Genomic DNA, 781,129 nt, shown 5'->3' on the forward strand with positions numbered 1-781,129 from the left:
AGTTAAGATTTTCCGCTTTAAACATAGCACTATTCTCATTTTGAGAAGATAACTCTAATTGAATTACGTTCTTGTAAAAATCAACAGACCTTTGCAAATCTTTCACGAACAATTCTAAACGTATATTTAATGTCATTTCCACACCTCCAAACAAACATTCTTGTTATTACGATACAACAACATTTATTAGTACCAAATATCAACAGAGTTATTTAATATATATTTAACATTAAATACTAAATTCCCTTTAAAAAATCGCCCTAATATTCAAGGACAATTTACCTAAAATAAATAATGTCATTCATAGTGTATTGTCGCTTATTAATTCCGAGACTTTGTGCGGGTGTAATATATACATAGTACAACGGCTTCTTTAAAACGACATTCAAAATGACAACGAAATGGACATATCAATTGGAAAAGCTCACCTTCTCTTCATAAATGATTTTGATATTTTTCATTGGGTAAACATCCTCCTGCCAAAAACAGTGTCATTTGAAATAAAAATTCAGACAAATCCTTTTATAATAATAAAAAATGACGTACCAAAACTGATGTCAGTTCGCACGTCATTTTGCATGTCATATTTAATTTTGCACCCTAAAACAGAACCCGTTAATTAAAGACGAACGTTTGTTTAACACATCTCAGTTCTTACTTTCAAAACTTTTCTTAGCAGAAGGAGGGATAACATATGTATGGGCATCAATTCTATCGATATCCGATAGAGAAACGAGTAAAGTATTTGAATGATCAATTGAGAAATAGTCATTTCAGTTTGCTTGAGGAACTGGCGCAGATATATTTGTAGATGCTGAAGATATAAAGGAGGAGCTTCAAAAAGGTGGATATTTCTTCGTTTTAGAACTGAATCAGTTTGTACGGTGCGATATGGGGTAAGCGAGATAAGAATTCGCCACCTCTTTTTATTGTCGATCCATAAATCGAGGTACAGATTTCCTGCCTTCGTTAAATTGGCAAGATCTTAATGATTGGTGAAAAGATACCTTTTCGGAAAAGTTGGATGATCATATATTCGCAGGTAAAAAAGACTTGGTGAATCGTGTTAGTACTTACGTCCTATCAAGTCATATGATATAATGAGTATAAATAAGAAACATTTTCCAAAGGGGAAGATTATCTATATGAAATCAAAAGATAAGTCGGCTATTTTCATTATCATTCTACTATCAATGCTGTTAGTGTTAGTACTGTATTTTTATATCGATTTAAAAATCAAAAATAGTAGATTAAATGATACCATAAAAAACATTGAACAAAAATATCTATTAAATACAAATGATACAAAAAATACAAATGATACAAATGTAAATATTGAACAATACAAACAAATGATAGAGTTTATTAAAAGTGAATTTGGAACCTATAAAGAAATTGCAAACAACGATCGCCAAAGTTTTATTCAACTGGTAAACATCTTTTTGATTGGATTAGGATTATTGGCGAGCATTGTTTCTTTAGTTTTATATTGGACATTTGGTCAAACAAGGAAAGAGGTTGTATCCACAGCGAATGAATATTTAGAAAAGAAAGTTGATGAAGCTATCACACCAATGGAAAATAAAATTGATGAGTTAAATAGAATTATTTTAAGTCAGATAGCATTAAAAAACAGTAAGTTAATGTTTGTAGGGAAAAATAGTAAGTTGGAAAAAATGAAGAAATTGGAGATTAAAAAAATCAAAGAGAGTATTGAAAATGTTGTGCTTTATCCTTACGAAAGGCAAAATGTTTGCCAAGCTATAAGTGCATCTAATCCAGATATATTAGTTTATTGTGTTGACAATGTTGAAAATAAAGAGGAATTGGAGCAAGTAGAAGAAATATCAAAATTCCTTCATCTAAACGATTTTGAAATTCCGTTCATTATTTATGTAAAAGGAAGACTAGCTGATCAGTTGTTATCTATTTATACATGGACAATTACAGCGAACATGCCTGCAACTTTAATCAGTCATATTTTTTCTTTAAGCAATGGATTAAAAAGAATAAGGAGTTGATACCAATGACTGTAAATGAATATTTGGAGAAATTGTTGGAAGATCACAAGTTGTCAGATGAAGAAAGAGAAGAAATTCAAGCAACAAGTGACGAGGTAAGAGAAAAGCTAAATAATGAATTTGGCAGTAAGATTATTACAATAAAATATTCTGGGTCTATTGCTAAGCATACAGCTATAACAGAAAGTAAAGATATTGATCTTGCGATCCACTTTAAGAAGACAGCTTTTGAAACTTTGGAAGAAATGTATAATTCGGTGTTTGATTACCTTCAAAAAAATTATGCTGTAAGAAAACAAAAAGTTTCTATAGGATTAGTTGATCTTAACGTGGATGTAGTCCCTGGTAGAAGAATAGACGAGGAAGATGAAAGTAACAATGATGTTTTTTTATACAAAACTGATGATGGTGGAAGAATTAAAACAAATATTGAGACTCACAAAAAGTATATATCTGAAAGTGGATGTAGAGAAATTATCCGTCTCGCAAAAATATGGAAGATTAAACACGATTTAAAATTTAAATCTTTTGCGTTGGAACTACTTGTGATACAAGCACTTAAAAATTCTGATAAAACCAGTTTGAGTGATAGATTTAAAGAAGTTTTGGAATACATTAGAGAAAATGTTGAACAGGTAAGACTTGTTGACCCAGCTAACTCAAATAACAATGTAGCTGATGCGATACAACCAATTGATAAGACTTTATTTAAGATGAAGGCAGAAATCGGTTTGGGTTATATAAAAGATGCTGAAGAAGGTCGGGAAAGTCACCTTTCAGCTTGGAAAAAAGTTTTTAATGATTTTTCTGGTGATTCTGACGGAAACTCATCCAATATTATTATAAAAAGAGAAACGGCTGATTATGGAAGACAGCCAGAGCGTAGACATGGTTGAAAGTTGGTTTGAACAATTTCCTTCACTCTTTGAAAGGGAAAAAAGAATCTTAGAACAATATGGCTTTACATTAGATGTAGAGCGATTACAAAACGAAAAAATTGTGGTGTTTCACGGCAGATCTGCTCGAATGAAGGAATATCCACTAACAATTGTTTACTCTGATGGATATCCATCGTTTCCACCAGCTGTGTTTAGTTTTGTTCCCGAAGAGCTGACTCTTGTTAGACACCAAAGAAAAGATTCAAAATCGCTATGTATGTTTGGTTTTTCTCATGAACGTTGGAATGCAGGTTATACTGCACGGGAGGTCATTTACGAAGCTGAAGAATTGATAGTTAAATATTCTCCATTAAATTTTAATCATGATTACGCAGATGATACTGTTCCAGAACCATTAATTAATCAATTTCCTTACAATGAATACGGCAAACATGGTTTATTAATTCCTTATCCATTTGGTGACTATTCGTTTTCAGATTTGAAATCTGTTCAATATGCCAAGATTAGATATGATGTTAAATCTCAACAAGGAATACTTATAGCGATTGAAAGGGATAACGAATGGGTTCAAGCTCATGAAGAGTATTATAAATGGTTTGAAAAAAGTTCTGTATACAATGCAGTAATTTATAAATTGCCACAGCCTCCACATTTTAATCCTAGTATTGCATTAGAGTGGTTAAGACATGAAGGGTATATTAGAAATCCGAAGAAATCAAAATCGGTAAATCAATTTATAATATTAACCTTTCCTGATGAGTGGGGCATGCGTGGTAATTATCGAATGTCATGGATTGTTTTGAGAAATATACAAAACAGTCCATCTTGGGTCAAATGTTATTTAGTAACCGAAGACGACATAGAAATACGCACTCCCTATGGGAAACAATTAAAAGATAAGACTGTTTCGATTGTTGGGGCTGGTTCACTTGGCTCAATTGTCGCAACATCGCTTGCTCAAGAGGGAATAGGAACGATTAATTTAATTGATTATGATGATTACGAACCTGGAAATGCAGTTAGACATCAAGTAAGTCAGTTTTGGTTTGGATTTCCAAAAGTAATTGGTGTTAAAAACAGAATATTGCAATTGAGTCCACGTACAAAAGTTATTCCTTTTCCTGTAAGTGTAGAAAATAAAGAAAGAACTTTTCAAACTCTACTTGAGTCAGACTTGATTATAGATACAACAGGAAATCATAATGTTTCTCATTATTTGAATAGAATTGCAACACGTTATAAAGTACCCTTTATAGTTGCATCTGTAACCAATGGGGCTTGGAGTTGCGAAGTAGTCAAGTATATCCCGTCACAATCAGGTTGCTGGATATGCTGGAATAGAAGGTATAATAATACAACTCCTCCAAGTGCCCCTAAAAATGTATATCAGTTTGCTCCTGGTTGCGATCAGCCAACTTTTGTTGGTGGAATATCAAGTATTAATATTGCTGGGGGACTGATTGTTCAGTCTGCAATAGATATTATGCTCAATATGAGTAAAGAAGGGCAAGAGTATGTCCTTTGGAGTGAGCGTGACCTTCAAGGAAATCGGTCATATGAGATTAAGTTTCTACCTAACCCTCCATTCTCAGATTGTGTTGTGTGTAAATAATAAATAAAGTGATGTGTGCTTGTATGATAAACAAAGTATATATAACTTCCTATTGTCTACAAACTATTGAATATATAATAAGAAGACATAATCAAAATACCGAAATTGGGGGAGCGTTGGTAGGATTTCAGAAAGGTGACAGTTTGACTATAACTCACGCTTCAGACCCAGGTCCAAAAGCAATTATGCAAAATAACTGGATTAAAATTGATGAGCAATATACAACTGATTATTGTAATTATTTAAACAAAGTTTCGAATAACAGTCTCTATTATCTTGGTGATTGGCATACTCACTTGTCCAGTAACCTTTTGCCTAGTCCTACAGACTATAAAGCAGTTCAAGCTTTGTCTTCATATTTGCCTGAAGATATTAGGTTTTCTCTAATAACAGTAATTTTTAATCATTTTTCACCACAAAATTTTAAAGTGTATAACTATACACAAAAGAGGATATTAAAAGAAGTAAACTGTAAAATTATTTGATTGCAGATTTATGTATGCAATGTTCTTTCTGTTCTCAAAGTATTGTCCTTTTCTATATCACCGTAAAATAAATCCCGCCCTGGGAAAATAAAAAGTGTCCAGGAAAAATAAAAAATGTACAAGAAGCCGAGCGTGATCAGGGTTTTATCTGATCTCATGTTCGGCTTCTTCTTTTGGAAAAGTGATGGTTGAAGAACAAAAAAGCACTTGAGTCTAAAAAATTTTCCGAGAGTTTTTGCTTGCTTACCACATGTTCAATTTTATTTAGTACAGAATAATTTATGAATTCTCAATAATGCAGAAAAAAGCAAGAAAAATTGTTGACCTAAAATGAGATCATTTATATAATATCAGTAGTCAGCACGATAACTCGGATCGTTTTCGGTAATAATTGACCAAAGAGTGAGAAAATGAAAAGAACCCTTGATACACAAGTTTTTTCAATAATTGAGAGGAATGCACGGGTTCATAATCGACTCAAAATCGTGTGGGGTAGCCCCCCGTGTGGGTTCGACTCCCACCATCGGCATCGAAAATAGGAGAAAGGCTTTAGGGAACAAGGGGGTTCACATAAGTGAAATCCCTTGTTTTTTTATTTACCGAATACGATTCGAGAAAAGAAAATCGTGTGCGTACAATCGTGCTCGGTGAGGTGAAATGGAAAGTGAAAAGAATAGAAAATGAGAGAACCTTCCCCCATTGATTGACCATCTCGTTCCCGTTGATCCACAGTGCCAGACTCGAACCAGCGATGCCGTTCAGGCCATCCTCTACAATATGTTTGACGGCCGGCAAGCCCTTGTTCACCTAGAACGATGGGCTCAGGAGATCGATCTGGAGAAACTCATCCGTTCCGGGCTCCATCCTTCCTGGTTGAATGACGATGCGTTGGCCCGTCACCTCGACCGTCTGTACGAGGCTGGCATTCACAACGTCATCAGCGCTTGCTTGATTCAGATTTACCGGAAAGAAGGCCTTCCTCTCCGAGCCTTTCACGCCGATACGACGGACAAGACCGTTTACGGCGCCTATGAATCGGCCTCGTTAGAAGCCTTACAGATCACACATGGTGTTTTCTGCAAAGAAAAAATACAGAGTTTTGCAAGGAAAAGTGCAGAGAATTACAACTTGACATGGAGCCTCTGGGGGCGTGATTAAAAAGCCAGGAATCCAGCAATATCAAGGGCTGGCTATGCCTAAAAAGGCTATCACGCCCCCCACTCCATGTCAAGTTGGCCTAAGCCAAATTCTCTGCAGATCTCTGTATTTTTATTTTGCAATAAACATATATATAAGTTGCAATAAAGAATTTCCGATTTTTCGTTTCTGCTTTCATCTCAATACGAGCTGATATGGTATAACGTGGAAGGCAGTCAGCTGGATGTAAATATAAAAAGAAGTGGAGGGGTAACATGAATCGGTTCGTTGTTTATGCAGGAGCGTATGTCATGATGGTACTTGTCAATGCAGTAGCGGAGTGGCTTCCTTTGAATGGTCAGACGACAGGGGAAATATCGCGGAAAGTAAACGTCTTATTTACCCCAGCAGGGTATGTGTTTTCAATTTGGGGGTTTATCTACCTCCTATTAGCGATTTGGATTTTAAGACAATTTCCATCTTCTCGACGAGACTTACCTATGTATCGCCAAGCGTTCGTTCCTTTTGTTGTTAGCTGTATATTTAATGCGTTGTGGATTGTTGTGTGGCATTATGAATATTTTCTCTTTTCTGTTGTTTTGATGCTTTCTCTTCTTTTTACGCTGATATGGTTATATAAAGTGGTCAAACGTACGAATCCAAGTTTTTTTGAGTTTTTTCCATTTTCTGTTTATTTAGGCTGGGTCAGTGTTGCAACGATTGCAAACATTTCCTTTGTTTTAAAATACAACGGTTGGGACAGATTCGGATTGTCTGATGCGTTCTGGGCGATTACGATGTTACTCGTTGCAACAGCTTTAGCCCTTCTTTTCATGCTCCGGCAACGAGATTGGGCGTATCCATTTGTATTCGTTTGGGCGTTTGTTGGCATTGGGGTGAAAAACCAAGGAACTGCGTCGCTTGTCGCATACGTTTCATTTTTGTTTGCAGGAGTAATACTAATTAGCGTAGCGTCTTTGTATAAAGAAAAAACATAATCACCCACCGTTCAACTTATATATTAACTGTAGATGAGCAAATTTGCTAACATAAATTGACAATCAAACAAAAAAGGAGACATGAACCTGTAAATTATCACTTTATTTCGGAACAAAAGAGCCATTTTTTTGCACATTCTTTCAGAAAGCCCTCTCCCCTTTTCTGAAAGAATGTGCTAAATTTTTTGTGAATTATTTCGGAAGAGAAAATCCATCGGTTCAGAGGAGGGGAGGAGGACGTGATTCAATTTCATGACTTTGGCATTGACGTCCAAACGTATGCAGAGCGTGGAAAAGAAAACGACTTCCCTCTTCTGACACAGTGTCCGCATTGCCGGGCCAAGCGCCCGTTGCACCGCCACGGTTACTATGAGCGAAACGCATTGACCCCACATGGTGATGATCGCATTTGGATTGTCCGGTATCGCTGTCGGGAATGCTTGAAGACGGTGAGTGTGCTGCCTTCCTTTCTCCTCCCGTATTTTCAGTATACGTTGTCCGCCGTATGGCAAGTTGTGAAAGAACAGTTGGGATTGACCGAGGGGACGAACCAGGCTCCGTTCCTCCCGACAAAGGACGGCATCATCTTTTATGTCCGACGGTTCTACCGAAACCTATCAAACCTTCATAGCTTTTTTGCGAGGCGGTGGAGGATCATAGGCCCTATCGTGAAAAAAGAAAAGGAACGGGCTTCTTGGTGGATCCGGACGTTGGAGGAACACGGTCTCTATTCGGTCATCAGAGAGATGTGGGAGGACGGATTCCGACACCCTTTTGCAAATTAAATGGGATCCTGATTTTACATATATATCCTAAATTGGAAATGATTGAGGTTCCCACAAACCTTTCCTATCGACGGAGAAAAAGCAATTCGGTACGATAAGGGCAGGAGGACCGGAACGGTCCTGATTCCAAGTGAGACCAGGAGGAGATTCGAATGGATGAGTCGATGAGACACGACATTGCCCTGTTTCGGTACGGGCTAATCGCTCCGTTGGTGAATGGGCAGGTGGAACCGAAGACGTATCTGAAAGAGGTGAGCGAGCGAGTGCACCATGTTCCCCACCAGGGCGACAAGCGAATCGCAGCCAAGACGATCCTCGATTGGTGCACCCGATACAAAAAAGGGGGCTTTGACGCCTTAAAGCCGAAGCGCCGTTCGGACCGCGGCCACTCAAGGCGTCTGTCGCCCGATGATGAGGATCATATTTTAGCCCTAAGAAAAGAACATCCCACCATGCCCGTGACGGTGTTCTACGAACACCTAATCGAGCAGGGGGAAATCCCAGAAAACCATACCTCTTACTTTACTATATACCGATTATTGAAAAAACACAACCTTGTCGGGAAAGAAATTTTGCCCATGCCGGAGCGAAAACGCTTTGCGTATGACCAGATCAATGAGCTTTGGCAAGGGGACTTATCCCATGGACCAACGATTCGAGTCAATGGGAAAGCCCAGAAAACGTTTTTGATCGCCTATATCGATGACTGCTCGCGGTTGGTGCCGTACGCGCAGTTTTTCCCTTCGGAGAAGTTTGACGGGCTGCGGATCGTCACGAAGGAAGCGGTGCTTCGTTGCGGGAAGCCGAAGCGCATTTACTCGGACAACGGGAAAATTTATCGATCCGAGGTGCTGCAGTATGCGTGCGCCGAGATGGGGATTACGCTCATCCACACCCAGCCGTATGATCCGCAAAGCAAAGGGAAAATCGAACGGTTCTTCCGCACCGTACAGACGCGGTTTTATCCGCTGCTGGAGTTGGATCCCCCGAAGTCGCTCGAAGAGCTGAACGAGCGCTTTTGGAGGTGGCTTGAAGAGGAGTATCATCGAAAACCGCACGCCTCACTGGACGGAAAAACGCCGCATGAGGTGTTTCAATCGCAAGTGCATCTCGTGTCGTTCATCGAAGATGGCGATTGGCTGGATGCGATTTTTCTGAAACGGGAGCACCGCAAGGTCAAAGCCGATGGAACGATCACCTTGAACAAGCAGCTGTATGAAGTGCCGCCCCAGTTCATTGGGCAATCGATTGAACTCCGCTATGATGAACGGGGCGTCTATGTGTACGAAGATGGAAGGAAGGTGGCGGAGGCCGTTCGAGTTCGTTTGGAGGACAACGCCTATGTAAAACGCCATCGGTCCCCGTTTGCGGCGATTCCGGCGAAGGAGGGAGAACACGGTGTATAAATCGTTTTACTCCCTTTCGCGGGAGCCGTTTGCGAAAGAAACAGACCCGTCCAAGGCGTATCAAGGGGCGCCATTTCAGGAAGCGTTGCGGGCGCTGGAGTACGTGAAACGAACCCGGGGGATCGGGCTGTTGATCGGAGAGCCGGGGGCGGGCAAGACGTTCGCCCTTCGGGCGCTGAAAGAGTCATTGAATCCATCATTGTATCATGTCGTCTACTTTCCGTTATCCACCGGAGGCGTGATGGATTTTTACCGTGGACTGGCCTTGGGATTAGGAGAGGAACCGAAGTACCGCAAGGTAGACCTCTTCCGCCAAATCCAGCAGGCGATCGAGCGATTGTATCATGAACGACGGATCACGCCGGTGTTCATTTTGGACGAGATGCATTTAGCAAAGGATGCATTTTTACAGGACATCGCCATCTTGTTCAACTTTGAGATGGATTCGACCAACCCATTTGTCTTGATTTTGGCCGGGCTGCCCCATTTACAGGGGAAGCTGCGGCTCAATCAGCACCGCCCTCTCGATCAGCGGATCATCATGCGATACCGGATGGGGCCGCTGGAGAAGGAAGAGGTGGCGGGCTACATCGAGCATCGGATGAAACAGGCCGGGGCGAAGCATCCGATCTTCACTCCATCGGCGTTAGAGGCGATTGCCCTGCAGTCGCGGGGATGGCCTCGGGTGATCAACACGTTGGCCACGACGTGCCTGTTATACGGGTATCAGCTGAAAAAGGACGCCATTGACGAAGAAGTGGTGCGCATGGCCGCAGAGGAAATGGGGTATTAGCACGAAAGGGGCCGAATCGGCCTCTTTTGTGCTTTCTCTTTTCCATCGGTCCATCAGGCGCGCTGGAAATCTTCATCTGAAAGAGCGTGCAAACGTTCCGAAAGAATGTGCAAAATCCGGAACAATCCGCAAAAATTTTGCACATTATTTCCGAATCCGCCTGAAATAATTTGAAAAAGGGATTCTGAAATAATGTGCTAATTTACAATGAACCGGACTCCTTGGTTAGGCGTGTACAGCATAGCCGAATCTCAACAAGACCTCTCCGCCGGACTGGAGCTTCTTCGATCGCGGAAAGGCCACAGCCTAGTTGAGTTCATTTACAACGCGGCGAAGCAAGATATTCCTATTAATGTGATCAAAAAACAGCTCCGTATCGCATAAGGGGTACCCTGTTTGTCTCTTAAACCATGGAAATGATTGTAATGAAAAATGTTCATCTACAGTATTAAGATGCGAAAAGAGGGTTTGGTGTTGAATTTTTAGGACGATTGTGCGCAACAAACGTCGGGGAGACATATTCAAAAGGGAGAAGTAAAAATTCGAACATACATATGGCCATCACAGGCGGGAACGCATCAGCTGTCGCCCATTTCATTGATGGTGTCGGCCGCCTTGCTACCGCACTTGGAATCATAATGGCGGTGAATTATATCCTAGGTTTGATGGAGGATGTAAGAACCCATGATCGATTTGCCGAAATGGAGCTTTTCATAAAAGGGTGAAACGATGTTTCCGTAAATCCGACTAATGATAACAAAGGAGGAGATTGGGTTGAAAAAACGGCTTGTTTTCATTGCCGCCGTGTGGAGTGTTTGGTTGTCAGGCTGTAACGGGCAAACTGACCGCTATGCTATTGAAGGGTATGTCGTGAGAAAAGAAGGAGGAAGCATCTTGGTTGTCAGTTCGGATCCGCAAGATTTTCGTTCCACAGACGGGATTGAAGAGTTTTACAATGCTATCTTGGTTTCGAATGCACCAGCGCGAGTGAAGATCGGTCAGAAAGTTCGGGTCTGGATTGATGGAGGAATTGCTGAGTCGTATCCAGGACAAGGAAAGTCTGGAAAAGTGTTGGTTGTGCCGAGCGCCCCGCGTGATGGAGCCAGCTTATTGGAGGAGGACGTGATCCGCCAAGCGCTGAAAAAGGAGGCGATTCGTCTCCGGCACACGATTCCTGTGATTCGAGCGGTTCAGTATGACAAACAAGCGGACACTTGGACGCTTCGAGTGAAAGACGCCCATGGGCGAACGGAATTTGATGTTCGGATCAAGGATGGATAAAGATGAGAGGATTGCCATCGAGTTATTCAGACAAAAATAGAACACAAGAGAACGCGAACGCAAGAGAAAGCGCCCCTTCCCCCTTTGATGGGGGAGGGGTTCGGGGAAACACCGTTACGAAGACAACGCTGAGACAAGCGGACGGTCCGGCAAGTAGAGCTGGGCGTCACCGCTTTGGTTTGCCGCGATCCAGTCGCGCAGGCATTTGGCGAGCGCCATGCTGTAAACGGCGCCGTTGTCTCCATAGGCGTAGACGAAATAGCAGTTTGGATATTCGGCGTATACCCCGATGATCGGCAGACCGTCGTGTGTGCCGGCGTAGTAGGCGCCTAAGTAAAATTCGGCTCGGACCGGGATCGTGGGGAAGCGTTGCTGAAACTCCGCGATCAACTGGTCGCGCTTATGAATGAGCTTCGCATCGCGCTCATCGGCATACGTTGTATCTTCATCCAATCCACCGATGATAATGCGGTTGTCGGCGGTCGTGCGCATGTAGATGTAGGGGCGGGCGGTTTCCCAAATGAGTGTTCGGTTGTGCCAGCTCGAGAAATCCTCAACTTGGTTGGTAACCACGGCATAAGTGCTGCTCAGCATGGCGTTCGGATCTTTTTTGAAGTTCAATGTTTCGTAACCAGCCGCCACGATGACTGCTTTGGCGCGAATGACCGCGCCGGTTTTCGTATAAAAAATAGCTTGGTCTTTTTCGAGTTTTTTTCCATTGATTTCGGTTTGTTCGTAAATGGCAACTCCTCGGCGTTTGGCATATTCCAACAGGCCGATCGTCAGTTTGTATGGATTGACTTCGCCGTCTCCTTTCGTCAGCAGTGCCGCTGGTTTGCGGAACGGATAATGGCGGGCGATTTGTTCTTCCGACCACCATTCGATAGCAAAGCCGTGTCTCTTTAAAGAGGCGTATTCTTTTTCCAATTTGCTTACATCTTCAGGAGAGCTGGCATAATACAAACTGTCGCGGGGGACAAATTCGCAATCGAGCGGCAGCTTTCGAGCGGCATCGGCCAGATCGCGGATGGCCTGCTCACAAAGTTTTACATGCCGCGCCGCGTACGTTTCGCCAAAGCTGTTGATCAGCTCGAAAAACATTTTTTCCCCCAAGTATTGGATCAGGGCTGTATTGACCGCTGTGCTTCCATGTCCCGCTTTTCGCTTCTCGACGACCACGACGTCAAGATCGGTGTCGCTGAGGAAGTAGGCGCATTGGGCGCCCGAAGTACCAGCGCCGATAATCAGCACGTCGCAGTCGATGTCTTCCTCTAAGACCGGGTAGCTCGGCGGATCGGGAAAAGTCGTGGGCCAGTAGAAGATTCCTGATTGCAAGTTCACGATCGTTCGTCTCCTTCCACTTCATCGTTCGTTTTTAGCATGACCGGAATCATTTGGTTTATTCGTCGGGAAGGAGGAGGGAAACCGCGCCAAACGTTTTTTCGACTTCATGGCTGGAGCAGCGCAGCAAAGGGGGATGAGGAGGATAAGTGGAGAATTTCAATTAGGCAAATCCGGGAAGACGCTTAGCCTTCCCGGATGTTATTAATGAATCCTATGGATATTATAAACATAGTTCAAACGCTGTCAGGTTGTTGCTTTGAGAGGGGGGATTTCCCTTGGATGATCCCCGCGATCCGTGTCCGAAAGGGATGTTTTTTCTTTGTTGCGCTGCACAGCCCGCCCCTTGTCCATTGTTTGTTCCCTAACACCGATTGTCTTCACTCTGTAGAATTATTGCGCGTGCCGAAGGCTGGCGATGGATGCCTCATGTTCAATCGAGCGTTTGGAGAGGATGGCCAAAATGTGTTCGTGGCGCTCTTGGTTGACTTCGATCTTTTTGACAATTTCATTGGTTTCCAGAACCGCCTGCCAAATAGGAGCAAGGTCGTCTTTGGTCGCCATCTTCGCTTGAATTTCGTTTGCGTTGGATTGGAGTTCATTCACTTTGGACTGGAGTTCATTCACTTTGGACTGGAGTTCATTCACTTTGGACTGGAGTTCAGCCAGTTCCTCTTTGGTCGCCATCTTCGCTTGAATTTCGTTTACGTTGGACTGGAGCTCGTTCACGGTGAAGCGAAGTTCAGCGAGATCGTCTTTGGTGGCCATTTTCGCTTCGATGTCGTTCACTTTGGACTGGAGTTCAGCCAGTTCCTCTTTGGTCGCCATCTTCGCTTGAATTTCGTTTACGTTGGACTGGAGCTCGTTCACGGTGAAGCGAAGTTCAGCGAGATCGTCTTTGGTGGCCATTTTCGCTTCGATGTCGTTCACTTTGGACTGGAGTTCGGCCAATTCCTCTTTGGTCGCCATTTTGGTTTTGATATCGTTGACTTCAGATGTCAAGGCGCCGACATTCGAGTGCAATTGATCGAGGCGATCCAAAATTCGGTTCAAGAGTGCTTCCATATGGATCATCCTTTCCATGTTTTGGTTGGTGGTGATGTAAGCCCATTCTCTATTGTTAGTGTAGTCTGGATCTTGTCGATGTAGGGCTTTGTCAAAGGATTCGATCATCAGTGGGGATATGTGCAGTAGATCTGGGGACATCCAACTCCCATTTTAGCACAAATTATGTGGGAGAAGACAGGGGATTTTTGGGACAATATGATGAAAAAGGGCGGCACTGTCGGTCTATATAAGTTGCAATAAAGAAATTCCGATTTTTCGCTTCCGCTTTTATCTCAATACGAGCTGATATGATATAATGTGGAAGGTAGTAAACTGGATGTAAAACAAAATTTCAACTTATATATTATTATAAATGCAACGAAAACGTTTGACATAACCTTGGTGGAAAAGTCAATTCTCTATTTTTTGCTGTCGAAGGCAGGTCAAGAACGTGAGGGAAGAGAGAGCAACAGCTCTCTTCACAGACTGATACATGGGTCTGAAGGCGGCGTCGCACGGTCGCTCGACAGTCGATCTAATGCTCGGTAAAATACTAAAATGAGAAATTTTCAATTCTATAATAGGAGTGATGGTTGGGTCGCTGTGGTTTGATGGGGCGCGTTGTCGATGAAGGTGAAATTAGGTGTCGGGAGACGGGCATCCCTCGTCTGAAACGCAGCGTGAACATCTTTCACATCAAGGAAGGAGATGAAAAGAATGGTTCTCGGCCGTCTAAGTGGGTGATTCCGCTCAGACGCTGGCATGGTTGGGAGGGACGGTCATGGACGACAAGGGAATAGCGGTGATTCTGCTGGTGGCGGGAATCGGGTTGTTTCCGTTTGGCGTCAGGCTCATCAAGAATACAAGGAAATGGCGGCACACGAGAGGAAAGCCGCCTTGTTTTTTGAAATGTTCGATCTCTTGTCGTTGGATCCCGTCTTATCAACGTGGCTGTTGTTCCTCGCACTGCTTTTCATTTTGGGAGGCTTCTAGCCGCGCGCCGCTACGAACGCTCACTGAAGGCGATTTGGATGGCGATTAGGGCGAACAGGGCGCCTTTTAGCCGATTGATCTGCTTGGCGATTCGTTTGTTCGACAGCAACAGATGGCGCAGTTTTTCCGCGCCGATGCTTACGAAGGTGAAGACAACGAGCGCCTGAACGAGAAAGATGGCGCCTAACAGCAGCATTTGCCGTGGCACATGGCCGACTGTTTCGTTCACGAACTGCGGCAACAGGGCCAAAAAGAAGAGCGACACTTTCGGATTGAGCAGGTTCATCAAAATCCCTTTTTTGTATAAAGAGAAATAGGCCATCGGCTCCTGCCGGCCGAACGTTAGGTCGGCGTTTTTTTCGTTGAACGCCTGCCATGCCAAGTACAGCAAATAAGCCGCGCCGGCGTACTTGACGATGGCAAACGCCAACGCTGACTGATAAATAACAGCGGAGACGCCAAGCGTCGCGGCGCTGATATGGACGACAAGCCCCGTGCAAAGCCCAAGCGCGGTGAAGATGCCGGCCCATTTGCCTTGGGACAGGCTTTGGGCGATGACGAACAAAATGTCTGGCCCTGGCGCTAACGTAAGCAAAACAGCGACGCCTAAAAACGAGAAGATCGTTCCGATTTCCATGAGGCATCCCTTCCTTCGGCATGATGACTGTATATGTTCGCCGCGGATCGTATGGATTCCTTTTTGTTTGAAAGGGAAAATGGACAAACGAAAAAGCCGCCCATGCCATTAGAAAGCAGAGGCGGCATTTCCTATTCATGGGAAGCTTTTTTCTCCAAAAACGCCCGGCCATAGCGGCCATGGTCATGGAGCATGGCGTGTTCCACCTGGATGGTGGCGTGCTCGATTCCGTATTTTTCCTTCAACATTTCATTCACCGCCAAGATGACGCAAAGCGGCTGGATGCGTTCGTTGACAAACACATGAGCCGACAGCGAGTAATGGTCGGTCGAGATGGCCCATAAGTGCATATCGTGCACGTCTTCGACCCCTTCGATCTTTCGAATATCGGCGCGGATTTGTTCGAGGTCGAACCCATCTGGTACGGCTTCCATCAAGATGAGATACGATTCGCGCATAATTTTCGCCCCGCCTGTGAAAATGATGGCGGCGATCACCAAGCTGATGATCGGGTCGAACACCGTCCAGCCGGTGAAATAAATGAGCAGCGCCGAAACAATGACGCCGATCGAGCTGATCAAGTCGCCGATGAAATGCCAGAGGGCGCTCTGGACGTTCAAGTTGTCTTCCTCTTTCGTGCTCCGGCTTAAGACGATGGTCAACGTCAAGTTGACGACGAGGCCGATCGCGGCGATCCCGAGCATGAGGCGAAAGTGGATCGGTTCCGGATGGAGAAAACGCTGAATGCCTTCCCATAAAATCCACAGCGCAATGACGGCCAACGTCAGCCCGTTCAAAAACGATGTGATGATTTCAAACCGCAAAAAGCCGAACGTAAACCGGTGGTTCGGCGGGCGCGTCGCCATGTAGAGGGCGACCATGCTTAAGCCAAGCGCCAATACATCGGATGCCATATGGGCCGAATCAGACAAGAGGGCGAGTGAGTTGGACAGCACCCCGCCAATGATTTCGACGGCGGTGAAAAACACGGTCAACAAAAGCGTCACCCAGAGCGCTTTTTTCGATTCATTTTGCGTTTTGACGTGCGGGAGATGGTGAAAATCGTACAGTGTTGGAGCCATAATGCACCTCCATTGTTTATAATAATTATCAATTTATATATATTATAATATAAAAACCCGCCTGTGTGCAAATGAAATTTCGACAGCCGGAAACAGCGGTTGTTGGAATTTGTCTAAAAATATAGACGAAGAATTCAAGGAATGAAGCGTTCTGTTGGCGAATAGGAATCAATGTTGTGTATGGCCATCATCTTGCTTCGGAAAGGATGCGATCCGGTTTGATTGCGGCGAACCCGACAGATTTAGAAGTGTATTTATTTCATGAAGGCCGTTTGTATAAAAGCTATGAGCTGTTCGGCGCTCATGTCATCCGCAGCGGCGGAGCGGTCGGCACCCGGTTTTGCGTGTGGGCGCCGCATGCGCTTGAGGTGCGTCTCGTTGGCAGCTTCAACGATTGGAGTGGTACGAATTTCCCCCTGACGAAGGTGAACGACGAAGGGGTATGGACGATCGTTGTTCCAGAAAACTTGGAAGGGCATCTCTATAAATATGAGATCATCACACCGGATGGCCGCGCGCTGTTGAAAGCGGACCCGTACGCCTTTTACTCCGAATTGCGCCCTCATACCGCCTCAATTGTCTACGATTTGAAAGGATACGAGTGGAATGACCAGTCTTGGCGCCGCAAAAAGCGGCGGAAGCGCATTTACGATCAGCCAATGATCATTTATGAGCTCCATTTCGGTTCGTGGAAAAAGAAACCGGACGGCCGCTTTTATACGTACCGCGAAATGGCTGACGAACTCATTCCGTACGTGCTGGAGCGCGGATTTACACATATTGAGCTGCTTCCGCTTGTCGAGCATCCGCTCGATCGTTCGTGGGGGTATCAAGGGACCGGCTATTATTCGGTGACAAGCCGCTATGGCACGCCGCACGATTTCATGTATTTCGTCGACCGCTGCCATCAGGCTGGGCTTGGCGTCATCATCGACTGGGCGCCGGGGCATTTTTGCAAGGACGCCCATGGACTGTACATGTTTGACGGCGCGCCGACGTATGAATACGCGAATGAAAAAGACCGTGAAAATTACGTCTGGGGGACGGCGAATTTTGACTTGGGCAAGCTGGAAGTGCGCAGTTTTCTAATCTCCAATGCGTTGTTTTGGATGAAGTATTACCATGTGGACGGGTTTCGCGTCGATGCCGTCGCCAATATGCTTTATTGGCCGAACAATGATCGGTTGTACGAAAATCCGTACGCGGTCGAGTTTTTGCGCCAGTTGAACGAGGTGGTGTTTGCCTATGACCCGAACATCTTGATGATCGCTGAAGATTCGACCGACTGGCCTCGGGTGACCGCGCCGACGTACGATGGCGGCCTTGGGTTTAACTACAAGTGGAACATGGGCTGGATGAACGACATGCTCAATTATATGGAAACGCCGCCGCATGAGCGGAAATACGTCCATAACCAAGTCAGTTTTTCCCTCCTTTATGCGTATTCGGAAAATTTCATTTTGCCATTTTCTCATGATGAGGTCGTGCATGGCAAAAAATCGCTGCTCAATAAAATGCCGGGGTCGTACGAAGAGAAGTTCGCCCAGCTGCGCCTATTGTATGGCTACATGATGGCCCACCCTGGGAAAAAGCTACTGTTTATGGGCAGTGAGTTTGCCCAGTTTGATGAATGGAAGTTTGAGGGAGAGCTCGACTGGGGGCTGTTCGATTTTGAATTGCACCGGAAAATGGACGAATATGTCAAGCAGCTGATCGCCTGCTATAAACGGTATAAGCCGTTTTACGAACTCGACCACGACCCGCGCGGGTTTGAATGGATCGACGTGCACAACGCCGAACAAAGCATTTTCTCATTCACCCGCCGCGGGAAAAAAGAAGGTGATGTGCTGGTTATTGTTTGCAACTTCACAAATCAGGCGTATGACGATTACAAAGTCGGCGTGCCGCTTTTGGCGCCGTACCGCGAAGTGTTGAATAGCGATGCAGTGGAGTTCGGCGGTTCGGGGCATGTCAATGGGAAGCGGCTTTCCGCTTTCAACGAGCCGTTTCATGGAAAGCCATACCATGTGCGCATGACGATTCCGCCGTTTGGGATTTCCATTTTGCGTCCAGTGCAAAAACGAGGGGAGAGAAAGGCAAATGAAGAAGACGTGCATCGCCATGTTATTGGCCGGCGGGCAAGGAAGCCGTCTTCGCTCGCTGACGACAAACATCGCGAAACCGGCCGTGCCGTTTGGGGGGAAGTACCGGATCATTGATTTTACGTTGAGCAATTGCACGAACTCGGGCATTGACACAGTCGGGGTGTTGACCCAATATCAGCCGCTTCTTTTGCACTCGTACATCGGCATCGGAAGCGCATGGGATTTAGATCGAAGAAACGGGGGCGTCACCGTCCTTCCGCCTTACTCCGCCTCTTCCGGCGTCAAATGGTACGAAGGCACAGCGAACGCCATTTATCAAAATATCAATTATATCGAGCAGTACGACCCGGACTACGTTCTTGTCTTGTCCGGCGACCATATTTACAAGATGGATTACCAGCAGATGCTCGACTACCATATCGCCAAACAGGCGGACGTGACGATTTCCGTCATTGAAGTGCCATGGGAAGAGGCGAGCCGATTCGGCATTATGAACACGAATGAAGACATGGAAATTGTCGAATTTGTTGAAAAGCCGGCGGAGCCGAAAAGCAATTTGGCGTCGATGGGCATTTATATTTTCAATTGGCCGTTATTGAAGGAGTATTTGCAAATCGACAACGCCGACCCGCATTCTTCGCACGACTTCGGCAAAGATGTGATTCCGCGGCTGCTTCGGGAGAATAAGCGGCTGTTTGCCTATCCGTTTCAAGGCTACTGGAAAGATGTCGGCACGGTGAAAAGTTTATGGGAAGCGAACATGGATTTGCTTGATGAGCACAATGAACTCGATTTGTTTGACCGCTCGTGGCGCATTTATTCGGTCAACCCGAACCAGCCGCCGCAATACATCGCTCCCGAGGCGGAAGTGAGCGATTCGCTCATCAATGAGGGATGCGTCGTGGAAGGAACGGTGGAGCGCTCGGTGTTGTTTCAAGGCGTCCGCATCGGCAAGGGAGCGGTTGTGAAAGAATCCGTCATTATGTCAGGGGCAACAGTTGGTGAAGGAGCGTATGTCGAGCGGGCGATCGTCACTCCGGAGGTCGTCATCCCACCGCATTCGACTGTGAGCCCGGGCGATGGGGATGATGACGTCGTGCTGGCAACAACCGAGTGGATCAGGCAACGGAATAAGGATACGGCAAGGAAGGATGGAGCACAATGAACAACAACATGATGCTGGGCGTCATTGACGCGACGACGCACATGGAGGCGATGGAGCCGCTTGTCGAGAGACGTTCCATCGCAGCGGTGCCGTTTGCCGGGCGGTATCGGCTCATTGATTTCGTGCTTTCAAGCATGGTCAACTCCGGCGTTGAAAGTGTGGCTATTTTTCCGAAATACCAATATCGGTCGCTGATGGACCATTTAGGATCAGGGAAGAATTGGGATTTAAACCGAAAGCGGGACGGACTGTTTTTCTTCCCATCGCCGGACTTGTTGTTTTCCGGTGAGCGCCGGGTCGGAGCGTTCGCCCACTTTGAACAGCACATTGACTATTTTTTGCGGAGCCGGCAAAAGTATGCGGTCATCGTCAATAGCTATACGGTGTGCAACATTGACTTTGCGGCGGTGCTCGAGCGCCATATCGAACGCGGCTGCGATGTGACGCAAATTTGCCATCGCGGCGGGCCGCTGGAGATGTATGTGTTGGAGACGTCTCTTCTGCTTGATTTGATCACCGGCTACAAAGACCGCGGCTATCGAAGCATCGTCGATGTCATCCATGACGACCGCCATTCGCTGTCTATTTGCGATTATGAATACAGCGGGTATGCGGCTGCCATCGACTCGCTCGCCCGCTATTTCCAGGCGAGCATGGAGCTTCTTGACCGCAGCGTTTGGGAGCAACTTTTCCTTCCATCGCGTCCGATTTATACGAAAGTGAAAGACGAGCCGCCGACGAAATACGGGCGGGAAGGGAATGTGAAGCGCTCGATGATCGCCAACGGCTGCGTCATTGAAGGAACGGTGGAAAACAGCGTCCTGTTTCGTTCCGTGAAAATCGGCAAAGGAGCCGTTGTAAAAAACAGCATCGTGATGCAAAAATGCCAAATCGGCGATGGTTGTGTGCTTGATGGCGTCATCGTCGACAAAGACGCGAAAATCGAACCGGGGGTCGTTTTACAAGGGACGGCAGAGCGGCCGTTTGTCGTTCGCAAAGGAACGGTGCAAGGGGAGGTCGCGCATCGATGAACGTGATGTTTGCCGTATCAGAATGCGCTCCGTTTGCCAAATCGGGAGGATTGGCCGACGTCGCCGGCGCGCTGCCGAAAGAGCTGCGCCGGCTCGGCGTCGATGTCCGCGTCATGTTGCCCAAGTATGAAACGATCGCCCTGAAGTGGAAAGAACGAATGGACAAAGCGGCGGAGCTTGTCGTGCCGGTCGGGTGGCGCCGCCAGTATTGCGGCGTCGAGAAGCTCGAGCATGACGGGGTCGTCTATTACTTGATCGACAACGAATATTATTTCAAACGGCCGCAGCTTTATGGCCATTATGACGATGGCGAGCGGTTCGCTTATTTTTGCCGGGCGGTGCTGGACGCGCTTCCGGCGATTTCATTTCAGCCCGACATCATTCATTGCCATGACTGGCACACCGGCATGATTCCGTTTTTCTTGCGCGAGCAATACCGGCATGATCCGTTTTATGCGGATATCCGCACTATCTTTACGATTCACAACTTGCAATTTCAAGGGCTGTTTCCGCGCGGCATTTTAGAGGACTTGTTGAATTTGGACGGGCGGTATTTCACCGTCGACCATCTCGAGTTTTACGGAAGCGTCAGTTTTATGAAAGGAGCGCTTGTCGCCTCCGATTTGATTACGACGGTCAGCCCGACGTACAAAGAGGAGATTCAAACCGCTTATTACGGCGAGCGGCTTGATGGTCTGTTGCGAGCGCGTCGGGATGATTTGCTCGGGATTTTAAACGGCATCGATGACGAGTTTTACAACCCGGAAACGGACCCGTTTTTGGAGGAGACATACAACGTCCGTACGCTGGAGAAAAAGAAAATCAACAAACGCGCGTTGCAGCGGCGGTTCGGTCTGCCGGAGCGGGATGATGCGCCCGTTGTCGCGATGGTGACGCGAATGACCGCGCAAAAAGGACTTGATTTAGTGACGTGCGTGTTCCATGATCTCATGCAGGAGGAGATGCAACTTGTTGTGCTTGGAACGGGGGATTGGCGGTTTGAACAGTTTTTCTCGCAAATGGCGGCGGCCTATCCGGACAAAGTCGGAGTGTACATCGGCTTTCACGAACCGCTCGCCCATCAAATTTACGCCGGCGCGGACTTGTTTTTAATGCCGTCATGGTTTGAGCCGTGCGGGCTGAGCCAAATGATCGCGCTTCGGTACGGGACGATCCCGATCGTTCGGGAAACGGGCGGATTAAACGATACGGTGCGGTCATACAATGAATTCACAGGGGAAGGGAACGGGTTCAGTTTTACGAATTTTAACGCCCATGACATGTTGTACACGATCCGCCGGGCGCTGTCGTTTCACCGCCAGCCGGCCGTCTGGAAGCGGCTCATGGAGCGGGCGATGCGCGGCGATTACAGTTGGGGCCGATCGGCGAGGGAGTATAAAAAAGCGTATGAACAGTTGCTCAAAAAGGGGGAAGACACGCTTGTTTGCCGATAAAGAAACGTTTAAACGAGCGTTTGTGACGCGGGTCGAGGCGTTGTGCGGCAAACCGTTTGCGGAGTCGACGGCGCGCGATCATTATCACGTTCTCGGCCATATGGTGCGCGAACATATCAGCCGCCATTGGATTGCGACGAACGAGCGTTGCCGGGCGGAGAGGCGGAAGCAAGTGTACTATTTGTCGATCGAGTTTTTGCTCGGCCGTTTGCTCGGGAGCAACTTGTTAAACCTCGGCGTCCGCCCGATGGTCGAAGAGGGGCTTCGCGAGCTCGGCATCCACCTCGAAGACGTCGAGGAATGCGAAGTGGACGCCGGGCTAGGCAACGGCGGGCTCGGGCGGCTCGCCGCCTGTTTTCTTGACTCGCTCGCCACATTGAATTTGCCGGGCCACGGGCAAGGCATCCGCTACAAGCACGGGCTGTTTGATCAAAAAATTGTTGACGGCTATCAAGTCGAGCTGCCGGAGCAATGGTTGCGAAACGGGAACGTTTGGGAAATCCGGAAAGAAGAGCTGGCGGTCGAAGTTCGCTTCTGGGGGAGGGTCGAGGTGTCGGAACAAAACGGCCGCCTTGTGTTCCGCCATGTCGACAGCGAAAACGTGATGGCCGTGCCGTACGACATGCCGGTCATCGGCTTCGGGACGAACACGGTCAACACGCTCAGACTTTGGAGCGCCGAGCCGGCGAAAACGTTCCCGCTTCATAAAGATGTGATGCAATACAAGCGGGAGACGGAAGCGATTTCTGAATTTTTGTATCCGGATGATACGCACGACGAAGGCAAACTGCTGCGGTTAAAGCAGCAGTATTTTCTCGCCGCCGCAAGCCTCGGCAACATCACTCGCGCCCATCGCCGCCAGCACGGGAGCTTGCGCCGCCTTCATGAATATGCCGCCATTCATATCAACGACACGCACCCGGCGCTCGCGATTCCGGAGTTGATGCGCATTTTGCTCGATGAGGAAGGGATGAGCTGGGAAGAGGCTTGGCACATTACGACCCATACGGTCGCGTACACGAATCATACGACGTTGGCGGAAGCGCTGGAGAAATGGCCGATCCGCCTCTTTCAGCCGCTCTTGCCGCGCATTTATATGATCGTCGAGGAAATCAACGAACGGTTTTGCCGCGAGCTGTGGGAACGCTACCCCGGGGATTGGGGGCGGATTGAACAAATGGCCATCGTCGCCCACGGGATGGTGAAAATGGCGCATTTGGCCGTCGTTGCGAGCCATAGCGTCAACGGCGTGGCGAAACTGCATACGGACATTTTGAAACAGCGGGAAATGCGCTTGTTTTACGAATGGGCGCCGCACAAGTTCAACAATAAAACGAACGGGGTGACGCACCGGCGCTGGCTGTTGAAAGCCAACCCTGAGCTGTCGGCGTTGATTACGGAAACGATTGGTCCGCGCTGGATCCATGAACCCGAGGCGCTCATTGACTTAAAACGTTATGCTTCCGACCCGGCGTTCCAACAGGCGCTGGCAGCAGTCAAACGGCAGCGGAAGCTGAAGTTTGCCAAGCGCATTTCCGAAAAAACGGGCATTGTTGTCGACGAATCGTCCATTTTCGACGTGCAAGTGAAGCGGCTCCACGCTTATAAACGGCAGCTGCTGAACGTCTTGCACATTATGCATTTGTACAACCGCATGAAAGAAGACCCGCATGTTTCGTTCCACCCGCGCACGTTCATTTTTGGAGCGAAAGCGTCACCGGGCTATTACTACGCCAAGCGGATCATCAAGCTCATTCATTCGGTGGCGGATCAGGTGAACAACGACAAACGGACGAACGAGCAGCTGAAAGTCATTTTTTTGGAAAATTACCGCGTATCGCTCGCGGAAGAAATCATTCCGGCCGCCGATGTGAGCGAGCAAATCTCAACAGCCAGCAAAGAAGCATCCGGGACGGGCAACATGAAGTTTATGATGAACGGCGCCGTTACGCTTGGCACGCTGGATGGAGCGAACGTTGAAATCGCGGAAGCCGTCGGGGAGGAAAACATGTTTTTGTTCGGGCTCACGGCCGATGAAGTGCTCCGCTACTACGAACACGGAGGCTATCGGGCGCATGAGTATTACCATCACGACAAACGAATCAAGCAAGTCGTCGACCAGCTTGTCAACGGCTTTTTCCCTGATGTCGGCGACTACTTTGAACCGATTTACGACTCGCTGTTGACGCAAAACGACGAATATTTTGTACTGCGCGACTTTGCCGCCTACGCCGAGGCGCACGAGCGGGTTGAGGCCGCTTACCGCGATCCGGCGCGCTGGTGGCGGATGAGCGCCGTCAACATCGCACATTCCGGCCGTTTTGCCAGCGATCGGACCGTCGCGGAATACGCGGCTGAGATTTGGGGCATTTCGCCGTCAGGGAAGAACGATTAGGCAGGGATAAAATGATTTCTCTCTCTTTCGACCTCTCGTCAAGCGTTGGGAGGAGAAGTTTTGTCCGAGATAGAAGTTTGATGTATGAACCGGTGCCTGCTTCTCTTTAGAAGGCTGGTGAAAAACGGTGATTTCTTCAAAGCCGCCTGTCCGTAAATGCGAAGAAAGACCGTTGTTGTGCTGTTTCTCTATTTGAGTAAAGCCCCTGTTGGAGCGTTTCCTCCATTCAATCACCAACTTTTAGGATAGGGGGCATAAAAGCAAAAGGGCGTTCCGTTTGGCCGGAGCGCCCTTTTTCGTTTAGTCGTCGCCGTCGAGCCAGTCGCCGATGCCGCCGAGGATGCTGCCTTCGCCGACCGATCGTCCGCCGGCGCTCGGGGCGGCGGCGAGCACGCGGTCAGCGAGTCGGCTGAACGGAAGCGACTGCACCCATACCGCTCCCGGGCCGATTACGGTTGCCAAAAACAATCCTTTGCCGCCGAAAAAGGCGGTTTTGATGTTGCCGACATATTCAATATCATAGTCGACGTCTTTCGTCATAGCGACAAGGCAGCCAGTGTCGATGCGCAGCTTTTCCCCCGGCTGCAACTTTTTCATGGAGTCGTTTCCCCAAAATGCTGCTGGGACGGTCTTTCATCATAACGGCGGTAGCTTTCTTCAACGGTATACGGATCTTTCTCATACGCCGGCAAATCGCCGATGTTCGACATGATGCCTTCGTCATCCAATATGTTTTCCAGCAGCTCATGCTCCCGCGTCGGGTACACACGTACGTGTCTGCCGTGCAAATCGACGGCCGCGAAATTTTCCAAGTCTTCGACATGGCCGACGTTCTCTTCCGACTCGGCATATACTTCGCCGTAGAAATCGACGTTTTTGCCAAGGTCCGAAGGGGTGTCGGATGTGCCGTAGCGGGCTACTTCCTGCCATGCATCTTCCGCGTCATAAGCGACTGATTCATCGCGGTCATCGAAATCGAATTTACTAAACGGCGGCATAAGCACGCCCTCTTCAAGCGGCCGCTTTTGCGACACCGTTTGATCCGGGCTGTGCTCGCGGCAGTAGAGCGTTGTCGGCAGCGCCTCGAGCCGCTCGTATGGAATCGGTCGGCCGCACACGCGGCATATTCCGTACGTGCCTTCGTCAATCGCTTGAAGCGCCCGTTCAATTTCATGAAATTCGCGCTCCGTATGCTCGTCCAAAGCCAAATCTTTTTCCCGTTCGTACAGTTCCGTCGCCTCATCGGCCGGATGATTGTCATAGCTCGCCAGCTCACCGACCGCATCGTGAGCGTGGCTGCGGATCATGCCGAAATGGTCGTTTTGCTTCAGCCGTTCTTCCGTCTCCCGTTTCATTTCGAGCAGTCTTGAGCGGAGGGCGGCAAGCTGTTCGTTCGTCAGCATCAGTCGCAATCCCTTCCTTCGCAGTAGCGTCTATATAGTGTAGTATGGGCGAAAATCAAAAAAAAACACGGTCATTTTGACCGTGTTACAGCCAATGGGCAATGAGCAAGCCAGCGGCGAGCAAAAAGCCGAACTGTGTATTCGTTTGCGCCGTCGCCTTCATGGCCGGCATCATTTCAATCGGCTTGATTTTGCCGATAAATCCGCGCGTCGCAGCGATTGCTTTTGGAATGCTCAATAAAGCGAGCAACGCCCAAAACGGCACGATCTGAAACGCCGCAAGCGCGGCCGTCCAAAGAAAGGCAACGGCGAACATGGCGGCGAGCAGGCGGATGGCCCAATCCCGGCCAATCAAAATAGCGAGCGTCTTTCGCCCTTTTTCGCGGTCGCCGTCCAGGTCGCGAATATTATTGGCGAGCAAAATGGCGCCGACCAAAATTGCGACCGGAATAGCGGTGAGCACGGCGCCGCCGCTGATATGGCCCGTTTGAATGAAAAATGAAATCAAAATAATGACAAAGCCCATAAAAAACCCAGCCGCCAGTTCGCCAAACGGTGTATAGGCGATCGGAACCGGCCCTCCGGTGTAAAAATAACCGGCCGCCATGCAAACGGTTCCGACAACGGCGAGCCACCAACTGCTTTCGACGCAAATATAGACGCCGATGAGCATAGCCAACCCAAGACAGCCAAACGCCAACGCCAGCACCGTTTTCGGCTTGAGGCCGTCGCGGACGATGGCGCCGCCGATGCCGACTGACTCCGGTGAATCGAGGCCGCGTTGATAATCATAGTATTCGTTGAACATGTTCGTCGCCGCCTGAATCAACAAAGAGGCGATCATCATCGCGGCAAACAGCAGCCAATCGATCGATGTTTCGCCAAGCGCCAGTACCGTGCCGACGCACACCGGCACAAACGCCGCCGTCAGCGTATGCGGGCGCGTCAGCCGCCAAAAGACGCGCCAGTCGCGGCGCGCCGGCGGGCGATGATCCATATGTGTTAACGGTTGCATATGCATTCCCCTTTATATTTCGTGAAAATGTCATCTATTTACGTCCAAAATAAGTGTAGGAAAACGTTTGAGGCGTGTCAACCCTTCCCGATAGATAAATGATTTCCTATTATATTATAATGGGAAGTGGGGATGGAGGGGGAATTTTACGACAGAAAGCGTGAGGAACGTGGCGATTGGATTTCGACATCACCTGCAGCAACAATTGCATAGATTGGCGGTGAATGCGGCGCGGCCGTTTGTCAGCTGGACGGAACCGTGGGAGGACGTTGATCCGGTCTCTTTTTTTATGCAAGGGCCGTCATGCGGCTTCCGCGAACGGTTTTTTTGGTCGGATCGAAGCGGAGGCACGATATTGGTCGGCCTCGGCTCCGTTTATGCGATCGAAACGGAGAAGGCCGACAGCCGGTTTGATGACGTGGAAGCGGGACGGCGCCGATGGGAGAAAGAGATAGAGCCATACGGCGCGTCCGATGCGCCGTCGTTATTGTTTGGAGGGTTTTCGTTTGACCCGTATCGGCCGGGCGCCGACATTTGGCGCGGCTTTCCGTCCGGGAAGCTCGTGGCGCCGGCCGCGCTTCTTGCCGTAAGAAACGGCAAAACGACGTTGACCGTCACCGTCCCAACCGACAAAAGAGGACGGGACTGGGAGCGGGTCGGGCGCTTGCTTGAGCGGATCGGCGCCCCCATGGCTGCTCCAAAGCGGCTCCCGCGCCTTGTGTCGGACGAAGAAGAAGAGAAAGAACGCTGGCTGGCGGCTGTTCGCGAAGCGATCGCCTCGATTCGGGCGGGGGCGCTCGACAAGGTGGTGCTTGCCCGCGCTCGGCGCTTGGCGTTTGCCAAAACGGTGGATGCTGCGGCCGTGCTCCAGAGGCTTCGCGAGCAGCAGCCGTTTGCTTACCTTTTTGCATTTGAACAGGACGGCCGCTGTTTTATCGGGGCTTCCCCTGAGCAGCTCGTCCAAAAAGAAGGAAAGATGTGCCGGTCGGTTTGCCTCGCCGGATCGGTGCGCCGCGGAGCTGCTATGGAGGAAGACGAGCGGCTTGGCGCTTGGCTGCGGGCAGATCGAAAAAACAACGAAGAACATCAGTTTGTTGTGCAAATGATCGGCCGCTTGTTTTCTTCCGTGTGCGAGACGGTGGAGATGCCACCCGCGCCGCAGCTGCTCAAGCTGCCGCATATCCAACATTTATGCACTCCGGTTGTCGGCCGTGGCTGCCGCGAGCGCTCAGTGCTCCGCTTAGTGGAAATGATGCATCCGACCCCCGCGCTCGGCGGAACGCCGCGTGATCGGGCGCTGGAGGTGATCCGCGCCCTTGAGCCGCTTGACCGCGGATGGTATGCAGCGCCGATCGGCTGGGTGGATAGCGAAGGCAATGGGGAGTGGGCGGTCGCCATTCGCTCCGCCTTGCTCGCCGGGAATGAAGCCATGCTGTTTGCCGGCTGCGGCATTGTCGCCGATTCCGACCCAAACAGCGAATATGAAGAGACAAATGTGAAAATGGCTCCGATGTTATCGGCGTTGGGAGTGATGAACGATGGCTGATGCCTTGTCTGTTTACGCAGCGGCATTGGTGGACGGATTGGTGCAGGCCGGGGTGACGGAAGCGGTGATCAGCCCCGGTTCGCGCTCGACGCCGCTTGCGATGGCGATGGCGGCCCACCCCGTCCTTCGCCTATATATGAACATCGATGAGCGGTCGGCCGCGTTTTTCGCCCTCGGCTTGGCGAAGGCAAAACAGCGGCCGGTCGCGTTAGTGTGCACATCGGGAACGGCGGCGGCCAACTATTGGCCCGCGGTTGTCGAGGCATACTATTCGCGCGTTCCGCTCGTGGTGCTGACGGCCGACCGGCCGCATGAACTGCGCGATGTCGGGGCGCCGCAGGCGATTGATCAGCTACACTTATACGGACGCTATGCCAAGTGGTTTGTCGACTTGGCGCTGCCGGAAGAGGCGGATGATATGCTGCGATACGCGCGGACGATGGCGGCAAGAGCCGTCCAAACGGCCGCCGGTGCACCGTGCGGGCCTGTGCATGTGAACGCGCCGTTTCGCGAGCCGCTTGTCCCGCATATCGATGAGGCGGTTTGGGAGCGGGTGCGGTCCGTTTCGAGAGCGCCGCAAGTGTGGCATGGCAGCCCAGCGCTGCCGCAAGAGAGCGTATCGGCGCTGTATGAGCAGCTGGCCGCAGCGGAGCGCGGTTTGATCGTCTGCGGACCGCTCGATCGCCCCGGGTTTGCCGAGGCAGTCACCGAATTGGCGCGGGCGCTTGATTTTCCAATTCTCGCCGATCCGCTTTCCCAACTGCGCGCCGGCACGCATGACAAAACGTACGTGCTGGACAGCTACGATGCCATTTTAAAAGAAGAAGGAATCGCTTCCCAGCTTGTTCCGGATGTGGTGCTTCGGTTCGGCGCCATGCCAGTGTCGAAGCCGCTCTTTTTATGGCTGAAGCGCCATCGCGCGATTCGTCAAATCGTTGTCGACGACGGCGGCTGGCGCGATCCGACGCTGTACGCGGACAGCTTCGTCCAGAGCGATGAACTGATTCTTTGCCGCCAGCTTCTTGAATGGGCGAAACCGAAAGAAAACAAAAGCGCGTGGTCGGCGATATGGCGCGAGATGAACGCGATCGCCCGCTCGACGCTCGAACGTCTCCTGCCGGAAGAAGAATGGTTTGAAGGGAAAGTGTTCACGGAGCTTGCCGATTTGCTTCCAGTCGGGGCGGCGCTGTTTATCGGCAACAGCATGCCGATTCGCGATGCGGATACGTTTCTCTTTGCGACGGACAAGCCGCTTCGCGTTTTGGCCAACCGCGGCGCCAACGGCATTGACGGAGTCGTCTCGAGCGCCTTGGGCGCAAGCCTAGCCGCGCAGCCGCTTGTGCTGGTGATCGGCGACTTGTCGTTTTACCACGATTTAAACGGCTTGTTGGCAGCGAAGATGCATTCTTTGTCGGCTACTATCGTGTTATTGAACAACAACGGCGGCGGCATTTTCTCGTTTTTGCCGCAGGCGAGCCATAAAGGGCCGTTTGAAATGCTGTTTGGCACGCCGACAGATTTGTCGTTTTCCCATGCCGTCGAGATGTACGGCGGCCGCCATACGGTGCCGCACAATTGGGCGGAGTTCCGCCGCCATGTATCGGAATCGCTGTCGTCAGGCGGGCTTCATGTCGTTGAAGTGCGCACGTCGCGCGCGGAAAATGTCCGAATGCATCGATTGTTGTGGAATGAGGTTGCCCGGGAAATTGAGAAATTTCTCGAACGAAGAGGAATGGCATGAGTGTGATGGTGAATGGGGTTTGTTACCATGTGGAACAATACGGAGAAGGAGAGCCGCTTCTGTTGCTTCACGGGTTTACCGGCAGCGCGGACACGTGGCGGCCGCTCGCCCCGTTTTGGCCGGACTTCCGTATGATGGCCGTCGACTTGTTGGGCCATGGGCGGACCGAGGCGCCAAAGAACGCCGAACGGTACCGGATCGAACACGCGGCGGCCGACTTGGCGGCGCTCCTTGACGAATGGGGCGTCGAACAAGCGAACGTGCTCGGCTACTCGATGGGCGGCCGGCTCGCTTTGGCGTTCGCCGTTTGGCATCCGCACCGCGTCCGCTGTTTGGTGCTGGAAAGCAGTTCGCCCGGATTAAAGACGGAGGAGGAGCGGCGCGCGCGGCGGGAAGCGGATGAGGCATTGGCGCGAAAGATCGAAACGGAAGGAGTCCGTGCTTTTGTCGATGATTGGGAGAAGATTCCGCTTTTTGCCACTCAGCAGGCGCTTCCGGAGCCGACGCGGGCGGCGATTCGCCGCGAGCGGCTCCGCCATACGGCAACGGGGCTGGCCAATAGTTTGCGCGGGATGGGGACCGGCGTGCAGCCGTCGTTTTGGGAACGGCTTGGTGAACTTGCCATGCCTGTTCTCCTTGTTTGCGGGGAGCGCGATGAGAAGTTTTGCCGCATCGCCGCCCAAATGCACGAGCGGCTGCCCAACAGCGAACTTATCTGCGTAAAAGAAGCTGGACATGCAATTCACGTGGAACAGCCCGGCATTTTTGCTAAAATAGTAAGTGAATTCATAACAAAGGGGGAAGTGTAAATGCCGTTTGAATGGGTGAAGCAGTACGACTATGAGGACATTATTTACGAAACGTACAACGGCATCGCCAAAATTACGATCAACCGTCCGGAAGTACATAACGCGTTTCGGCCGAAAACAGTGAACGAGATGATCGATGCGTTTACGAAAGCGCGCGATGATTCGAACATTGGCGTCATCATTTTGACCGGCGCCGGCGGCAAGGCGTTTTGCTCGGGCGGGGACCAAAAAGTGCGCGGCCACGGCGGATACGTCGGCGAGGATGAAATTCCGCGCCTCAATGTGCTTGATTTGCAGCGGCTCATCCGCGTCATTCCGAAACCGGTGATTGCGATGGTCGCCGGCTACGCCATCGGCGGCGGGCATGTGCTCCATGTCGTGTGCGATTTGACGATCGCCGCAGACAACGCCATCTTCGGCCAAACCGGGCCGAAAGTGGGAAGCTTTGACGGCGGTTATGGCGCCGGCTATTTGGCCCGCATCGTCGGCCATAAAAAGGCGCGGGAAATTTGGTATTTATGCCGTCAGTACACGGCGCAGGAAGCTCTCGAGATGGGGCTGGTCAACAAAGTCGTGCCGCTTGAGCAGCTTGAAGAAGAAACGGTCAAATGGGCGCAAGAAATTTTGGAAAAAAGCCCGACGGCCATTCGCTTCTTAAAAGCGGCGTTCAACGCCGATTCCGACGGCTTGGCGGGCATCCAGCAGCTTGCCGGCGACGCGACGCTTCTCTTCTACACGACCGAAGAGGCGAAGGAAGGAATGCGGGCGTTCAAAGAAAAACGGAAGCCGGACTTCAGCCAATTCCCGCGTTTCCCGTGATGAGAACGAAGAAGCAGCTTGATGGCGCGTCAAGCTGCTTTTTCTGTGAAAGCGCGCCTTGCGCGGCCATGTTCATAAACGGCCAGGGAGCAAAGTTTCTTGGCAAAAATGCGACTCAACAAGTCGGCCCGATACAGCAAATGAGTATACATGGGACCAAGGTTCTTGCAAAACAATGCAATTCTGCCTCGATTCAACCGGAGGAAAGGAAATGCTCGCGTTGATCGTGGGCAGGAGAAGGATAGAACGGAGGGGCGCTAGATGACGACGATGCCAAATTGGTTGAAGCAACGGGCGTTTTTGACGCCGGAGCGAACCGCTGTGAGCGACGGGGAGAGGACCAAAACGTTTGCCGAACTGTATGAAGCCGCCGCCTCTTGGGCGCGCCGCCTCGCTCGGGCGGGCGTCAAGGAAGGGGACATTGTCGCCTTGCTGATGAAAAACCGCATTGAGATGATTGAGATCATCCATGCGTTGTTTTTTCTCGGCGCCCGCGCCTTGCTGCAAAACGTGCGCCTCACTTCTTATGAGCTCGGCTGGCAGCTTAACGACAGTGGAGCGTGTCTTGTTATTGCCGATGAGGAGTTAGCCGGACGCCTCGGTGGAGATGGCCGTGTTCTGACTGTAGGCGCCCTGGCTGCGCTTCCGGAAGCGGACGTCTCCTTAAACGAAACGTGCGATTTAGAGGAAACTGCCACGATCATGTATACGTCCGGGACGACCGGCACTCCGAAAGGCGTCTTGCAAACGTACGGCAACCATTGGTGGAGCGCGGTTGGCTCGGCGCTCAATTTAGGCTTGCATGAGCGCGACTGCTGGCTGGCCGCCGTGCCGCTGTTTCACATCAGCGGCCTGTCGATCGCTATGCGCAGCGTCATTTACGGCATGCCGATGCGGCTGCAAACGTCATTCGACCCGAAAGAGGCGAATGAATGGATCATGCGCGGCGACGTGACGATCATGTCGGTTGTCGCCCCCATGCTTCAGCGGATGGTGGCCGAGCTTGGGGAAGCGCGCTATCCTGATACATTCCGCTGCATGCTGCTAGGGGGCGGGCCGGCGCCGGGCCCGCTGCTTGAGGCGTGCAAAGAAAAAAGCATTCCGGTGTACCAGACGTACGGGATGACGGAAACGGCGTCGCAAATCGCGACGCTCGCGCCGGAATACAGTTTGACGAAGCTCGGTTCGGCCGGCAAGCCGCTTTTTCCGGCGGAGCTTTGCATCCTAAAAGACGGAAAGCCGGCTGCGCCGTATGAAGCGGGAGAAATTGTCGTCAAAGGGCCGAATGTCGCCAAAGGATACTTGCATCGCCCGGAAGCGACGGCGCAAGCGATCCGCGACGGCTGGTTTTTTACCGGCGATATCGGCTATGTTGATGAAGACGGATTTTTGTACGTCCTTGACCGCCGTTCTGACTTGATCATTTCCGGCGGCGAAAATGTCTATCCCGCTGAGGTGGAGGCGGTGCTGCTGTCGCATCCTGATGTGGAAGAAGCCGGGGTGGCCGGCGTCGAGGATGAAACGTGGGGGCAAGTGCCGTATGCGTTCGTCCGACTGAAACGCGGAGCGTCGCCAGACGAAGCGGCCCTTCGTGCGTTTTGCCGCGAGCGGCTGGCGAAATATAAAGTGCCGGCCCGCATCTATTTTGTGGATGAACTGCCGCGCAACGCCGCGCAAAAATTGCTGCGCCGCGAACTGAAAAGGATCATTCCGAAAACTGAACATGGCTTTTGACAGCGCTGAAAACGTCGATTTCGAGGGCAGAAAAGGCAGGCGTTCCCATTATAGGTGGGGCGCCTGCTTTTTTTGCCGCTGTTGTCAAAAATCGTCCATCAACCCGAGTTCAGCGGCTCGATTGGCGAGAAGCCGCTCAATCTCCGGCGGCAGCTGGTCAAAAGAGCCGAACTCATAACCCCACAAACGGGCGAATGAGTCGATGCAAGCCGGATATGTTCCTAAAGCGGCCCGCTTCATTTCCGTTTGCAGCGCTTGAATGAGGCTGGCGCGTTTGTCCATCGTCATCCCCCTCGAACGAGGCAAGCGCCGCCCGGTCGGCCGGGCAGCGCCTCGTTGGTCTCGCATTATGCTTCACGGGCTGGAACAAACGTTTTGCAATCCGTCTCCGTGGAATCGGACGCCATTTTTCCTGCATGGCTGACCACGTAAATGGACTCCGCGCTGCAGCGGTTCCCTTCCGCCCAATAATGGCAGTTGCGCACTTCGCAAAGAACATCTTTCGCCATGGTCATCCCCCTTGTCGTGATGAAATCGCCCGCGTCTATAGTTTGACGCATTGGCAGGCATTTTATCCATCTCTAACAGAAGACTCCCGCCTGGGATCAACGGAAGCAGGGGGCAATCGGCAGCTTCCATCATGGTTGTTCTCCCACGCCGTCCCCAACATCGCAGAAATGGCGTTCCCTTCTTTCCTGCGCTGAAGTGGAGGATCATCGCCCAAAAAATGATGAAAATATCTCTTGTTATAATTGACACAGAAAATCATTCTCAATTAAAATAAAAAAGAAAGAAGAGAGAGTAAAGGAGGATTTCATGATGGCATCGCTGCTTGTTGTTGGAGCCGATCATTTAGGCCATATTACCGATAAATTGGAGCGTTCTGGATTCCGGGAAATCATTCATCTCAACGGACGGAAAGTGAATATGGTGAAACGCGACATTCCGGAGCATGTGGACGCCGTATTGGTCATGATCGATTACGTGAACCATAATTTGGCGAAGAAAGTGAAAGAGAAGGCGAAAAGCAAAGACAAGCCTATTTATTTTGCGAAACGGTCATGGAGCTCGATAAACGCCGTATTGGAGCAGCTGGAAAAACATGCGTGAACAAAGGAGGCGAGCCATGGTGTCGATCCATCACGAGACGTTGGATGTCTGGCCGTATGCGCTGCGCCGGTTTCTCCGTTCCGTCCTGCAAGCGTATTGTGACACCGCTCCTTCGCTGCGGTCGCCGCTTTGCCTGCTCCGGCTGATCGATCAGCACCGTTCGCTCCTTCCTTTGTCGATGTTCCCGACGCCGTTGCATTACGGTCTCGTCTTGGTGAAGGTGACGGATCATTTGCTGCAGTTTTTCGGTTCGAGAGAAGAAGCGTCTTGCAAGCCGTTGCTGCTCGCGGACAGGGGATTGGGCCCAGAGGCCGAACGGGAGTTGTACATCGTGTACCGCGACCGGGTGCGCGTGCTGCTGTGGTGTGAGGAAGAGGAAGCGATTGGGCGCTGCAAAGCAGCGGCTCCGTCTTTATGCCGACAAGCCATCGGACGTTGTCCAAACGAACTGGAATGCTGCTTTTTATGGACGGGCGGACGCCGCATTGAGTGGCTTTCGGCTTAATATATATAAGTTGAAATTTTGTTTTACATCCAGCTGACTGCCTTCCACGTTATACCATATCAGCTCGTATTGAGATGAAAGCAGAAACGAAAAATCGGAAATTCTTTATTGCAACTTATTATAGAAGGAAACAGACATTAAAAGCGCCGTTTTATAGACGAAAAGCTGTTGGATGAATTTCAGCTTGAACGAAGAGGAGGGGCGGCGTATAATAAACGTTAGTGAGAATGAAAATCGTTATTTTAAAAATGGGGGAGCAAGCTATGAAACGCATGCCTTGGAAAGTGATGGCCACGTCGGCGGCGGCGTCGCTGCTTTTGGCGTCCGGCTGTTCCGCCGTCGGGGAGAAAGAGAACGGCCGTTCATCGGAAGCGCCGCGCCTGCACGTGTCGGTGACGGACGATCATTTTGATACGGCCGGCAATATGTTTGCCTACTCGGAATTTGAGCTTTCCGGCGAGCCGCTCGCCGAAGGGCTCGGGCTTGATTTGGACACCCTTGACCCGAGAAAACCGGATGAGCCGACGAAATTTGACTATACGGCCGGCATCGAGTCATACGAGTATTCCGAAGAAGCGATGTACGAAGTGACGGAAAAGTCAGGGCTCGGCCTTCATCTCATTCACGGCCCGATCGCCAAGCAGCGGGCCGAACAGCGGCATAAACCGGCCGATCAGGCGCTCGCCGATCGTTTTTATGAGCTTGCGGACAGCGTCGGCTATCCGCGCGAGGAAATTTTCCGCAACATGTTCCCGACCTTCATCCAGTACGCCGGCGGCGATCCGCATTATGCGCAAAAGGTGGACACGGACGTGTACGCGGAAAATGACGATGGTACATACGTTCCCGTCTATCAAGTCGATTTCCAATCGCTTCGCTGGGATCGCGGTAAAATGGACAAAGTGCTTACGCCATCGGCTTACGGCGGCGTCTTTTTGAAGCAGGCGCTTTGGGCCGGCGACTTTTTGGGCAATTTCCACCAAAAAGACAGCGATGAAGAGGTGGAGGCGAAAACGCCAAACGACGACAAAAGCGGGAAGGTGGCTCTTGGCGTCAGTTCCGCCGACGGGATGCAAGGGATGATTTTGACGGAACAAATATGGAACAAGCTCGCTTTTATCCGTGACCATTTATTTTATGATGCGAAGCAACAGGCGTTGACGAAGGCAGCCGGCAGCCGCTACAACCCGAGCGGCGGATTCGTCTATTTGCCGCACGCGGTGGAAGTGGATGAAGGGGGAAGCGAGCTGGCGCCGGATGCGGCGAAGCTGGTCGTCAAAGATTCCCGCAGTTTGCTTGAGGACCAATGGCTCATGTTATGGCCGGCGGCGGAGTTTTTCGGCATGACCGACCAGAGGCCGGAAAACAAAAACCAAAACCCCGCGTTTTTGGCGGTGTTTGATGGAAACCCGTTCCCGAAGGCGCCAAAGGAAAATGTGGACGCCGATCCGTCCAACGACCGCGTTGCCGACGATCCGTATTCCGTCAACCGCGACGTGCTGTTGCAAGTGTTCCGCAACATCGATGTGATGCATTTCAACGAAAAAGTGGGCGCGTTTGTGACGGAACATGACGGCCAAACGCAAGGAAACCGGGTCGATGCGTTCCAAGCTGGCTACACGATAGAAGCGCTCCGCATTTTTGAGCGGGCAATCGACGGCATGCCGGTCGGCTATGCGAGCGGCGAGAGCGCCAAAGGACTTGGCACGCCGGAAGGAAAGCGGGCGCTCGAGCTCATCCGCCGGCAAGCGGACTTTATCTTGAAAAACTTGATGCGAAAAGACGGGCTTGTCGCCAACGGCTACACGATCGGCCAAGGGCCGGACCAAGACGAGCCGACGCTTCTTGCCCAACTCGGCGCCATTCGCGGGCTGACGGCGGCGTTTTTGGCGACGAAAGACGAAGCGTACCGCGATGCCGCCCGCCGTGTGTATGAGGCGATGGACAAGCATTTTTGGGATAAAAAGTGGCATGTGTACCATACGGGAGAAAAAGAGGACAAGTACACGCCATGGCTCGCCGGCGCGCTGTCGGGGGTGTTCCGCGTCGCCTTGCAAAACTTGAACAACGATCAGGCGGATGAAACAGCGAAAGTCCTTGACCGCGAAACGATCATCTCCCGCTACGTCGACTTTTATGATCGGATCGTCGACGGCCCGACGCTTCAGGAAGGGATGCAGGCGAGCGAGTTTTGGGATACGGGCGATGTCTACATCAAAGGAAAAAAATGGGGCAACACCGACGGCGACCATGTGCCGCAAGTGCAGGCGGCCGGCGGCCCATACGGCGTCGCACCGGTGCTGCGGACGGTCAAAGTCAGAGTGGAATGATGGAAAAGAAAGCGGTGAATGCGGTTGAGATTCACCGCTTTTCTTTGTAAAATTGAGGATGGTTATCATTTTCGTAAAAAACGGGGGAATATTGAAATGCGAAAATGGTGGTTCGCCGCGGCGATCGCCGCGCTGTTGGCCGGCTGTCAGGATGAAAAGGCATGGCATCAGCAGCCGAAAGCGGTCAGACACGCCCCGGCGCACGGCGACAACATCGCCGTAAGCAGCGATGGGCGCTACGTGTACACCGCGAATATGGACGTCGATACGGTGACGATCGTCGATGCGAAAGCAAAGAAGAAAAAGGCGGAAATTCCCGTCGGCCGCGAACCGCGCCAGTTGGCGCTCAGCCCGGATGGACGGACGCTGTATGTTTCCTGCATGTACGATGATGAAGTGGACGTCGTGTCGCTTGACAAACGGAAAGTCGTCGACCGTTGGAAAACGGGGATCGAGCCGTTCGGCATCGTCACCAGTCCGGATGGGGCGGAAGTATATGTCGCCAACTACCGCTCGGGCACGGTCTCAGTGTTTGACGCCGAGAGCGGGAAGCGGACGAAAGACATCAAAGCGGGCGATCGGCCGCGGGCGCTGGCGCTGACAGCGGACGGAAGGAAGCTGTACGTGACGCAATATTTGGCGGCCAAAATCACCGTGATTGACACAAAGAAACGGCGGGCGGTCAAGGAAATCGCCCTCGCCCCGTCGCCGGACAAAGCCGATCGAAAAAAGAGCCAAGGCATTCCGAACACACTGGAACAAATCGTCATCGCCCCGGACGGCAAAAAAGCGTATATTCCGCACTTATTGACGAACGTCGATACGCCGATCCAGTTTGAGGAAACGGTGTTTCCGGCCATCTCGGTCATTGATGCAACGAAAGACGTTGAGTTGATGGACGAGCGGAAAGAGCTGTTTGCCGCGATCAATGTCACCGATGTCCATAACGAGACGATCATCGTCTCGAATCCGTACGATGTGGCGTTTTCCCCGGACGGCGGCAAAGCGTACGCGGTCATGTCCGGCAGCGAAGACCTCGTCGTCTTTGATTTGCGCCGCGGCGGCAAAGCGACGCAAATTTTGCGCCGCATCAACGGCAACAACCCGCGCGGCATCGCGATATCGCCGGATGGAAAAACGCTTTACGTCCACAACGCCATGAGCCATGATTTGGCCGTGATCCAAACCGGAGGAAAAAGCCCTTATGCGAAAGCGAAGCAGGAGAGCGACACGATCCGCCTCATTGCGAAAGATTCGCTCTCCCCGCTCGTGCGTGAAGGAAAAACGATCTTTTACAGCGCGAACAGCGACGAGTTTGCCATCAACATCACAGGGAACAATTGGATGAGCTGCGCTTCGTGCCATAGCGACGGCGACATCAACGGCTTGACGCTCATGACGGCGAAAGGGCCGCGCAACGTGCCGAGCAACATTTTGGCGACGAAAACCGGGCTGTTTATGTGGGATGGGTCGCGCGACGATTTTGCCGACTACATTCATACCGTGCAAGGCGAGATGGGCGGCATGACGACGATCGACCCGTCCAAGCCGTTGCCGCCGAACGTCCAGCATATGTTTGACGCCATTCTCGCCTACTTGAACGACCCGCGTTCGTTCCCCGTGCCGAAAAGCCCGTATCGAAAGGCGGACGGCAGCTTGACGGCGGAAGCGAAGGAAGGGGAGCGGCTGTTCAACGGGAAAGGGAATTGCTTAAGCTGCCATGGGGGCGAGTATTTCACCGACAGCGTCAAGGCGGTCGGGCCGGACGGGAAATTGACGACCGCCAATACCGCCTACTTGCACGACATCGGCACGGCTAATCCGAAGGACCGCGCCTCCAAAGGCGACGCCCGCGCTCGGTTCACAAACCCGCGGACGCCAAAGCAGTGGGATACGCCGACGCTGCGCGGCGTATGGGCGACAGCGCCGTACTTGCATGATGGGAGCGCGAAAACGATCGAGGAAGCGATCCGGCGCCATCGGACGAAAGAAGTGCAAGCGCTGACGCCGGGGGAAATCGCGGCGATCGCCGCCTATGTCCGCTCGCTGCAATAAATCGTGATAGGAAAACGAGACTATTTTCGTTCAGCGGCGCAGGCATGAAGAAAGGCGCCCCATGCGTGTTTGGGGGCGCCTTTTCCTTGTTATTTCGGCCGTACATAGCGCTTATCGTGCATAAACAAACGCCAGAAATAGACGAAGCCGGGAAACAAAATGAGAAAGCCCGCGATGTAGGAGGCAAACAGCGCCCGGAATGTATCCGGATGGGTAAAGGCCGACTCGATCGTGACATCCGGATACACCATATAGGGCAGATGTGCCTTCCCATAGGCGTAACTCGCGAGAAAATACTGAATGACAATCGCGATGACCGCGAGCCGAGGCCTCCCTCTAACATGAGGATGCCGAGAAGACGGCAGGGAGAGGGCGATGCCCGCGGCGGCGAACATCACCACCGAACCGATCAGCCACAGCCAATATTCCATCATCTTGTCATACAGCCATTTGGCTTCGTAGCGCATCGTCAACATCATGCATCCCGCCATCAACAACGAGAGGGGCCCCGTGATCCAAGCGTCGCGCCGATACAGGCGGTATGCCTCACGGTCTCCTGCTTCAAGGGAGTAATCCGCCAGCAAGAGCGAAGACAAAAACAGCGTGCTCGAAATCGCAAAGCCCATGAAGGAATAGGCATGAGGGCTTGTCAAGAAGCGCTCCAAATCGAGAGTTGGGACGCCTTTGCGGATGTCGATGAATTCCCCATGCGTAATGGGCAGCACGCTGATGAGCAAGGCCGGGATGATGATCCCGGTTATGCCGGAAATATAGGTCAACGCTTTTTCATATTCTTTGGCGACATGGGCAAACACGAGAAAGGCGCTGCGGACCGCGAGCAAAAGCAAAATGATGCTGCCGGGGACAAGAAGCACCGTCCCAAGCAGGAAGGCAGCGCCGGGAAAAAAACTGAACAAGGCGACCACAATCGCGACGATAAAGACATTGGTCACCTCCCAGGTGGGCGATAAATAGCGGTTCGCAATTGTGGTGGCATTCGCTTTTTCGCGATGGATATAGACCATCGACCAAAAACCGGCGCCAAAGTCCATCGTCGCCATGACGGCATAAATGAAAATAAACCCCCATAGCACGGTAATGGCAATCAGCTCATTGGTCATGAATCGTTCTCCTTTCTAGACGGGCAGCGTGCCTTCATTGGGCGGTTTGCGCAGGTCGTCCGCCACCGGATGGCGGCGGAAATAATAGCGAAGCACGAGCACCACGGCGATGCTCAATAGGATGTAAATCGCCACAAACAATGCGAACAGGACCGCTAAATTTCCTGTTTGCGTGACGGCTTCTTCCGTTTTCATCATCCGGTAAATGACCCATGGCTGCCTTCCGGTGCAGGCAAAAATCCAGCCGCATTCAATGCCGATCACAGCCAGCGGCCCGGCTGCGACAAAACCGTACAGGAGCCAGCGCGGAAAGACAGGACGCTTCAGCCATTTCTGCCAGATCCACGCGGCTGCCGACAGGAACAGGAGAAGCACGCCGATGCCCACCATGGCGTTAAATAGCGTATGGACAAACAGCGGCGGCCACCATTCTTTCGGAAAATCGTTCAGCCCTTTGACGACGGTGTCGAAACGGTTGCCGGCCAAAAAGCTGAGCGCCCACGGAATTTCAATGGCCCACTTTACGGATTGCGTTTCCGCATCGGTAAATCCGCCGATGGCTAACGGGGCATGGGATTGGGTTTCAAACAGCCCTTCGGCCGCCGCTAGTTTTTCCGGTTGGTATTGATGAAGGAGCTGGGCCGATTCATGCCCGTTGATCGCGGTCAACAGCGAGAATACGCCGCCGACTGCCAACGAGAGCTTGAGCGCTTTTTGGTGAAAACGCCGCACTTGCTCGTTTTGGGAGGCGCGCAACAGCTGGTAAGCGGCGATTGATGCCAACACAAAGGCTCCGGTCATATAGGCGGACAGGACGACATGTCCGGCCGTGACGAAAAAGCTTGGATTGAAAAAGGCCGCCCATGGGTCGACATCCACGATTTCGCCGTTTTCGATCCGAAATCCCGCCGGCGTGCCTTCAAAAGCGTGCACATTGGTAATTAAAATGGCGGAAGCGCTGGCGCCAAGAGCGACAAAAAACACGCTCACAATCCGCATCAACGGAGAGATGCGGTCAGCGGCGTACACATAAATGGACATAAACAACGCTTCAATAAAAAAGGCGTAAATTTCAATTTGAAACGGGAGGGACATCACTTTTCCGATCACTTCCATAAAGCCCGGCCATAGGAGCGACAACTGCACCCCGGCGATGGTGCCTGACGGAATGGCCACCCCAAGCAATACGGCCAACCCTTTCGTCCAGCGTTTCGCCATGACGGCATAATCATGATCTTTTGTCTTTTGGTGCAAAAGTTCCGCCAGCAAAATCATGATCGGGATTCCGACTCCCAGTGTGGCGAAAATGATATGAAAAGCCATCGTCGTCCCGAATAAGCTGCGGGCAATGATCACGTCATCCATTTCACAACATCCCTTCCTTTTTTTTTATGATTGCCACTTTTTCTCTGATTATTCCTCATTTTGGGGAAAGATGGCCTGGAAGGGAAACGAAACCGCCTGCCTCTTTCGATCGAGGCAGGCGGTTGTCTTTCAATGAAGGGCTTTTTGCAGCACGCGTAGATTCTCGGCCATAAGGGCAAAGTAATCTTTGTGGGCTTTTCGATCTTCATCGGTCAGCGATTCCAAGTTATGCAGACGGAGCGGCTTGGCGCCGATTTCGTTCTGAATCACTTCCGCCGTTTTGGGATGGACATTTTGTTCGAAAATGACATAGCGGATGTGATGCTGTTTGGCTGTCTGGATGAGCTGAGCCAGCTCTTTTTGCGATGGTTCGTTGCTCGGAGAAAGCCCGGAAACGCTCAGCTGTTTGATTCCGTAGCGGTTTTCCCAATATCCGTAGGCTTGATGGGAAACGAGCATCTCTTTTCTGGGAGCTTTCTCGATGACAGAACGAAATTGCCCGTCAAGGCGCTCAAGTTTCCTCTTTAACGTTTTAAAGTTTTGCATAAACATGTCTTTTTTTTCAGGTTTCAGCTCCATCAGCAAATCGCGGATGTTCTCGGCGATCGTGATGGAGCGGATGGGGTCAAGCCATACATGAGGATCTTTGTCTCCGTGTTCGTGGTCATGTTCTTCCTCATGTTCGTCTTTGTGCCCTTCGTCATGCGCATGCTCCTGTTCATGGTTCGATTCAAGCAATTCGATGCCGTTTGTGGCAACGAGAAATCGGACATGCTCATTTTGTAATGTTTCCTGTAGTTTTTCGGCGAACGGTTCCATCCCGTGGCCGATGTAAATGAACGCGTCCGCGTCCGCAATCTGCTGCACCGTTTTGGTTGTCGGTTCGAACGTATGGGCTTCCACTCCCGGCGGGTAAACGCTTTTGACGTTCACGGCGTCGCCGCCGATTTTTTTCGTAAAGTCTTCAAGCGGATAGACGGTTGTATAAATCGTTAACTGATCGTTCGATGTTTGGGCCTCTTTTGCCTCTGGCTTCGATTGACAGCCGTATAGCAAGGCGCACGTCGTCAAAAGGAAAGACAAAATGATGGACGTTGCTCGCATGTTGAACTCCTTTCTGGAATAAAGATGTCCGCATTTATTATATCGTAATCATTACGATTTGAAAATGATCGATCACCGCTTAGGCCGAAGGAATCAATGAAGGAAACGGATTGGGGAACAGCGTCCAATCTTCCTTCATCTCCTCATCGGTGAGCAAGCATTCGTCCAGCGAGCGTTCGATGCAATCCGCGTTCATCTTGATGCCAATCAACACGAGTTCGGTTAAGCGATCGCCGTAGGTGTCATCCCACTTTTCCCGCCATGCTTCCTCTTCTTGCAACAGCTGTTTGATGTCCTCTTCTGGATAGGAAGCCATCCATCGCCCCGCTGCTTGGATGGAGATTGATGTCCCTGCTTGCGATAGGAGAACGCACCAGTCGTTCCAAGAGGCAAGCCAAATAAATCCTTTCGCGCGAACCACTTCTGTGGGCCAGTTTTCAAGCCAATTCATCAAACGTTCTGGATGAAACGGCCGCTTTCGTCGATAAACAAAGGAAGAGATGCCGTATTGTTCAGTCTCGGGGGTGTGCTCTTCATTCAGCTCTTTGATCCAGCCGGCTGATTGGCTCGCTTTTTCAAAATCAAATAAGTGGGTGTTTAAAATGGAATCAAGCGGCACTTGACCGAAAGTTGCCGGGATGATGACAGCTTCCGGATTCAGTTTTTGAAGCACTTTTTGTAATTTTTGCGCTTCCTCCGTCGATACAAGATCGATTTTATTGACGATAATGACATTGGCGAATTCGATTTGTTCAATAAGCAAATCCGCAATTTCGCGGCTGTCCGTTTCATCGACGGCCTGTTGGCGGTCAAGCAGCGTTTCGCCCGAGGAAAAGTCCGTCCAAAAACGGTTGGCGTCGACAACCGTCACCATGGTGTCCAATCGGCATTTTCGAGATAGATCGATTCCAAGTTCCTCATCCAAATACGTAAAAGTTTGCGCAACTGGAATGGGTTCGCTAATTCCGGAAGATTCAATGACAATATAGTCGATTTCTCCGTTTTCGACAAGCTGATCGACCGCTTTGATCAAATCCTCCCGCAAGGTGCAGCAAATACAGCCATTTTGAATTTGAATGAGCTTTTCTTCGGTGCGGAAAAATCCGTTTTGCCGAATGAGTTCGGCATCCATATTGATTTCACTCATATCGTTGACAATGACGGCGATTTTTTTTCCTTCCCGATTGTGCAAGATATGATGAAGCAAAGTCGTTTTCCCTGATCCTAAGTAACCGCTTAATACAGTGACAGGGATTTTTTTCATCTGCTGCTCCTCCTCTTTTGAAAATAGTAATCATTACGATTTAACAAGATCGATCATACAAAAAAATGAAGCAAAAGGCAAGGGCCATCAAGTGATTTTGTTTTTTTTCAGGTGTTGGGATGGTTCAGGAACGGGATCAAAACCGCCCGGATGGAACGGATGGCATTTCAAAATGCGCTTGGCCGTCAGCCATCCCCCTTTTATGGCGCCAAAGCGCCGGACCGCTTCGATGCCATAGTTCGAGCAAGTCGGATAAAAGCGGCATGTCGGCGGTTTGAGCGGAGAGAGGAAGCGTTGATAAAAGCGGATGCACCAAATCAGCCATTGGCCCATGTACAGTTCTCCTTTCCGTTATCATCATGATTACAATAGAACAAACGGTTCTTTTGTTCAAGAAAAACGACTGTCATTCGCTCGGAATGGGGCGCCGACCCAGCCTTTGCTTTTTGGGCATAGGCGCCAAGCCGAGCGAGAGGCAAAAAAGATGCGGGACGCCCCCCGTTTTGGTTATGATAAAAAAGAGAATCAATAACTAGGAGTGATTGACATGCCTTCACCGGTGGAAAGCTTTGAATTGGATCATTGCGCGGTTAAGGCGCCGTATGTGCGGCATTGCGGAGTTCACAAAGTCGGCAGCGACGGCGTCGTCAATAAGTTTGACATTCGCTTTTGCCAGCCGAACAAGGAAGCGATGGACCCCGCCGCCATTCATACGCTCGAACATTTGTTGGCGTATACGCTGCGCCAACATGCGGCGAAATATGATCATTTCGACATTATCGACATCTCGCCGATGGGCTGCCAGACTGGATTTTATCTTGTTGTGAGCGGTTCGCCGACCGTGGACGAGGTCATCGATTTGTTGGAAGACGCCATGAAGGACGCGCTCGCCGCGACGGAAGTGCCAGCGGCGACCGAGCGGCAATGCGGCCAGGCGAAGCTGCATGACCTAGAGGCGGCCAAAAAGCTTATGCGTTTTTGGCTTTCGCAAGAGAAAGAAGAGTTGAAAAAGGTGTTTGGTTGATGAACAAGCCGGCCCAGGGCCGCTCTACTGCGGCCGCTTCGGGCCGGCTTGTTGTCCGTTGCCGCGCTCGTTTGGAAGCGGATCGACCGTATGCTTGTACGCGTACGCTTTCGAAGTTGTCGCGACCGCTAAAGCGAGAATGACAGCGGCAATGATGAGGCAAACAGCCAACGTCCAGTACATCATAGCGGTTCCTTTTTTTCTTCATTATACCATATCCCGCAGGCCGGGCGTTCATATTTCCGGCAAAATGGGGAGAAGCTATCCATCGGCAGGTTTCCCATGTTTCATCAGCAAGCCAGCTGGGTACAACAACCATGAGGAGGAGTGAGATGATGGCAACCCGACTGATCGATCTCGTCAACAAACAAATCGCCAATTGGACCGTTTTGTACGTGAAATTGCACAACTACCATTGGTATGTCACCGGTCCGCAATTTTTCACGCTGCACGAGAAGTTTGAGCAGCTGTACAATGAAGCGGCCGTTCATATTGATGCCCTCGCTGAGCGGCTGTTGGCGCTCGGCGGCAAGCCCGTGGCAACGATGAAAGACTGCCTCGAGCAGGCGTCCGTCAAAGAAGCGGCCGGGACGGAAACGGCCGAACAAATGGTGGCTTCGATTGTCCGTGACTTTGAAACGATGATCGGCGAATTGAAAGAAGGCATGCAGCTGGCGGATGAAGTTGGCGATGAGACGACGGGCGACATGCTCCTTGGCATTCATCGCGGCTTGGAAAAACACGTCTGGATGCTGAAATCGTTCCTAGGGCGTTGACCAAGCTTGATCCATCGCCTTGAAAGCGGAATGCTTCCCGGCCGATTGACGGCAAAGAGAAAGGCTGTCCTCGACAGTTGAGGGCGGCCTTTTTCTTTGTCGAAAAAGGGCGATTTTTTAGGGAATGCGCCGCGCCGCGTTCTCCCCTCCGGGCATACGATAGTTACGCGTATCCTGTGTTCAAGGAGGGGGGAGCGTGAACAAGCCGATCCCGATGGTTGCCGTGTCGCTGTTCGGTTCATTTTTGTCGCTGTTTGTCGGCAGCGTGGACTCATTTGTCTTGATTTTGCTTGCTTTGGTCATTGTCGACTACCTTACCGGCATTGCCGCCAGCGCGGTCGAAGGCAAGCTGTCAAGCCAGGTCGGCTTTCGCGGTATCATCCGCAAACTGTTGATTTTCGTTCTCGTGGCGGCGTCGCATCTCGTCGATTTGGCCATTGGATGGAACATGCATGTAATCCGTGATGCGATCGTTTTTTTCTATATCGCCAATGAGTTTATCTCGATTGTGGAAAACGCCGGCCGGGCGGGCGTTCCGATCCCGTCCGTGCTCCGCAAGGCGATCGAACTGCTGAAAGATGAAATAAAATAAGCATATTTTTTCCGGATTGCCCCACACTAAGCAAAAAGAGCAAAAGAAGGAGTGGACGAAGGTGGCAGACGAACAGAAAAAGACGTATTACGTCTCGATGGCAACCGGAGAAATTTCGCAGCTGAAGACGGCATCGCCTTGGGATTTTGAGATTCAAGCGACTGACCGGGAAATCGCCCAGCTGCGCGAGTATTTCGATCAAAACTATTCGACCGACTGGCAGGCGTTTTGGCGCACCCATGTGCCATACATCCAATACCACTATGATCGGGAAAATGACGCTTACGACCGGACGCTGACGAAAATTTATGAAATGATTTATCGCCTTGGCAACGAGGAAGCAAAGGCGCACATCCGCTCGCTCGGCATCCTTCCTGACGAAAAAGAAGAGTAAACGCCGCGAGTCGAGCGGCGTTTTTCTGTATAATGGGGAGAGGAAAGGAGGGAGTCCGATGCATGAATTTCGCGATTATTACGGGCATCGCGTTCGGCTGGCTTTTGCGGACCATCCGTTTTCCCCCTCTCCCGGGCATGTATGGGTCATTTGCCGCTATGGCGGGCGCTGGCTGTTGACCGATCATCCGCGCCGCGGCCTTGAGTTCCCCGGCGGCAAGGTGGAACAAGGGGAAATGGCGGCGGAGGCCGCGGCCCGCGAAGTGATGGAAGAAACAGGGGGCGTCATCCGCCTGCTCGAATATATCGGTCAATATGAAGTGGAGCCGGATATCGTGAAAAACATTTATTTTGCCGACATCGCGGCGCTCATCGAGCGGGAGTCGTATGAGGAGACGAACGGCCCGGTGCTGCTTGAGGCGCTGCCGGATGACATCCGCGCCGACCATCGGTTCAGCTGCATCATGAAAGACGATGTCCTTTCGCTCTCGCTTGCTGAATTGAAACAGCGCGGGCTGATCGATTGAAAAGGGGGAGCGCAGATCAGCGGCGGCTCTCAAACGATGGTTTCCCAAAAGGGCTGAATACATGGAAAAACATTCGACTTCACGGCTCCCAAAGGTGTTTTTCAAAAAAGCGGCGGATGCCGGCTCATCCGGGCGGCGCCAATGAAATGAGACGCCCGTCAACATTCGGAGGGCGTCTCGCTAGCGGCGGCTTCCCCATTTTTTCTCGATCAAGGCGACAAGCTGATACATCACCGTCGACAGCAAGGCGACAATGAGCAGGCTCATCAAGACGAGCGTGAAGTTGAACACTTGGAAGCCGTAAATGATCAAATACCCGAGCCCTTGTTTCGAGACGAGAAACTCGCCGGTGATGACCCCGACCCAAGCGAGGCCGACGTTCACTTTCAGCGTCGAAATGATCGTTGGGAACGATGCCGGCAGCACCGCCTCTTTAAAGCATTGATAGCGGGTGGCGCCGAACGTCTGCAATACTTTCAAATAGTTCGGATCGACCTCTTGGAACGCCGAATAGACGACGATCGTCGTGATGATGATGGAAATGACGACGCCCATGGCGATGATGGACGTAAATCCTGGTCCGAGGGCGACGATCAAAATCGGCCCGAGGGCGACTTTCGGCATGGCGTTGAACACGACCAAATACGGATCAAGCGTCTTTGCGAGGCGCGGAAACCACCAAAGAAGCGCGCCAATCAGCGCCCCGCCGATGGTGCCGATGAAAAAGCCGAGCAGCGTTTCAAACAATGTCGCCCATGTATGGACAAACAGCGAATGGTCGCTGAGTTTTTCGACAAACAGCTTGGCGATGGCGGACGGCGAGCTGAACAAGAGCGGGTCGATCCATTGGAAGCGGCTTGACGCTTCCCAGACGGCGAAAAAGGCGGCAAGCAGCGCGGCTTGCCAAAGGCGGATGACCCGCTGTTCTTTGCGCAAGACGGCCAGGTATTCTGTGTGCAGCGTTTCGATGCGTTTATTGGGCGGATTCAAGGTCCTCCATCTCCTTCCAAATGGATTGAAAGAGCGCCGAAAACGCTGGATGCTGACGGGCGGCAAGCGGCGGGCGGCCTCGCAGGTCGTCCGGGATGACGAACGTCTTCGCCAGGCGTCCGGGGCGCGGCGAAAATAAGAAAATGCGGTCGCTCATGGCGATGGCTTCTTCGATGTCATGAGTGACGAGCACCGCTGTTTTTTCATACTGTTTTAACGTCTTCCAAACGAGCTCTTCCAGTTTCAGCTTCGTCTGCTGGTCAAGGGCGGAAAACGGTTCATCGAGCAAAAGCAGCTTCGGATCGGTCGCCAACGTGCGCACGAGCGCCGCGCGCTGGCGCATGCCGCCGGACAGCTGACTCGGGTAATACGACTCAACCCCGGCCAGGCCGATCTCAGCAAGCAGAGCAAGCGCCCGTTCTTTTGTTTGAGCGGTTAGCGTCCCTGTAATTTTTAAGCCGAGAAGTATGTTTTCTTCGATCGTTTTCCACGGAAACAAATAGTCTTGCTGAAGCATGTAGCCGACCGCCCGGCGCGTCATCGGGACATCTGTCTCGCTGGGCGGCAACGGTTTGCCTTCGATGAATACCGTTCCTTCCGTCGGTTCGATCAGCCCGGCGATGATGGAGAGCAGCGTCGTTTTGCCGCAGCCGCTTGGGCCGAGGAGGGAGACGAATTCTCCCTTCTCGACGGAGAGCGACACGTCATCGAGCGCAGTGACAGCGGTCGTTTTCGTCAAATACGTGTGCGAAAGGCGGTCGATCGAAAGAAACATGATGTTCACCCGCTTTCGTCAATCGTTCATCGCTTTTTTGGCAAACGACGAATCGACAAGCGTGTCGAGATCGACGCGTTTCGGCAGCTCGCCGGCTTCGGCCATAATGGTTTGCAAATTGTTCCATTCTTCTTCATCTAAAATTGGATTGGCCGCGTAGGTGCCTTGGTTTTTGTACCGTTCGACGACTTTTTCGATCAAGGCCAAATCCGTGTCTTTAAAATACGGCTGAATGACGTTGGCGATTTCCGCGGCGCTGTGCGATGCGACCCATTGCTGCGCTTTGTAGATGGCGCGCGTGAACTTTTCCATCACGTCTTTGTGTTCGTTCATATAGCTTCGTTTCGCCATATACGACGTGTACGGCACGCGTCCGGATTCGGTGCCGAACGAAGCGACGATGTAGCCTTTCCCTTCTTGTTCGAAAACGCTCGCGGTCGGCTCAAACAACTGGACGAAATCGCCGGTGCCGCTCGCAAAGGCGTTGGCGATATTGGCGAAGTCGACATTTTGAATGAGATGCAAATCGTTGTGCGGATCAATGCCGTGTTTTTTCAACACAAATTCGCCGACCATTTGCGGCATGCCGCCTTTCCGTTGGCCGAGGAACGTGCTTCCTTTCAACATGTCCCACGTAAAGTGGTCGATTTTTTTGCGGGAGACGAGGAACGTGCCGTCCGTTTGCGTCAATTGCGCGAAGTTGATCACCGGGTCTGTCGTTCCTTGGCTGTAGACGTAAATCGACGTTTCCGACCCGACAAGGGCGATGTCTGCTCCGCCGGAAAGCAGCGTCGTCATCGTTTTGTCGCCGCCCCATGTCGTCGACAGTTCGACATCCAGCCCCTCTTCTTTAAAGAAGCCTTTTGCCAGGGCGACGTACTGCGGCGCGTAAAAAATCGAGTGCGTCACTTCGGCGAGCCGCACTTTTTGGAGCGGCTTTTTGCTTTGGCCCCCGTCATTCGTGCAGGCGGAAAGCGGCAAAAGCAACAGAAGCGAGCATAACCATACGGCCCATTTTTTCATGTTCGTGAACCCCCTTGGTTTGCATGCGGTAAACCGCGGTTTCACCTTATCGTATGCACGCAGCAAAAATGTGTGAATGCCTAGAAAAAATGGGCGGTCGGCCGGAAACGGGCGGACCATGCGGAAATTTTTTAACTGACGGCCGTGAACGGTGAGGGAAAGCCAAACATGTCGGTTGGCGGAACGGGGGACAAGCTTCATCCGTTTTGGCGGCTGCGGCACGGGAGCTTGATGAGCCAATGTCGCAAAAAAGAGGACGGCGCAACGGCAAGAATCTTTGGAGCTCAATTGTTCTCACAGAAAGGAGGCGGGAGAATGGACGGGGACATCATAGGCCAATACCGGTTTCCGTCGCCGCATCCGGGAATCGATGTGTTCTATGTCACCTATATGTCCCAAGGGCTGAAGGTGAAAGGGTTTTTAGCGGCGCCGAAGCGAAAAGGCGTGTATGACGGGTTTTTGTATTTGCGCGGCGGGATCAAAAACGTCGGACAAGTGCGGGTGACGCGCCTCATTGAATTTGCTTCACACGGATTTGTTGTCTTCGCCCCGCTCTATCGCGGCAATGGGGGTGGAGAAGGAAACGAAGATTTCGCCGGTGAAGACCGATATGATGCGGTGGCTGGTTTTCTGCTGCTTTGCCGCCATCCGCTTGTCCACCCCGGGCGTGTCCACGTGTTCGGCTTCTCGCGCGGCGGGGCGATGGCGCTTCACACCGCCTTAATAGCGGATGGTGTTTGTTCGGTCGTCGTATGGGGCGGGGTGACTGATATGACGCTGACGTACTGGGAGCGGCCTGATTTGCGGCGGATGATGAAGCGGGTCATCGGTGGGACGCCGAACAAATATCCGGAGCGCTACCGCTGCCGGACGCCGCTCTATCATCTTGAACGACTCAAGGCCCCTGTGCTCATCATCCACGGCGAGCGGGATGAAAACGTGTCGATTGAGCACGCCTATCGGCTTGAGCGGCGGCTGAAGCAGCTTGGCAAACCGGTCACGGCCTGGTACTTCCGTGAGTTCACCCACTATTTTCCACCGAAAGCCAATCGGGAGATGGTACAAAGACTTACCGAATGGATGAAACAACAGCCGACGGTGTGATACGATACAACTAGAGGGGCGACGGCTGCGTGCGCCGCTCGGGTGGCTGCGCGGCCGCAAACGAATCGATTTGCTGCCAAGGAGGTTGGAACGATGGGCATGCCGATGGAACTGCAGACGGTCATTGTGACAAAAGGAAAGGAACAGCGCATTCAAGGAAATGTGTTTGTGTTGGAAAAAGAAGGATACCGCTTGTATCCGCTTGACGTGCCGCTTGAAGTGCGCCGGACGGTGCAAAGCGAAGCGAGCGGCGTCGCGGTCGTGAGAAAGCTCGAGTGGGAAGACAACCGAACGACGGTGACGTACGAGCTCGTCAGCCTGTATTCGACGAATTGAACGAGGCTGCACACCACGAAGCGGCTGAATGAGCGCTGAATGGGTCCATCCGGAAGGAGCGCAAACGGAAGAACGGTTTGCGCTCTTTGTTTTGGTTTTTGCCGTCTATTTTAACCTGTGGCGTCAGGACGACTCAGACAAGCATAAAAATAGCCTTTGCTTGAGGATTTCCTTGTAGAATGGGAAGCAACATTTGATAATACCATAGAAAAAGTAGGGGGAAGAGAAGGAGGTTGGTTGCGGAGAGCGAATATAATACGACGAATTCAATGTCGCAAGGAGGGGAAACGTGGCCAAACAGCGAATCGATCATGACCGGTTGTTCAAGGAGTTGCTGTCGACGTTTTTTGAAGAGTTTTTGCTTCTCTTTTTTCCCGACGTGTACGAGCAAATCGACGTTCATCACCTCTCCTTCCTCTCAGAAGAAGTGTTTACCGACATCACGGCCGGGGAGAAGCACCGTGTGGACTTGTTGGTAGAAACAAAGTTAAAAGGGGAAGACGGACTGATCATCGTTCACGTGGAGCATCAAAGCTACACGCAACGGACCTTCCCCGAGCGAATGTTCATCTACTTCAGCCGCTTGTTTCAAAAACACCGCCGCCGCATTCTTCCGATCGCCATCTTCAGCTATAACGAACACCACGATGAACCTTCCTCATTGATCATCCAGTTTCCGTTCCTGACGGTTCTCGATTTTCGTTTTCTGACGGTGGAATTGCGCAAACTGCCGTGGCGCGAGTACATCCGCCATGACAATCCGGTTGCCGCCGCCTTGTTAAGCAAAATGGGGTATAATGAAAGCGAGAAGGTGGAAGTGAAAAAGGAGTTTTTGCGCATGCTCGTCCGCCTCGAGCTGGACGAGGCGAAACAGCGGCTGTTGTTTGGTTTTTTTGAAACGTATTTGCCGTTATCCGAAGAGGAGGAAATCCAACTGCGAAACGAGGTGAGCCAAATGGAGACGAAGGAAGCGAAACAAGTGATGGAGCTCATCATCTCGTATGAACAGCGGGGAATCGAGAAGGGAATCCGAGAAGGAATCAAACAAGGAATAGAACAGGGGATCAAGCAAGGAATGAAGCAAGGAGTGGAACAAGGACGCAAAAAAGGGATCGAGGAAGGAAAAACCGACATCGCGAAGAGAATGCTGGCGAAAGGGTATGATGTCCAAACGATCCACGAATTGACCGGGCTGCCGGTTGAGAAGATCGAAAAGATGAAGAAGCAGAAATAGAAAGAGTCTCCAGAGTTTAAGCGAACATTGTCGTCGACCCCCAATCGTGCCAAAACCCGGGGGATCGACGACAATCATTTTATGCGTTCGAACCTTACAGCCATCGAGGGTAAAGTCTATTGACAGAATTTGTTGGTGACGTTCACCGTCCCGATTGGCGTTTTTATCATTCCCAACCGAGAAGACCCCCACTTCTACGCGTGAGCGGAAGTGGGGGGATGAATCGGCATCCGCCATCACTCTCCCTTGCCTCCAACGGACAAGCAAGTGGGCGTCGATTTGGGGTTGAAACATATGGTGGTGCTTTCCACTGGGGAGAAGGTCGAACACCCTCAGTATTGGCGCCGATACGAAGAAAAGCTGGCGTACTGGCAGCGGGTGATGGCTCGCCGGAAGCCGGGCGGTTCGAACTGGCGCAAAGCCCGCTTGAAAGTCGCCAAGCTTCATGAGAAAATCGCCAACTGCCGGAACGATTTCCTGCACAAACTGTCCACCCGCCTCATCCGCGAAAACCAAGTGGTGTGCGTGGAGGACTTGCATGTGCAGAACATGCAGAAGAATCGCAAGTTGGCCAAACGCATTTCGGATTCCGCGTGGGGGCGCTTGCTTCGGATGCTCGAGTATAAAGCGAAATGGTACGGGCGGACGTTGGTTCGTGTCGGCCGCACGTTTCCATCGAGCCCATGGTGCTCGTGCTGCGGGCGCCGGCATGTTGAGGTGAAATCGCTCGACATCCGCGAGTGGGTGTGCCCGAACTGCGGAGCCGAACATGATCGGGACGAGAACGCCGCCCGAAATATTTTGCAGGAAGGGCTTCGTTTGCTGTCTTCGTAAGACAGCCCAACCGTGGGACGCACGGGGATGGCTTGGTGAACAGCCTGCCGTAGGACGGGGGTTCCCAAGAATCTCCCACCTCGAAGCGCAAGCGTAGGTGGGAGAGCGTTCAACCTACCTATAAGGGAATGAAATTTGAAAAGGCAGGAGCGCAAACAACCCCTCGGTTTGCGCTCTGCCATATGATTAAGCAAGACTGATTCCTTTGTTTTGCTCTGAAATAAAGTGATCATTTACAGAGGGAGCTCACAAAATAGTCCCAGTGATTTCTCCTTTTTGGTTCTCCTTATAACTCCAGATTTTTCGATGACGGTAACTGATCCAACCACTGATGAAAAAGCAGAAAACAGACAAATAAAACGAAAAACGAATACCGTAAACATCGGCTATAAAGCTCATTAACAATGTGGAAATTCCGAATGTTACGGAACTAATGACTCCTTGCACGGCAAAAACATGAGGCAGAGCGTCCATCCGGGCATTTTTTTGAAGAATCGTCTGAAGACAGATCAGCTTCCATTGTTCGATGATCCCGTACAGGGCGGAATACATAAGCGCCAGCGCACCGTGCGTCGTTGTACCAAACAAAAGCGTTACAACAGCGATACAAAACGGGCCAAACAATACAAAAAACTGCTGATTTTTTTCAACCGATTGACTAAACTTAACGCTTAACAATCCCCCTATCACCATGCCGCCAAAGAAAACAGAGTTAATATATCCCCACCATTCCTCTCCTAAATGTAATTGTTCTTTCACATAAATATAAAGGATGGCCGAAATCCAAACACCATTTCCTATTCCTTCAAAAAATGACATTACGCTGATGGATTTAGCGTGCACATTTCTCCAAGTGTATTCCCATCCTAGACTGATCGAAAGGAGAAATTTCTTTAAGCCTTTACCCTGAGCAACCTTCTCCTTTGCGCGTTCTTGTATATGCAAAAGAAACATGAGAATGCTCGAGGCGACATAGAACAATAAGGTGATATTGATTAAAAGGAACGGGGATCCTAAACTGACAATCAAACTCCCGATCGGCCATGCGCTAAGTTTGATGAATTGGTCTAACGTGTTTAAAAAACTGTTGGCTTTCAAGATTTCCTCCTTGGAAACTATAAAAGGAACGAGGGAGTTTTTAATCGGATTATTGATCCCGTCTAAAAAAGCGATCAATGATACAAAAACGTAAACGATCGCAATGTGATGTTCCGCACCCCATTGCAAAAACAGCGAGAGAAAAAGCAGCAGAAATGTTTTACACAGTTGTCCGTAGGACAATAACGTTTTTAGTTTATATTTTTCGAAAAATATCGGTGCGACGATTCCACTAATAAATAACGACAATGTAACGAAAAAAGGGACTAATGCGGCAGCCATGGCTTTCGATGTCAAATGATATAGGTAAGAGACAACGGAAACAATGTAGAACACATCTCCGAAATTCGCGAAAGATTGTCCGATCCAAAGGAAGTGAAATGTTTTATTTTTCATGACCTCAATCCTCTCTTTGATCATTGAAACGACTGGTGATGGAATAGTCAAAATGAGCCAAAAATCAGATCTTCAGTCTTTGATGAAACTGGATTTTTGCCGCGCCCTAAAACGATGGGACGAAGGAAAACGGGTTGATTTTCAACAATCTTCTAAAGGTAAAAGGATATACTGAAGCAATGGAAGCCTCCCCCTTATTCTGTTTAGAGCTCACATTTCGCACCCCAGTAGTGCAGAAACAAAGGATTTTTTATTCATTTTTTTAAAATATATAAGTTGAAATTTTGTTTTACATCCAGCTTACTACCTTCCACGTTATATCATATCAGCTCGTATTGAGATAAAAGCGGAAGCGAAAAATCGGAAATTCTTTATTGCAACTTATATATTTTTTGAGCCAACACAACAAGCGATGGCAATCCTTTTTTTACCATCGCTCATCGTTCCTTATGAGATTAGACGTAAATGCTTTCGTCCATTCCCAACTCTTGCAGAATCCTTCGCTGCTCGTAGGTGAGCGGTTTCCCTAACGCGCGTTGGATTTGCCCATCCGGCAGCTCCAACAGGACGACTTTCACATACCAGAACAACTGAAAAATCGCCTGCCCGGTCGGACGGGTCAGCTTGCGGCCTCCTGCGCCCTTTAACGGGCACTCCGGCGTAATAAACTGACGCACCCGGCGCTGGAAGACGCGGTAAATGGCCAATGCGAGGAGAAACAAATAGCCCAACACCGCCACTCGTTCCGGTTTTTTCACGTAAATCTCGTCCGTAAAGAACGGATCTTTCAGGAAGGAGAAGTTCATTTCCACCGAGATCTGCCCTTTATACAGCTTCAAGATCTCTTTCGCGTCCATTCGTCGGTCCTTCCATTCCTCCGGCACCGTCGTGACGAGAACAAACCGGGACGCTTTCCGTCTCGCCTGTTCCCACGCGTCTTGGTCGAATTCCACGCTCAGGCGAAGGGTGTACAGCGTCTCCATTTCCGGTTCCGCCCCTTTTTTCGGCCGTCCGCGCCGTTTTTTCGGGCGCACGATCTCTTCGACGACGGCCTCCACTCGATGGAACCGGGGACGAAGGGATGCCTTGAGGGATGCCAAGGCTTGTTCGGCGTCTTCCCGGCACGAAAACGGGTGGCGCTCCCAACGGGCTTGTTCCTGCGCAAGAAGCTCCGCTTCTTGTGCTCGTTCTTTTTCGAGCGTCTTTCCTTTCCGTTGGTCGAGGGCACTCGATTCGACGACGACCAGTCGAACCGGATGTCCTTCATACGTCGAGGCCGTTTCCCATACCCGATACGTGGCGCCGTTTTTCTCCGCCAGCGAGAATGGATCGCTCCACGTCGTGTCCCTGGCATCGGCTTGCGCCAGCACGGTTTTCACGATCCGGAGCGACGAAGGGCCTCTGGTGATCAAAAAGGCGTTCGCCGCTTTCGTTTGCGCCAGCGTGTCCTTCGTCATCGCGGCGGAATCCGCCACATAAATCCATTCGTCCTCGATCTTCGCTTGCTTCAGCTGCTCATGGACACGGGACAGCACCTCGGGATTCCACGTTTTGTCCGGCAGGTTGCCGTCGTGCACATCTCCATAAAAAGGAACGCCATCCTCGTTGCCGATCAGTCCGAAGCCGATCTGCTTTTGCCAATGGTGTTGCCGGTTGCAGCCATGGGCAATATGCAGGGTATCCGGCGAGGCCGATTCATACGCGCCGTAAACCGATACATCGGTCGTATCGGCATGGAACACCCGAAGGGGGATGCCTTCCTCCTTGTAGATCTGCACAAGGCAAGCCGAAATGACTTGATGGATGTTGGCATCATACAGGCGATCCAGATGGCGGGCGATGGCATCGTCATTGAACCAAGAAGGCTGGAGCCCCGGCCGGATCAGCTTGGGCAAATCGATTTCATGCGCCCATCGTTCCAAATGAACCAGCGCTTGACGGCCGCTCAAGATATCCAGGATGAGCAGCCAGACCACATCGCTGGCTCGGGTTTGGCATTGGGGATCCACCGGAACCAGCCGGTCAATCAGCTGGGGGGAGGCCAAGATCCTTGAAGATGGCGCTTATTATATAATAGCACGAATTCGAACGTCCATGGTGTGGAAACTCCTTGCATTCCTTGTGTACCAAGGACCTATTCGACATCGGGATGAAAAAATCCTCCCGATTTTCATCGGGAGGGTGCGAAATGTGAGATAAAAATACTCAATGTATTCAAAAATCCGTTGTTTCGCTTCTTTCCTTGTCGTAAAGGTTTCGTGGAAAATAAGTTCTTTTTTAATGATGCTGTAAAACGATTCTGCACATGTGCTGTCATAACAGTTTCCCCTTTGAATCATGTTCGTCTGGATTCCGTATTGCCTCAACATAGATTATACTTTTGTGCGGTTACCCTACCCCTTCAAGATAAGCCCTAACTGCAGCTAATTTAGTTTCTAAACTGTATTTAGTCATATAAAAACTGCACCTCCAATGGTTAGTTGTGTCTAACAATTTGGGTGCAGTTCATGATAGGTCATCATTTACCAGAAAAAAGTAGGAACCCTATACAGTTGATAAAGCAAGGCTTCGCAAAGAGATAAATTAGAATCGCAACAAAAATTTTACACATAAGGAGTTTATCAAGATGAAAAAATATGGTATAATTTATAAAAAATATTCAAAAGAGGTGATAAGATGAAAAAAATTATTTTCTTTTTAATTTTATCATTACTCTGGGTTGCTCCTTTCGCAGCATTGGCAAAAGATAATCAAGATATTACAGGAGCAATTAACAAAGAATTCAAAAAAACTCTTACCTATTATAAGGATAATTCCGCTGAAATACTCGATAGCCTAACAACTTCTGCCGAAGTCACTGAAGGAGATACAAAACAAACAAAAAACGTTAAAGTAGTATTGGCAGAAGGAAAAGAAGTTAGAGACAGCATTTTTTATTTTGATGCAAAACAGATATACTATTATGATTTAGATGATCAGAAACTTGTCGATTCTGCATCAGTCACAAAGAATGCTCAAATAAAAAATTTTGTGAAAAAACATGAAGATGAAATCGGAAAACAGATAAATCCTTTTTCATTTGCCATTTTTATGATCGCACTTTTTATCACTATTATTGTTCCCCCTGTTTTCGGAACCTTATTCAATAAAAACTCTTCGTCTTTGTCATATAGATTGCAATTTGAACGAGCTGATGCTGGAATATCCCGAAATTAAGCTAAAATAAATGAGGGTGTCCCAAAGGGATCGGGACACCCTTTCTTATTACCGTATATAGGTATAAAACAATCATTAAGAAACAATATGTTGTGCTTTGTTTAAGGGGAATTGCCCTTTTGGGTCAGCCCCATTTATTTTTATGTTGAAGAAGAGATTCTCTTTTTTATGTTGAAGAAAAGATCTCTACATTTTTAATTAGCAACCGCAGTTACAAAGCTGTACAGAAGAGCATTGTTCGCCAGTTCTTGAATCTCTATAATATCCTAAAGTTGCTTTAAATCCATAATTCCAACAACGGTTATCTGTACTGCAATACTTATAAAAATAAGTAGATGAACAAGGAACATAATTAGGAGAAATTAATCCAGATAAAAACTTACTCATTAATTATCCTCCCCTTCTTTCATAAATTTAATTGTTGGTTAAAAGAGAATCTCTTCTCAAAAACAATGAATAAAGTTCATATAAATCTGGAGTTGAAAACTTAATCTTTCCTTGTTCATTTAAAACTATAAAAGCGGGATAGTAAGGGATGCGAAATTCATCTATTAAATCGTTCTTGTATTGAAAAATAGATAAATTGGGATCTACTAAATCTAAATAATGGAGTAATTCATTGCTGTTTTCGTTAATAAGAATCTGTAAAGAAATTTTAAGATTATTAGACGTTAAAAGATACCAAAACTCCTCAAAGTGTTCTGTACAATGTGAACAGTTACTATTTAAGATTGCTACAATATTTAAATATTTATGGTCAATTTTTAAAAACGCTGTTTCTCCTTTTCTATCTTTTAATGGATAATTAATGAAACTTTTCGAATAATCAATTTCACTATGTTTTAGGTTAGTTTCTGAATTTTTATGAGTAATATTTTTGAGGTTTTGTAAGGAAATAAATGAATAGAATGTAGATAGGGAAAAAAGTAGTATGTAAAAAGTGTAAGATAATACATTTAACAAATTTCTTCCCCTCACAATAAGTCGAATTTCTTAATAAAATTAGACTTTTTGGGCTATTTCTGATATTATAGTAGTAGATATTCCCTTGAATGTAAATACGTTTATTAAGAGGGTTGATATGGTATGGATACATTAAAATTCATATTATCTATTTATTGGAATAAATGTAGAATCAACTTAATTGTGCTGATCTTTCTAAATTTTATTAATTCATTAATTCCTATCATTAGTATTCATTTGTTCCAAAAATTAATAGAAGAAATTATGAATTTCATGCAAGATGATGGATCACTAAAAATGTTAATATTTATTTTTACTCTACAAATTATAAGCAATATAATCCCTTTTATTGGGAATCATATTCTGAATATTAACGATCAGATTATTGATAACAAATTATCTCTTGAAACAACTTCATCTATGTTACAAAAAGTGAAGAGTTTAGATTATCTCGATTTTGAGAATCCTTCATTCTACGATAGTTTTCAAAGAGTTTCAAGCAATACAAGTAATATAATCGAATCTGTAAATCATTTGATTGGTCTTATTAGTAACTTAATCAGCGCTATATCAGTATTAGTATATTTATTAACTATTAATTGGATAGTTGTTCTTATCATTATTTTAGGCATTGTCCCTTACACTTTGACTTCGATAAAGTTTAACCGAAAAAACTTTTCTTTGATCAACGAACTCATGCCGGCAACTAGAAAGGAACAGTATTTCGTAAATTTATTGACTAATCGGAATACTTTAAAAGAGATTATACTATTTAATGCATTTAACTTTTTAGAACTAAATTGGAAAAAACAGTTTTTATTACTAGCAGAAAAAAAGCTAAATTTTATAAAAACAAAATCGAAAACATTATTTTCTGCGGAACTAATAATTTTATTAACCTTTACTCTTTCAGGATTAGTAATAATCATTGATTTTAAAAATTCAAATATGGCAGCAGATTTAGTTGCTACCATTCAATCCATACAGCTTTTTCAGACGAGTTTAAATAACATTGCGAAAAGCTATTCTGATTTTAAAGGAACTTTAATTTTCATCGAGGACTATATGAAATTTATTCATATTAAGCCTAGAAATGAAGTGAAGTTAAACAAAATAGAAAAATTACATAGATTGGAGGTGAAAAATCTTTGGTTCAGATATCCAAATAATAATTTTGATACTTTAAAAGGGATAAGCTTTAATATTAATCCAGGCAAAAAAATAGCAATCGTAGGGGAAAATGGAAGCGGGAAAACAACACTTATAAAGTGTATAACAGGATTATATTCCAAAGAAAACTTACCTATTTTTATAAATGGAATTCCAATCAAAGAAGTAGATATTGAAAGTCTACAAGACAGAATATCCGTTTTGTTCCAAGATTTTATATCATACGAATTAACGGTAAGAGAGAATATAGGAATAAGTAGCTTCTCTAACATGGATGACAATATTAGACTCCAAAATGTTGCTGAAAAACTCACATTTCGCACCCCAGTAGTGCAGAAACAAAGGATTTTTTATTCATTTTTTTAAAATATTTTTTGAGCCAACACAACAAGCGATGGCAATCCTTTTTTTACCATCGCTCATCGTTCCTTATGAGATTAGACGTAAATGCTTTCGTCCATTCCCAACTCTTGCAGAATCCTTCGCTGCTCGTAGGTGAGCGGTTTCCCTAACGCGCGTTGGATTTGCCCATCCGGCAGCTCCAACAGGACGACTTTCACATACCAGAACAACTGAAAAATCGCCTGCCCGGTCGGACGGGTCAGCTTGCGGCCTCCTGCGCCCTTTAACGGGCACTCCGGCGTAATAAACTGACGCACCCGGCGCTGGAAGACGCGGTAAATGGCCAATGCGAGGAGAAACAAATAGCCCAACACCGCCACTCGTTCCGGTTTTTTCACGTAAATCTCGTCCGTAAAGAACGGATCTTTCAGGAAGGAGAAGTTCATTTCCACCGAGATCTGCCCTTTATACAGCTTCAAGATCTCTTTCGCGTCCATTCGTCGGTCCTTCCATTCCTCCGGCACCGTCGTGACGAGAACAAACCGGGACGCTTTCCGTCTCGCCTGTTCCCACGCGTCTTGGTCGAATTCCACGCTCAGGCGAAGGGTGTACAGCGTCTCCATTTCCGGTTCCGCCCCTTTTTTCGGCCGTCCGCGCCGTTTTTTCGGGCGCACGATCTCTTCGACGACGGCCTCCACTCGATGGAACCGGGGACGAAGGGATGCCTTGAGGGATGCCAAGGCTTGTTCGGCGTCTTCCCGGCACGAAAACGGGTGGCGCTCCCAACGGGCTTGTTCCTGCGCAAGAAGCTCCGCTTCTTGTGCTCGTTCTTTTTCGAGCGTCTTTCCTTTCCGTTGGTCGAGGGCACTCGATTCGACGACGACCAGCCGAACCGGATGTCCTTCATACGTCGATGTCGTTTCCCATACCCGATACGTGGCGCCGTTTTTCTCCGCCAGCGAAAATGGATCGCTCCACGTCGTGTCCCTGGCATCGGCTTGCGCCAGCACGGTTTTCACGATCCGGAGCGACGAAGGGCCTCTGGTGATCAAAAAGGCGTTCGCCGCTTTCGTTTGCGCCAGCGTGTCCTTCGTCATCGCGGCGGAATCCGCCACATAAATCCATTCGTCCTCGATCTTCGCTTGCTTCAGCTGCTCATGGACACGGGACAGCACCTCGGGATTCCACGTTTTGTCCGGCAGGTTGCCGTCGTGCACATCTCCATAAAAAGGAACGCCATCCTCGTTGCCGATCAGTCCGAAGCCGATCTGCTTTTGCCAATGGTGTTGCCGGTTGTAGCCATGGGCAATATGCAGGGTATCCGGCGAGGCCGATTCATACGTGCCGTAAACCGATACATCGGTCGTATCGGCATGGAACACCCGAAGGGGGATGCCTTCCTCCTTGTAGATCTGCACAAGGCAAGCCGAAATGACTTGATGGATGTTGGCATCATACAGGCGATCCAGATGGCGGGCGATGGCATCGTCATTGAACCAAGAAGGCTGGAGCCCCGGCCGGATCAGCTTGGGCAAATCGATTTCATGCGCCCATCGTTCCAAATGAACCAGCGCTTGACGGCCGCTCAAGATATCCAGGATGAGCAGCCAGACCACATCGCTGGCTCGGGTTTGGCATTGGGGATCCACCGGAACCAGCCGGTCAATCAGCTGGGGGAGGCCAAGATCCTTGAAGATGGCGCTTATTATATTCAAATAGGAACTTTCATAAATAGCACGAATTCGAACGTCCATGGTGTGGAAACTCCTTTGCATTCCTTGTGTACCAAGGACCTATTCGACATCGGGATGAAAAAATCCTCCCGATTTTCGTCGGGAGGGTGCGAAATGTGAGGAAAAAGTTAATTTGTTAGAGATAATTAACAAACTGCCAAATAGGTTTGATTCTCTACTTGGTAGATACTTCGAAGGGGGGAATGAGCTATCGGGTGGACAATGGCAAAAAATAGCTCTCGGTAGAGCGCTATTTCGAGAAAGTGACCTAATAATTTTAGATGAACCTACAGCAGCTCTTGATCCTGTATCAGAAAAAGAGATTTTAGAAGATATTTTAAATGAATGTGACAAATCCATTATTATAGTTACCCATAGGTTAGGAGTTGCGAGCTTAGCAGACGAAATTTTAGTGATGAAAGATGGACAGATTGTGGAAAGCGGTACTCACACCGAACTTCTTTCCCTTAATGGGGAGTACAAAAAAATGTATGAGTCTCAATCCCATTGGTATAACCTTCAGAAAGGGGTATTAATATGAATTTTAATAATTCTATATTTACCCTTTTATTAATATTTCTTATACTAATTTTCTTATCTTCAACAATAAGTAAAATTATGCATAAAGAAAGATATGATGTTACTATAAGGAATTATGGAATTAAACACCCCTTATTTGTAAAATTTGTTTACCTTTTTATAGTATTAAGTGAGGGCTTCATTACATTTTCATTGGCTTTATCAGGTGTAAATTTCTATTGTTTGTTAACCATATCTCTGCTTTTGTCCATTTTTTCAATATTTATAGTGATTAACCTTTTTAAAGGAAACCAAAATTTTTCTTGTGGATGTGGTGGGGTTTTGGAAAATGAGAGGCTCTCTTACTGGATGGTATTAAGAAATGCAGTAATAATTTTGATTGCCTTTATTTTATTTAAATCTAAATACTCCATGAATTATTTGACAGTTCAAACTTTATTATCTTTCATTATCGTAAGTGTATTTTTAATATATGTTCAAGTTTTAAAGGAACTCAAAAAAATAAATGAGATTATGCACTTTATTTTTAAGTATATTTACTAGAATTTAGAAAGGATGGTAGTTATGCTTTCAAATACTTTACTTTTTTTAGTAATGATACTTCTACTTATTCAATCATATATAATTTACTCTATTATTAAACTTGTGAGAACTTTTTTATCCGAGATCAGAACCATAAAAGGGATTCAGTTTGGAAGTTTGCAAAATGGAGACAAGGCTCCTGCTTTTCGTGCTTTAGATTATCAAGGTAAAAAAGTGGTTTTAAAAGAGATCTTGGAACAACAAAAAGTCCTATTATTGTTTATTAGTAGTACTTGCCCAACATGTAAGAGAGTTGTGAAAGAGTTACCTAACATTAGCAATCGAGCTAACTTTAAAATTATGTTAATAAACAACGATGAAAGTAATAATGATCAGCTTGTTTTAGAAAACATCAATGAATCAATAATATATATCAAAGCTGCATACCTCTTTAATACATATAAAGTTAATAGTACACCTTATGTATATTTGATAAATCAGTCAGAAGAAATCGAGATTAGTACAGGGATTAAAAATCCTAAAGAACTAAGTCTTATGTTAATTAACGAAGATTTTAGAGCAACTAGCTAAAAAATACACGAAGGTAACCAAATTGATGAAGCAAATCCACCAATTGTCTCCAAGAATGGATGGAAAAATAAGTTTTTCAAAAACAAACCTTTGAAATAATACTTCTAAAAGAGAGGCCATTTCGCCAGACATTGCATATTCCATCACAAAATCGGGAATCATAAATCATAATAATGCCCAATTCTTGGCAATATACCCAAATTGGTCATATCATTGTTGAACTTAAGAAACAACAAAAAAGCAATAGTTATGGTTGGGCATAAATACCAAAGAATTTCTTGAATCATTTTTGGATACCTCGTTCATCATCAGAGCTTGGTTGGCACCACACAGCCCACCAACTAGATAGTTTATTAGAAGACGCTTCTAGAGATAATGTATCATATTCTGAGTTTCTAAACACTATTGTTTTACAAGAAATTGAATATCAAGAATCTCAACAACTAGAAAAGCGAATGAAACGAGCAAAATTACCTTATATCAAAACGATTCATGACTTTGACTTTTCCTTTCAACCGAGTATCTCAGTGAAAAAAGAGTCAAAGAAACGCTGACCTGTCGGTTTATTGCCAACGGGGAAAATCGAATCTTACTAGGCCCACCGGGTGTTGGAAAGACGCATTTAGCGATTTCCTTTGCGGTGGAAGCCATCACGCAAGGGTATACGGCTTTATTCTTAACCGCAGACGATTTAGTGGCTGAATGCCGAAAGGCAAACGAAAAAGGGACTCTCCAGCGATTAGTGAATCGTTGGAGTCGTCCAGATGTACTCATTATTGATGAGGTAGGTTACTTTCCTTTTGATGAGCTAACGGCGAATGTCTTTTTTCAGGTCGTATCGAAACGATATGAACAAGGCTCTATGATTCTCACATCGAATAAATCCTATCTCGAATGGGGGAAAGTATTCGGTGATGATGTACTAGCGACAGCGATTTTAGATCGCCTATTACATCACGCCATTACCTTTTTAATATCAAAGGCGATTCTTATCGTCTACGAGAAAAGAAAAAAGCAGGAGTTTATCCTGCCCAGTTGCCTAATTAAACGTTCATAATGGGGAATTTCATTTCGTTGAAATTGGGAAATTTTAAATCGTTATTGACAATATTTCACATAGTATAATATTTTTCTTTTTGAAAGATGCTTATACGTACATATAAGGAGGGTTTTTATGAAGTATATCCGAATGACGGTGGTCCTTACGTTGTTGTTGCTATTGGTGCTGGTCGGCTGTGCCAAACCGAAAGTGGAGCAAACGGTAAAACTAGGTGGTGCGGTCAAAACGATCGGTGACCAAGTGGTGCTAAACGGGAACAGCAATCTGCCAAAAGGCGCCGTCGTGCAAATTGTTATGAAAGAAATCGAGGGGGGCAAACAAGTACTCGAGGAAAAAGTAAAAGTTGGGGAAGATGGAAGTTATTCATGGAGCGCGAAAAGACCGGAGCGAGCTAAGGAATATGAGCTGGACGTGATGTTTTTGCCAGAATTGCAACCGAAGCGAGTAAAAGAAAAGTATGGTGAAAAGGGAGAGCTCATCAAAAAAGACTCGTCGGGCAGAGTAGAATATAAAACAGACGGACAAACATATGCAGGAATTAAAATGTATGACCGCATCTTTAAAATAGGCGATGGAATGGCAGGGCAGCAATCAATGTTAGCAGAAACGTTGCCTCCGGCACCATCTTATTAAAATGCAAGCACTGGCAGCTTACAGCTGAAAGGAACATAAAGCAATCGTTTGCCCATGCTCCGAAGGAGGGGGATCAGCCTTATGAAGAAATGGAAACTCGCCTTGACGGTGCTGGCGGATTTGTTGCTTACCATTTTAACGATTATGGCGATTATCGCGTTTGCGCAAAGCTATTCCTTGTTTCCGAGCCCGCAAATGGTCACGGTGTTTTGGCAGCAATTTCAGCAGCTGTTTTGGAGCTTTTTTTATATTCGTGATATAACGGTTTCGCTCTCGCAATGGCACAATGCTCCCCTGCTCTCAACGATGATGGAGCCGTATGCCTATTCCCTTATTATTTTATGGGGGGCGCTGGCTGTTTCCTTCCTTATAGCCGTTACGGGAGCCTACATCTGCTTTTTGCTTCCGCGCCCGCTGCAAAAGATTGTTAAAGGAATCGCGTTTTTTCTTGAGTCGATCCCCGATGTTATCTTTATTTTTTCCACGCAACTGTTTGTCATCTGGGTGTTTAAAAAGACAGATTTGCTTATTGTCGATCCGGTTGCCGGTTTTGACAATGTATACGTGTTACCGATTGTAATGATTTCAATTTTGCCTTCAATTATGCTGTTCCAAATGACATTTCTTGCGTTTACGGAAGAAAAGGACAAGCCATACGTTGAATATGCGCTAGCCAAAGGCTTGTCAAAAACGGCAGTGCTATGGCGCCACATGTTCCGCAATGCGCTGATCACCGTGTTTTCTAACATGCAATATTTGTTTTGGTTTATGCTGTCGAACTTGTTAGTGACGGAATATTTGTTTAATATGCACGGATTTTTCCGGTTTTTGTATGAGCAGCGCCATACGCCGGAAGTAGTGGCTATCGGTCTTGCCATGCTGTTTTTGCCGTTTTACATCATTGATGTGGCCGGGAAACGAGTGATTGCTTATTTGACGGGAATAGAGAGGGGCGTAGCGTGATGCGCGCATTCCGTAACGTTTATTTTACGGCAGGGTTTATCATCGCGGCCGGTCTATTGCTGGCCAGTTTTTTATATTCTTATTGGCTGAAAGACATCATTCCACAGCCGCCGGAGCGGATCTACAATGAGGCTGGACGGCTCGTTGATGTTCCACCGTACCCGCCGAGCTGGGTCCATCTGTTTGGCGTCGACCGCCAAGGCGAAGATGTGTTTTGGAAAGTCATCGACGGGGCGAAATATACGATTTTCACCGCGTTGGCAGTCAGTTTGCTGCGGCTGGCGTTCGGGACGGTCGGCGGAATCATTTATGCTTTTTATTTACAGAAATTTCGTTTTATTGCCGAGTCCATCGTCCGCGCATTTCGTTTTGTGCCAGCGATATTTTTAACGATGCTCTTTTTTGCTTTCATTCCATTGGAGGAGCAAGGAGCCGGAATGGAAGTGTTGATAAAACAAATATTGGTGTTGGCGGCTGTTGCGCTTCCGCCGTTAATGCTGGTCATCGGCAATGATATCGCTGTCTTTTTACAAAATGAATTTGTCGTTTCTTCCCGGCTGATGGGAGCTAATAACTTTTGGCTCATCCGCAAGCACGTTCTCCCGTATATGCGGCCGCGGCTGTTTTTACTGTTTATCCAGCAGACGGTGCAGTCGCTCTTGCTGCTTGTGCATCTCGGAGCGTTTCAAATTTTGCTAGGAGGCGTAAAAATTATCGACAATTCCGATGGGTTGGGCCCTCCGGAGAAGGTGGCGATCTCTCTTTCGAACGAATGGTCCGGCTTGATCGGTCTTTCCTATCGGGAAATGATGCTTGACCAATGGATTGTTGTCGGGCCGTGTGTTGCCTTTATCGTTGCGATTTTTGCCTTCAAATTAATGGGAAAAGGGTTAGAGCAAGTGATCGACGAAAAAGGAAAACGGAAGCAGCGGAAAAAACAGCGGAGTTCAGCGGGAAAAACCGCTTCTTTTCCGCCGTAGCAGAGCGATTTTGAATTTGTACTTTATAAATAGGCTATCCTAAAAATAAGTGGTATACAAAGGATATAAACTTGATAGTATGGGCAATACAGCTTATTTTAACGTAATTTCCGAAAGAAGTCTCCCGCCTCAAGGAACGTGAAGGGCACAGCCCAGTGAGTAGGCGGGAGATGAATTTCGGTTGCCAATCGCCAACGAATATGATAGTCTATGGTTAGAACGGACACCTTCGGAATGAAGGGAAGCGTAAAGGGTTCTTGTGTGTGGCTTACCGTTCAGCAAACACGCACAAGTCGCTTGAAGCCTCCACCTCTAAGCGAAGTGTAGGTGGCGGGTAGTTCACCAAAGGATTCAGTGTCGGAGTCCAAAGCAAAGGAAAGAACAGAAAAAACGGCCGGACAGGGAACGGCTCCCTGTCCGGCCGGGTTCTTGTTAAACGAGCGGTCCGCCGAGTTTTTCAATGGACGGATCGATGTGGGCGAATTTTTGGAAGTTGGCGCGGAACTTTTGCGCCAGCTCTTTCGCTTTTTGTTCGTACGCCTGTTTGTCGGCCCATGTGTTTTGCGGCTGAAGGACGTCATCGGGCACGCCCGGGACGTGCGCCGGGATGGCGAGGCCGAAAATCGGGTCTTGCACCGTCTCGACGTTGTCGAGCTCCCCTTCGACGGCGGCTTGCACCATCGCGCGGGTGTAGGCGAGCTTCATGCGGCTGCCGACGCCGTACGGCCCCCCGGTCCAGCCGGTGTTGACCAAAAAGACGCGGACGTTGTGTTCGGCGATTTTTTGCCCGAGCATTTCCGCGTATTCGACGGCCGGGCGCGGCAAAAACGGCGCGCCAAAGCATGTCGAGAACGTCGCTTCCGGTTCAGTGACGCCGCGTTCGGTGCCGGCGAGCTTGCTTGTGTAGCCGCTCAAGAAATGGTACATCGCCTGTTCACGCGTCAGCTTGCTGATCGGCGGCAGGACGCCGAACGCATCGGCCGTCAAAAACACGATCGTGGACGGATGGCCGGCGACGCTCGGATCGATGATGTTTTGGATCGCTTGAAGCGGGTAGGCGGCGCGCGTGTTTTCCGTCAGCGTGCCGTCGTCGTAATTCGGCACGCGCGTCGCGTCATCGAGGATGACGTTTTCGAGCACCGCGCCGAAGCCGATGGCGTCAAAAATTTGCGGCTCTTTTTCACGCGATAGATGGATGCATTTTGCATAGCAGCCGCCTTCGATGTTGAAAATGCCTCGGCTTGACCAGCCGTGTTCGTCATCGCCGATCAAGCGGCGGTTCGGGTCGGTCGAAAGCGTCGTTTTTCCCGTTCCCGACAAGCCGAAAAAGAGGGCGACGTCGCCTTCCTGGCCGACGTTGGCCGAGCAGTGCATCGGCAGGATGCCTTGTTCCGGCAGCAAATAGTTCATCACCGAGAAAATCGATTTTTTCATTTCTCCGGCATATTCGGTGCCGCCGATCAACACGGTGCGCCGTTCAAACGAGATGATGATGAACGCTTCCGAGCGCGTGCCGTCCACATTCGGGTCGGCTTTAAAGTTCGGCGCGCAAATGACCGTAAATTGCGGCTCATGCGCGGCGAGCTCCTCGGCGCTCGGGCGGATGAACAGCTGATGGACGAACAAGTTGTGCCAAGCGAATTCGTTGACGACTTGAATCGGCAGCCGATATTTCGGATCGGCGCCGGCAAAGCCTTTAAACACGAACAGCTCATCTTTCTTCATTAAATAATCGAGCACTTTGTCGTACAGTTTATCAAACGTCTCCGGAGACATCGGTTGGTTGACCGCTCCCCAGTCGATCGTTTGCTTCGTTGATGGTTCTTCGACGATGTATTTGTCTTTCGGCGACCGTCCGGTGTACTTGCCGGTTGTCACCGCGACCGCCCCGGTGTGGGTCAGCCGTCCTTCATTCCGCTGCAGCACTTTCTCGACGAGCTCGGCGACGGACAGTTGATGGCGAACGTACGGTTTTTGCAGCAATACATCAAGCTTATTTGTCATGTTTGCGATCCCCATATTCAAAACCTGCCTTCTTTTTATAATCACTCTTGAAAATAGTATAACACATTTTTATTAATAGTCCATACTAATTGTGTGGGTTTTTCAAACTTTATTTTTCCCCATTTCCTTAGAGGGATGGTGAAAAACGACCGATTTCGCCGAACCCGTTGCTTTCGGATGAAAGAGAAGCGTTGATTTTACAGGACTTCTCAATTTGAGAAGGGAGTCCGTTTTCCGCGACTTTTCACTAAATCACCAGCCTTTTAGAGGACTGGTGATTTAACTGAAAATGCCGCTCTCCAGCGATGTTTTTCAAATTGAGAAATCCTGCAAAGCCGGTCCTTCATTTTCACGGAGAACCACTGATTGGAGAAGAACAGTGGTTTCTTCACCAGCCTTTTAGAGGAAAGAATTTTCGCGGCTGGAAATGATAAAAAATGAATTTTGATAGTTGACTTTGCCGATTCCATTGCGATATGATAAGTCATTGAACGGATACTCTTATCCCGAGCCGGTGGAGGGACAGGCCCGATGAAACCCAGCAACCGTCACAACTTTACATGTGTGAAATGGTGCTAACCTGTGGCAAGGCGCAGTCCTTGAACGATAAGAGTGAAAGGAAGCAATACGATTGCCATGACCTTTCCTCAGCCGTTACAGGAAAGGTTTTTTATATTGCGAAGGGAAAAAGGGAAATGAGTTCCGTGTCGCCACATTATGCCAAGAGGAGGAAACAAACCGAATGTCAGCCAAACGCCGCTTGTTTACTTCAGAGTCTGTGACGGAAGGACATCCGGATAAAATTTGCGACCAAATTTCTGATGCGATTTTGGATGCCATTTTGGAAAAAGACCCGAACGCCCGCGTCGCCTGCGAAACGAGCGTCACGACGGGACTTGTGCTCGTCAGCGGGGAAATCACGACATCAACGTACGTGGACATTCCGCGCATCGTCCGCGATACGGTCCGGGAGATCGGCTACACGCGCGCCAAATACGGGTTTGACGCCGATACGTGCGCGGTGTTGACGTCGATTGACGAACAATCGCCGGACATTGCGATGGGGGTTGACCGAGCGCTCGAGGCGCGTGAAGGCCAAATGACTGACGAGGAAATTGAAGCGATCGGCGCCGGCGACCAAGGGCTCATGTTTGGTTTTGCCTGCAATGAGACGGAAGAATTGATGCCGTTGCCGATTTCGCTTGCGCACCGCTTGGCGCGCCGCTTGGCGGAAGTGCGCAAAACGGACGTCCTGCCGTACTTGCGGCCGGACGGGAAAACGCAAGTGACGATTGAATACGATGAAAACGGCAAACCGGTGCGCGTCGATACGATCGTCGTTTCCGCGCAGCACCATCCGGAAATTACGCAGGATCAAATCCAACGCGACATTAAGGAGCATGTCATCAAGCCGGTCGTGCCGGCGGAACTGCTGGATGAGAACACGAACTATTTCATCAACCCGACAGGGCGGTTTGTCATCGGCGGTCCGCAAGGGGATGCCGGATTGACGGGGCGGAAAATCATTGTCGATACGTACGGCGGCTACGCCCGCCACGGCGGCGGCGCGTTCTCGGGCAAAGATCCGACGAAAGTCGACCGTTCGGCGGCGTATGCGGCCCGCTATGTCGCGAAAAACATCGTTGCGGCAGGATTGGCCGATAAATGCGAAGTGCAGCTCGCCTACGCGATTGGCGTTGCCCGCCCGGTCTCGATTTCGATCGATACGTTCGGCACGGGCAAAGTGTCGGAAGACATTTTGGTTGAAGTCGTGCGCAACAACTTCGATCTCCGCCCGGCGGGCATCATCAAAATGCTCGACTTGCGCCGCCCGATTTACAAACAGACGGCCGCTTACGGCCATTTTGGGCGTACGGACATCGACCTGCCGTGGGAGCGCACCGACAAAGCCGCCTTGTTGAAAGAACAAGCGCTGGCGTTGGCGGATAAGTGATGAAAGAAAAAGAGCTGCCTAACCTGATCACGGCAGCTCTTTTTTGTTGGCGCACGATGTCCGCTGTTGCTGCAGCGCTTTGTAATACTGCCCTTTCTCGACATATTCGCGGCGGATGCGCTCCATTTCACGGATGTCGTCGTCCGTCAGCTCGCGGACGACTTTCGCCGGCCGGCCGAGGGCGAGCGTGTTGGGCGGAATTTTTTTGCCCGGCGGCACTAAACTGCCGGCGCCGATAAACGCGCCTTCCCCGATTTCCGCGCGGTCCAAAATGATCGAGCCCATGCCGATCAGCGAGTTTTGGCGCACGATGGCGCTGTGCAAAATGACTTGATGGCCGACCGTCACGCCGTCTTCAATGATAAGCGGATTGTTTGGACTTTGATGCAAAATTGAGTTATCTTGAATATTGACCCGGTTGCCGATGATGGTCGGCGCCACGTCGCCGCGAATGACGGTGTTGAACCAAATGCTCGTCTCTTCGCCGATCACGACATCGCCGGTGATCGTCACATAGTCGGCGATAAAGGCGGAGGCGGCAATTTGCGGCGTTTTGCCTTTGTATGGGTAAATCATGGGCGTTCGTTCCTTTCTGTTGCAAAATCGATCGTTCACCATGTATTGTACAACGTTGCGTCCAAATCGCCAACGAAAGCGAGCGCGCCTAATCGGGATGGGTGAAAAACGTTTCTTTTCGCCCGATGAGTGGTTGGGATAGGGGAAGAAAATCCGATTTCACAAAGCTTCTCAACGTGGGAAGAACCGTTGTTGAGCGGCTTTTTCATTCCATGGCCCAACCCTTTTATGGTTTGCCCCGGCCGCATTGATGGCAATACTGGAAGACGAGATCGCAGGCTGTTCAGACGCGAAACGATTTTGGTTGCCGATAAGATGGAAATGCTAGGAGACGAGACCATGGTGTTTGCACCTGAGGTGAGCCGATTGAACATTCCGAAAAACCCCATCGCCTTGATGAAAATGGTGTATCGTGACGTGCTTCCGCTTGTCCACCGCGAGCTTGCCTATTGGCGGCGCCAAGCCGAGCGCATTCCCGATCCGGAATTGCGGCGCCAAGCGCTCGCGAGCATCGCGTCGAAAACGTTCCATTGCGAAGGCGGCTCTATTTTGGCGCTCTTAGCTGGAGAAAACATGGAGGATTGCATCCGCTTTATCGTTGCTTACCAGACGATCAGCGATTATTTGGATAATTTGTGCGACCGCAGCACCTCGCTTGATCCGCTTGACTTTCGCGCTTTGCATGATTCGATGCCCGACGCTTTGACGATCGGCGCGGAGCCGTCGAACTATTACCGCCATCGCCGCGAACAGGAGGACGGCGGCTATTTGCCGGCGCTCGTCCGCACGTGCCAAAAGGTGCTCGAGACGGTGCGCCATTATGAGACGATTGCCCCATTTTTGCATGAATTGGCCGGATATTATTGCGACTTGCAAGTGCATAAACATGTCGAAGCGAGCGAGCGGGTGCCGCGGCTGGAGAAATGGTTCGCGCAATACAAAGACGCCTTGCCGCCGATGGAATGGTATGAATTTTCCGCCTGCTCCGGTTCGACGCTCGGCATTTTCTGCCTCGTCGCCTATGCGTTTGGCGAATCGCTGCCGCCGGAGATGGCAAGACAAGTGCGCAACGGCTATTTTCCATACATTCAAGGGCTGCACATTTTGCTCGACTATTTGATCGATCAGGAGGAAGACCGGGACGGCGGCGACTTAAACTTTTGCTTTTACTATCCGAATGAAACGGTGATGCTTGAGCGGCTTTGCCATTTCATCGAAGAGGCCGACCGCCATGTCGGGGCGCTGCCGCACGGCGAGTTTCACCGCCTCATTCACCGAGGGCTTCTTGGGTTGTATTTGTCGGATGCCAAGGTGAAAAAGCAGCGCGGTCTGCGCCGGCTGGCGCGACGGCTCGTCCGCGCCGGCGGGGCGGCGTCGCAGTTTTTCTATTGGAACGGAAAAGCATACCGCTTTTGGCAGGAGCGGCAAAAACGGCTGTCCTTTTCATGAGGGCGGCCGTTTGCTTTTATTGGCAAAAGGGGTGAGATCCGACCGATTCAGGCGCCCTGATCCGCCCGAGTTTCGAGCGCGAGCAAAAACGGCGGGTCGTTTTGCCGATTGATGAATTCGTATTTCAGGGCGTGGACGCGCCGTTGATCAAGAGAGCGGACGTAATCCAGGAGCGCGTCGCGTTCGCGCTTTCCTTCCGGATGGCCGTGGTACACGACAAGAACGATGACGCCGCCCGGCTTCATGACGGAAAGCAGTTGATCGACCGCTTCGATCGTCGATTCCGGCTTGGTGACGATTTGCTTATTGCCGCCCGGCAAATAGCCGAGGTTGAACACGGCGCCGGCGATGCGCCCGTGTACATCGGCAGGAAGCGCCTCAAGCATTTCGCTATGGCTTCGCTCGAACAACGTCGCCCGCCCGCATAGCCGATGTTCCGCGAGGCGGGCGGAAGCGGCGGTGATGGCCTCAGGCTGAATGTCAAAGCCGAACACATGGCCGAAATCCCCGACGCGTTCGGCCAAATACACGGTGTCGTATCCGTTGCCGACGGTCGCGTCGACGGCGATGTCGCCTTCGTTGACCGCTTGATCAAGCAAAAAGCGGGCGAACGGCAAAATGTTCATCAAAGCCATCGGTTGACCCCTCCTTGCGATCGTTTCATCGTTTATGTTGGCAGGCGCTGCGCCAAAGATATCGGATGCCGCCGTTTTTTCCCTCCAGCCGCTCCATCCTCTGCGTCGGCGCGACAGAAAACCTTGAACTGACCGACATCGTCGTGATCGAGCTCAACGAAGATCCTCCCTTCGGCATTGTAACAAAAACTTCATGGAAAATCGACCGCTGCCAATCATTGGCGTGATACGGCCGCCCTATGCGGCGCATAGTAAACATGAGGGAATATCACGAAACGAGGTGAGCGCATGGCGACAAGACAATCCGTTGAGGAATTTTTGCAGCGGTGTGAAGATGTGATTCGCTACGCGAAAGAGCAATATACGGAAGCGCAAAAGCAGGAGCATTACAACATCACCGAATACACGAACGCCCAGCAGATGCTCGAGCAGACGGTCATCGATTTGGCGCACTTGGCGCGAAGCTGCAACGCCCAGCAGCGCGAGCAGCTGCATCGGATGCGGCTCCAGCTTGAGCAATTGCAAAACGACATGATTTTGCTTGACCGCTGAAACGAGGAGGAACTCGACATGAAGCGACGCTTGAAACAAACGAATCCAGAACAAAAAACACGCAACGGCCAAAACAATAACGATCTTGAGCTTGGTCAAGATTTTGACCCGGTGAAGCTGGCGAAAAAGCAATACGAGGAAACGGGCGGCCAACCGATCCGCTCCAAGCAGCGGAACGGGTGACGACAAGCCAAAGGGGCGGATGCCGCTCCGTCTCGTTCTTCTTTTCGCGCAGGTGCCCCTCTTCAAAAGCCATTGTTTCAGCGGGGGAGTTCGTTTGGCAAAAAAAGTGGCGGACGCATCGGAATGCTCCGCCTTTTTGATTGCATTTTTTCCTGTTTTCCCCTACAATTATTTCGGAATTCAAAATAAAAGCTGGAAAAGGATGATGACCGATGCCCCGCGCTCTTTGGTGGCTGCTTGTCGGCATGGCGCTCAATGTGACAGGGGCGTCGTTTCTATGGCCGCTAAACACGATCTATTTGCACGAACAGCTTGGCCAGCCGCTCGCGGTCGCTGGGGTCGTGCTCATGCTCAACTCTGGGGGAAGCGTCATCGGCAGCTTGGCTGGCGGCTTTTTGTTTGACCGGATCGGCGGGTTTCGCGTTTTGTTGGCCGGCGCGGTGTTGACGATGACCGCGCTCGCCGGCTTAAGCGTTTGGCACGGATGGCCGCACTATGCCGTATGGCTGGCGCTTGTCGGCATCGGCAGCGGCGTCGTCTTTCCGGCGGCGTCGGCGTACGCCGGGGCGATTTGGCCGGGCGGGGGGCGGCGGGCGTTCAACGCTCTTTATGTCGCGCAAAACATCGGCGTCGCCGCCGGTTCGGCGCTTGGCGGGTTTGTCGCTTCATATTCGTTCTCGCTCGTTTTTTTCGCCAATCTTTTGTTGTATGTTGCGTTTTTGTTCACGATTATTGCCGGGTTGCGGCGCGTTCCAATTTTGCCGCCGCCGAGAAAGAAACGATCCGAAGAAGCGGAAAGAGCCCCATCCCGCGCCGTGGGCTGGGCGCTCGCTCTCCTTTGCGCCGGCTATGGACTGTGCTGGTTGAGCTATGTCCAATGGTCGACGACGATCGCCGCCTATACGCGCGAGCTCGGGATACCGGTGGGGCAGTACAGCTTGCTTTGGACGATCAATGGCGCGTTGATCGTCTTGGCCCAGCCGGTGCTGGTGCGGGTGATCCGCCGCTTCATGCCGACGTTGAAGCGGCAAATCGTGATCGGGTTTCTGATTTTCGCTGTTTCGTTTGCCATGCTGTTGGGGGCGAATTCGTTTGCTGAGTTTGCCGCGTCCATGATTGTGCTCACGATCGCTGAGATGATCGTCTGGCCCGCGATTCCAGCCGCAGTGAACGAATGGGCGCCGCCGGGGAAGGCCGGGTTTTCCCAAGGAATTGTCAACGGAACGGCCACGACTGGAAGGATGATTGGACCGGTCATCGGAGGTTGGATTGCTGACGCCTTAGGAATGAAGCTGCTCATCGGACTGCTCGCCGCGTTTGCCCTGTTGGCGGTGGCCGCGGCGTTTTTGTACGACCGCTGGCTGCCGAAGCCGGCGGAAAAGGCGGGAGAAAAAACAGCTGCGACCATATAGGTTTCAACTTGCAATTGATCGACAAATTTTTTAAAATAATAATAAGTTTGCCATTGGAAACAACGAAGCGAAAAGCGATGAAGAGGAGCAGTAGCGGGCTTGACGGACAGCAGAGAGTTGACGGATGGTGCAAGTCAACCGAAGTCAACCCGTGAACTCGCCTCGGAGTTGCCGGCGCGAACGATCCCCGACAGCGCCGGCCGTCAGTCCGCGTTAAGGAAGAAAGCGGGTGCGCCGTTTGGCGCGCCAAAAAGGGTGGTACCGCGGGAAGCGCGCCTCTCGTCCCTTTGCGTGGGGATGGGGGGTTTTTTTGTACATATTTTCGTCCATGATGCAAGTAGAACTGGATAGGAGGAGTGCTGCGATGAGCTTCAACCACCGCGAAATTGAACAAAAATGGCAGGACTATTGGGAGAAAAACAAAACGTTCCGCACGCCCGATGATGACGACAAGCCGAAGTTTTACGTTCTCGACATGTTCCCGTATCCATCCGGCGCCGGATTGCACGTCGGCCATCCGGAAGGGTATACGGCGACCGACATTTTAGCGCGCATGAAGCGGATGCAAGGGTACAACGTCCTTCACCCGATGGGCTGGGACGCGTTCGGGCTGCCGGCCGAGCAATATGCGCTCGATACCGGCAACGACCCGGCGGAGTTTACGCAAAAAAACATCGACAATTTCCGCCGGCAAATCAAGTCGCTTGGCTTTTCATACGACTGGGACCGGGAGATCAATACGACCGACCCGAACTATTACAAATGGACGCAATGGATTTTCTTGAAGCTGTACGAAAAAGGGCTCGCCTACATGGATGAAGTGCCGGTCAACTGGTGCCCGGCGCTCGGCACGGTGCTGGCGAACGAAGAGGTGATCAACGGCCGGAGCGAGCGCGGCGGGCATCCGGTCATCCGCAAGCCGATGCGACAATGGATGCTGAAAATCACCGCCTACGCCGACCGCCTGCTTGAAGATTTGGAAGAGCTCGACTGGCCGGAAAGCATTAAGGAGATGCAACGCAACTGGATCGGCCGTTCGGAAGGAGCGGAAATTGAGTTTGCCGTCGACGGCCATGACGAAACGTTCACCGTGTTCACGACGCGTCCGGATACGCTCTTTGGCGCGACGTACACCGTCTTGGCGCCGGAGCATCCGCTTGTTGAGAAGATCACGACGCCGGAGCAAAAGCCAGCCGTTGACGCCTACTTAAAGGAAATTCAAAGCAAAAGCGACCTTGAGCGCACCGATTTGGCGAAAGAAAAAACGGGCGTGTTCACCGGCGCCTACGCCATCCATCCGGTCACAGGCGACAAGCTGCCGATTTGGATCGCCGACTACGTCTTGATGAGCTACGGCACCGGAGCGATCATGGCCGTGCCGGCGCACGATGAGCGCGACTACGAGTTTGCGAAAAAATTCCACTTGCCGATCAAAGAAGTCGTCGCCGGCGGCGACATCGAAAAAGAAGCGTACATCGGCGACGGTGAGCATATCAACTCCGCGTTTTTGAACGGCTTGAACAAGCAGGAAGCGATCGAAAAAATGATCGCCTGGCTTGAGGAAAACGGCAAAGGGCGGAAAAAAGTGTCGTACCGGCTGCGCGACTGGCTGTTCAGCCGCCAGCGCTACTGGGGCGAGCCGATTCCGATCATCCATTGGGAAGACGGCACGATGACGCCGGTGCCGGAAGAGGAATTGCCGCTTGTGTTGCCGAAAACGGATGAAATCCGTCCGTCGGGAACGGGCGAGTCGCCGCTCGCCAACATCGAAGAATGGGTCAACGTCGTCGACCCGAAAACCGGGAAAAAAGGGCGGCGCGAAACGAACACGATGCCGCAATGGGCCGGAAGCTGCTGGTATTATTTGCGCTACATCGACCCGCACAACGACAAGCAGCTTGCCGATCCGGAAAAGCTGAAAAAATGGCTGCCGGTCGATGTCTACATCGGCGGAGCGGAGCACGCGGTCTTGCATTTGCTTTACGCCCGCTTTTGGCATAAGTTTCTCTACGACCTTGGCATCGTGCCGACGAAAGAACCGTTCCAAAAGCTGTTCAACCAAGGGATGATTTTAGGCGAAAACAACGAAAAAATGAGCAAATCAAAAGGCAACGTCGTCAACCCGGACGACATCATCGAAAGCCATGGGGCCGACACCTTGCGGCTGTATGAAATGTTCATGGGGCCGCTTGAGGCGTCGATCGCTTGGTCGACGAAAGGGCTTGACGGGGCGCGCCGCTTCCTCGACCGCGTCTGGAGACTCTTTGTCACCGAGAATGGCGAACTGAACCCGAACATCGTCGACGAACCGGAGAACGATACGCTCGAGCGCGTCTATCACCAAACGGTGAAAAAAGTGACGGAAGACTATGAAGCGCTCCGCTTTAACACCGCCATTTCGCAGCTGATGGTGTTCATCAACGAAGCGTACAAAGCGGAGCAAATGAAAAAAGAATACATGGAAGGCTTCGTCAAGCTCTTGTCGCCGGTCTGCCCGCACATCGGCGAAGAATTGTGGCAAAAACTTGGCCACACGGACACGATCGCCTGTGAATCGTGGCCGACGTATGATGAAACGAAGCTTGTGGAAGACGTCGTGGAAATCGTCGTGCAAATCAATGGCAAAGTGCGGTCGCGTTTGCACGTGCCGGCTGACTTGCCAAAAGAAGCGCTCGAGGAGCGGGCGCTCGCCGATGAAAAAATCAAAGAGCAGCTTGAGGGCAAAACGGTGCGCAAAGTGATCGCCGTCCCCGGCAAGCTCGTCAATATCGTGGCCAACTGATGATGAGGGCGGGCTTCGGCCCGCCCCCTATCCACCAACGAAAGGGGTTGATCTGCCATGGAAGAGATCAAGGAAATCACGCCGGCTGAAGTGAAAGAAAAACTCGAGCGCGGCGAAAAGCTGAACATTGTCGATGTGCGCGAAGACGAGGAAGTCGCCCTCGGCATGATCCCTGGCGCCAAACATATGAAAATGGGCGACATCCCCGATCGGCTTGCGGAATTCGACCGCAATGAAGAATACATTTTCGTCTGCCGCTCCGGGCGGCGAAGCGAAAACGTCTGCCGCTACTTGCAGGAGCTCGGCTACCTCGTCCGCAATATGACAGGCGGCATGCTCGAGTGGGAAGGGGAAACAGTGCCGAAACGATAAGTGCTTCCGGCTGGAAGGACAGGGCATGGCGGCGGGCCGTCATCCAAGTGATCCCGTTCCGTCGAGATCAAAACGACGGAACGTGTCAGCGAATGGGAAATGGATCCATCCGAACGGCCCCGCGCCGTCAAGAGTCAGAGGAGAGGCTGGCTGCCGCCGGCCTTTCCATGCGTCGGCGGCTTGCGCTTCCCCGGTCCGCTTGCGGGGCAGGAGCGAAAAAGCGTCCCAGCTTTTTGGGGCGCTTTTTCCATTTTGTTTTAGTACCAAAGTGTGATGCAATAAAAAAAAGGAGAGGATATAATTTTCGGTAAAATCAGACATTTGTTCGAAGGAGGAGCTCTCTGTTGAAACTCGGCGACCGCTTGAAATTCGCCCGCTTGATGAAAGGCATGACCCAAGAAGAAACGGCTGAAGGCATTATTTCGGTTTCGTATTTATCGAAAATTGAGAACAATCAAGTCATCCCGAGTCAAGAGGTGCTCGAATGGCTGTTTCGGCGGCTGGACATCCGGCCCGGCGGAAACGAAACAACGCCTTCATGGTTCGAATGGGTGATGTCGTGGTACAAGGCGATGACGAACCGTGATGCGCCTGCCGCGCGGGAATTGTATGAAACGGTCAAAGAACGATGCGGGCAGTCTGGGGATGCCGAAGCCATGATTTATTTTCAGCTGATGCGAATCCGGTATTTGCTGCTTCTTGGTGACAAAAAGGGGGCGGAAACGGCGGCGCAAAGTGTGCGGGACTGGTATGGGTCGTTGAGTGATGACATGCGCTATTATTATTGGAAATTTTTTGGTCTTTTGTATTATTGCCAAGAAAAGTACGACGACGCCTTGCATTGTTATCAAAAGGCAGAACAGCTGCTGAAGGGAGAATGGAAAACGAGCCGGGAGGAGGCCGATTTGGCTTACTTGTCGGCGCTTGCTTCCAGCCGTCTGTGGAAATGGTTTCAATGCCTTCAATACGCCGAGAGGGCGCTGGCTCTGAGCCAGGCGGAATACGACTTGCGGCGGAGCGCCGAATGCCATGTGCTGTTGGCGATTTGCCATCGGCGCTGCGGGGAGATCGACAAAGCGGTCGAACATTGCCTGTCGGCGCAAAAAGCGGCGGGTATGGCGAATGATCGGCGCCTTCTTGGCATTGTCGAGCACAATCTCGGCCACCTGAAGGGGATGAAACGCCAATACCGCGAGGCGGTGCAACATTACGAAAACAGCTTGATCTATAAAGCGGACGCCCCGCTGGATGCCCGGCTCATCACGCTTTTGTCGCTCGTGCGCATGCATTGTGAGGCCAAGCATTATCGCAAAGCGTGGATGATCGTCGAAGAAGGGTGGAAACAGCTCGAACAAGCCCCTAACGGAGCGGTGGAGCATTATGAGTATTATTTGCATTTTTCCATTTACCGGCTGCTTTTGAGCGAAGAAGATGAACCGTTAGAGCGGCTGCTCAAACAGGAGGCGATTCCATACTTCCAGAAAAAGAAGGAGTATGACGACGCTTCTTTGTATGCCGAATATTTGGCGGATTGTTATATGCGGAGGCGCCAGCACAAGCTGGCGGCCCAATATTACCAGTTAAGCTGCGCTCTCTTGCGGAAGAAAACCGGCGTTTGAAAGGAGGTGAAGCTAGGTGAAAAAGCGGGTCATTGTGATCGTCGCTCTCGCCGTCCTTGGTCTCGCTTCGGCCTTTGGCCAAGGCATCGGGGTGCAAGAAGCGGCTAAAGACGAACATCCGCCGCCGACGGTGATTTCTCGATAAAAGGAGCGCCGGATTGGCGCTTTGCCTGTCTGTGCTGGATGAGGCGGTCTTATGGCTCTTTTGCTCTTCTCTTCAAACCGATCCCGTCCCCTGCTTTCGTGATGATCGGCGAAAGCGGGGGGCGGTTTTTTATTTCGGCTGCTTGGATGGCAGAAAGCTGCTGTCTATCGATGGATGTTTTGTCGCAGGTGGAAAGCCGCAAAGAGAGAAAAAAGGAAAAACGATTGTTTGATCAGGCCGTATTACGCCCGATCATTTTCCCAATACCGAATCAAAATATATTGTAATAAAATTTTTATTAGAATAAATAATTTGAAAATATAAGAAAGGGGTAAAGGGAATGAACAAACGGGCGATGCTTGGAACGATTGCGTTGGCGCTTGGATTAATGGCCGCACCGGTGGGCGCATCAGCCAAAGAACGAGCGATGGTATGGGATCAACAATGGAAAACGCCGTCGTTTATTTCCGGATCGCTGTTCAAAGGGGAGGGAATCGACCCGGAAGAATTGGTTTACCGCTATATGGATCAAGAGAAGGATATGTTCCGACTTGGTGGACAAGCCCGCGAACGGCTGGGTTTGGTTGGAAAACAAGTGGATGAACTCGGCCATACGGTCATGCGTTTTGAACAGCGCTATCACGGCATCCCCGTGTATGGCGCCGTGCTCGTTGCCCATGTCAATGATGGCGAATTGTCCTCTTTGTCGGGTGCGCTCATTCCGGATTTGGACAAACGAACGTTGAAAACAGAAGCTGCCATTTCCCTTCAACAAGCGGAAATGATTGCGAAACAAGATGTGGCTGATGCGGTGACGAAAGAATGGCCCGCGGCCGAAGAGGGAAAACGAACGCGGCTTGTCATCTATCCGGATGGGGAGACCCCGCGCCTTGCTTATGAGGTCAATGTCCGCTTTTTAGCGCCTGTTCCGGGCAATTGGATGTATATCATCGATGCGGGAAGCGGCGCTGTGTTGAATAAATGGAATCAAATGGATGCGGCCAAGCCGGGAACCGGTCCGACGGTCGCCGGCACATCGACTGTCGGCGTCGGCCGCGGTGTGTTGGGCGATCAAAAATATATTAATACCACCTACTCTTCGTATTACGGCTATTACTATTTGCAGGACAACACGCGCGGCAGCGGCATTTTTACGTACGATGGCCGCAACCGCACGACGCTGCCCGGCAGCCTGTGGGCCGACATTGACAACCAATTTTTCGCCAGCTATGACGCGGCGGCCGTGGACGCCCATTATTACGCCGGCGTCGTGTATGACTACTACAAAAATGTGCACGGCCGGCTGAGTTATGACGGCAGCAACGCCGCCATCCGTTCGACCGTCCATTACGGACGCGGCTACAACAACGCGTTTTGGAACGGTTCGCAAATGGTGTACGGCGATGGAGACGGCCAGACGTTTTTGCCGTTTTCCGGAGGCATTGATGTCGTCGCTCATGAGTTGACCCACGCCGTGACCGATTATACCGCCGGGCTTGTTTACCAAAATGAATCCGGCGCCATCAATGAAGCGATGTCCGACATTTTCGGCACGCTCGTGGAGTTTTACGCCAACCGCAGCCCGGACTGGGAGATCGGCGAAGACATTTACACGCCTGGGATCGCCGGCGATGCGCTCCGCTCGATGTCCGATCCGGCGAAATACGGCGATCCGGATCATTACTCGAAACGCTACACCGGCACACAAGATAACGGCGGCGTCCATACAAACAGCGGCATCATCAATAAAGCGGCGTATTTGCTCAGCCAAGGCGGCGTCCATTACGGAGTAAGCGTCACCGGCATCGGCCGCGACAAAATGGGGAAAATTTTTTATCGCGCACTCGTCTACTATTTGACGCCGACCTCCAACTTCAGCCAGCTGCGCGCCGCCTGCGTGCAAGCGGCTGCTGACTTGTACGGGTCGGCGAGCCAAGAAGTGAATTCGGTGAAACAGGCGTTCAATGCCGTAGGAGTTTATTAAGACGAACGGTTCATCCCTTCCGTTCTTTCCAACACGCGCCCTGTTGTTTGGGGCGCGCGTTGCTTTTTGCAGAGCAGGATTTTCCCTAAACGTGTGGAAAAAAAGAAAACGGGGGGATGGCGATGTACAAAGTGAAAGTGTTTGATAAAGAGCATGAAAAAGATTTGGAGGCGGCGGTCAACGACTTTTTAGCCCGCCTGAAAGACGGACAATTGATCGATGTCAAGTACAGCGTCGCGGCGATGGAATCGGAAGGCGAGCAAATTTACTGTTTTTCCGCCATGGTCATTTACCGGACTTGACACTCTACACGGCTCGAGACCGTTGGATTCTTTGGGCGGTTTTCGTGCTGATCCCCCAAAAGGGGCGACGCTTTTTTCGTTGCGGCATTTCAATGTCAGGCGGCGAAATTTTGCGATGGGGCTGACCCAAAGGCGTCATTCCTCTCAAACGAAATACAACATTTTGCGCATGATTCATTGTTTCGTGGCGATTATGGTGATGAGCAAGGGTGTCCCGATCCTTTTGGGACACCCCTTGTCGGAATGTCAGCGGACGCCCCGGAGCATCCGAGGGGCATGGGGACGGCTGTCAATTTGTTGCTGTCTGCCCAGCGGGGCCGCTGATCCTGCTTTTTTCCGCCAATGCATAGCGGGCGGCGTTCACGCCGGCGAGCCGCCCGGTGACAAGGGCGGCGGTGATGTTGTAGCCGCCCGTGTAGCCGTGAATGTCCAAAATTTCCCCGCAAAAGTAAAGGCCGGCCATGCATTTGGAGGCCATTGTTTTCGGCTCAATTTCTTTGACCGACACGCCGCCGCCGGTGACGAATGCTTTCTCAAGCGGCAGCGTGCCATGGACGGAAAAGGTAAACTGTTTGCACTGCCGGACAAACGCCCGGATCGCCTCATGGCCGACTGTGCCGGCAGAGGCGTGCGGGTCGATGCCGGCCCGCTCGAGCAAAAAGACCGCGTACCGCTCGGGAAGCACCGTTTTGGCGATCGTTTTCATCGCCTTTTTCGGCTCCTCTTGGCACAGATTGGCGAAATGTTGAAACAGCTCTTCCTGCGTCATGTCTGGAAGCGCGTCAATGCTCATTTTGACCGCGCCGTCCGCCGCTTTTTTCAACGCCTTAACGACAAACTGGCTGCAGCGGAGAGCAGCTGGGCCGGAAATGCCGAAATGCGTAAACAGCATATCCATTCGGTGGGTGATGATCGGTTTGCCATTCGGCTTTAAGACGCTTAACGCGGCGCTGCGCAGCGACAAGCCTTGCAGCGTCCGCTCTTTGATGAACGGCTCATGCGAGACAATCGGCACTTCGGTTGGAAACAATTCGGTCACCGTGTGACCCGCTTTTTCCGCCCACGGATAGCCGTCGCCCGTTGAGCCGGTTTGCGGCACCGATTTGCCGCCGACGGCGACGACAACCGCACGGGCGTGGATCGTCTCCCCGCTTTTCAGCGTGACACCGACTGTTTTTCCTTGTTCATACAACACGTCCGCCACCGGCGATTCAAGCCGAACATTGACGCCGAGGCGGCCGAGCTCGCGAACAAGTGCGTCGACGACCGACTGGGCGCTGTCGCTTTTGGGAAACATGCGGCCGTGGTCTTCCTCCTTGAGCGGCACACCGAGCCGCTCAAAAAAGCGAATGATGTCTTCATTGCTAAATACGGAAAAGGCGCTGTATAAAAAGCGGCCGTTGCCGGGAATATGGCGGACAATTTCATCCACCGGCAGCCGATTCGTCACGTTGCAGCGTCCGCCGCCGGAGATGGCGAGTTTGCGCCCGAGCTTCGTTCCTTTTTCCAACAAGAGCACCTTCGCCCCTTCTTCGCCAGCGCCGATGGCCGCCATGAGCCCGGACGGACCGCCGCCGATGATGATGACGTCGTATCCCATGTTCATTCCACCCTTTCTTTCTGCGCGTGGACGATATTTTTCGTTCCATTGACAACTATGGTAAAATAGATACGCTGTCATTTTCAACGTCCATGGCTAGGGAAGGGGTCATATGTCAACATCGAAACTGCTGCGCGGCACGTTTATTTTAACGGCTGGCGTGATGATTTCCCGTCTTCTTGGCTTGTTTTACGTCATCCCGTTTTACCATCTTGTCGGCGAGCGCGGCGGGGCGCTGTACGGATACGGCTATGTGCCGTACCAAATTTTTTTGAGCTTGGCGACCGGCGGGCTGCCGGTGGCGGTGTCAAAGTTTGTGTCGAAATACAACGCGCTTGGGGAATACGGCGTCGGCTATCGGCTCTTTCGCTCCGGCCTTGTCTTGATGATCGCAAGCGGCATCGCCTCATGGCTCATTTTGTATGCCTTGGCCCCCGTCTTGGCACCGCACGTCATCGATGCGAAAACGAACGTCAACTCGGTCGACGACGTCACGGTCGTCATCCGCGCGGTCAGCTTTGCGCTCCTCATCGTGCCGGTGATGAGCTTGATCCGCGGGTTTTTCCAAGGACATGAGTCGATGGGCCCGACGGCGCTGTCGCAAGTCGTCGAACAAATCGCGCGCATCGCTTTTTTGCTTGGGGCGTGCTACGTTATTTTGCGCCTGATGGACGGCTCGATCGTCTCCGCTGTGAGTGCGGCGACGTTTGCCGCGTTTGTCGGGGCGGCGGCGGGGCTTTTCGTGTTGCTTGTCTATTGGTGGAAGCGGCGTCCGTATTTGCAGTCTCTGCTTGCGCGCGACCGCGGCGAAGCGGATGTGTCGCTTTGGGCGATGTATAAAGAGCTGCTTCTTTCTTCGATTCCGTTTGTTTTTGTCGGCTTGTCGATGTCGCTTTATCAGCTTGTCGATCAGTTTACGTTCAATCATGCGATGGCGGCCGCGGGCCGCGGGCACATCTCGGAGCACGCGTATTCCGTGTTCAACATGTGGGCGCAAAAGCTCGTCATCATACCAGTGACGCTCGCGACCTCGTTCAGCTTGGCGCTCATCCCGACGATTACGAAAGCGTATGTCGCGCAAGACCGGAAAGCGCTGCGGCAATATTTGAACCAGACGTTTCAAGTGCTCATGTTTTTAACGCTCCCGGCGGTGATTGGCATGGCGGTGCTGGCAGGGCCGGTGTACAGCTCGTTTTACAGCTATGATCCGCTTGGTGAACAAGTGTTGCGATGGTATGCGCCGGCGGCGATTTTGTATGCGTTGTTTTCTGTGACGGCGGCGATCATGCAAGGTATCAACGAGCAGCGGTTTACGGTCGTCAGTTTGACAGCCGGCTTGCTTGTGAAGCTTTTGCTCAACACGCCGCTCATTATGAAATGGTCGGCCGTCGGGGCCATTGTTGCCACGATGGCGGGCTATTTCGTCTCGGTGGCGTTCAACTTATGGGTCATTCAGCGCCGCACGCGCTACCGCTATCGGTTTGTCGCCCGCCGGACGGCGTTTATGGCCATCTTGACGGCGGCGATGTCAGCGGCGGTTATGGGGGTCGAGGCTCTGACGGCCCGATGGATCGATTACCGCGCCGGCACCGCTGAATCGGTGGGCGCTGTTTCCATCGGCGCCGCGGTCGGGGCAGCCGTTTACTTGTTTCTCAGCATCCGCTCCGGGTTGTTTTCGGCGCTGTTTGGCGACCGGTTTGCGTTTTGGCGCCGGAAAGAGAACAAGGCGGTATCGTAGACGAGGATAGCATGGGGGGGATCGGCTGTTGACCGGATGGCCGTTTCCTAGAAGCGGCTCGTTTAGGCCGGAACCCGGCGGGCGGCGCTTCTTGCGAACGTCGCGGTGCCTGAGCGAAAGGGTTCGACGATGGCGGTGTTTCGCCATCCCTCATGCCGTTTGGCTTGCGGCAAAAAAAGAAGAAGGCGGTCGTACCCGCCTTCTTTCTCCATTTCGCTTACGATAGGCCGAGCCGGCGTTCGATGCGGTCGAGGCGGCTTTCCACCCGGTCGAGCCGGCGGTCGAGCCGTTCGACGGCCCGCTCAAGCCGTTCGATGCGCCGCGCCCAGTTGGCGAATGGCCCGCCTGGGTATCCGGGCCAAAACTGGCTGGCTGGCGGCTGTTGACGGTAATCATCCAATGTTGGGACATAATAGTAATATTCATTCATCGGCAAATCCTCCTTCTTGATGTTTCCTTCACAGTGTATGGGGGGAAGGTGGAAGCGGACTAGATGAACGCCTAATGAAGGCCATATTTTTAGGAGGGAGATTGGTGGAGCTGCGCATTGACAAGTTGCTCGCCCATATGGGATATGGGACGAGGAAGGAAGTGAAAAAGCTGCTCAAGTCCGGAGCGGTGAAAGTGGACGGCGCGCCGGTCCGTGATGCGAAAACGAAAGTGCGGCCGGATGAGCAAATCGTGACCGTTTGGGGGGAAACGGTCGAGTACAAGCCGTTCATTTACTTGATGATGAATAAACCGCCAGGAGTGGTTTCGGCGACGGAAGATGCCGTGGAAGAGACGGTCGTCGATTTGCTTGAAGAAGAAGACCGGGCACTTTCCCCGTTTCCGGTCGGGCGGCTTGACAAAGATACGGAAGGGCTGCTGCTCTTGACGAATGACGGCCAGCTCGCCCACCAGCTGTTGTCGCCGAAAAAACACGTGCCGAAAACGTATTTTGCCGTCGTGGACGGGGAAGTGACGGAAGCGGATGTCGCGGCGTTTCAGCGCGGCGTCGTCCTTGATGACGGCTATGAAACAAAGCCGGCCAAGCTCGTTGTGTTGAAATCGGGCCTTCGTTCCGATGTTGAGGTGACGATCACCGAAGGGAAGTTCCATCAAGTGAAGCGGATGTTTCAAACGATCGGCAAGCGAGTCGTCTATTTAAAACGAATTCAAATGGGGCCGCTCGCCCTTGACCCGGATTTGGCCGTCGGCGAGTATCGGGAATTGACGGATGAAGAGGTGGACATGTTGAAGCAATACCGGTCGGAGACGGACGAAAAAAAAGGAACCTGACGAGGTTCCTTTTTTATGGAAAAGTAGTGGATATTCATCTGTGGAAAAATGGTTTGCGTTCATCTCTCATCTTGCCTACCCTATTGGCACCGGGTTTACGAAGAGATACGCACTTTTTTGTTTGTGGTCGTCCATTTGCCCTTGCTTGGGCTGCGAACGAGATCGTTGTACATAAGCACGTTTAAGTCGCGCTGGATCGTTCGTGGGGTGGTGCCGAACTCATCAACAAGTTCTTGGGTCGTAACCGTTCCTTTTTCACTAATGTACATGTACACGGATTTGATGCGGGTAAGCATCCGATGTGTTGAAGGTTTCAAAAGACCACTCCCTATCTTAGCATCATTCGCATGGCACAACCGACCGCTAGCAGATGAGAGATGTCTTTGTCTGTTTACTACCATTGTACACGAAATGGAAGGGAAAATGCTACCCGGTTGCTTTTATTCACGAAAAATTTCAACATTTTGTCATGAAACGGAAATGGATTTGCAACGAATGAAACATTTTGACTTCCTGTTTTTGATATGATACGTTGGCAACAAAGAGTGTTGAATAAGGAAAGGAAGAATGGCGTTGAACATCGACTGGATGAAAGAAGCAAAGAAGCGGAAAGACGATTTGATCCGCGACGTGCAAGCGCTTGTCCGCATTCCGAGCGTCCGCGATGATGAGCAGGCGCAGCCGGGGGCGCCGTTTGGGCCCAAGGTGGCTCAGGCGCTTGAGCATATGCTTCACCGCGGCCGGGAGGAAGGGTTTCGCGTCAAAAATGTGGACGGGTTTGCTGGGCATATCGAAATGGGGCATGGGGAGAAACTTGTCGGTGTGCTCGGCCATATCGACGTCGTGCCGCCCGGGGACGGCTGGACGATGGATCCGTTTGCCGCTGATGTGCGCAATGGCCGCATTTACGGGCGCGGTGCGATCGATGACAAAGGGCCGACGATGGCCGCGTTTTACGCGATGAAAATCATCCGTGACCTCGGGCTGCCGATCGGCAAGCGGGTGCGGCTCATCATCGGGGGCGATGAGGAGAGCGATTGGCGGTGTGTAGAGCACTATTTTCGCCATGAAGAAATGCCGGATGTCGGATTTGCGCCGGATGCTGATTTCCCGATCATTCATGCGGAAAAAGGAATCATTGACGCCGATTTGTCGTACCGTCCGCCTGAATCGGCCGAGGCGGAAGGGTCCGTGCTTGCCTCATTCCAAGCCGGGCGCCGCTACAATATGGTGCCGGATGCGGCCGAAGCGGTGGTGGAAGGAGCGGAACCGACGGAGGAGCTGCTTGTCCTCTATGAACAGTTTTGCCGCGAGCGCGGCGTAAAGGGGGGCATCAGGCAAAGCGAAGGGGCTGTCGTCTTTCAATTGGAAGGGGTGTCCGCTCATGGCGCCGAGCCGGAGCGCGGCAAAAACGCCGGCGTCTATTTGGCGCAGTTTTTGGCGTCGCTTCCGCTCGATGGCCAAAGCCGGCCGTTCGTACAATTTCTCGCTTCTTCGTTTTCTGACACCCGCGGTCAGGAGCTCGGCCTTGCGTATCGCGACGAACAAAGCGGCGACTTGACCGTCAACGTGGGGGTGCTGTCGTATAACCGGCGGCATGGCGGAACGATTGGGCTGAACATCCGCTATCCGGTGACGGCCGACGGCGACGCGATCCACCGGACGCTCGCTGGCGCCGCGGCTGAACATGGATTCGCGCTCAGCCGGTTCAGCGATACGAAGCCTCATTATATCGACCCGAACCACGAGCTTGTCCGCACGCTTCAGCGCGTCTACGAAGAGCAGACAGGCGAGCCGGCCCGGCTGTTGGCCATCGGCGGCGGCACGTACGCCCGCGCCTTGACCGCCGGGGTGGCGTTTGGCGCGCTGTTCCCCGGCCGCCCGGATGTCGCCCACCAGAAAGATGAGTATATCGAAATTGACGATTTGGTGAAAGCAACGGCCATTTACGCGCAGGCGATTTACGAGCTGGCGAAATAGGCCGCCCGCCGCCTAAAGGAAAAAAGAGAGGCGAAAGAAAGAAAAAGGCGCTGAGGGGCGCGCGGCGATTTGGGAACGAAAGGGGAGGACAGGATGGAAGCGGCTTTAAAACGGGAAGCATCGGTGCGAAAAACGGTGTTTCCGCTCTTTTATTTTTTGATCTTTTTCGCGTTTGGCGCCTTGTTTCCGCTCTTGTCCGTCTATTTGCAAGAAGAGGCGCATTTGCCGGGGGTGGCGATCGGCTGGATCATGTCGATCACTCCGATTGTGACGATGGCCGCCCAGCCGCTTTGGGGCATGGCGACGGATTATACACGCAAACCGGTCGGGCTGTTGACGATGGCGCTCGTGTTGACAGCGCTGTTTGGGTTTCTTTATTCGCTGGCCGGAAGCTACCGGATGTTCGTCGTTTTGACCGTGCTGCTTTCGGCGGTGCAAAGCGCCATCGTTCCGCTCTCCGACAGCATCGCCCTTCATCAAGTGCGCGACCATGGCGGAAACTACGGAGCGATCCGTCTTTGGGGGTCGCTTGGCTTTGCTGCGGCGGTGTTGGTTGTCGGATGGCTGGCCGATCATTTCGCCTTTGCGGTCATTTTTTACAGAAATCCCGCGCGCCCACTCCTTTAGGGGTGGGATGAAGCGCGTTGCATGTGGAATCTCCAAAGAAAAAGGGGGTGAATTCATGCCCACGATCACACTAAGGTTAGAACTGTACAAACCAACGAAAGTCAAACAAGACATGTATGAACGGATGACAGAAGTGAATACAGCGTTTGCGAATTGGCTGTTGAATCATCCCGAGCTGAATCAAGCGACGAGCAAAATTTTTAAGGAGTTTTCGTCACAACGATTTCCTTCTGCCATCGTGAATCAGACGATTCGAGAAGTAAAATCCCAAAAGAAAAAACAAAAGGCAAAGACGTTTCAAAAACGATGGTGTTGCTTCAACAACCAAAACTTAAAAATAGAAAAGAAGGGGGATTTCTACACGGCTGCTTTTCCAACATTGGAGAAAAAAATAGGCGTACCCGTTGTCGTGCGTCCCTATCAACAAACATGGCTTGATCGAATCATAGACGGGACTGCCAAACAAGGAACAGCTACACTCTATAAAAAGAAAACGAAATGGTACTTGGCTGTCGCGATCACATTTGACGTCCAACAACGGGAAGAAACCAAGGTAATGGGCGTTGATCTAGGGCTACGATATATCGCTGTTGCGAGTGTTGGAACCAAATCGTTGTTCTTCAGAGGGAACCAATGCGCCTTCATACGCCGACGATACGCGGCTTTGCGAAGGAGATTCGGAAAAGCCAAGAAGCTCCATATGATTCGGAAAATCGGGGACAAGGAGTCCCGCTGGATGAAAGATATGAACCATCAAATCAGCCGTCAAATCGTCCGTTTTGCCCTCGCCAACGGTGTTGGCGTGATTCGGATGGAAGATTTGACGGGGATTCGGAAGCGGGCAAAATCGGCCAAAGAAGCAGGGCGAAGCCTTCATTCGTGGGCGTTTCATCAATTGCAAACGATGATTGCCTATAAAGCCGAAATGGCAGGGATTCGGGTGGAGTGGGTGAATCCGACCTATACGAGCCAAACTTGTCGTTGTGGCTATCGAGATAAAGGAAACCGAAACGGCATCCACTTTCAATGCAAAAAATGCGGATATACGATTCATGCCGATCTGAATGGCGCGATCAACATCGCCAAAGCGATTTCGGGCTTCGCCGCCTAACCTAGCGCACTGGTCACAGGTGCGCCGCCCATTGGAGTACACTTTAACCCGATGGGACGGGGTGATGACACACCCCTGAACTTGGGCGTGGTCCGAACCTGAAAGGGATGAGGACGCGAACGACCCAAGAATCCCACGGCTTGCCGTGTGGAGTGTCAATCGGCGACGAGCAGCGGACTTGGCGCGTGGTTTTGCACGTTGGTGGGCGGATATTTGTTTGATCGTTGGCAGATCGGTGCTGTCTACGTGTTTTTTGGCGCTTGCACCATCGTTGGAGTGTTCGTGCTCATTTGGCTGGGAAAACTAGAAAAAACGACCAAATCGGCAGGTGAGAAAGGATGAAACGGAATCATTATTTCATCGCCGTTCCGCTGACAGCCGAAGCGAAACAAGCCATCGCCCGTTTTTCGAGCGATGCCGCGCCGTCGCTGCCGTTTCGCACATGGGTGCATGAAGAGGATTATCATATCACCCTCGCGTTTTTAGGCGATGTGCCGCCGGAAAAAATGGCGCCGCTGTGCGAAGCGATGGCCGCCACTGCCGCCCGCTGCGCTCCGTTTCCCCTCGTGCTTGCTGGTCTTGGGACGTTCGGCGAGCGGACGGCGCCTCGCGTTTTTTGGCAAGGAGTCGAAACGGAAGACATGTTGCATGCGCTGCGGCGCGATGTATATGAGGCGTGCACAAGGCTTGGGTTTTCCCTAGACCGTCGGCCGTTTGCCCCTCATATTACGATCGCCCGCAAATGGCAAGGAGCCGAACCGTTTCACCCGGATCGCCTCCGTTCGCTTGCCGCGGCCAAGGCGGTGTTTTCGGTGCCTGAGATCGTGCTGTATCGGACGAATATGGAAAGGACGCCGAAGTACGAAGCGATCGCCGTGTTCCCGTTGCTTGGCGCGCCGATGAATAGCCGGAAATAGCAGGTGAAACAATGGGTCAGCTCGTTAAACTCATGGATTGCATTTCCCGCTACGAAACCGATGTGTACTATTATGCGCCGGAATTCATCCGGCTGAAGAAACGGCAATGGGAACAGGCAAAAGCGCGGTGGCAAGCCGAACGGACGGCTGAGGCGAGCGGATGGCTTGAAACGGGCGAGACGTGGGATGTTTGGCTTGACAAACCGTCATGGTGGGAGCGGCTGACGAAACGATGGCGCCGCCGTGCCGCTCTTACGGAAGAAGAGACGTTTTCTCTTGCACCGATGGCCCGTCCGGCGGCTACTCTGGAGGAATTGAAACAGCAGTTTTTGGATGAGTTGTTCGAGTTGCAGCTGAAATGGGCGAGTTCGACGATGATGTACGTTTCCTCTTTCGATGAGAACGTGTATAGCGATGAGACGTTGAAATATTTTTTGCAGCGGTTTCCGGATACGCATTTATGCTTTTACCGGCCGGTCGCGATGGTCGGCAAGGCGCCCGTGGAGCTGGAGACGATGATGTTGACGCCATCTGCGCTCTGGTGCATTGCCTTCGTCGAAGGAAGTCCGGACAACATCGTCATGGCGTCAACCGACCGGTTTTGGGTGGAACGGGCTGGAACGAACGAAACGAGGCTGGTCAACCCAGTCGTGTCGCTGCGGCGGACGGAACAGATCGTTTCGGAGATTTTTCGCAAGCATGGGCTCGATTGGCCGATCCATCTCGTGCTGTTAAACCGCTCCGGCTACATTGACAGCGGCGGCCTTTTTCCGTTTATCCGCTATATTGATAAGCGAAATTATGACGAGTGGTTTTCCCGCCTGCGCCGCTCAGCTCTCCCGCTTCGGCACGGGCAGCTGAAAGCGGCTGAGGCGCTGCTTCGCCATTGCGCCAGCTTTTACGACCGCCGCAATGACGGGAATATGAGCGGCGAGGAAGGGCAACAATAGAAACATCTGTGCATCGATAGGGCGACCGGCCGATGAGTTGGCACCGCCCTTTTTCTTTTACATATGATGGTATTAACGGAAGAAAAAAAGGGGTGAACGCACATGCTTCACATCAGCCGAACGTTTGCCGCCTATTTGGACGAGATGAACCAAATCGCTGTGCTTGCGCCGAAATCGCTCCTCCTTGATGGGATGGCGCCATTTACGCTCGTGGCGCCGAGCGGCGAGGAGATTCCGCTTTCCGTGCAGCACGTCGAGGATTTCGGGGAGACGGTGAAATATGTGTGCCGATTCGAATCGGCGTTCCAGTTTGGAGCGACATACTGGGTGCGTTCTTGCCGTGGGGAGGAGACTGATGTTCAAATCGGCGCCGTTGTGCGCACTCCTGCATTTGATGATCGGTTTTTCTATGATGGGCCGTTAGGAGTGGAGTATTCCAAAGAACAGACGGTGTTTCGCGTATGGGCGCCGACCGCCGCCGCGGTCAACGTCAAGCTTGTTCATCCGCATCTCGGCGAGGTTCATTGCGTGCCGCTTGAGCGCAGCGAGCGCGGCGTATGGTCAGCGGCCGTCCCTGGCGATTGGGAGCGGGCGCGTTACACGTATATCGCTTGCATCAACCGCGTATGGCGCGAGGCGGTGGACCCGTATGCGACTGCTGTTTCGATCAATGGCGAGTTCGGCGTCGTGATCGACTGGGAGAAAACGAAGCTGACGCCGCCCGCTTCGCCGCTTCCGCCGCTCTGTTCGCCGATGGATGCCATCATTTATGAACTGAGCATCCGCGACTTTACGAACCACCCGGACAGCGGCGCCGTCCATAAAGGGAAGTATCTCGGATTGGCCGAAAAGGATACGCGCGGGCCGAACGGGACAGCCACCGGGCTTTCGTATGTCCAAGAGCTTGGCGTCACCCATGTGCAACTCATGCCGTTTATGGACTTTGCGGGCGTCGATGAGCGCGACCCACAAGCGGCTTACAATTGGGGATACAATCCCCTTCATCTATATGCGCCGGAAGGGAGCTATGCGACCGATCCAGCGGATCCATACGCACGCATTGTAGAATTGAAGCAGGCGATCCACACGCTGCATGAAAGCGGACTGCGCGTCGTGATGGATGCGGTCTACAACCATGTCTACGACCGCGAGCAATCGCCGCTTGAGAAGCTTGTTCCCGGCTATTACTTCCGCTACGACGCCTATGGCCAGCCGGCCAACGGCACCGGCGTCGGCAACGACATCGCTTCGGAGCGGCGGATGGCGCGCCGCTGGATCGTCGATTCGGTTGTGTTTTGGGCGAAAGAATACGGCATTGACGGGTTCCGTTTTGATTTGATGGGCGTGCACGATATCGAGACGATGAAGGCGGTGCGCGATGCCCTCGACGCCATCGATCCGTCGATCCTTGTGTATGGGGAAGGTTGGGATTTGCCGACGTCCCTTCCACCGGAACAAAAGGCGACGATGGACAACGCCAAGCAGCTGCCGCGCTTCGCTTATTTCAATGACCGGTTTCGCGATGCCGTGAAAGGGAGCACCTTTCATTTGCCGGACCGTGGGTTCGCCCTCGGCAACTCAAGCGGGCGAGAACAGGTGAAGCTCGCTATTGCCGGGAGCTTGCGGGCGCTCGGCGGGCTGTTTTGCCACCCGGGTCAGTCGATCAATTACGTCGAATGCCATGACAACCATACATTTTGGGATAAGATGGAGGCGGCCAACAATGATGAGCCGGAATGGCTCCGGCGGAAGCGGCAAAAACTGGCGACAGCGATCGTTCTGTTGGCGCAAGGCATTCCGTTTTTGCACAGCGGCCAAGAGTTTTATCGGACGAAAGGCGGCGATGGAAACAGCTATCGGTCGCCGGATGCAGTCAATCAGCTGGATTGGGGGCGGAAAAGCCGCTATGAAGACGACGTCCGCTACGTTCAAGGATTGATCGCCCTTCGCCGCGCGCATGGCGCATTTCGCCTCGCGACGGAAGCGGAAGTGCTGCGCCACTTGACGTTTCTTGAGCCGCTTCCGCCGTCGGTCATCGCCTACCGATTGCATGATGTCGCCGCATATGGGCCATGGGATGAAATCATGGTCATTCATCATAATGAAGAAAAACAAGAGGAGATCCACCTTCCAGACGAACGGGAATGGGACATCGTATGCGACGGGCAGCGGAGCGGAACGGCGCCGTTTCGCCGAGTGCGCGGCAGGCTTGAGCTTGACGGCATCGGCACATGGGTGCTCGTCCAGCCTGCGGGGGAATCGCTCAGACAGCGTGCCGGAATCGTCTCAAGGCTTGCAGAGGAGCGATAGTTATCACTCTGATGAAACATGCCTCCGTTGAGACGAAACGGGAAAGGGCGGTCGACCGGAGTGGGAGCCGCGGTGCGCTTCCGCTTTGGCAGTTTTAAGCAAGGCGTTTGCTGAGAAAAATGTTTGCATGCCCAAGCGGTATTTCAGTATAATACAAGTAAAATGGACGGAGGAAGGACGCGGCCTGGCCGTCCTTTTTATTTGGGCGCGAGAAGCAAACGGAGACGTTTCTATTTTTAAGTCGCAGGTGAACACGCTTGGAACAGTTACTAGGTAAGGAGTGGGAGATCACTCCCGCTGGCGGCGCTACAGGGGATGCGTATTTTGCTGAATATGAAGGGAAGAAATTGTTTTTAAAGCGGAATTCTTCTCCGTTTCTTGCTGTATTGTCGGCCGAGGGCATCGTCCCAAAGCTTGTATGGACGAAGCGGCTCGAAAATGGCGATGTATTTACAGCCCAGCAATGGCTGAACGGCCGGGAGCTGAAGCCGTGGGAGATGGGAAGCGAGCAAGTAGCGGCACTTTTGCGGAAAATCCATCGCTCCAAGGAGCTTGTGACGATGCTGAAGCGGCTTGGCAAATCTCCGCTGCGCGCGAAGAAGATGCTCGCTCTGCTCGCTGAGCAACAGCGGCGCCATCCAGCCGGCGGTTCTGTCGTCTGTCACGCGCTTGACTGGCTTGAACAGCATGTTTCGTCATTGCCGGATGACGAGCACGTTGTCTGCCACTGTGACATCAATCATAACAATTGGCTGCTTGCCGACGATGGGACGTTGTACTTGATCGATTGGGACGGGGCGGTGATCGCCGATCCGGCGATCGACATCGGCATGCTGCTTCATCTGTACATTCCGCGCGACGAATGGAAGGCGTGGCTCGACCAGTACGGATGGGCATGGAGCGAAGAGCTTGCCCTCCGCCTAAAGTGGTATACGATCGCTCATACGCTGCACTCGTTGTTTTGGCCGAAAGGGAAGGACGGCCAAAAAGAAAAGGAGCAGTCGCTTCGGTTATTGGAACGGGTCATCACCGAGCCCTGACAACGGCCTGCCCCGCTTCTGTCGAAAGGGGCGAAACGCCGGCGGTGCTCAACCGGCGGCCGTTGGTGTCCCGATCATCGTCTTTGGCCGGGAAGACGTGTTGGGAGCGTGAAAGCGGGGAGGGTCAAGCCAGCTCGTTCACCCAATCGGCGAGCTGGCTTTGGTGAGCGGAAATATGGGCGTTTAAGTCAGCGCTGTATTTCCCGCCTTGGCCGTAAGCGTAAATATGTGGGAGAATTTGCTTGACTTGGCTATTCACCTCATCATTGGCGAGCAGCGACTTGACAAGTCGTTCAATTTGTTCGCATTCAGACACCGTCCCGCAGCAATCGAGCTGATGTTCGGATAAAATGTCGCGGAGCACGGTCAATTGATGGTTGTAGTCGAGCGGCATGCTGGTCACCATCCTTTCGCAAAGCTGTACGGTTTTATCATGCCCGGATCGAGCCGGGGTTATGACTTTCAAACCGAGAAGACCCTCGGTTCCGAGTGTGAGGGTGAGCAGGAGAGCGTTCAAGCCCGGGCGTTTTTCCGCTGTTGCTTCTTCGTTGCAAGTATGGTATCGTCAAACCGACAAACGGAAACAAGGCAGAGGTGTCGATATGCGTTTGCGCAACAAACCGTGGGCGAAAGACAAAATCGCCGCCTATCCGCAATATGTCATCCCCGATCCCGAAACAAAGCGCGGGCGATGGCGCGAACTGTTTGGCAACGACCGGCCGATCCATGTTGAGATTGGGACGGGGAAAGGGAAATTTATCACCGAAATGGGGCGTCTCCATTCGGATGTTAATTTTATCGGCATCGAGCTGTACCCAAGTGTGCTGGTGTCGGCGCTTGACAAACTGATCGAAAGCGACCTCTCGAACGTCAAGCTGTTGAACGCCAACGCGAAAGATCTCACCGCGTTTTTTGCTGACGGAGAAGTGTCGCGTATTTATTTGAACTTTTCCGACCCATGGCCGAAAAAGCGGCACGAAAAGCGGCGGCTGACGCATCGGAGCTTTTTGGCGCTCTATGACCGCATTTTGGCGGAAGACGGAGACATCCATTTGAAAACGGACAATCCATCGTTTTTTGAATACTCGCTTGTCAGTTTGTCGCAATATGGGTTTGTGCTCGCATCGGTCCAGCTCGACTTGCATCAAAGCGGCATCGCAGACAATGTGATGACGGAGTATGAAGAAAAATTTTCCGCCAAAGGCAACCGCATTTACCGCTGCGAGGCGGTGCGTCCGCCGCGGCGGTCGCCATAGGCCCGAACCGTTTCGGTCGGGTCTTTTTCTATTTCCGGTTGATGGAGAAAATGGTACACTAGTGGAGGGGGAGATGGAAATGGAACAGTTGCGAATTGGACAAGTCACCTTGACATGGCTTCGGGGCGGCGTCACCCATCTGGACGGCGGAGCGATGTTCGGCGTTGTGCCGAAACCGCTTTGGTCCAAGAAATATCCGCCGAATGACAACAATCAAATCGAGCTGCGCACCGATCCGATTTTGGTCGAGACCGGCGGCGCAAGGCTGCTCATTGAATCCGGCATCGGCAATGGCAAGCTGACCGACAAGCAAAAGCGCAACTTCGGCGTCACGGAAGAATCGGCGCTCGATGAATCGCTCGCCGAGCTCGGGCTGACGCGGCGCGACATCGACATTGTCCTCATGACCCACTTGCATTTTGACCATGCGTGCGGATTGACCGTTTGGAAAGACGGACGGCTTGCGCCGGCGTTTCCGCGCGCCAAGGTCATCGTGTCGGATGTCGAGTGGGAGGAAATGCGAAATCCGAACATCCGCTCGCGCAATACGTATTGGAAAGAAAATTGGGAGCCGATCGCGGATCAAGTCGTTCCGTTTACAAAGGAAACGGAAGTCGTTCCTGGCATCCGCCTCGTCCATACCGGCGGGCATAGCGCCGGGCATGCGATCGTGCTCATCGAATCAGACGGGGAGATGGCCATTCACCTTGGCGATTTGCTTGGCACGCACGCCCATCAAAACGTCCTATGGGTGATGGCGTACGACGATTACCCGATGGATTCGATTTTTGCCAAACAGCGATGGCTCCCTTACGGCATAGAAAGAAACGCGTGGTTTACGTTTTATCACGACGCCTATTACCGGGCGGTCAAATGGCGGGAGGATGGGACGATGGCCGCCGCCGTGAAGCGGGAGCGGCCTGCGCTATAACGGCCTGATCTCGATGATGGCGCCGGTGCAGGCGTTCACGAAAAACTCGCTGTCTCCATCGTCGCAACAGACGCCGCCGCGGTACACGGTGTACGTCAACCCGTCTTTCTCGTACCGCTCCGGGGCGGATTGAATCCAAGAACCGCGGATGCCCCCCTGGCCGTCAAGCGCGCGTTTGGCCATGGCCAGCGCTTGTTCCGGGGCAAGGAGCGCCGGTTTGGAAGCGGAGCGGATGGCATAGACGACGGCCGCACCGACGGCGGCGGCGAGCCACTGTTTCCAAGCCATGTTTCTTTCCTCCTTCTCGCTTTGATACGGTTTAGTATAGCCGATTTTGGCGGAACATGTAAGAAGGACGGAAAGAAACAGAACGGTGAAATCGAACATAGAAAGGGAGACTTGTGATGAATGAGGACACGCTGCAATTATTCCAAACGTTGACCGAGCTTCCAGGCGCACCGGGTTATGAACATCCGGTGCGGCAGTTTATGCGCCAAGAGTTCGCGAAATACGCTGATGACATTGTGCAAGACCGCCTCGGAAGTATTTTCGGCGTCAAACGCGGCGATGAGGCGGGCCCGACGGTGATGGTCGCCGGCCATATGGATGAAGTCGGATTTATGGTGACAGCGATCACCGACCACGGCATGATTCGTTTCCAGCCGCTAGGAGGCTGGTGGGATCAGGTGCTCGTCGCCCAGCGCGTGCAGATTATGACGGACGGCGGGCCGGTCATTGGCGTGATCGGGTCGATTCCGCCGCACTTGCTCGATGAGGAGCAGCGCAAGAAACCAATGGAGATTCAAAACATGTTGATTGACATCGGAGCGGAAAACCGTGAAGATGCCGAACGAGTCGGCATTCGCCCCGGCCAGCCGATCGTGCCGGTCAGCCCGTTCACGGTGTTGGCCAACGGAAAAACCGTGATGGCCAAAGCGTGGGACAATCGGTTTGGCTGCGGGTTGGCGATCGAGCTGTTAAAAGAGCTGAACGGCGAGACGGTGCCGAACGTCTTGTACGCCGGCGCGACCGTGCAGGAAGAGGTCGGGCTGCGCGGGGCGCAGACGGCGGCTTCGATGATCAACCCGGACATCTTTTTCGCTCTGGAAGCAAGCCCGGCCAACGACATGTCCGGCGACAAGCAGGCGTTCGGCCATATCGGCAAAGGGGCGCTCATCCGCTTGTACGACCGGACGATGATTACGCACCGCGGCATGCGCGAATTTGTGCTTGATACGGCGGAAACGATCGGCGTCCCGTACCAGTTTTTCGTTTCCCCAGGAGGCGGAACCGATGCCGGACGGGTTCATATCGCCAACCGCGGCGTGCCGTCGGCGGTGATCGGCGTTTGCGCCCGCTACACTCATACGCATGCGTCGATCATTCATGTCGACGATTACGCGGCGGCCAAACAGCTCATCGTTGAGCTCATCAAACGGTGCGATCGGACGACGGTCGAGACGATTCGCCAAAACAGCTGAGGAGAAGCGAGCGCTTCTCCTTTTCCATGACAAGGAGGGCACTGGATGAAAACCGTTGCGGTTGGAACGAACAACGAAGCGAAAGTCGCCGCCGTTCGGGCGGTGTTGGGGGAAAGGGAATACCGCATTGTATCGCTTGAGGTGCCATCAGGCGTTTCCGCGCAGCCGCTGTCCGATGAAGAGACGCGGCTTGGCGCCATCCGGCGCGCCAAACGGGCGCTCGAAGCGGCGGAGGCGGACATCGGCATCGGATTGGAAGGCGGCGTGATGAAGATCGACGGGCGATGGTGGCTGTGCAACTGGGGAGCGCTCGCCGACCGAAACGGTGTGGTGGTGGCCGCCGCCGGCGCACGCCTCGTGTTGCCGCCTGATGTCGGCGCCGGCATCGAGGCGGGGCGAGAGCTCGGCGACGTGATGGAAGCGTACACCGGGCGGAGGAACGTTCGGCGAAAAGAAGGCGCGGTCGGCGTATTGACGAACGGGCGCGTCGACCGATCGGCGATGTTTTCCCACATCGTCGAGCTTTTGGCCGGCCAATATGAATTTTTTTGTCAAAATGGGTCGTTCAAGGTATGATAAATAAGGAACGGCTGGCAAAGCGGCAGAGGCAGCGCCAAACGTTCTATGAAAAACGCCGCATGAGCATCGTAGGGCATTTTTGGAGCCGGATTCGCTCTTGAACCAGCACCCGCCAAAAGGTGTGAAAGGGAAGGCAAGGGCGTCGGCAGAGCAAGGAGGAAAACGATGAACAGCCGGCAAATGTATGAGAAGATTAAAGAGTGTCTCGTCGCCCACCCGCACTGGACGTTTCGCTTTGACGCCAAGCAAGACGCGATGCGCGTCGAAGACCGCCGCACGAAAAAAGGCGTGACGATCTTGTTGCCTAGCGTGATCGCGAAATGGCACGAACAAAAAGACGAAGCGGTGCGCGAAGTTGTTTATTATGTGGAGGAAACGTTGAAAACGATGGAGGAAGACGCGGCGCTTTCCGGAAACGAGCGGAACATTTATCCCGTCATTCGCTCGGCGTCGTTTCCGACGGAGACAAAAGGAGGCGTTCCGTTGCTGTTTGATGATCATACAGCCGAAACGCGCATTTACTATGCGCTTGATCTAGGCAAAACGTATCGCTTAATTGATGAGCGCATGCTGGAGAAAGACAAATGGAGCCGCGAGCGGGTGAAGGAAATCGCCCGTTTCAACGTTCGGTCGCTGCCGACGCCGGTGAAAGAGGACCGGGTGGCGGACAACGTGTTTTATTTTGTGAACACAAATGACGGGTATGATGCGAGCCGCATTTTAAACGAATCGTTTTTGGCGGACATGCGGGCGCGCGTGGAAGGAACGATGGCCGTCGCTGTTCCGCATCAAGATGTGCTTGTTATCGCTGATGTGCGCAACGACATCGGCTATGACGTGCTCGCGCAAATGACGATGAGCTTTTTTGCCGGCGGCCGCGTACCGATCACGGCGCTGTCGTTTTTATACGAAAACGGGAAACTTGAACCGATTTTCATTTTAGGAAAAAAACGGAAAACGTAGCAGCAAGGAGGAAGAGAGCGATGAACGTGTTTTACAACCGAGAAGGGGTCGGCGACGTGCTGCTCGTGTCGCTGAAACCAGCGGCGGATGAGGAACGGACGTTTGTCAGACAAGGCGATGTCGTCCGCATCATGTCCGAACGGACGGGCGAGACGGTCGGCTATAACATTTTTTCCGCGTCTTCGTACTATCCGTTTTCCGGCAGCGGTCCGCTCAAAGTGAATGAGGAGCTCGTCGGCGTCATCAACGACATCTTGGCGAAAAACAGTTTTGACGAACGAATCGAAGCGGACTTGTCGCCCAAGTTTGTCGTCGGATATGTGAAAGAGAAAACGAAGCATCCGAACGCCGATAAATTGAGCGTCTGCCAGGTGGATGTCGGCGATGAGGTGTTGCAAATCGTCTGCGGAGCGCCGAACGTCGCCGAAGGGCAAAAAGTCGTCGTCGCCAAAATCGGCGCCGTGATGCCAAACGGCCTCGTCATTCAAGAAAGCGAGCTGCGCGGCGTCCGGTCATCCGGCATGATTTGCTCGGCCCGCGAGCTTGGGCTGCCAAACGCCCCGCAGGAGAAAGGCATTTTGGTGCTGTCCGATGAGTATAAGGTCGGCCAGCCGTTCGTGTTTTGACGTTCCGACGGGCGGTGCAGATGGATTCCGCCTGTTTTTTTCGTCACTGGAACGACGCCAGTGGCGTTTTTTTCCGACAACGAAGGCAAAGAAAGAAGTGAAGTGATGGATGAAATTTTGGAAACGATGGCTTCGGTTTCTCACGAGCGAGGCGGAAGAGGAAGGGAACGAACAGCGAACGAATTCCCCACTGTCGACCGGCATGCCCGAACGCGGCGCGGGGAATGTCATTTACCAATATCCGCAAGGCCGCTTCCGCTTTCCGTTGATTCCGGATGACCAGCCGGGTGACAATCGGGAAAAGCCGAGGCGGACGAAAAGCGAGGAATCCGGGCCGCTGCCGAGTCAGCGTCCGTCGGCTGGCGTTTCAAGGGAAATGGCGGAAAAACGACCGTTCCGCCCGTCCGATGTGCCATCCCCAGTTTTTGGATATGATCGGAATCGGGGAAAACAGCGGCAACGAGCGGATGAAATGGAGCTCGCCGGTGCGGGGGGTGTGAAGAATCGAAGCGATGAGGCGGTTCGGGAAGAGGCCGTCCATTGTGAAGCGACATGGCGAGACGTGCGAGAAGACACGGAAAACGGGGCGGCTGAACCGCCAAAAGAAGAAGAGTCTTTGGCCAAGCGGACAGAGGCATGGAGCGAAGAAGATGATGACGCGAGTGGAGCGATGTCCGCGGCTGTTGTGGAGACGGAAGGAAAAGATGGGCTGGCGCCGGCGGCAGGGCAGGAAGAAAGGGATGCCGAGGCGGATGAAAAGAAAGGGCAGGAGTTGGATGAACGGGGCAACGAACGCGCGCCGCACGAGACAGACGGCGGCTTGGAGAGCGGAGGACGAGAGGCGTCGGCACAGATGAGGAATGGAGACGGAGAAAGCGTTGCTTCGACAGAACGGTGGGAGACGACTCCGGATCGCGAAATCCGTCACTCGGCGGCGCAGGCCGGCCGGGAGGAGGCTTCCCGCCGCGAACGAACGCGCATCCCGTATAATGTGATCATGTTCAAGCAAGATTGGCGCAAACTGGAAGAAAAAGCGGCGAATCGATCAAACGGCTGCGTGATGCCGCCATTGGCGCTTCTGGAACCGCCCGAGAAAGCGGCCGAACGCGATGAGCAGTGGCTTCGCGACCAATGCCAGCGTTTGGACCGAACGTTCGCGAGCTTCCATATCGGCGCCAAAGTCGTCGGGGCGACGCAAGGACCGACGGTGACGCGGTTTGAAGTGCAGCCGGATTTAGGAGTGAAAGTGAGCAAGATTACAAGCTTGATAGATGATATCAAACTCAGCCTGGCGGCGAAAGATATTCGCATGGAAGCGCCGATCCCGGGAAAACGGACGATCGGCATTGAAGTGCCGAACCGAACGAGCCGTCCAGTGCGCCTAAGGGAAATTTTAGAAAGCGAAGCGTTTCGCAAAAGCCCATCGCCGCTTACCGTGGCGCTAGGGCTTGACATCAGCGGAGCGCCGGTGGTGACCGACATCCGAAAAATGCCCCACGGGCTGATCGCTGGGGCGACCGGGTCGGGAAAAAGCGTCTGCATGAACGCGATGCTCGTCAGCATGTTGTATAAAGCAGCGCCGCACGAAGTGAAATGGCTGCTCATTGATCCAAAAATGGTCGAACTGGCGCCGTACAACGGGCTGCCGCATTTGCTCAGCCCGGTGATCACCGAGGCGAAGGCGGCGGCGGGGGCGCTCAAGTGGGCGGTCGGCGAAATGGAACGGCGGTATGAACAGTTTGTCCACGCTGGCGTGCGCGATATCGAAAAATATAACGATCATCTTCGTGCACACGGGAGCAGTGAACCGCCGCTGCCGTACATCGTCATCGTCATTGACGAGCTCGCCGACCTGATGATGGCCGCCCCGGCCGATGTCGAAGAATCGATTTGCCGGCTGGCGCAAAAGGCGCGGGCGTGCGGCATCCATTTATTGATCGCGACGCAGCGGCCGTCCGTCGATGTTCTCACCGGGTTGATCAAGGCGAACATTCCGACGCGCATCGCGTTTTCCGTCTCCTCCCAAGTCGATTCGCGCACCATTTTAGATGTGAATGGGGCTGAGCGGCTGCTTGGGCGCGGCGATATGCTGTTTTTGGAAAATGGTTCGGCCAAGCCGGTGCGGCTGCAAGGCTGCTTTATTTCCGATGAGGAAATCGAGCGGGTGGCAGCGCACGTGAAATCACGACAAGCTCCATCCTATTTGTTTGATCCAGACGATTTTCGGCAAACGGTCTCGATGGGCGGCGAGGATGACGAACTGTTCGAGGAGGCGTGCCGGTTTGTCATCGCCCAAGGAGGAGCGTCGACATCGAGCCTGCAGCGTCATTTCCGCATCGGCTACAATCGCGCCGCCCGGTTGATCGAGATGATGGAGGAGCGAGGGCTGATCTCGGAAGCGCGCGGCAGCAAACCGCGCGATGTGTTGATGAGCGAGGACGAGTGGGAGCGCTGGCGCGAGCAGAACAGCTGAGGGCGGTAGTGTTTTCCCTCCTCACGTGCTATAATGAGGAAATGAAATGGATGGTGCACTGCAATGAGAGAAATGGCAAAACGAGATGGATATCATATACTGTCTTACAGAGAGACGATGGTTGGAGGGCTTAACGATGACAGCTTACCATTTTGTAGGCATTAAAGGCACGGGGATGAGCGCGCTCGCGCAAGTGCTTCATGACCTTGGCTATACGGTGCAAGGGTCGGATGTAGAAAAATGGTTTTTCACGCAAAAGGCGCTTGAAGAGCGGGGAATCCCGGTGCTGCCTTTTTCGAAAGACAATATTCGCCCAGGTTATACGGTCATTGCTGGCAACGCATTTCCGGATACGCATGAGGAAATCGAGGCAGCCCGTCAGCTTGGTGTGCCTGTCATTCGTTACCATCGCTTTTTAGGCCAGCTGGCAGGCAAGTTTACGAGCATCGCGGTGACCGGTTCGCATGGAAAGACGACGACGACCGGGCTGCTTGCCCATGTGATGCAAGGAGCCCATCCAACGTCCTATTTGATCGGAGACGGCACGGGAAAAGGAGAGCCGGGGAGCAAATATTTTGTGTTTGAAGCGTGCGAATACCGACGGCACTTCCTTTCCTACTTTCCAGATTATGCGATCATGACAAATATTGACTTTGATCACCCGGATTATTTTGCCAATGTCGATGATGTATTTTCCGCTTTCCAGCAAATGGCGAATCAAGTGAAAAAAGCGATCGTCGCCTGCGGGGATGATCCGTATTTGCCGAACATTCAGGCGAAAGTGCCGATTTTGTTTTATGGATTCGGCGAAGAAAACGATTTTCAGGCGCGCAACATCGTCAAGACGACGGAAGGGATGGCGTTTGATGTGTTCGTGCGCAACACATTTTTTGCCTCGTTTTCCATTCCGCGCTTTGGCGCTCATAACGTGTTGAATGCTATGGCCGTCGTCGCCCTCTGCCACTATGAAGGGGTGGATGCGGGCACGATCGCCCAGCGGCTGCAAACATTCCAAGGCGTGAAGCGCCGCTTCAGCGAGAAAACGGTCGGGCGCCAAGTGCTCATCGATGATTACGCGCATCATCCACGCGAAATTACGGCGACATTGGAGGCGGCAAGGCAAAAATATCCAGGTCGCGAAGTAGTGGCGATTTTTCAGCCGCATACGTATACACGGACGCAGACGTTTTTGCGCGAGTTCGCTGAAAGTTTGCGGCAGGCGGACCATGTGTATTTGTGCGACATTTTCGGCTCGGCGCGTGAACATGAGGGGAAGCTGACGATCCGTGATTTGCAGGCGCAAATTCCGCGTTCCCAGCTGCTCGAGGAACAAAACGTAGCCGTGTTGAAGCAGCATCAAGACGCGGTGTTGGTGTTCATGGGTGCGGGCGACATTCAAAAGTTTCAGCAAGCGTACGAACGGGCTGTTCTTTCCGCCTGAAGGCCGACAGGGAACGGGCTGTGATGAAGATGGCCCGTTTTTACTGTTTCAATAGAACAAAAACAGGTTAAAGAATAGAAGACGCGTAGAGAAAAAGGGAGGGAGATCGGGTGGAATGGGTGTTGTATGTGAGCGTTGCCATTGTGGCGCTTTCCTTTTTATTATTGGTGATTTACATAGCCAAAACGCTCGTTGTCTTGCAAGAGACGCTCCGCCGCCTGTCGGAGGCCATTGGCCATACGGATGAACAAGTGCAACGATTATCCGGGGAGATTCAGCAACTTCTTCACACGGCCAATGGCATTGTACATGATGTGCAAAAAAAGGTAGAGGCGTTGACAGGAGTTGTGGAAGCGGTCGGTGAAACGGGAGACGCCGTGAGAACGATCAACAGGGCCATTCGTCAGACAGCGACCGCACTGCTTGGTGCGACGAATGTAGGAAAAACAAAGTGGAGAAAATGGTTTCATTGGGCCAATGTTTTTCGGGAAGGATGGGAAAAATGGAGAAGAAATCACTCTGCGAAGGAGGTTGTCGTCAATGGGAAAAAATAATGGGAGCTTTCTGCTTGGAGCGATGGTCGGCGGCATCGCCGGCGCGGCCGCGGCGTTGTTTTTGACGAGCGAAAAAGGGCGGAAATGGCTGGCCGAGTGGAGCAACGATGAAACGTGGGAGCCGGTGAAAACAACGGCTGTCGAATGGTTGGAAACGGCGAAAGAGAAAACGAAGGAAATCGCCGGCTTCATTCCGTTGAAATCTACGACGGCGCCAGCTGGCGGGGAAAACGATGGAGAGGAAGCCAAAGAGGCGACGATTTCGATTCCGCCATCCGCCGGGCCAGCCGACCGGGAAACGCTGCAAAAGCTGCTGGAGGAGGCGGAAGCGGCGCTTGATGATGCTGAGGAAACCATATCTCATCGGAAAGAAACGGAGTGAGGATGATGGGAATGGAGAAGCTGGAGACGATCGAACAGTTTGAGCGCGTCATGAAGGAAACGGAACGTTTTTTGTTCGTCAAGCATAGCCTCACCTGCCCGATCAGCCGAGCGGCGTTTGGCGAATGCGAGAAATTCGCCGCAGACCATCCGGAGCTGGCGGTGTATTGCCTGTACGTCCAAGAGGCGCGGCCGCTCTCCACCTATATCGCCGAAACGACCGGGGTGAAACACGAGTCGCCGCAAGTGCTGCTGTTTGAAAACGGCCGCGTCGTCTGGCACGCGTCCCATTGGAGCATTACGTACGAGGCGCTCGAAACGCATGCGGTTGTTGCTTGATCATCCGCCCGCAGCCGCGGGCGTTTTCTCATCCATTATCGCTTTATCGCTTAAAAGCGTTTAATCAAAAAAGCAAATTTTTCGTGACAACGATAGCTCCATCGATTATAATAAACACTAATTAAACGACTTCGCTCTCCAAGACGGGGGAGACGCTTGCCGGCAAGCGGCGAAAACAATGCACCACACTTGGCGAAAGGATGAGAAAAGCATGAGCAATGAGAGATTAGATGAACTGCGGGCGCGAGTCGATGAGATCAACTTGCAGCTGTTGAAACTGATCAATGAACGGGGACGGCTCGTTCAGGAGATCGGAAAAATTAAAGAAGCGCAAGGGACGCACCGCTACGACCCGGTGCGCGAGAGGAAAATGTTGGATCTCATTTCCGAGCATAACGACGGACCGTTTGAAACGTCGACGCTGCAGCATATTTTCAAGGAAATTTTCAAGGCCGCGCTTGAATTGCAGGAAGATGACCACCGGAAGGCGCTCCTTGTTTCGCGGAAAAAGCATCCGGAAAACACGATTGTCGAAGTGAAAGGCGAGCGAATCGGCGACGGCAACCAATATTTCGTCATGGGCCCGTGCGCGGTGGAAAGCTATGAACAAGTCGCTGCGGTGGCGGAGGCCGTGAAAAAACAGGGGATCAAGCTGCTGCGCGGCGGCGCCTACAAACCGCGCACGTCGCCGTACGATTTCCAAGGGCTCGGCGTGGAAGGACTGAAAATTTTGAAACGGATCGCCGATGAGTTTGATTTGGCGGTCATCAGTGAAATCGTCACGCCGGCGGACATTGAAATCGCCTTGGACTATATTGACGTCATCCAAATCGGTGCGCGCAACATGCAAAACTTTGAGCTGCTCAAGGCAGCCGGCCAAGTGAACAAGCCGATTTTGCTGAAGCGCGGCTTGGCGGCGACGATTGAAGAATTCATCAATGCCGCTGAGTACATTATGTCGCAAGGAAACGGGCAGATCATTTTATGCGAGCGCGGCATCCGCACGTACGAGCGGGCGACGCGCAACACGCTCGACATTTCCGCCGTGCCGATCTTAAAGAAAGAGACGCACTTGCCAGTGTTCGTCGATGTCACCCACTCAACAGGGCGGCGCGATCTGCTCATCCCGTGCGCCAAAGCGGCCTTGGCGATCGGCGCCGACGGCGTCATGGCCGAAGTGCATCCGGATCCGGCCGTCGCCTTGTCCGATTCCGCCCAGCAAATGGACATCGCCCAATTCAACGAGTTTATGGAAGAAGTGCGCGCGTTCCAACGTCAGTTTGTTCAGGCTTAAGACGATCCCCTCGGTTGTTGCCCGAGGGGATTTTTTGATGAGCTGGCGAGTGTTGGGGCAAACTACCCGTGAACGGTTTGTGAACAAACCGGCAAAATGGTTGCGATTTCGTTGCGAGTTGGCGATAATGTATCATATGATAGTTGTACATACATTCGGAATTTGACTGGTGATTGGATCGAGCGAAAAGGAGTGAAACAAAATGACGGTAACGATTTATGATGTGGCGCGGGAGGCGAACGTCTCGATGGCGACCGTCTCGCGCGTTGTCAACGGCAACCCGAACGTCAAACCGTCGACGAGAAAAAAAGTACTTGAGGCCATCGAACGGCTCGGCTACCGCCCGAACGCCGTGGCGCGGGGGCTCGCCAGCAAAAAAACGACGACGGTCGGGGTGATCATTCCGGACATCTCAAGCATTTTCTTCGCCGAACTCGCGCGCGGCATTGAAGACATCGCTACGATGTACAAGTACAACATCATTTTGAGCAACTCCGACCAAAACAAAGAAAAAGAATTGCATTTGCTCAATACGATGCTCGCCAAGCAGGTGGACGGCCTGTTGTTTATGGGCGGGACGATCACCGAGGAACACGTCGCTGAATTTCAAAAGTCGTCGGTGCCGATCGTGCTTGCGGCCACAACCGGGCCGGAGGAGATTCCATCGGTCAACATCGACTATGAGCAGGCGGCGTTTGAAGCCGTGACGTATTTGCTGGAAAAAGGAAACCGCCGCATTGTCTATGTGACTGGTCCGACTGACGACCCGATCAACCAGCGGAAACTCGCCGGGTACCGCCGCGCGCTTGAGGAACACGGCGCGCCGTATGAAGAAGAACTCGTCATTGAGGGCGACAACTCGTACGACTCTGGTTTGGAAGCGTACGAGAAAATCGCCGAGCTCGCTGCGCGGCCGACGGCGGTGTTTGCCGGGACGGACGAAATGGCGCTCGGCATCATCCATAGCGCTCAAGACCACGGGGTGCGCGTGCCGGATGAGTTGGAAGTCGTTGGCTTTGACAACACAAGGCTGGCGACGATGGTGCGGCCGCGGCTGACCACTGTCGTGCAGCCAATGTATGACATCGGCGCGGTGGCGATGCGGCTCTTGACCAAGTATATGAACAAAGAACAAGTGGACAACCATATCGTCGTCTTGCCGCATCGGCTGGAGGTGCGCGAGTCGACGAAATGAAAAAAGCTGGCCTCAACATGGGGCCAGCTTCTTGCTTGCTTTGCTCCATTTCTTTTTTGACGGCTGCAATCGCCCTGCAGTCGGCCCATTTTTCAATGAAAACGGAAGTGGACTAGGAAAACAGGGTGTAGAAATCCACTGTTTTCTGTAAATGGAGAAAAAATCAAGTCCCCGCCCGGCGTTGGCTGCGAATGAAATACAACGCCTTTTCCACCGTCTGCGCGTTTTTTTCGCTGATTTCCGCCTTGCGCGGGATCGGGGGATACAAGTTGTCTGGGTCGTCCCATTCGAGCGGCAAGGCGACCGGTGAAAGCGGTTGCCATCGTTGTCGCCACTCATCCGGCAGCGGGCCGGACACATCGGCTTGTCCCGTCATCTCGAGCCAAAGGAGCGCCCACGCCCGCGGCACGACGCGCCAGATGTCATATCCGCCGCCGCCGACGGCGATCCAGCGTCCGTTGCAATATTCATGCGCGATTTCGTGCGCGAGCTTCGGAATGGCGCGGTACGTTTTCATCGTCACCGACAAATGGGTGAGCGGGTCGTAATAGTGGGCGTCGACGCCGTTTTGCGTCACGATGACGTCCGGGCGGAAAAAGTCGGCGATCTCTCGGAGCGCGGTCGTATAGGCGGCGATCCATGATTCGTCTTCCGTGAACGCATCAACGGGAATGTTGAACGAATAGCCGTAGCCCGCGCCTAAGCCGCGCTCGTTGACGTTTCCCGTACCAGGAAACAAATAGCGCCCCGTTTCATGAATGGAAAACGTGCAGACGTTCGGATCGTCGTAGAACGCCCATTGCACCCCGTCGCCGTGGTGGGCGTCCGTGTCGACGTACAACACGCGCAGTCCGTATTTCTCCCGGATGTATTGAATGGCGACCGCGCTGTCATTGTAGACGCAAAAGCCGGATGCCTTGCCGCGGAAGCCGTGGTGCAGACCGCCGCCCAAGTTGAGCGCATGCTCGGCTGCTCCGGAAAGAACCGCGTCGACGGCGGTGAGCGTGCTGCCGACCAAAAGAGCGCTTGCTTCATGCATGTTCGGAAACACCGGCGTGTCTTCGGTGCCAAGGCCGTAGTTTTGCGCCGCCGCTTCGGACAGCTCGCCGTGCCCGGCCGCTTTCACCGCCTCGATGTAGGAGCGGTCGTGAATGAGCGCCAGCTCGTCATCGGTCGCCATGCGCGGGGCGACGATATGGCGGTCTTCCAGCGCGCCGATCGTGCAGAGCAAGTCATACGTCAGCTTCACCCGGAGCTGGTTGAACGGATGGGCGTCATGAAATTTGTACTGAAGAAATTGCTCGCTATAGACGAATGCGCAGTTTCGGCTCATGACGTAACCCCCGGCAAGTTCGGCCATAGCACGCGATAGCCGGCGTTTTGCAAATCGCGGATCAACGGAAGCGGATTCATCGTCTGCACGCGGAAGACTAAAATTTTATAATTCGGATCTGGGTCCGGATACAAAAGGACGCTGGCGATGTTCACATGGCGCTCACTGATGATGGCCGCCGCTTTGCTTAACATGCCGGCCTCGTTCGGCACTTTGATTTCGATTTGCGACCCTGGCTGGTGAACGCCGGTCAGCTCAATGAAGGTGCGGAGCAAATCGGTTTGCGTGATGATGCCGACGAGCTTCCCATGGTTGACGATCGGCAGGCAGCCGATTCGGTGCTCGTAAAAGAGCGCCGCCACCTCCTCGACAAAATCGAGCGGATGGCCAACGATGACGTCCGTTTTCATCACGTCCCCGACTGGTTTCTCCAAGTCTTCCCACTGTTCGTGAAGGCGGAAAATGGAGGGGCTTGCTTCGCGCAAATCTTGGTTTGTCACGAGCCCCACAAGGCGTCCTTCCTCGTCCACGACCGGCAGATGGCGGATGCGGTGCTGTCTTAGCAGCTGCAGCGCTTCGGCGATCGTATTCGTGGGACGGAGCGTCACCACTGGCGATTTCATCACTTGTTCGACAAGCATCGTTCTCCTCTCCCCTTTGTGCGTGGCATTTCATTTGCGCCGCCCGCAATCGGCAAGGCGGGCGCAAATGCCCGGACAGCCGAGAATTTCCGTTAGTACATATAGCGGTTCATAAACCGAAGCCGGTCGAACCGTTGAATCGATTCGGCGTCGACCCGTTTGCCGATGCGGACCATCAAGCAGTTCGCCGGATGCGAGCAAATTTCCGGGTCATCGGTCGCATACCAGACGAGCCCCCCGGCGTTCATCATTTTTTCCATCACTTTTCGGTACTCCCATACGTTCAGCCCAGTGCCTTTGAGATCCCAATGCCAGTAATATTCGGTTGTGATGATGATGTAGTCTTCCATAGCGTCGTCCATCATCGAGACGATCAACAAATTTTTTCCGACGCCAAACCCGCGAAACTCGGGAATGACTTCAATGGCGCCAAGCTCAAGCAAATTTTCCATGTTCCCTTCCGACCAACGCTCAAGCGGATCGGGATACAAAAACGTCACATACCCGACGATCACTTCGCCGCGGCGGGCGATGATGATCCGCCCTTCCGGCAGCTTGGCGATTTCGATCAACGCTTTGTGCTGTTTGGCAGGCGGGCGGAAGGAAGTGAGATCATGGTGGAATTCGTAGCTGGCCAACGCTTCCGGCGTCACCGGCCCTTCGATGAGAAGCGTTCCTTTCGGGGTTTTCAGCTCTTTGGCGTTATACGTTTTTTTATGTTCCATTCGGCCACCACCTGAAATTGGTCGTTCTGTTTCCATTATACATAAAAACGGCGCCGCTGGCGCGGTTCAAAAAAATTTCAAAAAAGCGGGGGCGAGGAATATTTTAAAAATTGAGAAATAGTTTTCAATCAACTATAATTAGAAATGAAATCACTTACATAAGGGGGATTAGGAGAATGAACACAGAACGGCTTCCTGTTATACAAGGGGACTACAATTTGAAAAACTACGAAGAAACATATAAACAGTTTCAATGGTCGGAAGTGGAGAAAGAGTTTTCCTGGCATGAAACGGGCCGAGTCAACATGGCGTATGAGGCGATCGACCGCCATGCTGAGTCGTTCCGTAAAAATAAAGTGGCGCTTTATTACCGCGACGCGGCGCGGAACGAGAAATATACGTTCAAAGAAATGAAAGAGATGTCCAATAAGGTGGCGAACGTCTTAAAACAGGCGGCGGACATTCAGAAAGGCGACCGCGTGTTTGTGTTCATGCCGCGCTCTCCGGAACTGTACTTTGCGGTGCTTGGAATCATTAAAACCGGCGCCATCGTCGGACCGCTGTTTGAGGCGTTCATGGAAGGAGCGGTGCGCGACCGCCTTGAAGACAGCGGGGCGAAAGCGATCGTGACGACGCCGGAACTGCTGCCGCGCGTGCCGGTCGGCGACTTGCCGGAGCTGAAGTACGTCTTTTTGGTCGGCGACGGCATTGTCGAGGAAGGGCCGTACATCGACTTGAAAAAGCGGATGAATGAGGCAAGCAAGCGCTTCGACATCGAATGGGTCGACCGCCAAGACGGCCTGATTTTGCATTATACGTCCGGTTCGACCGGCAAGCCGAAAGGCGTCCTGCACGTCCATAACGCCATGATTCAGCACTATCAAACGGCGAAATGGGTGCTTGACTTAAAAGAGGATGACATCTACTGGTGCACGGCCGACCCGGGGTGGGTGACCGGGACGTCGTACGGCATTTTCGGCCCGTGGCTGTGCGGGGCGTCAAGCGTCATTGTCGGCGGCCGCTTCAGCCCGGACGCTTGGTATCAAACGATCCAAGATTTTGGCGTCACCGTCTGGTACAGCGCGCCGACGGCGTTCCGCATGTTGATGGGCGCAGGCGATGAAGTGGTGAAAAAATATGATTTAAGCTCTCTACGCCACATTTTGAGCGTCGGCGAGCCGCTCAATCCTGAAGTCATCCGCTGGGGGATGAAAGTGTTCGGCCGCCGCATCCATGATACGTGGTGGATGACGGAAACAGGCGGGCATCTCATTTGCAACTACCCGTGCATGGAAATCAAGCCGGGATCGATGGGGAAACCGATTCCAGGCGTCGAGGCGGCGATCATCGACGACCGAGGAAACGTCCTGCCGCCGTACCGGATGGGCAACTTGGCCATCAAAAAAGGCTGGCCGTCGATGATGAAAACGATTTGGAACAACCCACAAAAATATGAATCATACTTTATCGGCGACTGGTACGTATCCGGCGATTCGGCCTACATGGATGAAGACGGCTACTTCTGGTTCCAAGGCCGTGTTGACGACGTCATCAACACATCCGGCGAGCGCGTCGGGCCGTTTGAAGTCGAAAGCAAGCTCGTCGAGCATCCGGCCGTTGCTGAAGCCGGCGTCATCGGCAAGCCGGATCCGGTGCGCGGAGAAATCATCAAAGCGTTCATCGCGCTCCGCGAAGGGTACGAGCCGTCCGAGGAACTGAAAGAAGACATCCGCCAATTTGTGAAAAAAGGGCTCGCTGCTCATGCAGCGCCGCGTGAGATCGAGTTCCGCGACAAACTGCCGAAAACGCGGAGCGGGAAAATTATGCGCCGCGTCTTGAAAGCATGGGAGCTCAACTTGCCGACCGGCGATTTGTCGACGATGGAAGACTAAAAACAATCCTAGGCGTCCGGAACGCTCTTGTTCCGGGCGCTTTTGCTTATTGCTGGCTAAAACGTCGGGCTCTTGGCAAAAAAAAACGATCCGGGTCGTTTCCCCAGACCGTTTTTAATCATTCACTGCTAGACGGAGAGGAAGAGGGCGGACCGCCATTCTCTTTGTTATCTGAGCCGGCAGGCGGCAGTGAAACGAGGTTCGATGGTGCTGATTCCTGTCCGGCGATGTCTACAGCGGTGACGCAGTACGCGACGCCCGGCTGCAGCGGCGAAAACGAGGCCGCCTCGTCCGCTTTTACAACGGCGACGAGGCGCCGTTGTCCCGTTTTGCTCACTTGATAGATGCGGTAGCCGATGACATCCGGCTCGTTACGGCGATTCCAGACGAGCTTGCCGCCTGCACGCCGAGCGGCGGGTGGAGCCGGAGGACGGCCGTTTTCCTTTAATGGGGAGACGAGCGATGCATCGCCCGCCTGCCCCTCGCCGTTGATCCCCCAATCGGCGAGAAGCTTCGGATTCACGATCACTTCGCGAGTGACAAACTCTTCCGGCGTCGTCTCGAGCGCCGCATAGCGGCGTCCGTCGATGATGACGAGCCGGCTTTCGATCAAATCGCCCTCGCTTCCCGTCCGCGGCGCAAACTTCGTATTGTACAAATCGTAGCGGACGAGCCCGGCTTTTTCGCACGCCGCCGATGGGATGAAGCCGCTGGCGGCGCAGTAAGGGCGGCGGACGATGCCGCCCGGCATGAGAAACCGCTTTGACGGCGCGATGAGCTTCGGATTTTGGTCATAAGCCGCGTTCATCAGCTGCGCCCATAACAGCTGGGTGCGCCGGCTGTAGGAAAGTCCTTTGTAGCGCGATTCAAGCGGCGCCGGCCGGTCATAGCCGATCCAAACGCCGAACGTGACGTTCGGATTGACGGCGACAAACCACGAATCGCGCTTGTCTTGCGATGTCCCCGTTTTGCCGGCCCAGTCCGCGGAAAATTTCAAGTAGCGCGGCACCGACGAGGCTGTTCCGCCGCGAAGCACGTCGCGCATCATATCGATCATCAAGTACGACGTTTGCGGAGAAAACACCGGGACGGGCTTGCTTTGATGTTCATAAACGATTTTTCCGTTCTTGTCAACAATCTTTTCAATCATGTAGGCGTCTACAAACGAGCCGTAATTGGCGAACGTCGCATAGGCGTTGACGTTTTCCTCAACCGTGACGCCAATGTGCGTCCCGCCGATCGCCAAAGCCGGATTTGCTTCTTCTTGTTTGGCGACGCTCGTGATTCCCATTTTATGCAAATAGTCGATCGGATGGCGGGATCGGATTCTCATATACGTCCGAACGGCCGGAATGTTGAACGATTGCTGCAAGGCATAGCGCGCGGTCACAAGCCCGTGCGTTTTCCCGTCCGCGTTTTTCGGCGCATACGAACCGATCGAAAGCGGCAAGTCCGGAATGATTGTCGCCGGTTGGATGACGCCCATCTCCATGGCGGGCGCGTACACCAAGAGCGGTTTCATCGTTGACCCGTTGGACCGGTGCGATTGGGTGGCGTGGTTCAACTGCTCGCGCTTGTAGTCGCGGCCGCCGACGAAGCTGATGATTTTTCCCGTTTTGTTTTCGATGAGCATCGCCCCGACTTCGACCGGTTGGCGATGGGCGATCATGTCTCCTGTTTTCTTGTCTTTGGTGTAATACACATTATCGCTTCCATAATACGGATAGCGGGCGGCGATGCGCTGCATTTGTTCATAAATCTTTTTGTCGATCGTCGTATAAATCCGATATCCGCCTTGGCGCAGCGCTTTTTCCGCCTCGCCCAGGTAGCGGCGGGAACGAGCGGGGTCGCGTTTCACCTCTTCCGGCTTATAGCCGTCGCGCTTGGCGAACTCTTCGGCGAGCGCGTCTTTCGCCCGCCGCTCAATCTCCATCGTCAAAAACGGATATTGTTCAAACGGCGACGGCTTCGGGGCGGCAAAATGCTTCGCCACATCATAGGAAAGCGCTTCCTTATACTGTCCTTCAGAAATATAGCCGGCCCGTTTCATCCGGTAAAGCACCGTTTTCATCCGCTTCAAGCCCGCCGAGATGTCCGGTTTGACGCTGCCGTCAGCGGCAAACGGGGTGTAGACGAACGGGTTTTGCGGCAGTCCGGCCAAAAACGCCGCTTGAGCGAGATTCAACTCTTTGGCGTTGACGCCAAAGACGCCTTGGGCCGCGGCTTGGATGCCGGCGACGTTGCGCCCCGATGAGCTGCGGCCGAACGGAACGACGTTTAAATACGCCTCTAAAATGTCCGTTTTGGAAAAAAATTTCTCCAGACGAAGCGCAAGCAGCATCTCTTTCGCCTTCCGTTCAAATGACGCTTCGTTCGTCAATATCTGGTTTTTGACGAGCTGCTGCGTAAGCGTGCTCCCGCCGCTTTTGACCGGCGAGTTGGTCAGCTCTTGAAACACGGCGCGGATGATCGCCTTCGGAACGACGCCGTGATGTTCATAAAAATGTTCGTCTTCCGTCGCGATGATCGCCTGCACGACGTATGGCGACACCTCGGAAAGAGGCACCGCCTCGCGGTCGAGATCGGAGCGGAATCGGCCTAAATACACCCCGTTGGCAAAGTACATATGGCTCGTTTCGCCGTAACTGTAAATCTCCTTTTTCATCTCGTCAGGCGAGGGAACGGGCATATCTTTGACCAAAAAGGCAAAATAGCCGGCGCCGGCGCCGATGGCAAAGCAAGCAAGGCAGAGTGCGGCGATGAGCAAAATCAAAATGACGTTCCAAACCACATCGTATGTAAGAGAAAAATAATGCCACGCTTTTTCAAGAGAAACGGAAAGTTGGTTTCGCTTCATGCCAGCCCCCCTATGCGGCAAGTCATTATGTATAAGTATACCATAGGAAGGGGAGACTTTGTGGAATTTTGCCGATTTTTCGCTGTTTGTGCGAAAGGCGTTAAGGTTGACAGCGAGTGCATCGCTATGGTAATAAGAATGTATATCTTTACATATGAGAAAGCGATGATGGGAACAAGTAGCGGCTGTCTCCCTGGTGCAGAGAGCTGGCGGACGGTGCGAGCCAGTCCACAGGCAGGCGTGAATTACCTCCCTGAGCAGCGATGGCGAACGGTTTTGGCGCCTAGTAGCCATCCGCCGGCTGACGCCGTTACCGAAATGAGTGAGAAAGCACCATGCTTTCTAAGTAGGGTGGTACCGCGACGAACACTCGCCCCTTCATCACGGGCGGGTGTTTTCTTTTTCATGACATTCATAGAGAGGTGAAGGACATGGATTTGCTTGCGGAATTGCAATGGCGCGGGCTCGTCAACCAAACGACGGATGAAGACGGGTTGCGCAAGCTGTTGAATGAGGAGCGGGTGACGCTCTACTGCGGCTTTGACCCGACGGCGGACAGTTTGCATATCGGCAACTTGGCTGCCATTTTGACGCTGCGCCGCTTCCAGCAGGCCGGGCATCGCCCGATCGCTTTAGTCGGCGGAGCGACGGGGTTGATCGGTGACCCGAGCGGGAAAAAAAGCGAGCGCACGCTCAATGCCAAAGAAACCGTCGAGGCATGGAGCGCGCGTATTCAAGAGCAGCTCTCCCGCTTTTTGGATTTTGAAGCGGACCCAAACCCGGCAAAAATCGCCAACAACTACGACTGGATCGGGCCGCTTGATGTCATTGCGTTTTTGCGCGACGTCGGCAAGCATTTCAGCGTCAACTACATGCTGGCGAAAGAGTCGGTGCAATCGCGCATCGAAACGGGTATTTCGTTCACCGAGTTCAGCTATATGATGCTGCAGGCGTACGATTTTCTCCGCCTGTATGAGACGGAAGGATGCCGCCTGCAAATTGGCGGGAGCGACCAATGGGGCAACATCACGGCCGGGCTTGAGCTCATTCGCAAAACGAAAGGCGAGGCGCGGGCGTTTGGCTTGACGATCCCGCTTGTGACGAAAGCGGACGGCACGAAATTCGGGAAAACGGAAAGCGGCACGATTTGGCTCGATAAAGAGAAAACGTCACCGTACGAGTTTTACCAGTTTTGGATCAACACCGATGACCGCGATGTGATCCGTTACTTGAAGTACTTTACGTTCCTTTCGAAAGAGGAAATCGAAGCGCTTGAACAAGAGCTTCGTGAGGCCCCAGAGAAGCGGGCGGCCCAAAAGGCGCTTGCCGAGGAAGTGACAAAGCTCGTGCACGGTGAAGAGGCGCTCAAGCAGGCGATCCGCATCTCGGAAGCGCTCTTTAGCGGCGACATCGCCAATTTGACCGCGGCGGAAATTGAGCAAGGGTTCAAAGATGTGCCGTCATTCGTTCATAAAGGAGGCGACGTTCCGCTTGTCGAACTGCTCGTTTCTGCCGGCATTTCGCCATCGAAGCGGCAAGCTCGCGAAGACATCCAAAACGGCGCCATTTACGTCAACGGCGAGCGCATCCAAGACGTCGGCGCCGTCCTAACCGCCGAACACCGTTTGGAAGGGCGGTTTACCGTCATCCGCCGTGGGAAGAAAAAGTATTATTTGATTCGCTATGCCTAAGAAAAAAAGATCCGAAATGCCGATGCATTTCGGATCTTTTTTGCGCCTTAACGCGAGTAGAACTCAACGATGAGCGCTTCGTTGATTTCCGCTGGGAGTTCGGAACGCTCCGGCAAGCGGGTGTACGTCCCTTCCATTTTTTCCGGATTGAACGTCAAGTAATCCGGAATGTAGTTGTTCGCTTCGAGCGCTTCTTTAATCACTTGCAAGTTGCGCGATTTTTCGCGGACGGCGATCGTTTGTCCCGGTTTGACGCGGTACGACGGGATGTTGACGCGGTTGCCGTCGACCAAAATGTGGCCGTGCGTCACGAGCTGGCGGGCTTGACGGCGCGTGCGGGCCAACCCTAAGCGATAGACGAGGTTGTCCAGGCGCGACTCCAACAAAATCATGAAGTTTTCGCCGTGTTTGCCCGGCATTTTGCCTGCTTCTTCAAACGTTTTGCGGAATTGGCGCTCGTTTACGCCGTACATATGGCGCAACTTTTGCTTTTCTTGCAGCTGCAAGCCATATTCCGACAATTTCCGACGCTGCCCCGGACCGTGTTGGCCAGGTGGATACGGACGTTTTTGCAATTCTTTCCCCGTGCCGCTCAACGAGATGCCAAGGCGGCGAGAAATTTTCCACATTGGTCCAGTATAACGAGCCATTCGTTGCTCCTCCTTATGCTTTTATTCGTAAAATAAAAGCAGATGTGCGCCAACAATTACGGCCATTTTGTTTTCATGCATCCTCGCTCTCGCAGCTAAGAGTTACACGATGCACCTCGGCGGGCCGAGGAACAAAATGAACCATAAAGGTGGGCACAAAGGCTGCTATATTTTACACAAAGGCTATTATATGATTTTTAGAGGATAAAGTCAACATTTTGTTTCCTTTCTTCTCTATCTGTATGATATAATAAAAGATGCAATTTTTAAAAAAAATTGTCATCCTATTCTCTCGTTTGGAATGATGATGCCGGTTTGGGTGGAAAAGGCGATGAACAAGGAAGAAATGAAGCGGTATGAATCGTTTAAACAAAAATTTTTCCACTGGTTTTTGGCGTTTCAGGACGATGGGCCGTTTTCGGCGGCGGCGGGCGAGCTGCTCGCGCTGCTGAAAGAAGAGCTGGCGCTCGAGCAAGCCGTTTTTTATTTGTATGACCCGGTGCGCGCTGCCTTTTATCCGGAAGCGGCTGCGGTTGGGGCGCCCGGCGCTGGGCCGATCGCAGCTGATGGAGAGCGGAAAGTCGCTGTCGTCGATGCCGGTGGGCCGCATATGGCGGCCCGGCTCTTTTTCATGCTTTCCGATGAGGCGCCGGCGATGGTCGAGCTGATGTATCGAAAAGACGGTGGTTTTGACGAGCGGTTGTTGTGGGAGATCCGGGAGGATTTGGCGCGATTGTTTCGGAAACTTAGCGCGGTGCTGCAAGGAGCGGGCGAAGAGAAACGGTATGGGCAGCTGCATCGCTTCGCCGCAAAAATTCATTCATCGATGCATATCGATGATGTGCTTGAAGAAATTATCCGCACGCTACAAAACGTCTACCCGTCGTTTACATACTATCTTCTGTTATCGCACGATAACCACCTGCGCGGGAATTTGCCGATTAAAGCGCTGATGTTGGATGAGGGGGAAAGGCAAACGGCGGCGCTGCGGGCGTTTTTGACCGGGCAGGTGCAATGCGAGGAAATGGAGGCGCCGCCGCGCTCGGTGCTGTACGCGCCGATCAAAGGTGGGCAGGCGGTGTATGGGGTGATTGAAATTATCGCCCCATACGCTGCACCATTTCCGAAACGGGAGATTCATTTTATTTCGCTGCTGGCGAGCACGGCTGGAAGCGCGCTTGAGAACGCCAAGTTGTATGAACAGTCGCGCCGGCTTGTCGCCGATTTGCAGCTGATCAACGACACGATGCGCCAATTGAACGCCCGGCCGCGGCTTCATGAAGCCATTGAGTGCATGGTGTCGCAAATTCAGCAATCGTTCGGCGCGGAAGAAGTCGGTTTTTTCTTGTTTGCCGACGGGAAGCGGGAGCTTTTGCCAGGCAGCACGCCGTTTTTTTTCGATCATCGGTCCGAGCCCTATATCGAATGGGTGGAAAAGCGGCGCCAAAGCGGAAATGACATTTTATTTGCCGGCGATGTAGGCGTGTCCGCTTTCGGTCCGTTTCGCTCCATCATGGCGGCGCCGATGCAGCAAAACAAAGAAACAAAGGGACTGTGCATTGCGCTCGCCAGCGAGCCGTACCGATTTACGTTTGAGATGTTTAAGCTCTTGGAATCGCTCGTTCAACATTCAACGCTGGCGTTTATGAACGCGATGCTGCGCGAAGAGCTCGAGAAGATGGTGGTCACCGATTATTTGACAAAGCTGCATACGCGCCGCTATTTGGATGAGCGGATCCAAACATCCATGGGGTCCGATGCGTCGGGAGCGTTCATTTTGCTTGACATTGATAACTTTAAGCAAATCAACGATGTGTATGGCCATCAAACAGGCGATGAAGTGCTCGTTCAAGTGGCAGAGACGATGCGCGCCAACATTCGCGACGGCGATGTGGCGGCGCGCTGGGGCGGGGAAGAGCTGGCGGTGTATTTGCCGAACGTGCCGCTGTCCGACGCCGTTGCCGTCGCCCGCCGCATCATGGAAAAAGTGCGGGAACAAACGATCCCGGCGGTGACCGTGTCGTGCGGCATATCATGGTGGGGGCATGCCGGCTTTCAAGATGCAGAGCAGCTGTTCAAACGGGCCGACGCCGCGCTTTATATGGCGAAGGAGGCAGGGAAAAACTGCATTTTTGTGCATGATGACTGTCATGTGTATAAGGTGTAAAAAAGAGGAATCCGGGCGAGCGGATTCCTTCTTCACGCTTGGTGCGCTTTTTCGTCAGGCGGACATGAGCACGCTGGCAAACTGCTCCAAGCAGCGGCGGTCGATGTCATCGAAGCGGTTTTTCACCGGGCTGTCGATGTCCAGAACGCCGATGACGCGGCCGTCTTTGATGAGCGGCACGACGATTTCCGATTGAGACGCCGCATCGCAGGCGATATGGCCCGGAAATTGGTGAACGTCCGGAACGACCACCGTCCGCCGTTCGGCGGCCGCCGTGCCGCACACCCCCTTGCCGAACGGAATGCGTACGCATGCCGGCAAGCCTTGGAACGGGCCAAGCACAAGCTCCTCGCCGTCTGCGAGATAAAACCCGACCCAATTGATGTCGGACAAGAATTGATTGAGCAAGGCCGCTGCGTTCGCCAAGTTGGCGATGAAGTTGGGTTCCCCGGAAATGAGCGATTTCAGCTGTTCGATGACGAGCGCGTAATTTTCTTCGCGTGTTCCGTTGTAAGCGGTCCGATGGAACATGAAACAATCCTCCTGTTTCTTTTTTTCAATAAACGCCGATCTCATCCCTAGACAGGAAACAAATGGAGGCGATCGATTGGCATCCTGCGGCTGTCAATCCGAAAGCGCTTCAAGGTTCATCCTGTCCCGACCTTGGTGCAAGTCGGCGGCGCGATGAGCGTCGGATCCGTAGACGATCGGGATGCCCCGCCGCCGCGCCTCGGCGATCACGCCGCCCGGCGGATACGGCTCCAAGCAGAGCGGTTTGGCGGCGCCGGCGCCGTTGTAGTCCAATTCATAGCCGAACTGCTTGATGTCATCGAGAATACCGACAATCCACTCATCCATTGGTTCCGAGCATGGGAAGCGGCGCTGGAATTTGCGCACAAGCGTCATATGGCCGATGCGTTTCGGTTTGCAGCGGCCAAGCTCCGTGCGGATCGATTGCTGCACCGTTTCGTAGTAGGCGCGGTGGACGCGTTCGACCGATCCGAACAAGCGGACGATGTCGGCGAACATATCTTCGCTGTAATCAAGGCATACATATTGCCCTTCGTGGGCCAAAAAGTGAACTGATAAAATGCTGTCGTCAAGCAGCGGGCCGACTTCGTCGAGCAGGCGGGTTGTTTCTTCCTCAAAGCCAGGAATAAAATCGACTTCGAGCCCGACACGGATGGCAATGTCGTTTCGGTAGCGGGCTTTCACCTCAGCGACGGCATGCAAATAGCGTTCAAGATCGCTTGGGCTCATTGCGCAGTCTTGGTTTGGCGTCGGATCGACAAACCGTTCAGGAAGCGGGGCATGCTCCGTGAAGGAAATGTCGGTATAGCCCAGTTCGATCGCGCGCTCTACATAGGCCTCAAGTGGATCTTGGCTTCCGTGCGGACAAAACGGCGTATGAATATGCCCGTCGCGCATGATCAATTTTCCTCCTTTCTCCCTTATGTATCATAGCAAAAATCCTGTAAAAAAAAATAAAAATTTTGGTCAAAAAATGTCGTTAAACATGGTATCATAAAAACATTGAAAACCATATCTTTTTGGCCTTTCTTCCGCTTGATTTTTTATTTGCTGTTTCAGTAGCTTGAGTTTAAGGAGGCGTCAGCGGATGGGGATGGCATGGGTCGTTCTGCTCCTCGGAGTGGGGGCAATCATATACAATCAGATGTATCGAAAGCGGATGTATCGGGAAATCGATCGGCTCGAGGAATGGAAAATCAACTTGATGAACCGGCCGGTGCCGGATGAGTTGGCGAAAGTGAAACAGCTGAATATGACAGGGGAGACGGAGCAGCTGTTTGAACGATGGCGCCAGCAATGGGACGACATTGTGGCAGTGAAGCTGCCGAATGTGGAAGAACAGCTGTTTGACGCGGAGCAGCTCCTCGACAAATACCGCTACCGGCAGGCGCGCCGGCTGCTTGGGCAAATCGCCGACGGATTGCGTTGTCTTGAGGAAGAAGTGCATGAAATCATTCATGAAGTGAATGAGTTGATCGGCAGCGAGGAACAAAGCCGGGCGGAGATCGAGGAGCTGCGTGCGGTTCACCGAGAAGCGAAAAAGGCGCTGCTTGCTTACCGTTATACGTTCGGTTCGGCTGCCGACTTGCTTGATGTCCGTTTAACGGAAGCGGAAAAGCAGTTTCAGCGGTTTGCTGAATTGACGGAAGCCGGCAATTATTTGGCGGCGCGCGATGTCGTTCTGACGCTGAAGGAAGAGCTCGGCCGGCTCACAGCTATGATGGAAGAAATTCCGAAACTGCTTGGCGAATGCCAAACATCGCTCCCCGCCCAGCTCGCCGAGCTGGCCGATGGCTATCGGGAGATGGAAGAGCGCGGATACATCCTTGACCATTTGCACATAGAGCGAACGCTTCAGGAAAAACGGGAAAAAATCGAGCAATGTCTGGCCATGATCCATGAGCTGCGCATCGAAGAAGCGAAGCAAACCGCCGCTGAGCTGAAAGAAGAGATCGACGCGCTCTACGATTTGCTCGAAAACGAAGTGCTCGCGCATCAATATGTGCAAACAGAAATGCCGCGCATCGGCGGCATGCTTCAAGAACTCGCCGCTGAAGCGAAGGAGACCGAGGCGGAGGCGTTGTTCGTCCAGCAAAGCTACCATTTGCCGCCAAGCGACCTTGAAAAATATCGAAGCATCGAAAAGCAGCTGCACCAGCTGCAAAAGCGGTTTTTTCTCATTCAAGACCGCGTTGCCGAGGCGAAAACAGCGTATTCGGTCCTGAAAGAGGAGCTTGAGCAGCTTGTGTCCCAAATTGACCTCATGAAGGAAGAGCATGAACAGTTTCGAACGATGCTGCAGACGCTGCGCAAAGACGAATTGATCGCCCGCGAAAAGCTTGACTCGATGCGAAAAACATTGGCCGAGGTGCTCCGCCTTGTGCAAAAGAGCCGGCTGCCGGGGCTGCCTGAACCGTATTCGCTCGAACTGGCGGAAGCGAGACGCAGCTTGCAGGCCGTTGCCGCGCGCCTTGAAGAAAAGCCGCTTGACATGCCGGCCGTCGACGAAGCGTTGGAGGAGGCGAAAGCGGCGGTGGAACGGCTTCATGAACGCACGGTGGGGATGATTGAACAGGCGATGCTGGCGGAGCGGACGATTCAATACGGCAACCGCTACCGCCGCCGCTATCCGTCCGTGCGCAAACGTCTTGAAGAAGCGGAATCGTTGTTCCGGCATTACGATTATGAAGAGGCGCTCCGCGAGGCGGTGGCGGCGGTCGAGGAGGTCGAACCGGGCGCGTTTGACCGCGTGCAGCAGCTATGGAAAGAGAACAATGACCGGGAGCGGTGAGGAATCAACCCGATAAATGTCGGTTCAGCCGATATTTGTCGGGTTTTTGGTGAATAATGTAGGTGGCAGTGTTGGCTGGATGAATAAGGGATCAAGCAAGCGATCGTGTGTCTTCGTTTGTTTAGTGCAAAATAAAAATACAGAGTTCTGCAACGAAACGTGCAGAGCCTAAGGCAAAGAAAAAAGGCTTGCCAGCCCCTAACATTTCCTCTACTGTGGAAGTTGTGAACACATAAACCAAACAGTGGAGGAGCGAAAGGATGCTGGCAATGCCCGAAATGAATCGTATCAGAAAACTGCGTGAAAAGAAAGGGTTATCGATTGCGGAAATTTCCCGCGAAACGGGATATAACTGGAGAACGGTCAAGAAATACGCGGATGGCGGCATTTCTGTCCAACCAACCATCAAACGCAAAAAGGGGATGATGGAGGAAGAAGGATACGGGCAAATCATTGATGACTGGTTGGAGGAGGATGCCAAGCTGCCGAGAAAACAACGGCGAACGAACAAGACGATGTTTGAAGCGCTTTGTCGTGACCATGGATTTCAAGGCTCGTATCGCACCGTTTGCGCGTACGTGCAAAAACGAAGACCGCAGCTCAAACTCGAGAAAGAACAGCGCTATGAACGACTTGAGCACCCGCCAGGCGAGGCGCAGGTGGATTTCGGGAAGATGACGGTGGTGACGAAGGAGGGGAAGGAAGAAGAACGATCGGTTTTGATCGTAAGCTTCCCGTATAGCAACGCTGCGTTTGCTTATCCGCTGCCGGCGGAAAACAGTGAATGCTTCCTCCATGGGTTGACGCAGCTGTTTCGTCAGGCTGGGGGAGTGCCAAAGGCATTGCGCATTGACAATTTGTCCGCGGCCATCGTGTCGATTCGAAAAGGGGGAGAACGCCAATTCACCGAGGCTTTTGAGAAATTTCAACTCTACTATCGGTTTGATGTACAAGTGTGCAATCCATACAGCGGACATGAGAAAGGAAATGCGGAGCGAAAAGTCTATTACACTCGCAACCTTTGTTTCGTCCCGGCTCCGTTGATCGAGTCGGATCCGGAGCTGGTGGAGTGGCTGCATCGCAAGATGGTCGAGGACCGAAACCGCCCTCATTATGAAAAGGGGCGGTTGATAGAGGAGCTATGGCAGGAAGAGCGGCCGGAGCTGTTGGCGTTGCCGGAACAAGATCTTCCGATCTTCTCCCTCGATCACGCTTACGTGAATAAGTACGGAGAAGTGATGGTGGATGGGAAGGCGTTCGTCGTCCATGGCCTGTCCGTCCCCAACCGGGTATTGGTGAAAAAAGAGTGGGATCGTTTCTTTGTGCTCTCTCCTGACGGAGGCATACATCTTGAGATGCCAAGGCCGTATACGAACGTGAAACGCGAGATCCCTTGGAAAGAGATTTTCGCTGAGTGGGAGACCAAACCCCGGGTTGTCGGGCATTCCCGATACCGGGCGTACTTGCCGGAAGCGATCCGAACGTATCTGGCTGGCACCCCGCCCCAGGTGGCGGCCCGTTTGAAAGGGCTGCGAGCGCTGTTGGATCGTTGCACGCTTTATGAAATCCCCCAGTGGCTCGAGGAGAGTCAGCGATGGGACTTGGCTCCTCATGAAATCGGGGTGTTGATGGAAGCCGAGCAATCCCATTACCCGGCCAAGTGGAAAGAATCGTACACCCCTTCCGTCCTGATCGACTATGAAACGGACTTAACGGTGTATGATCAACGTCTTCATCCTGTTCGGGAAGGGGGTGTCCAGGGATGAGAGCAGAGGTGAAAGAGATTTGTAAAGCACTGCATTTGGCCTATATCGCGGATCGATTCGAGGAGGTGATGTTCGAAACGAAAGAACAGTTTTTGCGGGATGTATTGGCGCTGGAGCTGTCGTGCCGCCAGCAGGCGAAACAGGCCCGGCTGATCAAGAAAGCCAAGTTTCGGGAGTTGAAATGGCTGAAGGATTACGAATGGTCGGATCACATCCACTGGCCGACCACGACATCGAAGAAGGAATTGTGTGACCTTCGCTTTTTGGAGCGAAAGCAAAACGTTCTGCTTTTAGGCTCGCCCGGGACAGGAAAAACCCATCTCGCCACAGCGCTCGGCATCCAGGCGTGCCAACAAGGCCATGAGGTTCGGTTTTTCCGCGTCGCGGATCTCGTCGCCCAGCTGGAAGAGGCATTGAAAAATGGCACGCTCGGGCGGCTGAAACGAAGCATCGATGCGTGCGAACTGTTGATATTGGATGAACTCGGCTATGTGCCGTTTCAAAAGCAAGGATCGGAGCTGTTGTTTCATATTATCGCCGACTGTTATGAGCGAAAAAGCGTCATCGTGACGTCGAATCTGGAATTTGGACAGTGGAATCGGGTGTTTGGGGACAACCGCTTGACAGCTGCGCTGGTGGATCGCTTGGTTCACCATGCCCACATCCTGGCCTTTACGGGAGAGAGCTATCGACTGCGGAACGCTCTCTCCGCGATCCAGCCGTCCTCTTCCCCCGGTCTGGAACCTTAAGTCTTGAGCTGGCAAGCCTATGTATTTTTTCTTGCACTTCTCTGCATTTTTTGCTTGCAAAAAACAGTCTTCGTTGCCGATTGGCGTCTGTTTTGGGTAAGATGGACGATGGACAGCGATATTTTGCCGACAATGAGCGGAGGATGGAAGCGATGATTTATCTTGACAACAGTGCGACGACGAAACCATTTCCCGAGGTGGTCGATTCGTTCGTCACCGTCGCCACGAACTATTTTGCCAATCCGTCGTCGCTCCATGGGCTGGGCATGAAATCGGAGCGGCTTTTGGCGCAGGCGCGTGAACAAATCGCCGCCATGCTGCGCGTGAAGCCGAACGAAATCGTTTTTACCTCCGGGGGAACGGAGGCGAACAATTTCGCCATCAAAGGGGTCGCCTGGCAATACCGGCAGCGCGGCCGGCACATCATTACGACGAAAATCGAGCATCCGTCTGTCGTGGAACCGTGCCGCCAGCTTGAGGAGCTTGGTTTTGAGGTGACGTACTTGCCGGTGGACCACGAAGGAAGGGTATCGGTTGAGCAAGTCGAACGGGCGCTGCGCGACGATACGATTCTCGTGTCGGTCATGCACGTCAATAACGAAGTTGGCACGGTGCAGCCGATCGAAGAAATCGGCGCCCTCTTGGCCCGCTATCCGAAAACATTGTTTCATGTCGACCGGGTGCAAGGGATCAGCAAAGTGCCGCTCGACTTGAAGCAAGCAGGCGTTGATTTATGCACGATATCGGCGCATAAATTTCACGGGCTGCGCGGCGCCGGGGCGCTTTACGTGCGTGAAGGAGTCCGCTTGGCTCCCTTGATTGCCGGCGGCGGGCAGGAGCGGCAGCTTCGGTCCGGAACGGAGAACGTGGCCGCCATCGTCGCGATGGCAAAGGCGCTTCGCTTAGCCATGGAGCGGTATGATCGGGACATCGGCCGGCTTCAAGCATTGAAAGACGAGTGGCTTGAAGCGCTTGCGGCGATTCCGGACATCGAGATCAACACGCCGCGCGATGGCGCCGCTCCTCATATCATCAACTTTTCGTTAAAGCGCGGCGTGAAGCCGGAAGTGTTTGTTCACGAGCTGGAGAAAAGCGGAATTTATGTCTCTACGACGTCGGCCTGTTCGTCGAAAAAGAAGGCCCCGAGCAAAACGCTTTTGGCCATGGGGCTTGGCGAAGACCGCGCTGAGCGCGGCATTCGCATCAGTTTGTCATTTGACAACAGCCGGGAAGAAATCGCGCCCACAGTGACAGCGATCAAGCAGGCGATCAAAACATTAAGCGAGGTAACGGAATAAGATGATGAACTATGACCGCATTTTGATCCGCTACGGAGAAATGACGACGAAAGGAAAAAATCGGAACATCTTCGTCCGGCGTCTTAAAAACAACATTGTCCGCAAACTGCAGGCGTTCGAGCGGATTGAGATTGAATATATGCGCGACCGAATGTACATTTTATTAAACGGTGAGCCGCACGAACCGATCATCGAAAAGCTGAAAACCGTCTTTGGCATTCATTCGTTCAGCTTGGCGATGAAGTGCGAAAACGATCTTGACGCCATTAAGGAGACGGCGCTCGCCGCCGTCCGTCAGCTCCCATACAAAGGAAAAACGTTTAAAGTGAGCGCCCGCCGCGTCGACAAACAGTTTCCGTATCGAAGCGACGAGCTGAACTACGAGGTGGGGGCGCACATTTTGCGGCAGACGGACGGGCTTACGGTCAACGTGCGCGAGCCGGATATTGACGTGCGCATTGAAGTGCGCCAAGACGGGACATATGTCACGTGCCGCGACATTTTCGGCGCCGGCGGCCTGCCGGTCGGAACGAGCGGCAAGGCGATGCTCATGCTCTCAGGCGGCATTGACAGCCCGGTTGCTGGTTATTTGTCGATGAAGCGCGGTTTGGAAATCGAGGCCGTCCACTTTTTCAGCCCCCCGTTTACAAGCGAACGGGCAAAGCAAAAAGTGATTGACCTTGTGCGCAAACTGACGACATACGGCGGGAGAATCAAGCTTCACATCGTGCCGTTTACGGAAGTGCAGCAAGCTATTTACCAAAGAGTTCCAAATGAGTACTCGTTGATTTCGACTCGGCGGGCGATGCTGAAGATCACCGACGCGTTGCGCCGCCGCCAGCGGGCGTTGGCGATTGTCACAGGTGAAAGCCTCGGCCAAGTCGCGAGCCAGACGCTTGAGAGCATGTACGTCATCAATGAGGTGACAAATACCCCAATTTTGCGCCCGCTTGTTTCGATGGATAAACTTGAAATTATCGAGCTGGCGAAGCAAATCGGCACGCATGATATTTCCATTCTTCCTTATGAAGACTGTTGCACCATTTTTACGCCAAGAGCGCCGAAAACGAAACCGAAAAAAGAAAAAGTGCTCCATTATGAGAGCCAGCTCGACCTCGCTCCGCTTCTGGAAAAGGCAGTCAATGATACAGAAACGCTCGTTATTGATGAAGAAACAGGACAGGACGATGAGTTTGCCGAGCTGTTTTGAATCTCAAAATTTACCAAAAACCATCGCTGCATATCGCCATCTGTTTTCACACATTCTATAGGTACAAGGAGGTGAAAACAGATGGCACGCAACAATACGAATCAACTGCTCGTTCCGGGTGCGCAGCAAGCGCTGGAGCAAATGAAATATGAGATCGCCCAAGAATTTGGCGTGAGCTTAGGCGCTGACACGACTTCACGCGCCAACGGTTCGGTCGGGGGCGAGATCACGAAACGTCTTGTCGCCATGGCGCAGCAACAATTGGGCGGCGCACGCCAATTCTAATTTCATACCGAATGGCTTGCGCGGCGGGGGCATCCCCCGCCGCTTTCAATATGGGAAAAATGGTATTCAAAATAGAGTGACTATTTTGTATAATAGAGATGCCGACCGCGGCAAAACAAGACAAAGGGGGAGAGGAACGATGAGACGGGAAGATTTGATTGCTCCCGAGCGCTACAATTTGACATCGGAAATAGAGCGGCATGCGGCCGCTGACCCGGATCGGATCGCGTTGAAATGGGAGAGCGAGCAAGGCGAAACGAAAGAGATTACATACGGCCGTTTGATGGCGCGTGCCAATCGAATTGGAAACGCTTTCTTGTCGCGCGGGCTCGAAAAAGGCGATAAAGTGCTCGTCATGATGCCGCGCCTCATTGAAACATACGAAGTGTATATAGGGGCGCTCAAAGCCGGGCTTGTCATCATCCCGAGCTCGGAGATGCTGCGGACGAAAGATTTGCAATACCGGCTCGTCCATAGCGAAGCGAAAGCGGTCGTTGCGTATGCGCCGTATACGGACGAATTTGCGCCGATTGACGGCATCGACCGTTTGACGAAGTTCGTCATCGGGGGCCCCGGGGCGGATGGATTCCGCTTGAAGACGCCATGGCGAACGAAAGCGAAACGCTTGAGGCGGCCGACACGTCGCGCGATGATATGGCGTTTTTGTCGTACACATCCGGCACGACCGGCAATCCAAAAGGCGTCGTTCATTGCCATGGCTGGGCGTACGCCCATTTGCGCACGGCGGCGAAAAACTGGCTGTGCATTGAAGAAGCCGACCTCGTTTGGGCGACGGCCGGACCGGGATGGCAAAAATGGATTTGGAGCCCGTTTTTATCGGTGCTCGGTTCGGGGGCGACCGGGTTCGTCTACTACGGCCGCTTTGAGCCGGAAACATATTTGCATCTATTGGAAAAATACAACATCAATGTGCTTTGCTGCACGCCGACCGAGTATCGTTTGATGGCGAAAGTGCCGGACATCGGCCGCTATAACCTATCCCATTTGCACAGCGCCGTGTCCGCCGGCGAGCCGCTCAACCGCGAAGTGATCGACACGTTCGCCAAGCATTTCGGCGTCGAAGTGCGCGACGGCTACGGCCAGACAGAAAACACGCTGCTTGTCGGCGTCATGAAAGGAATGCCCATCAAGCCAGGTTCGATGGGGAAACCGACGCCAGGCAACCGCGTTGAAATTATCGATGAAAACGGCGAGCCGTGCCCGCCCGGACAAGTCGGCGACATCGCCGTCCATATCGAAACGCCAGCGCTGTTTAAGTATTATTACAAAGATCCGGAGCGGACAGCGATGCAGTTCCGCGGCGACTACTACATTACGGGAGACAAAGCGCGCAAAGACGAGGACGGCTATTTCTGGTTTGAAGGCCGTGGGGATGACATCATCATCAGCGCCGGCTATACGATCGGCCCGTTTGAAGTCGAAGACGCGCTTGTCAAGCACCCAGCCGTCAAAGAGTGCGCCGTCGTCGCTAGTCCGGATGAAGTGCGCGGCCATGTCGTCAAAGCGTTCGTCGTGCTGCGCGATGGGGTCGACAAAGACGACCCGTCTCTCATTCCGGCCCTGCAAGAACATGTGAAACAGTTGACGGCGCCGTACAAATACCCGCGCAAAATCGAGTTTGTCGACGATTTGCCGAAAACGGCGTCCGGAAAAATCCGCCGCGTCGAGCTGCGCGAGCGGGAAGCCCGTCTTGCCGGCCGGTCGTCGTAAGCAGAAAGAGCCGGTTGGGCTGGCCCCTGCCGGAAGGGGAGCGATGTCCACGCGGCGACCAAACAAGAGGGTGTCTCGTTGCGAGACACCCTCTTGCCGCATGCGCGTCGAACGGATTCGCCATTTTCGATCCGGTGTTTCGCTGCATGCTTCACAAAAAGACGCGTTTCACTTTATCCCAGAACGAATTGTCTTTCAAGCGCACCGTTTTGACCACCCGGTCGCTCAAACGAATGTCAATCCGCTCAATATGCTGGATGCTGAGCGCTTCATTGTCGAGGCCGATAATCGGAAAATGGCTTGTTTCCTCCGACATTTTCAGCGTCAACGTCCGCGAACCGCTCAAAATGAACGGCGAACCGAGCGTCCGGTAGCGGTTGCTGTTGAGCGAGGCGAGCTCGCTCACCTGAAAGCACGGCAAGAGCGGATCGACGACCGCCCCGTGCACCGATTTATTGTAGCCGGTGCTGCCGGTCGGCGTCGACACGATGATCCCGTCGCCGCGGAACGTCTCGAAATGCAAGTCGTCGATGAAAACATCGATCGCCATCGTTTTAATGATTTGCGAGCGGATCGAACATTCGTTTAAGCAGAAAAACGAAGCCGCGCCGTCGATCGTCACTTCGATGATTGGGTAGCGCCGCACTTCGAGTTTCCAATTTTTCGCCGCTTCCACCATATGATTGATGTCGTCAATATGGAAATCGCAGTAAAACCCGCGCGCCGACAAGACGGACACGCCGACGTACAAACGGTCAGGAAGAAATCCCGTCTGCCGCACCGCCTGCAAAAACGCGCCGTCATCTCCGATGCTGACGATGATGTTCGCTTCCCGATAGTCGTCGACGACCACAAACGGACCGCGCTCTGCCAGCTCCATGAGCGGCTTCACCCGTTCGATGAGTTCGTCGTCGCGCTTATAAAAAAAATAAAGACGGTTGCGTTCCATATCCATTTTTTTCGTCCTCCCGATGGCATCATCTAATCAATCGATGTACAATGAATATTGTACCACGTTTGCCAGGATTCTAAAAATATGGGCAGCCGATGCAGGGGGGGAAGACGATGAATCGAAAACGATGGACCGCGTTGGCCATCGCCGCTGCTTTGTTCGTAATCTCGGTGCTTGTTCAAGCGGTCGGCGTTCTTTTGTCCGACAAGGCCGGCGGCTGGTCGGAAAGCTGGCTGGCGCTCATGGAGTCGCCATTTACCGAAGAAGTCATCGCCGAGGGCGATCCGTTGAAAAAAATCGCTGTGTTGGAAGTGAACGGGGTCATTCAAGATGCGGGGGAAGCGGAGTCGTTTCTTTCCTCATCACAGTACAACCACCAAACGTTTTTGCAAATGATCCAACAGGCGAAAGAGGATCGAGATGTCAAAGCCATCATCTTGCGCATCAATTCGCCGGGCGGCGGTGTCGCGGAAAGCGCGGAAATTTACGATCAGCTGATGAAGCTGAAAAAGAAGACGAACAAGCCGATTTACGTATCGATGGGAGCGATGGCGGCTTCGGGCGGCTACTATATCGCTGCGGCCGGCGATAAAATTTTCGCCAGCCCGGAGACGATCACCGGCTCGATCGGCGTCATCATGCAAAGCGTCAACTATGAAGGGCTGGCGAAGAAGTACGGCGTCGAGCTTGTCACGATCAAAAGCGGGCCGTACAAAGACATCATGAATCCGGCGCGCAAAATGACCGAGGCGGAACGGGAGATTTTGCAGCGGCTGATCAATGATTCGTATGATGCGTTTGTTGATGTGGTAGCCAAAGGGAGAAAGCTGCCGGAAGACACGGTGCGCAAGCTGGCGGACGGCCGCATTTATGACGGACGCCAAGCGAAGTCGCTCCGCCTTGTCGATGAGTTCGGCTACTTGGATGACGCCATCGCCGCACTCAAAAAAGAACACCATTTAACCGGCGCCCAAGTCGTGAAATACGTAAACGATGCGCCGTGGAGCTCGCTCTTTGAGATGGTGTCGAACCGGATGAAGCCGGACAGCGAGGCGGCTGGGCTCATCCGCCTGTTGTCGCGCCCATCCTCGCCGCGGCTTATGTATTTATACGCCGAATAAAGGAGTGGAAACATGACGGACATGCAAGCAACGGCGCCGCTGGCGGATCATCTCCCGCCGGCTGGGCGCCCCCTCTGCTACGGCGGTTTTTGGCTTCGTTTTTGGGCGTATTGCCTTGACATCATCGTTGTCTCGAGCCTCAACCGGCTCATCGTTTGGCCGCTTTTCCGCCTGTTCGATTGGCCGCTTGCGCGGGACGGTTTGTTCGCGCCAGCGGCGGTCGCGGCCGCTGTCGTCTTTTATGCTTATTTCGTGTTGATGACGAAATGGTTTGGGCAGACACTTGGCAAAATGGTGTTCGGCTTAAAAGTGGTCGATGAGCGCGGCGAGCCGCTCACCTGGCTCACTGTGCTGTTTCGCGAAGTCATCGGCAAATTCATCGCGAAAAAATTGCTGTTCATCGGTTTTTTGTTTGTTGCGTTTTCCGAAAAGAAAAAAGGGATGCATGACCAGTTCGCCGATACGATCGTCGTCCGCGAGTAACAATCCGCCCGCATTAAGAACAGACCGTCAACCAATGTCCGCCTGCCGAAACGGCAGGTTTATTTTTTTTCCAAATGGCGACAATGTATGATGAAAGGGAGGGCGGACATTGAAAGCAGTCATCGCGGTCATCGCAACGGTTGTTCTTTTGCTTCTTCTCGTCGCCTCGATGAAAGTATCGGTGACGGTCGTGTTTCACCATATGAAAGACGACGATGAATGCAAAATCGTGGTGCGCACGCTGTTTGGCCTCCTCCGCTACACCGTCCGCATTCCGCTCATCAAGCTGGACATGGATTCAGATGCGCCGGGGGTGGCGTTTCTCCAGAAAAAAGGCATGGGGGGGACGCGCGGAAAGGAGGAAAAGAAAGGGAAATTAACCGTAAAAAAAATCGCCGACCTGTTTCGAGAGCTGAAGCGGTTTCTCGAGCAAGTCGCCGACTTGCATGAAATTATGAAACAATTTTACCGTCACGTGACGATTATGCAATGGGAATGGAAGACGACGATTGGCACCGGCGACGCAGCATCGACCGGCTTGCTCGCAGGGCTTGGCTGGTCGTTGAAATACATGATCATCGGCGCGGCGAGCCGCTATATGAACATGAAAACAACTCCGGCTGTCGCCATCGTTCCGGCCTACGATCGGACCGCTTCGGAAACGATGTTTTTATGTATGATTCAGTTTCGAATCGGGCATGCTATGGTAGCAGGATTGCGAGTGGTCAAACATTGGCGCGGACGGCGGCTGCCAAAGCGAAACCCATTGGCGGCCAAGCAGGCAAATGAAGGCTACTAGGAGGAATGACGATGACGAACCATCCGATTCAAGGGCTGATGACAACAGCGATGGAAAACTTAAAACAAATGATCGACGTCAATACGATTATCGGCGACCCGGTGGAGACGCCTGACGGCAGCGTCATTTTGACCGTTTCGAAAGTCGGGTTCGGGTTTGCCGCGGGCGGCAGCGAGTTTATGCTGGACGGCCAACAAAACGGCCAAGGAGCGCAACCCGGCGGGAACGGGCAGGCTCAAGGCCATGGGCATCCGTTTGGCGGCGGCAGCGGCGGGGGCGTCTCGATTACGCCGATTGCGTTTCTCGTCGTCAACTCGTCCGGGGTGAAGCTGCTCCATTTGGACGAAAGCACGCACTTATACGAAAAAATTCTTGATGTCGCGCCGCAGGCGTTCGAGAAGATTCAGGCGATGCTGAAGAAAAATAAGAAAGACGGCGCGGCATCCGAAACAGCGAACGACTTTGATATTTAGCCGGACCGTTTGCGTCCGGCGTTTTTCTGTCAGCTGGCGCGAACGGACAAAATCGTTGAAAAATTTCCTTCCGCATTTTACTATGGAAATAGTACATATTTTTTCCGAAGGGGGAGAGAACCCATGGCCCATGTGACGTTTAAAGGGCAGCCGGTGACGCTTGTCGGCAACGAAGTGAAAGTCGGCGACAAAGCGCCGGATTTCACCGTGCTTGATCAAAACTTGCAGGAAGTGACGCTCGCGGATACGAAAGGGCGCGTCCGTCTGATCAGCGTCGTTCCGTCGCTTGACACCGGTGTGTGCGACGCGCAAACGCGCCGGTTCAACGAAGAAGCGGCGAAGCTCGACAACGTCAAGGTGCTGACGATCAGCGTCGACTTGCCGTTCGCGCAAAAGCGGTGGTGCGGCGCCGCCGGCATCGAGAACGTGCAAGTGTTGTCCGACCATCGCGATGTCTCGTTCGGACAGGCATACGGCGTCTTGATCAAAGAACTGCGCTTGCTTGCCCGCGCCGTGTTTGTCATCGACAGCAACGACACGGTGACGTATGTCGAATACGTGCCGGAAGTGACGAACCACCCGAACTACGAAGCGGCGATTGAAGCGGCGAAAGCGGCGAAATAACGATGAGCGGCGGACATCCGCCTGCATAGGTTGCACGCTTTGATCACAGCGGCCCCGACTCGTTCGGGGTCGTTTCGTTTCCGCCGCCCTTTCTTGCCCGTGAAGCCAAGCGGGCGTACAATAAGGATCAGGGGAGCGGCTAGAAAGGAGGGAAGCCCTGACATGATGACGCCGGTCGAACGAATGTTTACGGTTTTGGACGAAACAGCCGAGATTTTGCAAGAAGAATTGCAATGCACGTATTTGGAGGCCGTCGCGGAGACGGGGGAGAATTTGTTCCATGGCGACGTGCTGCAAAGCGAAGTGAGCGAGCTGAACGCGAAACGGCTGAAAAAGCAGTATCGCGAACTGATGCTGGAACGGTTTCAAAACGAAGAGATCCGCAAGGCGTTTCAGCTTGCGGTGTTAAAAGGGATGCGCAAACACGTCCAGCCGCATCATCAAATGACCCCGGATGCGGTCAGTTTGTTTTTGGCCTATTTAGTCCGCGAGTTTACGCGCTCGCATTTGGCGCTGACGATCCTCGATCCGGCCGTCGGCACGGCGAATTTATTGACGGCGGTGTTAAATGGCCTTCGTGGAAAACAGGCGGCTAGCTACGGCAGCGATGTCGACGATTTGCTTGTCAAATTGGCCTATGTCAACGCGAACTTGCAAAAGCATCCGGTGCAGCTGTTTAACCAAGACAGCCTAAGGCCGCTGTTTGTTGAGCCGGTTGACGTCGTCGTCTGTGATTTGCCGGTCGGCTATTACCCGGATGAGGACAATGCCGCCCGCTTCGCCTTAAAAGCGAAGGAAGGGCGGTCGTATGCCCACCATTTGTTCATCGAGCAAAGCTTGCGCTATACAAAAGAGGGCGGCTACTTGTTTTTCCTCATCCCGAATACGCTGTTCTCGAGCCCGCAGGCGGGGCAGCTGAACGAATTTTTAAAGGAAGCGGCCATCGTCCAAGGAGTCTTGCAACTGCCGCTGTCGATGTTTAAAAATGATCAGGCGGCCAAAAGCGTGTTTATTTTGCAAAAGAAAGGACCGAATGTCAAAAAGCCAAAACACGTGCTGCTTGTTGAGCTTCCTCGTTTTTCAAACAAGTCGGCGATGCAGGCGATGATGGCGAAAATCGACGCCTGGATCGCCGAAGAAAAAGAACGTTGACGAAAGGGCGTCCCACACAGCGGGACGCCCTTTTTTAATTATTGCATCGATGCCGCCAAGCCCTTTCGCCAAATGGGATGCCGCCTTTTTCTCCTCCCCTTGCGCTCACGCGTGGAAGTGGGGCTTCTCGGCTCAAGATGGTCAATGTTGTTCTTTTCTTCATCGAAGAATCGCTGTTTTTCACCTCCCTTTTTGGCCAGCGCCGTTTGTATTTTTCGCAACATAAAAACTTTTTTTTGCAACCGGTTGCGAAACAAGGCCGCGCTTGAAACGCGGAAACGGGAGGAATACAATGAAAAAGGCATAGTGAAACGGCGCCCAATCGCGCACACTAACGGTAAGCGCGAGCGGATTTTTGGCAAAAAAGGAGCTGTATGTTCGATGGCGAAAGTGCTAGCCATTAATGCGGGAAGTTCTTCGTTGAAATTTCAGCTGTTTGAGATGCCGGCGGAAACGGTGTTGACCAAAGGGGTCGTCGAACGGATCGGCTTTGACGATGCGATCTTCACCATCGTCGTGAACGGCGAAAAACATCAAGAAGTGACGGCCATTCCGGATCATGCCGCCGCCGTCAAAATGCTGCTTGATAAGCTCATTCGCTACGGCGTTATCCGTTCGTTTGACGAAATTGACGGCATTGGCCACCGCGTCGTTCACGGCGGGGAGAAGTTCAGCGATTCGGTGCTCATCACCGAGGACGTCATCAAGCAAATTGAAGAAGTGTCCGAGCTCGCCCCGCTCCATAACCCGGCCAACCTCGTCGGCATCCGGGCGTTTCAGGAAGTGCTGCCGGACGTGCCGGCGGTGGCGGTGTTTGACACGGCGTTCCACCAAACGATGCCGGAACAGTCGTTTTTATACAGCTTGCCGTATGAGTATTACACGAAGTTCGGCATCCGCAAGTACGGCTTCCACGGCACGTCGCACAAATACGTCACCCAGCGGGCGGCGGAGCTTCTCGGCCGGCCGATCGAACAGTTGCGCCTCATCTCGTGCCATTTAGGCAACGGGGCGAGCATCGCAGCGGTCGAGGGCGGCAAGTCGATCGACACGTCCATGGGCTTTACGCCATTAGCCGGCGTGGCGATGGGGACGCGCTCCGGCAACATCGACCCGGCGCTCATCCCGTACATTATGGAAAAAACGGGAATGACCGCCGATGAAGTGATTGAGGTGCTGAACAAAAAGAGCGGCATGCTCGGCCTGTCCGGCATCTCAAGCGATTTGCGCGACTTGGAAAAAGCGGCCGCCGAAGGAAATGAGCGCGCGGAACTCGCGCTTGAAGTGTTTGCGAATCGCATTCATAAATACATCGGCTCATACGCGGCGCGCATGTGCGGCGTTGATGCCATCATTTTCACCGCCGGCATCGGCGAAAACAGCGAAGTCGTGCGCGCCAAAGTGCTGCGCGGCCTCGAGTTCATGGGGGTATACTGGGATCCGATTCTAAACAAAGTGCGCGGCAAAGAAGCGTTCATCAGCTACCCGCACTCGCCGGTCAAAGTGCTCGTCATCCCGACCAATGAAGAGTTGATGATCGCCCGCGACGTCATGCGGCTGGCGAATTTGGAATGATTTAACGTAATTTCCGAAAGAAGTCTCCCGCCTCAAGGAACGTGAAGGGCACAGCCCAGTGAGTAGGCGGGAGATGAATTTCGGTTGCCAATCGCCAACGAATATGATAGTCTATGGTTAGAACGGACACCTTCGGAATGAAGGGAAGCGTAAAGGGTTCTTGTGTGTGGCTTACCGTTCGGCAAACACGCACAAGTCGCTTGAAGCCTCCACCTCTAAGCGAAGTGTAGGTGGCGGGTAGTTCACCGGGATTTACAAACGAAAACATGCTAAAGCAACCTTTTTCATATTCAAAAGTAAAGGATATGAAAGGAGGTTGCTTTTTTTCTTTGTCATTTTTTCCACATATAAGCTTCCGTCCGCGGATTTCGCGAGCCGGGCGATCCACGAGACCGGGAACTGCTTGAAGGAAGCGAGCTGTTCAAGAAAACGGTCCCAATCAGGTTCCATATAGCCGGAAGAGTTGATCAACTCATGAAGTTTCGAAAAAACGTATTGAATGGCTTGGTGGGAACGGAATTCTGTGATGCCTGACGACTGAATCGTTTCATGGATCGCATTTTCCATCATGGTCAACGTGACGGTCGTTTGGTTGGGCGACAGTTCGCCCACCTCGATTTCCCACTCGCGCCGCAATGCGGCCAGCCACTCGTTGGCGTCATTGACTGGATGCAACCATTGGGAAGAGAAAGCATCGATGGCAAGCTTCAGAGGTCGGGCGGCTGCGTGCTGCTTGTCTTGGAGTTCGTCGCATTGATCCAGCCAAGCGGACAGGATGTCGTCCCGGTGCTGCTGAATAATGATCCAGCCTTCTTGCAAAATCGTCCCTAATTTGTCGGATAAGCTAAGGCGCATTCGCTTTCCCCTCCTTTTTCTTTGCTTTCCTACATGGAAAGAAAGGCGATGTTTTATAATATATTTGTAAATATTATAACAATTATGTCTATTTATTCACAAATGGTTTGCGAAGAACATTCCAACATTGTACGATAGAAACAAAGCGAGGAGAGGAGAGCGTGAACTGATGAGCACAACTGAACATAAACAAGAAGCTCCCAAAACCGTCCGCTGCAAAGTCATCACCATCAGCGACACAAGAACCGAGGAAACCGACCGGAGCGGCCGGCTGATGATCGAGCTGCTCACCGAGGCCGGGCATGAGGTGGTCGACTATGAGATTGTCAAAGACGAAGAGGACGCTATTCGCGAGGCGGTGCTTGCCGGCTGCCGCCACGCCGATGTCGATGCGGTGCTCACCAACGGCGGCACCGGCATCGCCAAGCGCGACGTGACGATCGAAACGGTGAAGGCGCTGCTTGAGAAAGAACTCGTCGGCTTTGGCGAGCTGTTCCGCTTCCTAAGCTACACCGAAGACATCGGCCCGGCCGCCATGCTGTCGCGCGCCATCGCCGGCGTGGCGATGGATACCGCCATCTTTTGCACCCCCGGCTCCACCGGCGCCGTGCGGCTGGCGATGACGAAGCTCATTTTGCCGGAATTGGGGCATGTGGTGAGGGAAGTGCGGAAAGATGGGAAGAAGTAGCGGAAGCTGCCCCGGCTAAAGGAGATGTTGGGCATCGGAAAAGATGAGAAATAACGGCTAAGAGGATGCTCCGTTGCTGGGGCATCCTCTTTGTCGGTTAGGCCTTGATCTGCTTTTCCCTTTCTTGATTGCGAAGGATGAACTGCTGGATTTTTCCGCTCGGCGTTTTCGGCAACTCAGCGACAAATTCGACTTCGTATCCTCGTGCGTCCCACGGTTTAGTTGCCTTACGAAGACAGCAAACATTCATTCACCACTTGTCCTCACGCGTGGAAGTTGGAGATCTTCTCTTTGCGAGATGATAAAACTGATTTCCGGTTCAGTAAACACATCTTCTTTTTTCTTAATGTTGACAAAAAAATGGATTAGTAGTAATATTAATTACGTAATTACGTAATTACGTAATTACGTAATTACGTAATTATAGGAGGGGTGTTCGATGATTGATTTGAGAAGTGATACATTGACTTTGCCTACGGAAGAAATGCGGAATGTCATTGCTAATGCGTTGGTGGGTGATGACTGTTATAGGGAGGACAGCAGTGTTATTGAATTAGAAGAATATTGTAAACAGTTATTTCGTGTGGAAGATGCTCTGTTTGTTCCGACAGGTACAATGGCTAATCAATTGGCTATAAAGTCACAAGTAACGGAAGGGAATGAAGTGATTACAGAAACAAACTATCATATAAACTTTTACGAAAGTGCTTCGATTGCCTTGTTAAGCAGAGTCGTTTTGCATACGTGCAGAACAGCCGATGGGATTCTAAGAGTAGAGCATGTTGAGGAGTTAATTCATTCTAAACCTAGAGGCCCTTTTTACGCTCACCCTCAATTGGTTTCCATTGAGAACACAATTAATTATTATCAAGGGAAAATATTTCCTCTAGAAGTAATTGAGCAACTATATGAGTTTACGAGAGAGAAGAATATATCTTTACATATGGATGGAGCAAGGTTGTTTAATGCACACGTAGCAACGAACATTCCATTAAGTGTCTATGCAAAATTTGTGGATTCACTTAGCGTATGTTTTGCGAAAGGACTTGGTGCCCCATTTGGGTCGATGCTTATGGGAAGAAAAGAAGTGATCAGCAAAGCTAGGATTTATAGAAAACAATTTGGAGTGGGGTTTCATCAAATAGGTATGTATGCAGCTGCGGCTCTGTATGCTTTAAAACATCATATGTCCCATTTGCTTACAGACCATCTGCTTACTAAAAAATTAGCAATAATGTTATCTATATAAATGCACCTTGAAAAGTTAACTTTTCGATTACGCGGCACACCCCAAGCGCCGCAACACTTCCTCCGGGCGTTCCTGAATGTAATGAGCAAATCGTTGAACCGCTTGCAGGATCTCGTGGCGGTCTTTGTGAAAGGCGTTGGCGATCACCGTATCCTTCAGCCATTTCCACAAACGCTCGATCGGGTTGAGCTGCGGCGAGTAGGGCGGCAGATACAGGAAATGAAAACATTGTCCTTCTTCTCGCAAAAAGTCCTTCACCATTCGAGCGTGATGAATCCGGGCATTGTCCAAGACGAGCGCAATCATCCGGTTGGGATGCCGCTCTTTGAGCAGGCGCAAGAAATCCAAGAACGTCGTGGCGTTGGCGGCTTCTGCTTGGTGAAGCACGGTGTCCCCATCGTGGACGTTCACGGCGCCAAATACCGAAACATGGGCATGATGGCCGAATGTCGGCACACGTTTTTGACGGCCGACCTCGGACCAAGTGGATCGCAAGACATGATAAGAGCGGATATGCGTTTCATCGATGTACAGAAGAACGGCATCTTCTGTCTCCTTGGTGATCAAGTTTTTTTTATCAAATCCATTTGCTTTTCAAATTGCTTTTGCTCATCCGGATTCCCTTTCGCCAGCGTGTACGTAGGGCGAGTCCATGACAGACCTTGACGGTGCAGGAGTTTTCGCAGCGCTTCACGGGAAAGCCAAACACCAAAGTGCTTTTCGACATAGGATTGCAGGAGTTTGGTGTTCCACGCCGAAGCGACGTCCCAGCCCAGTTCCGCGGGAGTGGTGGTCAACACAAGCTGTTTGATCTCTTCCTGCTGTTCTTCGGTGAGAAACGGCTCCCGTCCGGGGGCGAAATCCCGATGAAGCAAGAGCTCCAGACCGCCTTCGTTGAACAGCGACACATAATGGGAAACGGTTTGTCGGCACACGTTGACCATGGAGGCCGCCTCTTTGCCCAAATAACCTTCCATGACCAAACGAACCGCCATCACCCGTTGGCGAAGAAGCGCGTTTTTGATTTTCCGTTCCTGTTTGCGAAGCGTCCGTGGCGTCCATCCGTGATCATGGGTGATGTTGAGACGTTTCATGAATGATCCCGCTCCTTTTCCATAGGTTTCCTTAGGAACAGGATAACCGGAGTGTGCACCGGTTATACGAAGGTTAACTTTTTAATGAGCATGTATATAGTAATACCGAGTTGAAATGACCCATTTTGTTTGGGGATCATACTACAAGAATGTTTCAAAGGGCCGTACCATCCACCATGATCACTTTCAGAGATTAAACACATACATCGTTTAAGAGATGATGATGAACATCAGAAAATTCTTGCTTTTGAAAGCATCGGCTGGTCCTTGAAAAGGTGGACAGATGAGAGACTCATAAATACATCAAAAATAGCAAAAACAGCGGAAGATGTTCATCAACTGCTACAAAGAATCGATCGTAAAGCACGTTTTCCAAAATAAACATTTAATCAATTGCCTTTTTAGACACCTGTGGTCTTCCCGCCACATAAGGTATTTCCAGAAAAAAGTTGATCGATGCATCGAAATAAAGCCTCTAAAAGAGGATCGATTTCATCGGTGTATTCGATCAAAGAATTGGAACTCTTGATAGTGTCACCCCTTTGAAGTTTTTTAGTAACTGTATATGATTCCCAATAAGAGTGGATTTTTTGTGTCCCTTTATTCATCCGTTATGCGTTTTGCAACCCGTTCCTTGATTTAAAATAATCTCGTTTTAGAATAGAGTATATAGCCATATCCCTAAATTTACCTTTAATATACCAATGTTCTCTCATAACCCCTTCAAATTGCATCCCTAACTTTTGTAAAACTCTTAAAGATTGAACATTTTCAATCATAGCAAATGCCTCAATTCTGTTTAATTCCATCTTGTCAAAACCAAATTCAATGATTTTATTAGCCGCTTCAACTGCTAATCCCTTCCCCCAATACTTATACGATAAAACAAAACCTATCTCAGCTTTATGATGATTGGGTAACCATTTAACTATATCAATTGTCCCGATCATTTTATTATCTGCTTTTGAAACGATTCCCCACGGAGCTAAACTACCTTCTTTATAAGACTTAATTACAAATTCTAAAAATTGAATTGAATCTTCAATGGTATGATGAGGTCTCCAAGGTAAATATTTGCAGTTTTCCGGATTTGACGCATAATCAAATAAATCATATGCATCATCTAACGTTAATTTTCTTAATATTAAACGTTCAGTAGTAAGTGTAGGCAAATCCCCAAATACATCTTTAATCTTCAAATTCCTCAACCCTTTCTATACCTATATTTTAATATTCCTTCTGTGTCTTAAAACACTTAATTCAAAAAAGTGTTTATCCACTAGACTCTCGGCATACTCGCATTATATACTACCCTGTTACGGCTTGAACATTAATACAAAACCGTGGAAATTCTTTATTACAGCTTATATACCTTAACTATATAGGTGCACATTAAAACATTAACGTTCATATAAGTGATTTCCGCTCTAGTTATACTGCTCCTAAACATCCCAAAAGGAGCGGGAATAACATGAAACGATTGAAAATCACTAATGATCTCGATGGACGTCACGAACACTTCGTTAAGAAGAGCGAAAAATCAAAAATATTCCCCTATGTTAACGCGTCATGGCCGTTCACCTCGTCATGGAAGGTTATCTGAACAAAGAGATCGCTTCCATGCTCAATCTGTGCTGCCAAAGTGAGGCGTTTTATGTATCCCTATTCAACGAAGGCGGGATCGATCTACTGCTCGATCGGAAACATCTGCCGGGCCGGGAACCGTTTCTAACGGCGGAATAGCAACAGGAACTGAAACAAATCATTTTGATCCACACACCAGCCGAACTCGGTTGGGACATTTCTTCTTCTTGGAATATGTGGATCATTCAGTCTTATACTCGAGAGCGCTACGTGGTCACCATGTCCCAGGAAGGGATTCGTAAACTTTTATTTACATCGAATGGGACTCTCTTGGAACTGGCTCACCTATACATCGGCGAAAGGCGATACCGAACCACGATAAGCGTTTTGTGAAACAAATGGAACTTATAAAAAACTGATTGATCCCAACACTGTTATTTTATATGTCGATGAGGCCCACGTCCGGCCCTATCAAGTCTTGCGGGCCACTTGGTCAGAAGCTGGCCGGCAAAAACAGGTGCCCACTTATGGCATCATGCCTACGTTTCTCTATTGGGTGTGGTGAATATCCTTAATGGAGACACCGTTCTTCACCGAGCGACAACTAGGAATGCCACGACGTTTTTGGATTTTTTAAAGACTCTGGAGAGCCGTTTATCCAGACAAGCTGATCGTGCCGGTGTTCGACAATGCACGCATCCACCATACTAGAATGGCCAAAGATTTCTTGCCACAAGAGGGAGATTTAGTTTCACTTTATCTTGTTGCCCCCGTACTCCCCATAGCTGAATCCCATCGAACGCGTGTGTAAATAGCTCAAAGACGCGGTCATTGCGAATATGTTTCACAATGACCAAATGTATATTGGTGACGTCATTACTCGGTTTATGGGTTACATTGATCAACACCCCAAAGACGTGTTTCGACGTTGAAGGGTATGCAGCATGATGCAAAGGTTAACTTTTCAAGGTACATTTATATAGTAATTTTTCAGCTTTTACTTATGTTAACAAAGCGAATGACTTATTGTTTAGAAATAATATTTTTAATTTAATTCAATACAAGCCGAATCTATCCAAGATATTTTCCTAATTCCAATAGATAGGTCAAGTAATTTAGAAAAAATTTCATCGGATTGTTGCTTATTCGGAATAGTAGGAACTCCTCTATCATTTATATGAACGGCTTGTACTTGTATATTTTTTGCATTATTTCCTTCAATACTCCAACGAACAGCTAACCCTTGGTAAAAAAATTCAGGATATTCACCTTTCACATCAAATGCAAAATTTCCCAAACCATAAAATATAGGATATCCATTATATATTTCAATACCACGGATATTGTGAGCACCATGACAAACTACACCTACAGCCCCATCTTCAATAAAAGTTCTTGCTAAATTTTTCAAGAACGATGGGGGTAAAAAACGATTTAAGTCTTCACTCTCATGACAATGTACACTAACAACAACATTTTTACATTTTTTAATTAACTGATTAACTGAACTTACTACTCTTTCTATATCTTTTTTATTTGCAACAAACGTAGTTGAATGTGTTTTACCTAACTGGATTCGATATCCTAGAAAATTAAAAGCTTGATCATTGATGTCAATGAATAACCGACTTCGCATGGCAATATTCCTTAGTTCAACCCACTCATCTTCAGGAAGGGTAACAACAAAAGAATGTCGTATATAACTTACACCAGGTCGTCCTAACACCTTACCGGTTGGATTAGAAGACATAGCAGTTTTAGGAAATGTCGTAGTCATTGCAACAAGACCATAGGATTTATCCTTATATTTCATGATACTCCCTCTAGTGGCTTCCTCTAGGTTGTTCCCTGCACCGGCAACAAGAATTCCCATATTTCTCAGTAATGTCAACGAATCTTTTAAGCAGTCGGTTCCCCAATCGGTTGCATGGTTATTTGCATGTGAGATAGCATTAAATCCCATATATTTAATAAATTCTAGAGTTTCACGAGTTGAATACAGCCAGTGTCCCCCACTCATCGGTGCAGGAATAGCCTTTTCTATATCAAGTACTATAGGTGCTTCTAAATTTGCTACTCTAAATTGTGCAGACTGAATAAAATTACTTAATTTATTCAAATGCTCTATATTTCTATGCCAGTCTTTATAGGTGTTTTTTGCAAGCAAAAAATGCAGAGAAGTGCAAGAAAAAATACATAGGCTTGCCAGCTCAAGACTTAAGGTTCCAGACCGGGGGAAGAGGACGGCTGGATCGCGGAGAGAGCGTTCCGCAGTCGATAGCTCTCTCCCGTAAAGGCCAGGATGTGGGCATGGTGAACCAAGCGATCCACCAGCGCAGCTGTCAAGCGGTTGTCCCCAAACACCCGATTCCACTGTCCAAATTCCAGATTCGACGTCACGATGACGCTTTTTCGCTCATAACAGTCGGCGATAATATGAAACAACAGCTCCGATCCTTGCTTTTGAAACGGCACATAGCCGAGTTCATCCAATATCAACAGTTCGCACGCATCGATGCTTCGTTTCAGCCGCCCGAGCGTGCCATTTTTCAATGCCTCTTCCAGCTGGGCGACGAGATCCGCGACGCGGAAAAACCGAACCTCATGGCCTTGTTGGCACGCCTGGATGCCGAGCGCTGTGGCGAGATGGGTTTTTCCTGTCCCGGGCGAGCCTAAAAGCAGAACGTTTTGCTTTCGCTCCAAAAAGCGAAGGTCACACAATTCCTTCTTCGATGTCGTGGTCGGCCAGTGGATGTGATCCGACCATTCGTAATCCTTCAGCCATTTCAACTCCCGAAACTTGGCTTTCTTGATCAGCCGGGCCTGTTTCGCCTGCTGGCGGCACGACAGCTCCAGCGCCAATACATCCCGCAAAAACTGCTCTTTCGTTTCGAACATCACCTCCTCGAATCGATCCGCGATATAGGCCAAATGCAGCGCTTTACAAATCTCTTTCACCTCTGCTCTCATCCCTGGACACCCCCTTCCCGAACGGGGTGAAGACGTTGATCATACACCGTTAAATCCGTTTCATAGTCGATCAGGACGGAAGGGGTGTACGATTCTTCCCACTTGGCCGGGTAATGGGATTGCTCGGCTTCCATCAACACCCCGATTTCATGAGGAGCCAAGTCCCATCGCTGACTCTCCTCGAGCCACTGGGGGATTTCATAAAGCGTGCAACGATCCAACAGCGCTCGCAGCCCTTTCAAACGGGCCGCCACCTGGGGCGGGGTGCCAGCCAGATACGTTCGGATCGCTTCCGGCAAGTACGCCCGGTATCGGGAATGCCCGACAACCCGGGGTTTGGTCTCCCACTCAGCGAAAATCTCTTTCCAAGGGATCTCGCGTTTCACGTTCGTATACGGCCTTGGCATCTCAAGATGTATGCCTCCGTCAGGAGAGAGCACAAAGAAACGATCCCACTCTTTTTTCACCAATACCCGGTTGGGGACGGACAGGCCATGGACGACGAACGCCTTCCCATCCACCATCACTTCTCCGTACTTATTCACGTAAGCGTGATCGAGGGAGAAGATCGGAAGATCTTGTTCCGGCAACGCCAACAGCTCCGGCCGCTCTTCCTGCCATAGCTCCTCTATCAACCGCCCCTTTTCATAATGAGGGCGGTTTCGGTCCTCGACCATCTTGCGATGCAGCCACTCCACCAGCTCCGGATCCGACTCGATCAACGGAGCCGGGACGAAACAAAGGTTGCGAGTGTAATAGACTTTTCGCTCCGCATTTCCTTTCTCATGTCCGCTGTATGGATTGCACACTTGTACATCAAACCGATAGTAGAGTTGAAATTTCTCAAAAGCCTCGGTGAATTGGCGTTCTCCCCCTTTTCGAATCGACACGATGGCCGCGGACAAATTGTCAATGCGCAATGCCTTTGGCACTCCCCCAGCCTGACGAAACAGCTGCGTCAACCCATGGAGGAAGCATTCACTGTTTTCCGCCGGCAGCGGATAAGCAAACGCAGCGTTGCTATACGGGAAGCTTACGATCAAAACCGATCGTTCTTCTTCCTTCCCCTCCTTCGTCACCACCGTCATCTTCCCGAAATCCACCTGCGCCTCGCCTGGCGGGTGCTCAAGTCGTTCATAGCGCTGTTCTTTCTCGAGTTTGAGCTGCGGTCTTCGTTTTTGCACGTACGCGCAAACGGTGCGATACGAGCCTTGAAATCCATGGTCACGACAAAGCGCTTCAAACATCGTCTTGTTCGTTCGCCGTTGTTTTCTCGGCAGCTTGGCATCCTCCTCCAACCAGTCATCAATGATTTGCCCGTATCCTTCTTCCTCCATCATCCCCTTTTTGCGTTTGATGGTTGGTTGGACAGAAATGCCGCCATCCGCGTATTTCTTGACCGTTCTCCAGTTATATCCCGTTTCGCGGGAAATTTCCGCAATCGATAACCCTTTCTTTTCACGCAGTTTTCTGATACGATTCATTTCGGGCATTGCCAGCATCCTTTCGCTCCTCCACTGTTTGGTTTATGTGTTCACAACTTCCACAGTAGAGGAAATGTTAGGGGCTGGCAAGCCTTTTTTCTTTGCCTTAGGCTCTGCACGTTTCGTTGCAGAACTCTGTATTTTTATTTTGCACTAAACATTTATAGGTCAATACAATATCTCCAACTGCCGAAAAACTATACATCACTTCATCACCTGAGTTTTAGAAGAGTTACTATTTAAGTCAGTAGGCAAACTAACTCCTCTAAGTTTTAGCAAAAAAGGTACTGATAACATAAGTGATATAATGCCCCACGCAAAAAATACCGTACTTACACTTAACTGATCTGCGAACCATGCACCTGCGACAGAAATAAGAGTAACTAATGTAGGAATAATTGTTGACATTATACTTGATATGCGCCCATTATACCGTAGATCAGTAAGTGATACTCGCAATGAATGTCGTGCATTATTTTCCACTGTTAGACAAGCTCCTAAAATAGCATAGGTAACCAAAGCTATAGGCATAGAATTTATTAAACCTAAAGCCATTATAACTACAGCACTCGCAATAAAAAATACCAACAAACGTGCAAATTCACTTCTGGTTTTTTTCCAAAATAAAGACAGGAAGCTTGCGACAGCTGCACCAAAAGAAAAAAGGGATAAGAAGAGGCTGTAATTTTCTACTCCCCCTTCAATTTGCACAACAAATTTTCCTGTAAGAGCTTGTATTAACTGAATACTAGCTTCTGGTATAAGACCTAAAAATGCAAGTATTGTAACACGAGGATTAGCTTTCAAATAATCATATAATTCTACCATTCCTTGTTTCCAATCTCTAATACTAATGGTTCTATTATTTGATACAGTTGTCGAAGATTCTTCAAGTTCCTTAAACCCCATCCATAACAAATATGCCGATAAAAGATACCCGATTCCACATAGTAATATTACACTGGTTAGAGATATATGTGTGGTAATTGTTAAAGAACCTAGAATCCCAGCGCCCATAATGATTGAAGTTGTGAAGCTAGAAAACCTGAAACGATTACTATTGTTCATCATTTTATTGTAAGCTGTAAAAAAGGCGGGAAAGTAAAATTTATTTACAATCCCTATTAACAGATAAAATATATAAATTATGAGAAGAAATAGAGATTGGTAAACCAATAATGGAGCCACTATAAAACATATACCCGCTCTAATAAACAAAGTCCAGAATATAATACTCTTAAGCTTTAACTTATCTGCTAAAACACCCGCGATAGGGGAAAAAGTCCATCCACTTAGTAATTTAATAGCGGCAATTATAGAAACTGCAAAAGTTGATTTAGTCATTTCCAAAACCGTCCATAAAACCAGACCATCTCGCAAAGCAACTGTAAAATATTGAATTGCTTCAGAAATGTTAATGTAAATTAGTGAACGAGTTTGTTGTGAAAATCGTTTACTTAGTGACATCCACAATTCTCCCCTATAATTAGTTGTGTTGTTGAGAAATCACTATAGTTAATTGCAATAATTGAGTCAAGAACCTCAACTTCTTGAATCTTACAAAAGTATTTAAGAATTTGATCTGCACTGATAGCAGCACAAATAAAGTTATGAGGCGCCCAAGCTGGATGTAATTGTGACATCCAAGACAGGTTGGAAACTATTTGTTCTGTTATATTTTTGTCTGTTCCAAATTGTATAGTAATACAATCGTAACAAGGAGTCTGACCTGGAATGCATAAGGGGCCAATCAATGCCGGTTTTGCCATTAGATGTGGAATTTTATTTCGCAATGCCCACTTGCTCACTATAGATCCTAAACGAGTTGGAGGCCCACTAATACCAGCAATACATTTAACACCACTAAGCATATCTAAATCTGATTCTTTCTTGATGAATTTGTTAATAGTCTCAACTTTAATATATGGGTTAATAGAAAGTAACTCTCTTTTTGCCGCTTGAACCTTTGGTAATCCAATATGCTCTTTACGATAAAGGAGTTGACGGGACAAATTACTCTCTTCCACTACATCTCCATCTACTAAGATCAAATGACCGATACCTGCTCCTGCTAAAAGCATAGCCAATGCTGTTCCGTAACCCCCAACTCCAATAATAGCAACAGAAGCATTACGTAAACGCTCCTGAAAATCATAGCGCGAAACTTTATTATCTTCATAATGAGACAGATAAAGTAATTGTCTAGAAACATAACGTAAATACGAGTCATTAAAATTATGAGTACAATCTTCTTTCTCTTTTTCTAATACTCCGAGATTATAAAGCTGCGAAAAAGAATTATAAAGTTTAGGATTATCATTAGATATTTCTATACTCTTTCCATTTGCTAGTTCAGAAAATAATAAGTCATGGTCAGTATCACAAGTAACCGTAACTTTCTTTTTAGCAGGTGTTTGTATCTCTATAAATTGGTATTTATTTTCAGAAATCTTTATAAGTAGATATCCTATTTTTAATTTATACTTATCCATGAATAACACTCCTAATTTTTTCTGTGAAAATAACGGGTCGATGGACGGTTACTTTCATGCTTGGTTAGCGAGCAAGGCTCGCTCATGGACGTTTTATTCACAACTAAACCAATACTGATTTTCCAACAATTGCATTTTTTATTAACTTTACAAAAGTACTATAATCTATCTGCTGCAACCTTTTTAATAGTTCTAAGGGATGATATTTATAAGGATTACGAGCCAAGCTCATATGTGCAATGCTATATAGATGCAACGAAAAAGTTTAACATATCCTTGACGGAAAAGAGGCTTGTCCATTTTTCGACTGTCGAAGGCAAGCCACAGGCTTGCCCCCGTCACGCTTTGGCGTGACGGAAGACCGAACAACCACCCGCTTCACAGACCCATACATGGGTCTAGAAGCGGGGTTGTTCGGTCACCCGACAGTCGATCAAATGCTCGGTAAAAGCGACAAATGTTAAAGCTTCAAATTGCATCTATATAAAATAGACGGGTTGTATGTTGATCCTTATGCTGTTGAAACAAATATGATCTTTTTTCATGTGAATAACTTTCGTATAAATTCATTGGAGTTTGTTGATAGGTGCAAGAAAAAAGGATTGCTTTTATTTCCTTGGTTGCCTGATACAGTAAGGATTGTGGTTAGTAGAAATGTTAATGAAAAAGATATATATGAAGCAGCTAATATTATTGATGCAGTATGTAAAGAGCTGACGAGAGGGGTCATGTATGTTTCGTAAGGTTAGTGAGGGAGTTTTAACGTTTGGCATCAGAGTTTTCAATTCCATTGGTTTCTTTGTGTACGTTCCGCTGCTTTCTTTATGGCTAGTTAAAATGAAAAATCTGGATATTACGGAAACCAGTGTGGCGGTGGCCGCATTTACGTTTGTATCGAAAGCAGGTAATGCATTAGTTGGGGGAGTTGTCAACAAATTTGGGATAAAAAACAGTCTTATCGTTGGTCTATGGGGATCAGCTTTGTTGCTAACAATGTTAACAATCATTCATTCTTATACATTGATATTCGTGATCGCGTTACTATTGGGGATGTCGATCTCAATTTACAATGTAAGCCTGAAAACACACATTTCCTTATTAGAGGAAAATGAGAGGCTGCGGGCTTTTGCGTTATTAAACATCGCTGTCAACGTTGGCGCTTCCATTGGTCCTTTTCTAGGTGGATGGTTATTGGATTGGAACTCTTTTGGTATCATCGTTGCTGCGATTGTTTGTTATGTTGTGGCCGGGGGTGTTTCGTTGCTATTACCACGCATCACCATTGAGGATGCAGAGAAGGGAATCAATATCGTACAATTCGTTAAAAACAGCAAATCGGACCCGCATTTTTTTATCTTTATAAAATTCGTTGCTTTTTCAGGGCTATTTTGGTTTTTGTACACACAACTATTTACAACTTTTCCTGTTGTCGTTTCTCAAAATTTTTCAGGAAAAACGATTGGGTTGTTTTTTACGGTGAATGCGATTACGATTATCGTTCTTCAAGGTTTCTATCCAAAAATACAGCCGAAATGGAAAATTGAGTATTGGTACGCGCTAGCCTTGATGTTCATCGCCGCATCTTATTTCTTGCTATGGGTTTCACATCATTTTTGGATTATCTTTTTTAGCGTGATCTTGTTCAGCATAGCTGAAATCATTTGGGTTCCTACGATTGATCATCAGATTGTAGAGAAGAAGGGAACGTTAAGTTCTTCTTGGGCCTTCGGAATATCAGGTGTACTTTGGGGAATGTGGGAGTCTATCGGTGGATTCATTGGTTTGAATCTATATCAGTACGCTGGACAACAAACCTTTTTCTATTTGACCATGATAGGCATTGTGATTTTTGTTGGCTATATGTTTCAGCTGACATATAGAAAAATGTCTTTCTTCACTAATCAAAATCAAATAGGGAGAAAGGACTGGCGATGATGCACTTGTTATTTGTCGAGACGAATACAACAGGTACCGGTACACAGGCAATGAAAATCGCTAAGCAACTAGGTTATAAAATTCATTTTTGGACGATGAACCCAGAACAATATAGCGCAATGACAGATGATCATCCGTTGAATTTCGCTGATCGAGTTGTCATCATTGATACGTATAATACAGATCGAATGAAAGAAGAATTAGCACGTTCTGAGGCGAAATTTGCTGGAATCCTTACTTTTGATGATTATCACTTGATTCCAGTTGCTGAATTAGCGAGTTATTTGGGAGTGAGGGGGCATGATATCGAAGCATTGAAAAGGGCGCGTTATAAACATATAACGAGAACTTATCTAGAAAGCCAACATTTTAGAGAGTTTTTGCAACCTGCTTTCCATATCATCCATCATCTTGACGAAATCATAAATTTGGAGATCTCGTTTCCTTGTGTCATTAAGCCGGTAGATGATAGTGGAAGCAACGGCGTGACGATTTGCCAAAATCGCCTTGATTTAGAACTGTCCCTGCGCCGAGAATGGCAGAGACAACGCAATGAACGCGGATATGAGCTGGAAAGGAAATGGCTGATCGAAGAGTGGATTGAAGGGCAAGAATTTTCAGCTGAAATGTTATATACAGCTGATGGATGGAAATTAGTGTCTGTAACGAAAAAAGAAACATATGGTCCTCATGCCGTTGAATGTGGACACGTGACTGGTCCGGAGTTAAATCCTATTCCAGATTTAGAGAAAAGATGCAAAAAGCTGCTGGATCTATTGGGATTAAACTATGGAGCGGCGCATATAGAATTTTTTGTTCGCGGAAACAGCTTATATTTGGTTGAAGTGAATCCTAGGCTGGCTGGTGACGGCATCCCCCAATTAGTAGAATTTTCTACAGGGGTGGATATGGTTAGACATGTTGTCTTACAATCAATCGGAACAAACGAGGATATAACGATCACGAAACAGCGCTATGCTGCCATTAAGTTTATTCTGCCTGTCGAACAGGGAATATATCAAATGGTGAAGGGGATGGAGGAAGCGCAAAAAGTAGAGGGAGTAAAACGGATAAGTATAGGGAAGTTGCCATTTAAGGCCAATGGGATTAAAAGCAGCTACCAAAGATTAGGGTTTGTCATGGCAGAAGGAGATAGTATGGAAAGCGTAATCCGCTCGACACGAGAGGCGATGGATCGATTAGAATGGAGGATTGTGAATGAATAAATACATCATCATTTTAGGGGCAAGCCGTTATGGCGCGGAAGCGGCATTTCAATGTGGGTTGAAGCCTATTATTGTGGCGGATCGGTATTCAAACATTGACAAGGAAATAGCACAGCTGATCGAAGCCGTATTTTATGTTCGTGACATTGCAGAGAAAATAGAGGTGCTTTCTACTGTTGAGAAAATCATGAATTTATATCAAACAGTAGATCTTGTCGTAAGCTTTACAGAATTGGGGTTGGAAACAGCTGCTTATATTAGTGAAAAGTTGCAATTACCGACGAATTCGCTTGAAACGGTCGTAAATACGAGAAATAAAGGATTGATGCGCCAGATTTTGCGAAAGGACCCGGAGCTGCGACTGGACGTTGTAAGTGGCAAGGCATCTGTTCTTCCTAAACAGTTTCCATATTCAAGACCAGCCATCATCAAACCGCTTGACGGATTTGGAAGCAAAGAGGTTGACTATATTTCCGATCAACATGAGTGGGAAAAATGGTTAAAAAGACATCAAAATCATCCTCACGAGTGGATCTTAGAGCCGTATATTAAGGGCCCGGAGTATAGTGTGGAGACGGTATCTTGTAGAGGAACCCATTTCATTTTAGGAATAACTGAAAAACAAACAACCGGAAAGCCTCACTTTATTGAGACTGGGCATATTGTGCCAGCGAGACTGGAACAACAGAAAGTTAAACGAATCAAACAAGTGGTGATGAAAGCGTTGCATTTGTTGAATGTACAATATGGGCCAGGGCATATTGAGGTCAAATGGGATGTGGAAGAAGATAGACCGGTGGTGATTGAAATGCATACGAGACCGGGGGGAGATTTTATTCCTTATTTACATCAATTAGCGTCTGGTTTCAACCAGTATGAGTTAGGAATTTTATCTTATATGAATCAAATGCCCGCCGATGTAAAACCGATTTATAAAAAAGCAAGCCTTGTCAAGTTCTTTATGTTTCCAGAAGGCGTGCTGCGACAAATCTCTCTTGACACGGAAGTCAATCGAGAATATATCCAAGATTGGGCCATCTACTATCAAGTAGGAGATCATATCAACAAAACGGTGGATTCTTATACGCGCTCTGGACATGTGATTGTTTGTTCGTCGACAGTTGAAGAATGCCAGCGGTTATGCGACAATTTTGTTGATCAGTTGAAGTATCAAATTGTTCATGACTAAAAACAGAAAGTACGGGATGTCGAATGGCTGTATACACAATAGAGGAAGTTAACCATCATTGTAAAGTAGAACTTTCGATCTCTTCTTTATTTGAAATGATGGCGTGTTTAAGGAAGTGTTGCGTTTCATCGGGAAAAATGGATGGTGAACCTCATTTCCCTGTTGCTCGTTTTGAGGAGTTTTTTCGGGAACATGAATCGTTGCTGAAAAAATTTTACGGTCGGTATGAGTATGGGGCACAGCTGGCGGAATTTTTGGTCGATTTACCTGCTCCCCATACCTTTTCTCAACTCATGGCATATATCGACCGGGTATCCCAGTATGAGTTTTTGTATTATTTATTCGGGCGTTACTTGTCTGAAAAAGAGATCGAGATTTGTCTAACGCAAACCGCTTCTCCGTTCGATGAAATTCGCTCGAAAATCGCGTCATTGGGCGGATTTGTGAATGCTGAGCAGTTTGAATTCGCGCAGAATTATGAGCAATATTTGCGGGAACTAGCCTCTCTTTGGGAACATTTTTATCAACAATGCTACGTCCATGTTGAACCAATCCTGTCCCCCCTTTGGGATCAAGCGAATGATCGATTGAGAGAGGAACTCCATCAGTCGGGGATTGAGAAAGTGGTTCGAAAACTATTGTACGATTATCCAACCCCAGAACAGTTCCCGACGAAAGAAACGAAGTTGATCAAATTGTATCCCTCGTATTTTGTGTCACCGAAATTTATTTTGGTTTGGGGGCTTGGTGAACTTCATATTGTTTATGATATAAAGCATTATATAGATGGAAAAGAGGTTTTCTCTAGCGGACATCGGATGGATATTCAATATGATGAGGGGCAGCTTCAGTATGTTGCCGATATTGCCAAATCATTGTCTGAAATCGTTCGGATGAAAATATTGGCATTTATTGCGAATGAAGAAAAAATGAAGTCGCAGGAGATGGCCAATCAGTTAAATATTACGGTTGCCACCGTTTCGCGGCATTTAAATCTTCTGAAGCAATCCAATCTGATTACGGAGCGGAAAGAAAACGGTTATCACGTCTATCAGATCAACGAAAAGGAAGTGCAGAACTATTGCTCCGTTTTAAAGAAGATGTTGGGCATCGGAAAAGATGAGAAATAACGGCTAAGAGGATGCTCCGTTGCCTGGGCATCCTCTTTGTCGGTTAGGCCTTGATCTGCTTTTCCCTTTCTTGATTGCGAAGGATGAACCGCTGGATTTTTCCGCTCGGCGTTTTCGGCAACTCAGCGACAAATTCGACTTCGCGGGGGTATTCATGCTTCGATAAGCGCGTTTTGACGAACAAGGACAGCTCTTCGGCCAGCCCGTCCGACGGCGCAAAGCCTTCTCTGAGCACGACAAACGCTTTGACGATCTCTCCTTTGACGGGGTCCGGCTTCCCAACGGCGGCCGCTTCGACGACGGCCGGATGCTCAAGGAGGCAGCTTTCGATTTCGAAAGGCCCGATGCGGTAGCCGGCGCTCGAGATGATGTCGTCCGCCCGCCCTTGGAACCAGAAATACCCGTCTTCGTCTTTTGTCGCTAAATCGCCGGTCAAAAACCACTTGCCGACGAGCCGCTCGGCTGTTTTTTCGGGATCTTTCCAATAGCCTGTGACACGCTCCCACCACCTACGCTTCGCTTAGCGGCGGGGGCTTCTCAGGTAATCCCATCTCATGACGGGAAGTTGACTGAGCGATCCCCGTGTGTCCCACGGTTCGAGGACAAGTTAGGCTATCGCGAATCGTTTCATGCCCTCATGTTTGATATTGATTGCCGCATTGACGTCCCTGTCGCTCTCGAATCCACATTCACAGCGGAATGTACGCTCAGAAAGCGATAAAGATTCCTTTACTTGACCGCAACATGAACAAGTTTTAGATGACGGAAACCACTTATCTATTTTGATAAGCTTTTTCCCTTGCTCCTCTAACTTGTATTGGAGAAATGTCGTGAACATCCCCCAGCCGTTGTCATGAACGCTCTTGCCGAAATTCAGGACTTGCGACATCCCTTTCATGTTGAGGTCTTCGATGACCACGCAATCATAAAGTTTCGCTAATTGGCGCGACTCCTTATGCAGAAAGTCTTTTCGTTGGTTCGCTATTTTCTCATGTAGCTTCGCTACTTTCAAACGCTGTTTGTGCCAACGATTAGAACCCTTCTTTCGGCGTGATAATATCCGTTGTTCTTTCGCTAATTTTTCCAATGCTTGCCGATAGAAACGAGGATAATTGGCTCTCTTACCCTCACTATCGACATACAGCGTATTCATGGAAAAATCAAGCCCAACAACCGTTTGTATTTCTTTTGGTGCAGGTTGATGTTCGTATTCGGTGAGAATAGAAACATAGTATTTTCCTGTTTTTGTTTTCGTGATCGTACAAGCCTTGATGATATGGTGGGCAGGAATCTCCCGATGTTGCTTGAACTTGACCCATTTCAGTTTGGGTAACTTGATATAGCCATCTGAAAGTTGAATATTGCCATTGACCACATTTGTGGTGTACGACTGTTTCGCCTTGCGGTTTTTGAACTTTGGAAATCCAGCACGACCCGAAAAGACATTTTGAAACGCTTTCTGCAAATTCAATTGGGCGTTTGCTAACGCAAGGCTATCCACTTCTTTAAGCCAAGGAAACTCCTTTTTGTACTTGGCAGGGGTCGGAAATGTTTGTTTTTTCAAAGCTTCTTTGTCGTCTTTGAACTTTTCATAAATTTGTATGCGTTCTTCAAGCATTTTGTTATAAACGAAACGGACACAACCGAAGGTTTTGGCAAGCAGCTGTTCTTGTTCTTTTGTTGGGTACAAGCGGAACTGATAGGCTTTGTTTACCATATCGATACCACATCACCTCATCCCTTGATTTTCTATATATTTTTTTATTACTTCAAGGGGGCGCCGCCCGTTGTAAGCAGGCAAAAACTTCTTGACCAAAAATATTCTTTCCACAGTTTTCTTTTCACTTGCGGAAAATGCTTTTTAATCAGTCGAGAACTTGCACTTTTATAGGCATTGATGAACTTGGATAGTTCACTATTCGGATGTGCTTTGAACAAAATATGCACATGGTCCATATCGTGATTCCATTCGACCAAGGAAATATTGTAATTTTTCCCCAATCTCACAAACATATCTTTTGCATAGTCAGATATGGTATCATCAATCACTTGTCTGCGATATTTTACAACCAGAACAAGATGATAATACAACAGGAATACTGAATGGTTATTACTGTCTAATTTCATTAATACAACAACCTTTCATTTTTCTAATACTGATTATATCATAACACAAAAAAAGAAACAACTCATACCTACGCCTCACCGAAATTCATCTCCCACTTTCACTTCGTTTAGAAGTGGGAGACTTCTTTCGGAAAGATGTTAAAAGAAATATTGGGACTGACCCGATACCAAATCCATAAATCATTGATGATGGAAGCGAGTTCGGCCACTTCCGCATTCAGCCGGCACGAACGTGCGAAATCCGCTTCTTGTCCGAGCGCGTCTTGTTTTTCGTTGATTTCCCGCTCCAGCGCGGCGATGCGGTCGGGGATCAAGCCGCGGATCGCTTCCCATTCAAGCAAAATCGCCTCTTGTTCGTTCGGGCTGTAGTCCTCCCAAGGCTTGTCCAGATGCGGCAGGCGGATGCCGAGCCGTTTGTCTTCGATGAAGATGCCGTTCATCCTCGATTGGCCCCCCTTTTCTTCTTCATATTATACTAAATGTCCCCGCAGGGCATGGTGGAATTTTGATGCTTTTTCATGAATACATATTGAAAAATCATCCGAAAGCTGATAAAGTGATAATGTATCGTGATGAATATTTATTTATATTAAAGTATATTTATGTGACAGGAGAGGAGAACGACCATGGCAAATCCGAAATTGGTGCTGGCATACTCTGGCGGTTTAGATACATCGGTGGCGATCAAATGGCTCCAAGAGCGCGGTTATGATGTGATCGCGTGCTGCTTGGACCTTGGCGAAGGGAAAGACCTTGACTTTGTAAAAGAAAAAGCGCTCAAAGTCGGCGCGATCAAATCGTACGTGATCGACGTCAAAGACGAGTTTGCGAACGAGTATGCGCTCATCGCCTTGCAGGCGAATGCGCTGTATGAAGGGAAATATCCGCTTGTCTCGGCGCTGTCGCGTCCGCTCATCGCGAAAAAACTCGTTGAAATCGCCGAGCTCGAAGGCGCGGTCGCCGTTGCCCACGGCTGCACGGGGAAAGGGAACGACCAAGTGCGCTTTGAAGTGTCGATCAAAGCGCTCAATCCGGATTTGGACGTGATCGCCCCGGTGCGCGAGTGGAGCTGGTCGCGCGAGGAAGAAATCGAATACGCGAAAAAGCACGGCATTCCGATTCCGGTTGACCTTGACAGCCCGTTTTCGATCGACCAAAACTTGTGGGGCCGAAGCAACGAATGCGGCATTTTGGAAGATCCGTGGGCGGCGCCGCCGGAAGAGGCGTATGAGCTGACCGCTTCGCTCGAGAACGCTCCGGATGTGCCGGATGTGATCGAAATCGGCTTTGAACAAGGCGTGCCGGTGACGTTGAACGGGAAATCGCACCCGCTCGCGCAACTCATTTTGGAGCTGAACGCGTTGGCCGGCAAGCACGGCGTCGGGCGCATCGACCATGTCGAAAACCGCCTCGTCGGCATCAAGTCGCGCGAAGTGTATGAATGCCCAGGGGCGATCACGCTCATTAAAGCGCATAAAGAGCTGGAAGACTTGACATTGGTGAGAGAAGTCGCCCATTTTAAACCGCTCATCGAGCAAAAAATCGCCGAGGTCATCTACAACGGCCTTTGGTTCTCGCCGCTCAAAGACGCGCTTGTCGCGTTTTTGAAAGAAACGCAAAAAAACGTCACCGGCGTCGTGCGTGTGAAGCTGTTTAAAGGCCATGCGATCGTCGAAGGGCGCAAGTCGCCATTCTCGCTCTACGATGAAAAACTAGCGACATACACCTCCGAAGACGAGTTTGACCATCAAGCGGCCGTCGGGTTCATCTCGCTGTACGGCTTGCCGACGAAAGTCAACAGCATCGTGAACAAGCAAAACAAGGCGTCGGCGCCGGCCGGTCAATGAACGAAATGATGACACTTCATAAAGGGAAAGGAGGAAGTCGCATTCCTCTGCGGCGAGATTCGTGAAAAAGCTTTGGGGAGGACGGTTTACGAAAACAGCGGAAGAATGGGTCGACGAGTTTGGCGCGTCGATCCCGTTCGACCAAGAGCTCGTGGAAGAGGACATCGAAGGCAGCCTCGCCCATGTGACGATGCTCGGCGAGTGCGGCATTTTGCCGGCGGAAGACGTCGAGAAGATCAAAGGCGGACTGATCCGCCTGTTGGAAAAGGCGAAGCAAGGGGAACTCGAATTTTCCATTGCGTATGAAGACATTCATTTAAACATTGAAAAAATGTTGATTGACGAAATCGGCCCGGTTGGGGGCAAGCTGCACACCGGAAGAAGCCGAAACGACCAGGTCGCGACCGATATGCATTTGTATTTGCATAAGCGCGTCACCGAGATTCTCGGCCTCATCCGCGGGCTGCAGCGGGCGCTCATCAAGCAAGCGGAGAAGCATGTCGAAACGATCATGCCGGGGTATACGCATTTGCAGCGGGCGCAGCCGATTTCGTTCGCCCATCATCTGCTCGCCTATTTTTGGATGTTGGAGCGCGACTATGAGCGGTTTTCCGAGTCGCAAAAGCGGATCAACAAGTCGCCGCTCGGCGCCGGGGCGCTCGCCGGGACGACGTTTCCGATCGACCGGAAGCGGACGGCGGAGCTTTTGGGCTTTGCCGATATTTACGAAAACAGCTTGGACGCGGTGAGCGACCGCGACTTCATCATCGAATTTTTGAGCAACAGCTCGATGCTTATGATGCACTTATCGCGGCTCGCCGAAGAGCTCATCCTTTGGTCCAGCCAAGAGTTCCAGTTCATTGAGCTTGACGATGCGTTCGCGACCGGCAGCAGCATCATGCCGCAAAAGAAAAACCCGGACATGGCCGAGCTCATCCGCGGCAAAACCGGCCGGGTGTACGGGCACTTGATGGCGTTGTTGACGGTGATGAAAGGATTGCCGCTTGCCTACAACAAAGACATGCAAGAAGATAAAGAAGGCATGTTCGATACGGTGAAGACGGTCGTCGGTTCGTTGAAAATTTTCACCGGCATGATCGAGACGATGAACGTTCGTGCTGATGTAATGGAGCGGGCGACGAAGCAGGACTTTTCGAACGCGACCGAGCTCGCCGACTACTTGGCCGCGAAAGGCGTCCCGTTCCGCGAAGCGCACGAAATCGTCGGCAAGCTCGTGCTGTTGTGCATTGAAAAAGGCGTCTTTTTGGCCGACTTGCCGCTTGACGTATATAAAGAAGCGTCGCCGCTCTTTGCCGAAGACATTTACAACGCCTTGAATCCGCGCACGGCCGTCAACCGCCGCAACAGCGCCGGCGGCACCGGTTTTGCCGAAGTGCGCGCGGCGCTGACGAAGGCGAAACAGTTGCTTGGCACCCCGTAACGACGGGGTGTTCTTTTTTTGGCGTGAAAGGGGCAAACAGGTGGATGCGAGTTTGGAAATGGAATCAGCGGTCATTCTGCCGCCGCATCACGCTTTCGGCGTCCTGACCACAAGCACGTCGCATTTTGCGTGGCGGACGATGTTTTCCGAGACGCTGCCGATCAAGAGCCGTTCGACAGCGTTTAAACCGGTCGCCCCGCAAACGATGAGATCGGCTTTGTATTTCGGAGCGACGTCTTTGGCGATTTTCACTTTCGGCGAGCCGAATTCGACCGCGATGTCCACATCATCGAGCCCGGCGGCGAGGGCTTCGTTTTTATACCGTTCAAGAAGTTCGTTCGCATATTGCTCCGACCGTTCGGCGAGAGCGTAGTCGTGCGCTTCAACGGTTGTGAACCCGCGCAAATCGATGATGTGGGACAAAATGAGTTTCGCTCCGTTTCGCTTGGCGATTTGGATCGCTTTTTTCAACGCCCATTCCGCTTCTTTCGACCCATCGACGGCGACGACGATCGTTTGGTAGGTCATGGTCATGTTCTCCCCTCCTTTTGGTTAAAAATGCTATCTCTATATATGGTATACCCATCGCCCTTTGACGGGAAACTAGGCCATATATTGAGATTTTATGAACAAGGGAGGAAAAACAATGGAAAAGCGGTATAACGACTGGCAGTACGACGAGGAGGAAGTGCGGACGATCACCGAGCAAATTGCTGAATCGTATGAGAGCGGCATTGTTGACAAGGATGAATCATATTACGACCCGCGCCGCGAAGCCGGCGAATAGCCATAGCGCCAACGAGCTATGGTTCTTTTTTTGTATTCGCTCCGGTTTGTAGTAAAGTAAAAATGAAGACAACGAATGACGAGAAGGAGGGGAAACGGTGCGGCATGCGTTGATTACGGCCGGAGCGAAAGGATTGGGGAGAAAAGTGACCGAGCTGCTGCTTGATAAAGGCTACTCTGTGACGGTGAACTACCGGAGCGATGAACAGGCGGTGCGCTCGCTTGCGGAGAAGTACCGCGGCGCCGCTGACCGCCTCCAGTTTGTGCGCGGCGATGTGACGAACAAAGACGATTTGGCGGCGCTTGTGGACGCCGCCATGGAGCGGTTCGGCCGCGTTGACTGCCTCATTAACAACGCCGGGCCGTACATTTTCGAGCGGAAAAAGCTGGCCGATTATACGGAAGAAGAATGGTACGAAATGATCGAAGGCAATTTGAGCGCGGTGTTTCATTTAGTAAGGCGGACGATCCCGATTATGCGAAAGCAGCGGTTTGGCCGCATCATTACGTACGGGTTTCAAGGAGCGGCGGATGCCCCAGGCTGGGTGCACCGTTCGGCGTTCGGGGCGGCGAAAGTGGGGCTTGTATCGCTGACGAAAACGATCGCCTTGGAAGAGGCGGAATATGGCATCACCGCCAATATGGTGTGCCCAGGCAACATTGTCGGCGCCATGAAAGAGGCGGGGATCGCCGATGCACGCGCCAGGCGGGATGCGGAAACGCCGGTCGGGCGTCCGGGAACTGGCGAAGATATCGCCCGCGTGATCGCGTTTTTATGCGAGGACGATTCGGATTTCATCACCGGCGCCGTCATTGACATCACCGGCGGCGAGAACGTCATCTACCGCCATTTTTTTCAGTAGAATCTTCAGCCGCTTTTCTGATTGCTTTCCGGTTGAACAGGGAACAATAAGGGAAGAACGGAAAGGAAAAAGGAGGAAAAGCGGCCATGAAAATTGGCATTCCAAAAGAAATCAAAAACAATGAAAACCGCGTCGCCATCACCCCGCCTGGCGTGATGACGCTCGTCAAAGCGGGGCATGACGTGTATGTGGAGACGAAAGCCGGCGCTGGGTCAGGGTTTTCTGACGCTGAATATGAAAAAGCCGGGGCAGTAATCGTGCCAAACGCGGAAGACGCTTGGGCGGCGGAGATGGTGTTGAAAGTGAAAGAACCGTTGCCTGAGGAGTTCCGCTATTTTCGCCCCGGATTGATTTTGTTTACGTATTTGCATTTGGCGGCGGCTGAGGCGCTTACGAAAGCGCTCGTCGAGCAAAAAGTGGTCGGCATCGCTTACGAGACGGTGCAGCTTGAGAACGGCTCGCTGCCGCTGTTGACGCCGATGAGTGAAGTCGCCGGCCGCATGTCGGTGCAAGTCGGCGCCCAGTTTCTCGAGAAGCCGCACGGCGGGAAAGGCATTTTGCTTGGCGGTGTCCCTGGGGTGCGGCGCGGCAAAGTGACGATCATCGGCGGCGGCACAGCGGGGACGAACGCGGCGAAAATCGCGGTCGGCCTCGGAGCGGATGTGACGATTTTGGACATTAACGCCGAGCGGCTGCGCGAGCTGGATGATTTGTTCGGCGACCAAGTGACGACGTTGATGTCCAACTCGTACCATATCGCCGAATGCGTGCGGGAATCGGATTTGGTCGTCGGCGCCGTCTTGATCCCGGGGGCGAAAGCGCCGAAACTGGTGACGGAAGAGATGGTGCGCTCGATGACGCCAGGCTCGGTGTTGGTCGACGTCGCCATTGACCAAGGCGGCATTTTCGAAACGACCGACCGCGTCACGACGCACGACGATCCGACATACGTCAAACACGGCGTCGTCCATTACGCCGTCGCGAACATGCCGGGCGCGGTGCCGCGCACGTCGACATTCGCGCTTACGAACGTCACGATCCCATACGCCCTGCAAATCGCCAACAAAGGCTACCGCGCCGCCTGCCTCGACAACCCGGCGCTGTTAAAAGGGATCAACACGCTCGACGGGCACATCGTGTACGAAGCGGTCGCGGCGGCGCACAACATGCCGTATACGGATGTTCATTCGTTGCTGCAAGGATGAAAAGATGAGGATTGAGACGCCTTGATGTCATCAACCAAACAAAGCTGTCCAATCCGGTCTTGGGATAGAGCCGGTGGACAGCTTTTTGGATGCGCTTATTCGCGATAGCCTTTGCCAACGACCTTTCTTTCGTCTTTAGCGGCAAACACGCTGATGTCCCCTAGCGTTTCGCGCCGTTACACAACGAGCAATTCCTTTGAAAACGATGTCAGCACTTCGACGCCATCATTCGTGACCGCGACGTCGTCTTCAATGCGCACGCCGCCGATGGATGGGACGTAAATGCCTGGTTCGATTGTAAACACCATGCCGGGGGCGAGCGGTTCGTTGTTGGCGCCATGAAGCGATGGGTATTCGTGGATCTCGATCCCTAAGCCGTGCCCGACGCGGTGGGTGAAAAACGGGCCGTAGCCGGCTTGTTCGATGACGTTTCGGGCGGCGCGGTCGATCTCGCCCATCGCGGTTTGCGGGCGGCAGGCATCGATTGCCGACTGCTGGGCGCGCCGGACGGTATCGTAAATGAGCCGCTGTTCGTCGCTTGCCGTCTGACAGACGACGGTGCGGGTAATGTCGGAGCAATACCCATCAACGATGACGCCCAAATCGAACAGCACGAAATCGCCTGGTGCGACCGCCGCCGTTCCCGGCGCGCCGTGCGGATCGGCTGATTTTGCGCCCGTGAGCACGGTCGTTGGAAACGACATCCCTTCAACGCCGAGTTTTTTCAGCTCATATTCAATAACGGCGACAAGTTCGAGCTCCGTCACGCCCGGGCGGATGGCCGATACGCCGATTTCGATCGCTTTGTCGGCGAGTTCGGCTGCTTGGCGCAACACCTTCATTTCCTGCTCATCCTTGATCAGGCGAAGCTGGCGCAGCTTTTCTTCGGCGTCATGCCACTTGGCGTTTGGAAACAACCCCGAGAGCCGTTCGAAACGGGCGAACGACAAATGGTGTTTCTCGATGGCAATCAAGCCGGGTTTTGCGCCGCGCGCTTCGAGATGGCGCCGGATCTCTTCCCATGGGTCGGTGCTGTCGTCGTAGCCGATCACTGTACACCCAAAGCCGCTTCGGCGGGCGCGTGGGACTTCCATTTGCGGGCAGACGAGCGCCGGTTCGCCGTCAGGGAAGACCAAAAGCGCCAGCAGTCGTTCGTGTGGGTCGCACCAAAATCCGCTCAAATAAAAAACGTTCGCGCTTGACGTGATGAAGGCAAATGAATCATCATGATGTTGAAGCCATGATGAAAAAGCATCCAGCCGTTGGTTCATCGTTCCCTTCCTTCCTTTTTTCGCGATGGTTCATTTTGAGCGTACCAAGAAACGGGCCAATTGTAAATGGTCAAGCGGGAAAAGAAGGAAATAGGCAGGCGGCGGCGAATCATGTGTATATGGAAAGGAGAGATGTCACGATGAAAATCAGTTACCATGGCCATTCGGTCGTCCGCATTGAGACGAACGGAAAAACGATTTTGATCGATCCGTTCATCACCGGCAATGCGACGACCGATTTGAACGCAGCGGATGTGAAGGCAGATGTCATCTTGTTGACGCACGGGCACGGGGATCATGTCGGCGATGCGGTCGAGATCGCCAAGCGGAACAACGCCCTTGTCGTGGCCACATTTGAGCTGGCGACGTATTTAAGCTGGCAAGGCGTCGATACGTTTGGCATGAACATCGGCGGCGCGCGCGAATTTGACTTTGGCACCGTCAAGTTCACGCAGGCGTTTCACAGCTCTGGGTTTGTGACCGACGACAAGCAAATTATTTATTTAGGCATGCCGACCGGCATTTTGTTCACGGCTGAAGGCAAAACGATCTATCATGCCGGCGACACCGGGCTGTTTTCCGACATGAAGCTGATCGGCGAGCGCCATTCCATTGACGTTGCCTTCCTGCCGATCGGCGACAGCTTCACGATGGGGCCGGAAGACGCGGCGGTTGCCGCCGAGTGGCTCGGGGCAAAACTTGTTGTACCGATCCATTACAACACGTTCCCGCCGATTGCCCAAGACCCAGAGCGGTTCGTCTCGCTCCTTCCGCCGGGCGTCGGCCGTGCGTTGAAACCGGGGGAAAGCATCGAGCTGTAATTCGTATTGCAGCTGCCCTGCACAGCTCTCCACTGTCCGTGCCGCCCCCCGTTGAACCCCCGCCGCCTCCGTCGCTATAATAGAAAGTAACAACGCGTAAAGGGTGAAGAATCGTTGGCGACAAAACACGAACAAATTTTGGAATACATCCACCGGCTGCCGATCGGCGAAAAAATTTCCGTTCGGCAGATTGCGAAGGAAATGGGCGTGAGCGAAGGGACGGCGTACAGGGCGATCAAGGACGCTGAGAACAAAGGGTATGTGAGCACGATTGAGCGCGTCGGCACGATTCGGATCGAGAAGAAGCGGAAAGAGAACATTGAGAAGCTCACCTACGCCGAAGTCGTCAACATCGTCGACGGCCAAGTGCTTGGCGGACGTGAAGGGCTGCATAAGACGCTCAATCGCTTTGTCATCGGCGCGATGCAGCTGGAGGCGATGATGCGCTATACGGGCGCAGGGGATTTATTGATCGTCGGCAACCGGACGAAGGCGCACGAGCTCGCGCTTCAGGCGGGGGCGGCCGTGCTCATCACCGGCGGGTTTGACACGGCCGATCACGTGAAAAAGCTCGCCGATGATCGGCAGCTGCCGATCATTTCGACGAGCTATGACACGTTTACGGTCGCGACGATGATCAACCGGGCAATTTACGACCAGCTCATCAAAAAAGAAATTGTGTTGGTCGAGGATATTCTCATTCCGCTTGACAAAACAGCGTACTTGCGCGTCAATGATCCGATTGAGCGGTGGTATGCGTTGAACAAAGAGACGCGCCATAGCCGGTTCCCGGTCGTCGATGATGAGCTGAAAGTGCAAGGGATTGTGACGGCAAAAGACGTGCTCGATGTCGACCGTCAGCTGCCGATCGAAAAGGTGATGACGAAGCAGCCGATTACGGTGAACGGAAAAACGTCAGTGGCGTTTGCTTCTCATATTATGGTATGGGAAGGAATTGAGCTTCTCCCGGTGGTGGATGACTATAACCGGTTGCAAGGAATCATCAGCCGCCAAGATGTGTTAAAAGCGCTGCAAATGGCGCAGCGCCAGCCGCAAGTCGGGGAGACGATCGACGATCTCATCACCGCCCAGTTTCGTGAGTCAGGCGACAAAGAAACGCTGTTTCGCTGCACAATCACCCCGCAAATGACGAACTATTTAGGGACGCTCTCGTACGGCGTGTTTGCGACGATCGTCACCGAGGCGGCGGCGCGGATGCTTCGTGCGTACAAACGAGGCGATTTGGTGATGGAAAATATTACTATTTACTTCATCAAGCCGGTGCAAATCGACAGCACGGTCGACGTGCGGGCAAAGCTTTTAGAGCTCGGGCGCAAGTTCGGGAAAGTGGATGTCGAAGTGTATAACGAAGGCGATCTTGTCGGCAAAGCAATGATGATGTGCCAGCTGATCGACCGATAAACGGCAAAGGAAAAAAGGATGTCCGCTTCCTTATTGGAACATCCTTTTCCTTTCTCGTTGGCCGGCGCATGCGCCAAACGGCATCACCCTTGTTTGGCCGCTTGCTTTGCCTCTTCGACCGCCTGCGGCAGATAGAAGCGGTAGGCGCGGTAGCCGGCCCAAACGCTCCCGAAGCCTAGGACGATAAAAATAGCGCAGATGATATAGGTCACGGTTGTGTGATACAAAAACAATTGGTTGATCCCGAACAAGGCAACGAACAGTCCGAGCGCCATGCTCGATTTCGCCGAGAGAAAGCGGCGTTCCATCGGACGTTGGGAGCGGACGTAGCGGATTTTATAATAGACGTAAAACGAAAAGGAAAATATAATGAAAATAACCAGGGCTGGCATGGTTGAGTCCCTCCGTTGTTCATTTCTTTTTCCATTGTACATAGAAGCAGGGAAAAATGCCAGCGGTTGAATATGACAGGCGACTAAAGGGGAAGAACGAATGAAATCGGTTCATCAACAAATTCTTGATGCGATTCGTGAATTTGACACGATCATCATCCACCGGCACGTGCGCCCGGACCCGGACGCGTACGGGTCACAAGGCGGGTTGGCGGCGCTGCTTCGGGCGTCGTTTCCGAAAAAAAAGGTGTACGCGGTCGGAACGGACGATCCGTCGCTGTCGTTTTTGCGGAACATGGATGTCATTGATGATTCGGTGTACGCGCAGGCGCTCGTGATCGTCTGCGATACCGCTAATGAAGAGCGGATTTGCGACAGCCGCTATCGGCTCGGGCGGAAGCTGGTGAAAATCGACCATCATCCGAACGACACGCCGTATGGCGACATTATGTGGGTCGATACCGCCGCCAGTTCGACAAGCGAGATGATTTATGAGTTTTATTTGGCGGGGAAAGAGGAAGGGCTGACGATGAACACGGAGGCGGCGCGCCTCATTTACGCCGGCATTGTCGGCGATACGGGCCGTTTTTTGTTTCCACGCACAAGTGAAAAAACGTTCCGCTACGCTGGGGAGCTCATTTCGTACGGCTTTTCGCTGACGGAATTGTACGACGGATTGTATCGGACGAGCTTGCCGCTCGCCCGCTTAAGCGGTTATGTGCTGTCGAACTTTATGATCGAGGAAGGGGTGGCGGCTGTGAAAATGCCGCGGTCGCTGCTTGAGGAATACGGCGTCACCCCGCTTGAGGCGTCGCAGCTCGTCAGTTTGCTCGGCAATATTGACGGCATTGCCGCCTGGGTGTTTTTCATTGAGGAAGAACGAGAAATCCGCGTCCGCTTCCGTTCCAAAGGGCCGGTCATCAATGTGGTCGCCAAACGCTACGGCGGCGGTGGCCATCCGCTCGCAGCCGGTGCGTCCATTGCTTCTTGGGAGGAAGCGGATCGCGTGATTGAGGATGTGAAAGCGGTCTGCCGGGCTGAGCGGTGACGGAAACGGGTGGTTTTTAAAATTGGTTGTTTCAGCGAAGCGTCATGTTGATAGGAGAAGGCGTCCCGAAGGCTTTCGGGACATCCTCTTTTCCTGCAAGACGCGCTTGTCTGGCACTCCGCCGCGGCGGAATGGGGCAGCAAGGCGCGCTCTACGGAAGCGGCGTCAGTTTGACTTCGACGGCCAACAAAGTAAAGATCGTAAGTGTGTGAAGTTCAAGGTGGTATGTCTTCTCGTGGATCGTATACGTTTTGTTTTCAATGGCCCGCTCAATCAGTTCTCGGCTGTTATACACCGTTTCGATATCTTTCGCAATCAAATGGGACAAATCTTCTTTGACGCTGTCTTCAATGCGAAACGTCGTGTATGAATCAAGTTTATATTGCTCGGCGTTGGCGAGATGGACGGAAACGTCCTGCACGGTCAGCTTTTTTTTCATTTCCTTATTGTAATGAATATAGTCTTCCTGCCAAATGCGAATTTCGTTTTGCAAATCGGCGATCTGTTCGTTGAGCTCATTGACGTGCCGCACTTGTTTTTCCTGCAAGACGCCGAACATATACAAAAAGACAAACCAGCTGATGAGCGCTCCGATCGCCGCGCCGGCGAAAAAACGCTGCCATGACGGGTATTGGGAATACGGAGGAATTCTCATGGCGAAATGTGCTCCTGCGTCAGCCATGTAATGATCGCCACTCCGGTCTGTGCTCCGCCCATGGCGGACAAAATGAGTAAAAATTGCCGCACGATGTCTTTCGTTTCCCCTAAAAACAGCCCTCGCTCAACGACGTAAAACGTGTCAAACGTCCCGCCGATGGCGGCGACGACTGCCCAAATGCGCAAATCGCCGGCAAATCGGTACATGGCCGTCAGCGGCTGGCCGCCGCTTAGAAACGCGCCGAGCGCGCCGATGATGGCGCCGCCAAGCAGCACGCCGACGGCGATAAAATAGCTTTGAATAAATGCCGGCAAGAAGGCCGCTTTTTCGTTCATGCGTTTCCCCGCCCTTTCTTTCTCTCTTATCTATGTATATCAATGGGGTGGACGGAGTATGTAGCCGAAAGAAAAGTTTTCGCCCGTCAAGCGCACGGATGAGGGAGGGATGGTCAGTATGTTCGTCCACTTGCATGTGTTGAGCGGATACAGTTTGTTTCAAAGCGCGGCGGCGGTGGAGGCGCTTGCAGCGAGGGCGAAACAGCTTGGCTATCAAGTGCTCGCGCTCACTGATCGGAATGTGTTGTATGGCGCTATTCCGTTTTACCGGGAATGCAGGCGGAACGGCATTCGCCCGATCGTCGGCGTGACGGCCGATGTCGCTCTTTTTGGGGATGAGGCGTTTCCACTCGTGCTGTTGGCCGCTGACGAAGAGGGATACCGCCATTTGCTTGAAATTAGCACAACGATTCAAACGGGGGAAGCAAAGCGGATTGAGGAAGCCGCGCTGCTTCGGTTAAGCGGCGGCATCATCGCCATCACTCCTGGAAGCGAGGGACGCGTCGAGTCGCTTGTGGCCGCTGGGGAACGGGAGCGGGCGAAAGAGGCGCTCGCCCGCTACCAACGGTTGTTTCCAGGACGGCTGTATGTCGCTGTTCAGCGCGGCGAGCAAACGCGAGTCCCATATGAAGCCGCGCTGTTGCAGCTGGCGGAGGAAACCGGCGTCCCGATCGTGGCGACGAACGATGTCCGTTATGTAGAGCGCAGCGATGCTGTGGCGTGGCGTTGCTTGCAGGCCATCGGCCGCGGCGCGCTGCTCACTGACATTGAGGACGATAACGGCCGTTATTTGGCGGGGCCAGAGGAGATGGCCCGCCGGTTTGCGGACTTGCCGGAGGCGCTCGAGAACAGCCTGGCGATCGCCGATCAATGCGAGCTGCAGATCGAGTTTGGCGGTTGGCGGCTGCCGGCGTACCCCGTTCCGGACGGGGAGACGGCTGACCGTTATTTGCGCCGCTTATCGGAACAAGGGCTCGCCCAACGCGTGCCGTCGGCCGATGAGCGCTACTGGCGTCGGCTTTCGCATGAGCTGGATGTGATTCAGTCGCTTCATTTCAGCGACTATTTTTTGATCGTCGCCGATGTGCTCGCCTACGCCCGCCGGCGCGGCATCCTAACCGGCCCGGGCCGCGGTTCGGCGGCCGGGTCGCTTGTCGCCTACGCCTTATCAATCACCGATGTCGATCCGATCGAACACGGGCTTTTGTTTGAACGGTTTTTAAATCCGGAGCGGGCGTCGGTGCCGGATATTGACTTGGATTTTCCTGATGACCGGCGCGAAGAAGTGATTCGCTATGTCGCGGATCAATACGGGCGCGACCGCGTCGCGCAAATCATCACGTTCGGCACGTTCGGCGCCAAAGCGGCGCTGCGTGAGACGGCCAAAGCGTTTGGCGTCCCTGGGCGGGAGGCGGAACAGGTCGCGGCGCTCTTGCCGAACAAACAAAGTGTGACGCTCCGCCAATGGCATGCCGAGTCCGCCGCTTTTCGGCGCGCGGTGGACTCGGTTCCGCAAGGGAGAGAGTGGCTGGCTGTTGCGCAAAAACTGGAAGGGCTGCCGCGCCATACGTCGATCCACGCCGCTGGCGTCATCATCAGCCCGGAGCCGCTCGTTCGCTTCGTGCCGCTGCAGCCCAGCCATGGCGAATGGCCGCTGACGCAATACGCCATGGGAGCGCTTGAAGCGCTCGGATTGCTGAAAATTGATTTTCTCGGTTTGCGCACGCTCACATTGATTGAGCAGATCGTGCGCTTGATCGAGCGGCAGACAGGAAAGCCATTTGATCTTCGCACGCTGCCGCTCGATGATGAAAAAACGTACGCGCTGCTTGGCGCCGGGGATACGAACGGCATTTTTCAGCTGGAATCAAATGGGATGAAGCGAGTGCTTGTTCAATTGCAACCGTCGGAATTCGAAGATTTGGTCGCCGTCAATGCTTTGTATCGGCCGGGGCCGATGCAAATGATTCCGGTTTACATCCGGCGCAAGCGCGGCGAGGAGCCGATTGAATACATCCATCCTGACCTTGCGCCGATTTTAGCGCCGACATACGGGGTATTGATCTATCAGGAGCAAATTATGCAAATCGCCGCTCAGCTTGCCGGGTTTTCGCTCGGACAAGCGGACGTGCTTCGCCGGGCGGTGGCGAAAAAAGAAAAAGCGCTGCTTGATGAGCAGCGCCAGGCGTTTGTCGCCGGCTGCGAGGCGAACGGCTATCCGAAAGAAATCGCGGAACAATTGTATCAGCACATCGCCCGTTTTGCCGATTACGGCTTCAACCGAAGCCATGCGGTCAGCTATGCGCGGTTGTCTTATGCCATGGCTTATATGAAAGCCCATCACCCGCTCTGTTTTTACACGGTCATGCTGGACGGCGCTTCCGGAGATCGGGAAAAAGCGGCATTGTACTATCGGGAAGCGGCGCAAAAAGGCATCCGCGTTCTCTCGCCTTCGGTCAACAAAAGCGGTTTTCGCTCTTCCGTGGAGGGGAGTGCCATTCGCCTCGGGTTGACGATGGTGAAGCAAGTCGGCCAAGCGGCGAAGCTGATTATCGAGGAGAGGAACGCGAACGGACCGTTTGCCGACTTCTTTGATTTCGCCGCCCGCCTGCTTCCAAAAGGGCTCGGGCGCCCGGCGCTCGAGGCGCTCAGTTCTGTTGGGGCGTTTGACGAGTTCGGTGCGGATCGGGCTTCGCTCCTTGCCAGCGTGGATGTTGCGGTTGAACATGCGCAATGGGTTCAGGCGCTGCAAGCTGGAGGGCTGTCGTTAAAACCGAAATATGCCGCCGCACCTTCGTGGCCTTTGTCCGAACGGCGGAGGCGGGAAACAGAGTTTCTTGGCTTCGCCGTCACCCCGCACCCAGCAGCGGTGCTTCGCCCGTTGCTGCAAGCGGCGGGGGCGGTGTGTGTGGCCGATGTACAAAATCTGTCAACTGTGGTCGGGGGAGTGGTCGTCCGCATACGGAAAACGAGGACAAAGCAAGGTGAAGAAATGGCGTTTTTCACCGTCGGCGATGAGAGCGGAGAATTGGAGGCGGTGGCGTTCCCGAACGTTTACCGCCGTTCAGCGGGCGTATTGAAGGAAGGGCAGTTTGCATTGCTTGCCGGAACGATTGAGATGCGCAACGGACGGCGCCAGCTCATCATCCGCCGGGCCGAACGATTGGCGGCGTCGGCGCTGTATATCGACGCCAGCCGCCAAGACAAGGCGCGTCTTGCCGCGCTGAAGCCGCTGTTGGAACGACACCAAGGCTGCACCCCGGTGTATTTGTACGACGAAGAGAAGCGAAAGCTTCTCCGTCTTCCCGAGCGGTATGCGGCCGATCTCACCGCGCCGCTTGTCGATGAATTGCTTTCCTTGTTCGGCTCTGGACGCGTAGCCGTCAAGTAAGTCGCACTTTACTATTTTATTATTTTGTTATATCGTATAACCATTAGGTGGTCAGACCAGTGAAGGAAGCGAAGGAGAGGGGTCATGGTATCAAAGAGGAGAACGTGTATGCCGAGACGTTGAAACACATCCACCGCATGATGGTGGAAGACAACCTAGCCCCCGGCGACAAGCTGCCGTCGGAGCGCGAGCTGGCCGAACGGCTCGGCGTCGGGCGTTCGTCAGTGCGTGAGGCGTTGCGGGCGCTGGAATTTCTCGGCTTGATTGAAACGCGGCGCGGCGAGGGGAGGTATATGCGGGAAGTCGGCAGCCACCAGCTGATCGACCTGTTGGCGATGTTTTTGTTGGAAAACGAACGGGCGAAGGCGGATTTGGCGGAAACAAAATGGCTCATCGAGCGGCTGCTGCTTGAACTTGCGTGCCGGCGCCGGAGCGCGGAGGATGTAAACGAGTTAAAAAAAATCGTTCGTCAAAAACCGATTGATTTCGCGCGGTTTTTCGAGACGGCGGCTGAATCGGCTGGCAATGTTTTGCTCGCCCGCATTTGGCGGGTGCTGTCGGGGTTTGCCGCTTCGTTTGCGCCCGATCCGCCCCTTTCCGACGCCGTTTATGCACAGCTGCTCGCCGCGTTGGAAAGGCAAGATCCAGCGGAGACTGCCGCCGTCTGGGAGGCGAACGGCCTTCGCCGTTGTCGAAACGGGCGGACATCGTTTGACAAACAATGATGTCCATTTTCGATAAAGTAGTAGAGAGGCGAAAACGCAAAGGAGGGGCTCCCTCGTGTGGAAAGACTTGTTTGTGAAAAAGAAAAAGTATGCACCGCTGCCTTCAGAACAAGCGAGGCATGAAGTGCCGGAAGGCGTGATGACGAAATGTCCGCAATGCAAGAAAATTATGTATACAAAAGAATTGATCAAAAACTTGCGCGTTTGCCTAAGCTGCGGCTACCATCATCCGATGCCGGCGCGTGAACGGATTGCAAGCCTTCTTGATGACGGCAGCTTCCGCGAGTATGACGCCGATATGATCTCGGTCAATCCGCTCGGCTTTCCAGGCTACATAGAAAAACTGGAAGAAGACCGGCGCAAGTCAGGGCTGAACGAGGCGGTCGTCACCGGCGAAGGGGCGCTTGACGGCCATCCGCTCGTCATTGCCGTCATGGATTCATCGTTTCGCATGGGCAGCATGGGCTCAGTGGTCGGCGAAAAAATCACCCGCGCCGTCGAGCGGGCGCGCGAACAGCAGATGCCGTTTCTCATTTTCACCGCCTCCGGCGGCGCCCGCATGCAGGAAGGAGTGTTGAGCCTCATGCAAATGGCGAAAACGAGCGCGGCGCTCAAACGATTCAGCAACGACGGCGGCTTGTTCATCTCCGTTATGACCCACCCAACGACCGGCGGTGTGTCGGCGAGCTTCGCGTCGCTTGGGGATTATAACTTTGCCGAGCCGGGGGCGCTCATTGGTTTTGCCGGCCGCCGCGTCATTGAGCAGACGGTGCGCGAAGAGCTGCCGGACGATTTCCAGACGGCGGAGTTTTTGCTGAAGCACGGGCAGCTTGATGCCGTCATTCACCGCCACGAACTGAAAGAAACGCTTGCGGTCGTCTTGGATCTTCATCAAAAAGGAGGGGAAGAGGGATGGTGGCGGAATTAGAATTCGAAAAGCCGCTTGTCGAGCTGCGCTGCAAAATTCAAGAGTTGAAAGAGTTCATGAAAACGGCCGATGTCGATTTATCGGCAGAAATCGAAAAGCTCGAAGCGCGTCTCGCCAAGCTGGAAAACGAGATTTATGCGAACTTGACGCCGTGGGACCGCGTGCAAATCGCCCGCCATCCGCAGCGGCCGACGACGCTCGATTACATCGAGCGGTTGTTTACGAACTTTCTTGAGTGCCACGGCGACCGCTGCTTTGGCGATGACGAGGCGATCGTCGGCGGCATCGCCAAATACGACGGACTCCCCGTGACGGTCATCGGCCACCAGCGCGGCAAAGATACGAAAGAAAACTTGCGCCGCAACTTTGGCATGCCGCATCCGGAAGGATACCGGAAGGCGTTGCGGCTCATGAAGCAGGCTGAAAAGTTTTCGCGCCCGATCATCTGTTTTATCGATACGAAAGGCGCCTACCCGGGCAAAGCGGCCGAAGAGCGCGGGCAAAGCGAGGCGATCGCCCGCAACTTGTTTGAAATGGCTGGGCTCACGGTGCCCATCGTCTGCATCGTCATCGGCGAGGGCGGAAGCGGCGGGGCGCTTGCCCTTGGCGTCGGCAATCATATCCATATGCTTGAAAACTCGACGTACTCGGTCATCTCGCCGGAAGGGGCGGCGGCGATTTTGTGGAAAGACGCCTCATTGGCGCAGCGGGCAGCGGAAACGATGAAAATCACCGCTCATGACTTAAAGGCGCTCGGCGTCATCGATGAAATCATTCCAGAAGTCAAAGGCGGCGCTCATCGCAACGCCGACGAGCAGGCCAAAGAAATTGACCGCGTGCTGCGCCGTTCGCTCAAACAGCTGTTGGCGCTTGACGGCGAAGAGCTCGTTCGGCAGCGCTACGAAAAATTTAAACAAATGGGCCAAGTGTCGTTTTTGCCGGAAACGATTCGGGCAAGATAAGGAAAAAGCTGTCTCCGTCTGCGGGACAGCTTTGTTCTATCGTGAAAAAATCCACTATTGTAAGCCGTTTCAGCGATCGCTTCTATATTGTGTTCCGCTGTTGTTCATGGTACATTAGGGATGTTCAAGAAGACGTATGAGGTCGGACAGGTGCAATTCGATGCAAATGAGGTGGAAATGATGAAACGGATGGGTGTGTTGACAAGCGGCGGCGACTCGCCGGGCATGAATGCGGCCATTCGGGCTGTCGTCCGCAAAGCGATTTACCATGGGGTGGAAGTGTACGGAATCTACCACGGGTATGCCGGGTTGATCGCCGGCAATATCAAAAAGCTGGAAGTCGGAGACGTCGGGGACATCATCCATCGCGGCGGCACCATCCTTTATACTGCGCGATGCCCGGAGTTTAAGACGGAAGAAGGACAGAAAAAGGGGATCGAGCAGCTGAAAAAGCATGGTATTGAAGGGCTGGTCGTCATCGGCGGCGACGGGTCGTACCAAGGGGCGAAAAAATTGACGGAGCACGGCTTCCCGTGCGTCGGCGTGCCCGGGACGATTGACAACGACATTCCAGGCACCGATTTTACGATCGGTTTTGACACAGCGCTCAATACGGTCATTGACGCCATTGACAAAATCCGCGACACGGCGACGTCGCATGAGCGGACGTACGTCGTCGAAGTGATGGGCCGCCATGCCGGCGATATTGCGCTATGGTCGGGGCTTGCCGGCGGGGCGGAGACGATTTTGATTCCGGAAGCGGACTACGACATGGACGACATCATCGCCCGCTTGAAGCGCGGCCATGAACGCGGCAAAAAACACAGCATCATCATCGTGGCTGAAGGAGTCGGCAGCGGCGTTGACTTCGGCCGGCAAATTCAAGAGGCGACCGGCTTTGAGACGCGCGTGACGGTGCTTGGCCACGTGCAGCGCGGCGGATCGCCGACGGCGTTTGACCGCGTGCTCGCAAGCCGCCTCGGCGCCCGTGCGGTCGAACTGCTCCTTGAAGGCAAAGGCGGCCGTTGCGTCGGCATTCAAAACAACCAAATCGTTGACCATGACATTGCCGAAGCGTTGACGAAAACACATACGGTCGATCAGCGGATGTATACATTGTCGAAAGAGCTGTCGATTTAATTCCCGAGGGGAAAGGAAGAAGAAGTGATGAAGCGGAAAACGAAAATCGTTTGTACGATCGGGCCGGCAAGCGAGAGCGTGGACAAGCTCGTGCAATTGATCGAAGCGGGGATGAACGTGGCGCGCCTCAATTTTTCGCACGGCGATCATGAGGAACACGGGCGGCGCATCGCCAACATTCGCGAGGCGGCGCGGCGGACGGGCCAAACGGTCGCCATTTTGCTCGATACGAAAGGCCCGGAAATCCGCACGCACAATATGGAGAATGGCGCCATCGAACTGAAAGAAGGGGCAAAGCTCATCATTTCGATGAGCGAAGTGCTCGGCACTCCGGAAAAAATTTCGGTCACCTATCCGGGGCTGATCGATGATGTGTCCGTTGGTTCGAAAATTTTGCTGGACGACGGGTTGATCGGCCTTGAAGTCAACGCGGTCGACAAGCAAGCTGGAGAAATTGTCACGACTGTCTTAAACAGCGGCGTGCTCAAAAACAAAAAAGGGGTCAATGTCCCCGGCGTGCGCGTCAATTTGCCGGGCATCACCGAAAAGGACCGAGCCGATATTTTATTTGGCATCCGCCAAGGCATCGACTTCATCGCCGCCTCGTTTGTGCGTCGGGCGTCTGATGTGCTCGAAATCCGCGAGTTGCTTGAGGCGAATGACGCCTTGCATATCCAAATTATCGCCAAAATTGAAAATGAAGAAGGCGTCGCCAACATCGATGAAATTTTGGAAGCCGCCGATGGCCTCATGGTGGCGCGCGGCGACCTTGGCGTTGAGATTCCGGCTGAGGAAGTGCCGCTCATTCAAAAAATGCTCATTAAAAAGTGCAACATGCTTGGCAAGCCAGTCATCACGGCGACGCAAATGCTTGACTCGATGCAGCGCAATCCGCGGCCGACGCGGGCTGAGGCGAGCGATGTCGCCAACGCCATTTTTGACGGCACCGATGCTGTCATGCTTTCTGGAGAAACGGCAGCCGGCCAGTATCCGGTCGAAGCGGTCAAGACGATGCACCAAATCGCGCTCCGCACCGAGCAAGCGTTGGAGCATCGCGACATTTTGTCCCAGCGCACGAAAGAGAGTCAGACGACGATCACCGATGCCATCGGCCAATCGGTCGCCCACACGGCGCTCAATTTGGATGTGGCGGCGATTGTGACGCCGACGGTGAGCGGAAAAACGCCGCAGATGGTGGCGAAATACCGCCCGAAAGCCCCGATCATCGCGGTGACATCAAATGAAGCGGTCTCGCGGCGGCTGGCGCTCATTTGGGGCGTGTATACGAAAGAAGCGCCGCATGTCAATACAACCGATGAAATGCTCGATGTGGCGGTCGAAGCGGCCGTGCGCTCCGGCTTGGTGAAGCACGGCGACTTGGTCGTCATCACGGCCGGCGTGCCGGTCGGTGAAACGGGATCGACGAATTTAATGAAAGTGCACGTCATCAGCGACTTGCTGGCCAAAGGGCAAGGCATCGGCCGCAAGTCGGCATTCGGCAAGGCGGTCGTCGCCAAAACGGCGGAAGAGGCTCGGAAAAAAATGGTTGAGGGCGGCATTTTAGTCACCATCAGCACGGATGCCGATATGATGCCGGCGATTGAAAAAGCGGCGGCCATCATCACCGAGGAAGGCGGGTTGACGAGCCATGCGGCGGTCGTCGGTTTAAGCCTAGGCATTCCGGTCGTCGTCGGAGTGGAAAATGCCACCAACTTGTTTAAAGATGGGCAAGAGATCACGGTCGATGGCGGCTTTGGCGCCGTCTACCGCGGCCATGCGAGCGTGCTGTAACCGACGTTGCAACCAAACAGGGTGTCCCGAAAGCAGGGGGACACCCTTTCGCATCCCCATATATACGCATGAAACATCTTTGTGAAACGAAAGAAAGCCGAGCTTTTGAGACATCTCCTTTCGATTACGTGGTCGGCTTGCCGATAATAAACCGCCAAAGATCACGAAAAACATTGGCGCTATGGAGCGTGCGGATGATGACAAGCGCGACGGGGCCGGCAATCAAGCCGAGAAAGCCGAGCAGCTTGAAGCCGACGAACAAGGCGACGAGCGTCGCGAGCGGATCGAGGCCGATCGTTGAAGAAAGCACTTTCGGCTCCATGATTTGCCGTTGGACGAGGACGACGACATACAGTACGCCAAGACCGATCGCAAACGGGATGTCGCCGCTAGCCATGGTGTAAATGATCCAAGGAACAAAGACAATCCCCGTTCCCAAATATGGCAAAAGATCGACGAACCCGATGATCAATGCGATCGTAATGGCGTAATCGACGCGCAAAATAAGCAAGCCGATCAACACGATGACCGTCGTAATCGAAATGAGCGTCGCCTGCGCTTTGATAAAGCCAAACAGCGCCCTCTTCAAATCAAGAAACACCGTTTTTCCGCTTGTGCGGGCTTTCGTCGGCAGCCATTGCTGCGCCATGCGCATCAGACGATGCCAGTCTTTGCTGATGAAAAATGTCGCCAACAGAGAAAAAATAAACACGGTCGCGGCATTCGGCAGCCAGGCGAGAAGCTGCGGAATGTTTTGCAGGATGCTTTGGACAAATTCCCCGACCGTCGTTCCAATCTTTTTTCCGACGGCTTGAATGTTTTGCATAATCGTATCCTGTTGGGCGGCGCTTAAACTTTTAAATATCCCGGCCAAATCTTTGTAAAACGGGATGATGTGGTCGGCGACGAACGTCTCCATGTACGTGATCAACGTTTGAAATTTTTCCGGCACGACGCGGGCTAAATATTGCGTTCCCGAAACGATTTCGGCAACAAGAAGCGTGACTAAGCCGGCGACCGCGGCAAACAACATGATGAGCGTGACGCTGACCGCAAGCCAGCGCGGCATTTTCGCCTTCCGCTCCAAAGCATCGACGAGCGGGTTGATGATCATCGCGATGAAAAAGGCGATGATGAACGGATACGTCACCGTCGCGATGTAATACGCAGCGACGGCGCCGAGCGCGACAGCGGCGATGACAAGAAAAAAGCGCAAAAAGCGATCAACATAAACTCGGGACAATGTTTCACCTCCAACGACGTTCCATATTGATATATTACACGTTTTCTTACGGGGAAGCAAAAAGGCAAGTTTCATAAGAAAGGACGGACAACCGTGAACGAACCGGTGTTGTTTTTATTGTTGTTGTTTGCACTCGGCTTTCTTGCGAAAAACAAGTCGCTTATTGTCGCTGTCGCCGTGCTGTTGGCCATCAAACTGGTCGGCTTCGATCAAAAAGTGCTGCCGATCATTCAGTCCAAAGGGATCAACTGGGGAGTGACGATCATTACGATTGCCGTGCTCGCTCCCATCGCTTCTGGGGAGATCGGCTTTAAGCAGCTTGCCGGCTCTCTGCAGTCGATGTCATCCTGGGTGGCGCTCGCATCTGGCATTTTTGTCGCCTTGATCGCCAAAAATGGAGTAACGCTCCTTGCCAATGACCCGCATATGACCGCTGCGCTTGCATTCGGCACCATCCTCGCGGTCTCACTGTTTCATGGGGTCGCCGTCGGGCCATTGATCGGGGCGGGCATCGCCTACACCCTTATGAAAATGATGAAGTATTTTTGAGGAATGCCTATTGAAAGGATTTCTGTTTTGGTTTCTGCAAGCGCTGTGTCTTTTCATGGATGACAGCTGACAAAAGTCTGATAATTGTTTATAATAATAAACGTGAGTGAGTTTTCGGTCAAGCATGGTGCAACTGTTGCGACGGGGCGGTTGCCGCCGGCTTCATGTAAGCACTTTCGCGTGCGCGTTTGTTTTTGCCTCTATTTCGAGCAAGCGCTCATCGGCCATCGGTCGTTATGGCCGGAACTTATGAAGAGAAGGGGAGATTGAACATGACAGTAACCCGTGGGCTAGAGGGAGTTGTGGCCACAACGTCAAGCATCAGTTCGATCATCGATGACACGTTGACGTATGTCGGTTATGACATTGACGATTTAGCCGAAAACGCTTCCTTCGAAGAAGTCGTTTATTTGCTTTGGCATCGCGAACTGCCGACGAAAGAGCAGCTGGAGGAATTAAAGAAACAGTTGGCGGAAAACGCTGAAATTCCCAATGAAATCATTGAACACTTCAAGCTGTATCCGATTGACAAGGTGCATCCGATGGCGGCGTTGCGCACCGCGGTATCGCTTCTCGGTTTGTATGACGAAGAGGCGGATGTGATGACGAAAGAGGCGAATTATCGGAAAGCCATTCGCCTGCAGGCGAAAATCCCGACGATTGTCACCGCCTTCGCCCGCGTGCGCAAAGGGTTGGAACCGGTTGCGCCGCGCAAAGATTTGAGCTTTGCCGCCAATTTCTTGTACATGCTGACCGGCAAAGAACCAGACGACATCGCCACGGAAGCGTTCAACAAGGCGCTCGTGCTGCATGCCGACCACGAGTTGAACGCGTCGACGTTCACAGCGCGCGTCTGCGTCGCCACACTGTCCGATATTTATTCCGGCATCACGGCGGCGATCGGAGCCTTGAAAGGGCCGCTTCACGGCGGGGCGAACGAAGCGGTGATGAAAATGTTGATGGAAATCGGCACGGTCGACAACGTCGAGCCATACATCCGCACCAAACTGGCCAACAAAGAAAAGATCATGGGCTTTGGCCATCGCGTTTACCGAAAAGGCGACCCGCGCGCCAAACATTTGAAAAAAATGTCGGAAAAACTGACGAAGCTCGTCGGCGAGCCGCATTGGTATGAAATGTCGACGAAGATTGAAGAAATCGTCACATCGGAAAAAGCGCTGCCGCCGAACGTTGACTTTTATTCCGCCTCAGTTTACCATTGTTTAGGAATCGATCATGATTTGTTTACGCCGATTTTTGCCGTCAGCCGCACCTCGGGATGGTTGGCCCACATTTTAGAACAATATGACAACAACCGTCTCATCCGTCCGCGCGCTGAGTACACCGGCCCAGGCAAGCGGGCGTACGTGCCGATTGACGAGCGGGGCTGAAACAAGTGGACAAGGCGGTGAAGGCGTGCCTTCACGCCTTTTTATAAAAAAACTGCATTGGGGGTTTTGTACGTGACGCAAGGAGAAAAAATTACAGTCCAAAATGGTGTGCTCAACGTTCCGAACAACCCGATCATTCCGTTCATCGAAGGGGATGGAACGGGCCCAGACATTTGGGCGGCCGCTTCGCGCGTGCTCGAAGCAGCGGTGGAAAAAGCATACAAAGGCGAGAAAAAAATCGTCTGGAAGGAAGTGCTCGCTGGTGAAAAAGCGTACAAGCTGACGGGCAACTGGCTTCCGGATGAAACGCTTGAGACGATCCGCGAATACATAATCGCCATTAAAGGGCCGTTGACGACGCCGGTCGGCGGCGGCATTCGCTCGCTGAACGTCGCGCTCCGCCAAGAGCTCGACCTGTTTGTCTGCCTGCGCCCGGTTCGCTACTTCCCAGGCGTTCCGTCGCCGGTGAAACGCCCGGAAGACACCGATATGGTCATTTTCCGGGAAAACACGGAAGACATCTACGCTGGCATTGAATATGCCAAAGGCACGCCGGAAGTGAAAAAAGTCATCGACTTTTTGCAAAACGAAATGGGCGTGCGCAAAATCCGCTTCCCGGAAACGTCCGGCATCGGCATTAAGCCGATTTCCGAACAAGGGACAAAACGGCTTGTGCGCGCGGCGATCAACTACGCGATCGAACACGGCCGCAAGTCAGTAACGCTCGTTCATAAAGGAAATATTATGAAATTCACCGAAGGCGCGTTTAAAAACTGGGGTTATGAATTGGCGGAGGAAGAATTCGCCGACAAAGTGTTCACGTGGGCGCAATACGACCGAATCGTTGAAACGGAAGGCAAGGAAGCGGCGAACAAAGCGCTTGCTGATGCGGAAGCATCCGGCAAAATTATCATCAAAGATGTCATCGCCGACATCTTCCTGCAACAAATTTTGACGCGCCCGCGTGAATTTGACGTCATCGCGACGATGAACTTAAACGGCGACTACATTTCCGACGCGCTGGCTGCTCAAGTCGGCGGCATCGGCATCGCGCCGGGGGCAAACATCAACTACGAAACCGGCCACGCCATTTTCGAAGCGACGCACGGCACGGCGCCGAAATACGCAGGGCTTGACAAAGTCAACCCGTCGTCCGTCATTCTCTCGGGCGTCATGATGTTTGAGCATCTCGGCTGGAACGAAGCGGCGAAATTGATCATCAAAGCGATGGAGAAAACAATCGCCGCGAAAATCGTGACGTATGACTTCGCTCGCCTGATGGAAGGGGCGACGGAAGTGAAATGCTCCGAATTTGCTGATGCGCTCATCCGCAATATGGACTAACCTTTGAAAGAAAGGGATGGCAAACGATGGCGATGAAACGAAAAAAAATCTCGGTGATCGGCGCCGGATTTACGGGGGCGACGACGGCGTTCCTTTTGGCGCAAAAAGAGCTCGGCGACATCGTGTTGGTCGATATTCCGCAGCTTGAGAACCCAACGAAAGGGAAGGCGCTCGATATGCTCGAGGCAAGCCCGGTGCTCGGCTTTGACGCGAATATCATCGGCACATCCGATTACGCTGACACAGCCGATTCCGACATCGTCGTCATCACAGCCGGCATCGCCCGCAAACCGGGCATGAGCCGCGACGATTTGGTGACGACGAACCAAAAAATTATGAAGCAAGTGACGAAGGAAGTCGTCAAATACTCGCCGAACTGCTACATCATCGTCTTGACGAACCCGGTCGATGCCATGACATACACGGTGTTTAAAGAGTCCGGGTTTCCGAAAAACCGCGTCATCGGACAGTCGGGCGTCTTGGATACGGCGCGCTTCCGCACGTTCGTCGCCCAGGAGCTGAACATTTCGGTAAAAGATGTCACTGGGTTTGTTTTAGGCGGCCATGGCGACGACATGGTGCCGCTCGTTCGCTACTCGTACGCCGGCGGCATTCCGCTCGAAACACTCATTCCGAAAGATCGTTTGGATGCCATCGTTGAGCGGACGCGCAAAGGCGGCGGTGAAATCGTCAACTTGCTCGGCAACGGCAGCGCCTACTACGCACCGGCCGCCTCGCTTGTCGAAATGGTCGAAGCGATTTTGAAAGACCAGCGCCGCATTTTGCCGGCGATCGCCTACCTTGAAGGCGAATACGGCTATGAAGGCATTTATTTGGGCGTGCCGACGATCCTCGGCGGCAACGGCATCGAAAAAGTGATCGAGCTCGAGCTGACCGAAGAGGAAAAAGCGGCGCTCGCCAAATCCGTCGAATCGGTTAAAAATGTCATGCGCATGCTGGCATAGCGGAGAGGCAAAAATTCGGGCATTGCCCCGGATTTTTGCCCACAGACAATGAAAGCGCTTTCTAGGCGACGAAGGGGTGGGAACATGTTGAAAAAACGAAAGCTCGGGAGACGGATCGGGGAAATTCAAGCGGGGGAAAAGCTCGTGTTCCAAGCCGCCATCGAAGACAAAGATTTGCTTCTTTATCTTGGGCTGACGGATGATGCCAATCCGCTCTATATCCAGCATGATTATGCTTCACAGACGCCATTTGGAAAACCGGTCGTGCCGCCGGTCATGTTGATGGGGATGATCACGTCGGCGGTCTCCAAATATTTGCCGGGCCCGGGCAGTTACATTACGCGGCAGGATCTTCGCTTTCTCCGCCCAGTTTATCATTATGAAACGCTCGAATTTTTGCTTGAAGTCGCCGATGTCGATGTGGCGGGCCATTGCGTGACGTTGTCCGTCATGGCGACGCGCGGTGCGGAAACGGTGCTTGACGGAACGCTGTCTGTCTGCCCGCCTCATACGTTGCCGCGCCTAGACGGGCGGGTGCTCGAAAACTTTTGACCTCATGTTGAAAGCAATCCCCGTTTCGAAACAAAGGGGGAGTTTCATGCCGCTTTCTGCCAAAGGAAGCCAACCAAACGCGAGGGGCAGTTTTCCGCGGGCAACTTGTCCACAGGAAAACGCCCTTTTTTCTTTTTTTTGTCCGAATCAAGGCGTCAATTGTGGTATCATAAAGGCAGAAACCATTGGACGGGATGGAGGAGCGGCATGGGACGAAAAATTTTAGTAGTCGATGACGAACAGCCAATTGTGACTTTGTTGTCGTACAATTTGGAAAAAGCCGGATTTCACGTCGTGACCGCTCACGACGGCGAAGAGGCGCTCGTGAAAGTAGCGTCCGAGCAGCCGGCGCTCATTATTTTGGATTTGATGCTGCCGAAGCTTGACGGCGTTGATGTGTGCAAGCGGCTTCGCCAGCAGCAAATCATGACGCCGATTTTAATGTTGACCGCTCGCGATGATGAATTTGACAAAGTGCTTGGCCTTGAGCTTGGCGCCGACGACTATATGACCAAGCCGTTCAGCCCGCGCGAAGTCATTGCACGCGTCAAGGCGATTTTGCGCCGCACGGAGCTCGTTCAGCCGGCGGCGGAATCGAGCGAGCGGCTTGTTGTTGGCGAGCTGGAAATTTTTCCGGAACGTTATGAAGCAACGATCGGCGGCAAACCGCTTGAGCTGACGCCGAAAGAGTTTGAGCTGCTCCTTTATTTGGCTCGCCATAAAGGGCGGGTGTTGACGCGCGATCAGCTGCTCAGCGCTGTGTGGAACTACGAGTTTGCCGGTGATACACGGATTGTCGACGTCCATATCAGCCACTTGCGCGAGAAGATCGAAACCGATACGAAAAAACCGATGTACATTAAAACGGTGCGGGGCCTTGGCTACAAGTTGGAGGAACCGAAGCGGCAATGAATAGCTTCCGCACCCGCCTTTTGTTTTGGCTCGTGACGCTCATCGCCACGGTGTTGATCGCCCTCGGGCTTTTGCTCGGGCAATTGCTGAAAGATTTTTACGCCGAGACGATGAACAAACGGATGGAAAAAGAGGCCCAAGCGCTTGCGATTTTGCTTGAAAATGAACCGCTCGAGCAAATCCGCGCCGATTTGCAGGAAATGGGGAATGAGCTGTCGTCCCGCATCACCGTGCTCGATAAAGAAGAACGGGTGCGGTTTGACAGCGGCCGCGTCGCAACGATCAGTGACAAAGACCATGCGCGCATCGTCCGCGCGATTTTGCGCAAAAAGCAGTTTCCTCGTTTTTCCGTGATTGAAAAAACAAACGATGTCTATTACTACATCGTCCCGTACGAGCGCGGTGAACGGAGAGGGTACGTCGTTTTAAGCACACCGACGAGCTCACTCCAAAAAGTAAACGAGCAAATTTGGGGAGTGCTCACGAGCAGCCTTGGGATGGCGCTCGTTGTCATCATCGTGCTCGTCTGGAAAATCGCCAATCAATATATGAAGCCGATTGAAGAAGCGACGAAAGTGGCGTTTGAGCTGGAAAAAGGCAATTACACCGCTCGTGTGCCCGATGGTGAATATAACGAGGCTGGGATGCTTGTGCGCTCGATCAACCGGCTGGCCCGCCATTTGCAGGAGATGAGCAGGGCGCGGGAAATTCAGACCGACCGGCTTCATACGCTCATTGAAAACGTCGGCAGCGGCCTGTTGTTTATTGACCACCGCGGACATATTTCTCTCATCAATCGGGCGTTCCAGACTCAGTTTCATCTCGATCCGTCGGATTGTTTGCACCGTCCGTACTCCGATGTGCTGCCACACCGCGACATCGTCCGGTTTATCGACGATATTTTCATCACCGAAACGGCGATGCGCCGGCATATGCGGCTGACGATTGGCATCGAGCGGAAACATTTCGATGTATACGGGGCCCCGATCATCGGCACGAACGCCGAATGGAAAGGGATTGTCGTCGTGTTTCACGACATTACGGAGCTGAAGCGTCTTGAGCAAATCCGCAAAGACTTTGTCGCGAACGTTTCGCACGAATTGAAAACGCCGGTGACGTCCATCAAAGGATTCGCCGAAACGCTATTGGACGGCGCCATGAAGGATGAAGCGGCGCTCGAACATTTTTTGACCATCATCTTAAAAGAAAGCGAACGACTGCAAACGCTCGTTGAGGAACTGTTGGACTTGTCGAAAATCGAGCAGCACGGGTTTCAGCTGCAGCTCGAAGACGTGGATATTGCTCAAGTCATCGCCGAAGCGGCTGCTGTGTTTCGCCAAAAAGCGGCGGAAAAACAAATTGATTTGCATATCGAATCGCCAGCCGGGCTTGTCATCCGCGGCGACAGAAATCGGATGAAGCAAATTTTGCTGAACTTGCTCGCCAACGCCATCACGTATACGCCGGAGCGCGGGCAGGTCGCTGTCGAGGCGGAAGAGACGGAGAAAGAAGTGCTGATCCATGTGAAAGACACCGGCATCGGCATTGAGGAAAAGGAAATCCCGCGCATTTTTGAGCGTTTTTACCGCGTCGACAAAGCGCGCAGCCGCGATTCCGGCGGAACGGGGTTGGGCCTGGCGATTGTGAAACATTTGGTTGAGGCTCACCATGGATATATTACCGTAGCGAGCAAAGTGGGGCGCGGCACCGTGTTTACGATCCATTTTCCAAAGCCGGGGCGGTAGCCGGCCTCTTTTTATCATCTCCAACCGAGAAGCCCCTATTTTCAGCGTGAGCGTAAGCATGGGTGAATCGGCGCCTCCCATCATGGTGGGAGAGCGTTTAAGGCAGGCCGCAGGCATGATACAATAGGACAAGGAAGCATCCGAGGAGGGATGAGATTGAAAAAAAAGCTTGTTTTAATCGACGGCAACAGCGTGGCATACCGCGCCTTTTTCGCCTTGCCGCTGCTGCATAACGACAAAGGCATCCATACGAACGCCGTCTACGGGTTTACGATGATGTTGAATAAAATTTTGGCGGAAGAAGAGCCAACCCATATGCTTGTCGCGTTTGATGCCGGGAAAACGACGTTCCGGCATGAAGCGTTTCAAGAGTATAAAGGCGGACGGCAAAAGACGCCGCCGGAGCTGTCAGAGCAGTTTCCGCTGTTGCGCGAGCTGCTGAGGGCGTATCGCATCCCTGCCTATGAACTCGAGAACTACGAAGCGGACGATATTATCGGAACGCTTGCCGCCCGCGCTGAACAGGAAGGGTTTGAGGTGAAAGTCATTTCCGGCGACCGCGATCTGACTCAGCTCGCCTCCCCTCATGTGACGGTGGACATTACGAAAAAAGGGATTACCGATATCGAACCGTACACGCCAGAGACGGTCCGCGAAAAATACGGCTTAACTCCGGAACAAATCGTTGATTTGAAAGGATTGATGGGCGACAAATCGGACAACATTCCCGGAGTGCCGGGCATCGGGGAAAAGACGGCGGTCAAGCTGCTCAGGCAATTCGGCACGGTCGAAAACGTGCTTGCCTCCATTGATGAGATCAAAGGCGAAAAGTTGAAAGAAACGCTGCGCCAACACCGCGACGCGGCGCTGTTAAGCAAAAAGCTCGCCGCCATTCGCCGCGACGCCCCGGTCGAGCTTTCGCTTGATGACATCGTCTATCAAGGGGAAGACTGGGAGAAAGTGGTCGCTTTATTTAAAGAGCTTGGGTTCCAATCGTTTTTAGAGAAAATGGAATCGCCGTCATCAGAAGAGGAAAAACCGTTTGCGGAGATGGCATTTACGCTTGCTGACCGCGTGACGGAGGAGATGCTTGCCGATAGGGCGGCGCTTGTCATTGAAGTGGTCGAGGAAAATTATCATGATGCGCCGATCGTCGGCATCGCTCTGGTCAACGAACATGGACGGTTTTTCCTGCGCCCGGAGACGGCGCTTGCCGATCCGCAGTTTGTCGCTTGGCTTGGTGATGAAACGAAGAAAAAAAGCATGTTTGACTCAAAGCGCGCGGCAGTCGCCTTGAAATGGAAAGGAGTTGAGCTATGCGGCGTTTCCTTTGATTTATTGCTGGCCGCCTATTTGCTTGATCCGGCGCAAGGTGTTGATGATGTGGCTGCCGCAGCCAAAATGAAGCGATACGAAGCGGTGCGCCCGGATGAAGCGGTGTATGGCAAAGGGGCGAAGCGGGCCGTGCCGGATGAGCCAGTGCTCGCCGAGCATCTCGTCCGCAAGGCGGCGGCGATTTGGGCGCTCGAACGGCCGTTTTTGGATGAACTGCGCCGCAACGAACAAGATGGGTTGCTCGTCGAGCTCGAGCAGCCGTTGTCTTCGATTTTGGCGGAAATGGAATTTGCCGGAGTGAAAGTGGATACAAAGCGGCTTGAACAGATGGGGGAAGAGCTCGCGGAGCAGCTGCGTGCGGTCGAGCAGCGCATTTACGAGCTCGCCGGCCAGGAGTTCAACATCAATTCACCGAAACAGCTCGGCGTCATTTTATTTGAAAAACTGCAGCTGCCCGTCTTGAAAAAAACGAAAACCGGCTACTCCACTTCGGCGGACGTGCTGGAAAAACTTGCGCCTTATCACGAGATCGTGGAAAACATTTTGCATTACCGCCAGCTTGGCAAGTTGCAGTCGACGTATATTGAAGGATTGCTGAAAGTCGTGCGGCCCGATACAAAGAAGGTGCATACGATTTTCAATCAGGCGCTGACGCAAACCGGACGGCTCAGCTCGACGGAGCCGAACTTGCAAAACATTCCGATTCGGCTTGAGGAAGGAAGGAAAATCCGCCAAGCGTTCGTGCCGTCGGAGCCCGATTGGCTCATTTTCGCCGCCGACTACTCGCAAATTGAGTTGCGCGTCCTCGCCCATATTGCAGAAGATGACAATTTAATGGAAGCGTTCCGTCGCGATTTGGATATCCATACGAAAACAGCGATGGACATTTTCCAAGTGAGCGAGGACGAAGTGACGCCCAACATGCGCCGTCAGGCGAAGGCGGTCAACTTTGGGATCGTTTACGGGATCAGTGATTACGGCTTGGCGCAAAACTTAAATATTTCGCGCAAAGAGGCGGCTCAATTCATCGAGCGCTACTTCGAAAGCTTCCCTGGCGTAAAGCGGTATATGGAAAACATTGTGCAAGAAGCAAAACAGAAAGGGTATGTGACGACGCTGTTGCATCGGCGCCGCTATTTGCCGGATATCACGAGCCGCAACTTCAACGTCCGCAGCTTTGCTGAACGGATGGCGATGAACACGCCGATTCAAGGGAGTGCCGCAGACATTATTAAAAAGGCGATGATCGATCTGAACGCCAGACTGAAGGAAGAGCGGCTGCAAGCGCGCCTTTTGCTGCAGGTGCATGACGAGCTCATTTTGGAGGCGCCGAAAGAAGAGATGGAGCGGCTGTGCCGGCTCGTTCCGGAAGTGATGGAGCAAGCGGTCACACTTCGCGTGCCGCTCAAAGTCGATTACCATTACGGCCCGACGTGGTATGACGCGAAATAAAAGGCATCTTGGGGTGCAAACGCTGGCGCCCCATAAAAATGTTTCGAGGCGACGATTCTCGGCTGCGGGTCGATGAATTGGCGCGAAACGGCTGCCGCCTCATGGAGAATCTTTCCCTCGGCGGATCAACCGGCGTCAATGTGAAAATGTCGGCGGGAACGATGCAGGAAAACGGAGGAAAGGGGGGGCGCCATGCCGGAATTGCCGGAGGTGGAAACGATCCGTCGCACGCTTTTGCCGCTTATTGTCGGAAAAACGATTGAGGATGTGCGCATTTTTTGGCCGAACATCATCCGCCATCCACGAGACCCCGAGGCGTTTGCGGCAAGAATGATCGGACAGACGGTGCGTGGTTTGGAACGGCGAGGGAAATTTTTGAAATTCCTGCTCGACCGCGATGCGCTCATTTCCCATTTGCGCATGGAAGGGCGCTATACCGTCGCTTCCGCCTTGGAGCCGCTCGAGCCGCATACGCACGTCGTGTTTTGCTTCACGGACGGCAGTGAACTCCGCTACCGCGACGTGCGCAAGTTCGGAACGATGCACGTTTATGCGAAAGAGGAAGCGGACCGCCGGCCGCCGCTAGCTGAGCTTGGGCCGGAGCCGCTTTCCCCGGCGTTTTCACCAGCTGTATTGGTGGAGCGGGCGGTGAAAACGAAACGGTCGATCAAAGCGTTGCTCCTTGACCAGACGGTCGTGGCTGGGTTTGGCAATATTTATGTCGACGAATCGCTGTTTCGCGCCGGCATTCTTCCCGAACGGCCGGCCGCCTCGCTCTCCAGCAAAGAGATCGAGCGCCTGCATGAGGAAATGGTGGCGACGATCGGCGAGGCGGTCATGAAAGGGGGAAGCACGGTGCGCACGTACGTGAACACACAAGGCGAGGCAGGTGTGTTTCAACATCATTTGTACGTGTATGGCCGCCAAGGCAATCCGTGCAAACGATGCGGCACGCTGATTGAAAAAACGGTCGTCGCCGGCCGCGGCACGCATTATTGTCCGCGCTGCCAGCGCTAGGCGGCCCGTAAAAAGGAGAGAGGTTCCATGACGTTGACGATCGGATTGACCGGCGGGATTGCCAGCGGCAAAAGCACGGTGAGCGCGATGATGCGCGAACTCGGCCTTCCGGTCATTGATGCTGACGAAGCGGCGCGCGCCGTCGTCCGACCGGGGGAAGACGCCTACCGTCAGATTGTCGCCGCCTTCGGTCCGGGCATTTTGCAGACAAATGGAGAGATCGATCGGGCGAAACTCGGGGCGATCGTGTTCAACGACGAAGAAGAACGGAAAAAGCTAAACGCCATCGTTCATCCGGCGGTTCGTCAGAAAATGCTGGAAGAGAAAGAAGCGCTCGTCCGTTCCGGGGCGAAAACGGTCGTATTGGACATTCCGCTTTTATTTGAAAGCGGATTGACATCGTGGGTCGATAAAGTGCTTGTCGTGTATGTTGACGATGACATCCAGCTTCGCCGGCTGATGGAGCGGAACGGGTTCACTGAGGAAGAAGCGCGCGCCCGCATCCGCGCCCAATGGCCGCTGGCAGAAAAAATGAAGCGGGCCGACGCGGTCATCAACAATAACGGAACGAGGGAAGAGACACGCCGTCAGCTGTTGGCGATTTTGAAACAATGGGACGCCTTAGAAAAATAGGCGTCTTTTTTGTTCGCTTTCCGTCATTTTATCCTCCACATTCCTAAAAAATATGATATACTATTTATACAAATACAAGAAAATAGTATAACATATATGAGAGGAGAACAAAGTAAATGAAGGCGAAAGTGGCGATTAACGGTTTCGGACGAATCGGACGGATGGTGTTCCGGCGCGCCATCAATTCCCCTGATCTTGACATTGTGGCGGTGAATGCCAGCTATCCGCCGGAAACGTTAGCCCATTTAGTGAAATATGACTCAAACCACGGCAAATTTGATGGTGAGGTCATCGCCTTGGAAAACGGCCTGCTCGTCAACGGCAAAACAGTGAGGCTGTTAAACTCGCGCGACCCGAAACAGCTGCCGTGGAAAGAGCTTGATATCGATATTGTGATTGAAGCGACCGGAAAATTCAACGATCGTGAAAAGGCGAGCCTTCACCTTGAGGCAGGGGCGAAGCGCGTCATTTTAACCGCCCCGGGCAAAAATGAAGATGTGACGATCGTCGTCGGCGTCAACGAGCATATGCTTGACATCGACCGCCATTTCATCATTTCGAACGCCTCGTGTACGACAAACTGTTTGGCTCCGGTCGTCAAAGTGCTCGATGAAGCGTTTGGGATTGAAAACGGACTGATGACCACGGTTCACGCGTATACGAACGACCAAAAAAACATCGACAACCCGCATAAAGATTTGCGCCGCGCCCGCTCATGCGCGCAATCGATCATCCCGACGACAACAGGAGCGGCGAAAGCGCTTGGCCTAGTGCTGCCACATTTAAAAGGGAAGCTTCACGGCATGGCGCTCCGCGTCCCGACGCCGAACGTCTCGCTCGTCGACTTGGTCGTCGACTTGAAGCGCGATGTGACGGTTGATGAAGTGAACGAGGCGTTCATCCGTGCTGCCAACGGCCCATTGAAAGGCATCTTGGATTTTACGATGGAGCCGCTCGTCTCGATCGATTTCAATACGAATCCGCATTCTGCGATTATCGACGGCCTGTCGACTATGGTGATGGAAGGGCGAAAAGTGAAAGTGCTCGCTTGGTATGACAATGAATGGGGCTATTCGTGCCGCGTCGTTGATTTAGCCCATCTTGTCGCGGCCAAAATGAAAGAGCGTCTCAGCGTCAATGCGTAACAGCGGTTCGATGTGAAGCGCGACGCCTGCGCTATGGCTTTTGCGATCCGCACAAACGGATCAGGCCGCGGTGCGGGCGTGGGCGCTTTTTCTCTTTTTTATGCAAAAAAATAAAAAAGCCTGTTGCAAAAACCCCCTAAACAAAGTATACTATGTCTCGTGAACTTCTTAACGGCAAGGGTAATGTGACTACTTAAAGGGTTAGGACCTCTTAGGACTAACTTTCCCCCGTGGTAGTTATACATGCCATTTTGCAACTCACCTTCTGTTTTTTTATTTGTTTGAGAAAATTGGTTAAAGGGGGATTCTTTTCATGGACACGATGGGTCGTCACGTTATCTCGGAACTTTGGGGATGCGACTTTGACAAACTGAATGATATTGATTTTATTGAAAAAACGTTCGTTGACGCCGCGTTAAAGTCGGGAGCGGAGATTCGCGAAGTGGCGTTCCATAAATTCGCTCCGCAAGGCGTAAGCGGGGTCGTCATTATTTCGGAATCGCATTTGACGATTCACACGTTTCCCGAACACGGCTATGCGAGCATTGATGTGTATACATGCGGCCATTTAGATCCGACGATTGCCGCCGATTACATCGCCGAAATGCTGGGCGCGCAAACGCGGGAAACGATTGAACTTCCGCGCGGCATGCGCCCGATCGAAGTGAAAAAGGCGCAGGCGCTGTAATTGGATAAGGATAAGATAAACCGAAAGGAGCGTAAGCAAAACGCTCCTTTTTTTGTGCCTTAGGCGGTGCAACAGCGGCGAAAATCATGGTATGATGGAAGAAAAAGAATGACTAGGGAGACGTGGCAATAAGCATGTGGAAAACACTCAAATACGCCTTCACAAACCATTGTGAAACGCGGGAAAATCATGAAGATGAAGAGCTAAGAAGCCATTATTACAAAGCGACGAACCGCGCCGTCATCGATGCGGTCAAAGAGCTGCTCTCGTCGCTGCCCGGCGCCGAGCTCATTTCTGTTTCCGAAGAGCGCGGCGAAATTTGTGCGCAAACAAGGCGCGGCAAAAAGTTGTTCATCGTCGCTACCGTCATTTCCGTGCGGCCGTTTGAAACGGCGGTCGACTTTTCCGCGACGACGGAGACGAAGCTATTGCCGTTTGATTTTGGGCATAGCCGGGCGGTCATTCTCGATTTGTATCGGAAGCTCGACGCCCGCCTGCCCTATATCGGTTCCGGACTGAACAGCTAACTATATCTTGTCTGCTTTCGTCCATTCCGGTATGATAGGAAATAAGAAGATCAACGGAGTGGATGTTATGCGATGTCCTTCATGCCATCATCAAGGCACGCGCGTGCTTGACTCGCGCCCGGTTGAAGAGGGTCGTTCGATCCGCCGCCGGCGGGAGTGCGAACAGTGCCATTATCGGTTTACGACGTTTGAGCGGATCGAGGAGCCGCCGCTGATTGTTGTGAAAAAAGAGGGAACGCGCGAAGAATTCAGCCGGGAGAAAATTTTGCGCGGCTTGATCAAAGCGTGCGAGAAGCGTCCCGTGGCGCTCGAGGAGCTTGAAAAAGTGACGCAGGAAATTGAGCGTGAGCTGCGCAATCAAGGCGTCTCGGAAGTGAAAAGCGAAACGATCGGCGAAATGGTGATGGAGCGCCTGTCGCACATCGATGAGGTCGCCTATGTTCGCTTCGCTTCCGTCTATCGGCAGTTTAAAGATATTAATGTGTTCATTGAAGAACTGAAAGAGCTGATCAAAAAAGGGCAACGGTGAAAAAAGGGCTTTGGCGTTAGGCGGCAAGCCCTTTTTTCAGCGTCTTTTCGGCAGGAAAGGAGAGAGCCGGTTTGAAACGAATACGGAGGAATGGAAGGTCGAAGCGATGCAACACCATTGGAAAGAGCTGATTGCTGTCGACCGTTATACCGTGCAAAGCCGAGGGGTGTTGCAAGAGATGGACCGTCAAGTGCTGACGCTGCTTTACCAGCCGCTCATCGGCTGCCGAGCGTTGGCGCTTTATATGACGCTTTGGGGGGAGCTTGAGCTGCTTGACGGCCAGGAAGCGACCCATCATCGGCTTATGGCGCTCATGCAGTGCGGGCTGCCGGACATTTACAGCGAACGGTTGAAACTCGAAGGAATCGGGCTGCTCAACACATACGTCCACGCTCCAGGGGCGGATGAACCGAAGCTGTTTCTTTATGAGCTGCGTCCGCCGCTGGAGCCAGACCAGTTTTTCCGCGACGAGATGTTGAGTGTTTTTTTGCGCCGGCAAGTCGGCCGTCTCTTGTTTATCCAGTTGAGCAACTTTTTTGCTCGCCCATCCATTGATGAAGCGAAATTCACCCAAGTGACGCGGTCGTTTTCCGACGTGTTTTCGGCCGTGCCCGCTGAACAAATCGTCGCCGGCCTCAGCGAAGAAGCCGGGCCCGAGCTGCTTGAAGGGAAGGGTCACATCAGGCGGAATGAGGCGTCGTATGTGCTCGATGATGATGTATTCGACTTTGAGCTGTTTTTTGCCGGCTTGTCCAAGCAGCTCGTGCCGCGCCGGGCTGTGACAGCGAAAGTGAAGGAAGCGATTAAAAAGCTGGCGTTTTTATACGGCATTCCGCCGCTTGAGATGCAAAAACTGGTCCTTGGCGTCATCGATCCAGCCTATCATATCGATATTGACGCGTTGCGCCGGGCGGCGCGCGAATGGTATGAGCTCGAACATGGCGGTGTTGAGCCGCGCCTCGTTGAACGAGTGCAGCCGCTCGCCTACCGGACGATGGAGAACATCGAACCGCGCACGAAAGAGGAGCAGCTGATCAAACAGCTGGAAACAATTTCCCCGCGCCAGCTGCTAAAAGAGATTTCAGGCGGCGCTGAGCCGTCGCTGGCTGATTTGCAGTTGATCGAAGACATTATGTTCCAGCAGCAGCTGCTCCCCGGAGTTGTCAACGTGCTCATTTATTACGTCATGCTCCGAACGAATATGAAGCTGTCGAAAAAATACGTCGAAAAAATCGCCAGCCATTGGGCGCGCAAAAAGGTGAAAACGGTGAAGGAAGCCATGGAGCTGGCGAAAGAAGAAGCGAAAACATACCAAAACTGGGCGAACGAAAAGGAAAAAGGAACGCGGACGGTGCGCAAAATCGTGCGCACGGAAATCGTCCCCGACTGGCTGAACATGGATTACAGCCAGCCGGAGGATGACGATTTTGACGTCGAACAGGCGCGCAAAGAGCTTGAGGAACGGCTGAAAAAATACCGTGATGAATCATAGAGGGAAAAGCCATGGAACGAGTAAACCACCTGTTGCAGCGGTTGCTTGGCAATCAACGGTTTAAGCAGCGCTACGAACAAATGAAACGCTACATTTTGGAGCATCCGGACGTGCAGCTGTTTTTGCGGGCGCACGAACGGCAATTGTCGGCCGATGCGGTTGACCGCAGCTTGATGAAGCTGTATGAATTCATCGAGCAGCACGGGAATTGCCGCCAATGTCCGGGCCTTGAGCGATGCAACAACATGCTGCCGGGATACCATCCAAATTTGGTGGTCAACGGTGGAAGGATCGACGTTGAGTACGACCGCTGCCCAAAAAAAGTGCAATACGACGAGAGGAAGCGGCAAGAGTCGCTCATTCAAAGCATGTTCATGCCGCGCGAAATCTTGCGTGCTTCGCTCTCTGACGTCGATCTCAATGATGATGGGCGGATCAAAGCGATCCGATTTGCCGAGCGGTTTGTGGCGGAATACGAGCCGGGGAAAAAAATGAAAGGCTTGTATTTGCACGGATCGTTCGGGGTGGGCAAAACATATTTGCTTGGAGCGATCGCCAACGAGCTGGCGAAGCGAAACGTCCCATCGCTGATCGTCTACGTGCCCGAGCTGTTTCGCGAGATGAAACATTCGCTTCAAGATCAAACGATGAGCGAAAAGCTTGATTATATCAAAAAAGTGCCGGTGCTGATGCTCGATGACCTTGGAGCGGAGGCGATGTCGAGCTGGGTGCGCGACGATGTGCTCGGCCCGATCTTGCAATACCGGATGTTTGAAAACTTGCCGACGTTTTTCACGTCGAACTTTGATATGCAGCAGCTCGCCCACCATTTGACGTATTCGCAGCGCGGTGAAGAAGAGAAGGTGAAGGCGGCGCGCATTATGGAGCGAATCCGCTATTTGGCCTATCCGATTGAAATCACTGGACCGAACCGCCGGCAATAGCGGTCGGCGGCAGCGAACGGCGCCTGAGGAAGGGGCGCCGCTTTTTTTGGGCGCGCAGCGTCTGTCAGCCCGATGACCTGCGAGCTTCTGTGCGCTGTTTTTCGTGTTTCTAGTCTAAACAGCCCGTTGTCCCCATATATATAAACCAAGCATTCCTTTCGGGCTAAAGGGGGGGACAGCGGGTGATCGAAATCCATTTTGACGAGGCAAGCGAGGCGGAAAAATTGGTTGGGCTGCTATATCACCGGCAACCGGATGACGGTCCGCTGTTTCATGCCGCTTATGACGGGAACAAAACCGTGGCGGTTTACATACAGGGCGAGGAGAAGCGTGTGCTTGAGGAGCATATCATCCCAGCTATGACGGCGTTTATGCAGGAGGTGATAGAAGACCGGCTGCTGCTATCCATCATTGCCAATATTTTTTATTTCCGCGACGTCGAAGAACAGCAGCAAATTTTGGCCCTCGCTCATTCGTTTTTGGACGGCGAGCGGCGCGATTACCGGAAAAGCGCGGCGTTTGCCGTCTCGCGCACCGTGATGCTGCGCGACGCTTTTGCCTCCTTTTTGCGCGACGGCTTGTCGTTTTCGTTTTCATCGTTCATCACGTTCCGGTTAAAGCCGTATATGGAGCGCCTCCAACATTATGTCGAGCTCGCGATTGATGAATACAAGCTCGAGCAGGAGTATCAAAATTTTGTGCAAATGCTGCGCGACTGCCTGGCTGGCCGGACCCCGCAATGGCCGCGCCTGTATTTGGTGCACGATCCGCCACACTTCGTATTTTACGACAGCGAGCGGCGGGAGCTGTCGGCGGTGGAAGTGAGACAGTTGATCGATCGCCATCTCGTCTTCAGCCAGCCGATGTATATTGATGCATCGGTGCTCGCTCCGCTTGTTTCGCTCGCTCCAGCGGAAATTGAGCTGTACACCGATCATCCGGATGACGGCATGGTGCAGACGCTGCAAAACGTGTTTCAAGAACGGCTGATCGTCTGCCGCCGCGCCGATTTTTCCCATTTGTTTACCGCCAACGCTGGAAATGGGGGAGAAGCTTGATTTTTCCTGCTGTTTTCGCTATAATGTCGTCATGAATAGGAATGAACAAAAGCGATGACGAGGACATGGGCGCATTTTTACGGTTTCCAGAGAGGGAAGGCAGCGGCTGGAACCTTCCTAACACGAAAAATGCGCTTACCCCCTCAGAGCTGCGGCAGTGAACGGAACGCTCAGTAGTTGCCGCCGGTTTTCGGCCGTTATGCGTGTTGAGCCATGGCATGGCGAGGCGATGCCATGGGAAGAAGGGTGGAACCACGACGAAAACTCGTCCCTTTGTGAGGGAGGAGTTTTTTTATTTTTCATCATCACGACGAAGGAGTGATTACCGATGCCAGATGTGATTCGCATTACGTTCCCGGACGGGGCGCAAAAAGAGTTTCCAAAGGGGGCGACGACGGAAGACATCGCTGCCTCGATCAGCCCGGGGCTGAAGAAAAAAGCGATCGCCGGCAAACTGAACGGCCGGTTTGTTGATTTGCGCACACCGCTTCACGAAGATGGCGAGTTGGTCATCATCACCCAAGACATGCCGGAGGCGCTTGACATTTTGCGCCATAGCACCGCCCACTTAATGGCGCAGGCGATCAAGCGGCTGTATGGCAACGTCAAGCTCGGCGTCGGTCCGGTGATTGAAAACGGCTTTTACTATGATATCGACATGGAGCATAAGCTGACGCCTGACGACCTCCCGAAAATCGAAGAAGAAATGCGCAAGATTGTCAAAGAAAATTTGGACATCGTCCGCAAAGAAGTGAGCCGCGAAGAAGCCATCCGGCGGTATGAAGAAATCGGCGATGAGTTGAAGCTTGAGTTGATCGCCGATATTCCGGAAGGCGAGCCGATTTCGATTTATGAGCAAGGCGAGTTTTTCGACCTTTGCCGCGGCGTGCACGTGCCGTCGACCGGAAAAATCAAAGAGTTCAAGCTGCTCAGCATCTCGGGGGCCTATTGGCGCGGCGACAGCAACAACAAAATGCTGCAGCGCATCTACGGCACGGCGTTTTTCAAGAAGGAAGACTTGGACCATTATTTGCATCTTCTCGAAGAAGCGAAAGAGCGCGACCACCGGAAGCTTGGCAAAGAGCTTGAGCTGTTTATGACGTCACAAAAAGTCGGACAAGGCTTGCCGCTTTGGCTGCCGAAAGGGGCGGCGATTCGCCGCGTGATCGAACGGTACATCGTCGACAAAGAAGTGGCGCTCGGATACGATCATGTCTACACACCGGTGCTTGGCAGCGTCGAGCTATATAAAACATCGGGCCATTGGGATCATTACAAAGAAAACATGTTCCCGCCGATGGAGATGGACAACGAAGAACTTGTTCTTCGTCCGATGAACTGCCCGCACCATATGATGATTTACAAAAGCAAGCTGCACAGCTACCGCGAGCTGCCGATCCGCATCGCGGAACTTGGCACGATGCACCGCTACGAAATGTCTGGAGCGCTGACCGGCCTGCAGCGCGTCCGCGGCATGACGCTCAACGACGCCCACATTTTCGTGCGCCCGGACCAAATCAAAGACGAGTTCAAGCGCGTTGTCAACTTGATTTTGGAAGTCTATAAGGATTTCGGCATTGACGAATACTCGTTCCGCTTGTCTTACCGCGATCCGCATGACAAAGAAAAATATTACGACGACGATGAAATGTGGGAAAAAGCCCAGCGCATGCTGCGGGAAGCCATGGATGAGCTTGGGCTTGACTACTACGAAGCGGAAGGGGAAGCGGCGTTTTACGGGCCGAAGCTCGATGTGCAAGTGCGCACGGCGCTCGGCAAAGATGAGACGCTCTCAACGGTGCAGCTTGACTTCCTATTGCCGGAGCGCTTTGACCTCACTTACATCGGCGAAGACGGAAAGCCGCATCGTCCGGTCGTCATCCATCGCGGCGTCGTCTCGACGATGGAGCGGTTTGTCGCATTTCTCATCGAGGAGTATAAAGGGGCGTTCCCGACATGGCTCGCCCCGGTTCAAGTCAAAGTGATCCCCGTGTCGCCGGAGGCGCACCTCGATTACGCGTATGACGTGCAGCGGACGTTGAAAGAACGCGGCTTCCGCGTTGAAGTCGATGAGCGCGACGAAAAAATTGGCTACAAAATCCGCGAAGCGCAAATGCAAAAAGTTCCGTACATGCTCGTCGTCGGCGATAAAGAAGTGTCTGAACGAGCGGTCAACGTCCGCCGCTACGGTGAAAAAGAAAGTCGGACGATGGGGCTTGATGAGTTTGTTGACTTGCTTGCTGCTGATGTACAGGAAAAACGGACAAAATCAGGGAAAGCATAATGAAGAACCCAACAGGCGAAACTCGAGGGCAACAGACAGAATGAAGGCAAAAACGATGGCGACGGCCAAAGTCATGAGCGGGTTCAAGAGCAGAGAAAGCGGCGAAGTGTCGTGCCGCGAGGAACAATAAAACATTTTCTCTTGCCAATTCGACGTCAATCCGCTATAATAAGTGACGTTGTGTTTATCAAGATCCGCTCCTTGACATGCCATCGCCAAGGTGGTATAGTGTATAAAGTGGAATGATTGCTTGTTTGTAACAAAAGCAGAAGCACCCCGCTTCTCACCTGACCGACGCCAAGACGGCTGTTGGCAGGTTGTTACGGTTCGTCAATGCGAGTGTAAGGACGTACTGCGCGGGTGCTTTGTGCATCTGCGCTTTTTTTGGCTGGAAGTGGGGCTCTGCTGGCAAACAAGCCAGTCGGAAAAAACCTTGGAGGTGGCTCATTATTAGCAAAGATTTTATTATCAACGAACAAATTCGTGCCCGTGAAGTGCGCTTGATCGACCAAAACGGCGAACAGCTTGGCATCAAGTCGAAGCAGGAGGCGCTTGAGATTGCGGCAAGACGCAACTTGGATCTTGTGCTTGTCGCACCGAACGCCAAACCGCCCGTCTGTCGCATTATGGACTACGGCAAATTCCGCTTCGAGCAGCAGAAGAAAGAGAAAGAAGCACGTAAAAAGCAAAAAGTGATCAACGTCAAAGAGGTGCGCCTCAGCCCGACGATCGAGGAACATGACTTCAACACGAAGCTCCGCAACGCGCGCAAGTTTCTCGAAAAAGGCGATAAAGTGAAGGCGACGATCCGCTTCAAAGGTCGGGCGATCACCCATAAAGAAATCGGGCAGCGCGTCCTTGACCGCTTCTCGGAAGCGTGCGCCGACATTGCCGTTGTCGAAACGGCGCCGAAAATGGACGGGCGCAACATGTTTTTAGTGCTCGCACCGAAAAACGACAACAAGTAAGGAGGAACCTGCGATGCCAAAAATGAAAACTCACCGCGGCTCGGCGAAACGGTTCAAAAAAACGGCGAGCGGCAAATTAAAACGCGGCCATGCGTATACGAGCCACTTGTTTGCTAATAAAACGAAAAAACAAAAGCGTCATCTCCGCAAAGCGGCGCTTGTTTCGCCTGGCGATTTCAAACGCATCCGCCAAATGCTTGACAACTTGAAATAATGACCGAACAATAGGAGGGAACGATTTATGCCACGCGTAAAAGGTGGACCTGTGACGCGCAGACGTCGCAAAAAAGTATTGAAACTCGCGAAAGGCTATTTCGGCGCGAAACACGCGTTATATAGAGTTGCGAACCAACAAGTCATGAAATCGCTCATGTATGCGTACCGCGACCGCCGTCAACGGAAGCGCGACTTTCGCAAACTGTGGATCGCCCGCATCAACGCGGCGGCTCGCCAAAACGGCTTGTCGTACAGCCGTTTGATGCATGGCTTGAAGCTGGCCGGCGTCGAAGTCAACCGGAAGATGCTCGCCGACTTGGCGGTCAATGACCAAGCGGCGTTCGCCCAACTCGCCGATTTGGCAAAAGCGAATTTGAATAAATAACAACGATGGCCATCCTTGATCAGGGTGGCCATTTTCTTATCAAGGAAAGGGATCATATGGTACAATACGGGATAGCGATCAATCTTCTCGCTTTTTTCGTGATGGGGATCGACAAATACAAAGCGAAGCGCCGCCGCTTTCGCACTGCCGAGCGGACGCTTTGGCTGCTTTCATTGGTTGGCGGTGCCATCGGCGGCGCAGCTGGGATGTACATGTTTCGCCATAAAACTCGCCATTCGGCTTTTCGCTATGGGCTGCCGCTGCTGGCAGCGGCGGAGCTGTTTCTCTATTGGCGATGGATGAGGTAGAAAGGGGAGGAGAGAATGAATTGGCCTTTGCTTTACGAAATGCAGCGCACCTTGGATCGGCGCATTGAAACGGAGCATGGCTTGATGGAGGAAGATTTGTTTGCGCGCAAGCAACTCGCCTTTCTTGTTGAATTAGGCGAACTCGCGAATGAGACGCGCTGTTTTAAATTTTGGAGCATCAAACCGCCCGAGCCAGCCGAGCGAGTGCTTGAGGAATATGTCGACGGCTTGCATTTTTTATTGTCGCTTGGGCTTGAGTGCGGCTTGTTTTATGAAGGCAAGGAAGCCCCGTCGGCAGCGCGGCCGCTTGTCGAGCAGTTTCTCGCCGTGTTTCGCGCCGCTGAGCGTTTTAGGGAGACGAGAGCGCGAGCGGAATATGATGCGCTGTTTGCGGAATATTGGCGGCTTGGCGTCGCGCTCGGGTTTTCTTCCGACGACATCGAGGCGGCGTACCGGAGGAAAAATGAAGTGAACCACAAGCGGCAAAACGAGCGCTACTGATCTTTTTTTCGGGCGGCGAATGATTCGTTTTGCCAATCGTCAGCCTTTTCAAGTATAATAAAAAGTGGACAAAACTAGAAAGGGGTGCCAAGATGGCGAAGTTGGACGAAACATTGACGATGCTGAAAGCGCTGACCGATGCGAAAGGCGTCCCTGGCAATGAGCGGGAAGCGCGCGATGTGATGAAGACATACATAGCTCCGTATGCAGATGAAGTGACAACGGACGGCCTCGGCAGTTTGATCGCCAAAAAAGAAGGGAAATCGGGCGGGCCGAAAGTGATGATCGCCGGCCATTTGGATGAAGTCGGGTTTATGGTGACGCAAATCGACGACAAAGGATTCATCCGCTTCCAAACGCTTGGCGTCTGGTGGAGCCAAGTGATGCTCGCCCAGCGCGTGACGATCGTGACGAAAAAAGGCGACATCACCGGCGTCATCGGTTCGAAGCCGCCGCACATTTTGCCGCCGGAGGCGCGCAAAAAACCGGTGGAAATCAAAGATATGTTCATCGACATCGGCGCGGCAAGCCGCGAGGAAGCGATGGAGTGGGGCGTCCGCCCGGGCGATATGATCGTGCCGTATTTTGAGTTTACGGTATTGAACAATGAAAAAATGCTGCTCGCGAAAGCATGGGACAACCGGATCGGCTGCGCGGTCGCAATCGATGTGCTGAAACAGCTGAAAGGCGTTGACCATCCGAACACGGTATACGGCGTCGGCACGGTGCAAGAGGAAGTCGGGCTGCGCGGCGCGCGCACGGCCGCCCAGTTCATTCAGCCAGATATCGCGTTTGCCGTTGACGTCGGCATCGCCGGCGACACGCCGGGCGTGTCGGAAAAAGAGGCGATGGGAAAACTCGGCGCCGGCCCGCACATCGTTCTGTACGACGCGACGATGGTGTCGCACCGCGGCTTGCGCGAATTTGTCATCGAAGTGGCGGAAGAGATGAACATTCCGTACCATTTTGACGCCATGCCGGGCGGCGGCACGGACGCCGGGGCCATTCACTTAACCGGCAACGGCGTTCCGTCGCTCACGATCGCGATCCCGACGCGCTACATCCACTCGCACGCCGCCATTTTGCACCGCGACGACTACGAAAACACGGTCAAGCTATTAGTCGAAGTGATCAAACGGCTTGACGCCGACAAAGTGAAACAACTGACGTTTGAGTAATGGAAACACCGGCCGAATCGGCCGGTGTTTGTCATTGTTTAACCGCCAGCTCGAGGGTTGTGAGCATCATGTCTTTTTGCTGCTCATTGGCGTGTGTCCAAATCGCTTCAAAGAGGACGCCGAGGCCGGGCAAATATTTTTCCTCGCCACGTTGGATTGCGTCTTCGATCGTATGTTCCAGCTGTTCTTTCGAATTGTTGGCGACATTGTGCATAATCGCCTTCCGCAAGTTTAAATCCATCTGTCTCACCTCGTTGGCCGTATTGTACACCGTTATCCTTTGCCAATGGCGGCGGATTTATACATGGAGCGGCTCTCGTATATGGTATAATAAGAGGAAAAACTATATAGATGCAATTTGAAGTTTTACCATTTGCAGCTTTTATCGACTGTCGGGCGACCGAACAACGCCGCTTCCAGACCCATATATGGGCCTTTGAAGCAGGTGGTCGTTCGGTCTTCCGTCACGCTTTGGCGCGACGGGGCAAGCCTGTGGCTTGCCTTCGACAGTCGAAAATGGACAAACCGCTTTTCCGTCAAGGATATGTTAAACTTCTTCGTTGCATCTATATAGACCGAAAAGAGTGATGGCGACGATGGCTGCGAAGCCGCTCTATGGATTGGAACGAACGGTGTTTCGCCAACTGCTCCATCTATTTTCCCGTTATGCTGATGTCATTGAAAAAGTCATTTTGTTCGGCTCAAGAGCACGAGGAGATTATCAGGAAGGATCGGATATCGATTTGGCGATCAAATTTCGAAAGCCGGGAGGCCCGCTGTACCTCCTGCAATCGGACTTGGATGAACTTCCGATCATTTATACGATCGATGTTGTTGATTACAATCAAATTCACAACGAGCAGCTAAAAATGAATATTGACCAAGAAGGAAAGACGATTTTTCAAACGAACGAGCACGGGAAGGTGATGGTCACGATGAGCCGGTTGGTGGATCGGTTTCACGATTTCGAACGGGCGCTCGTCAAACTTCGCCAAAGTGCCGCAAGAGACGTCAAAACGGATGATCTCGTTTTGGATGCGACCATTCAGCGATTTGAAGTCACGTACGAACTGGCATGGAAATGGATGAAACTTTACTTGGAATATCAAGGGTATGCCGAAGTGACAAGTCCGCGGAAAACGATTCGCGAGGCGTTTCGGGAAGGGTTGATTCAAGACGGAGAGACATGGCTTCGCATGCTGGAAGACCGCAACCGGACGTCCCATACGTATGACGAAGAAACCGCGATGGACATTTACCGCTTGCTTGACGAAATGAAACAGCGGCTTGACTCATCGACATGAGCGGCTGATGGGCAGACGACAAGAGATGGCGCTCAGCCGTATGGTGGAAAGCAGTCACGGCTTGGTCTTGGGTGTGAGGCTCACATTTTTGCTATAATCAAAATGAAGAAACTTGACGCATGAGGTGACGACACAATGGAAAAAGCGACATTCGCCGGCGGCTGCTTTTGGTGCATGGTGACGCCGTTTGAGGAGCTCGATGGCATTTACGGCATCGTCTCCGGCTATACAGGGGGACATGTGGAAAATCCAACGTACGAGCAAGTGAAAACGGGTACGACCGGCCACTACGAAGCGGTGCAAATTACGTTCGACCCGGACGTGTTCCCGTATGAGCGGCTGCTTGAGCTGTATTGGTGCCAAATCGACCCGACCGATGACGGCGGCCAGTTTCACGACCGCGGGCCGCAATACCGGACGGCGATTTTTTACCATAACGAAAAACAGCGCCAGCTCGCCGAGCAGTCGAAGCGGGCGCTCGAGGAAAGCGGGCGTTTTTCGAAGCCGATCGTGACAAAAATTTTGCCGGCGACGACGTTTTACCCGGCGGAAGAGTATCATCAAAACTACCATAAGAAAAATCCGGAGCATTACAAACAAGACCGCGCCGCCTCCGGACGCGACGAGTTTATCGCCAAACATTGGGGGACGAAACGGTGAAGCGGATCGAATCGCCGAAAAACGCGCGCGTCAAACAATGGAAAAAATTGTTGACGAAAAAAGGGCGCGATGAGACCGGATTGTTTTTGCTTGAAGGGTTCCATCTTGTCGAAGAGGCAGTGAAAAGCAACGCGCCGCTTGTTGAACTGATTGTCGATGAACAGACGGCCGTCCCGCCGGGGTGGAATGTCACTGGCGTTCCAGTCACGATCGTGACCGAAGCGGTGATGAAGGCGGTCAGCAGAACGGAAACCCCGCAAGGAATCGCCGCCGTCTGCCGGCAGCTGTCGTACGAGCTTAAGGGCGTGAAGACGGCTTTGCTCATTGACGCTGTGCAAGATCCCGGCAACCTCGGCACGATGATTCGCACCGCCGATGCCGCCGGCATCGATGCCGTCATCCTCGGTGAAGGATGCGTCGACTTGTACAACCCGAAAGTCGTGCGGGCGACGCAAGGGTCGCTGTTTCATCTTCCCATTGTCAAAGGCGATGTGGCGGAATGGATCGCGCGCTTGAAGGAGCAGGACATTCCGGTGTACGGCACCGCCTTGGAGAACGCTGTCGATTACCGCACCATCCCCCGGTCGTCTTCGTTCGCCCTGCTTGTCGGCAACGAAGGAGGCGGCGTCCGTCCCGAACTGCTGGGTCTCACGACCGAGAACGTGTACATCCCGATTTATGGCCAAGCCGAGTCGCTGAACGTCGCCGTCGCGGCCGGAATTTTGCTTTATTCCTTGCAGGCGGTGCGGTAAAATAGAAAAGAAAATGAATCGGACAAGGGGGACGGAGACGGATGGATGACGAACTGCGGGCATTGTTGAACGCGGTGCTTGAGCGTCTTGATGTTCAAGGAGCCTACATCGAACAAATGCGCATGGACATCGTCAAGCTGCAAGGAAGCGTGAAACAACTCGAAGACAAAGTGGACCGCATCCAAAACGATGTCGATACGATGAAACGGGATATGGACGCGATGAAAAAAGATATGGACGCGATGAAAAAAGATATGGATTCCATGAAAAAGGACATGTTTGGAGTAAAAAAAGATGTCGCGGCGCTCAAGGAAGGGCAAGTGCGGCAGGAAAAGATTATGGAGCGCCTTGCCATCCGTTCGATTGAGCAGGAAGCGGAAATCGATGAGCTGCGCAAAGAAATTTCCGCCTGACCTTGCCTTTGCCTGCCTATTTGCGTATAATGGATAGCGAAATTTCCCATACGGACAACAACGATGACGGAGAAAAGTAGCTTGCTGTTCGCCATCCAGGGAGAAAACGCCGTAGACTGGGAGCGTTTTTATGGCCGAGGCAAGTGAAGTTCACCTCCCGAGTTGGCACCGGGACCATCCCGACGACGGATGTAAAGGTGTTCCGGCTTTCGGCCGTTATCGCAATGAAGCGAACAGCACATTTGTGCTGTTAACAAGGGTGGTACCGCGAGCAACAACTCGTCCCTTACTGGGGGCGGGTTTTTTATTTTTGATACAGGAGGGACTCAAGTGAAAGAACGGCTGTACGAGCTGAAACAAGAAGCGCTTCGCCGAATCGATGAGGCGAAAGACGTCAAAGCACTGAACGACGTGCGCGTCGCCTATTTAGGCAAAAAAGGGCCGATCACCGAAGTGCTGCGCGGCATGGGGGCGCTGCCGCCCGAGGAACGTCCGAAAATCGGGGCGCTGGCCAATGAAGTGAGAGAGGTGATCCAACAGGCGCTCGAGGCGAAACAAGCGAAACTCGAGCAAGAGGAAGTCGAGAGAAAATTGGCCGCCGAAGCGATCGATGTGACGCTGCCGGGCCGGCCGGTGCGGCTTGGCAATCCACATCCGCTCACGCGCGTCATTGAAGAAATTGAAGATTTGTTTATCGGCATGGGCTATACGGTCGCCGAAGGGCCGGAAGTGGAGACTGACTATTACAACTTTGAGGCCCTCAACTTGCCAAAGGGGCATCCGGCGCGCGATATGCAAGACTCGTTTTACATCACCGAAGAGATTTTGCTTCGCACCCATACGTCGCCGATGCAGGCGCGAACGATGGAGAAACACCGCGGGCGCGGGCCGGTGAAAATCATCTGTCCGGGGAAAGTGTACCGCCGCGACACCGACGATGCGACCCATTCGCATCAGTTTACGCAAATTGAAGGACTTGTCGTTGACCGGAACATCCGGATGAGCGATTTAAAAGGGACGCTGCGCGAATTTGCCCGCAAGCTGTTTGGCGAAGGACGCGACATCCGTTTCCGGCCGAGCTTTTTCCCATTCACGGAACCATCGGTTGAAGTTGACGTCTCTTGCTTCCGCTGCGAAGGGCACGGCTGCGGCGTCTGCAAAGGCACGGGCTGGATCGAAATTTTAGGCGCCGGCATGGTGCACCCGAACGTGCTTGAGATGGCCGGTTTTGATTCGAAAACGTACACCGGCTTTGCGTTCGGCATGGGGCCGGAGCGGATCGCCATGTTGAAGTACGGCATCGATGACATCCGTCATTTCTATCAAAACGATCTACGTTTCTTGCGCCAATTTTTGCGTGTGTAACAGAAAAAGGAGGGGTTTTCCATGCTCGTGTCTTATCGTTGGCTCAACGAGTATGTTGATTTGACGGGCGTAACGGCCAAAGAGCTCGCCGATCGCATCACGAAAAGCGGCATCGAAGTCGAGCGGGTCGAGGCGCTAGACCGCGGAATGAATGGAGTCGTCATCGGCCATGTGCTCGAGTGCGAACAACATTCGAACGCTGATAAACTGCGAAAATGCCTTGTCGATCTAGGCGAAGGCGAGCCGGTGCAAATCATTTGCGGCGCCCCGAACGTCGCCAAAGGGCAAAAAGTCGCTGTGGCGAAAGTCGGAGCGGTGCTACCGGGCAATTTCAAAATCAAACGGGCAAAATTGCGCGGCGAAGAGTCCAACGGCATGATTTGTTCGCTCCAAGAGTTAGGGGTTGAGGCGAAAGTTGTGCCGAAAGAATACGCCGACGGCATTTTCGTCTTCCCAAGCGACGCGCCGGTCGGCGCCGACGCATTGGAATGGCTTGGGCTTTATGACGAGGTGTTGGAGCTCTCCTTAACGCCGAACCGCGCCGATTGCTTAAGCATGATCGGCGTCGCCTATGAAGTCGCCGCCATTCTCGGCCGCGAAGTAAAGCTGCCGGAAGCGGCGGTCAGCGAAAACAGCGAACATGTCCATGATTACATTTCCGTCCGCGTCGAGGCGCCGGGAGACAATCCGCTGTACGCCGGGCGGATCGTGAAAAACGTCCAGATCGGCCCGTCGCCGCTTTGGATGCAGGCGCGCTTGATGGCTGCCGGCATTCGCCCGCACAACAACGTCGTGGACATCACGAACTACATTTTGCTTGAATACGGCCAGCCGCTCCATGCGTTTGATTACGACCGCCTCGGTTCGAAGGAGATCGTCGTCCGCCGGGCGAGAACGGGCGAAACGATCGTCACGCTTGATGATGTCGAACGGAAGCTGAGCGAAGAGCACCTCGTCATCACAAACGGCCGCGAACCGGTCGCTCTAGCGGGCGTGATGGGCGGGGCGAACTCGGAAGTGCGCGGCGACACGAAAACCGTCTTCATCGAAGCGGCGTACTTTACGAGCCCGGTCATCCGTCAGGCGGTGAAAGACCACGGGCTGCGCAGTGAGGCGAGCACCCGATTTGAAAAAGGAATCGATCCGGCGCGGACGAAAGAAGCGCTCGAGCGCGCCGCCGCTTTGATGGCCAAGTATGCGGGTGGTGAGGTCGTCGGCGGCATCGTCGAAGCCAACGCGTGGCGTGAGGAGCCAGTGGTGGTGACGGTCACGCTCGAACGCATCAACAGTGTGCTCGGCACAGCGATGACGAAAGAGGAAGTCGCCGCCATTCTTTCGAACTTGCAATTCCCGTTTACGGAGGACAACGGAACGTTTACCGTCCATGTCCCGTCGCGCCGCCGTGACATTGCCATTGAGGAAGATATCATCGAGGAAGTCGCCCGCTTGTACGGCTATGACCATCTGCCGGCAACCTTGCCGGTGGCTGAGGCGAAACCAGGCCATCTCACACCATATCAAGCGAAGCGCCGCCGCGTCCGCCGCTATTTGGAAGGGGCCGGCTTGTTCCAAGCCATCACGTATTCACTCACGAGTCCGGACAAAGCGCCGCGCTTTGCGCTCGAGACGACCGAGCCGATCCGCTTGGCGCTGCCGATGAGCGAAGAGCGGAGCGTTCTTCGGCAAAGCTTGATTCCGCATTTGCTCGAAGCGGCGAGCTACAACCGGGCCCGCCAAGTCGAGAACGTCGCCTTGTACGAAATCGGCTCTGTCTATTTGGCTCGCGGGGAACACGTCCAACCGGCGGAAAAAGAGCGGCTTGCCGGCGTCATCACCGGCTTATGGCACACCCATTTGTGGCAAGGAGAGAAAAAAGCGGCTGACTTTTATGTCGCAAAAGGCATCTTAGACGGCCTGTTCTCCTTGCTTGGCGTTGACCACCGCATCGCGTACCGCCCGGCGAAGCGCGCTGATTTGCATCCGGGACGGACCGCCGATATTTGGCTTGACGGAACGGTCATCGGCTTTGTTGGCCAGCTCCATCCGGCCGTGCAAAAAGAATACGATTTGAAAGAAACGTATGTGTTCGAGCTTGCTTTGGCCGAGCTGTTGAACGCCGAAAGCGAAGCGATCCGCTACGAGCCGATTCCGCGCTTCCCATCGGTCGTGCGCGACATTGCGTTGGTCGTCGACGAGGACGTCGAAGCCGGCGCCTTGAAGCAAGCGATCGCCGAAGCCGGGAAACCGCTCGTCAAAGACGTTTCCCTCTTTGACGTCTACCAAGGCGACCGTCTGCCGGACGGGAAAAAATCGCTCGCCTTCTCGCTCCGTTATTATGATCCAGAGCGGACGCTCACGGACGAAGAAGTCACCGCCGTCCACGAGCGGGTGCTCGCTGTGGTCGAGAAGCAATTTGGCGCCGTTTTGCGCGGGTAAAACGAAAAGCTGTTCCAAAAAGCGGCTCGCTTTTGGAACAGCTTCTTTTTTGGATGGATGGCATAGAATCGAAGCAAGGAAATGGGATTCGGAAGGTTCCGCTGAATCATCGCCTGATGTCCAAAACATATAGATGCCATTTGAAGCTTTCACATTTGTCGCTTTTCCCAAGCATTTGATCGACTGCCAAGACGTGACGGAGGCAGGCCTTGGCAGTCGAAAAAATGGACAAGCGGTTTTTCCGTCAAGGAGATGGTAAACGTTTTCGTTGCATCGATACAGATGCGGTTGTGCTGCCCTGTCAGCCGCGTTCGGCGATGATTTGCCCGGTTTGCGACACATCGTATCCGCCGAGCGCTTCGAGTTCGGCGCGGAATGAATCGGAGCGAAGCACGTTCAAGACGGCGGCGATGAGCGGTTCGTTCTCCGGCGTCCGCAGCATGACGACATCATACTGCTCTTTCATCAGTGGAATGAATTCGACGCCGGCCATTCGCGCCACTTTTTCCGTGCCGATGCCGACATCAGCAAGGCCCGCCGCCACCGCTGAGGCGACGCTTAAGTGGCTTGTCTCTTCCCGTTCATACCCGCGAATAGCGGACGGCGACAGCCCATGCAGGCGCAGCTGTTCATCCAAGAGCACACGCGCCCCCGCTCCTTTTTCCCGGTTGACGATCGTGACGTCGCTCCTTCCTAAGTCGCTCCACGTTTGGATGCCGCGCGGATTGCCTTTTGGCACGTAAAACCCGATCGGCCTGCACATCAAGTTCGCCATGATGTACGCATGCCCTGTCAACAGCTTTTCAACATACAGGCGGTTGTACTCGCCCGTTTGCCCGTCAAACAAATGCACGCTGACGATGTCACATTGCCCTTTGTATAGAGCGATCAATCCGTTGAGGCTGCTCGTATAGGTGCGAAGCGATTGATAAGGGCCGCCTTTTTCGAGATGGACGCCAAGCAAATCGAGAGCCATATCTTGACCGCTGATGATGATGGGGCGAAGAGCGGCTTCGGTCGGCCGCGAAACGGCAGGGAAAACGGTGCTTCCCTCCCCTTTTTGTCCGGCGATGTACCGCTCGAGATCATCGGCAGTGACCCGCATTTGCCGCCCGACGCGAAAGGCGGGCAGCTTTCCTTTTTTCACTAAATCGTACACCGTTAGTTTTGACACCCTTAATAAGGAAGCGATTTCTTCGATCGTGTATGACCGCGGTTCCGGCATCGTTCGATCCTCCTTTCTTCCATTGTAGCGCAAAGAGAAAGATGTGAAAAAATTTTTTCTTTCCTAACTATTTATCGTTATTTATAATTAGATATCATTACATATAACATAAATTGTTGGAGAAAAGGGGGATTCACATGCGAAAAATGGCATGGCTCGTCGCGGTTTTCTTGTTGTTCGGCTTGTATGGCTGCGGCGCCGGTCCAAAAGAGGGCGCCCATCAAACGAAACCGGCGGAGAACGCAGAGTTGACGGTTTCCGCCGCGGCCAGTCTGCAAGAAGCGCTGGAAGAAGCGAAAACGGCGTTTGAACGAAAGCACCCGAACATCCGCATCCAATATAATTTTGGCGCGTCGGGCGCCTTGCAAAAACAAATTTCCCAAGGGGCGCCGGTCGACCTCTTTTTCTCCGCGGCCGCCGAGCCGTTTGAGGAACTGAAAAAGGAAGGACTGATCGATGCCAAACACGAAAAAACCGTGCTCGCCAACGAGCTGGTGCTCATCGTTCCGAAACAAGGAGAAGGGGCGATTCAGTCGCTCGATGACATCACCCGCGCCAAACGAGTGGCGATCGGCATCCCCGAGTCGGTGCCGGCCGGCATGTACGCGAAACAAACGTTGGAGAAGGCGGGGCTGTGGGAGCAAGTGAAACCGAAGCTCGTCTATGCCAAGGACGTTCGTCAAGTGCTGACGTACGTGGAAACCGGCAACGTCGACTCCGGGTTTGTGTACCGGACGGACGCGCTCGTGTCGGACAAAGTCAAGATCGCCGCCGCCGTTCCGGATGGCATGCACGACCCGATCGTCTATCCGCTTGGCGTCGTGAACAAAAGCCAACATCTTAAAGAGGCGGGGGCGTTTTACGATTATTTGACGAGCGAACAGGCGCTCCAAATATTCGAACAACACGGGTTCCGACCAAGCCGTTGAATCTGCTTCCCATCGGGAGGGGATATATGGTAAAATAAAGGCGATGCCAATCGAATAGGCGATGGAGTTCGCCATAACCGCCGGCTTCCGGCTGATGACTCCTGCTGCGGATAGAAGCGGCAGGAGTTTGTTCATTTTTGGAAGGGGGGATCCTCATTGGTCTATTTCGCTGTCGGCATCGCCGGCATGATCGGCGCGCTTGTCCGCTATGGCCTCGGTTTGGTTGTTCCCGCCGCCGCCGTCGGCGGCTTTCCGCTCGGGACGCTTTTCATCAACTGGACAGGCTCGTTTTTGCTCAGCTGGCTCACCGTCTTCTTCACCCGTCGACCCGCGTGGCCTCCATGGCTCAAAACAGCGGCGATGACCGGCTTTGTCGGTTCGTATACGACGTTTTCGACGCTCAGCGTCGAATGTGTGGAATTGATGGAACAAGGGCGCTTTGGCATGGCGGCTGTTTATATCGCTGCCAGCCTGTTTGGCGGCCTGTTGGCCTCATGGGCTGGATATGCCGCCGCTCAACTGGAACGGAAGGAAGGGATTGGATAATGTATACACCGCTGTTTGTGGCGATCGGCGGTTTTTTCGGCGCCATGGCCCGCTATATCGTCAGCCGCTGGGCGGCTCGGCGTTCGCCGCGTTTTCCGCTCGGGACGCTCATTGTCAACTTGCTTGGGTCCTTCTTGCTCGGCTGGCTCGCCGGAAACGGCGCCGCCGATGCCGCAAAACTGCTTGTCGGCACCGGCTTTATGGGCGCGTTCACCACGTTTTCGACTTTGAAATGGGAAAGCGTGCAGCTGATCCAGCAACGCCAATGTGTGAAATCCATGGCCTATTTGGCAGTCACCTACTTGTTTGGGGTGTGGCTCGCATGGGTCGGTTACCACGCCGGGCGGTGACAGGCAACAATGAAAAACGGGCTCTATTTCTTATCGGGGGAGAAAAGGAGATCGTTGTTCTTTGATCGAGAGGAGGTCTAGATGGCAGAAATTGAAGAAAGGTTCAAGACGTTGCGATATTTTGTTGATGGCTACTACAACCAATCGATCGATGATGATGAGTTTGATGATAGGATTCGCGATTTTTTCACTTGTCTTTGGGCAATACGCGTCGGTCAAATGGATCAAAACCGTTTCCTCGCAAACGATTCGTTCGCGGGGAAACGGTGATCGATGAAGGACAACGGCCGAAACACGGATGGCGTTATCTTTTGTTTTTTCCAGACAATAATTGTTCGAGAATGTCATGAATGCGCGTATTTTCATAAATGCCGGTGAATCGATCCGCTCCCGGACCCATGGCGGTCAACGGCACATCGGCGGTGGTGTGGCTCGTTGTCGTCCAGTCAAGGGCGAACGTTTGCGAAGAACGGGCGATGGCAAACGGACCGTCTTCGCTGGAGCTCCTTTGGCAACATCCCTTGTTGACTTTTTCTTTTTCCTTTGGTATCATCAAAATAGTTCAATTGTTGAACTAAATAATAGATCGCCATGCGAAGTGCATCCCATCGCTCGTTCCATCATTGAACGAATGGAGGTGAATTGATGGAGAAGCGAAACATCGATGAGTGGATCGACCGCTATTTGTCCGTGTCGTTTCTTGTGATGAAACGCGGAGCGGCGCTTGTCAAAGACAGCCTTTGCGAAGAGATGACGCACGATCAATATTATTTGCTTCGCTATATTCGCCGGCGGGGGACGTGCACATCTACGGAACTGGCCGCAATGTTCGGCGTGAACAAAAGCGCGGTGACGGCGATGACGAACCGCCTCGTCGACAAAGGTTGGCTGCGCCGCGACCGCGATGAGAGAGACCGGCGAGTCGTCGTTTTGTCGCTGACGGAACAAGGGGAAGCATGGATCGCGGAAATGGACCGAAACGTCTATCGGCTCGTGGAAGAGGTGATCGCTCGTTTCCCTGAAGAAGAAATTGAAACGTTCATCCGCACGTATGAACGGTTGGCCCGCGTGCTGCAGGAGGTGGAAGAAGCGAAATGAGGGCGATTATCAAAGGAAGATGGTTCGTGCTTGCGGCGTGGATCATCATCGAGGCGGTGCTCATGATGACCGCGCCGAACATGGGCGAGCTTGTCCGCGAAAAAGGGCAGCTGAGCGTGCCGGACGGCTACTCGTCGTCATTGGCGGCAAAATTGATCAAAGAGGCAAACGGCCAGGAAAACAAACAAAATGAACGCTCCGCGGTGCTTGTCTTTTACAAAAAAGGCGGGTTGACGGCGGGTGATAAAAAAGAGATTGAACGGGCGGTGAACGCGCTCGAAAAGAAAAAAGAGGAACTTCATGTAACGAACATCGTCTCGCCGTTTGCCAACCGGGAGCTGGAAAAAGAACTCGTTTCCAAAGATGGGACGACGATGCTCATTTCGGTAAGCATCGACCCGGCCGGGCGGACGGCGAAGCAATTGACCGACGCCCTGTATAAAGCGGTCGATGGCGTCAAGGTCGAGCATTATTTCACCGGCGGCTGGATGATCGATGAAGATGTCGTGACGAGCTCGCAGGAAGGCGTGAAGAAAACGGAAGGGATCACCGTCGTCTTTATTTTAATTGTCTTGCTGGCGGTGTTCCGCTCGCCGGTGGCGCCGCTTATTCCGCTGCTCGCGGTCGGGGCGACGTATGTCGTCTCGCAGTCGGTCGTTGCCTTTTTGGTGGATCAGGTGAATTTCCCGCTGTCGACGTTCACGCAAACGTTTTTAGTCGCGGTGTTGTTTGGCATCGGGACCGACTACTGCATTTTGTTGCTGAGCCGGTTTAAAGAAGAACTGGCGAAACGCGGCGACCGGGTGGAAGCGATCGTCGCCACGTACCGGACGGCTGGGAAAACGGTGGCAGCGAGCGGCATTGCCGTCATGATCGGCTTTGCGGCGATCGGTTTGTCGACGTTTAAGCTGTACCAATCGGCGGCGGCCGTTGCCGTTGGGGTGGCGGTGCTGCTTGTGGCGCTCGTGACGCTTGTGCCGTTTTTCATGGCGGTGCTTGGCGAAAAGCTGTTTTGGCCGGTGCGGGGGAAGCTCGAGCATGGGCAAAGCCGGCTTTGGCTCGCGGCTGGCCGATTTGCGTTCGCCCGTCCGCTTCTGGCGCTGGCGATTGTCGCCGTCGTGACCGTGCCGGTGTTGGCGGCGTACAATGGCAAGCTGTCGTTTGATTCCATGGAAGAGATCGGCGATCATTATCGCTCGGTCAAAGCGTTTGACATCATTGCCGAGCATTTCAATCCGGGAGATGCCATGCCGACGCAAGTGGTATTGAAAAGCAAAGAGCCGCTTGATTCGGAAGAAGGGCTGGCGTTGATTGAGAAAATGAGCCGCGAGATCGAAACGGTTGACGGCGTGGCGAGCGTCCGCTCGGCGACGCGCCCGACGGGTGAGCCGATTCAGGAGCTGTTTGTTACGGAACAGGCGAAACAGCTGAAAAACGGCCTTGGCGCCGGCAAAGAGGGGATTGAGAAAATCGGCTCCGGCCTCAAGACGGCAAGCCAAAAGTTGTCCTCGTCCGCTCCGCAGCTGAAGCAGGCGTCATCCGGCATCGGCCAGCTCGTCTCCGGAACGGAGCGGCTTGAAGACGGCCTGCGCCAGTTGCAAACCGGCCTCAGCCAAATTGAACAAGGGGTGCGCCGGGGAGCGATGGGCGCCGGCGAGCTGAAAAAAGGCTTAGCGACGCTTCGCGACAATGCGAAAAAGCTGCAGGAAGGAGCGAATCAGCTGCTTGACGGCTACAAGCAGGCGGAACAAGGACTGTCGGCGCTAAACGGCCAGTACCGGCAAATCGAAGCGGGATTAAAGGCTGTCGCCGATCAGCTCGCTGCCGTGCAGACGATGCTCGGGCAAGTCGAACAGTCGCATCCGGAACTCCGCCAAGATGGGCAATACCAACAAGCGAAAATGACCGTCGCCGCCCTGTCCGGCCAGACGAAACAAATGGCAGACGGCCTGTCGCGGTTGAACGGGGCGCTTGAGCAGGCGCGCGCCGGTTTGGCGAAAGCGAACGAATCGTTCGGCCAACTCGCAGCCGGCCAGGCGGCGGTGAACGGCGGCTTGGATCAAGTGATCCAAGGGCTTGATGAGCTCGAAGCCGGATTGACGAAAGCGGCCGACGGCCAAAAACAGGCGGTGGACAAACTGCCGCAATTCTCGGCCGGACTTGAGAAAGTGAACAGCGGACAGCGCCAATTGCTTGAACATTTCTCCGCCCTTGACGGCCAGCTTGGCCAGCTCGTCGACGGCCTGGACCAAAGCGCGTCCGGCCTCCGAAAAGTGGCTGGTGGTCTCGGAACGGCAGAGACGTACTTAGCCGATTTGTCATCGGCGCCGGAGAAAGAAATGGCGGGCTGGCACATGCCGAAAGAGGCACTTGAAAGCAAAGAGTTCGCGCAAGCGAAAGACGCGTATATGTCGAAAGACCGCCGCATCGTGACGTTCGATGTCATTTTGAACGAAAACCCGTATTCGACATCGGCGCTCGGCCGCATCGATGACATTCGAGCCGCCGTTAAACGCGTGGTGAAAGGAACGAAATGGAAAGACGCGACCATCGCTGTCGGCGGCGTCACAAGCACGTACGCCGACCTGCAGGCGATTTCGAACGCGGACTATAAGCGGACAGCCGTCCTCATGTTAATCGGGATCGCCATCGTGCTGGCGGTGCTGCTCCGTTCGCTTATCATGCCGCTCTATTTGATCTTGTCGCTCGTGTTGACATACTACACATCGATGGCCGTCACCGAACTCATTTTCGTCAACGGCCTCGGCTATGCCGGTTTGAACTGGGCGGTGTCGTTCTTCGCCTTTGTGATGCTGTTGGCGCTCGGCATCGACTACAGCATCTTCCTCATGGACCGGTTCAACGAATACCGGGGCCGTCCGGTGAAAGAGGCGATGCTGTCGGCGATGGGCCATATGGGGACGGTCATTATCTCCGCCGCCGTCATTTTAGGCGGAACGTTCGCCGCGATGTATCCGTCCGGCGTCCTGTCGCTCTTGCAAATCGCGACGATTGTGCTGACGGGGCTTCTGCTTTACGCCCTCGTCATCCTGCCGCTCTTCGTGCCGGTGATGGTCCGCACGTTCGGCCGCGCGAACTGGTGGCCGTTCCGGCAGCCGGTGATTGAAGCGGACGGACTGGAACAACAAAAAATCAGTTAGGAAGGCGAGTCAACAAGGGTGTCCCAAGAGACCGGGACACCCTTTCTTATTACTGTATGTAGCAACAAAATGGTCGATAAAAAACAATATGTTCTGTTTGGTTTAAGGGGCATTACTCTCTTGGGTCAGCCCCTTTTTCTTAGTCCTGTACGCAGGTATAAAAAGAAAGCGAGGCGCTCTGTTTGATTCAACAGGAACGTATATTCCATGTACACTGTCTAGTTGTTTTCCCTGATTCTTTCCCCCGTGAATGCGGATAGTATGGCGCATGGAGAAGAGGGTTTTTGTTTAAATATATTGAATATTATTTATTTTTTGTTAAAATGGTTATAAAATATTGAATGCTGGATTGATGAAAATGAAGTTGGGGAAAATCGCCGTTCTATTCTCGGTAATGTTAGCTATTTTGATAGCACCGCTAATGGTGCGCGCCTATGTTTTAGAACCTTACTATTGGAAGAATGGAGTAAGCGGCCTCACGTATAAATGGGGAAGCAATCTTCAAACTCCCGGCACGGTGATTCGGACGGCTTTTGAAAATGCCCTCTCCGATTGGAATGGAACGCCAACCCCCGTTTGGTTTTCCTACAGCAGCAGTTCTTCCAACACGCTTAACTCCTACTATGTTTCCGATTCTTCCGAATATGGTGTTTGCAACATCACGTATTCAGGCAGTGAGATACTCCATTTTACAGCTATGGTCAACGCAGGGAATATCAATATCGGAAAAAGTAACGTGGCTCGGAGTGCAGCCGGGCATGAATTAGGACACGGAATTGGACTAGATCATTCCACAGCGACAGCGATTATGAATTCGAATCGTGATCGGACGCGCATCTATACTCCACAGCAGGATGATATTAATGGTGTGAATGCAAGATATTAATTGTTCATCTATCCATGGGGAGGAGAAGAGGATGAAAAAAATGGCGATGTCCATCGTGACGATTGGTGTTATCTTTATCGGCGGAGTCGTCTATTTCATAAAAGATGGAGGGAATACCGATAAACAAATAGGGTCTGCCGACGTAACCAAACAGACTCATACCTTCAGCCATTCTGATCGCCCAAAATATACAAATATAAAGGACTTGGGTAAGGCGTCCGACTGCATCTTTGTCGGAACTGTTGAAGGAGTGGCTGGCACACGAAATTTGGCGCGCAATCCAAACGATCCAGTCGAAGAAGCTCCGAATATTTATGTTGAAGGAGTGGACTATAACGTAAAAGTGATCGAAGTCTTGAAAGGGAAAGCAGATTCTCATGTTCTTGTCACGGAACAAAAGCAAACGAAGTTAGGCAAGGACGAGCCGATGGTTGTGGATGAGCATTACATCGGTTTGACATCCGGACAAACCTATATCTTTTTTGTCAAAAAATCGAATTTGACCGGCCGCTATTACAGTGTTGGAGATCCGTTTTTCTTTGCCCTTGAGAACAACCAAGTGGTGCTAAAGACGAAAGAAAAGGATTTGCTGGAGATTTATAAACCTGAAGAGGTAAAGGCGTTCAAAGCGAGAGTGAAAGAAGCAGTGGAGGAATGACGTTTTCGTTTCCTCCACTTATTTTTATCAAGAGCGATTCGATTTCACAAGCATATTTTTCCGCTTTTGCCCAATTTGACACTCCACACGCTTAAAGGGCGTGGGATTCTTGGGTCGTTCGCGTCCTCATCCATTTCTGGTTCAGACAACGCCCAAGTTCAGGGGTGTGTCATCACCCCGTCCCATCGGGTTAAGTTGTACCCCAATGGGCGGCGCACCTGTGACCAGTGCGCGAGGTTAGGCGGCGAAGCCCGAAATCGCTTTGGCGATGTTGATCGCGCCATTCAAGTCGGCGTGGATGGTGTATCCGCATTTTTTACACGTAAAGTGGATGCCATTGCGATTTTCCTTTTCCCGATGTCCACATTTACACGTTTGGCTCGTATAAGTCGGATTCACCCACTCGACCCGAATGCCCGCCATTTCCGCTTTGTAGGCAATCATCGTTTGCAGTTGATGGAACGCCCATGAATGAAGATTTCGTCCTGCTTCTTTGGCCGAAGCGGCTCGTTTCCGAATCCCCGCCAAATCTTCCATCCGAATCACGCCAACACCGTTGGCAAGGGCAAAACGGACGATTTGACGGCTGATTTTATGGTTCATATCCTTCATCCAACGGGACTCTTTACGGCCGATTTTGCGAATCATATGAAGCTTCTTCGCTTGGCCCAACGTTCGCCGCAAAGCCGCATATCGCCGGCGCACAAAGGCGCATTGGCTCCCTTTGAAAAACCACGATTTCGTCCCTACGCTGGCAACGGCGATATAGCGAAGCCCAACGTCAACCTCCATCACCTTTGTTTCGTGCCGCGGCTTGACTTCAAATGCGACCGCAATCGCCAAGCACCATTTCTTTCTCTTTTTGTAGAGCTTGGCCGCCCCTTGTTTGGCGGTTCCATGGATCAGCCGATCCAGCCATGCCTCTTGATAGGGGCGCGTGACGACAGGCACGCCAATTCGCTTCTCCAGTGTGGGGAAGGAAACCGTGTAGAACGCTCCTTTCTTTTCCACCTTTATGTTTTGATTGTTAAAGCAACACCAACATGTTCGGAACTTCTTTGCCTTTTGTTTTTTCTTTTGGGACTTCACTTCTCGAATCGTTTAATTCGCGATAGCAGAAGGAAACTTTTGTGACGAAAAGTCTTTGAATATCTTGCTCGTCGCTTTGTTTAACCCAGGATGATGCCATAGCCAATTCGCAAATTCTGTGTTCCATTCTGTCATTCGCTCGTACATTTCCTGCTTGGCTTTCGTTGGGTTGTGCAGTTCCAGCCTGAGTGTAATCGTCGGCATGGATTCACCCCCTTTTCTTTTGAGATTCCACATCGCGTTCAGTTGTTTTCGTTCTTCGATATTGTTGTTCCATATATCAATTATATCCGTTTAATAAGGGGAAAATGAATTTTGCGTTTATTAGTTTGGCAAGGGAACAGATTTTGAGGAGCACACATGCAAAACAGAGAGCCATGTTATGACTCTCTGTTTCTACAACTCTCGACAATCCTCGGGGGCGTGACAGGCACGTATCTTAACGAACGACTCATATTAGTTAGTCGAGTTGTCCGCTGAATTGGGAAGGTGGAAAGATTGATCCTTCTTTTCCCTTATCAAAACAAAATATAGTTTTATGGTTGCCCATCCAACCAAACCACCAATGGAATTTAATATAAAATCGTCTACGTCCGCTACTTTGTTTGGAATTCCAGTTAAACAATTAATGAGTAATTGGGTCAATTCAATGCCCAAACTGACGGAAATGACGACAGTCAAAGTTCGAAAAAAGCCTGTGCTGCGTTTTTTCAATAGTCCTATTAAAATCGGCAACGGGAGAAGGAGAACAATATTCCCCACGACTTGCAAAAGGTTGCCTTGCTTCCACGCAGAGATAATGGTTTGAAACGGGATCAACTGATAATAGTATTTCCAAGGCATGTCCGGATAGCTTGTTTTATCAAAGCTGATCGTTATCGGGAGTAAGGTCAGTTTGACAACAGACAAAGAATAAAATATCGTAGTTGAGACAAAAAAGAGTTGTTTAACGGTCATATTCGCTTTCCTTTTTTTTAAAATGAAGCAAGTGATACCGCATAATATGACAAAAACGATCATAAATAACGGTGGATGTAAGTCAAATGAGAATCCAATCGTTTTCATGCATGTCACCAATCCCGGTTCATGAATTTACCAACTGTAATCAATTTTTACTTTTCCCTCAAATAAGATCCCGGTGAAGTTTCTGAATCTTATATAATATTTACCGGAACCTGAACCCGATTTATAAAGGGTGACGCTATCCACTTCTGTTGATGAAACCGTACCGCTATCAATATCAGAATCTCCAAAGAATCCTTGTTTCTTTAGATATAAAGTCATGGTTGTTCCTTTTAATCCTTTTGATGGATATGTTGTCACAACAAACTTTGGCGTCGCACTTGCATCAAACGTGCGGCTGTTAAGCCCTCCGGTCAAACTGTACGTCGATTCGTACGTACCGCTTGCTGCAAAAGCTGTCAATACCGAGGAGAATAAAACAACAGCTAAAAAACTGAAAGCCAATATTTTTCTAAACATCATAAAACCTCCTTTTTATACTTCATGCTTTGATCCAAAATACATCACCAATGATTGAGAACACAGGAATTAGCCGGCCGGCTTCACCCTTACTGTACCAAAAATAAAAGAAAAAACATCCGTATTTTCCGCAAAATTCATTACGGAATACCTCCTTTTTGTGCAAAAATTTATCATTCCAAACCGAGAAGACCCCCACTTCTACGCGTGAGTGGAAGTGAGGGATGAATCGGCATTCGCTATCACTCTCTCTTGCCTTCAACGAACAAAAGATGTAAAATAGAGGGTAGAACAAATGTTCTGAAAGGAGGGAGGGAAGGTCATGCACAAAGCCTACTGCTTTCGGTTGTATCCCACCCGAACACAAGCGGAACTCATCCACCAAACGATCGGGTGCTGCCGGTTTGTGTACAATCACTTTTTGTCCGAATGGAATCAGGCGTATGAAACAACAGGGGTGGGGCTTAGCGATAACGAGTGCTCCAAGCGGTTGACTGCGTTGAAGCAAACGCTCCCGTGGCTGAAAGCGCCCGATTCGACCGCCTTGCAAAATGCATGGCAGCAGTTGGCCGAGGCGTTGGACCGATTCTTCGATGGAACGGCGAACGCTCCCCGCTTCAAAAGCAAAAAACACCCGAACCAGTCGTACACCGCCCAGTGCAACTGCCCAAAGAAAGGGCGCCCATCGATCGAAGTGGACGGCCATCGGTTGAAACTCCCGAAGCTCGGATGGGTGTCGTTTGCCAAAAGCCGTGAGGTGGAAGGCCGCATTCTCTCCGCCACCATTCGCCGAAACCGAACAGGGAAGGATTTTGTCTCCATTCTCGTGGAAACGGAGATCCCTCCATTGCCTCCAACGGACAAGCAAGTGGGCGTCGATTTGGGGTTGAAACATATGGTGGTGCTTTCCACGGGCGAGAAGATCGAACACCCTCAGTATTGGCGCCGATACGAAGAAAAGCTGGCGTACTGGCAGCGGGTGATGGCTCGCCGGAAGCCGGGCGGTTCGAACTGGCGCAAAGCCCGGTTGAAAGTCGCCAAGCTTCATGAGAAAATCGCCAACTGCCGGAACGATTTCCTGCACAAACTGTCCACCCGCCTCATCCGCGAAAACCAAGTGGTGTGCGTGGAGGACTTGCGTGTGCAGAACATGCAGAAGAATCGCAAGTTGGCCAAACGCCTTTCGGATTCCGCGTGGGGGCGCTTGCTTCGGATGCTCGAGTATAAAGCGAAATGGTACGGGCGGACGTTGGTTCGTGTCGGCCGCACGTTTCCATCGAGCCAATTGTGCTCGTGCTGCGGGCGCCGGCATGTTGAGGTGAAATCGCTCGGCATCCGCGAATGGGTGTGCCCGAACTGCGGAGCCGAACATGATCGGGACGAGAACGCCGCCCGAAATATTTTGCAGGAAGGGCTTCGTTTGCTGTCTTTGTAAGGCAGCCCAACCGTGGGACGCACGGGGATGGCTTGGCGAACAGCCTGCCGTAGGGCGGGGGTTCCCAAGAATCTCCCACCTCGAAGCGCAAGCGTAGGTGGGAGAGTGTTCAAAATAGCGTATAGTAACCTTTTTTTGTCAAGAATGAAATGTTTGGTCGGTCAGTCAAGAGTTTGTGGAGAACTCTTCTCGATTCACCACGTATGTTGTCGACCACCAGTTAGCAAACCATTTTTTGATATTGTAAGCGTTTTTGGACTTTCATCTGTCATGGTAAGGTAGTGAAGCTGCAATCAAATTCCGAAGAACTGACAATGCTTAATGGGTCGGCGTCCCGGATGACTGATGAAGATAAGGGGTATTTTGACGTACCGTACTGGGATTACAATTCATTCACGTGCTGCTGGAATGGATTCCTTTTGTACGAGCAACGGAAAAAATCGAAGGCCATCGATGGCGCGGCAGAATAGGTTGTCTAATGATCTCGGCTCACTAGGCTGCGTGGGGGACAGCATTTTGGTTGTTTGCGGATGAAAAGTCCTTTTTCTTCATACCGTAAAAAGAAACATGTGGAAAGGATGGGAAACAGTGTCGTTCCGTTACTACGGGCCGACCTTTGCGGCGGGGTCAACGTTAACGTTTCCCATGGCTGTTGACTGAAAGAATTACCGGCGCTTGGCGATATCAAGCGCCTTTTTCGTATTGGCAAAATGAAGCTTGGCGCACGTCTCGAGCATCTCTTCCCCTCGCTCGCGGATGATCCGGGCCGCGGCTTCGTCAACGATGGCGCCGGCGCCTTTCGGGAGCAAAAGGCCGACGGTGCGGGATAATCGCTCCATCTCTTCTAAAAACACATAGCGGGCGATGATCGAGGCGGCGGCGACCGCCACGTGCACGCTTTCTGCTTTCGGCAGGCAATGCACCCGCTCGCTTACGATGCGCATTTCATCAGAGAGATAGGGGAAATACGAGCCGCGTTCCAAAAATTGATCGATGATGATCGCTTCTGGTTCGATGGGCGCGATGGTGTCAACGAGCTTCACGAGCGTCCGGTTATGAAGCAGCGCCTTCATTTTCGTCTGCGGCATGCCGCTTCGTTGCCAGCGATTGTACTCGGCATTGTCGAGCACGGTGACCGCATACGGCGCCGTTTTCATGATGGCGGGGGCGATTTTGTTGATCGCCTCGTCCGTTAGTTGCTTCGAATCTTTAACGCCAAGCGCCGCGATTTTGGCGATATGCGACCGATCAACGTAGGCGGCGGCGACGACGATCGGGCCGAAATAGTCTCCGGTGCCGACTTCATCCGAACCGATCGCAGAAAGCTTCTCGAGCCTATGTTCCAATAGGGGCGAGGCGGTCTCTCTCTCCTGTCGTTTGCCTGGATCAGCCCCCCTCTTCCCCATCCATTTCTCCGCTTCCTGCTCCGCCGCTTTCCCTTGAAACAGCACTTTCCCCGAGCGGTAGGCGGTGATCACGACATCCGGGCGCTTGACGGCAAACAAAGCTCCAGCCGGAAGCCGGTCGGACAAGGCGTCTTCGTAGTGGACGCGCAAGGCGTCAAGCAGCTGTTGGTCAGCATGAATCACATAGTTTGACAACGTTCGCTCTCTCCTTTATCCTCTTTTAGATCCGTTTGTGTCGCATCTTTCCATTATACCAGCATTCATGATATGATAAACAGTAGGATTTTGCGAAATGGGGGAAATAGTTTGACTGGGCAGCCAAAAACGCGGGTGAGCGTCCGCATCTATGGTCAAGACTATACGATCGTCGGCGCGGAAAGCCCGGCCCATATCCGGCTCGTGGCCGCGTTCGTTGACGATAAAATGCATGAATTCAGTGAGAAAAATCCGATGCTCGATGTGCCGAAGCTGGCCGTTTTGACGGCCGTCAATATTGCCAGTGAGTATTTGAAGTTAAAGGAAGAATACAACAGGCTTCGTGAACAGCTGAAGAAGGAGAAGGATGGGGGACGCGATGATTGATGTCGTGCTGCTGTTTGTCCTGTTGCTGGGGGCGATGATTGGACTCAAGCGCGGCTTTATTCTCCAATTCATTCATATGGCCGGGTTTTTCATTGCCTTTTTCGTTGCTTATAAGTATTATGAGCGGCTTGTGCCGACATTGCGCCTTTGGATTCCATATCCGACGTTCGGCGATCCGGAGACGATGAAGCTGCTGTTTCAGAGCACCCATTTAGATGATGCGTATTACCGCGCCATTTCGTTTGCGCTCTTATTTTTTGTCGTCAAAATTGTGCTCCAAATCATCGGCTCGATGCTTGATTTCGTCGCCCAGCTGCCGCTGTTGCGCAGCGTCAACCGCTTGGCCGGGGCGGCGCTCGGATTTGCGGAAGTGTATTTGCTTGTCTTTTTGCTTTTGTATATCGGTGCGCTCGTGCCGATTGACAGCGTCCAAGAACAGCTGCAGCGTTCGCTCATGGCGACCGTGATTGTGAAACATACGCCGGTGTTGTCGGAGATGCTTGGCAACTGGTGGATTCATGGCCGCGTTTGACGGAGCGCGGCCGCGGTTTTTCGGGAAAGGGAGGGACGGGGATGAGCGTCCATAAAAAAGAGGTCATCCGCCTGCTTGAGACAATTGCGTTGTATATGGAGATTAAAGGGGAAAACCCGTTTAAGGTGAACGCCTTCCGCAAGGCGGCAAGCGCATTGGAAACGGATGAACGAAGCCTGACGGAAATCGGCGACTTTACCGCCATCCCTGGCATCGGCAAAAGCACAGCGGCGATCATCACGGAATTTATCAAGAGCGGCTCGTCGTCGGTGCTGAATGAGCTAAAACGCGATGTTCCAGAGACGCTGCTTGCCTTGCTCAAACTGCCGGGGCTTGGCGGCAAAAAAATCGCCAAGCTGCATCAGGAGCTTGGCATTGTCGATATGGACGGGTTGAAAGAAGCGTGCTTGGCCGGAAAAGTGCGGGCGCTTCCCGGTTTTGGCGCGAAAACGGAAGAAAAGCTGCTTGCGGCCATTGAAAAGGCGGGCAAACGCCCCGAGCGGCTGCCGCTCGCCCGGGTGCTCGCGATCGCGGCGGACATTGAACGCCAGCTCGCTTGTCTTGATGGCGTGATTCGCTTCTCGCGAGCCGGCAGCTTGCGGCGCTTAAAAGAAACGGTGAAAGATTTGGATTATGTCATCGCCACCGACCGTCCGGCCGAGGTGCGCGACGGGTTGCTCGGCTTTGAGCGCATCCGCGAGGTGCTTGCCGCTGGGGAGACGAAAGTGTCGCTTCTTTTTCAGTATGACGATGAAATCGCGGCTGATTTCCGTCTCGTCGGCGAGGATGAGTTTGCGACCGCGCTTCATCATTTCACCGGATCGAAGGAGCATAACGTGCGCATGCGCCAGCTCGCCAAAGAGCGCGGGGAGAAAATCAGCGAATACGGTGTGGAAGACGAAGCGACAGGCGAAGTGAAAACATTCCGTGATGAAGCGGCGTTTTACGCCCATTTCGGGCTGCCGTACATTCCGCCGGAGCTGCGTGAAGATGGCACGGAAGTCGATCGATATTCTTCTGATGATCCACTTGTCCATTTTGACGATATCCAAGGCGACTTGCATATGCATTCGGCATGGAGCGACGGCGCGTGTTCGCTCGAGGAGCTCGCCGAAGCGTGCCGCCGCCGCGGCTATCGGTATATCGCCATTACCGACCATTCGCAATTTTTGAAAGTCGCCAACGGCTTGACGCCTGACCGATTGCGCCGCCAGCGCGAGGAAATTGAACGGCTGAACGCGCGCTATTCGGATTTTACGATTTTGGCCGGCGTTGAGATGGATATTTTGCCGGACGGGACGCTCGATTACGACGATGACGTGCTCAAGGAGCTTGATTTTGTCATCGCCGCCATTCACTCTGCGTTCAAACAGCCGCGCGAGACGATCATGAAACGGCTTGAAGCGGCGCTTCGCCACCCGTACGTCGATGTCATCGCTCATCCGACCGGGCGGCTGATCGGCCAGCGCGACGGCTATGACGTCGACGTCGAACGGTTGATCGAGCTGGCGGCGGAGACGAACACAGTGCTTGAGTTAAACGCCAACCCAAACCGGCTCGATTTGTCGGCGGCCTACGTGAAAAAAGCCCAAGAAGCGGGGGCGTACATTGCCATCAACACGGACGCCCACCATTTGGACATGCTCGAGGATATGGCGATCGGCGCAGCGACTGCAAGAAAAGGTTGGATCCATAAGGAAACGGTCATCAACACATGGCCGCTTGAAAAGCTGCAACAGTTTTTGCGCGACAAACGAACGAAATGAATCAGCTGGGGGTTAGATACGTGCAACAAAAAGTGCTTCACACCTTGGAGTTCGATAAAGTGAAAGAGCAGTTGGCTGAGCATGCGTCCTCGGTGCTCGGTCTTGAGAAAATCGCTGCTCTCGCACCGTCGCCTCGTTTGGAGGAAGTGGCGGCGCGGCTTGAGGAGACGGATGAAGCGGCCGCCGTTTTGCGGATGCGCGGCTATGCGCCGCTTGACGGAGTGGTCGACATCCGCCCGCATTTGAAACGAGCAGCGATCGGCGGCGCGCTCAGCCCACAAGAGCTGCTTGAAGTGGCGGCGACAGCGGCGGCAAGCCGGCAGATGAAACGGTTGATTATGGATGTGCATGAAGAATACGGCGGGTTGGCGCACCTAGCCGGTTATGCCGATGAGCTCGTCGAGGTGCCGGCGCTTGAAGAGAACATTCGCCGCTCGATTGACGACCATGGCGAGGTGCTCGATGCCGCAAGCGACCGCCTTCGCTCGCTGCGCGGGCAAATTCGGACAGTGGAAGCGCGCATCCGCGAGAAGCTTGAGAGCATCATTCGCTCGCCGGCGGCGCAAAAGCGGCTGTCGGACGCCATCATTACGATCCGCAATGACCGATACGTCATCCCGGTCAAGCAAGAATACCGCAGCGCCTATGGCGGCATCGTCCACGACCAGTCGGCGTCCGGAGCGACGCTGTTTATTGAGCCGCAGGCGGTCGTCGAGTTGAACAATGCACTCCGCGAAGCGCGGGCGAAAGAAAAGCAAGAAATCGAACGCATTTTGCGCGAACTTTCGGCAAAAGTCGCCGAGCAGGCCGAGCGGCTTGCGCGGGCGGTCGAAGCGCTCGCGGCGCTCGATTTTGCCTTCGCCAAGGCGAAATACGCCCGCCGGATTCAGGCGACAAAACCAGCGGTCAACAGCTGCGGTTACCTCCGCTTTTTGCAGGCGCGCCATCCGCTGCTGGATCAAGAAAAGGCGGTGCCGAATGATATTGAATTGGGCGGCGGTTATACGACGATCGTCATCACTGGGCCGAACACCGGCGGGAAAACGGTGGCGTTGAAAACGATCGGCTTGTTGACGCTCATGGCGCAAGCGGGGTTATTCATCCCGGCGGCCGACGGATCGGAAGCGGCGGTGTTCCGTTCCGTTTTCGCCGATATCGGCGACGAGCAGTCGATTGAACAAAGCTTGAGCACGTTCTCGTCCCATATGGTCAATATCGTTGACATTTTGCGCCATGTCGATGGTGAAAGTCTTGTGCTGTTTGACGAGCTTGGGGCTGGCACCGACCCGCAGGAAGGAGCGGCGCTCGCCATCGCCATCTTGGATGAAGTGCACGGGCGCGGGGCGCGGACGGTGGCGACGACGCATTATCCGGAGTTGAAAGCGTACGGCTACAATCGCCCTGGCGTCGTGAATGCCAGCGTCGAGTTTGACACCGAAACGCTCCGCCCGACGTATAAACTGTTGATCGGCATCCCCGGCCGCAGCAACGCCTTTGATATTTCGCGCCGCCTTGGACTTGATGAACGCATCATCGAGCGGGCGAAAGCGCAAGTGAGCGCCGAAAGCCATAACGTCGAAAACATGATTGCCTCGCTTGAACGAAGCAAAAAGCAAGCGGAGGAAGAGGAAGCGCGGGCGCGCTCGGCGCTTGAGGAAGCGGAGCGGCTGCGCGCCGAGTGGGAGCGAAAGCTCGAAGCGCTCGAAGACGAAAAAGAAGAGCGGCTCGCTGAAGCGGCGAAGCGGGCGGCTGACATCATCCGCGCCGCCGAGCGCGAAGCCGAGCGGATCATTCAAGAGCTGCGCCGCTTGCAAAAAGAAAAGCAGGCGGAAGTGAAAGAACGCGAGCTCGTCGCCGCCAAGCAGCGGCTCGCTGCCGCTATGCCGAAAGTGGAGAAGCGGAAAAAGGCGAAAAAGGCTGCATCACGCCATGCGTTCCAGCCAGGCGATGAAGTGAAGGTGACGAGCCTCAACCAAAAAGGCTATTTGATCGAAAAAGTGTCGGACGACGAATGGCAAGTGCAGCTCGGCATTTTGAAAATGAAAATTCATGAGCGCGATTTGGAGTACATCGGCAGCGCGCCGGCGAAAGAAGTGACGCCGATTGCGACGGTGAAAGGAAAAGACGCCCACGTCGGCTTGGAGCTCGATTTGCGCGGAGAGCGGTACGAAGACGCCCTCATTCGGCTTGAGAAATACTTGGATGATGCCGTGCTCGCCGGCTACCCGCGCGTTTCGATCATCCACGGCAAAGGGACGGGCGCGCTCCGCCAAGGAGTGCAGCAGTTTTTAAAACAACATCGGGCGGTGAAAAGCTTCCGGTTCGGAGAGGCGAATGAAGGCGGCACCGGGGTGACGATCGTCGAACTGAAATGATGGGGGCGATGGCAATGGCGTCGTTTTGGGAGCACGACATGGTGAAAACGGCGGCCAATTTCAGCGTCGCCGTGTTGTGCATCGTTGTCTTTTTAGCGGTATTTGAGTTGGTGACGAAATACAAAAATTGGGAGGAGATTCAAAAAGGCAATGTGGCGGTGGCGATGGCGACGGGCGGGAAAATTTTCGGCATCGCCAACATTTTTCGCTATGCGCTCGCCCGACATGAGTCGCTGCCGTCGATGATCGGCTGGGGGCTGTACGGGTTTTTGCTTCTGCTTGCCGCGTACTTTATTTATGAATTTTTGACGCCCAAGTTTAATATTGATGACGAAATCGCCAATGACAACCGGGCCGTCGGCTTTATTTCCATGGTGATTTCCGTCGGCTTGTCGTTTGTCATCGGCGAAGGCATTCAGTAAAGGGGAACAACGAATGAACGCAGTAGTGAAATGGCTGTTGATCGCGGTCGGGTTGCTTTTGGTCAGCGGCATCGTCTATATGGCGGTGCGCAACCGATCGGTCGATGTGCTGGCGAAAATCTTGTTTGTCATCTGCGCGTGCTTTTTCTTTATTGGTTTGGTGTACTGGTTTTGGTAACGCTCGGGTTCAAGCCCGGCGTTCTTTTTTTTCTTGATGAAAAATTGCTAATAGTAAAATAAAATAGAAATAAGGGGGGATTTCAATGGAAAAACCATGGTTGGCTCATTATCCGCCGGAGATTCCGCATACGCTTGACTATCCAGAGAAAACGCTTTCTGACTATTTGCGGGAGACGGCGGAACAATTCGGAGACCATGAGGCGATTGACTTTCTCGGGAAGATGATGACGTTTCGACAGCTGTACGAGCAAGCATTGACGTTTGCACATTATTTGCGGACGATCGGATTGAAAAAAGGGGATCGGGTGGCGATTATGCTGCCGAACTGCCCGCAGGCGGTCATCAGCTACTACGGTACGCTCATGGCCGGCGGCATCGTCGTACAGACGAACCCGCTTTACACCGAGTATGAGCTTGAATACCAGCTGAACGACAGCGGCGCCTCGGTGCTCGTGACGATGGATATCCTGTATCCAAAGGTGGAAAAGTTGAAAGGGAGAATACCAGTCCAACATTCGATTGTCACAAGAATGCAAGATTATTTGCCTACGGTGAAGAAATGGCTGTATCCGCTTGTCCAGCGGAAGCAAAACATGCCCATCGTCCGCATCGCGGAAAACGAAACCGTTCATCTGTTCCGCACGATCATGAGCCGCAAAGAAACTGCGCCGATCGGGGTGGACATCGATCCGGTGGAAGATGTGGCGCTGCTGCAATATACAGGCGGCACGACGGGGCATCCGAAAGCGGCCATGTTGACGCATCGCAACTTGATCGCGAATACATTGATGTGCGCCCATTGGGTGTATAAATGCGAAAAAGGAAAAGAAACGGTGCTCGGCGTGCTTCCGTTTTTCCACGTGTACGGCATGACGACGGTGATGAATTTGTCCGTGATGATGGCGAGCAAAATGGTGCTGCTCCCACGGTTTGATGTGAAGCAAACGTTGAAAACGATTGAGCGCACCCGGCCGACAATGTTTCCAGGCGCGCCGACGATGTACATCGCGCTGTTGAACCATCCGGATTTGCCGAAATATGATTTGTCGTCGATCAACGTCTGCATCAGCGGCTCCGCTCCGCTGCCGGTTGAAGTGCAGGAGCAGTTTGAGCGGGCAACGGGCGGGAAATTGATTGAAGGCTATGGGTTGACCGAGGCGTCCCCTGTCACTCACAGCAACTTTCTTTGGGACGGGGAGCGGGTGAAAGGAAGCATCGGCGTTCCGTGGCCGGATACGGAAGCGAAAATCGTTTCCTTGGAAACGGGCGAGGAAGCGAAGCCGGGAGAGTTAGGGGAACTTGCCGTCCGCGGCCCGCAAGTGATGAAAGGCTACTGGAACCGGCCGGAAGAGACCGAGCAAGTGTTGCGCGACGGCTGGCTGTATACAGGAGATATCGGCTATATGGATGAACGCGGCTATTTTTACATCGTGGACCGGAAAAAAGATGTCATTATCGCCGGCGGTTACAACATTTACCCGCGCGAAGTCGAAGAAGCGCTGTACGAGCACCCGAAAGTGCAGGAAGCGGCCGTGATCGGCGTTCCGGATCCGTACCGCGGCGAGACGGTGAAAGCGTTCGTCGTGTTAAAGCCGGGGGAGGCGTGCAGCGAAAAGGAGCTTGACGCGTTTATGCGCCAGCGTTTGGCTGTTTACAAAGTGCCGCGCATCTACGAGTTTCGCAGCGAACTGCCGAAGACGGCGGTTGGCAAAATTTTGCGCCGCGTGCTGGTCGAAGAGGAGAAAAAGAAGCTTGACAAATCGGCAGAATTGCCCGTAAAATAAAAATATGAATGATGGTTCATTCATTTGACGGATGGAAAGTGAGAAAAGGAGAATCCATATTGCGGAGGGAAAAGCCGAAATTTAAGCAAATCATTGACGCTGCCGTCGTCGTCATCGCCGAGCACGGCTACCATCAAGCCCAAGTGTCGAAAATCGCCAAGCAGGCTGGTGTCGCCGACGGCACGATCTACCTTTATTTTAAAAACAAAGAGGATATTTTAATTTCGCTTTTTCAAGAAAAGATGGGGGCGTTCATCGAGAAAATTGAACAAGAGACAGAAGGAATTTCAAGCCCCCTAGAGAAATTGTATGTATTGGTGAAAACTCATTTTTCCGCCCTCGCCGCTGATCCGCATATGGCGGTCGTGACGCAGCTTGAGTTGCGCCAGTCGAACAAAGAGCTTCGCTATCGCATCAATGAGGTGCTGAAAGGATATTTGCGGCTCATCGACCGCATCATCATGGAGGGGATGGAAAAAGGGGAGTTTCGCCACGATTTAGACGTCCGGCTCACCCGCCAAATGATTTTCGGCACCTTGGATGAAACCGTGACGACGTGGGTGATGAACGAGCAAAAGTATGACTTGGCCGCCCTCGCCGATCCGGTGTACGAACTGCTCGTCAAAGGGTGCGCCGCCGGGCGTTAAGATAGGCAGAAAGGGGAGAGGCTTCATGGACTTTTTTCGTTTGGCGAAAGAGGAGTTCGTCGCCATCGTGACGTTTTCACGGCCGCCGGCGAACGCCCTTTCATCAGCGGTTTTGAAAGAGCTTTCAACTGTGTTGGACGAGCTTGAGACCGATCCGGATGTGCGCGTTGTGCTGCTTCATGGCGAGGGGCGGTTTTTCTCAGCCGGCGCCGATATTAAAGAATTCACGTCCATTGCTTCCGTCGAGGAGGCGTCTGGTTTGTCGCGCAACGGCCAACTTGTGATGGAGCGGATCGAACGCTTTTCCAAACCAGTCATTGCGGCTATTCACGGCGCCGCATTAGGCGGTGGGTTGGAGCTGGCCATGAGCTGCCACATTCGTGTGGTGGCGGAAAATGCCAAACTCGGCCTTCCGGAGCTGCAGCTTGGCATCATCCCTGGATTTGCCGGCACGCAGAGGCTCGTGCGCTACGTCGGCTTTGGCAAAGCAGCGGAAATGATGTGGTCGAGCGAGCCGATCACCGGACTCGAAGCAGTCGAGTGGGGGCTTGCCAACAAGGCGGTGCCGGAAGAGCGGCTTCTTGATGAAGCAAAAGCGTTGGCGAAAAAGATCGCCGCCAAAAGTCCGCTTTCCGTCCGTGCGACGATTGAACTGCTCAACGCCGCGAAGGAAAAATCGTTTGCCGAGGCTGTGCGCGAGGAAGCGGAATGGTTTGGCCGCGTGTTTGTATCCGAGGATGCAAAAGAAGGCGTGCAGGCGTTTTTGGAAAAACGGCCGCCCGTCTTTCAAGGGAAATAATAATCAGTAATGTCGGAATGTTGACAACTACAACAATTGTTCGAGGAGGGGAACGACGTGAACATTTTTGTCTTAATGAAACGCACCTTTGACACGGAAGAAAAAATCTCCATCGTCAATGGCAAGATTAACGAGGAAGGCGCTGAATTCATCATCAACCCGTACGACGAATACGCCATTGAAGAAGCCATTCAAGTCCGCGACAAACATGGCGGTGAAGTGACGGTCATCACCGTCGGCAGCGAAGAGGCGGAAAAAGAGCTGCGCACAGCACTCGCCATGGGCTGCGATAAAGCGGTGCTCATCAACATCGACGATGATGTCGAAGAGCAAGACCAATATACGACGGCGAAAGTGCTCGCTGAGTATTTGAAAGATAAAAACCCGGATTTGATTTTAGCCGGCAACGTCGCCATTGACGGCGGCTCTGGGCAAGTCGGCCCGCGCGTCGCGGAATTGCTTGGCATTCCATACGTGACGACGATCACGAAGCTTGATATTGCCGATGGCGGCAAAGTGACGGTCGTGCGCGACGTCGAGGGGGACGAGGAAATCATCGAAACGTCCCTGCCGCTTCTTGTCACCGCCCAGCAAGGATTGAACGAACCGCGCTATCCGTCGCTGCCGGGGATCATGAAAGCGAAAAAGAAACCGCTTGAGGAGCTGGAGCTTGACGATTTGGACCTCGAGGAAGATGATGTCGAAGCGAAAACGAAAACGATTGAAGTGTTCTTGCCACCGAAGCGCGAAGCGGGCAAAATTTTGCAGGGTGAGATCGCCGATCAAGTGAAGGAGCTCGTTCAGCTGCTCCGCTCTGAAGCGAAAGTTGTGTGAGGCGGCCACCGGCGCGCGTTGACGGACAGGAACGATGGAGAATAAACGGTAGGGGGACTGAAACTATGGCACGCAAAGTATTGACATTGGCGGAAGTACGCGACGGATCGTTGCGGAACGTTTCCTTTGAAGCCATCGCAGCGGCCAAAACGATCGCCGAAGGCGGGGAAGTCGTCTCGGTGCTCGTCGGCGACCAGGTACAGGCGCATGCGAACGAACTCCTTTACCGCGGCGCGGACCGCGTTGTTGTCATTGAACATCCGAATTTGAAATTTTATACATCAGATGGCTATACGCAAGCATTAAAAGCCGTGATTGACAAAGAACAGCCGGAAGGCATCGTCTTCGGCCATACGGCGCTCGGCAAAGACTTGTCGCCGAAATTGGCCATCAAGCTCGACGCCGGCCTCGTTTCCGACGTCATCGCGGTCGAGGAGGCAGGAGGCAACATCGTCTTTACGCGGCCGATCTACTCGGGCAAAGCGTTTGAAAAGAAAATTGTCACCGATGGCATCATATTTGCGACCGTGCGTCCGAACAACATCGCGCCGCTTGAGCGCGACGAATCGCGCACAGGCAGCGTCGAAGCGCTCGCCGTCGAGATTAAAGACTTGCGCGCGATTGTCAAAGAAGTCGTCCGCAAAACGGCGGAAGGCGTCGACTTGACCGAGGCGAAAGTGATCGTCGCCGGCGGCCGCGGCGTCAAAAGCGCCGAAGGCTTCAAGCCGCTCCAAGAGCTCGCTGAAGTGCTGGGCGGTGCGGTCGGCGCTTCGCGCGGGGCGTGCGATGCCGGCTATTGCGACTACTCGCTGCAAATCGGGCAAACCGGAAAAGTCGTCACGCCGGACCTTTACATCGCCTGCGGCATCTCGGGCGCCATTCAGCACTTGGCTGGCATGTCGAACTCGAAAGTCATCGTCGCCATTAACAAAGACCCGGAAGCGAATATCTTTAAAGTCGCGGACTACGGCATTGTCGGCGATTTGTTCGAAGTCGTTCCGCTCCTCACCGAAGAGTTCAAAAAACTGAAAGTGCATTCGTAATAAACAATACGGACGGCTTGAGCCGCCCGTTTTTTGACGGATAAATTCCGCAGCAAAAGCGAATAGTAGAAACGAAGCAAAACATTCGCGCCGACATGCATTCCATGGTATACTTTGCTTGCAGCATTCAAGAAGATGGGAGGGAATCCATATGGCGATTGTCAATGCCACTGACCAAACGTTCGCCGCGGAAACGAAAGATGGCCTCACGCTCGTTGACTTCTGGGCGCCATGGTGCGGACCGTGCCGCATGATCGCTCCGGTGCTTGAAGAGCTTGACCGCGAAATGGGCGACAAAGTGAAAATCGTCAAAGTGAATGTCGATGAAAATCAGGAAACAGCGTCGAAGTTCGGCGTCATGAGCATCCCAACGCTGCTCCTGTTCAAAGATGGCCAACTTGTCGACAAAGCGGTCGGCTATCAGCCGAAAGAGGCGCTTGTTGAGTTTGTGAGCAAACATGCATAATATCGAGGACGAAAAAAATCCAGAGGGATGGGCCTCTGGATTTTTTTATGTAAGGTATGGCCAGCCAGGAAAAGAGGATTTTCAGCAAGAGCCCTCACTTTTTGAGCTGTTTTCGATGACGTGAAATCGTTGGTACACAAGGGCTGGGAGAGAAGAGGAAAAATTTTTTACCCCAGTAATATCCTATAAAATCAAGGGGAAATCGGCGGATTTTTGGGTCAAAACGAACATTCGCCCCAAACCTTCAATCCCTTGGCACACTAAGGATTCTACGGATTAACATGCTTTTTTAGTGGGTGAAAAAGCCACATAAAATCAACATCGCAAAAAGCTTTTTTTCACTATATATTGACACTGAAATTCATTTTCTTTTATAATCACATTGTGTTGATATTGATTATCATTTTTTTGTGTGTGAACGGGGGGATACAGAATGTCATTGAAATGGAAGTGGTTCGCTGTGTTCGCCGCAGCAGCGTTGGCGCTTGGCGCGTGCGGCCAGAGCAAACAGACGGCGGGAACAGAAAAAGAAAGCAGCAACCAAGCGGCTGTAGAGAAGAAAGAAGAGCCAAAAACGGAAGAGAATTCAAAAGAGGAAAGAGAAGAAGCGGAAGTCGATTATGCGGGAGCGTTCAGCGAAGCGTTGGCGGAGCTTGAGAAAGCCAAGCAAGGCGAGGCGGTTGACTTCGGCAAAGTGGAGAGCATCTACAAAGAAAAGCTGCAGCCGCTTGTGCAAAAACGTGACGCGGAATTTGAAGATACGCTTGACCAACATATTACCAACGCACTGGCGGCTGGCAAAGACGGGTCGCTTGAGCCGTTGGTCGTCAAACAAATTTTTGACAAGCTGATGCAAAAAGTGTTTTACACGACGATCAAGCATGAGTTTACCGAAGCAGAAGAGCATTGGGCCAATAAGGAAGAAGTAAAGGAAGAGCTTGAGGAAGCCAAAACATTTTACGCGATTTTGCAGTCGACCGTGGAAAAGCGCGATGCGGCTTACGGAACGAAGTTGGTGGACGCGATCAACGGGGCGTTTGTCCAAATGGAGCAAGCGGTCCAAAACGATGATGCGCTCTCTTTTGCCCTCGGCAAGCAAGTGGTTGATAAAACATTGATGAAAACGTTCTATTTAGCGAGCGGGGCGCTGCCGCACGGCTATGCGGCGAAGGCGGCGGCCGCGGCCAAAGAAAACGCCGAAGAAGCCAAAGTGGAGCAGGCGGAAGGCTGGGCGTTTTATCAATCCGTTTATCCGTATATGAAACGGCATGCCGCTGAAGAAGCGGACTACATTTTGAAACAGTTTGACTTGCAGACCGATGTCAAAACGCTCGATCCGAAAGCGGTGAATCATGCGTTCGTGCGCGGATGGGCGAAAGTGGCGCTTCATGAATATGAAGAAAGCAAAGAAAATTGGGGGCAAGACAAATCGGTGATCACCGCCTTAGAAGGCGCGCTCTTTATTAACATGATCGAAAATGATATCAAAACATTGCTCGGCGACAAGGCGTATGACACGTTGAACGATCAAGCGGCGCGCTACTTGGAGGCGGCAAAGGCGAAAAACAAAGCCGAGGCGGACAAATGGCTGCCGCAAATTGAAGCCGCCCTGCAACAAGTGATCGAAAAAGCGAAATAACGCAGCAAACAAGGGCGTCCACAGGACGCCCTTGTCTGACGAATGAGGCAGCGGATTTGATGTCGGCAGAGTGCGCGATGGCGGTCAGGCAGCTTGTGCGTTTTTACGTCAGCCATCTGTCCGGAAACGTTTGGTTTTTGCCTTCGCACCGCGACTTTTTCCGATCGGCTGTGGTAAGATGCTGATGGAGAGTCTATTTTGCAATGGGGTGAAGCCGTTGAAAATCGTTGTCACTGGAGGAGCTGGATTTATTGGCAGCCATCTAACCGCTCGGTTAAGCGGGCTCGGATATGACGTGGCTGCCGTGGATTGTTTTCATCCATATTATTCTGCTGAACGGAAGGAGCGGCAGTTCGAGGCGCTCACCGGCGGTTGGGTGCCGCTTGTCCGCTTGGATTTGCTTGATGGGGAGCGAACGAAAAAGTGGATGGCCGAGTTTCGCCCCGATGTCGTCTACCATTTGGCGGCGCTCCCGGGCGTGCCGTATTCCCTCGAGGAGCCGCTCGCGTATATCGACTATGACATCAAAGCGACGGTCAATGTGTTGGCGGCGGCAGGGGAAGCGGGGGCGGCGCATGTGCTGTTTGCCTCATCGTCATCGGTGTACGGCGACCGCGGCAACGTTCCGCTTCGGGAAGAGATGGCTGATGGCCGCGTCGTGTCGCCGTATGCGGCCGCCAAATATGGAGCGGAGTCGTTTTGTCATGCCTATGCTCATTTATATGGTTATCAAATGACGATTTTTCGCTATTTCACCGTTTATGGCCCGTGGGGTCGTCCGGATATGGCGATCGGTGCGTTTTTGCGCCGATTGCTGGCGGGTGAAGAGATTGTCGTGTATGGCAACGGGACGGCGCGTGATTATACGTACATCGATGATATTGTGGACGGCATGATCGCAGCGCTTCACCGCGGCGACGGGCGAAGCGAAGTGTTCAACTTGGGCGCTGGGGCGCCTGTCACTATGGAGCAGCTGCTCGCTGAGTTGCGAAAGCATTTTCCGGACATGAAGGTGGTGCGCGCGCCGGAGCGGAAAGGTGATGTGAAAGCGACATGGGCGGACATCACGAAGGCGGAGCGGGTGTTTGGCTACAAGCCAAAGGTGGCGTTTGACGAAGGGCTCGCCCGCACGGTGGCGTGGGCGCGCGAACATGAGCGGTAAACCGACGGCTAAAGCGGCGTTGCGAGCAGCTGGGCTCGCGCTTCTTTTCTTTTCCGCTTGGCTGACATACCGCTGCTTTGACGGCCGACAGATGCTCCATCATCTAGCCAAGCTAGTCAACCGCCCGATCGAGATGGCTGATGCCGCTTTCGTATATGGATTGTCGTTTTGGCTGCGGGCGTGGGCGTGGAAGCGATATGTCGGAAAGCCAATCGCCTTCTCTGTTTATTGGCGTGCGGTGCTGCTTAGTTTGTTTGTCAACCATCTTGCCCCGGTGAAAATCGGTGATGCTGTGCGTATAGCCTTGCTTGCCCGCCAGCCCGGCGTTTCAGCCGGCGAGGCCATTGAATCAGTGGCGGTGATGCGGCTCCTTGATATGGCGGTGCTGGGCGGATTGACTGTCATGGGGGCGTATGCGTATATGCATCACATTCCCCGCATTCCACTCTTGGCAGGGGCCATCGCCGTGGGGTTCGTGTTGATCGCGGTCTTGTTTCGCCGCCCGCTCCGCATCGATCGGTTATGGCGGAGATGGCGGAGCGTATTTCACGGCTGGCGCGGCGCGGCGATGGCCGGAGCGGTGGCGGCGAGCTGGCTGTGCGAGGCGGCAGTCATTGGCGTGATCGCCAAAGAGGTTGGTATACCGCTTTCTTTTGGACAGGCGGTGTGGGCAAACAGCGCGACCGTTTCCGGACAAATTGCCCAAATTGCTCCCGGTGGACTCGGAACGTATGAGGCGGTGATGGCGTTTGCCTTAACTACGGTTGGTGCACCATGGGATGTGGCGTATATGGCCGCGGTTTTGACACATGCGTTTAAATTTCTGTTTTCTTACGCCGCCGGAGCCGCGGTATTGTCGTTTTCGCGGTCCGACTGGCAGGCGGTGCGGGGCGTATGGAAAAAGGAAAGGGAGAGGCGATGAAAGAAGCATCTCGATTCGAAAAAATCGCGGCGCGCTGCTGGAATTTGCTGAATGAAGGAAAGCCGTTCACGCCGATTTTTGTCGTCGGAACGATGGTCATCTACCGTGCCGCCGATCTTATAGGCGGCCATGCATGGGAGTGGCTGCTCGGCATGGCGGCGGCGCTGCCGCTGTTTGTTGTCTATTATGTGTACGACTATCCACTGTTTTTGCGCAATTATTTATGGATCCCGTATGTCGTGTTTCTCATCGTTTGGTCGTTCGCTGATGTGTCGTTGTTGTTGTTGGCGTCGGGGCTTTACTTTTTCTTTACCGTCTTTTTTTGGGGAACGCTTTATTACCATTTGCGCATCGGCACGTCATGGTGGAATTTCACCCGCTTTTGGAAGCTGGTGCTGAAAAACAGCGATTCAACAAGCGGCAACGCCCAAGAACAGCTGCCGAAAGTCTTTCTCCTTTTGTCTGTTTGGGAATATGCGTCGATCCAAGTGGAGCGAGGGGCGGATTTGGGGCCGCTGTACGGCGCGCTTTGGCTGTTTGCCGCTGGAGTGTGGCTGTTTTCCTGGATTTTGCACCGGAATTTGTTCGATTGGCAGCCGGAGATCATTCCGACTTACACGAACAATGTGCCGAGCCCAGATGCGCCGATCAGTGACAAAGTGTATGTCATCGTGATTGATGGGATGCGCAAAGACCGGTTTGAAGCGGCCAACGCCCCGTTTTTGAAACGGCTGCGCGCTCAAGGGACGGAATTTGCGCAAATGGAGACGGTCTATCCGGCGCGCACGGTCGTTTGCTTTACATCGATGTTGACGGGCACGTATCCGTTTGAGCACGGCATTCGCTCGAATATGGTATGGAAGCTCGGAGCAAAAGTAGAAACGATCTTCGACTCGCTCCGCAAAGCAGGGAAAACAGGACGCTTGCTTGGCATCGCTCATTTGGTCGATTCGTTCGGCGACGATGTCGAAACAGTGACGGCCGTCATGCCCAACGATCTTGCTGACCGTTATATTATGGAGCGGGCGAAACGCATTGTGGAAGAGCAACGTCCAGACTTGCTTGTCGTGCAATTGATCGCCACCGACCAGACCGGCCATAGCCGCGGGGTGCTGTATGACGAGTATATCGAAAAAATTGAAGAAGCCGACGCGTTGATCGCGGAGTTTGTCGGCTGGCTTGAGGAACGGGGCGAGCTCGAGCGCGCGACATTGATCGTCTGCGCTGACCATGGCCAAGCGGATGGCATCGGCGGCCACGGCCACCTCGATGAAGGGGAGCGGTATGTGCCGTTTTTTCTATACGGCCCGGCGATTGAAGCGGGAAAACGAGTCGATGAGAAAAAAAGCCTCGTCTCGCTGGCGCCGACGATCGCCTATTTGCTTGGTGCGCCGTATCCAAGCCATAGCCGCGGTCCGGTTTTGATCGAGGCGATGCGAAAGGAGGAGAGCGATGAAGAAACAGCGCGTCATCGTCTTTTTGCCGGCGTACAATGAAGAAGAAGCGATCGGGGAAGTGATTCGCCGCATTCCCCGCCATTTTCATCCCGCTGTCGAGGTGAGCGTCTTGGTCATTGATGATGGATCGACCGATCGGACTGCTGAAGCGGCGCAAGAAGCGGGGGCCGATTACATTTGCCGCTGGCCGGAAAATCGCGGCCTCGGGGCGGCGGTGCGGCAAGGGCTTGAAGAGTGTGTCCGTCTTGGCGCAGATATCGGCGTGATGATCGATGCCGACAACGAATATCCGCCGGAACAAATTCCTGATCTTTTAGCCCCGATTTTCACCGGCGAAGCGGACTATACGATCGGTTCGCGCTTTCTTGGCACGATTCGCGGCATGAAATGGCACCGCCGCCTCGGGAATTATTTGTTCACGTGGCTGCAGTCGCTTCTTCTCGGCCAGCGGTTGTATGACGGGCAGTCGGGGATGCGCGCGTTTTCCCGCCGCGCGATGGAAGAGGCGGAAATCATCCACGATTACAATTACGCCCAAGTGCTGACGCTCAATTTAGTGCGCAAAGGGTTTCGCTTGAAAGAAGTGCCGATCCGCTATCAAGTGCGGACGACCGGTCGCTCGTTCATCAAGTTCACCGCCTATATAACCGCGGTCATCCCAGCCATCTGGAAGGAAATGCGCCGTCCGGTCAAAAAAGCTGTCATTGACCGAGAAGCGCATGTGCTTTCTTTGGAGCGGGAGCGCCATTGTTCGTGAGGCGGCCGCGTCTGGCCGCCGGCCGTTTTTTCTATATTGACAACGATGGTGATAATGATTATCATTGATCTTGATAGGAGGAGCAGAAACGTGAAAACATCCCGTTTCTTTTTTTACATAGCAGTGATCATTATTCTCAATCTCGTTCCGTTGAAAGCGTTCGCCTACTCGTACGGAAACCCGAATGAAGAGGCGGTTGCTGAAGCGTACAAACAGATGAAAGAAAAGCTGAATGAACAGCCGCCGAATTTTGACTCTGCCAAGCAAATTTTTGAAACGGTCAAAAAAGAAATCGACATGCATATGGGGCCGGAGCCGTCCAAGGCGGTGCTTGCGGCCATCGAAGCCAAGGACCGCCAGGCGGTGATCAAGGACATGGAAAAAATTTTAGTGCTCAATATCGCCCGCCGTTTGGACAATATTGAGACAAACTTTGACCAGTACGATACGAGCAAGCGGCTGTTGGCCAAGGCGTTTGCGACGTATGAAGCGCTGTCCCCGGTCATCCAAGGGAAAGACCCTGCGCTTGACAAAAAGCTGCGCACCGAGTTTGACAAGGCGCTTCAGTCGCTTGGCAACCCGGGGCTGTTCGGCGTCGGTGAGAAAAAATCGGATATCAACGTGTTTAAGAAAAGCAAAGAGACGATTTTAACAACCCTGCAAAAACAATTTGGCCTCAAAAGCCTAAAAGTCGGCCACTTTTCGGAAAGCGCCGCAGAAAAGCTGGATGCGGTGCAAAAAAAAGAATGGACCGATTTGTCCGAAGCAAAAAACTGGATTCCGCTCATCGTCATCGCTGTTGTGATCATCGGTGCCGTCTTGATTTACGTACGTCGCCGGAAGCGTGCTTAGTCTAAACTTAATGAGGAGGCGGGGGCATGGAAGTTCAAGCGCTGCTCATCACGTTTCGCGAAGCGCTCGAGGCATTGCTCATTGTCGGGATTATTACGTCGTATTTGAAACGGGTGAACCATCGTGAATATACGAAATATGTGTGGCTCGGCGCCGCCTTGGCGGTGGCGGCGAGCGTCGGCGTTGCCATGTTGTTTCAACTTGTGTTCACCGGTTTCGCTGCGATGGGAAGTGAAATCTACTTAAAAATCGGCATTATGGTCGTCTCGACGCTTTTGTTGACGCAAATGGTGTTTTGGATGGCCGAGCATAGCCGGGACATGAAAAAAAACGTCGAAGGGAAAATGGACCAGTTCATTACCGCCGGTAATGTCGCCGGCATGGTCATCCACTCGTTTTTAGTCGTGCTGCGCGAGGGAGTGGAAACGGTCTTCTTCTTCGCTGCGATTACGCATGGCAACATCGGCGCGGCGATGCAAGGCTGGGGGGCGGCGACAGGAATCGCCATTGCCGCTTTGGTCAGCTACTTCTTCTTTAAAGGAACGATGCGCATCCCGCTGAAAACGTTCTTTAAAGTGACCGGCGCTTTTATCGTCTTGATCGCTGCCGGCCTGCTCGTGCAAGCCATTTCCATGATGCAGGACATTGGCCTCATCGGCAGCGTCATGCCGCACGTATATGACTTGACATGGCTGCTTCCGGAACATCCAATCGATTATGAGCATTATGTGCGCGATCATGGCGTCGCCCCCGTCTTTTCCGGCGAAGTCGGCGTCTTTTTAAAAGCGCTGTTTGGCTATTCATCGATGCCGTCGCTTGAAGAAGTGATCGCTTATATCGGCTACTTCGCCGTCGTATATTTGTTGGTGGCAAGCCGCCGCGGTCAAAAGAACGTTGCGGTTGAGAAAACGCCGGCCGCCGCGTTGGATGAACACAAAAAACGCGTCATGTAAACGTACAAGGCTGCAGCGCCTTGTACGTTTTCTTTGGAGGGGGACACGGTGAACAAACGGTTTGGCGACCGCTTTTGGATTGGCTTTGGTGTCGGAACGGCCGCTTTGTTGGTTGTCGCCGGTTTGTATGGGGCGAGCCCGTATGCGGCCACATGGGATGAAGTCGATTTTGTCTTGGCGCTTGAGCGCTATGACGTTCTGGCGATGCAGCCGCATTTCCCGGGCTATCCGTATTTCATTTTGGGCGGCATGGCCGTTCACGCCTTGGTCGCCAATCCGGCCAAAGCGCTTTCGATCTTGAATGTGCTCGTGCTGTTTTCCGCCGCCTTTCCCATCGTTTGGCTGTTTGCTCGGCATATGCCGCGCTCGGCGGCGCTATGGGCGGCGCTTTCGGTGCTTTCTTCAAGCTACGTGCTCCTTGCCGCCGCCCGGCCGATGTCCGACGGCGCGGCGCTTGGCGTGCTTTGGTGGTACGTATGGGCGGTGGAATGGGCGCGGCGGCGAACAACATGGATGGCGCAACTTTGGCCGGCCGCGTTGTTTAGCATCCTCATGGGCATCCGTTTGTCTTATGCCCCGTTTGCCGCGGCGCTGTTGGTCCTTTGGCATGAAGACTGGAAAACGCACCGCCGCCTCGGCCGCGTGGCGGCATCGCTGTTGGCGGCGGCCGCCTTTCAATTTATTTGGGTGGCGGCCGTCGCGGCGACGGAAGGCGGCCTTTGGCCGTTTATGAAGCTCGGCTGGGCGTTTGTCGTCGGCCATTTCAGCGACTGGGGCGGAACGGCGGCAACAAGCACGCTCCCATTTTTCGAACGGGTGCGCCGCTTTTTCGTTGACAACTTTCTTTGGACCGGCGTGGCCAGCCAAAACGTTTGGCTGCTGTCCGCCTATGCGGCAGTCGGCGCCATCGCTTGGCGCGCGGGGCGGTTGGGGCTTCCGCGTCCGCTTGTCGTTTCCGCGTTGCTGTACGCTTTGTGGGCGCTGTTTGGACAAAACATTGATAAGCCGCGCCATCTCCTCCCGCTCGTTCATATCGCGCTCGTTTACGTGTGGGGGCGGCTGTTGGCCGCGCCCCGGACATGGCGGTTTGTTCTTGCCGCGGCGGTGGTGATGCTGCAGTCGGCGGTCGGCGTCGGGCAGCTGCGCGAGCAAGCGGAGACGCCGCCTTCGGTGTATCAGCTTGCGGACGATTTGCGTGACAAACGGCCGCCGTTTGTGGTATATACGTGGGAAGAGACGCGCGTCCTGGACTATTTGAACGTGCCTTTTCCACATAAAGACGTGCTCCATTTTTCCTTCTTTTTGCAAGACAAAGAAAACTACCGCCATGCTGCCATTTATTTGACCGACCATGTCGTTGATGGATTTCGCGCCCAAGGGGTCGATGTTTCTAGCCATTTGCGCAAAGTGAAAACGTATCGTTCCAGTTTGCTTGCCGATCCAGTGTATGGGACGATTACGCTGTACGAATGGGTTGATGGAGCAGTGAGGTGATGGTCAATGAACGAGCGGCTGAAAGAAAAGCTGGCCGTGCTGCCGGAACAGCCGGGCTGCTATTTGATGAAGGACAAATACGGAACGGTCATTTACGTCGGCAAAGCGAAGTCGCTGAAAGCGCGCGTCCGCTCGTATTTCACCGGGACGCATGACGGCAAGACGCAGCGGCTTGTTGAGGAGATCGCTGATTTCGAATACATCGTCACCTCGTCAAACGCCGAAGCGCTCATTTTGGAGATGAATTTGATCAAAAAGCATGATCCGAAATACAATGTCATGCTGAAAGATGACAAAAGCTACCCGTTTATTAAAATCACCGCGGAAAAGCATCCGCGCCTGCTGATCACCCGCAAAGTGAAAAAAGACGGCGGCAAATATTTCGGACCGTATCCAAACGTGCAGGCGGCGAACGAAACGAAAAAGCTGCTTGACCGCTTATATCCGCTCCGCAAATGCTCGACGCTGCCTTCGCGCGCCTGTTTGTATTACCATATGGGTCAATGCCTCGCCCCGTGCGTCCAACCGGTGTCGGACGAACAAAATAAGGCGATGGTTGAACAAATTGTTCGCTTTTTAAACGGCGGGTATGAAGACGTCAAGCAGGAGCTGGCCGAGAAAATGCATGAAGCGGCGGAAGCGCTCGAATTTGAGCGGGCGAAAGAATACCGCGATCAAATTGCGGCAATTGAAATGACGATGGAAAAGCAAAAAATGATGCTCAACGACTTCATCGACCGCGATGTGTTCGGCTACGCGTACGACAAAGGTTGGATGTGCGTGCAAGTGTTTTTCCTCCGCCAAGGAAAGCTGATCGAGCGCGACGTATCGATCTTCCCGCTTTATCAAGACCCGGATGAGGAAATGCTTACGTTTTTGGGTCAGTTTTATGCAAAAGCGCATCATTTGAAGCCAAAAGAAGTCGTCCTCCCGTCCGACATTGACGGCGAGCTTGCCCGTGAATTGCTCGGCGTTGCCGTCGTCCAGCCGAAAAAAGGGAAGAAAAAAGAGCTTGTTGAGCTGGCGAGCAAAAACGCGGCCATTGCTCTGAAAGAAAAATTTTATTTCATCGAGCGGGACGAAGAACGGACGATCAAGGCGGTCGAACGGCTCGGGGAGCGTCTCGGCATTCCGGCGCCGCGCCGCATCGAGGCGTTCGATAACTCCAACATATACGGAGCCGATCCGGTCTCGGCGCTCGTCGTTTTCCTCGATGGCAAGCCGGCGAAAAAAGAGTATCGGAAATACAAGGTCAAAACGGTGGCGGGGCCGAACGATTATGAAACGATGCGCGAAGTCGTGCGCCGCCGCTATACGCGCGTGTTGAAAGAAGGATTGCCGCTTCCTGATTTGATCATCATCGACGGCGGCAAGGGGCATTTATCGGCCGTGCGGGATGTGCTCGAAAACGAACTTGGACTGGATGTGCCGCTGGCTGGATTGGCGAAAGACGAAAAACATCGCACATCAGAGCTTTTGGCCGGCGACCCACCGGATGTCGTGCCGCTTGACCGGCAAAGCCAAGAGTTTTATTTATTGCAGCGCATCCAGGATGAAGTGCATCGGTTTGCCGTCGCATTCCATCGCCAGACGCGGCAGAAAACGATGTTCCATTCCGTGCTTGATGACATCCCCGGCGTCGGGGAAAAGCGGAAAAAAGCACTCTTGAATTATTTCGGCTCGGTGAAAAAGATGAAAGAGGCGACGGTGGAAGAGTTGCAGCGGGCGAACATCCCGCGGGCGGTGGCGGAGAAAATCTATGAAAAACTGCATGAATAATGGCTGAACGGGCGTCCGTTTTGCGAGCGGACGCCCGTTGCCTGCATTTCATTCGATCGCCTGCTTCCGATCCCATTTCACTAAAATGCGCGCTTTGCCGTCCCGCTTTGACGGCAGTTCGACCGCTTCAGTGACGAACCGCTTTTGTTGTTCGATTTGCTGAGCGAGAAATCCAGCCTCAAGCTGGAACGAGCAGCTGCCGTACAAGGAAAAGCGGGCGGCGATGATGGGGCCGGACAGCTCGATATATAGTTCGTCGTTTCGCTCTTCGCCAGTTGACAGCTCCCCCCAGCCCGCCCGTTCAAAAAACAGGGCGACGTCATCGAGCGTTTCGAGCGGGTAACGCCGCGCCAGCTGTTTGCCGGCCCAGTACAGCAGCGAAGCGGCATCTTTGCCAAGCAGCTCGGGAAGAAGCGAATGGCGAAGCAGCTCAGCCCCGAATGCGGAAAGCGCAATTGACCCAAACATTTGATATTGGTCCTCTAATGGTGGCTGTTTCATCGTTTTCCCCTCTTTCTATCCATTTCCCCATTATAGCTGAATTGCTGCCGGAGTGCATCCTCTTTCCTAAGGTGGCGCAACTATGAGAATGTTTGAACATTTTGTGGCAGTGTTTTCTTGACGCTTGTACAATGTGGGAGTACAATGAATGTGACAAAGCGAATAAGGGAATGGAAGGCATTTCCGTTTCCGCATGGCGAGCGAGAGGGATATATTTTTTATTCAATTGAAGGGGGTTTACATAATGGCAGGGAATCGCGAGTTTTACTATCGCCGGCTCCATTCGCTGCTGGGGGTTGTTCCCGTCGGCATCTTTTTAGTGCAGCACTTGGTCGTCAATCATTTTGCGACCCGTGGGCCGGAAGCGTTTAACCGGGCGGCGGCGTTTATGGAAAACTTGCCGTTCCGCTATTTTCTTGAAATTTTTGTTATTTTTCTTCCATTGTTGTTCCACGCTGTATACGGCATTTATATCGCGTTTACAGCCAAATTCAACACTCGCCAGTACGGCTATTTCCGCAACTGGATGTTCATGCTTCAGCGGATCACCGGCATCATTACATTGATTTTTGTCGTCTGGCATGTGTATGAAACGCGGGTGCAAGCCGCATTCGGCGCCGAAGTGAACTACGATATGATGGCGAACATTGTCGACAATCCGTTTATGCTCGGATTTTATATTGTTGGAATCTTGTCCACGGTCTTTCACTTCGCCAACGGCTTATGGTCGTTCTGCGTCAGCTGGGGGTTGACAGTGTCTCCTCGTTCGCAGCAAGTGTTTACGTACATTACGATGATCATTTTCATCGCGCTTTCCATTGTCGGCATTCGCGCCATTTTGGCGTTTGCGTAAGACAAGCGTTCCATTCCTAGGGAATGATTGGACGATGAACCGCTGCGTTGGCTCGTGACAGATCGCGCCTTAGCCGTTCGCCGAACGATCGCTTGGTCGATGGCGGGCCGGCAAGGCAAAATGTGCGGCATGCAAGCAAAAGCAGCAATCTATTAGGGAGTGAGTAGCTATGAAAAAAGGGAAAATCATCGTTGTTGGCGGCGGATTGGCCGGTTTGATGGCCACGATTAAAATCGCCGAAGCAGGAGTGCCTGTCGAACTGTTTTCGCTCGTTCCGGTAAAGCGTTCTCACTCCGTCTGTGCCCAAGGCGGCATTAACGGAGCGGTCAACACGAAAGGGGAAGGCGACTCGCCGTGGGAGCATTTTGACGACACCGTCTATGGCGGGGACTTCTTGGCGAACCAGCCTCCGGTCAAAGCGATGTGTGAAGCGGCGCCGGGGATTATTTACATGCTCGATCGGATGGGCGTCATGTTCAACCGGACGCCGGAAGGGTTGCTTGATTTCCGCCGTTTCGGGGGGACGCAGCATCACCGGACCGCCTATGCTGGGGCCACGACTGGCCAACAAATTTTGTATGCGCTTGATGAACAGGTGCGCCGCCATGAAGTGGCTGGGCTCGTCACGAAGTACGAGCATTGGGAGTTTTTAGGCGTCGTTTTGGATGACGAGCAAATTTGCCGCGGCATCGTCGCACAAGATTTGCGGTCCATGGAAATCAAAGCGTTTCCAGCCGATGCCGTCATTTTGGCGACCGGCGGGCCGGGGATCATTTTTGGGAAATCGACGAACTCAGTGATCAACACCGGTTCGGCGGCTTCGATCGCCTATCAGCAAGGCGTTTACTACGCGAACGGCGAGTTCATCCAAATTCACCCGACCGCCATTCCGGGCGATGACAAGCTCCGTCTTATGAGCGAATCGGCGCGCGGGGAAGGCGGACGCATTTGGACGTATAAAGACGGGAAACCGTGGTACTTCCTTGAAGAAAAATATCCGGCTTACGGAAACTTGGTGCCGCGCGACATCGCCGCACGGGAAATTTTCCACGTCTGCGTCGATTTGAAGCTCGGCATCAACGGCGAAAACATGGTGTATTTGGATTTGTCGCATAAAGATCCGAAAGAGTTGGATGTTAAGCTTGGCGGCATTATTGAAATTTACGAGAAGTTCATGGGCGAAGACCCGCGCAAAGTGCCGATGAAGGTATTCCCGGCCGTTCACTACTCGATGGGCGGCTTATGGGTCGACTATGACCAAATGACGAACATCAAAGGGCTGTTTGCTGCCGGCGAGTGCGACTATTCGATTCATGGGGCGAACCGCCTCGGGGCGAACTCGCTTCTGTCGGCGATTTACGGCGGAATGGTCGCCGGCCCGAACGCTGTCCGCTACATCCGCGGCCTCGAGAAATCGGCGGATGCGATGCCGTCGACATTATACGACAGCTATGTGAAACGGGAGCAGGAAAAATGGGAGAACATTTTGGCGATGGACGGCACGGAAAACGCCTATGTACTGCATAAAGAGCTCGGTGAATGGATGACGGCGAACGTGACGATCGTCCGCTACAATGACCGGCTGTTGAAGACGGATGAAAAAATTCAAGAGCTGATGGAGCGGTATAAAAACATCAGCGTCACTGATACGTCGAGATGGAGCAACCAAGGAGCGACGTTTATCCGCCAGCTGTACAACATGCTGCAGCTTGCCCGAGTCATTACGCTTGGCGCTTACCATCGCAATGAAAGCCGCGGCGCGCACTACAAGCCGGAGTTTCCGGAGCGCAACGACGAAGAATGGCTGAAAACGACGATGGCCCGCTACACGCCAGATGGTCCGGCGTTCCATTATGAAGACGTTGACGTCTCGTTGATTAAACCGCGCAAGCGCGACTACAGCAAAAAGAAAGAGGAAGTGAAGTAAGATGAGCGAGAACAAAACGGTTCGTTTGATCATCACGCGCCAAGATCGCCCGGATTCTGCACCGTATGAAGAGGAGTTTGTCATTCCGTACCGCCCGAACATGAACGTCATTTCGGCGCTCATGGAAATTCGCCGCAATCCAGTCAACGCCAAAGGGGAAAAAACGACGCCGGTCGCTTGGGAAATGAACTGTCTCGAAGAAGTGTGCGGCGCCTGTTCGATGGTCATTAACGGCAAGCCGCGCCAAGCGTGCGCCGCGCTCATCGACAAACTCGAGCAGCCGATCCGCCTTGAGCCGATGCGCACATTTCCTGTCATCCGCGACTTGGTCATCGACCGGAGCCGGATGTTTGATGCATTGAAGCGAGTGAAAGCATGGATTCCAATCGACGGAACGTACGACTTGGGCCCGGGGCCGCGCATGCCGGAGCGGAAGCGGCAATGGGCGTACGAGCTGTCAAAATGCATGACGTGCGGCGTCTGCCTTGAAGCGTGCCCGAACGTCAACAGCAAGTCGAACTTTATCGGCCCGGCGCCGCTGTCGCAAGTGCGGCTGTTTAACGCCCACCCGACTGGGGCGATGCATAAAGCCGAACGGTTGCGGGCGATTATGGGCGATGGTGGATTGGCCAACTGCGGCAACTCGCAAAACTGCGTGCAATCGTGCCCGAAAGGCATTCCGTTGACGACGTCGATCGCGGCGTTAAACCGCGAAACGACGATTCAAATGTTCCGCGATTTCTTTGGCAGCGATGAAGTGTAGCGGCACAATCAAAATCCCCTTCATTCGAATTGAGATGAGGGGGATTTTTTGTTTGGCTGGACAAGTGGAAGCCGACCGTCTCCGGCGAACCGAAAGATGAAGAAAAAAAAGACCCATTTTTCTATTAGATAAGCAAATTTTCGTCACCGCCGTTCCTGCTCTCACATACGATATGGCGAGGAAATACCCATCCGGCAGTTCGGGCCCATTGAGAGCAAGGAGGGTTACAATCGTTGAAGGACAAATCGTTTCAATCGAAGCCGCTTTTGACAAAAAGAGAAAAAGAAGTCTTCGAATTGCTTGTGCAAGACAAGACGACAAAAGAGATCGCCAAAGAGCTGTTTATCAGCGAGAAAACGGTTCGCAACCATATTTCGAACGCGATGCAAAAGCTTGGGGTCAAGGGGCGCTCGCAAGCTGTCATTGAATTGCTTCGAATGGGCGAACTTGAACTATAAACGATGCCGGCTTTCCTTGTTGGACAGTCGGCTGTTATGTTCCCTTGCGGCCGGATGAGGCTTGGCGCCCGTCCGGCTTTTGTCCGCGGCGGCCGCCGCATTTTTTTGTTGATTATCTTTGCCGGTGTTGTAAAATGAAAAGTAAGAATAGCCGTCGATGCAAGCCGCCGTTTGAGGCTGGCCGCGAAAACGATCAAGGAGAGATGGTATGCCGTCTGCGATGAATGAAAGAACGGTCGCCGAGTTGGAAAAATTGCTTCGTTATATCGCCGCAAATTTGAAACAGCGCGGCCGTGAAATTTTAACCAACTATCCGATCACCCCACCGCAATTTGTCGCCCTGCAGTGGCTGCTTGAAGAAGGGGACTTGACGGTCGGCGAGTTATCGAACAAAATGTATTTGGCGTGCAGCACGACGACCGACTTGGTCGACCGCATGGAGCGGAACGGACTTGTCGCCAGAGTCCGCGATGAACACGACCGCCGCGTCGTCCGCATCCACCTGCTTGAAAAAGGGGAGCGCATTATCGAAGAAGTGATTGAAAAGCGCCAGCGCGATCTAGCCAATGTGTTGGAAAGTTTTTCAGACGAGGAAATCGTCGTCTTTGAGCGTTGTTTGCGCAAATTGCATCAAGAAATGACGAAAGAATGAGGCGATCACTTGGAAAGAGCAATTGGTGTCATTGACTCAGGAGTCGGCGGTTTGACCGTCGCCAAAGAAATTATGAGGCAGCTGCCGAAAGAACAAATTATTTACTTAGGCGACACCGCCCGTTGCCCGTACGGGCCGCGGTCGGTGGAAGAAGTCCGTCGATTTACGTGGCAAATGATCGATTACTTGCGGCAATATCCCTTGAAAATGCTTGTTATCGCCTGCAACACCGCGACGGCGGTCGCGCTTGACGACGTGCGGGCGAAGCTTGACATTCCTGTGCTTGGCGTCATTCATCCCGGCGCCCGCGCCGCCCTGAAAGCGACTAGGCGCGGGCACATCGGCGTCATCGGCACGATTGGCACGATCCGAAGCCGGGCGTATGAAAAGGCGCTTCAATCAATCAATCCGCGCGTCCAAGTCGAGAGCTTGGCCTGTCCGAAATTCGTTCCGCTTGTGGAAAGCGGCGACTTTGAAGGGCAGGAGGCGATGGCGATCGTCGCCGAATCGCTCGCTCCGCTCCGTCCGCTGCCGATCGATGTGCTGATTTTAGGCTGCACGCATTATCCGTTGCTCGCGCCGCTCATTCGCACGTATATGGGCAAACGCGTGAAGCTCATTTGCTCGGGCGGTGAGACGGCTCGTGAAGTGAGCGCGATTCTGCACCACAGCCAGCTTCTTTACACCGGCGAGCGCGAACCGGAGCATTTGTTTTTCACGACCGGGCCGAAAGAGCTGTTTGAAAAGATTTCTGGGAAGTGGTTTGGCAAGCCGATCGGCACGGTCGAAGCGATTCGGCTGTAACCCAATAAATCCTTTAGCGTCTATGCGCTAAAGGATTTTTTTATTCTATTTTGGAAAACGGCTCGTATACATAGTAGTACAAACTACAAGTAGGAGGGAACGTCAATGAAACGGACGACTCACATATGGGCGGCGCCGCTGCTCGCTTCGCTGTTGTTGCTTGGCGGCTGCGGTTTGTTTGGGCGGGGTGAGGCGGTGAAGGAGATTGATCCGCCGCAAGAGACGAGTTATGTCAAGGACGGCCAAGCGCTTCAGGAAGCGACGGAAAGCCAAAAGGAAGGGAAAGAGAAAGCGAAGGCCGCCGAGACGGTGAAAAGAGAGCTGTACTTGATTGACAAAAACGGTTTTGTCGTGCCGCAAACAGTGGAATTGCCGAAAACGCAGGCCGTGGCGAAACAAGTTCTCGAATATTTGGTTGAAGACGGACCCGTGTCAGAAATGTTGCCGAACGGCTTCCGCGCGGTCATTCCGGCTGGAACGACGGTGCTTGGAACAAAATTAGAAAAAGACGGAACGTTGATCGCCGACTTTTCTCCGGAATTTAAAAACTATAAGCCGGAGGATGAAAAACGAATTTTGCAGTCCATTACGTGGACATTGACGCAATTTGACAATATCAAGCGCGTCAAAATCCGCATCAACGGCTACGATCAAAACGTGATGCCGGTCAATAAAACGCCGATTCAAGATGGGGTAAGCCGCGCCGACGGCATCAATATGGAAGCGAGCGGCGTGCCAGACATTACGAATACGCATCCGGTCACCGTTTATTTTGTCGCCCAACAAGGGAACAGCACATACTATGTGCCGGTGACAAGGCGTGTGTCCAATAAGGAGAAAGATGATATTGCCGCGGCCGTCAACGAGTTGATTCAAGGGCCGGAACAAGGGAGCGGGCTTGTCGGCGTTTTTCAGCCGGACGCGAAGCTTGTCGATGCCCCGAAATATGAGGATGGCAAAGTGACGCTCAACTTTAACGAAGGCATTTATGGCAGCAACAAGAAAAATGTTATTTCCGACGTCGTGTTGAATTCCCTCGTTTTGTCGCTCACTGAGCAAAAAGGAGTCGAAAGCGTGGCGATCACAGTCAATGGCAAAGCCAATCTTGTCACGGAAGACGGCAAACCGCTCACCAAACCGGTCGCTCGGCCGCAAAACGTCAATACCGGGACATTTTAACCGTCGGCGCTGACAGGCTGGAAACGAACAGGGCGTTATGGTATAACAAAGAGGTGGAAACGTATTCCGCCTCTTTCTTTTTTTCGCTAGGCGGAAAGAAATGCGGCGTCTGGCATTCAGTTGAAGATGGAGAAAAGGAGGACTCAGTTGATGAGAGCGGACGGACGAAGCAGTTGCGAGCTGCGCCCTGTACATATACACCCGCATTACATGAAGCACGCTGAAGGGTCGGTGCTCATTGAAATCGGCGACACGAAAGTCATTTGCACGGCGACGGTCGAAGAGAAAGTGCCGTCGTTTATGCGCGGCGGCGGCAAAGGATGGATTACGGCCGAATATGGGATGCTGCCGCGGGCGACAGAGCAGCGGAATGTGAGGGAAGCGAGCAAAGGAAAAGTGTCGGGGCGGACGATGGAAATTCAGCGCTTAATCGGCCGCGCGCTTCGCTCGGTTGTTGATCTTGAACAGCTTGGCGAGCGGACCATTTGGATTGATTGCGACGTCATTCAGGCGGATGGCGGAACGCGGACGGCGTCGATCACCGGTGCGTATGTGGCGCTTGTGTTGGCGCTGGCCAAACTGGTGGAAGAAGGGAAGCTCGAGGCGCTTCCGATCCGCGATTTTCTCGCCGCTACCTCGGTCGGCATCGATCCGGAGCATGGGGTGATTCTTGATTTAGATTACAACGAGGATGCGCGGGCGAAAGTAGATATGAACGTCGTCATGACCGGAGCCGGTCAATTTGTTGAGATTCAAGGGACCGGAGAGGAAGCGGTTTTTTCGCGCGCCGAGCTCGATGAATTGCTTGAAGCGGCGCAAATAGGCATCGAGCAGCTCATCGCCGTTCAGCGCCGCGCATTGGGGGAGTGGGCTGCTCAGATCGGCGGGCAGAACGAGGCATGCGGAGAGGGGGCGGCAGAGTGAAGGAGATTGTCATTGCGACCAAAAACGCCGGCAAAGCGCGCGAATTCGCCGCTTTGTTCGCCAAGCGGGGCATCCGTGTGAAATCGCTGCTTGATTTTCCGGATGTTCCGGATGTTGAAGAAACGGGAAGCACGTTTGCGGAAAATGCCATACTCAAAGCGGAAGCGGTGTTGCAGCGTTTGCAGCGGCCTGTCATCGCCGACGATTCCGGATTGGCCGTCGATGCCCTCGGCGGCCGGCCGGGCGTTCATTCGGCCCGTTACGCCGGGGAAGATAAAAACGATGCACGCAACATCGCCAAGCTGCTTCGCGAGCTTGACGGGGTGCCGATGGAGCAGCGCACGGCTCGCTTTCATTGCGCGCTCGCCGTCGCGATCCCAGGGCGGCCGACCGCCGTCGTCGAAGCGACATGCGATGGTTATATCGCCGAAGCGCCGCGAGGGGAAGGGGGCTTTGGCTATGATCCTGTTTTTTACCTTCCGGAGCGGGGAAAAACGATGGCGGAGCTCACTTCAGAGGAAAAAAATGAAATCAGCCATCGCGCCAAGGCGCTGGCGAAGCTCGATGAGCAGTGGGAGGAGATTGTCGACGGAAAGGGGCGGGCGGAATGAAGGCGGTGATTGTGAGCGACAGCCATGGGTTGACGGCCGAACTTCGCAGCATTGTCGAACGCCATCGCCATGAAACGGATTTGTTTATCCATTGCGGCGACTCGGAGTTGGAGGTGGGGGCGGACGAGATCGCCCCGTTTGCCGTCGTGCGCGGCAACTGCGATTTCGCCGCGTTTCCTGCTGAGCGCATCGAAGAGGTGGGCGGCGTTCGGTTGTTTGTCACCCACGGCCATTTATACGGGGTGAAAACGTCGCTTTTGCGTTTATCCTACCGCGCGCAAGAAACAGGGGCTCACGTCGTTTGTTTCGGTCACTCGCACTTGGCCGGCGCCGAGCAAATGGATGGGCTGTTGTTCATCAACCCCGGCAGCATTGCTTTGCCGCGCGGAAGAAAAGAAAAAACGTACGCGGTGTTGACCATCGGCGGCGGGCGCGCGCATGTCCAATTTTATAAAGTGAATGGGCAGCCCGTTCCCGGAATGGAACGAACTTTTTTGATCTAAGCGGACAAAACGTCCGCTATTTTTTTGTTTTTCGTCTTTGGCGGTTAGAGCGCGTCCGCTTTCTATGAGCCGGCCAAGAAAGAAAAATTTTTTTGAATCGGCAAAACCTTGATTCTATCATAATGTAAGCGCATTCAAATAGTTTGATCAATCGAAATTTTCAAAAAACGTTATTGACGGCGCAGAGGTTTCGGATTATTATAATTTTCAAATAAGAGAAACGACTCAAACACATCATCGAGCCGTTCAAAGCAACTGTTGACTGATCAAGGAAGAGGGGAACCGAAGTGGGCGAACAGTGGATCTTTTTAAACGGAGAATTTGTGACAAAAGAAAACGCCAAAATTTCCGTGTATGACCATGGATTTTTGTATGGCGACGGGGTATTTGAAGGGATTCGCGTCTATAGCGGCAATGTATTCCGTCTTGAAGAACATATAGATCGACTGTACAATTCGGCGAAGTCGATTTTGCTCGACATTCCGTACACGAAGGAAGAAATGATTGGCCACGTGCTCGAAACGATCCGCCGCAACGGCTATCAAGATGCATACATCCGCTTGGTCGTTTCGCGCGGGGTCGGCGATTTAGGACTTGATCCGTACAAATGCAAAACACCGCAAATCGTTATTATCGTCGAGCCGCTCGCGCTCTTCCCGAAACATTTATATGAAACCGGCATCGAAGTGGTGACAGTGGCGACGCGCCGCAACCGCTCTGATGTGCTGAGCCCGAAAGTCAAATCCCTCAACTACCTAAACAACGTGCTTGTCAAAATCGAGGCGCATTTGGCGAATGTAAGCGAAGCGCTGATCTTAAACGATCAAGGCTATGTCGCGGAAGGTTCAGGGGACAACGTTTTCATCATCAAAAACGGCGTCATTTACACACCGCCTGGGTATGTCGGGGCGCTTGAAGGCATTACGCGCCAAGCGATCATCGAAATCGCGGAGGATCTCGGCTATACGGTGAAAGAGGAGCCGTTTACCCGCCATGATGTCTATATTGCTGATGAAGTGTTTTTGACGGGGACGGCGGCTGAAGTCATTTCCGTCATCAAAGTCGACGGCCGGGTGATCGGCGACGGAACGCCGGGGCCGCATACAAAGCGGTTGCTTGAAGAATTCCGCCGCCGCGTGGTCGTCGAAGGAGTAAAGGTGTATCCGACGAACGCCAATGTCGGTTGATCGTCCATGACAAGTGGATAGCGAAAAAGCGTTGACGAGGATAAGTAGTCAGCGGGATCAACATCCACAGAGAGCCGGGGTAGCTGTGAACCGGTGATGTTGCCGCTTGATGAACTCACCTCTGAGCGCCAGCCTGAACGCCGGACGGCTAGTAGGGCTGGACGAGTGGAGACGCGCGCTTCACTCGTTACCAAAATGAGCGGCCGGCTTCGGCTGGCCGCTCCTGAGGCGGCTGTCATGGCCGTGAAGAAGGGTGGTACCGCGGAAAGAAAACCTTTTCGCCCCTTTGGCTGGAAATACCAGCCATCGTGGGCGGAAAGGTTTTTTATATGGATGACAAATCACAGGGAGGATCGATCGACGATGACAAAAATGAAAGTCGAGGAGCAAGAAAAAGCGAAGACGAAGGCGAGAATGAGCGGGTCGCTGATGCTCATTGAAGCGCTCAAGGAAGAAAAAGTCGAAGTCATCTTCGGCTATCCGGGCGGGGCGGTGCTCCCGCTGTATGACGAGTTGTATAAAGCCGGCGTGTTCCACGTGCTGACGCGGCATGAGCAAGGGGCCATCCATGCGGCGGAAGGATATGCGCGCATTTCTGGAAAACCGGGGGTCGTCATCGCCACCTCTGGCCCGGGAGCGACCAACATCGTCACTGGGTTGACCGACGCGATGATGGATTCGTTGCCGCTCGTCGTCTTTACCGGGCAAGTAGCCACGAGCGTCATCGGCTCGGATGCGTTTCAGGAGGCGGACGTTGTCGGCATTACGATGCCGATTACGAAACACAACTACCAAGTGCGCGACATCAGCGAGCTGCCGAGAATCATTAAAGAGGCGTTTCACATTGCGACGACCGGGCGCCCCGGACCGGTGTTGATCGATATTCCGAAAGATATTACGACGGCTGAAGGGGAGTTTGACTATGATCAAGAGGTTCATTTGCCCGGCTACCAGCCGACGACGCAGCCGAACCATTGGCAAATCCGCCGGCTTGTCGAGGCGGTCAGCCAATCAAAGCGCCCGGTCATTTTAGCCGGCGCTGGCATCTTGCACGCCAATGCGGCCGATGAATTGCGGCAATACGCCGAGCAGCAAAACATTCCAGTCGTTCATACGCTTCTTGGCCTTGGCGGCTTCCCAGCCGATCACCCGCTTTTCTTAGGCATGGCGGGCATGCACGGCACGTATACGGCGAATATGGCGCTGTATGAATGCGACTTGCTCATCAATATCGGCGCCCGCTTCGATGACCGGGTCACCGGCAATTTAAAATATTTTGCGCCAAAAGCGACCGTCGCCCACATCGACATCGATCCGGCGGAAATCGGCAAAAACGTGCCGACGAAAATCCCGATTGTCAGCGATGCGAAAGCCGCCTTGCAAGAGCTGATCGCCCAGCAAGGCAAGCCGGCGGACAACGCGGCGTGGCTCGCGCAGCTTGACGAATGGAAGCGGCGCTTCCCGCTCCATTATGAGCCGGAGGCCGGTACGATCAAGCCGCAAAAGCTCATCGAGATGATTTACGAATTGACGAATGGCGAGGCGATCGTGACGACAGACGTCGGCCAGCATCAAATGTGGGCGGCGCAATATTACAAGTTCAACCGACCGCACCGGTGGGTGACGTCCGGGGGGCTCGGCACGATGGGCTTCGGGCTTCCGGCAGCGATCGGCGCCCAGCTCGCCGATCGAAGCGCTACGGTCGTTTCGATCGTCGGCGACGGCGGCTTCCAAATGACGTTCCAAGAACTGTCAGTCATTCAGGAGCTAAGGCTGCCGATCAAAATCGTCATCGTCAACAACCAGGCGCTCGGCATGGTGCGGCAATGGCAGGAGCTGTTCTATGACAAACGGTACTCCCATTCGCTCATTCCGAACCAGCCGGATTTCGTCAAGCTTGCTGAAGCATACGGAATGCTGGGGATGCGGGCGAAGACGGAAGAAGAGGCGGCTGAAGTGTTAAAGCAAGCGTTTGCTATGGATGGCCCGGTGCTGCTTGATTTTCATGTCCGCGCCGACGAGAACGTCTATCCGATGGTGGCGCCCGGCAAAGGGCTTCATGAAATGGTGGGGGTGAAAGCATGCGAAGAATCATCACGATGACTGTCAACAACCGCCCCGGCGTCTTAAACCGCATTACCGGGTTGTTTACGAAGCGGCATTACAATATCGAAAGCATTACGGTCGGGCATACGGAAATCGAGGGCATTTCGCGGATGACGTTCGTCGTCAACGTTGACGATGAACGGACGGCGGAGCAAATCATCAAGCAGCTGAACAAGCAGATTGATGTGTTGAAGGTGAATGACATCACCGACCAAGCGATCGTCGCCCGCGAGCTGGCGCTCATTAAAGTTGCCGCTCCCCCGGCGATCCGCCAAGAAATTTACACGCTCATCGAGCCGTTCCGCGCCTCGATCGTCGACGTAAGCAAAGACAGCCTCGTCATTCAAGTGACCGGCGAGCCGGAAAAAGTCGAGGCGTTGATTGAACTGTTGCGCCCATACGGCATTAAGGAAGTGGCGCGCACGGGAACGACCGCGTTCACCCGCGGATCGCAAAAAGCGGCGGCGAACCAGAAAACGGCGTTTATCATTTAACAACCATCGTACAAAACCGCGCCCATGCGCAATAATGGCGCAACCGCAGCGTTCGCGCCGTTTATTGACCAACATTTCCACTACAGGACAAAGGAGAGGGTAATCATGGCAAAAGTCTACTATAATGGGGATGCAAACGAACAATACTTGCAAGGGAAAACGGTTGCGATCATCGGTTACGGCTCGCAAGGCCACGCCCATGCGCAAAACTTGCGCGACAGCGGTGTCCGCGTCATTGTCGGACTGCGGAAAGGAAAATCGTGGGAGCAAGCAGAACAAGACGGATTTGAGGTGTATTCCGTCCGTGAAGCGGTGAAGCAGGCTGATATCGTCATGGTGTTGCTGCCGGATGAAAAGCAGCCGGCTGTGTACAAAGAGGAAATCGAGCCGGAACTCGAGCCAGGCAATGCGCTTGTGTTTGCGCACGGATTTAACATCCATTTCAGCCAAATCGTCCCGCCGAATCATGTTGACGTCTTCTTGGTTGCGCCGAAAGGTCCAGGCCATCTCGTGCGGCGCACGTATGCGGAAGGAGCGGGCGTACCCGCGCTCATCGCCGTCTACCAAGATGTGACCGGACACGCGAAAGAAACGGCGCTCGCCTACGCGAAAGCGATCGGCGCTACTCGAGCTGGGGTGTTGGAGACAACGTTCCAAGAAGAGACGGAAACCGACTTGTTCGGTGAACAAGCGGTGCTGTGCGGCGGGCTGACGGCGCTCATCAAAGCCGGGTTTGAAACGCTCGTTGAAGCCGGGTATCAGCCGGAAGTTGCCTATTTCGAGTGTTTGCATGAGATGAAGCTCATCGTCGATCTCCTTTACGAAGGCGGTTTGTCGTGGATGCGCTATTCGATTTCCGATACGGCCCAATGGGGCGACTTTATCACCGGCCCGCGCATTATTAACGATGCTGTGAAAGCGGAAATGAAAAAGGTGCTGCATGACATTCAAACAGGAAAATTCGCGAAGAGCTGGATTTTGGAAAACCAAGCGAACCGTCCGGAGTTCAACGCCATCAACCGGCGTGAGAATGAGCATTTGATTGAGATTGTCGGGCGCGAACTGCGAAGCATGATGCCGTTTGTGAAGGCAAAACAAATCGAGGCGGTGGTGCCAGGTGCGAAAAATTAAGTTTTTTGATACAACGTTGCGCGATGGGGAACAATCGGCTGGCGTGAACTTGAATTTGCAAGAAAAGTTGGAAATTGCCCGTCAACTTGAACGACTGCGGGTTGACATCATCGAGGCGGGTTTCCCCGCCTCATCGAAAGGCGATTTTGAGGCGGTCAAACAAATTGCCGAAACGGTGAGAGCATGTTCGGTCACCGGGCTGTCGCGATCGGTCCGAAGCGACATTGATGCGGCATGGGAGGCGTTAAAAGGCGGCGCGGAGCCGCGGCTCCATCTATTCATCGCCACCTCGCCGATCCATATGGTGCATAAATTGCGGATGACGCCGGAACAAGTGATTGAAGCGGCGGTTGAAGCGGTGAAATACGCGAAGCGCTTTTTTCCGATCGTCCAATGGTCGGCGGAAGATGCGTGCCGCAGCGAACTGCCGTTTTTGGCAAAAATCGTCGCCGAAGTGATCAAAGCCGGCGCTTCGGTCATCAACATTCCGGATACGGTCGGCTATATTACGCCGAAAGAATACGGAGAAATTTTCCTCTATTTGCAAAACAATGTTCCGAATATTGAAAATGTTTCACTCTCTGCGCATTGTCATGATGACTTGGGCATGGCGGTGGTGAACTCGCTGTCGGCCATTGAACATGGAGCGACGCAAGTCGAGTGCACGATCAACGGCATCGGCGAGCGGGCCGGCAATGCGGCGCTTGAGGAAATCGCTGTCGCCCTTCACATCCGCAAAGACTACTATCAAGTGGAAACGCGCCTCAATTTGCAGGAAATTAAGCGCACAAGCAATCTTGTCAGCAAGCTGACCGGGGTGGTCGTTCCACCGAACAAGGCGGTCGTCGGCAAAAACGCGTTTGCGCATGAATCAGGCATTCATCAAGACGGCGTCTTAAAGGAAAAAACGACGTATGAAATCATTTCGCCAGAACTTGTCGGCGTGCCGTCGAATTCGATGGTGCTCGGCAAACATTCCGGCCGCCATGCGCTCCGCAACCGGGTTGAGGAGCTGGGCTACACGTTGTCTGAAGAAGAAATCAATCAACTGTTCATCCGCTTTAAAGAATTGGCTGACAAAAAGAAAGACATTACCGATGACGATTTAATCGCGTTGATTTTCGAAGAAAAGTTCGACCACTTTAAAGATTTTTATCAATTGTCTTCCATTCAAGTGCAATACGGGACGAATCAAATTCCGACAGCGGTTGTTGTCCTGAAAGACGGGAAAGGAAACGAAATTCAAGAAGCGGCGACCGGCGCCGGCAGCGTCGAGGCGCTGTACAATACGTTGGAGCGCTGTTTGCAAACGCCCGTGACGCTGCTTGACTACCGGATCGAATCGGTCGGCGGCGGCCGCGATGCATTGGCGCAAGTGTTCGTCAAAGTGCGCGCCCATGCCATCGAGACGAGCGGTCGCGGCACCGCACAAGACGTGTTGGAAGCATCGGCGAAAGCGTACATCAACGCCATCAATCGTGTGTTTATGATCGAAGCGATGCGCGGCGAAAATGAGAAAGTGGCAACACCATAAAATGGGGGGATTCAGAATGGGAAACTATCGGATTGCCGTCTTGCCAGGGGATGGCATCGGCAAAGAAGTGACGTCCGGAGCGGTCGAGGTATTGAAAGTGGTCGGCATCCGGTTTGGACACGAGTTTACGTTTGAATATGGATTGATCGGTGGAGCGGCGATCGATGAGACGGGGACGCCGCTCCCCGAGGAAACGCTCCGTCTTTGCCGGGAAAGCGATGCGGTGCTGCTTGGGGCGGTCGGCGGTCCGAAGTGGGATGACAACCCTCCGCATTTGCGTCCGGAAAAAGGATTGCTTGCCATTCGCAAGCAGCTCGACTTATATGCCAACTTGCGGCCGGTTGTTTGCTATGACAGTTTGGCTTCCGCTTCGCCGTTAAAACCGGATCTCGTGCAAGGCATCGATTTTGTCATCGTCCGCGAGCTGACCGGCGGCATTTACTTCGGCCAGCCGAGCGGCCGCGTCGTCGAAAACGGCGAAGAAAAAGCAGTGGACACCTTGCTATATAAAAAGGAAGAAATCGAACGGATCATTCGCATGGCGTTTACGCTTGCACGCGGGCGGAAGAAAAAAGTGACTTCGGTCGATAAAGCAAACGTTCTCTCGTCAAGCCGCCTATGGCGGGAAGTGGCTGAAGACGTGGCGAAACAGTTTCCGGACGTTGTGCTTGAGCATATGCTCGTTGACAATGCGGCGATGCAACTCATCCGCGCGCCGAAGCAGTTTGATGTCATTGTGACAGAAAACATGTTTGGCGACATTTTAAGCGATGAAGCCTCCATGTTGTCCGGTTCACTCGGGATGTTGCCGTCGGCCAGCTTATCCGCCTCCGGTCCGAGCTTGTATGAGCCAGTGCACGGTTCTGCGCCTGATATCGCCGGCATGAACAAAGCCAATCCGATTGCGGCGATTTTGTCAGCGGCGATGATGCTCCGCCTGTCGTTCGGGCTCACCGCGGAAGCAGAGGCGGTCGAGAACGCGGTGCGGCAGACGCTCGCCCTAGGTTTGCGCACCGCCGACTTGGCGCCAAGCGGCGGCCGCATCGTATCAACGAACGAAATGGTCGAAGAAATCAAAACGGCGGTGCTCGATTATACGGCCATTGCGCAAATTATGACCGTTTATGCCTAAGACGTGCGAGGTGAAAGCCAATGAAGCCGAAAACGATCATCGATAAAATTTGGGAAAACCACGTCGTCTACCGCGAAGAAGGCAAACCGGATTTATTGTATATCGATTTGCACTTAGTGCATGAAGTGACCTCGCCGCAAGCGTTTGAAGGATTGCGTCAAAAAGGGCGGAAGGTGCGTCGGCCGGATTTGACCTTTGCGACGATGGACCATAACGTGCCGACCGTTAACCGATTTGTGATTGCCGACGAAGTGGCGCGCAACCAAATCGCTGCGCTTGAGCGCAACTGCCGCGAGTTCGGCATTCCGCTCGCCGATCTGCACAGCGAAGAGCAAGGAATCGTTCACGTCATCGGCCCGGAGCTCGGGTTGACCCAGCCGGGAAAAACAATCGTTTGCGGCGACAGCCATACGTCGACGCACGGGGCGTTTGGCGCCTTGGCGTTTGGGATCGGCACGAGCGAAGTCGAGCATGTATTGGCTACACAAACGCTTTGGCAGCATAAGCCGAAAACGCTGCAAATCCGCATCAACGGCCGCCTCGGCAAAGGAGTGACCGCCAAAGACGTCATCTTGGCCATTATCGGACGCTATGGCGTCGGCGTCGGCACTGGCTATATTATCGAATTTACAGGCGAAGCGATCCGACGCATGTCGATGGAAGAGCGAATGACGATTTGCAACATGTCGATTGAAGCTGGGGCGAGAGCCGGCCTCATCAGCCCGGATGAAACGACGTTTGCCTATTTGCGCGGCCGCAAATATGCGCCAAAAGGCGAGGAGTTTGACAAGGCGGTGGAACGGTGGCGGGCGCTTGCCAGTGACGAGGGGGCGGAGTACGACAAAACGATTGAAATCGACGCGTCAACGATCGCTCCAATGGTGACGTGGGGGACGAATCCGGCGATGAGCACATCGGTCGACGGTGTCGTGCCGCATCCCGAGCAATTTGAAAGCCAAACAGAGCAAAATGCGGTGCGCCGGGCGCTTGAGTACATGGGGCTTGAGCCGGGCACGCCGATTACGGAAATTCCCGTGCAGCACGTCTTCATCGGTTCGTGCACCAACTCGCGCCTCAGCGATTTGCGCGCGGCGGCGAGCATCGTCAAAGGGAAAAAAGTGGCTCCGGGCGTGCGGGCGCTCGTCGTGCCTGGATCGCAGCAAGTGAAAAAACAAGCCGAAGCGGAAGGATTGGCGCAAATTTTCATCGACGCCGGTTTTGAATGGCGCGACTCCGGCTGCAGCGCCTGTTTGGGCATGAACCCGGACATCATCCCAGAAGGCGAGCATTGTGCGTCAACGTCGAACCGCAACTTTGAAGGGCGGCAAGGAAAAGGGGCGCGCACGCATCTCGTCAGCCCAGTGATGGCAGCGGCGGCTGCGATTTACGGACATTTTGTCGATGTGCGCCAGTTTGAAGCCGAGCCGGTGTATTAAATTGACGATTGTGATGGCAAAAGAGGCGGCGCGGCATCCTAGGAAGCCGAGCTCCTCCTCTGCCATGAGCGACATCCATAACGGAAGGGGGAAAGGACGATGAAGCCGTTTACGATTCACCGTGGAAAAACCGCTGGCATCGATCGGGCAAACATTGATACCGATCAAATCATTCCAAAGCAGTTTTTGAAACGGATTGAACGCACCGGATTTGGCCAGTTTCTCTTTTACGATTGGCGGTATTTGAGCGACGGCACGCCAAATCCGGAGTTTGAGCTCAACCGCCCGGAAAACGAGGGGGCGACGATTTTAGTCGTCGATGAAAACTTCGGTTGCGGTTCATCGCGCGAACATGCGCCGTGGGCGCTGCAAGATTACGGATTCCGCGTAATCATTGCCCCGTCATTCGCCGACATTTTTTACAACAACTGCTTAAAAAATGGGCTGTTGCCGATCCGGCTGGATAAAGAGGATGTCCGCTACTTGCTGCGCCAAAGCGAGCGTGCAGACTATGAACTGACGGTTTCGCTTGAAGAACAGCGGGTATTTGACGATGAAGGATTTTCACGTCCGTTTGACATCGATCCGTATCGAAAACAGCTGTTGCTAAAAGGATGGGACGAAATCGATTTGACGTTTGTGTATGAACCGTATATCGACGCCTACGAACAACAGCATTGTCCAAGGCCATAAACCGATTATGTATCGAGGTGGCGAGGCGAAACGGGCTGCTCCGCCCATCGGCGGAAGCAGCTTTTTTCGTGTTTGCCTGCGCCTGCGTCCAGGGGCCGGCCGCTTTTTGGCAAACAAGCGGTTTGTTTCACCCAGCAAGGCGCGGCTTGTTTCGCGAGGGAAAACTTGTTACACTGATGGTAAATGCAAATGGGAGCGGGCGAAGATGACTGGAAAAAAAGGAAAACTCATCATGTTTCCGCAAACGAAAGAACGGCTGATGGAAGAGGCGTTTGCTGCACTTGAAGCGAAACGCTACAAAGAAGCGTTCCGCTTTTTGTGCGCGGCTGAGCAGCTTGGTGATGACAGCTTCCCCATCCGGCTTGGGCTTGCTGTCTGCTGCTACGAGCTTGGGGAATACGATGAGGCGGCGCGGCGCCTCGCCGCCTTGCTTGACGAACAGCCGAACAACAGCGATCTGTTGCAAATGTATCTCGCCGTGCTGTTGCAAACGAACCGATACAGCAAGGCAGAAACGGTGATCCGCGACGCCTTGCGCCGTCCGTCGCTATCCGTTTCGCTGCGCGAACAGCTTCGCCAGCTGCTTCGATTCAGTGAAAAAATGAACGCCCGCACGCTTCCGCCCGCGGAGTGGAAGCGGGTGAGACGGCTGCTTGAGTCCGGGGACATTGCTGAGCAGTTGCAACTGATTAAACAGCTGGAAAAAGAAGACATCGAGCCGGTGTTGCCGTTGCTCAAGCAATATTTACGCGCACCGGAAAAAAGCCCGATGGCAAAAACGATGCTTCTTCGCCTATTGACAGGGAAGCGAGTCAACGAAACGGTGACGGTTGAAAAATTTGGCCGTTGCATGGAGGTCGTCCCGTCAGCGTTGGACGAACAGACGGAAACGGAATTTGCTTCATCGCTGCTGGGTCTGCTTGAACAGCAGCTCGCGGCAGAAAGCCCGAGCTTATATGAAATGGCGGCAGACATTTGGCTTCGCTATGTTTATGTATTGTACCCGTTTCCACCGGAGCCGGCCGATGCGGCGGTTTGGCTTGCGGCCCTCCATTGGATGGCGAGCCGGTTTCAAGGATTGGACGATGACGCCGATACATTAGCTGTCCGCTACGGCGTCGAGGCATCAGAGATGGTCGTGCTTTGCAAAAAACTGAACGAAATAGAGAGACTTTCCTTTTTCTAATCGCTCGTTCTCTATTGAAACATGTTTTTTGTATGTTATAATATAATGGCTGTGCTATGTATCTGTTTTCGCATAATGTGCTACATAATCGGATATCATAAAAGGATCATGGACAATCCGGTTTATGGTCCGAGCAATGATTTCAGGTGGAGGGAACAAGGATGTCAGTCAAATGGGAAAAGCTTGAAGGAAACGAAGGTGTATTGACCGTTGAGGTCGACGCTGAGAAAGTGAACGAAGGCTTAGACGCCGCGTTTAAAAAAGTGGTGAAAAATATTACGCTCCCGGGTTTCCGCAAAGGGAAAGTGCCGCGCGTTCTGTTTGAAAAACGATTCGGCGTCGAAGCGCTTTATCAAGATGCGCTCGATCTTTTGTTGCCGGAGGCGTACGCCAAAGCCGTTGAAGAGGCAGGCATCGAACCGGTGTCAATGCCGGAGATTGACATTGAGCAAATGGAAAAAGGCAAAAGCTTGATTTTTAAGGCGAAAGTGACTGTCAAACCGGAAGTGAAGCTCGGCCAATACAAAGGGCTTGAAGTGGAAAAAATGGATGCGACGGTGACGGACGAAGATGTGGAAAACGAATTGAAGCGTTTGCAAGAAAACTATGCTGAACTTGTCGTCAAAGAGGACGGGACGGTGGAAAACGGCGATACGGCTGTCATCGATTTTGAAGGGTTTGTCGACGGTGAACCGTTTGAAGGCGGCAAGGCGGAAAACTATTCGCTTGAAATCGGCTCTGGAACGTTCATTCCAGGGTTTGAGGAACAGCTTGTCGGCATGAAAGCCGGTGAGGAAAAGGAAATTCAAGTCACGTTCCCGGAAGAATACCATGCGGAACAGTTGGCCGGCAAACCGGCGACGTTCAAAGTGAAAGTGCATGAAGTGAAAGCGAAGCAGCTGCCGGCGCTCGACGATGAGTTTGCGAAAGACGTCGATGAAGAAGTGGAGACGCTTGATGAGTTGAAAGCGAAAATCCGCACCCGGCTGGAAGAGGCGAAAAAGAACGAAGCGGAGACGGCCTTGCGCAACGCGGTTGTCGAAAAAGCGGCGGCTAACGCAGAAATGGACATTCCAGAGGTTATGATCAAAAACGAAACCGACCGGATGCTTCGCGAGTTTGATCAACGCCTGCAAATGCAAGGGCTGAACTTACAGCTGTACTATCAGTTCTCCGGGCAAGATGAAGCGGCGTTGCGCGAGCAAATGAGGGAGGATGCCGAAAAACGGGTGCGCGCGGCGCTGACGCTTGAGGCGATCGCGAAAGCTGAAAACATTGAGGTCACGGATGAGGAAGTGAACGAAGAGCTTGAAAAAATGGCGGAAGCCTACAAGCTGAGCGTGGACAAATTGAAAGAGCTGCTCGGCAGCTTGGATGGCGTTAAAGAAGATTTGAAATGGCGGAAAACAGTCGATTTTCTTGTAGAGCACAGCAAGGTTGCGGCATAATATATCTTAAGGAAAGAACAAGGCGCGAGACGTTCGTGCCTTGTTCTTTATCCACAATCATGGGGCCTGAACAGCAATTTGAAAACTTTTCTCGACGGAAGGCAGTTTTTTCATTCGCTTTCCCAGGAACATGTGTGGTAAAATAGCGAATACATACGTTTTGGCGACATACGTGATGGCGGAAATGGATACATAAGCAGGCGCGATTTCGTTGGCAAGGGGTGAATGACATGTTTAAATTCAATGATGAAAAAGGGCAGTTGAAATGCTCGTTCTGCGGCAAAACGCAGGACCAAGTGCGAAAGCTGGTCGCCGGTCCGGGGGTTTATATTTGCGACGAGTGCATTGAGCTGTGCACGGAAATTGTGGAAGAGGAGCTTGGCAATGAAGAAGAATTTGAATTTAAAGATGTGCCGAAGCCGGTTGAAATTCGAGAAATTTTAGATGAGTACGTCATCGGCCAAGACGAGGCGAAAAAATCGCTCGCTGTTGCCGTTTACAACCACTACAAGCGAATCAATTCCGGCAGCAAAATCGATGATGTGGAGCTGTCGAAAAGCAACATTTTGATGATCGGGCCGACCGGAAGCGGGAAAACGCTGCTCGCGCAAACATTGGCGCGCATTTTGAACGTGCCGTTTGCCATCGCCGATGCCACCTCGCTTACAGAGGCCGGCTATGTTGGCGAAGACGTCGAAAACATTTTGCTGAAGCTCATTCAGGCGGCCGATTATGATGTGGAACGGGCGGAAAAAGGCATTATTTACATCGATGAAATTGACAAAATCGCCCGCAAATCAGAAAACCCTTCCATCACTCGCGACGTATCCGGCGAAGGGGTGCAACAGGCGCTGTTGAAAATTTTAGAAGGCACCATTGCCAGCGTTCCGCCGCAGGGCGGCCGCAAACATCCGCACCAAGAATTCATTCAAATCGATACGACGAACATTTTGTTCATTTGCGGCGGAGCGTTTGATGGCATTGAGCCGATCATCAAGCGCCGCCTTGGCAAAAAAGTGATCGGTTTTGGCGCGGAAATGAGCCAGACGGATGTCGATGAGAAAAACTTGTTGTCGAAAGTGCTGCCGGAAGACTTGCTCAAATTCGGACTGATTCCGGAGTTCATCGGCCGTCTTCCGGTCATTACGACGCTCGAGCCGCTCGACGAACAGGCGTTGATCGACATTTTGACGAAACCGAAAAATGCCATTGTGAAGCAATACCAAAAAATGCTTGAGCTTGACGGCGTTGAGCTCGAGTTTGAAGAAGCAGCGCTCCGTGAAATCGCGAAAAAAGCGATTGAGCGGAAAACGGGGGCGCGCGGCCTTCGCTCCATCATCGAAGGGATTATGCTCGATGTGATGTTTGAGCTGCCGTCGCGCGAAGATGTGCAAAAGTGCATCATCACGCTCGACACGGTGCGCGGCACAAAGCCGCCGACGCTGATCCGCCATGATGGCACCGTCATCGAGCTGGAACGGAAAACATCTGCCTGATGGGGAAACCGCCTTTTTTCGGCGGTTTCTTTTTTTTGCCGCCCATGCCCTAGGCGCCGGTCGGCGCTTTTTTTGTTTATTCCCGCCAGTTCGCGGAGATACTATCATACTACATACCATCTAAAGGCAGGAGGATATCGGGGCATGGATTGGACGAACATCGTACTAGTCATCCAGCTGTTTTTCGGGGTCATCATTGGCCTTTATTTTTGGAATTTGCTAAGAGGGCAGCGTGTGCAAAAAGTTTCGATTGATAAAGAGTCGCGAAAAGAGATGGAACAGCTCCGCAAGCTGCGTTCGATTTCGCTCACCGAGCCGCTGGCGGAAAAAGTGCGGCCGAAAAGTTTTGACGACATCGTCGGTCAGGAAGACGGCATCAAGGCGTTAAAAGCCGCTTTATGCGGCCCCAACCCGCAACATGTCATCATTTACGGGCCGCCCGGCGTTGGCAAGACGGCAGCTGCTCGGCTCGTGCTTGAGGAAGCGAAAAAAAATCCGCTCTCCCCGTTTCAGAAGAATGCGGTGTTCGTGGAGCTTGACGCGACGACGGCGCGCTTTGACGAGCGCGGCATCGCCGACCCGCTCATCGGCTCGGTGCACGACCCGATTTACCAAGGGGCCGGGGCGATGGGGCAAGCCGGCATCCCCCAGCCGAAGCAAGGGGCGGTGACGAACGCCCACGGCGGCATCTTATTCATCGACGAAATCGGCGAACTCCACCCGATCCAAATGAACAAGTTATTGAAAGTGCTCGAGGACCGGAAAGTGTTTTTTGAAAGCGCCTATTACAGCAAAGAAAATCCACAAATCCCAAGCCATATTCATGATATTTTTCAAAATGGGCTGCCGGCCGATTTCCGGCTTGTCGGGGCGACGACGCGCACGCCGAACGAAATTCCTCCGGCCATTCGCTCCCGCTGTCTAGAAGTGTTTTTCCGTGAACTCGATCAAGATGAAATCGCCTTGATCGCCAAAAAGGCGGCGGAAAAAATTCGCTTGAACGTGTCAGAAAGCGGCATCCGCCTCCTTGCCGCCTATGCGCGCAACGGACGGGAAGCCGTCAACATGATGCAAATTGCCGCTGGCCTGGCCATTACGGAAAACCGAGAAAACATTTTGGACAAAGATATCGAATGGGTCATTCAATCGAGCCAAATGATTCCGCGCTGTGAGAAGAAAATTGCGTCCGCCCCGGCGGTCGGCGTCGTCAATGGCCTTGCCGTGTACGGCCCGAACACCGGCGCGCTGTTGGAAATTGAGGTGACCGCCTTGCCGGCGAAAGGAAAAGGATCGATCAATGTCACCGGCATTGTCGAGGAGGAAAGCATCGGCAGCGCAGAAAAATCGGTGCGGCGCAAAAGCATGGCGCGCGGCTCGGCGGAAAACGTCATTACGGTGTTGCGGGCGATGGGGGTGCCGGCGGACCGCTACGACATTCATGTCAACTTTCCAGGCGGCGCGCCGGTTGATGGCCCTTCAGCCGGGGTGGCGATTGCGGTCGGCATTTATTCCGCCATTTACCAGCTGCCGGTGGATCATACGGTTGCGATGACCGGAGAAATCAGCATCCGCGGCTCTGTGAAACCGGTCGGCGGCGTGTTCGCCAAAATCAAAGCGGCCAAACAAGCCGGGGCGAAAAAAGTCATCATCCCGATTGAGAATATGCAATCGTTGCTAGGTGATGTCAGCGGCATTCAAATCATCGCCGTCCGCCGCCTCGAGGAAGTGCTCGTCCATGTGTTCGGGGAAGAGGCGCTCCGCCGCGGGCCCGCGCTGTTGCCAGCGGCTATGGATCGCTCGGAGAAAAAGCTCGTCTAGCCAAAGGAAACGGCGGCAAGGGGAACGATTGACAACGAAAGCGGGCGTCCGATCGCAGCCGAATCGGGCGGCTCGCTCAGCCTCTCTTTTATGTACGGCTTCGGCGCAAGCGGATCGTCGCTGAAGTCGGTTTTTCTTTGCCTGCAGACGGAGCGCCGCGCGTTTTTTTCGTTCGTCAAATTTTACAAACCCGGCTACCGTACTATACAATAAACGAATAGAAGCGAGAGATGGAGGTGTTCGGCGTGAACGGAAAGAAAAAGGAGACGGTCGTTCCGCTTTTGCCGCTGCGTGGGCTGCTCGTGTTTCCCACGATGGTGCTCCACTTGGATGTCGGGCGCGAGAAATCGGTCAAAGCGCTCGAACAAGCCATGGTCGAGGATCATATGATTTTGCTGACGTCCCAAAAAGACGTTGCCATTGACGAACCGGACATGGACGACTTATATAAAATGGGAACGATTGCGCGCGTCAAGCAGCTGCTGAAGCTCCCGAACGGCACGTTCCGCGTGCTTGTCGAAGGCGTCGCCCGAGCGCTCATTACGGAAGTGGTCAGCGAGGAGCCGTATTTTCTCGTCAAAGTCGAGAAGTTTGTCGACCGGGCGGCGAAAGATTTAGAAGACGAGGCGCTCAAGCGGACGATGCTTGAATATTTTGAACAGTACATAAACTTATCCAAGCGGCTGTCGGTCGACATTTACGCCTCGATCGTCGACATTGATGAGCCGGGGCGAATGGCGGACATCATCGCTTCGCACTTGCCGCTTAAGCTCGAAGAAAAGCAGCGCATTTTGGAAACGATCGACGTGAAAGAGCGTCTCAATCATATCATTCAAATTTTGCACAACGAAAAAGAAGTGCTCCAGCTTGAGAAAAAGATCAGCGCCCGCGTCAAGCAGTCGATGGAGCGGACGCAAAAAGAATATTACTTGCGCGAGCAAATGAAGGCGATTCAAAAAGAGCTCGGCGAAAAAGAAGGAAAAACAGGCGAAGTTGAGGAGCTGAAGGAAAAAATTGAGGCAGCCGGCATGCCGGAGCATGTAAAGGAAACCGCACTGAAGGAGCTCGACCGCTATGAAAAAATTCCGGCGACTTCAGCGGAAAGCGCGGTCATCCGCAACTACCTTGATTGGCTCATCGCCCTGCCATGGTCGAAAGAAACAGAAGACATCCATGACATTAAGCGGGCGGAAGCGATTTTGCACGAGGAGCACTACGGGCTTGATAAAGTGAAAGAACGGGTGTTGGAGTTTTTGTCCGTCAAGCAGCTGACGAAATCATTGAAAGGCCCGATTCTTTGCCTTGCCGGACCGCCGGGGGTCGGAAAAACATCGCTCGCCCGCTCGATCGCCAAAGCGCTTGGCCGCCGCTTTGTCCGTGTTTCGCTCGGCGGCGTCCGCGACGAATCGGAAATCCGTGGCCATCGCCGCACGTATGTCGGCGCGATGCCAGGGCGCATTATTCAAGGAATGAAAAAAGCAGGCACGATCAACCCGGTCTTTTTGTTAGATGAAATCGACAAAATGTCAAGCGACTTCCGCGGCGATCCATCGGCGGCCATGCTGGAGGTGCTGGATCCAGAGCAAAATCATGCGTTCAGCGATCATTACATTGAAGAGCCGTACGATTTATCGAAGGTGATGTTCATTGCCACAGCCAACCATTTGGCGTCCATTCCGCAGCCTCTGTTGGATCGGATGGAAGTCATTCACATCCCCGGCTACACGGAAGAAGAGAAGCTGCATATCGCCAAGCGGCATTTGCTGCCGAAACAAATCACCGAGCACGGGCTGAAAAAGGCGGCGCTGCAAATTCGTGATGAGGCGATGCTCGATATCATCCGCCATTATACGCGCGAGGCCGGGGTGCGGGAGCTGGAGCGGCAGCTTGCTGCCATCTGTCGGAAAGCGGCGCGTCTCATCGTCTCCGGCGAGAGAAAACGGGTGGTGGTGACAGAAAACAACATCGAAGAGTTTTTAGGGAAGCGAAAATACCGCTACGGCCGAGCGGAGGCGGAAGACCAAGTCGGCGTGGCGACCGGGCTGGCGTATACGGCGTTTGGCGGCGATACGCTCGCAATCGAAGTGTCGCTTGCGCCAGGCAATGGGAAACTCGTGCTGACCGGCAAGCTCGGCGATGTCATGAAAGAATCAGCGCAAGCGGCGTTCAGCTATGTGCGGTCGCGCGCTGAGAAGCTTGACATTGATCCGAAATTCCACGAGAAATATGACATTCACATCCACGTTCCGGAAGGAGCGGTGCCGAAAGATGGGCCATCGGCCGGCATTACGATTGCGACCGCACTCATTTCCGCGTTGACGGGCAAGCCGGTGAGCCGCTTTGTCGGCATGACCGGGGAAATTACGTTGCGCGGCCGGGTTCTTGCGATCGGGGGGCTGAAAGAGAAAACGTTAAGCGCCCATCGTGCCGGATTGAAAACAGTCATTTTGCCGAAAGACAATGAAAAAGATTTGGCTGACATTCCGGAAACGGTGAAGCGCGACTTGCGCTTTGTGCTCGTCTCCCATCTCGATGAGGTGCTGCCGCACGCGCTGGTGGGGTGGAAGCGATGAATGTGAAGAAAGCAGAGCTTGTGACCAGTGCCGTCAAGCCGGAACAATATCCGGACGGCGGACGGCCGGAAGTGGCGCTCGCCGGCCGTTCGAACGTCGGCAAATCATCATTCATCAACAAAATGATCAACCGGAAAAACTTGGCGCGCACCTCCTCAAAGCCAGGTAAAACGCAAACGTTGAATTTTTATTTGATTAACGACTCGTTTTACTTTGTGGACGTTCCAGGTTATGGTTTCGCCCGCGTGTCGAAGCAAGAGCGGCAAAAATGGGGGAAAATGATGGAGACGTACTTTACGACGCGCGAGGCGCTCAAGGGGGCGGTTTTGCTCGTTGACTTGCGACATCCGCCGACAAAAGACGATGTGATGATGTACGAGTTTTTGAAACATTACGAGATCCCGGTGATCGTCATCGCGACGAAAGCGGACAAAGTGCCGCGCGGCAAGCATCAAAAACACGCGAAAATCGTGCGCGAGACGCTGCGGATGGCTGACGGCGACCCGCTCATTTTGTTTTCCGCCGAGACCGGACAAGGGAAAGACGAAGCATGGGCGGCGCTTTTGCCGTTTGTGGCCTCATGACGAAAACACCAGCGATTCCGCTGGTGTTTTTCACTCCCAAGGCTATTTTCGCCTAGTCCATAATAGATAGACGCCGATGCCGATGAGTCCGAGCGGCCAAAACTTCCAGACAGAGGAAAGTCCCGCTTGGACGAGGTGAAAGAATGGCTGGCCGCGCCCGGAAAACGTCAGCACGACAGCGAGAAGCAAAAAAAGCACGCCAAAGCCGGCCCCACCTTTTTGTTTGCGGCTGCTGGCGAAAAAAGCGAGTGCGATGAGGAAAAAAAACATGTTCACGCCGCGGGGCCAGGCCGAAAATGCACTCGCAAGGAGCAACTCAACGCCAAATCCGAGTAAAAGAAAGCCGGGGAAAAGGCAAGCATATTCGCGCGCTGCATGCGCCTGGCCAAGCAAAGCCGCACCGCAAATGGCAAGCAAGGCCGGCCACCCTTGGAAGAAATGGAAAAGGGGGGATTCCAACTGTCCGGCGAGAAAATACAGCCCGAGGCCGATGAACAAGATGCCGGCGAATACCGTTCGGGTTTTCATGATCGTCGCGTCCTCCGTTTCCCTTTTGGACATGTTTATGATAGAATGATCACTGTCTACAGTTTAGCATAGCTTTGGAGGCATGTTCACAATTTTTTCAAATCGGAACGATGGACGGTTGTGATATAATGATGGAAGGGATTCGGTCAATAAGGGGGATGGCATCGTGCAAATCGTAGTCGTTGGCGTCGACTATAAAACCGCCCCTGTAGAAATCCGCGAAAAGCTCGCGTTTTCGGAAGCGGAACTCGGTGCGGCGATGAAACAGCTCGCCAAGCAAAAAAGCGTGCTCGAAAATGTGATCGTCTCGACGTGCAATCGGACGGAAGTTTATGCAGTGGTTGATCAACTGCATACCGGCCGTTACTATATTAAAGCATTTTTAGCCGAATGGTTTGGCGTCAAAGTGGAAGCGATTGCTCCGTATTTGCGTGTGCTTGAAGGAGAGGCGGCCATCCAGCATTTGTTCCGCGTGGCGGCTGGCCTTGATTCGATGGTGCTTGGGGAAACGCAAATTTTAGGGCAAGTGAAAGACAGCTATTTGCTCGCTCAAGAGGTCGGGACGAGCGGCACGATTTTCAATCATCTGTTCAAGCAGGCGGTGACCTTTGCGAAGCGTGCCCACTCGGAAACGGGCATCGGCGCGCACGCTGTATCGGTCAGCTATGCGGCGGTTGAGCTGGCGAAGAAAATTTTCGGCCGCCTTGCCGGCAAGCACGTCTTGATTATCGGGGCTGGCAAAATGGGGACGCTGGCGGCGCAAAACTTGTACGGCAGCGGCGTCGGGAAGGTGACGGTTGTCAATCGGACGCTTGAAAAAGCGAAACAGCTTGCTAAGCAGTTTGCCGGCGAAGCGAAGCCGTTCGGCGAATTGTCATGCGCTTTGCTGGAAGCGGATATCGTCATCAGCTCGACGGGAGCGAAAGGCTATATTTTGACGAAGGAAATGGTGGCGCCGCTTGAGAAAATGCGCAAAGGCCGCCCGCTCTTTATGGTTGACATCGCGGTGCCGCGCGATTTGGATCCGGCGTTGGCTGATTTGGACACGGTGTTTTTGTACGACATCGACGATTTGCAAGATGTGGTGGCGGCCAACTTGGCGGAACGGCAAAAGGCAGCGGCTCGCATTGAAACGATGATCGAAGCGGAGCTTATGGCGTTCAGCCAATGGCTGCAGACGCTCGGCGTCGTGCCAGTCATTGCCGCATTGCGCGAAAAGGCGTTGGCCATCCAAGCCGAAACGATGAAAAGTTTGGAGCGGAAACTGCCGCATTTGTCGGAGCGCGACTGGAAAGTGTTGAACAAACATACGAAAAGCATTATTAACCAGCTGCTCCGCGATCCGATTTTGCAGGCGAAGGAACTCGCCGCCGGCCCGAATGCCGAGGAGGCGCTTCAGCTGTTTATGAAAATTTTCAATATCGAAGATGCGGTAAAAGCCGATCGGCATATGCAGCAGGCGAAATCCGTGCAATGCGATGAACAAGACGCGGAGGCGGTCCGCGCCGCCCGCCCATCATGGCAGCTGTAAGGTGGGATGGACGGTGGCGCTGCTGTATGAGCTGTCCATTTTGCTTTACATCGCTTCGATCCTTTTCTATTTCATCGATTTTTTGCAGCAAAACCGGAAGGCGAACGATATCGCCTTCTGGTTGCTTTCTATTGTGTGGCTTTTGCAGACAGTGACGTTTGTTTCTCGCATCATGGAGACGAAGCGCTTTCCGATTTTGACGATGTCGGAAGGGCTTTATTTTTACGCTTGGCTGCTCATTACGCTGTCGCTCGTCATCAATCGGTTGCTGCGCGTCGATTTCATCGTCTTTTTTACGAACGTGCTTGCGTTTTTTATTTTGGCCATTCATACGTTCGCACCGTCTTCGCAGTCGCCGGCTGTTGCGGAGCGGCTCGTCTCGGAGCTCCTTATCATCCACATCACCCTTTCGCTCGGAGCGTATGCGGCGTTTACGCTGTCGTTTTTGTTTTCGGTGCTTTACATGTTGCAGTACAGTTTGCTGAAAAAGAAAAAGTGGGGGGGGCGCCTTTGGCGCATGGCGGATTTGTCGCGGCTTGATTTTTTGTCGTATGTTTTAAATGTGCTCGGCTTGCCTATGTTGTTATTAGGGCTCATTCTTGGCGTGATTTGGGCGCACATTCAAATCGACCATTTCCATTGGTATGATGCGAAAGTGCTCGGGTCGTTTGTCGTTCTTCTCGTCTATGGCGTCTATTTTTACAAGCGAGCCGTCCGGCAGATGCAAGGGAAGGCGATCGCGCTATGGAACATCGGTTCGTTTTTATTTTTGCTTGTCAACTTTTTCTTGTTTGGCAGTTTGTCAAAATTTCATTTTTGGTATTCGTGATCGAGGTGGAACGAGATGCGGAACATTGTCGTTGGCTCGCGGCGCAGCAAGCTCGCCTTGACCCAGACGAAGTGGGTGATCAACGAATTGAAACAGCTTGGAGCGCCGTTTACGTTTGAAGTGAAAGAAATCGTCACGAAAGGAGATCGGGTGCTTGATGTTACGCTCTCGAAAGTCGGGGGCAAAGGGTTGTTTGTGAAAGAGATTGAGCATGAATTGCTCGCTGGCGGCATCGATATGGCGGTCCATAGCATGAAAGATATGCCGGCCGTGCTGCCCGAAGGTTTAGTGATCGGTGCGGTTCCGCGCCGCGAAGATGCACGCGATGTGCTTGTCAGCAAAGGAAACCGGATGCTCTCCGACTTGCCGCCTGGGTCGGTCATTGGCACGAGCAGCTTGCGCCGTTCGGCGCAGCTGCTTGCCTATCGCCCTGATTTGACGATTAAATGGATTCGCGGCAATATCGACACAAGGTTGGCGAAGCTCGAAAGCGAAGAGTACGATGCGATCGTGCTGGCAGCCGCAGGGCTTGCGCGCATGGGTTGGGGCAATGACGTCATCAGCGACTATCTTCCTTTTGATGTCTGTGTTCCGGCGGTCGGCCAAGGGGCGCTGGCGGTTGAATGCCGGGAGGATGATGACGAATTGCGCGAATGGCTCAGCCGGTTAAACGACGAGCAAACCGAGCGGGCTGTTCGGGCGGAGCGCGCCTTTTTGCAGCAAATGGAGGGCGGCTGTCAAGTGCCGATTGCCGGCTACGCCGAAGCAGACGGCGGCATCGTGCGCCTCACGGCCCTTGTCGCTTCGCCGGATGGAAAAGAAAAGTATAAAGAAATGGTCACGGGCGCCGATCCGGAGGCCGTCGGCCGGCAGGCGGCCGCTGTCTTGATCGAACAAGGGGCGAAAGCGCTCATCGAGCGGGTGAAACAGGAGTTGAGCCAATCATGACACACAGCGCGCTCGCCGGCAAAACGGTGCTCGTGACGCGCGGCAAAGAGCAGGCGGCATCGTTTTCTGCCAAGCTGCGCGCTGTCGGCGCCGTGCCCGTGGAAATCCCGCTCATTGCCATCCAGCCGGCGGCGCCGGAGGAAATCGCCGCTAAAGCTGAGCGAATCAATGAATATCACTGGCTCATCTTCACGAGCGCCAACGCGATCCGCTTCTTTTTTCCATATGTTTCGCTGCCGCAGCCGCTGCCGAAGATGGCCGTTGTCGGCCGGAAAACAGCGGCGGCGCTCGCCGAGCAAGGTCTTTCCCCGGCGCTCGTGCCGGATGATTACACCGCTGAGCGGCTGGCGGCCGCGCTCGTTCCGCATATCAAACGAGGCGATCGTGTACTGTTTGTGAAAGGGAATTTGGCCCGTCCGACGCTGCCCCAGTCGTTGCGAAACGCAGGGGCCGTCGTCGACGAGCTCACGGTGTATGAGACCGAGCCTGATGAAAGCGGCCGGGAGCGGTTGTTGTTGCTGTTGCGCCGGGGGGAGCTTGATGCGGTCACCTTGATGAGCCCGTCGGCGGTTGACAGCCTTGTCCGCCTTCTTGACAAAGAAGCGGATGCCCTTCTTTCCGGTGTTGCGGTCGCCTGCATCGGACCGGTGACGAAAAAAGCGGCCGAGCGGGCGGGCATTCCAGTCCATATTTGTCCGACGGATTACACGACGGATGGTATCATCAAAGCGATGGAACAATATTTTTCCATGGAGGGACGATGAATGGCACTGTCATTTGACCGCCATCGCCGTTTGCGGCAAACGGCTGCGATTCGGGCGATGGTGCGTGAGACGCATCTTCGCGTCGAGGATCTCATTTATCCGCTGTTTGTGGTTGAGGGAAGGGGCATTAAGCGGGAAGTGCCGTCGATGCCAGGGGTTTACCATTTATCGCTTGACCGCTTATCCGAGGAAGCGGACGACATCGCCAAGCTTGGCATTCCCGCCGTCATGGTGTTTGGCGTGCCGAATGAAAAAGATGAAGTCGGTTCGCAGGCGTATTGTGAGACAGGGATTGTTCAGCGGGCGATCCGCCAAATCAAAGCCGAACACCCGGATCTAGTCGTCATTGCGGATACGTGTTTATGTGAATATACGAGCCACGGCCATTGCGGCGTCGTCGAAAACGAGCGTGTGCTGAACGACCCGTCGCTCGAGCTCCTCACCAAAACGGCGGTGAGCCAAGCGCAAGCCGGCGCCGACATCATCGCGCCGTCGAACATGATGGACGGCTTTGTCGCCGCCATTCGCCGTGGGCTTGATGAAGCAGGGTTTGAGTATGTGCCGATCATGTCGTATGCAATCAAATACGCTTCGGCGTTTTACGGCCCGTTCCGTGATGCCGCCGACAGCGCGCCGCAGTTTGGCGACCGGAAGACGTACCAAATGGATCCGGCCAACCGCCTTGAGGCGTTTCGCGAGGCAGAGTCGGATGTCAAAGAAGGCGCTGATTTCTTGATGGTGAAGCCAGCCCTTGCCTACATGGATATTATCCGCGACATCAAAAACCGCTTTCCGCTGCCACTTGTCGCCTATAACGTGAGCGGCGAGTATGCGATGATCAAGGCGGCGGCGCAAAACGGCTGGATCGATGAGAAGTCGGTCGTCATGGAAATGTTGACAGGGATGAAACGGGCGGGCGCGGATTTGATCATTACGTATTTTGCGAAAGATGTCGCCCGCTGGATGGCTGAATAGAGAGGAGGGCGGAAGCATGCGAAGCTACGAACGGTCAAAAACCGCTTACGAAGAAGCGGTGAAATGGATGCCGGGCGGGGTGAACAGCCCGGTGCGCGCCTTCAAGTCGGTCGGGATGACTCCGATTTTCATGGCGCGCGGCCAAGGATCGAAAATTTACGATATTGACGGCAATGAGTACATTGATTATGTGCTGTCATGGGGGCCGCTCATTTTAGGGCATGCCCATCCCCAAGTCGTTGAGGCATTGAAGCGGGTGGCGGAACAAGGGACTAGTTTTGGCGCTCCGACGTTGCTTGAAAATGAGCTCGCCAAGCTCGTCATCGAGCGGGTGCCGTCGGTGGAAATCGTGCGGATGGTCAATTCCGGAACCGAGGCGACGATGAGCGCCCTCCGCTTAGCGCGCGGCTATACGAAGCGCAACAAAATCGTGAAATTCGAGGGCAGCTACCACGGCCACGGCGATTCGCTACTCATTAAAGCCGGCTCCGGCGTGGCGACGCTCGGCCTGCCGGACAGCCCGGGCGTGCCGGAATCGGTCGCCCAGCATACGATCACGGTGCCGTACAACGATTTGGACAGCGTCCGCTATGCGTTTGAGCGGTTTGGTGAAGACATCGCCGCGGTGATCGTCGAACCGGTCGCCGGCAACATGGGCGTCGTTCCACCTGCTCCCGGATTTTTGGAGGGGCTGCGCGAGGTGACGAAACAATATGGAGCCTTATTGATTTTCGATGAGGTCATGACCGGGTTCCGCGTCGATTACCACTGCGCCCAAGGGTATTATGGCATTGAGCCGGATTTGACGTGCCTCGGCAAAGTGATCGGCGGCGGCTTGCCGGTCGGGGCGTACGGGGGCAAAGCCGAGATCATGGAGCTTGTCGCGCCGAGTGGGCCGGTGTACCAAGCCGGCACGCTCTCCGGCAACCCGCTCGCCATGACGGCCGGGTACGAAACGCTCCGCCAGCTGACGCCGGAAACGTACGAAGAGCTTGGCCGCAAAGCGGCGCGTCTTGCGGATGGGCTCCATCAGGCAGCAGAGAAATACGACATTCCGCATACGATCAACCGCGCTGGATCGATGATCGGCTTTTTCTTCACGAACGAGCCGGTGGTCAACTACGAGACAGCGAAAACGTCCGACTTGGAGCTGTTTGCCGCCTATTATCGGGAAATGGCGAATGAAGGTATTTTCCTGCCGCCGTCGCAATTTGAAGGGCTGTTTTTGTCGACGGCGCACAGTGATGACGATATTGAATACACGATTGCTGCTGCTGAGCGGGTGTTTGCCCGTCTGCACGGATAAGGAAAGGGGCTGCCGACTGTCGGCAGCCCAATTTTTTATCATACCTCCTCGTTTCCGTTCATACAATGGATAATGTCATGCAAACCATTTGCCGAAGGGACGGAAGGAGGAGGCCCGGTTGGAGCAATCGTATTTGCGTTTTTCATTGGAAGAATCGGTCTGGTTTAAAAGAGGACAGGAAGTCGCCGAGTTTTTATCCATTTCTCTTGATCCGGTCATTTCCGTCGATGAGTACGACCAATACATTACGATCCGCGGCGCGCTTGAGTTGAGCGGCGAATTTCGCCAAGCGGGCGAAGGGCAGGATGAAGCGGATGACGACGTGTTTGAGCTGGCTGGTTATCGGTTCATTCAACACATTTCGGTGCGCGAAGACGGGATCAGCGAACTGTCGCACCGTTTTCCAATCGATATTACGATTCCAAAAAACCGCATTCGTTCCCTTGAGGATGTGTACGTGACGGTTGAATCGTTTGATTATGATTTGGATGAAAACGGAAGATTGCTCATCACTGCCGACATTTCGATCAGCGGCATCAGCGAAGCGCCGCTTGGTGATGATTGGCCGGACGATGAGGAGGACGATGAACCGCTGTTTGCCCCGTTTGAATCGATCGCCCGCAAGGAAGCGGCCGGTGAGGAAGCGTTTGCTTCCGTGGATGATTTCGCCGATGAGGAGGATGAACAGCCGGCTTTTGCCGCTGGCGAAACGACGGTTTCCGTCATGGAGCCAGCCGTCATGCGTCATGAAGAAACGGAGGGTGAAGAAGAGGCCAAAGAGCCGTTTTTGCCGCTTGAGACGGAAACGAAGGCGGTCAGCGCACAGACGGAGGAAGACATCGCTTCGCTGCTGCCGCCAACTGAGGCGAAGGTATCGATCGGGGCGGCGAAAAAGGCGGTTGAGGAAGAAGAGGAAGAAGAAACGAAAACAAAAAGCGAAAATGCGCTTTACTTGACGAAACTATTTGCGAAAAGCGAGGCGGAAGAGTTTACGAAACTGAAAATTTGCATCGTCCAGCAAGGAGATTCATTGGACAAGATTGCCGAACGGTATGACGTGACCGTCTCGCAGCTGTTGCGCGCCAATGATTTGGAAAGCCCAGATGACGTGCACGAGGGGCAGCTTTTGTATATTCCGGCCATGGCGGGAAGCCGTCCTTTCTCATGAAAGGGACGCTTTCCGTTTCTTTTGCCGATAAGGGGGCGTCACGATGGCCGCACAGTCTGACCAATATGATGCTGTGCTCGTCCAGTATGGGCTTCGTCCAGTGCGCATGGAGCAGCGAGGCAAAGCCGTCAAGGTATACACGAACTGCGGCGTTTTCGCTTTAAAGCCGCTCGAAAGCGAGCAAGAAGCCGCCGCCGTTTGGCAGTCTCTTCAGCATGGCGGCCCCCGTTGTCTCCCGCTTTGCCTGACGCGGCGGCGGTCGCTGTTTGCCACAGAAGGCGGCCGTCTTTATTATGTGCAAGCATGGCATGACGGCGAAGCGAAGGCGGAAGGGGACCCGGTCCGCGCCTTTTTTCGCGAGCTTGCCCGCCTCCATCGCGCCACCGTCCGCACGATCCAGGTGAGTGAGGAAGAGGCGGCGGCGTACCGAAAACAAAAAAAGGACGAATGGCAACGGGCGCGGACGGTGTGGGAAGAACGGATTGAGCGGTACGAAGCGGCATGGTACATGTCGCCGTTTCAGCTCCAATGCTGCACATATTTCCATGAGATGATGCGCGCGTACTCGTTCGCTGAAGAACGGCTTGATGCGTGGGAAGAGACGCTCAAAGAGACAAAGCAATGGCGCATCGCCTGGGTGCACGGCAAAGCGCGCCTCTCCCACTATATCCCCCCGTATTGGATCAGTTGGGAGCGGGCGCATTGGAATTCGCCGCTCTTTGATGTGATCGCTGCCGTCCGTTTTCACGTACAGACAATGCCGCCGCTTGGGCGCGAGTGGTTTGAAGGGATGGAGGAGTACGAGAAGGAGCTGCCGCTGTCCGACGGGGAGCGGGCGTTTTTATACAGCCATTTGGCGGAGCCGCGTGGGTTTGTCCGCTGTTTGGAGCGGTATGAGGCCGCTTCGCGCAACGAGCGGAACGAACGGGAATATGTGGCCGCGCTGCAGCGCTGTTATTTGGCGTTTAAAAACATGGAGGCGGTTGTCATGCACCTTGTCCAACGCGACGCCGCGCAGCAGCAGGAAGAAGCGGTGGACAATGAACCGCCGGCGGATGAAAGCAGCAATGGTTAAATGGATTTTGAATGCAGCCCAAACAACACGGCGTTGCACTAAATCCATTCCAGATGAAGCGCCACGGCAATGAAAACGAAGATGGCCAATAAAATGACATCAAACGTCGTCGGCAAAAAAATGGTGCGGATCGCTTGAAAAATGGTGAGCGGGATGATCACTTGGGCGCAGACGGCTCGCACTTGCCGAAGCCACGGCGGCCACGAATACGGGTTGAATCGCCTCATCGACATTCCCTCCTTCTCCGGTTTACTATACAATATGAATAGAAAAAATGTTTGTCACCAAACGGGCGGCAGTAGAATAAATAAATAAAAACTTGGCAAAGATGATGGACAATGGTAGTATAATAATCGAACAATGATGACAAAAGCGAAGACGGGGAGGAGTACAGCGGTCCGCACCTGCAGAGAGGGAAATCAGAAGCTGCGAGATTTCCTAGGATGATGGCTGCTGGAAGGTCGCCCTTGAGCTGCTTCTTTGAAAGGCGCTGCTGCCGAGTAGAGGAAGCCGGCATCATGCCGTTATGCCAATGAAGCGCTTAAGCCTTTGGGCTTAAGAAAAAAGGTGGTACCGCGAAAGCAGCTCCTTTCGTCCTTTTGGGATGAAAGGGGCTTTTTTGCTTGCCGGCTGCGCGGCATGGCTCAGTGGGAAGCCGCCGTCAGCCGCATTGTCCATCACGTTGAAGGAGGGAAATGATATGGCACAGCAGGAAGTGTCGATGCCGCCGAAATATGACCACCGCGCGGTTGAAGCGGGGCGCTACGAATGGTGGCTGAAAGGAAAATTTTTTGAAGCGACCGGTGATCCGAACAAACGACCGTTTACGATCGTCATTCCGCCGCCGAACGTCACTGGCAAACTGCATTTAGGGCATGCGTGGGATACGACGCTGCAAGACATCATTACGCGCATGAAACGGATGCAAGGGTATGATGTTTTGTGGCTTCCGGGAATGGATCACGCCGGCATCGCCACCCAGGCGAAAGTGGAAGAGAAGCTGCGCCAGCAAGGGATGTCGCGCTACGATTTAGGGCGGGAAAAGTTTTTAGAAGAAACATGGAAGTGGAAGGAAGAATACGCCGGCCATATTCGCAGCCAATGGGCGAAGTTAGGGCTTGGCCTCGACTACACGCGCGAGCGGTTTACGCTCGATGAAGGGCTCTCAAAAGCGGTGCGCGAAGTGTTCGTGTCGCTCTACCGGAAAGGGCTCATTTACCGCGGCGAGTACATCATCAACTGGGATCCGGTGACGAAAACCGCTTTGTCGGACATTGAGGTCGTTTATAAAGAAGTGAAAGGCGCACTTTACCATTTGCGCTATCCGCTCGCCGACGGCTCCGGCTACATTGAAGTGGCGACGACCCGTCCGGAAACGATGCTCGGCGATACAGCCGTTGCCGTGCACCCGGATGACGAGCGGTATAAGCATTTGATCGGCAAAATGGTGAAGCTGCCGATCGTCGGCCGCGAAATTCCGATCATCGCCGACGAGTATGTCGATATGGAGTTCGGCTCCGGGGCGGTGAAAATTACACCGGCGCACGACCCGAACGACTTTGAAATCGGCAACCGCCATAACTTGCCGCGCATTCTTGTCATGAACGAAGACGGCACGATGAATGAAAACGCCTTGCAATACCAAGGGCTTGACCGGTTCGAGTGCCGGAAGCAAATCGTCCGCGATTTGCAAGAACAAGGCGTCCTCTTTAAAATCGAGGAGCACGTGCACTCGGTCGGCCATAGCGAACGGAGCGGTGCGGTCGTTGAACCGTATTTGTCGACGCAATGGTTTGTGAAAATGAAGCCGCTCGCCGAAGCGGCGATCAAGCTGCAACAAACCGACGGGAAAGTGCAGTTTGTGCCGGAGCGGTTTGAAAAAACGTATTTGCATTGGCTTGAAAACATCCGCGACTGGTGCATTTCGCGCCAACTTTGGTGGGGGCACCGCATCCCGGCGTGGTATCATAAAGAAACGGGCGAAGTGTACGTCGACCATGAACCGCCGAAAGATATCGAAAACTGGGAGCAAGACCCGGATGTGCTCGATACGTGGTTCAGCTCGGCGCTTTGGCCGTTCTCGACAATGGGATGGCCGAATGTGGAATCGCCGGATTACAAGCGCTACTACCCGACCGATGTGCTTGTCACTGGCTATGACATCATTTTCTTCTGGGTGTCACGCATGATTTTCCAAGGGCTCGAGTTCACCGGGAAGCGGCCGTTTAAAGACGTGCTCATCCACGGTCTTGTCCGCGACGCCCAAGGGCGGAAAATGAGCAAGTCGCTCGGCAACGGCGTCGATCCAATGGATGTGATCGACCAATACGGCGCTGACGCGCTTCGTTACTTCTTGGCGACCGGCAGCTCGCCGGGGCAAGATTTGCGCTTCAGCACTGAAAAAGTCGAAGCGACGTGGAATTTCGCTAACAAAATTTGGAATGCTTCGCGCTTTGCCTTGATGAACATGGGCGGCATGACGTACGAGGAGCTTGATTTGAGCGGCGAAAAAACGGTCGCCGACCATTGGATTTTAACGCGTCTCAACGAAACGATCGACACGGTGACGAAGCTCGCTGAGAAATACGAATTCGGCGAAGCAGGGCGCACGCTGTACAACTTTATTTGGGACGACTTGTGCGACTGGTACATTGAAATGGCGAAATTGCCGCTTTACGGTGACGACGAAGCGGCGAAAAAGACGACGCGCTCCGTGCTGGCGTATGTGCTCGACAACACGATGCGCCTGCTTCACCCGTTCATGCCGTTCATTACCGAGGAAATTTGGCAAAACTTGCCGCATGAAGGCGAATCGATCACCGTCGCTCCGTGGCCGCAAGCGCGCCCTGAGCTGTCAAACGAAGAAGCCGCGGAAGAAATGCGGATGCTCGTCGACATCATCCGCGCCGTCCGCAACGTGCGCGCCGAAGTGAATACGCCGCCGAGCAAGCCGATTGCGCTCTATATTAAGGCGAAAGACGACGAAGTGCGCGCAGCGCTGTTGAAAAACCGCGCCTATCTTGAGCGGTTCTGCAACCCGAGCGAGCTCTTGATCGATACAAACGTTCCCGCGCCGGACAAAGCGATGACGGCGGTCGTCACCGGCGCCGAGCTTATCATGCCGCTTGAAGGGTTGATCAATATTGAGGAAGAAATTAAGCGGCTTGAAAAAGAGCTTGACAAATGGAACAAAGAAGTCGAGCGCGTCGAAACGAAACTGGCGAACGAACGATTTTTGGCGAAAGCGCCGGCTCATGTCGTCGAAGAAGAGCGGCGCAAGCGGCAAGATTACATGGAAAAACGCGAAGCCGTCAAGGCGCGCCTCGCCGAGCTCAAACGGTAGACAAACGATCCAGCTGTTGATTATGATGAAGACGAATCCGCTTTCGAGTGGATTCGTCTTTTTCGATGGAAGATGATGTTGTTGAAAGAAGAGGAATGCCTTCGACATATGCGATTCGGTTTTTTCTTGATGGATCAGGGTACAAAGGACAAGGAGGATGGTCAACATGGTTCGAACATACGAAGAAGCGGTCGCTTGGATTCACGGGCGGCTGCGGCTTGGCATGAAACCGGGATTGAAACGGATGGAATGGATGATGGAAAAACTTGGACGACCGGAACGCCGCGTCCGTGCCGTCCATATCGGGGGAACGAACGGCAAAGGGTCGACGGTCGCCTATTTGCGTTCGATCTTGCAGGCGGCGGGGTATTCGGTCGGGACGTTCACCTCGCCGTATGTTGAGCAGTTTAACGAACGGATCAGCATCAACGGCGAACCGATCAGCGATGAAGAGATTGTAGAGCTCGTGCAGACGATCAAACCGCTGGCGGATGAATTGGAACGAACAGAGCTCGGCGGGCCGACCGAATTTGAAGTGATCACAGCGATGATGCTGTATTATTTCGGCAAAAAACACATTCAAGACATCGTGCTCATTGAAGTCGGCCTCGGCGGACGCTTGGACTCGACGAACGTCATTTATCCGCTCGTTTCCGTCATTACGAACGTCAGCTACGACCATATGAACATCTTAGGCGATACACTCGCACAAATCGCCGCGGAAAAAGCGGGGATCATTAAATCAGGGGTTCCGCTTGTGACAGCAGTGAACGAGCCTGAGGCGTGGGACGTGATCGCCAAGACGGCGGCGGAGCGGAAGGCGAAAACGTATCGGCTCGGCGTTGATTTCACTGTTTCCGACCGGCAGGCGACGGCCGAAGGGGAACAGTTTTCCGTCACGACGCCATTTGCCGAATATCGCGGTTTGCGCATTTCTATGCCCGGCGCCCATCAAGTTGAAAACGCGGCGGTGGCGGTGATGGCGGCAGAACTATTGCGGCTTGGCTATTCGTTTTTGATCGATCCGGAGCATATCACCGACGGGCTCGCAACGGCCACTTGGCCCGGCCGGTTTGAGCGGATGAGCGACAATCCTCTCATCATCCTTGACGGCGCCCATAACGAGGCCGGCATCCATGCGCTTGTGGAGACGGTGCGCACCCATTATCCTGACAAACGCGTCCATGTTTTGTTTGCCGCATTGGCGGACAAGCCGCTCGAGCGGATGATTCGGCTGCTTGATGATCTGGCGACAACGATGACGTTTACAACGTTCGATTTTCCGCGCGCGGCGTTGGCGGAAGCGCTTGCTGCCCTTTCGTCTCATCTGCATAAGGCGGCGACAGATGATTGGACAGGCTGGCTCATCGAGAAGAAAAAACGAATGGGAAACGACGAGCTGTTGCTTGTCACTGGATCGCTTTACTTTATATCTGAAGTGCGAAAACTTCTAAAAAAATAATGCCAAGTGATGAAAAGGATTGATATAATAGAAGAAAGATAGTTCTTTTGGCTCGGGAGGGGAGGCATATGCAACGGCGGCGCGGCTGGTTGTTATGGGGGATGTTGCTATGGCTGATGGTGAGTGTATGGCCGGTGAAGGCGGGTGTCGCTTACGCAGATCAGCCGGAAGGGGCCATTACGTTTGTTTCCGATGAGAAGATTGAGGGATGGGCGACCGCACCAGGGGGCGGCAACGGGCAAGGGAACAGCATTCGCTACTTTATGATTCGCATTCAGCCGAAGGAACAAAGCGGAACGGCGGTCAGCTACCGAGCCGAAGCGGTGGAAGCGCCGGCGAACAGAAACGGGGAGAAAAAGTATACGTTTTCACTCGACATGCGCGGCAAGTGGCCACCAGCTTCGGGAACGACGGCGACTTACCAAATCACCGTCGATGCGTATCGCGTGTTGGGAAATGAAAAAGAGGATGTGTATTTTTCATTCCCACAGGCGCCTTATCCATATACAAGGCAAATTGAGGTGAGCACGGCTAAATTGGATTTTTCCCTCTCGTTTTCACAGCCGGAATACGCCAAGCCGCCAAACGGCGATGCCCAAGGCCGGCTCGATGTGACGCTGGTTCCACAAGGCGCTGTTTCAGGACTCATCCGTCCCCCCATCGATGTCGTGTTTGTCATGGACGTGTCGGGCTCAATGACATCGACAAAATTGCAAAGCGCGAAATCCGCTTTGCAAGCGGCGGTCAACTATTTTAAGTCCAATTACAATCAAAATGACCGCTTTGCACTTATCCCGTTTTCCGATGGAGTCCGACAAGCAAGTGTGGTTCCGTTTGGGAAATACTCGGATGTCCTAAGCCAGCTTGATGCCATTCTCAATGTCGGCAACAGCTTGACCGCCAGCGGCGGGACGAATTACTCGGCGGCGCTGTCGCTTGCCCAGTCCTATTTCACTGATCCGACGCGCAAAAAATACATTATTTTCTTAACCGATGGCATGCCGACCGTGTTGAATACAACCGATTCCATTACGTATCGGGAGGTTAAGCCCAAATCTTTTGGCGGATACCAGTATACAGGAAATAAAATCACCGATTCTTTTCCTGTCACTTACGAACTGTACAGCGACGGCCGGACCGCTGGCATTCGTTTTACCGACAACAAAGGATATTCCCGCCAATTTTACAGCGATGGCCAAGATTATGTCAATGGAGGGCGAGTGTCTTGGGATAACGGTTATCCATTCACCTACAGCGGCATCGAAACGAAAATTCGAGCCAATGCCATAGCGGTGGCGAAGACGCTTGGGATGAACAATATTACTTTATATTCGATTGGTTTTGGCAACAACGGTGAAGTCGATTTAGATTATTTACAGACGCTGTCGGCGACTGCTGGCGGCGAAGCGCGGCAAGGCACGACGCAAAATTTGACCGCTTTGTTCCAACAGTTTTCCCAACTTGCTACGACACCGGCGATCACCGGAACGATCCGCATCCCGCTTTCGTCGTTTGGCGGCAATGTCGCCATCGCAGAAAATGGCCAAGTATGGCTTGATGACGCGAAACAAAACGCCTATATTTCGTTTTCGATTCCGTATCAAGCCGGCCAAGGCACTCCCGAGCCGGTGACGATTCCGATTCCCGTATCGTTTAAAGCGAAAGGAACGTATACGTTCAACGCGGAGTTGACGTATCGGGATGTGTATGGACAACTGCAGCCATCGATAACAAAAGCTGTGACGGTCACCGTCAAAGACGAAGCGCCGCCGTCATTTACGGGCACGGTGAAATTGCAAGGATTGACCAATGAGATCAACAGCTTAATCAAGCGCGGAGCCACCGATGGCAACGACAATCGCTTCCGGGCGACGTATTCGCTGTCCCTTGTCGGCTATGTCGGCAATGCGACAGGGACGATCAGTAATGTGAGCATTGTCCAAGAACTGCCCCACGGTATCTCTGTCGTTCCAGAGGGCAAAGTCTCAACCTTTGAAAACAACGGCAAGCGTTATGCCAAATGGTCGTTTGCCGGCCAGGTGTTCGATTACAGCCAGCTCAACAAACTGACCTTGACAGCGCAATGGGTGATGCAAGCTGATTTTGCCATGAACAATGTTCAATTGCCGCCTGCGGTCGTGACCTTTACCGACAGCCGCTATGGGGCGCGGACATCGATGCTCGCGCCGCCGACGGAACGAATTGGCATGAAAGTTCGCTTGGATGATTTTCCGAATTTTTACTATGAAGGCGATCAGAGTGGTCTTGTAAACAAGTGGCAATTTACTCCTGCTTCATCTACCATTGTTGGAACGACTCAACACCCGAATTCATATGGATTATTGCCATTGCCTGTCAAGGCGCTGCAATATGATCCGAATGACGAAGGCGTGCTCCTTGTCACGTACAGCAACGGCCAGACGGTGCCTGTATACATGAAGCCGCATCTTTCCGTTGTAACGGCCAATGGCGCCGTTCCAAACGGAGCGACGACTTATGAGGCGCCGACCGTGAAAATTACCGGATTGGTGGCTGGTGAAGGGGTGTCGTATCAGTACCAAGTCGTGCGAAACGGTGTGGCGGCCGCTTGGACATCGCTTTCTTCACCGTATGCGATTGCCATTTCCAATGACGGCTCCTATACGGTGACGGTGCAGGCATCAGGGGGATTGACGAGGGGAACAGGTCTAGCAAGCGCGACATTTACGTATACAAAGCTGATTACAGAATTGAAGCTTGGTTCGTATCAAACGAAGATGAACGTCGGCGAAACGCAGACCATTCCTGTGACCATTTTCCCGAGCGATGCGACGAACCGAACGCTTGCGTGGACATCAAGCGATCCGAATGTCGCATCGGTAGACCAAAACGGTGTGGTGACAGCGCTAAAGCCTGGAACGGTTACGATCACCGTCCGCGCGGCCGATGGCGGCAATGCGTCGGCATCGGCGGTCATCAAGGTGATGGATCCGTACGTGGCGCTTACAGGTATGGTGTTCCGCAACTCGATTGTACACATGAACGTTGGCGATCGGCTGGAGGTGGCGCCGGAGCTCCGTTTTATTCCGGAAAATGCAACTGACCGGACGCTCCGCTCTGTTGCATCGTCTGACTCGCGCTTTGTCAATGTTGTCCAAGAAAATGGCCGATGGTATTTGGAAGCAGTGGACGTCGGCTACGCGGTTGTGACGGCGACCGCCAACGCGAAAACGCCGGATGGCAGGCCGATTCAAGCCTCAGTGTGGGTCTTTGTCCAACCGCGTGAAGAAGAGGGGGAAAGCGGCAGCAACGCTGGGCGTTGGTAATAATGAAAAAAGCGGCCTCCTAAATTGGAGAGCCGCTTTTTTCGCTTGCCCAAGGATCGGGTGGATGAGAGGGAATTTAGCTGTATTCGTTCACTCAACTTTAAGCCGGTCGGCGACGAGCGAGATTTGATTGACAAACGGCAATCCTGTTCCTTGTTCGACTAACACCCGTGGATTGTATTTGACGATCAGGCGGGATTGTTGTATGTCAGAGCTTGGAATGAAGTTCCCCGGCTCACCGTCTTTCGGCTCGATCCGGCCGCGAAAGGCGTTGATGACGAGCCCGCTGATGTCTGTATCCGGAGCAGCTGCTCCGTTCCCGCGGGCGAACAACCCGCCTTCAATGTACAAATACGACCCGACTGCATAAATCGTCGCGCTGCTGTCCGTATAAAAATATCCTTTTAAGTTCGGGATTTCACTTGAGCTTTGAAATTCATTGATGCGGGCGATATCGAGCGTGCCTTTGGACAACAACACGAGCCCTTTTCCATCCGCTCCGTCGATATGGCTGTTGTAAATGGTCGTTTTGCCGGTGACGTAAATGCTCGCGTTCAACGCCAAGTTTCCAGTGAGCGTCAAATCACCGAACACGATCAAATTGCCCCGCACAGCCGCAGTTGATTTTGTCGGCCCTTCAATGCGGAGATTGCCATTGATGATGAGCCATTGGTTTTGTCCGTTTTGTTGCACGTCAATGTCGCGATAAAGGGGCATCTCCTCCCCTTCTGCGTCCAACCAAAGCGGCTTGTCTTTTGGCATCTGATTGATGGATTGTTCATACGGTGTTTTGTCGTCTGTCACGACCCGAGCCAATTTTCCTTCTTGATAAAGCTCCCGTGCTACATCGAGCGGTGTCTGGTCATTGTTTCCAATTCGCTCGATATACGCTTGCTGGGTTTCAGGCGACAACGGCGAGAGACCGGCTGCTTGAAGCAATTTATCTTTCACAGTACGCTCGAAATCAATATCGATGAAATCGTCCGTCTCTTGTTGAATGAGAGGACCGCCATTGTCCGGCCATTCTTGGGAGAAGAGGCCTTCTTCCATTCGGAAAGCTCGGCCGTCAGTCTTCCAGCAACTGCTCGTTTGCGTGCATGAAAACAGCAGCTTGTCATGAATGTGCCAAATCGAATCGCTCGTTGATGCGGGCAATCCGGCATCGATAGGAGCGATCGTTAACTTGCCGCTTTTTTTCACGTAGTTGGCCGCGTTGCTTATGTAGGCGCTTTGTCCGGCGTATACGTTCCCTTGCTTCACATAGACGCCGCCGTTTAAAATGACTGTTTCTTTTGATCCGAGCGCGTATTTGAGAAAGCTGGGCGTATTCGTTAAAAAGACGAGCCGTTTGATTTTCCGCTCACGATGGCCGTCCATAAACGGTTTGGACAAATCGAGCGCGCGGAGGAACACTTTGTTCGTCGGAATGTTGTACAAGCGATAGGACACGTCTTCCACCTCCACGCCGTAGCGTGCTTTCAGCTTGCCGGCGATCGTATCTAGGCCTGGAGTGTCCTCGTTAATGCCGAGAAAGGCATCCCATTGACTGGGGGTGAAAATGTCATGACGAACAAAAAAATCGTCGTCTGAAAGCTCAGCTTTAAGCTCAGCAATTGCTTCATTCAGGGCTGTTTGGGCTTCATGAAACGATTCGATGTTCTCGACGCGCACCGCGGTAAACCGCGTTTGCTGGACGGCGACTGTTAAAATCGTCAAGCCGAGCAAAAAAAAGATGGTGATGACGAGTAGAGTCGTCACCAAGCTGTAGCCAGCCGCGTTCAAGCGCAGTCGGTTCATCGCTCTCCCCCCTTCGCAGATAAAGTTTCGAAACGCAATGCTTAAAAGCCGAATTCTGTTGTTAAGGTAAACGGCGGCGCATACAGCCAACCACTCGGATCGGCGTGCCCACGGTCGGAGACAATGAGACGGATCGTCATGACGCCGCTCCGGCAAAGGTTGCCTTCTTTTCGCGCGCAGCGGAACGAAAACGATGAAGAGTCGTCCAGCAAAAAGCGGGAAGTGGTGATCGTTTCGCCATTGATCGCGAGCGCGCCGTCTTGGATGGAGATCGTCATCCGCTCGATGTTTTCTGGCTTTTTCTCTTCACGGGAGACAAGCCCCGTGTCCACATCGGCTTTGAATTCTTGGTTTTTCACAAAGGTGATGGTCGTTAGCGGCTTGTTTTCTTCTTGACTTTCCATTCCATCCGGAGAGAGCGTGTACAGCTCGTTCATTATTCGGGCCATGGCGTAGTCCGCTTCGCTGCGCAAGTCATTTTCGATGCCGATGCGCTCATAGGCGCGAATACCGGTTAAAAACACCGTGTAGATAGCGCCGATGATGAGCAAAGAAATGGAAACGGCGGCCAACAGCTCGATCATCGTCATGCCGGCTTCCCTTCTAGCGGATTGTTTCATCGGTGATCACCCCTTCGACCCACGCTGTTTCGTTCGCATGCTCGCCCCAACGGACGGTGGTGTATAATTTGATCATGTAGGCGCCGGCGTTTGATTCGGCTGCTTTTTCCGTTTCAGTGCGGATGCGCGCCTGCAGCGGCGCAGGCAAGGAAGTGAATTCCAACGATGAAGCAAATGCATCCCATGCCTCCCTGTCGTACCGGACAAGGTAAACGGAAGTTTCGTAACGGACATTGTTGATTTTCGGGCCGAACTGCGCTTCGCATACCGTATGCCGTTGGCCGGATTCTCCGGGAAAAAACAGCGCCGCCAACGATTCGTCGCCGCAATCGTCTTTTGTGAGCTCAAGAAACGGCGTTTGATGGTGTTCCATATATTCTTTTAGCCGGGAGAAATCCGCGTTTTTTTCAAAATAGACAGCGACGCCGCGGGCGACGTTGACGGCCACCGTCCGCCCTTGGTTGTAAGACGTATGCATCATCGCATTTGTGAAAAAGTAAAACAAACCGATCGCGACGCTCGATAAAAGAGTGACGGCGAGCAACGTTTCAATCAGCGTAAATCCTGCTTGACGACTAGGAAGAGAAAAATTGTTTCCCGCCATTTGTCACAACCTTCTTTCAAAATATGTAACTTTATTATACAATATTTTCGAGTTGAGCCATGTAGAATTTTAGGATAAGAGAACGATCAATGGCACATTTGTCGCTTTATTGCCAATGATACGCCGGGAAGGAACGAGTAGGCATGTGGAAAGAGGCGGTTGTTTACGTTGTTGCATTCATAGTGGCGCTGTTGGCCGTTTGGCTGCTGCCGCTTGGCTTCAGCCGAGCCGGGGGCGCGGCGGTTGTTGCGGCTGCCTTTTTGGCTGCGGGGCTGGCGCAGTTGGCCGAATCGGTGATTCCGTTATGGCAAATCGTCCTGCTCGTCGGGGTTTTGCTGTTGGCGGGCTCGTATTTGCTTGATCGTTGGTTCGGTCCGCTTCTTTACCGGTCCGTGGAGACGGGGGAAGCTGGAGAACGGAGAAAGGGAGGATGGAAAGGGAGTGGCGACCGGACGGCTGCGGGAGATAGGGATGGGACGATAGTCCAGAATGCAGCGGAAAATCTAGTCGATTCGACCTGGCCGGCAGCTTTTGGACAAAGCAGCGCTTCTAGGGGATTTCAAGGCGCTGGCCCGAGTGGGGAAGCGTTGCGATCGCACGTACAGGAAACCGGTAACACCGCTTCAGAAGCGTTGCCTGCACAGTCGGAAGCAGATTCGGGAGAGGCGGAGCGGGCGCCGAAATCCAGACAGACTGCTTTCTTGCTTCGAACGATGGATGGCGTAGAGGAAGCTGCTTCCGATCCCGGAGCGGATCAAGCCGAGCCGGAGGAGCTGCTTTCGTTGGATTCGATCGATGCGGAGCAAAAAATGTGCTCCGTGGACCGAGACGATGCCGAGCGAGAGGAGTTGTTCCCGTTGGATTCGGAACGTGTGGAGCTGGAGAAGTTGCCTGCCTTGGATTTGGACGCAGTAGAGCCGAACGCCATGACGGATGACGGCGGCGGGCTGAACGTTGAGCCGGCTCGCCGTCTGCGCGATTGGCTCGATGAGTTGCCTGTCTCGATGACGCCGGACATCGAAGCGGCGGTGCTGCAGGCGCTTGACCTCAGCCTTGAAGAAGAGGATGGGCAACTTTCCGCGTTCATATCTTCTAGCTCGGCAGGCGTTTCTGCTGTAGAAAACGGGCTGCCTTCCGGCCAGGCAATGCCGTGTGAAGGGGCGCTTTTGGAAGAAGCAATGCCCGGTATTGTCGACCGTTCGCTGCCGGAAACGGACGAGGCTGCCGAACCGCCCCGTCAGGAGGACGCAATGAAAGCAGGGCGTGGCAGGCAGGAAGGGCAACGAGTGGAGCATGGATGGCCGGAAGGCGAACAATCAACCGAGCGCCGCGATCTGGAAGAAGAGGGGCAAATGGAAAGCAGGCGGGAGGAAGAGAGCGAACGGCCAGCGCGAATGATCGGTCCGGACGTCGTGCAGGCGGTCGCTCTTGAATTGCGCCTCAACCGCCGTCGTTTGGGCGCCGCCGATTACGAGCGCTGCATCCTCCGTTGTTTGGACGCTCCGCTTTCTGACCGCGACTATTACGTATTGGCCCGTTTGTTAATGGAACATTATGTAGCAGAACAACAGTACGGCAAGCTTGCAGCGTGGCTTGAGGAGCTCGCTGACCGTTTTCGCGCCTATCCGGCTGTGGCCGAAGAGTTGGCGCTTTGGCGGCAGTTTGCCGCAACACTAGCAAACAGTTGGGGTGAACAAGATGAAAGCTAGCGCGCAAATCATTGGACTGCCGATCATCAGCATTGCTGACGGTGCACAAATCGGCACGGTGAAAAGTTTGGTGATCAACCCGGACAAAGGATCGATCGATTTTTTGACCGTGGAACAAGACGATGTGCAGCTCAGTTTAAAGGCCATTCCATTTAAAAAAGTCGTGGGCATCGGCGAGTTTGCCGTGACGGTGGAGCAAGGGCACGATGTAATTGACCTCTCGGAAATTCCGATCGCCAATCAGCTCGTCAATAAGCAAATTCGGATTAAAAATACGAAAGCCATCACGCGCAAAGGGCAGCTGCTCGGCGAAGCACGCGAGTTTTTCGTTGATGAAGAGTCCGGGGATATTGTCGGCGTCGCTCTTCAACTCGAGAAAGGGGAAGCGGTGCTGCCAGCCTCGGAAGTGTTGACGTACGGCAAAGATATTTTGATCATCAATGACGGAGCGAACGAGTCGCTTCTTGATGACCCGATGCAGTTGTTGAAGGCAGAGAGCATCGAGCCAACCAGCGGCATGGCGGAAGAGGACGTTTCTGCGCAAATGGAGGCGATGGCCGAAAGCGCGGAAAATGTTGAAGCGCTGCAGTTGCTGAGAGAAAAACAAGTTGCGCTGTTAGCCGGAAAGCGGCTGACAAAAGACATTTATGATACAGACGGCCGCCTGCTATTTAAAGCGGGCACCCTGCTCGGCGAAGAGGATGTGCGCAAGGCGCAAGAGGCGGGGCCAAGCGTCATCGTCGATGTCTCGATGAATGTGGAAGCATAATGGAGGGGGATCGGCGGTGAAAAAGGCTGCCGCGTGGAAAATGTTTGTTGTCATGGCTGTTTGCACCGTTTATTTTATCGCTTTTTCGCATTTGGGCGCCTTCGCCTATGATGCTTTGGCCCTGGATGACGGCCGCCTTGGTCCGGGCACAGCGGTCGGTCCGGTGTCACTCTCCGGCATGACGCCGGAAAGAGCCCGTCAGGCGGTTGTCGAGCGGGTGAACGAGTGGCGGGCGACCACTTCCATTTCTTTGCAGTACCAAGAAAAGCGCATTGACCTGCCGGCGGATGCGTTTGCATTCCGTCTTGCTGAGAGCACGAAGCGGTTTGTCGACGGGAAGCGCATGCCGCTGTTTGTGATCGCTGATTTAGAAAAATGCCTCCAAGCGGCGGCAGCCATCGTTCCGCCGTCAGCGCTTGAGGCGTTGGATGTAAAGCGGCTTGGGGCGGACTTAGAAGAACTGGCGGCTGAGCTGCAACCCCCATCGTCTTCAATCGACTTGGCTCGCTACATATCGTTTGCAAACGGCCGGCAGCCGGTCGTCAGCGAAGCGGCCGCATCGGCGCCTGACTCTTCGGCCGTCCGCTGGCTGTCTGGCGAGCGGCGCGCGGTGATCAAAGCGAAACAGCTGTTTTCGTTTGGCGATTATATGAAAAAGATGAAGGCTGATTTGTCCGCTGAAGCGGCTGATGCGATCGCTTCAGCGGTGTACCGGGCGGTGCTGGCGACCAATTTCACTGTCGTGGAGCGCTATACGAGCCGTATGTTGCCGGATGGAGTGACGCCCGGTTTTGAGGCGGCCATCAGCAACGGCCGCGATTTGGAATGGTTCAACCCAAACACGACCGACTACACGCTTCTTCTCCGGCATGATGGACGAAAGGTGCGTGTTGCCATTATCGGGTTGCCGTTTGCCTATCAATATATCATTCGCCCAGGCGAGGCGGAGTCTATCGAACCACGTGTCATCGTCCGCTATGACGCGCGCTTGGCGCCGGGCGAGAAGAGGACGGAACAAATCGGACGGCCGGGGCTGGTTGTGACGGTGGAACGCGAAGTGCGCGACGGCGCTCGGCTCGTGCGCAAAGAAACGGTGAGCGAAGATTTTTATCCGCCAACGTATACGATTCACGTACGCGGCCTTGAGGTGCCGGATGGGCAAAGCGGTGGAGAAGGCGGAACGAAGGAGCCGTCGAATGGGGTGACGGAAAACAACGGAGCGGCGAACGAGTTGGATTCGACTGCAGAAAACAGCGGCAGAAAAGAGAGCGAAACGGCGCCAAAGAAAGGCGATGAAGCGGGCAACGGGGAATCGGCCCCCGCCGCTGGCAGTGAAGAGAAGACGGATGCGGGCGGAGGCGAGGAAAAATGAGCAAAAAGCAGGAACGGAAACGGCTTGGCGATTTGCTTGTCGAAGCCGGATTGATCACCGAAAGCCAGCTGGCCGAGGCGCTGCGCGAAAAGGCCCCTGGGCAAAAGCTCGGCGACGCTTTGCTGCAGCGCGGCTACATCACGGAGCAGCAGCTGATTGAGGCGCTCGAGTTTCAGCTCGGCATTCCGCACGTCAGTTTGTACCGGTACCCGATCGATCCGAAAGCGACCAGCCTCGTGCCGAAAGAGTTTGCCCGCCGCCATATGCTCATGCCGCTCAAGGTGGAAGGAGACCGGCTGCTCGTTGCCATGGCCGATCCAATGGACTTTTTTGCCATCGACGATTTGCGCCTGTCGACCGGGTTTCAAATTGAAACGGCGATCGCCTCAAAAGATGATATTTTGCGGGCGATCAATAAATATTATGACATCGACGAAGCATTTGAGGATTTTTTGCAAATGCCGCCGCCTGAGGTGCGCGACGACGAGCGGGCTGCTGAAGACGATTCCCCCATCGTTCGTTTGGTGAACCAAATTTTGCAGCTCGCTGTTGAACAGCGGGCGAGCGACATTCATATCGACCCGCAGGAGACGAAAGTGCTCATCCGCTATCGGATCGACGGCCTGCTTCGCACCGAGCGGGCGCTGCCAAAGCATATGCAAAGCATGTTGACGGCGAGAATTAAAATTTTGGCCAATATGGACATCACCGAACACCGCGTGCCGCAAGACGGGCGGATCAAAATGGACATCGATTTTCATCCGGTTGATTTGCGCGTTTCAACGCTGCCGACCGTATACGGCGAAAAAATCGTTATGCGCGTCCTCGATTTGGGCGCCGCTTTAAACGATATTCATAAACTCGGCTTCAATCCGGTTAATTTAGATCGATTCATCCGCTTGATCGAGCGGCCGAACGGCATCGTCTTGATCACCGGTCCGACCGGTTCAGGGAAATCGTCGACGCTCTATGCGGCGCTCAACCATTTAAACAGCGAGCACGTGAACATTATTACGATTGAAGATCCAGTCGAATATCAGATCGAAGGCGTCAACCAAATTCAAGTCAACCCGAACGTCGGCTTGACGTTCGCCCAAGGGCTCCGCTCGATTTTGCGTCAAGACCCGAACATCATCATGGTCGGGGAGATTCGCGACCGCGAGACGGCGGAAGTGGCGATTCGCGCTTCGCTCACCGGTCATTTAGTGTTGAGCACGCTCCATACGAACGATGCATTAAGCACGATCACCCGCTTGATCGATATGGGGATTGAGCCGTTTTTAGTGGCTACATCGCTCGCCGGCGTCGTTGCGCAGCGGCTTGTGCGCCGCGTCTGCCGCGACTGCCAAGAGGTGTATGAGCCGACAAAGCGGGAGCGGGACATTTTCGCCCGCCGCGGCATTGAGGTTCATCAACTTGTCCGCGGCCGCGGCTGCCCGACGTGCAGCATGACCGGTTACCGCGGACGGCTGGCGATTCACGAGCTGCTTGTTGTCACCGATGAGATGCGGCGCGTCATTTTAAACAACGAGCCGTTTTCGAAATTGCGCGAGCTTGCCATGCAAAACAAAATGATTTTTTTGCTGGATGATGGGCTGTTGAAAGTGAAGCAAGGGTTGACCACGCTTGAAGAAGTGCTGAAAGTGGCCATTTTGCATTGATGGGTGAGACGGATGAAGGAAAAGCTTGAGGCGTTATTGCGCGCTGCCTTTGAATGCCGAGCTTCCGACGTGCATTTGACCGTCGGCGCGCCGCCGATTTTTCGTCTGAACGGGGAGTTGAGAGCTTACGGCCATGAGCGCCTGCACCCGGAGGAAACAGAGCAAATGGCGCGATCTATCATTCCGGCGCCGCTTTGGCAGCAGTTTCAAGAAACCGGAGAGCTTGATTTTTCGTATGGCATTGCCGGCGTTTCCCGCTTTCGCATCAACGTCTTTAAACAGCGGTCATGCGTGTCGCTCGCCGTGCGCCTCATCCCGGTGCGCATCCCGACGCTGGAGGAGCTTGGCCTGCCGGACGTCTTAAAGCGGATTGCCGAAAAGCCGCATGGACTCGTGCTTGTCACCGGACCGACCGGCAGCGGAAAGTCGACGACATTGGCGGCGATGATCGACTATATGAACAAAACGATGTCGAAACATATTATCACGCTGGAAGATCCGATCGAGTATTTGCATAAACACGGGAAATCGATCATCGACCAACGCGAGGTAGGATTCGACACCGGCAGTTTTGGCGCCGGATTGCGCGCTGCGCTTCGTCAAGATCCAGACGTCATTTTAGTCGGGGAAATGCGCGATTTGGAAACAATCCAAACGGCAATCACCGCTGCGGAAACGGGCCATTTAGTGTTAGGCACGCTTCATACGGCGAGCGCGCCGGCGGCGATTGAGCGGATGATTGACGTCTTTCCGCCGGCCCAGCAGGCGCAAATCCGGCTGCAGATTGCTTCCGTGCTCATTGCCATCATCGCTCAGCGCTTGTTTCCAAACAGCCGCAAAACCGGGCGGACGGCAGCGCTGGAAATTTTAGTGAACAATGCGGCCGTCGCCAACTTAATTCGCAACGAAAAAGAGCATCAAATCGTCAACATTATGCAAACGAGCCGCAGCATCGGCATGCAGACGATGGAAATGAGCGTTAAAGAGCTTGCAGCCGATGGACGCATCGATCCGTTGGCGGCTGAAGCGTATTTGGCAAGGGGGCGTGGAGACGATGGCGCAGTTTAAGTATGAGGGGCGCGACCGAAGCGGACGGAAAAAAGCGGGAGTGATCACTGCCGTTTCGCGGCGCGAGGCGGCGACAAAACTTCGGGAAAAAGGAATTCGCCCGCTGGTGCTGGCTGAAGTGCCGCCGTCCATATGGAACAAAGAAATTTCGTTTGGCCGCGCCGTCAAACTGCAGCACTTTGTCATCTTTTTGCGCCAGTTCGCCACGCTTGTGCGCGCTGGGGTGACGATCGTCGATTCGATCCGCATTTTGGCAGAACAGACAGAAAGCAAGGCGCTGGCTCGCTCGCTCGCAAATATTGAACAAATGTTGCGTGAGGGGAACCCGCTCTCAGCGGCCGCGGCAAAGCATCCGCGCATCTTTCCGCCCTTGTTTGTCAACATGGCGCGCGCCGGTGAAGCGAGCGGGACGCTTGACGAGACGCTTGACCGCTTGGCCGATCATTTTGAAAAAATGCATCGGACGCGGCAAAAAATCACCTCAGCGCTTGCCTATCCAATTGCTGTTGCCATCATTGCCACCGCGGTCGTTATTTTTTTGCTTGTCGCCGTTGTGCCAACGTTCGTCGAGATGTTCGCCGAGTTCCATGCCGAACTGCCGGCGATTACGAAGTTTGTGCTCAAGGCAAGCAGTGTGATGCAGCGGGATTGGTGGGCCGTCGTCCTGCTTTTTGCCGGCGTCTACGCATCGTTTGTGGCCCTGCGGCGGCAAAAGACAACGAAGTACTATATGGACTATGCCGCCATGCGGCTGCCAATGTTCGGCACGCTCGTGCAAAAAGCGGCGCTCGCCCGCCTGACGCGGACGCTCAGCTCACTTGTCGCAAGCTCGGTGCCGATTTTAGAGGCGCTGTCGATCGCCGGGCGCGTCGTTGAAAATGAAGTGATCGCATCGGTGCTTGTTGAAGCGCGGACCTCCCTCGAGCGCGGGCAATCGCTCTCGGAGCCGCTCCGCCGCCATTGGGCGTTTCCGCCCCTTGTGGCGCAAATGATCGGGATCGGTGAACAGACCGGTGCGCTTGACGCCATGCTCGGCAAAGTCGCCGATTTTTACGAAGCGGAAGTCGATGCGGCCACCGACCGGTTGAAATCGCTCATCGAACCGCTCATGATCGTGCTTCTCGCCGGCGTCGTCGGGACGATCGTCACTTCGATCATCGTGCCGATGTACGATATTTTTAATCATATTCAACAGTAGGCAATAAGAATATATTCCTATTTATGCCGTTTTGTTGTAGAATGATAGGGAAAACATTTTAATTTTGTCTGAAAGGGAGAGGGAACTATGTTGAAGCGAATCATTAAAAACGAGCGCGGCTTGACGCTCATCGAACTGCTCGCCGTCATCGTCATTTTAGGGATTATCGCGGCGATTGCCATCCCGGCGATTGGGGCCATTATGGACAACTCGAAGAAAGACGCGCATATCGCCAATGCGAAGCAAATGGCCAGCGCGGCGCGGTTAGCCATTGCGGCGGATAATAACACGAAAACGAGTTATACACTAAAAGAATTATACGAGGGTGGATATTTGGAAAATATTCCGAAATCCCCAGGAAAACATTCAACCAACAAGTATCATGAAGAAGAAAGTACAGTGGAGATTGTGAAGGAAACGGATTCTAATAACAAAGTCATTGGTATTTTATATAAGGTGAAACTCGTGGATGGTGACGGAAAATTTACTTACATTGACGGAACGAAAGAAGTAAATGCACTGACGCGAAAGGATGTGAAATTAGAATAGGATGTTTGTCTTAAATGACGGCGGTTGTCTATTGTCTTGCTTTTTTCTACTCCCTCCTCCTCGCCTCGTTCTTTAACGTCGTCGGGCTGCGGGTGCCGGCCGGGGAGTCGATCATCCGGCCGCGGTCGCATTGCCCGGCGTGCGGGCGGACGCTGTCGGCGGGGGAGTTGATCCCAGTCGTGTCGTATGTCATGCAGCGCGGGCGGTGCCAAGGGTGCGGGGGGCGCATCTCCCCCCTTTACCCGACAATGGAACTTGCGACCGCCGCTTTGTTTACCGCGGCTCCCGTTTGGGTCGGCTGGAGCGGGCGGTTGATCGTGGCGTGGACGTTGATCAGCTTGTTTGCCATCATTGTCGTCTCCGATCTTCGCTACATGCTCATCCCCGACCGGGTGCTCCTCGTCTTTGCCGGTTTGTTTTTGGTGGAGCGGCTGGTGATTCCGTTTTTGCCGTGGGCCGATATGTTCCTTGGCGCGGCGGTCGGATTTTCGCTTTTATGGCTGATCGCCGTGCTGTCCAACGGCGGGATGGGGGGCGGCGATGTGAAGTTGTTTGCCGTGCTTGGGTTTGTGCTCGGTTGGAAAATGGTGTTGCTCGCGTTTTTCTTGGCGACGTTGTACGGTACGGTGATCGGGCTTGTCGGCATGGCATTGGGCCGCGTACGGCGCGGCAAGCCGATGCCGTTTGCGCCCGCGATCGCGCTCGGGGCGCTGACCGCGTTTTTCTTCGGAGAAGCGATCGTGCGCGCGTATATTTCACTCATTATGTAAAGATGGCAGAAAGGAAGCAGGCGACTATGGCGTTATGGCGGCGAAAGGCGAAACAGGCGAACATCATCATCAAAGATCATGTCCTCCGCTATGTGGAAGCGAAGACGGGGCATCCTCCCGAGGCAAGGAGATGGGGCGAGCGAGCCTTGCCGCCCGGCATCATTCGCGACGGAAAAATCGCCGATCGGGAAACGTTGGCGATGGTTTTGGACGAATGTGTTGACGAATGGAAACTTGACGGGCGGCGTGTCCGCTTTGTTGTTCCCGATCCGTTTGTGATGATCCGCCATTTGCCGCTTCCCGCTCATTTGCCGGACGAGGACATCCGCGGCTATTTGTTTATGGAGCTTGGCGAATCGATCCCGCTTCCATTCGCCGATCCGGTGTTTGACTACGTCGTCGCCGAGAGGACAGAGGAGGCGCTGAACGTGCTGTTGTTTGCCGCGCCGGAAGAGGCGGTGGCCGACTATGCGGCGCTCTTGGAAGACGCCGGCCTGCGCCCGGTGGCGGCCGATGTGTCCCCGCTTTGCGCCTATCGCCCGTTTTTTGTTGCTGGACAAGCTGCGGTGGACGACCACATTTTGCTTGTCCAGTTTGACGAATCGGCTGTCAATTTGAGCGTCTTCCACCGCCATTTGCCGCAGTTTATGCGCCATGTGCCGCTTGAGGCGCCCGGGGAGCCGACGGCTGCGATCGTCGACCCGTTTATTGACGTGTATAAAGAAATCGAGCGGATGATGAGCTTTTATTCGTTTTCCATCCAGCAAGGAAAACAGCAAATTACGCGCCTCTTCCTCACCGGCGACCATCCGCGGCTTGACGATGTGTTTGCCGTTATGTCAGAGCGGCTTGATGTGCCGCCGGAGCGGCTTTCTCGCTCGCTTGATCCGTTGCCGGACCGTTATCATCTCGCATGGGGATTGGCGTTGAAAGAAGGAATGGCCGACTATGATCGCTGACATCAACTTGCTGCCGCGAAAAGAACCGCGCCGCGCGGCGGGCGCCGTGCTGGCGGCCTTCGCCGTTTTTCTTCTGCTGCTTGGCGCTGGGGGAGGCTACTGGCTGATGGAGCGTGCGAATCAACGGCTCGCGGCGCTTGAAGGGGAGCTTCAGCAAATGCGCGCCGAGCAGGCGGCGATGGAGGCGAAGGGAAAAACGACGGAGCAGCAGCAAGCTGAGCAAGAGCTTGCTAAAGCGGTCCAATGGGCGAACCGTTATCCGCTCAAAACGGTGCCGCTGTTGCGGGCGTTGACCAAACAACTGCCGGAGCGCGGCTTTATCATGAACTTTTCGTATGCCGGTCAAAAGACGGTGACGATGACCGTGCAGTTTGATGCGGCGGAAGAAGCGGCCTATTATTTAGATCGGCTTGAGAAAGTTCATTTGGTCAAAGCTGTCAAATTGACTGGCCTCTCGGCCAGCGGCGAAAGCGGCGGGGCAGAGGAGGAAGCGATCGTGCCGCGGTATATCGCACAATATGAGCTGGAACTTCAGCCGACACGAAAAGAGGGGGGCAACGAATGATGGGCCGCTTTGGCAAATGGCCGCTCGTGTTTGCCGGGGTGTTTCTTCTTGCCGCTCTTTTGTTTGCCGCTTTCTATGTTTTCGTGCTCATGCCGCGCTACGAACAAATGGAGCGGCTCGAGGCGGTCGTACAAAGCGAGAAAAACGTATTGGCTGCAATGAAGAAGCAGGCGGCGGGGAATCGGGAAGAAACGGCGGAGAGCCTGGCGGCTTTGCAGAGGAAAGTGCCGGTGCGCCCGTTCGCCGATCAACTGTTGCTAGTGTTTCAAAAAGCGGAATATATTTCTGACAGCCGGCTATTGAGCGTCAGCTTCGCCGAAGGGCAGGGAACCGGAGAATCTTCTTCGCAAGGGAACGCGAATGGAGCGGAAAGCAAGGCGTCCGGAGACAAGGCGTTGATTCCTCCAAGCGGCATCCAGTCCATCACCGCCCAATTGACGGTGGAATCTCCCTCCTATTATCAGCTTGAACGGTTTTTAGAGGTGCTTGAACACTCCGAGCGCATTTTGGCGGTGGAAGGATTGACGTTTACCGGCCCGCCGGAGTTGACGTCCACCGCTGTTGACGTGCAACCGCTCTCCTATTCCATCCATGTCCGCGCCTTTTACGCGCCACAACTTGAGAAATGGAAACAGCTCATTCCCATCCGCGATGTCCCTCCACCAAGCGGCAAAGACAATCCGCTCGTGGAAGTGGCGCCGTCTTCGGGCCGGTAGCGGGGATGGTGGAAGTCCGATATGCTCATTCGCATGAAGCGGGGGATGACCCTCATTGAACTTTTGGCTGTGTTGGTGATCATCGGCATTATGGCGATGATCATCGGTCTTGCCATGTGGAAGATGATTGATCGGGCGCGCGAGCGGGCGTTTGTTTCCGATGCGTATGGACTATATGAAGCGGCGCGGCTGTATGTCGGCGCGGAAAAAGTGGAGTTTTTGCCAGCCCGTTCTTCTGCCGTATTGTCGTATGGAGAGTTGGTGGAAAACGGCCTGCTTGATCTGATCCGTGATCCGTTTACCGGGAATGTGCTGCCCCCGGAAACGAATTCGTCGTACGTGCTTGTGACGAAGCGGGAGGACGGCGGGGTCGATTACGCCGTTTGCTTGAAAGGCGAGACAAAGCAGCTTTGCACTTATGAGGGGCGCGAGCAGCCGATTCCTGTCGAAGCGCTGGGGACGGAGGCGATTCGCAACCGTTGATGTCGGAAAATGAAGAACAGAAGCCGGGACAAGACGACAAATGTCTTGTTCTTTTTTTTTTCGTTTGTGGTAAGATAGGCGAAAGAAATCGAAGCATGAAGAAGGACGGTGGCCAAATGGACAAGCAGCGCATGCGTATTATGGTGAATATCAACGGCAAGCCCCGCCCATTTACTGTGGAGCGTTCGTCGGAAGGGCGGCCGTCCGAGGAGTCGGGTGGATATCCGGTGGACAGCCATCTAGGGAAAGGACAGCGAGCCAAAAACGAGGCGGATGACAGCCGCCAAGTGAGCGTGTTTCAAGAAGGCGGACCATCCGCAGGCAAGCCATCAACAGGCCTGTGGGTTACGGAGGATGGGCAAGTTCGAGAAGATGTTGAAACGACGGGTTGGGAAGAGGCGGCCGCCCTTGAGGCGGATGAACGGGTCATTTCCGTTTCCGAGGTGATGCAACAAAAGAAAAGCGGCAGACGTCGGCCATGGCGGTTGCCGGCTCAAGCCAAGTCGCTGCTCGCCGCCGCGTTGGTCGCTGCGTTGATCGGCATGGCGTTTGGCATGACGGTGCTGCGCATCATTCCGAAGGAAAAATCTGCTTCGTCGCCGGCATCTGAAGCGATGGTGGAATTGACAAAGCCTGAAACGACGGCGGGCGAAGAAGGGAGAGAGAGCGTCATACGAGCGCCGTTTTCCATTGCGGTCATTCAAGCTGGCGTCTATTCGAATGCGGCGGCGGCCAAGCAGGCGTCCGAATCGATCAAAAGAGCAGGCGTTCCGGTCGTCGTTGCGGGGCAAAAACCGGTAGCGCTCTATATCGCCGTCGGCGCGGATAAGGAAACGTTGCGGGCGGTCAACGATAAATATCGCCAAGCGGTGTCGAGCACGTACGTCAAAGAGCTGTTGTTTTCTGCGGATGCAAAAGCGCGCCGTTTAGAGGTTGTCCAAAAGGGAGAGGCTCTGTACAAACAGATGGCGTCAGTCTCCGTTGCCTTGCTTAGCGGCCGGAATGTCGGCGAGGATGATTGGCGGACGTTGCAAACCGTGTATGATGCATTCGAAAAAAGCAAAATGGACGACGGCAAAACAGCGGGAGGCTATATCGAGGCGCTGAAGCAGGCGTATGCCGCCCTTGCCGCATACAAAGAGCAACGGGATGAAGCGCTGTTGGCCAAAGCCCAGCAACAGCTGCTCGAGGCGCTTGCTGCTTATATCGAATTGGTGCCGCTAGGGAGCTAGAAGCCCCGTTTTTTTTGCCCATTTCATATAGATGGCAGCGAAAACGTTTAACATATCCTTGACGGAAAAGCCGTTTGTCCATTTTTCGACTGTCGCAGGCAAGCCTGTGGCTTGGAAGCCCGAACAACCACCCGCTTTACAGACCCATACATGGGTCTCAAAGCGGCGTTGTTCGGTCGACCGGCAGTCGATCAAATGCTTAGTAAAATCTGCAAATGTTCATGCTTCAAATGGCATGCATACAGAAAATTGCCTTTCACCGCAAAATTTGCTACGATACAAATGAATCTTCCGAGCCGAAACGAGTGAAAGGAGAATGAACGATGCCTCCACGGTTCGTGCTTGCTTCCCGCTCCCCGCGCCGCAGGCAGATCCTCGAGCTGGCCGGCTGGCCGTTTGACGTGCAGGAAAGCCAAGCCGATGAGACGATCGCCCCCGGAACGCCCCCTGATGAAGCTGTCCAACTGCTTGCCCGCCGGAAAGTTCAGGCGGTGGCGCCGTCTGTCCCCGATGCATACGTTCTTGGCGCTGATACAATCGTGGTGTGCGACGGCCGCTTGTTAGGGAAGCCGCGCACGAAAGAAGAAGCATTCGCCATGTTGCGCCTCTTGTCCGGGCGGACGCATGACGTATGGACCGGCGTCGCCATCGCACCCCCTCATGGATCCATCACATCGTTTGCGGAAAAAACAGCAGTCACGTTTTGGGAGCTCGATGACGAGGAAATCGCTGCTTATATTGCGACCGGGGAGCCGATGGACAAGGCGGGGGCTTACGGCATTCAAGGACGAGCCGCCTTGTTTGTCAAACGGATCGAAGGCGACTATTTGACGGTCGTCGGCCTGCCGCTGTCGCGGACGGTCAGGGAATTGCGCCGGCTCGGGTGGCCGACGGCATAGATCAAAGCAAAAGCGGCCGCCGTCTGGCGCTTTTTTGCAAAAGAACGGCTTCGCAAACGGATTCTGCTGTCGTACCGAGGGGCGGTTCAAGCCTCTCCATCTTTCGATGAAGCAAAACAAAAAGGGGGAGTATGATGGCGTGGATGATCCGCGATGTGCCGAAAGACAGCCGACCGCGTGAACGGCTGCTGTCATCAGGGCCGGAAAGTTTATCCGACCATGAACTGATCGCCATTTTGTTGCGCACGGGCACGAAGGAGGAGTCGGTCGTGCAGCTCGCCCAGCGTCTCCTTCGCCATTTTGAGGGGCTGAGGTCGCTCAAAGATGCAACGGTCGAAGAAATGACGAACATCAAAGGGATCGGGCCGACGAAAGCCGTGCAAATTTTGGCGGCGTTGGAGCTCGGCCGACGCATCCACCAGTCCGGCGGCGCCGACCGCTATGTGATTCGTTGCCCGGAAGACGGAGCGAAATACGTCATGGAAGATATGCGCTTTTTATCACAAGAACATTTTGTCGCCATTTATTTAAATACGAAAAATCAAGTCATCTACCGCAAAACGGTGTTCATCGGCAGTTTAAACGCCTCAATTGTCCATCCGCGCGAAGTGTTTAAAGAGGCGATCAAACGTTCCGCCGCCTCAGTCATTTGTGTGCATAACCACCCTTCTGGTGATCCGACTCCAAGCCGCGAAGACATCGATGTGACGAAACGGCTCGCGGAATGCGGCCGCATCATCGGCATCGAGCTCTTGGATCACCTCATCATCGGCGATCAAAAATTCGTCAGTTTGAAAGAAAAAGGCTATGTCTGACGGTTCTCATTTTTTGTCGAATCAGTTATAATATCAACTATGGGTTTTTCCGAATCCGTTCGGGCGGTGTTGTACAATTTATAAATGACTTGACATCCGATCCATGTTGTCAATAGAAAATCTATATGCATTTCGTTTCGGAAAGGAAGATCGATCATATGTTTGGAATTGGGACGAAAGATCTCGGGATTGACTTAGGAACAGCGAATACGCTCGTTTATGTGAAGGGAAAAGGGATCGTTTTGCGCGAGCCGTCGGTTGTCGCCATTCAGCGCGACACGAAGCAAATCGTCGCTGTCGGCAATGAAGCGAAAAACATGATCGGGCGCACGCCGGGCAACATCGTGGCGCTTCGCCCGATGAAAGACGGCGTCATCGCCGATTATGAAACGACGGCGACGATGATGAAATATTTCATTCGCAAGGCCGTCAAAACGAAAGGGTTGTTTGCCAGCAAGCCGTATGTGATGGTATGCGTGCCGTACGGCATCACGGCCGTGGAGGAGCGCGCGGTCATCGATGCGACGCGCCAGGCTGGAGCGCGCGACGCCTATACGATTGAAGAACCGTTTGCGGCCGCGATCGGCGCCAATTTGCCGGTGTGGGAGCCGACCGGGAGCATGGTCGTCGACATCGGCGGCGGTACGACCGAGGTGGCGGTCATTTCGCTCGGCGGCATCGTGACGAGCCAGTCGATTCGCATCGCCGGCGATGAAATGGATGAGGCGATCATTCAATACATCCGTAAAACGTACAATTTGATGATCGGAGAACGGACGGCGGAGGCGATTAAAGTCGAGATCGGCTCAGCCGGAAATCCGGAAGGGATCGGAAACATGGAAATTCGCGGCCGCGACTTGCTCACTGGGCTGCCCAAAACGATCGAAATCAGCGCCGAAGAAGTGGCTGAGGCGTTGCACGATACGGTTTATGCGATCGTCGAATCGGTGAAAAACACGCTCGAAAAAACACCGCCGGAGCTGGCGGCTGACATTATGGACCGCGGCATCGTGCTGACAGGCGGTGGAGCGTTGTTGCGCAATTTGGACAAGGTTATCAGCAAAGAGACGGACATGCCGGTCATCGTCGCGGAAAATCCGCTTGATTGTGTGGCCATCGGCACCGGGAAAGCGCTCGACCACATCGACTTGTTTAAAAACAAGGCGAGAGACTATCGCTGACGATAAGAAGGTGTGACGCATGCCACAGCTTTTTGGGAATAAGCGTCTCATTTTTTTGCTCGTCAGCATCGTCATCCTTGTCATGTTGATCGGCTTTTCGCTGCGCAGCCGCGACGAGTTGACGTGGCCTGAGCAGTTCGTAAAAGACACGGCCGGTTTTGTTCAGCTTCTGTTTGGGAAGCCCGCCCAGCACGTCGCGGGCTTCTTTGAAAATGTGAGCGATCTTCGCCGTACATATAAGGAAAACGAACTGCTGAAGGCGAGACTTGAGGAATATGCGGCGCTTGAGACCGAGGTCGAGGCGCTGCGGCAAGAAAACGAACGGTTGCGCGCGTTGCTCGATAAAAAAGAGAGCTTGCGTGATTTTGTTTCGATTCAGGCGACGGTGATCGGGCGGAACCCGGATCGTTGGCGGGAAACGATCATCATCAACAAAGGCGAGCAACACGGCGTGAAAAAAGATATGGCCGTCATCACCCCAGCGGGGCTTGTCGGCAAGGTGCAGCACGCTTCCCAATTTACGTCCACTGTGCAGTTGTTAAGCGCGCTTGACCAAAACAACCGCATTTCCGCTTATATCCAAGGAAAGGAAAACGTGTTTGGGTTGATCGAAGGCTACGATGAGAAGCGGCGCGAGTTGCTGCTCGGAGAAATTCCGATTGACGCCAAAGTGGAAAAAAGGCAAAAAGTGTTGACTTCCGGTCTTGGGGGCGTGTTTCCGAAAGGGCTGCCGATCGGTGAGGTGACCGAGATCAAGCCGGACCAATACGGATTGACGAAAGTCGTCTATGTCAAGCCGTTTGCCAACTTGTATGATATTGACGATGTCATGATTGTGAAACGAACCATCGATGCAGCACTGCAGGAAAAGGAGGAGGCAAAGTGAACAAGTGGCGTCTCCCTTTCCTTGCGGTGTTATGTTTTGTGAGTGAGAGCCTTTTTGTTGATGTATGGCCAAAAGGCGATTTGTATGTCCACTATTTTTTTGTTCCCCGGTTTTTTCTTGTTTTTCTCGTGTTCACAGCGATGCATTTCGGCGGGACGCGGGCGATGGGGTACGGATTCATCTTCGGGTTTCTGTATGACTGCGTCTACACAGAGCTGCTCGGTGTTTATGCGTTTGCCTATACGCTTATAGCCTACTTGGCGGGCAAAGCGATGAAATGGTTCCACCAAAACTGGTTTGTTGCATCGCTCTTGTCGCTGCTTTCCATTTTGTTGCTTGACAGTTATGTCTACGGCATCCAGCTGTTGATCGGGCGGACCGATTGGTCGTTTTCTGTTTTTTGGAACCGCCGTCTATGGCCGACGCTGCTTCTGAACGTCGCGTTTTTGCTCGTCTTTTCGTACCCGCTCGAACGGCGATTGACAAAAATTCGCCGGTTTGAGCAGGAAGAATAAAAGAGGAAAAACGGCCCGTTTTGTAGAATTATTCGTTGGGGTGAACGTTGTGGCGAAACAAAAGCAGCAGTACGTGACGATTAAAGGGACGAAAGATGGGCTGACGCTGCATCTCGATGACCGCTGCTCGTATGATGATTTATTGAAAGAAATCGAGGAGCGGCTTGTCAAACAAGCTGGCGTCGCGCCAGACAGCCCTCTTGTCTCTGTTCATCTGAAAATCGGGAACCGGTATTTGACGCCTGCCCAAGAGGAAGAGGTGCGTGCGCTCATCCGCCGTTCAAAAAATTTGGTCGTCGATTCGATCGAAAGCAATGTCATGTCGAAAGCAGAAGCGATAGAATGGATGAGAAAAACGGAAATTGTGCCCGTTTCGCGCATTGTCCGTTCGGGACAAGTGCTTCATGTCGAAGGGGATTTGCTGCTGATCGGCGACGTGAACCCTGGCGGAACGGTCATTGCCGGAGGCAACATTTTCATTCTCGGCGCCTTGCGCGGCATCGCCCATGCCGGGTATGCCGGCAATAAACAGGCGATCATCGCGGCATCGGTCATGAAACCGATGCAGCTGCGCATCGGCGACATCATGAGCCGAGCGCCCGATTCGAAAACGGATGAAGGAAATGAAATGGAATGCGCCTATATTGATGAGCATAACCAAATTGTTGTCGACCGCCTTCAGCTGCTTATGCATTTGCGGCCGAACTTGACGCGCTTAGAAAGGAGAATGTGACCGTGGGAGAAGCGATCGTCATCACTTCCGGAAAAGGCGGCGTCGGCAAAACGACGACGACCGCGAACCTTGGGACGGCCCTCGCCATTCTAGGGAAGCGGGTGTGCCTTGTTGACACCGACATCGGGCTGCGCAACCTCGATGTCGTGCTTGGGCTTGAGAACCGAATTATTTATGATTTGGTCGATGTCGTTGAAGGGCGTTGCACGGTGCAAAAAGCGCTTGTGAAAGACAAGCGGTTCGATAACTATTTGTATTTGTTGCCGGCCGCGCAAACGAGCGATAAGTCGGCGGTCAACCCCGCACAAATGAAACAGCTCATTGAGGAGCTGAAACAGGAATACGATTATGTGCTCATCGACTGTCCGGCCGGCATCGAACAAGGCTATCGCAACGCTGTCGCCGGCGCGGATGAAGCGATCGTCGTCACGACGCCGGAAGTGTCGGCGGTCCGCGACGCCGACCGCATCATCGGCTTGCTTGAAGCGGAGGAGCACGTCAAACCGCCGCGCCTCATCATCAACCGCATTCGCAGCCATATGGTGAAAAACGGCGATATGTTGGATGTCGACGAAATCATCTCGCATTTATCGATCGAGTTGCTCGGCATTATCGCCGACGATGAAAACGTGATCAAAGCGTCGAACCGCGGCGAGCCGATTGTGCTGGACCCAAACAGCAAAGCGTCGATCGCCTTCCGCAACATTGCCCGCCGCATCCTCGGCGAGTCGGTGCCGCTCCCGCCGCTTGAGGAAGAGGAGAAGGGGCTGTTTTCAAAGATTCGGAAAATATTTAGTTTGAAATAAGAGAAAGAACGGGGGCAATTTCGGAAATACTAGGAAATTGCCCCTCTCTGTTCGGATGATATTCTAAAAAACTGTAATACAGAGAGGTTGGGAGGAGTTGGTGCAGTTTTGTTGACGGTTTTACTAATCGAGAAGTGATTATACTTTCGTTGCCTCTATATTAATATATCCAAGGAATAAGAAGATTATGAAACAATGAAATCTCAACGATGAGTTGAAAGACTGAATGCATAAGAGAAAGGATGACCCACCATGTCCAACCATGACAGACTTATAGCAGAAGCAGAAAAACGTGTCAAGCTTGCGGAACGCTCCCTGAATGACCGTCAATATCGCCTCGCCTATCATATTATGCCGCCCGTTAATTGGATGAACGACCCGAACGGGTTGATCCAATTTAATGGAGAATATCATGTGTTCTATCAGTTTCATCCCGACAGCCCGGCATGGGGCCCAATGCACTGGGGACACGTGAAAAGCAAGGATTTGGTCCATTGGGAGCGGCTCCCGATCGCGTTGGCTCCGAGCGAACCGTACGACTCGGGGGGCTGCTTTTCAGGCTGTGCGGTCAATGACAACGGGGTGCTTACATTGATTTACACAGGGAATGTATGGCTCGATGAAAAACAAACACAGTTAAAACAATACCAATGTGTGGCGGTGAGTCGCGACGGCATCCATTTTCAAAAGGATCCGGCCAATCCGGTAATCGCTGAGCCGCCTTTTGATTGCCAAGGTCATATTCGCGATCCAAAAGTATGGAAGCGCGGAGATGACTGGTATATGGTGCTTGGTACGCGGGAAGGAGACAATGGCAAGGTCATCCTTTACCGGTCGCGTAACCTCCGCCAATGGCAGTTTGTCGGCGTAGCAGCTGAAAGCGATGGTACATTGGGCTATATGTGGGAATGTCCAGATTTCTTCCATTTGAAAGGGAAAGATATCCTTCTCTTCTCTCCACAAGGAATAGAACCGGAAGGCGACCGGTTTCACAATTTGCATCAGACAGGATACCTTGTTGGGCGATTGGATTATGAGACGGGGAAATTTGTCCATGGTGAATTTAAAGAGCTTGACAAAGGGTTTGATTTTTACGCGGCACAAACGTTTTTAGATGAAAAAGGAAGACGGATTTTATTCGGCTGGATGGATATGTGGGAATCTGCCATGCCGACGCAGGAACGGGGATGGGCCGGGGCGCTCACGATTCCGCGGCTGCTTGAACTTGATGAGGAAGAAGAACTCGTTATGCGCCCGATCCCTGAACTTTCGCTGCTTCGCGAACAGCATATCCAGCAGCCGCCTTTTACGGTCGTCCCCGGCCAGCGCGGCTATTTGTCGACGGTCCACGGTGACCGTTTGGAGATGAAGATCGAATTTTCTTTACAGGATTTCCAAGGCCGCTCCTTCGGATTAAAAGTGCGTTGTTCCCCGGATTTTGAGGAGGAAACGGTGCTCATGTATGATGCGGCCTCTTCAGCAGTAATCTTCGACCGAAACCGTTCCGGCCAAGGGGAAAAAGGAATTCGGCGCGCCCGTTTAAACATCCGCGGCCAAACAACACTAGTGTTCCATGTCTTTATTGACCGCTCGTCGATTGAGCTGTTTGTGAACGGCGGAAAAATCGTGATGACCGGAAGAATTTATCCGGGCAAGGCAAGCCAATTGGTCGACTTATTCGCAGAGGGCGGCAACGTCAATGTGTTGTCGTGCGAGATATGGAGATTAAAAGATATTTGGGCATAGGGAGGGGTTAAGTCGGGCCTCCTTTTTCTTTTTATGCCGGTTTCCAATGTACGCTCATATTCAAACAGGTTGTCTCATAAATTAGTACAAACGTTGTTGGAAAGGTGGAGGGGGGACGTATGGACCGACGTGTTCGGGAAATCAGAAAACGGATTGAACGGCGGCGAAAAGAGCGCCAATATTATGAGGCGAAGCGGCGAAAGGAACCGGATTGGGAAGCGGCGGACGAGGAGCGGTACGGGCTGCCGGTCGTCACGTATGACCGCTATTCGTTTGAATCAGAGCCGCATCCGCTATTTCGCAAGGAGTGGTTTCTTTTTCAAACGCTCATAGCCGCTTGTCTCGTGCTCGTGACGGCCATTTTGTTCCGGCATCCGTCCGCTTCGCTCGATCCAGCGCGCCAGTTTGTCAAGAGGACGATGGAAACGGAGTTTCAGTTTGCGGCCGTCTCAGCCTGGTATGAAAAAACGTTCGGCGAGCCGCTTGCCTTTTTCGCCCCGAAAAAGGAAGAAAAGGTGAAAACGGCTTCATCCTATGCAGTGCCGGCTTCTGGACGGATTTTGGAAAGTTTTGAAAAAAACGGGGAGGGCGTGACGATCGAAACCGAGAATGGAGCCAAAGTGGAAGCGATGAAAGAAGGGATTGTCACCTTTGCCGGTACGAAAGACCGTCTCGGCAAAACGGTCATCATCCAACATGCGGACGGCACGGAGACATGGTATGGACATTTGGGGGCCATTTCGGTGAAATTGTATGATTTTGTAGAAATGGGGCAGGAAGTTGGCACGGCCGAGGCGAGCGAGGTAAATAAACAGAAAGGGCTGTTTTATTTTGCTATTAAACAAGGAGATGAATTTATCGATCCGATTCAGGTGATTTCCTTTGAATAAGTATATAGCGCTGCTCGGGAAGCTGCACGTCCACCCGCTGTTATGGCTGATCGGCGGCATCGCGGTGCTTACCGCCCATTTCAAGCAGCTTTGCCTATTGTTTTTCATCGTCCTCGTTCATGAACTCGGCCATGCGTCGGCAGCCGCGTTTTTCTCTTGGCGGGTGAAGCGGATTTTGCTGCTGCCGTTCGGCGGAGTGGCGGAAGTCGAAGAGTACGGCAACCGCCCATTCCGCGAGGAGTGGATCGTGACGCTCGCCGGGCCGGCCCAGCATCTGTGGCTCGTAGCGGCGGCGTTTTGTTTGTGGAAGGCCGGCATGATGGATGGCGGAAGCTGGGAGCTCTTTTTTCGCTACAATGCGGCCATTTTCGCTTTGAACTTGCTGCCGATCTGGCCGCTGGATGGAGGCAAGCTATTGTTTCTACTGCTGTCCTACCGCCGCCCGTTCAGCGAAGCGCACCGGAACACGGTCGCCGTATCGGCCGCCGCGCTTGCTGTCGGCGTCGTTCTTTTGTTGGTGTTGGCGCCGCGCCAGCTTGATTTATGGGCGATCGCCGGCTTTTTGGCTCATGCTCTTTTGCAGGAGCAAAAGCAGCATCCGTATGTCGTTATGCGCTTTTTGCTTGAGCGGTATTATGGAAACAAAGGCGGCTATACAAAGCTGCGGACGATTACGGCGCCGGCGGACGAATGCATCTCGGCCGTGTTGCAGCGATTTTACCGCGGACAAAAGCATGCGATCATCGTCGTTCGCGACGGGAGCGAACGGGCGACGCTCGATGAAAACGAGCTGCTGCATGCGTTTTTTGCCGAAAAGCGAGCCGATGCGCCGCTTGGCGCTCTCATCTATTGATTGTGGCTATATGATGCAACGAAAACGTTTAACATATCTTTGGCGGAGAAGCCACTTATTTTTTCGACAATCGAGTCGATCCAATGCTCAGTAAAAGCTTCAAATGGCATCTATATAGTCATTTGCGCCGTTTCATCATCGTCCGCCGGGGGACGAAGGTGACGGTTGACGGCCGGCCGTTTCTATGTTACGATAAATGACGTTGTAGACTTTTTGTCCTGCCAACAAGGGCAAAAGAGGGCGGCTGTCGCAAAAAGACGCACCCGCACTACAACCGCTCAGCGCGGGCGATGAAGCGCTCCGTCCTGGGCCGCCTTGGCGCTGGCGAGTCTGAGTCCATGAAGGAGGTGCGATGCATGTACGCAATTATCGAAACTGGCGGCAAACAATTGAAAGTCGAAGAAGGCCAAGAAATTTACATCGAAAAATTGGATGCGAATGAAGGCGATACGGTCACGTTTGACAAAGTGCTGTTCGTCGGCGGGGAAACGGTGAAAATCGGCAACCCGACGGTCGAAGGCGCAACCGTGACGGCGAGAGTGCAAAAACACGGCCGACAAAAGAAAATTATCGTCTTCAAATATAAAGCGAAAAAGAACTATCGCCGCAAACAAGGCCACCGTCAGCCGTACACGAAAGTCGTCATCGAGAAAATCAACGCGTAAAGATGATCCGCGTCACGATTGAACGGGAAGCGGACGGCCGCATCCGCGCGTTTACGATGGAAGGGCATGCCCATTTTGCGAAACGCGGGCAGGACATTGTATGCGCCGGCGCTTCGGCGGTCTCGTTCGGCACGATCAACGCCATCGAGACACTTATTGGCGTAAGCCCGCACGTTTCGCTCGGCAAAGACGGCGGCTACCTCCGCTGCGAGCTTCCGGAGCTGGAAGAAGCGGCGGCAGAGAAAGTGCAGTTGTTGTTGGAAGCGATGGTCGTTTCACTAAAGACGATCGAACGCGATTACGGAACATTTATCCGCGTGACATCCATCTAGCGGGAGGTGACTGCCATGCTGAGACTTGACCTGCAATTTTTTGCTTCGAAAAAAGGGGTCGGTTCGACAAAAAACGGCCGCGACTCGATCGCGAAACGTCTTGGCGCAAAACGGGCTGACGGTCAATTCGTCACCAGCGGTTCGATTTTGTACCGTCAACGCGGAACGAAAGTCCATCCGGGCTTGAACGTCGGCCGCGGCGGCGACGATACGCTGTATGCGAAAATCGACGGCATCGTCCGCTTCGAGCGGCTCGGCCGTGACCGCAAACGCGTCAGCGTCTATCCGGTCAGCCAAGAAGCGTAATCGATGTGGAAAAAGCTCTAACCGTTCGGTTAGAGTTTTTTTCTTTTTGGCGTAGAAAAATCGTTCTCGTTTAATGTCAAAAAATGTTATAGTAAAAATACATGCCTCCCCCATAGCCGGGAGGCGGAACTCCAAGCGAGGCAGGGAGCCTGCGCTTAGTGGATAGGGGAGCGTCGGATGGAGAAGCGATGGACTGTCGTTGAGGTGATGCGCCATGCTCGCCATGACTGGTTGAACAAAATCCAGCTCATCAAAGGGCATTTGGCGCTTAATAAAATCGAACGGGTGCAGGAAATTATTGAAGACATGATCGGCGAGATGCATCAGGAAGCGCGATTGACAAATTTGAAGGCTGAGCGGTTCGCTGAGCTTGTCATGACTTATAACTGGGAGCCGCGCCCGCTCGTTCTTGAGTATGAAATCACGGACGGCGAAGCCGATTGGTCGCGGTGTGATGAACAGCTGGCTGAATGGTGCCGCGCATTTTTTCGTCTGCTCGAAGCGCAATCCGATGAGCGGACAGAAAACCATTTATGTTTGTCCATTGAACTGTCCGACCGACGGGCGGCGCTGTTTTTGGATTACCGCGGCACGTTTAGGGATGGCGAAACCATTCGTGCTTGGCTTGAGCGCTGTGAACCATCACCGCCGCTTCGGCTCGCGTCGTTTGCTGTTGGCGAGGGCGAATTGACGGTGGAGCTTGAGCTTTTGGCGGCGGAATCTTGATCGTTGAGTGGACGAAGGAGAATGGACGAGCCCATGGAGTGCGGACGGATCGATCCAATCGGGCCGAAAAGCGGCGGCTGGGCTTGAACCGCCCGCCAGCCTGCAGACGGCCGATGCTTGCGTACATATTGACATCATGGAATCGACTCTGTATACAATAATAAGTATTAGTCATACTCATTTCACCATGATACCATGATGGAAGCGAATCGGAGGAACAGCCATGTTTGTTGATCAGGTGAAAATTTATGTGAAAGGCGGGGACGGCGGCAACGGCATGGTCGCGTTCCGCCGGGAAAAATACGTCCCAAAAGGCGGGCCGGCCGGCGGAGACGGCGGCAAAGGCGGCGATGTCGTCTTTGTCGTGGATGAAGGGCTGCGGACGTTGATGGATTTCCGCTACCAGCGCCATTTTAAAGCGCCGCGCGGCGAAAACGGCATGTCGAAAAATCAACACGGAAAAAATGCGGAAGACTTGGTTGTCAAAGTGCCGCCTGGGACGGTCGTCATTGATGCGGACACAAACGAAGTGCTGGCTGATTTGACAGAAGCGGGACAACGATTTGTCGTTGCCAAAGGTGGGCGCGGCGGGCGCGGCAACACCCGATTTGCGACGGCGTCCAACCCAGCGCCGGAAATTGCGGAAAACGGCGAACCGGGCGAAGAGCGCAACATCATTTTAGAGCTGAAGCTTCTCGCTGACGTCGGGCTGGTCGGGTTTCCAAGCGTCGGCAAATCGACGTTGCTGTCGGTCGTCTCCGCAGCCCGTCCGAAAATCGCCGAGTACCATTTTACGACGCTCGTTCCGAACTTGGGCGTTGTCGAAACAGAAGATGGGCGCAGTTTTGTGATGGCCGACTTGCCGGGATTGATTGAAGGGGCCCATCAAGGGGTCGGGCTTGGGCATCAGTTTTTGCGCCATATTGAACGGACGCGCGTCATCGTCCATGTCATCGACATGGCGGCGGTCGAAGGGCGTGATCCGTACAACGATTATCTCGTCATCAACGAAGAGCTGAAACAGTACAATTTGCGCTTGACCGAGCGGCCGCAAATTGTTGCCGCCAATAAAATGGACATGCCGAACGCCGAGGAAAACTTGCGCCGCTTCAAAGAGAAAGTTGGCGATGCGGTGCCGGTCTTTCCGATTTCGGCGGCGACAAGACAAGGAGTGCGCGAGCTGTTGTTTGCCGTCGCCGACCTGTTGGAAACGACGCCGGAATTCCCCCTTCATGAACGGGAAGATCCGGCCGTGCAGCGCGTCGTGTACAAATATGAAAAAGAGGAGCCGCCGTTTACGATCACCCGCGCCAGTGATGGAGCATTCATTTTGGCGGGCGACAAAATCGAAAAGTTGTTTAAGATGACGGATTTCTCGCGCGAAGAATCGGTGCGCCGCTTCGCCCGCCAGCTTAAGGCGATGGGAGTGGATGATGCGCTGCGCGAGCGCGGCGCGAAAGACGGAGACACGATCCGGTTGCTTGATTACGAGTTCGAGTTTGTCGACGACTGGGATGAATAGAGCGGGGGAAGGTGCCGTGGAGAAAAAATTTTATTTGGTGCGCGAAGACGTCCTGCCGGAAGCAATGAAGAAAGTCGTGCTCGCTAAACAGCTGCTTGAGCGGAAAAAAGCCGCCTCGGTCGCCGAGGCGGCGCAGCTCGCCAACATCAGCCGCGGCGTTTTTTATAAATACCGTGATGCCATTTTTCCGTTCCAAGCGGTGACGAAAGAAAACATCGTCACGCTCTTTTTCCATTTAGAAGACCGCTCCGGAACGTTGTCAAAGCTGCTTGGCGTTGTGGCGGCGGCCGGTTGCAACGTGCTGACCATCCATCAAACGATTCCGCTTCAAGGGAGGGCGAACGTGACGCTGTCGGTCAGCACAAACGATATGAACGAGGAGATTGATGAGCTCCTCGCTAAGCTCAAACAGCTCGAATTTGTCGAAAAAGTGGAAATTGTCGGTTCGGGAGTGTATTAAAGCAAGGGAGAGGCAAACGAGATGAAAATCGGTTATTTAGGACCGAAGGCGACGTTCACCGAAGCGGCGGCTGCTCTTCTTTTTCCGTCGCAGCCGCGGGAGCCGTATGACACGATTCCCGATTGCATTGACGCCGCGGCGGCCGGAGAGATTGAAGCGGCTGTGGTGCCGCTCGAAAACGCCTTGGAAGGATCGGTCAGTTTGACACTCGACTATTTAATTCATGAACAGCCGTTGCCGATCATCGGCGAAATCGTTGTGCCGATCGAGCAGCATTTGATGGTGCACCCATATTTCACCCCGCATTGGCGCGAAGTGAAAGAAGTGTATTCCCACTCGCACGCCATCGCCCAATGCCGGAAGTTTTTGCATACGGTGCTGAAAGGCGCGAAGCAAGTGCCGATGACGTCAACGAGCGCCGCCGCGAAATTTGTCAGCGAGCATCCGCACTTGCCGGCGGCGGCGATCGCCAACCGGCTGGCGGCGGAAAAATACGGGCTAGTGATCGTGCAGGAACACGTCCACGATTACGATTACAACCATACGCGCTTTATTGTCGTCAGCCGGCGCAAAGAGCCGCTTTCGCCTGCTTCGCCTCTTTATGCCGGCGACAAGACGACCGTGGTCGTCATGCTGCCGCAAGACCGTCCGGGCGCACTCCATCAAGTGTTATCAGCGTTTGCCTGGCGGCGGCTCAATTTGACGAAAATCGAATCGCGCCCAGCGAAAACGGGCCTTGGAAACTATTTCTTTATTATTGACATCGACGCGCCGATGGATGACGTCCTCATCCCGGGGGCGATCGCGGAAATTGAGGCGCTCGGCTGCACAGTGCAGCTGTTGGGCAGCTATCCATATTATTTTGCTTGACGCAGACAAAAACACGCGGGCGGTCTGCTGCCGTCCCCCTGTTCCTTTTTATATAGATGCAACGAAAACGTTTACCATATCCTTGACGGAAAAGCGGCTTGTCCATTTTTCGACTGACGGAGGCAAGCCCGTGGCTTGCCTCCGTCACGCCTTGGCGTGACGGAAGACCGAACAACTGTCCGCTTTGCCCCTTACATGGGTCTGGAAGCGGCGTTGTTCGGTTGATCCAATGCTTGGTAAAAGCTGCAAATGTGAAAGCTTCAAATGGTATCTATAATAGATGGCCTGCCGTGCAGTATTCCGCAGGGAATGAACTGATGTTCGGCCAGATCCAGTTTACGCTTCGATGAGGAAGCCGGCTTGTTTCAAGGCGCGGCAGGCGGCGTCAAGCTTCACTGGTGAATCGGCTTCCAACGTATGCAAATGGGTTCCGTCTGTCAGCTGCAACAAATACGACGATTTTGTCGCCTCGATTTTGGCGATGAATTGGTCGACTTCCAGACGGTTGCTCACCATGATCGAGGCGGTTAAATCGCCGTAGACCGGATGCTCGATTTTGACGTCCTTGACCGTCACGCCACAATCCACGAGCAAATACAACTCTTCTTTCGTCTGTTCTGGCGTATGGAAGCAGGCGACCGTCCTCGTGTACGTTTTGGCCGGTTCAGCCGGCTTTAAATACAAATAGCCTTGGCTTGTGGCGATGATTGGTTCGTTGCGCGCCTTTAACAGTGAAATGTCTTGGACGATCACTTGGCGGCTGACGTTCGTTTTCGCTGCCAGCTCAGCCCCCGTGAGCGGCGCTTCGCTTTCTTTCAACCATTGCAAAATGAGCTGGCGCCGCTTTTCCCCTAAAATTTTCTTTTCCTCTTTCACCCGCCATTCCTCCTTTCATGACGATGTAAGTCGCTCCAATGTGGAAACGAACTGGTCGATCTCCGCTTCGGTCGTGGCCGCGCCCAATGAGACGCGGATGAATTGCTTCGCTTCTTCAGGCGTTTTCCCGACGGCGAGCATCGTCCGCGACGGCGCCTGCAGCCCGACTTGGCAGGCGCTGCCGGTGGAAATGGCGATGCCGGCGCGGTTGCATTCAAGCATCACAAGCTGCCCTTCGTACCCAGCGACGGACAAACCGATAATATGGGCAAGACGGAAATCGGGATGGCCTTCCACCGTCACCGGCAGCTGTTTGGCGGCGATGGCGTGAAGCAGCCGATTTCGCAGTCGTTCCAAACGCGACTGTTCGTCCGCCATTCGTCGATGGAGTTGCTGCGCGGCCGTAATGAAGGCGGCAATACCCGGTACGTTGACCGTTCCCGGCCGAAAGCCTGATTCGTGCGTCGCTCCTGGGAATACCGGCTTCCAATGCCGGCGCGGGTTGATGTACACAGCGCCGACCCCTTTGGGACCGTACACTTTATGGGCGGAAACGGATAGGCTGTCCAGTCCTATCTCTTGAACATCTAGCTGTATTTTAGCAAAAGTTTGCACGCAGTCGCTATGAAAAAGGACGCCGTGTGCCCGCAGGAGGCGGCCGATGTCGGCAAGCGGCTGAATCGTGCCGATTTCCGAGTTGGCGTGCTGGATGGAAGCAAGGATCGTCTTCGGCGTGATCGCCCGCTCCAAATCGGCAAGTCGAATGCGTCCGAATCGGTCGACGGGCAAATACGTGACCGTATATCCTTCTGTTTCCAGCTGTTTGAACAGGTGATGGAGCGAGGCATGCTCGATTTCGGTCGTGATCAGGTGGTTTCCCTTATGCCGGTAGGCGGCAGCTAACGAACGGATTGCGAGCACGTTCGCTTCTGTTCCGCCGCTTGTGAAATAAATCCCTTCCGCTTCTCCGTTAATCATGGCGGCGAGCTCGCGCCGGCATAAGGCAAGCAGTTGTTTCGCTTTCGTTCCGATGTCATGCAAGCTGCTTTCGTTGCCAAAGTATACGGACGCCGCTTCAGCGTAAGCGGCGATCGCCTCTTGGCACATTGGCGTCGTGGCCGCGTAATCCAAATAAATCATATTCCCCCGCCTTTGCATCATTTTTTCGCCAAACCTCTTGCCATTAGTTTAAATATGTGTAAATATAGATGTCAAGACAGGTGAAAAGAAAGGGGGCGTCCGAGAGTGAAGGAAGGTGGCGTGATTATCGTCGGAAGCGGGCTGGCTGCGTTAACGGTCGCGTATCATTTATCTGAGCTCGACCATGTGATGATATTCACGAAAAAACGCCGCACCGACAGCAATTCATGGCGGGCGCAAGGAGGGGTGGCCGCGGCGCTGGCAGAGAGCGACGATTGGCGCGCTCATTTTCGCGATACGATGGTCGCCGGCTGCTTTCATAACGATGAGCGAATGGTCGAGCGGCTCGTCCGCGAAGGACCAAGGCGGCTGCAAGAATGGATCAACGCCGGCATGGCGTTTGATCGGGACGAACGCGGTCGGTTTTGTTTCGGCCTTGAAGGCGGGCATAGCCACCGCCGGGTTTTGCACGCGGGCGGCGATCAAACGGGCAAAGCACTCGTTACGTTTTTGCTTGAGCGGCTCGAGGGACGCGTATGGATGGAGGAAGGAGAGCAAGTGATCGATTTGCTTGTGGAAGAGGGGCGTTGCGTCGGGGTGAAAACGAAGCGGGAAGACGGTTCGGTGTCCATTTGGCCGGCGTCGGCCGTCGTGTTGGCGACCGGTGGATGCGCCGGATTGTATACGTTCACTTCCAATGCGCCGACGGCGACTGGCGACGGCATTGCCATGGCGTACCGCGCCGGTGCGGCGGTGGCGGATATGGAGTTTATCCAATTTCATCCGACGATGCTCATTGCCGGCGGAAAAGCGGTCGGGCTCGTCTCGGAAGCGGTGCGCGGCGAAGGGGCGGTGCTTGAGGCGGAAGACGGAAGACCGCTGATGGACGGCGTCCATCCGCTTCGCGATCTCGCCCCGCGCGACATCGTCGCCCGAGCGATCGCGGCGGAACTCGATCGCGGCGGCCGCGTGTATTTGAATATTTCCCGCGTTTCTCATTTTCGCCGCCGCTTTCCGACGATCGCTGCGCTATGTGAGGCCTATGGCGTTGACCTTGAAGCCGGCCGCCTTCCTGTCGCGCCGGGCGCCCATTTTTTAATGGGCGGCGTTGTCGTCAACGAGTGGGGGCAGACGACGGTGCCGGGCTTGTACGCCGTCGGGGAAGCGGCGTGCACCGGTGTGCACGGCGCCAACCGGCTTGCGAGCAACTCATTGCTTGAAGCGATTGTCTTTGGATTCCGTGCGGCCTGCGCCATCCGCCGTCAGGCGGCGTGGCCGGAAACGGCGCACCAAGCGGATTCATCCAGCCCGCGTCGTTTGATTGTACCACGGCTGCCCGAGCGGACGTTGCTCTGCGAACAGCTGTCAACATTTGTCGGCATCGTCCGCGACGGTGATCGTCTTCGAAAAGTGGTCGACTGGTTGGAACAGTTTTCGTTGTCGGATTGGCTGGATGGCGACCTAGAACGATTGTCGGCAGAGGAGATTGAAACAGGATATATGCTGCTAGTGGGCTGGCTTGTCGCTTCATCAGCGCTTGGGCGCACGGAAAGCCGCGGCGGCCATTACCGGAGTGATTTTCCGTGTGAACGCCCAAAGTGGCGGGGGCGGCGCCTCGTGCGGACGAAAGAAGAGTGGGCCCGCCTTGGGGCTGGGAGGTAAAGCGGCAAAGAAAACGGGGGGATGAAAGATGAACCGGTTGAAGCTCGAACAACTGTTGCGACAGTTTTTTCTTGAAGATATTGGCGACGGCGATGTGACGAGCGAGACGATGTTTCCGGCTCATGAACGGGCATCAGGCATGTTTATGGCCAAAGCGGACGGGGTGGTAGCCGGTGTCGGCATTATTGCGGCGGGCTATCATCTGCTGGATCCGCGCGTCGAAGTCACCATCATGAAACAGGACGGCGAACGGGTCCAAGCCGGCGAAACGATCGCCGTCGCATCCGGACCGGTCGGGCCGCTGTTGTCCGGTGAGCGCGTCATTTTAAACTTGCTGCAGCGGTTAAGCGGCATTGCCACCTTGACGCGACAGGCCGTTGACTTGCTTGGCAATAGCTCCACACGCATTTGCGACACGCGGAAAACGACGCCGGGGCTGCGCATGCTTGAAAAATATGCCGTCACATGCGGCGGCGGCTACAATCACCGCTTTGGCTTGTACGACGGTGTCATGATTAAAGACAACCATATCGCCTTTTGCGGATCGATCGCCCGCGCCGTCAAAACGGTTCGGGAGCGGCTTGGGCATATGGTGAAAATCGAAGTAGAGACCGAAACGGAAGACGAAGTTCTCGAGGCGGTCGAAGCCGGGGCGGATGTCATTATGTTTGACAACCGGACGCCGGATGAGGTGCGGGCGTTCGTCCGGCTTGTGCCAAAGCCGATCATCACGGAAGCGTCGGGGGGAATTACGCTCGCCAATGTGGCGGCGTACGGCGCGACCGGAGTCGACTACATTTCGCTCGGATGTTTAACCCATTCCGCCCCGGCGCTCGATATGAGTTTCAATTTGCGATAATGGAGGAGAGAACTGTGAACGTCCTTGAACAGTTGAAACGGCTGGATGAGATGCCGGAACGGTATAAAACGATGGAACGAAGCGAGCTCGAAACACGCGCCCGCGCGGTGAAAGAACGGTTCGGCAGGCGCCTTTTCATCCCGGGCCATCACTACCAAAAGGATGAGGTCATTCAGTTCGCCGATGCGACCGGCGATTCGCTTCAGCTTGCCCAACTCGCGGCGAAAAACAGCGATGCGGAATATATTGTGTTTTGCGGCGTCCGTTTTATGGCGGAAACCGCCGATATTTTAACGAGCGACAATCAAGCAGTCATTTTGCCGGATTTGCGCGCCGGTTGTTCGATGGCTGATATGGCTGATATTTTCCAAGTCGAACGGGCATGGGCGGCGCTGATTGAGCGGTTTGGCGAGACGATCGTGCCGCTTGTGTACGTCAATTCGACCGCGGCGATTAAAGCGTTTGTCGGCCGCCATGGCGGAGCGACCGTCACCTCGTCGAACGCGAAAAAGATGATGGCTTGGGCGTTTTCACGGAATGAACGAATTTTCTTTTTGCCGGATCAGCATTTAGGGAGAAATACGGCCTATGCGCTCGGCATCCGTCTTGACGAGATGGCGGTGTGGGATCCGCATGAGGAGACGCTCCAAGGGGCGGACGATCTCGACAAGGCGAAAGTCATTCTTTGGAAAGGACATTGCTCCGTGCATGAAAACTTCACCGTGCGGCAAATCGAGCATATTCGACGGATGAAGCCGGGAATCCATGTCATCGTCCATCCGGAATGCAGCTGGGAGGTCGTCCAGCAAGCAGACTACGCCGGTTCGACAAAATACATTATTGAAACGATCCGCAATGCTCCACCCGGCACCCAGTGGGCGATTGGAACGGAAATGAATTTGGTGAACCGGCTGAAGAATGAACATCCAGACAAAGAAATTGTTTCTCTCAATCCATATATGTGCCCGTGTTTAACGATGAATCGAATTGATTTGCCGCATTTCGTCTGGGCGCTCGAATCGTTGGAACAAGGGGTGGTTGTCAACCGCATCACCGTTCCGAAAGACATCGCCGCAGAGGCAAAAGAGGCGCTCGACCGCATGCTTTCGCTTGCCTAGCTTTTTCCCTGGCTTGACGAGGAGGGATCCTCGTTTGGTCAGGGATTTTTTTATCATAAATCAACGATCATCGTCATACATTGTGTTGAAAGACGATAACGGGAAACAAGCATCGGTTTGATCGAGCGTAAACAGTCTCGGTTTAGGAGGGGAACGGAGTGAAAATCCATATTGTCCAAAAGGGCGACACCCTTTGGAAAATCGCCCAAAAATATGGAGTGGATTTTGAACAATTGAAAAAAATAAATGGGCATTTGAGCGACCCGAATATGATTATGCCTGGAATGAAAATCAAAGTGCCGACAGCAGGGGTGCCGGTCAAAAAAGAGACGAAGGCGCCTGTGTCACCCAAAAAAATGCACGTAAAAGAGCACCCGTACGCGGAGGCGAAACCGTTCGTCTCATTCCACATTGATGCCGAGCTTGACAATGCTCCGGAAGGCGAGGCAGCGGTAAACGAACCGGCGGGTGAGGCGCCGAAAGCAGTAGTAAAGGAAACACTGAAAGCGCCGGAGAAGAAGGCGGAGAATGTGCCAGTGAATGAAGCGCCGAACGTGCCGGTGAACGAAACGCCAAATGTATCAGTGAATGAAACGCCGAATGCGCCCATCAATGAAGCGCCAAAGGCACCAGCGGGTGAGGCGCCGAAAGCAGCGATGAACGAAACGTCAAAGGCTGTTGAGAAAAAAGCGCCAAAAGCAGCGGCACAAGAAGCGCCAAAAACGCCGAAAGCGGAGGCAAAAGAAGGGGCAAAAGCGAAAGGCGCCTCTGTGCCGCCGCTTGTGCATACGATTCCGCCGGTGGCCCCGCCTCCTCAGCTTTCGTTCGCTCAATCGCTGGCCAATGTGCCGCCCATTCCGCCGAAGCCGAGCAATATTTTGCCCAACATGATGAAAGAGGAGGACAATGAGAGCCCAGCTGAATGGAAAGGGGAATCGGCGGCTGAGAGCGAAGACGCGCCGCCGTTGCCGAACATTCCATATATTCCCGTCGCCCCGCCGACGGCCCCAACATTTGGAATTGAGCAAGGATGTGCTCCAGTGCCGCCGGTTTGGCCGGGGAGCGGATTTTACGCGCCGCCGCTTCCCGTCATAACGCCGTCCTATCCGCCATCGTCTGCGCCGCCGGCCGTTGAGAAAAGCGGCGAAAGTCCGGAAAACGATCCAGCGCCGTTTTCCGGCATTAACGAAAGCAGCAGCGAATCATTAGAACCGCCGTTTTCTGGGCCTGGGGCTGCCGTCCCGTTTGTCCCGTCGGCGGGGGGCGTTTTCCCAACGCCCGGCGCTGCAACGCCAGTTTATGCGCCGCCTGCGGCGCACCCTTCGCCTGTCGGTTATCCGCCTTTTGGGTATGCGCCGGCCTATGCGCCGACCCCGTACTACGGAGGGCACGCCATGCCGGCTCCATACGGATATGCACCGCCGCTTCCGTGGCCCGGCGTCGTTTATCCGACAAGTCCAGCGGGATACGCGCCGCCATCCTACCTGCCATCATCCGCCCCGCCGGTTGCCGGCCCCCGTTTGTTTAGCGAACCGCCGGATGAGGAGAGCGGGCATGGCGAGGAACAATAACCAAGTGAAAAGAGACGCCGCCGGCCGTCTCTTTTTTCTTCTTGACCGCCAATATCGGCTTGTTATTCAACAAGTTGTGGCATTGAAACCGCATGTCTTAGCCATTGCCGCCCGGCAAGGAATGTTTGTCGCCAAGGCGTATCGCTTTCCTGTTGCGGCCGCACGGCACGCCTGGCTTCTTGCTGCATTAAGGAAGGCCGGTTTTTTTGCCGCGCCGGCTCCTATGCCGATTGGGCGCGGCGGAGTGATTGAAGCCGGCGGATGCTATTGGCTGCTGACGGAATATGTGGCCGGAGCGCGTCCAATCTCGTTTGCCGCTTGGGCTGACGCCGACAGCGGACTTCGTTTGCTCGAACGTTACCATACAGCAACGGCAAACATTGCCAGCAGCGAGCAGGAGGCGATGGGGCTGCCGCGTGCGCAGCTGTATGACAAATGGCGGCGCCGCTATGAGGAGTTTTGCCGACATTTGCCTGTTGTTGAAACGATCATGGACAAAGAAGACATTTTATTTACGCTGAGCTGGGCGGATTACTGTTTATCCACGTGTCGCGAGCATGCTCCAGAGTTGACGGCGGATTCTGCTGCCATCATTCATGGTGATGTCGCCTCCCATAATTTTTTGCGCACCACAACCGGCCAGATGTACCTTATCGACTATGACGCGGCCGCTCTTGCCTCGCCCGGGCTTGACTATTGCCAGTACGCCAATCGCCTCCTGCCGTATATCGGTTGGTCATATTCAACACTCGCCCGTTTCGCTTCGCTTCGCTGTTGGCTGGAAAAACGCTGGTTTTTGCATGCGCTCTTATTTCCGGCTGATGTGCTTCGCGAATGGCGGTCAGCCGTAGCGCGCCGCCGCCCCCTTGTGTTTGACCGCAAGCGGAGAGAACGGTTTGTCCGCCGTCTTTATGCTATGCTACAATGAAGAATGGAATCTTTGGAAAAGGAGTCGAGGACGGATGCAAGAAAAAATTGACAAACTCGTGCAATGGTTGCGTGACCAAGTCTCATCAGCCGGTTTAAACGGGGCGGTCGTCGGCATCAGCGGCGGCATCGACTCGGCGGTTGTCGCCCATTTGATTAAGCGCGCCTTTCCGGACGATTCGCTGGGGCTGATCATGCCGTGCAAAAGCAATCCGAAAGATATGGAAGATGCGCTGAAAGTGGTGAAAAGCTGCGGCATCCGGCATTTGGTCATCGATTTGACCGAGGCGCACCGGACGCTGTTTGGCGCGGTCGAGGCCGAGCTGAAAGCCATCGGGGAGTGGAAGGAAGAGCGCGCGCGCCTCGGCGATGCGAATACAAGGGCGCGTTTGCGCATGACGACGTTGTATGCGGTCGCCAACAATTACGGCTATCTCGTCGTCGGTACGGACAACGCCGCCGAATGGCATACGGGCTACTTTACGAAATACGGTGACGGCGGAGTCGATTTAGTGCCGCTCATTCACTTTACAAAAGGCGAAGTGCGTGAAATGGGCCGTCTGCTCGGCGTCCCGGAAGAAATTATCAAGAAAGCTCCAAGCGCCGGACTGTGGGAAGGGCAGACGGATGAAAGCGAAATGGGCACGACGTATGAAATGATCGATAAATATTTAAAAGGGGAAGATATTCCAGAACGCGATCGAAACATTATTGAACGGCTTCATGAACGTTCGCATCATAAACGGCAGTTGGCGATTGCGCCGCCGAAGTTTTAGTTGTCACCTCGTTGGGTTGAACTGGCAGCGATAAACCCCCCGCGTTTGCCGCAAGCTAAACGTAAGGCTGGCTTCATGCCAGCCTTGGGCGAAGGAAACCAAGGGGGTTTTCCATTGAGATACGCGGTCAGATGGATCGGCGCGTTGTCGGTCGCCGGCTTGCTTGCCTCATGCACCAACTACCGTGCGAATGAGGAAGGGGCGCAGCGTTATCATGATGCGACGAGACCGATCGGTTTTTACTCGACGGAGCGAGGCGACGATTTCCGCTATGGCCGATACGGGACGAATGCGCTCAATTATGACAACCGTTATATATGGGCGCGCCGCGGTCCAGTCACCGATTATTTGGCGGACGGCGGCCGCCTCGGAGGACCAGCAGCGACCCGGTTTGACACGGACGTTCCGGCTCTTCCGCCCGACGTCGATTTCGGTGACAGCGATTACAACTACCATGGGCATTTGCACTCGCTAAACGTCGATCCGCACCCGTCGTACTACCGAAGCTATGCCGGCGGTTTGGCTGAGAAGCTCTCCCGCCGCGCCGCAGCGGTGAACGGAGTCGACGATGCCCGCGCGGTTGTGTATGGCGATCAGGCGCTCATCGCGATTGCCACAGACGACCGTCATCCCGAGCAACTTGAGAAGCGTGTCGAGCAAGCGGTCGCTCCGTACGCGGACGGCAAGCGGGTTCGCGTCACCTCGAATCCGAGCATGTACCAACGCATCCGCACGATTGACAATGCGCTTCGACGCGGGACTCCAATCAATATGGAAGAAATCCGCCGTGATTTGCGCACCATTTTTATCGATGGCACGATTCAAGAACGGCCGGAAAACACTCGGTGACAAACGAAAAAGGCGTCCCAAAAAAAGCGGGGCGCCTTTTTTCATGGCTGCTCCTTCGCTGGAGCTTGGCTGACAATTTCCGCGTTTTTTGCTATAGTAATAGTCGGAACATTCCGTTGCGATGAGAGGAGAACTGTCGATGGCTGGACATTCGAAGTGGAAAAATATCCAACGGCGGAAAAATGCTCAAGATGCCAAACGCGGCAAACTGTTCATGAAACTGGCGAAGGAAATTTATGTGGCCGCCAAAAGCGGCGGAGGCGATCCAGCGTCCAATCCGAGCCTGCGCCTTGTCATTGAGAAGGCGAAAGCGGCCAACATGCCGAGCGAAAACATTGAACGGGCGATTAAAAAAGCAACTGGAACCCAAGAACATACCAACTATGAGGAAATTCGCTACGAAGGATATGGACCAGGCGGCGTTGCTGTCATGGTCGTTTGCCTGACGGATAATAAAAACCGCACCGCCGCCAACGTGCGTGCGGCGTTTTCGAAAAACGGCGGCAATTTAGGGGAAACGGGCTGCGTCTCCTATTTGTTCGAGCGCAAAGGGCTGCTCGTGATTGATCGCGAACAGCACAACGTTGATGAGGATGAATTGCTGCTTTTGGCCATTGAAGCGGGCGCCGAGGAGATGGAAACAACGGACGAATCGTTCGAAATTTATACACAGCCCGAATCGTTTGAAACGGTGAAAGACGAGCTGGAACAGCAAGGATTCACGTTTGCCAGCGCGGAAATTACGATGATTCCGCAAACGTATACGACGCTTGAGGGCGACGATTTGAAAAAAATGCTGAAGTTGATCGATACGCTTGAAGATGATGATGACGTCCAAGAAGTGCACCATAATTTGGACGAATCGGTGCTTGAGGAGTAGCGACGTCCGTCGGCGAAGCCGGCGGATTTTTTGTACATACGTTCGAAGGTCGTGGAACATAATGGAATATGATGATCGAGCGCCGTTGGCTCGAATCCCCGCCCCACTTTTTGGACCGACGGCAGCTTGCCTTGCAAAAAAGTTGATGGAGCATGAATAAAATGGCGTCCGCTGGTGAAACTAGTGGCGTAAAGGAACCATCATCCGAGAAGAGAGGAACAAACGATGCGAATTCTTTCCCTCATGCTGTGGATCGCCGCCATCGCGTTGCCGGTTCATTCGGCATCCGCCGCGCCGGTCAAGATGACGATTGTGCTCGAGCGGCAATACTTGGACGGAGAGATGAGCGAAGAGAAAGTCATAGAAACAATCGATTCGATGACGGAAATATGGAAAAAATATCGCGATTGGCAACTTGTGACGCTCGATGACCAGACGATCGTGTTTCGCAAAACAATCAACGACATTTCACCGCTGTTAAAAACAAACGGCTACTTCGGAATTACGGACGATGGCACGTTGTCTATTTTCAACGGCAAGCCGGGCCGGTCGAGCAAAATCATTCAGTCGTTTTTCCAAATCGATGTGCAAAAGCTCGAAAGCCGCCAGCAGGAGAAGTTGAAGAAAGGAATTCGCGTCCTCTCGAAAGAACGGTATGAACAAGTGATCGAAATGTACCGCCATTTTGCGGTCGTTCAATAAGCCGAAATAAAGGCCCGTGGTGCAAAGCGCATCGCGGGATTTCTTTTTGCTATAATGGAATCATATGATACAATGAAAGGACGAAAAAAAGGAGAGGAGCATCCGTTGATCGAGTTCATCCGCGGGTATGTCGATTACGTTTGCCCGGAATATATCGTCATCGACCATAACGGCATCGGCTACGAGATCTTTACGCCGAACCCGTTTGCGTTTCAGGAAAGCCGTGAGGCGGCGGTGACCGTCTATACATACGAATATGTGCGTGAAGATGTGCGCGCCCTGTACGGGTTCCCAACGCGCGAGGAGCGCAATTTGTTCGCCAAGCTGCTGCAAGTGTCGGGCATCGGGCCGAAAGGCGGCCTCGCCATTTTGGCGGCCGGGCGTCCGGATGAACTGGCGCGGGCCATCGAGGAAGAAAACGAGGCGTTTTTATGCAAGTTTCCAGGCGTGGGCAAAAAGACGGCCCGGCAAATGATTTTGGATTTAAAAGGGAAGCTCGGGTCGCTTGCGGCGCCGGCGGCTGCACGTTCGGCCGCACCGCCTTCCGGTGCGCTCGCCGAGGCGGTGGCGGCGCTCAAGGCGCTCGGCTACGCTGAACGGGAGATCGAGAAAATCATTCCGGCGCTCCGCGAAGAAGCCATGTCGACGGAACAGTATGTGAAGCGGGCGCTGGCGCTGCTGTTGAAATAACGGGCAGCTTTAGGGAGGGATGACCGTGGAGGAACGGCTTGTATCCGGCGCGGCTTTAGGGGAAGAGGCGGCGTTTGAGCCAAGCTTGCGCCCGCAATATTTGCATGAATATATCGGGCAAGATAAAATCAAAGAAAACTTAAAAGTGTTCATTGAAGCGGCCAAGCTGCGCGAAGAGACGCTCGACCATGTGCTGCTGTACGGACCGCCGGGGCTTGGGAAAACGACGCTCGCCGTGATCATCGCCAATGAAATGGGCGTCAAGCTGCGAGCGACATCTGGACCGGCGCTCGAGCGGCCGGGAGATTTGGCGGCGCTTCTCACTTCGCTTGAGCCGGGGGATGTGCTTTTTATTGATGAGATCCACCGGCTGCCGCGGACGGTGGAAGAGGTGCTCTATCCAGCGATGGAAGATTATTGTTTGGATATCGCGATCGGCAAAGGGCCGGATGCGCGCACGCTCCGCCTCGACTTGCCGCCGTTTACGCTCGTCGGAGCGACGACGAGAGCCGGGGCGCTGTCGGCGCCGCTTCGCGACCGGTTTGGCGTCATCAGCCGGCTCGAATACTATCACATCGACCAACTCGCCCAAATCATTGAGCGGGCGGCAGCCATCTTGCAAATCGGCATCGAGCGCGAAGCGGCGTTTGAGCTTGCCCGTCGGGCGCGCGGCACGCCGCGCATCGCCAACCGGTTGTTGCGGCGCGTCCGCGATTTCGCGCAAGTGCGCGGAGATGGGAGGATTACGCTGCCGCTTGCTGTCGAGGCGCTCGAGCGGCTGCAAGTCGACCGGCTCGGGCTCGACCAGATCGACCATAAGCTGCTTTCAGTGATGATGGAAAAATTTGCCGGAGGACCGGTCGGGCTCGAAACGCTGGCGGCCGTCATCGGCGAAGAAGCACAAACGATTGAAGAAGTATATGAGCCGTACTTGATGCAGATCGGTCTCTTGCAGCGTACGCCGCGCGGGCGCGTGGTGACGCCGGCGGCGTATGCGCATTTCGGGATGGAGGTGCCGAAGCGGTGAACAGTCTGCCGAAGTTGATCATGACGATCGGCGTTGTGCTCATTATTGTCGGGTTTGTTATGCAGTTTGTCAAACTCGGCCGCTTGCCTGGGGATATTGTGATCCGCAAAGGGAATATGACGTTTTATTTTCCCGTTGTGACATCCATCTTGCTGAGCGTTGTGTTATCGTTGATTTTTTACGTGCTCGGACGATTTCGCTGAAGGAAGGAGAACTGCATGAAAGTCGATTTGTTTGATTTTCGTTTGCCGGAAGAGTTGATTGCGCAAACGCCGCTTCCAGACCGGGCGGCATCAAGGCTCATGGTACTCGATAAACGAACGGGTGCCATTCGCCATGAAACGTTTCGCAACATTATTTCGTACTTGAATCCGGGCGACTGCCTCGTTTTAAACGATACGCGCGTCATGCCGGCGCGGCTTTACGGTGAAAAAGAGGAAACGGGCGGAACGGTCGAAGTGCTGCTGTTAAAGCAATTGGACGGCGACCGTTGGGAGACGCTCGTCAAGCCGGGAAAACGAGTCAAGCCCGGAGCGAAACTCACCTTTGGCGAGGGGAAGCTTGAAGCCGTCTGCCTCGATACGCTGGAACACGGGGGGCGAGTGCTTGAGTTTTCGTATGACGGCCTGTTTTATGAAGTGTTGGCCGAACTTGGAGAGATGCCGTTGCCCCCGTACATTAAAGAAAAGCTTGACGACCCGGAACGGTATCAGACGGTGTACGCCCGTGAAATTGGTTCGGCGGCGGCGCCGACCGCCGGTTTGCATTTCACCGAAGAGCTGCTTGACGCCATTCGTGAAAAAGGGGTGCATATCGTCTTCATCACCCTTCATGTCGGGCTTGGCACGTTTCGGCCGGTGCAAGTGGACGAAGTCGAGAAGCACGATATGCACGCCGAATTTTATCAAATGAGCGAGGAAACGGCCGAGACGTTAAACCGCGTCCGGGAGCAGGGCGGCCGCATCATCGCTGTCGGCACGACGTCGACGCGGACGCTCGAGACGATCGCCGGCCGACATAACGGCCGATTTGCCGCAGAAAGCGGCTGGACCGACATTTTCATCTATCCGGGCTATGAGTTCAAAGGGATTGATGGTCTGGTGACGAACTTCCACCTGCCGAAATCGACGCTCATCATGCTCGTGAGTGCGCTCGCCGGGCGCGAAAATATTTTGCACGCGTATGAAGTAGCGGTCAAAGAACGATACCGCTTTTTCAGCTTCGGTGATGCGATGCTCATCATTTGAGAAAGGAGACGAGCACGTTGACGACACCGATTCGCTTTGAACTGATCAAAACGTGCCGGCAGACGGGCGCGCGCCTCGGCATCCTTCATACGCCGCACGGCTCGTTTGAAACGCCGATGTTTATGCCGGTTGGGACGCTCGCCACGGTCAAGACGCTGTCGCCGGAAGAGCTGAAGACAATGGGGGCCGGCGTCATTTTAAGCAACACCTATCATCTTTGGCTGCGCCCGGGGCATGACATTGTCGCGGAAGCGGGTGGGTTGCATGTGTTTATGAATTGGGATCGCGGCATTTTGACCGACTCCGGCGGCTTTCAAGTGTTTAGCTTAAGCGAATTCCGCCGCATCGAGGAAGAAGGCGTCTATTTCCGCAACCATTTAAACGGCGATAAGCTGTTTTTATCGCCGGAAAAAGCAGTCGAAATTCAAAATGCGCTTGGCGCCGACATCATCATGGCGTTTGATGAGTGCCCGCCGTATCCGGCAACGTATGAATACATGAAACAGTCCATCGAGCGGACGAGCCGCTGGGCGGAGCGCTGCTTGAAGGCGCACCGCCGCCCGAATGAGCAAGGGCTGTTTGGCATCGTTCAAGGTGGCGAGTATGAGGAGTTGCGCCGGCAGAGCGCCCGCGATTTAGTGTCGCTCGATTTCCCGGGCTATGCGGTCGGCGGGCTGTCGGTCGGCGAGCCGAAAGACGTCATGAACCGGGTGCTTGAGTTTACGACGCCGCTTCTTCCGGCGGACAAGCCCCGCTATTTAATGGGCGTCGGTTCGCCGGATTCGCTCATTGACGGGGCGATCCGCGGCATCGACATGTTTGACTGCGTCTTGCCGACGCGCATCGGCCGCAACGGGACGGTGATGACGAGCGAAGGGCGGGTCGTCATTAAAAACGCCCAGTACGCCCGCGATTTTTCGCCGCTTGACCCGAATTGCGACTGCTACACGTGTCGGAACTATACGCGCGCGTACATCCGCCATCTCATCAAATGCGATGAAACATTTGGCATTCGCCTCACGTCTTACCATAACGTCTATTTTTTGATAAAATTGATGGAGCAGGTGAGACAAGCGATCCGCGAGGATCGACTCGCCGATTTCCGCGAGGAATTTTTCGAACGCTACGGCTTCAACAAGCCGAACGCGAAAAACTTTTGACGACCGGAAAGGAGGGGGATTGCATGAACGCAACGATCGCCAACTTGCTACCGATCGTGCTGTTTTTCATTATTTTCTACTTTTTGCTCATTCGTCCGCAGCAAAAACGGCAGCGTGCCATCCAGCAAATGCAGGCGAATTTGAAAAAAGGCGATAAAATCATCACGATTGGTGGATTGCATGGCATCATCGACTCGGTCGATGAGGACAAAATCATCGTCCGCGCCGGCGACGGCACGCGGCTGACGTTCGACCGCTCCGCGGTGAGAGAAGTGGTGGCGGAAAGCAAGGTATAGCGAAAGCGCGGCCATCGGCGTCTAAGCTTGAGCGCCGATTTGAACGGCGGTACGAAAAGCGCGAGCGAGACGCAATCTCTATAGATGCAACGAAAAAGTTTACCATGAAAAGTCGCTTCTCCATTTTTCGACTGTCGAAGGCAAGCCCGTGGCTTGCCTCCGTCACGCCAAGGCGTGACGGAAGACCGAACAACCATGCGCTTCCAAGAACCCTGCATGGGGCTGGAAGCGCGTTGTTCAGCCGCCCGACAGTCGAGCAAATGCTCGGTAAAAGCGACAAATGTTAAAGCTTCAAATTGCATCTATATCGTTTCTTGCCATCGCGCTCTCCATCGCAAAAGGTGTCCCGTTTGCTCTGAGGACACCTTTTGCTTTTGCACCGGTTTGTCGTTTTTACGTCCGTTCATGGCGCGACGATGACAAATTGACCCCGACGATGCCGCCTAAGGAAGCGGCGGCGAAAAAGGCCAGGTGGTACAGCCATTGTTCGACGGTAAACGATTTTTCCATGCCAAGAAATTGAAACAAAAAGATGATCGCCGTAAATAAGAGGCCGGTCAGCCCGCCGGCGAGCCATCCTTTTTCTTGGCTTTTTCCCCCAGCGACAACGCCGCCGATAAACAGCGAGACAACCGAGGCGGCAAACACGATCCAGGTGAGCGACGATTCGTGAATGTCCGTCCATTTGAGCAACAACGAAAAAATGAAGCTGACGAGCGCCGCCAACACAAAAATGGTGGCGATTCCATATACCAGTGCACTGCCAAGCCGTGACACCGCGATCCCTCCTTGGCCCAAACGCTTTTTACCACAATATATTCACCGCCGGACAGGTTTAGACGTTTATTTACGCTTGTTTTTGCCGGCCAGCCAGTGCAGCCCTGGAAGGTAGACGAGCTCTTCGCGCCGGATGAGCCGGAACAGAACGAGGCAGGCGGCATATAGAGCGGCTGTCGCGGCCATGGCAAGCAGCGTCCAAAGCGGTGCGGGCACGGCCAAAAGCGGATGGCGGGAGAGCGCATAGCCAATTGCGCCCGCGGCGATGATGGCGCCAAGCGCTTTGATGTACTCGCGCGCATCGATGGAAAAAGACACCGCCTTGACGACCGTGGCAAAATGAAGCAACGTGACAAGAACGGTGCTGACTGCAGTTGCCAGCGCCGCACCCATCATGCCTAAACTTGGACGGGAAGCAAGGACGAAGATGCACACGAGCTTCACCACCGCTCCGATCAAGCTGTTCGTCATGGCGGCGTTCGCCAAGTCCAGTCCTTGCAAGATCGCCTGCAGTGGGCCTTGGAAATAATACAATAAGAAAAACGGTGCCATTACTTGAATAAAGACCGCGGCTTCACCTGTTCCGTACATCCAGCGCATGAGCGGCTCGGCGAACAAGTAAAGAATGATGGTGGAAAGGCCGCCGGTGACAAGCGACAAGCGCATCGCCTGGGCGATCCGGTATTCGACCAAAAGCAGCTTGCGTTGCGCCATTGCTTCGCTGATGGCTGGCACTAGGGCGGTCGAAAGCGCGTATGTAATAAACGACGGCAACGTCAGCAATGGCAGCGCGTAGCCGACAAGCTGTCCGTATTGCCTCGTGGCAGTGGAGGCGGCGATGCCGGCCAATGCCAAGCTGTTGGTGACGACGATTGGTTCAAAAAACCAAGAAAGCGAGCCGATCAAACGGCCGCCGGTTGTCGGCAGGGCGATGCGCATGAGGCGAACGAACGTCTCTTTGCCGGCTTGGACGTAGTGGAAAAACTTTGTCCGCAGACGAATCGATTTTTTAACCTTAAATAAAAACAGCAAATACAATAATGCTGCCAGCTCGCCGAGAACGGAAGACGCCATGGCACCGGCGGCAGCATACTCGACGCCGTACGGCAAAAGCGGCTGTGTGCATAAGGCGATCAAGCTGATGCGGACGATTTGTTCCATCAAGAGCGAGTAGGCGTACGGTTTCATTTGCTGGCGTCCTTGAAAGTAGCCGCGCAGCACCGAAGAGATGGCGACGATCGGCACAATTGGAGCGATGGCAAGAAGCGGATAGTACGTGCGCGGGTCGGTGAACATCGTCCGGGAGAGCCATGGCGCAGCCGCAATCAACGCCGGCAGAAGCACGATGCTTAAGGTGCCAGTGGTGGTGAGCGACACGACGAGGATTTTTTTGATCTGTTGCCGGTCGCCGGCCGCCTCTGCTTCGGCGACGAGTTTGGAAATGGCGACTGGCAGCCCGATCTGCGTCGCTGTAATCGCCAAAACGAGCGTCGGTACGGCCATCATGTACAGCCCGACTCCTTCATCGCCGATCATGCGGGCGACGACGATTCGGTTGATGAAACCGAGAATTTTCGTAATAAAGCCAGCGGCGATTAAAATGACCGTACCTTGTAAAAATTTAGACATTTTCTCCCCCTGCCTTCTCAAATGCCTCCATCTTTTATACAATATATGCAAGGGCCATGGCCAAGCATGACAAGATTGGCAGGCGGCAATGGATACGAGGGGGGATGGGGGATGGAGGAAAGCCGGAAGCTGCGCGAACAGCTCATGCCGGCGCTCGAGTCGAAGTGCGATGAGTTTCGTCTTCTCGGCTATACGCAAGTGACGATGGAAGGGCTGTGGGAATGTTTATGTTCCCGCAAGTGGAACCATCAGCCGGCGGAAAAAAGGCTGCATGAGTTGGTCAGCGACATTTTCTCTCTTTCGCCGGGCGAGTATATGACATTTTTGACGATGCGTTCGTATAAACAACAAGTGGCCGGCGATGATGAGTTGGACAAGGTTTTAAAGGAATTATTATAGTGGAAAATTGACACTTGCCGGCTGCTGTTTCATAATGGAAGGCGAGGCCAATGTTTTGCTTGGTGCTGCGGCGGACGGCGCCGAAGCAAGTTGAAGGAGGATCTTAAGGAGAATGGTAAAACGAAGCCGCATCGTCGCCTTTTTTCTGCTCCTGCTTTTGTTCGCTGGAGTGATGGGGCCGACGATTCGAGGAATTGTACATAACATCAAACTGGGCCTTGACTTGCAAGGCGGTTTTGAAGTGCTGTATGAAGTGAAGCCGGCCAAAAAAGGCGATCAGATTGATCAAGAGACGTTGCAAAGCACCGTCAGCGCGCTGAACAAACGGATCAACGTCCTTGGCGTCAGCGAGCCGCGCGTGGACATCGAGGGAGGAAACCGCATCCGCGTTCAGCTCGCCGGGGTGAAAGACCAAAATGAGGCGCGCGAAATTTTGTCCACACAGGCGAAATTGACGTTCCGCGACGTCAATGACAACGTGCTCATGGACGGGAGCGACCTCGTTCAAGGCGGAGCGAAGCTGTCGTTTGATGAAAACGGCCGGCCAAGCGTCGCTCTGAAATTGAAAGACGCCGACAAGTTCCGCCAAGTGACGGAAAAAGTATATAAAATGGGGCCGCCAAACAACATTTTAGTCATTTGGCTTGATTTTAAAGAAGGAGTGGACTCGTACCGGAAAGAAGCGGGCAAAGCCGATCCGAAATTTATTTCCGCCGCTTCGGTCAATCAAGTGTTCAATCAGACGGATGTGTCGATCGTCGGCAATTTTACGGTCAAAGAAGCGCAACAGCTGGCTGATTTGCTCAATGCCGGCGCGCTGCCGGTCGAGCTGCATGAAATTTACTCCACGTCCGTCGGCGCTCAGTTTGGGAAAAACGCCCTGCAAAAAACGGTGTTGGCCGGCATCATCGGCGTGGCGGCGATCTTCTTGTTCATGATTTGGTTTTACCGGCTTCCTGGGATCATCGCCGTCATTACGCTATCGGTATACATTTATTTGATTTTGCTTTTGTTTGATTGGATGAACGTCGTGATGACGCTCCCGGGCATTGCCGCCCTTATTTTAGGGGTTGGGATGGCGGTCGATGCCAACATTATTACGTACGAACGGATCAAAGAGGAGCTGAAGCTCGGCAAGTCGATGCTGTCGGCGTTCCGCGCCGGCAACCGCGGGTCGTTTGCAACGATTTTTGACGCCAACCTTACGACGATCATCGCCGGCGCTGTCCTCTTTATTTATGGGACAAGCTCGGTGAAAGGGTTTGCGACGACGCTCATCATCAGCATCATCGTCAGCTTTCTCACCGCCGTTTACGGCACACGGCTGTTGCTCGGACTGCTTGTGTCAAGCCGGTGGTTCGATCAAAAGCCAGAGTGGTTTGGCGTCAAGAAGTCGGAAATCTTAAACATTGCCGAAACGACCGAGGAAACGGAAGTGCCGACAAAATTTGACCGCTGGGATTTTGTCAAACATAGCAAAACGTTTTTCATTTTCTCTGGCGCATTGACGATCGCCGGCGTCATCTCGTTGTTTGCGATGGGGTTGAATCTTGGCATCGATTTCACGAGTGGCACGCGCGTTGAGGTGACGAGCAACCAGCCGATTGACGCCAAAGAACTGAGCGGTTATTTCGAGCGGCTCGGCTACAAGCCGGAAGATGTCGTCCTGTCCGGCACGGACGGGAAAACAGGCGTCGTTCGCTTGATTGGCGTGCTCGATAAGCAAGAAATTGCCAAGCTGAAAAATGAATTGAAGCAAGCGTATGGCAACGAACCAAACATCAGCACCGTCTCGCCAGTCGTCGGCAAGCAGCTCGCCCGCAATGCGCTCATTGCGGTGCTGATTTCCTCGATCGGCATCATTCTTTACGTGACGATCCGCTTTGAGTGGCGGATGGCGTTGGCGGCGATCGTCGCCCTGTTGCATGACGCCTTTTTCATTGTCACTGTGTTCAGCTTGACGCGTCTTGAAGTCGATTTGACATTCATCGCCGCGGTGCTGACGATCATCGGGTACTCGATCAACGATACGATCGTCACGTTTGACCGCATCCGGGATTTGATGAAAAAGCGGAAAGTGAAAACGGTCGACGACTTGAAGCATATCGTCAACCGGGCGTTGCAGCAAACATTTACGCGCTCGGTCAACACCGTATTGACCGTCTTGTTTACGGTCATCGCGTTGCTCATCTTTGGCAGCGAAGCGATCCGCAATTTCAACCTCGCTTTGCTTGTTGGACTTGTGTGCGGCGTCTATTCGTCGCTTTGCATCGCTTCTCAGCTTTGGGTCGTTTGGAAAGGACAGGAGCTCAAAAAAGGGAAAGGAGCCAAAAAAGCGGCGGCCGAGGCCGAACCGCAGGTGTAACAGCGCGCCGGAAAAGTGTGAAGGTGCTTTTCCGGCGCCTTTTTGTTCGGTGCAATGCTCGGAACGGAAAATGGATACACTAACCGTCAGACGCAACATAGGCAGCGCGTGAGGCTGCTGAATGCAAAGGTGGGGAGATGGCCATGGAACACGAACAGCGGTTCAAGCAGGCGAAAACGGCAGCGATTGTCGGGATCGCTGGAAATATGGCGCTTGCTGCTGTCAAGGCGGCGGTCGGCGTGTGGAGCCAAAGCCAAGCGTTGATCGCTGATGCCGCCCATTCGGCGTCCGATGTTGCCGGCTCGTTCGCCGTTTGGGTTGGACTGCGGGCCGCCGCGCGTCCGCCGGACGAGGATCATCCGTACGGGCACGGAAAAGCGGAGTCGATTGCCGCCATTATGGTGGCGGTTCTCCTCTTTCTTGTTGGGCTTGAGATCGGGCGCTCATCGTTTCTGTCATTTTTCGCCCCACTATCGCCGCCGGAGGCGGCCGCCATTTACGTGTTGTTGTTGTCGATTGCTGTCAAAGAAGCGATGTTTCGCTATAAATACCAGCTCGGGAAAAAGCTAAACAGCGATGCGCTGATCATCAACGCTTATGAGCACCGATCGGATGTGTTTTCGTCGTTTGCTGCGCTCATCGGCGTCGGCGCCGCCATTGTCGGTGGAAAATGGGAGATTGGCTGGCTTGTATACGCCGACCCGCTCGCCGGATTGTTCGTCTCGCTGCTTGTTCTGAAAATGGCATGGGACCTTGGCCGGCAATCGGTCCATACGGCGATCGACCATGTGCTTCACGAAGAAGAGGCCGGCTATTTGCGCGAGGCGGTCTTGTCCGTTCCCGATGTGCGGCAAATCAATGAGCTGCATGCGCGCGAGCACGGCCATTACGTCATCGTCGATTTGAAAATCGCCGTTGATCCGCGATTGACGGTCGAAGAGGGGCACCGAATCGGAAAAAAAGTGAAAGAAAAACTGCTGACGCTGCCGCGCGTCCGCAATGTCATGGTTCACATCAACCCGTACAACCCGGAAAAAAAACCGTAATGTCGTTGCCTGCCCTTTTCTCCTTTTTGTATAATAAGGAGAGTTGAGGTGGGAGACATGTTGAAAGCGAAAACGCGTTGGGAGGTGGAGCGCCTCGATGAGCAGGCGGTGAGGCGGCTGGCTGAGGAAGCCGGTGTCACGCCCTTATTGGCGAGGCTTCTCGTCCGCCGCGGGGTGCGGACGGCCTCGGAGGCGGCGGCGTTTCTCAATCCGCTTGAGCAACCGTTTCATGATCCGTTTTTGCTTGACGGGATGGAGCGAGCGATTCAGCGTTTAAAGCGGGCGATCGACGCAGGTGAACGCGTGTTGGTATACGGCGATTACGATGCCGATGGCGTTTGCAGCACGTCAGTGATGGTGAGTGCTCTCAAGGAGGCGGGGGCGTCGGTCGAGTTCTACATTCCGAACCGATTTACGGAAGGATACGGGCCGAACATGGGGGCGTTTCGCGCCGCAAAAGAGCGCGGCGTTTCCGTCATTGTGACCGTCGACAATGGGATTGCGGCGGTCAAGGAAATTGCGGCCGCCAACGAGTGGGGGATGGATGTCATCGTAACGGATCACCACGAGCCAGGCCCGGTGTTGCCGGAGGCGCATGCGATCATTCATCCGAAGCAGCCGGGAAGTACATATCCGTTTCGCGATTTAGCCGGCGTCGGCGTTGCGTTTAAGGTAGCCCATGCTTTGCTTGGGCGGGTGCCGCGCCATTTGCTTGATTTGGTCGCGATCGGCACGATCGCTGATTTGGTTCCGCTTGTTGGGGAAAACCGCCTCTTTGTTGCACACGGGCTTGAAGCGTTGCGAGCGACGGAGCGCATCGGGCTGTGCGCTCTTTTTCGGCAATGCCGCATTGATGCGGCGTCCATCAACGAACAGACGGTCGGATTTGTCATTGCTCCGCGCTTGAACGCGGTGGGGCGCCTTGGCGGCGCCGATCCGGCGGTGGCGCTCCTAATGACGGACGATGAGAATGAAGCGGTGCAGCTGGCAGCGGAGATGGACGACTTAAACCGCGAACGTCAGCAGCTTGTGGCGCAAATCGCTGAAGAAGCGGTGGACATGGTGCGCCGCCAATTTCCTCCTGAGGAACATCGCGTCTTGGTTGTGGCAGGCGAAGGATGGAATGCCGGAGTGGTCGGCATTGTCGCTTCTAAGCTTGTCGAGCAGTTTTACCGCCCGGCGGTCGTACTTTCAATCGACCGGGAAAAAGGGATCGCCAAAGGGTCAGCCCGCAGCATTCATGGGTTTGACTTATTCGCCAGCCTGTCGCAATGCCGCGACCTGCTGCCGCACTTTGGCGGCCACCCGATGGCGGCGGGGATGACATTGGCGCTTGATGATGTCGAAGAATTGCGGCAACGGCTGAATGCTATCGCCGCCGAAACGTTGTCTGAGGACGATTTTACGCCGCCGACGTTCATTGATGCTTCCTGTTCGATCGCTGAGTTGACGCTGTCGGCCGCCCGCAGCCTTGAGCGGTTCGCTCCGTTTGGCGTCGGCAATCCGCGGCCGCTTGTTCTCATTGAAGGGGCGTCGGTTGAAACCATGCGGCGCGTCGGGGCGAACGGAGCCCATATGAAAGCCGTCTTTTCCCAAGACGGGGCTGCGATCGACGCCATCGGCTTCGGCCTTGGGCCGTTATGCGAAGAAATCGCTCCGGATGCGCGCATTTCGGCAGTCGGGGAGCTGTCGGTGAACGAATGGAACGGGTTCGCCAAGCCGCAGCTGTCGTTGTGTGATCTGGCGGTCAGCGACTGTCAGCTGTTTGACGTCCGCGGCTGCCGCGACGTCCGTCCGCTTCTTGAGCGGCTGCCAAAAGAGAAGCGGCTAGTCGTCTCCTTTCGTCGCGAAACCGGGCAGCGCCCAGACGTGGCGCCATTTCGCGGGGAGCTTCATTGCGTGTCGACTGAAGAAGAGGCGTGCGCCTTATCGATTGACGACCGCTATGTCGTGCTGCTTGACGTGCCGCCGCGGCTGGCCTTGCTGTCGGCGCTTCTTAGCAACGGGCGGCCGGCGCGCATTTACGCGGTGTTTGCCCAGCCCGAGGCGCAATTTTTCCGCACGTTTCCGACGCGCGACCATTTTAAATGGTTTTACGCCTTTTTGCATCGACACCGTTCGTTTCCGCTCGCCAAGCGCGGCGGTGAGCTGGCCCGCGCCCGCGGCTGGACGGAAGAGACGGTTCATTTTATGGCGAAAGTATTTTTAGAGCTTGACTTTATCAGCGAACAAAACGGCGTCATTTCGCTCGTTCATCAGCCAGCGAAGCGCGATTTGCACGAATCGCCGACGTACCGCCGTCGGCGGGACGAGCTCGAGGCGGAGCATCAGTTAGTCTATTCCACTTACGAGCAATTGAAACGTTGTTTGGCGGAAATGACACGTTCGCAAACGCACGAGGAGGCAAACGTATCATGGACTTAAAACAATACATTACGATTGTGCCCGATTTCCCGAAGCCGGGCATCATGTTTAAAGATATTACAACACTGATGGACAACGGTCCGGCGTACAAATATGCGACCGACCAAATTGTTCAATATGCGCGCGAAAAACAAATCGACATCGTCGTTGGTCCGGAAGCGCGCGGCTTTATCATCGGATGCCCAGTCGCTTATGCGCTTGGCGTCGGATTTGCGCCGGTGCGCAAGGAAGGGAAGCTGCCGCGCGAAGTCGTCCGTGTTGAGTATGGCCTGGAATATGGAACAGATGTCTTGACGATGCATAAAGATGCCATTAAGCCAGGGCAGCGCGTGTTGATCACCGACGACTTGCTGGCGACAGGCGGCACCATGCGGGCGACGATCGATTTGGTGGAACAGCTCGGCGGAGTGGTGGCCGGATTGGCGTTTTTGATTGAGCTCACCGAGCTTGGCGGCCGCAAAAAGTTGGAAGGCTACGACATTTTGACGCTGATGCAGTTTTAAACAGTCGACATTGTTCGCATCTTCGGATACAATAGAGAAAAAAGGGGGGCACTCACACATGAGTGCTCTTTCTTATTAACCGTATGAACGCAATGAACGTCTGTGCTTTGCAACTTCAATTTTAATTGATTAAAAAGGTGATTCAACCCTATGGCCAATGAACAAGTGCTGACAGCGGAGCAAGTGTTTGAACGAGCGAGCTGTTATTTGTCGGAACGAGACGTCTCCTTTTTGAAAAAGGCGTATGAGTTTGCCAAGCACGCCCACCGCGATCAATTTCGGAAATCGGGCGAACCATACATCATCCACCCCATTCAAGTCGCTGGCATTTTGGTGGACTTGAAGATGGACGCGACGACGATCGCCGCTGGGTTTTTGCATGATGTCATCGAAGACACTGAAGCGACAAAAGAAGACCTCGAGCACGAGTTTGGCGCGGAAGTGGCGATGCTTGTCGACGGAGTGACGAAGCTTGGGAAAATTAAATATAAATCGCAGGAAGAACAGCAGGCGGAAAATCATCGAAAAATGTTTTTGGCCATGGCGCAAGATATTCGCGTCATCTTGATCAAGCTCGCCGACCGGCTGCACAATATGCGGACGTTAAAACATTTGCCGGTGGAAAAGCAGCGGCGCATCGCCAATGAGACGCTCGAAATTTTCGCTCCGCTCGCACATCGGCTCGGCATTTCGAAAATCAAATGGGAGCTTGAGGATACGGCGCTCCGCTATTTAAACCCGCAGCAATATTACCGCATCGTCAATTTAATGAAGAAAAAGCGGGCCGAGCGCGAGCAATATTTGGAGGAAGTCATTCAAGAGGTGCGCGAGCGGCTCAACGAAGTGCATATTCCGTGTGAAATTTCTGGACGCCCGAAACATATTTACAGCATTTACCGAAAAATGGTGATGCAAAACAAACAGTTCAACGAAATTTACGATTTGCTCGCTGTCCGCATCATCGTCAACAGCATCAAAGACTGCTATGCTGTCCTTGGCATTATTCATACGTGCTGGAAGCCAATGCCGGGTCGCTTCAAAGACTACATCGCCATGCCGAAGCCGAACATGTACCAATCGCTCCATACAACGGTGATCGGTCCAAAAGGCGAACCGCTTGAGGTGCAAATCCGCACGTTTGAAATGCACCAAATCGCCGAGTTCGGGATCGCCGCCCACTGGGCGTACAAAGAAGGAAAGACGATCAAACCCAACTCATTTGAAGAAAAGTTGTCTTGGTTTCGAGAAATTTTGGAGTGGCAAAATGACGCCAGCAACGCCGAAGAGTTCATGGAATCGCTCAAGATGGACTTGTTTTCCGACATGGTGTTCGTTTTTACGCCCAAAGGCGATGTCATCGAACTGCCGGCCGGATCGGTGCCGATTGACTTCGCCTACCGCATCCATTCGGAAATCGGCAACAAGACGATCGGGGCGAAAGTGAACGGCAAAATGGTGCCGCTTGACTACAAGCTGCAAACGGGCGACATCGTCGAAATTTTAACGTCAAAACATTCGTACGGTCCGAGCCAAGACTGGCTGAAGCTGGCGAAAACGTCGCAGGCGCGCAACAAAATCCGCCAGTTTTTCAAAAAGCAGCGGCGCGAAGAAAACATCGAAAAAGGCAAAGAGATGGTCGAAAAAGAGGTGCGAAGCCTCGGCTTTGAGCCGAAAGAAGTGATGACAGCCGACAACGTAAAGCGCGTCGCGGAAAAATTCAACTTTTCTAATGAAGAGGATATGTATGCTGCTGTCGGCTACCATGGGATTACGGCCGCCCAAATTGCACACCGGCTGACGGAAAAATGGCGGAAGCAGCGCGACCTTGAGGAGCAGCAGCGCAAGTTGGCGGAGGCAGTCTCCGAAGCGAAGCTGCCGGCTGGAAAAAAACGCGACTGCGGCATCCGCGTCCAAGGGGTTGACAATTTGCTCATCCGTCTGTCGCGCTGCTGCAACCCGGTGCCGGGGGATGAAATCATCGGTTTTATTACCCGCGGCCGCGGCATTTCCGTCCACCGCGCCGATTGCCCGAACATCAAGACCGAAGAAGCGGCCGATCGATTGATTGCCGTTGAATGGGAGAGCGGAGCAAACGGCGAGCGTGAGTACAATGTCGATATTGAAATCACTGGCTTTGACCGTCGCGGGCTGTTGAATGAGGTGCTGCAGGCGGTGAATGAAACGCGCACCGATATTTCCGCCGTCTCGGGACGCTCAGACCACCGACATAAAATTGCGACGATCCATATGACGATCGCCATTCATAATTTAAGCCACTTGCAAAAAGTCGTCGAACGAATCAAGCAAATTCCCGACATTTATTCCGTCCAGCGCTTGATGAACAACTAAGGGCAGCGAAAGGAGGAAGACGAGTGAGAGCGGTCATTCAGCGGGCGAAAGAGGCAAAGGTCACCGTCGGCGGCGAAGTCGTTGGCGCCATTGGTGCGGGTTTTGTCGTCCTTCTTGGCATCACCCATGAAGATACAGAAGACGATGCTGCCTATTTGGCTGAAAAAATTGCTCATTTGCGCGTTTTTGAAGATGAAAATGGAAAAATGAACCGCTCTTTGCTCGACGTCGGCGGAGCGGTGCTGTCGGTGTCGCAGTTCACCCTTTATGGCGACTGCCGGAAAGGGCGGCGTCCGAACTTTATGGCGGCGGCAAAGCCTGATCATGCCTTGCCGCTGTATGAAGCGTTCAACGCCGCTTTGCGCGAAAGAGGCGTTCATGTCGAAACCGGCGTATTCGGTGCGATGATGGACGTATCGCTCACAAACGATGGGCCAGTCACCTTGATCATCGACAGCAGCGAGAAATCGGGAAACAGATGAAGTTTCCCGGTTTCTTTTTTATTTTCGGCGAAAAATGGGAAAGATGAAAACAAGTGCGGCAATAAGAAGGGAGGAGCGCGATGCGGCAAACCAAAAGAGGCGAGCAGGCGCACCGGACAAACGATGTGCTGTCTGTCGACTTTCACGAATGGGTGCGGCTCGAGGCCCAATACAGAGCGTTTGAGTTGGCATCCGAATTCGGTGTGGCGCCGAAAGACGTACAAATGTTGAAAAAACAGCAGCCCCGTCCGTAAATATGGTGAGTTGGAAGGAGCGCACGCGGTGTGCGGATGTTTCGTGGACCGAGGCGGTGTGGGCCCGTTCAGGCGAAACAGCTGCGAATAAAAATGCCCATCCCTGCGAGCGCTGCGCATCCGCTCAACACCGGTCCGGTTCAGTTACAGGAAAAAAATCCATTGCATATGTATTGACAAACATATGCCCCTATATGATAATAAGTATTGGTTTAAAATTATTATAAACTAACAGTCGCAGGAGGTAGATGAAGCAATGTCTTTGGTTGGGAAAAAAGTACAACCATTCCGTGCCCAAGCGTATCACAACGGCGAATTCATCGAAGTGACAGAGCAAGACTTCATGGGGAAATGGAGCATCGTTTGCTTCTATCCAGCGGACTTTACATTCGTCTGCCCGACGGAGCTCGAAGATTTGCAAGATCACTACGCGACGTTTAAAGAACTTGGCGTGGAAGTGTACTCCGTTTCGACCGACACTCACTTTACTCATAAAGCATGGCACGATACGTCTCCAGCCATCAGCAAAATCGAATACGTGATGATTGGCGATCCTTCGCATCAACTGTCGCGCATGTTTGATGTGCTCGATGAAGAACAAGGATTGGCGCAGCGCGGCACGTTCATCATCGATCCAGACGGCGTCATTCAAGCGGTGGAAATCAATGCGGACGGCATCGGCCGCAACGCCAGCACGCTGATTGATAAAATTAAAGCGGCCCAATACGTGCGCAACCATCCGGGTGAAGTCTGCCCGGCGAAATGGAAAGAAGGAGCGGAAACGCTGAAGCCAAGCCTTGACCTCGTCGGCAAAATTTAAGGGGGCTTAGGCGATGCTGTTGGAGGCTGATATTAAGGCGCAACTAGCCCAATATTTGCAATTGCTTGAAAATGATATTGTCTTGACGGTAAGCGCGGGAGACGACAACGTTTCCCGCGATATGCTTGCTTTAATCGATGAATTGACGGCGCTGTCGCCGAAAATCAAAGTCGAAAAAGCGAAGCTGGAACGAACGCCAAGCTTCAGCGTCAACCGAGTCGGCGAAAACACCGGCATCACATTCGCCGGCGTGCCGCTCGGCCATGAATTTACGTCCCTCGTTTTGGCGCTGCTTCAAGTGAGCGGGCGGCCGCCGAAAGTCAGCCAAGACGTGGTGGAACGCATTCAACAAATCAAGGGCAAACATCATTTTGAAACGTACGTCAGCTTGAGTTGCCACAACTGCCCGGACGTCGTGCAAGCGCTCAACATCATGAGCGTGTTGAACCCAGACATTTCGCATACGATGATCGACGGGGCGGCGTTTAAAGAAGAGGCCGAGCAAAAAGGGATTATGGCTGTGCCGACGGTATTTTTAAACGGCAAGCTGTTCGCAAGCGGCCGCATGTCGATTGAAGACATTCTCGCCAAATTAGGGAGTGCGCCGGATGCTTCTTCCTTCGCCGACAAAGAGCCGTTCGACGTGTTGGTGATCGGCGGCGGCCCTGCGGGTGCGGCAGCAGCCATTTACGCAGCGCGCAAAGGCATTCGCACTGGCATTGTCGCGGAGCGCTTCGGCGGACAAATTTTAGATACGCTCGGCATTGAAAACTTTATCAGCGTCAAATATACGGAAGGGCCGAAGCTTGCGGCCAGCATTGAAGAACATGTGAAGCAATACAACGTCGACATCATGAGCTCGCAGCGGGCAAAACGACTCGAGAAAAAAGACTTGATTGAAGTCGAGTTGGAAAACGGCGCTGTGTTGAAAAGCAAGACAGTTGTAATCGCGACAGGCGCCCGTTGGCGCAACCTTGGCGTGCCGGGCGAGGAAGAGTTCAAAAACAAAGGAGTCGCCTATTGCCCGCACTGCGACGGCCCGCTGTTCGAAGGGAAGCACGTGGCGGTTATCGGCGGCGGGAACTCCGGCGTCGAAGCGGCGATTGACCTCGCTGGCATCGCCAGCCATGTGACGCTGCTTGAGTTCGCCCCTGAACTCAAGGCGGATGCTGTTTTGCAAGACCGTTTGTACAGCTTGCCGAACGTAACGGTGATCAAAAACGCGCAAACGACGGAAATCACCGGCACGGACAAAGTCAACGGCTTGACGTACATCGACCGGGAAACAGGAGAAGAACACCATATTGAATTGCAAGGAGTGTTCGTGCAAATCGGCCTTGTACCGAACACCGAATGGCTTGAAGGGACGGTGGAACGAAACCGCTTCGGTGAAATCGTCGTCGATAAACGCGGCGCGACGAACATTGAAGGCGTCTTTGCTGCGGGCGACTGCACGGACAGCGCCTATAAGCAAATCATGATTTCGATGGGCTCGGGTGCAACCGCGGCGTTAAGCGCGTTTGATTATTTGATTCGCCATTAAGAGGGCCGAAGGTGAACCGCCTCTTCGGTCCTATGGAGGGGCGGTTCAACGAATCGGCTCTCTTTTTTATGAGGTGAGACAACTTGACAAACGGCCGGTTTTCTCCGTAATATAAAATTACATTTTTCCATACGGAACAACCGATGATGGAGAAAAGTAGTTAAGGCCCACATGGCCAGAGAGGAAGCGCCCAAGGCTGCGAGCGCTTCTCCATGATGGCTTAACGAAAGACACTCCGTAGGTTTCCCTTTGAACGCGCTTTGCGCCAGTAAAGAGGAACGTGTGCCATGCGTTAATGGCGACAAGCGGAAGCCGGATCGGCTTCAATTAGGGTGGCACCGCGGGAATGACGCTCTCGTCCCTATCGATGACAGGGACAAGGGCGTTTTATTTTGGGCAAAGGAGGATGAGCATGGCTTTTCAAATTCCAAGAGGGACACAAGATGTGCTGCCGGGTGACTCGGAAAAATGGCAATATGTCGAGCACATAGCTCGCAGCCTCTGCAGCCGGTATGGGTATCAGGAAATCCGGACGCCGATTTTTGAACATACAGAGCTTTTCTTGCGCGGCGTGGGGGATACAACGGACATCGTGCAAAAAGAAATGTACACGTTCGAAGACAAAGGGGGCCGCGCGCTGACGCTCCGCCCGGAAGGCACGGCGCCGGTTGTCAGAGCGTTTGTCGAGCATAAGCTGTACGGCAGTCCAAACCAGCCGCTGAAATTGTATTACAGCGGGCCGATGTTTCGCTACGAGCGGCCGGAAGCGGGACGGTTCCGCCAGTTCGTCCAGTTCGGCGTCGAGGCGCTCGGCAGCAGCGACCCGGCGATTGACGCCGAAGTGATGGCGCTGGCGATGCATATTTACGAGGCGCTCGGGTTAAAACGAGTCCGGCTTGTCATGAACAGCTTGGGTGATCTTGACAGCCGCCGGGCGCACCGCGAGGCGCTTGTCCGCCATTTTTCAAGCCGCATCCACGAGCTGTGCTCGGACTGTCAGATGCGGCTTCGTACGAATCCGCTCCGTATTCTCGACTGTAAAAAAGACCGCGATCACGAGCTGATGGCGACGGCGCCGTCGATTTTAGACTATTTAAATGACGAATCGCGCGCTTACTTTGAAAAAGTCAAACAATACTTGACGGCGCTCGGCATCCCGTTTGTCATCGATGCGCGCCTCGTGCGCGGGCTTGATTATTACAACCATACGACGTTTGAAATTATGAGCGAGGCGGAAGGGTTCGGCGCGGCAGCGACGCTGTGCGGCGGCGGGCGCTACAACGGGCTTGTCCAAGAAATCGGCGGTCCGGAGACGCCGGGCATCGGCTTTGCCTTGAGCATCGAGCGGCTGTTGGCCGCCCTTGATGCGGAAGGGGTGGAACTGCCGGTGGAGAGTGGGCTTGACTGCTATGTCGTCGCCGTCGGCAAGCGTGCGAAAGACGAAGCGGTCCGACTCGTCTATGCATTGCGCCGCGCCGGATTGAGGGTGGATCAAGATTATTTGGATCGAAAACTGAAGGCGCAGCTGAAGGCCGCCCACCGGCTTGGGGCATTGTTTGTCGCCATCATCGGCGATGAAGAACTCGAGAGACAGGAAGCGGCGGTAAAGCATATGGCGAGCGGCGAGCAAACGAATGTACCGCTCGGCGAACTGGCGCACTTTTTGCTTGAACGGATCGGGAAGGAGGAGTGAGCGAATGGAACGCACATATTATTGCGGGGAAGTGCCGGAAACGGCCGTCGGCGAGCGTGTCGTGCTCAAAGGCTGGGTGCAAAAGCGCCGTGACTTAGGTGGCCTCATTTTCATCGACTTGCGCGACCGAACGGGCATTGTCCAAGTTGTCGCCAGCCCGGACGTGTCGGCTGAAGCGCTGGGGGCAGCGGAGCGCGTGCGGAGCGAATACGTCCTGAGCGTCGAAGGAACGGTGGTCGCCCGCGCGCCGGAGACGGTCAATCCGAACATCGCGACCGGCCGCATTGAAATTCAGGCGGAACGAATTGAGATCATCAACGAGGCAAAAACGCCGCCGTTTTCGATTTCCGATGATACGGATGCGGCGGAAGACGTGCGCTTAAAATATCGGTATTTGGATTTGCGCCGTCCATTCATGTTTCAAACACTGGCGCTTCGCCACAAAATCACAAAGGCGGTGCGCGACTTTTTGGATAGCGAACGCTTTTTGGAAATCGAGACGCCGATGTTGACGAAAAGCACGCCGGAAGGGGCGCGCGACTATTTGGTGCCAAGCCGCATCCATCCGGGCGAATTTTACGCCTTGCCGCAGTCGCCGCAAATTTTTAAGCAGCTGCTCATGGTCGGCGGTGTGGAACGGTATTACCAAATCGCCCGTTGCTTCCGCGACGAGGATTTGCGCGCTGACCGCCAGCCGGAATTTACACAAATCGACATCGAAATGTCGTTTATCGAACAAGAGGATATTATCGATTTAACCGAACGGATGATGGCTGCCGTTGTGAAAGCGGCAAAAGGGATCGACATCCCGCGCCCGTTTCCGCGCATCACGTATGACGAAGCGATGAGCCGCTACGGCTCGGACAAACCAGATGTGCGCTTTGGCTTGGAACTTGTTGACGTATCGGACATCGTCCGTGATTCAGCATTTCAAGTGTTCGCCCGCGCCGTCAAAGAAGGAGGCCAAGTGAAGGCGATCAACGCGAAAGGCGCTGCTCCTCGGTATTCGCGTAAAGATATTGACGCCTTAGGAGAATTTGCCGGCCGCTACGGGGCGAAAGGGCTCGCCTGGCTGAAAGCGGAAGGCGAAGAGCTGAAAGGACCGATCGCCAAGTTTTTCACCGATGAGGAACAGGCGGCGCTGCGTCGAGCGCTTGCTGTCGAAGACGGGGATTTGCTTTTGTTTGTTGCCGACGAAAAAGCGATCGTCGCCGCGGCGCTCGGCGCGCTGCGGCTGAAGCTTGGCAAGGAGCTCGGCTTGATCGACGAAGCGAAGCTCGCGTTTTTGTGGGTGACGGATTGGCCGCTTTTGGAGTATGACGAAGAAGAAGGGCGCTATTACGCCGCCCACCATCCGTTTACGATGCCGGTGCGCGACGACATTCCGCTGTTGGAGACAAACCCAAGCGCCGTCCGAGCGCAGGCGTACGACCTCGTCTTAAATGGCTATGAGCTTGGCAGCGGCTCGCTCCGCATTTTCGAGCGGGACGTGCAAGAAAAGATGTTCCGCGCCTTAGGGTTCAGCGAAGAAGAAGCGCACCGTCAGTTCGGATTCTTGCTTGAGGCGTTTGAATACGGCACTCCGCCGCACGGCGGCATTGCGCTTGGCCTTGAACGGCTGGTGATGTTGCTCGCTGGGCGCACGAACTTGCGCGATACGATCGCGTTTCCGAAAACGGCGAGCGCGAGTTGCTTGCTCACCGAAGCGCCGGGGCCGGTTAGCGCCAAGCAGCTCGAGGAGCTGCACTTGGCGGTTGTGCTTCTGGAAAAAGAATAATGGCGTTGCTGGAAAGATCGGCGGCAAGTGTTCACAAACGCTCAAAAATATGATACAATCAAAGCAACAAACCGTCCTAATGTGTTCGTCGAATCACCGATCGTTTTGACCGAACAGTTCATGATCCGGGAGCCCGGGGTTTCCAAGCGGCGTGCACGCCTCTTCGTCACAGGGGAAGCACAAACCTTGGAACAGGGCACCCACCTATGGGAGAGCGGGTTCAAAACGAAGGCATCGACGGCACGATTGGGACTGGCAACATCAAGGAATCCACAACATTTCCCCTATGCGGATGGCCGCGTAGGGGTTTTGTTTTGCCAGCAAAATGCCGTTGCCTCTTTTGCTGCCTTGATGGTAGGATAAAAAGCGGCATAAACATCAATTTTGAAGCAAACGGAGAGGAGAACGATGCTGCACCAATTTTCCCGCAATGAACTCGCGATTGGTCCAGAAGGATTGGAACGCTTAAAAAACGCCACCGTCGCCGTCCTTGGCGTCGGCGGCGTTGGTTCGTTCGCCGTCGAGGCGCTCGCTCGTTCCGGCATTGGCCGCTTGGTGCTTGTGGATCGTGATAACGTCGATATCACCAACATCAACCGGCAAATCCATGCGTTGCTCTCGACTATCGGACGTCCGAAAGTGGAGCTCATGAAAGAGCGCATCGCCGACATCAACCCGGCGTGCGAGGTGATCGCTTTGCAAATGTTTTATACGGAAGAGACGTATGAGCAGTTTTTCGCCTATGATCTCGATTTTGTCATCGATGCGTCCGACACGATTGTGTACAAAGTGCATTTGATGAAACAATGCCTCAAGCGCGGCATCCCGGTCATCTCCAGCATGGGTGCGGCGAACAAAATGGATCCGACCCGGTTTCGCATTGCTGATATTTCGAAAACACACACCGATCCGATCGCGAAAGTCATCCGCGCCAAGCTGCGCAAAGAAGGGATCCGCCGCGGCATTCCGGTCGTCTTTTCCGACGAGAAGCCGGTGAAAATCCGCGAAGATGTCCGCCAGGTCGTCGGCAATGACGCTTCGCCGATCCGCAAGGCGAAAATGCCGCCGTCTTCGAATGCTTTCGTTCCATCAGTTGCCGGGCTCATTATGGCTTCGTACGTGATTAATCGTCTATTAGAAGGAATTCCCATAAGGCGCGTTGGCGACGATTGAACGACTCCACCTTCATTTCAAACAAAATGGGAAGATGGAGATTCCTGTGAACATCCGGTGCATTCACCCACCGGTTTGTTAGCGAACGCTGTCCGTCGTTCCAGCGGTGAAGACGTGTCCCGATGCTTTGTTGGGGCACCTTCTTTTTTTATGAATGGGCGAGCGATTCGTTCGATCCGTTCGCTTCGGCGGCAAACAGCTGGGCAAGAGAGAAGCGGCCGCCTTCTTCCGAAGCGAGCTGGCGGGCGCGGGCCATAATTTTCACGAGCGCCTCATAATCTTCTTGCACGGTGGTCTGCCTCGTTTCAAGGCGTTCGAGTTTTTGAGCAAGCTGTTCGTTCCGCGCCTGCCATTCCGCTCGTTCGCGTTTCAGGCGCTCGTTGTCCTGGCGGATCGCTTCCATCTCCTCGATGCCGCGCCGCAATGTTTGCAAAAAGGAAATGCACTGCTCCAGTGTCAATGGGGCCGCCGGGAGAAAAGGCGATGATCCTTCGGCGCCATCCCGTTCTCCAGAAGGACTCCAAGCAGTATTGTCTTTTTGCCGCTTTTTCATCATTTCGAGCGCTCGTTTCCGTTCTTTCCGCTGCTTTTTTGCCTGTTCGATCGCCTCAAGGTACCGTTTGCGCACCTCGGCGTTCCAACGGAATCCGCATGCTGCCGCTGTGCGGTGCAGTTGTTTCCCAACGACTTCAAAAGCGGCAAGTTGCGTTTTTCCTTCGCGTATATATTGCAGCACCGTTTCAGCCAACAGGACATCTTCTTCATGTGACCAAGCATCCTGTCTTGTTTTCATGTTGTCCACCCCATCAAATGGTAATGTTGATATGGTCATAGTTTTTCCGTTTGATTTCCACTTTAAACTTCGCCCTTTTCATTTTTCCCATTTTCATGTATGATAGAAATAGTTTTGTATGACCAGTCAGTCTAAAATGATTAGACTGATTGGTCAAAATCGTAGGATGAGAGGTGGTATGATGACGTTTTTGACTAGGTTCAGTCTGAAAAATGCGGCAGCGGTGTTTGTATGTTCGTTTTTGCTCATGTTTCTAGGACTGTATTCCTTCTCCTCCTTGAAGGTCGATTTGCTGCCGAACATCGAATTTCCCCAGTTGTCGATTGAAGCGGTCTATCCAGGGGCTTCTCCGCAGGACGTGAATGAGGAGGTCACGGCCAAGCTCGAGGAAAAACTGAAGTCCCTTGACGGGCTTAAGCAAATGCAGAGCTCTTCCTATGAAGGAATGGCCGTTATTAATCTTGAATTTCCGTTTCGGACGGATATGGAGAAAATGGAGCGGCAGGTTGAATCGCTCATTGATAAGGCAGGATTGCCTGACAATGTACAAACTGAAGTCAATCGGTTTTCATTCGATTCCATCCCGGTTTTCAACATTTCCTTGTTCGCTAAAAAGGGAACCGATCTGCAAACGTTGCTGGAAACCGAAGTGATTCCAGAATTGAATAAAATCGACGGGGTGAATTCCGTTTCGATCGGCGGAGACAGCGAGCGCTTCATCCGGATCACCGTCGACCGGAAAAAGGCTGCTCAGGCGGGATTGACCTTGTCAGAGATAAAAAAACAAATCAATGAAAAGGTGTTTGCCTTTCCGGCCGGAACGTTGAAAAGCGATGCTTGGCAAATTCCGGTTCGCGTCGAAGAAACATTGAGCACCATTCATGAGCTGCAAAACATGACGCTTGTGCCAACAACTGTTTCGATGGCAGCGAATGGATTGCAGCGCGTTGCGCCCGTCAAGCTTGGGGACATTGCGGCGATTGAGGAAGTCAACGAGCAAAGCGAATTCACCCGCTATAATTTGAAGCCATCGCTGTCGATGGCCGTGACGAAAAAACAGGATGCCAATACGATTGAAGTGGCGGACCAAGTCATCAAAGTGCTGAATTCCTACAAACATCAGTTTGATTATTCCATCGGGTTTGATTCGTCAGCTGGCATCAAACAATCCGTTGAATCGCTTGTCCGTGAAGGGCTGCTCGGGGCGCTGTTCGCTTCGTTGGCTGTATTGCTCTTTTTGCGCAACGTTCGGGCGACCGTGATTGCCATCATCTCGATTCCGCTCTCGCTGCTTGTATCGGCCATTTTTCTCAATCGTATGGATATTACCCTCAATGTCATGACGCTTGGCGGCATGGCCGTCGCCGTCGGCCGAGTCGTGGATGACAGCATTGTCGTGATTGAAAATATTTTCCGCCGCGTCCGCCGGGACAAAACAGGCATGAGCGATGAGTTAGTCGAGCAATCAACGAAAGAAATTGTCAAAGCGATTGTGTCCTCGACCATCACAACCGTTGTCGTCTTTTTGCCTCTCGGGCTTGTTGGGGGCGTTACAGGGGAATTTTTCCTGCCTTTTGCCTTGACGGTTGCGTTTGCCCTGTTGGCCTCTTTGTTGGTGGCCGTGACGGTTGTGCCGATTTTAGCGAAATTTTCGTTCCGCCGTGTGCCGCCAGAGGAAAAAGAAGGCGCGCTCCAGCGTCTGTATGGACGAATCATTGAATGGGCGCTCAACCATAAAGCGATTGTCTTTGTGTTGTCGGTTGTGCTGTTGGTTGGTTCATTGGCGCTCGTGCCGAAACTTGGATTTACGTTTTTGCCGAACGAAGAGCAGAAAACGCTGGTGGCGAGCATTGAACTGCCGGCTTCCACATCGGTGGCCAAAACGAATGATGTGTCGTTGGAGATGGAAAAAATGTTTTTAAAACGAAGCGATGTCGAGAGCGTCACCGCCGCGGTGGGAAGCCGCGATTTCCGCACCGGTTTGAAGCGGCCCAATCAAGCCAGCTATTATATTCTATTAAAGGACAGCGCTGACACCGCGAAAACGGCGGTTGTTTTCGAAAAAGAAATGCGCCGCATCGCGAATCAGCTCGCGCCCGGGGCCAAAGTGGGCGTGCAAGAGATGTCGAGCGGAGGGCCGCCGACGAATAATAACGTGAATATTGACTTATACTCCAATGATTTGGAGGCGCTCCAAACAGCGGCCAAACAGGTCGAGACGTATTTAAAACAGCGCGATGATGTCAAAGATGTGACGAATAACTTGACGGAAAAGCAAAAACAAGTGATTGTCGCCATTGATCCGGAAAAGGCGGCCGCTTATGGCGTTTCGGGCATGCAATTGCTCGGGGCGGTGGCCGATGCGGCCAAACCGGTCGATGTGGGAACGCTGAAACTCGGCGGCAAGGATGAGCAAGTCGAACTTTCGTATGATGAAACGTTGGGATCGATCGATGAGTTGAAAGAGCTTCCGATCGTGACGAGAAACGGAGTGATTCCACTTTCAGCTGTCGCCGAAGTGAAAGAGGCGGACGTGTATACGTCCATTCAAAAGCTGGATGGAAAAGTGTTTGCCCGCGTATCCGCCCAGATTGTCGGTGACAACATTCAGAAAGTAACGAATGATATTTCTAAACATGTAAATGATTTGAAGATCCCATCCGATGTCACAGTGAAAACGGGCGGCGGAAGCGATGAGACGGTGCAGACGTTCCGCGAGCTCGGTGTGGCCATGGCGGCTGCCATTGGGCTTGTGTATTTGACGATGCTGATTACATTTGGCAAAGTGCGGGTGCCGCTGATCATTTTATCTTCCCTTTTGTTTGTTCCCATCGGTTCGCTGTTTGCTTTGTATGTGGCCGATGAGCCGCTTTCCATCAGCGTCATGATCGGCTTGTTGATGCTTATTGGCATCGTGACGACCAATGCGATCGTGCTGGTGGATCGAATCGGGCAAAACCGCGAACAAAAACGGATGACGGTGCGAAGCGCTATCATTGAAGCCGGCAAAACACGGCTGCGGCCGATTTTAATGACAGCCTTTGCGACTGTGACAGCGCTCATTCCGCTTGCGCTGACGAATGAGGCCGGCACGTTGATTTCGAAAGGGCTGGCCATCACTGTCATCGGCGGCCTGACGTCGTCGACGTTATTGACGCTTGTGTTCATTCCTGCGATGTATGAGGCGTTTTTCTTCCGGACGGCAAAACGCGAACCGACGGCAAAATGACAGAGCTGGATGGCCGGATAACGGGCCGTCCGGCATTTTTTTTCATGGGAAGATCGACTATAATGGACATGAAGAAGGAGCAAGGAAGGCGAAAACATTGGGACGGAAAGAGGACATCATTGAAACGGCGATGAAATTATTCGCCAAAAAAGGCTATCACGCTACTTCCATGCAGGAAATAGCCGAACGGAGCGGAGTAGCCAAAGGTTCGATTTACAATTATTTCAAATCAAAAGAAGAGTTGGCTGTATCGATTTTCCGCTACCATTATAAGGTCTTGTTTCACCAGCTTCAACAAATCGAGGCTGATCCCGCCTTAACGGCGCGCGAGCGGTTTTGCCGTCAGTTGACTGTACAAATCCAGCTGTTTGACGAACATAAAGAGCTGGTGCAAATGCAATTGGGCGAACAAGCCGTGAAGGTGAGCCGCGAGGTGCAGCATCTGGTGTTTCGCATCCGCGCCCATACGCTCCACTGGTACCGCCGGGCGATTGAAGACATATACGGCGAACAAGTGCGTCCAGTTTCGTTTGATTGCGCGACGATGCTCAACGGAATGCTGAAAGAATATCTGATTTACTTGGCGGTAGACCGAAAGCCGCTGCTTCCTGAGAAGCTTGCCACCTTCTTGCTCGATCGGCTTGATGCCATCGTTGCCAGCCTGCTTGACGGAAAGACGGGGTTGCTCGATGAAGCGATGATGGCCGATTACATTGCTGCGGCGACCCAAGAGCGGAGTCAATGGAAAGAACGGGCCATCAGCTGTTTAGAGCGCATGGCGGCGATGCGTCCGGTTGAAGACGATATTCTTCGCTCGCTGCGCTTATTGAAGGAAGAACTCGAGAAAGGAGAGACAGCTAGGCGGTTTATGGTGGAGGCGCTTCTGCTCTATTTGGCGAAATACTCGCTTCCGCTGTACAATGAGTTGAAGGAGGCCATTGAACGCTGTTTGGATTAAAACTACCGATCTTCCCACGGGGAGACGCCCCATTTGCCGAAAATGAATAGGCGGCATCGGAGGATGTGTGTGAACATAGCGTCATCAATCTCAAGGAGGAGGTCGGCATGCCCAAAACGATGGAGCCGCTCGCTCTGCGGATGCGGCCGCGGACGATCGATGAGATCGTTGGACAGCAGCACATCATTGGCCCTAGTACGCCGCTTTATAAAATGGTCAAAAAAGGTTATGTTCCATCGCTTTTGCTTTACGGAGAGCCGGGGACAGGGAAGACGTCGCTCGCTTATGCCATTGCCCGCACCGCCGGGCGCGAATGGGTCGCGATCAATGCGACGGCCGCCGGCAAAAAGGAAATCGAAGAAGCAGTTGAAGCGGCGCGTTGGTCGGGCAATGTCCTCTTATTTATCGACGAAATCCATCGGCTGAATAAAGCGCAGCAAGATGTGTTATTGCCGCATCTTGAATCCGGGCTTGTGACCTTGATGGGGGCCACAACGGAAAACCCGTTTCACGAGGTCAATCCTGCCATTCGCAGCCGCTGCGGGCAAATCCAACAACTGAAACCGCTCCAGCCGGATGACCTCATGATCATTCTGAAACGGGCGCTCGTCGACCCGGAACGAGGGGTCGGCGAGCCGCCGGTCGTCATCGACGAGTCGTTGTTATGGCGCATCGCCGAGGCAGCCGGCGGGGATGCGCGCGTCGCGCTTTCGCTTCTGGAAGCGGCGGTTGCGGCTGCCGATGAGCGCCACGGCCGCTTGTATATTGATGAGGAGATTGTAGCTTCATGCACCGCAAACCGCGGTTTTACCCATGACAAATATGGCGATCATTATTATTCGTTGTTGTCCGCGTTTCAAAAAAGCGTGCGCGGCAGCGATGCCGATGCCGCGCTTCATTATTTGGCCCGTCTGCTTGAAGGCGGAGACTTGGCGTCCGTTTGCCGGAGATTGCTTGTGATGGCTTATGAGGACATCGGACTTGCCAATCCGATGATGGGAGTGAAAGTACAGGCGGCGGTCGAAGCGGCCGAACGCCTTGGGCTGCCAGAGGCGCGCATTCCCCTCTCCGTTGTGACGATCGAACTCTGTTTAAGCCCGAAATCCAACAGCGCTTACAAGGCGCTGGACGCTGCTATTGCCGATGTCCGTTCCGGCAAGCTTGGCGATATTCCGGATCATTTAAAAGACGCCCACTACAAAGGGGCGGCTGTACTCGGGCGTGGACAAGGCTACTTGTATCCGCACGATTATCCGAACAGCTGGGTGGCGCAAGCGTATTTGCCCTCGGCTTTGGAAGGCGTCCGCTATTATGAACCGAAAGAGCATGGCGAGGAAAAACATTACGCCAAGGTGTACCGGCGGCTTGAGCAGTTGAAACAACAGGACAAGGTTCGGCCGTGAAGGGAAAGGGATTTTTATGATATAATAACATAGGCGTTTCATGCTCGCTTTGACCGAGCTGACCGGATGGAACGTAGCGTACATTCGCATCGGGATCGAAGCGTTCGCGCTGTTGGCCGGCTGGTTGCTCGGCGGCCCGGTGTTGTTTGGCACGTTCCTTTTTTGTGTGACGATCGGTTCATGCCGGCTTGGTGCTGCCGCAATGCCAAAAGGTCGTGAGCCGACTGATTGGACTGGCCGTCGGCACTCGGACGCAAGGGTTAAGCCGTTAGGAGGGATATGAATGAAGATTTCGACGAAAGGCCGATATGGCTTGACGATTATGATCGAATTGGCCAAAAAATATGGCGATCGTCCGATCTCGCTTCGTTCGATCGCCAAGGCGAACAATTTATCCGAACATTATTTAGAGCAGCTCGTCACGCCGTTGCGCAACGCCGGGCTCGTCAAAAGCATTCGCGGAGCGTATGGCGGCTATGTGCTCGCTGAACATCCAGCGAAAATCACCGCCGGCGACATTTTGCGCGTGTTGGAGGGGCCGTTGACCCCGGTCGAGGAGCTCGAGGAGGAAGAGCCGGCGAAGCGCGAGCTATGGATTCGCATCCGCGATGCGGTCGAGGAAGTGCTCGACAGCACAACGCTCGAAGATTTGGCGAAGTATAGCGACGGGGATGAAGGGGCATATATGTTTTATATTTAAGCAACAGAAAGGAAAGGAGAATGGTCGTTGGAACGGATTTATTTGGACCATGCGGCAACTTCCCCGGTCCATCCAGACGTGGCCGCCGGTATGGTCCAGTGGATGACGGAACAGTTCGGCAACCCGTCAAGCATCCATCATTTTGGACGGCAGAGCCGCCGCGCGGTCGATGAAGCGAGGGCTGTTGTCGCCCGCTCGATTGGGGCGAAAGAGACCGAGATTGTGTTTACAAGCGGCGGTACGGAAGCGGATAACTTTGCGGTCATCGGAACGGCGATAGCGAACCGCAGCCGCGGCAATCATATCATTACAACCGCCATCGAGCATCATGCGGTGCTGCGCGCTTGTGAATATTTAGAGACGAAAGGGTTTGAGGTCACGTATTTGCCCGTTGACGAACAAGGGACGGTATCGGTCGAGGATGTCAAGTCCGCGCTGCGCGATGAGACCGTTTTGGTGTCGGTCATGTTTGCCAACAACGAAGTCGGCACGATCCAGCCGATTCGCGAAATCGGGGCGTTGCTTCGCGATCATCCCGCTTATTTTCATACGGACGCCGTCCAAGCGTACGGGCTTCTTCCGGTCGATGTGAATGAATACGGGATCGATTTGCTGTCGATTTCCGCTCATAAAATCAACGGCCCGAAAGGAAGCGGGGCTTTGTATGTCCGGGAAACGGTCCGCATCACTCCGCTCCTTTTCGGCGGCGAACAAGAACGGAAGCGGCGCGCCGGTACGGAAAACGTCCCCGGCATCATCGGCTTGGCGCAGGCGGCGGAAATCGCTGAGCGAACAAGGGAAGAGAAACGCCGGCAATATGCGGCGTGGCGCGAAGCGATGCTTGCGATTTTCCGCTCCTCAGGGATCGACTATGCGGTCAACGGCCGCCCGGATGGCCTGCCGCATATTTTGAATGTCGCCTTCCCGGGAACGAATGTCGAATCGCTGCTTGTGAACTTGGATTTAGCCGGCATCGCCGCCTCGAGCGGGTCAGCATGCACCGCCGGGTCAATCGACCCGTCGCACGTGCTTGTTGCGATGTGCGGAAAAGAGTCGGAGCGCATCCATTCGTCTGTGCGCTTCAGCTTCGGGCTCGGCAATACGATGGAACAAATCGAGCGGGCGGCCGAGGAAACAGTGAAGATCATAAAGCGGCTCACAAACCGCTAAAGGGGGGAAGCAGCATGAACAAAGCGCCGCACGAAACACGCGTGGTCGTCGGCATGTCCGGCGGGGTCGACTCGTCGGTCGCTGCGCTGTTATTGAAAGAACAAGGATATGATGTGATTGGCATTTTTATGAAAAACTGGGATGACACCGATGAAAACGGCGTTTGCACGGCGACTGAGGACTACGAAGACGTCGTGCGCGTCTGCAACCAAATCGGCATCCCGTATTATGCGGTGAATTTTGAAAAACAGTATTGGGACAAAGTGTTTACGTACTTTTTGGACGAGTACAAAGCCGGGCGCACGCCGAACCCGGATGTGATGTGCAATAAAGAAATCAAGTTCAAGGCGTTTTTAGAGCACGCCATGTCGATCGGCGCCGATTACATCGCAACCGGCCATTACGCCCGCATCGAGTTTCGCGACGGCGAGTACAAAATGCTGCGCGGAGCTGACCGGAACAAAGATCAAACGTACTTTTTAAACCAACTCGGCCAAGCCCAGCTGTCGAAAGTGATGTTTCCGATCGGTCATTTGCACAAAGCCGATGTGCGTCGGATTGCGAAAGAAGCCGGGCTCGCCACCGCTGAAAAAAAAGACAGCACCGGCATTTGTTTTATTGGCGAGCGCGATTTCAAAGAATTTTTAAGCCACTATTTGCCGGCTCAGCCGGGAGTGATGAAAACGCTCGATGGCGAAGTGAAAGGTCGGCATGACGGCGTCATGTATTATACGATCGGCCAACGCCACGGCCTAGGCATCGGCGGCAGCGGCGAACCGTGGTTTGTCGTCGGCAAAGACGTGCGCGAAAACGTGTTGTATGTCGCCCAAGGGTTTGAAAACGAATATTTGTATTCCACCTCGTTAAAAGCGGTCGATGTCAACTGGGTGTCTGACCGCAAGCCGGAAGCGCCGTTCCGTTGCACGGCGAAATTTCGCTACCGCCAGCCGGATATCGGCGTGACCGTTCACTCGCTTGCGGACGGTGGGGTGGAAGTCGTGTTTGATCAACCGGCGCGGGCGGTGACGCCGGGTCAGGCGGTCGTTTTTTACAACGGCGAAGAGTGCCTTGGCGGCGGTACGATCGACGAAGTGTTCCGCAACGGCGAAAAGCTTTGGTATGTTGGCTGACGGATGTGCCGGTGCGCACGGTCTTCAATCAGGCTTTAGGCTGGGGCCGTTGCTTGAAAATCACGTTGAATCAGGGGGGGATGGGCGGTGGCCAATTTCAACGAACAAGGATTGGCGTATATGCGCGAAGGGAAGTATGAGGAAGCCATCCGCTGTTTTTCCGCGGCGGTCGAGCAGCATCCGGACGATCCGGCTGGGTACATTAACATCGGCACAGTTCTCGTTGCTGCCGGTGAAGAAGAGAAGGCGCTTGACTGTTTCCGACAGGCATTGGAAGTTGACAAGAAGGCGGCGGCCGCGTATTACGGCATGGGTACAGTGCATTATAAGCGTGAGCAGTTCGAGAAAGCGAAAGATATGTTTGAGCGCGCGCTTGGGCTTGGTCTTGACGATGCGGATACGCATTTTATGCTCGGCATGTCCTTATGGCGGCTCGAGATGCCGCGGCTGGCGCTGCCGTATTTGCAGCGAGCGGCCGAGCTGAACGAGACGGACGCCGAAGCGCTGTTTCAGCTTGGCCTTTGCCTTGCCACGCTCGATTATGTCGATGAGGCGAAGCGTTATTTCGAAAAAACGTTGGAACTCGATCCGCGCCACGCTGATGCGTACTACAATTTAGGCGTCATTTATGCGTACAAAGATGAGCCCGATGCCGCCCGCAATATGTTTGCCGCTGCCTTGGAAGCCAAGCCCGATCACGTGCTTGCCGGATACGGAAAGAAACTGATGGAAAAGCGGCTTGCGCCGTAAAAAGGCAGGGGGATGGCTGTTGCAAGAGCAACAAATCCTCGCCCTTGACGGACGCACGTTCATTAAAGGAGTGTGCTTGGCGGTCATTTTTCATAATGAGGAAACATTGTACACGGTCGTCCGCGTGCGCGTTGAGGAAACGAACGAGGCGCCCGTTGAGGAGGAAGTCGTCGTCACCGGCTATTTTCCGCGTTTAAACGAAGGGGACGTCTACATCTTTTACGGACAATTCCGCCAACATCCGCGTTTTGGCCGCCAATATGCGGCTAGTCAGTTCCGCAAACAGCTTCCGAACACGAAAGAAGGAGTCATTCATTATTTATCGAGCGGTTTGTTTAAAGGAATCGGCAAAAAAACGGCTGCGGCGATTGTCGAGACGCTCGGCGAAAACGCGATCGCCGTGATTTTGCGCGACCCCAAGGCGCTAGAGCGTGTGCCGAAGCTGACGAAAAAAAAGGCGAAGCAGCTGTACGATGCGCTTCGCGCCCACGAAGGGCTTGAGCAAACGATGATCGCCCTCGCCCAGCTCGGTTTTGGCCCGCAGCTGGCCATGAAAATTTACCAAGCGTATGGCGAAGAAGCGATTGACATCATCCACGAGAACCCGTACCAGCTCGTTGAGGATATCGAAGGGATCGGCTTCGGCCGCGCTGATGAAATCGGGCGCCAGCTCGGCATTTCCGGCAGCCATCCAGCTCGGCTGCGCGCCGCCTCGTTGTTTGTCCTTGAACAGGCGTGCTTGCAGGAAGGGCACGTTTATTTGCGCGGGGAAGAGCTGATGGCGCGCATTGGGGAGTTGCTTGACGGAAGGCCGAGCGGTGCGGTGGATGGACAAGCGATCGGCCAGACGCTTCTAATGTTAAGCGAGGAAGGGAAGATGATCGCTGAACAAGGGCGTTATTATTTTCCTTCCCTTTACTTCGCCGAGAAAGGGATCGTCTCCAACATTAAGCGGCTGCTTGGGCAGACGCCGCCGTCGACGTTTGCCGAGTCGGAGTTTTTGCTGGCGCTTGGGGCGCTTGAGGAACGGCTTGGCATGCAATATGCCCCCCAGCAAAGGGAAGCGATCCAACAAGCGCTTTCTTCGCCGCTGTTTATTTTGACGGGCGGTCCGGGAACGGGGAAAACGACAGTCATCAAAGGCATCGTCGAGCTGTTTGCCGCCCTAAACGGCCTGTCTCTTGACCCGGCTGACTACAAACAAGGCGAGCCGTTTCCGGTGCTGCTGGCTGCACCGACCGGCCGGGCGGCGAAGCGGATGAGCGAGGCGACCGGGCTGCCGGCGGCGACAATCCACCGCTTGCTCGGATGGAATGGGGCGGAAGGGTTCAGCCGCGACGAGAACGAACCGATTTCCGGCAAGCTGCTTGTCATCGATGAGATGTCGATGGTCGACACGTGGCTTGCCAACCAGCTGTTGAAAGCCGTGCCAAACGGCATGCAAGTCATTTTCGTCGGTGATGAGGATCAATTGCCATCCGTCGGGCCAGGGCAAGTGCTGAAAGACTTGCTCTGCTCAGGCGTCATTCCGTTCGCTCGGTTGACCGAGGTGTATCGCCAAGCGGAAGGATCATCAATCATCGAGCTTGCTCATGAGGTGAAGCGCGGCGTCGTGCCGGACGATTTAACTGCTCCGAAGGCAGACCGTTCCTTCATCCGCTGTCGTGCGGGCCAAGTCGTCGATGTCGTGCGGCAAATCGCTGACAACGCGCGAAAAAAAGGATTTTCCGTCAAAGATATTCAAGTGCTCGCCCCGATGTACCGTGGTCCAGCGGGCATTGACCAATTGAACAAAGCGCTTCAAGAGCTGTTCAACCCGCCGGCTGAAGGGAAGCGGGAGCTGTCGGTCGGCGAGGTCGTCTATCGCGTCGGCGATAAGGTGCTTCAGCTTGTCAATCAGCCTGAAGATCATGTCTTTAATGGCGACATTGGCGAAGTCGTTGCCATTTTTTACGCCAAAGAAAATACGGAAAAGCAAGACTTGCTCGTCGTCTCGTTTGATGGCATTGAAGTGACGTACACACGGCAAGATTTAGGACAAATCACCCATGCGTACTGCTGTTCGGTTCATAAGGCGCAAGGAAGCGAGTTTCCAATCGTCATTTTGCCCGTCGTCAAAAGCTATTACCGGATGTTGAAACGGAATTTGTTGTATACTGCGGTGACAAGAAGCAAGCAGTTTCTCATTTTATGTGGGGAAGAGGAGGCGTTTCGATTCGGCGTCGCAAAACAAAGCGACGGAACGCGCCAGACCGCGCTCGCTGAGAAGCTGGCGGGAGCGGCGGCGCCGTTTGTCGAGGTTGAACTGCCGCTTGAAGACGCGAACATGGGGATGGAAAACGTTACGCCGTATGACTTTATGGGCGATGAGCCAAGCTAAAGGTGGCTGGAAAGGTGGGAGAACGATGCGGACGTTTTCCGACATCAAGGGACTTCCCCTTTATGAGCAAACGACGGGAAAAATGGTCGGAACGATCGCTGACATTTGGTTTACCAGCCACGGCGCGGTCAAAGGGCTTGTCGCCGAACGGGGGGGTTTGTTCGGCCGCCGCCGCTATTTGCCGCTTTCAGCCGTGCAGTCGTTCGAAAAAGACCGAGTCATCATTTGTGACGCAGATAGCTTCCAGCCGTTTCCTTCTTTTGACAGCGGCCACTCTCTTTACGGCGAACGCGGTCTCGCTGGCAGCATGGTTGTCGCCGCGGACGGAACAACGATCGGACTGTTGGATGACGTATATTTTGACGGGCAATTGGGCAAAATTGACGGATACGAGATCAGCGAGGGATTTTTTTCCGATTTGACTGAAGGAAAGAAACGAATGGAGCTTGCTCCGTTCACCGCCAGAGAAGGCGTGGTCACCGTGGAAACAACGATGTAAGGAGAGTGGCTGTCCATGCTCATTTGCCCGAATTGCAAACGAAAAAATTTAGGGAAAATCGGCGTCAACCAATACTACTGCTGGGATTGCTTTATTGAGCTGTCAGTCTCGAAAGGAATGATCCACGCTCATCAAGTGGAAGAAGATGGAACGTTGAGTTCTCTTGACGACTTGTTTGACGACCACGAACGCACGATCCAATTTTAGGGGGGACACGCATGAACCGAATGATGACGTCGCTGTTAGCAGTCGGATTAGGCGTTGCTGCTTATCAGCTTGCCCAACGAAACGATTGGATGAACGGTCGCACAATGCGAAGGATGCGCCGCCGCTTGATGCAAGCGATGCGCTGACAGCGCTGCCGCCCTCGCCTTTGCGCGGGGGCGGTGCCTTGTGGTTGTAAAATAGTGCTAAAAGCGGTGAAGGCATATTTCTCGCCGCATCTTCTACACTAAACGGTAGGAGGTGTGGCAATTGGGCGAGCAACAATGGCTGTCGTTCTTTCGCATCGGAAAATGGCTGCTCGTGACGGCAATCATCTATTTGATCGTTCGGATGAAAGACGTTTGGTGGCCGGTCATCGATTTTATTACAACGGTGTTGACGCCGTTTTTGCTGTCGTCGTTTATTACGTATTTGCTCTACCCGCTTGTGGAATCCGTCCATCGCAAAGGAATGCCGCGCGCCCTTGCCATTTTGTTCATTTATTTGTTGCTTTTCGGTTTGGTCGGCTACGGCCTGTACCGCGGCGTGCCGTTATTCATCGCCCAGTTGCGTGAACTGGATGAACAGCTGCCGTCTTTGATGAATACATACCGCCAATGGGTGCGCCACATCCACGACGAGACGTCGAATTGGCCGCTTGAGGTGCACACGCGCATCGAAGCGATGTTTGTGCAGTTTGAGCAGGCGGCCGCGGCCGCCGTCACGATGGCGATCAATGCCGCCAAATCGTTCATCGGTTCGGCGGCGACGCTGCTGATCATTCCGTTTATCGTCTTCTATATGTTAAAAGACATCGAGGTGTTGAAAAAAGCGGTTTGGTACATGACACCGAAGCGGTGGCGTGGGCCGGGGATGACGTTTTTGAAGGATGTCGATGAATCGCTTGGCGGCTACATCCGCGGCCAACTGTTCGTCTGCACGGCGATCGGTCTGGCGGCGTCGCTCGGAATGTGGCTTGCCGGCATGGATTATCCGCTCTTGCTCGGCTTTGTCATTGGCGTGACGAACATCATTCCGTATTTCGGCCCGCTGATCGGTGCGGTGCCGGCGGTCATTTTGGCTGCCACCGTCTCGCTGAAAATGGTCGTGATCGTGCTTGTCATCATTTTTACCTTGCAGTTTTTAGAAGGGAACGTTTTGTCGCCGCTGATCATCGGCAAAAGTGTGCATATGCATCCGCTTGTCATTATGCTCGCCCTCTTTGCCGGCGGTGAGCTCGCCGGCGTGCTCGGCCTCATTCTTGCCGTTCCGACGGCGGCGGTGCTGAAAGTGGCCATCACCCATTGGAAAGAGCATTATGCTTCGCATTGACAAATGCTTTCTGCTTGTCTATAATCTTTCAATGAAGAAAGTGAATACATAACGCCATGACGGATCGAGTATGTTGCAGTCCATCTTAACGCGCGAGCTCGCGCACAGAGAGGAATTTCCGCGGCTGAAAGAAATTCCAGATGAAGGGCAACAGAAGGCTAATCCGGAGCGCAGGCAAAACCTGACGCAAGGCTGCGTTACGGCCAAAGAGGTGATGGGCGTTTTTTGCCCATAAACAGGGTGGTACCGCGAGCATAACTCTCGTCCCTGCAGGGGATGGGAGTTTTTTTATATAAAAGGCGAAAGGGGAGGATCATCATGAAAAAGCTGACATCCGCCCAAGTGCGGCGCATGTTTTTAGACTTTTTCCAAGAAAAAGGCCATGCAGTTGAGCCGAGCGCATCGCTCATTCCGGTCGACGACCCGTCGCTGTTGTGGATCAACAGCGGCGTTGCGACGTTGAAAAAATACTTTGACGGGCGCATCGTTCCGGAAAACCCGCGCATTTGCAACGCGCAAAAATCGATCCGCACCAACGACATTGAAAACGTCGGGAAAACGGCGCGCCACCATACGTTTTTTGAAATGCTCGGCAACTTTTCGATCGGCGATTACTTCAAGCGCGAAGCGATCCATTGGGCATGGGAGTTTTTGACGAGCGACAAATGGATCGGTTTTGATCCGGAACGGTTGTCCGTCACCGTCCATCCGGAAGACGAGGAAGCGTACAACATTTGGCGCAATGAAATCGGCTTGCCGGAAGAGCGGATCATTCGCCTCGAAGGCAACTTCTGGGACATCGGCGAAGGCCCGAGCGGTCCGAACACGGAAATTTTTTACGACCGCGGCGAAGCGTTCGGCAACGATCCAAACGATCCGGAGCTGTACCCAGGAGGGGAAAATGACCGCTATTTAGAAGTATGGAACCTTGTCTTTTCGCAGTTTAACCATAACCCGGACGGCACGTACACGCCGCTGCCGAAGAAAAACATCGACACCGGCATGGGCTTGGAGCGGATGTGCTCGATTTTGCAAGACGTGCCGACGAACTTTGAAACCGACTTGTTCCTGCCGATCATCCGCGCGACCGAGCAGATCGCCGGCGAGCGGTATGGTGAAGATCCGGACAAAGACGTCGCCTTTAAGGTGATCGCCGACCATATTCGCGCGGTGACGTTTGCAATCGGCGACGGGGCGCTGCCGTCAAATGAGGGCCGCGGCTACGTGCTGCGCCGCCTGCTCCGCCGCGCGGTGCGCTATGCGAAACATATCGGCATTGAACGCCCGTTTATGTACGAACTTGTTCCGGTCGTCGGCGAGATTATGCACGATTACTATCCAGAGGTGAAAGAAAAAGCCGATTTCATCGCCCGCGTCATCCGGACGGAAGAAGAACGGTTCCATGAAACGCTCCATGAAGGGCTCGCCATATTGGCGGAGGTGATCGAAAAGGCGAAAGAGCAAGGAAGCCGCATCATTCCGGGCGAGGAAGCGTTCCGCCTGTATGATACGTACGGCTTTCCGATCGAGCTGACGGAAGAGTATGCCGCTGAAGCGGGCATGACGGTCGACCATGCCGGATTTGAGTGCGAGATGGAGCGGCAGCGCGAACGGGCGCGGGCGGCCCGGCAAGATGTCGATTCGATGCAAGTGCAAGGCGGAGTGCTCGGTGACATTAAAGATGAAAGCCGGTTTGTCGGCTACGATGAGCTTGTTGCCGCATCCACGGTCATCGCCATCGTTAAAGACGGACGGCTTGTCGAGGAAGTGAAAGCCGGCGAAGAGGCGCAAATCATCGTTGATGTGACGCCATTTTACGCCGAAAGCGGAGGACAAATCGCTGACCAAGGCGTGTTTGAAAGCGAAACAGGAACAGCGGTCGTCAAAGATGTACAAAAAGCGCCGAACGGCCAACATCTTCATGCGATCATCGTCGAACGCGGAACGGTGAAAAAAGGAGCCCGCTATACGGCGCGCGTCGATGAAGCAAAGCGGATGCGCATCGTGAAAAACCATACGGCGACCCATTTGCTCCATCAAGCGCTGAAAGACGTGCTCGGCCGCCATGTCAACCAAGCGGGGTCTCTTGTCGCCCCGGACCGGCTTCGTTTTGACTTCACCCATTTTGGACAAGTGAAGCCGGACGAGCTCGAGCGCATCGAAGCCATCGTCAACGAACAAATTTGGAAAAGCCTCCCGGTTGACATTTTCTATAAGCCGCTTGAAGAAGCAAAGGCGATGGGTGCGATGGCATTGTTTGGCGAAAAATACGGCGACATCGTCCGCGTCGTCAAAGTCGGCGACTACAGCCTCGAGTTGTGCGGCGGCTGCCATGTGCCCAACACATCAGCCATCGGGTTGTTTAAAATCGTCTCCGAATCCGGCATCGGCGCCGGCACGCGCCGGATTGAAGCAGTGACTGGGGAAGCGGCGTACCGCTTTATGAGCGAACAGCTGGCCATTTTGCAAGAGGCGGCGCAAAAACTGAAAACAAGCCCGAAAGAATTGAATGCGCGTCTTGACGGACTGTTTGCGGAGCTGAAAGAGCTTGAGCGCGAAAAGGAATCGCTTGCTGCCCGCCTCGCCCATATGGAAGCGGAGCACCTTATCCGTCAAGTGAAAGATGTAAATGGCGTGCCGGTGTTGGCGGCGAAAGTGCAGGCCAATGACATGAATCAACTGCGGGCTATGGCTGATGATTTGAAACAAAAGCTCGGCACGGCGGTCATCGTGTTGGCGTCCGTTCAGGGAGGAAAAGTGCAACTGATTGCCGCGGTAACGGATGACTTGGTGAAAAAAGGGTTCCATGCCGGCAAACTGGTGAAAGAAGTGGCATCGCGTTGCGGCGGTGGGGGCGGCGGGCGCCCGGATTTGGCGCAAGCCGGCGGCAAGGATGCGAACAAAGTCGGTGAAGCGCTCAGCTGCGTCGAAACGTGGGTGAAATCCGTTTCCTAATCGGCGCGGATCGTGTACAATGGATGTAAAAGGACGGGGTGCCTGAATAAGGAGCGAGGTGGAAATGGTGAGCTCGTTTGACCAAACGATGCAGTTTCATTTTTCCGAGGAGCCGGCCGAGACGAACGTTCGCGAAGTGTTGTTGACGGTGTATGGCGCCTTGCAGGAAAAAGGCTACAATCCGATCAACCAAATTGTCGGCTACTTGTTGTCCGGCGACCCAGCTTACATTCCGCGCCATAAAGACGCGCGCGCGCTCATCCGCAAAATCGAACGCGACGAATTAATCGAGGAATTGGTGAAATTCTATTTACAGGGGCAACGAAAGGATTAACCTGATGCGGACGCTAGGATTAGATTTGGGAACGAAAACGCTCGGCGTTGCCGTTAGCGACGAACTCGGCCTTACAGCGCAAGGATTGGAAACAATCACCATAGATGCGGAGCGCGGCGACTACGGCTTAAAGCGGCTGCGCGCCATCATCGATGAGTACGGCGTCGATGCGATTGTGGTCGGGTGGCCGAAAAACATGAACGGCACGCTTGGGCCGCGCGCTGAGGCGAGCGAACGGTTCGCCGCCATGCTGCGCAAGGAGTTTTCTTTGCCCGTTGTGCTTTGGGATGAACGGCTGTCGACGATGGCCGCCGAACGGATGTTGATCGCTGCCGACGTCAGCCGAAAAAAGCGGCGGAAAGTGATCGACAAAATGGCGGCGGCCGTCATTTTGCAGTCCTATTTGGACAGTAAACGATAAATTGGAGGAGAAAACATGGAACACGGAGACCGTCATATTACCGTTGTCGACGAACATGGCAACGAACAGCTGTGTGAAATTTTGTTTACGTTTGAATCGGATGATTTTGGAAAATCGTATGTGTTTTACTATCCCGTCGGCGTTGAGGCGGAAGATGAGAACGGCGAGACGGAAGTGCACGTTTCCGCCTTCATCCCTGGGGATGAGAACAAAGAAGGCGAACTGCTCCCAATCGAGACGGAAGAAGAGTGGGACATGATCGAAGAAGTATGGAATACGTTTTGCGCTGAACAGGAAGAGGAAGACGACGAATAACAGACAGCAGAGGGGGCCAAAAGGATCGAGGCCCCTTTTCTTATGGCCGTATTATGCGCTGAGAAACGATAAGTTGTGTTTCGTGCACCTCTTATTGTTTATTCGCCAAACGCTGTGAAAGGCTTTGGTTGACTGGCGTGTTTCCTTCCCCGGTTTTGCATTTTTTGCCGTCAAGGGCGAAAAATGCGGAACTTTGTAGTATAATATGGCGGGGATGAAAGGAGGACAAAGATGAAACAGAACGATTTTAGGGCGCCAGAGGCGCGGCTTGTGCGGAAAATCGTCTTGATTATTTGTGCTGTTCTGCTGGCGGCGCTTGTCATTGCCGGCGCCAGCAGTTTCTTATACATCCGCTCAGCGCTTAAGCCCGTCGACCCGGATGACCGCACCCCGGTTCATGTGTCGATTCCGATCGGTTCATCGGCGGCGGCGATTGCCGAGCAGCTCGAACAAAAGCGGCTCATTAAAAGCGCGGCCGTGTTTCGCTTATATGTGCGCTGGAAAAATGAATCCGGTTTCCAGGCTGGGGAGTATGAGCTGACGCGGGCGATGCCAATGGCGCGCATCATCGAGTTGTTAAAAACGGGGAAATCGCTAAAAATCGGATTGAAGCTGACTGTTCCGGAAGGGGCGCAATTGGTGCAAATCGCTGACCTCATTGCCGCGAAAACAGGGTACAAACAAGAACAGATTATGAAATTGCTTAACGATCGCGCGTATATCGAACGGCTGATGAACATGCACCCGGATTTGTTGACTGATGATATTTTTCGGAAAGGCATCCGCTATCCGCTGGAAGGCTACTTGTTCCCGGCGACGTATGTGTTTGCTGACGAAAAGCCTCCGCTTTCTGAGATCATTGAGGCGATGGTGGCGAAAACGGCAGCTGTGCTTGACACATATAAGGCAGCGATGAAAGAAAAGAACATGTCGCCGCATCAGCTGTTGACGATGTCGTCGCTCATTGAGGAAGAGGCGACGGAAAAAGCTGACCGCCAAAAAATCGCCAGCGTGTTTTACAATCGGCTGCACCGCGGCATGCCGCTTCAAACTGACCCGACCGTTTTGTACGCCCTTGGCGAACATAAAGAGCGTGTGTTGTACAAAGATTTGCAGGTCAATTCGCCGTACAACACGTACATGCATAAAGGACTGCCGCCGGGGCCGATCGCCAACGCCGGTGTCATGTCGATCGAAGCGGCGCTTGAGCCGGCAGCGACCGACTATTTATACTTTTTGGCGACACCGGGCGGGGAGGTCATTTTTACGAAAACGTTGGCCGAGCATAACCGGGAAAAGGCAAAATACATTGGGAAACAATAGTTCAAAACGGAAGTTGATGGCCGGCAGGGGAAACAGCTTCGTTTTTCTACTGTTTTGTGGTAGTATAGTTGAATAGACCAACGATACGATAAGAGTCCTTTGGCGGCTCTTATTTTTCATGACGACAAAGCGCAAATGTCGAGTTGTATATAGATGCAATTTGAAGCTTTACCATTTGTAGTTTTTCCCGAGTATTTGATCGACTGTCGGGCGACCGAACAACGCCACTTCCAGACCCATATATGGGTCTGTGAAGCAGGCGGTTGTTCGGTCTTCCGTCACGCCAAGGCGTGACGGAGGCAAGCCACAGGCTTGCCTCCGACAGTCGAAAATGGGCAAACCTCTTTTCCGTCAAGGATATGTTAAACTTCTTCGTTGCATCTATATAGTTCAACTTTGGCAAGCGCTTTTCAGTTTGCTGACGGCAGGGAGGAATTCCTCTTGCTTTCCAATGACATTGTTTCGTACTTGCAAAAGTTGCGTCCGGCGCCGGATGAGGACATTGAGGAGATGGAGCAGTACGCCTATCGGCACCGCATACCGATCATGGATCCGGTGAGCGTCGAAGTGCTGTTGTTCATCTTGAAGCTGATCAGGCCGCGTTGCATTTTGGAAATCGGCACGGCGATCGGCTATTCGGCGATCCGGATGGCAAAGGCGCTGCCGGATGCGCGCATTGTGACGATCGAAAAAGACCGGGAGCGGTATGAGCGCGCCCGTTTTTACATCGAAAAGACGAACACCAAGCGGCAAATCGAGGCGGTGTTGGGCGATGCGCTCGCGGTCGAGGCCGATGTGGCGGCCGCCGCGCCGTTTGATGTGCTGTTTATCGATGCCGCCAAAGGGCAATATGAGCGCTTTTTTACGCGCTATGAGCCGTTTGTGGCGGCAGGCGGCCTCATCATCAGCGACAACGTCTTGTTTAAGGGGCTCGTCGCCGCTGAAGAGCCGGCGGACAATCGACGGCTTTGGAACATCGCCCGAAAAATTCGCCGCTACAATGAGTGGCTCATGAGTCGAAACGGTTATGATACGGTCATCATTCCGGTCGGCGATGGGCTTGCCATATCGAAAAAACGAGGTGAAGAACAGTGAAAAAACCCGAATTGCTCGTGACGCCGACGAGCGTTGCCCATATTGACGAGCTGGCTGAAGCCGGAGCGGAAGCGGTCATCATTGGCGAGCAGCGCTACGGTTTGCGGCTTGCCGGCGAATTTTCTCGCCATGATGTCGCTGCCGCCGTCAAAGCCGCCCACCGGCGCGGCATGAACGTGTATGTGGCGATGAACGCCATTTTCCATAACGATAAAGTGGACGAGCTTGGTGACTACGTCGCGTTTTTGGCTGATGTCGGCGCCGATGCCATCGTCTTCGGCGATCCCGCGGTGCTCTTGACTGTCCGAGAAACGGCGCCGCACATGAAGCTCCACTGGAGCACGGAGACGACAGCGACGAACTGGTATGCTTGCAACTATTGGGGCCGGAAAGGGGCGAAGCGCGCCGTCTTGGCCCGCGAGTTGAACATGGACGCCATTTTGGAAATCAAAGCCCATGCCGAAGTGGAAATCGAGGTGCAAGTGCACGGCGCGATGTGCATGTACCAATCGAAGCGCTCGCTGATCGGCAGCTATTTTGAATATCAAGGGAAAGTGATGGAAGTTGAACGGAAGAAGTATGAAAAAGGGATGTTTCTTTACGACAAAGAGCGCGACAACAAATATCCGATTTTTGAAGACGAAAACGGCACGCATATTATGAGCCCGAACGATGTTTGCATCATTGACGAGCTTGGCGACATGGTCGAAGCCGGCATCGACAGCTTCAAAATTGACGGGATTTTGCACGAGCCGCGCTACATTACCGAAGTGACGAAGCTGTACCGCCGCGCCATCGATTTATGTGCCGATGACCGCGAGCGGTACGAACGGGAAAAAGAGGAGCTGCTTGCGGCCGTTGAAGCGCTTCAGCCGCCGCATCGCCGCATCGACACCGGATTTTTCTTCAAGGAGACCATTTATTGAGAAAAGGAGGGAAGCAGCATGCTTTTAAAAAATGATCGCATCTCCGAGATCATTGACGGCAAGCGCGTCATTGTGAAAAAGCCAGAGTTGCTCGCCCCGGCCGGCAACTTGGAAAAGCTGAAAATCGCCGTACATTACGGCGCAGACGCTGTCTTTATCGGAGGACAAGAGTACAGCTTGCGCGCCAACGCCGACAACTTTACGCTCGAGGAAATTCGCGAAGGGGTAGAATTTGCCAATCGATACGGAGCCAAAGTATACGTAACGGCCAATATTTACGCCCATAACGAAAACATCCCTGGCCTTGATGACTATTTGCGGGCGTTAGAGGATTCCGGCGTTTCCGGCATCATCGTCGCCGACCCCCTCATCATCGAAACGGCGCGCCGGGTGGCGCCGAAGCTTGAAGTGCATTTAAGCACGCAGCAATCGCTTACCAACTGGAAAGCGGTCCAATTTTGGAAAGAGGAAGGGCTCGAGCGGGTTGTGCTGGCTCGTGAAGTGGGCGCAGAAGAAATCCGGCAGATCAAAGAGAAAGTCGATATTGAAATCGAGGCGTTCATCCATGGGGCGATGTGTTCCGCCTACTCCGGCCGTTGTGTATTGAGCAATCATATGACGGCGCGCGACTCAAACCGCGGTGGATGCTGCCAGTCGTGCCGGTGGGATTACGATTTGTACCAACTCTCGAACGGCCGGGAAATTCCGTTGTTTGAAAAAGGGGACGCCCCGTTTGCGATGAGCGCGAAAGATTTGAACTTAATCCGCGCCATTCCGATAATGATCGAATTGGGTGTAGATAGCTTGAAAATTGAAGGGCGGATGAAATCGATCCATTACGTGGCGACGGTTGTCAGCGTCTACCGGAAGGTGATTGACGCCTACTGCGCTGATCCAGACCATTTCACGATCCGCGAAGAGTGGGTGCGGGAGCTTGAAAAATGCGCCAACCGCGAGACGGCGCCGTCGTTCTTTGACGGCTTCCCGGATTATACGAACCATATGTACGGGACGCACAGCCGGAAAACGACGCATGAATTCGCCGGTTTGGTGCTTGGCTATGACCCGGAGACGGGCATCGCCACCGTCCAGCAGCGCAACCATTTCCGCCCGGGCGATGAAGTCGAATTTTTCGGTCCGGAAATTGAAAACTTCACCCAAGTGATCGAGAACATTTGGGACGAAGACGGCAACGAGCTTGATGCGGCGCGCCATCCGCTGCAAATCGTGAAATTGAAGGTCAAGCGCCCTCTCTTCCCGTACAACATGATGAGAAAGGAGAATTAAGATGGGGAAGAAGCCCGTTGTCATCGGCGTCGCCGGCGGCTCCGGCTCGGGGAAGACGAGCGTCGCCCGCGCGATTTACGACCATTTTGGCGACCGCTCGATTTTAGTGCTTGAGCAAGATTTTTATTATAAAGACCAAAGCCATCTTCCGTTTGAAGAGCGGCTGAAGACGAACTACGACCACCCGCTGGCGTTTGACAACGATTTGTTGATTGAGCATATTCATAAGCTGCTTCGCTATGAGCCGATTGACAAGCCGGTGTACGATTATACGCTGCACACTCGCTCAAGTGAAGTCGTGCGTGTTGAGCCGAAAGAAGTCATTATCGTCGAGGGCATCCTTGTCTTGGAAGATGAGCGGCTTCGCGATTTAATGGATATTAAGGTGTATGTCGACACCGACCCGGACATCCGCATCATCCGCCGTCTCATCCGTGATATGAAAGAGCGCGGCCGCACGTTCGATTCGGTCATCGAGCAATATTTGTCCGTCGTTCGGCCGATGCACAACCAGTTTGTCGAACCGACGAAGCGCTACGCCGATGTGATCATTCCAGAAGGCGGACAGAATGCTGTCGCCATCGATTTAATGGTGGCAAAAATTCGCACAGTTCTTGAACAAAAAGCGGTTTTGTAATAACATAACAGAGACAAAACAATATATTATATAACAAGTAAGCGTACGAACAGCCGTTTTTGCTGTTCGTACGTTTTACATAATGCAGAATATATAGAGGAGTGAGATGAATGGCGAACGAAAAGCAGTATCCGATGACGAAAGAGGGAAAAGAGAAACTGGAACAAGAGCTTGAGTACTTAAAAACGGTCAAGCGGAAAGAAGTGGTGGAGCGCATTAAGATTGCGCGCGGGTTCGGCGATTTGTCGGAAAACTCGGAGTACGATGCTGCCAAAGATGAGCAGGCGTTTGTCGAATCACGCATCCAAATGCTTGAAAACATGATCCGCAACGCCGTCATCATTGAAGAAGACAAAGAAAATCCGGACGTCGTCTCGCTTGGCAAATCAGTGACATTCATTGAACTGCCGGACGGTGAAGAAGAGACGTATACGATCGTCGGCAGCGCTGAAGCCGACCCATTTGAAGGGAAAATTTCCAATGACTCGCCGATTGCGAAATCGCTCATCGGCCGCCGCGTCGGCGATGAAGTGACGGTGCAAACGCCGGGCGGGGAAATGCTTGTGAAAATCGTGGCTGTGAAATAAGAAGCAGGAGGCGGTCGGCCTGAACAAGCGGCGGTGTGCGAAGCGAAGAAAATGGCCGCCGCTTGACGTTTCAAACGGAAACACCTCGTCAACACTGATGATGAGGTGTTTTCTTTATGTGGAAAAAACGAACACTTGCCATGCTCGCCCTCATTCAATTGGGCTTGTTGTTGCTTGTCGGGCGATTGGGGCAAATCCAGCTGATTGACGCCGAGTCGTTTGCCAATCATAATTTAATTGCTGAAAGCGTCGCCCAGCGGACACAAGAACTGATTATTGATGACGGGCGCGGCTCGTTCGTCGACCGAAATGGCGCGCCGCTCACGAAGCGATATGTGCCGTCGCTTGTCTTATTTCCATTTTTAACGGCGATGAAATGGCCGATGGAACAAGTGGCCCGCATCGCCGGCGTCTCGGAAGAAGAGATCCGCCGCCAGCTTGAGCAGGCGGACGGTCCGTTCGTCTTAGAGAAGGATGGCGAGCCGCTCGCCTTGAACGCCCAGCAAATGAAGCAAATTAACGATTTGGGCATTCCGGGGGTATTTGCCGTCAACAAGCAATATCCGTTGGAAACGGTGTACGCCCCGCATTTGCTCGGCTTCACCCGTCCCGATCAGGAGCTCATCAAGAAGCGTTATCCGAAACGGACGCTGCCGCCAAAGACCGAAGTGGGCATTCAAGGGCTTGAGAAGGCGTTTGATGAATTTTTGCTCGCCGACGGCGAAACGAAGCTGCTTTACCATGTTGACGCCGAAGGGCGGCCGTTGTTTGGGCTTGATGTCAAATACAGCGACACGGGCAATCCGTTTTATCCCGTCACCGTGCAAACGACGCTTGACCGCGATCTGCAGCAAGAGATGGAACGGATCGTCGACCAGTACGGACTGAAAAAAGGCGGCCTCGTGCTATTGGACATTGAGACAAACGGTGTGCTCGCCATGGTCAGCCGCCCAAACATGGACCCGCGCGATCCGTATAAAAACGGCGGGGCGGAAAACCAAATGGCGCTTCCGCAAATCCCTGGATCGATTTTTAAAACGGTCATTGCGGCTGCGGCGCTTGATGAAGGGCTCGCATCGCCGGAGACAACGTTTGATTGCAGCCGAAAGATTGACGGCAAAACGCGCGATGAGGAGCATGATTACGGCGTGCTTGACTTAGCGGACAGCTTTGCCGTTAGTTGCAACAATGCTTTCGCCACGCTCGGCAAGCAGTTGATCGAGCAAGATCCGGATGCGTTTGAAACGTATGCGAGAAAGCTCGGGCTGTATCCGACGGCCGGCTGGGAAGGAGCGGTGTACCATGAAGAGCATTTCCGTCAGTTCCCGGAGGAGCAAAAGGGAACGATTTGGCATGATCCGCGCGACAAGCGGGTGCCGCTTGCGGTGGCGCAAACGGCGATCGGGCAAAAAAATGTACGCGTCTCTCCGCTTGGCGTCGCCAACATGATGGCGACCATCGCCCGCGGCGGCGAAGCGCTTCAGGTGCGGGCCGTTGACAAAGTGCTGTATAAAAACGGTGCGACTCTCTTTTCGTTTCCGCCCCAACCGGATTCGGACATGGCGCCGATCGCTCCGCAGACGGCCGAAGAGCTGCAGCGGCTTTTGCGCGGGGTTGTTACCAAAGAGGATGGCACCGGCCGCCGCTTCCGTTCGCTGCCGTATCCGGTTGCCGGCAAATCGGGGACGGCGGAGACAGGAAAAATGGACGGCGGCGCTGAATTCATTAATAAATGGTTTGCTGGCTATTTTCCAGCCGACCGCCCGAAATACGCCCTCGCTGTCGTTGAGCTCGACTGTCCGAGCGGGCGGGCCGCGACGAATGATGTGTTCGCCGCCGCAGTCGAGTCGCTTTATGCTTATGACCGCGCCAAAAAGGAAGTGAAGTGACGAACCAAATGTAAGGGGTATCCATTTTCCATCATAAGCATCATCCAAAGAAGGGGAGGAGACAGTGGTGCAAACGGAAACGCGCTTTGCCGCCCGCGCCAAGCGGCGGAGAATCAACCGTTGGCTCAATGGAGCTATTGCGGTTGTCGTGCTGCTCATTTTGATTGTCGGTGGGAACTTGCTTTTTGGCGGCGAACCGGGCGAGAAGGCGGTCGATCGCGAAGCAAAAACAGAAGCGGCCAACGCGAAGCGAGTGGAAGTGGAAACAGGTGAAGCGGTGGAGCCGGCGGAAGCCGAAACGCGCGCTGAGGAAGAAGACGCGGCTTCCACCGATGAAACGAGCGAAGCGGGCTCGACAGAAACGCCGGGCCCACCGGGATCCAACATTGAAAAAGAAATCGTCAACCCGGCATGGCAGCCGATCGGCACGACGCAATCGGAGCCGCATGAAACGGTGTTTAAGAAAGATTCGGTCGACTGGAAGGAAATGCTCGATGCCGTCAGCTATGCGACCGGCATCGCCCCGGAGGAGATGATCGTTTGGTTCATCGGCAACAACGGGCCGAACAAAGCGATCGCGACGATTTCGACGAAAGATCAAACCGCCCATTACAAAGTGTACATTGAATGGGTGACGAACGAAGGTTGGAAGCCGACGAAAGTGCAAAAGTTGAAGCAAAAGTCGTAAGCGGCATAATGAAGGGAAGCGGGGATATATTCGAAACTTCAACGGCATCAGTGAAACAATGGCGGTTCATTAGCGGCGGAAAAATACACAGGCGCCCAAAAACGAAGAGCGCCTGTTATTTTTTCGCTTTGAAATGAACGACCGCGCTGTACCACCGCTTTCCGTTTTCCATGACATGCATTTGATGGGATACATGATGGACGGAAAGCAAGAGCGCCTTGTTATGTTCAATTTGTTCGTTGATTTTTTTCTCGAGCGCCCGCAAATCGTCCGCTTCAAAAAATTCGATTTTATCCTCGATCAAATCAAGAGAAATGTTAGGCATCGCTCTTCCTCCTTTCCATTGTCAGTGTAGCAAATTTTCCCGCCTTCATCCACCGGTGTACAAGGGGGAGCAATACGAACGAAACTGGATCGTTGAACAAGGGAAAAACATATGCTACAGTAAGAGCAGGTAATACAAAAAAACATACTATATTGATGGAAATTATAAACTTTTTTGGGGTGTGACCATATGGGCAGGGAGTTTCTTAACTTGTTTGAGCAATGGGCGGAATCGTACGACCGATCGGTCGAAGGATACGATGAGCAATATCGCGACGTATTTGCCGGTTATGACCGCATTTTAAGCACAGTTGCCGACAAAGCCGGCCAAGTCGTGCTCGAGTTTGGCGTCGGCACGGGCAACTTGACGAAAAAGCTGTTGGAACGCGGCAAGCAGGTGTACGGGATCGAGCCATCGGCGCCGATGAGGAAAAAAGCGGCGGAAAAGCTCAGCGGGCGAGCGGTCATCCTAGACGGCGATTTTTTGCAATTTCCGACACCGCCGGAGCCGATCGACACAATCGCCAGCACGTATGCGTTTCATCATTTGACGGATGCGGAAAAAGACGAAGCGTTGGCCAAATATAGTCAATTGCTCCATCCGGGTGGTAAAATAGTGTTTGCCGATACGGCGTTTCGCGACAAAGAGGCGTTCCGCCGGGCGATTGAGGAAGCCCGGACGCGCGGCTTCCACGATTTGGCCGACGATTTGGAACGCGAATATTATACGACGCTTGACGTATTGGAATCACTGTTTTCCAAGCATGGCTTTTCCGTCTCTTTTGCGCAGCAAAACGCGTTCGTCTGGGTGATGGAGGCGGTGAAACAAACGACATAGAAAGAGGGAGAACGATGAAAGCAGCCATTATTGGAGCCATGGAAGAGGAAGTGGCGATTTTGCGTTCGCGCATGGAAGGGCGCGAGGAAACGGTCATCGCCGGGTGCGAATTTTCCGAAGGGCGCCTTGACGGCGTGGAGGCGGTGTTGTTGAAATCCGGGATCGGCAAAGTGAACGCCGCCATGGGAACGACGCTTCTGCTTGACCACTTTCGCCCTGATTTCGTGATCAATACCGGTTCGGCCGGCGGATTTTTGCCTTCGCTTCGTGTCGGAGATCTTGTCATTTCCGAGGAAGTCGTCCATCATGACGTCGATGTGACCGCGTTCGGCTACGCTTACGGGCAAGTGCCTGGCCTGCCGGCGCGCTACCGGGCGGATGAGGCGCTTGTTGAGGCGGCCAAGCAGGCGGCGGCGCGGCTTGATGGCCTGCAGGCAGTGACCGGCTTGATCGCCACCGGCGATTCGTTTATGAACGATCCAAAGCGAGTCGAATTTGTGCGCGGTCAGTTTCCGGAATTGTGCGCCGTCGAAATGGAAGCGGCGGCGATCGCCCAAGTGTGCGTGCAGTTTGGAACGCCGTTTGTCATCATCCGTGCGTTGTCTGATATTGCTGGTGAGGAGTCGGATGTGTCGTTTGAACAGTTTTTGGAGACGGCGGCGAAACATTCGGCTGAACTTGTCTTGTCGATGCTTTCCGTTATGAAGGAGAGACGCTAGGAAACAAAACGCCGCCGTTCCGTTGCCAAAATGAACGTGAAGAAACGGAGTGACTCGCATGCGCGTAGCAAAAAGCATCCATGAGTTGATCGGCCATACGCCGGTTGTCGAAATTACGCGCTTCCCCCTCCCGGAAGGCGTTCGGCTGTTCGCCAAGCTTGAATACTTTAATCCTGGCGGAAGCATTAAAGACCGGCTCGGACAAGAGCTGTTGCGCGAGGCGTTTGCATCAGGAAAACTGAAAGAGGGGGGCACGATTATCGAGCCGACGGCCGGCAACACCGGCATCGGTCTGGCACTGGCGGCGATCGGCAAAAACGTGAACATCATTTTTTGTGTGCCGGAAAAATTCAGCATCGAAAAACAACAGCTGATGAAGGCGCTCGGGGCGCAAATCGTCCATACGCCGACCGAGGAAGGAATGGAAGGAGCAATCCGCAAAGCGGAGGAGCTCGCCCGCACGATTCCAGGCGCCTATTGCCCCCAGCAGTTCCAAAACCCGGCCAACCCAAGGACGTATTACAAGACGCTCGGTCCGGAGCTGTGGGACGATTTGGACGGACAGATCGACATTTTTGTCGCCGGCGCCGGCTCCGGCGGCACGTTTATGGGGACAGCGACGTTTTTAAAAGAAAAAAACCCGGCCATTAAAACGGTCATCGTTGAACCGGAAGGCTCGATTTTAGGCGGCGGCAAGCCGGGTCCGCATCGGACGGAAGGGATCGGCATGGAGTTTTTGCCGCCGTTTATGGATCCGGATTATTTTGATGCCATCTACACGATCGCGGACGATGACGCGTTCCGGCGCGTCAGCGAACTCGCAAGACAGGAGGGGCTTTTGGTCGGCAGTTCGTCCGGCGCCGCGTTTCATGCCGCCTTGATGGAAGCAGAGAAGGCAAAGCCAGGGACGAATATCGTCGTCATTTTTCCGGACGGGAGCGAACGCTATTTAAGCAAACATATTTATGAAGGTGGGAGGTAACGATGAGGCGGAAAACAATGCTCATTCATGGCGGCATTCCGGGGGATCCGCATACTGGAGCGGTGTCGGTCCCGATTTATCAAGTGAGTACGTATAAGCAAGAAGAAGTTGGAAAGCATAAAGGGTTTGAATACTCGCGCACCGGCAACCCGACGCGTGCGGCGCTTGAGAAGCTGATCACCGACCTTGAGGGCGGCGAAGCCGGCTTTGCGTTTGCTTCCGGGATGGCGGCGATTACGGCCGTCATGATGTTGTTTCAAAGCGGCGACCATTTGGTGATCACTGACGATGTCTACGGCGGCACGTATCGCGTCATGACGAACGTGCTGAATCGGTTCGGGCTTGAGGCGACGTTCGTCGATACGAGCGACGTCGCCAACGTCGAGGCGCACATTCGGCCGAATACGAAAGCCATCTATATCGAAACGCCGACGAACCCGCTGTTGAAAATCACTGACTTGCAAGCCGCCGCCGCCATCGCCCGTGCGCATGGCCTGCTATTGATCGTCGATAACACGTTTTCCACTCCGTACTTTCAGACGCCTCTTGAGCTTGGCGCCGATATCGTCATCCATAGCGCGACGAAATATTTAGGCGGCCATAGCGACGTCGTCGCTGGGTTGGCGGTTGTCCGCACGCCGGAGCTTGCCGAACGGCTCCATTACGTGCAAAATTCAACCGGCGGTGTGCTCGGGCCGCAAGATTCATGGCTATTGATGCGCGGGATGAAAACGCTCGCCGTGCGGATGGAGGAACATGAAGAAAATGCGCGCCAAATCGCTGCTTTTTTGGCTGAACACAAGGCGGTCAAGCGCGTCCATTATCCAGGTCTTCCGGATCATCCGAACCACGAGTTGGCGAAAAAGCAAATGCGCGGATTTGGCGGCATGATTTCGTTTGATGTCGGCAGCCTCGAGCGAGCCGAGAAAGTGCTGTCGCGCGTTCGCTACTTTACGCTTGCTGAAAGTTTAGGGGCGGTCGAAAGTTTAATTTCGTTGCCAGGGAAAATGACGCACGCCTCGATCCCGAAGGAACGGCGCGAACAGCTCGGCATTACCGACGGCCTGATCCGTTTGTCGGTTGGGCTTGAAGATGTCAACGATCTGCTTGACGATTTGGCGCAAGCGCTTGGCTGAAATTGCTGCTCCCCCCTTCCGTCCATGTATGATACAGTGAAAGGGGAGAGGAGGGATCGGGCTTGAATGAGCAGCAACGAAACGAGCTGCGGGAAAAGGCAGGCGACTTTAAAACATACAGCCTCGTCTTGTTCGCGTTTGGAGCGTTTCTCTATTTCGGAACGGTCATCCCAGGAGCGGTTGAGACAGCGAAAAAACCGTTCGCCCTATTGGCAGTCACCGTCTGTTTTACCGCGTCGCTTTCCTGTTTGCGCCAAGCCGCCCGCTATGCCCGCCGTCTTGAGGAAGAAGAAAAGCGGTTCGAACCGTAAACCTGCCTTTTGGCCAAAAGGCGGGTTTTTGTTTAGCCATGCTGGCGTTCAAGGGAAAGCAAGCTTTTTTCCTATTTTGCAAAAAAACGGTTTACAATGGAAATAATTTTGGATATAATTACCTGCGTAGCATCATTTCTAAAGGGAGGTCGAAGACAATGACAATGATGATGTGGACAACAGTAACGCATCCATTCTATCAAACGGCTATTCGACCTTCCGCTGACCGGGAATGAACGTGCACCGATGATGAAAAACAGCGATCGGGCCGCAGAAGGGGAGTAGTCTCGCTTTCTGTGGCCTTTTTGTACGCTTAGCCGCAGAAACGACTTCCTTCTGCGGTTTTTTTGCATGGAAAGGAGGTGGGGAGGCATGACGATCCATTTGTTTTTTATCACGATCACGATTGAGCGGAGAAAGCCGCGGCAACGGAACATCGAAGAGGAGCGGTTCGCGCGTGCAGCCGAAGAGGAGTTGCTTGACCGCAAATGTTCCGCTCATCAACGGTTGTTTTAAAACAATGGAGATGAAAGGGGAGAAGATTCATGTCAATTGTACCAGTATGGCTTGTGATGTGGATGAAACAGACGGGAGACTCGACTTGACTCAGGCTAAAGGGGTGTTATCGGTGCTCCGCGTGCTGTTGGTGACGGTCGAATTTCACGAATTGTTCAAAATGTGCCGGAAGCGTTCCTTGTCTTCTTTGGTAAAATAAAATCTAGAAGAGAAGGTCAAGGAGGGAACGGGGATGTTCGCCATTGTCATGTCGATCATCATTACCGCGTCGATTGCGCTTGTTGTCGCCGCGGAAGTCAGCGTTGAGGCAAGAGCGTAAGCACGGCGGTTCTTCTGCATCCGGAGGGGATAAGCAGGCGGACCGAATCAGCAGAACGTTGGCATCAATCGTTTTTGATTGGTCAAGTCATTGCCGGCTCATTTCGGGCCGGTCTATTTTTGTCGTAAAGACACGGACAACATCGCCCCTGCATATACATAACGATAGGCGGTTTCCGCCGATGACAGCAGGCGGGGGTGAGAGCATGTCCGGCATTTTCACGGCGTTTACGTTTCTGTTGAAAGAGCTGACGTTTCTTGTCTCGTATATTAAAAACAATGCGTTTCCCCAGCCGTTAAGCGCTCAAGAAGAGGAAAAGTATTTGGCGCTGATGGCAAAAGGCGACGAGCAAGCCCGCAACCGGCTCATCGAACACAACTTGCGCCTTGTTGCCCACATTGTGAAAAAGTTTGAAAATACGGGAGAAGAGGTCGAGGATTTAATCTCCATTGGCACGATCGGCTTGATCAAGGCGATTGAAACCTATTCGCCGGGCAAAGGAACGAAGTTGGCAACGTATGCGGCTCGATGTATCGAAAACGAAATCCTAATGTCATTAGTGCGCGGAAATAAATTACAATGTATAATATAACGAACTTTCCGCACAAATCTGCAGCATTTTGTTTTCAATGTAATCTAAACGAGTGGCGCATACATCCACCGGCATTTTAAACACATCTTGCATCTCACATAATATAAAATCTCGTTTTGCTGATAAGTCAATATATGTAAGCATGTGATAAGGAATCGCCGCGAATAGCATAAACCGATTTGCCTGTATTTCTTGGTACTCTCGAAATGACTTGGACATGTTCGATTGATCCCCTACGTGCAACAATAAATGCCCAAGTTCATGGAAAAACACTTCACGCCGTTTAGCGGAATCAAAGCGCAAGTCTTTATGCAGACCAATAATGCGGCAATCATCCCAATAGCCGAATGACCTTGATGCATAAACGATAACAATGTCAAAGATATCCGCTAAATATTGCTCATCGAGTTGATACGGATACAAGATGCCATGCTGTTTATAAACGTTTGATATATGCATTTCCAGATCGCCAGGTTTATATAAATGGTTCATTTCTCCCTCAACCTTTGTTGTATGGTTTGCATTTAATTATAGAAACATACGTTCCTTTTTGCAAGAAGAAAATGGTATAAGGATGGGAAGGAGAGGATGCGGAAGATGATGGGGAATGTAAAGCATTTTAATAGTTCTGAAGCCACCCTCTCTAGGAGTGGCTTTTTTGGTGTTTTCTTGCCTGACGTTCTCTCCAGGGCAAAATTTTTGTTTCAACATATGTGATGTCTGATGTTCGCATTTTTCGCATATCGGCTTCCACGAGTGCAGCATTCGTAAACGTTCCAGATGTAATGAACCATGTTCCGATGCACCCGTGGTTCTTCTTGGTGCTGTCGAGTTCACGTATATCCTTAACCGTCACCTGGCTTTTGGAACGATAGTAATGCTTCACTTGTACCGCTATCTTAAGACCGTCTGCCTTATTAATAACAACGATATCAACACCCCCGTCTTTTGCTTCAGGGGTTTTGATCGGCCGCCAGCCGGTTGATTTTAAGTACAAATACACAAGTTGTTCGAATTCCAGCCCTGATAAATGCTCAAGTGGCGTTTGCAAAATAACGTGATCCGAACGGACGCCGTACTTTCCAGTTGCCGTTTTGGCGCCTTGCTTGGACTCTGATATTTTTTCTGAGGAGAGTGTCTTTTCCTTGTTGAAGATTTGACAGGGATTAATGATTCAATCAGAGCGATAACAAAGGCTGTTCCAAAAATCAAAAGTCCTAAGAAAACATATGGGTTGTTAAACTTTGGACGGATAAGAAAAATGACAATCAAAAAAGTGAATCCGCCTAATCTTGCCAGCGTTTGTCTATCTCGTTTATTCATGATTTTTCCTTTCCTGTTGGGCTCTCCATTTTACGTACTCAATATGTTTTTTTATTTCGTCGATTTCTTCTTCGGTTAATCCTTCGGTGTCGAAAAAGAAGAGATTTGTTTGTTTTTTAGATTCCACTGTTGTTTTGCCGGTCAGTAAATAATCTGTTGAAACCTCAAATAGATCGGCAAGCTTGAGAAGCGTTTCATAGTCAGGTTCTCTTTTTCCTTGTTCATACATTGCATAGGTAGTACGGCCTACGCCAATCTTTTTTGCTACATCTTCTTGTCGCATATTCAATTTACTTCTAAGTTCCTGTAAACGATTCCCTAAATCGACCATTGTTAACATCCTCCTTAGGTTTAATTATAGTCACAAAAAGTGACAAAAAAATAATTTACACAAATAGTGTATTTTTATATTGACATTACACGAATTGTGACATATACTTTGATTAACGATACGCGTTTTGTGACTTTAAAGGAGGTGATAACCTAATGAGGAAATGGCTTAAAAATATGCGTCTAAACAAAAAGATGACTCAAAAAGAACTCGCTGAATTAGCTGGGATCTCAAGGAGCACTTACGCTATGATTGAAAACGGCCAAAGAAATCCCAGCGTCGAAGTGGCAAAGCGAATTGCCAACGTTCTTTCTTTCGATTGGACATATTTTTTTGAAGACAAATGTCACATTTCGTGTATTGCAACTGCATAATTTAATGCCTATACATCCATTGTATTGAAAAGGAGTGAAAGAGTGAGAGTAAAAATTTCGCTGATTGTCGAGGAAAAAGAACACTTTAACAGAGCAATCGGATGCATTGATCATATGCTTGATGCAGTCATGACGAGAGATTATAAAGCTGCACGGCAAGTCATTAAATCGTTTGAGTCTGTGTTGGACAAGTTGCAAGAGATTGAGATGAAAAAAGCTCGGAGCATGGGGCTATAAGGGGAGTAAGGGGGAACTTGGATGAAAGTAACGATCATCAAAGGCCCAATGTTTAGCCAGGTCGAGAAAGACGTATATGCGTACTTGGCTAAAGTGTTGCCGGAAGAATATAAAAAAGCGCAAGAAAGACGTTGCACTGATGAAAAAGCATCATAAAAAGCAGCAAGCGCCCTAACGCTCACCGCCCTAAAAAATATGCCTATTAAAAATATAACATAATGAAGAAAGTCCAAAAAGGGGGACTCCGAATGGTGACAAAACAAAAAGCTGATCCGATGCAAAAATATGTTCCGATTGTAATGCAGTGGATCGAAGAGGCGTTTGATATGACCGCTATCCAAGTCGAAGATTTTTCCGTGTTTCCGGCAGGAAAGCTGATTCGTGATGAAAACGGACACACCATGGTAGTGTTTTATGACGTTTGGACTGATCAAGTGAAATATACATTCCCAAAAAAGTGAGGATCACAGTATGCAGGCAGCACTTGACTTTCAAATGAGTCTTGAGAGGCTTTTTCCATCAGTGAAAAAGCCCCTCAAGATCATTCGACTAATTGGCTATTCGCGAATGAACAATGAATCCGATCCGCAAAAAGCATACAGCGTGGCAAAACGACCGTGCATGAAAGGCTGGCAAGATCTCAATCGTCCAGGCATGACAGAAGGCGAGATTCGGTCTTGGCTGCGGCAAAAAGGATGGATAGGTCTTGTCATCCCAGACGGTTACGATGTCATTGACATCGACGAGCAAAAAGAAGGGGAGCTGATTTTCAAAGCACTTTTGCGCGAAGGATATAAATTTCACGCAATTCGAACGGTACGAGGGTATCAATTTTTCTTTCGTTCGACCGGGAAACTCAGAGGACAAGATGCAACAGTGCTCATGGCTGGCGGCTTTGTCGGCGACTATCGTCTTTCCGGACGCGGTCAAGTCGTTCTTCCAAGTGAAAATACAGGCGGCCGCGCATGGGTACATATTGCAGACGGGGAACTTTCGCCGATGCCGATCTATTTTGAGCGGTTAAAAAAGATTGATAAAACGCAGCGTCCGTTTCCGATTCCGATGCACGAGGGAGGACGAAACAACGCGATGTACGCGCATTGCTGTCGGCTCGTTGAATTTGGCTACACACAAGAGCAAGTGCACGAAATAGCTAGTTTCCTAAATCGCTATTTTTTCCTTCCTCCGTTAGACCAGCGCGAATTTGCAAACACATTGAATAGCGCGCTGAAACATGAGCCAAGCGGAACGAATTATTCCTCTCCGCCGCCGGTGACTTCTTCAGCACGAAAAGAAGGAGAGCCGAAAAAGTTCAATCTAACGGAAATGGGAAATGCCGAGCGTCTTGTGGCGCGCAACGGTCAAAACTTGCGCTATTGCGTTGAGTTTGAAGAATGGCTCATTTGGGACGGAAAGACGTGGATTGAGGATAAAAAGAAACAAATTGAGCGCATTGCAATTCGCACGTTTCGTGAAATGTACGCCGAAGCAGCGCATGAAGAAAACAACGATGCGCGAAATGAGTTGTTAAGATGGGCGAAAGCAAGTGAAAAAAGCTCGGTATTCCTTAATTCCATCGCACGAGCTGAGGCGATGCTGCCAATCAGTCAGGAAGAGTTGAACAAAGATAAATTCCTGCTTAATTGCGCGAACGGCGTTGTAGATTTGCGAACAGGGGAGCTTTTGCCTCACGAGCGAGAGTATATGATGACGAAAAACACCAATATTCAGTACGATCCGAACGCGAAATGCCCGACATGGATAGCCTTTCTTGAGTCGATTTTCCGAGACGGCGACGAAGTGAAGCATGACATTATCAACTTCTTGCAAAAAGCGATTGGCTACGCACTTACAGGCGATATAAGCGAGCAGGTTGTTTTCTTCCTTTGGGGAACAGGGAGAAACGGAAAATCGACGTTCATCAATACGGTGAAGGCTTTGCTGGGCGATTATGCAAAGCAAACGAATTCCAATACATTTACAGCAAAAATGAACGATTCCGGCATCAATAACGACATTGCGCGTTTGCACGGCTCACGCTTTGTGTCAGCTGTCGAAAGCGAGGACGGTCAACGTCTAAGCGAATCTCTAATTAAACAATTAACCGGCGGTGAGCCGATTACAGCTCGTTTTTTGAGAAAGGAATTTTTCGAGTTTGTTCCAGAGTTCAAGATTTTCTTTACAACGAACCACAAGCCGATCATTAAAGGCGATGATGAAGGAATATGGAGGCGTATTCGCCTTGTTCCGTTCACGTACACCATTCCAAAAGAAAAAGTGGACAAGCATCTTCCGGAAAAGCTCATGAATGAGCTTCCTGGCATTTTACGATGGGCGGTCGAGGGATGCTTGAAATGGCAAAAAGAAGGCTTAGGAGAGCCGGATGAAATCAAAAACGCAACAGACGAATACAAAGACGAAATGGACCTTCTCAGCAATTTCTTGAACGATTGCTGCGTGATTCATCCAGGCGCAAAAGTCCAATTGAACGATCTGTACAAAGAATATATCGACTGGTGCGAGGAAAACAGCGAAATTGCGATGAAAAAGCAAAAGTTTTCGGCGCGTTTAGTGCTGCGAGGATTCGAAAAACGAAAATCCACCGGAAACAAAACATTCTTTTTCGGCATCGGTCTTTCAACCGAAAGTTACAAAGTTACCTCGAGTTACCTAAATTCCAGTAAATCTCCATAGGAGAATTTTTTACGGAAATACTAGAAAATAAGTCACTTGATGTAACTGGTAACTTAGTTGAGGAAGAAATATAGTTACTTAGTTACCATGAGTTACCCGTTTTTCGGGATATTCTCTCTAGGTGAATTATACGGAAAATAACGCTTTTTAAGTAACTTGAAGTAACTAAGTAACTGATAAGGGGGAGTTATATGTTATATAACATTTTTTACAGATTAGAAAATCTAAATATTCAAATAAAGGTAAAAAACAACAAGATCAGATTGCTTTATAAAGATGGAAGCTTGCCAATGGATTTAAAAAAGCAAATCCAGCAGCATAAGGAGGAAATCAAAAGGCGGCTGAAAGAAAATGAACAAGCCCGTCAGTATGGATTTTTGATATATGCGTATGGAGAGCTTTATGAGTTCCGATATGGGAAGGGCTCGTACTTGTTTATCGAACGGGAAGGAAATAAAGCTATCGTTTGGAGAGGAAGCTACATTCACGGTGATCCCCGTCCGTACCGAATAAAAGTTTTAGCTAATCGTGTTTCTTTTCATGATGCGTTGGCCGAAGCAGTTGGTTTCGTAGAATGGCTAAAAAGGCAGGAACATTCTCTAAAGAGGGGGGAGTAACATGACTGCTTTTAAATTATACTTGCGCGAAGCGATCGAACAAGTTAGGGGAAAACGGATTGAGCAGTTGCAGGCTGCGGGGTACAGAAAAACGGTTGAGGGACGTTTATTGAATGAATTAACGCTGTCAGAACTGAATCACGAATATTATTGTCTTAAAGAAAAGAAGGGGAAATGAGGAATGTTTCGATTTTTTTGTGAACAGTGCGGATTTGAAATTTGGAGCATCGAGGTAATTCCTAAGCTGAAATGCCATTGCGGAATATATTCTCAATGTGAAGAAAAAGAGTGTGGGATCGATGAATAGCAAAGTAAAGGATTTCTTGGAGACAGCAGTCTTGTCTGGCTCTTTTCTGATTATCATGGGAGGATTCATCTACTTTCTAGTCCGGTGATGGAGGGAGAAAAATGTATTTGTCCCAGGTGAAATCAAATGGCAAGCGATATATTTATCTGTGTGTGTATGATGGTAGTCAGGAATATTCAACGAGACGCGAACGGCGAGTATATGCCTTCGGGGAGGCTAGGCAGGCGTTGAAGAAGATGCGCCGGTGGAAAAGGAAATTTTATGAGTTTCCACAAGAACTAAAAGAACTTGGATGTTCAGAACAAGATTTAAACGACTGGATTACAACGATTGAAACGGGGAAAACAAAAACGGGAAGGAATTTTATAGTAAACGTGTAAGGTTTTAAAGATATTATATATATCTATAAAAATGCACGACGAGGTTTTTAATGTTTTAATCTATACGGAGAATAAAGCAGAATTTTATAAAAGGCATGTTGGCCGGGCGAAGACAGCTTTGCCCGGTTTCTGCACTGATATGACCAAAATTTTTTGGTGATATGAAAGAGCCAAGCAGGCTTGTACATTTAAATTGTGAGGGGTGAATATTATGAATGGCCAATCATCCAATATTACATATGTTGAGATGCGCGAACATACCGTCATCGAAACGAAAGAAGGAAATATTGTGGTCATACATGAGATCACCCTTGGCGATGTCGTCATTTCTGTTATATTGGCGGCTATGTTGATTTTTATGGTGCTAGAGCGATTTATGAGGAGGTAGGATGATGTACAGCCTTATTTTCGCAACTCCTAAAGATATTTTAGGTGCCTACCTCGTCATCATCGGATCGTGCTTGACTATGCATCCCATCACCATGTTTTTGGTTTCGGCTCTGAAAGGGGCGAAACAGCGATGGTAACAACAGGGACGCTGGTTGCCTATGCCTTTAAGGTCGTATTTGGTAACGGCGATGTCATCACTGCGCTAGCATCCTGGGCGATTTTTTTGACATTGTGTTTCGTGGCGACGGCGATTTATCAGGCGATTAGATAAGGAGGGGGGAGAAATGTCCAGTATCGGGAATGTATTCGATTGGTCGTTTTTTTGGGGCGTTTTTGGCTTTTTACTTAAAACAGTAGCTCCCTTCGTCATGCTTGTCGTCGCTATTGTCGCTGTCGGAATGTTGCTGCATGGCGTGATCGTGGCGATCAGATCGAGGTCGTGATAAGATGCCGCAGTTTCAGACGTTTTTCACGCCAGAGCGGTTGGATGAGTTTTGGTATTACGTCAAATGGATTTTGTTTTACGCGGCTCCTGCCATTATGATCATGGCGGCGGCCGGTGCTATATCACTGTTGATGATGATGATTAAAAAAAGTTTTGCCAATGAAAACGAGATCAACAAGGATGAAACTGAAGAATATGAAATACGACGATATTAGGGTTGATTTCAACTAGCATTTTGCTAGTGAAATAAATCATTTTATCAAGGAGGAATCATTCATGCCTGCTTTAGGTGCTGCTATTGATCTTTCTGGACTGACGTTGCCGTTTTCCGTATCGGACTTAATTGGAAGTGTCAACAGCCTCATTTCGTGGGTAGGACCGTTTGTTTTGCTTGCTTTGGCGCTTGGGTTTGCACCAAAAATCATTTCTTTTATTAAGTCTATTTTTGGACGCGCCACGGCTAAGTAATGAGCCAGAAAGGGGGAAGACAATGCCCCCTTTTTTAACATGGGGGGCGTGGGATGTATTATATGATTAAAAAGACGTGGATTTTTGTTGTAACAGTTGGCATATATGCGATGATCTTGCCCGCTCGGTCATATGCGGCTGATGCGGTATGTTCAAACGGTGAATGTATCTATGGATATTTTGGATCCCAAAGCGGCGATGCGATTCTTTGGGCAGATAGCATATATCATGATGACGACTGGACAAGGGTAAAAATACAAGGATCAGGGCAAGGTGCACTGCAATGGTTTGATGCGTCAGGGAATTTGTTGGGATCATCAGCATTAGCTGGATTTTCTGATTATAACTTTCCTCCAGGAGCAAAAGGTTTTAGGATTCGGGCGTCAGTAGGAGAATTTCATGCGTTAGAGGCATGGTCTGATAATGATTTATCAAGGCATGTAGTTTTTATGGGGGCTGATTCGGCTGGAAGCGGCTGTATTGGTTGCGACTTATTCAATTGTCCTGGGTGGAGTCAGTATATGGGAAAGCTCGATGAAATTAGGGATGCCATCCCTCCTGCGCCGAACTGGAACCAAGTCGCGTCCATTTTTCGCGATACGATTGTGCCGCGGTTGATCGCCGACATGGAGGTCATGCTTGGAACAGCGCCGACACCGCCGGCTGAACCCCCCGATTTGCCGGGTGTGGATACACATGACATTGAAACGAAAGTGCCGAGCATGCCCGATTCGGGGCTTGATACGTCGGGGTTCACGAAACAAAATATCGAAAATCAAGCGCCGGAAATTCCATTCCGAAACGATGACTCAGGTGGCTTTGACATCGTGAATCCACTCGAAACATTGCCGTCATTGCCGGACAAAATGCCAGAGCCGGGGAATACCGATGCAGGGGGGTGGGACGCCGGCCATCCTCAAGAACCTGAAGATGCGCCAATGCCTATTCCGAAAGACCAGGAAGGAATACCGGAACTCGGTGATGCACCAAAACCAAACCAAAACAACGACGCACCGCCAAGCCCCGGAGACAACATTAACAATCCACCAATACCGCAAGACGACGGCATGCAAGGTTCAAAATACTACAAAAAACACCCCGATGATCCGGATGGGAGTGGTTAAATGCGATTAAGATTAATTTCTATTTGTATATTTTTTGTTGCATTTTCTAAAAGCCTCGTCGCATCTGCAGCTGTCACTAGTGGATATGTGTCTCCTGGGATTATAAGTGCAGCCTCTAATTATGAGGCGCCGGGTAGCGAGACTAAAACAGTTGATAGCAATCTAAACACCTCTTATAACTTAGCGGGGAATGGATATGTCACGTATTCAATTCCTGTAGGCTCAACTTCAATGAAAATACATTTTCGAAGTCTGAGAGCTTTAGATGGAAGAACTGCATCATATCGTTTAATATTTTCAGATTCAAAAGGGATAGTTCAGGATAGCGGTGTAAACAGAATTTATACTGATTTAAAAGCGTATGATTTTGCTGTCCCTTCCTCAGCTACAAAAGTCACAGTTAAGTCTGAGTCTCGCGCTGATTATTTCGCGTTGATTGTGCACGAAGTCGAATTCGTTGCACCAATTGATAAGACGCCACCACATGAAGTAACAAATGTAGTAACGTCATCTACCGATACAGCGATTAATTTAACTTTTTATACGCCTAATGATAGTGATTTCGCAGGAACTAAATTGTATGTAGACGGTGTTTTAGTGGCTATGGGGAATACCAAAACATCATATCAATTAACCGGATTAAAACCTAATACCACATATAATATTAGAATAACAACATTCGACACCAATAATAATGAGTCAGACGGGATAACAATGTCAGTAAAAACTCTACCACCGGCTGATGTTACGAACTTAGAACTACATCCTTCGACTCACTCAATTTTAGCCCAATGGATAAATCCTGAATCGGTAGGATTTATGGGAAATGATCTTTATTTGAATGGAAATCTTATCGTATCTTTAGATAAAAATACAAAGTCTTATACATTTTTGAATCTTCATCCCAACACTTCATATGAGGTGAAAATTGTTTCGAAATACAACGAAGGATATTCCTCGCTGGGAAAAACAGCGATTGCAAAAACAACAATCCCGGTCGAAGATATTACAGATCTTCGGGTTGACGCAAAGTACGATCGCGTCAAACTGTCATGGACACTGCCGGATAGTGAGTTTTTTCGTTATGTGAAGATCTATCGGAAGAAAGTCAAGGAAAGGTCGTTTTGGAATCAACTGTTTGGCGCAACATCTGTTTCCGCCGCGACGACATCGGACGGCTATACGCCGATGTTTGAAACAAACGGAACGTACTGGACGGACTTGACCGTCACCCCAGACACGACATATTCATACAAGGTAAAGTCGGTCAATACAGAAGGAAACGAGTCACAAGGGGTAACGATTGAAACAACAACACCGTCTGAGCCTGTGCCGAAGATAGAGGGAGTATCGACGACTCAAAACAAAAACGGGGACTATGTCGTCACATGGACAAGCCCAAGCGAAGGAATAGTGAAAGTGGTGATCGGTGGAAAGGAATACACAGTCGTTGATGCAGCGACCCAGCAAGTGATGATTCCAAAAGAAGATATGAAGACCGACTTCTTCGGAGGATATGATGCCAAATTAGTTCCAATTGGAAAATTTGGGACAGAAGGGCATGCTGTTCAGGTTCCCACAGTTCAAGGCAAGAAGATTGAATTTCCGATATTATTCGATGATTTTGTGAAAACTGTTATCAACATTCTCACCTGGGCGGCGCCGTTAATTTTATTGTCGCTTGTGTTTATTTTTTGGCGGCCTTTTATCACGTTTTTGCGAAAAACGATTTTTGCTAAAGGGGGGCGTATTAAATCATGAATTTCGATATCGTGCAGGCAGTACTCGAAATCATTTTTAAACGTTACATGCCCTATGTTACGCCCGTCCTGTTTGTTTTCGCAGTGGCAATGTTCGGTGAAAGACTGATTGGGCTGTTATATAGTCTAATTCGCAGGTGATAACGATGATTTTTGCGCCGTTAGTATTAGGAGGCATACTCGGCGATGCGTTTGGGAAGCTCTTTAATGTCATATGGTCAGTCATAAAGTGGGTAGGGCGGCTGTTAAAAAAGCTGTTTCAGGGGCTTATTGATTTAATCGTCGGGTTTTTTGAAGTCATTTACGCGTTGATCGACGGGTTGCTGTACTTTTTATATAAAATCGGCGTTCTAGCTGTGAAGCTGTTTTTGCTTTTTTTCGAATTAACAAAGATGATTGTCTCGCTCTTTATCGGTTTTGTCAAGACACTGGCCAGCTTAGTGTATATCCCACGCAGCGGAAGCGGAAACGGCTATTCTGAAATGTTAGGCAAGATTTTTGCGGCTATGCAGCCTTTGAGGTTGGAGCCAATCGCCTATATATTGCTTTTTATCCTGTGGATGTTTACGGCTGTGGCAGCGATCAAGCTGCTGTCGTCGATCAGAGTAGGGGGAGATTGATAGTGAACATTAAAGAGGCTATACGCAGTTTCATTGATAAAATTTTTAATCCCCCAATCACATTTTTAGATATGGGCATAGAGAAGCTTCGCGCTGTTGGACAAATAACGGCGCAAGGGCTGAATGTTGGTAAATATCTTGCTGTGTTTGGCGATATGCCGACAGCCTGGCAACTTGTTGTTTCGTCAGCGCTAGCCTCCGTTGTCATTTTAGGATCGCTGCTGATTTTCCGATCAGTGATGCGCCTATATTACAGTCTGAAAGAAGGTGTGAAATGGTGGTAGATGCCTTTCTCTACATGTTTACGCTAGGGGCGGGTGCGGCGTCCGGCGTTGGCGTTGTTGTCTTTCTTGGATGGAAAATTGTTCAGTTTTCAAATAGAAAAACGAAAAAACAGCAAAGGAGGGTGGTAGTTTGATGATGCTAAAGAAAAAAGAAAAGGATGAGTTTTTCCTAGGAACAAACGATATTCTGATCGTGTTTGACGATGAACAAAAAACGAGCGATATACAGCGCATTGACGAGATTCGTGATGGAGCTGTATATGTGACAGGTAAATATAAAGTGCCCATACATGACTGCGAAATTACAACAGGCCAGGAAGGACGGCACTTTTTCTATCGTGCGCCGTCGCGGTCGGTGCAAGAAACACAACGATTGGCGGAGCTGGAAAAATGTATTGTTCTTCGCCAGATTACATCATATCGTCCTCCAGAACCGAACCAGCTTGATATGACGAAAATCCTTTTATTTGGATTGGTGTTCTTTGCATTTATTATCGTTGGCATATCCAGCTGTGGGGGAGGATCATGATGCAAAGCAATGCCGAAAAGTTACAAAGCGTCATTTCTGATGACTTGTTTCCGCAAGTGCAGCACATTTCGGATGTTAAGCAAGTCCTTGAAGAAATGACGACAAAAGCGCAAGAGCTTCAAGAATGGCAAATTAAAGCGATTTTGTTGCTCGAAAGCCTATCGAAAAATGAGTATCTGCACGGCAACAGCGATCCGTATCGCGAGATTATCAATTTCATCATGCAAGGCAAGGTTCTTGTCGCTGATCCGCAATACTACATCGATACGATCGAGGCGCTCATTCCGAAGCCACCAAAGCCGGTCATTGTCGCCCCGAATGGCGTTGAGAAGGGAGGAAAACGGTAGTGGCACACCATTTCTTCATACAAGGCCCATTAGGCGCTGGGAAAACGTTGATGATGTCGCTTTTGGCGCATCATTGGCGAGAAAAAGTTCGTGCGCTTGGCGGAGATATTCAATTGTTTTCGAACTACGGTCTTAAGGACTCGATGCCTCTTGAGCATTACACTGATTGGTACAAAGTGGCCGAAGCACAGGGCAGCATTTGTTGCTGGGATGAAGCACAAATGGCATTCTCAAACCGGAAATGGTCAAAATATGGGGCAACGATCGCGACGGAAGTCATGATGTTTACGCGCAAAATGAAAAGCGTGCAAATCTATTGTTCCCCAAGCATAAACAACGTTGACAGTCGCATCCGGCAGATCGTCGAGGTTCTGATTAATGTCCGAAAAATTGGTGATCGCGGATTTGCAATCCATTTTACTGATTATCAAACGGGCGAGTTTATGCATCGGCAATTTCTCCCGATGTGGAAGGCGAAGAAGATATTTAAGCTAGGGCTATATGATACGGACACGATGGTGCTGGGCTTCCCTCTACCCTCTACTGAACGGGAAGGAAATGAATTTTTCCAAACGCTTGAGGAAATACATGAACAATCGCGCCAAACCGTAAGGAGGGCTGCCCGTGAACTATTCACTGGTGCCGGAGCATTATAAAGATAAAGATCCGCGTACGTTGTTGTATCATTTTCCATCTATACCGGTTGTGAAATTCGCAAAGATCACACAACGGTTTTATTTCTTCAAGCAGCTTGAAGTGGCGCAGGATATTGCCAACCGATTGGGATATATTCTTGTGCCGTCCGTGTGCATGCATTGGGAGCGTGTTAAAACGTTTGCTGATCGCCGTGTCCGGATCGGGCGAAATTCATTTTTTATGATGCGTCCCAACGAGCTCACAGAATTAGAACATCGTAAGTTGCAAGACTATCTCGACGAAATAAGAAAAGGGGAGAAAAAATGATGATCCAGTTGAAGAGCCAAGATATGGGGATGTTGCTTTTCCATATGGGCATTATGCGTAAGGAAATCAAAAAGGCACTGAAACGAAATTATAGTTTTTTTGAGGCAAAAAAGCAGCTTGCTTGTTATGATTCGATTATCGAACTGTTCGGACGTGTTGTCGATGATGCAGGAGAACATCATGATATTTACATTGACCTGTCATATGAACAACGGGTGATGTTGTCATCATTTTTATCATCGTATATGGAGATTATCAAGCGCGAGGCCGGGCGTGAGAAGATTGATGCCAGCGACATATTGCAGACGCTTGAAAAATTACTTGTTCGATTGCAGGAGGGCCAGCATGTATATGCTGAAACTGTTTAAGCAGTTTGACTTTTGGCTAAGCCTAGCTACGGCCTTATGCGGCATTGCGCTTAGCTATATCATTGTCCCGTACTTGTTCCCCGATGTAATGCAAGGCATGTTCGCAACGTGCTTACTAATCGGCCTGTTTATCGGAGAGTTTTTGAGTGAGACGAAACATTTGCTAAAAGCATTAATCAACGAAAGATTTGTCGCAAAGGAGCATATACATGAAATCGGACCTTTAACAACAGGTAGCATGGTTGTACATGTTATCTGTTTTTTTCATGTGTACAAACGATAAGCGCATATCCTTCAGCAAGAGGGGGTATGCGCATGCGCGTCCGCATCATATATGGGGAGTATACTGACAAGGTCATTAAGGATTGCTATCATTATTTAATAAAGATATATATGTTAAGAAGGGAGCTAGCCCAAAAAGATGAAGGCGATCTACGCAAGAGTATCGACAGAGGAATCAGCTCAAAAGGGGTATTCGATCGCCCACCAGATTGATGAGGCCAAGAAAAAAGCAGGAACGGACCAAGTGCTGATATATACGGATGAAGGCTACTCCGGGGAGTTTTTAGAGCGACCAGGATTAGAAAGGTTGCGAACTGATGTACGAAAAGGACTTATTGATTCTGTAATTGTATACGATCCAGACCGTTTAGCACGAAATCTGATGCATCAGTTGCTCATTGATGACGAGTTGCGCAAAAATAACGTTGAACTAATTTTTGTGAACGGAGAGTACGAAAATACGCCTGAAGGCAAGCTGTTTTTTTCACTCAGGGGAGCTATCGCCGAGTTTGAAAAAGCGAAGATCCGGGAGCGCACCATGGCTGGAAGGCTGAGAAAAGCAAAAGAAGGCAAGATTGTCAAAGATGATAAAATTTATGGCTACGATTATGATAAACAAACAGGCCAACTTGTGATAAACGAAGAAGAAGCAGAAATTGTCCGGTTTATTTTCGACAGCTTTATCCGCCAGGATCGATTTCGGGGGATCAATGGGATTGCTCATTACTTGACGGAGAAAAAAGTGCCGACAAAAACAGGTAAAACAGTCTGGCATCGTCAAGTGGTGCGACAAATCCTGATGAATGAAACGTATATGGGGAAAAGGCCTCAAAACAAGTGGAATACGGAAGGAATGATTGCAAATCGGTATCGCAAGGATCAGAAAGTGCCCATGACGTTGCGACCAAAAGAGGAATGGATTTATGTTGATGTGCCTGCGATCGTGACGGAAGAACAGTTCAAGAGAGCGCAAATGCTGTTAGAGCAGTCCAGGCGCCGTTATGCCAGAACGACCAAGCATAAATACTTGCTGTCCGGCTTATTGCGCTGCGCCCAGTGCGGCAATACGATGACAGGGCGATATGCGAAAAATTGGGGGAAGTATTATCGCGAGTATACGGACATAAAGAACACAGCAGGCGCTAAACATCGGGGGTGCGGGATGAATGTCAGGGCTGACGAAATTGAAAATGTCGTATGGGCGCATCTAATTGAATTATTCAACAATCCGGATCGGTTACACGATTTCCAGCCTGAGAGAACGGACGGCAATTTTGAAAAAGCCGAGCTCGACAGGCTGGAAAAAGAAATTGAACGGGCAAGGAAAGGGCGTAAACGCTTATTAAGCCTTGTTACAATGTCCGATGATGATGAGATTGACCTAGGGGAAATCAAAGAAGAAATCCGCCGTCTGCAGCAGCGGGAGAAGGATTTAACTGAGCAATACGCCCAGTTGGAGCAACAATTAAGGGCACTGCAAGATAAAAAACCTAGCGAGCATATATTACGTGAAGCGATGGACTTTTTCACGCGGCATAAAGATGAATTAAGCTTTGAGATAAAGCAAGCAATAGTGCGCAAAGTGATCAAAGAAATTCGTGTAGTTGACAAAGATGATATTGAAATTATTTTATTTTGATTTACATTTATTTCCGCTCACTAATGACATCGAGAACGAAATCCTGATGCACCTGCGTTCATTAAAAAAAACGCGCAAAGACGTCTCGTTGCATGAGCCAATCGGCCAGGACAAAGAAGGAAACGAAATCAGCCTGCTTGATATTTTAAAAGCCGAAGGCGAAGACATCGTCGATGAAATCCACTTGAACATGGAGCTTGAACAAGTCAAACAATATATCAGCGTGCTTGATGAGCGGGAAAAAGAGGTGATCATCAATCGCTTTGGCCTCGGTCGGCAGCGGGAAAAAACGCAGCGTGAAATCGCCAAAGAGCTCGGCATCTCGAGAAGCTATGTCTCGCGCATTGAAAAACGGGCATTAATGAAAATGTTTCACGAGTTTTATCGGCAGGAAAAAGAAAAACGGCGGTCATAACCAAAGCGGGTTGCTGGTGCAGCGGCCCGCTTTTTTCAGTAACGGAAGAATAGAAATTATTTTAAAAAATTGAATTCTTTCGTTTATATCCTTTGATGAAGCGATTTCAATCAAAAATATTGACAGATTTTATTTTTAAAAGTAAAATAATTTTGTCGTCTTTTGTCTAAATTTGTCTAAAGGAGGCGAAAAAGCATCATGCGCAAGATCGGCTTGGCATGGCAAATTTTCATCGGCCTTATTCTCGGGATTATGGTTGGGGCCATTTTTTACGGAAACCCTAAAGTAGCGACGTATTTGCAGCCGATCGGAGATGTTTTTCTCCGTTTAATTAAGATGATCGTTATCCCGATCGTCGTCTCGAGTTTGATTGTCGGCGTCGCCAACGTCGGTGATGTGAAAAAGCTCGGAAAGTTGGGCGGCAAAACGATCCTTTATTTTGAGATCATTACGACGATTGCCATTATCATCGGCCTCTTGGCAGCGAACATTTTCCAACCAGGCGTCGGCGTCAATATGAAGTCGCTTGAGAAAACGGATATCCAGTCGTATGTCGATACGACGAACGAAGTGCAGCACCATTCGATGGTTGAAACATTTGTCAACATCGTGCCGAAAAATGTGTTTGAAGCGCTGTCGACCGGAAATATGCTGCCGATCATCTTCTTCTCGGTGATGTTCGGGTTGGGCGTAGCCGCGATCGGTGAAAAAGGAAAACCGGTGCTTCGCTTTTTCCAAGGCACGGCGGAAGCGATGTTTTATGTGACGAACCAAGTGATGAAGTTTGCGCCGTTTGGCGTTTTCGCCTTGATCGGCGTGACGGTGTCGAAATTCGGCGTCGCTTCGCTCCTTCCGCTCAGCAAGCTTGTTGTGCTCGTTTATGCGGTCATGGCGTTTTTCGTGTTGGTGGTGCTTGGCGCTGTGGCTAAATTGGCGGGTGTAAATATTTTCCATATTATAAAAATCTTAAAGGATGAATTAGTGCTTGCCTATAGCACGTCGAGCTCGGAAACAGTGTTGCCTAAGGTTATGGAAAAAATGGAGAAGTTCGGTTGTTCGAAGGCCGTGACATCATTTGTCGTTCCGACCGGCTATTCGTTCAACTTGGACGGGTCGACGCTCTATCAGGCGCTGGCGGCTGTCTTTATCGCTCAACTGTACGGCATCGATATGCCGATTTCGCAGCAAATCTCGCTTGTGCTCGTTTTAATGGTGACGTCCAAAGGGATTGCCGGTGTCCCAGGCGTATCGTTTGTCGTCTTATTGGCAACGCTTGGCACGGTTGGCATTCCAGTTGAAGGATTGGCGTTTATCGCCGGCATCGACCGCCTTTTGGACATGGCGCGCACAGTGGTCAACGTCATCGGCAACTCGCTGGCGGCGGTTGTGATGTCGAAGTGGGAAGGGCAATATAACGAAGAACAAGGAAAACAATACATCGCTGAGCTGCAGCAGCAAAGCGCCTAAGAGAAAAGTGGCTCAGATGTGTTGATTAACTAATAAAAACTATATATAGGTTGTCATAAAGAATTTCCGATCTCCATGTCCCGTCTTTACCACCTGACAAACTGGCACGGTGACAAGAAGAGCGAACAATGCCATGTAAAACAAAATTGCAACTTATATAGACTTCCATGGCGAAAAAATTTCGTCGCCATCGGAAGGGTGAAAATGTCCCTATGTTGAATGCTGCAACTTTACGCTACGCATTTTGGAGTTCGGGTATTTTCAGGATAGATGATAATCGACACTCGTGAAAGCGGCTGAATGACCAGCCGCTTTTCCTGTTTTGTTGGCAAGGAACGTATAGTATAATGAAAAAATGGACAAGGAAGCGAAAGACAAGGAGGAAAAACGGTGCACGAAGTCCTTCAATCGATGTTTTCCTTTTTGACCAGTTTAGGCTATGTCGGCATCGCTCTCGCCTTGATGGTGGAAGTGATCCCCAGTGAGATCGTGTTGGCTTATGCTGGCTATTTGGTAGCGCGAGGGGATGTCTCATTTGCTGGGGCTGTGGCAGCCGGGACAGTAGGAGGCGCAGTGGCGCAACTGTTTTTGTATTGGATGGGCTACTATGGCGGACGGCCGTTTCTAGATCAGTATGGGAAATATATATTGATCCAGAAAAAACATTTGGATGTGGCGGAACGCTGGTTTGCGAAATTTGGCCCCGGCGTCATTTTCAGCGCCCGGTTTATTCCCGTCGTCCGCCATGCGATTTCGATCCCCGCCGGCATTGCCCGGATGAAATGGCTGCCGTTTACGATTTACACGGTGCTGGCTATCATCCCGTGGTCCATCTTGTTTATTTGGTTGGGAGAGCAGCTTGGACACCGATGGCGGCAAATTGACGAGATGGCAACGCCGTACGTCCGCCCGGCGATCGCAGCGGCGGTGGCGGTGGCGGCGATTTACATCATTTGGCAACGACGGCGCCGCGCTGCAGATGAAAACGAGCGCATGAAATAGTTGCTCGTCCGCATGCTGTCGGCTATATTTATACATGAACCATCTTTTGGCTAAATTTTTATGAAAAATGAGGGACGAACGTGAAACGTTGGATTATGATTGCGCTGCTATTCGCTGTGGGGCTATGGCTTGTGCCATACAGCGTGCCGCTTCTCTTCGCGCTTGCGACCGCGCTTTTGCTGGAGCCGTCCATCCGCCGATTGCAAGAAAACTATAAGCTGAAGCGCGTGCACGCCGTCACGGCGATTTTTTCATTGTTTATCATCATTTTTGGGCTTTCCCTTTATTTTCTAGTCGTTATTTTTGTGCAACAAGTGATGGCGCTCTCGCAAAAACTGCCTTACGTGTTAAACGAAGCGACGAAAGTGCTCGACCGCCTCATTCAAACGTGGCAGTCATATTCCAGCTCCATTCCGCAGGAAATCATCGATTCGCTTGAACGAGGCGTCAATACCGTCGAGCAAATGCTTTTGTCGTTTGCGACCAACTTGACGCAGTCGCTCGTCCATTATATTGCCGCCATTCCGGCGTTTTTGATTCATTTTTTAGTGTATTTGATCGCGCTGTTTCTCATTTGCCTCGATTTGCCTCAGCTGAAGCAAGGCATGCGCCGCTATTTGTCCGAACGGACCGAACAGCGGCTTGGGATGGTCGTCGCCCAGCTGAGCAAAGCGGGGATCGGCTTTTTAAAAGCGCAGTTTTTGCTTAGTTTAATTACGTTTTTCCTCGCGCTGGCTGGCCTTTTCGTGTTGGGGGTCGACTATGCGGCGTTGATGGCGCTGGTCATCGTCGTCGTTGATATTTTACCGATTTTAGGAACGGGTTCCGTGTTGGTTCCGTGGGGGCTCATCAGCATGGCGAACGGCAACAATACGCTTGGCATCGGGCTCATCGTGCTGTTTGTCGTCATCACCGTCGTGCGCCGAATCATCGAGCCGAAAGTGTTTTCCACCAATTTGGGCATTTCCCCTCTCGCCGCGCTCGTCAGCGTCTATCTGGGGTTTCAGCTGCTTGGCTTTATCGGGTTGTTCGTCGGGCCGGTCGTTGTCATTTTGGTTGAGGCGCTTGCCAAAGCCGGAGTCATTAAATGGACGATCAAGCTTTGATTTTTTGGAATAAAGGTCTTTGCAGACGAAAGAGGAAAAACCGGCGAACCGCCGGTTTTTCTGTCTGGACATGGGGAAGGGAGTTTTGGCAAAGCGACGGCTAAACAAAACCGCCCGCTGAAGGCGCGGCGGTCACTGAGTGGATGTCGACGAATCATTGACGTCGGTGCGCGGCAAAATCAAAATTTCAACACGCCGGTTTTTCATCCGCCCGGCAGCGGTGGCGTTGGAGGCGATCGGCTTGTATTCGCCGTACCCTTTGGCGCTGAAATAGCGCGGGTCGAGTTGCTTGTTTTCAAGCAGCACTTTCATGAAATTGACGGCGCGCATGACACTCAGCTCCCAGTTGGAAGCAAATTTCTCGTTATGGATCGGCACGTTGTCCGTATGGCCGCTGATAATGATATTGCGCGGCGGGTTCATGACAAGCAAAGCGGAAATTTCCGCCGCAAGACGCCGGTCTTTCATGCGCACTTCGGCGCTTCCGGAGTCGAATAAAATATCATCCAAAATGGTAATGGCAAGCCCTTCGTCCGTCAAGGAAGTCTGCAGTTTTCCCGTCAGCTTGTTGTCGTGGATGTAGCTGTCGATTTTCGCTTTGATTTGCCCTAATTCTTCTTTTTCCTTTCCGTTTACGGCTGGGGAAGGCTGCTTTGCTTGATGCCGTCCTTCCTCGTCTTGGGCCGGTGGAGTGATCGGCTCGATCGGGCTTTGAAAGTCAAGAACACCCGTTCCGCCGGCAAAGGCGGTGCTGAAGGCGCGCGCAATTTCTTGAAACTTCTTTTGGTCGATTTGGCTGCTCGCAAACAAGACGATGAATAGGGCGAGCAACAGTGTCAACAAATCCGCGTACGGAATCAGCCATGCCTCGCTCATATGGTCGTCATGCTTGTTCTTTTTTTTCTTAGCCATTGGCCGTTTCCCCTTGCACCAGCGCTTGGCGCCGCTCGCTTTCCGGCAAGTATGAGGCGAGTTTTTGTTCGATCATGCGCGGGGCTTGTCCTTCCAAAATGGACAGCACCCCTTCAATCATGATGTAGCGCACGCGCGCCTCTTCTTTCGATTTCCGCCGCAGCTTGTTGGCAAACGGATGCCAAAGCACATAGCCGGTGAAAATGCCGAGCATCGTGGCGACAAACGCGGCGCTGATCGCCTTGCCGAGCTCGGCGATGTTTTCCATATTGCCAAGGGCGGCAATCAGGCCGATGACGGCCCCAAGCACCCCGAGCGTCGGCGCGTACGTGCCTGCTTGGGAAAAAATCGCGGCATTCGCTTCGTGGCGCTCTTCCATGGCAACGATTTCCTCTGTCATGACATCACGGATGAACTCTTGCGTTTGCCCATCGATTGCCATGCTGAGCCCGTTGCGCAAAAACGGGTCGTCAATGTCGTCCAATTTCGCCTCGAGCGCCAGCAGCCCTTCGCGGCGGGCGATATTCGCCCAATCGACGAACAGCGGAATCAGCTGTTCGACCGTTGGCGCCTTTGATTCCGTGAAAATGATTTTGAAAAGTTTTGGCACTTTTTTAATTTCCTGCGTCGGAAAGGCGATGACGACCGCTGCCGCCGTCCCGACGAGAATGATGAGGATAGCGGCCGGATTGATCAATACAGCAGGCGAAACGCCCTTAAAGTACATGCCCAACCCGACGGCAATGACGCCAAGGATGATGCCGATGACCGATGTTTTGTCCAAATGAATCCCCCCGCTTTTTCCATACGAACGATCTACGCCATTAGGCGTTTTTATGAAGAAACCATATTTATCATATACTGAATATAGAAGGTTGAAAAGGGAAAAAGGTGTGACATGAGACGCAAAAAGCCGCCCGCTCCATTAGGCTGACGGAAAGGGCGGCTCCGGTGATCGTCATATTTTTTTCAGTTTAAACGTGCCGACCATTAAAAACGATAAAATGAGCGCCAAAAACATAAACGATTGCGGCGGGAAGTACGGGATGGCTAAATAACCGAGCGTCATCAGCACCCCGGCGGCGGTGATCGGCAGCCCCGCGAAGTAGCCGTTGTTTTCTGTGATGTTGAACCGAGCGAGGCGGAAGGCGCCGCAAGCCATGTACAAAACGGTGAATACTGCGCCAGGCGCGCCGAACTCATGGAACAAGCCTTGGTACATCAGCAAGGCGGGAGCGACGCCGAAGGAGACGATGTCGCTCATCGAATCGAGCTGCTTGCCAAGTTCGGATTCAATGTTCATCTTGCGCGCCAGAGCGCCGTCAAAGCGATCGACAAACGCTGCTAAAAAAACGAGCAACACGCTCATATGAAGCTGTCCTTTCAGCGTAGCCAGGACGGAAAAGCCGCCAAGCGACAAGTTTGTCATCGTTAAAATGTTTGCCGCGTTTGCTTTCAGCTTTTTTAACGTATAATCTAAATAGTCCGATAAGAACAAGTTTCTCCACTCCTTTTCCAACAGAAAACGCCAAAAGAAAATTCTACTACCATTATACTCATTTTGGCGGTAATATGGAAGGTAGTAACGAATGGCGATGTTGCGCTACTGGAGGGAACGTGCTTGCGAAAATGGCTTTATCGTTTGTTCATCGAGCTGACCAATCACTCGCTTTCTTCAAAGCTGCTCGCTTCGTTTGCCAAATCGCGCCTCAGCGGGCTGTTGATATCATCGTATGCAAAAATTTATCATATTAACCAAGACGAAATGGAAAAAAGCCTAAAAAATTATAAGACGTTGCAGCAACTGTTCGTCCGCCGGCTGAAGGCCGGGGTGAGGCCGGTCGATGGTGATGAGCATACGGTCGTCAGCCCGGTCGACGCTGTCATTGAAGACATGGGCGCGATTCGAGAAAACTGTGAAATGATCGTCAAGGGAAAGCCGTATTCCATTGCGGAAATGCTCGGCAGCGTTGAAGCGGCACAACCATATGTGAACGGGTTCTTTTTTATTCTGTATTTAAGCCCGAGCCATTATCACCGCATCCACAGCCCAATATCTGGAGTGATCGAAAAGCAGTGGGCGCTCGGCCGCAAGTCGTATCCGGTCAACCGTCTTGGCTTAAAATATGGGCGTCGGCCGCTCGAAAAAAATTACCGCCTCATTACCGAGGTCACAGCCGGCGGCAAGCGCTTGGCGATCGTGAAAATCGGCGCCATGTTCGTCAACAGCATTGAATTGACCCATGAGGGTGAGCAGCTTGTAAAAGGAGAGGAAATGGCGTATTTTTCGTTCGGTTCAACGGTCGTCTTGCTGTTTGAACGCGGAAGTTTCGCACCTGACCCGCGCATTGTTGCGCCCATGCCGATCAAGGTCGGCGAGCGGCTCGGCTATTGGTGCGGGGCGCACGAGCGCTAAGGCTTTCGGAAACAAAAAAAGCCCGAAGGCCTTCGTTTATGAGGACAGCTTAATTTTGTGGGTCAGTGAACGGCGCTGGATTTCTTTTTCAATCAACTCGATGAATTCCGGGCTGAGGTTGAGCTCTTTCGCCTTGAAGTACGACTCGATCAACAGCTCGTCGGACAAATGTTTCATCAGGGGCGTCCTCCTTTTTTTGGATGGAATATGCCAAACATGTCATACATATAATGGTAGGTTACTTACAATGTACCATGGCTTGTGAAAGAGAACAACCGTTCTGTTATCCACAGAAAACGGTGGATAACATGTGGAAAACATGTTTATAAAGCGTAGGAAGTGTGATGGTCAGCTTGTGTATAATGTGGGCAACAGTTATCCACAAGATGGAGAGGTGCAAAATTTGTCGAAAATTTTTTCTATTTATCATCGTAAGCTTTGTTTTGAAACAAATGATAAAATTCGCTATGATGGGAAAAGCAAATGGAAAGGCGGGTGTCCGGCATGCTTCACTACTTTTTGCCAAGCCAGTTTGCCGCCCGTGTGATCGACATTACTCCGGATGAACTGAAGCAAAAAGGGGTTAAAGGGATCATCACCGATCTGGACAATACGCTCGTTGAATGGGATCGGCCGAGCGCCACCCCAGAGCTGGCCGCATGGTTTGATGCGATGAAGCAGGCGGGCATTAAGGTCGTCATCGTATCGAATAATAATAAACAACGCGTGCAGTCGTTTGCTGAGCCGCTTGGCATTCCATTCATCTTTGAAGCGCGCAAACCGTTGACACGCGCGTTTTTGCGGGCGTTAAACATGATGGAGCTTAAGAAAGAGGAAGTCGTCGTCATCGGCGACCAGTTGCTGACCGATGTGCTTGGCGGCAACCGGCTCGGACTCAACACGATTTTAGTCGTTCCCGTCGCCCAGACGGACGGATTATGGACGCGTTTCAATCGGAAAGTGGAGCGGAGAATTTTAAACATGATGCGCAAAAAAGGGATGATTTACTGGGAGGAATGATCGTGGAGCCACAACTGCGTTGCATCGGCTGCGGAGCGGCCATCCAGTTTGACGATCCGAAAAAGGCGGGCTATGCGCCGAAAAGCGTGCTCGAAAAAGAGGCGGAAGAAATCATTTGCCAACGTTGCTTCCGCTTGAAACATTACAATGAAGTGCAAGACGTGCCGCTTGATGACAGCGACTTTTTAAACATGCTGCATCGGATCGGGGAATCGAAGGCGCTTGTCGTCAACATCGTTGACATTTTCGATTTCAACGGCAGCTGGATTCCTGGCTTGCCGCGGTTTGCGGCTGAAAATCCAATATTGCTTGTCGGCAACAAGGCAGATTTATTGCCGCGGTCGGTCAAATACCCGAAGCTGCTGCGCTGGATGCGCCGCATGGCGGAAGAGCTCGGGCTGCATCCGGTGGACGTCTGTTTGGTGAGCGCGGCGAAAGGAATCGGCATGGCGAAGGTGATGGAAGCGATTGACCGCTATCGCGAGGGCGGCGATGTGTATGTCGTTGGCTGTACGAATGTCGGCAAGTCGACGTTCATCAACCGGATCATTGAAGAAGCGACCGGCAAAGGGAATGTGATTACTACGTCATATTTCCCGGGGACGACACTCGATATGATCGAAATCCCGCTTGAGGGCGGGGCGACGTTGTATGATACGCCAGGGATCATCAACCATCACCAAATGGCGCACTTTGTCGATGCGCGCGATTTGAAAATCATTACGCCAAAGCGGGAAATCCATCCGCGCGTTTATCAGCTCAACGAAGGGCAGACGCTCTTTTTCGGAGGCTTGGCCCGCCTCGATTACATCAAAGGCGGGCGCCGCTCGTTCGTCTGCTACATGGCCAATGAGTTGACGGTTCATCGGACGAAGTTGGAAAAAGCCGACTCCCTTTATGCCCATCAGCTTGGCGATTTGCTGTCGCCGCCAAGCAAACGCTATGTTGCTGAATTTCCGCCGCTTGTGCCGCGCTCGCTGTCGGTGAAAGAGCGGAAGACGGACATCGTCTTTTCCGGACTCGGCTGGGTGACGTGCAACGACCCGGGCGCTCAGCTCGTCGTTCATGCGCCGAAAGGGGTCGACGTGTTGATTCGCCAGTCGTTGATTTAATGGAAAGCGGGAGGGGGAGAAACGTGGAAAAGGTATACGGGTTGATCGGATTTCCCGTCGAGCACTCGTTGTCGCCGCTCATGCATAACGATGCATTCGCCCGTTTGGGCATTCCGGCGCGCTATCATTTGTTTTCCGTTGAATCGGGGCAAGTCGGTGCGGCGATCGCTGGCGTGCGGGCGCTCGGCATCGCCGGGGTGAACGTGACCATCCCGCACAAATTGGCAGTCATTCCATTTTTGGACGAAGTGGACGAGCCAGCGCGCCGCATCGGGGCGGTCAATACGATCGTCAATAACGACGGCCGGCTCGTCGGCTATAATACAGACGGACCCGGTTATGTCCAAGCGCTGGAAGAGGAAATGAACATCACCTTGGACGGCAAGCGGATTTTGGTGATCGGCGCTGGCGGCGGGGCGCGCGGCATTTACTTTTCGTTGCTGTCGACGGCAGCCGAGCGCATCGATATGGCCAACCGGACGGTGGAAAAAGCGGAGCGGCTCGTCCGCGAAGGGGACGAGCGCCGCTCGGCGTATTTTTCACTCGCCGAGGCCGAAACGCGGCTTGATGAATACGATATTATTATCAATACCACTTCTGTCGGCATGCATCCGCGTGTCGAGGCGCAGCCGCTTTCCCTTGAGCGGCTGCGGCCAGGGGTGATCGTTTCCGATATTATTTACAACCCACTGGAAACGAAATGGCTGAAAGAAGCGAAAGCGCGCGGCGCCCGCGTGCAAAACGGCGTCGGCATGCTCATATATCAAGGGGCGCTGGCGTTCGAAAAGTGGACCGGCCAATGGCCGGATGTCAACCGGATGAAACAGCTTGTCATCGAAGCATTGAGGAGGTAACATATGCTAACGGGAAAACAAAAACGGTTTTTGCGCGCGCAAGCCCATCATTTGAAACCGATTTTTCAAGTCGGCAAAGGCGGCGTGACGGAAGCGATGACCGAACAAATTGCGGCGGCGCTCGAAGCGCGCGAGCTGTTGAAAGTGAGCGTTTTGCAAAACTGCGAAGAAGACCGCCACGCCGTAGCTGAGCAGCTCGCGGCTGGAACGGGGGCGGAAGTCGTGCAAGTGATCGGCAATACGATCGTCTTATACAAAGAATCGAAGGAGCATAAACAAATCGTTCTGCCTGATTGATCTCGGGAGCAACCACGGCAGGCGGCGGGAGGAAAGAATATGGGGAAAATTGGGGTTTTTGGCGGCACGTTTGATCCGCCTCATTACGGTCATTTGCTCATGGCGAATGAAGTGCTTGACGCCCTTCAGTTGTCAGAAATTTGGTTTCTGCCCAACCGCATTCCTCCCCATAAGCAGCACGAGCAAGTGACGAAAAGCGAAGACCGGTTGCGCATGCTCGAGTTGGCAGTGGGTGACCATCCGCACTTTCACATTGAGACGATCGAACTCGAGCGGGAAGGGCCTTCGTATACGTACGACACGATCCGCCAGCTCGTCGCGATGCATCCTGATGACGAGTTTTATTTCATCATCGGCGCCGATATGGTCGAATATTTGCCGAATTGGCACCGCATCGAGGAGCTCATCGAGTTGGTGACGTTCGTCGGCGTCAAGCGGCCTGGGTTTTCCATGGAAACGCCGTATCCGGTCATTGAGGTCGAGGCGCCGCAGTTTGCCGTTTCTTCCTCGCTCATCCGCGAGCGGGTGCGGAACGGACAGACGATTCGCTATCTCGTGCCAGAAGGCGTTAGACTTTATATTGAGGAGAAGGGGCTATATGGAGCGAGAACAGGCGTTACTGATCGTGAAACAACAGCTGACAGAGCAGCGCTACGAGCATACGCTTGGCGTTGTCGAAACCGCTGTTAAGCTCGCCAAGCAATACGGTGCCGACGCGAAAAAGGCGGAACTGGCGGCGATTTTCCACGACTATGCCAAATTCCGTCCAGTCGAGGAAATGAAACAAATCATTTTGGCGCAAAATATGCCCAACGATTTGCTTGCTTACAACAGCGAGCTATGGCATGCGCCCGTTGGCGCCTATTTAGTGCAGGCAGAAGTCGGCATCGACGATCCGGAGGTGCTGGATGCCATTCGCTACCATACGTCGGGAAGGGCGGGAATGACGCTGCTGGAAAAAATTATTTATTTGGCCGACTATATGGAACCAGGGCGCCGCTTCCCCGGCGTCGATGACGTACGGCGCTTGGCGGAAGAAGACCTCAATCGGGCGCTGTTGCAGGCGGTGAAAAATACGATCGCGTTTTTGCTTGAGAAGCGCCAGCTCATTTATCCAGATACGATTCATGCGTACAATTCACTCGTGCGTGAAGTGAAGGGGGAAGCAAAAAGGTGACGGAACAAGAGGCGTTGCAGCTTGTCGTCCGCGCGGCGGATGACAAAAAGGCGGAACAAATTGTCGTCTTGAACATGAAAGGCATTTCGCTTGTCGCCGATTATTTTGTCATTTGTCATGGCAATTCAGACAAACAAGTGCAGGCCATCGCCCGCGAAATTCAAGACCAAGCGGAAGAACACGGCCTGCCGGTGAAGCGGGTCGAAGGATTCCATGAGGCGAAATGGGTCCTTGTCGATTTGGGCGACATCGTTGCCCATGTTTTTGCCAAAGAGGAGCGCGAGTATTACAACCTCGAACGGCTCTGGGGGGACGCCCCGACGGAAGACGTCGCGGCTGTGCTGCAGCCATGACGTACGGCCGCTTCGCCGATTGGTATGACGCGCTCATGTCCGAGGCGCCGTACGGCGCATGGCAATCGTTTGTTGAACGGGCATTCGCCCAATACGCCAAACGTCCAGGCAGAAGGGTCATGGACATCGGCTGCGGGACGGGAGAGCTTGCCATTCGCCTCGCCAAGGCGGGATGGCAAGTATCCGGCGTCGACGTGTCCGAGCATATGCTTGCTATCGCCCAGGCGAAAGCTGAAGCGGCGGGAGTGGAGGTGCCGTTTTTCGAGCAAAACATGGCGGAGCTCGACGGGTTTTCTGACTTGGATGGCGCCTTTATTTTTTGCGATGCGCTGAACTATTTGACAGGCGAAGAGGATGTCAAGCGGACGTTCGCCGCCGTCTATCGCGCCCTTGGCGGCGGCGGGCTGCTTTTGTTTGACGTCCATTCCGTCTACAAAACGGACGTTTTGTTTCGCGATGCGGTGTTTGCGGATCAAGACGAGGACATCAGCTACATATGGACATGCCATCCACTTGACTGGCCGCACAGCGTCGGGCATGAATTAACCTTTTTCGTCCGCCGTGGCGCCCTTTATGAGCGCTATGACGAATGGCACGAACAGCGCACGTTCGAGCGCGCCGCCTATGAGCAATGGCTTTATGACGCCGGTTTCGAAGTGCTTGAGGTGACCGCTGATTTCACCGATGCGCCCCCGACCGAAACGGCGGAGCGCTTGTTTTTTGTCGCGCGGAAGCGGTGAGGGGCGAAGAGTGAGAAATCATAAAAAAGAAACGTGGATTAGGAAGATTTAGGGGGATTTTGGTTGAAACATAAAATAATGCAGGGAAAATGATCTATCGTTTTGCATCCGGCTTTAATAGTTGGCTGAGGATTGAAACGAGTGTAATGTCAACCAAACGTAATTGGAAGAAATCTTGTGCCGGGCTCAATAGCCGAATGAGGATCGAAAATATAGATCAAAACAAGCAACAGCTAAAAGGTTCAACGACGATGGAATCCAACGAAAAATCCGTAAATATGAAAACCCCAGCCGTACAAGCTGGGGTCCATTTTTTTTTTGTCGAACGAAGCAGGATTTTCGCTGTTGCTTGTCGAATATCAAGGAAACTGTTGCTTCACCTTCTCCACATCTTCTTTAAACTTCTCATGCGTTTTCGCCAGCACTTCTTCGAAGACTCCGTTCATTCGTTGTTCCAGCACAGCGATGCCTTCCCCGGTAATGCCGCCTTTGACGCATACTTTTTCCTGCAACGTTGGCAATGTGTACAGATTCCGCTTGAGCAGTTCTCCAAGGCCGATGATCATATCGGTCGCCAGCATCGTCGCTTGTTCTTTCGTGATGGCGGTTTTGGACGTCGCGGCGTCGATGAAGCGCTGAAGCAAATAGCTGAAAAACGCCGGGCCGCAGCTTGAGATGTCGGAGGCGACGCGGGTGATGGCCTCGTCGATGTATACCGGCGAGGCGATGCGCCGGAGAAGATCATCGATCGTTTGCCGGCAATCGGTCGAACAGCGCGATCCGAAGGTGACGAGGATGCTGCCGGAGAGCGCCCGGTTTGCAATGCTCGGAATGGCGCGCACGACTTGGCAAGGGACGGCCGCTTCAAGCTGTTCGACGCTGATCGGGCTTGTGATCGACACGAGGCAATGTTCCTGTGTCCAGTAAGGGTTCAGTTGCTGCAATAATGGGTGGATGTCGAGCGGTTTGATGCATAAAAAGATGACATCGGATTGTTTGACGACTTCTGCGGCGTCGGCAGCCACCGTAATGCCAGGATATGTGTGTTGTATGGCAAACGCTTTTGCAAGCGTGCGGTTCGTAATGACCAGTTCATTCTCTTTGACGGCGCTGGAGTCGAGGAACGCTTCGATTAAGATGGTGCCCATATTCCCCGTGCCGATGACGCCGATGTTCATGTGTTGTCCCTCCTCCCGGTTTTGGTTCACCGGAACTCTCTTTTTCGATATGTATGAGAAAAAGGCTCGGTTTATGACTTGAGATAGAAAGGATGGGATCGTATGTGGGAGCATGTGCAGGAGTTTGGAAAACGTTATGGGAAAGCGGGGGTGCTCTTGTTGTTTGCCGCCGCGGCGGGGTTGTGGGTGTTTCGTCATCCGACGGATGAAAAGGGGCAAGTCGTCTTGCCAGCGGCGGCTGAAACGGATGGCGCCCGGACGGAAGAACAAAAGGACGAGGCGTCCAAAACTGCTGTGGTGGATGTGAAAGGGGCGGTCGCGAAACCAGGGGTGTACGAGGTGGCGGCGGACGCCCGCATCCGCGATGTCATCGTCCTAGCTGGCGGATTGACGGATGAGGCAGATGAAACGAAAGTCAATTTGGCGGCAAAAGTGCTCGATGAAATGATGATTTACGTGCCGGCAAAAGGCGAGGCCGCACCGGCGTCAAATACCGTCGGCAAGTCTCCGAGCGGTGGAGCTCGGGACGGGCCGCAAGTGGCGGTCAATACGGCGACGGAAGAAGAGTTGATGCAGCTTCCCGGCATTGGACCGGCGAAGGCAAAAGCGATCATCGCCTATCGCGAAGAACACGGGCCGTTTCAGCGGGCGGAAGACTTGTTGAATGTGACCGGAATTGGCGAAAAAACGTTGGAGAAATTGAAACCGTACTTGCTTGTGCCGTAAAGGCTCAGGGGCTTGTCGACACGTTTCGGATTGACGGGGGCGGGAAGCGGCCGGTAGACTAAAAACATGGAAACAAGCGGAGGGATGGAAAATGGAACGAATCACGTGGGATCAATACTTTATGGCGCAAAGCCATTTGCTCGCGCTGCGCAGCACGTGCACAAGGCTGGCAGTCGGGGCGACGATTGTGCGCGATAAGCGCATCATCGCCGGCGGGTACAACGGCTCGATCGCCGGTGGCGCTCACTGCATTGATGAAGGGTGCTACGTCATTGATGGGCATTGTGTGCGGACGATCCATGCGGAAATGAATGCCATTTTGCAATGCGCTAAGTTCGGCGTCCCGACCGAGGGGGCCGAGATGTATGTCACCCATTTTCCGTGCTTGCATTGCTGCAAGGCGATCATTCAAAGCGGCATTCGCGCTGTCTATTATGCGCAAGACTACAAAAACCACCCGTACGCCTTGGAGTTGTTTGCCCAAGCCGGCGTCCGGCTCGTGCAAGTGCCGCTGAAAACGGATGTGTTCGCCTTGCTTTCCGGGGGCGGAGGGGAATCATGAAAGGACAAGCTGTCTATCCCGCTGCGGCGGCGCTCTTTGCCGTGGCGGCGGCCTCGCCGTCCAAAACTGCATGTTTTCTCCTTATCGTTTATCTCCTTGTTCTTTTCATCTGCCGTCCGCGCTGTTGCCTTCCCGCTCTCGTTGCCGCTCTCTTCTTTTTTGTCTACTTTCTCATCGTTGACCATCATAACCAAACGTCCCTTTCCGGCGGCCGTCATTCGCTTTCCGTTCGTTTTTCCGCCGCGCCGGCGATCGACGGTGATCGATTGCAGGCGGCGGTGCAATCTGGTAAGGAGTGGGTGCAGCTCCGTTACATCATTCGGACGGCTGCGGAAAAGGAAGCGTTGCGTGCGCGTCTTATGCCCGGGGTCGTGTGCCGGGTGAGCGGAATGCTTGAACGCCCCATGCCAGCCGGCAATCCGTATGCGTTTGATTACCGTCTTTATTTGCGCCGCCACCGCATTCATTGGCTCTTTCTCCCTGAGGCGATCGATCTTTCCGCTTGCGTGCGCGTCCGTCCCACCATCATCGAACGGCTTGAAGCTATTCGCGAGGCTGGCGTTCGCCGGATTGAAGCTCGGTTTCCGCCGGAAGCGGCAGGCATTGCCGCTGCACTCATTTATGGCGAACGTCGCTCGCTGGATGAGGCGGTGCTGGACGGCTACCAGCGGCTCGGGCTCATCCATTTGTTGGCAATTTCCGGCGGCCATGTCACTTTGCTTGTCGGCGCCGCATTTGCCGCTGCCATTCGGTTTGTGACGCGCGAAGCGGCCGTGCTTGCTTTGCTCGTTTTCTTGCCTATGTATGCGGTGCTCGCCGGCGCTTCGCCGTCGGTGCTGCGCGCTTGTGCGACCGGGATGATTGTGTTGGCCGTCCAGTGGAAAAAAGGAACAATCCATCCGCTGGATGCGTTGAGTTGGACAGCGTTGGCGCTGCTCGTCTTTGATCCATATATGGTTTGGGATGTCGGCTTTCAACTATCGTTCATTGTCACGTTCGTCCTTCTTGTTCATTTCCCTGTGTCTGTCTCCGTTCGTTCACCTCTTGGGCGCCTGTTTCAAACGGCGCTTGCCGCTCAGCTCGCCGCGCTGCCGGTTTTGCTTTACCATTTTTACGAAGTTTCTGTTTGGAGCGTAGGACTCAACGTCTTCTTTGTCCCTTGGTATTCATTTGTCATTTTGCCGCTCGCTTTTCTATCCACAGTTTTTTCCTTTTCTCCGATCATTTGGCTGTTTAGCCGCCTCATTGAACTGACGGACGCGGTTGTCCGTTTTTTCTCGGTCGATTACTCGTTTATGCTTGTGCTCGGCCGTCCAGGGCCGTGGTGCTTAGCTGTCTATTTGACGGCCATCGCAACGGCGTTTTTGGATTGGGAACGCGGCCGCCTGCTCCGCGGATTGACAGCGGTGGCGGCGGCGACGGCGCTTCAGCTGGCCGCCCCGTATGTGGATCGGAAAGGGGAAGTGACGGTATTGGATGTTGGGCAAGGGGACTGTATTTATATTGAGCTTCCTTATCGAAAAGCAGTCTATCTCATTGACACCGGCGGGACGCCGGAATGGGCGAAGGAACCATGGCGCCAGCGGTCGCAGCCGTTTGCCGTCGGCCGCGATGTCGTCGTGCCGTTTTTAAAAGCGCAAGGGGTGCGAACGATCGATAAGCTCATATTGACGCACGATGACGCCGACCATATCGGGGCCGCGCCTGAGGTGCTCGAAGCGGTCAAAGTGAAGGAAATTGTCACAAGCCCAGGAGCGCTGCCGCGCGTCCAAAAGATGGCGCGGCCGTTTTCCGTGCCGGTGGCCGCCAGCGTGCGGGGGGATCGGTGGAAGGTGGTGGATGCCGCGTTTTCCGTATTGCACCCGGAGGCGGGAAACAATGAGGATAATAACGGCTCGCTTGTATTGCTCGCCTACCTTGGCCGCTTGACATGGCTGTTTGCTGCGGATATCGAGGAAGAGGCGGAACAGGCGATCATCCGCGCTTATCCGACGCTGCGCGTCGATGTATTGAAAGTCGCCCACCATGGCAGCAAAACGTCGACAACAGAGCCGTTTTTGCGGACAGTCAAGCCGCGAGCGGCCATCCTTTCCGTCGGCCGCGACAATCGCTACGGGCATCCGTCCCCCGAGGTGCTTATGCGGCTTGGGCAACAACGGGCGATCATTTGGCGGACGGATGAAAACGGAGCCATTCGGTATGTGTATGACGAAAACGGTGGAACCTTTCAGGTGATGAAACCATAAGATGTAGTGCACAAAAAACGGAACGTTTCAGCAGAACCAAAAAATAAGGATTGCTTATGTAAGCAATCCTTATCGACCGAAAAATTCGATCAACGTTGCGATGATGAACATGGTAGCGAAAAAGCCGAACGACACGATGAATCCGACGGCGGAATCGACGGCGTCATTTCGTTGGCTTTGCACTTCTTTTTCAAATACGTTCATCGTTTTCCTCCTCCTCGTTCAATCATTTTTAGTATAGACGAAAACGCGTGAAAAATCTACCGCCGCTCGCTTCTTTTCCTTCCTTGACAACAGTTGACACAAATACTTTCAAACAGCCGGGAAAACATAAAAATAACCCGCTGGCCAATAAGGTCCTAGGACTTATAGGCCAGCGTTTATATAAAGGGGAACCGGTTTTTTCGGCAGCCGGTTCCCTTGTAAAATGACAAAAAACGGTGTATCTTTTCTAGCAGAGACGTTTGCTAGGGAATGGAGACGGGAACATGCTGGAACGCGTATGGGAAAACATTGAAAAGAGGCGGTTTTCTCCCCTTTATTTATTATACGGCAATGAGCCGTTTTTATTAACGGAAACGTATGAGCGATTGGTGAACGCAGCGCTTGGCCCCGAGGAGCGGGAGTGGAATTTGGCTGTGTACGACTGCGAGGAAACGCCGGTCGAGGCGGCGCTTGAGGAGGCCGAGACGGTGCCGTTTTTCGGCGAGCGGCGTGTCATTCTCATCAAGCATCCGTATTTTTTTACGTCTGAAAAAGAGAAGGAGATCGAACATGACTTAGCGAGGCTGGAGGCGTACTTGAAGGCGCCGTCGCCGTTTTCGATCGTCGTCTTTTTCGCGCCGTACGAGAAGCTTGATGAGCGAAAAAAAATTACGAAACTCGCTAAAGAGCAAAGCGAAGTCGTCATCGCCGCCCCGCTTGCCGAAGCGGAGCTGCGTGCTTGGGTGCGGCGCCGCATCGAGAGCCAAGGGGCTCAAGCAAGCGATGAGGCGATTGATGTCCTGTTGCGGCGGGCCGGGACGCAGCTTTCCGTCTTGGCGAATGAAATCGATAAGTTGGCCCTGTTTGCCGGACCGGGCGGAACAGTTGAGGCGGCGGCGGTTGAACGGCTTGTCGCCCGCACGCCGGAAGAAAACGTATTTGTGCTCGTTGAGCAAGTGGCGAAGCGAGATATTCCAGCGGCGTTGCAGACGTTTTACGATTTGCTTGAAAACAATGAGGAACCGATCAAAATTTTGGCGTTGCTTGCCGGTCATTTTCGCTTGCTTGCGCAAGTGAAATGGCTCGCTTCCTTAGGCTACGGACAGGTGCAAATCGCGTCGGCGCTCAAGGTGCATCCGTTCCGCGTCAAGCTCGCTCTTGCCCAAGCGGCCCGCTTCGCTGACGGAGAGCTTGCTGAGGTGATCAACGAGCTCGCTGACGCCGATTACGAAGTGAAAAGCGGGGCGGTCGATCGCCGGTTGGCCGTTGAGCTGCTTCTGATGCGCTGGGGCGCCCGCCCGGCGCAAGCGGGGTGTCACGGCCGGCGGTGAAGCGCTTGCCCGGTCGTTTGCCGTGAACAAAAGAAAAACAAAAAACGACCTGGCGCCAGGTCGTTTTTGATTAGGAAGCTTGGATGCTGTTCAATTTTTTCGCTAAGCGCGATTTTTGCCGGCTGGCGGCGTTTTTATGGATAAGGCCTTTGCTTGCAGCTTTATCTAATTTTTTCGAAGCAATAATGAATGCCTCGCGCGCTTTTTCCACGTCTTTCAATTCAACAAGCGCTTCAAACTTTTTGATCGCTGTACGCATGGCCGATTTCATCGAGGCATTGTGAGCCCGGCGCTTTTCGTTCGTTTTCGCGCGTTTGATCGCTGATTTGATGTTAGCCACGTTCGTTCACCTCCGTTACCGTTCCTATTTCTGTTGTGAACAACAGGAAGAACAAATGTTATTCTATCAAACGTGTTTTGATTATGCAAGAGTGTTCAAGCGAAAATCCTTTACGAAACATGAATGACCGGGCCTGATTGCGGCGACAATAAAAGAAAACGGCAGAAATGGGGAGGAACGACATGAAACAGCCGCTCGATTTACGCCAGTACTCGGTGCGCACGGATTTAGCGATCGAAGCGCATGAGATCGCAGTCGAGGAGCGTTTGCAGCAAAAAAGAGAAAGTGCCGCGCCGATTGAGGGAGTCATGATCCGTGACGAGGAGATCGACGGCGTCAAGCTGTCGCATGTACATGTCACGGAGCAAGGAGCGGCCTCGATCGGCAAAAAACCGGGCCACTACGTGACGATTGAAGCCCAAGGCATCCGCGAACAAAACACCGAGTTGCAGCAAAAAGTGCAGCGCATTTTTTCCGAGCAGCTCAGTGCCTTTTTCAATCGGCTCCGCATTCGGGAACAAGCGAGCTGCCTGATTGTCGGGCTCGGCAACCAAAACGTCACCCCGGATGCGCTCGGGCCGCTCACGGTGGAAAACGTGCTTGTCACCCGTCATTTGTTCCAGCTGCAGCCGGAAAGCGTCGAGGAAGGCTTCCGGCCGGTGAGCGCCCTTGCTCCGGGGGTAATGGGGACGACTGGGATTGAAACGAGCGACATTATTGACGGCGTCGTCCAGAAAACAAAGCCGGATTTTGTCATTGTGATTGACGCCTTGGCTGCCCGCTCGATCGAACGGGTCAACGCGACGATTCAAATTTCTGACACCGGCATCCATCCTGGCTCTGGGGTCGGCAACAAGCGGAAAGAGTTAAGCTATGAAACGCTTGGCATTCCGGTCATTTCGATCGGCGTTCCGACGGTTGTCGATGCGGTCTCCATCACGAGTGACACGATCGATTTCATTTTGAAGCATTTCGGCCGCGAAATGCGCGAAGGGAAACGGCCGTCAAACGCGCTCACTCCGGCGGGCTGGACGTTTGGGCGCAAACGAAAATTGACGGAACAAGACATGCCGTCGCCGCAAGAACGGTCGACGTTTCTTGGCATGGTCGGCACGCTTGGCGATGAAGAAAAGCGGCGCCTCATCTATGAAGTGCTCGCCCCGCTCGGGCATAATTTGATGGTGACTCCAAAAGAGATCGATTCGTTTATCGGCGATATGGCCAACTTATTAGCCGGCGGCTTGAATGCGGCGCTGCATCGGCAAGTCGACCAAGGCAATGTCGGCTCCTACACCCATTAGACAAAAAAACAGTTCTATCTTTTCCCGCTTGGCCATACGTTAAACTGAGGAGACAAGCCGGGAAAGGGTGGGAATATGAAACGATGGCGCTCCCCAAACGTCATGATCGCGATTCCAGGAGCCAGCATAAAGAAACTGTTGATGCTCATCATCCTTGGCTGCATGATGATGTTTATGCTTGTCGGAGCGCTCACATCGCTGCGGCCGGAATACCGTCCGTCGTCATCATCGCTGAACGATATGGCGGCCCATTTTCCGGAAGAGACGTTCATTCGTCTGTTCGCCTTGGAAAATCGATATTTTGCGCAGCTGCTGCCGAAAGATCGGCGGCAGACGAATTACTCATCGTTATTGTTCCGCCTGGCGACGAGCATCAATCCCGATGACCCGCGCAGCCTGCTTGGCAGCGAGTTGCCGGGCTTTGCCCTTTATGACAGCAAAATTCTCATCGCTGGTGAAGGAACGGATTATACGAACATGCCATACGAATCAGCGCCGCCGCTTGAGGCGATGCTTGCGGAGCGGCAAGCCTCGGTCGATGAACTCGAACAAGCAAACAAGAATGAAGATGAAAAACCGGTTCCGCCCCCATCGCAGACGACCGGAGGGAAAAAAGTGGTCTACATTTACAATACCCATACGCATGAGTCGTTTTTGCCGGCGCTCAAAGGGGTCACTGATCCGGATTTGGCGTTTCACCCGACGGTCAACATCACAAAAGTGGGGGAAAAGTTAGCGGAAGAACTGGAAAAGCGCGGAATCGGGGCTGAAGTGAGCAAAATCGACATTGTCAGCGAATTGTTAAAGAAAGGGATGAAATACTCCCAATCGTATGATATGTCTCGTCAAACAGTGATCGCAGCAATGAAGCAAAATCGTGACTTGCACTACTTCATCGATATCCATCGCGATTCGCGGCGGCGGAAATATACGACCGCTACGATCAACGGCGTTGATTATGCGCGTGTCGCATTCATTATTGGGGGAGAAAACGCGACATACGAGAAAAACTTGCAGCTGGCTACCGCGTTGCATCAGTTGCTGCAAAAGAAATATCCAGGGTTGAGCCGCGGGGTGATCGAGAAAAAAGGAGCCGGGACGAACGGCAAGTTTAATCAAGATTTATCGGAAAACGCGATTTTAATTGAAGTCGGCGGTGTTGACAATACGTTTACTGAGTTGTTTCGTTCCGTGTCGGCGCTCGCTGAGGTGTTCAGCGACTATTATTGGCAGGCAGAAAAAGTGGAAGCGCCGGTTCCAGTGGAGAAAAAGTAAAGGGGCGTCACTATGGCAAGATGGTTGATTCGATTTGCTCTAGCGATCTTTCTTCTTTTTTTCGGTGTGTTGTTTGGCATGCAAGAGGCGCATCGCGGCATTGAACGGATGCGCGGTTATGCCGATCCGTCGTTTCCATCCGTCATCGATATGAAAAAAAGGGAAAATGGTGAAGTGGAAGCCGCGGTGTTTGGCCGGCCGATCGTTGCTGAAGATTTAGGAGAAAAGCAAGAAACGATTCGCGAGCTGAAAACGTTCAACTTGTTCTCTAGGCTCGGCCAACTTTTTGCCGATGGCGTCACCGCGCTTATGGAAATGCTGTTTTCGCTCATCGGCCGGGTGTTGGGCTAGCCCGTTCATGTGAGGACGAAACAGGAACGTGCCGTCACAATGGCGGCTTTTTCTTTTGGACGCCGTCTGCCGGCTGGAGTACAAAGTGCTGCGCTTCCCATATTGTCGGTTGTTTTCTTGGCGCGGCTCTGGACGTTTCGTGTTTTTTCCGGAAAGCCCGAACGGCGGCTTGCTTTTCGTTCATCATTGAATCTTCTTCGCGCTGTTGTTATAATCAAAGCTAGTGTAGTTTTGCGAAGAAGCAGGAGTGAGAGACGATGAACCGGGAAGAACGGTTGAAACGACAGGAACGGATCCGCAATTTTTCGATCATCGCCCACATTGACCACGGAAAATCGACGCTGGCGGACCGCATTTTGGAAAAGACGGGAGCGCTGTCGGAGCGTGAATTGCGCGAGCAGACGCTCGATACGATGGAGCTTGAGCGCGAGCGCGGCATCACGATTAAATTGAATGCGGTTCAGTTGACATATAAAGCGAAAAATGGTGAGGAGTATATTTTTCATTTGATCGACACGCCGGGCCACGTCGACTTTACGTACGAAGTATCGCGCAGCTTGGCCGCTTGCGAAGGGGCGATTTTGGTCGTCGATGCAGCGCAAGGCATTGAAGCACAGACGTTGGCGAACGTGTACTTGGCGATCGATAACAATTTGGAAATTTTGCCTGTTATTAATAAAATCGATTTGCCAAGCGCTGAACCGGAGCGGGTGCGTCAAGAAATTGAGGATGTCATCGGTTTGGACGCCTCTGACGCGGTGCTTGCTTCGGCGAAAGTCGGCATCGGCATCGAGGAAATTTTGGAAAAAATCGTCGAAAAAATTCCGGCTCCTTCGGGCGACCCGGATGCGCCGCTCAAGGCGCTCATTTTTGATTCCCTTTATGACCCGTACCGCGGCGTCGTCGCCTACGTCCGCGTCGTCGACGGAACGGTGAAGTCAGGGCAGCGCATTAAAATGATGTCGACCGGCAAAGAGTTTGAAGTGACGGAAGTCGGCGTGTTCACGCCGAAGCAAAAAGTCGTCGACGAATTGACGGTCGGGGATGTCGGCTATTTGACCGCCTCGATTAAAAACGTGAAAGATACGCGCGTCGGCGATACGATCACCGATGCTGAACGGCCGGCCGCCGAGCCGCTCCCGGGCTATCGGAAGCTCAATCCGATGGTGTTTTGCGGGATGTATCCGATCGATACAGCGCGCTACAACGATTTGCGCGAGGCGCTCGAGAAGCTGCAATTGAACGATGCGGCGCTCCACTTTGAGCCGGAAACGTCGCAGGCGCTTGGGTTCGGCTTCCGCTGCGGCTTCCTTGGCTTGCTCCATATGGAAATTATTCAAGAGCGGCTCGAGCGCGAATTTCATATCGATTTGATCACGACCGCGCCGAGCGTCGTTTACAAGGTGTATTTGACCGACGGAACGGAGGTCGACGTCGACAACCCGACGAACATGCCCGACCCGCAAAAAATCGACCGCATTGAAGAGCCGTATGTGAAAGCGACGATCATGGTGCCAAACGACTATGTCGGCCCGGTGATGGAGCTGTGTCAAGGAAAGCGCGGCACGTTTGTCGATATGCAATATTTGGACGAAAAGCGCGTCATGCTCATTTACGATATTCCGCTCTCGGAGATCGTCTACGACTTTTTCGACGCTTTAAAATCGAACACAAAAGGGTACGCGTCATTCGACTATGAATTGATCGGCTACCGGCCGTCCAATCTCGTCAAGATGGATATTTTGTTAAACGGCGAAAAAATCGATGCCTTATCGTTTATCGTCCATCGCGATTCTGCGTACGAGCGCGGCAAAGCGATCGTTGAAAAGCTGAAAGATTTGATTCCACGCCAGCAATTTGAAGTGCCGGTGCAGGCGGCGATCGGCCACAAGGTCATCGCCCGCTCGACGATCAAAGCGTTGCGCAAAAACGTGCTTGCCAAATGTTACGGCGGCGACGTGTCGCGGAAGCGGAAGCTGCTTGAGAAGCAAAAGGAAGGAAAGAAGCGGATGAAACAAATCGGGTCGGTCGAAGTGCCGCAAGAAGCGTTTATGGCCGTCTTGAAAATCGACGACCAGAAGAAATGACAGGCAAGGCTGTCTCCTTGGGGGATGGCCTTGTTTGTTTCCTGCGGCGCCGGCCGGCTGAAAGGAGGGGAATTGATGGCCGTCTCAGCGTATTTTCATATTCCGTTTTGCGCCCATATTTGCCATTATTGCGATTTTAACAAAGTATTCGCCGCCGGCCAGCCGATTGACGACTATTTGCGGGCGATGGACAAAGAAATGGCGTGGACGGCGGCGGAATTTGGCAGTCAACTCAAGACGCTGTTTATCGGCGGCGGCACGCCGACGGTGCTTGAGCCGGCGCAGCTCGGCCGTTTGCTTGCGAGCATCCACCGCCATTTTCAGTTTGACCCACAAACGGCCGAATTTACCGTCGAAGCCAACCCGGACGGCTTGACGAAAGAAAAACTCGCTATTTTGCGCGATGCCGGAGTGAATCGGCTGAGCCTCGGGGCGCAGACGTTTGACGACCAGCTCCTTCAGGCGATCGGCCGCACGCACCGGCGGGGCGACGTCATACGGGCTGTAGCGTTGGCCAGAGAAGTGGGGTTTCAGAACATCAGCATTGATTTAATGTACGGTTTGCCGGGGCAGACGCTTGAGCAGTTTACGGCCGATTTAGAAGCGGCGTTTTCGCTTCATGTGCCGCATCTTTCTGCTTATTCCCTCATTTTGGAGCCAAGGACGATTTTTTATAACGAATGGCGGAAAGGGCGGCTCCGTCTCCCGAGCGAAGAGATGGAAGCTGAGATGTATGAAGCGGCGATGGAGCAGATGGCTGCCGCTGGCTATCGGCAATACGAAATCAGCAACTACGCTTTGCCGGGATTTGAAAGCCGGCACAACTTGACTTACTGGAACAACGAGGAGTACTACGGCATCGGCGCTGGGGCGCACAGCTATATCAACGGGGTGCGGCGGGCGAATATCGGCCCCATCCGGCATTACATCAGCGCGATCGAACGCAGCCAATGGCCGCACCGCGACGTGCGCCGCTTGACCACTCGCGAGCAGATGGAAGAGGAAATGTTTTTAGGGCTGCGCAAAACGGAAGGGGTGTCCAAAGCCTGCTTTCGGCAAAAGTTCGGCCGCGACCTCCACGACATATTTGGCGCGGCGATCCGCCGGGAAATCGAAAACGGACGCCTCGAGGAAACGGTGACTCACATCCGCTTGACAAAACGAGGCAAGCTGCTCGGCAATGAAGTGTTTGCCGCGTTCCTCGGCGAAATGTAAACATTGACATTTGCCGGGCGATTTGCTACCCTAGTAGTAGATTTAGCACTCGAATTGTTCGAGTGCTAACAGAGGTGAGGCACGTGCTAACGGACCGCCAACTGCTGATTTTGCAGGTGATTATCGACGATTTCATTCGTTCTGGGCAGCCTGTCGGTTCGCGGACGTTATCGAAAAAGCATCAAATCGCGTTCAGCTCGGCGACGATCCGCAATGAGATGGCGGATTTGGAGGAGCTCGGCTATATTGAAAAAACGCACATTTCTTCCGGCCGTGTGCCGTCGGAAAAAGGGTACCGCTACTATGTCGACCATTTGCTGCCGCCGCAGCGGCTGACAAGGGCGGACATTCAAAAAATCCGCTCCGTGTTTGCCGAGCGCATCTATGAGCTGGAAAAACTGATGCAAAAGTCGGCGCAAATTTTATCGGAGCTGACGAACTATACATCCATCGCGCTCGGGCCGACGTTTAAAGAAAGCAAACTGAAGCGGATGCAAATCGTTCCGCTCAACGAACAGACAGCCGTCGCCATCGTGGTGACGGACACCGGCCATGTTGAAAACCGGGTCGTGACGATTCCGTCATCGATGGACGCAGGCGACCTCGAAAAAATGGTCAACATTTTCAACGAGCGGTTGAACGGCGTTCCGCTCATTGATTTGAAAGAAAAAATGGAAACGGAAGTGGCCGATGTATTGCGCCGTCACATCCGCAACTACGACAGCGTGCTCAATGCGCTCATGGAGACGCTCGAGGCCCCTGAAGAAGAAAAAGTGTTTTTCGCCGGGAAAGCGAATATGCTCAACCAGCCGGAGTTCAGCGACATCCAAAAAGTGCGCCCGCTTCTGAACATCATTGAGCAAGAAAAAGACATTTATCGCCTGCTCCGCAAGCAAAACCAGAAAGGAGTTCGGGTTTCGATTGGGCATGAAAACGAACTGCGCGGCATGGAAAATTGCAGCTTGATTACGGCGACGTATTCGGTCGGCGATGAACCGCTCGGGGCGATCGCGATTCTTGGTCCAACGCGCATGGAATACTCGCGCGTCATCACGGTCTTAAACCGTGTCGCTTCCGATTTGTCGGCCGCGTTGACGAAATGGTATCAAAGTCAATAAGAATGGCCATATTGGATAACGGATGGATCGCGCATCCATCCTTTCCTTGTGGCCATTGATACATAAAAGGGAAGAGCCCCGGCAGGGAGGTGAACGCAATGGAACAAGGAGAAAAACAAGTGACGGAACAAGCTGCATACGATGAGCCGGAGCGGGAGCAACCGATCGAGGAAGAAGCCGCTCCGCAGCCTGAGGCGGGAGCGGTCGATGTTCCGCTTGAAGAGGCCGGCGTGGAGGAAGCGGCGGAACGAGCTGAAGAGGCGCCGACGGCCAATGAGTTGGCCGCGGCAAAGGCGCAGATCGCCGAATTGGAAGCGAAGCTTTCAGAGATGGAACACCGGTATCTCCGCCTGTACGCCGATTTTGAAAACTTCCGCCGCCGGACGCGCCAGGAGATGGAAGCGGCTGAAAAATACCGCGTCCAAAGCTTGGCGAGCGATTTGCTTCCGGTGCTTGACAACTTTGAACGCGCGTTGAAAATAGAAACGGACAACGAACAGGCGAAATCGATTTTGCAAGGGATGGAAATGGTGTACCGGTCGCTTGTTGACGCCTTGAAGAAAGAAGGCGTCGAGGCGATCGAGGCGGTCGGAAAGCCGTTTGATCCTTATTTGCACCAAGCCGTCATGCAGGCGGAAGCGGAAGGCTATGAGCCGAACACGGTTGTTGAGGAACTGCAAAAAGGTTATAAGCTGAAAGACCGCGTGCTGCGGCCTGCCATGGTCAAAGTAAGCCAATAAACGGAAACGGAGGATGATAGACGATGAGCAAAATTATCGGCATCGACTTAGGAACGACGAACTCTTGCGTCGCCGTGTTAGAAGGCGGCGAAGTGAAAGTCATTCCGAATCCGGAAGGAAACCGTACGACCCCGTCGGTCGTCGCGTTTAAAAACGGCGAACGACTAGTCGGCGAAGTCGCCAAACGGCAAGCGATCACGAACCCGAACACGATCATCTCGATCAAGCGCCATATGGGGACGGATTACAAAGTCGAAATCGAAGGGAAGCAATATACGCCGCAAGAAATTTCGGCGATCATTTTGCAATACTTGAAATCGTACGCCGAAGACTATTTGGGCGAGCCGGTGACGCGTGCGGTCATCACAGTTCCGGCGTATTTCAACGACGCCCAGCGCCAAGCGACGAAAGACGCCGGCCGCATCGCCGGCCTCGAAGTCGAGCGCATCATCAACGAGCCGACGGCCGCGGCGCTTGCTTACGGCCTTGATAAAGAAGAAGACCAAACGATTCTCGTCTATGACTTAGGCGGCGGGACGTTTGACGTCTCGATTTTGGAGCTTGGCGACGGCGTGTTTGAAGTGAAGGCGACGGCCGGCGACAACCATTTGGGCGGCGATGACTTCGACCAAGTGATCATCGATTATTTGGTCAATCAGTTCAAGCAAGAGCACGGCATCGATTTGTCGAAAGACAAAATGGCGCTCCAACGCTTGAAAGATGCGGCGGAAAAAGCGAAAAAAGAACTGTCGGGCGTCACGCAGACGCAAATTTCGCTTCCGTTTATCAGCGCCAATGAAAATGGTCCGCTCCATTTGGAAATGACGTTGACAAGAGCGAAATTTGAAGAGCTGTCCGCCCACCTCGTCGAGCGGACAATGGGGCCGGTCCGCCAGGCGCTTCAAGACGCCGGCTTGACGCCAGCGGATATTGATAAAGTCATTTTGGTCGGCGGTTCGACGCGCATTCCAGCTGTCCAAGAAGCGATCAAGCGCGAGCTTGGCAAAGAGCCGCACAAAGGCGTAAACCCGGACGAAGTCGTTGCCATCGGTGCGGCGATCCAGGGCGGGGTGATCGCCGGCGAAGTGAAAGATGTCGTTCTGCTCGACGTCACGCCGCTTTCGCTTGGCATTGAAACGATGGGCGGCGTATTTACGAAACTGATCGAACGGAACACGACGATCCCGACAAGCAAATCGCAAGTGTTCACAACGGCGGCTGACAATCAAACAACGGTCGACATTCACGTCTTGCAAGGAGAGCGCCCGATGGCGGCGGACAACAAATCGCTCGGCCGCTTTCAGTTAACCGGCATTCCGCCGGCGCCGCGCGGCGTGCCGCAAATTGAAGTGACGTTTGATATTGACGCCAATGGCATCGTTCACGTGCGCGCCAAAGATTTAGGAACGAACAAAGAGCAGTCGATTACGATCAAATCGTCGTCCGGCCTGTCGGAAGAAGAAATTCAGCGCATGATTAAAGAAGCGGAAGAAAACGCCGAAGCCGACCGGAAGCGGAAAGAAGCCGCCGAGTTGCGCAACGAAGCCGACCAGCTCATGTTCATGACCGACAAAACGATCAAAGAAGTCGAAGGAAAAGTAAGCGCCGATGAGATCAAGAAGGCGCAGGATGCGAAAGAGGCGTTGAAAGCGGCGCTTGAGAAAAACGACATCGACGACATCCGCAAGAAAAAGGATGCGCTGCAAGAAGCCGTGCAGCAGCTGTCGATCAAGCTGTATGAACAAGCGGCGAAACAGGCTCAAAGTGCAGGATCGCAAGGCGGCGCTGCCAATAATAAAGACAACGTGGTGGACGCCGAGTTTGAAGAAGTGAACGACGATAAATAATGCAACCGAAAGTCAAAGTCAGGCCTGCCTTGGCTTTGACTTTTTTTCTAGCATTGATATATTGCCTTGCCGCAGAGGGAAATGATAAAATCAAATTTATGTGAGTGAATCGGGAGTGGATGATCAACGATGGCGAAGCGCGATTATTACGAGATTCTCGGCGTCAGCAAAAACGCGACGAAAGACGAGATTAAAAAAGCGTATCGAAAGCTTTCGAAGCAGTATCATCCAGATGTGAACAAAGCCCCGGACGCCGCGGAGAAGTTTAAGGAAATTAAAGAGGCGTACGAAGTGTTAAGCGATGATGAAAAGCGGGCCCGCTACGACCGCTTCGGCCATGCCGATCCGCACGAAACGTTTGGCGGCGGATTCCAAGACGGAGGGTTTGATTTTGGCGGCTTTAGCGGCTTTGGCGGTTTTGACGATATTTTTGAAACGTTTTTCGGCGCTGGTCCGCGCAGGCGGGCGAGCGGTCCGCGCAAAGGGGCGGACGTCGAGTATATGATGACGCTTACGTTTGAAGAAGCGGCGTTCGGTAAAGAAACGGAAATTGAAATTCCGCGGGAAGAGACGTGCGACACGTGCCAAGGCAGCGGAGCGAAACCGGGCACAAGTCCGACGTCTTGTCCGCATTGCCACGGCAGCGGGCACGTGACAAGCGAACAAGCGACGCCATTTGGCCGCATCGTCAACCGCCGGACATGTCCCGTCTGCGGCGGCACGGGCCGGTACATTCCGGAGAAATGCCCAACGTGCGGCGGCACGGGACGCGTCAAACGGCGGAAAAAAATTCACGTCAAAATTCCAGCCGGCGTCGATGACGGCCAGCAGCTGCGCGTCGCCGGCCAAGGGGAGCCAGGGGTCAATGGCGGGCCGCCGGGCGATTTGTACATCATCTTCCGTGTTGAGCCGCACGAGTTTTTCAAACGCGACGGTGACGATATTTATTGCGAAGTGCCGTTGTCGTTCGCCCAGGCGGCGCTCGGCGATGAGATCGAAGTGCCGACGCTCCATGGCCATGTGAAGCTGAAAATCCCGGCCGGCACGCAGACAGGCACGCGCTTCCGCTTGAAGGGAAAAGGGGTGCCGAACGTGCGCGGCTACGGCCAAGGCGATCAGCACGTCATTGTCCGTGTTGTGACGCCGACGAAGCTGACCGAAAAGCAAAAGCAGCTGTTGCGCGAGTTTGATCGGCTCGGCGGAGACACGATGCACGACGGGCCGCACGCCCGTTTTTTTGAGAAAGTCAAAAAGGCGTTTAAAGGAGAAGCGTAAGCGCGATGAAATGGTCAGAAATCAGCATTCATACGACGCATGAGGCGGTCGAGGCGATTTCGAACATTTTGCATGAAGCGGGCGCCGGCGGCGTCGTCATCGAAGATCCATACGATTTGGTCAAAGAACGGGACGACTGGTACGGCGAGATCGTCGAGCTCAACCCGGACGACTACCCAGAAGAAGGGGTGATCATTAAGGCATATTTGCCGGTCAACAGTTTTCTTGGTGAAACGGTCGAACAAATTAAGCAGGCGATTAACAATTTATGGCTGTATGATATCGACCTTGGCAAAAATAAAATTACATTGAGCGAAGTAAACGAAGAGGAATGGGCAACGGCGTGGAAAAAGCATTATCATCCGGTGAAAGTGTCCGAAAAGTTTACGATCGTGCCGACGTGGGAAACGTACGAGCCGGCGTCTAATGATGAGCTGATCATCGAAATGGATCCGGGCATGGCATTTGGAACCGGCACGCATCCGACAACAGTCATGTGTCTGCAGGCGCTCGAAAAGTACGTGCGCCCCGGCGATGACGTCATTGATGTGGGCACCGGCTCCGGTATTTTAAGCATCGCCTCGGCGATGCTTGGCGCTCGGTCGGTGCGGGCGCTCGATTTGGACCCGGTGGCGGTCGACAGCGCGCGGCTGAACGTGAAGCTCAATAAGGTGCAGCATATCGTAACAGTCTCACAAAACAATTTGCTCGATCATATCGAGGAACCGGCTGATGTGATCGTCGCCAATATTTTAGCGGAGATCATTTTGCGCTTTACCGGTGACGCCTACCGGTTGTTAAAGCCAGGCGGCCGCTTCATCACGTCTGGCATCATTCAGGCGAAAAAGCAGAACGTCAAAGACGGGTTGCTTGCCGCCGGCTTTGCCATTGAGGCAATCAACGTGATGGAAGACTGGGTGGCGGTTGTCGCCATGAAACCGTAAGCAAAGAAGGGATGGCTGTGCAGCGCTACTTCGTTCCCGGCCAGGCGCAACAAAGCGGGATCGTCGCGATCAGCGGTGATGATGCCCATCATATCGCCCGCGTCATGCGCATGAAGCCGGGGGATGGGATCATTTGCGTCTTTCCAGACGGGCGCGCGGCGGTGTGTGAAATTCAACAAATTGCCAATGAGCATGTGCAAGCCCGTATTGTACAATGGAAAGAGGAGCGAAACGAGCTGCCGGTGCGCATTTACATCGCCCAAGGGCTGCCGAAAGGCGAAAAGTGGGAGCTCGTCATCCAAAAAGGAACAGAGCTCGGCGCCGCCGGCTTTCTTCCGTTCGAAGCCGCTCGGTCGGTCGTGAAATGGGACGCGAAAAAGGCGGAGAAAAAAGTCGATCGATGGAAAAAAATTGCGAAAGAAGCGGCTGAGCAGGCTGAACGAACGGTGGTGCCGGACGTGCGGGCGCCGCTTTCATTTGTCGAGCTCCTCGCTTTTGGCCAAACGGTCGATGTTCGGCTGTTTGCCTACGAAAAAGAGGCGCGAAACGCCCGGCATGCTGCGCTTCCGGCGCTTCTTTCCCGCCTCCGTCCAGGAGGCGCGTTGCTGGCTGTCTTCGGGCCGGAAGGCGGGTTCAGCCCGGAAGAAGCAGAACAGCTTCAGCAGCACGGCTTTTCTCCGTGCAGCCTTGGGCCGCGCATTTTGCGGACCGAAACAGCTCCGCTCTATTTGCTTTCCGCCGCCTCTTATGAATGGGAACTGCGCGCGCCGAACGGCGAAGCGGAGCGCGCTTAGTGAGCAATATTGACTGTTTCTGATAAAAAGTTCGATCCCGCTGATCCTTAAGCGGGAGGCAAAGTGAGGTGGACAAGATGCCGACAGTGGCTTTTCATACACTAGGCTGCAAAGTCAATCATTACGAAACCGAAGCGATTTGGCAGCTGTTTAAAAAAGCCGGCTACGAGCGAAAAGAGTTTGAAAGCCGTGCGGATGTGTATGTGATCAATACGTGCACGGTGACGAACACCGGCGATAAAAAGAGCCGTCAAGTCATCCGTCGTGCGGTGCGCCGCAATCCGGACGCCGTCGTCTGCGTGACCGGCTGCTATGCGCAAACATCGCCGGCTGAGGTCATGGCCATTCCGGGCGTTGATATTGTCATCGGCACGCAAGACCGGCATAAAATTTTGGATTACATCGAGCAGTTCCAGCGCGAGCGCCAGCCGATCAACGCTGTTCACAACATTATGAAAACGCGCGTTTTTGAGGAGATGGATGTGCCGGAATTCACTGATCGGACGAGGGCGTCGCTTAAGATCCAAGAAGGATGCAACAACTTCTGCACGTTTTGCATCATCCCGTGGGCGCGCGGCTTAATGCGCTCACGCGATCCGCAGGAAATCATCCGCCAAGCGCGCCAGCTGGTTGCCGCCGGCTATAAAGAAATCGTTCTGACCGGCATTCATACAGGCGGTTATGGCACCGATCTGAAAGACTATAACTTTGCGTCCTTGTTGCGCGACTTGGACGAGCAAGTGCCGGGGCTGAAGCGGCTCCGCATTTCGTCGATTGAGGCGAGCCAAATTACCGATGAAGTGATCGATGTTTTGAAGCGTTCGGACAAAATCGTCCGCCATTTGCACATTCCGCTCCAGTCTGGGTCGAATACGGTGCTCAAGCGGATGCGCCGCAAATATACCGTGGAATTTTACGCGGAGCGGCTCGCCCGGTTGCGTGAAGTGTTTCCAGAGCTGGCGGTGACTTCTGACGTCATCGTCGGCTTCCCAGGCGAGACGGAAGACGAATTTATGGAGACGTACAACTTTATTCGTGAACAACGGTTTTCCGAGTTGCATGTCTTTCCTTATTCGAAGCGGACCGGCACGCCGGCGGCGCGCATGCCGAACCAAATCGATGAAGAAACGAAGCATGACCGCGTCCGCCGCTTGATCGCTCTGTCCGACCAATTGGCGAAAGAGTACGCTTCCCGTTTTGAAGGGCAAGTGCTCGAAGTCATTCCGGAAGAGCGCGACAAAGAGCGGCCGGATTTGTACGTCGGCTATACAGACAACTATTTGAAAGTCCGCTTCCCGGCAACCGAGGAAATGGTCGGTGAACTTGTCAAAGTGAAGATTACGAAAGCTGGCTATCCGTACAATGAAGGAGAGTTCGTCCGGGTTGTGCCGGATGAAATGGCCCGTTCGGTCAAATGGAGCTCATAACTCAGTCTATATAGATGCAACGAAAACGTTTAACATATCCTTGGCGGAGAAGCCGTTTATTTTTTCGACTGTCGAGGCAAGCCGTAGGCTCGCCCCCGTCACGTCTAGACGTGACGGAAGACCGAACAACTACTAGCTTCACAGACCCATACATCGGTCTGTGAAGCGGCGTTGTTCGGTCTCCCGACAGTCGCGAAAGTTGCAAATGGTAAAGCTTCAAATTGCATCTATATAGTTGCTGGGTTTTTTCTGTCTTTTTCCGGAGACAATACGGATGGCTAGGCTAGTTTTTGTCGAGGGAGCATGGTATGATGGTAGACGTCAGACCTCCCATCTTGACGGAAATGGCAGAAAGGGGTTTCTCCGAATGACGATGAATATCGCGAAAATGATCGATCATACGCTGCTCAAACCGGAAGCGACGGAACAACAAATCGTGCAACTGTGCACGGAAGCAAAGCAATATGGCTTTGCTTCCGTGTGCGTCAACCCAACGTGGGTGAAAACGGCGGCGCGCGAGCTTTCCGGCACGGATGTCCGCGTCTGCACGGTCATCGGCTTTCCGCTTGGGGCAACGACGCCGGAAACAAAGGCGTTTGAAACAACGAACGCCATCGAAAACGGCGCTCGCGAAGTCGATATGGTGATCAACATCGGCGCGTTAAAAAGTGGACAAGACGAGCTTGTCGAGCGCGACATTCGTGCGGTTGTCGAAGCGGCGGCTGGCAGGTCGCTTGTCAAAGTGATCATTGAAACGGCGCTTTTGACCGATGAGGAAAAAGTGCGCGCCTGCCAGCTCGCAGTGAAAGCCGGCGCTGATTATGTGAAAACGTCGACCGGGTTTTCGGGCGGAGGTGCGACGGTGGAGGATGTGGCGCTGATGCGGAAAACGGTCGGCGACAGAGCAGGCGTCAAAGCATCAGGCGGCGTCCGCGACTGGAAAACCGCTGAGGCGATGATCAACGCCGGCGCGACGCGCATCGGCACAAGCTCTGGGGTGGCGATCGTCACCGGCAGGACGGGCCGCGCTGACTACTAAGCCCGGTTTCGGTCATGCAAAAACAGAATGACCTTTTCGATGGCGCCGACAAATGGAAGAGCCGCCACTGAGCAAATGACGTTGAACAAGACACTCACATGAGCGAGCTGCACATCAGGCGCTGGGCTGAGCCTAGCAGCAAAACTGGCGAGCGGCTCGGTCCAAAAGGCGAACAAAGCGGCGCCGACGACGTTCAGCCATAGATGGGTGTAGGCGGTCAGCTGGGCCTCTTTGCTGGAGCCGATCGAAGCCAAAAGTCCAGTGATGCACGTACCGATGTTGGCGCCAAGCAACAGAGCAATCGCCGCGGACAGCGTCAACAGCTGTTCGTTTAAAAATCCCATGGCGATGCCGATCGTTGCCGCGCTCGAGTGGACGAGAGCGGTGAGGACGATGCCGGCAAGAAGGCCGACAGCGACGGATCGGTTCGTTTCTTTAAGCCATGCATCAACGAACGGATAGGCGGCAAGCGGTTTAGCGAGGCTGCCAAAGCCGTCCATGGCAAACATCACAGCGGCGAGGCCGACAGTGGTCATGCCGATGCCGAGAACAAGGCGATGGCGGCCGAAAAAAACAAGCAGCGTGCCGCTGACAAGAAGTGGGATGGCGCCATCGCCGATATCAAGCGTCATCAGCTCGGTCGTGACCGTCGAGCCGATATTGCTGCCTAAAATGATGCCGATCGATTGGCGGAACGACAAGTAGCCGGCGGCGACAAGGCCGACCGTCATCACCATCACCGCTGAGCTGCTTTGCAAAAGAGCGGTCGTCGCCAAACCGGCGGCAAATCCTTGCAGCGGCGTGGCGGTAAAGCGCATGAGCCACCGTTTTAACCGATGGGCGGACAACGTGTAAAGCCCAGCTTTCATCATAAACATGCCAAGAAGAAACAAAGCGGTGTAAATGGCAAACAGCATCAGAAACGACCCCATGGGTGATCCCCCTTTCACCCTATATGTATGGGCCTTGTCCGCGGGTGATGACCGTTTTTTCAGCGCGGGGAAGAAGGGGCCAGCAGGACGCCGCTGCTTTTTTTATTGACCTTTTCTGTCGGCATGTATTATAATTGACAAGTACAATATGCAATGGTTGTTGTTCGGAGGGAGGGAAGCAGGATGTCCAAAACGATCGTTCGCAAAAATGAGTCGATCGACGACGCTCTTCGTCGCTTTAAGCGTGCCGTTTCGAAAACGGGCACTTTGCAAGAAGTGAGAAAGCGCGAATTTTATGAAAAGCCAAGCGTCAGACGGAAGAAAAAATCTGAGGCGGCTAGAAAGCGCAAGCACTAAGAGCATGCATTAAAGAGGGTGTATAATCGGTGAGTCTTCTCGATCGTTTGAATGACGATATGAAGCAGGCGATGAAAAACAAGGAGAAAGAAAAACTGTCTGTTCTCCGGATGCTGAAAGCGGCGCTGCAAAACGAAGCGATCAAGCTCGGCAAAAGCCCGCTCTCGGAAGACGAAGAGCTGACGGTTCTTTCTCGCGAACTGAAACAGCGTAAAGACTCCCTCCAAGAATTTGAAAACGCTGGCCGTTCAGATCTTGTCGAAAAAGTGAAAACCGAAATTGAAATTGTTCAATCGTATATGCCAACGCCGCTGACAGAGGACGAGCTGCGCGAATTGATCGAGCAGACGATCAAGGAAGTCGGCGCCTCTTCGAAAGCGGATATGGGAAAAGTGATGGGCGCGATCATGCCGAAAGTGAAAGGAAGAGCGGATGGTTCGCTCGTCAACAAACTTGTCCAACAACAGCTGTCATAAATGCAATGGGCCTTGCCGGCAGGCGGGCCCGTTGTTTTTGAAAAGCGGTGCTAGAACCCCTTTTGTCTCATACATATGAGATGAAAGGGGGTTCTTTTGGATGGTGAAAAAATGGCGCCAGCAGGTGAAGCGGTGGATGGCGGAAAAGCTTGAACTTCCCGCCGACATTATGATGGACCTGCCCCGCATTACGATGGTTGGGCACATACATATTTACATTGAAAACCACCGCGGGCTGCTCGCGTTCAGCGATAAAGAGCTCCGCCTTTTGCTGCGGAACGGACAGCTCGTCGTCCGCGGCGAACAGTTTGTGATTAAAACGATTTTGCCGGAGGAAATTTTGTTGGAAGGAAAAATCAGACAAATCGTTTATATAGATGAATAGCGAGGAGGAACGGAGATGAAAAACGAATGGGTCGACACGCTCGCCGGCAGCGTGCGGGTCAAAGCGAGAGGGAAAGGGGTCGAACGGTTGATCAACAGCTGCGTCCGCCAAGGGATTGTCGTCTGGAACGTGAAAAAGCATAGCGCGGATACCGCGACGTTTTTCATTAAGCTCAGCGACGTGAAACGGCTGCGCCATGTCGCCCGGCAAAGCGAATGCAAACTTTCGTTTGTCGGGAGAACCGGGCTGCCGTTTTTTTGGCGGCGAGCCTGGCAGAACAGCGGGTTTTGGCTCGGGTTGTTCCTTTTTATAGCGATTGTGTTTTTGCTTTCGAACATTGTTTGGAAGATCGAAATCAAAGGGGCGGCTCCAGAGACGGAGCATCAAATTGCCCGCGAGTTGAAGCGAATGGGAGTCGAGCGCGGCGCATTTCAGTTTCTGCTTGATGATCCGGAGACGCTGCAAAAAAAGCTGACGGAACGCGTTCCGGACATCACGTGGGTCGGCGTTGAGTGGAAAGGGACGTCGCTTCACTTCCGCGTCGTTGAAAAAGAGATTCCGGAGCCGAAAAAACCGATTCCGCCGCGTCACCTCGTGGCAAAAAAAGAGGCGGTCATCGCTGATTTGTTCGTTGAAGAGGGACAACCGCTCGTTTCCGTCAACGACTATGTGCAAAAAGGCCAGCTGCTTGTTTCTGGCATTATCGGTGCTGAAGGGAGGACAAAGTTTGTGCCGGCGTCAGGGAAAGTGTTTGGCGAAACATGGTACAAGTCTACGGTCGTCCTGCCGCTCGAGACGACGTTTCATGTGTTGACCGGCAAGTTCACCGAACGGCATTATGTCGGAATCGGGCGCCTTTTGATCCCCGTTTGGGGATGGAAGAAGCCGGTGTTCGCTCATACCATCGTGGAGACAGAAAAACGGCCGTTTCGTTTTTGGAAATGGGACTTGCCGCTCTATTACGAGCGCACCACGATCCGCGAGGCGGAAGAAGTGAAGCGGCGCTATACGTGGGAAGAAGCGTTCGCGGAAGCGAAAGAGATCGCCCGCCGCGAACTGCGGGCGAAATTGCCGGAGGAGGCGGCCATTCGCAGCGAAAAAATTTTGCATCAGGCGAAAGAGAATGGTAAAGTAAGGGTAGAATTGCATTACGAAGTGATCGAAAATATTGCTGTACCACAACCCATCGTCCAAGGAGATTGAGAATGTCAGAGCAGTTCGTTACGATCAGCCAACATGTGCGAAATCCGCAGGAAGCGGCGGCGCTCTTTGGCGTTCATGACATCCATTTAAAGCGGATCGAGGAAGAGCTCGGCGTGTCGATTGTGACGCGCGGGGAAACGGTCAACGTCTCCGGCGCGCCGCAGCAAGTTCAGCTTGTTGATGAATTGCTTCGCCATTTATTGGTCGTCATTCGCAAAGGGGCGGCGGTCAGTGAGCGCGACGTTCTTTACGCCATTCAGCTTGCAAAAAAAGGAGCGCTTGACGGCCTTGTTCAGCTGTACGACGAGGAGATTACAAAAAACGCCAAAGGGAAGCCGATCCGCGTCAAAACGTTGGGCCAGCGCTATTATGTTGCAGCAATTGAACAGTACGACTTGACGTTCGGCATCGGCCCAGCCGGTACCGGAAAAACGTATTTGGCGGTCGTCATGGCGGTCAAGGCGTTAAAAAATGGCAGCGTCAAGCGCATCGTTTTGACTCGTCCGGCTGTTGAGGCCGGAGAAAGCCTCGGCTTTTTGCCAGGCGACTTAAAAGAGAAGGTTGACCCGTATTTGCGCCCGCTGTATGATGCCTTAAACGATGTGTTGGGAGCGGAGTATACGCAGCGGTTGATTGAGCGCGGCACGATTGAAATCGCCCCACTCGCCTACATGCGCGGCCGGACGCTGGAGGATGCGTTCGTCATCCTTGACGAGGCGCAAAATACGACGCCAGCGCAAATGAAAATGTTTTTGACCCGGCTCGGCTTCGGCTCGAAGATGGTCATTACCGGCGATATTTCCCAAGTCGACTTGCCGAAGGGTGTCGAATCAGGGCTTTCGGTCGCCAAGCGCATTTTGGCCTCCATTGGCGGCATCGCCTTTGTGTTTTTGGAACAGTCGGATGTCGTTCGCCATCCGCTCGTCGCGAAAATTATTGACGCCTATGATGAGGCGGGCTTATAGAACAAGAGCGACGGGATCGGTCTTTTCTTGCAAAGCGAGGGGAAAACCGGTGGGAAGGTTTCGTTTTTTTCTTGAGCGGACAAAAACAGTCCGCTTTGTCCGCTTTTGGCTGTTTTTGCTTTTGGCCGTTCTGTTGTTTGCTGTTTTGTATTGGCAAGTGAAGCCTCGCCAGTATGAGCTGCGTCTGTTTGACGTGGCTAAGGAAACGATCCGTTCGCCGGTGACGGTCGAGGACAAAGAGGCGACCGCCAAGCTGAAAGAAGAGGCGGCGGCGAAAGTAGCAGATGTCTATACGTTAAAAAAAGAATATGCCGAAAATCGGGTCGAGCTTCTTTCCTCGCTGTTTGCCGCGATAGAAAGCGTGCAGCACGAGGCGGATCCGGACCGCCCGCTCGGCGATATGATCGCCAAACTTGAGGAACGGCTGCCGCCGGAATGGCTTGCCTATTTGTCTGCCGCTGAATGGCAACGGCTGCTTGCCGCCTCGCCGGAGGAGCTCAAGACGGCGAAGGAAGCTGCCTTGACCGCGGTGCATGCCGTCATGAGCGAGCGCATTTCCCAAGCGGAACTTGACACGGCACGGGCGGAAGCGGCCAAAGAGCTTGAATACGCTGTGCTGTCGCCGCCGCTTCGCGAGGCGGTCGCGAAGCTTTCCCGACAGGCGGTCATTCCGAACGTCGTCTACGATCGGGCGGCGACGGAAGAAAAACGGCGGCAGGCGATGGATGAAGTGAAGCCGGTGAAAATTTTGCAAGGGCAAGTGATCGTCGAGGAAGGACAGTTTATTACGAATGATGTTTACCGCCGGCTCGAGCTGGTCGGCTTGCTTGGGAGCGGGCGTCCGTCTTGGACCGCCGCTGGGCTTTTGGTGTTCGTTTTGTTGTTGCTTGCTCCGCTCATTTACTATTTTCGGACGGAAACGACGAATGAAAAGCTGTCGCTTTATACAGCCATTTTTACGTTGATGATGACGACAATGGCGCTCATTCGCCTTCTTCCATCCAGCGGCGCTGTTTCCATCGGTTGCCTTGTGCCAGCAGCGTTCGGGCCGATGCTCGTCCGCATTTTGCTCGGAGAGCGGCTCGCGATGATGACGGCTATCATCGGAGCAGTGTGCGGCAGTTTGCTGTTCAATGAGGAAATAGGAACGGCCGGCGCGGTGTCGGTGTCGTTGATCGTTTACTTTCTTGCCGGCGGTCTGGCCGGAACGTTTTGTCTGCCAAAGGAGCTGGCGAAAGCGAACATTTGGCGGGCCGGCGTGTTTGTCGCCGCGGTCAATATCGTTTCGCTTTTTTCGCTGTTGCTGTTAAAAAACGGTCGCTATTCGCCGACGGAAATCGGCTTGTTGGTGCTGATGGCCGCGGCCTCAGGGGTTTTTTCTGCCATTTTGACGATCGGTCTCTTGCCGGTGTTGGAGGCGGCGTTTGGCATTTTGTCGCCGCTTCGGCTCATTGAACTATCCAATCCGAACCACCCGCTCTTGCGCAAGCTGCTCACTGAAGCGCCGGGGACGTACCATCATAGCATTATGGTCGCCAATTTGGCCGAAGCGGCGTGCGAGGCGATCGGCGCCGACGGCTTGCTGGCGCGCGTCGCCTGCTACTACCATGACATCGGCAAGACGAAGCGGCCGCGCTATTTCATCGAAAATCAAATAGGCGGCAATCCGCATGACCATTTGTCGCCGCAGTTGAGCAAAAATATTATTATCGCCCATGTCGCCGACGGCGTCGCTTTGCTGCGCAAGCACCGGTTGCCGAAAGAGATCATCGACATCGCCGAACAGCACCACGGCACGACGCTGCTGAAGTATTTTTATCATAAGGTGCGCGAGCAAACCGAGTTTGTCTCGGAAGCGGAGTTTCGTTATCCTGGGCCGAAGCCGCAGACGAAAGAAGCGGCGGTCATCAACATCGCCGACAGCGTCGAAGCGGCTGTTCGCTCGCTGTCCAACCCGTCGCCGGAAAAAATCGAGAAGGTCGTTCGGTCGATCATCGCTGATCGCTTGCAGGACAACCAGCTGAACGAGTGCGACATTACGCTGAAGGAGCTGGAACTCGTCGCCCGTTCGCTTTGCGAGACTTTAAACGGCGTCTTCCATTCGCGCATCGAATACCCAGAAGTACGAAAGGAAAAGGTGAAGCATGCATGACCATTCACATTGATTTTCTAGATGAAACAAACGAGGTGACCGCTGAGCAAATCGAGACGATCGAGCGGCTGCTCGCCGAGGCGGCCGCCCTTGAAAACGTGCCGGACGGAGCGGAGGTGAGCGTCACATTTGTGGACAACGAACGCATCCGCGCGATGAATCGCGACTATCGCGGCAAAGATGCGCCGACCGATGTGCTTTCGTTTGCTCTTGAGGAGGAAGGGGAAGAAGAGGTTCACATCGTCGGTGCTGATATGCCGCCGGTTCTCGGCGATATCGTCATTTCGATTCCGAAGGCGAAAGAGCAGGCGGCAGCCTATGGGCATTCGTTTATGCGCGAGCTCGGTTTTTTGGCTGTGCACGGTTTCTTGCACCTGCTTGGTTACGATCATGGGACAGAAGAGGAAGAGCGCGTCATGTTCGCCAAGCAGGAAGATATCTTGGCGAGGTTCGGGTTGACAAGATAATGCGCGGCAAACGAGAGCGAGACCGGTTTGCTTGGGCATGGGCGGGAATGAAGGCGGCGGTGAAAGAGGAAGCTCATTTGCGCTTCCACTTGTCGGCTGCTGTTGTCGCCTTTGCCGCCGGGTGGGTCGTTGGGCTGTCGCGCTGGGAGTGGATCGTGCTGCTCATGGCGGTCGGCACGGTCATTGTGCTTGAGCTCGTCAACACGGCTATTGAGCGCGCCGTCGATTTGGCGACGGGTGAGTTTCATCCGTTGGCGAAAGCGGCGAAAGACATCGCTGCCGCGGCGGTGCTCGCGGCGGCCGGATTTGCGGTTGTGATCGGCCTTTTGTTGTTTTGGCCGCATCTTCGCTAAACAAACGGGATAGAAAATTCTAATTTTTCTGTTACATTTTGATTTCAAATGATGAAATGGATGGCGTTTTTTTGTAAAATAAAAGAAAGCAGCGTTTGCTTGCAGGAAAGGAAGAGTCACTCGTGGAGATTGAGCAGCTCATTGCCGAAGCGAAGAAAGCGCGCGAACTCGCCTACGTGCCGTACTCGAAGTTTCCAGTCGGCGCCGCGCTGTTGACGAAAGGCGGCAGTGTGTACCGCGGTTGCAACATTGAAAACGCCGCCTACAGCGTGTGCAATTGTGCGGAGCGGACCGCGTTGTTTAAGGCATATTCGGAAGGGGAGAAGGAATTCACTGCTCTTGCGGTCGTCGCCGACACTCCCCGCCCGGTGCCGCCGTGCGGCGCATGCCGCCAAGTGATCGCCGAACTTTGCCACGGCGATATGAAAGTCATTTTAGCCAATCTCAAAGGCGATGTGAAAGTCATGACAGTCAGCGAATTGCTGCCAGAAGCTTTTTCAGCGGAGGATTTGCATGCGTAAAGAAGGATACAAATCAGGATTTGTTGCCATTATCGGAAGACCAAACGTAGGAAAATCGACGTTTTTAAACCGCGTCATCGGGCAAAAAATCGCGATTATGAGCGATAAACCGCAAACGACGCGCAATAAGATTCAAGGCGTGTACACGGACGATGACGCGCAGATCATCTTTATCGACACGCCTGGAGTGCATAAGCCGAAGCATAAGCTCGGCGACTTTATGATGAAAGTGGCGCTCAATGCGCTTCGCGAAGTCGATTTGATTTTGTTTATGGTCAATGCCGAGGAAGGATTTGGGCGCGGTGAGGCGTTCATCATCGAACGGCTGAAAGAAGTGGACACTCCGGTGTTTTTAGTCATCAATAAGATTGACCGCGTCCATCCGGATGAATTGTTGCCGCTCATTGACCGATACAAAGATTTGCACCCGTTTGCTGAAATCGTGCCGATTTCGGCGCTTGAAGGGAACAATATCGACCGCCTGCTTGAGCAAATTAAAGAGCGGCTGCCGGAAGGGCCGCAATATTATCCGCCGGACCAGATTACGGACCATCCTGAGCAGTTTATCATCGCCGAGCTTATTCGCGAGAAAGCGCTTCATTTGACGCGCGAGGAAGTTCCGCACTCGATCGCTGTCGTCGTCGAACGCATCGAGCGGAGGGAAGGATCAGGAACGGTGTACATTAGCGCGGTGATCGTGGTGGAGCGCGATTCACAAAAAGGAATCATCATTGGCAAGCAAGGCCGGATGCTGAAGGAAATCGGGCAGCGGGCGCGCGCTGACATCGAAGCGCTGCTTGGGTCAAGAGTGTTTTTGGAGCTGTGGGTCAAAGTGCAAAAAGACTGGCGCAACCGTCTGGCGCAGCTGCGTGATTTCGGGTTCCGTGAAGACGAGTATTGACGGTTAGAAAATTTTACGCGACATAAACCGTTTTTGCCTGAGCCAACCTATAGGTAGACCACCAATACGCAATGCCTGCAGGCGGAAAGAGGTGTCATTCCATGCTTGAGTTTACGTGGAAGCTGTTTAGCCAAACAGGCAATATCGACACGTATCTCCTATTTAAAGAGTTGGAACGCGAGCAACAGTTTGTCGGTGAAGAGCAAAACGCTGAACAAAAAGAAATCGACCAGCCGATCTCGTAGTATCGTTGTTGGTAGAAGCGGTGGTGATGGGATGTTCGAAACGTGTGAAGCGATCGTCATGCGGACGATCGATTATGGCGAAACAAATAAAATTGTCACATTGTTTACCCGAGAATGGGGAAAGGTGGCTGCGATGGCAAGGGGAGCGAAAAAGCCAAGCAGCCGCCTTTCTGCTGTTACCCAGCCGCTCTCATACGGCCATTATGTCATCCGCCGCAGCCGCGGCGTCGGCGTTCTTCACCAGGGAGAGCTCATCGATTCGATGCGGGCGCTGCGCGAAGATTTGTTTGCCGCCGCCTATGCGGTGTATATTGTAGAGCTCACCGACAAAAGCACGGAAGAGCAAAAGCGCAATCCGTACTTGTTTGAGCTTCTTTTGCAGACACTACAATATATGAGCGAAGGGCTCGATTTAGAGATTTTGACGTTCATTTACGAAATGAAAATGCTTGCAGTGCTTGGCATTCCGCCGGTGTTGGACCGTTGTGCCCGCTGCGGGGCGACGGAGGGGCGCTTCTCGTTTTCCGTCAAGGAGGCGGGCTTCCTTTGCCATCGCTGCGAGGCGTCCGATCCCCATCGGTTCCCGCTCTCTGCGGCTTCCGTCCGGCTGTTGCGCCTCTTTTTTCATATCGATCTTGCTCGGCTTGGGTCCATATCGGTGAAAGAAAGCACAAAGTTGGAGCTGGGCGCCGTATTGTCCGCCTATTATGATGAATATGCCGGCCTGTCGCTGAAGACGAAGCGTTTTTTGCAGCAAGTTGGTGAATTGAAAGACAAGCTCAGCCCCGACGGAGGGCAAGGAGCATCATTTTCATTGTGAATGGGGCGTGTAGTATAATATAAATGAGAGGGATAGCGTGTGGGACCTTTTTTTGGCAAGGTGGTGAACGACGATCGAACTAAATAAACGCCAAGAACAGATTTTGCAAATTGTGAAAGACTACGGGCCGATCACCGGAGAAAGCATCGCTGAGAAACTGAACTTGACGAGGGCGACGCTGCGGCCGGATTTGGCCATCTTGACGATGGCTGGCTACTTGGAAGCGCGGCCGCGCGTCGGTTACTTCTATACCGGAAAAACCGGCAAGCAGCTGTTCGCCGATAAAATGAAAAAGATGAAGGTCGAGGATTACCAATCGATTCCGGTTGTCGTCAATGAGAATGTGAGCGTCTATGATGCGATCGTCACGATGTTTCTAGAGGACGTCGGCACGCTGTTTGTCGTCGATGACGAGTCGTTGCTTGCCGGGGTGCTGTCGCGCAAAGATTTGTTGCGCGCAAGCCTTGGCAAGCAGGAACTGACAGCGATTCCGGTCAATATTATTATGACGCGGATGCCGAACATCGCCGTTTGCTACAAGGACGACTCGCTCATTGACGTGGCTGAACAGCTGATTGAAAAACAGATTGATGCCATGCCCGTCGTGCGCAAAAGGGAGAAGGGATATGAAGTGATCGGCCGTATTACGAAAACGAATATAACGAAAGCATTCGTGTCGCTAGCCAAAGAGGACTAATCCAAACAAAGGAGGAGAAGAATGAACCAGCGCCTTGTTTACGTCGTATCCGATTCCGGCGGGGAAACAGCCGAGCTTGTCGTCAAAGCGGCGGCCAGCCAGTTTCACGCCTCGCCGATTCAAGTGAAACGCGTCCCGTACGTGGAAGATAAAACGACATTGGCTGAAGTCGTCGCTTTAGCGAAAATGAACCGCGCCATTATCGCGTTTACGCTCGTCGTTCCGGAGATGCGGGAATTCTTGCTCACCGAAGCGGCGCGCGAAGGAGTCGTCGCATACGATATCATCGGTCCGCTCATTGAAAAGATGAGCAATTTGTTCCAGCTGACGCCAAGATATGAGCCGGGTCAAGTGCGCGTGCTTGACGAAGATTACTTCAAAAAAATCGAAGCGATCGAATTTGCCGTCAAATACGATGACGGGCGCGACCCGCGCGGCATTTTGCGCGCTGATATCGTGCTCATCGGCGTATCCCGTACATCGAAAACACCGCTGTCGCAATATTTGGCGCATAAGCGGCTGAAGGTGGCGAATGTGCCGATCGTTCCAGAGGTCGAGCCGCCGGAGCAGCTGTTTCGAGTTGGTCCGGGGAAATGCTTCGGCTTGAAAATCAGTCCGGATAAACTGCTTTCGATCCGCCGCGAGCGGCTGAAATCGCTCGGCCTGAACGACCAAGCGATTTACGCCAATATGGATCGAATCAAAGAGGAGCTCGCTTATTTTGAAAAAGTCGTGAAAAAAATCGGCTGCGACGTCATCGATGTGACCAACAAGGCGGTCGAAGAGACGGCGAGCATCATTATGAAAAAGTTGAAGCGCTAGCTTCGCCTCATCCGCACGATTTCTTGATTAGAGTCGTGCGTTTTCTTATGGCATATTGCCGTGACTTATATTATAATAAAAAATTGCGAGAAAAATGACCTATATAGGTTTAGAGCGGCCATGAGACGAGTAAACTATTTATAGCCGCTTGTCAAGAAGAACGAAAAAAAGATTTTCGACAAAGTTGTCAATCATTCGGCAAAAAAGCAGGATTTTTTTGCGATGGTGTAGAATAATAGGGGGTGTAAGGAAACCCTTGCTTTATGAGCACGATCATCTGTTGCACGAGATCGTCAAGAAAAAAGTGAAATTTTCTTTTTCTTGCTGAAATATAATATACCGAAGCGCATCTTCGAGATGCACCGCTCTGATGAATCTTTGTCCAGACGGGGGGCTGAGGGGCGGGAAGCGGAGGATCAAGCCAGCCGATTTTACGGGCAAGGGGGCGAAGAGAACGTTTTGAAAAAATTTGTCGAAATGGAAAGGAAAATCGGCTTGCTGCCGAGAATAAATACGATACGGGGTTGTTCGTATGGGACATCGCATTCCCGAGGAAACGATTGAAGCCATCCGCCGCGGCGTTGACATCGTTGACGTCATTGGCGAATACGTCCAGTTGAAAAAGCAAGGCCGCAACTATTTTGGCTTATGCCCGTTTCACGGTGAAAAGACGCCATCGTTTTCCGTTTCCCCAGAAAAGCAAATTTTCCACTGCTTCGGCTGCGGGGCAGGGGGGAATGCCTTTACGTTTTTAATGGATATCGAAGGCATTCCGTTTGTGGAAGCGGCGAAACGCCTTGCGGCCAAGGCAGGGATCGACTTGTCCGCCTACGAGCTGGACAGCCGCGGGAGTGATGGCAGCCGAGCCGATGAGGCGAAGGCGATGGTGGAAGCCCACACGTTGTTGAAACGATTTTACCATCATTTGCTTGTTCATACAAAAGAAGGACAAGCCGCGCTCGACTATTTGCGGGCGCGCGGGTGGACAAAAGAAACGATCGACCGATTTGAAATCGGCTATGCGCCGGATGTTCCTGATGCCGCCGTCAAGCTGCTGGAGAGCCGTTCGTTTCCGTTGGTGTTGATGGAAAAGGCGGGCTTGTTGGTGAAAAAAGAAGACGGGCGATACGTCGACCGTTTCCGGAATCGGATTATGTTTCCGATCCATGATCATCGCGGCGAGACGGTTGGTTTTTCCGGCCGTCTGCTCGGCGACGGGCAACCAAAGTACATGAACAGCCCAGAAACGCCGATTTTCCGCAAGGGCACGCTTTTGTATTTTTTTCACGAGGCGCGCGTGTCAATCCGCAAGCGTCAAGAGGCGTTGCTCGTTGAAGGGTTTGCCGATGTTATCTCTGCCGTGCAGGCTGGCGTCGACTATGTGGTGGCAACGATGGGAACGTCGCTGACCGAGGAGCAGGCACGCATTTTGCGCCGCCATGCTGAAACGGTCACGATTTGTTATGACGGCGACAGCGCCGGAACGGAAGCCGCCTGGCGCGCCGCCGAACAATTGAGCGCGTTCGGGTGCCGCGTGAAGGTAGCGTTGCTCCCGGACGGGCTGGATCCAGATGAATATATACGCACTGGCGGCGCCGGCCGTTTTGCCGAAGAGATCGCCGCCGCCCGGCCGCTCATGGCGTTTAAAATGGACTATTTGCGGCGGAAAAAAAATTTGCAGGAAGAAGGCGACCGGCTCCGTTATATCGAGGAAGCGCTCCGAGAAATCAGCAAGCTGTCAAGCCCGGTGGAAAAAGATTATTATATGCGCCAGCTTGCGGATGAGTTTTCGCTGTCGCTCTCCGCGCTTTACGAGCAGTTGTCCCGCTCCAAACCGGAACAGCCAAAGCCGCAGGTGAACAACGACGGAAAACCGGTCCAGCCGGCATTGACGAAAAAATTGCTTCCGGCCTTTCAAAATGCCGAGCGGTTGCTGCTTGCCCATATGATGCGGAGCCGCGAGGTGGCGCTCTTTGTTCAGGAGCAGGTCGGCGGCCGATTTAATATCGAAGAGCATCGGGCGTTGGCTGCTTACATTTACGCCTTTTACGAAGAGGGGCATGAAGCCGACCCCAGCGCGCTCATGTCTCGGCTTCCTGGCGAGTTGCGGACGCTGGCGAGCGAGCTGTCGCTTTTATTGGTCGCAGACGACGTTTCCGAGCGGGAGCTTGCCGATTGCATCCGGCATGTGTTGAATCACCCGAAATGGTTAATGCTAAAGGAAAAAGAGCAAGAAAAGACGGAAGCGGAGCGAAGAAAAGACTTTTTGACGGCCGCTCGCATCGCGAAAGAGATGATTGAGATGAAAAAAATGTTATCTTCTTCATAACATGGTGGTATGAGCTTTTAAAGGAGGTAATGAAATGGCTGAAAAACCAGCCCAATCAAAGCAGGCTGAAGCTGCCGGCGAATCGCTTGAACAAGTGAAAGAGCAACTCGCTGAGCTCGGCAAAAAGCGAGGGATTCTCACCTATGAGGAAATCGCTGAGCGGTTGTCTGGCTTTGATTTGGACTCTGATCAGATGGATGAGTATTATGAATACCTCGCTGAGCAGGGCATTGAAGTGATCAGCGAATCTGACCTTGAGGCCGATCCCGACATCGATGACTTGGCCAAAGAGGAAGAATTCGACTTAAATGACTTGTCCGTTCCTCCCGGCGTCAAAATCAACGACCCGGTGCGCATGTACTTGAAGGAGATCGGCCGCGTGCCGCTGTTGTCGGCGGAAGAAGAGATCGAGCTGGCGAAACGGATCGAGCAAGGCGATGAAGAAGCGAAACGCCGGCTGACGGAAGCGAACCTCCGCCTCGTCGTCAGCATCGCCAAACGGTATGTCGGCCGCGGCATGCTCTTTCTTGATTTGATTCAAGAGGGGAACATGGGGCTGATCAAAGCGGTCGAAAAGTTTGACTATCGGAAAGGCTACAAGTTCAGCACGTACGCGACGTGGTGGATCCGCCAAGCCATCACAAGGGCGATCGCCGATCAGGCGCGGACGATCCGCATCCCGGTTCATATGGTCGAGACGATCAATAAACTGATCCGCGTCCAACGGCAATTGCTCCAAGACCTCGGGCGCGAACCAACGCCGGAAGAAATCGCCGAGGAAATGGATTTGACGCCGGAAAAAGTGCGGGAAATTTTGAAAATCGCTCAAGAACCGGTGTCGCTCGAGACGCCGATCGGCGAGGAAGATGACTCGCATCTTGGCGATTTCATCGAAGATCAAGACGCGACATCGCCATCCGAGCACGCTGCTTACGAGCTGTTGAAAGAGCAGCTCGAAGATGTGCTTGATACGCTGACGGATCGCGAGGAAAATGTGCTGCGCCTTCGCTTCGGGCTTGACGACGGACGGACGCGGACGCTCGAAGAAGTCGGCAAAGTGTTCGGCGTGACGCGCGAACGCATCCGTCAAATTGAAGCCAAAGCGTTGCGCAAGCTGCGCCATCCAAGCCGCAGCAAACGGCTGAAAGACTTTTTAGAGTGACCGTTTTGTTCGATAGTTTACTTCTTCGGAAGTAAACTATTTTTTCTTTCTTTATGGGAAAGGTGGTCTATCTATGAATCGGCAACGACGGGAAACGATCATCCAAGAAATCGAATATTGGAAGCGTTCGCGCCTTCTGCCGGAACATTATTGCGACTATTTGCTCGCGTTGTACACGGAAGGAGACGCTCGTTCGCACGGCCGACGGTGGCGCAGCTCGCTCGCCGCTGGTCTCTGTTTATTGCTTCCAGCCGTTGCTCTTGTCATTTATTTTACTGAATTGTCATTCGTTTTGCAAACGCTCCTTTTCGCCCTTTTTTTGGCTGCCTGCTTGTTCTTTTGTTGGCGGTGGCGGAACAAGCGAGAGCTCCTTCACTTTCCGCTCATCGGAAGCGCTTGGATTTTGCTTGTGGCATCCATTTTTGAGGTCGATCGGTATTTTCCTAGGCAAACGGGTGCGCTAGCAGCTGTCGTGCTCGGAAACTGTGTTCTCTGGTTTGTTGTCGGCCGCCTGCTTCACCTTCGCTACTTTTCGCTCGCCGCTGTCAGCGGGGCGTTGCTTGTAGCCGCCGTCGCCTGGTGGCGCTGAGGCGTGTTGCTGCCATTTCGGCAACTTAGGGCTTTTCCTTGTCCATTATTTACAGTAAAATAAAATTGTTTGCAGCGTTCTTCATTATACATAAGGGAGGTAAAAGAGATGAACCGCAATCCGCTCATCCCGTTTTTCATCATCATGGCATTCGGGATTGTGCTGACGTTTGTCTTGTCGTTTAAAGGGCTAGGCGATGCGAAGGAAATGGCCAAAGAGAAAAAAGGCGGCGAAAAAACGGAACAAACGGCCGAATTCAACCCAGAGCAGTTTTACCAACAAACGTGCTCCAGCTGTCACGGCCAAAACTATGAAGGCGGCGTCGGTCCATCGTTGAAAGGGGTCGGGCAACGGCTGTCGATGGACCAAATTAAAGACGTCATCCAACACGGGCGCGGCAACATGCCGCCAGGGCTTGTGCCGGCGGATAAAGCCGATGCCATGGCGAAATGGCTCGCCGGTTTAAAATAATGGGTGGTGAACATCCCTTTGCTTTTTGGCAAGGGGATGTTTTGTTTAGTACAATAGAGGCGCGCGGTGCTGGAGAGGAAAGGAGGGGAAGGCGAACCGCCTTCGCGCTGCAGGTCGCGGAAGGTTGGTTGCCATTGCGGTGCTATGAATGAATTTCGCTTGTCGAAACGGCTGGAAACGGTCGCTTCATTCATTCCTAAAGGGGCGGTGCTTGCTGACATCGGGTCGGATCATGCGTATTTGCCTTGCTATGCCTGCTTGCATGGCTACGCATCAAAAGCCATTGCCGGCGAGGTGGCGGACGGACCGTTCCGCTCAGCGCAGCAGCAAGTCGAGAAGTCCGGGCTTTCTCATCTCATTTCCGTGCGCAAAGGGGATGGGCTTTCGGTTCTTGCCCCGGGGGAGGTGAACTGCATCACGATCGCCGGCATGGGTGGGGCGCTGATCGCCCGCATTTTGGGAGACGGAAAGGAAAAGCTTGCCGGTGTCAAACGTCTCATTTTGCAACCAAACATCGGCGCGGAACTTGTTCGCTGTTGGCTTCTTGATCATGGGTGGGAGCTCGTGGCTGAGCGCATTTTGAAAGAAGATGGGCAAATTTATGAAGTGCTCGTCGCCGAGCGCGGCGATCCCCGACGGCCTTACCGCCATCTTGAGGCGGAGCTGCTCCTTGGCCCGTTTTTGCGCCGGGAAAACAGCGAGGTGTTCCGCGAGAAGTGGAAGCGCGAGATTGAAAATTGGAAACGGATCATCGCTGATTTGACGGCCAAAGGGCAAAGTGAAGCGGCCGAGCGGAAAAAGCGCGAACTGGAGAGAAAAGTTCAATTGGTGGAGGAGGCGTTGCTATGAGCCGCGTTCCGTACGGCTATGAAATCATTCAGCTTCTTGAGCAGCTCGCTCCAAAGCGGCTGGCAATGGAAGGAGACCGGATCGGTCTGCAAATCGGGACGCTAAACAAGCCGGTCAAAAAAGTGATGATTGCTCTTGATGTGCTCGAAGATGTCGTTGTCGAAGCGATCGATCAGCAAGTGGATTTAATCATCGCCCACCACCCGCCGCTGTACCGCCCGCTGAAGCAATTGCTGACTGATGATGGGCGCGGGCGGATGATCGCCGCATGCATCAAGCATGACATTGCCGTGTACGCCGCCCATACGAATTTGGATGTGGCCGATGGCGGTCTTAACGATTGGCTTGCCCAAGCGCTCGGCTTAAACGATACGACTGTGCTTGTGCCAACGTATACCGAACCGTTGAAAAAGCTCGTTGTTTATGTACCGGTGACGCATGCAGAGGGGGTGCGGAAGGCTTTAGGCGATGCCGGTGCCGGGCATATCGGCCGCTACAGCCATTGCACGTTCAACAGCCGCGGCGTCGGCACGTTTTTGCCGCACGAAGGGGCGCGGCCGTTCATCGGCGAGCAAGGGCGGCTCGAGGAAGTTGAGGAAGTGCGCATCGAAACGATCGTGCCGGCCTCTCTTGAACGGGAAGCGATTCAGGCGATGCTGTCTGTTCATCCGTATGAGGAAGTGGCGTATGATCTGTATCCGCTTGAGAACGAAGGGCGACGCTTCGGTCTCGGCCGCGTCGGTCGGCTGTCGCAGCCGGTGACGCTCCGCGCTTTCGCTGAACAGGTGAAAGCGGCGTTTTCCGTTCCGGCGGTGCGTGTCGTCGGCCGGCTGGACGATCTCGTGCAAACGGTCGCGGTGCTTGGCGGGGACGGAAACAAGTTTGTCAGCGCAGCCAAGGCGGCTGGCGCGGACGTGTACGTGACCGGCGATGTGTATTATCATACGGCCCATGACGCCCAAGCGATCGGCCTTCATATCATCGACCCAGGCCATAATGTAGAAAAAATCATGAAAGAAGGCGTAGCCCGTTACTTAACCGCTGAGCTCGCGAAACGTCAATGGGAGGTGGAAGTGGTCGTTTCCAGTGTGCATACCGACCCGTTTCAGTTCGTATGAACGGCCAACGAAAAAGGCTGTCCTGGATGAGCGGTTCAACCGTTTGTCCAAGACAGCCTCTCTTTATGGATGAAACAACCGTCACTCTTCTTTCTTTGTTTTCACTTTCGGCAAGATTTTTTGCAGCGGCACTTTCCGTTCCCGCTTCCATGTCGATGGGTCGTTCGGGTCAAACTGCTCCAAAAAATCGATCACTTCTTTCGTAATCGGCGTCGGGGTGGAAGCGCCGGCGGTGACAGCAACTTTTTTCGCATCTTTAATCCAGTTGATGTCGATTTCCGTGACATCGGCGACGCGATACGCCTTCGTGCCGGCGATCTCTTCCGATACTTGGGCGAGGCGGTTCGAGTTGTTGCTGCGCGGGTCGCCGACGACGATCGTCACATCGGCTTCCTTCGCCTGCTCAGCGACCGCCTCTTGTCGAAGCTGGGTGGCGAGGCAAATTTCTTTATGCATTTCCACGTGCGGGTATTTTTCTTTCACTTTCGCCATGATGTCGGCGACGTCCCATTGGCTCATCGTCGTTTGGTTCGTCACCATGATGCGCTCATTGTGAATGGACAGCCGTTCGACATCATCGATGGTTTCCACAAGATGGATCCTTTCCGGATTGATGCCGACCGCTCCTTCCGGTTCCGGGTGTCCTTTTTTGCCGATATAGATGATATCGTAGCCATCGGCGAGCTTTTGTTCGATGAGCCGATGCGTTTTTGTCACATCGGGGCATGTCGCATCAATCGTGACAAGTCCCTTTTCGAGCGCTCGTTTTTTCACTTCCGGTGAGACGCCGTGGGCGGTGAAAATGACGGTGCCATGGTCGATTTTTTCCAAAATTTCCAAACGGTTTTCTCCATCGAGCGTGATGATGCCTTCTTCGGCAAACGCGTCCGTGACGTGCTTGTTATGGACGATCATGCCGAGAATGTAAATCGGGCGCGGCAAAGATGGGTCCAACGCCGCGTTGCGGGCGATGACCATTGCATCGACCACCCCGTAGCAATACCCGCGAGGGGTAATTTTAATCACTTCCATCATATTTCCCTCCCTGCCGCCGTTTGTGCGGCGGTTGTTCACCTTCCATTATATCGGAGCACCGGGGAGAAGACAAAGAATAACCGCCCTAAACAGCGGGTGCGCTAGGGCGGGGAAAGAAACTAGATATACAGTTTCGGCTTGGACGGCTTCGGGGCGGCCGGTGCTTCTTTTTCCTGCGGCTCTTCGCGCTTTGCCTGCGGAACGGAGCGTTTTTTTGGCGCCTTGGCGGCCGGCTTTTGTTTCGTTTCGTTGGCTGGTGCGCTTTCCGACGTTGTTTCGCCTTCCCCTTCGTCGGCCGGTTTCAGCTCGCGGAAAATGCGGATCATCGCCGGAAGATTGCGGATGAGCGGTCCATACTGCTGCACCATCGGCATGACATTTTGCGCGATGCCGAGCATTTTTTGCACGTTGTTTAACATGCCAACCAAGCCGCCGCCCGTGTTGGATGCGGCGGTGTTAGCGGCGTTTTGCAGCATCGGCAGCCCCCACGGAGATGACGCAGCAGCCGGCGGCTGCCCGCGCGAAAACAAGCGAGCCAAGAAGCCGCCGGGGCCGCTGGGGCCAAAAGGCGGCGCCGGCATGCGGGCGAACGGGGCTGGCGGCCTTCCGGCAAACGGAGAAGGCATCATCGGGGGCCGGCTGTATCTCATAGCAGTTGCCTCCTTTCGGTCGTGCGGATGAACGAATGTCCTCCTTCATACAATATGCGGGCAAGGCGGGAAAGGTTTGTTGCCGCATCGTCTTTAGTTGCGGCAGGGGGCAGCGATTCGCTATAATGGTGAAGCGGGCGAAGCGGTGCCCATATGCCATTTGAAACGTTAACGTTTACGCTCTTTTATGGAGGCAGCGACTGTCGGGTGACCGAACAATATCGCTTCCAGACCCATGCATGGGTCTGTGAAGCAGTGGGTTGTTCGGTCTTCCGTCGCGTCAAAGCTTGTCGCCGACAGTCGGAAACATAGACGACACGCTTTTGGACCAACGAGATGGGAAACCTTCCAGTTGCATTTATATTATAGAAGGGAGTGGTGCTTGATGATCGAAACGCAGTTTGCTCGTTTTCCGTTTCAACCGTTTATCATTGAAGCGATCAAGACGCTTCGTTTTTATAAACCGACGGAAATTCAAGAGCGCATCATTCCGGGGGCGCTGCGCGGCGAAAGCATGGTCGGCCAATCGCAAACCGGAACGGGAAAAACACATGCGTACTTATTGCCGATCATTGAAAAAATCAAACCGGAACGCGCCGAAGTGCAAGCCGTCATCACGGCGCCGACGCGCGAATTAGCGACGCAAATTTACCACGAAACGCTGAAAATCACGAAGTTTTGCCCGAAAGATCGAATGATCGTCGCCCGTTGCTTGATTGGCGGGACGGATAAGCAAAAAGCGCTCGAAAAGCTCAACGTGCAGCCGCATATTGTCATCGGCACGCCAGGGCGCATCAACGATTTCATCCGCGAGCAGGCGCTTAATGTGCATACAGCGCACATCCTTGTCGTCGATGAAGCCGACTTGATGCTTGATATGGGCTTTATCACTGATGTCGACCAAATCGCCGCCCGGATGCCGAAAGACTTGCAAATGCTCGTCTTTTCAGCGACGATTCCGGAAAAGCTGAAGCCGTTTTTGAAAAAATATATGGAAAACCCGACCTTTGTTCACGTCGATCCGAAACAGACGGCGAACGAAAACATCGAACATGTACTCATCCCGCTGCGCGGACGCGAGAAAACAAAACTTCTTCATGATGTGCTCCTCAGCTACAACCCGTATTTGGCCATCGTATTTGTCAACACAAGGAAAATGGCTGACGAGGTCGCCGACCGTCTCGCTGAGCAAGGGTTGAAAGTCGGTGTGCTGCACGGCGATTTGACGCCGCGTGAGCGGAGAAAGATGATCAATCTCATCCGCCATTTGGAGTTTCAATATGTCGTCGCGACCGATTTGGCGGCGCGCGGCATCGATATTGAAGGCGTCAGCCACGTCATTAACTACGAGTTGCCTGATGATCTGCAGTTTTATATTCACCGCGCCGGACGGACGGCGCGCGCTGGCTATAGCGGCATTGCGGCGACGATCTACGAGCCGTCTGATCAAGATGCGATTGCCCGATTGGAAAAAATGGGGATTTCGTTTGTTCACCGTGATCTCGTGAGCGGGGAATGGAAGGAGCTGCCGCCGTGGAACCGGCGAAGCAAGCGGGCGGGCGAAAAGGATGACGAACTGGCGTTGCTTTTTGCCAAACTGAAAAAAACGAAGCAAGTGAAGCCGGGCTACAAAAAAAAGCTGCGCGCGGAGCTGGAGAAGAAGAAAAAGCGGCTTGGCCGCTTCAAAAAATCATAATAGCCGTCCGCCTTTAACGCAAAGAAAAGGGAGAGAAGAACATGTTAAAAATCGGTTCACATGTTTCCATGAGCGGAAAGAAAATGCTGCTGGCCGCCAGCGAAGAAGCGGTATCCTACGGAGCGAACACGTTTATGATTTACACTGGGGCGCCGCAAAACACAAAGCGCAAGTCGATTGAAGAGCTCAACACCGAAGCCGGACGCAAGCATATGCAAGCGCACGGCATCGAAGAGATTGTCGTCCACGCCCCGTATATCATCAATATCGGCAATACGACCAATCTCGATACGTTTTCGCTAGGCGTCGACTTTTTGCGCACCGAAATCGAGCGGACGGAAGCCATTGGAGCAAAGCAGCTCGTGCTGCACCCAGGCGCTCATGTCGGCGCAGGGGTGGAAGCCGGACTTCGGCAAATTATTCGCGGACTGAATGAAGTGTTGACGCGCGAGCAGACGGTTGAAATTGCCCTGGAAACGATGGCCGGCAAAGGGTCGGAATGCGGGCGGACGTTTGAGGAGCTAGCGTACATTATCGACGGCGTCGCCTATAATGATAAGCTGTCCGTTTGCTTTGATACGTGCCATACGCATGACGCAGGCTATGACATCGTCAACGATTTTGACGGCGTTCTTGAGGAGTTTGACCGGATCATCGGCCTCGGGCGGCTGAAAGTACTGCACATCAACGACAGCAAAAACCCGCGCGGCAGCCGGAAAGACCGCCATGAAAACATCGGTTTCGGCCATATCGGGTTTGCTGCGCTCAACTATATCGTCCATCATCCGCAGCTTGAGGATATTCCGAAAATTTTAGAAACCCCATACGTGGGCGAAGACAAAAACAACAAAAAACCGCCGTACAAGCACGAAATCGCCATGCTGCGGGCGCAGTCGTTCGATGACCAGTTGCTTGAAAAAATCACCGCTGGGGCGCAATGAAAAAAGGGCTATGCGCCCTTTTATTTTTTTTGCACGAATTTCAAAAATAGCTCGTTCGCTTTTCGAGCGATGTCTGGCGAAGTGATTTTCGCTAACTCTCGCACCCATTTTTTCCGCTCCTCGGGGTCAAAGACGTTAATGTCGTTCGTCCGGGCGAGATGAAGAATTTGTTTCGCTTGGCTCGTCGTGATGGGCAAGCCGTACTCTCGGCTGTACGCAACGAGTTCTTCCGGGGTGATCGTTTTTAATTTTTGCTTGACAAGCTGTTGGTAAATGTTCATCGCAGCCGCCTCCTTGCTTCTGTTCCATCATATGACGTGAATGGAAAAGGCGTGTATGGTACAATAGAAAAAACAAAAAGGGAAAGGGTGGTAGTTTGGCGCCAAAACAGCATAAAAAAGAACCGTTAGGCCATGTGTTGTATCGGGTGTCGATGATCGCCATCGGCGCCTCTTTGGCGGCGTTTGCCATCGAGCGGCTGCTCGTTCCGAACAAAATGATCGACGGCGGCATCATTGGCATATCGCTGATTCTGGACTACTTGACTCCGGACGAATGGCGGCTGCTCAATTTCGCCACGCTCGTCATCCTCTTAAACGCCCCGTTCATGTATTTCGGCTACAAGCAGATCGGGAAAACGTTCATGCTGTCAACGATTTTAGGCGTCGTGATCCTCGGCGTCGCCGAACGAGCATTTCACCATCTTTCCCCGCTGACAACCGAGCCGATTTTAGCCACCGTTTTTGGCGGGTTGTCGCTCGGTCTTGGCGTCGGATTGGTCATCCGTCATGGCGGATCGCTCGATGGGACAGAAATTTTAGGGATTTTGATGACGAAAAGAATCCCGTTCTCGGTCGGCGAGTTTGTCATGTTTGTCAACGTTTTTATTTTTGGATGGGCGGCGTTTGTGTTTGGCCTCGAGCCGGCCATGTATTCGGTGATGATGTACTACATCGCCTCAAAAACGATCGATGCGGTCATTGAAGGGCTTGACGAGACGCGGGCGGCCTTTATTGTGACCGATCATTATGAGGAAATTTCCGACGCCATTTTGCACCGGCTCGGACGCGGGACAACGAAATTGCTCGGCAAAGGCGGATATACGGACGAGCAAAAGGAAATCATTTATGCAGTCGTCACGCGCTTGGAAGTGACAAAACTAAAATCGATCGTCAATGAAATCGACCCGGATGCGTTCATCACCATTATGCCGACGCATGAAGTGCGCGGAGCCCGCTTTAAATCAGCGATTCATTGAGGTTTACAAAACGCGGATGGTGGGGTATACTTGCATAGTGAAGCAAATCGGAATGATTCTGAATTAGTAGAGGAGAACGGCCATGGAAAATGGGCTTGTTGTGCAAATGGAGGATGTGTCGTTCCGCTATGAAAAAGAGAACGTGCTTGAGCATGTTAGTTTAACGGTGCCGAAAGGGGCATTTTTAGGATTGGTCGGCCCGAACGGCTCGGGAAAATCGACGCTGCTCAAATGTGTGCTCGGCTTGTTAAAACCGAACAGCGGCCGCATTTTTTTGTTCGGCGAGCCGATTGAATCGTTTCGCGAATGGCATCGGATCGGTTTCGTGTCGCAAAAAGCGAACAGCTTCAACCGCAGCTTTCCGGCGACGGTTGAGGAAGTGGCGGCGAGTGGATTGGCGGCCAAACGCGGCTTATTTCGGCCGCTGACAAATGAAGACCGCCGTGCGGTCGAAGCGGCGCTCGCGGCCGTTGGGTTGAGCGGCCTGGCAAAGCGCAATATCGCGGAGCTGTCCGGTGGCCAGCAACAACGGGTATTTATCGCCCGCGCACTGGCGAGCAAGCCGGATTTGCTCATTTTAGACGAGCCGACGGTCGGCGTGGATGCACGCCATATGCACGAATTTTACGAACTGCTCGGCGACTTGAACCGCCGCGGCTTAACGCTTATCTTAGTGACGCATGACATCGGGACGATCACGGACCGGGTGACCGATATCGCCTGCTTGAACAAGCGTCTCTATTTCCATGGAAAAGCGGAAGAGTTCGAACATCTTGGCAACGAGGCGATTTCGCAGTTTTATGGCCATCCGCTCCACGTTCTCTCTCACGAGCATGAACGGACGGAATGAAACGGTGACGGTGGGGGAATGACACGTGTGGGAAGCCATTTGGCAATACGAATTTTTGCGCAATGCGTTTGTTGCCGGCGTTTTGACCGGTTTCACGGCGCCATTGCTCGGCGTTTTTATTGTCGTTCGGCGGCTATCACTCATCGCTGATGCGTTGAGTCATGTGACGCTCGCCGGCATTGCCGCCGGGCTCTTGCTCGGTTCAGCGGCGCCGGCGGCCGCCAGCTGGAGTCCGCTTTACATCGGCATGAGTTTTTCCGTCATCGCGTCGCTTTTCGTCGAGAAGCTGCGCGCCGTTTACCGGCATTATGAGGAGCTCGCCATTCCGATCGTTTTGTCGGCCGGCATCGGTTTGAGCGTCATTTTCATTTCGATGGCCAACGGGTTTACGACCGATTTGTTTTCGTATTTATTCGGCAGCGTCAGCGCCGTCAGCCGTGCTGACGTTTGGACAGCGTTTGCTGTCGCTGCAGCTGCCGCGATGGTGATTTTGACGTTTTACAAAGAGTTGTTTCTTCTTTCCTTTGACGAGGAATACGCCCGTGTCTCCGGCATTCGCACCACATTGATCCATTTTTTGTTTATTGTGCTTGTTGCGCTCGTCATCGCTGCATCGATGCGCATCGTCGGCGTGCTTCTCATCTCGTCGCTCATGACGCTGCCGGTGGCGGCGAGCATCCGCATCGCCAAAAGTTTTAAACAGGTGATCGGGCTTTCGATTTTGTTCGGGGAGCTGGCCGTCATCGCCGGGCTCTGGGCGGCGTATGAGCTGGACTGGGCGCCGGGTGGAACGATCGTCATCGCAGCAGTTGCCATTTTGCTTTTCGTACTCGGATGGAAAAGGGGGCGGCAGCGATGAATATCGATGAAGCGTTGCAGTTGATGAAAGAGAAAGGGTTTAAATATACGGAAAAACGGAGGCAAATGTTGGAGTTGTTTGCCGAAAGCGACAAATACTTGACGGCCAAAGACGTGCTTGAAGCGCTCCGTCCCGTCTATCCGGGCTTGAGCGTTGATACCGTGTACCGCAATTTGTCGCTCTTTACGCTGCTTGGCATTTTGGAAATGACCGAGCTTTCCGGGGAGAAACATTTCCGTTTTGCCTGCGGCGTCCGCCGCCACCACCATCATTTCATTTGCATCCAGTGCGGAAAAACGAAGAAGATTGACGCTTGTCCGATGGATGGGCTGGCGGCGCAGCTCGATGGGTATGAGATCGCTGACCATAAGTTTGAAATTTACGGCACATGTCCACAATGCCAACAACATCTCCCTGTATAAGCAGGGAGATGTTGTTTTATGGCCGGAGGCGCTGTTCGATTTCTCGTTTTGCTTCAATCCAGTTGTTGACGCGGATGACGTTTTCAGGGAGCGGGCCTTGGTTGTACGGAGTGTCAAACAAAATGACCAGAATGCCGCATGTTTCGGCGATTTCGCAGGCATTATCGTACTTGTCTTCAAAGAAGGCCGACAGCTTATATTGGCGGACGGCGGCGATTTTGTCGTGCGACCCAATCAGATCAATATGGTGGTAATGGACGCCGTGCCGCCGGAACCAGCGCTCGGTGAGATCGTACAAATGGCGGCCGCGGGCGCTGATGTAATACAGTTCGTATTTGTCTTTCCAGCTGTCGATCACCTCAAGCGCATAGCGGGCAAGCGGAGCGCGTTCATAAATATCCGCTTCGTTTTCCTCAAGCCAGCGGTCCATTTCTTCCTCCGCCACGCCGTATAACGGCGCCAAATTGTATTGGGTAATATCGTTTAATGTGAGCTCTTTGCTGAACGCTTCGTTTAAATACGGAATGAACGTGCTCGGACATGTTACCGTGCCGTCAATGTCGATGCCAAGCCGTTTTTTCACCGTTTCATCCTCCCGTTAGAAAATATTCACACTGATAAAATAACGCCGGTTTCTCATACTAATAATGCTCCTTACTTTACGAAAGCGAGGGAAGCATATGGCAGACGACCGCGAGCGCACGTATGGAGGCTACGTGCAATCGATCGGAAAAGAGGAACCAGAACGCAATGTTATGGAAGAAACAGCGGCGGAAGTCGCTGAACCGATTCGCCGCGGCGATGAACGGGACGAAGAACGCGCGGACGGCGCCGGGCTCGGCTGGCTCGCTTTGGCCCTGTCCATCATCGCCTTGTTTATTTGGCCGATTTTGTTAGGGGCGGCCGGCATTATTGTCGGGTTTATTGCGCGCCGGCGCGGCGCAGAAACGCTCGGGGCATGGGCCATCGGCATCGGCGTCATCGCGATTCTCGTCCGTCTGTTTATTATGCCGTTTTATACGTAAAAAGCGAGGGGCTGACCCAAAAGCGTCATTTTCCTCAAACGAAATACAACATATCGCGCATGATTCGTTGTCTATTGTCTATATATGGTGATAAGCAAGGGTGTCCCGATCCTTTTGGGACACCCCCTTTCTAGTTGTGCAGGAAAATTCCGCTCATTGGGCGGCGTTGCCTTTCAGAGCGGCTTTGTTTTCCTTTTGCTTCGCAAAATATTCTTCCGCCAGCTTGTCGATTTCTTTTTTCAGCTCTTCCACCATTTGCTCTTCCGGTACTTTTCGGACGATTTTGCCATGGCGGAACAACAAGCCTTCGCCGCGCGCGCCGGCGATGCCGATGTCGGCTTCCCGCGCCTCCCCTGGTCCATTGACGGCGCATCCGAGCACGGCGACTTTGATCGGCGCTCGAATTTTGGCGATATAGTCTTCGATTTCGTTGGCGATGCGGATCAAATCGATCTCAATCCGCCCGCACGTCGGGCAGGAAATAAGCGTCGCCGCATTGGAGGCAAGTCCGAACGTTTTCAAAATTTCACGCGCCACTTTTACCTCTTCAACCGGGTCGGCGCTTAACGAAACGCGGATCGTATTGCCGATGCCTTTGCTTAAAATGGCGCCGAGCCCCACCGCGCTTTTGATCGTGCCGGAAAACAGAGTCCCCGCTTCGGTGATGCCGACATGGAGCGGATAGTCGAACGTGCGCGCCGCTTTTTCATACGCTTCAATGGCGAGGCGCACGTCGGACGCCTTTAACGAGACAATAATATCGTGAAAATCAAGCTCTTCCAAAATGCGGATATGATATAAGGCGCTCTCCACCATGCCGTCGGCTGTCGGGTATCCGTATTTTTCCAAAATGCGTTTTTCAAGCGATCCGGCGTTGACGCCGATGCGAATCGGCACGCCCCGTTCTTTCGCTGCTTTCACGACCGCTTCGACTTTTTCGCGGCGACCGATGTTGCCTGGATTGATGCGGATTTTATCGACGCCGCCTTCGATCGCTTTCAGCGCCAATTTATAGTCAAAGTGGATGTCGGCGACAAGCGGGATGTTGATTCGCTTTTTAATTTCCGGTATGGCCTCAGCCGCCCGATCGTCCGGGCAGGCGACGCGGACGATTTGGCAGCCCGCTTCCTCGAGGCGGTGGATTTGCGCCACCGTCGCTTCGACATCGTGCGTTTTTGTCGTCGTCATGCTTTGAATGATGACTTCGTTGCTGCCGCCGATCGTCAGCGGACCGACGCGGACCGGCCGTGTTTTTGAACGATGGATGATTTCACCCACGGGAATTCGCTCCTTTAACATTCAAGTCGCTTTCTGCATTATTGTAACAGTGCCATTCGCCGTTTGACAAGCGATTCGCCGGTTAGCGATAGATCGGCACTTTATAAGTTTTCCCGATTTTTAATGTTTGCGCATGTTCGCCTGGATTTAACCGTTCAAAATCATGGATCAGCTGTTCCAGCGGAACGGGCAATGGACCGTTGAGTTCTTTCTCGATGATGGACAACAACGTATCGCCGGGGCGAATGGTCACCTTCCGGTACGGGATGGCTTCCCCTTTCGGATGGGCAACGGCTGCCGTTGTTTCAGATGAAGGGGGAAGCGTTCCGATGGCAAGGTCGCGGTAAACGACATAACTGGAAAGAAAGAGAAGCAGGAGAAAAATGAATTTTTTCATGGGGTTTCCTCCGTTTGCGCACATCTGTCGTCTATTCATATGTATGCTTGTCCAGCGAAAATATGCCTTCCTTGGTAAGGTCGTTGATGTCATGGGGAAAACACTTCAGCAAATTTGAAAAACGGCATCACAGTTCTTCTTTGCATTCAAGGCTTGACAGCTTTGAAGATATTCCTGTTTTTTGTCTTTACAGAAACTTAACAACTGCTTTATAAGGGCCTAACAATGTCTCGCTACAATGGTCTTGTACGTTGAAAGTACGAAAACAAAACGGAGGGATTTCTTAATGTGGAGCAAACGAGTCAAATTGGGATTGGCCGCCTTGTTGATGACCGGCGTTTTGGCCGGCTGCGGGCAGACTGAAAATAACAACGCGGGCGGCAATGAAGGAACGACAAAGAAAGAAGAAACCTACTCCGGCACCATCGCCCTAGCGGGATCTACAGCGCTTCAGCCGCTGGCAGAGGAAGCGGCAAACGCGTTTATGGAAAAATATCCGGATGTGTCAATCACCGTTCAAGGTGGCGGCAGCGGCACGGGCGTCAACCAAGTGGCAGCTGGCGCCGTGCAAATCGGCAACTCTGATGTGCCGGCGGCGGAGAAACTGGACGACAAATCGAAAGCGTCAGAGCTCGTTGACCATAAAGTGGCCGGCATCGCCTTTGCGATTGTGGTCAACGACGATGTGAAGGTCGATAACTTAACGACAAAGCAAATTCAAGATATTTTCAGTGGAAAGATCAAAAACTGGAAAGAAGTCGGCGGACCGGATGAAGCCATTCACGTGATCAACCGTCCGGCGTCATCGGGAACAAGGGCGACATTTGAGAAAACGATCATGAAAGACGTGAAAATCAACGATTCGATCGGCACGGTCCAAGATTCAAACGGGGCGGTCGAGCAAGCGATCAGTTCCACGCCGGGAGCTGTTAGCTATGTAGCGATGTCGTATTTAATCGGGGAAAAGAAAAACTTGAAAACGGTCAAAATTGACGGTGCGGAACCGACGGTAGAGAACATCCGCACGGAAAAGTATCCGTTTTGGTCATATGAATACATGATTACCAAAGGGGAAGCGAAGGAAGAAGTGCGCGCATTTATCGATTTTGTCAAGAGTGAAGAATTTGCGCCGACCGTTAAAAAGATGGGGTATATCCCGATGACGGAATTGGAGTAGAGAAGGGCGGAAGGCCGGCTCGTTAGGCCGGCCTTTGACAATGGAGGGATGAAGCCATGCAACAAATGCATGCGAAACGGCGGAATCGCTGGCTTGAAGAATACATCGGCCGCACGTTTGCGGTCATCTGCGGCTGGCTGATTGTTCTGATTACGGTGACGATGATCATCTTCTTAGTGGTAAAGGGAATTCAGTCCTTTACGGACAGCGGTCTTTCGCTTTCCGACATGTTGCTTTCGGCGCAATGGGATCCAAACGGCACGCCGCCGAAGTATGGGGCGCTCATTTTTATTGTTGGCTCGATGCTCGTCTCGCTTGGCGCTTTGTTGATCAGTGCGCCGATTGCGTTGGCGTTGGCGATTTTCATGAACTTTATCGCTCCCAAATGGTTCGTTTCGTTGCTCAAGCCGGTGCTGGAGCTGCTTGTCGGCATTCCATCGGTGGTGTATGGCTGGCTTGGGGTGACGATTCTCGTTCCGCTCATGCGCGAATCGTTCGGAGGCTCGGGTTTTAGTCTGCTTGCGGGGATCATCGTCCTTAGTATGATGATTTTGCCGACCATCACCAGCATTGCGGCCGATGCCTTAGCCAATGTCCCGATGGCGTATATGGAAGCATCATACGGGCTTGGCTCTACGCGTTGGCAGGCGATTTCCCGCGTCATCGTTCCGGCGGCGAAAGCCGGGATTGCCACCGGCGTCGTTCTCGGTTTGGCGCGGGCGTTTGGTGAGGCGCTTGCCGTGCAGATGGTGATCGGCAATACGATTAAGCTGCCTTCAGGCCTTGACAGCCCGACGGCGACGTTAACAAGTGTATTGACGATGGATATGGCGAATACGATCAACGGAACACCATGGAACAACGCGTTATGGACATTGGCGCTCATTTTGCTCTTGATCTCGTTTTTCTTCATTGCCGTGATCCGTTTGGTCGGCCCGAGAAAGGAGGGATAAGATGACAGCGCGGATGATCGATAAAGTATGGACAGGCATTTTCTATGCGGTGGCTGCTGCAGTCATCGGGTTGCTTATTTTCTTTTTTGCCGTTGTGTTGTCGAAAGGCGCGGGATTTTGGCAACCTGAGTTTCTGTTCGGACGGCCAAGCAATACGCAAGCGGGCGGCGGCATTGGTCCGCAGCTAATCAATTCATTTTATATGTTGGTTGTGACATTGCTTTTGTCGGTTCCGCTTTCGTTGGGAGCTGGAATTTATTTGGCCGAATACGCCAAACAGGGGCGGATCGTCGGGTTCATTCGCCTTTGCTTGGAAACGATGGCATCATTGCCGTCGATTGTCGTCGGGTTGTTTGGATTGTTGGCGTTTGTCACCTTGACGGGTTGGGGCTATACGCTGCTTGGCGGAGCGTTGGCCGTCACGATCATCAATTTGCCTGGATTGACGCGCATTTGCGAAACGGCGATTTTGGATGTACCGTCCAATATTAAAGAGGGGAGTCTTGCCCTTGGAGCGACGCGCTGGCAGACGTTGGTCAAAGCGGTGCTTCCGGCCGCCATCCCGCAAATTGTCACCGGTGTCATTTTATCGGCCGGGCGCATTTTCGGTGAAGCGGCAGTGTTCATCTATACCGCTGGATTGACGACTCCGATGCTTCGTTGGGATGCGGATTGGGGCAGCCAGGCCAACCCGCTCAACGTGTTCCGTCCGGCCGAAACGCTGACGGTGCATATTTGGAAATTGAATTCGGAAGGCATTGTCCCAGACGCGAAGCTGATCGCGGCCAAATCGGCGGCTGTGTTGATGGTGGCCGTTCTTTTATTCAATTTGGCTGCACGGCTTGCTTCTTCCTTGCTTGCGCGGTATTTCTCCGGGGGGCGGCGCGCGCGTCGAGGACGTGGAGAAAGAAGCAAAGCAGCGTAAGTACAAAAAAAGCTGTCCTGCATCGACAGGCAGCTTTTTTATATTTCCCGTTTGGCTGATGGCACTTCCTTGACGGCCAAAAAGAGGACGACAAGCGAAACGAACCAATGGATCAACGCGCCGTAGGGCACGACCGCTTGCACCGTTTCCATCACGGTGAAAAAGACGGTCGACAGCGTAATGGCGTAAGCCGACATCACCCATGTATGGCGGTAGCGCAGCGTTTTGTCGAGTACGCTGGCAAAAATCAGGCCGAAAAAGGCAAAGATGCACACGCTGATAAATTTCCCGGCGCAGGCGAGCACGTATAAAACGAGCCCAAAAAGCGGGATGAGGACAGGGAGAAGCGACTGAAGACCGGCGATGAACGCGCGAACGTCTTCGTCGGTAATGGTCACGTCCGGAAACGTGGCATAGCTGTAATGCTGCGCTTGATGGCTGGCGACGAGCACGGCTTCATGCTTCAAGAGCGCGATGGCGTTCGGAAACTGCTCGACGTTCTTACTCGTCACTTTGCCGGTGCTGTCAAAAATGATCGTAAATCCGCCTTGGTCAATATGAATCGGCTTGGTTGCCGCTGAGCGAAGTTCACCGTTTTCAATCGCAAACGGCGGCAAGTCGTTATGCAATAAGGCGCTCGTTGTGCGGACGCCTTCGGCGAGAGACGCCGAAGCGTAGTAAAAGGTCGGAAGAATGGATAAGAACGTAAGCAAAAACAAATAGCCAATCGTTTTTCCGATTCCTTGGAATCGAAAGCGGGCGATGTCTTTTGGGGAATATAAGCTTTTCCAGAGTTGGACGAATACGTTCATCACAGACACACCTTTCTTTGTATCCTTTTCCATTGTAGCCGGGAAAGAGGAAGAATTCAACTTGGGACGAAGAAAAAAGCGGGCATCTTCCCGCTTTAGTCAGAAGGCAAATGAAAGGTGCCAAGCAAGGCGCGCCATTGCAACACCCGTTCATTTAGTGCATCGGCTTCGGAACGAATGGCAGCCATGGCATTGTGCTGGCCGTCCGTAAAATGCGAAATTTGCTCCATCGACGAAGCGATCTGTTGGGCGACGGTGGCAATCTCTGCGATATGTTCACGCATTTCGCTGATTTGTCCCTCGATGGCGGCGAATTGTTCTGAAATTTGCATCGTATGTGCGGATGAATGCGACACCATTGTGGTGATTTCTTCAAAGGCTTGTTGGCTTTCCGTGAACGTTTTTTTCGTTTCATCGAGTTGCTTTGCACTTTCTTTCATTGATTGAACCGCGGCCTCGATTTGGTTTTGCACATCTTGAACAATGGATTGAATTTGTGCCAACGCTTGTCCTGTTTGCGTCGACAGCGACCGGATTTCTTTCGCAACAACTGAGAATCCCCGGCCATGTTCCCCTGCTTTGGCAGCTTCAATGGCAGCGTTTAGGGCGAGTAAGTTCGTTTGTTCAGCAATGTTTCCGATTAGTGACAGAATGCTGGCAATATGGCGAGAATGGTCTTTCAATGCATTGATCGTGTGCATCGTTTTTGCAATGGATTGTTGCAGGTATGCCATGTCGCTGCTTGCCCGGTGAACAAGCCGGTTGCCGCTTTCCGCTTGGGAATGGGCTTGTTCTGTGGAACGACGGGCTTCCTCCATTCGAAAGGACATTTGTTCCATTTCATCCGCCAGTTGTTGAAAGAAAGAGGCGATGTCAGCCGATTTGCGCGCTTGTTGCTCTGCCCCGTATGCCGTGTCTGCCACCGCCGCTGCGATTTGTTCAGAAGCTGCTTTTGTATCAGAGGATGTTTGGTTTAAAATCTTGGCAGCCGCTGCGATTTGTTCAGAGCTGAAGCGCATATGTTCGATCAGAACGGCCAAATTGCTGGACATCTGATGGAACCCATCGGCGAGTGCCAGAGTATCTTTTGTTGCTGCACGCAATTCGATGCGCGGCCGCCAATCGCCAGATCCAAGCCGTTCCATCGCTTGCTGAAGACAAGCAATGGGGCGGGTGGCGCGGCGGATGATTCCCCATCCTGCGAGGCATACGGTCAAGATGGCGGCAACAGACCCCGCCAAGTTTGCTGCTTGCTGTTTCAAAAGCGGCCACAAATAATCCTTTTTCGGAATGGCGATAATATAGACCGCTCCTTGCAAATCGCTTGAACTGGAAAATACAGCCAGCCATTGGTCTGTATGCAAAACCCCTTGCTTCTTTTTCAATATATCGCGCACGACCTGATCGGGCAGCGTTTGGTTGGACGAGGATGGCCGTTTCGCCACCGTCTTTCCCGTTTTCGTTACAATCAATTGCATTGGATGAAGGTGTAAGGCGTGGAATTTCCGTTCATTTAAGGCCAATGAATAGTTCAGTTTTTGAGAAAATGCTTCATTGGTCGTTGTAGTCTTTAAAATAGAAATTTTTTCAATCATAGTTTCGCTTGATAATTGCAATTGTTGCTGGATCGACTGAATAGCTGAATGGCGTCCTTGAATATAGCCGATTGAAGTGATGGCAAGGGCCGCCAACGTCGTTGTGAGTACCATTGCCGTCATGACAATTGTCTCAAGCCGGAAGGCGCTCCATAACGAACCTGTTCGTTTCGTTTCCATTTTCGCTGAGTTCCCCCTTAACCGGAAGCTACTTTATACTATAGCTTGCCATTATGAAGAAACGGTCAACGGCATGTTGAAAATATGTAAACAAAAAGGGAGGACAAGCAAATCGATTGAAACATTGTGCCAACTTTGGTAAGCTAATCTCAAGCGAACGCTTTAGCGTTCGTGTACATAAACGAAAAAGGAGGAGATCGGTATGCCATTTGAATTGCCAGCATTGCCGTATCCGTACGATGCGCTTGAGCCGCACATTGACAAAGAAACGATGAACATTCATCACACGAAGCACCATAACACATACGTCACGAATTTGAATGCGGCGCTTGAAGGGCATCCAGATTTGCAAAACAAATCGCTCGAAGAATTGCTCAGCAATTTGGAAGCCCTTCCGGAAAGCATTCGTACGGCGGTGCGCAACAACGGCGGCGGTCATGCGAACCACTCGCTTTTCTGGACGATTTTGTCGCCAAACGGCGGCGGTGAGCCGACGGGTGAGCTGGCTGAGGCGATCAACAAAAAATTCGGCAGCTTCGCGGCGTTTAAAGACGAGTTTTCGAAAGCAGCGGCCGGCCGTTTCGGTTCTGGCTGGGCATGGCTTGTCGTGAACAACGGAGAGCTGGAAATTACGAGCACGCCGAATCAAGACTCGCCGATCATGGAAGGCAAAACGCCGATTCTCGGCTTGGACGTTTGGGAGCATGCGTACTACTTGAAATACCAAAACCGTCGTCCGGAGTACATTGCCGCATTCTGGAACATTGTCAACTGGGACGAAGTAGCGAAACGCTACAGCGAAGCGAAAGCGAAGTAATGAACGAAGCGGGGCGAAACGAAACGCCCCGCTTTTTTAGCGACGGGGGCCGGAGGCAAAGGAAGCGGTTTTCTTTGCGCCGGGTGCATAGCCATAGCGGAAATGGCCACACTACCGGATAGATGAAAAGGGGAGTTCGCAATGGCATTTTTCCAAAAACTGACCGGCCAAGAACAAGTGAACCGCGACCTGCTTCTTTTGCTTTGCATCGGTGGGTTTTACGCGCTCGGTGTTTCCCTGTCGAACACGTTTGTCAACATTTATGTATGGAAACAGACCGGCGATTTCCGCGATTTGGCGCTATACAATTTGGCGATTGTCACGATGCAGCCGCTGACGTTTATTTTCGCCGGCCGGCTGGCAAAACAAATCGACCGCATTCTTGTTTTGCGGCTTGGTGTGTCGTGTTTAGCCGTTTTTTTTGTCACCGTTTTATTGGTCGGCTCTCGCGCCCATCAATATTTGCTTTTTCTCGGCGCGCTGCTTGGCGTCGGCTATGGTTTTTATTGGCTGGCGTTTAACGTGTTGACGTTTGAAATTACCGAACCGGAGACGCGCGACTTTTTTAACGGTTTTTTCGGGGTGTTGACCTCATCCGCCGGCATGATCGGGCCGATTGCCGCCGGCTACATCATCTCGTCGTTCACTGGAGCGAAAGGGTATAGGTTTATTTTTTCACTGTCGCTCTGCTTGTTTCTTGTCGCCGTGCTGCTCAGCTTTTTCTTGAAGCGCCGCGCGGCTGCGGGGAAATATTTGTTCATCCGCATTTTAAAGGAGAGGAACGAAAACCGGAACTGGCGGCTCATTACGAATGCCCACTTTTTTCAAGGATTGCGCGAAGGCACGTTTGTGTTTATCATTTCCGTGCTGGTGTATATCACTTCTGGAAGTGAATGGGCGCTCGGCAAATTCGGGCTTGTCAACTCGTTCACGTCTTTTGTCGCCTATTATGCCGTCTCTCGGCTGATCAAGCGTGAATATCGGATGAAAGCGATTTTGCTAGGAGGAGCGCTGCTATACGGGGCCATTTTCTTGATCGTTTTCCATCCGACCTATCCGCGCCTCATTCTTTATGCCATCACGATCGCCATTGCGTATCCATTGCTGCTTGTTCCGTATTCCTCCTTGACGTTTGACGTCATCGGGAAGAGCTGGAAATCGGCCGAGGCGCGCGTCGAATACATCGTTGTCCGCGAATTGTTTTTAAACGCCGGACGGGTGACATCGATTTTCGCTTTTTTGACGGCTGTGGCGCTCTTTGGAGAAGAGGCTGGCATCCGCGCGCTTATGTTTGTGTGCGGAGCTGGGCATTTGGCAATTTACTGGTTTGTTCGTCGCATCCGCTTCACCGATGATCGTCCAGAGCGCGGTCAGCGAGAGCGGATTTTGCTTCGGCCGGAGCTGGCCGACGAACGAGGCCGTTCGCCGGTGTGAGGGGCCAAGTTTTTCCCTAGCCATGCCCGCCTTTTTCTTTTACAATAGGGGGAGGGAAAGGAGGACCGGGGGATGAAACGGAAAAAGCGGGCGCAAGTGCCGATTCGGTTAAACATTTTGTTTTTCTTTGTTTTTTTGTTGTTTTCAGCTCTCATTTTGCGCCTTGGCGTCGTGCAGATCGTCTACGGTGAAGACTATCGGCGCGAAGTGGAGCGAACGCAGGATGAAATCGTCAGCACGCCGGTGCCGCGCGGCAAAATTTACGATCGGTTCGGCCGCGTGATCGTTGACAACACACCGCAAAAGGCGATTACGTATACGCGCTCGAAAACGACACGGCCAGAAGAAATATTGGACATAGCAAGGAAACTTGCCCAATACATCGACATTCCTGATGCGGAGAAAAAAGTGACTGAGCGCGATATGAAGGATTATTGGATTTTAACGCATCCGGAAGAAGCGAAACAGAAGGTGAGCGAACAAGAACGGAAAAAGCTCGCTGATCAAGGGCTGACGCAAAAAGAGATCGACAAAAAAGTGTACGAATGGACGCTTGATCGCATCACCAAGCAAGATTTAGCGCAAATTTCGAAAGCGGAGCTTGAAGTGATCGCCATTAAACATGAGATGGAAAGCGGCTACGCTTTGACGCCGCAGACGGTTAAAAGCAAAGGAGTGACCGACCGCGAATATGCGGTCGTCAGCGAGCATTTGAGCGAGCTGCCCGGCGTCAATACGACGGTGGATTGGGACCGGAAATACGTCTATGACAACACATTCCGCTCTGTGCTCGGCAGTGTGACGGAAGAGGATGAAGGCGTCCCGCGCGAACGGCTTGATTACTTTTTGGCCCGCGATTACAGCCGCAATGACCGCGTCGGCAAAAGCTATTTGGAGATGCAGTATGAAGAAGTGCTGCACGGCAAAAAGGCAAAAGTGAAAAACATTGTCGACAAATCGGGCAATGTCATCTCGGTCGAGCAAGTGTATCCAGGCGAGCGCGGCAAAGACCTGGTGTTGACCATTGATGCCGAGCTTCAGCAAAAGGTTGAGCAAATCATTCAACAAGAGATTCTCGCGACGAAGCGCAAAGGCCGCTCGCCGCTTTTAGATCGGGCGTTTGTCGTCATGATGAACCCGAAGACGGGAGAAGTGTTGGCGATGGCCGGCAAGCTTCTTCAAGACGGCAAATTTGTTGACTTTGCCATTGGCAACATCACGTCCGCTTATGCGATGGGATCGGCGGTGAAAGGGGCGACCGTTCTCACTGGCTTTCAAACCGGGGTGCTTCATCCGAATACGTATATAAAGGACGAGCCGCTGTATATTAAAGGAACCCCGGTGAAAAAATCATGGAAGACGATGGGGACGATCAACGAGCTGACGGCGCTCAAGCAGTCGTCGAACGTCTATATGTTCAAAACAGCGATCGCCATCGGGGGCGGTGTGTATCGTCCGCACGCGCCGCTTCGCATCAATCCAGAGGCGTTTACGACGATTCGCCACTATTTCAGCCAATTCGGCCTTGGCGTGAAAACCGGGATCGATTTGCCAAACGAACTTAGCGGCTTCCAAGGACAAAGCACGCGCGGCGGATTTTTGCTCGACTTAGCCATCGGTCAGTACGATATGTATACGCCGATGCAGCTGGCGCAATACGTCTCGACGATCGCCAACGGCGGCTATCGGATGAAGCCGCAGCTTGTCAAAGAAATTCGTGAGCCGTCGGCTGACGGAAAAAAACTTGGCCGAATCATGAAACGGTTCGAACCGGTTGTGCTAAACCGGATTGATATGAAGACGGAATACATCAAGCGGGTGCAAGAAGGATTCCGCCGTGTGATGCAAGAGCCGGGCGGAACGGCGTATTCATACTTTGCGGGTGCTTCGTACAAGCCGGCCGGCAAAACGGGGACAGCGGAGGCGTTTTACGATGGACCGATCCAAAGCCGACGGAATGATCCAACGTACAACTTGACGCTCGTTGGCTATGCGCCGTACAACGATCCAGAAGTGTCGTTCGCCGTTGTCGTCCCGTGGGCGACGCAAGGGGAGAGCGACGGAATTAATGATCGGATCGGCCGCCGCATTTTGGACGCCTATTTTGAATTGAAAGCGAAGCGGGCGGCCGGCGGCGGGAGCAGCTTCGATGCGCAAGGCGGTGCGGAGGCCGCCGATGCGCGCTGACATGAAAGGCGCCTGAACGGGCGCCTCTTTTTTTGTGCTTGCAAAAAAATGGCTCTTCACCAAAAGTTGTACTTGATTTTTTCTGAACATACCCTATTTACGCTTGTGAGAGAAAATCAGCACGTTTTGCATATCTTTGTGCAGGAAACCATATTGCTTGTCAAGTACATGTTGTGGTGAAGAAACAAAAAATGATGTTTGTTTACAAAAACTTTACATACCGTCCACACAGCGTTAACGATCGTTTTGTATGCTCATGATAGGAAAAACTCGATCTTCCGTTGCCAGTGAGGGCGGAAGGAAATGAAAGGAGTCACGCCGATGAGTACGATGGCGGTGGTGGAGCGCCGAAAGGAGGATATTCCTTCGGCCCAGTTGGTGAAAAAAGAGGTCGTTTACGAAACGAATGGGCTGAACGTATGGTATGGCGAGCATCATGCGTTAAAACATATTCACCTTTCCTTTTACGAACGCGAGATTACGGCGATTATCGGCCCGTCAGGATGCGGCAAGTCGACCTATATTAAAACGCTCAATCGAATGATCGAGCTCATTCCAAACGTCCGGGTCGAAGGGGAGATTTTGTATCGCGGCCGTCGCATTTTTGACACGTCATACCCTGTTGAACAGCTGCGGACGCAAGTGGGTATGGTGTTTCAAAAGCCCAATCCGTTTCCAAAGTCGATTTATGACAACGTCGCCTATGGACCCCGCATTCATGGGATCCGCGACCGGCGGCAGCTCGATGAGATCGTCGAAAAAAGCTTGCGCCAAGCGGCTCTTTGGGAAGAAGTCAAAGATCGGCTTCATGAAAATGCCCTCGGTTTATCGGGCGGCCAACAGCAACGACTGTGCATCGCTCGCTGTTTGGCCGTCGAGCCAGATGTCATTTTAATGGATGAACCGACATCAGCGCTTGATCCGATTTCGACAGCGAAGGTCGAGGAGTTGATGGGTGAGCTGAAAACAAAATACAGCATCATCATTGTCACGCATAATATGCAGCAGGCGGCCCGCATTTCTGATCGGACGGCGTTTTTCTTAAACGGAGAAGTCATTGAGTACGGCGAGACAAAAATGTTGTTTTCTCGGCCAGCTGATCAACGGACGGCGGATTATATCGCCGGGCGATTCGGATAAAAGCGGACGGGCTGCGTCGGCGACGACGGACAAAAAGTTCGTTTCAAAAAAGGTGAGTTTCTTTCAAAAAAAAAAACGCTGTTTGATGCGTAGACACAGCCTCAACAAAAGGTGTCCCGATCCTTTGGGACACCTTCTTTCGTTATGGCTGGGAAATCAACCGGCCGATGGCTGCGTAGTCCATATCGCTCTTCACGTTGTAAACACCAGGGCGGATGGAGCGCGTCAGCCCATGTTGCTCTAAGTAGTCGTTGAAGGCGTGAGCGCTTTGAATGATGCCAGCCTCTTCAAGTTCGCGGGCAAATGTTTCTGGCGTATCTCCTTTCTTAATAACGAGTCGATAGACGTAAACGGTTTGCCCTGATGGTTGGGACATCTGCTTGGACACCGCTTTCGGAGCGGCGTTCGGCTGAGCGCTGCGGAGCCTGTCGTATTCCACTTTCGCCACGGCGACAAGCCCGTGCTGCTTAAGAAACGCCTTGACTTCCGCTTCTGTCGGCGCAGCGGGGGGCGAGGCGTAATACGAGGCGCCGATAAGCGACGTAGATAAAAGCAAACCGAAGGCGAAGGAACGAACCGAACGTTTGTTCATATCCGCAATCTCCTTACCGCCCGCTCGACTTCTGAGATGGTCAAACCTGTTTCGCGGGCAATGTCTTCGAGCGGGAATCCTTGTTTATGCAAAAATAAGATGCGCCGATCGGCCGGCGACAGCGATCCGCCAAGCCGCGGCGAAGCGGACCGTTGCCGCTCCGGAATGAGGAGCTCCTCCTCGATGACTTGCAATCGCTTTTTAATCTGGTATGTTTCTTGCGCCAGCGAAACGGTCAAATGATCAATTTGTTCTTCGAGCGGTTTCAGTTCATCTTTAGCAAAAAAGGAAATAACAAGAAGAATAATGGCTAGAGCTGCCAAAGCGATGATCGCATATTCCATCACGTGCATCCCTCCCCTTTTCACTATACCATATCATTCTCCGCTTGTGGCGCTCTTATTGAAAAAGATGAAATTTAGTGGTGGAAATCGCCTAAGAAAAATGGTATCATAGAAAAGTCTGATTATATAAAGTTCGTTTGGAGGGAAAAAAGATGCGTGTGAACATTACATTGGCATGCACAGAATGCGGCGAACGCAACTATATTACGTCGAAAAATAAACGCAACAACCCAGAGCGTTTGGAATTGAAAAAATATTGCCCGCGCGATCGCAAAGTCACGTTGCACCGCGAAACGAAGTAAGCAGTGGGAAGATGATTCCTGCTGCTTTTTATCTTTATGGGAGGAAGGGGAAGATGATGGTCGACAAACAGGAATGGCGCCAGCACATGTTGAATCGGCTTCGGCAGCTTAAAGCGGCAGAAAAAGAGATGTACGATCGACAAATCGCCGCTCATTTATATCGGTGGCCATTATGGCAAACGGCGCGGACGATCGCCATGACGGTGTCCAGAGAGACGGAAGTCAACACCTTGCCGATCATTGAGCAGGCGTGGCGGGAAGGAAAAACGGTCGGCGTCCCGAAATGCGATCCAAGGGCGAAAATGATGTCCTTTCGGCGGCTCGTGTCGTTTGCCCAGCTCGAAAAAGCGTACGCCGGATTGTTTGAGCCGATTGAAAAACAAACAACGCCGATCGACCGCGATGAGTTTGATCTCATCATTGTCCCAGGGGTCTGTTTTGCCAAAACCGGCTATCGGATCGGCTATGGCGGCGGGTATTACGACCGATATTTGCCGGGGGTGGCGGCGGTGACGGCAGCGCTCGCCTACTCGTTCCAAGTGGTGGACGACATTCCCGTTGAGGAGCATGATGTGCCGGTGAAATTCATTATTACGGATCAAGGAGTTCTCCGTTGTGGGTGATGAATGGGAATATATCGCCGCCTCTGCTCTCGCCGCCACCGGCGGGTGGCGATTGCGCTTATTGTCTGCGTCAGGAGCGGCGGCTGCTGTCATCGTCGGCGCGATCGTCGGATACGGGTTTTCTTGGGATGGATTATGGCTGTTAGGTTGCTTTTTTGCCAGCTCGAGCTTATTTAGCTATATCGGAAAGCGCCATAAAGCTAAACTGGCTGAAAAAGTAGCCAAAGGAAGGCGGCGCGATGCCATCCAAGTGCTGGCCAATGGCGGGGTGCCGGCCGTGTTGGCGTTCTTGGCAGTCATTCAGCCGACCTCGCTTTGGGACGAGCTGTTTGTTGTCGCCGTCGCTGCAGCGAACGCCGATACGTGGGCGTCTGAAATCGGTTCTTTAAGCCCGCGGCCGCCTCGGGTTTGGCCGAGCTTTCGGCCGGTGGAAGCCGGCACCTCAGGGGCTGTGACGTTCCTTGGCACGGCCGCTTCATTTGCTGGCGCGCTGTTTATCGCGCTTGCCGGCGCATTTTTTCTCGACGCCCGACCCGTTTTCGTCCTTGCGTTCTTCGGCTGGCTTGGCAGCTGGTTCGATACGTGGCTTGGCGCGGCTTGGCAAGCGGCTTACCGCTGTCCGGCATGCGGGGCGACGACTGAGCGGAAACGGCATTGCGGGCAGGCGACCATTCATATGAAAGGCTGGCGGTGGCTTGACAATGATGCGGTGAACTTCCTGGCGGTCATCGGCGCGGTGCTGGCCGCCTTCGCGTTGGTGCAGTAGACGAGCCCTGCTTCATATTTGGTGAGAAAAAGGGAAAAAGAATAACGAGCATGTGTCATACGATGAAGGAGGAACAACGATGAATAAATGGTCGTACTCGCTGATTGCCGTTACGGCCGGCTGGCTTGCCTACCGCTATCGCTACCGGATTGCCGACTGGGCGTTGCGCATTCCACCGCTGCGCAAGCAACTCGTCCGATTGGTGTTCCACATTCCTGCGGTGCGCAATGCCCTCGTATCGCAAATGTTGCGCCCGTGATGCGGCGATGAAACGATGGGAGGCTGCTTAGTTCGACTTGGATGAGACGCTGTTTGGCCGGCTTGACTTCGCCGGAGAAAGGGAGAGGAGAACGTGATTGGAACGATGGATGTACTGTTTTGGCAGCTTGTTCAGCGTTTGTCTCGCGGCGGCTACCGCATCGTGCGGATGTCTGAGCAGGCCGATGAAGTATGGCTGGAATCAAACCATTGGCGTCGCTCAACACTCATCCGCCTCGTGCGCGCTGATTTTGATTGGAGCCGATCGTTGCGCCTTGATATGGAATATACATGGCAATTCGTTCAGCAAATGAGGGGATGGAATTTCAGCAAAGCGGGCCGGGTCATCAATGTTTATGTGATGGTGTATCCGCCGGTTGACGATTGGGAATTTCTTGTCGCCGAGCCGTTGCCGCTCTCTGGAGTGTCCGATGGCGTGCTTCATACGCTCCTCCTTCACAGCGGCAATATGGGGGACGTGCTGCCGCGGCTTGCGGAGATGACGGGCGTTGCGCTCCATTTTGAGCCGCCTGTGGAAACGTCCGATCCGTTTGCTGCCGCCGAGCGCTTAAAGCGCGAGTTGGCCCGCGAATGGCGGCGCCGCCGTGAGGAGGAACGGCGTATTTTTGAGTATGGCAAGCCGATGTTCACCCGGCTGTTCATCGTCGTGCAGGTTGCGATGTTTTTGGTTCTCGAATGGAGCGGCGGGAGCACGAATCCGGATGTGTTGATCCACTACGGCGCCAAATTCAATCCGCTCATTGAGGCGGGAGAATGGTGGCGGCTGTTGACGCCGATGTTTTTGCATATTGGTTTTTTGCATCTGTTGACAAACACTCTTGCTTTGCATTATTTAGGGATGACGGTTGAGCGGCTGTACGGCTCGCTTCGCTTTTTGTTCATTTACGTAACGGCCGGATTTTTCGGAGCGCTGGCAAGTTTTTTGTTTACACCATCATTATCGGCCGGGGCGTCGGGAGCCATTTTCGGGCTATTCGGGGCTCTTCTTTACTTCGGCACTGTCTACCGGCATTTATTTTTTCGGACGATGGGGATGAACGTCATCAGTTTAATCATCGTCAACTTGTTGTTTGGCTTGCTTGTTCCGGGCATCGACAACGCTGGCCATATCGGCGGACTTGTTGGCGGTTTTTTGGCGGCTGGCGTTGTTCATTTGCCAAAACACACCGCTTTAGGGCGGCAGGCGGGAGCGTTGGCGGTGTCGGCGCTGCTTGTCGCCGCTGGCTTATGGATCGGATTTCGGTAAACGCCCCCACTTCGCTTTGTTTGAAGTGGGAGGCCTCTTTTCGAAATGTGTTAAAGAAGTTGCATGAGCATCACTTTTTCACCGGTTTTCGCTTCAATGAGAACGAAGAGCCTGCTGTAATCTTTGCGAATGAGAATGAGCGGCATCGTGCTGCCGATTGGCGAGAGGATGGCTCCATCCTCTTTTTTGATGCCGAGAATGTACGACTTGTACAATCCTTCCCAAAGACGGCCGATGACGGTTTGCGTTTTTGCTGTTGACAACCCAGGCAACGGTTGGTCCGTGTAGGCGACGAGCTCCGGCAAATAAAGGGCGTAATAATCTTTCTTTGACAAAGAAAAGTGGGTGAGCAGCTCGTCCGCTTTATGACGGAGAAATTCATTCGTGGCTTTGTTCAAGACGCGTTGCCATTCGCGCTCGTCATCTGTTCTTGGCCGCCGGAACGATGTGAGCGGATGATATGGCGAGTCAATGACATACAAATAGCTGCTTGACATCGTTTGGCTGCTTGTGATGTTCTCTCCTGTATGCAGCTCGCCGTGATGGAACGAGACGGCTTGAAAAAAGCGGCTGTCCCGCATCCGGACCGTCTTGTCTATGTCGATCGCATCCGTGTTCGTTTTCCATTTTGACAGCACATCGGCCAAGCGGCCATCGGCAAACAACAACGAGACGTCCTGACGCAAATAGGCGCGGCGGTTTAAAATGGAGGCGGCTGACCAGCGGAGCGTGTAGCGTCCGGGTTCATGGCCGCTCTCAAGCGCCAGCGATGTTTTCGCTTCGATGAACGCCGCTTCGCGATCAAGCGGGAAAAACTTGATCGTTTCAGCGATCTGATCGTGCTCCCACAGCGAGGCGAGCGCGGCGGCAAGGAAAAAAGCAAACGCTATGAAGGGGATCATCCATCGTTTCATGACATCCTCCCGGATTGGACAAGGTTTTCACCAATATATGCATCGCAAGGAACCTTTATGTATGAATTTCCTTATGCCTGTCTATGATGGGAAGTATACAGTGCAAATGATGTAGGGGGATGACGATGGAGAAACAGATGCCCAAACGCCCGGTGTCACGTCGCCTTCATGATAATGCATCCTATTTAGCCGAACGGCTTGGAGTCGGCAAGAGCTTCGATGTCATTCGCCTTGACGTCGAATATGGCGGCCGGGCGATGGCGTTGTTTATGATTGACGGATTTGTCAAAGACGATATTTTGCATTATTTGATGAGATATTTGTCCCGGATTGAGGAACACGAACTGGACGTTCACCCGCTTGAGAAGCTCCTGAAAAAATATCTTCCGTACGTCGAGATCGGGCAGACAGACGACTTGGAAGAAGCGGCCGCGATGGTGCTTGCTGGGCCGACCGCGCTTGTTGTTGATGGAGTGGATCGGGTTATTTTGATTGACGCCCGCACGTATCCGGTGCGCGGGCCGCAAGAGCCGGACACGGAGCGGGTCGTACGCGGGGCGCGCGACGGTTTTGTCGAGACGATCGTCTTTAACACCGCGCTCATCCGCCGCCGCGTCCGCGACCCTTCTTTGCGCATGGAGTACGTGCAGGTGGCGCGGCGCTCGAAGACCGATATTTGCATTTGCTATATCGAGGAAATCGCCGACCCAGAACTCGTTCGCCGCGTTCGGGAATCGATTACTGCCATTGACACAGACGGGCTGGTTATGGGTGAGAAAACGGTGGAAGAGTTTATTTCCGGCCGGCATTGGAATCCGTACCCAGTTATCCGCTATACGGAACGCCCCGATACGGCAGCGGCCCATTTGTATGAAGGCCATGTGCTTGTGATCGTCGATGGATCGCCAAGTGTCATGATTACCCCAGCAACGTTTTGGCATCATTTGCAACACGCTGAAGAGTACCGGAATAAGCCGATCGTCGGGGCGTATTTGCGGCTCGTCCGCTTTCTGGCCGTTTGGGCGTCGGTGTTTTTACTGCCGCTTTGGTATTTGCTCATGATTGAGCCGGAACTGCTGCCGGATCCGCTCCAGTTTTTGGGGAAGGCCAAATTGGGAGACATTCCGCTGTTTGCACAAATTTTGATGATTGAAATCGGGATGGATATGCTGCGAATGGCCGCCATTCATACACCGTCTTCGCTGGCGACCGCGCTCGGCCTCGTCGCCGCGCTTATGATCGGCGGCATCGCTGTGGAAGTGGGGCTCTTTTCCAATGAAGTGATTTTGTATTTTTCTGTTACGGCCATTGGTACGTTTGCGACGCCCAGCTATGAAATGAGCTTGGCGAACCGGCTTGTCCGCATTGCCTTGCTCATTTTGTCCGGCCTGTTCGGCCTGTACGGTTATGTCATCGGCATCACCGTTTGGATCCTTGCCTTGGCGCGGATGACGTCATTTGGCGTTCCGTACTTATGGCCGTTCATCCCGTTCTCCTACCGAGCGATGCGCGACGTGCTCATCCGGTCGCCGATGCCGCTCAAAAACCGGCGTCCGGCGATTCTTCACCCCCGCGACCCTGACCGCTGACGCAGGTGCTGATTTTAGTGCCTGCGTTTTTTGTCTTGACGGCCGCGGCCATTTGCCGCTACATTAAAAGAGGAAAAAAGGAGCATGAATGATGATGAAGACGGTATACGATGTTCAGCAGCTGTTGAAACGGTTTGGCACGATCATTTACGTAGGCGACCGGCTCGCTGATTTGGAGCTGATGGAAGAGGAAGTGAAAGAGCTGTACCAGTCTCAGCTGATTGATGCGAAACAGCTGCAAGCTGCTTTGTTTATTTTGCGGCACGAAGCGCAAATGGAGCGGGAAAAACGGATGAAAAAAGGATGAGGATGCAATGGAACGATGGTTGGCAGGCATTGACCTTGGGGGCACAACAATCAAAATGGCGTTTGTCACCACCGAGGGTGACATCGTGCACAAATGGGAAATTCCGACGAACACCGCCAATCGCGGTGAGCATATCGTCGCTGACATTGCCCGGTCGCTTGATGGGACGCTCGCCCAGCTCGGTGGAGCGAAAGAGAGGCTGCTTGCCGTCGGCATCGGCGCTCCCGGGCCGGTCGAAGAGGAAACCGGCATGTTGTATGAGACGGTCAATATAGGATGGACGAATTATCCGCTGAAACAACGGTTGGAAGAAGCGATGGGGCTGCCTGTGGCAGTCGATAATGATGCCAATCTTGCGGCGCTTGGCGAAATGTGGAAAGGAGCAGGGGGAGGAGCGCGCCATTTGTTGTTTGTGACGCTTGGCACCGGCGTCGGCGGCGGTGTGATTGCCAACGGCGCCATTGCGCGCGGCATAAACGGCGCCGGCGGAGAGATCGGACATATGACGATGATCCCTGATGGCGGCGCCCGTTGCAACTGCGGCAAAACCGGATGTTTGGAAACGATTGCGTCCGCCACCGGCATCGTGCGGATCGCCAAGGAGAAATTGGCCGCAGATGATCGTCCGAGTGAGCTTCGCAACGGGGATGTGACGGCCAAAGCGGTGTTTGACGCCGCCAAAGCGGGCGATGCGCTGGCATTGGAAGTGGTCGATGAAGCAACGTACTACCTTGGTTGGGCGTTGGCGAATGCCGCCAATGTGACGAACCCGGAGAAAATCGTGATCGGCGGCGGCGTGTCCAAGGCGGGTGATATGCTTGTCGAACGCGTGGCCGCCCATTTCCGCCGCTTCGCGTTCCCGCGCGTCGCCGTTGGGGCGAAGCTTGTTTTAGCGGCGCTTGGCAACGATGCCGGCGTCATCGGCGCCGCCTGGCTGGCGAAAGAGCTTGTCGGCGAGTAAACAACGGAAGGTGTCCCAAAAAGGTTGGGGCGCCTTTTCTTATTGTTGGATGATATGAGATGGGAACGAACTTTGAAGAAGGAGATGTTTGCGAACATTTGTGCACTGCCGCCTGCCAGGCGCTCATTTTTTGCCGTCTGCCGACATATGTTAAGGTAAAGAAATGGGAAGGGGAGACGGCGCATGCACCTTCAAGCATGGCCCGGCGATACGTTTGAAACATATGGACGATGGTTTTCAGTGCCGACTGAGCTGATCATCGATTCGAATCCTCATGTAGAAGAGGGATTGCGCCCTGGGCAGACCGTTGCCATCCCGGGATACGCGCCGATCGATACGTGGGAAGCGCTCGCTGACCGCTTATCGCTGCCGACGGAGGTGCTGCGGCGGCTGCCGGGGGCGATGGCGGTCATCAACGGAACAGCGCCGTTGCCGAAACGGATTTCGTCCCCGGTCGTCCGCAGCGTCCGTCCGTACGATTTTGCCGCTTTGATGGAGGATATGACCGCCCTCGTCTGTCACTATCCGTTTGTGCGCCAGCGGACGATCGGCCATAGTGTTCTCGGCTTGCCGCTCGTTGAACTGCAAATCGGCCGCGGACCGGTGCGCGTGCATATGAACGGATCATTCCACGCGAATGAGTGGATCACGACGGCAGTGATCATGGCGCTCATCGACGAGTACGCGAGGGCGCTGGTTAATGATGACGAGCTTGCCGGCCATCGAGTGCTTGATTATTACCGTAAAGTGACTCTTTCCGTTGTGCCGATGGTCAATCCTGACGGCGTCAACCTTGTGCTGAACGGCCCGCCGGAAGAAGAACCGCATCGGAGCCAAGTCGTCTGCATCAACGGTGGATCGCTCGATTTTTCGCAATGGAAAGCGAACATCCGCGGCGTGGATTTAAACAATCAATTTCCAACTAACTGGGAAATAGAACAGGCCCGCAAACCGCCGAAAGCGCCGGCACCGCGCGATTTTCCAGGCTTCGCCCCGCTTACGGAGCCGGAGGCGAAAGCGATGGCGGCGCTCGCCGAGTCGGGCGATTTTGCGATGGTCGTCGCGTTTCATACGCAAGGCAAGGAAATTTATTGGGGATATGAAGGGTTCGAGCCGCCTGAGGCGGAGGCGACGGTTCAGGCGATGGCTGAAGAAAGCGGCTACCAGGCTGTTCGCTACATTGACAGCCATGCCGGCTACCGCGATTGGTTCATCCAAACGTGGAAGCGGCGCGGCTACACCGTGGAGCTCGGCGAGGGTGTCAATCCGTTGCCGCTCTCGCAGTTTGCGCAAATATACCGCGACAGTCTCGGCCTGTTTTTAGCAGCGCTCAAAATGGCATAAAAAACGCAAGAGGCATGATTCGCCTCTTGCGTTTTCAGTGTGTGCCGGTTGGAATGCCGTGGTCCAAAATGGTCATGATGGTAAACCACCCGAATACGGCGGCAGTGGCAAGTCCAAACAAAAATCCAAGCACGTTTTTCTCGCGCAATGTACGGAGCATTCCATAAAGGGCAAGCAACGCCACAAGTGCAAAAATAATGACCGTACCCATTGTTTTACCCCCTCATGAAACAGTATGTACAAACGTGTCCATTCTTTTTCATTGTAATCTTTTTTCCTCCATTTGTCGAGGTCTCTTCCTTTTTACTTTTTCTCTTTCATCGCTTGAAAAAAAACAGTAAAATAAAGCTAACCATATATTGGACAGACGAAAGGAGGAGACGGTCATGGAATGGACGCGCATTCCTGTCGGTCCAATTCAAGCGAACGCTTATCTTTTGTCGTCCGCAGACGGGGCATGCCTCATCGTTGATCCCGGAGCAGAGGGCGCGGCGCTCGTCCGCCGGATCGAGAAAAAAAAGTTGACCCCGTTGGCGATTTTGCTGACGCATGCGCATTTTGACCATATTGGCGGCATTCCGGACGTGCTTGCCCGCTGGGACATTCCAGTGTATTTGCACGAAAATGAAAAACAATGGCTGCAAGATCCGGCGCTAAACGGCTCACTTTATTTTGGCGGCCCGGTCGTCGTCCGCTGCGAACCGACATGCTTGAAAGGGCCGACGGCGCTGAACATTGGTCCGTTTGCGTTGGATGTCCGCGAAACGCCGGGCCACTCGCCGGGCAGTGTCTCGTATTATTGCCAAGAAGCGAACATTGTGTTTTCCGGCGACGCGCTGTTTGCCGGCAGCATCGGGCGCACTGACTTGCCAGGCGGCAACCATCAGCAGCTGTTGAAAAGCATTCATGACGAACTGCTTACGCTGCCGGAGGAGACGATCGTTCTTTCCGGCCATGGGCCAGAGACGACGATCGCCGCGGAGATGGATACAAATCCGTTTTTGCATGGGTTTTCGTAAGAAGCAAAGTAAAAAGCCGTCGTTTGGCTTTCACAAAAAAGCACACCCGCGAGGTTCAGCCAAGCGCCGCTTGAATCAGTAGTGTGACGAAGGCAAGCTTGTGGCTTGCCTCCAACAGTCGGAAAACATAGACAACACGATTTTGGGTCAATGAGGTGAAGCCTGCCAGTTGTATTTATGCAGACAAGAGGCTAGACTGCGCGGTGCAGCGGTTTGTTGGGTGGAAAGCACAAAAAACCCTTCTTAGCTGCGCCAAGAAGGGTTTTGGGGGATGTTCTATCCACAATAATGGGAGGGGATATAGTTTAAGCTACTACTATAACGATATATGATTATTTTCACTATGTCAACAGTAAAAAATCAAAAATGGGGTAGAAAGATGAACGGATTGTACGAACAGATTGCCGCGGCGCCGGGCGGGCGAGTGTCGTATGCCGATTACATCAAGATGGCTCTTTACGACGAACGATCCGGCTACTATATGCGAGAGTGGGCGAAAATCGGCAAGGAAGGCGATTTTTTTACGAACAGCTCATTCGCTCCGGTGTTTGGCAAAGCGCTCGCCTCCCTTTGGATTCGGCTCGTGGAAGAAGGGGGGCTGCCGCCGGCTGTTTGCGAGTGGGGGGCGGAGACGGAAAATTGGCGCTTTCCGTATTAGAAGAATGGAAGAAAAAAAGTCCGCATACATACGACCGCTTGTCGTATACGATCATCGACCAAAGCCCGTTCCATCGCCGGCGCCAGTGCGAAACGCTTCAACCCGTCGCCGAGAAGGTGGAGCAATATGACGATGTCTCTCGCTGGCTGGCCGAGCGTGGGCCGTTTTCCGGCATCGTGTTCAGCAACGAATTTTTTGATGCATTTCCCGTTCACGTCATTGTAAAGGAAGGCGGTGTTTTGCACGAATGTTTTGTCGCCGCCCGCGATGGCCGGCTCGTGGAAGAAAAGGCGCCGCTTTGCCGTCCTGCTATTGTCCGCTATTTAAATGAACGCGGATTGGAACTGGCTGAGGGGCAAAGGCTTGAGGTGCCTCTCGCGATGAAGGCGTTTTGGCGCGAGGTTGGGACGCTGTTTCATCAGGCAGTGATGGTGACGGTCGACTATGGCTATACGGACGAACAGTTGCGCGCCCCGGCGCGGCGACATGGAAGCTTGCGCGGGTATTTCCGTCATCAGCTTGTTGCCGACCCGCTTTGCCATCCGGGAGAGATGGACTTGACGAGCCATGTGCAATGGGATGCGCTTCGTTTGTACGCCCGTCAGGCTGGGTGGGAGGAAGTGGCGTTCGTTCGCCAAGATCGGTTTTTGCTCGCGGCCGGTCTTTTGCGTGAATGGAACGTTTCAGAAGGCGGCGATTTCTTTTCGCCGGCAAGCCGCCAAAATCGAATGATCCGTGCGCTGATCGCCGACGGTGGCGTCAGCTGCTTTTTTGACGTGCTTATCTTGCAGAAAGGAATGAGTCTCCCCACGCGCGGCTTTTGGACAGCGCCCGAGTTTTTGCCAGCCGATTGACGGTTTCCTTCGCCTATCTGTAATGGAGAAAAGGGGTTCAGGTCAAAGCGACAAAAAAACAGGCAGGAGGTTCTGCCTGTTTTTTATTCACCCATGCCGGGCACCATCATAAAAGTGGTCCAATACGTAAACGCCGCGAAGAAAATCGTCAAGTATGCCCCGAAAATGTAAAGGTACATTCTCTCGGTCAGCTTTAAAAAGCCGAGGAACAAGAAAAACACCGTTTGGCCAAAGAAAATGAGCGACGTCGTATGCATATGGCCGAGGTAAAACATGACAGCAAAAATGCCGGTCCAAAAGGCGAGCACGCGGAACATGCGGTCCATTATGTATCCCTCCTTCGTTTGTGCAAACCATTGGTCCTTACTTATTATAATGTACAATGGTTGGGAATGTAAATAACGCTTTCGGGCAGGTGGCAAGAAATGATGCAAATGCCGGCCGTTGTTTGCTTGCAGACAAAGAAAAAAGAAGGAGGGACGCTGTCACGGACGGATGGCGATGCGGTAGGCGCAGCGGCGGCTGCCTTCCATCATGTTTTCTGTTTCCGCTACTTCGGCGCCGGCAAACAGCGTCTCGACCATTCCCTCCAAAAAGGCGTGGTGCATGCCGCAGACGGTATCAGGCGCTTGCGCGGCGATTTCTTTGAACGGGCAGTTGAAAATATCGAGGTATAGCACTCCTTTTTCTTCATCATAGTGCAATTGCGGCAAAAATCCAGCCGCTTCGGCCGCCTCTTCCATTATAGCGATTTTGTCGGCCATGGTGAGCGCGCCCGCTGTGCTGTTATGCGGCAAACGGCTGGCGATGAGCTCACGGCCGAAGCGCTTTCCTGTTTCACGCAACGCCTCGCTTCCAATGGGACCAAGTTTGGCCATCGTTTGAATGGCGATGCGGGCGAGGAGTTGATAATCGCGGAACGGAAAATACAGCCCGATCACTTCGTCGGACAGGCGGTACAACCGGCTCGGCCGTCCGCCTTTTCCCGTTTTTTGCGTATCCGATACGACCATGCGAACGTCTTCAAGTTTCGTTAAATGCAGGCGGGCGACGTTTGGATGGATATGGAATTTTTCTGCGATTTCTTGAACAGAAACGTCGCGATGCACTTTTGCCATGTATTCATAAATATGAAATCTGGTCGGGTCAGACAATACGCTTGTAATTTTCAGTGTTTGTTCCATCGGTTTCCCTCCTAAATGAATCATTGATATGGTTATTATAATGAAATCGTCCAAAGCGAGGAATGATTTTTGTCACTATTGTCAGTGAGTGGACTGACATTCAAAAAAATTTCACAAAAAAGCTGCGCCAAAAGCAGGATAACGGCTTATGCTCGTCGAAATACAAAACAGCCTGTCGAAAGGAGGGAATATGTGCTGAACGAGATCGAACAAACGGCAAACCGCCTTCTCGCCGAAGCGGTGCAGCGCCGCGCCTCGGATCTTCACCTCGTTCCGCGCCGCCGCGATGCCGCTGTTCGCTTTCGGCTTGATGGCATGCTTGTCGATGTCGGCGTGCTTCCGAAAGAAACCGCGGAACGTCTTATCGTCCACTTTAAATTTTTAGCCGGCATGGACATCGGGGAACGACGCCGTCCGCAAAGCGGCGCCATGGAAGTAACTGAGTTTGGGGAAACGGTGTATTTGCGTTTATCGACATTGCCGACGCTCTATGATGAAAGCCTCGTCATTCGCCTTCTGCCGCAGCGCCTCTCGCTGCCGCTTCGCGAACTATCCTTATTCTTCCGCTCCACCGCACGATTATTTTCCTTCATGCAGCATCCGCAAGGACTCGTGCTGTTGACCGGTCCGACGGGGTCGGGGAAAACGACGACCCTGTACACCCTTCTTGATCTTTGCCAAGCTGAAAGGCAACGCAACATCATCACGCTTGAAGATCCGATCGAAAAACAGAACGAACGATTGTTGCAAGTGCAAATCAATGAGAAAGCAGGGATCACCTACGCCGCCGGCCTAAAAGCGGCGCTGCGCCATGACCCGGATGTGTTGATGGTCGGTGAGATCCGCGATCATGACACGGCAGCCATTGCCATCCGTTCAGCGCTGAGCGGTCATTTGGTCGTCTCGACGATGCACGCCGCCGATGCAGCCGGCGCCGTCTACCGGCTGCATGAATTCGGCATTCCAATCGCCGATTTGGCCGAGACGCTGCTTGCCGTCTCCTCCCAGCGGCTTGTCGAGCTTTGCTGCCCGCTGTGCGGCGACGATTGCCATCCAGTGTGCGGCCGTCTTGGGCGACGCCGGCGCACCGCTGTTTATGAGTTGCTTTACGGTTCAGCGCTTGAGGACGTTATTCGTTCACTCACCGATGGGAGAGGGAAGCCAAAGCGTTCTTATATGACGCTGGTCCGCTTGATCCGCAAGGGGATTGCGCTCGGCTACCTGCCCGTCCGCATGCTTGAGCTCGTCGGAGGGGGAGAAAGATGAAACGCAAAATGTGGCCGCTCGCTGAACAGGCGTTGTTTTTTGCCCGGCTTGGCCGGCTGCTCGAGCGCGGTTACCCCCTTGGGCAAGCGCTTGAGTTTTTGGCCATCCAGGCTCCAACACACCGCCGGCTGGAAGTGGAACGCTGTCTGCAGCAGCTGCGCGCTGGGCTGCCGCTGTTTGCGGCTGTCGAAGCGCTGTCGGTCGACCGCATGGCGGTTAACCTCCTCTTTTTTGCCGAACGGCATGGCGACTTGCCGCGCGGCATGGCAGAGACAGGGGAAGCGCTGGCGCAAAAAGCGCGCTTCCACGAGCAACTGCGCCGCTTCAGCCGTTATCCGCTATTCCTTCTTTCTTTGCTCATCATCATGCTCGTCTTGATGGAATGGTGGCTGTTGCCGCAGTTTGAACGGGCGGCGGCGGCGTTTTCTCCACAACGCGGACACACCGCTTGGCTGCTTACGGTGATCGCCCATGCCCCTATGGTGCTGGCCGCCATCGCCGCCTTGGCGGTGTTCTCCGGGCTGTTTTACGTCGTTTGTTTCCGCCGCTGGCCGGTCTCCCGAAAACTTCAATTCGCTTTGCGAATTCCAGGGCTTGCTTCGTTTCTGAAACTGTTTCTCACCTGCCAGACCGCTCGCCAGCTCGGGCGCTTGCTGCAGGCCGGGTTGTCGGTTTATGATGCGCTCGGCGTGTTCAGCGAGCCGTCGTCTTGGCCGTTTTTGCAAATGGAGGGTCGGCGCCTTCGCGAGGGGTTGATGAAAGGGATGACGCTTGACGGATTAATCGGCGCCGTCCGCTATTACGAACAAGAGCTGGCGCTTGTCATCCGCCACGGCCAGTCGAACGGCGAACTTGGCAAAGAACTTGAACATTACAGCGAGTTTTTGCTGCAGGTGATGGAACAACGAATCGAGTCGGTCTTAAAACGCATGCAGCCGCTTTTATTGGCGGTCGTTGGCTCGTTTGTCGTCGGCATGTATTTGGCGATTTTGCTGCCAATGTTTTCTATGTTGAACGGACTGTAAGCTGCTTCCATCCAATGGAGATGGGACGGCGCGCAGGAACATGATGCTCAATCTCAATGTGTCGGCTCCTTGGGGGAGGAGCGCGCCCCACCTCCCGAGGCCCAATCAATGAACAGATTCGATGGTCAAGGAACGGATCGAACCGGTCATTCGCTAAGCGCTTTTTCTGAAATTTTGTATACGAGGAGGAGTGGCAATGAATCAAAAAGGATTCACGTTGATCGAAATGTTGATTGTGATGATGGTGATTTCTGTTCTGCTGTTGATTGCGATTCCCAATATTACTAAACACAACAGCATGATCAATTCGAAAGGATGTGAGGCGTTTTTGAACACGGTGCAAGCGCAGGTAAAAGCGTATGAAATGGAACATAACAAAATTCCGACGGTGCAGGAATTGCTCGACGGCCGCTATATTAAATCGGCCAAATGTCCGAACGGCCATGCGATCCAAATCAGCGCGAACGGTGATGTGAGTGAAAGCGGTTCATAACGGCGGGTTTACGCTGCTTGAGATGCTGATCGTTTTCTCGGTGGTGCTAGTGCTTGCCGCGCTGGCTGTTCCTGCGCTTGGCGGCGCTGTGCGCCATCAAGAGGAGATGTATATGCTGGCTGTGCTGCGCGCGGACTTGTATAGAGCGCAGCAATACGCCATCGCCCATCGGGCCGATGTGTCCATTTTTTTCACTGATGGCGGGGCGGAGTACAAGGCGGTTGAGGCAGCGAGCGGCCGGCAGGTTGTCGCCCGCTCACTCCCTTCTCCGTGGCGGTTCCGGCTCGTCACGCTGCGCAATCCGCTCGTCTTTACGGACAACGGCAACATCGAGAAGGCGGGAACCGTTTGGGTGCGTGGGGGCAAGAGCAACTACAAGCTTACTTTTTTGCTTGGAAAAGGGCGGTTTTATGTGCAAAAAATGTAGCGGTGGTTTTTTATTGGTGGAGGCGTTGTTCGCTTTGTCGCTCCTATGGATGACGACGGCGGTTCTTCTTCCGCTGCTCATGCAAATCGCCGTCGAGCGGCAAAACCTCATGCTCGAAGAAAAAGCGCATCAGCTGTTATCGATCGCGTTGTACGAGGAGCCGCTTGTGGGAGAAACCATCGTTGCTGACGGACGCACGGTGTTTCGGCTGCAGGCGCGAGAGGAAGGAGGGCGAATGTGGAGCGTTTGCGTGCGTTGGAACGATTACGCCGGCCGCGAGATGGAGCGGTGCGGGTATGGCAAGCGGTAGCGGCAAAAGAAAGCGGGTTTACAATGATTGAAGCGTTGTTGGCGCTGGTGGCTGCGATGGCCGCGGCGGCGGCCGTTCCGGCGTTGTTGTCCGTCCGCTTGCTGGCTCCAGAGCCGACGGACGCGTTTTCCCGATTGGAATGGCGGCTGTTTTTGCAACAGCTGCAAATCGAGCTGAATGAAACGAAGCAATGGTCAACTGGCGGCCGTGTCCTCTATTTGCAAAAATGGAGCGGCAAGACGGTCAGTTTTTCTGTTGCTCCGTCAAGAGCCGAGCTGATCCGCCAGGTGGACGGCGCTGGCAATGAAACGGTGCTTCGCCATGTGCGCGCTGTTTCGTACCGCGCCGGCGTCCGCGGGATATTTTTGCAAGTGACGGCTGATGACGGCACCGTTTGCGAGGCGTTTGTGGCGCGGGCGTTTTAGCCGGCGGCTTGTACGGTGGGCCCCTTTGACCGTCGCTTCCCCCTTTTTAGACTGGAAAAACGAGGAGAAGGGGAAATGGGTCGACAAGATGGCGTTATTTTTCCGATTGTGGCTGTTGTTTCTTTGTTGCTTGTCTTTTCTGTCATGCATGTCTTGCTCCTCTATGAAGCGGAACGACAGGCAGCTTATGAGGCCCAGCAGGCAGCCGAAGCGGATGAACTTGTGCAGATGGCCGTGTTTGACGTAAAAGAACGCATCGCATCTGCTGATCCGTCGACCGCGGGGGAGACTGGAGAATGGACCTATCCGCGCGGAATGGCGGCCTACCGGTGGGTGCGGGAAGATGCAGCGCACGTTCGGGTTTCTTTGTCCATCCGTTCGTCCTCTGGGCTGAGGCGCGCTGCCATGTTTACTGTCACGCTTCCAGCGCTTCATATTGTCGAATGGAGCGAGCAAAACGGTTAAAAGAGGAAAGAAGCGGAAAAACTAAAAGAAAAAAGGGGGGATTTGATGGCAGTCAACGATTATGTCAAGTTTGTCACCCAACAGTTTGTCGCCTACATGGATTTGCCGAAAGAGGAGCGGAGGCAGCGGCGTCAGGTGCGGAAACAAGAGCAGCTTCCCCTTTCATACCGCTTGTTTGGCATGGTGCCGCTTTCGCTTCGGCTGCTGTTTCGGCGCCGCCCGTAGCAGCCGCCCGCTGGCCTAGGCCGGCGGGCGGTTTTCGTGCCGACGGAAGGGAGTTTGTCGGTTTGAGCGCTCCGAGCCGGATGGACCAATCCCGGATTTGGCTCACGATGAGCGGGGAAGCAAATAAAACAGTCCGCCGTTGATGACGGAAACGGTGATATGCGGCTTGTACTGCTTTTCCAACGCTTCCTTCTCAATATAATAGCACTCCGGCTTTTCTTCGCAGTCTTTGTAAAATTCATCAAGCAACGCCAAATCGTCGGCCCAGCGTCGGCGCGCCTCATCCGCCCACGCATGGTTGTCGGCGGCGATGCGGCTGCGAATATATTGTTCAATGCGGCCGATGCCGCTTCTCGGTTTAATGAGCGGGGAGATGGTGAAACAGTAATCAGGGATTTTCGGCGTCAGCCGTCGCTCGCGCAGCCGTTCGTGGAACGACTCGACGATCGTTCCGCTAATGAGGTGAAGGCCAAGGGAGACGATTTCATCTTTTTTTCGGTCGCATTCGTACGAAATTGTGACGTTCATGCCGAGCCATGGATGGAGAGCGGCGTTGCCGTCTAAAGGCGCGCTTGGCTCCTCATACAGGCGGATGAAGCTGCCGCGTTTTTGCGCTGAGCGGAACAGCTGGTGCAGCCGGGGAGCGCCGAAATGGAGGCGCTCCCCTTTAAGTTTGTCCGTCCGCTCGCTCGCGCGGGTGATGAGCGTCAGTTGCATCGGCTGCGGGACGCCGCCTGTCCGTTCGATATAATGCCAGTAAAACGGGCGGTTCATCAGCTCTTTGTCCATTTCTGCCGTCAGCTGGACGATGAGGTAATCATCGTTCGCTTCCACAAACGTGCAGCTGTTGGCCGCAAAATAGCGTTCGACAAAGCGGCGGATTTCATGTTGCTGCATGCTGCTTGCCTCCTTCTTTTCCGAGCTGCTCTGCCAGCTCGATCATGGCGATGATGTTTTCCATTTTGATTTTCATCTCCCCTTCGCTCCGTGAATGAACGAAGGCGTCTTCGAAGTAGCGCTCCAGGTTGGCGAGGTTCATTTTCGCCAAAATGTCGTCCAGCTCGCCGACGACTCGTTCGAACAGGCGGATTTTTTCGTACAGAAGCGTTAAAATATGCTCTTCGACTGTTTGTTTGATGGCGAAGTTGTAAATGTAAACGTCATCAGTCTGGCCGAGCCGGTGGACGCGGCCGATCCGTTGCTCAAGGCGCATCGGGTTCCACGGCAAGTCGTAGTTGATGACATAGCGGCAAAACTGCAAGTTGATGCCCTCGCCGCCCGCCTCGGTGGCGATGAACACTTGGGCGTGGTGTTTAAACAGTTCCTGCATCCAGTCTTTTTTGCCGCGCCGGAAGCCGCCGCGAAACGGAACGGACGAGATGCCGTGCTGCTTTAAAAACCATTGCAAGTAAAGCTGCGTCGCCCGGTATTCCGTGAAAATAATGACTTTGTCATTGATGGAGCGGATGAGCTCGAGCGCTTTTTCCGCCTTTGAGTTCGTCGTGACGGCGTTGATTTTTTCCAATACGCGTTCAAGCGGCTCTGGAACCGTTCCGCCGCATTTGTCGATCATGTTTTTGATCGTGAGGAACAGCGCTTCGCGGCTGCTGCACGCCTCGCGAAGAAGCGTGATGAGCGAAAACGAGCCGGCGAACGATTCGCGGCGGAGCGCCTTGACCGCTTCATACAGTTCCCGTTCCTCATTCGTAAACTCGATCAGCACCGGTTCAACGTGGCGCTTTGACCATTCGATCGGCGTGTCGGCGCGGCGGTTGCGGATCATCACTTTGTTGACGAGCGCTTTTAAATGGTCGTGCGTCTGTACGGTCCGTGTTTTGCCGTATGTTTTGGCAAATTGCTCGGCGTTGCCTAAATGGCCAGGCTTCAAGAGTGAGACGAGGTTGAAAATTTCTTCGATTCGGTTTTGGATCGGCGTCGCCGTCAGGAGCAAACAAAACTTCTTTTTTAAATTTTGCACAAACTCGTAGTTTTTCGTTTTGTTATTTTTCAGTTTGTGCGCCTCGTCGATGATGATCATGTCGTACGACTGCCCGTAGATGATGTCGCGGTGCGGCGGTTTTTTTGCCGTGTCGATCGAGGAAACGACAATATCGCACTGCTCCCAGACGTAGCTCTTTTTCTGCTGGACGGCCGGGATGAAAAACTTTTCGTTCAACTCTCTCGCCCATTGCGAAACAAGGGAGGCGGGAACGAGAATAAGCGCTTTTTTCACAAGGCCGCGAATCATATATTCTTTTAAGACGAGCCCGGCCTCGATCGTTTTTCCAAGCCCGACTTCATCCGCCAAAATGGCTTTGCCGTTCATCTCCTCGACGACGCGGCGCGCCACTTCAAGCTGGTGCGGGAGGATCGTCAAGTGGGGCAAATGTTTCGGCGCCTGCAAGCCATTAAATTCTGGGACGCTTAAATGATGAGCGGCCTCAAGCGCCAGTTCGTACATTTCCCAGCTCGCCCAAGGGCCGTCTTTTTCGACGCGTGCCAAAAATTCTTCCTTCCATGTTTCATCCATTTCAAGATCAATGTTCATGGCGATCCCCTTCCCTTGCTGCGAATGTTTATATAGATTACATTTGGTATGTTGGGTAAAAAAAGAACATTATTATGACCAATTACCATTAAAGTTCGATTATTTCCTATTGCCCTTTGGCTGCAGTTGATGGTAGTATAAATTTAGAACATTCGCATGACTCGTTGATAAGGGCGTTTATTAGTATGCCCGTTTTGAAAACAATTTATCGATGGGCGGATGACGGCAAGGGGAGAGACTACGGAATGTAGCGCCGAAGGAGCAAGCGGAAAACGCGAATCTCTCAGGCAAAAAGACTCTTGCTTGACGCAGCTCTGGAGAGCGCCTGCGTTCACGCAGGCCACCCAAGAGGAAACCGATCGGCCCCACGGACTGCGAACGGATGCGCCAAACGGCCGGCGGGAAACTTTCAGGTGCCAGGACAGAGCCCCCTTACTTGTTGATAGGGGGAAGTCTGTCCTTTTTTGTGTGATGTGGATTAAAGGAGGGAAAAGCAGATGCTAAAGCGCACGCCTCTATTCTCGGTGTACGCCCGTTACGGCGCCAAAACGATTGAATTTGGCGGCTGGGAGATGCCGGTGCAGTTTTCCAGCATCAAGGAAGAACATGAGGCTGTAAGAACACGCGCCGGGCTGTTTGACGTTTCTCATATGGGGGAAATTGTCGTCCGCGGCCGCGGGAGTCTTGCGTTTTTGCAAAAACTCATGACCAATGACGTCGCCAAACTGCGGCCCGGCCGGGCGCAATATACGCTCATGTGCTATGAGGACGGCGGCACAGTCGATGATTTGCTCATTTATCAAAGAGCTGCCGACGACTATTTGCTTGTCGTCAACGCCGCAAATACAGAAAAAGACTTCGCCTGGCTAAGCGAGCATGTTGAGGGCGATGTCGAGCTCAAGGATGTATCGGCCGAAACGGCTCAGCTTGCTTTGCAAGGACCGGCAGCAGAGCGCGTCCTGCAGCGATTGACCGATTTTGATTTGTCTACGCTGCGCCCGTTTTCATTCGCCGACGGCGTCGAAGTCTCGGGCGTGAAGGCGCTCGTTTCGCGCACCGGCTACACGGGTGAAGACGGGTTTGAGCTATATTGTAAAGCCGAAGACGCCGCCGCGCTATGGGAGGCGATCCTGGCCGACGGAGCTCGTGACGGCGTCCTTCCATGCGGGTTGGGGGCGCGCGATACGCTCCGCTTTGAAGCGTGTCTTCCGCTTTACGGCCAAGAGCTGTCCGACTCGATCACACCGGTTGAAGCCGGGCTCGGTTTTGCCGTCAAAACGGAAAAAGAGCCGCCGTTTATCGGCCAAGCTGTGTTGAAACGGCAAAAAGAGGCGGGGCCGCCGCGCCGGCTCGTCGGCATCGAGATGATCGACAGAGGCATTCCGCGCCACGGATACGTTGTATTTGCCGACGGCGAAGAAGTCGGTTTCGTCACGACCGGCACACAGTCGCCGACACTGAAGAAAAACATCGGCTTGGCTTTGGTGAAAGCAGATGTGGCCGCCATCGGCCGGGAGGTGGAGGTGGACATCCGCGGCAAACGGCTGAAAGCGAACATCGTGCCGATTCCGTTTTACAAGCGGGCTAAGTGACGATTCCAAAGCGACAAGGAAAGGGGAAAGCGCTGTGCTCCATCGTTATTTGCCGATGACGGAAGAAGATAAACGAGAGATGTTGAAGACGATCGGCGTCGCCTCGATTGACGACTTGTTTGCCGATATTCCAGAACAAGTCCGCTTCCGCGGCGAGCTGAAGGTGAAACCGGCCAAATCGGAGCCGGAGCTGTGGAAAGAGCTTGCGGCCTTAGCGGAAAAAAACGCCAATCTGAAACAATACGTTTCCTTTTTAGGCGCTGGGGTGTACGACCATTACATTCCAGCGGTGGTAGACCATGTGTTGTCGCGCTCTGAATTTTATACCGCGTATACCCCGTATCAACCGGAAATTTCCCAAGGCGAGTTGCAGGCGATTTTTGAGTTTCAGACGATGGTGTGCGAGTTGACCGGCATGGATGTCGCCAACTCGTCGATGTACGACGGCGGCACGGCGCTTGCCGAAGCGGTGCTTCTTAGCGCCGCGCATACGAAGCGGAAGAAAGTGCTCATCTCGACCGCCGTTCATCCGCAATATCGGGAAGTTGTGCGCACATACGCCAAAGGACAGAAGCTCGAAGTGAAAGAAATTCCGTATGACGGCGGCATCACCGATCTTAAGGCGCTTGAAGCAGAAATGGAGGACGATGTGGCGTGCGTTGTCGTCCAATACCCGAACTTTTTTGGTCAAATTGAGCCGCTGAAAGCGATCGCGCCGCTTGCGCATGAAAAGAAAAGCTTGTTTGTCGTCGCCAGCAACCCATTGGCGCTTGGCGTGCTGACTCCGCCAGGGGCGTTTGACGCCGACATTGTGGTCGGCGACATGCAGCCGTTTGGCATTCCGACGCAGTTTGGCGGCCCGCATTGCGGCTATTTCGCCGTCAAAACGCCGCTCATGCGCAAAATTCCGGGGCGGCTCGTCGGGCAGACGACCGATGAGGACGGGCGCCGCGGATTTGTCTTGACGCTTCAAGCGCGCGAACAGCACATCCGCCGCGACAAGGCGACATCCAACATTTGCTCCAATCAAGCGTTGAACGCCTTGGCCGCTTCCGTGGCGCTGTCGGCGCTCGGCAAGCGGGGCGTAAAAGAAATGGCGACGATGAACCTTCAAAAAGCGCATTATGCAAAGAGGGAATTGGAAAAGCGCGGATTGTCGTCGCCGTTTGCCGGTCCGTTTTTCAACGAATTCGTCATCCGGCTCGGACGGCCGGTTTCTGATGTGAACGACCGCCTGCTCGAAAAAGGAATCATCGGCGGCTATGACCTTGGCGGCGATTATCCGGAGCTGGCGGGCCATATGCTTGTTGCGGTCACCGAACTGCGGACAAAAGAAGAAATCGATCGGTTTGTCAATGAATTGGGGGATGGCCATGCGTAACAATCAACCGCTTATTTTCGAACGAAGCAAGCCGGGGCGCATCGCCTACAGCCTTCCGGCGTTGGACGTTCCGGCTGTCGATGTCAGCGAGCTCGTGCCGGCCGATTATGTTCGCATTGAAGAGCCGGAGCTCCCGGAAGTGTCGGAGCTTGACTTAATGCGCCACTATACGGCGCTCTCGAGACGAAACCACGGCGTCGATTCCGGGTTTTACCCGCTCGGGTCATGCACGATGAAATACAATCCGAAAATCAATGAAAACGTTGCCCGCCTCGCCGGGTTTGCCCACATTCATCCGCTTCAGCCAGAAGAAACGGTGCAAGGGGCGCTCGAGTTGATGTACGACTTGCAGGAACATTTAAAGGAAATCACCGGCATGGATGCGGTCACGTTGCAACCGGCGGCCGGCGCCCACGGAGAGTGGACGGGGCTGATGATGATCCGCGCTTATCATGAAGCAAACGGCGACTTCGGACGGACGAAAGTGATCGTTCCGGATTCGGCGCATGGCACGAACCCGGCGTCGGCCACGGTGGCCGGCTTTGAAACGGTCACGGTCCGCTCGACGGTTGACGGGCTTGTCGATTTGGATGACTTAAAGCGCGTCGTCGGTCCGGATACAGCGGCGCTTATGCTCACGAACCCGAACACGCTCGGGCTGTTTGAAGAGCATATTGTCGAAATGGCCGAAATCGTCCACAAAGCCGGCGGCAAGCTGTATTATGACGGCGCGAATTTAAACGCCATTCTTGGCAAGGCGCGCCCGGGAGACATGGGTTTTGACGTCGTCCATTTGAACTTGCACAAAACGTTCACCGGCCCGCACGGCGGCGGAGGCCCAGGCTCCGGCCCGGTCGGGGTGAAAGCCGACCTCATTCCGTTTTTGCCGAAGCCGGTCATCGAAAAAGGGGAAAACGGCTATTACCTTGATGACGACCGCCCGCAATCGATCGGCCGCGTCAAGCCGTTTTACGGCAATTTCGGCATCAACGTCCGAGCGTACACGTACATCCGCTCGATGGGGCCGGACGGCTTAAAAGCGGTGAGCGAATATGCGGTGTTAAACGCCAACTATATGATGCGCCGGCTTGCTGAGTATTACGATTTGCCGTATGACCGCCATTGCAAGCATGAGTTCGTCCTCTCCGGCCGGCGGCAAAAGAAGCTTGGCGTCAGAACGCTCGACATCGCCAAGAGGCTGCTTGATTTCGGCTTCCATCCGCCGACGATTTACTTCCCGCTCATCGTCGAAGAATGCATGATGATCGAGCCGACGGAGACGGAGTCGAAAGAGACGCTCGATGCGTTTATTGACGCCATGATCCAAATCGCCAAAGAGGCGGAGGAAAATCCGGAAATCGTTCAAGAAGCGCCGCATACGACGGTCGTCAAGCGGCTCGATGAAACGACCGCGGCGCGCAAACCGATTTTGCGCTACCAAAAAGAAACGTAAGCTAAGCCTTGTTCTTATGCGGCCTGCCTCGTAAAGGGAGGCCGCTTCGTTGTCAAAAAAGAAAGTGAACCATCCATCATCGCCTCCAAGCTGAAGGAGAAAAGCTGCGCTATCGGCGCGGCTGCTTCGGTGCTTGAGACGGTCGTTCTGCCGCCGGAATATGCGGCGGTCTAGCGCAAGCGAAAAGAGGCGTCTGCCTTTCCCGGCAGAGCGCCTCTTTCGTTAGGCTACGCTTTTTTCTTCACTTTCCCGGTCCATGTTTTAAATCCGCCTTTTAAATGGTACAAGTCGCGGTACCCTTTTCGGTAGAGCATTTGCGCGGCACGCCCGCTGCGCAGCCCGTTTTGGCAGTACAAATAGATCGGCTGGTCTTTGCGCAATTCTTTCATGCGCATGCGAAGCTGCGTGAGCGGGATGTTGCGCGCCCCTAAAATATGTCCAGCCGCAAACTCATCCGGTTCGCGGACATCAATCAATTGCGCTTTCCGGTAGCCGGCGCGGAACTCTTCCTCTGTCAATGCTTTGACAATTCTCCGCTGCCAGAAGTACGTAATGACGGAATACACGATGATCGCGCCGAGAATAATGAGCAATGCCTTCACCTGTCATGCCTCCTTTCGCTTCATCTGCTATTTCCTATTATATAAAGTCGCTGCGGGGAAGCAAAGAGATTTTCGCCGTGCCATTTTTCTTTCCTTCACCGGCGTTGTTTGCTAAACTAGTAAAGGTGGCCGAAGGCGTTCTGCCCTGAAACGCCGCCAGGTTGAAGCGAGGAACAATGGAGAAGGTGGAACGATGGCAAAAGAAGTATGGCGCTTTATCGATTCCGGCTATTGCCCGCCGGCGTTCAATATGGCGCTCGATGAGGCGCTTCTCGATTGGCACAGCGAAGGAAAAATTCCGCCGACGGTCCGCTTTTATGGCTGGAATCCGCCAACCTTGTCGATTGGCTATTTTCAAAAAGTGGAGAAAGAAATTGACTTAGAGGCGGTCAAACGGCACGGCCTCGGCTTTGTCCGCCGTCCGACCGGCGGGCGCGGCGTCCTGCACGATCAAGAATTGACATACAGCGTGATCGTCTCCGAATCGCACCCGGCGATGCCGAAGACGGTGACGGAAGCCTATCGCGTCATTTCTCAAGGAATTTTAGAAGGATTTCGCTATCTTGGATTGGATGCGTATTTTGCCGTGCCGAAGACAGAAGAAGAGAAAGCCGATTTGCGCAGCCCGCGCTCGGCTGTTTGCTTTGACGCGCCGTCGTGGTACGAACTTGTCGTTGAGGGGCGGAAAGTCGCCGGCAGCGCGCAAACGCGGCAAAAAGGCGTCATTTTGCAGCATGGCTCGATTTTGCTCGATTTGGACGAAGACTTGCTGTTCCGTTTGTTTAAATACCCGAACGAGCGGGTGAAAGAGCGGCTGCAGCGTGAATTTAAAAAGAAAGCGGTCGCCATCAATGAGGTGGCGGGCCGGACGGTGACGATTGAGGAAGCGAAAGAAGCGTTTTACAAAGGATTTGAAAAAGGATTGGACATCGTATTGGAGCCGTACACGCTCACCGACGAGGAACGGGCGTACGTCGAAGAGCTGGCGCGGACGAAATACGAAAGCGATGAATGGAACTTCAAGCGATGAGCAGCGACGCGGCAAATCGCTCGTTTTCCGGCAGAAACGGCGGCACTCCCCCGTTTTTCTCCGCATTTCGCCATGTTTTGTTTTTTGGCTTGACAAAAACGAAATCGTTTGTTCTCTTTAACAATATATAGTATGATTTTCATAAAAAATCATACTATATATTGTTTTTTTCTGTTCGATATGATAAGGTAGAGAAGACAGGACAACTTTGCCAAAAACATGAGAGATTATATAAAAGAGGAGAGATAGGAGAATGACGGTGGCGTCATCCGAGAAAATGAAGATCAATATTGACAAGCTGAACGAGGATATCCGCCTATTTCCGCAAGTGCATCCGATTACGCCGGATATGCACATCACCCATAAAGGCGTATCCCGTTTGGTCATGTTGGATCGGTATTCGTTCAAAGATACGGAGAAGCTGACGCTCACACCGGGTGACTTTGTCGTGTTGACGATCAAGGAAGATCCGAAATTCCCGGCCCGGGGGCTCGGGTTTATCGTCGACATCGACTGGGAGGCGAAAAAGGCGCACGTGTTGATTGAGGACGAATACCGGCATGTGCTCGAAGGGGAAGAGGCGGAGACCGGCATTGTGGTTCGGTCGCTCGACATTATCGACAAGCCGCTCGAGATTTTCTATGAGCAAATCGCCAAGCGCAATGCCACCGGGCTGGCGGCGGTGGAAAAGACGGAAGAAAAGCGGAAAGAGTGGTTCGAAAAGTTTTATCAAGAGCTCGCAAGCTTGAATTTTGTTCCGGCCGGCCGCGTGTTGTACGGCGCAGGTTCAGGCAAGGAAGTGACGTATTTCAACTGCTATGTGATGCCGTTTGTGAAAGACTCGCGCGAAGGAATTTCCGAACATCGGAAGCAGGTGATGGAAATCATGAGCCGCGGCGGCGGCGTCGGAACGAACGGCTCGACATTGCGGCCGCGCCATACGCTTGCGCGCGGGGTGAACGGCAAATCGTCCGGGTCGGTCTCGTGGCTTGACGACATTGCGAAGCTGACTCACCTTGTCGAGCAAGGTGGCTCCCGGCGCGGCGCCCAAATGATTATGCTTGCCGACTGGCATCCGGACATTATCGAGTTCATCGTCTCGAAAATGCAAAACCCGCGCATTTTGCGCTACCTGCTCGAAAATATGGAAGATGAAGGAATCAAAAAAGCAGCGCGCGACAAACTGAAATTTACGCCGCTCACCGAGCGGGAGCGGGCGATGTACGAAGCGATCGTCCGCTACAAGAACGCGCCTGACTACGGCGGTTTCACTGAGGAAATCATCAAAGACGCCGAAGAAAAACTGCGCACCGGTGGTACATACACGGTGCACAATCCTGACTTTTTGACCGGTGCGAACATTTCCGTCTGCTTGACGAAAGAGTTCATGGAAGCGGTCGAAAAGGACGAAGAATACGCGCTCCGTTTCCCGGATGTGGAAACGTATTCCGAAGAGGAAATGCGCATTTACAACGAAAAATGGCATGAAGTCGGCGATGTGCGAGAATGGGAGAAAATGGGCTACCGCGTCCGCGTCTACCGAAAAATCCGCGCCCGCGAACTGTGGAAGCTGATCAATATTTGCGCCACGTATTCCGCCGAACCGGGCATTTTCTTCATCGACAACGCCAACGAAATGACGAACGCCCGCGCGTACGGGCAAAAAGTGGTTGCGACCAACCCGTGCGGGGAACAACCTCTCGCACCATATTCGGTCTGCAACCTGGCCGCCATTAACTTGGCGAACATGGTGGACAAAGAACGGAAAGTCGTGGACTACGAAAAACTGAAACGCACGGTCGAAATCGGGGTGCGGATGCAAGACAACGTCATTGACGCGACGCCGTACTTCCTTGAGGAAAACAAAAAACAAGCGCTCGGCGAGCGCCGCATCGGCCTTGGCGTCATGGGGCTCGCAGACTTGCTCATTTACTGCGAAAAAGCGTACGGCTCTGAGGAAGGAAACGAGCTCGTCGATGAGCTGTTCCGCACGATCGCCACGACCGCGTACCGGGCATCGATCGAGCTGGCGAAAGAAAAAGGCAGCTTCCCGTTTTTGGTCGGCGAAACGGAGGAAGAGACGCGCAAGCTGCGCGAAGCGTTCATCAACACCGGCTACATGAAACGGATGCCAGAAGACATTCGCCAAGATATTTTGAAATACGGCATCCGCAACTCGCACTTGCTGACGGTGGCGCCGACAGGATCGACTGGGACGATGGTCGGCGTCTCAACCGGGCTGGAGCCGTACTTCTCGTTCTCGTACTACCGGAGCGGGCGCTTGGGCAAATTTATCGAAGTGAAAGCGGACATCGTCGAAGAATATTTGGACAAACATCCAGAAGCCGACCCGAACCACTTGCCGCCTTGGTTTGTGACGGCGATGGACTTGCCGCCGGAAGCGCATGCTGATGTGCAATGCATCATTCAGCGCTGGGTCGACTCGAGCTTGTCGAAAACGGTCAACGCGCCAAAAGGCTACACCGTCGAGCAAGTGCAAAAAGTGTACGAACGGTTATGGCGCTGCGGCGCGAAAGGCGGGACCGTCTATGTCGACGGCAGTCGCGATGCGCAAGTGTTGACGCTAAAGGCAGAGGAGAATCAGATTGAAGAGCAACTTGAGCTGCTTCCAGAGGAGCTCGAGGAAAAAGAGACGAAACGCCCCGTTGTGCTCGTTGATACGATTCAAGATGTGCGCGCCACCGATGTGACAATCGGTTCTGAAATTGGCAATATTTGCCCGATTTGCCGCGAAGGGACGATCGAAGAGATCGGCGGCTGCAACACGTGCACCAACTGCGGCGCGCAGCTGAAGTGCGGGTTGTAATGTTGAATGATGGGGTGAAGGACACGCTGGTTCTGCAATGAACATATACCAGTCAAGTAGACCAGTGTAAAAACCCCCCTCTTCAGCTGCTCGCAAGATAGTGGAATGAAGAAACGTTGTCAAGGAAAGCACTTGACAACGTCCCCTTCATTTCACTTCATTGAAGATATTCCCAGCCGTTCACCTGCCAGGCTGCCTTGGTCATTCGGTACTCTATCGGACTAAGGTGGCCTAATCTTTTTTTTTGAAACCGTTCATGATTTCATGATTATAAAATACGAAAAAAATCTTTCATTACACAAAATGGTTGACAGTACCTTTTAGACGTTATGATTCTATTTTTGTACAAACTTTTTTACTGAATGAACAAAAATAACACTGGAGATAAAAATACAAAATGTATAAATATTAACGTACAAAGTGTTTGTATATTGATTTACCCAATTATAACGATAGATTTTAGAATTTGTATTGGACGGTGGCCCTCCTAATTGCTTGATTAGGTTCACAAAATACGAAATTTCTAAAAAAGCTGAGAGACATAGAATAAATAGTGAAGAAATAGTTATAAATAACCATTTTTTTTTGAATAAGCTGCGTTATTCATTATTTTCCATATTTCCCTTCCGAAGAAGAAAAATAGTAGTGCAGATAATATTATAAATACCATTCCTGGATTTCCATTTCCAGAAATTACATGAGGTTTCATTGTAAATAGTTTTGTTAGATATATCATAAATAAACAAGCCAAAAGCAATCCAATCAATCGTCTGGAAAATAAATTCAACTTCACTACTCCCTCCCCCCGATTTTACTGGATTTATCACATGAAACACTCCTTAGGTATGATGAAGGACTGTTTCATTTTTTAAGATAACCACGCAAAGTCGATATCTTGGTCATCATCTGTCCAATCAAACCAATGCGTTGCGGTATTATTAGCGCCGTTGTCAGGATCTTTGTAAGCGATATGCAAATCCCCCGTATAAGAACCGTTTTTATTATATCCAATCCCACAAACAAAATGATATGTGATAGTTGAACCTCCACTGTCAAATAAATCGAATCGGACTGCAACAGGATTGTTGTTATTAATAGCACTGATAAACTTAGAACCGTTTCCTTCTGCGTCTGTTACTATATTGTAGGTCCAAGCATTGCTTGTATGAAAAACATGCTCAAGAGAACCACTAGCCCACATTGAAATGGTTGTGCCCAACCATGTAGTACCTATCTCATTATAAAGATGATTAACTAAGGCTGCCCATGAACCATAGTAAGCGTTATCACGAACATTATACTGTTTAGTGCAAAATAAAAATACAGAGTTCTGCAACGAAACGTGCAGAGCCTAAGGCAAAGAAAAAAGGCTTGCCAGCCCCTAACATTTCCTCTACTGTGGAAGTTGTGAACACATAAACCAAACAGTGGAGGAGCGAAAGGATGCTGGCAATGCCCGAAATGAATCGTATCAGAAAACTGCGTGAAAAGAAAGGGTTATCGATTGCGGAAATTTCCCGCGAAACGGGATATAACTGGAGAACGGTCAAGAAATACGCGGATGGCGGCATTTCTGTCCAACCAACCATCAAACGCAAAAAGGGGATGATGGAGGAAGAAGGATACGGGCAAATCATTGATGACTGGTTGGAGGAGGATGCCAAGCTGCCGAGAAAACAACGGCGAACGAACAAGACGATGTTTGAAGCGCTTTGTCGTGACCATGGATTTCAAGGCTCGTATCGCACCGTTTGCGCGTACGTGCAAAAACGAAGACCGCAGCTCAAACTCGAGAAAGAACAGCGCTATGAACGACTTGAGCACCCGCCAGGCGAGGCGCAGGTGGATTTCGGGAAGATGACGGTGGTGACGAAGGAGGGGAAGGAAGAAGAACGATCGGTTTTGATCGTAAGCTTCCCGTATAGCAACGCTGCGTTTGCTTATCCGCTGCCGGCGGAAAACAGTGAATGCTTCCTCCATGGGTTGACGCAGCTGTTTCGTCAGGCTGGGGGAGTGCCAAAGGCATTGCGCATTGACAATTTGTCCGCGGCCATCGTGTCGATTCGAAAAGGGGGAGAACGCCAATTCACCGAGGCTTTTGAGAAATTTCAACTCTACTATCGGTTTGATGTACAAGTGTGCAATCCATACAGCGGACATGAGAAAGGAAATGCGGAGCGAAAAGTCTATTACACTCGCAACCTTTGTTTCGTCCCGGCTCCGTTGATCGAGTCGGATCCGGAGCTGGTGGAGTGGCTGCATCGCAAGATGGTCGAGGACCGAAACCGCCCTCATTATGAAAAGGGGCGGTTGATAGAGGAGCTATGGCAGGAAGAGCGGCCGGAGCTGTTGGCGTTGCCGGAACAAGATCTTCCGATCTTCTCCCTCGATCACGCTTACGTGAATAAGTACGGAGAAGTGATGGTGGATGGGAAGGCGTTCGTCGTCCATGGCCTGTCCGTCCCCAACCGGGTATTGGTGAAAAAAGAGTGGGATCGTTTCTTTGTGCTCTCTCCTGACGGAGGCATACATCTTGAGATGCCAAGGCCGTATACGAACGTGAAACGCGAGATCCCTTGGAAAGAGATTTTCGCTGAGTGGGAGACCAAACCCCGGGTTGTCGGGCATTCCCGATACCGGGCGTACTTGCCGGAAGCGATCCGAACGTATCTGGCTGGCACCCCGCCCCAGGTGGCGGCCCGTTTGAAAGGGCTGCGAGCGCTGTTGGATCGTTGCACGCTTTATGAAATCCCCCAGTGGCTCGAGGAGAGTCAGCGATGGGACTTGGCTCCTCATGAAATCGGGGTGTTGATGGAAGCCGAGCAATCCCATTACCCGGCCAAGTGGAAAGAATCGTACACCCCTTCCGTCCTGATCGACTATGAAACGGACTTAACGGTGTATGATCAACGTCTTCATCCTGTTCGGGAAGGGGGTGTCCAGGGATGAGAGCAGAGGTGAAAGAGATTTGTAAAGCACTGCATTTGGCCTATATCGCGGATCGATTCGAGGAGGTGATGTTCGAAACGAAAGAACAGTTTTTGCGGGATGTATTGGCGCTGGAGCTGTCGTGCCGCCAGCAGGCGAAACAGGCCCGGCTGATCAAGAAAGCCAAGTTTCGGGAGTTGAAATGGCTGAAGGATTACGAATGGTCGGATCACATCCACTGGCCGACCACGACATCGAAGAAGGAATTGTGTGACCTTCGCTTTTTGGAGCGAAAGCAAAACGTTCTGCTTTTAGGCTCGCCCGGGACAGGAAAAACCCATCTCGCCACAGCGCTCGGCATCCAGGCGTGCCAACAAGGCCATGAGGTTCGGTTTTTCCGCGTCGCGGATCTCGTCGCCCAGCTGGAAGAGGCATTGAAAAATGGCACGCTCGGGCGGCTGAAACGAAGCATCGATGCGTGCGAACTGTTGATATTGGATGAACTCGGCTATGTGCCGTTTCAAAAGCAAGGATCGGAGCTGTTGTTTCATATTATCGCCGACTGTTATGAGCGAAAAAGCGTCATCGTGACGTCGAATCTGGAATTTGGACAGTGGAATCGGGTGTTTGGGGACAACCGCTTGACAGCTGCGCTGGTGGATCGCTTGGTTCACCATGCCCACATCCTGGCCTTTACGGGAGAGAGCTATCGACTGCGGAACGCTCTCTCCGCGATCCAGCCGTCCTCTTCCCCCGGTCTGGAACCTTAAGTCTTGAGCTGGCAAGCCTATGTATTTTTTCTTGCACTTCTCTGCATTTTTTGCTTGCAAAAAACACATTATACCCCAATTCATCATGATAATAATCCATAATCATGGCAGCAACCGTTGGACCACAAGCTGAATTAGGATTATCAATCCCAAAGTTGCGCTGATAGATGCGGTCAACATTTAATACTTTATAATCCGGATTTGTAGCTGTGGCATATACCATTGTAGTATTATGCTCTTTTAACAACTCGTCCCACCCGGGGCTCCTCTTATTACCTTTTTTCAACGACTTTAGCTGTAGCTTTTCAATTTTTTTTATATTCCTCTGTCCCATTTCTTTTTTCAGCTTTTAATTTCCTTAATATTGTGGATTTAGCATTTTCAAATTTTTCTTTCACTTCTTCGTTATTTTTACCAAAACTAAATCTATTTAAACCAAAATAATAGACTTTCTCATCCTTATGTTTTTTGTTCATAGTTTCTGACAAATTCCCGTTTATACCGTACTGTATCATTGGATCGATTGTATCGATTGCAGAGGTAATAAAATAACCTGTAGTTTTATTCATTCATCACATATTATATACCTCACATTTCGCACCCCGAGTTCGACAGCGACTAGGCAAACCAAGTGCCTCTCGCCCCTTGATACAAAATGGATCAGAGGCATTTGAGCATATTTTAGGCGTGTATCTAGGGGCGAGGATGGATACCTAGAAGGCCGATGAAAAAGTACACGCCAAGGCAGGGATTAAGGGGGCTTATGTTGAAAAAGAGGAGAGGAATCTTTGGAATGGAGCGTGAGCGGATCACGAAAGCCCCCAGACCCCCTTCGACTCAGCCTCGTCTATTTCAAGTCATCGACATGGAGGAACTGGTTCCTCCACATCATATCCTGCGCCAAATCAACGAAGCCGTTGACTTCCCCGTCATTCACGATTGGGTGACTCCCCTGTACACGGAAAAAACGGGTCGTCCAGCGGAAGATTCGGAACGGGACCGGCTCTTTGGCGTGCGCAAAAACGGAATTTGGAGCAGGAAGCCCTGCACGTCCTGCCATCCTTTGGCGCCAAATGGCGGAGAGAATGGCCTCCAAAATTCGACATGAGGGAACTCTATGCCTCATTAATTCACCGGCCTTCTAGGATCCGTATCGAACAGCATCTTGGCCATTTTCATTTGCCTAAAATGGCCTTAAAACTGTCGAACTCGGGTAAGAGGGATTATATCACAGGGAACCGGCGTTTTTTTTACATAAAGGGGAAAAGCGAAAATATAGTGGTAAAAGGGAGAATGAAAGGGGGAGCGTCATGATTGTTCATGTCATTCAGTGCGGCGAAACGCTTTGGCAGCTGGCTCAGCGCTACGGCGTCCCGCTCGAGCGGATTGTCGCCGCCAATGAATTGAGCGATCCGAATCGGCTTGCTACCGGGCAAGCGGTTGTCATTCCGGTGCCGTATCGCTATCATACCGTTCGTGCAGGGGAAACGTTATGGCAGATCGCCCATTCGTATGGAGTGACGGTCGAAGCGATTGTACAGGCGAACCGAATCGCCAACCCGGCGCTCATTTATCCAGGCACAGCATTGTTGATCCCAGCTCGCATTCATACGGTGCGCGCGGGGGAAACGTTAGGGCAAATTGCCGCCGCCTACCAGGTCAGCGTCCAGCAAATCATTGAGTTTAATCCGATTGACGATCCGAATATGATTGTCCCCGGACAGCGGCTCATCATCCCGCCGGCGAAGCCGCTCATCGAGGTGAACGCGTTTACGGTGGATCAAGGGGAGAAAGGAGCGGAGCAAGTGCGCGAAGTCGGCCGCCATTTGACCTATGCCGCGCCATTCGCCTACACGATCCGCGCCGACGGCGGACTCAATCCGATCAATGATACCGCATTCATTCAGGCGGCTTATGCCGCCCGTGTCGTGCCGATGATGACGATCACAAACTTTACGTATCGGGATCCGGGCTCAAGATTGGCGCAGACCGTTTTGGCCGATGCCACGTTGCAAACCCGGCTGCTTGACAACGTCATTCAAGTGATGCGGGCAAAAGGGTACCGCGCGTTGAATGTCGATTTTGAAAACGTCTATCCGTCCGACCGTAAGCGGTATAACGAGTTTTTGCAACGGGCGGCCAACCGGCTTCACGCTGAGGGGTATGTTTTATCGACGTCGCTGGCGCCCAAAATAAGCGCTGAACAAAAAGGGCTGCTGTACGAAGCTCACGACTATCCAGCCCACGGACGCATCGCCGATTTTGTTGTCTTGATGACCTATGAGTGGGGCTACCGGTTTGGGCCGCCGCAAGCCATTTCGCCGGTGAATCAAATTCGGCGCGTGCTCGCTTATGCGGTGACCGCCGTTCCGCGAAGGAAAATCATGATGGGGTTTCAAATTTACGCCCGCGACTGGGTGTTGCCGCACGTGCCAGGGCAAGAGGCGGAAACGTTCAGTCCGAAAGAGGCGCTCGAGCGCGCCGTTCGCTACGGAGCGTTCATTCAGTACGATCCTGTGGCCGCCTCGCCGTTTTATCGCTACACGGATGAGCAAGGACGCCAGCACGAAGTATGGTTTGAGGACGCCCGCAGCGCGTTGGCGAAATTCCAATTGGTGAAAGAATACGGATTGAGCGGAATCAGCTATTGGGTGCTCGGGTATCCGTATCCGGAAAACTGGGTGCTGCTAGAAGACAACTTCCGCATTCGCAAGCGGGGATAAGCGGTTCGAGCGTGTGCGCCGACCATCGGGCATGCGCTTTTACTTTGTTTCTTGGAGTTCGAGCCGCTTTTTTAGTTGATAAATTTCCAAATCGTGCTGGCCGATCTTATGGTTTAAATATTCAATCGCGATGTTCGCGTTGCGCCAATCGTTCGACAAAATTTCGAACATGCGCCGATGGTCGGCCAGCTCGTCCTCGGTTTTTTTTGAAATGGCTGCGCGTCTCGATGATGAGCATGTAATTGACTTGAAAAAAGAGGATGATCGACGATGGATGGAGGCGCTCATTTGGCCTGAACATCATGATCGGCGCCAATTGTTTGAAAAGGCAGCCTGATGTCTGGAACAAACGCCGATTCGTCTGATCGAGGGAGACGGGGTTGAACTTCTCTCTGATCTTGTTGCACAAGTTCCGTCCGATACCGTTGTTTGCATCTTCCACACGCATGTCGCGAACCAAATGTCAGATGAGGCAAAGCGTGGATTGCTTGAGCAGCTTCGCGAAATCGGCCGCCAACGGGATTTGTTCCATGTGTATAACAATATGTGGGATCCGAAACTGCACCTGGATAGCATGATCAATGGCCGAGAATGCCGACAAATCGTTGCTGAAACCGACGGTCATGCCCGCTGGTTTCGCTGGGAGGCGGATGTCTGTGGATGAGGGGCGACAATGAGATGAAAAAAGAATTCCAAATAAAGTTAGATCGCGACTTCCCCGTTTCCGTCCATACTAACTATAAAGATGGACGAAATGGGGGGAAACGATGAAACCGTTTGTGCCAAAACTTGTGTATTTCGAGCCGGAGGCGTTGTCGTATCCGCTCGGGAAAGAACTGTATGAGAAATTTACGCAAATGGGAATCGAGATTCGGGAGACGACGTCACACAACCAAGTGCGCGGCATTCCGGGAGAGACGGAGCTGGCGCGGTATCGAAACGCAAAATCGACGCTCGTTGTTGGCGTGCGGCGGACGCTACAATTCGATTCATCGAAGCCGTCAGCCGAATACGCTATTCCGTTGGCAACCGGATGCATGGGCCATTGCCATTATTGCTATTTGCAAACGACATTAGGAAACAAGCCATACATCCGCGTGTATGTCAACTTGGACGACATTTTCGCTCAAGCGCAAAAGTATATTGACGAGCGTGCGCCCGAGATCACCCGCTTCGAGGCGGCGTGTACGTCCGACATTGTCGGGATCGATCATTTGACCCATTCGCTCAAAAAAGCAATTGAGTTTATCGGCGCGACCGACTACGGGCGGCTCCGATTTGTGACGAAGTATGAGCATGTCGATCATTTGCTTGATGCCAAGCATAACGGCAAAACGCGGTTTCGCTTCAGCGTCAACTCCCGCTATGTGATCAACCATTTCGAGCCGGGAACGTCCTCCTTTGACGCGCGGCTTGCAGCAGCGCGCAAAGTGGCCGGTGCCGGCTATAGGCTCGGCTTTGTTGTCGCACCGATTTACCGGCATGACGGCTGGGAACAAGGGTATTTTGAATTGTTTCAGGAGCTCGCCCGGCAATTGGAAGGGATAGACTTATCTGATTTGACGTTTGAGCTCATCCAGCATCGGTTTACGAAACCGGCCAAGCGGGTCATCGAACAGCGTTACCCAAAAACCAAGCTCGATTTGGACGAATCGAAGCGCAAGTATAAGTGGGGGAGGTACGGCATCGGCAAATATGTGTACCGCGACGAGGAAGTGCGGGAGCTGGAGGAAACGATGCGCTCGTATATTGCTCGCTTTTTCCCATCGGCTCAGGTGCAGTATTTTACGTAATGTCCCCTTCATGGTATAATGGGATTGATTGCTATTTTTTGTTTGCCTGAGCGGCCAACTGCGGCAGAAAAGCTGAAAATAAAGCTTTCTCATCTATATATAGATGCGACGAAAACGTTTCACATCCTTGACGGAAAAGGTCGCCTATGCATTTTTCGACTGTCACGCCAAGGCGTGGCAGTCGATCAAATGCTCGGTAAAAGCCGTGTTAAAGCTTCAAACTGCATCTATATCGTTTTTATTCGTTCATCAACACGCCTGTTTCATGAGAGATGCTGACGGCCGCTGCATTTGTGTGCGGCAGACAAACGTGATGGGAGGGGACAAACGTTGCCGACACCGAGCATGGAAGATTATATTGAGCAAATTTACATTTTGATTGAAGAAAAGGGCTATGCCCGCGTCTCTGACATCGCGGAAGCGTTGTCTGTCCATCCCTCCTCGGTGACAAAAATGGTGCAAAAGCTCGATAAAGATGAGTATTTAGTGTATGAGAAATACCGCGGACTCGTCTTGACGCCAAAAGGAAGAAAAATCGGCCAGCGGCTCGTCTACCGCCATGAGTTGCTTGAGCAGTTTCTTCGTTTGATCGGTGTCAGCGAAGAAAACATTTACCGCGACGTGGAAGGGATTGAACACCATTTGAGCTGGAACGCCATCGACCGGATCGGCGATTTGGTGCAGTATTTTCAAGAGGACGAACGCCGTCTTGAAGCGCTGCGCGATGTCCAAAAGCGCAATGAACAAGGAGAGTAAGCTGAGGCTTGCTCTTTTTTGTTTCCCGTACTAAACGCCGCTTCTTTCTCTTACATATGTATAAAGGGCGAGAAAGGGGAGGCAGAGGTGGACATTGACATCGTCTTTTCAGGAGGCGGAGTGAAAGGGTTTGCGTTGCTCGGGGCGTACGAAGCGATTGAGGAAAAAGGGCTGCGCTGGAAGCGGCTGGCTGGAACGAGCGCCGGTTCGCTGCTTTCCGCGCTGCTTTCGGCAGGATATAAAGCGCATGAGATTGCCGCATTGCTCGAGGATCTTGAGCTTGCACAGTTTTTGGATGAACGGCCGCTATGGATCCCCTTTCCGTTTTGGAAATGGGTGCGCCTGTATTGGCATCTTGGGTTGTATCAAGGAAAGACGTTTGAGCGGTGGCTCGAGGCGGCGCTCGCCGCCCGCGGCGTGCGGACGTTTCAAGATGTGCCGGCCGGCAGTTTGTATATCGTCGCTTCCGATGTGACAAACGGTCGCATCGTCGTGCTGCCGGATGATTTAGCCATATACGGCATTGACCCTGGGTCTTTTTCCATCGCCAGGGCAGTGCGGATGAGCATTAGCATTCCGTATTTCTTTGAGCCGGTCCGCCTCCGCGGGCGAAACGGTGTCTCCCTCATGGTTGACGGCGGGGTGCTCAGCAACTTTCCGCTGTTTTTGTTCGATGAAGAAAAGAAGAAAAAACGACCGGTGCTCGGTGTTCAACTAAGCCCGAAGCCAGGCGAGCGGCCGAAACGAACGATCACCAATGCGCTCGATTTGTATGAAGCGCTGTTTGCGGCGATGAAGGAAGCGCATGATGCCCGCTACATTTCGCGCCGCCATGAAAAAAACATCGTCTTTTTGCCAGTAGACAACATCATTTCCACCGAATTTTCGATTGATCCGGAAGTACGCCGGCGTCTGATCGATTACGGACGTGAGCGGACGCGGCAGTTTTTGCGCCAATGGGCGTACTAGACGGGAAAGCGGCAATAGGGCGCGCCTCTGCTGCCGAAGCTGAACGGCAGAGGCAAACAAAAAAGAATCAAGCTAAAACGAAGCTCGATTCTTTTTTTTGCCTTTTTTGCCCTCGATCACGGTCAAGTGCGGAATGGCTGTCCGTTTTTTCAGCGGTCGCTTCAGTTTCGCCGGTTTTGCTTGTTTGCGCCCGGAGCGGGGATGGAGCTTTTTCGACTGCCGCACCGCCTTTAAATACGATAACCGATCTTGATCGGTGCGGCGTTGGTAGACGAACCGGTAGAAGAGATAAATGGCGGCCAAAAACAGCGCAACAAACAACAACTGGCGGAACAGCACCGTCGGATGGGCAAAAAGGGTATAGACAATGCCAAGCGTTCCAAGCAAAATCATAAGCCCGACAAGCGGATGAATGGACCGGCGCCGCAATGAATCCACCCCCTTTGATCGATTACTGCACCACTTGTTTCCTTTCGGCTTCCGCTTCCAAATGGAGAAGCCGCTGAAACGAAGCGATGGCCACTTCCACTTGGTCATCGTCCGGTTCTTTTGTCGTCAACCGCTGCAGCCATAGCCCGGGATAGCCAATCCATCTCAGCAGCGGAATATCCTTCAATTTATTTGTAAACTGCAAGATTTCAAACGAAACGCCAAGCACGACAGGAATTAAAGCGAGCCTGTTTACGATTCGCAGCCAAAGCGGATCCGTCGGCACGAACAAATAAAGGAATAAGCTGATCATGACAGTAAATAAAATGAAGCTGCTGCCGCATCGGTAGTGAAGGCGCGAGGCGCGCTGGACGTGCTCAACCGTGAGCGGCCACCCGGCTTCGAAGGCGTTGATCACCTTATGTTCCGCCCCATGGTATTGAAAAACGCGCTTGACCAACGGCGTCAGCGAAATAAAGTAAATATAGCCAAGCAACATCATCAGCTTAAAGGCGCCTTCAAGCAAAATTTGCCCCGTCTTTCCCGGTACGAGGGGTTTAAAGGCGTCGGCGGCGAGCGCCGGAACGAGCGTAAAAATGGTTTTGGCGAATAAAAACGATAGCACGCCGATGACGGCGGCGCCGAGAATCAGCCCGAATTTGGAGCGGCTCTCGTCGTCCGCTCGTTCGTCGTCGGAAGACGACTCATACTGTTCGCTCGCAAATTGCAAATGTTTCGCCCCGTTCGCACTCGCTTCAATAATGGCGACAATGCCGCGGACAAACGGAATTTTCTTCAGAGCAACCAGTGCTGGATGGCTGCGGCGAGGCAGTGTAAAATAGCCAATCGTCCCGTCAGGGCGGCGAATGGCGGTGACGGAGTGCGTCTTGCCTGCGAACATCACCCCTTCCACAACTGCTTGGCCGCCGTATAACGGTTTCTCCATTGATGATTTCATCAAGTCAACACCAACCTATTTTTATGTTTATTTTATTTTATTCTACAAGAAACGTCCGGAAACCTCTAGGTTGATGCTGCTATTATGATTTCCAAAAAATCCATGATTTACACAAGAGCGGTCATTTTTTCGTTTGAGTCATGGGACGGTCGGCTTTCGGTCATACTAACAGACAAGGAGGTGCACGATGATGGCGGAACAAAAAGGGGAGCTCGAGCAAGAGAAGATGGAGCGGCCGATGACGCTCATACAAAAAACGATCATCATCGGGTTTGTCGGCGGGGTGTTTTGGAGTTTGATCGGCTATTTGGCTTACTTTTTTCACTTCAGCGAAATTAGTCCGAACATGATTCTCATCCCGTGGGTTGCCGGGGACTGGAAATATGGGAAAGCCGGCAATTATGCGGCCATCGTGCTGATCGGCATCATTTCTATTGCAGCGGCGCTTTTGTACTACGCGTTCCTGCGCAAGATCGCCGGTATGTGGGCGGGAATTGTATATGGCGTGGTGCTTTGGATGATGGTCTTTTATTTGTTGAATCCACTGTTTCCAAACGTCCAACCAGTTGCCGATTTAGAAACGAATACGATTATTACGACGCTTTGTTTATACATTTTATATGGTGTATTTGTCGGCTATTCGATTTCTTTTGAAACGCAAGAAATGAATCGATCGGCGTCAAATGTGGGAAAAGAGGCGGCAAATGAAGGAAACTGACGAAGCTTTTCTTTGCTCTCACCCGCTGAAGTGAGTGCTGCATCAAGCGCCGCGCGGATGTCTAGCGGAAACGACCATCTTTATGGTAAAATAAAGAAGGTTTTTGCACGTTTCAGCATTAGTCCATGGCTGCTGCGGGCGTTGCGTGAAACTGGCGCGCCTACGAGGTCTTTCGCGTCATCCTGACCGCGAAGCTTTTCTCCACTCTCGACGCAGGCAGCGGAGGAGACGAGCACACTCTAAGGGAAGAGGAGACGGAAACATGGAAAAGCTGGAAAGACTTTGGGAGCTTCTTGATGAGCAGCATATCGACGGGCTGTTAGTAACAAACGGCTGCAACCGCCGCTATTTGACCGGGTTTACTGGTACGGCCGGTGCTGTACTTGTCAGCCGTCAAGGGGCGGTGTTGATGACGGACTTCCGGTACGTCGAACAAGCATCGAGGCAAGCCCAGGGGTTTGAAGTCGTCCAGCACAGCGGGCCGATCATCGAAGAAATTGCCAATCAGGTGAAGCGGCTTGGCATCAAGAGGCTTGGCTTTGAGCAAGAACATGTCACCTATGCTGCATACAAGTCATATGAAGAAGCCATCCGCACTGAACTCGTGCCGACGTCCGGGCTGGTGGAAAAATTACGCTTGATTAAGTCAGAAGCAGAGATTAAGATATTAAAGGAAGCAGCAGAAATCGCCGATGCGGCGTTTTCGCACATTTTGTCGTTCATCCGTCCAGGCGTTAAAGAAATCGAAGTGGCGAATGAGCTGGAATTTTTTATGCGCAAGCAAGGGGCGTCTTCGTCCTCCTTTGATACGATCGTGGCCTCCGGATATCGGTCGGCGCTGCCGCATGGCGTGGCGTCGGAGAAGACGATTGAGCGCGGCGAACTCGTGACGCTGGATTTCGGGGCCTATTACAAAGGGTATTGTTCCGATCTCACCAGAACGGTCGCCGTCGGCGACATCAGCGCCGAACTGAAAACGATTTATGATATCGTCCTTGAGGCGCAGCAACGCGGCATGAACGGGCTGAAAGCGGGCATGACCGGCAAAGAGGCTGATGCACTCACGCGCGATTACATCCGCGAAAAAGGGTATGGCGACTATTTCGGCCATTCGACCGGTCATGGGATTGGGTTGGAAATTCATGAAGGACCGACGCTTTCGTTCCGTTCCGATGTCGTGCTCGAGCCGGGAATGGTCGTCACTGTTGAGCCGGGCATTTACATTCCGGGGCTTGGCGGGGTGCGCATCGAGGACGATGCGGTCATCACCGCTGATGGGAACGAAGCGCTCACCCATTCGCCAAAAGAACTGATCATTTTATAATGGATTGCGTGAGGAGGATTTCGGCTGATGATTTCAGTCAACGATTTTCGCACAGGACTTACGATTGAGGTGGACGGCGACATTTGGCGCGTCCTTGAGTTCCAACACGTCAAGCCGGGCAAGGGGGCGGCGTTCGTCCGTTCGAAGCTTCGCAATTTGCGCACCGGGGCCATTCAAGAGCGGACGTTCCGCGCCGGCGAAAAAGTAAACCGGGCGCAAATCGACACGCGCAAAATGCAATATTTGTACGCCAACGGCGACCAACACGTTTTTATGGATATGGAAACGTACGAACAAATCGAGCTGCCGGCAAAACAAATCGAGCATGAACTGAAGTTCTTGAAAGAAAATATGGAAGTATTTATTATGATGTACCAAGGCGAAACGATCGGCGTCGAGCTGCCGAACACCGTCGAGTTGAAGGTGGTCGAAACGGAACCAGGCATCAAAGGCGACACCGCTTCCGGCGGTTCGAAACCGGCCAAGCTCGAAACCGGCCTCGTCGTTCAAGTGCCGTTTTTCGTCAACGAAGGCGACACGCTCATCATTAATACGGCCGACGGCACGTACGTTTCGCGGGCGTAAGCGCAAGCCCGACAGGCACCGTCTCGGACACCTTCCGGGGCGGTGTTTTTTATGCGCAAAATGGGCGCTGTATTGCTCTCCCCCATCGTTTTCCTCAGTAAAAACTTCTTCTGAAACGGCTTGTTTTTGCATACGTTTGTACTAATCGATCCCATTTCGCAAAACAGGAGGGGAACATGAAACATTGGCTGCGATCGATCGACCCGTCCGTTATGGCCATGGCTGGCATGCGGATGGTGTCCGCGTTCATTGAACTGAGCGCGGCGCTGTTGATGCTTGTGTTCAATGATGTGAAAAAAGCGCTTGCCGTTAATGCTGCGCTTGCTGTCGTCGGTCCAACCGTCATGATGGTGACCATGGCGATTGGACTGCTTTCGCTTGCGGACGAGCTCTCGTTTTCCCGGCTCGGGCTTGTGGCGCTCGGGATAGCGCTCATTTTGTTCGCGATTTACAAGTAAGGCATAAACGGTGCATTCCGCCCATACATATGAACTAGTCCACAAGAAAAGGGGGAGGGCCATGGAAGCGGTGTGGGGAATTTTGCCGAAAACGGTCGCCGCCGCATTGCAGCACCATCTTCCTTCATGCCGACGCGGAATTGAAGAAATCCGCATCCGCGTCTCCCGGCCGCTTGAGGTGATCGTCGACGGAACGGCCCGGCTGCTGCCGTATGAAGTGACGAAAGAAGACGCTGTGCAGCTGCTCAATAAATTGAGCCATTATTCGATCTATGCCATCGAAGAAGAGCTGAAGCGCGGATTTATGACGATTGAAGGGGGGCATCGCGTTGGGCTGGCCGGCAAGGTCATTATGGAAGGCGGGAAAGTGAAAGCGGTCCGCGATGTTTCCTCGTTTAACATTCGCATCGCCAAGGAACAGATCGGCATCGCCGAGCCGCTGATTCCATATGTGTACGACGGCCGCTGGCGCCATACGATGATCATCGGCTCGCCACAGACGGGAAAAACGACGCTCCTGCGCGATGCGGCGCGCTTGATTAGCGGTGGGACGGGGCGCATTCCGGCGCAAAAGGTGGCGATCGTTGACGAACGTTCGGAAATCGCTGGCTGTGTGAAAGGAATTCCTCAGTTTTCGTTCGGCCCGCGCCTTGATGTGTTGGACGCCTGCCCGAAAGCGGAAGGGATGATGATGATGATCCGCTCGATGAGCCCTGATGTCATGATTGTCGACGAAATCGGGCGCGAGGAGGACAGCGAAGCAGTGCTTGAAGCGGCCAATGCTGGCGTCTCTGTATGGACGACTGTGCACGGCCGCAACATCCAAGACGTCTGGCAGCGTCCGACGTTGCGCCCGGTGATGGAACAAAAGGTGTTTGAACGGTTTATTGAGCTGACAAACATTCCCCATCCCGGCTCAATCCGACGCATTCTCGATGCTGGCGGAACGGTGCTGTATGAACGGGCGGTGGTCCATCGATGAAATGGTTTGGCGCTCTGTTGATTCTCGCCGCCTCAACATGGTTGGGAGTTGCCGCCGCCCGCGTGTTGCACGAGCGGCCGCGCCAACTCCGCCAGCTGAAAGCGGCGCTGAGGGCGCTTGAGGCGGAAGTGATGTATGGCCATACGCCGCTTGCCGATGCCGCTATGCATCTCGCCCGGCAAACAGCCGCACCGTTGTCTGAATTGTTCGAGCGGTTTGCCGCCGCGTTATGCACAGAGGAAACGAGCGCCGCCGAGGCATGGGAAAAAAGCTTGCGAGCCGTATGGGGAAAAACTGCTCTAAAGCAAGGAGAATTTGAAGTGATGAAACAATTTGGCGCCACGCTTGGCCAATACGACCGGCTCACCCAGCAAAGGCAAATCGCGCTGGCGATCGCCCATCTTGAGCGGGAGGAAGCGGAAGCGCTAGACAACCAGGCGCGCTACGCCAAGATGGCGAAAAGTTTAGGTGTGTTGGCCGGCCTGCTGCTCGTCATTTTACTCATGTAGACAGGAGGCAGAAGAATGGGCATCGATGTCGATCTCATTTTGAAAATCGCCGGCGTCGGCATCGTCATCGCGTTTTTGCATACGGTGCTTGACCAAATGGGGCGGAAAGAATACGCCCAATGGGTGACGCTGCTTGGCTTTATTTATATTCTGTTTATGGTCGCCTCAATCGTCAGCGATTTGTTTCAAAAAATTAAAGACGTCTTTCTGTTCCGCGGGTAGGGGGGATCGGCCATTGACATTTTGCAAATCGTCGGCCTCGGGTTGATTGCGACGTTTTTGGTCGTACTGCTGCAGGAACAAAAGTCGAATCTCGCCTTTTTGTTGACCGTGTTTGTCGGCTGCACCATTTTTCTGCTATTGGTCGATCAAATCAGCAGCATTTTGGCGATGTTGCGAAAAATGGCGGAAGGCGCCCATATTCAGATGGTGTATTTAGAGACGATGCTGAAAATCATCGGCATTGCCTACATTGCCGAGTTCGCCGCGCAAATTTCCAAAGACGCCGGCCAAGGGGCGATCGCCGCCAAAATTGAGCTCGGCGGCAAAATCGTCATTTTGGCGCTGGCTGTTCCGATTTTAACCGCGATCATCGAAGCGGTCATCGGCCTCATCCCGTCGGCGCGCTAAAGGAGGGAACGGATTGAAGCGAACAGCGTTCCTTATTGTCGGGCTGCTTTCTCTCTTTTTTTGTCCGTTGGTCGTACAAGCCGCAAGCGATGGACCGTCGGTCAGCGAGCAGCTTGCTCAGCTCGATGTGAGCGATATCCGCCGCTATTGGGAAACGATCGTCAGCGAGTATGGGGGGTTTTTGCCGGAAAGCGAGAAAGGGCCGCTCACCGATTTTTTAAGCGGCGACAAGCAATGGTCGCCAGCTGAATGGCTGAAGGCGCTCGCTCGCTATTTGTTTTATGAACTGCAGGTGAACGGCAAACTGCTCGGCACGCTCATTTTGCTTGCTGTCTTCAGTACGGTGCTGCAATCGCTGCAAAATGCATTCGCTCAGCAGGAAGTAAGCAAGATCGCCCAGGCGGTCGTCTATATGGTGCTCTTGTTGATCGCCTTAAACAGCTTTCGCCTCGCGGCGGATTATGCGCTTGAGGCGGTGCGGACGATGAGCCATTTCATCATCGCCCTCGTTCCGCTGCTGCTCGCCCTGCTCGCCACTTCCGGCGGGGTCGCATCGGCGGCGTTTTTCCACCCGCTCATTTTGTTTGTGATGAACACCACCGGCACGATCGTTGAATATGTCACCTTGCCGCTTTTGCTTCTGGCTGCGCTGCTTTCTGTCGTCAGTACGCTCAGCGACCGTTACAAGGCGACTCAGCTCGCCGATTTGTTCAACAAAGCTGCCCTCGGTTTGCTCGGTCTTATTTTGACCGTGTTCCTTGGCGTCATGTCCGTGCGCGGAGCGACAGCGGCCGTGGCTGACGGCGTAGCGCTTCGGGCGGCGAAATTTGTCACCGGCAATTTCATCCCGGTCGTCGGCAAGCTGTTCACCGATGCCGCCGATACGGTCGTTGCCGCTTCCATGCTGTTGAAAAATACTGTCGGGTTGGTCGGGGCGGCGATTTTGCTAATGATCGCCATCTTTCCAGCGGTGAAAATTTTCGCCGTCGTCATCGTCTACAAACTATCGGCTGCTCTTCTGCAGCCGCTTGGCGGCGGACCGGTATTGTCCTGCCTCAACATCATCGGCAAAAGCATCGCCTACGTGCTGGCGGCGCTGCTCATTGTGTCGCTCATGTTTTTCTTAAGCCTCACCGTCATGGTGATGGCCGGGAACATTACGATGATGGTCCGCTAGGGGGAGCGCTATGCAGCTAGTCATTGAGTGGGTGACAAACATCATTTTGTTTTTGTTGTTTGCTGTCATCATCGATTTTTTGCTGCCGTCGGGGACGATGCAAAAATACGTGAAAATGGCAGTCGGGCTTATGCTCGTTCTCGTGATGCTCGCTCCGGTGCTTCGGCTCGCTTCCGTTGATCCCGAGCAGCTCATCGCGTCGGCGCTCGTCCATTTTTCCAACGGTCGTGAGGGGGAAGAGGCAATAAAAAATCAAATCGAACAGCAGAAAAAAGAAATACAAGCCTCGCAACGCGCATATATTTTAAAACAAATGGCTGTCCAGCTCGAAAACGATGTCAATGAGGAGTTGATGGAAAAGTATGGGTTGAAAGCGGATGTCAACGTTTACGCCAAGCCAGGCGACGACTGGCGCATGCCGGATGACATCAAGACGATTGAGGTCGTCCTTTCGAAACAGAAGTCAGCCGGTTCGGTGGAACCGGTTGTCATCGATACGACGAAGCCGCCGGCTTTGCCGGAGGGCGATGCTTCGCTGGCAGAGGAGGTGCGCGTTTTTCTCGCCGGCCGATGGGAAATCGATGAAGATAAAATTGACGTGCAATTTAGGGGGAGGGAATAGGGGGGATGCTGCCGCACATCAAACGGATCTTTTCTTCATCGCCGAAAGACGGGGGAGGAGAAGGAGCACAGAAAAAATGGCCGTTTTCGTACGTCATCGTCCTGCTGTTGGCCGGGATCGCCTTGATGGCGGCAAGCCATTGGACGAACAATGGGGAGGAGGCTGCATCAAAATCTTCCGCCGGGCAGCCGTCCGCTCCAGCCGAGCCGGCATTTCTGGCAAGCAAGGAGACGAAGGAAAAAGTGATCGCCGCCTATGAGGAGCGGTACGAAAAAGAACTGAAAGCCGCGCTCGAGGCGATTGAAGGGGTGGACGATGTCACCGTCGTCGTCAATCTCGATTCAACGGAGCTGAAAGTGTACGAGAAGAAGCGTTCCACCCAACAGCAAACGACCGAAGAGAGCGACAAGGAAGGCGGGAAGCGGACGATCGAAAACGAGTCGACCAATGAAGAAGTCATCATTATTCATAACGGCGAAGAAGAAACTCCGCTTGTCGTCGCCACGAAAAAGCCGGACATCCGCGGCGTTCTCGTTGTCGCCAAAGGGGCGGACAATTTGCAAATCAAAAAATGGATCGTCGAGGCGGTGACGCGCGTGTTAAACGTTCCGAGCTACCGCGTCGCTGTCTTGCCGAAAAAATGACCGGGTAAGGGGAGGAGATCGGCATGTTGAAAAAACAAACCGTATGGCTATTGACGATGTTGAGCTTGGTCGTTGTGCTGTCGGTCTATTACGTGACAGCGCCAAAAAATATGAATGACAGTCCGGCCTTTACCGCCAATAAGAAAACGGAAAAAACAACCGATCAGCCGAGCGTTGCTGTCGAAGAGGCGAAAAAGCCGTCCGCGTCTGGCGGAACGGGCGACGACTTGTTTACAGCGCTGCGCATGAAAATTGAGGATGAACGGAGCCGGCTGCGCGATGAGCTGAACGCCATTGTCGCTTCAGCGAACGCGACGGCGGAGGAAAAAAATGAAGCGCTCGACAAAATTGAAAAATTGCAAGCATTGTCCGAAAAAGAAGCCACGTTGGAGACGCTCATCAAATCGAAAGGCGGTTATGAAGACGTGCTCGTGCGCGCAGATGACAACCAAGTGCGCGTGACGATCAAAGCGAAACAAAGCTCAGCGAAATCGGCGAATGAAGTCATTCATATGGTGAAAAAAGAAATACCCGATGCTGAATACGTGACGGTTGAGTTTCAGCCGGCTGGATGAACGCGCTGCTCTTTAGGGCAGCTTCTTTTTTGCGCAAAAGTCTTTTGTTTGTCCTGCTGTTGTGTGTATAATCGTTATGAACACATTTGAAACCGCCTGCCGGGAACGAGCTGGCTGCACGATACTTGGAGAAAGGTGTGAGATCGATGAAAATTCAAGAAATCCGTGAATTGATCCGCTTAGTCGATCAGTCCTCGATTGACGAATTCGTATACGAACAAGGCGAAACAAAAGTACATATGAAAAAAGGAACGGCTGCTGTTGCCGTTGCGTCGGCTGCGGCCGCACAGACGGCGGTGGCGCCGACGGCGCCTGCCGCTCCGGCAGAGGTCGAACCGGCTCCAGCTGCTCCCGTTCAAGCAGCGGCTTCGGAAGCGCCGTCGCCGAAAGCGGAAACGCCGGTGGTCAAAGAAGCAAAGCCGGCTGTGGAAAGCAATTTGCATCAAATTACGTCGCCGATGGTCGGCACGTTCTACGCAGCGCCGGCGCCGGACAAGCCGCCGTATGTGAAGCCGGGCGACAAAGTGAAAAAAGATACGGTCGTTTGCATCATCGAGGCGATGAAGCTGTTTAATGAAATTGAAGCGGAAGTCGATGGCGAAATTGTCGAGGTGCTCGTGCAAAATGGCCAGCTCGTTGAATATGGCCAGCCGTTGTTTTTAGTCAAGCCTGAATAAGGGAGAGAACGGACGATGATCAAAAAAGTGTTGGTGGCGAACCGCGGGGAAATCGCCGTCCGCATCATCCGCGCCTGCCGCGAGCTTGGGATTGAGACGGTCGCTGTCTTTTCGCAAGCCGACCGCGACGCCTTGCACGTGCAGCTGGCTGATGAGGCGTACTGCATCGGGCCGACCGCTTCGAAAGACAGCTATTTAAATTTCACAAACATTATGACCGTCGCTACGCTGACTGGCTGTGACGCCATCCACCCCGGTTACGGGTTTTTGGCGGAAAATGAAGCGTTCGCCGAGCTGTGCCGTGAATGCAATGTGACATTTATCGGCCCAAGTCCGGAAGCGATTGCAAAAATGGGCATTAAAGACATCGCTCGCGAGACGATGCGCGAGGCGGGGGTGCCGATCGTGCCTGGGTCGCGCGGGATTATCGAAAGCCTTGATGAGGCGCGGGCGATTGCCGAAGAGATCGGCTATCCGGTCATCATTAAAGCGACGGCCGGCGGCGGTGGGAAAGGAATCCGCGTCGCCCGCGACGAAGGTGAGCTCGTCAAAGGCATCAACATCACCCAGCAGGAAGCGGCGACGGCGTTTGGCAACCCAGGCGTCTATATTGAAAAATATATCGAAGATTTCCGCCATGTCGAAATTCAAGTGCTCGCTGATTCGTACGGCAATACGATTCATCTCGGCGAGCGCGACTGCTCGATCCAGCGCCGGCTGCAAAAACTGGTCGAGGAAGCGCCGTCGCCGGCCCTTGACAACGAGATGCGCCGGAAGATGGGCGAGGCGGCGGTCAAGGCGGCGAAAGCGGTCAACTACACCGGCGCTGGTACGGTTGAATTTATTTATGACCACCGGAACAAACAATTTTATTTCATGGAGATGAATACGCGCATTCAAGTCGAGCATCCGGTCACTGAACTGATCACCGGCATCGATTTGGTCAAGGAGCAAATCCGCATCGCCGCCGGTGAAAAGCTGTCGATCACCCAAGAGGACGTCACGTTTAACGGCTGGGCGATCGAGTGCCGGATCAACGCCGAAAATCCGGCGAAAAACTTTATGCCGTCGCCGGGGAAAATCGCCATGTACCTGCCGCCGGGCGGCCCGGGCGTGCGCGTCGATTCTGCCGCCTATCCAGGCTATACGATCCCGCCGTATTATGATTCGATGATCGCCAAATTGATCGTTCATGCGCCGACGCGTGCGGAAGCGATCGCCCGCATGCGACGGGCGCTTTCGGAGTTCATCATTGAAGGCATTCATACAACGATTCCGTTCCACATAAAATTAATGGAGCATGAGAAATTTCAAAGCGGTGAGTTTAATACGAAGTTTTTGGAGTTATATGATATTATGAAGGCGGAATAGGAGGTGCCTTATGTCTGAGCATGTTTTTGAAACAGAGCAAGCGTACCCGGCGCTCGGCAAGGTGGAAATTGCACCGGAAGTGATTGAGGTGATCGCTGGCATCGCGGCGTCAGAAGTCGACGGCATCGCGCAAATGCGCGGCAATTTTGCCGCCGGCGTCGCCGAACGGTTTGGAAAGAAACACCATGGAAAAGGCGTCAAGGTTGATTTGCGCGACGACGGCGTCGTCATCGATCTTTATTGCCTCGTCCAGTTTGGCGCATCGATTCCGAACGTGGCAAAAAAGGTGCAGGAAAATGTGCGCCAGGCGCTTTGGAACATGACCGGCCTCGAGGCGAGCGAAGTGAACGTTCATATCGTCGGCATCCAGTTTGAGGGCGGCAAGCAGGAACAAGGCGTGGTCGAACAGTGATCTCGCAAGGCAGTTGCTTTTTCGGCGGCTGCCTTTTGTTTTTTTGGCCAAAGTTTGTTATTGTAATGAACGAGGCCGTTATGGCGCTGTCAACGGCAACAAGAATGATTTGTGGGAAAAAGGGTGGTTTTTCCCGAAAAATATGATATGATTTCATTGTGAATGTTCGTTTTTTGGAAAGGGGGACCGCTATGAAGCGGCATGAAGCACGGGAAAAGGCGTTGCAGGCGCTGTTTCAAATCGATGTCGGACGCATTCCTCCAGACGAGGCGCTCGACAATGTCACGGGCGGCGGCGACATCGATCCGTTTTTGCGCCAGCTCGTCTTTGGCGTCGTCGAGCACCAGGAGGAGATTGACGAGCTATTGCGCGCCAATTTGGAAAAATGGGCGCTTGAACGTGTCGCCAACGTTGACCGCGCCATTTTGCGCATGGCGACGTACGAGATGAAATACGCCGATGATGTGCCGATAAACGTCAGCCTCGATGAGGCGGTCGAGCTGGCGAAAAAATTCGGCGATTGGAAATCCGGAAGTTTTGTCAACGGCGTGCTTTCGAAAGTGAAGGCGGCGTTGCAAAAATAAAACCGGCTGCATCACGGTCTGATCTCGAATGATGAACGAGGAGAGGGGAACGAAACACGATGACAGCACAAATCATTAGCGGAACGGAGATGGCGAGAACGATTCGCACCGCATTGGCGGATCAAGCCGCACAGTTGAAAGCGGACGGCGTTGAGCCGGGGCTGGCCGTCATTCTAGTCGGCGACGATCCGGCGTCGCATTCGTATGTAAAAGGAAAACAAAAAGCGTGCGCCGAGGTCGGCATTCGCTCGTTCCTTTACACGTTTCCAGCGGCGATCGACGAAGAGACGCTGCTTGCGAAAATCCGCGAGTTAAACGTCGATCCAGCGGTGCACGGCATTTTAGTGCAGCTGCCGCTGCCGGATCACATTTGCGAATGGTCGGTTATTGAAACGATCGCACCGGAAAAAGATGTCGATGGGTTTCACCCGATCAATGTCGGAAAAATGATGATCGGCCAACGGGCGTTTCTCCCGTGCACTCCGCATGGCATTTTAGTGATGGTGCAATCGGCCGGCATTGACATCGCCGGCAAGCACGTTGTCGTCGTCGGCCGAAGCAACATCGTCGGCAAACCGGTTGGCCAGCTGTTTTTGCGTGAACATGCCACCGTCACCTACACTCACTCGAAAACGCCGGATTTGGCCGCCATCACTCGGCAGGCGGACATTTTGATCGTCGCTGTCGGCAAGGCGCGCCTCATCGGCCCCAAACACATCAAGCCCGGGGCGGTTGTCATCGACGTCGGCGTCAACCGGCTTGAGAACGGCAAATTGTGCGGCGATGTCGATTTTGACACTGTAAAAGAAGTGGCTGGCTATATGACGCCGGTGCCGGGCGGGGTCGGGCCGATGACGATTACGATGCTCTTGCACAACACGATTGAAGCGGCCCGGCAGCTGGCCGCAAAGTGAGGGCAAGTGCAGTGGAAGTCAAATATGTGACGGTCGGGGCGCTGACGAAGTACATCAAACGCAAGTTTGACGTCGACCCTCATTTGCGTGATCTATGGGTGAAGGGCGAGATTTCGAATTTTAAGCAGCATGCGCGCGGCCATATGTATTTTACGTTGAAAGACAGCCAAGGACGCATCGCCGCCGTCATGTTCGCCGGCTACAACCAACATTTGCCGTTCCGCCCCGAAGACGGGATGAGCGTGCTCGCGCGCGGGGAAATTTCCGTCTATGAACCGAACGGCAACTATCAGCTGTATGTGAAAGAAATGCAGCCCGAAGGCGTCGGAAGCCTCTATTTAGCCTACGAACAGCTGAAGCAGCGGCTCGAGGCGGAAGGGTTGTTTTCCCCGGCCCATAAAAAGCCGCTTCCAGCCTTTCCTCGCTGCATCGGTGTTGTCACATCGCCGACTGGAGCGGCGGTGCGCGATATTATGACGACGATTCGCCGCCGCTATCCGCTCGCCAAAGTCATTTTGTTTCCAGCGCTCGTTCAAGGGGACGGGGCGGCGCCCTCCGTTGTGCGCGCCATCGAACGGGCGAATGCGTTCGGCGGGGTTGATGTGCTGATTGTCGGCCGTGGCGGCGGCTCGATCGAAGAATTGTGGGCGTTCAATGAAGAAATCGTCGCCCGCGCCATCTTTGCCTCAAAAATTCCGATTATTTCCGCTGTCGGCCATGAAACAGATTTTACGATCGCCGACTTTGTCGCCGATTTGCGGGCGCCGACGCCGACGGCAGCAGCTGAGATGGCGGCGCCGCATGTTGGGGAGATCTCTAGGCGGCTCGCCGAGCGGAAATGGCGGCTCATCCGCGCCATGAAAGAGCGGCTTGCCGCTGATAAAGAGCAACTTCGCCGGTTGCAAGGATCCTACGCATTCCGCTATCCCAAGCGGCTCTATGAACAAAAAGAACAGCAGCTTGATGCGTTGCTTGAGCGGCTTAGCCGCCAACGCGAACGACTCGTCGACAGACATCGCCAGCGGCTGCATGAGCTTGACATGAGACTATGGCGGCATCATCCGGCTGCAGAGCTTGAGCGGATGAAAGAACGGCAAAAGGCGGCCGCCAATGCGCTGGAAAAAGCAATGCGCACTGCGGTGGAGCGCCATCGGTTCCGCTTTCGCTCCAACCTCGCCCGGCTTGAGGCGCTAAGCCCCCTTCGCATCATGGAGCGGGGCTACAGCTTGGTGTACAATGAGCAGGGTGAGCTCGTGAAACGAACGAAACAGCTTCGCATCGGCGAGCATCTTTCTATTCAAGTTCAAGACGGACGAGTCGATTGTCAAGTGACGGGAGTGGAGGAGAGTACGGTATGAGCGAAGAAAAAGAGATGACGTTTGAAGAAGCGATGAAAAAACTGGAGGAAATCGTCGATAAGCTCGAGGAAGGGAACGTGCCGCTTGAGGAGGCGATCGCCTTTTTTCAAGAAGGCATGAAACTGTCCAAGCTTTGCCATGATAAATTGCAGCATGTGGAGAAACAGTTGGAGTACATGCTGCGCGAAGACGGCGAGCTTGTCCCTTTTTCGCCGGAGGAGGAGTGACAGGTGGCGAAGCTTTCGGTTGAACAGTTTCTCAACGAACAAAAACGGGCCGTGGAGGCGGCGCTTTCCTCCTATATGGCGCGGCTTCGTGGGCCGGAGACGCTGAAAAAGGCGATGGCCTACTCGCTTGAGGCCGGCGGCAAACGAATCCGCCCGCTTTTGTTGCTGGCGACCATCCAAGCGCTTGGCAAAGACCCGGCGATCGGTCTGCCAGTCGCTTGCGCCATTGAAATGATTCATACGTATTCGCTGATTCACGATGACTTGCCAAGCATGGACAACGACGATTTGCGGCGCGGCAAGCCGACCAACCATAAAGTGTTCGGCGAGGCAATGGCCATTTTGGCTGGGGACGCTTTGTTGACGTATGCCTTTCAGTTGATCGCCGAAATCGATGATGATCGCGTGCCGCCTCCCGTCCGTCTGCAGCTTATCGAGCAGCTCGCAAAGGCGGCCGGCCCGGAAGGCATGGTCGCTGGACAGGCGGCTGATATGGAGGCGGAAGGAAAAACGCTGGCGCTTGCGGAACTGGAATACATCCACCGCCATAAGACGGGGAAAATGTTGCAATACAGCGTGCACGCCGGCGCCCTGCTCGGCGGCGCCGATGGTCGCCAGACGCGCGAACTCAACGAGTTCGCCGCGCATTTAGGTCTTGCTTTTCAAATTCGCGACGATATTTTGGACATTGAAGGGACGGAAGAGAAAATCGGCAAGCGAGTCGGCAGCGACCATGACAACAAGAAAGTGACGTATCCGGCGCTGCTCTCGCTGGATGGCGCCAAAGAGAAGCTGACGTTTCATATTGATGCTGCGAAGCGCCATTTGCGGCAGGCTGAGGTGGATGGCACTGTGCTTGCCTACATTTGCGAGCTTGTCGCGGTCCGCGATCACTGACTGATGCGGGGCGGCGGCCTCTTGTTCCCGTTGTTCGCTTTCCATCGGGGCGGAGGCGGCCTTGTTTTTTTGGTTGTTTCCGCCGGGCGGCCGCCGCAAGTTCTATAGATACCACAAAACTCGTTCTAGTGGTGACGGGCTGCGTTGGCGGGAAAAGTCGATTTTTCGCGCCGGATCATGTATAATAAATACTACCTGTACGAGGAGAAACGGCTCGGAGAACGACAGAATGAAAGCGAGTGATCTTTGTTGGATTTGACAAAAATTGACCATCCGCGCGTTGTCAAAAACATGTCCATTCCTGAGCTGAAACGGTTAAGCGCCGAGATTCGGCGGTTTTTAATTGAGAAGTTGTCGAAAACGGGCGGACATATCGGCCCAAACTTAGGGGTTGTTGAGCTGACGATCGCCCTTCACCGCGAATTCGACAGCCCAAAAGACAAGCTCATTTGGGATGTCGGACACCAGTCATACGTGCATAAAATTTTGACCGGACGCGCCGCTGCGTTCGACACGCTCCGCCAATACAAGGGGCTGTCCGGGTTCCCGAAACGGAGCGAAAGCGAGCATGACGTGTGGGAAACGGGCCATAGCTCGACGTCGCTGTCGGCGGCGATGGGCATGGCGATTGCCCGTGATTTGAAAGGGACGGATGAATACATCGTGCCGATCATCGGCGACGGGGCGCTCACCGGCGGCATGGCGCTTGAGGCGCTCAATCATATTGGGCATGAGAAAACGGATATGATTGTCATCTTAAACGACAACGAAATGTCGATCGCCCCGAACGTCGGCGCGTTGCACAACATCCTCGGTCGGTTGCGCACCGCCGGCAAATACCAGTGGGTGAAAGATGAACTGGAGCTGCTGCTCAAGCGTATCCCAGCGGTAGGCGGCAAGCTGGCGGCGACCGCCGAGCGGCTGAAAGACAGCTTGAAATATTTGCTTGTCTCCGGCGTCTTTTTTGAAGAACTTGGGTTTACGTATTTAGGTCCGGTCGACGGCCACGATTTTGAGGATTTGCTTGAGAACTTGCGCTATGCGAAGAAGATGAAAGGTCCGGTGCTAGTGCATGTCATCACGAAAAAAGGGAAAGGATACAGTCCGGCGGAAAACGACAAAGTCGGCACATGGCACGGCACAGGGCCGTACAAAATCGAAACCGGTGCTTTTGTCAAAACGAAAGAGGCCGGTCCGTCATGGAGCGCGCTTGTCAGCGAAACTGTGCGCCGGCTCGCCCGCACCGACCCGCGCATCGTCGCGATTACGCCGGCGATGCCGGTCGGCTCGAAGCTGGAAGGGTTCGCAAGCGAGTTCCCAGATCGGATGTTTGATGTTGGCATCGCCGAGCAGCACGCGACAACGCTCGCGGCTGGATTGGCGACGCAAGGGATGAAACCGTTTTTGGCCATTTATTCGACGTTTTTGCAGCGCGCCTATGACCAAGTCGTCCATGATGTATGCCGGCAAAACTTAAATGTCTTTTTCGCCATTGACCGCGCTGGGTTGGTCGGGGCGGACGGCGAAACGCACCAAGGGGTGTTTGACATCGCCTTTTTGCGCCATGTGCCGAACTTGGTGTTGATGATGCCAAAAGACGAAAACGAAGGACAGCACATGGTGTACACCGCCATCCGCTACGACGACGGGCCAATCGCCATGCGTTTCCCGCGCGGCAACGGGCTTGGCGTACCGCTTGATGAGGAGCTGAAAGAAATCCCAATCGGCACGTGGGAAGTGTTGCGCAACGGCTGCGATGCGGCGATTTTGACGTTTGGCACGACGATTTCGATGGCGCTTAAGGCGGCCGACGAGCTGGCGAAAGACGGCATATCGGTGAAAGTCGTCAACGCCCGCTTTTTGAAGCCGATGGATGAAGCGATGCTTCACGAACTGCTTGAAAGCCGCCTGCCGATCTTAACGGTTGAAGAGGCGGTGCTGCAAGGCGGCTTTGGCAGTGCTGTGTTGGAGTTTGCTCATGATCATGGCTACCACGGAGCGGTCATCGAACGGATGGGCATCCCGGACCGCTTTATCGAACATGGAAGCGTCAACGAGCTGCTCAATGAAATCGGGCTGACGTCGGCCCATATCATCGACCGCATCAAAATGATGGCGCCAAGAAAACAGAAAAGGGCTTGAGACATGAAAGGGAAAAAAGAACGGCTCGATGTGTTGCTTGTCGAACGAGGGCTGGCGGAAACGCGGGAAAAGGCAAAGAGAGCGATCATGGCCGGGCTTGTCTATTCAAACGACGTTCGACTCGATAAGCCCGGGGAAAAAGTGCCAGCCGACATTCCGCTTGAGGTGAAAGGCAACCCGCTTCCGTACGTCAGCCGCGGTGGGTTGAAACTGGAAAAAGCGTTGCGCGAGTTTCACATTCGCGTGGAAAATAAAATTGTTCTTGACATCGGCGCGTCGACCGGCGGTTTCACCGACTGCGCCTTGCAGCATGGAGCGAAGCTGACGTATGCCGTCGATGTCGGCTACAACCAGCTTGCCTGGAAGCTGCGTCAAGACGAGCGCGTCGTTGTGATGGAGCGGACGAACTTCCGCTACGTGACGCCGGATCAGTTTACGAAAGGGCTGCCGGAAGTAGCTGTCATCGATGTCTCGTTTATTTCGTTGCGGCTCATTCTGCCGGTCGTCAAGACGGTCATTGTGCCGGGCGGCGATGTGATTGCTCTCGTCAAGCCGCAGTTTGAGGCCGGCAAGGAAAAGGTCGGCAAAAAAGGGGTTGTTCGTGACCCGAACATTCACGAGGAAGTGCTCGAATCGATCATTCAATTCGCCTGCGCGGAAGGATTCGATGTTTTGCACTTATCCTATTCGCCAATTACGGGCGGCGATGGCAACATTGAGTTTTTGCTTCACGCTGTTTATTCGGGAGAAAATCACAAAGGGGAAAACCGTCTGCCGATGCCGATCGCACATATCGTACGTGAAGCGCATGCCCATTTGCGCGGCGACAGGACAGAGGGGCGCGGCGAATAGCGGCGGTCGGGGAACAACAGCGTGGCATTTTGCAAGCAAAGAGGTGGCGCAATGTGAACAAAGGGCAAAGGCATATTAAAATTCGTGAAATCATTATGAACCATGACATCGAAACGCAAGACGAGCTTGTCGAACGGCTGAGAGAAGCTGGCTTTAACGTCACCCAGGCGACCGTCTCGCGCGACATTAAAGAAATGCAACTCGTCAAAGTGCCGATGGCCAACGGCCGCTACAAGTACAGCCTTCCGTCCGACCAGCGTTTCAATCCGTTGCAAAAGCTGAAGCGGGCGCTTGTTGATGTGTTTGTGAAGCTTGACGGAACGGGCAACTTGCTCGTCTTGCGGACGCTGCCGGGCAACGCCCATGCCGTCGGCGTTTTGCTCGACAATTTGGATTGGAACGAAATCGTCGGTACGATTTGCGGCGACGATACGTGCCTAATCATCTGCCGTACGCCGAAAGATGCGGAAAAAGTGTCCGACCAGCTGTTGTCCATGCTCTAGTCGAGGACCGGCCCCGCTTCCGTTCCACGTTCAAGGACGGAACGACAGGGTGGTCCTCGCTTGCAAATACGAACATATGTGCTATAATCAAAAGAGAAATCAATCGGACAGGCAAGGAGTGGTGAAATGCTCGCCGAGCTGTCGATTAAAAATTTCGCCATTATCGAGTCGCTCTCGTTGTCGTTCGACAAAGGGCTGACAGTGTTAACCGGCGAAACGGGAGCCGGCAAATCGATCATCATCGACGCGATTCATTTGTTAATCGGCGGACGCGGTTCCGCTGAATTTGTTCGCTTTGGGGCGGAAAAGGCGGAAATTGAAGGGCTGTTTTTGCTTGATGATGATGGCCATCCATGTTGGCAAAAATGCGCGGACGTTGGCATCGATGCCAGCGACGGCATGATCGTGTTGCGCCGCGATATTTTGGCTAACGGCAAAAGCGTCTGCCGTATTAACGGCAAGCTCGTCACTACAGCGGTGCTGCGCGACATCGGAGCGACGCTTGTTGATATTCACGGCCAGCATGAACATCAAGAACTGATGGATCCGTCCCGCCATCTGCCGCTTTTAGACGAGTTCGGCGGCCTGGAGGCGGCAGAGGCGCTTGCCCGCTACCGCGCCGTCTATGAGCGGTATGAGGAGCTCGGAAACAAATTGAAAAAGCTGAGCGAAAATGAACAGCAAATGGCGCACCGGCTTGATTTGCTGACGTTTCAGCTGCGCGAAATCGAGCAGGCGGCGCTCGAGCCCGGCGAGGACGAGCGGCTGATGGAGGAAAAAGTTCGAATCGTTAATTTTCAAAAAATTTACACCGCGCTGCAGAAAAGCTATGAGGCACTCTCCGGAGAGGGACGCGGGCTTGACTCCATCGGGGAGGCGATGCGCCATCTCGATGACGTCGCAGGCATGGATGCAGCGCTCAAAGATGCGCATGAAACGACGGCGAACTGCTACTATTTGCTCGAGGAAGTCATGTACAAGCTGCGCGATCAAATTGAGGAGATGGAGTACGACCCAGAACGGCTCGATGTCATTGAAAGCCGTCTTGCGGAAATCGGGCAGCTCAAACGAAAATACGGGGCGACGATTGCTGATATTTTGCACTATGCCGAGACGATCGCCGAGGAAATCGAGACAATCGAAAATCGTGAAACGCATGTGCATGAGCTTAAGCAGCAGCTCGCTGCCGTGACGGACGAGTTGCTCACGGAGGCGAAAAACGTCACCGCTGTTCGGCAAACATATGCCCGGCGCCTGATTGAACGCATTCATCAAGAACTGAAAGACTTGTACATGGACAAAACGAAATTTGACATCGTATTTGCCAAGCGCCAAGGATCGCTTGATGCCCCGTTGGTCGACGGCGTGCCGGTTAGGTTCCAAGAAGATGGCATCGATGTCGTCGAGTTTTACATTTCGACGAACGTCGGCGAGCCGTTAAAACCGCTCGTCAAAGTCGCTTCCGGCGGAGAGCTGTCGCGCATTATGCTGGCGTTGAAAACGATTTTTTCCAAACATCAAGGAGTGACATCGATTGTTTTTGATGAGGTCGACACCGGTGTCAGCGGACGCGTCGCCCAGGCGATGGCGGAAAAAATTTACCGCATCGCCAGCCAGTCGCAAGTGCTTTGCATTTCCCATCTGCCGCAAGTCGCCGCGATGGCGGACACGCACTTGTTGATCGCCAAAGAGACGGATGGGGAACGGACGAAGACGGTCGTCAGGAAGCTCAATGAGGAGGAGAAAGTGAAGGAAATCGGGCGGATGATTTCCGGCGTCGAGATGACGGAGCTGACGAAACGGCATGCCAAAGAGCTGTTGGAACTGGCGGCGAAAATGAAACATTGATTCCTGTTTCCTCTGTTCGTCGAAGGGAGGAGCATCCCTCTCAAAGAAGGCTGATGCCGCCTGCTCTGACTTAGCGCCCGCTCTCCTCAAGAGAACTGCGGTGTTTCCATTAAAGATAAGCCAAAAGCCGTGCAACTGTCCAGATGCAAGTCCATCCAATTCCGGGCGGCTTTTTTATCGGCAGGGCGATTATATTTTCCCCGGTTCAGGCAAAATTAAAACTGTAACCGTTTTTGCATGGTGTAGGCGGGAGCGAGGAGAGTGGACGACATTGAATAAAGAAACGGCGAGAAAAATCGCAGGAGTGCTTCTCCTTGGTATATTGACGGCCATCGCTTTTTCCAAACCGATGAAGGAATATTGGCAAATTCCAAAGCAGCTTGTCCTGTTTGAAGGCGATGCGGTTGAATTTTCTGCTGCTTCCCTTCCTGTGCAAGCGGCCGTCAATGACCGAAACGCTCCCGAAACGCTCAATATTGAGCGAAAAAACGGTTCTCTGTCTGTAAAGGCGAAACGCCGGGGACGTGAAACGATGGTGTTGCAGGTTGCCGGAATGCCGATCAAGCAAGTGGATGTCAACGTGCTGCCGACGCTCAAAGTCATTCCCGGCGGACAATCGATCGGCGTCAAGCTCAATACGGTCGGCGTTCTTGTCGTCGGTTACCACCTTGTCGAAACCGAAAACGGGAAAAAATCGCCGGGAGAGGCAGCCGGCATTCAAGTCGGCGACATCATTATTGGCATTAACGGCCAAAAAATCGAAAACATGAGCGACCTCTCCCCTTTCATTGAGGAGGCCGGCAAAACGGGAAAACCGCTTCATCTAAAAATTCTGCGCGATCAGCACTCCATGACGGTGAAGCTCGTTCCGCTGAGAGATAAGCATGACGATGTGTACCGCATCGGCCTGTACATTCGTGATTCGGCCGCCGGCATCGGGACGATGACATTTTATGACCCCAAATCAAAAACATATGGCGCACTTGGCCATGTCATCTCTGACATGGATACGAAAAAGCCGATTGTCGTGCAAAACGGGCAAATTATGCGCTCGACTGTCACATCGATCGAAAAAGGGACGAGCGGCAATCCAGGTGAAAAATTAGCCCGCTTTTCCGACGGCGAAGAAGTGATCGGCACAATCACCACCAACAGCCCGTTTGGCATTTTCGGCAAGCTGATCAAACCACTGCCGAACGGTCCGTTCACAAAACCGATCCCGGTTGCCTTAGCGAACCAAGTGAAAGAAGGACCGGCAAAAATATTGACAGTGGTGGAAAACGACAAAGTCGAGCAGTTTGACGTGGAAATTGTCAGCACCATTCCGCAGAAATTTCCTGCGACCAAAGGCCTTGTGATTCGCGTAACTGACCCGCGCTTGTTAAAGAAAACAGGGGGGATCGTCCAAGGGATGAGCGGCAGCCCGATCATTCAGGACGGAAAACTCGTAGGCGCAGTGACGCACGTTTTCGTGAACGATCCGACATCCGGCTATGGCGTCCACATTGAGTGGATGCTGCAAGAGGCAGGCATCGATCTATACGGCAAACAAAAGAAAGCGAGCTGACAAAGTCGGCTCGCTTTTTCGCGGCAGCCAACACTCGATTCTTGCGTATATTTGGTGAAATGATGAATGATGATTTGGTCGCTGTTGATCTCTTCCGGATCATCCCAAGGCCAATGTTTCGAAATGCGGTGAGCAGCTTGATTGGTTCCGCCATATTGGTTAGGCTGCCACTAAAAATTTTTCAAAAAAGCGGCAAAAATTTTGCTGGTTTGGCATAGATATTTGGTGAAACATCCGTTAAAATGAAAGTTGTAAAGATTTTTCGACAAACGCATCGCTGGTGAAAACGAATATTGTCTAAAGAGCCCATTTTTTGTTATAATTTTTATTTTTTGAAAAATAAAAGGATTTTTTGCCGCTGTTGTCGAATGTACGTTAACGGAATGTTACATAGCAAGAAAAAGTGGGGGAGGACGATCGTTTTGAGCATTAAGGTGTGCATTGCCGATGATAACCGCGAATTGGTGACATTGCTTGACGAATATATCTCGAGCCAGCCGGACATGGAAGTGATCGGCACGGCGTATAACGGCCAAGACTGCCTTCATATGCTCGAGGAAAAGCGGCCGGATATTTTGCTTCTAGACATCATTATGCCGCACTTGGATGGGTTGGCTGTGCTTGAGAAAATCCGCGCAGGTTGTGAGCATCAGCCGAGCGTCATTATGCTGACGGCGTTCGGCCAGGAGGATGTCACGAAAAAGGCAGTGGAACTTGGCGCCTCCTACTTCATTTTAAAACCGTTCGACATGGAGAATTTGGTCCATCACATTCGGCAGATTCATGGCAAAACGGCGCCGATGGTCAGAAAAACCAGCTCTGCCTACCAGGCGCGCGACAACAAACCGAAAAATTTGGATGCCAGCATTACGAGCATCATCCATGAAATCGGCGTCCCGGCGCATATTAAAGGCTATCTGTACTTGCGCGAAGCGATCGCGATGGTGTATCACGACATCGAACTGCTCGGCTCCATCACGAAAGTGCTCTATCCGGACATCGCTAAAAAATACAACACGACCGCCAGCCGCGTCGAGCGCGCCATCCGCCATGCGATCGAAGTCGCTTGGAGCCGCGGCAACCTCGAATCGATTTCCTCGCTGTTCGGCTATACGGTGAGCGTCTCGAAAGCAAAGCCGACCAACTCGGAATTCATCGCCATGGTGGCGGACAAACTGCGGCTTGAGCATAAGGCATCGTAACGGAACACGAATGATAGCCAAAGCGGCAAGACGCTCCGCATTGCGGGCGTCTTTTTTGCCGTTTGGCGGCTTGCTGGAGCGAAAAGAGGGGAACACGGCTTGCGCCAGTGTGGTGTTACAGAGGCGGTTTTACCGCCAAGGGCCAGACGGTTCTTTTTCTCTTTTCTCCAATTCCAGCAGCTTGTTCACCAAAATGTGCGGCGGCATATGCATGATTTGCTCGATCGGCACGCCGAGCGCTTTGGCCAGCTTTTGCGCCGTTTCCAGCGAAATTTTCAACGGCTGCATCATCTCACCTCGTTTGTTCATAGTATTAGTTTTAGTATAACGAACGGCCGCCGGTTTCGGCCAGCTCCTTGGCTGAACGGCGAATAAATGCGAAAGGAAGAAGGAAGAATGACATGGATTTTTGCCCATCGCGGGGCGGCGGGAACGCACCCGGAAAATACGATGGCGGCGTTTATCGAGGCGGAAAAAGCAGGGGCGGACGGCATTGAATTGGATGTGCAGCTCACAAAAGACGGCGAAATCGTCGTCATTCATGACGAAACGGTCGACCGGACGACGGACGGCAGCGGCTGGGTGAAAGCCATCACGTACCGCGAACTGCGCCGATTGAACGCGGCGGCGAAATGGAGAGGCAAGTATGGCCATTGTCCAATTCCCCATCTTGAAGAAGTGCTTGCTTGGCTGTCATCAACACGGATGGCGGTCAACATCGAGCTGAAAAATAGCCTCATCCCCTACGAAACGCTTGAGCAAAAAACGATCGACCTCGTGCGCCGCTATGGGCTTGAGAAACGGACGATTTTGTCATCGTTCAATCATCATAGCATGCGCCTTTGCCGAACGCTTGCACCGGAAATCGAAACGGCGCTCTTGTACATCGAGCCGCTGTATGACCCATGGACGTATGTGCGCGCCATGAACGCCGACGGGGTGCATCCCCACTATCGGACGGTGACGGCGGAATTTGCCGCCGAAGCGCGGCGGCGCGGGGTGGCGGTCCGCCCGTTTACGGTAAATAAGCCAAATGTGATGAAAACGATGTTTGCTTATGGCGTTGACGCCGTCTTCACCGACTACCCGCGCCAAGCGAAGCAATGGAAAGAGAAAACGCCTTAACGAGAGACGTTAAGGCATTTTTTGTTTTCCTTGAAATGGATGTTTCCCAATGCAAAGGCATCAACGCTTCGAGTCAAGGTGTTTTTCGTTTTCGTTGAAAACGCGCCTGCACTTTGTTGCGCTTCCGGTCGCGGTGCAGCAAAAAACCGCCGAGAAACGCCAGCCCGGCGGCAAACAGCGCGAGCCCGGCGAGAAATTGGAGCCATAAGGCAGAAAACAGCGGCCCGTTGATGCCAAACAATGCATCGCGCATCCATTTGATGCCAAGCGCCGCTCCAAGCCCGGGAATGACTAAAATCAACAGCGCAATCATTCGCCTCATCGCGATCGCGTTCCTTTCCGAAAAGAGTGGCCTTATCGACTATCTTAGCGGTTATTGGACGTTTGTCAAGGAAAGAGCCAATCAAGTATGATAAAAGTGTCTGCAAAAATTGGCATACTATAAAGTGTGGTGGATGGACATGAAAAAAGTGATGATCATTGGCGCTGACTCGTGCGGCACATCGCTGTTGAAGCTGCTCCATGGAGCATCAGGGTTCGAGGTCGCGGCGGTCGTGGATGTAGATGCACACGCTCCGGGATTGCAACTGGCGAAAAAATGGGGCATTGCCGCCGGGAGCGACTGGCGTCCATGGATGGCCGAGCCGCTTGATTTGATCATTGAAACGACGGGCAAGGCGGATGTCCTAGAAGAAATCCGCCGACGGGCGCCCGAGGGGACGAATATTGTTCCGAGCGCGGTCGCGCGGATGATGGCCGATCTCGTTGAGGAAAAAGAAAAGCTCATCGCCGAGCTGAAAAGTGAAGCGGCCCGACGCGCTCTCATCTTTCATTCGTCCCACGATGGCATGATTGTCGTTGATGAATATGCTTACATTACCGATATGAATCAAAGCGCGGCGGAGCTGCTTGAAGTCGATAAAGACAAAGTGATCGGCAAGCATATTTTGACCGTTCTGCCGTCAAGCGGCTTGCCGCGCGTGCTTGAAACGAAGCAGACGGAGTTTCATCAAGAAGTGGAACTGGCCAATGGAAAAAAATTGATCACCACCCGCATCCCGATCATCGATAATGGCAAACTGTTTGGGGCGCTCGCGGTATTCAAGGACATCACCGAGCTTGTCGCTTTGGCGGAAGAAATCACCGACTTAAAAGAAGTCCGCATGATGCTTGAAGCGATCATCCACTCGTCGGAAGAGGCGATTTCCGTCGTTGATGAAAACGGGAACGGCATTTTGATCAACCCAGCGTATACACGGCTCACCGGCCTGACGGAGGAAGACGTCATCGGCAAACCGGCGACGGCCGACATCGCGGAAGGGGAAAGCATGCACATGCAAGTATTGAAAACGCGCCGCCCGGTGCGCGGGGCGCGCATGAAAGTCGGCCCGAAAAACCGGGATGTCATCGTCAATGTCGCACCGATCATTGTGGATGGTGTATTGAAAGGAAGCGTCGGTGTCATTCATGACGTGTCGGAAATTCAGCGGCTGACGGCTGAGCTCAATCGGGCGCGGCAAATCATCCGCACGCTCGAGGCGAAATATTCGTTTGCCGACATCGTTGGCGAGTCGGAAGAGATGAAGGTGGCCATCGAGCAGGCGAAGTTGGCGGCGAAAACGCCGGCGACGATTTTGCTGCGGGGGGAATCGGGGACGGGCAAGGAGCTGTTCGCCCACGCCATTCACAACGCGAGCGACCGGAAGTATAACAAGTTTATCCGCGTCAACTGCGCGGCCATTCCGGAAACATTATTAGAAAGCGAACTGTTTGGCTATGAGGAAGGAGCGTTTTCCGGCGCGCGGCGCGGAGGCAAGCGAGGGCTGTTTGAAGAAGCAAACAACGGAAGCATTTTCCTTGACGAAATCGGCGAGCTGTCGGCCAGCACGCAGGCCAAGCTGCTCCGCGTCTTGCAGGAGCGGGAGATCGTCCGCGTCGGCGGGACGAAGCCGATCCCGATCAACGTCCGCGTCATCGCTGCAACGAATGTCAACCTTGAAAAAGCGATTGCCGAAGGCGCCTTTCGTGAAGACTTATATTATCGGCTTAACCGCATGCCGATTTACATTCCGCCGCTGCGAGCCCGCAAGGAAGACATTCCGGCGCTTTGCCGGCATTTGATCCAGAAACTGAACCAAGATTACGGGCGCAACGTCGAAGGGGTGACGGATGAAGCGATGGCGCGGCTGCTTGCCTACGATTGGCCTGGCAATGTCCGCGAGCTCGAAAACGTACTCGGGCGGGCGATGATTTTCATGAAGTTTCATGAAGTGATGATCGATGCCGCGCATTTGCCGCCGCTCGCTTCGCCTTCGTCGGCGCCGGCGCCTCGACTGGGGATGGAAGAGGAGCTTCGGCCGCTTGGGGAAATGGTGAGCCGATACGAAGCGAACTTGATTGAGCAGGCGCTTCGCCGTCATCGCGGCAATAAAACAGCGGCGGCCCGGGCGCTTGGCATTTCGGTGCGCAATTTATATTACAAGTTGGAGAAATACGGGCTTGACAAAAATAGCATGCAATAACTTGCGTGAATTGAAGAATGTTGCACACTTTTATTTTCGAAAGCAGTGTGTTAAAAGCGTTTTCAGTTATAATGAGTTGGCACGGTTTTTGCATAAAAGATCGTGCCGAACGATTTGCAGAAAAGGTTGGTGCAGATGATGAAGCTTGAATCGTTAGTGGAAGAAGCAAGACAATGCCAGGACCGGACGGTGGCCGTGGCGGCGGCGGAAGATGAAGAAGTAATCGAAGCGGTGGCGATGGCGCTCGAACACCGTCTCGGACGCTTTGTGCTCTATGGCGATCGGGAGCGGCTCGGACGGCTGTTGAAGGAAAAAGGATGCACCCGCTTTTCCGACGTCGATGTCGTTCATGCGAATTCGACTGGGCAAGCCGCAGAGCTTGCCGTGCGCGCCGTCCATTTGAACGAGGCGGATGCGTTGATGAAAGGGCATGTACCGACGGCAACACTGCTGAAAGCGGTCTTGAACAAGGAGTATGGGTTGCGCGCTGGGAAGGTGTTGTCCCATGTCGCGGTTTTCGAGGTGCCGGCGTTCGACCGGCTCGTCATCGTCACCGATGCGGCGATGAACATCGCTCCGGATTTAGAGCAAAAGGTGCAAATTGTCAACAACGCGGTCAGTGTAGCGCGTTCGATTGGCATTGAGCGCCCGAAAGTCGCGGCGTTGGCGGCGGTGGAGACGGTCAATCCGGCCATGCCGGCAACCGTCGATGCGGCCGCGCTCGCTATGATGCAAAAGCGGGGGCAAATCAGCGATTGCCTGCTTGACGGACCGCTCGCGTTAGACAACGCCGTGTCGATGGCGGCGGCGAAGCATAAGCGAATTGAAAGCGATGTGGCCGGACAGGCTGATATTTTGCTTGTGCCGGACATTGAATCCGGCAACATGCTGTACAAGTCGCTCGTCTATTTTGCGAAGGCCAGCGTCGGCGCGGTCATCGCAGGGGCGAAGGCGCCGATCGTCTTGACGTCGCGCGCCGACTCGGCGGAAAGCAAACTGTATTCGTTGGCGCTTGCTGTTTGTTCAGTGGCAAAATGAAATAGATGGAGGAGGCCATCAGTGATGGAACTGTTTCAATATATGGAAAAATATGATTATGAACAAGTGTTGTTTTGCCAAGATAAAGAATCCGGCTTGAAAGCGATCATCGCCATTCACGATACGACGCTCGGCCCGGCGTTAGGCGGGACGCGCATGTGGATGTACAATTCGGAAGAAGAGGCGCTTGAAGACGCCTTGCGCCTCGCCCGCGGCATGACGTACAAAAACGCGGCCGCCGGCCTCAACTTAGGCGGTGGCAAAACGGTCATCATCGGCGATCCGCGCAAAGATAAAAACGAGGCGATGTTCCGCGCGTTCGGCCGGTTCATTCAAGGGCTGAACGGCCGCTACATCACGGCGGAAGACGTCGGTACGACTGTTGCCGATATGGACATCATCTATCAAGAAACGGACTATGTCACCGGCATTTCGCCGGAATTCGGCTCATCCGGCAACCCGTCGCCGGCCACGGCTTACGGCGTATATCGCGGGATGAAAGCGGCGGCGAAGGAAGCGTTTGGCAGCGATTCGCTCGAAGGAAAAGTCGTCGCCGTCCAAGGGGTTGGCAATGTCGCCTACCATTTATGCCGCCATTTGCATGAAGAAGGAGCGAAACTCATCGTTACCGACATCAACAAGGAAGCGGTGGCGCGGGCGGTCGAGGAATTTGGCGCGAAAGCGGTCGACCCGAACGACATTTACGGCGTGGAGTGCGACATTTTCGCTCCGTGCGCGCTAGGCGGCATCATCAACGACCAAACGATTCCGCAGCTGAAAGCAAAAGTGATCGCCGGCTCGGCGAACAACCAGCTGAAAGAGCCGCGCCATGGCGACATGATCCATGAAATGGGCATCGTCTATGCACCGGATTATGTGATCAACGCCGGCGGCGTCATCAACGTCGCGGACGAGCTCTACGGCTACAACCGCGAACGGGCGATGAAAAAAATCGAGCAAATTTATGACAACATCGAAAAAGTGTTCGCGATCGCCAAGCGCGACAACATTCCAACGTATGTGGCCGCTGACCGGATGGCCGAAGAACGAATTGAAACGATGCGCAAAGCGCGCAGCCAATTTTTGCAAAACGGCCATCATATTTTAAGCCGCCGCCGCGCCCGTTAGATAGAGGCGAGGGGGCGGCCTTCCGCCCCGCCGGCGGATGATGGAGGGACAGCAACGATGGAAGAGCAGAAGTTTCGCATTTTAACGATCAATCCAGGATCGACTTCAACGAAAATCGGCGTCTTTGAAAACGAACGGCCATTGCTCGAAAAAACGATCCGCCATGAGGCGGATGTGCTTCGGCAATATAAAACAATCGCGGACCAGTATGAGTTCCGCAAGCAAACGATTTTGCAAGCACTGGATGAAGAAGGGATCAATTTATCGAAATTGAGCGCCGTCTGCGGCCGCGGGGGGCTCCTCCGCCCGATCGAAGGCGGGACGTACCGCGTCAATGAGACGATGCTTGAAGATTTGCGGCGCGGATATTCCGGCCAGCACGCGTCCAACCTCGGCGGCATTTTGGCGCATGAAATCGCCTCGGCCTTAAACATTCCAGCCTTCATCGTCGATCCGGTCGTCGTCGATGAGCTCGACCCGATCGCCCGGATCAGCGGATTTCCGCTCATTGAGCGGCGCAGCATTTTCCACGCTTTAAACCAAAAAGCGGTCGCGCGCCGCGTCGCCAAACAGCTTGGCAAGCGGTATGACGAATTGAACTTGATCGTCGCCCATATGGGCGGCGGCATCACGGTCGGCGCCCATAAGCAAGGAAGGGTCGTTGATGTCAACAATGGGCTTGACGGCGAAGGCCCGTTCAGCCCGGAGCGCGCCGGGACGGTGCCGGCGGGCGATTTGGTTGCTTTATGCTTCTCTGGCGAATATTACCGCGAAGAGATCATGAACATGCTCGTCGGCGGCGGCGGCCTTGTTGGGTATCTTGGCACGAACGATGCGGTGAAAGTCGAAAACATGATCGAAGACGGAGACGAGAAAGCGAAACTTGTGTATGAGGCGATGGCGTACCAAGTGGCGAAAGAAATCGGTGCGGCAAGCGCCGTGCTTTCCGGCAAAGTCGACGCCATCATTTTGACCGGCGGTTTGGCGTACGGTAAATCGTTTGTTGAACAGATCACCCGCCGCGTCCAATGGATCGCCGATGTCATCGTCCATCCGGGCGAAAACGAACTACAGGCGCTCGCCGAAGGCGCGCTTCGCGTCCTGCGCGGCGAAGAAGAGGAAAAAGTGTATCCAGGCGAGGTCGTTTCGCCGGTTCCAGCCCGGCGCTGATGCGGCAACGGACAGAAAGGAGAAGGCAAGATGGCAAAAGAATACGATGTCGTCATTCTCGGCGGAGGAACGGGCGGCTATGTGGCCGCCATTCGCGCCTCGCAGCTCGGGTTGAAAACGGCCGTTGTGGAAAAAGGGAAACTCGGCGGCACGTGCCTGCACGCGGGTTGCATTCCGTCCAAAGCGTTGCTTCGCAGTGCGGAAGTGTACGCGCAAGCGAAAAACGGCGAGGCGTTTGGCGTCATCGCCGACGGCGTGCGCCTCGATTTTGCCAAAGTGCAGGCGCGCAAAGCGGCCATCGTCGAGCAGCTCCATAAAGGCGTTCAACATTTGATGAAAAAAGGGAAAATCGATGTGTACGCCGGCACCGGCCGCCTGCTCGGCCCATCGATTTTCTCGCCGCTTTCGGGGACGGTGTCGGTCGAAATGAACGACGGCAGCGAAAACGAAATGCTTGTGCCGAAATTTGTCGTCATCGCCACCGGCTCGCGGCCGCGCACGCTGCCGGGGCTCGAGCCGGACGGCGAATTTGTGATGACGTCCGATGAAGCGCTGCAAATGGAGACGCTCCCATCGTCCATCTTGATCGTCGGCGGCGGCGTGATCGGCATGGAATGGGCGTCGATGCTGAACGATTTCGGCGTGGATGTCACCGTGCTTGAGTATGCCGATCGCATTTTGCCGACAGAGGATGAAGACGTGTCAAAAGAAATGGAAAAACTGCTCCGCCGCCGCGGTGTCAACATCGTCACGGGGGCGCGGGTGTTGCCGGAAACGCTCGCGAAAGGAAATGGCGTTGTCATTCAAGCGGAGCATAACGGTGAACGGAAAACGTTCAAGGCCGACAAGATGCTCGTTTCCGTCGGACGGCAGGCGAACATCGAAGGAATCGGCTTGGAAAACACGGACATCGTCGTGGAAAAGGGCTATATTCAAACGAATGAGTTCGGCCAAACGAAAGAATCGCACATTTACGCGATCGGTGATGTGATCGGCGGCTTGCAGCTTGCCCATGTCGCCGCCCATGAAGGGATCGTTGCCATTGAGCATTTAGCCGGGCACAATCCAGCGCCGATTGACTATACGATGGTGCCACGGTGCATTTACACCCGTCCGGAGGCGGCGGCAGTCGGCTTGACGGAGCAGGAAGCAAAAGCAAAAGGCTATGACGTCAAAGTCGGCAAGTTTCCGTTTAAAGCCATTGGCAAGGCGCTCGTATTCGGCGAAGCGGAAGGGTTTGTGAAAATCGTCGCCGACCGGAACACGGACGATCTGCTTGGCGTCCATATGGTCGGCCCGCACGTGACCGATTTGATTTCCGAAGCCGGGCTCGCCCGTGTGCTCGATGCGGCTCCTTGGGAAGTGGCGCATGCCATTCATCCGCATCCGACGCTGTCGGAGGCCATGGCGGAAGCGGCGCTGGCGGTCGACGGCAAAGCGATTCATTTTTAATTTATGGAGCATCCGCTCGGCGTGTAATCATTGGTTGACTATGTGAATCTAAGGGAGGTTGTTGCGATGGCGCAAAACCGTCATCAGGCGCTCGGATTAAGCGATGACACGGTGTTGGAAATGTATGAAACGATGCTTCTCGCCCGCAAGCTCGATGAGCGTATGTGGCTGTTAAACCGCGCGGGGAAAATTCCGTTCGTCATTTCATGCCAAGGGCAGGAGGCAGCGCAAGTCGGCGCGGCGTTCGCCCTTGACCGGACGAAAGATTACGTCTTGCCGTATTACCGCGATATGGGCGTTGTACTCACGTTTGGCATGACGCCAAGAGAATTGATGCTGGCGGCGTTCGCCAAGGCGGAAGACCCGAACTCCGGCGGCCGGCAAATGCCGGGGCATTTTGGGAAAAAGAAAAACCGGATCGTCACCGGCTCATCGCCTGTGACGACACAAGTGCCGCATGCGGTCGGTTTTGCGTTGGCGGCGAAAATGGAAAAGAAAGATTTTGTCGCCTTCGTCACGTTCGGGGAAGGGTCGTCAAACCAAGGCGATTTCCACGAAGGGGCAAACTTCGCCGGCGTTCACAAGCTTCCGGTCATCTTCATGTGCGAAAACAACAAATACGCTATTTCCGTGCCGATTTCGAAACAACTCGCATGTGAGAAAGTGTCGGATCGCGCCATCGGCTACGGCATGCCGGGCTATACGGTCGACGGCACCGATCCGCTTGAAGTGTACCGCGTCGTGAAAGAAGCGGCCGACCGCGCCCGCCGCGGCGAAGGGCCGACGCTCATTGAAGCGGTGACATACCGCTTGACGTCGCACTCGTCGGACGACGACCACCGCGTCTACCGGACGGAAGAAGAGCTCGCTGAAGCGCGCGCCAAAGATCCGATCGTGTCGTTTGCCAACTATTTGAAAGAAACGGGCGTTTTGACCGATGAGCGAGAGCAAGAAATTCAAGAACGCGTCATGAAGGAAGTGAACGAAGCGACCGACTACGCCGAGAAGGCTCCGTATGCCGAACCGGAGCACGCGCTTCGTTACGTGTATGCCGAGGAGTAAGGGGGAATCGACGATGCCTGTCATTTCGTATATTGATGCGGTTACGATGGCGATTCGCGAAGAAATGGAGCGCGACCCGCGCGTGTTTGTGTTAGGAGAAGACGTCGGCAAAAAAGGTGGAGTGTTTAAAGCGACGCAAGGATTGTACGAGCAGTTCGGCGAAGAGCGCGTCATCGACACGCCGCTTTCGGAATCGGCGATCGTCGGCGTTGGCATCGGCGCGGCGATGTACGGCTTGCGCCCGATTGCTGAGATTCAGTTTGCCGACTTTATTATGCCGGCGGTCAACCAAATTATTTCCGAAGCGGCCCGCATCCGCTACCGCTCAAACAACGACTGGAACTGCCCGATTGTGATTCGCGCCCCGTACGGCGGCGGGGTGCATGGCGCCCTGTACCACTCGCAATCAGTGGAAGCGATTTTCGCCAATCAGCCGGGGCTGAAGATCGTCATGCCGTCGACGCCGTACGATGTGAAAGGGCTTTTGAAAGCGGCGATTCGCGACGAAGACCCGGTGCTCTTTTTCGAGCATAAACGCGCCTACCGCCTCATTAAAGGGGAAGTGCCGGAGGACGACTACGTGCTTCCGATCGGCAAGGCGGACGTCAAGCGTGAAGGAGATGACATCACAGTCATCACGTACGGGCTATGCGTCCATTTTGCTTTGCAGGCGGCCGAGCGCGTCGCCCAAGACGGCATTTCCGTTCACCTATTGGATTTGCGCACCGTCTATCCGCTTGATAAAGAAGCGATCATCGAAGCGGCGAGCAAAACGGGGAAAGTGCTGCTCATCACGGAAGACAATAAAGAAGGCAGCGTCATGAGCGAAGTTGCGGCCATTATTGCTGAGCATTGCCTGTTTGAGCTCGACGCGCCGATTATGCGCTTGGCCGGTCCGGACGTCCCGGCGATGCCGTATGCGCCGACGATGGAAAAGTTCTTTATGGTCAATCCGGAAAAAGTCGAAAAAGCGATGCGCGAACTCGCGGCGTTTTAAGGCGAAGACATTGCAGCAAAGATAGGAGGGTATCGATGTGGCCATCGAACAATTGACGATGCCTCAGCTTGGGGAGAGCGTCACCGAAGGCACGATCAGCAAATGGCTCGTCTCCCCGGGCGATAAAGTGAACAAATACGATCCGGTCGCCGAAGTCATCACCGATAAAGTGAGCGCGGAAATTCCGTCGTCGTTTGCCGGTGTCATCCGCGAGCTGATCGCCAAAGAAGGAGAGACGCTCCCAGTCGGCGCCCCGATTTGCACGATCGAAGTTGAAGGCGCCGCCGCGCCGGAAGCGAAGCCGGCGGAGGAAGCGTCGAAAGCGGAAGACAACGCTCCGCCGGCCGCTTCGAAAAAGGCCGACCGGGCAAACAACGGCCGCTACTCGCCGGCCGTGCTCCGCCTCGCCCAAGAACACGGCATTGACCTTGAACAAGTGAAAGGCACCGGCCTTGGCGGGCGGGTGACGCGCAAAGATTTGCTCAAACTCATTGAGTCCGGGCAAATTCCGAAAGCAGGAGCGGCACCGGCGGAAGAAGCGGCGCCAAAAGCCGAACCGAGAACGGAACAACCAACCCCGGCCGCCGCGCCGGTCCAACCGTCTGCCGCTGCCGCGCAAACCGCGCCGGCGACAGCGCCGATCAAACCAGCGGCGCCAACGATTGAAGCGGGAGCGGGCGACATCGAAATCCCGGTCACCCCGGTGCGCAAAGCGATCGCCGCGAACATGCTCCGCAGCAAACACGAAGCGCCGCACGCCTGGACGATGGTCGAAGTCGACGTCACCGACCTTGTCGCCTACCGCGATGCCATCAAAGACGAGTTCAAGCGGCGCGAAGGCTTCAATTTGACGTATTTCGCCTTCTTCGTCAAAGCGGTCGCCCAAGCGCTGAAGGAATTCCCGCAGCTGAACTCGGTGTGGGCCGGCGATAAGATCATCCAGCGCAAAGACATCAACATTTCCATTGCCGTCGCGACGGATGATGCCTTGTTCGTTCCGGTCATCAAGCACGCTGACGAAAAAACGATCAAAGGCATCGCCCGCGAAATCGCTGAACTGGCGGCGAAAACGCGCGCCGGCAAACTCCGTCCGGAAGACATGCAAGGCGGCACGTTTACCGTCAACAACACCGGCGCGTTCGGCTCGGTGCAGTCGATGGGCATAATCAATTATCCGCAAGCGGCCATTTTGCAAGTGGAAACGATCGTCAAACGCCCGGTCGTCAAAGATGGCATGATCGCCATCCGCGACATGGTCAACTTATGCTTGTCGCTCGACCACCGCGTCTTGGACGGCTTGATTTGCGGCCGCTTCCTCGCCCGCGTCAAAGCGATTTTGGAAAACATGAATAAAGACAACACGCCGATTTATTAACGGTTTGCCCCATCGCCTAGTGCGGAGGGGCTTTTTTCGTCGGGCGATTTCAAACTTCTTTCACAAATGTGATGTATAATGAGGGACAGAAACGAACGTGCAAAGGAGAACCGCCAAATGAATCGAGCAATCATGTGGATGTTGTTATGTGGGCTTTTGCTGCTAAGCGGCTGCGTGAAAACATCGTTTCCCCCGATCGCTGATTCGCTTTCGGTCATCATCAGCCTCGATGTCAAAGCGGAAACGGTCACGTTTTTGAACGCGAACAACGGCGAAAAGGTCGCTCGTTGGCACATCAACGAACCGTTTCAAGGCGGAGCGTTGAGCCCGGACGGACGGACGCTTCTTTTGTACGGACGGGAGCTTGACCGCGTGTATCGGTACGATTTGGCGACGGGAAAGCCGCTTTCGGAGTGGAAAACGGGAAGCGGCATCGTCAGCGCGGCTCCATCTCCCGATGGCCGCACGTGGTTTTTCGGCGACAGCGAACATCATGCCGTGCTTGTCGTGGACAAAGAGGGGAAGGAAATCGCCCGCCTTTCGGTCGGACGCTCTCCGATGACGCTGCTTGTCAATCGCCATGGAATGAGGCTGTATGCCATCGATTTTCAAGACGGCCGTGCGTTTGTCATCGATGTGGAACGACGCCGCGTCCTCCATTCGTTTGCGGTGCCCAAGCTCGCCCTGGGAGGATTGGTGCGCGAGCGGCAAGGGGAGCTTTGGGTCGGCGGGCATGGAAGCGGGAACAAGGTGGAGAAGAATATTCACGTCTATTCGCTTCAAGACGGCCGCTTGCTCCGGACGATTGCCGCCCCGGTCATGCCGGTCGATTTTGTCGAAACGCGCCGCGGCGTGTTTGTGCTAAGCCACGGTTCGAACACGGTCTATCAGTTTTCAAAAGAAGGAAAACAGCTCGCTTCGGCGTCTGTCGGCGCCAATCCGTTTGCCATGGAGGCGGCATCCGGCCGCCTGTATATCGCCAGCTATGACAGCGATGAAATCATCGTTGTCGACGAAGCGACGATGCGTCCGCTTGCCCGCTGGAAGACGGGAGACGGCCCGCTGCAGTTGCTCATTCGGGAGGGACGGTAAATGGACAAGCGAACGGTGTTGATTGTTGATGATGAAGAAGAGATGCGCCTGTTGGTCGGCATGTATTTGGAAAACGCGGGCTTCCGCTGCTTGGAAGCGGGAGACGGGGAGGAGGCGCTCGCGGTGATGGCGAGTCAAAAGGTGGACGCCATCTTGCTTGATGTGATGATGCCGAATCAAGACGGTTTTTCCGTCTGCGCCCGCATCCGCCAGCAGTCGGACGTGCCGATTTTGTTTTTGACGGCACTGGGGGAAGAATGGGATAAAGTGAAAGGATTGAAGCTTGGCGGCGACGATTACATCGTCAAGCCGTTCAGCCCCGGCGAGCTCGTCGCCCGTCTCGAGGCGGTGCTGCGCCGGATGCAGCGCGGGAGCGAGCACGACGGACGGCTGCAGTTTGGCGAGCTTGTCATCGATGAAAAAGGCCGGACGGTGGCCGTCGGCGGCGATCCCGTGAGGCTGACGTTGAAAGAGTTTGAGCTTTTGCTGTTTTTGGCGAAGCACCGCGGTCACGTGTTCAGCCGCGATGATTTGCTCATCAAGGTGTGGGGGTACGACTATACGGGAAACGCCCGCACGGTCGATACGCATGTGAAAACGCTGCGCATGAAACTGAAAGACGCCGCCCGCCATATCCAAACCGTATGGGGCATCGGCTACAAGTTTGAGGGATGAACATGAGGAGGCTTCGGTTAGGACAGAAAATATGGCTTTCGATCGGCGCGGCGGTCGTGGTGACGCTGGCGTTTTCGTTTGGCCTTTTGAATTATTTTTACCGGACGGTGTACATGAAAGAAGTCGAGCGAACGTTGATTGCGGAAGGGACGAGCCTCGCCCGCGACTATCGCGGCGGGGCCATCAGTGAGCCATACCGCCGCCAAATCGAATGGTATGACGAAAAATCGACCGCCACCATTCTGTTGATCGACAATCCGCGCGAATTGAGCGCCTGCTGGCCGTTTCCAGTCAGCTACGATTCCCTCGTGAGCGGCGGCGACCGGGAAACGCTGTTAGCCGGGAAGCCCGTCGTCAAAACGGGATACGAAAAGCGGTTCGGCCGCCGCGTGATGGCGGTCGTCGTTCCGCTTTTGGACGGCAAGCGGCTTGAAGGAGCGATTTACTTGTATTTGCCGTTAGCCGACGTTCAGGCAGCAACGAAGCGGGCGGCCTCTGTGTTTTGGCCGTTCGCCGCCGTGTTCGCCGGCGCGCTGTTGGTGGCCGGGCGGCGGATGGTGCTGCAGATGACCGAGCCGCTCCAAGCGATGGAACGAGCGGCAGAACGCATGGCGGAAGGACGTTATGAGGCGGACATCCCCGTGCGGAGCGATGATGAAATCGGCCGGCTTGCGAAGGCGTTCAACGAAATGGCACACGCTATCGCCAAAGAAGACGAGCGGAAGCGCGAGTTTTTAGCGAACGTCTCGCACGAGCTGCGCACGCCGCTCAGCTATATGAAAGGATACAGCGAAGCGCTCCTTGCTGGCCTCGCGAAAACGGAGGAGGAGAAAAAGGCGCATCTTCGCCTCATCCATCGCGAAACGGAACGGATGGAGCGGCTGGTGCGCGATCTTCTAGATTTGGCGCGTCTTGAAGGGCAAAGCGTGCCGCTCGAGCGCGCGCCGGTGGCGTTCGCCCAAGTGATCGAAGATGTCATCGCCACGTACGAACCGATCGCCGCGCAAAAGCGGATCGAGCTGGCGTGTGAGTTGGACTACGGCCTTATTGTCAATGGCGACGCCGATCGGCTCGAACAAGTCGTGCGCAACTTGCTTGACAACGCTATCCGCTACACCTCGGAAGGCGGCGTGGTGACGGTGCGGCTTTCCCGCTTGTCGGAAGCGGAAGGCGAGCTTGTCATCCAAGACACGGGCAAAGGCATTCCCAAAGACCAGCTCCCACTTCTCGGTCAGCGCTTTTTCCGCGTCGACCGCGCCCGCACCCGCAAAGAAGGAGGCACCGGCTTAGGGCTTGCCATCGTCAAACAAATCGTCGCCCTTCATGACGGGGCGATCGAGTTCGACAGCGACCTTGGACGCGGGACGACCGTATTCGTCCGCTTGCCGCTCGTTCGGGAAGAGGAATAAACATCGTTCAAGACGCAGGAATTGATGGTGTATAATCAATATAAAAAATAGGAGGGGGATGGAGGATATGGGCTCACCAGAAAAGGAACAGGCCCCTATGACCTACAAAGAGTATGCGGCGTGGCCGGAAGGAAAGCGTTGCGAGGTGTTGGACGGAAACATCATCAGCATGGCGCCGTCGCCGACGCCGGAACATCAATCCGTTTCGCTCCAGCTTTCCATTGAATTTGGGATGCATCTTCGTGGGAAGGATTGCCGCGTGTTGGCCGCCCCGATCGATGTGTATCTTTTCGAAGATCATCGAAAGCGATGGATGGATGAAAACGTCCGAAACTGGGTATGCCCCGATCTCGTCGTCATCTGCGACAAAAACAAAATTCAAAAAAATCGCATTGTCGGGGCGCCGGATTTGGTCGTGGAGATTTTGTTCCCCGCCACGGCCAAAATCGACCGGATGGACAAACGGATCGCCTATGAGCGGGCTGGGGTGAAGGAATATTGGATCGTTGACCCGGCGAATCAAGTGGTGGAAGTGTATTTGCGCGGAACAACAGGAAGACTGGAACTTCATGAAGTGTACAACCGGGATGAGGCTGTTTCCGTTCATGTATTGAAGGACTTCTTGATCGATTTGCGAAACATTTTCCAATGAATAAATGGCAGTTGAGATTTACGCTAAGCGGCGATTTGGAGGGGGACGAGGGAGGCTCATTAGAGCGTGCAACAACGCCCTCTTCCTTTTCATGGCGAAATGGCGGCATCCATACTTCGATGAATATAACACACGGGTGTTTTCCCGTTTCGATGTCGACCATTTTGAAAGGCTGTGGGATTCCTTGGCCTTTCTGTTCCAATCCGTATAAATGCAACGCCCTTGGCAAGTCATTTCGCTGTTTTTTTGTTCATTGCCCAAAATCAGCCTATGTACTACAATAAACATAGAACCCGTTTTTTCCCACGGAAGCGCCGTCTGTTCGTTTGGCATGATCGATCTCCGGACGTTGACGGCTTCAGGTGGGCAAAAAAACGAAAGCGGTTTCTTTTTTGGAAGAAAGACGCGAAAGGGGATGGGGAAATGAGCGATGTCGCGAAGATGAAGGAGGCGGCGTTTCCGGCTCCGACGGTCGAGGAGTGGGAGCGGGAAGCGGAAAGGTCGCTGAAAGGCAAGCCGCTCGATCGGCTTGTATCGATGACGTACGAAAACATTGCGGTGAAACCGCTCTATACGCGGCGCGATGTGGAGGCGCTCGGCCCGCTTGAGCAATACCCGGGCTTTGGCCGCTATGTGCGCGGGGCGCGTCCGGAAGGGTATCGGGGCGGGCCGTGGAAGGTGAGCCAGGAGATTTCGGCGGCGAGCCCGTCGGAATGGAACGAGGCGGCCAAGCACGACTTGGAGAAGGGGCAGACGGAAATCCATCTCGCTCTCGGGCGGTTGCCGTTTGCCGTCGAGTCGGTTGAGGATGTGGCGTCGATGTTTGCTGGTGTGCCGCTCGACCGCCATTCGCTCCGTGTGGACGCCGGGGAGCGGTCGCTTCCGTTTTTGGCGCTGCTCGCTGCTTATTTCAAGGAGCGGGGCGTGCCGCTGTCGAGCGTACGGGGCGCAATCGGCATGGATCCGCTCGGGGCGTGGGCGGAACAGGGGGCGCTTTCGTGTTCGCTTTCGCGGCTGTATGATGAAATGGTGGAAGCAACGAAGTGGGCGAAGGAACAAATGCCTGCCGTCCGCACCATGTTCGTGCGCGGCGAGCCGTACCATAACGGCGGGGCGAACGCCGTGCAGGAGCTGGCGTTTGCGCTGGCGACGGCGGTCGAGTACATCCGCGCCGGGCTCGACCGCGGGTTGACGGTGGATGACATCGCTACAAGGATGCAAGTGTCGCTGGCGGTCGGAGCCGACTTTTTCATGGAAATCGCCAAGCTGCGGGCGGCGCGGCGGTTGTTTGCACAAGTGATCGAAGCGTTTGGCGGCGGTGAATCGGCAAGGCGGATCGAGCTATATGTGCGCACGTCGCCGTTTACGAAAACGGTGTACGACCCGTATGTGAACATGCTGCGGGCGGCGGCGGAAGCGTTTGCGGCTGTTGTCGGCGGCGCCGATGGTGTGCACGTGTCGCCGTTTGACGAAGCGATCGGTCTTCCTGATGAGTTTTCGCGGCGCATCGCCCGCAACACGCAGCTCATTTTGCTTGAAGAGGCGCATATGGCGAACGTCATCGATCCGGCCGGCGGCTCATATTATGTGGAAACGTTGACCGCCAAACTCGCCGAAGAAGCGTGGAAGCTGTTCCAGCGCGTCCAGGAACAAGGCGGCATGATAAAGGCGCTCGCAGACGGCTTCGTGCAGGCGGAAGTGGAAGCGGTCGCCAAGCGGCGGCTCGATCGTGTCAAGACGCGGAAGGAAAAAATCGTCGGTACGAACGTGTACGCCAATTTGGAGGAAACGCCGATCGAAAAGCCGACGCAAGCCGCGGTGAAAGAGTTGCCGCCGCTGGAGGAAAAGCGGGTGGCTCATATTCGCAGCGCGCTTGCCTTCGGGAAGTGGATGGAAGCGGCGATTGATGCGGCTCGTCGCCGAGCAACCGCTCGGGAAATCGCGGCGGCCTTCGCTGACGAAAACTCGTCCATCCGCATTGCGCCGATTCGCGCATGGCGCTTGGCCGAGCCGTTTGAGCGGCTGCGCAAGGCGGCCGAGAAGCATGCGGAACGCACGGGAATCCGGCTTTCCGTTCACTTGATCAATATCGGACCGCTTGTCCGCCATCAGGCGCGCGCCGATTTCATCGCCGGGCTGTTTGCGGCCGGCGGGGTGGCGGCCGAGCGGAGCGGCGGCTTCGCTTCGGTCGAGGAAGCGGTCGAATGGGTGCGGAACACGAACGGAACGCATTATATCGTGTGCGGCGCCGACGACGACTACCCGGCGTTCGTCCCGGCGTTGGCGGGGGCGTTCAAGCAAGCCAAGCCGGACGCGAAGCTGTATGTGGCCGGAAAACCGCCGGAAGAGCTTGAAAAAACGTATGCTGCTGCCGGCGTAGACGGATCGATTCATCTCGGTTCGAACGCGTACGATGTGGTCGCGGCGTTTCTCACGGAAAGAGGGGTGGCGTTGGATGGCGAAGTACGTTGATTTTACCAACATGCCGCTTTCCGCCATAGCGGCCGATGTGGATGAGAAACAGTGGAGAGATGCGGTGGAGCGGCGCGTGCAAGCGTCGATCGATGAGCTCTTGTTTCAGACGAACGAGCACATTGCGGTGAAGCCGCTTTATACAAAGGAAGACATCGATGGGCTTGATTTTCTCGATTATATGCCCGGCTTGCCGCCGTACTTGCGCGGGCCGTATCCGACGATGTATGTCGTGCGGCCGTGGACGATCCGCCAATACGCCGGCTTTTCGACCGCCGAGGAGAGCAACGCGTTTTACCGGCGCAACTTGGCGATGGGGCAAAAGGGATTGTCGGTCGCGTTTGACTTGGCGACGCACCGCGGCTATGACTCCGACCATCCGCGCGTCGTCGGCGACGTCGGCAAAGCGGGGGTGGCCATCGACTCGGTGCTCGATATGAAAATTTTGTTTGACGGCATCCCGCTCGACCAAATGTCGGTGTCGATGACGATGAACGGGGCGGTGCTCCCGATCATGGCGTTTTACATCGTCACGGCCGAGGAGCAGGGAGTGACGCAGGACAAACTGTCGGGCACAATCCAAAACGATATTTTGAAAGAATATATGGTGCGCAACACGTACATTTACCCGCCGGAGATGTCGATGCGCATCATCGCCGACATTTTCGCCTATACGGCGAAATACATGCCGAAATTCAACAGCATCAGCATCTCCGGCTACCATATGCAGGAAGCCGGGGCGCCGGCTGATCTGGAGCTGGCGTACACGCTCGCCGACGGGCTTGAGTACGTGCGCACCGGCTTGAAAGCGGGCATTGACATCGACTCGTTCGCGCCAAGGCTGTCGTTTTTCTGGGCGATCGGCATGAACTACTTTATGGAAGTGGCGAAAATGCGGGCGGCGCGCCTCATGTGGGCGAAAATGATGAAAACGTTCCACCCGAAAAATCCGAAATCACTCGCTCTAAGAACGCATTCGCAAACGTCGGGCTGGAGCTTGACCGAGCAAGATCCGTTCAACAACGTCGTGCGTACGCTCATCGAGGCGCACGCGGCGGCGATGGGGCATACGCAGTCGCTCCATACGAACGCCTTGGATGAAGCGATCGCCTTGCCGACCGATTTTTCGGCGCGCATCGCCCGCAATACGCAGCTGTACTTGCAGGAAGAAACGGGCATTTGCCGGACGATCGACCCGTGGGCCGGTTCGTATTACGTCGAGACGTTGACGAACGAATTGATGAAGCGGGCGTGGGCGCATATCGAAGAAATCGAAAGCCTTGGCGGGATGGCGAAAGCCATTGAAACGGGCATCCCGAAAATGCGCATCGAAGAAGCGGCGGCCCGCCGCCAAGCGCGCATCGACTCGGGGGCGGAAACGATCATCGGCGTCAATAAATACCGTCCGGAAAAGGAAGAGCCGATCGACATTTTGGAAGTCGACAACACAGCCGTGCGCCAGCGGCAAATCGAGCGGCTGAACGAGCTGAGGGCGACGCGCGACAACGAGCAAGTCGAAGCGGCGCTTGACGCCATTACGAAAGCGGCGGAAACGGGCGAAGGGAACTTGCTTGAGTTGGCCGTCCAAGCGGCGCGCGTCCGGGCGACGCTCGGGGAAATTTCGTACGCGATCGAAAAAGTGGCGAACCGCCATCGCGCTGCCATCCACTCGATCAGCGGCGTGTACAGCTCGGAATACAAAAACGAAGCGCAGCTGGAACGGGTGAAGCGGCGGGTGGAGCAGTTCGCGGAACTTGAAGGGCGGCGCCCGCGCATCTTGATCGCGAAAATGGGGCAGGATGGGCACGACCGCGGGGCGAAAGTCGTCGCCACAGCGTTTGCCGATTTAGGGTTTGACGTCGACATCGGCCCGCTCTTTCAAACGCCGGAAGAAACGGCGCGCCAGGCGGTCGAAAACGACGTGCACGCCGTCGGCATCAGCTCGCTCGCCGGCGGACATAAAACGCTCGTGCCGCAGCTTGTTGCGGAGCTCGAAAAACTCGGCCGCGGCGACATTCTCGTTTTTGTCGGGGGCGTCATTCCACCGCAAGACTACGCGTTTTTGTATGAGCACGGCGCCGCCGCCATCTTCGGGCCGGGCACAGTGATTCCGGAGTCAGCGGAAAAAGTGTTGGATGAAATTTACGCGCGGCTTGGCTATGAGGAAGTGAACCAATGAACGGGGAAGAGAAACGGCGGGAACAGGAAAGCGGCCAGAGCGCAGCTTCGGACGGGCAGCCGCGGCGTCCGGAATGGGCGGATGGCGAAAGCGCGTCGTCGTATGTGCAAGCCCCGCGCCCACCGGCGCCAAAGCGGGTCGTGAGACGGAAAGAGCGGTCGGTCGAAGAATACGTTCAAGGAGTGCTCGGCGGCGACCGCACGATATTGGCGCAGGCGATTACGCTTGTCGAAAGCAATGCGGCTCGTCATATCGATTTGGCTCAACAAGTGTTAAATGAACTGTTGCCGCACGTCGGCCGCTCGATCCGCATTGGCATCACCGGCGTGCCGGGGGCGGGAAAAAGCACGTTCATTGAAGCGTTCGGCACGTTTTTATGCGAGCAGGGGCATCGCGTCGCCGTCTTGGCCGTCGACCCGACGAGTTCGTTGACCGGCGGCAGCATCCTTGGCGACAAAACGCGGATGGAGGCGCTCGCCCGCCATCCGCACGCCTTCATCCGCCCATCTCCATCCGGTGGGGCGCTTGGCGGCGTGCACCGGAAAACGCGCGAGACGATGATGCTGTGCGAAGCAGCTGGCTATGACATCATTTTGGTTGAGACGGTCGGCGTCGGGCAAAGTGAGTTTGTCGTTCGCGGGATGGTCGACTTTTTCCTCCTCTTGGCGTTAACCGGCGCCGGCGACGAGCTGCAAGGGATGAAGCGCGGCATCATGGAGCTGGTGGACGCCATCGTCATCAACAAGGCGGACGGCGATAATAAAGAAAAAGCGCGGGCGGCGCAAAAAGAATACAACCAGTTTCTCCATTACCTCCGCCCGGCCACGCCCGGCTGGGAGACGAAAGCGTACACGTGCTCGGCGCTGTTCGGTGAAGGGATCGCCGACATGTGGCGTGTCATTCAAACGTTCGTTGAGACGACGAAGCAATCGGGCGTGTTTTTCGACCGCCGCCGCCAGCAGCAAAAAGACTGGATGCACGCCATGATCAAAGAATATGTAGAAACGCGCTTTTTCGCCGACCCAATCGTGAAAGAAAAGCTCCCGATGCTTGAGAACAGCGTCATTTCCGGCGCCAAGCCGGTCACCGCCGCCGTCCGCGAGCTGATCGAAGCGTATGAACGGAGGATCGACGATCAAATATGATATGATAAACGTAAATCACAGGAGGTGTCACAATGTTTCAATTCCAATTTCCGCTCTATAACGACATCGTCGAACAAGCGCGGCGTGAAGCGGTCGAAGCCGGATTTGAAGAGCTGCGCACGCCGGAAGACGTCGATGCGGCGTTCCGCCGTCCGGGCACAACGCTTGTCCTCATCAACTCCGTGTGCGGCTGCGCTGGCGGCATCGCCCGTCCGGCAGCAGCCCACGCGGTTCATTACGACAAGCGCCCGGACCATTTGGTGACCGTCTTTGCCGGCCAAGACAAAGAAGCAACGGCCCGTGCACGCGAATACTTTGTCGGCGAGCCGCCATCCTCGCCGTCGTTCGCCTTGTTAAAAGACGGGAAATTGTGCGCCATGCTGCACCGCCACGACATCGAAGGGCACGAGCCGGTCGCTGTCGTGCAAAAGCTGCAGGCGCTGTTTGATGAATATTGTGAGGAAGTGTGAAAGGAGAACCCGAAGTTCGAAAAGGGACTTCGGGTTTTTGCATGGCCATTATTGTTTGTGATAATATAATTTTAAAGAGATCAGAGACAGGCAAACAGCAGTGCATATGATCATCATTTTAGCAGGCTTTCTCTTGCGATCAACTTTTTCTCTTGTTTCTATCAAAAACCAAAAACTAAAAAAAGGTATCCATTCAGCCCAATACTAGTGAGATTTTCAGAATTCAGCACCAATAGGGCATTTCCCGTATCGAAAATGCCCTAGGAGGAATGGAGAATCGTTTGGAGAGACTCCCCACTTAGAAGTCTTTGCAACGATTCCCAAACCGGCTTTCCGTGTTTTTGCAGGGTGGAAATGACGCTGCGAATGACACAGAAAGCCTCGGCATCGTCTTCCTGACGAAACGTTCCAGAAATTTTTTGTTTGACTTTCACCATCCGCAAATCGCGCTCGGCTTGGTTGTTGTCAAACGGCACTTCTTTCTTTCTCAGGAAGAGAAGCGCTTCTTGCTTGCGCTTTTCTAGACGCTGGATGAAATTCTGCGCGTTGCGGACGCCTTCATGCTTGCCTTGTCGGCAACGTTCCTCGAGTTCTCGGCGGCCATTCGCTAGAAGCTCGTCGTACACGGCTTCCCAATACCGGACTTCCTCCTCCGGCAGCGCTCCGCCCGCGTTCTCCACCGCCTGTTTCATCTCCAACAGTGCTTCGGTCATCTCTTTCGACCATGAATGGCCGTAAAGTTCTGTATATGCCCGAAGCTCCCGGAGATGATGGGCGTGGCAAAGGGCATGGCTCGCCTCTGTGTACATCGGGTGCACCGAATACGCATCGTGCACCATCGTTCCTTTGTACCGTGGCAAGAGCCCGATGTCGTCCGTCGCTTGCTTTCCACGGGAACGATGAAGCCCGTATCAGGTGACCTTGGCAGTAGAAGACACATGCACCCATTGGTTCTTTCTGTTCACACGCAGGCTCGTTTCATCGACGTGCAACGTCTTGGAAGCGAGCAACGCCGCTTCGATCTCTTCGAGCGCTGCTTCGAACACAGGGAGCCATCGTCTCGTCATGTTCACGACTGTGCCTGCACTCATCGAATGATCGACTAGCGCTTTGACCATCTCCGTGACACGCTCGCACGGGATCAACTGCGCATGATTCCAGTATAAAATGAGCGAAGTGATGACCGGTCCATATTGTACATGATTGGTTGCATAGAAAGGGAACTCCGCCTGCTGGACAAGTCGGCATTCCGGACAACGCTTGATTTCCCGCTCATGTTGAGTCACTTCCATTCGAGCCACAGGGAGATCGAACACTTGGCGGATATCTACTCGAAAAGGAACGACCTCTTCCAAAGAGTGACCACATCCTTCGCATTGGGTAACGCGGTGAAGGACTCGGTGGTCAGGATTGGGGACTTGACGGAGCGTCGTTCCTCGGTGCCCCGGTTGCCCTCCCGGCTGTTTCTGCGACGGTTGGCGAGAAGGGGATTTCGCCACAAACCGGTCAGAGGACGGCGGTAAGTGGCTGTTCGTACTGTTTTTTTTCGTACGGGCTTCTAATTCTGCGATACGTGTTTTTAGTTGTTGGTTTTCTTGACGCAGCTGCTCGTTTTCTCGGATGAGTGTTTCAATCGTTTGGGCTTGGTGTTCGATTTTGGCCACCATGCTTTCGAGTGTGAAGACCGCTTGTTGGAAATCAAAAACAACGTTTGCCATTGTGTTCACCTCCCTTGTCTAGGATGGTACTAGTATAGACAAGGGGAGCAGAAATAAACCCGATCTCGTAAACTTTTTCTATGTAATGGCTGAACAGTTACTATTTATCAATGTCCATAAGAACATCATAACAAAAAAAGTGTAATTGTGGTAAATTTATAATATAAATTCGGTTCTTTCCATGTTAGGAGGGTACATATGGCTCAAAAAACTCCTTTTATTGTTAAATTCAGTAATTTTTTGAGAGTGTCACGATTATTAGGCGGAATATTGGGAGCTATGAGTGGTTTTGTTGCATTAGGAAACGGCATTCCTCCTCAACTCTGCTTTATCATATCTGCCTGTGGCTTTATTGTTGGTCGTTTGTTAAGTATAGGGATTATATTTATCGTATTATCGATACCTCTAAGCGCTTACATAGCAGAATCTAATCATTTATCTGAAAAAGGTAGTGTTCTAATTTTTACTATATGGGGAATAGCATTTATCGTAATTTGGTTACTGTTTAGACAGTGGGTGTTTTTTAGAGCGGATATTGTTAAGCAAAAACTCCGCATAGACGATTCCTTTAAATTAAATGATACGCCTGTTATTACAGCTCCTAGCGATATAATTCGGGGCATAAGTGGGATTGATAAGTTTGCTAAACAATTGGAAAAAGACCCTTCCAACCCTTTAAATTGGCTTCTCTTCGGAAAGGCAATGAAAGCAAATAAGTCTCTTTCTATTGGGTATAGACTGATAAAAGCTCCTTTGAACCCTGTCAGTGTATTGACATCAATAGGTATTCAACATGCTATTAAGTACGTAGAGGGGACTTCACGAGTAATTACACCAGAAAAGTGCCATTTAATCTCCATTATGTTGGCTAAAAAAAGAATATCAGAAAGAGGTGTCTCTCCAGAAGATTTCCTCATTATCGGACGAAATTATGATGTGCTATCAACACTAGCGCATTCTGAAGAGGATGAATTGAAATTTACTAGATTAGCTATTCAATATATTAGTGCAGCAGCTGAAAAAGCTAAAGACGCTCAATTTAAAGCGGAAGCATGTTATTATTTGGCGGAAATATACCATAGTCTTGGAGAAGATGAGTTAATGATTCGCTTTGCTAATATTTCAAGAAAATTAGGGTTTACCCCTGCTATTCTTTTAATTGATGATTATATTAAGAAATATGGATTACATATTTCTGAAAAGGAATATATTAAGTTGGTTCAGAATCTTGTGGATAAAGGATTTATTGATTTTCAGTATGATTATCGCCCTAGTGTAGGAAGAAGACTTAAAGATGCATTTGTTTCCCTTGTTAGAGGGCAAGGAGCCAAACTGTATAAGAGTCTTATTAGCTTAGATAAAGTTCTTAATGAGAAATAGGGGGGAAGGATAGTGGCATTTGATGATTTTTACGACCTTGATATTGATTTAAACAATCTGATTGATGAAAAGGATTTGGCGACGACAGACTTGGACAACGACGGTATCCCAGACTCAATAGACACGGATTTAGCGGGAATTGTCGGTATAGGTGATAAATTCGAATTAGACTTAGTAGGTTTACCGTTACCGGACGAATACGAAGTAGATTTAAATAAAAACTCATTGGTTGATAAGTTTGAAAAAGACATATTGGGTGGTCCCTTAAAACGACTTGGTTATGATTTTAATAAAGATGGTAACATCGATGCTATAGATGTAACGATTTTAAGAAATTTAATCGACATGTAGGTTGGGGTGTAGTATGCCAAGGCATTTATATTTAATACTTGTTACTATAATAATCGCAATCGTATTAAACGTATATGTTGTAAGCAAAGATAATAGAAATAATACCGACAATGTAAGTGAAGATATCACATTGGAAGGTAGTACAGTAGACGATAATATAGCAGAGGATAATATAGCAGAAGATAGTACACCAGAAGATAGTACAGCGGAGGTTGCTTCAAGCCAAGAACCAGAGGAATACAATGAAGATATTTCTAATAATCAGCTGGAAGAGAACACAATAAGTGAAAGTGATGTTGAGACCAGTTTACAAGATAATTCTGAACAAATAAATGAAAACGGTGATGATATTTATCAATACCTAAGTGAGTTGGCGGACGGGCATATAGAACAACTTATCTCATTACGAAATGCCAAAGTGGAAGAAGCGATTTCCGTTCTAGGAGAACCAAAAACACAACATGAGGGAACACCGGAAAGTGATGATACTCCTTATCTTGAATATGACAAATTTTGCTTGGGCTACACGCTTAATGATGAAGGAGAAGAAGTGATAAACGAAATAAATCTTATTAATTTACCTAATATGACATACGAAGATGTCATCAATAAATTTGGAGAACCTGACTATTATGATGATTCCGGTGATAATCTGTACAGTGAGGATTATTTTAGTTATGAAATGGACGGTTTTACGGCCGTATTTAAATACGACCACTTTGATGAAAAGAAACAAATTTTGTCTATTGGATTAGAATGAACGTGTGGGAAATGGTCATCTAAATAGCTAGATGATTATTTCCCATTTATCACTAACATTGCATAAACGTCATTACCTAAATGTCAAGGTTTCTGCGTTTCAATAGGGTATGCCAGCACACTAATAAGACGGAATATCCTGTATTATTAAAAGATAAAAAAGACAGTTCACTCTGTGATGATTCTTTATCCATCTTTTTCTATAACCCCTTACTCTTTCCATGGCGCAAGAAAGATAGGTGTAAATTATCATTTTATTTCAGCACAAAACGCCCATTTTTTTGCACATTCTTTCAGAAAGCCCTCTCCCCTTTTCTGAAGGAATGTGCTAAATTTTTTGTGAATTGTTTCGGACAAAGATTTCCATTCGTTTCAATGAGGGGAAGGAAGTGTGATCCAGTTTCACGACTTTGGCATTGACATTCAAACGTATACGGATCTCACATTTCGCACCCCAGTAGTGCAGAAACAAAGGATTTTTTATTCATTTTTTTAAAATATTTTTTGAGCCAACACAACAAGCGATGGCAATCCTTTTTTTACCATCGCTCATCGTTCCTTATGAGATTAGACGTAAATGCTTTCGTCCATTCCCAACTCTTGCAGAATCCTTCGCTGCTCGTAGGTGAGCGGTTTCCCTAACGCGCGTTGGATTTGCCCATCCGGCAGCTCCAACAGGACGACTTTCACATACCAGAACAACTGAAAAATCGCCTGCCCGGTCGGACGGGTCAGCTTGCGGCCTCCTGCGCCCTTTAACGGGCACTCCGGCGTAATAAACTGACGCACCCGGCGCTGGAAGACGCGGTAAATGGCCAATGCGAGGAGAAACAAATAGCCCAACACCGCCACTCGTTCCGGTTTTTTCACGTAAATCTCGTCCGTAAAGAACGGATCTTTCAGGAAGGAGAAGTTCATTTCCATGTTTAGTGCAAAATAAAAATACAGAGTTCTGCAACGAAACGTGCAGAGCCTAAGGCAAAGAAAAAAGGCTTGCCAGCCCCTAACATTTCCTCTACTGTGGAAGTTGTGAACACATAAACCAAACAGTGGAGGAGCGAAAGGATGCTGGCAATGCCCGAAATGAATCGTATCAGAAAACTGCGTGAAAAGAAAGGGTTATCGATTGCGGAAATTTCCCGCGAAACGGGATATAACTGGAGAACGGTCAAGAAATACGCGGATGGCGGCATTTCTGTCCAACCAACCATCAAACGCAAAAAGGGGATGATGGAGGAAGAAGGATACGGGCAAATCATTGATGACTGGTTGGAGGAGGATGCCAAGCTGCCGAGAAAACAACGGCGAACGAACAAGACGATGTTTGAAGCGCTTTGTCGTGACCATGGATTTCAAGGCTCGTATCGCACCGTTTGCGCGTACGTGCAAAAACGAAGACCGCAGCTCAAACTCGAGAAAGAACAGCGCTATGAACGACTTGAGCACCCGCCAGGCGAGGCGCAGGTGGATTTCGGGAAGATGACGGTGGTGACGAAGGAGGGGAAGGAAGAAGAACGATCGGTTTTGATCGTAAGCTTCCCGTATAGCAACGCTGCGTTTGCTTATCCGCTGCCGGCGGAAAACAGTGAATGCTTCCTCCATGGGTTGACGCAGCTGTTTCGTCAGGCTGGGGGAGTGCCAAAGGCATTGCGCATTGACAATTTGTCCGCGGCCATCGTGTCGATTCGAAAAGGGGGAGAACGCCAATTCACCGAGGCTTTTGAGAAATTTCAACTCTACTATCGGTTTGATGTACAAGTGTGCAATCCATACAGCGGACATGAGAAAGGAAATGCGGAGCGAAAAGTCTATTACACTCGCAACCTTTGTTTCGTCCCGGCTCCGTTGATCGAGTCGGATCCGGAGCTGGTGGAGTGGCTGCATCGCAAGATGGTCGAGGACCGAAACCGCCCTCATTATGAAAAGGGGCGGTTGATAGAGGAGCTATGGCAGGAAGAGCGGCCGGAGCTGTTGGCGTTGCCGGAACAAGATCTTCCGATCTTCTCCCTCGATCACGCTTACGTGAATAAGTACGGAGAAGTGATGGTGGATGGGAAGGCGTTCGTCGTCCATGGCCTGTCCGTCCCCAACCGGGTATTGGTGAAAAAAGAGTGGGATCGTTTCTTTGTGCTCTCTCCTGACGGAGGCATACATCTTGAGATGCCAAGGCCGTATACGAACGTGAAACGCGAGATCCCTTGGAAAGAGATTTTCGCTGAGTGGGAGACCAAACCCCAGGTTGTCGGGCATTCCCGATACGGGGCGTACTTGCCGGAAGCGATCCGAACGTATCTGGCTGGCACCCCGCCCCAGGTGGCGGCCCGTTTGAAAGGGCTGCGAGCGCTGTTGGATCGTTGCACGCTTTATGAAATCGCCCAGTGGCTCGATGAGAACCAGCGATGGGACTTGGCTCCTCATGAAATCGGGGTGTTGATGGAAGCCGAGCAATCCCATTACCCGGCCAAGTGGAAAGAATCGTACACCCCTTCCGTCCTGATCGACTATGAAACGGACTTAACGGTGTATGATCAACGTCTTCATCCTGTTCGGGAAGGGGTGTCCAGGGATGAGAGCAGAGGTGAAAGAGATTTGTAAAGCCCTGCATTTGGCCTATATCGCGGATCGATTCGAGGAGGTGATGTTCGAAACGAAAGAACAGTTTTTGCGGGATGTATTGGCGCTGGAGCTGTCGTGCCGCCAGCAGGCGAAACAGGCCCGGCTGATCAAGAAAGCCAAGTTTCGGGAGTTGAAATGGCTGAAGGATTACGAATGGTCGGATCACATCCACTGGCCGACCACGACATCGAAGAAGGAATTGTGTGACCTTCGCTTTTTGGAGCGAAAACAAAACGTTCTGCTTTTAGGCTCGCCCGGGACAGGAAAAACCCATCTCGCCACAGCGCTCGGCATCCAGGCGTGCCAACAAGGCCATGAGGTTCGGTTTTTCCGCGTTGCGGATCTCGTCGCCCAGCTGGAAGAGGCATTGAAAAATGGCACGCTCGGGCGGCTGAAACGAAGCATCGATGCGTGCGAACTGTTGATATTGGATGAACTCGGCTATGTGCCGTTTCAAAAGCAAGGATCGGAGCTGTTGTTTCATATTATCGCCGACTGTTATGTGCGAAAAAGCGTCATCGTGACGTCGAATCTGGAATTTGGACAGTGGAATCGGGTGTTTGGGGACAACCGCTTGACAGCTGCGCTGGTGGATCGCTTGGTTCACCATGCCCACATCCTGGCCTTTACGGGAGAGAGCTATCGACTGCGGAACGCTCTCTCCGCGATCCAGCCGTCCCTCTTCCCCCGGTCTGGAACCTTAAGTCTTGAGCTGGCAAGCCTATGTATTTTTTCTTGCACTTCTCTGCATTTTTTGCTTGCAAAAAACACATTTCCACCGAGATCTGCCCTTTATACAGCTTCAAGATCTCTTTCGCGTCCATTCGTCGGTCCTTCCATTCCTCCGGCACCGTCGTGACGAGAACAAACCGGGACGCTTTCCGTCTCGCCTGTTCCCACGCGTCTTGGTCGAATTCCACGCTCAGGCGAAGGGTGTACAGCGTCTCCATTTCCGGTTCCGCCCCTTTTTTCGGCCGTCCGCGCCGTTTTTTCGGACGCACGATCTCTTCGACGACGGCCTCCACTCGATGGAACCGGGGACGAAGGGATGCCTTGAGGGATGCCAAGGCTTGTTCGGCGTCTTCCCGGCACGAAAACGGGTGGCGCTCCCAACGGGCTTGTTCCTGCGCAAGAAGCTCCGCTTCTTGTGCTCGTTCTTTTTCGAGCGTCTTTCCTTTCCGTTGGTCGAGGGCACTCGATTCGACGACGACCAGTCGAACCGGATGTCCTTCATACGTCGATGTCGTTTCCCATACCCGATACGTGGCGCCGTTTTTCTCCGCCAGCGAAAATGGATCGCTCCACGTCGTGTCCCTGGCATCGGCTTGCGCCAGCACGGTTTTCACGATCCGGAGCGACGAAGGGCCTCTGGTGATCAAAAAGGCGTTCGCCGCTTTCGTTTGCGCCAGCGTGTCCTTCGTCATCACGGCGGAATCCGCCACATAAATCCATTCGTCCTCGATCTTCGCTTGCTTCAGCTGCTCATGGACACGGGACAGCACCTCGGGATTCCACGTTTTGTCCGGCAGGTTGCCGTCGTGCACATCTCCATAAAAAGGAACGCCATCCTCGTTGCCGATCAGTCCGAAGCCGATCTGCTTTTGCCAATGGTGTTGCCGGTTGTAGCCATGGGCAATATGCAGGGTATCCGGCGAGGCCGATTCATACGTGCCGTAAACCGATACATCGGTCGTATCGGCATGGAACACCCGAAGGGGGATGCCTTCCTCCTTGTAGATCTGCACAAGGCAAGCCGAAATGACTTGATGGATGTTGGCATCATACAGGCGATCCAGATGGCGGGCGATGGCATCGTCATTGAACCAAGAAGGCTGGAGCCCCGGCCGGATCAGCTTGGGCAAATCGATTTCATGCGCCCATCGTTCCAAATGAACCAGCGCTTGACGGCCGCTCAAGATATCCAGGATGAGCAGCCAGACCACATCGCTGGCTCGGGTTTGGCATTGGGGATCCACCGGAACCAGCCGGTCAATCAGCTGGGGGAGGCCAAGATCCTTGAAGATGGCGCTTATTATATTCAAATAGGAACTTTCATAAATAGCACGAATTCGAACGTCCATGGTGTGGAAACTCCTTTGCATTCCTTGTGTACCAAGGACCTATTCGACATCGGGATGAAAAAATCCTCCCGATTTTCGTCGGGAGGGTGCGAAATGTGAGATAATCCGCAAAAATTTTGCACATTATTTCGGAATCCATCTGAAATAATTTGAAAAAGGGATTCTGAAATAATTTGCTAATTTACAACTCGCTTTGTTTCATCGGAATACTCCTTTCCATGATAGTGTTTCTGCCGATGAATGGTGGTTGGAGCCTCATTCTGTTTTAGATATTTGCTTACGGTATTTCTTGAAATCCCTAATTTTTGAGCAATTTGTCGTTGGGATAGCCCTTCTACCTCATGCAAGAATTTGATATGATGAAATTGAGCCATCTTGATCATCCTTTTTCTCTCCCTCTGATGAAAAGTTTAAGCACTTTCAATCATAAGGGAGGTAATGAAAATTGGAAATCAGGTGGCTCATTTTTTATGTGATCGAACCGTTGAAAAGTGGCTCAATTTTATATAAATGCACCTTGAAAAGTTAACTTTTCGATTACGCGGCACACCCCAAGCGCCGCAACACTTCCTCCGGGCGTTCCTGAATGTAATGAGCAAATCGTTGAACCGCTTGCAGGATCTCGTGGCGGTCTTTGTGAAAGGCGTTGGCGATCACCGTATCCTTCAGCCATTTCCACAAACGCTCGATCGGGTTGAGCTGCGGCGAGTAGGGCGGCAGATACAGGAAATGAAAACATTGTCCTTCTTCTCGCAAAAAGTCCTTCACCATTCGAGCGTGATGAATCCGGGCATTGTCCAAGACGAGCGCAATCATCCGGTTGGGATGCCGCTCTTTGAGCAGGCGCAAGAAATCCAAGAACGTCGTGGCGTTGGCGGCTTCTGCTTGGTGAAGCACGGTGTCCCCATCGTGGACGTTCACGGCGCCAAATACCGAAACATGGGCATGATGGCCGAATGTCGGCACACGTTTTTGACGGCCGACCTCGGACCAAGTGGATCGCAAGACATGATAAGAGCGGATATGCGTTTCATCGATGTACAGAAGAACGGCATCTTCTGTCTCCTTGGTGATCAAGTTTTTTTTATCAAATCCATTTGCTTTTCAAATTGCTTTTGCTCATCCGGATTCCCTTTCGCCAGCGTGTACGTAGGGCGAGTCCATGACAGACCTTGACGGTGCAGGAGTTTTCGCAGCGCTTCACGGGAAAGCCAAACACCAAAGTGCTTTTCGACATAGGATTGCAGGAGTTTGGTGTTCCACGCCGAAGCGACGTCCCAGCCCAGTTCCGCGGGAGTGGTGGTCAACACAAGCTGTTTGATCTCTTCCTGCTGTTCTTCGGTGAGAAACGGCTCCCGTCCGGGGGCGAAATCCCGATGAAGCAAGAGCTCCAGACCGCCTTCGTTGAACAGCGACACATAATGGGAAACGGTTTGTCGGCACACGTTGACCATGGAGGCCGCCTCTTTGCCCAAATAACCTTCCATGACCAAACGAACCGCCATCACCCGTTGGCGAAGAAGCGCGTTTTTGATTTTCCGTTCCTGTTTGCGAAGCGTCCGTGGCGTCCATCCGTGATCATGGGTGATGTTGAGACGTTTCATGAATGATCCCGCTCCTTTTCCATAGGTTTCCTTAGGAACAGGATAACCGGAGTGTGCACCGGTTATACGAAGGTTAACTTTTTAATGAGCATGTATATAGATTATCAAATACACCAGTATGACAAAACAAATAATGCAGGGGGAGCGCTCTTGTTCAGGCGCTCCCCCGAAACGAAACGATCGAGCCCGCTTCGTCACGGTCGGATTGAGATTCGGATCACCGGAGACTTGAACGTCACCGCATCATCATTCCTATTCCCGTCGGAAACATCTTGGAAGGAAAACAAGTCGTTTTCTCTCCATTTTCTATTAGCATGAACATAAAATCCCTCAACATCGATATATGTTTGCGTGCGATCCGAAGGCACGATTTCAGAATACACATATCCGAAGTGGCGGCTGTTTTCCTTGCGCAAAGAATTTTTGATCACATAACCAACAACAGAAGATTGATAAGGCTTATCATCATGTTTTGTGTTGACGTGAGATGCATCCCGATATGTCTTGTAGGAGCTGTAAAGCTTATGATAATCGACAACCGCATTTTCCGTCGTCAAAATTCCGTAAAAATCCGTCTCCTTTTCTTTCGGATCTGCCAGCCATTCGTATGACAAGGTGACGGCATATCGATGCTCTTCTCGATTTAACAAGGAAACAGACATGGTCAATTCCATGATTTTCTTTTTATGATCGGTGTAAATCGTTGATGCGGTGCATAACTTCTGTTTATCGATATTGCATCGGATCATTTGATGATCCGCCTGTTTCTTGAAAATCTCCTTCAACGTTTGCTCATCGAGCTCATTCCATTGATTCGCCGCACTTCTCGCACTAAAAAAATCCATCTCCTCCCGATCCATGTGCCGAATCTCTTCTTTCGTCATCCCAAGCAAAAATAAAGCCGCAATATCCTTGTTTTTGAACTGTTGGTTGACTGTATCATTGGCGTTTTCCGGTTCTCTGATGAGGCTCTCTATCTCTTCTTGATCAAAACCTTGCCTTTTTGCATCCAAATGATGAGCCTGTAAATTCATCTCCTGATGATCGCAGCCAACGAGCGTTGCACACAACAGGAAATAACGGATGATCCGTTTCAACGACACGCCACCTTTCACCGTAGATATCCATTTGCGGCAAATCAAACGCAGCATAGTTTCATCTTGTAAAAGAAATTGCAGCGTTCGGTATTTGGATATAACTTGTTGTTCCTGAAACAGAAATTGACGCTCCTAGTGGCATCGATACACTAAATGATGAGCTCCATCCCGTCTTCATATGAGTATAATTGGCATATGCAGAAGAATTCGTCCCAGAACTCCACACAAATTCAGCATACGTATATCCTGAGTCGTCTTGCGCATGTATCCATTTTCCGTTGTATTGCCAAAATTCTTGGTGAGCAGAAGAATTTCTGTCTAATTTATGAACATATCCTGTAGAAAATTTATATGTCGCACCATTAAAGTATGAAGTTCTTTCTGCTACATAACCATAATTATCATAGTACTCAGTTGTCCAACTTCCAAATATTGATTCATAATCTACAGTCAAAGCATCTTTATGTCCAGTTCCAAATAAGTCAACATGCCGTTCGTTGGAATCGTTGACCCAATCAAAATCGGAAACAATTGCATATTTCGATGAATGGGTGACAGCAACAGTTAGTTTCACCATCGATGATGAGTTTGATCCTTTGCAAGTGTTGTCTGGATCACATAAAGAGGCAATTAATGTTCCGGCTTTAGGATTATTTTTCATTTCGTTATAATATTCCTCTCGCTGTTTTTTATTTCTCTCAAATTCATATTTCGTGATGGGAATTAGTTCCCCATTATTTTCATCGATTTTGAAGTATGAAACATTAACATCTATTAATTCAGGTTCCTCCATATTCTTAAAATGATCCCAATCATTTAGTGTGAAATGCTCAATTCGTTCCTTAGTAAATCCAAAGTGAGCTAAAAATAAGATATCCTTCTTTTTTAGTTTCAAATTTCTTACATTTTTATTTTTAAAATTTATATCCGCTACATCAGATTTATTTGCTTTTAGATCTTTAATATCTTCCTTAGAAAAACCAAGCAGTTCTAACATTTCATTTACATCTTTAGTGTTTTTATCACCAGTTATGGTGCTAGCAGATACCGAAGGTGCTGTAGCTGAAATATAGAGCATTACTAACATAAACAAACTAAATAAAACCTTTTTCATTAAAGCTCCCCCAATCTGAATAGGTATCGTCTGCAACACTTCTTTACTCAACATAGGATTCCATTTGACGTCCTCCAAGTGATCAATGAGAATTCGGTGCCCGAGGAGTTAGTTTCGACCATCCAAGCAGATCATGATTCAACTGGATGTTGAAAGACTATTGTGGGATCGCTTCATGGATTTAGCGCGAGAGAAAGATCGAGTATCCTTTGTGACGCTGTTTATGGCGTATTTAAACTTCTTCACCCGCAAAGCGCGCTCGAAAGCTAGGTGACTGGTCATCACCCCAAAACTGGCGGGTCTTACACGTATGACGGTCCAGCGGACGAAGCTCATTGCGTAGTACAAGCCTTTCTTCAACAAGAGGCTGCCTAACTTTTTTATCCTTCAGGGTTCGTTGAAGCGAAAACCTGCCAGATTCGATAAAACGAGTTCTTGACCAATCAAACACCTCCATAATGTAAAATTTGCTAAATGCAAGAAACGATTTCTCGACAACCTTCTTTTTTGTCCTCGTCGCCTTTGAAGACCTTTTCACACCTTTGGTGGATGTTTTCAATGATGAGTCCAACTCTTGAGATCCTACGATATTCGATGGGATGATTCTTGTGGAGTTTTCATAGAACTTTTGAGGCTACCAACATTTCAATATATATAAGTTGAAATTTTGTTTTACATGGCATTATTCACTCTTCTTGTCACCGTGCCAGCTTGTCAGGTGATAAAGACGGGACATTATGGAGTTAGGAAATTTTTTATTACAACCTATATAGTATTGTTGTCAATTATAAAAAAAAAGATGATTTGTCAATAAGGTCTTCACCAAAAGTTGCACTCGACTCAAACATATCTTTCTTATACCTATCAGGAAAAATGAACAAATCAAGTTTTTGATGCATGGCTGGTGAACTACCCGCCACCTACACTTCGCTTAGAGGTGGAGGCTTCAAGCGACTTGTGCGTGTTTGCTGAACGGTAAGCCACACACAAGAACCCTTTACGCTTCCCTTCATTCCGAAGGTGTCCGTTCTAACCATAGACTATCATATTCGTTGGCGATTGGCAACCGAAATTCATCTCCCGCCTACTCACTGGGCTGTGCCCTTCACGTTCCTTGAGGCGGGAGACTTCTTTCGGAAATTACGTTAAAGAAAGAATCTCGCTTGTCAAGTACATGTTGTGGCGATGAACCAAAACATCAATATTTCCACTAAACGAACCATTGCGATACAACGAAAAAAGGATCGAAGTCACCACCGGCGCGGTCATGATCGGGTTTGGCCTCACATTTCGCACCCTCTCAACGAAAATCGGGAGAATTTTTTCGTTCCGATGTCGAATGAATCCTTGACACACAAGGAAAGTGAAGGAGTTTTTCTCTCATGGATGTGCAAGTCAAAACGGTCTATTGCAATTCTTATTTGAATATCATAAGTGCTCTAGTCAAAAAACTGGACCTCCTCCACTTGATTGACCACCTTGTGCCCGTTGATCCACAGTGCCAAACGCGAGTCAGCGATGCTGTTCAGGCTATCCTCTACAATATGTTCCACGGACGACAAGCCCTTGTTCACTTAGAACGATGGGCTCAGGAGATCGATCTGGAGAAACTCATCCGTTCCGGGCTCCATCCTTCCTGGTTGAATGACGATGCCTTGGCTCGTCACCTCGACCGTCTGTACGAGGCTGGCATTCACAACGTCATCAGCGCTTGCTTGATTCAGATTTACCGGAAAGAAGGCCTTCCTCTCCGAGCCTTTCACGCTGATACGACGGACAAGACCGTTTACGGCGCCTATGAATCGGCCTCGTTAGAAGCCTTACAGATCACACATGGTTACAACCGCCATCATCGTTGGCAAAAACAGATCGGTTTCGGACTGGTCGGCAACGAGGACGGCATCCCGTTTTACGGCGATGTGCACGACGGCAGCCTGCCTGACAAAACGTGGAATTCCCAAGTGAGATCCCGTGTCCATGAACAGCTCAAACAAGCCAAGATCGAAGACGAATGGATTTACGTGGCCGATTCCGCTGCGATGACGAAAGAGACCTTGGCGCAGACGAAAGCCACCAACGCCTTTTTGGTCACCAGGGGCCCTTCGTCGCTTCGGATCGTGAAACGAGCATTAGCGGAGGCCGATTCGCCTCACATCCCGTGGAGCGAACCTTTTGTCTTGGGGGAGAGAAACGGCGCCACGCATCGGGTATGGGAAACGGCCTCGACCTATGAAGGCCATCCCGTACGCTTGATCGTCGTCGAATCGAGCACGCTTGACCAGCGCAAAAGGAAAACGCTCGAAACAGAACGAGTCAAAGAAGCGGAGCTTCTTGCGCAGGAACAAGCCCGTTGGGAGCGCTCCCCGTTTTCGTGCCGGGAAGACGCCGAACAAGCCTTGGCATCCCTCAAGGCATCCCTTCGTCCCCGGTTCCATCGAGTGGAGGCCGTCGTCGAAGAGATCGTGCGTCCGAAAAAACGGCGCGGACGGCCGAAAAAAGGGGCGGAACCGGAAATGGAGACGCTGTACACCCTTCGCCTGAGCGTGGAATTCGACCAAGACGCGTGGGAACAGGCGAGACGGAAAGCGTCCCGGTTTGTTCTCGTCACGACGGTGCCGGAGGAATGGAAGGACCGACGAATGGACGCGAAAGAGATCTTGAAGCTGTATAAAGGGCAGATCTCCGTGGAAATGAACTTCGCTTTTTTGAAAGACCCTTTTTTCACGGATGAGATTGATGTCAAAAAGCCAGAGCGGGTTGCGGTATTGGGTGATTTGTTTCTCTTGGCCTTGGCGATTTACCGCGTCTTTCAGCGCCGAGTGCGTCCATTCATCACACTGGAACGCCCGTTAAAGGGCGCTGGAGGCCGCAAGCTGACCCGTCCAACGGGGCAGGCGATTTTTCAGCTGTTTCAATATGTGAACGTCGTCCTGCTGGAGCTGCCGGATGGGCACATCCAACGCGCACTGGATCGCTCCCTTACCCCGGATCAGCAAAGGATTCTGCAGGGGTTAGGGCTGGATGAGAGCATTTACGTGTAACGTGATACGGAACGACCAGAGATGGTAAAAAAAGGATTACCATCGCTCGTCGTGTTGGTCGGAAAGTTATTCTAAAAAATGAAATAAAAAATCCTTTGTTTTGACTTTGTTAGGGTGCGAAATGTGAGTAATAATCTCGTTCCATATGATAGGTGCCAATCGAAAAAAATTCGTGTTATAGACAAGATGGTCATGGGCCATAAACGAGGATAGCCCCGAGCTGGAGAACACAATCCTGTTCGGCAACGATGAAACCGCCGTTGATGCGATTTGTTGTACATGACGGAATGTTTTTTCCATCTGGCGGATGACCGTCGGCGCCCGTTCCGCCATGTGCGGCCAGTCAGCCGGGTAGGTGATCTCATATCCTAGATCGACGAGTTGATGCCCTTGCCCTTTGATCAAGGTGACCGCTTGCGCTTTCCCATAGAACCACACGATGTAAAAGAGCGAAACGATTTGAACAAGCATGAACACTTCATGAAGGATATCCCCATAACTCTCCATATTGTAAGGATCGGTAAAAAATAGTGTAAACCGTACGGTCAGCAAAAGAAAAAACGAGAAACTAGCACCAATGTATAACTTGCTTTTCAACAATCGTTTCCAATAAAAAAACAGCCATTTCCATCTCATCGTCAATCAACCGCTTTCTTTCCAAGAAGTTGACAAAAGAAAAATGCGGTCAGGGATCGCCGCATTCCTTTTTAGGCGTATCCCCTGACTCCCTCATCATCCGGATTCAGGCTATTTGACGGTAATGGTCACGTATCCTCTTGAGCCAACCGTTTGACCAACAATTTGGCCATAATATTCATCGTCTTTGGTTGGTGGAAAACTGCGCGTTTCTTCTTGCCTAGGATTGAGCCAGTTGGTGGAAGCGATGACGCTGTCGGACCACCAATTGATCAATTTGTAAGCATAGCCTCTCGTTTGGATGGGAAGCCGTTATTTGCCGCCAAACGTCAATGATCCCCTGTCTGCTTTTATTGAGGTTTCCGATCTCCTTTGCTGATCCAGACAATGGTGATGAATGCTGCTAGAAAGATGGACAGCGTTAACATGATGAATTTGTTGATGAGCATCGGTCCCCAAACCGGCGTCTCGAACAAAAAGATATGCGGCCAGGGCATGAACGTTCCTAATGTGGCTACTTCAAGCACCGTATAAATAAAAATGACTGTCAGTGCGATATTGGTGTTTTTTGTAAGAACAAGGGAGGCAGTGCTGAAAAATAGGTAAAAGAACGTCAATAGAATGAAATGAATGAGATTCAAAAAAGACAAAGAAGAAACTCCATATTTCCACATGAATGCCCCGCTTAGCACGACAACCCCCAACAAATGGATGAAAGAATAACGTACAATATCGATCCAAACCCATTGCCTATAGTAAGGGACAAGCGTCTCTTGCGCTCCGTCTTCATACAGTTCGCCGAACCGATAGATGAGGCACCAGCCGGAAAACGGGATGAACAGCCCTTGGATGATAATCACATTGTCGTAAATACTTGGCGATTTGCGGGGAACAAACAAAATAAGCAACAGCGATAGGATGAACATCGCTGGTGGAACAAAAAATGCTCCACCCATTGTCTTGCGGTCAAACACGAATGCGGTTCGCATCCATTCGATGTAAGCTTTCATCTTGGTTCCCCTCTCCTGACAACAGCCAAATAGCCGTCGATCAATCGCGGCGCCACCCGTCTCCCCCCTGTTCCCCCGTTTTTGGAGAATACTCGCGCGTGAATGCCATCCTCTTCTTCGAGAAGCTGCACCACTTCTCTCGTTGCGATCAAGTCATCCAATTCTTCGGGGTGTATGCAATATTCCCATACGCAGCCTTTTGCGCGGGACTTCAGCTCAGACGGCGTGCCTTCAAACAACACTTGCCCTTGTTTTAAAACCCCAATTTTGGTGCACAAAAACTCAATGTCTTCCACAATGTGCGAAGAAATGACAATCGTATGCTCGGAACCAAGCTGTTTGAGCAGATGGCGAAAGCGGATTCGCTCTTCAATATCCAAGCCGGCAGTCGGCTCGTCAAACAGCAAGATGGACGGCTTTCGCGTCAATAAATGAGCAATTCCCACCCGTCGCCGCATTCCGCCGGACAGCTCGGACATCTTTTTCGTCTCATGGCCGTTCAAGTTCACTTTTTGAATTGCTTCGGCAACGGCCGCGTGCCGTTCGCCTTTGTCCATCATTCCTTGCAATAAAGCGAGATGGTCAAGCGCTTCTTCGACCGTAATGTTTGGATAGACCATGAAATCTTGCGGCAAATAACCGATCCGTTCATGAGCTTTCACATATTTTCCTTTGGTGCAGCTTCGTTCGTCGATCGCCACCTGCCCTTCATCCATGGGTGTCAAGCCGGCCAATATTTTCATCAATGTCGTCTTGCCGGCTCCGTTCGGTCCGACTAACCCGTAAATCCCTTCCATGCAAAGCGATACGTTCGATAAAATGAGTTGTTTTTTGATTCGTTTCGTGACGCTGGATACATGGATCATGTTTGTCCCTCCTGAACCATGCGGATGAGTTGTATCACTTTCTCCCAGTTGCCATCTGCTCCTTCCCTCATTTGTTTGTACCATAAAGCCAAAAATGTTTGTTTTTTCTCATCGGATAAGCGTTCATACTCCCCAGACAGCTGCCTCAGCACTTCCTCTGTTTTCCCGTCAGGAGAGTTGACTGACAAAGTCAAATCAAACGTCAAATCTCCTCCGGAATAGGGAAGGGCTAATTGTTGTTGGAACCATCTTGCCAGCAACGCTTGAAACACTTCTTTTTGCATCGATGAATGTGCTCCCCTCCAAAGAAGTCCTTCTGTTATGATTTCCGGCAAATACATCAATGTTCCTTCTTGGGAGCGAAGGGAATATGGCGTATCAATTTGAAGAAGCAAATGATCGCTGCTATATACGCTCCGTTGTTCACCATGGGGAGCGAGCAACACGATGTTCGTCGGCAACTTTGCCTCTTTTAAATCGAACATCTGCACGATGTCATGGTGGATGCGCCGTACATGACGTTCGAAAACCGGCCAATCCCGCTCAAGATTCGGCCAATCGGCGGGGTGCACGATCTGCCACGGCCCGATTTTTTCCTTCACAAACATTCCCGCTACGGCTGTAATGCCGCCGGACACAACTCCTTCGTACGTTCCGTCGCTTCGGCGCGGCAAATTCGTATAAAACGGCGCCGTTCCGTGAAACGACAACGTATAGCGGATCGGATGGCTCGGTTGCATCGATACAGGCACCGGACTGGAATGAACGTTCACAAAGGCAAACGGCGCATGTTCGGCTTTTGTCGGCACCCAGCTGAAATCGCTCGGCAAAAACAAATAGTGCGGTGAAATCGGAATTTGCGCGGAATCGTTCATTTGATACTCAAATGTCCATTCGTCGGTCAAGCGATTGGGTGAACGTTTGACCGTGATGACATCCCCCTGTTGAATAAACGGCAACTGTTTTCCGGTTTGATCAGTGATTTGCTTCAGAGAAAAATGATGATAAAGCACGAACGACAGCGTGTCGCCCCGAATTTGTCGCAAGGTCACTTTCACTTTCGAATGGACACCGTTTTTGGCCTCCAGCTGAATGTCGTACCGTTCAATCGAATAGTGCAATGTGCTTGGTTGGATGGTTGGATCATGAGTTTGATAGTAAACATTTTCTTGAGCCAAATCAGCGTAGCTAAACACCAGTTTGCTTCCTGTGAAAATATGCGGAAACAACCAAGCATCACCCGACAAAAGCAAAGCAACGCCCATGATAATGGCCGACTTCTCCTTTGTCGTGCGGGCCGTTTTCCAAAGAATGGCCCATACCGCCATCATCGACGTTAGAATCCAAAACAATAGTTTCATGTACGTCGGAAGGCTGACATTGTATCCAACGACGTCACGAAATACATCGTCCATATTCAACGGACCGATGTAGAACAAACTACGGATGTCGGAAAAGGGGATGGGATGGAAATAACGGGAAAACAATTGTGTATTCATCGGGCCGATTGCCAGCCAAATGACCATCATCCAGGCAAAGCTTAATCGATTTTTCCCAAACAATAGAGCAGTGAAAATACCAAGAAAAAAGGCAAATATGAACGGCAACAACCAATACGCCGCAATGTACGACGCCGTTTCGGTATACAACGAAGAAAAGGGAAGACCCCATGTGCGGTAAAATTGCCATACAAGTGCAACTTGAAGACTGGTGAAAAATGAAAGAAACAGCAAGTGATTCACAAACAAGGCGGCGATTTTCAACGCTGTGATGCGCAGTGAACCGGCAAACAAAAGATTGGCGCCAAATCGGTATTCATCAGAGAACAACTTGTAAAAAAACACCATAAACAGCAGCATTGTCGCTTGGACGATTAACGTCATTTCCCCGACAAAATTTCCATAATCCGTCTTGCCAAAGGAATCGTACTGGCGAATGAGAAAGCGCATCATCAGCATGATGAACCAAAATGTGTATGCTCCCATATAGAGAATGCTTTTTCCCATCTGTTTGGCGTAAAACCACGATAGGCGAGTAAACAACATCATAGGGGATCACTCCATTTTTCAGCATGGTCGCATCCATCAACGATAAAAGGAAGCAAGCGTAAAACTGTTCTAAGTCTTCGAAGTCAAAGTGTTTCGTCGGCTGATCGAAAATGAATACTGTGCGATTTAGCGACTGTCCAAGAGAAACAAGATAAATCAGCCGTTGAAACATCGTCAATGAATCGACGGATGCATGGGAAGAGAGGCGATATTTTTTCCATAGCGCCGATTGCTGAAAACGACGATTCAGCCATATCGAAATATCTTGCAAACGATAGTTTCTCCACAGTTGGTGGTAGTTCTCAGGAATCACGAAAAATACGGTTTTATTCGGTTTTCCTTTTGCTGCCTGTTCATCGAAATGGATTTCCCCTTCATCGATAGGATGAAAGCCGGCAAGCGCTTTGGCGACAATATCTGTGCGAATGTGATTTTTGGCTAGAATGATGGATTGGGAAGGAAGATTGACGGAACAATGATGCAAAATAAGTTGGCGATGGTGCTTGAGGGTCACATTTTTTAATTCCATCATTTGTCTCCTTCCCCCCTTTCTTGCGCTAGTTGAATCAATATGTTTTCTTTTTCTTTTATGGATAGTGCCATGTAGTGCTCCCACGTTGTTGAGTCGATGGAGGATTTTTCCGCTATTCTGTTTCCATATCCGATAGATGGAATATGTAGTTTTTCCATTAAATACAAGCCGACAAAGAGACTGATCTGTTCGTTTTCGAACAATCGGTATGGGATGAAAAACGCAGCCAACTCCTGAATATGTTTGGTTGCCGGAGTGCCATTGACGTCCAAGAACGGATCAACATAAAACGTGTAGATTCCGTCAGCCACCGTGCTGTCGTAGAGCGAAAGGTTTGTGGTGTTGATGCTTTTTGGGATGATTGAGACTCTCTTGACTTCTTTTGTGCAATAATCTGTATTTGCAAGATCCGGAAACAAGTGGCATAGCTCATTGCGGATGGAAACGAGTTGATGCTTCAATTCCATATAATTTCTTGTTGTAGTGAGAAATGGTTTATAAACAAGGAAACGAGTATGTTGCACTTGAATTGGTTTGTAAGGACCGTTGATCACGGAGAGACAAGGGAGATGGTCCCCATGCCAACGGTACTTTTCCTTTCCGACAATCATGTTGACTCGTGTGCATGTTTTCGTTTCTACATTGGAGTGAAGCGTTCCGGATGAGTCGATATCGTAAAGCGTTGAATCCATGGACTGCGGATACCAGTTGGCTTCAAACGGCAACAACGTGACGCCCGATGTCAACGGATAAAAGGTTGAGCCGAACGTATGTCGATAATAGATCGTCATGGATGGAGCACCGTTGGTCTGCACCTGAACAACGTTTCCTTGTTGTTGAAAGGGCAAACGCTTCCCTCCGCCTTGGATGTGATCGATTTGAAATTGCTCGTTGATCGAAAAACGAACGGTGTGTTCTTTCGGATGCAGAGAGAGTGTGGCTTTGATCGGATACGTGGATTTCGGATTCACCTCGATCTCCTTGATTTTCCAATATCCATGCAACGGGATGTTCTTGGTTTGATCCTGATGTTTGACTTGTTGATAGAGTTTGGCGTCGTTTGCCAACAGAATGTCATCCAACATTTTGTATATAAGATCCATTCCGCTGGATTGATCGTATGGGGATTGAGACAAACAAACATCAAAACCCCAGAAAATGCGAGTATGAAAATAGTTTCGGCTTTTAAGCGGGACGCCATTCTTGACATGAACACCCATTTCATATGGAATGCCCTCTCTAATCATGAATTTGAAATGTTTGTAAAATTCAATGGCATTATAAAAAAAAAGAATATGTCAACCTTTTACATGGAATTTCACAGTATATTCACAAATAATAGGAAAATCGTATTGTCATGATGACGATTTTTGGCAAATTTTGCGTCTTTAGGTGTAGGAGTGTCGTTTGTGCGACGTGCTTTTTTCGACGCGCTGAACGAAGACATCAAGCGTCAAATCGAGCGTGATGGGAAAACGATTTATGAGAAATCTTTATCGTGAGCCGCATCCCCTTTGCGTCCAGGGCGGTCTGCTTCAAAGTTGGGAAGCAGCCGTCTTTTTTTGCGTCCCTACGGCTGCCTCGAGCAGACGGGCCGTCCATTTTTCCGGAACGGCTTGCATGTGAGGCAAGTATGGCCCGTTTTTTCTTGCATCGAAAGCGCCGTCATCGGTACAATGAAGTCGGCAAACGTTGGCAAAGGGGAACTGCACGTCATGAAAATCGGCTATCGAACGCTAAAAACTGCCGTCGGCGCGGCGTTGGCGATTGTCATCACCCAATGGCTTGGGTTGCACAATTTTGCTTCTGCCGGCATTATCGTCATTTTGTGCGTGCAAGTGACGAAAAAGCGGTCGCTCGAGACCGCCCGGGCGCGTTTTGCGGCGTGCGTCGTCGCGATCGGGTTTGCGGCGTTGTTTTTTACCGTCTTCGGCTATTATCCGTGGACGATTGGGCTGTTGCTGCTTTTGTTTATTCCCGTGACGGTTCGGCTGAAAATAAACGAAGGCATTGCGACAAGCTCGGTCATTATTTTGCATTTGTATGCGGCCAAGGAAATGACGTGGGGATTGGTCGCCAATGAACTGTTGTTGGTGGCTGTCGGCATCGGGGTGGCGCTCATCGTCAATATGTACATGCCGAGCGCCGAGAAGCAGCTCAAAGAGTACCAGCGCATTGTCGAAGATTTGTTCCGCATCATTTTAAAAGAAATCGTCCGCTACTTGCGCACGAATGAACTCGATTGGGACGGAAAAGAGCTGCCGCTCGCCGCGGAGGCGCTCGACAAAGCGAAAAAGCTCGCCATGCGCCACGCTGACAATCAATTATGGCGGAATGAAGATGAATATGTTCGCTACTTCCGCATGCGCGAGCGGCAGTTGGAAATCATCGAGCATATGCTTCCGCTTGTGACGTCGCTCACGTACACGGTTGAGCAGCGGATGATGATCGCCGATTTTATCGATGAATTAAGCGACGCCATTCACCCGGGGAATACGGCGGACCGCTTTTTGCGGCGTCTTGCTGAGATGCGCGAACAGTTTAAAGCGATGCCGCTGCCAAAAACGCGCGAGCAGTTTGAAGAGCGGGCGGCGTTGTTTCAGCTGATGCGGGAATTTGAGCGATATTTAATCATCAAAAGCGAATTCCACCCCGGAAACGAACGAAAACGGCAGCGGCTGAAGGCATGATGCAGGGCATATGTCCATCCGTTTTGGCGCACACTATGGCCAAACATCAGTAAAGGATGAAATTCGCATGCGGATACGGTTGGCCATTTGCCTAGCGACGATGATCGTGATGTTGGGGGTGCCTTTCCAGACGGCGTCGGAGGCGAAGCCGCTTGTGATTGTGAACAAAGCGATCAATAAGCTGGCGCTCGTCCGCGACGGCCGCATCGAAGCCGTTTATCCAGGGGCGACCGGGGTGAACGCGGCATTGACGCCGGAAGGAATGTTCACCGTGACGGTGAAGGCGAAAAACCCGTATTATCGGAAAAAGAACATTCCGGGCGGAGCGCCGAACAACCCGCTCGGCACAAGGTGGATCGGCTTTGACGCGCGCGGGACGGACGGGCGCACGTACGGCATTCACGGCACGAACAACCCGGCGTCGATCGGCGGCTACGTTTCGCAAGGCTGTGTGCGCATGCACAACCGCGATGTCGAGCATTTGTATGAACGGGTGCCGATCGGCGCCCGTGTGCTCATTCTCCGCAGCAATGAATCGTTTTATGCCATCGCCAAACGGTACGGCGCCGTCCAATAAAAAACGCAAGCTTCCGGTTTCGGAGCTTGCGTTTTTTGCCGGGTTAAAACCACATGCTGATGCCGGCGAGGAGCGTCGTCAGCAGCATGCAAATAAGCATTACGTACACGATGAATTTTTGCGTTTTCCGCGACAACGGCCCGTCCTCCTTCCGTCCGCTGTTCTACGTTTATTGTACCGACAAACGACGGGGCGGACAAGGAAAAATGCACGATGCCAAGCGAACTGATCCAAGGCTCGACCGTTGCGCGGACAAAGAAAAACAAAAAAGCAGGATTTTTTGTCGAAACGGCGAATAATAAAACGTTGGCCTCATCATTTTGCAGCAAAGGAGACCAAGACGATGAAGGTGAAAAAAGTCGACCATATCGGCATTGCCGTCCGCTCGATCGAGAAAGCGCTTCCGTTTTATACGGATGTGCTCGGCCTGCCGTTTCTCGGCATCGAGGAAGTCGAGTCGGAGCAGGTGAAAGTGGCGTTTTTGCAGGCGGGAGAGGCGAAAATTGAACTTCTTGAGCCGCTGTCGCCAGAGAGCGCGGTGGCGAAATTTATCGAAAAGCGCGGCGAAGGGATTCATCATGTGGCGCTTGGGGTGGAAGACATCACCGAGCGCATCCGCGAGCTGAAAGAGCATGGCATCCGCATGATTCAAGATGCGCCGAAACGAGGCGCCGGCGGGGCGTGGGTCGCGTTCATGCACCCGAAATCGACCGGCGGCGTGTTGTATGAACTTTGTGAACGGACGAAAACGGAGGGACACCAATGAGCGACATGTACGATAAAATCAACGAACTGTACGACCGCCGGCGCGAGATTGAACTGGGCGGCGGCGATGAGAAAATTGAACAGCAGCACGCGAAAGGGAAGCTGACGGCGCGCGAGCGGATTGATTTGCTGTTGGACGAAGGGACGTTTGTCGAGCTCAATCCGTTCATCGAGCACCGCTGCACCGATTTTGGCCTTGGCGAAAAGAAGGGGCCGGGCGATGGGGTGGTGACCGGCTACGGGAAGATCAACGGCCGCACCGTATTTGTCTTCTCCCAAGATTTCACTGTCTTCGGCGGGGCGCTTGGGGAAATGCACGCGAAAAAAATTGCGAACATCATGGATTTGGCGGCGAAAACCGGGGCGCCGGTCATCGGTTTGAACGATTCGGGCGGCGCCCGCATTCAAGAAGGGGTGTTGTCGCTTGACGGGTACGGACACATTTTTTACCGCAACGCCATTTATTCGGGTGTCATCCCGCAAATTTCTGTCATTATGGGGCCGTGCGCCGGCGGGGCCGTCTATTCGCCAGCCATCACCGATTTTGTGTTCATGGTCGAAAAAACGAGCCAAATGTTCATCACCGGTCCGAAAGTGATTGAAGCGGTGACCGGGGAGAAAATCAGCGCCGAAGATTTAGGCGGCGCCCGCGTGCACAACACGATCAGCGGCAACGCCCACTTTGCGGCAGCGAATGAAGAGGAGGCGCTCGCCGAGGTGCGACGGCTCTTGGGCTATTTGCCGTCCAACAACAACGAAAAGCCGCCGTTCGGCCCGATTCCGGACGGGGACGACTATCGCCCCGATTTGGCCGATGTCGTGCCGATTGACGCCGTCCGCCCGTACGATGTGCGCCACGTCATCGCCCAAGTCGTCGATGACGGTTCGTTTATGGAAGTGCAAAAAGATTTCGCGAAAAACATCGTGATCGGCTTTGCCCGCATTAAAGGCGAAGTGGTCGGGCTTGTGTGCAACCAGCCGAAGTTTATGGCCGGCGGGCTTGACATTGATTCGTCCGACAAGGCGGCGCGGTTTATCCGCTTTTGCGATTCGTTCAACATCCCGATCATTACGTTTGAGGACGTCACCGGCTTTTTCCCGGGCGTCAAGCAGGAGCACGGCGGCATCATCCGCCATGGGGCGAAAATTTTGTACGCCTACTCGGAAGCAACGGTGCCGAAAATTACGGTCATTTTGCGTAAAGCATACGGCGGCGCGTACGTTGCCTTAAACAGCAAATCGATCGGCGCCGATGTCGTCTATGCGTGGCCGAACGCTGAAGTGGCCGTCATGGGGCCGCAAGGGGCGGCGAACATCATTTTCGCGAGCGAAATTGAAAAAAGTCCGAATCCGGAAGAAACGAGGGCGCAAAAAATTGCCGAATACCGCGAGAAATTCGCCAATCCGTACGTCGCCGCGAAATACGGCATGATCGATGACGTCATCGATCCGCGCGACACGAGAATCAAGCTCATTCAGGCGCTCGAGATGCTTCGAAATAAGCACGAAGAACGGCCGAAGAGAAAGCATGGCAATATTCCGCTGTAAACGAACGGGGGCCGAGGGGCCCCTTTTTGTTTCCTGTTTGCGAGGAAATTCATGCGCGTCAGGGGCGTTCCCATCGCTCTTCCCCTACGGCCCCACATTGGATCCGTCCGCGGCGGCCCGGGACAGGCGCGTGTCGATGCGTCCTGAACGTGCGGGGCGTGTGCGGCCGGTTTGGCTCTTGGTGGAACATTTCGGTATACTTGAGGTGGAATACATAGACGGGAGGAAGAAAACCATGGTGAATGAACAGCGTCTTGTCGATGAATTTTTAGAGCTCGTGCAAATCGACTCGGAAACGAAGCATGAGGGAGCCATCGCCAAAGTGTTGAAACAAAAATTTGAAGCGCTCGGCCTTGAGGTGATCGAAGACGATGCGGCCGCGAAAACGGGGCATGGGGCGGGCAACTTGATTTGCACGCTCGCGGCGACGAAAGACGGGGTCGACCCGATTTACTTCACGTCGCATATGGATACGGTCGTGCCGGGCAAAGGGGTGAAACCATCGATTCAAGACGGCTATGTCGTCACCGACGGGACGACGATTTTAGGCGCGGACGATAAAGCGGGCTTGGCGGCGATGTTGGAAGCGATTCGCGTGTTGAACGAGCAAAACATCCCACACGGCGTGATCCAGTTTATCATCACTGTCGGCGAAGAGTCGGGGCTTGTCGGGGCGAAGGCGCTTGACCCGTCGCTCATTCAAGCGAAATACGGCTATGCGTTGGACAGCGACGGAAAAGTCGGCAACATCGTCGTCGCCGCGCCGACGCAGGCGAAGCTGAAAGTGGTGGTGCACGGCAAAACGGCGCACGCCGGCGTCGCACCGGAGCGAGGGGTTTCCGCCATTACGATTGCGGCGAAAGCGATCGCGAAAATGCCGCTCGGCCGCATCGACGAAGAAACAACGGCCAACATCGGCCGCTTCGAGGGCGGCACGCAAACGAACATCGTCTGCGACCGCGTCGATATTTTAGCCGAAGCCCGCTCGCTTGTCCCAGAAAAAATGGAAGCGCAAGTGGCGAAAATGAAAGAGGCGTTTGAAACGGTCGCCGCGGAAATGGGAGGCCGCGCCGATGTCGAGGTGGAAGTGATGTACCCGGGCTTTACGTTCAGCGACGGCGACCATGTCGTGGAAATTGCCAAACGGGCGGCGGCGAAAATCGGCCGGCCGTGCAAGCTCGAGCGAAGCGGCGGCGGCAGCGATGCCAACATCATCGCTGGCTTCGGCATTCCGACGGTCAACCTCGCTGTCGGCTATGAAGAAATTCATACGACGAACGAGCGGATGCCGATTGAAGAATTGGTCAAACTGACGGAAATGGTCATCGCCATTGTCGAAGAAGTCGCCAATGCCGGGTGAGCATCCGGGCGCTGGATGCTCTTTTTTCTTTCAACGTTGAAATGCAGTGGAAAACAACCTGGAATCGGCCGATAAAAAAAGCAGAATGCCAATCACGAAAGAGGTGGCGGGGGATGGACAAATACGTGGTCTTTCGCGTCGAGCGGGAACAGTACGCCGTCTCGATCGCGTATGTTGTCTCGATTGAAAAAATGACGGCGCCGACCGCCGTGCCGCATATGCCGAACGCCATGGCGGGCGTCGCACGCATCCGCGGTGAGCTCGTGCCGGTGCTTGATATGCGAAAGCTCCTATACGGGCGGACGATCGAAGAAACCGAGCAGACGCGTCTTGTCGTCGCCGCGGTCGACGGGTTGTCGGTCGCGTTTATCGTCGATGAAGCGAAGGAAATCGTGGATATTGAGCCCGGGGCGATCAAGCCGCTGCAACTCGTATCTGCGGAGCGCACGCCGTATGTTGTCGGGATCGCGACGATGCCTGAGCGGCTGCTGACGGTGCTTGATCCGCGCGTGTTGTTTGCCCATTTGGAGGAAGCGGACGCGATTCGCGAGCAAGTGGCTGCCGCCCAGGCCGCGGCCCAGGCGATCCAAGAAGGAGAGACGGTATAGGTGTTTGCCTATACCGTTTTTTCTTCCGCGCATATCCTAACCATGGAAATAAACTTTACCGATGAAGAGGAGGCGCATTCCATGGTTCGACCGTTTGGCCCTTATATGGGCGGCTTTTACCCGCCGTACTTTGGCGGCTACGGCCACTATCCGTATGGCTACTATCCTTATTGGCACGGAGGCTACGGCGGCTATCACCACTTTCCATACGGGATGCATGACGGCCACTATCCGTTTTCGTCGTACGGCTTCCCGCACTATGGCGGCTACTAAGCATGAGGGGCGTTACGCCCCTTTCATTTTCAATATGAAAATGGCAAGCAAAATCCGTCGTGCAGACTCGTTCATAAATCGGTTTAGAAAAACTTGCAGGCATGCGTAAACGTATGGTATGTTGTTTGATGAACAAACCAAAACGGAAAGGGACGTTGGACAATGGCGAAACAGCAAATCGGCGTCATCGGACTGGCGGTCATGGGGAAAAACTTGGCGTTGAACATCGAAAGCAAAGGCTATTCCGTGGCGGTGTACAACCGTTCGCGCGAAAAAACGGACGAATTTTTGCAAGAAGCGAAAGGAAAAAACATCGTCGGTACATACAGCATCGAAGAATTCGTCAACGCCCTTGAAAAACCGCGGAAAATTTTGCTGATGGTGAAAGCGGGAGCGCCGACGGACGCGACGATCGAACAGCTGAAGCCGCATCTGGAAAAAGGCGATATTTTAATTGACGGGGGCAACACGTATTTTAAAGATACGCAGCGCCGCAATAAAGAGCTGGCTGAACTCGGCATTCACTTTATCGGCACGGGCGTTTCCGGCGGCGAGGAAGGGGCGTTGAAAGGTCCGTCGATCATGCCGGGCGGGCAAAAAGAAGCGCATGAGCTCGTGCGTCCGATCTTTGAAGCCATCGCCGCCAAAGTCGACGGCGAGCCGTGCACGACGTACATCGGTCCGGACGGCGCCGGGCACTACGTTAAAATGGTGCATAACGGCATCGAATACGGCGACATGCAGCTGATCGCGGAAGCCTACTTCCTGCTCAAACATGTGCTCGGCATGGATGCGAACGAGTTGCATGAAGTGTTCGCCGACTGGAACAAAGGGGAATTGAACAGCTATTTAATCGAGATCACCGCTGACATTTTCACGAAAATCGATGAAGAGACGGGCAAGCCGTTGGTCGATGTTATTCTGGACAAAGCCGGGCAAAAAGGGACGGGCAAATGGACGAGCCAAAACGCCCTTGATTTGGGCGTGCCGCTGCCGATCATCACGGAATCGGTGTTTGCCCGTTTCATCTCGGCGATGAAAGACGAGCGCGTGAAAGCAAGCAAAGTCCTCTCCGGCCCGGCGGTCAAGCCGTTTGAAGGCGACCGCGCCCACTTCATCGAAGCCGTGCGCCGCGCGCTTTATATGAGCAAAATTTGCTCATACGCCCAAGGGTTTGCGCAAATGAAGACGGCTTCTGAGGAATACAACTGGAACTTGCGGTATGGCGATATCGCCATGATCTTCCGCGGCGGTTGCATTATCCGCGCGCAATTTTTGCAAAAAATTAAAGAGGCGTACGACCGCGATCCAGAGCTGCCGAACTTGCTCTTGGATCCGTATTTCCGAGACATTGTCGAACGCTACCAAGACGCCTTGCGTGAAATCGTCGCCACCGCGGCGATGCGCGGCATTCCGACGCCAGGGTTCGCAAGCGCCCTCGCCTATTACGACAGCTACCGCACCGCTGTGCTCCCGGCCAACTTAATCCAAGCGCAGCGCGACTACTTCGGCGCCCACACGTACGAACGCGTCGACAAAGAAGGCATTTTCCATACGGAATGGTTGAAATAAGAGAAAAACCCTTAGAGCTGTGGGCGGCTCTAAGGGTTTACATATATTTGGCTCTTCACCACAAAGTGTACTTGACAAATAAAGACGATCATGATAGAGAAAATCAAAACAGCATTTTTTCCTTTTAATACTATAGGTCTCTTTGTGCAACATTGCTATCATGTTTGTCTTTAAAAGTCAAGCACACTTGGGCTAGTTAAGCGCTAGCGCTCAACTAGCACCACGGGTTGATGAAAAACCTTGAAAACACCAATTAGCCAAAAACACCCCTCACTTAGCCTTCGGAATTAAATGGGCCAATGCCGAAGCGGTTTTGGTTCTTCCTTCACTCACTGCATCGTTTTAAAGCGCCTCGCGAATAAGCTTTTTGTAATAACGAACAGACAATACGCCAAACAGCGAATAGCAGGCCGTGTAAATCGCCATCACTGTCAACATCGGCGTCCACAGTTCGGTGCCGAAAAAGAACCAGCCGGAACGGACGGCAAAATAGCTGTGGGACAATCCGAGCAGGAGTGGAGCGCCAAAGTAGAACAACTGTTTTCGGTGGATGCCCCCAAGCAAGTCTTTTTCGGTGAATCCTAGTTTGCGCAAAATCGTGTAGTTCGGCCGTTCTTCTTCTCCGCCCCCCATTTGCTTGAAGTAGAGAATGCAGCCGGAGGTGACCAAAAAGGCGAGCCCTAAAAAGGTGACGACAAACATGATCAATCCGAACGTTTGCTTTTGGTGGCGGCTCATCATAAGGCGCGAATCGGCGATGGAGGAAAACTCCATGTGTTGAAACAACCGATCAGCGTGTTCAATATTGGTTTCATCGGTCAGGTGAATGCCGATGTGCACCTTTTTCTTTTGTGGATCAGTTTCTTTTTGCAAACGATCAAACATCGTTTGATCGACGATGACGGTCGGCATGCCGTACGTGAAATGGTAGTTGATGTAATAGTCTTTTTTCATTCCAACGTAATGCAGAGGGATCATGCGCCCGTTTTCTTCCAGCCGAATCGTTCCCGTTTCTTTAAAGGGAAGGAATTGGCGAACAAGGTCCTGATATCCCGTAAGCAGCGCTTCATTAGGCTTGACATCGATGCGTCCTGTACTTGTGTCGCTGATCACCGATAGCGGCGCGGCGGACGGGTGAAACTGGAGTCGGCTTTGGTCGGCGATGTCCAAAATCATGGAAATATCAGTGGGTGCTTCTATGACGTCAATGACAGTTTCCTGATAATGAATATCATGCGATCGCAACACAGCTGTGAAACGAGCGGCGTCCTTTTTGTCGGTGAACGCGAAATCGGCGGCAACATAGTTTTGCGCAGATTGCTCGGCTGAATAGTAGGAAATATAGCTTAACGAGATCAACCCGATCGCGACAGCCGACACGGTTGTGATGATCGTAAGCAGCAACGCGTTCGATTTCATACGAAACATGAGCGACGATACCGATAGCACGTCGTTGATCGACAAATAGCCGCCTTTTTGTTTCCGCCATAGGTGGAACAGAAAGCTGATCGTTCCTTTGAAAAACAAATAGGTGCCGATGATGACAGCGCCTAAAATGAACGCCATGGCCATGAATAATCCTTGAACGTTCTTCCAGTCGCTGCTAAACAATTTTGTCGATATACCATAGCCGCTGCCGATGAGGATGATCCCTGCCAGCCCGACGACCATATTCCATACGGATACGTGTTTTGCTTCGGTTGTGGATGTAGTGTGGAACAAGGACAAAATCGTTTGTTTTTGGAGAAACAGGCGGTTCATCCCCATCATGAAGGTATAAATTACACTGAAGACGATCAACGTTTGTCCCAATGCCTGAACGGAAAAGGATAGGGACGCCGTTACGTGAATATCGATGATTTTAAACAAAATCATCATCAGCAGCTTGGAAGCGGCAAATCCCATTAAAATGCCAATGATCAGTGTACCGTAATAGAGAAGGAAATTTTCAGCGGCCAACATGAAAAAGATCGTTCTTTTCGTCAACCCGATCAATTGCAGCAAAGCAATTTCGGTGCCGCGCCGTTGGATAAACAGGGCGTTGGCGTACAAAAGAAAGACAGCGACGATGACGATCAGAAGCATCGAGCCGGTGCGGACCGCTGCCGCCCCTTTTACTCCTCCTTTGATGGCATCTAAGGCTGGGTCATATTGCAACGTCACGAACGCGAAATACAAGGCGGAAGCAAACATCAAGGCAAACACGTACAAATAATAATGTTGGATGTTTTGTTTCAAGTTGCGGAACAGGAGCTGCTTCATGCTCATGACCGAACACCGCCCAGCACGCCTTGCGTTTGCATAATGGCTTGGAAAAATTGTTGCTGCGTTTCTTCCCCTTTATACAACTGGGTATACAATTGTCCATCTTTGATAAACACGACACGGCTCGAGAAACTGGCGGCGGCCGGGTCGTGGGTGACCATAATGATCGTCGTCTTCCGTTTTTTATTGAGTTTTTGCAGCTTGTGCAATAAATCGGAAGCCGATTTTGAATCGAGCGCGCCGGTCGGCTCATCGGCAAAAATGATGCTCGGTTCATGGATGAACGCCCGCGCCGCGGCGGTGCGCTGTTTTTGCCCACCAGAAATTTCGCTTGGATAGTGGTTTTGGATGTCAATAATGCTAAGTTCAGCTGCCAATTCTGCAAATTTCTTTTCCGCTTCGCGTTTGGGCGTTTTCGTAATCGATAAAGGCAAAAGGACGTTCTCCTTCACTGTCAGCGTGTCAAGCAAATGATACTCTTGAAAGATGAATCCGACATGGCGCTTGCGAAATTCTGCCAGCTCTCGGTCTTTCATGGCGACGACGTTGTTTCCTTCGATGAAAATGGCGCCCTCGCTCACCCGGTCGATCGAGGAAAGAACGTTCAGCAGCGTCGTTTTCCCTGATCCGGAAGGCCCCATGATCGCGAGAAACTCCCCCCTCTCCACACGCAGATCGATGCCTTTGAGCACCTCTTGTCGGTTCTTTTTCGTTCCGTAAATTTTGTGAATGTTGGTTGCTTCCAATATGACCATATCGTTTTCCCTCCTTCATTTCTATCATAAGCAATGGTGCTGGTTTTTTCCTGCGTTTGGCCGAACAAAATGAAACCGCATGTGACAAAATCGTCACATGCGGTGCGTGCGGATGATGTCATTTTCTTGCGGAAATAAGATCGTAAACGTCGTTCCGCGCCCGGGGGTGGATTCGACATGAAAGTCAAGAAGAAGCGGCTTCGCGGCTTTTTTCGCCAAATACAGCCCCATTCCCGTCGCCGCTTTATTTTCGTGTTCGGTGGTCGAGGTGAAGCCTTTCTCAAAAATGCGCGGCAAATCCTTTGGATCAATGCCGCGGCCGAAATCTTGAATTTGCAGGCAGGCATGTCCGTTTGCCATAAAGCTTTTCACGACAATATCGGATGACTCGCTGTATTTCACCGCGTTCGTGATGATTTGCCGAATGATAAAAGAAATCCATTTGGCATCGCTCAGGACGGAGCGGACGTCCAATTGAAGGTCAAAGCCGATGCCTTTTTGCATACACCACGATTGCAATGGCTGAATCTCATTGATGAGAAGCGGCTCCAGCTCAACTTGTTCGATATATAAATCGTTGTCCATGCGCGGAAGCCGTTGTTGATGAAGCTGCTGGTCGAGAAGCAGATGAATGCGCAGCCACTCATACAAGAGCTGAGACTTGGTGTTTTCATCCTCGACCCGTTCGATGATGAGCCGCATGGCCGTAAGCGGCGTCTTCATTTCATGAATCCATGACAACCATTCATCTTTCTCTTGTTCCAAGGTGGTGAGGTGTTCCGCCTGTTCCTGTTTCCATTCGTTCGTTTGGCTGGCGATGACGCGCTCGACGATTCTCTCGAACGGACTTGCCGCCCGCAGGACAGAGACAGGATCGAGACCGAGTTCCCACTCTTGCAAACGTTGATAAAACGCCGTCTCTTTTTTCCAGCGGATGATGACGAAGACAACGAAGATGATGGCCCCAAAAAGACGATATAAAGGGCGGAGGAGAAGGGAATCGTCGGATCAAGATAAGCGACAAATAAGATGAACAGCTCCAGAAAGAGAAAGAGGGCGAGCCAGCTTTTTCGTTCCTGCAAGTAGTCTTTGATCATCGGCCGCTCTCCTCCTCTTTCGCCATATAGCCTTGACCGACTTTCGTTTCAATAAAGCGCCCCAAGTGGAGTTCGTCGAGTTTTTTTCGCAACCGATTGATGTTGACGGTCAGCGTGTTGTCGCTCACAAACCGCTCGTCCTGCCACAGCCGTTTGATCAGCTCTGTGCGGGTGACGATTTGGTTTTTCTTCGTTAATAAATGTTTCAAAATCAACAGTTCGTTTTTGGTTAGCTCCACTGTTCCTCGTTCATTGGAGACGGTGCTTTTCTCATAGTCGATCGTGGCTCCAAGCCATGTTTGCAGCTGAATGGGTCCGGCGTTGTAGTTGTACACGCGGCGCAGCAGCGCCTGGATTTTGGCGATCAGCACGTCAAAATGAAACGGCTTTTGGATGTAATCATCCGCCCCAAGCTGCATCGACATAACCATGTCAGTCGGGTGGTCGCGCGAGGACAAAAACAAAATCGGGACGTTTGAATGCGCACGAATCTGGCGGCACCAGTGGAATCCGTCAAATTTCGGCAACTGGATGTCGATGATCACCAAGTGCGGCTTGCATGCAGAAAACTCTTCCATCACATGGCCGAAATCGCGGATGCCGCAAACGTTGTACGACCATTGTTCGAGACGTTGTTTGATTTCTTGAAACAACGTTGCGTCGTCTTCAATGAGCAAAATGTTCAATTTTCTCTCACCACACTCGTTTCTATTAGGCGCTCTGTTTTCATTATACTTGTTTGAGCGTTGGGGGAAAAGAAGTCTATAATGGAAGAGGATGGAAGATTGGAGGGCAATGAGGGAAAAAAATGAAAATGATAGTCGCGTTGCCTCTCGTGAAAAAACAGCGATTGGCGGCAGTTGGTGTGTGCGGCCGAACGGCGTGCGTATGGAAAAAAGTGATTGAAGTGATGATCAACGATGGGCTATCATGGATATGGAGGATGGATAAAGAAGGGCCAAATGGTGGTGCTTGATTGTTTGAGCTATGCGCAAGGAATGTATAGGAGTTAGAAATCATCGTTTGACGGGGGATTGGAATGGGAACAACATTTAGGAAAGTTTTTTTATTTTTTCTCTTCTTGTTTATCTGTCTTCTCCATGTGTCTCCTTCCGCTAAAGCGGAAGCGGCCGGACCGCGTACGCAAAAGCTTCCTGGGCGCGTGTTCGATTGGGTCATGGATGATCAAAACGGGTATATTTATGCGCTCACAGAAAATGGGACGTTATTATTTATTGAAGCCGGCACATTGTCGATCAAAAAGCGGGAAACCGTTTCTCTGCGGGCATACAGCGCTTTATGGCGGAAATATGCCCAGCGGTCGGTCACTCTTCTTTTGCGGGACGGGAAGCTGTATGTGCCGTCTGAAACATCGATAGACGTTTTTGACGTCAAAACGAAACGGTTGATTCAACGAGCCCCGTATAACGGATTGCCGTTTGGCCTATTAGGCAACAAAATCGTAACTTTCGGAAAGCAGTACGGGCGCGGGAAGACGACGTATGAGATGTACATGTGGGATTTGGCGGCGAAACGCCAAACAAGCCGGCTGATTGCTGATCCTAACTTTTTTTCCGTTTTTTCAGAGGAAAATACGTTGTTTTTCGATGAGAAGCGAGGTCTGGTCTTCATCGGCCGCAATGTTTCCATTCCTGATTTAGCGGCATTGCGCCTGTCCGATTTGAAGGTGGTGAAGCGAGTTTCGTATCAAGGGCCGAAAGGCAGCGCGCCCACCCATCCGCTCATCGTTGACGGAAGCGATGTGTTTTTTGCGGGAAGGCGCATTGATGCCGGAAATATCGACATGGTGCACGACTGTTATAACGGCCCCGTTTTAGATGTTCAAGGGGCCTACGTGGTGACAAATAAGGCGGTGTATGACCGTTACACCTCTGCCAAGGTCAGCACGCTCCCGTTCCCGACGAACTATGCGCTGATGGATGCAAAGTACAATTTGTATTTGATCAAAGAAGGGGAAAATCGAATTTACAAATATCCATTGCCGGCCGATGAGAGCTATTACGTTCGATCGCCCAATTATGCTTTCACCAATGTGCCGATTTCCCATTTGGCTTATGATCAGTCGACTGGATGGCTGTATGTGTTGTCCGCTGAAGACAGCAAACTGTTTGTCATTCGCGCCAGCGATATGAAAATGGTGAGAGAAATTCATCCCGGACCGCAGCCGACGGATGTAAAAATTGATGGCGGCAAGGTGTATGTTGCGCTATCGGGAGCGACGAAAATGGCGATTTACGACGCCAAAACAATGCGGTTTCTTGGAACGGTGCCGCTGATCGCTGCTCCGCGCACATTGGCGATCGGGGGCGGGAAAATTTTCTTCACTGACAATAGCCGCACGTTGACGGGAGCGATTGCCGTTTATGATATGAAGACGAAAAAACAATGGCGGATCCCAAAGGTATTCATTAATCCAATCATTGTGTATGACAAAAAACAAAATGTATTGTATGTCGGACAGGAAGGAACATCGGATCACGCTCTGTATGCGGTGCGGCTTTCTGATTGGCATGTTTCGGAACTGTTGTCCTTCCCTGGAGGAGACGATGCCTTTTTTATGAACGGCGGGGAGATTTTTTACGGAAAGGCGCGCATCAATCCGGCCCAGCCCGGCGCATTGGTGGCCGCTGAATTTCCGGAGCCGCTGCGGGCGGCGAGCCGTCAATATATCATCACCAGCCGAGCCATTTATAACCGGGCAACAGGAACGAAAATCGCCGATTTGTCATCTGAAGCGTTGCTCGCAACGGCTGGGGATGATGGAATGATCTTCACGTATCGAAAAGTGGCTACGAACCATTATTTGATTAAGCAAAAACCGTCTCGATAAACCGTCGTTGCTGGGGGAGCGTTGGTGCTTCGCCAGAGCGGCATGGAAAATAAACTAACCAAAAAAGTTTTCACAACGTCTTGACGGGCTCGTACCTCCGCCCGTCTAGTTTTATCATAATGAGGATGATGTCCAAGGGTGAACTTTCCAAGGCGTTCAATCACTTAAACACGTCCGTTCACAAGGAGGGTCTTTCCATGTCACAACAGCGTAAATCGATCATCCCCGACCACTTTTTATGGGGCGGGGCGGTGACGTCGTTCCAGACGGAAGGGGCGTGGAACGAGGGCGGAAAAGGGCTGTCGATCGTGGATGCGCGTCCGATTCCAAAAGGGCATTCCGACTGGAAAGTGGCGGTTGATTTTTACCACCGCTACAAAGAAGACATCGCGTTGTTCAAGGAGCTCGGCTTTACCGCCTACCGGACGAGCATCGCCTGGACGCGCATTTTTCCGGACGGAGAAGGGGAGCCGAATGAGGCGGGATTGGCGTTTTATGACGCCGTGTTTGATGAATTGAGAGCGAACGGCATTGAGCCGGTCATTACGCTGTACCATTTCGACTTGCCGCTGGCGTTGGCGAAAACGTACAACGGCTTTGCCTCGCGGAAAGTCGTCGACTTGTTTGAGCGGTACGCGCGCACTGTATTTGAGCGTTACCGCGGGAAAGTGAATTATTGGCTGACGTTCAACGAACAAAATTTGGTGCTCGAGCAACCGCATTTATGGGGGGCGGTCTGCCCGGAAGACGAAGACCCGGAAGCGTTTGCCTATCGCGTCTGTCATAACGTGTTTATCGCCCACGCGAAAGCCGTGAAGGCGCTGCGCGAAATTGCTCCCGAGGCGAAGATCGGCGGGATGGTGACGTATTTGACGACGTATCCAGCAACGTGCCGGCCGGAAGATGCCCTTGCCAACGTGCAGGCGAAAGAGCTGCTCGTCGATTTCTTTTTTGACGTGTTCGCCCGCGGCTCTTATCCGCGCTATGTGATGAATCGGCTTGAGAAAAAAGGGATTTGCCTCTCGCTCGAAGCGGGGGATGAGGAGTTGCTCCGTTCGCAGACGGTCGACTTTTTGTCATTCAGCTACTATCAAAGCCAAATCGTCCGCTATCAGGAGCAAGATGAGCGGATCATCAAAGGGCTTGAGCCGAATCCTTATTTGCCAAAGACGAAATGGGGCTGGGCGATCGATCCGATCGGTTTGCGGATTGCCTTAAAAGACGTGTACGCCCGCTACCAGATGCCGATTTTCATCACCGAAAACGGCATCGGGCTTGAGGAGGAGCTGAATGAGGACGGCACGGTCGAAGATGATGAGCGGATCGACTATTTGCGCCGCCATATCGAACAAATGAAGATGGCGATGGAAGAAGGGGTCGAGGTGATCGGCTATTTGATGTGGGGGGCGACGGATCTGTTAAGCTCGCAAGGGGAGATGCGCAAGCGGTACGGCGTCATTTTCGTCAACCGCGATGACGAGAACTTGCGCGATTTGAAGCGCTATAAGAAAAAAAGTTTTTATTGGTTCCAACGCGTCATTCGCACGAATGGGGAAGAGCTGTAAAAAGAGGCGGGGAAGTCCCCGCCTTTTTACCACTCTTTAGGGCGACCGTGGCGAATGTTCAATCGTTTAAAATGTTTGTCCCAAGTAACGATATCTTCTGGAGGATTCGCTTTTGCATGAGCGGCGATATACGAGTCAATGAAATCCACCTTTTTCTCGCCATAATCTCGAAGCGCCTGTTGCACAACATCTTTTTCCTCTGTTTCGATCCCGATCCCGTTGGTAAACTTTAATAAGGCGGCGGAAATGTCGGACGGCGATGCTTGATAGACGGAGGCTAGCACCCAGCAACATTCTGCGACGACGAGCGGATTAAGGCGCAAAATCAATTCTCCTGCTTCTACTTTCTGCAACATGTCGCCAACTTCTTCCGCAAGCTCTTGGGGATGGCCGGTCATGATTCGAATCACGACATTTGTGTCAATCCACAGCTTGCGAGTCACTTAGTTTTCCTCCCCATCTTTCAATTCTTTTGCTCCCATCGTACGATAGACTTCATCTCGGATTTCCTCAACGGGGCGGAACGGCTGATTGGTTTTAAGAATGCCGATTAATTCTGACAAGCGATATTTCTTCGTGACTTCCACTTTGATTTCCCCATCTTCATTTACAATAAACGTAAGATCGTCGCCTTCAGCAAGGCCTAATGTTTTCCGGATTTCAGCAGGAATGACCACTTGCCCGCGGCTCGACAGTTTGCTTGTCGCTTTCATGACGATCGGCGATGGTTGATCCGAAACATTCATTTTCTCCATTGGTGCGTTTCGCTCCTTCCTACACACTTTTTATACTTACTTTTATTATATGTCTTATTTTTGTGTTTAATCAATCATTGAAAATCATATTATTTTTGCTGTGGTAAGAAGTTGTGTAGGGGACAACAACAATGATGAGAATGGACATTGAACGCCCTCCTACCTAAGCTCATGCGTGGAAGAGGGGGGCTTCTTGGTTTGGAATGATAAAAAAGCCGGCCCCATCAAGGGACCAGCTGTTTTCACGGCTCGCGGTCAAACAGCAAGACGCGCGCCGGGGCGGCGTCGGTGCCGACGAGTTTGAGCGGGGCGGCGACCATGAAATAGCGGCCTTCGGGGACGTCTTTCAGCCGCAGCCCTTCGATGACGATGACACCGGCGCCAAACAGCGTTTTATGGGTCGGGTGGCCTTCCTGCGCCCGTTCGATGCCAAGGGCGTCGATGCCGACGCCGCGGATCCGTTTGTCGGCCAAATAACGAGCCGCGTCTTCGGCGACGAAAATAAACTCGAAATGGAACGCATCTTCCAACGAGTTTTTCGTTTTGAACAAAACGAAGTCGCCTTCTTGAATATCAAGGTGGGCGATATCGTTTTTTGTGATCCGGTCATTGACGTCGGTTAAGTCAAACAATTTGCACGGGCCGACAAGGCGGTCAATGGGAATCGTTTCAAATGTCGCTCCGCCTTCGACCATATGGAGGGGCGCGTCAATGTGCGTGCCGGTGTGCACGTCCATGTCAATGCGCGATTCGGTCACATAGCCGTTTGTGACGGTGGTGCGCTTCGGCTGTTTTTCCGGTTTGTTTTTATACACGGGCATGCCCTCGTAAATCGGGGCGGTGACGTCATACACCTTCATCGTTCATTCGCTCCTTTGCATCAGGGTAAAAGGGGCAAGCGCCCCAAGTCGGTTTGTCAAAGAGGACGCGATGGGCGCAACGGGAGGGCCATCGCGTCTTTACGACCGCGGATGCTCGATCGGCCACCAGTGGAAGCCGTCTTTTTTGAGCAGCTCGTCCGCAGCCGCCGGGCCCATGGAGCCGGCCGCGTAGTTCGGAAAATCGGCAGCTTTCGTGTTCGCCCACACTTCAGAAATCGGGTCGACGAACTGCCATGACGCCGCGACCTCATCCCAGTGGGTGAAGTTCGTCGCATCGCCGCGCATGCAGTCGTACAGCAGCTTTTCGTACGCTTCCGGCGTGTTGATCCCGTCGATGCAGTTGTTGCAATAGTCGAGTTGAAAGGGAGCTGTTATGGTCGTCGATTCCCCTGTTTTTTTGCCGTTTAAATGAAGGGTGATCCCTTCGTCCGGCTGGATGTGGATGACGAGCAAGTTCGGGGCGATCGTCTCGTTCGTCCGGTAGTATAAATTCATCGGCACATCTTTAAATTGGACGACGATTTTCGTCGATTTTTCCGCCATCCGTTTGCCGGTGCGGATGTAAAACGGCACGCCGGCCCAGCGGAAGTTGTCGATCAGAAGCTTCCCGGCGACGAACGTTTCCGTGTTTGAGTCCGGATCGACGTTCGGCTCCTCGCGGTACGCCGGCACATGTTTGCCGTGGATCACCCCGCGCCCGTATTGGCCGCGCACGAAATAGCGGTCGACTTCATCGTCCACAATGGGGCGCAAGGCGCGCAACACTTTCACTTTTTCATGGCGGATGTCATCGGTCGTCAATTTAATCGGCGGTTCCATCGCCAAAAGGGCGACCATTTGCAGCATATGGTTTTGCACCATGTCGCGCAGCGCTCCGGAATGGTCGTAGTAGCGGCCGCGGTCTTCGACGCCGAGCGTTTCGCTTGACGTAATTTGAATATTGGCGATGAACCGGTTGTTCCAAAGCGGCTCGAAAATGGCGTTCGAGAAGCGGATAACTTCGATGTTTTGCACCATTTCTTTGCCGAGGTAATGGTCGATCCGATAAATTTCCCGCTCGGAAAAGACGCGGCGAATCTCGCCATTCAGCTTCTCAGCGCTCGCTAAGTCATGGCCGAACGGCTTTTCGATGACGAGCCGCTTAAAGCCGCGCGTTTCCGTCAATCCTTCCGACTGCAAGCGGGACGTGACGGTGCCGAAAAATTCCGGCGCCATCGCCAAGTAAAAGATGCGGTTGCCTTCAGTCGCGTATGTGCCGTCGAGCTGTTCGAGGAGCGATTTTAGGCGTTGGTACGATTCGGCTTCCGTCACGTCGAACGGATGGTAATAGAAATGGGAGGTGAAACGCTCGGCGGCGAGCTTTTGCTGAAACGCCGTTTCCACCGAGTCGCGCACATAGTTCCGGAACTCGTCGGCCGACAGCGGGCGGCGCGCGACGCCGACGACGGCAAATTGTTCGTTCAAATGCCCTTTTTCATACAGGCGGTAAAGGGACGGAAACAGCTTCCGTTTTGCCAAATCTCCCGTCGCTCCGAAAATGACGATGATCGATTTCGGGTTCATGTTGTCCACCGTATGTACCTCGCTTTAGCCAAATTTGTCTCTTCAATGAAACCATTGTAGAGGTTTGCCGGACGGAACGCAAACACTTTGTTGCGTTTTGGCGGCAAAGCGCCTATGTTCATGAAAGAGCTGGGTGTCAGCCCGGTGTTTTTGAGCGAAAAAGAAAGTTGAAAAGCCGTTTCGACATTGGTACGCTAACAACAGGCAATGATGAGCGAGATAAGGAGTGAAGCGCGTTGGAACTGTTGTTTTTAGGCACCGGCGCTGGCGTGCCGGCGAAAGAGCGCAACGTATCGTCCGTCGCTTTGCAGCTGCTTGACGAGCGGGGGGCGACATGGCTGTTTGATTGCGGCGAAGCGACGCAGCATCAAATTTTGCATACTGCCATTCGCCCGCGCCGCATTGAGCATATTTTTATTACTCACTTGCATGGCGACCATTTGTTCGGGTTGCCTGGATTGCTCGGCAGCCGTTCGTTTCAAAGCGGCGAGACGCCGCTTACAGTCTTTGGCCCGAGCGGTCTGCGCGCGTTTGTCGAAACGGCCCTTGCCGTCAGCGGGACAAAGCTCCGGTATGAACTGAACATTGTTGAGATCGATGAGGGCGTCATTTTTGACGACGACCGGTTTACCGTCATGGCCAAGCGTCTCGACCACGGCATGCCGTCATACGGTTTCCGCGTCGTGGAAAAAGATTTGCCCGGCCCGCTGTTGGTCGATCGATTGCAAGCGCTCGGCGTCCGCCCCGGCCCGATTTACCAACAAATCAAGCAGGGGAAAACGGTCGTGCTTGAGGACGGCACGGCCATCGACGGGCGCGAATTTGTCGGGCCGCCGCAAAAGGGGAGAATCGTCGCCGTGTTGGGCGACACCCGTTTTTGCGAAGCGGCGATTGAACTCGCCCGCGATGCCGATGTCGTCGTCCACGAGGCGACGTTTGCCGCGGCGGAACAGCGGCTGGCGCATGATTATTTCCATTCCACGACCAAAGATGCGGCCGAGGTGGCGAAGCGGGCCGGGGCGAAGCGGCTTATTTTGACCCATATCAGCTCTCGCTACCAAGGTGCGGCGGCATGGCAGCTCGTCGCCGAGGCGCGCGGCGTGTTTCCGAATACCGAACTGGCTGCTGATTTCGCCTCGTTTTCCATTCCGCGCGAAAAATAGAGGCTAGAATCGCCAGCCGCGCTCATATTGGACTGGAGCTTCGATTTTCACGCCCAGCTCTCTCGCCGCGGCGTATGGCCAATACGGGTTGCGCAGCAGCTCGCGCCCTAAAAAGACGAGATCGGCGCGGCCGTTATGCAAAATTTCTTCCGCCTGCCAGCCGGACGTAATGAGGCCGACGGCGCCGGTCGGAATGTCCGCTTCGCGGCGGATCAGTTCGGCAAATGGCACTTGGTAGCCGGGATAGACGTCAATAGCAACCGGCACGACCGCGCCGGAGCTGACATCGACGAGGTCGACGCCTTGTTCTTTCATCCGCTTGGCGTATGGGACATAATCTTTCGCCGTCAGCCCGTCCGGATGGTAGTCGGACGCCGAGATGCGGACAAAAAGCGGTCCGTCCCACACTTCGCGGACAGCGTCGATTACTTCGCCCAAGAAACGGTAACGATTTTCCGGCGAACCGCCGTACTCGTCTTGACGTCGGTTGGATAAAGGCGACAAAAATTCATTGATTAAGTAGCCGTGGGCGGCGTGGATTTCAATGACGTCAAAGCCCGCTTCCTTCGCGCGCCGTGCGCCATTTTGGAACGCCTGCACCGTCTCTTCAATGTCGGCTTTCGTCATTTCTTTCGGCGTCCGCGACGATTCGTTGAACGGGATGGCCGACGGGGCGATGATCTCCCCTAGCACTTCCGACTTCCGGCCAGCGTGGGCGAGCTGGATGCCGATGGCCGCTCCATGCTCTTTCACAAGCCCAACGAGTTCGCGAAGCCCAGCGATATGGTCATCGCTCCAAATGCCTAAGTCGCGTTCGGAAATGCGGCCTTGCGGCGTCACGGCGGTCGCTTCGACGATAATCAAGCCGACTTGGCCGACGGCACGCGTCGGGTAGTGGATTTTATGCCACGTGCGTACGACGCCGTCTTTCGTGTCGCACGAATACATGCACATCGGCGACATGACGATTCGGTTTTTCAGCGTCAGCCCGCGGACCGTATACAGCGAAAACAGCATCGTGTTCATGATAAGCAGCTCCTTTCTAGGTCAATGAATGGTTCATGACTGATGATAGCACGCTGCTTATCAAAAGCAAAATAAAACGGATTGTCGCCATGTTTGGGATAGGCGGGAAAAGGAGCGGCGCGCTCCGGAGGTCCGCTCTTTACGCTTCGGCGATGGCAGCGAGAAGAGCGTTGCCGAGTTCTTCGGAACGGGCCGTCGCCCGGCGGATGCAGGCGATGACTGCTTCTTGGAACCGGTATTGCTCAAGCACCTTGATGCCGGCTTCGGTCGTGCCGCCCGGGCTTGTGACTTCGCGGCGCAGGACGGACGGGTGCTTATCGGATGCTTTCAACATTTCCGCTGCACCGATGATCGTCTGCAAAATGAGCGTTTTGGCAATATCGCGCTCGAGGCCGATGTCGGCTGCCGCTTTTTCCATGGCTTCGACCAAGTAATACACATACGCCGGACCGCTCCCGGACAGGCCGGTGACTGCATGCAAGTCGCGCTCCGGTACGACGGCGACGATGCCGACCGTTTCAAACAGCTGTTTCGCGACGTCAAGATGCTCTTTGGAAGCAAAACGGCCGCCGGCGATCGCGGTCGCCGATAAGCCGACAGCGGCGGATGTGTTTGGCATGGCGCGCACGACAGGGATGTCGCATCCAGCGAGCTGTTCGATCGTTTCGGTCGTGATGCCGGCGAGCAGCGAGAGAATCAGCTGGTTTGCGCGAAGGGCCGGCGCGATGGCGTTCATGGCTTCCGCGACATCTTTCGGCTTCATCGCCAAAATGACGACATCCGCCTGTTTGACGGCTTCTTGCGCGGAGCCCGCCGTGCGGACACCGTATTGGCGCGCAAGCTCCTCAAGCCGGGCGCGGTTTTGTCGGTTGGTGACGATAATGTGCGCTGGATGGCAAAACGCTTTCGTCATGCCGGCGATGAGCGCTTCTGCCATCGAACCGGCGCCGATCAACGCGATGGTCCGTTCGTTGTTCATCGTTCGACTCCTCCTTGCATTGGCGTATAAAGTCAGACAAAAGAAAAAGGTTTTCCGCCCTGCAAAAGGACGGAAAACCTTCGTTTCCGCGGTACCACCTTTTTTGGCCCGATTTGGCCCAAGCGCCAAACAGGCCCGACTCTGCCCCGATAACGCCGGGGTGGCGTTTAGGTTGGCCTAACAGCTCCTAGGGTAGGTTCAACCGCAAAGAGGGCCGCAAAGCCTTCCAGCCGCGGGCTTCGCTCTCTGTTGCCGTTTGCGGTTTACTGGCCCTGTTCATCGCCGGTTTTGCCGTATCCGTGATTTTACTTGCCATTATGCCGTGGGACAGGCGCGATTGTCAAGAGAGGAGCATGAATTTTTTTGCAATTCCGGCGTGCGGAAGAAAAAGGCATGACAAACGGATGAAATCAGTGTAAACTGTAAAATAAAATATAATGAATAACCATTCATTTTGGCGATGAAACGGCTCGAACGGGATGGTTCACGAACTTTGAGGAAAGAAGGGAATGGAATGAACGAGGAACGAGTGTACCGGATCACGGTGCCGACGCCGTTTCCGGTCGGTGACGTGCATATGTATGTGATCGCCGGCGATCGGCTGACGTTGGTCGACGCCGGAGTGAAAACAGAGGAAGCGTGGCAGCTGTTTGTGAAGCAGCTTGGTGAGATTGGCTATGCGCCAAAGGATATTGAACAAGTTGTCATCACTCATCATCATCCGGACCATATCGGATTGCTTGACTATTTTCCACATGCGCCGATCATCGGCCATCCGAAAGCTGATCCGTTTTTGCGCCGCGAACGTTCGTTTATGGAGCGGTACGTCCAATTTTTTCAGGAATTTTTTACAGAATGCGGCGTCGACCGCCGCTTGTTCAGCCAGCTGTCCAAAGAAGGCGGATCGCTTCGCTACGCAAGTCGGCGCGGGCTTGACATCATGGTGACGGAAGGGAACGCGATGCCGGGGATGCCTGGGTGGCAGGTTATCGAAACGCCGGGGCATGCGCAAAGCCATATCGCGCTCTACCGCGAGGAGGACGGGCTGTTGATTGCCGGCGACCATTTGCTCGTTCATATTTCCCCCAACCCGATGATGGAGCCGCCGGCGGAAGGGGAGACGGAGCGGCCGAAACCGTTATTGCAATACAACGAATCGCTGCAAAAAATGCTGCAATATGACATCGTTCGTTCGTTAAACGGCCATGGCGACGATGCGACCGACATCCCGGCGCTCGTTCGCGAGCGGCTTGCCAAGCAGCGCCAGCGCGCCGAGCGGGTGCTCGAAATGGTGCAAGAGCGTCCGCACACCGTGTTTGAAGTGTGCCAAAAGCTGTTCCCGGCCGTGTATGAACGACAGCTCATGCTGACGATGTCCGAGACGATCGGTCAGCTTGACTATTTGGAAGCGAACGGATATGTGACGAAAAAGCAAGAAGACGGCCATTACGTTTATGAAGCGGCGGGGGTGTCGGTGTGCGGCTGAAGGGGCGCCATGTCGTCATTACCGGAGCGTCGGGAGGTCTCGGTGAGCAAATTGCCTATGAAGCAGCGCGCCAAGGGGCGATGCCGGTGCTGTGCGCGCGCAATGAAGAAAGGTTGAAAGAAATCAGCGCGCGAATTGAAGCGCAAACCGGCATTCGCGCCCCGTATGCGCCGCTTGACGTCAGCGACCGTGAGGCGGTCAACGCCGTGTTTGCGAAACTGTTGGCTGAGCTCGGCGTCATTGATGTGCTCGTGAACAATGCCGGATTTGGGGCATTTCGCTACGTGGAAGACATCGACCTTGATGAGATGGAGAGGATGTTTGCCGTCAACGTCTTCGGCCTCATCGCTTGCACGAAGGCGGTGTATCCACATATGAAAGAGAGAAAAAGCGGTCATATTATCAACATCGCCTCGCAAGCAGGCAAAATCGCGACGCCGAAGTCAAGCGTCTACTCAGCGACGAAACACGCGGTTCTCGGTTTTACCGACAGCCTTCGCCTAGAGGCGGAGCGTTTTGGCATTTTCGTCACGGCCGTCAATCCGGGGCCGGTGGAGACGAACTTTTTTTCGATCGCTGATGAATCGGGAGAGTATGTGCGCAATGTCTCGCGTTGGATGCTGCGTCCAGAGGCGGTGGCGAAGCGCGTGGTGGCCGCGATGATGACGCCGGCGCGCGAAGTGAACATGCCGCGCTGGATGGATCTCGGCGGCCGCTTGTATCGGCTTGCCCCCAGTCTTATCGAAAAAGTGGGGAAACGGGCGTTTTTCCAAAAGTAAGCGAGGGGGATGACCCCATAGCCATCAAGTGAAGCCTTGGAGCCGCTCGCTCCAAGGCTTCACTCTTTATCTTTGAAGGCTGTGACCGTGAGAATATATAAAGATAGGCATGCCAAATACACCTTCCCTATAGAAGGTTTTTTTCATGGTATGAGGAGGGAATTTCTTACGACACCGGCATGATGACCAAACTTTCGATAATGCCTAAAGCGCTCTTTTTTGTATAACGCCTTGATTTTTTTCCGTGTTGAGCGATGAGGTCACACAGTTTGAAAAGGAGTTGGACCGCTGACGCCTCTGAACACCATAAGGCTTGAAATAAATCCATGCCGAACTCCTTGATCATACTCATCGCCTTATATTCGCTCAATTCCTTTTTCTGTTTTCGATAGAGCCATTCCCGCATTTTAAACATGACAGTGGAGCTGACCAATAAGGCAATCAACGTTCCATACAGGTGGCACTGAAAGCGAGCCCCTTTCATCGGTTTGAATCGATGAATGTGAAACAGGGATTTCCATGTCTTAAATACCACTTCAATTTGCCAGCGTAGAGAATACAGCGTATGAATTTCGTGCAAAGAGGCATAAATCGCTGGAATATTGGTGATATAGACATATATGGGGTGGGGGCGTCGCGTCACGTACGCGGCCCCTTTTTGTTTCGCCTTCTGTTTCCATTGCCCTTCCTTCTGCCGCTCCTGTTCTTCTGTCAGCCGATACACCATGAGCCGCGGTTGATGAACTTTCTTTCCACTGACATACGCATGTTCCAGTTCCATGGTTTCTCCGGGTTGCAGCACCGCAAGGAAATCCTTTGGTTCCCATTTCCGAAATCGGTCCCCTTCTTTTTGGTAAATCCCTACATTGTGTTTGAGCCGCGAAATATAAAAGGCTCCGGCATCATGAATGGCTTGCAATCCCTCAAGCGAAAAATAGCCTAAGTCCTTCAAACAAAGGTCTCCCTCTTGGATGGTCGATAGAAGGGACGCTCCGTAGGCGGCGTCGTGATGGCGGGCATCTTCGACGTCCACATGGAGAAGCTTCCCTCCTAGCCATTCATATTCTAGCTGAATTTTCACCCCAGGCCCCGTACACCCCTCGTAAATCCCCTGAATTTCAGGAGGCAGTTGAAACGACGTGGAATCGAGAATGCGAATCCGGCGAAACAGCGGATGTCTTTGATAGAAGTGACGGGCCTCCTGAGTTTGATGAATGAGCAATTTTTCAAACAGCGCTTTGAGAAAATTCACCGCTTTTTCATTAAACCGTTGATGGAGCCCTTCCGCACTCAGAGAGGTGTTTTGTTTGAGAGCTAGAGCACTGCAAAGCTGCACCAATGATTTTTGACCGCCCCCTTCCTGGAGAAATGTGCAAAGTGCCACGAAATCGTGGGCGCGCAACTTCCCCTTTCGTTGAATAAATTGATGATCTCGGGCCATCTGTTCAAGTTCTTCGCACGATAACACGCTTCTTAATCCGTCTAAAAAACAATGCCATTCTTCTTGGAGAGATAAGGACGTTTTCAAAAAAACCACCCTTTCAAGACATGATGAGGTCTTCAAAAGGATGGCCAAATGAGGCATATATTTATTCCTGTTTTCTTAACTTGATGGCTATGGGGGGGTACCCTGTTTGTCTCTTTTTAAATGATAATTATTGTAACGAAAATTGCTCAACTACAGTAACATGTTAAAAAACGATATATAGGTATATAACAAACAAAAAGTACAGAGTAGTGAGAATAGTAAACATCCAAATTACTACTCGAAAAATGCGTAATTGTTTTCCTAATTTATTTTTTGTTATCCTCAGAAAGAAATAACCAAAAAAAGCGCCTATGCCTCCTTTGAATATCGCAAGTAACATTGTTCGTGCAGAATAATTATTGACGATAAAGGTGACTATGGCATAGCTAAAAAAATTAAGGACAAAGCCAAAGTAACATATATCATAGCTTTATTTAAACCCTCATCCGTTCCTAATCTCCACATGATCTCACCTTTTCAGTTCCAAAAATTCATTTTTTCTCTTTTTTAGAAGTTCCTCAATGTAATTAATGAAAGCTTCGCGAATGGCATTTGCCTAATTATCACTAGGTATTCCGTTTAATACCGACGAAACGTTAAAAAACTAAATACAGGAATACGACAAATAAGATGCATAAAATGATGAAAGAAGTGCATGTCCAAATAAACACTCTAAAAAAACGAATTTTTTTATCCATTTCCCCTTTTGTTTTCTTAAGAAAAACTGCTCCAAACATAATTGCAACCAAACCTCTAGATATAGTAGCAAACCAAGTATTCATTATATTTGGCCTAATAATTAACGTGCTGATCGCATAAATGAACAAGATGACAGATACACATAGAGAACTATAAATAATCGTCTTGCCTCCTGTTTGTTTCAAAGGATTCATAAAGACATTCCTCTTCCTTTAGATTTAAATAATGAAAAAGTACCCTATTTCTGTTCTTTTGATGCTTGATTTAGCACATGATTAATGAAAGCTTCACGAATGGCTTTCACTTGGTTATCTGTCGGAATTCCATACTTCTCAAACTTGCCACTATCCATTACAATAGGTCCGGTTTTTAAATTAACACTATTGACAGCTTCTTTGAACTCTTTTTTGCCTCCAAACGATTCAATAAATTCACTAAACCGTCTATTCACTTCCCCAGATTTTGAATAATATTTTTCAATGGCGTCGGACAAATGTAGTTTAGAATTTTCTCTTATCATATTTGCAATATTCACAGCGTCTATATCTGCCAGCAAATCGGAGGTAGAAAACGAACTATTCCCACCTATAATCTTTTTAGCTTCTTTCTGAAGAATCTTCAAATCGTTCGAATCGTTTGTATTCCGCTGAAGGTCTATGACTGCAGTTTGTAAATCCCCAGCCCATCCAGATAAGTCATCAGGAATCGGAGACACTGATAATATTCCATCTAATGTTGCAGCCATATGCAAGAAATCGATTTTGTTCCCAGTCACAGGATCTTTTAAAAATGCCCCTTCACCATTCGGTTCAAAGAATTTACTTAAGCTTTTGCTTTTGGATTCAACGTACTGAACATGCCTTTCATCTATTGTCCCAGCGGTGATAGCCCATTTAAATCCAGCATACACTTTAGAGTTATATCTTATAAATTCTAGGTTGTAATCATTTATTTCAACTGGCTTGCGTGAAACGTTCGTTCTTGGATTCTTTTGTAGCTCCCTCAAGTACGAATCCGTGAGTTTTTCTAAATACTCTAATCGCTTCACTAATGTTTTTACATCTGTAGCATCTGATTTTTTATTGGCTGTGGCTTGAACTGTAACTGTTTGCACATGATGTGCTGTCTTTGTTGAGGTGCTAGTTGCTGTTTTTATTTCAAGGTTTCTTGAATCTGTATTTCCTACTCCTTGGATAACAGCAGAAGGCGTTTTATTCGCCATTATATTTGTCGAAGTGTGAGAAACATTGTCGGAAACTGCACTTTGATACACTTTTTTAGTAGCATACACAATATCTTTCTGGTGATTAAAATTAGTAGACACACTAACTAAAGAAGGTATCGAAGGGTTAATTGATTGAACAACTTGATTGGTTAGCGTGTTAGAAACTTGATTTTTAGAAACCTTCTGTTCATAAGCTCTCTTAGCAGCATCACTAATCGTTAAAACATCTTTAGAAATCGTTGCTTTTGCTGGTGTATATGACACTGATGCTGTCACAGAGCTAGAAGGGTTTTGTAGTTACAATCGTGGGAACATAAGAATTTGGTTTCTGTTGAAAATACTGCTTAACAGAAACGGTAGGCATCGTCATCCCTCCAAGATCATAATCCTTAGGATAATAATAATCCAAAATTGTTTTTTTTTTTAATATGCTCTTTTGATTTTTTAGTATTTTTGTTTAAAAAACTCCAATAAAAACAATCTTTACAAGAACATCCAACGGCTGATACGATAAAAATAAATGAAAAACATGGGAGATCACCTATGCGCGAACGGATGCTACCAATCTTCCTTCTCATCATAGCTACTGCTTTTTTCGGAGAAATGAAAGTGAATCCGTTTGGAAGTTCGTTTCGGTTTTCGCTCGGAAGCGCCGTTTTCTTTTTTGGGCTTATTTGGTTTAAAACCGTGCCGGTTGTAAGGACGGGTTTGTTGACAGGACTTTTTATTTCTCTATTTCGGACAAGCATTGACCTGCTGATGAAAGACGTCTCTTGGAGCGACAATTTTTTTTCTCATCTTCCGGCTGCGTGCTATTATCTCGCTTTTGCATTATTTGTTCGCCTATGCCGCATTCGCACTTATATGGAACTGCCTATTCATGTCGCGTTGCTCAGGGCAAGCATTGATTTCGCCTCCAATATTATCGAACTGTTTGTCCGCCATCTGTTGGGTGAAACGATTGCCGTCACACACGAAACGATTTTTATGCTTCTTTTGTTCGGAATTTTACGAAGTTTTTGTGTTGTTGGGCTATACAACATTTTAATGATTCAACAAATGCAAACGTTAGGAGAAGCGCGGCGGCAAGAGCTCAAGCGTCTTGTGATGATGAACGCCAGCCTCTACGAAGAAGCGTTTTATTTGCGCAAATCAATGAGCCATATGAGAAGACATTACACGCAAAAGCTACGAGCTATACACAACGTTAATGGACGGGGAAACGGTTGAACCACGCACCGTGCTTTATATCGCAGAACATGTGCATGAAGTCAAAAAAGACTCCCAGCGCATTTTATATAGATGCAACGAAAAAGTTTAACATATCCTTGACGGAAAAGTGGCTTGTCCATTTTTCGGCTGTTGAAGGCAAGCCACAGGCTTGCTCCCGTCACGCCAAGGCGTGACGGAAGACCGAACAACCACCCGCTTCACAGACCCATACATGGATCTGGAAGCGGCGTTGTTCGTTCCCCCGACAGTCTCGATCCAATGCTCGGGACAAGCGACAAATGTTAAAGCTTCAAATTGCATCTATATAGCTGGTCTGTCAGAGTTAATTAAAAGAATAGCGCGATTTGCGCTTGTCCATTGCCGAGCTTTGCGGCATGGTCGTTCGTGCGAATGAAAAATACACGGAATTGGTAAAAAAAGAAATTGCTTTTCAATTAACGTGCGATCTCGACTTATCGACTAGGCACGTGTATGCCCTTCTTTCCGTCTTAAATAATTTGGTTGCCAATGCGGTAGAAGCGATTCCTTTATCTGGATGGATTCACCTTCGTGCCGAGCTTGATGGCGGAGATCTTGTCTTTACGGTCACGCAAATGACATTTGCCCGCCGGCGTTCTTGTTCGAGGGCAGAGGCAGAAAAGTTTGTGTCCAGCCATATCATTCTGTGTTTTTTGGTAAAATAATGGATAATCAACACGCATGTTCATCCATCGACCTCACTGTCCGCTGCTATTCAGTGGGTTCCGGTGACGGAGCGCGGACGACCGACTGAAAGCGGCCTTTGTGCGAACCGTCGCAAAACGGTTTGTTGTTCGACAGCCCGCAACGGCAGAGCGAAAACGTTTGTTTCGTCACAAACGGCTTTCCTTCTCCATCGAGCAGTTCAACATCGCCGGTGACGCGCAGCGAGCCGTTGTCGTTCACTTTGATTTGCACTTTTGCCATCGCTTTTTCCTCCTTGCTTTGTTTTGACAGTTTCTTATGTTGGCAGGTAAAATGAATAAGGAAATCAAAGGGAAAAAGGAGCCAGCTATGAGTCTGTACATCACGTTTACGGATGCAGCCAAACGGGCACTCTCCTCTATTGTAGCGAAATCCGGACGGCAGTTAAAGCTGATGTTTGACACGGACGGCTGCGGCTGTTTGGTCGACGGCGTGCCGTCGCTATGGCTTGTCGACAAGGCCGATGACGATGATTTGGCCGTCGAGACGAATTTTGTGCCGGTGCTCGTGGAACGGTCGCGACTCATCTTTTTTGATGAAACGATGACGATTGACGTCAAGCCGGGGACGACCGTTTTTCAGCTCAAAAGCCCAGGGCAAACGTTGAATGGGCATATGCCGCTTGTCGAGGTGAAATCTGGCCATGAATGGTAAGCTAGAGCAGCTTGCAAAGACGGCGAAGCAAAAAACATGGGTGTCGTTCACCCATGAAAACGATCCGTACAGCTTGCTTCATTGGTCGGTCGCCGGCCCGCATCATGAAGCGAAAGACGTCTGGCTGCTGCAAAACGAAATGACGTTTGAAACGAAAGAGTTTCCGACGCTGGAAGCGGCGATCGCCTGGCTTGGCGAACATATGCCGCACATCACCGAGGTGTTGTAAAGGGGCCGCCCCTAAGCCATTTTCGGCCGGGGGGCGCCCCTTTCCATAGTTAGAAGCCGCGTTTTGCGCCGAACGGCGCTTTCCAAATGTTATTGCGGACTGTTTTGCCGCTTCGTCGGGTGGATGGCTTTTTCCAATTCTTCTTTTGCGATCACCGGCTTCACCGTATCGGCCGACGGTTTCCCTTTTTGGGCGCGGTTTTTCGCCATTGGTCATCTCTCCTTTTTGCTGTCGTTTAGTTGTATCGTTTGACAAAATGACAACTGTTATGCAAAGGGGGGCATAAACAGTGAAAAAACAAGAAAAGCAGAAAAAAAGAGAGGACGATCAAAGATGGACGCTTGCCGACCGGCTCGGTGCCGAGACGGAAGCGAAACTGCTTGCGAAAAAGCGGGCGCTTGCCGAGGAAGAACAGCGGTGTCGGGCGGCGGAAGAGGCGCGGCGCCGCGAGGAAGCGCGCCGCCGTGAGGAACAGAAATCATTTGCCGAGCTGCTTGAGGAAAGCGCGCTTGACTGGCGGAAGTTTAAGTAGGGAGGGGGATGGATGATGAAACCGAATGCGGCAGCGGAGCGCGCTTCTTCTGTTCCATTATGGATGGCCGGGGCGGTCATCGCCTTGGCCGTCAACTTGCGCGCGCCGCTTACGACGGTCGGCCCGCTCGTTTCCGATTTGCAACGGGCGCTTGACCTTTCCTACGCCGCCGCCGGGGCATTGACGACGATTCCGCTTTTGGCGTTTGCCTTCTTGGCGCCAGCGGCAGCGGCCCTCGCCCGGCGGTTTGGGATGAAGCGGACGCTCTTTTTTTCGCTTATCGTTTTGCTCGTTGGCGAGCTTCTTCGCCCGCTCGCTGGCGCCGTCTGGCTGTTTGCCGGCACGGCGTTGATCGGCGCGGCCATTGCGGTGGACAACGTCCTGATGCCAGCACTTGTCAAAGAGTCGTTTCCCGAGTGGGTCGGCTTGATGATGGGCGTCTATACGGTGACGATGAACATGAGCGCGGCGTTCGCTTCCGGGATGGCCGTCCCGCTTGCCGATGGTTGGGGGCTCGGTTGGCAAGGGGCGTTTCGCTTTTGGGCATTGTTTGCGGCTTTGGCGCTTGTCGTTTGGCTGCCGCAAGCGCGCCGCCGGGAAGCGGGCGGCGCGCCGGCAGGAAGCGGCCGCTCAACGCTTTGGCGGTCGGCGCTTGCTTGGCAAGTGACACTGTTTATGGGTCTGCAATCATTTTTCTTTTACTGCATCGTCACTTGGCTGCCGGAACTGGGTCAAAGCAAAGGAATGGCGGCCGATACGGCCGGATGGCTGCTCTTTTTCTTCCAGTTCGCCCAGCTGCCGATGATGTTCGGATCACCGATGTTGGCGGAGCGGATGGATGATCAAAAAGGGCTCATCGGCTCGGCGGTATTGCTCATGGCTTTTGGAACGCTCATCTTTTTCATTGGCCAAGGATGGCTGCTTTGGCTTGGCGCGCTTCTTGCCGGCATCGGCGCTGGCATGGCGTTTTCTCTTGCGATGATGTTGTTTGCGTTGCGGACGCGCCGCCCGCTAGAAGCCGCGCAGCTTTCCGCGATGGCGCAGTCGGTCGGCTACTTGCTTGCCGCTGCCGGCCCGCCGCTGTTTGGCGCATTGTATGATGCGGCCGGACGGTTTAACGCCCCGCTTGGCATGTTGTTGGTCGTCTGTGCGGCCATGATGGCGTTCGGTTTAGGGGCGGCGAGGAATAAGTATGTGGAAGAGGATTGATCGGCTTTTGTGGAGCGACCAGTCCATTTGGAAAAAAGAGCCCGTAACGGACATTGACAGCCGTTGGGCTCTTTTGGTTTGTTTTTCGTTTTGTCTCTTGTCAGCGCTATGGCCGCCGGCAAGTTCAGTGACGTACATAGGCAGGGAAATAGAGGCTGCGGCGGCCTGCGGTTGTTGCTGGCTTCGCCGGCAATAGGCGTCGGAATGAAGCACGATGGCGCTTCCTGCGATTATCGGTGCGCCTCATACACCGAGCGCTTTGTCGCTTGTTTCAGCCATTCGTATTCGTCGCGGCTAAGCGGCGGGGCGGAAGCGGCCGCGATGTTTTCCTCGAGCTGCCGAAGCCGGCTTGCGCCTGGAATGACGGCGGCAACGACCGGGTCATACAGGCAAAATTGCAGCGCGGTCGCGGTCAATGAACGGCGGTTGCCGCTTTTTTCTTTCAGCTTTGGAATGAGCGCCTGCAGTTCCTCGTACGAGTAATCGAGATAGCCGTGTTCTCTCACCGCTGCGCTCGCCGCCTCAAGCGGACGGCTGGTGAGTAGCCCTTTGGCGATCGGTCCGCGGGCGATGACGCTGATATGATGTTCGCGAAGAAGCGGGAACCATTCTTCCGGCCGGCGATCGAGCAAGCTGTATTGCATCATGACGCTGACGATGTTCGAGCGCTTCACATATTCGCGAATGACGTTTGGGCGGATCGAGGAGATGCCGTACCAACGGATGACGCCTTCTTGCTTCAGCTCTTCGAACGCTTCGATCGTCTCGTCGATCGGGTCGTCGATCGTGCCGCCGTGGAGCTGGTATAAGTCAATGTAGTCCGTTTGCAGACGGCGCAGGCTCTCTTTGACCGCTTGTTTGATATAGGCTTTTGACGGATCCCAATCCCAGCCGCTTCCATCTCGGCGCCAACGGTTGCCGACTTTTGTCGCGATGATGACTTGGTCGCGTTTTCCTTTCACCGCTTTGCCGACAAATTCCTCGTTTAAACCGCGGTCGTACAAATCAGCCGTATCCAAATAGTTGATGCCGCGCTCCAACGCTTCATGGATGAGATAGATGGCATGGTTTTCATCAGTGCCGAGAGACATGCAGCCGAGTCCAATTTCGCTGACGTATAAGTCTGATGTGCCGATGCGGCGTTTGTTCATCTTTTGCGCCCCCTTTAGCGATCGATGATGATATGTTCATTGTACAACGGAAGCGAAAAAATGGCCAAACATGTAGTACAATGGAAAAGAGTCCATCTGTATTGATAGGGGAGAAACAGAATGAAGCTGTATGAAAAAACGATTCGCAAAGAGAAGCTGTTCAGCGGCCGCATCATTGACTTGTATATCGAGGAAGTCGAATTGCCAAATGGGAAAACGAGTCGGCGTGAGGTGATTAAGCATCCGGGGGCGGTGGCGGTGCTGCCGCTGTTGCCGGACGGGAAAATCGTTCTTGTCCGCCAGTACCGAAAAGCGCTTGAGCGCGCATTAGTCGAGATTCCGGCGGGCAAGCTAGAACATGGGGAAGAGCCGCTCGCTTCTGCACACCGCGAGCTCGAAGAAGAGACCGGCTACCGCGCCCAATCGATGCGCCATCTCATTTCCTTTTATACATCCCCAGGGTTTGCCGATGAACTCATCCATTTGTATGTCGCCGAGGGGCTGGAAAAAGCGGAGGATGGCGCCGGTTTGGATGAGGACGAATTCGTCGAATTATTGGAAGTGACATTGGAGGAGGCGCTTCGTATGCTTGAGCGACGCGAAATTTATGATGCAAAAACGGCGTATGCCTTGCAATATTTGCAGCTGCGCCGCGCGCTAGGGGAGCAAAATGCCGAATAAAAAAAACGAGCGCGGCCTCGGCCGTTATTACGCTGATTTACATATTCACATCGGCCGCACCGCCTCGGGCCGTCCGGTGAAAATTACCGGGGCGCGGACGTTGACGCTTGAGAACATCTTGCATGAGGCGGCTGAGGTGAAAGGGATCGACCTCGTCGGTGTCATTGACAGCCATGTGCCGGAAGTGCTGGACGAGCTCGAGCGGGCAATGGAGAAGCACAATTGGCGCGAACATGAGGGGGGCGGTGTCAGCGCCGGAAAGGTGACGCTTTTGTTAGGCAGTGAAATCGAAGTATATGACGACCATTGCCATGGACCGATCCACGTGCTCGTTTTTTTGCCGACTGTGCAGGCGATGCGCACGTTTTCCGGCTGGCTTGGCAAACGGGTAAAGAACGTGTCGCTCAGTTCACAGCGCATTTACGTGTCCGGCCGTGAGCTGCAAGCTGCCGCGAAAGAGCAGGGCGGCTGGTTCATTCCCGCGCACGCGTTCACCCCGTTTAAAAGCTTGTACGGAAAAGGGGTCAAGCACAGCCTGACAGAAGTGTTTGAACCGGATCGGATTGATGCCATTGAACTTGGGTTAAGCGCCGATACGGCGATGGCGGACCAGATCGCTGAATTGCATCGCTACCCGTACTTAACGAATTCCGATGCCCATTCGCTGCGGAAAATCGCCCGCGAATATGAAGAGGTGCGGCTCGCCGCCCCGACGTTTGCCGAATTTGAAAAAGCGCTGCGCGGTGAAGATGGGCGCGCGATTGTTGCCAACTACGGTTTAAATCCTAAACTCGGAAAATATCACCAGACAGTGTGCGAGCGCTGCCTTGCGCCGGCTGCACCGGACGTCGACAGCTGTGCGGCATGCGGCCATCATCGCTTCGTGAAAGGCGTGTTTGACCGGCTTGCGGAGCTGAAAACGGCGGAACGCGGACCGAAACGGCCGCCGTACATTTATCAAGTGCCGCTTGAATTCATCCCCGGCCTTGGTCCAAAAGCGTATGAAAAGCTGCTCGCCCGCTTTGGCACGGAAATGCGCGTTCTTCATGAGGCCGCGGAGGAAGAGATCGCCGAGACGGTGGGAGAAAAGTTGGCCCAACTGATCGTCCTTGCCCGCAGCGGTACGCTCCATATCGAGGCCGGGGGCGGTGGGAGATACGGGAAAGTGCGGGAGGGGTAACCACTCGGGCAGCGCTCCTGCCGTTCATCATCATGCCGTGCGTGCTGCTTGACCCAGCCCGTCCATGCGCCAGTGGACCTAGAAGGCCGGTGAAAAACAACGGATTCGCTCGATTTGCGAGAAGTTGAAAGGAATAAAGTTATGTTGTTGCAAGGTTTTTCAATTTGACAAATGCTGTTGGGGAGCAACATTTCCCCTTAAACCACCAACCTTCTAGGCGTCGTGCCGTCCGTGAAGTTGGCCACGCGTCGGGTTGAGCTGCTTTTTCATTATTACCGGCCTTTTCGAAAAACAGTCATACCGAAAGCGGATGGACATACAATCTACTAAGAGACAAAGTAGGAGGACGAAGCACAATGAGAACCCATCCGCTGAAATCGGCTATCGCTGTCCATTGGCGTGAACATGCTTCGCTGTATGTGTTTGTCATCGTCCTGTTTCTCATGGGCGTCGTTTTCGGCGCCATTGTCGTCAACAGCCTCGGTTTCAGTCAAAAGCAAGACTTGTACTATTACTTGACGCAATTTTTTGGACAAGTGTCAAAAGACAATATCGCAAGCGCCCATGATATGTTCCGGCAAAGCTATATGCACAACGTCAAATATACCGCATTGATGTGGGTGCTTGGCATTTCTGTCATTGGCTTGCCGATCATTCTTGTTTTGCTGTTTTTCAAAGGCGTCGTCGTCGGCTTTACGGTTGGCTTTTTAGTCAACCAAATGGGCTGGCGCGGGTTTCTTTTGTCGTTTGTGTCCATCATGCCGCAAAACTTGGTGGCCATTCCACTCATGATCGTCATGGGCGTCATTTCGATTTCGTTTTCCTTGCACATGGTGCGCAACCAGTTTATGAAGCGGCCGCATGGATCGATGTTTCCGATGGTGATGCGCTATGCGGCAGCGATGGCGGTTGTCGCCCTTGGGCTGCTTCTTTCCTCAGCGGTCGAGGCATATCTTTCGCCGGCATTGATGAAACAGGCGGTTCAATGGACAATGAGCTTCATCATAATGAATATTATATAGTAACCATTATCATTTCTTCATAATAGTGATTTTACTTTGATACTTCCCTCGTGCATTTGTTATAATGAGGGGTGAATGGCGAGGGAGGAATGAAAAGATGGAAGATCGTGTGGAACGAATCAAGAAGCAGCTGCATTCAGCGGGTTACAAGCTGACGCCGCAGCGGGAAGCGACGGTAAGAGTCCTGCTTGAACATGAAGAAGACCATTTAAGCGCGGAAGACGTCTACCTCCTCGTGAAAGAAAAATCCCCGGAAATCGGGTTGGCGACCGTTTACCGGACGCTCGAGCTGTTAACCGAGCTGAAAATTGTTGATAAAATCAATTTCGGGGACGGGGTGTCGCGCTATGACCTCCGCAAGGAAGGGGCGGCCCATTTCCATCACCACCTCATCTGCTTGGAATGCGGATCGGTGGCGGAAATTCAAGAAGATTTGCTTGAGGACGTCGAAGCGATCGTCGAGGAGAGATGGAAATTTCAAATTAAAGACCATCGTTTGACGTTCCACGGCATTTGTCACCGTTGCCAGCAAAAGCGCGAAGAAGAAAAATAAAAAACCTTTTCCAGCGGGAAAGGTTTTTTGCGTATAAACGACGAAACAAATGGCATATCCTCATACTAGCAAGCTGACAAGCAGCTATAGGGAGGATGCCATGAAAACCGTTTGGCAAATGGTGAAAGTGTTTCTTTTATTTACGGGGTGCACCATTTTATTTTATTATAGTCTTGTATGGTTTAACCGCGAGTACGAGTATTACCACCGATACGATGAGCCGAAGGGATCGGCGGTCAAAGTATCGGCGGCGGAAATCGCGCCGCCAAGTTGGCTCGACCGGCTGTTATTTTTTTATCGCGATGGGGAGTAGAGAGCGTTGGAATACGAGTTGAAAGATTTTCTGCATTATTTGACGGTGGAGCGGAATTTGGCGCACAATACGATCGTTTCATATGAACGCGATTTGAAAAAATACGTCCGCTATTTGCGCCAAGTCGAGCAGCTTCAGGCGTGGGGCGAAGTGGAGCGCCTCCATATTCTCCATTTTTTAAAGTTTTTAAGCGAACAAGGGCAATCAGCAAGGACAGTCGCCCGCCATTTGGCGTCGATCCGTTCGTTTCATCAGTTTTTGCTAAGGGAGAAAATTGCGGCGCAAGACCCGACTGTCCATATCGAAACGCCGCAGTTTGAACGGACGCTGCCGAAAGTGCTGTCGGTCGAGGAAGTCGAGGCGCTGCTTGCGGCGCCGCAAGCGAGTACACCGTTTGGGCTGCGCGATAAGGCGATGCTGGAGCTGTTGTATGCGACCGGCATGCGCGTCAGTGAGCTTGTGCAGCTCAACTTAAGCGACGTGCATTTGACGATGGGGTTCGTCCGTTGCTATGGAAAAGGGCGGAAAGAGCGAATCGTGCCGATCGGGCGCATGGCGATTGAAGCGCTTACCCACTATTTGGAGCGAGGGCGCCCGCAGCTTGTCAATCCGCGACGACGGACAACGGAGGCGCTGTTTTTGAACCATTATGGCCAGCGGTTGACACGGCAAGGGTTTTGGAAAATTTTAAAGCGGCTCGCGAAAGAAGCCGGCATCGAAAAAGAGTTGACGCCGCATACGCTTCGTCATTCGTTTGCGACGCATCTGCTTGAGAACGGGGCTGATTTGCGCGCCGTTCAAGAGTTGCTTGGGCACGCTGACATTTCGACGACGCAAATATATACGCATGTGACGAAAACGCGTCTGAAAGACGTGTACAAACAGTACCACCCACGCGCCTAGCAGCTGCCGCATGCTAGGCGCGTGCCTGTCGTTTTAGTTGTCAGACTTCTGACCAATTGGCTATAGGCGTGTTTTTGCGAAAATAACGGGAACGATAGAAACAGACTCCATTTTCATTGCAGGCAGGGGGAATGAACATGAAAGCGACGTACCGGCGCGTCTTTTTGATTGTAATGGATTCAGTCGGCATCGGCGAGGCGCCGGATGCCGAGAAATACAACGACAAAGGGGCGGATACACTCGGCCACATCGCCGAGCATCGCGGCGGCCTCCGTATGCCGAATATGGCGAAGCTCGGCTTAAGCCATATTCGCGAAATCAAAGGGGTTCCGAAAGTCGATCGTCCGCTCGCGTACTATACAAAAATGAAGGAAGCATCGGCTGGCAAAGATACGATGACCGGCCATTGGGAGTTGATGGGCCTTCGCATCGACAAGCCGTTCCGCGTTTTTCCGAACGGGTTCCCAGATGAACTGATCGCTGAGCTTGAGCGGCGCACCGGGCGGAAAGTGATCGGCAACAAGCCGGCGAGCGGAACAGCGATCATCGAAGAGCTTGGCGAAGAGCATATGAAAACAGGGGCAATCATCATTTATACATCAGCCGACTCCGTCTTGCAAATCGCCGCCCATGAACAAGTTGTGTCCGTTGAGGAATTGTATCGCATTTGCGAAATCGCTCGCGAATTGACGCGCGATGAGCCGTACATGGTCGGGCGCGTCATCGCCCGCCCGTTCATCGGCGCGCCCGGCCATTTTGAGCGGACGGCGAATCGCCACGACTATGCATTGAAACCGTTCGGCCGCACGGTGATGAATGAATTGAAAGACGCCGGTTATGAAGTGATTGCCATTGGGAAGATCGCCGATATTTACGACAATGAAGGAGTGACTCAGTCGTTGCGAACGACATCCAATATGGACGGAATGGATAAGCTCGTCGACACGCTCGGCATGGACTTTACCGGGTTGAGTTTCGTCAATCTCGTCGATTTTGACGCTAAATACGGCCATCGCCGCGACCCGCAAGGTTACGGTGATGCGCTCGAAGAGTTTGACGCCCGGCTTGCCGATGTGCTGCCGCGGCTGAAAGAGGATGACTTGCTCATCATCACCGCTGACCATGGCAACGATCCGGTGCATCACGGAACCGACCATACGCGTGAATATGTGCCGCTTTTGGTGTACAGCCCGCGCTTTCGCGGCGGCAAGCCGCTCCCGGTCCGCGAGACGTTTGCCGATGTCGGCGCCACGATTGCCGATAACTTTAAAGTCAACCGGCCGCCGTACGGAACAAGCTTTTTGGCTGATTTGGCCTAACTTCATCAAGAACGATGAGAGGGGGAAAAGAATGGATCGACAAGCGATTGAAAAAGCCGCCAGTTATTTGCGCCCATTCATGCCGACGCCGCCTGAAATCGGCCTCATTCTCGGCTCCGGTCTCGGCATGCTCGCTGATGAAATCGAAGAGGCCGTTTGCATTCCGTATAAAGATATTCCCGGATTTCCAGTGTCGACCGTTGAAGGACACGCTGGGCGGCTCGTATATGGGCGGCTTGAGGGGGCGGACGTAGTCGCCATGCAAGGACGGTTTCATTATTATGAAGGGTATTCGCTTCAGGAAGTGACGTTTCCCATCCGGGTGATGAAGGCGCTTGGCGTCCGCGAATTGATCGTGACAAACGCAGCGGGCGGCATCAACGAACGGTTCCAGCCCGGCGATTTCATGATCATTTCCGACCATATCAATTTTCTGGGCGCAAATCCGCTCATTGGTCCGAACGATCCGGAGCTTGGCCCGCGCTTTCCGGACATGACGGAAGCGTACAGCCGGCGGTTGCGCGAGCTCACCAAGGAAACGGCGGCGAGACTGGGCGTTCGTGTGCATGAAGGAGTATATGTCGCCAATACGGGGCCGTCGTACGAAACGCCGGCGGAAATCCGCATGATTCGTACGCTCGGAGGCGATGCGGTCGGCATGTCGACTGTGCCGGAAGTGATCGTCGCCCGCCATGCGGGCATTGAGGTGCTTGGCATTTCGTGCATTTCGAATATGGCGGCAGGGATGTCGGATGCTCCGCTTCACCATGATGAAGTGGTCGAAACGGCCGAGCGGGTAAAGATGGATTTTTTGCGGCTCGTGAAAGCGATTGTCGCCGAAATGGCGAAATCAAAATGAAAAAGGTGATCGCGATGCGAATGGTCGATTTGATTGCCAAAAAGCGCGACGGCAAGGCGCTGACGAAGGAAGAAATTGAGTGGATCATCCGCGGGTATACAAACGGGGACATTCCCGATTACCAAATGAGTGCGCTCGCGATGGCGATTTATTTCCGCGGCATGACCGAGGAGGAAACGGCGGCTCTCACGATGGCGATGGTGCACTCCGGCGAGGTGCTCGATTTGTCGGGCATTCGCGGCGTGAAAGTCGATAAACATTCGACTGGCGGGGTCGGCGATACGACGACGCTCGTTTTAGGGCCGCTTGTCGCTTCTGTCGGGGTGCCGGTGGCGAAAATGTCTGGGCGCGGCCTCGGCCATACGGGCGGCACGATCGACAAACTGGAGTCCGTGCCGGGATTTCATGTCGAGATCAGCAAAGACGAGTTTATTCGACTCATAAATGAAAACAAAATTGCCATTATCGGCCAAACGGGCGACTTAACGCCAGCTGACAAAAAGCTATATGCGCTTCGCGATGTAACGGCGACGGTCAACAGCATTCCGCTTATTGCTTCGTCGATCATGAGCAAAAAAATCGCTGCTGGGGCGGATGCCATTGTCTTGGATGTGAAAACAGGCGCTGGAGCATTTATGAAAGAGCTTGACGAGGCGCGCCGCCTCGCGCGGGCGATGGTGGACATCGGCAAGCGCGTCGGCCGCCGGACGATGGCCGTCATCTCCGACATGAATCAGCCGCTTGGCTATGCGGTCGGAAACGCCCTCGAAGTGAAAGAGGCTATTGAGACGTTGAAAGGAAAGGGTCCGCACGATTTAACCGAACTTTGTTTGACGCTCGGCAGCCATATGGTCTATTTGGCGGAGAAGGCGCCATCGCTTGATGAGGCGCGCCGTTTGCTCGAAGAGGCGATTCGCAGCGGGGCCGCCATCGCGGCGTTCAAAACGTTTTTGGCCGCTCAAGGTGGAGATGAATCGGTCGTCGACGACCTGGATAAATTGCCAAAGGCGGCCTATACGTCGACCGTCACGGCGGCAGCCGATGGCTATGTCGCCGAGATAGCCGCCGATGACATCGGCACGGCCGCCATGTGGCTCGGCGCCGGCCGGGCGAAAAAAGAAGACATGATCGATTTGGCGGTCGGCATTGTGCTCCATAAAAAAATCGGCGACCGCGTGCAGAAAGGGGAGGCGCTCGCCACGATTCACAGCAACCGTCCAAATGTGGTTGACGTGAAAGAAAAGATCGAGGCGGCTATTCATCTGTCGCCGCAGCCGGTTGCTCGGCCGCCGCTCATTTATGAGACCATCGTATAGAGAAGGACGCCTGGCGATCCGCAAGGAAAAAAGCAGTTGTTCAAGAAGACGCCTGAAACGCGTGTTTCGGGCGTTTTTTTTGTTTTTTGGAAAATGAGCTGTTTTTTGTATAAAAATATCTCTACTGGAAAAAATGTCATGTATAAAGAATGGAGGTTTGGGAGATGAAAACGACAGTCACTCGTCTTCTTTTATTGCCGTTTCTTCTTTTTCTTCCTCTTTCTGCCCATGCCGAGGCGAAAGAGATGAAGGAGGCGAAAGTGAAGCTGGCCGATGAAGCGAGATCAGCCATTTTGATTGAACGCGACACCGGCAAAGTATTGTATGAAAAAAATGCCCATGAACCATTGCCGCCGGCAAGCATGACGAAAATTATGACGATGCTGCTAGTCATGGAAGCCATCGATGAAGGAAAGCTGTCCTACGATGAAAAAGTGCGGGCGAGCGAATACGCCGCGTCAATGGGTGGATCGCAAATTTTCCTCGAGCCGGGCGAGGAAATGACCGTCGATGAGCTGCTGCGCGGCATTGCCATCGGTTCGGCCAACGACGCGTCGGTCGCTATGGCTGAGCAGATCGCCGGGTCGGAAGAAGCATTTGTCGAGATGATGAATGAAAAAGCGAAACAGCTCGGCTTAAAAAACACCCATTTCGCCAATGCGACCGGTCTGCCGGCGGAACATCACTACAGCAGCGCTTATGATATGGCCATGATGGCGCGCGAACTGTTGAAATATGAAGATATTACGAAATATACGAGCAAATACGAAGACTATTTGCGCGAAAATACGGACAAAAAATTTTGGCTCGTCAATACGAACCGGCTTGTCAAATTTTATCCGGGCGTTGACGGTCTGAAAACCGGATATACAGCCGAAGCGAAATATTGTTTGACCGCCACGGCGAAAAAGAACGGCATGCGCGTCATCGCTGTTGTGTTCGGAGCGCCAACGCCGAAATCGCGCAATGCGCAAATTACGAAGATGCTCGATTACGCGTTTTCCCAATATCGAACTCACCCCGTGTATAAACGGAATGAAACAGTCGCCCGCGTCAACATAAGCAAAGGCAAACGGTCATTCGTCGAAGCGGTGACGTCGGAGCCGGTGTCGGTGCTGACGAAAAAAGGGCAGTCGATCGAGCAGATCGAGAAAGTGATCAAAGTGAAAGACAATGTGACAGCACCTGTTCGCAAAGGCGATGAGCTTGGCGTCCTCATTTTAAAACAGGATGGAAAAGAAATTTTGCACAGCCCGATCGTCGCCAAGCAAACGGTCGAAGAAGCGAGCTTTTGGGACTTGTTTAAGCGGGTGTTTGGCCGCTTCGTGCAGGCGGGATAATGTCAAGTTTTGCGGTCTTTTCGCTCTCTTTGGCGAACGACCACTAGTTTTGTCGGGCGGCAGGATTTCGGGCGGACAGCAGCGAAATGTCTCCATATCCTGAAATGGACAAGGGGGAACACGCTGTGAGTCTCGCGATCGACTTGGAAGTGAAGCAAGACGTGCTCATCGTTCGCCTGTCTGGGGAGCTTGACCATCATACAGCCGAAGAATTGCGTGAACAAGTGACGGATGTGCTCGAAAACCGAGCGATCCGCCACATCGTGCTCAATTTAGGACAATTGACGTTCATGGACAGCTCCGGCCTCGGCGTCATTCTCGGACGCTATAAACAAATCAAAAACGTCGGCGGGCAGATGGTCGTATGCGCCGTATCGCCGGCCGTCAAACGGCTGTTTGACATGTCGGGGCTGTTTAAAATCATCCGCGTTGAGGCGGATGAACAATTCGCTTTGCAAGCATTGGGGGTGGCGTAAATGCGAAACGAAATGCACCTCCAATTTTCCGCCCGCAGCGAAAATGAATCGTTCGCCCGTGTGACCGTGGCGGCGTTCGTCGCCCAGCTTGACCCGACGATGGACGAACTGACGGAAATTAAAACGGTTGTCTCTGAGGCGGTGACAAACGCGATCATTCACGGCTACAACAACGATCCGAACGGCATCGTCTCCATTTCGGTCATCATTGAAGACGGTGTCGTCCATTTGACGGTGAGAGACGAAGGAGTCGGCATTCCTGACATCGAAGAAGCGCGCCAGCCGTTGTTTACGACAAAGCCCGAGCTCGAGCGGTCAGGGATGGGCTTTACCATTATGGAAAACTTCATGGATGAAGTCATCGTCGAATCGGAAGTGAACAAAGGGACGACTGTGTATTTGAAAAAGCATATTGCGAAAAGCAAAGCGTTATGTAACTGAGGGAGACATGCCTATGGATGTCGATGTCAAGCAAGATCAGTCGCCAATCAAAGATCAGGAGATGAAAGAGCTGATCCGCCGCAGCCAAGAAGGTGATCAAGAAGCGCGTGATGAAATTATTGAAAAAAACATGCGCCTCGTCTGGTCGGTCGTTCAACGTTTTTTAAACCGCGGCTATGAGGCGGACGACTTGTTTCAAATCGGCTGCATCGGCTTGTTAAAGTCGGTCGACAAGTTTGACCTGTCGTATGACGTCAAGTTTTCGACGTACGCCGTGCCGATGATCATTGGGGAGATTCAGCGGTTTCTTCGCGACGACGGCACCGTCAAAGTGAGCCGTTCCCTGAAAGAGATGGGCAACAAAATCCGCAAGGCAAAAGACGAGCTGTCGAAAACGCGTGGGCGGGCGCCGACGGTTACGGAAATCGCCGACCATTTAGGCATTTCGCCAGAAGACGTCGTTCTCGCTCAAGAGGCGGTCCGCTCGCCGACATCGATTCACGAAACGGTGTACGAAAACGACGGCGATCCGATTACGTTGCTTGATCAAATTGCTGATGCCGATGAGGCGTCATGGTTTGACAAAATCGCCTTAAAAAAAGCGATCGAAGAACTCGACGAGCGCGAGAGGCTGATCGTCTATTTGCGCTATTACAAAGACCAAACCCAGTCCGAAGTGGCATCGAGGCTCGGCATCTCCCAAGTACAAGTATCCCGGCTGGAAAAGAAAATATTGCAGCACATAAAGGACAAAATGGACGGATAGTCCATTTTGTCCGCACGGAGTCGGCAACAAAATGGACGGATCGACCATTTTGTCCGCATGTGGGTGGGGACAACACGGACGGATGTCGATCTATTTTCCGCACTTTAGCAGCGGAAATGGGTCGAGTTCGTCTTTTTTTTTTTTTGGCGGACAAGAACAGTGAAGGAGCATCTTTGCACCGCTTTTTCCGGAGCAAAACGACAACAATCGTTTTCCCTTGAAAAAGAACGGTCGTTTTTTTTTGCCCATTCTTTTCTATTTTTATGAAATCGATGGTGAACGACAACAGGCCGCATGATCGGTGTTTTTGCCAACCAAACTAAAGAAAAACAAAATGGGGACAAAGGTGTGAAGCAAATGGCCAACACCGTATTTATCAAGCCGCGCCATCGCGTGCAAGTCAAGCCGGGGGCGGTGGTGACGCTCGGACAGACAGCGCAAATCGCCGCGCCGGATGGCGGGCTCATTCGGCGGTTGAAGACAATTCCGCTCTATCGCATCCAGCCCAGCGATAAAAATATCGTCATCATTGATATGATGCAAATGATCCAGGCTGTGTTTGACGTGGATTCCTCGCTTGATGTGCAGATGATCGGCCCATCGCAGACGATCATTGAAGTCGTCTATGAAAAACGGAAGGTTTCGGCCGCTTCCTTTGTTCTCGTTTGGCTTCTTTTGTTCGTCGGTTCGGCGATGGCGATCATGAACTTTCACGAGGACGTCAGCATGCAGCAAGTGCATCGCCATCTGTACGAAATGATGACCGGCCAAGCGGTCGACAAACCGCTGCTTTTGCAAATTCCGTATTCGCTTGGGCTTGGCATCGGGATGATTTTATTTTTCAACCATTGGTTCCGCAAACGAATCAACGAGGAGCCCAGCCCTCTTGAAGTCGAAATGTTCAACTACCAGCAATCGATTGATCAGTACGTCATTTTGCATGAAAACAAAGAAAGCTTGAGGCCCCTTGACGACGCTTGAAATTTTGCTGGTAGTGTTCGTCGGCTTCGCCGGAGGGCTGGCGGTCGGAACCGGATTTGTCGCCTTTTTGGTCGTGCTTGGCGTCATTCCGCGCCTGACGCAGCTGACGAAAACGATGAAACGCGTTCATGCCTATGAATGGGGGGCTGTGGCTGGCGCCACCGTTGGCGGCTGGATGAGTTTGCGCCCTTCGGTCTGGCATTTGTCCAAATATTGGCTGGCGCCGATCGGATTGTTGCATGGCGTGTTCATCGGAATGCTCGCCGCCGCTTTAACAGAGGTGTTGAACGTTTGGCCGATTTTAGCGAAGCGGATCGGCGTCGATGATAAAATCGTCATTTTACTTATGGCCATTGCCTTTGGCAAAGTGGCCGGTTCTTTGTTTCATTGGCTTTATTTTGTCGATCACTTCCGCTGACAAAGGGGGAAGGAACCTTGGGATTAAAGTCCGATTATGTCCGTGAGGTGAAGGCGTTTCAGCCTTCTCCTCCATACGCCGCCAATGCGGTAAAAGCGTTTCTTGTCGGTGGGGCGTTTTGTGCGTTGGCGCAATGGCTTGCTGATTGGTATGGCGGCACGTTTGCCGCTTCGCCGGTCGAGGCCCATCTGTGGGCGTCTATGGTGATGGCCGGATTGGCGATTGTGCTAACGGCCGTCGGGAAGTATGACGATTTCAGCCAATTTGCCGGTGCGGGGGCGACGATGCTCATTACAGGGCTGGCCAATGCGATCGCCAGCGCTGCTATTGAGCATCGCAGCGAGGGATGGACGGCCGGGGTGGCCGGGCAGATGTTGAAAGCTGGTGGGGCAGCGGTCATGTATGGTCTGATTGCCGCTTATGTCCTTGGCCTTGTTTGGCCGTGATGAAAAGAGGGATTGGCCATGAAACGTGTCGGAAAGCAGACATGGGTGTTCGATGACGGCGTTTACATTCAAGCGGCCGCTTCCGCGGTCGGGCCGCTTGAAGCCGACGGGCCGCTTGGGAGCTATTTTGACATTTGCCATCGCGACTTATATTGTGGCGAAGAGACGTGGGAGCTGGCCGAGCGGAGGCTGATGCGGGAGACGGTGGAATGCTGCTTGCAAAAGGCGGGCGTCTCTGCCGAAGAAGTCGATCTGTTTTTGGCCGGTGATTTGTTAAACCAAAATGCGACATCGAACTATGTCGCCCGCGAGCTGCCGATTCCGTTTTTATGCTTGTTCGGCGCCTGTTCGACCTCGATGCAGACGTTGGCGGCAGCCGCTGCGTTTGTCGCTGGTGGATTGGCTGATCGGGCGCTTGCGGCGACAAGCAGTCATAACGCGACGGCCGAACGGCAGTTTCGCTACCCGACTGAGCTTGGGGTGCAAAAGCCGAAAACGGCGACGTTCACCGTCACGGGCGCCGGCGCCGCGCTCGTTGGCCGCGCGCCGGGACGTTGGCGCGTCCGGGCGGCGACGATCGGCAAAGTCGTTGACGCCGGGCTGAAAAACCCACTCGACATGGGGGCGGCGATGGCCCCGGCTGCGGCCGATACGATCGAGCAGCATTTCCGTGACTTAGGCGCCTCGCCGGGCGATTACGATTTGATCGTCACCGGCGACTTGTCGCGCGTCGGCAGCGTCATCGTCCGCGAGTTGCTTGCTGAATCAGGCTACGATGTGACCGACGTTTACAACGATTGCGGGCTGATGATTTACCGGCCAGATCAAAAGGTGTTCGCTGGCGGCAGCGGCTGCGCCTGCTCGGCGGTCGTCACGTACGGGTATTTGCTTCAAGAGCTCGCCCGCGGAACGTTTCGACGTCTGTTTGTCGTCGCTACCGGGGCGCTCTTGAGTCAAACGATGGTGCAGCAAAAACAGTCGATCCCAGCGATCGCTCACGGCGTCGTCATCGAAGCGGCTGAACAGGAGCTGGATTTGCCGCCGTAGGACGTCTTTTATTTGGGAACGATCAGGAGGGAATGTCATATGGAATACGTCCGTGCCTTTCTCGCCGGCGGGCTGCTGTGCGCCATCGTTCAGCTCATCATCGACCGCGGCAAATGGACGCCGGCTGGCATCGCCGGTTCGCTTGTCGTCCTTGGCGTACTCCTTGGCTTTGGCGGTGTCTATGATCCATTCGTCGCTTGGGCTGGCGCCGGGGCGACGATGCCGCTGAGCGGATTTGGGTATTGGTTGGCGAAAGGGGCCATGGTAGAACCGCGGCCGGAGGGATTTGTCGAAACCGGAGCAGCGGTGTTCCGATTTGCTGGCGCCTTGTTCGCTTTTATCGTGGCTGGCTCGTTTGCCGCGGCGCTCACTTGCAAACCGAAAGGGTAGAGATGATGAAAAAACGACGAGTCATTTTAGTAACGGATGGGGACGAGTTCGCCTGCCGGGCGATTGAGCGGGTCGCCGCCGAGATCGGCGGCCGTTGCATTTCCCGCTCGCAAGGCAATCCGACGAAACTGAGCGGTGAACAGTTGGTCGAACTCATTTTGCAAACGCCGCACGATCCAGTGTTTGTCATGTTTGACGATTGCGGCGCCCTCGGGGAGGGGGCCGGAGAGCAGGCGCTTCGCTATGTGGCGACGCATGAGCAAATCCAAGTGCTCGGGGCGCTGGCGGTTGCCTCCAATACGCACCAGCATGAATGGACAAAAGTGCATGTGAGCATCGACCGTGACGGCGTGATAACCGAATATGGGGTCGATAAAGAAGGCGTCCGGGATCTCGAGATCGGGCGGATCAATGGCGATACGGTCTACTGCCTTGACCGGCTGAACATTCCGCTCATCGTCGGCATCGGCGACATCGGCAAAATGGGATACCGCGACCATGCGAAATATGGTGCGCCGATTACGCGCAAGGCGGTCGAGTTGATTCTCGAAAGGAGTGGTGGCCATGCCGGAAAAAGAAAAGAAACCGAAAGCGCCGATCGCGAAGCGGCTCGTTGACAACGAGAAGTTTTTGCAACAGCGGATCGGCATCGGGACAAGCTTTGATTTAGGCGTGCGGAAAATTGATGTCCTAAACCGGGAAGTACATATTTACTACTGCAACGGTTTATGCGACACGCAATACATTATCGAATTGTTAAAACAAATCGTGCGCATCAACGATGATGAACGCCAGGCGTCCCAAGCGTGGCAGATCATCGAAAATCGACTCGTTCATCAGCAAGTTAGTCCGGTAACAAGCCTTGATGAAGCGGTTGACAAGCTGCTGTCGGGCTTGATCATCGTCTTGATTGAAGGCGAATCGACCGGGTTTGCCGTCGATGTTCGCAGCTATCCAGGCAGGCAGCCGCAAGAGCCGGACACGGAAAAAGTCGTGCGCGGCGCCCGCGACGGGTATGTGGAAAACATTATTGTCAACACAGCGCTCACCCGGCGCCGCATCCGCGACGAGCGGCTGCGCTTTGAAATTTTGCAAGTCGGCGAGCGGTCAAAAACGGACGTATGCATCGCCTACATTAAAGACGTCGCTGACCCAGGGCTTGTTGAACTCGTCAAGAAAGAGTTGCAGCAAATCAACGTCGATGGGCTGACGATGGGCGACAAAACAGTCGAAGAGTTTTTAGTCAAGCAAGGATACAACCCGTACCCGCTCGTCCGCTATACGGAGCGCCCGGACGTTGCAGCGACGCACCTGCTTGAAGGGCACGTGCTCATTATGGTTGATACATCGCCAAGCGTCATCATTACGCCGACAACATTTTTCCACCACGTCCAGCATGCCGAGGAATACCGGCAGTCGCCAGGGGTCGGGACGTTTGTGCGGTGGGTGCGGTTTTTAGGCATTTTGACGTCGTTGTTTTTGTTGCCGCTGTGGGTGCTGTTCGTCCTTGAACCGTCGTTGCTGCCCGAATCATGGGCGTTTATTGGGCCGAACAAACAAACGAACATCCCGATCATTGTGCAAATTTTGCTCGCTGATTTTGGGATTGAGTTTTTGCGGATGGCAGCCATTCATACACCGACGCCGCTGTCAACCGCGATGGGTTTGATTGCCGCCGTCTTGATCGGACAAATCGCCATCGATGTCGGGCTGTTTGTGCCGGAAGTGATCTTGTATATTTCTGTGGCGGCGATCGGTTCATTTGCGACGCCAAGCTATGAGTTGAGCGTGGCGAATAAGATTTCTCGATTGGCATTGGTCATTCTTGTCGCCTTGTTTAAAGTGCCGGGGCTCGTCATCGGCACGACCGTTTATTTGCTTTGGCTGGCCAGCATCCGCTCGCTTAATACACCGTACTTATGGCCGTTCATCCCGTTCGATCCAGCAGCATTTATGCAAATTGTCGTCCGCCGTTCGGTCGCCGGAGCGAGAGTGCGCCCGAGCATCGTTCACCCGCAAGACCGGCAAAAACAGCCGTCATGACGCGAACGATCCATTTGGAAGCGGCCGTTTCCATCGATTGGCGGCCGCTTTTTTCGTTTTAGCGCTATTGCAACTTTTGTATAATTATGATAAGTTATATGTAATTGCTTGCACTGATGGTGCTTGCCTCAGCGCTTCGCACGTTTGCATGGCCCAGCGCTGGGTGTGCGGCCTTCCGTTTCAAGGCAGAGCTGATGGTGCTCTGCGGTTTTCCATTTTGTAAAGGCAGTTGCCGATTTTGCAAACTGTCTTTTTTGCTTTTGCCATGCGATTTCGATAGAGGAATGAGGGGTTTGTGATGTTTTTTCACGGGACAAGCTGCGTGAATGAACAAGGGCATTTGGAAATCGGCGGCGTCGATGTGGTCGAGTTGGCCAAAACGTATGGAACGCCGCTTTATATTTATGACGTTGCGTTGATCCGCGCGCGGGCGCGCGCGTTTAAAGAAGCGTTCCGGCGCCACGGCGTGCGGGCGCAAGTCGCGTATGCCAGCAAGGCGTTTTCCGCCGTCGCCATCGTGCAGCTGGCCGCTGAGGAGGGATTGTCGCTTGATGTTGTCTCAGGGGGTGAGCTATATACGGCGATCGCGGCTGGTTTTCCGCCTGAGCGCATCCATTTTCATGGCAACAACAAAAGCTGGGGCGAATTGGCGATGGCGCTTGAACACGGCATCGGCTGCATCGTTGCTGACAACTTTTACGAACTCGAGCTGATTGAAGAGCTGGCGGAGTCATCCGGCCGGACGGTGCCGATTTTGCTCCGCGTCACGCCGGGGGTCGAGGCGCATACGCACGATTACATTTTAACCGGACAGGAAGATTCCAAGTTCGGCTTTGACTTAAACAACGGTCAGGCAGACGAGGCATTTCGACGCGTCATGGCGTCGGCCGCGTTTCAGCTGCTCGGCGTCCATTGCCATATCGGATCGCAAATTTTTGAAACAGCTGGGTTTGTGTTGGCGGCGCAAAAAGTGTTTGCCAAGCTGGCCGCGTGGAACAAAGCGAATGGATTTGTTCCTGCGGTCGTCAATCTCGGCGGGGGCTTCGGCATCCGTTATACCGAGGAAGATGATCCGATTCCAGTGACAGCGTACGTCGACTGCATCGTGGAAGAGGTGAAAAGGCAGGCCGAAGCTTGCCGTTTGCCGTTGCCGGAAATTTGGATCGAGCCGGGCCGTTCGCTTGTGGGTGATGCCGGAACGACGATTTATACGATCGGCTCGCGCAAAGAGGTGCCCAATGTCCGCACGTATATCGCCGTTGACGGCGGCATGAGCGACAACATTCGTCCTGCCCTCTACGGGGCGAAATACGAAGCCGTGCTGGCGAATCGAGTGTTGGATGAGCGGACGGAAGTGGTGTCCATCGCTGGGAAATGCTGCGAGTCGGGGGATATGCTCATTTGGGACATTGCGTTGCCGGAGGCGAAGCCGGGCGATTATTTAGCAGTTTTTTGCACGGGCGCTTACGGCTATTCCATGGCGAACAATTATAACCGTCTGCCGCGCCCCGCCGTTGTGTTCGTTGAAAACGGCGACGCCCAGCTCGTTGTGAAGCGCGAGACGTATGAAGATTTGATTCAATATGATTTGTCGCTGAAAACGAAAGTGAAAAAATAAAGGCCGTTGGTTTGAAAGAAAACGGTTCTTTACAGATTGAATGGCGCGATCAACATCGCCAAAGCGATTTCGGGCTTCGCCGCCTAACCTCGCGCACTGGTCACAGGTGCGCCGCCCATTGGGGTACAACTTAACCCGATGGGACGGGGTGATGACACACCCCTAAACTTGGGCGTTGTCTGAACCAGAAATGGATGAGGACGCGAACGACCCAAGAATCCCACGCCCTTTAGGCGTGTGGAGTGTCAACAAGGGAAAGGCGCCCGTTGCTCGTTGGGCGCCTTTTCTTATTGCTTGCTTGATGAAAACGCTGATTTAATGGCGTTCCAAATTTCTTTCAAGATGTCAATGAGATTTTGGATGAACGTTTTCCCTTCCTCAGACTGCAAAAAGGCCGACAGCTGTTCTTTCGCCTGGCTCAGTTGATCGTTCACTTGATCCCAATTAATATGAGCGTTTTGCATTTTATGGAAAAGAGAAATCAGGTTGTTCATTTCATTCTCACTCAGCGTAATGCCAAGGTCGTTGGCGATTTTTTCAATAAGGGCGCGCAAATCAGCGTCCGTCTGTGGTGGGTTGTTGGCGATTTCTTGTTTGATTTTCGCCAGCAGGGCGACCGCTTTGTCCGCGCCGATCGAATCGGCGAGCTTCGCCGTTTGCACCATTTCCTCGTTCGCCACTTTTTTGACATCATCAGGGATGGCTTGGTCCGAGGAAATTTCATACGCCTTCATCAGCCCCGTCAGCGCTGCGGTGCCGGAAACCGGGAACGGAGCGGTGATGTAAATATCGGCATCTTTCACCCCTGCGGTGATCAAGGCGTTTGTATACATTTCTTTTGTCACCCATGTGATGTTGTGCGTTTCGACATGAAGCCCCGAGCCCGGCTCTTTTATCGTGATCATCGACGACGAGATGGCGCGCGTGCCGATTTGCGCTTTCGGAATGAGTCCGTCCAAATATTTATGCTCCTCAACGTTTGAGACGGTGATCGTTTGCGCCCCGTCCGGCGCCTTCATTTCGTCGAGCACTTTTTGCTTTTGTTCCTTCGTTAAGTTTTCCCCGAGCGTCACAATAACATCGCCCGGCGCGGCATCAGCCGCTGCGATGCCCGGAGATGCCAGCAGCACCGCCCAAAGCAACGATGAAGCGATCGTTCGTTTCACATAGCTCGCCTCCTGTTTACGAAAATGCATTATCATTATACCGTACGCTCGCCTGCTTGGCTATCGGAAAAACGCGACGCGGTCAGGGGGCGCACGAATTTGAAAAGACATTTTTTCTTTTGTTTCACTTGGCAATCATGGTATGATAAAAGCAGTTTCGATGTCGAAAAGGAGCGGGATGCTTGTGGCGAAAAAAGGATATATTTTAATGGAAAATGGAGGAAAAATCGAATTTGAGCTGTTTCCGAATGAAGCGCCAATAACAGTCGCCAATTTTGAAAAACTGGCGAATGAAGGATTTTATAACGGGTTGACATTTCATCGCGTCATCCCTGGATTTGTCAGCCAAGGAGGATGTCCACACGGCAACGGAACGGGCGATGCCGGCTATACGATTCCGTGCGAGACGGACAACAATCCACACCGACATGTCACCGGCGCGATGTCAATGGCGCATCGCGGCCGCGACACCGGCAGCTGCCAGTTCTTTATCGTCCACGAGCCGCAGCCGCACTTGGATGGGGTGCACACCGTCTTTGGCCAAGTGACATCGGGCATGGACGTCGTGAGGACGATGAAAAGCGGCGACGTGATGAAGGAAGTGAAAGTATGTGACGAACCGTAAACAGCGCATGAGCGAGGATGATGGGACTGTTCGAAACAACTGGCGCTTGTTTTTCTTTTTGCTTGCGGCCAGCCTGTTGTGGGGAGCAATATATTGGATTTGGGTCGCCGATTGATGATGCCTTGCTGTGAAATGTGGTATAATGAGCATAATGAATGATAGTGATGCATCCTTCGGGGCAGGGTGAAATTCCCGACCGGCGGTGATGGGGCTTTCCGCCCCTCAGCCCGCGAGCCGAAAGGCAGGATCCGGTGCGATTCCGGAGCCGACAGTATAGTCTGGATGGGAGAAGGATGCCAATATGCGCACGGCTGTTTTCGGCCGGTTCAGACCGCATGGGCAGCGTCTGTCGGCCGACTAGGCATGACAGTGTCTTTTGTTTCCAATCGGCCGGTATAGCCTGATTGGCGAACGTGTGTTTGTTTGCGCATCATTGGTCATTCTCTCATCGATGAGCCCCGGGGACATCCCGGGGGTTTCATTTTTATTGAAGGAGGGAATGCGGTGCATAACGATGAACATTATATGCGGCTCGCTCTCGATGTGGCCAAAGCTGGAGTCGGGCAAACGTCTCCCAATCCTGCCGTTGGCGCGGTCGTTGTCAACGAGGGGACGGTCGTTGGGCTTGGCGCCCATTTGAAAGCGGGTGAGCCGCACGCTGAAGTCTATGCGATCCGCATGGCTGGCGAGAAGGCGCGCGGTGCGACGGTGTACGTGACGCTTGAGCCGTGCAGCCATTATGGAAAAACGCCGCCATGCGCCGATTTGCTCATCCAGGCGGGCGTTCGTCGCGTCGTCGTTGCCACGACCGACCCGAACCCGCTTGTCGCGGGAAAAGGGATTGCCAAGCTCCGCCAAGCGGGCATTGATGTTGACGTTGGCATATTAAAAAAAGAAGCGGATGAGCTGAACCGAATGTTTTTCCATTATATCGCCGCGAAAACGCCGTTTGTCACGTTGAAGTTTGCATGCAGCCTCGATGGCAAAATCGCGACGGAGACGGGGGAAAGCAAATGGATTACGTCCGAAGCGGCGCGCGAAGACGTGCACCGCCTCCGCGCCCGGCATGACGCCATTTTGGTCGGCGTCAACACCGTTTTGACTGACAACCCGAAGCTGACCGTCCGTCTTGGGGAAAAGCGGAAAAACCCGTTGCGCATCATTTTGGATACAACATTGCGTACACCGCTTGACGCCCATGTCGTCGCTGACAAGGAGGCAGAAACGTGGATCATCACCGGCGCTGTCAGTCGGGAACAAGCGGCGGCGTATGAGCGCCTTGGGGTGCGCGTATTTTCGATGCCGACGGCCCAGATCGATGTACGCGATGTGCTTCGTCTGCTTGGCGAGCAGAAAGTGATGTCGCTGTTTGTCGAAGGCGGCTCGCGCGTTCATGACAGCTTCCTCCGCGCGGGAGCAGTCAATGAGGTCATCGCCTATATCGCTCCGAAGCTGATCGGCGGCCGCGGGGCGCCGACGCCGGTCGGCGGCCTTGGCTTCGCCCGGCTTTCTGAAGCGGTGGAGCTTGACATCCGCTGCATCGAGACGATCGGCCCGGACATCAAAATCGTCGCCGCGCCGAAACGGAAGGAGGAATCGTAGTGTTCACTGGCATTATTGAAGAGATCGGCACCATGGAACAAATGAAGCAAACAGGCGACGCCATCGTGATGACGATCGGCGCCAAGCGGGTGCTCGAAGATGTGCAGCTTGGCGACAGCATCGCCGTCAACGGCGTCTGCTTGACCGTCACATCGTTCACCGAACGGCAGTTTACGGTCGATGTCATGCCGGAGACGGTGAAAGCGACAGCGCTAAAGACATTAAAGCCGGGATCAAAGGTGAATTTGGAGCGGGCGATGGCGGCTGGGGGACGGTTTGGCGGCCATTTCGTCACCGGGCATGTGGACGGCGTCGGGCGCGTCATCCGGCAGTGGCTGAAAGCGAACGCCGTCTACTATGAAATCGAAGTGCCGTCCTCACTGCGCGCCTATATGATTGAGAAAGGATCGGTCGCTGTCGATGGGACGAGTTTGACGATTTTCGGTCTGAGCGAGCGCACGTTCACCATCTCGCTTATTCCGCATACGCGTGAGGCGACGATTTTAGGCGAAAAGCGGCCGGGAGATCTCGTTAATATCGAGTGCGACATGATCGGCAAGTACGTCGCCGCTTTCCTCGCCGCGAAAGCGACGCCGACCTCTAAATTGACGGCCGAATTTTTGAAGCAGCACGGCTATAAATAGAGGAAAAGGAGGCAAGCTTCATGTTTGACACGATTGAAGCGGCGCTTTCGGCGCTGAAAAACGGGGAAGTGATCATCGTTTGCGATGACGAAGACCGCGAAAATGAAGGCGATTTTGTCGCGCTGGCCGAAAAAGCGACGCCGGATGTCATTAACTTTATGATCACTCATGGCCGCGGGCTTGTCTGCGTGCCGATTACGGAGGAATTGGCGGAGCGGCTCGAGCTTGAGCCGATGGTCACTCATAACACGGATGCCCATGGCACAGCGTTTACGGTGAGTGTCGACTACAAAACGACAACGACGGGAATCAGCGCCTACGAGCGGTCGGCGACGATTCAGGCGCTGCTTGATCCGAATGTGAAAGCGAGCGATTTTAGACGTCCTGGCCACGTTTTTCCGCTGATTGCGAAAAAGGGGGGCGTTCTTCGGCGCGCCGGCCATACAGAAGCGGCAGTCGATTTGGCCCGTTTATGCGGCGCGAAGCCGGCCGGCGTCATTTGCGAAATCATCAAAGAAGACGGGACGATGGCGCGCGTTCCCGATTTGCGGCAAATCGCCGACCAGTTCGGATTGAAAATGATCACGATCAAAGATTTGATCGCCTACCGGAGCCAGCGGGAAAAGCTCGTGAAACGGGAGGTGGACGTTTGGCTGCCGACCGAATTCGGCGAATTTCGCGCTATCGGCTACACAAACGTGCTCGACGGAAAAGAGCATGTGGCGCTTGTCAAAGGAGAAATCATCCCCGATGAGCCGACCTTGGTGCGCGTCCATTCCGAATGCTTAACCGGCGATGTGTTTGGCTCGTACCGGTGCGACTGCGGTCCGCAGTTGCATGCGGCGTTCAGGCAAATCGAGGCGGAAGGGAGAGGGGTGTTGCTTTACATGCGCCAAGAAGGGCGCGGCATCGGCCTGATGAACAAGCTGCGCGCTTACAAGCTGCAGGAGCAAGGTTATGACACAGTCGAGGCGAACGAAAAGCTCGGCTTTCCGGCCGATTTGCGCGATTACGGCATCGGGGCGCAAATTTTGAAAGATCTCGGTGTAACGAAAATGCGCCTGCTTACGAACAACCCGCGCAAAATCGCCGGCTTAAAAGGGCATGGACTCGAAGTGGTCGAACGGGTTCCCATTCAGATGCCAGCGAAAAAGGAAAATGAAAAATATTTGCGCACGAAACATGAAAAATTAGGACATATGCTTCATTTTTAATGATGGGAGGAGAAACGAACATGCGCATCATTGAAGGAAATTTAGTCGGCACCGGGTTGAAGATCGGCATCGTCGTCTCTCGTTTTAACGAATTCATTACAGGCAAGCTTTTGTCTGGGGCGATCGACGGCTTGACGCGCCATGGCGTGAGCGACAGCGACATCACTGTCGCCTGGGTGCCGGGTGCGTTTGAAATCCCGCTTGTGGCGAAAAAAATGGCGGAATCGAAGCAGTTTGATGCTGTCATTACGCTTGGCGCCGTCATCCGTGGGGCAACGAGCCATTTTGACTACGTCTGCAGCGAGGCCGCCAAAGGCGTCTCCCACGCGGCGCTTGCAAGCGGTGTTCCGGTCATTTTCGGCGTGTTGACGACGGACACCATTGAACAGGCGATCGAGCGGGCCGGCACGAAAGCGGGCAATAAAGGATGGGAAGCGGCGGTGTCGGCGATCGAAATGGCGAACGTCTTGCGGACATTTGCGTAAAAAGGTATGAAATGGTTCACAATATCGGTGAGAATGTTTATAATACGTATAGAGAAAATGACAAAAACTTTTCGATTTCGGAAAAGCGTTTGTCGATAATGAGGGATTTTTATGTTAATCCGTTACCGAAAAAACTATGAGAAAATCGCCATGGGGCTGTTGTCGTTTATGCCAACGGAAAAAGACCTGAAACGGTTGCAGCAGACGATGAAGCAGTATGAAACAAACAACGATTGGCAGCTGTTTTTATGGAAAGAAGGGGATGACATCGTCGGCATTATCGGCGTCCTGCTGCGCGCTCCGGATGTTGTGGAAATCCAGCACATCAGCGTCAATCCGTCACACCGACATCAAGGGATCGGAAAACAGATGGTCAAGGCATTGAAAGAGGTGTACCCGGATCGTCGATTGTGCGCCAACGAGTGGACTGCCTCGTTTCTCGATAAATGCCATGCGTGCAACGAATAACGAAACTAGCGCGGCGCCGAGCTCAGGCGGGCGGCGGAGGGGGAGGGAAGCCAACTCCTTCCGCTTTGGCCCGTTTTTTTTGTTCGCGTGCGGCGATGATGTCCGAGCGGTCGCGGCGCCGGTGTTTATCCACAAGATCAAGATTTGCTAGGTCGCTTGCTTGCCCCCAAACGAGCTGCCGGCGGGCGCAGGCGGCTTGGCATTGCTCATAGAGGGAACGGTCGCGAATCGGCAGTTCGACGCTTTCGTACGGTTCGCCGCGAGCGATCCGCCGTGCCGTGTCGTCGAGCAAGCGGGCGAGCTCCTCGTCATCGAGGCCGAGCCGCCGGATCATCTCTTGCGCTTCGTCAAGCAGCGCCCGCGCCCGTCGAATGAGGCGCAGCGCTCCCGAGACGTTGCCGCGCCGGTAATGGTAAAAAGCGACTGCCATTTGAATGAGCACAAGCCAACCGTTGTTTCGACCATCTTGTTTCCAATGCTCCTCCAAAATTTCGTGGCATTCAAAATAATCGCGGTCGCTATGGAAATGGACCAAATACTCGATATACGCTTTTGGATACATGGGCCATCGTTCCTTTCAAAAGTGGGCCGCACGATGTGAAGGCGGACCGCTCTTCTTCAATTATACGACTTCGGCGGCCTGCGTCGCAAAAAAGAGACTGTTTTCCGTTCACTTCGTTATGATACAATAAATGTACTGTAGCTCGAGACGAGTCTCCCGGGCGGTGGTTCTGGAAAAAATGGTGGGATGGATGTGCAATTGCCGTACAACGTCAAAATCGAAGCGTTTGAAGGGCCGCTTGATCTGCTTTTGCATTTGATCAACCGTTATGAAATTGATATTTACGATATTCCGGTCGCGCAAATTACGGAGCAGTATATGGCGTACATTCACGCCATGCAGGAGCTTGAGTTGGATATCGCCAGCGAATATTTAGTGATGGCGGCCACCTTGCTTGCGATCAAAAGCAAAATGCTGTTGCCGCCCACCAATGAGGAAGCTGTCGACGACGACATCGAGTGGGGCGGTGACGGGGACCCGCGCGAGGAGCTGACGCAGCGGCTGCTTGAATATAAAAAGTTTAAAGAGGCGGCGCGCGAGTTGAAGCGGCGCGAAGAGGAGCGGGCGCTTTTGTTTACAAAGCCGCCGAGCGACTTAAGCGCATACGCGGATGAGAAAAAGGCGGCGCCGCTGAATGTGAACGTATACGATATGCTTGGCGCCTTGTCGAAGCTGTTGCGCCGCAAAAAACTGCAAAAACCGATGCGAGCGAAAATCGCCCGCCAAGATATTTCCGTCGAACGGCGCATGGCAGAAATTTTGCATGAACTAAAGCAGGCAAACGGACGGAAAAACTTTTACGAGCTGTTTCCGTCCTACGATCGTTCGTATATCGTCGTGACGTTTTTGGCCATTTTAGAGTTGATGAAGCAAGACGAAATCATCGTTGAGCAAGAACGGAATTTCAGCGATTTGTTTCTTGCGGTGAAACCAGCCGGTTGAGATGGTGCGGTTTGGCCGCGGCGGTTCGCTGCGGCGGACCGCTTTCCTTTTGTTGTCCGTTTGGCCCATGCCGTGATGAGGCGGAGGGGTAGGCCAAGGACGACAGTGGAACGGACGCTGGAAAACGATGGAGACAGGCGGAAAGGAGGAGGGGCGCCAACGAGTTTGGCGCGGCAGAAGGACGATGGAACAAAACGAAACGGAAAAAACGGGCGGCGCCGGCGCGCTCAAGCCGGCGAAGGCGATTGTCGAAGCGTTGTTGTTTGCCGCTGGTGACGAAGGACTGTCGCTTTCGCAAATCGCTTCTGTGTTGGAAGTCAGCGAGCTGGAAGCAAAGGCGGTGATCGCTGAACTGCAGGAGGACTACCGCCGCGAAGAACGCGGCATTCAACTGATGGAGCTGGCCGGCGTGTTTTTGCTGGCGACGAAAAAAGAGCACGCTCCGTACTTGAAAAAGTTGGTCGAGGCGCCGGGGGCGTCGCCGCTGTCGCAGGCGGCGCTTGAGACGCTCGCCATTATCGCATACCGCCAGCCGATTACGCGCGCGGAGATTGAGGAAATTCGCGGCGTAAAAAGCGACAAGCCATTGCAGACGCTGATGGCGCGGGCGCTCATTCAAGAGGTTGGACGAGCCGAAGGAACCGGGCGGCCGATTTTGTACGGGACAACCCCGGAATTTCTCGATTATTTCGGGCTGAAAACGCTCGAGGAGCTGCCGCCGCTGCCGGAATGGGCGGACGATGGCGAATCCGAGCGGGAAGCGGATTTATTTTTCGAAAAATTAGCGGAAAATTTGAGCGACAGGCAACCCGAATATGGTAAACTAAAGGAAAATGGTTGATCGGGAAGGAGAGCGTTCATGAACGTTTGCCGCCTGTATGGTGAAGAGTTGCAAAAGTCGCAATCGAACACGTTTGAAGACTATTTCAACCGCTCGGAAGTCACGTACCGCGACGGGGGCGAAGAGCGGACGCTGTCTGTGTTGTATTTGCGCCATTTTGAGGCGGCGCTGTTTGATGGGCTGCCGTATGAAAGCGATCCACTGTTTACGGCCAACGGGTGTGATATTCATTTGCGCGACATCATTGCTCTTGTCTGTTTATGGAAAAATCCGGCGTATCGGAAGCGAAAGCGCGTCTATATTCACGATGAAGAGGAATTGCGCCGTTATTTTGCAGAGGTAGACGCCAAAACGCTGCAGGCGCTCGTCAGCGAATGGGCGGAAACCGGCGAGTGCCACTTGCCTGAATGGTCGGCGTAACGAGAAAATGCGGTTGGCGCCGCGTTTTCTGTGCGTCTGGATCAGGAAACCGTTTGGTGCAACCGGCAGTTTGCCAAAGCAGGCCTGTCTTTTTCAGAAAAGGGGGCTGACCCAAAGATATGTTTTGGGTCAGCCCGATTTTTTTGAGCGGTTTATCTATGGCTCATTTGCAGACTCGTCGCAGGGAAGCATCACGACGGTTCTGTTCTTCCTTGCTGTCTTTTCCCAAGATGAACTCCTGAGCGGCCGGGAATTGGGGGGGATGGGGACAAGAACGATTTCCCCATGACAGCATACGATATGGCGAACAAAACAGGAGGAGGTTTTTACCAAATGGACGATCAGGAGTTGTTCGCCCAATATGCGGCTAAGGTGAACGAATGGGGAAATCAAGTCAAGGAGACGCTCGCTTTGCGTGGGGCAAGCACGGATGGCGCTTCGTCGATGCTCGAGTTTATTGCCGAGCATGACGGCGAGTGGACGGAAGAGGACGTCCGCAAGCTTCAGCGCCTTGCCGATGACGTGTATGTCGGTGCGCTTCGCCAGTATGTCATGGAAGCGGCTGCGTGGGGAAGACAAGTTGAACAGGCGCTGTCTGCGCGCAGGATGACTGAGGATATTGGGCTTTCGTCTTTGTTGGCGTACATCGATGGGCACGGCGATGAATGGACCGAAGAAGCGATTTACGAGCTCCAGCGTCTTGTCGATGACGTATACACTCGGGCCGTCCGCCTGGCTGATTGGTCAGCTGCCGAGCGGGAAGAAGAGGCGACGAAAGAACAAGTCGAAGGGGAATCAGTGTCGCCTGAACTGGTGATTGAAATTAAAGAGAAAGAAGACGGATGGCTTGACACGAGCGGGACGGCAGAGAGGGTTGAAGGCGAAAAAGAGCTGGCTTTTATGGAAGTGCTCTCCGACTCACCGCCTGATATAGCGGACGGCGAGCCGGGCCAAGCGGACAACGCGGCCGATGGAAAACGACGCTGGGTGGATGCGGACGACGGCGGCGAGCCGCGCCAACAAGCAGCGCCTGGCCGTCATGTCTTGCCGCCGCTGCCGTACCGTTATGATGCGCTCGAGCCGCATATTTCCGAAGAAATCATGCGCCTCCACCATAGGAAGCACCATCAAAGCTATGTCGACGGCCTCAACAAGGCGGAGCGGATGATGGCCGAGGCGCGCCGGACGAACCATTTTGATCTGTTGAAACATTGGGAGCGGGAAGCGGCGTTCCACGGCTCCGGCCATTATTTGCACACAATCTTTTGGTACAACATGCATCCGGAGGGCGGCGGCGAGCCGCGCGGGGAGCTGCGGGCGCAAATCGAGCGGGATTTTGGCAGCTTTGCCGCCTTTCGCCGTCATTTCACCGAAGCGGCGAAAAGCGCCGAAGGGGTCGGCTGGGCGCTGCTCGTTTGGGCGCCGCGAGCGCACCGGCTCGAAATTTTGCAGGCGGAAAAACACCAGCTCATGGCGCAATGGGATGTGATCCCGCTTCTTGTGCTTGATGTGTGGGAGCATGCCTACTATTTGCAATACAAAAATGACCGGGCGGCGTACATCGAACATTGGTGGAACGTCGTCAATTGGCGCAACGTTGAAGAGCGCTTTCACGAGGCGCGGAAGCTTCGTTGGCAGCCGTTTTAAACGGGCGGGGGAAACCCCCGCCCGTTTTTTTTTCGAGAGCAGGCGTTGCCGATCAATCAAGACACCTGTCCGTTTTTTTCGGGGAGCGGCTTTCTCTTTGCAGGGAAACATCAATGCCCCCAAGGCAAGCGCTGGAGCGGATCGTTCAGGGCTGTCTCGCCTTGCAGCGGCATTTTTTCATCATATTTGTCCCATCGACGCATACACTTTTACAAAACGCGGCTTTGGGGTTCAGCCTGTTTCCGCCGCGGCCCGTTCAGCCTAATCGGAAAGGAGGAACAGGCGATTCCTTCCGGCTCGTTGAACGAGAGGGATCCTCGCCGATAGGAGATGAATAAGCAGAAGCGGCTCATTATGCTCATTCTTGCACTCGCTGCGGGGATTATGGCATTTGTTCCAGAGCGGATGCGCGCTATGGATGGGGTGAGCGCAAAAAGCGCGATTTTGATAGAGCAGCATTCCGGTCGGGTTTTGTTTGCCAAGGATGCCTATACAAAACGGCGCATCGCCAGCATTACGAAAATTATGACCGCCATTTTGGCGATTGAATCGGGGAAGATGGACGACACGGTGACGGTCAGCGCCCGCGCTGTCCGGACCGAAGGGTCGTCAATTTACTTGCGCCAAGGGGAGAAAATCAAATTGCGCGATTTGGTATATGGACTGATGCTTCGTTCTGGCAACGATGCGGCGGTGGCCATCGCTGAACATGTCGGCGGCAGCGTCGAAGGATTTGTTTTTTTAATGAACCAAAAAGCGGCTGAAATCGGGATGCGTGATACCGAGTTTGCCAATCCGCACGGGTTGGATGACGCGGAAAACCACTACTCGACCGCGTACGATATGGCGCTGCTCATGCAATATGCGATGAAAAACAAAGAATTTCGGCGCATCTCGGGGACGAAGGTGTACCGCGCCCCCTCTCCGCCCGGCGAAGACGGCTCGCGTGTGTGGCGAAATAAAAACAGGTTGTTGACAAGTCTTTACGAATATTGCACCGGCGGCAAAACCGGCTATACGAAACGGGCCCATCGCACGCTCGTGACGACGGCGTCCAAAGGCGGCATCGATTTGATCGCTGTGACGTTGGATGCACCGGACGATTGGAATGACCATATCGCTATGTACGAATATGGATTTTCTCATTATCACATTGCCAAAGTGAGCAGCGAGCGGGTGATCGACAAAATTTCTGATCCGTTTTACCGAGGGCGGTTGCAAGCGGTCCGCGATTTGCGATATCCGGTGACCGATAAAGAGGAGAGCGGGCTGCGGGTGAAAGTGTATTTGCTGAAGCCGCGCAAAGGATGGGAAAAATACCCAGATCGGGCGCCGACAGAGGTCGGAAAGGCCGTGCTTTATTTGCATCAAAAGGCGGTTGATTCGGTGCCGCTGCTGTATGAACCGGGAAAGGAAGGAAGCGGCCGAGGGTTTTTATGGCAAGCATTTCGCTTTTTAGGTGTGAGAAGCGATGGTTAACCTCATTTGGGTGATGATGGCGGTCATTGGCATCGTCTTTGCGGCGGCCAACGGCACGATGGACGAAGTGAACAAAGCGGTGTTTGAAAGCGCCAAAGAAGCGGTGACGATCAGCATCGGCATGGTTAGTATTTTAGTGTTTTGGCTCGGGCTGATGGCGATCGCGGAACGCGCCGGCTTGCTTGACAGAGCAGCGCGTCTGTTTATGCCGCTCGTGCGCCGCTTGTTTCCAGAGGTGCCGCCCGGCCATCCCGCGCTCGGCTATATCGTCTCGAATATGGTCGCCAACATGTTCGGCCTTGGCAATGCGGCGACGCCGATAGGCATAAAGGCGATGGAGCAGCTAAAAAAGCTCAACGGCGGCCGCGACGAAGCGAGCCGGTCGATGGTGACATTTTTGGCCATTAACACATCAAGCATTACGCTCATTCCGGCGACCGTCATCTCGATCCGCATGACGTACGGTTCAGCGGCGCCTGGCGAGATCATTGGGACGACGATCGTCGCCTCGACGATTTCGACGATCGGAGCGGTATTGATTGACCGGTACTATTATTGGAAACGGATGCGGAAAGGCAGGAAGCCATAATGGCCATCGTCCAACTTCTTTCTGTTTGGCTGATCCCTGCGCTCATTGCTTTTATTTTGCTTTACGGTACAGCAAAGAAAGTGCCGACGTACGAAGCGTTTGTGGAAGGCGGCAAGGAAGGGATCGAGATCGCGTTTTCGCTCATCCCGTATTTGGTCGGCATGTTGGTGTCGGTCGCCATTTTCCGAGCCTCAGGGGCGCTTGATGCCATGATGGAAGTGATCAAACCGCTGGCTGATGCCATTGGACTGCCGGCCGAAGTCGTTCCGCTTGCGGCTCTCCGCACGCTTTCCGGCACGGCGGCGCTCGGCATGACGACCGATTTGATTGCTACTTACGGCCCGGATTCGTTCATCGGGCGCCTTGCTTCTACGATCCAAGGCAGTACGGAGACGACGCTTTACGTGCTCACCGTCTATTTTGGCGCCGTCGGCGTCAAAAAAATGGGTGATGCGTTAAAAGTCGGCATTTTGGCCGACATTCTCAGCTTTATTGTTTCTGTTTTCATCGTTTTGTTTGTATTCGGACGCTAGCGGCGCCTCTGTTTTGGTTTTCCCGCCCAATGGGCGGGCTTTTTGGTTGGCCCCAGAGAGGAATGATCAAAATAGAAAAGCACCCTGCTTGTATCTGTCCGACGGAAAGGGTAAGATGATGAGAGAGGTGAGAGAGAATGGAACGGTTGCAAAAAGTGATCGCCCGCGCCGGCATCGCGTCAAGGCGCAAGGCGGAAGAACTCATTTTGCAAGGGCGGGTGAAAGTGAACGGCCGCGTCGTTAAGGAGCTTGGCGTCAAAGTCGGGCCGCGCGATGATGTCGAAGTCGACGGCATCCCGGTCGAGCGCGAAGAGCCAGTGTATTATTTGCTGTACAAGCCGCGCGGGGTGATTTCCAGCGTCAATGATGACAGAGGCCGCAAAGTGGTGACCGATTTTTTCAAAGATGTGGACAAACGCATTTATCCGATCGGGCGGCTTGACTACGATACGTCTGGACTGCTTTTGTTGACGAATGACGGCGACTTTGCCAACCTGCTTATGCACCCGCGGTATGAAATTGAAAAAGTGTACATTGCCAAAGTGAAAGGCATTCCCACGCACGAGCAGCTGAAACGGCTCGAACAAGGAGTGCAGTTGGAAGATGGCATGACGGCGCCTGCCAAAGTGAAGCTGCTCTCCGCCGACCGGAAGAAGGGGACAGCCATTGTGGAAATCCGTATCCATGAAGGACGAAACCGGCAAGTGCGCCGCATGTTTGAGGCGATCGGCTGCCAAGTGTTGAAGCTGAAGCGGGAGCGGTACGCGTTTCTCGATTTGAAAGGGCTGCGCCCCGGCGAATACCGCGAGCTGACGCCGCATGAGGTGAAGCTGTTGCGCGTCCTTGCCCAATCCGGGGGAAGAAAATGACGAAGATTGTCACATAACGTTCATATCCTTGCGCATAAACGAGCGAGGGACTTTGCTATAATGGAAAATGGGAGATTGTGAACCGCTTGCCTCCTCTGCAGCGTTGACTGTGGGGGAGGAGAAACGTAAAGGGGTTTGAACGATGAAAAAACAACAGCGCTTCGTGATGAGGACAGCGATTTTGCTCGTGTTGCTCGCGGCGGTCGGCTATACGATTTACACGAATTTTTTCACGGAGAAAACGGCTGTCGCTGTTGGTTCGACGGCGCCTGATTTTGTGCTGACCGATTTGAAAGGGCATGAACATCGTCTTTCAGACTATCGCGGCAAAGGCGTTTTTTTGAACTTTTGGGGAACGTGGTGCAAGCCGTGCGAGCGGGAGATGCCGTATATGAACGAGCTGTATCCGATTTACAAAAAACAAGGGGTTGAAATTTTGGCTGTCAATGTCGGTGAACCGAAGTTGAGCGTTGAAAAATTCGCGGAACGGTTCGGCCTGACATTTCCGATTGTGATTGACCGTCAAGATCAAGTATTGAACGCCTACAACGTCGGACCGCTGCCGACAACGTTTTTGATTGACAAAAACGGCGAAGTAAAACAAATCATTACCGGAACGATGACGAAAGAAGACATCGAACGGCATCTAGAAAGCATCAAACCGTAAGGAGTTTTGCGCCATGGAACACGTCAAATGCGAATGCGGCCATGTCAATCCGCACGGCACGGCATTTTGTGAGTCGTGCGGCAAGCCGCTTGCCGATTTGGGAGAAAAACCGATTTTGGACATGCGCTACGAAGGAAGCGCGCGCCGATCGCAAATGTACAAAAAAACGATGATCGACCAAATTTGGGCGTTTTTCTCGTCGGTCAAAGTCGGGGTGGCGCTCATCGTCATTACGCTCATCGCTTCGGCGATCGGCACGATTTTCCCACAGCAAATGTATATTCCGCCGAACGTTGATCCATCGGAGTATTACAAGCAGCAGTACGGCTGGGCAGGGAAGCTGTATTATGAGCTCGGTTTTAACAACTTGTACGGCTCATGGTGGTACATTTTGCTCATCGCCTTAATCGGCGTTTCGCTTGTCATTTGCAGCTTGGACCGGGTCGTTCCGCTTTACCGCGCCTTGAAGCGGCAAGGGGTGAAGCGCCATCCGCGCTTTTTAGAGCGGCAGCGGCTGTTTGGCGTCTCGCATGTGAGCGATCTCGACAAGACGATGTCTGTGTTGAAAGAACGGCTGGCTGGGCGGCGCTACCATGTCCGCGAGGAAGAGGGGAATTTGCTCGCTGAAAAAGGGCGGTTTTCCCGCTGGGGGCCGTACGTCAATCATATCGGCCTTATCATTTTCTTGATCGGGGCGATGCTTCGTTCCGTTCCCGGCATGTACATCGATCGGGTGATGTGGATCCCGGAAGGGGAGACAAAAGAAATTCCTGGGACGAACGGCCGCTACTTTTTAAAGAGCGAAAAATTTATTTTTGAAACATATGAGAAAGGCAAGGACAATGAAGTATTCAACGCTGCCATCGACCGCGTCGGCAACGGGATGATCGCCAAAAACTATCAAACAAACGTCGTGTTGTATAAGCGCGTCGGTCCTGTGATCCCCGGCGCCAAGCCGAAGCTTGAAAAAGTGAAGGAGTATCCGATTCGCGTCAACGAGCCGCTGGAGTTTGACCATTATGCGCTCTACCAAGTCGATTTCCGCTTGAATGAGCCGAAAGCGATGTCATTTCAATTGGCGGACAAGCAGTCGGGGAAAACGTTCGGCACGGTGACGGTCGACTTGTATGATCCGAAAGAGTCGTACAATCTCGGACATGGGTATCGTGTTGAGCTATTAAGCTATTTTCCTGATTTTGAGTTTGATGAAGACGGCAATCCGTCAACGAAGTCGCGCGTGCCGAACAATCCGGCGTTCGTGTTCAAAATGTACGCGCCGGACCGTCCAAAAGGGGAAGTGAGCTTTGTCGCCATCCGGCAGACGATCGAACCGTTTGGCGACAACAAATACAAAATGGCGTTCGCGGGGCTTCAAACCCGCAATGTTTCGGGGTTGACCGTCCGCCGCGACTTTACGCTTTGGATTTTAGGGCTAGGCGGTGCGATTTTCATGATTGGGCTCATCCAAGGGATGTATTGGAACCACCGCCGCATTTGGGTGCAGCGGGTAAACGGCGAGCTATGGATCGCCGCTCACACGAATAAAAACTGGTTCGGCTTGAAAAACGAGCTGCGCCGTTTGCTTGACGGCACCGGCGTCATGATGCCGGCTGATCAGCTCGAAAACGCCAAAAAAGCCGGACAAGGAGGACAAGCGCATGGTACAGCTTAGCAGCACGTTGCTATATATCGCGTTCGTTCTATATTTAATCGGCACGTTCTTTTTTGGCGGCGCCATTCGCGACAAGCGAAAAGAACGGCAAGAGAAGGATCGGTGGTCGCAGCTTGGCATCGCGGTGACGATCATCGGCTTTCTCGCCCAAGTCGGCTATTTTGTGACGCGCTGGATCGCCGCCGGGCACGCGCCGGTGAGCAACTTGTTCGAGTTTACGACCTTTTTCGGCATGATGCTCGTTGCTGCTTTCATTATTATTTATTTCATTTACCGGCTGAGTGTGCTCGGCTTGTTTGCGCTGCCGGTTGCGTTGCTTGTGATTGCCTACGCGAGCATGTTTCCGCGCGAAATTTCGCCGCTCATCCCCGCTTTGCAAAGCGACTGGCTGCACATTCACGTCACGACGGCGGCGGCTGGTGAAGCGATTTTGGCCATCAGCTTTGTCGCTGGGCTCATTTATTTGATCCGCGTCGTCGATCAATCGAAGCCGTCGAAACGGACGTTTTGGCTTGAAGTGGTCATGTTTTGCTTAATTACGACGCTCGGCTTTGTCATCGTTTCGACAGCGTTCGGCCTTTCTGGGTATGAAGCGAAGTTCACGTGGGTTGACAAAAACAAGCAGACGGCTGAGGTCATTTACGACATGCCGGCGCTCGTTGGGCCGCACAAGGGCGAGCTTGCCAAAGAAAGCGCCGGCCGCATGGAGCCGCTTGTTGAAATGCCGGCTATGATCAACGCGAAAAAGCTGAACACAGTTCTTTGGTCGCTCATGGCTGGTACGGTGTCATACATTCTGCTCCGGCTCGGATTGCGGAAGCGCATCGCAGCGGCGCTGCAGCCGCTCGTGAAGAACGTTAACCTGGATTTGACCGATGAGATCAGCTATCGGGCGGTGGCGATCGGCTTTCCAGTATTTACGCTCGGGGCGCTCATTTTCGCGATGATTTGGGCGCAAATCGCCTGGACGCGCTTTTGGGGCTGGGACCCGAAAGAAGTATGGGCGCTTATCACTTGGCTGTTTTACGCTGCCTTTTTGCACCTTCGTTTGTCAAAAGGCTGGCATGGTGAAAAGTCGGCATGGCTCGCCGTCATCGGCTTTGCCATTATTATGTTTAACTTAGTGGCGGTCAACCTCGTCATCGCGGGGCTGCACTCGTACGCCGGAACATAATGGAAAACAACCGGATGCTCTATTGGCGAGCATCCGGTTTTTCGGTAAACTAGAAAATAGGGAGTGTCTCCATTGATGATGGGAGGGTGCAAAGCATTGGAAAAACAAGAAAAAACCATCCGTATTTTAGTGGTTGACGATGAAGAGCGCATCCGGCGGCTTTTGAAAATGTATTTGGAGCGGGAAAACTATGTGATCGACGAAGCGGGCGACGGCAATGAGGCGCTCGAAAAAGCGCTAGCGAACGATTATGACGTCATTTTGCTTGATTTGATGCTGCCGGGCAAGGACGGCATTGACGTATGCAAAGAAATTCGCGAGCAAAAAACGACGCCGATCATCATGTTGACGGCAAAAGGCGAAGAATCCAACCGGGTGCAGGGGTTTGAAGTGGGGACCGATGATTACATTGTCAAGCCGTTCAGCCCGCGCGAAGTCGTGCTGCGGGTGAAAGCGTTGCTGCGCCGCGCGGCGAACGCCGCCTACGCGCCGGTGGAGACGACGGCGAAAGACGTGCTTGTGTTTCCGCATTTGACGATTGACAACGATGCCCACCGGGTGACGGTCGACGGCAAGGAAGTCAGCTTAACCCCGAAAGAATATGAGTTGCTTCTCTTTTTGGCTCGCTCGCCCGACAAAGTGTTCGACCGCGAACAGTTGTTGAAGGAAGTATGGCATTACGAGTTTTTCGGCGACTTGCGCACGGTCGACACCCACATTAAACGGCTGCGCGAAAAGTTGAATAAAGCGTCGCCGCAGGCGGGAAAAATGATCGTCACCGTCTGGGGCGTCGGCTACAAGTTTGAGGCAGTGAACGACTGATGTGGCTGTTTCGAAGCGTTGTCGGCAAACTATGGTTTACGATTTTGCTGCTCGTTTCGTGCGTGCTGTTTATTTTAAGCATTTTGCTTATTAAATTTTTGGAAGATTATTATGTGCAGGAAGCGGAAAACGACCTGACCCGCCTGGCGACAAAAGTGGCCGAGGTGATGCACGACTACCGCGACGAGCAACTCGCCCGTTCGATCGCCTGGACGCTTATGGACAATCGCACGAAAGCGGTCATCGTCGCCGATGAGTCGCACTATTGGTATTCCCCGGAGGGTGAGGATCTAGACAATATGCCGCTGTCACTCATTCGGCATGATCGCGATTTAAGCCGTGTGCTGACGGATCGAAAGACGGTGAAAAAGCGGCTTTACGCATCGGAATGGCAGCAGCGCGGGAAGCCGCCTTATGACGTCATCATCGTCGGCGTTCCGATGTCGATGCCGGATGGCAGCCGCGGTGCGGTGTTTATTTATCAATCGCTCGAAGCGATCGCCGACGCGACGGAGCGGACGAAAGAATTGATTTTTCTCGCCGCGTTTATCGCCATTGTCATGACGACGTTTTTTGCCTTTTTCTTGTCGACGCGCATCACCGCCCCGCTTCGAAAAATGCGGCAAGCCGCGTTTGAAATGGCGCGCGGTCATTTTGACATGAAAGTGCCGATTTTAACGAATGACGAAATCGGCGGGCTGGCCATGGCGTTCAACCAAATGGGGCGGCGTCTGCAGTTTAACATCAACGCCTTAAACCAGGAAAAAGAACAGCTCGCCAGCATTTTAAGCAGCATGGCCGATGGTGTCATTACGTTTAACCGCGATGGGGAAATTTTGGTTACGAACCCACCGGCCGAGCGGTTTTTGCAGGCATGGTATTTTGAGCAAGGGAACGATGTCGAGGCCATGGCTCCGCTGCCCCCGCAAGTGAAAGAACTGTTCACCTGCGTCGTTCGCGAGGAGAAGGAGCAATCGGCCGAAGTGACGCTGCAGGGGCGGACGTGGGTCATTTTAATGACGCCGTTGTACGGCAAAACGATGGTGCGCGGCGCGGTGGCTGTTTTGCGCGACATGACCGAAGAGCGGCGGCTTGACAAGTTGCGCAAAGATTTTATCGCTAACGTTTCGCACGAATTGCGCACGCCGATCGCCATGCTTCAAGGCTACAGCGAGGCGATCATCGACGATATCGCGGCGAGCGAAGAAGAGAAGAAAGAGATGGCGAAAGTGATTTATGACGAGTCGCTGCGCATGGGCCGCCTAGTCAACGATTTGTTGGATCTCGCACGCATGGAAGCCGGCCATATCGAGCTCGCGTACGAACAAGTCAAGCTCGTTCCTTACATCGAGCGGGTGATCCGCAAGTTTTACGGGCTGGCGAAAGAAAAGCAGATTGAGCTGACAGCCGAGTTTCGCGACGAAGATATCGACATCACCTGCGATCCGGATCGGATCGAACAAGTGCTGACGAACTTGATCGACAACGCCATCCGCCACACGGAATCGGGCGGCACGGTCCGTCTGATTGCCGAACGAAGCGGCGACGGCGTGACGATCCATGTCCAAGACTCGGGCTCCGGCATCCCGGAAGAAGATTTGCCGTTTGTGTTCGAGCGGTTTTACAAGGCCGACAAAGCGCGCACGCGCGGCCGTTCCGGCACCGGGTTGGGCCTTGCCATCGCCAAAAACATCGTCGAAGCGCATAAAGGGTTCATTACCGTCCACAGCAAACCGAATGAAGGAACGACGTTTTCGTTTTATTTGCCGTCCCGTGAGCCGAAAGGAGCATAGCGCTGTTTGGAAGAGCGGGGAAGCTGCAGCTTCCCCGCTTCTTTCGTGCTGGAACCAGTTGGCGGTCAACACTTGTTTCTAGTGGTATAGACAACTAGAATATATAATGTTATGATAGAAACAGAAGGTGGGAAATCGCGATGAAACGGTGGATATTGAAAAATGCCGCGGTGTATGCAGAAACAGGACGCATTGAACAAGGATATGTGCTGATCGAAGGAGAAAAAGTGGCCGCGATCGGCCCGATGTCGTCATGCCCGACTGATGAAAGGGCGGAAGTGATCGAGCTTTCCCCGCAGTTTGCCGTCGTGTCAGGATTCATTGACGTCCATATTCATGGAGCCGCGGGGGCGGATGTCATGGACGCGACCCCGGAGGCGCTTGATAAGATGGCGAAATCGTTGCCGGCGGAAGGCACGACAAGTTTCCTAGCGACGACGATGACGGCGCCGAGTGAACAAATCGAAGCCGCGCTTCGCAACGTCGCTCGCTATATGGCTGAGGCGAACAGGCCAGGGGCGGCCGAAGTGCTCGGCGTTCATCTGGAAGGGCCGTTTTTGTCGCCGAAGCGCGCCGGGGCGCAGCACCCGCGCTACCTCCTTGACCCGGATGTTTCGTTGTTTCAACGGTGGCAAAAGGCGGCGGATGGCCATATCCGCCTTGTCACGCTTGCTCCGGAGCGAAACGGGGGGCTGGAGCTTGCCGCCTACTTGAAACAGACGGGGGTGATCGCTTCGATCGGCCATTCCGATGCCGTTTACGACGAAGTAAAAGCGGCGGTCGAGGCTGGGGTGACGCACGCAACCCACCTGTTTAACGGGATGCGCGGCATCCATCACCGCGAACCAGGTGTCGCCGGCGCTGTGCTGATGTTTGACGAAGTCATGTGCGAGTTGATTGTCGATGGGCTGCACGTTGCGCCGCCCATGGTTCGCTTCGCTTACCGGAATAAAGGAAGCGATGGGCTCATCTTAATCACCGATGCCATGCGGGCAAAATGCCTTGGCGATGGGCGATATGATCTTGGCGGCCAAGAGGTGGCGGTTCGAGGCCAAGAGGCGCGGCTTGCCGACGGCACGCTGGCGGGAAGCGTGCTCAAGCTTGGCGAGGCCATCCGCCGTGTGCTCGATTATACTGGCTGCAAGCTTGAAGAGGTGATCCATATGGCGAGCTGGAATCCGGCGAAACAGCTTGGCATCCTTGATCGGAAAGGAAGCTTGCGGCCTAGCAAAGACGCCGATGTCGTCGTGTTGAATGAACGATATGAAGTCATGATGACGTTTTGCCGCGGCGTGCTTGCCTACAGCAAGCTGGATGAAAGGGGGAAGAGCGATGCCTTTAAAACTTTTGGAAGCTGCTGACTACGCAGAGATGAGCCGTCAGGCGGCAAGGATGATCATCAAACAAGTCAAGGAAAAGCCGAACGCCGTTCTCGGCTTGGCGACCGGCTCGACGGTGCTTGGCACGTACCATGAGCTTGTCACCGATCACCGTCAAAACGGGACGTCCTACCGACGAGTGCGCACAGTCAATTTGGATGAATACGTAGGCCTTGGCCCGGATCATCCGAACAGCTATCGCTATTATATGAATCAGCATTTGTTTGCTCAATTGGACATCCCGCTTCATCAGACGCATGTGCCGGACGGGTTGGCCGCTGATCTTGATGAAGAATGCAGCCGCTATGAGCGGCTCATCGATGAATTGGGAGGCATCGATTTGCAGCTCTTAGGCATCGGCCGCAACGGCCATATCGGGTTCAACGAGCCTGGGACGCCGTTTTCGACAGCCACCCACGTCGTCGAGCTGACCGAGCTGACACGGGAAGCGAACGCCCGATTTTTCCCGTCGTTTGATGACGTGCCGCGCTATGCCATTACGATGGGGATTGCTACCATTTTGCGCAGCCGCCGCATCGTGCTGTTGGCGTCAGGGGAGGAAAAAGCGGAGGCCATTGCCCGGCTTCTCGAAGGCGTTGTCACACCGGACTTGCCGGCTTCAGCGCTTCACCTTCATCCGGATGTAACGATCATCGCCGACCGAGAGGCGCTCTCGCTCATCCCAAAGGAAAAGCGGCGGGTGGATGCGCCATGATCGATAAACAGTCGCCGATTCCGATTTACTATCAGCTCGAGCAATATATGAAAGAAAAGATCGAAAAAGGGGAGTGGCAGCCGGGCGAGATGATCCCATCTGAGCGCGAATTGGCGGAAATGTATGACATCAGCCGGATGACGGTTCGGCAGGCGGTCAACAATTTAGCGAACGATGGCTATCTCATCCGCCGGCGCGGGAAAGGGACGTTTGTCGCCGCTCAAAAAATCGAGCAGTCGCTGAAAGGGCTGACAAGTTTTTCCGAAGATATGCGGGCGCGCGGCATGGAGCCCGGCACGATCGTCCTCAGCTTTGAGACGGTTCCGGCTTCCGAGAAGCTCGCTCAAGGGCTTGGCGTCACGGAAGGCGATGACCTTTACGAAGTTCGCCGCCTCCGGTTGGCCGACGGGGCGCCGATGGCGCTCGAGACGCTCTATATTCCCGTCTGTCTTGTTCCGGGACTAACGCGTGATGTTGTAAGCGGTTCTGTTTATGAATTTATCGAAAAAGAAAAAGGGATGATCATCGGTTCTGCTGTTCAAACATTGGAAGCATCTGTCGCCCGCAAGATGGAGGCGGAGCATCTGAAGATGAAAGAAGGGGCTCCGGTGTTGCTGCTTGAGCGCCGCACGCACCTTGTCGACGGTCGGCCGCTTGAAGTCGTCAAATCGGTGTACCGCGGCGACCGGTACAAATTTATGATTGAGATGAAAAGGGGAGGATCATGATGTTAGGCTTTTTACAGCGGCTTGGAAAAGCATTAATGCTGCCGATTGCCGTTTTGCCGGCGGCAGGATTGTTGCTTCGGCTCGGTCAGCCTGATTTATTGAATATTCCGTTTATCGCCGCCGCAGGCGATGCCGTGTTTTCCAATTTAGCTCTGATTTTTGCAATCGGGGTTGCTGTCGGATTTGCCAAAGACGGCAACGGCGCCGCCGCTCTAGCCGGCGCGATCGGCTACTTTGTCTTGACAAAAGGGGCGGCTGCCATTGATAAGGACATTAATATGTCCGTGTTAGGCGGCATCATCTCCGGGGTTGTCGCTGGGCTTTTGTACAATCGTTACCATGATATCAAGCTGCCGGATTGGCTCGGCTTTTTCGGCGGACGGCGGTTTGTGCCGATCGTGACCTCGTTTGTGATGCTTGTGCTCGCTTTGGTTTTCGGCTATGTTTGGCCGCCGATTCAAGACGGCATCAACGCGGTCGGTCATTGGATCGTTGGGGCAGGAGCGCTTGGTGTCGGAATTTTCGGGTTCCTCAACCGGCTGTTGATTCCGGTCGGGCTGCATCATGTGTTAAATAGTTTTGTCTGGTTTGTCTTTGGCGAATATAACGGCAAAACCGGCGATTTGAGCCGCTTTTTCGCCGGCGACCCGGATGCGGGCATTTTTATGGCCGGCTTCTTCCCGGTAATGATGTTTGGCCTGCCTGCGGCAGCACTGGCGATGATCGCCGCGGCGAAAAAAGAGCGGCGCAAAGCGGTCGCCGGAGCGCTCTTCGGCGTGGCCTTGACGTCATTTTTAACTGGGATTACGGAACCAATTGAATTTTTGTTTATGTTTTTATCGCCGCTCTTGTATGTCGTCCATGCTGTGTTGACCGGCTTGTCGCTCGCTGTGGCGACGATGCTTGACATCCACCACGGGTTTACGTTCTCGGCGGGAGCGATTGACTTTTTCTTAAACTACGGCATTGCGAAAAAACCGTATTTGTTGATTATTCAAGCTCTTGTATATGCTGTCGTCTATTTCGTCGTCTTCTATTTCCTTATTACAAAGCTCGATTTGAAAACGCCAGGCCGTGAAGATGAGGTGGAGGGCGAGTTTACCGACAGCGGTGCGGCGCAGTCGGGCGTCAAATACGAGGACCTTGCCGCCAAATATATCGAGGCGTTGGGAGGAAAAGATAATCTCGCGCAAATTGACAATTGTGTCACACGCTTGCGCCTAAAAGTAAAAGACATGGCAAAAGTCAATGAAGCAGAATTGAAACGTTTGGGAGCGAAAGGTGTGCTTCGCCTCAACCAAACGGATTTGCAAGTGGTGATTGGCACCGATGTCGAATTTTTAGCCAACGCCATGCGAAAATGATAAGCCAAATGCATGAGAATGCAAGGGGGAAAGTGATCTCGTGAAAAGGCTGTTGGACTGCGCTGCTTCCGATTTTCGCCGGATGACAGGAAAACAGTTAAAACAATCGATTCAGGCGTCAGAAGGCAGAGTGATGGTCGCGGAAGTCATCGGGGAATTTGCGCCGCTTTACCCAGCGGTCACAAACGCTGAACTGGCGGCGGCGTTTGGGGCGGACTTGCTGTTGTTGAATAGGTTCGATGTGTTTCGGCCGGTTGTAAACAGTTTGGATGTGAATGAACCCGATCAAATCGTTGAACGTCTCAAGCAGTTGACGGGACGTCCAATCGGCGTCAATTTGGAGCCTGTTGACCCGAATGCGAAGCGGATCGAGCATTTTGCCTCTCTTCCAAGCGGAAGAATGGCGACGGAAGAATCGTTGCAGGAAGCAAAGCGTCTCGGTTTTGATTTTGTCTGCTTAACGGGAAATCCGAAAACGGGTGTGACGAATGACGAAATCGTGACAGCCCTTGAAACGGCGCGGTCCGTTTTAGGCGAAGACGCTCTAATTATTGCTGGAAAAATGCATGCAGCAGGTGTTGCCAACGAAACAGGGGGCAATATTATATCGGAAGAAATCGTGGTGCGGTTTATTCGCGCTGGCGCCGACATCGTTTTAATGCCTGCCCCGGGAACGGTGCCGGGAGTGACGTTGGACAAAACGGAGCAGCTTGTTCGGGTGGCCCATGAACATGGGGCGCTTGTGATGCTGACGATCGGTACAAGCCAAGAAGGAGCTGACGAGAGTACGATTCGTCAAATCGCGCTTGCAAGCAAAATGACAGGGGCGGATCTCCATCATATCGGCGACGCTGGCTATCATGGCATCGCTGTTCCAGAGAATATTATGGCGTATTCGATCGCCATTCGCGGCAGACGCCATACGTATATTCGCATGGCAAGATCGCCGTTGAGATAAAGTGGAATATGATCAGTCGAGGGGTGTCCCAAAAGGATCGGGACACCCTTGCTCATCACCATATATCGACACGAAACAATGAATCATGCGCAATATGTTGTGTTTCGTTTGAGAAGAATGAAGCTTTTGGGTCAGCCCCGTTTTTTTGTCGGCAGAGGATAGGATGGGAGCCAAGATGATGGAAAAATAAGTTTGCGGATGTGGGAAACATTTGCCTTGTACCGCCGTCTCTATTTATTTGATCTTTTTGCGGCTCACCAACAAAGACTCCCGGCTAAGTGGAGAATTGTAGACTCCTGCATGGCCTGACGCCGGCATAAAAGGCGTTGGGCCTTTGATTTTTGGCGGCGATGAAACGTTTTTCCGATCTCGACGTATTACATAGATGAAAGGTATGAGATTACGGCGCCTTGTCAAGGCAAAACGCGTTGTGCTTGTTCGCTGCATGGTGGGCGCCAATAAAAATTGGGACACCGGAGAGGAGAAATGAGCATGTTTGGAAAAGTCGCCGCTGATGTGCTCGGATTGAGCGACATCGGCACGGTCATTCAACCGAAAGACTATGACAAAGTGGATGCCGATGATTATGTGATGCACGAGGATGGGGAGAAAATCTATTTTCTGATCAAATCGAAATCGGATGAGTATTGCTTCACCAACCGCGCGCTCATCCATTTGGACGGCACAAGCGCGACGAGCAAAAAACGGACGCTGCGCCGTTACGATTTCTATAAGCATCCGATTTCCGACGTGTCGCTCGAAACAGCGGGGACGGTCGACCTGGACGCGGAAATCAAATTTAAAATTGGGCCGCACTCCTACTCGATCGATGTGCATAAAAAGCATATTGAAGAACTGAAAGATTTGTATAAATCGCTGCTGGCGATCGCTGAGATTTGCCATGAAAATGAAATGAAGTTCGACTATGCCGAGCGGAGTCTGGAATTGGCGGCCAAGGTGTTTGCCAACATGCGCGGCGACGGCGCCAACATTGCGGCCGATTTTCAAGCGGTGAACGAATATGCATTTCGATGGCTGACCGAAGCGAAAAAGAACTATACAGTGAAAGATTTCGGCTTTGTGTTTGACAAATATATTCAACAGTGACGAGATGAAGGTTGTATCGGGGAAAGACGCCGTGCCAGAGGCGAGGTATCTTTCCTTATTTTTTTTCAAGATGGCAGTATAGATGGGGCAGCTGCTTTTTGTCTGCAGGAGAGGGCTAGGATCATTCCGCATATGTAGGAGGAGAGCGTGATAGATAAACACCAACAAGTCATGATCACCGTTTCAGCCTGCTGTAAATTCATAGTTGTCAAATGCTAAACGCTGCATTATTATAAAAATGTCCATATCCGACAAATTCATCAACTCGCAGCAAGGTGCCGTGAAGGCTTAATAGGGAATCCGGTGGGAATCCGGAGCTGTCCCCGCAACTGTCAATGCGGACGAAATGAAATCGCCACTGTACGGACAGATGGCTTGCGCTGTTTTCCGTACGGGAAGGCTTCAGAGTAGGAGGAAGCATGAGCCAGTAGACCTGCCTTGCTTGCAGCAGTTTCCGACTCTTCGGGGGGTGAGACGCGGAAACGGTGGCACAGGCTTGTTTTGCGCCTGCATAGGCCGTTTCGCGCTCATTCCCCCGCTAGGACGGAATGGGCGTTTTTATTTTGCACAGCAGGAGGGGGAACAAAGAATGAAACGTTGGACATGGCCGACGGTGTTGGTGGCGCTATTCCTTTTGGCTGCCGTGCTGGTCGGCTGCAGCAACGGAACGAACGGCAACGCTGAGCCGGCGAAACAAGAAAAGCCGAAGACGGAACAAGCGGCGTTTCCGGTGATGGTGAAAGACGGGCTCGGCGAGGATGTGACGATCAAAGCCGAACCGAAAAAGATCGTTTCGCTCATCCCAAGCAATACGGAAATCGCCTATGCGTTGGGGCTTGGCGAGAAAATTGTCGGCGTCAGCGATTTTGACAATTATCCGGAAGACGTCAAAACGAAAACGAAAATCGGCGGCATGGAGTTTAACGTCGAGAAAATCATTTCGCTCAAGCCGGATCTCGTCTTGGCCCACGCGTCAAGCGCCCATAACTCGCGCGATGGCCTGCAGCAATTGAAAGACGCTGGCATCACTGTGCTCGTTGTCAATGATGCGAAGTCGTTTGATGATGTGTATGCGTCCATCGAATTGATCGGCAAAGCGACGGGGACGACGGGCAAAGCGAAGCAAGTGATCGATGAGATGAAAGAGAAGCTTGCGCAAATTCAAGAAAAAGCAAAACAAATCCCAGCGGACAAACAGGCAAACGTCTGGATTGAAGTGTCGCCGCCGCCGCAAATTTATACAGCCGGCAAAGGGACGTTTATGGATGAGATGCTTCAAGTGATTTCAGCGAAAAACGTCGCCGGCAACTTGGAAGGCTGGCCGATGGTGACAGAAGAAAAAGCAGTGGCCTATAAGCCGGACGTCATCATCACAACGTACGGCGGAGCGAAGCAAGTGCTTGAGCGCGCCGCTTGGAAAGACGTGCCGGCGGTGAAAAACAAGCGGGTGTATGACGTCAACTCCGATTTAGTGAGCCGGCCGGGACCGCGCCTTGCCGAAGGGGTCGAGGAACTTGCCAAAGCCGTTTACCCGGATGTGTTCAAGTAAAACGCTGATGTACGCTCTGGCCGTTACAACGGCCGTCCTTTCGTTGCTCGTAGGGATATCGACAGGATCGCTGTCGATTCCCTTTTCTTCTATTATCGGCATTCTCGCCGCCGAATGGTTCGGGGTGCCGCTTCCGTCTGACATTCCGGCCGATTGGGTGCCAATTGTGATGGCCATTCGCCTGCCGCGCGTCGCGCTCGCCTTTTTGGTCGGCGCCTCGCTGGCGATGGCCGGCGCGGCGTTCCAGGGGCTTTTAAAAAACGCGCTCGCCGATCCGTACACGCTCGGCGTCTCATCCGGCGCCTCGGTCGGAGCGGTGCTTGTCATTTTTCTCGGCTGGCAATGGCCGCTGTTTGGGACGTTTACGCTGCCGGTTGTCAGCATTTTGTTCGGCATGGCGACGCTTGTTGCCGTTTTGGCGTTCACCCGCGCCGTCGAACGGCGTATGTCGGTCGAGACGATCATTTTAGCCGGCATTATTTTCGGCGCGTTTTTCAGCGCCTTCATTTCGCTCATGATCGCTTTGACCGGGGAAGAATTGCGGCAAATCATTTCCTGGCTGATGGGGAGCGTGGCGATGCGCGGCTGGAAATACAGCGGATTGCTGTTTCCGTTTTTCCTCATCGGCGCGGTGGTGCTGATCGCCAACGCCCGCGAGTTAAACGCGTTTGCTTTTGGCGAGGCGGCGGCGCTTCATGTCGGCGTCGATGTTACGCGCCGAAAAGTGATCATTTTGACGGCGGCGGCGCTGCTTACAGGGGCGGCGGTGTCGGTGTCGGGGACGATCGGTTTTGTCGGGCTTGTTGTTCCGCATATGGTCCGGCTCGTTTGCGGGCCGAACTACCGGGTGTTGTTGCCGCTGTCGCTCTTGTATGGCGGGGCGTTTCTTGTGCTTGCCGATGTGGCGGCGCGGACGATCATTGAACCTCGCGAATTGCCGATCGGCGTTATCACCTCGTTGATTGGCGCTCCGCTGTTTGCGGTGTTATTTTTCCGAAAAACAAGGCGAAAGTTGGGATGATGATGCTTGAGGTGCGCGCCGTATCACATCAGTATGGGGTAAAGCAAGTGCTTGATCATGTGACGTTTTCCGTGGAAAAAGGGGAGCTGTTCGGCATCGTCGGGCCGAACGGCAGCGGTAAAACGACATTGCTCAAACTCATTAGCAAAGAGCTCCCGCTTGTAAGCGGGGAGATCACGATGAGCGGTCAGCCGCTTTCGGCGCTGTCTGCGAAGCAATGGGCGCGGATGGCCGCCGTCCTGCCGCAGACGGTGGAGGCGGCGCACGGCTATACGGTGAAAGAAACGGTGGCGCTCGGCCGCTACGCCCATCAGCGCGGCTTGTTTCCGGCGTGGACGAAAGAGGATGAAGCGGCGGTTCAAGAAGCGCTTCGTGCGGTCGGCTTGGTCGACAAAATCGATGAGCCGCTTGAGCGGCTGAGCGGCGGAGAGCGGCAGCGCGCCTATTTGGCGCGGGCGCTCGCTCAAGAGCCGCAGCTGCTCTTGCTCGATGAACCGACGAACCATATGGACATAAGCGGGCAAGTCCGGCTTTTGGACCGGCTCGTGGAAGCTGCGCGCTCCCGCGGCCTGACGGTTGTCGCCGTCTTTCACGATATGAACGTCGCTAGCTTATACTGCGATCGGGTGATTGTGTTAAAAGAAGGAAAAACAGCAGCGCTCGGCGCCCCGGCGGACGTGATGACGCCGGCGCTGCTTCAGGAAGTGTTTGCCGCGCCAGTGGTGCGTCAAGCCCACCCGGCGGCGGCGAAACCGGTGTTCTCGTTTGTGCCGAAAGGAAAAGAAGAATCACCAGCCGCCGGGCTTCGTTTGTCCTTTCTTGATGACGCCGCTGTTCTTGCCGCCCGAAAGCCGCTTCGCGTCCTGTCTTCTGCATTGATCGGCGCCGGGTTTCAATGGGCGACCCATTTCGTCAACCGCCAAGTTGGCTTGGATTATGATTGCCGCGATGCGGAAGAAGACATGCACCGTTATTTGGAGCAGCGCGGGTTTTTGCCGGAACGAACGGTCGGCATGATGACAGCGGTTGACGTCCGTGATGCTGTGTGGGTTCAGGAGGAAGGGGAAGCGTTTTTGGTTGCGGTCATGGCGACGGCCGGCGTCGGCAATGCAATTGATGCGGCGCGGTCGTGGCAGCATAAGCCGTTTGCGGTGAAACCGGGGACGATCAATATGGTTGTTGTCATTGATGGAAGGCTCACCGATGCCGCGTTCGTGCAAGCGGTCATGACGGCGACGGAAGCGAAGGCGAAAGCGCTCGCTGACCGTTCGGTTTGCGACCCGGAAACGGGGACAGTCGCCACCGGGACGTCGACTGATTCGCTCGCCGTGGCGGCGACGCAAACCGGGCGGACGTTTGCCTATGCCGGAACAGCGACGGAACTGGGGCGGGCGATCGGCCGGCTCGTGTATGAAGCCGTAACGGAGGCGCTTGACCGCTACAAGCGGCGGAGGGGACGGCCATGACGCACCTGTTCGCGTTGACGGTGGCTCTTCTGCTCGATGCCGCCTTTGGCGACCCGCGCTGGCTTCCGCATCCCGTGCGCGGCATGGGGAAGTTGATCGCTTGGCTTGACCGACGCTGGAATCAGGGGGCAAAGCGGCGGGCGAAAGGTGCGGCGGCCGTGGCGGCGGTGTTGGCGGTCGTTTATGGGTTGTCGGCGTTGGTCGTTTATGTGGGATATACGCTGTCGGTGTACGTGGGGGTGGCGGTTGAGGCGGCGCTCATTTTCACCGCCATTGCGACGAAAAGCCTCGCTGAAGCGGCTGAAGAGGTGCGCCGGCCGCTTGAAGCGGGCGATCTTCCTGCGGCGCGGCGGGCGCTGTCGATGATCGTCGGCCGCGATACCGAGCAGCTTGATGAAGCCGGCATCACCCGCGCCTGCGTCGAAACGGTGGCGGAAAATACGAGCGACGGCATCACCGCCCCGCTCTTTTATGCGGCCATTGGCGGCGCGCCGCTCGCTATGCTGTACCGGGCGGTGAACACATGCGATTCGATGATCGGCTATAAAAACGAAAAGTATCGCGAATTTGGCTGGGCGGCCGCCCGGCTGGATGATGCGCTCAACTACGTTCCGGCGCGGCTGACGGCGTTCCTCATGGTATTGGTTTACGGCGGCCGTCGCTTTCGCCGTTCGTTGGCGATTTTGCTTCGCGATGCCCGCCGCCATCCGAGCCCGAACAGCGGCTGGCTCGAGGCGGCGATGGCCGGTCTGCTTGGCGTGCAGCTTGGCGGAACGAATACATACGGCGGCGTCGTCTCAGAGCGGCCGACGCTCGGCGACCCGGATGTTCCGCTGCGCTCGGCTCATATCCGCCAGGCGGTCGGCATGATGATCGGAACGGTGCTTGCGTTTACGTTATTGCTATGGATCGGAGGGATGATCGTTGCGTTGGCCGGCGCATGGGGCGAATCCGCTCGCGCTTTATGAACAGTGCGGACTGGCGGCCCCGAGCGATTATATCGATTTCAGCGTCAATACGAATCCGTACCGGCTGCCGCCGTCGGCTTGGCCGGACGGCGAGGAATGGATCCGCTGGGCGGCGGAGTATCCCGATCCGGAAGCGAAGGCGCTTAGGGAGCTTCTTGCTAAGCAAGAACGGCTTCGGCCGGAGCAAGTGCTTGTGACAAACGGGGCGGCGGAGGCGATTTATTTGTTGGCTGCGCTATTTGCCGGCCGGCGCGTCGGCATCTTGGAGCCGACGTTTTCCGAGTATCGACGCGCCTGCCTTGCTTACGGATGCGAAGTCAAGTCTTTGATGGCAGAGGAAAGCCGCGGCTTTTCGTACGACATTGACAAAGCGGCGGCATGGGCGTCGAAGTGCGATGCGGTCTTTTTCTGCCATCCGAACAATCCGACCGGAACCGTGATGCCAGAGCGGGAACTTCTTACGTTCATTGCCGCAGCGAACGACGCTGGGACGTATGTCGTCGTCGATGAAGCGTTCTATCCGTTTTGGAGTGGCGGATTTACAGCCATGCGCTGGCTGGACCGCTATCCACGCCTCATTGTGCTTCGGTCGTTGACGAAAATCCATCATTTGGCCGGCGCGCGCCTCGGCTATGCGGCGGCTGATGAAGTGGTGATCGCTTCGCTGAAAACGCATCAGCCGCCGTGGAGCACAAGCCGCATCGCGCAACAGCTGGCGCTTCGTTTCGCGGCGATGGAATCGTTTGTGGAGTGGACGAAAGAGCGGATCGCCGCCGAGCGGGAGCGGGTGTTTCGGTCGCTGCCGTCCGGCCGGTATGCCGTCTCGCCGTCGGTTGTCAATTTTTATTTGTTGCGCCCGCTCTCCGGGCGGACGGAGGATTTGTTTTTCTATTTATTGCAACAAGGAATCGTCCCGCGCCATACGAGGAATTTTCCTGGACTGGACGGACGTTACGTGCGGCTTGCGGTCAAAACGCAGGTGGAAAACGATCGGCTGCTTGAAGCGCTTGCGAGGTGGAGCGGATGATGGTGTTTGTTAGCGGCGCCGCGCGCAGCGGAAAAAGTGAGACGGCAGAAGTATGCGCCATCCGGCTTTCTCGCGGCGGTCGGCTTCACTATATCGCTACCGCGCAGGCAATGGATGAAGAAATGGAAGCGCGCATCCGCCGTCATCAAGAGCGGCGCGCGGCGCAGGCCGCGCGTTGGACAGTGTGGGAAGCCCCGTTCTCTTCTCGGGAGATTGCCGCTTCCCTGCGCCTAGATGATGTCGTCCTGCTTGATTGCTTGACCGCTTGGCTCGCCTATGAACTGTTTTCCGGGGAAAGCTGGGAAACGGATGACGCCGCCCAAGCCGTTGCTTGCCGCATCTTTGATGAAGTGCGGGCGTGGGTTGCCGCCTGCCGTGCGGTCGTCATTGTAGCGAATGAGCTGTTTTCGGGGGGAGTGCCGGATGACCCCGGTACGTTTCGTTATATGAAAATGCTCGGTTGGCTTCACCAGCAGCTCGTGGCGGAAGCGGCGGCCGCCGCGGTCGTTGAATGCGGCCTTCTCCGCGTGAAAAAAGGGCGGTGGCCGCAATGAAGTCGGCATGGAACGGCTGGCTGTTGGCGCTGCAGCTGTTTACGATCATCCCGATTCGCCGCTCGATCGAATGGAACGGCGCCCATGTCCGCTGGCTCGTGCGCTGCCTGCCGCTTGCCGGGGCGCTGATTGGAATGCTTTCGGCCGGAGTGTATGCGCTCTTTTCATCGTTTTCGTTTGGCTCGCCGCTTGTTTGGGCGCTTTTCCTCCTTTGGCTGAGCATTTGGATGGCCGGGGGGATGCACGCTGACGGCTTTATGGATGTGAGCGACGCGTTTTTTTCGTATCGCGACGTCAAGCGGCGGCAAGAGATTATGTCCGATTCGCGCGTCGGAGCCTTCGCCGTCTTGTCGCTCGGTTGTTTGTTGTCGTTTCGCTGGCTGTTTTTGTACGAGTCGCTCCAGGCTGGCATACCGCCGGCGCTGTTCATCGCTGTTCCGTTGTTGTCGCGGACTGGTTCCGCCTTGCTTCTTTCCGTCGGCAAGCTGGCGAAGCCGACAGGAATGGCGGCGGCGCTAGGCGAATATAGTTCATGGCGTGATGCCATTTGGGCGCTTGGACTCGCTTTTGTATTGCTTTCGCTTCTTTGTGCATCCACCGCCATTTTGGTGCAAACAGGAGTGGCGCTGGCTGTAGCGGCTGTCATTTTGGCGGCGGCCGCCAAGCCGTGGGCGGAAAAACAGTTTGGCGGCATCACCGGCGACGTGCTCGGGGCGTTCATTGAAGGGGGAGAGACCGTTCTATGGGGCGTCATTTGGCTGTTACACTCATCCGCCATGGGATGACGGAACAAAATCGAAAGGGGGCGTATATCGGTTGGCTTGATGCGCCTCTTGCCGAAGGGGAGATCGCGCGGCTCGGCCGGCTGCGATGGGAGCCCCCTGAACCGGTGGACGTTGTGGTCACAAGCGACCTTTGTCGCTGCTGGGAGACGGCCGCCTTGCTGTTTGGCGGACGCAGGGCGGATTGGTGCACGAGCTGTTGGCGCGAGCTTCACTTTGGCGCTTGGGAAGGAAAAACGTTTGCTGAGCTGGAAGCGGAACCCGCTTACTGCCAATGGCTTGCGTCGCCCTTTTCTGCGGCGCCGCCGGGCGGAGAGCGTTATGATGATTTCCGAGCGCGCATCAAACAGGCGCTCGCGGAGACGATCGCTTTGGCCGAGCAAAGCGAAGCCCGCCATGTCGTGATCGTCACTCATGGCGGCCCGATTCGCCTCCTGCTTGAACAGTACGCGCCGGATGCCCGTTCGTTCTGGGAATGGGAGGTGCCGTTTGCCGGCGGATATACGCTTGAGTCGACGTTCGAGCGTTGGAAAGGGGGAGAGCGGTGCATTTCGTTGTCGGCGGTGCATTTCAAGGAAAACGAAAATGGGTGCGGGAACGATACGGAATAAATGACGGAGTTCATATTATATGGCATAACGGTTATGTGGAGCCGTATGGGCCGCCGGGCGGCGTCGAAACGGCGAAAACAGTCGTCTTCGATGGTTTGGAAGCCGCCATTCGCCGCCAGCCGGACGCAGATGAGTGGGAACCCTACTTTCGGGCTTGGCAGCGGTGGGAAGCGGCAAAGCCTGACCGTGCGGTCGTCTGGATCGGCACCGATGTGACGCAAGGCATCGTTCCGGTTGATTCGGAAGAGCGGCGCTGGCGCGACGCCGTGGGAATGTGCTACCAGCGGCTGGCGTCCATATGCTGCCGCGTCGATCGGATTTGGTGCGGACTTTCGGAACGATTGAAATAAGGGGGAGAGGAAAATATGAAATTGTATACGAGAACTGGGGACCAAGGGAAAACGAGTTTAGTCGGCGGGCGCGTGGACAAAGACCATTTGCGCGTCGAGGCGTACGGGACGATTGACGAGGCGAATTCGTTCATCGGTTGGGCGCTTGCGCTGCTTTCAGGCGATGAGCGGTTTTGCGACCTTTGCGCTGAGCTGCAAAAAATCCAGCATGAGCTGTTTGACTGCGGCGGCGACTTGGCTATCGTCAACGGCAAGCTGCCGTATAAAGCGAATGAGGAGATGGTCGCGTTTTTAGAGGAGCGCATTGATGCATACATGCAAGAGGCGCCGCCATTGCAAAAATTCATTTTGCCGGGCGGCTCCAAGGCGGCTGCGGCGCTCCATATGGCGCGCACGGTGACGAGACGGGCGGAGCGGTGCATCGTTTCCTTGCAAAAAGCGGAGCCGATCAACGATGTCGTGCTCAAATATATGAACCGCCTGTCCGATTATTTGTTCGCCGCTGCTCGGGTTGTGAACGCCCGTTTAGGGGTGAAGGACATCGAGTATGAACGGAGCGCCATTGTGTTCCGTGACAAGGAGGAGAAGCAATGACCCGCCGATTCGCTTGGATAGCTGTTTGTTTGGCGCTTTCTGTCATCGGATCGTTTATTAAGCTGCCGACGTTTGTCGGCAGCATCGCTTTGGACAGCGCTCCGGCGCTTGTCGCCGCTGCTGTGCTTGGCCCGCGCGCCGGAGCGGCGGTCGCTGGGCTGGGGCATTTGGTTTCGGCGTTGATTGGCGGTTTTCCGCTCGGCCCGGTTCATTGGTTTGTCGCTCTTGAAATGGCGGGGCTTGGCGCCCTGTTCGCCGTGTTGCATCGGCGGGGATGGAAAATCAGCAGCGCCGTCGTCTTTTTCATCGGCAATGCGTTTTTGGCGCCGCTGCCGCTTGCCGTTTCGTTCGGCTGGCCGTTTGTTTTTGCCGTTATTCCGCCGCTTTCGGCAGCCGCCGCGGTCAACGTGTTGATCGCGGCGGCCATCATGCCGGTTGTCGTCCGGTTGGCGGCGAAAGCGGGGGTGGAGGCGCCGCATGCGTGATGTGCTTTTTCTTCCGTTTGCCGACGGCATGGAGCTCGCTGTTGCCGCCGACGGTTCAGCGGCGGTCGGGGACAAGCCGGGCGACGTGGTATCTGCTCCGGCTGATGTGGTCGCTTATTTTGCCGCCCGCGTCGCTTTAATGGAATTAGTAAGCGTCGGAGCGGAAGCGAAAGCCGTCGTGCTGCAAAACTTCATCGCCGATGACCGGTGGGAAGCCCTTTGCCGCGGCATCAGGCGAGCGTGCCGCGAGCTGGGGATCGATCTCCCTATCACCGGCAGCACGGAATCGAATTTTCCCGCCGTGCAGTCAGCGCTTGGGGTAACAGCGATCGGGCTTGTGTCGGCCGGACGGAAGCGGATCGGCGTGACGCCGGATGCGGCAAAGTTTGCCGTCATCGGCCGCCCTCTCGTCGGCTCGGCTGTGCTGGCGCATTCCCAATGGGTTGCGCCGCTGTCGCTGTTTGTCGAACTCCTAGCTTCTCCATATATTTACGAGTTGATCCCGGTCGGTTCTAAAGGCATTTACTACGAATGGACGCAGCTGTTGACTGCCAACGGCCGCCAAGAGCGGGCCTGCGCATGCCCGCTCCCGCTCTTTTCTTCCGGCGGCCCGGCGACGTCCGTGCTTGTCAGTTACGATCCGGATGGCGAACGTGAAATCAAAAAGCAAGCCGGCTCTCTCTTTTTTCCACTGCACGTCGAGTGGTAAAAGCCGGCTGCTTTTGGTGAAAAAAATCATTCCCTTTTTAGCTCGGACCCGTTATCATGAAGATAATGGGATTTTTTTGTCGTGGTCCATGGGGGAGATAGGGGGAGAGAAGCGATGGACCCCGTCTTTGAACAGTTGTATGAAAAGTACCATCATGATTTGTTTAATTTTTTATTCTACATGGTGCGGAATCGAGAGCAGGCCGAAGATTTGGTTCAGGAAGTGTACGTCAGAGTGCTGCGCTCATACAAACGATTTAAAGGGCAGTGCAGCGAAAAAACGTGGCTGCTGTCCATTGCGCGCCATGTGGCCATTGATTTTTTCCGCAAGCAAAAACGCCGACGCCAATGGGCTGGTTCGGTGGAATGGAGCGAGGAACAAATCGGCGCCGACGAGCCGATTCCTGAGGAGATAGCGATTCAAAAAGAGGAGATCCAGCTTATGTACCGTGGTTTGGCACGTTGCACGATTGATCAGCGGCTTGTGCTCGTCCTTCGATTCATCCAGTCGCTGTCGATCGCGGAAACGGCGGAAGCGCTCGGCTGGACGGAAAGCAAAGTGAAAACGACGCAGCACCGCGCACTAAAGGCGCTTAAGCAATATATGGAGGAAGAGGCAAAACAGGAGGGGTGGCGGTGTGAAAAAGCTCAATTGGAATGAGCGATGCATTGAACATGGCCTTGAACAGTTGCCCGTCATCAAAGACCGGCGCACGAAAGAAGAAGTGTACGTCCGGCTGGTGCGCGCTCAGCGGATGGCGCGCTGGAAGCGGCGTTGGCTCCCAGCGATTGCATCGGCGGCCGTGCTTGCATCGGCGGTTTATGCCGGTCCGCATTTCATCGTGCCAACACGTTCGGACAAAAACGAGGCTTTCTCATCCCCTGTTCAGACGTTGCAGGCGGATGGCGCTTCCTCTCACCCAAAAGCGATGATGGCCGCCAGCGAGCCGGCGAATGCAGTGGTTATTGCCTTGCCCGATGAGCGAATCGGCCAAGTGGTGCCAGTGGCTGTTCCCCTTCCTGGCCGTTTTGCGCCGGCAGAACGGCTGTCCGCGGCGCTGAGTGAGCTTGCCCGTTCCCCGTTGCGTGAGGCGTCCGCGTGGCTCGACGGTGTGAAGATGGCCCCGGCGGCAGGCGATGGGCGCGTATGGGTTGTTCGCGTTCCAGCGAGCCATCGCGTGTTTGCCGCCAGCCATGAGGAACAACGCCTCTTTTTCGAAGCGGTCATGGAAACAGTGCGGCAGATGGGCGGGCGAAGCATCCGCTTTTTCACTGGGGAGGAGGAAGGGCTCGATTTGCCGGTGTTTGGTCGTCTCAAAACAACAAAGATCAACGAGCAGAAGCGAATGTATTATCAAAACCGCTCCTCCTCCTTCGGCTATACGGTGCTCATCCCGGCGCCAGGCAGCGCCCGCTCGTTTCCTGAGGCGCTGCAGCAGATGAAAAAATCGGCGATCCACGGGCTTGAGCCGGCCATTCCACCAGGGGTGGAAGTTGATTCGGTCGATGTCGATGCGCGCCATGCGACGGTCCGGCTTCATTTGTCCGCTCGGCCAAGCGCGGAAGAAGCGGCGAGCATGGCGGAGGCCGTGCTGCTGACGGCGAAAGAGTTTGGGCTGCTTGATGTCACATTCGAGTCGAGCGGGTTATCGACTCTTGGCCCGTATCCGCTTGGGAAGCCGATCAACGTGCCGGCCGGACCGAACGCCGCGCTGCTGGCAACCGGCCCGTAGCCGCCAGCGTGAACTCTTAGCTGTTTTTAGACGGCATCATTTTGTTACATTTTTGTTAATGTCGACGCGAGGCCGTTCTATCGGCGTTCGTTTTGACATAAGACATATATGGCGCGACATAGGCAAGGAGGGATGGAAATGGGCGATGTGATGAGACGCCTCTTGGCGGTGGCTGGTGTGGCGGTATGCGTCGGACTGTTGTTTCTTGTCGGCGCCAACGGATGATTGGATGAATATTCGCAAAACGGTTGTCCTTTCTTGCGGTAATGCGTTATAATGAGAAAAACAGCAGGAGAGGAGAAACACCGATGTTGACCGATTACCATAACCATTTGGAACGAGGGGCGTTGACGCTTGATTATTTGCGCCAGTTCACGGATGCAGCGGCCAAAAAAGGCATCCAGCATTTCGGCATTTCCGAGCACGCGTACCATTTCTATCAAACGAAAAACATTTTGTCAAATCCGTGGGTCGAGGCGCGCCGCTGCTACGATATGGCCGATTACGTCCAGCTGTTCTACGAAGCGTGGGATGCGGGCATCGATGTGAAAATGTCGATTGAAATGGACTATACACCGGGCAAACACGAGGAAATGGCCGCCTTCATCCGTTCATACGAGTTTGACTATGTCATCGGTTCGATCCATTGGGTCGATGATTTCGGCATCGACTTAGTCGAATATCGCCACGAGTGGGAACGGCGCGATTTGTACGATACATACCGCAAATATTTCGATCAAGTCGTGACGCTCGCCGAGTCGAATTTGTTTGACATTATCGGCCACCTCGATTTGGTGAAGATTTTTAAATACGTCCCGGAAGATGAGGAATTTTTGCTTGAACAATACGACCGGGCGACCACAGCGCTCGCCAATTCGAAAACGTGCGTCGAAATCAGCACCGCCGGGCTGCGCAAGCCGGTCGGCGAACTGTATCCGGCCCCGCGCCTGTTGAAAATGTGCTATGACAAAGGCATTCCGATTGTGTTGTCGTCCGACGCGCACGTGCCTGAGCACGTCGGCGCCGACTTTGACAAGGCGGTCGAACTCGCCCGCAGTGTCGGCTATACCGAGCTGATGACGTTCTCGAAAGGCGAGCGGAAGGCGGTGCCGCTCGGCTGAATGGAACTGACAAAGCACGAGGGTGTCCCAAAAGGATCGGGACACCCTTTCTTATTCCTGTATGTAGGCATAAAACAATCATTAAGAAACGATATGTTATGTTGAAGGAAAAACAACCTTTTGGGTCAGCCCCATGTCATCACCGCCTTTTCGCAAGAGAGAACTATACGATGCGAATGGCTGCTGAGGGGCTTGCTCGACTGAAAAACGCAGGCTCCTTTCTGGGAAGGCCTGCGTTTCGGTATGATCCGCCCACAGAAGCGGGTGGTTATGCTTCGAGCCGTTTCACCGTTTCGATGTCATCAATTTGCGCCAACGCCTGCAATACTTCATCATCGACTGGTTTGTCAAGCGATAAGATCATCATCGCCTTGCCCCCCGCTTCTTGGCGGCCGACTTGCATGGTGGCGATGTTGACATCGTGCGCCCCAAGCACGTTCCCGACTTTGCCGATCATCCCCGGCCGGTCTTGGTGCTGGATATACAGGAGATGGCCTTCCGGGGCAAAGTCGATGGCGACGCCGTCAAAATGGACGATGCGGTCGCCGTAGTTTGGCACGTGCGTTCCTTTGATCGTGAACGTTTTGTTTTCGCCATGGACGGTGAGCGAAATGCAGTTCGCATAGCCGTGCGTTTCATCGGAAAATTTTTCGCCGTATGTGATGCCGCGCTCTTTGGCGACCATGGCGGCGTTCACCTCGTTGACGGTGGAGGCGACGCGCGGCCGCAGGAAGCCGGCGAGCAGGCTGCGGGTGATGTACGTCGTCTCCAGATCAGCGACCGTGCCGGCGTAGGTGACCGACAGCTCTTGCACCGGGATGTTCATAAACTGCGATGCGATCAAGCCGAGCTTCCGGCCTAAATGATAGAATGCTTGAATTTTTTCATAGACATCTTTCGACAACGCCGGCAAGTTGATCGATGAGGTGACTGGCCGTCCTTCAAAAAAGTGGAGCAGCTCTTCCGCGACTTGGGTGGCGACGTTCAGCTGCGCTTCGACGGTCGACGCCCCTAAATGCGGTGTGACGATCACATTGTCAAACGCTAAAAGCGGGTGATCCCCTGGCGGCTCTTGTTCAAAGACGTCGAGGGCGACGCCGGCGACATGTCCGCTTTCCAAGAACGGGATGAGCGCCTGTTCGTCGATGATGCCGCCGCGGGCGCAGTTGATCAAATAGACGCCCTTTTTCGTTTTCGCCAAGTTTTCTGTGCCAAGCAACCCACGCGTTTCTTTCGTGAGCGGCGTATGAACGGTGATGATGTCAGCCACGGCCAGTACTTCGTCAAGCGAGTGAATCGAGACGCCGAGTTTTTCGGCGCGTTCTTTCGTTAAAAATGGGTCGTACACGTGCACGCTCATGCCAAAGGCGCGCGCCCGTTTGGCGACTTCCGAACCGATGCGGCCGAAGCCGATGATGCCCAATTTCTTGCCAAACAGCTCGTTGCCGACAAACGCCGAGCGGTTCCACTCCCGCGATTTGACGGAAATGTGCGCCTGCGGGATGCGTCGGACGAGGGCAGCCATCATGGCAAAGGTATGCTCAGCGGCCGAAATCGTATTGCCGTTTGGCGCGTTAATGACGACGATGCCGCGTTTCGTCGCTGCATCGACATCAATGTTGTCGACGCCCACCCCGGCGCGGCCGATAATTTTTAATTTTGGCATTTTTTTCAATAGTTCTTCCGTCACTTTGGTGGCGCTGCGCACGAGCAAAGCGTCAAAGGTGTGCAATTCCTCTTCCGCTTCGTTTACTTTCTTTTGTACGATGTTGATCTGCGCCGATGCGCAGAGCGGCGCCAAACCTTCTTCACTGATGGCGTCGGAAACGAGTATGCGAAACACAGCGGGTGCCCCTTTCTGTTTCAAGGATGTTAAATTTCTGATAATTTAACATGCGAAAGCGGTTTCTGTCAATGGGGGGGAAGAAGTCATACCAATGAAAACGTTTTTTTGATCGGGAATGTTCGGGTTTTGAAAAAGAAAAACGCCCACATCAAACGATATGGGCGACATTGTTCGGAAATGAAAACAACGCGTAACGCGATGATATGTTGAGCGGATTACTTGTTTTTCCGTTCGTTGTAGCGGGCGATGCATTCGTCGATCAATTTGGCGGCTGCTTCCGGCCCTTCCCATGTGCCGATTTCCGTCCGTTTCCCTTGCAAGTCTTTATAGCGTTCAAAGAAGTGGGCGATTTCTTTCAGTTTGTGCTGCGGGAGATCTTCAATCGAGCGCACTTCATCAAAACGCGGATCTTCGACCGGAACGCCGATCAATTTCGCGTCTTCTTCGCCGCTGTCGACCATGTTTAAATAGCCGATGACGCGCGTGTCGATGACGCAGCCCGGAAACGTCGGGTTTGTCGTGATGACCAAAATGTCAAGCGGGTCGCCATCCAGCGCCAACGTATTTTGCAAGTAACCGTATTCAGCCGGATAAAACATCGGTGAATATAAGACGCGGTCGAGCTTGAAAATGCCTCGTTCTTTGTCGAATTCGTATTTGTTTTGGCTTCCGGTTGGAATCTCGATAAACGCTTCGACAATTTTATTTTCGAATGCCATAACCCGTTCCTCCTTTGTTGGTTATGTATACATGAAAACTTGTCCACCCAAGCAGGAGCGGCGGACAAGCCAATCTTATTGTAGCACGTTCACCCAAGATGCGCCACTTGTGAAATGCCATTTTTTCACGCTTGCATCAAAAAACCCTCTTGCCGATGAGGCAAGAGGGGGAATGTCAGTCAAATTTATTCGGATCGCCGTCAAAAGGCTCGTCAGCGACTTTAATCGACTCAGTCGGACAGCCTTCGAAGGCATCCATCATATCGTCAATCAAAATCTCCGGAACTTCGACGATGCCTTGGTTGTCATCAAGGGTGACGTAGGCAATGCCGTCCTCGTCGTAGTCGTAAATGTCCGGAGCGGCGGCGCCGCAGGCTCCGCAGGCGATGCAAGTCTCTTTATCAACAATCGTATACTTTGGCATAAAAATCGAACCTCCCCAAGTTTATTGGAAACGGACGGGCCATCTCCGTGTTGCCTGCTCGGAAATGAACTTTCACTTTTATAATAAGACCGTACGGCGGGCTTTTCAACAAAAAAATCGCTCTCTTGTATTTTTACACATATGCATCTTATTTAATTTTGTTATCATATGGCGGAACTGTCAACCGAATCGATTTTTTCTGCCGACCAGTCGGGTGATTTTTGCTACAATAGAGGCGAGGGAGGAACAAAGGATGCGGCATGGCTATGCCCCATTTTTGCTTGCCCATTGCTTGCGCCGCTTCAACGGCGAACGGACGCTGGCGGCGGTGTATCATTTATTTTCGGGAAAAAAATCGGCGCAGACGCTCCAAGACAGCAAATGGTTTCAGCTTGAGCCGCTGTTTGGCACATGGAAGAATGTGACGATGGCGGCGCTCGAGGAGGCGGCAATGGCGCTTGTCGAACAGCGGCTCGCTTTATCCGCGAAACAGCGGACATACACATTGACCGCGGCAGGAGAAGAATGGCTTGCTGAGCAAGCGGCGCTTTTCCCCCGCCATCTGAACGGCTGGCGCTATCATGAGGCGGAACCGTTGTTTTGGCAGCGTCTTTCCTTGATCGGGCAGACATTGTCAAACCTCGTCTATGGGCGGCGTTTTGCACCGATTTGCCGCGACGAGCGGACGCTTCAATGGGTGAAGCAATATTTGCTTGCAAAAGGATCACGCCAAATGTTGGCCGAGACGCTGTATCAAGAGCTCATCCGGCTGCTTGAAGCGGTTTCGGAAGAAGCGGCGGCGATCTTTACGCTGCGTTTGACGAGCGCTGTCCGCATCGGTTGGACGATGGAGCAAATCGCGGTCCATTTGCAAAAGGACGCCCTCTACGTGCAGTTTCAATTCCGCAACGTGCTTCATTACATCATGGCGGAAGCTGAGGCTGGACGCGCTCCGATGATGGCCGAATTGATGAGCGGGCTGGCGCCGGCGGTGCTGACACAATCCGCGCAAAAAACGTATGAATGGCTGCGGAAAGGAAAAACAAAGGAAGAAATTTCTGATATCCGTCGCTTGAAGGGAAGCACGATTGAGGATCACATTGTCGAAATCGCTGCCAATGTACCCGGCTTTTCGATCGCTCCGTTTGTCGATGATGAAAAGGCGGCTTCCATTCGAGCGGCGGCGCAGACGCTTAGGACGCGGAAATTGAAAGAGATTCGCGAGGCGCTTGACGGTAAAGTGAGCTATTTTGAAATTCGGCTCGTGTTGGCAAAGGAAGTGGGACGTTGGACGAGTTGACGAAAACGTTGCACATGCAGTTCGGACATGCTGCATTCCGCCCAGGGCAGCGGGAAGTGGCGGAAGATGTGCTTGCTGGGCGCGACGTGCTGGCGATATTGCCGACCGGAAGCGGCAAGTCGCTTTGCTATCAGCTGCCAGCGTATTTGCTTCAAGGCAGTGTGCTGATCGTTTCGCCGCTTGTGTCGCTCATGGAGGACCAAGTCGAGCAGCTGCGACGGCGCGGGGAAAAGCGAGTGATTGCTTTTCACAGCCTGCTTGATGCTGAAGAAAAATGGCAGGCGCTCGCTTCGCTTGCGGAATTTCGCTTTATTTACGCGTCGCCGGAGATGCTGCAGTCGGCAAAATTTTTAACGGCGCTTCGACGCGTATGCATTTCGCTTTTTGTCGTCGATGAGGCGCACTGCATTTCTCAATGGGGATATGACTTTCGCCCGGACTTTTTAAAGCTTGGGGAGATCCGGCGCGCGCTCGGGGCTCCGCCGTGTTTGGCGTTGACGGCGACGGCGCCGCCCGAGGTGCAGGAGGATATTATTCGCACGCTTGGGATGGATGGTACCCGCCGCCATATTCATTCCGTCGACCGGCCGAACATCGCCTTGTGCGTAGAGCATTGTTCATCAACGGAGGACAAAGCGGCGCGCTTGGCCGATTATGCCAAGCGTCTCGAAGGCCCGGGAATCATTTATTTTTCGAGCCGTCAATGGGCGGAAGAGATGGCGCGCCGGCTCGAACAGTGCGGCGCGGGGCGGGTGGCGTATTATCATGCCGGCATGGACGGGGAGCAGCGGTTGCTCGTGCAGCAGCAATTTTTATACGGCCAGCTTGACATCGTATGCTGCACGAGCGCATTCGGCATGGGCGTGAACAAAGAAAACGTCCGATTTGTGCTTCATTTTCATATGCCGGTCCAGCTCGAGGCGTACGTGCAGGAAATCGGGCGCGCGGGGCGTGACGGAGCGCCAAGCCTTGCTGTGTTATTTTATGCGGACGGCGACAGGGCCATGGCTCAGGCGGTGGCGGAGGCTGAGCTGTTAAGTCCGCGCGAGCTGCGTGAGTGGTGTCGGCGGCTGCCGGAAGGAGCCGGATGGGAAGCGGCGATGGCGACGCTCGAGGCTGCCGGATTCACCGACATACAAAAGCGGCTGTTGGCGTATTTTTTAGAACGGGAACAACGGGAGATGCCTGGCTGGCTGACAGCGGAGGCGAAAGAGCGGCTGTACGGCAGGATGGCGGCCGCCATCGAGGCGCGGCGGCGCTGGAAGCGGAAAAAACTGCAAGAAATGGATGAATGGGTGCACTTGTCTTCGTGCCGGCGTCAAGCGCTTGTCCGCGCGTTTGGCGAGGAGCTGACGGATCAGCGGAATGTCTGCTGCGATCGATGCGGGCTTTCGCTTGACGGCTATGAACGAGCCGTCCGCCGTCCGGAGGCGGCGCCGGTTCGCGATTGGCGCGAGGAATTGTGGGACATGCTTTTTGGCGGGGGACGGACGAATGAAACGGCAAAGTGAACAAATCCGGCAGATGACAGAGCGCGAGCTGCTTTTTCATCTTTATGTAACGCAAGGGTTGCTGCTTCTTGCCGCCGGCGGCTGTTCGCTCTTTTTGTTCGATTGGGCGGAGTGGCGCCGGATTTGGCGGTTCGATCTCACCGATGTGCTGCTATACGGAACGGGCGGGGCGGCGCTCGTGCTGGCGGTCGATTTTTTGGCCATGCGCTATTTGCCGGATGATTGGCATGACGACGGCGGAGTGAACGAAAAAATATTCCGCGGCCGCTCGATTCCGCATCTCTTTTTTTTATGTGCGCTCATTGCTGTGACGGAAGAATGGCTGTTTCGCGGCGTTGTGCAGACGTATTGGGGGCTTGGGGCGGCAAGCGTTATTTTTGCTCTGCTGCATGTGCGCTATTTGGAAAAATGGTTTTTGTTTCTGATGGTTGTGCTCATCAGTTTGTTTCTCGGTGCGCTTTACGAACAGACCGGGAGTTTATGGGTGACGGTTGTCGCCCACTTTTTGATCGATGTGGTGCTCGCTTTGCATATTCGGTTGCAGCGGGAGAAAGAGGTGAAGCGATGAAAGGAACACAGGGGAGCCGGGCAGGGCGGAGCTTGCGGATCGATGAGAACGCGCCGCCCTCACGCATCAAACGGCGGAGGGAAAAAGAAGAACAAAAACGAAAATACGTCCCGTCCCGCCTGCTTGTGTTTTTGTTTTTGGCGCTGCCGGCGGCCGTGCTGGCCATCCACCATGTCCAATCGAAGTCCGACACGGTCACAGTTGTTCGTCATGAAGATCAAAGCGGCCGCGAGACGGTGCGCATTATTCGAGACGACGAAGTCAAGGGAGCCAAACAGGCGGCCAAACCGAAGCAGAAGGGCGCCGCTGACCGAGGAAGCGGCGGCGGTCGGGAAAAGACCGACACTAGTGATGAACGAGGAAAAATCATCACCCATGTCGTCACGGCCAATGAGACGCTCTACAGCATCGCCATGAAATATTACGGCACGCCGAGTGCGATCGACCGCATCAGAAAGGAAAACGGCTTGTCGACGGGCCGTCTTAAGCCAGGGCAAACGCTGCGCATTCCGCTTGACGAAAATCATTGAGCGACCCCGTCTTTTTTTGAACAAAGCGTTGTCTGCCGCTCCCCCTTCTTTGTTCTAATTTGCCTTCTGCGGCATATGATGGACAATAAAAACAGGACAAGGGGGAGAGCATGATGGCCCATTTTCCAGATGAATTTCCCCTCGATGAAGTGGCGAAGGAAATGTTGATGGCCGTCATCGAAAAAAAGAAAAAATGGGAGCGGCTCGAAAAGCGGACGTTGCTCTTGCAGGCGGCCGCGTTTTCCGGTTTGGCCGTTTTCCTGCTTTATCTTTTGGCCAAAGCGGCGGCTTTCGGGACGTGGGGAGAGCGGATCGCTTGGTTTTTCGCGGCGCCTGCCCATGTGTTGATTCTGCTTCTTTTAAGCACCGTTTATTGGGCAGCTGTCTACTACAAAGGAAAAAGCGAAAAGGCGGAAGACGATTTTCACGCCCTCCGCTGTGAGATCATTCAAAAAAGCATCGATTTATGGCAGGACCAAGAACAGTGGAACGGGCGCCATCGGCTGTTTGAATGGATGAAGCGGGAGTATGGCATCAATCTGTATTATGAACAAAGCTGAGCGGAGGCCTCACCCCAGTTGGCTTGGAAAACTTGAGGAGGAAAAAATGGGCCGCCTATGGATAATCGCCTTTGTCGCTGTCTTGTGCACGTATTTGTTTTTTCGCTGGCTGCCGCCCCTTGAGCCTTTTTCCCCAACCTTGTTTTTGACGCAGCTGTTGTTTTCCCCGTTTCGAACATGGCTTGCTTTGGCCTGTTTTTTGCTCGGCGTCGCTGCCAACGGGGCGCTTCTTAGCATCGCTGTAACCGGGGTGATGCGTTTGTTGTTCGGTCGGCCGCCCCGTTTAGGCCAATGGTTGCTCAGCTTGGCGGCGCTCGGCCATTTTTATTGGGCGTTTCAGTTTCATTGGCGGCTGGCGGCGCTTTTTTTCGTTTTTTCCTTTTTTTATGGTATGATGACGTTGAGAGGCCGCCAGACGATGCCGCATCGCTGGCCATGATAGGAGGAAGTATGCTGATCGGGGGAGCAACCGAGAAAAAATGCTTGTCTAAAATGGGGAAAACGATGTAAACTCATTAATAACAACAAACGAACCAATTGCCGCTTGCGTCATACAATAACGGTAAGAGATGGCTCTGTAGGTAAGGAGGGGTGCCGATGCGTCTTGAGCGCTTGACCCACAACAAAATCAAAATTTTCCTGACGTTTGACGACTTGCTGGACCGCGGGTTGACGAAAGACGATTTATGGAAAGATACGTTTAAAGTCCATCAGCTGTTCCGCGATATGATCGAAGAAGCAAGCGAAGAGCTCGGTTTTGAAGTGAACGGATCGATCGCGGTCGAAGTGTACTCTTTACCGGCGCAGGGCATGGTCGTTATCGTTACGAACGAAGGCGACTACGACGATATGGAAGAAGAATTCGCCGACGATTATATCGAAATGCAAGTAACGCTCGATGAGAGCGATGACATATTTTACGAATTCCAAACGTTTGAAGATGTCATCCAGCTCGCTCATCGCCTGCATGCGGTCGGCTGTCTCGACGGTACGCTTTATTCCTATCAAGACCGCTTTTACTTGCATGTTCCCGAAGAGCCTCCCATTCCGCTTGACAACTTTGTCGCCTTGCTGGCCGAGTTTGGCAACCCGGCTACGATAACGATACATCGTGTGCAAGAATATGGGAAGCGGCTGATTGACCGCCGCGCGATCGAACAGCTCGTTCGTTATTTCCGCGCCAACTAAGGCATAGAAAGACTCCTTGAAATGGACAAGGAGTCTATTTTTTGCGCCGGCAGCTCGACGCCGCTCCCCCATTTTTCCTTTGCATCCGGCCACAGAAGGTGTATACTATGACATGAAAGGCGACAAATTATTATAGCGAGCTTATAGGAGGTTTACGTATGGCAGCGGATAAGCATACGGAAGAGAAAGAACAACAATACGACGTGCTGGCGTCGACACAAATTGTTATACATAGAGCGTTGGAAAAGCTCGGCTACCCGGAAGAAGTGTATGAGCTGTTAAAAGAGCCGATCCGCGTGTTGACAGTCCGCATTCCGGTGCGCATGGACGACGGGTCGGTGAAAATTTTTACCGGCTACCGCGCGCAACATAACGATGCGGTCGGTCCGACGAAAGGCGGCGTGCGTTTCCATCCTGATGTGACGGAACGAGAAGTGAAAGCGCTGTCGATTTGGATGAGCTTAAAGTGCGGCATCGTTGACTTGCCATACGGCGGCGGCAAAGGCGGCATCGTCTGCGACCCGCGCACGATGTCGTTTCGCGAGCTCGAGCGGCTAAGCCGCGGTTATGTGCGCGCCATCAGCCAAATCGTCGGACCGACAAAAGACATTCCGGCGCCGGATGTGTTTACGAACTCGCAAATTATGGCGTGGATGATGGATGAGTACAGCCGCATCCGCGAGTTTGATTCGCCGGGGTTTATCACCGGGAAGCCGCTTGTCCTCGGCGGTTCGCACGGCCGGGAAACGGCGACAGCCAAAGGAGTGACCATTTGCATCCGCGAGGCGGCGAAAAAGCGCGGCTTGTCGCTCAAGGGGGCGCGCGTCGTCGTTCAAGGGTTCGGCAACGCTGGCAGCTATTTGGCCAAATTTATGCACGACGCCGGGGCGAAAGTCGTTGGCATTTCCGATGTGTACGGCGCGCTGTACGACCCGAACGGGCTCGACATCGACTATTTGCTTGAACGGCGCGACAGTTTTGGCACGGTGACGAAGCTGTTTAAAAATACGATTTCGAATCAAGAGCTGCTTGAGCTCGATTGCGATATTTTGGTGCCGGCGGCCATCGAAAACCAAATTACGGCCGAAAACGCTCCGCGCATAAAGGCGAGCATCGTCGTCGAGGCGGCGAATGGGCCGACGACGCTTGAGGCGACGGAAATTTTGACGCAGCGCGGCATTTTGCTCGTTCCGGATGTGTTGGCAAGCGCTGGGGGCGTGACTGTGTCGTATTTCGAATGGGTGCAAAACAACCAAGGTTACTATTGGACGGAAGAAGAAGTGGAACAGCGGCTTGAAAAAGTGATGGTCAAAGCGTTCAACAACGTGTATGAAATGGCGCAGACGCGCCGCGTCGACATGCGCCTTGCCGCCTACATGGTCGGCGTCCGCAAAATGGCGGAAGCGTGCCGGTTCCGCGGCTGGGTGTGAGCGCAGCAAGCGCCGATGTTTGCAAGCTTTGGTGAAATCCCCTATCATAAGATAGGGGATTTTTTGCTTCATGCGAGGTGGCAAACACGATGAAAGAGGAGAAAATCATTATTGTCGGCGGCGGTCCGTGCGGGCTGGCGGCGGCGATTGCTTTGCAAGACGCCGGATTTTCGCCGCTGGTGATCGAGAAAGGAAACATCGTCCATTCGATTTACCGTTTTCCGACGCATCAGACGTTTTTCAGCACGAGCGACCGATTGGAGATCGGCGGCGTGCCGTTTATCACGGAAAACCGGAAGCCGACGCGAAATCAAGCGCTCGCTTATTACCGGGAAGTCGTGGTTCGCAAGCAAGTGCGCGTCAATGCGTTTGAAGAAGTGAAAATCGTCAAGCCGCAGGAAGACGGGACGTTTTTTATTGAAACGACAAAAGGGACGTACCGCGCGCAGTACGTCGTCATCGCCACCGGCTATTACGACCATCCGAACTATATGAACGTGCCGGGGGAAGAGCTGCCGAAAGTGATGCATTACTTTAAAGAAGCGCACCCGTACTTCAACACCGACTGCGTTGTCATCGGCGGGAAAAACTCGAGCGTCGACGCGGCGATGGAGCTTGTGAAAGCGGGGGCGCGCGTGACAGTGCTGTATCGCGGCAACGAGTATTCGAAAAGCATTAAGCCATGGGTTTTGCCGGAGTTTGACTCGCTTGTAAAGAAAGGCGTCATCCGCATGGAGTTTCGCGCCCAGGTGAAAGAAATTACCGAAGATGCCGTCGTGTATGAAGTGGACGGGGAAACGAAAACGATCAAAAACGACTTTGTGTTTGCCATGACCGGCTATCATCCGGATCATCGCTTCTTGATGAACATCGGGGTGCAGATCGACATGGAAAGCGGCCGGCCTCATTATGATCCGGAGACGATGGAAACAAACGTGCCGGGGGTGTTTATCGCCGGGGTGATCGCTGCTGGCAACGATGCGAATGAAATTTTTATCGAAAACGGCCGCTTCCATGGAGGCGCTATTGCTGCCTGCATCGCCAAGCGCGAACGGGAGGGGTCAGCCAAGCAACGGCAGTAGCGCTTCTTAATACATCCACTGGGCATATGACGGCATGCCCTCCTCGAACGATGAACGCTTTGCGGGCAAATGACATTTGCCTGCTGGCGTTCTTGTTCGAGGGAAGAGGCAGAAAAGTTTGTGTTCAGCCATATCATTCTATGTTTTTTAGTAAAATAACGGATAATCAACACTCGTGTCATGATGCGAAAGCGAGGGTGGCTTGCGTGACGAAACGGAAAGTGGTGCTCCTGACAACTGGCGGCACGATTGCGAGCAAGCGAAACGAACGTTCCGGCCGCCTGCGGGCCGGGGCGCTAAGCGGTGAAGAACTCGCCGCGATGTGCCATTTGCCGAGGGAGATTGAGGTCATCGTTGAGAGCGTGTTTCAACTTCCGAGCATGCATTTGACGTTTTCGCATTGGCTTGAGCTGAAAAAACGGATTGAAGCGCATTTCACCGATCCATCCGTTGATGGCATTGTCGTCACTCACGGAACCGATGCGCTCGAAGAAACGGCCTATTTCCTTGATTTGACGATCGATGACCCGCGGACGATCGTCGTCACCGGTTCGCAGCGGGCGCCGTCTGATTTGGGCAGCGATGTGTATATCAACATCCGCCATGCCATTTACGCTGCGTGCGCTGAGCCGTTGCGTGGGGCGGGGACGGTCGTTGTGTTCAATGAACGCATTTTTGCCGCGAAATACGTGAAAAAAGAACACGCCTCGAACATTCAAGGATTCAACGCTTTCGGTTTCGGCTATTTAGGCATCATTGACAACGATGAGGTGTACGTGTACCAAAAGCCGATCCGACGCGAATATTACAAGCTTGTGCGCCCGCTTCCACCCGTGGACATTGTGAAATGCTACTTGGAGGCGGACGGCAAGTTCATTAAAGCGGCTCGAGAAAGCGGCGTCGCTGGCATTGTGCTCGAAGGGGTCGGCCGCGGGCAAGTAGCGCCAAAAATGGTCGATGAAATCGTCAAAGCCATCGAAGCGGGGATCAAAGTCGTTGTGACGACGAGCGCTGAGGAAGGGGCGGTGTATACAACGTACGATTACCCCGGCAGCGCCTACGATTTGCATAAGAAAGGGGTTATTCTTGGCAGCGACTACGATGCGAAAAAGGCGCGCATCAAGCTCGCTGTCGCTCTTGCTGCCGACGCCGCCGTTGATGGCTTGTTCGCTTATTAGGCAACAAGCGGCCCAGCCATTCCTCTTTTTTTCTCCCCCGTTTCGTGGTACGATGAAGTTAAAAATGCCAAAGAAACGGGGATCGAGGATGTTTTCGTTGATTTCCGCCGGCGTCGCTCCCGGGTTGGCGCTGCTTAGTTATTTTTATTTAAAGGACGAGTATGAGGCTGAGCCGCTTTCGTTTGTGTTGCGCATGTTTTTGTTCGGCGTCTTGCTTGTGTTTCCGATCATGTTCATCCAATACGTGCTGGCGGCAGAAGGGATCGCCGTGTCGCCGGCAGTCGAGGCGTTTCTTTCTGCTGCGCTCCTTGAGGAATTTGTCAAATGGTTTGTCGTTTATTTTTTTGTATATGACCACGACGAATTTGATGAGCCGTATGACGGCATTGTGTACAGCGCCAGCGTCTCGCTTGGGTTCGCGACGCTGGAAAACATTTTGTACTTATTGGCCAACGGGGTGGAGACGGCCATCGCCCGGGCGCTTTTGCCGGTGTCCAGCCATGCGCTTTTTTCTGTCATCATGGGGTTTTATTTCGGCAAGGCGAAGTTTGCCGCAAAAAAGCGCCGCTATTATTTATGGGTGTCGTTTTTGCTGCCGTTTTTCCTTCATGGCGTCTATGACTGGCTGCTGCTTGCCAAAGAGCGATGGGGCTATTACATGGGGTTGTTTATGCTCGCCTTATGGTGGGCGGCGTTGCGCAAAATAAAACAAGCGAAAGGATACGCCCGCCCTCAAGCGGTGCCGCCTGTGAAAAGCCAAGCGTAAAAGCTTTGGCTTTTTTCTTTTTTTGCATAAAAAAGGGAAACGGAAGGAAAATAGGGGTAAAAACGGTGAGTGTTGACGGGAGGGTCACATATGGCAAGGAAATGGGTTCTATTCATCGCATTGGCTGTTTGGACATGCATGTCCCCATCAGACCATGCTTCCGCGTTTTCCCCGCAAGTGATTCAGCGCGGAGCAGTTGGCGATGATGTCATTGAACTGCAGGCGCGGCTGCAATACCTTGGGTTTTACAACGGCAAAATTGACGGCGTGTTTGGCTGGCGAACGTATTGGGCGCTGCGCAATTTCCAATACGAATACGGCTTGCCGGTCGATGGACTAGCCGGATCGGAGACGAAACGGAAGCTTGTGAACGCTTCAAAATATTACGAGCAGTTTGTGAAAGAGCAAATCCGCCAAGGAAACGATTTCACCCATTACGGCGGCATTCCGCTCAGCCAGCAGGTGAAAAAACGCGGCGGCGGTTCAGCGGGTTCAGTGCGGGCTTCGAAAACGACGGCGTCGAACGTGCCGAAAGGGTTTTCCCAAAACGATATTCGGCTGATGGCGAACGCCGTTTACGGGGAAGCGCGCGGGGAGCCGTACATCGGACAAGTCGCTGTGGCTGCCGTGATTTTAAATCGGCTCGAGCATCCGTCATTCCCCGATACAGTCGCTGGAGTCATTTTTCAGCCTGGTGCATTCACCGCGGTCGCCGATGGGCAAATTTGGCTGACGCCGAACGAAACAGCAAAAAAAGCGGTGCTGGATGCGATCAACGGCTGGGACCCGACCGGGGGAGCGATTTACTACTTCAACCCGGCCACGGCGACGAGTTCATGGATTTGGAGTCGCCCGCAAATCAAGCGGATTGGAAACCATATTTTTTGCAAATAAAAGGAGGGAGACGAGATGGTGCGATACTTACTGATTGCAGCGCTTGTCGTCGCTGGCGTCGGCACGGGTTACTGGGGCTACCGCGAGCATCAGGAAAAAAACGCGATCTTAATTCATGCAGAAAACAATTACCAGCGCGCGTTCCACGATTTGGCCTACCAGATCGATTTGCTGCATGACAAGCTTGGAGCGACGCTGGCGATGAATTCGCACGCCTCATTGTCGCCGGCGCTCGCCGAAGTGTGGAAAATCGCGTCTGAAGCTCATTCCGATGTCGGCCAATTGCCGCTGTCGCTTTTGCCGTTTAACAAGACGCAAGAGTTTTTATCGAAAATCGGCGAGTTCAGCTACCGGACGGCCGTGCGCGATTTGGAAAAAGAACCGTTGACCGAAGAAGAGCACAAGACGCTCGAGGCGCTGTACAAAAGCGCCGGTGCGATCCGCCAAGAATTGCGCAACGTGCAGCATTTAGTGCTGGAAAATAATTTGCGCTGGATGGACGTCGAACTGGCGCTGGCGACGAACGACGAGAAAGGCGACAACATCATTATTGATGGCTTAAAAGCCGTGGAGAAAAATGTTGATACATTCTCAAGTTCGTCCGAGTTCGGCCCGTCGTTCATCGGTCTCGCCAATGAGGAAAAAGGCTTTGTCCGCGCGAAAGGGCGCCCCATTTCCAAAGCGGAAGCCAAACGGACCGCCCGCGAGTTTCTTGGATTAAAGGGAACAGAAAACATCAAGGTGACGGAAAGCGGCAAAGGGGCGGGCGAACGGTTTTATAGTTTGACGATTCACGATCCGAAAACAAAAGGCGAAATTTATATGGATGTGACGAAAAACGGCGGGTATCCGATTTGGGCGTTAAACAGCCGGCCGGTCGGCAAGCCGAACATGGGCTTGCATGAAGCGGCGAACCGCGGAATGGCGTTTTTGAAACGGCACAAGTTCACCGGCTTTGAGTTGTACGACAGCATGCAATACGATAATGTCGCCATGCTGACGTTTGTCAAAAACGAAAACGGCGTCCGCATTTACCCGGAAGCGATCCAAATGAAAGTGGCGCTTGATAACGGCCATGTCGTCGGTTTTACGGCGCGCGACTATTTGTCATCGTCCATTCCGCGTCCGTTGCCCAAACCGACGCTCACCGTCGAGGCGGCGAAGAAAAAGTTAAACCCGCATTTGAAAGTGATGGAAGAGCGCCAGGCGGTCATTATGAACGATTTGCAAAAACCGGTGCTTTGCTATGAGTTTTTAGGAACGCTTGGCGATGAAACATATCAACTGTTCATTAACGCCGCAACCGGCCTTGAAGAAAAAGTCGAGAAGCTCGAAAGCGTGGAGCCCAATTACAGATGAAGACAAGGGAGGAAAAGCTGCGATTGTCGGCTTTTCCTCTTTTTTTGTAAAGATTAGGAAAGTATAAAATTTTGCAATTGGGCAGAGAGCTGTCTATATAAGTTGAAATTTTGTTTTACATGGCATTATTCACTCTTCTTGTCACCGTGCCAGCTTGTCAGGTGATAAAGACGGGACATGGAGTTAGGAAATTTTTTATTACAACCTATATAGCTCCAAGCGCCATCGGCTCGAGTCGCTCCGCCCCACACTGCGGCGGCGACAGCCTCCTCGGTGGGGCTTGTGCGATCTTCGCCGATAGGCGGGCGCTTTGCGCTTTTCTTAATCAAAGGCAGCCGGGGGTATGGTATAATCGTCATGGGATATCATGCGCGTCAGCGAAACGATCGCTGGTTCGGCAGCTGACAGAAAAGGGGAAAAGGAAACATGATGATCAGAATCGGAGATTCGATCCGGCTTGAGCCGTCGGACGGCTCAGCGCGGCAATACCGAAGCAAAGTGCTCGCCGTTGCTGACGGGGCGGTTCATATCAGCTATCCGATCGATGAACAGAGTGGAAAAACCGTTTATTTGTTGAACGGGATGCAGTTTAAAGCGACTTTTGTCGGGCAAGACGGAGGTTTATACATGTTTGATACGGAAGTGAAGGGGAAAATCCGCGATCCGTTGCCGATGGTCGTCTTGGCTTACCCGGGTGAGGAATATGTCGTGCGCATCCAGCGCCGCCGCTATGTGCGGGTGAAAGCAAATGTCGATGCGGCCGTCCATCCGTCTGACAGCGAGTTCGCCCCGTTTGTGACGATGACGGTGGATATCAGCGCCGGCGGCGCCGCCCTCCTTGTGCCGCCGGCGCACGCTCCGCTTCTTCGCCCCGGCATGGCGGTCGAGCTTTGGCTCGTGTTGGCGATGCGCTCCGGCGAATATCATTACGTGCAAACGAAGGCGTCAATTGTGCGCATCGCTGATGACGAGCGCGGCATGGCGAAAATGTCGGTGGAGTTCACAGACCTCGCCCCTCAAGACCGCGTCCGGCTCATTCGCTACAGCTTTGAACGGCAGCTTGAGGAGAGAAAATGGGAGAACGAACAGAATAAATGAGCTGGGCACGTGGAATACTGCTAGAAAAAATGGGAACTAGGGGGCCTGCGTCATGAAACGGATCGAACAGCTGTTGTGGAAGCTTGTCGTCATCCAGACGATTTGTCTGTTGATCGCCCAATGGCTTGTGTTGTACACGAAAGCGCCCTTGTATATCGGCAAGGTGTACGAATACGAGGGGGTAGCCAAACCGGAAAAAACAAAAACAGTCGAAACGGCCGTCGACCGTTGACGGCGAATATGGTACAATGAACATAGAGACATGCAGGGTTTTCCTGCATTTTTCTTTGTGCACTCATTAAGCGATTTTGGGTAAAGCAGGAGGAAATGATGAAACGACGAATCAGCATTGCGATCGATGGCCCCGCCGCGGCGGGGAAAAGCACGGTCGCCAAACGGATCGCTAGGCGGCTTTCCTACGTATACATCGATACCGGCGCCATGTACCGCGCGCTGACGTATCGGGCGCTTGTATGCGGCGTCGACATCCATGATGAGCAGGCGCTCCTGTCGTTGCTTCGCGATACATCGATTGAGTTGAAACCGTCGCCACATGGGCAAATCGTCCTAGTCAACGGCGACGATGTGACCGACATCATCCGCGGCGAGGCGGTGACGAATGCGGTGTCGCTTGTCGCGAAGCATCCGCTTGTACGCGAGGAGATGGTCGCCCGCCAGCGCGCCTTGGCGGAAGGGGGAGGCGTCGTCATGGACGGGCGCGATATCGGGACGCATGTGTTGCCGAATGCCGAAGTTAAAATTTTCCTGAAAGCTTCGGTCGAGGAGCGAGCGCGGCGCCGGCATGAGGAAAATCTCGCACGCGGCTTTCCATCCGATCTCGAAAAACTGAAAGAAGAGATCGCCCGCCGTGACCAGCTCGATTCGGAACGAGAGACAGCCCCGCTTCGCAAGGCGCCGGATGCGGTGGAAATCGACACGACATCGCTGTCAGTTGAGGAAGTGGTGGAGCGAATTATGGAGATTGTCAACGAAAGGATTGGATGACGGTGGACTTTTATTCATTCGCCAAGGGGATCGTCAAGGGAGTGCTCACCCCTTTTTACCGCATTCAAACGATCGGGATTGAACAATTTCCAAAGGAAGGCGGCGTGCTTCTTTGCGCCAACCATATCAGCAACCTAGATCCGCCGGTCATCGGCATTACGGCGCCGCGCCCGATTCGGTTTATGGCGAAAGAAGAGCTGTTTCGCGCTCCGGTCGTGAAAACGCTCGTCAAAAACTTGCATGCCTTTCCAGTCAAGCGCGGCATGAACGACCGCCAGGCGTTGCGCATGGGGCTTGAGGTGCTGAAGCAAGGCGAAGTGCTTGGCATTTTTCCGGAAGGGACGCGCAGCAAAGACGGTCGGTTGAAAAAGGCGTTGCCCGGCGTCGGCTTTTTCGCTTTGCGCACCGATGCCGCCGTTGTCCCGTGCGCCATTGTCGGCCCGTATCGTCTGTTTGCGCCGCTTAAGGTCGTGTACGGAGCGCCGATCGATATGGCGCCGCTGCGCGCGCGGAAAGCGAGCCCAGAAGAAGCGGCCGATTACATTATGGATCATATCCGCCGGCTGCTGGAAGAGCATCAGCGAGCATGAAAGGAACAAGCGGTTCGAGGCATCCCGTCCGCCGCCTCAATGAGCATTATAGTACATGTTGATTGAGAAAATATGGTATACTAACTAGAAAAGCGTCCTTATTTTGCCGACAGCCGGCTGCGGCCTCGGCGCGAGGCGCGCTTTTGACAGTTGTCAGTCGATGAAGGAGGGTTTTTGCGATGACAGAAGAGATGAATGTGCAAGTCAATGTGTATGAAGTGGGCGATATCGTCCGCGGCAAAGTGGTGAAGCTTGAGGACAAGCAAGTGCTTGTCGAGGTGGAAAACAGCAAGCAAAGCGGCATCATTCCGATCAGCGAGCTGTCGAACTTGCATATTGAAAAACCGAGCGATGCCGTCGCTGTCGGCGATGAAGTGACGGCCAAAGTCAAAAAAGTAGAAGAAGGAAAAGACGGGGAAGAAGGGTTGCTCATTTTATCGAAAAGAGCGGTGGACGCCGAGCGGGCTTGGGAAGATCTTGAGCGCAAATTTGCAAGCGGTGAAACATTTGAAACAGTCATTAAAGACATCGTCAAAGGCGGTCTTGTCGCCGATGTCGGCGTGCGCGGCTTCATCCCGGCGTCGCTTGTCGAGCCGCATTACGTCGAAGATTTTTCCGATTATAAAGGAAAAACGATCTCCGTGAAAGTCGTCGAGCTTGACCGCGAGAAAAACCGCGTCATTTTGTCGCATCGGGCGGTCGTTGAGGAAGAACAAGCGCGGCAGCAAAAAGAACTGCTCTCCCGCCTTGAGCTGGGGCAAGTGTTGGATGGCGTCGTCCGCCGCATTGCTGATTTCGGCGTCTTTGTCGATGTCGGCGGGTTTGACGGGCTTGTACATATTTCCCAGCTTTCCCATACGCGCGTCGCTCATCCGTCGGAAGTGGTGAAAGAAGGCGATGTAGTGAAAGTGAAAGTGTTGGCCGTCGATCCGGAGAACGGGCGTCTGTCGCTGTCGATCAAAGAAGCGCTGCCGGGCCCATGGGAAGGCCTCAGCGAAAAAGTGAAGCCGGGCGATGTCGTCACCGGGACGGTGAAACGGCTCGCTTCGTTCGGTGCGTTTGTGGAAGTCTTCCCAGGCGTCGAAGGATTGGTGCACGTGTCGCAAATCGCCAACCGCCGCATCGGCTCGCCGCATGAAGTGCTGAAAGAAGGCGACGTGGTGAAGGCAAAAGTGCTCGACGTCAACGAAGCGGATCACCGCCTTTCCCTCAGCATCCGCGCGTTGCTTGAGGAAGAGGCGGCCGCACCGGCCGAGGATTACAGCCAATACACAAGAACGTCGGAAACGCGCGGCTTTCAGCTCGGCGAAGTGATTGGCGAGCAGCTGAAAAAATTAAAGTAATGTAGAGCTGCACAAGATCAACTAGCTGGCAAAACAAAGCGAAAGCTCCTTTCTGTCCGATGGCTTCTGCCATTCTGGACGAAGGGAGCTTTTTTCTTTTTTGCTTGATTCATGGCATCGGGACAAGGGCGGCTGCAAGAAAGAGAAGGACCATTTTTTCTTAATGGCGATTCTGTTCCCGCGCTTCTTCTGGTGTATCAAGCCGGGCCGCTCCTTTATAGGAGAGCGATTGATCGCGGTCTGATTCGACGCGCCGCGACTGTTTCAGCTTCTTTTCTTGGCGGTCTTTTCCCACTCCATTCCGCTCCTTTCTATGCAGGATCGTTTTTACTATGGCCAAGTACTCTGCTTTGTATGCATGAATGAGCGTCCAAAAAAGCTGGCATAATGAATATCATAGGGAGTGGAAATGATGGAAGGAGCATTATTTTATTTATTTTTTTGGTTTGTGTGGATTATTGCTACCTTTTGGATGAAAAAGGGAGCTGACCGGACACAACTGGCCGCTTTTGCGCTTTTGATGATCAGCTTTGCTTCATGGACAGTGAAGGTCGGCCCGTTCCATGCCGCGGCGTCCTTTTTTGTGCTGTTTTTCTCCTCCTGTTACGTGGCGGTCACACAGCGGCCATGCGGATGGCTGCGGATGGCGCTGTCAGCGTCCGGCTTGGCGTTTGCCTATGCCGCTTTTCGTCTGCTTGCCTTGTTTGATCCGGTCTGGATTTGGCTTGATGGCCAATGGATGCTTGGCTGGTGGATGGCCTTGATCAGCATTCTGTTCCACCCCCGCATATCCGCCCGCCTTCTTTGTCTGGCGCTCGGCGGCTGTCAAGGGGAAGTGGTGTACGCCATGTCCATCTTTCGCATGGCGCCGGGTTATGTGCTTGGGTCGTTTTCCTTTTTGGATGCGCTCGCCATTAGCGCATTATCTTTGCTCGTTTGGGAATCGATCCGCTTCTTCTCGCTGCAGCTTGAGGAAAAACGGCCTGTAAGGAGGACGAGGCAGCCGTGAACGAATACACGTTTCCGATTTTATACGGTGTTGCCGCTGGGGTGTTGACGCGGCTGTATTTATTGCGCACCGATTACCGGCAATATCCGACCTACTTGCATGGGCGGACGATCCATATCGCCTTAGGAGCGATTGCTGCTGGCTTGGGCACGGTCGCCGTGCCGGCGATTATGGAAAAAGAGTTCGCAGCGATTACGTTTTTGGCCTTGGCCGCCTCACAATTTCGCGACGTGCGCAATATGGAGCGCAATACGTTGAACGAGTTGGATCAGTATGAGCTGGTGCCGAGAGGAAAAACATACATCGAAGGCATCGCGATTGTGTTTGAAGGGCGGAACTATTTAGTCATTTTCGTCTCCTTTTTATCGACGCTCTTTTATTTAGTATGGAACATTTGGGCCGCGCTTGCCGCCAGCATCATCGGCCTTATGGTGGCACGGCGGTTTATGAGCGGAAGCCGGCTGAAAGACATTGCCGACGTCCAATATGTCAAGCCGCGTTTTGAAGGAGCAGGGTTGTATGTTGACAACATCTATATCATGAACATCGGCTTGCCGGCGCGGCGCGAAGAAATTTTGCGCTATGGGATGGGATTTATTTTAACGCCGAAAAATTTCAACGCTCGCACGACGATCGCCAATCTTGGGCAGCGGCAGGCGATTTTGCATGATGTATCGACCGCCCTCGGCATTTACCGCGACTCCGGAACGCCAGCGCTCGTGCCGCTCGCCAAGCGCGATTTGAACGACGGGCGTGTCGGCATTTTCATTTTGCCGCAAGTCGAGGATGCCGAGAAGGCGAAGGCTGTGATCGAAAACGTGCCGGTGCTTGAGAGCGCCATCCGCATGCCGGGCAAACGTCGATGGAAGCGGAAAGGGGGGAGCGGCGATGACGCATGAAAAAATGATTTTGGCCGTCATTACGATGAACGGCGGGGGCGTCGCCGGCGGCGCGCCCATCTTTATTTGCCAAACAAAAGAGGAAATGGAACAGATCGCCGCGAATTTAGAGGCGATTTTGGATGGTATCGCCCATGAAGTGGCGGAGGGGCTTCTTATTATCGTCAAACATTAGTTGTTGAGCGTTTCGCTTTTTGATAAAATAAAGCAGTTGTAGCCTACCCTGGTTCATCACGAAAAGAGGCGCTTGATTTGGTAAAAAGTCATTTCCTTCCCAGCCTCGCAGTCAAGTGCCCTTGGCGTTGATGGACCGATGCCCTTCCGAAAAGGGCGTTTTTTTTCAGCGACAAAGGCAAGGAGAAAACGAAGATAAAGGGTGGTAGCATGGCAAATCCAGTCGTGGCCATTGTCGGCCGTCCAAATGTAGGAAAATCGACGATTTTCAACCGCATTGTCGGGGAACGCATTTCCATCGTCGAAGACGTGCCTGGAGTGACGCGCGACCGCATTTACAGCCGGGCTGAATGGCTGAACCATTCGTTTTATTTGATCGATACCGGCGGCATTGACATTGGCGACGAGCCGCTGCTTGTGCAAATTCGCCAGCAGGCGGAAATCGCCATCGATGAGGCAGATGTCATCATCTTTATGACGAACGGCCGGGACGGTGTGACTGCGGCTGATGAAGAGGTGGCCAAGCTGCTCCGCCGGTCGAATAAGCCGGTTGTGCTCGCGGTGAACAAAATCGACAATCCGGAAATGCGTGATTTGATTTACGACTTTTACGCTCTCGGTTTTGGGGAGCCGTATCCGATTTCCGGAGCTCATGGGACAGGGCTTGGCGATTTGCTTGATGCTGTTGTCCGTCATTTTCCAAAGGGCGGTGGACAAGAGTATGAAGAAGACGTCATTAAGTTTTGCCTCATTGGCCGGCCGAATGTCGGCAAATCGTCGCTTGTCAACGCCATTTTAGGTGAGGAGCGGGTCATCGTCAGCGACATCGCCGGTACGACGAGGGACGCCGTCGACACCTCGTTTGTGCGCGAAGGGCAGAAATATGTTATCATTGATACGGCAGGGATGCGCAAGCGAGGAAAAATTTACGAAAGCACGGAAAAATATAGCGTCTTGCGCGCGTTAAGGGCCATTGAGCGCTCGGACGTCGTGCTTGTGGTGTTAAACGCGGAGGAAGGAATCATCGAGCAGGACAAAAAAATCGCCGGATACGCGCATGAAGCAGGTCGCGGTGTCATTCTTGTCGTCAATAAATGGGATGCGATCGAAAAGGACGACAAAACGATGGTCGAATTTGAGCGGAAGATTCGCGACCATTTTCCGTTTTTGGACTATGCGCCGATTTTGTTCGTATCGGCGAAAACGAAGCAGCGGCTGCATAAGCTCTTGCCGCTCGTCCGGCTTGTGAGCGACAATCATGCGATGCGCGTCCAGACCAATGCGCTCAATGAAGTCATCATGGATGCGGTGGCGATGAATCCGACGCCGACGCATAACGGACGGCGTCTCAAAGTTTATTACATGACGCAAGTTGCCGTCAAACCGCCGACGTTTGTCGCGTTTGTCAACGATCCGGAACTGATGCATTTTTCATATGAACGGTTTTTGGAAAACCGCATCCGCGATGCATTCGGCTTTGAAGGCACGCCGATTAAAATCATCGCCCGCCCGCGGAAATAAGAAAAGCGGAGGCGAGTGTTTCACCGCCGCGAAAGTCGGACGAACAGGAACGAAGAGGCGGCGTTGCGACAATCGGATAAAGGAAGTGGAAAACGATGGAGAACATCGCTGTATTGGGGGCTGGAAGCTGGGGAACGGCGCTGGCGCTTGTATTGGCTGACAATGGGCACTACGTCCGGCTCTGGGGTCATCGGACCGAGCAGATCAACGAAATCAACGAAAAGCGGACGAATGAAAAGTATTTGCCGGGCGTTCGCCTGCCGGACGCCATTATCGGTTATGACGACCTTTGCGCTGCGCTTGACGGCGTGGCGATCGTTGTGCTCGCCGTGCCGACTAAAGCGATCCGCTCGGTGCTTGCGGATGTGCGCGCCTGCTTGGCGGCGCCGGTCACCGTCGTCGCTGTCAGCAAAGGGATTGAACCGGGAACGCATAAGCGGGTGTCGGAAATGGTCGCCGAAGAAATGGGGGAATGGCTTGCAGATGTTGTTGTTCTCTCCGGGCCGAGCCATGCCGAGGAAGTCGTGCTCCGCCACCCGACGACCGTGGCGGTATCGTCGCCAAATATGGAAGCGGCGCGCCGCATTCAAGACATCTTTATGAACCATCACTATTTTCGCGTGTATACGAACCCGGATTTAATCGGCGTCGAAGTCGGCGGGGCGCTGAAAAATATCATCGCCTTGGCCGCCGGCATCAGCGATGGGCTCGGCTACGGGGATAACGCCAAAGCCGCTCTTATTACAAGGGGGCTCGCCGAGATCGCCCGCCTCGGTTGCGCCCTCGGCGCCAACCCGCTGACGTTTGCCGGTTTGACGGGAGTCGGCGATTTGATCGTCACGTGCACGAGCGTTCATTCCCGCAACTGGCGGGCCGGATACATGCTCGGTCAAGGAAAAAAGCTGGACGAGGTGCTCGAGAGCATGGGGATGGTCGTCGAAGGGGTTCGGACGACAAAAGCCGCCTATGAGCTGGCGAAAGAGCTTGGCGTGAAGATGCCGATCACTGAAGCTCTCTATGACGTATTGTTTGCGGGAAAAGATCCGAAAGAGGCGGTCGATTCGCTCATGGCGCGCGGAAAAAAAGAGGAAATGGATGACTTAAACAACATTTTTGCCGAACAAGAATGATGAAAATAGGCCAATGGCGGTACAAGTCGTCTTCGTTCTGCATACAATATGGCGAACCATCACCGGCTTGAGCTTCCGGAAGGGTATGAGGGGGATGCTGAAGTAAAGAAAGCCCCGCTTTACTTCAGCTTTTTTTTGCCAATGCTATAATTATAGTTGTCGAAAAAAGGAGGAGCGTCCATGTCACCGGCGTTAGCGAAAATGTGGATCGCCATCGCCTCAATGGTGTTTATGTTTATTTCTGTCGGCTTCATTTACTTAAGCCGCTACAAAGTCAAGATGAAATGGCTTCGCTTCCTGTTGGCGCTCGTCGCCTACATTCTTTTGCTTTTCGCCGGCATCATCATCATTTTCGTCGTATTCAGCGGACCGACACCGCAATAGACAAAAAGGTGGGAAAGATGAAACAAATCGCTCGCTTGTTGTTGTCATGTATATGTTTGGCGTTGCTTTCCGGCTGCTTGTATCCACAAGAGCGGCTGAAACAAAACCAAATTCCTTACAAAGACCAAGTGGCGGCCGTCCAATCGGCAGTGGAGGAGTACCGGAGGGCGACCGGCGGGCTTCTGCCGATTAAAACACGCGACATGAACACGCCGATGTATTTGAAGTATCCGGTTGATTTTCAAAAGCTCGTTCCCCGCTATATGCAGGAGCCGCCGGGAAACGCCTATGAAAGCGGGGGCGTCTTCCAGTATATGATCATCGATGCGGAAACGAACCCGACGGTCAAGCTGCTTGATCTGCGCTTAGCCGAACGCATCCGCGATCTGAAGCTGCGGCTCAGCATGTACACGGACAAGCATAAATATCCGCCGTTTCAGGACGTCGTGGCGCCGGGCGTATTTACGCTCGATTACAAAAAGCTCGGATATAAAGAGCCGCCTTATGTCGTCAGCCCGTTTTCCGGCAACAACTTGCCGTTTGTCATCGACGGGAATGGAGAAATTTACATTGACTACCGTTCTGATTTGTATGCGGCGTTGAAAAAATATCCGCACCAATACAAGCCGGGTGACGATATTCGCCCGATTTTGACCGACCATTCGCTCTTTGTGCCGGCGTATTCGCTGCCCTATACGATCGACGCCAAGACGAATGAACCGATTTTTTTCACAAAATGAGTCATCATCCCTTCTCTAGGAAAATACATTCTAGAGAAGGGATTTTTTCTATTTTAGTCATAACCGAATCGGACAACATCATATGCATATAGTGTCCGACTATGCTAGCTCATTCCACTGTTTCTTATAACGACCGAAGGACTGGAGGGGAGTCATTTGGAAAAGGTCGATATTTTTAAAGATATCGCCGAGCGGACCGGCGGGGACATTTATTTAGGGGTCGTCGGCGCCGTCCGCACCGGAAAATCGACGTTTATTAAACGGTTTATGGAGCTGGTCGTTATTCCGAACATTAAAAACGAAGCCGATAAAGCGCGCGCCCAAGATGAGCTGCCGCAAAGCGCCGCCGGCAAGACGATCATGACGACAGAACCGAAGTTCGTGCCAAACCAGGCGGTGACGGTGAAAGTTGATGAGGGGCTTGAAGTCAACATCCGTCTTGTCGACTGCGTCGGCTACGCCGTGCCCGGCGCAAAAGGATATGAAGACGAAAACGGGCCGCGGATGATCCACACGCCTTGGTATGAAGAGCCAATCCCGTTCCAAGAGGCGGCGGAAATCGGGACAAGAAAAGTCATCCAAGAACATTCGACGATTGGAGTCGTCATTACGACGGACGGCACGATCGGGGAAATTCCGCGCCAAGACTATGTCGAAGCGGAAGAACGGGTCATTAGCGAGCTCAAAGAAGTCGGCAAGCCGTTCATTATGATCGTCAATACCGTTCGGCCGCACCATTCGGAAACCGAGGCGCTTCGCCGCGAGCTCGCCGAAAAGTACGACATTCCGGTGCTCGCCATGAGCGTGGAAAGCATGCGCGAAGCCGACGTGTATAACGTGCTTCGCGAAGCATTATATGAATTCCCGGTGCTTGAAGTGAACGTCAACTTGCCGAGCTGGGTGATGGTGCTTCGCGAAGATCATTGGCTGCGCGAAAGCTACCAAGAAGCGGTGCGCGACACAGTCAAAGACATCAAACGGCTGCGCGATGTCGACCGGGTTGTGCAGCAGTTTGCCGAGTACGATTTCATCGAAAAAGCAGCGCTTGCCGGCATCGAAATGGGGCAAGGGATCGCCGAAATTGACTTGTATGCACCGGATGAGCTGTACGATCAAATTTTAAAAGAAATCGTCGGCGTCGAGATTCGCGGCAAAGACCATCTGCTTCAGCTCATGCAAGACTTCGCCCATGCGAAAGCGGAATATGACCAAATCGCCGACGCCCTGAAAATGGTCAAACAAACGGGCTACGGCATCGCTGCGCCCGCTTTGTCCGACATGAGTCTTGACGAACCGGAAATCATCCGCCAAGGATCGCGCTTTGGCGTCCGTTTGAAAGCCGTTGCGCCGTCGATTCATATGATCAAAGTCGACGTCGAATCGGAGTTTGCACCGATCATTGGCACGGAAAAGCAAAGCGAAGAGCTCGTCCGCTATTTAATGCAAGACTTCGAAGACGATCCACTGTCGATTTGGAACTCTGACATTTTCGGCCGCTCGCTCAGCTCCATCGTCCGTGAAGGCATCCAAGCGAAACTTGCGCTCATGCCGGAAAACGCCCGCTACAAGCTGAAAGAAACGCTTGAGCGCATCATCAACGAAGGCTCCGGCGGCCTCATTGCGATTATTTTATAGAAAAGCGGAGGTCGCGCGCCAAGCTCCCGAGACAAAATGTTCCCCGCCCGCAGAAGTGCTTGCACTTCGAGGGTGGGGTTATTTTGCAGAAGGGAGCTAGCAGCCGCAGCTAGACAGAAAGAAAAGCGGAGGCCGCTTGCCCATCGGCGATACGCGCTGCGAGGTCCGCGAGGAGGCTGTTGCCGCCGCAGAGGGACTCGCAGGGCCGCGAGCCAAGCTCCCGACAAGGGGGCTTTTTTTGATGCCATTTTTTCAGTTGCTAAGCAGCAAAGGGAAAAAATCGCCAAAACCCTTGAGAAATCAGGATTGGCACTTGATTATGAGCATGGCGTTATGGTAATCTTTTATCTGAAATCGTTGTTTTGGTGAAATATGCCTAAAATTGGCCGTTTTTGCGAAAAAAGATGTTGAATTTCCGCGGTCAATTGGTTAAGATTAGGCATGTCACCGCCTGTTGGCGGGAAGAAGGCGGTTTTCCTCGCCCTTTGCTTCGTTTGCGTCCGGTGAAAACAGGAGAAGCCCAAACCTGTTGGGAAGGGGCTTCAGCCGGCGGCATAGGCGCATCTCCTGCGGACTGTCGCGAGGCAAACATAGCGTGATTGGCTGCGTCGGCGCACGAGCCTTCTTGCCGCGGGGATTGGATGTCTATGTATAGAAAAGCAGAAAAGTGTGCACAAATGGTAGTAAGCAAGATCAGCCCCTTGGGAGGAGGTGAATGGCATGAACAAAACGGAATTGATCAACGCGGTCGCTGAAACAAGCGGTCTTTCCAAAAAAGATGCAACAAAAGCCGTTGATGCGGTGTTTGATTCGATTACAGAAGCGTTGCGAAAAGGCGATAAAGTGCAATTAATCGGTTTTGGAAACTTTGAAGTGCGCGAGCGCGCCGCTCGGAAAGGACGCAACCCGCAAACGGGCGAAGAAATGGAAATTCCGGCAAGCAAAGTTCCTGCATTCAAACCGGGCAAAGCATTGAAAGATGCCGTCAAGTAAGCCTACATAGCAGGAGCGCAGGAGGGAAGGGCAGGTGATCCACCGGCCCTTCTTTTTTGTTTTTTTTGGCTCCCTATGCTAGAATCGGATTACATGCAGCTTTTATGATGCAGGAGGATGTTGTTTGTATGCCAGAGATCAATTTTGCACAAATTGAATATGCGGTCCGCCTCATTCTCGAGGCCATCGGAGAAGATCCAAACCGCGAAGGGCTTATCGATACGCCGAAGAGGGTGGCGAAAATGTACGCCGAGGTGTTCGCTGGTCTGCAGGAAGACCCGAAGCAGCACTTTCAAACCGTATTCAGCGAGGAACATGAGGAGCTTGTGCTCGTCAAGGATATTCCGTTTTATTCGATGTGCGAACACCATTTAGTGCCGTTTTTTGGCGCTGCCCACGTCGCCTATATTCCTCGGGAAGGGAAAGTGACCGGGCTTAGCAAGCTCGCTCGAGCTGTTGAGGCGGTGGCGCGCCGTCCGCAGCTGCAAGAGCGCATCACGGCAACGATCGCTGATTCGATCGTCGAGGCGCTTGAGCCGCATGGGGTGATGGTCGTCGTTGAGGCGGAGCATATGTGCATGACGATGCGCGGAGTGAAAAAACCGGGAGCCAAAACAGTGACAACAGCGGTGCGCGGCGTGTTTGAAACAGATGCCAACGCCCGCGCTGAAGTGCTTTCGTTAATCAAAGCGTAAGGAGGGAAGAGGATGTACACCAACAGCGATTTTGTCGTCATTAAAGCGCTCGAAGACGGGGTGAACGTCATTGGGCTGACGCGCGGCGCGGACACAAGATTTCACCATTCGGAAAAGCTTGACAAAGGCGAAGTGTTGATCGCTCAGTTCACGGAACATACGTCGGCGATCAAAGTGAGAGGAAAAGCGTATATTCAAACGCGCCACGGTGTGGTTGAATCGGAAGGGAAAAAGTAAACCGGCAAATTTCTAGCAAACTAGAGCGTTTTCGACAAAATTATGTTATAATGAGTCCGTCATGGCGGTGCGGATATTTTTGGGGGCAAGGGTGAGAAGAGTGAATGACATCATGGTGAAATTGGCGTCATTGAAGGAACAAATCGAACGGCTGCTTGACCATCCGTATTTGCGCGAACATGTGCCGGCGCCGGCTGTTGATGAAGACCGGCTGCTGCTTTCGCTGTCGATGATGACGGATGCTCCGGCGGGGCTGAATGAGCCGGACCGGTGCATCATCGCCATGATGCTCATGCAAATCGCCCTTGATACCCATGATCAGGTGACAGACCGCGGCGGCGATTTGCGGACGCGGCAGCTTGTCGTTTTGGCCGGCGACTTGTACAGCGGGCTTTATTACGATTTGCTGGCGCGCTCGGGCGATGTTGCGCTCATCCGTTTGTTCGCTGAAGCGGTCCGTGAGATTAATGAGCAAAAAGTGCGGCTGTATGAACAAAAGGTGGAGCGGATCGAGACGCTGTTCGCCGCGGTCGGCATGATCGAGTCGGCGTTGCTTGCGAAGCTTGCCGAGCGCATCGGGGCGCCGCAATGGGGGAATTTGCCGGCCATTACTTGCTTTTGCGGCGCTTGCTGCTTGAGCAGGAAGCGTTCGTCCGCACTGGGTCATCGATGCTGTTTGAGCAAATGGCGCATATCGCCTTTCCATGGGCCAAAGGGCTGACGAAAGAACAAAAGCGGCATTTGCTTCGCCTTTGCGAGCGTTATATTGACCATTGCAAGGAAGCGCTGCTGGCGGCGAATTTGCCGATGAACGACCTGCTGCGGTGTCGCATGGCGGAACTTGTCGGTGGATTTCAAGCCATCGTCAAAAAGTCGGTGGAAGAAGGGTAGAACGATGCATCAATCGAAAGAAGAGCGGGTCCATCGCGTATTTGAAAAAATTTCTGCACATTATGACCGGATGAATTCAGTCATCAGCTTCCGCCGCCATTTGAAGTGGCGCGAAGACGTCATGCGGAGGATGAATGTGCAAAAAGGGAAAAGGGCGCTCGACGTTTGCTGCGGAACGGCCGACTGGGCGATCGCGCTGGCTGAGGCGGTCGGGCCGGAGGGGGAAGTGTACGGCCTTGACTTCAGCGAAAACATGCTGAAAGTCGGCGAACAAAAGGTGAAGGCGCGCGGCCTTGGCAATGTCAAGCTCATTCACGGCAACGCCATGCAGCTGCCGTTTCCCGACAATTCGTTCGATTATGTGACGATCGGCTTCGGCTTGCGCAACGTTCCTGATTATATGACGGTGCTTAAGGAAATGCACCGCGTCACCAAGCCGGGCGGCATGACCGTCTGTCTGGAAACGTCGCAGCCGACGTTGTTTGGCTTCCGCCAGCTTTACTATTTTTATTTTCGGTTTATTATGCCGCTGTTTGGCAAGCTGTTGGCGAAAAGCTATGAGGAATACTCGTGGCTGCAGGAATCGGCGCGCGAATTTCCAGGGCGGGACGAGCTGGCCGAGATGTTCCGCGAAGCCGGTTTCGTCGATGTCGAGGTCAAACCGTACACGTTCGGCGTAGCGGCCATGCATTTAGGCTATAAACGATGAGTCAAGGTGAACACCATGAAGTTAAAGGCGATGTATTCGTTTTTAAGCGATGATTTGGCGGCGGTCGAAGAGGAGCTGGAGCGGACGGTCCGATCCGAATACGGGCCGCTCGGGGAAGCGGCGCTCCATTTATTGCAAGCGGGCGGAAAGCGCATCCGTCCCGTTTTTGTCTTGCTGTCCGCTCGCTTTGGCCATTATGATTTCGAACGGATTAAACATGTAGCCGTAGCGCTCGAACTCATCCATATGGCATCGCTCGTTCACGATGATGTCATCGATGACGCCGACGTGCGGCGCGGGCGGCCGACGATCAAGGCGAGATGGAGCAACCGCTTTGCCATGTATACAGGCGATTACCTCTTCGCCCGTTCGCTTGAGCGGATGGCGGAGCTTGAGAGCCCCCGCGCTCATCAAGTGTTGGCAAAAACGATTGTTGAAGTGTGCCGCGGGGAAATCGAGCAAATCAAGGATAAATACCGATTTGATCAGCCGCTTCGCACGTACTTGCGGCGCATCCGCCGGAAAACGGCGCTATTGATCGCCGCCAGCTGCCAGCTTGGCGCCTTTGCCGCCGGCGCGCCGGAAGCCGTGGCCAATCGGTTGTATTGGTTCGGCCATTACGTCGGCATGTCGTTTCAAATTACCGATGACATTCTCGATTTCACCAGCACAGAAGAGCAGCTCGGCAAACCAGCTGGAAGCGATTTGCAGCAAGGAAACGTCACCCTGCCCGTGCTGTATGCCCTTTGTGATGAACAGGTGCGGGCAAATATTACGGCTGTCAACGCGGACACGGATGCCGAGGAGATGGCGGCGGTGCTAGCGGCCATCAAACAGACGGACGCCATCGAACGATCGTATGCGCTAAGCGATCGCTATTTGGAAAAGGCGCTCGGCCTGCTCAACGAGCTGCCGGCCAATGAAGCGCGCACGCTGCTTCATGATCTCGCCCTCTACATTGGGAAAAGGGATTATTAGCGCTTTCAAGGACGCTGTTGCCAACGGCGGAAAACAATGATACTATGATGGGTGGGAATCCGTTTCCCAGTACATACGACAGTAGAGGTGGAGAGCGAATGGCAGAACGGACATTCATCATGGTGAAACCAGACGGGGTTCAGCGCAATTTGATCGGCGAGATTGTCGCCCGTTTTGAAAAAAAAGGCTTCCAGCTTGTCGGCGCGAAGCTGATGCAAGTGTCGCGCGAACTTGCCGAGCAACATTACGCTGAACATAAAGAGCGCCCGTTTTTCGGCGAGCTTGTCGACTTTATCACCTCGGGGCCAGTGTTTGCCATGGTGTGGGAGGGCGAGAACGTGATCGCCGCCGCTCGGCAAATGATGGGGAAAACGAATCCGCAGGAGGCTGCCCCTGGCACGATCCGCGGCGATTTCGGCTTGACGGTCGGCAAAAACGTCATCCACGGCTCCGACTCGCCGCAAAGCGCCGAACGCGAAATCAACTTGTTCTTTAAAGAAGAAGAGCTCGTCAGCTACTCGAAACAGATCAATGCATGGCTGTACTGACGTGAAGACCGGCCGCCTTCGGCCGGTTTTTGCCGTTTTTGTACATTGACAAGGGAGAGGAATAAGCGACGATGGACGATTATGCGCAGTTCATTGCCAAAGTGAAGCGAAAAACAGGCATTGACTTATCGCTATATAAGGAAGCCCAGATGAGGCGGCGTTTGGCGTCGTTGTACATGAAAAAAGGGCTAAAGAGCTTTGCCGAGCTGTTTGCGGCGATGGAGAAAGAGCCGGCGCTATGGCATGAATGCTTGGATCGGATGACGATCAACGTCTCGGAGTTTTACCGGAACGCCAAGCGTTGGGAGGTGCTTGAGCACACCATTTTGCCGCGGCTTTTGTCGGAAAACCCGCGCCCGAACGTGTGGAGTGCCGCCTGCTCAACCGGCGAGGAGCCGTATACGCTCGCGATGGTGCTCGCCAAACGATTGCCGCTTCACCGCGTGTCGGTGTTGGCGACCGACATTGACGATCATGCGCTCGCCCGCGCGCGCCTCGGCTTGTACAGCGAACGGTCGCTTGTAGAGCTGCCCGAGGAAATGAGAAAAAAGTTTTTTACGAAAGAAGGCGAGTATTATAAAATAGACGAAAAGATTAAACAAACGGTCAAGTTTCAAAAGCACAACTTGCTCGCGGATCCGTTTCCGCGCAACATGGATTTGATCGTCTGCCGCAACGTGCTCATTTATTTTACGGAAGAGGCGAAGCGGATGCTGTATCGCAAATTTCACGACGCGCTCCGGACGGGAGGCGTGCTGTTTGTCGGCAGCACCGAGCAGATTTTCAATCCCGACCTGTACGGTTTTGAAGTCGAAGAGACGTTTTTTTACCGAAAAAAATAGCTCACGCCCGCTTCTTTTTTTCCTGAAACTATTTTCATTTTTCGAATTTATGATATATTTTTACTTAAACGCGTTAAAGACCTGAAGGGAGAGACAAACATGCGGTATTTGACGGCAGGGGAATCGCATGGACCGCAATTGACGGCCATTTTGGAAGGAGTGCCGGCCGGGCTCGCGCTGTGCGCCGAGCACATCAATAAAGAGCTGGCGCGCCGGCAAAAAGGATACGGACGCGGCCGCCGCATGCAGATTGAAAAAGACGAAGTGAAAATCACAGGCGGCGTCAGGCACGGGAAGACGCTCGGCTCGCCGATCGCGCTCGTTGTCGAGAATCGCGATTTTAAACATTGGCAAACGATTATGGCGGTTGAGCCGATTGATGACGAAGCGGAAGTGAAGCGGAAAGTGACGCGTCCGCGCCCAGGGCATGCCGATTTAAACGGCGCCCTGAAATACGGCCATCGCGATATGCGCAACGTGCTGGAGCGCTCGTCGGCGCGTGAAACGACGGTGCGCGTGGCGGTTGGAGCGGTGGCAAAACGCATTTTGGAGGAGGTCGGCATCCGCGTCGCCGGGCATGTCATCGAAATCGGCGGCGTGCGCGCAAAGAGACTCGATTATCGTTCGCTTGAAGAATTGCAGGCCGTGACGGAAGAATCACCGGTGCGTTGCTTTGATTCGGAGGCGGGGCAAAAAATGATGGAAGCGATCGATTGGGCGAAGAAAAACGGTGATTCGATCGGCGGCATCGTTGAAGTGATCGTTGAAGGTGTTCCCGCCGGAGTGGGCAGCTACGTCCATTACGATCGAAAGCTTGATGCGAAAATCGCGGCCGCGATCGTCAGCATCAACGCGTTTAAAGGCGTCGAATTCGGGATCGGCTTTGAGGCGGCGCGCCGCCCGGGAAGCGAAGTGCACGATGAAATCATTTGGAGCCCAGAACAAGGCTTTTCACGTCGGACGAACCGGGCGGGCGGCTTTGAAGGCGGGGTGACGACCGGGATGCCGATCGTCGTGCGCGGAGTGATGAAGCCGATCCCGACGCTGTACAAGCCGCTTCAAAGCGTGGATATCGAGACGAAAGAGCCGTTTGCGGCAAGCATTGAGCGATCGGACAGCTGCGCCGTGCCGGCGGCGAGCGTTGTCGCTGAGGCCGTTGTCGCCTGGGAAGTGGCGGCGGCGATCGTTGAGCAGTTTGGGCAGGATCGGATGGACTTGATTAAGGAAAATGTGGAACGCGCCCGCCGCTATGCAAAGGAGTTTTGACGATGATCGAACGGACGATTGAAACGGCGACGAAGCGCTATCCGCTTCTTTTGGGTGATGGGGCGGCCCGCGCGCTGCCAAGCTTGCTTCGGTCGCTCTCTTGTCCGCCAGGGACAAAACTTTTCATCGTTACCGATGATACTGTGGCGCCTCTTTATTTGGATGAGGTGCGGGCGTTGCTTGCCGCCGCTGAGTATGACGTGTACGCCTACGTCATTCCAAGCGGGGAGGCGGCCAAGTCATTTCATCATTATTACGCTTGCCAGACAGCGGCATTGCAGTGCGGCCTCGACCGCCGCTCGGTTATCATTGCGCTTGGCGGCGGCGTTGTCGGCGATTTGGCTGGGTTTGTCGCCGCCACCTATATGCGCGGCATCCGTTACATTCAAATGCCGACGACACTCTTGGCCCATGACAGCGCCGTCGGCGGCAAAGTCGCCATCAACCATCCGCTCGGCAAAAATATGATCGGCGCCTTCCACCAGCCGGAAGCAGTTGTGTATGACACCTCCTTTTTGCGCACGTTGCCCGAGCGCGAGCTTCGATCCGGGTTTGCTGAGGTGATCAAACATGCCCTGATCCGTGATCGCCTCTTTTATGACTGGTTGCGTGCGGAAATCAAGACGCTCGCGGACTTGCGCGGCGAGAAACTCGCCTATTGCATTGAAAAGGGCATTGACATTAAGGCGTCCGTCGTGCGTGAGGATGAAAAAGAAACCGGGGTGCGCGCCCATTTGAATTTCGGCCATACGCTCGGCCATGCGCTGGAAAGCGAGTTAGGCTACGGCGCGCTCACTCACGGGGAGGCGGTTGCGGTTGGCATGCTGTTTGCGGTCTTTGTCAGCGAACGGTTTTACGGCCGGTCGTTCGCTGAGCATCGATTGGCCGACTGGTTCGCCGGATACGGCTTCCCGGTGTCGCTGCCGACAACGGTTCAGACGCGCCGCCTGCTTGAGAAGATGAAAGGCGACAAAAAAGCGTACGCCGGAACAGTGCGGATGGTGCTTCTCTGTGAGATCGGCGACGTGGAAGTGGTGGAACTCGAAGACGACAACCTGCTCACGTGGTTGGATGAGTTTTCCAGACAGGGGGAGAAAGGATGATTCGCGGCATTCGCGGAGCGATTACGGTGGATCGAAATGACGCCGAGGAAATCGTGGCGGCAACTGAAACGTTGCTTCGTGAAATGATCCGCGCAAACGATGTCGCCGCTGCCGATGTGTCGTTTGTGCTCATTTCCGTCACCGACGACATCACCGCCGCGTTTCCGGCGCAGGCGCTGCGCCGTTTGGACGGCTGGACATATGTGCCGGTCATGTGCACGCGGGAAATTCCGGTGCCCGGTTCATTGCCGCGCTGCATTCGCGTCATGATGGCGGTGGCGACGGAGAAACAGCAAGAAGAGATCTGCCACGTGTATTTAAAAGGGGCGGTCGTGTTGCGCCCGGATTTGTCGTTGACAAAAAAAACAGAAATGTAATATAGTGAAAATAACTTCTTTGCCCCCTGAGACAGCGGGGGCGTGAGAAGTGGAGCGAGAGCGGAGAGCGAGCGCAGGGTAGATGAGAATGAGCGAGTTTAGCTGAGGTGAGCGTTTTTTCCTTCGCCGACATCTGCCCAAAGACGGTCGTCTTTGGGCGTTTTATTTTCCCTCTCTTTTTTCGCCTCATAAACCCTCATTCTCCGCCCGCTGATCATGGAGGGAGGAGAAGTGATGTCTGCTGATAGGCTGGCCGCTTTTTTGGCGGAAGCGAACGAATTTCGCACCATCCCGATTGTGCGCAAATTTGTAGCCGATGTCATTGAGCCGCTCGGCGTGTTTGCCAATTTGCACGAGGAAGCCGTGTTTTTGCTTGAAAGCAAGGATGACGAATCGCCGTGGGCGCGCTATTCGTTCATCGGTGTGGCGCCGTTTTTGATGCTGGAGAGCGAAACGGGTGAAACGTTTTCGGTGAAAGACGAAAACGGGAACGAACAAATCACCGCGCCGACGCTGAAAGAAGCGTTTCAATGGGTCGAGCAGACGCTTGCCGTCAAGCCGCTTGCCGAGACGGTGCCGTTTACAGGCGGTGCAGTTGGGTTTTTAGGCTATGATTTCATTTCCACCATCGAAAAAGTGCCGCGCCACAAAAACCGCGATGTGCCTATGAAGACGGCCTATTTCGTGTTTTGTGAATCGCTGTTTGCATTTGACCACCAAAAGCGTGAGCTGCTCATCATTCACTATATTCGGTTGAGCGGCCATGAAACGGAGGAAGAGAAAATCGAAGCGTACCGCGCGGCCGAACGGCGCATGGCCGATCTCGCGTCGAAAGCGGCCCGCTCTCAAGCCGAGCAGCCGCTGTTGCCGGCGGAAAACGAATCGGGGTGGACCGCCTCGTTTGCCAAAGCGGTGTCCAACTATGACAAAAAACAGTTTTTGCGCGATGTGGAGGCCGTGAAACGGTACATCGCGGCCGGCGATGTGTTTCAAGCGGTTCTGTCGCAGCGCTTCTGCGTGCCGGTTCAAGCCGGAGGCTTTGCCATTTATCGGTTGCTCCGATACATCAACCCGTCGCCGTACATGTTTTATTTCCAGCTTGACGGTATAGAAATTGTTGGCAGTTCGCCGGAAAAACTGATTCAAGTGCACCGTCGGCGCGTTGAAATCGACCCGATTGCCGGCACACGGCGGCGCGGCCGATCGCCGGAGGAAGACGAGAGGCTGGCTGATGAGCTGTACCACGATCCGAAAGAACGGGCTGAGCATTATATGCTTGTCGATTTGGCGCGCAACGACATCGGTCGGGTCGCCAAGCACGGAACGGTCGAGGTGCCGGTGTTGCTTCAAATCGGCAAGTTTTCACACGTGATGCACTTAATTTCCAAAGTCATCGGTGAACTGGACGACAACGTCCACCCGATCGATGCACTACTTGCCGCCTTTCCGGCTGGAACGGTGAGCGGGGCGCCGAAAGTGCGAGCGATGCAAATTTTGCAGGAACTCGAGCCGACAGCGAGGGGGCTGTATGCCGGAGCGATTGCCTATATCGGGTTTGACGGCAACATCGATTCGTGCATCGCCATCCGGACAGCGGTCGTGAAAGACGGCTATGCCTATGTGCAAGCCGGCGCCGGCATTGTCGCCGACTCCGTTCCGGAACTGGAGTGGAAAGAGACGCGCAATAAGGCGAGCGCCTTGATGAAGGCGATTGAACAAGCGGAACGACTATTTGCTAAAGGGGAGAGGGTCGTATGTTGAAGCAGCTGCTTTCGAAATGTGCGGAAGGGAAAGCATTGACGGAAGACGAAGCGTATGCGGCGATGAATATCATCATGTCCGGCGAGGCGACGGACAGTCAAATCGCAAGTCTGTTGTCCATGCTCCGCCTGCGCGGAGAGACGGTCGATGAGCTCGTCGGATTTGTACGGGCGATGCGCGACCGGATGACTGCCGTGGAGACTAGCGATGATGTCATCGATACGTGTGGCACGGGCGGCGATGGGGCGGCGACATTCAACGTTTCTACCGCCGCGTCGATCGTCATTTCATCGCTCGGCGTCAAAGTCGCCAAGCACGGCAACCGCGCTGTTTCGTCAAAAAGCGGCAGCGCCGATGTGCTCGAGCGGCTCGGCATTGACATTCAAACGTCGCCGTCGGCCGCCAAACAGGCGTTGGAAACGAAAGGACTGGCCTTTTTGTTCGCCCCGCTCTATCATGCGGCGATGAAATACGCTGCCGGGCCGCGGAAGGAAATCGGTTTCCGCACCGTTTTCAACTTGATCGGCCCGCTCGCCAATCCGGCGCGCTGCAAGCGGCAAGTCGTCGGCGTCTATTCGACCCGCTACGCTGAGAAATTGGCGGAGGCGATGCGCCGCCTCGGTTCGGAACATGTGTTGTTTGTCACCGGGCGCGATGGGCTTGATGAATGCAGCATCGCTGCAGAAACGGATGTCGTGGAGTTGAAAGACGGTGCGATCCGCCGCTTTGTCATCGCACCAGAAGACGCCGGCTTGCCGCGCGGCGAACTTGCCGATGTGCAAGTGCGCGATCCGGAAGAGAGCGCCGCGCTTCTTGAGGCGGTGATGGCGGGAACAGCTCCGGAGAGCGCCATCAATATCGTTGCGCTGAACGCCGGCGCCGCCCTGTATGCCGCCGGCAAAGCTGAAACGATTGCCGAAGGAGTGGCGATGGCGAAAGAGGCCATTTTGTCCAAAACCGCATATGAACAACTGCAACGCCTGCGGGCGAAGGAAGTGGTTCATGATGCTTGAGCAAATTTTAGCAGCCAAACGGGAAGAAGTGGAAACGTTGACGCTGCCGGAGCCATTGCTAGAGAGAAAGCGCCGGCCATTTGCGGAGGCGCTCCGTCGGCCGCGGCGGATGCTTGGCTTGATCGCTGAGGTGAAAAAAGCGTCGCCGTCAAAAGGCGTCATTCGCCCGGATTTTGATCCGGTGGCCATCGCGAAAGCATACGAGCGCGCCGGTGCCGACGCGATCAGCGTGCTGACGGATGAACGATATTTCCAAGGGCATCGCCGCTATTTGCGAGCGGTGAAAGAAGCGGTTAACGTTCCCGTGCTGCGCAAAGATTTCATCATCGATCGGCGGCAAGTCGAGGAAAGCGCCCGACTCGGGGCGGATGCGATTTTATTGATCGGCGAGGCGCTCCCGCCGGAAACACTCGAGGAGCTCTATCATGAAGCGTACAGCTTGGGGCTCGAATGTCTGGTCGAGGTGCATGCGAAAGAGACGCTCGAGCGGATTTTCGAACGGTTTACGCCGGAGATCGTCGGCATCAACAACCGCGACTTGCATACCTTTGTGACAACACTTGAGGCGACCAAAACGATCGCTTCGCTCATCCCGCCATCGTGTGTCATCGTCAGCGAAAGCGGGATCGGTTCCTTCGATGATGTGAAGACGGTCAAATCGCACGGAGCGCAGGCCATGCTCGTCGGCGAGTCGCTCATGCGCCAAGATGATGTGGAGCGGGCGGTCTACCGGCTGTTTGGGGAGGAAGATGGGGATGATTCGAATTAAATATTGCGGAAACCGTTCGGCTGAAGACGTGCAGGCCGCTATCGCGAGCGGGGCTGATTACCTCGGCTTTATTTTCGCCGAAAGCAAGCGGAACGTCTCTCCGAGTGAAGTGCAGCAATGGCTCGCGCCCCATAAGCTTGGCGCAAAGCAGGTTGTCGGCGTCTTTGTCAACGCCCCCGTTAGGCGGATCGCCGCTGTCGCCGACCAGCTGCCGCTTCATGTCATCCAATGCCACGGCCGTGAAACGCCGGCGGAGCTGGCGGCGGTGAAAGAGGCCGTGCCGCTTTCCGTTTGGAAGGCGATCCACCATGGTGATGGTGCGCTTGCGGCGATGAAGCAGTACGTTGGCATTGCCGATGGCTACGTCGTTGACAGCCGCGCCGCCGGTGCTTGGGGGGGACGGGCGTTGCTTTTGATTGGGAGGCGGTGCCGCACTATTTGGAAGAGGCGGCCCGCCAAGGCGTGCCGTGCTTCATCGCTGGTGGCATCACTCCGGACAATATCGAGCGGCTGCTTGTCTACCGCCCGGATGGCATCGATATCAGCAGCGGCATTGAAACGGACGGACGCAAAGATCCAGCGAAGATGAAACAAATTGAAGAAAAAATAAAACATCACGGGTGTTGATGATCCGTTATGTACGAAAAAACACAGAATGATGCGGCTAAACATAAGCTTTTCTGCCTCTTCCCTCGAACAAGAACGCCGGCGGGCAAATGACATTTGCCCGCAAAGCGTTCATTGTTCGAGGAGGGCATGCGGCAGCATGCCCGGTCGGCAAGCGAACCGCTTGCCGACTACGGCAGAAAAGCTCGGACTAGAGCCTTCTCAATAGACTTTTTATTGGTTAATCAACACGCCGGATGAAAACAAAGCGAAGGGCCAAAAGACGGCGCTGACGCGCTCAGACGGCTAACAAACGCAGACACTTTGAAGAAATGCGGCTCTTCGTCTTTCAACTTTTATAAAGGAGAAGGTGGGGTTAGATGATGGAACGCGTTCCGAATGAATACGGCCGGTTTGGCGATTTCGGCGGCAAGTTTGTCCCTGAGACGCTCATGCTTCCGCTTGAGGAAATCGAAGCAGAGCTTGACAAAGCGCTTGCCGATGAATCGTTCAAACAAGAATACATCCGCATTTTGCAGCATTACTCCGGTCGCCCGACCCCGCTCACGTTCGCGCCGAATTTGACACGGCAAGTCGGCGGCGCGAAAATGTATTTAAAGCGCGAAGATTTAAACCATACGGGCGCCCATAAAATCAACAACGCGATCGGCCAGGCGCTTTTGGCAAAACGGATGGGCAAGAAAAAGCTGATCGCTGAAACCGGCGCCGGCCAGCACGGCGTCGCCGCGGCGACGGTGGCCGCCCATTTCGGCATGGATTGCATCGTTTTTATGGGTGAAGAAGACATCAAGCGGCAGGAGCTGAACGTGTTTCGCATGAAGCTGTTGGGCGCCGAAGTCGTGCCGGTGTCAAGCGGCAACCGAACGTTGAAAGATGCGACGAACGAAGCGATTCGCTATTGGGTCGCCCACTGCGACGACCATTTTTACATGATCGGCTCGGTCGTCGGTCCGCATCCGTACCCGAAAATGGTGCGCGAGTTTCAGCGTGTGATTGGCGATGAAGCGAAAGAACAGTTTCTCGCCCGTGAAGGGAAGCTGCCGAATGTCATCGTCGCCTGTGTCGGCGGCGGCAGCAACGCCATCGGCATGTTTTATCCGTTTTTGCAAGATGACGTCCGCCTCGTCGGCGTTGAGGCGGCCGGCAAAGGGATCGACACTCCGCACCATGCGGCGACAATCACAAAAGGGACGAAAGGGGTCATACACGGGGCGATGACCTACCTGCTGCAAGACGAGTACGGACAAATTCTCGAACCGTATTCGATCTCCGCCGGCTTGGATTACCCCGGCGTCGGCCCGGAACATGCGTATTTGGCGAGCATTGGCCGCGTCCGCTACGAAAGCGCGACCGATGACGAGGCCGTCGCTGCGTTTCAATTGTTGGCGCAAACGGAAGGCATCATTCCGGCCATCGAATCGGCCCATGCGGTGGCGAAAGCCGTTGAGCTCGCCCGCGAGATGCCGCCGGATGAAACGGTGCTCATTTGCCTGTCGGGCCGCGGAGATAAAGATGTGCAAACGATGATGCGCCATCTTGGTGCGAGGGAAGGTGAAGACATTGCCACTGTCCGTTAATCCGCCGCTATTTATCCCGTTTATCGTTGCCGGTGATCCGACTCCCGATGTGACGATCGATCTCGCCCTGGCGCTTGAGGAGGCCGGCGCTGACATATTGGAACTTGGCGTGCCGTACTCCGACCCGCTCGCTGACGGACCGACGATTCAACGTGCCGCCGCAAGGGCGCTTGACGGGGGCATGACGCTGCCGAAAGCCATTCAGCTTATTGGCGAGATGCGAAAAAAAGGGCTAAACATTCCGATTATTCTCTTTACGTATTACAATCCTGTGTTACAATTAGGAGAAGAATCCTTTTTTGCTTTAGCGCAGGAAAATGGCGCCGACGGCGTGCTCATTCCCGATTTGCCGTTTGAGGAAAGCGGTCCGCTCCGCGAACTTGGCGAACGATTCGGTCTCCCTCTCATTTCGCTTGTTGCGCCGACGTCCAAGCAGCGGATCGAGCGGATCGCTTCGGCGGCGCAAGGGTTTTTGTATTGCGTCTCCTCGCTAGGCGTCACCGGTGTGCGCGAGACGCTGCCGGAGACGCTCGGTGATTTCCTCCGCGAAGTGAAGCGGCATAGCTGCGTCCCGGTCGCCGTTGGCTTTGGCATTTCGGCGCCGGAGCAAGTCGGGATGTTAAAAGAGTTGTGCGACGGCGTTGTCGTCGGCAGCGCGCTCGTGCAAAAAGTCGAGCAGTTGGCTCCGAGGTTGCAGGCGCCGGATGAAAGGGAGGCGGCGGCCGCCGAGTTTGCTGCGTACGCCCGTTCGCTTGCCGCACCGCTTCGGGAGCCGCGTTCTTCGCGCTAAAAGTTCCGAATTGAAGGAGTTGGCGACAATCATGCAAGTAAAGGAATCGCTCCGGGGACTTCCTCCGTACCAGCCGGGAAAATCGATCGAAGAAGTCAAGCGGGAATATGGCTTGCCTGAGATTATCAAACTTGCTTCTAACGAGAATCCGTACGGTTCGCCGCCAGCGGCAAAAGCGGCCATCGCCGCTGAGCTTGACCGCCTCGCCGTCTATCCGGACGGCTGCGCCCGCACGTTGCGCGAAAAGGTGGCGAAGCATCTTGGCGTCAAGGAAACACAGCTTCTCTTTGGCAACGGTTCGGATGAGGTGGTGCAAATTCTTTGCCGCGCCTTTTTAGAGCCGGGCGTGAATACGGTGATGGCGGCGCCGACATTCCCGCAATACCGGCATAATGCCATCATCGAGCGGGCCGAGGTGCGCGAAGTGCCGCTTGTTGATGGGCGTCATGATTTGGAGGCGATGCTTGCGGCGATCGATGAAAACACGCGCATCATCTGGATTTGCAATCCGAACAACCCGACGGGCACGTATGTGAATGATGCCGAGCTGCGCGCCTTTTTGGACCGCGTGCCGCCGCACGTGCTCGTCGTCGTGGACGAAGCGTACTACGAATATGCGACGGCGCCCGACTATCCGCAAACGGTGCCGCTTTTAAACGAGTATGAGCAGCTTGTCGTCATGCGCACGTTCTCGAAAGCATACGGACTCGCTGCGCTCCGCGTCGGCTACGGCGTGGCGAGTGAGACGCTCATCCGCGCCGTCGAGCCGGCGCGCGAGCCGTTTAACACGTCGGCCATTGCCCAAGCGGCCGCGGCGGCCGCACTTGACGATCAAGCGTTCATCCGCGCCTGCGTCGAACGAAATCGCGCCGAGCTTGAGCGGTATTATCGCTTTTGCGAGGAGAACGGCCTCAAGTATTATCCGTCGCAAACGAACTTTTTGTTCATTGATTTCGGGTTGGATGGCGACGAAGTGTTCCGCTATTTGCTGGAGCGCGGCGTCATTGTCCGCTCGGGCCAAGCGCTTGGGCTGCCGACTGGCGTGCGCGTGACTGTTGGCACGAAAGAGCAAAACGACCGGGTGTTGGAACTCGTTTCGCAACTGCTTCGGGAAAAACAGCTCGCCTGACCGTTCAACGGTGGGATGGATAGAAAAGATCGGCCCGTTGCTTTTTGAAAGCAGCGGGCGCACGTTTACATAAAGCAGGTGGGACGATTGAAAGGAAAAGTGTTCATTGTCGGCCTCGGCTTGATCGGGGGATCGATTGCATTGGCGATTAAAAAAGCGCATCCGGAGGCGATGATCATCGGCTACGACGTCAATGAGCGGCAGCTGGGCTTGGCGCGCTCGCTCAAGGTGATCGACGAAGCCGCTCGTTCACCCGAAGACGGATACGGACAGGCGGATTTGGTCGTTCTGGCCGTTCCGGTCATGCAGACGGAGGCGCTGCTTTCGTCGATGCCGCTCGAGCGGTTAAAGCGCGGCGTCATCGTCACCGATGTCGGCAGCACGAAGCAGCGCATCGTCCAAGGCGCACGCCGCTTGTTGGATCATGGCATAGCGTTCATCGGCGGCCATCCGATGGCTGGGTCGCATAAAAGCGGGGTGGCGGCGGCAAGGGCTCATCTGTTTGAAAACGCGTTTTACATTTTGACGCCGACGGACGATGTGCCGCCGCAGCAAGTCGAGGCGTTGAAACAGTGGCTTGCGGGAACGAAAGCGCAGTTTGTCATCTTAACGCCCAAAGAGCATGACCGCATCACTGGCGTAATCAGCCATTTTCCGCATTTGATTGCGGCGAGCCTCGTTCATCAGGCGCGTGAATATGAGAGCGAAAACGCCCTCGTCAGCCGGCTGGCGGCTGGCGGTTTCCGCGACATCACCCGCATCGCGTCGAGCAATCCGGAAATGTGGCGCGACATTTTCATCCATAACAAGCATGAACTGCTTGCGCTCTTTGACCGCTGGATCGCCGAAATGGAGCGGCTGCGCTCGTTTGTCGAAGAAGAAAACAGCATCGCCATTTACCATTACTTTTTGGAGGCGAAACAGTTTCGCGACGGGCTGCCGTCGAGAACGAAAGGAGCGATTCCGTCGTTTTACGATTTGTATGTCGACGTGCCGGATTATCCGGGCGTCATTTCCGAAGTGACCGGCTATTTAGCCGAGGAAAACATCAGCATCACGAACATCCGCATCATTGAGACGCGCGAAGAAATTTACGGCGTGCTCCGCCTCAGCTTCCAAAGCGAAGACGATCGGGCGCGGGCGAAAGCGTGCCTCGCCAAACATACGAACTATGCCGCCTATGAAGGGTAGCAATGAAAAACATGTGGAGGGACAGGTGTGTTGATTAACCAATAAAATCCAATTGGCATCGCTCTATTCCTAGCTTTTCTGCCGTTGTCGGCAAACGTGCCGTTTGCCGACTGGGCATGCTGTACGCATGCTCTCCTCGAACAATGAACGCTTTTCGGGCCAATCACATTTGCCCGCCGGCGTTCTTGTTCGAGGGAAAAGGTAGAAAAGCTTGTGTTAAGCCATATGATTCTATGCTTGTTAGTAAAATAATGGGTAATCAACACTCATGATGGAGGGATTTTGCATGCAGCTGCCAACCAACGTGTCGTCGCTTCGAGGAATGATCGAAGTCCCCGGTGACAAATCGATTTCCCATCGCGCCGTCATGCTCGGGGCGCTTGCTTCTGGACGGACGGTGATTGACCATTTTTTGCCTGGGGCGGACTGTTTAAGCACGATCGACTGTTTCCAAAAACTCGGCGTCGACATTCGCCGGGACGGGACGACAGTCGTTGTCGAAGGAGCCGGCCCCGGCGGGCTGCGCGAGCCGGCCGCCGTGCTTGATGTCGGCAACTCGGGAACGACGGCGCGCCTGTTGCTCGGCATTTTGGCCGGCCAGCCGTTTCACGCCTGCCTTGTCGGCGATGAATCGATCGCCAAGCGGCCGATGGGGCGGGTGACGAAGCCGCTTCGCGAAATGGGTGCGCATATTGATGGGCGCGATGGGGGCAATTATACGCCGCTTTCCATCCGCGGCGGCGCGCTTCGCCCGCTTCGCTACACTTCGCCGGTGGCGAGCGCGCAAGTAAAATCGGCCATTTTGCTCGCCGGCTTATTCGCTGACGGCGTGACGTCTGTTTCCGAACCGCACCGCTCGCGCGATCATACCGAGCGGATGGTTCGGTTGTTTGGCGGTGAAGTGAGTGTGGATGGCTTGACCGTCTCGGTGGCCGGCCCGCAACGCTTGCGCGGAACGCACATTTACGTTCCCGGCGATATTTCCTCAGCCGCCTTTTTCCTTGTCGCCGGCGCCATTGTGCCGAACAGCGAAATTACGCTGAAAAACGTCGGCTTAAATCCAACGCGGACCGGCATCATCGATGTGCTTACACAAATGGGGGCGGATATTGCGATTGACAACGTCCGCAACGAGGAAACCGAGCCGATCGGTGATATTACGGTCCGCACGTCGACGCTTCGGGCGGTCGAAATCGGCGGGGATCTCATTCCAAGATTGATCGACGAAATTCCGATCATTGCCTTGCTCGCGACGCAGGCGGAAGGAACGACTGTCATCAAAGACGCGAGCGAACTGAAGGTGAAAGAGACGAACCGGATCGATACGGTCGTCACCGAGTTGAAAAAATTCGGCGCTGACATTGAGGCGACCGATGATGGCATGATCATCCGCGGCAAAACGCCGCTTTACGCTGATAGGATCGTTGTCGACAGCCATGGCGACCACCGCATCGGCATGATGCTCGCCGTTGCCGCCTGCATCGCCAAAGGGACGGTCCGCCTCGAGCGTTCGGAAGCGGTCGCCGTTTCCTATCCGGCGTTTTTTGCTGATCTCTGTTCGCTGCTGTAAGGCCTCCCGCCCCCAAGCGGGCGGGCGGTCATATTTTGCGTTGTTCGTTCATATATTGTCAGTGAGAGGAATTGGCTTCGTATTTTTTTGAAAGCGGATACATCCCGGTTTCCGGCTGAAAAACGGCGCACCTTTCAGACAGCGAGCGGTTTGGTTGCGGAAACGGCCATGATCGATTATCATCATTCATGTTCCCGTTGTAACGGTACATAATGATTGGAATGGCAAAGGCGGATGGGCTCCTGTGGGCGCCCGGCCGCCTGCCGCAAGAGAGGGCTGACGAAACCATGACACGCGTCGAACAAATCATTCGCTTAGTGGAAAACGGAAACGTCGACCAGGCGTTGGCGCTTGTGCCGAAAGTGAAAAAATATGGAAGTGATGAAGAAAAATACGCGCTTGCCGACTGCTTGTACGGATGGGGAATGCCGGAAGAGGCGAAGGAGCTGCTTGAGGAGCTGACCACCCGCTATCCGGATGACGGCGACATTCGCTTGTTTTTGGCGGAAGTGTATACGGAGCTTGAAGCCGAAGAGGAAGCGCTCACCATTTTGTCGGAGATCGACGAAGACGATCCGCAGTTTGTCCGCGCGTGCCTTCTTGCCGCCGATTTGTACGAAATGCAAGGGCTGGCGGAAGTGAGCGAGCGGAAGCTGCGTCAAGCGTACGAGAAAGCTCCAGATGAGCCGATCGTGCAGTTTGCGTTGGCTGAGCTGTATTTTTCGCACGGTGAATACTCAAAAAGCGTGCCGCTTTATGAACAGGTGCGGAAGACGAATAAGGAGATGGCCGGCGTCTTGATCACCGAGCGGATCGCTGAGGCGCTCAGCCGTTCCGGGGAATTCGAGGCGGCGCTTCCGTATTATGAGGAGGCGCTCAATGAAAAAATGGACAGCCGGACGCTGTTCGCCTACGGATTCACCGCGTTGCAGGCCGGCTATACACAAACGGCCATCGATAAGCTCAGCGCTTTAAAAGAGCTCGATCCGGACTACACTCCGCTTTACCTTTATTTGGCGAAAGCGTATGAACAAGAAGGACGGCTCGTGCAAAGCTATGAGACGGCGCTTGAGGGCATCGGCGTCGACGAATGGAACAAAGAGCTCCGCCTTTACGCAGGCAAGCTGGCGCTCAAGCTGAACAAGCCAGAGGAGGCAGAGGAACATTTGAAAAAAGCGCTTGAGATCGATGGCGGGTACATCGAGGCGCTCACGGTTTTATCAGCGCTTTGGCTAAACGAACAGCGCTATGAGGATGTCGTAGCGCTTCTCGAGCAGGCAATGGCCGATGGGGAGTACGATCCGCAGTTTGAATGGGACCTTGGGCGCGCCAAACATCGGCTTGAGATGTACGACGATGCATTAAATCATTACGGCGAGGCATATAATTTCTTTAAGCACAATGTCGAGTTCCTCGAAGAGTACGGATATTTTCTCATCGAGGAAGGAAATCGGGCGGCGGCGAAAGAAATATTTCAACAGATCCTTCGTCTCGACCCAACCCATACGGAGGCGGCGGAGATGCTGCTTGAGCTCGAAGAGTAGGGGAGAAGCGGTGGCCAAACCTCTTTCTTGGAAACCGATCGAGGGGGAAGCGCACAATGACGCACGTATCCGTCAATGAGAAAAAAGAGTTTATCCGTTGGTTTTTAAGCCACTATCAGTTGAAGCGGCGCGAGTGTGTCTGGATTTTAAACTATTTGATGAGCCATGACCAGCTCATGCAAAAGGTGCATTTTGTCGAGAATGCCCAATATTGCCCGCGCGGCATCATTATGTCGACCCATTGCGTCGACGAGGTGCCGTTCCGTTTTTACAAAGGCAATGTGATGACGACCGATGCAGAGAAATCGTTCCATGACATCCGTTTAAACCGCGATGAAGATATTTACATTCAACTGAATTTCCGCGCTTCTTTTCACTCGCCGCAATATGTCGCTGTGCTTGAGGAAAACCCGTATGCGCCGAAGCAGGCGCAAGTGAGCGAAAACGACCAGCGCCTCGCCGAACAGTTTTTGGAACGCTCCATTTACGAATTCCGGCGCGGGCGGCTCATGAAGCTGATCGATGAGGCGCTTGACCGCCATGATGAAGAGGCGTTCCGCCGCCTGACCGATGAATTAAACAAATTGTAAACACCTTGCCGCCGGCAAGGTTTTTCTTTTGCCGAAAAATATGGTATGGTGATGAAGGGAAGAAACTTTAAGGAAAAGGAGAGTACGAATGAAGTGGACAGGCGAGGACGTCGCCCTCTATGAACGAGAGCGCGACTACATCGACACGGCGCTCCTTCCGCTTTTGCCGGTGGCTCTCGGCCAAGGAGCGAAGCGGCTCGCTTCCGGCGGGGAGCTTGTCGGGCTCATCGCGGCCGAGGTCGAGCGACAGCTGAAGGGACGGTTGTTTTTGATGCCGTCGTTTGTGTATTTTGCCGATGAGCCGCGGGCGCAGCTTGCCGAAAGGCTGGCAGATTGGACCAACCGGCTTAGGCGGGAAGGAATGAAGCATCTGTTTTATGTGACGTGTGACCGTGCGTGGCAAGAGGGCGAAGAAGCCGACCGCGTTTGGGTCGTTCCGGTTGTTCCGCTCGAGAGCATGGGTGAATCGTACAAGCACGAGCTTGTCAGAGAGCAGGCCGCCGAGCTGCTCCGTTTTCTCATCGGCCGCTGGGCGCAAGAGTAGACGCGGCAAAGTCCGACGTTTTGCCGCCTGTGATATTGACCTTGTCCAGCAATTGAGCTATCATTAGAATGTCCTAGTTTTCCATATGTGTTATACATACAATCGTCCGGTGTGGACTTGATTTTGCATAGAGGGGGGAAGACGATGAGCGACAACAAACATCGCGTAACGAGACGTCAGTTTTTAAACTACACGCTGACCGGCGTCGGCGGCTTTATGGCGGCAGGGATGCTGATGCCGATGCTACGTTTTGCTTTCGATCCGATCTTGAAGGATGAAGCAGGGACGGAGATGGTCGCGGTAGCAGACGTCAAAGAGATTACGACCGAACCAAAGCGCTTCGATTTCAAAGTAAAGGTGAAAGACGCTTGGTACGAGTCGGAAGAGCCGAAATCAGCATGGGTGTATAAAACGGACAAGGGGGAGATCATCGCCCTGTCGCCGATTTGCAAACACCTCGGCTGTACGGTCGACTGGAACACGGACAAAGAGCATCCGAACCAGTTTTTCTGCCCATGCCACTATGGGCGCTATGAGAAGGACGGCACAAATGTTCCGGGAACGCCGCCGCAAGCTCCGCTTGACCGTTATGAGTACAAAGTGAAAGACGGCAAGCTGTATTTAGGCAAGGCGAAACCAAGAAAGGAGGCGTAATGCGTGTTAAACAAGCTGTATGACTGGGTCGATGAACGCTTAGATATTACGCCTTTATGGCGGGATATCGCCGATCACGAAGTTCCGGAGCACGTCAACCCCGCCCATCACTTTTCCGCCTTTGTCTATTGTTTCGGCGGGCTGACGTTTTTTGTCACGGTCATTCAAATTTTGTCAGGAATGTTTTTGACGATGTACTACGTCCCGGATATTAAAAACGCATGGGAATCGGTGTATTATTTGCAAAACGAAGTGGCGTTCGGCCAAATTGTGCGCGGCATGCACCACTGGGGGGCGAGCCTCGTCATCGTCATGATGTTTTTACATACGCTGCGCGTCTTTTTCCAAGGGGCTTATAAAAAGCCGCGCGAAATGAACTGGATTGTCGGCGTATTGATCTTTATGGTGATGATGGGTCTTGGCTTCACCGGCTACTTGTTGCCGTGGGATATGAAAGCGCTGTTTGCGACGAAAGTTGGTTTGCAAATCGCGGAAGCGACGCCGCTCATTGGCCCGGCCATTAAGACGCTGTTAGCTGGGGACCCAGAAATTGTCGGCGCGCAAACGTTGACGCGTTTCTTTGCCATTCACGTCTTCTTCTTGCCAGCGGCTTTGCTCGGCTTAATGGCAGCGCACTTTTTAATGATTCGCAGACAAGGCATTTCCGGTCCGCTATGATCGGTCGATCCCGCGTTTAGAGGCGATAGAAAAAAGGAGGGAACCACGCAATGCATCGCGGAAAAGGAATGAAATTCGTCGGCGATTCCCGTGTTCCCGCGGTGAGAAAACCGAATATTCCAAAGGACTATTCGGAATATCCCGGGAAAACGGAAGTGTTTTGGCCGAACTTCCTGCTCAAGGAATGGTTGGTCGGATCGGTCTTTCTCGTCGGTTTCTTATGCTTGACGGTCGCCCATCCGTCGCCGCTTGAGCGGATCGCCGACCCGACGGACACGACGTACGTGCCGCTGCCTGACTGGTATTTCTTGTTCTTATACCAATTGCTCAAATATTCGTATGCGTCTGGTCCGTATACGGTCGTCGGCGCGATCATCATCCCAGGGTTGGCGTTCGGCGCGCTCTTATTGGCGCCGTTTTTGGACCGCGGCCCAGAGCGCCGTCCTTGGAAGCGTCCGGTAGCGACCGGGATGATGCTGTTGGCGCTTGCGTCGATGATTTATTTGACATGGGAAGCGGTCGTTACACACGACTGGAAAAAAGCAGCTGAACAAGGGAAAATTCGTGCCGAAGTGAAAATTGACACGAACGCGGAAGGTTATAAAATCGCGCAGGCGAACACATGTACATCGTGCCACGGACAAAACTTGTCCGGCGGCGCTGGTCCGTCGCTCATCGGCACTGGCTTGAAACCAGAAGAAATCGCGAAAATCGCGAGAGAAGGGAAAGGCAGCATGCCGGCCGGCGTCTTTAAGGGCACAGATGAAGAGTTGAAAAAACTGTCCGAATTCATCGCCGGACTAAAAGCGGAATAATCGTTTCGACACGAAAAAGCTGACTCGCGTTAGTCAGCTTTTTTCGTGCCAACATGAAACCGAGGCGAGGTGCAGATGATGGCATGGCTTTATGCGCTGTTGGCTTCCCGGCCGGTTGTTTGGCTGCTCTTGTTCGTCAACGCGGCTGGCACCATCTATGGATATTATTGGTATCGTTATCAACTTGCCGATACGCCTCCCGTCTTTTTGCCATTTGTTCCTGACAGTCCAACGGCGAGCCTTTTTTTTCTTGTCGTCCTTGTGGCATGGCTTTTCGGCAGGTCGGCGCCGCTTTTTGAAGCGTTGGCTTTGGTGACGCTTGTTAAGTATGGAATTTGGGCAGTCGTTATGAATGTGCTCGTTTGGCGCGTCACCGGCACGCTTGATTGGGCCGGCTGGATGCTCATCGTTTCGCACGGGGCGATGGCGATCGAAGGAATGCTGTACGCTCGGTTTTATCGATTCCGCTTCCTTCACCTTATGCTGGCGGCTGTGTGGACGTTGCATAACGATGTCATCGATTACGTCTTTGGCATGATGCCTCGCTATAGTGTGCTGGCTGACTACGCCAACGAAATCGGCTATTTTACGTTTTGGTTGAGCATCGCATCGATTGCCGCTGCGTATCAGCTTGGCGTTCGCCTCCCGCGCCAGCCGTTTCTGCCGGGCGACATGTCTTTCCGGCAGGCATCAGAGTAGAGCGTTGAACACAAGGAGGAACGTTGGGCGGCAGCTTTCTGGCAGTTGCCTGGTCTACTCTTGTCCACTCCTTCATACATTGTACTAGTGGATGAGGGAGGGACGATGATGAAGCGAATCGGGCTAGCCATGCTGTTGTCGCTCGCCTTTTTATGGCCAGCGCCCATTGGCGCGGCTGGACAAACAAACGGTTGGGAGCAGTTGGACGATATTTCCGACGAGGCGCTGCAATTGGCGAAAAACGGTCGTTTTGCCGAAGCAAAAGAAGTGCTCCGCTATTTTTCCGAGCGGTTTTTCGCCCTTGGGGCAAAAGAACGGTTGAAATCGGCCGATGAATTGCGGGCGGTGACCGTGACGCACGAGCAGGCAGTCAAGGCGATGACGGCGCCGATCCCCGCGGAAGACAAAGTGGCGGCGATCACCCAGTTTCGCCTTGTTGTTGACGCCATCCATTCGACATACCAGCCGCTTTGGACGGAGATGGAGCCGGCTGTCATGGAGGCGTTTGCTGCGGTCGAAAAGGCGGCGCAGCAAGGCGAGCAGAAAGCGTATGCCGCTGCCCTCCGCCAGTTGCTTGACCGCTATACATTGATCGAGCCGAGTGTGAAAATCGACGTGCCGCCGGATATCGCGACAAAGGTCGATGACGATCTGGAGACGTTGCAGGCCGCCGCGTTTTGGCAACGCAGCGAAGACGAGCAGCGCGAGCAACTCGCCGATGCGCGTCAAGATCTTGAAGCGCTGTTTGCCGGGGTGAAAAAGGACGAAGCGGACCCGTCGCTCATTTGGATGATGATTTCCACTGGCGGAGTGATCGTGCTGACGCTGACGTACGTTGGCTGGCGGAAGTACAAAGGAGAAAAGGAAGAGAAGCGGGCGCGGCAGCCGGAAGACTAAGCACTGGCGCTTTTTGCGAGGGGGGAAACGTTTCCCCCTCTTTTTTGTTTTCCCGTTGCTTTGTGCAAGCACCGCCCCGGCACTTTCAAGCGGCGCTTGCCGGGCTTATCCCGGTTGGGCTTTCGCGCCAGCGGCTTTTCATGGTTCCAGCGGCCGTTTCTGTTCGTCGAGCGTAAACCCTTCGCCGAGCACATCATGCACATCGGTGACGGCGACGAACGCATGCGGATCAACGGATATAATGACACTTTTTAAGCGCGGCAGTTCGTTTTTGGCGACGACGCAATACAAGACATCGCGGTCGCGCTTCGTATACGAGCCGCGCCCTTTCAGCACGGTGACGCCGCGCTCCATCTCTGTCAAGATCCGGTTGGCGATCTCCTCGCTTTTTTCTGAGATGATGGTCGCCCCTTTTGCCGCATAGCCGCCTTCCTGCAGAAAATCAATGACCCGGGCAGCGATAAAGACGGCGACCAACGTATACATCGCCTCGCGGTATGACAGGTAAAGAAGAAGCGACAACGTGATGACGGTGGCGTCAAAGGCAAACATCGTTTTGCCCATGCTGATGCCTTTATATTTATGGACGAGGCGGGCGATAATATCGACGCCTCCGGTTGTGCCGCCGTAGCGGAAAATAATGCCGAGGCCGACGCCGATAAAGACGCCGGCAAACAAGGAGGCGAGCGTCATGTCATGTCGAAGCGGCATATGAATCATGTAGCGTTGAAAGATGGACAAAAAGACGGAAACGGCGACCGTGCCGATGACGGTATAGAGAAACGTCTGGCGGCCGAGCAGCTTCCAGCCGATGAAAAAGAGCGGAATGTTGAGCGCCAAGTTGGTGATCGCTGGATCCAGTCCGAACAAAAAATAAAGAAGAAGCGTAATGCCGGTAAACCCGCCTTCCGCCAAATTGTTTTGCATGTTGAAATGAACGAGCCCGAAGGCGAAAATGGCGGCGCCAAGCAAAATAAACAGGCAGTTTTTGATCTTTAGTCCGAAAATCATACCGTCCCTCCGTCCGCAAAAATAGTCGGCGCCCTTAATTATAGAGGAACTTGTCCATATAGGCAATGACGAGCGAAAACGGACGGAATGGACAGCGGGCGAAAACATTTGTCAAATGCGCCGCTTTTCGCTAACATGAAAACAGACGAGGTGACAAGCCATGCAGGAGAAAACGATGAAACAAATGCAACAGGAAGTGGATGACTATATCAGTCAATTTAAAGAAGGCTATTTCAGCCCGCTCGCCATGCTGGCGCGGCTGACGGAAGAGCTCGGCGAGCTGGCGCGCGAGGTGAACCATTACTACGGGGAAAAACCGAAAAAGGCGACCGAACAAGAAAAAACGGTGGAAGAAGAGCTGGGCGATTTGCTGTTTGTGCTCATTTGCTTCGCCAATTCGCTCGGCATTGATTTGCAGGCGGCGCACGACCGGGTGATGGACAAGTTTCGCACCCGCGACCGCGACCGCTGGACGCGGAAGGAGGAAGGATCATGACGATTCGCATTGTCATCGCGGGGCCGCGCGGCCGCATGGGCCGAGAAGCGGTTGCGCTCGTGCAGCAAACAGATCACTTTGAACTGGCTGCGGTCATCGACCGCCGTTACGATGGACAAAATTTAGCGGAGATCGACGGATTTTCCTGCGTCAACGCCCCGATTTACACCGATGCGGCCCGCTGTTTTGCCGAGGTGAAGCCGGATGTATTGATCGATTTGACAACGCCGGAAGCTGGAAAGCGGCACACCGAGCTGGCGCTGCGTTACGGCGTTCGTCCGGTCGTCGGCACGACTGGATTTACGCCGGAAGATATCGAGCGGCTCACCAAGCTGGCGGAAGAGAAAGAAATCGGCGCCATCATCGCGCCGAACTTTGCCGTCGGAGCGGTGTTGATGATGAAATTCGCCCGCATGGCGGCCAAATATTTCACTGATGTAGAAATCATTGAATTGCACCATGATCAAAAGCTTGACGCACCGTCCGGAACAGCGTTGAAGACGGCGCAGCTCATTGCCGAAGTGCGACCGTCGAAAAAGCAAGGCCACCCGAACGAAAAGGAAACGCTTGCTGGCGCGCGCGGCGCCGCTTACGACGGCATCCCGATCCACAGCGTCCGTCTGCCGGGCTTTGTCGCTCATCAAGAAGTGATTTTCGGCGGCAACGGCCAGACGTTGACGATCCGCCACGATTCGTTCGACCGCCGCTCGTTTATGTCCGGGGTGAAGCTGGCAGTGGAAACGGTGATGCATTTACATACGCTTGTCTATGGGCTGGAGCATATTTTGGAATAGTGTGCAAACTGCGCAAACGGGGGAGAATGGAATGAAAATCGCGTTAATTGCCCATGACCAAAAAAAGGAAGAGATGGTCGCATTTGCGACCGCCTATGCGCCTGTGCTGGCAAACCATGAATTGTACGCCACCGGCACGACCGGCTTGCGCATCCAGGAGGCGACCGGTCTTCCAGTTCATCGCTTCCAATCGGGGCCGTACGGAGGCGACCAAGAAATCGGGGCGATGATCGCCCGCAATGAAATGGATCTGGTCATTTTTTTCCGCGATCCGCTCACCGCCCAGCCGCATGAGCCGGACATCAGCGCATTGATGCGTCTTTGCGACGTCTATGCCGTGCCGCTGGCGACGAACATCGGCACGGCCGAGCTGCTCATCCGCGCGTTGGAGCGCGGCGATTTGGCATGGCGCAGCATTGTGCGCGGCCGAACAAAAGGCGGGGAGGAATAGGAAACAGAAAGGTGACAGCGATGATGGAAACGTGTGACTTGTTGGCGTTCGGCGCCCATCCGGATGATGTCGAAATCGGCATGGGAGGGACGATCGCCAAATACGTACGCCGTGGGTGCCGTATTGTCATTTGCGACTTGACGCAAGCCGAGCTGTCGTCCAACGGCACGGTCGACGAGCGGCAGAGAGAGGCGGCCGAGGCGGCCCGCCGGCTCGGTGTATCCGAGCGGTTCAATCTTCGGCTGCCTGACCGCGGCCTTTACGTCGAGGAAGAGGCGATCCGCCAGATCGCAGCGGTCATCCGCCGCTGCCGGCCGCGCCTTGTATTCGCCCCCTATTGGGAAGACCGGCATCCGGATCACGGGCGATGCGCCCGCCTTGTTGAGGAAGCGGTCTTTTCCGCCGGCATCCGCCGCTATGGCGCTGGAGAGCTTGGCGATGCGCACCGCGTTCGGGCGGTGTATTATTATATGATCAATGCCTTTTGCCGCCCGCATTTTCTCATCGATATTAGCGAAACGATCGATGACAAGCTGGACAGCCTGCGCGCGTACGAAAGCCAATTTCAAAAACGGCCTGGCTCGGTTGACACCCCGCTGACCAACGGCTACATCGAGATGATTGAAAGCCGCGAGCGCTGGTTCGGTCAACAAATCGGCGCGGCGTATGCGGAAGGGTTTTTGACGAAAACGCCGATTCATCTTTCCAATTTGTTTGAGGAGGAGCGATGAAGCTGAAAATCGGGATTGTTTGCTATCCGACGGTTGGGGGCTCCGGAGTGGTCGCCACTGAGCTTGGCAAGCTGCTGGCGGAGCGGGGGCATGAGATTCACTTTATCTCATCGAGCATGCCGTTTCGTTTGAATAAAGTGTACGGCAACATTTATTATCATGAAGTCAGTGTCAACCAATATTCCGTCTTTCAATACCCGCCGTACGATTTGGCATTGGCAAGCAAAATTGCTGAGGTGGCAAAGCGGGAACGGCTCGATGTGCTTCATGCCCATTACGCCGTTCCTCATGCCGTCTGTGCGGTGTTGGCGCGGCAAATGGTCGGCGAGCTGCCGATCATCACGACGCTGCACGGCACCGACATCACAGTGCTCGGCTATGACCCGTCGCTTTCCGATATGATCAAATTCGGCATCGAGCAGTCGGATATCGTTACGGCGGTGTCTGACGCCCTTGCCCGGCAGACGTATGAACTGCTCGATGTGCAAGCGACGATCCATACCGTCTACAATTTTGTCGATGAACGCGTCTACCGTCGCCGGGAAGCGGGCCATTTACGGCGCGAGTACGGCATTCGCGACGATGAACGAGTTGTGATCCATGTCTCGAATTTCCGGAAAGTGAAGCGTGTGCCCGATGTAGTGCGAGCATTTGCCATCGTGCGCCGGCACGTGCCAGCCAAGCTCTTGCTTGTCGGCGACGGTCCGGAAATGACCGTCGTCTGCCGGCTTGTGAAAGAGCTTGGGCTGCAAGATGATGTCCGCTTTTTAGGAAAACAGGATAAACTCGAAGAGCTGTATTCGATCAGTGATGTGATGATGCTTTTGTCGGAAAAAGAAAGCTTCGGGCTCGTATTGCTTGAAGCGATGGCGTGCGGCGTTCCGTGCATCGGCACGGCCATCGGCGGGATTCCGGAAGTGATTGAGGATGGGAAAACCGGGTTTTTATGCCCGCTTGGCGATGTCAAAGAGGCGGCAAGACAGGCGATGGCGCTGTTGACAGACTGCCGGTTGCACGCTGAGATGGCAAGACAGGCGGTGCAAACGGTCGAGCGCAAGTTCCGCTCGGCCGACATCGTCGGGCAGTATGAACAGCTGTACGCTTCGCTTGCGGCAAGGAAGGTGAAACGATGAAACCGCCGTTTGAACAGGCGCTCGGCATTATCCAACAATTGAAGCGGCATGGCCATGAGGCGTATTTTGTCGGCGGCGCGGTGCGCGACTTGTTGATCGGGCGTGCGATCGGCGACGTCGATATCGCGACAAGCGCTCTGCCGGAAGAAGTGATGCGCTTGTTTCCGAAAACGATCGACGTCGGTTCGAAACACGGCACGGTCGTCGTCGTGCATGAAGGAACAGCGTATGAAGTGACGACATTCCGCACGGACGGCGATTATGAAGACCATCGCCGTCCGGAGTCGGTGACGTTCGTTCGTTCGCTTGAGGAAGACTTAAAGCGGCGCGATTTCACGATGAACGCCATCGCCATGGATGAACGCGGAACGATCATTGATCCGTTTGGCGGACAAGAGGCGATCGAGCGGCGGCTCATTTGCACGGTCGGGGCGGCGGACGAACGGTTTCGCGAAGATGCGCTCCGCATGATGCGGGCTGTTCGCTTCGTCAGCCAACTTGGATTTGCGCTTGCTGAGGACACGAAGCGGGCGATCGTCCAAAACGCACCGCTTATGGCCCACATTTCTGTCGAACGGATGACCATGGAAATGGAAAAACTGCTCGCCGGTCCGTTCGTTGCCGAAGCGCTGCCGCTGTTGGCTGATACGAAGCTGTTTGCTTATTTGCCGGGATTGGCCGAAAAAGAGCGGCAGCTGCGCTCGGCTGCCGCCTGCCGCTGGCCGTGGCTTACAAAGCGCGAAGAGCGCTGGGCGCTTCTTTGCCGCGCGCTTGATGCCAAAGACATCCGTCCGTTTTTGCGAGCCTGGAAGCTTCCTAACAAAGTGATCGATGAAGCTGGCGCCATTTTGGCGGCGCTCGATGATGTCCCTAGGCCGGAGGCGTGGACGAACGAACAGTTGTTTTTGGCCGGCCTCGAGCGGGCGCTATCGGTTGAAGCGGTGCGCGCCGCGTTGACCGGCGCGCCCTCTGAACCGCATCATGAGGAGCTCCGCCGCCGCTTCGCGGCGCTGCCGATCAAAACGAAAGGGGAGCTTGCCGTCAACGGGAAAGACGTCATTCGCTGGGCTGGAAAACCGGCCGGTCCGTGGGTGAAAGAGACGCTGGATGCCATCTGGCGGGCGGTCGTCAGCAGCGAAGTCGAAAATGAGAAGGAGCGGATTTATGCATGGCTCATGGAGCGCAATCGGACACAAGAAAGAAACTGTTAGAACTGTTTGCCGAGGCAAACGGCGAATTTTTGTCCGGGCAAAAAATCAGCGAACAGCTCGGCTGTTCGCGGGCGGCGGTATGGAAGCATATCGAGGAGCTGCGCAAAGAAGGATTTGAACTCGAAGCAGTGCGCCGCCTTGGCTACCGGATTATCAGCACGCCGGACAAAGTGACGGCCAACGAAATCCAGCTCGGCCTAAAAACAGAAAAACTTGGCCACACGATCCACTTTTTTGACGAAGTCGATTCAACGCAGCGCATTGCGGCAAGGCTCGCGTATGAAGGGGCGCCGGAAGGAACGCTCGTCGTCGCGGAAGAGCAAAAGGCCGGACGCGGGCGTTTGGATCGGAAATGGTTTTCTCCGAAAGGGACGGGCATTTGGATGAGCCTCATTTTGCGGCCGCCCATTCCGCCGCAGCGGGCCCCGCAGTTGACGCTCGTGGCTGCGGTGGCCATCAGCCAGGCGATTCAAGAAATAACTGGGCTTGTCCCAGACATTAAATGGCCGAATGACATTTTGCTTAACGGAAAAAAATGCGTCGGCATTTTAACGGAGCTGCAAGCCGATCCTGACCGCGTTCATTCCGTCATCATCGGCATCGGGATCAACGTCAATCAAACGGTCGAACAGTTTCCAGAGGACATCCGGTCCATCGCCACGTCGCTTTTCGTCGAAAAGGGCGGACGCGTGAAGCGCGCACCGCTCATTCAAGAAATTTTGTTCCGGCTTGAGCGGCTGTACAAGCAATATTTGGCGCATGGCTTCCGTCCGATTAAGCTTCTTTGGGAAGGGTACGCCATCTCGATCGGCAAGCCGGTGACGGCAAGAACGCTGAGCGGCGCGATTCGCGGCATCGCCCGCGGCATCACCGATGACGGGCTGCTCATCCTTGAAGATGAGCAAAAGAACATCCATTACATCCATTCTGCCGATATTCAGTTCTAATTTGCCACTAGAAAAATTGTAACAATTTTGTTAAAATACAAAGCGAGGAAAAGGGCAGTATCTTTCGCAAGAAGAACTGCACCGAGGCCGACAGCACGAATAGGTGAAGGAAATGATCTGCCTTGATCCTTTTTTGAAGGACTAGGACAGAGGGATGAACGAAACCGGCGGCGGTTTTATGGCGTCCTTCTTTCTCAAGGCGGGAAAGAAGGGCGTTTTGTTTCGGGCGGTTCATCTCCTCTGCAGCCAAAGAGGAGGGAACGAAAATGAAAGCGAAAACCGATTTTTTCCACATGAAGCAGGCGGGTGAGCCGATCGTGATGGTGACCGCCTACGATTTTCCGTCCGCGAAGCTTGCCGAGCAAGCCGGCGTCGACATGATTTTGGTCGGCGATTCGCTCGGCATGGTTGTGCTCGGGTATGATTCAACGATCCCGGTGACGGTCGATGATATGATCCACCATACGAAGGCGGTTCGCCGCGGTGCGCCGAACACGTTTATTGTCACCGATATGCCGTTTATGTCGTACCATGCGTCCAAAGAAGAGGCGCTGCAAAACGCCCGCCGCATCATGCAAGAGTCAGGGGCGAACGCCGTTAAAGTCGAAGGAGCGGATGAAGTCGTCGACATGATTGCCGCGCTGACGAAAGCCGGCGTGCCGGTCGTTGCCCATCTCGGGTTGACGCCGCAATCGGTCGGCGTTCTTGGCGGCTATAAAGTGCAAGGCAAAGATGCCGAAAGTGCGAAAAAGCTGCTCGATGATGCGAAACAATGCGAGCAGGCGGGAGCGATCGCCCTTGTCTTAGAGTGTGTTCCGAAGCAGCTCGGGGCGGCCATGGCCCGGGAACTCACCATTCCCGTCATCGGCATCGGCGCCGGGGCGGAAGTCGACGGCCAAGTGCTCGTGTATCACGATTTGCTTGGCTACGGCGTCAGCCGCGTGCCGAAGTTTGTGAAACAATACGCGTCCATCCAGGAGACGATCGTCGAGGCGTTAGCCAACTACGTCGCTGATGTCAAACTGCGCCAGTTCCCGGAGCCGGCGCACACGTTTACGATGAAGGAAGAAGAATGGGTGGCGCTTTACGGAGGAAAGCAAGGATGGTCGTGATGGATCAGATTGCAGCGATGCAGGCGCTCATGCGCCAATATCGCCGTGAAGGAAAGACGATCGGGTTCGTTCCGACGATGGGCTATTTGCATGAAGGGCATACCTCCCTCATCGATCGGGCGCGCGCGGAAAACGACATCGTCGTCCTAAGCGTTTTCGTCAACCCGCTTCAGTTCGGACCGAACGAAGACTTTGCCCGCTATCCGCGCGATTTCGAGCGCGACCGGCGCATCGCCGAACAGCATGGAGTCGACGTCTTGTTCCATCCGGAAGCGGACGAGATGTATCCGGAGCCGCTTACCGTACGAGCGATCGTTCAAGCGCGCGCCGATGTGCTGTGCGGACGGTCGCGCCCCGGCCATTTTGACGGCGTGGCGACGGTGCTCATTAAGCTGTTCAACATTGTTATGCCCGACCGCGCGTACTTTGGGATGAAAGATGCCCAACAGGTGGCGGTCGTCGACGGTTTGATCCGCGATCTCAATTTTCCAATCGAGCTCGTGCCGGTGCCGACGGTCCGCGAGGCGGACGGGCTGGCGAAAAGCTCGCGCAACGTCTATTTGTCGCCGCAAGAACGGAGGGAGGCGCCGGCGCTGTATGCAGCGCTTCAAGCGGCCGCTTCCGCCGTCGAACGAGGGGAGCGGAGCGCAGCGGCGATCCGCCGGATGGTTAGAGAGCATATTGAAGCGCATACGCACGCTGAGATCGATTATGTCGAAGCATGTTCATATCCGGATTTGACGCCGCTTGAGACGCTCGCCGGGACAGTGCTGATCGCTGTCGCCGTCCGATTTGCGAGCGCCCGGTTGATTGACAATATCATGATAGAGTTGCCCAAAACCGGCGAACAAGGGGATGGAAAGGGGAAGCAAGCATGTTTCGCACGCTCATGAACGCCAAAATTCACCGCGCTCGTGTAACAGAGGCCAATCTCGATTACGTCGGCAGCATTACGATCGATGAAGATATTTTGGATGCTGTCGGCATTGTAGCTAATGAAAAAGTGCAGGTAGTGAACAATAATAATGGAGCCCGTTTTGAAACATACGTCATCCCCGGTGAGCGCGGAAGCGGCGTCTTTTGCCTAAATGGCGCCGCCGCCCGTCTTGTGCAAAAAGGGGACGTTATTATCGTCATCTCATATGCGCTCGTTCCAGAGGAAAAAATCGCCGCCCATCGACCGAAAATCGCGATTATGGACGAAAACAACCGGATTGTGCAGCTCATCGCCGAAGAGCCGGCGCATACGGTTTTATGAGGGCAAAAAGGGGCTTTCCGCCCCTTTTCGTTTTGAGGTGATCGTTTATGGCAACGCGCTTTGTCATCATTGACTTGGAGACAACTGGAAATGGGCCGAAAAAAGGTGACCGGATCATCCAGCTCGGCATGGCGGTCGTCGAAGATGGCTTGATTGTCGAACGGTTTGCCAGCTTTTTTAACCCGGAACAGCCCATTCCGCTGTTCATTCAGCAGCTGACGAACATCAACGAACAGATGATTGAAGGAGCGCCGCTGTTTGCTGACAAGGCGGGCGAGATCGCCGCCATGATGCACGGTGCTTACTTTGTCGCCCATAACGTCGACTTTGATTTGCCGTTTTTGCAGGCCGAGCTTGAACGGGCTGGCTGGCCGCCGTTTGCCGGTCCGACGATCGATACGGTCGAGCTCGCCCGCATCGTGCTGCCGACTGCCGAAAGCTATAAGCTCGGCGATTTGGCGAGGCAGCTCGGCCTCCACCACGATCGTCCGCATCAAGCGGACAGCGATGCGGAAGTGACCGCCAAGCTGTTCATTGCCTTGCTCAAGCGGCTCTCCTGTCTGCCGCTTATGACGCTTGAGCAACTGCGCGGTCTTGCCCGCCACTTGAAAAGCGATATTTACTTGCTCCTTGATGCAGTCATCGCCGAAAAGCGGAACAAGGCGCCGGCCGACCGCGATGTCGCCGTATACCGCGGCATTGCGTTGAAACAACCGGCGCCGGAGCCGGATGAGAGCAATCGGCGCCCCGCTTTGGCTTCGTTCGCTGCCTTTTGCGAACAGGAGCCGCCCCTTCCGCTTCCCGGTTATCAACGGCGCGCGGGGCAGTGGGAGATGATGCGGCTCGTTTATGAGGCGCTGTCGACGTCCCAGCACGCGCTCATTGAAGCAGGGACCGGACTGGGCAAATCGCTCGCCTATTTGATTCCCGCTGCTTTTTTTGCCTGTGAGCAGCAAGAGCGGATCGTCATCAGCACGCATACTCTCCAGCTGCAGGAGCAGCTCATTCGCCGCGATTGGCCGGTATTGCGGCAAATCGCGCCGTTTCCGCTCCGCGTTGCCGTTTTGAAAGGAAAGCAAAATTACTTATCCCTTGACAAGTTCGCTTCGTTTTTGTCGGAGCCGTCTGACACGTACGATGCGGCGCTCTTGAAATGCCAGGTGCTCGTTTGGCTGCTTGAAACCGACAGCGGCGACTTGGACGAATTGAATGTGTCATCCGGCGCCCGTCTCCTATTGTCTGCACTTGCCATCGGCGAAGAGGAAGACGGCGGGCGGCATCATTTTTTCGCCCGGGCGAAAGAGCGCTCCGAACGAGCGGATGTGGTCATTACCAACCATGCGCTTTTGCTTCATGATTTGACCGGCCCGGCGCCGCTTTTGCCGCCGTTTGGCCATCTGATCATCGATGAGGCGCACCGGCTTGAAGATGCTGCCGCCCGGTGTTTTGGCGAGCAGATTAGCTATGTGTCGTTTCGCCTGTTGACCGCCAAAATCGCGCAGACGATCGCGAAATGGCTGGAAGCAGAACAGGACGCACCGAATAGGGCTCTTGTCCGTTGCCAGCGGCGCCTTGAGGAGCTGCAGTTTGAAGGGGATGAGCTGTTCCGCCTGTTGCGCCGCTATGCGTTGGACAAAAAGCCAGCTCGCGCTGGCCGTTGCCGCTATCGCTTTTCGCCGACGGACGAACAGAGCCGGGCTTGGCAGGCGGCGGTGGAGTTATGTTGGCGCCTGCGTGATTTGGCGGCGGCGCTATCCGCTGAAGCGAAGCCGCTTCTATCCGCTGATTCGAGTGGCGATTTCCCCCCATCCGCCTTGCTGTCGGCCGATTTGGCGGCTCTCAACCGGCAAATGGCTGCGCTCGTGCGTTTGCTGACCGAAAAGGAGCCCGGTGTCGTCCGGTGGATCGAAGCGGAAGAAAAAGGGGCGGCGAACGCTGTTCGCCTTTACTCGCAGCCGGTCGACCTTGCGGATTTTTTCGCCGATCAACTGTTTATGAAAAAACGGAGCGTCGTTTTGACGTCGGCGACGCTCACTGTCCGCGGCCGGTTCACGTATATGGCGGCGCGTCTCGGCCTTGAGGATTTTTATCCACTTTGCCGCTCGTTTCCGCCGCCGTTTCGTTACGAGGAGCAGGCCGCGCTCTTCGTGCCGGCGGACATGCCGCTCGTTTCTGCCGTGCCGCTTGACGATTACGCCGAAGCCGTCGCCGCTTCGGTGCTTGCGATCGCCCGGCGCCTCGGACGGCGGGTGCTTGTGTTGTTCCCTTCGTATGAATTGTTGAAACTGACGGTTGATGCGTTGAAGACGGAGGAAGAAGGCGAGCCGTTTGTTTTGATCGCTCAAGGGGTGCAAAGCGGCAGTCCGGCAAAGCTGTTGCGGATGTTTTTGCAGTTTGAGCATGCGGTGTTGTTTGGGACGAGCAGCTTTTGGGAAGGGATCGATCTGCCAGGTTCAGCGCTCGATGTGCTTGTCATCGCTCGCTTGCCGTTTGCGCCTCCGGACGATCCAGTGATGCAGGCAAAAAGCGAGCGCATTCGCCTAGGAGGCGGCGATCCATTTTCCGAGCTGGCGCTTCCTGAGGCGGTGCTTCGTTTTAAGCAAGGATTTGGCCGCCTCATTCGCACTGAAGACGACAAAGGAGCCGTATTTGTGCTGGATCGGCGGCTGATGGCCGCTTCGTACGGAGCGGATTTTCTCGCTTCCTTGCCGCCCCTTTCAGTGCATGAAGGCGCGCTTTCTGAGCTGCTCGACGAGGCGGAAACTTGGCTTTCTTAAAGCGCGCTTTGTTTCTCATAAAGATGGACGAAACGGCGCAATCTAAAGTCAGGCGGCAAAAAACCCCGCATGAAGCGGGGGAAAAAAAGCAAATTGGCGTTGACGGTGTAGGCGGGCAAATTTGTTATGAAATGATCGGACAAACCTGCTATAATAGGGAAGAAGCACAACTGCGATGACAGTTTGCGCCTTGCCGTTTAGCTTTGTCGGCTCGGCCGCAGAGGTGCGAAGAAGCACGCCTTTGATGTCACCTTCGCTGTATTTGTATTGTTGCCGGAGCCGCCGGCGTGTATAAGTAACAAAATTTGCGCCGCACAGGAGGAAACGACGAAAATGGAAAGCAAAATCGAAGTGCTCGCTACTGTCAAAGTTCAGCACTCCGACGACTTGTACAAAATTGTCGACTGCTTGAACCGAACGCTAAAGCGCGACAATTTGATGTTTGGCCTTGCCTTGGATGAAAACGACAAGCGCCAAGCCATCTTTACGATTTATCGGACGTGATCACAATGAAAAAGTGGGGTTGGTTCACTCTGCTTTTTTTTGGATTCCTCATTTGGCAGGCATGGTCGATTTATGACGAGGCGATGGCGCCCAAGCGGCTGATGGTGGAACATGCGTTGGCGCGGGCGAAGGAAGCCGCCGGGCTTGCTGATGTGAAGAAAGTCTATACATATTATGGCGAAGAAGCATGCACCGTATTCATCGGAAGAACAAAACAAGGGAAAGCGGTCGTCGTTTGGGTGCCTGAAAAACAGGGGGATGTCGTCGTCAAGGGTGTGGGCAGCGGCATCAGCGAGGCGGAAGCGCGCGCCATTTTGCAGCGCGACCGCCGACCGCGGCGCATCCTCGCTGCGACGCTTGGCATGGAAAAAGGTGTGCCTCTTTGGGAGTTGACATATATTGATGCGGAAGGAAGGTATTCGTTTTATTACCTTCACTTTGCGGATGGGGCCTTCCTGAAGAGGTACAGTTTTCAACAGTGAAGACGTGAGGGGGAAGAAGCGATGAAACTGGCAAAACGGGTGGCGTCGCTGACGCCGTCGGCGACATTGGCCATTACGGCGAAAGCAAAGGAACTGAAAGCGGCCGGATACGACGTGATCGGTCTTGGGGCCGGCGAACCGGATTTCAACACGCCCCAGCACATTATCGAGGCGGCCATCAAGGCGATGAATGAAGGGCATACGAAATATACTCCATCAGGCGGGCTGCCGGCGCTGAAAGAGGAAATCATCAAAAAGTTTGTCCGCGACCAAGGGCTTGCGTATGAGCCGTCGGAAATCATCGTCTGTGTCGGGGCGAAGCATGCGCTTTATACGCTCTTTCAAGTGTTGCTTGATGAAGGCGATGAGGTCATCATTCCGACGCCGTATTGGGTGAGCTACCCGGAACAAGTGAAGCTGGCTGGCGGCGTTCCGGTTTATGTTGAGGGGCTGGAGGAAAACGGCTTTAAAATGACGCCGGATCAGCTGAAACAGGCGATTACCCCGAAGACGAAGGCGGTTATTATCAACTCCCCGAGCAATCCGACCGGCATGATTTATACGGCCGAGGAGCTGAAAGCGCTCGGGGAAGTATGCTTGGCGCATGGCGTGTTGATCGTTTCGGACGAAATTTATGAAAAATTGATTTACGGCGGGGCGAAACATGTGTCGATCGCCGAACTGTCGCCGGAGCTGAAGAAGCAGACGGTCATCATCAACGGCGTATCGAAATCGCACTCGATGACAGGGTGGCGCATTGGGTACGCGGCTGGACCGAAAGACATCATTCAAGCGATGACCGATTTAGCAAGCCATAGCACATCGAATCCGACATCGATCGCTCAATATGCGGCCATTGCCGCCTACAGCGGGCCGCAGGAGCCGGTCGAACAAATGCGCCAGGCGTTTGAAGAACGGCTCAACATTATTTACGACAAGCTGGTGCAAATTCCAGGCTTCACTTGCGTCAAACCGCAAGGAGCGTTTTATTTGTTCCCGAACGCCCGAAAGGCGGCGGATATGGCCGGTTGCCGCACGGTCGACGAGTTCGTCGCCGCCTTGTTGGAGGAAGCGAAAGTCGCGCTCGTGCCTGGTTCTGGGTTTGGGGCGCCGGATTACGTCCGCTTGTCGTACGCGACCTCGCTTGAGGCGCTCGAAACAGCGATCGAACGCATCCGCCGGTTTATGGAGGCGCGGGCCTAAGGCGCTTTGCGCCAAGGTGTCAGAGTGAAAAGAAAAGGGCGGCTTTGTTTGGCCCTGAATCCCGTGATCAAGATGCGTTCCAAATTGCCAAGAAAACCTTGCTAAATCAACAAATATTGCCCTTGGGGTTCTTCACCTAATAGGTGAACATTCGAAATGGAGTTGAAACCTCGGCATGATTGGGTTTTCAAGCATTTTTGATACACTTCTATCACGGATTCAGGTTTGGCGCAAAGCCGCTTTTTCCGCGTCGGTGGGAGCGGCGGACTGTCGGTTGGCTCCTGGCGGCTGCGCCGAAGGGCGATTGGCGGGGCAGCGTCGTTTTGCGCTGCTTTGGCTGGTCGTTGCCGTGACGCCGACGGAACGGTATAATAGCGAATGATGGACGTGTCGATTATTGGAGGGAATCAGTGCGTGAAAACGACGACGATTGCGGAAGTGAATCAATACGTAGGACAACAAGTGACGATCGGCGCTTGGCTCGCGAACAAGCGCTCAAGCGGGAAAATCGTCTTTTTGCAGCTGCGCGACGGCACTGGTTTTATTCAAGGCGTCGTCGAAAAGGCGAACGTCTCGGAAGAGGTGTTTCAACGCGCAAAAACATTGACGCAAGAAACGTCGCTCTATGTGACGGGCACGGTGCGCATCGACGAGCGCTCTCCATTTGGCTACGAGCTGTCGGTTGCCGATTTGCAAGTCATTCAAGAAGCGGTTGACTATCCGATTACGCCGAAAGAGCATGGCGTCGAATTTTTGATGGACCATCGCCACCTTTGGCTTCGGTCGCGGCGCCAGCACGCGATCATGAAAATTCGCAACGAAATCATCCGGGCGACGTATGAATTCTTCAACGACCGCGGGTTTGTGAAAGTCGACGCCCCGATTCTGACCGGCAGCGCGCCGGAAGGAACGACCGAACTGTTTCATACGAAATATTTTGATGACGATGCCTATTTGTCGCAAAGCGGCCAGCTCTACATGGAAGCGGCGGCGATGGCGCTCGGTAAAGTGTTCTCATTCGGCCCGACGTTCCGCGCTGAAAAATCGAAAACACGCCGCCATTTGATCGAGTTTTGGATGGTGGAGCCGGAAATGGCGTTTTATGAGTTTGAAGACAATTTGCGGCTGCAAGAAGAGTACGTCTCCCACCTTGTGCAGTCGGTGCTCGAGCGCTGCCGGCTTGAACTCGGGCGGCTTGGGCGCGATGTATCCAAACTTGAGTTGGTCAAACCACCGTTTCCGCGCCTAACGTATGATGAGGCGATCAAGCTGCTTCATGAAAAAGGATTGACCGACATTGAGTGGGGCGATGACTTCGGTGCGCCGCATGAGACGGCCATCGCCGAAAGTTTTGACAAACCGGTGTTCATCACCCACTATCCGACCTCTTTGAAGCCGTTTTATATGCAGCCGGACCCGAACCGCCCCGACGTTGTGCTATGCGCCGATTTGATTGCGCCGGAAGGATACGGGGAAATCATTGGCGGATCTGAACGGATTCACGATTATGATTTGCTTAAGCGCCGCCTTGAAGAGCATCATTTGCCGCTTGAAGCGTATGAATGGTATTTGGATTTGCGCAAATACGGTTCTGTGCCGCATTCAGGGTTCGGGCTCGGCTTAGAGCGCACCGTCGCTTGGATTTGCGGCGTCGAACATGTGCGCGAGACGATTCCGTTCCCGCGGCTGCTCAACCGGCTTTATCCGTAAAAAACCCCCTGCAAAAAGGGGGTTTTTTCACCATCGGCATGGTATACTATAGTTGAGGTGCATCGGCATGGAAAAGAAGAAGGTGGCCGAATGGCTGGCGCACGGAAGCGTCGCCGTCCCGAAGCTGTTGCTTGTCCATTACAAACAGCTCGGGTTGGATGAAGAGGAGTTCGTTTTGCTTTTGCATATGCAATCGTTTTTCGAAGAAGGCGTCTTGTTTCCGACGCCGGCCGAGCTGGCTGAACGAATGACGGTTTCGGCGGCGGAATGCATGGAGATGGTGCGTCGGCTCTTGCAAAAAGGGATGATCGCGATTGAAGAGCATACGGATGAACAAGGCATTCGCAACGAAAAATATACGCTTGAACCGCTCTGGGAGAAGCTCGTGCATCATTTGTACATCCAAGCGGCTCAACAGGGGGAACTCGGCCGGCAGGAGGAAGAGGAGAGCTTATACACCGTTTTTGAGCAGGAGTTTGGCCGCCCACTCTCCCCGTTCGAGTGTGAAACGCTTGCGATGTGGATCGATCAAGACGGCCATGAGCCGGCCATCATTAAAGCGGCGCTGCGCGAAGCGGTGCTGTCGGGGAAGTTGAATTTCCGCTACATCGATCGCATCTTGTTTGAATGGAAAAAGAACGGCATTCGCACGATTGAACAGGCGCACGACTATGGCAAAAAGTTTCGCAAGCCGAAGCTGTCCTCCCGTTCGGCGAAACAGACGACGGCAGAATTTAAACAGACGATCCCGTTTTTCAATTGGCTCGACTCGTAACGAGAGGCGCTGTCTCTCGTTTTTGTTTGTCCAAAAAGGCCAACCGAACCGGTAAAAGGCGTCGTTTTGTTCGGTCCAATATAGCAATAAGGAGGAGACGAGGTGCTGACAAAGCAACAAATCCGCTACTGTTTGGATGAGATGGCAAAAATGTTTCCGGATGCGCATTGCGAGCTGGTGCACCGCAATCCGTTTGAGCTGCTGATTGCGGTTGTTTTGTCGGCGCAATGCACCGATGCGCTTGTCAACAAGGTGACGAAACGGCTGTTTGAAAAATATCGGACGCCGCACGATTATATTGCGGTGCCGCTTGAGGAGCTCGAGCAAGATATCCGCTCAATCGGCTTATATCGCAACAAAGCGCGAAACATTCAAAAGCTGTGCGCGATGTTGATTGACAAGTACAACGGCGAAGTGCCGCGCGACCGCGATGAGTTGATGAAGCTGCCGGGCGTCGGGCGGAAAACGGCGAACGTCGTTGTGTCCGTTGCGTTCGGCGTGCCGGCCATCGCTGTTGATACACACGTCGAGCGCGTCAGCAAACGGCTCGGCTTTTGCCGCTGGGACGACTCGGTTTTGGAAGTCGAAAAGACGCTGATGAAAATCATTCCAAAAGAAGAATGGTCGATCACCCACCACCGAATGATTTTTTTTGGCCGCTACCATTGCAAGGCGCAGGCGCCGCAATGTCCGTCATGTCCTCTTCTTCATTTATGCCGTGAAGGGAAAAAGCGAATGCGAAAACGGGAGGAAAAAGCGGCAAATCAGAAGTGAACGGAGCCGCGAAAGGGCTTGGTGAAGAAGGGCCAGCGGCATGCCGGCCCGTCATGAAAAAACGGATGGCGCAAAAGCCATCCGTTTTTTTTTTGGTGGGAATGCAACGGTTATGGACGGGTGCCAAGACCCGCTCCGGATCCGTTTTTTAACGGCGGGGAGACAGGCGACGTTCCACCGCTTGCGCCGGTGCCGTCGTTCACTCGGTTCGTTTGGCCGCTGTTGTTCGATCCTTGATTGTTTGTTCCATCCGTTTGGCCATTGTTCGTGTCGGATCCATCGCTGTTGCCATTGTTTTGTCCGCCGCTTGCGCCGCCGTTTTGTTCATTGTTGTTCCCCTGACCGTTTTCGTTTCCGTTATTCCCGCTGTTGCCTTGATCGGTGCCGCCGTTTTGCCCGCCGTTGCCTTGGTTATCATCGCCCGGTTGTTGTGGTGTAGGAGTTTGATCTTCGCCACTGGGGACATGAACGCTGGCAATGGCCGGCTTGCTCATTCGTTCGCCGTCTTTTGCGTACACGGCGATCGTGTACGTCCATCCTGGCGTCGGATTGGAAATCGTGATCGAACGGTCTTTTGTGGTGATCGTATTCGTTTGACCTTGGCCATCTTTGACGCGCACCTCAAAGATGGTCTCATCGGTTTGCTCATCGTATGACCACGAAACAGAGATGGCGTTCGCCGCTTGGTCGTACATAGCGGTCAACCCTTTCACTGCGGGCAGTTCCTCGGGCTCATCGTTCGCCGTCTCCGTCGGCTCAGTGCCGCGCACGAACAATTCATACGTAATTTCGCTTTCCGGCGTGTATTTGCCGGCAAGTTTTGGTGGGTTTGTGCCTTTTTTGATCGGCAGCTTGACGACGCTGTCCGGCTGTTGGAATTCCCCGCTTCCGTCGTCGATGTGGGACATCAAATCTTTTAGCAAGTATTTTGGAATTTTTTGTTCGTACTTATCGAGCTTTGCTGTGCTGCTCCGCTTGCTGAAGCCAACCCAGATGGCTGCTGTATAATTGGGCGTATAGCCGACAATCCAGCTGTCCGGCACATCGTCTCTTTGGAGGCCAAATTTGGCGCCGTCTTCGCCGTAGTTCGTCGTTCCTGTTTTGCCGGCGAGCTCTAGCCCTGGAACGTAGGCAAGCTGGCCGGTGCCGGAACGGATGACCGATTTGAGCACATCGGTGATCATATAGGCTGTGTAGTCATGCATCGCCCGTTTCGGCTTTGACTTCAAATCCATTTCCGTACCGTCTGGGAAGACGATTTTCGTCACGGCATACGGCTTTGTGTAAATCCCGTTGTTGCCAAAGGCTGTGTAGGCGCCGGCCATTTGCAGCGGCGATACATAGCGGGCGACGCCCCCGATGGCGTATGCTTCTTCCACTTTATCAAACCTCATGCCAAGGCGGTTGGCAAACTCCATCGCCCGTTCTTTGCCGACGGCTTGGAACGTTTTTAACGCCGGGATGTTGCGCGACCAAGTGAGCGCATAGCGCAGTGTAACCGGTCCGGCGTATCCCCCGCCGGCGTTGCGGATCGGTGTGCCGTCCGAATACGTATACGGCTCATCAACAAGAATGTGTGCTGTTGACCATTTTAAATATTCAATCGCCGGTCCATAGTCCAAAATCGGCTTGATGGTGGAACCGGGCTGGCCGACCGGCTGGATGGCGTAGTTGAAGCCGAATTGGACGTGGTCGCGGTGGCGCCCACCGCCTAACGCGCGAATGGCGCCCGTCTTCGTATCCAAAACAGCGATGCCAGATTGCAAATCCTTCTTATTAGTGAAATATTTATCAGAGTCTAATAGCTTTTCTACATACTCTTGAGCATTTTGATCAAGCGTCGTGTAAATTTTCAATCCGTCTTCAAAGACGTTGACGTTCGCTTTGTCGGTCACTTCTTTGATCACTTCGTCAATGAAGGCGTCATACGGCACGGAGCTTTGCGGTTTTTTTCGCTCAGCGAGCATCGACTGGATCGGCACTTGTTTCGCTTTTTCCGCTTCTTCCTGGCTAATAAAGCCGTGTTTCGCCATGAGAGACAATACGGTATCGCGCCGTTTTTTCGCCGCCTCTGGATGGTCATACGGATTATACCGGTTCGGGCTTTGCGGCATGCCGGCGAGCAAGGCCGCTTCCGGAAGAGTGAGCTTTTTCAAGTCTGTCTTGCCAAAATAATATTCGGCGGCGCGAGCGACGCCATAAATGCCGTCTGAATAATAAATTTTGTTCAAATACATTTCCAAAATTTCATGCTTCGAATATTTTTGTTCAAGCTGCAGCGCGAGCCATGCCTCTTGCGCTTTTCGCTTCAACGTTTTTTCTGGCGACAAAAACGTCATTTTGACGACTTGCTGGGTGATCGTGCTGCCGCCTTCTGCACCAAATCCTTCCTTGACGTTGGCGAGGACAGCGCCAGCCAAGCGGACGACATCGATGCCGTGATGTTCATAAAAGCGGGCGTCTTCCGTTGCCAGCACGGCATCTTCAAGCATTTTGGGCACGTCTTTATACGAAATGTACGTCCGCTTGTAGCCGCCAAGTTCGGCGACTTTCTTCCCATTCATATCGTACACGATGGAAGAGAGCGGGTCTTTAATTTTCGCCTCATCAAGCGGGGGAGCGTCCTTGACGAAGTAGGCGAACGCCGCCACACCGCCGACAGCGGCGATCACGATGATGAACAATATCGCAATGGCGACTGTTTTCAGCCACGCGGTCTCTTTTTTCGTTTTCGCTTTCTTCTGTTTCGTTTGTTTCGCTGCCTGCTTTCGTTCTACGCGAGAACGATATTCACCAGACATAAGCAAATCCTGCCTTTCTTACAAGTTTTTACTTCAACGGGTGAAGTACACTTTGTCTACTACACTAATATAATCAATTCTCGGCTGGTAGCCAAGCGGAATGGAATGTCCATGCCGTTCGATCTCTTGTTTTGGAATCGACTTTCGTCCGCCGGCTTCCTGTTTGTTCCACCAAGCGATCAAATGAGAGGCGTCAAGCAAATACGTTTCATTGAACAAAGAAAAACGCAAAATCGCAAAACAAATGCCGCCGTGGGCGACGACTTGCTCCATATGGCGGATTTGATGAGTGTGGAAATTTTTCAGCGGAAACGCCGTTTTGTTTTTTGTCTCTTTCGCCTCAAAGTCGATGTACTTGCCGCGGTACACACCATTGTAGTCGGTCGTCGACGCTTGTCGGAAGTAGGCTTCGGTAATGACGGCGGCGCTCCGTTTCGGATAGTCGACGCGCACGATTTGCACCGGGGTCGGCTTTTTATGGATGACAGCGATGCCGCGTTCCCGGTAATATTCATTCGTCGCGTTTAAGTCGTCTTCGAGCGTCATGCCGCGATTGGCATAATCAGCCGCCGGCCGAAGCACGGCGTTCGGCTTGTTTCCGCGATACTCTTTTCCGCTCGGGTATTTGAGTCCCATCGTGTTCATCTCCTTTGAATGGTTTTTATTATACCATACGCTCCGGTCATATGCGCTCTTTTTCTTTTCCTCCTTTCGATTGAAGGCAAGAGGAGGAGGTCAATGTCGAATGGCGGCTGCTTGCCACTTTCTTTGCCGAATTCGTTCTACTTTTGTCGCCGCAGCAGGAGTCGTCCTTCCCGCCGCGAATGGAATATCATCATGCGAGAAATGGGGGAGAGGGAATGGAAAAACGGCTCGTGAAAAAAGAGGAGATCGAAAAGCAGCTGCAGGAAATTGTGGCACTCATCGAGCAAGTCGATGCAAAAATGGAAAAAGTGATCGCCGATGTCATCGAAGAGCGTTATGCGCAAAATCGAGCGCAGCTCGAGCGCCTTGAAGGGAAGATTGCCGGCGTGGAACAGCGGCTTGAGAAGGAGAAGCAGAGCGCTGCGCTTCCGCTTTCGTCGAAACTGTATTTGGTGTGAGCCAGTCGGTATGGTATTATCAAACAGAAGCGCTTCTCGGCAAAACGCATCCGTTCTTCGGGCCGTAGGACATATGGGCAAACTGGATTTGCCGGCATGGATAAGGAGGAGTCGCCATGGAAAAGGAGCTTAAGGCGTTGACGGAGCGGCTGCTGCAATACAACGAACAGTTGCTTTTGATCGCTCGGCGCGCCCGCGAGCGGAACGAGGAGCCGGATTTTTTTGCTGACGTGAAACCGATGGCCGAAGAGGTGCAGGCCGTTGCCGAACGGTGGAAGGACGACGCTTCCCGCTGGATCCGCCATGCGCGGCCAAAATATGTCCATGAGAGGCAAATTGAGGCCGCCGCCGACCATATGGCGAAGCTGTGCGTTGAGGCTTTTTATCCATCCGTTCCTGAGCGCCGCATCAAGCAATACAGCCAGGCCGTCGCTTATACGCTGGCGCTTGTCAAAGAACGGCTTGACGACACGAGCGAAGCGGGCAAGGAGAGGCTTTGACGGGACAGGAGAAAGCGGCCGCACGGAAAAAGCTGTCCCCTGCGAGCCAAGGGGGACAGCTTTTGGCTTTATGTGTCTTTCTCTGTTGTGATCGAGACAGGGCCGCCTTCTGCAGTAGCGACGGTGTTGATCTCGTATTCGACCCGCTCAGTATGCTTGGGCGGCGTCGGTTTTCCATGTTTCGGCTTTTCATGGTCATGGCCTTTCAATTTATGGTTAAAATGGACGCCTCGACCCATCGCCAATCCCCCCTTGTACGACAATTCCTCTTACCTCTTTAGGGTGGGAAGAAGCATCGTTTTTTATGCGTCTTGAGGAACAGGGGCAAAAAAAGAAGGGAAAAGCTCCCTCATCGTCCTACAACCCAGCGTATTCCCCTGCTTCATCTGGCTGAGAGGCGCCGGCTTTTTCGAGCTCACGCACGAGATCGCGGTACTCGGCGAGCGAAATTTCCCCGCGCAAATACAGACGGCGGGCAAAATCAAGCAGTTCGTTTGCCTCAGCCGGTTCGCCATGTTTGACCGCCATAAACTTATGCTTTAACTCTGTCACGTTCATGGATGCTTTTCCCCCTTTCCCCTTTTTTACATCGTACCATGAAAATAGGAAGAAAGAATGATTTCGGAAAATTAAAACTTCCGACAAGAGGTGACATGTCCGTACACGCCATCGGGCGCCGTCACATATACTAGTGGCAGCCCGCCTCTTCGGCCTAGAAGGTTGGCGGCTCATCAGCATGAATGTCGTTCGTTTGCGTGCGAAACGGCGCACGGCCGCATCTTGCCTGTACGCCCCGCTTTCTAGGCAAGGGGAATGGACATCAACAATGGGGGAGAAGGAATATGCATCGTTACTCGCGCCCGGTTTCACCACCGCCTACGTATGGTCCGTATGGCTTAGGCAGCCATTATCATCCTTACTTGCACTATGGGGGTTCATCTTTTCCATCGGCGCCGGTTCAATGGCCTCATCTTCCGTCCGGCCATGCGGCGCCTCCCTCGTATCCGATGCCGTATCCAAAGCCAGGACCGCTTTTGCCGCCGCCGCGCCCGTCGTTTCTCGCCCAGTTTAAAAACAGCGACGGAACGTACGATATCAACAAAATGATGAGTACGGTGGGGCAAATGATCAATACGGTCAATCAAGTGAATGGCGTGTTGAAAGGGTTGCTCGGTACGTTTAAAAAATGAAACCGCGTCATGGCGCGACGGTCGAGCGCGCTTGAAAAAGGGAAACCGCTCCGCCGTTTGCATGGGGAGCGGTTTTTACGCTGTCAAATGAGCAACTCATACACTTCATTGAGCTGATACACGCGCTCATAATCGCGTTCATCCATCGCATAGCGGATTTCATGGGGCAAAATGCGGTCCAAAAAGGCGCTTTCTTCTTGCGTCAAGTCGCGGACAAATTCCCCTTCGCCTCGGTATGGTTTGCTGATCAGTTTTTTGTAAATGCGTTTTGGGGTGTCGCCGTGGTGATCCAAATAGTTGGACAGCACTTCGCGCAAGTAAGCCAGTGTTTGTTCCATCATCGTCCGCCCCCTTCAAAAAAAGAGACAAACTCTTTGCTTGTGTTTGTGCGGCCTTTGGCGTACGGATTTTCTTCCGTCACGCTGTCCGGGTCGAGGTTTGTTTTGATGACAAGCATCGGCTCATCCGACGGCTCGTTGATCAATCGGTCGTTCAATTGTTTGAAATCGGGCAGTTTCGCCATTCGTTTTGCACCTCCTATCAGTAGCGTAGCTTGTCAGCCGAGAAAGTATGTATGCATCGTTTTGGCCGCGGCGAGGCAAGCGAATGGCGAACCATAAGGGGGGATGGCGGTGACAGACCGCAACGACAACCGGAGGCGGAACAACAAATGCACGAACAACCGCGAGGAAATCACCAACGAATGGGCGTCCAAAAAAAGGAGAGCCGGCAGCCGCTCCGGGAATCCTCCCCAATAAATATATAGAAGCTGGACACGACACAAGCCGCTCCCTGCATGGGGAGCGGCTTGTGTCACGCCCAAGCGCGGCGCCGGCCGTTGTCAAAATGGTTTTTGAATGCACACACAGGCTGGATGGTCTTCAATCGATATCAATATATTTCCGTTTTTGCGGCAGCTGGATGGTGAGCGTCCCATTTTGAAATGAGGCTTTCACCTCATGCTCCGCGACCGGATACGGAAACGGAATCAGCCGCGCCAAGCGTCGCCGTGCGTGGCGGCGTTCGTACACATGGCCATTGTTGTCTGACGATTCGATCATTTCATGATGGTCAATGATCAGCTGAAGGCCGTCTTCCTGCCATTGCAGGCTTATTTGCTCACGCTTGACGTCGGGCAGCCGGACGATGATTTGGTAATCGTGCTTCGTCTCTTTCACCTCGATCGGGATGTACGCTGCCGCGAACGTTTGCACAAAGTAGTCATCGAGCGTTTCGAACAATTTTTGCAGCGGCCGTTCATCGAACCATTGATTCATCATTTTCCGCAAATGATGGAACGGGTGATTCCCTCCCCCGTTGGCCGGCGGTTGAAACGATTCCTTCATTGCGCTTCCCTCCCTTTTTTCAAAACAGCGAAATGACTCTGTCCGGGATGTTGCCGATTGGCAAGGTGATTCACTGTCAATGTATGTACGGAGCGAAAAAAAGCTACTCCGTACTTTTTTAGGGAGCTTTCATTTTGTTTTAACCCAGACGGAATATAATGACACCACCATCCATGAGATGCACATCAATAACGCTGTCGGTTGTCCGGCGGCGGGAGGAGGGATGGCGCGATGCATTGGGTTCATTGGCTGGTGACATTGTTTTTTTCTGGAACAGCCGTGTCGCTTCTTTCTTATCAAGCGTTGGAAATCGTTCAAGCCATTGTCGATTGGATCGTTGACCGCCACTCATAAACAGCCGCCTGCGCCGCTTTTTGCCGGTTCATTTTTGAGGGCGTCTCTAACAGGCGCCCCATTCCTTTTTTGACTGCTCGCTGCCCGTTGGCGGTGGACAATTTGTTTTGTATAGTTAAAGATGTATAAAGGTGGAAGCCATAGCAGCCGCAAGAGAGGAGGAGCAACTGATGAACGGACGTATTTTATTGATTGAAGATGAAGCCGGGCTCGCCCGGTTTTTGGAGCTTGACTTAAAGCACGAAGGCTTTGACGTGCATGTATGCGCCGATGGACGCGAAGGGCTCGAGCTTGCTCTTTCGGAGCAATGGGATCTCATTTTGCTTGATGTGATGCTGCCGCGTTTAAATGGCATGGAAGTATGCCGCCGCATCCGTGCGGCGAAATCGACGCCGATCATGATGATCACAGCGCGCGACAGCGTGTTTGACCGCGTCATGGGGCTCGATAACGGGGCCGATGACTACATCGTCAAACCGTTTGCCATTGAAGAGCTGCTCGCCCGCATCCGCGCCTTGTTCCGTCGCGTTCATCCAGAAGCGAACGCCCAAGTGTTGACGTTTAAAGATTTAGTCGTTGACGTGCAGGCGCGCACCGTGAAAAAAGGAGACGAATTTATTGAGCTGACGAAGCGCGAATACGATTTACTCGTCGCCTTTATGCAAAACATCAATGTCGTCTTGACGCGTGATGCGCTCCTTGACAAAGTGTGGGGGTTCGACGCCGAGGTTGAGACGAACGTCGTTGACGTCTATGTTCGCTATTTGCGGCAAAAGCTTGACGAACACGATAAAGAGCGATATATCCAAACAGTGCGCGGCACGGGATATGTGATGCGGCCATGAAGAGGGAGGCGATTCGCCAGCTTTCGCTGAAAGGGAAGCTAACCGTTTTGTCGGCCGGAGCGATTTTCATTACGTATTTTGTGTTTACGTTTTTGCAATACCATACGGTCAAACAATGGCTGCTGAAGGAAGAAGAAAAAACGATGGAACAAACGGTGGCGGAAATTGAAACATATTACGCGGAAAAACGTAATCTATCATGGGAGGAAATTCGCCGTAGCCGAGCGTTTTTGGAAAAGCTGAATGAACGCTACCAGCTCATTCGCGTCACGGATGAGAAAGGCAACGTCATCGTCTCCGTTTCAAACGGGGCGGCGGTGTCGCTATCGCCGAGCGAGATGCCTGACAAGCGGAAGATGGATGAGCATTTCATCAACAATGAGCGATTTTTGCTGCTCCGTCAGCCGCTTCATATCGGCAACTTGCATGGAACGATCGAAATCGCCCGCCGGCTGGCAAGGTTTCAGCAAGTGACGAACACGCTTTTTCTCATCATGACGGCGATCGGCTTTTTGGCCATGGCGGCAAGCGCTGTGGCCGGCCGATTCGTGGCGCAAAGCTTCGTCCGGCCGCTGCAAACGCTGGCTAAAACGATGGCGGACATTCAAAACAACGGGCTGAAACGGCGCATCGATGTTCCTTCGGCGCGCGATGAAATCGCCGAGCTGATGCTCGTGTTCAACGGCATGATGGATGAAATTGAACGGTCGTTCGCCATGCAGCGGCAATTTGTCGAGGATGCGTCCCATGAGCTGCGCACGCCGATCGCCATTTTGCAAGGCCATCTTTCGTTGTTGCAGCGGTGGGGAAAGCACAATCCAGAGATTTTAGAAGAATCGCTCGAGGCGGCGGTGAAAGAAGCGGAGCGGCTGAAGCGGCTCGTTCTTGAGCTCCTTGACTTATCGCGCGCCGAGGCGATCACGGTGCCCGATGAAGTTGCGCCGATCGACGCCGCGGCCGCCGTTGGACAAGTCGTCAAAAATTTCCGCGTCTTGCATCCGGACTTCCAATTTATTGTCCACCAACCGGAGAAGCCGCTGGCGCGCATGGCGATGGCGAAACATCATTTTGAACAATTGCTGTTCATTTTGCTTGACAATGCGGTAAAATATTCTCAGCGAGTGAAACAAATCGCGATTTCCTTGCGCGAGGAAGGGCCGTTTGTCATCGTGTCCATCCGTGATTATGGCATTGGCATTCCGAAAGAAGAGCTGAAAAACGTTTTTTTGCGCTTTTACCGCGTCGACAAGGCGCGCAGCCGCGAACAAGGCGGCGCCGGGCTCGGCCTTTCGATCGCCAAGGAGATCATCGATAAGTACGGCGGGCAAATTGCGTTGGAAAGCGAAGTTGGGAAAGGAACGACGGTGGAGCTCGCCATTCCGAAAGCGGAATAGGAGAGGAGCGTGAGGCAATGGGACATCCCCATGAGGAAGAGGCGGCCAGCAAAAAAGTGATTCATCACCTCGTTGAGAAATTCCGCAAGCGCGGGGTGAAAATCGCGACATGCAAACCGCGGACGATGATGTCACTGTCATGCTTAGATGAGATCGATAAAATGAGAGGATGAATCGAAGAAAAGAAAATGGAAGTGAAACAGCGCATCATTCCGGCCTTGAAAACGATGAAGCAATTTGACGCCTTTTTGTCAAGTGGTTACACGGTCGGCGTGTTGCTTGAGGTGCATATTGCCCAGTTAAAAAGCATCTTTGCCTATGCACGCCGGCATGGCAAGGAGTTGATCATTCACGTTGACTTGGTGCAAGGGCTGAGTCATGATGAACATGCAGCGGAATACCTTTGCCAAGAGTTCCGCCCTTATGGCCTCATTTCCACGAAAGCGGGCGTCATTCTGAAAGCGCGGCAAAAACGCGTCCTGGCCGTGCAGCGCATTTTTTTGCTCGATTCTCACGCTTTAGAGAAAAGCTACCAGCTGATCGCCAAAACGAATCCGGATTGCATTGAAGTCATCCCGGGCGCCATGCCGCACATCATCCGCGAAGTGAAAGAACGGACCGGGAAACCGATTTATGCCGGCGGCCTCATCCGCACGGTCGATGATGTCGAGCGGGCACTTGCAGCCGGGGCGGTGGCGGTGACCACGTCAAACGAAACATTATGGCGCCACTACAATGGATAATGCGTTGAGCTGGCCAAATCGGCCGCAGTCTGCTACAATAAAGACAACAAGTTAATCATCAGTCAGGAGACAGGGAGAGACCATGCATGCATGGTAGGCGAAAGGCTTATCGTGTTTGCCATGGTCTCTTTTTGTCTTTTTCCAAGGAGGAATGATTTATGGCGTTCTCAAGCAAACAGCGAAGCCGCATTTTGCAAACAATGGGCGAAAAGAAGTACGATCTGCTCGTCATCGGCGGGGGGATCACCGGCGCTGGCATCGCCCTTGATGCCGTCTCCCGCGGCATGACGGTCGCGCTTGTCGAGATGCAAGATTTTGCCGCCGGCACGTCAAGCCGGTCGACGAAGCTCGTTCACGGCGGCTTGCGCTACTTGAAGCAGTTCGAGGTGAAGCTTGTCGCCGAAGTCGGGCGCGAACGGGCGATTGTGTACGAAAACGGCCCGCACGTCACCACACCGGAGTGGATGCTGCTGCCCATTTACCGCGGCGGGACGTTCGGCAAATGGAGCACGTCGATCGGCCTTTGGCTGTATGACCTGCTGGCTGGCGTCAGGCAAAGCGAGCGGCGCACGATGCTTGATGCCCGGCAGACGTTGGAAAAAGAGCCGCTCTTAAAGCGCGACGGCCTGATCGGCGGCGGCTATTACGTCGAGTATCGGACTGACGACGCTCGCTTGACGATCGAAGTGATCAAAAAAGCGGCCGAGCTTGGGGCCGATGCTGTCAACTACGTGAAAGCCGAGCAGTTTCTATACGACGAGCGCGGCTGCATCATCGGCGCCCGCTGCCGCGACATGCTCGGCGGCCTGTTGTATGACATCCGCGCCAAAAAAGTGGTCAATGCCGCTGGACCGTGGGTGGATGCGCTGCGCGACAAGGACGGATCGAAAACCGGCAAGCGGCTCCGGCTGACAAAAGGCGTCCATATCGTCATCGACCAAAAGCGGTTTCCGCTTAAACAAGCGGTGTATTTTGACACCCCGGACGGCCGGATGGTGTTTGCCATTCCGCGTGACGGAAAAACGTACGTCGGTACGACCGATACGTTTTACGACGACGACCCGGCCCATCCGACGATGACGGAAGAGGACCGCGACTATTTATTGAAAGCGATCCGCTTCATGTTTCCATCCGTCGGCATCACCGCCGCTGATGTCGAGTCGAGCTGGGCCGGCGTTCGCCCGCTCATTTATGAGGAAGGGAAGGATCCATCGGAAATTTCCCGCAAAGACGAAATTTGGACGTCGCCATCCGGCCTTATTACGATCGCCGGCGGAAAACTGACCGGCTACCGAAAAATGGCGGAAACCGTTGTCGACCTAGTGGCGAAGCAGCTTGAGCAAGAAGAAGGAAAAACGTTCCGCCCATGCCAAACGAAGCAGCTGCCGATTTCGGGCGGCGATGTCGGCGGTTCCAACCAATTGCCTGCGTTCATCGCCCAAAAAGCGGAAGAAGCGGTGCGCTGCGGCCTGACGAAAGAAGAAGGGGCGCGGCTCGCAAGACAATATGGCACGAACGTCGATCGGCTGTTTGCCTTAAGCAAGCAGTACGACCGTTCGTCCGGCTTAACGCGCGAAACGTTCATCCGCCTCGTCTACGCGATGGAGGAAGAAATGGCGGCGAAACCGGTTGACTACTTCATCCGCCGCACCGGCGCGCTGTTGTTTGACATCAATGCCGTCCGGCGGGAAAAAGAGGCCGTCGTCGCGTTTATGGCGCAGTATTTCGGATGGACGGAGGAAGAGGCGGCGGTGCATCGGGGTGAGCTGGAGCGGGAGCTGCATCAGGCTGCGCTTTCCAAATAAATGACGAAAAAGCGCCCACGTCCGGGCGCTTTTTTGATAGATTTTTACTTAAAAATTACGTAAAATGGAAGAAAACGATGAAAGAGGAGGAAGAGGATGGCGATTACATACAATCCACAAACGAAACGGTTTCATTTGCGAGCAGGCAAGGCAAGCTACGTGATGCAGCTTTTCCGTTCCGGTTATTTGACGCACGTTTATTGGGGAAAAGCGGTGCGCGATGTTCCGGGTGCGCGCGCATTTCCGCGGCTGGACCGCGCGTTTTCCCCGAATCCCGATCCGTCCGACCGCACGTTTTCGCTCGATACGCTGCCGCAGGAATATCCGGCTTACGGCAACACGGACTTCCGCGCCCCAGCGTATCAGGTGCAGCAGGAGAACGGGTCGACGGTGACCGATTTGCGCTACAAGACGCACCGCATTTTTAAAGGAAAGCCGAAGTTGGACGGGCTGCCGGCGACGTACGTGGAACACGAGAATGAAGCCGAAACGTTGGAAATTGTCCTCGAGGATGCGATCATCGGCCTGCAGGTGACGTTGCAGTATACAGCGTATGTAAAATGGAACGTCATCACCCGTTCCGCCCGTTTTCAAAACAAAGGCGGCGAGCGCTTGAAGCTGCTCCGGGCGCTCAGTATGAGCATCGATTTCCCCACGGCCGATTACGATTGGATCCACCTCCCTGGAGCGTGGGGGCGCGAGCGCTGGATCGAGCGCCGCCCGCTTCTGACTGGCGTACAGGCAGCCGAAAGCCGCCGCGGCGCGAGCAGCCACCAGCAAAACCCGTTCATCGCGCTCGCCGCCAAAAACGCCGATGAACACCAAGGCGAAGTATACGGATTCAGCTTTGTGTACAGCGGCAATTTTCTCGCCCAAGTCGAGGTGGACCAGTTCCGCACTGCGCGCGTTTCGATGGGGATCAACCCGTTTGATTTCACATGGCTGTTGGAGCCGGGTGAGTCGTTCCAAACGCCGGAAGTGGTCATGGTTTACTCCGACCAAGGGTTGAACGGGATGTCGCAAACCTACCACGAACTGTACCGCACCCGCCTGGCGCGCGGCGCGTTCCGCGACCGCGAACGTCCGATTTTAATCAACAACTGGGAAGCGACGTACTTTGATTTTAACGAAGAAAAAATTGTCAACATCGCGAAAACGGCGGCGGAACTTGGCATCGAACTGTTTGTGCTTGACGATGGCTGGTTTGGCGAACGCGACGACGACCGCCGTTCGCTCGGCGATTGGATCGTCAATCGGCGCAAGCTTCCGAACGGCTTGGACGGGTTGGCGAAGCAAGTGAACGAACTTGGGCTGCAGTTTGGCTTATGGGTCGAACCGGAAATGGTGTCGCCAAACAGCGAGCTGTACCGGACACATCCCGACTGGTGTCTCCATGTGCCGAATCGCCCTCGTTCGGAAGGACGAAACCAGCTTGTGCTCGATTACTCCCGCCAGGAGGTGTGCGATTATATCATCGAGACGATCTCGAACGTCCTTGCAAGCGCGCCGATCACGTACGTGAAATGGGACATGAACCGCCATATGACGGAAATCGGTTCGGCCGCCTTGCCGCCGGAGCGCCAGCGCGAAACGGCGCACCGCTACATGCTTGGGCTGTATCGCGTCATGGACGAGATCACCTCGCGCTTTCCGCACATTTTGTTTGAAAGTTGCTCAGGAGGCGGAGGGCGGTTTGATCCGGGCATTTTGTATTACATGCCGCAAACGTGGACGAGCGACAATACCGATGCCGTCTCGCGCCTAAAAATTCAATACGGTACAAGCCTCGTCTATCCGATTAGTGCAATGGGCGCCCACGTTTCGGCGGCGCCGAACCATCAAGTCGGTCGGGTGACTTCGCTCAAGATGCGCGGCCATGTCGCCATGTCAGGCAACTTCGGCTATGAGCTCGATATTACGGAACTGACGGAAAAAGAAAAAGAAATGATCAAAGAACAAGTGGCGTTTTATAAGGAAGTACGCCATCTCGTCCAGTTTGGCACGTTTTATCGGTTGTTAAGCCCGTTTGAAGGCAACGAGGCGGCATGGATGTTCGTCTCGAAAGACAAGTCGGAAGCGCTCGTCGCCTATTTCCGTGTTCTCGCCGAAGCGAACGCCCCGCTATCGTTCCTGCGCCTCAAAGGGCTTGACCCGGATAAAAATTATGAAGTTGAAGGCCTTGGCGTCTACGGCGGCGACGAGCTGATGTATGCCGGGCTCAGTGTGCCGCACCGCCTTGGCGATTTTATGAGCATGATGTGGCGGCTGAAAGCCGTTCAAAGGTAAGAAGGGGTGCTGCCGCTCGAGCTTATGCACCAGCCCGAAACGAATCGAACCCGGTGTCGCCTAGACATCGGGTTCCAATTGTTTGAGCTTCTCGATGATGCGCCGCTTCCGATACAGCATCTTTCCGGTTTCCGCGATATCTTCCATAAACGATTTGTTAAACAGCGAACCGAAAATGACGCCGATGATCGGCACGGCTTGAAACAACTTTTTCCACCCGTATTGATCGCGGAACGTCATCATCACTTCCCGCCAGCCTTGCAGCTCGGAAAAGACATGTTCGCGCTTTGCGGAAAACGATGCGAGCTCCTCTAGGATCGCTTTTTTTCCGACGATGTCCGCTGCGGCAAACTGCAGGCATTTGACGACAAACATGCGTTCCTCTTTTTCCTTCGGATTGTATCCGTACACGATGGCGATCTCTTGCAACGTTTTCAGCGCCAATCCGAGCAAGGTCGGAATGTCTACTGCCAGCGTCAGCGCCCCGCCAATTCCAGTTGCCGCTCCTTGCAGCTGGGCAAACGTGACGCGCGCATCGATCAATTCATCGCAAACGCGGTCCATCGTCTCGAGCGGCAAATACGACACTTCGGCAAGCGACGATACGCCAAGCTTGTTCAATACCTTTCCTTCATTCACCAAGTATTGCCCGCCGCTTTGAATATAGCTGCCCAACTCATCAAGCAGCTGCCCGAGTTTTCGATGGACGGCTTTTGGCGTCAGCTTATCGAGCACTTGAAACGGCAAGCGGCCGAGCTTTTCCCAAAACCATAGGTCTTTTTGGGAGTGTTCCCACTGGATGATGGTTTGGAGTTCTTGTTTTAGCGATTTTACTGTATCCTGCATAGATTTGTCCTCCGAACATTGCTGAATCACTTGTTCTTAGATTGAGGATTAGGTGCATTTTTTATACATTTCATCAATGAAGAAGAGTTTCATTAATAAGGATTGTACTAAAAACTCGATCCTGTTTTTATCTTCTCTGAAAATATCTAAACTCTCAAATGCCTCAACTCACGATATTCGACAGAAGAATATTTTTATCCTGCCGATGACAGTGGAATTTTCCATTGTAAGAGTCTATATAGGTTGTAATAAAGAATTTGCGATCTCCATGTCCCGGCTTTATCACCTGACAAGCTGGCACGGTGACAAGAAGAGCGAACAATGCCATGTAAAACAAAATTGCAACTTATATAGCACCACGGGTAAAAAAAATATATATATTTAGTAAAATTTTATTGTTGACAAATATAGAATTTTAACTTAATTTATAATTAAATAAAAATTATCTGGGTAGGAGGGAATATATGAACATTCTATCCTCAATTTGTTACGGAGGAGATTACAAACCAGGGCAATGGCCGGAGAAAATTTGGTATGAAAGATGCTAGGTTGATGCAAAGGGTGGGTGTGAATTTAGTATCCTTAGGCATTTTCAGTTGGGGTAAAATCGAGCTGTCTGATGGAGTATTTGACTTTGGATGGCTAGATAAGGTTATAGATATACTATATGACCATGGCGTTTATATTAACTTGGGGACGGGGACTGCAACTACTCCAGCTTGGTTTGTGAGAAAATATCCAGATTCTTTGCCAACCGATGAAAGCGGTGTCATTCTGTCGTTTGGCAGTAGACAACATTATTGCCCTAATCATCCTCAATTAATTATGCACATAAAAAGTAATTATTTAGGCAGGCTTTTAGAACAGGTTTTTGCTAAACATCATATTAATCCTGCTCTTGAAGTAGTTGAAAATGTAGAGATGCAACAAAGAGAGACTGATGAATGGAAGTATTTAATTATTATCAATCATAATGATTACGAAGTGACAGTGTCACTGCCAAAAGATAAAACATATCAGAATATGATTGATGGGAAATGTTTTCGAGGAGGTGAATTGAGGATTCAACGGGTTGATGTAGCAGTGTTAAGAGAGCATGATGAAGCCGGAAAGTTTGGAAGTTTAAGTAAATTTTTTGGTTAAAATACTTGTTTAGAGAAGTATCGTTCTGACAGTTGGCAACATAATATGCATAGGATGATAATGTCCATAAGTATGAATATATGAAAAATTAGATTTTACGCAATCTTAGTGAAAAAGGTTCATTACATTAAGACAGCCAGTGAAAAATGTATGTTTTTCGTCTATATATTCTCAATTAGCCCCCTTTTCACAAAAAGTTCGTAAGAATCAAGAAAATCAGGAGGGATTTTCTTTGAAAAAGATTTTGTCACTATTTTTAGTAAGTATTCTTTTATTAGCTGCTTGTTCTTCACAGTCGAAGACCGATGGGACTGCAGATGGGACAAAAAGTACGGATGAAATAACAGTGTGGACGTGGGATCCGAATTTCAACGTAAAAGCGATGAAAATTGCAGAAGAGTTTTATAAGAAAGAAGATCCTAATTTTAAACTAAAAATTATTGAAAATGCTCAAGAAGATATCGTCCAAAAACTTAATACAAGCTTAAGTTCTGGCACAACAAAAGGGTTGCCAAATATCGTATTAATTGAAGACTATCGTGCACAGAGCTTCCTTAAAGCGTATCCTGATGCATTCTATGACCTATCAAAATATTTCAAAGCGGAAGATTTTGCTGAATATAAGCTTGCTCCCACTAGCTTAAATGGTAAACACTATGGACTCCCGTTTGATACAGGGGTTGCTGGATTATACGTGAGAACAGATTATTTACAAAAAGCAGGATATACTGTTGATGATTTACAAGGATTGGATTGGAATAAATATATTGAAATCGGGAAAAAGGTAAAACAAGCAACAGGTAAATATATGCTCGCACTCGATCCTAAAAATCTTGGGATTATTCGTGAGATGATTCAAACTAGTGGTTCATGGTATGTGAAAGAAGATGGGGTAACCCCACATTTGGCAGACAATGAGCCGCTGAAGGAAGCATTTAGAACTTACAAAGAGATTGTAAATGCCGGGATATCGAAACCTATTTCCGACTGGAGTCAATTTGTTGCTTCTTTTAATAGTGGAGCAGTTGCGTCCATTCCAACAGGAAACTGGATTACGGCTTCTGTTAAAGCTGAAGCTTCTCAAGCTGGCAAATGGGCTGTTGTTCCTTTTCCGAAACAGTCGGGCATTCCTAACTCTGTTAATGCTACAAACCTAGGAGGAAGTTCTTGGTATGTGCTTAACATTCCTGGAAAAGAAAAGGCGGCAGAATTTCTAGCTAAAACGTTTGGGTCAAATGTTGAGTTTTACGAAGCACTAAACAAAGAGATTGGAGCAATTGGCACATACAAACCAGCTGCTAATAGTGAGGCCTATAAGGCTGCAGATGAGTTTTTCGGAGGCCAAAAAGTAACGGCTGATTTCTCCAAATGGATGAAAGAAATTCCTCAGGTGAACTACGGTGCACATACGTATGTGATTGAAGATATTTTAGCAGCTGCGTTGCAAGACTACTTAAAAGGCAAAGATCTTGATAAAGTGTTGGAAGATGCGCAAAAACAGGCAGAACAACAAGTTAAATAAATATGGTACGCTTATTATGTTAAGAAAAATATAAAAAATTAAGCCCCGAGAGTCCGCTGACCTTCCTGGTTGTCATAGTAGAACCGTTCTACAGGCGGAGTGGTTCGGGGCTCTCCCATGAAAATACACATTCTCTGTGTTGCTGTTTTCATGCTTGGATAAGAGAGCAAGCCTCTCTCATAGATGTTGCTTTCCATTACAAACATGATAAAGGAGTTGATATAGATTGATTCCGCCAGCAAAAGCGAATCTAGATTTGATAATAAAAACACATCGAAACATTAATCAGAAGCACCGCATAAAAAACACAATAATTGGATGGTCTTTTGTAATACTGGCTACTATTATGATTTGCACATTTTATTTTTATCCGATGGCTCGGGCCTTAATTCTTTCGTTACAATCAGGTTCAGGTACGAATCTAACCTTTGTCGGATTGAGAAATTATGCTCGTTTATTTAGTGATCCTACCTTTTTGATAACCGTAAAAAATACAGTGATATATCTTATTATTCAAGTTCCGATTATGATTATTCTCGCCTTATTCCTAGCCGTATTATTGAATAATCCGAAGCTAAAGCTGAGAGGGTTTTTTCGAACAGCAATTTTTTTACCATGCGTCACTTCCCTAGTTGCGTATTCTGTCATATTTAAATATTTGTTTAGTCAAGATGGCTTGATCAACGTTATGTTGATGAAATTCTCTCTTATATCTGAACCAATCAACTGGCTAGCTGATCCTTTTTGGGCTAAAGTGACCATTATTATTGCCCTTACGTGGAGATGGACAGGCTATAATATGATTTTTTACTTATCGGCTCTACAAAATATCGATCACTCGATTTATGAAGCGGCTAAAATTGATGGTGCTTCGCCAGTTCAGCAGTTTTTTAAAATTACGATTCCGTTGTTAAAACCCATGATTTTGTTTACATCAATCACTTCAACAATCGGTACGCTCCAGCTGTTCGATGAAGTAATGAACATTACACAAGGGGGGCCGGGAAATGCAACGATGACGATTTCTCAATATATCTACAATCTTTCTTTTAAATATACCCCTGATTTCGGTTATGCAGCAACGGTTTCGTATGCGATTGTGATTATGATTGTATTTTTCACTATTATTCAGTTTAAAGTGGCGGGTGATAAAAATGAGTAATCTCAAAAGCGTATTCAACTATACTGTCTTAACCATTGTATCCATTGTTTCTGTGTTTCCGTTTTTTTGGATGGTTGTTAGTGCGACGAATAAATCAGTAGAAGTGACGAAAGGACGGTTATTGCCAGGTAATCATTTTATGGAAAACTTCCGCAACCTGCTTGATAGCACTAATCTAGTCAATGCATTGATGAATTCAGCGAAAATTGCGATTATAACAACTTTACTCGCAATGTTGGTCTCCTCTTTGGCTGGTTACGGATTTGAAGTTTTTAAAAGCAAAACAAAAGATTTTGTATTCAATTTCTTGTTGCTTTCAATGATGATACCTTTTGCTGCTTTAATGGTTCCTTTGTTTAGAATGTTCGGGACGATATCACAGATATTTCCAGGTATCGGTATTGATACAATGACAGCCGTCATTTTGCCGACAGTCACAACGGCATTTCTCATCTTTTTCTTCCGCCAAAGCACGAAAATGTTCCCAAAGGAAATTATTGAAGCAGGCCGAATTGATGGATTATCTGAGTGGGGGATATTCTTCAAGCTTTATGTCCCTACGATGAAAACAACCTATGCGGCTGCTGCCATTATAACGTTTATGTCGAGCTGGAACAGCTATTTATGGCCGCTTGTCATCTTGCAATCTCCGGAGAATCAGACGGTGCCATTGCTCATATCAAATCTTGGATCGAGCTACTCTCCGGACTTTGGAATGATTATGACCGCTATCGTGATCGCTACCTTGCCGACGGCGCTGATTTTCTTTTTCATGCAAAAGCACTTTGTTGCCGGGATGCTCGGTTCAGTAAAATGATGACTAAGGAGTGTGAAAATAATGAAAAAAACATTAACAACCCCCACATTAGAATGGCTTTCGGATCCCCATGTGTTTGCAGTTAATCGCCTGCCTGCCCATTCGGACCATGTTTATTATGAGACGTTGGAAGAAGCGAAAAGTGGAATTCCAATGACAATGCGCTATGAGCTGAATGGAACTTGGAAATTTCACTATGCCGAAAACCCCGCTAGCCGCCCTGCGCAATTTTATCAGCTTGATTTCAACTGTTCAAATTGGGAGGATATTTCCGTACCAGGGCATATTCAGTTGCAAGGATATGGAACTCCTCAGTATGTAAATACGATGTATCCGTGGGACGGTCATTGCGATGTTCGTCCTCCAGAAGTTCCTATGGATTATAATCCAGTAGGAAGCTATATAAAAGTTTTTAATCTTCCTGAATCGATGAAAGGTAAACCGGTGTATATTTCCTTTCAAGGAGTGGAGTCGGCGTTTTATGTTTGGTTGAACGGGCAGTTTGTCGGGTATAGTGAGGACTCTTTCACGCCGGCAGAATTTGAACTTACACCTTTTGTAAAGGATGGAGAGAATAAGCTGGCGGTTGAGGTTTACCAGTACAGCACCGGAAGTTGGCTTGAGGATCAAGATTTTTGGCGTTTTTCGGGAATTTTTCGAGATGTATACCTCTATACAGTGCCAGACATCCATGTATATGATTTACATGTTCGCGCCGAATTGGATTCGTCCTATACAAAAGGCATGTTAACGGTGGACCTTACCTTTTTGTCTCCGGTACCTGTCGGCTCTAGGTTTATTGCTGAATTGTATGATGCGAAAGGCGACCTTGTCGCTAAAAAAGGAGGAGGACTTGATGGTGAAAAGGGGACATTTTCCATTGCGGTCGATGAACCGGAATTATGGAGCGCTGAGAAACCGTATTTGTATAAGCTATATATTCAAATTTTTAACGAGTTTGACCAATTGGTAGAAGTTGTTCCGCAGAAGGTTGGTTTTCGAAGATTCGAGATCATCAATAAAGTTATGCACCTTAATGGAAAACGGATTGTATTTAAAGGTGTTAACCGACATGAATTTCATTGCCGAAGAGGCCGGGCAATCACAAAGGAAGATATGATCTGGGATATTAAAACGTTGAAGCGTCATAACATTAATGCAGTCCGTACGTCACACTACCCGAATCAAAGCTATTGGTATGAACTATGCGACGAGTACGGCATCTATGTCATTGATGAAATGAATTTGGAAACGCACGGAACGTGGCAAAAAATGGGCCATGTCGACCCCACATGGAATGTTCCGGGGAACAATCGAGAATGGCAAGACATTGTTATGGATCGGGCGATTTCAATGTTTGAAAGGGATAAGAACCATCCTTCCATCCTGATTTGGTCATGTGGAAATGAATCGTATGCCGGGGAAGTTCTGTTAAACGTCGCTAACTATTTTCGGTCAGTCGATCCGAGCCGTCTTGTCCATTATGAAGGAGTATTCCACGCTCGCGAGTACAATGACATCAGTGATATCGAAAGCCGTATGTACGCAAAGCCTCATGAAATTGAAAAATATTTAACGGAAAATCCGGATAAACCGTATATCAGTTGCGAATATATGCATGCAATGGGGAACTCGCTCGGCGGGATGTACAAATATACGGATTTGGAACAAAAGTATCCGATGTATCAAGGCGGTTTTATTTGGGATTTCATTGATCAAGCCCTTGTGAAAAAAGATCGTTATGGAAAAGAATTTTTGGCATATGGAGGGGACTTTGGCGACCGTCCAACGGATTACGGTTTCTGCACCAACGGAATTGTCTATGCCAACCGGGAGTTGTCGCCGAAGATGCAGGAAGTAAAATATCTTTATCAAAACTTTAAGCTTTCACCGGATCAATATGGTGTCAATATTAGAAATGAAAGTCTTTTCACTGACACAAGTGAATATGATTTAGAATATGTCCTATTCTTTGAGGGTAGAGAGCTGTATCGAAATAAGCTGAATGTAGCGGTAGCACCGCAGGAAGAGAAAAGAGTCGAGTTCAACTGGTTCCCTGGGATGATGACAGATGTAGGTGAATATTGCATTCATACGTCATTTAAATTGAAAGAAAAAACACTTTGGGCTGACGCCGGTTATGAAGTGGCATTCGGGCAGTGTGTATTTCAGGTTGGCTCTAAGGAATTTGTTGTTCCTAGCGGAAAGTTAAAAGTTGTCCATGGTGATGTCAACATTGGGGTGCACGGCAAAGATTTTACGATCATGTTCTCCAAACAGGTAGGAAGTCTAGTTTCAATGAATTACGCAGGCAAGGAGATGATTGCTGTCCCTCCCGCACCATTGTTTTGGCGGGCTACGACTGATAATGACCGGGGTTTTTCGCAAGACTTCCATTCGGGGCTTTGGTATGCAGCGAGTTTGGCGCGTAAATGTGTAAAAGTCGATGTGAAAGAGGAAATAGCACAAGTAAACATCATCTTTACCTATAAATTTTCTATTCATCCTGACTTGGAAGTAAACATTGGCTATACCGTTTATGCTGATGGCAGCATTCGCGTGAAGGCGAAGTATCATGGGGTCAAGAATCTTCCACCAATGCCTATTTTTGCGGTATCATTCAAGGTTCCAGCAGATTATGACCAACTTGAGTGGTATGCAATGGGGCCTGAGGAAAACTATGTTGACCGCTCGAAGGGGGCAAGACTTGGAATTTTTCAAAATCAAGTAGCAGATAACGTATCGCCCTATCTCAAACCGCAGGAATCAGGCAACCGAACAGGAGTGCGCCGTGTGAGTTTAACTAATTGCAATGGGCAAGGGATCAAAATTTCTTCTGTAACTGAACCGTTGGAATGCAATTTTTCGCCATACACAGCTTTTGAACTTGAACATGCCAATCATCATTACGAGCTGCCCAATATTCATTATACAGTTGTCACAGTAGCAGGTCGACAAATGGGAGTTGGCGGGGACGACAGTTGGGGCGCCCCAGTTCACGATGAATACGTCATAAAGGCAGATCAAGACATGGAATTTGAGTTTATGATTCATAAAGTTTAGCGATAAAAGCATTATAGATGCAACGAAAAAGTTTAGAAATTATCCTTGACGGAAAAGTCGCTTGTTCATTTTTCGACTGTCGAAGGCGAGCTTGTGGCTTGCCTTTGTCACGACAAGGCGCGGTGGAAGACTGAACAACCACCCGATTCATAGGCTTATACATGGGTCTGAAAGCAGCGTTGTTCGGTCTCCCTATAGTAGATCCAATGCTCAGTAAAAGCTGCAAATGTTAAAATTTCAAATTGTATCTATATAGGTTGTAATAAAGAATTTCCGACCTCCATGTCTTGTTTTTATCACCTGACAAGCTGGCACGGTGACAAGAAGAGTGAACAATGCCATGTAAAACAAAATTTCAACTTATATATCCTGAAAATACGCAAATCCCAAAATATATAAACTTAAAACATTCGACAAAAGGATATTTTCATCCCTCCGATGATGACGGACGAAACTTTTTGTTATGGGAGTCTAAATAAAGACTTTTTTATGGATCTCCATCACAAAGTGTACTTGACAAAGAAAGATGATCATGAGAAAGAAAACCAAAACAGCGTTTTTTTCCTTTTTATACCACACATCTCTTTGAGCAACATTGCCATGATGTTTATCTTTAAAAGTCAAGCACATCTTTTGGTGATGAACCTTTTTTAATGCCTTTTAGTAAAATTTATACTAAAATATACACTGACGATCGATGTTTGGGAGGCATAATAATGACTACTGGTTTCGGTTTGACAAAAACCTTTAAAAACATATTCGGTGGCGAAGGGAGAGTTCGTGTCTTTTTCGCCCCCGGCCGCGTCAATTTAATTGGTGAGCATACGGATTACAACGGCGGACATGTGCTACCGTGCGCACTTGCGATCGGCACGTATGCGCTCGTTCGGCAAACGGATGAGCCGTTTGTCCGCTTTTACTCCCAAAACTTCCCGGAAACGGGAGTGATCACGGTTTCTTACGACGACTTGTCATACCGAAGCGAGCACGGCTGGGCGAACTACCCGAAAGGGATTTTGGCTGCGTTTCAAGCGCTCAGCCCGCTGGAGACCGGATTGGACATTTTGTATTATGGCACGGTCCCGAACGGCGCCGGGCTGTCGTCCTCGGCATCGATTGAGCTCGCGACGGCGGTGATGCTCAACGAACTGTTCGGGCGCGGACTTGACCAACTAGAACTTGTGAAAATGAGCCAAACCGTAGAAAATAAATACGTCGGCGTCAATTGCGGCATCATGGATCAGTTTGCCGTCGGCATGGGAAAACAAGACTGCGCCATCCTATTAAACTGCCAGACGCTCGAGTACCGCTATTTGCCATTGGTGCTTGACGATTGTTCGATCGTCATTGCCAATACGAACAAAAAGCGCGGTTTGGCGGACTCGGCGTACAACGAGCGGCGGACGACGTGCGAAGCGGCGCTTTCGAAGCTGCAAGGCGTGCGGAACATCGCCTCGCTCGGTGAGCTGACAAGCGCGGAGCTCGATGAATATGCCCATCTCCTTTCACCGCTGGAACAAAAGCGGGCCCGCCATGCGGTGACGGAAAACGAGCGGACGCTTGAAGCCGCCCGGGCGCTTGAGCGAGGAGACCTCATCCGCTTTGGAGAGTTGATGAAACAGTCGCATTTGTCGTTGCGCGATGACTATGAAGTGACGGGTATCGAACTTGATACGCTCGTTGAAGCGGCATGGGCGCACGAAGGGACGATCGGGGCGCGCATGACGGGCGCCGGGTTTGGCGGCTGTACGGTGAACATTGTGAAAAAAGCGTATGTTCAAGATTTTATTGAACGGGTCGGAAATGCGTACGCCGAAACAATCGGGTATGAAGCAAGTTTTTATGTCGTCGAAGTTGGGAATGGGGCGAGAGAACTGACGAAACAGGAGGAGATGAGCCGATGATTTTAATTTGCGGCGGGGCAGGGTATATCGGCAGCCATGCGGTGTACCGCCTGATCGAAAAAGGCGAGAACGTCGTGGTGGTTGACAACTTGCAGACAGGGCACAAAGAGGCCGTTCACCGTGAGGCGGTGTTTTGCGAAGGCGATATTCGCGACCGCGAGTTTTTGCGCGAGGTGTTTCGCCGGTACGACATTGAGTCGGTCATTCATTTTGCGGCGAATTCCTTGGTCGGCGAAAGCATGGAAGAGCCGCTGAAGTATTACGACAACAATGTGTACGGCACACAAGTGTTGCTTGAAGTGATGAAGGAGTTCGGTGTCAAGCAAATCGTCTTTTCTTCCACCGCCGCGGTGTATGGGGAGCCGAAACAAATCCCGATCGTCGAAACCGACCCGACCGAACCGACAAATGCGTACGGAGAAACGAAGCTGGCGATGGAAAAAATGATGAAATGGGCCGATCGCGCCTACGGCATCCGCTCGATTTCGCTCCGCTACTTTAATGTCGCCGGAGCGTACGGCACGACAATTGGCGAGGACCACAACCCGGAGACGCATCTTATTCCGCTGATTTTGAAAGTGCCGCTCGGCCAACGCGAGGAAATCGTCATTTTCGGCGATGACTACGACACGCCAGATGGAACGTGCATCCGCGACTACATTCATGTGCTCGATCTTGTCGATGCCCACTTTTTGGCGCTTGAAAAACTGCGGAACGGGGCGCCCAGTGACGTGTACAATCTAGGAAACGGCAACGGCTTCAGCGTCAAAGAAGTGATCGAAGCGGCGCGGCAAGTGACGGGTCATCCGATTCCGGCCCGCGTCATGTCGCGGCGTCCGGGCGATCCGGCGAGACTTGTCGCTTCATCGGAAAAGGCGAAGCGCGAGCTCGGGTGGAACCCGAAATACCCATCCATTACGGACATTGTCGCGTCGGCGTGGGAATGGCATCAAGCGCGGCCAAACGGCTATCGGGGTGTGTAAACATGGAAACGATTTTTGCGGCGATTGAACAACTGATCCGTTATGCCGAGCAGCGCGGCCTTTTGGCGCCGGAAGACGAGGTGTACGCGCGCAACCGCCTGCTGGCCACGCTTCGGCTCACGGAATGGCAGCCGGCCGAGGTCAAGGACGTTCCTTTGGCCTCGCCCGCTCCGATATTGGGCGTGATCATTGATTGGGCGTATGAACAAGGATTGTTGGAAACGGATACAACGACCGAGCGCGATATATGGGATGCGAAGTTGATGGACTGCGTCATGCCGCGGCCATCGGAAGTGATCCGCGCCTTTTACGAGCGGTACCGCCGCGACCCGCAGGAGGCGACGGACTGGTTTTACTCGTTGAGCCAAGCGTCCAATTACATTCAAACGGTGCGCATCGCCAACAATCAGCACTGGAAAGTGTCCACGATCTATGGAGAATTGGATATCACCATTAACTTGGCGAAGCCAGAAAAAGATCCGAAGGAAATCGCCAAATTAAAAGAGATGCCGTCATCCTCGTATCCAAAATGTGTATTATGCAAAGAAAACGAAGGGTATGAAGGAACGTGGCGTCATCCTGCCCGTTCCAATCACCGTGTCATTCCGATCACGTTATTGGATGAACAGTGGTATTTCCAATATTCTCCCTACGTGTACTATCATGAACATTGCATCGTCTTTTCCGCCGAACACGTGCCGATGAAGATGGAGCGGAAGACGCTTGAGCGTTTGCTCGATTTCGTCGAAAAGTTCCCGCACTATTTCATTGGCTCGAACGCCGATTTGCCGATTGTCGGCGGCTCGATTTTAGTGCATGACCATTTCCAAGGCGGGTGCTATACGTTTGCGATGGAAAAGGCGGAGATCGAAGAGTGCATCCCGCTTCCATCGTTTCCGTCGGTCACAGCCGGCATTGTGCGCTGGCCGATGTCCGTCATCCGTTTGACTGGACCAAAAGAGGACGTGTTGGATGCGGCTGCCTTTTTGTATAAAACATGGCGGACGTACAGCGACCCAAGTGTCGAGATTATGGCCTACAGCGGCGATGTTCCGCATAACACGATCACGCCGATCGCTCGACGGCGCGGCGATTTGTTTGAGTTGGACATCGTTTTGCGCAACAATCGGACGTCAGCGGAACATCCGTACGGCATTTTCCATCCGCATGAAGAATTGCATCATATTAAAAAAGAAAATATCGGCTTGATCGAAGTGATGGGGCTGGCGGTGCTGCCGGCGCGGCTTGCTGTGGAACTGGAGACGCTGGCTGATTATCTCGTGCATCGGACAAAAAAAGAAGACTGGGACGAGTCGATGCAGAAACATTGGGATTGGTGCGAAGCCATTCGCTCGGCCTATCCGGACATCACGAAGGACAACGTCTATGACATTTTGCGGCACGAAGTCGGGCAACGGTTTGTGACTGTGCTGGAACATGCCGGGGTGTTTAAGCGGGACAAGCGAGGGAAGGACGCGTTTCGCCGCTTTATGCAGCGTGCTGTGGAGCGCATGTCGTCCTTTGTTTAAATGCGGCGAAAAAACGCGTTTCATATGAAACATTAAGGAAGGGATCGCGAACAGACTATGGCTACGTTAAAAGAAATCGCGGAAAAAGTCGGCGTTTCAGTCGCGACGGTGTCGCGCGTGCTCAATTATGATGCGACGCTGTCCGTTTCTGATGAAACGAGAAGGCGCATTTTTGAAGTCGCCCAAGAGCTGAACTACAAAACATTGCGGGAACGAAGCCAGCAAGCGCGCGAATCGTTTCGCTTCGGGCTCATTCACTGGTATTCGGAGCGCCAGGAAATCGATGACCCCTATTATATGGCGATTCGTCTCGGGGTGGAAAAAGAATGTTTTGACCGCGGCATCGAACTCGTCAAATTGTTTAAGCAGCATGGCGCTTATCCAATTGAACGGATGGAGGCGCTCGATGGCGTCATCGCCGTCGGAAAATTCGGGCCGAAGGAAGTCGAGACTTTTGCTGCCGGGGCCAAACAAATTGTGTTTGTCGACTGTTCGCCTGATGAGCATCGGTTTGATTCAGTCGTCATCGACTTGCGTCAAGCCACGGTGACAGTGCTTGATTATTTGCTTCGGCTGGGGCATACGAAAATTGGCTATATCGGCGGCCGTGAATATGTTGACGGGGAAACGCCGATCCGCGATGAGCGCGAAGCGGCGTTTTACGAATATTTGTATGTCAAAGGACTGTACGATTCCCGTTATGTATGGATCGGCGCCTTCACTGCCGAAGATGGCTATCGGCTGATGAAAAAA

The 781,129-nt window shown here is 52.8% G+C and carries 770 protein-coding genes, 1 other RNA gene, 29 pseudogenes, 5 riboswitches and 10 other annotated features (2 of these 815 only partly in view); of the genes and pseudogenes, 641 read left to right on the plus strand and 159 right to left on the minus strand.

Going from position 1 to position 781,129, the window contains the following annotated elements:
• Positions 1-136: the start of a VOC family protein gene (locus tag BJQ97_RS03140; protein WP_160157524.1), read on the minus strand. Its footprint begins 245 nt before the window's first position; only the first 136 of its 381 coding nucleotides appear in the window; the start codon lies at positions 134-136; its stop codon lies off the left edge, out of view.
• A gap of 1,009 nt (positions 137-1,145) precedes the next feature.
• Between BJQ97_RS03140 and BJQ97_RS03145 the strand changes: the two genes are divergently transcribed.
• The 11 genes and pseudogenes from BJQ97_RS03145 (at position 1,146) to BJQ97_RS03195 (ending at position 11,417) form a co-directional block, all read left to right on the plus strand.
• Positions 1,146-2,021, plus strand: coding sequence for a hypothetical protein (locus tag BJQ97_RS03145; protein ID WP_160155471.1), 876 nt, complete (start codon positions 1,146-1,148; stop codon positions 2,019-2,021).
• A 5-nt stretch (positions 2,022-2,026) separates the two neighbouring features.
• Entirely contained in the window at positions 2,027-2,917 is an 891-nt protein-coding gene (locus BJQ97_RS03150; protein ID WP_160155472.1) for an SMODS domain-containing nucleotidyltransferase, read from the plus strand.
• Complete coding sequence (locus BJQ97_RS03155) at positions 2,886-4,532, plus strand: HesA/MoeB/ThiF family protein (protein WP_160155473.1); 1,647 nt, start codon at positions 2,886-2,888, stop codon at positions 4,530-4,532. Before BJQ97_RS03150 ends, BJQ97_RS03155 begins: the two co-directional genes overlap by 32 nt.
• A gap of 23 nt (positions 4,533-4,555) precedes the next feature.
• On the plus strand, positions 4,556-5,017 hold the full coding sequence (locus BJQ97_RS03160; protein ID WP_160155474.1) for an MPN domain-containing protein: 462 nt from the start codon (positions 4,556-4,558) through the stop codon (positions 5,015-5,017).
• A gap of 690 nt (positions 5,018-5,707) precedes the next feature.
• Positions 5,708-6,088, plus strand: a pseudogene (locus tag BJQ97_RS03165) (DUF4277 domain-containing protein); the annotation flags it as partial.
• A gap of 341 nt (positions 6,089-6,429) precedes the next feature.
• Positions 6,430-7,152, plus strand: a complete 723-nt coding sequence (locus BJQ97_RS03170) for a TspO/MBR family protein (RefSeq protein ID WP_160155475.1) — start codon at positions 6,430-6,432, stop codon at positions 7,150-7,152.
• 239 nt (positions 7,153-7,391) lie between these two features.
• On the plus strand, positions 7,392-7,937 hold the full coding sequence (locus BJQ97_RS17595) for a DUF6431 domain-containing protein (RefSeq protein ID WP_079935676.1): 546 nt from the start codon (positions 7,392-7,394) through the stop codon (positions 7,935-7,937).
• Positions 7,938-8,089: 152 nt separating this feature from the next.
• On the plus strand, positions 8,090-9,343 hold the full coding sequence (locus BJQ97_RS03180) for an IS481 family transposase (RefSeq protein ID WP_160155463.1): 1,254 nt from the start codon (positions 8,090-8,092) through the stop codon (positions 9,341-9,343).
• A complete protein-coding gene (locus BJQ97_RS03185) occupies positions 9,336-10,136 on the plus strand; it encodes an ExeA family protein (protein WP_160155462.1) in 801 nt (266 codons plus the stop codon). The genes BJQ97_RS03180 and BJQ97_RS03185 overlap by 8 nt, the downstream gene beginning before the upstream one ends.
• Positions 10,137-10,367: 231 nt before the next feature.
• Positions 10,368-10,520: pseudogene (locus BJQ97_RS03190) on the plus strand (IS701 family transposase); the annotation flags it as partial.
• Between the two features lie 390 nt (positions 10,521-10,910).
• Entirely contained in the window at positions 10,911-11,417 is a 507-nt protein-coding gene (locus BJQ97_RS03195; RefSeq protein WP_236567119.1) for a YobA family protein, read from the plus strand.
• 114 nt (positions 11,418-11,531) lie between these two features.
• Here the strand turns inward: BJQ97_RS03195 and BJQ97_RS03200 are convergent, their stop codons facing one another.
• The 4 genes from BJQ97_RS03200 to BJQ97_RS03215 all read right to left on the minus strand — a co-directional run bounded on the left by BJQ97_RS03200 (position 11,532) and on the right by BJQ97_RS03215 (position 16,517).
• A complete protein-coding gene (locus BJQ97_RS03200; protein WP_160155476.1) occupies positions 11,532-12,758 on the minus strand; it encodes an NAD(P)/FAD-dependent oxidoreductase in 1,227 nt (408 codons plus the stop codon).
• Between the two features lie 393 nt (positions 12,759-13,151).
• Positions 13,152-13,823: a hypothetical protein gene (locus BJQ97_RS03205; RefSeq protein WP_160155477.1), complete on the minus strand. Its 672-nt coding sequence runs from the start codon at positions 13,821-13,823 to the stop codon at positions 13,152-13,154.
• 985 nt (positions 13,824-14,808) lie between these two features.
• Positions 14,809-15,435 (minus strand): LysE family translocator, encoded by a 627-nt coding sequence (locus tag BJQ97_RS03210; RefSeq protein ID WP_160155478.1) that lies wholly within the window; start codon positions 15,433-15,435, stop codon positions 14,809-14,811.
• A gap of 131 nt (positions 15,436-15,566) precedes the next feature.
• Positions 15,567-16,517, minus strand: coding sequence for a cation diffusion facilitator family transporter (locus BJQ97_RS03215; RefSeq protein ID WP_160155479.1), 951 nt, complete (start codon positions 16,515-16,517; stop codon positions 15,567-15,569).
• A 206-nt stretch (positions 16,518-16,723) separates the two neighbouring features.
• Between BJQ97_RS03215 and glgB the strand changes: the two genes are divergently transcribed.
• Genes glgB through BJQ97_RS03240 form a run of 5 tightly spaced genes read left to right on the plus strand, consistent with a single transcriptional unit; the run spans position 16,724 to position 24,667 of the window.
• Positions 16,724-18,736 (plus strand): 1,4-alpha-glucan branching enzyme, encoded by a 2,013-nt coding sequence (glgB, locus tag BJQ97_RS03220; protein ID WP_236567347.1) that lies wholly within the window; start codon positions 16,724-16,726, stop codon positions 18,734-18,736.
• Entirely contained in the window at positions 18,618-19,787 is a 1,170-nt protein-coding gene (locus BJQ97_RS03225; RefSeq protein ID WP_160155481.1) for a glucose-1-phosphate adenylyltransferase, read from the plus strand. Before glgB ends, BJQ97_RS03225 begins: the two co-directional genes overlap by 119 nt.
• Positions 19,784-20,818: a GlgC family sugar phosphate nucleotidyltransferase gene (locus BJQ97_RS03230; RefSeq protein WP_160155482.1), complete on the plus strand. Its 1,035-nt coding sequence runs from the start codon at positions 19,784-19,786 to the stop codon at positions 20,816-20,818. The genes BJQ97_RS03225 and BJQ97_RS03230 overlap by 4 nt, the downstream gene beginning before the upstream one ends.
• Positions 20,815-22,272 (plus strand): glycogen synthase GlgA, encoded by a 1,458-nt coding sequence (glgA, locus tag BJQ97_RS03235; protein ID WP_160155483.1) that lies wholly within the window; start codon positions 20,815-20,817, stop codon positions 22,270-22,272. Before BJQ97_RS03230 ends, glgA begins: the two co-directional genes overlap by 4 nt.
• Positions 22,259-24,667 (plus strand): glycogen/starch/alpha-glucan phosphorylase, encoded by a 2,409-nt coding sequence (locus BJQ97_RS03240; RefSeq protein ID WP_160155484.1) that lies wholly within the window; start codon positions 22,259-22,261, stop codon positions 24,665-24,667. The genes glgA and BJQ97_RS03240 overlap by 14 nt, the downstream gene beginning before the upstream one ends.
• Positions 24,668-24,967: 300 nt before the next feature.
• On the opposite strand, the pseudogene BJQ97_RS03245 reads toward BJQ97_RS03240, so the two are convergent.
• The 3 genes and pseudogenes from BJQ97_RS03245 to BJQ97_RS03255 form a co-directional block, all read right to left on the minus strand.
• Positions 24,968-25,258, minus strand: a pseudogene (locus BJQ97_RS03245) (AIM24 family protein); the annotation flags it as partial.
• A 2-nt stretch (positions 25,259-25,260) separates the two neighbouring features.
• The gene (locus BJQ97_RS03250) at positions 25,261-26,070 is read right to left on the minus strand and encodes a yteA family sporulation protein (protein ID WP_160155485.1); all 810 of its coding nucleotides are present in this window, start codon (positions 26,068-26,070) and stop codon (positions 25,261-25,263) included.
• Between the two features lie 85 nt (positions 26,071-26,155).
• Complete coding sequence (locus tag BJQ97_RS03255; protein ID WP_160155486.1) at positions 26,156-27,085, minus strand: 1,4-dihydroxy-2-naphthoate polyprenyltransferase; 930 nt, start codon at positions 27,083-27,085, stop codon at positions 26,156-26,158.
• 169 nt (positions 27,086-27,254) lie between these two features.
• On the opposite strand from BJQ97_RS03255, the gene BJQ97_RS03260 reads away from it, so the two are divergent.
• The 5 genes from BJQ97_RS03260 (at position 27,255) to BJQ97_RS03280 (ending at position 33,734) form a co-directional block, all read left to right on the plus strand.
• Positions 27,255-28,631 (plus strand): isochorismate synthase, encoded by a 1,377-nt coding sequence (locus BJQ97_RS03260; protein WP_160155487.1) that lies wholly within the window; start codon positions 27,255-27,257, stop codon positions 28,629-28,631.
• Positions 28,624-30,372: a 2-succinyl-5-enolpyruvyl-6-hydroxy-3-cyclohexene-1-carboxylic-acid synthase gene (menD, locus tag BJQ97_RS03265; RefSeq protein ID WP_160155488.1), complete on the plus strand. Its 1,749-nt coding sequence runs from the start codon at positions 28,624-28,626 to the stop codon at positions 30,370-30,372. The genes BJQ97_RS03260 and menD overlap by 8 nt, the downstream gene beginning before the upstream one ends.
• Entirely contained in the window at positions 30,369-31,181 is an 813-nt protein-coding gene (gene menH / locus BJQ97_RS03270; protein ID WP_160155489.1) for a 2-succinyl-6-hydroxy-2,4-cyclohexadiene-1-carboxylate synthase, read from the plus strand. The genes menD and menH overlap by 4 nt, the downstream gene beginning before the upstream one ends.
• The gene (gene menB / locus BJQ97_RS03275; protein WP_011232345.1) at positions 31,182-32,000 is read left to right on the plus strand and encodes a 1,4-dihydroxy-2-naphthoyl-CoA synthase; all 819 of its coding nucleotides are present in this window, start codon (positions 31,182-31,184) and stop codon (positions 31,998-32,000) included.
• A 261-nt stretch (positions 32,001-32,261) separates the two neighbouring features.
• Positions 32,262-33,734 (plus strand): o-succinylbenzoate--CoA ligase, encoded by a 1,473-nt coding sequence (locus tag BJQ97_RS03280; protein ID WP_160155490.1) that lies wholly within the window; start codon positions 32,262-32,264, stop codon positions 33,732-33,734.
• An 84-nt stretch (positions 33,735-33,818) separates the two neighbouring features.
• Here the strand turns inward: BJQ97_RS03280 and BJQ97_RS03285 are convergent, their stop codons facing one another.
• Together BJQ97_RS03285 and BJQ97_RS03290 are read right to left on the minus strand one after the other, a co-directional pair.
• Positions 33,819-34,016 (minus strand): hypothetical protein, encoded by a 198-nt coding sequence (locus BJQ97_RS03285; RefSeq protein WP_160155491.1) that lies wholly within the window; start codon positions 34,014-34,016, stop codon positions 33,819-33,821.
• Positions 34,017-34,081: 65 nt separating this feature from the next.
• Positions 34,082-34,243 (minus strand): DUF1540 domain-containing protein, encoded by a 162-nt coding sequence (locus tag BJQ97_RS03290; protein WP_160155492.1) that lies wholly within the window; start codon positions 34,241-34,243, stop codon positions 34,082-34,084.
• Between the two features lie 310 nt (positions 34,244-34,553).
• On the opposite strand from BJQ97_RS03290, the gene BJQ97_RS03295 reads away from it, so the two are divergent.
• The 4 genes from BJQ97_RS03295 (at position 34,554) to BJQ97_RS03310 (ending at position 39,734) form a co-directional block, all read left to right on the plus strand.
• A complete protein-coding gene (locus BJQ97_RS03295) occupies positions 34,554-34,844 on the plus strand; it encodes a DUF2325 domain-containing protein (RefSeq protein ID WP_160157526.1) in 291 nt (96 codons plus the stop codon).
• A 16-nt stretch (positions 34,845-34,860) separates the two neighbouring features.
• Positions 34,861-35,349 (plus strand): hypothetical protein, encoded by a 489-nt coding sequence (locus tag BJQ97_RS03300; RefSeq protein ID WP_160155493.1) that lies wholly within the window; start codon positions 34,861-34,863, stop codon positions 35,347-35,349.
• A 263-nt stretch (positions 35,350-35,612) separates the two neighbouring features.
• Positions 35,613-37,679, plus strand: coding sequence for a hypothetical protein (locus BJQ97_RS03305; protein ID WP_160155494.1), 2,067 nt, complete (start codon positions 35,613-35,615; stop codon positions 37,677-37,679).
• A 96-nt stretch (positions 37,680-37,775) separates the two neighbouring features.
• On the plus strand, positions 37,776-39,734 hold the full coding sequence (locus BJQ97_RS03310) for a beta-propeller fold lactonase family protein (protein WP_160155495.1): 1,959 nt from the start codon (positions 37,776-37,778) through the stop codon (positions 39,732-39,734).
• An 89-nt stretch (positions 39,735-39,823) separates the two neighbouring features.
• Here the strand turns inward: BJQ97_RS03310 and BJQ97_RS03315 are convergent, their stop codons facing one another.
• The 5 genes from BJQ97_RS03315 to yidD all read right to left on the minus strand — a co-directional run bounded on the left by BJQ97_RS03315 (position 39,824) and on the right by yidD (position 44,921).
• Complete coding sequence (locus BJQ97_RS03315) at positions 39,824-40,855, minus strand: cytochrome d ubiquinol oxidase subunit II (protein ID WP_160155496.1); 1,032 nt, start codon at positions 40,853-40,855, stop codon at positions 39,824-39,826.
• Positions 40,856-40,870: 15 nt separating this feature from the next.
• Complete coding sequence (locus tag BJQ97_RS03320) at positions 40,871-42,220, minus strand: cytochrome ubiquinol oxidase subunit I (protein WP_160155497.1); 1,350 nt, start codon at positions 42,218-42,220, stop codon at positions 40,871-40,873.
• 129 nt (positions 42,221-42,349) lie between these two features.
• Positions 42,350-43,324 (minus strand): metal ABC transporter substrate-binding protein, encoded by a 975-nt coding sequence (locus BJQ97_RS03325; protein WP_160155498.1) that lies wholly within the window; start codon positions 43,322-43,324, stop codon positions 42,350-42,352.
• Between the two features lie 79 nt (positions 43,325-43,403).
• Positions 43,404-44,588 carry a GTP-binding protein gene (locus BJQ97_RS03330; protein ID WP_160155499.1) on the minus strand — a complete coding sequence of 395 codons (1,185 nt, stop codon included), beginning with the start codon at positions 44,586-44,588 and terminating at the stop codon, positions 43,404-43,406.
• A gap of 87 nt (positions 44,589-44,675) precedes the next feature.
• A complete protein-coding gene (gene yidD, locus BJQ97_RS03335) occupies positions 44,676-44,921 on the minus strand; it encodes a membrane protein insertion efficiency factor YidD (protein WP_160155500.1) in 246 nt (81 codons plus the stop codon).
• A 214-nt stretch (positions 44,922-45,135) separates the two neighbouring features.
• On the opposite strand from yidD, the gene BJQ97_RS03340 reads away from it, so the two are divergent.
• The gene (locus BJQ97_RS03340) at positions 45,136-45,612 is read left to right on the plus strand and encodes an S-ribosylhomocysteine lyase (protein WP_044730508.1); all 477 of its coding nucleotides are present in this window, start codon (positions 45,136-45,138) and stop codon (positions 45,610-45,612) included.
• A 24-nt stretch (positions 45,613-45,636) separates the two neighbouring features.
• Here the strand turns inward: BJQ97_RS03340 and ytzI are convergent, their stop codons facing one another.
• Positions 45,637-45,798 (minus strand): YtzI protein, encoded by a 162-nt coding sequence (ytzI, locus tag BJQ97_RS03345; RefSeq protein ID WP_160155501.1) that lies wholly within the window; start codon positions 45,796-45,798, stop codon positions 45,637-45,639.
• A 149-nt stretch (positions 45,799-45,947) separates the two neighbouring features.
• Between ytzI and BJQ97_RS03350 the strand changes: the two genes are divergently transcribed.
• The 4 genes from BJQ97_RS03350 to ytkD all read left to right on the plus strand — a co-directional run bounded on the left by BJQ97_RS03350 (position 45,948) and on the right by ytkD (position 47,900).
• On the plus strand, positions 45,948-46,388 hold the full coding sequence (locus tag BJQ97_RS03350) for a Dps family protein (RefSeq protein WP_160157527.1): 441 nt from the start codon (positions 45,948-45,950) through the stop codon (positions 46,386-46,388).
• Positions 46,389-46,584: 196 nt separating this feature from the next.
• A complete protein-coding gene (locus BJQ97_RS03355) occupies positions 46,585-46,980 on the plus strand; it encodes a phage holin family protein (RefSeq protein WP_160155502.1) in 396 nt (131 codons plus the stop codon).
• Between the two features lie 61 nt (positions 46,981-47,041).
• Positions 47,042-47,374, plus strand: coding sequence for a hypothetical protein (locus BJQ97_RS03360; protein ID WP_044730510.1), 333 nt, complete (start codon positions 47,042-47,044; stop codon positions 47,372-47,374).
• A 58-nt stretch (positions 47,375-47,432) separates the two neighbouring features.
• Complete coding sequence (gene ytkD / locus BJQ97_RS03365) at positions 47,433-47,900, plus strand: RNA deprotection pyrophosphohydrolase (protein ID WP_160155503.1); 468 nt, start codon at positions 47,433-47,435, stop codon at positions 47,898-47,900.
• Positions 47,901-48,080: 180 nt separating this feature from the next.
• On the opposite strand, the gene BJQ97_RS03370 is transcribed toward ytkD, so the two are convergent.
• The 3 genes from BJQ97_RS03370 to BJQ97_RS03380 are packed head-to-tail and all read right to left on the minus strand — an operon-like array spanning position 48,081 to position 50,808.
• On the minus strand, positions 48,081-48,890 hold the full coding sequence (locus tag BJQ97_RS03370) for an ABC transporter permease (RefSeq protein WP_160155504.1): 810 nt from the start codon (positions 48,888-48,890) through the stop codon (positions 48,081-48,083).
• A complete protein-coding gene (locus BJQ97_RS03375; protein ID WP_160155505.1) occupies positions 48,874-49,665 on the minus strand; it encodes an ABC transporter ATP-binding protein in 792 nt (263 codons plus the stop codon). The genes BJQ97_RS03370 and BJQ97_RS03375 overlap by 17 nt, the downstream gene beginning before the upstream one ends.
• A gap of 18 nt (positions 49,666-49,683) precedes the next feature.
• Entirely contained in the window at positions 49,684-50,808 is a 1,125-nt protein-coding gene (locus BJQ97_RS03380) for an ABC transporter substrate-binding protein (RefSeq protein WP_407066448.1), read from the minus strand.
• 195 nt (positions 50,809-51,003) lie between these two features.
• Between BJQ97_RS03380 and BJQ97_RS03385 the strand changes: the two genes are divergently transcribed.
• The 4 genes and pseudogenes from BJQ97_RS03385 to BJQ97_RS03400 form a co-directional block, all read left to right on the plus strand.
• Complete coding sequence (locus BJQ97_RS03385) at positions 51,004-51,792, plus strand: alpha/beta hydrolase family protein (RefSeq protein ID WP_160155507.1); 789 nt, start codon at positions 51,004-51,006, stop codon at positions 51,790-51,792.
• A 93-nt stretch (positions 51,793-51,885) separates the two neighbouring features.
• Complete coding sequence (locus tag BJQ97_RS03390) at positions 51,886-52,128, plus strand: DUF2584 domain-containing protein (protein ID WP_160155508.1); 243 nt, start codon at positions 51,886-51,888, stop codon at positions 52,126-52,128.
• Between the two features lie 289 nt (positions 52,129-52,417).
• Positions 52,418-53,362: an Rpn family recombination-promoting nuclease/putative transposase gene (locus tag BJQ97_RS03395; protein ID WP_160155509.1), complete on the plus strand. Its 945-nt coding sequence runs from the start codon at positions 52,418-52,420 to the stop codon at positions 53,360-53,362.
• 243 nt (positions 53,363-53,605) lie between these two features.
• Positions 53,606-54,196: pseudogene (locus tag BJQ97_RS03400) on the plus strand (RNA-guided endonuclease TnpB family protein); the annotation flags it as partial.
• A 246-nt stretch (positions 54,197-54,442) separates the two neighbouring features.
• Here BJQ97_RS03400 and BJQ97_RS03405 read toward each other — a convergent pair.
• The 3 genes and pseudogenes from BJQ97_RS03405 to BJQ97_RS18235 form a co-directional block, all read right to left on the minus strand.
• Complete coding sequence (locus BJQ97_RS03405) at positions 54,443-55,690, minus strand: MFS transporter (RefSeq protein ID WP_160155510.1); 1,248 nt, start codon at positions 55,688-55,690, stop codon at positions 54,443-54,445.
• Positions 55,691-56,145: 455 nt separating this feature from the next.
• Positions 56,146-57,835: pseudogene (locus tag BJQ97_RS03410) on the minus strand (IS1634 family transposase).
• Between the two features lie 50 nt (positions 57,836-57,885).
• Positions 57,886-58,062, minus strand: a pseudogene (locus BJQ97_RS18235) (IS3 family transposase); the annotation flags it as partial.
• Between the two features lie 304 nt (positions 58,063-58,366).
• Here BJQ97_RS18235 and BJQ97_RS03420 point away from each other — a divergent pair.
• Complete coding sequence (locus BJQ97_RS03420) at positions 58,367-58,906, plus strand: hypothetical protein (RefSeq protein WP_066229898.1); 540 nt, start codon at positions 58,367-58,369, stop codon at positions 58,904-58,906.
• Positions 58,907-59,320: 414 nt separating this feature from the next.
• Here BJQ97_RS03420 and BJQ97_RS03425 read toward each other — a convergent pair whose 3' ends face one another.
• Positions 59,321-59,869: a hypothetical protein gene (locus BJQ97_RS03425; protein ID WP_160155512.1), complete on the minus strand. Its 549-nt coding sequence runs from the start codon at positions 59,867-59,869 to the stop codon at positions 59,321-59,323.
• 123 nt (positions 59,870-59,992) lie between these two features.
• Between BJQ97_RS03425 and BJQ97_RS03430 the strand changes: the two genes are divergently transcribed.
• Positions 59,993-61,405 (plus strand): ATP-binding cassette domain-containing protein, encoded by a 1,413-nt coding sequence (locus BJQ97_RS03430; RefSeq protein WP_160155513.1) that lies wholly within the window; start codon positions 59,993-59,995, stop codon positions 61,403-61,405.
• Between the two features lie 71 nt (positions 61,406-61,476).
• On the opposite strand, the gene BJQ97_RS03435 is transcribed toward BJQ97_RS03430, so the two are convergent.
• Positions 61,477-63,135, minus strand: a complete 1,659-nt coding sequence (locus BJQ97_RS03435; protein WP_160155196.1) for an IS1634 family transposase — start codon at positions 63,133-63,135, stop codon at positions 61,477-61,479.
• A gap of 112 nt (positions 63,136-63,247) precedes the next feature.
• Here BJQ97_RS03435 and BJQ97_RS03440 point away from each other — a divergent pair, with 112 nt between their 5' ends.
• The 7 genes and pseudogenes from BJQ97_RS03440 to BJQ97_RS03470 all read left to right on the plus strand — a co-directional run bounded on the left by BJQ97_RS03440 (position 63,248) and on the right by BJQ97_RS03470 (position 68,403).
• Complete coding sequence (locus BJQ97_RS03440) at positions 63,248-63,655, plus strand: ATP-binding cassette domain-containing protein (protein WP_160155514.1); 408 nt, start codon at positions 63,248-63,250, stop codon at positions 63,653-63,655.
• A complete protein-coding gene (locus BJQ97_RS18145; RefSeq protein WP_160155515.1) occupies positions 63,652-64,197 on the plus strand; it encodes a MauE/DoxX family redox-associated membrane protein in 546 nt (181 codons plus the stop codon). Before BJQ97_RS03440 ends, BJQ97_RS18145 begins: the two co-directional genes overlap by 4 nt.
• Before the next feature lie 12 nt (positions 64,198-64,209).
• On the plus strand, positions 64,210-64,767 hold the full coding sequence (locus BJQ97_RS03450) for a TlpA family protein disulfide reductase (protein WP_083509962.1): 558 nt from the start codon (positions 64,210-64,212) through the stop codon (positions 64,765-64,767).
• Positions 64,768-65,045: 278 nt separating this feature from the next.
• Positions 65,046-65,814, plus strand: a pseudogene (gene istB / locus BJQ97_RS18150) (IS21-like element helper ATPase IstB).
• A gap of 127 nt (positions 65,815-65,941) precedes the next feature.
• Complete coding sequence (locus tag BJQ97_RS03460; RefSeq protein WP_160155516.1) at positions 65,942-66,460, plus strand: hypothetical protein; 519 nt, start codon at positions 65,942-65,944, stop codon at positions 66,458-66,460.
• An 81-nt stretch (positions 66,461-66,541) separates the two neighbouring features.
• Positions 66,542-67,423, plus strand: a complete 882-nt coding sequence (locus tag BJQ97_RS03465) for an ABC transporter permease subunit (protein WP_066229908.1) — start codon at positions 66,542-66,544, stop codon at positions 67,421-67,423.
• The gene (locus tag BJQ97_RS03470; protein ID WP_160155517.1) at positions 67,423-68,403 is read left to right on the plus strand and encodes an ABC transporter permease; all 981 of its coding nucleotides are present in this window, start codon (positions 67,423-67,425) and stop codon (positions 68,401-68,403) included. The genes BJQ97_RS03465 and BJQ97_RS03470 overlap by 1 nt, the downstream gene beginning before the upstream one ends.
• A 432-nt stretch (positions 68,404-68,835) precedes the next feature.
• Here the strand turns inward: BJQ97_RS03470 and pckA are convergent, their stop codons facing one another.
• A complete protein-coding gene (gene pckA / locus BJQ97_RS03475) occupies positions 68,836-70,422 on the minus strand; it encodes a phosphoenolpyruvate carboxykinase (ATP) (RefSeq protein WP_160155518.1) in 1,587 nt (528 codons plus the stop codon).
• 483 nt (positions 70,423-70,905) lie between these two features.
• Positions 70,906-71,020: riboswitch (SAM riboswitch) on the plus strand.
• A gap of 129 nt (positions 71,021-71,149) precedes the next feature.
• Between pckA and metK the strand changes: the two genes are divergently transcribed.
• Positions 71,150-72,361: a methionine adenosyltransferase gene (metK, locus tag BJQ97_RS03480; protein ID WP_160155519.1), complete on the plus strand. Its 1,212-nt coding sequence runs from the start codon at positions 71,150-71,152 to the stop codon at positions 72,359-72,361.
• 27 nt (positions 72,362-72,388) lie between these two features.
• On the opposite strand, the gene BJQ97_RS03485 is transcribed toward metK, so the two are convergent.
• The gene (locus BJQ97_RS03485) at positions 72,389-72,937 is read right to left on the minus strand and encodes a gamma carbonic anhydrase (RefSeq protein WP_160155520.1); all 549 of its coding nucleotides are present in this window, start codon (positions 72,935-72,937) and stop codon (positions 72,389-72,391) included.
• 339 nt (positions 72,938-73,276) lie between these two features.
• Here BJQ97_RS03485 and BJQ97_RS03490 point away from each other — a divergent pair, with 339 nt between their 5' ends.
• The gene (locus tag BJQ97_RS03490; protein WP_328717911.1) at positions 73,277-74,386 is read left to right on the plus strand and encodes a tetraprenyl-beta-curcumene synthase family protein; all 1,110 of its coding nucleotides are present in this window, start codon (positions 73,277-73,279) and stop codon (positions 74,384-74,386) included.
• A gap of 47 nt (positions 74,387-74,433) precedes the next feature.
• Here BJQ97_RS03490 and mnmM read toward each other — a convergent pair whose 3' ends face one another.
• A complete protein-coding gene (mnmM, locus tag BJQ97_RS03495) occupies positions 74,434-75,021 on the minus strand; it encodes a tRNA 5-(aminomethyl)-2-thiouridylate-methyltransferase MnmM (protein WP_160155521.1) in 588 nt (195 codons plus the stop codon).
• A 14-nt stretch (positions 75,022-75,035) separates the two neighbouring features.
• Here mnmM and BJQ97_RS03500 point away from each other — a divergent pair, with 14 nt between their 5' ends.
• The 10 genes from BJQ97_RS03500 (at position 75,036) to BJQ97_RS03540 (ending at position 84,372) form a co-directional block, all read left to right on the plus strand.
• Complete coding sequence (locus BJQ97_RS03500) at positions 75,036-75,248, plus strand: hypothetical protein (protein ID WP_160155522.1); 213 nt, start codon at positions 75,036-75,038, stop codon at positions 75,246-75,248.
• Positions 75,249-75,309: 61 nt separating this feature from the next.
• Positions 75,310-75,573 (plus strand): YtzC family protein, encoded by a 264-nt coding sequence (locus tag BJQ97_RS03505; RefSeq protein WP_011232317.1) that lies wholly within the window; start codon positions 75,310-75,312, stop codon positions 75,571-75,573.
• A gap of 18 nt (positions 75,574-75,591) precedes the next feature.
• A complete protein-coding gene (locus tag BJQ97_RS03510) occupies positions 75,592-75,756 on the plus strand; it encodes a hypothetical protein (RefSeq protein WP_011232316.1) in 165 nt (54 codons plus the stop codon).
• 212 nt (positions 75,757-75,968) lie between these two features.
• The gene (locus tag BJQ97_RS03515) at positions 75,969-77,168 is read left to right on the plus strand and encodes an MDR family MFS transporter (protein WP_160155523.1); all 1,200 of its coding nucleotides are present in this window, start codon (positions 75,969-75,971) and stop codon (positions 77,166-77,168) included.
• Between the two features lie 68 nt (positions 77,169-77,236).
• Positions 77,237-77,458 (plus strand) — a binding site (T-box leader).
• Between the two features lie 74 nt (positions 77,459-77,532).
• Positions 77,533-79,950, plus strand: coding sequence for a leucine--tRNA ligase (gene leuS, locus BJQ97_RS03520; protein ID WP_160155524.1), 2,418 nt, complete (start codon positions 77,533-77,535; stop codon positions 79,948-79,950).
• Positions 79,951-80,007: 57 nt separating this feature from the next.
• On the plus strand, positions 80,008-80,322 hold the full coding sequence (locus BJQ97_RS03525; RefSeq protein WP_160155525.1) for a rhodanese-like domain-containing protein: 315 nt from the start codon (positions 80,008-80,010) through the stop codon (positions 80,320-80,322).
• A gap of 344 nt (positions 80,323-80,666) precedes the next feature.
• On the plus strand, positions 80,667-81,941 hold the full coding sequence (locus BJQ97_RS03530) for a helix-turn-helix domain-containing protein (protein ID WP_160155526.1): 1,275 nt from the start codon (positions 80,667-80,669) through the stop codon (positions 81,939-81,941).
• A 16-nt stretch (positions 81,942-81,957) separates the two neighbouring features.
• Positions 81,958-82,086, plus strand: coding sequence for a hypothetical protein (locus BJQ97_RS17850; protein WP_268892779.1), 129 nt, complete (start codon positions 81,958-81,960; stop codon positions 82,084-82,086).
• A gap of 541 nt (positions 82,087-82,627) precedes the next feature.
• Entirely contained in the window at positions 82,628-84,070 is a 1,443-nt protein-coding gene (locus BJQ97_RS03535; RefSeq protein WP_407066449.1) for a M4 family metallopeptidase, read from the plus strand.
• A gap of 122 nt (positions 84,071-84,192) precedes the next feature.
• Positions 84,193-84,372 (plus strand): sporulation protein Cse60, encoded by a 180-nt coding sequence (locus BJQ97_RS03540; RefSeq protein WP_008880941.1) that lies wholly within the window; start codon positions 84,193-84,195, stop codon positions 84,370-84,372.
• A 289-nt stretch (positions 84,373-84,661) separates the two neighbouring features.
• Here BJQ97_RS03540 and BJQ97_RS03545 read toward each other — a convergent pair whose 3' ends face one another.
• Positions 84,662-85,972: a BaiN/RdsA family NAD(P)/FAD-dependent oxidoreductase gene (locus BJQ97_RS03545; RefSeq protein ID WP_160155528.1), complete on the minus strand. Its 1,311-nt coding sequence runs from the start codon at positions 85,970-85,972 to the stop codon at positions 84,662-84,664.
• A gap of 112 nt (positions 85,973-86,084) precedes the next feature.
• Here BJQ97_RS03545 and BJQ97_RS03550 point away from each other — a divergent pair, with 112 nt between their 5' ends.
• The gene (locus BJQ97_RS03550; protein ID WP_160155529.1) at positions 86,085-87,710 is read left to right on the plus strand and encodes a putative polysaccharide biosynthesis protein; all 1,626 of its coding nucleotides are present in this window, start codon (positions 86,085-86,087) and stop codon (positions 87,708-87,710) included.
• 217 nt (positions 87,711-87,927) lie between these two features.
• Here the strand turns inward: BJQ97_RS03550 and BJQ97_RS03555 are convergent, their stop codons facing one another.
• Positions 87,928-88,140 (minus strand): hypothetical protein, encoded by a 213-nt coding sequence (locus tag BJQ97_RS03555; protein ID WP_011232307.1) that lies wholly within the window; start codon positions 88,138-88,140, stop codon positions 87,928-87,930.
• A gap of 104 nt (positions 88,141-88,244) precedes the next feature.
• Between BJQ97_RS03555 and BJQ97_RS03560 the strand changes: the two genes are divergently transcribed.
• Positions 88,245-88,991, plus strand: coding sequence for a pseudouridine synthase (locus BJQ97_RS03560; RefSeq protein WP_160155530.1), 747 nt, complete (start codon positions 88,245-88,247; stop codon positions 88,989-88,991).
• Positions 88,992-89,086: 95 nt separating this feature from the next.
• Here the strand turns inward: BJQ97_RS03560 and BJQ97_RS03565 are convergent, their stop codons facing one another.
• Entirely contained in the window at positions 89,087-89,308 is a 222-nt protein-coding gene (locus BJQ97_RS03565; protein ID WP_008880936.1) for a DeoR family transcriptional regulator, read from the minus strand.
• A gap of 250 nt (positions 89,309-89,558) precedes the next feature.
• Here BJQ97_RS03565 and pepV point away from each other — a divergent pair, with 250 nt between their 5' ends.
• From pepV to BJQ97_RS03605, 7 genes and pseudogenes are all read left to right on the plus strand, one after another.
• Positions 89,559-90,971, plus strand: coding sequence for a dipeptidase PepV (pepV, locus tag BJQ97_RS03570; RefSeq protein WP_160155531.1), 1,413 nt, complete (start codon positions 89,559-89,561; stop codon positions 90,969-90,971).
• A 93-nt stretch (positions 90,972-91,064) separates the two neighbouring features.
• Positions 91,065-91,571 (plus strand): annotated as a pseudogene (locus BJQ97_RS03575) (MFS transporter); the annotation flags it as partial.
• Between the two features lie 82 nt (positions 91,572-91,653).
• A complete protein-coding gene (locus tag BJQ97_RS03580; protein WP_160155532.1) occupies positions 91,654-92,709 on the plus strand; it encodes an RNA-guided endonuclease TnpB family protein in 1,056 nt (351 codons plus the stop codon).
• 338 nt (positions 92,710-93,047) lie between these two features.
• Positions 93,048-93,626, plus strand: coding sequence for an RNA 2',3'-cyclic phosphodiesterase (gene thpR / locus BJQ97_RS03590; RefSeq protein ID WP_160155533.1), 579 nt, complete (start codon positions 93,048-93,050; stop codon positions 93,624-93,626).
• A gap of 11 nt (positions 93,627-93,637) precedes the next feature.
• Positions 93,638-94,576 (plus strand): NERD domain-containing protein, encoded by a 939-nt coding sequence (locus BJQ97_RS03595; protein ID WP_160155534.1) that lies wholly within the window; start codon positions 93,638-93,640, stop codon positions 94,574-94,576.
• Between the two features lie 102 nt (positions 94,577-94,678).
• Entirely contained in the window at positions 94,679-96,886 is a 2,208-nt protein-coding gene (gene pulA, locus BJQ97_RS03600) for a type I pullulanase (protein ID WP_160155535.1), read from the plus strand.
• 257 nt (positions 96,887-97,143) lie between these two features.
• A complete protein-coding gene (locus BJQ97_RS03605) occupies positions 97,144-97,926 on the plus strand; it encodes a phosphotransferase family protein (protein ID WP_160155536.1) in 783 nt (260 codons plus the stop codon).
• Between the two features lie 124 nt (positions 97,927-98,050).
• Here BJQ97_RS03605 and BJQ97_RS03610 read toward each other — a convergent pair whose 3' ends face one another.
• A complete protein-coding gene (locus BJQ97_RS03610) occupies positions 98,051-98,320 on the minus strand; it encodes a YtzH-like family protein (RefSeq protein ID WP_044730537.1) in 270 nt (89 codons plus the stop codon).
• Between the two features lie 208 nt (positions 98,321-98,528).
• Between BJQ97_RS03610 and trmB the strand changes: the two genes are divergently transcribed.
• The gene (trmB, locus tag BJQ97_RS03615) at positions 98,529-99,182 is read left to right on the plus strand and encodes a tRNA (guanosine(46)-N7)-methyltransferase TrmB (RefSeq protein WP_160155537.1); all 654 of its coding nucleotides are present in this window, start codon (positions 98,529-98,531) and stop codon (positions 99,180-99,182) included.
• A gap of 79 nt (positions 99,183-99,261) precedes the next feature.
• The gene (locus BJQ97_RS03620; RefSeq protein ID WP_160155538.1) at positions 99,262-100,113 is read left to right on the plus strand and encodes a YtnP family quorum-quenching lactonase; all 852 of its coding nucleotides are present in this window, start codon (positions 99,262-99,264) and stop codon (positions 100,111-100,113) included.
• Here the strand turns inward: BJQ97_RS03620 and BJQ97_RS03625 are convergent.
• Complete coding sequence (locus BJQ97_RS03625) at positions 100,108-100,401, minus strand: PepSY domain-containing protein (RefSeq protein WP_160155539.1); 294 nt, start codon at positions 100,399-100,401, stop codon at positions 100,108-100,110. The genes BJQ97_RS03620 and BJQ97_RS03625 overlap by 6 nt on opposite strands.
• Positions 100,402-100,517: 116 nt before the next feature.
• Between BJQ97_RS03625 and BJQ97_RS03630 the strand changes: the two genes are divergently transcribed.
• From BJQ97_RS03630 to ccpA, 11 genes are all read left to right on the plus strand, one after another.
• Entirely contained in the window at positions 100,518-101,594 is a 1,077-nt protein-coding gene (locus BJQ97_RS03630) for a M42 family metallopeptidase (RefSeq protein WP_160155540.1), read from the plus strand.
• Between the two features lie 45 nt (positions 101,595-101,639).
• Positions 101,640-102,170 carry a DUF84 family protein gene (locus tag BJQ97_RS03635; RefSeq protein WP_160155541.1) on the plus strand — a complete coding sequence of 177 codons (531 nt, stop codon included), beginning with the start codon at positions 101,640-101,642 and terminating at the stop codon, positions 102,168-102,170.
• Between the two features lie 168 nt (positions 102,171-102,338).
• On the plus strand, positions 102,339-103,136 hold the full coding sequence (locus BJQ97_RS03640; protein ID WP_160155542.1) for a DUF1444 domain-containing protein: 798 nt from the start codon (positions 102,339-102,341) through the stop codon (positions 103,134-103,136).
• Positions 103,137-103,156: 20 nt separating this feature from the next.
• The gene (gene ytpR, locus BJQ97_RS03645; protein WP_160155543.1) at positions 103,157-103,762 is read left to right on the plus strand and encodes a YtpR family tRNA-binding protein; all 606 of its coding nucleotides are present in this window, start codon (positions 103,157-103,159) and stop codon (positions 103,760-103,762) included.
• A gap of 109 nt (positions 103,763-103,871) precedes the next feature.
• The gene (locus BJQ97_RS03650; protein WP_160155544.1) at positions 103,872-106,235 is read left to right on the plus strand and encodes a DNA translocase FtsK; all 2,364 of its coding nucleotides are present in this window, start codon (positions 103,872-103,874) and stop codon (positions 106,233-106,235) included.
• 136 nt (positions 106,236-106,371) lie between these two features.
• Entirely contained in the window at positions 106,372-107,676 is a 1,305-nt protein-coding gene (gene murC, locus BJQ97_RS03655; RefSeq protein ID WP_160155545.1) for a UDP-N-acetylmuramate--L-alanine ligase, read from the plus strand.
• Between the two features lie 110 nt (positions 107,677-107,786).
• On the plus strand, positions 107,787-108,230 hold the full coding sequence (locus tag BJQ97_RS03660) for a DUF948 domain-containing protein (RefSeq protein WP_160155546.1): 444 nt from the start codon (positions 107,787-107,789) through the stop codon (positions 108,228-108,230).
• The gene (locus tag BJQ97_RS03665; protein ID WP_160155547.1) at positions 108,217-108,612 is read left to right on the plus strand and encodes a YtxH domain-containing protein; all 396 of its coding nucleotides are present in this window, start codon (positions 108,217-108,219) and stop codon (positions 108,610-108,612) included. Before BJQ97_RS03660 ends, BJQ97_RS03665 begins: the two co-directional genes overlap by 14 nt.
• Before the next feature lie 5 nt (positions 108,613-108,617).
• Positions 108,618-108,950, plus strand: coding sequence for a bacillithiol system redox-active protein YtxJ (gene ytxJ, locus BJQ97_RS03670; RefSeq protein ID WP_160155548.1), 333 nt, complete (start codon positions 108,618-108,620; stop codon positions 108,948-108,950).
• Positions 108,951-109,161: 211 nt separating this feature from the next.
• Positions 109,162-110,244 carry a bifunctional 3-deoxy-7-phosphoheptulonate synthase/chorismate mutase gene (locus tag BJQ97_RS03675; RefSeq protein ID WP_011232285.1) on the plus strand — a complete coding sequence of 361 codons (1,083 nt, stop codon included), beginning with the start codon at positions 109,162-109,164 and terminating at the stop codon, positions 110,242-110,244.
• Positions 110,245-110,446: 202 nt separating this feature from the next.
• Positions 110,447-111,439 carry a catabolite control protein A gene (gene ccpA, locus BJQ97_RS03680; RefSeq protein WP_160155549.1) on the plus strand — a complete coding sequence of 331 codons (993 nt, stop codon included), beginning with the start codon at positions 110,447-110,449 and terminating at the stop codon, positions 111,437-111,439.
• A 163-nt stretch (positions 111,440-111,602) separates the two neighbouring features.
• Here ccpA and BJQ97_RS03685 read toward each other — a convergent pair whose 3' ends face one another.
• The 3 genes from BJQ97_RS03685 to BJQ97_RS03695 form a co-directional block, all read right to left on the minus strand.
• A complete protein-coding gene (locus BJQ97_RS03685) occupies positions 111,603-112,772 on the minus strand; it encodes an acetoin utilization protein AcuC (RefSeq protein ID WP_160155550.1) in 1,170 nt (389 codons plus the stop codon).
• Entirely contained in the window at positions 112,769-113,413 is a 645-nt protein-coding gene (locus BJQ97_RS03690; RefSeq protein ID WP_160155551.1) for an acetoin utilization AcuB family protein, read from the minus strand. The genes BJQ97_RS03685 and BJQ97_RS03690 overlap by 4 nt, the downstream gene beginning before the upstream one ends.
• Before the next feature lie 92 nt (positions 113,414-113,505).
• Positions 113,506-114,138: a GNAT family N-acetyltransferase gene (locus tag BJQ97_RS03695; RefSeq protein WP_011232281.1), complete on the minus strand. Its 633-nt coding sequence runs from the start codon at positions 114,136-114,138 to the stop codon at positions 113,506-113,508.
• A gap of 176 nt (positions 114,139-114,314) precedes the next feature.
• Between BJQ97_RS03695 and acsA the strand changes: the two genes are divergently transcribed.
• Positions 114,315-116,030, plus strand: a complete 1,716-nt coding sequence (gene acsA / locus BJQ97_RS03700) for an acetate--CoA ligase (protein WP_160155552.1) — start codon at positions 114,315-114,317, stop codon at positions 116,028-116,030.
• Between the two features lie 118 nt (positions 116,031-116,148).
• Here the strand turns inward: acsA and BJQ97_RS03705 are convergent, their stop codons facing one another.
• Entirely contained in the window at positions 116,149-118,887 is a 2,739-nt protein-coding gene (locus tag BJQ97_RS03705; protein WP_160155553.1) for a transglycosylase domain-containing protein, read from the minus strand.
• A 156-nt stretch (positions 118,888-119,043) separates the two neighbouring features.
• Positions 119,044-119,268 (plus strand) — a binding site (T-box leader).
• A gap of 50 nt (positions 119,269-119,318) precedes the next feature.
• Between BJQ97_RS03705 and tyrS the strand changes: the two genes are divergently transcribed.
• Entirely contained in the window at positions 119,319-120,578 is a 1,260-nt protein-coding gene (gene tyrS, locus BJQ97_RS03710; RefSeq protein WP_160155554.1) for a tyrosine--tRNA ligase, read from the plus strand.
• A gap of 47 nt (positions 120,579-120,625) precedes the next feature.
• On the opposite strand, the gene rpsD is transcribed toward tyrS, so the two are convergent.
• A complete protein-coding gene (gene rpsD, locus BJQ97_RS03715; protein ID WP_031407624.1) occupies positions 120,626-121,228 on the minus strand; it encodes a 30S ribosomal protein S4 in 603 nt (200 codons plus the stop codon).
• Between the two features lie 331 nt (positions 121,229-121,559).
• On the opposite strand from rpsD, the gene BJQ97_RS03720 reads away from it, so the two are divergent.
• Positions 121,560-123,395 (plus strand): sensor domain-containing diguanylate cyclase, encoded by a 1,836-nt coding sequence (locus BJQ97_RS03720; protein WP_407066438.1) that lies wholly within the window; start codon positions 121,560-121,562, stop codon positions 123,393-123,395.
• Positions 123,396-123,449: 54 nt separating this feature from the next.
• On the opposite strand, the gene BJQ97_RS03725 is transcribed toward BJQ97_RS03720, so the two are convergent.
• Both BJQ97_RS03725 and hisJ read right to left on the minus strand, forming a co-directional pair.
• Complete coding sequence (locus BJQ97_RS03725; RefSeq protein ID WP_160155555.1) at positions 123,450-123,926, minus strand: GAF domain-containing protein; 477 nt, start codon at positions 123,924-123,926, stop codon at positions 123,450-123,452.
• Positions 123,927-124,019: 93 nt separating this feature from the next.
• On the minus strand, positions 124,020-124,823 hold the full coding sequence (gene hisJ / locus BJQ97_RS03730; RefSeq protein WP_160155556.1) for a histidinol-phosphatase HisJ: 804 nt from the start codon (positions 124,821-124,823) through the stop codon (positions 124,020-124,022).
• Positions 124,824-125,013: 190 nt separating this feature from the next.
• On the opposite strand from hisJ, the gene ezrA reads away from it, so the two are divergent.
• The 7 genes and pseudogenes from ezrA (at position 125,014) to mbcS (ending at position 133,756) form a co-directional block, all read left to right on the plus strand.
• Complete coding sequence (gene ezrA, locus BJQ97_RS03735; protein WP_160155557.1) at positions 125,014-126,717, plus strand: septation ring formation regulator EzrA; 1,704 nt, start codon at positions 125,014-125,016, stop codon at positions 126,715-126,717.
• Positions 126,718-126,977: 260 nt separating this feature from the next.
• Complete coding sequence (istA, locus tag BJQ97_RS03740) at positions 126,978-128,483, plus strand: IS21 family transposase (protein WP_160155558.1); 1,506 nt, start codon at positions 126,978-126,980, stop codon at positions 128,481-128,483.
• Positions 128,480-129,232 carry an IS21-like element helper ATPase IstB gene (gene istB / locus BJQ97_RS03745; protein WP_021322668.1) on the plus strand — a complete coding sequence of 251 codons (753 nt, stop codon included), beginning with the start codon at positions 128,480-128,482 and terminating at the stop codon, positions 129,230-129,232. The genes istA (BJQ97_RS03740) and istB (BJQ97_RS03745) overlap by 4 nt, the downstream gene beginning before the upstream one ends.
• Positions 129,233-129,384: 152 nt before the next feature.
• On the plus strand, positions 129,385-130,530 hold the full coding sequence (locus BJQ97_RS03750) for a cysteine desulfurase family protein (RefSeq protein ID WP_160155559.1): 1,146 nt from the start codon (positions 129,385-129,387) through the stop codon (positions 130,528-130,530).
• Positions 130,531-130,534: 4 nt separating this feature from the next.
• Positions 130,535-131,740: a tRNA uracil 4-sulfurtransferase ThiI gene (gene thiI / locus BJQ97_RS03755; RefSeq protein ID WP_160157531.1), complete on the plus strand. Its 1,206-nt coding sequence runs from the start codon at positions 130,535-130,537 to the stop codon at positions 131,738-131,740.
• An 81-nt stretch (positions 131,741-131,821) separates the two neighbouring features.
• Entirely contained in the window at positions 131,822-132,025 is a 204-nt protein-coding gene (locus tag BJQ97_RS03760; RefSeq protein ID WP_044730559.1) for an alpha/beta-type small acid-soluble spore protein, read from the plus strand.
• Between the two features lie 139 nt (positions 132,026-132,164).
• Positions 132,165-133,756, plus strand: a pseudogene (gene mbcS / locus BJQ97_RS03765) (acyl-CoA synthetase MbcS).
• A 151-nt stretch (positions 133,757-133,907) separates the two neighbouring features.
• Here mbcS and BJQ97_RS03770 read toward each other — a convergent pair.
• Entirely contained in the window at positions 133,908-134,711 is an 804-nt protein-coding gene (locus BJQ97_RS03770; RefSeq protein ID WP_160155560.1) for an NAD kinase, read from the minus strand.
• 110 nt (positions 134,712-134,821) lie between these two features.
• Here BJQ97_RS03770 and sppA point away from each other — a divergent pair, with 110 nt between their 5' ends.
• The 7 genes from sppA (at position 134,822) to BJQ97_RS03805 (ending at position 140,935) form a co-directional block, all read left to right on the plus strand.
• Entirely contained in the window at positions 134,822-135,829 is a 1,008-nt protein-coding gene (gene sppA, locus BJQ97_RS03775; protein WP_160155561.1) for a signal peptide peptidase SppA, read from the plus strand.
• A gap of 12 nt (positions 135,830-135,841) precedes the next feature.
• Complete coding sequence (locus tag BJQ97_RS03780) at positions 135,842-136,312, plus strand: RDD family protein (RefSeq protein ID WP_160155562.1); 471 nt, start codon at positions 135,842-135,844, stop codon at positions 136,310-136,312.
• Positions 136,313-136,421: 109 nt separating this feature from the next.
• Positions 136,422-137,111: a DUF2953 domain-containing protein gene (locus tag BJQ97_RS03785; protein ID WP_160155563.1), complete on the plus strand. Its 690-nt coding sequence runs from the start codon at positions 136,422-136,424 to the stop codon at positions 137,109-137,111.
• Between the two features lie 11 nt (positions 137,112-137,122).
• Positions 137,123-137,584 carry a GerW family sporulation protein gene (ytfJ, locus tag BJQ97_RS03790; protein ID WP_044730565.1) on the plus strand — a complete coding sequence of 154 codons (462 nt, stop codon included), beginning with the start codon at positions 137,123-137,125 and terminating at the stop codon, positions 137,582-137,584.
• Between the two features lie 123 nt (positions 137,585-137,707).
• Positions 137,708-138,208, plus strand: a complete 501-nt coding sequence (tpx, locus tag BJQ97_RS03795) for a thiol peroxidase (protein ID WP_044730566.1) — start codon at positions 137,708-137,710, stop codon at positions 138,206-138,208.
• 162 nt (positions 138,209-138,370) lie between these two features.
• A complete protein-coding gene (locus tag BJQ97_RS03800; protein ID WP_044730567.1) occupies positions 138,371-139,360 on the plus strand; it encodes a class I SAM-dependent methyltransferase in 990 nt (329 codons plus the stop codon).
• Positions 139,361-139,741: 381 nt separating this feature from the next.
• Positions 139,742-140,935, plus strand: a complete 1,194-nt coding sequence (locus BJQ97_RS03805) for an acetate kinase (protein ID WP_160155564.1) — start codon at positions 139,742-139,744, stop codon at positions 140,933-140,935.
• A gap of 252 nt (positions 140,936-141,187) precedes the next feature.
• On the opposite strand, the gene BJQ97_RS03810 is transcribed toward BJQ97_RS03805, so the two are convergent.
• Positions 141,188-141,790, minus strand: coding sequence for a hypothetical protein (locus BJQ97_RS03810; RefSeq protein ID WP_160155565.1), 603 nt, complete (start codon positions 141,788-141,790; stop codon positions 141,188-141,190).
• A gap of 169 nt (positions 141,791-141,959) precedes the next feature.
• On the opposite strand from BJQ97_RS03810, the gene BJQ97_RS03815 reads away from it, so the two are divergent.
• A complete protein-coding gene (locus BJQ97_RS03815) occupies positions 141,960-142,478 on the plus strand; it encodes a MogA/MoaB family molybdenum cofactor biosynthesis protein (RefSeq protein ID WP_160155566.1) in 519 nt (172 codons plus the stop codon).
• A 439-nt stretch (positions 142,479-142,917) separates the two neighbouring features.
• The gene (locus tag BJQ97_RS03825) at positions 142,918-143,727 is read left to right on the plus strand and encodes a threonine aldolase family protein (RefSeq protein ID WP_236567121.1); all 810 of its coding nucleotides are present in this window, start codon (positions 142,918-142,920) and stop codon (positions 143,725-143,727) included.
• A gap of 27 nt (positions 143,728-143,754) precedes the next feature.
• Here the strand turns inward: BJQ97_RS03825 and BJQ97_RS17855 are convergent, their stop codons facing one another.
• From BJQ97_RS17855 to BJQ97_RS03860, 8 genes are all read right to left on the minus strand, one after another.
• On the minus strand, positions 143,755-144,294 hold the full coding sequence (locus tag BJQ97_RS17855) for an IS630 family transposase (RefSeq protein ID WP_268892780.1): 540 nt from the start codon (positions 144,292-144,294) through the stop codon (positions 143,755-143,757).
• Positions 144,291-144,821 (minus strand): IS630 family transposase, encoded by a 531-nt coding sequence (locus BJQ97_RS17860; RefSeq protein ID WP_201451656.1) that lies wholly within the window; start codon positions 144,819-144,821, stop codon positions 144,291-144,293. The genes BJQ97_RS17855 and BJQ97_RS17860 overlap by 4 nt, the downstream gene beginning before the upstream one ends.
• 611 nt (positions 144,822-145,432) lie before the next feature.
• A complete protein-coding gene (locus BJQ97_RS03835; RefSeq protein WP_015375298.1) occupies positions 145,433-146,020 on the minus strand; it encodes a GNAT family N-acetyltransferase in 588 nt (195 codons plus the stop codon).
• 1,430 nt (positions 146,021-147,450) lie between these two features.
• Positions 147,451-148,524 (minus strand): CapA family protein, encoded by a 1,074-nt coding sequence (locus tag BJQ97_RS03840; protein ID WP_160155568.1) that lies wholly within the window; start codon positions 148,522-148,524, stop codon positions 147,451-147,453.
• A 98-nt stretch (positions 148,525-148,622) separates the two neighbouring features.
• The gene (gene istB / locus BJQ97_RS03845; protein ID WP_021322668.1) at positions 148,623-149,375 is read right to left on the minus strand and encodes an IS21-like element helper ATPase IstB; all 753 of its coding nucleotides are present in this window, start codon (positions 149,373-149,375) and stop codon (positions 148,623-148,625) included.
• On the minus strand, positions 149,372-150,877 hold the full coding sequence (gene istA, locus BJQ97_RS03850) for an IS21 family transposase (protein WP_160155172.1): 1,506 nt from the start codon (positions 150,875-150,877) through the stop codon (positions 149,372-149,374). Before istA (BJQ97_RS03850) ends, istB (BJQ97_RS03845) begins: the two co-directional genes overlap by 4 nt.
• Positions 150,878-151,063: 186 nt before the next feature.
• Entirely contained in the window at positions 151,064-152,326 is a 1,263-nt protein-coding gene (locus tag BJQ97_RS03855) for an MFS transporter (RefSeq protein ID WP_160155569.1), read from the minus strand.
• Positions 152,317-153,351, minus strand: coding sequence for a HesA/MoeB/ThiF family protein (locus BJQ97_RS03860; protein ID WP_160155570.1), 1,035 nt, complete (start codon positions 153,349-153,351; stop codon positions 152,317-152,319). The genes BJQ97_RS03855 and BJQ97_RS03860 overlap by 10 nt, the downstream gene beginning before the upstream one ends.
• Before the next feature lie 732 nt (positions 153,352-154,083).
• On the opposite strand from BJQ97_RS03860, the gene BJQ97_RS03870 reads away from it, so the two are divergent.
• The 4 genes from BJQ97_RS03870 to BJQ97_RS03885 are packed head-to-tail and all read left to right on the plus strand — an operon-like array spanning position 154,084 to position 158,831.
• Positions 154,084-155,286 (plus strand): MFS transporter, encoded by a 1,203-nt coding sequence (locus tag BJQ97_RS03870; protein WP_160155571.1) that lies wholly within the window; start codon positions 154,084-154,086, stop codon positions 155,284-155,286.
• On the plus strand, positions 155,283-156,512 hold the full coding sequence (locus tag BJQ97_RS03875) for an ATP-grasp domain-containing protein (protein WP_160155572.1): 1,230 nt from the start codon (positions 155,283-155,285) through the stop codon (positions 156,510-156,512). The genes BJQ97_RS03870 and BJQ97_RS03875 overlap by 4 nt, the downstream gene beginning before the upstream one ends.
• Positions 156,505-157,701: an ATP-grasp domain-containing protein gene (locus tag BJQ97_RS03880; RefSeq protein ID WP_160155573.1), complete on the plus strand. Its 1,197-nt coding sequence runs from the start codon at positions 156,505-156,507 to the stop codon at positions 157,699-157,701. Before BJQ97_RS03875 ends, BJQ97_RS03880 begins: the two co-directional genes overlap by 8 nt.
• A gap of 23 nt (positions 157,702-157,724) precedes the next feature.
• On the plus strand, positions 157,725-158,831 hold the full coding sequence (locus tag BJQ97_RS03885; protein WP_160155574.1) for an ArsR/SmtB family transcription factor: 1,107 nt from the start codon (positions 157,725-157,727) through the stop codon (positions 158,829-158,831).
• A 43-nt stretch (positions 158,832-158,874) separates the two neighbouring features.
• Here BJQ97_RS03885 and BJQ97_RS03890 read toward each other — a convergent pair.
• The 4 genes and pseudogenes from BJQ97_RS03890 to BJQ97_RS03905 form a co-directional block, all read right to left on the minus strand.
• Positions 158,875-159,321 (minus strand): annotated as a pseudogene (locus BJQ97_RS03890) (AMP-binding enzyme); the annotation flags it as partial.
• Positions 159,322-159,438: 117 nt separating this feature from the next.
• The gene (locus BJQ97_RS03895; RefSeq protein WP_160155575.1) at positions 159,439-160,548 is read right to left on the minus strand and encodes an RNA-guided endonuclease InsQ/TnpB family protein; all 1,110 of its coding nucleotides are present in this window, start codon (positions 160,546-160,548) and stop codon (positions 159,439-159,441) included.
• Between the two features lie 12 nt (positions 160,549-160,560).
• Positions 160,561-160,958: pseudogene (tnpA, locus tag BJQ97_RS03900) on the minus strand (IS200/IS605 family transposase).
• 107 nt (positions 160,959-161,065) lie between these two features.
• Positions 161,066-161,398 (minus strand): hypothetical protein, encoded by a 333-nt coding sequence (locus tag BJQ97_RS03905; RefSeq protein ID WP_160155576.1) that lies wholly within the window; start codon positions 161,396-161,398, stop codon positions 161,066-161,068.
• Positions 161,399-161,584: 186 nt separating this feature from the next.
• Here BJQ97_RS03905 and BJQ97_RS03910 point away from each other — a divergent pair, with 186 nt between their 5' ends.
• Positions 161,585-162,805 carry an argininosuccinate synthase gene (locus tag BJQ97_RS03910; protein WP_160155577.1) on the plus strand — a complete coding sequence of 407 codons (1,221 nt, stop codon included), beginning with the start codon at positions 161,585-161,587 and terminating at the stop codon, positions 162,803-162,805.
• Between the two features lie 61 nt (positions 162,806-162,866).
• Positions 162,867-164,246, plus strand: coding sequence for an argininosuccinate lyase (argH, locus tag BJQ97_RS03915; RefSeq protein ID WP_160155578.1), 1,380 nt, complete (start codon positions 162,867-162,869; stop codon positions 164,244-164,246).
• An 87-nt stretch (positions 164,247-164,333) separates the two neighbouring features.
• Here the strand turns inward: argH and BJQ97_RS03920 are convergent, their stop codons facing one another.
• Complete coding sequence (locus BJQ97_RS03920; RefSeq protein ID WP_160155579.1) at positions 164,334-164,780, minus strand: universal stress protein; 447 nt, start codon at positions 164,778-164,780, stop codon at positions 164,334-164,336.
• A 112-nt stretch (positions 164,781-164,892) separates the two neighbouring features.
• Here BJQ97_RS03920 and BJQ97_RS17300 point away from each other — a divergent pair, with 112 nt between their 5' ends.
• The 3 genes from BJQ97_RS17300 to ald all read left to right on the plus strand — a co-directional run bounded on the left by BJQ97_RS17300 (position 164,893) and on the right by ald (position 167,100).
• Positions 164,893-165,033, plus strand: coding sequence for a hypothetical protein (locus BJQ97_RS17300; RefSeq protein ID WP_201451657.1), 141 nt, complete (start codon positions 164,893-164,895; stop codon positions 165,031-165,033).
• A gap of 97 nt (positions 165,034-165,130) precedes the next feature.
• A complete protein-coding gene (locus BJQ97_RS03925; protein ID WP_160155580.1) occupies positions 165,131-165,895 on the plus strand; it encodes an SDR family oxidoreductase in 765 nt (254 codons plus the stop codon).
• An 86-nt stretch (positions 165,896-165,981) separates the two neighbouring features.
• Positions 165,982-167,100 carry an alanine dehydrogenase gene (ald, locus tag BJQ97_RS03930; RefSeq protein ID WP_160155581.1) on the plus strand — a complete coding sequence of 373 codons (1,119 nt, stop codon included), beginning with the start codon at positions 165,982-165,984 and terminating at the stop codon, positions 167,098-167,100.
• 176 nt (positions 167,101-167,276) lie between these two features.
• Here ald and BJQ97_RS03935 read toward each other — a convergent pair whose 3' ends face one another.
• Entirely contained in the window at positions 167,277-168,371 is a 1,095-nt protein-coding gene (locus BJQ97_RS03935) for a M24 family metallopeptidase (protein WP_160155582.1), read from the minus strand.
• Between the two features lie 140 nt (positions 168,372-168,511).
• Between BJQ97_RS03935 and BJQ97_RS03940 the strand changes: the two genes are divergently transcribed.
• Positions 168,512-169,192, plus strand: coding sequence for a metal-dependent hydrolase (locus BJQ97_RS03940; protein WP_160155583.1), 681 nt, complete (start codon positions 168,512-168,514; stop codon positions 169,190-169,192).
• Between the two features lie 114 nt (positions 169,193-169,306).
• A complete protein-coding gene (locus BJQ97_RS03945; protein ID WP_160155584.1) occupies positions 169,307-170,614 on the plus strand; it encodes a CBS domain-containing protein in 1,308 nt (435 codons plus the stop codon).
• Between the two features lie 83 nt (positions 170,615-170,697).
• Here BJQ97_RS03945 and BJQ97_RS03950 read toward each other — a convergent pair whose 3' ends face one another.
• Positions 170,698-171,006: a YtpI family protein gene (locus BJQ97_RS03950; protein WP_160155585.1), complete on the minus strand. Its 309-nt coding sequence runs from the start codon at positions 171,004-171,006 to the stop codon at positions 170,698-170,700.
• A 100-nt stretch (positions 171,007-171,106) separates the two neighbouring features.
• Here BJQ97_RS03950 and BJQ97_RS03955 point away from each other — a divergent pair, with 100 nt between their 5' ends.
• Positions 171,107-172,054, plus strand: a complete 948-nt coding sequence (locus BJQ97_RS03955; protein WP_160155586.1) for a DHH family phosphoesterase — start codon at positions 171,107-171,109, stop codon at positions 172,052-172,054.
• Positions 172,055-172,205: 151 nt separating this feature from the next.
• On the opposite strand, the gene ytrI is transcribed toward BJQ97_RS03955, so the two are convergent.
• Both ytrI and ytrH read right to left on the minus strand, forming a co-directional pair.
• Complete coding sequence (gene ytrI, locus BJQ97_RS03960) at positions 172,206-172,709, minus strand: sporulation membrane protein YtrI (RefSeq protein ID WP_160155587.1); 504 nt, start codon at positions 172,707-172,709, stop codon at positions 172,206-172,208.
• On the minus strand, positions 172,706-173,047 hold the full coding sequence (ytrH, locus tag BJQ97_RS03965; protein WP_011232219.1) for a sporulation membrane protein YtrH: 342 nt from the start codon (positions 173,045-173,047) through the stop codon (positions 172,706-172,708). Before ytrH ends, ytrI begins: the two co-directional genes overlap by 4 nt.
• A 118-nt stretch (positions 173,048-173,165) precedes the next feature.
• On the opposite strand from ytrH, the gene dnaE reads away from it, so the two are divergent.
• The 6 genes and pseudogenes from dnaE to pyk all read left to right on the plus strand — a co-directional run bounded on the left by dnaE (position 173,166) and on the right by pyk (position 181,984).
• Positions 173,166-176,438: a DNA polymerase III subunit alpha gene (dnaE, locus tag BJQ97_RS03970; RefSeq protein ID WP_160155588.1), complete on the plus strand. Its 3,273-nt coding sequence runs from the start codon at positions 173,166-173,168 to the stop codon at positions 176,436-176,438.
• A 59-nt stretch (positions 176,439-176,497) separates the two neighbouring features.
• Positions 176,498-177,179 (plus strand): annotated as a pseudogene (locus tag BJQ97_RS03975) (FadR/GntR family transcriptional regulator).
• A gap of 39 nt (positions 177,180-177,218) precedes the next feature.
• Positions 177,219-178,091, plus strand: a complete 873-nt coding sequence (gene accD / locus BJQ97_RS03980) for an acetyl-CoA carboxylase, carboxyltransferase subunit beta (RefSeq protein WP_011232216.1) — start codon at positions 177,219-177,221, stop codon at positions 178,089-178,091.
• On the plus strand, positions 178,076-179,053 hold the full coding sequence (gene accA, locus BJQ97_RS03985) for an acetyl-CoA carboxylase carboxyl transferase subunit alpha (protein WP_160155589.1): 978 nt from the start codon (positions 178,076-178,078) through the stop codon (positions 179,051-179,053). Before accD ends, accA begins: the two co-directional genes overlap by 16 nt.
• Before the next feature lie 180 nt (positions 179,054-179,233).
• Positions 179,234-180,193: a 6-phosphofructokinase gene (gene pfkA, locus BJQ97_RS03990; protein WP_160157532.1), complete on the plus strand. Its 960-nt coding sequence runs from the start codon at positions 179,234-179,236 to the stop codon at positions 180,191-180,193.
• 27 nt (positions 180,194-180,220) lie between these two features.
• A complete protein-coding gene (pyk, locus tag BJQ97_RS03995) occupies positions 180,221-181,984 on the plus strand; it encodes a pyruvate kinase (protein ID WP_160155590.1) in 1,764 nt (587 codons plus the stop codon).
• A gap of 124 nt (positions 181,985-182,108) precedes the next feature.
• Here the strand turns inward: pyk and ytvI (BJQ97_RS04000) are convergent, their stop codons facing one another.
• On the minus strand, positions 182,109-183,227 hold the full coding sequence (ytvI, locus tag BJQ97_RS04000; RefSeq protein ID WP_160155591.1) for a sporulation integral membrane protein YtvI: 1,119 nt from the start codon (positions 183,225-183,227) through the stop codon (positions 182,109-182,111).
• Between the two features lie 93 nt (positions 183,228-183,320).
• Here ytvI (BJQ97_RS04000) and BJQ97_RS04005 point away from each other — a divergent pair, with 93 nt between their 5' ends.
• From BJQ97_RS04005 to BJQ97_RS04120, 24 genes are all read left to right on the plus strand, one after another.
• Positions 183,321-183,776, plus strand: coding sequence for a DUF441 domain-containing protein (locus BJQ97_RS04005; RefSeq protein WP_160155592.1), 456 nt, complete (start codon positions 183,321-183,323; stop codon positions 183,774-183,776).
• A 272-nt stretch (positions 183,777-184,048) separates the two neighbouring features.
• Complete coding sequence (gene citZ, locus BJQ97_RS04010; protein WP_160155593.1) at positions 184,049-185,167, plus strand: citrate synthase; 1,119 nt, start codon at positions 184,049-184,051, stop codon at positions 185,165-185,167.
• 72 nt (positions 185,168-185,239) lie between these two features.
• Complete coding sequence (icd, locus tag BJQ97_RS04015) at positions 185,240-186,511, plus strand: NADP-dependent isocitrate dehydrogenase (RefSeq protein WP_044733048.1); 1,272 nt, start codon at positions 185,240-185,242, stop codon at positions 186,509-186,511.
• 26 nt (positions 186,512-186,537) lie between these two features.
• Positions 186,538-187,476 carry a malate dehydrogenase gene (gene mdh / locus BJQ97_RS04020; RefSeq protein WP_160155594.1) on the plus strand — a complete coding sequence of 313 codons (939 nt, stop codon included), beginning with the start codon at positions 186,538-186,540 and terminating at the stop codon, positions 187,474-187,476.
• 84 nt (positions 187,477-187,560) lie between these two features.
• Positions 187,561-188,028 (plus strand): MaoC family dehydratase, encoded by a 468-nt coding sequence (locus tag BJQ97_RS04025; RefSeq protein WP_160155595.1) that lies wholly within the window; start codon positions 187,561-187,563, stop codon positions 188,026-188,028.
• Between the two features lie 207 nt (positions 188,029-188,235).
• A complete protein-coding gene (locus BJQ97_RS04030) occupies positions 188,236-188,940 on the plus strand; it encodes a response regulator transcription factor (RefSeq protein ID WP_160155596.1) in 705 nt (234 codons plus the stop codon).
• On the plus strand, positions 188,937-190,685 hold the full coding sequence (gene pnpS, locus BJQ97_RS04035) for a two-component system histidine kinase PnpS (RefSeq protein WP_160155597.1): 1,749 nt from the start codon (positions 188,937-188,939) through the stop codon (positions 190,683-190,685). The genes BJQ97_RS04030 and pnpS overlap by 4 nt, the downstream gene beginning before the upstream one ends.
• Positions 190,686-190,835: 150 nt before the next feature.
• Positions 190,836-193,472: a DNA polymerase I gene (gene polA / locus BJQ97_RS04040; protein WP_160155598.1), complete on the plus strand. Its 2,637-nt coding sequence runs from the start codon at positions 190,836-190,838 to the stop codon at positions 193,470-193,472.
• A gap of 192 nt (positions 193,473-193,664) precedes the next feature.
• A complete protein-coding gene (gene mutM / locus BJQ97_RS04045; RefSeq protein ID WP_044730602.1) occupies positions 193,665-194,489 on the plus strand; it encodes a DNA-formamidopyrimidine glycosylase in 825 nt (274 codons plus the stop codon).
• A gap of 27 nt (positions 194,490-194,516) precedes the next feature.
• On the plus strand, positions 194,517-195,122 hold the full coding sequence (coaE, locus tag BJQ97_RS04050) for a dephospho-CoA kinase (RefSeq protein WP_160155599.1): 606 nt from the start codon (positions 194,517-194,519) through the stop codon (positions 195,120-195,122).
• Positions 195,123-195,238: 116 nt separating this feature from the next.
• Positions 195,239-196,267 (plus strand): glyceraldehyde-3-phosphate dehydrogenase, encoded by a 1,029-nt coding sequence (locus BJQ97_RS04055; RefSeq protein WP_160155600.1) that lies wholly within the window; start codon positions 195,239-195,241, stop codon positions 196,265-196,267.
• Positions 196,268-196,580: 313 nt separating this feature from the next.
• Positions 196,581-196,955 (plus strand): adenosylmethionine decarboxylase, encoded by a 375-nt coding sequence (gene speD / locus BJQ97_RS04060; RefSeq protein WP_011232199.1) that lies wholly within the window; start codon positions 196,581-196,583, stop codon positions 196,953-196,955.
• Positions 196,956-197,083: 128 nt separating this feature from the next.
• The gene (locus tag BJQ97_RS04065) at positions 197,084-197,482 is read left to right on the plus strand and encodes a cytosolic protein (RefSeq protein WP_160157533.1); all 399 of its coding nucleotides are present in this window, start codon (positions 197,084-197,086) and stop codon (positions 197,480-197,482) included.
• A gap of 67 nt (positions 197,483-197,549) precedes the next feature.
• A complete protein-coding gene (nrdR, locus tag BJQ97_RS04070) occupies positions 197,550-198,011 on the plus strand; it encodes a transcriptional regulator NrdR (protein ID WP_013144522.1) in 462 nt (153 codons plus the stop codon).
• Between the two features lie 106 nt (positions 198,012-198,117).
• Positions 198,118-199,503 (plus strand): replication initiation and membrane attachment family protein, encoded by a 1,386-nt coding sequence (locus BJQ97_RS04075; RefSeq protein ID WP_160155601.1) that lies wholly within the window; start codon positions 198,118-198,120, stop codon positions 199,501-199,503.
• An 11-nt stretch (positions 199,504-199,514) separates the two neighbouring features.
• Complete coding sequence (gene dnaI, locus BJQ97_RS04080; protein WP_160155602.1) at positions 199,515-200,447, plus strand: primosomal protein DnaI; 933 nt, start codon at positions 199,515-199,517, stop codon at positions 200,445-200,447.
• Between the two features lie 182 nt (positions 200,448-200,629).
• Positions 200,630-201,505 (plus strand): putative sporulation protein YtxC, encoded by an 876-nt coding sequence (gene ytxC / locus BJQ97_RS04085; protein WP_160155603.1) that lies wholly within the window; start codon positions 200,630-200,632, stop codon positions 201,503-201,505.
• 45 nt (positions 201,506-201,550) lie between these two features.
• Positions 201,551-201,781: a binding site (T-box leader), on the plus strand.
• 52 nt (positions 201,782-201,833) lie between these two features.
• The gene (thrS, locus tag BJQ97_RS04090; protein WP_160155604.1) at positions 201,834-203,789 is read left to right on the plus strand and encodes a threonine--tRNA ligase; all 1,956 of its coding nucleotides are present in this window, start codon (positions 201,834-201,836) and stop codon (positions 203,787-203,789) included.
• Between the two features lie 257 nt (positions 203,790-204,046).
• Positions 204,047-204,180 (plus strand) — a sequence feature (ribosomal protein L20 leader region).
• Positions 204,181-204,235: 55 nt separating this feature from the next.
• On the plus strand, positions 204,236-204,757 hold the full coding sequence (gene infC, locus BJQ97_RS04095; RefSeq protein ID WP_074044349.1) for a translation initiation factor IF-3: 522 nt from the start codon (positions 204,236-204,238) through the stop codon (positions 204,755-204,757).
• 13 nt (positions 204,758-204,770) lie between these two features.
• Positions 204,771-204,971: a 50S ribosomal protein L35 gene (gene rpmI / locus BJQ97_RS04100; protein WP_011887945.1), complete on the plus strand. Its 201-nt coding sequence runs from the start codon at positions 204,771-204,773 to the stop codon at positions 204,969-204,971.
• Between the two features lie 27 nt (positions 204,972-204,998).
• Complete coding sequence (gene rplT, locus BJQ97_RS04105) at positions 204,999-205,358, plus strand: 50S ribosomal protein L20 (RefSeq protein WP_011887944.1); 360 nt, start codon at positions 204,999-205,001, stop codon at positions 205,356-205,358.
• Between the two features lie 56 nt (positions 205,359-205,414).
• A complete protein-coding gene (locus BJQ97_RS04110; protein WP_044730608.1) occupies positions 205,415-205,666 on the plus strand; it encodes a DUF1294 domain-containing protein in 252 nt (83 codons plus the stop codon).
• A 15-nt stretch (positions 205,667-205,681) separates the two neighbouring features.
• A complete protein-coding gene (locus BJQ97_RS04115) occupies positions 205,682-206,167 on the plus strand; it encodes a dUTP diphosphatase (protein WP_160155605.1) in 486 nt (161 codons plus the stop codon).
• Positions 206,168-206,259: 92 nt separating this feature from the next.
• Complete coding sequence (locus BJQ97_RS04120; RefSeq protein ID WP_160155606.1) at positions 206,260-207,345, plus strand: M42 family metallopeptidase; 1,086 nt, start codon at positions 206,260-206,262, stop codon at positions 207,343-207,345.
• A 31-nt stretch (positions 207,346-207,376) separates the two neighbouring features.
• Here the strand turns inward: BJQ97_RS04120 and sspI are convergent, their stop codons facing one another.
• On the minus strand, positions 207,377-207,586 hold the full coding sequence (sspI, locus tag BJQ97_RS04125) for a small acid-soluble spore protein SspI (protein WP_160155607.1): 210 nt from the start codon (positions 207,584-207,586) through the stop codon (positions 207,377-207,379).
• 355 nt (positions 207,587-207,941) lie between these two features.
• Between sspI and BJQ97_RS04130 the strand changes: the two genes are divergently transcribed.
• The 6 genes from BJQ97_RS04130 (at position 207,942) to pheT (ending at position 214,275) form a co-directional block, all read left to right on the plus strand.
• Entirely contained in the window at positions 207,942-208,649 is a 708-nt protein-coding gene (locus tag BJQ97_RS04130) for an HI0074 family nucleotidyltransferase substrate-binding subunit (RefSeq protein ID WP_160157535.1), read from the plus strand.
• 135 nt (positions 208,650-208,784) lie between these two features.
• Positions 208,785-209,309 (plus strand): peptide-methionine (S)-S-oxide reductase MsrA, encoded by a 525-nt coding sequence (gene msrA / locus BJQ97_RS04135; protein ID WP_013144533.1) that lies wholly within the window; start codon positions 208,785-208,787, stop codon positions 209,307-209,309.
• Positions 209,306-210,061 (plus strand): TrmH family RNA methyltransferase, encoded by a 756-nt coding sequence (locus BJQ97_RS04140; protein WP_160155608.1) that lies wholly within the window; start codon positions 209,306-209,308, stop codon positions 210,059-210,061. The genes msrA and BJQ97_RS04140 overlap by 4 nt, the downstream gene beginning before the upstream one ends.
• 41 nt (positions 210,062-210,102) lie before the next feature.
• The gene (locus BJQ97_RS04145; RefSeq protein ID WP_160155609.1) at positions 210,103-210,474 is read left to right on the plus strand and encodes a coiled-coil domain-containing protein; all 372 of its coding nucleotides are present in this window, start codon (positions 210,103-210,105) and stop codon (positions 210,472-210,474) included.
• A gap of 54 nt (positions 210,475-210,528) precedes the next feature.
• Positions 210,529-210,764: a binding site (T-box leader), on the plus strand.
• A 40-nt stretch (positions 210,765-210,804) separates the two neighbouring features.
• Positions 210,805-211,839, plus strand: a complete 1,035-nt coding sequence (gene pheS / locus BJQ97_RS04150; protein ID WP_160155610.1) for a phenylalanine--tRNA ligase subunit alpha — start codon at positions 210,805-210,807, stop codon at positions 211,837-211,839.
• 21 nt (positions 211,840-211,860) lie between these two features.
• On the plus strand, positions 211,861-214,275 hold the full coding sequence (pheT, locus tag BJQ97_RS04155; RefSeq protein WP_160155611.1) for a phenylalanine--tRNA ligase subunit beta: 2,415 nt from the start codon (positions 211,861-211,863) through the stop codon (positions 214,273-214,275).
• A gap of 301 nt (positions 214,276-214,576) precedes the next feature.
• Here the strand turns inward: pheT and BJQ97_RS04160 are convergent, their stop codons facing one another.
• The gene (locus tag BJQ97_RS04160; RefSeq protein WP_160155612.1) at positions 214,577-215,500 is read right to left on the minus strand and encodes a helix-turn-helix transcriptional regulator; all 924 of its coding nucleotides are present in this window, start codon (positions 215,498-215,500) and stop codon (positions 214,577-214,579) included.
• A 137-nt stretch (positions 215,501-215,637) separates the two neighbouring features.
• Here BJQ97_RS04160 and modA point away from each other — a divergent pair, with 137 nt between their 5' ends.
• The 4 genes from modA (at position 215,638) to BJQ97_RS04180 (ending at position 217,595) form a co-directional block, all read left to right on the plus strand.
• Positions 215,638-216,429, plus strand: a complete 792-nt coding sequence (gene modA, locus BJQ97_RS04165; RefSeq protein WP_160155613.1) for a molybdate ABC transporter substrate-binding protein — start codon at positions 215,638-215,640, stop codon at positions 216,427-216,429.
• A gap of 48 nt (positions 216,430-216,477) precedes the next feature.
• Positions 216,478-216,540, plus strand: a riboswitch (Fluoride riboswitch).
• Positions 216,541-216,585: 45 nt separating this feature from the next.
• A complete protein-coding gene (locus BJQ97_RS04170) occupies positions 216,586-216,975 on the plus strand; it encodes a fluoride efflux transporter FluC (protein ID WP_160155614.1) in 390 nt (129 codons plus the stop codon).
• Positions 216,975-217,325 carry a fluoride efflux transporter CrcB gene (gene crcB / locus BJQ97_RS04175; protein ID WP_160155615.1) on the plus strand — a complete coding sequence of 117 codons (351 nt, stop codon included), beginning with the start codon at positions 216,975-216,977 and terminating at the stop codon, positions 217,323-217,325. Before BJQ97_RS04170 ends, crcB begins: the two co-directional genes overlap by 1 nt.
• Before the next feature lie 81 nt (positions 217,326-217,406).
• The gene (locus tag BJQ97_RS04180) at positions 217,407-217,595 is read left to right on the plus strand and encodes a hypothetical protein (protein WP_160155616.1); all 189 of its coding nucleotides are present in this window, start codon (positions 217,407-217,409) and stop codon (positions 217,593-217,595) included.
• A 34-nt stretch (positions 217,596-217,629) separates the two neighbouring features.
• On the opposite strand, the gene BJQ97_RS04185 is transcribed toward BJQ97_RS04180, so the two are convergent.
• Positions 217,630-217,881 carry an alkaline phosphatase gene (locus BJQ97_RS04185; protein ID WP_328717960.1) on the minus strand — a complete coding sequence of 84 codons (252 nt, stop codon included), beginning with the start codon at positions 217,879-217,881 and terminating at the stop codon, positions 217,630-217,632.
• A gap of 89 nt (positions 217,882-217,970) precedes the next feature.
• Between BJQ97_RS04185 and BJQ97_RS04190 the strand changes: the two genes are divergently transcribed.
• From BJQ97_RS04190 to BJQ97_RS04205, 4 genes are all read left to right on the plus strand, one after another.
• Positions 217,971-218,423 carry a MarR family winged helix-turn-helix transcriptional regulator gene (locus BJQ97_RS04190; protein ID WP_160155617.1) on the plus strand — a complete coding sequence of 151 codons (453 nt, stop codon included), beginning with the start codon at positions 217,971-217,973 and terminating at the stop codon, positions 218,421-218,423.
• Positions 218,420-221,584 carry an MMPL family transporter gene (locus tag BJQ97_RS04195; protein ID WP_160155618.1) on the plus strand — a complete coding sequence of 1,055 codons (3,165 nt, stop codon included), beginning with the start codon at positions 218,420-218,422 and terminating at the stop codon, positions 221,582-221,584. Before BJQ97_RS04190 ends, BJQ97_RS04195 begins: the two co-directional genes overlap by 4 nt.
• Before the next feature lie 352 nt (positions 221,585-221,936).
• Complete coding sequence (locus BJQ97_RS04200; RefSeq protein WP_160155619.1) at positions 221,937-222,470, plus strand: matrixin family metalloprotease; 534 nt, start codon at positions 221,937-221,939, stop codon at positions 222,468-222,470.
• A 31-nt stretch (positions 222,471-222,501) separates the two neighbouring features.
• Entirely contained in the window at positions 222,502-223,128 is a 627-nt protein-coding gene (locus BJQ97_RS04205; RefSeq protein WP_160155620.1) for a hypothetical protein, read from the plus strand.
• A gap of 237 nt (positions 223,129-223,365) precedes the next feature.
• On the opposite strand, the pseudogene BJQ97_RS04210 reads toward BJQ97_RS04205, so the two are convergent.
• From BJQ97_RS04210 to BJQ97_RS04220, 3 genes and pseudogenes are all read right to left on the minus strand, one after another.
• A pseudogene (locus BJQ97_RS04210) lies at positions 223,366-224,421 on the minus strand (RNA-guided endonuclease TnpB family protein).
• Positions 224,422-224,673: 252 nt separating this feature from the next.
• Positions 224,674-225,174, minus strand: a complete 501-nt coding sequence (locus tag BJQ97_RS04215) for a VanZ family protein (protein ID WP_160155621.1) — start codon at positions 225,172-225,174, stop codon at positions 224,674-224,676.
• A gap of 135 nt (positions 225,175-225,309) precedes the next feature.
• A complete protein-coding gene (locus tag BJQ97_RS04220; RefSeq protein WP_160155622.1) occupies positions 225,310-225,702 on the minus strand; it encodes a hypothetical protein in 393 nt (130 codons plus the stop codon).
• A gap of 319 nt (positions 225,703-226,021) precedes the next feature.
• Here BJQ97_RS04220 and tnpB point away from each other — a divergent pair, with 319 nt between their 5' ends.
• Positions 226,022-227,134: an IS200/IS605 family element RNA-guided endonuclease TnpB gene (tnpB, locus tag BJQ97_RS04225; protein WP_160155623.1), complete on the plus strand. Its 1,113-nt coding sequence runs from the start codon at positions 226,022-226,024 to the stop codon at positions 227,132-227,134.
• A 665-nt stretch (positions 227,135-227,799) separates the two neighbouring features.
• On the opposite strand, the gene rnhC is transcribed toward tnpB, so the two are convergent.
• Entirely contained in the window at positions 227,800-228,735 is a 936-nt protein-coding gene (rnhC, locus tag BJQ97_RS04230) for a ribonuclease HIII (protein WP_160155624.1), read from the minus strand.
• Positions 228,736-228,846: 111 nt separating this feature from the next.
• Between rnhC and zapA the strand changes: the two genes are divergently transcribed.
• The 21 genes from zapA (at position 228,847) to uvrC (ending at position 250,985) form a co-directional block, all read left to right on the plus strand.
• Complete coding sequence (gene zapA / locus BJQ97_RS04235) at positions 228,847-229,122, plus strand: cell division protein ZapA (protein WP_079935570.1); 276 nt, start codon at positions 228,847-228,849, stop codon at positions 229,120-229,122.
• On the plus strand, positions 229,115-229,654 hold the full coding sequence (locus tag BJQ97_RS04240; RefSeq protein ID WP_066227087.1) for a CvpA family protein: 540 nt from the start codon (positions 229,115-229,117) through the stop codon (positions 229,652-229,654). Before zapA ends, BJQ97_RS04240 begins: the two co-directional genes overlap by 8 nt.
• 41 nt (positions 229,655-229,695) lie before the next feature.
• Entirely contained in the window at positions 229,696-231,420 is a 1,725-nt protein-coding gene (gene polX / locus BJQ97_RS04245; protein ID WP_160155625.1) for a DNA polymerase/3'-5' exonuclease PolX, read from the plus strand.
• A gap of 20 nt (positions 231,421-231,440) precedes the next feature.
• Positions 231,441-233,795 carry an endonuclease MutS2 gene (locus BJQ97_RS04250; RefSeq protein WP_328717962.1) on the plus strand — a complete coding sequence of 785 codons (2,355 nt, stop codon included), beginning with the start codon at positions 231,441-231,443 and terminating at the stop codon, positions 233,793-233,795.
• Positions 233,796-233,809: 14 nt separating this feature from the next.
• Entirely contained in the window at positions 233,810-234,217 is a 408-nt protein-coding gene (locus BJQ97_RS04255; RefSeq protein ID WP_044730634.1) for a DUF350 domain-containing protein, read from the plus strand.
• Positions 234,218-234,230: 13 nt separating this feature from the next.
• Positions 234,231-234,395, plus strand: coding sequence for a hypothetical protein (locus BJQ97_RS17305; RefSeq protein ID WP_167346067.1), 165 nt, complete (start codon positions 234,231-234,233; stop codon positions 234,393-234,395).
• Between the two features lie 85 nt (positions 234,396-234,480).
• Complete coding sequence (locus BJQ97_RS04260; RefSeq protein WP_160155627.1) at positions 234,481-236,181, plus strand: long-chain-fatty-acid--CoA ligase; 1,701 nt, start codon at positions 234,481-234,483, stop codon at positions 236,179-236,181.
• Positions 236,182-236,240: 59 nt separating this feature from the next.
• Positions 236,241-236,828 (plus strand): fatty acid metabolism transcriptional regulator FadR, encoded by a 588-nt coding sequence (locus tag BJQ97_RS04265; protein ID WP_160155628.1) that lies wholly within the window; start codon positions 236,241-236,243, stop codon positions 236,826-236,828.
• Positions 236,829-236,853: 25 nt separating this feature from the next.
• A complete protein-coding gene (locus tag BJQ97_RS04270) occupies positions 236,854-237,627 on the plus strand; it encodes an enoyl-CoA hydratase (RefSeq protein ID WP_160155629.1) in 774 nt (257 codons plus the stop codon).
• 57 nt (positions 237,628-237,684) lie between these two features.
• On the plus strand, positions 237,685-238,461 hold the full coding sequence (locus BJQ97_RS04275) for an electron transfer flavoprotein subunit beta/FixA family protein (protein ID WP_160155630.1): 777 nt from the start codon (positions 237,685-237,687) through the stop codon (positions 238,459-238,461).
• Between the two features lie 65 nt (positions 238,462-238,526).
• The gene (locus BJQ97_RS04280; RefSeq protein ID WP_160155631.1) at positions 238,527-239,504 is read left to right on the plus strand and encodes an electron transfer flavoprotein subunit alpha/FixB family protein; all 978 of its coding nucleotides are present in this window, start codon (positions 238,527-238,529) and stop codon (positions 239,502-239,504) included.
• A 151-nt stretch (positions 239,505-239,655) separates the two neighbouring features.
• On the plus strand, positions 239,656-239,970 hold the full coding sequence (gene trxA, locus BJQ97_RS04285) for a thioredoxin (protein WP_160155632.1): 315 nt from the start codon (positions 239,656-239,658) through the stop codon (positions 239,968-239,970).
• 433 nt (positions 239,971-240,403) lie between these two features.
• Entirely contained in the window at positions 240,404-241,609 is a 1,206-nt protein-coding gene (locus tag BJQ97_RS04290; protein ID WP_160155633.1) for a hypothetical protein, read from the plus strand.
• A 217-nt stretch (positions 241,610-241,826) separates the two neighbouring features.
• Complete coding sequence (locus BJQ97_RS04295; RefSeq protein ID WP_160155634.1) at positions 241,827-242,771, plus strand: NAD-dependent epimerase/dehydratase family protein; 945 nt, start codon at positions 241,827-241,829, stop codon at positions 242,769-242,771.
• Entirely contained in the window at positions 242,761-243,693 is a 933-nt protein-coding gene (locus BJQ97_RS04300; protein WP_160155635.1) for a lysylphosphatidylglycerol synthase transmembrane domain-containing protein, read from the plus strand. The genes BJQ97_RS04295 and BJQ97_RS04300 overlap by 11 nt, the downstream gene beginning before the upstream one ends.
• A complete protein-coding gene (locus tag BJQ97_RS04305; RefSeq protein ID WP_160157536.1) occupies positions 243,690-245,189 on the plus strand; it encodes an alkaline phosphatase family protein in 1,500 nt (499 codons plus the stop codon). Before BJQ97_RS04300 ends, BJQ97_RS04305 begins: the two co-directional genes overlap by 4 nt.
• Positions 245,146-245,907, plus strand: coding sequence for a glycosyltransferase family 2 protein (locus BJQ97_RS04310; RefSeq protein WP_160155636.1), 762 nt, complete (start codon positions 245,146-245,148; stop codon positions 245,905-245,907). The genes BJQ97_RS04305 and BJQ97_RS04310 overlap by 44 nt, the downstream gene beginning before the upstream one ends.
• 90 nt (positions 245,908-245,997) lie before the next feature.
• A complete protein-coding gene (locus tag BJQ97_RS04315; RefSeq protein WP_201451659.1) occupies positions 245,998-246,759 on the plus strand; it encodes a hypothetical protein in 762 nt (253 codons plus the stop codon).
• A gap of 26 nt (positions 246,760-246,785) precedes the next feature.
• Positions 246,786-247,712 (plus strand): FTR1 family iron permease, encoded by a 927-nt coding sequence (locus BJQ97_RS04320; RefSeq protein ID WP_160155638.1) that lies wholly within the window; start codon positions 246,786-246,788, stop codon positions 247,710-247,712.
• A 48-nt stretch (positions 247,713-247,760) separates the two neighbouring features.
• Positions 247,761-249,206 (plus strand): nucleoporin-interacting protein, encoded by a 1,446-nt coding sequence (locus BJQ97_RS04325; RefSeq protein ID WP_160155639.1) that lies wholly within the window; start codon positions 247,761-247,763, stop codon positions 249,204-249,206.
• A 6-nt stretch (positions 249,207-249,212) separates the two neighbouring features.
• Positions 249,213-250,985, plus strand: a complete 1,773-nt coding sequence (gene uvrC / locus BJQ97_RS04330; RefSeq protein WP_160155640.1) for an excinuclease ABC subunit UvrC — start codon at positions 249,213-249,215, stop codon at positions 250,983-250,985.
• A 48-nt stretch (positions 250,986-251,033) separates the two neighbouring features.
• Here the strand turns inward: uvrC and BJQ97_RS04335 are convergent, their stop codons facing one another.
• Complete coding sequence (locus BJQ97_RS04335) at positions 251,034-251,486, minus strand: YslB family protein (RefSeq protein ID WP_160155641.1); 453 nt, start codon at positions 251,484-251,486, stop codon at positions 251,034-251,036.
• A gap of 244 nt (positions 251,487-251,730) precedes the next feature.
• Here BJQ97_RS04335 and BJQ97_RS04340 point away from each other — a divergent pair, with 244 nt between their 5' ends.
• The 22 genes from BJQ97_RS04340 to lonB all read left to right on the plus strand — a co-directional run bounded on the left by BJQ97_RS04340 (position 251,731) and on the right by lonB (position 275,821).
• Positions 251,731-252,339 (plus strand): succinate dehydrogenase cytochrome b558 subunit, encoded by a 609-nt coding sequence (locus tag BJQ97_RS04340; protein ID WP_011232147.1) that lies wholly within the window; start codon positions 251,731-251,733, stop codon positions 252,337-252,339.
• Positions 252,340-252,508: 169 nt separating this feature from the next.
• Complete coding sequence (gene sdhA, locus BJQ97_RS04345) at positions 252,509-254,266, plus strand: succinate dehydrogenase flavoprotein subunit (protein ID WP_011232146.1); 1,758 nt, start codon at positions 252,509-252,511, stop codon at positions 254,264-254,266.
• A gap of 1 nt (position 254,267) precedes the next feature.
• Entirely contained in the window at positions 254,268-255,029 is a 762-nt protein-coding gene (sdhB, locus tag BJQ97_RS04350; RefSeq protein WP_011232145.1) for a succinate dehydrogenase iron-sulfur subunit, read from the plus strand.
• 233 nt (positions 255,030-255,262) lie between these two features.
• Positions 255,263-255,487 carry a helix-turn-helix domain-containing protein gene (locus BJQ97_RS04355; protein ID WP_008881129.1) on the plus strand — a complete coding sequence of 75 codons (225 nt, stop codon included), beginning with the start codon at positions 255,263-255,265 and terminating at the stop codon, positions 255,485-255,487.
• A 208-nt stretch (positions 255,488-255,695) separates the two neighbouring features.
• The gene (locus BJQ97_RS04360) at positions 255,696-256,139 is read left to right on the plus strand and encodes a MarR family winged helix-turn-helix transcriptional regulator (protein WP_044730651.1); all 444 of its coding nucleotides are present in this window, start codon (positions 255,696-255,698) and stop codon (positions 256,137-256,139) included.
• A gap of 9 nt (positions 256,140-256,148) precedes the next feature.
• Positions 256,149-256,943 carry a glutamate racemase gene (gene racE / locus BJQ97_RS04365; protein WP_160155642.1) on the plus strand — a complete coding sequence of 265 codons (795 nt, stop codon included), beginning with the start codon at positions 256,149-256,151 and terminating at the stop codon, positions 256,941-256,943.
• Between the two features lie 105 nt (positions 256,944-257,048).
• Positions 257,049-258,122 carry a GerMN domain-containing protein gene (locus BJQ97_RS04370; RefSeq protein ID WP_160155643.1) on the plus strand — a complete coding sequence of 358 codons (1,074 nt, stop codon included), beginning with the start codon at positions 257,049-257,051 and terminating at the stop codon, positions 258,120-258,122.
• A gap of 150 nt (positions 258,123-258,272) precedes the next feature.
• A complete protein-coding gene (gene rph / locus BJQ97_RS04375) occupies positions 258,273-259,046 on the plus strand; it encodes a ribonuclease PH (protein WP_160155644.1) in 774 nt (257 codons plus the stop codon).
• Positions 259,043-259,657, plus strand: coding sequence for an XTP/dITP diphosphatase (locus BJQ97_RS04380; RefSeq protein WP_160155645.1), 615 nt, complete (start codon positions 259,043-259,045; stop codon positions 259,655-259,657). Before rph ends, BJQ97_RS04380 begins: the two co-directional genes overlap by 4 nt.
• Entirely contained in the window at positions 259,654-260,160 is a 507-nt protein-coding gene (locus BJQ97_RS04385; protein WP_160155646.1) for a metallophosphoesterase family protein, read from the plus strand. Before BJQ97_RS04380 ends, BJQ97_RS04385 begins: the two co-directional genes overlap by 4 nt.
• Before the next feature lie 287 nt (positions 260,161-260,447).
• Positions 260,448-261,347: a branched-chain-amino-acid transaminase gene (gene ilvE, locus BJQ97_RS04390; protein ID WP_160155647.1), complete on the plus strand. Its 900-nt coding sequence runs from the start codon at positions 260,448-260,450 to the stop codon at positions 261,345-261,347.
• Positions 261,348-261,369: 22 nt separating this feature from the next.
• Positions 261,370-261,636 (plus strand) — a binding site (T-box leader).
• 74 nt (positions 261,637-261,710) lie between these two features.
• Complete coding sequence (gene ilvB / locus BJQ97_RS04395) at positions 261,711-263,450, plus strand: acetolactate synthase large subunit (protein WP_160155648.1); 1,740 nt, start codon at positions 261,711-261,713, stop codon at positions 263,448-263,450.
• Positions 263,429-263,947, plus strand: a complete 519-nt coding sequence (gene ilvN / locus BJQ97_RS04400; RefSeq protein WP_160155649.1) for an acetolactate synthase small subunit — start codon at positions 263,429-263,431, stop codon at positions 263,945-263,947. Before ilvB ends, ilvN begins: the two co-directional genes overlap by 22 nt.
• A 105-nt stretch (positions 263,948-264,052) precedes the next feature.
• Complete coding sequence (gene ilvC / locus BJQ97_RS04405) at positions 264,053-265,078, plus strand: ketol-acid reductoisomerase (protein ID WP_160155650.1); 1,026 nt, start codon at positions 264,053-264,055, stop codon at positions 265,076-265,078.
• A complete protein-coding gene (locus BJQ97_RS04410) occupies positions 265,065-266,612 on the plus strand; it encodes a 2-isopropylmalate synthase (RefSeq protein WP_160155651.1) in 1,548 nt (515 codons plus the stop codon). The genes ilvC and BJQ97_RS04410 overlap by 14 nt, the downstream gene beginning before the upstream one ends.
• A 16-nt stretch (positions 266,613-266,628) precedes the next feature.
• Complete coding sequence (gene leuB / locus BJQ97_RS04415) at positions 266,629-267,744, plus strand: 3-isopropylmalate dehydrogenase (protein WP_160155652.1); 1,116 nt, start codon at positions 266,629-266,631, stop codon at positions 267,742-267,744.
• A gap of 20 nt (positions 267,745-267,764) precedes the next feature.
• Positions 267,765-269,180: a 3-isopropylmalate dehydratase large subunit gene (leuC, locus tag BJQ97_RS04420; RefSeq protein ID WP_160155653.1), complete on the plus strand. Its 1,416-nt coding sequence runs from the start codon at positions 267,765-267,767 to the stop codon at positions 269,178-269,180.
• 99 nt (positions 269,181-269,279) lie between these two features.
• Positions 269,280-269,873 (plus strand): 3-isopropylmalate dehydratase small subunit, encoded by a 594-nt coding sequence (gene leuD / locus BJQ97_RS04425; RefSeq protein ID WP_160155654.1) that lies wholly within the window; start codon positions 269,280-269,282, stop codon positions 269,871-269,873.
• A gap of 205 nt (positions 269,874-270,078) precedes the next feature.
• On the plus strand, positions 270,079-271,059 hold the full coding sequence (locus tag BJQ97_RS04430) for a tetratricopeptide repeat protein (protein WP_160155655.1): 981 nt from the start codon (positions 270,079-270,081) through the stop codon (positions 271,057-271,059).
• 161 nt (positions 271,060-271,220) lie between these two features.
• Positions 271,221-272,507 carry a trigger factor gene (gene tig, locus BJQ97_RS04435; protein WP_160155656.1) on the plus strand — a complete coding sequence of 429 codons (1,287 nt, stop codon included), beginning with the start codon at positions 271,221-271,223 and terminating at the stop codon, positions 272,505-272,507.
• Between the two features lie 230 nt (positions 272,508-272,737).
• Positions 272,738-274,003 (plus strand): ATP-dependent protease ATP-binding subunit ClpX, encoded by a 1,266-nt coding sequence (clpX, locus tag BJQ97_RS04440; protein WP_160155657.1) that lies wholly within the window; start codon positions 272,738-272,740, stop codon positions 274,001-274,003.
• Positions 274,004-274,147: 144 nt separating this feature from the next.
• Positions 274,148-275,821, plus strand: a complete 1,674-nt coding sequence (lonB, locus tag BJQ97_RS04445; RefSeq protein WP_160155658.1) for an ATP-dependent protease LonB — start codon at positions 274,148-274,150, stop codon at positions 275,819-275,821.
• Here the strand turns inward: lonB and BJQ97_RS04450 are convergent.
• Positions 275,818-276,000 carry a hypothetical protein gene (locus BJQ97_RS04450; protein ID WP_160155659.1) on the minus strand — a complete coding sequence of 61 codons (183 nt, stop codon included), beginning with the start codon at positions 275,998-276,000 and terminating at the stop codon, positions 275,818-275,820. The genes lonB and BJQ97_RS04450 overlap by 4 nt on opposite strands.
• 51 nt (positions 276,001-276,051) lie before the next feature.
• Between BJQ97_RS04450 and lon the strand changes: the two genes are divergently transcribed.
• Positions 276,052-278,394: an endopeptidase La gene (gene lon, locus BJQ97_RS04455; RefSeq protein ID WP_160155660.1), complete on the plus strand. Its 2,343-nt coding sequence runs from the start codon at positions 276,052-276,054 to the stop codon at positions 278,392-278,394.
• Positions 278,391-278,978 (plus strand): ribosome biogenesis GTP-binding protein YihA/YsxC, encoded by a 588-nt coding sequence (yihA, locus tag BJQ97_RS04460; RefSeq protein WP_160155661.1) that lies wholly within the window; start codon positions 278,391-278,393, stop codon positions 278,976-278,978. Before lon ends, yihA begins: the two co-directional genes overlap by 4 nt.
• A gap of 42 nt (positions 278,979-279,020) precedes the next feature.
• On the opposite strand, the gene BJQ97_RS04465 is transcribed toward yihA, so the two are convergent.
• Entirely contained in the window at positions 279,021-279,506 is a 486-nt protein-coding gene (locus BJQ97_RS04465; protein ID WP_160155662.1) for a LiaI-LiaF-like domain-containing protein, read from the minus strand.
• Positions 279,507-279,672: 166 nt separating this feature from the next.
• Here BJQ97_RS04465 and hemA point away from each other — a divergent pair, with 166 nt between their 5' ends.
• From hemA to ysxE, 8 genes are all read left to right on the plus strand, one after another.
• Positions 279,673-281,037, plus strand: coding sequence for a glutamyl-tRNA reductase (gene hemA / locus BJQ97_RS04470; RefSeq protein WP_160155663.1), 1,365 nt, complete (start codon positions 279,673-279,675; stop codon positions 281,035-281,037).
• A 13-nt stretch (positions 281,038-281,050) separates the two neighbouring features.
• Entirely contained in the window at positions 281,051-281,866 is an 816-nt protein-coding gene (locus BJQ97_RS04475) for a cytochrome C assembly family protein (RefSeq protein WP_160155664.1), read from the plus strand.
• A gap of 15 nt (positions 281,867-281,881) precedes the next feature.
• Complete coding sequence (gene hemC, locus BJQ97_RS04480; RefSeq protein ID WP_160155665.1) at positions 281,882-282,814, plus strand: hydroxymethylbilane synthase; 933 nt, start codon at positions 281,882-281,884, stop codon at positions 282,812-282,814.
• Positions 282,811-283,578 carry a uroporphyrinogen-III synthase gene (locus BJQ97_RS04485; protein WP_160155666.1) on the plus strand — a complete coding sequence of 256 codons (768 nt, stop codon included), beginning with the start codon at positions 282,811-282,813 and terminating at the stop codon, positions 283,576-283,578. Before hemC ends, BJQ97_RS04485 begins: the two co-directional genes overlap by 4 nt.
• Positions 283,579-284,553: a porphobilinogen synthase gene (hemB, locus tag BJQ97_RS04490; RefSeq protein ID WP_160155667.1), complete on the plus strand. Its 975-nt coding sequence runs from the start codon at positions 283,579-283,581 to the stop codon at positions 284,551-284,553.
• 16 nt (positions 284,554-284,569) lie between these two features.
• Positions 284,570-285,859 carry a glutamate-1-semialdehyde 2,1-aminomutase gene (gene hemL, locus BJQ97_RS04495; protein WP_160155668.1) on the plus strand — a complete coding sequence of 430 codons (1,290 nt, stop codon included), beginning with the start codon at positions 284,570-284,572 and terminating at the stop codon, positions 285,857-285,859.
• Positions 285,860-285,977: 118 nt separating this feature from the next.
• Positions 285,978-287,027 carry a stage VI sporulation protein D gene (gene spoVID, locus BJQ97_RS04500; RefSeq protein ID WP_160155669.1) on the plus strand — a complete coding sequence of 350 codons (1,050 nt, stop codon included), beginning with the start codon at positions 285,978-285,980 and terminating at the stop codon, positions 287,025-287,027.
• Between the two features lie 43 nt (positions 287,028-287,070).
• A complete protein-coding gene (gene ysxE, locus BJQ97_RS04505; protein ID WP_160155670.1) occupies positions 287,071-288,102 on the plus strand; it encodes a spore coat protein YsxE in 1,032 nt (343 codons plus the stop codon).
• A 38-nt stretch (positions 288,103-288,140) separates the two neighbouring features.
• Here the strand turns inward: ysxE and BJQ97_RS04510 are convergent, their stop codons facing one another.
• Entirely contained in the window at positions 288,141-288,329 is a 189-nt protein-coding gene (locus tag BJQ97_RS04510; protein WP_011232115.1) for a hypothetical protein, read from the minus strand.
• 139 nt (positions 288,330-288,468) lie between these two features.
• Positions 288,469-288,704: a binding site (T-box leader), on the plus strand.
• Between the two features lie 98 nt (positions 288,705-288,802).
• Here BJQ97_RS04510 and BJQ97_RS04515 point away from each other — a divergent pair.
• From BJQ97_RS04515 to BJQ97_RS04525, 3 genes are all read left to right on the plus strand, one after another.
• Positions 288,803-291,445, plus strand: a complete 2,643-nt coding sequence (locus tag BJQ97_RS04515; RefSeq protein WP_160155671.1) for a valine--tRNA ligase — start codon at positions 288,803-288,805, stop codon at positions 291,443-291,445.
• A gap of 166 nt (positions 291,446-291,611) precedes the next feature.
• Positions 291,612-292,907 (plus strand): bifunctional folylpolyglutamate synthase/dihydrofolate synthase, encoded by a 1,296-nt coding sequence (locus BJQ97_RS04520; protein WP_160155672.1) that lies wholly within the window; start codon positions 291,612-291,614, stop codon positions 292,905-292,907.
• Positions 292,908-292,975: 68 nt separating this feature from the next.
• The gene (locus BJQ97_RS04525; RefSeq protein WP_160155673.1) at positions 292,976-296,212 is read left to right on the plus strand and encodes a VWA domain-containing protein; all 3,237 of its coding nucleotides are present in this window, start codon (positions 292,976-292,978) and stop codon (positions 296,210-296,212) included.
• 90 nt (positions 296,213-296,302) lie between these two features.
• Here BJQ97_RS04525 and BJQ97_RS04530 read toward each other — a convergent pair whose 3' ends face one another.
• The 3 genes from BJQ97_RS04530 to BJQ97_RS04540 are packed head-to-tail and all read right to left on the minus strand — an operon-like array spanning position 296,303 to position 299,233.
• The gene (locus BJQ97_RS04530) at positions 296,303-298,009 is read right to left on the minus strand and encodes a hypothetical protein (protein ID WP_160155674.1); all 1,707 of its coding nucleotides are present in this window, start codon (positions 298,007-298,009) and stop codon (positions 296,303-296,305) included.
• A gap of 41 nt (positions 298,010-298,050) precedes the next feature.
• Complete coding sequence (locus tag BJQ97_RS04535; RefSeq protein WP_160155675.1) at positions 298,051-298,629, minus strand: PilW family protein; 579 nt, start codon at positions 298,627-298,629, stop codon at positions 298,051-298,053.
• Entirely contained in the window at positions 298,613-299,233 is a 621-nt protein-coding gene (locus tag BJQ97_RS04540; protein ID WP_160155676.1) for a type IV pilus modification PilV family protein, read from the minus strand. Before BJQ97_RS04540 ends, BJQ97_RS04535 begins: the two co-directional genes overlap by 17 nt.
• Positions 299,234-299,376: 143 nt before the next feature.
• On the opposite strand from BJQ97_RS04540, the gene BJQ97_RS04545 reads away from it, so the two are divergent.
• The 30 genes from BJQ97_RS04545 (at position 299,377) to pheA (ending at position 326,489) form a co-directional block, all read left to right on the plus strand.
• Complete coding sequence (locus tag BJQ97_RS04545) at positions 299,377-300,942, plus strand: hypothetical protein (RefSeq protein WP_160155677.1); 1,566 nt, start codon at positions 299,377-299,379, stop codon at positions 300,940-300,942.
• Complete coding sequence (locus BJQ97_RS04550) at positions 300,932-301,711, plus strand: PRC-barrel domain-containing protein (protein ID WP_160155678.1); 780 nt, start codon at positions 300,932-300,934, stop codon at positions 301,709-301,711. Before BJQ97_RS04545 ends, BJQ97_RS04550 begins: the two co-directional genes overlap by 11 nt.
• Before the next feature lie 16 nt (positions 301,712-301,727).
• A complete protein-coding gene (locus BJQ97_RS04555; RefSeq protein ID WP_160155679.1) occupies positions 301,728-303,083 on the plus strand; it encodes a G5 domain-containing protein in 1,356 nt (451 codons plus the stop codon).
• Positions 303,080-304,744, plus strand: a complete 1,665-nt coding sequence (locus BJQ97_RS04560) for a GspE/PulE family protein (protein WP_160155680.1) — start codon at positions 303,080-303,082, stop codon at positions 304,742-304,744. The genes BJQ97_RS04555 and BJQ97_RS04560 overlap by 4 nt, the downstream gene beginning before the upstream one ends.
• 12 nt (positions 304,745-304,756) lie before the next feature.
• Positions 304,757-305,812, plus strand: a complete 1,056-nt coding sequence (locus BJQ97_RS04565; protein ID WP_160155681.1) for a type IV pilus twitching motility protein PilT — start codon at positions 304,757-304,759, stop codon at positions 305,810-305,812.
• A complete protein-coding gene (locus BJQ97_RS04570; RefSeq protein WP_160157537.1) occupies positions 305,799-307,010 on the plus strand; it encodes a type II secretion system F family protein in 1,212 nt (403 codons plus the stop codon). The genes BJQ97_RS04565 and BJQ97_RS04570 overlap by 14 nt, the downstream gene beginning before the upstream one ends.
• Before the next feature lie 87 nt (positions 307,011-307,097).
• The gene (locus tag BJQ97_RS04575; RefSeq protein WP_160155682.1) at positions 307,098-307,559 is read left to right on the plus strand and encodes a prepilin-type N-terminal cleavage/methylation domain-containing protein; all 462 of its coding nucleotides are present in this window, start codon (positions 307,098-307,100) and stop codon (positions 307,557-307,559) included.
• A 14-nt stretch (positions 307,560-307,573) separates the two neighbouring features.
• Positions 307,574-308,329 carry a prepilin peptidase gene (locus BJQ97_RS04580; RefSeq protein ID WP_160155683.1) on the plus strand — a complete coding sequence of 252 codons (756 nt, stop codon included), beginning with the start codon at positions 307,574-307,576 and terminating at the stop codon, positions 308,327-308,329.
• Positions 308,330-308,355: 26 nt separating this feature from the next.
• Positions 308,356-309,288, plus strand: coding sequence for a type IV pilus biogenesis protein PilM (gene pilM / locus BJQ97_RS04585; RefSeq protein ID WP_160155684.1), 933 nt, complete (start codon positions 308,356-308,358; stop codon positions 309,286-309,288).
• A complete protein-coding gene (locus tag BJQ97_RS04590) occupies positions 309,278-309,853 on the plus strand; it encodes a fimbrial protein (RefSeq protein ID WP_160155685.1) in 576 nt (191 codons plus the stop codon). The genes pilM and BJQ97_RS04590 overlap by 11 nt, the downstream gene beginning before the upstream one ends.
• Positions 309,850-310,569, plus strand: coding sequence for a pilus assembly protein PilO (locus tag BJQ97_RS04595; protein ID WP_160155686.1), 720 nt, complete (start codon positions 309,850-309,852; stop codon positions 310,567-310,569). The genes BJQ97_RS04590 and BJQ97_RS04595 overlap by 4 nt, the downstream gene beginning before the upstream one ends.
• A gap of 21 nt (positions 310,570-310,590) precedes the next feature.
• Positions 310,591-311,052, plus strand: a complete 462-nt coding sequence (locus tag BJQ97_RS04600; RefSeq protein WP_160155687.1) for a type II secretion system protein — start codon at positions 310,591-310,593, stop codon at positions 311,050-311,052.
• 116 nt (positions 311,053-311,168) lie between these two features.
• A complete protein-coding gene (locus BJQ97_RS04605) occupies positions 311,169-312,284 on the plus strand; it encodes a stage II sporulation protein D (RefSeq protein ID WP_160155688.1) in 1,116 nt (371 codons plus the stop codon).
• Between the two features lie 323 nt (positions 312,285-312,607).
• A complete protein-coding gene (locus tag BJQ97_RS04610) occupies positions 312,608-313,183 on the plus strand; it encodes a Maf family protein (RefSeq protein ID WP_160155689.1) in 576 nt (191 codons plus the stop codon).
• A 134-nt stretch (positions 313,184-313,317) separates the two neighbouring features.
• A complete protein-coding gene (radC, locus tag BJQ97_RS04615; RefSeq protein WP_160155690.1) occupies positions 313,318-313,998 on the plus strand; it encodes a RadC family protein in 681 nt (226 codons plus the stop codon).
• Between the two features lie 158 nt (positions 313,999-314,156).
• Positions 314,157-315,179 (plus strand): rod shape-determining protein, encoded by a 1,023-nt coding sequence (locus BJQ97_RS04620; protein WP_160155691.1) that lies wholly within the window; start codon positions 314,157-314,159, stop codon positions 315,177-315,179.
• A gap of 19 nt (positions 315,180-315,198) precedes the next feature.
• A complete protein-coding gene (gene mreC / locus BJQ97_RS04625) occupies positions 315,199-316,065 on the plus strand; it encodes a rod shape-determining protein MreC (protein WP_160155692.1) in 867 nt (288 codons plus the stop codon).
• Positions 316,062-316,580, plus strand: a complete 519-nt coding sequence (gene mreD, locus BJQ97_RS04630; RefSeq protein ID WP_160155693.1) for a rod shape-determining protein MreD — start codon at positions 316,062-316,064, stop codon at positions 316,578-316,580. Before mreC ends, mreD begins: the two co-directional genes overlap by 4 nt.
• 40 nt (positions 316,581-316,620) lie before the next feature.
• Positions 316,621-317,313, plus strand: a complete 693-nt coding sequence (minC, locus tag BJQ97_RS04635; protein ID WP_013144614.1) for a septum site-determining protein MinC — start codon at positions 316,621-316,623, stop codon at positions 317,311-317,313.
• Between the two features lie 2 nt (positions 317,314-317,315).
• Positions 317,316-318,119, plus strand: a complete 804-nt coding sequence (gene minD / locus BJQ97_RS04640; RefSeq protein WP_013144615.1) for a septum site-determining protein MinD — start codon at positions 317,316-317,318, stop codon at positions 318,117-318,119.
• 252 nt (positions 318,120-318,371) lie between these two features.
• A complete protein-coding gene (locus tag BJQ97_RS04645) occupies positions 318,372-319,865 on the plus strand; it encodes a glycoside hydrolase family 32 protein (RefSeq protein WP_160155694.1) in 1,494 nt (497 codons plus the stop codon).
• A gap of 119 nt (positions 319,866-319,984) precedes the next feature.
• On the plus strand, positions 319,985-320,755 hold the full coding sequence (locus BJQ97_RS04650) for a M23 family metallopeptidase (protein ID WP_160155695.1): 771 nt from the start codon (positions 319,985-319,987) through the stop codon (positions 320,753-320,755).
• A complete protein-coding gene (locus BJQ97_RS04655; protein ID WP_160155696.1) occupies positions 320,748-321,608 on the plus strand; it encodes a site-2 protease family protein in 861 nt (286 codons plus the stop codon). The genes BJQ97_RS04650 and BJQ97_RS04655 overlap by 8 nt, the downstream gene beginning before the upstream one ends.
• Before the next feature lie 262 nt (positions 321,609-321,870).
• Positions 321,871-321,950: a sequence feature (ribosomal protein L21 leader region), on the plus strand.
• Positions 321,951-321,964: 14 nt separating this feature from the next.
• Positions 321,965-322,273: a 50S ribosomal protein L21 gene (rplU, locus tag BJQ97_RS04660; RefSeq protein ID WP_011232086.1), complete on the plus strand. Its 309-nt coding sequence runs from the start codon at positions 321,965-321,967 to the stop codon at positions 322,271-322,273.
• Between the two features lie 2 nt (positions 322,274-322,275).
• Positions 322,276-322,605, plus strand: coding sequence for a ribosomal-processing cysteine protease Prp (locus BJQ97_RS04665; protein WP_011232085.1), 330 nt, complete (start codon positions 322,276-322,278; stop codon positions 322,603-322,605).
• A 15-nt stretch (positions 322,606-322,620) separates the two neighbouring features.
• Complete coding sequence (gene rpmA, locus BJQ97_RS04670; RefSeq protein ID WP_011232084.1) at positions 322,621-322,911, plus strand: 50S ribosomal protein L27; 291 nt, start codon at positions 322,621-322,623, stop codon at positions 322,909-322,911.
• Positions 322,912-323,088: 177 nt separating this feature from the next.
• Positions 323,089-323,637, plus strand: a complete 549-nt coding sequence (locus BJQ97_RS04675) for a sporulation initiation phosphotransferase B (RefSeq protein ID WP_160155697.1) — start codon at positions 323,089-323,091, stop codon at positions 323,635-323,637.
• A gap of 223 nt (positions 323,638-323,860) precedes the next feature.
• Entirely contained in the window at positions 323,861-325,159 is a 1,299-nt protein-coding gene (gene obgE / locus BJQ97_RS04680; RefSeq protein WP_044730706.1) for a GTPase ObgE, read from the plus strand.
• Positions 325,160-325,175: 16 nt separating this feature from the next.
• Complete coding sequence (locus BJQ97_RS04685) at positions 325,176-325,619, plus strand: ACT domain-containing protein (RefSeq protein ID WP_044730707.1); 444 nt, start codon at positions 325,176-325,178, stop codon at positions 325,617-325,619.
• Between the two features lie 21 nt (positions 325,620-325,640).
• A complete protein-coding gene (gene pheA, locus BJQ97_RS04690) occupies positions 325,641-326,489 on the plus strand; it encodes a prephenate dehydratase (RefSeq protein ID WP_160155698.1) in 849 nt (282 codons plus the stop codon).
• Between the two features lie 336 nt (positions 326,490-326,825).
• Here pheA and BJQ97_RS04695 read toward each other — a convergent pair whose 3' ends face one another.
• Together BJQ97_RS04695 and BJQ97_RS04700 are read right to left on the minus strand one after the other, a co-directional pair.
• Positions 326,826-327,365: a transcription repressor NadR gene (locus BJQ97_RS04695; RefSeq protein ID WP_160155699.1), complete on the minus strand. Its 540-nt coding sequence runs from the start codon at positions 327,363-327,365 to the stop codon at positions 326,826-326,828.
• Positions 327,366-327,380: 15 nt separating this feature from the next.
• Positions 327,381-328,505, minus strand: coding sequence for an IscS subfamily cysteine desulfurase (locus tag BJQ97_RS04700; protein ID WP_160155700.1), 1,125 nt, complete (start codon positions 328,503-328,505; stop codon positions 327,381-327,383).
• Positions 328,506-328,610: 105 nt separating this feature from the next.
• Between BJQ97_RS04700 and nadB the strand changes: the two genes are divergently transcribed.
• From nadB to yajC, 15 genes are all read left to right on the plus strand, one after another.
• Positions 328,611-330,167, plus strand: a complete 1,557-nt coding sequence (gene nadB / locus BJQ97_RS04705) for an L-aspartate oxidase (RefSeq protein ID WP_160155701.1) — start codon at positions 328,611-328,613, stop codon at positions 330,165-330,167.
• A gap of 28 nt (positions 330,168-330,195) precedes the next feature.
• Positions 330,196-331,026 carry a carboxylating nicotinate-nucleotide diphosphorylase gene (gene nadC / locus BJQ97_RS04710; protein ID WP_160155702.1) on the plus strand — a complete coding sequence of 277 codons (831 nt, stop codon included), beginning with the start codon at positions 330,196-330,198 and terminating at the stop codon, positions 331,024-331,026.
• 14 nt (positions 331,027-331,040) lie between these two features.
• Positions 331,041-332,144, plus strand: coding sequence for a quinolinate synthase NadA (gene nadA, locus BJQ97_RS04715; RefSeq protein WP_160155703.1), 1,104 nt, complete (start codon positions 331,041-331,043; stop codon positions 332,142-332,144).
• Positions 332,145-332,302: 158 nt separating this feature from the next.
• Entirely contained in the window at positions 332,303-333,715 is a 1,413-nt protein-coding gene (gene safA / locus BJQ97_RS04720; protein WP_160155704.1) for a SafA/ExsA family spore coat assembly protein, read from the plus strand.
• Positions 333,699-334,643: a phosphotransferase gene (locus BJQ97_RS04725; protein ID WP_160155705.1), complete on the plus strand. Its 945-nt coding sequence runs from the start codon at positions 333,699-333,701 to the stop codon at positions 334,641-334,643. Before safA ends, BJQ97_RS04725 begins: the two co-directional genes overlap by 17 nt.
• A 34-nt stretch (positions 334,644-334,677) precedes the next feature.
• Positions 334,678-335,418, plus strand: a complete 741-nt coding sequence (gene nadE, locus BJQ97_RS04730; protein ID WP_044730715.1) for an NAD(+) synthase — start codon at positions 334,678-334,680, stop codon at positions 335,416-335,418.
• Positions 335,419-335,532: 114 nt separating this feature from the next.
• Positions 335,533-336,267, plus strand: a complete 735-nt coding sequence (locus tag BJQ97_RS04735; RefSeq protein ID WP_160155706.1) for a YhcN/YlaJ family sporulation lipoprotein — start codon at positions 335,533-335,535, stop codon at positions 336,265-336,267.
• A gap of 139 nt (positions 336,268-336,406) precedes the next feature.
• Positions 336,407-337,147 (plus strand): YebC/PmpR family DNA-binding transcriptional regulator, encoded by a 741-nt coding sequence (locus tag BJQ97_RS04740; protein WP_160155707.1) that lies wholly within the window; start codon positions 336,407-336,409, stop codon positions 337,145-337,147.
• A 225-nt stretch (positions 337,148-337,372) separates the two neighbouring features.
• Positions 337,373-337,849, plus strand: coding sequence for an intercompartmental signaling factor BofC (locus BJQ97_RS04745; protein WP_160155708.1), 477 nt, complete (start codon positions 337,373-337,375; stop codon positions 337,847-337,849).
• A gap of 105 nt (positions 337,850-337,954) precedes the next feature.
• Positions 337,955-338,539: a Holliday junction branch migration protein RuvA gene (ruvA, locus tag BJQ97_RS04750; protein WP_160155709.1), complete on the plus strand. Its 585-nt coding sequence runs from the start codon at positions 337,955-337,957 to the stop codon at positions 338,537-338,539.
• A gap of 25 nt (positions 338,540-338,564) precedes the next feature.
• Positions 338,565-339,566 (plus strand): Holliday junction branch migration DNA helicase RuvB, encoded by a 1,002-nt coding sequence (ruvB, locus tag BJQ97_RS04755; protein ID WP_160155710.1) that lies wholly within the window; start codon positions 338,565-338,567, stop codon positions 339,564-339,566.
• Positions 339,563-339,769 (plus strand): DUF2905 domain-containing protein, encoded by a 207-nt coding sequence (locus BJQ97_RS04760; RefSeq protein ID WP_013524224.1) that lies wholly within the window; start codon positions 339,563-339,565, stop codon positions 339,767-339,769. Before ruvB ends, BJQ97_RS04760 begins: the two co-directional genes overlap by 4 nt.
• A gap of 15 nt (positions 339,770-339,784) precedes the next feature.
• Positions 339,785-340,813, plus strand: coding sequence for a tRNA preQ1(34) S-adenosylmethionine ribosyltransferase-isomerase QueA (queA, locus tag BJQ97_RS04765; protein WP_160155711.1), 1,029 nt, complete (start codon positions 339,785-339,787; stop codon positions 340,811-340,813).
• 17 nt (positions 340,814-340,830) lie between these two features.
• The gene (gene tgt, locus BJQ97_RS04770) at positions 340,831-341,973 is read left to right on the plus strand and encodes a tRNA guanosine(34) transglycosylase Tgt (RefSeq protein ID WP_160155712.1); all 1,143 of its coding nucleotides are present in this window, start codon (positions 340,831-340,833) and stop codon (positions 341,971-341,973) included.
• 23 nt (positions 341,974-341,996) lie between these two features.
• Complete coding sequence (gene yajC, locus BJQ97_RS04775) at positions 341,997-342,269, plus strand: preprotein translocase subunit YajC (RefSeq protein WP_044730722.1); 273 nt, start codon at positions 341,997-341,999, stop codon at positions 342,267-342,269.
• Between the two features lie 393 nt (positions 342,270-342,662).
• Here the strand turns inward: yajC and BJQ97_RS04780 are convergent, their stop codons facing one another.
• Together BJQ97_RS04780 and spoVB are read right to left on the minus strand one after the other, a co-directional pair.
• The gene (locus BJQ97_RS04780; protein ID WP_160155713.1) at positions 342,663-343,046 is read right to left on the minus strand and encodes a TIGR04086 family membrane protein; all 384 of its coding nucleotides are present in this window, start codon (positions 343,044-343,046) and stop codon (positions 342,663-342,665) included.
• Between the two features lie 66 nt (positions 343,047-343,112).
• A complete protein-coding gene (gene spoVB / locus BJQ97_RS04785; protein WP_160155714.1) occupies positions 343,113-344,675 on the minus strand; it encodes a stage V sporulation protein B in 1,563 nt (520 codons plus the stop codon).
• Between the two features lie 111 nt (positions 344,676-344,786).
• On the opposite strand from spoVB, the gene BJQ97_RS04790 reads away from it, so the two are divergent.
• The 14 genes from BJQ97_RS04790 (at position 344,787) to BJQ97_RS04850 (ending at position 361,503) form a co-directional block, all read left to right on the plus strand.
• Entirely contained in the window at positions 344,787-345,074 is a 288-nt protein-coding gene (locus BJQ97_RS04790) for a post-transcriptional regulator (protein WP_160155715.1), read from the plus strand.
• A 112-nt stretch (positions 345,075-345,186) separates the two neighbouring features.
• Positions 345,187-347,439, plus strand: coding sequence for a protein translocase subunit SecDF (gene secDF / locus BJQ97_RS04795; protein WP_160155716.1), 2,253 nt, complete (start codon positions 345,187-345,189; stop codon positions 347,437-347,439).
• Positions 347,440-347,576: 137 nt separating this feature from the next.
• Positions 347,577-348,485, plus strand: coding sequence for a cation diffusion facilitator family transporter (locus tag BJQ97_RS04800; RefSeq protein ID WP_160155717.1), 909 nt, complete (start codon positions 347,577-347,579; stop codon positions 348,483-348,485).
• A 57-nt stretch (positions 348,486-348,542) separates the two neighbouring features.
• A complete protein-coding gene (gene recJ, locus BJQ97_RS04805) occupies positions 348,543-350,909 on the plus strand; it encodes a single-stranded-DNA-specific exonuclease RecJ (protein WP_160157538.1) in 2,367 nt (788 codons plus the stop codon).
• Positions 350,900-351,412, plus strand: a complete 513-nt coding sequence (locus tag BJQ97_RS04810) for an adenine phosphoribosyltransferase (protein WP_013144641.1) — start codon at positions 350,900-350,902, stop codon at positions 351,410-351,412. The genes recJ and BJQ97_RS04810 overlap by 10 nt, the downstream gene beginning before the upstream one ends.
• Positions 351,413-351,562: 150 nt before the next feature.
• On the plus strand, positions 351,563-353,761 hold the full coding sequence (locus BJQ97_RS04815) for a RelA/SpoT family protein (protein WP_160155718.1): 2,199 nt from the start codon (positions 351,563-351,565) through the stop codon (positions 353,759-353,761).
• 23 nt (positions 353,762-353,784) lie between these two features.
• A complete protein-coding gene (gene dtd / locus BJQ97_RS04820) occupies positions 353,785-354,243 on the plus strand; it encodes a D-aminoacyl-tRNA deacylase (RefSeq protein WP_160155719.1) in 459 nt (152 codons plus the stop codon).
• 80 nt (positions 354,244-354,323) lie between these two features.
• Positions 354,324-354,497, plus strand: coding sequence for a hypothetical protein (locus BJQ97_RS17310; protein WP_020756192.1), 174 nt, complete (start codon positions 354,324-354,326; stop codon positions 354,495-354,497).
• 256 nt (positions 354,498-354,753) lie between these two features.
• Entirely contained in the window at positions 354,754-355,317 is a 564-nt protein-coding gene (ahpC, locus tag BJQ97_RS04825) for an alkyl hydroperoxide reductase subunit C (protein WP_011232052.1), read from the plus strand.
• A gap of 13 nt (positions 355,318-355,330) precedes the next feature.
• Positions 355,331-356,860 carry an alkyl hydroperoxide reductase subunit F gene (gene ahpF / locus BJQ97_RS04830; protein WP_160155720.1) on the plus strand — a complete coding sequence of 510 codons (1,530 nt, stop codon included), beginning with the start codon at positions 355,331-355,333 and terminating at the stop codon, positions 356,858-356,860.
• 134 nt (positions 356,861-356,994) lie between these two features.
• Positions 356,995-357,226, plus strand: a binding site (T-box leader).
• A 46-nt stretch (positions 357,227-357,272) separates the two neighbouring features.
• The gene (gene hisS / locus BJQ97_RS04835) at positions 357,273-358,553 is read left to right on the plus strand and encodes a histidine--tRNA ligase (RefSeq protein ID WP_160155721.1); all 1,281 of its coding nucleotides are present in this window, start codon (positions 357,273-357,275) and stop codon (positions 358,551-358,553) included.
• A 4-nt stretch (positions 358,554-358,557) separates the two neighbouring features.
• A complete protein-coding gene (gene aspS / locus BJQ97_RS04840; protein WP_160155722.1) occupies positions 358,558-360,330 on the plus strand; it encodes an aspartate--tRNA ligase in 1,773 nt (590 codons plus the stop codon).
• Positions 360,331-360,400: 70 nt separating this feature from the next.
• A non-coding RNA gene (ssrS, locus tag BJQ97_RS04845) (6S RNA) lies at positions 360,401-360,587 on the plus strand.
• A 151-nt stretch (positions 360,588-360,738) separates the two neighbouring features.
• Positions 360,739-361,503, plus strand: coding sequence for a tRNA threonylcarbamoyladenosine dehydratase (locus tag BJQ97_RS04850; protein WP_160155723.1), 765 nt, complete (start codon positions 360,739-360,741; stop codon positions 361,501-361,503).
• 148 nt (positions 361,504-361,651) lie between these two features.
• Here the strand turns inward: BJQ97_RS04850 and BJQ97_RS04855 are convergent, their stop codons facing one another.
• Positions 361,652-362,296: an RsfA family transcriptional regulator gene (locus tag BJQ97_RS04855; RefSeq protein WP_160155724.1), complete on the minus strand. Its 645-nt coding sequence runs from the start codon at positions 362,294-362,296 to the stop codon at positions 361,652-361,654.
• 181 nt (positions 362,297-362,477) lie between these two features.
• Here BJQ97_RS04855 and BJQ97_RS04860 point away from each other — a divergent pair, with 181 nt between their 5' ends.
• The 25 genes from BJQ97_RS04860 to BJQ97_RS04975 all read left to right on the plus strand — a co-directional run bounded on the left by BJQ97_RS04860 (position 362,478) and on the right by BJQ97_RS04975 (position 388,508).
• Complete coding sequence (locus BJQ97_RS04860) at positions 362,478-365,525, plus strand: efflux RND transporter permease subunit (protein WP_160157539.1); 3,048 nt, start codon at positions 362,478-362,480, stop codon at positions 365,523-365,525.
• Between the two features lie 97 nt (positions 365,526-365,622).
• Complete coding sequence (locus tag BJQ97_RS04865) at positions 365,623-366,483, plus strand: TetR/AcrR family transcriptional regulator (protein WP_160155725.1); 861 nt, start codon at positions 365,623-365,625, stop codon at positions 366,481-366,483.
• Positions 366,484-366,590: 107 nt separating this feature from the next.
• Entirely contained in the window at positions 366,591-367,886 is a 1,296-nt protein-coding gene (locus BJQ97_RS04870; RefSeq protein ID WP_160155726.1) for a replication-associated recombination protein A, read from the plus strand.
• 40 nt (positions 367,887-367,926) lie between these two features.
• On the plus strand, positions 367,927-368,169 hold the full coding sequence (locus tag BJQ97_RS17315) for a hypothetical protein (RefSeq protein ID WP_201451743.1): 243 nt from the start codon (positions 367,927-367,929) through the stop codon (positions 368,167-368,169).
• Complete coding sequence (gene cymR / locus BJQ97_RS04875; protein WP_011232042.1) at positions 368,170-368,586, plus strand: cysteine metabolism transcriptional regulator CymR; 417 nt, start codon at positions 368,170-368,172, stop codon at positions 368,584-368,586.
• Positions 368,587-368,613: 27 nt separating this feature from the next.
• Positions 368,614-369,756 carry a cysteine desulfurase family protein gene (locus BJQ97_RS04880; RefSeq protein WP_160155727.1) on the plus strand — a complete coding sequence of 381 codons (1,143 nt, stop codon included), beginning with the start codon at positions 368,614-368,616 and terminating at the stop codon, positions 369,754-369,756.
• Positions 369,757-369,770: 14 nt separating this feature from the next.
• A complete protein-coding gene (gene mnmA / locus BJQ97_RS04885) occupies positions 369,771-370,886 on the plus strand; it encodes a tRNA 2-thiouridine(34) synthase MnmA (protein WP_160155728.1) in 1,116 nt (371 codons plus the stop codon).
• A gap of 87 nt (positions 370,887-370,973) precedes the next feature.
• Positions 370,974-371,636 (plus strand): tetratricopeptide repeat protein, encoded by a 663-nt coding sequence (locus tag BJQ97_RS04890; protein WP_160155729.1) that lies wholly within the window; start codon positions 370,974-370,976, stop codon positions 371,634-371,636.
• Between the two features lie 19 nt (positions 371,637-371,655).
• Positions 371,656-374,016 (plus strand): SF1B family DNA helicase RecD2, encoded by a 2,361-nt coding sequence (gene recD2, locus BJQ97_RS04895; RefSeq protein WP_160155730.1) that lies wholly within the window; start codon positions 371,656-371,658, stop codon positions 374,014-374,016.
• Between the two features lie 25 nt (positions 374,017-374,041).
• Entirely contained in the window at positions 374,042-374,515 is a 474-nt protein-coding gene (locus BJQ97_RS04900; protein WP_160155731.1) for a PRC-barrel domain-containing protein, read from the plus strand.
• A gap of 15 nt (positions 374,516-374,530) precedes the next feature.
• Positions 374,531-374,722, plus strand: coding sequence for a hypothetical protein (locus BJQ97_RS04905; protein ID WP_008881018.1), 192 nt, complete (start codon positions 374,531-374,533; stop codon positions 374,720-374,722).
• Positions 374,723-374,733: 11 nt separating this feature from the next.
• Positions 374,734-374,868: a YrzQ family protein gene (locus BJQ97_RS04910; protein WP_160155732.1), complete on the plus strand. Its 135-nt coding sequence runs from the start codon at positions 374,734-374,736 to the stop codon at positions 374,866-374,868.
• A 121-nt stretch (positions 374,869-374,989) separates the two neighbouring features.
• On the plus strand, positions 374,990-376,051 hold the full coding sequence (locus BJQ97_RS04915) for an AI-2E family transporter (RefSeq protein WP_160155733.1): 1,062 nt from the start codon (positions 374,990-374,992) through the stop codon (positions 376,049-376,051).
• Positions 376,052-376,098: 47 nt separating this feature from the next.
• Positions 376,099-376,323: a binding site (T-box leader), on the plus strand.
• A gap of 46 nt (positions 376,324-376,369) precedes the next feature.
• The gene (alaS, locus tag BJQ97_RS04920) at positions 376,370-379,006 is read left to right on the plus strand and encodes an alanine--tRNA ligase (protein WP_160155734.1); all 2,637 of its coding nucleotides are present in this window, start codon (positions 376,370-376,372) and stop codon (positions 379,004-379,006) included.
• Positions 379,007-379,073: 67 nt separating this feature from the next.
• A complete protein-coding gene (locus tag BJQ97_RS04925; protein ID WP_011232033.1) occupies positions 379,074-379,340 on the plus strand; it encodes an IreB family regulatory phosphoprotein in 267 nt (88 codons plus the stop codon).
• A 4-nt stretch (positions 379,341-379,344) separates the two neighbouring features.
• Positions 379,345-379,761 (plus strand): Holliday junction resolvase RuvX, encoded by a 417-nt coding sequence (ruvX, locus tag BJQ97_RS04930; protein WP_160155735.1) that lies wholly within the window; start codon positions 379,345-379,347, stop codon positions 379,759-379,761.
• 15 nt (positions 379,762-379,776) lie between these two features.
• The gene (locus BJQ97_RS04935) at positions 379,777-380,076 is read left to right on the plus strand and encodes a DUF1292 domain-containing protein (RefSeq protein WP_011232031.1); all 300 of its coding nucleotides are present in this window, start codon (positions 379,777-379,779) and stop codon (positions 380,074-380,076) included.
• Positions 380,077-380,307: 231 nt separating this feature from the next.
• Entirely contained in the window at positions 380,308-381,399 is a 1,092-nt protein-coding gene (gene mltG, locus BJQ97_RS04940) for an endolytic transglycosylase MltG (protein WP_160155736.1), read from the plus strand.
• A gap of 441 nt (positions 381,400-381,840) precedes the next feature.
• Complete coding sequence (locus tag BJQ97_RS04945; protein WP_160155737.1) at positions 381,841-382,494, plus strand: O-methyltransferase; 654 nt, start codon at positions 381,841-381,843, stop codon at positions 382,492-382,494.
• The gene (locus BJQ97_RS04950) at positions 382,491-383,420 is read left to right on the plus strand and encodes a peptidase U32 family protein (protein ID WP_160155738.1); all 930 of its coding nucleotides are present in this window, start codon (positions 382,491-382,493) and stop codon (positions 383,418-383,420) included. Before BJQ97_RS04945 ends, BJQ97_RS04950 begins: the two co-directional genes overlap by 4 nt.
• An 18-nt stretch (positions 383,421-383,438) precedes the next feature.
• Positions 383,439-384,707 (plus strand): peptidase U32 family protein, encoded by a 1,269-nt coding sequence (locus BJQ97_RS04955; protein WP_160155739.1) that lies wholly within the window; start codon positions 383,439-383,441, stop codon positions 384,705-384,707.
• A 1-nt stretch (position 384,708) separates the two neighbouring features.
• The gene (udk, locus tag BJQ97_RS04960) at positions 384,709-385,344 is read left to right on the plus strand and encodes a uridine kinase (protein WP_044730750.1); all 636 of its coding nucleotides are present in this window, start codon (positions 384,709-384,711) and stop codon (positions 385,342-385,344) included.
• Between the two features lie 110 nt (positions 385,345-385,454).
• Positions 385,455-385,931, plus strand: coding sequence for a transcription elongation factor GreA (greA, locus tag BJQ97_RS04965; protein WP_044730751.1), 477 nt, complete (start codon positions 385,455-385,457; stop codon positions 385,929-385,931).
• A 116-nt stretch (positions 385,932-386,047) separates the two neighbouring features.
• Entirely contained in the window at positions 386,048-387,820 is a 1,773-nt protein-coding gene (locus BJQ97_RS04970) for a peptidoglycan D,D-transpeptidase FtsI family protein (RefSeq protein ID WP_160155740.1), read from the plus strand.
• Between the two features lie 64 nt (positions 387,821-387,884).
• Entirely contained in the window at positions 387,885-388,508 is a 624-nt protein-coding gene (locus BJQ97_RS04975) for a YrrS family protein (protein ID WP_160155741.1), read from the plus strand.
• 115 nt (positions 388,509-388,623) lie between these two features.
• Here BJQ97_RS04975 and BJQ97_RS04980 read toward each other — a convergent pair whose 3' ends face one another.
• Positions 388,624-388,833, minus strand: coding sequence for a YrzA family protein (locus BJQ97_RS04980; RefSeq protein WP_044730754.1), 210 nt, complete (start codon positions 388,831-388,833; stop codon positions 388,624-388,626).
• A 189-nt stretch (positions 388,834-389,022) separates the two neighbouring features.
• Between BJQ97_RS04980 and BJQ97_RS04985 the strand changes: the two genes are divergently transcribed.
• From BJQ97_RS04985 to BJQ97_RS05015, 7 genes and pseudogenes are all read left to right on the plus strand, one after another.
• On the plus strand, positions 389,023-389,670 hold the full coding sequence (locus BJQ97_RS04985; protein WP_160155742.1) for a class I SAM-dependent methyltransferase: 648 nt from the start codon (positions 389,023-389,025) through the stop codon (positions 389,668-389,670).
• A 14-nt stretch (positions 389,671-389,684) separates the two neighbouring features.
• Positions 389,685-390,389, plus strand: coding sequence for a 5'-methylthioadenosine/S-adenosylhomocysteine nucleosidase (mtnN, locus tag BJQ97_RS04990; protein WP_160155743.1), 705 nt, complete (start codon positions 389,685-389,687; stop codon positions 390,387-390,389).
• Between the two features lie 58 nt (positions 390,390-390,447).
• On the plus strand, positions 390,448-391,371 hold the full coding sequence (locus tag BJQ97_RS04995) for a PLP-dependent cysteine synthase family protein (protein ID WP_011232019.1): 924 nt from the start codon (positions 390,448-390,450) through the stop codon (positions 391,369-391,371).
• Between the two features lie 2 nt (positions 391,372-391,373).
• Positions 391,374-392,507 (plus strand): bifunctional cystathionine gamma-lyase/homocysteine desulfhydrase, encoded by a 1,134-nt coding sequence (locus BJQ97_RS05000; RefSeq protein WP_160155744.1) that lies wholly within the window; start codon positions 391,374-391,376, stop codon positions 392,505-392,507.
• A 62-nt stretch (positions 392,508-392,569) separates the two neighbouring features.
• Positions 392,570-392,818 carry a YrhC family protein gene (locus tag BJQ97_RS05005; RefSeq protein ID WP_160155745.1) on the plus strand — a complete coding sequence of 83 codons (249 nt, stop codon included), beginning with the start codon at positions 392,570-392,572 and terminating at the stop codon, positions 392,816-392,818.
• Between the two features lie 372 nt (positions 392,819-393,190).
• A complete protein-coding gene (locus tag BJQ97_RS05010) occupies positions 393,191-393,334 on the plus strand; it encodes a YrzI family small protein (protein ID WP_011232016.1) in 144 nt (47 codons plus the stop codon).
• Positions 393,335-393,858: 524 nt separating this feature from the next.
• Positions 393,859-394,212: pseudogene (locus BJQ97_RS05015) on the plus strand (sigma-70 family RNA polymerase sigma factor); the annotation flags it as partial.
• Positions 394,213-394,227: 15 nt separating this feature from the next.
• Here BJQ97_RS05015 and BJQ97_RS05020 read toward each other — a convergent pair.
• The 3 genes from BJQ97_RS05020 to BJQ97_RS05030 all read right to left on the minus strand — a co-directional run bounded on the left by BJQ97_RS05020 (position 394,228) and on the right by BJQ97_RS05030 (position 395,899).
• Entirely contained in the window at positions 394,228-394,737 is a 510-nt protein-coding gene (locus tag BJQ97_RS05020) for an ImmA/IrrE family metallo-endopeptidase (protein ID WP_160155746.1), read from the minus strand.
• A gap of 151 nt (positions 394,738-394,888) precedes the next feature.
• The gene (locus tag BJQ97_RS05025) at positions 394,889-395,296 is read right to left on the minus strand and encodes a restriction endonuclease (RefSeq protein ID WP_236567126.1); all 408 of its coding nucleotides are present in this window, start codon (positions 395,294-395,296) and stop codon (positions 394,889-394,891) included.
• Between the two features lie 264 nt (positions 395,297-395,560).
• Positions 395,561-395,899, minus strand: a complete 339-nt coding sequence (locus BJQ97_RS05030; protein ID WP_160155747.1) for a helix-turn-helix domain-containing protein — start codon at positions 395,897-395,899, stop codon at positions 395,561-395,563.
• A gap of 155 nt (positions 395,900-396,054) precedes the next feature.
• Here BJQ97_RS05030 and BJQ97_RS05035 point away from each other — a divergent pair, with 155 nt between their 5' ends.
• The 27 genes and pseudogenes from BJQ97_RS05035 to ytvI (BJQ97_RS05155) all read left to right on the plus strand — a co-directional run bounded on the left by BJQ97_RS05035 (position 396,055) and on the right by ytvI (BJQ97_RS05155) (position 413,717).
• Complete coding sequence (locus BJQ97_RS05035; RefSeq protein ID WP_025949296.1) at positions 396,055-396,273, plus strand: helix-turn-helix transcriptional regulator; 219 nt, start codon at positions 396,055-396,057, stop codon at positions 396,271-396,273.
• 42 nt (positions 396,274-396,315) lie between these two features.
• A complete protein-coding gene (locus tag BJQ97_RS05040; RefSeq protein ID WP_160155748.1) occupies positions 396,316-396,510 on the plus strand; it encodes a hypothetical protein in 195 nt (64 codons plus the stop codon).
• A gap of 21 nt (positions 396,511-396,531) precedes the next feature.
• On the plus strand, positions 396,532-396,666 hold the full coding sequence (locus BJQ97_RS17865; RefSeq protein ID WP_268892785.1) for a hypothetical protein: 135 nt from the start codon (positions 396,532-396,534) through the stop codon (positions 396,664-396,666).
• Between the two features lie 92 nt (positions 396,667-396,758).
• Entirely contained in the window at positions 396,759-396,971 is a 213-nt protein-coding gene (locus tag BJQ97_RS05045) for a hypothetical protein (protein ID WP_053003356.1), read from the plus strand.
• A gap of 10 nt (positions 396,972-396,981) precedes the next feature.
• On the plus strand, positions 396,982-399,204 hold the full coding sequence (locus tag BJQ97_RS05050; protein WP_236567127.1) for a phage/plasmid primase, P4 family: 2,223 nt from the start codon (positions 396,982-396,984) through the stop codon (positions 399,202-399,204).
• A 191-nt stretch (positions 399,205-399,395) separates the two neighbouring features.
• Positions 399,396-399,821 carry a hypothetical protein gene (locus BJQ97_RS05055; protein ID WP_160155749.1) on the plus strand — a complete coding sequence of 142 codons (426 nt, stop codon included), beginning with the start codon at positions 399,396-399,398 and terminating at the stop codon, positions 399,819-399,821.
• A 1-nt stretch (position 399,822) separates the two neighbouring features.
• Positions 399,823-399,999, plus strand: a complete 177-nt coding sequence (gene fbpA, locus BJQ97_RS05060) for a Fur-regulated basic protein FbpA (protein WP_160155750.1) — start codon at positions 399,823-399,825, stop codon at positions 399,997-399,999.
• 720 nt (positions 400,000-400,719) lie between these two features.
• Entirely contained in the window at positions 400,720-400,896 is a 177-nt protein-coding gene (locus BJQ97_RS17320; RefSeq protein WP_201451660.1) for a hypothetical protein, read from the plus strand.
• 132 nt (positions 400,897-401,028) lie between these two features.
• Positions 401,029-401,169: a hypothetical protein gene (locus BJQ97_RS17325; protein WP_201451661.1), complete on the plus strand. Its 141-nt coding sequence runs from the start codon at positions 401,029-401,031 to the stop codon at positions 401,167-401,169.
• 13 nt (positions 401,170-401,182) lie between these two features.
• On the plus strand, positions 401,183-401,341 hold the full coding sequence (locus BJQ97_RS05070; RefSeq protein ID WP_023634628.1) for a hypothetical protein: 159 nt from the start codon (positions 401,183-401,185) through the stop codon (positions 401,339-401,341).
• A gap of 4 nt (positions 401,342-401,345) precedes the next feature.
• Positions 401,346-401,558: a hypothetical protein gene (locus tag BJQ97_RS05075; RefSeq protein WP_160155751.1), complete on the plus strand. Its 213-nt coding sequence runs from the start codon at positions 401,346-401,348 to the stop codon at positions 401,556-401,558.
• Between the two features lie 61 nt (positions 401,559-401,619).
• Complete coding sequence (locus tag BJQ97_RS05080; RefSeq protein WP_023634630.1) at positions 401,620-401,811, plus strand: hypothetical protein; 192 nt, start codon at positions 401,620-401,622, stop codon at positions 401,809-401,811.
• 53 nt (positions 401,812-401,864) lie between these two features.
• Positions 401,865-402,935 (plus strand): hypothetical protein, encoded by a 1,071-nt coding sequence (locus BJQ97_RS17330; RefSeq protein ID WP_201451662.1) that lies wholly within the window; start codon positions 401,865-401,867, stop codon positions 402,933-402,935.
• On the plus strand, positions 402,936-404,696 hold the full coding sequence (locus BJQ97_RS05090; RefSeq protein ID WP_160155752.1) for a fibronectin type III domain-containing protein: 1,761 nt from the start codon (positions 402,936-402,938) through the stop codon (positions 404,694-404,696).
• A 145-nt stretch (positions 404,697-404,841) separates the two neighbouring features.
• Positions 404,842-405,315, plus strand: a complete 474-nt coding sequence (locus BJQ97_RS05095; protein WP_160155753.1) for a hypothetical protein — start codon at positions 404,842-404,844, stop codon at positions 405,313-405,315.
• Between the two features lie 2 nt (positions 405,316-405,317).
• Entirely contained in the window at positions 405,318-405,599 is a 282-nt protein-coding gene (locus BJQ97_RS05100) for a hypothetical protein (protein ID WP_160155754.1), read from the plus strand.
• Between the two features lie 133 nt (positions 405,600-405,732).
• On the plus strand, positions 405,733-406,128 hold the full coding sequence (locus BJQ97_RS05105) for a hypothetical protein (RefSeq protein ID WP_407066450.1): 396 nt from the start codon (positions 405,733-405,735) through the stop codon (positions 406,126-406,128).
• Positions 406,128-406,475 (plus strand): hypothetical protein, encoded by a 348-nt coding sequence (locus BJQ97_RS05110; protein WP_160157540.1) that lies wholly within the window; start codon positions 406,128-406,130, stop codon positions 406,473-406,475. The genes BJQ97_RS05105 and BJQ97_RS05110 overlap by 1 nt, the downstream gene beginning before the upstream one ends.
• On the plus strand, positions 406,475-407,131 hold the full coding sequence (locus BJQ97_RS05115; protein WP_160155756.1) for an ATPase: 657 nt from the start codon (positions 406,475-406,477) through the stop codon (positions 407,129-407,131). Before BJQ97_RS05110 ends, BJQ97_RS05115 begins: the two co-directional genes overlap by 1 nt.
• Entirely contained in the window at positions 407,100-407,438 is a 339-nt protein-coding gene (locus BJQ97_RS05120; RefSeq protein WP_160155757.1) for a hypothetical protein, read from the plus strand. The genes BJQ97_RS05115 and BJQ97_RS05120 overlap by 32 nt, the downstream gene beginning before the upstream one ends.
• Positions 407,435-407,806, plus strand: coding sequence for a hypothetical protein (locus tag BJQ97_RS05125; RefSeq protein ID WP_160155758.1), 372 nt, complete (start codon positions 407,435-407,437; stop codon positions 407,804-407,806). The genes BJQ97_RS05120 and BJQ97_RS05125 overlap by 4 nt, the downstream gene beginning before the upstream one ends.
• On the plus strand, positions 407,784-408,089 hold the full coding sequence (locus BJQ97_RS05130) for a hypothetical protein (RefSeq protein ID WP_160155759.1): 306 nt from the start codon (positions 407,784-407,786) through the stop codon (positions 408,087-408,089). The genes BJQ97_RS05125 and BJQ97_RS05130 overlap by 23 nt, the downstream gene beginning before the upstream one ends.
• A 138-nt stretch (positions 408,090-408,227) precedes the next feature.
• Entirely contained in the window at positions 408,228-409,727 is a 1,500-nt protein-coding gene (locus BJQ97_RS05135; protein ID WP_160155760.1) for a recombinase family protein, read from the plus strand.
• A gap of 28 nt (positions 409,728-409,755) precedes the next feature.
• Positions 409,756-410,142 (plus strand): annotated as a pseudogene (locus tag BJQ97_RS05140) (sigma-70 family RNA polymerase sigma factor); the annotation flags it as partial.
• A gap of 198 nt (positions 410,143-410,340) precedes the next feature.
• Positions 410,341-411,609 (plus strand): cation:dicarboxylate symporter family transporter, encoded by a 1,269-nt coding sequence (locus BJQ97_RS05145; RefSeq protein WP_160155761.1) that lies wholly within the window; start codon positions 410,341-410,343, stop codon positions 411,607-411,609.
• A 390-nt stretch (positions 411,610-411,999) separates the two neighbouring features.
• Positions 412,000-412,611 carry an undecaprenyl phosphate transporter UptA gene (gene uptA, locus BJQ97_RS05150; RefSeq protein WP_160155762.1) on the plus strand — a complete coding sequence of 204 codons (612 nt, stop codon included), beginning with the start codon at positions 412,000-412,002 and terminating at the stop codon, positions 412,609-412,611.
• A gap of 80 nt (positions 412,612-412,691) precedes the next feature.
• Positions 412,692-413,717 (plus strand): sporulation integral membrane protein YtvI, encoded by a 1,026-nt coding sequence (ytvI, locus tag BJQ97_RS05155; protein ID WP_160155763.1) that lies wholly within the window; start codon positions 412,692-412,694, stop codon positions 413,715-413,717.
• 132 nt (positions 413,718-413,849) lie between these two features.
• Here the strand turns inward: ytvI (BJQ97_RS05155) and motB are convergent, their stop codons facing one another.
• The 3 genes from motB to pssA form a co-directional block, all read right to left on the minus strand.
• Positions 413,850-414,629, minus strand: coding sequence for a flagellar motor protein MotB (gene motB / locus BJQ97_RS05160; protein WP_013524187.1), 780 nt, complete (start codon positions 414,627-414,629; stop codon positions 413,850-413,852).
• Positions 414,622-415,413, minus strand: a complete 792-nt coding sequence (gene motA / locus BJQ97_RS05165) for a flagellar motor stator protein MotA (protein WP_160155764.1) — start codon at positions 415,411-415,413, stop codon at positions 414,622-414,624. Before motA ends, motB begins: the two co-directional genes overlap by 8 nt.
• 174 nt (positions 415,414-415,587) lie before the next feature.
• Positions 415,588-416,127 carry a CDP-diacylglycerol--serine O-phosphatidyltransferase gene (gene pssA, locus BJQ97_RS05170; protein ID WP_160155765.1) on the minus strand — a complete coding sequence of 180 codons (540 nt, stop codon included), beginning with the start codon at positions 416,125-416,127 and terminating at the stop codon, positions 415,588-415,590.
• A gap of 123 nt (positions 416,128-416,250) precedes the next feature.
• Between pssA and BJQ97_RS05175 the strand changes: the two genes are divergently transcribed.
• Positions 416,251-417,045: a phosphatidylserine decarboxylase gene (locus BJQ97_RS05175; RefSeq protein WP_160155766.1), complete on the plus strand. Its 795-nt coding sequence runs from the start codon at positions 416,251-416,253 to the stop codon at positions 417,043-417,045.
• Positions 417,046-417,081: 36 nt separating this feature from the next.
• On the opposite strand, the gene sda is transcribed toward BJQ97_RS05175, so the two are convergent.
• A complete protein-coding gene (gene sda / locus BJQ97_RS05180) occupies positions 417,082-417,222 on the minus strand; it encodes a sporulation histidine kinase inhibitor Sda (RefSeq protein WP_008879941.1) in 141 nt (46 codons plus the stop codon).
• Between the two features lie 327 nt (positions 417,223-417,549).
• On the opposite strand from sda, the gene BJQ97_RS05185 reads away from it, so the two are divergent.
• From BJQ97_RS05185 to BJQ97_RS05220, 8 genes are read left to right on the plus strand one after another with little or no spacing between them, the layout of a single operon-like run.
• Positions 417,550-418,065, plus strand: a complete 516-nt coding sequence (locus tag BJQ97_RS05185) for a YqeG family HAD IIIA-type phosphatase (protein WP_160157541.1) — start codon at positions 417,550-417,552, stop codon at positions 418,063-418,065.
• Positions 418,066-418,067: 2 nt separating this feature from the next.
• Positions 418,068-419,177 carry a ribosome biogenesis GTPase YqeH gene (gene yqeH, locus BJQ97_RS05190; RefSeq protein ID WP_160155767.1) on the plus strand — a complete coding sequence of 370 codons (1,110 nt, stop codon included), beginning with the start codon at positions 418,068-418,070 and terminating at the stop codon, positions 419,175-419,177.
• Positions 419,178-419,200: 23 nt separating this feature from the next.
• Positions 419,201-420,031 (plus strand): shikimate dehydrogenase, encoded by an 831-nt coding sequence (aroE, locus tag BJQ97_RS05195; RefSeq protein WP_160155768.1) that lies wholly within the window; start codon positions 419,201-419,203, stop codon positions 420,029-420,031.
• A gap of 3 nt (positions 420,032-420,034) precedes the next feature.
• Positions 420,035-420,328, plus strand: coding sequence for a ribosome assembly RNA-binding protein YhbY (gene yhbY, locus BJQ97_RS05200; RefSeq protein ID WP_013524182.1), 294 nt, complete (start codon positions 420,035-420,037; stop codon positions 420,326-420,328).
• A 39-nt stretch (positions 420,329-420,367) separates the two neighbouring features.
• On the plus strand, positions 420,368-421,018 hold the full coding sequence (locus BJQ97_RS05205; RefSeq protein ID WP_160155769.1) for a nicotinate-nucleotide adenylyltransferase: 651 nt from the start codon (positions 420,368-420,370) through the stop codon (positions 421,016-421,018).
• Positions 420,927-421,505, plus strand: coding sequence for a bis(5'-nucleosyl)-tetraphosphatase (symmetrical) YqeK (gene yqeK / locus BJQ97_RS05210; RefSeq protein WP_160155770.1), 579 nt, complete (start codon positions 420,927-420,929; stop codon positions 421,503-421,505). Before BJQ97_RS05205 ends, yqeK begins: the two co-directional genes overlap by 92 nt.
• Positions 421,502-421,858: a ribosome silencing factor gene (rsfS, locus tag BJQ97_RS05215; protein WP_044730768.1), complete on the plus strand. Its 357-nt coding sequence runs from the start codon at positions 421,502-421,504 to the stop codon at positions 421,856-421,858. Before yqeK ends, rsfS begins: the two co-directional genes overlap by 4 nt.
• Positions 421,855-422,598: a class I SAM-dependent DNA methyltransferase gene (locus BJQ97_RS05220; RefSeq protein ID WP_160155771.1), complete on the plus strand. Its 744-nt coding sequence runs from the start codon at positions 421,855-421,857 to the stop codon at positions 422,596-422,598. Before rsfS ends, BJQ97_RS05220 begins: the two co-directional genes overlap by 4 nt.
• A 359-nt stretch (positions 422,599-422,957) precedes the next feature.
• Here the strand turns inward: BJQ97_RS05220 and comER are convergent, their stop codons facing one another.
• A complete protein-coding gene (gene comER / locus BJQ97_RS05225; protein ID WP_160155772.1) occupies positions 422,958-423,776 on the minus strand; it encodes a late competence protein ComER in 819 nt (272 codons plus the stop codon).
• A 102-nt stretch (positions 423,777-423,878) separates the two neighbouring features.
• Between comER and BJQ97_RS05230 the strand changes: the two genes are divergently transcribed.
• The 3 genes from BJQ97_RS05230 (at position 423,879) to BJQ97_RS05240 (ending at position 427,310) form a co-directional block, all read left to right on the plus strand.
• Entirely contained in the window at positions 423,879-424,502 is a 624-nt protein-coding gene (locus tag BJQ97_RS05230) for a helix-hairpin-helix domain-containing protein (RefSeq protein WP_160155773.1), read from the plus strand.
• Between the two features lie 91 nt (positions 424,503-424,593).
• Complete coding sequence (locus tag BJQ97_RS05235) at positions 424,594-425,064, plus strand: ComE operon protein 2 (protein ID WP_160155774.1); 471 nt, start codon at positions 424,594-424,596, stop codon at positions 425,062-425,064.
• Positions 425,061-427,310, plus strand: coding sequence for a DNA internalization-related competence protein ComEC/Rec2 (locus BJQ97_RS05240; protein WP_160155775.1), 2,250 nt, complete (start codon positions 425,061-425,063; stop codon positions 427,308-427,310). Before BJQ97_RS05235 ends, BJQ97_RS05240 begins: the two co-directional genes overlap by 4 nt.
• Positions 427,311-427,379: 69 nt before the next feature.
• On the opposite strand, the gene BJQ97_RS05245 is transcribed toward BJQ97_RS05240, so the two are convergent.
• Positions 427,380-427,514 (minus strand): YqzM family protein, encoded by a 135-nt coding sequence (locus BJQ97_RS05245; protein ID WP_011231993.1) that lies wholly within the window; start codon positions 427,512-427,514, stop codon positions 427,380-427,382.
• Positions 427,515-427,798: 284 nt separating this feature from the next.
• On the opposite strand from BJQ97_RS05245, the gene holA reads away from it, so the two are divergent.
• A complete protein-coding gene (gene holA / locus BJQ97_RS05250) occupies positions 427,799-428,845 on the plus strand; it encodes a DNA polymerase III subunit delta (protein WP_160155776.1) in 1,047 nt (348 codons plus the stop codon).
• Positions 428,846-428,915: 70 nt separating this feature from the next.
• Here holA and rpsT read toward each other — a convergent pair whose 3' ends face one another.
• Complete coding sequence (gene rpsT / locus BJQ97_RS05255; protein WP_160155777.1) at positions 428,916-429,185, minus strand: 30S ribosomal protein S20; 270 nt, start codon at positions 429,183-429,185, stop codon at positions 428,916-428,918.
• Between the two features lie 182 nt (positions 429,186-429,367).
• On the opposite strand from rpsT, the gene gpr reads away from it, so the two are divergent.
• The 14 genes from gpr (at position 429,368) to deoC (ending at position 444,598) form a co-directional block, all read left to right on the plus strand.
• Complete coding sequence (gpr, locus tag BJQ97_RS05260) at positions 429,368-430,486, plus strand: GPR endopeptidase (RefSeq protein WP_160155778.1); 1,119 nt, start codon at positions 429,368-429,370, stop codon at positions 430,484-430,486.
• A 75-nt stretch (positions 430,487-430,561) separates the two neighbouring features.
• Positions 430,562-431,761, plus strand: a complete 1,200-nt coding sequence (gene spoIIP, locus BJQ97_RS05265) for a stage II sporulation protein P (RefSeq protein ID WP_160155779.1) — start codon at positions 430,562-430,564, stop codon at positions 431,759-431,761.
• Between the two features lie 12 nt (positions 431,762-431,773).
• Positions 431,774-432,112 (plus strand): YqxA family protein, encoded by a 339-nt coding sequence (locus BJQ97_RS05270; protein WP_160155780.1) that lies wholly within the window; start codon positions 431,774-431,776, stop codon positions 432,110-432,112.
• Between the two features lie 28 nt (positions 432,113-432,140).
• On the plus strand, positions 432,141-432,302 hold the full coding sequence (locus BJQ97_RS05275) for a hypothetical protein (protein WP_160155781.1): 162 nt from the start codon (positions 432,141-432,143) through the stop codon (positions 432,300-432,302).
• Positions 432,303-432,369: 67 nt separating this feature from the next.
• The gene (gene lepA, locus BJQ97_RS05280) at positions 432,370-434,199 is read left to right on the plus strand and encodes a translation elongation factor 4 (protein WP_160155782.1); all 1,830 of its coding nucleotides are present in this window, start codon (positions 432,370-432,372) and stop codon (positions 434,197-434,199) included.
• 75 nt (positions 434,200-434,274) lie between these two features.
• On the plus strand, positions 434,275-435,414 hold the full coding sequence (gene hemW, locus BJQ97_RS05285) for a radical SAM family heme chaperone HemW (RefSeq protein WP_160155783.1): 1,140 nt from the start codon (positions 434,275-434,277) through the stop codon (positions 435,412-435,414).
• Positions 435,415-435,497: 83 nt separating this feature from the next.
• Positions 435,498-436,532 (plus strand): heat-inducible transcriptional repressor HrcA, encoded by a 1,035-nt coding sequence (gene hrcA / locus BJQ97_RS05290; RefSeq protein WP_160155784.1) that lies wholly within the window; start codon positions 435,498-435,500, stop codon positions 436,530-436,532.
• Positions 436,533-436,630: 98 nt separating this feature from the next.
• Complete coding sequence (grpE, locus tag BJQ97_RS05295; protein WP_160155785.1) at positions 436,631-437,272, plus strand: nucleotide exchange factor GrpE; 642 nt, start codon at positions 436,631-436,633, stop codon at positions 437,270-437,272.
• A gap of 23 nt (positions 437,273-437,295) precedes the next feature.
• Positions 437,296-439,119, plus strand: coding sequence for a molecular chaperone DnaK (dnaK, locus tag BJQ97_RS05300; RefSeq protein ID WP_160155786.1), 1,824 nt, complete (start codon positions 437,296-437,298; stop codon positions 439,117-439,119).
• A 129-nt stretch (positions 439,120-439,248) separates the two neighbouring features.
• The gene (dnaJ, locus tag BJQ97_RS05305; RefSeq protein WP_160155787.1) at positions 439,249-440,394 is read left to right on the plus strand and encodes a molecular chaperone DnaJ; all 1,146 of its coding nucleotides are present in this window, start codon (positions 439,249-439,251) and stop codon (positions 440,392-440,394) included.
• A gap of 5 nt (positions 440,395-440,399) precedes the next feature.
• Entirely contained in the window at positions 440,400-441,338 is a 939-nt protein-coding gene (gene prmA / locus BJQ97_RS05310; RefSeq protein WP_160155788.1) for a 50S ribosomal protein L11 methyltransferase, read from the plus strand.
• 17 nt (positions 441,339-441,355) lie between these two features.
• On the plus strand, positions 441,356-442,132 hold the full coding sequence (locus BJQ97_RS05315; RefSeq protein WP_160155789.1) for a 16S rRNA (uracil(1498)-N(3))-methyltransferase: 777 nt from the start codon (positions 441,356-441,358) through the stop codon (positions 442,130-442,132).
• A 77-nt stretch (positions 442,133-442,209) separates the two neighbouring features.
• Complete coding sequence (mtaB, locus tag BJQ97_RS05320) at positions 442,210-443,559, plus strand: tRNA (N(6)-L-threonylcarbamoyladenosine(37)-C(2))-methylthiotransferase MtaB (protein ID WP_160157542.1); 1,350 nt, start codon at positions 442,210-442,212, stop codon at positions 443,557-443,559.
• Positions 443,560-443,926: 367 nt separating this feature from the next.
• Positions 443,927-444,598 carry a deoxyribose-phosphate aldolase gene (gene deoC / locus BJQ97_RS05325; RefSeq protein WP_044730792.1) on the plus strand — a complete coding sequence of 224 codons (672 nt, stop codon included), beginning with the start codon at positions 443,927-443,929 and terminating at the stop codon, positions 444,596-444,598.
• Here deoC and BJQ97_RS05330 read toward each other — a convergent pair.
• Positions 444,595-445,530 (minus strand): Na/Pi symporter, encoded by a 936-nt coding sequence (locus BJQ97_RS05330; protein ID WP_160155790.1) that lies wholly within the window; start codon positions 445,528-445,530, stop codon positions 444,595-444,597. The two genes, deoC and BJQ97_RS05330, sit on opposite strands and share 4 nt — an antisense overlap.
• Positions 445,531-445,713: 183 nt before the next feature.
• On the opposite strand from BJQ97_RS05330, the gene rpsU reads away from it, so the two are divergent.
• The 20 genes from rpsU to BJQ97_RS05430 all read left to right on the plus strand — a co-directional run bounded on the left by rpsU (position 445,714) and on the right by BJQ97_RS05430 (position 462,412).
• Positions 445,714-445,887 (plus strand): 30S ribosomal protein S21, encoded by a 174-nt coding sequence (gene rpsU, locus BJQ97_RS05335; RefSeq protein ID WP_008879912.1) that lies wholly within the window; start codon positions 445,714-445,716, stop codon positions 445,885-445,887.
• Between the two features lie 29 nt (positions 445,888-445,916).
• Entirely contained in the window at positions 445,917-446,363 is a 447-nt protein-coding gene (locus tag BJQ97_RS05340) for a GatB/YqeY domain-containing protein (protein ID WP_011231976.1), read from the plus strand.
• Between the two features lie 100 nt (positions 446,364-446,463).
• Complete coding sequence (yqfC, locus tag BJQ97_RS05345; protein WP_160155791.1) at positions 446,464-446,748, plus strand: sporulation protein YqfC; 285 nt, start codon at positions 446,464-446,466, stop codon at positions 446,746-446,748.
• A gap of 15 nt (positions 446,749-446,763) precedes the next feature.
• The gene (gene yqfD / locus BJQ97_RS05350; RefSeq protein ID WP_160155792.1) at positions 446,764-447,951 is read left to right on the plus strand and encodes a sporulation protein YqfD; all 1,188 of its coding nucleotides are present in this window, start codon (positions 446,764-446,766) and stop codon (positions 447,949-447,951) included.
• 2 nt (positions 447,952-447,953) lie between these two features.
• Positions 447,954-448,916 carry a PhoH family protein gene (locus BJQ97_RS05355; protein ID WP_160155793.1) on the plus strand — a complete coding sequence of 321 codons (963 nt, stop codon included), beginning with the start codon at positions 447,954-447,956 and terminating at the stop codon, positions 448,914-448,916.
• A 49-nt stretch (positions 448,917-448,965) separates the two neighbouring features.
• Positions 448,966-451,068: an HD family phosphohydrolase gene (locus BJQ97_RS05360; protein WP_160155794.1), complete on the plus strand. Its 2,103-nt coding sequence runs from the start codon at positions 448,966-448,968 to the stop codon at positions 451,066-451,068.
• Complete coding sequence (ybeY, locus tag BJQ97_RS05365; RefSeq protein ID WP_011231971.1) at positions 451,065-451,535, plus strand: rRNA maturation RNase YbeY; 471 nt, start codon at positions 451,065-451,067, stop codon at positions 451,533-451,535. Before BJQ97_RS05360 ends, ybeY begins: the two co-directional genes overlap by 4 nt.
• Positions 451,535-451,888: a diacylglycerol kinase family protein gene (locus BJQ97_RS05370; protein ID WP_044730799.1), complete on the plus strand. Its 354-nt coding sequence runs from the start codon at positions 451,535-451,537 to the stop codon at positions 451,886-451,888. The genes ybeY and BJQ97_RS05370 overlap by 1 nt, the downstream gene beginning before the upstream one ends.
• Before the next feature lie 122 nt (positions 451,889-452,010).
• Positions 452,011-452,409: a cytidine deaminase gene (locus BJQ97_RS05375; RefSeq protein ID WP_160155795.1), complete on the plus strand. Its 399-nt coding sequence runs from the start codon at positions 452,011-452,013 to the stop codon at positions 452,407-452,409.
• Positions 452,402-453,310 carry a GTPase Era gene (era, locus tag BJQ97_RS05380; RefSeq protein WP_160155796.1) on the plus strand — a complete coding sequence of 303 codons (909 nt, stop codon included), beginning with the start codon at positions 452,402-452,404 and terminating at the stop codon, positions 453,308-453,310. The genes BJQ97_RS05375 and era overlap by 8 nt, the downstream gene beginning before the upstream one ends.
• Before the next feature lie 101 nt (positions 453,311-453,411).
• Complete coding sequence (locus BJQ97_RS05385) at positions 453,412-453,555, plus strand: YqzL family protein (RefSeq protein WP_160155797.1); 144 nt, start codon at positions 453,412-453,414, stop codon at positions 453,553-453,555.
• A gap of 31 nt (positions 453,556-453,586) precedes the next feature.
• Entirely contained in the window at positions 453,587-454,375 is a 789-nt protein-coding gene (recO, locus tag BJQ97_RS05390; RefSeq protein ID WP_160155798.1) for a DNA repair protein RecO, read from the plus strand.
• 73 nt (positions 454,376-454,448) lie between these two features.
• Positions 454,449-455,072 (plus strand): transcriptional regulator CcpN, encoded by a 624-nt coding sequence (gene ccpN, locus BJQ97_RS05395; protein ID WP_268892817.1) that lies wholly within the window; start codon positions 454,449-454,451, stop codon positions 455,070-455,072.
• Positions 455,073-455,093: 21 nt separating this feature from the next.
• Positions 455,094-455,894: a pyruvate, water dikinase regulatory protein gene (locus tag BJQ97_RS05400; RefSeq protein ID WP_160155800.1), complete on the plus strand. Its 801-nt coding sequence runs from the start codon at positions 455,094-455,096 to the stop codon at positions 455,892-455,894.
• 532 nt (positions 455,895-456,426) lie between these two features.
• The gene (gene dnaG, locus BJQ97_RS05405) at positions 456,427-458,223 is read left to right on the plus strand and encodes a DNA primase (RefSeq protein WP_160155801.1); all 1,797 of its coding nucleotides are present in this window, start codon (positions 456,427-456,429) and stop codon (positions 458,221-458,223) included.
• 34 nt (positions 458,224-458,257) lie between these two features.
• A complete protein-coding gene (rpoD, locus tag BJQ97_RS05410) occupies positions 458,258-459,385 on the plus strand; it encodes an RNA polymerase sigma factor RpoD (protein WP_011231962.1) in 1,128 nt (375 codons plus the stop codon).
• Positions 459,386-459,458: 73 nt separating this feature from the next.
• Complete coding sequence (locus tag BJQ97_RS05415; RefSeq protein WP_160155802.1) at positions 459,459-459,974, plus strand: hypothetical protein; 516 nt, start codon at positions 459,459-459,461, stop codon at positions 459,972-459,974.
• 108 nt (positions 459,975-460,082) lie between these two features.
• The gene (cccA, locus tag BJQ97_RS05420) at positions 460,083-460,445 is read left to right on the plus strand and encodes a cytochrome c550 (protein ID WP_014196364.1); all 363 of its coding nucleotides are present in this window, start codon (positions 460,083-460,085) and stop codon (positions 460,443-460,445) included.
• Between the two features lie 144 nt (positions 460,446-460,589).
• The gene (locus BJQ97_RS05425; RefSeq protein ID WP_160155803.1) at positions 460,590-461,294 is read left to right on the plus strand and encodes a tRNA (adenine(22)-N(1))-methyltransferase; all 705 of its coding nucleotides are present in this window, start codon (positions 460,590-460,592) and stop codon (positions 461,292-461,294) included.
• A complete protein-coding gene (locus BJQ97_RS05430; RefSeq protein ID WP_160155804.1) occupies positions 461,291-462,412 on the plus strand; it encodes a Nif3-like dinuclear metal center hexameric protein in 1,122 nt (373 codons plus the stop codon). The genes BJQ97_RS05425 and BJQ97_RS05430 overlap by 4 nt, the downstream gene beginning before the upstream one ends.
• Before the next feature lie 81 nt (positions 462,413-462,493).
• Here the strand turns inward: BJQ97_RS05430 and BJQ97_RS05435 are convergent, their stop codons facing one another.
• Positions 462,494-463,444: a 4-hydroxy-3-methylbut-2-enyl diphosphate reductase gene (locus tag BJQ97_RS05435; RefSeq protein WP_012820514.1), complete on the minus strand. Its 951-nt coding sequence runs from the start codon at positions 463,442-463,444 to the stop codon at positions 462,494-462,496.
• Between the two features lie 122 nt (positions 463,445-463,566).
• Entirely contained in the window at positions 463,567-464,097 is a 531-nt protein-coding gene (vrrA, locus tag BJQ97_RS05440; RefSeq protein ID WP_160155805.1) for a VrrA/YqfQ family protein, read from the minus strand.
• A gap of 385 nt (positions 464,098-464,482) precedes the next feature.
• Here vrrA and BJQ97_RS05445 point away from each other — a divergent pair, with 385 nt between their 5' ends.
• Together BJQ97_RS05445 and BJQ97_RS05450 are read left to right on the plus strand one after the other, a co-directional pair.
• Positions 464,483-465,793: a DEAD/DEAH box helicase gene (locus BJQ97_RS05445; RefSeq protein WP_160155806.1), complete on the plus strand. Its 1,311-nt coding sequence runs from the start codon at positions 464,483-464,485 to the stop codon at positions 465,791-465,793.
• A gap of 41 nt (positions 465,794-465,834) precedes the next feature.
• Positions 465,835-466,734: a deoxyribonuclease IV gene (locus BJQ97_RS05450; RefSeq protein ID WP_160155807.1), complete on the plus strand. Its 900-nt coding sequence runs from the start codon at positions 465,835-465,837 to the stop codon at positions 466,732-466,734.
• A 20-nt stretch (positions 466,735-466,754) separates the two neighbouring features.
• Here BJQ97_RS05450 and BJQ97_RS05455 read toward each other — a convergent pair whose 3' ends face one another.
• Entirely contained in the window at positions 466,755-467,015 is a 261-nt protein-coding gene (locus BJQ97_RS05455; RefSeq protein ID WP_011231953.1) for a DUF2624 domain-containing protein, read from the minus strand.
• 95 nt (positions 467,016-467,110) lie between these two features.
• Between BJQ97_RS05455 and BJQ97_RS05460 the strand changes: the two genes are divergently transcribed.
• The 4 genes from BJQ97_RS05460 (at position 467,111) to BJQ97_RS05475 (ending at position 470,123) form a co-directional block, all read left to right on the plus strand.
• Positions 467,111-467,992, plus strand: a complete 882-nt coding sequence (locus BJQ97_RS05460) for a YitT family protein (RefSeq protein WP_160155808.1) — start codon at positions 467,111-467,113, stop codon at positions 467,990-467,992.
• An 82-nt stretch (positions 467,993-468,074) separates the two neighbouring features.
• Complete coding sequence (locus BJQ97_RS05465; RefSeq protein WP_160155809.1) at positions 468,075-468,842, plus strand: metal ABC transporter ATP-binding protein; 768 nt, start codon at positions 468,075-468,077, stop codon at positions 468,840-468,842.
• 25 nt (positions 468,843-468,867) lie between these two features.
• Positions 468,868-469,701 carry a metal ABC transporter permease gene (locus tag BJQ97_RS05470; protein WP_160155810.1) on the plus strand — a complete coding sequence of 278 codons (834 nt, stop codon included), beginning with the start codon at positions 468,868-468,870 and terminating at the stop codon, positions 469,699-469,701.
• On the plus strand, positions 469,698-470,123 hold the full coding sequence (locus BJQ97_RS05475) for a Fur family transcriptional regulator (RefSeq protein WP_160155811.1): 426 nt from the start codon (positions 469,698-469,700) through the stop codon (positions 470,121-470,123). Before BJQ97_RS05470 ends, BJQ97_RS05475 begins: the two co-directional genes overlap by 4 nt.
• A 16-nt stretch (positions 470,124-470,139) precedes the next feature.
• Here BJQ97_RS05475 and BJQ97_RS05480 read toward each other — a convergent pair whose 3' ends face one another.
• A complete protein-coding gene (locus BJQ97_RS05480; protein WP_160155812.1) occupies positions 470,140-470,706 on the minus strand; it encodes a hypothetical protein in 567 nt (188 codons plus the stop codon).
• Between the two features lie 97 nt (positions 470,707-470,803).
• Between BJQ97_RS05480 and BJQ97_RS05485 the strand changes: the two genes are divergently transcribed.
• A complete protein-coding gene (locus BJQ97_RS05485) occupies positions 470,804-471,148 on the plus strand; it encodes a DUF4190 domain-containing protein (protein WP_160155813.1) in 345 nt (114 codons plus the stop codon).
• Positions 471,149-471,301: 153 nt separating this feature from the next.
• On the opposite strand, the gene ispG is transcribed toward BJQ97_RS05485, so the two are convergent.
• Positions 471,302-472,426, minus strand: a complete 1,125-nt coding sequence (gene ispG, locus BJQ97_RS05490) for a flavodoxin-dependent (E)-4-hydroxy-3-methylbut-2-enyl-diphosphate synthase (protein ID WP_160155814.1) — start codon at positions 472,424-472,426, stop codon at positions 471,302-471,304.
• 82 nt (positions 472,427-472,508) lie between these two features.
• The gene (locus tag BJQ97_RS05495) at positions 472,509-472,823 is read right to left on the minus strand and encodes a hypothetical protein (RefSeq protein WP_160155815.1); all 315 of its coding nucleotides are present in this window, start codon (positions 472,821-472,823) and stop codon (positions 472,509-472,511) included.
• 286 nt (positions 472,824-473,109) lie between these two features.
• On the opposite strand from BJQ97_RS05495, the gene BJQ97_RS05500 reads away from it, so the two are divergent.
• The 3 genes from BJQ97_RS05500 to pstA all read left to right on the plus strand — a co-directional run bounded on the left by BJQ97_RS05500 (position 473,110) and on the right by pstA (position 475,878).
• On the plus strand, positions 473,110-474,000 hold the full coding sequence (locus BJQ97_RS05500; protein ID WP_160155816.1) for a phosphate ABC transporter substrate-binding protein PstS family protein: 891 nt from the start codon (positions 473,110-473,112) through the stop codon (positions 473,998-474,000).
• A 65-nt stretch (positions 474,001-474,065) separates the two neighbouring features.
• Positions 474,066-474,953: a phosphate ABC transporter permease subunit PstC gene (gene pstC / locus BJQ97_RS05505; RefSeq protein ID WP_160157543.1), complete on the plus strand. Its 888-nt coding sequence runs from the start codon at positions 474,066-474,068 to the stop codon at positions 474,951-474,953.
• A gap of 1 nt (position 474,954) precedes the next feature.
• A complete protein-coding gene (gene pstA, locus BJQ97_RS05510) occupies positions 474,955-475,878 on the plus strand; it encodes a phosphate ABC transporter permease PstA (protein ID WP_074043514.1) in 924 nt (307 codons plus the stop codon).
• A 38-nt stretch (positions 475,879-475,916) separates the two neighbouring features.
• Here pstA and BJQ97_RS05515 read toward each other — a convergent pair whose 3' ends face one another.
• Together BJQ97_RS05515 and BJQ97_RS05520 are read right to left on the minus strand one after the other, a co-directional pair.
• Positions 475,917-476,690, minus strand: coding sequence for a DUF1189 domain-containing protein (locus BJQ97_RS05515; RefSeq protein WP_160155817.1), 774 nt, complete (start codon positions 476,688-476,690; stop codon positions 475,917-475,919).
• A 95-nt stretch (positions 476,691-476,785) separates the two neighbouring features.
• Positions 476,786-478,465: a methyl-accepting chemotaxis protein gene (locus BJQ97_RS05520; protein WP_160155818.1), complete on the minus strand. Its 1,680-nt coding sequence runs from the start codon at positions 478,463-478,465 to the stop codon at positions 476,786-476,788.
• Between the two features lie 202 nt (positions 478,466-478,667).
• Between BJQ97_RS05520 and sodA the strand changes: the two genes are divergently transcribed.
• From sodA to pstB, 4 genes are all read left to right on the plus strand, one after another.
• Positions 478,668-479,282 (plus strand): superoxide dismutase SodA, encoded by a 615-nt coding sequence (gene sodA, locus BJQ97_RS05525; RefSeq protein WP_044730821.1) that lies wholly within the window; start codon positions 478,668-478,670, stop codon positions 479,280-479,282.
• Positions 479,283-479,423: 141 nt separating this feature from the next.
• Complete coding sequence (locus BJQ97_RS05530; RefSeq protein ID WP_160155819.1) at positions 479,424-480,716, plus strand: MFS transporter; 1,293 nt, start codon at positions 479,424-479,426, stop codon at positions 480,714-480,716.
• A 72-nt stretch (positions 480,717-480,788) separates the two neighbouring features.
• Positions 480,789-482,903, plus strand: coding sequence for a peptidoglycan D,D-transpeptidase FtsI family protein (locus BJQ97_RS05535; RefSeq protein ID WP_160155820.1), 2,115 nt, complete (start codon positions 480,789-480,791; stop codon positions 482,901-482,903).
• 330 nt (positions 482,904-483,233) lie between these two features.
• Complete coding sequence (pstB, locus tag BJQ97_RS05540) at positions 483,234-484,043, plus strand: phosphate ABC transporter ATP-binding protein PstB (protein WP_160157544.1); 810 nt, start codon at positions 483,234-483,236, stop codon at positions 484,041-484,043.
• A 142-nt stretch (positions 484,044-484,185) separates the two neighbouring features.
• On the opposite strand, the gene BJQ97_RS05545 is transcribed toward pstB, so the two are convergent.
• Positions 484,186-484,635 carry an MltG/YceG/YrrL family protein gene (locus BJQ97_RS05545; protein WP_160155821.1) on the minus strand — a complete coding sequence of 150 codons (450 nt, stop codon included), beginning with the start codon at positions 484,633-484,635 and terminating at the stop codon, positions 484,186-484,188.
• Complete coding sequence (locus BJQ97_RS05550; protein ID WP_160155822.1) at positions 484,632-484,982, minus strand: sigma factor-like helix-turn-helix DNA-binding protein; 351 nt, start codon at positions 484,980-484,982, stop codon at positions 484,632-484,634. Before BJQ97_RS05550 ends, BJQ97_RS05545 begins: the two co-directional genes overlap by 4 nt.
• A gap of 149 nt (positions 484,983-485,131) precedes the next feature.
• Here BJQ97_RS05550 and rpmG point away from each other — a divergent pair, with 149 nt between their 5' ends.
• The 5 genes from rpmG to BJQ97_RS05575 all read left to right on the plus strand — a co-directional run bounded on the left by rpmG (position 485,132) and on the right by BJQ97_RS05575 (position 488,195).
• Positions 485,132-485,281, plus strand: coding sequence for a 50S ribosomal protein L33 (gene rpmG / locus BJQ97_RS05555; protein ID WP_011231931.1), 150 nt, complete (start codon positions 485,132-485,134; stop codon positions 485,279-485,281).
• Between the two features lie 53 nt (positions 485,282-485,334).
• A complete protein-coding gene (locus tag BJQ97_RS05560) occupies positions 485,335-485,904 on the plus strand; it encodes a 5-formyltetrahydrofolate cyclo-ligase (protein WP_160155823.1) in 570 nt (189 codons plus the stop codon).
• The gene (locus BJQ97_RS05565) at positions 485,897-486,670 is read left to right on the plus strand and encodes a DUF92 domain-containing protein (RefSeq protein ID WP_160155824.1); all 774 of its coding nucleotides are present in this window, start codon (positions 485,897-485,899) and stop codon (positions 486,668-486,670) included. Before BJQ97_RS05560 ends, BJQ97_RS05565 begins: the two co-directional genes overlap by 8 nt.
• A 79-nt stretch (positions 486,671-486,749) precedes the next feature.
• Complete coding sequence (locus tag BJQ97_RS05570; protein ID WP_160155825.1) at positions 486,750-486,929, plus strand: hypothetical protein; 180 nt, start codon at positions 486,750-486,752, stop codon at positions 486,927-486,929.
• 105 nt (positions 486,930-487,034) lie between these two features.
• Complete coding sequence (locus BJQ97_RS05575) at positions 487,035-488,195, plus strand: rhomboid family intramembrane serine protease (protein ID WP_160157545.1); 1,161 nt, start codon at positions 487,035-487,037, stop codon at positions 488,193-488,195.
• A gap of 50 nt (positions 488,196-488,245) precedes the next feature.
• Here BJQ97_RS05575 and BJQ97_RS05580 read toward each other — a convergent pair whose 3' ends face one another.
• Positions 488,246-489,109: a hypothetical protein gene (locus BJQ97_RS05580; protein WP_160155826.1), complete on the minus strand. Its 864-nt coding sequence runs from the start codon at positions 489,107-489,109 to the stop codon at positions 488,246-488,248.
• Between the two features lie 125 nt (positions 489,110-489,234).
• Here BJQ97_RS05580 and BJQ97_RS05585 point away from each other — a divergent pair, with 125 nt between their 5' ends.
• From BJQ97_RS05585 to BJQ97_RS05600, 4 genes are all read left to right on the plus strand, one after another.
• The gene (locus tag BJQ97_RS05585) at positions 489,235-490,698 is read left to right on the plus strand and encodes a spore germination protein (RefSeq protein WP_160155827.1); all 1,464 of its coding nucleotides are present in this window, start codon (positions 489,235-489,237) and stop codon (positions 490,696-490,698) included.
• A 94-nt stretch (positions 490,699-490,792) separates the two neighbouring features.
• Entirely contained in the window at positions 490,793-491,005 is a 213-nt protein-coding gene (locus BJQ97_RS05590; RefSeq protein ID WP_044733069.1) for a YqgQ family protein, read from the plus strand.
• A 7-nt stretch (positions 491,006-491,012) separates the two neighbouring features.
• Complete coding sequence (locus BJQ97_RS05595) at positions 491,013-491,966, plus strand: ROK family glucokinase (protein WP_160155828.1); 954 nt, start codon at positions 491,013-491,015, stop codon at positions 491,964-491,966.
• A gap of 183 nt (positions 491,967-492,149) precedes the next feature.
• Positions 492,150-493,310, plus strand: coding sequence for a M14 family metallopeptidase (locus BJQ97_RS05600; protein ID WP_160155829.1), 1,161 nt, complete (start codon positions 492,150-492,152; stop codon positions 493,308-493,310).
• Positions 493,311-493,344: 34 nt separating this feature from the next.
• Here BJQ97_RS05600 and BJQ97_RS05605 read toward each other — a convergent pair whose 3' ends face one another.
• Positions 493,345-493,521: a DUF2759 domain-containing protein gene (locus BJQ97_RS05605; RefSeq protein WP_160155830.1), complete on the minus strand. Its 177-nt coding sequence runs from the start codon at positions 493,519-493,521 to the stop codon at positions 493,345-493,347.
• 175 nt (positions 493,522-493,696) lie between these two features.
• Here BJQ97_RS05605 and BJQ97_RS05610 point away from each other — a divergent pair, with 175 nt between their 5' ends.
• Together BJQ97_RS05610 and BJQ97_RS05615 are read left to right on the plus strand one after the other, a co-directional pair.
• Positions 493,697-494,329 (plus strand): MBL fold metallo-hydrolase, encoded by a 633-nt coding sequence (locus tag BJQ97_RS05610; protein WP_160155831.1) that lies wholly within the window; start codon positions 493,697-493,699, stop codon positions 494,327-494,329.
• 379 nt (positions 494,330-494,708) lie between these two features.
• Positions 494,709-495,841, plus strand: a pseudogene (locus BJQ97_RS05615) (class I SAM-dependent methyltransferase).
• An 83-nt stretch (positions 495,842-495,924) separates the two neighbouring features.
• Here the strand turns inward: BJQ97_RS05615 and BJQ97_RS05620 are convergent.
• Positions 495,925-496,167 carry a DUF2626 family protein gene (locus tag BJQ97_RS05620; RefSeq protein ID WP_044730837.1) on the minus strand — a complete coding sequence of 81 codons (243 nt, stop codon included), beginning with the start codon at positions 496,165-496,167 and terminating at the stop codon, positions 495,925-495,927.
• Between the two features lie 159 nt (positions 496,168-496,326).
• A complete protein-coding gene (locus BJQ97_RS05625) occupies positions 496,327-497,025 on the minus strand; it encodes a helix-turn-helix transcriptional regulator (protein ID WP_160155832.1) in 699 nt (232 codons plus the stop codon).
• A 192-nt stretch (positions 497,026-497,217) separates the two neighbouring features.
• Between BJQ97_RS05625 and comGA the strand changes: the two genes are divergently transcribed.
• The 8 genes from comGA to BJQ97_RS05665 all read left to right on the plus strand — a co-directional run bounded on the left by comGA (position 497,218) and on the right by BJQ97_RS05665 (position 501,661).
• The gene (gene comGA, locus BJQ97_RS05630) at positions 497,218-498,291 is read left to right on the plus strand and encodes a competence type IV pilus ATPase ComGA (protein ID WP_160155833.1); all 1,074 of its coding nucleotides are present in this window, start codon (positions 497,218-497,220) and stop codon (positions 498,289-498,291) included.
• Positions 498,288-499,316 (plus strand): competence type IV pilus assembly protein ComGB, encoded by a 1,029-nt coding sequence (comGB, locus tag BJQ97_RS05635; RefSeq protein ID WP_160155834.1) that lies wholly within the window; start codon positions 498,288-498,290, stop codon positions 499,314-499,316. The genes comGA and comGB overlap by 4 nt, the downstream gene beginning before the upstream one ends.
• Positions 499,317-499,512: 196 nt before the next feature.
• On the plus strand, positions 499,513-499,809 hold the full coding sequence (gene comGC, locus BJQ97_RS05640; protein ID WP_066230544.1) for a competence type IV pilus major pilin ComGC: 297 nt from the start codon (positions 499,513-499,515) through the stop codon (positions 499,807-499,809).
• Positions 499,793-500,236 carry a competence type IV pilus minor pilin ComGD gene (gene comGD / locus BJQ97_RS05645; RefSeq protein WP_160155835.1) on the plus strand — a complete coding sequence of 148 codons (444 nt, stop codon included), beginning with the start codon at positions 499,793-499,795 and terminating at the stop codon, positions 500,234-500,236. The genes comGC and comGD overlap by 17 nt, the downstream gene beginning before the upstream one ends.
• Complete coding sequence (locus tag BJQ97_RS05650; protein ID WP_160155836.1) at positions 500,220-500,546, plus strand: competence protein ComG; 327 nt, start codon at positions 500,220-500,222, stop codon at positions 500,544-500,546. Before comGD ends, BJQ97_RS05650 begins: the two co-directional genes overlap by 17 nt.
• Positions 500,474-500,971: a competence type IV pilus minor pilin ComGF gene (gene comGF, locus BJQ97_RS05655; RefSeq protein ID WP_236567128.1), complete on the plus strand. Its 498-nt coding sequence runs from the start codon at positions 500,474-500,476 to the stop codon at positions 500,969-500,971. Before BJQ97_RS05650 ends, comGF begins: the two co-directional genes overlap by 73 nt.
• Positions 500,972-501,046: 75 nt before the next feature.
• On the plus strand, positions 501,047-501,436 hold the full coding sequence (gene comGG / locus BJQ97_RS05660) for a competence type IV pilus minor pilin ComGG (RefSeq protein WP_160155837.1): 390 nt from the start codon (positions 501,047-501,049) through the stop codon (positions 501,434-501,436).
• A 45-nt stretch (positions 501,437-501,481) separates the two neighbouring features.
• A complete protein-coding gene (locus BJQ97_RS05665; protein ID WP_011231910.1) occupies positions 501,482-501,661 on the plus strand; it encodes a YqzE family protein in 180 nt (59 codons plus the stop codon).
• 102 nt (positions 501,662-501,763) lie between these two features.
• Here the strand turns inward: BJQ97_RS05665 and BJQ97_RS05670 are convergent, their stop codons facing one another.
• Together BJQ97_RS05670 and BJQ97_RS05675 are read right to left on the minus strand one after the other, a co-directional pair.
• A complete protein-coding gene (locus tag BJQ97_RS05670; protein ID WP_160155838.1) occupies positions 501,764-502,558 on the minus strand; it encodes a YqhG family protein in 795 nt (264 codons plus the stop codon).
• Positions 502,545-504,209, minus strand: a complete 1,665-nt coding sequence (locus BJQ97_RS05675; RefSeq protein WP_160155839.1) for a DEAD/DEAH box helicase — start codon at positions 504,207-504,209, stop codon at positions 502,545-502,547. Before BJQ97_RS05675 ends, BJQ97_RS05670 begins: the two co-directional genes overlap by 14 nt.
• 219 nt (positions 504,210-504,428) lie before the next feature.
• Positions 504,429-504,518, plus strand: a riboswitch (glycine riboswitch).
• A 188-nt stretch (positions 504,519-504,706) separates the two neighbouring features.
• On the opposite strand from BJQ97_RS05675, the gene gcvT reads away from it, so the two are divergent.
• The 3 genes from gcvT to gcvPB are packed head-to-tail and all read left to right on the plus strand — an operon-like array spanning position 504,707 to position 508,635.
• Entirely contained in the window at positions 504,707-505,801 is a 1,095-nt protein-coding gene (gene gcvT / locus BJQ97_RS05680) for a glycine cleavage system aminomethyltransferase GcvT (protein ID WP_160155840.1), read from the plus strand.
• Positions 505,802-505,835: 34 nt separating this feature from the next.
• Positions 505,836-507,182, plus strand: coding sequence for an aminomethyl-transferring glycine dehydrogenase subunit GcvPA (gene gcvPA, locus BJQ97_RS05685; RefSeq protein ID WP_160155841.1), 1,347 nt, complete (start codon positions 505,836-505,838; stop codon positions 507,180-507,182).
• A complete protein-coding gene (gene gcvPB, locus BJQ97_RS05690; RefSeq protein WP_160155842.1) occupies positions 507,175-508,635 on the plus strand; it encodes an aminomethyl-transferring glycine dehydrogenase subunit GcvPB in 1,461 nt (486 codons plus the stop codon). The genes gcvPA and gcvPB overlap by 8 nt, the downstream gene beginning before the upstream one ends.
• 227 nt (positions 508,636-508,862) lie before the next feature.
• On the opposite strand, the gene BJQ97_RS05700 is transcribed toward gcvPB, so the two are convergent.
• Positions 508,863-509,237, minus strand: a complete 375-nt coding sequence (locus tag BJQ97_RS05700) for a rhodanese-like domain-containing protein (RefSeq protein ID WP_160155843.1) — start codon at positions 509,235-509,237, stop codon at positions 508,863-508,865.
• A 193-nt stretch (positions 509,238-509,430) separates the two neighbouring features.
• Here BJQ97_RS05700 and BJQ97_RS05705 point away from each other — a divergent pair, with 193 nt between their 5' ends.
• Together BJQ97_RS05705 and BJQ97_RS05710 are read left to right on the plus strand one after the other, a co-directional pair.
• Entirely contained in the window at positions 509,431-510,267 is an 837-nt protein-coding gene (locus BJQ97_RS05705; protein WP_160155844.1) for a lipoate--protein ligase family protein, read from the plus strand.
• Positions 510,268-510,520: 253 nt separating this feature from the next.
• Positions 510,521-513,094 carry a vitamin B12-dependent ribonucleotide reductase gene (locus BJQ97_RS05710; protein ID WP_160155845.1) on the plus strand — a complete coding sequence of 858 codons (2,574 nt, stop codon included), beginning with the start codon at positions 510,521-510,523 and terminating at the stop codon, positions 513,092-513,094.
• Positions 513,095-513,962: 868 nt separating this feature from the next.
• Here the strand turns inward: BJQ97_RS05710 and BJQ97_RS05715 are convergent.
• Complete coding sequence (locus tag BJQ97_RS05715; protein ID WP_160155846.1) at positions 513,963-514,313, minus strand: hypothetical protein; 351 nt, start codon at positions 514,311-514,313, stop codon at positions 513,963-513,965.
• A gap of 224 nt (positions 514,314-514,537) precedes the next feature.
• Here BJQ97_RS05715 and istA (BJQ97_RS05720) point away from each other — a divergent pair, with 224 nt between their 5' ends.
• Entirely contained in the window at positions 514,538-516,043 is a 1,506-nt protein-coding gene (gene istA / locus BJQ97_RS05720) for an IS21 family transposase (protein ID WP_160155558.1), read from the plus strand.
• The gene (istB, locus tag BJQ97_RS05725) at positions 516,040-516,792 is read left to right on the plus strand and encodes an IS21-like element helper ATPase IstB (RefSeq protein ID WP_021322668.1); all 753 of its coding nucleotides are present in this window, start codon (positions 516,040-516,042) and stop codon (positions 516,790-516,792) included. Before istA (BJQ97_RS05720) ends, istB (BJQ97_RS05725) begins: the two co-directional genes overlap by 4 nt.
• A gap of 305 nt (positions 516,793-517,097) precedes the next feature.
• Here the strand turns inward: istB (BJQ97_RS05725) and BJQ97_RS05730 are convergent, their stop codons facing one another.
• Positions 517,098-517,361 carry a hypothetical protein gene (locus BJQ97_RS05730; protein WP_160155847.1) on the minus strand — a complete coding sequence of 88 codons (264 nt, stop codon included), beginning with the start codon at positions 517,359-517,361 and terminating at the stop codon, positions 517,098-517,100.
• 224 nt (positions 517,362-517,585) lie between these two features.
• On the opposite strand from BJQ97_RS05730, the pseudogene BJQ97_RS05735 reads away from it, so the two are divergent.
• The 6 genes and pseudogenes from BJQ97_RS05735 to BJQ97_RS05765 form a co-directional block, all read left to right on the plus strand.
• A pseudogene (locus BJQ97_RS05735) lies at positions 517,586-517,789 on the plus strand (transposase); the annotation flags it as partial.
• Positions 517,790-518,102: 313 nt separating this feature from the next.
• Entirely contained in the window at positions 518,103-519,515 is a 1,413-nt protein-coding gene (locus tag BJQ97_RS05740; RefSeq protein WP_160155848.1) for a glycoside hydrolase family 18 protein, read from the plus strand.
• Between the two features lie 274 nt (positions 519,516-519,789).
• Positions 519,790-520,179: pseudogene (locus BJQ97_RS05750) on the plus strand (DUF2332 family protein).
• Between the two features lie 103 nt (positions 520,180-520,282).
• A complete protein-coding gene (gene splB / locus BJQ97_RS05755; RefSeq protein WP_160155849.1) occupies positions 520,283-521,308 on the plus strand; it encodes a spore photoproduct lyase in 1,026 nt (341 codons plus the stop codon).
• Between the two features lie 330 nt (positions 521,309-521,638).
• Positions 521,639-522,064: a transcriptional regulator MntR gene (gene mntR / locus BJQ97_RS05760; RefSeq protein ID WP_011231898.1), complete on the plus strand. Its 426-nt coding sequence runs from the start codon at positions 521,639-521,641 to the stop codon at positions 522,062-522,064.
• Positions 522,065-522,151: 87 nt separating this feature from the next.
• Positions 522,152-523,033, plus strand: coding sequence for a patatin-like phospholipase family protein (locus BJQ97_RS05765; RefSeq protein ID WP_160155850.1), 882 nt, complete (start codon positions 522,152-522,154; stop codon positions 523,031-523,033).
• A gap of 72 nt (positions 523,034-523,105) precedes the next feature.
• On the opposite strand, the gene BJQ97_RS05770 is transcribed toward BJQ97_RS05765, so the two are convergent.
• Together BJQ97_RS05770 and BJQ97_RS05775 are read right to left on the minus strand one after the other, a co-directional pair.
• A complete protein-coding gene (locus tag BJQ97_RS05770; RefSeq protein ID WP_160155851.1) occupies positions 523,106-523,462 on the minus strand; it encodes an SA1362 family protein in 357 nt (118 codons plus the stop codon).
• Between the two features lie 22 nt (positions 523,463-523,484).
• Positions 523,485-524,420, minus strand: a complete 936-nt coding sequence (locus tag BJQ97_RS05775; RefSeq protein WP_160157547.1) for a DUF1385 domain-containing protein — start codon at positions 524,418-524,420, stop codon at positions 523,485-523,487.
• Positions 524,421-524,607: 187 nt separating this feature from the next.
• On the opposite strand from BJQ97_RS05775, the gene BJQ97_RS05780 reads away from it, so the two are divergent.
• The 26 genes from BJQ97_RS05780 (at position 524,608) to spo0A (ending at position 547,198) form a co-directional block, all read left to right on the plus strand.
• On the plus strand, positions 524,608-525,138 hold the full coding sequence (locus BJQ97_RS05780; RefSeq protein WP_160155852.1) for a YqhR family membrane protein: 531 nt from the start codon (positions 524,608-524,610) through the stop codon (positions 525,136-525,138).
• A gap of 262 nt (positions 525,139-525,400) precedes the next feature.
• Positions 525,401-526,462 carry a M24 family metallopeptidase gene (locus BJQ97_RS05785; protein ID WP_160155853.1) on the plus strand — a complete coding sequence of 354 codons (1,062 nt, stop codon included), beginning with the start codon at positions 525,401-525,403 and terminating at the stop codon, positions 526,460-526,462.
• Between the two features lie 27 nt (positions 526,463-526,489).
• The gene (gene efp / locus BJQ97_RS05790; RefSeq protein WP_031408341.1) at positions 526,490-527,047 is read left to right on the plus strand and encodes an elongation factor P; all 558 of its coding nucleotides are present in this window, start codon (positions 526,490-526,492) and stop codon (positions 527,045-527,047) included.
• 176 nt (positions 527,048-527,223) lie between these two features.
• A complete protein-coding gene (locus BJQ97_RS05795; protein ID WP_011231891.1) occupies positions 527,224-527,505 on the plus strand; it encodes a YqhV family protein in 282 nt (93 codons plus the stop codon).
• A gap of 61 nt (positions 527,506-527,566) precedes the next feature.
• Complete coding sequence (gene spoIIIAA, locus BJQ97_RS05800) at positions 527,567-528,487, plus strand: stage III sporulation protein AA (RefSeq protein WP_160155854.1); 921 nt, start codon at positions 527,567-527,569, stop codon at positions 528,485-528,487.
• Positions 528,484-528,996 (plus strand): stage III sporulation protein SpoIIIAB, encoded by a 513-nt coding sequence (spoIIIAB, locus tag BJQ97_RS05805; RefSeq protein ID WP_160155855.1) that lies wholly within the window; start codon positions 528,484-528,486, stop codon positions 528,994-528,996. Before spoIIIAA ends, spoIIIAB begins: the two co-directional genes overlap by 4 nt.
• Positions 528,997-529,011: 15 nt before the next feature.
• Positions 529,012-529,218, plus strand: a complete 207-nt coding sequence (gene spoIIIAC, locus BJQ97_RS05810) for a stage III sporulation protein AC (protein WP_011231888.1) — start codon at positions 529,012-529,014, stop codon at positions 529,216-529,218.
• A 21-nt stretch (positions 529,219-529,239) separates the two neighbouring features.
• On the plus strand, positions 529,240-529,626 hold the full coding sequence (spoIIIAD, locus tag BJQ97_RS05815; RefSeq protein ID WP_012820577.1) for a stage III sporulation protein AD: 387 nt from the start codon (positions 529,240-529,242) through the stop codon (positions 529,624-529,626).
• Between the two features lie 13 nt (positions 529,627-529,639).
• The gene (gene spoIIIAE, locus BJQ97_RS05820; protein WP_160155856.1) at positions 529,640-530,803 is read left to right on the plus strand and encodes a stage III sporulation protein AE; all 1,164 of its coding nucleotides are present in this window, start codon (positions 529,640-529,642) and stop codon (positions 530,801-530,803) included.
• Between the two features lie 10 nt (positions 530,804-530,813).
• On the plus strand, positions 530,814-531,425 hold the full coding sequence (spoIIIAF, locus tag BJQ97_RS05825; RefSeq protein ID WP_160155857.1) for a stage III sporulation protein AF: 612 nt from the start codon (positions 530,814-530,816) through the stop codon (positions 531,423-531,425).
• 5 nt (positions 531,426-531,430) lie between these two features.
• The gene (gene spoIIIAG, locus BJQ97_RS05830) at positions 531,431-532,069 is read left to right on the plus strand and encodes a stage III sporulation protein AG (RefSeq protein ID WP_160155858.1); all 639 of its coding nucleotides are present in this window, start codon (positions 531,431-531,433) and stop codon (positions 532,067-532,069) included.
• Between the two features lie 23 nt (positions 532,070-532,092).
• On the plus strand, positions 532,093-532,644 hold the full coding sequence (locus tag BJQ97_RS05835; RefSeq protein ID WP_160155859.1) for a SpoIIIAH-like family protein: 552 nt from the start codon (positions 532,093-532,095) through the stop codon (positions 532,642-532,644).
• Between the two features lie 146 nt (positions 532,645-532,790).
• Positions 532,791-533,321 (plus strand): acetyl-CoA carboxylase biotin carboxyl carrier protein, encoded by a 531-nt coding sequence (gene accB / locus BJQ97_RS05840; RefSeq protein WP_160155860.1) that lies wholly within the window; start codon positions 532,791-532,793, stop codon positions 533,319-533,321.
• A gap of 15 nt (positions 533,322-533,336) precedes the next feature.
• Positions 533,337-534,692, plus strand: coding sequence for an acetyl-CoA carboxylase biotin carboxylase subunit (accC, locus tag BJQ97_RS05845; protein ID WP_160155861.1), 1,356 nt, complete (start codon positions 533,337-533,339; stop codon positions 534,690-534,692).
• Between the two features lie 10 nt (positions 534,693-534,702).
• Positions 534,703-535,104, plus strand: coding sequence for an Asp23/Gls24 family envelope stress response protein (locus BJQ97_RS05850; protein ID WP_044730873.1), 402 nt, complete (start codon positions 534,703-534,705; stop codon positions 535,102-535,104).
• 191 nt (positions 535,105-535,295) lie between these two features.
• Positions 535,296-535,688, plus strand: a complete 393-nt coding sequence (gene nusB, locus BJQ97_RS05855; protein WP_160155862.1) for a transcription antitermination factor NusB — start codon at positions 535,296-535,298, stop codon at positions 535,686-535,688.
• 59 nt (positions 535,689-535,747) lie between these two features.
• Complete coding sequence (gene folD, locus BJQ97_RS05860) at positions 535,748-536,602, plus strand: bifunctional methylenetetrahydrofolate dehydrogenase/methenyltetrahydrofolate cyclohydrolase FolD (protein WP_160155863.1); 855 nt, start codon at positions 535,748-535,750, stop codon at positions 536,600-536,602.
• An 11-nt stretch (positions 536,603-536,613) separates the two neighbouring features.
• Positions 536,614-537,960, plus strand: a complete 1,347-nt coding sequence (gene xseA / locus BJQ97_RS05865; RefSeq protein ID WP_160155864.1) for an exodeoxyribonuclease VII large subunit — start codon at positions 536,614-536,616, stop codon at positions 537,958-537,960.
• Entirely contained in the window at positions 537,957-538,187 is a 231-nt protein-coding gene (locus BJQ97_RS05870) for an exodeoxyribonuclease VII small subunit (protein ID WP_044730877.1), read from the plus strand. Before xseA ends, BJQ97_RS05870 begins: the two co-directional genes overlap by 4 nt.
• A 3-nt stretch (positions 538,188-538,190) precedes the next feature.
• Complete coding sequence (locus BJQ97_RS05875) at positions 538,191-539,084, plus strand: polyprenyl synthetase family protein (protein WP_160155865.1); 894 nt, start codon at positions 538,191-538,193, stop codon at positions 539,082-539,084.
• Positions 539,085-539,333: 249 nt separating this feature from the next.
• A complete protein-coding gene (dxs, locus tag BJQ97_RS05880; RefSeq protein ID WP_160155866.1) occupies positions 539,334-541,226 on the plus strand; it encodes a 1-deoxy-D-xylulose-5-phosphate synthase in 1,893 nt (630 codons plus the stop codon).
• A gap of 3 nt (positions 541,227-541,229) precedes the next feature.
• Entirely contained in the window at positions 541,230-542,078 is an 849-nt protein-coding gene (locus BJQ97_RS05885) for a TlyA family RNA methyltransferase (protein ID WP_160155867.1), read from the plus strand.
• A 53-nt stretch (positions 542,079-542,131) separates the two neighbouring features.
• Positions 542,132-542,581: a transcriptional regulator AhrC/ArgR gene (gene ahrC, locus BJQ97_RS05890; protein ID WP_044730880.1), complete on the plus strand. Its 450-nt coding sequence runs from the start codon at positions 542,132-542,134 to the stop codon at positions 542,579-542,581.
• A gap of 126 nt (positions 542,582-542,707) precedes the next feature.
• Entirely contained in the window at positions 542,708-544,429 is a 1,722-nt protein-coding gene (gene recN, locus BJQ97_RS05895) for a DNA repair protein RecN (protein WP_160155868.1), read from the plus strand.
• A gap of 271 nt (positions 544,430-544,700) precedes the next feature.
• A complete protein-coding gene (gene spoIVB / locus BJQ97_RS05900; protein WP_160155869.1) occupies positions 544,701-545,996 on the plus strand; it encodes a SpoIVB peptidase in 1,296 nt (431 codons plus the stop codon).
• Positions 545,997-546,379: 383 nt separating this feature from the next.
• Positions 546,380-547,198, plus strand: a complete 819-nt coding sequence (gene spo0A / locus BJQ97_RS05905; protein ID WP_201451663.1) for a sporulation transcription factor Spo0A — start codon at positions 546,380-546,382, stop codon at positions 547,196-547,198.
• 129 nt (positions 547,199-547,327) lie between these two features.
• Here the strand turns inward: spo0A and BJQ97_RS05910 are convergent, their stop codons facing one another.
• On the minus strand, positions 547,328-547,486 hold the full coding sequence (locus BJQ97_RS05910; RefSeq protein ID WP_160155871.1) for a YycC family protein: 159 nt from the start codon (positions 547,484-547,486) through the stop codon (positions 547,328-547,330).
• Positions 547,487-547,594: 108 nt separating this feature from the next.
• On the opposite strand from BJQ97_RS05910, the gene BJQ97_RS05915 reads away from it, so the two are divergent.
• Positions 547,595-548,323 (plus strand): glycerophosphodiester phosphodiesterase, encoded by a 729-nt coding sequence (locus BJQ97_RS05915; protein ID WP_160155872.1) that lies wholly within the window; start codon positions 547,595-547,597, stop codon positions 548,321-548,323.
• A 73-nt stretch (positions 548,324-548,396) separates the two neighbouring features.
• Here the strand turns inward: BJQ97_RS05915 and BJQ97_RS05920 are convergent, their stop codons facing one another.
• Positions 548,397-548,645, minus strand: a complete 249-nt coding sequence (locus tag BJQ97_RS05920; RefSeq protein ID WP_160155873.1) for a DUF2627 domain-containing protein — start codon at positions 548,643-548,645, stop codon at positions 548,397-548,399.
• Positions 548,646-548,784: 139 nt separating this feature from the next.
• Here BJQ97_RS05920 and BJQ97_RS05925 point away from each other — a divergent pair, with 139 nt between their 5' ends.
• The 16 genes from BJQ97_RS05925 to BJQ97_RS06000 all read left to right on the plus strand — a co-directional run bounded on the left by BJQ97_RS05925 (position 548,785) and on the right by BJQ97_RS06000 (position 569,161).
• Complete coding sequence (locus BJQ97_RS05925; RefSeq protein ID WP_160155874.1) at positions 548,785-550,845, plus strand: sigma-54 interaction domain-containing protein; 2,061 nt, start codon at positions 548,785-548,787, stop codon at positions 550,843-550,845.
• 138 nt (positions 550,846-550,983) lie between these two features.
• Complete coding sequence (gene yqiS / locus BJQ97_RS05930) at positions 550,984-551,883, plus strand: phosphate butyryltransferase (RefSeq protein ID WP_160157548.1); 900 nt, start codon at positions 550,984-550,986, stop codon at positions 551,881-551,883.
• Positions 551,884-551,907: 24 nt separating this feature from the next.
• The gene (locus tag BJQ97_RS05935) at positions 551,908-553,011 is read left to right on the plus strand and encodes a leucine dehydrogenase (RefSeq protein WP_044737308.1); all 1,104 of its coding nucleotides are present in this window, start codon (positions 551,908-551,910) and stop codon (positions 553,009-553,011) included.
• Between the two features lie 57 nt (positions 553,012-553,068).
• On the plus strand, positions 553,069-554,181 hold the full coding sequence (buk, locus tag BJQ97_RS05940) for a butyrate kinase (RefSeq protein WP_160155875.1): 1,113 nt from the start codon (positions 553,069-553,071) through the stop codon (positions 554,179-554,181).
• Positions 554,182-554,211: 30 nt separating this feature from the next.
• Positions 554,212-555,633 (plus strand): dihydrolipoyl dehydrogenase, encoded by a 1,422-nt coding sequence (gene lpdA / locus BJQ97_RS05945; protein WP_160155876.1) that lies wholly within the window; start codon positions 554,212-554,214, stop codon positions 555,631-555,633.
• A gap of 66 nt (positions 555,634-555,699) precedes the next feature.
• Positions 555,700-556,695 (plus strand): thiamine pyrophosphate-dependent dehydrogenase E1 component subunit alpha, encoded by a 996-nt coding sequence (locus BJQ97_RS05950; RefSeq protein WP_160155877.1) that lies wholly within the window; start codon positions 555,700-555,702, stop codon positions 556,693-556,695.
• Between the two features lie 13 nt (positions 556,696-556,708).
• Positions 556,709-557,692, plus strand: coding sequence for an alpha-ketoacid dehydrogenase subunit beta (locus tag BJQ97_RS05955; RefSeq protein ID WP_160155878.1), 984 nt, complete (start codon positions 556,709-556,711; stop codon positions 557,690-557,692).
• Between the two features lie 37 nt (positions 557,693-557,729).
• Positions 557,730-559,067: a dihydrolipoamide acetyltransferase family protein gene (locus BJQ97_RS05960; RefSeq protein ID WP_160155879.1), complete on the plus strand. Its 1,338-nt coding sequence runs from the start codon at positions 557,730-557,732 to the stop codon at positions 559,065-559,067.
• A gap of 117 nt (positions 559,068-559,184) precedes the next feature.
• The gene (locus BJQ97_RS05965) at positions 559,185-560,159 is read left to right on the plus strand and encodes a YncE family protein (protein WP_160155880.1); all 975 of its coding nucleotides are present in this window, start codon (positions 559,185-559,187) and stop codon (positions 560,157-560,159) included.
• A complete protein-coding gene (locus BJQ97_RS05970; RefSeq protein WP_160155881.1) occupies positions 560,160-560,834 on the plus strand; it encodes a response regulator transcription factor in 675 nt (224 codons plus the stop codon).
• 2 nt (positions 560,835-560,836) lie between these two features.
• A complete protein-coding gene (locus BJQ97_RS05975; protein ID WP_160155882.1) occupies positions 560,837-562,243 on the plus strand; it encodes a sensor histidine kinase in 1,407 nt (468 codons plus the stop codon).
• A gap of 67 nt (positions 562,244-562,310) precedes the next feature.
• Entirely contained in the window at positions 562,311-562,895 is a 585-nt protein-coding gene (locus tag BJQ97_RS05980) for a Uma2 family endonuclease (protein WP_160155883.1), read from the plus strand.
• Between the two features lie 423 nt (positions 562,896-563,318).
• Positions 563,319-565,367, plus strand: a complete 2,049-nt coding sequence (locus tag BJQ97_RS05985; RefSeq protein ID WP_160155884.1) for a methylmalonyl-CoA mutase family protein — start codon at positions 563,319-563,321, stop codon at positions 565,365-565,367.
• Entirely contained in the window at positions 565,351-567,546 is a 2,196-nt protein-coding gene (scpA, locus tag BJQ97_RS05990) for a methylmalonyl-CoA mutase (RefSeq protein ID WP_160155885.1), read from the plus strand. The genes BJQ97_RS05985 and scpA overlap by 17 nt, the downstream gene beginning before the upstream one ends.
• Positions 567,543-568,691 carry a methylmalonyl Co-A mutase-associated GTPase MeaB gene (gene meaB / locus BJQ97_RS05995; RefSeq protein ID WP_160155886.1) on the plus strand — a complete coding sequence of 383 codons (1,149 nt, stop codon included), beginning with the start codon at positions 567,543-567,545 and terminating at the stop codon, positions 568,689-568,691. The genes scpA and meaB overlap by 4 nt, the downstream gene beginning before the upstream one ends.
• A 32-nt stretch (positions 568,692-568,723) precedes the next feature.
• Positions 568,724-569,161, plus strand: a complete 438-nt coding sequence (locus tag BJQ97_RS06000) for a BrxA/BrxB family bacilliredoxin (protein ID WP_011231850.1) — start codon at positions 568,724-568,726, stop codon at positions 569,159-569,161.
• A gap of 260 nt (positions 569,162-569,421) precedes the next feature.
• On the opposite strand, the pseudogene tnpC reads toward BJQ97_RS06000, so the two are convergent.
• Positions 569,422-570,879: pseudogene (gene tnpC, locus BJQ97_RS06005) on the minus strand (IS66 family transposase).
• A gap of 198 nt (positions 570,880-571,077) precedes the next feature.
• Here tnpC and BJQ97_RS06010 point away from each other — a divergent pair.
• Genes BJQ97_RS06010 through BJQ97_RS06020 form a run of 3 tightly spaced genes read left to right on the plus strand, consistent with a single transcriptional unit; the run spans position 571,078 to position 573,370 of the window.
• Positions 571,078-572,259: a hypothetical protein gene (locus tag BJQ97_RS06010; RefSeq protein WP_160155887.1), complete on the plus strand. Its 1,182-nt coding sequence runs from the start codon at positions 571,078-571,080 to the stop codon at positions 572,257-572,259.
• Between the two features lie 12 nt (positions 572,260-572,271).
• Positions 572,272-572,610 carry a hypothetical protein gene (locus BJQ97_RS06015; RefSeq protein ID WP_160155888.1) on the plus strand — a complete coding sequence of 113 codons (339 nt, stop codon included), beginning with the start codon at positions 572,272-572,274 and terminating at the stop codon, positions 572,608-572,610.
• A 13-nt stretch (positions 572,611-572,623) separates the two neighbouring features.
• The gene (locus BJQ97_RS06020; RefSeq protein WP_160155889.1) at positions 572,624-573,370 is read left to right on the plus strand and encodes a hypothetical protein; all 747 of its coding nucleotides are present in this window, start codon (positions 572,624-572,626) and stop codon (positions 573,368-573,370) included.
• 566 nt (positions 573,371-573,936) lie between these two features.
• Here the strand turns inward: BJQ97_RS06020 and BJQ97_RS06025 are convergent.
• Positions 573,937-574,299, minus strand: a pseudogene (locus BJQ97_RS06025) (IS1634 family transposase); the annotation flags it as partial.
• 135 nt (positions 574,300-574,434) lie between these two features.
• On the opposite strand from BJQ97_RS06025, the gene istA (BJQ97_RS06030) reads away from it, so the two are divergent.
• Entirely contained in the window at positions 574,435-575,964 is a 1,530-nt protein-coding gene (gene istA, locus BJQ97_RS06030) for an IS21 family transposase (RefSeq protein WP_160155890.1), read from the plus strand.
• A pseudogene (gene istB / locus BJQ97_RS06035) lies at positions 575,936-576,689 on the plus strand (IS21-like element helper ATPase IstB). Before istA (BJQ97_RS06030) ends, istB (BJQ97_RS06035) begins: the two are co-directional and overlap by 29 nt.
• A gap of 9 nt (positions 576,690-576,698) precedes the next feature.
• Here the strand turns inward: istB (BJQ97_RS06035) and BJQ97_RS06040 are convergent.
• The 6 genes and pseudogenes from BJQ97_RS06040 to BJQ97_RS06060 form a co-directional block, all read right to left on the minus strand.
• Positions 576,699-578,066, minus strand: a pseudogene (locus tag BJQ97_RS06040) (IS1634 family transposase); the annotation flags it as partial.
• A 176-nt stretch (positions 578,067-578,242) separates the two neighbouring features.
• Positions 578,243-578,449: a sigma factor-like helix-turn-helix DNA-binding protein gene (locus BJQ97_RS18160; RefSeq protein WP_407066439.1), complete on the minus strand. Its 207-nt coding sequence runs from the start codon at positions 578,447-578,449 to the stop codon at positions 578,243-578,245.
• Positions 578,450-578,603: 154 nt separating this feature from the next.
• Entirely contained in the window at positions 578,604-579,143 is a 540-nt protein-coding gene (locus BJQ97_RS17870; RefSeq protein ID WP_268892780.1) for an IS630 family transposase, read from the minus strand.
• Positions 579,140-579,670: an IS630 family transposase gene (locus tag BJQ97_RS17875; protein WP_201451656.1), complete on the minus strand. Its 531-nt coding sequence runs from the start codon at positions 579,668-579,670 to the stop codon at positions 579,140-579,142. The genes BJQ97_RS17870 and BJQ97_RS17875 overlap by 4 nt, the downstream gene beginning before the upstream one ends.
• 194 nt (positions 579,671-579,864) lie before the next feature.
• Entirely contained in the window at positions 579,865-580,773 is a 909-nt protein-coding gene (locus BJQ97_RS06055) for a hypothetical protein (protein WP_236567349.1), read from the minus strand.
• A 52-nt stretch (positions 580,774-580,825) separates the two neighbouring features.
• Entirely contained in the window at positions 580,826-581,881 is a 1,056-nt protein-coding gene (locus tag BJQ97_RS06060) for a hypothetical protein (RefSeq protein WP_160155892.1), read from the minus strand.
• A 1,382-nt stretch (positions 581,882-583,263) separates the two neighbouring features.
• Here BJQ97_RS06060 and BJQ97_RS06065 point away from each other — a divergent pair.
• Positions 583,264-584,922, plus strand: a complete 1,659-nt coding sequence (locus tag BJQ97_RS06065; RefSeq protein WP_160155893.1) for an IS1634 family transposase — start codon at positions 583,264-583,266, stop codon at positions 584,920-584,922.
• Between the two features lie 109 nt (positions 584,923-585,031).
• Here BJQ97_RS06065 and BJQ97_RS18050 read toward each other — a convergent pair.
• The 7 genes and pseudogenes from BJQ97_RS18050 to BJQ97_RS06095 all read right to left on the minus strand — a co-directional run.
• Positions 585,032-585,354, minus strand: a pseudogene (locus BJQ97_RS18050) (ABC transporter permease); the annotation flags it as partial.
• A 315-nt stretch (positions 585,355-585,669) separates the two neighbouring features.
• Positions 585,670-585,834 (minus strand): hypothetical protein, encoded by a 165-nt coding sequence (locus tag BJQ97_RS17345; protein ID WP_201451664.1) that lies wholly within the window; start codon positions 585,832-585,834, stop codon positions 585,670-585,672.
• A 74-nt stretch (positions 585,835-585,908) separates the two neighbouring features.
• Positions 585,909-586,568 carry a hypothetical protein gene (locus tag BJQ97_RS06075; protein WP_160155894.1) on the minus strand — a complete coding sequence of 220 codons (660 nt, stop codon included), beginning with the start codon at positions 586,566-586,568 and terminating at the stop codon, positions 585,909-585,911.
• Complete coding sequence (locus BJQ97_RS06080; protein ID WP_160155895.1) at positions 586,565-587,434, minus strand: ABC transporter ATP-binding protein; 870 nt, start codon at positions 587,432-587,434, stop codon at positions 586,565-586,567. Before BJQ97_RS06080 ends, BJQ97_RS06075 begins: the two co-directional genes overlap by 4 nt.
• Positions 587,431-589,317 carry an LTA synthase family protein gene (locus BJQ97_RS06085; protein WP_236567133.1) on the minus strand — a complete coding sequence of 629 codons (1,887 nt, stop codon included), beginning with the start codon at positions 589,315-589,317 and terminating at the stop codon, positions 587,431-587,433. The genes BJQ97_RS06080 and BJQ97_RS06085 overlap by 4 nt, the downstream gene beginning before the upstream one ends.
• Positions 589,318-589,540: 223 nt before the next feature.
• Positions 589,541-590,014, minus strand: a pseudogene (locus tag BJQ97_RS18055) (hypothetical protein); the annotation flags it as partial.
• Positions 590,011-591,096: pseudogene (locus tag BJQ97_RS06095) on the minus strand (hypothetical protein); the annotation flags it as partial. The pseudogenes BJQ97_RS06095 and BJQ97_RS18055, both read right to left, overlap by 4 nt.
• 633 nt (positions 591,097-591,729) lie before the next feature.
• Here BJQ97_RS06095 and BJQ97_RS06105 point away from each other — a divergent pair.
• Together BJQ97_RS06105 and BJQ97_RS06110 are read left to right on the plus strand one after the other, a co-directional pair.
• Positions 591,730-592,704, plus strand: a complete 975-nt coding sequence (locus tag BJQ97_RS06105; protein WP_160157550.1) for an aromatic acid exporter family protein — start codon at positions 591,730-591,732, stop codon at positions 592,702-592,704.
• Between the two features lie 67 nt (positions 592,705-592,771).
• A complete protein-coding gene (locus BJQ97_RS06110) occupies positions 592,772-593,281 on the plus strand; it encodes a L,D-transpeptidase (RefSeq protein WP_160155897.1) in 510 nt (169 codons plus the stop codon).
• Positions 593,282-593,324: 43 nt separating this feature from the next.
• Here BJQ97_RS06110 and prli42 read toward each other — a convergent pair whose 3' ends face one another.
• Positions 593,325-593,417, minus strand: coding sequence for a stressosome-associated protein Prli42 (prli42, locus tag BJQ97_RS06115; protein WP_020755294.1), 93 nt, complete (start codon positions 593,415-593,417; stop codon positions 593,325-593,327).
• A gap of 207 nt (positions 593,418-593,624) precedes the next feature.
• Between prli42 and mce the strand changes: the two genes are divergently transcribed.
• The 6 genes from mce (at position 593,625) to gndA (ending at position 599,407) form a co-directional block, all read left to right on the plus strand.
• On the plus strand, positions 593,625-594,047 hold the full coding sequence (gene mce / locus BJQ97_RS06120) for a methylmalonyl-CoA epimerase (RefSeq protein ID WP_160155898.1): 423 nt from the start codon (positions 593,625-593,627) through the stop codon (positions 594,045-594,047).
• Positions 594,044-595,594 carry an acyl-CoA carboxylase subunit beta gene (locus BJQ97_RS06125; RefSeq protein WP_160155899.1) on the plus strand — a complete coding sequence of 517 codons (1,551 nt, stop codon included), beginning with the start codon at positions 594,044-594,046 and terminating at the stop codon, positions 595,592-595,594. The genes mce and BJQ97_RS06125 overlap by 4 nt, the downstream gene beginning before the upstream one ends.
• Before the next feature lie 235 nt (positions 595,595-595,829).
• Complete coding sequence (locus BJQ97_RS06130) at positions 595,830-596,954, plus strand: tripeptidase T (RefSeq protein WP_160155900.1); 1,125 nt, start codon at positions 595,830-595,832, stop codon at positions 596,952-596,954.
• Positions 596,955-597,067: 113 nt separating this feature from the next.
• Positions 597,068-597,562, plus strand: coding sequence for a chemotaxis protein CheW (locus tag BJQ97_RS06135; protein WP_044730911.1), 495 nt, complete (start codon positions 597,068-597,070; stop codon positions 597,560-597,562).
• Between the two features lie 81 nt (positions 597,563-597,643).
• Positions 597,644-597,835: a hypothetical protein gene (locus BJQ97_RS06140; RefSeq protein WP_160155901.1), complete on the plus strand. Its 192-nt coding sequence runs from the start codon at positions 597,644-597,646 to the stop codon at positions 597,833-597,835.
• 162 nt (positions 597,836-597,997) lie between these two features.
• Positions 597,998-599,407, plus strand: coding sequence for an NADP-dependent phosphogluconate dehydrogenase (gene gndA, locus BJQ97_RS06145; RefSeq protein ID WP_160155902.1), 1,410 nt, complete (start codon positions 597,998-598,000; stop codon positions 599,405-599,407).
• A 342-nt stretch (positions 599,408-599,749) separates the two neighbouring features.
• Here the strand turns inward: gndA and BJQ97_RS06150 are convergent, their stop codons facing one another.
• The 4 genes and pseudogenes from BJQ97_RS06150 to BJQ97_RS06165 all read right to left on the minus strand — a co-directional run bounded on the left by BJQ97_RS06150 (position 599,750) and on the right by BJQ97_RS06165 (position 604,210).
• Complete coding sequence (locus BJQ97_RS06150) at positions 599,750-601,675, minus strand: FtsX-like permease family protein (protein ID WP_160155903.1); 1,926 nt, start codon at positions 601,673-601,675, stop codon at positions 599,750-599,752.
• Entirely contained in the window at positions 601,672-602,427 is a 756-nt protein-coding gene (locus BJQ97_RS06155) for an ABC transporter ATP-binding protein (protein WP_160155904.1), read from the minus strand. Before BJQ97_RS06155 ends, BJQ97_RS06150 begins: the two co-directional genes overlap by 4 nt.
• Positions 602,428-602,520: 93 nt before the next feature.
• Positions 602,521-603,524, minus strand: a pseudogene (locus BJQ97_RS06160) (sensor histidine kinase).
• Positions 603,521-604,210, minus strand: coding sequence for a response regulator transcription factor (locus BJQ97_RS06165; RefSeq protein ID WP_160155905.1), 690 nt, complete (start codon positions 604,208-604,210; stop codon positions 603,521-603,523). The pseudogene BJQ97_RS06160 and the gene BJQ97_RS06165 overlap by 4 nt, the downstream one beginning before the upstream one ends.
• A 122-nt stretch (positions 604,211-604,332) precedes the next feature.
• On the opposite strand from BJQ97_RS06165, the gene BJQ97_RS06170 reads away from it, so the two are divergent.
• The 3 genes from BJQ97_RS06170 to BJQ97_RS06180 all read left to right on the plus strand — a co-directional run bounded on the left by BJQ97_RS06170 (position 604,333) and on the right by BJQ97_RS06180 (position 607,940).
• Positions 604,333-604,500, plus strand: coding sequence for a hypothetical protein (locus BJQ97_RS06170; protein ID WP_160155906.1), 168 nt, complete (start codon positions 604,333-604,335; stop codon positions 604,498-604,500).
• Positions 604,501-604,686: 186 nt separating this feature from the next.
• Positions 604,687-606,375, plus strand: a complete 1,689-nt coding sequence (locus tag BJQ97_RS06175) for a YncE family protein (RefSeq protein WP_236567140.1) — start codon at positions 604,687-604,689, stop codon at positions 606,373-606,375.
• A gap of 197 nt (positions 606,376-606,572) precedes the next feature.
• Complete coding sequence (locus BJQ97_RS06180; RefSeq protein ID WP_160155908.1) at positions 606,573-607,940, plus strand: glycoside hydrolase family 1 protein; 1,368 nt, start codon at positions 606,573-606,575, stop codon at positions 607,938-607,940.
• Between the two features lie 26 nt (positions 607,941-607,966).
• Here the strand turns inward: BJQ97_RS06180 and BJQ97_RS06185 are convergent, their stop codons facing one another.
• The 4 genes from BJQ97_RS06185 to zwf form a co-directional block, all read right to left on the minus strand.
• Entirely contained in the window at positions 607,967-608,383 is a 417-nt protein-coding gene (locus tag BJQ97_RS06185) for a type II toxin-antitoxin system VapC family toxin (protein ID WP_160155909.1), read from the minus strand.
• Positions 608,384-608,695 (minus strand): AbrB/MazE/SpoVT family DNA-binding domain-containing protein, encoded by a 312-nt coding sequence (locus BJQ97_RS06190; RefSeq protein WP_044730918.1) that lies wholly within the window; start codon positions 608,693-608,695, stop codon positions 608,384-608,386.
• Between the two features lie 242 nt (positions 608,696-608,937).
• On the minus strand, positions 608,938-609,555 hold the full coding sequence (locus tag BJQ97_RS06195; RefSeq protein ID WP_160155910.1) for a cyclase family protein: 618 nt from the start codon (positions 609,553-609,555) through the stop codon (positions 608,938-608,940).
• Between the two features lie 99 nt (positions 609,556-609,654).
• A complete protein-coding gene (gene zwf, locus BJQ97_RS06200; RefSeq protein WP_160155911.1) occupies positions 609,655-611,148 on the minus strand; it encodes a glucose-6-phosphate dehydrogenase in 1,494 nt (497 codons plus the stop codon).
• Positions 611,149-611,375: 227 nt separating this feature from the next.
• Between zwf and rnz the strand changes: the two genes are divergently transcribed.
• Positions 611,376-612,302, plus strand: coding sequence for a ribonuclease Z (gene rnz / locus BJQ97_RS06205; protein WP_160155912.1), 927 nt, complete (start codon positions 611,376-611,378; stop codon positions 612,300-612,302).
• A gap of 3 nt (positions 612,303-612,305) precedes the next feature.
• On the opposite strand, the gene namA is transcribed toward rnz, so the two are convergent.
• A complete protein-coding gene (namA, locus tag BJQ97_RS06210) occupies positions 612,306-613,328 on the minus strand; it encodes an NADPH dehydrogenase NamA (protein ID WP_160155913.1) in 1,023 nt (340 codons plus the stop codon).
• 139 nt (positions 613,329-613,467) lie between these two features.
• A complete protein-coding gene (proI, locus tag BJQ97_RS06215; protein ID WP_160155914.1) occupies positions 613,468-614,307 on the minus strand; it encodes a pyrroline-5-carboxylate reductase ProI in 840 nt (279 codons plus the stop codon).
• 514 nt (positions 614,308-614,821) lie between these two features.
• Between proI and BJQ97_RS06220 the strand changes: the two genes are divergently transcribed.
• Positions 614,822-615,793 (plus strand): MBL fold metallo-hydrolase, encoded by a 972-nt coding sequence (locus tag BJQ97_RS06220; protein ID WP_160155915.1) that lies wholly within the window; start codon positions 614,822-614,824, stop codon positions 615,791-615,793.
• Positions 615,784-616,572 (plus strand): SDR family NAD(P)-dependent oxidoreductase, encoded by a 789-nt coding sequence (locus BJQ97_RS06225; RefSeq protein ID WP_160155916.1) that lies wholly within the window; start codon positions 615,784-615,786, stop codon positions 616,570-616,572. Before BJQ97_RS06220 ends, BJQ97_RS06225 begins: the two co-directional genes overlap by 10 nt.
• 166 nt (positions 616,573-616,738) lie before the next feature.
• On the opposite strand, the gene BJQ97_RS06230 is transcribed toward BJQ97_RS06225, so the two are convergent.
• Entirely contained in the window at positions 616,739-618,100 is a 1,362-nt protein-coding gene (locus BJQ97_RS06230; protein WP_160157551.1) for an IS4 family transposase, read from the minus strand.
• Positions 618,101-619,037: 937 nt separating this feature from the next.
• Complete coding sequence (locus tag BJQ97_RS06235) at positions 619,038-620,288, minus strand: hypothetical protein (protein ID WP_160155917.1); 1,251 nt, start codon at positions 620,286-620,288, stop codon at positions 619,038-619,040.
• Between the two features lie 279 nt (positions 620,289-620,567).
• On the opposite strand from BJQ97_RS06235, the pseudogene BJQ97_RS06240 reads away from it, so the two are divergent.
• Both BJQ97_RS06240 and BJQ97_RS06245 read left to right on the plus strand, forming a co-directional pair.
• Positions 620,568-621,336 (plus strand): annotated as a pseudogene (locus BJQ97_RS06240) (sensor histidine kinase); the annotation flags it as partial.
• 271 nt (positions 621,337-621,607) lie between these two features.
• Positions 621,608-621,940, plus strand: coding sequence for a hypothetical protein (locus BJQ97_RS06245; protein ID WP_407066440.1), 333 nt, complete (start codon positions 621,608-621,610; stop codon positions 621,938-621,940).
• 46 nt (positions 621,941-621,986) lie between these two features.
• Here the strand turns inward: BJQ97_RS06245 and BJQ97_RS06250 are convergent, their stop codons facing one another.
• A complete protein-coding gene (locus tag BJQ97_RS06250; protein ID WP_074044372.1) occupies positions 621,987-622,202 on the minus strand; it encodes a CDGSH iron-sulfur domain-containing protein in 216 nt (71 codons plus the stop codon).
• An 87-nt stretch (positions 622,203-622,289) separates the two neighbouring features.
• Here BJQ97_RS06250 and BJQ97_RS06255 point away from each other — a divergent pair, with 87 nt between their 5' ends.
• From BJQ97_RS06255 to BJQ97_RS06270, 4 genes are all read left to right on the plus strand, one after another.
• Positions 622,290-622,634: an iron-sulfur cluster biosynthesis family protein gene (locus BJQ97_RS06255; RefSeq protein WP_160155918.1), complete on the plus strand. Its 345-nt coding sequence runs from the start codon at positions 622,290-622,292 to the stop codon at positions 622,632-622,634.
• Complete coding sequence (locus tag BJQ97_RS06260) at positions 622,624-622,863, plus strand: YqkC family protein (RefSeq protein WP_160155919.1); 240 nt, start codon at positions 622,624-622,626, stop codon at positions 622,861-622,863. The genes BJQ97_RS06255 and BJQ97_RS06260 overlap by 11 nt, the downstream gene beginning before the upstream one ends.
• 289 nt (positions 622,864-623,152) lie before the next feature.
• Positions 623,153-623,395 carry a YqkE family protein gene (locus BJQ97_RS06265; protein ID WP_160155920.1) on the plus strand — a complete coding sequence of 81 codons (243 nt, stop codon included), beginning with the start codon at positions 623,153-623,155 and terminating at the stop codon, positions 623,393-623,395.
• A 15-nt stretch (positions 623,396-623,410) separates the two neighbouring features.
• Entirely contained in the window at positions 623,411-624,604 is a 1,194-nt protein-coding gene (locus tag BJQ97_RS06270) for a CynX/NimT family MFS transporter (RefSeq protein WP_160157552.1), read from the plus strand.
• Positions 624,605-624,834: 230 nt separating this feature from the next.
• Here the strand turns inward: BJQ97_RS06270 and BJQ97_RS06275 are convergent, their stop codons facing one another.
• Positions 624,835-625,755 (minus strand): aldo/keto reductase, encoded by a 921-nt coding sequence (locus tag BJQ97_RS06275; protein WP_160155921.1) that lies wholly within the window; start codon positions 625,753-625,755, stop codon positions 624,835-624,837.
• A gap of 120 nt (positions 625,756-625,875) precedes the next feature.
• Here BJQ97_RS06275 and BJQ97_RS06280 point away from each other — a divergent pair, with 120 nt between their 5' ends.
• The 21 genes from BJQ97_RS06280 to lysA all read left to right on the plus strand — a co-directional run bounded on the left by BJQ97_RS06280 (position 625,876) and on the right by lysA (position 643,867).
• Entirely contained in the window at positions 625,876-626,436 is a 561-nt protein-coding gene (locus tag BJQ97_RS06280; protein ID WP_160155922.1) for an NUDIX domain-containing protein, read from the plus strand.
• A complete protein-coding gene (locus BJQ97_RS06285; protein WP_160155923.1) occupies positions 626,426-627,616 on the plus strand; it encodes a TIGR00375 family protein in 1,191 nt (396 codons plus the stop codon). The genes BJQ97_RS06280 and BJQ97_RS06285 overlap by 11 nt, the downstream gene beginning before the upstream one ends.
• A gap of 356 nt (positions 627,617-627,972) precedes the next feature.
• A complete protein-coding gene (gene spoIIM, locus BJQ97_RS06290; protein ID WP_160155924.1) occupies positions 627,973-628,638 on the plus strand; it encodes a stage II sporulation protein M in 666 nt (221 codons plus the stop codon).
• A gap of 97 nt (positions 628,639-628,735) precedes the next feature.
• Positions 628,736-629,191: a ferric iron uptake transcriptional regulator gene (fur, locus tag BJQ97_RS06295; RefSeq protein ID WP_160155925.1), complete on the plus strand. Its 456-nt coding sequence runs from the start codon at positions 628,736-628,738 to the stop codon at positions 629,189-629,191.
• A gap of 100 nt (positions 629,192-629,291) precedes the next feature.
• Complete coding sequence (locus BJQ97_RS06300; RefSeq protein WP_160155926.1) at positions 629,292-629,504, plus strand: YqzK family protein; 213 nt, start codon at positions 629,292-629,294, stop codon at positions 629,502-629,504.
• A 6-nt stretch (positions 629,505-629,510) separates the two neighbouring features.
• Positions 629,511-630,407 (plus strand): site-specific tyrosine recombinase XerD, encoded by an 897-nt coding sequence (xerD, locus tag BJQ97_RS06305; protein WP_160155927.1) that lies wholly within the window; start codon positions 629,511-629,513, stop codon positions 630,405-630,407.
• Positions 630,408-630,538: 131 nt separating this feature from the next.
• The gene (gene deoB / locus BJQ97_RS06310; RefSeq protein ID WP_201451665.1) at positions 630,539-631,726 is read left to right on the plus strand and encodes a phosphopentomutase; all 1,188 of its coding nucleotides are present in this window, start codon (positions 630,539-630,541) and stop codon (positions 631,724-631,726) included.
• 31 nt (positions 631,727-631,757) lie between these two features.
• The gene (locus tag BJQ97_RS06315; RefSeq protein WP_160155929.1) at positions 631,758-632,585 is read left to right on the plus strand and encodes a purine-nucleoside phosphorylase; all 828 of its coding nucleotides are present in this window, start codon (positions 631,758-631,760) and stop codon (positions 632,583-632,585) included.
• Positions 632,586-632,599: 14 nt separating this feature from the next.
• A complete protein-coding gene (locus BJQ97_RS06320; protein ID WP_160157553.1) occupies positions 632,600-633,901 on the plus strand; it encodes a pyrimidine-nucleoside phosphorylase in 1,302 nt (433 codons plus the stop codon).
• Between the two features lie 164 nt (positions 633,902-634,065).
• Positions 634,066-635,241, plus strand: coding sequence for a D-alanyl-D-alanine carboxypeptidase family protein (locus tag BJQ97_RS06325; RefSeq protein WP_160155930.1), 1,176 nt, complete (start codon positions 634,066-634,068; stop codon positions 635,239-635,241).
• Positions 635,242-635,366: 125 nt separating this feature from the next.
• Positions 635,367-635,717 (plus strand): anti-sigma F factor antagonist, encoded by a 351-nt coding sequence (spoIIAA, locus tag BJQ97_RS06330; protein WP_011231792.1) that lies wholly within the window; start codon positions 635,367-635,369, stop codon positions 635,715-635,717.
• Entirely contained in the window at positions 635,718-636,158 is a 441-nt protein-coding gene (gene spoIIAB, locus BJQ97_RS06335; RefSeq protein ID WP_011231791.1) for an anti-sigma F factor, read from the plus strand.
• Between the two features lie 13 nt (positions 636,159-636,171).
• Positions 636,172-636,924, plus strand: a complete 753-nt coding sequence (gene sigF, locus BJQ97_RS06340; RefSeq protein ID WP_011231790.1) for an RNA polymerase sporulation sigma factor SigF — start codon at positions 636,172-636,174, stop codon at positions 636,922-636,924.
• Between the two features lie 357 nt (positions 636,925-637,281).
• Entirely contained in the window at positions 637,282-637,905 is a 624-nt protein-coding gene (locus tag BJQ97_RS06345; protein ID WP_160157554.1) for a stage V sporulation protein AA, read from the plus strand.
• Complete coding sequence (locus BJQ97_RS06350) at positions 637,892-638,323, plus strand: stage V sporulation protein AB (RefSeq protein ID WP_160155931.1); 432 nt, start codon at positions 637,892-637,894, stop codon at positions 638,321-638,323. Before BJQ97_RS06345 ends, BJQ97_RS06350 begins: the two co-directional genes overlap by 14 nt.
• A 17-nt stretch (positions 638,324-638,340) precedes the next feature.
• Complete coding sequence (locus BJQ97_RS06355) at positions 638,341-638,769, plus strand: SpoVA/SpoVAEb family sporulation membrane protein (RefSeq protein ID WP_160155932.1); 429 nt, start codon at positions 638,341-638,343, stop codon at positions 638,767-638,769.
• An 18-nt stretch (positions 638,770-638,787) separates the two neighbouring features.
• Entirely contained in the window at positions 638,788-639,816 is a 1,029-nt protein-coding gene (gene spoVAD, locus BJQ97_RS06360) for a stage V sporulation protein AD (RefSeq protein ID WP_160155933.1), read from the plus strand.
• 39 nt (positions 639,817-639,855) lie between these two features.
• Positions 639,856-640,206: a SpoVA/SpoVAEb family sporulation membrane protein gene (locus tag BJQ97_RS06365; protein WP_160155934.1), complete on the plus strand. Its 351-nt coding sequence runs from the start codon at positions 639,856-639,858 to the stop codon at positions 640,204-640,206.
• Between the two features lie 5 nt (positions 640,207-640,211).
• Complete coding sequence (spoVAEA, locus tag BJQ97_RS06370; RefSeq protein ID WP_328719081.1) at positions 640,212-640,823, plus strand: stage V sporulation protein SpoVABEA; 612 nt, start codon at positions 640,212-640,214, stop codon at positions 640,821-640,823.
• A complete protein-coding gene (locus BJQ97_RS06375) occupies positions 640,771-642,249 on the plus strand; it encodes a spore germination protein (RefSeq protein ID WP_160155936.1) in 1,479 nt (492 codons plus the stop codon). Before spoVAEA ends, BJQ97_RS06375 begins: the two co-directional genes overlap by 53 nt.
• Positions 642,250-642,547: 298 nt before the next feature.
• On the plus strand, positions 642,548-643,867 hold the full coding sequence (gene lysA / locus BJQ97_RS06380) for a diaminopimelate decarboxylase (RefSeq protein WP_160155937.1): 1,320 nt from the start codon (positions 642,548-642,550) through the stop codon (positions 643,865-643,867).
• 287 nt (positions 643,868-644,154) lie between these two features.
• Here the strand turns inward: lysA and BJQ97_RS06385 are convergent, their stop codons facing one another.
• Entirely contained in the window at positions 644,155-645,033 is an 879-nt protein-coding gene (locus tag BJQ97_RS06385; RefSeq protein WP_160155938.1) for a DUF1002 domain-containing protein, read from the minus strand.
• Positions 645,034-645,217: 184 nt separating this feature from the next.
• On the opposite strand from BJQ97_RS06385, the gene BJQ97_RS06390 reads away from it, so the two are divergent.
• The 6 genes from BJQ97_RS06390 (at position 645,218) to BJQ97_RS06415 (ending at position 650,071) form a co-directional block, all read left to right on the plus strand.
• A complete protein-coding gene (locus tag BJQ97_RS06390; RefSeq protein WP_160155939.1) occupies positions 645,218-645,658 on the plus strand; it encodes a peptidylprolyl isomerase in 441 nt (146 codons plus the stop codon).
• A gap of 165 nt (positions 645,659-645,823) precedes the next feature.
• A riboswitch (FMN riboswitch) is annotated at positions 645,824-645,956 on the plus strand.
• A 206-nt stretch (positions 645,957-646,162) separates the two neighbouring features.
• The gene (gene ribD, locus BJQ97_RS06395) at positions 646,163-647,260 is read left to right on the plus strand and encodes a bifunctional diaminohydroxyphosphoribosylaminopyrimidine deaminase/5-amino-6-(5-phosphoribosylamino)uracil reductase RibD (RefSeq protein ID WP_160155940.1); all 1,098 of its coding nucleotides are present in this window, start codon (positions 646,163-646,165) and stop codon (positions 647,258-647,260) included.
• Positions 647,260-647,904, plus strand: a complete 645-nt coding sequence (gene ribE, locus BJQ97_RS06400; protein WP_160155941.1) for a riboflavin synthase — start codon at positions 647,260-647,262, stop codon at positions 647,902-647,904. Before ribD ends, ribE begins: the two co-directional genes overlap by 1 nt.
• Positions 647,901-649,118, plus strand: a complete 1,218-nt coding sequence (locus BJQ97_RS06405) for a bifunctional 3,4-dihydroxy-2-butanone-4-phosphate synthase/GTP cyclohydrolase II (RefSeq protein ID WP_268892818.1) — start codon at positions 647,901-647,903, stop codon at positions 649,116-649,118. Before ribE ends, BJQ97_RS06405 begins: the two co-directional genes overlap by 4 nt.
• Before the next feature lie 20 nt (positions 649,119-649,138).
• Entirely contained in the window at positions 649,139-649,603 is a 465-nt protein-coding gene (gene ribH, locus BJQ97_RS06410) for a 6,7-dimethyl-8-ribityllumazine synthase (RefSeq protein WP_033005258.1), read from the plus strand.
• A gap of 111 nt (positions 649,604-649,714) precedes the next feature.
• Positions 649,715-650,071, plus strand: a complete 357-nt coding sequence (locus BJQ97_RS06415) for a GNAT family N-acetyltransferase (RefSeq protein WP_160155943.1) — start codon at positions 649,715-649,717, stop codon at positions 650,069-650,071.
• A 22-nt stretch (positions 650,072-650,093) separates the two neighbouring features.
• Here BJQ97_RS06415 and BJQ97_RS06420 read toward each other — a convergent pair whose 3' ends face one another.
• Positions 650,094-650,633: a DUF309 domain-containing protein gene (locus BJQ97_RS06420; RefSeq protein WP_160155944.1), complete on the minus strand. Its 540-nt coding sequence runs from the start codon at positions 650,631-650,633 to the stop codon at positions 650,094-650,096.
• 186 nt (positions 650,634-650,819) lie between these two features.
• Between BJQ97_RS06420 and BJQ97_RS06425 the strand changes: the two genes are divergently transcribed.
• The 34 genes from BJQ97_RS06425 to BJQ97_RS06595 all read left to right on the plus strand — a co-directional run bounded on the left by BJQ97_RS06425 (position 650,820) and on the right by BJQ97_RS06595 (position 683,301).
• On the plus strand, positions 650,820-651,575 hold the full coding sequence (locus BJQ97_RS06425; protein WP_160155945.1) for a segregation/condensation protein A: 756 nt from the start codon (positions 650,820-650,822) through the stop codon (positions 651,573-651,575).
• A gap of 184 nt (positions 651,576-651,759) precedes the next feature.
• Positions 651,760-652,416 carry an SMC-Scp complex subunit ScpB gene (gene scpB / locus BJQ97_RS06430; RefSeq protein ID WP_160155946.1) on the plus strand — a complete coding sequence of 219 codons (657 nt, stop codon included), beginning with the start codon at positions 651,760-651,762 and terminating at the stop codon, positions 652,414-652,416.
• Between the two features lie 18 nt (positions 652,417-652,434).
• Positions 652,435-652,836: a hypothetical protein gene (locus BJQ97_RS06435; RefSeq protein ID WP_160155947.1), complete on the plus strand. Its 402-nt coding sequence runs from the start codon at positions 652,435-652,437 to the stop codon at positions 652,834-652,836.
• A gap of 333 nt (positions 652,837-653,169) precedes the next feature.
• Positions 653,170-654,483 carry a superoxide dismutase gene (locus BJQ97_RS06445; protein WP_160155949.1) on the plus strand — a complete coding sequence of 438 codons (1,314 nt, stop codon included), beginning with the start codon at positions 653,170-653,172 and terminating at the stop codon, positions 654,481-654,483.
• Positions 654,484-654,813: 330 nt separating this feature from the next.
• On the plus strand, positions 654,814-655,962 hold the full coding sequence (locus tag BJQ97_RS06450) for a D-alanyl-D-alanine carboxypeptidase family protein (protein WP_160155950.1): 1,149 nt from the start codon (positions 654,814-654,816) through the stop codon (positions 655,960-655,962).
• A complete protein-coding gene (locus tag BJQ97_RS06455; RefSeq protein ID WP_160155951.1) occupies positions 655,955-656,551 on the plus strand; it encodes a nucleoside recognition domain-containing protein in 597 nt (198 codons plus the stop codon). Before BJQ97_RS06450 ends, BJQ97_RS06455 begins: the two co-directional genes overlap by 8 nt.
• Positions 656,551-657,084: a spore maturation protein gene (locus tag BJQ97_RS06460; RefSeq protein WP_011231766.1), complete on the plus strand. Its 534-nt coding sequence runs from the start codon at positions 656,551-656,553 to the stop codon at positions 657,082-657,084. The genes BJQ97_RS06455 and BJQ97_RS06460 overlap by 1 nt, the downstream gene beginning before the upstream one ends.
• 137 nt (positions 657,085-657,221) lie before the next feature.
• Positions 657,222-657,953, plus strand: a complete 732-nt coding sequence (locus tag BJQ97_RS06465; RefSeq protein ID WP_160155952.1) for a pseudouridine synthase — start codon at positions 657,222-657,224, stop codon at positions 657,951-657,953.
• Positions 657,954-658,095: 142 nt separating this feature from the next.
• Positions 658,096-658,620: a thiol-disulfide oxidoreductase ResA gene (gene resA / locus BJQ97_RS06470; protein ID WP_044730958.1), complete on the plus strand. Its 525-nt coding sequence runs from the start codon at positions 658,096-658,098 to the stop codon at positions 658,618-658,620.
• 13 nt (positions 658,621-658,633) lie between these two features.
• On the plus strand, positions 658,634-660,292 hold the full coding sequence (gene resB / locus BJQ97_RS06475; RefSeq protein WP_160155953.1) for a cytochrome c biogenesis protein ResB: 1,659 nt from the start codon (positions 658,634-658,636) through the stop codon (positions 660,290-660,292).
• Positions 660,279-661,466 (plus strand): c-type cytochrome biogenesis protein CcsB, encoded by a 1,188-nt coding sequence (gene ccsB / locus BJQ97_RS06480; RefSeq protein ID WP_160155954.1) that lies wholly within the window; start codon positions 660,279-660,281, stop codon positions 661,464-661,466. The genes resB and ccsB overlap by 14 nt, the downstream gene beginning before the upstream one ends.
• Before the next feature lie 78 nt (positions 661,467-661,544).
• Complete coding sequence (locus BJQ97_RS06485) at positions 661,545-662,288, plus strand: response regulator transcription factor (protein WP_483867025.1); 744 nt, start codon at positions 661,545-661,547, stop codon at positions 662,286-662,288.
• Positions 662,288-664,081 carry an ATP-binding protein gene (locus BJQ97_RS06490; protein WP_160155956.1) on the plus strand — a complete coding sequence of 598 codons (1,794 nt, stop codon included), beginning with the start codon at positions 662,288-662,290 and terminating at the stop codon, positions 664,079-664,081. The genes BJQ97_RS06485 and BJQ97_RS06490 overlap by 1 nt, the downstream gene beginning before the upstream one ends.
• Before the next feature lie 140 nt (positions 664,082-664,221).
• Positions 664,222-665,442, plus strand: a complete 1,221-nt coding sequence (gene nagA / locus BJQ97_RS06495) for an N-acetylglucosamine-6-phosphate deacetylase (RefSeq protein WP_160155957.1) — start codon at positions 664,222-664,224, stop codon at positions 665,440-665,442.
• Positions 665,414-666,175, plus strand: coding sequence for a glucosamine-6-phosphate deaminase (nagB, locus tag BJQ97_RS06500; protein ID WP_160155958.1), 762 nt, complete (start codon positions 665,414-665,416; stop codon positions 666,173-666,175). The genes nagA and nagB overlap by 29 nt, the downstream gene beginning before the upstream one ends.
• A complete protein-coding gene (locus BJQ97_RS06505; protein WP_160155959.1) occupies positions 666,172-666,903 on the plus strand; it encodes a GntR family transcriptional regulator in 732 nt (243 codons plus the stop codon). Before nagB ends, BJQ97_RS06505 begins: the two co-directional genes overlap by 4 nt.
• Positions 666,903-668,267, plus strand: coding sequence for an N-acetylglucosamine-specific PTS transporter subunit IIBC (gene nagE / locus BJQ97_RS06510; protein WP_160157555.1), 1,365 nt, complete (start codon positions 666,903-666,905; stop codon positions 668,265-668,267). The genes BJQ97_RS06505 and nagE overlap by 1 nt, the downstream gene beginning before the upstream one ends.
• A 40-nt stretch (positions 668,268-668,307) precedes the next feature.
• The gene (locus BJQ97_RS06515; RefSeq protein ID WP_160155960.1) at positions 668,308-669,225 is read left to right on the plus strand and encodes a DUF7916 family protein; all 918 of its coding nucleotides are present in this window, start codon (positions 668,308-668,310) and stop codon (positions 669,223-669,225) included.
• A 492-nt stretch (positions 669,226-669,717) separates the two neighbouring features.
• Positions 669,718-670,332: a PH domain-containing protein gene (locus tag BJQ97_RS06520; RefSeq protein WP_160155961.1), complete on the plus strand. Its 615-nt coding sequence runs from the start codon at positions 669,718-669,720 to the stop codon at positions 670,330-670,332.
• Positions 670,333-670,588: 256 nt separating this feature from the next.
• Positions 670,589-670,787: riboswitch (cobalamin riboswitch) on the plus strand.
• A gap of 134 nt (positions 670,788-670,921) precedes the next feature.
• Complete coding sequence (locus BJQ97_RS06525; protein ID WP_160155962.1) at positions 670,922-671,881, plus strand: ABC transporter substrate-binding protein; 960 nt, start codon at positions 670,922-670,924, stop codon at positions 671,879-671,881.
• Entirely contained in the window at positions 671,847-672,902 is a 1,056-nt protein-coding gene (locus BJQ97_RS06530; protein WP_160155963.1) for a FecCD family ABC transporter permease, read from the plus strand. Before BJQ97_RS06525 ends, BJQ97_RS06530 begins: the two co-directional genes overlap by 35 nt.
• Entirely contained in the window at positions 672,899-674,368 is a 1,470-nt protein-coding gene (locus BJQ97_RS06535; protein ID WP_160155964.1) for an adenosylcobinamide amidohydrolase, read from the plus strand. Before BJQ97_RS06530 ends, BJQ97_RS06535 begins: the two co-directional genes overlap by 4 nt.
• Entirely contained in the window at positions 674,365-675,336 is a 972-nt protein-coding gene (cbiB, locus tag BJQ97_RS06540) for an adenosylcobinamide-phosphate synthase CbiB (RefSeq protein ID WP_066230237.1), read from the plus strand. Before BJQ97_RS06535 ends, cbiB begins: the two co-directional genes overlap by 4 nt.
• Complete coding sequence (cobD, locus tag BJQ97_RS06545; RefSeq protein WP_160155965.1) at positions 675,293-676,363, plus strand: threonine-phosphate decarboxylase CobD; 1,071 nt, start codon at positions 675,293-675,295, stop codon at positions 676,361-676,363. Before cbiB ends, cobD begins: the two co-directional genes overlap by 44 nt.
• Positions 676,360-676,917: a bifunctional adenosylcobinamide kinase/adenosylcobinamide-phosphate guanylyltransferase gene (locus BJQ97_RS06550; protein WP_160155966.1), complete on the plus strand. Its 558-nt coding sequence runs from the start codon at positions 676,360-676,362 to the stop codon at positions 676,915-676,917. Before cobD ends, BJQ97_RS06550 begins: the two co-directional genes overlap by 4 nt.
• Positions 676,914-677,702, plus strand: a complete 789-nt coding sequence (locus tag BJQ97_RS06555) for an adenosylcobinamide-GDP ribazoletransferase (protein ID WP_160155967.1) — start codon at positions 676,914-676,916, stop codon at positions 677,700-677,702. The genes BJQ97_RS06550 and BJQ97_RS06555 overlap by 4 nt, the downstream gene beginning before the upstream one ends.
• The gene (locus BJQ97_RS06560; RefSeq protein ID WP_160155968.1) at positions 677,660-678,310 is read left to right on the plus strand and encodes a histidine phosphatase family protein; all 651 of its coding nucleotides are present in this window, start codon (positions 677,660-677,662) and stop codon (positions 678,308-678,310) included. The genes BJQ97_RS06555 and BJQ97_RS06560 overlap by 43 nt, the downstream gene beginning before the upstream one ends.
• Positions 678,244-678,660: a bifunctional adenosylcobinamide kinase/adenosylcobinamide-phosphate guanylyltransferase gene (locus tag BJQ97_RS06565; RefSeq protein WP_160155969.1), complete on the plus strand. Its 417-nt coding sequence runs from the start codon at positions 678,244-678,246 to the stop codon at positions 678,658-678,660. Before BJQ97_RS06560 ends, BJQ97_RS06565 begins: the two co-directional genes overlap by 67 nt.
• A 15-nt stretch (positions 678,661-678,675) precedes the next feature.
• Positions 678,676-679,254 carry a cob(I)yrinic acid a,c-diamide adenosyltransferase gene (locus BJQ97_RS06570; RefSeq protein ID WP_160155970.1) on the plus strand — a complete coding sequence of 193 codons (579 nt, stop codon included), beginning with the start codon at positions 678,676-678,678 and terminating at the stop codon, positions 679,252-679,254.
• Entirely contained in the window at positions 679,251-679,739 is a 489-nt protein-coding gene (locus tag BJQ97_RS06575; RefSeq protein ID WP_160155971.1) for an ECF transporter S component, read from the plus strand. Before BJQ97_RS06570 ends, BJQ97_RS06575 begins: the two co-directional genes overlap by 4 nt.
• The gene (locus BJQ97_RS06580; protein WP_160155972.1) at positions 679,732-680,448 is read left to right on the plus strand and encodes an AIR synthase related protein; all 717 of its coding nucleotides are present in this window, start codon (positions 679,732-679,734) and stop codon (positions 680,446-680,448) included. The genes BJQ97_RS06575 and BJQ97_RS06580 overlap by 8 nt, the downstream gene beginning before the upstream one ends.
• A gap of 114 nt (positions 680,449-680,562) precedes the next feature.
• Positions 680,563-681,108, plus strand: coding sequence for an RNA polymerase sigma factor SigX (gene sigX / locus BJQ97_RS06585; RefSeq protein ID WP_044730984.1), 546 nt, complete (start codon positions 680,563-680,565; stop codon positions 681,106-681,108).
• A complete protein-coding gene (locus tag BJQ97_RS06590) occupies positions 681,086-682,180 on the plus strand; it encodes a GerMN domain-containing protein (protein ID WP_160155973.1) in 1,095 nt (364 codons plus the stop codon). Before sigX ends, BJQ97_RS06590 begins: the two co-directional genes overlap by 23 nt.
• A gap of 308 nt (positions 682,181-682,488) precedes the next feature.
• A complete protein-coding gene (locus tag BJQ97_RS06595) occupies positions 682,489-683,301 on the plus strand; it encodes a histidinol-phosphatase (RefSeq protein WP_160155974.1) in 813 nt (270 codons plus the stop codon).
• Between the two features lie 268 nt (positions 683,302-683,569).
• On the opposite strand, the gene serA is transcribed toward BJQ97_RS06595, so the two are convergent.
• The 3 genes from serA to BJQ97_RS06610 all read right to left on the minus strand — a co-directional run bounded on the left by serA (position 683,570) and on the right by BJQ97_RS06610 (position 686,290).
• Positions 683,570-685,144, minus strand: coding sequence for a phosphoglycerate dehydrogenase (serA, locus tag BJQ97_RS06600; protein ID WP_160155975.1), 1,575 nt, complete (start codon positions 685,142-685,144; stop codon positions 683,570-683,572).
• 218 nt (positions 685,145-685,362) lie between these two features.
• Entirely contained in the window at positions 685,363-685,866 is a 504-nt protein-coding gene (locus BJQ97_RS06605; RefSeq protein ID WP_160155976.1) for an inorganic diphosphatase, read from the minus strand.
• 175 nt (positions 685,867-686,041) lie between these two features.
• Positions 686,042-686,290 carry a ferredoxin gene (locus BJQ97_RS06610; RefSeq protein ID WP_011231729.1) on the minus strand — a complete coding sequence of 83 codons (249 nt, stop codon included), beginning with the start codon at positions 686,288-686,290 and terminating at the stop codon, positions 686,042-686,044.
• 253 nt (positions 686,291-686,543) lie between these two features.
• Between BJQ97_RS06610 and BJQ97_RS06615 the strand changes: the two genes are divergently transcribed.
• The 18 genes from BJQ97_RS06615 to rpsA all read left to right on the plus strand — a co-directional run bounded on the left by BJQ97_RS06615 (position 686,544) and on the right by rpsA (position 702,692).
• Positions 686,544-687,590, plus strand: a complete 1,047-nt coding sequence (locus BJQ97_RS06615) for a YpbB family protein (protein ID WP_160155977.1) — start codon at positions 686,544-686,546, stop codon at positions 687,588-687,590.
• Positions 687,578-689,101: a RecQ family ATP-dependent DNA helicase gene (locus BJQ97_RS06620; protein ID WP_160155978.1), complete on the plus strand. Its 1,524-nt coding sequence runs from the start codon at positions 687,578-687,580 to the stop codon at positions 689,099-689,101. Before BJQ97_RS06615 ends, BJQ97_RS06620 begins: the two co-directional genes overlap by 13 nt.
• On the plus strand, positions 689,085-689,669 hold the full coding sequence (locus tag BJQ97_RS06625) for a CPBP family intramembrane glutamic endopeptidase (RefSeq protein WP_160155979.1): 585 nt from the start codon (positions 689,085-689,087) through the stop codon (positions 689,667-689,669). Before BJQ97_RS06620 ends, BJQ97_RS06625 begins: the two co-directional genes overlap by 17 nt.
• Positions 689,666-690,199, plus strand: coding sequence for a LysM peptidoglycan-binding domain-containing protein (locus BJQ97_RS06630; RefSeq protein WP_160155980.1), 534 nt, complete (start codon positions 689,666-689,668; stop codon positions 690,197-690,199). Before BJQ97_RS06625 ends, BJQ97_RS06630 begins: the two co-directional genes overlap by 4 nt.
• Before the next feature lie 113 nt (positions 690,200-690,312).
• Positions 690,313-690,759: a YpbF family protein gene (locus BJQ97_RS06635; RefSeq protein ID WP_068896217.1), complete on the plus strand. Its 447-nt coding sequence runs from the start codon at positions 690,313-690,315 to the stop codon at positions 690,757-690,759.
• Between the two features lie 46 nt (positions 690,760-690,805).
• Complete coding sequence (locus BJQ97_RS06640) at positions 690,806-691,198, plus strand: hypothetical protein (RefSeq protein ID WP_160155981.1); 393 nt, start codon at positions 690,806-690,808, stop codon at positions 691,196-691,198.
• Positions 691,199-691,356: 158 nt separating this feature from the next.
• Positions 691,357-691,947: a genetic competence negative regulator gene (locus BJQ97_RS06645; protein WP_160155982.1), complete on the plus strand. Its 591-nt coding sequence runs from the start codon at positions 691,357-691,359 to the stop codon at positions 691,945-691,947.
• Positions 691,948-692,105: 158 nt separating this feature from the next.
• Entirely contained in the window at positions 692,106-693,377 is a 1,272-nt protein-coding gene (locus BJQ97_RS06650) for a Glu/Leu/Phe/Val family dehydrogenase (protein ID WP_011231719.1), read from the plus strand.
• A gap of 89 nt (positions 693,378-693,466) precedes the next feature.
• Positions 693,467-694,459, plus strand: coding sequence for a YpdA family putative bacillithiol disulfide reductase (locus BJQ97_RS06655; protein WP_160155983.1), 993 nt, complete (start codon positions 693,467-693,469; stop codon positions 694,457-694,459).
• 206 nt (positions 694,460-694,665) lie between these two features.
• Entirely contained in the window at positions 694,666-695,637 is a 972-nt protein-coding gene (locus BJQ97_RS06660) for an asparaginase (protein ID WP_160155984.1), read from the plus strand.
• Positions 695,638-695,725: 88 nt separating this feature from the next.
• On the plus strand, positions 695,726-696,403 hold the full coding sequence (gene prsW, locus BJQ97_RS06665) for a glutamic-type intramembrane protease PrsW (protein WP_160155985.1): 678 nt from the start codon (positions 695,726-695,728) through the stop codon (positions 696,401-696,403).
• A 90-nt stretch (positions 696,404-696,493) separates the two neighbouring features.
• The gene (gene sleB, locus BJQ97_RS06670; protein WP_160155986.1) at positions 696,494-697,297 is read left to right on the plus strand and encodes a spore cortex-lytic enzyme; all 804 of its coding nucleotides are present in this window, start codon (positions 696,494-696,496) and stop codon (positions 697,295-697,297) included.
• A 15-nt stretch (positions 697,298-697,312) separates the two neighbouring features.
• Positions 697,313-698,656 carry a germination protein YpeB gene (ypeB, locus tag BJQ97_RS06675; protein WP_160155987.1) on the plus strand — a complete coding sequence of 448 codons (1,344 nt, stop codon included), beginning with the start codon at positions 697,313-697,315 and terminating at the stop codon, positions 698,654-698,656.
• 429 nt (positions 698,657-699,085) lie between these two features.
• A complete protein-coding gene (locus tag BJQ97_RS06680; RefSeq protein ID WP_160157556.1) occupies positions 699,086-699,754 on the plus strand; it encodes a flagellar brake protein in 669 nt (222 codons plus the stop codon).
• A 52-nt stretch (positions 699,755-699,806) separates the two neighbouring features.
• Positions 699,807-699,986, plus strand: coding sequence for a YpfB family protein (locus tag BJQ97_RS06685; RefSeq protein WP_013144879.1), 180 nt, complete (start codon positions 699,807-699,809; stop codon positions 699,984-699,986).
• Between the two features lie 98 nt (positions 699,987-700,084).
• Positions 700,085-700,759 carry a (d)CMP kinase gene (gene cmk, locus BJQ97_RS06690; protein WP_160155988.1) on the plus strand — a complete coding sequence of 225 codons (675 nt, stop codon included), beginning with the start codon at positions 700,085-700,087 and terminating at the stop codon, positions 700,757-700,759.
• Complete coding sequence (locus BJQ97_RS06695; RefSeq protein WP_160155989.1) at positions 700,756-701,349, plus strand: lysophospholipid acyltransferase family protein; 594 nt, start codon at positions 700,756-700,758, stop codon at positions 701,347-701,349. The genes cmk and BJQ97_RS06695 overlap by 4 nt, the downstream gene beginning before the upstream one ends.
• Positions 701,350-701,528: 179 nt before the next feature.
• On the plus strand, positions 701,529-702,692 hold the full coding sequence (rpsA, locus tag BJQ97_RS06700) for a 30S ribosomal protein S1 (protein ID WP_160155990.1): 1,164 nt from the start codon (positions 701,529-701,531) through the stop codon (positions 702,690-702,692).
• A gap of 160 nt (positions 702,693-702,852) precedes the next feature.
• Here rpsA and BJQ97_RS06705 read toward each other — a convergent pair whose 3' ends face one another.
• Positions 702,853-702,987: a YpzI family protein gene (locus BJQ97_RS06705; protein ID WP_075261717.1), complete on the minus strand. Its 135-nt coding sequence runs from the start codon at positions 702,985-702,987 to the stop codon at positions 702,853-702,855.
• A gap of 114 nt (positions 702,988-703,101) precedes the next feature.
• Between BJQ97_RS06705 and BJQ97_RS06710 the strand changes: the two genes are divergently transcribed.
• From BJQ97_RS06710 to ypjB, 36 genes and pseudogenes are all read left to right on the plus strand, one after another.
• The gene (locus BJQ97_RS06710; protein ID WP_236567146.1) at positions 703,102-703,701 is read left to right on the plus strand and encodes a YphA family membrane protein; all 600 of its coding nucleotides are present in this window, start codon (positions 703,102-703,104) and stop codon (positions 703,699-703,701) included.
• The gene (locus BJQ97_RS06715) at positions 703,698-704,600 is read left to right on the plus strand and encodes a YIEGIA family protein (protein ID WP_160155992.1); all 903 of its coding nucleotides are present in this window, start codon (positions 703,698-703,700) and stop codon (positions 704,598-704,600) included. Before BJQ97_RS06710 ends, BJQ97_RS06715 begins: the two co-directional genes overlap by 4 nt.
• The gene (locus BJQ97_RS06720) at positions 704,590-704,775 is read left to right on the plus strand and encodes a capping complex subunit for YIEGIA (RefSeq protein WP_160155993.1); all 186 of its coding nucleotides are present in this window, start codon (positions 704,590-704,592) and stop codon (positions 704,773-704,775) included. The genes BJQ97_RS06715 and BJQ97_RS06720 overlap by 11 nt, the downstream gene beginning before the upstream one ends.
• Before the next feature lie 209 nt (positions 704,776-704,984).
• Positions 704,985-706,295 (plus strand): ribosome biogenesis GTPase Der, encoded by a 1,311-nt coding sequence (gene der, locus BJQ97_RS06725; RefSeq protein ID WP_160155994.1) that lies wholly within the window; start codon positions 704,985-704,987, stop codon positions 706,293-706,295.
• A 95-nt stretch (positions 706,296-706,390) separates the two neighbouring features.
• A complete protein-coding gene (locus BJQ97_RS06730) occupies positions 706,391-707,425 on the plus strand; it encodes an NAD(P)H-dependent glycerol-3-phosphate dehydrogenase (RefSeq protein WP_160155995.1) in 1,035 nt (344 codons plus the stop codon).
• Positions 707,426-707,605: 180 nt separating this feature from the next.
• Positions 707,606-707,809 carry a DUF2768 domain-containing protein gene (locus BJQ97_RS06735; RefSeq protein WP_160155996.1) on the plus strand — a complete coding sequence of 68 codons (204 nt, stop codon included), beginning with the start codon at positions 707,606-707,608 and terminating at the stop codon, positions 707,807-707,809.
• 17 nt (positions 707,810-707,826) lie between these two features.
• The gene (locus tag BJQ97_RS06740) at positions 707,827-708,549 is read left to right on the plus strand and encodes a hypothetical protein (RefSeq protein WP_160155997.1); all 723 of its coding nucleotides are present in this window, start codon (positions 707,827-707,829) and stop codon (positions 708,547-708,549) included.
• 156 nt (positions 708,550-708,705) lie between these two features.
• Complete coding sequence (gene spoIVA / locus BJQ97_RS06745) at positions 708,706-710,184, plus strand: stage IV sporulation protein A (RefSeq protein ID WP_160155998.1); 1,479 nt, start codon at positions 708,706-708,708, stop codon at positions 710,182-710,184.
• Between the two features lie 720 nt (positions 710,185-710,904).
• Positions 710,905-711,177 carry an HU family DNA-binding protein gene (locus tag BJQ97_RS06750; RefSeq protein WP_008879623.1) on the plus strand — a complete coding sequence of 91 codons (273 nt, stop codon included), beginning with the start codon at positions 710,905-710,907 and terminating at the stop codon, positions 711,175-711,177.
• Between the two features lie 128 nt (positions 711,178-711,305).
• Positions 711,306-711,872 (plus strand): GTP cyclohydrolase I FolE, encoded by a 567-nt coding sequence (gene folE / locus BJQ97_RS06755; RefSeq protein ID WP_160155999.1) that lies wholly within the window; start codon positions 711,306-711,308, stop codon positions 711,870-711,872.
• A 12-nt stretch (positions 711,873-711,884) separates the two neighbouring features.
• Entirely contained in the window at positions 711,885-712,109 is a 225-nt protein-coding gene (gene mtrB, locus BJQ97_RS06760; protein WP_011231698.1) for a trp RNA-binding attenuation protein MtrB, read from the plus strand.
• A 61-nt stretch (positions 712,110-712,170) separates the two neighbouring features.
• Positions 712,171-713,000: pseudogene (locus BJQ97_RS06765) on the plus strand (heptaprenyl diphosphate synthase component 1).
• Between the two features lie 4 nt (positions 713,001-713,004).
• The gene (gene menG / locus BJQ97_RS06770; protein ID WP_011231696.1) at positions 713,005-713,709 is read left to right on the plus strand and encodes a demethylmenaquinone methyltransferase; all 705 of its coding nucleotides are present in this window, start codon (positions 713,005-713,007) and stop codon (positions 713,707-713,709) included.
• A gap of 15 nt (positions 713,710-713,724) precedes the next feature.
• Positions 713,725-714,687, plus strand: a complete 963-nt coding sequence (gene hepT, locus BJQ97_RS06775; RefSeq protein WP_160156000.1) for a heptaprenyl diphosphate synthase component II — start codon at positions 713,725-713,727, stop codon at positions 714,685-714,687.
• Between the two features lie 98 nt (positions 714,688-714,785).
• Positions 714,786-715,235: a nucleoside-diphosphate kinase gene (gene ndk / locus BJQ97_RS06780; protein ID WP_044731008.1), complete on the plus strand. Its 450-nt coding sequence runs from the start codon at positions 714,786-714,788 to the stop codon at positions 715,233-715,235.
• Between the two features lie 71 nt (positions 715,236-715,306).
• Positions 715,307-716,077 carry a CheR family methyltransferase gene (locus BJQ97_RS06785; protein ID WP_160156001.1) on the plus strand — a complete coding sequence of 257 codons (771 nt, stop codon included), beginning with the start codon at positions 715,307-715,309 and terminating at the stop codon, positions 716,075-716,077.
• 99 nt (positions 716,078-716,176) lie between these two features.
• On the plus strand, positions 716,177-717,343 hold the full coding sequence (gene aroC / locus BJQ97_RS06790) for a chorismate synthase (protein WP_160156002.1): 1,167 nt from the start codon (positions 716,177-716,179) through the stop codon (positions 717,341-717,343).
• Between the two features lie 2 nt (positions 717,344-717,345).
• Entirely contained in the window at positions 717,346-718,446 is a 1,101-nt protein-coding gene (gene aroB, locus BJQ97_RS06795) for a 3-dehydroquinate synthase (protein WP_160156003.1), read from the plus strand.
• The gene (gene aroH / locus BJQ97_RS06800; protein WP_160156004.1) at positions 718,443-718,823 is read left to right on the plus strand and encodes a chorismate mutase; all 381 of its coding nucleotides are present in this window, start codon (positions 718,443-718,445) and stop codon (positions 718,821-718,823) included. The genes aroB and aroH overlap by 4 nt, the downstream gene beginning before the upstream one ends.
• Positions 718,824-719,057: 234 nt before the next feature.
• Positions 719,058-720,584, plus strand: coding sequence for an anthranilate synthase component I (trpE, locus tag BJQ97_RS06805; protein WP_160156005.1), 1,527 nt, complete (start codon positions 719,058-719,060; stop codon positions 720,582-720,584).
• Entirely contained in the window at positions 720,578-721,597 is a 1,020-nt protein-coding gene (gene trpD, locus BJQ97_RS06810; RefSeq protein WP_160156006.1) for an anthranilate phosphoribosyltransferase, read from the plus strand. The genes trpE and trpD overlap by 7 nt, the downstream gene beginning before the upstream one ends.
• Complete coding sequence (trpC, locus tag BJQ97_RS06815) at positions 721,590-722,366, plus strand: indole-3-glycerol phosphate synthase TrpC (RefSeq protein ID WP_160157557.1); 777 nt, start codon at positions 721,590-721,592, stop codon at positions 722,364-722,366. Before trpD ends, trpC begins: the two co-directional genes overlap by 8 nt.
• Positions 722,353-722,993, plus strand: a pseudogene (locus BJQ97_RS06820) (phosphoribosylanthranilate isomerase). The gene trpC and the pseudogene BJQ97_RS06820 overlap by 14 nt, the downstream one beginning before the upstream one ends.
• 362 nt (positions 722,994-723,355) lie before the next feature.
• Positions 723,356-724,570, plus strand: a complete 1,215-nt coding sequence (gene trpB / locus BJQ97_RS06825; RefSeq protein WP_160157559.1) for a tryptophan synthase subunit beta — start codon at positions 723,356-723,358, stop codon at positions 724,568-724,570.
• Positions 724,554-725,360, plus strand: coding sequence for a tryptophan synthase subunit alpha (gene trpA / locus BJQ97_RS06830; RefSeq protein ID WP_160157558.1), 807 nt, complete (start codon positions 724,554-724,556; stop codon positions 725,358-725,360). Before trpB ends, trpA begins: the two co-directional genes overlap by 17 nt.
• A 31-nt stretch (positions 725,361-725,391) precedes the next feature.
• Entirely contained in the window at positions 725,392-726,489 is a 1,098-nt protein-coding gene (hisC, locus tag BJQ97_RS06835) for a histidinol-phosphate transaminase (RefSeq protein ID WP_160156007.1), read from the plus strand.
• Between the two features lie 87 nt (positions 726,490-726,576).
• Positions 726,577-727,680 (plus strand): prephenate dehydrogenase, encoded by a 1,104-nt coding sequence (locus BJQ97_RS06840; RefSeq protein ID WP_160156008.1) that lies wholly within the window; start codon positions 726,577-726,579, stop codon positions 727,678-727,680.
• A gap of 286 nt (positions 727,681-727,966) precedes the next feature.
• Positions 727,967-729,250 (plus strand): 3-phosphoshikimate 1-carboxyvinyltransferase, encoded by a 1,284-nt coding sequence (aroA, locus tag BJQ97_RS06845; RefSeq protein ID WP_160156009.1) that lies wholly within the window; start codon positions 727,967-727,969, stop codon positions 729,248-729,250.
• 287 nt (positions 729,251-729,537) lie between these two features.
• Positions 729,538-730,794, plus strand: a complete 1,257-nt coding sequence (locus BJQ97_RS06850) for a tetratricopeptide repeat protein (protein WP_160156010.1) — start codon at positions 729,538-729,540, stop codon at positions 730,792-730,794.
• Positions 730,795-730,850: 56 nt separating this feature from the next.
• A complete protein-coding gene (locus BJQ97_RS06855; protein ID WP_160156011.1) occupies positions 730,851-731,384 on the plus strand; it encodes a ReoY family proteolytic degradation factor in 534 nt (177 codons plus the stop codon).
• 88 nt (positions 731,385-731,472) lie between these two features.
• Positions 731,473-731,928 carry a YpiF family protein gene (locus BJQ97_RS06860; RefSeq protein WP_160156012.1) on the plus strand — a complete coding sequence of 152 codons (456 nt, stop codon included), beginning with the start codon at positions 731,473-731,475 and terminating at the stop codon, positions 731,926-731,928.
• Between the two features lie 144 nt (positions 731,929-732,072).
• Positions 732,073-732,582, plus strand: coding sequence for a Rieske (2Fe-2S) protein (locus BJQ97_RS06865; protein ID WP_011231677.1), 510 nt, complete (start codon positions 732,073-732,075; stop codon positions 732,580-732,582).
• A 3-nt stretch (positions 732,583-732,585) separates the two neighbouring features.
• A complete protein-coding gene (gene qcrB, locus BJQ97_RS06870; RefSeq protein ID WP_011231676.1) occupies positions 732,586-733,260 on the plus strand; it encodes a menaquinol-cytochrome c reductase cytochrome b subunit in 675 nt (224 codons plus the stop codon).
• 50 nt (positions 733,261-733,310) lie between these two features.
• Positions 733,311-734,075 (plus strand): menaquinol-cytochrome c reductase cytochrome b/c subunit, encoded by a 765-nt coding sequence (locus BJQ97_RS06875; protein WP_160156013.1) that lies wholly within the window; start codon positions 733,311-733,313, stop codon positions 734,073-734,075.
• 78 nt (positions 734,076-734,153) lie between these two features.
• Positions 734,154-734,774, plus strand: a complete 621-nt coding sequence (lhaT, locus tag BJQ97_RS06880) for a lipoprotein heptaprenylglyceryl N-acetyltransferase LhaT (protein WP_160157560.1) — start codon at positions 734,154-734,156, stop codon at positions 734,772-734,774.
• A gap of 108 nt (positions 734,775-734,882) precedes the next feature.
• Positions 734,883-735,671, plus strand: coding sequence for a sporulation protein YpjB (gene ypjB, locus BJQ97_RS06885; protein ID WP_160157561.1), 789 nt, complete (start codon positions 734,883-734,885; stop codon positions 735,669-735,671).
• A gap of 138 nt (positions 735,672-735,809) precedes the next feature.
• Here the strand turns inward: ypjB and BJQ97_RS06890 are convergent, their stop codons facing one another.
• Positions 735,810-736,682 carry a YitT family protein gene (locus BJQ97_RS06890; protein ID WP_160156014.1) on the minus strand — a complete coding sequence of 291 codons (873 nt, stop codon included), beginning with the start codon at positions 736,680-736,682 and terminating at the stop codon, positions 735,810-735,812.
• 160 nt (positions 736,683-736,842) lie between these two features.
• On the opposite strand from BJQ97_RS06890, the gene BJQ97_RS06895 reads away from it, so the two are divergent.
• From BJQ97_RS06895 to nth, 18 genes are all read left to right on the plus strand, one after another.
• Positions 736,843-737,178, plus strand: coding sequence for a nucleotide pyrophosphohydrolase (locus BJQ97_RS06895; protein WP_011231671.1), 336 nt, complete (start codon positions 736,843-736,845; stop codon positions 737,176-737,178).
• Positions 737,175-737,972 (plus strand): 4-hydroxy-tetrahydrodipicolinate reductase, encoded by a 798-nt coding sequence (dapB, locus tag BJQ97_RS06900; RefSeq protein ID WP_160156015.1) that lies wholly within the window; start codon positions 737,175-737,177, stop codon positions 737,970-737,972. The genes BJQ97_RS06895 and dapB overlap by 4 nt, the downstream gene beginning before the upstream one ends.
• A gap of 31 nt (positions 737,973-738,003) precedes the next feature.
• A complete protein-coding gene (locus BJQ97_RS06905) occupies positions 738,004-738,423 on the plus strand; it encodes a methylglyoxal synthase (RefSeq protein WP_044731028.1) in 420 nt (139 codons plus the stop codon).
• Positions 738,424-738,443: 20 nt separating this feature from the next.
• A complete protein-coding gene (gene bshB1, locus BJQ97_RS06910; protein WP_160157562.1) occupies positions 738,444-739,154 on the plus strand; it encodes a bacillithiol biosynthesis deacetylase BshB1 in 711 nt (236 codons plus the stop codon).
• Entirely contained in the window at positions 739,151-740,287 is a 1,137-nt protein-coding gene (bshA, locus tag BJQ97_RS06915) for an N-acetyl-alpha-D-glucosaminyl L-malate synthase BshA (RefSeq protein ID WP_011231667.1), read from the plus strand. Before bshB1 ends, bshA begins: the two co-directional genes overlap by 4 nt.
• Positions 740,284-741,498 (plus strand): CCA tRNA nucleotidyltransferase, encoded by a 1,215-nt coding sequence (locus tag BJQ97_RS06920; RefSeq protein ID WP_160156016.1) that lies wholly within the window; start codon positions 740,284-740,286, stop codon positions 741,496-741,498. The genes bshA and BJQ97_RS06920 overlap by 4 nt, the downstream gene beginning before the upstream one ends.
• Positions 741,456-742,445, plus strand: a complete 990-nt coding sequence (locus BJQ97_RS06925; protein ID WP_160156017.1) for a biotin--[acetyl-CoA-carboxylase] ligase — start codon at positions 741,456-741,458, stop codon at positions 742,443-742,445. The genes BJQ97_RS06920 and BJQ97_RS06925 overlap by 43 nt, the downstream gene beginning before the upstream one ends.
• Positions 742,446-742,711: 266 nt before the next feature.
• The gene (gene panB / locus BJQ97_RS06930; RefSeq protein ID WP_160156018.1) at positions 742,712-743,557 is read left to right on the plus strand and encodes a 3-methyl-2-oxobutanoate hydroxymethyltransferase; all 846 of its coding nucleotides are present in this window, start codon (positions 742,712-742,714) and stop codon (positions 743,555-743,557) included.
• Positions 743,548-744,450, plus strand: a complete 903-nt coding sequence (panC, locus tag BJQ97_RS06935; protein WP_160156019.1) for a pantoate--beta-alanine ligase — start codon at positions 743,548-743,550, stop codon at positions 744,448-744,450. The genes panB and panC overlap by 10 nt, the downstream gene beginning before the upstream one ends.
• Positions 744,432-744,815 carry an aspartate 1-decarboxylase gene (panD, locus tag BJQ97_RS06940; RefSeq protein ID WP_160156020.1) on the plus strand — a complete coding sequence of 128 codons (384 nt, stop codon included), beginning with the start codon at positions 744,432-744,434 and terminating at the stop codon, positions 744,813-744,815. The genes panC and panD overlap by 19 nt, the downstream gene beginning before the upstream one ends.
• A 47-nt stretch (positions 744,816-744,862) precedes the next feature.
• On the plus strand, positions 744,863-747,592 hold the full coding sequence (gene dinG / locus BJQ97_RS06945; protein WP_160156021.1) for an ATP-dependent DNA helicase DinG: 2,730 nt from the start codon (positions 744,863-744,865) through the stop codon (positions 747,590-747,592).
• Between the two features lie 333 nt (positions 747,593-747,925).
• On the plus strand, positions 747,926-748,096 hold the full coding sequence (locus tag BJQ97_RS06950) for a YpmA family protein (RefSeq protein WP_011231659.1): 171 nt from the start codon (positions 747,926-747,928) through the stop codon (positions 748,094-748,096).
• Between the two features lie 5 nt (positions 748,097-748,101).
• On the plus strand, positions 748,102-748,578 hold the full coding sequence (locus tag BJQ97_RS06955; protein ID WP_160156022.1) for a cell wall elongation regulator TseB-like domain-containing protein: 477 nt from the start codon (positions 748,102-748,104) through the stop codon (positions 748,576-748,578).
• 21 nt (positions 748,579-748,599) lie between these two features.
• Positions 748,600-749,781: a pyridoxal phosphate-dependent aminotransferase gene (locus tag BJQ97_RS06960; protein WP_160156023.1), complete on the plus strand. Its 1,182-nt coding sequence runs from the start codon at positions 748,600-748,602 to the stop codon at positions 749,779-749,781.
• 175 nt (positions 749,782-749,956) lie between these two features.
• Positions 749,957-750,163, plus strand: coding sequence for a hypothetical protein (locus BJQ97_RS06965; protein WP_044731040.1), 207 nt, complete (start codon positions 749,957-749,959; stop codon positions 750,161-750,163).
• Positions 750,163-751,491: an asparagine--tRNA ligase gene (gene asnS / locus BJQ97_RS06970; RefSeq protein ID WP_160157563.1), complete on the plus strand. Its 1,329-nt coding sequence runs from the start codon at positions 750,163-750,165 to the stop codon at positions 751,489-751,491. The genes BJQ97_RS06965 and asnS overlap by 1 nt, the downstream gene beginning before the upstream one ends.
• Positions 751,492-751,558: 67 nt before the next feature.
• Positions 751,559-752,266 (plus strand): DnaD domain-containing protein, encoded by a 708-nt coding sequence (locus tag BJQ97_RS06975; RefSeq protein WP_160156024.1) that lies wholly within the window; start codon positions 751,559-751,561, stop codon positions 752,264-752,266.
• Positions 752,267-752,368: 102 nt separating this feature from the next.
• Complete coding sequence (nth, locus tag BJQ97_RS06980) at positions 752,369-753,040, plus strand: endonuclease III (protein WP_044731042.1); 672 nt, start codon at positions 752,369-752,371, stop codon at positions 753,038-753,040.
• Positions 753,041-753,150: 110 nt separating this feature from the next.
• Here the strand turns inward: nth and BJQ97_RS06985 are convergent, their stop codons facing one another.
• Both BJQ97_RS06985 and recU read right to left on the minus strand, forming a co-directional pair.
• Positions 753,151-755,841, minus strand: a complete 2,691-nt coding sequence (locus BJQ97_RS06985; RefSeq protein WP_160156025.1) for a PBP1A family penicillin-binding protein — start codon at positions 755,839-755,841, stop codon at positions 753,151-753,153.
• A 33-nt stretch (positions 755,842-755,874) separates the two neighbouring features.
• Positions 755,875-756,477, minus strand: a complete 603-nt coding sequence (gene recU, locus BJQ97_RS06990; RefSeq protein ID WP_160156026.1) for a Holliday junction resolvase RecU — start codon at positions 756,475-756,477, stop codon at positions 755,875-755,877.
• Between the two features lie 224 nt (positions 756,478-756,701).
• Between recU and BJQ97_RS06995 the strand changes: the two genes are divergently transcribed.
• Both BJQ97_RS06995 and BJQ97_RS07000 read left to right on the plus strand, forming a co-directional pair.
• Positions 756,702-756,944 carry a hypothetical protein gene (locus BJQ97_RS06995; protein WP_160156027.1) on the plus strand — a complete coding sequence of 81 codons (243 nt, stop codon included), beginning with the start codon at positions 756,702-756,704 and terminating at the stop codon, positions 756,942-756,944.
• Positions 756,945-757,060: 116 nt separating this feature from the next.
• A complete protein-coding gene (locus BJQ97_RS07000; RefSeq protein WP_160156028.1) occupies positions 757,061-757,444 on the plus strand; it encodes a YppE family protein in 384 nt (127 codons plus the stop codon).
• Positions 757,445-757,512: 68 nt separating this feature from the next.
• Here BJQ97_RS07000 and BJQ97_RS17350 read toward each other — a convergent pair whose 3' ends face one another.
• Both BJQ97_RS17350 and BJQ97_RS07005 read right to left on the minus strand, forming a co-directional pair.
• On the minus strand, positions 757,513-757,683 hold the full coding sequence (locus BJQ97_RS17350) for a hypothetical protein (RefSeq protein ID WP_201451666.1): 171 nt from the start codon (positions 757,681-757,683) through the stop codon (positions 757,513-757,515).
• Positions 757,684-757,801: 118 nt separating this feature from the next.
• Positions 757,802-758,002 (minus strand): YppF family protein, encoded by a 201-nt coding sequence (locus BJQ97_RS07005; protein WP_160156029.1) that lies wholly within the window; start codon positions 758,000-758,002, stop codon positions 757,802-757,804.
• A gap of 284 nt (positions 758,003-758,286) precedes the next feature.
• Between BJQ97_RS07005 and BJQ97_RS07010 the strand changes: the two genes are divergently transcribed.
• Positions 758,287-758,634 (plus strand): YppG family protein, encoded by a 348-nt coding sequence (locus tag BJQ97_RS07010; RefSeq protein ID WP_160156030.1) that lies wholly within the window; start codon positions 758,287-758,289, stop codon positions 758,632-758,634.
• An 83-nt stretch (positions 758,635-758,717) separates the two neighbouring features.
• On the opposite strand, the gene BJQ97_RS07015 is transcribed toward BJQ97_RS07010, so the two are convergent.
• The 4 genes from BJQ97_RS07015 to BJQ97_RS07030 all read right to left on the minus strand — a co-directional run bounded on the left by BJQ97_RS07015 (position 758,718) and on the right by BJQ97_RS07030 (position 759,980).
• Positions 758,718-758,972 (minus strand): sigma-G-dependent sporulation-specific acid-soluble spore protein CsgA, encoded by a 255-nt coding sequence (locus tag BJQ97_RS07015; RefSeq protein ID WP_011231646.1) that lies wholly within the window; start codon positions 758,970-758,972, stop codon positions 758,718-758,720.
• The gene (locus BJQ97_RS07020) at positions 758,972-759,157 is read right to left on the minus strand and encodes a hypothetical protein (RefSeq protein ID WP_160156031.1); all 186 of its coding nucleotides are present in this window, start codon (positions 759,155-759,157) and stop codon (positions 758,972-758,974) included. Before BJQ97_RS07020 ends, BJQ97_RS07015 begins: the two co-directional genes overlap by 1 nt.
• Positions 759,158-759,190: 33 nt before the next feature.
• Complete coding sequence (locus BJQ97_RS07025) at positions 759,191-759,418, minus strand: hypothetical protein (protein WP_160156032.1); 228 nt, start codon at positions 759,416-759,418, stop codon at positions 759,191-759,193.
• 97 nt (positions 759,419-759,515) lie between these two features.
• Positions 759,516-759,980, minus strand: a complete 465-nt coding sequence (locus tag BJQ97_RS07030) for an Hsp20/alpha crystallin family protein (RefSeq protein ID WP_160156033.1) — start codon at positions 759,978-759,980, stop codon at positions 759,516-759,518.
• 231 nt (positions 759,981-760,211) lie between these two features.
• Here BJQ97_RS07030 and BJQ97_RS17880 point away from each other — a divergent pair, with 231 nt between their 5' ends.
• The 7 genes from BJQ97_RS17880 (at position 760,212) to BJQ97_RS07055 (ending at position 767,407) form a co-directional block, all read left to right on the plus strand.
• Entirely contained in the window at positions 760,212-760,334 is a 123-nt protein-coding gene (locus BJQ97_RS17880; protein ID WP_013524106.1) for a hypothetical protein, read from the plus strand.
• A gap of 170 nt (positions 760,335-760,504) precedes the next feature.
• Positions 760,505-761,179 carry a response regulator transcription factor gene (locus BJQ97_RS07035; RefSeq protein WP_033012343.1) on the plus strand — a complete coding sequence of 225 codons (675 nt, stop codon included), beginning with the start codon at positions 760,505-760,507 and terminating at the stop codon, positions 761,177-761,179.
• Positions 761,176-762,573, plus strand: coding sequence for a HAMP domain-containing sensor histidine kinase (locus BJQ97_RS07040; protein ID WP_160156034.1), 1,398 nt, complete (start codon positions 761,176-761,178; stop codon positions 762,571-762,573). Before BJQ97_RS07035 ends, BJQ97_RS07040 begins: the two co-directional genes overlap by 4 nt.
• 17 nt (positions 762,574-762,590) lie before the next feature.
• The gene (locus BJQ97_RS17355) at positions 762,591-762,746 is read left to right on the plus strand and encodes a hypothetical protein (protein WP_011231640.1); all 156 of its coding nucleotides are present in this window, start codon (positions 762,591-762,593) and stop codon (positions 762,744-762,746) included.
• Between the two features lie 15 nt (positions 762,747-762,761).
• Complete coding sequence (locus tag BJQ97_RS07045) at positions 762,762-763,316, plus strand: glycerol-3-phosphate responsive antiterminator (protein ID WP_160156035.1); 555 nt, start codon at positions 762,762-762,764, stop codon at positions 763,314-763,316.
• Between the two features lie 158 nt (positions 763,317-763,474).
• On the plus strand, positions 763,475-765,121 hold the full coding sequence (locus tag BJQ97_RS07050; protein ID WP_160156036.1) for a glycerol-3-phosphate dehydrogenase/oxidase: 1,647 nt from the start codon (positions 763,475-763,477) through the stop codon (positions 765,119-765,121).
• 96 nt (positions 765,122-765,217) lie between these two features.
• Positions 765,218-767,407, plus strand: a complete 2,190-nt coding sequence (locus BJQ97_RS07055; RefSeq protein ID WP_160156037.1) for an alpha-galactosidase — start codon at positions 765,218-765,220, stop codon at positions 767,405-767,407.
• Between the two features lie 60 nt (positions 767,408-767,467).
• Here BJQ97_RS07055 and BJQ97_RS07060 read toward each other — a convergent pair whose 3' ends face one another.
• Complete coding sequence (locus BJQ97_RS07060) at positions 767,468-768,253, minus strand: EcsC family protein (protein WP_160156038.1); 786 nt, start codon at positions 768,251-768,253, stop codon at positions 767,468-767,470.
• Positions 768,254-768,814: 561 nt separating this feature from the next.
• Between BJQ97_RS07060 and BJQ97_RS07065 the strand changes: the two genes are divergently transcribed.
• From BJQ97_RS07065 to BJQ97_RS07105, 9 genes are all read left to right on the plus strand, one after another.
• Positions 768,815-769,396 carry a beta-galactosidase gene (locus BJQ97_RS07065; protein WP_236567149.1) on the plus strand — a complete coding sequence of 194 codons (582 nt, stop codon included), beginning with the start codon at positions 768,815-768,817 and terminating at the stop codon, positions 769,394-769,396.
• 232 nt (positions 769,397-769,628) lie between these two features.
• The gene (locus BJQ97_RS07070; protein ID WP_160156039.1) at positions 769,629-770,918 is read left to right on the plus strand and encodes an ABC transporter substrate-binding protein; all 1,290 of its coding nucleotides are present in this window, start codon (positions 769,629-769,631) and stop codon (positions 770,916-770,918) included.
• Between the two features lie 226 nt (positions 770,919-771,144).
• Positions 771,145-772,080, plus strand: a complete 936-nt coding sequence (locus tag BJQ97_RS07075) for a carbohydrate ABC transporter permease (protein ID WP_160156040.1) — start codon at positions 771,145-771,147, stop codon at positions 772,078-772,080.
• Entirely contained in the window at positions 772,073-772,897 is an 825-nt protein-coding gene (locus tag BJQ97_RS07080; protein ID WP_044731059.1) for a carbohydrate ABC transporter permease, read from the plus strand. The genes BJQ97_RS07075 and BJQ97_RS07080 overlap by 8 nt, the downstream gene beginning before the upstream one ends.
• 21 nt (positions 772,898-772,918) lie before the next feature.
• Positions 772,919-775,960: a beta-galactosidase, LacZ type gene (lacZ, locus tag BJQ97_RS07085; protein WP_160156041.1), complete on the plus strand. Its 3,042-nt coding sequence runs from the start codon at positions 772,919-772,921 to the stop codon at positions 775,958-775,960.
• Positions 775,961-776,676: 716 nt separating this feature from the next.
• On the plus strand, positions 776,677-777,864 hold the full coding sequence (locus BJQ97_RS07090; protein WP_201451667.1) for a galactokinase: 1,188 nt from the start codon (positions 776,677-776,679) through the stop codon (positions 777,862-777,864).
• Entirely contained in the window at positions 777,861-778,847 is a 987-nt protein-coding gene (gene galE, locus BJQ97_RS07095) for a UDP-glucose 4-epimerase GalE (protein WP_160156042.1), read from the plus strand. The genes BJQ97_RS07090 and galE overlap by 4 nt, the downstream gene beginning before the upstream one ends.
• Positions 778,848-778,849: 2 nt before the next feature.
• Positions 778,850-780,376: a UDP-glucose--hexose-1-phosphate uridylyltransferase gene (gene galT, locus BJQ97_RS07100; protein ID WP_160156043.1), complete on the plus strand. Its 1,527-nt coding sequence runs from the start codon at positions 778,850-778,852 to the stop codon at positions 780,374-780,376.
• A gap of 57 nt (positions 780,377-780,433) precedes the next feature.
• Positions 780,434-781,129, plus strand: partial view of a LacI family DNA-binding transcriptional regulator gene (locus BJQ97_RS07105; protein WP_160156044.1) — the 5' portion only. Its footprint extends 327 nt past the window's final position; 696 of the gene's 1,023 nt are visible here — the first part of the coding sequence; its start codon is at positions 780,434-780,436; the stop codon falls past the right edge of the window.

The sequence above is a fragment of the Geobacillus sp. TFV-3 genome, from assembly GCF_009901865.1.
Classification (GTDB): Bacteria; Bacillota; Bacilli; order Bacillales; family Anoxybacillaceae; genus Geobacillus; species Geobacillus thermoleovorans_A.

What these genes read in the sequence shown, in the direction of transcription:
- BJQ97_RS03145 (WP_160155471.1), top strand. Translation starts at nt 1,146, where the DNA reads ATGAAATCAAAAGATAAGTCGGCTATTTTCATTATCATTCTACTATCA.
- BJQ97_RS03150 (WP_160155472.1), top strand. Translation starts at nt 2,027, where the DNA reads ATGACTGTAAATGAATATTTGGAGAAATTGTTGGAAGATCACAAGTTG.
- BJQ97_RS03155 (WP_160155473.1), top strand. Translation starts at nt 2,886, where the DNA reads ATGGAAGACAGCCAGAGCGTAGACATGGTTGAAAGTTGGTTTGAACAA.
- BJQ97_RS03160 (WP_160155474.1), top strand. Translation starts at nt 4,556, where the DNA reads ATGATAAACAAAGTATATATAACTTCCTATTGTCTACAAACTATTGAA.
- BJQ97_RS03170 (WP_160155475.1), top strand. Translation starts at nt 6,430, where the DNA reads ATGAATCGGTTCGTTGTTTATGCAGGAGCGTATGTCATGATGGTACTT.
- BJQ97_RS03180 (WP_160155463.1), top strand. Translation starts at nt 8,090, where the DNA reads ATGGATGAGTCGATGAGACACGACATTGCCCTGTTTCGGTACGGGCTA.
- BJQ97_RS03205 (WP_160155477.1), bottom strand. Translation starts at nt 13,823, where the DNA reads ATGGAAGCACTCTTGAACCGAATTTTGGATCGCCTCGATCAATTGCAC.
- BJQ97_RS03210 (WP_160155478.1), bottom strand. Translation starts at nt 15,435, where the DNA reads ATGGAAATCGGAACGATCTTCTCGTTTTTAGGCGTCGCTGTTTTGCTT.
- BJQ97_RS03215 (WP_160155479.1), bottom strand. Translation starts at nt 16,517, where the DNA reads ATGGCTCCAACACTGTACGATTTTCACCATCTCCCGCACGTCAAAACG.
- glgB (WP_236567347.1), top strand. Translation starts at nt 16,724, where the DNA reads ATGCGATCCGGTTTGATTGCGGCGAACCCGACAGATTTAGAAGTGTAT.
- BJQ97_RS03225 (WP_160155481.1), top strand. Translation starts at nt 18,618, where the DNA reads ATGAAGAAGACGTGCATCGCCATGTTATTGGCCGGCGGGCAAGGAAGC.
- BJQ97_RS03230 (WP_160155482.1), top strand. Translation starts at nt 19,784, where the DNA reads ATGAACAACAACATGATGCTGGGCGTCATTGACGCGACGACGCACATG.
- glgA (WP_160155483.1), top strand. Translation starts at nt 20,815, where the DNA reads ATGAACGTGATGTTTGCCGTATCAGAATGCGCTCCGTTTGCCAAATCG.
- BJQ97_RS03250 (WP_160155485.1), bottom strand. Translation starts at nt 26,070, where the DNA reads ATGCTGACGAACGAACAGCTTGCCGCCCTCCGCTCAAGACTGCTCGAA.
- BJQ97_RS03255 (WP_160155486.1), bottom strand. Translation starts at nt 27,085, where the DNA reads ATGCAACCGTTAACACATATGGATCATCGCCCGCCGGCGCGCCGCGAC.
- menD (WP_160155488.1), top strand. Translation starts at nt 28,624, where the DNA reads ATGGCTGATGCCTTGTCTGTTTACGCAGCGGCATTGGTGGACGGATTG.
- menH (WP_160155489.1), top strand. Translation starts at nt 30,369, where the DNA reads ATGAGTGTGATGGTGAATGGGGTTTGTTACCATGTGGAACAATACGGA.
- menB (WP_011232345.1), top strand. Translation starts at nt 31,182, where the DNA reads ATGCCGTTTGAATGGGTGAAGCAGTACGACTATGAGGACATTATTTAC.
- BJQ97_RS03280 (WP_160155490.1), top strand. Translation starts at nt 32,262, where the DNA reads ATGACGACGATGCCAAATTGGTTGAAGCAACGGGCGTTTTTGACGCCG.
- BJQ97_RS03285 (WP_160155491.1), bottom strand. Translation starts at nt 34,016, where the DNA reads ATGGACAAACGCGCCAGCCTCATTCAAGCGCTGCAAACGGAAATGAAG.
- BJQ97_RS03290 (WP_160155492.1), bottom strand. Translation starts at nt 34,243, where the DNA reads ATGGCGAAAGATGTTCTTTGCGAAGTGCGCAACTGCCATTATTGGGCG.
- BJQ97_RS03295 (WP_160157526.1), top strand. Translation starts at nt 34,554, where the DNA reads ATGGCATCGCTGCTTGTTGTTGGAGCCGATCATTTAGGCCATATTACC.
- BJQ97_RS03300 (WP_160155493.1), top strand. Translation starts at nt 34,861, where the DNA reads ATGGTGTCGATCCATCACGAGACGTTGGATGTCTGGCCGTATGCGCTG.
- BJQ97_RS03305 (WP_160155494.1), top strand. Translation starts at nt 35,613, where the DNA reads ATGAAACGCATGCCTTGGAAAGTGATGGCCACGTCGGCGGCGGCGTCG.
- BJQ97_RS03310 (WP_160155495.1), top strand. Translation starts at nt 37,776, where the DNA reads ATGCGAAAATGGTGGTTCGCCGCGGCGATCGCCGCGCTGTTGGCCGGC.
- BJQ97_RS03315 (WP_160155496.1), bottom strand. Translation starts at nt 40,855, where the DNA reads ATGACCAATGAGCTGATTGCCATTACCGTGCTATGGGGGTTTATTTTC.
- BJQ97_RS03320 (WP_160155497.1), bottom strand. Translation starts at nt 42,220, where the DNA reads ATGGATGACGTGATCATTGCCCGCAGCTTATTCGGGACGACGATGGCT.
- BJQ97_RS03325 (WP_160155498.1), bottom strand. Translation starts at nt 43,324, where the DNA reads ATGCGAGCAACGTCCATCATTTTGTCTTTCCTTTTGACGACGTGCGCC.
- BJQ97_RS03330 (WP_160155499.1), bottom strand. Translation starts at nt 44,588, where the DNA reads ATGAAAAAAATCCCTGTCACTGTATTAAGCGGTTACTTAGGATCAGGG.
- yidD (WP_160155500.1), bottom strand. Translation starts at nt 44,921, where the DNA reads ATGGGCCAATGGCTGATTTGGTGCATCCGCTTTTATCAACGCTTCCTC.
- BJQ97_RS03340 (WP_044730508.1), top strand. Translation starts at nt 45,136, where the DNA reads ATGCCTTCACCGGTGGAAAGCTTTGAATTGGATCATTGCGCGGTTAAG.
- ytzI (WP_160155501.1), bottom strand. Translation starts at nt 45,798, where the DNA reads ATGATGTACTGGACGTTGGCTGTTTGCCTCATCATTGCCGCTGTCATT.
- BJQ97_RS03350 (WP_160157527.1), top strand. Translation starts at nt 45,948, where the DNA reads ATGGCAACCCGACTGATCGATCTCGTCAACAAACAAATCGCCAATTGG.
- ytkD (WP_160155503.1), top strand. Translation starts at nt 47,433, where the DNA reads ATGCATGAATTTCGCGATTATTACGGGCATCGCGTTCGGCTGGCTTTT.
- BJQ97_RS03375 (WP_160155505.1), bottom strand. Translation starts at nt 49,665, where the DNA reads ATGTTTCTTTCGATCGACCGCCTTTCGCACACGTATTTGACGAAAACG.
- BJQ97_RS03380 (WP_407066448.1), bottom strand. Translation starts at nt 50,808, where the DNA reads ATGGTCCGCCCGTTTCCGGCCGACCGCCCATTTTTTCTAGGCATTCAC.
- BJQ97_RS03385 (WP_160155507.1), top strand. Translation starts at nt 51,004, where the DNA reads ATGGACGGGGACATCATAGGCCAATACCGGTTTCCGTCGCCGCATCCG.
- BJQ97_RS03390 (WP_160155508.1), top strand. Translation starts at nt 51,886, where the DNA reads ATGGGCATGCCGATGGAACTGCAGACGGTCATTGTGACAAAAGGAAAG.
- BJQ97_RS03405 (WP_160155510.1), bottom strand. Translation starts at nt 55,690, where the DNA reads ATGAAAAATAAAACATTTCACTTCCTTTGGATCGGACAATCTTTCGCG.
- BJQ97_RS03420 (WP_066229898.1), top strand. Translation starts at nt 58,367, where the DNA reads ATGAAAAAAATTATTTTCTTTTTAATTTTATCATTACTCTGGGTTGCT.
- BJQ97_RS03430 (WP_160155513.1), top strand. Translation starts at nt 59,993, where the DNA reads ATGGATACATTAAAATTCATATTATCTATTTATTGGAATAAATGTAGA.
- BJQ97_RS03435 (WP_160155196.1), bottom strand. Translation starts at nt 63,135, where the DNA reads ATGGACGTTCGAATTCGTGCTATTTATGAAAGTTCCTATTTGAATATA.
- BJQ97_RS18145 (WP_160155515.1), top strand. Translation starts at nt 63,652, where the DNA reads ATGAATTTTAATAATTCTATATTTACCCTTTTATTAATATTTCTTATA.
- BJQ97_RS03450 (WP_083509962.1), top strand. Translation starts at nt 64,210, where the DNA reads ATGGTAGTTATGCTTTCAAATACTTTACTTTTTTTAGTAATGATACTT.
- BJQ97_RS03460 (WP_160155516.1), top strand. Translation starts at nt 65,942, where the DNA reads ATGAAGTATATCCGAATGACGGTGGTCCTTACGTTGTTGTTGCTATTG.
- BJQ97_RS03465 (WP_066229908.1), top strand. Translation starts at nt 66,542, where the DNA reads ATGAAGAAATGGAAACTCGCCTTGACGGTGCTGGCGGATTTGTTGCTT.
- BJQ97_RS03470 (WP_160155517.1), top strand. Translation starts at nt 67,423, where the DNA reads ATGCGCGCATTCCGTAACGTTTATTTTACGGCAGGGTTTATCATCGCG.
- pckA (WP_160155518.1), bottom strand. Translation starts at nt 70,422, where the DNA reads ATGGGGATCGCAAACATGACAAATAAGCTTGATGTATTGCTGCAAAAA.
- metK (WP_160155519.1), top strand. Translation starts at nt 71,150, where the DNA reads ATGTCAGCCAAACGCCGCTTGTTTACTTCAGAGTCTGTGACGGAAGGA.
- BJQ97_RS03485 (WP_160155520.1), bottom strand. Translation starts at nt 72,937, where the DNA reads ATGATTTACCCATACAAAGGCAAAACGCCGCAAATTGCCGCCTCCGCC.
- BJQ97_RS03490 (WP_328717911.1), top strand. Translation starts at nt 73,277, where the DNA reads ATGGTGTTTGCACCTGAGGTGAGCCGATTGAACATTCCGAAAAACCCC.
- mnmM (WP_160155521.1), bottom strand. Translation starts at nt 75,021, where the DNA reads ATGGCTTTGATGAACATTTTGCCGTTCGCCCGCTTTTTGCTTGATCAA.
- BJQ97_RS03505 (WP_011232317.1), top strand. Translation starts at nt 75,310, where the DNA reads ATGGCGACAAGACAATCCGTTGAGGAATTTTTGCAGCGGTGTGAAGAT.
- BJQ97_RS03510 (WP_011232316.1), top strand. Translation starts at nt 75,592, where the DNA reads ATGAAGCGACGCTTGAAACAAACGAATCCAGAACAAAAAACACGCAAC.
- BJQ97_RS03515 (WP_160155523.1), top strand. Translation starts at nt 75,969, where the DNA reads ATGCCCCGCGCTCTTTGGTGGCTGCTTGTCGGCATGGCGCTCAATGTG.
- leuS (WP_160155524.1), top strand. Translation starts at nt 77,533, where the DNA reads ATGAGCTTCAACCACCGCGAAATTGAACAAAAATGGCAGGACTATTGG.
- BJQ97_RS03525 (WP_160155525.1), top strand. Translation starts at nt 80,008, where the DNA reads ATGGAAGAGATCAAGGAAATCACGCCGGCTGAAGTGAAAGAAAAACTC.
- BJQ97_RS03535 (WP_407066449.1), top strand. Translation starts at nt 82,628, where the DNA reads ATGTTCCGACTTGGTGGACAAGCCCGCGAACGGCTGGGTTTGGTTGGA.
- BJQ97_RS03540 (WP_008880941.1), top strand. Translation starts at nt 84,193, where the DNA reads ATGTACAAAGTGAAAGTGTTTGATAAAGAGCATGAAAAAGATTTGGAG.
- BJQ97_RS03545 (WP_160155528.1), bottom strand. Translation starts at nt 85,972, where the DNA reads ATGGGATACGACGTCATCATCATCGGCGGCGGTCCGTCCGGGCTCATG.
- BJQ97_RS03550 (WP_160155529.1), top strand. Translation starts at nt 86,085, where the DNA reads ATGTCAACATCGAAACTGCTGCGCGGCACGTTTATTTTAACGGCTGGC.
- BJQ97_RS03555 (WP_011232307.1), bottom strand. Translation starts at nt 88,140, where the DNA reads ATGAATGAATATTACTATTATGTCCCAACATTGGATGATTACCGTCAA.
- pepV (WP_160155531.1), top strand. Translation starts at nt 89,559, where the DNA reads ATGGCGTTGAACATCGACTGGATGAAAGAAGCAAAGAAGCGGAAAGAC.
- BJQ97_RS03580 (WP_160155532.1), top strand. Translation starts at nt 91,654, where the DNA reads ATGCCCACGATCACACTAAGGTTAGAACTGTACAAACCAACGAAAGTC.
- thpR (WP_160155533.1), top strand. Translation starts at nt 93,048, where the DNA reads ATGAAACGGAATCATTATTTCATCGCCGTTCCGCTGACAGCCGAAGCG.
- BJQ97_RS03595 (WP_160155534.1), top strand. Translation starts at nt 93,638, where the DNA reads ATGGGTCAGCTCGTTAAACTCATGGATTGCATTTCCCGCTACGAAACC.
- pulA (WP_160155535.1), top strand. Translation starts at nt 94,679, where the DNA reads ATGCTTCACATCAGCCGAACGTTTGCCGCCTATTTGGACGAGATGAAC.
- BJQ97_RS03610 (WP_044730537.1), bottom strand. Translation starts at nt 98,320, where the DNA reads ATGCCGCTCGACTACAACCATCAATTGACCGTGCTCCGCGACATTTTA.
- trmB (WP_160155537.1), top strand. Translation starts at nt 98,529, where the DNA reads ATGCGTTTGCGCAACAAACCGTGGGCGAAAGACAAAATCGCCGCCTAT.
- BJQ97_RS03620 (WP_160155538.1), top strand. Translation starts at nt 99,262, where the DNA reads ATGGAACAGTTGCGAATTGGACAAGTCACCTTGACATGGCTTCGGGGC.
- BJQ97_RS03625 (WP_160155539.1), bottom strand. Translation starts at nt 100,401, where the DNA reads ATGGCTTGGAAACAGTGGCTCGCCGCCGCCGTCGGTGCGGCCGTCGTC.
- BJQ97_RS03630 (WP_160155540.1), top strand. Translation starts at nt 100,518, where the DNA reads ATGAATGAGGACACGCTGCAATTATTCCAAACGTTGACCGAGCTTCCA.
- BJQ97_RS03635 (WP_160155541.1), top strand. Translation starts at nt 101,640, where the DNA reads ATGAAAACCGTTGCGGTTGGAACGAACAACGAAGCGAAAGTCGCCGCC.
- BJQ97_RS03640 (WP_160155542.1), top strand. Translation starts at nt 102,339, where the DNA reads ATGAACAGCCGGCAAATGTATGAGAAGATTAAAGAGTGTCTCGTCGCC.
- ytpR (WP_160155543.1), top strand. Translation starts at nt 103,157, where the DNA reads ATGAACGTGTTTTACAACCGAGAAGGGGTCGGCGACGTGCTGCTCGTG.
- BJQ97_RS03650 (WP_160155544.1), top strand. Translation starts at nt 103,872, where the DNA reads ATGAAATTTTGGAAACGATGGCTTCGGTTTCTCACGAGCGAGGCGGAA.
- murC (WP_160155545.1), top strand. Translation starts at nt 106,372, where the DNA reads ATGACAGCTTACCATTTTGTAGGCATTAAAGGCACGGGGATGAGCGCG.
- BJQ97_RS03665 (WP_160155547.1), top strand. Translation starts at nt 108,217, where the DNA reads ATGGGAAAAAATAATGGGAGCTTTCTGCTTGGAGCGATGGTCGGCGGC.
- ytxJ (WP_160155548.1), top strand. Translation starts at nt 108,618, where the DNA reads ATGGGAATGGAGAAGCTGGAGACGATCGAACAGTTTGAGCGCGTCATG.
- BJQ97_RS03675 (WP_011232285.1), top strand. Translation starts at nt 109,162, where the DNA reads ATGAGCAATGAGAGATTAGATGAACTGCGGGCGCGAGTCGATGAGATC.
- ccpA (WP_160155549.1), top strand. Translation starts at nt 110,447, where the DNA reads ATGACGGTAACGATTTATGATGTGGCGCGGGAGGCGAACGTCTCGATG.
- BJQ97_RS03685 (WP_160155550.1), bottom strand. Translation starts at nt 112,772, where the DNA reads ATGAGCCGAAACTGCGCATTCGTCTATAGCGAGCAATTTCTTCAGTAC.
- BJQ97_RS03690 (WP_160155551.1), bottom strand. Translation starts at nt 113,413, where the DNA reads ATGCTTGTCGAACAAGTGATGAAATCGCCAGTGGTGACGCTCCGTCCC.
- BJQ97_RS03695 (WP_011232281.1), bottom strand. Translation starts at nt 114,138, where the DNA reads ATGGAACATAAAAAAACGTATAACGCCAAAGAGCTGAAAACCCCGAAA.
- acsA (WP_160155552.1), top strand. Translation starts at nt 114,315, where the DNA reads ATGAACACAGAACGGCTTCCTGTTATACAAGGGGACTACAATTTGAAA.
- BJQ97_RS03705 (WP_160155553.1), bottom strand. Translation starts at nt 118,887, where the DNA reads ATGAAGCGAAACCAACTTTCCGTTTCTCTTGAAAAAGCGTGGCATTAT.
- tyrS (WP_160155554.1), top strand. Translation starts at nt 119,319, where the DNA reads ATGGATTTGCTTGCGGAATTGCAATGGCGCGGGCTCGTCAACCAAACG.
- rpsD (WP_031407624.1), bottom strand. Translation starts at nt 121,228, where the DNA reads ATGGCTCGTTATACTGGACCAATGTGGAAAATTTCTCGCCGCCTTGGC.
- BJQ97_RS03720 (WP_407066438.1), top strand. Translation starts at nt 121,560, where the DNA reads ATGAACAAGGAAGAAATGAAGCGGTATGAATCGTTTAAACAAAAATTT.
- BJQ97_RS03725 (WP_160155555.1), bottom strand. Translation starts at nt 123,926, where the DNA reads ATGTTCCATCGGACCGCTTACAACGGAACACGCGAAGAAAATTACGCG.
- hisJ (WP_160155556.1), bottom strand. Translation starts at nt 124,823, where the DNA reads ATGCGCGACGGGCATATTCATACGCCGTTTTGTCCGCACGGAAGCCAA.
- ezrA (WP_160155557.1), top strand. Translation starts at nt 125,014, where the DNA reads ATGGGGATGGCATGGGTCGTTCTGCTCCTCGGAGTGGGGGCAATCATA.
- istA (WP_160155558.1), top strand. Translation starts at nt 126,978, where the DNA reads ATGCTGGCAATGCCCGAAATGAATCGTATCAGAAAACTGCGTGAAAAG.
- istB (WP_021322668.1), top strand. Translation starts at nt 128,480, where the DNA reads ATGAGAGCAGAGGTGAAAGAGATTTGTAAAGCACTGCATTTGGCCTAT.
- BJQ97_RS03750 (WP_160155559.1), top strand. Translation starts at nt 129,385, where the DNA reads ATGATTTATCTTGACAACAGTGCGACGACGAAACCATTTCCCGAGGTG.
- thiI (WP_160157531.1), top strand. Translation starts at nt 130,535, where the DNA reads ATGAACTATGACCGCATTTTGATCCGCTACGGAGAAATGACGACGAAA.
- BJQ97_RS03760 (WP_044730559.1), top strand. Translation starts at nt 131,822, where the DNA reads ATGGCACGCAACAATACGAATCAACTGCTCGTTCCGGGTGCGCAGCAA.
- BJQ97_RS03770 (WP_160155560.1), bottom strand. Translation starts at nt 134,711, where the DNA reads ATGGATATGGAACGCAACCGTCTTTATTTTTTTTATAAGCGCGACGAC.
- sppA (WP_160155561.1), top strand. Translation starts at nt 134,822, where the DNA reads ATGAATCGAAAACGATGGACCGCGTTGGCCATCGCCGCTGCTTTGTTC.
- BJQ97_RS03780 (WP_160155562.1), top strand. Translation starts at nt 135,842, where the DNA reads ATGACGGACATGCAAGCAACGGCGCCGCTGGCGGATCATCTCCCGCCG.
- ytfJ (WP_044730565.1), top strand. Translation starts at nt 137,123, where the DNA reads ATGACGAACCATCCGATTCAAGGGCTGATGACAACAGCGATGGAAAAC.
- tpx (WP_044730566.1), top strand. Translation starts at nt 137,708, where the DNA reads ATGGCCCATGTGACGTTTAAAGGGCAGCCGGTGACGCTTGTCGGCAAC.
- BJQ97_RS03800 (WP_044730567.1), top strand. Translation starts at nt 138,371, where the DNA reads ATGATGACGCCGGTCGAACGAATGTTTACGGTTTTGGACGAAACAGCC.
- BJQ97_RS03805 (WP_160155564.1), top strand. Translation starts at nt 139,742, where the DNA reads ATGGCGAAAGTGCTAGCCATTAATGCGGGAAGTTCTTCGTTGAAATTT.
- BJQ97_RS03810 (WP_160155565.1), bottom strand. Translation starts at nt 141,790, where the DNA reads ATGCGCCTTAGCTTATCCGACAAATTAGGGACGATTTTGCAAGAAGGC.
- BJQ97_RS03815 (WP_160155566.1), top strand. Translation starts at nt 141,960, where the DNA reads ATGAGCACAACTGAACATAAACAAGAAGCTCCCAAAACCGTCCGCTGC.
- BJQ97_RS03825 (WP_236567121.1), top strand. Translation starts at nt 142,918, where the DNA reads ATGATTGATTTGAGAAGTGATACATTGACTTTGCCTACGGAAGAAATG.
- BJQ97_RS17860 (WP_201451656.1), bottom strand. Translation starts at nt 144,821, where the DNA reads ATGAAACGTCTCAACATCACCCATGATCACGGATGGACGCCACGGACG.
- istB (WP_021322668.1), bottom strand. Translation starts at nt 149,375, where the DNA reads ATGAGAGCAGAGGTGAAAGAGATTTGTAAAGCGCTGCATTTGGCCTAT.
- istA (WP_160155172.1), bottom strand. Translation starts at nt 150,877, where the DNA reads ATGCTGGCAATGCCCGAAATGAATCGTATCAGAAAACTGCGTGAAAAG.
- BJQ97_RS03855 (WP_160155569.1), bottom strand. Translation starts at nt 152,326, where the DNA reads ATGTCACTAAGTAAACGATTTTCACAACAAACTCGTTCACTAATTTAC.
- BJQ97_RS03860 (WP_160155570.1), bottom strand. Translation starts at nt 153,351, where the DNA reads ATGGATAAGTATAAATTAAAAATAGGATATCTACTTATAAAGATTTCT.
- BJQ97_RS03870 (WP_160155571.1), top strand. Translation starts at nt 154,084, where the DNA reads ATGTTTCGTAAGGTTAGTGAGGGAGTTTTAACGTTTGGCATCAGAGTT.
- BJQ97_RS03875 (WP_160155572.1), top strand. Translation starts at nt 155,283, where the DNA reads ATGATGCACTTGTTATTTGTCGAGACGAATACAACAGGTACCGGTACA.
- BJQ97_RS03880 (WP_160155573.1), top strand. Translation starts at nt 156,505, where the DNA reads ATGAATAAATACATCATCATTTTAGGGGCAAGCCGTTATGGCGCGGAA.
- BJQ97_RS03885 (WP_160155574.1), top strand. Translation starts at nt 157,725, where the DNA reads ATGGCTGTATACACAATAGAGGAAGTTAACCATCATTGTAAAGTAGAA.
- BJQ97_RS03895 (WP_160155575.1), bottom strand. Translation starts at nt 160,548, where the DNA reads ATGGTAAACAAAGCCTATCAGTTCCGCTTGTACCCAACAAAAGAACAA.
- BJQ97_RS03905 (WP_160155576.1), bottom strand. Translation starts at nt 161,398, where the DNA reads ATGAACGGCATCTTCATCGAAGACAAACGGCTCGGCATCCGCCTGCCG.
- BJQ97_RS03910 (WP_160155577.1), top strand. Translation starts at nt 161,585, where the DNA reads ATGGCAAATCCGAAATTGGTGCTGGCATACTCTGGCGGTTTAGATACA.
- BJQ97_RS03920 (WP_160155579.1), bottom strand. Translation starts at nt 164,780, where the DNA reads ATGACCATGACCTACCAAACGATCGTCGTCGCCGTCGATGGGTCGAAA.
- BJQ97_RS17300 (WP_201451657.1), top strand. Translation starts at nt 164,893, where the DNA reads ATGGAAAAGCGGTATAACGACTGGCAGTACGACGAGGAGGAAGTGCGG.
- ald (WP_160155581.1), top strand. Translation starts at nt 165,982, where the DNA reads ATGAAAATTGGCATTCCAAAAGAAATCAAAAACAATGAAAACCGCGTC.
- BJQ97_RS03935 (WP_160155582.1), bottom strand. Translation starts at nt 168,371, where the DNA reads ATGAACCAACGGCTGGATGCTTTTTCATCATGGCTTCAACATCATGAT.
- BJQ97_RS03940 (WP_160155583.1), top strand. Translation starts at nt 168,512, where the DNA reads ATGAAAATCAGTTACCATGGCCATTCGGTCGTCCGCATTGAGACGAAC.
- BJQ97_RS03950 (WP_160155585.1), bottom strand. Translation starts at nt 171,006, where the DNA reads ATGCCAGCCCTGGTTATTTTCATTATATTTTCCTTTTCGTTTTACGTC.
- BJQ97_RS03955 (WP_160155586.1), top strand. Translation starts at nt 171,107, where the DNA reads ATGAAATCGGTTCATCAACAAATTCTTGATGCGATTCGTGAATTTGAC.
- ytrI (WP_160155587.1), bottom strand. Translation starts at nt 172,709, where the DNA reads ATGAGAATTCCTCCGTATTCCCAATACCCGTCATGGCAGCGTTTTTTC.
- ytrH (WP_011232219.1), bottom strand. Translation starts at nt 173,047, where the DNA reads ATGAACGAAAAAGCGGCCTTCTTGCCGGCATTTATTCAAAGCTATTTT.
- dnaE (WP_160155588.1), top strand. Translation starts at nt 173,166, where the DNA reads ATGTTCGTCCACTTGCATGTGTTGAGCGGATACAGTTTGTTTCAAAGC.
- accA (WP_160155589.1), top strand. Translation starts at nt 178,076, where the DNA reads ATGGTGGCGGAATTAGAATTCGAAAAGCCGCTTGTCGAGCTGCGCTGC.
- pfkA (WP_160157532.1), top strand. Translation starts at nt 179,234, where the DNA reads ATGAAACGGATGGGTGTGTTGACAAGCGGCGGCGACTCGCCGGGCATG.
- pyk (WP_160155590.1), top strand. Translation starts at nt 180,221, where the DNA reads ATGAAGCGGAAAACGAAAATCGTTTGTACGATCGGGCCGGCAAGCGAG.
- citZ (WP_160155593.1), top strand. Translation starts at nt 184,049, where the DNA reads ATGACAGTAACCCGTGGGCTAGAGGGAGTTGTGGCCACAACGTCAAGC.
- mdh (WP_160155594.1), top strand. Translation starts at nt 186,538, where the DNA reads ATGGCGATGAAACGAAAAAAAATCTCGGTGATCGGCGCCGGATTTACG.
- BJQ97_RS04025 (WP_160155595.1), top strand. Translation starts at nt 187,561, where the DNA reads ATGTTGAAAAAACGAAAGCTCGGGAGACGGATCGGGGAAATTCAAGCG.
- BJQ97_RS04030 (WP_160155596.1), top strand. Translation starts at nt 188,236, where the DNA reads ATGGGACGAAAAATTTTAGTAGTCGATGACGAACAGCCAATTGTGACT.
- pnpS (WP_160155597.1), top strand. Translation starts at nt 188,937, where the DNA reads ATGAATAGCTTCCGCACCCGCCTTTTGTTTTGGCTCGTGACGCTCATC.
- polA (WP_160155598.1), top strand. Translation starts at nt 190,836, where the DNA reads ATGAGATTGAAAAAAAAGCTTGTTTTAATCGACGGCAACAGCGTGGCA.
- mutM (WP_044730602.1), top strand. Translation starts at nt 193,665, where the DNA reads ATGCCGGAATTGCCGGAGGTGGAAACGATCCGTCGCACGCTTTTGCCG.
- coaE (WP_160155599.1), top strand. Translation starts at nt 194,517, where the DNA reads ATGACGTTGACGATCGGATTGACCGGCGGGATTGCCAGCGGCAAAAGC.
- BJQ97_RS04055 (WP_160155600.1), top strand. Translation starts at nt 195,239, where the DNA reads ATGAAGGCGAAAGTGGCGATTAACGGTTTCGGACGAATCGGACGGATG.
- speD (WP_011232199.1), top strand. Translation starts at nt 196,581, where the DNA reads ATGGACACGATGGGTCGTCACGTTATCTCGGAACTTTGGGGATGCGAC.
- nrdR (WP_013144522.1), top strand. Translation starts at nt 197,550, where the DNA reads ATGCGATGTCCTTCATGCCATCATCAAGGCACGCGCGTGCTTGACTCG.
- BJQ97_RS04075 (WP_160155601.1), top strand. Translation starts at nt 198,118, where the DNA reads ATGCAACACCATTGGAAAGAGCTGATTGCTGTCGACCGTTATACCGTG.
- dnaI (WP_160155602.1), top strand. Translation starts at nt 199,515, where the DNA reads ATGGAACGAGTAAACCACCTGTTGCAGCGGTTGCTTGGCAATCAACGG.
- thrS (WP_160155604.1), top strand. Translation starts at nt 201,834, where the DNA reads ATGCCAGATGTGATTCGCATTACGTTCCCGGACGGGGCGCAAAAAGAG.
- rpmI (WP_011887945.1), top strand. Translation starts at nt 204,771, where the DNA reads ATGCCAAAAATGAAAACTCACCGCGGCTCGGCGAAACGGTTCAAAAAA.
- rplT (WP_011887944.1), top strand. Translation starts at nt 204,999, where the DNA reads ATGCCACGCGTAAAAGGTGGACCTGTGACGCGCAGACGTCGCAAAAAA.
- BJQ97_RS04110 (WP_044730608.1), top strand. Translation starts at nt 205,415, where the DNA reads ATGGTACAATACGGGATAGCGATCAATCTTCTCGCTTTTTTCGTGATG.
- BJQ97_RS04115 (WP_160155605.1), top strand. Translation starts at nt 205,682, where the DNA reads ATGAATTGGCCTTTGCTTTACGAAATGCAGCGCACCTTGGATCGGCGC.
- BJQ97_RS04120 (WP_160155606.1), top strand. Translation starts at nt 206,260, where the DNA reads ATGGCGAAGTTGGACGAAACATTGACGATGCTGAAAGCGCTGACCGAT.
- sspI (WP_160155607.1), bottom strand. Translation starts at nt 207,586, where the DNA reads ATGGATTTAAACTTGCGGAAGGCGATTATGCACAATGTCGCCAACAAT.
- BJQ97_RS04130 (WP_160157535.1), top strand. Translation starts at nt 207,942, where the DNA reads ATGGCTGCGAAGCCGCTCTATGGATTGGAACGAACGGTGTTTCGCCAA.
- msrA (WP_013144533.1), top strand. Translation starts at nt 208,785, where the DNA reads ATGGAAAAAGCGACATTCGCCGGCGGCTGCTTTTGGTGCATGGTGACG.
- BJQ97_RS04145 (WP_160155609.1), top strand. Translation starts at nt 210,103, where the DNA reads ATGGATGACGAACTGCGGGCATTGTTGAACGCGGTGCTTGAGCGTCTT.
- pheT (WP_160155611.1), top strand. Translation starts at nt 211,861, where the DNA reads ATGCTCGTGTCTTATCGTTGGCTCAACGAGTATGTTGATTTGACGGGC.
- BJQ97_RS04160 (WP_160155612.1), bottom strand. Translation starts at nt 215,500, where the DNA reads ATGCCGGAACCGCGGTCATACACGATCGAAGAAATCGCTTCCTTATTA.
- modA (WP_160155613.1), top strand. Translation starts at nt 215,638, where the DNA reads ATGCGAAAAATGGCATGGCTCGTCGCGGTTTTCTTGTTGTTCGGCTTG.
- crcB (WP_160155615.1), top strand. Translation starts at nt 216,975, where the DNA reads ATGTATACACCGCTGTTTGTGGCGATCGGCGGTTTTTTCGGCGCCATG.
- BJQ97_RS04180 (WP_160155616.1), top strand. Translation starts at nt 217,407, where the DNA reads ATGGCAGAAATTGAAGAAAGGTTCAAGACGTTGCGATATTTTGTTGAT.
- BJQ97_RS04190 (WP_160155617.1), top strand. Translation starts at nt 217,971, where the DNA reads ATGGAGAAGCGAAACATCGATGAGTGGATCGACCGCTATTTGTCCGTG.
- BJQ97_RS04195 (WP_160155618.1), top strand. Translation starts at nt 218,420, where the DNA reads ATGAGGGCGATTATCAAAGGAAGATGGTTCGTGCTTGCGGCGTGGATC.
- BJQ97_RS04200 (WP_160155619.1), top strand. Translation starts at nt 221,937, where the DNA reads ATGAAAATGAAGTTGGGGAAAATCGCCGTTCTATTCTCGGTAATGTTA.
- BJQ97_RS04205 (WP_160155620.1), top strand. Translation starts at nt 222,502, where the DNA reads ATGAAAAAAATGGCGATGTCCATCGTGACGATTGGTGTTATCTTTATC.
- BJQ97_RS04215 (WP_160155621.1), bottom strand. Translation starts at nt 225,174, where the DNA reads ATGACCGTTAAACAACTCTTTTTTGTCTCAACTACGATATTTTATTCT.
- BJQ97_RS04220 (WP_160155622.1), bottom strand. Translation starts at nt 225,702, where the DNA reads ATGATGTTTAGAAAAATATTGGCTTTCAGTTTTTTAGCTGTTGTTTTA.
- tnpB (WP_160155623.1), top strand. Translation starts at nt 226,022, where the DNA reads ATGCACAAAGCCTACTGCTTTCGGTTGTATCCCACCCGAACACAAGCG.
- BJQ97_RS04240 (WP_066227087.1), top strand. Translation starts at nt 229,115, where the DNA reads ATGATTGATGTCGTGCTGCTGTTTGTCCTGTTGCTGGGGGCGATGATT.
- polX (WP_160155625.1), top strand. Translation starts at nt 229,696, where the DNA reads ATGAGCGTCCATAAAAAAGAGGTCATCCGCCTGCTTGAGACAATTGCG.
- BJQ97_RS04255 (WP_044730634.1), top strand. Translation starts at nt 233,810, where the DNA reads ATGGCGTCGTTTTGGGAGCACGACATGGTGAAAACGGCGGCCAATTTC.
- BJQ97_RS17305 (WP_167346067.1), top strand. Translation starts at nt 234,231, where the DNA reads ATGAACGCAGTAGTGAAATGGCTGTTGATCGCGGTCGGGTTGCTTTTG.
- BJQ97_RS04260 (WP_160155627.1), top strand. Translation starts at nt 234,481, where the DNA reads ATGGAAAAACCATGGTTGGCTCATTATCCGCCGGAGATTCCGCATACG.
- BJQ97_RS04270 (WP_160155629.1), top strand. Translation starts at nt 236,854, where the DNA reads ATGGACTTTTTTCGTTTGGCGAAAGAGGAGTTCGTCGCCATCGTGACG.
- BJQ97_RS04280 (WP_160155631.1), top strand. Translation starts at nt 238,527, where the DNA reads ATGGCACGCAAAGTATTGACATTGGCGGAAGTACGCGACGGATCGTTG.
- trxA (WP_160155632.1), top strand. Translation starts at nt 239,656, where the DNA reads ATGGCGATTGTCAATGCCACTGACCAAACGTTCGCCGCGGAAACGAAA.
- BJQ97_RS04290 (WP_160155633.1), top strand. Translation starts at nt 240,404, where the DNA reads ATGTCATTGAAATGGAAGTGGTTCGCTGTGTTCGCCGCAGCAGCGTTG.
- BJQ97_RS04300 (WP_160155635.1), top strand. Translation starts at nt 242,761, where the DNA reads ATGAGCGGTAAACCGACGGCTAAAGCGGCGTTGCGAGCAGCTGGGCTC.
- BJQ97_RS04305 (WP_160157536.1), top strand. Translation starts at nt 243,690, where the DNA reads ATGAAAGAAGCATCTCGATTCGAAAAAATCGCGGCGCGCTGCTGGAAT.
- BJQ97_RS04310 (WP_160155636.1), top strand. Translation starts at nt 245,146, where the DNA reads ATGAAGAAACAGCGCGTCATCGTCTTTTTGCCGGCGTACAATGAAGAA.
- BJQ97_RS04320 (WP_160155638.1), top strand. Translation starts at nt 246,786, where the DNA reads ATGGAAGTTCAAGCGCTGCTCATCACGTTTCGCGAAGCGCTCGAGGCA.
- uvrC (WP_160155640.1), top strand. Translation starts at nt 249,213, where the DNA reads ATGAACGAGCGGCTGAAAGAAAAGCTGGCCGTGCTGCCGGAACAGCCG.
- BJQ97_RS04335 (WP_160155641.1), bottom strand. Translation starts at nt 251,486, where the DNA reads ATGAAACAGCCACCATTAGAGGACCAATATCAAATGTTTGGGTCAATT.
- BJQ97_RS04340 (WP_011232147.1), top strand. Translation starts at nt 251,731, where the DNA reads ATGGCAGGGAATCGCGAGTTTTACTATCGCCGGCTCCATTCGCTGCTG.
- sdhA (WP_011232146.1), top strand. Translation starts at nt 252,509, where the DNA reads ATGAAAAAAGGGAAAATCATCGTTGTTGGCGGCGGATTGGCCGGTTTG.
- sdhB (WP_011232145.1), top strand. Translation starts at nt 254,268, where the DNA reads ATGAGCGAGAACAAAACGGTTCGTTTGATCATCACGCGCCAAGATCGC.
- BJQ97_RS04360 (WP_044730651.1), top strand. Translation starts at nt 255,696, where the DNA reads ATGCCGTCTGCGATGAATGAAAGAACGGTCGCCGAGTTGGAAAAATTG.
- BJQ97_RS04370 (WP_160155643.1), top strand. Translation starts at nt 257,049, where the DNA reads ATGAAACGGACGACTCACATATGGGCGGCGCCGCTGCTCGCTTCGCTG.
- rph (WP_160155644.1), top strand. Translation starts at nt 258,273, where the DNA reads ATGAGAGCGGACGGACGAAGCAGTTGCGAGCTGCGCCCTGTACATATA.
- BJQ97_RS04385 (WP_160155646.1), top strand. Translation starts at nt 259,654, where the DNA reads ATGAAGGCGGTGATTGTGAGCGACAGCCATGGGTTGACGGCCGAACTT.
- ilvB (WP_160155648.1), top strand. Translation starts at nt 261,711, where the DNA reads ATGACAAAAATGAAAGTCGAGGAGCAAGAAAAAGCGAAGACGAAGGCG.
- ilvN (WP_160155649.1), top strand. Translation starts at nt 263,429, where the DNA reads ATGCGAAGAATCATCACGATGACTGTCAACAACCGCCCCGGCGTCTTA.
- ilvC (WP_160155650.1), top strand. Translation starts at nt 264,053, where the DNA reads ATGGCAAAAGTCTACTATAATGGGGATGCAAACGAACAATACTTGCAA.
- leuB (WP_160155652.1), top strand. Translation starts at nt 266,629, where the DNA reads ATGGGAAACTATCGGATTGCCGTCTTGCCAGGGGATGGCATCGGCAAA.
- leuC (WP_160155653.1), top strand. Translation starts at nt 267,765, where the DNA reads ATGAAGCCGAAAACGATCATCGATAAAATTTGGGAAAACCACGTCGTC.
- leuD (WP_160155654.1), top strand. Translation starts at nt 269,280, where the DNA reads ATGAAGCCGTTTACGATTCACCGTGGAAAAACCGCTGGCATCGATCGG.
- BJQ97_RS04430 (WP_160155655.1), top strand. Translation starts at nt 270,079, where the DNA reads ATGACTGGAAAAAAAGGAAAACTCATCATGTTTCCGCAAACGAAAGAA.
- tig (WP_160155656.1), top strand. Translation starts at nt 271,221, where the DNA reads ATGTCAGTCAAATGGGAAAAGCTTGAAGGAAACGAAGGTGTATTGACC.
- clpX (WP_160155657.1), top strand. Translation starts at nt 272,738, where the DNA reads ATGTTTAAATTCAATGATGAAAAAGGGCAGTTGAAATGCTCGTTCTGC.
- lonB (WP_160155658.1), top strand. Translation starts at nt 274,148, where the DNA reads ATGGATTGGACGAACATCGTACTAGTCATCCAGCTGTTTTTCGGGGTC.
- lon (WP_160155660.1), top strand. Translation starts at nt 276,052, where the DNA reads ATGGAGGTGTTCGGCGTGAACGGAAAGAAAAAGGAGACGGTCGTTCCG.
- yihA (WP_160155661.1), top strand. Translation starts at nt 278,391, where the DNA reads ATGAATGTGAAGAAAGCAGAGCTTGTGACCAGTGCCGTCAAGCCGGAA.
- BJQ97_RS04465 (WP_160155662.1), bottom strand. Translation starts at nt 279,506, where the DNA reads ATGAAAACCCGAACGGTATTCGCCGGCATCTTGTTCATCGGCCTCGGG.
- hemC (WP_160155665.1), top strand. Translation starts at nt 281,882, where the DNA reads ATGCGGAACATTGTCGTTGGCTCGCGGCGCAGCAAGCTCGCCTTGACC.
- BJQ97_RS04485 (WP_160155666.1), top strand. Translation starts at nt 282,811, where the DNA reads ATGACACACAGCGCGCTCGCCGGCAAAACGGTGCTCGTGACGCGCGGC.
- hemB (WP_160155667.1), top strand. Translation starts at nt 283,579, where the DNA reads ATGGCACTGTCATTTGACCGCCATCGCCGTTTGCGGCAAACGGCTGCG.
- hemL (WP_160155668.1), top strand. Translation starts at nt 284,570, where the DNA reads ATGCGAAGCTACGAACGGTCAAAAACCGCTTACGAAGAAGCGGTGAAA.
- ysxE (WP_160155670.1), top strand. Translation starts at nt 287,071, where the DNA reads ATGGCCGCACAGTCTGACCAATATGATGCTGTGCTCGTCCAGTATGGG.
- BJQ97_RS04510 (WP_011232115.1), bottom strand. Translation starts at nt 288,329, where the DNA reads ATGAGGCGATTCAACCCGTATTCGTGGCCGCCGTGGCTTCGGCAAGTG.
- BJQ97_RS04515 (WP_160155671.1), top strand. Translation starts at nt 288,803, where the DNA reads ATGGCACAGCAGGAAGTGTCGATGCCGCCGAAATATGACCACCGCGCG.
- BJQ97_RS04520 (WP_160155672.1), top strand. Translation starts at nt 291,612, where the DNA reads ATGGTTCGAACATACGAAGAAGCGGTCGCTTGGATTCACGGGCGGCTG.
- BJQ97_RS04525 (WP_160155673.1), top strand. Translation starts at nt 292,976, where the DNA reads ATGCAACGGCGGCGCGGCTGGTTGTTATGGGGGATGTTGCTATGGCTG.
- BJQ97_RS04530 (WP_160155674.1), bottom strand. Translation starts at nt 298,009, where the DNA reads ATGAACCGACTGCGCTTGAACGCGGCTGGCTACAGCTTGGTGACGACT.
- BJQ97_RS04535 (WP_160155675.1), bottom strand. Translation starts at nt 298,629, where the DNA reads ATGAAACAATCCGCTAGAAGGGAAGCCGGCATGACGATGATCGAGCTG.
- BJQ97_RS04540 (WP_160155676.1), bottom strand. Translation starts at nt 299,233, where the DNA reads ATGGCGGGAAACAATTTTTCTCTTCCTAGTCGTCAAGCAGGATTTACG.
- BJQ97_RS04545 (WP_160155677.1), top strand. Translation starts at nt 299,377, where the DNA reads ATGTGGAAAGAGGCGGTTGTTTACGTTGTTGCATTCATAGTGGCGCTG.
- BJQ97_RS04550 (WP_160155678.1), top strand. Translation starts at nt 300,932, where the DNA reads ATGAAAGCTAGCGCGCAAATCATTGGACTGCCGATCATCAGCATTGCT.
- BJQ97_RS04560 (WP_160155680.1), top strand. Translation starts at nt 303,080, where the DNA reads ATGAGCAAAAAGCAGGAACGGAAACGGCTTGGCGATTTGCTTGTCGAA.
- BJQ97_RS04565 (WP_160155681.1), top strand. Translation starts at nt 304,757, where the DNA reads ATGAAGGAAAAGCTTGAGGCGTTATTGCGCGCTGCCTTTGAATGCCGA.
- BJQ97_RS04570 (WP_160157537.1), top strand. Translation starts at nt 305,799, where the DNA reads ATGGCGCAGTTTAAGTATGAGGGGCGCGACCGAAGCGGACGGAAAAAA.
- BJQ97_RS04575 (WP_160155682.1), top strand. Translation starts at nt 307,098, where the DNA reads ATGTTGAAGCGAATCATTAAAAACGAGCGCGGCTTGACGCTCATCGAA.
- BJQ97_RS04580 (WP_160155683.1), top strand. Translation starts at nt 307,574, where the DNA reads ATGACGGCGGTTGTCTATTGTCTTGCTTTTTTCTACTCCCTCCTCCTC.
- pilM (WP_160155684.1), top strand. Translation starts at nt 308,356, where the DNA reads ATGGCGTTATGGCGGCGAAAGGCGAAACAGGCGAACATCATCATCAAA.
- BJQ97_RS04590 (WP_160155685.1), top strand. Translation starts at nt 309,278, where the DNA reads ATGATCGCTGACATCAACTTGCTGCCGCGAAAAGAACCGCGCCGCGCG.
- BJQ97_RS04595 (WP_160155686.1), top strand. Translation starts at nt 309,850, where the DNA reads ATGATGGGCCGCTTTGGCAAATGGCCGCTCGTGTTTGCCGGGGTGTTT.
- BJQ97_RS04600 (WP_160155687.1), top strand. Translation starts at nt 310,591, where the DNA reads ATGCTCATTCGCATGAAGCGGGGGATGACCCTCATTGAACTTTTGGCT.
- BJQ97_RS04605 (WP_160155688.1), top strand. Translation starts at nt 311,169, where the DNA reads ATGGACAAGCAGCGCATGCGTATTATGGTGAATATCAACGGCAAGCCC.
- BJQ97_RS04610 (WP_160155689.1), top strand. Translation starts at nt 312,608, where the DNA reads ATGCCTCCACGGTTCGTGCTTGCTTCCCGCTCCCCGCGCCGCAGGCAG.
- radC (WP_160155690.1), top strand. Translation starts at nt 313,318, where the DNA reads ATGGCGTGGATGATCCGCGATGTGCCGAAAGACAGCCGACCGCGTGAA.
- BJQ97_RS04620 (WP_160155691.1), top strand. Translation starts at nt 314,157, where the DNA reads ATGTTTGGAATTGGGACGAAAGATCTCGGGATTGACTTAGGAACAGCG.
- mreC (WP_160155692.1), top strand. Translation starts at nt 315,199, where the DNA reads ATGCCACAGCTTTTTGGGAATAAGCGTCTCATTTTTTTGCTCGTCAGC.
- BJQ97_RS04645 (WP_160155694.1), top strand. Translation starts at nt 318,372, where the DNA reads ATGTCCAACCATGACAGACTTATAGCAGAAGCAGAAAAACGTGTCAAG.
- BJQ97_RS04650 (WP_160155695.1), top strand. Translation starts at nt 319,985, where the DNA reads ATGGACCGACGTGTTCGGGAAATCAGAAAACGGATTGAACGGCGGCGA.
- rplU (WP_011232086.1), top strand. Translation starts at nt 321,965, where the DNA reads ATGTACGCAATTATCGAAACTGGCGGCAAACAATTGAAAGTCGAAGAA.
- BJQ97_RS04665 (WP_011232085.1), top strand. Translation starts at nt 322,276, where the DNA reads ATGATCCGCGTCACGATTGAACGGGAAGCGGACGGCCGCATCCGCGCG.
- rpmA (WP_011232084.1), top strand. Translation starts at nt 322,621, where the DNA reads ATGCTGAGACTTGACCTGCAATTTTTTGCTTCGAAAAAAGGGGTCGGT.
- BJQ97_RS04675 (WP_160155697.1), top strand. Translation starts at nt 323,089, where the DNA reads ATGGAGAAGCGATGGACTGTCGTTGAGGTGATGCGCCATGCTCGCCAT.
- obgE (WP_044730706.1), top strand. Translation starts at nt 323,861, where the DNA reads ATGTTTGTTGATCAGGTGAAAATTTATGTGAAAGGCGGGGACGGCGGC.
- pheA (WP_160155698.1), top strand. Translation starts at nt 325,641, where the DNA reads ATGAAAATCGGTTATTTAGGACCGAAGGCGACGTTCACCGAAGCGGCG.
- BJQ97_RS04700 (WP_160155700.1), bottom strand. Translation starts at nt 328,505, where the DNA reads ATGATTTATTTGGATTACGCGGCCACGACGCCAATGTGCCAAGAGGCG.
- nadC (WP_160155702.1), top strand. Translation starts at nt 330,196, where the DNA reads ATGAACCGGTTGAAGCTCGAACAACTGTTGCGACAGTTTTTTCTTGAA.
- BJQ97_RS04725 (WP_160155705.1), top strand. Translation starts at nt 333,699, where the DNA reads ATGGCGAGGAACAATAACCAAGTGAAAAGAGACGCCGCCGGCCGTCTC.
- nadE (WP_044730715.1), top strand. Translation starts at nt 334,678, where the DNA reads ATGCAAGAAAAAATTGACAAACTCGTGCAATGGTTGCGTGACCAAGTC.
- BJQ97_RS04740 (WP_160155707.1), top strand. Translation starts at nt 336,407, where the DNA reads ATGGCTGGACATTCGAAGTGGAAAAATATCCAACGGCGGAAAAATGCT.
- BJQ97_RS04745 (WP_160155708.1), top strand. Translation starts at nt 337,373, where the DNA reads ATGCGAATTCTTTCCCTCATGCTGTGGATCGCCGCCATCGCGTTGCCG.
- queA (WP_160155711.1), top strand. Translation starts at nt 339,785, where the DNA reads ATGAAAGTCGATTTGTTTGATTTTCGTTTGCCGGAAGAGTTGATTGCG.
- yajC (WP_044730722.1), top strand. Translation starts at nt 341,997, where the DNA reads ATGAACGCAACGATCGCCAACTTGCTACCGATCGTGCTGTTTTTCATT.
- spoVB (WP_160155714.1), bottom strand. Translation starts at nt 344,675, where the DNA reads ATGTCTAAATTTTTACAAGGTACGGTCATTTTAATCGCCGCTGGCTTT.
- BJQ97_RS04790 (WP_160155715.1), top strand. Translation starts at nt 344,787, where the DNA reads ATGGAGGAAAGCCGGAAGCTGCGCGAACAGCTCATGCCGGCGCTCGAG.
- secDF (WP_160155716.1), top strand. Translation starts at nt 345,187, where the DNA reads ATGGTAAAACGAAGCCGCATCGTCGCCTTTTTTCTGCTCCTGCTTTTG.
- BJQ97_RS04800 (WP_160155717.1), top strand. Translation starts at nt 347,577, where the DNA reads ATGGCCATGGAACACGAACAGCGGTTCAAGCAGGCGAAAACGGCAGCG.
- recJ (WP_160157538.1), top strand. Translation starts at nt 348,543, where the DNA reads ATGTTGAAAGCGAAAACGCGTTGGGAGGTGGAGCGCCTCGATGAGCAG.
- BJQ97_RS04810 (WP_013144641.1), top strand. Translation starts at nt 350,900, where the DNA reads ATGGACTTAAAACAATACATTACGATTGTGCCCGATTTCCCGAAGCCG.
- BJQ97_RS04815 (WP_160155718.1), top strand. Translation starts at nt 351,563, where the DNA reads ATGGCCAATGAACAAGTGCTGACAGCGGAGCAAGTGTTTGAACGAGCG.
- BJQ97_RS17310 (WP_020756192.1), top strand. Translation starts at nt 354,324, where the DNA reads ATGCGGCAAACCAAAAGAGGCGAGCAGGCGCACCGGACAAACGATGTG.
- ahpC (WP_011232052.1), top strand. Translation starts at nt 354,754, where the DNA reads ATGTCTTTGGTTGGGAAAAAAGTACAACCATTCCGTGCCCAAGCGTAT.
- ahpF (WP_160155720.1), top strand. Translation starts at nt 355,331, where the DNA reads ATGCTGTTGGAGGCTGATATTAAGGCGCAACTAGCCCAATATTTGCAA.
- hisS (WP_160155721.1), top strand. Translation starts at nt 357,273, where the DNA reads ATGGCTTTTCAAATTCCAAGAGGGACACAAGATGTGCTGCCGGGTGAC.
- aspS (WP_160155722.1), top strand. Translation starts at nt 358,558, where the DNA reads ATGGAACGCACATATTATTGCGGGGAAGTGCCGGAAACGGCCGTCGGC.
- BJQ97_RS04850 (WP_160155723.1), top strand. Translation starts at nt 360,739, where the DNA reads ATGCTGCACCAATTTTCCCGCAATGAACTCGCGATTGGTCCAGAAGGA.
- BJQ97_RS04855 (WP_160155724.1), bottom strand. Translation starts at nt 362,296, where the DNA reads ATGAAAACAAGACAGGATGCTTGGTCACATGAAGAAGATGTCCTGTTG.
- BJQ97_RS04860 (WP_160157539.1), top strand. Translation starts at nt 362,478, where the DNA reads ATGACGTTTTTGACTAGGTTCAGTCTGAAAAATGCGGCAGCGGTGTTT.
- BJQ97_RS04870 (WP_160155726.1), top strand. Translation starts at nt 366,591, where the DNA reads ATGCCCAAAACGATGGAGCCGCTCGCTCTGCGGATGCGGCCGCGGACG.
- BJQ97_RS17315 (WP_201451743.1), top strand. Translation starts at nt 367,927, where the DNA reads ATGCTCGCTTTGACCGAGCTGACCGGATGGAACGTAGCGTACATTCGC.
- cymR (WP_011232042.1), top strand. Translation starts at nt 368,170, where the DNA reads ATGAAGATTTCGACGAAAGGCCGATATGGCTTGACGATTATGATCGAA.
- mnmA (WP_160155728.1), top strand. Translation starts at nt 369,771, where the DNA reads ATGAACAAAGCGCCGCACGAAACACGCGTGGTCGTCGGCATGTCCGGC.
- BJQ97_RS04900 (WP_160155731.1), top strand. Translation starts at nt 374,042, where the DNA reads ATGCGGACGTTTTCCGACATCAAGGGACTTCCCCTTTATGAGCAAACG.
- BJQ97_RS04905 (WP_008881018.1), top strand. Translation starts at nt 374,531, where the DNA reads ATGCTCATTTGCCCGAATTGCAAACGAAAAAATTTAGGGAAAATCGGC.
- BJQ97_RS04910 (WP_160155732.1), top strand. Translation starts at nt 374,734, where the DNA reads ATGAACCGAATGATGACGTCGCTGTTAGCAGTCGGATTAGGCGTTGCT.
- alaS (WP_160155734.1), top strand. Translation starts at nt 376,370, where the DNA reads ATGAAAAAGCTGACATCCGCCCAAGTGCGGCGCATGTTTTTAGACTTT.
- ruvX (WP_160155735.1), top strand. Translation starts at nt 379,345, where the DNA reads ATGCGGACGCTAGGATTAGATTTGGGAACGAAAACGCTCGGCGTTGCC.
- BJQ97_RS04935 (WP_011232031.1), top strand. Translation starts at nt 379,777, where the DNA reads ATGGAACACGGAGACCGTCATATTACCGTTGTCGACGAACATGGCAAC.
- mltG (WP_160155736.1), top strand. Translation starts at nt 380,308, where the DNA reads ATGAAACAGAACGATTTTAGGGCGCCAGAGGCGCGGCTTGTGCGGAAA.
- BJQ97_RS04955 (WP_160155739.1), top strand. Translation starts at nt 383,439, where the DNA reads ATGCTTTTAAAAAATGATCGCATCTCCGAGATCATTGACGGCAAGCGC.
- udk (WP_044730750.1), top strand. Translation starts at nt 384,709, where the DNA reads ATGGGGAAGAAGCCCGTTGTCATCGGCGTCGCCGGCGGCTCCGGCTCG.
- greA (WP_044730751.1), top strand. Translation starts at nt 385,455, where the DNA reads ATGGCGAACGAAAAGCAGTATCCGATGACGAAAGAGGGAAAAGAGAAA.
- BJQ97_RS04970 (WP_160155740.1), top strand. Translation starts at nt 386,048, where the DNA reads ATGTGGAAAAAACGAACACTTGCCATGCTCGCCCTCATTCAATTGGGC.
- BJQ97_RS04980 (WP_044730754.1), bottom strand. Translation starts at nt 388,833, where the DNA reads ATGCCTAACATTTCTCTTGATTTGATCGAGGATAAAATCGAATTTTTT.
- BJQ97_RS04985 (WP_160155742.1), top strand. Translation starts at nt 389,023, where the DNA reads ATGGGCAGGGAGTTTCTTAACTTGTTTGAGCAATGGGCGGAATCGTAC.
- mtnN (WP_160155743.1), top strand. Translation starts at nt 389,685, where the DNA reads ATGAAAGCAGCCATTATTGGAGCCATGGAAGAGGAAGTGGCGATTTTG.
- BJQ97_RS04995 (WP_011232019.1), top strand. Translation starts at nt 390,448, where the DNA reads ATGCGCGTAGCAAAAAGCATCCATGAGTTGATCGGCCATACGCCGGTT.
- BJQ97_RS05000 (WP_160155744.1), top strand. Translation starts at nt 391,374, where the DNA reads ATGAGGCGGAAAACAATGCTCATTCATGGCGGCATTCCGGGGGATCCG.
- BJQ97_RS05010 (WP_011232016.1), top strand. Translation starts at nt 393,191, where the DNA reads ATGACGATCCATTTGTTTTTTATCACGATCACGATTGAGCGGAGAAAG.
- BJQ97_RS05020 (WP_160155746.1), bottom strand. Translation starts at nt 394,737, where the DNA reads ATGAACCATTTATATAAACCTGGCGATCTGGAAATGCATATATCAAAC.
- BJQ97_RS05030 (WP_160155747.1), bottom strand. Translation starts at nt 395,899, where the DNA reads ATGGTCGATTTAGGGAATCGTTTACAGGAACTTAGAAGTAAATTGAAT.
- BJQ97_RS05035 (WP_025949296.1), top strand. Translation starts at nt 396,055, where the DNA reads ATGAGGAAATGGCTTAAAAATATGCGTCTAAACAAAAAGATGACTCAA.
- BJQ97_RS17865 (WP_268892785.1), top strand. Translation starts at nt 396,532, where the DNA reads ATGAAAGTAACGATCATCAAAGGCCCAATGTTTAGCCAGGTCGAGAAA.
- BJQ97_RS05045 (WP_053003356.1), top strand. Translation starts at nt 396,759, where the DNA reads ATGGTGACAAAACAAAAAGCTGATCCGATGCAAAAATATGTTCCGATT.
- BJQ97_RS05050 (WP_236567127.1), top strand. Translation starts at nt 396,982, where the DNA reads ATGCAGGCAGCACTTGACTTTCAAATGAGTCTTGAGAGGCTTTTTCCA.
- BJQ97_RS05055 (WP_160155749.1), top strand. Translation starts at nt 399,396, where the DNA reads ATGTTATATAACATTTTTTACAGATTAGAAAATCTAAATATTCAAATA.
- fbpA (WP_160155750.1), top strand. Translation starts at nt 399,823, where the DNA reads ATGACTGCTTTTAAATTATACTTGCGCGAAGCGATCGAACAAGTTAGG.
- BJQ97_RS17320 (WP_201451660.1), top strand. Translation starts at nt 400,720, where the DNA reads ATGAATGGCCAATCATCCAATATTACATATGTTGAGATGCGCGAACAT.
- BJQ97_RS17325 (WP_201451661.1), top strand. Translation starts at nt 401,029, where the DNA reads ATGGTAACAACAGGGACGCTGGTTGCCTATGCCTTTAAGGTCGTATTT.
- BJQ97_RS05070 (WP_023634628.1), top strand. Translation starts at nt 401,183, where the DNA reads ATGTCCAGTATCGGGAATGTATTCGATTGGTCGTTTTTTTGGGGCGTT.
- BJQ97_RS05075 (WP_160155751.1), top strand. Translation starts at nt 401,346, where the DNA reads ATGCCGCAGTTTCAGACGTTTTTCACGCCAGAGCGGTTGGATGAGTTT.
- BJQ97_RS05080 (WP_023634630.1), top strand. Translation starts at nt 401,620, where the DNA reads ATGCCTGCTTTAGGTGCTGCTATTGATCTTTCTGGACTGACGTTGCCG.
- BJQ97_RS17330 (WP_201451662.1), top strand. Translation starts at nt 401,865, where the DNA reads ATGTATTATATGATTAAAAAGACGTGGATTTTTGTTGTAACAGTTGGC.
- BJQ97_RS05090 (WP_160155752.1), top strand. Translation starts at nt 402,936, where the DNA reads ATGCGATTAAGATTAATTTCTATTTGTATATTTTTTGTTGCATTTTCT.
- BJQ97_RS05095 (WP_160155753.1), top strand. Translation starts at nt 404,842, where the DNA reads ATGATTTTTGCGCCGTTAGTATTAGGAGGCATACTCGGCGATGCGTTT.
- BJQ97_RS05105 (WP_407066450.1), top strand. Translation starts at nt 405,733, where the DNA reads ATGATGCTAAAGAAAAAAGAAAAGGATGAGTTTTTCCTAGGAACAAAC.
- BJQ97_RS05110 (WP_160157540.1), top strand. Translation starts at nt 406,128, where the DNA reads ATGCAAAGCAATGCCGAAAAGTTACAAAGCGTCATTTCTGATGACTTG.
- BJQ97_RS05125 (WP_160155758.1), top strand. Translation starts at nt 407,435, where the DNA reads ATGATGATCCAGTTGAAGAGCCAAGATATGGGGATGTTGCTTTTCCAT.
- BJQ97_RS05130 (WP_160155759.1), top strand. Translation starts at nt 407,784, where the DNA reads ATGTATATGCTGAAACTGTTTAAGCAGTTTGACTTTTGGCTAAGCCTA.
- BJQ97_RS05135 (WP_160155760.1), top strand. Translation starts at nt 408,228, where the DNA reads ATGAAGGCGATCTACGCAAGAGTATCGACAGAGGAATCAGCTCAAAAG.
- BJQ97_RS05145 (WP_160155761.1), top strand. Translation starts at nt 410,341, where the DNA reads ATGCGCAAGATCGGCTTGGCATGGCAAATTTTCATCGGCCTTATTCTC.
- motB (WP_013524187.1), bottom strand. Translation starts at nt 414,629, where the DNA reads ATGGCTAAGAAAAAAAAGAACAAGCATGACGACCATATGAGCGAGGCA.
- sda (WP_008879941.1), bottom strand. Translation starts at nt 417,222, where the DNA reads ATGAAACATTTGTCCGACGAGCTGTTGATCGAGTCGTACTTCAAGGCG.
- BJQ97_RS05185 (WP_160157541.1), top strand. Translation starts at nt 417,550, where the DNA reads ATGCTTCACTACTTTTTGCCAAGCCAGTTTGCCGCCCGTGTGATCGAC.
- yhbY (WP_013524182.1), top strand. Translation starts at nt 420,035, where the DNA reads ATGCTAACGGGAAAACAAAAACGGTTTTTGCGCGCGCAAGCCCATCAT.
- BJQ97_RS05205 (WP_160155769.1), top strand. Translation starts at nt 420,368, where the DNA reads ATGGGGAAAATTGGGGTTTTTGGCGGCACGTTTGATCCGCCTCATTAC.
- yqeK (WP_160155770.1), top strand. Translation starts at nt 420,927, where the DNA reads ATGGAGCGAGAACAGGCGTTACTGATCGTGAAACAACAGCTGACAGAG.
- BJQ97_RS05220 (WP_160155771.1), top strand. Translation starts at nt 421,855, where the DNA reads ATGACGTACGGCCGCTTCGCCGATTGGTATGACGCGCTCATGTCCGAG.
- comER (WP_160155772.1), bottom strand. Translation starts at nt 423,776, where the DNA reads ATGAACATCGGCGTCATCGGCACGGGGAATATGGGCACCATCTTAATC.
- BJQ97_RS05230 (WP_160155773.1), top strand. Translation starts at nt 423,879, where the DNA reads ATGTGGGAGCATGTGCAGGAGTTTGGAAAACGTTATGGGAAAGCGGGG.
- BJQ97_RS05235 (WP_160155774.1), top strand. Translation starts at nt 424,594, where the DNA reads ATGGAACGAATCACGTGGGATCAATACTTTATGGCGCAAAGCCATTTG.
- BJQ97_RS05240 (WP_160155775.1), top strand. Translation starts at nt 425,061, where the DNA reads ATGAAAGGACAAGCTGTCTATCCCGCTGCGGCGGCGCTCTTTGCCGTG.
- BJQ97_RS05245 (WP_011231993.1), bottom strand. Translation starts at nt 427,514, where the DNA reads ATGAACGTATTTGAAAAAGAAGTGCAAAGCCAACGAAATGACGCCGTC.
- holA (WP_160155776.1), top strand. Translation starts at nt 427,799, where the DNA reads ATGCTGGAACGCGTATGGGAAAACATTGAAAAGAGGCGGTTTTCTCCC.
- gpr (WP_160155778.1), top strand. Translation starts at nt 429,368, where the DNA reads ATGAAACAGCCGCTCGATTTACGCCAGTACTCGGTGCGCACGGATTTA.
- spoIIP (WP_160155779.1), top strand. Translation starts at nt 430,562, where the DNA reads ATGAAACGATGGCGCTCCCCAAACGTCATGATCGCGATTCCAGGAGCC.
- BJQ97_RS05270 (WP_160155780.1), top strand. Translation starts at nt 431,774, where the DNA reads ATGGCAAGATGGTTGATTCGATTTGCTCTAGCGATCTTTCTTCTTTTT.
- lepA (WP_160155782.1), top strand. Translation starts at nt 432,370, where the DNA reads ATGAACCGGGAAGAACGGTTGAAACGACAGGAACGGATCCGCAATTTT.
- hemW (WP_160155783.1), top strand. Translation starts at nt 434,275, where the DNA reads ATGGCCGTCTCAGCGTATTTTCATATTCCGTTTTGCGCCCATATTTGC.
- grpE (WP_160155785.1), top strand. Translation starts at nt 436,631, where the DNA reads ATGGAACAAGGAGAAAAACAAGTGACGGAACAAGCTGCATACGATGAG.
- dnaK (WP_160155786.1), top strand. Translation starts at nt 437,296, where the DNA reads ATGAGCAAAATTATCGGCATCGACTTAGGAACGACGAACTCTTGCGTC.
- dnaJ (WP_160155787.1), top strand. Translation starts at nt 439,249, where the DNA reads ATGGCGAAGCGCGATTATTACGAGATTCTCGGCGTCAGCAAAAACGCG.
- prmA (WP_160155788.1), top strand. Translation starts at nt 440,400, where the DNA reads ATGAAATGGTCAGAAATCAGCATTCATACGACGCATGAGGCGGTCGAG.
- mtaB (WP_160157542.1), top strand. Translation starts at nt 442,210, where the DNA reads ATGCCGACAGTGGCTTTTCATACACTAGGCTGCAAAGTCAATCATTAC.
- deoC (WP_044730792.1), top strand. Translation starts at nt 443,927, where the DNA reads ATGACGATGAATATCGCGAAAATGATCGATCATACGCTGCTCAAACCG.
- BJQ97_RS05330 (WP_160155790.1), bottom strand. Translation starts at nt 445,530, where the DNA reads ATGGGGTCGTTTCTGATGCTGTTTGCCATTTACACCGCTTTGTTTCTT.
- rpsU (WP_008879912.1), top strand. Translation starts at nt 445,714, where the DNA reads ATGTCCAAAACGATCGTTCGCAAAAATGAGTCGATCGACGACGCTCTT.
- yqfC (WP_160155791.1), top strand. Translation starts at nt 446,464, where the DNA reads ATGGTGAAAAAATGGCGCCAGCAGGTGAAGCGGTGGATGGCGGAAAAG.
- yqfD (WP_160155792.1), top strand. Translation starts at nt 446,764, where the DNA reads ATGAAAAACGAATGGGTCGACACGCTCGCCGGCAGCGTGCGGGTCAAA.
- BJQ97_RS05355 (WP_160155793.1), top strand. Translation starts at nt 447,954, where the DNA reads ATGTCAGAGCAGTTCGTTACGATCAGCCAACATGTGCGAAATCCGCAG.
- ybeY (WP_011231971.1), top strand. Translation starts at nt 451,065, where the DNA reads ATGACCATTCACATTGATTTTCTAGATGAAACAAACGAGGTGACCGCT.
- BJQ97_RS05370 (WP_044730799.1), top strand. Translation starts at nt 451,535, where the DNA reads ATGCGCGGCAAACGAGAGCGAGACCGGTTTGCTTGGGCATGGGCGGGA.
- era (WP_160155796.1), top strand. Translation starts at nt 452,402, where the DNA reads ATGCGTAAAGAAGGATACAAATCAGGATTTGTTGCCATTATCGGAAGA.
- BJQ97_RS05385 (WP_160155797.1), top strand. Translation starts at nt 453,412, where the DNA reads ATGCTTGAGTTTACGTGGAAGCTGTTTAGCCAAACAGGCAATATCGAC.
- recO (WP_160155798.1), top strand. Translation starts at nt 453,587, where the DNA reads ATGTTCGAAACGTGTGAAGCGATCGTCATGCGGACGATCGATTATGGC.
- BJQ97_RS05400 (WP_160155800.1), top strand. Translation starts at nt 455,094, where the DNA reads ATGAACCAGCGCCTTGTTTACGTCGTATCCGATTCCGGCGGGGAAACA.
- dnaG (WP_160155801.1), top strand. Translation starts at nt 456,427, where the DNA reads ATGGGACATCGCATTCCCGAGGAAACGATTGAAGCCATCCGCCGCGGC.
- rpoD (WP_011231962.1), top strand. Translation starts at nt 458,258, where the DNA reads ATGGCTGAAAAACCAGCCCAATCAAAGCAGGCTGAAGCTGCCGGCGAA.
- BJQ97_RS05415 (WP_160155802.1), top strand. Translation starts at nt 459,459, where the DNA reads ATGAATCGGCAACGACGGGAAACGATCATCCAAGAAATCGAATATTGG.
- cccA (WP_014196364.1), top strand. Translation starts at nt 460,083, where the DNA reads ATGAACCGCAATCCGCTCATCCCGTTTTTCATCATCATGGCATTCGGG.
- BJQ97_RS05425 (WP_160155803.1), top strand. Translation starts at nt 460,590, where the DNA reads ATGAATGAATTTCGCTTGTCGAAACGGCTGGAAACGGTCGCTTCATTC.
- BJQ97_RS05430 (WP_160155804.1), top strand. Translation starts at nt 461,291, where the DNA reads ATGAGCCGCGTTCCGTACGGCTATGAAATCATTCAGCTTCTTGAGCAG.
- BJQ97_RS05435 (WP_012820514.1), bottom strand. Translation starts at nt 463,444, where the DNA reads ATGGAAGTGATTAAAATTACCCCTCGCGGGTATTGCTACGGGGTGGTC.
- vrrA (WP_160155805.1), bottom strand. Translation starts at nt 464,097, where the DNA reads ATGAGATACAGCCGGCCCCCGATGATGCCTTCTCCGTTTGCCGGAAGG.
- BJQ97_RS05445 (WP_160155806.1), top strand. Translation starts at nt 464,483, where the DNA reads ATGATCGAAACGCAGTTTGCTCGTTTTCCGTTTCAACCGTTTATCATT.
- BJQ97_RS05450 (WP_160155807.1), top strand. Translation starts at nt 465,835, where the DNA reads ATGTTAAAAATCGGTTCACATGTTTCCATGAGCGGAAAGAAAATGCTG.
- BJQ97_RS05455 (WP_011231953.1), bottom strand. Translation starts at nt 467,015, where the DNA reads ATGAACATTTACCAACAGCTTGTCAAGCAAAAATTAAAAACGATCACC.
- BJQ97_RS05465 (WP_160155809.1), top strand. Translation starts at nt 468,075, where the DNA reads ATGGAAAATGGGCTTGTTGTGCAAATGGAGGATGTGTCGTTCCGCTAT.
- BJQ97_RS05475 (WP_160155811.1), top strand. Translation starts at nt 469,698, where the DNA reads ATGAATATCGATGAAGCGTTGCAGTTGATGAAAGAGAAAGGGTTTAAA.
- BJQ97_RS05485 (WP_160155813.1), top strand. Translation starts at nt 470,804, where the DNA reads ATGGCAGACGACCGCGAGCGCACGTATGGAGGCTACGTGCAATCGATC.
- BJQ97_RS05495 (WP_160155815.1), bottom strand. Translation starts at nt 472,823, where the DNA reads ATGAAAAAATTCATTTTTCTCCTGCTTCTCTTTCTTTCCAGTTATGTC.
- BJQ97_RS05500 (WP_160155816.1), top strand. Translation starts at nt 473,110, where the DNA reads ATGTGGAGCAAACGAGTCAAATTGGGATTGGCCGCCTTGTTGATGACC.
- pstC (WP_160157543.1), top strand. Translation starts at nt 474,066, where the DNA reads ATGCATGCGAAACGGCGGAATCGCTGGCTTGAAGAATACATCGGCCGC.
- pstA (WP_074043514.1), top strand. Translation starts at nt 474,955, where the DNA reads ATGACAGCGCGGATGATCGATAAAGTATGGACAGGCATTTTCTATGCG.
- BJQ97_RS05515 (WP_160155817.1), bottom strand. Translation starts at nt 476,690, where the DNA reads ATGAACGTATTCGTCCAACTCTGGAAAAGCTTATATTCCCCAAAAGAC.
- BJQ97_RS05520 (WP_160155818.1), bottom strand. Translation starts at nt 478,465, where the DNA reads ATGGAAACGAAACGAACAGGTTCGTTATGGAGCGCCTTCCGGCTTGAG.
- sodA (WP_044730821.1), top strand. Translation starts at nt 478,668, where the DNA reads ATGCCATTTGAATTGCCAGCATTGCCGTATCCGTACGATGCGCTTGAG.
- BJQ97_RS05530 (WP_160155819.1), top strand. Translation starts at nt 479,424, where the DNA reads ATGGCATTTTTCCAAAAACTGACCGGCCAAGAACAAGTGAACCGCGAC.
- BJQ97_RS05535 (WP_160155820.1), top strand. Translation starts at nt 480,789, where the DNA reads ATGAAACGGAAAAAGCGGGCGCAAGTGCCGATTCGGTTAAACATTTTG.
- pstB (WP_160157544.1), top strand. Translation starts at nt 483,234, where the DNA reads ATGGCGGTGGTGGAGCGCCGAAAGGAGGATATTCCTTCGGCCCAGTTG.
- BJQ97_RS05545 (WP_160155821.1), bottom strand. Translation starts at nt 484,635, where the DNA reads ATGAACAAACGTTCGGTTCGTTCCTTCGCCTTCGGTTTGCTTTTATCT.
- rpmG (WP_011231931.1), top strand. Translation starts at nt 485,132, where the DNA reads ATGCGTGTGAACATTACATTGGCATGCACAGAATGCGGCGAACGCAAC.
- BJQ97_RS05560 (WP_160155823.1), top strand. Translation starts at nt 485,335, where the DNA reads ATGATGGTCGACAAACAGGAATGGCGCCAGCACATGTTGAATCGGCTT.
- BJQ97_RS05570 (WP_160155825.1), top strand. Translation starts at nt 486,750, where the DNA reads ATGAATAAATGGTCGTACTCGCTGATTGCCGTTACGGCCGGCTGGCTT.
- BJQ97_RS05575 (WP_160157545.1), top strand. Translation starts at nt 487,035, where the DNA reads ATGGATGTACTGTTTTGGCAGCTTGTTCAGCGTTTGTCTCGCGGCGGC.
- BJQ97_RS05580 (WP_160155826.1), bottom strand. Translation starts at nt 489,109, where the DNA reads ATGAAACGATGGATGATCCCCTTCATAGCGTTTGCTTTTTTCCTTGCC.
- BJQ97_RS05585 (WP_160155827.1), top strand. Translation starts at nt 489,235, where the DNA reads ATGGAGAAACAGATGCCCAAACGCCCGGTGTCACGTCGCCTTCATGAT.
- BJQ97_RS05590 (WP_044733069.1), top strand. Translation starts at nt 490,793, where the DNA reads ATGAAGACGGTATACGATGTTCAGCAGCTGTTGAAACGGTTTGGCACG.
- BJQ97_RS05595 (WP_160155828.1), top strand. Translation starts at nt 491,013, where the DNA reads ATGGAACGATGGTTGGCAGGCATTGACCTTGGGGGCACAACAATCAAA.
- BJQ97_RS05600 (WP_160155829.1), top strand. Translation starts at nt 492,150, where the DNA reads ATGCACCTTCAAGCATGGCCCGGCGATACGTTTGAAACATATGGACGA.
- BJQ97_RS05605 (WP_160155830.1), bottom strand. Translation starts at nt 493,521, where the DNA reads ATGGGTACGGTCATTATTTTTGCACTTGTGGCGTTGCTTGCCCTTTAT.
- BJQ97_RS05610 (WP_160155831.1), top strand. Translation starts at nt 493,697, where the DNA reads ATGGAATGGACGCGCATTCCTGTCGGTCCAATTCAAGCGAACGCTTAT.
- BJQ97_RS05620 (WP_044730837.1), bottom strand. Translation starts at nt 496,167, where the DNA reads ATGGACCGCATGTTCCGCGTGCTCGCCTTTTGGACCGGCATTTTTGCT.
- BJQ97_RS05625 (WP_160155832.1), bottom strand. Translation starts at nt 497,025, where the DNA reads ATGGAACAAACACTGAAAATTACAAGCGTATTGTCTGACCCGACCAGA.
- comGB (WP_160155834.1), top strand. Translation starts at nt 498,288, where the DNA reads ATGAAACGCAAAATGTGGCCGCTCGCTGAACAGGCGTTGTTTTTTGCC.
- comGC (WP_066230544.1), top strand. Translation starts at nt 499,513, where the DNA reads ATGAATCAAAAAGGATTCACGTTGATCGAAATGTTGATTGTGATGATG.
- BJQ97_RS05650 (WP_160155836.1), top strand. Translation starts at nt 500,220, where the DNA reads ATGTGCAAAAAATGTAGCGGTGGTTTTTTATTGGTGGAGGCGTTGTTC.
- comGG (WP_160155837.1), top strand. Translation starts at nt 501,047, where the DNA reads ATGGGTCGACAAGATGGCGTTATTTTTCCGATTGTGGCTGTTGTTTCT.
- BJQ97_RS05665 (WP_011231910.1), top strand. Translation starts at nt 501,482, where the DNA reads ATGGCAGTCAACGATTATGTCAAGTTTGTCACCCAACAGTTTGTCGCC.
- BJQ97_RS05670 (WP_160155838.1), bottom strand. Translation starts at nt 502,558, where the DNA reads ATGCAGCAACATGAAATCCGCCGCTTTGTCGAACGCTATTTTGCGGCC.
- BJQ97_RS05675 (WP_160155839.1), bottom strand. Translation starts at nt 504,209, where the DNA reads ATGAACATTGATCTTGAAATGGATGAAACATGGAAGGAAGAATTTTTG.
- gcvT (WP_160155840.1), top strand. Translation starts at nt 504,707, where the DNA reads ATGCTAAAGCGCACGCCTCTATTCTCGGTGTACGCCCGTTACGGCGCC.
- gcvPB (WP_160155842.1), top strand. Translation starts at nt 507,175, where the DNA reads ATGCGTAACAATCAACCGCTTATTTTCGAACGAAGCAAGCCGGGGCGC.
- BJQ97_RS05705 (WP_160155844.1), top strand. Translation starts at nt 509,431, where the DNA reads ATGGCAAAAGAAGTATGGCGCTTTATCGATTCCGGCTATTGCCCGCCG.
- BJQ97_RS05710 (WP_160155845.1), top strand. Translation starts at nt 510,521, where the DNA reads ATGACGGTGGCGTCATCCGAGAAAATGAAGATCAATATTGACAAGCTG.
- istA (WP_160155558.1), top strand. Translation starts at nt 514,538, where the DNA reads ATGCTGGCAATGCCCGAAATGAATCGTATCAGAAAACTGCGTGAAAAG.
- istB (WP_021322668.1), top strand. Translation starts at nt 516,040, where the DNA reads ATGAGAGCAGAGGTGAAAGAGATTTGTAAAGCACTGCATTTGGCCTAT.
- BJQ97_RS05730 (WP_160155847.1), bottom strand. Translation starts at nt 517,361, where the DNA reads ATGAATAAAACTACAGGTTATTTTATTACCTCTGCAATCGATACAATC.
- BJQ97_RS05740 (WP_160155848.1), top strand. Translation starts at nt 518,103, where the DNA reads ATGATTGTTCATGTCATTCAGTGCGGCGAAACGCTTTGGCAGCTGGCT.
- splB (WP_160155849.1), top strand. Translation starts at nt 520,283, where the DNA reads ATGAAACCGTTTGTGCCAAAACTTGTGTATTTCGAGCCGGAGGCGTTG.
- BJQ97_RS05775 (WP_160157547.1), bottom strand. Translation starts at nt 524,420, where the DNA reads ATGAAATCATCAATGGAGAAACCGTTATACGGCGGCCAAGCAGTTGTG.
- BJQ97_RS05780 (WP_160155852.1), top strand. Translation starts at nt 524,608, where the DNA reads ATGATGGCGGAACAAAAAGGGGAGCTCGAGCAAGAGAAGATGGAGCGG.
- BJQ97_RS05785 (WP_160155853.1), top strand. Translation starts at nt 525,401, where the DNA reads ATGGAAAAGCTGGAAAGACTTTGGGAGCTTCTTGATGAGCAGCATATC.
- efp (WP_031408341.1), top strand. Translation starts at nt 526,490, where the DNA reads ATGATTTCAGTCAACGATTTTCGCACAGGACTTACGATTGAGGTGGAC.
- BJQ97_RS05795 (WP_011231891.1), top strand. Translation starts at nt 527,224, where the DNA reads ATGAAACATTGGCTGCGATCGATCGACCCGTCCGTTATGGCCATGGCT.
- spoIIIAA (WP_160155854.1), top strand. Translation starts at nt 527,567, where the DNA reads ATGGAAGCGGTGTGGGGAATTTTGCCGAAAACGGTCGCCGCCGCATTG.
- spoIIIAB (WP_160155855.1), top strand. Translation starts at nt 528,484, where the DNA reads ATGAAATGGTTTGGCGCTCTGTTGATTCTCGCCGCCTCAACATGGTTG.
- spoIIIAC (WP_011231888.1), top strand. Translation starts at nt 529,012, where the DNA reads ATGGGCATCGATGTCGATCTCATTTTGAAAATCGCCGGCGTCGGCATC.
- spoIIIAF (WP_160155857.1), top strand. Translation starts at nt 530,814, where the DNA reads ATGCAGCTAGTCATTGAGTGGGTGACAAACATCATTTTGTTTTTGTTG.
- spoIIIAG (WP_160155858.1), top strand. Translation starts at nt 531,431, where the DNA reads ATGCTGCCGCACATCAAACGGATCTTTTCTTCATCGCCGAAAGACGGG.
- BJQ97_RS05835 (WP_160155859.1), top strand. Translation starts at nt 532,093, where the DNA reads ATGTTGAAAAAACAAACCGTATGGCTATTGACGATGTTGAGCTTGGTC.
- accB (WP_160155860.1), top strand. Translation starts at nt 532,791, where the DNA reads ATGAAAATTCAAGAAATCCGTGAATTGATCCGCTTAGTCGATCAGTCC.
- accC (WP_160155861.1), top strand. Translation starts at nt 533,337, where the DNA reads ATGATCAAAAAAGTGTTGGTGGCGAACCGCGGGGAAATCGCCGTCCGC.
- BJQ97_RS05850 (WP_044730873.1), top strand. Translation starts at nt 534,703, where the DNA reads ATGTCTGAGCATGTTTTTGAAACAGAGCAAGCGTACCCGGCGCTCGGC.
- nusB (WP_160155862.1), top strand. Translation starts at nt 535,296, where the DNA reads ATGAAGCGGCATGAAGCACGGGAAAAGGCGTTGCAGGCGCTGTTTCAA.
- folD (WP_160155863.1), top strand. Translation starts at nt 535,748, where the DNA reads ATGACAGCACAAATCATTAGCGGAACGGAGATGGCGAGAACGATTCGC.
- BJQ97_RS05870 (WP_044730877.1), top strand. Translation starts at nt 537,957, where the DNA reads ATGAGCGAAGAAAAAGAGATGACGTTTGAAGAAGCGATGAAAAAACTG.
- BJQ97_RS05885 (WP_160155867.1), top strand. Translation starts at nt 541,230, where the DNA reads ATGAAAGGGAAAAAAGAACGGCTCGATGTGTTGCTTGTCGAACGAGGG.
- recN (WP_160155868.1), top strand. Translation starts at nt 542,708, where the DNA reads ATGCTCGCCGAGCTGTCGATTAAAAATTTCGCCATTATCGAGTCGCTC.
- spo0A (WP_201451663.1), top strand. Translation starts at nt 546,380, where the DNA reads ATGTTACATAGCAAGAAAAAGTGGGGGAGGACGATCGTTTTGAGCATT.
- BJQ97_RS05910 (WP_160155871.1), bottom strand. Translation starts at nt 547,486, where the DNA reads ATGCAGCCGTTGAAAATTTCGCTGGAAACGGCGCAAAAGCTGGCCAAA.
- BJQ97_RS05915 (WP_160155872.1), top strand. Translation starts at nt 547,595, where the DNA reads ATGACATGGATTTTTGCCCATCGCGGGGCGGCGGGAACGCACCCGGAA.
- BJQ97_RS05920 (WP_160155873.1), bottom strand. Translation starts at nt 548,645, where the DNA reads ATGAGGCGAATGATTGCGCTGTTGATTTTAGTCATTCCCGGGCTTGGA.
- BJQ97_RS05925 (WP_160155874.1), top strand. Translation starts at nt 548,785, where the DNA reads ATGAAAAAAGTGATGATCATTGGCGCTGACTCGTGCGGCACATCGCTG.
- yqiS (WP_160157548.1), top strand. Translation starts at nt 550,984, where the DNA reads ATGAAGCTTGAATCGTTAGTGGAAGAAGCAAGACAATGCCAGGACCGG.
- BJQ97_RS05935 (WP_044737308.1), top strand. Translation starts at nt 551,908, where the DNA reads ATGGAACTGTTTCAATATATGGAAAAATATGATTATGAACAAGTGTTG.
- buk (WP_160155875.1), top strand. Translation starts at nt 553,069, where the DNA reads ATGGAAGAGCAGAAGTTTCGCATTTTAACGATCAATCCAGGATCGACT.
- lpdA (WP_160155876.1), top strand. Translation starts at nt 554,212, where the DNA reads ATGGCAAAAGAATACGATGTCGTCATTCTCGGCGGAGGAACGGGCGGC.
- BJQ97_RS05950 (WP_160155877.1), top strand. Translation starts at nt 555,700, where the DNA reads ATGGCGCAAAACCGTCATCAGGCGCTCGGATTAAGCGATGACACGGTG.
- BJQ97_RS05955 (WP_160155878.1), top strand. Translation starts at nt 556,709, where the DNA reads ATGCCTGTCATTTCGTATATTGATGCGGTTACGATGGCGATTCGCGAA.
- BJQ97_RS05965 (WP_160155880.1), top strand. Translation starts at nt 559,185, where the DNA reads ATGAATCGAGCAATCATGTGGATGTTGTTATGTGGGCTTTTGCTGCTA.
- BJQ97_RS05970 (WP_160155881.1), top strand. Translation starts at nt 560,160, where the DNA reads ATGGACAAGCGAACGGTGTTGATTGTTGATGATGAAGAAGAGATGCGC.
- BJQ97_RS05975 (WP_160155882.1), top strand. Translation starts at nt 560,837, where the DNA reads ATGAGGAGGCTTCGGTTAGGACAGAAAATATGGCTTTCGATCGGCGCG.
- BJQ97_RS05980 (WP_160155883.1), top strand. Translation starts at nt 562,311, where the DNA reads ATGGGCTCACCAGAAAAGGAACAGGCCCCTATGACCTACAAAGAGTAT.
- BJQ97_RS05985 (WP_160155884.1), top strand. Translation starts at nt 563,319, where the DNA reads ATGAGCGATGTCGCGAAGATGAAGGAGGCGGCGTTTCCGGCTCCGACG.
- scpA (WP_160155885.1), top strand. Translation starts at nt 565,351, where the DNA reads ATGGCGAAGTACGTTGATTTTACCAACATGCCGCTTTCCGCCATAGCG.
- meaB (WP_160155886.1), top strand. Translation starts at nt 567,543, where the DNA reads ATGAACGGGGAAGAGAAACGGCGGGAACAGGAAAGCGGCCAGAGCGCA.
- BJQ97_RS06000 (WP_011231850.1), top strand. Translation starts at nt 568,724, where the DNA reads ATGTTTCAATTCCAATTTCCGCTCTATAACGACATCGTCGAACAAGCG.
- BJQ97_RS06010 (WP_160155887.1), top strand. Translation starts at nt 571,078, where the DNA reads ATGGCTCAAAAAACTCCTTTTATTGTTAAATTCAGTAATTTTTTGAGA.
- BJQ97_RS06020 (WP_160155889.1), top strand. Translation starts at nt 572,624, where the DNA reads ATGCCAAGGCATTTATATTTAATACTTGTTACTATAATAATCGCAATC.
- istA (WP_160155890.1), top strand. Translation starts at nt 574,435, where the DNA reads ATGCTGGCAATGCCCGAAATGAATCGTATCAGAAAACTGCGTGAAAAG.
- BJQ97_RS18160 (WP_407066439.1), bottom strand. Translation starts at nt 578,449, where the DNA reads ATGATCAAGATGGCTCAATTTCATCATATCAAATTCTTGCATGAGGTA.
- BJQ97_RS17875 (WP_201451656.1), bottom strand. Translation starts at nt 579,670, where the DNA reads ATGAAACGTCTCAACATCACCCATGATCACGGATGGACGCCACGGACG.
- BJQ97_RS06060 (WP_160155892.1), bottom strand. Translation starts at nt 581,881, where the DNA reads ATGAAAAAGGTTTTATTTAGTTTGTTTATGTTAGTAATGCTCTATATT.
- BJQ97_RS06065 (WP_160155893.1), top strand. Translation starts at nt 583,264, where the DNA reads ATGGATGTGCAAGTCAAAACGGTCTATTGCAATTCTTATTTGAATATC.
- BJQ97_RS06075 (WP_160155894.1), bottom strand. Translation starts at nt 586,568, where the DNA reads ATGAAAGCTTACATCGAATGGATGCGAACCGCATTCGTGTTTGACCGC.
- BJQ97_RS06080 (WP_160155895.1), bottom strand. Translation starts at nt 587,434, where the DNA reads ATGATCCATGTATCCAGCGTCACGAAACGAATCAAAAAACAACTCATT.
- BJQ97_RS06085 (WP_236567133.1), bottom strand. Translation starts at nt 589,317, where the DNA reads ATGACGTTAATCGTCCAAGCGACAATGCTGCTGTTTATGGTGTTTTTT.
- BJQ97_RS06105 (WP_160157550.1), top strand. Translation starts at nt 591,730, where the DNA reads ATGAAAATCGGCTATCGAACGCTAAAAACTGCCGTCGGCGCGGCGTTG.
- BJQ97_RS06110 (WP_160155897.1), top strand. Translation starts at nt 592,772, where the DNA reads ATGCGGATACGGTTGGCCATTTGCCTAGCGACGATGATCGTGATGTTG.
- mce (WP_160155898.1), top strand. Translation starts at nt 593,625, where the DNA reads ATGAAGGTGAAAAAAGTCGACCATATCGGCATTGCCGTCCGCTCGATC.
- BJQ97_RS06125 (WP_160155899.1), top strand. Translation starts at nt 594,044, where the DNA reads ATGAGCGACATGTACGATAAAATCAACGAACTGTACGACCGCCGGCGC.
- BJQ97_RS06130 (WP_160155900.1), top strand. Translation starts at nt 595,830, where the DNA reads ATGGTGAATGAACAGCGTCTTGTCGATGAATTTTTAGAGCTCGTGCAA.
- BJQ97_RS06135 (WP_044730911.1), top strand. Translation starts at nt 597,068, where the DNA reads ATGGACAAATACGTGGTCTTTCGCGTCGAGCGGGAACAGTACGCCGTC.
- BJQ97_RS06140 (WP_160155901.1), top strand. Translation starts at nt 597,644, where the DNA reads ATGGTTCGACCGTTTGGCCCTTATATGGGCGGCTTTTACCCGCCGTAC.
- gndA (WP_160155902.1), top strand. Translation starts at nt 597,998, where the DNA reads ATGGCGAAACAGCAAATCGGCGTCATCGGACTGGCGGTCATGGGGAAA.
- BJQ97_RS06150 (WP_160155903.1), bottom strand. Translation starts at nt 601,675, where the DNA reads ATGAGCATGAAGCAGCTCCTGTTCCGCAACTTGAAACAAAACATCCAA.
- BJQ97_RS06155 (WP_160155904.1), bottom strand. Translation starts at nt 602,427, where the DNA reads ATGGTCATATTGGAAGCAACCAACATTCACAAAATTTACGGAACGAAA.
- BJQ97_RS06170 (WP_160155906.1), top strand. Translation starts at nt 604,333, where the DNA reads ATGAAAATGATAGTCGCGTTGCCTCTCGTGAAAAAACAGCGATTGGCG.
- BJQ97_RS06180 (WP_160155908.1), top strand. Translation starts at nt 606,573, where the DNA reads ATGTCACAACAGCGTAAATCGATCATCCCCGACCACTTTTTATGGGGC.
- BJQ97_RS06190 (WP_044730918.1), bottom strand. Translation starts at nt 608,695, where the DNA reads ATGGAGAAAATGAATGTTTCGGATCAACCATCGCCGATCGTCATGAAA.
- BJQ97_RS06195 (WP_160155910.1), bottom strand. Translation starts at nt 609,555, where the DNA reads ATGAAGGTGTATGACGTCACCGCCCCGATTTACGAGGGCATGCCCGTG.
- namA (WP_160155913.1), bottom strand. Translation starts at nt 613,328, where the DNA reads ATGAACACGATGCTGTTTTCGCTGTATACGGTCCGCGGGCTGACGCTG.
- proI (WP_160155914.1), bottom strand. Translation starts at nt 614,307, where the DNA reads ATGAACAACGAACGGACCATCGCGTTGATCGGCGCCGGTTCGATGGCA.
- BJQ97_RS06220 (WP_160155915.1), top strand. Translation starts at nt 614,822, where the DNA reads ATGAACGAGGAACGAGTGTACCGGATCACGGTGCCGACGCCGTTTCCG.
- BJQ97_RS06250 (WP_074044372.1), bottom strand. Translation starts at nt 622,202, where the DNA reads ATGGCAAAAGTGCAAATCAAAGTGAACGACAACGGCTCGCTGCGCGTC.
- BJQ97_RS06255 (WP_160155918.1), top strand. Translation starts at nt 622,290, where the DNA reads ATGAGTCTGTACATCACGTTTACGGATGCAGCCAAACGGGCACTCTCC.
- BJQ97_RS06260 (WP_160155919.1), top strand. Translation starts at nt 622,624, where the DNA reads ATGAATGGTAAGCTAGAGCAGCTTGCAAAGACGGCGAAGCAAAAAACA.
- BJQ97_RS06270 (WP_160157552.1), top strand. Translation starts at nt 623,411, where the DNA reads ATGAAACCGAATGCGGCAGCGGAGCGCGCTTCTTCTGTTCCATTATGG.
- BJQ97_RS06275 (WP_160155921.1), bottom strand. Translation starts at nt 625,755, where the DNA reads ATGAACAAACGCCGCATCGGCACATCAGACTTATACGTCAGCGAAATT.
- BJQ97_RS06280 (WP_160155922.1), top strand. Translation starts at nt 625,876, where the DNA reads ATGAAGCTGTATGAAAAAACGATTCGCAAAGAGAAGCTGTTCAGCGGC.
- BJQ97_RS06285 (WP_160155923.1), top strand. Translation starts at nt 626,426, where the DNA reads ATGCCGAATAAAAAAAACGAGCGCGGCCTCGGCCGTTATTACGCTGAT.
- spoIIM (WP_160155924.1), top strand. Translation starts at nt 627,973, where the DNA reads ATGAGAACCCATCCGCTGAAATCGGCTATCGCTGTCCATTGGCGTGAA.
- fur (WP_160155925.1), top strand. Translation starts at nt 628,736, where the DNA reads ATGGAAGATCGTGTGGAACGAATCAAGAAGCAGCTGCATTCAGCGGGT.
- BJQ97_RS06300 (WP_160155926.1), top strand. Translation starts at nt 629,292, where the DNA reads ATGAAAACCGTTTGGCAAATGGTGAAAGTGTTTCTTTTATTTACGGGG.
- deoB (WP_201451665.1), top strand. Translation starts at nt 630,539, where the DNA reads ATGAACATGAAAGCGACGTACCGGCGCGTCTTTTTGATTGTAATGGAT.
- BJQ97_RS06315 (WP_160155929.1), top strand. Translation starts at nt 631,758, where the DNA reads ATGGATCGACAAGCGATTGAAAAAGCCGCCAGTTATTTGCGCCCATTC.
- BJQ97_RS06320 (WP_160157553.1), top strand. Translation starts at nt 632,600, where the DNA reads ATGCGAATGGTCGATTTGATTGCCAAAAAGCGCGACGGCAAGGCGCTG.
- BJQ97_RS06325 (WP_160155930.1), top strand. Translation starts at nt 634,066, where the DNA reads ATGAAAACGACAGTCACTCGTCTTCTTTTATTGCCGTTTCTTCTTTTT.
- spoIIAB (WP_011231791.1), top strand. Translation starts at nt 635,718, where the DNA reads ATGCGAAACGAAATGCACCTCCAATTTTCCGCCCGCAGCGAAAATGAA.
- sigF (WP_011231790.1), top strand. Translation starts at nt 636,172, where the DNA reads ATGGATGTCGATGTCAAGCAAGATCAGTCGCCAATCAAAGATCAGGAG.
- BJQ97_RS06345 (WP_160157554.1), top strand. Translation starts at nt 637,282, where the DNA reads ATGGCCAACACCGTATTTATCAAGCCGCGCCATCGCGTGCAAGTCAAG.
- spoVAD (WP_160155933.1), top strand. Translation starts at nt 638,788, where the DNA reads ATGAAACGTGTCGGAAAGCAGACATGGGTGTTCGATGACGGCGTTTAC.
- BJQ97_RS06365 (WP_160155934.1), top strand. Translation starts at nt 639,856, where the DNA reads ATGGAATACGTCCGTGCCTTTCTCGCCGGCGGGCTGCTGTGCGCCATC.
- spoVAEA (WP_328719081.1), top strand. Translation starts at nt 640,212, where the DNA reads ATGAAAAAACGACGAGTCATTTTAGTAACGGATGGGGACGAGTTCGCC.
- BJQ97_RS06375 (WP_160155936.1), top strand. Translation starts at nt 640,771, where the DNA reads ATGCCGGAAAAAGAAAAGAAACCGAAAGCGCCGATCGCGAAGCGGCTC.
- lysA (WP_160155937.1), top strand. Translation starts at nt 642,548, where the DNA reads ATGTTTTTTCACGGGACAAGCTGCGTGAATGAACAAGGGCATTTGGAA.
- ribH (WP_033005258.1), top strand. Translation starts at nt 649,139, where the DNA reads ATGCGCATCATTGAAGGAAATTTAGTCGGCACCGGGTTGAAGATCGGC.
- BJQ97_RS06415 (WP_160155943.1), top strand. Translation starts at nt 649,715, where the DNA reads ATGTTAATCCGTTACCGAAAAAACTATGAGAAAATCGCCATGGGGCTG.
- BJQ97_RS06420 (WP_160155944.1), bottom strand. Translation starts at nt 650,633, where the DNA reads ATGTATCCAAAAGCGTATATCGAGTATTTGGTCCATTTCCATAGCGAC.
- BJQ97_RS06425 (WP_160155945.1), top strand. Translation starts at nt 650,820, where the DNA reads ATGGATGTGCAATTGCCGTACAACGTCAAAATCGAAGCGTTTGAAGGG.
- scpB (WP_160155946.1), top strand. Translation starts at nt 651,760, where the DNA reads ATGGAACAAAACGAAACGGAAAAAACGGGCGGCGCCGGCGCGCTCAAG.
- BJQ97_RS06435 (WP_160155947.1), top strand. Translation starts at nt 652,435, where the DNA reads ATGAACGTTTGCCGCCTGTATGGTGAAGAGTTGCAAAAGTCGCAATCG.
- BJQ97_RS06445 (WP_160155949.1), top strand. Translation starts at nt 653,170, where the DNA reads ATGGACGATCAGGAGTTGTTCGCCCAATATGCGGCTAAGGTGAACGAA.
- BJQ97_RS06450 (WP_160155950.1), top strand. Translation starts at nt 654,814, where the DNA reads ATGAATAAGCAGAAGCGGCTCATTATGCTCATTCTTGCACTCGCTGCG.
- BJQ97_RS06455 (WP_160155951.1), top strand. Translation starts at nt 655,955, where the DNA reads ATGGTTAACCTCATTTGGGTGATGATGGCGGTCATTGGCATCGTCTTT.
- BJQ97_RS06460 (WP_011231766.1), top strand. Translation starts at nt 656,551, where the DNA reads ATGGCCATCGTCCAACTTCTTTCTGTTTGGCTGATCCCTGCGCTCATT.
- BJQ97_RS06465 (WP_160155952.1), top strand. Translation starts at nt 657,222, where the DNA reads ATGGAACGGTTGCAAAAAGTGATCGCCCGCGCCGGCATCGCGTCAAGG.
- resA (WP_044730958.1), top strand. Translation starts at nt 658,096, where the DNA reads ATGAAAAAACAACAGCGCTTCGTGATGAGGACAGCGATTTTGCTCGTG.
- resB (WP_160155953.1), top strand. Translation starts at nt 658,634, where the DNA reads ATGGAACACGTCAAATGCGAATGCGGCCATGTCAATCCGCACGGCACG.
- ccsB (WP_160155954.1), top strand. Translation starts at nt 660,279, where the DNA reads ATGGTACAGCTTAGCAGCACGTTGCTATATATCGCGTTCGTTCTATAT.
- BJQ97_RS06485 (WP_483867025.1), top strand. Translation starts at nt 661,545, where the DNA reads ATGGGAGGGTGCAAAGCATTGGAAAAACAAGAAAAAACCATCCGTATT.
- BJQ97_RS06490 (WP_160155956.1), top strand. Translation starts at nt 662,288, where the DNA reads ATGTGGCTGTTTCGAAGCGTTGTCGGCAAACTATGGTTTACGATTTTG.
- nagA (WP_160155957.1), top strand. Translation starts at nt 664,222, where the DNA reads ATGAAACGGTGGATATTGAAAAATGCCGCGGTGTATGCAGAAACAGGA.
- nagB (WP_160155958.1), top strand. Translation starts at nt 665,414, where the DNA reads ATGCCTTTAAAACTTTTGGAAGCTGCTGACTACGCAGAGATGAGCCGT.
- BJQ97_RS06505 (WP_160155959.1), top strand. Translation starts at nt 666,172, where the DNA reads ATGATCGATAAACAGTCGCCGATTCCGATTTACTATCAGCTCGAGCAA.
- nagE (WP_160157555.1), top strand. Translation starts at nt 666,903, where the DNA reads ATGTTAGGCTTTTTACAGCGGCTTGGAAAAGCATTAATGCTGCCGATT.
- BJQ97_RS06520 (WP_160155961.1), top strand. Translation starts at nt 669,718, where the DNA reads ATGTTTGGAAAAGTCGCCGCTGATGTGCTCGGATTGAGCGACATCGGC.
- BJQ97_RS06525 (WP_160155962.1), top strand. Translation starts at nt 670,922, where the DNA reads ATGAAACGTTGGACATGGCCGACGGTGTTGGTGGCGCTATTCCTTTTG.
- BJQ97_RS06535 (WP_160155964.1), top strand. Translation starts at nt 672,899, where the DNA reads ATGATGATGCTTGAGGTGCGCGCCGTATCACATCAGTATGGGGTAAAG.
- cbiB (WP_066230237.1), top strand. Translation starts at nt 674,365, where the DNA reads ATGACGCACCTGTTCGCGTTGACGGTGGCTCTTCTGCTCGATGCCGCC.
- BJQ97_RS06550 (WP_160155966.1), top strand. Translation starts at nt 676,360, where the DNA reads ATGATGGTGTTTGTTAGCGGCGCCGCGCGCAGCGGAAAAAGTGAGACG.
- BJQ97_RS06555 (WP_160155967.1), top strand. Translation starts at nt 676,914, where the DNA reads ATGAAGTCGGCATGGAACGGCTGGCTGTTGGCGCTGCAGCTGTTTACG.
- BJQ97_RS06560 (WP_160155968.1), top strand. Translation starts at nt 677,660, where the DNA reads ATGGGGCGTCATTTGGCTGTTACACTCATCCGCCATGGGATGACGGAA.
- BJQ97_RS06570 (WP_160155970.1), top strand. Translation starts at nt 678,676, where the DNA reads ATGAAATTGTATACGAGAACTGGGGACCAAGGGAAAACGAGTTTAGTC.
- BJQ97_RS06575 (WP_160155971.1), top strand. Translation starts at nt 679,251, where the DNA reads ATGACCCGCCGATTCGCTTGGATAGCTGTTTGTTTGGCGCTTTCTGTC.
- BJQ97_RS06580 (WP_160155972.1), top strand. Translation starts at nt 679,732, where the DNA reads ATGCGTGATGTGCTTTTTCTTCCGTTTGCCGACGGCATGGAGCTCGCT.
- sigX (WP_044730984.1), top strand. Translation starts at nt 680,563, where the DNA reads ATGGACCCCGTCTTTGAACAGTTGTATGAAAAGTACCATCATGATTTG.
- BJQ97_RS06595 (WP_160155974.1), top strand. Translation starts at nt 682,489, where the DNA reads ATGTTGACCGATTACCATAACCATTTGGAACGAGGGGCGTTGACGCTT.
- BJQ97_RS06605 (WP_160155976.1), bottom strand. Translation starts at nt 685,866, where the DNA reads ATGGCATTCGAAAATAAAATTGTCGAAGCGTTTATCGAGATTCCAACC.
- BJQ97_RS06610 (WP_011231729.1), bottom strand. Translation starts at nt 686,290, where the DNA reads ATGCCAAAGTATACGATTGTTGATAAAGAGACTTGCATCGCCTGCGGA.
- BJQ97_RS06615 (WP_160155977.1), top strand. Translation starts at nt 686,544, where the DNA reads ATGCGGCATGGCTATGCCCCATTTTTGCTTGCCCATTGCTTGCGCCGC.
- BJQ97_RS06625 (WP_160155979.1), top strand. Translation starts at nt 689,085, where the DNA reads ATGAAACGGCAAAGTGAACAAATCCGGCAGATGACAGAGCGCGAGCTG.
- BJQ97_RS06630 (WP_160155980.1), top strand. Translation starts at nt 689,666, where the DNA reads ATGAAAGGAACACAGGGGAGCCGGGCAGGGCGGAGCTTGCGGATCGAT.
- BJQ97_RS06635 (WP_068896217.1), top strand. Translation starts at nt 690,313, where the DNA reads ATGGCCCATTTTCCAGATGAATTTCCCCTCGATGAAGTGGCGAAGGAA.
- BJQ97_RS06640 (WP_160155981.1), top strand. Translation starts at nt 690,806, where the DNA reads ATGGGCCGCCTATGGATAATCGCCTTTGTCGCTGTCTTGTGCACGTAT.
- BJQ97_RS06645 (WP_160155982.1), top strand. Translation starts at nt 691,357, where the DNA reads ATGCGTCTTGAGCGCTTGACCCACAACAAAATCAAAATTTTCCTGACG.
- BJQ97_RS06650 (WP_011231719.1), top strand. Translation starts at nt 692,106, where the DNA reads ATGGCAGCGGATAAGCATACGGAAGAGAAAGAACAACAATACGACGTG.
- BJQ97_RS06655 (WP_160155983.1), top strand. Translation starts at nt 693,467, where the DNA reads ATGAAAGAGGAGAAAATCATTATTGTCGGCGGCGGTCCGTGCGGGCTG.
- prsW (WP_160155985.1), top strand. Translation starts at nt 695,726, where the DNA reads ATGTTTTCGTTGATTTCCGCCGGCGTCGCTCCCGGGTTGGCGCTGCTT.
- sleB (WP_160155986.1), top strand. Translation starts at nt 696,494, where the DNA reads ATGGCAAGGAAATGGGTTCTATTCATCGCATTGGCTGTTTGGACATGC.
- ypeB (WP_160155987.1), top strand. Translation starts at nt 697,313, where the DNA reads ATGGTGCGATACTTACTGATTGCAGCGCTTGTCGTCGCTGGCGTCGGC.
- BJQ97_RS06680 (WP_160157556.1), top strand. Translation starts at nt 699,086, where the DNA reads ATGATCAGAATCGGAGATTCGATCCGGCTTGAGCCGTCGGACGGCTCA.
- BJQ97_RS06685 (WP_013144879.1), top strand. Translation starts at nt 699,807, where the DNA reads ATGAAACGGATCGAACAGCTGTTGTGGAAGCTTGTCGTCATCCAGACG.
- cmk (WP_160155988.1), top strand. Translation starts at nt 700,085, where the DNA reads ATGAAACGACGAATCAGCATTGCGATCGATGGCCCCGCCGCGGCGGGG.
- BJQ97_RS06695 (WP_160155989.1), top strand. Translation starts at nt 700,756, where the DNA reads ATGACGGTGGACTTTTATTCATTCGCCAAGGGGATCGTCAAGGGAGTG.
- rpsA (WP_160155990.1), top strand. Translation starts at nt 701,529, where the DNA reads ATGACAGAAGAGATGAATGTGCAAGTCAATGTGTATGAAGTGGGCGAT.
- BJQ97_RS06710 (WP_236567146.1), top strand. Translation starts at nt 703,102, where the DNA reads ATGATGGAAGGAGCATTATTTTATTTATTTTTTTGGTTTGTGTGGATT.
- BJQ97_RS06720 (WP_160155993.1), top strand. Translation starts at nt 704,590, where the DNA reads ATGACGCATGAAAAAATGATTTTGGCCGTCATTACGATGAACGGCGGG.
- der (WP_160155994.1), top strand. Translation starts at nt 704,985, where the DNA reads ATGGCAAATCCAGTCGTGGCCATTGTCGGCCGTCCAAATGTAGGAAAA.
- BJQ97_RS06730 (WP_160155995.1), top strand. Translation starts at nt 706,391, where the DNA reads ATGGAGAACATCGCTGTATTGGGGGCTGGAAGCTGGGGAACGGCGCTG.
- BJQ97_RS06735 (WP_160155996.1), top strand. Translation starts at nt 707,606, where the DNA reads ATGTCACCGGCGTTAGCGAAAATGTGGATCGCCATCGCCTCAATGGTG.
- BJQ97_RS06740 (WP_160155997.1), top strand. Translation starts at nt 707,827, where the DNA reads ATGAAACAAATCGCTCGCTTGTTGTTGTCATGTATATGTTTGGCGTTG.
- BJQ97_RS06750 (WP_008879623.1), top strand. Translation starts at nt 710,905, where the DNA reads ATGAACAAAACGGAATTGATCAACGCGGTCGCTGAAACAAGCGGTCTT.
- folE (WP_160155999.1), top strand. Translation starts at nt 711,306, where the DNA reads ATGCCAGAGATCAATTTTGCACAAATTGAATATGCGGTCCGCCTCATT.
- mtrB (WP_011231698.1), top strand. Translation starts at nt 711,885, where the DNA reads ATGTACACCAACAGCGATTTTGTCGTCATTAAAGCGCTCGAAGACGGG.
- menG (WP_011231696.1), top strand. Translation starts at nt 713,005, where the DNA reads ATGCATCAATCGAAAGAAGAGCGGGTCCATCGCGTATTTGAAAAAATT.
- hepT (WP_160156000.1), top strand. Translation starts at nt 713,725, where the DNA reads ATGAAGTTAAAGGCGATGTATTCGTTTTTAAGCGATGATTTGGCGGCG.
- ndk (WP_044731008.1), top strand. Translation starts at nt 714,786, where the DNA reads ATGGCAGAACGGACATTCATCATGGTGAAACCAGACGGGGTTCAGCGC.
- BJQ97_RS06785 (WP_160156001.1), top strand. Translation starts at nt 715,307, where the DNA reads ATGGACGATTATGCGCAGTTCATTGCCAAAGTGAAGCGAAAAACAGGC.
- aroC (WP_160156002.1), top strand. Translation starts at nt 716,177, where the DNA reads ATGCGGTATTTGACGGCAGGGGAATCGCATGGACCGCAATTGACGGCC.
- aroB (WP_160156003.1), top strand. Translation starts at nt 717,346, where the DNA reads ATGATCGAACGGACGATTGAAACGGCGACGAAGCGCTATCCGCTTCTT.
- aroH (WP_160156004.1), top strand. Translation starts at nt 718,443, where the DNA reads ATGATTCGCGGCATTCGCGGAGCGATTACGGTGGATCGAAATGACGCC.
- trpE (WP_160156005.1), top strand. Translation starts at nt 719,058, where the DNA reads ATGTCTGCTGATAGGCTGGCCGCTTTTTTGGCGGAAGCGAACGAATTT.
- trpD (WP_160156006.1), top strand. Translation starts at nt 720,578, where the DNA reads ATGTTGAAGCAGCTGCTTTCGAAATGTGCGGAAGGGAAAGCATTGACG.
- trpC (WP_160157557.1), top strand. Translation starts at nt 721,590, where the DNA reads ATGCTTGAGCAAATTTTAGCAGCCAAACGGGAAGAAGTGGAAACGTTG.
- trpB (WP_160157559.1), top strand. Translation starts at nt 723,356, where the DNA reads ATGGAACGCGTTCCGAATGAATACGGCCGGTTTGGCGATTTCGGCGGC.
- hisC (WP_160156007.1), top strand. Translation starts at nt 725,392, where the DNA reads ATGCAAGTAAAGGAATCGCTCCGGGGACTTCCTCCGTACCAGCCGGGA.
- aroA (WP_160156009.1), top strand. Translation starts at nt 727,967, where the DNA reads ATGCAGCTGCCAACCAACGTGTCGTCGCTTCGAGGAATGATCGAAGTC.
- BJQ97_RS06850 (WP_160156010.1), top strand. Translation starts at nt 729,538, where the DNA reads ATGACACGCGTCGAACAAATCATTCGCTTAGTGGAAAACGGAAACGTC.
- BJQ97_RS06855 (WP_160156011.1), top strand. Translation starts at nt 730,851, where the DNA reads ATGACGCACGTATCCGTCAATGAGAAAAAAGAGTTTATCCGTTGGTTT.
- BJQ97_RS06860 (WP_160156012.1), top strand. Translation starts at nt 731,473, where the DNA reads ATGAAGTGGACAGGCGAGGACGTCGCCCTCTATGAACGAGAGCGCGAC.
- BJQ97_RS06865 (WP_011231677.1), top strand. Translation starts at nt 732,073, where the DNA reads ATGAGCGACAACAAACATCGCGTAACGAGACGTCAGTTTTTAAACTAC.
- BJQ97_RS06875 (WP_160156013.1), top strand. Translation starts at nt 733,311, where the DNA reads ATGCATCGCGGAAAAGGAATGAAATTCGTCGGCGATTCCCGTGTTCCC.
- lhaT (WP_160157560.1), top strand. Translation starts at nt 734,154, where the DNA reads ATGGCATGGCTTTATGCGCTGTTGGCTTCCCGGCCGGTTGTTTGGCTG.
- ypjB (WP_160157561.1), top strand. Translation starts at nt 734,883, where the DNA reads ATGAAGCGAATCGGGCTAGCCATGCTGTTGTCGCTCGCCTTTTTATGG.
- BJQ97_RS06890 (WP_160156014.1), bottom strand. Translation starts at nt 736,682, where the DNA reads ATGATTTTCGGACTAAAGATCAAAAACTGCCTGTTTATTTTGCTTGGC.
- BJQ97_RS06895 (WP_011231671.1), top strand. Translation starts at nt 736,843, where the DNA reads ATGCAGGAGAAAACGATGAAACAAATGCAACAGGAAGTGGATGACTAT.
- dapB (WP_160156015.1), top strand. Translation starts at nt 737,175, where the DNA reads ATGACGATTCGCATTGTCATCGCGGGGCCGCGCGGCCGCATGGGCCGA.
- BJQ97_RS06905 (WP_044731028.1), top strand. Translation starts at nt 738,004, where the DNA reads ATGAAAATCGCGTTAATTGCCCATGACCAAAAAAAGGAAGAGATGGTC.
- bshB1 (WP_160157562.1), top strand. Translation starts at nt 738,444, where the DNA reads ATGATGGAAACGTGTGACTTGTTGGCGTTCGGCGCCCATCCGGATGAT.
- bshA (WP_011231667.1), top strand. Translation starts at nt 739,151, where the DNA reads ATGAAGCTGAAAATCGGGATTGTTTGCTATCCGACGGTTGGGGGCTCC.
- BJQ97_RS06920 (WP_160156016.1), top strand. Translation starts at nt 740,284, where the DNA reads ATGAAACCGCCGTTTGAACAGGCGCTCGGCATTATCCAACAATTGAAG.
- BJQ97_RS06925 (WP_160156017.1), top strand. Translation starts at nt 741,456, where the DNA reads ATGGCTCATGGAGCGCAATCGGACACAAGAAAGAAACTGTTAGAACTG.
- panB (WP_160156018.1), top strand. Translation starts at nt 742,712, where the DNA reads ATGAAAGCGAAAACCGATTTTTTCCACATGAAGCAGGCGGGTGAGCCG.
- panC (WP_160156019.1), top strand. Translation starts at nt 743,548, where the DNA reads ATGGTCGTGATGGATCAGATTGCAGCGATGCAGGCGCTCATGCGCCAA.
- panD (WP_160156020.1), top strand. Translation starts at nt 744,432, where the DNA reads ATGTTTCGCACGCTCATGAACGCCAAAATTCACCGCGCTCGTGTAACA.
- dinG (WP_160156021.1), top strand. Translation starts at nt 744,863, where the DNA reads ATGGCAACGCGCTTTGTCATCATTGACTTGGAGACAACTGGAAATGGG.
- BJQ97_RS06950 (WP_011231659.1), top strand. Translation starts at nt 747,926, where the DNA reads ATGGAAAGCAAAATCGAAGTGCTCGCTACTGTCAAAGTTCAGCACTCC.
- BJQ97_RS06955 (WP_160156022.1), top strand. Translation starts at nt 748,102, where the DNA reads ATGAAAAAGTGGGGTTGGTTCACTCTGCTTTTTTTTGGATTCCTCATT.
- BJQ97_RS06960 (WP_160156023.1), top strand. Translation starts at nt 748,600, where the DNA reads ATGAAACTGGCAAAACGGGTGGCGTCGCTGACGCCGTCGGCGACATTG.
- BJQ97_RS06965 (WP_044731040.1), top strand. Translation starts at nt 749,957, where the DNA reads ATGATTGGGTTTTCAAGCATTTTTGATACACTTCTATCACGGATTCAG.
- asnS (WP_160157563.1), top strand. Translation starts at nt 750,163, where the DNA reads ATGGACGTGTCGATTATTGGAGGGAATCAGTGCGTGAAAACGACGACG.
- BJQ97_RS06975 (WP_160156024.1), top strand. Translation starts at nt 751,559, where the DNA reads ATGGAAAAGAAGAAGGTGGCCGAATGGCTGGCGCACGGAAGCGTCGCC.
- BJQ97_RS06985 (WP_160156025.1), bottom strand. Translation starts at nt 755,841, where the DNA reads ATGTCTGGTGAATATCGTTCTCGCGTAGAACGAAAGCAGGCAGCGAAA.
- recU (WP_160156026.1), bottom strand. Translation starts at nt 756,477, where the DNA reads ATGGGACTCAAATACCCGAGCGGAAAAGAGTATCGCGGAAACAAGCCG.
- BJQ97_RS06995 (WP_160156027.1), top strand. Translation starts at nt 756,702, where the DNA reads ATGGAAAAACGGCTCGTGAAAAAAGAGGAGATCGAAAAGCAGCTGCAG.
- BJQ97_RS07000 (WP_160156028.1), top strand. Translation starts at nt 757,061, where the DNA reads ATGGAAAAGGAGCTTAAGGCGTTGACGGAGCGGCTGCTGCAATACAAC.
- BJQ97_RS17350 (WP_201451666.1), bottom strand. Translation starts at nt 757,683, where the DNA reads ATGGGTCGAGGCGTCCATTTTAACCATAAATTGAAAGGCCATGACCAT.
- BJQ97_RS07005 (WP_160156029.1), bottom strand. Translation starts at nt 758,002, where the DNA reads ATGAACGTGACAGAGTTAAAGCATAAGTTTATGGCGGTCAAACATGGC.
- BJQ97_RS07010 (WP_160156030.1), top strand. Translation starts at nt 758,287, where the DNA reads ATGCATCGTTACTCGCGCCCGGTTTCACCACCGCCTACGTATGGTCCG.
- BJQ97_RS07015 (WP_011231646.1), bottom strand. Translation starts at nt 758,972, where the DNA reads ATGGAACAAACACTGGCTTACTTGCGCGAAGTGCTGTCCAACTATTTG.
- BJQ97_RS07020 (WP_160156031.1), bottom strand. Translation starts at nt 759,157, where the DNA reads ATGGCGAAACTGCCCGATTTCAAACAATTGAACGACCGATTGATCAAC.
- BJQ97_RS07030 (WP_160156033.1), bottom strand. Translation starts at nt 759,980, where the DNA reads ATGAAGGAATCGTTTCAACCGCCGGCCAACGGGGGAGGGAATCACCCG.
- BJQ97_RS17880 (WP_013524106.1), top strand. Translation starts at nt 760,212, where the DNA reads ATGCATTGGGTTCATTGGCTGGTGACATTGTTTTTTTCTGGAACAGCC.
- BJQ97_RS07035 (WP_033012343.1), top strand. Translation starts at nt 760,505, where the DNA reads ATGAACGGACGTATTTTATTGATTGAAGATGAAGCCGGGCTCGCCCGG.
- BJQ97_RS07040 (WP_160156034.1), top strand. Translation starts at nt 761,176, where the DNA reads ATGAAGAGGGAGGCGATTCGCCAGCTTTCGCTGAAAGGGAAGCTAACC.
- BJQ97_RS17355 (WP_011231640.1), top strand. Translation starts at nt 762,591, where the DNA reads ATGGGACATCCCCATGAGGAAGAGGCGGCCAGCAAAAAAGTGATTCAT.
- BJQ97_RS07045 (WP_160156035.1), top strand. Translation starts at nt 762,762, where the DNA reads ATGGAAGTGAAACAGCGCATCATTCCGGCCTTGAAAACGATGAAGCAA.
- BJQ97_RS07050 (WP_160156036.1), top strand. Translation starts at nt 763,475, where the DNA reads ATGGCGTTCTCAAGCAAACAGCGAAGCCGCATTTTGCAAACAATGGGC.
- BJQ97_RS07055 (WP_160156037.1), top strand. Translation starts at nt 765,218, where the DNA reads ATGGCGATTACATACAATCCACAAACGAAACGGTTTCATTTGCGAGCA.
- BJQ97_RS07060 (WP_160156038.1), bottom strand. Translation starts at nt 768,253, where the DNA reads ATGCAGGATACAGTAAAATCGCTAAAACAAGAACTCCAAACCATCATC.
- BJQ97_RS07080 (WP_044731059.1), top strand. Translation starts at nt 772,073, where the DNA reads ATGAGTAATCTCAAAAGCGTATTCAACTATACTGTCTTAACCATTGTA.
- lacZ (WP_160156041.1), top strand. Translation starts at nt 772,919, where the DNA reads ATGAAAAAAACATTAACAACCCCCACATTAGAATGGCTTTCGGATCCC.
- BJQ97_RS07090 (WP_201451667.1), top strand. Translation starts at nt 776,677, where the DNA reads ATGACTACTGGTTTCGGTTTGACAAAAACCTTTAAAAACATATTCGGT.
- galE (WP_160156042.1), top strand. Translation starts at nt 777,861, where the DNA reads ATGATTTTAATTTGCGGCGGGGCAGGGTATATCGGCAGCCATGCGGTG.
- galT (WP_160156043.1), top strand. Translation starts at nt 778,850, where the DNA reads ATGGAAACGATTTTTGCGGCGATTGAACAACTGATCCGTTATGCCGAG.